Raw genomic sequence first — 922,746 nt, 5'->3', positions numbered from 1 at the left:
TATATTTAAAACAATAACAAGCCAAAGCGGAGTAATCGAAAGGTTGGTATAAACAACGCACATAATCATCATCCAAATAGACGCAAAAGCAAAGATTTTGAATTTGTTTACTTTATCGCTTAGCTTGCCTACTACTGGCATAACGATTAATGAGCAAACACCAGAAAACATAAACAACATGGTTAATTGGGCATTGGAAACACCAAGGTTATTTACTGCAAAGGAACTGCCGAACGGCATCATCATAAAACCACCAATTGATAACAAAGCGGTTGAGGTAAAGGCTATCCGATGGCTTTTCTTCCGTAACGTGTTCCATAAATGTTTTAAAGGAGAATTTGCCGACTTAACCGCCAAATGTTGGGTAAGTGGCTTCATTTTTAACGCTATTAAAATTGCAATTATAGCTGCTAAGCCTGCAACCATCAAAAACGGCGCTTCCCAGTCCCATAAGTTTGCAATGTATAAACTTATGGGTATACCTAAAACCTGACTTGCACCAAAACCCATTTGTATAAAGCCCATAACCCGGCCTCGTTGTTGCAGATTAAAAATATCGGTAATAATTGCCATTGAGATAGAACCAATTACACCACCGAACAAACCGGTAAATATTCTTGCAGCAACCAATTCTACGTATGTGTGCGCTAAACCACAAAACACGGTACCTATAGTAAAGCCCACGTAAAAGAAAAGTAATAGTTTTTTACGGTCAAACCTATCGGCGAAACCCGCAGCTAATAAACCAGAAATACCTGCACTAAAAGCATATGCAGAAACGGCTACCCCAAAAGCAGCAGGCTTTAGCGACATGGATTTCATCAGCATATCTCCCAACGGAGACATTACCATAAAATCTAAAATAACGGTAAACTGCGTTACGGCAAGTAAAAAAACGATTAGTTTTTGATAGCCTGAGAATACAGGTGTTTTAGTTTCCATGTTCTACGTTTGCAACAAAAGTAACTGGAAATAAAGTAAAACCGATGTAAATAAAAACTTACTTAAGAAGAAAATTCTTTTAACGGAATTTTAATCTTTACGATGGTCCCTTTATAATTTTCGAGAATTAACGAACCATTAAGCTTTTCGATTCGTTTTTTGATATTCTTAAGTCCCATTGCATTATGGCGGGCATCTTTTGGGTCGAAACCTATGCCATTATCCTTAATAATAAAAAGCAAAACGCCATTACTAACCGTAACAGTAGTTGACACTTCAGTAGCCTTAGCATGCTTTATTGCATTGTAAACCGTTTCTTTTACTACTAGATAAGTATTTCTTCGCCCTTGGCTATTGATAATAACTTCTGGCACGTGCATCGGGAAATCAGGAATGTATTTGATATCTGTATATTCAAATAGCTTGATTGTTTGATGTTCGATATAATAAAGTAAGTTCTCTAAGTTGTCGCCTTCAGAATTCGTACTCCAAATAATCTCGTGGATTTTCTCGGACATCTCGTTAACCATACCACTAATTTGTTTTATTTCAGCTACATCTGTTCTGTTTTTACTGGCCGTATCTGCAAAAAGTTGTATAGCGAATAACCCAGAACCAATATCATCGTGTATTTCGCCACTAATGCGTTGCCTTTCGGCTCTTATAAATTGCTGTTGTTCTAAAAGAATCTTTTTTGATTTATCTCGAAGGGTGGTATATCTATAGGAAAGATAAATAATAGCTGTAATTGCAACTAATATAACCATTAACACTGCCCACCAATATTGTAAATAGGCTACAGAGAGACTTGATTCTTTCTGAGGTACCGACAAAACAATTAAGTGTAAAATAGGTTGCATTGTGTAAAGAGGGTTGAAAATTATTCCGATATCAAAAATGGGAATTATAGAACAATATAACAAGCTAAAATATTGTATACTGAAGTCAAATACCTAATTTTAGGTACATTTATTAATAAATATTTTTATAAATTAGGTATTATTTTTACAGTGCTTTTAAAATGTGAATAAAACAGCAGCACTTTTTTAAGTGGTTCTGTGGTGGTTGTGCATCTTTTTTTACTTCAATATTAAGATTAATAAACTAAGATAGTATATATTCGCAAACATTTAATGTTTAAACATTTAAAAATGATTTCTATATCTATTGTTGAAGATCATGAGAACTACAGAAAATCGCTTGCAAAAGCGATTGAGACCCATGAGCAGTTTAATATTATTGGTGTTTATCCATCGGCCGAAGAGGCGATTAACGAACTTGTTAACAATCCTCCCGATATAGCAATATTAGACATTAAAATGAAAGATATTTCTGGCATTGAGCTCATTGAACAGGTTAGAGCTCAAATACCTGACACGCAATTTCTAATGTGTACCTCATTTCAGAATGACGAGAACGTTTTTAACGCTTTAAAGGCTGGAGCATCTGGTTATATTGTAAAAGGTTCTACCGCCTTAGAAATACAGAATGCAATTTTAGAGTTATATGATGGTGGCTCGCCGATGAGCCCGTACATTGCCCGAAAGGTAATCAGCATGCACCACAAACAACCGGCTCCTTCAAATTTTGGTTTAAGCCAGCGAGAGCTAGAGGTTCTATCACTATTAAGCAAAGGGTTGTTGTACAAAGAAATTTCAGACCAGTTGGACATTAGCCCAAATACTGTAAAAAACCATTGCAAAAACATCTACAAGCGTCTTCACGTACAAAACAAAGTAGAAGCTTTAAACAAATTTAACAGCTTTTAACCAGCTATAGCCCAAAGGGGCTATTGTACTTAAGGCATAGAAATTGGATTTTTGAATTGTGAGTTGTAACTGACATTGTGCTCGGTTAAAATTCAACAATAAAATCATCCCAATTGATATGCAAAATCGTTATGTATTTATCTTAATAGCCCTGTTAGCGGTATTTGATGCAATCGCCATCAACTCATCGTATGCAGTTCTCTATTTTTTTGATATTATAAAACATGACGAGTTAAACATCTCAGTTAGCATAGCCTATTTAATAAAGTTAAATCTATCTTGGATTTTGGCTGCATTGCTAACAAAACTGTACAGCTATCAAAGCCTACAGCAAAACAGAAGCATTTGGTTAAAGAGTTTACAAACAATTGCCCTGCAACTGACCGCTTTTACCGTATTATCACTTGCTTTTTCTGCATTCGATTTGTTGCAACACTATATTGTAATAGCCATTCTACTTCAAATACTATTTTTAGCGTTGGTGAGAGCCGGAATTTACTTTACCAAAAATTATTACCTAAATGCCGACTTGATTAGAAAAAGAATTGCAATAGTTGGCGGTAATGACATTAACCTTAGGCTGGAGAAGTACTTTATGCAAAACCAGCTTTCGTATGAATTTACTGGAACTTACCCAGACATAAAGACAGATACTAAAACCCAAAGTGATAGTTTAGAAGATTTAGAATCTACCATACATTTTGCCATCGAAAACAATTTGGACGAGGTTTATACCTCCTTGTTTCCTGAAAACCATACAGGACTGGATAACCTAATTGCTTTGGCCGAGCAAAACTGCGTAAGGGTTAAGTTTGTAACGTCTTTCTTAGAGTTTCAGAACCAGGAAGCAACCTTCGCAACCGAAAATTACAAACTATCGAGATTTTATGACGGGATACCGATTTTAGTAGCTAGAAATGAACCTTTAGATTTAGTCTGGAACCGCTTAATAAAGCGAAGTTTTGATATTGTCTTTAGCCTATGTGTAATCGTTTTTCTATTATCATGGCTGTTGCCAATTTTGATGATTGCGATTATGATCGAATCCAAAGGCGCTCCAATTTTTACACAAGCGAGATCAGGTAGAAACAACAAGTCTTTTTTATGCTTCAAGCTTAGAAGCATGAGGCTAAATGCAGACAGCAACAAACAACAGGCTACGAAAAACGACCCGAGAATTACCAAAATCGGCTCGTTTATGCGTAAAACTAGCTTAGATGAACTACCACAGTTTTTTAATGTGCTAATGGGTAATATGAGTGTTGTGGGTCCGCGACCTCATATGTTAAAACACACAGAAGAATACCGAAAAATAATTAGCCAGTACATGGTTCGCCATTATTTAAAGCCAGGCATTACTGGATGGGCACAAATTAACGGACATAGAGGGGAAACCAAGATACACCAGCAAATGCTAGATAGAGTTGAGCACGACGTTTGGTATATGGAAAACTGGAGTTTAAGTAAGGATGTTGAAATTATACTTAAAACAGTAACCAATGCGTTAAAGGGAGAAGATAACGCTTATTAAAAGAAAACAATAAACAAAACAATAGGTAAAGAGGTAGGTTGATGGATGTCAACCCCTCTTTTTTAAACAAATCCTTTAGTAACTATATAGTTAATAAAGGCCTTAAAAAGCAACAATAAACAAAACAATAGGTAAAGAGGTAGGTTGATGGATGTCAACCCCTCTTTTTTAAACAAATCCTTTAGCAACTACATAGTTAACAAAGGTCTTAAAAAGCAACAATAAACAAAACAATAGGTAAAGAGGTAGTTAATGGATGTTAACGCCTCTTTTTTTTGCGTCTAACCTCTTAAACACAACCAATGTAACAATTATTTTATCGTCTGCAAAATAATTTAAATTTGTTAACGTTGAGCTTCCTTAAATTTAAAATGTCGCCCGCACTATCAGAGGTGGTTATTAGATTTAATCACAATACAAATTAAACACGCTCTTTTCTCAAATTCTCCATAAGGTACTACGCTTCATTTACGCCTAAACTATATTTTATCTATTCACAGACGGATAGTTACTTATGGAGTGTAACATCCATAAACCAACGGACACTTCGTTAGCACCTCTGCAATTAGAGCAAAAATCTGCACTATTACCATATTTGACCTATACTTAAGCCCTACCCGAAGATGGCGTAAGCATAGTAGTAAATAAACTAGTAGTAAGTTCGCAGTGCGATGTAAGAAAGGGATTTTAAAAAGACGATTAACTATGAAAACATTATCAGCTAGTTACATCATAAACGCTAGCACAGAAACTGCAGAATTATTAAGCGAATGAATGTTGATCGTAAACTTTTTTAAGCAGCCTTGCTGGGTTGCCCACCATAACAGAATTTGATTCGATGCTTTTTGTGACTACCGTACCGGCACCTATGGTTACATTATCGCCAATCACTACATCGCCAATAATTACCACATTTACGCCAATATCAACATTATTTCCAATTTTTGGCGATTTACCTGACGAACCATCTTCGGCAATTTTATTGGTAATCGTGGTAAAATGCCTTATAGTACAATTATCTCCAATAATAGTATCTGCAGAAATTACAGACCCATAACCTCTATTAAGTTTTAGCCCTCGCCCAGCAGTTACATTCCAATTAATACCAATATTGAGTATCCATTCTATAAAAAACCGATACAATAAAAGATACCAAAAGAACAGCACGTTGAATACGATATTACTTTTAACCAATTTAGCCAAACGAAAAAGGAACATTACGATTTGCCCCTTAAGGCTACCCCTGTTCACTTTCCAATCCTGAAAAAGCGCAAAATCCATTTTATGATTTGATAACCTCATTTTTATTAGCGCTCTAATTGGTTTAGTTCTGTACGTTTTACTATCGGCATATTATCTGGTTGTAAAAGGCAATCTTCATAGTTGTCTATAACACGCCTCCAATTATATTTTTCGGCTATTTTTTTGGTGTTATTGAAAATAAATTCCTGTGCTTTGGCATCAGATTTTTTTCGTTTAATAAGATGTTTAGCAACCTCGTATGCATCGTTAAAATAATAGCCATTTTCGCCTAGCAAGTCCTTATTAATCTTATTGTTATTTGCAACTATTAAACTGCCAGAAGCCATTGCATCAAATAAAGCAAGATTTGCGCTGTATGCCCAATTATTATGAAAACAGAGATTGGAATAATGCCTAAGGTTATTCAAATGCTGAGTATCGTAAATAGCACCCAAAAACAGGATATTTTTAAATTTTTGATACTTTTCTTTTAACGCTAATGCATAACTGCCAACATCATTTCCCACAACTAAAAATAGTACGTTATTATCAGCCAACACTACCCCATCCAACACTTCCTCAATCCTGTTCTCCGGAATCAACTTGCTAAATAACATGTTGTAATTGCCAGCACTCAAATTATATCTTTGCAAGATTAGGTCATCAAATTGCGAAGGCATTTCTGCACCGAAAGGAATATAAACTGCTTTTTTCTCGTATTTATTTGATATTTTTCTTTCAACAGAGGTTGCGTCTGTTACAATCAAATCGCTATGCTTAACCGCCATTTTTTCTGCGAACGAAAGGTATTGTTGCATTAACTTACCGTGTTTGGCTTGCTTGCCGCTAAGCCCATCTATTAAAGTGATAACTTTTGCATTTCTGGGAAACAAAAAACCGAAAACGGAAATTGTTGTGTAATCTAATTGGATAAGCACATCGAAATCCTTAGCCCTTACATCTTTTAAACAATTGTAGTTATAAATAAAACGCCCTATAGATCCAAGTTTATATTCAAGATCTTCAATATGAATGATGTTAATGCCATTCCAACTAGGTTTTTGAAAGGTATGGTTATGGGGGCTGTACACTGTCAATTCATGTCCTCGGCCGGCCAAACCAAGCGCTAAAAGCTCCGCAAGCCTCTCATATCCCCCGTACCTATTTGGTATCCCCCTGGTGCCTAGAATCGCAATGTTCATGAATTAAGATTTGTCTGATGATTTGTGTGTCGAGAAAGCACTCGATTTCAACATTCGAAATTATCTATTGTTATCAGGCTCGACAATAGCCCTTTTTGACTATGGTTCAATTTTAGATATTAAAAATCGATAATAGCCTTTTTAAAAGGCTATTGAGAGACTTGTACAAACTACACAAATGTTTAGCCTTAAAGGGCTATTGGGCTACTGATGCCAGCTAAGTAATTTAGCGACTTCTAAAAATCGAATACCGAAAATTACTTGTCTCTAGAAAATAATGAAAAAATTAATAAACAGCTTAGTTATTTTAATTGCTACTACAATTTGCATTTCTTGCACTGCATATAAAGATGTGCCATACTTTCAAAATGTAAAAACAAATACTACTGAAAAAATAGCAAATTTTACTCCGATTACAATTCAACCTCAAGATATTCTTGGTGTAAATGTAGTGAACCTAAATCCAGAAGCTGCTGCAATTTTCAACAGTAATTTAAATCGAATCAATGGAAATAATCTAGATGTGAGTGCAACTAATCCTATTATTGGATATTTGGTTGATCAAAACGGAAATATACAATTCCCTACCGTAGGAACTATGAAAGTTGCTGGCCTAACCACGTCAGAGGTTCAAGCCAAAATTCTTGAAAAAATTGGACCGTCCATGAAACAACCATCAGTAACAGTTCGCATAATGAACTTTAAAATTTCCGTGTTAGGTGATGTTGCTAAGCCTGGCATTTACCCTGTAACCAATGAGAGAATAACCGTTACGGAAGCATTAGGGCTAGCTGGAGATTTAAATATAACTGCTTTAAGAAAAAATGTATTACTGGTAAGGGAGATAAATGGAGAAAGAAAATTTATTTCGATAGATCTTACTTCAGAAGCTCTGTTTAGTTCTCCAAATTACTATCTCAAAAATAATGATGTAATTGTTGTGCAACCAGGAAAAGTAAAGTATGCTCAAGTAAGTCGTGGATACCAAACTACCACAATTTTACTCTCTGCATTGTCCATAGCTGCGTTGGTGTTTACAGCCTTTAAATAATATATACATTATGTCAACGGCTGATCGCTCTGTAGCGATAGATGTTTCAATTGTTATCGTAACAATGAACCATCTTAAGAAATTAAAGAACCTGCTCACTTCTATAAACAAAATTGATGACGGCGCATTAACTTACGAAGTAATCATAATAGATAATTGCTCAACTGATGGGGCACCTGAATTTGTAGCAACAAACTATCCAAATGTTAGATTAGTTGTTAATTCAGAGATTCATGGTTTTGCATACAACAATAACAAAGGAGCAAATTTAGCTTTTGGAAAATATATTTTCATTTGTAATCCTGATGTTGTAATTCTGGAAAATGCTTTAAATAACTTGTTTAAGTTCGCACAACAGCATCCTGATGCTGGAATTGTTTGTCCGCAGTTATTAAACTCCGATTTATCTTACCAGCCATCCATCAGGGGTTTTCATAGCCTCAAAATAATTTTTGCTAGATTAATCTCTAAAGGAAACGACAGCGCCAAAAACCAAACTGTAAGGGCTTATTTACTATCTGATTTTGATAAGAATAAAACACAAAAAGTTGATTGGGCTTTAGGTGCAGCCATGCTCTTAAAACAAGAATACTACAAAAAGCTAAATGGTTTTGATGAGAAATTCTTTTTGTATGTAGAAGATGAAGATTTGTGTCTTAGATCTTGGAAATTAGGCCCGGGTGTAACCTACTACCCAGAATCAAAGATGATACATGATCATCAGAGAGGTAGTTCTAAAATCAGCATATTAACTTGGTACCACCTAAAAAGTTTTATATACTTTATAGTTAAACACAACTTAGTTTTTAGAACTGTAAAGCGGGATTAGTTCTTATCAGTGTTAGAGGTGACAACTTCATTTAAAGCATTTAATAGCGAATTTGAGCCTGCAACATCTGCTGACAATTCCCATATCATTACCCCGCCTGCTTCTTTTAAAGCATATTCTGTTTTTTTCTTTATGGTTTGGATTCCGTTGTAACCAATGCCATTAAATGTATCGCTTGTTGCCGAACCTCCTTTTTGCAAAATATCTTTATATAAAACATACGAGGTGAAATCCCAATCTTTTCGGGCTCGCCCATAAAATGGAACGCCCAAAATTGCTTTAGAACTTGGTAGCCCTCTTCCCTTCCAATACGCTAAACCATCCACTACCAAACTATATGGAGAATGATTAAGTAAATTACTGAAACTGTCGTATGCCATTATATTTAAAAAGTCGATATGAGTTAAAACTTCATTTTCGATCCCTGGCTCGTTTAACGGTGGTACGGCAATAGTTATTATTTTTTTTTCGTTGTGTACGGCAGTAGACAACTCTTTAATTAAGGCCGTAAAATTCTTATCACTTACACCAAGTTTAGGTGTCTCCCAATCAATATCAACTCCATCAAAACTATAAGTTTCAAAAAGTCGGAGTATTTGACTTATAAAGTTTTTTCTATACGACTCATTTGCCGACAACGAGATAAATGCACTCGCATCTCCGTGGTTCCAACCGCCAATAGATGCAAGCACTTTAACTTTATTAGAATGTGCTTTCGCAATTAACTGTTTAAGTGCCGAAACATCACCTATCGGACTCAAATCACCTTTAACAGTTGGTAAAATAAAAGCGTAGTTTATATGCGTTAACTTATCAAATTGTATAGAATTCATATCAATAGACCATTCCGGAACATATGCTATAACATGAAATTTCGGCGCCATAGGAATAGCTGGAGGCAATGGAATTTTGGCGACCTGTTCGACTAACATTACATCTGTCTTTTTAGCACAGGATAGAAATATTAACGCTACGAATAAACAGATAAAGGTTATAAGTTTTGGAAATCTCATAAACAGGTTTAAAACAAAAATACAACAATAAACAATTTCCTTATCTGATTGATAGAGAGCAATCTGAATCCAAATATATAAAAAAAATCGGTTTTTGTTAATACCTGTTATGTTAACATTTATTTAAGCAGATTCAATATACTTTCTTTTAAAATTTCCGGGATATTAGAATTCAAATTGTAGGATTTAAGCGAAGTAGTATTAATCGCGTTAATAGCAGGCTCCAACATTTCCATATCTGTTACGTTTATTACAAAACCTAGTGCTGCGAGTTTAGAACTCAGGTCGGATTGGTCATTTACAGCTTCTCCATTCTCAAATGTCCTAGGAACTACAACTATGGGCTTACCAATCCTTAATATTTCGCTTAACGTGCCGAAACCGCCGTGTATAATAAATGCACTGGCATCCTGATAATATTTTGTAATTTCTTCTTTGTTAAGCCAACGCTTGTAGGGAATATTTTTGGGTGTGAATTGACTGCTGCCTATTTGCGCAAAAAAAGATAAGCCGTACTTCAGTGCTAGCTCATCGCATTTCTGAATTAGCCTATCAAAACCTTTATTTGCTGTACCAACGGTGATAAATATCATAATAAATTAATGCCTACTATTGCTTTAGGATAAACTTCTTTCAATTCTTCCCATTGAATTATAAATACATCTGTAAACCGGTAAATTAGTCGACCTGTAAGTGAAGGTTTGGTTACATTGGCACCAGATTCTATAAACACAAGTTTTTTATTAAAAACCTTGGCAATAATCATAATAGATAAGGTAACATCTGCGCCAGTAGAGATAATGACATCAGGTTTTTCTTTCAAAAACACCTTAAAAGAATGCACAAAATTCACCATCAACAAGAAAATTCTTTTCAAAATAAAGCCATGTTCTGGGTGTGCAACAAAATAAGCTCTTTTATCAAAATGTGTAGGTTTCGAGGGCTTATAGGTAACATAAAAAATATCATAACCATCGTGGTTAACTAAAAGCGAACAAGCTTTTAATGCTTCTAAGTAATGACCGCCTCCAGAAAATGCTATGCCTATTTTTTTCATTTTCATTGCAATATAGAATTATAGATTTTCATTAACTTATTCCCGTAATTTTTATAGTTAAAGTCTCTATCCACATCAGCCCTAGCACTTTCAGACAAGTCCGCATATTTATTTGGTGAGATTAATAAATAATCAATACTTTTTTTAAGTTCTTCTGTATCTCCAGGATTTACTAAAAAGCCGTTTTTACCATTAACTACTACATCTGGTATTCCGCCAACAGGCGTTGTTATTGGAACTACTCCATAAGACATCGCTTCTAACAAAGACATTGGTAAACCTTCGTTGTAACTTGGAAAAACTAGAATGTGCGCCATTTTAAGTATTTCGTCACGCTTTATACTATCGATATAACCTAAGATAAAAACACTGTTTTCAAGGCCGTATTCCCTCACCAGTTTATTGGCCATTTCTACATCTCCTTGACCGGCAACGTAAAGCTCTAAATTTGGAAACCTTTTTGCCAAATCTGGCATTACTTTCATTAAATCGAAAAAGCCCTTTCGTTTTTCTATTCTTGCTAGATAAACTAATATTGTTTTCTCAGTCTTAAAATTTTTGGTTTGAATATTTTCTGGAATCTCAATTGCATTTTGCAACATGAAAAATTTCGCATTAGGGGCAATCTCATTGTACCAACCAAGCCATTGGTTAGACAAAACTATAGTTGCGCTGGCATTGTTAAATATCTTTATTATTTTTTCCTTGTTCTTTTGCGAACTCCCATTATAAAATTCGTGAAAATCTGCGCTGTGGTTATGTAGCAAAGTTTTTTTGTTAAGAAAATTAGCGAGGTAAACCATTCCTCCTGAAAGCCAAAAATTTAAGTCGGATGCATGATGTATGTGTACAATTTGACATTTTGGCAAATAATAAATAAACAGCAAATAAGCCTTTAACCAACATAGTAACTTTCTAACGTTAGAATAATCATCGCTTGTGGTATAAATTGTTCTGTAAGATGTAAGTGTTTCAAGGTTTTTGTCGGCAAGTATTTGGTTCATTACCGTTACCACTCCAGAACGAGATTTGTTCAAATCTTCTCCTATAAATAAAATTTTCATGCGTTTATATGTCCTAAAGTGTTTTTTTACCAGCCTCGGTTTGAAAAATAAAACAATATGTTTTCAGCAACCTTCTATACAATGCGTCATTTAAAATAAAAATTTGGGCTGCATATTTTTGCCTCTTGCTAAGCTTTTGAGTTGTAGTAATGAAAGACTTGTAATTACGCAGATTTTGAGCCACTTCGGCGTAAGAAGACGAACGATGCTCTTTTGCTAAAATTATTAAATTTAGAATAGAAAGGTTTGAGATCAAATCTAAGATCTTTGCTTCTTCTACATGTTTCCCAAATTCTGAGTTTACAATTTTTAGTATTTTATTAGATACATATACGCTTTCGAGCTGTTTTTCGCTAAACTTTGTTAAGCTAACGGAGTTTTCACGTTTTATGTAATTGTATTTTTCCTCGTCAGCAAAAACGGCGTGGCCCGTCATTAAACGAATAACATTAAAACAGTACAATAAATCCTCATTCATTCGCCCCTCAAAAGCTACGGCAGTTGCTAATTCTCTTTTGTATATTTTGTTATTAGCACTCCAGTTTATTTTACCATTAAGCAAGGCCGTAAGGGTTGCTGATTGCGATAACATAGATGCATCCCGTCTGAAGCTATTTTTTGTTTCAAAAGATTCACTCTCTCGTATTACTATGCTACATATTGATAGGTCTGCGTTGGTCAACCTGCAATTATTTACCAATAACTCGTACATATCTGGCTCAATTGTATCATCGGCATCTATAAAACCAACGTAGCTTCCATTTGCCATAGAAAGCCCTTTATTACGTGCTGCAGAAACACCTTTATTCGATTGATGAAAGACAACGATTCGTCGGTCTATATCGCAATATTTATCACATTTATCTCCGCTACCATCAGTAGAACCATCGTTAATTAAAATAAGTTCAAAATCTGTGAAAGATTGAGCAAGAATAGAATTTATGCAACTATCTAAGTAATTAACTTTATTGTAAACCGGGATGATTATAGATAAAAATGGCATAATTAATTTGTTAGTCGATGACAGGTTTTTTGTAAATGTTCATGAATTTATAGATTGCAAACGCCAATATTATGGTAGAAAATCCGGCGAAAACTAAATACTCATTTAACTTTACCGATAAGATAGAATAAAGGATTACGAAAACTGAAACAATGAGATAAAACACTAAGCTTTTAGCTATCGTTGTTATACCTTTTTTCATTAGAAAGATATTTTGAAATATATGGAATGCTCCGAAAGAGAGTAGTATTGCATAGTTTATTACGGTTAATGATTTTTCGAAATACAATCCTGTAAAGCAAAAAACAAGCATTAAGATTAGACTAAGAATGTTTAGCCACATGTCTATTTTTTCCGCCTTCATAGCTACTATTAAGTTTGCCTGGAGTAACAAAGTTGGAAATAATAAGAATGCCAGAAACATTTGCTTAACGCATGTTATTGCACCATCAAACTTACCTCCAAACGCCAACGGAATTAACGTGTGAGAAAACGAAAATATAAAGGCGTAAAACAGAAACGAGAAAATATTGTAAACTAGAAATACTTTATTGTAAAGATCTTTTAGGTTTTCTTGCTCATTAGCTTGAGCAAATTTGATAAACTTTGCGAACACCGTTGCAGATGCAATTGTAGGCAGTATTAGCCCGATAGAAAAAATTCTAAAAGCAATTTCATAATCTGCTACGTCCTGTTGTGTTAAAACTTTTGAAATAATAATATTTGCTGACCTCCAAAAAATTATCGAAATACTGCCAATAACAACAAATCGCCAATTTAAAAGAATCTGATGCTTAATATCATCAAACGAAACTTTTGAGCGCAATAAACTCGCAACATTAATAGTATTAGATGATCCTAATTTTATAAATAAGTTAAGTGTAAAAAATCTCACAAATAACAAGACTACCGACAATGTAAATATAGACATGGGGTAAATGAACAACGTACACCCAACTAATAGTTTAAGGAAACCATCTATAATCAGAATACTAAACGTTGTTCTTTGTCTTCCTTCGGCTATGTTTAAGTGCTTGATGGCATAAATCAAATTATCGAAAATGATATTAATTCCTAAAATGCCAGCTAGCCATAAAATCTCCGCATCATCATAAAGAATAAAAGCTAAGGCTATGTTAACGAAATAAAATATAGTTCCAAGTGAAATTTGCAGCTTAATGAATTTGCTTGTAAAAGACAGCTTATCTGTTTGAGTATTAAATTCTCTAATAAACCATTGGCCTAATCCCATTGAAGAAAATGCTACGATAAGTTGATAAACAGTTGTAGCGATTAAAAAATGTGCAAATTGGTCTATATCAAATTTGCGAGCTGTAATAGCGAAAAAAATACTTAAAAAAAGTGTTTGAAGAACATTTGAAAAAATACCCCATGCACTATTTCTAAACAGCTCTGACTTGGCAACTTGCGAATATACTAACTTAATTTTCTTCACCGTAAATCTGATTTTTAGGGTACGTGATGAGTAAAACGATTATGGCGCTAAAAACTATTAGCATTCTTGTATCGAACAAAGAGTAAACGCTATTGAATGCCACCAAGAAACTTATAGCTCCAGAAATAAATAAAATAATTCCGTTACTTCGAATGCCTCTTACATAATCCAAAAACGACACTACAAGGGGAGTAATGACCATTAGTAAAAAGATTGCTAAACCAGTAAATCCAAATTCCACCAGTATTTTTAAATAGCCATTCTCAGGCTGGTCAAAATACGCGATCTCGTTATTTTCTAATTCAAAATACTGGTTGGGATTGTGTAGTTTGGTATATTCTTCATAATTGCCACTTCCTATTCCAAAAAATGGATGTTCTGTTCCAATTTTATAAGCTTCTTTCCAAATTGTTTGCCTGAATTTAAGGTCGCTTCCAATATCTTTAGATCTATTTAGAATTGTAATTTTATCCTGGAAATAAAATACAGTTGCACCTAACAGCAACACACCGATGAAAAGGTAGCCTATGTACTTCTTACCGATTGTGAGCATTGACAAAACTAGACCAATGCCAAAACCGAGAAATGCGGATCTGCTTCCACACATATATATAGCTACCACAGCCATAAAAAACATAAAATAATTTAAAAGCCTGAAACTAACTTTGGCTTCTTGTTTTACATACAAGAATAAAAAACTGCCTACCGAAAAAAATTGACCCTGTACTTGAGAATCATGAAAATATCCGGGGTATCGAATTTTACCGCTAAAAGGGTCTAAGGTGTTTATGTTTAATGTATGATAAAATGTAAACTTTAACCCAAAAATCAACTGGATTAGGAGAAAAACAATTGCAACAGAAAATGCTAATTTAAGTACGTTTATAATTTTATAATGGAATGAAAAGTCTTGTAAGCATTCAAGCATTAAAAACCTACAAAAAACAAAAATTGGAATTATTTTAAAGACATCAACTAACGACTTATTTGGGTGTTCAGAAATCAATGATCCAATTACGGCAATAGCAAGTAATAACAAAAACAGAAGCAAATGAAAATATTTTTTGTTGATGTAATTGTCTACTAAAAAATACTTTAGCAAGTATAACAATGCTCCAAATGTAACCACGTCGAAAACTTTAAACCCGCCCATAGAAACTTTAGTTGCGTAAAAATTCATAAAAGGCAATAAATAAAGAACACTCAGCAAGTACATTTTGGGATCGCCAAACTTTATCAATACATACGCAAAGTACAGTATTGACGAGATGCTAAAGAGATATATTAATTTTTCGTACAAAATGCCTAATTGTGATTATTGAGTTGGCTAAAATCTAATTGCTTAAAATTACCCTCATTAGTAATTTTTGAAATCTGAACATTTCGCTTGATGTGTTTTTCGTTTGTTGTTGACATTAACAGCACCCCAGAATTTATTTTTTGAAATGCTAAACTCAACAACAATTCTCTTTCATTTTCCAGCAAATCGAAGCCAACATTATTGGTCTTAAGGCTTCTTAAAAAGGAAATCTGTTTTTCGGTAAATTGCTTAAACAAATTCATCGCAGAATAAACGATATTGATCTGCTCTTTCCTATTAACCAATGCATCAAATATGCTATCAAACGATAATGGAATTTGTAACGCAGACGGAAAGTAATTACTCGACAATAGTTTTTCTCGTTCCTTTTGATGGTTAAGGTTAGTTCCGATAATTCTTATTTTACCTTTATCTTTTTCAGCTTCTAAAACAGCCCTAATGTCTTCATTCAACATTTCCTCAAAAGTGGATTCGTGGCAAATAAATATGTCCAAATAATCGGTATTAAGTTCTTTTAAGCTTTTGTTTAAGGAATCAACAACCATTTGTGGTGTAAAAAATTTCTTTTCTAAAACGCTGTTCGACGCACTTTTCAAAGCATTACTTGCTCCAGGGATTTGATTTTTTATAAACCTAGCGGCACCAGTAACTAAGCTTTTAAACGGAAAGGACTTGGGTGCTTCAATACCAAACTTGCTGGCGAGCACAATATTAGATCGTTTATTTCCGATAAATTGTCCAACTATTCCTTCGGCCATTCCATAGCCATAAGATCTAGCAACGTCATAATATAAAATACCTTCGTTATAGCAAACATCTAATGTTCTGAGTGCATTTTTTTTCGACACACTACCGCCAAATGTAGAGCAACCACAACCGAGAAACTTTTCGGTTTTTAACCTTTCTAAATTAATCATGTTTGTTATTTTTTAGGTGATCTGCTAAACGAAATGCAAGTGCAATAATCGTCGTTGTTGGGTTGGAATGTCCGCTTGTTGGAAACACAGAGCTGCCAGCGATATAAAGGTTATCTATACCAAATACACGGCAATTTGAATCTACTACCCCAGTATATTCGTCTGTTGCCATCCGAGTAGTGCCGATATGGTGTTTCGCATCTTTTATATGATCAAACCACTTGGCATCATAAATCCAATCATCTAACTCCAATTTGCCAAGATCTAGTTTGTCAAAATATTTTTTTAGAAACTCTGCGGATTTTATAAATGTTTGTCGCATCAACTCATCACCTTCCCAATTTATTATTGCTCTAGGCATTCCTAATTGATCAACTTCCTTACTTAAACAAATTCTATTTTCGCTTAGCGGAGTTGCTTCTGTCATTAAGTTCAATTTTAGGACAGCATTTGGGGTATAAACCCGCTTTTTTATAGCATAGCTGTAGCCAATTTTAAAGAGGTGGGGCATGTTTTTTAAAACCTTAAAAATGATTTTAAAATCAGCAGACACCAAACTTCGTCTTCTATATTTTCTGTAAAAATCCTTGATTATTGAAAACAGATCGTTTTCGTCTGTTATGAACGAAAAATAGGCGCTACTATTCAAAATCAGATTATCCCTTTGGAATTTCTCAGAAAAAACAAATCTTGGCAAAAACCTAGTTCCGTTGATGTAGAAATAATTGAAGTAAGCCTGGGCTTTATCATCTTTTGCATGCAAAGTTGCGATATGAGCATTGGGATGATCCTGCAAATAGCGCCCAACCATTCCGTTTTGATTTCCAATACCGTTGCTCATCTGGTTATTTGATGCAAGTAGAAGTCTTGCGTTTTCTATTCCACCACATGCTAAAACAAATCTCTTTGCAGAAAATTTAAATTCTTTTTTTTCGAGATTTACACAGGTTAAAGATTCCACTCTATCTCCACTAGCAAACAAATTAATATTTACAACATTTGCATTTTGAATTAGCGTTACATTCTCCGATTTAATAAGTTGCTCTCTGAAACTTTCTCTTAAATCTGGCTTGGCACTCCATTTCGAAAACTTTAATGAAATGTTGGTATTTGCTTGCAGCTTTGGCAATTGATTTATAGTTGAAATATCTTCAGCATATTCCACTGGATAAAGTTGCAAAAAGCTATCTACTTTGGAGTAAAAGGTAAATACTTCATTATATGAAATCGGCCAACCGCTATTGTTAATCCAATCTCGTTCAATAAAATCAATTTTTTCTAACGGCAATGATTGTGCACCCCATTTGGTAGTTGAGCCTCCAAACACTCTAAACCTACCATCTAGTGCACCCGGAAATGGATGTACTTTATTAATTGTTTTATACTGATCCTGATTCTTTTCCGTAATGTACTCTCCTCCCGCTTCAAGAACTAAAATGGTTAATTCATTATCAAGCAGTTGCGAAAGCATTGCGAGTGATGCAGCTCCAGTACCAACGATACAGATATCATATTTCTGAGCAATTTCCTCAGGAAAATCGTTAAAATTAAATATCATTCGTAAGTCTAAAATCTGCTCAGAAATTTACCCATCATTTTTTTTGCCGAGAAAGAAGATGGTTTTGAATAATAACTACTTGTATAGTGATTGCCGTAACCAAATTTACCTTGTGCTACACCGTTAAAAATAATATTGATGTTTGGTAATTCATTTTGTTGTTCTAGCTCATTTATAAATTCTAGCTCGGCTTTATCGGTAACACCTTGTCTAATTACATACAAAGTAATATCGGTTAGCCTAGAAATAATCATAGCATCAGTAACGAGATGTAGCGGAGGCGAATCAATAATAATATCATCGTATTTTTCTCGTAAATGTTTAATCAACGTACTCAATCTTTCGAGCGTTAATAATTCTGCCGGATTATTAACTGGTTGACCTGCGGAAATGACATCAAGTTTCTCGAAGAAGTTGGATTTTTGTATAATATCATTTACGTTGATATCGCTTGACAAGTACTCAGTTAAACCCTTATAGCGAGACTCCAAATTAAATACTTTCGCCAATTTCGGCTTCCGAAGATCTAACTCAAGCAAGATGGTTTTTCTGCCCATAAATGCTAAAGACGTACTTAAGTTAGCACTGACAAAACTTTTTCCTTCACCAGAGATACTAGAAGTTATCAGTGTAACTCTGCCGGTTTCTTTCGCTTTATTTAAATAATAAAGCTTAGTTCTAATTGCTCTAAAATGCTCGCTTAATACATTATTAACACTATGATCAACCAATGAATTTTTCTCAAGATATTCATTAGGAAGCTCGCCCAGGATCGGAATTTTCACATTTTTCTCGATGTCGCCTTTGGTAAGTATTTTGTTTCGCAAAGTAGTTCTTGTGTAAACAATTAAAAACGGTAGTAGTAAGCCCATTAAGCCAGAAACTGCCATAATAGGAGTAGTTTGAGGCCATATTTTACTGCCGATGTATGCACTATCCACAACTCTGGCATCAGATAATGTGGCAGTATAGCTTAACGAAAGCTCCGCTCTTTTCTGAAGTAAGTAATTGTACAGATCTTCTTTAGCCTTTTGCTGTCTGATTAAACTTTCAGATTGTCTTTCCTGCCCCGGAATTTGCCTAATTGAACCTTGCACCTTTGCATTAAAGTTCTCTAATTGTCTTTTTGTAGAAAGTAAGGATGCCTTAATAGATCTTACATTACCAATAATTGCATTTTTGGTGATTTTAAGCTGGTTATTAATAGGCTCAAATATGTAGTTGCTTTCTGGAGTTGTTGCCAATAATTTCGCTTTTTGCAACTGCAAATCAGATAATTTATCTATTAAACTTGCCAAATTGTTATCTGCAATACCTATAGTAGAAGGCATTGTATTTGAATTCTGCGGAGAATTAACGTAACTTTCAATTCCTTCAATAATATCAATTTGAACTTTCGTATCATTTAGCTTCATCTCATTTATTCGGCTACTTTCCAAATAACTTTTTGATTCAGAATTTATGTCTGTCAAACTATTTCCACTTTTATAAACCTCAACAGCACCTTCAGCAGCATTTAATTCAGTTCTTAAGGAGTCTAATTTTTTATCAATAAATCCTATCGACATATTAGAATTCTCACTCTTCTCTGAAGTAGAAGCCAATATATAATTAGAAATCAAAGCATTTAAAACGTCCTGTCCTCTTTGAGGTACTTTATCATTTATGCTTATACTAATTGTTGGCGCTAGCTTATTTATTAACGAAACCTGTAAAGCTTTCTGATAAAGTTCCGCTGCCGCTGATTTTGGGCTTATTGTTATCATTATCTCTTTACCCAGAAAATCTTTTAGTTTGCTTGTCGGATTCAATTTCCAAATTCCAAAAGAACCTTTAATCGATTGTCCGTACGAAAAATCTTTTTTCGATCCATCCTGTTCAATGAGCGTAAATCCAGATTCTTTGACAAGAACGTTTAACGACGATTTTTGATCTGCTTCATACTCTTTTTCTAACGTAAGCGATATGGGGCTATTTTTATAAAGATCCACGGTTTTTAAACCATCTTTTGAAGTATAACTTGTTTCAAGTTGCAACTGATTCACAACTTGGTTAATCAGTTTTCTTGAACTTATAATTTCTACTTCGTTCTCTGCAATCTTAGCCTGACTTGATTGTTCTAATTCTTTTAATGCAGAATGCTCTTCCGTAGTTTTCTTGACATCTTTAACAGCTATAACTGCTTTTACCTCATAAGTTGGGTTGGTAACCTTTAAATAATAAAAAGCTATCGCAAATGTTAAGCACAAACCAAGCAAAAATAATGGCCAGTGATATAAATATTTTAAAAGTGCGCTTCGTAAGTTAATAGGTTGTAAAGTATGAGCCATTTTTGGGATGATTGTGTTCTTTTCAAAACACAGTGATAAAAAATATTTTTCTTTATACAAAGGAGCAACATCCACGCAATCTCATCAATAGCCCTTTAAGACTAAAATTTTTAACACGAAAAACCTTGTAGTTAAAGCAAATGCCGTATTGTGAAATTAGGAAAACTTTTAAATGACCCGCTCTACTGATTTATTAGGTTATTTTTTATACAGATTTACGCGTTTCCCCGCTCTCGGCATTTTTATCAGTTTAAAATTCCACCTAGTAGAACAAATTTGGTTTTAGACTAAAAACTAGCCAGGCTAATTCTATTCGCACACAACCTTTGGTTGTTAGCTAAGCCATTTTAAAATGCAGGGCTAGAGCATTAGCCCTTTTGTACTATATTTTTGGATTTAGCTTAATCTTATCTTTGGGTATAGAAAATCGAGCCAAGCTAATCTTTCTATTTACCTATTTACCAATTCATTAACGCCTTAAATTGTATGGATACGATTTCAGCCTTATTCTCCAAACAAGCGAATTTAACGCCGGAAGGTATTGCCTTAATATTTGAAAATGAGAAGCTAACTTACCAGCAGTTAGAAGAGCGCTCAAACCAATTAGCACATTACCTTATTAATAATGGCGTAACGAAGGAGGAATTAATCCCTATTTGCCTAAACCGTTCAATGGAAATGATAGTTGGCATCTTGGGTATTTTAAAAGCGGGCTGTGCCTACGTACCCATTGATCCAGAATATCCGCGTGAGCGTATAACCTATATTTTAAAAGACACCAGAAGCAAAATAATAATTACCAATGAAGAGAACAATAAACTTATTAGTTCTCTTGCCCAAGAAATAGAAATCATTTCAATAGACAGCAATTGGGATGCAATTACAAAAATGCCAACTTCTCTTCCGGAAGTTGATTTGCAACCAGATAACCTTGCTTACATTATTTATACTTCAGGGTCTACTGGTACTCCAAAAGGTGTTATGATCGAGCATCATAATGTTGTTAGGTTATTTTTTAATGAAGCGCCATTATACAATTTTAATGAAAACGATGTGTGGCCATTATTTCACTCTTTCTGCTTTGATGTTTCGGTGTGGGAAATGTATGGATGTTTGCTTTTTGGCGGAAAATTAGTAATCGTACCTAAACACATTGCTCAAAATGCATCAGAATTTGGCAAACTACTACAGGAACATAAAGTTACCATACTAAACCAAACACCTTCTGCCTTTTATATTCTTCAAGAATCTATTTTAGCATCGCAAACATTCCCACTTCAATTAAGATATATCATATTTGCCGGTGAAGCATTAGATCCTTCAAAACTTAAAATTTGGAAAGAACGCTACAGCGATTGTAAACTAATTAACATGTATGGTATTACAGAAACAACCGTACACGCAACCTACAAAGAAATTACAGCAGCACACACAAATAGTAGCAAAAGTGTTGTTGGGGCTCCTATTCCCACGTTATATATTTATGTTTTAGATCAAAATAAAGAAAAGTCTGACATTGGCGTAGAGGGAGAAATTTATGTAGGTGGAGAAGGTTTGGCTAGAGGATATTTGAATTTACCAGAACTATCTGCAGCACGCTTTATTCAAGATCCTTTCAGCTCGGATCCAAACGCAAGACTTTACCGTTCTGGCGATTTGGCAATCTTACTAGCCGATGGAACATTCGAATATTTAGGCAGAATGGACGATCAAGTTAAGGTAAATGGATTTAGAATTGAACTTGGAGAAATTGCAAGTAACATTAATCAATTTGACAATATAGATCAGTGCATTGTACTTGCTAAAGAAACTAATTTTGGCGAGAAAAAATTGGTTGCCTATTATCAATCGAGCACTTCAATAGATCAACAAAGATTGCTAAAATTTTTGTTAGATAAAATGCCGGCGTACATGGTTCCGAGAATTTTTGTACCTATAAAAGCAATTCCTCTAACAAGCAATGGCAAAGCCGATAAACGAGCACTTTGCCAAATTAAAATAGAACGCCCTGAGTTGGCTTCGCTCTATAAAAAACCACAATCTACGATAGAAAAAAATATTTATGATGTGTGGTCAACTTTTCTAGAAATTGACCAGATAGGTGTAAATGACAACTTTTTCGAGTTAGGGGGAAACTCCTTATTGGCACAAAGAACAATTGCAATTTTAAAAAACACCTACCAATACAACCTACCTATTACAAAGGTTTACCAACTACCTACAATTGCTGCATTGGCAAAATATCTAGATAAAACGACCGGAAAAAACCTCGAGTCAACTATCGAAGCTAGCGCAAAAAACACATCATCGGCTATTGCTGTAATTGGTATGGCAGGTAGGTTTCCGGGAGCAGATACTATTGATGAACTTTGGGAATTATTGGTTGAAGGCAAAGAAGCTATAACATTTTTTGATACCGAAACACTAGATCAGAGCATACCTGACAACGTAAAAAATGACCCTTCTTACGTTAAAGCCAGAGGGATAATTAACAACGCAGATCTTTTTGACCCAGCATTTTTTGGCATCAATCCAAAACTTGCAGAACTGATGGACCCACAACAACGCATTTTCTTAGAAATTGCATGGGAAGCAATGGAAAAAACAGGACTTCTTTCGCAAAGAGAAAAGAAAAAAATTGGGGTATTTGCTGGTGCCGGTACCAATACTTATTTCGAGAATAATGTTTTAGCCTATCCAGAATTAATAGAGAATCAAGGCAGAGTGCAAACAATGTCAGTAAATGAAAAAGATTATATTGCATCTCGCACTGCGTATCATTTAAACTTAAGAGGCCCGGGCGTAAGCGTTAACTCAGCCTGTTCTACATCTTTATTGGCTATTGCCGAAGCGGTAAATAGCTTAAGAGCAGGCCAATGCGAGGTAGCATTAGCGGGTGCTGCAAGCATTACCTCACCAATTAACAGTGGCCACCTTTATCAAGAAGGCAGTATGCTAAGTGCCGATGGGCATTGTACACCATTTAACGCAGCTTCTACAGGAACCCTATTTAGCGATGGAGCCGGTGTTGTTGTGCTTAAAACCTTGGAGGCGGCCGAACGTGAGGGTGATTGTATTTTTGCCATTATAAAAGGAATTGGAGTTAACAATGATGGCGCTGGAAAAGGAAGTTTTACCGCTCCTAGCGCCGAAGGCCAAGCTGACGCGATAAGCAGCGCAATTAAAGATGCACAAGTTAGTGCAACTGATATCACTTATATTGAGGCCCATGGAACGGCAACACCATTGGGCGATCCTATAGAATTTGAGGGCTTAGTAGAAGCTTTTGGTCAACAAAATCAAAACCAATATTGCGCTATAGGTTCTATAAAAAGTAATATGGGGCATTTAACCCATGCAGCCGGTGTAGCTGGTTTTATAAAAACTTGCTTGGCACTACACCATAAAATGATACCAGCATCTTTAGGTTATCACAAACCAAACCCACATATAGATTTTAAAAATAGTCCGTTTTACGTAAATGCCAAACTAACAGAATGGATTGATGAAAAGCCTCGTATTGCTGGGGTAAGTTCTTTTGGCGTTGGTGGTACAAATGTGCACGTTGTATTAGAAAGCTACGATAACAACGAAAATACACCTAGCAAATCGAAGCCGTTCGAATTAATTAGCTGGTCTGCGAAAAACGCAAAAAGCATGGCTAAATTTGAAGATGCTTTAGCAAAAGATTTACAGCAAAATACCGACAAAGCGCTAGCCGATATTGCTTATACTTTACATGCCGGAAGAGAGACATTTAAACACAGAAAGTTTGCTGTGTGTGAGTCAAAATCGCAACTTGTAAATCTATTATTTACCGACCAAATCCCAGTTTCTGATTCCAATTTACTAACAGAAGCTCCAGACGAAATCGTTTTTAGCTTCCCTGGTCAGGGTGCGCAATATGTAAATATGGGCTTAGCATTATATCAGCAAGAGCCAGTTTACAAAGCTGCAATAGATCAGTGCGCAACTATATTAAAAAACTATTTAGATAAAGACATTAGGAGCATAATTTTTGCTTCGTCCGATGTAAAGTCAGCGTCCAATCAGCTTAAAAACACCAAGTATACACAACCCGCTTTATTTGTTACTTCGTACGCTCTGGCCCAATTATGGATGAGCTGGGGAGTGCAGCCAACGATGTTTATCGGACATAGCGTAGGCGAATATGTAGCTGCGCATTTTGCGGGTGTGTTTTCTTTAGAAGATGGACTGAAATTAGTTTCAAGTAGAGGCTTATTGATTAGCCAATTGCCTAGCGGAAGTATGCTATCGGTAAGGGACGAGGCTAGTAAAATTAAAAATTTGCTTACCGAAGATCTTTCTATCGCGGCAGTTAATAGCGCTAAACTTTGCGTAGTAGCAGGGCCGACAGACCAAATTGCAGAATTTGCAAAACTGTTGGATCAACAGGAAATCCCGAATAAGCCACTTTTTACTAGCCATGCGTTTCACTCTTCGATGATGGACCCGATAATAAACGATTATAAAACCGTTGTTTCCACTGTTTCATTATCACCACCAAATATCAAAATTATTTCTACCGTAACCGGAGAAATTTTAAGCGACGAGCAGGCCATCGACCCAAATTATTGGACAACCCATCTTAGAAAAACCGTTGAGTTTGTTAAAGCGGTAGAAACTGTACTTAGTTACAATTTGCCTTTATTTTTAGAAGTTGGACCAGGGGCTGTAACTACTACATTAATTAAACAAATTGCAAGTTCAAATAAGAAAAAAATTAAGGCCATCAACTCGCTTGATCAAAACCAAGATGCTCTAGCCTCTACATTAAATGCGTTAGGGCATTTGTGGAATAATGGAGTACACATTAATTGGGATGCCTTTTATACCAACCAGAAGATTGTTGATCTGCCGACTTACCAATTTGACAGACAGAAATACTGGCTAACTCCTAAACAAAATTTTACAGAAACCTCTCTAGCTGAAAATCCAATTACTCATTTGGTTTCCGCTAAAACTTCAGATCAAACAATCATGAGAAAAGAACGCCTTACCCAAGAAATTAAACAAGTGCTTGAAGATGCATCAGGCATTGAAATGAATGATGTAGACAACAATCAGAATTTTTTAGAAATTGGTTTTGATTCGTTGTTGCTTACACAAGTAGCAACATCATTAAAACGAAAATTTAATTTGCCAATTACGTTCAGAAAACTTAATGAGGAGTATGCAAGCATTAGCAGTTTGGCAAGTTATTTAGACGGAAATATGCCTGAAACCATACAGACAGAACCTAAAACAGTATCAACACCTATTTATAATGCTCCCATTTCTGTTATGCAACCACAGTTAACGGCAGATAATACTGCTTTAGGTTTAATTGCACAACAGCTAAATATTTTAACACAACAACTAATGTTGCTTCAAGGTCAAAGTACTGCTTCGCAACCCGAACCATTACCCGTTCAGCATACGCCAAATGTAATGCAAAATCAAGCTAAGGTTAATATGCCGAGCTTAGATAACGGTTTATCTCAAGAAGAAAAGGCAGAAATACAAAAGCCATTTGGTGCTACGCCCAAAATAGAACGCCAATCAACAACTATTTCGCCGAGCCAAAAAGATTTTATAAAAAATTTAAGCGAGCGATATAACATAAAAACAGCAAAAAGTAAGGCATACACCAATGAAAGCCGTCCTTACATGGCTGACCCAAGAGTAGTCTCGGGTTTTAAACCTGCCACCAAAGAGTTAATATACCCAATTGTAATTAACAAATCTAAAGGTAGCAGAATGTGGGACATTGACGGAAACGAATACATTGATGCCTTAAATGGTTTTGGCTCGAACATGTTGGGCTATCAACCAGATGTTATTAAAAACGCAATGCAAAACCAATTAGAAAAAGGTTATGAGGTTGGCCCTCAGCATGAGTTAGCAGCATCTGTGAGCAAATTAGTTTGTGAGTTTACTGGTTTTGATCGATCTGCATTATGCAGTACAGGCTCCGAGGCTGTTTTAGGATGTATTCGCATTGCCAGAACCGTTACCGGGCGTTCGCTTATTGTTGCTTTTACGGGATCCTATCATGGCATAGTTGACGAGGTTTTGGTACGTGGCACAAAGAAACTAAAATCATTTCCGGCAGCGGCAGGTATTATGCCAGAAGCTGTACAAAACATCTTAGTTTTAGATTATGGCACGCCAGAATCTATGGCAATTATTAAAGAAAGAGGCGATGAAATTGCCGCCGTTTTAGTAGAAACCATACAAAGTAGAAGACCTGAGTTTGTTCCCGTAGATTTCCTTAAAGAATTAAGAACAGTAACCAAGGAAATTGGGTCGGTACTTATTTTTGACGAAGTGATTACTGGATTTAGATTTCACCCCGGCGGCGCACAAGCAATATTTGGCATTAAAGCAGATTTGGCGGCCTATGGAAAAGTTGTTGGAGCAGGCATCCCAATAGGTGTAATTGCTGGCGATAGTTATTTAATGGATGCATTAGATGGTGGTATTTGGAATTACGGCGATGCGTCTTTCCCTGAAATTGGGGTTACCTATTTTGCAGGTACTTTCGTTCGCCACCCCTTGGCACTTGCTTCAGCCTTTGCATCTTTAAGCTACATGAAGGAAAAGGGGCCACAATTACAAAAAGAACTCAACGAAAAGGGAAATTACATTTCAAAAGTTTTAAATAAAGAATTTGAGAAACGAAACTTACCTATTTATGTAGCCAATTATGGTTCTATGTGGAAAGTAAAATATCATGAAGAACTTGCATATAGCGAATTACTTTTTGTACTGCTTAGAGAAAAAGGTATTCACATTTTAGATGGTTTTCCATGTTTTATGACCGAGGCGACTTCTGCATCAGATATTGAAGACATTATATCTGCATTTATAGAAGGTATGGATGAAATGGTTGAGGCCGGTTTCTTTCCATCTTCAGTTAATACGGATAAAATTTTCGACCCGAAGGCTATCGTAATTGAAGGAAATAACCCACCAATGGCTGGAGCGAGATTAGGAAAAGATCAATTCGGCAACCCTGCATGGTTTATACAAGATCCAGAAAACGAAACAAATTATCTTCAACTCGGCAAGCATTAAATCTTATGGTTAACGCAAAAATAAGTACACCTGCGGTTGGTTTTAACCCATTCGAAGCTGGTAAGGAAATTGAAAAACTTGTCGTAATAAACGAGTCGCAGAGAGAAATCTGGCTATCGTGTATGATTGGCGGAGATGCTGCAAGTCTTGCTTACAACGAGTCCTTTTCGTTAAAATTAACAGGACCTTTTTCGCTCCCAGATTTTAAAAATGCATTTTCAACAGTTGTACAAAGACACGAAGCTTTAAGAAGTTCTGTAAGCACAAATGGCGAACACTTTATAATTTACAAATCTTTAACAGCAGATATTGAATTTGTTGACCTAGAATTTTCAGCGCCAGAGGAAAAAGCTAACTCTTTCGACAGCTTTCTCAAGAATCAAATGCTAATGCCAATTGATTTACAGATTGGCCCTTTGTTTCGTGTTTATGTACATCGTTTTACACCAACAGAACATTATTTCACTATCGTTATCCATCATATAATTTGCGATGGTTGGTCTACAGGAATTATTTTAGAAAACTTAAGCAAAACGTACAATGCACTACAAAAAGGCTTATCGCCAAGCTTACCACCAGTTGTACAAATTAGTAATTATGCTAGTCAACAATTTGAGTTTTTGCAGAGCGATGATTTTAAAAAAACTGAACGTTTTTGGCTAAATTTATATAAGGGCGATATTCCGTTAGTAGATTTACCGACGGATTTTGAACGTGGAAAAACTAGAACCTACAAAGCGGCTAGAATAGACTATAAATTACCTGCAAAATTTGTAAGCGAAATAAAAAAAACCGGGGCTAAAGCTGGTTGCAGTTTGGTTAACACGATGTTAAGTCTTTTCGAAATTTTCTTGTCGCAACAAACTAAACAGAGTGATATTGTGGTGGGCCTACCTGCAGCCGGACAACTTGCCACCGATAATCAGGAATTGGTTGGGCATTGCGTAAACATTCTTCCAATAAGAAGCAAAATTGACCCGAATAATACGTTCTTGGAATATTTGAAAAAAAGTAAATCTATTTTTTTAGATGCTTATGAACATCAGCTATTCAGCTTCGGGCAGTTATTAAAAAACCTCAATTTTAAAAGAGATAGTTCAAGAATACCGCTAGTTCCTATAGTTTTTAATATAGATATGGGGATGAGTAGCGCCGTAGAATTCGATAATTTAACTTACGAGTTGATATCCAATCCGAGAGCTTTTGAAACTTTTGAAATCTTTTTAAATGCTACTGGAACAGAAGATGCTTTGGTTTTGGAGTGGACTTATAACACACAACTATTTAAGGAAGCTACAATAAACCGGATGGTAGCAGAATTTGAATCTTTATTGAACGCTTTTGTTGCCGATCCAACAAACACCATTGCACAAAGCTGTTTACAAACTGCAAACAATTTACAAATTGCGGCCTCTCTTGGAGCAAACACAGTTATAGAAAAAACGCTATTAAATTTATTTAAAGAAAGTAGTAGCAAATATGCTAATAAAACAGCGCTTAGTTTTAACAACGAAAATTTATCGTACGCTCAAATTGCCAACCAAGCTAACAGCCTAGCAACACTACTAATCGAAGAAGGAGTTAAGCAAGGCGATATTGTTGCAATTGCCACAGAACGATCGGCCAAAATGCTTATTAGCTTACTGGCTATTATGAAGGCTGGTGCAGCATATCTACCACTCGATCCAGAATATCCGCAGGACAGAATTGAATTTATGTTGTCAGATGCCGATGCAAAGACAATTTTACTATCTAAAAAATATCAGCACGCCTACCAAACTACTGCAAAAAAACTCATAATAGAAGACTTATGGCCAAAGCTAAAAACAACTAGAGAAGTTACTATACCCGTAACTGTAATTGATGTGGCCTACATACTTTATACCTCAGGATCTACTGGAAAACCTAAAGGTGTGCAAATTACGCATCAGAATTTAGCCAACTTCCTAACCAGTATGCAAGTGCAACCTGGTATTACAGAAAAAGACTGTTTACTTGCCATTACAACCATATCTTTTGATATTGCAGGTTTAGAATTATTTTTACCTTTAATTGCTGGCGCCGAAATAATTTTGGCTACAACAGAAGCCACAAAAGACGGTCGCTTGTTACTTTCTATATTAGAAGAACAGCCCGTTACCATAATGCAGGCAACACCTTCCACTTGGCAAATGATGCTCGATTCGGGATGGAAAAAGCAGTTGCCAATTAAAGTCTTATCAGGTGGCGAAGCGCTTTCTAAAGACTTAGCTGAGAAGCTACTTAACCTTTCTAAACAGCTTTGGAATATGTACGGCCCTACAGAGACTACTATATGGTCTACTATTAAGGAAATTTTGCCAAATCAAGAAAACTTAACCATTGGCAAAGCCATTCAAAACACACAAATTTTTATAGTAAACGATCAAAATAAGCCCTTAGCAGTAAATGAGGTTGGCGAAATTTGTATAGGTGGTAACGGCGTGGCAAAAGGTTATTTAAATAGAAGAGAATTAACGGATGAAAAGTTTATAAATCATTTTGAAAACGATAAAACCAACAGCAAGCTTTACAAAACCGGCGATTTAGGAAAAATACTAGCAAATGGAGAAATTCTCTGTCTCGGAAGAATAGATCAGCAGGTTAAAATTCGTGGGCATAGAATTGAGTTAGGTGAGATAGAAGCAATAATTGAACAACAAAGTGGAATAAAACAAGCAGTTGTTAAAGCTCAAGAGATTACACCAGGCGACAAAAGATTAGTTGCGTATATTACGGTTAACGAAGATAATACTTCTATTAATTATGAAACTTCAAATAACTTTGAACTTAGCTCAAATGCAAAAAGCATAGCAAAAGAAATTGTTGTAAATTGGAAAGAAAATCTGAAAGAACATTTGCCCGCTTATATGGTTCCAGATTACTTTCTTGCTTTAGAGAGTTTTCCGCTTACGCCAAATGCTAAAATTGACAGAAAAGCTTTACCTAGTTTAAAATTGGCAAATACAAAACCGCATACCTCGGTTGGTTTATCGCCAGACGAAAAAATGGTGGCGGAAATTTGGTCAGTAGTATTGGGAGTTCAAGATTTACAAGCAACAGATGATTTTTTTGAATTGGGCGGACACTCATTACTGGCTATAAAAGTAATGGTAGAAATTGAGAAAAAGACCGGCACTAGGCTTCCGTTAACCGTACTTTTTGATAACTCTACTATAGCGGGCTTAGCGTCACATTTGTACAGCGGCGATCAATCAGAACATTGGAAATCGCTTATCCCGATTAAAACGGACGGCAAGCAACCACCACTTTATATTGTACATGGTCAAGGAATGAACATTATTGGCTTTAGAAGTTTAGCGCCAGAACTAGATGCCGACCAACCCTTTTACGGGCTACAAGCTAAAGGATTAAACCCTGATGATGAGCCGTTGGAAGATGTAGAAGAAATTGCAGCAGGATATATACAAGAAATGATACAAGGTAATCCGCAGGGCCCTTATGCTTTACTAGGTTATTCTTCTGGTGGTGTTTTAGCTTTAGAAATGGCAACCCAACTAGAGGCAATGGGCAAAAAAGTTAGTTTTATGGGCCTTATGGACACTTATGTTAGTCCAAACAATTATAAAGACCTTTTTGAACAGAAAGACTATAAAGGGATAGCGAGTTTTACAGCAAACAGCATCCGCCATGCATTTTCTTGTTTATTAAAATTCCCTAGACGGTATTTAAGGCATAACAAAAATTTTATATTGGGTAGCCTTTATAATTACTACAAAAAGTTTAACCCAATTAAACCCGACAAAGCTAATCCATTATATGTTTTAGATAGATTACAGAAAGCTCATCAAAGGGCATTAACAAAATATCAATTTAAAAGATACGCTATGAAAGTACATCTTTTTAAAGCTAACAATGAGGTTTGGAATTATGTTAGGTATGGCGAAACAAATGGTTTTGAGCCCTACATTGATGGTGAAATAAAAGTAATCAATATCCCTTTGGGGCATTTGCAATTTTTTGAACCACCGTTTGTTAAGATATTTGCCGCAGAGCTGAAAAACATGTTAGATAACATTAATGATGCTTCCTAATGTCGATGTTATTTAACAGCTCGCCTATTCAATGGCTTAGCTATTATCAACAAGATTTTTTTGCCGGTGATGACATACATGTTTTCAAAATCCACTGTAACTTATACCCTTTAATACAGAATGATCTGGCCAGGGTTTTAACAGAAGCTGAGCTTGAAAAAAAGAACCGTTTTTTCAAAGTTGCCGATGCTGAGCGGTTTGCACTTGGAAAGTATTTTTTAAGAAAAATATTAGCTGAGCAATTAAATGCCTACCCAAGAAACATTCGTTTTTCTGTAACCGAATCTAGCAAACCTTATTTGCCAGACATTCATTTCAACATTAGCCATAGTGGCGATTATGTGGTAATCGCTATTAGCAAGAAAAATGTAGGTATTGATGTAGAATTGATAAAAGATCATTTTGACCATGAATTATTAGCCGAGGTTTGTTTTACTTCAAATGAAAGAAAGCTAATAACAAATCTTGAGGATTTTTATACCTTCTGGACCAGAAAAGAGGCTATTCTAAAAGCAAGTGGCGAAGGCCTGATTGACGATTTGCACGACATAGAGTGTATTGGACAAAACGTACAGCGACAGGAGAATAATTATCTTTTAAAGAGCTATTTAATGGATGATAAGCATTTATTAAGTCTCGCTTATGATGAAAGCGCTAAAGATTTACAATTCTGGAATCTGGGCGCAGACTAATTGATTAATCAAATTAGAAACCTTAAATACAACTATTGTTTAACAAAATAACCATGGTAACATTCGTTACCGTATAATGCAACCATAGTTTCCGGTTTATCTTTCAAAAATTCGTCAGCAGCCAATTTTGCCCCGGGGTTAACATCATATCCACCCTCTATTCCTTCTGCACCCATATAATCCATTAACACACAAATAGCACCTTTACTCAATTTTGGATAAACTTGGTTAAGGCAAAACAGTAATATGTCTCTATGCTCAAATTTATCTCCACCAAAACCACAGTCCATATGTACGAAAGCAACTTCGTCTGGCAATTGCGTAGGTAAGGTATCTTGAAAATAACCCTTATGCATAATCGGAACTTGTAATTTAGCTTTCTTAAAATTCGCAATTAAAATATCTTGAATATTACCAGTTTCCATAAATTGGGTTTCAAAACTATCGTACAAATGCAACTCTTTGCCAGATTTACTTTGCTCAATTACATTTTGGAATAATAGAGCGCAGTAACCAGTAAATGTTCCAAATTCAATTATTTCTCCACGAACTTTTGTATCAATTACCCTATTTAACAAATGGAAATAACTTATTCGTTGCTCTACGGTTGTCATATCCATCATAGGATCAAAAATGTGTGATTTTAAATCTCCTATTTTAAAGAACCTAAGGCTTTTTTTAAGAAGATTAAATAAAGGGCTAGCTTTAACCGAACGAGTGTATGGCTCTTTTGCAATAAAAAAATTGTTCATTTTTTGGATGAATTAATTAATTAAAAATAAGCATTTCCATTAACTTTTTCGTTTCGATCTTTCCCAGGCTGCACTCTGATTTTTACGGTAATAACGAAGCATACCGGCTAAAACCGCGTAGTTCATTACGCAAAAATAATAGGGAATAAAAAATGCTTTTATTTTGATGTTTTTCCTTTCGAAAAACAAACCTAGAAGGCTTAAGAAATAAAAAACTATCTGTGCTACAAATAGAGCTTTCCAAAAAGGCAAATTTGTTTGATAAGCAATTATTGCATTTAATATAAAAACCGCTAGGAGTAAAAAAGGCGTAATTGTCCATCGTAAAACCCTGTGGGAGATGTATTGAAATGTAAGTATGGGATAGTTAAATGGATTAGCCGCTTTTTTAAGCCTGAAGATAGATTGGATACCGCCAGCAGCAATTCTGATTTTTCTTTTTAATTCTTCTTTTGTGTCTGCCGATGCGGTTTCTGTAGCGTAAGCTCCCGGCTCGTAAGCTATTACATAACCGTTTTCAGCTATCCGCATTGCTATCATGTGGTCGTCTATAATCGTATCGCTTTCTACAGGCTGGTAAAGTGCTGTTCTAATACTAAACAATTCACCTGCGGCCCCAACGTTAGAATACAATTCATAATCCCATTTTTTTAGTTTCGATTCATATTTCCAATAAAATCCTTCACCAGCAGAACTAGCGTCTGCTGTTTCCGCTACAAAAATTCGTTTTTCGCCAGCAACAGCACCAACTTTTTTGTTCTCATAATGTTTAACAAGTTCTTTTAAAGCTGCGTTATTTAAGAAAGTATTTGCATCAGTAAAAACCATTACCTCGCCTTTTGCATAGGGAATTGCTCTTTTAATAGCTGCCATTTTGCCATCCCTAGCGTTATTATGCAACAGTTCAACTTCTGTAAATGGTCTAATCAAATCAGGTGTTCTATCTGTAGAGCCATCTGTAATAAAAATAACTTGTAATTTATTTTTAGGGTAATCTAATTGCAGGGTGTTATTAATTTTGTCTACAATCATTTCTTCCTCATTCCAGGCAGCTATTAAGACGGTAACGCTGGGCAGCTCAAATTTTTCGCTAAATTGAAAAGGCCTAACGAAAAGCCGTTTTATTTTTATGATAATAAAAAGTAAAAATCCATAGCCAATAAAAGTATAAACCACTAAAAACAAAGAAATCCAAAATGCTATAATCATTTTAATATTAAATTTTAAAGCCTAAATTTTTACTGTTTTTACCATGTGTAAAATTCCATAATACTGCTTTTACAGTCCACTTTACTAAGTCAACCCTACCTTTTAACAAATAGCCAAAAATCTGTTTGGTGCATGCAAATAGTAAGTAGTATGTGGCAAACAAAAATGTATTTAAAACATCGGTATTTCGCCTAATAAAAAGCATTCTATTCCTTGTCATGAAAAAGGTTTTAATTGCACTCTCCTTGCCAACGCTTACAGACTCTTTATGGTAGATTTTAGCTTTCCCCAAAAACCACATTTGCAAACCGGCATTTTTAAATTTTTCGCACCAATCCAATTCTTCGTAATACAAAAAATAATTTTCGGGCATTGGCCCAACTTTAGCTAAATCAGATCTTCGGCACATCATGGCAGCTCCATGACAATAACCGGTTGCACGGTTATCTTTCGAGTATTGATCTTCATCGATATCCATACTGCCAATACCACTATTTCTGCCGGTTAAGTAATTCATTTCGGTAAAACCTGCGTACTGAATAATGTTAGGTTGATCGTAAAATAATATGAGCGGCGATATTAAACCAATTTTCGGGTTGTTCTCCATTTCCGATACCAAATCGTCGATAAGATTTGGCGTAATTTCGGTATCATTGTTTAAGAACAACAGATAATCGCCCTTGGCAACTTTAATTCCTAAATTATTACCACCTGCAAATCCAAGGTTTTTTTCAGATCTGATATAGTTCAGTGAGGGATAGATTTCCTTGTAAATTTCTTCGTAATCAGTTTTACTTCCATTATCAACAAAAATAACCTCTTGTATATAGGATGAAAGATTTTGTTTCAAAGATTTTAAAAAATCAATATTTACCTGATGTTGATTAAAGTTAACTGTGATAATTGAGACGGAGATCATTAAGTATAAAAATAGATATTATAATGTATTAAATATAGATAAAAACTATTTCGTAGCTTAATTTAAAAATGGCTAAGATAAGCGTTTTCAAAAGCAGATTTTGAATGTTTTAAAACTAAAATCTGCCTATTAAAACGCTAACCTTTTAAAGCTTCTACCAGGTTTTAACCTGTTTAAAAACATTAACCAATCCGGTTGTTGAATTGAATGTAACTTTATCGGCAAGACTTAAAATATTTACTGCCGTAATTTTCTTGTCAGCTGAAACTAAAAAGCTTAAATCTCTCCATCGTATTCTATCTGGCAGGTTTTTCACATCGATACTTATCGTAAATTTTGTGCCATCTAAATCATACTTTATAGGCAACGAAGACATTACCCTGTACTCCATAGCTTCTCTGGTCGGTATAAATAATATTTTATCAGCAGTTGAAGATTGAAAATTATCAATTATTCGATTAAACGCAGCCTCATCAATACCGTGAGATGCAAAGCGAAAATAAGGGTTGTTTTTAGTGCCGATATCAGCAATTGCTTGTTTCACATTTCGCTCCATCTCCGCCCAGTCGTCGAAAAACATTCTGTTGAAAGAGCTAAAATCTTTTGGGGCCAAATCAAAATCCTGCACATTTTTGTAAACCGGTTTTCCGGCAGGTTCAAAACCGTCAAAAGTTCCTTGCGAGGTAGAAAATAGGTAGCCGATCTTTTTAGCTGCAGTAGGAAAACCATCATAATTAGTGGGAACTACCAATCCATTTAACTTATACTGAAGATTTTTAAGTAACAAGTCATCAAGCTCTTTCACATTTCTGTCTCTGTCTGTACCAAAATTATAATTACCAGTCGGATCATGATAATAACTATGGTTCTCGATGTCCCAACCAGCGTTAATAAATGTTTTCATCTGGTCGTAATTAACATTATTTGGGATTTTTGCGGCTTCCTCATTACTGTACTGGTTTCTGCCATTTACAGCAACCGCAGCGGTGTAGGGTATTTTATTACCACAACCATCTGTGTAAAATGTTGTTTTTAATTTTTCAAACCCTTTCAAAGCCCCGATTGAATTATCGTCCCACTCTGCACTAGCCCAACCTATCTTATTAAATTTAAGCTTGGCCGGTGTCGCTGTGGCCTTGGTAGGGTTACCCTCAAAAATTATTTCGATCACAATTTTATTCTTGTCATCAACAGGCGGTGTAGTTACCGTTTTGTTTGAGTCTGTGGGCGGCGTTACAATTTCTGGAATTTCCTTTTCTTGAGCAGTTCTTTTTTTACAGCTCGTTAAACCAACCAAAACAATCAGCATTAAAAGCATATTGCATGGATAAACTTTTCTAATCAACATTACTATTTACTATAAAAATTAATATTAATTTATAACATCTACTTTAATAAAAATTGGCCTCTCACTTACGTTAGCTGTAACCATGGTTTTATTAATTGCGAGGTTGCTCTGGTTACCCGTAGTGCTTTTGTCTGCCAATTCTATTTTAGTGGCAGATTTAGCATTGGCAGCTAATTGTAGTTGGAAATCATTTTTTGTTGCATCTGTTCTAGTTTTGTACCAAACTGCATAAACGCCTTCTGCATTATTCATGTTTTTGAATTTGTAGATCAAGATATTTGGATCTCCAGAAGTTTGTTCGCCAATAAACACCATATTTTTCAGCGTATTTTTTAGTGTATACGTATAAAACCAAGAGGGCTTTTTGGCGAAGTTTAACGTTCTATCAAGCAATCCCGCTGTACCAAACCAGGTATCGATATAGTTTTGGCTTGGGTCTGATAATTCGAAAAGCTGAGCCTGATCTACCCCTGCGGCAGCGAATGCTAAATAACCTCTAATAATATACCTGCCCTGCAATTCGTTCATTGTCAATGCATTTAATTTTCTAGGACTTAATACTGATTTTGGATTTGTATCCCAACCGAACTCCGAAATCCATACTTCTGCATTTGGAATATTTGCTTTGGTATAATCAACAAGTGCTTTAGTTTTTTCTTTCAGCTTACCATCTTCTGGCGTTTCTGCAGTGTTAACAAACCCTGTCGGATTACCAAAATCGATGTTATTGGCAAACGCATAGATATGTGCATTTACAACGTCGGCCGCAAACTTTTTATCAGCTCTATTGGCTTTAAACCATTCGTTCATTGCCTTTACATAATCTACGCTTAAGGTAGCCAAACCACCCATCACAACCTTCATTTTTGGGTCCGCTTCCTTTATTTTGTCATAACAAGCAGACAACATGGCCGCATACTCCTGTGGAGAAAATTTTGCGTTATCGCCTTCCCAAGTCTTATCTTGCTCGTTCCAAACTTCCATATACTCAAGCAAATCCAATCCGCTTTGTTTTTGGTTTGCAGGAACGTTAAGTTTCTCTGGGGCTACGGTAGTTTTACCATATCTGGCAGCGATTTGATAAAGTGTATTTGCAATACTTTGATATGATTTAGGGTCTGTGGTACTAAGACCCGCTCGGTCTACAGGTTTATCATTAAACTTGAATGTTTTTGTGCCTTGCAAATTTTTTATGGCACCTTGAAAACACATTGAAACAGTTACTCCGCTTTCTTTAATTTTCTTAAATGCATCATCAAAATACCAACCGCCTCTTGAATTTTGAAAAATTAATTGATCACCCGCATTATCTCCTTGAAACCAATCCCAGTTACAATAGGCACGCAATGTGCCTGCAGCTTGCATAAATTCAACGTTATCTTCGTGAAAACCATTCACTCCGATAAATTTATCCATTGGAATTTTAGAGATTTGGGTTGGGTTGGTAGATTCTGCAGGAATCTGAACCCCTGGCACAGGCTCCTCTGTCTGTACTTTTCCTTTATTTTTTTTACAAGAGCAGAAGAAAAGCAGAACTACTAAACTTCCCATTACTAATTTTGATAGACGTTTCATTATTTTAATTTTAATATTTCAACATAACGCTATAAAGTACTGCGTATCAAATAAATAAAACAATCGGCGGAAAAATGTAGAAAGGAATATTACTAACGTCTAAAAATACGAAAAGTTATTAATTTATAAAAAAATATATTTCGAAATTGTAAATTATAAAAAGCAATTATTCGAAATTATTTTGTGTGCAAGCTACAATCGAAAGAAATAAAACTAAAGATTATGCTCTTACTAACTGCTAATACTAAAGTTTCTCAAATTGAACGATTTAAATACTATTTTATTCAATTAAATACTAATATATCTCAAATCAAAATTATCTTTGGTAATTGATATTTTAAATTTCTGTTACCCAACAGATAGATGGTTAAACAAAACAAATGTTATTTACTTTAAAGAAAATTGCCGGATTATTAATTAGGTTATTTAACACTAATGTTCCGGCTAATTACAAATACTTTTACAGGGATACTTATGTGTGTATAATGCTACAATGCAAGTATGTTGTTCGTGATTTTATTCTTAAGAAAAAATATAAAGTTATTGACTATAAAGGGGAGTTTGGCGCCGAATTACAGTTTTCTTTGCCTTTTGCTTATTGGCATTTTAAAAATGGCACTTTAAAAGAAACAAAATCTTTTCCGGGAACTAGAGAGCTTTATTTTTTCTCAGAACACCATCAAGAAGACCATGAGGTAAGAACCAACGAGGGTAATTATAACTTCGAATTACCAAGAATACTTTACAGCCAAAATTATAACATGAAAAAATGGCTGAGCGTACCGCTAAAGGAAATCTACAAAAACGATATTTATAAGTTTGATAAACCAATATTGGTAATAGCAAATCGGTACAATACCGAATGGGATGGTGCTCCTGTAAGTTTTTTTGATATTGATACCTTGAATGAGTTGATAGTTAAATTAAAGGCAAAGTACACCATCATCTACAACAGACCAATGGGCAAAGATATTGTAAATGATAATAGCTTAATTTTGGATCTTAATGAATTTGATTGGCTTAGGCAAACCCATCCTGAAGTTTTATTGATTCAAGATTTACATGAAAAGAACGAAATAGGAGCCAAAAACTTTAATCATTTTCAACTTTGCATTTACGCAAATGCCGATCATTTTATTTCATTGCACGGAGGCACGGGTACTTTAGCAAGCTACTTTGGCGGCAAAAACATTTTGTTATCGGCCGAAGGCCCTGAACATTACTTTAATTGCTATAAAAAACTTTATCCAAAATTTTCTGGCGCCGAGGTCTATCATGCAAAAAACTACGCCGAAGTAATAAATTACGCTAATCTATATTTATAATTAGAAAACATGTCTACAAACAATTATTGGTTAAAAAATGGACTAATAAATATTTTACAAAATGGATTAACCGTAGTTATTGCTATTGTAAGTTTATACCTTTTATTACGCATAACTAATACTGAAGATTACGGAACTTGGGTACTTTTTTTAAGTGTAGTAAGTATAATTGAGGTAAGCAGAAATGGTTTAACGCAAGAAGCAATTGTCAAATTTTTATCAACCGCAAACCAAGAAGAACAAAAGGACATTACTACGGCAGCTTTGTTTATAAATTTTCTGATGACTGTTATCATCAGCATTGTTCTGTTAGCTATAGCTCCTTGGCTTGGAGAAATCTGGAAATCAGATCAGCTATCACACATGATAAGCCTTTACATTGTAATATTTTTTATATCTGGTGTTTTAAATTTATTGAACTGTGTTGAACAAGCAAACCTACATTTTACCGGCGTGTTCTACTCAAACATCTGCAGGCAACTTTTATTTTTAACCTATATTTCATTCTGTTATTTTACACAAAGACAAGCCTCTCTAAAGATTTTAACCTATGTACAAATACTAAGTGTACTTTTTGCTTTAGCCATTGCTGCGTTTCATACTGCTAAGTATTTTAGGTATGCCAAAAAGCTAAACTTTATATGGGTAAAAAAACTTTTCCATTTCGGGAAATACTCATTTGGTGTTTCGCTTAGTGCAATTTTAGCCAGTTCTATAGATCAAATGATGTTAGGTAACCTTATCTCAAAATCTGCCAGCGCATCATTTAACATTGCCGTGAGAATTACCAATCTTACAGATATCCCGACAAATGCTATGGCTACAATTATGTTTCCGCAAAGCGCTATAAAAGCAAATACCGGTGGCAAGGACGCTATAAAATATTTGTATGAAAAATCTGTCGGGGTAGTACTTGCCCTTTTAATTCCGGCAATTGCTCTAATGTATTTATTATCCGATTTCACCATTCACTTACTTGCTGGCAATAAGTACGAAAACGTTATTCCACTTTTAAAAGTTACGCTTTTATACTGTTTTTTTGCTCCATATGGCAGGCAGTGTGGCACCATATTAACAAGCGATGGACGGACGAAATTTAATTTTTACATGGTTATCGTTTTCGCGGTATCGATAATTACATTTAACTATATTTTCATCAAACAATTTGGAATAATCGGCGCCGCTTATGGCACTTTATTATCTACCATAATCAGTTTTGTTGTGTCTCAAATTTATTTAAACAAGTTGTACAATATTAATGCACTTAATCCATTAATATATGCCTACAAGTTTTACGGAGAATTTTACCACAAGTACATTAAGAAAACGGCTGCTTAACGTTTTTAAATTGTATGTTTAGAGATTTTGAACCAGTATTTCGCTAATGCGGTTGACTCTATCCTGCCAAGTGTTTTGCAGTGCAACTTCAATTCGTTTTTCTTTCAAAATTAAATCTTTCTCAACCATATACTGATTTATAGCATCTGAAAAAGTTGTGCTATCTTTTACATACGCTACAACTTCGCTACCTGAAAATTCTGTCAGATCCATATTGAAATCTGTACAAATTACCGGTTTACCCAAGCCTAAATATTCGAAAAGTTTTAGTGGGAAAATTGTAGCGCTTATATCGTCCTTTTTAAATGGAATCATACATACATCGAAACCATAAATCATTTGAACAACCTCGTTGTATGGGATAGATTCTACAATGTGTATATTCTTTGTATTGTAGAACCAATCTGGTATATGCTCTCGATGTTGCGGACCAACAAAAACGAAACTAACATGAGGGTTTTGAGCAGTTACGCTTTTTATTAAATCGTAGTCAATTCTTCTTTCTATTGCGCCAACATAACCTACAATTGGTTTCTTAATATTTTGAAGCGCTAAGTGGGTAGTTGAGTTATTTACCAAAGAACTTCTACTGCCAATATCTGCACCATTAGGCACAAAATAGGTATTTGAATTTTGCTTCTTTTTTTGTTCGTACAAGGCTCTGCTAGTACAAATAACCACATCTGCATTTTTTACAATAATTCGTTCGGCATTAATTCCATGTTTGGTATTATAATCTCCCACAATAGGATCTACACAGTGGTAGACGGTTAAGTCGGGATTAAGGCTTTCAAATAAAGAAGGGCATTTGAAGTTGTAAGAATTGATATAGATGTAGTTTTTAATCGCTTTTTTCCGAATAACTTTTTTTACTCGAGATAAAATTATTCGCTGGTTAATTCGGTTAAAAAAGTCGTATATTTTTCCCTCTGACAAAAAATTAATTGGCAAAATAGGCAGGCTAACCAACAGGTTTACACCATCTAACTTATCGGTTAACAAACCATCATCAAAAAAACGAAGCGCTTTTTTTCTCAACTGATATTGTTCGGATTTTTTTTTCAGCTTGAAAAAATCTGAAATAGTATAAGGTTGCTCTATGTAATAAACTTCGTTGTTTTTAGCCAAGTATTTTGCAATGGTCAAATTTGTAGATGCTAACCCATCAAACTTCATTAAACTCATTATAAAAATTACCTTTTTCTCTAACATTTGGCTACGGATTGAGGATCGTTAACTTAATATTTTACTTGCTTTATTTTTTATTCTTTGAAGCAGAGAACCATCTGCCAAAAATTTTCTGCTAGATGTCCATGCAAACGACTTTTTGCTTCGTACTTTGTGTATCCTACCAAACTTATCCCTTAACTTTAAGGCCAAATAACCGTCCTCGTTTGCACCAACAGGATGCTCGTACGCATTTACTGCTAGCACTTGGTCTCTTCTGTAAGCAGACGAACAGCCATAAACATACATGGCGCTATCTTTATTTAAACCGTTTATTTTTTTAAAAACATCGCCAGTTAATTCGTACAGGTAAAGTGTAAATCTATTATAATACTCAGGCACGAAAGCAAATTTACCGTGAGAAATAGCTATGTTTTCATCTGTTGCAAGAGGCGCTATTAATTCGTTTACCCAATATGGCGAATAAATGGTATCTGCATCGGCACTAATTACATATTTGCCAGAGGCAAAATTTAACCCAGCTGTTCTTGCATTTTCAACACCTGGTTTTGGTTCAAAAACATATTTAGCTCCCGACTCAATAATATACTGTTTAGTTAAATCGGTTGAGTTATTATCTACAACAATCAGCTCTATACTGTAATCGGTTATGGTATCGGCTATAGAGGCAATGGTACGTAAAATACTTTCTTGTTCATTATACGCAGGAATCACAATCGAAACCTGAGTTTTACCACTATTTAATTTGGCAAGTTTCATCCTTGTGCTAGAGATATTACTTAAAAACCAACTTGCCGGTTTTTGATTTATTTGGATATAAGGAGGTACTGACGCGGGTCTCATCAATTTTATATTAGATTGTAAATGGCCAACAGATCTTCGGCACTTTTTTTCCATGAAAATTCTGCCGCACGTTTAATTCCAAGTTCGGATAAGCTTTTTTGCAATAAGACATCTGACAATACCAAGTGCATTTTATCCGCAATATCTTCAGCATTTTTCGGATCGACCAATAACGCAGCATTTCCGGCTACCTCCGGCATTGACGAAGTTGTAGACGTAATTACGGGTGTACCGCAGCCCATCGCCTCTAAAATAGGCAGACCAAAACTTTCTCTTAATGATGGATAAAGAAATAAAGTAGCTGCATTATAAATTAATGCCATCTCATCAGAGGAAATGAATCCAGGGAAAAATATTTTTTCTAAAATTTGTTCATTACCCTGTTCTTTTAAAATGTTCTCCACTAAAGCTTTATTGTAATCTAAAATTACCAATGGGATGCTATCCTTTGCCGTTTTACAATAGAGGGCATATGCTTTAATTACGTTGACAGTATTTTTCTTAGGCGCAGTATTCCCTAAAAACAACATAAATTGATCTGGTAGGTTATGTTGCTTTTTGAAAGCAGATAAAGTCTGCAGCGAGTAAAGGTTGTTAAACTTCTTATTAACGGCGTTGTACACCACTTTTATCCTATCTTCTGGAACCTTTAGCTTTTCGATTATGGTAGCTCTCTCGAAATGTGATACCGTAATAATCATTTCGCTCTTTTTCACTACACGAGGAACAACAAATTTTCTGTAGATATTTCCAAAATTTTGATAAGTGGTTCCTTTAAAATTAATTTCCTCTAAATAAATAATATCATGCAATGTAAGTACCAAAGGAACAGAAAGATTTAACGCCGAGGTATTACAGGTAGAATGCAAAAATTTAGGTTTGTTTTTATTTACTTCTTTAGACAGATGGTACTGTTCCCAATCGAAATAGGTTTTGCCTTTTAGTAACTTTACCTTTAAATTATCGCTTTCAGTTAAACAAGCGTTATCCGCATCAGACTTTGCGTAAACGATATAGTTATTATCATTTTTAATTTGCTGCAGTTCTCTAAGCACCTCTAACGCTACTATTTCCATTCCATGCTTTTTTTCTCTAAAAAGACGCTGAACTTCTATTCCTATGGGTTTCATTTTTAGATATTATTTAGAGATTTGAGACATCGTGTTTAGTGGCAACCGAAATTTTATTTGCCGAACGAGCTTTAAATAGGGAAATAATTTGATAAAAAATAAATTTCGGAGCGCTCCATAAGGACTCGTAAATTGCATTATCTGCTTTGAAATATAATAGAGAGCGATAAAACATTATAAAAAAACAAGAAAATGATACCGCCCAAATTAGTAACAGAATTGGCGAAAAGAAAAGATTTATCGCTATCATAAGTATGGAAATTAAGCCCAAAAGAAATAGTGGCGGTCTTAAAAGCATTACCGAAAACGCAAACTGATTCCAGTTGAAATTTAATAGCGACTTGAAAAATAGAATTGCGCCAAGTTTCCAATATTTAAACCAAGTATTAATCCATCGAGATCGTTGTTTTACCAATTGATCTGCCTTTGTAGTTTTTGCATCGTATACAATTGCTGCTTCGCAAAACTCAATTTTTTCTTTGCTGGCTACTAAATTATATTGTAAAGCTTTGTCAAAACCGGCGCCATTAGTTTCAATTTGCTTTAAAGCCTGTATGTACAAATCGCTTTTAAATGCCATACCCGAACCTGCAAGCGATGCGGAAGAGCCACTCTCTGAAAGTAATTTTCTGTCGATAAATCTATAGAACATATCGCCAGCTTCATCTAAACATGCCAAAAACGTATTTAGATTTCTTGCCGCCCTTACTCCTTGCACAGCAGAAAAATTTTCATGGAACTTTTCATTTAAGGCCGAAAGGTAATTTTCATCTACTAAATTATCGCTGTCTACAATGGATATAATATCATGATTTCTTTCAAATCTATCTATGGCATAAATATGAGATTTAACATTACTAGCCAAAATATTTTCTGGTTGTAAGACAATTACTTTCGGATTAGCAAAGTTCAATCCTGAAACATCGCAGTTATCTGCCACAACGTATATGATGAAATTTGAATATTTGGTATTTAAAATCGAATAAACAGCATCTTTTAACAAATCTATTTGTTGGTAAGCGGTAACGATTATGGCAAAATCAAACTCTTTGTTATTTAACGCTAAAGGCTTTCGTTTTTTTTTTAAAAAAGATGTTACCAGCAACACCACCGGAAACCAGAGAAATGAACTAAATAAGATTTGAACTATCGCCCAGATTAACATTGACATAGCTATTGATTCGTTTCGTTTTTACTGTTTACTTTTTCCCAAGTATTGGACATCTCGTTATACTGTTTAATGACCTTTGCGGGGTTGCCAACTACAACACAATACGCTGGAACATCCTTTGTAACTACACTTCCGGCTCCAACTATGCAATGCTTGTTAATAGTAACACCCGCGGTGATTACTGCATTTGCCCCTATCCAAACATTATCCATAATATTTACAGTTTTTTTTGAAGTGGCTTGCTGGCTTGGTGGTATACTCGTATCCTCGTACCCATGGTTTAAACCAGAAATTACTACATGTTGTGCCAACATTACATCGTTGCCAATATTTACTGGACCTATAACAACACTGCTTAGTCCAATAATCGTTCTATCACCAATGTTAACATCTCCAACTCCGTTATTAATAACCGAAAAATCTTCTACAATTGCCTTATCGCCTAAAACAAACTTGTTAAAGGGCAAAATATCTAGTCTAGCCCTATTCCTAATTATAACTTGTTTACCCTTTGTAACCGTAAACGGGTTTATTATATTTCTAATCCACCACCTTGGCCTAGCATCGTTAGGAGGCATTAAAAGCCATAAACTAAATTGTTTAAGCTTATTATTAGCCTTGATTTTTTCCTTTAAACCCATTTTGGCAATTAGTTTAGTTCAACTTATTTTTATCGCCTCGCATTTCCTTTAAGCCTCTGTATATACCCCATATTAAGCAAAGTAAACCTGGAATGATAAAATATATAAACGGCATATCGGTATTATTTATCTGTTAATTTTTCTTTATAAATTCTGCTAAAAGCGTACACTGCACCTAACGAAAGATGTATTACAATTAAAGACGGCATTGCATTCATTACCTCGTTACCGTAACTACATACAAAAATACCTGCCACACCAGCTAAAAGTGCAATTAACTTGGTTCTAATTTGCCGTTCTTTTAGGTTCCATAAAAGGCCAGAACATTTGCCAAACCAATATAGCCAGATGCAGAAAAATATAACGAAGCCTACAATACCATACATTGCCCAAACTTTAACCCAATAGCTATCTGGAGCAATTGTTGATAGATATTTATCTTTATTATATTCTCGGCCCCAATGGCCAATTACACCCAATCCACCACCAAATGGTTTACCCTGCATATACTCTGCAATTTTATTTTGGTTAATTAGCCTTACATTGAAAGAGGCATCCTCAGGATTGATTGAAGTTCTCAACCTATAGATATCGTAATTTGAGTTACCTATGTAGGTGAGTTTTAGTATGCAGAAGAAGAACAAAGCAATACTGGAACCCCAGATTAAGATTTTTAGACGTTTGCTTAAAGCAATTACCATAATTACACCGAAAGCAATTACAAACAGTGCACCTCTTGTACCAGAAATAAGCATACCGTAAAAGGATAATAAACCTAAAATCAGTAGCAAAATTCTTTTGCCCCAGCTTAATCTTAACGACAATGCTAATACTATAGCCATTAATGCTATGTGCGCTTGAGAAGGGCCAAATTGACTAGCATCACTAAAAAAAGAAAATATTCGTAAATGGCCAAAAATTACATGGGTAACATAACCTCCATTATCTAAAAATGCTTGTTCTCCGCTTGTGGGACCGATTTTAGCTTGTTTAATTCCATTAAGCGTGGCTAAAAAAGACAAACTAAAAATAAGTATAATGAAAATATTTAGGCGTTTATTGGTGTTAATTAATAATACACCCAACGGGGTAATTAGCATAGGATACAATGCTGTACTCCTAATTTCCTGTAGCCAGCCTCTAGGGCTAGCGCCCGCTAAATTAAACAGTTCTAAAACACTTATAACAAACCATGCCACAGTTAGCCAGATTAGATCGTTGTTTAGCACCTTAAAATCAAACTTATCCGCATGGTACCATACGCTCAACCAGGTTAATAGCAAGAAAACTTCGATGCCCATTCCGTAGGGTAATCCGCCGATCTCCCGGTCTAGAATCCCCATCAAAAAACAATAGGCAATTGTAATTATTAGTCCGTTAAATGGTTCTCTAAAAATTAATATCAATACTGCAACCGCACCTAGAATAACTACCGGAAAAAAAGTATATGCATAATTGGCTTGGGCTAAAGAGAAATACGAAAACACAAATGCAAACAACGAAGCAATTATCAGGAGCGTGTTCCTTTTATTAAGTTTTATTGCTTCTTGGTAGCGTGGCATACTGTATTTATAGGTTATGGAAAAATAATACTGTTAAAAAGTTATGCTTCGGCTAACTTCGTTTTGTTTAACACCCAACCCAAGTAATTTTTTTGTTTTGCTAAATACTCTATAAAAGATAAGTCCTCAGATTTGATGTTATTTCCTGCTTCGAAAACAGATATAAATTTATCGCAGAACATTAGCCATTCTTTTACTTTAAACATATCATGAGAGCTATCGATATCGATAACAATTAGGTCGAATGTCTCTTTTAGTATGCCGAAACCAGCTAGCAAACTTTTTCCATCCATTACTTCTAGTAAAGAGTTATTTGCCGGGTTGGTTTTTAAAATGGTAATTTTATCCTCAATCTGGATTTCTTTTCTTACCAAGAACGACTCAAACTTTTGCTCGTTGTCAAATTTTTGTTTTTGAGCAGTACTTTTATTAGTTAAAACACTTAAAAGATCTGATTCATTATCGCAAATCAACAAAACATTCTTGCCCATCATTGCCATTGCATAGGCTAAACTATTGGCTAAAAAGGTTTTTCCTTCAGACTTGGATAAACTTGTAATTCCCAACACCTTATTGTCACCCATAAGTTCTTCGCAAAGCTCAAATCTCAACGATCTTAATAAATCCTTATATGTAGTGTAATCTTTAATATCATCAGTATTCTTCCAAATATCTCGCAGATCTTTATTTTTATCGGCTATCATGTTTAGAGAGCCAAGAATACGCTGTTTAGTAACATTTTGCAACTGTGCAGCTGTACTAATTTTTGGATGTAGAATAAAACTAATAAACAACGCAAGCAATACAGTTAGTAAACCAGATATTCCTGAGAAGCCCAAATACAACATGTTTTTTGAGGGCTCAGCCGGACCTTGCAAACCGGGTTCTGCCAATGTCATTCGGGGCATTGTTTTAGCATAAATGCTATTTTGTTCGTACAATGCCTGCGCATCATTATATTCTTTCGAAGCTAAATCTGCCTTTTTTAGCATTACTTCCTGATTATTAGTACGGACGCTTAATAGCCCATCTCCACTACCCGACTGCATACTGATGGCGTTTAATTGCCTTTCTGTTGTAGAAAGACTGCTTTTTGCCGATGCAAGGTCGGTTTCTAATTTAATTTTTTGATTAATTAGTTCTTGCTTAAGTACGGTCGAGTTTGTACTTCCGCTGTTACTGGTAATGTAGCGCAACTTTATTTTTTGTAACGAGTCAATCTTGTTTTTAAATTCACGTTTAAAGTTGCTATTAGAATATTGTTGGTTAGCAGCAGCTATCTGGTCGTCTAGATTAATAATCATTGCATTTTCCCCACCATTATCTTGCCTTATATAACCACCAGCACCGCTTAACTTTCTATTCACTTCAGTTATACTTCCTTCAATAGCACTTATGCTTCTTAATATCTGCGCTCTTTGTGTCTGTATGTCTATCAGTCTTTGTTGATTTATTTCTAGTGCTTTCTGACTTACCATAGCTTCCGCAACTTTTACAGATGAGCTAGATAATTCTTGGTTCTTATTCGTTAATTCTGCCTGTTTTTCCTTAACCAAAGTATCTAAAAAAGCTATTGATTTTCGCTGACTAGAAAGGCCTAAATCAAGGTAATAATCTATAAAATCATTTGATAGGTTGTTTACCACATATGCCGACAGAGCCGAATTATTGGAAGAATATTCTACCTTAATAAAATCACTTTCGCCATTCCTATACATTAAAAGGTTTTTTAATATAGATTGCGCATCGTACCCAGACTCGTTTAAAATATCATACAATTTTAGTTTTCCTTCATTATCTGATATTGAAATTGCAGCGCCATTTATGAGCATTGATGTATAAGCATTTATTGCTTCTTGCCTTTCAACTTTCGACATTTTTTGAACCAGCGGTCCATAAGATTTAAATGCAACTGCTTCATTCTTAAGATCGTGGATTATTAGTTTGTACGACAAGCCATTTAACAATCTTTTAGAACGCATTATTTCTAAAATATTGCCGAATTGCTGGTTAAGCTTAAAATTATCCATAGACTGACCGTTTGCAACAACCGCTTGTTGAAACTGTTGAGTTACGCCGGTTGAAATCAAAGCTTCAGACTTGTAAGTTTTAGGAAGCGTTTTTACAAAAAAATAGGTAAATGCTAAACAGATTGTTGGTACAATTATTATCACCCACTTATAACCTTGTAAATATTTTAAGAAGTCTTTTAAATTAAAGTTAATATTCATCTATAAAATTTTTAATCTACTTTACGTCTTCCAGTTTACTGCCAATCAAATCCTCTAGCGCATTTTTAGCCATAAGGTAACTAGCTTCAGCGCCCAGTAATAATTCATCTGCTTCAACAGACATATTTTTTGCAGCAGTATACACATCAACCTGGATCTGCGATCGCTCATATTTTAGTTTAGCATCTGTTAAGGCAACTCTTAATTCTTGAGAAGATTGGTTTCTTAGTGATAAATTAGATTTTCTAAGAAGAAAGTCGTAATATTTAGTACGCACCTCTGATTTTAGTGCTATTAGATAATCGTCATTTTGCGCTTTTGCAGCCTTGTAGGTTTCATTTGCCGATTTTATTGCCGATGGCCTTGAAAGTAATGCTCCCAAACTAACGTTTAAACCAAACTGAAACCCATTAACATTGTAAGGATTAAGTGCATCCACAACCGATTTATTATCTGGGCGATAAATGTATGCAGCATTAAGGAAATCAAATACCGACATTTTGGTAGTGGCAACATCACTTTTAGCTTTGGTTTCGTATGCATTGAAAACCTTTTTTCGCGGATAATACTGAATAGCCATATCAATATATTTTTGCAGCAACTTATTATCTACATTAGTTAGAAGAGACTCTTGCGCACTAGCATTTATGGCAAAGAACATTAAGAATGTTAAGGCCAAATTTCTGATTTTCATAGTAATGTATATTTAGTTAAACAGCTTCTTTTTGAATGAGCGCCGGAAAAGTTTTAAGGATAATTTTTAGATCTAGAAGTAACGAATAATTCGAAGCGTAGTAGTTGTCTAACTCCTTACGTTCAACCTCGGACATATCTTTTTGACCGCGTTTTGAAATTTGCCAAAGCCCTGTTAAACCAGCTGGCCCATTAAAACGCTCAGACCATTTGTTAGTGGTCAAACGCTCTGCTTCGTAAAGTGGCAATGGTCTATTGCCTACTAAAGACATATCCCCTATAAAAACATTTATCAATTGAGGTAGCTCATCTAAACTGGTCTTTCTTAAAAAAGCACCAATTTTTGTTATTCGAGGATCGTTTTTAAATTTAACGAAAGCCGATTTTGCATTTCCATTTTGCTCGCTAGCGTATTGGTTTAAGCTTGCCATTTCTACAATCATTTTATCAGCATCGGTACGCATAGACCTAAACTTATAAAAGTTGAAAATGCGGTAGCCTGCACCCACTCTTTTGCTAGTGTATATAATATCGCCTTTTGAACCTAGCCTAATCATCAAGGCTACCAGTAACAAAATCGGCGATAAAACCAATAACGCCATGCCAGAGGCGATAATATCGAAAGTTCTTTTTACTAATGGAATCTCGTATTTTTCGGTAGATTTATAAGTAGATTTTTCTGAAAGTTGTGGTTTAATCAATTTGAACTTAACCAGAAAATTAATACGTGCATAGAAATCTTCTATCGGAAAAGGATAAGTATAATAATCGTTAACCTTTAGAGCCAGTGCTTTTTTTCTTAATTGTTTACTTTCTTTAATACCAATCAATATCACAATTATAGATTCAAGTACTGGATTAGCTCTTAAGGCTTGTACCTGATTAAAACACTCATCGTTTTCATCTACCTCAATAATAATTACGTCTGGTAAACTTAGCAACGTTTGATGGTTAATGTATTCGTCAAAATCCTCCGGACATTCCAATCCACTGATATTTGCTTCAAGCTCGCTGATTAAAACTTTGCTCAGCAATTTTCCGAAGTAAACAACTTTAGACGTAACAACAGGACTTTGAAATGTAGAAGATGGGATCATTAGGCGATTAACTTTGTTATTTGCATTTTTAATACAGTTGGATCAAATGGTTTTTCAAGGTAGCTATCAACCTTGTAGGCCATTTGTTCAACCCTTTCGGCTAAATTTTCATCGCCAGAGAGCAACATAACAGGTGTATTGCGATAAAAACCACTTAATTTAAGATTTTGAATAAATGCACAACCATCAAGATAAGGCATTCTTAAACTTGTAATAATTAAATCAGGATCATTTCCCTCCTCCAACCAAGCAAGCGCATCTATACCATTTTTCTTAATGGTTAATGAATAATCTGAGGACAAAATGTAGCTATAAAGCTTAGATAGGTGTGATCCACCATCAACTATCAAAATACTTTTTTTGAAAAATTTTTCTGTGCTGTTTTTAGTCTTCATGTTTTTAGGGATTATGTATTAAAATTATTTCTCCTAACCTTAATTACATACCAAAGATGAAGCTTAAGCGGTTTTTAGACAATAGCCCAATAGGGCTATCATAAAAAATAGCAATCATAAATAACTGTAAAACAGACGATTAATTTAAGCCTATTCCTAAAACGTTTTAATTTTCTTAAAAAGAAACATATCTATGATAATCGATAGATTTATTTAGAATTAGCCAAAGGCAAATAAAAAAGTGCTGACGAAAAAAGCATTTTAGAGACCGTAATATTTCAAACTCAAAGACACAAATGTTAATTTGATGCACTTAAAATAAACACAGCTGGTTTTTGGAAAACATGAACCTTTTAAGATCAGCTTCTATATATCAATCGTTTAAAACCCAACCAACTTGGTTTTTGTACTTAACGAGCTGATAATTCTTGAAACTTCCCAACACGTCTAAAAATTCTCCCGATGGGGCAGAGACCTTTACAGACGCAAGTGAATCAGGCTTATCGTAAATTTGGCTTTGTATTTTTGTTTTATAGGTGGTTAAAGGTTTATTGGCCAACACGAGTTTATTAGCAGGAATATATCCCAAACTTCCATCGGGCAATTCTACACGATAATTATTTTTACTTGCTGCGTTAACGCGAATAACATTACCGCTTTTTAGCGATACTCCATCTAATTCTACTTTTGAAGTAGTTCTCAGTGTTGCATTTAATTGGCTCACAGAACTAGTTACAGGTGGCGCCTTTTGTACTGTTGGATCAATAAACGGTAAAGGATCTATTGCACCGCCGTTTGTATAAAGGCCTAAATGTAAATGTGGTGGTGTAGTTTGTGCATTACCCGTATTGCCCATTAAACCTAAAGTATCGCCTTGAAAAACTGTTTGTCCATCGGTAACTAATTGTTCATCTAAATGCGCATAATACAATGTGTAATCCTTATCGTTTGGTCTAAACCAAACTACCTTGCCTCCCAAATTATTGGTATTAACTCTCGTAACTCTTCCGTTCGCAACCGCCAATACCGGTGTGCGAAACGATGAGAAAATATCTACACCTTCATGTTTTCTTGCCCCGGCATCCCTTCCTACTCCAAATAAACTTTGTATCTGATTTTTATTTACAGCTTTAAGCGGATAACCTAATGAAGGACCGGTTGTGATGGCTAAAGTATATTCGCCACTACCCAATAACTCTGGCTGCAACCTGAGTACGTAGGTTCCTGTTTTGTTTGCGTCTAACTCAATACTTTTGCCCAATGTATCTGCAGAAGTGAGTAATTTAAATTCCTGCTGTTCATTCAACTCCCACAAATCGGCGTAAATCATAAATTTTTCCACTGGTTTTCTATCCAGTTGAATTTGAATTTTTTGTCCACGTGTTAAATTAAAGCGGAAAGCAATTGCATCAATTTTATCGGCAGCGAAATAACCTTTTTCCTGATAAGGTAAATTAATAGCTACCGCTTTTGTTAGGCTAGCCTGTGCATTGCTAATCCATGTTGCACCCATAACCGTTTTATCTAAGCCTGCATTTTGCAGTTTTCGCTCATACTGCTGATGTGGCGACCCACTTTTAAGCATGTTAAACGGTCCGCTTTTACAAGAAAGGATAAGCGCCAAGGAAAATAAGGTTAAAATACTAAATAGATTTTTTTTCATAACAGCGGGATTGCAGATTTACAACAAACGAAATTGCTTTGATGTTTAATCCTTCTTTTTGCCCCAGTTATTTTTGAGCTGGCTATAGGCTTTTTTTGAAATAGTGCGTTTCTTTTTAGACCTAGATTTCCCCTTACGTTTTCTAGCGTTAATATTATTTACCAATGAATTTTTAACACCAAGCTTATTTTTACGTTGCTTTCTGGTATTGGTTTTTGTTTTTTTAACTTTTCTGGGCATGAATAATTTTTTAACTACAACACGCTCAAAACAAGATTTGTTTAGGCAACGGTATCACTTCCAGTTGTATTCCAAACATCTGCAAAATCTTGCGGATGTCTCTTAAACTGGGCGTGAACGTAAGGACAAAGTGGTACAACTTTTAAACTGTTCTCTCTGGCGTAAGCCACCATTGCATTTAATAGTTCTTTTGCCACTCCTTTGCCTTCGGCTTGCGGCGCTACTTCGGTGTGGTAAACAATTAAATTGTGGTCGTCAACCTTTAACACCATCTCGCCCAACTGCTCTTCTGCATCCATTACTATAAATGCACCTTGGCCATCTTTGTCTAACACTAACGTCGGTTTGTCCATAAAAAACAATATTTAGAAAAAATGTAGACATTAAGTTAGCTAATATTTTAGAAGAACAAAAACGATTATAAATGTAAAGCCCGCAAATAATAAATAAACGGTTGCAGTTATACATTATTTACCAAATAGCGCAAAATTGGCTCAAACCTTGTTCGTATCTTTAAGTATAAAACTAAACTCGCTCAGTTAAAATGGCCAAACAGATTAAAGCAATAAAATGTCCGCATTGCGGAAGTATAAATAAAAGTGAGGTAAAAGCCGATCATTTTAAATGCAACTCTTGCAACACCGAATATTTTTTAGACAATGACGATATCAATATCAACCATAATGTAAATTACAACACGCCTAACTTTAACCCTGTACTTGGAAGAAAAATGGCGCTATTTATCGGTATTGGTGTTTTTGCTTTTATCTTGCTTACCTTAATCATCCCCGCAATTTTCAGAAGTTCTAGCCCTAGCCCCAGTTTTAATAAAAGTGCTTATCAAGCGCCAGAACGCGATGATTTTTTCTGGCATTACAGAGAAACCATCACTTACACCAACTCTAAAGGCGAAGTTATAGTGTTAATTTTTGGTAACAGAAATTATATGGGTAACGATAACAAAGCAAAAGAAGGAACTTACTTAAGCTTCTTTAACCTTTTATCTGCGAAAGAGATAAAAACCCAAAAAATTGACGGTATTGCAGAAGCAACTCATACCAATTTTCAGCTGCGCCAATTCCCTGATGGAAAAATTTATGGTATCGCTAATAAAACCAACGTTTTCGAAATTGACAAGGAAAACTATACTGCTAGTGATGTAACCCAAAGTTTATTTAAAGGCCATTCAAAGCTGGCTAGTGGAATTGCCAACGCAGAGTTTGCTTATGATAGTTATGGCCACGCCTTTAATTTAATGAGCAATGAGGGCGCAAATGTTTTCTTTTATCCTTTAGAGAATAAAATTTACACAAAAGACGAAGTTTATGCTGCACAAAGAGCACTTGTAACGAAAGAGCCTAACGAAAAACTAAAGACCAAATTCGACTTCACTTCGCTTAGCAGCGATTATCCGGAAGAAAAAATACAGTTAATAAGATTTACGATGAAAGATAGCCAGGGCGGACCGGATGATGATGCCCATTTGAGTTGGCGAAATGATCATTTTGTTGGAAGATCACTCACCTCATTCGGATCAAAATTCGTGCGAAACTTTATCGACCTAACTCCTGGCAGACTATATTTTAAGCCAGATATATTATACAGTGATGATGATTATGTGGTTATAACCGCAAATAAAACCGCAGCCGAAGCAGCGCCTACCAATATACAATGCATTGATGCTAAAACGGGGCAGTTAGTTTTTACTTATCCATTTCCAACCAACCAGCGTTTTGAAGATGCAATTAGGTATAAAGACGGAATTGTGGTTAAATCTTACAGCCTTATCCTTGCTATAGGCTTGGATGGTAAATTAATTAAAGAATTTAAAATCAAATAAGCTATGGGAATTATAAAGTTTTTTAAAAATCAATTATCTCAAGTAATCGAGTGGGATAATCAAAACCCTGAAGTTTTGGTGTATAAGTACCCATCTAGCAACGATGAGCTTAAAAATGCCAGTAAATTAATTGTAGGCCCGGGGCAAGGTGCCTTATTGGTTTACGAAGGGAAATTAACCGACGAAATTACTACAGAAGGAATTTATGATATTGAAACAGACAACCATCCTTTTATAACAACGCTACTTAAATTGCGCACTGCTTTTGAAAGCGAGCACAAGCTGAAGGTGTATTTCTATCGTACCTCAGAAAACGTAAACCAAGGATGGGGAACAGCCCAAGCTATTAAGTATGTAGATCCCATTTATAAAATCCCAGTAGAACTAGGCGCAAACGGGACCTTTTCTTTTAAAATTGCTAACGCGAAGCACTTATTCGTAAATGTAATTGGTTCTGCAGACAGTTATACCGTGCTTGACGCAAGACAAATGCTGCAAAGCAGATTTCCGCAGGGAATTTCTTCTTCGCTGGCACAAGGTGGTGTTTCTTATCAAAATATTGATGCGCAATTGCCCCAGCTATCGCAAAACATTAAAGCACAAATAAATGAAGAGGTAGTGAACTTAGGTTTTATCTTAACAGATTTTAAACTTAACGGAACCATGTTTGATGAAGGCACCAAAGAAAGAATTGATAAGATTGCTGATATTACTGCAGATTCAATGGCGGCCGGCGAAGGTGGGCTAACCTATGTAGAACTTGAAAAGCTAAGGGCTTTGAGGGATGCTGCTCGTAATGAGGGTGGCCTTGCTGGTGCGGGCTTACAGTTTGGCGTGGGCATGGAAATTGGAAAAACATTTGATACCATTAAAAATGAGCAGATTGATGCTTCTAATGCTGATCCCGTTGCCAAACTACAGCAACTTAAACTGCTACTGGATGAAGGCATAATTACCCAGGAGGAATTTGATGCGAAGAAAAAAGAATGGTTAAACAAATTTTAATTATTAGGCTATGAAAAAAGTTATTGGAGCAATTATATTGCTATTGAGCATTGCGTTTTTGGGCATTTTAGCTTTAAGAATTTGGAATATTGAAGTTGTAAGTATGCAGACCATTATAAGAAGCAGTGCAACCTTATTTATTTTAGGTATTGCCATATTTATTCTTCTAATTGGATATGGATTTTTCTTTAATGAAAGTTCGAAAAAATATGATAAATCAGTTGGCAACAAAGCACATCCTAGACTTTAAAAAACTAACTAAATGCCTAAAAATACGAAGACTATAGTTTGCCCTAACTGTGGCAGTACAAACAAAGCAGATGTAAAACCAGATCAGTTTATTTGTAAAAGCTGTGGCTCCCACTATTTTTTAGATGATACAAATGTTAATGTAAACATTAACTATAACCATAATAATATCAGCAGGCCCAGCATTGCACCAAAAAATATTATTGTGGCTGTCGTACTTTTTATTGTGCTTTTTACCTCTGCAATAGTTGGGTTTTTGTTGTTTAACCAAACGCCTAAAAAAAATCTGGAAAAAGAAGTCGTCGATTTAAATTTCTATTCGGGGTATCGTAGTGATGTTATATATGAAAATACAACCAATAATAAGCCAGTTTTTTTACGCTTGGGCAAGGAGCATTTAAGAGGTGACGATGACAAATTAGATTTAGTAAATATTCATGCCTTGTATATTGATCCGGTGACCAAAGCGATTATAAATGACGAGGTGATGTTTGAAAGAACGAAAAGACTCGATAATGGTTTTGATAACTTTGAAGAATTTAATGACGGTAGCGTTTACATTGTTTACGAAACATCCACTTTGTTTAAACTGGATAAAGCCAACAATAAACTTGTAAATGTAACAGGCAATTTGATTAAGCAGTTTAAAGAACTTGGTTCTGGCATTGCCGAATTTGATTTTCATGGCCATGAACAAATTGAAATTATGACCAATGATGGAGAAAAATTCTTCTTTATACCAGCTAAAAACCTACTTTTTAAAACACAAGATGAAGCGAAGGCTACTAAAGATCTTCTGAATCCATTTTATTTTACCGTTAATGATGGCAAACTTATAAAGGAATTTCTGATACCCGGTTCATGGCGTACTAAATCTGAACATTTAGCGCCTGAGCGTAAGTTTTTTGAAGCCAGAATTACTTATCAGAAAGACAGCCTACTTTTTATTGCAAGCCATACAGTAGCGAGCGATCAGTCGCCTACTATTTTGCAAAGGATAGATGTAAATACAGGAAAAGTATTGTGGTCGTTACCGGCTAAAAAGGCTGAATATTACCAAGTAGCTAAATTTAAAAATGGCTTTGGTGTAAAATATTACTTTTTAGACGGCAGCTATATTTCCGGTGTTTACACCATTTCTTCAGAGGGAAAAATTCTTCACGATTATGTGATACAAAGAGGCAAATAGGGTTTTTTCAGCATTAAACGTTGGCATTACCGCCAACGTATGCTTTTCAATTTCTTAAACTTTTTTAGGAGGCAAATCGAATGCTATTGCTTCATGCTCAAAATGTCCATTGTGTGCGCCATCGCAAAATGGCTTGTTTTTAGAAAGGCCACAACGGCAAATAGATAATACTGTTCTGCCTTGCAAGCCATATTCATTTCCGTTTCTGTCTACAATTTCGAAATCGCCTTCAATTTTTACGGAACCGTTGTTGTTAATAGTAAGTTTTGTTTTTGACATTGTTTGTTTTGTATGATGCAAACTTAGCACAATAGCGCATGGCAATTTAAACAGATTGCAATTTAGAAACGTTCTGTACCGACCGTATGAAATTTTCTAGCTGAACCAAACCATTTAACGTTGCTGGTTACTAAAATTAAATACGATAGGATATGGGTATTAACGTGGTCTCGGATAATAGCAACGTTCAAACAATTTTTTTCTCCATCTATCCTTTAAAAAAAAAATAGTTGATCAAAATGATAAACATATTTTGCCTTTTGCTGTTCTGATTATTAGTAACCATTTATAAAACTTATGAGTATCACATTAGCACAAGCAGAGCAACTATCGGCAGTTGCCAAAGAAAAAGCAAAAGAAATTGGCGTTGCCATGAATATTGCAATTGTTGATGAAGGCGCAAATTTAGTAGCGTTCCATAGAATGGATAATGCCTGGCTAGGCTCAATTGACATTGCCATAAAAAAAGCAAAAACCGCTCGTTTTTTTGATATGAATTCGGGCGAGATAGGCAAATTATCCCAACCAGGCCAGCCACTTTATAATATTGAACATTCAAACGGTGGCTTAATCTCTTTTCCAGGTGGAGTGATCATTAAAGACGGATCCGCAAAAATTATCGGTGCCATAGGTGTTTCTGGCGGAACGGTAGAACAAGACCATGAGGTTGCAAATGCTGGTGCTTCATCGTTATAGTGCAAACCAATAATCTTCTTATGGAATACAATCTGAAAAGATTTTTAGATGCGCAAGACGATATTTATAACGTTGCATTGGCCGAACTGAGTCGTGGTAAAAAAACAACGCATTGGATGTGGTTTATATTTCCGCAAATTGCGGGTCTTGGCAAAACAGAGACTGCGCAATTTTACGCTATTGTCGATATCAATGAAGCAAAGCTTTATTATGAACATCCAACTTTAGGAAATAGATTGGTAACATGTTGCGAGGCACTATTGAGCTTGAACGAAAATAATCCCTCTAAGATTTTTGGTAGCCCAGATGATCTAAAATTAAAATCTTGCATGACGTTGTTTGCCATTGCAACTGGCGACTTAATATTTGAGAGCGTACTGCAACAATACTATAATGCAGAGCATGATATAGCCACACTTACACTTCTGAAAATACAGTCCAGTACAAATCAGGAAACTGGTAAGTAAGCAATTTGATAGATATCGCAAAGCGAATCCAAGTCGGCATTTCTGTGGTACATAATTCTACCGATCGAATCTCCATTTTCATCTTTTATCGTTAACATCTTTATTGCAAACTGAATAACCTCTTTAATTTGATTGATTTGCACTTCGTTCTTTCGCTCAACAACTTCATCCAAATAAAATGCATAGTCTAATACAGCACTCACCGCTATTGTTCCGTCATCCAAAACCCTGGTTTTTCGATTCTGATTTTTTGTTTCTAAGATCGAGGATAACACATTATAATAATTTGTAGCTAAATACTGATTTCTAACGGACAGTCCTCCACGTACCGTTTTACGCAAATCTACCACAGCTTTAATAATCGAATACTTCACATCGCCCTTTAAAACTTCAGCCACCTTTTCATCTACCGAATAATAGGATTCATAGGTAGCTTTTTCTACACTATCCCGATTTTTCCAACCTATTTTATCCCAACCAAAATTTAAGATATAGTATGCCGTGTAAATTTTTCTTCGTTGTTCGTAATCTTTGGCAGAGAGCACTTCGAAAACCTCTTTATGCAAACTAAACTGCGCACCATAATTGCCCATTAGGCCTAGAGCCACGCCTTTTATCATTTTGCTCAAGTTAAGGTAGAGATCCTTTGTTTGGCCTCCATTTACCGATAGTTTAAAAGCAATTGCTTCGTCAAAAAACTGAATACTTTTTTGATAGTCTAAACCTTCCTCCCACCACACAGAGCCTAAATCGTGTAATAAACCAGAATAAAGCGACAATTTTAAGTCAGACATCTGTGTTGTTGTACTCAGTGCAGCTTCATGAACATCGATAATTTGTCTACTCTGTTCAAATAGTAGTTTTGCGTCCTCAAAATGCCCTTCACGTTGTTTTACTTTGCCAATGGCCTGCCTCGCTCTTTCGGTTAGTTTTAATTTATCATCGCCAACATAAACTTGTTCAAAGAACTGGTAAGCATCGTTGGCTAAACTCATTGCTAACTCGCAGTGATCACGAAGAATTAAATTATGCGAATTACTTAAACCAATTTCATGCAACAGTTTCATATCGGTTGGAGCGATTTTTATTACCTGCTCATTTAATCGCATAGCCTGTGCAACAGCTCCAATCTGAAAGCTGTAATTAGCTGCAGAACGAAGTAACCTCACTAGATCTATTGATATAACCTCGTTATTATCTGGTTTATGATAACTCGCAAATGACTCTACATGTTGTAAAATTGAATTGAAGTATGGATAATCCGTACCTACAAAACCCTTAGCCGCTTGTACTAAAAACGAAAGTGCTTTAGCATAAACATCGGCAAATCTTCCTTGCTCTAGTAAAATTTCATGTATTGCTTCTTGCCAAAGGCGATGGATAGAATAGAATTTCCCACCATCTTCTTCTGTAATTAGTGCATATTTTTTAAGCTGCACTATAGCTTCGGTTACTCGATTTACTAAAACACTACTTCCGTTTGCACCATCGGTTTGTTGCTGTTGGTAGCTAATAAGTTCCTTTAAAGGAATTTCGTTGGGCGATAAAAAGGACATCAAGCTAAGCACTTTCGAAGAATCATCACTCAAAGCGCTATAACTAAGGTCAAATGCCTTACTAATTTTATCCTTATTCCGGTATTTAGCCTTATTTCGAATCAGTTCAAAATATGACGAAGGCTTGCACCTGTTTTCGACCATAAAAGCGCCAGCCAAAGAAGCAGCAAGAGGCAAACCATCTAATTCTTTATATAACTTTTCGTCAGTACTCCCATCATTCGTAATGGTATCAAATGATTTCTCTTCGTCCAAGTGCCTTGCCAGGTAAAATGAAAACTCGGCCAAAGTCCAGCGTGAAAGCTCTATTCCATTTCCCCAATCCTTATTTCTAGATGTAATGATAATTTTTTGGTGCTTTCTTGGGTCTGTAGCAGGAAAGAATGCATTTTTAAACTCTCTGATTGTTTTCTCCACGTTACCATCGCCTACATCGCAAGCATTGTCAAATACTAATAAAAAATTCACTTTGCTAAGGGCTTTCATCAACTCGAATTGCCAATTGGGCTGTGCTGTATCTAAATCAAAACCCAAGCGGGCCAAACGTGTTAAATCGTCATTTTGGTTTGGCTCAGGACCTACGTTCTTTTTAGAGATACTTTCGGCATCTATCCACCATACTACATTAAACTTTCTCTTTTTAATGGGTGTAATGGCATAATGGTAGGCTACTTCCTGCGCCAAATAACTCTTACCTATACCAGGCGTACCGAACAAAGAAATACTTCTATCGGTTGACTTGTTATCTTCAACACTCTGTTGCAACCTGCTTTTGTAACTTGGTTCTCCGGCATCATTAAATTTATCGATATCGCGAGCTTCCATTAACGTAGTTAAATTCTCGATGGTTGGTTTTATTTCATCTTTTGATACAGGATTTGGCTTTGCGATATTTTTAAACCATTTAAAAAGCCCAATTACAATACCAACAATAGTTGCCAAGGCAAAAAGAACCTGAAAAACCGGCAATTTAAACAGCTCGTCGGCCTTTTCTATTAAAGATGAATTACCCTGAAAAATCAAGGTGCCGACAAAAAAAATGGCTAGGGTAAATTTCATAAAAGATAAGCGTTAAATAGCGGTGGCAAAAAGGCAAGATAAATGTTTAACCATCTTTCTTTTACTGAGCTAAAAATGATAAATAAAACTGGTTTCTACAAAAATCATTAACAGTAAATTACGAAACCATTCTAGTGCTAAACCATTGTGTACTTTATTGTTAACGATTAGCATTTACATTATACTTAGAATGGTAATGCTTATTATGAAAAATTTAAGCATTGCGGTACCAAATGAAACAATCCGGAACAAAACTAGAAGAAATGTGGAGATGTTTGAATATTTAGAAAATTGAATTGTATTATTGTTTGTAGTCCGAACCCTTATGAAAATAGCAGCTAGTACATTTGATGAAATCCCCGGTGTCATTATTGCCAGAAAATCAGCCGACAAACAATATATCGGTTCACCAAGCATTGCTATATTACATAACGGAGAATACATTGCTTCGCATGATTTTTTTGGCGCGGACAGTAGCGAACGGAAACAAGGACGAACAAATATTTATGGTAGTAGCGACAAAGGTGAAACCTGGCATTTATTAGCTGAAATTTATGGCGCATTTTGGAGCAATCTATTCCTGCATCAGCAAGATTTATATCTTTTAGGAACGGATAAACATTTTGGAAACGTAGTTATTCGTAAATCTATTGACGGTGGAGCAACTTGGACCACACCCTTAGATGGACAAAGTGGCTTAATTTTGGATGGCAAATTTCATACTTCAGCCGTTCCTATTGTAACTCACAATAATCGAATTTGGCGTACCGTAGAAACAACATTTGGAGCAGACTCCGTTTTAGGGAAAAGATTTGGCTCAATGATATTGTCCGCACCAGTTGATGCAGATTTACTTGATGTTAAAAACTGGCAAAGTTCAAATGCACTCGCTTTTAACCAAACTTATTTAAACGGAAATTTCAACGGCTGGCTAGAAGGAAACGCAGTTGTTAATCCAATTGGTAAAGTTTGCAATATTTTACGCGTGGAGGATAAAACTACTTTGGCAGAAAAAACAGCTTTGATAAGCGTGAGCGATGATGGGAAAGAAGCATACTTTAATAGCGAAACTGATTTTGTCCCCTTTCCCGGAGGAAGCAAAAAATTTACCGTCAGGTACGATGAAATTACAGGATTTTATTGGGCTCTAAGCAACATCATTCCTGCAGAGCTACAAGAAAAGTATGCAGGTAAAAATCCTTCCTTAATCAGAAATACACTTGCTTTAATCAGCTCTACCGATTTACGAAACTGGCAAATCAAAAAAACAATTTTAAAACATGATAACGAATTGAGCTATGCATTTCAATATGCAGATTGGCTAATGGACAGTGATGATATTGTATTTTTAGCTAGAACTGCTTGGCATGATGATGATTCAGCAGAGGACCGTAGCAGACAATCTAACTATTTAACCTTTCATCGAATAAAGAATTTTAGGGAATGTTAATAGATTTTGAAAACCTAATAAACAAAAAAAGAGACTTGAAAATCAAGTCTCTTTTGTAGCCCGTAGGGGAATCGAACCCCTGTTTCCAGAATGAAAATCTGGCGTCCTCACCCCTAGACGAACGGGCCATCTTCAAGCTTAAAGTTGAAAGCTTTACATTGTAAGTTAAATCTAACTTATAACTTTTCACTTAAAACTTACCACTGTAGTGGTAGCGGGGACCAGACTCGAACTGATGACCTTCGGGTTATGAGCCCGACGAGCTACCAACTGCTCCACCCCGCACTATATTATGTTTTTAAGGTACATCAACCTATCAGCCTTGCTGATAAAAAAACCGCTCTTGGTAAAGCGGTATTTGTAGCCCGTAGGGGAATCGAACCCCTGTTTCCAGAATGAAAATCTGGCGTCCTCACCCCTAGACGAACGGGCCATCTTCAAGCTTAAAGTTGAAAGCTTTACATTGTAAGTTAAATCTAACTTATAACTTTTCACTTAAAACTTACCACTGTAGTGGTAGCGGGGACCAGACTCGAACTGATGACCTTCGGGTTATGAGCCCGACGAGCTACCAACTGCTCCACCCCGCACTATATACAACTCTAAAGGCCTTGGCAAAAATTAATTAAGCACTTGCTCCGAATTGGAATGCAAAGATATAATTCGTTTCTTTGCAGAACAAATTTATTTTAAAAAATATTTTCATGTCGCATAAAGCAGGTTTTGTAAGTATCATAGGTAAGCCAAACGTAGGCAAATCAACGTTAATGAACGCATTAGTAGGTGAAAAGCTTTCTATCATCACGCCTAAAGCTCAAACTACTCGTCACCGCATTTTAGGAATCGTTAACGAAGAAGACTTTCAAATTGTTTTTTCCGACACTCCCGGTATTATAAAACCACTTTATGGCCTGCAAGATTCTATGATGACTGCAGTAAGTGGAGCATTAAGTGATGCCGATTTAATTTTATTTGTAACCGATATCCACGAAAAACATGATGAAAATGATGTTTTGGAGAAAATAACCAATACCACTATACCTCTGGTAGTTCTTTTAAATAAAATTGACAACGCAACACAAGAACAGGTTGATGAAAAATTTGCTTATTGGCAAGAAAAGTTAAACCCGAAACATATTTATGCCATTTCGGCTTTACACCAATATAACTTAGAAGGCATTTTGCCGATGATTTTGGAAAACATCCCAGATCATCCAGCTTATTACGACAAGGAAGAATTAACCGATCGTAGTCAGCGTTTCTTTGTTTCAGAAATTATCCGAGAGAAGATCTTTTTCAACTACAAAAAGGAAATTCCCTACAGCACAGAGGTTGTGGTAACCGCCTTTAAAGAGGAAGAAACCAAAAGCGGACCAATGATTCGCATTACTACCGAAATTATTGTAGAGAGAGATTCGCAAAAAAATATTTTAATCGGTACCGGTGGAGCGATGCTTAAAAAAGTAGGCATGGAAGCTAGAAAAGACATCGAAAAGTTTTTAGAGAGCAAAGTATTTTTAGAAACTTTTGTAAAGGTTATTCCAGATTGGAGAAGTAAGAAAAACTACCTTAAAAATTTCGGGTACGACAGTTAGATTGGTTTTTTATTTTTTGGCTGATTACGTTATCAGCCATTGGCGCATTAGGATTAGCTGATTAAATCAACTGTAATGAGCCTAAAGCGAACTAAAAGCAATTTTGGTTTAATGTTCCAATTATTTACCTTACCTTTGCACTCCCTTTAAAAAAGGGTTAGTAGTTGATAGTCAAAATGTTTAGGAAATGTTTAAGCTCTCAATTATGGGTTTAGGTAACATTACAACGTTTCAACTTTAAAACGTTTCAACAAAAAATTATGAGCAATATCATCGCAATTGTCGGAAGACCAAACGTAGGCAAATCTACCCTTTTTAACCGCTTAACCGAAAGTCGTAAGGCTATTGTTGATGATTTTAGTGGTGTAACCCGCGATCGTCATTACGGCAAAGCCGAGTGGACGGACAAAGAGTTTACTGTTATAGATACTGGCGGTTATGTAGCCAACTCTGAAGATGTTTTCGAGGCGGCTATTCGCGAGCAAGTAATAATTGCTATTGAAGAAGCTTCGGTTTTATTGTTTATGGTTGACGTTACCACAGGTATTACCGACTTAGATGACGAAATTGCACAGTTGCTTCGCAGAAGCAAGAAACCTGTTTTTATTGTTGTTAACAAAGTTGATAACACACAATTAGAAAACGACGCAACTGTATTTTACGGTTTCGGTTTAGGCGAAATCTATACCATTTCATCAATGACTGGCTCTGGAACCGGAGAGTTGCTAGATGACGTTGTTAAACACTTCGAGGATATTGTTGAAGAAGAAAATTCTTTACCAAAAATCACTATTGTTGGTCGCCCTAACGTAGGCAAATCTTCGTTAATTAATGCCTTAATAGGTAAAGACAGAAATATTGTTACACCTATTGCGGGTACCACTCGTGATTCGATTCATATCCACTACAACCAATTTGGGCACGAATTTATGTTTATTGATACCGCTGGTTTGCGTAAAAAAACCAAGGTTAAAGAAAACATAGAGTTTTACTCGGTAATGCGTACCATTAAAGCCTTAGAAGAGGCAGATGTGGTTATGCTAATGATTGATGCCGAAGATGGATTAGAATCGCAAGACGTTAATATTTTCCATTTAGCAGAAAAAAACAAAAAAGGTATTGTGGTTTTGGTAAACAAATGGGATTTGATTGAAAAAAACAATAAAACCATTAAAGAGTTCGAAGATCAAATTCGCACGAAACTACAGCCGTTTACAGATGTTCCGATTGTTTTTATCTCTGTGTTAAATAAACAACGTATTTTTAAAACTATAGAAACAGCTTTAGAAGTTCATAAAAACAGAGCTAAAAAAGTACCTACATCAAAACTTAACGATGTAATGTTGCCTATTATCGAGGCTTATCCGCCACCTGCTTTAAAAGGAAAGTACATTAAGGTTAAATATATTACGCAAATTAATGGTACTTCGCCAATGTTTGCCTTCTTCTGTAACCTACCGCAGTACATAAAAGAACCTTATAAGCGTTTTATCGAGAACAAACTACGCGAGAACTTCGATTTCGCTGGCGTGCCGATTCAGATTTATTTTAGACAGAAGTAAGGTTAAGTTTGAGCCTGAGGCTTAGGTTGGGAGGATAAAGAACAAAGTGTAAGGAACAAGGAGAAAAGAATAAGGCAACATGCTTAAAGCTTGAGGAACCGAAAAACGATCCACAAAAGACAAAAAACGTTTTTTTTTTAGAAAATCAAAGTCAGCATTTTATAGCTACTTTGCCCCGCTGTACACTTTATCCCGATAAATCGGGATGTTCGTTGCCATCGGGTTTATTTAAAAAAGTGTGTGCTACTAAGTACTCTAGTTCCCTACATTGGCTCTATTTAATAGCCCTTGTTGAAGCGGCATCCCCCGATTTTTCATCGGGGATATAGCGGAAAAAAGGACTGACATTAATAGCTGTAACAATTGGCGCTTCGAAAAAGAAATTCACATCTTTAATCTACTCTAATACTAAAATATGTCAAGCCAAATACAAATCATAAATAGCAATCTTGAAGATATCGATACTATTTTCAAATTTTATGATATGGCTATTGAACATCAAAAAAAGGTTTTCAATAAACATTGGCAGGGCTTCAGTATAGATTTAGTTAAGCAAGAAATTGCTGAACAAAGACAATATAAAATCTTGGTAGATGGCATCGTTGCTTCCATTTTCGCTGTTACTTTTAGCGATCCAGAGATTTGGGGAGAGAGAGATAAAGATCATTCTATTTACATCCATCGCATTGTTACCAGCCCTAAGTTTAGAGGTTACGGATTTGTAAATATCATTATCGATTGGGCTAAAGAATATTCAAAAAAACGTGGCATTCAATATATCAGAATGGACACGTGGGCAGATAATGAAAAGCTTTTGGCTTATTATACCGGATGTGGTTTTTCGCACGTAGGCAGTATAAAAATTGAACCGAATAGTGGCTTACCGAAACATTACGACAATATCAGCTTAAATCTCTTTGAGATTGAGGTTGATTAGTAGTTGGTTAATTGGGCAAAAAGCAAAGCTTATCTAAAAACCCTCAATTCAAACCGTAGGCAGAGATCTTGGTCATCGCGTCACTTCCGCGGTACAGATACAACATCATTATTTAAGTTGGGAGCACTACTTCAACTTTTTTAACCTTGGTGGCGACGCCAACACTGGGGTGTCCATGTGTTGGCGTAACCGCCAACGCTTAACTTAATTACATAATATCGCTTCAATCACCAATGTCAAAAAAAAAGACGACGGAAGAACAACGAAAATATCTACCTTCTATTTTGAAGTTACCAAAAGTTCGGTAACCATCTCGGTTATCAAATCATCAACCTGCGTTTTCTCTATATTGGGCATACAAATTATATGCGACCAACCACTTTCTGACGCTAATTGCCACTTTTGCCTAATTCTTGCGCTAGGAGATGGAAAATTTACGGTAATTGTATGAGGATTTTGCCACGCTTCGATTCCATATTCATTCAATTTTTCAAGCGCATATTTAGCTGTTTCCAGACAATTTAAAGCACGATCTTTTAGTCCATCTAAACCCAATTTTTTGAGCGTGTACCATAAGAATAACGGGCTATGCCCATTCCTAGAACCTGTAATTGTGGTATCTACACTACCAATATAGGCTACAGAACGGGCAATTCTATCTCTGTTGGATTTTTTTACCACGACCACACCACAAGGCATAGGCGAGCCGAAAAACTTGTGTCCACTAATTGCAATACTGTCGGCACCGTCTGCAAAATCAAAAGCTGGTCTTGGCTCCACAAACGCACTGTAGCTTCCAGAAAGCGCTCCATCAGCGTGTATATAATAGTTTTTAATGGCCAGCTTCTTTAATATTGATTTAATTTTCGAGATATCATCTCGAGCCTCTGTCATTGTAGTACCTATATTTGCCATAATAATTACGGGCAATTGTCGGTTCATACGTATTGTTTCTTCTAAATCCTGGTAATTGATTTCGCCATTTTCTTGGGTGCTAATTACAATGTTGGGCATATTTAGCAAGTGTAAATTCTTTTGAACGCTGTAGTGCGTTGTCTCAGAATAGTAAACCATTGCTTTAGGATGCAACTCTCTTGCTAAAAACAAACCATACAAATTGCCTTCAGACCCACCGTTTGTTACATACCCCCACCAATCATCAGCTTCTGCCCTAAATAAAGATGCAAAAAATGCAATTACCTCTTTTTCTATCTCCCTAGAACCCACATCATAAGTACATGCTACAAATGGATCACCTAAATTATTCATAGGGTAATTTAAAAAGGGCATTAGTTCGCTAAAATCCAAATCTTTAGAAACAGGATACCCCATAAAGTCGGCAGTTTTCTGTTCTACTTGCAGAAGTAAATTGTTTAGCACTTTTTTATCTGTATCGGATAGAGATTTCGATTGCATTGCGTTTATGTTGTTGAACAACAAAACTATCGCAACTAAAACAAAATTCCTAACAACAGAGTTAAATCAAAATATTATATCGACAATAAAATATAAATAAAATTATATTCCAAAACAAGCGGACTTATTCAAGTTATGTAAAATTAAATCTACGTCTAAAATCGGGTATTTCTAATTTAAACTATTAAGTGCTTGCTTAACTACTTTATCGGTTAGATTATTGGCTTTGTAGTACCCCATATCGCCTAAATGGTATTTACACAACATCACCTTAATATCATTGTAAATGATAGGCCTTGAAGAAATCAATTGTTTATAATCGATTACAATTTTTTTAGCCTGAATATATTTCAGCAAATCTTTGTAATCGGCATCGTTAATGGTAAAGGTATTTAGGTTTTGAGATAAATAAGCTGGCGTGTAACGATCAATTAGTACGTCAAAAACAAAATCAACCAAAATCTTTTTATCAACCAAGGTTTCATAAAACTTGTTGTAACCTGCCGTATCTAAATTAACATAAACATCTGGCTGTATGCCACCACCTGCATAAACCTTTTTGCCACCTTGTGTGGTATAGGAAGGAGCTTTTTTAGCCGAATCTTTCGCTTTGCTTGAAGTTAGTTCACCGTCGTTAAATCTATCCTCTAGCTCATGCTGATAGGCATTAAAACCTTTTTTGTACGACTTCTGAATACTTCTTCCAGATGGTGTGTAATACCTGGCAATGGTTAAATTAAGTGCCGATCCATCTTCAAAAGCGAATTGTTCCTGCACCAAGCCTTTACCAAACGATCTTCTGCCCACAATAATCCCACGATCTAAATCCTGTATAGCACCTGCAAAAATTTCGCTGGCAGATGCAGAGTTTTCATTTATTAAAACAGCAAGTTTGCCTTGCTCAAATTCGCCTCCACCTGTTGCAAAATAATCGGTACGCGGTTCATGCTTGCCTTCGGTGTAAACAATTAATTTATTTTCTTGCAAAAACTGATTTGCTAGACCCGTTGCAGCGCTAACATAACCTCCACCATTATCACGTAAATCCAATATCAGCTTTTTCATGCCCTTAGCTTTTAACTGCCTCACTGCATTTATAAAATCTTCATCGGTATTTGCACCAAATTTGCTAATTCTAACATAGGCAGTTTCGCTGTTCATCATATAAGCAGCATCGATACTACTTACAGCAACTCGTCCACGTTTAATGCTAAATGTATTTGGTGTTTGGTTTCCCGGATGCATTACGGTTAAGTTAACAGCAGTACCTTTTTTACCTCTAATTTTACCAATCATCGAAGAACGGGGCAAAGATCTTCCACTAATGTGCAAACTATCAACTTTTAGGATTTTGTCTCCTTGTCTTAAGCCCGCAGCATAAGCCGGACCATCTTTAAACACGTTGGTAACCAGCAAGGTATCGTTTAAAATATAATATTCAACACCTATTCCCTCAAAATTGCCTTCTAATGATTCAGAAAGTTCAAATGCTTTTTTTGCCGGCAAGTACATGCTATGCGGATCGAGCTGATGCAACATGCTATCGATAGGCAAATGTTGCAAGCTATCGGCATCTACATCGTCAACATAATTTTTTTTGATGATGTGCAGAATATCCTCTACACGTTGATTGTTGCTATCTGCTGTTAGGTTAGTATCTCGCTGAACCTGAAAGCCTTGATCTTTTAAAAATTTATATCCCAATACCATACCACCTATTAAGGTTACAGAATAGGTTAAGGCAATAAGTAGGTTATAACGAGTACTTTTTTTCATTTGTAGAGCAACGCCTCAAAGTTATGAAAATTAGCGTGTTAATAAAGCAACAACAACGCAACATTTTAGTTTTTATATTGTCTTTTTTATTTAAACGAGAAGACAGGCAACTAATGCTACAAAACTGAATAGATTTATGCTTAATATTTCTTGCTTTTTGAAAAATTAACGAACTTTAACACAAATTATATCTATGAACAGAGTAACCGAACAAGAATCTAATTATAACGATATCGACAAGATGTCTGTAATGGAAATTCTTAAGGGCATTAACAACGAAGATAAGCTTGTACCTTTAGCAGTAGAAAGGGCATTGCCTCAAATAGAACAACTGGCATCGGCTGTTGCCGAACGAATGAAGACTGGCGGTCGCCTTTTTTATATTGGTGCTGGCACGAGTGGTCGTTTGGGTGTAGTAGATGCTTCTGAGTGCCCGCCAACTTTCGGGGTTCCATTTGATATGGTGGTAGGAATTATCGCAGGTGGCGATACTGCCATTAGAAAAGCGGTAGAGTTTGCAGAAGACGACGATAAACAAGCGTGGATTGATTTGCAGGAATACAACATCTGCGAAAAGGATTCTCTTGTAGGTTTGGCTGCTTCCGGAACCACACCATATGTTATTGGGGGTTTAAATACTGCCCGAGAAAATGGGGTTTTAACAGGCTGTATTGTTTGTAATAACGGCGGGCCAATTGTTGCTGCTTCTGATTTTCCGGTGGAGGTTGTAGTTGGGCCAGAATTTTTAACGGGTTCTACCAGAATGAAATCTGGAACAGCACAAAAGTTAGCTTTAAACATGCTGAGTACTACCGTGATGATTAGACTAGGCAAAGTTAAGGGCAATAAAATGGTAGATATGCAGTTAACTAACCATAAGCTGGTAGACCGTGGCACACAAATGGTAATGGATGAATTAAGCATAAACCATACTGAAGCGGCGGCATTGCTAGCTAAGTACGGAAGTGTGCGTAAGGCAGTAGAAGCAAGCAAATAAATTACGAATTAGGATTTACATTTTAAGCCTACACCAATTAAGCTAATTGCTGTCTGTTGCAGAACATCAGAAATCGTTAATCTAAAATCTAAAATTCCCTAATGCACGAAATTGAACCTTTTTATTTGTGGAGAGACGATTATATCGCTGCAGAAGATGAGTTATCGCCATTTTACGAAACCGAGTATTCTGAGTTTTACTACGACAAGCAGTTATACAACTTTCTCATTCATCCTCAATGGGATACCTTTGGCTCGCAAACACTTTATATAAAAGTATTGTTTGTAGATTACGATCGAAATTATGCCATTATCGAGTTGATGGGCGAATGGAATGATGCCATCAATAACGATATTATGATGCTGAAAAGAGAAATCATTGAATTGATGGTTGACGAAGGCATTAATAAATTTATCCTGATAGGCGAAAACGTTTTAAATTTCCATACTTCTGACGATTCCTATTACGAAGAATGGTTCCAAGACGTGGAAGACGGCTGGATTGCAGGTGTAAATTTTAACGAACACGTAATACAGGAGTTTAGGGAAAACAGCATCGACTACTACATCAATTTTGGAGGCGAACTAGACGACTTACATTGGCGAAAGCTTAAGCCACATCAGTTTTACAAAAAAGTTGAAGAACTATTGACAAAAAGGTTAAATTAAAACCTTATTTTTAACATAAACCAATTTTTACCATAAATGGAACAACAAAATTATCAATACAACGAAAGTCCTTCTTACGTACAACAAGGCGCCGTTTCTAAGCGTTTTTTCGGAAACGTATTTCTGTGGATGTTTGTCGCTTTAGCGCTATCATCTGTATCTGCTTATTTTTTAGCTAGTAGCCCAGTTATTTTGCAATATCTAATCGGCGAAAAGGGATTTACCATATTAGGCTATATCGCGATTTTTGCGCCAGTAGGCCTTGTATTTCTAATGGGAAGTGCAATGAACAGATTGTCTTATCCAGCTTTAATAGGTGTATTCTTACTCTACTCTATATTAACCGGAGTAATGCTAAGTTTCATTCTATTAATTTACGCCACCACTTCAATTGCGATTTGTTTCGTGGCAGCTTGCGCTATTTTTGGTGTAATGGCAGTTATGGGATACACTACTAATGTAGATTTAAGCAAATTTGGCCCAATTTTAATGGCCGGAGTAATCGGTTTGATCATTATCAGTGTAGTTAATATGTTTCTGCAGAGCGATAGCCTTGGCTACATTTTAGGTTTTATCGGCGTAGCTATTTTTACTGCGTTAACCGCTTACAAAGTACAAGAGATTAAAAGAATAGGTCAAGGTTTAGATGAAGAGGGAAATACAATTTCTACAGAAGACAGCAATAAATTGGCTCTTATGGGCGCATTATCGTTGTACATCACTTTTATTAACTTATTCCTGTCGTTATTAAGAATTTTTGGCGACAGACGATAATAACTTTTAAAGTGCTTTAAAGGTCATGCAGTTTGCATGACCTTTTTTTGTTTTAGGCAACACACCAACTGATAAAAATCAAGCCTATTAGCACATTAAAAAACAGGCATAAGCCGAAGTTGATCTATGTGCCTAGTGGTACTTACTTTTTGCTCAATTGTAAGTGGAATGATTTTATTTCTGCAACAGATACGCTTTAAAACCTTCAAAGTCCTTTCCTAATTCATTATAAACTTCAGGGTTATTTTTTAAAGATTGTACTTGAGTGGGTAAAGCTACTTTAGCTAAAATATCAGCTGGAAAAACTTCAGGGAATTTGCAAGCGTGAGCCGTAGATAAAAACACTTGAGCCGTATTTTCGCTTGGATTATTTGCTGCGTAAAATTTACTTGCCAAATAGGCGATTGCGGTATGTGGGCAAGCAACGTAGTTGAAATTTTCAAAGAGCTCCCGAATTCCAGCCAAAGTCTCTTCATCCGTAAAACGGTAGGCTTTTACCAGTTTATTGATTTCCTCACGATTTTCGTTAAACATATCCATAATGCGTACCCAATTGCTAGGTGCGCCTACATCCATTGCGTTGGCATAGGTTTGCACAGATGGTTTTGTTTCGTAAATGCCACCTTCTAAAAAACGAGGCACCGTATCGTTGGCGTTAGTTGCAGCTACAAAGCTTTTTACAGGCAATCCCATCTTGTAAGCTAGCGATCCTGCGCCTATGTTTCCAAAATTTCCACTCGGCACCGTAAAAACCACCTTATCAAAACCCTGCCTCTTCAACTGCGCATAAGCATTTAAATAGTAAAACGTTTGCGGAATTAACCTTGCAATATTTATAGAGTTTGCAGAAGTTAAACGGAATTTAGCATTCAATTCATCATCGGCAAAAGCCTGTTTTACTAAAGCTTGGCAATCATCAAAAGTTCCATCAACAGCAATTGCGCTAATATTTTTGCCATTGGTTGTCAATTGTAAACGCTGTACCTCACTTACCTTCCCTTTGGGAAACAGAATAGTTACCCTAGTATTGGGAACGCCCAAAAAGCCCAATGCTACTGCTCCACCCGTATCACCGGAAGTGGCAACCAACACATCTAATAATTTTTCGCCGTCTTTTAGGAAATGAGCCATTACCCTACTCATAAATCGGGCACCAAAATCCTTAAATGCCAATGAAGGTCCGTGGAACAATTCTAGCACAAAGGTTTGATCATCTAGTTTGACAACTGGAGCATCAAAGTTTACCGCATCTTCAACCAAAGCGTTAAGCGCCTCTATTTCAATATCATTTTTAAGCAAAGCTGATGCAACTTGTTTCGCAATATCTTGTAAGCTAAAGTTTTCTATATTTTCGATAAAGTCCTTACTTAATTTAGGAATTTCAACAGGCATGTAAAGGCCTTTGTCTTTAGGCATGCTATTAAAAACGGCTTCTTTAAAAGAGACACGTAAATCTTTATTGTTGGTTGAGTATAGTTTCATTTAAGGTTAGCGGTTTAGGGTTATAAGGTTTAGGGTTTAAGTGCTCGGTATTACCTACGCCCTAATCCTTCAACCTTAAAAATTATTCACATAATTCTTGGTCCTTCGGCATTTACCGAAGAAACGTAAGCGTTGCTGTTAATATTTAATTGAGATAAATGTTTTTGTTGTGCATCGGTTATTTTTCTAGCAGTTGCCTCATCTTTAGCTAACGCGAATACAGATGGACCAGATCCAGATATTCCAAAACCTACAGCGCCGTTTTGCATTGCCAGTTCTCTCAAAGTTTCAAATCCAGGGATTAAGATTGATCGTGTCGGCTCTACCAAAACATCTTTCATGCTTCTGCCTACCAGATCAATATCGTTTAAGAATAAGCCACTTACCAATCCGGCTACATTTCCCCATTGGGTAACAGCGTCTTTGAGTAAAACTTTAGATCGTATCATTTGCCTTGCATCCTTAGTAGGTACTTCTACCTCCGGGTAAACAATAGCTGCAAACAAATTTTCTGGTGTCGGCAAAGCTATTAAATCTAAAGGCTCATAACTACGAACCAAAACAAATCCACCCATTAACGCAGGTGCAACATTGTCGGCATGTCCGTAACCGCAGGCCAACTCTTCGCCTCTCATGGCAAAAGGGACCAGTTCTTTAGCAGTTAGCAAATTTCCCATTAGCTGATTAATGGCATATAAACCGGCAACGGTACTTGCAGAACTAGAACCCAATCCGCTACCAATTGGCATCTTTTTATGCAGTTCTATTTCTACGCCTACGTCTTTTCTATTTATATGTTCAAGGTAATGCTGTACAACCGCACTTACCGTATTTTTATTAGCATCCAAGGGCAATCTTCCATCATCGCCAGTAATTTTCAGTAAACGAACACCAGGTTCATCAACCAATCGCATTACCACTTCATCGCCAGGTTCGTTAACTGCGAAGCCTAATACATCAAATCCGCAAACTACATTGGCAACGGTGGCAGGAGCGAAAACTTTTATTTCTTTCATATCTGGATTGAAGATTAAGGAGCAAGGAATAAAGACCTTGTTCCAAATCTAATTTTATAATTTCTTTATGGTCTTTTTTATAGTTGGTCTTCGCTGTTTTGTCTTTGTTCTTTTATCTAATTTCGCTCTCCACCTACATTAATAATATCTGCAAAAACACCAGCCGCCGTAACTTCTGCACCAGCACCCGGACCTTTAACTACCAACGGTCTAACTTTATACCTGTCTGTAGTAAAAGAAATGATATTATCACTGCCAGAAAGCATATAAAACGGATGGTTGTCATCTACCATTTGCAAGGTGATGGATGCTTTCCCATCTTCAAGTTTGCCAATATACCTTAATACCTTTTTGTTAGCTTCGGCTTCTTCTTTCAGTTTAGTGAAGTACTCGGCATTAAGCCTAAGCTGTTCGTAAAACGCTTCTACAGTTGGGGCTTGCAGACAGGCATCGGGCAACATATTCTGAATACTCACATCAGCTTCTTCAAAAGCATAACCCGCATCGCGAGCTAAAATGAGCATCTTACGCATAAAATCTTTCCCATTCAAATCATCTCTTGGATCTGGTTCTGTGTAACCTAATTCCTGCGCTTCTTTTACCACTTCATGAAAAGCTACATCGCCCTTAAAATGGTTAAAAATATATGAAATTGTTCCTGATAATATGGCTTCGATTCGAGCTACCTTATCCCCGCTCATCATCAAATCTTTTAACGTTCTAATAATTGGCAAACCTGCGCCGACATTAGTTTCGTAATAAAAATCAACACCAAACTTACGGGCCGTATTTTTAAAAATTTCGTACTGCGCAAAACTTGCCGAGTTGCCAATTTTATTACAGGTAACCACAGAAATACTAGCTTCGAAAATACCTTGATAAAATGGTACGGGTTGCGGACTAGCGGTATTATCTACAAACACACAGTTTGGTAAATTCATAGCTTTCATTTTGGCTACAAAGGTCTCCAAATCCGCTGGCTCGCCTTGTGTATCTAACGTCTCTTCCCAGCTTTGCAAAGCTATACCAACGGGCGATAACAACATCTTTCTGGTATTAGCTATACCCATTACTTTTACTTGCAAATCGTTATTTTTAGCCAAAAAAGGCATTTGAACCTGCAGTTGTTTAAATAAGGTTTTACCAATATTTCCAGTTCCTAAACAGAAAACGTGTAAGGTTTTATTAAGCTCGGTATAAAAAGCATCATGCACCGCATTTACCGCTTTAGATAAATCTGCCTTGGCGATAATAACCGAAATATTATACTCAGAAGAACCTTGCGCAATGGCGTGAACATTTACACCATTTCTGCCCAAGGCATAAAACAACTTACCAGAAATTCCTGGCGTACGTTTCATGTTTTCTCCCACTATTGCCAGCACGGCCAAACCAGTTTCTACTTCTGGCGCTTGTAATTTGTTGGCTTGTAATTCTAAATCAAATTCTTTAGCAATTAAATTAACTGCTTTAACCGCATCATCAGGTTTTACGGCAAAAGTAATGCTATGCTCTGACGAAGATTGGGTGATTAAAACCACGTTAATTTGCTCGCGAGAAAGCAAAGAAAACAATCGTCCACTAAAACCTGCCTTGCCAACCATACCGCTACCAGCCAAATTAATAATGCTGATATCATCTATAGAAGAAATTCCTTTTATAGGCAAAGCCGATGGTTTTGCACCATGACGAATGTAAGTGCCTTCAAAATCTGCTTCGAAAGTATTTCTGATAACAATTGGAATCTTCTTTAAAAAAGCCGGTGTCATTGTAGGCGGATAAATAACCTTGGCCCCAAAGTACGACAGTTCCATTGCTTCTATGTAGCTTAACTCTTCTAACGGAAAAGCTTTTTTCACTATCCTTGGGTCGGCAGTCATCATACCGTTTACGTCGGTCCAAATTTGTATTTCGTTTGCATTTAAGGCCGACGCTAAGATTGCCGCAGTATAATCGCTACCGCCCCTACCTAATGTCGTAACCCTGTTCGCATCATTACTGGCAACAAAGCCAGTAACAAAAAGGATTTTATCGGCATGCTGCTCATAAAAATCCTTCACCAAAAAGTCGGTTAATTGAGTATCAACTCTTGCCTGACCGAAATTACTATCAGTTTTAATAAACTGTGTTGCATCTGCAAAAACCGCTTCCGGAAATTGCTGTTTAGCAATATGGCTAACCATTAAAGTTGAGCAACGTTCGCCATAGCTTAGCACCAAATCCTTAGCTTGCAAACTCAATTCCTTTAAGTTATAAATGGCTTGCAAAAGTTCCTCCAGCTCGTTGAAATAAAGCTTCAGCTTAGTTAAAACAGGATTTTGCGCCGCAGCAGGTAACAAAGCTCGTACTACATCAAAATGGCGTTGCTCTATAGATTTTAGTTCGCTACTATAATCTTGCCCTAATGCAGCCTTTTCTGCCATAGCGGTTAGCAAATTGGTTACGCCACTCATGGCCGATAAAACCACAATTGGTTTTTCTGGCTGTTGATTTTCCTTTGCTAAGATGTTCAACAAAGCGCTAATGCTTTCTACCGAACCTACTGACGTACCGCCAAACTTTAAAACATTCATAATTTTAGGTTAAAAAAAAAAGCGCTCCCGATATTCTCGGGAGCGCTTTATATGTTGTGTTTCAATTATACCACTAGCGTTTCCCCATCAGGCATTGGCCTGTTGTTGATGTAATAATGGTAATAATTGTGTTGTTAAAAATCATTTTCTCTTGGTGTATTTTCTACACCACTAAGTAGACGATTAATTTTTACAATGTCAAGTGTTATTTTAAAATATTTTATTTTTATTATTAAAAACAGTTGTAAGCTATAAAATTCGCAATGGTTTACAACATTTGATGATTTTATTTTTTTGAAAAGCAGATGCAGTAATTCATCGGCAAGTTCTGTCCCGCTTTACGTTTAATCTTTTTTGTTTTAAGAACAAAAAAGTATATCACTGCAATCGGGTTTAAGAACAAAAGCTTTTTTAGCAACTGGGTTTTTTGTTAGTTTTTTGCATGGCGATAAATTTACTAAACCTGTCAGCAGTGAAAATCCTTTTTTGTTTTTTTTGCAGAGTAGTAGATTCATTTTGGTTTTGCGCTATACGCGGTGATATCTCCTAACGTTGATATGCCAAAAAACAAAAAAGATTGTAATGGATGGCAGGGCTTTCGGCCCATAGCAGCGTTGCAATTGCTTTTCAAATTCTAAATAATCGTTTTCAATGTGTGTAATCATATCACTACCTTTGTTTTAAGAATATGCAGGGATTAGTAATTAAATCTACCGGGAGTTGGTACCAGGTTGTTGCCGAAGACGGTAACACTTACGATTGCCGTATTAAGGGCAAGTTTAGGATTAAGGGAATTCAAACGACAAATCCGGTTGCTGTGGGCGACAAGGTAGGTTTTGAGCTGGAGCCTAATGCCGATACCGGCGTGATTGATCGTTTAGAAGAACGGAAAAATTATATCATCCGGAAATCTATTAACCTAAGTAAACAAGCGCAAATTATTGCAGCAAATCTGGATCAGGCTTTTTTAATTGTAACGCTTGCTTCGCCACGAACGTCCTTAGGCTTTATAGACCGTTTTTTGGTTACTTCTGAAGCGTACAGCATCCCCACTTCGTTGATATTTAACAAGCTTGATCTTTTCAGTAAAGAAGGTTTAGAAATTTTAGCGGAGTACAAAGCTATTTATGAAGCTATTGGCTACTCTTGTTATGAGGTTTCGGCCTTAAAAGGCACCAACATTGATTTAATAGAGGGATTATTAAAAGATAAAACCACCTTGTTTTCTGGGCATTCTGGTGTTGGAAAATCGAGCTTAATTAATGCCTTGTTACCAGGTTTCGAGATTAAAACCGGCGAGGTTTCTGAATGGAGCGATAAGGGGCAGCACACCACTACATTTGCCGAAATGCACAATTTGCCTTTTGGCGGTTATTTAATTGACACTCCCGGAATCAGGGAATTAGGGGTCTTCGACATTAGACCCGAAGAGTTGAGCCATTATTTTGTAGAGATGCGAGATCGCTTAAACCAATGCAGGTTTAACAATTGTAGGCACGTTAACGAACCCGGTTGTGCGGTTATAAAAGCTGTTGAAGAAGGTGAAATTGACTTGAGCCGCTACGAAAGCTATTTGAGTATTTATCATAATAACGATACGAGGGGCTAGTTTTTTGGTTGGTTAGGTAGTTGGTTGTTTAATAAAGGTTCAAACATATACAAAACCCTCATAAAATGATTATTTTTTTTCTATTAAAAAAAAAACCAAAATGAGAGCAGTTTTACAAAGAGTTACAGAAGCGAGTTGCAAGGTTGATGGCAACATTACCGGACATATTGAGCAGGGCTTTTTAGTTTTGTTGGGTATTGAAGATGCCGATACGGATGAGGATTTAGAGTGGCTTGCACAAAAAATTGCCAATATGCGTGTTTTTAGTGATGAAAATGGTTTGATGAATAAAGCCTTGGCAGATATTGATGGCAATATTTTATTGATTAGCCAGTTTACATTATTTGCATCGACAAAAAAAGGTAATAGACCGGGCTTTACCAGAGCTGCAAGACCAGATAAAGCGATTCCGCTTTATGAAGCTACGATTAGTCGTTTATCAGCTTTGCTAAATAAAGAAGTTGCTTGTGGCGTTTTTGGTGCCGACATGAAAATTAGCCTAGTTAATGATGGGCCAACAACAATCATAATTGATACTAAAAACAAAGAGTAAGCCCAACCCTAAAGAGACTTTATTATATACCACAAACGCCCCGATAATATCTGGGCGTTTGTGGTTTGAGAGCGTTTTAGTTATTTTTAGTAAGCGCCGATAAAGCGATGTCCTGTACCATTTGCTAATTTAGCACCTTTGGTAAGCACACCTGTTTTCCAATTGTAAACAAATACATTACCTGGCAAACTTACTGGAGTTAACGGAACGTAAACAAAATCACCTTGAACTGCAATACTTTGGTGCTGATCGAAGTTTAAACTTGCTTCATATTCCGTTGCAATTTTGGTAGCAGTTTTAGCGCTTAAATCAATTAAAGCTAAATAACCACCTTTTTTATCAATATCATAAAGCACAAACCCTTTGTTATTACCAAGATATTTCCAAGCTTTGATACCAGCAACGCCTGTTACATTAAGTGCTTTACCTAAATCAAACAGATAATTATTATCATAGTCGTTAGTATTTTTATCTATACGTAAAATGTGCGGATAACCTGTAGTGTTTACACCTGTAGCTTGGTAAACGTGACCATCATCACCAATATACTGGATCATGGTGCGGTAGCCGTTATTACCATATTTACTTTGAGTAGACCAGATTAATTTAGGATTTTTCAAGGTTGGATAATCGAGTACTATAGTAACTGTACCAGCAATATTTGCTGCATCACTTGGCCAAGAAATTACACCCGAAGTTGCATTTTGAGTAGGCGTACCAGCTGGATTTATTTTAGAAACGCTAGCACCAATATATACTTTATCTTTTGCCTGATTAATTATAGGCACATCGATACGGCTAACCGAATAACCTGCCGCAAGTTGTGCTGGAGTAAAAGGTAGATCAAATGAAGCAGTGTTTAAAATACTTGGATTATCAAGGTTAAGTGAAGCAACTGCTGCTGTAGATTTTATAGATCCAAAAGTTACAGCCGGAAATGTTCCTGTAAAAGCAGTTTCGGTAGAGATACTAACACCAACGCCAACGCCTTCAGCAGCTTTTACCCAGCGAGGTGAAGTACCTAAAATAATTGCAGTATTAACTTCGTTGCCCTCTCTTACGTATTTTTCTTGTCCATTAACTTTAAATTTTTGGAAGATACCACCGTCAGTTCCAGTATACTGGATATCGTATAAATATTTTCCATCTGCAGATGCCTGCACACGAGAAGTACGTGGAGACTCTAACTTTAAAGCCTTTCCTGTTGGAAAAATATCTAATTCAAATGCTGGATTAATTGCTTGTTCGTGCGAAATTCCGTAAGCTAATGTTCCACCATTACCATCGCCATCATTAGTTTGTTTTAAAGCTGCTGTAAGTGTAATCCACCTTGTATCGCCTGATGGTTGGGGCTGTTCAGGAGCTGGGCTATCACTTTTGCTGCAACTCCCTAATGTTAGAGAAGCAATTACAGCACTAAAAACTGCGGTTTTAATTAGTTGTGTTTTTTTCATATCGAAATTAATTATCTGTTGTTAAAATTTTCCAATCGTGTAATTCAATTTAAAATATAATCCCCTACCTGGTTTTTGAACACCAAAGTTGTCGTAAAGGGCTGTATTAAATACATTTTTCGCATCCAAACTACCAATGAGCTTCCCGTTTGGAAATCGGTAGCTGGCACCAAAATCATGCGAAAACTGGGCAGGCGTTAAACTTCCTTCAGAAGGGTACCAGGCAATATCGTACGCACCGACATATCCGGTATTGTAGTAAATATTCGTGACAGATTTTTTCTGTAGAAAATTATTCAATCTGTATTGAACGTTTGCATTTACGGTAAAAAATGGTTCGTTAGGTACCTGTAAATTATACCTATCATCTCGGGCACCTGCATCATCACGTTCTCTTTTGTATAGCGCATTAAACTTCGAAAAGTTAACTGATGCATTTAGCTTATTATTAAAAACATATAGCACCTCTGCCTCTATACCTCTCGATTGCGTTTTACCAAGATTAACAAAACCTACGGCTTGTATATCCAAATCGGCATCGGTAACAACACTATCAACCGTTTGTCTTGTAATTTTATCAAATCCATTACGCCAAAAAGCACTGGCATAAAATGAAAGTTTATGTTTGCCAAAATCCAGACTACCAAACCTAAAACCAATATTATAATTGATATTCTGTTCTGGTTGCAGATTTACGTTAGGTAAAATGTTAGTTTCTGGATTTCCATACATTTGCTCTTCGGTAGGCATGATATAGCTATTTTCCATCGAAGCGATAAAAAAAAGTTTTGGGATGACATTGTAGGATGCAGTAGCCCCATAACCAAAATTATCATTAAATGACCTTGATGTTTGCGGATTTAGTTCGTAAGATCCATCAGCTTTGTAAGTTGCATTTGGATTGGTTTGCTTGGTACTGTTGGCGGTATATTTAACCATTAAGTTTGTTTGCAACTTATTATTAAATGTTTGAGCCTCATAATTTGCTGACACAATATTTTTCATAACCTGAGTTACCGTTATGAGATCTTTGTTTACATCTCTTAATAAATTTGTGTCATCTCTATCCGTTACCTCAATTTTGTGATTCAACGAAACACGATGACCGGGTATAATTGTATAAGCCAAATTAGAACGTGAGTTTGTTATTTTTCTATCAACCTGACTAATTGTTGGTGCACCTTGTTGAGCGCCATTTCTTGGGGCTTTTATAATTATAGGAGGATCGCCTGCCTCAATCATGAAATCGGTGTGCAAGATGATAGGTTTCCCATCCCAGTTATATAGTGTAGTTACGGTATCCTGTACATAAGTACTACGGCGACTATGTACAGCATTAATATTCAAGGCTAAACCATCTATAAAAAGATCTCGCTTTGTATAATTCATCGTAAAAACATTTGCCTTATATTCTGTAAAACGACCAACGTACGGCTGAGCTGTAGTTGTACCATGAGGTATTTCGCTATAAGTATCTGATACGTTATAGCCCAAAAAAAACTGATCGGCCCACTTAACATCAGTAAAACCAGCCTCAAATCGACCACCAATAGACTTATAAGTATTATTAAATCTTTTTGCCCTAAAATCACGTATTAATATGCCGTTTCTATCTGTATACTTTGCAAACTTGCCCCACATTTCGCAACTATTGTCTGTATAAGTATAAAAACCTGAACCTCTAAATGACAACCCATTTTTTTTATCTCTAAGTGTTACACTTGCATCAGCATTGTAGGTATTAAATGAACCGTAAGAAACCGCAACAGTTCCATTATTACGCGAAACATCTTTTTTTAGCACCACATTAATTGCACCTCCAACATAATCGCCTGTTAAATGAGATGGAAGAACACCTTTATATACCTCAATACGTTCTATCATTGCTGGCGGAATATTATTCAGATTAAAAGAAGACCCATAAGTTGAAACCTCAATTCCATCTAAAAACACCCCAATCGTACTTCCCGACATGCCATTTAAGTTATATTCAACTTGAGATCCGACGCCTCCGTTTTGTCTCACACGCACTCCTACAGATCTGTCTAGAAGTTCGTTTGTAGTTAAATTTCTTAACGAGGCTTCCTTAGTTTCGATTATAGAAACCGCAAAGCCACTAGTTTCCATCTTTTTCTTTTCGGTTTTGCCAGTAATGCTAACTTCATTTAGGACTTTATTTTCTTTGGCTTTTACCGCTACATTAAAAATGTTTATTGCTTTATCTACTTTAACATCTACGGTTTTGAAAACAATTTCCATAGAGCTAACCTCCAAGATGTAAGAACCGAAAGGAATACCTGTAAACTGATAGTTTCCTTTCTCGTCGGCGATAACTTGTTTGCCTAATGGTTTTAGGGTTAGGATTGCACCATCTACTCCAGTTCCGTTTTCTACCGTTATTTTACCGGATAATTTGGCTACCTGAGCTTGAGCAAATACCGAAATTGTGATAGAAAAGTAAAGAAATAGTAAAATTTGTTTCATATAGCGGGTATAATTCTGTATTCTATTTAGAAAAAGTCTAAATAAACTTACCTTGCGGTCGCAAATGTACGCTGCCCAATTTTCAAGGAATGACAACATCAGAAATTTTAGTAACGCGAAAGGAAATAATCAACCCTAAAATAGTTGAACCGCTTACTGAATATAATGAGACATTAGAACGGCATAAGAAAATTGGCGATTTTGCATCACATAGCTATATTTTTAGTGACTTGCTTCTTGACCGTGACCATCCAAAAACCATAAAATTTTCGGCAAATTGTAACTTGATTTTGATGCAGTTTTGTTTAAACGGAGAGTGCCGCATTAGCGATCATAATCAAAAAAAGACATTCACTTTCGGCAATTCTGTACACAATAGTATTTATATCCCAAAGGGAGATTTTTACCTTCAGAAAAAAAGTACTACGCTTAATCTTCTTCATGTCTATATCGCAGAGGATTTTTTCTTCAGGCAAATGCCAGATCAGCATGATGCTTTTAACAAGAAAAAAATCGGCGCATTAAGTTCAATTTTTTCAAAAAACATTCATATTTCTCCTAGAATTAAAAGCATATTGGTTGAAATTGAAACCTGCCAATTTGGAGCTCACTTAAAAACACTCTACCTAAAAGCCAAAATAATTGAGTTGCTTACTATGCAATTAGCAGATGCAGAATTGATTAGTAAAGTTGAATTAAAAATTACTGAGGTAGAAAAAATGGCGGAAGTTAAAAAGCTAATAGAAACCAACCTGCAAGAATCTTTTAACATTGCCTACTTAGCTAGGGTGGCCGGAACAAACGAACAATATTTAAAAAAGCATTTTAAACTATTATACGGAAATACTGTTTTCGGCTACATTTTATCGTGTAGAATGCAAAAAGCCAAAGACATGCTTCTTGCCGAAAAACATCAAATAGTTGAAGTGGCAGAAGCAGTTGGCTACAAACACGCCACGCATTTTACCACTGCATTTAAGCGATTTTTTGGCTATCTGCCTAGCGCCATTAAAGCCAAGTTAATGCTCGGTGGCTATTTCTCTTTAGGCTTGGAATTAGAATTCTTAGAATTGCTCATCGCTATTTAAAGCTAATTTATATACCTTCGGTTTAAGATTAAGCGCAAGACACATGACGATTAAAGAAACTCAGGAAACCGTTGACAACTGGATTAAAACTACTGGCGTTCGCTATTTTAACGAATTAACCAACACCGCAATCTTGATGGAGGAAGTTGGCGAAGTTGCCCGTATAATGGCCAGAAAATACGGCGAACAATCTTTTAAAAAGAGCGATGAAGAGGTGGATTTAGCCGATGAAATGGCCGACGTACTTTTTGTATTGGTTTGTTTGGCTAACCAAACAGGTATAGATTTAACGGAAGCATTAGAAAAAAATCTCAAAAAAAAGTCTATCCGCGATGCGGATAGACATATAAATAACAAGAAGCTAAATCCTTAAGGAGCGGTTATATCTCTTAAAGCATCAACAATTTTTTCTTTGGCTTCGCTCAATTGCCCTGGCGTTAGCTTTAATTTTTCATTAGCAAAATTCATGTCGTTCATTTTGTTAATTGGAATAAGATGAATATGTGCATGTGGCACTTCTAAGCCAATAACGGCTACACCAACACGTTCGCAAGGAAATGCCTTTTTAATACCCTGGGCAACTACTTTTGCGAAAAACTGTAAGCCTCCATAGGTTTCGTCGTCCAAATCAAAAATGTAATCTACCTCTTTTTTAGGGATAACCAATACATGGCCCATCACTAAAGGGCTAATGTCTAAGAAGGCTAAGAAATCAGCTGTTTCAGCAACAATATGTGCCGGAATTTCGCCTTGTACAATTTTAGTGAATATACTCATTTCTTAAGATTGAAGGTGAAAGCTTGAATTTTTAAGTTTAAAATTGAAAGCTCCTTTAGGGGTTGGGGTTATCTAGAAATTTCCAATATTTCAAATTCAATTTTACCTGCCGGAACTTGAATTTCGGTTTTATCGCCAACAGATTTACCTAACAAACCTTGCGCAATAGGCGATTTTACAGAAATCTTTCCTGTTTTTAAATCAGCTTCTGTTTCAGGAACTAATTGGTAGCTCATGGTAGCGCCGTTTTTGATATTCTTGATTTTAACTATTGATAATGCTAAAACCTTTGATAAATCAAGTTTGCTCTCGTCAATCAGCCTTGCGGTAGAAAGCGTAGCCTCCATTTTAGCAATTTTTGCTTCATGCATTCCTTGCGCTTCTTTGGCAGCATCGTATTCTGCATTCTCAGATAAATCGCCTTTATCTCTAGCTTCTGCAATCTGTTTAGAAATTGCTGCTCTATCTACGGTTTTTAATTTATGTAATTCCTCTTTCAGTTTATCTAAACCTTCTTGGGTATAATAAGTTACGTCTGACATATCTGGTTATTGTATTAGTGATTCCTATAAAAACAAACAAGACTACATCGGCATTTAGCCTACATAGTCTTGCTTCAATCAAAACGAAGATATAAGGCAATTCTTATAAATGCAAATATTTTGATTTAAAAACCTGAGATTTTACTCGTTTATGGCTTTGCAATTGGGTTGATGTTTAACCGGAAAGTTCAGGGAATTAGCAATAAAACACATTTTGTTAGCTTCTTCATGCAAAGCATTTGCCTGGGCAACTTGCTCTTTTTTTGATATTACAACTGTAGGTTGCAACACAACTTCTTTAAAATTACCACTTCCATCGGCATTTTCGATCATAGTTCCAACCGCATTATCTGCATATTCTAAAACTACAATATCGTTTTTTGAACATAAGTGCAGGTACCACAACATATGGCAGGAAGAAATAGACGAAAGCAATAAATCTTCTGGGTTGTACTTTGTCTTATCGCCTAAAAAAACCGAATCCGAAGATCCAGAAATGGGCTCTTTATTTTCTATAGAAACTACAAAATCCCGATCGTAAGAACGATAATCCATAGTTCCGGAGCCTTTATTACCCGCCCAAACCAAGTTGGTTTTGTATTGATGTTGCTTTGCCATAACAAGTAAGAATTTGAGTATTGAGATGTGAGATTTGAGACAAAGTCCATTAGCCTAACATTCAAATAGTTTATATTTGTTACGAGCAATTTAACAATTTATAATTTGATATCCGATAGTTTTTGCGCCAAAACCTCAGAAATTTTACGGTACGAATCGAATGTCCATCCACCAACATGAGGAGTTAAAATTACTTTTCCATTTGCCTTTAACTCATCAAACCAAGATTGTTCGCCCAAAGCAGGGAATTTCTCGGTTTCCAAAACGTCTAAACCAGCCCCTAAAATTTTACCTGCTTTAATATTATCTAGCACAGCTGATGTATCCACAATTTCGCCCCTAGCGGTATTTATAAAGAAAATTGGCTTTTTAAAATGGTAAAAATATTCGTCGTTTACCATTTGCCTGGTTTCTTTAGTTAAAGGAATATGTAAGCTCAAAATGTCGCTGTGCTTTACGATTTCCTCCATGCTAACTTCACGAGCAAATTCGTTGCTAAAACCGGTTTTATATTTATCGTAGGCAATTACATCTACTTCAAAACCTTTAAGCTTCTGCGCCATTTTTTGGCCCATAAAACCATAACCCACAATGCCTACAGTTTTTCCTTTTAGCTCGTAACCTCTATTACCTTCCCTATCCCAAATACCATTTCTAATTTCATTATCCGCATTGCGAAAGTTATTCATTAATGACAGCAAAAGACCAATTGCATGCTCTCCAACGGCATCTCTATTGCCCTCGGGTGCATTAATTAAGGCAATATCTCTAACCTTTGCTACGTTTTCATCTATGTTATCCAAGCCAGCCCCTGCCCTGGCAACAAACTTCAAATTCGGCGCAACATCAAAAAGTTCCTGATCAATTCTAAATTTGGTACGCACAGCGATGCCTACATAGTCTTTAATAACCGCCAAAGTCTCGGCTCTTGTAATTTCCGGTCTATCGTCAACCTCAAAACCCAAAGCGGTTGCCTGCTCTTTAAAAACCGGATGTAAATCATCTATAATTAATATCTTTTTAGTCATTAGCTTTAATGTAGTTGATAGTTTGTTTAACCCAATCTTCTGTAAAAGGCTGTAAATTAACATCGGGTTTAACACCAACAGATTCAAATGCAACTTCTTTTTTCGAAGCAGTCATATCGGTTGGATAAAAAGAAAATCTATTGCTGGGCGTCGAAAGTGTTTCACCATAATTGCTACCATAAGCTATGGTGCCTCTGGTAGATTCGCCTAAAGTTTTAACATTACCCAAAGCTTTTAAATTGATAATAAATTGTTCGGCATTGCTAACCGTATAACCATTTTGTAAAATATAGATTTTACCAGGAAAGCTTCTTAAAAACCTAATGAATTGCATAGAATTCTTGTATCCGCCACCGAAATTATTTCTAACATCTACAATTAAATGCTTAACGTTAATGGTCGATTTAACGCTGTCAAAAAAATCAGTAGCTGCTTTAATTTCCTTATCTGTAGAGTTAAAGGTGCCTAAACTTAAGTAGCCAATCTGATCTTCTAAAACTTTGTAATCGTACTTTTCCTTTCGGGAAATCATATTATAAAACGCTTTAACATCTCCTTTATAATAATTAGTACCAATTAACAGGTTGTTTAAGAGTTTAATATTTCTGGTTAACGTATAAGCATAAGGATTTGGCGCAAACTGAATCACATCAAAACTTTGATGCGGGGTTTTATACATTACCCCCTTTAATTCGCCAGTTGATAAATTAATAATTTGATATTCATCTTCTTCTGCCCCTCGGATTACATATTTAGTTTTTCCACTTTGATAGATTCCTTCAACACTATCTGCGGGATAGTTGATATATTTATCTATCATCGCAACAGAATCTACCTTATATTTTGGCGGGATGAATTTATAACTCGAATCAGCTTTTTTGTAAAACCCTAAATGATTGTCGTTTAACGGCCGAATTAGTTTAGCCAATTGCTTAAATATCTCAAAATCATCATTAGCCTTCAAATCCTTTCGAAGATTTTCATAAAGCTCTTGATATTTTTTATCGCCTTTTAACTGATCTTTGTAGGATGGCGTTTGCTGTATAGCTTGATATAAAAAAGCTAAATCGGCTATATTTTTTTCTTCCTGTGCCCTAAGTATACCTGAGCACAGAACTAATAAAAACGCAAAAATTATTTTCCTCATAATTTAAAGACGTTATAAAACTTTTAAGGTTGCATCAAACTACTTAAATGTTGCGTTAAAGCAATAAAATCTTCTACACTTAATTGCTCAGCTCTTTTATCAAAAAACGGATGGCTATCCATTTTATCTTTAGGAATGGTGCCAGACAGTGCATTTCGCAGGGTTTTTCTCCGTTGATTAAAGCCTCCTTTTACCGTACGCCAAAACAGTTTTTCATCGCATGGCAAGGTTTCCACATCATTTCTGCTTAGCCTAATTACACCAGAATTAACCTTTGGTGGCGGATTAAATGTGCCCGGCTTTACCGTAAACAAATATTCTATGTTATAATAAGCTTGTATCAGCACACTCAAAATACCGTATTCCTTAGTTCCGGATTTCGAAGCGCATCGCTCGGCAACTTCTTTCTGAAACATGCCCACCATCTCGACTACGTTATCTTTATGCTCTAATATTTTGAATAAAATTTGAGACGAAATATTATACGGAAAATTACCTATCACGGCGAACTTACCCGCAAAAATAGAGGTTAGATCAAGTTTTAAAAAATCGCCACTAATTAGTCTATCACCCAATTGCGGGTATTTTTTGGCTAAAAAAGCAACAGATTCAACATCGATATCAATTAAAAAAGTCTCTAGATTTTCTCGTGCTAAAAGTATGTCAGACAAAATCCCCATACCCGGTCCAACTTCTAAAACCTGACGGTATTTATCGGTGTGAATTAATCCATCTACAATACGTTCGGCAATTTTTTTGTCGGTTAAAAAATGCTGACCTAAATGCTTTTTCGCTTTTACTAAACTCATAATCGCAAAGGTAGTAATAAGGTTTAAGGTTTAGGGTTTAAGGTTCGCAATACACCTTAAACCTTTTGCCATACACCTTACATCTCAATTCTATTTATTAATTTGCGCCAAATTCTATTTACAACAACATGAGCGATAAAGTTAAAATAGGTATAAGTGTAGGCGATATAAACGGTATAGGTTTAGAAGTTATTCTTAAAACCTTTGCCGAAAGCAAGATGTTAGATTATTGTACGCCTATAGTTTACGGTCATACTAAGGTGGCTTCTTTCCACAGAAAAGCATTACACATGAGCGATTTTATGTTTAATGTAATTAACACGCCTGCCGATGCAAACCCACGCAAGGTAAATATGATTAACGCTTGGGAAGAAGATGTAAGAATTGAACTTGGCGTTGCCAATGAAACCGGCGGAAAATACGCTTTACTATCTTTACAAAAAGCTACCGACGATTTGGTAAGTGGCGCAATTGATGCGTTAGTTACTGCTCCAATCAATAAAAACAACATCCAATCAGAGAATTTTACTTTCCCTGGCCATACAGAATATTTACAAGAGCGTAGCGGAAGCAACGATGTATTAATGTTTTTAATTAGCGAAACGCTACGTGTTGGTGTAGTTACAGGCCACATTCCGGTTTTAGATGTGCCAAAGGCGATAACCACGCCAAACATTGTAAAAAAACTTCAACTGATTAACGAAAGCTTGAAAAAGGATTTCTGGATTGAAAAACCAAAAATTGCAGTTTTGGGCTTAAATCCTCACGCTAGTGATAATGGATTGTTAGGCAAAGAAGAAGCAGAAATTATTAGTCCGGCTATACAACAAGCATTTGACAAAGGCATTATTTGTTTTGGTCCTTACCCTGCCGATGGCTTTTTTGGTAATGGCACTTATAAAAAATTCGATGCGGTGTTGGCTATGTACCACGACCAAGGTTTAATTCCTTTTAAAACCATTGCTTTTGATACTGGCGTAAATTACACCGCGGGGCTGAAATTTGTACGCACTTCTCCAGATCATGGGACAGGATACGATATTGCAGGTAAAAATGTTGCCGATCCAACTTCGTTTATGGAGGCGGTTTTTGCAGCCATACATATTGTTAAACATCGCAGAGAGCAAGAAAGCTTATTAAAAAACCAATTGCGCAGTGGCGGAAAACTAATTGAAACCGCAGGTGACATTAAGGATGATGCGAATTAGAAATTGAGTTTTGAAGCTAAAGATGAATTTATGAAACGAAACATTTCTCCAATCATTCAACCTTCTGAATTATTAGCTTTAGATCCCAAAAATTATATTCTTATTGATGCTAGTGCTGGCTCAAAACCTCGCTATGACGAAGGTCATTTAGCAGGTGCATTCTATGTAGATTTAAATACAGATTTAGCCAACATTGGAGATTTCGCCATAGGCGGAAGACATCCACTGCCATCACCCGAACAATTCGGCATACTGTTAGGCAATTTAGGTATTGACGAGAACAGCCACATAATTATTTATGATGATAAAAACGGAAGCAATGCGGCAGCTCGTTTCTGGTGGATGTTAAGGGCTATTGGTCATGAAAAAGTTCAAGTATTAAATGGAGGTTTCCAAGCAGCGGTTAAAGGAGAATTTCCTGTAGATAACTTAATGCCTAAAGCTGAAAGCAAAAAGCCTTATCCGATAAAAAACTGGCAGTTACCAATTGTAGCTATTGATGAAATAGAAGTTGCTAGCAAAACGGGCAACCAAACGATTATTGATGTTCGAGATGCGAATCGCTACGCTGGTTTAACAGAACCAATTGATTTAATTGCAGGGCATATTCCAGGCGCTATCAATTTCCCTTTTACCAAAAGTTTAGATGAAAATGGTTTTTTCTTTAATCCGAAGGTTTTAAAAAAAGTATTGGAAATGGAATTAGAAAACCTGAATCTTGAAGATACCATTGTGCATTGTGGCTCGGGCGTAACGGCTTGCCACTTGCTGTTAGCTATGGATTATGCCGGTTTAGCTATGCCGAAATTATATGTTGGTTCTTGGAGCGAATGGAGCCGAAACAATAAGGAAATGGTATTGGCAAAATAAATTTTAATCGCCTTGCATACTTAGCAGCAATATCCAATAACTATCCGAACGTATTAGTTGCTCTACTCATTATTTTATGCGCAGCCTCAGTCTGAGCTTTTGCTAAGAATATTTGAAGCGCAATTCAGCAATTCATTTTAAAGTTGCTTCCTGCTCTACGCTGTATTTTTTGTGCCTCCTTTCGCTTCGCTCAAGCTGAGCACACAAAAAGATGTCGCTTCGATCAGGGCTAAATATATCTTTTCTGCTCCTATGAGGGGATGCAAATTTTCAAAAGAACCACTACCTTTGTAATATAAACCTTATTGAAGCAGACATGAGCCGAAGGCACGCAGGCGATTAAAGCGGAAAGAAGGACTGAATAAAGCAAAATGACCTTAGCCTAGTTTTTCAAATTTAACCTAAAGAGGTTAAGAGAATTAGGCAATTTGAACAGCCTAGGCTAAAGCACAAATTATTCATGTTTCATTTTTCTAAAAAGATTTCGTTTTAATAAAATATTTCATACCTTTGCAGGCTAAAATTTAGTTACAATTGAAAGCATTAAAACAATTTTCTATCCCATTTACTGGTTTAAAATTGGGCAAACATCAATTCGATTTTGATATTGATAAAAGCTTTTTTGATGCGTTTGAGTACTCTTTGGTTAAAGATGGGGCACTTAAAGTTACGCTTGAGCTAGATAAACAGGAAACAATGTTGATTTTGCATTTCCATATTTTTGGAACCATGCAGCTGAACTGCGACAAATGTTTATCGGAGTTTTCGCAACCAATTGATGTTAAAGAAAGGCAGATTGTAAAATTTGCTGAGGATGCTTTAGAAAGCGATGATTTAGAAATCATTGTTTTAGAAAGAAAGGAAAGCGAGTTGGATGTTTCGGAAATGATTTACGAATTTATAAACGTATCTGTACCGTACATTAACAACTGCGAAGAAGCTGGCAACAACCAAAAGTGCGACCCAGAAATGATTGCAACTTTAGAGAAACTGGCCAGTGGAAATACAGAAGTAGAAGAAGAAAAAACTGACGACCCACGTTGGGAAGCGTTAAAAAAATTAAAATAATATTAAAACAAATCAGCAATGGCACATCCAAAACGCAAGATTTCTAAACAAAGAAGAAATAAAAGAAGAACTCACTATAAAGCAGAAGCTCCTTCTTTGACAACATGCCAAACTACTGGTGCAATACACGTTCCACACACAGCTTACAATGTTGATGGTAACTTGTACTACAACGGTAAATTAGTTATAGAAAACACTTCAATAGGTTAATTTTCTAAGAAAATTTTTGTGTTTTCTGTTAGTTTAAGTTTACCTTAGATTAATAGAAGTAAAAGCGATAATGCTTACACACAAAAGATTTTTACTATGAAAATAGGTCTCGATATTATGGGCGGAGACTATGCTCCTAAAGCTAATGTTTTAGGAGCAATAGCTGCTCATTCATCCCTAAAAGCCGATGAGCAGTTAGTGCTTATTGGTGATACTCAGCAGATTAAACCTCTACTTTCGGAGGCCGGTTTTAACCCGGACCATTTCGAATACGTTCATACCGACGATGTTATTGGTATGGGCGAACATCCTACTAAGGCTATTTTACAAAAGCCAAATTCTAGTATCGCAGTAGGTTTCCAATTATTAAAAGAAGGCAAAATAGATTCTTTCGCAAGTGCGGGCAATTCTGGCGCAATGCTTGTTGGCGCAGTTTTTAGCGTTAAGCCGATAGCTGGCATTTCTAGACCATGTTTATGTACAATTGTACCCAAACTTAAAGGTGGTACAGGCTTATTACTAGACGTAGGTGCTAATGCCGATTGCAAACCCGACAACTTGATGGATTTTGCTGTTTTAGGCAGTCTTTATGCCGAAAACGTAATGCAAGTTAACAACCCTAAGGTAGCGTTAATGAACATCGGCGAAGAAGATGAAAAAGGCAACATGATTACGCTAGCCAGTCATCGATTAATGAAAGAAACCAAACTTTTTAATTTTGTAGGTAACGTAGAAGGTAGAGATTTATTTAACGATAAAGCTGATGTTATTGTTTGCGATGGTTTTACTGGAAACATAATGCTTAAATTAGCAGAATCGTTTTATGTATTAACGATTAAAAAGGGATTGAAAGATGAGTTTTTTGACCGTTTTAACTACGAAAACTATGGTGGCAGCCCGGTATTGGGTGTTAATGCTCCAGTATTAATTGGACATGGCATTTCTTCTCCGGAGGCTATCAAAAATATGATTTTCCAATCTAGGGATATTATTACCTCTAACCTTGTTGGAAAAATACAAGCTGCATTCCAATAAAACTTAAACAACACACAAATGAATAAAATTCACGCTGCTATTACTGCCGTTAATGGTTACGTTCCTGATTACATTATGACTAATAAGGAGATGGAAACCCTAGTAGATACCTCTGATGAGTGGATAACTTCTAGAACAGGCATTAGAGAGCGAAGAATATTAAAAGGCGAAGGTTTAGGCACATCAGATATGGCGGTACACGCTGTTAATGGTTTGCTTAAAAAACGTGGTATTGATGCAATGGAAATTGATTTAATCATTTTCTGTACTACAACGCCAGATTTTACCTTTCCGGCAACTGCCAACGTACTAGCAGATAAAGTTGGCGCTAAAAACGCTTGGGGCTACGATTTACAGGCAGCTTGTTCTGGCTTTATCTTTGGCCTAAGTACAGGCGCTCAATTTATAGAGTCTGGCAAACATAAAAAAGTATTAGTTGTGGGTGGCGATAAAATGTCGTCTATTATTAACTATAAAGACCGTACTACTTGCATTATTTTTGGTGATGGTTGCGGTTGTGCTTTACTAGAGCCTAACGAGGAAGGTTTGGGCATACAGGATTCTATCTTAAGATCTGACGGTTCGGGAAGAGAATTTTTAGGCATGAAAGCTGGTGGTTCTGTTAAACCAGCAACACACGAAACTATTGATGCTAACGAACATTTCGCACATCAAGAAGGTCCAACCGTATTTAAATTTGCGGTAACAAACATGGCTGATGTGGCTGCAGAAATTATGGAGCGCAATAGCTTAACTTCTGATGATGTTGCATGGTTAGTACCACACCAAGCAAACAAACGTATTATAGATGCAACTGCGTCTAGAATGGGTGTAGATTCTGATAAAGTAATGATTAATATTGAGCGTTACGGCAACACAACCAACGGAACTATTCCATTATGTTTATGGGAATGGGAAAGCAAATTAAAAAAAGGCGATAACATAATTTTAGCCGCATTTGGCGGAGGCTTTACTTGGGGTTCTGTGTACCTTAAGTGGGCTTATAATAGTTAGCGGTTGCCTGTTTAATTTGTTTTTTAGTTGTTTGGAAATAATCAAAAGCTAAAAAACCGAAAAACTAAACAGCAAAATACCAAACAAAAAAACAATAACTTAGTTAAACAAACCATACACCAATTTTTTTAACATAACAACTAAAGAATGGATATTAAACAAATTCAGGAACTGATTAAATTTGTTTCTCGGTCGGGCGTAAATGAAGTTGCTATTGAGCAAGAAAACTTCAAAATTACAATTAAAACTAACCAAGAGCCGGTTTACGTAAATGCAGCTTTACCTCAGGCACTTGCACCACAACCTGTTGCTCCAGTTGCCGCTCCGGTAGCGCAAGCTGCAGCAGCACCAGCTCCTAGTACACCAGCAGAAGATAATTCTAAATATATTACGATCAAATCTCCGATGATTGGTACGTTCTACCGCTCTGCTAGCCCAGACAAGCCTTCGTTTGTAAACGTAGGTGATGAAATTGGTGTTGGCAAGGTAATTTGTATTGTTGAGGCGATGAAACTTTTCAATGAAATTGAGAGTGAAGTTTCTGGCCGTATCGTTAAGGTATTGGTAGATAACGCATCTCCAATAGAGTACGATCAACCGTTATTTTTAGTAGAACCTATTTAATTAGCTATTTATCAATTGGCTAATTAGCTAATTTTAAAAGAATTATGTTTAAAAAAATATTAATTGCCAACAGGGGCGAAATCGCTTTGCGTATTATACGTACCTGTAAAGAAATGGGCATAAAAACGGTTGCTGTATATTCTACCGCAGATAGGGAGAGTTTACATGTACGTTTTGCCGATGAGGCTGTTTGTATTGGTCCACCTCCAAGCAAAGATTCCTATTTAAGTATTCCAAATATTATCTCGGCAGCAGAGTTAACCAATGCTGATGCGATACATCCAGGTTACGGTTTCTTATCAGAAAATGCTAAATTTTCTTCGGTGTGCCGTGATTATGGAATTAAGTTTATTGGCGCTACGCCAGAACAAATTAACGGAATGGGCGACAAAGCTTCGGCTAAGGAAACCATGAAAATTGCTGGTGTACCAACTATACCAGGTTCTGATGGTTTGTTAACCAGCGTTAAAGAAGGTATTGAGATAGCTAAGGAAATGGGCTATCCGGTAATTTTAAAAGCTACCGCAGGCGGTGGTGGCCGTGGTATGCGTATTGTTTGGAAAGACGAAGACTTTGAAAATGCTTGGGACAGTGCTCGTCAGGAATCGGGCGCTGCTTTTGGTAACGATGGTTTATATTTAGAAAAATATATCGAAGATCCTCGCCACATTGAAATCCAGATTATTGGAGATCAATTTGGAAAAGCTTGCCATTTATCTGAAAGAGATTGTTCAATCCAACGTCGCCACCAGAAATTGGTAGAAGAAGCTCCTTCTCCTTTTATGACACCTGAACTGCGTGAGAAAATGGGTGAAGCGGCAATTAAAGGTGCTTTGGCTGTTAATTACGAAGGCGCAGGAACAGTTGAGTTTTTGGTTGACAAACACCGTAACTTCTACTTTATGGAGATGAATACACGTATCCAAGTGGAACATCCGGTAACTGAAGAGGTAATTAACTTCGATTTAATTAAAGAACAAATTAAGGTGGCTGCCGGTATTCCTATTTCTGGAAATAACTATGTGCCAAATATGCACGCAATTGAGTGCCGTATTAACGCAGAAGATCCTTTCAACAACTTTAGGCCTTCGCCAGGAAAAATCACGAATTTCCATTCTCCAGGCGGCCATGGTGTGCGTGTAGATACACACGTTTATGCAGGCTATCAAATTCCTTCGAATTACGATTCGATGATTGCAAAGCTAATTTGCGTAGCTCAAACTCGCGAAGAAGCAATTTGCACCATGGAACGTGCGTTAAGCGAATTTGTAATTGAAGGTGTAAAAACAACTATTCCTTTCCACTTGAAATTGATGAAAGACCCCAACTTTAGAGCGGGTAACTTTACTACCAAATTCATGGAAACTTTTGAATTTTCAGAATAATATAATCTTTTATTAGATTTTAACCGTAAATACCATTCTATATCAAATAGAATGGTATTTTTGTTTACTAATTATTTCAATGAGCGACAACAAAGCAAAGGATCTGATAGATTCGATTAAGAAAAAAGGAAAAAATCTAGAGGCAGAAATGTCTTTCTTCGATCATATCGATGTTCTTAGAAAACACTTGCTTAGAACTTTAGCCGTAGTAACTGTTTTTATTTGTGGTGCATTTTATTTTACCGATTTTATCTGGGGTAAAATTATTATGGGTCCAAAAACACCCGGCTTCTGGACCTACAGAATGGGTTGCAAATTGGTAGACATGTTTCCGGCAATTGGTAAAGAGTTTTGTATTACAAAAATAGATGCAAAGCTAATTAACACAGAGATGTCTGGTCAGTTTACCTTGCAAATGAACTCATGTATCATGGCTGGTATCATATTAGGCGTACCTTACCTCCTATTTGAAATTTGGTTGTTTATTAAACCTGCTTTACTAGATAACGAAAGAAAATCTGCAAGTGGATTCGTATTTTTTGCTTCAGTACTATTTTTCTTAGGTGTAGCTTTTGGCTACTATATTATCGCCCCATTTTCTATCAACTTTTTATTAAACTTTACGGTTGATGAAAGCATCGCAAACACGATTACAATTGATTCTTACCTATCTACAATCTTAACCCTAACCTTAGGAACTGGCCTTATTTTTCAGTTACCTGTAGTAATATTCATCCTCTCTAAACTTGGTGTAATGACACCGCAGTTTATGAGGTCTAGCAGAAGGTATGCAACCGTATTAATTTTAGTAGTTGCGGCAATTGTAACCCCAACTGCAGATCCGTATACCATGATGATTGTTGCTCTACCATTATTCTTACTTTATGAATTAAGTATTATGATTTCGGCAAACATCCAAAAGAAAAGATTAAAGGAAGAAGGACTAGTAATTGTTAAATAACGAGCAACAAAAAATTTACGCTTTATATTTATAATTCTATCTAAATTTGAAAATGCCTACAGAAAACAAACTTAAAATTGCCATTGGCTCTGATCATGCCGGATTCGATTATAAAGAATTGGTAAAAGAATTTTTAGCTAATTACGAAGTTAAGGATTTTGGCACTTACAGTAACGATTCGGTAGATTATCCAGATTTTGCTCACCCTGTTGCCGAGGCTGTTGAAAATGGCTTGTTCGATTTTGGTATTTTAGTTTGTGGTAGTGCTAACGGCGTTGCAATAACTGCTAATAAACATCAAGGTATTAGAGCCGCCATTTGTTGGCAAAATGATATTGCTGCTTTGGCTAGGCAACACAACAATGCAAACATTTTATGCATCCCGGCTAGGTTTGTAAGCGAAGAACTTGCAAAGGAAATGACAACTACTTTTTTAACCACAGCGTTTGAAGGTGGAAGACACGGAACAAGAGTTTACAAAATTTCTTGCTAATAAAAAAACACCTAACAAGGTAAGGTTGGCAACAGCATTACCAATACTTAAACAAATAAAACTGATGAAAAAACAATTTCTATACACTGGTTTGGCAGTAATGCTAACTTTCAGTGCGGTAGCGCAAGACAAAAACGCTATCAAGTATAGTCAAACTATCAATAAAGATAGAGGCTATGACCACCTTTCTATCCTTGCATCTGATGAATACGAAGGCAGAGAGACTGGCACTAAAGGCGCTTGGATGGCTGCCGATTATATCAAAAAACAGTTTAAAAGTTTCGGCTTAACCGGTCCAGTTAAAGGCGGTAAAGATCCATATTTTCAAAACGTTGGCTTTTCTACAAAAAAACTAGATAAAACTACTTTAACTGTAAACGGACAAGCAAAAGAGAATCTTAAAGATTTTTATATAATGCCTAACGCTGTAGGCGATGCTGGTTTCGACGTTAAAGCTAACGCTGTTATTTTTGCCGGTTTTGGTATTAGCAAAGATGGTTTTGATGAATATGCTGGCCAGGATGTTGCTGGTAAAGTTGTTATGGTTTTCTCTAGCGGAGATCCAACTGCAAAACCTGCAGAAGCACCTGCACAAGGTGGCAGAAGAGCACCAAGTAGTGTTGGTAGCTTACAAAACAAAATCAAATATTTAACAGAGAAAAAAGCCGCTGGTGTATTGGTTATCGAACCATCAGTAGACAATATAAATCCACGACTTAAAGCTTACTTAACCGGTGGTTCTGAAGGTTTAAAATACGATAAAAAGAAAAATGCAACACCTACTGTAGCTCCTATTCCAGTTGTTACAATTGGCACTGCTGTAGCAAATCAAATTCTATCTGGTGCTAACACTACAGTAGATGCTGCTAAAAAAGCGATCACAGAAAGTGTTAAACCTGCAACTGTTGTAATCAATACTCCGGTTACTTTTGCAGCAAGCATTAAAGAAACTGTTTTAAGAGCGGAAAACGTTTTAGGTTTCTTGGAAGGTTCTGATCCGAAATTAAAAAACGAAGTATTGGTGGTTACTGGCCACTATGACCATATTGGATTAGTTAAAGATCCAAACGCCGTTGATAAAGTTAACAACGGTGCTGATGATGATGGTTCTGGAACTACTGGCGTTTTATTATTGGCTGAGGCTTTTGCTAAAGCTAAAAAAGCTGGTCATGGCCCGAAACGCAGTATTTTATTTATGACAGTATGTGGCGAGGAAAAAGGTTTATTAGGTTCTGAGTGGTATTCAGAATACCCTGTATTCCCTATCGCTAACACTATTGCAAACTTAAATATCGATATGATTGGTCGTGGTGACGATGCTCGCCCAGGCGACAATAACTTCGTTTACATTATTGGTTCTAATATGTTAAGCGATGATTTAGATAATGTTAGCAAAAAAGCAAATGCAGATTATGTAAATATTGTTATGGACGAAAAATATAACAACCGTACAGATCCAAACCGTTTCTACTATCGTTCAGATCACTACAACTTTGCTAAGTTCGGTATTCCGGTAATTTTCTACTTTAACGGTACGCACAAAGATTACCACCAACCTGGAGATGAGGTTAGCAAAATCGATTTCCCAATGTTGGCAAAAAGATCTCAATTAGTTTATTTCACTGCTTGGGAATTAGCTAATGGTGCAAATCGTCCAGTTGTTAATAAAAACGAAGACGGTACGCCAAAAACTAAATAATAGTTTATAATGATATAAAAAGCCGATGGTTAACCGCCATCGGCTTTTTTGTTTAAAACTTTTTTAGAATCCATGCATTAACGGCACTGTATTTAGCGTTTGTAGCTTATACGTTAGCTTAAATCTTTTTATCTTTGAAGATGATCAATACTGCCGAAGAATTTATAACAAAAGCCGATGAAAAAGCTTTTGACATCCCTCATCGTAATACCATCAATCATAATATTGGAAAATATAATGCTGCTGTAGAAAGGGGTTTGTCTAAATTCGAAAATTTGGAGCAGTCTAAAAAGAAGGCACATGTTACCAAATGGCGTGTGATGGAAAATTTAGATAAATTTTTACCAGAATTTGAATCTAATTTCCAAAAACGTGGTGGCAAGGTTATCTGGGCAAATGACGTTGAAGAAGCGCAAACCGAAATCCTAAATATCATTAAAAGAAGTGGCGGAAAAACGGTTATAAAATCTAAATCTATGACTACCGAAGAAATTCATTTAAATGAGTTTCTGGAAAAGAATGAAATAGAATCGTTAGAAAGTGATTTAGGTGAATACATTGTACAGCTTTTGGGGCAAAAGCCTTATCATATTGTTACACCAGCCATGCACTTAAGCAAGGTAGAAATTGCACAATTATTTCACGATAAATTTGGCACCCCTGTTGATGCCACGCCTGAGCAACTTACACAAAAAGCGAGAGAATTATTAAGAGAAAAATATCTGACAGCCGATATTGGTATCTCTGGAGGCAATTTTTTAGTGGCCGACACTGGTAGCGTAGCGCTAACGGAAAACGAAGGAAATGCTCGCTTATGTACAACATTCCCTAAAATACATATTGCCATTGTTGGCATAGAAAAGGTAATTCCATCTATCGCAGATTTAGACTTATTTTGGCCCTTACTTGCCAGCCATGGAACTGGGCAAAATTTAACGGTTTACAATACTTTGTTAAGTGGTCCTCGCCAGGCAAATGAAACCGACGGACCTGAAGAAATGTATGTGGTGCTTTTAGATAATGGCAGAACCAATCTTTTGGCACAAAAAGAACAACGCCAAGCTTTGTATTGCATCCGTTGCGGTGCATGCTTAAATGCTTGCCCGGTTTACAAAAATATTGGTGGCCATACTTATGATACCACTTACAGTGGACCAATTGGCTCTATTATTACGCCTCATTTTAAAGGGATGAAAGAGTTTAAGCATCTTAGCTATGCCTCTAGCTTGTGCGGAAAATGTTCTGAAGTTTGCCCAGTTAAAATTGATATCCATAAAATGTTATTGCTTAATAGAAGAGATGCAGCCAGCCAGCATGAAAACACTAAAACCGAAGAAATTGGTTGGAACATCTGGAAAAAAGGCATGAAAAATCGTAAGCTCATGGACATGTTAGGTGGCAAAATGAAAAATTTCTTCCTAAAAACATTTTTCAAAAAAAGCTGGGGTAAATACAGAGAGATGCCAGAAGTAGCTCAAAAATCTTTCGCTAAACAATGGGAAGACGCAAAGAAAAATCCAGAGTCTTAAATCTGGAGTTTAGATTTCGAAATCAAATTGTAACTTAGAATTTAGGAGCTAGATTCTAAGTGTTTTATAAATACCAACCAAATATGCAGTTCGATAGAAAAGATAAGGATGACGCTAAACTTTTAGCGCTTTATAAAACACTACTTTATCCACGTATGGTGGAGGAGAAAATGCTTATTCTTTTACGTCAAGGTCGAATTGGCAAATGGTTTTCTGGTATTGGGCAAGAAGCGATAGCTGTTGGTACCACCTTAGCTATGCAGAGCGATGAATACATTTTACCAATGCACCGCAATTTAGGCGTTTTTACAAGTAGAAACATCCCGCTAAAAAAATTAATGGCGCAATGGCAGGGCAAAATATCTGGTTTTACAAAAGGCCGAGATCGCTCCTTCCACTTCGGAACACAAGACTATAAAATCGTAGGCATGATCTCTCATTTAGGCCCACAATTGGCTTTAGCCGATGGAATTGCCTTAGCAGATTTAATTGCCGACAGAAAAAAAGCCACACTTGTTTTTACTGGCGAAGGCGCTACCAGCGAAGGTGATTTTCATGAAGCCTTAAACGTAGCTGCAGTTTGGGATTTACCCGTAATTTTCATCATCGAAAATAATGGATATGGCTTATCTACACCAAAGAACGAACAATTTAAATGTGAAAACCTAGTGGATAAAGCTATCGGTTATGGTATGGAGGGTTTTAAGATTGATGGGAATAATATCTTGGAAGTTTATGATAAGATAACTGAAATAGCAGAAAGCATAAGAGAAAATCCTAGACCTGTTTTAGTAGAATGTTTAACATTTAGGATGCGTGGGCACGAAGAAGCATCAGGAACTAAATATGTTCCGCAAGCGCTTTTTGATGAATGGGGCAAAAAAGATCCGGTAAAGAATTTTGAAAACTTCCTTTTAACACAGGGAGTTTTGAACGAAGATTTAATAGCATCGATAAAAATTGGTTTTAAGCGTGATATAGAAAACGAAGTTGAAGAAGCTTTTGCAGAAACCGAACCTATAGCCAACCCAACTGTCGAGCAAGAAGACATGTATTTTCCCTATCAACAAAATGTGGTTTCGCCAACCGGCGAAGAGAAGGAAATTCGGTATCTAGATGCGATTAGCGATGGCTTAAAACAGGCTATGCAACGTTACCCAGAGCTAGTAATTATGGGGCAGGATGTAGCAGAATACGGCGGTGCTTTTAAAATAACCGATGGCTTTGTTTCAGCCTTTGGCAAAGCTAGGGTTAGGAACACGCCTATTTGCGAGTCGGCAATTGTTGGTACAGGTTTAGGTTTATCAATTAATGGCGCAAAAGCAATTGTAGAAATGCAATTTGCCGATTTTGTAACCTGCGGATTTAACCAAATTGTAAATAACCTGGCAAAAACTCATTACCGTTGGGGCGAAAAGGCCGATGTAGTGGTGCGCATGCCTACTGGTGCCGGAACAGGCGCCGGACCTTTCCACTCTCAAAGTAACGAGGCTTGGTTTACCAAAACTCCTGGTTTAAAAGTCGTTTATCCAGCATTTCCTTACGATGCAAAGGGCTTGTTAATAGCGGCAGTAGAGGATCCAAACCCGGTAATTTATTTCGAACATAAGTACTTGTACCGTAGTTTAACGGGCATGGTACCAGATGGTTATTATACTGTAGAGATTGGCAAAGCAAATGTATTAAAGCAAGGCAATCAGTTAACTGTAATCACATATGGTTTAGGCGTACATTGGGCATTGGCATACTTAAAAGAAAACCCAACTATCAGCGCTACTTTAGTAGATTTGGTTAGTTTGCAACCTTGGGACAAGGAAACAGTTGAAAAAACGGTAAAAGCAACTGGACGGGTGCTTATTTTACACGAAGACACTTTAAGCTCTGGCTTTGGGGCGGAGCTAAGTGCACACATTGCAGAGCATTGTTTTAAGTATTTAGATGCGCCGGTAATGCGTTGCGCAAGTTTAGATACCGCAATACCGATGAGCAAAATATTGGAGGATAGCTTCTTAGCAAAATCTAGATTAGGAGAAACAATTGAAAATTTATTAGCTTACTAAATTACCACAGCCTCCTATTGGCACGATAATAGCCACTTACTAAATAAGGCATCTTACTTATTTGGGATTATGAAAACTGTATATTTTTTAGCTGTTGCTTGCCTATTTAGTACAATTCTGGGCTGTAACAAAATAAAATCCGATCACCCGCAGGCTGGCTTAGGTGATGAATTTGCAACCGACTTAAATGCAAAAACCATTGTCGGCTATGCAGATTCTATCGACAAAATATTACCTACTCTTAGCAAAAGAACTAGCCTCGTCTATATGCTTGGCGATTTATCGTTCTACGTAGAAAGTTATAGTGATAACAACCGGACAGTACTTTTAGTAGAGCATGCCAACAATGGTGGAATAAACAGTAACCTGAAAAAATATTATTTAAGAAATGACAGCTTAGTATTGCAAAGCAACAGTACAATGTTGGCCGCCGATGATGGAAACGTTTTTAAAGACTCACGAACGTTTTTGCGTAGCAACACAATTTTTAAAACAGATAGCAGAACCGCATCTGCCGGAGGCGAAATTAAATCGTTGCCCTTTATTGACATCCCATTGAGTAAAAATCCAAAAAGCGATAAATCTATTTTGGACAACATAGCCTCTTTAAATGATGTTTTAGCGGGGACTGATAAATTTGATATGGTGTTTGAAAACATTACAACTTATCCGGATTCTAGATACATCGTACTAAAAAGTAAAATGCAGAATGGTTACAGCGCAAGTATTTTAGTAAACGAAAAGGATGGCTTTATTGATAGCTTGCTAAATAATCCTATCCAATTTAAAAATCAGAAACTTGATATAGATTGGGTAGTTAAAGATCAAGAAGCTATTTACGTACCAGTTGCTAAAAATACTTCGGCAAGTGGGTTAAACAGATAAACGTTTCCATTATCTAAACACAGACAACGATAGCGTTTACGCATTCTTTCTCCTTTTTTAAATCTCCTGCCATCTTTTAGCACAAAAACCGTATCGTGTGGCAATTCTTCTACGCGGATTGTATTGATAACAGGATCATACTTTTTTAACGCTCTAGCAAGGCTTAAATCTGTACAGCTTGATGCCGATGGATTATTAAGGTAAGTAATAATAGTCTGATGAATATCTGACGGGAATACATTTAAATCGAAGAAAGGATTCATCATCCTTTTGAAATTGTGCTTCCATTCTGCACCATGAGGCTTCACCTTATTTTTATGATCATTCCAAGTAAGCAAATGCGCAAACTCATGTACAGTTGTAACTAAAAAAGCAAAAGGATTCAGGTTGTTATTAACGGATATTTTGTGCCCCTTATCTTTAAACGGATGTCTGTAATCGCCGAGTTTAGTTGTCCTACCCTTAGAGATTTTAAATTCGCATTGAAAGTAATCGATCCATTTAGAAATAATTGGAGCAGCATCTGCAGGCATGTATTGCGCTAAAACATCAACTTTATTCACGCTTTAAAATTAACCATTTTTTTAACAAACTCGTCTTCCAAGGCGTAACCACAGCTCCTCGATTTAACAGAAACAAGACAAGACCTATTCTTCAATTACTTGATGTTAAATTCCTCTTAAATAGAAAAGCTTTGCAAACAGGCAATTAAAGAAACCTAAGTTATTTCAACAATTGGTAAGCAATTAATGCGGCAAAATAAGCCATCGCAGTCATGTAAACCAACTGTATAATTGGCCACTTCCAAGATTTTGTTTCTCTGTAAACGATGGCAACCGTGCTCATGCACTGCATCGCGAAGGCGTAAAAAAGCATTAAAGAAATACCTGTGGCAAAAGTATAAACCGGCAAACCTGTTCTGCTATTAATCGAGCTTAACATACGCTCTCTAATGGTATCCGTGTCTTCATCTCCACCATCTACGCTGTAAATGGTAGCCATAGTTCCTACAAATGCTTCTCTGGCGGCAAACGAAGTAATTAAGGCAATGCCTATTTTCCAATCATAACCTAACGGTCTTATTGATGGTTCTATCCAATGCCCTAAAATACCGACATAAGAATTTTCTAATTTTTCGCTGCTAATTAAACTTTCGATATGCTGGGTATTCTTTGTAGTGTCAGCCAATGCTGCAGCATATTTATTCTCGATGTTTTCAAACCTATCCCCGGGACCGAAAGATGCCATTACCCATAAAATGATAGAAATAGCAATAATTACCTTACCGGCCTCGAAAACGAAGGTTTTAGATTTTTCTACAACGGTAAAAAAAACATTATTCCATCTCGGCATTCGGTAAACAGGCAACTCCATAATAAAGTACGAGCGTTCCTTAGCTTTGATTAAAAACTTCATTATCCAAGCTACCAAAACCGCACCAACCATGCCCACCAAGTACATAGCCATCAAAGCCAAACCCTGCGTATTAAAAATTCCAAAAACAGTTCCTTCTGGTATAATTAAAGAGATAATTAGAATATAAACCGGCAAACGAGCCGAGCAACTAACCAATGGCGTAACCATAATGGTTATCATCCTATCTTTCCAGCTTTCTATATTTCTTGCGGCCATAATAGAGGGAACTGCACAGGCCAAACCACCAATCATAGGCACCACAGACTTACCATTTAAACCTACTTTGCTCATCACTTTATCCATCATAAAAGTAACCCTAGCCATATATCCAGTATCTTCTAGAATAGAAATAAAGGCAAATAGTATCGCAATTTGAGGGATGAAAATTACAATGCCACCCAAACCCGCAACAACGCCATCAAGAAACAAATCAGTTAACATTCCGGCTGGTAAATACTCATGACCCATTTCGGTAAGCGAACCGAAGCCGGCATCGATTAAATCCATTGGGTAAGATGCCCAAGCGAAAATTGCATTAAATATGATGAACAACAATAATAGGAAGATTGCAAATCCCCAAACCTTATGGGTTAATATCGAATCAAGCTTGTCGGTATTGGCAAACTTTTTAGCTGCTCCTGTATCGGTAACTACACCATCTAAAATTGTACCCAAGTGTCTGTACCTAGCAACCGTCTCCTCACCTTGTAATTTTGAAGAATCAAAATTAAACTTGCGCTCAATTTCTTCTATTTCACTTTGTTCTTTGGTAGTAAAATTCGCTAAATGTTCATGCTGATGCAAGACCTGCAAAGCATAATAATCGTTCGCAGTATTTAGCTTCTGTTTAATCGCATTTATCGCCTCTGGCGCAAACGAATTAACATTGATACTGTAATTTTGCGTACTGATTCTGGTGGAATTTGCAATTGCATCTTTAAGCAGTTCTACACCTTCATTATTCCTTGCCGCCATTTGCACCACCTGTATTCCTAGGCGATTGGCAAGTTTATCAACGTCAACAGCTATGCCTTCCTTCTTAGCCATGTCGGCCATGTTAAGTACCAGCAGTGTTGGCAACCCTAAATCTGCTACTTGTGCATAAAGCAATAAGTTGCGACGAAGATTTGTAGCGTCGGCAATTACCACGATTAAATCAGGATGGCTATTGTTATTTCTATCAGCTAAAACCTGAAAAACGATACTCTCATCTTTACTTTTTGGGTAAAGACTATAAGTTCCAGGTAAATCTACAATCTCAGCAGTGCGAGTATCTGGCAGTTTACAGAAACCTGTTTTTTTATCGACAGTAATGCCGGGAAAGTTTCCTATTTTCTGATTTAATCCGGTTAGTAGATTAAAAACGGTAGATTTTCCGGTATTCGGATTTCCAACTAATGCAACTTTAATATCCGCCAATTTATGATTGAATTATGATAACAGAAGCTTCGCTTTTACGAAGGCAAAGTTGATATCCCGCAACGCGGATAGCCATTGGATCGCCGAGTGGCGCAAGGCGTTCAACTTCTACAACTTCGCCAGGCAGGCAACCCATTTCCATCAGCTTAACCGACATTTCTGCATCTGTAAAAGATACAATTGTTCCTTTTTGTCCTGGATTTAATTGCGAAAGTTTCATAAAATATATGGTCGCAATTTACCCTTTATTTATAACAAATCCAAATAGAAGGCATTTGCGTAGTGTTCAGAAATAGGCTGAAAACAAAAAAGCGCCCCGAAAAATCGGGACGCTTTTTATATAAAAATCAGATAAGATTACATACCACCTGGTCTGCCCATTCTCATGCCACCACCTGGTCCGCCACCTTGTCCTTGTGTATTCATACCTGCAATGTTGCTTAATGAATAGGTAAATGAGAACATGAAATAACGCTTAAGCACGTTAAAGTTCTGATCTACGATAGCATTGTTTGTTGCTGTACGCAAAACGCCAGTGTTCTCATTGAATAAATCGTTTACAGAAATTTTAAACGTTGTTCTGTTTTTGAAAAACTGACGACTCATGTACGCGTTTACCAATGTATATTTTGTGTTAAACGCTGCTCCTCTACCCGTAACTTGGTTGTAAGTTACGTCTGTTTGCAAACGTATATTTCCTGGAAATAGATAACTGATATCGATATTTGGAGATAATGTGTAGAAATTTGTTTCTTCACCTATGGTATAGTTACCATGAGTCCAGTTACCAGATATACCTGCAATCATGTCTAATTTATCTAAATTAGAAACCAATTTGTAACCATTTTGGATGGTGAAATTTTTAGTAATATTTTCTAAATTACTTGTAAAGTTGGTAGACTTACTTGCGCTTAATCTTCCGTCTATTTGGAAGTTTAATTTGTTTCCTTTAATAATTGGCAAGCCCAAATTTCCGAAAACCGTAGCATCGTAATTACCATCTACGTTAGTGTAACCATTAGCTATTTTACCATAGTTATCTACATCTGTAGGATCTGTGATTAAGAATTGAGAGTTACCAAAAGCATTAAAAGTTTGGTTAATAAAAGCACCCAAGAACAAAGTACGGTAACTAGCAAAATCGAAATTGTTATAGAAAATTCTTAAGCTGTTTGAAAATGACGGTTTCAAATTAGGATTACCAAAAGGAACCGTTTGCGTGTTTGAGTTATCTCTAACCGGTTGAATTTGATCGATGCTAGGTTGATTTGTACGACCGTCGTATCTAATGTTCAAACGCTTCTGGTTACTAAAGTTATACCTGAATTGTGCAGAAGGCGTAATGTTTGTAAAGTTTTGTGTAAATAACACACCAGTTGTTAAGTTATCGTTTTCACGATTGGTGCGTTGTACACCAACACCAATGTTCCAGTTATATTTTTTCTCGTTTTTATTAAAGCTAAACCCAACAGAGTTAGTTAAAGTCTGATTTTCGAATTCGTTGGTATAATCTAAATCCCTAATATCATATTGTTGTGTTATTGGATTGAAATTGTAAACTATTCTATGTCTATCATCTTTAATAAAACCGTTCTGGTAGTTTAACTCTAAACTTAAGGTTTTAGATAAAGGCTCGGTAAATACTAAACGTGCTGTATTACTTAGCGAGTTAGAATTATTATCAATTAAGTTGTTAATTAAACTTTGAGTTACACCTCCACCCGGAGCAGTAACAGTTTCTGGATTATTATTTAAATTAGAGGCATCATTATCGTTTATGTTTGTATTAACATTTAACGACAAAGTACGACCTCTACGTAAAAATTTCTTTCTAATTAAGATGCTGTTGTTAACTGATGGTGATGTTGATTTAGTATCGGAAATTTGCTGACCTACCGAGTTTCCAATTAGCGATACTCTATTGTAGTTTTCTGTACTATAACCAGAGTTATTTGTGTAAGAAATATTAGGCTGGATACGGATTGAGGTTGTCGAATCTAACTTTGTATCAACCATAAAGTTTAAACGGTGATTTAAACGATCGGTAGTGCTATTTAAATCTCTTTGGTTAGTTGAAGTATTATTACCTAAAAAGTTTTGTGTTAAACTATTGCTGGTAGAGAACAAAGAAGTTTTGTTAAAGAAATAACTTCCTGTAAACTGCGTTCCGTCATCGTAAGTATCGCCAAAGTTAATACCTGCTGCGTTTGTTGTTGTAATACCGGCTTGTTGCTGGCCACCGCCACCACCGCCAAACATCTGTCCGCGGTTACCACCACCAATACCACCACCGAAGTTTTGTTTGTTAACGTTATTAAATTGACCAATTAGAGATATTTGTTGTTTTTCGTTAAAACGGTTAATGTTCAAGTTTACATCATATCTATCATCAGTACCATAACCTACGGTATTATTACCTATAAAGCCTTTATTTTTTACACCGTTTTTAGTTACGATGTTTAAGATTTTCTCTCTATTTCCATCATCTACGCCAGAGAATTTAGATTGCTCAGACATATCATCAATAATCTGAATTTTATCAACCATATCAGCTGGTAAGTTTTTGGTAGCTAATAGTGGGTCGTTACCCATAAAGTCCTTACCATCTACCCTTACTCTTTTAATGGTTTCACCTTGTGTAGTAATTGTACCGTCTTTAGAAACTTCAACTCCCGGAACTTTCTTTAGTAAATCTTCTACTACAGCGTTCTCTTTAACCTTTAAAGTTGATGCATTAATTTCTAAAGTATCTTTTTTAACCACCACTGGAGGAGTTTCGCCTTTAATCTCTACGCCAGAAAGTGTAATTCCAGAGTCTTCCATGCTTAAAGTACCGAAGTTTATACCGGGATTGGCTGCCGTTAATTCGAAGTCCTTGGTAATGGTTTTTAATCCTAAGAAAACTACGTATAATTTGTATTTACCAACGGCTAATCCACTAATTGAAAAAGTACCGTTTGCAGCTGTATTTGTTCCTCCAACAGAGGTCGAGTCGCTAACTCTTTTGATACCAATAGACGCATAGTCGATTGGAGTTTTATCTTTACTATTTATTACTTTACCTGTTGCTGTTCCACTAGTTTGTGCGCTAGCTTGTAAGCCTACAAATAATAATATTACAAGTACTGATTTTTGTAAAAAAGAATTCATTTATTTGTTATAATTTGTTGTAATTCATCTATCAGACTACAATAAAGCCCGAAAGTTTGTTGATGGGTGTTAAAAAAAGGGTAACATTTTAAATACAACTAACTTTACCGTTACAGAGGGGATGATGAGCGAAAAAAAAGTTAGTTATTTTGCTGTTAAAATTGTTTTAAAGCAACATTTGGATTGATACGCAGGGTTACATCGCAGAAATAAATATTTCAAAAAAAATAAAAATCGAATTAAACCTTATCAATATTTTCTTCACGATAGTGTGAAAGATGTAGCAAAACATAACTAAAAACACCCATTAGTGCCCCAATCATGTCACTAGCAAAATCCCACCATTCTGCAGAGCGATAAGTGAAAACTTTCCATTGCAAAAGTTCAATACCGCCACCAAGCACAGCTGATATCAATAAAACTTTTAAAATGGTTAGCGAGCGAAAAGTGTAGTTATGTTGATATTTTATTTTTCCGTAGAACAATAAGATGGTTAGCACATAGAAAAAACCCAAATGTGCCATTTTATCGAAGCCTTTAAAGAAAAAACCTTCGCTACCATCGCCCTCGGGCAACCTTATATTACAAAGGATTAAAGTAACGACAGCCCAAAATATAGCCCAATACTGATACTTTAATCCTTTGGAAATATTCATTATTAAGCGCCTACTAAAGCTTTATAGTCATCAGCACTTAACAGCCCGTCGAAATCTGCTGGGTTAGTTAAAACTACTTTAACCATCCAACCGTCACCATAAGGATCAGCGTTTACTAATTCTGGGTTATCGTTTAAAGCAGCATTTACTTCTACCAATGTAGCTGTAAGTGGCATAAAAAGATCAGAAACAGTTTTAACAGCTTCTACAGTTCCGAAAACTTCTTCTGCAGCCACTTCAGAACCAACGCTGTTAATGTCGATATAAACAATATCTCCTAACTCACGTTGTGCAAAATCTGTGATGCCAATAAATGCTTCGTTACCTTCTACTCTCACCCACTCGTGGTCTTTGGTGTACTTTAATTCTGATGGAAAATTCATTTTATTTCTTTTAAATCTGTTTTGTTTGAAAAGCCTTACAGGCGTTGTTGCACCAAAGGTAATTATTAAACCGCTTTATAACAATTGCTAATTTAAGGTAACCCTTAAACTAAATCCAAAATTACTAAAAGAGGTATTAAACGATTGTGATGTATAAGGTTTGGTAATGTTAGAATCGTAGAAAAGTTTAACATTAAAACGTTGGTTAACCACATAATCTACGCTCGGTCTTAAACCAATATTTTTAGCTCCAGATGATACTTCGGCCTCTGTAACATCTGCCCTGTAAATAACCGTTTTATTGTCTCTTACTGATACATCTAATTTAAAGTCCATATTGTTGTCCATTTTTAGTTGGCTAAACCAACCAAATGGGAACCTGAATTTTGTTGTTCTATAGCCCAAGCCAAAAACCAAATTGTTTTCTGATAGTTGCGCTAATTGACTATTAGCTAAACTTAAGGCCATAATTCTGGTTTTGTTAACCTCGAAATTAGCCGTTAAGTTGTTTTTCAATCTCGTGTCAATACCAATTAATGGCGCAAACTGCTCAGAGATGGTTACCTGCGCAAATTGGTAAAGTGGCAAGAAGTTTAAGCTTACATCTCTACTACTTACGTAACCGTCATTCTCTTGGTATTTAATTAAGCTGTTAAAACCGTTTACACTGTAGGTAGAACGATAACCATGACGAAGACCAATTTCCGAGAATCGCTCTGCGATAAATGGAATTTTAGAAAGCCCACCATAGGTTAACCGCCAGTTTGGAAGCGGTATTTTTGGTAAGCTGTTTAAGCTGGTCGATCCCGCATCTTTACCTGTATAGGCCGCAATAAAAGATGAGATTACCACATCTTGCGAACTCTTATCGTAACCGTCGGCAAAACCTCCGTTACTACCTGAAGAATTTGGATTTAAACCTCCAAATCTTGCCGAAATAACCTGTCTATTAGACATAAACTGATTAAACAAACTAGAAACCGTACTTCCATTTTTGTCTTTAAATGCTGTACCCAAAGAGATTATACTAACGCTATAATCTCCTGTAGTAGTCGGGCTAAGGTTCCTGAAGCTACTGGTGCTATTGTCGTACCTATAATTGGTAGAATAGTTTAGTGTTCTGTTTTTAGATGCACTTAGCGTAATTTTAAAATCTCTAAATGGCTCAATCGTGCTGGTTAGCTGAAAATCTTCTCGTAACGTATTAATGTACAACTGATTTTGAAGCTCGTCTGTAGTTAACCAACCATTGTTCAATGCCATATCTCTAATATCTCGTTGACTACCGAAAACAAAACCTAAGCCGGGCGCACCGGTTACGTCGTCAATACCAAAAAATCTTGTTCTAGGCAGGTACCCAGGTAAAAACGTACCCTTAGTTTGCGTAAAGGCAACATTTACATTTTTTATACTCGTAACTATTCCAATAAGCATATCAGAAAAATTCCTAACTGAATCTGTAGGGTTATTACTTTTCTTGATAAAGCCAAACTTGTTGTATAAACCCGTAAGATTTAATGTTGGGTTAACCTGAATAGTTCTAGAATTTTGCACGGTGTTTCCTAAGTTAATAGACGGATCTCTCAACGTAGAAAGGGGTTCTGTTTGCCAATTAAAGTTTGTACCATAAGTGGTGGCAACCGTAACCCAATCCATCCCCGGAATTTTATTGATAGGTAATGCGTACCTAATATTTAAGTTATGGTTATAATCAGTTGTACGACCTAGGGTTTTTAGATTTTGCCAAAGAGTATCGCGTTTTAAACCTTCAATTCTACCCTCTGGCTCGTCAATTATCGAATAATTGGTTGCATCAAAATCCAAGCTTAACGAATTGGTTAAATCCCAGGCAATACCATAAATTCTAGACACTAAGAAGTTTTTATTATACGTAGTATTTATTGGGATGAAGTTGTTTGGATCGTTGTTACGCAAAGTATTTTCAGAGTAAAAACGGTCTACATCTATTCTAAAATTAATCGCGTTTGGCATCAACGTAAAGTTGAAATCCTTTAAAAGTTTTAGCGAATTCGATTTTATAATCTTATCAAATGGCTGATAATTTTTTGGCGTACCTGCATAATTATAACCTAATGATGCTCGGTAGCTGCGTTGCAAGCTTGTTTCATTAATAAAATCGCGATGCGAAAATTTGGTTTGCGCATAAGAAACATTAAAGTTTTCTATATCCCAAAGCCTAACCTTTTCTTCGCTGTTCATTCTCTCCTTACGTACATTGGTAAAGGTTAAACTGCTACGCGTAGTATAATCTTGCGCAAAGTTTAAAATAGAATCTTTTTGTGCTCTAGATGCACCTGCCAAAGTATTTTTTAGTTCGATATCTGGTGTACGTGGATCAAACTGTGGCGTTAAAACCTGCTTAGAATAACTTACAAACATTGGTATTTTAATACCTGATTTCTGAGGTAAAAACTTACCTAATTCTATGCTCGATGAAACATCAAAAAACTCGTTATCAGATCTATTTCTCTCGCTTACTTTTTTCTCTAAAGATCCAAATCCGATGGTAGATTTACTACCGGAAATATTTACGTCTGCAAAATCGGCTAGCTTAGCATTCATTCTTGCTGTTGCTGCCCAACCGCCACGTTCGTCAAATTCTGTTAAACGCAACTCGTTGAACCAAACTTGTGCATTTTTATCAAAACCGTCATCGTTATTTGGCAACGCCGGATTACGCAATGGATTTTTAACTCCCAACATATAAACCCTAACCTTACTCATATCAGGTTGGCCTTTTACAATGATGGTATTACCGCCATCTATGTAAGTGAACGGAATATTAATTGGCCACGGTAAACCCGCAGCAGTTCTGGCCTGGTTTCTGGCTACTTTTGCTTTCTGGAATAGCTCTAAATCAATATCCATTTTATTCTGGTCTGGCCAAATTGCGTAAGGATCACTAGTACCCGGATTGGTTACTTTTAGAGATTGATTGTATTCGTAATAGTTATCTTGGTTATCGGTACCAATTCTAATAAACGCCTGTAAATCGCCATCTTGCAAAGTTGCCTCGCCCATTGCTTCTAAATGGACAAACATTTCTAAACGTTTGTACGATCTAAAATCGTTAATAGCAGTTTTGAAGGCTGCTCTTCCGTAACCATCTCTCAAATTTTTAACAATTAAAGCCAATGATTGCTCGTTTTGCCTAGTATCTCCACGGAAGTTGCTAAAATCTCTCTCGCGAATAATCCCCGGAGGCACAACATACGGAATTGGCGTACGCTTACCGTTTTCTTCAATATTAACAGTAGAAACCTCGATAGTAGAATTATCTGCAGATGCAGGTTGAATAGATGGATCTGCAATTACATTGATTGCTTCGTTTTTAGCATTGTACTGTCTCCACTCTCCTCTTACTAATTGAATTTTTGCAAACCTCAAAATAGCTGTATCTGCAAAATTGGTCATAAACATTCTTATAAACCTTATCGATTTAAAATCCTGAATACCGCCAACTTTCTGATCGAACTGTGCCAAAGGAATACGAATTTGGTACCAAGTAGCATTTTGGGTTTGCCCATTTGCTAAGCGCACTGCAGAAGTAACTTTATCGGTTACATACTTGCCACCCACATCCAAATCGCCAGGTCTGATAGAAACTTTGTATTGAAAGTATTCATCAGACTGCGTCATATTGTTATCTCTGTTAATGTCTTCGCCATCTGGCAAAGCGGTTGAAGCAGAGTTATCTAAACCTAATTCTTGTTGCGACTGCTGCGAAGTTTTTGAGTTACCTTCAGTACCGTTATAACTTTCGTATCGCTTTAAAATTCCCGCATTTGCATTGTCGAAATTACTCCCTCTAAAGAAAGAATAATCATCTGACGATGGATCGTTCTCAAAAGCTAATGCTGCATCTGGGTTTAGCTGCGCTTTAATTTGATTAATTAACGTTGCAAATTTTGCCTTTTCATCGGCATTTGCCAAACCATCTAAACCAACATCTTGCGCACGTCTGGCAACTGGGTCGTTATCAAAAGCTTGAATTACAGGTTGCAGCTTTGTAACCCTTCCCCAATTGGTTTCGTCATATTTAGAAGGATCTCCGTTTGCTGGCAGACCATTTTCTAATGACTTTCTACCATCCTTAAGAATATCCTCAGAAATATTTCCGATGTTAAAATACAAATCTCCACCTTGCGAGGTTGGCTTGTACATAAATGGGTCCATTAACCAAAGCTCGATGTACTCGATGTTGTTTGCTTCAAAATCGTTTACATCAATTCTTCTGGTAATACCTCCCCACCTAGAACGCGGATTGTTCAAAAGCCCATTTGGACTAAAACCAGTTGGAGTGTAGTTGTAAGGCCCGCGAATATTAGGGTAAAAGGCCAAATCCAAAGTTGGCAACATTAATGGCTGTCCGGTTGCTATCTCTTTAAAAGGGAAGACCTCTTGCTCTATAATTTGTCTCACATAGTGATTTGACAGCTCTGTGTTTCTAATACGCGATGGCAAAATAGAAGTTCCACCGGTATAAAAAGTTGGATCGATATTGTAAAACGCAAGTCTTGCTCTGTTGTAACCGTACGCCAAATTATCTACTAATTGCGATTCTGGAAAAAGTTGTGGCGTACCAGCAATTTGCCAAGGAACCGAACTTTTTAAATCGATAATAGAACGTGATGCTTCAAAATCATCTAAGTAACTAGAACCACCCCTATCACCACCAGAATTAATGGCATTTGGGTGTCCAGGAATTAATTTTGCGTACTCGCCAGCAAATGTTATACTTGATGGAGCTTTAGTAGAAATTCCCGGTATTTTATCCACTAATTTGGTAAGCAATCTCGATGGAGAACTATAGGTTCCATCAAAACCAAAGATGGTGTTAGATATAGGTTCTTCCATGTAGTTAACCTTTTGGGTTAACGGTTTTTCGGTCAAATTCATAAAAGTACCACCCAAAGTAAGCTTCGGGTTAACCCTATAATCTAACCTTGCTCCAAATAAAGATCGCTGTTGCAAGCCAAACAATTCGTTGTTTTCTGTTGTAATTCTAATCGGCTGACCAGAACTCAACAAAGCCGTATTTATAATTTTAACTCTACCACCTTGGTAATCTACAGTATAATCTGAACCTTCAATTAATGGAATTGTACCTGCAAATACCTTAACCGAACCCTCTGCAACATTTATAGAGTTTAAAGAGAATTCTGATGAAATTTCTGATTGGTAATTACCTTTTATGATGTAAAGATTTTTATTGGCGAACAACTGCTGCGCCACCACCTTTGTAGAGTCGTAAAGTTGTGGGTAAGTATATTTGTCTGCCAATGCTTGCTCTGCCGGCAAATTAAATTTATTTGCTAAATCTGCACCGAAAGGTTCAATTAACGGAAAAATAATTCTTCCGTTAAGTGGATCGATGGTGACATAACCATTATTGGTATTGTTTATTAGCGTACCTAATGAAGCTCCGGTAACATTAGAACTAGAAAAAGCATTTTGCTGCTGCAATTGCTGGTCGCTAACAAACGGTTTATTCTCGTACTCAAAATCGAAAACACCATCTGGTTTCTTTTCTTTCTGTTGATTTAGCTGATCTAAATTTGTTAAGGCGATGTATTGTTTTAACTCAGTTCTACTACCTTCCCTAATTAAGGGCATTTCAATACCCGTTTTATCGTCTATTCTAAAAATATCAAGCTTAAAATTCTGGTTGCTGATTTGATATCCACCAATAGAATAAATATTTTTCATCATCAAATCCCAAGTCGGCAAATTGGTTTTGATGGTTTCATTTTTTAATAACTTAGCGTATAAAACTTTTGGAGTACCTTGATCAAAAGGCACATCTGTAGAAAACTCACCCACCTGATACTCTACACCGTTAAAAGTATAGCGGTAAGAAACAGCTAAAATCTCATCGGCATTTAGTGGGTTGTTTAACGAGATATAACCTAATTGTGGTTGGAAGTTGAACTCTCGCTCTGTTAGTTTTCTGGCGTAAGATAACTTTGCAAAGTTATCTGTAGCGCCATTTGCTTGGAAGTAAGAAATTACACTGTTTGAGTTGGTCTGACGAGCGTCGGCAGGTAAATTTGCCAATAAACTGTTGGATTGGGCAGGAAAAGTTGGGTTTGTAAAGCCAGAAGGTAAAACGGAGCCACCACCTGTAACCTGCGCTGTGTTGTACGGTGCGTTTTCGCCTAAATCCAGCAAACCTAATACATCTCTAGAATCTGTAGTATTGCCCGTTTTGTTGGTAATCCAAACCTCAATTTTTGTAATTACGATACCCGATAAAACCGTAGGCGGATTTGCCAAAGCACGGTTATAATTGTCTCTAAAATATTTACCCAAAAAGTAGTGTTTGTTAGCTTCGTAATCACTTCCGCTAATTCTATACTCGTTTTGTTGGGCACCATTGTTTATCTGTAATTCTTTAGATTGGGATTTTTGCTGCGTAAAAACCGCGGCAACATCTAACTTACCAAATTGCAGTTGTGTTTTAACGCCAAAAAGTGCCTGTGTACCGTTAATTAGCGTACTATTTAAAGGCAAACTCACATTACCCGCCTCTATTTTTTTAATGATATCGTCCTCACCACCAGTATAATCTAGCTTAACTTGATTTTCGAAATCAAACTGCGCTTCGGTATTATAGTTCATGTTGATTTTCATCTTCGAACCAATGTTACCTACCACATCCATTTGTATGCGCTGGTTAAAATCAAAATTTGCCTGACTACGTTGACGCTCATTAAAAAGCGGATTTTCGTTTTTATTGATACGTCCTAAAAAGGTAAGTTCCGCCTCGCCCCTTGGCTGGATATCGATAGTTGTACCACCAAATATTTTCTCGAAAACACGGCTATTTACTTTTACTGGCGGAAGAATTCCCGTTTTTCTAACCTCATCTATCTCAGCGTTAGAAAGCAATCTCCAATTTTCGCGTTTTATTTCACTATTTACAAACCTTAAGTACTGTTCAACTGTTAAATATTGCGGAACGGAAATTAGCTTATCGCCAATACGCTCTGTAATTACATAACGTTTGTTAGTAGCATCATACTCTACAACACGTTTTATGTTTTCTGGTAAGGTTAAAAAAGGATTGTTAAAATTTCGGAGTCCGAGATTTTGCTTCTCTCTTGTGGTAAAATTATTTCTAGTCGAATCGGCGTTTGATCTCGAAGGGGTTACCTGCGAAAAAACACGCTGACCAGCCAAAAAAATAAGAAAAAAAACAATTAGGGTAAATTTGTTTTTCAATTGTTTATACAATTATAAATTTTTCAGTGCTATTTTGATCATTTGCTCAACTGTTAAATCCTGATCAGCTTTTTTAACAGCATTGTCTAACGCCTTTTCTGCAACTTGCTTGCCAAACCCCAACATAATCAATGCAGACAGCGCTTCATCCTTAACTGTGTTATGCATAGGCATAGAAATAAGTGAATCAGAACCTTCCTTCTTCAATTTATCCTGCAGCTCTAACACAATACGTTGGGCAGATTTTGCCCCAATTCCCTTTATTTGTTGTATAAGTGCCACGTTAGCATTAACTATAGCACTTTGTATTTCTAACGGTGTAATAGAAGAAAGCATCATTCTGCAGGTGGTTGGGCCAATGCCAGAAACCGAAATTAAATGCAAAAACAATCGTCTTTCTCCTTCATCTGCAAAGCCATACAAAGTATGCGCATCTTCTTTAACGTGCAACCAAGTATAAATTTTGCATCGCTCTGCGCTACCCAACGCAGAGTAAGTATTAAGCGATATATTGATGTGATAGCCAACTCCTCCGGCTTCAACTACTATATATGTTGGACACTTAAAGGTCAACTTCCCATCAATATACGCAAACATTATTTTATTTCTTTGCTATTTTACTTAAAATACCTTTTCTTTTTGGTTCTGCTTCAGCTTCTTTACTTTGAACATCCAATACTGCAATAGTAACCATATTTACGATTTCTCTTACAGAACTTCCTAATTGAACAATATGAACAGGTTTTTTCAGCCCTAATAGAATTGGTCCAACTGCTTCGGCACCGCCTAATTCCTGTAAAAGCTTATAAGCAATGTTACCTGATTCTAAGTTAGGAAAAACTAACGTATTTGCAGGTGCATCTACCAGCGTACTGAAAGGGAAATTTTCCTTTAATAAAGCGTTGTTTATAGCAAAGTTACCTTGCATATCTCCATCAACTACAATATCTGGATGCTTTTCGTGCAATATTTTTACTGCTTTTCTTACTTTCTCCGGAATAGTACCATCGTTAGAGCCAAAGTTAGAATAAGAAAGTAAAGCTACACGAGGTTGGATGTTAAATTTGCTTACTGCTTTTTGCAACAACAAGGTTAAATCAACCAGTTCCTCGGCAGTAGGATCTACATTTACAGTGGTATCACCGAAAAACACAGGGCCTTTCTGGGTCATCATCATGTACATACCCGCAACGCGATTAACGCCTTCTTCTGTACCAATAACTTGCAACGCTGGTTTTATCGTAGAAACATAGTTTCTAGTTAAACCCGAAATCATGGCATCGGCTTCGCCGAAATTTACCATTGAAGCGCCAAAATAGTTACGATCGCGAAGCAACTTATTTGCATCAAATAAAGTTGTACCCCTTCGTTGTCTTTTTTTGTAAAGCGCCTCGGCGTATTTCTTCATTCGAGCTGGTTCTGAAACTGGCTCCACAATTTCAACGCCCTCTAACTCTAATCCGTTTTCGTCTATAATCTGTTGGATGATATCCTTATTACCTAATAAAATTGGAATAGCGATACCATCATCTTTAACAATTTGAGCAGCTTTTAAAATTTTGTAATTATCCGCCTCTGCGAAAACCACACGTTTAGGTGCAGATTTAGCTTTGTTGGTAATGGCACGCATAATTGAATCGTCCATGCCTAAGCGGCTTTTTAATTCTTCTGCATACGCATCCCAATCGGTAATAGTTTTACGGGCAACGCCGCTTTCTATTGCTGCTTTAGCTACCGCCATTGAAACGTTGGTCATTAAACGGAAATCCATTGGTTTAGGGATTATATAATCCTTTCCAAATTTAATATTACGCTCATTGTAAGCCATGTTAACGGCTTCTGGAACCGGTTTTCTGGCTAGCTCAGCAATAGCACGAACGGCAGCAATTTTCATAGCCTCGTTAATGCTGGTAGATCTAACATCTAGCGCTCCTCTAAAAATATAAGGGAAACCTAAAACGTTGTTAACCTGGTTTGGATAATCTGAACGGCCGGTAGCCATAATCAAATCCTTACGAGAACTGATAGCCAAATCGTAGGCAATCTCTGGATTTGGGTTAGCCATAGCAAAAACGATTGGGTTTTTAGTCATCGACTTTAACATATCAACCGTTACGCAGTCTGCTGATGAAAGTCCGATAAAAACGTCAGATTCTTTCATAGCTTCTTCAAGCGTACGCAAATCTCTAGTGGTTGCAAACTCTCTTTTAATCGGGTCTAGATTATCTCTATCATGACGAATAACGCCACTTCTATCGCACATTACGATATTCTCTTTTTTTGCACCTAAAGAAACGTACAAACGAGAACAAGAAATTGCAGCGGCACCAGCACCATTAACTACAATTTTAACTTTTTCTATTTTTTTCTTTTGTAAATCGCATGCATTTAACAACGCCGCAGCAGAAATAATTGCCGTACCATGCTGATCGTCGTGCATTACCGGAATATTCATTTCTTCCTTTAAACGACGTTCAATTTCGAAACACTCTGGCGCTTTAATATCCTCAAGATTTACACCACCAAAAGTTGGCTCTAAGGCTTTAACAATATTTACAAATTCGTCAACATTTTTAGTGTCAAGTTCAAGGTCAAAAACATCAATGTCAGCAAAAATCTTAAACAATAAACCTTTACCTTCCATTACTGGCTTGCCAGCTTCCGGACCAATATCTCCCAAACCTAAAACTGCTGTACCATTACTAATAACCGCAACTAGGTTTCCTTTTGCAGTGTACTTATATACGTCATCCTTATTATCGGCAATTTTTAAACAAGGCTCTGCCACACCTGGCGAATAAGCCAGCGTTAAATCTCTTTGAGAAGAATATGGTTTGGTAGGTACAACCTGAATTTTTCCTGGTCTTCCCTGCGAGTGGTAATCTAGAGCGTCTTGTTTTCTATTCGTTTTACTCATACTTTACATTTTGTAACGGGCAAAGTTACAATTATTTTCAGCAAACAATTACACTTTTAAAACTAACTTTTGGAGTATTTGAAACTAGAAATAACAGTGTTTAACAGTCGAATTTTTGGGAAACAACTAAGGTTTTAGCTTTTAATTTTTAACACCATGCCGGGTTGCAAAGCCGCTTTTTTAAGCCCATTAGTAGCTTTTATGCTTGCCACCGTTGCCCCGTCAAATTTTTCGGCTATACCGGATAGAGTATCTCCAGCTTTTACTTTGTAAGTAACATAAGTTGGCTTTGGCATTAAAGTTTTGGCAACAGCTAATTTGCCAACTACTTTTAATTTCTGGCCAGGAATGATTGTAGAACTTTTTAAGCCGTTCCAAACTTTTAAATCTTGTACCTCTACACTGTATTTATCTGCAATGGAACCTAAACTTTGCCCTGGAAGAACTTTGTGGTAATTTACGGGCGTAGCAACAGTTTTCTTTATAGCCATTTTACGTAAATCCCTAACATCATCTGTTGATGCCAGAACAATATCCCTATCAGTTTCAACGTCGTTATTTAGAACTTCAAAAAGAGAAGCATAGCTATTTTGGTCAATGCGAGGCAAAACCATCCTTTTAGGATCGATTAATGTTCCGTTAACAATTTTCTTTTTGTAGGATGGGTTTAACCTATATAAAGTAGATTCCTCAAAGTTTATAGCTTTCGCAACATCGGCCAATGCCACAAAGTGATTAACTTGTATGGTATCTGTTTTATAAGTTATAAGCGATGGCTTAGAAGAAATCTGATGGGTATTTGCATAATTCATTACATACACCGCGGCAATAAAAGCAGGAACATAGTTTCTGGTTTCTTTCGGGAGGTAAGGTCTAATTTCCCAGAAATCTCTAGAGTTTGCCTTTGCCATAGCACGGGTTACGTTTCCTTTGCCACAATTATAGGCAGCTATTGCAAGTAACCAATCGCCCAGCTCTTCATAAGCATCCCTAAAATATGCTGCCGCAGCATAACTAGCTTGAATAGGATCTTTACGTTCGTCTACAAAATTATCCATGTTTAAGCCGTAAGCTTTCGCCGTACTAAACATAAACTGCCACATACCTGTTGCGCCAACTCTTGAAATTGCATGCGGATCCATTTGCGATTCGATAATAGGCAGATACCTAATCTCCGCCGGAATGTTATAAGCTTTTAATGCAGTTTCGAAAATAGGAAAATAGTAATTAGATAAACCCAACATACGACCAAACTGATCTTTTCGTTTGCTGTAAATATCAATATAGGTTTGTACGTGCTCGTTATAACTGAGTGGTACAGTTTTTTGAATGGAATCTAACCTCAGTTTGTATACTAAGTTTTGATTAAAAAACGGAGCGGGTTCTAAAACCGGAACCGCTGCGGTATCTGCGGAAACGCTTCTTAAAAGAGAATCTAACCTGGGTTTGGTAATTATTTGCGCAGAAGCGACAAAAAAGATAAAAAAACTCAACAAACTAAGTACTAATTTCTTCATAGGCTTATATCCAACTCTGTTGCCAAAATTTATTTTCTGACTACGAAAGTTAACGTGTTAAACTTCGTTTAAAAAACTATACGATAGGTTTAGCAAACCTTGCTCATTAAAATGTTTGGTCATTAATTGTACACTTAACGGCAAACCTTCAGAATTATTGCCCAAAGGCAATGCAACTGCCGGAATACCAGCTAACGACGCTAATACTGTGTATATATCGGCCATATACATTACCAATGGATCTTGTATATTTTCGCCTATTTTAAATGCTGGCGTTGGCGTTACCGGACTAAGTAGAAAATCATTTTCGGCTAACAAAGCTTCAACCTTTTCTCTAATTAATCGGCGTACTTGTTGTGCTTTTTGATAATAGGCATCGTAATAACCAGCGCTTAACACAAAGGTGCCAAGCAAAATTCTCCGTTTTACTTCTTCTCCAAATCCTTCGGCTCTGCTTTGCTTGTATAAAACATTTAAGCTTTCGGCTTGCGTATTTCTGTAACCATAATGCACCCCATCATAACGAGATAGGTTAGACGAAGCTTCGGCAGTAGTTAAAACATAATATGCTGGAACCAAATAAGCTAAAAGATCAAAAGAAACATAATTTATTTCATGACCTTGCGCCTTAAGTTTTTCTATAGACGCCTCTATTGCCGTTTTTATCTCAGGATCAAGAGCATCATTTTCAATGGTTTCTTTTAAAACTGCGATTTTCTTTTTTTCGCCTTGCGATAGATGCTCGCTGTAACTGGGAACAGAAATGTTAGCAACAGTGCTATCGTTGTCATCAACACCAGAAAGTACCTCTAGCAACAAAGCGGCATCTGTAACTGATGATGTGAGTGTTCCAACCTGATCGAAAGAGGAAGCATAAGCGATTACGCCATAACGAGAAATACGCCCATAAGTTGGTTTAAAACCAATACAACCGCAAAATGCTGCAGGCTGACGAACAGAACCGCCTGTATCAGTACCAAGCGTAGCTAAACACATGTCTGCTTGTACCGCTACTGCCGAACCGCCAGAAGATCCACCAGCTACCCGCTCGTTATCGACTGCATTTTTAACTACGCCAAAGTAAGAAGTTTCATTAGAACCACCCATGGCAAACTCATCGCAATTTAACCTGCCAATTATAATCGCATCTTCTTGCAGTAAACGATTAACAACTGTAGAAGAGTAAGGAGAAACAAAGTTTTCGAGCATTTTAGAAGATGCAGAAACCTGATGATCTTGGTAGCAGATATTATCTTTTATACCTATAACCATACCCGCAAGTTTACCAGCATTACCTTTTGCCAATTTTTCTTGCACAGCAGCAGCTTGCAATTTCGCCGAATGAAAAAACACCTCATTGAATGCATTGAGGTGTTGATTTTTTTCTATCTGCTCGAAATAGTAAGCTAAAAGATCTGGTAAATTTAACTCGCTGTTTGCAAGTCTAGATTGTATCTCTGTTAGAGCGGAAAATTTCTTCAAAATTTGAATTTATCAGTCAAAAAATGAATCTATTTATTGTCGTGGTTAGTTGTTGGATTGCCTCCAGAATCTAAACCGTCTTTACCATCTTTAAACTCTTTCATGCCTTTTCCTAAGCCTTTCATTAATTCAGGAATTTTCTTTCCGCCGAACAATAATAAAAGTGCTAACACAATTAATGCAATCTCCCATCCACCTAAAGCGGCTAGTAATGTTGGTTGTACCATTTTATTTGTTTTTAATTTCTTTTAACTATTAGTTTAAACTAAGCTTGAGTTTCTTTCTCCTTAGTTTCGTTATTCTCTGTAGTAGTAGAAGTAGTTTCTGCAGGAGTCTCATCCTCTACCGGATGGTAACGTTGTGCAGTTTGTTCGTCTTGTTTTAATTCGTTATCAATATCTACGGAATTAATGTTACGATGGATTTCTCGTTTAACTCCTTCTGAAGCGTCTTTAAATTCCCTAATCCCTTTTCCTAAACCTCTTGCCAATTCTGGTAATTTTTTACCTCCAAATAACAAAAGTATGGCTATCATAATGAGCATCATCTCGCCACCGCCCATGTTTAAGAACTCTAATATTGTGCCCTGGTACATCATTCAATCAATTTATATACAAATATAGACAAATAATATTGCCTTATAGTTTATCTTGCTACCCAACTTTCAGGGTTTAGTGGTGTAGCACCTCTGTTAATTTGCAACCCGACCTCTGGTATACCATCGGTTAAACCCGCCGTTCCAATGGCTTGTTTTGTAGTTACGGTTTGCCCTGAAGATACACTTACGTTTTTTAGGTTCTGATAGATTGTAAAATATTCACCATGTTTAATCATTACATACCATTTTCCAAATTTTTCGAATACTGCAGATACTTTTCCACCGAAAATTGCTCTTACACTGGCATTTTCTGAAGTTTGATAAATTACGCCTTCATGGTTATCGATAGCGGTACCCACCCTATAAGTACCAAAACGACTTGTTATGGTTCCTGTAGCAACCGGCCAAGGTAAGCTGCCTTTATTGCCCTCAAAAGCATCAGATAGTTTAGCATCTTCTGGGCTGTTTCTCAAAGCCTGACTATTTGTTTTAGGTTTTGGAGCTTCTGCAACTGGAGCTGCCTTTCCTTCGGCCTTAGCTTTAGCCGCAGCCACTCTTGCACGTTCTCTTTCTTCTGCCTCTGCTTTTTCTTTCGCTATTTTAATTTGCCTAGCAATCTCGGCTTTAATTTGCCTATCTATAGCATTCTGCTGTTGACGTTTTCTTTGAATATCCTGAGAAAACTGTCTTTCTTGTTTAGTTAATTGCCCTAATACAGCTGTTTGCTCGTTTTTCTTTTTATCTAACTTGGTTTTTTCGCCTTCTTGCTCTCTCAGTAAATTCGATTTATTTTTCAAATCCCTATCTAAAACAGAAATTTTATCATTTAAATCTTTCTCCGTTCCTTGAATATATGCAGCCTGCTTTTTGCGGTATTGACCAAATTGTTGCAGGTACTTAATACGTTTATAAGCTTGGTTAAAATCGTTTGACGCAAAAATAAACATCATTTTATCGTACGAATTTTTGTTTCGCTGTGCAAAACGAATCATCCCAGCATACTCCTTTTTAAGATCTGCCAATCGGTTTTGTAAATTATGTACTTTACCCGTGTTTTCCGTAATCTGGTTATCCAGATTTTTCATCTCAGAGTTAATGGTAGAGATTTTTTCTTGCATTAAACGCACTTGCGCCTTAATGGTATTAATTTGGCCCAGCGTTAGTTTTTTACCACTTGCTGCTTTTTTGAGATTACGCTCCGCAAGCTCAATTTCACGTTGTAAAGCTTCTTTTTTACGAGTAAGTTCTTTAGTAGTTTGCGCAAATCCGTTAGCACACAGCGCTATAAATAGCACAGAAAAAAATAGTTTGTTTAACTTCATTGCATCAAAAATATAAAATTTTAGTTAACAAGCTCATAACTTTTAGGAACGCTAAAAGGAAATTCCAATGGCGTATTACTATCTATCTTATTAAATTCTAGGTCGATGTTGATTTTTTTTGCTCCAGCCATTGTGCTTATTGCCAAAGCCGATGGGAACAAAGCATTGTTAACTGGCGTATATTTACCGTAGGTTACTTTAAAAGCTTGTCCCGCCTGAGCATCATTCAACGTAGTTTCGGCAACTTTTAACAAGTCATTAAATAATATACGGTAAACTACATTATCTGATTTGCCACTTACCGCCCACACGCCGTTTTCTTGTGCTAAATCTGCCTGCGTTGTCATAAAGTTTTTAATCGTATTACCTGATAAAACCGATTGAAGCATAGCAAAATCTACCTGTTTGTTTGTAAAACCATAAACGTAACTAAAAGGCTTTTTGGTATAACTTTTTTGCAGATTGTTTCTTAACAGCAAACTATCTGGTGTAATTACCGCTCTAGCCACTTCTATACCTGCAATAGCTGTTATACTCACCCAAATCTTTTTGTCCTTCTCTATTCTAATTAGCATGGTAACGTTATTCTCGTCGCCATTAACGTTTAGCTTAGCTTTGCCTCTCAAAGACAAAGTATTAAAGGGCAAATCCTTACTTTTTAACAAGGCTAAGTTTTCCGCTTTTTTACTGGCCGATTCATCTAATTTTTCGGCGTTTACAGGTGGTGTGGTAACAATTAGCTTTTTTGGCTTACAGCCGATGCCTAAAACCACTATTCCAGCAATTAAAATGCTATTTAATATATTTCTTTTCATTGATTTTTCTTTTGAGTTTCTCTGAGTCATTTCCTGCTTGTTTTGCTTTTTGCCATTGGGTTAATGCCATTTCGGCATCTCCTTTTTGAAAAAGAATATCGCCATAATGCTCCAAGTAAACGGGATTTAATGCCTCATTGTTTTGCAATGCCTTTTCTATGTAAGTTAGAGCCTCTGAATACTTACCTTGTTTAAACAAAACAATAGCGTAAGTATCTGCAATAGAAGCATTTTTAGGCATCGCTTTAGCCGCTTTCGCCACCAAATTTTCTGCTTTCGTCAGGTCTTGGTTTCTCAAGGCTAAATAGTAAGCGTAATTGCTAAGCGTAAGGTAATTATCTGGCGCTAATGTAACTGCCTTATCAAAAGCCACATCAGCTTCTTTTAACTTTTGTTGATCTATTAAAACCTCTGCCTGTAAAGCAAAAATTAGGGCTTTTAAATTATTATCGTCTCCATCTAGTTGCAAAGCAGATTTTATCTCTAAACCAGCTTCTGCATTTTGACCGTTTCTATGTAAGGCAAAGGCTTTGTAGTAATATAAAATTGCCTGATTTGGGTAGATGGCCAAAGCATCATCCCCCGTTTTAATAGCTTCGGCGTAATTGCCCATTAAAGTTTGAATACCTAAAATTTTTTCCCAAGCAATATAGGTTTGCTCATCGTTTTTTAAAACTGTTTGATATTGCTCTTTAGCCGCCTTTAAATTTCCTTGCTGATACAATATATCACCATATAAAATAAGCAACTTTTGTTCACCGGGATGTGCCTGCAACGCCAATTGTATTAATTCGCCTGCATCTTTTTGCCTGTTAGCATTAGCTTTGGTAAGCATGCCTGCAACAATCTTAACTTTTGTGGCAATGGGCATATTTTCTTTGCTAAAAGCACTTTTTAAGGCCGCAATTAGTAATTCATTTTTTTGCTGCATTCTATAGATATCGGCCATGGCCAAATCTACTTCGTAATTATCTGGCTCTGCAACTTTGGCCTTTTGCAATAAAGCATAAGCTTCATCAACTTTGTTTTTTTCAAGTAACAAACCACTTAAATACAAATAGTTCTTAGCTTCTGCCGGACTTTCTGCAATTAGCTTTTCTACTACTTGCGTAGCATTTGAACTATTAACGTTAATACGTTGCTTGGCCATCTCCAATTCTTTAGACGGACCAAATTTCTGTTCAATTTCTGCGTAGATTTTTTGTGCTTCGGCAGGCTTACCAGAAATAACCAAAGCATTTGCCTTATCAAAAAAGTAACTATCTACGTCACTATCCAAAAGTATCAACTGATCGAAAACCATTATCAGCGCTTCCATATTACCGTTACGCTTATAAATTTCAGTTTGCAATTTGTGGTACCAAACGTTCTTCGGATTTAAGGCAATCGCTTTTTTAATATTTGTTTCAGCTTCCAACAACTTATTCTGCCGTATGCCTATGTTGGCCAATTCAAAATAAGCTGCATCATTTTTCTGATCTAATGCAATAATCTTGTTAAAATTAGCGTTGGCTTTAGCATAATTCTCTACCATTTTATCCTTTAAGCCGGCAAAGAAAAGTTCTTTAACAACATTCTCTTCTTTTGCTACCGGCAAAGCAATTTCTTGCGCAAACAAAGTGATGTTTACCACAAACAAAAAAAGGAAGAATGTTACTTTAAATTTCATATTTTAAACTGATTTAGCCTTAACCTAAGCTTATACTGACAAAGCCAATATAGCACTAATAAAAAAACTATTTACCTGTATGGCCATATCCGCCCGCACCACGGTCTGTATCGCCCAATATTTCTACAGTTTCCCAAACAACAGTTTCGTGTTTTGCAACAACCATTTGGGCAATTCTATCGCCGTTGTTTATCTCAAAATCAGTGTCTGACAAATTTACCAAAAGCACTTTTATTTCTCCACGATAATCAGCGTCAATAGTTCCCGGAGAATTTACAATACTAATTCCGTGTTTATATGCCAATCCGCTACGTGGCCTAATTTGCGCTTCGTAACCAACTGGCAACTCTATATGTAAACCTGTTGGAATAAGCATACGTTGCAAAGGTTTAAGCGTAATTAAATCTGTGGTGTTTGCCCTTAAATCCATACCTGCCGCGTGTGCAGTTTCGTATGCTGGCAAAGCATGAGCCGAGTTATTTATAATGTTGATCTTCACTTTGTGATATTAAGATTTTTTTAAAATTCTAAGTAGTTCTGTTTTTTCGAAATAGCATATGCCACCAACAAAAGCAATTAATAGGGCATTGCCGATGTAAATATTTCTATTAAATATAAAAAACGAGACAAATACAATTACAGTTGATAATACTAAATACGCTGAAATCTTCTTCAAATTGTAGGGAATTGGATAATATTTTTGCCCTAATACATAAGATAAAACCATCATCACAAAATAAGCAAGCATGCTAACCCAAGCAGAGCCCATATAACTGTACTTAGGGATGAGTACTATATTTAATACAATGGTAATTATAGCTCCGGCTAATGAAATATATAATCCGAATCTAGTTTGATCTGATAAGCGATACCAGATGGAAAGATTCATATAAATTCCTAAACAAACGTAACCTAACAATAAATAGGGCACTGCTGGCAAGCCTACCCAATACTCTTCTTTACGGATAAAATGTTTTAAGAGTTCGATGTTTGCAATTAAGCCGACAAACAAAACTGCCAGTGCGATAACGAAATACTTTAAGATGGTGGCGTAAGTATTTCTGGCATTTTCGCTCTTAGCATGACTGAAGAAAAAGGGTTCTGCACCTAATCTAAACGCAGTAATAAATATGCTTAGAAAAACTGCTATTTTACAAACCGCACCATAAATACCAACTTCTCCATCTGCTATATCTGCAGGCAAAAGTTTTTGCAATACAATTTTATCTAGATTTTCGTTAACGATGAAAGATAAATTTGCTACTAAAATAGGCCAGCTATAGGCAAACATATTTTTAAAAAGTGCAGTATCAAACTTAGGCTGAAGCTTGAAAAATTCTGGCAACAGATAAATTAATGTAGCAAGGCTGGCGATTAAATTGGACAGGAATACGTAGCCAATCCATTGGCTTTTGTACCAAGATGCCATCCACTCTGCACCTACCCAGTTATGCTTAATAAACGCCGGAACAACAAACAAGAAAATAAGGTTGAAACCTACAAAACAGCCTATGTTTAAAAATTTAGCTATGCTGTACTGAATTGGTCTTTCGTCGGCCCGTAATTTTGCAAAAGGAATTACACAGATGGCGTCGATAAATAAAATCCAAAGAAAAAAACTAACGTAGATTTTATAGTTACCTACATCGGCAATATCGGTAGCTAAATATTGCGCAATGGGCGTAGAAAAGATTAAACCTGTAACTAGAAATAACGTAGAAATAAATGCAATGCACAAAAAGGAGTTGTTATAAACTTCTTGCTTTTTGTTTTCGAATTTATTCAAATACCTAAAATAGGTACTTTCCATACCGAACGCCAAAACTGCATTTATAATGGAGGCATTAGCGTACATATTGGTAAAAATACCATAGGTTTCTTTGGCGTAAACATTGGTATATATTGGCGTAAGTATAAAGTTAAACAGCCTGGAAAAGACTGTACTCAGACCGTAAATAGCCGTTTGCCCTAGAAATTTTTTATATACAGACAAGTTAGTTTTAGATTTTGGATTTTAGATTTCCTAAAATCAATGTTCGTATTAGACTATTGGGACTGCTCAATGCCAAATCATAATTCGTCAATCTACAATGGTAAATTAAGCTTACCAAAGCAGGTTCTTTTTTACAACTTCAAAATTCTTAAAATCTTTAAATTCCCCCTCGGTTACCTCAACGTTTTCTACTACCGATTTATCAGGCCCTTCGTTGCACCAATCTACAAACATATCTAAAAAGCTAGATTTTCCTTCAGCTTCTATGTACACAGAGCCATCTTTCAAATTTTTAACAAAGCCTTTAACACCCATTTGGTCGGCAACGGCCTTGGTGCTTGCTCTAAAAAATACACCTTGCACTTTACCTTTTACGCTAATATTTATGTGTTTTATTTCCTCGGGCATTTTATCTTTTAATTTCTTGTGTAGTATTACTTGAAGGCATTTGTTTAGACTTTTTTCTTACCAAAACTATGGCTACCACCAACAAAATCACCGTAACTAAAGCCAATATTCTTTTATAAACCATCCAATTACAAATTTTAAATTGCTACAAATTTAAGTTAATTCTAGAACGAAAGCTTTTCTAAATTGCTTTTCTCCTGTAAAAACTCATTTAAAATATCTTGCAGAATTTTTGCGGCAGGTTTAATTTCGTTAAGCATAGCTGATACTTGGCCAATTTCCAATTCACCTTGCGCCATATCCCCTTCAAACATGCCTAATTTTGCTCTGGCTCTGCCTAAAAGCTGAACTAAAGTTTCGGCAGTGGCTCCCTGTGCTTCAGCCAATGCAACTTCATCTGCAAACTCATTCTTTAGTAAGCGTACAGGAACCAATTTTTTCATCCTTAGTTTTGTATCGCCTTCGGCGGAAGAAAGTATCCTTTCTTTAAAATTAACATGAGCTGATGATTCTTCGGCAACGGCAAAAGCAGAACCTATCTGAACGCCATCTGCACCCAAGGCGAAAGCCGCCAACATACTTTTACCGCTACCTATGCCACCCGCAGCAATAACAGGAATTTTAACCGCTTTTTTTATCATCGGAATCAAGCACAAGGTTGTAGTTTCTTCCCTTCCGTTATGTCCGCCCGCTTCAAACCCTTCGGCAACAATAGCATCAACACCACAAGCCTCGGCTTTTAAAGCAAATTTTGTATTAGCGATTACATGCACAACGATTATTCCTTTTTCTTTTAAAAAAGCTGTCCATGTTGCCGGATTACCAGCCGAGGTAAAAACGATTTCTACCGCTTCCTCTACCAGTATATGCATAATTTCCTGAATATTTGGATAAAGCAAAGGTACGTTTACCGCAAAAGGTAGCGAAGTAGCTTGTTTGCATTTTCTAATGTGATCTCGTAAAACAGCTGGATACATTGACCCGGCACCAATTATACCCAACCCACCAGCATTAGAAACTGCTGATGCCAAACGCCAACCACTGCACCAAATCATTCCGGCTTGTATAATTGGGTATTTGATTTTAAAAAGTTGCGTAACTGAATTGGCCATATCGCTAAAATAATCTTTTTACAACTGTATCCCGCTTAATAATTTTATCATCTGCTATACTCAATAATAAAACTCCAGGTTTTTTGCCAACTTCAAAACTTCCAAAGTTATCGGTGATGTTTAAAAACTCGGCACCATTTAAGGTTGCCCATTTCAATAACTCTTCAAATTCAATCAACTTTCTCTCCTGCAAAGTTTTCATCTCTGCCAAAATATCCAAAGCCAAATTACTGGCTAAACTATCGGTACCTAAAGTTATTTTAACATTTTTAGAAGTCATCATATTTACATCTGGCAACGTCCCTTCTATATACAAGTTGGCATTTGGACATAAACACCAATACAATTGTTGATGCGTTTTCGTGGCGAAATCTACATCAGTTTTGTTAACAAAGGTATTATGTACCAACAATGTATTAACGGCTTTTGGCATTTGCGGCAAATGGTAAGCAATAGAATTCTTCCTTGTATTATGCGCATCGCTTTGCGCAATTCCTAAACTTGAAAAGAAATCTGCAAAAGCACCTGTTCCTGCTTCAAATAATTCGTTTTCTGATTCCGTTTCCTGGTTGTGGATACTCAAAATATCTTCAGCATTGGTTATTTTATTTATTTCGCCAAACAGTTCGGCTGATACAGAATAGGGTGCATGTGGCACAACTGACGCTTTAAGTGGCAAAAACTCCTGTTTCAGTTTTTCGCCCTGCGCTATAATCGGTGCAGATGGCCTATTAAACCCAAATACCTCTACAAAAGTGTGGTAATAAATTTTGCTATTTTGCTTAACCGATTTAGAAATAAGCTGATTAGAAATATCGCCAACGGCAACAATACCATTCTGTGCCATCTGCTGGTCGGCAATTTTCATTGCACTTAAAACTTCATCATCTGGCTGTTGCCTTAAGGATAGAATTTGTTTTATAAAACCGGGCAAGCCTGTTTGCTGTTCAATTTTATCTTTTAAGTGAGAGAGCTCCAAATGGCAATGCGTATTGATAAAGCCCGGCACTAAAGCGCCTTTGTAAGTGGTAACGTTTGCTAAATCCTTTGCTTCTAATGCACTAAAAATTTTTTCAATTTTACCCTCTTCGGTTAAACCTATTACCCCATTTTGTATAGCTGGGCTATTTACCGGAAAAATCCAATCGGCAGAAATGTAATTGAGCATAGTGCAAATTAAACGCTTATGCCAACAAACACGAAATTTATTTAAATCTATTGCAGAGATAAGCTACAAAGTGTGGAGAAAAGCAACAGTTTAAAAGTTTGAAAATATTTATAAATAGTTAATTATCAGTTATTTGAAAATATTTTTTATTTGTGGCACCATTATGTAACCTATGGTAATCGTAATACATTAATTATAAATAATAAAACTATAAGAACATGAAAAAATTAATTTTATCAGCTGCATTTTTAGCTTTCGCAGGTTTCACAGCAGCAAACGCTAGTGAAGTAAAAAATAACAATATCGAAATTGTAACAGTTCAAGATAGTGTAGTAAAAACTCCTATCAAATTAGAAGAATTGCCAGACGCAATTAAAACTACTTTAGGAACTGACCCATATAAAGCATGGACTCCAACTGCAGCATTTGCTGTAAAAGATGGAACTAAAGAGTATTTCCAAGTAGATGTTAAAAAAGAAGAAGAAACTGCTTCTTTGAAATTTGACAAAGACGGAAAACCAGTAGAATAGTATTCCCGATTAAAACAATAAGTATAGCAAAAGCCGGATTTATTTCTGGCTTTTGCTATTTTTGCTTATGGCCAAAATCCTAATTATTGAAGACGATACTACTTTTGCAGAATTACTGGAGGTTTTTTTAACGAAGAACAAACATGAAACTGCGTTTGCCACTAACGTAAAACAAGCCATAAAAATGTTAGCACAAGAAGACTTTGATCTTCTGTTAACAGATTACCGTTTACCAGACGGAAATGGCTTGGAAATTTTAACTCAAGCCAGAGCAAGCGGTGTAACTGCGCCTGTAGTTATCATGACTAGCTTTAACGACGTGAGGACTGCAGTTAAATCTATGCAGATGGGTGCATCTGATTATATAACAAAACCCGTTAACCCCGACGAATTGTTAATGATTGTGAGCAATGCCCTGCAAAAGAAGCAAACACCTAATGGCTCTAAAGACAGAGAAATAACCGATTTTATTAAAGGCAAAAGTGCAATTGCCGATAAACTTTATAGCCACATAGATTTGGTTGCACCAACAGATATGTCTGTAATTATACAAGGCGAAAGCGGTACGGGAAAAGAATATGCGGCTAGAACTTTGCACCTGCAAAGCAAAAGAAAAAACAAGCCTTTTATTGCGATAGATTGTGGTGCATTGTCAAAAGATTTAGCTGCAAGCGAATTATTTGGCCATGTTAAAGGCGCATTTACCGGTGCTTTAGCCGATAAAAAAGGTCAGTTTGAAGTTGCTAACGGAGGTACACTTTTTTTAGATGAGATTGGGAATTTAAGCTACGAGGTGCAAGTTAAATTACTCCGAGCACTGCAAGAAAGAGTTATTCAGCCTTTGGGCAGCACAAAACAGGTTAAAGTTGATGTAAGAATTATTGCTGCTACAAATGACGATTTGACCAAAAGCATAGCTGACGGTGAATTTAGAGAAGATCTTTACCACAGGGTAAATGAATTTAAGATCCAACTTCCGCCCTTGCGAGAAAGAGGTAATGATTTGGAATTGTTTATTAACCACTTTACCCAACAAGCCAATAAAGAGTTAGACAGAAATGTAAAAACCATTGCAAAAGATGCAAAAGCAATTTTATTAAAATACGATTGGCCAGGCAACTTACGCGAACTTGGCAATGTGATAAAACGCATGGTTTTGCTTAGCCCAACCGAAGAAGCTAAAATTGAAGCTTTGCCAGATGAAATGGTTTTTGCCATTGAACAGCCACAGGCTAACAATCAATCGGACTTAAAAGCGATAAATGAAGTAAACGAAAAGACTTTGATTACGGAAACCTTGATAAAAGTAAAGTACAATAAATCTAAAGCCGCCAAATTATTAAATATAGATAGAAAGACGCTTTACAGTAAAATGGAACGTTACGGCATAGCGTAACTTTGCTGATCTAAATCTTCAACCAGCTTTTCAAGCCTTATAATCAGCGACTGTATTTCGGCTTTTTGCGCTTCTGTTATTGCATCCGTATCGGCAATATTCTGTTCCATTTGCCTAAAAGCCAAACCCAAATCCTTTGCGCCAATTTGGCCAATTCTTCCCGCAAAGCGATGAACAATCAAACTTGTTTTCGCATCATCACCTTTGGTTAAAGCTTCTTTTAACTCAAAAATATCATTTGCCGAATCGGTCTTAAATCTATTTAAAATCCTCGCCATTAGCTCTTCATTTCCGCCCGTCATTTTATGCAATGCAGAAAGATCGAACGTAGCATTTGTAGAAGAAATTGGCTTTCTATCGAAAATTGACAGTAAATCTTCAGCCCTAAAAGGTTTCATAATTAACCCGTCAAAACCAGCTTTCAACACTCCTTCTCGTTCATCCGGCAATACTTGTGCAGTAATGGCGTAAAATTTTACATCTTTTGGAAGTTTAGTTCTCAATTGCTGGCATAATTCTACTCCAGAAATACCAGGTAAACGCATATCGATTAATACGTATTTTAAATCTGTATCAATCGGCATCGCCAAAACTTCGTCAGCATTGCCAAAAGCTTGGTAATTTATAGCCTGACTAGTAAAAATCATTCCGCACAAATCTAAAATCAATCTATCATCATCAATTACCCAAACCTTTCCTTCGTTGTTTATCTCAGCTACGGTTTTTGTATCCAATTCAGTTTCTAGGTTTTCGGCAATTTTATATTTTAAGTGGAAAGTAAATGTAGTGCCCACTCCCTCTTTGCTACTTACATTAATTCTTCCACCTTGGCTTTCAATAAGCGATTTCACAATGCTCAATCCTAAACCACTTCCGGTTTGGTTTATCTGGTTTTTCTCAGGGAAATCTACCTGCTCAAATTCGTTAAAAATTTTCTCAATATTATCTTCAGAAAAGCCAATTCCGGTATCTTTAATTACAAAGTTGAAATATAAATCATCGCCTTGTTGTTTACACGAAACAGAAAAAACCACTTCGCCCTTAAGTGTAAATTTAACCGCATTGCCAATTAAATTAAATAACACTTGCTTTAGCCTGAAAGCATCGCCTTCAATGTAGCTTAGGTTTTCGAGATCGAAATCTTTAACCAGTAGCAAACCTTTTTTCTCCGCAAGCGGATGCATCGCATCAAAAACCTCTTCTAATAATTTTCTGATATTAAAACGGGTAACCTCTAATGATAATTCGCCAGAAACAATTCGGTTGTAATCTAAAACCTCGTTTACAATTTGCAACAAGTGTACAGAAGATTGATAAATGGCATCCAAATCTTTTTTATTGGCATTTTCCTGTTGCTTTACAACTTCTGCGTAACCTAAAATAGATTGCAAAGGCGTTCTAATTTCATGGCTCATATTAGATAAAAAACGCTGTTTGGCCTTACCATGATATTCAGCCTCATCTTTGGCTAGTTCTAGTTCCCTTCTGTAGGTGTTACTTCGAGAAATATCCGTTAATATAAAATAAAGCAACACGCCCGTAAATACAAAAAATGCAATTAATATATAGCCAATCTGTTTAATCTCTTGATTTACGAGTGCCTTTGCTTCGGTTCCATTTTGGCTAATTTGCTCAACTACTTCGCTCTCTACTTCTTTTAAAATGTTAAGCATTTGCTGCGTAAGCTTCGTATTTGCCTCAGCCAAAACAGCCTCTCTTTTTATAAACCGTTGGCTTTTTACTTGTTGCTCTATCGCGATGTTTTGCAAGGAGCCTTCCATACTTCTGATGATACTATCCTCGCTTGCACCTTGCAAGGTATCACGTTTTATTTCGAGCTCCTCGTTAATGATTTTGTAAACCTCCGACTTCTTTTTACCAAAAAGCCTATTAAAAAAGCCTCTCGATTTCTCCTCGTCCTCTGGTGCCACAGTGGTAGTTGAAGTTGTTGTCTTGGTAGTTAAAACGGCACTATCTGCATTTCTGAGCCTGCTCCCTACCATCTCATTAAGCTTATCTACTTGCTCAGAAAACGATTTATTGTTAACGAGCCCTTCTCTAACTTTTAGATACTCTACAAATTGTTTATCCCTAACCCCTAACAAGTTTTGGATAGATTGCAGTCTTTTTAGTTGCGAGGAATCGTTGCTGTATAAATTTTTAAGTGTATCAAGCCCTAGTTTAATTTTTTTAGACTCCTTGTAGAAGTTGGATAAATTACCTGGTTTTTTTAACGCAAGATCTTTTTGGGTTTGATCTAAACTTGCCAACTGATGAGTAAGATTTGTTACCGTTCTTAGTCTATCATTAGGTGCAGAGATATCATCAACAGTAGTTAAAATCTTTTTAAAAGCAACTTGATTTAATCCCCAAACCATTAAAAGCACAAGAAAGGCAAGCAAAAATCCAAGTATAATTTTGCCTTTTGTTGCCTGTAAAAAACGATGTTGAGAGATGGATGCCATTAATAAGCTAACGCTTTTTGTTAATCGATTAATATAATACAGCCCTGTGCGCCCTTTTGTTTGTATTAATTGGTTAACTTTGCATCTCAATTTACAATTCTGCAATGACCGAGTCTACAACAAGATTAAACAAATACATTAGCGAAAGCGGTTTATGCTCTAGAAGAGCGGCCGACAGGTTCATAGAACTCGGTCAGGTTTTTATTAACGGACGTAAAGCTAAAGTAGGCGACAAAGTATTTTTTGGCGATTTGGTAAGCGTAAATGGCAATAACATTGAGCCGAAACAGGCAGAGAATGTTGTACTGCTGGCTTACAACAAACCTGTAGGCATTACCAGCACCACAGAAAGTAATGTTAAAGGTAACATTGTAGATCATGTAAATTACAGCGAACGCGTATTCCCTATCGGGAGATTAGACAAGGATTCTCAAGGTTTAATCTTTTTAACTAATGATGGCGATTTAGTAAATAAAATTCTACGTGCCGGAAATAACCACGAAAAGGAATATATAGTTACCGTAAATAAGCCAATTACCGATCAATTTGTTCAAGGCATGAGCAAGGGCGTGCCGGTTTTAGGCGTAATGACCAAAAAATGCAAGGTGGTAAAGGAAAGTAATTTTGTTTTCAAAATCACCTTAATTCAAGGCCTAAACCGTCAGATCCGCAGAATGTGCGAGTACTTTGGATTTGAAGTAACTAAGTTGGAGCGTACCCGCATCATGAACATTACTTTAAAAGGTTTACCAGTTGGCGATTGGAGAGAACTTAACGAAGAGGAGCAGGCGGAAATTGCAAAGATGGTGGCAAAATCCAAGTCGGAGAAACCAGTTACACCGAGGCAAATTGTAAAAAAGGCATCTGCAAGCGACGAAAAACCTGCACAACGTTTTGCTAAAGCTAAATTTAAAAAAGAAGCACCAAAAGCTAAAACCGGCGCCGGCAAAAGTTCTGGTAGTGGCGCAAGCGCAAGTGGCGACTGGTTTAAATCTAACGGACCAAGCAAAAGACCTACTCGTCCATCGAACGGAAAATCAGGTGCACCCGCAGCAAAAACCCGTAGCCCTAAAAGGAAATAATTTTTAAGTTGTAAGTTATAAGTAAAAAGTTCAACGTTTTTGGATACCGAACTTTTTAGACTTTGAAGCTGTAGCACAAATTAATTACCTTTGCATCAATATGATAAATACTAAAAAAACAGATATACGTTCTTTGGATTTGCCTCAGTTGCAAAAACATTTTACCGAAATGCAAGAACCTGCATATCGAGCAAAACAAGTATACCAGTGGCTTTGGGAAAAATCTGCCAGAGATTTTGAGCAGATGAGCAATTTATCAAAAGATCTTCGTAAAAAATTAGCCGAAAACTATACCATCAACGCTGTTGAAATTAACAATGCACAGTTTAGCAATGATCATACGATAAAAAACGCCTTTCGTTTGTACGATGGGAACATTGTAGAAGGTGTACTTATTCCAACGGAAGAAAGAATGACTGCTTGCGTAAGCTCGCAGGTTGGTTGCAGTTTAACTTGCAAATTCTGCGCAACTGGCTACATGGATCGTAAGCGTAATTTAAATGCCGATGAAATTTACGACCAAGTTGTTTTGATAGATCAACAGGCTAAAAAGAATTACAATATCCCTTTAACAAACATTGTTTACATGGGCATGGGCGAACCTTTGCTTAATTATGCCAATGTTTTAAAATCAATTGAAAGAATTACTGCACCAGATGGTTTAAACATGTCGTACAAACGTATAACTGTTTCTACTGCTGGTATTGCTAAAATGATTAAAAAGCTTGGTGATGACGGTGTAAAGTTTAATCTTGCACTTTCATTACATGCAGCGAACGATGTGAAACGCCACGAAATTATGCCAATTACCGAGCATAATTCCCTAAAGGCTCTGGCTGAAGCCTTGAAATACTATTTTCAAAAAACTAAAAATCCGGTTACCTACGAGTACATTGTTTTTAACAATTTTAACGATGAGATTGAAGATGCAATGGATTTGGCAAAGTTCTGTAAACACGTACCGTGCAAAGTTAATTTGATTGAGTACAACCCTATCCAGTTTGCCGATTTTATTAATGCCGAAGGCGATAAAATTGACAAATTTGCGAATTACCTAAAGTCGCAAGGTATTAACACTAATATTAGAAGAAGTAGAGGTAAAGATATCGATGCCGCCTGCGGACAGTTGGCGGTTAAGGAAACTGCTTAAATTGCTTTAAAATACGGCCGTTAAATTTTTAACGACCGCATAGATTCTCGCTAAACTATATTTAGCCAGCAAATTTCTCATACTAGGCTTTTTTTACCTACCTGGTAATACAAAATCACCAGGAATATAACCGTTTAAACACTCTCGTGCGGTTCTATCTCTTAAGCGATTTAAATGCACATACAACTGTCCATATTCACCTCTCCTATCGATCACATTACAACTTCTGTCATTGGTCCATTTCAAACCTCCCTTAACGCCATTCATCTCGGTTTTAGACAATACGGAAACGTTTTTTGCTAACATTTTTAAATTTTTCATAATATTTTAATTTAAGTGAGATACTAATTTAAGCCGATTAGCATTTGTCCTCATGAGAAAATCTATATCCGTTTAGATGAACTACATATCCGCTTCCGTTTAAAACTTATTCGATACAAGTGATTTCGCCTATTAGTAGGGGCCCAACTATCAGGATGAATTTTTTACTTCTATTTTTTTTTGCTAGATTGAGTTATGATTGCCGTAAAACGTTTAGCCACAGACATTATAGGATTGCTCTTCCCTGAGCTTTGCAATGCTTGCGGCATGCATTTGTATTACGGTGAAAAAGAGATTTGCACAAAATGTTTGTACGATTTACCCTATACAGACTACCATCGACATCGTGAAAATAGAGTAGCCAAACAACTTTGGGGGAGATTGCCTGTAGATGCTGCAACGGCAATGCTTTATTTTAAAAAGGGAACCAAAGTACAAAACCTAATGCATGCGCTAAAGTACAAAGGCAAAACGGAAGTTGGTGTTAAATTGGGTAATTTGCTGGGCGAGAAATTAAAATCAAGCGAAGCGTATAAAGAAATAGATTTTATTATTCCGGTTCCACTTCATCCTGCTAAGGAAAAAATTAGAGGTTATAACCAGAGCGAATTTATTGCTAAAGGCATTGCCGAAGTTTTGGCTGCAGAAATTAGCACCACACATTTAGTTAGAACCAAAATAACCGAGAGCCAAACTAAAAAATCGAGATATACACGTTTCGAAAACATGCAGGAGGTTTTTCGTGTTAACAAAAAAGAAGAACTTGCCAACAAACATGTTTTGTTAGTAGATGACGTGATAACAACCGGGGCAACACTAGAAGCTTGCGGAAATACGTTAATAGAAATAGGAGTAAAAAAATTAAGTATAGCGGCCATTGCCTTTGCAGAATAAATATGCGTAAAACACTACTATTCTTCAGTTTCATTATAGCTGCATTTTTGTCCTCTTGTGGCAAAGATGAAGAGATAACTGTGGATGCAAATGCAGTGTTAAATTTCTCAAAAGACAGCGTTCTTTTCGATACCGTGTTTACCTCTATCGGATCTACAAGTAGGCGCCTACAAATTTACAATACAAACGAAAAAGCAATTAATATTAATAATGTGCGCTTGGCAGGCGGCTCCGCTTCTGCTTTTAGCTTAAATATTAACGGACTAGCTTCTACAGAAACAGCAAACCTAAAAATTAACGGTACAGATTCCATCAACCTTTTTGTAAAGGTAAATATCAACCCAACCAGCCAAAATTTGCCATTTATAGTTCAGGATTCGATCCTTTTTTATTACAACGGAAAAAAACAAAGCATCCCATTGGTGGCATACGGGCAAAACGCGGTTTTCGTTAACGGCAACACAATTAAAGAAAATACCATTTGGGATAGCAAATTGCCTTACATTATATATAAATCTGTAACTGTTGCCAAAGATGCGCAATTAACACTTAATCCAGGCACTAAAATACTTTTCCACGGTAATTCTACAATGGCCATAAAAGGTACGCTTATAGCTAATGGTAGCAAAAAAGACAGCATTGTATTTACCAGTGATAGATTGGAAAAAATGTACGAAAACGAAAGCGGGCAATGGAATGGTTTGCACTTTTATCCTGAAAGCAAAAACTCCAACATAAACTATGCAATCATAAAAAATGCAGTAGCAGGCATTACAGTAGATTCTTTGTCGGCCACCAAAAACCCTAAATTACTGCTGAGCAACAGCATTATTAAAAACATGCAAGTGGTAGGGTTTTTAGGCTACCAAACCGAACTAACAGCTTTTAATAATCTATTTTACAACTGCGGACAGTATTTGCTTTACGGTGTTGGCGGAGGAAAATATGACTTGAAACAAAACACCTTTGCAGGATATAATATCGATTATGTAAGAAAGACACCTGCCGTTTACTTTTCTGACTACATAAGCAACACGCAAGCTGGAAATTTAGCCATAGAGCTAACCAACAACTTAATTTGGGGCCAACTAAATGACGAATTTGTTATAGAGAAAAAAAATACCTTGACCACAATCAGCAGTAGCATTAAACATAATCTGCTTAAAACCTTATCAACCAACTATAACGCTGGTGGAAATATTATAAACACTGATCCGCTGTTTGTAGAGCCCTCGAAATTTAACTTTAACTTAAACAAAGCTAGCGCAGCACAGAATAAAGGCCTAGATCTATCCTCAAACTTATACTTTAACGAAATACTAAAAAAAGATTTAAGCGGAAAGAACAGAATATTTCCTTATGAATTAGGCTGTTACGAGAATAAATAAAAAAAGTTGATTTTTTAAAAACCAAAAAGCATTTGCTTTCGTTTATTATATCGAGAGCGTTAATTTAGATGGTAAGGGTCGATATTTCTTATGAAGTATCGGCCCTTTACTTTTTTAGGTAAGTAGCCAATACTGCTTTTATTTCTTCGGGATTAAACGGCTTTAAAACATGGCCATTCATACCACATTCTGCAAACTTGCTATTTTCGTTATGTAACGTTGATGCTGTTAAAGCGATTATGGGCAATTGCTTGTAATAATCATCCTTCAAATCCCTTATAATTCTAGTGGTATCAAAGCCATCCATACCAGGCATTCTGATGTCCATAAAAACCAAGTCGTATTTATTGGATACAATTTTGTTAATTGCTTCTTCTCCAGAAGACGCAAATTCAATTTCCAAGCCCCATTTACTTAAAAATCGCTTTGCGATAAGGATGTTAACTTCGTTATCATCAACCACCAAAACCTTTTTATCATTATAAATACTAATTAGTGGCGCCGGTTTTTCTTCTACATAATTACCAGATAGTCTACTAAAGTTTATATCAAAAGAGAAAACTGTGCCTTTACCTTCGGTACTCTCAACGGTAATTTCAGAATTGTAGAGTTTTAATAATTTTTTAGTGATCGCTAAACCTAAACCTGTTCCGCCATATTTTCTAGAAATATCTGTTTTGGCTTGGGTAAAGGTTTCGAAAATATAAGTCTGCTTATCTTTAGGTATGCCGATACCGGTGTCCATAATTTCAAAACCGATTACGGCTTCCTCTTCATTTATACGCTTTAACTTAACAATAAGTTCTACCCTGCCATTATCGGTAAACTTAAGCGCATTGCTTAACAAATTAACCAAAACCTGGTACAATCTTGTTTTATCTCCAAGTAGACGGCTGGAGATGTGATCATCGAATATAAGGTTAAGACTATTGCTACGTTTTGTTGCGGTAACCTGCAAAGAGTTTACAATATCTACGCAAAGCGTATGCAAATCGAACGGAATGGTTTCCAATTGCAAATTGCCCGTTTCAATCTTTGTAAAATCTAAAATATCATTTATAATATGTAATAGATTTTCGCCAGAGAACTTTAGAATATTCAAATCATCAACCTGCGAAGGCTTCGGATCGTTTTCTAAAAGCAGATGTGACATGCCGATAACCGCATTTAAAGGCGTACGAATTTCGTGACTCATTACCGAGAGAAACATTTCTTTGGCTTCGCTTAGTTGTAAAGCTTGTTCTCTAGACTCTACCATTTCACGCTCTACTTGCTTGCGTTGTGTAATGTCTGTTATCAATTCCACTTGTCGCTCTAAATCTCCCATTTCATTTAAAATAGGAGTATTTGCAACAGAAAGCCAAATAGCTTCTCCGTTCTTCTTATGCGCTTGCACTTCTATATGGTACGATTCTTTAGCAACTGCCTTTTCGCGTGCCAACAGGATTACATTTCTGTCGGTATCTTTGGTTGATAGGACATCGCCAAGCATCTTGCCCTTCAGTTCGGCTAAAGAAAATCCAACTAAATTTTCTAAAGCGGCGTTTACCCAAGTAATTTCGCCTTGCGCATTTGCTATGGCAACACCAGTATTGGTTTTGCTAGCTACAAGTGATAAGATTTCTACCTCTTCTTCTGCCTTCTTTTTTGCTGTTATATCGATGATGATTTCAACTTCGGTCTCCACCTTTCCTTCATCATCCAACACAACGGTATTATATATAGATAACCAAATTGGGGTTCGATCTTTTTTATACGCTAAAATATCAACTGTGAAGGATTGTTTTTGTTGTGTTAATGATCTAGCATTTTCTATCTTTTTCCAATCGGTTTTTGGCCCGCTTATTAAATCGCCTAGTTGCTTACCCTTTAAATCCTCTAGGTTAAATCCAGTAATTTTTTCAAATGCGTCATTTACCCAAGTAACGTTATTACTTCCATCGTTTATAACTACGCCATTGTTAACCTTGCTTGCTACGAAAGACAACTGTGTTAACTCGTTTTCAACTTTTTTACGCTCGCTAATATCTCTGCCGTAGCAATACCATTTATCATCTTTAGCAACCATGTTCCAGCTAATCCACAGCACTTGGCCGGCTTTGCTAACCAGTCTAAAATCTGTACTAAATTCCTTATCTCCATTTTTGAGGCCCCGCTCAATCACGTAAATAGTCTTTTCTATATCATCGCGATAGCAATAATGCCACATAACATGGCCTGTTACCTCGCTGGCAGAATAACCTAAAAGTGCGGTTACGGCATCGTTAATAAAAAGTATGGCGCCACTGCGATCTAAAATGCAATGTATTTCTGGAGATACAGTAAAAATATCGACAAACTCGTTAAACTTTTTTGTTTGCTCGAGTAATTGTTTGTTTTTACGCTGCAGTTTTAATTGCGTGATAACTTGCGTTGCAATGGTTTGCAAGCCTGCATGTTCATTATCTTTTAATGTTCTGGGAACAGTATCCGCAACGCATAAACACCCCAATGGTAAACCCTGATTGTCTTTAAGCGGAACGCTTACGTAAAAGCGAATATATGGCTCGTTTACCACGATGGGATTTTGCGCCAATTCGGCATTTTGCTGAGTATCTTCTACCACGAAAATATCATCACCCCACATGGCATGCTGGCAAATCACATCGCCATTTCTGGGCAAACGGATCTGAACATTAACGTTTAACCCTACGGTAGATTTAAGCACAACTTCGTCTCTATCTACCAAAGCTACATATGCAATTGGCGCACCGGCAAATTGCGCTGCAAGTTTTACTAAGTTTAGTAATTCTTGTTCAAGCCCTTCTCCCAAAATATCAAAAGAATACAACGCCTTTAAACGCTGCTCTTCTATTTCGGGAGAAATACTGGGCTGACTCATATTTAGAATATTATTTATAAAGTGGGAAATTGCTAACCAAAGCTTGTACTTTTCCTTTTACAGCTTGTAAATTATTTTCGTCTTCTGGGTTAGAAAGTACCTCGTCTATTAAATCTACAATCTGTTGCATTTCAGTTTCCTTAAAACCTCTAGAAGTAATTGCTGCAGTACCTACACGCATACCAGAAGTTACAAATGGCGATTTATCATCAAATGGCACCATGTTTTTGTTTACAGTGATATCTGCTTTTTCTAGCGCATTTTCAGCTAACTTGCCCGTAATGTTTTTATTTCTTAGGTCGATAAGCATTAAGTGGTTATCTGTACCGCCAGAAATAATCCCGTATCCTTTAGCTACAAAAGCTTTTGCCATAGCTTGGGCATTGGCACCAACTTGTTTAATATAGGTTAAATAGTCATCAGTTAAAGCCTCACCAAAAGCGATTGCTTTAGCTGCGATAATATGCTCTAACGGACCACCTTGCGTACCCGGAAAAACAGCCATATCCAACAAAGCAGACATCATTCTAATTTCTCCTTTTGGAGTTTTCAATCCCCATGGGTTTTCGAAATCCTGGCCCATCATTATCATTCCACCTCGTGGACCACGTAAGGTTTTGTGCGTAGTTGTAGTAACGATATGGCAATGTGGAAGCGGGTTTGTTAATAAGCCTTTTGCAATAAACCCTGCCGGGTGAGAAATATCTGCCAATAATAAAGCACCAACTTTATCTGCTACTTTACGAATAAAAGCATAGTCCCACTCGCGAGAGTAAGCCGAAGCACCGCAAATAATTAATTTTGGTTTTTCTGCCAATGCCACTTCTTCAAGCTTAGCGTAATCTATTAAACCGTCTTCTTTTTTAACTCCATAAAAATGAGGTTGATATAATTTACCAGAAAAATTAACTGGAGAACCATGCGTTAAGTGACCACCATGTGATAGATCGAAACCTAAAATTTTATCACCTGGCTGAATTACTGCTAGCATAACCGCAGCGTTTGCCTGTGCGCCAGAATGTGGCTGAACGTTTACCCAAGCAGCACCAAATAATTCTTTAGCTCTTTCGATAGCAATGTTTTCAATATCATCAACAACTTGGCAACCACCATAATAGCGTTTACCTGGTAAGCCTTCTGCATACTTGTTAGTTAATACAGAACCTGCAGCTTCCATTACTTGCTTGCTTACAAAATTTTCTGAAGCAATAAGCTCTAAACCGTGTTCTTGTCTATCTAACTCTTTATCAATTAAGTCGAAAATTATATTATCTCGTTTCATTATGGAATGTTTTTTCGGTAAAAATAACTATTTATTTCTAATAGCGAGTTTGCAAAATAATATTATAAAAAGGTATTGTAGCTCCATTAAATCAGAAATTACGTAAATTTCATTTGTTTACGCGTATATCTACTAAACTTGTCATTTAAGCTCTGCTATGTTAAATTTGGAATGATTATATGGTAAAAGTATTAAACAAAATACCGTAATTTGTACTTTTTAAATAATGCATGGAATTTAAAACCGGGCCTTTATTAGCAAATATCAATTATCCTGTTGATTTAAAGCAATATACAGAACAAGATTTAGAGCAAATTTGCCAAGAACTTCGTCAGTACATTATTGATGTGGTGAGCGTAAATGGCGGGCACTTTGGCGCTAGTTTAGGTGTGGTAGAACTTACCGTAGCTTTACATTACGCGTTAAACACACCTTACGACAAGCTGGTTTGGGATGTAGGCCACCAAGCTTACGGCCATAAAATACTTACAGGTCGCAGAAGCCAATTCCATACCAACCGAATAATTAATGGAATTAGTGGTTTCCCGAAAATAAGCGAAAGCGAGTACGATACTTTTGGTGTTGGCCACTCTTCTACTTCTATTTCGGCAGCACTGGGCATGGCCGTTGCATCCCATTACAAAGGAGAAACAGATAGACAACATGTTGCCGTAATTGGCGATGGAGCTATGACCGCGGGCTTAGCTTTCGAAGGCTTAAATCATGCTGGTATAGAAAATTCAAACCTATTGGTGATTTTGAATGACAATTGCATGTCTATCGATCCAAATGTGGGTGCGCTTAAAGAATATTTAACCAGCATTACTACTTCAAAATCGTATAATCGCTTCCGTGATGATGTATCGCATGTATTAACCAAGCTTTCTGAGCTCGGTCCAAATGCACATAAATACGTTAAGAAAATAGAAAAAAGCATTAAAGGCACTTTGCTTAAGCAAAGCAACCTTTTCGAGTCGCTAAACTTTAGGTATTTTGGCCCAGTTGATGGCCACGACGTAAAGCGATTAGCATCTGTAATAAAAGACCTAAAAGATATTCCCGGCCCTAAGCTTTTGCACTGTGTAACGGTTAAAGGAAAGGGCTTCGCTCTAGCAGAAAAAGACCAAACCAAATGGCATGCACCGGGTTTGTTCGATAAAATTACCGGCGAAATCAAAAAATCGGTTATTGATAAACCTCAGCCACCAAAATACCAAGATGTTTTTGGGCATACAATGGTAGAACTGGCCGAAGCAAATAAAAAAATTGTAGGCATTACGCCGGCTATGCCTTCTGGTTGTTCATTAAACATTATGATGAAGGCCATGCCCGAAAGAGCATTCGACGTGGGCATTGCCGAGCAACACGCGGTAACTTTCTCGGCAGGTTTAGCAACACAAGGCTTAGTCCCTTTCTGCAACATCTACTCGAGCTTTATGCAAAGAGCATTCGACCAAGTTATCCACGATGTGGCGATACAAAACTTAAACGTAGTTTTTTGTTTAGATAGAGCAGGTTTAGCAGGTGCTGATGGTGCTACGCATCATGGCGCTTATGATATTGCTTACATGCGCTGCATACCAAACATGGTTGTTGCATCGCCTATGAACGAAGAAGAGCTACGTAACCTAATGTATACTGCCCAACAAGAAAATGTTGGCCCTTTCACCATCCGCTACCCGAGAGGAAACGGCGTTATGCCAGATTGGAAACGTCCTTTCAAAGCATTGGAAATTGGTAAAGGTCGCAAAATTGCTGATGGAGAAGATGTAGCTATTTTAAGCATTGGCCATGTAGGCAATTTTGCCGTAGAAGCTTGTAAGGAATTAAATACAGAAGGAATTAATCCAGCACATTACGATTTAAGGTTTGTAAAACCACTTGACGCAAACATGCTTCATGAGGTTTTTACCAGATATAAAAATATAATTACCATTGAAGATGGTTGTTTGCAAGGTGGTATGGGTAGTGCTATTTTAGAATTTATGGCCGACCATAATTATCAAGCTAATGTAGTTCGCTTGGGTATTCCAGACAATTTTATCGAACACGGCGAGCAAGCAGAACTTTGGGCTTTGTGCCAGTACGACACTAATGCTTTAATTAATGCAGTTAAAAAATTAGCGGTAAGCAGAACAACTAAAACAATGGCATCTTAGATTAGCCGGCCAAAGGGAAGAATTTAAAATTTTATTACGTTGGAAAAGAACGCAAAAATATATGTTGCCGGCCATAGAGGCATGGTTGGATCCGCTATTTATCGCAAATTGGAAAAAGAGGGCTACAACAACATTGTAGTAAAAACTTCTGCCGAACTAGATTTAAGAGATCAACAAGCAGTTGCTTTATTTTTTAGCAAAGAAAAACCGGAATATGTTTTTTTAGCAGCGGCCAAAGTGGGTGGCATCATTGCAAATAATACTTACAGGGCAGATTTTCTATACGAAAATTTGGCTATTCAAAACAATGTCATTCATCAATCTTACCTTAACGGCGTAACAAAGTTGATGTTTCTAGGCTCAAGTTGTATTTACCCTAAGCTTGCTCCCCAACCGTTAAAAGAAGATTATCTTTTAACAGGATTGTTAGAAGAAACTAATGAACCTTATGCCATTGCAAAAATTGCCGGCATTAAAATGTGCGACGCTTATAGAGCACAATATGGATGTAACTTCATTTCTGTTATGCCAACAAATTTATATGGCTATAACGATAATTACCACCCTCAAAATTCGCACGTATTGCCTGCTTTAATTAGAAAGTTTGACGAAGCGAAAAAAAGCAATGCAAGTACGGTAACTATTTGGGGTTCTGGAATGCCTATGCGTGAGTTTCTTTTTGCAGATGATCTTGCCGATGCCTGTTATTTCTTGATGCAAAACTACAATGAACCAAATTTAATAAATATAGGTACTGGCGAAGACTTGACCATTAAAGATTTGGCATTACTGATTAAAAACGTTGTAGGCTTTGAAGGCGAGTTAACATTCGACAGCTCGAAACCTGATGGTACGCCACGTAAATTAATGGATGTAAGCAAGCTTCATAATTTAGGCTGGAAACATAAAATCGAACTCGAAGAAGGATTGAAATTAGCCTATCAGGATTATTTGAATTTAGTTGTTTAGTTGTTTGGTGTTTAGTTTTTTTGTTAGGAAATTCAACACTAGATTTCTCACTGAGGCATAGCAATCCATTACCCCATTCAACAGTATTTTCGTCATTCCCGTGCAAACGGGAATCGTAAACAATAAGTCTATTTAAACAGCTATCGCTTTAAGGTTGCCAGTCGAGCTGGCAATGACGCACGTATAATTGATTCGAAAAGTCGTAGCCATATAATAGAGTAAATCTGAAATCATTTTAAGATTCCTTTTTAGCTGGAATAACAATTATCCCGAAATATTATACCGAACAACATCAACATCTGTCTAAATTTTATAATAATATTTGGCAATCAGCCTTATATTTTTGGAATTGATGTTGCATTGTTGCATTTTTGTATCGCTTATAAAGAAAGGCGGAGGGATTAGACCCAAAGATGTCTTAGCAACCTGTGCTAACAAGGTGCTACATTCTATCCCGATTCATCGGGAGAAGATAAGTTTTATAGAATAATCTGTTCTAACTTTTGAATAAGCTTTTGTGTACTTAGTATCAAGTATTTAGTAATTAGATATGTTACGATGCTTTTTATTGAGATAAGTGTAGTGAGGCGAAGGCTACCTAGTACTTTGTACTAACTACTAAATACTATTATGAGCATTAGAGAAGAACTAAAAAAACGCATTTTAATTATTGATGGTGCCATGGGCACTATGATACAGCGCTATATTTTAACAGAAGAGGATTTTAGGGGCGAGCGGTTTAAAAACCATCCTTGCGATGTTAAGGGCAATAATGATTTGCTTAACATTACACGACCTGATATTATAAAAGCTATCCATTTAGAATATTTGGCTTCCGGAGCGGATATTGTCGAGACCAATACCTTTAGCACGCAACGTATTTCCATGGCCGATTACCAAATGGAAGACCTTTCTTACGAATTAAGTTTTGAAGGTGCTCGTGTGGCTAAAGAAGCTGTAACAGAATTTATGTTGGCAAATCCCGATAGGAAGTGTTTTGTGGCTGGCGCAATCGGCCCAACCAACAGAACCTTATCCATGTCGCCAGATGTTAATGATCCAGGTTACAGAGCGGTTTATTTTGACGAGCTGGAAGCTGCCTATTACGAGCAAGTACGCGGATTGGTAGATGGCGGTGCCGATGTGCTTTTAATAGAAACTATTTTCGATACCCTTAATGCAAAAGTGGCTATTGTAGCCATAAAAAAATACGAAGAAGTTATTGGTCGCAAGTTAGAAATTATGATTTCCGGCACCATTACCGATGCATCTGGAAGAACATTATCCGGGCAAACTGCCGAAGCTTTTCTAAACTCGGTAATGCATGCAAACCCCTTAAGTATTGGTTTTAACTGTGCGTTGGGTGCAAAAGAAATGCGTCCGCATATAGAAGAGTTAGCCGCAAAAGCGGGATGTTATGTTTCTGCCTATCCTAACGCTGGTTTACCAAACGAGTTTGGCGCTTATGATGAAATGCCACACGAAACTGCTCATCTGGTAGATGATTTTATGGAAGCTGGTTTCGTAAACATTGTTGGCGGTTGTTGTGGCACTACGCCAGAACATATTGGTTGCATCGCCGCTAAGGCAAAAAAATATGCACCTAGAGAAATCCCAACTATTTCCCCTTACCTGCGTTTAAGCGGTTTAGAGCCCGTTACCATAACGCCAGAAAGCATATTTGTAAATGTTGGTGAACGTACGAACATCACTGGTTCTCCAAAATTCTCAAAGCTTATTCTAGGCGGAGATTATGAAGCTGCATTGGCAGTTGCACTACAGCAAGTTGAAGGGGGTGCGCAGGTAATCGACGTGAACATGGACGAGGGTATGATTGACTCTGAAGCTGCCATGACCAAATTTCTGAACCTTATTGCTTCTGAACCTGATATTGCCAAACTACCAATAATGGTCGATTCTTCTAAATGGAGTGTGATTGAAGCAGGCTTAAAATGTTTGCAGGGAAAAGGCATCGTAAATTCAATCTCATTAAAAGAAGGCGAGGATAAATTTAGAGAAAGTGCAAAAAAAATAATGCAATATGGCGCTGCCGTAGTTGTAATGGCATTTGATGAAAAAGGTCAGGCAGATAATTACGAACGCAGAGTAGAAATTTGCAAACGCAGTTATGATATATTAGTTGACGAAATAGGTTTCCCTGCCCAAGACATCATCTTCGACCCTAATATATTAACGGTTGCAACGGGTTTAGAAGAACACAATAATTATGCAGTAGACTTTATAAACGCTACCCGCTGGATTAAACAAAACCTCCCACATGCTAAAGTTAGTGGTGGAGTTTCTAATATATCTTTCTCTTTTAGAGGAAACAACGTGGTTCGGGAAGCGATGCATTCGGCCTTTTTATACCATGCTATCCACGCCGGACTAGATATGGGTATTGTAAATGCCGGGATGCTGGAGGTTTACCAGGAAATAGCCCCCGAGCTTTTAGAGCGAGTGGAAGATGTGTTACTTAACCGCAGAGATGATGCTACCGAGAGATTGGTAGAGTTTGCCGAAACCGTAAAAAACAAGGGCAAGGCTGTTGTTAAAGATGAAGCTTGGCGACAAGCATCGGTAGAGGAACGTTTATCACACTCGCTAGTAAAAGGAATTGTAGAGTTTTTGGATGATGACGTGGAAGAAGCCCGCCAAAAATATGCAAGGCCTATACAAGTGATCGAAGGGCCATTAATGGACGGGATGAACATTGTTGGGGATTTATTTGGAGAGGGCAAAATGTTTTTACCACAGGTAGTAAAATCTGCTAGGGTAATGAAAAAAGCCGTAGCTTATCTTTTGCCTTTTATTGAGGAAGAGAAACTTGCCAATCCTGATGCTTCACAAGGATTATCGGCCGGAAGAGTGCTTTTGGCAACCGTAAAAGGCGATGTGCATGATATCGGCAAAAACATTGTTGGTGTAGTATTGGCCTGCAACAACTTCGAAATCATAGACATGGGTGTAATGGTTCCCGCTCAGGAAATCATTAAAAAAGCAAAGGAGATTAATGCGGATATCATCGGATTGAGCGGTTTAATTACCCCTTCTTTAGATGAAATGGTGCATTTCGCGAAAGAAATGGAGCGAGAAGGATTTGATATTCCCTTAATTGTTGGTGGCGCAACCACTTCACGAATACATGCCGCGGTTAAAATTGCCCCTAACTATTCGGGGCCCGCAATACATGTTTTAGATGCTTCTAGAAGCGTAACCGTTTGTAGCACGCTGATGAATGGCGAACTAAAAGATGCGTATGTAGCTCAAATTAAAGCAGAATACGACAAAGCCCGCGAAGCACATTTAAGCAAACGCTCCGACAAACGTTTTAAAACCTTGGCAGAAGCGCAAGAGAACAAATTTGAAATTGACTTGAATCTGGTTGCTCCAGCGCCTAAATTTACAGGCACTAAAGTTTTAGAAGATTTCCCATTGGAAGAATTAGTGCCCTACATAGATTGGACACCTTTTTTTCATACCTGGGAGTTACGTGGCAGTTATCCTCGCATTTTCGAAGACAAAAACGTTGGAGATGAAGCGAAAAAATTATTCGATGATGCGCAAGCATTATTGAAACGAATCGTGGACGAGAAATTATTAAAAGCCAAAGCTGTCTTCGGCTTTTGGCCAGCACAAGCCATAGGCGATGATATTCAATTAGCCGTTCCAAGTTCTCAGTTAACAAAAACGGCTGAACTTAAAAACGGCAATTCAGAACGGGTAACTATCCATACCTTACGCCAACAGGCGGAAAAAGTAGATGGTCAGCGGTATTACGCGTTAGCTGATTTTATTGCACCCGCAGATAGCGGAGTAGAGGATTATTTTGGGGCATTTGCCTTAACAGCCGGCATTGGTTGCGATGAGTTGGTAGAAGTATACGAGAAAAACCACGACGACTATAACAGCATTATGGTTAAAGCATTGGCTGATCGTTTAGCCGAGGCCTTTGCAGAAAAATTGCACGAGCTCGTTCGTAAAGATTATTGGGGTTACGCAAAAGATGAGCAGCTTTCTAACGAAGATCTGATTAAGGAACAATACGCAGGTATTCGCCCTGCGCCTGGCTACCCGGCTTGCCCCGAACATACCGAAAAAGGCACACTCTTCGCCTTGCTAAATGCAGAGGAAGAAATTGGACTACGCTTAACAGAAAGTTACGCCATGTATCCAACCGCGGCGGTAAGTGGCTTTTATTTCTCACATCCAGAATCCCGTTATTTTGGCTTAGGTAAAATCACCAAAGATCAAATTGAAGATTATGGCTCAAGAAAAAACATGAGTATTGAGGAAGTTGAAAGATGGCTTAGCCCGAATTTGGCTTATTAGTTTTTTGGTTAGTTAGTTGTTTGGGTGGTTGGTTTGTTGGTTGGTTGATTTTTTAGGGGTTATTATCCATATTGGTTTAAATGGCATATCAAAAATATACGGAGTTAGAGGTTTGGAAAAAGGCTAGGGCATTTACAGCTTTTTTATATGAGCTAACTGCTACTTTTCCAAAAGAGGAAATTTATGGGCTAACATCTCAGATAAGGCGATGCGCTATTTCAATCCCTTCTAATATTGCCGAAGGATCTGGCCGACGCCATGCCAAGGAAACCATACAGTTCTTAGCAATTTCTAGAGGTTCATTATATGAAATTGAAACTCAGATTTATGTTTCATTCGATATCGGACTTATTTCGGAAACTCAACTAAATGAGTGCATTAATGAAATTGAGATTTTGGGAAAGCTAATTAACGGATACATAAGATATCTTGCAAAAGAATAATATGATTTAGATGGAAAGGCTTAACCAATTTGCCCCAAACAACTAAAAAACTAAACAACGAATCAACACAAAATGAAAATTACCCAACATATTGCAGAAGCTAAAAAGACCTTATTCTCATTCGAGTTACTACCGCCTATTAAAGGGCAAAGCATCCAGTGGATTTACGATGCTATAGAACCCTTATTAGAGTTTAATCCGCCGTTTATAGATGTAACTTCGTTAAGAGAAGATTATATCTACAAGGAGCAGGAAAATGGTTTATTGGAAAAGGTATCGTACAGAAAGCGTCCAGGTACTATTGCAATTTGTGCGGCGATCATCCATAAGTACAAAATCGATGCAGTTCCGCATTTAATTTGCGGTGGCTTTACAAAAGAAGAAACAGAAAATGCTTTGATCGACCTGCAGTTCTTGGGTATCGATAATGTTTTGGCTTTAAGAGGCGACGCACGTGTGGCCGATAGTTCCTTCATCCCTACCAAAGGTGGGCACTGTTATGCAACGGATTTGATTCAGCATATTAAGAACCATAACGATGGGAAGTTTTTGCATGAAGATGTAGAGACTTTTAAAAGCGATTTTTGTATCGGCGTTGCCGGATATCCGGAAAAACACTTCGAAGCTCCAAACCTAAATGCCGATTTTAAATACCTGAAAAAGAAAGTAGACATGGGTGCAGAGTTTATTGTTACGCAGATGTTCTTCGATAATCAGAAATATTTTGACTTTGTTAAAAAATGTAGGGAAAATGGAATTAACGTACCGATTATACCTGGTTTGAAGCCAATAAGCACTTTATCTCAATTAAACGTTTTGCCTAAAATCTTCCATATTGATTTGCCAGATAATCTTGCTGATGCATTATCTCATGCAAAGAGCAATGCCGAAGCAAAAGAGATAGGTACCGAAGCGATGATTAAGCAGTGTAAGGAATTAATTGAGTTTGGTGCACCTGTGCTCCATTTTTACACCATGGGCAGGCCAGAGCAGACTAAACAAATTGCCAAGGCGATATTTTAAGCTACAGACCTTCCTATCATCTCAAACCTTCGTCATCTTAAATCGAATAGGACGGCCTTCGTATCCTGGCAAGGAACTTAGTTAATTGTTTCAAGAACTATCTCTCTCAAGAGCAATCAGCAAAATGGAGAAGTGTAGGTCTTTTCGACCGTAATGGCTCATTTTGCGGTTAAAAACAATTGACGTATGATCCGTAGTTAGGAGACGCAAGCCCAGATTTTATGCTTTTTGGTTTATATTTTCATAGGTAAGCATGCTTTCTCAGGCTCAGGTTGCTTCTTTTCATCAATGGAAAATTGCGTAGCAATCTTGAGGGCTAAAACCAAACTACTACAACCTAAAAACAGGAGCCACTCGGTGGCGGTGAACGGAGGCTGGGTTGAGTGAGAGAAAAAAGACATTTTATCCGCTCTTTGCCGCGGGGGCAAGATTCTTTTTTCTTGACAAAAAAGAACCCAAAAAGTCAAGAAAGAACGATGCTTCCACGCTAGGGCCAACGCGTGGCACGCCGTTCTTTCTAGCCTGCGCTCTTTGGGAAGTACAAATAAGTAGTTGCATTGCTATTACGAAGGACGGCCTTCGTATCCTGGCAAGGAACATAGTTAATCGTTTCAAGAACTATCTCTCTCAAGAGCAATCAGCAAAATGGGGAAGTGTAGGTCTTTTCGACCGTAACGGCTCATTTTGCGGTTAAAAACAATTGACGTATGATCCGTAGTTAGGAGACGCAAGCCTTGAACTTTTGTTTCTTTTGGTTCAAGCCAAAAGAAAGAGCAACTCAACGGCAGTAAGTTGAGGCGAGACTGAGCGATGGGTTCGATTTTGTAAATAGCAGGAGTGAATAGTTAATCCCGGATGACAATCAACTATTAAAAATCCTGATAAAGGTTTCTGAAGCTACTACGTAAACCAAAGGTGATCAATCCAGTATTGTTTTTACCAGCGTCGTTACTTTCCTTTCTTAATAACCCACCTAACTCAAGTTTTAAGTTATACTTAGGATTAAGTAAATAAGCAACCTTAGCATTGGCAATGTAAAGATTAGTAGCTAAGCCCTGACCAACACTATTGCCATAATCAGCTTCCCTAGTAGTATAATCCTTAAAAATATCCTTACCAAAGTTAGTACCAGCTGGATCTAAGCCATATCTAGCATAAACCAACTGACCTTGAAAATCAAAACGTTTGTAGCTATAGTTCATCAAGCCTAAAAACTCTCTAAAGTTTGCCCCAAACGGATGCGCTAAAGGTTGATTATAATGCCCGTAGTTTGAAATACGATCGAAATGCGCATAAGTGTAAGGTCTGGCTGTATTAAACTCAGCCAAATAATTTAAACGCTGTACGTTAAACAAATCAGAACCTCTAAATCCTAACTGAATGGCCCATTTATTGGCCCAATAGCCGTTTTTACTAAAAAACTCTTTCGCGGTAAACTCATCAAACATAAACTGGCCGTATACCGCAGTGTTCTTTAACACTTCATATTTCAAGTTTAGACCCAATCTCATTTTATCAGGAGAAGTGGTATTCGTATTTTCTATCGGTCTTAAGAAAACAAATGGATGAACATAGTTGAAATCAAATCCACGTTTACCTTCAACTTCAGCATCCGCCCAAGTCACTGCTTGGAATAAACCTACTGAAAACCTGTTGGTGATGTTCCAATCTAGGTAATGTGCTGCCATCCACTTTCCTCTATCGCCTAACCTACGATCAGAGGCTAACTTCGGCGCTCCCGGATCCAACATATATGCAAAAATGGTTTGGTATTGTACATTACCCACAGAAGCCCTTACACGGAAAAAAGAATAGTTGCTAGCATTGTCAGACAATAACATAGAGCGGTAACCATCTCCAATAAAGTTTTTATCATAACCCAAAGCTAGGTTCAAATATTTGCTAGGCGTATAAGATAATAATGCGGTTACGTATGCCCAGTCTTGTGTTTCGGTGGCTAATTTACCGTAACCCTGCCCAGGCACAACCTGATTTTGGATTACATAATCGTTATAATATTTCGCAAATTTTCCTTGATTCTCGAAACCGTTTAAATAGAACGAGAAGTTTTTACCAACGTTACCACCAACCTGAAAACCACGGGTATTTAACCAAGTAGTTTTGCCTTGCTCAAACTCCCTTCCTATTGAAAAATCCGGCAAGAAATCTGCATAGATGCGATAATCTTCGCTATTAAATTCTAACAAATGTTCTTTAAACAATTTGCGATGTACCCAAGATCTACGGTTTAAACTGTCAACACCATAACTCATTAATGAATCGTAACGCAAGCTCAAATTACTATCATCGCCATAAAAACCTTTAATAGAACTATGCACCCTATTGTCCTGGCTGTAAACAGACTTATTTAGTTTTTGGTAAAACTGAAAATCGTAAGGAATGATTTGGTTTGGCGTAGGGTTTTGGGCACGTAAACTTGTTGTTGCTAACGCGATTAAAAAAAGTAGACCTATTTTTTTCATTTATTAATCTTTATGGGCTTCGTCTAATTCCTCAAATATGGAATTCTTGCTCTTGTACTCTTTAACAAGCGCTTTCATCGCTACCACAACCTGACGATCGTCATTTTGTTTGGCATGTTTAACTAAGGTATAAATTTGCTCCTCGATTTCCGAAAACACATATTCACGTACCTTGCCAATCATAATTTTCTCATGGTGGGTAGGCATAGTATTTTCATTATCGTTCAGCAGTTCTTCGAACAATTTCTCTCCAGGGCGTAAACCAGAATACTGAATTTTAATATCCTGATTTGGGACTAAACCCGCTAACCTGATCATCTTTTTAGCTAGCTCAACAATCTTTACGGATTTCCCCATATCGAAGATAAAAATCTCTCCCCCTTTACCCATACAACCAGCTTCCAAAACCAAACGACAAGCTTCTGGAATGGTCATAAAATAACGGGTAATTTCTGGATGTGTAACCGTTACCGGTCCGCCTTTTTCTATCTGTTGTTTAAAACGAGGTATCACTGATCCGTTAGAACCTAATACATTACCAAAACGAGTAGTAATAAACTTGGTAATAGGTTTTACGTTTAGTTCGTTGATGTAACTTAAGCCATTGCTAAACACAAAATTATTGGTGCTTAGAGAATTGTTAAGCGACTGTACATAAATTTCTGCAATACGTTTAGAGGCACCCATTACATTAGTAGGATTAACCGCCTTATCCGTAGAAATCATTACAAACTTCTGTACACCGTGTTTCACCGCCATATCAGCAATGGTTTTAGTGCCTAGAACATTTGTTTTAATAGCTTCTGCCGGATTATCCTCCATTAAAGGTACATGTTTGTAAGCCGCAGCGTGATAAACATAATGAGGTTTAAAAGTCTCAAACAAATAGTTCATTCGTTTTTCGTCTCTCACATCCCCTACAAAAGCGTGGAAATTCGTGTTTTTATGTGTCTCTTCTAATTCAAGATAAATGTTATGCAGAGCAGTTTCAGACTGGTCGCATAAAATGATCAGACCCGTTTCGAATTTCATCAGCTGGCGAACAACCTCACTCCCAATAGAACCCGCTGCACCGGTAATTAAAATGCGTTTATCCTTTAACTGATTCTGTATACCGTCTATATCGATCTGTATAGATTTTCTATTTAATAAATCTTCGATATTGATATTCTGGATTTGGGCCGTTTGCAACTGCCCATTTTCCCAAACATCCGCTGGTGGAATATTTAATACGGCAACCTCATTTTCTAAACAAACATCTACAATATCGTTTTTTCGCTCTACAGGTATCGTGTATGAAGCGAAAATGATTTCGTCTATTTCGTGTTCCTTTATTAAGTGCTCTAATTTGGCAGCCGACAGAATTTTTACGCCATCAATGGTTTTCCCAACCTTACGCTCATCATCATCAACAAAAGCAACAATGTGTTTGTTAATTTTACCATCATGGTCAAAGGTACGTTTGGTTGCCAAACCAGCTTCTCCAGCACCATAAATAATAACTTTTCTTCTATCAAGATTAAGGTTTTTGATATAGAGAAAAAAATACTTAATCATTACCCTATAGGTAATTAACAGCAGAAAGCTGGTTAGTCCGTTAACCACTAAAATACTGTTAGAAATATATGGGCTTTGGTTAAACGCTACAACACCTAAGTTTACAAAAAAGAATAAACCATTGGTTATTAAAACCGCAAATAATATCCTAAAAGTATCTTGTGCACTTGTATACCTAATGATACCCGCATAGGTTTTTACGTTAAAAAATACAAGGATGTTGATTAAGCAAAGCACGATAACGTTTCTGCTGAACTCAACCATATCAAGGCCTGATAGATCGAAATTATATTTTAAAAGGTAGGCTACCGTTAAGGAAATAAAACATACGCCCAGGTCGAGTAGGAAAATAATCCAGCGGGGTACGATATTGATTTTATTAAACAAAATTTAAAGTTTTAGTCCTGGGTAAAGATAAGATAAAAAATTGTAAGCTATCCAAATTTTTACGCAAGTATGTTTTAGTTCGAGTGTGGCTTCAACAAATATTTTCTGCCTTCAACGGCAAACCTTAGCAATAAGAATACCAATGTTACAATCGCGGTAAAAACAACTGCATAAATCCAACTTTCCTTTAAAAACAGTATTAATACGGTATTTATAAATAGTTGCACGATAAAATATAAAGACGATACTAACAAATGATTGGTTTTCTTTTGATTAGCCAAGTATTGATAAAAATGGCTTCTGTGTGCCTCGAAAATATTTTCTTTTCTAATTTTTCTGAAAAATACCGTGGTAGCGGTATCTAAGCCGTAAAACAATAGCAGGAGTATATAAGCAAAATTCCCTGTTTCCAAAATCAGTTGTCCTATCAGGAAAACGATAACAAAGGCAATACTTACGCTACCAACGTCACCGGCAAAACATTTGGCTTTTTTTCTAAAATTGAAAAAATTGAACACAATTAAAGACAAACCTATAACAACCAAAAAATCGGATGAAGTAAAATGGATTACCTTCTCGTTGATGTAATACAGGCTTGCAATTGCTAATAAACTATAAGAACCCGTTATACCATTAATCCCATCCATAAAATTGTAGGCATTAATGGTTCCAATAACAAATACCAAAGCAACAATTAGCCAATACCAAGGATGTGTAAATAACTGCCACTGATAAAACATCAATAAAACAGAAATAAGGTGAATACTCAACCTGATCTTATTATTTAAGGTAAGGACATCGTCCAAAAAGCTGATAATGGCAATGGCTAATAAGCCAGTAATAAAATAAGGATACTCGAAGCCTGAAAGGAAGAAAAAGATTAATCCGGCAAGGCTAAAAATGATACCGCCACCCCTCAAGGTTATCGTTTGGTGAGAACTGCGGGCATTCGGTTTATCGATAATATTATAATGGTCGGCAATTTTAAAATAGGCCAGTTCCATTATAAAAAGAGAAATTAAAATTATTACAGCGGGTAATAGTGTTATCATAAGCTTTGGTGGCAAAGATAAATATTTATTCCTTCTAGGGAAACCTTTAGCTTCAAGGGATCTCCGCAACGTTTTTTCATACTCAGCTCGACTGGGCATCGTAATGCAAACGGACATTGTTTAACCCCTCACTCAACCTTTCCGCAACCAATTCCGTCATCGCCTGTCTGCGTTAGGCAGGCGAACTGAAGCCCAGGCAAGAGTGGTGACGTGAAGCAATCTATTAGATAATGTTTTCATCCAGCGGCCGAAGAATGCAGTCTCTCTGCCTTAAAACACAGGTCAATGAATGAGTTCTTCAACGTCATGCCATGTCCCGCTCTGGAGAGTTTATCCCGACTAGTCGGGAGGGCAAGGGGGAGGAACAATTTAAAACAATGCAATATCGATACCTTTACTCCTAACGCGTCATTGCCTGCCTGCGGTAGGTAGGCGAACAGAAGCGTCGGAAACAGCAAAAGTGCGAAGCAATCTATTAAATAATTTGTCATCTAGCGTACCCAAGGATCTAGTTGTCCCTACATCTCTTGACAACGCAAAAAAACGGGAACCATCCAAATGGACAATTCCCGTTTATCTAAATTAACGCTCTCTATATAAAGACGAGATTTTGCTTTCTTTATTGTCTTGCTTTTAAAAAATTCGAAACTTTTTGCTGAGTACAAAAAACAGGATTAACAAAATCAACAACAAGAATATCCAAATTGAATTTATCCCACTACGCTCAACCTGCTGAGATCTGGTTTTTTCTACACTTTCATTTTTAACAAGGTCTGTCAATTTATTCGTTGCAGTTATTAATTCTCCTGCTGCTATACTACGCCCATTGACTTCTTGTGTCTCGATCATTAATTCCTCTGCTTCTCCTACAAAACCATCTTTTACAGAATAGGAAAATAATCCTTTAGGTTTGATTTGAAGCAATCGAGATGATTTCGAACTATCGCTTAAAACCAAGTTCCGTCCGAAAGTCAAGGTTGCTGTACTTTCTTTAACTAATTCTTGTTTTTGCAAAACCGACGATTTATCTATCTGCTTTTGTCGCAATCCACAAGCCAAATGGCAAGATGTTAAGGCGATCAGTAGCGTCCAAAAGGTTCTCATGGTTGCGCTCCTTTCTCATTTAACCAATTGGCATAAAATGCTATTCCCCGTTCGTGTCGAATTCGTTGATAAACGCCATCCCCCTCTCTACTACCCACTATGTTCGTATTACCTTCGATGGTGTAAATCCATTTATCGTTAACTTTGCTTATTATACCACAATGTGCAATTCTTTTTAATTTCGGAAAATAAATACCAAATACCATGGCTGTCGCTGGGTTTTGGAGTTGCCTAGCCTTAGGAAATAAGGCCGGACTCCAAGCGCTTTTCGGTTGATGGTAACCTGCTTTTCCAAATATCCAGCTTACAAAACTAGCACACCAGGGATCGCCTTTTTTGTTACCGGTATAGTGCAAGTATTTCTCAACATCAAGCCCATCGTTATTACCTGTAGCTTCACGAACCCCAATTTGAGATTTTGCAATAGCGATTACTCGTGTCCTGTTATTTGTTTCCGGTTTTGCGAACCGTTGCTCGTTTGCCCTTGTTCGTTTCGCAACATGCCAACTTTCCAACCTTTCAACTTTCCAATCCTCTAAATTAAACCGTTCTTCATCTTCCGCTAATCGTTTTGACATTGAGGATGAGAGTTCTACATAATTAACCTTAGACCCTAAACCTGTTAGCTTCGACCTCTCTAAAATATCGCTACCAAGCTTAACAAAGCTCCCAGCAAAAGCAAGGCAAATGATGCCCAATAAAATACGAATTGTTGCCATGAGTTGAACATTTTAAATTGTGAAACCATTGTGTTAATTGAAGGAAGGTGGGCCAAACGAATAAGCCAGTTAAAAGTGAGCATACTTAGTACAAGCATTGCAAAAAACGAAATGCAAGCCAGCAATAGCAATTGCCAAACGGCCGGATCTATTAAACCTGCGTACTGGTCAATCGATTTGATAAGGTAAGGCATGGATAACCACGCAATGATTAAGCCCAGTGCCAAAATTACCATAGATGATATCGTTCTAAGTATTGAAGTATTAACCACCAATTTAGGCAGCCATAATTTTATTGTTTTCATGACATTTTCTCTAAAAAGCCCCCAGACAAAAGCCAGGGGCGTTATTAAACGATTAAACAATTATTGTTGGACCATGATAAGTACTTAGCGATTGCCTACCACCATCATCCATTACGTAAAAAAAATAGGTATGTATAGTTTGACCAGAGAAATCCGTTGGAATTGCAATGGTTACTGTGCCATCTTCCCTATTGGCTACGGCCGTGTATGATAAAAAAAGATTTTGCTCCTGGTTATAAACCAAAACGACTAATGTGTCGCTAGCAAAAGCGTTCAAACCATTTACTTGCGGCAACCATGTTATATCCAAACTGCCGGCTACAGTGCTCGATACATTTACACTACTTGGTTTCTGTAGGGTTCCCTTACTAATTTGTACTAATGATCTATCAACTTCGTATGCTGGGTAGGTACCAGTTATAGCATTAATAATGGCATGCTGTATGCCCATGTTAAAACCTGTTGCCCTACCTGCGGTTTGGCCTTTGTAACCCTGAATAAGAACATCTTTAATTGGCCCAAGGTACTGCAGCACTGCTGCAAAGCGGGCTCGCTGATCGAGCTGTTTCAAACTAGCGGGTTTGTTGCTAATTTTTGGTAATCCCTTAATGTAACTGATGTTGTTCCAGCTACTTCCAATAACACTTCCGGCTTTTCCGGAGAAGCCACCATTGGCTCCATTTCTAATTGTTCCCATAACTCTAAAAATTAAATTTAATGCTTTTGATGGCCGGCCGGTACACCAAATGCTTCAACAAACTTAGATCACAGAAACGCAAAAAACTAAAGTACAGTAAGTTGAGAATTAATTTGAACGGGTTTGATTGTAATTGACTGAAAATGGCTAAGGAGGTTAGCTCAGCATGAGCATAAATAAGCACAAATAGCCATTCATTTTGGATTTATCGAGAATTATTCGATTCAGAATTATCTAAGCATCACATAAGCGCCGTGAAAGACTCAGCTATTCTTCGTGTCCCACCCGAACAGTTCCCGAAGCTTTCCCGAACGTTTCCCAATGCCTTCTCGAAGGAGACCCGAAGAAAGACTGAATAATTGCTGACCAATAGACGAATAAACGGTGTGGAAATAACAGATTAGGTCGACGTCTTGTTGTTAGCCGAAGAATTGAGTGATTTAAACTTTTTCTCCGCAGCATAGAAGTCTGCTTTTTTACCATAGCTCACCCGTAGTTCCAAGGGCTTCGAAAATGTCTTTTCATTCGATTTCGCCAATAACGCTACAGGCGATTCATTCTGGTTTTCAGCAGATAAATTGCTAGATAATGCCTTTTCGATGGTGTAAATGATCTTTTTCCCAACTACAGGCAAAGGATAAATCACAAGAATCTTGGTTGACTTTGAATGATGATCTATGATGGCTTTGAAATTAATTAGGTAACTACGGTTGATAGCAAAAAAATAATCTTGCGGTAAAAGTTTTTTGGAATCGCCGAAACTATGTGGCCATATCACATCTTCACCGTTCATATCGATACAATAGCAATGTTTGTTACAACAAAAAACACAGGCGATATTGAGTAAATCAGGATCAACAAATTTCGTATCTGATGTACCCAGGGGCAGGGTTTCTGTCTCTACTAGTACATCATCTTGCCTGAATTCAGAGGTTACATCCTTGAAAACAAGCGCATCGGTAATCTGTGCTAATTGACCAGTAGCCGCATCTGTTGTTTTTTCATTTACGGAGCCGTAAAGCGCAAAGGCTAAATTCACAATCGTAAGCAAAATAACTACGAGTAAAAAATACTTGTCAAACCAGATTGTGTCAAAGATATTAGCAGAATTGCTCCAAAAATAGATCGAAGCAAGCGTGATAGCAATTAACACTGGTAGGATTATGCCTGCTAGCAATTGTTTACGTAACCTTCTTTCGAGCGCTTGGCGCCAAGGGTAGTGTGCGTCAAACCTAGTTGTAACCCAATGCACAACGTACATCAACACGCAAATGATTATGGTACTGGCCAACCATGCTACGTAAAACTGTGGTGTAACCAATGCAAGTTTAACGCTAAACCTTTCTACATAGGCCAACGCCACAAATGCTACAATTGGTGCTAAAATTAACAAAGGCCATTTAGGGTAAATAATTGGCCCTTTTGAACGATTCAAAACGAAGCTTTTTAACATAATTTAAACCGGATGATTCCCTTAAAGTTAGTTTTTTTGGGGCAGACTTACAACCACAGGTTTTAAATAATCATCCGGATAGTTATTGCGAACCTAGCTAGCCAAATAAGCCCAACAGCATGCGCACAAAAAAAAAGGAAGACGATAAAAGTTTAAACATGCAAGTTCCGTTTCAGCAAAAAACATTTCCATTTCGTCAAAAACCTGCTTTTTAAGCTTGTTTAAGGTTTAAACATTTTCAAGGTTTGCTTTCAATATTAACTTAACCTAAATAAAAATGGAAAAATTCCCTTTCAATGCTGCAGGCTTTATAGCCTTGCAGCAGCAACTTTATGCCCTGCCAGATCAGCAACTTTGGGCAGAGGCCGAAAACATCAAAAACGATTTCGATGGATGGATGTTAGCACGCTTTTTACTAACACAAAATCAGGTGCTTTTTTTAAATGCCATTGATAGCAGGGCTAAGGAATTGGTAGCGTTCGAAGCCAGTTTCGCTATAGGCAACCGCCTGCCAGTGTTATTGGTAAAGGCCGATCCGCCCGCTGAAGGAGAAGAACAAGGCAAAATTTTCTGGCCAAAGAGCACGCTAACTGTCGCATGGGGAACTAACACCGCCTATCAAGCAAGCGGGACCTTAGAGATTAATATTTATTATCAGAAACTAGTTTAGCAATTAGAAAGGTCGTGTTATCTAAGCACGGCCTTTTCAAATCGAATTATCAGGATCGGCTAAAACAGAAGATTTGTAATAGTACCATTTGCCTGCAATAAGTTTGCATTTCAACTGCTTTTTCTTGCGTAAACGGTAAAGTGTACTATTACTGATGTGGAGCAATTTTTTAATGTCGGTGGCGTCTAAAAGTTCTTCCTGCACCACCATGGTTTCAGTTGCTCCCTTCGCCAATAAGGATAACATTTTACGCTGTATCCCAATCAGAATCTCTAAATTTTTTAGTAGTTCTACATACATAGGCTTAATATTAAATTTAAAAAAGCTTCAGGGATGATGGCTTACCTAAATTTAAAAGGGCATTATGATGTTTTAAAATAGCTAATCTTATTAACCGCAACCTATGAACATTACTTATTTTATGAACCAGTTGCAAAACAGAGTGCAACTTAACGAGCAGTGGCAAGTCGAACTAAAAACAAGGACCAAAGTAGTGGAGGTAAAAAAAGGTAACTGCCTACTTTACCCCGATGAGATCTGTAAACATGTATATTTTATCCGCTCTGGATTTTTTAGGATCTTTAGTACGGTAAATGGGATAGAAGAAACGGTAGACTTTGCTGCTGCCGATCACTTTCTTACTTCCATACCTAGCTTTTTGACTCAAAAGAATGGAAAAGAAGGCATTATTTGCGAAATGGATGGCATTTTACTAAAACTCAATTTCAATGACATCTTAGCGCTCGAAGATTTATCTCCCGATTTTTTGAAATTGCACAACCTCATCCTCCAGGAATACCTGCTATTACTCAATCAAGAAAAAAATGTTTATCGAACGGCCAATGCTACACAAAAATACCGCTTCCTATGTAAGCAATATCCTGGCATTGCCAACATCATAAGCCATAAAAATATAGCTTCCTATCTAGGCATAACCCCACCCACCCTAAGCAATCTGCTAAAGGATTTATTAACAAAGGATAAATAAAGCGCCCTCCATTTCTTAAGAAAAGCAAACAAGTAATTGCACGTAGCCTGCCGAATTTTGGCTAAGCCTTGCAATTATGACAGCTCAACACATTTATCGGCAGCGACTGCAATACCTCATTTATATGCTTCGGCATCATAAACCTGGTGGCGCAATGCAATTAGCCTCCAAACTTGGATGTAGTGACCGAACACTGAAAAATTATATGGCTAAGCTACGCAAGGATGGTTTCGATATAAAATACAGTAAGGCGCTGCAACGCTATGTATTAGCTGATGAGTAAAATCTGCTAAATGGAATTGTAGCTGTAAAGCATTTCAAATGGCTTTAGTTCAATTTTACTAGACCCTAAAACAAGTGCTTTATGTAACAAAAGGCTAAACCAAAGAAAGGAGGTCTGCAAAAATTAAGTTGATGAAAAAGCAGTAATAGCCCACCTGCAATAGAACCGTAAATATTATCCTCGGGCTCAAGGAAGAGGCTAAATCAAGTGAACCGCCCCTAGGGCATAAAATTAAAATCATGAAAAATTTAAAAAAAGCAGGTTTAGGCCTTGCAGCGCTGGTAGTAGCGTTCGGTCTGGCATTTAGCACAAGCGCTTTTAAAGCGAAAAAAGAAACCAGATGGTTCATCTATACGCAAAGTGATCATCCAAACAATGCTACTGATGCTAAACAACCATCAAATTACACCATGCTGGATGCCGAAGAGCTACCACCATGTGAGGGAGAGCAAGATCTTTGTGCCATCCGTGCAGACGTGGTTTCTGGACAACCAGACATTTCTGGTTCGGTAGCTACCGCAATCGACAATTACTTTGCGCCAAGCCCAAGTTTAGACCCACTTTATATTTCAGAGAAGAACTAACTTGTTGATGCGAAAGCCTAAAATTAAAATTAGGATAATAAAATCCTACAATTAGGGTGCTGTATCTACCTCTGTAAAGTTGAAGTGTTGGCTCAGCCGCCAACACTTCTTTTTTAACCATTACTTTATTTCATCTATAGTAAGTACCTTGATATTTCTCCAAGCCTTTTCTAATTGAAAGCCATAACCAGCTAAATCCTTGTTCAACTGATTAAAATCAGTCGTGTTGCCTTTTAATACAATAGATATACTATTCTTTTGGTTTGTTTCATCTAAAACTGGTGGGTTTTCAATCCTATAATTTAAAGCTAACAACAACTCGCCTATGCTTTTATAAACAGTACCGTTCTTAGCTTTTCCTATATCCCTAGCATGCCCAGACTTGGTAATCACCCAACAAAACATTTCTTTCTCAACTACTGCACTCTTAAGTTTAAAAACCCTATCTAGCTCCGCACGTATCGATGTTCTAAATTCAGTTTTATTTAAGGCAATTGGATAAGTACTTTCATAGCAAAAAGCATTTTGCCTTATCCATTGTTCCCTATAAACCTTGTCTTTCTGGTAAAAGTATCTGGAACTATCGCCCACGTTAAGAACAAACCTATTTCTAGACGAATTAAATATTGGCTCTTCGGCCATGGCAAATCGATAAAAGTCTAAAATCGCAAAGTTGATAGCCCGAAAGTGATTTACGCCTTTTATGGTATCTGTCAGAAAACTAAAACCATGGTTAAGTTTTAAGCCTGTTATGCTCGGTGAAAGAACTGTGTAGTAACTAGCACTACCTAATGATTGTTGCCGGGGCGCTATGTTAAAAAGGTATCCATCCTTAAGTTTAGGTTTTATTTGGCTAACCGGCCAGTCTACTTTTTCATTTCTTAACACTGCCCTTATATTTTTTTCATTTACATATTGGGCTGTAGTTAGCCCTTTTACCACTCCGTTAACATCTATCCAAACTTCATAGGGTACACCTAAATGCGCAAAATGCTTCGCAAGTACAATATCCCCAACTAAATTTGGCAAAGTTATTTTTTTAGTAATATGGTTGTACTTCCAAAACGCATCAACAATACTGCGGGGTTGCTGGGTTACCAAAACAACAACCAAACTGTCTTTAAATTGTTGCTGTAGGCTCTGCAATTTCGGCATTGCGCTAATACAGCTACTACAGTAAGTAGACCAAAAGCTAAAAATGACCATTTTACCCCTAAGCGAATCTGTATTTAATTCCTTTGCGCTATCGTTATAAAAACCTGTTAATTTAGTTGGCGGAACAGTGTCTCCGATATGCAAATTGGCAAGCTGTCCGTAGCCCATTCTTGCAAGACACAAAAATAGGCTTATCAATATTACTTTTTTCATCATTTATAAAGGATTTTGAGCCATTTCGCTCTGGTTAATTATTGTGTAGGGAATTGGGAGGGTATATTTGTTACTATTTGACATTAACCTAATTGTATCACCATTAACTACACGGACCGGCTCTACTACCTGAGGTTCATCTCGCAAACGTCTAAGATCAGACCATCGTGTTCCTCTGAATAGTAGTTCTTTTCGACGTTCTCGAAGGATGATGTTTAACGCATCTTCGGCGTTGGCAGCACTAAGAGCAATGAAACTTCCAGACTTCCATCGGGTAATCAACAAGTAATTAAGCGTTTCCATAGCCAAAACATACATGCCTTGTCTGGCCAAACATTCTGCCCTTATCAGGTAGAGTTCGTCTGTTACTAAACCCCAGAATACATAACCCGAGCTGGTGCCGCTACCATCGTAATCTCCTTTAAAAGACACCGTGCCATTGGCATTAAGCTTAAAGTACATCGTTTTGCGTAAATCATCTTTATCATAACTACGATAAAGGTTACTGTCTATCTTCGCTATCGCTGGACTTAGAATTGGCGTTGTACTGGTTCTTGCATGGAAAACTACTTCTCCATTAAATCTGGCGAACGGTGCATTAGCATTGGCATTTAAGGTATTGAAATTAATGAGTCTGTTATTATACAGCAGGGCTGAATCAGCATAAAGTTGTGCTTGAGCATAGTTTTTGGTAAGCAAGTAAGTTCTTGCCAAGAGACCATATGCCATAGCTTTTGTAGGGCGTGTTTTTAAAGGCTCTTGTGCAGGTAGCAAAGGCAATGATTGTTTCAATAACTGAATAATGGTATTGTATGTTTCATGTACACTCGCTCTCGTTATCGCTTTGCTAAAATCAGCATCATATCTAAGCGACAATCCCCATGGTGCATCTGCACTAGCTTGGTAGGGCACCGCAAATAACTGAGCCAGCATATAGTAGTAAAAAGCCTGTAAGGCCATTGCTGATCCTTTCACCGCAGCAGCTTCTTGTCCTCCTTCTAGACCTAATTTCTTCCACTCATCTAACACTACATTTGTATAATAGATGCTCTTATAAACATTTGTCCATTCGCTGTTTGCCGTTTCATCTCTCTGCCAGGTGTAAAGATTTCTCATCAGCTGATTAGCCAAACCACTTAAATCAGTATTGGTTACGTAGTAGTTATCCGACATGGTTTCTACAGTAATCGGCATCCCATTGTTTATAATGCTGTAGGTGTCGAGCATTAATCTCAAGTCATGCGCCGTAGCTGGCACTGCTAGCTTTTGGTTAGGCTTTGCCTCCAGAAATTTCTCGCAAGAACTACATAGGCCAATGATGGCCAGTAAGATTATTATTGTTATATTTTTCATTATTATATCCATTAAAATTCTACTTTAACACCTAAATTATAATTTACTGTAGGTAACAGCCCATTGCTGTATTCAGGGTCTACACTTGCTTTGTTGGCGGTCCATAATAGTACGTTTAATTGATTGGCCAAGGCATAAAACTCTAATGATTTAAGTCCCCATTTTGGCGAAAGCCGATAACCCATTCTTATATCCGAAAGGCGGATATGACTGCCATTTAGAACATGTACTTCAGCGCCCCTAAAAAAAGCATCTCGTTGCTCAACCGCCGGGTAGTTTAACGAAGGAATATAGGTGTGCTGTTCATCTCCAGGATTTTGCCAACGCTTTAAATAATCTAGATGCATAGCTCCATTGGCAAACAACGGTACGTATGAAATGGTAGAACGCCTCACATAATAACCTAACCTGTAGGTGATATTTGCTGAAAGACTTATTGAGCCGATTTTAATTTCCTGTAAAAAATTGCCAAAACTAGCGGGTAAGGCTGGTCCGTGTACCTGCTGATTGACAAAAGGGTTTCTAAGCAATTGTATATAGTCTTTAGATACTTGTCCGTTAACATAGCCCTGTGGATCTCCATTATTTGGATCCAAGCCTGCCCATCTATTACTAACCAATAAATAGGGATTATAGCCAACAATAGGCGAGATACTAGAACCATCGCTCACGTAGCTATTGTTACCCACTACTTCTGCCATGTATTTTGTTACTTTATAATTTTCGTAACTGAATGAAAGATTACCCTGCCAAACAAAGTTTTTTTGCCTTATAAAACTAGCTCTTAAGATCAACTCTATGCCACTACCCTTTAAATCTGCGGAATTGGTTTTATAGGATCCCAGACCTGTGGTTGGATTTAAGGCCTGTGTGCCAATTACGTCTTTAGATTTTTTATAATAATGTTCCAAACTGCCACTCAGCCTTCCGTTCGCAAGTTCAAAATCTACCGCCAAATTAAGTGTACGAACTTCTTCCCATCTCAAGTTTGGATTTGGAGCGCCATTTACGCCCGCAAAGGCTGTATTCGTAATTTGAGCATTTGCTGGATTGTAAACCATAATGGTAAGGGCGCTTACGCTGGGATCTATGTTTCCGCTAAAGCCATAACTTGCCCTTAAGCTTAGTTGCGGCAATAAATTGCTGTGATAGAATGGTTCTTCCGATAGACGCCATTTAAAACCTGCCGACCATAAAGGTTTCCATTTTTGGTTAAAGTTTACCCCAAAAAGGTTTGAAGCGTCTTTTCTGGCACTGGCACTGAACACATACCTGTCTTTGTAAACATAGGCAACATTACCATAAATTGAGATATTTCTGTCTAACATAGCGGCCAAACCACTGCCTAGGGGAATGGTGGTGTTGGCCCCAAAAATAGTAGGGTAGTTATTTACATGGTCAACTGCAACTATATTCAGTTTATCATCATATCCATAAATCCTTGTGCTTTCGCTCTGTTGTTGCAATTGCCTGGCCTCTGCACCTATTATAGCATTTATACTGTGGTTTGCCCAAGTTTGATTTAGGTTTAGTTGGGCTCTGAACCCTTGGTTTAAGGATGTTGCATACTGCCGATCTAAAATGGAAGCTCTAGGCACCGGATAAAATACTCCCGTTGTTCTTACTTGTGCATATTGAGTCACAATCTTTCTAGTGTTGAACAAGTCTAGCCCCTGTATATCCTCTTCCGTACTATTACTTTGTTGCAATAAGTATTTCAAGTCTACATCCAATCCTTTTAACAATTTGTAATTTACACCCACCTCGCCAGAGAAAAACTGCTTTTTCTCGCCTCGATCCATAGCTTCCAGTTCTGATAACGGCCAATATTTCATATCTGGGAGCCTACCCCTACCCAATGTATCTGTAAAACCCTTACGATGGTAAAAATCTAAAGGAACTTCCTTGCCCGCTACATCAGTAAAACTGGCATAAGGATATAATTGCCTACCATTACTATTTAAAGAACCATATCCGCCTGGATTATTCTTGGTATAATGCTGGCGCACGTATGTAACATTTAGCCTTAGCAACAGCTTACTGTTAATATTAATGTTGTTATTTAGCCTAAGGCTAAGTCGACGGTTGCTATTGCCTACCATATTTGTATTGTTAGCATCGTAACCCATTGAGTAAAAATAGCTGTGCTGTTTTGCGCCACCACTTATATTTAATGCATGCTGTTGGGTTACTGTTGCAGTGTAATAATGTTTTAAATAGTCATTTCTAACATCTAAATTTTTCATTTGCTCTAATTGCGCATTTGCTTCCGTAGCAGAGATGAGACCACTACGTTGCCTAAACAGCAGTTCGTAGGCAGGCGTAAAAGCTGGTTGTAGCCTATTGGCGGTATCGGCAAAACGGTGCCCCTTGCTAAAAAGAAATTTCTCCAGCTCTATATAATCGCTACTAGGAATGATATTTACACTTGCAAGTTCTGGTTTGCCAGCCCTACTAATATTAAAGCTGTAATTTACACGGGTTGGCTGATTGGACTTTGCCATTTTGGTACTGATTACAATTACTCCGTTACCCGCTCTAGCTCCCCAGATAGAAGCAGCAGCAGCGTCTTTTAATACTACGATGTTCGCAATATCATTTGGATTTATATCGTTGATATCTCCTTCAAAAGGAAAATTATCTAACACAATCAGTGGTTTGGCAACGGCTTCGTTAAGGGTGTATAAACCCCTGATTTGTATTTTTTTTTCCTGTCGCCTATTATCGTACAAAAGCCCAGGCGCTATCCCATCTAACCTACCTAGCGGGTTCATACCCTGTTGCCTATTTAACATACTGCTATCTATTACTACAAAACTTCCCGTTGCACGCTCTTTAGGCAGTTTTTGATATCCTGTGCTAACAATTTTCACTTCCTGCAATTCGCTGGTATTAGCATAGAGTTTTATGAGTAGTGGTTCGTTTGAGGGTATCTTTAAACTCAGGTTTCTAACTCCGTAGCCTAAGTACTGCACCTGAAATTGGTACTCGCCATTTGGCAGGTTTAGCTCAAAATAACCATCGTTATCGCTAACTATTGTTTGTGCTGGTTTAACTATTTTGATAATGGCGCCTCCCAAGGGATCCTGCCCTTGGGCATCCACTACCCTACCCTTGAGTTTAACTTGCGCCCCTGCCACATAAATACAGAGTTGCATGCTTAATATGAGGTAAATATATTTTTTCATTGGTCGTTTGTTTTGGTTTGGTTATTAGAATTTTTGGGCATAGCGATGCCCTTACGATCATAAATCGTTGTTTTTTAAAATGGTATGGAATTGGTTTACTGATGATGGTTTGAATCTGTTTTGTGGCATTAGTTGCCCTTGCGCCGTCGTATCAAGGAGCGTAGTGATAACTTGCCCGGAATATCCGGGGAGATATCTTCAAGGATGTTTCAGTAACAACATCAAAAATCCGTCATGCTCAGCTTGTTCCTATAGCCATCGGAAGGGCACCATAAAGAGATATCTATCATCTCATCATTACCCCCGGGCTCAACCTTTCCTCGCTTAGCCAGCGAATGGCTCTTTCTTTTCTCTTGATAGAAAAGAAACAAAAGATCAAGGCTGGCATAATTCCCTCGCATAAAGCTAACAACAGCTTCTTTGCGTAAGAAAAAGACGTCTCCTACTTCTGTTCCCTTACACAGACGTTGCTTTCTTACTTGGTTGTAGCAACTTGGACGATATTGCAAAACTGTTTGTTGCTTTCTGCTTCGGTGATATGCTAGGCCGTCCTTCCTTGCTTAGCAATGTCATTGCTCATCCTCCGTCATTTCGAACCACAGGGAGAAATCTCCACTTTTCTTTCACCAATTAGACACAGCACCAGCTAAGCTAAAAACAATGCTATTATGAAGCATTTTTCAACTTTCACCAACTAATTAAACTCCAGAATGGTAACTCGCAACCCAAAACAGACAACAGGCAACAGACAACTCATCTAAACCATCCATTCAAATACCGCCAAAAGGCGGAAACGGAAGCCAAGCCCTATTACTATCCAGTAAGCTAAGGCTGATTATTAACCATTTTATTAACCTAAATTTAGGCTCCCGCTTATTATTTGCTATACAGGATTCTTCGGCTTTAATGCGTAAAGCCTATTAAAAGGGTAAATACTATAAAGATGATTGGGATCTGAAAAAACAAAACCTTGCAGGGTTATTGCCCTTAAAAGACAATTATTTTCACTTACATATTGGATTAGTTTTTTCATTGCTCGTATGGATTATACGAGTCTTGCTTTGGCTGCTAGCCACATAATACATGTGGGGCTACATACCACGGCTGCTTAAAGTTTCTGACGCCTTACGCTAACATGGGTTTACAGCAGCCCCACATCTATTTCGATGTACAAATATATACAACTACACATAGATATGGGCATTAATCTGCTGTCTTGCGTTAGCGGCGTCAGAAAATGCAACCACAAGACTCTTATTAATACCTTTTTATATAAATCAAATATAATAAAAAAGATATAGTAAACAAATTTGTTGACCATCTTTTTTGTTATTTATTGAGTTTGCAAGAATGAAAGATGATGTTAAATTATTTAGAAAACAGTTAGGGAAAAGAATATTAGAACTCCGGGTAAAAAAGGGATTAGAACAAACCGAATTAGCTGCAATTCTAGATGGAAAGGACAAACAGTTTATTAATAGGTATGAAAAACAAGGTGCTAATCCAACCGCTTACATTTTGGTGAACCTATCTAAAGCTTTAGATGTTAGTGTTGATGAACTTCTAGATTTCTCTAAATTTAAAGATATATAGTCAATAACAACTTCGAAATTATCTTAGAAGTTAAAATAAAATAACCTTTAACAGCGTAGTTTCATTGTTTAATATCTCTGTTGAGATTTAAAACCTTATAGGTTTAGCACCATACTTATGCTAAAAACGTATAAGATTTGTGATAAATTATTTGTGCTCGTCTCCGAAATATGATTTAGTTAGCGGCCTTTTGAATTTTTAAAAGATCGTGCAGTAAGTGCCAATCCTTGTTCGGTTGAAATCGGCAGTTCTAAATTTAGTGCTTGCTTTAATTTTTTGTTGCTTACTACGTAATTTTCAGTAAGTTTGTTTAGGCGCTCAGAATTCAAAGGCAACCTCAATGCGTCCCCAATTTTAGCTAAACTATGAATTAAACTACTAGGAATTTTCCATAGCCTGGCTTGTTTATTAACCGAATTAGCCAGTATTTTAACCACCTCGCTAGTAGACAATGTTTTATCATCTGCTACATTATAAATTCCTGATGGAATATCTTTCTGCAATAAATTAGCAATTAGAAAACACAAATTTTCAATACTTAAAAAAGAGCGTTTATTTTCGAACGATGCTAGGGGGTAAGGGATACCTTTCTGCACAAATTTATATAATAAATTTAAGTTTCCTTTATTACCAGGCCCATGAATCATACAAGGACGTAAAATGTAATAAGATTTTCCTTCAGGTAATGCCTGATTTTGAATATATTGCTCAGCCATTAATTTAGACTTACCATAATCTGTAATGGGATTAGGTATATTATCTTCCGTTAAAATTCCATCTACGACATCTGCTGATGCTTTAACTGAACTCATGAATATGAACTTCTTCGCATTCGATTTCAAAAAAGCATCGTATAATATTTTAGTTAATTCATAATTTACTTGGTAGTACTCATCAGGATCAGATATTTTTTTTAAGTCATGGGCTTTACCAGCTAGGTGTATCATAGCGTCGGCATTTTTTGGCAATAGGTATTCAATCATCAATACATCTTTCCTAGAAATGCTATTAACGACAATATTCTTATCCTCGAAATATGAAATCAGATTTCGACCAACAAAACCGCTAATACCACTGAAATATACCTCCATAATTATCTTTGAGTTTTACGTAGAAATCTATTGTAAATAAATAAAACTATTTTCGGTGGCAGCAATCTTATTGGAAATTTTAAAATTACGTACTTCAAAACTTCAATTGAAGTAAACGCATCAACTCTTTTGGCATATTTAACAAAATCCCATTCTTTTTTCAAATAATGTAAGCCACTCCTGCGCTTTATAGTCTCAATTCCAACTCCAACCCTGAAATACAATAAGACTTCCTGTAAATTGTAAAATCTGGATCCGGATTGCCATAGTTTTAAAAATAAGGAATAATCCTCAAAGAGAGGTAAGTCACCATCATAATTACCCGCTTTTAAAATACTCGCTTTTCTGAACATTATTGAGGGATGGTTAAATGGACTCCTTAACTTGATTGCTTTTATAAGTTCTTCGTGGTGTTCATGAGTATATTTAAACCTTTTTAAATCTCCGGGAACTATATTGAATTCTTCTATGTTACAACCAACTACATCATATTGCAAGTTATTTTCCAAAAAAGCAAATTGTTTTTCAAATCTGGTTGGCAATGATATGTCATCAGTATCCATTCGGGCAACTATGCTAGCCTCACATTCTAATAGTCCTTTCCGTAACGCAGAACCTAAGCCATAATTTTTATCTAGGCTCAAAACCTTTAATTGATCCTTAAATTTATTTTCATAATAACTAATTACTTCGCCTAATTTCATACCGATCGGTCCGTCTACTACTAGTACCACCTGTTTTGGCTTGACGGTTTGGTTGATCAATACACTCTGAAGCGCAGAATTTAGATTCGCGGGCGATTCTCTCTCATAGACAGACATTAGTACAGAAAAATCACGTTTTAAATTATATTTCAAAGTCATTTTATATTTTCATGCTATAAAAATTTTTAGTCTAGTCTTTTAATTTTGTTAACTCTTTTAATCTATCAAATTAAGTTTGTATGACTTTCTGTTTATTTATAGATTAAATATGCGGTGCTATCGTCTAATAAATAACAATCATATCTAGTGACTCTGTTAAATGAGTTTGAAAAGTTATAAGATTTAGTTAGAAAATCAACCGTAATGACCTAACCTCCCAAATAAATATTTCAGCTAGAGAACATAACAATTTCTTTTTCAACAACATATACTCGTTAGTTCTGAACCAAAGATTGCTCAATGTACTTACTACTAAACTCTCTAATAAAGAAACTAAAATAGTTAAATATGAGGTTTTTTAACGAATCCGATCCATTTCTTTTTAGAAGTTGACTATAAACTCAAATTATTTAAAACAGATTTAGGTTTCCAAGCTAATAATGTTCTAGCCTTTCTATCATCAAAGGTTAAATCGTTTGTAATTTTCCTCATTTTTCTGATATTTATAGGAGCCTTATTACCAAATAAAGCGCCAACAAGCGCTAAAACATTAGCGAACCATATCGGTATATTGAAAGGTTTAACTTTGTCTAACTTGGCCGCTATACTTTCAGAAATTTCAGCAAATGATGGATGATAACCGTCAGTGAGATTATAGACGCCTCCAATTTTAGCACTTGTAGGAATTATTTTCGCCACGTCTTCAGCGAATACCATACTTTTTTTTGCCTTACCACCTCCGATATTAAAATAATAGCCTTTTCTAATTGCTTTGATCATAGAGCCTAAGTTTCCTGGAGGATGTTCACCTACTAAAAGCGGTAAACGAAGTATCGTACAAATCACATTATTTTCTGTGCACCACTTTTGTATTAACCGCTCAGCTTGAATTTTACTCAATCCATATGGATCATTTGCGTCTAGCGGATGATTTTCGTCAATCATGTTACCATATTCACATCCATATACAGCTACAGTGCTGATAAAAACAAAAGCTTTTGGCAATTCATTACTATCCTCTAAGCCATTTATTAGGTTTGCTGTTCCAGTTAAATTTACATCAAAAAAAGCTTTCTTTTCTTCTATTGTTTTAGGTATTGAATGGGCTTTACCGGCACAATGTATCACCAAACTAGCCGAAGGCAGTTTAGGAATCTCTATTGCTAAGTTAGCATTTACGCTTGCACCTAGCCTAGAAACTGTTACAACTTCATGTTCATTTGCCAATTCCTTGTAGACAAATCTGCCGAGAAAGCCCGATGCTCCCGTTAGAATTATTTTCATCGCAAGATTTTTTTATAGAATACCCTTAACATAAATTTCGGCATGAGTCTAAGAGGGGCCTTAGTTATAAGTGATAGAAAGAATTGTGTATCGTTGATGAATTTCCTTTTCTTAATTTCCTTCAAAAAATTAACTTCCTTTTTTAAATATGATAATCCGTGTCGTCTACCAATCATATCATTGCCAACTCTAAAATGAAGTAAAGCATCGGATAGATTTTCTATTGTCAAGCCTTGTTCTAAGACCCTAATCCATAAGAAATAGTCCTCAAATAACGGCATATCTACATAAGAACCAACAATTGCAATTTTAGTTTTTCTAAATACAACGCTTGGATGATTTAAAGGATTTCTAAATTTAGCAAAAGTTAATATTTGGCACATATTTATGGGTAAGTGTCTGTAAAGGCCTAGATCATTGGGCATTGTATTGAATTCTTGAACAGAGCAACCTAGAACAGCAATTTCTGGATATAAAATCATGTGATTAATTTGTTTTTCAAATCGATCAATATAGCATATATCATCTGTATCCATACGGGCTACTAACTCATACCTGCAATGTTTCAAGCCTATGTTTAGTGCCCTGCCTAAGCCAATATTTGATTCTAATTTAATAATAGTTAGGTCATTAAGTTTATTTAAAAAGCTATTTACAATCGTAACCAAGCCATTTCGTAAAATACCGTCAAATACTATGACAACCTGGTCAGGCTTCAACTTTTGTATCCAAAGACTATGTAGAGCTTGTTCTAGATGACTCTCTACTTCTCCATCATACAACGACAATAAAACCGAAAACCTATTTTGCATTTGTTTTATTTAAGACTATATCGAAACCGTCCTTTATGCCAGTAAAAATGCGTGTAAATAATTTTAAATCTTTCCTCACAACTGGGTAATAAATCGCTTTAATCAAATATTTTATTAAATTATTTAGTTTCCAGTACGTAGGTACATAGCTTCTAAATGACAAAATTACATAATTTCTGTATTGATAATACAATCTAAACGATGAAGTAGTAGCTATTTTAATTCCGAGAATTTTTTTATCACCATCTCCTAAACTATGCACTAATGTTGCCCTAGGCGACAGAAACACAAAATAATTATATCGTATCGCTCTCCAACACCATTCATGATCAACTCCATCTATAAATAATCCCTCTTCAAAATTACCTATAACTTCAAAATCTTCTACACACATTAATCCCCCAGAACTAATTATTTGTTTTGTGGTATAAAAATCTAAATTTTCAATAATTATCTTTTTATTCTTTCTAAGCCTCGGTTTATAAAACTCATTAGTTTGGCTATTCAACGGCATAGGGCCAATGGTCGCAACAGCAACATTATTTTTTCTCAGGTGAATAAAATCCAGCAGTAAAGCCTCAACTAAGCCATCAACAGGTATGCTATCTTGATCAAAAAAGATAATATACTCACTCCCCCCACCTTTAACTAATTCAACACCAATATTTTGAGCCTTAGCAATTCCTACATTCTTTCTTAAAGATTTATAAACCAAATTGTCAAAATAACTAAATCGTTTTTCGATTTCTGATTTATTGTCAGTTTCACTGTTATCTACGACGAAAACCGTTGAAGTTTGCGACGAGGCGGCGTTGATAACTTTGGTTAACAATTCCCAATTTGGATTGTAAAGTACAATTACTGATGCAACTTTATTTTTGTTCATTTTTATTATAGTAAATTCTGGTAATTATTCTGTACAAATTATATATGCTTTTAACATGGTTCAATTAAATAATTCGTACACCTTTTCTCACGATCATAAATAATTAGCGAATTTAAAACTACGATAACAATAAAGTGGTTTGTGTCGAATATATATGGATTTGTGACTGAATAAATTAGGTAAATAATATATATAATAACAATATATGTTGATCTTCCCCACTTTAATGATACAATAATGGACTGGTAGAGAAGGTAACAAAAAGAAAATATTATCCCTAGTTGATTGAATAAATAAACAACTTGTAATTCATAGTAAGATAAACCACTGTAATTTCTAAACTGGGTCGTCACATCTAAAGTATTTCCAAGTCCTCTTCCTAATGTTAATGAAAAAGCATCTCTAAATAGGTCTTTTAATAGTTGTTGTGTTTGATCATATCTTGCGCCTAATGATTCATCCTTTTTATCTGCTAGAGTTGAAACGACGAAATTATATGCATACGGTAGTATGAAAATCAAACAAATCCCCAGAGCAAATAAACTTAATTGATAGTAATTCAATGATCTTTTATTTCTCAATCTTAATACCATATATAGAAAATATATGGCTATCGAAATTAGAAATGCAAAGTTGCCAGCAAGAATTATTCCAATTAAAAGAAACATTGCAACAACTAGTTTAGACTTAATTAGATCCGTTTCTACATTTAGTATAAAGGCGATTACTAGTAACGCACTACCCTTTATTTGTATTCTATAGAAAATACCGTTGTAAGTATACAAATCTCCCCAGCCTTGCTGTTGAACATAAAATCTAACTGGTAGATAATTTTCATAACCTACGAAGATATAAATGAACAATAACGCAAGAATAAGGCAGAAGCTTTGAAAAACGCACAGATAAATAAACCATTTTAATGCACGTTCACTAACTTTAACAAAGTATGCCAGTCCAATTGATATTAAAATTATAAAAAACCTCAAAGCTAACGACAGTTTGTTGTCAGTTAGAATTGATGAATAAAAAAAAGAAAAGGCTAATGGAAGAAGCAAAAGACTTATGACGATTTTGATCTCGTTTGAATTAAGCCTGTATCTATATAAGGAGAAAACTACCAATAATACTAAAGCGATATTCATTAGGGGCGATAGCATTGAGAATGGCACCTGTCGCGTGGTTATGAATACAACTATTACAAATAGAAAATCAATAACAGATTGATATTTGATTACATGCAAGAATGCCATTAATTGGTGTATTTTCTAAATGCAGCTATTTTTTTTACAATTAGAGATCTATCTCTCAGCAATATGAACTGCTCCAAAACGAGCTTTTTTTGGATAGTTAATCTTGAAAAATACATGTTTTTGAAAGATTTCGCTTGATATATGTTTTTTAATAGATAATCATCTTCCCTAAATATTAACTTTATATAAACTTCAATTTTTCTAAATATATTAATTCTTTTTTTTTCGGTAACACTTTCAGCATGGCTCCTGTAAAAGACTGTTGATAGGTTAACAGCTTTTATATTCCCAAATCCGTAAGCAATCATTGCCAGCCAATGATCATGCATTAATACAGTTTCTGGCATTAACAACATTTCCCTTTTCATATGTTTATTGAAAACCATTGTGCAACCTGTAGCAATGTTGCCGTACATACTACTTTTGAAGCTTTCTCTTTCTGGACACATTCCAAGTGATTCCCAAAATGAAATTTTAGATAAACCGCCCTGATTATCGATTATTGACAGATCTGTGTAAATTAAAGCCGGTTTATTTTCAATATCTATTTCTTTTAAAGTTTTAATGCTAATTTCCAGTTTATTAGGCTTCCAGATATCATCTTGGTCACATAATGCTGTATAAACTCCATTGCAATTACTAACTGCTAATTTAAAGGATTCAATGGCGCCTAAGTTAACCTTATTGACAATGTATCTTATAAAAGGATACTTATCATTGTAAGATTTTATTATTTCAAGCGTATCATCAACTGAACAATCATCTACAATAAATATTTCATCGGGGATTACCGTTTGTTGTAACAATGACTCCATTAACTGCCCTAAATATTTAGACCCGTTATATGTTGCTATAGCTACTGAAATTGTTTTATTATCTAAGTTTGGTTTCATAATCCATTTAATCTAAAAGTGATTTTAAATCAATCGCATTATATTCAGTTTTCATTTTTTCTGCAATAAGTTTGTTTTTAATAGATTTATTTGGCAGTAACGATGATGAAAAATCTGAATCACAAACAAATTCATATCCTAGGCTATGAAAATCCCCTATGAATGGAGTCTTTACAATTGGAATTATTCCGTATTGCAAATATTCTACCATTTTTGTCGGGCATGCAACCTTATTAACAATGACATCGTCCCGAAGAATAAAACCATAATGAGCTTTCTGATAGAATTCATAAAGCTTGTCAGGATGGACAGATTTAAGGGTATAATTAGAATGGGGCACTTCATATTTATCGAAATAAACCTTCATCTTGTCGGGTTCTCCAGTCAGTATATAATAATATATCTTTTGAGATAAATTTTGTTTTATAAGTTGCACCATATAATCTACGTTTTGCCATTTTTGGGCGTTTCCGCTGTATACTATATTTGTAACATCACTTGGTTCATCTACAAACACGTTTTGATTAAACGCTAAATTAGCTGGCAAAATCGTGTAAATCACATAATTAGTTCTTGAATTTTTATATTTCTTTTTATAAAAGTCAATCATTGCTTGAGAAACACACAGAGCAATTGTTAATCTCTTAAAGATAATAGATTCGGCTAATGAATAAATCATACCCATCAATTTCCTTCCAGTAAAGTAATTTTCTTCAGGAACAACTCCATGTATATCCAATATAATCTTCCTTTTAGGTGCTAATAATACAGGAATAATAGACGGCATTACATTTATCATAGAATGAAAATATAATGCCCGAGACCTTTTAAAAATTTTTATAATAGTGAAAAAATGGAAAAATAGGTTAACACTTAATTGAACACAATTTTCTTCTACATTAACCGTCTTTTTTTTTAAAAACTGTAAAAAAGAGATTTGTAAGTATATTCTCCTGTAACTTTTAAAGTGTTGGTCAACTGCAAGTATCCTTTGAGCCATGCCTTCTTTTTTTTCTAATTCCGTACTAGGAAAATTCGCTACGAAAACGAGTTCATTTTTTACATTGAGTGAATCATATTTCGACATTATAATTTTATGGTCAATAGGTGGTCAATAATTTGTTTACTTGTAGTACCATCACCATATGGGTTTTTGGATGAGCTAATACTTTCATAATAACTTTTATCATTTAAAAGAGTTTTCACTTCATACACGATTTTTTTTACGTCGGTACCAACCAACTTTGCAGTTCCCCCATCAACTGCCTCAGGTCTTTCAGTGGTATTTCTCATTACCAATATAGGCTTACCTAAGCTTGGTCCTTCTTCCTGGATGCCACCACTATCAGTCAATATAACGTAACTCCGATTCATCAGCCAAACAAATGCTGGATATGACAGCGGGTTAATTAGATTTATATTATCTGCATTTCCCAACATTTCAAAAACAATATTTTTAACATTCGGATTTAAGTGCACAGGATATATAACTTGTACATTTTCTAATTCGGAAACATCTTTCAACGCTATGCATATGTTTTTAAATCCTTCTCCAAAATTTTCTCTCCGATGTCCAGTCACTAGTATAATTTTTTTATTTGGATCAATAATTTTTTTAAGAAATAAAATTTCTTCATCCTCATAGTTTTTTAACTTTTCGAGAGCCAAGAATAACGCATCTATAACTGTATTACCTACTACCAGTATCTTAGTATTAGAAATGTTTTCCGTGGCTAAATTGTACTTGGATTTTTCTGTGGGTGCATAATGCCATCCTGCTATTCTACCGGTTATTTGTCTATTCATCTCCTCAGGAAACGGAGAATGGATATTATGCGTCCTTAAGCCCGCTTCAACATGGCATACTGTGACACCAGCGTAAAATCCAGCCAATGCGGTAGCTGTGGATGTAGTTGTATCTCCGTGAACAAAAATATAATCAGGATTAAAAGCTTCTATAACTGGCTTCATGCCAGTTATTACGTCAGCTGTCAAATGAAATAAATTTTGCCCAGGTTTCATAATATTAAGGTCGTAATCTGGTATAATATCAAAAAAATTCAAAACTTGATCTAACATCTCTCTATGTTGGGCAGTAACACAAACTTTAACATCAAAAGATTTTGCGTGTAGCTTAAATTCTTTTACTAGCGGCGCCATCTTTATGGCTTCTGGACGCGTACCAAAAACAATTAATACTTTACTTCTCATTTCTTTTTTTTAATTTTAGTAGTGCATAAGAAAGCACTTCTTGTTGAAACTTTGTTTTCATAATATGATTCAAAATGACGAAAATTGCCATACCCACAAGTATTTTTATAATCATATTCATACTTTGAACTGGAAAAATATCTAAATTTTGGATCACTAACATCATTATTATCGACGCGATAAATGGAGCAAAACTAACGGTTAACAGCAATTTGATGTTAATATAATTTCTGCAGAAATAATATTCTACACCCAATATTAAAAAATGAGATAATAGATTACTTACTGAAGCACCTGTGACTCCAAAAATCGGTATAAGCAAAAGATTTAATAATAAAGAAGTGATTACCATTGAAGCCATTACTATTATATATTGTCTATCTTTATTGGTTGAGATTATAATTTGATTAACCATTATATCACCCAATCCTATAAAAAATATTATAGGAGCAAGTATACGCATAGACTGTATCATACCATTAAATGACTTATCAAACAAAACATTTACTAAATTTTCAGATATAGCGATTATACCGAACACCATAGGAAATGAAAAGTAACATACAAAAGACAGAGAGAATCCAACTAGTTTTTTAATATCGCCCTCCTCCGTTTTTGACATACGCGCCACCATCAAAGGACTTAGTGAGGCAGTTAAGACGCAGAGAATCGTAATAATTTTTAAAGAATTGTCATAAATTACTAATGACTCATTATTTACAATCTTTGCTAATAAGATTTTATCAAAAGATGCATACACCAACATTAACATCGTTGGAATAAAGAATATGAAGACCTTTCCTAGTTCCTGTAAAATTTGTTGCAATTTAATTTTCCATATTTTGAAGTGATCTGAATGAATAAAACCGCACATGAGCAAATTTAGCAAGAATGTCGTGCCAAAATATATATATAGGTAAACCAATATATCCTCGCGATTCTTCACCAGAAATAGTATCCCAAGGATCATGATTACCTTTACAAATAAATTTCTAATGGTTATATTTTTAATTTTATTTTGAGATATGAAATACCATGAAAAATCAAAAATATTTGCTAACACACCTATTGATGATATAAAAAAGTAATGGTTATACTGTTCTTCAAATTTTTTTATGTAAACCAAAAAGAATGCATATGATAAGATCGATGTTATTATCTGAATGGAAAACAATAGTCTAAAGTCAGAAACTACATTTAACGAACTGGATATTTTTCTATTCCCATAATTTAATAAGCCAGCTGCACCTATTGTTATAAAAACTTGACTTATTGCAATCACGTAGCTAACATCACCCATACCAATAATTCCCAATCTTTTAGAAATTATTGGCAGAACTATAAAAGGCGTAACCAAATTTAATGCTTGAGTTAACAAGTATAAAATATAATTTGAAACAAAACTTCCCCCGCCTTTCGTCATCTGTAACGCTCACAAAATAACAAAAACTTCTCTTTATAGTTCAGTAACCGCCGGATAGGTGATGCAATAGTTGTACGTAAAAACATATCTGATCTATAAAAATTTAAGGTGACTCTTTGCTTCAACCAAAAAATCCTTACCGCATTAAGATCGAAAAACTTAGGAAATCTTTTTGTCTCTATTGGATTAAAGCCATAATACCTTTTCTGCAAACATCCTTCAGGATAAGGTAATCCAAAATCTTTAGCCTCAGACGGCTTCCAAAAATTTAGCATATTCTTAATTGATCCAGCTACAATATAATCCAGCAAATATGCTTCTTTCGAATTTTCAATATATCCTAAAAATATAAGATCAGAAGATTCGAAAAACAATTGCTTATTATTCAAATAGAATTTCTTGAAATTGCTAAATATCATATCAGACCTTATTTTAATTATATTATCCGCATGCTTTCTATTCGACAAATATTCAATTCCATAATATGATGTGCTACATTGAAGATTTAGATTCCAATAGCCTTTGGTCTCAGGCATTGATATCTGTATAACTTCAATGCCATGGGATTCAATGAAAGCAATATTTTCGGCTGGTTCTGTATCCCAGGTTACCCATAAAATATCATTAATTCCATTAAAGGCTCGTACTTGTTCACGCCAATAACATGTTGGTCCCTGAATTAGTATCGATAAATTTTCCAAGACTCTTACTTTAGCTTTAAATATTCTTCTAAGTCTTCAGGTGTACCAATGCCATGCATTTTTTCAACTGGGATGTCAAAAACGCCAATTTTTTTTCCCAGATCTATTGAATAATTATATACGGGGCAAGTATAAAACTCATTGTTAACCCTTTCATTCTCAATTATCATACGCACAGCAGAATCAACAAAATCTTTACCTTTTGAAAATAAGTAAATTCCTATTGTCGCATATGATGATATCGCCTCCTTTTCTTTTACCTCATCGACAAGGCCATCTTGTCGAATCTTTGCAAAAGACCATTTTGGGTTCAATTCTTTATCTTGAAAAGTCAATATTGACCCGTCTAAATTTCTTTCAAAGCAATCTTTAACGAAATCAGATATGTTTATATCAATGAGCTGATCAGAATTTGCGATCAATAATGGTTTATCAGTATTTATTTGCGGCATTGCAAAAAGAACTGTGCACGCGGTACCTTCAGTCAATTTATCAATTGAAATGAACTCTGCATCATAATCCGCAATTATTTTATCTACGAGCGCTTTCTCCTTTGTTAAATGATCTTTTCTACCAATCAAAATAAAATGAGCATTTTGATATTTTAGATTTTCCATCACTCTAACAATCATAGGCTGCCCATCAACGTCAATAAATGGTTTAGGCTTACTGAAACCTGCTTTCACAAAACGGCTACCTTCCCCCGCCATCGGTATCACTATGTTTATCATAATTATATAAATTTATCGTCATTAGCGCCCGGCAATTTGACTACCAACGTTTTGACATCTGTTAATGCTTTAAAATCAGTTTTATCATATGGTTCAATTACAAGGATATCACCCTCATTGTACTCTATTCCGTTCATTTCAACCTGGCCACAAACGATTACGGTATATTCAGTAGCTATTTTGTGATAATGAACACCTTCATAGTCTCCCATTTTGTATTCCTTTAGACCGACTTCCACGTCGTTAGTCTTAAAAAGGCTAGGTTCAAAATTGCCAATAAACCACCCCTTAAACATATCTTTGATCTTAAATACTTTCATATATTCTGAAAATTTCTCTCGTATTCCTGCAACATTTGAGGAGAATAAAATAAATGATATTTTTTATTATCTATCTTATAGGCAAAAACATTTTCAGCATTTAGTACATATTGGTTAACTACTGGTGAAATGAAAAACATTCCATCCAAATGAACACCTTCCTTAATCGATCTAAAAGCAGCACTAAAAAAGGCACTTGCAACTTTGAAATAATACGCTCCAGCAATTGCGTAGTTACTAATAGGATTTTTTTCTGCTGTCTGCACTACTATGCCATCTATAAGTCTTGCATATGACCATCTAGGATGTACTGAGGTAAAAGTGATCAGACCAGCAGGTGCATCTAATTTCTTCCAATATTTATAAATTTGGCCAAGTGGTTCATCAATCACTTGATCGCCATTTAATATCAAAACCTCATCCTGAGGATCTATTTTATCAACTGCGAGCATTACGCTACATAGCGCACCTTTTGTATCATTATCAATTTTGATGATTTCACAATTAGGGGCAAGTATTCTTAATGTGCTATCCAGATGGAATTTCTTTGCATCTTCCACTTTAATTATGAAAATAAAAGATTTTTCAACGTCAAGTAATAATGGGTTATTTAAAACTGTTTGGATCATAGGGATGCCTTTGACCTCTATCAAAGGTTTGGGATAGTAGTAACCTGCATTTGCGAACAGTTCTGAAGACCCGGCAAGTGGTATTATTATCTTAAGCATTTTCTATCTCCTTTATTTTATCTATTATATTATAATAATGAACATCATCAGGACTGTCGACCATTAGCACATGTGCTCCCGAATCAAGGGCAGCCCTAATACCATGTTCGTTATCTTCTACAACCAAGCATTCTTCTGGCATTAAGCCTAATCTTGAAATAGCCAAATTATATATAGCTGGATCAGGTTTTCCGTTAACTACGTCTTGATTGGATAAGAAAAAATCTAAATAATTTAAAAGTGATGATTTCTCCATCATAATCTCAACAGTTTTGGCAATTGAATTTGAGCATACTGCCAAATTGTAACCATCTTTCTTTAATCTAGAAAGGGCATACTGTTGTTGAAATACAGGTTTACAATTAGAGTATACAATTTCCATTGTATATTGTTGCTTTAAATCATTGACAAACTGATGCAAACCTACGGGGAAACCCGCAACGGCTGTTAACATCTCCAATTTCTTTTTGGTAGGTAGTCCGTCGAAAGTAGTTAAATGATCGTATCTAGTAATTTCTGCACCGAATAAGTTTAGTGCTTTATTAAGTGATTCAAAATGCCATTCCCTTGCATCTATCAAAACACCGTCCATGTCAAATATAACAGCTTTAATTTTTTTCATTGAAATATTCTCTAGCTTCTATAGGTTTATCCGTACATATCATTAGCTCTCCATTTACTAAAATTTTAGAATCTATATCCTTGTAGTCTTTCCATTCATCGAAGTAATTACGTTTATGTAATTCTGGTGAAACAATGCATACCTTCTTTCCCCTATTAAGGTGATTAGTAATAGTCTTACTATCGATCCAATGATGCTTGAACTCATCTAACCAAACCCCCATTGATTCAGAATAATATGACGGTTCCAATTCATATTCACTTTGCCTAGTGAATACATTCGCATTCTGCCGGATATAAGATAAACCATCTGGCACCGACATATCAAATACAAAATAATTATGTATTTCATATTTCCGCAAAAGAGAAACCAATTCCTGAACTAATCCATCCGATTTTATATTCAGAGCTAAGGGTAAATTCTTATTGTGTTTTTTATAAATGTCGAAAAAGTCTTCAACAAAAATATTAGCATCCTGAATATGGGGTATATCATGGCTTATAACTAATTTTCCATTTAGGTCTCTGATATCCGTTTCCGTGCCAAATCCAAGCTTGAACGATCGCTCAAAAGCCTCTTTAGTATTTTTCTCGTGCTCGGTAAGCCAATAACCTCTATGTGATAAAATGATCATACTACTTTTTAAAGATAAAAAACGCTCCTTAGCGCTCTACGTGTTGTTAGAAAAAAAACCGCCAAAAAGCCGAATAAGAATCCACCTAAGCCTATACCTTTTATTTTCCCAAAATTTTGTTTATCTAAAGGATATATTGGCTTGTCAATAATTTCAAGTAAAGGTGTATCCTTCATCAGAGCCAGTTTAGACATCTCCAAATTCTGGACTAAAGAACTCAAAATAGCTTTATTAGTCTCAGCAGAGAACTGTGCTCTTTGGGCCGGTGCAACCCTTTGAACCTGTCTGGTAGGATTTAAATTAGGTGTGGCATCTGCAATGGCTACTGCTTCATAGATCGCACCGTTCATCACTGCTCGTACAGAATCTGCTTTTTGCTGCATGATTTGAACATTTTGAAGGGATTTTTTAGTTTTAGTTTGTAAATAAAATTCATTTACATTACCAACGATAGCTTCATTGAACGCTTTTGAAAAGAATTCATCTTTGGATTTCACATCTACCTTCAAGATACTAAGCTTCTTATCTGACTTTTCGACAGTTAAACAGTTTTTATTGATTTCAGAGACGATAGAATTTAATATACTATCTCTCAGTCTGTTTGGCTTCAAACTCAGGTTTCCATTTAACAACGTGTCAGGTTTAAATGATAACTCCGCTAATTCAACTTTGTCTTTCCATTTGTTTTTAAAATCATTAAAATAAAGGTAGCGGTCTATTAAGGTTTCTTTCCTACCATTGTCAATAACCTCAGTTAACAAAGTTTGCACCACCATTCTTCTAGATTTATACAATTCAAAAATGTTATCCCCTTGAAAAATTCCACCACCACTTCCCACATCCACTCCTGCCATAGAAGCTAGGCCTGCTAGTGAACCTAAGCCCCCTCCACCTAGTTTTTCATCTTCTAAAACAAAAGTAGTTGTAGCGGTATAAATAGGTTTTTTGGTAGTTGCGTAGAAAAAACCTAAAGCTCCACCTAATAATCCAAAGGCTAGGATGATCATCCATTTAGATAAAAGGTATCGCCACCATTCTCGGATTCTCAAGATGAGGTCTTTAAGGGAGATCTCGTTGGTTTCATTATTAATATGTTGCTGACTTTCTGTTGTCATGTTCGTTTGTCGTTGTTCGTCTTTCGTTCGTTATTCGTCTTTCATTATGCTTTATACTCCTGGAACTGTCCCAAGGTGCCGGCCAGAAAGAACGGCGAGCCATGCGTTGGCTAGGAGCAAGGAAGCATCGTTCTTTCTTGATCTTTTGTTTCTTTTCTATCAAGAGAAAAGAAAGAGCCTCCCACCGGCGATGAGGTGGGGCAAGCATCAGCATAAGCCAGTTTTTCTTTCCTCAAATATATTTTCTTTTCGTTTTAGCCACCCAGCTTTATACTTCCGTTCGCCTGCATACCGCAGGCAGGCAATGACGTATTTCTACTTTCCTCCCCCTCCCTAAGCGCTTCCTCTCCCACCCCCGTCCAGAGAGGGAAAGGTAATGTTCCTTTGGAAGAGATTGCTTCACGCTCTCACACATTACAACACTTCAGTTCGCAATGACGAATTGTAGGGTCTATCTTAGCAAACTCACCACTATAGCGCCTAAAGAAGCTAAAGCAGTTCCTATCCCAATCCAAGCTTGAGGTGAGATCTTTTCACGATCTGCTCTTTTTGGAACTAAAATTTCCGAACCTGGTTTTATTTTAGGATAACTTCTAAAAAACAAAAAGCTACTTACTGCAGCAGCAGAACCATTTGGATAAATAACATATACATTGCCTTTTCTTGCATTAGTTGTAAAACCACCCGCTCCGTTTACGTATTGTTTTAAACCTTTAGCAGGCAAGTAAACGATACTATTCGGATTTAATACTTCTCCGCTAACCTTAACTGTTTGCAATTGTTTAGGTACGCGGATGATGTCGCCATCTTCTACCAAAATATCAAATTTAGATTGTGGTTTGTCTAAAATCTTCACCAAGTTGATACCCACTAAATCGCTTTGGATTAGTTTCTGTTCAATATCTACCGCTACGGTGTCTTTTACGCCAGCTTCTTGCGCACGTTTTAGTCCTAAAAGTTTTTTATCATCTTCGTCCTTCGTATTAATCGCATTTTTATCATTTGGATTAACTACTTCTGCACCTGGGCGTTTTAATGAGGCACCGTCTGCATACGCATAAGCCGTTAAACCACCTGCACGTTTAATCAAATCTGAGATACGTTCATCTTTGTTAGCGATGGTATATAAACCTGGGTATAGAACCTCTCCCTCTAATTTCACTTGTCTTTGCACGGTGTAACTTTCCGAGCTTCTAACCGAGATAATATCAAAGGGTTGAATGGTGAAGGTATCTGTAGTCAACTTCAAATCACGATCTACGTTTAAGGTAAATAGCGTAGCCGTTTGCGCTTTTTTAGAAGTGGGATCCGCATTTCTAACCCGTCTGGCTACTTCTATACGATTTGGCGTTGCGCCTTCCTTAAAGCCACCTGCCATTTGGATCAGATCTTCCAATTTTAGATTATCTGCATATTGGAAAGAACCTGGTGCCCTTACTTCTCCTTGGATACTTACGGTGTATTCTTCCCTTAAATCAAAAATTGAACTAATCGTTACTTTGTCTTCTCTTAATAAAGTGATATCAGCCTCGGTACCAGCGAATATTTTAGCCACATCAAAGGATATTAGGCTTGCCGTTTGATCTGGGTTTAATCGATTGATATAACCTCGGTTTAAAAAAGCATCTTCCGTTAATCCATCAGCCTTGGTAATTAAACCTTTAAGGGTTAATCCTCTTTCCAATTCGTAAACCCCTGGTCTAAATACAGATCCTGTAATCTCAACCCTGTTTTCGAAACGTTCTAAGATAGCTTCAACTATAAATTTATCTCCGTTCTGCGGGTTATAGGTATTAAACTCGCTGTCTGCTATATCGGAGATCCTACGTTCTTTGGATGTATTTTGGAAAACCTTAATTTTTGCAGTATAGGCTTCTGTGGTAAAACCAGATGCAAAATTAATTACATCCCTTAAGGTTTCGCCTTTAACAACCTCGAAAAAAGCTGGGTTTTTAACTTCACCTGTAACTTCTACTCTTTTATCAAAAGTAGGGATATTGATTACATCCTGATCCTGTAAACGGATGTTATTCGTCTGTAAACCACGCAAAATATAGTCGTAAACATCTAAAGTAGCAATTACTCGGTTTCCTCTAATAACCTGGATATTACGGAATGAACCATTTGCCGACGGCCCGCCTGCAGCATTTAATGCGTTATATACACTCGATAAAGAAGAAAGGGTATAGGTACCTGTTTTCGTTGCCTGACCAGTAATGGTAACCTTTATACTTCTGATATTACCTAAGTTGATTGCTAAGCTGGTTCTACCAGATGCTAATCCCGGATAGGTTCTAGCCATTGCTGATCTGATTTTTGCGCTGGCTTGTTCGATGGTCAAACCACCAACCACTACCCTACCTACATAGGGTAAAGAGATTACGCCTTCTGTGCTTACCGCTAAATTATAGTTAACCTCGTTATCGCCTGTAAGATCAATGATTAGTTTATCATCCGGACCAACCACATAATTTCTTGGCGTGGCGATACGAAGATTTGGTTCGAAGGTAATATTTCCATTTTTGAAAAGCTCCGATCCGAAGATCTTTGGGCCTTTTTCTTCTTCGTCGGTTCTTTTTTCGTTAGTTAAACTTCCACCCTGCGTAGTTTCGCTCATTTCCCTGCCAGTAGAAAGAGGCTTGTCTGTTGTTTGCGCAGCACCACCTTGAGCTTTCAGCTTCTCGGCACGTAGTTTAAATTTCTGTACTTCCTCGGCTTTCATACCACGGGCAAGTGCCATTTGCTCTAACTGTTGCGGGCTGGTAAAACCCATCGCCTCTGCGTCTTTAATTACTTTCAACACCTGCGCATCCGATAGTTCGTCCACTTTAACATTTGCGAAGTTCTGCTGTGCCATAACCGCTACCGGTACAGCAAAGCTGATAAGTATTAATATTAAAAATTGCAGTAAGTGGTTTTTCATAAATATTTTTGTCATTCTCCTATACTCGTTCTCTCTCTCAAATTCTGTTGCTATAATATTAGCTAATATCTTTTAATTTTCTCTTTAAAGATTGTTTCTCTCCTACACCAGCCCAAGCTGCCGTTCGCGATGATGAATCTCTACTCGAAATAATTCAATGTTTTAAAGTTAGCTTTTTTCAGGTATTCGTCTTTTTTCATTAAAGATAAGTCGGCTTGCATCATATCTGCAACTAAAGCTTGTAAATCGTATTTCGGTTCCCAGCCTAATTGTGTTTTAGATTTGGTTGGGTCGCCTATTAATAGATCTACCTCGGTTGGCCTAAAATATTTACGATCTATCCTAACAACTGTAGTCCCTAGGAACAATTTGTCAGCACTTAAACCTAAACGACTTAATAACTCCCCATCTAACCCAACTATTACTCCCTTCTCATTCTCATCTTTGCCGCTAAACTCAATTTCTATGCCAAGTTCGGCAAAACTCATTTTAACAAATTCTCTAACCGTTGTAGTAACTCCTGTTGCAATTACAAAATCTTCAGCTTTTTCTTGTTGAAGGATGAGCCACATGGCTTCGATATAATCCTTAGCATGTCCCCAATCTCTTTGTGCAGAGAGGTTTCCTAAATATAAACAGTTTTGCAAACCTAAGGCAATCTTACTTGCCGCCCTTGTAATTTTTCTTGTTACGAAAGTTTCTCCCCTAAGTGGGCTTTCATGGTTAAATAAAATACCATTGCAAGCAAACATGTTATACGCTTCGCGATAGTTTACCGTAATCCAATAGGCGTACATTTTTGCTACCGCATAAGGCGAACGAGGGTAAAATGGTGTGGTTTCACTTTGTGGCACTGCTTGTACCAATCCATATAATTCAGAGGTACTGGCTTGGTATATCCTTGTTTTTTTCTCTAGGCCTAAAATACGTACTGCTTCTAATAAACGTAAAGTTCCAATGCCATCTGCATTTGCAGTATATTCCGGCATTTCGAAACTTACCTGTACATGGCTCATTGCCGCTAGGTTATAAATCTCGTCGGGCTGCGTTTCTTGTACGATACGTATTAGATTGGTAGAATCGGTTAAATCGCCAAAATGAAGTTTGAAATTTACATTATTTTCGTGCTGATCTTGGTATAAATGATCAATTCTATCGGTATTGAATAAAGAGGAGCGTCTTTTCAATCCATGTACGAAATAACCTTTTTTTAGTAAAAATTCGGCTAAATAAGCTCCATCTTGTCCGGTAACTCCTGTAATTAAGGCAACTTTCATGTATTGGTATTGATTAATGAGCAAAGCTAAGAAATAATTTTACAAAGTTGGGAGATTTCCCAATCAATCGGAATTTCGCATTGATAGTTAGTGTTACCAGCGGAAAGGCAGTTAGTTTTCCGAGTAATAGCTCGTAGCCATCCCTGTTAATTTTTCCTCCCCCTATCCCCTCCCGACTTTCGGGATAAACTCTCCAGAGAGCTTGCTCCGGTTTTATAGTATGGGACATGGTTTGTGCGTAAAAGCACTGACATTGACATTACGGGGACGGCCTAGCATATCACCGAAGCAGAAAGCAACAAAAGGCTTTGCTGTACCGATCGGGTTTGCATCATCAAGTAAGAAAGCAACGTGTGTGCGGGGAAAAGTAGTGTAACGTCTTTTTCTTACGCCTTAAGGCTGTTGTTAGCTTTATGCAAGGGGATGATGCCAGCCTTGATCTTTTGTTTCTTTTCTATCAAGAGAAAAGAAAGAGCCAACGGTGGCGGTGAAATGAGGCAAGGTTGAGCAATGGATTAAAAATATTTTACCCGCTCTTTGCCGCGGGGCAAGATACTTTTGTCTTGATGCAAAAGTACCCAAAACATCAAGAAAGAACGATGCTTCCGCCCACAAGCCAACGCGTGGCCCGCCGTTCTTTCTGGCCTGCGCTCCTATTGCAGTGCAAATAGCAGTTGCATTGCCATTACGCAAGGACGGCCTTCGTATCCCGGCAAGGAGCGTAGTTAATTGTTTCAAAAACTTTTTCTCTCTAGCGTAATCAGCAAAATGGAGAAGTGCAGGTCTTTTCGACCGTAACGGCTCATTTTGTGGTTAAAAACAATTCACGTATGATCCGCAGTTGGGAGACGTCGGCCTTGAACTTTTGTTTCTTTTGGTTCAAGCCAAAAGAAAGAGCCTCTCAACGGCAGTGAGTTGAGGCAAGGAGGAGCGAATGGAAAAAGGATGTTTTCTCCGCTCTTTTCCGCGAGGAAAGATAATTTTGCCTTGATGTAAAAGTACCCAAAAACCGAGCTCTTAGTGAACTCATTAATGCCATTCAAAACAATATAAACAGATTAATACCACAAGAAAGAACGATGCTTCCAACCACAAGCCAACGCGTGGCCCGCCGTTCTTTCTGGCCTGCGCTCCTATTGCAGTGCAAATAGCAGTTGCATTGCCATTACGCAAGGACGGCCTTCGTAACCCGGCAAGGAGCGTAGTTAATTGTTTCAAAAACTTTTTCTCTCTAGCGTAATCAGCAAAATGGAGAAGTGCAGGTCTTTTCGACCGTACCGGCTCATTTTGTGGTTAAAAACAATTCACGTATGATCCGCAGTTAGGAGACGGCAGCCTTGAACTTTTGTTTCTTTTGGTTCAAGCCAAAAGAAAGAGCCTTTCAACGGCGGTGAGTTGAGGCAAGGAGGAGCGAATGGAAAAAGGATATTTTCTCCGCTCTTTTCCGCGAGGAAAGATAATTTTGCCTTGATGTAAAAGTACCCAAAAACCGAGCTCTTAGTGAACTCATTAATGCCATTCAAAACAATATAAACAGATTAATATCACAAGAAAGAACGATGCTTCCATCCACAAGCCAACGCGTGGCCCGCCGTTCTTTCTGGCCTGCGCTCTTATTGCAGTGCAAAGCAGTTGCATTGCCATTACACAAGGACGGCCTTCGTATCCTGGCAAGGAGCGTAGTTAATTGTTTCAAAAACATTTTCTCTCTAGCGTAATCAGCAAAATGGGGAAGTGCAGGTCTTTTCGACCGTAACGGCTCATTTTGTGGTTAAAAACAATTCACGTATGATCCGCAGTTGGGAGACGTCAGCCTTGAACTTTTGTTTCTTTTGGTTCAAGCCAAAAGAAAGAGCCTTTCAACGGCGGTGAGTTGAGGCAAGGAGGAGCGAATGGAAAAAGGATGTTTTCTCCGCTCTTTTCCGCGAGGAAAGATACTTTTGCCTTGATGTAAAAGTACCCAAAAACCGAGCTCTTAGTGAACTCATTAATGCCATTCAAAACAATATAAACAGATTAATACCACAAGAACGATGCTTCCGCCCACAGGCCAACTCGTGGCCGACCATTCCTTCTGACCTGCGCTTTTTGGCCAGTGCAAATAGCAGTTGCATTGCCATTACACAAGTACGGCCTTCGTATCCTGGCAAGGAGCGTAGTTAATTGTTTCAAAAACCATTTCTCTCTAGCGTAATCAGCAAAATGGAGAAGTGCAGGTCTTTTCGACCGTAACGGCTCATTTTGTGGTTAAAAACAATTGACGTATGATCCGCAGTTAGGAGACGTCAGCCTTGAACTTTTGTTTCTTTTGGTTCAAGCCAAAAGAAAGAGCCAACGGTGGCGGTGAACCGAGGCGAGAAAGATGCATTACCATGATGCAATCTCTTATGGATCAACGTTTCGTCATGCTCTTACCTATGCATTATAGCGAGCTCATTAATACCAATGAAAACAATATAAACAGATTAATATCAAAAGAAAGAACGATGCTTCCATCCACAAGCCAACGCGTGGCCGGCCATTCCTTATGGCCTGCACTCTTTGGCGCATTGCGTAAAAGCACTGACATTGCTATTACGGGGACGGCCTAGCATATCGCCGAAGCAGAAAGCAACAAAAGGCTTTGCTGTACCGATCGGGTTTACATCATCAAGTAAGAAAGCAACGTTTGTGCGGGGAAAAAGTAGGGTAACGTCTTTTTCTTACGCCTTAAGGCTGTTGTTAGCTTTATGCAAGGGGATGATGCCAGCCTTGATCTTTTGTTTCTTTTCTATCAAGAGAAAAGAAAGAGCCAACGGTGGCGGTGAACCGAGGAGAGAAAGAGCGATGGGTTAAACAATTGTCCGGTTGCATTACGATGCCTATTCACTTGTCCCGAATTCAGTTCGGGAAGCTGAACATGACGAAACGTTGCGCAGATCCCTCGAAACTCGGGATGACAACAAATCCATAAGAAACTGCTTCACGCCACCACTCTTGTCTAGGCTTCAGTTCACCTGCCCACAGCAGACAGGCATGATGGATCGTAACGATGGGTTTGCTGAATATTTTGGGAAGAAAAATTCAGTTCCTTTAGAATAATCGATACTTCTTTTAAGTATTCATTAGCTTCGAACCGAAGGAGATAAAAACCCTTAAATAATCCGATACCTTTCAACTATAGATCAAGCATAGCTCAAGTAGGGATCAAGTATAGATGAAGTACTGTAATAGTACTAAATGTGTTTTTTATATTTAAAAAGTTAGTTACCTAATTAGCTTACAACCTCGCATCAACAAAATCACGATTAATAAAAGATTTAGTATCGAAAATGATAGCCCCATTTTGTTTATAAGAACTAAAATCAATTTTTGCAAATTCTTTATGGGCTACGGCCAGAATCACGGCTTCATAAGATGTTGTATTAATTGCATCGACCAAAACAATACCGTACTCTTCCTCAACTTTTGATTTATTGGCCCAAGGATCGTAAACCTCCACATCTATATTAAACTCTTTAAGTTCTTTGTAAATATCAATAACCTTGGTATTTCTCGTATCCGGACAATTTTCTTTAAATGCGAAACCTAATACCAGAACTTTAGCATTTTTAATTACTTTACCTTTTTCGACCATCAGTTTAACCACTTTTTGGGCAACAAATTTCCCCATGTTGTCGTTTACTCGTCGTCCAGACAAAATCACCTCTGGTTTGTAACCCAGGGCTTCGGATTTATGTGCCAGATAATAAGGATCAACACCGATACAATGACCGCCGACTAAGCCTGGTTTATAGTTGAGGAAATTCCATTTGGTGGCAGCAGCGGTTAACACATCGGTTGTATCAATGCCCATTTTGTCAAAAATTAAGGCTAATTCGTTAACGAAGGATATGTTAACATCCCTTTGTGCATTTTCAATTGCCTTGCTGGCCTCAGCAACTTTAATACTGGGTGCTAAATGGGTTCCAGCTTCAATTATCGAAGCATATAAGTCATTTACAACAACTGCAGTTTCTGCATTTGAGCCTGAGGTTACCTTTTTTATCTTCGTTAATGTATTTATTTTATCGCCCGGATTGATACGTTCGGGAGAATAACCGCAGAAAAAATCCTCGTTATAAATTAACCGTGATTGTTCAGCTAATACTGGGACGCAATCTTCTTCGGTGCAACCAGGATAAACCGTAGATTCGTAAATTACCGTATCACCTTTTTTTAATATTTTGCCCAGCATAGCTGATGCCTGCAATAATGGTTTAAGGTCTGGATTTTTAAGCTCGTCGATAGGTGTAGGAACGGTAACGATATAGAAATTGCAGTGACTAATCTCCTCTAAAGTTGAAGAAAAAGTTAAACCTTTTAACGAATCTCTATTTTTTGCTACCGCGGATAATTCGTATAAATTGGCTTCAAGCGTACTATCGGTTCCAGCTGTAAGCTCTGCAATTCGATTACTATTTATATCGAATCCTACAACTTTATATTTTTTCGCAAAAGCAATAGCGAGTGGCAAGCCCACATAACCTAAGCCGATAACTGCAATTTTATAGGTTTTATCCATTTTATGTTTTAATGCGATAAAGATACTTGTTTTTTGGTTTTGTGTATAAAGGCAATTATGTGATGCTGATGAATACGTTTATCAACTGTCTTTTAATGAAGAGCTATATCATATTCCTCCCCCCTTACCCCTCCGAAGAGCTTGCTCCGATTTATTGGAGGGGACATAGCATGATGTTGAGGAACTGGCCTGCGCTCCTATTGCAGTGCAAATAGCAGTTGCATTGCCATTACGCAAGGACGGCCTTCGTAACCCGGCAAGGAGCGTAGTTAATTGTTTCAAAAACTTTTTCTCTCTAGCGTAATCAGCAAAATGGAGAAGTGCAGGTCTTTTCGACCGTACCGGCTCATTTTGTGGTTAAAAACAATTCACGTATGATCCGCAGTTAGGAGACGTCAGCCTTGAACTTTTGTTTCTTTTGGTTCAAGCCAAAAGAAAGAGCCCTTCAACGGCGGTGAGTTGAGGCAAGGAGGAGCGAATGGAAAAAGGATGTTTTCTCCGCTCTTTTCCGCGAGGCAAGATACTTTTGCCTTGAAGCAAAAGTACCCAAAACCGAGCCTTAGTGAACTCATTAATACCCATGAAAACAATATAAACAGATTAATACCACAGGCGCTTTTTGGCGCATTGCGTAAAAGCATTGATAGTACGGGGACGGCCTAGCATATCACCGAAGCAGAAAGCAACAAAAGGCTTTGCTGTACCGATCGGGTTTGCATCATCAAGTAAGAAAGCAACGTTTGTGCGGGGAAAAAGTAGGGTAACGTCTTTTTCTTACGCGTTAAAGCTGTTGTTGACTTTACGCAAGGGGATGATGCAAGCCTTGATCTTTTGTTTCTTTTCTATCAAGAGAAAAGAAAGAGCCAACGGTGGCGGTGAACCGAGGCGAGAAAGAGCGAAGGGTTAAACAATTGTCCAGTCGCATTACGATGCCCATTCACTTGTTCCGAATTCAGTTCGGGAAGCAGCTCATGACGAAACGTTGTGTGGATACTTCTAAAGTCGGGAACACGATAACCCATCAGAGATTGCATCACCCCACCACTCTTACCTACGCATTATCTCAGCAACAACGGAGTTGGTATAGATTGTCAGTGCAATAAACAAAGAGACTTCTCCCTGCGGTTCGAAATGACGGTTAAGGAATTCATTCACTGCCCTGTCTTTTAAGGCAGGGAGCAAAAAGAAAGATCAACCGAAAATGATTGATCCTTTTAACTTCTTGTACGATAGAATTACTATTTCAACAACCTCAATAAATATTCGCCATAACCACTCTTAACCAGTGGAGTTGCAATCGCTTTTAATTGTTCGGCATTTATAAAGCCCATTCGGTAGGCAATTTCCTCGATACATCCGATTTTAAGACCTTGACGTTCTTCGATGATCTGCACAAACTGACCAGCTTGCATTAAAGAAGCAAAAGTTCCGGTATCTAACCAAGCTGTGCCTCTACTTAAAACACCTACTTTAAGTTTACCTTGTTCTAAATAAACCTTGTTAACATCGGTAATTTCATATTCGCCACGTGGCGAAGGTTTTATGTTTTTAGCAATTTCAACTACTGAATTATCATAAAAATATAAACCTGGTACTGCATAATCAGACTTAGGGCTAGCTGGCTTTTCTTCAATAGAAATTGCATTTTTGTCCTGATCAAATTCTACTACGCCATAACGTTCTGGATCTGCTACCTGATAGGCAAAAACTACTCCCCCTTCTGGATCTGAACTTGCCTGAAGCAATTTAGCCATACCATCACCGTGGAAGATATTATCGCCCAATACCAAAGCTACTTTATCATCACCGATAAAATCCGCTCCAATTACAAAAGCCTGTGCCAAACCATTCGGCTCTGCCTGTACAGCATAAGTAAATTTACAACCGATGTTACTCCCATCGCCCAAAAGCTTTTCGAAATTTGGCAAATCATGTGGGGTAGAGATGATCAATACCTCTCTTATCCCTGCCAACATCAAGGTAGATAGTGGATAATAAATCATCGGCTTATCATAAACCGGCATCATTTGTTTGCTACATGCCAATGTTAATGGATGTAAACGGGTGCCGCTACCGCCGGCTAATATTATACCTTTCATGAGATTTCAGATGTTAAATGTTAGATTTTAGACTCAAGTCGACGAATCTATAATCTATATATTTTATTAAATAAATTAATTGTTTATTGCGTTAATACAGTTTACCAGACTTGCTCTCCAATAGGGAATGGTTAAGTTAAATGTAGTTTTAATTTTGCTTTTATCCATTACCGAAAATGCAGGTCTTCTTGCTTTAGTTGGATATGCCGAACCTGGAATTGGATTCAACTTTACCGAAGTATTGCTAATCTCAAAAATTGCCTTTGCAAAATCGTACCAAGAAGTTACTCCCTCATTGCTGTAGTGATAAGTTCCGTAAGCTTCGCTTTTTGATGCGATGATATCGAAAATAGCATTGGCTAAATCTATTGCATAGGTTGGTGTACCTACCTGATCTGCAATAACCCCTAATTCATCTCTTTCAGCACCTAATTTAAGCATTGTTTTCACAAAGTTATTGGCATATTCCGAATACAACCAGCTCGTACGGATTATAAAATGCTCGTTTAAAACATTTGCTACTGCTAGCTCGCCATCTAATTTGGTTTGCCCATATACACTAATTGGAGAAGCGATATCGGCTTCTTCAAGTAACTTTACATCCTTACCTTCAAATACAAAATCAGTAGAAACATGTATTAATGTAGCTCCATGATTTGCACAGGCATTAGCCAGATTTAGTGCTCCTGTTTCGTTAATTGCTTTACAAAGCTCTACTTCATCTTCTGCCTTATCTACCGCGGTATAAGCTGCGCAGTTAATTACAAATGCAGGTTTCTCTGTACCAAACAAATTTTCTAAAAGAGCTGGATCTAAGATATTTCCTTGCTTTTCATCCGCGAAGATGATATTATCAATTCCTCTTCTTTCCGCTACAGTTTTTAGGCATTGCCCTAATTGTCCGGCTGCGCCGATTACTAAAGTTTTAACCATTTATTTAAGCGAAGAGAAGTTTTTAAGGATTAAATCTTTATCAGACACGGATTCTTTTCCGGCAGGGATTAACCAATCGACATTAAGTTCCTGATCGTTATACATAATCCCCACTTCTGCATCTTTATGATAAAAATTATCGCATTTGTAAAAGAACTCTGCTGTTTCCGACAATACGGAAAAACCATGCAAAAATCCACGAGGAACATATAGCTGCTGTCTGTTTTCCGCACTCAGCCTAACGGAAATATGTTTACCGAAGGTAGGGGAATCAGGACGGATATCAACCGCCACATCCAGTACTTCGCCCTTAAGTACACGTACCAATTTAGCTTGTGCAAATTCACCAGCTTGCGCATGTAATCCTCTAATTACACCATAGGTAGAAAAGGATTGATTATCTTGTACAAACTTTCCCGAAAGACCTGTTTGATCTTCGAAACTCTTCTGGTTAAAACTCTCAAAAAAGTAGCCTCTAGCATCTTCAAAAACTCTAGGCTTTATAATTACACAGTCTTTTAAACCGGTTTGTATAATCTCCATTATTTATTTGCGTATTGTTGTTCGTAATAAGATTGGTAATTCCCAGAAGTTACATCGTTTAACCATTTTTCATTAGTTAAATACCAATCTACTGTTTTGGCCAAGCCTTCTTCAAACTGTAAACTTGGCACCCAATCCAATTCTTTCTGTAATTTTGTTGAGTCGATTGCATATCTTAAATCGTGACCAGCCCTGTCGGTTACATAAGTAATCAACTTAGCCGATTCGCCCTTCTCTCGACCTAATTTCTCATCCATAATATTGCAAAGCAGATTAATCAGATCAATGTTTTTCCATTCATTATGACCACCGATATTGTAGGTAGTACCTGTTTCAGCTTTGTGAAAGATTACATCAATTGCTCTAGCATGATCTTCTACCCATAACCAATCGCGAACATTCTCTCCTTTACCATAAACTGGTACAGGTTTATTGTTTTTGATGTTGTTAATAGCCAAAGGAATTAACTTTTCAGGAAAATGATGAGAACCGTAGTTATTAGAACAGTTAGAGATCACACAGTCTAAGCCATAGGTATCATGATAAGCTCTTACAAAGTGATCTGAACTAGCTTTTGAAGCCGAATATGGGCTATGTGGATCATAAGAAGTTGTTTCTGTAAACATTCCTTCTTCTCCTAGCGCACCATAAACTTCATCGGTACTTACGTGATAAAATCTCTTTTTATCGTAATCGCCCTTCCAGTACTCTCTAGCTGCGTTTAACAAATTCACCGTACCAATTACATTTGTAATTACGAAAGCGGTAGGATCTGTTATCGATCTATCTACATGGCTTTCGGCTGCCAAGTGTATTACTGCATCAAAGTTTTCTGTCTTGAATAAATTGTTAATCTCGTTCGCGTCTACGATATCAGCCTTAACAAAACGATAGTTAGGTTTATCTTCCAAATCCGTTAAATTAGCCAAATTACCTGCGTAAGTTAATTTGTCGAGATTTACGATCTCGTAATTAGGATAGTTATTCACAAAACGACGCACCACATGCGAGCCTATAAATCCGGCTCCGCCGGTGATTAGAATTTTTTTCAAGTTAATAAGTATTTGTTCCTCTAAAAGTATTTATTTTTATGTTGTTAGACAATAGCCCTTTGCCACTATCTTACAGATTCCTCCAATTCAGCATACCAATCGGCACCGTATTTACGAATAAGCGGGTCTTTTAAGAATTGGTAAACCGGCACTTTTAGTTCTCTTCCAAAACTGCAGGCATCATGGCAGATGTGCCACCTATCGTAGTTAAGTACATCAAACTCTGGGTACTTTGTAATACGTATTGGGTAAAGATGGCAAGAAATTGGTTTTTTCCAATCTACCAAGCCTTGTTCGTAAGCTTTTTCTATAGCACATTTGGTAATGCCACCTTCAAAAGTTACATAAGCACATTCTTTGTTACCATCTACGCATGGCGTAGTTAAATCGCCATCCAAGTCTACAACAGATGTACCTTGTTCTTCGATAGCTATGATTCCCTTTGGTGCTAAAAGGTGTTTTATTTTAGGATAGATTTCTTGGAGGATTAAGGTTTCTTCTGCATCTAAGGGCGCACCTGCATCACCTTCAACACAGCAAATGCCCTTGCACTTATTCAAATTACACACAAAGCTCTCGCTTATCACCTCCTCGTGCACCAAAGTGCCACCAACTTCTATCATCTCTTTTAATTTATTTTACTATTGAGCTATAAACTCAATTTTATTTTCCTATCGGATATCTTAAACCTTCGGCCGATTTAATTTCCATAGTTACGGCCCCTACTAAAATCTCTACCTGAGCTTTTACCGGCACGCGATTACCATCATCGGTGATCCAAAGATACAACTTACTATCCTTCTTAAAAATACGTCCTGGTTTTATGGAAGGGCTAAACTTTAAACAGCGGATGTTACCCAACTTGGTTTTAATGGTTTCTTTACCAACGTACTCGATCTGCAACTGTGAGATTTCATCGCTCAAGAAATAATTCAATTTAAATTCATCGCCAATTTTTAGCTTTGAAATATCTAAACTTCTTGCAAAATAATAGGCAGATACTAAATCAAATGTTTGTGTGGTTGGTGTGGTAAAAGTGCCTTTATTGGCTACCACTTTTTTCGCCTCTTGATGGAACCTTGCCTTATCGGTACGTCTGTAACTCGCTTCGCGAATATTTTCCTGATAGAAATAGGGCGTTAGGTTTGTTTTGTCTATGTAAGAATCATAATGATCGCGAATTTTATAAAAGACATCAAAAGTACCAGATGTACGAGCATCAACAGACAAACGATAAGTTGGCTTATCATCAAACTTCATATCAGACGGTAGCACTTTAATAGTAGCCTCGGCAGCAGTAATAAAACCGTACTTTAATTTATAGCTTAACACCTCGCCCTCTTTAAAGATGGGATCTTTTTTTAAGGGCAATTCCTGAGAAAATCCGGCTAAGCTAAAAAGCCCTAACGCAATTGTTAAGATTAGTTTCTTCATATTTTGTGGTAAACAAAAAGCAATCCAAAAAAATTAGGCCTTCTTTTTGTAAATCGGAACGGTAGAACAAGGTTCGCCGTACATGATACTTTTAGCCACTGGTGTTAAAAGCGAAGTTATTTCTACAAAAGCGTTAACAGGCACTTCCAAATCTGCACAGCCTTTTATTACCACACGTTCATCGGCATACTGATTAACATCAATTTTAGCCAAAGCTTTAGTGTAAAGTACCGCTTCTAAAGTTTCTAAACTACCAAATACTACTTCGTTGGCAAAAGGCTTCATTTTATTAGCCAATAGCATATAGGCCCAAGTTGGCACTATTGCATTGGTACTGCAAGTGATTGCTATGTTTTTATCCGTGTATTGCGACCAATCATGTTCTTTAATAAAGGCCCTAAAATCTTGCTCCTTTAACATTAAACCATGAAATAAATTGTCTTTTATATCATACACCACACGTTCTCCTTTGTGGAAATATTCTTCTAGATTTAAAGTAATTAAACCGCTGTTTGCTACTTTATTAACGATATTTTCTTGGATTTCCATAGTTATTGATCAAAAACCTCATTAACAAGGTTAATGCAAAATTACATAAATATTATGGCTTAAAAACATTAGCTGCATTTGATGGCTAGTGAAGCTTGGTTTTTTACGTTGGCTAAACAAATAGCGCTAACGATAATTTTGCTTGAGGTACATCTTTGCTTGCGTAATTCTAACACTGAAAATTTTTATCTCGAATTCAATTCAAATCTCTTTCCAAAAAAAAAGGCAATGGTAAAAAACCATTGCCCTTAATTTGATTAGCAATTAAAGCTTAATAGAATTTAACTCTATTATCTTTGATTTCGCTTTTATCTTGCAATGCTTGGAAAGCTGCACCCAACGAACGTTGTGTTATGCCTAACATCATTGTTTCTTTTTGTTTGAAAGTATTGCCTAGTGGAGCTGGATTAGTAAATCCTTCTGCTACTACTACGTAAACACCTTTATCGCCTTCAATTGGTTTAGATAGTTTACCTACTGCAGAACCGAATACAGTACCTACAACTTTGTTTTCTTGTGCTAAACCAGGGATAATTGGATTAGCGAAAACCATATTTTGAACTGGAGCAGCAGCTTTACCAACTTTTTGAGCAACCGCTTCAATGTTAGCAGAACCCGCTAAAGCTTTATTGAATTTTTCAGTTAAGGTTTTAGCTTTAACCGCATTCATCACCATTGGTTGAATTTGTTTTTTAACATCTTCTAAAGACAATTGGCCTTTAGGCTTAACATCGGTTAAACGAGCCACTACAAATCCATTATCCATTGTATAAACCTGAGGCAATACCTCGCCTTTATCAGCAGCATAAGCTTCCTTGATTAATTCGCGAGGATTATCTAAACCTGCTGCATAACCTTGTGTAGCTACTACCCTATCGGCTACGCCAACAGTGTAACCATTTTTCTGTGCTAAACTGTTAAAATTATCTCCTTTAACTTCGTTCAAGAAAGCTGAAGCTTTTTTGTAAGCGACATCTCTGGTTTTTGAACTTGGCGCAAGTGATTTCTCGATATAAGCAAGTTTAGCAACTTTAGCATTTCCTACTTGTTTTTCGATTTTTAAAACATGGATACCAAATTGAGATTTAACAACTTTAATGTCGCCGGTTTTTCCGTCAAATGCAGCGTTTTCAAATTCTGGAACCATAGCACCGCGAGCAAATGTACCAACATCGCCACCGCTATCTTTCGAGCCATCAACACTGTATTTTGCTGCAAGTTCTGCCATGCTAGCACCACCTTGCAATAATGTTTTTAGTGAATCTGCTAATTTGTTAGCAGCAACATCACCACCAATTTTAGAAGGATCAATTAACACGTGGCTAGCTTTAACTGAATCTGGAGAGAAACGGCTAGCTACTACTTTAATTAATTTATAAGAGTTGCCAGATAAAGCTGGTCCGTAGAAACTACCTGCAGGATAATTAAAGATTACCGAATCAACTGCCGGATCTAATTTTCCTTTAGAAAGATATACAAAAGGAACTTTAACATCAGAATTAGTAGCTGCAAATAACGAATCGTTTGGCGTAGTTCTAAAATCTGCTGCCAACTTATCTACTTGCGCTTTAATAGCCGCAGAATCTGCTGCTGTTGGCTTAATGCTAAAATTAACATATTCGATCGTTCTGGTTTCAGTAGGGTTATCGAAACGTTTTTTGTTCGCATCATAGTAAGCTTGATAATCGCCGTCGGTGATTTTTACATCTTTATCTAGGATTGAGCTATAATCTAAATTTACATATTTAAAGTTAGCCAACTTGTTACGGTTTGAATACTCATCATTAGCTTCTAAAGAAGTTACATAAATTGAGTTACGGATTAAACTCGCATATTTCTGTTGCAAAGCTTGTTTTTCAACCTCGGCCTGCAACATATCCCATTGCTTTTTAAGGTCTGGGTTTTTAGACTGCTGTTTTAAAGAATTGATAACCGCAGCACGATCAATCTGACCAGTTTGTTGGTTACCAAAATATTGCATAATTAACGGACTTGGGTTTTTACCTTGCAAAAGGTCAAATAACTCATCACCAGAAACGATTAAACCTAAGCGCTCGTATTCTTTATTTAAAAGTACACCCGCAACTTCTGCTTGCCAAGCCTGGTCAATTGCCATAGCTTTCATCTGATCGTTAATCTCGCCACCATACTGTTGCTTAAATTGTGCAACACTTTGTTCTACTTTTTGGTTAAATTCTTCGTACTTAACTTCTTCTCCATCTATAGAGCCTACAGTGTTTCTAGAGCTGCCAAAAATTGCCGGCCCTTGCTGCAACAGCGGTTCTAAAACAAATAACGCTAATACCACAGCGATACCTCCAACTAAGAAGTACCCCATTTTGGTACGCATGAATGTCATTACTCCCATATTATTCTTATTTTTACTTTTTTTTAAGAGGGCGCAAGATACAAATTTGCATCTAATAAGAAAACAATAAATGTTTTTTCTTATTGCTACTGAAAATTAGGCAGATAGTATGCTGAAAATTGCGGTTTTATTGCGTTAGATCGCCTTCGATTGTGGTTTGCCCAGAGCCCTGAATAATTTCGTAGGTACTAAAATCCTGCGGCGCAGTAAACTTGGTACCAGTCATTTTCTGCCCATCTTTACCGGTAACCGTACCGTAAGGAGAAGTGTACAATTTCTTGTTCTCGTCCCAAATTAATTCTTCCGTTGTAAAGGTCATGTTATCGCTAACTACAACTACATGTTTTCTGAAGATGGTAACCTTTTCGCCAAGTTTATTGATGGCATAATCTGAGGTAATGGTGCCTTTTATTTTCATAAAATCATCAAAAAACTCAATTTTAACGCCTTTGGGCATTTCATTATAAATTGCGCCAACAGAGGGCGTAACTTTGTCTAAAATTGGCGCATAACCTTTAGCTTTTACTTTAGCCGAATCGCTGTAAATTATATCGACGCCATAAGACCTATCCTTGCTTAGGGTAATTTGTTTTGCGGATATGGTAGCCGCATTTTTTAAATCATCATCGCCACAAGAAGTTAAAAGAAACAACTGCGCAAATGCCAAAAGGCAAATAAGCTTGGCGATGGATGTTTTCATTAATCGAATTTAAATCTATGGAACCAAGAACCATCATTAAGTGTAAAACCTAAATGCAGGTTTATGAATTTTTCTTGTAATAAACCGTTATTGGTCGTTCCTCTTTTACCCAACTCTGCAGAAACATTCATTTTGTAAAAGGTACCTCTAGACAGAGAAGACAAAGGCAGACCCAAACCTGCTGTAACCGACATTTGTTTAATGTCTTGGTTATTCATTTGGATATAGGTTTTATCATACGCGAAACCTAAACGGTAATCTACACGTTTAAAGTATCCGTTAATTGCAGTAATATCTGGCGTAAACTGACCACCGAATGATGCTCCCCAAGTATCTTGCAAACCTTGGTTAACATTCCCGATGCTTAGCTCAGACCATTTACCCATGCGGTAATCGCCACCAATCATCCATTTGTTAGTTCTTGTGATGGTAAAACCGAAATTGTGCACTAAAGGCAGCTTCATTTTAGTTGTAGCGTTTTCATCTGCCAACAAACTATCTATTGGGGCATTCTCATTACCTTGTGCATCTTTTAAATAGTAGGTAACGATTTTACTTGTTTTAGAATTGATTTTAGATGAAGAAGATCCTGAGTAACCAAAGTTTAAATTAGTTTTATTATCTAATCTAATATCATACTGCGCACCATAAGAAAAGGCAACACCACCTATACTGTTTTTATCTTGAATACGGGTATTTAGAGAACCTGGCTCGTTTACATACTCTGTAGATCGGCTATCTGAAAGGTTACCGAACAAATACTCTACGTTAGCACCAATTCTAAAATGGTCGCCAAACTGCCTTCCGTAGCCAATGTAAGCCTTTGTTAAACCTCCCTCGCCTACATATTTATAATCTACTGTTTTAGTATTCGATGCATTAGTTCCAATTTGAACCGTATTTTTAAAATCGTAACCCAAATCTGAATAAGGCATTATACCAAAGCTAATACCTGATTTTGGCGTTAAGTTAAAACCCATTGCAACATGACTAAGTGCTGCGTTAAAGCTGTTTTCTGTCTGTGCACCAGTTTTAAGTTCGGTAAAACCGCCGCTCATGCCAATATCTAAAACCGCAGTATTTCTGTTAAAACCAGCGTAAGTAGCCGGATTTTGCATATTGATATTATTAAATGCACCTGCCCTGTAAACACCGGTAGAAATACCGCCCATTGCTCTAAATTGAGGCAATATAGAACCTTTAACATTACCAACGCCAAATTTAGAGTAAGGAGATTGTAGGGTAACTTGAGCATTTGCAAAAACGCTTGTTAAAACTAGGCAAGTTGCAAACGCGTATTTTAATTTATTGTACATATTATAATGTAATAACTTCATTTAATCCTTTTAAAACCAAATATGGCTCTTGTATAATTTGGGATGCAAAGATGCTGTTTTTTAATTGTTTGTTCAAAAAATCTGCATCGCCGCCCGTTATTATTATCTGTAGATTGGAGTTTTTCTTGCTTTCGGTGGCAATAAAACCTTCCACTTCGTTTAAAACACCATTTAAAACGCCGCTTTTAATAGCATTTGTGGTATCATTACCCAAAGGGATTTCAACATCCTCGTTGGGCCAATTAATTAAAGGCAATCGCTCTGTGTAATTGTTAAGCGCCTTAAAACGCATATTAATTCCTAAACTAATGCTACCTCCAAAATATTCACTTTTGCTGTTCAGCACATCATAGGTTATGCAAGTGCCCGCATCAATCATCATGGTATTTTTTCCATTAAACAATTTATGCGCAGCTATAACTTTTGCCCATCTATCTAAACCCAAAGTTGCTAAAGAACGATAATTGTTTATAATTCCTGCTGTAACTGCGGTGGTAAATGGAATGTAGTTGACCAGCTTTTTTAAAAAAATGCTCAAATCTTCAGTAGCGGCATTAACGCTAGATACGGTGGCATTTTTTATATTATACTGCTCAATTAAACTTGCTAAAAAAACATGGTCTAAACTTTCGAGTCGCTGATATAAAACCAATTCTTTTTGGTTAAACACAGCCAATTTGCTGTTTGTATTCCCTATATCTATTACCAGATTATGCATTAACAAATAAAGTATGGCTATAAAACACCAATCCGCACTTTACGGCACAAAGCTATTAATCTTTGCCAAGTTTTAAGCCCAAATATTGTTAAAAAAGGTTAAACAAATAGAAAGTACTGTATTGAAAGTGCAAACAAAACGAATAGCGACTCGTAAAACCAGCGCTTTTTTGCGTTTGAGAAATAGTATGCCAACATTACCGCACCAGGTGGCACGCTTAGTAAAAAATGATAAACCCTAAAACCAGGTTTGGTATATACGCTGATAATGGTTAGCACAAACATGAAAAAGAGCATTTGAAACGCCTTTCTGGTGCTAACAAAACTTCTAAAAAAATTGTCGCGGAGCTGAAATGCCGCTAACACCATGATAACTGCTGTTGGTACCAGCACCAAATAATCATCGTATTTAATTTGCAAAACCGACGGGAATTTATTCGTTAAGGGGCTCCAAATCTTATAAAATTGATTTAGATTATCATTCCAATAATAAAAAACGGCTAGAAAGAAAAAGATAGTTAAAAAACCGATTATACCGGCAATCCATTCTCTCCAATTAAAACCACGGTACAGCAATAAACTTAGCCACAGCATTAACAATAAAACGATAAACGGGAAATAGATTAAGCTGCCAATGGCGATAATCATTCCGACATCGAACATGGTCATCATTGCATTTTGGCTCTTGCCTATCTTAAGGAATTTATCCATAATCCAGATAAGCAGGAAATTGCAGATTAAAGGAGGACAAAGGAAAAAGAACTGTGTAAACAAACTTGCGCCAGTGATATAAAGGAGCGCAGGCAGATAGGTTGGTTTGGCCAAAAGCCCGTGGTTGTTAACTACGCGATTAAAAATCATCGCCTGTGCGAAAATAATTAAGGTTGCAAAAAATAAACTGGCACTCGGCGAAAACAAACTTCCACCATCCGGAACAGGAATAAAAAACCTAGCATAAGGCTCTAAAAACTCAAAGTTGAGTTCTGCCGGCATATTAAAAATGATAGCCAAGCGCATAAAGATGGTGTAAGCCACCAATATCAATATATTAACAGGATTTAAACTTCGAAATTGATTGATCATGCCTTTTGCTAAGGGCAAAGTAAAGAAATTTATCTGGCAAATGTCTTTACAACTTTATCAATTATTGCAGCGGTTTCATCAGGAAAATGGAATTGATGCTGCTGAGGAGTAGCTACAAATTGTTTAACAATAGGCAACCAATTTTTATCGCTACCCCAAATAACTGGCAAACCGAGTTGCTTAAGCGCATAGGCATTACACTGTTGCTCATATTGGAAACGCATTGGTGCAACTAACAACTTTTTACCCAAAAATAGCGCTTCAGCAGGACCTTCGAAACCACCACCGGTAAACAAACCTTCGCAAGAGGCCATGCTGATGTTGAACTTTTCGTTGTTAACGGGCTCTACCACAACGTTTGCATCTACATAACCGGTTTTTGTATGTTTAGAAAACACTTGCCATTTAATGTGGGGAATTTGTTTAAGGAGTATAGTTAAGTTTCTATCATCAACTGCTGGTAGGTAAACGGTATAATGACCTAAATTCGTGGGTTTAAGGTTTCTAATTTCGCTTCTTATAACCGGTGTGTAGATAAAATCGTCGTAACGCTCGAAATGAAAACCGACATGGTGCGTGGTTGGTGCGTACCTGCTTAAAATAATTTTGCCCCAATCTATTGTTCTTGGTCGTGGAACTTTTTTAGATTTAAAAGCAGCTTGATGACTTAAAGAAACACTCTCTATACCCTGCAAGCGACAAGCCCAAGCAGTTACAGGTTCAAAATCGTTAATGATGAGATTATAATCCTTAAGCGGAACAATGCCCATGTCTTTCTTAAAGCGTAGCAAATTCATGTTCTGCCAAGTTTTAAAATGGTGCACTCCTCCTTTTTTGCCAAAAACAAAGCTAAAGCCATGCAATTGATATTTTATTTCCTGTGCTAACTTAACATCAGCTTGCGTACCCGAAATTAAAATATCTAGTTCACCATGTTGTTGCAGTAACGGAACAATTTCTCTTGCCCTACTAACGTGCCCATTACCGGTGCCCTGAATTGCATAAAGTATCTTCATCGGCTCCTAATATCTGTATTATTTCTGCTTTAGGCAATTTCTAATTTAATCTTTTGCAACAAAGTTGGAATATCCAATTTACTGTGCAAGTCTTCGCTGTCTGACAAAAGTCCCTCTTCTACATCGTCTGTTTTAAAGTCTTTGGCATCGTACTTAAAAATCTTCCATTGTTTCTCGCTGTACTCCAAAGCAGTTAAACTTTCAACCCAATCGCCACTATTTAAATAGGTAACATTGCCGTTTTCTGATGAAATGGTTCTTATTTCCGATTGGTGAATGTGTCCGCAAACCACATAATCATAACCATTTTCTATGGCCAAATCTGCAGCAGTTTGCTCAAAACTATTGATAAACTTTACGGCGTCTTTGAACTTAGATTTTATCTTTTGAGAGAAGCTCATTTTCTGTCTGCCGACTGCAGTTAAGCACCAGTTTACGAAACTGTTTATTAAAATTAAACTATCGTAGCCGATAGCCCCTAATTTTGCCAGCCATTTAGAATGTTGCATTGTAACATCGAAGATATCGCCGTGAAAGAACCAAGCCTTTTTACCATCCAACTCTAAAACCAGTTTATTTTGCAGATGAAAAGCGCCCATGTGCATATCGGCAAACTTCCTTAACATCTCGTCGTGATTTCCCGTTAGGTAATAAACCGGCACACCTTCTACCACGAACTTCATTAGTTTTCTAATGATTTTCATGTGGGTTTCGGGCCAATAACGTTTACTAAACTGCCAAATGTCTATGATATCGCCGTTGAGGATAACGGTTTTGGGTTTTATGCTTTTTAGGTATTTGAGTAGTTCTTTGGCATGGCATCCGTAAGTGCCAAGGTGCACATCAGAAATTACAACAATTTCAACTTCTCTCTTATCCATAAACATAGGTTTTAATCTAATCTCAAAAACTTAGTCCTCCTCCTCATCCACTTTTAAATCGTACGGACTAAAAAAGAGTGCTATCAGTGCAACTAAACAGGCAATCAGGATTAATTCAGTCATTTGAAACAATTAAACTATTACAAATTTGCAAAGTATAGATTAACAGTAGGTTAAAGCATTATTATTAAATTATTTCCCTGGGATAAAAAGAAAATGCATTGCTGTTTTTTATGCTCAAAGGTGGATTTTAAATCCGCTTTTATTAATAGTTTAAGTGTATCGTGTGATGTCTTACGCTGATAAGCGCCGACCTTACTACTGACTTAAACCGCTGACACACGCTGATCCAAAAAATTTGCGCTCCTTTTCTGCGTAAATTTACGAGAGAAAAAAGCCCAAACTGATAAGCGCCGACCTTACTACTGCCTTAAACCGCTGACACAAATAAAATATACTACGGACATTTTGTACCTGTGTATCCACTAACAGTCGTATTCGAATAAATGGTTTTCGCCGATATCTTTAAATTTGAGATGCGCTATGCCAAAATCTATAACAGATTGTTTTTCATGATTTTATCGTCTAACTTAATTTAACTATGCTTGATATAATAGCTATCCCTCACTAGAAAGATCGGTACTTACTTTTACAGGATACAACTCAACCTTAGTTGAGCACTTAGCTCCGTAAAGCATAATAATCTGAACCTTATTGAGAAAAATTAATTGGAAGAATTCTGGATTCTTTAATCTCATTGTAAACTGCTCTAGCGTATAATAATTCCTGTAAAGCAAAAATTCTTTATCATCTTTAATAAAAATAGACCATTCATTTGTCCCACTCTTTTTTGGAGATTGGTAAATGAAAGAAATTGCATCTCGTTTGAAGCCATGAAGTTCCCAATTAACGTTAAAAAAAAAGTTAATGTTGTATTGATTTTCAAACGTTGAATGAAATTTACTGCCTACATTTTCAATATTTGTTCTAATGTAAATTGTATCTGCTTTTTGTTCCTGCGCATTTAGTTTTGATAGTAATAACAAAGCTAAAACTATAAGTAAATTTTTTTTCATAATTTTGATTGCAAGGAATATTGCTATTAACCATCAAATCGCCCGCCTTGTTGTTATGTACCTGCGATAATGGGTAGTTTCCACCGGAGTATTCACCATGATTACGTTCCCGTTAGCATCCTTACAAACGGTATTGAGGTAAATAAGAGGTGAGTTCCAGTCGTTGATATGCAAGAGCTTCAAACCTGTCTGCATTAAAATTGCTGTGATTTGAGTTGTTAGCCAACGAGAAACTTTTTAAACCATTTTTTATTATTTCTATATTCATAGCCATGAACTCATGGTGTTGCTGAGCTAATGTAGGTTGGGGTTGAGCAACGCTTTCTATTTTATCTATTGGATAGCCATAATAACCCATTTTGATATAATAGCGAGAATAAGCGTCTATATTAACCTTATATCTGGGTTTTGTGCTCGCATTTTGTCCAACAGCCATTAACTTACCTTTCGAAACATTTTCGGAATTAAGCATCACTTCTTTAAGATTACCCAAGGATGCCATATTTACGTTTTTGCTAAAGCCGTTAAAGGAAATGGTCTGAATTTTTGGTGATTTCAGATATTCGCTAATTTTTGCTCTTTGAGCAGGATCGATTTCTTCCTTAACGTAAAGCTCCTTTTTACAAGAATTGACGAAAAGCAGAAGCATAGCAAGAGAGAATTTTTTTCATGATGAAGAGTGTTAATTTTTCTTAATGATAATGATAAAGCTTCAGAATAACAAGTTTTAAAGTTCGTTTGGAGTATATTTAATGTTAAAAAAAACCAAAAACTATTCCCGAGAGTCGAGATGCCTGATGCTACAATGAAACCACTTCGGCCCGAATACTGCAAACTGTACCAGCCAACGTCGATTTTAAAATAGAACCTAAGATTTTACTGCTATGGCTCAACCAAAAAAACGAAGTCATTATTCAGCACTCCCGTTTGGTTATTTTTCAACTAAAACAAAAAATCCCGCAAGTTTTACCTTACGGGATGGTTAAAAGATCTTGGTTATTGCTAAACTTTAGCTGGTTTTGTTTTTTGTTTATTATCTGTATAAAAACCTAAGCCTAAGAAAAGTACTAATAATATAGAACCTGCTAATGAGATTTTCTCTCCAGTGTAATAAGATGTAGGTTCGAATTTAAATTCCACTTTGTGGTTACCAGCTTCTAATTGCGCCGCTCTTAACACATAGTTTCCTCTAAAGTACGGTTTCTCTTTACCGTCGATGTACATATTCCAACCTTTGTCGTAATAAATTTCAGAGAAAACCGCAATTACATCTCTTGGCGCACTGTAACTATAAGTAATATGGTCTGGGTGATAGCTTTCCATTTTAATAAAGGCAGATGGATCGGCACCTAAGCGTGTGGTATCAATTGCGCTTTTGTAACGCTCGTCAACCACCACTTCCAATTTCGGGTCGAAGCTGCTAATGGCTTTCATTTCCTCGTCTGCATTTTTAACAAAAGCGACACCTTTAACCAGCCATGCGTTACCTAAAGCGGTTGCGTTACGTTGCATTTTGTAAGAACCATTTTGAGGATCTCTGGTGATGAAATATTTAGCGTTAAGCATATCCAACACATCTTGATTAACGCTCTGTCCGAATTGATTTTGAATTAACTCATCAAATCTTTTCAGCTTTGCTGCGTGGTAGCCACCAATAGTTTTATGGAAAGAAGTTACGCTAGCATCGCTAAAAGTATTTACGGTCTGATCGTAAACTCTAAAGTTCGGATCTTTGTCTGATGTAATAAAAGTGTCTACATCTCTTGGCTGGAAGTAGTTTGCCAACGTAGATTTACTCTCGAAGTTTTTGTTGTTTAAATAACGACGATCTACTTGCCACATATCTATCAGCACGGCTAAAGCCAACAAACCAAATGCTAATTGCATGTTTAGTTTTTTGGTGATGAATGCCCAAACGATACCAAAAGCAACTAAAATAAATAGGAATGAGCGAATAGCGTCTTCTCTTGCAATAGCAACGCGATCTTTAATTAATGCATTGGCAATTTTTTGTGCAATAGTTGCATCGTTTCCTACACTTTGCGTTAAAGCCTGAACTATATCGCTGTGGTTTGAAGTTTTGAAACTGAAAAATACAGTTGGCAAAATGGCCACCAACAAAGAAAAACCACCTGTTATGCCCGCCGACCAGGTTAATTTTTTAATTAAAACTTTTTGGTCGATGTTACCTTCTTGCGCCTCTTTAACGGCTAAGAATGCTAAAAGCGGAACCATTAAACCTACAACGGCTAAAATAGATTCTACTGCTCTAAATTTATTGTAAAGTGGGAAATAGTTATAAAATAAGTCTGATACAAACGGAAAGTTCTTACCGAATGACAATAGCACGAAAAGTACTGTTGTAGCTAAAATCCACCATTTTAAACGACTACGAACGATGAATAAGCCGAACACAAAAAGGAAACATACAATTGCTCCAAAATAATAACCGCCAGAAGTTCCAGGTTTTTCGCCCCAATACTGTTGCATATTTAACTGTGAGCCCAAGCTTTGAATTGCCTGTATAGTTTGTTCAGGATCGCCACCAGTTACACTAGCAACAGCTTTATACATATTACTTTCTGGCTTAACTAACTCATCAATACTGGTTGCACCTCCATATAGGTCTGGGATTAAGAATGTAAAACTCTCTCCAACACCTTGGCTCCAATTGTAAGCATAATCTTTTGTCATGCCCTCTTTTTTGCCTTGGTCGTTTGTTAGGTTTGATTTACCCCTATTGGTTTCGCCAGCATATTCTGAGGTTGTCCATAGTAAACTTGCATTTACCATCAAAGCTAAAACCGCAGCGCCTGCCAGATAAGCAACAGCTTTGCCCAAAGCCGGCAGTGTTTTATTTTTATAAGCCTGATAAAGTTCTATCCCCATAAAAATAAGGATACAAATAAACAGGTAGTAGGTCATTTGAATGTGGTTAGACCTGATTTCTAAAGCTAAAAACAGGGCCGTTAAACTTGCGCCTAACAACAGTTTACCTCTTAAGGTTAAAATTATACCTGCAATAATTGGTGCAAAAAAACCGATTGCCAACGCTTTATTGCTATGCCCTGTTGCTATGAGCACAAAATTATAGGTGGTAAATGAAAATGCAATAGCACCCGCAGCCGCCAACCAAGGGTTAATTCGTAAAACGATGAACAAAAAGTAAGAGCCCACTAGCAGTAAAAGAACCGTGCCTACGGGTTGTGGCAAAGCCTTTGTAATTAGGGCAATTCCGTAAGTAGCACCGTTATTGGCATATTGTACCCAGATTTGGTAAGCAGGCATACCACCGAACATTTGGTTAGTCCAAAGTGGGCCTTTGCCATCTTTCTCTTTGTACTCCATGATTTCTTTTTGCATGGCTTTAGACTGAATAACATCACTCTGAGCCGGTGCTTTACCCTGCAAAACAGGACTGAAATACACGAAACAAATAACTACAAATATTGCAACGATGGCTACGTGAATGCCATTTTTATTAAACCAATTGTTCATTTAGGCTGTATTAAAATTAATCTGAGCCCAAAAATAGAAAATTTTTCGAGTTTTAGTGTTTAGTATGAAGGATATAGGAGATTGATTTATTAAGAGGTAATATTGATTGTTTTCTAACAGATATGCGAAGATCTAAAGATACGCTGATGTACACAGATTGAGTTCAGCGAGGATCGGCAGTTTAGAAAACAAGAAAGGTCTGCAAAATCAGCGTGAGAAATTTGTTTCGGCAGTTGAGGACACCAAACGATAGATTTAAATGAAATAGCTATTGGATGTTAGTACTTAGTATTAGAAAGTTTGGGATAATATTAAGTATCAAATGTTCAAGCTCTAAATACTAATATCTAATTACTAAATACCTATTTCACCTCCTCATAGTCTACGAAATCGCCCAATTTATCGGCATTGCCTTTTTTCTCTTTTTTAGGCATGTAATCTATAGAAATCGAACCTTCAGGTTTTGAAGATCTTTGTTGTTGGTGCTGGTATTGCTGACCGCCGGTTTGGTTTTGCATATTGCTAAATGCTTTTTTAAGCATAACCGGAAAAATAAGCCTGATTAACGCTCTAATAGCCCAAAAAACCAAAATAGAGATAATGAGGAATTTTAAAAAGTAAGGCATTTTTATATTTTAATTAACACAAATATAGACGAGCCAATTAACTTTTTGTTACTTTTTAAAAAGATAATTGCATTCTAATTACAATTAGACCAAGTATTTGTTTCATTTAAACTAACTCGAATGAACTAAATTAAGCTATTATAAATGAAGTTTTTAGTGTTTATTTTATTATTAATCCTCTTCTACAATCTCGCAAACCCTACCAACTTGCCCATCATCCAAGCGTACTTTTATCCCTCTAGAATGATAAGCCGATGAGGTTAACAGTTTCTCAACGATACCATAAGTAACTGTTCCGTTTCTCTGGTCTTTCTTTAAAATAATTCCCACTTCTAATCCGGGATAAATATCCGCTCTGTTTTGTCCTTGCATACCTCTCTTTGCCTTCGGCATCTCTCTCCTAAAAGGATAAAGAATGGAATAGCTAATTTAATTTTCTAAAATCTATTATTGGTTTATTGTTAGTTTTTGGCTTTGTAAATACCGATTTGGCTGGCGTAAAATTGTTGAAAAAACCGCAATTCTGTAGAAAGAAATTTTTACCATCTAAACCGCCTGCATAATCTTTCCTGTAATTTACTCGCCCAGTATTGTCAATCGTAAAGCTAGCTTTGTCTAATTCCGTCCAATTTCCTTTGCTATCGCAAATCCATTGGTTGCCAAACAGAACCTTTCTCTTTTTATCTCCCATTTCGGGGATAAAATTCTCTAAAAAGGAATGAGGCCTTTTAATATAAGTCTGCGTTTTAGGCCTTTTAAAAGAGGCAATCAACTTCCATTGATTCAATTCTGGCGCAAAAAAGTACGCTGTGTAGGTTGTGGTACTATCTTGAGTGTAAACAACATCCACTGTTCCGTCAGCTTTTTCAGGCTTTAAACTTGGAGTTCCGGGCTTAGCATGAAGCAAAAACTTATAGGTATTTCCCGCTTTCCAATTATATTTCAAATAGCTTTGGCCTCCCGAACCTTCGTTGCCAAACTCCCCTGTGTAAACATCTGTTCCTTTCTTCAACAACTTTATCTTATCGCTTTCGGGAATGCTTTTTGGATCATCTGTAGTAAAGGGGCTCCAAACAGAAAATAAAATCCTTCGCTCTGTAGCAGAGTTAACCTGAATACCGAAATAGCCTTCTGCAAAACCGTTTGCCATATAGTCTGAGCCAACAACATCTTCGCCAGTTGGAACAGTAATTTCATTATAAAACCATTCTGCTTCTACATCCTTCGGAATTTCGTAGTTCAAATGTACAGATGGACCTCTTCTGCCCCAATAAAAAAAGTTACCCTCGTTATTTTTAACGTAAGAAGTTTTATCATTAATTGCCGTACCACCAAGTTGCAAACTAGTGATATTGGGGAATTGACCAGAAGATGCACTTAGTCCCTTAATTTCGATGGCCACATATCCGGTGTCGGTAATTTCCCATTCGCCCAATGCCTTCGTATAATCATCACCCTGTGCCAGCTTTAATATTTTTACGCGTTTATTAATACCGAAACTTATTAGATTGTCGCCCACAATTTTACTCGCTTCTTTTATTTTTAGAGTAAGGGTACCCGTTTTAGCTAACCTAACATAGGCCTTGTACGAAGTTTTGTTATCCTTCCAGTTTTCTATACCATTTTCTGTTACCGTTTTTTCGGCGCCACCGCTTGCATAGGCATTTCCTGCCAATGGCAATAAAATGGATTTATCGCCCTGCGCAAAAGCTAATTTTGTTAAGGAAATTAAAATTAGGAAAAGGAATAATTGGTAACGCATTGTTTTAATATTAGAGTCTTAGATAAGCTGAGACTGAAATTTATTATTTTTCGAATCTTTCTGCAAATACTTTTTCTAACGCAAACATCTCATCACGCATTCTGGCTGCCATTAAGAAATCCATCTCCTTAGCTGCTTTCTGCATTTCCTTACGCGTTTTGTCTATGGCTTTTTGCATTTCTGGCTTGGTCATATATTGTACAACCGGATCTGCAGCTATACTAACCTCATCAATTTCTACATAAGCCTTTTTACGTGCACTACTTTCGCTAAAATCTAGCACCGAGCTTTGCTCTATAATCTCTTCGCGGGTTTTGCCCACTGTTTTTGGCGTAATGCCATGTTCCAAGTTATAGGCAATTTGTTTTTCTCTTCGCCTATTGGTTTCATCAATAGTACGTTCCATAGATTCGGTCATATCATCTGCATACATGATAACTCTACCCCTATCGTTACGGGCTGCACGACCGATAGTTTGTATCAGCGCTCTGTCTGAACGCAAAAAGCCTTCTTTATCTGCATCTAAAATTGCTACTAAACTCACCTCTGGCAAATCTAAGCCTTCACGCAAAAGGTTAATTCCTACCAAAACATCAAACTCGCCCAAACGCAAACCACGCAAAATTTCTACTCGCTCTAAAGTTTTAACTTCTGAGTGGATGTAGCGACATTTAATGTTCAAACGATCCATGTATTTTGTTAGCTCCTCAGCCATACGTTTGGTTAAAGTTGTTACCAAAACTCTATCGCCCATTTTTATGGTTTTGTCAATTTCGTCCAGCAAATCATCAACCTGGTTTATTGCTGGCCTAACCTCTATTATTGGATCTAACAAACCCGTAGGCCTAATTACCTGCTCAATTACCACACCATCTGTTTTTTCCAGTTCGTAATCTGCCGGCGTTGCACTAACGTAAATAGTTTGGGGCGCTAGGCGCTCAAATTCATCGAAATTTAAAGGTCTGTTATCTAAAGCAGAAGGCAAGCGGAAGCCATACTCTACCAAACTCATTTTACGCGAGCGGTCGCCACCATACATTGCCCTAATTTGCGGAACGGTAACGTGGCTTTCGTCTATCACCATTAAATAATCGTCTGGAAAATAATCGAGCAAACAGAAGGGGCGCATACCAGGCGAACGACCATCGAAAAACCTCGAATAGTTCTCGATACCCGAACAGTAGCCCAACTCCTTCATCATTTCGATATCAAAGTTTACCCTTTCTTCCAAACGCTTTGCCTCCAATAACTGCTTATCGTTTAACAGCTGATTTTTTCTTAGCTCCAATTCTTCTTGAATGCCCCAAATAGAAGAGTTGAATTTTTCTTTCGGCGTTACAAAAAGATTTGCCGGATAAACCGCCATATCCTCTACCTTTTCTATAGTTTTAGCCGTTATCGGATCAATGATGGAAAGTTCTTCAATATCATCTCCAAAAAAAGAAATCCGATAGGCATTATCTAAATAAGCCGGAAAAATATCTACCGTATCTCCTTTTACGCGAAAAGTTCCACGTTTAAAATCGTTTATGGTTCTGGCGTATAAAATTTCAACCAAACTATGCAAAAAAGAATTTCTACTAATTCTTGTTCCAACCGCAAAGCGGAAAACCGATCTCGAAAAATCTTCGGGATTTCCCATACCGTAAATGCAGGAAATGGAAGAAACCACAATTACATCTCGCCTACCAGACATTAATGCCGAAGTAGTTCTCAAACGAAGTTTTTCTATCTCTTCGTTAATGCTTAAATCTTTTTCTATATAGGTATTTGTCGTTGGCATGTAAGCCTCCGGCTGGTAATAATCGTAGTAAGAAACAAAGTAGTTAACTGCATTTTCCGGAAAAAACTGCTTAAACTCGCCATATAACTGCGCTGCCAGAGTTTTGTTATGGCTTAGGATTAGCGTTGGCTTTTGCGTTTGCTCAATAACATTGGCTACCGTAAAAGTTTTTCCAGAACCGGTAACCCCTAAAAGCGTTTGGTAGTTTTCTTCGGCGTTTACACCCTGCACCAGTTGTTTTATGGCATTAGGCTGGTCGCCTGTAGGTTTGTAATCAGATATTAGTTTAAACTTCATCGTAGGTAAAGATAAAAGATAATGCGCAAAGCAAAAAGGTATAAACTTAAAGATTGGACAACAATGATAAACGCGAGAAGTTTATGGATTTTATGGAAATAAAAAAAGAACCAATGCATTAACGACTATAGCATTTAGAATTGATTTGAAAATGAACACCGCAAGTTAATGGCAAACTTGTCCCGTTGTCCGCTTTATCCCCGATGAAAAATCGGGGTATGCCGCTACCACCGGGTTTAGTTTTAACGGCATTGCAGCAAAACATGCATAGTTGCGTAGCATTGCCTTTAGCTCCGGATGTCGCAAATCCATCGTACCATCAAATTGCGCATTGGCGAGGAAGCCAACATTGGAATGTTTCTTTGTCGCGTCCCGGCCAAGGCGATCAATAATTTAGTAAATTAATGATACTTAGCAATACCTTACATCGAGCTTTGAAGCATATAATCTAAACCCGGAAAGAAAATGAACAGTATTGCTTTTTTTGCGCTTCGCAAAAAACAATCGCTTACACTATCGCGTTAAAAAGCATAGTTAAGCATTGCATCTTTTTCTTATATTTAGTTTATGATCTTCGACCTAAGCAAAACAACCGCCATTGCCAATACCTTTGTTGCCGAAATGAGGGACGAGCTGGTGCAAAAAGACGCCATGCGTTTTCGCAAAAACCTAGAACGTTTGGGTGCTTATTTTGCGCATGAGATTAGCAAGAAACTAAGTTATAGCGAAGCTGATGTTCAAACTCCGCTTGGCATTGCAAAATGTAAGTTGTTAGTAGAACAGCCGGTAATTGCAACTATTCTTAGAGCGGGTATACCTATGCAACATGGTTTACTCAGTATTTTCGACAAAGCTGATGCGGCTTTTATAACCGCTTATCGTAAAACCAAAAAAAACGGCGATTTCGTAATACAAATGGAGCATATTTCTGCGCCAGATTTAGAGGGCAAAACCGTTATTCTGGCCGATCCAATGCTAGCAACGGGTCTAAGCATGGTGCTTTGTGCAAAGGAATTGATTAATACTTACAAAATAAAAAAACTGCATATCGTGGCTGCCATTGCCAGTACAGAGGGCGTTAAACATGTGGTGGCAAACTTGCCGAAAGCAGATTTATGGTTGGGCGCTATTGATGATGAAATGACCAGCAAAAGTTACATTGTACCGGGTTTAGGCGATGCCGGAGATTTGGCTTATGGCGCAAAACAGTAAATTTAATGAACATTCTTTTTGTATGTAGTAGAAATAAATGGAGAAGTTTTACAGCAGAAACCATTTTCAAAGATCATCCAGATCATCAGGTGAAATCGGCCGGAACATCGCCTTCGGCTAGAGTTAAAGTGAATGCCAAGCATATTTTATGGGCAGATTTAATTTTCGTTATGGAAAAAGGACATCGTCAAAAAATTAGACAAAACTTTAATGACATGCTTAGCGATAAAGAACTGATCGTTTTAGATATTCCAGATGATTATCAATACATGGATGAAGAACTGATACAGGAATTAGAAGCAAAAGTTTCGATTTATATTTAAAAATGTGGCAACAAAGCAAGGTTGGACTTCGATGCAAGCTTAATATAGGTTTATTTAAAGGTTGCTACTAAAATCAATTCAGCATCAAGATACCGTTGCTACATGCTTAATAAATAAATGACAAGTGCTAAACAAGAGTTTTAAAAATCTTGCCGAACTTAGCAATTGTTACAAGACAAAAAATCAGACCATTTGCAAAATTTAAAACACATTTTCTTCGACCTAGATCATACCATTTGGGATTTTGATCGCAATGCGCATGAAACGCTTACCGAACTTTACGGAAATTATAACCTACGCGAACTTGGCCTACATTCTTGCGACGATTTTATTAGCACCTACACTGCGCACAACCATCAGTTATGGACGCAATACCATTTGGGCCAAATTTCTAAAGCCGAACTTAGGGCCGAAAGATTTAAAAAAACCTTTATCGAACTCGGTATTGAGCCAGAGAAAGTTCCCGCCCAATTTGAAGATGATTATGTAAGTATTAGTCCGACGAAAACGAATTTGTTTGATGGTGCTACAGAAGTGCTCGCTTACTTGCAAGAAAAATATCATTTGCACATTATTAGCAATGGTTTTAAAGAAACTACTTTAACTAAAATGCACCTATCGGGATTAAATCCTTATTTTAAAAATGTATTTATTTCTGAAGATGTAGGCGTTAACAAACCTGATAAAGCAATTTTTGCACACGCCTTAAGCAAAGCTGATGCACAAATACATGAAAGCATTATGATAGGTGACAGTTTAGAAGCTGACATTAGAGGTGCGCAAAATTTTGGAATGAAGGCCATATTTTTCAACCCGCTTAAAGTGGCTAAACCAGAAGACGTCACTTGGGAGATTAACAGTTTAAAAGAACTGATTAACCATTTCTAGCCGATAATTTTTAAATTAGAAGAATGAGTATTGCATCTGTAAACAAATCAATTGTAAAAACTGTAAATGCCTACAAAGAAAAACTTGCAGGTTTTACCGAAGCAGATTTTACAATTACGCCACCTATTGGAGGCTGGAGTTACAGCGAGGTATACGCTCATATTTTTGATGCGAGCTTGCTCTCGTTAATGGCCTTAAATAATTGCATAAAAGGAGATGGCGAAAGAAAATCTACAGCTCTAGTGGTTAAGGCAATTCTGTTTTTTGGCAGTTTACCGCCGGGTAAAAAGTTTATTGTACCTAAAAGGATGGCTAGTCGTGTTAAAAAGATTAATTTTATGGCTGCACAGCAATTCATTCTAGATTTTGAATTACAATTGGCGCAAGCCTTACCTAACATTGCTAAAGCAAACCCGAAAATAAAAACCAAACACCCAAGGCTGGGCTACTTAAATGCCAAACAATGGTTAAGGTTTATAGAAATACATTTAAAACACCATCTTAAACAATTGAACAGAATAGCGCAAAGTTTTGCTAGCGCTTAAATAAATAATCACATGAAAAGAATTATCTACATCTTGTCTCTTGCCGTATTGGCTTCTTGCAGTAATAATAAAAAAGAAAAGAATGAAACAAATTACAGCGCAACGCCCACTGGCCTAAGTGGTTTGCAAAACACTGCTAGTACAACAAGCGCAAATGCAGGCACAACAGCAAGCGATGGCAGCTTATTGCTAAATCCTGAGCATGGCAAACCTGGTCACCGTTGTGATTTGGCCGTAGGTGCTCCGTTAAATGCTGCACCTACACAAGCAATTACTCCAACACCACAACCTGCACCCAACCAAACGGTAAGTGCACCAGTTCCGACCTCTAGCACACCTACGGTAAATGAAAAAGGCCAAAAATTAAATCCGCCACATGGGCAACCAGGCCACAAATGCGAAATTGCTGTTGGTGCACCTTTAGATTCTAAACCTGTACAAACAAATGTTAGCACAACATCTAGCCCTACAGTTACAACTACCACTAGTGCACCTAGCTCAGCACCCGTTGCTACTACTAATGCAAAGGGTCAGAAACTAAACCCAGCCCATGGTCAGCCTGGCCATAAATGCGAGGTGGCTGTTGGTGCGCCTTTGACCTAGTTTTTAAAAACTACTTCGGTAGCACCGAAACCAAATTTTTCTTTGCGGGCATCCATAAATGTTCTTACTTGCGGATGCTTGCTAATTGTTTTGTGGATATGGTGCCTTAAAGTTCCATTTCCCACACCGTGGATAAAAACAATGGAAGGCATTTGATGAACAATTGCTGCATCGAGCATTTGCTGAAACGAAGCCAGTTGTATATCGATAATTTCTGATTGGGATAGAAACTGACAATCGTCTCTTAATTTTTCGATATGCAAATCGATTTCCTTTGCTGGCTTTAACACTTTAGGTTTTTCAGTTTCGCCTTTAAAGAAACTTTCTTTTAATTTTTGTGCATCTATAATGGGTGCAGGTTCATCTAACTGAATGAGCCAACCGTATTTATTGATTTCTGCAATTTGGCTTTTTGCACCATTAAAATCCTTCGATCTGAACTTTTTAGTAATGCTTAACGGCGCTACAGGTTTTAAATTTCCGCTGGTAAAATAAAGGATTTGAAACACAAACTCTGGCCAATTATCTAAATCGCCCAAATTTGCACTATACAATTGCGTACTAGTTTTTGGCTGTACTGCACTTGCAAATTCGCCTTTGTAAAGTCCTTTTTTATCAGTTTTTAAGCTTAGCAAAAGCTGATAAGAACTTCTGTTTATTAGCGTAAAATGCGCAACTGCACTCGCCTTGCTATCTTCGGCAACTGCCAAGAAAACGCCATTTTCTTTAAATTCTTCATCAACTACAATTGTAGCCGTAGGATTAATATTAGCATTTGATGCTTGATGACCATGAACATGCGTAAGATTGCTCGCCACCACCGGAATCTCGAAACCATCGGTATCGGTAACGCCAAAAGTTTGCGCATCGATAATTCGGGTTACATATCCTTCTCTTTTCTCGTCTACAAAACGAACAAAATCACCTAGTTTGAACATAAAATTATTAAGTAGTTAGTATATAGTATTTAGTAGTTAGACATTATTAGTTAGATAGTTGGGCGTCTACGTTTTCAATTTAAAAACGTAAAACTTATAACGTCCAACGTAAAACTCCATTACCATCTTATTAAAGCACTGGCCCAAGTAAATCCAGAGCCGAATGCGGCAAGGCAAACCAAGTCGCCTTCTTTTATTTTGCCAGCTTCCCAAGCCTCGCAAAGTGCTATTGGCACTGAAGCAGCAGTTGTATTCCCATATTTTTGAATGTTATTAAACACCTTATCGTCTGGTAGTTTTAACAATTGCTGTACATATTGGCTGATTCTTAAATTAGCCTGATGTGGCACGAGCAAATCGATATCTTCAGGTTGTAAATTATTAGCCGCCAATGCTTCTTTTATCACCTCTGGAAATTTAACAACCGCTTTTTTAAATACCGCAGGTCCATCCATGTAGGGCAAAGCCGCTCCACTTTCCAACTGTTCGGTCGTCATAAATAAACCGCCAAGCTCTTGTTCTGGGTAACCTGGTTTTTCGGGCATCCATTTATTGGCATGTGCACCCGGATAAAACATGGCTAGTATCTCGGCATCGGCACCATCGCTGTGCAAGTGCGTACTTAAAATTCCCTGACCTTCTTTTTTAGTGGGCTGCAACACTACCGCACCTGCCCCATCGCCAAAAATTACAGAAACATTCCTGCTTCTGGTTTCGAAATCCATAGCAAAAGAATGTTTTTCGCTCCCTACCACCAAAATGTTTTTATACATGCCGGTTTTAATAAACTGATCGGCTATGGATAAAGCATAAACAAAACCAGAACATTGGTTACGAATATCCAATGCGCCAATCTCGCCCATTTTCATTTCCCTTTGCAACAAAACCCCACATCCTGGAAAGTAATAATCCGGACTTAACGTAGCAAAGATGATAAAATCTACATCTTGGGCGGTTATCCCGGCTCTTTCAATTGCGATTTTTGCAGCCTCTACACCCATCGTGGTAGTGGTTTCTCCAAGTCTATCTGCAAAGCGACGTTCTTTTATACCTGTACGTTCCTGAATCCACTCATCGTTGGTATCCATAAAACGAGATAAGTCGTTATTTGTGTACACATTTTTAGGAACGTAATAACCGATTCCGGCGATTTTTGAACTTTGCATAGCAATTGGTTTGATTAACAAATGTAAGAATTTAGAAAGATGTGCGATTAAATGTTTACTATCTCAAATCTAGTGCCTTAAAACTCAAATCTAATTCGTTATTTTTGCACCATGGCTACAGAAACCAAAGAAGAAACATTTACACTGGAAGAAATCCTTACCTCTTTAAAAACAGTTCATCGTTTAATTTTGTGGAATGATGATGTAAATACCTTTGAACATGTGATTTGGTGCATGATGCAATATTTGGATTACAGTGAGGCACAGGGCGAAAAAATAGCTTGGGAAGTGCACAACAAAGGTAAATGTGCCGTTCTTGAAGGTTCTTTTACGGAAATGGAAGTTTACCGCAAAATTTTACAGCAAGAGGGATTAACGGTTTCTGTAGATTAGCCGATTTTATTTATAACTAATTACAATCTTTTGCATTTTTCTTTACCACAGATGCACACAGATTGTTTCTTGTGAAGCTATTGGTCGTTACATTCTAGTAGCAGATTGTATTCAGGCCTAATTCAAATCCTGTTTTGCCTCAATGGTTTGACCACAGATAAACACGGATTGTTTCTTGTGAAGCTATTGATCGTTACATTCTAGTAGCAGATTGTATTCAGGCCTAATTCAAATCCTGTTTTGCCTTAATGGTTTGGCCAGAGATGCACAAAGATAAATACAGATTGTTTTCGGACATCAAAGTTTCAAACAATCCTCCTATCATGCAAGCCGCTAAAAAAGGTGAATTTAAAACATTGAATTATTTTAACTGCTTTAACAGCGCTACCAATTCTTTTTGGGTAGTCAAGGTTTTATCCTTAGCGTACCAACTGTGCAACTGTTCTGCAATTAGCATCATATCGCTGTTTTCCTTTTTCCAGTCGGCTAGTAAAGTTTGTAAAACTGCTGGTCGCGGACCCCATTTTGGCAAAGCCAATTCTTTGTTTTCGTCTAAAATTAATAGAACTGGAATTGCACGACCATTATTAGTTAAATGCGCATCAATTAGTGGCAAATTTCCATCTCTAAGTACCAATTTCAAATCAAATTTATCCGGCGCAACCGAAACCAATTTATTAATAATAGGCACAATTTGAGCAGCGTCGCCACACCAACCTTCGGTAATTACCAAAAAGTGGTATTTGCCAGAAATATTAGCCACTGTTTCTAAAATCTCGTCCGTTAGAACCGTGGTTTTATCAACCCTGTTCATTCTGGCCACATTCATTTTGGTGTAATGCAACATGGCATCGCTATCATCCGGACCAGTTGTTTTGCCTGCCACTAATAGATTATCAACCAATTCGCGGTAGTTGCTGTAAGTTAAACCTTCGTTATCAAAAATATTACCGTAATTAAGCATAAAATAGCTGTAATAAAATAGTTACGCCTCTTTATTTAAACCTTCAAATCCGACCTTTGTCTTCCTTTTAGGAAAACACACGAAACGAAATCAAGATTTAGATGAGACACCTTACCCGCAAAGTTCTATTATTAGCACTAGCAATTTGTATTACAACTGTAAAAATTTACGCACAAACTACCGGAGTTGGAAAAATAACCGGAACCATAGTAGACGGACAAACAAACGAGACCATTCCTTATGCATCTGCATTGGTATTGGACAGAAAAACAAAAGCAACCGTTAAGATAGTTCAAACCGATTTAGATGGAAAATTTACGATTAACAACCTTCCTAAAGGCGTTTACACTTTTAAAGCGAGTTACGTTGGTTTCCAAACCATGGTAAGAGATTCTGTTAGCATTAGCGATGCAGTAAAAGAAGTTAATTTTGGTAGCATTAAAATGAAAACTGCCAAAGGAAATCTTTTACAAGAAGTAACCATTACAGCTGCAAAACCTACTATGCAATTAGGAATTGATAAAAAGGTTTTCTCGGTTGACCAGAGTTTGGTGAGCGAGGGTGGTTCTGCTACCGATCTTTTGCAAAACGTACCATCTGTACAAACAGATATGGAAGGTAACGTAAGCTTACGTGGCTCATCGGGCGTTAGGGTTTTAATAGATGGAAAACCATCTTTAATTGCCGGCGGAAACGTGGCGCAAATCCTGCAATCCATCCCTGCAAGTTCAATTGAAAGTGTAGAGTTAATTACCAACCCATCTGCCAAATACGATGCTGAAGGCCAGTCTGGTATCATCAACATTGTTTTAAAGAAGAATAAAAAATTAGGTTTTAACGGCTCTTTAGCTTTAACTGCCGGAAATAGAGAAAACTATAACGCTAACACCAGCTTAAGTTTCCAGAACAGCAAAGTAAATATTTTTGGTAACTACAGTTACCGTTATGGTTACAGAATTGGTCGTGGGTATAATAACATTACTTATTTAAATCCATCTGCTGGCGGATTAGGTTTCGCCAACCAAAACAACGAATCGAGAGATTTGAATGACGGACACAACTTAAAAGCTGGTTTAGATTACTATTTGGCAGAGAAAACAGTGGTTACATTTTCTGCAGGTTTAAACTACAGAACAGGCGATGAAAACGAGTTATTGAATATAAATCAGTTAGGCGTTGCTTTCAATCCATTGTCTTTAAGCAGAAGAACCAATAACGAAACACAAGACAATAAGAGTTATGATTTGAACTTGGATTTCTCTCAGAAATTTAAAAATCCGAAGGAAGAAATTACAGCTAACTTCAGTTTCTCTGAGGGAACCAACGATAATTATCAAATCTATAACACCAACATTTTCAATCTAAACGGAAATGCTGTTGACGATTTAGATATTCAGCGTACAGATCGCGATAGCTATAATAAAAACTACACTGCACAAATAGATTATACACGTCCTTTGGGTGCTAATGGCAAATTAGAGGCTGGATACCGCACTCAAATCCGTAATTCGGAGAGTTTAACTTATGCCGATCAGTTAAGCCCGGTTAATGGCGATTATGATTTTAACTACGCGTTAAGTAACGATTTTAACAGTAAAGACCAAGTACATGCAGTATATGTGAACTACCAAAATCAGATTAAAAACTTTGGCTATCAGTTAGGTTTAAGAGGTGAAGATGCTACCTTAAATACGAGCATGGGCGCTTATGATATCAACTCGAACATTGCTTACACTCCAGGAAAAGTTGCTTATACTAGAATTTATCCGAGTGTGTTTTTAACGCAAAAACTTAAAAACGAGCAACAGTTACAAGCTAGTTATAGCCGTAGGGTAAATCGTCCGCGTGGTTGGGATACCAATCCATTCTTAGATGTTTCCGATCCGTTAAACTATCGTCAGGGTAATCCAAACTTACAACCAGAAGATGTGCATGCTTTTGAGTTGAGCTACAGCAAGTTTTTCACTAAGTTCTCTTTAATCTCGTCATTGTATTTACGTAAAACGAATGACGTAATCCAAAGATTAAGAACCGAACCAGATGCAAATGGTATTACGATTACTACGCCACAAAACCTAACCAACAACATCTCTAGCGGTGTGGAGTTAATTGGTAAATTCGACTTGGTTAAAAAATGGAATTTTACAGCCAACGTTAACTTATACCAAAGCAAAATTAAAGGTGTACCAGAATTTGGTATTGTAGAAAACGCTGGTTTTAGCTACAACGCTAACTTAACCAACAACTTTACTCTACCTTACGGGATAACTTTACAAGTTAGAGGCGATTACAGATCTAGAGAAGTAATGGCACAGGGTATTAGAAAGGCGATGTTTGGTGTAGATGGTGGTGCAAAATACGACATCAGCAAAAAAGCGAGCTTGAGCTTAAACGTAAGAGATATTTTTGCTAGCAGAAAGTGGGAGATGCAAACCATTGGCGAAACTTCAATCGTAGATTTTAGTCGCTTATGGGGCGGAACCCAAGCCAACTTAACGTTCTCTTACCGTTTTGGTAAAAACGATTTTAGCTTCAAGAAAACACCTAAAAAATCTGAAGAAGGCAGTCGTCCAGAAGAAGAATCTTTTTAACATATTAATTTAGCTCCAACTTGAAAAAACACGCCCTCCTCTTTATAGCCCTAAGCATTTTAAGCTTAACCACTTTTGGTATCGGCTCTGCCGAAAAGGGTGTTATTAGAGGAAAGGTTGTTGAAGAAGTTGGAGCTTTAGCTATTCCTTTCGCAGGCGTTGCACTTTTCGAAGCAAACTCCGAGCAACCGCTACAAACCATTCAGACAGACGAGAATGGTTTTTTTAAATTCAGCAATCTTAAAAACGGCACTTATAAGGTTCGTGTTAGCTACGTTGGCTTTACCAATTTATTTGTTAACGATATTCTTTTAACAGAAAAAGACAGCGATAAAAACCTAGGCAACTTAAAATTAGCAAGCGAGCAAAGCAACTTGAACGAAGTTGTAATTACCGCCCAAAAACCGGTAATAGAATTTGGTGCCGATGTAATTACCTATAACGTGGGCTCTTCAATTTTAGCAGAAGGCAGTACAGCGACCGATCTGTTAAAAAATGTACCAATGGTACAGGTTGATATTGATGGTAATGCCACCATAACCGGAAAAAGAAGTACCAGGGTTTTTATTGATGGAAAACCATCGGACTATATGACCTCGAACATTGCCGACCTGCTAAACGTATTGCCCTCAGATGCTATTGAGAAGATAGAAGTAATGACAAATCCTCCATCAAAATATTCTGGCGATGGCGAAGGGATTTTAAACATTGTAATGAAAAAAGGCTTTAAAGTTGGCTTTAATGGAAATTTAGGAATAACAGCTGGTGTACAAGGCAACAAAAACGCTAACGCCAATGCTTCTTACAAAGGCAAAAACTATAACATTAATGGCAGTGCAGGGTACAGATATAACATTAATCGTGGCGATAGCGAAAGTTATAGAACCAACTTTTTGCCAGACACTACCTTTTACCTAAATCAGTTTAACAATTACGATAACAACAGCAATGGTGGTAATTTTAGAGTGGGTTTTGATTGGGATATTACCGAAAAACAGAGCTTGCGACTTTCTACCAATTACAACATTAATAAAAACGATAATCTATCTGGCAACAATTTTTATTACTTAAACGAGGATTATATAGAAACAAGGTTACGTAACCAAAAAAACTTTGGAGACGGTAATAGCAATAACTTTGTATTTAACGCAGATTATAATTTAAAAACAGATACCAGTGGTGGTAAATTAAGTTTAGGGTTTACCCTAAATACTAACACCAACAACGACCTCCGCTCTTACGACAGGATGTTTATTTTCCCTACTAACTTAAGTCCAACCTTACAGCAAAACAATAACCAAACAGATAACGACGGTATTAATTTTACGCTAGATTATGATAAACCTGTTTTTAAAAAACGAGATCAGTTAGAGTTTGGCGTGGCTTATAACTACCGCAAAAACAACAACGATTTATTGGTGCAAAATTTTAACTACCAAACAGAAGAATTTATTACCAATCAGCGGTTAAGCAATAAGTTCTTTTATAACGAAAATATTTTATCGGCCTATGCTTCTTACAATTACCGAAAAGATGGCTGGGGCTTAAAAACTGGCTTAAGAACAGAATATACCGATGTAAACTTCGACCTCTCTACCGGCGAAAGCTATAACGTAAAACCTTATTTCAGCCTTTTCCCAAATATTTCTATTAACAGATTTTTTAAAAAGAGGTACAATTTTGGCGCAACTTATAGCATCCGTATTAACAGACCTAGAGAAAACGCATTAAACCCGCAGGTTAATAACTCAGACACATTAAATATCTCGTACGGAAACCCAGATTTAAACCCAGCTTACACGCATCAAATGGGATTAAGCTTTGGCGTTTTTGGTCAGAAATGGTCTTTTACACCACGTGTTTCCTATTCCACCAGCAAAGGCGTAATCGAGCAGTATCGCATTGTAAAACCTAACGGAATTTCTGAGCGTACCTTTAGCAACGTAGGCACTAACAATGCCCTTGCCCTAATGCTTATCGGTAACTACCGCCCAACTAATAAGATATCTACAAACGGAAATTTTAGCGTTATCCAAAACAATTATTCTTCCAGCTTAAATTCTTCGTTAAACAGAACAGGTTTAAGTTTACGTGGTTCGCTTGGCTTTTCTATGCAATTGCCATTAAAAACTGCGTTTGAATCTAACTTAAATTACGCCAATAACATTACCGCCCAAGGTCGTAATAAAGGTTCTATAACCAGCAGTTTCGGCGCTCGTAAAAGCTTTTTCAAAAATACGCTTTCGGCACGTATAAGTACCAACGACCCTTTCGGACGCAGAAACAACACTTCTTTTAACCAAGGTGTAAATTTCGTTTCGCAAAATTTTTCTACTAATAACAGTAACAACGTAAGTTTTAGCTTAAACTATCGTTTTACAAAAATCAAAACCAACAAGGTCGAAATTCCGCCGGCACCAAAGCCTTAATTTTTTCCGAAAAGCAAATCTCTACGGTCAATTAAAGTTAGTCCTGCTAACCGCTTTACTCCTCCCGATGAAAAATCGGGATCCGTGTTCGCTAATATCAGGTTTAGACGGCAAAAACAATACTGCTATTTTGGGTTGTAGGGTGTGTACTTGCATGCAACATAAAACACGTAATTAGCAACTGAAAACTTACGATACATTAGTGTAATCTTATAATTCGTATCTTGCAGCCATGAGCGAGCATAACCCTTGGAAGGTTTTAGAAAGCAAAGAGATTTACAATAACAACTGGATAAAACTAACCGAACATCAAGTTTTAAATCCGGCTGGAGGCCATGGAATTTACGGAGAAGTGCATTTCAAAAACATCGCCATTGGCATTTTACCCTTAGATGAAGAATTGAATACCTGGCTGGTTGGTCAGTATCGTTTCCCGACAAAAAGCTACAGCTGGGAGATTGTAGAGGGTGGTGGACCGTTAAACGACGAGCCACTGGAAAGTGCGAAAAGAGAACTCTCTGAAGAAACCGGACTGACCGCCATCAAATTCACAGAGATACAACGCATGTACTTATCTAATTCTGTTAGTGATGAATTAGCAATTATCTATATTGCCCAAGGCTTAACGCCCGGGCAGTCATCTCCAGAAGAAACGGAAGAACTAATTGTTAAAAAGTTACCTTTTGAGCAGGCCTATCAAATGGTTATGGCTGGCGAAATTACAGACAGCATCAGCGTTGCTGCCATTTTAAAAACCAAAATATTAATACAAGAAGGAAAAATTTAATTTACATGAGCAAGTTTTTTGGCTACCTATTTACGCCTATATTTTACATCCTATTTTTTGGATTTCTGTGTATCTTCCATCCTATTCAATGGGTTTGCTTTAAGCTTTTCGGTTATAAAGCGCACAAAACATCGGTAGATATTTTAAACCTTTTTTTAACCTACAGCAATTGGGCTTTATTTAACTCGGTAACATTTATAAACAAACAAAACCTGCCAACAGACCGACCAATAATTTTTGTTGCCAATCACCAAAGTATGTATGATATTCCGGGAATGATTTGGCACTTGAGAAAACATCAGCCTAAATTTATTTCTAAAATAGAATTGACTAAAAACATACCATCTATTTCTTATAACCTGCGTGTTGGCGGTGGTGCAAACATTAACAGAAAAGATAGCAAACAAGCAGTTTCTGAACTGATTAAGTTAGGCCGACGAATGAAAGAAAACAATTGGAGTACCGTTATTTTTGCTGAAGGCACAAGGGCTAAAGATGGCAAACTAAAACCTTTTCAGGTTGGCGGAATTGCAACGCTTTTAAAAGTTGTGCCTGATGCTTTAGTTGTGCCGGTAGCCATAGAAAACTCTTGGAAAATTGTACGTTATGGAATGTTTCCGCTAACGGTTGGCAATCCGATAAAATGGGAGGTTTTAAGCCCAATAGACAAAACCGATAAAAATGCCGAAGAGATTGTTTTAGCTGCAGAAAGTGCAATTAGAACTAAATTACATCAAAGTATTTAAATTAGGCTTTGGTCAAATCATCCCACGTTATGAAAGCATTCCGTTATTTATTCGTACTATTTTTAAGCTTTTCTGTTTCCGCCTATGCGCAAAATAAAAAAGCTGCCAATACCTTACTTTGGGAAATTAGTGGCAATGGGCTTAAAAGTCCTTCTTATATGTTTGGCACCTACCACTTTGCAGGCAAGAGTTTTATAGACAGTATGACTGTAGTAAACGAGAAGTTAAAAAATGCAAATGCTATTGTAGGCGAATTGGTGATGGACAGCACTATGGCAACCAAGCTAGTGCCATTTATGCTAATGAAAAACAATTTTTTAGATAAGTTACTTACGCCAACTGAATATAAATTGGTAGAAGAGTATTTTAAAAAGGTATCTGGCTACGACCTTAAAATGTTTAACTCCATGAAACCGATGGCTATTCAAATTACCATTATGGGCCTTACTGCTCCATCTACTTTTTCTAAAGAAAACCCAGCAATAGATGAATATTTTCAAACGTACGCTAGTGCTAACGGAAAACCCGTTTACGGTTTGGAAACGGCAGAAGATCAAGGCGAAATTCTTTTCGGGAGCACACTAGAACGCCAGAAAGAATTGTTGCTAAAAAGCATTAAAGAAGAAGCTAAAAACAAGAAAACTGCAGACGATCTTTACCAAAATTACATCTTGCAAGATTTAGCAAAAATGGAAAGTCTATTCAAAGTGGACGATAATACCACTCAAGCAGAAATGGATAAACTGCTGAAGAACCGAAATGATAAATGGATGGAAAAACTGCCTGCGATGATGCAAAAAGAGAACTTATTTATCGCAGTTGGTGCTGGCCATTTACTTGGTAAGGATGGTTTAATAAAAGGTTTACAGGCTAAAGGTTACTCGGTTAAACCGGTGGCGACAAATTAGGTTTTTGCGTCATGCTATAAGAAAGATTGTCATTCCGACTTTGGAGGAATCTAAACTGACAGCCCAATTCAATAGATCCTTTGCTTCGCTCTGAATGACAAATTATACTAAATATTCTTTCCGTCGATACGCTTAAAGAACTCGTCTCTATAAGTATCTCCTATCGGGATGATTTTAGATGCGATGGAAATTCTGCTCCGCTCTATACTTTCAATTTTATCTAAAGCAATAATATAAGATTTATGCACACGAATAAAATCGCCTTTTGGCAAAGTTTCTTCCATCTTTTTCATATTCTGCAAAGTAATTACACGCTCCGTTTTGGTAAAAATAGAGATGTAATCTTTTAAGCCTTCTATGTACAGAATATCATCGAGCTGTATTTTTTGTATTTTATGTTCGGTTTTAACAAAAATAAAATCCTGTACTTGCTGTGGCGCCGGCGCACTTACAAAACTTTGTATTTGTGGTGGTTCTGGAGCAGGCGCTACAGGTTCGGCCTTTTGCAGCTGATTATGTACTTTTTCTACCGCTTTGTAAAACCTATCGAAAGCAATTGGCTTAAGCAAGTAATCAGATACATTTAAGTCGTAACTCTCCAGCGCATACTGCGAATAAGCTGTGGTTAAAATATAGTTGGATTTTCCATTGGCAATTTTCAGAAATTGTATCCCAGTTAAATCTGGCATTTGGATGTCTAGAAAAACCAAATCAATACCGCCGGCTTGCACCAACTGTAAAGCCTCTATTGCATTTTCGGTTCTTTTAACCAATTCTAAAAAAGGTACTTTCGAAACGTAATCTTCAATAATATCTAGTGCTAGCGGCTCATCGTCTACAGCAATACATTTTAACTTCATCATTTTATTTGCCTTTGGTTTTTATATTTTTTACAAATCCAACATCAACTCTGTTGTATAATGGGTAGCCGAATTTACAATATTTAATTTATACCTATCGGGATAAAGCAACTGCAACCTTCGTTCTACGTTATTTAAGCCAACGCCACCCATTGCATCTTTATTAGTTTTGTTCTTCTTGTTGCTTACGCTAAAGTGCAATATCTTTTGGTTTGCAATAATATTAATCTTTATCGGGTTTTCCGGATCGTTTGCTACCCCGTGTTTAAAAGCATTTTCTACAAACGATATTAAGATTAAAGGTACAATCTGTTGCCCATCTATTTCGCCATTTAACGTAATTTCTACCGCAGCGCCATCTTTAAAGCGCAATTTATGTAGTTCAATGTAACTTTGAACATATTCTACCTCTTTGCTAAGCGCAACCCAACTATCGTTACTTTCATAAATCATGTAACGCATAATTTCAGAAAGCTTTAAAATAGCATCGGCAGTTTTATCAGACTTTTGGTACGCCAACGAATAGATATTGTTTAACGAGTTGAACAAAAAGTGTGGGTTAAGCTGCGATTTGAGGAATTGAAGTTCCATATCTTTTTTTTCGCTCTCTAGGTTACGTTGCACCCTTTCGTTGCTAAACCAGTCTATAGAAAACTTAATGATACAGCTAGACACCAAAAAGAAACCCGAAATAAACGACACGACCACTGCATACATGTTTAGTGAAATGTGGTGTATTTTTCCCCTAGCATCTTTTCCCTGCAATAAATCTTCGGGATTTAAAGCCGCAAAAACCGTTTTTACAGCCGCAGTGGCCAGCACCAAAAGTAAAAACGCTAGTATGTAAAGCCAGTACTTTTTTCGTTTCTGAATTAGCTCTGGGATAAGTATTATATAATTGATATAAAAAATAGAGACATTAAGCAAACCAAAAATTCCATCGGTAATAATGTAGTCTTTAACCGTATGTTCAGACACGAGCATATCTATTACCACAATAGCTAACATAATTAGCCAAAATATAACATGCATCGCAATAGCGCCTTTACTTTTCATCAGATTGTTATTAGATTTCTATCCCACAAATTAAATATATCTCTTGTTTTACGCCACCACTTTCGACGAACGGGCAATTTTTTTCTACCAAAAGGCTAAAATTAGCAATAAGCCACGAAACTATTCATTTTAACCGTTTATCTATAATTATCTGCACTTGGTCTAAAACATTTTAGCAGTATTTTTAAAATCATTCTCTTTGGTTAACAAAACAAACAAACCTATTACCTAAAAATAGAAATCATGAAAAAGTTAACCAACGTATCGCCATTCTTACTTTTATTATTTCCAGTATTTATAATGATGTTGTTCGCTTTTGCTACAAGCACTACTGCAACGCAAGAAGATGAAGTTGTTTTAAAAACTACACCAACTGCAACAAACAGTATTGTAAAAGCATTTTTAAAATAAGATGAGCAATTTTGCAATAGAAACTGTTGGACTTAACTACCACTTTGGTAACCAAACGGTAGTTAAAGACTTATCGCTACAAGTGCCAAAAGGTAGTATATATGGTTTTTTAGGTCCGAATGGAGCGGGTAAAACCACAACAATTAAAATTTTGCTTAACCTTTTGCAATCGCCTACCGATCAAGTTTTTGTATTTGGCAAAGAGCTAAATGCTAATCGCATTGCAAGTTTAAAAAGAATGGGCGCTTTGGTAGAACAACCTGCAATTTATGCGCACCTAACTGGCAAAGAAAACTTGGTTAACCGTTGCATGCTTTTAGGCATTAACAAGAACAAAAGTAACGAAATGCTAAGCCTTGTTGGCTTGGTTGAAGCTGCCAATAAAAAAGCGGGCAAATATTCTTTAGGCATGAAGCAACGCTTAGGAATTGCATTGGCATTAATTGGCGATCCTGAATTGTTGTTGTTAGACGAACCTACAAACGGCTTAGACCCTAACGGGATTATAGAAATAAGAAACCTAATGATTGAGTTGGTTACCAAACATGGAAAAACCATTTTAGTATCTAGCCATTTATTAGCAGAAATAGAAAGAACGGCAACGCATGTTGGCATTATTAATAAAGGTCAGTTACTTTTTCAAGGTACCATAGGCGATTTACAGAGCTTGAGTAAACCCCTTGTTAAAATTGAGGCTGATGATTTGGCATTAGCACAAAATATTTTAGCAACAGCCGGTGCCGAGGTTTTGCAAAACGATGGGAAATCGATATCGATTGTTTATAAAGGCAAGGAAGATATGGGCATTTTGAACAGTACGCTGGTGCAAAACGGCGTTACCGTTTATAGTTTGGCTCAAGAAAGAAAAGACCTAGAAAATTTATTTTTAGACATTACCTCAAAGAATTGATATGCGCTCTTTATATATTTCATTAACTTCAGAATTCTACAAATCTCGTAAAACGCTTGCTTTTTGGGCTGCCATTATCTTGCCCGTTGTTATTTGCGGGTTAATAGCCTTTGGTTTTTATAGTGATACGGAAAGGTTATTAAAAGCTAACAGCCCGGGCTTGATTTTATGGGGCAGATATAGTGGTGCTGCATTGGGCGTAATGGGCATGCTAATTTTGCCTTTTTACGTAATGTTTATGGCATTTTCGGTAAATAACATCGAACATAAAAACGACACTTGGAAAACGCTTTTCGCACAACCCTTAAACAAATTTTCTATTTATGCAGCAAAATACCTTTACGCAGTTTTGCTACTGGTAATCTGTTTGTCGTTATTTTTGCTGTTAACAATTGCATCAGGTTATTTGCTACAGGTTTTAGTTCCAAAACTTACCTTTAAAGATTACAACCCTACTTTACTCCTATTTAAATTTTACAGTAAATTATTTTTAGCTTCGTTAGGTATTTTATCTGTACAATTTGTTCTGAGTTTAATTTGGTCTGATTTTTTAAAACCAATGGGAATAGGTTTTGTAGGCATCATTGCAGGAATTATTACGGCAAATGTTGGTTGGAAACACGCTTACCTAATTCCATATAGCGACCCAACGCTAGCTTTACGGGTAACAAGAGTTAAGGATGCTAAATTGGAGGAGTTTCCAATTTTTACGCAAGAAATTTGGGTAAGCTTAGCCTACGCTGCAGTGTTGTTTATTGTAGGTTACTTTATTTTATCTAAAAAGAACATCAAATAAAAAATAGTTTTTAGTTTAGTTGAAGAGGGCGCTTTTATAGCGCCCTTTTTTGTTATATAGCTTTTAGATTATCTGCCAGGTTTTGGCGTAACAACTAAACTTTCATGCCCACTCTCGTCAACAGATTGAACGCCGAAATAAAAGTTGTCTTTTGAATAGTTTAGCGTTGCAGAATTTTCCTTCACAAAAAACTTTTTCTCCCAAAACGGACTTGTAGTTTCACGCATCAATACATAATAACCTGCTGGAGTTTTCCCTTTTGGCGCCTCCCATTTTAAAGCCGTTTTGTTGGTTAAGCCCGAAGTTAAAACCACAACATTTTCCGGTTCCTGACTTGATAAAGCCAAATTAGCCATCACGGCCAAATTCATACGTGTTACTTTTTGCAAATAGTTATAATCTACATATTCTGGTAAATCGCCGAACTTAAATCCATTTTCTGTTCTTACATCTTGGTGTTGTCTGTTAAAATCTTCATTCATTTCGGTAATCCGCACTGCGGCAAAACCTTGCTGTGAAAACGGTGTATGGTCGCCACCTCTTAAAAAACGGTCTCTTCTGTAAATAAGTTTTACTTCTAATTGGTCAACATAACGTTCGGCAACCTCTTTAATATATCTAGCGGCTTGCCTAGCCTTGCCGTCATTATCTGTTCCGGCAGATTGCCTGGCAGCAACCTGAGCTGGTGTTTCAAGAGGAGAAACCCCTTCGCTAAAAACACGAACACTTTTGTTGTCTTTAATATCTGTTTCCATGCCGTAAGAATTTCCAACAATATCGTTGTTCATTAAGAGATGGACATTCCAGCCTTCGGTTTTAGCCCTTTTTGCCAAGTTGGTTGCACCGTAAAGACCTTGTTCTTCGCCAACCATGGCCACAAATACAATTGTCGAACTAAATTTATACTTGCTCATTATTCTGCACATCTCTAGCACCGCGGCTACGCCAGATGCATCGTCGTTGGCGCCCGGCGCAAAGTCTTTTGCATTCATTACGTCGGTAACTCTAGAATCGTAATGCCCCGAAACCATTAACATTCGTTTATCATTAGGGTCTGTTCCGGGCAAAATTGCAATTACATTTTTAAGCACAACTGGTGCTGTAATTCTTCTTCCATCAGCCTCTTGGATAAAAGTATCATAAGAAACCTGCAACGTACTTTTATTCTCCTTGCCATATTTTTCGAACTCGCTTTTAATCCAAGTTCTTGCCGCACCAATTCCGGTGGTTTTACTTAAGGTGTCGCTTAAAGTATGCCTAGTATGAAAAGAAACTAATTTTTTGATGATGTTTTCCAAATTTGTTGGCGAAACTTCTTTAACCATTTCACTAATCTTTGAATCTGCAACCACTGTTTGCTGAGAAAATGAGTTTTCGACTAAAATTAAAGTCAGAATTATAAAAAAGCTTACAAATTTTATCTTCATATAATGAAATTTAGAAAGAAAGATACAGCTTTTTTGCTTACAGCTACACACAGCCCAATAATAAGTTGAATCAAAACATGTAAAATTGTGAATAGAATGCGACAAGTAATCGGCATTTGCTGTAAATTCATACCTGTTAATTCAATCAACTAACAATAACGATAAACTATGATGAAAAAATTTACTTTTAGTGCATTGGCCGTATGCTTATGTCTTTCTTCTTTTGCGCAAGAGCCAGTAAACTCGGCTGTTATACAAAAGATCAGAACTGAAGGTTTAGAGAAATCTAAAGCTTCAGAAATCGCTTATAAAATTACCGATGTGGCAGGTCCACGTTTATCTAACTCGCCAGGTTTAAAAAGAGCACAAGATTGGGCAGTAAAATATTTCAATGAAATTGGGCTTAAGAATGTGCATTTAGAGGCTTGGGGCGATTTCGGCAAAGGATGGCAGGTAGACAAATATTATGCTGCTACCACTGCACCTTTTTACCGTCCAATTATTGCATCTCCAAAAGCTTGGACACCGGGCACTAATGGTCCAATAAAATCTGAAGTTATTTTAATAAAAGCTGATACCGTTACCGATTTGGCTAAATACAAAGGCAAGTTAAAAGGCAAAATCATTATGATTGAGTCTGTAACTATCCAGCCATTAAAAAATTCTTATAAAGCTGATGCAGTACGTTATACTGATGAGGATTTGGCCAAGATGGCAGCTGCAGAACTACCTGCTCCAGGTGCTGGTCGCCCGGGTGGCGGCAACCGTCCAGGTGCTGCTAACAATCAAATGGCTATGATGATGAAAATGAGAGAAACCAGAGCAGCTATTAACACAATGTTACTAGAAGAGCAAGTTGGCTTAATCTTAACTTACGCTCGCGGTAGCCATGGTACTTTCTTTACCAGCAATGGCGCTTCTTACAAGTTAGATGCTCCAGCAGTATCTCCAGAATTAGAAGTTAGCAGTGAAGACTACTTACACATTTTACGTTTGTTACGCGGTGGCGAGAAAGTAGAATTAGAAGCAGAAGTTAAAACTTCATTTTATGATAAAGACCCTAAAGGTTACAACGTAATTGCTGAAATTCCGGGAACAGACCCGAAATTAAAAAGCGAAATTGTAATGTTAGGTGGTCACTACGATTCATGGCACGCAGGAACTGGCGCTACAGATAATGCAGCAGGTTCTACCGTAATGATTGAGGCTATGCGTATTTTAAAAGCTATTGACTTTAAACCAAAACGTACTATCCGTATTGCATTATGGAGTTCTGAGGAGCAAGGTTTGTTTGGTTCTAGAGGTTATGTAAAAGAACATTTTGCAGATCCAGCAGATATGAAACCAAAACCTGAGCACGAAAAATTAAGCGCTTATTATAACTTAGATAACGGTACAGGAACTATCCGTGGTATTTACTTACAAGGTAACGTAGCTGCTAAAGATATTTTCCAAGCTTATTTAAATCCGTTTGAAGACTTAGGGGCAAAAACGGTAACTGTTGGCAATACAGGTGGTACAGATCACCAAGCTTATGATGCTGTTGGCTTGCCAGGTTTCCAGTTTATTCAAGATCCAATGGATTACAATACGCGTACGCACCACTCTAACCAAGATACTTTTGATCGTTTGGTAGAAGATGATTTGAAAAAATCTGCAACTATTGTAGCTTCTTTCGTTTATCATACTTCAGAACGTGCTGCTAAAATCCCTCGTAAAGAGATGCCTAAACCAGCAGCTCCGAGACAATAATATTTAGTACAAAAAAAGCTCCTTAAGAAATTAAGGAGCTTTTTTTAAGTGCGTATTTATGGCTATGTAAGGTAGCATACATATAGTTTAAATACAAGCAAAAGATTACTGGATTGGACTCACTACACATTGTCCCTTACCAACCCATATCCTGTTAGACATAACGCAAGCGCTTTTACTACCGGTTGTTTTTACATACTGAAATCCTTCTTTTACTTTAATGGTTATTGCAGAAGCTGAGGTTGGCGCTCCACAGCTAGGTGTTGAACTAACGTTAGTCATTAATTTTCCGACTAAGCGGTCATCAACATAAACTGATAGTGACCCACAAAACAGTGTTCGATCAGAATACAAGGTTAGTGTGCCTAATTCTGAGCCACTAGTACCTGATTCGACTAGTGTTTCTTTGTTGCACGAAATTTGAAATAACAAAAATAGCGCTACAACAATGATATATAATTTCTTAATTTTCATATTATTTAGTTTTAACTAGCGTGAATATTTTACCGAATCTAAAAGCCCATAGCGCTTTATTTTTTTTCTCCATATCATACTGAGGGATACCGCCAGAAACATAATTACCAGCGTACTCACCACTTATGGTAATTCCTGTCCCAACCGACAATTCTACAGCATAGGAATAGATAGGATTTTTAGTGAATGAATTTTTCAGAAAGGAGATTTGTTCAGTGAATATTAAAGCCCTAACGTATTTTTCGTTGTAATCATCCGAAATATCTATGTGTAAGCCACCTCCTACTTTGGTAAAGCCATACTTAAATTTACCCTTGGTAATTGCACCCCTTGCTCCGTCAGGAGTTAGTTCGTAGCCAGCATCTACTGCCGCAACATCGTTGTCAATTTCAAGATTCCCAAAACGCTCACCCATAGCACCTTCCATTGCCAGTTTAACTCTTTTTACACCTGCATTTATTTTTACCTTTCCATAATAAGAAAAGAATGTATTTTTTATGCCTGTAATAGGATTTACACCCAGTATGCCTCCACCAGTCAACCCAATGTCGACAAATTTATTTCTAAGTGCCCAGAAATCAAGCTCAGGTAAAATGTGAACTGGATCAAGTGACTTAACTGTACTTGAGGGCACATAACCTTCTGGATCTGTATTAACAGTAATCGGAATGCCCATGTAGCCTCCTGAAATGCGAACATTAAATCCCATGCTATTATTTCCATATTTTAACGCTTGCATAGAATCGTCTAACAAAGCTCCCATCGCTAAACCAGTAGATGCACCAGCAATTAAATTGTTAACTTTATTAGCTTCTTGTGCTTGATTTAACCTATTATTCAGATCGTATTGCTGAAAAGATGTATTTGCACCATCGTTGCGATTTAGCGAATTGATATAATTGATCGTACTAAAAGCATTTGCTGTTCTCTGTGCATTAAATTCCATTTTCTGAATTTTTAACATTACCCTATTCGACTCTTGATAAGTTCTACGCAACTGTTCATGCTCGGCATTAAACTCAACGCTGGTATCTAAAAATTCAGATTCCGATGCAAGCAAATCAATTTGTTGTAGAATATACTTATGCGTGCCCGAGCCATATTCAGCGTAGCCGAGTGCTTTTAAGTAAAGGTTTATCGCATCATTTACCACATCCGTTTTTACCAACAACAATTGCAGATAATCTTCATTCGCCTTTCTTCTTTTTTGCTCATTAAGCCCATCCCTAAATTCCTCCATATAGGAGTTTGAATCATACCACTCAGCTTTAACAACTAGGGCTTGGTTAGGGTTAATTGCTTCTGATTTAACCTTGGTGGTATTAGCCGCCTCTAAACTTTGTTTAAGTTTATCGGGATTAAATTCCATGACCTCTTCAATTGCCTCGATACGATTATCCAACGCCTTACGTTTTGCTTTCCTACGCTCTTTACGTTCTTCCTCCTTTTTCCTCTCTTTTCGATCTCTTTCTTCTTTTTCCTTTTTTTGCTGTTCTTCACGTTCCGCTTCTAGCCTGCTTCTGTCGATTTCAGCTAACCTGGCCAGCTCACGCTCTTCATTCTCCGCTGCAACCTTTTCCAATACTCTTTGCTCAGCTTCTTTCTGTAGTTTAAAATTGTTAACATCGGCCTTCAATTGGTCTAACTTTTTTTTATCTAAAGCCAAATCTGCATTAGATTTTTTCAAAGCCAACTCCTGCTCGTCCTTTAAGCGTTTAATTTCAACTGTCATTAAATCTACTTGTTGTTTTGCGTAGCTATCATTAAAGCCCGTAGCAAGTGCGCCTTTATAATTACTTAGTGCGTTAGTATAATCTTTCTGAGCTTTCGAGGTGGCAGCCAGGGCCATAAAAGCATCATACTGCCTTTTTTTATCGGCATTTTCCATTGCCTTTTTAATAACGCTAAGTTGTTGGTTAATAAATGACTCGTTCTGCTTGTAGCGTAATGCTTGCTTATACCTAGCTTCAGCTTGTAAATAATCTTTTATTGCAAAAAAACTATTTCCCTCGCTTAGCAATAAATCAAATTCTGCCTTCTCTCGTATCCCGGTTTCGTGTTTTGCTAAAAATTCATCTACCTCAAACCATTTGTTTAAGTTTTCTTGTATATAAGAATTTAACGATACACCTTCAACCCTCCATCCGGCTATATCGGCGAGTTCTGTTTTAGAAACATTTTTAAGGTATTGGCCGTCACCCAATATGCCCAAAGAAAATCCATCTATCGTGGTGTTAATTTCTTCTTTAAAAACAGACCTATAAAATACTTTGAGCGTAACGTTGGGGTAGCTAGCTCTTAAAACATTAAGCTTAGGCAACAGACCGGCAACCTGAGTAGCTCTATAAATTTTACCCTTATATTGGTAGCCATTGTCTGGGTTTACGTTTGTACTGGCAGCAAGCGCTAAAAACAGTTTCCCATCATACGGTATAAAGCGATAGCCTACCGTAGAAGTAGCTGTTGCGCTACGTTTGTTAAACGAACTTGTTAATTTAATTGATTGCGCAATGCAGTTGAGTGAAAATGCACCAAGCAGGATTAATAAGGAGATCTTTTTCAAAATATTTGCTTTAAACTATTGCAAAAAGACAACATAAAGCAGTTAAAAAAAATACCTAATTATGTGTATTTTTTTGTTTATAACGGAAAAAATCCTTAGTTTATAATATATTAAAATATAGGAGATCTGGCAAGAAGGCTTAATAAGCTAAATCGCTTATTATTTAATACCATAAGTTAAAAAAGTTCTACACCTCAAATTCCTGGTGCCTATCGGGAATTTCAATATGATTAAATCCTTTCTCTTTCAGCTTTGCTGCAAAAATCTGTTGTACATCATACTCGCCGTGTACCAAAAAAACCTTTTTAACTTTTGCGGGGTCCTGGCAGGATACAAAGTTTAACAAATCCTCGTAATCGCCGTGTGCACTCATAGACTGTATGCTTTGCACTTCTGCAATTACCTCAAACTGGTCGCCGTAAATGCTTACTTCTTTAGCGCCATTTTTTAATCTTCCACCTAAGGAATTAGGCTCGCAGTAACCCACCATTAAAATGGTGTTTTTGCTATCGCCGATGTTATTTTTAATGTGATGTTTCACACGCCCGGCTTCGGCCATACCAGAAGATGAAATGATTACACAAGGCGCAGGGTTGTTGTTTAAAGCTTTTGATTCTTCTGCATCTTCTACGTAATGCAGGTTTTTGAAATCAAACGGGGTATCGTCCACCTTTAAAACTTCTTCTACATTTTTATTGTAGTTTTCATCGTGCTCCTCAACAATTTCGGTGGCTTTGGCAGACAATGGACTATCTACATAAACTTTCACATCTGGCAGTTTGCCGTCCAAATCTAGTTTGTTTAGTACAAATAAAAGCTCTTGGGTTCTTCCAACACTAAAAGCCGGGATTATTACTTTTCCCTTTTTCTCTACGCAAGTTTTTAAAATAACCTGCAATATCGCCTCGGCAGTTGGTTGCGCATCTTTATGCAATTTGTCGCCGTAGGTAGATTCGAGCAAGATATAGTCTGCCTGAGGAAAGGGTTGTGGTGCTTTTAAAATCAAATCTCCATATTGGCCAACATCTCCACTAAAGCACAACTGCGTAGTTTTTCCATCTTCATTAATAGTTAGATTTACTGAGGCACTACCGATAATATGGCCCGCATCTATAAATTTTAGCGAAACATCGTCAGTTAATCTAGTTTCGTTATCATAATCTACCGATACAAAGTAATCCAATGCTTGTAGTACGTCTTCCTCCTCGTATAAAGCTTTTTCTAAAGGCAAACCTTTTTTAGCAAGTCGCTTGTTTTTATACCGCACATCGCCAGCTTGAATCCTAGCAGAATCTAGCAATAAAATTTTTGCCAGTTTTTTAGTAGCCGTAGTACCGTAAATAACTCCTTTAAAACCTTTGGCAATTAATCGAGGTATCAAGCCACTATGGTCTATATGCGCATGAGATAAGATTAAAAAATCTACCTCTGCGGCGTTGAAGCCAAATTCATCATTTAAATCGTCTGTTTCCTGCCCCATTCCTTGAAACAAGCCACAATCCAACAAAATTTTTGTGCCATTATTTAAGGTAATTAGGTGTTTACTGCCAGTTACGTTCCTAGCTGCGCCATGAAAAGCTATTTTCATTTATTTCGGTTTTTATTTATCCAATGATAAGAAAATAATTTACTAAAAGTTTTGAAAACTAAAATATTAGTTTTAAGTTTATAATATGGTATTCATTTAAGCTTATTGAATATCAGCAAAGTAGAGCTAAAGTTATAAAAACAATAACCATGGAAATTAAAGATTTAACAAAGGCAGAGGAACAGATCATGCAAATTGTGTGGCAATTGGAGAAATCATTTGTTAAAGAAGTGATGGATTATTTGCCCGAGCCAAAACCGGCCTACAATACCGTTTCTACCATTATTAGAATTTTGGAAGTGAAAGGTTTTATAGGTCACGAGGCTTTTGGTAAGGCGCATAAATATTACCCATTAATAAGTAAAGAAGAGTACAAAAAACATGCTACAGAGAAACTGCTTGGCAACTATTTTGAGAATAGTGTAGAAAGTATGTTCTCGTTTTTTGTTAAAGAAGAAAAGTTGGATTTAAGTGATGTGGATGAAATTTTAAAAATGATCAACAAATTTAAAAACAAACCAAAATGAGTTGGGCACATTATCTCTTACAAGTAAATATTTACTTGATTATTTTTTATTGCTTCTACAAACTACTGTTAGATAAGGAGACTTATTTTGTATTAAACCGGTTATACTTGGTTTCGTCAGGAATATTCTCTTTAGCTATACCCTTTTTGCGCTTTGAGTTATTTAGCAAAAAAGTAGTAAGCGATACTTTATATGTCAGCGTAAGCGAGATAAATACTGTTGTAACCAATTATGCAATTTTACCGCAAACCCAACAGCAGTACGACTGGGGACGTTTAATTGTAATCATATACCTTATCGGCTCTTTGTTTTTTTTACTAAATTTTGCTTATCAGTTATTTGCAATTAATAAATTATTTAGCAAAGCTGATGAGAATAATGCCTTCTCTTTTTTTAACAGAAAATCTGTTTCGGCAGGTTTGCCTGGGCATGCTACAGTAGATTTGCATGAAGACATCCATATTAAGCAATTTCACACCGTGGATGTAATATTTTTCGAAATTTTAGGAATTATAACCTGGTTTAATCCAGTGATTTATTTCTATAAAAAATCAATAAAAAACATACACGAATACTTGGCTGATGAAGCCGCTGCTAATTTTCAGGGCGATAAGGAACAATACTCGCTACTACTTTTAAGCCATGCTTTTGGCGTAAAACCAAACAATTTAACCAATGGCTTTTTAACAAAGTCGATGATTAAAAAGCGGATTTACATGTTGCACAAAGAACGCTCTAAAAAAACTGCGGTGCTAAAGTATGGCTTGTTTGTGCCGATTTTTGCAATTGCCTTAACACTTTCTTCTGCAACTATCAGAAAAAATGATGGCTTATTGGCAATGGCTGACAAAATTCCGTTAAACGAAGTAAATACGGTTGTAGAAACAGCTTGGGAAGCACCTTTAAGTGTAATAAATCTATCACCACCACCGACACCTAAAGATAGCGTTGCAAACTCGGCCCCTACTACAAATGTAACCCTAGTTGATAATCCTTCTATAAATATCGAACCAGAAGCTAAAGAGCAATGGAGTGGTTTTTATAAACATTTAGGGAGCCTAATTAAGTATCCCGAAGAAGCGGCAAAAAAACAATTACAGGGATCAACCATTGTTACGTTTTCTGTAAAAAATGGCTATATCACAAACCTGAATATCCCTCAAGAATTAGGAGATGGATTTGATGAAGAAATAAAAAGACGTGTTAATTCGTTCGACGAATATTTAGAAAAAGATGGCAACTATAGCTTGAAAGTGAATTTTAAGTTATTTGATGCCAACGTTCCGTCGAAAAATGAAAATATTTCATCACCTGATGGCTTTACAGCTTTACAAAGTATAAATATTGTAGGCTTTAGTCCTAAAGAACAAGCTAGCGAACCTGTCTACTCATTTCATTCTATGGAAGTTCCTCCAGAATATCCGGGAGGAATAGCCAAATTCTACGAATTTTTAGGCAAGACGATTAAATATCCAGTTTTAGCAGCGGATAATGAAATACAAGGAAATGTTTTCATGTCGTTTGTGGTTGAAAAAGACGGCTCGTTGAGCGATATTAAGATTGATAGGAAATTAGGGTATGGAACCGATGAAGAAGCAGTACGTGTACTAAAGTTGAGCAGATCATGGAATCCGGGAATGCAAAACGGCAGGCCTGTTAGGGTAAAGTATAATATTCCAATCAAATTCTCTTTGGGCAATATGGATAGAGAACGCAAATTAGCAAGTGTCGCAATTAGATCAACCGGCAGTAATGATCCTTTAGTTATGGTAGATAACGAAGTTAAAGATATGAGTGCCATTGCCAAACTCGAATCTAACAATATAAAATCAGTAAACGTCTTTAAAGCGCCTGTATCAACATCGCTTTATGGCAAAAGTGCAGAAAATGGCGCAGTAATTATTACCTCTAAAAAAATACCAAAACCAGCCGTTACATTAGTTAACCGAAATTAAAAATGCTTAGTATGAAAAATTTATTAGTCAAATCCATTTTATCGCTACTACTTTTCGTATCGTTTAGTAGTAAAGCAGAAACAGTTTATAATGATAGTCCAGAAGCTTTATATAAACACTTAGGTAGTTTTATAAAGTACCCAAACAAGGCTTCTGTGGAGCATTTACAGGGCAACAGTTTAATCCTTTTTAGCGTTGCTAACGGAAAAATAAGCGACATTAAAGTTGAAGCAGAACTAGGTGGCGATTGTGATGGTGAAGTGGTAAATCGCTTATTATCTTTTAAGGGTTACAACGAAGTTAAACCCGGCAAATATGCGCTTAAAACAACGTTTAAACTTGAAGGCGCAACTACAGCTAAGAAAAATGAAACTGTTAATATTCCTCAAGGATACCAGGAACTAAAGTTAACTATTGTTGGATTTGCTACACGCGACGTTGGTGTTAGTGGATTCGGTCAGAAATCTAAAAGTGGCGGCGATGTAATGGGTATTTCAATAAAACCAATAGATGGAACTGCACCTAAAGGACTTGTTTTAAGAGGAAGCGGAACCTGGAACACAGACAAAGCTCCTTTAATTATTTTAGACGGAAAGCACATTGACAAAAACACCTTGGATGGATTAAATCCGAATATGATTGAAAGCATGACTGTTTTAAAAGATGCGTCATCTACGGCAATATATGGTAAAGAAGGCGTTAATGGTGTAATTGTTATTGCCTCAAAGCTAAAATCGGGCGAAGCAAGTGACATTTTGGGCACGAGCTTTAAGCCTTTAAATGGAACTGAATCGTCTGGCTTAACCATTAGGGGTTACGGTAATTGGGATAAGGAAAAAGCACCACTAATTATTTTAAATGGGCAAACTATCGATAACGATACGCTCAAACAATTAGATTCAAATACAATTGAAAGTGTTTCGGTACTAAAGGATGCATCTTCAACCGCACAATATGGCACAAGTGGCGCTAATGGTGTAATTATAGTTACCACTAAAAATAACGACGACAAAAAGCCTAAAAACTAACCTAACCACAATTTAAATTTTTATTCATGAAAAAGTTCATTTTCTCATCGCTATTTGCGGTGACCATGCTAAACTTGTGCCCAAAAATAACGTTGGCACAAGACACAGAAAACAAAGTTTATAAGTTTACTGAATTAGAAAACCCACCAAATTATCCAGGTGGAATAGCGAACTTCTATAAATTTTTAGGTCAAAATATTAAATATCCTGCGGACGCAGTAAAAAATAATATTCAAGGAAATGTGTTTATCTCTTTTACGGTAGAAAAGAATGGCGCCGTAAGCGATATCAAGGTGGATCGTGCGCTTGGGCACGGAACGGATGAGGAAGCTGTTAGAGTGATTAAATTAGCAGGTATTTGGAATCCTGGAACCATAAATGGAGAGCCGGTAGCAACAAAATATAACATACCTGTTAAATTTTCATTGAACAAGAAAACTGGTGCATCAACAAAACCTAAACAGCCTACTAGCAGTTCGATTACAAATAATGATAACAGAACCTACAGTTTTACGTCATTGGAAAACCCACCTACGTTTCCAGGTGGTATAAAGGCTTTGTATCAATTTTTAGGAAAGAACATAAAATACCCAGTGTTAGCTGCAAAAAATGGTGTACAGGGCAATGTATTCGCCACTTTTACAGTAGAAAAAGATGGATCCATTACAGACATCAAAGTGGATAGAAAAGTGGGCTACGGAATAGATGAAGAAGCCGTAAGAGTTCTTAAAACTAGCCCTAAATGGATTCCAGGATCTCAAGATGGCATGCCGATTCGGGTTACTTATTCTATACCAATTAAATTTGCATTAGAAGGCAAAGCGCCTGTAAGTAAAAGCTAATAAACCAAGACACATATAAGCCTCTCAAACAAAAAACCCCATGCTAAATAGCTGGGGTTTTTCGTTTTTTAGTATTCTCCTTTGTCTCGGACAACTAAATTTAATTATTTAATCGAACAAAAACAAATCAATTTTTAATTCCTAGTTAAATTTTCAAACTGAAAACCGATAACTGGAAACTGATTATCCTTCCTCTTCGCTAACGAATTTGGCGGTTACAAAGTCTCTGTTCATACGAGCAATGTTTTCTAAAGAAATCCCTTTAGGACATTCTGCCTCGCAAGCACCTGTATTTGTACAGTTACCAAATCCTTCTGCATCCATTTGCGCTACCATGTTTTGTACACGTTTGTAACGCTCCGGCTGTCCTTGTGGCAATAAAGCCAACTGAGAAATTTTTGCCGATACAAATAGCATAGCTGATGCATTTTTACAAGTTGCAACACAAGCACCACAGCCGATACAAGCTGCCGCTTCGAAAGCAGCATCTGCTTGTGCTTTTGGAATAGGCAAAGCATTTGCATCTTGCGCATTACCTGTATTTACAGAGATGAAACCACCTGCAGCAATTACACGGTCAAATGCCGATCTATCTACTGTTAAATCCTTAATTACCGGAAAAGCTTTCGCTCTCCAAGGTTCAACTACAATTGTATCGCCATCTTTAAAAGAACGCATATGCAATTGGCATGTTGTAACCGCATCTTTAGGACCATGCGGACGACCGTTAATGAACATCGAACACATACCGCAGATACCTTCTCTACAGTCGTGGTCAAATACAATTGGGTCATCGCCTTTGGTAATCAAATCCTCGTTTAAAACATCGAACATTTCTAAAAAAGACATATCAGGCGAAATTTCAGACACTTTATAGTCTACCATTTTACCGCTGTCTTTGCTATTTTTCTGACGCCAAACCTTTAGCGTTAAGTTCATATTTCCTGTACTCATTTGTATAGAGATTTGAGACTTGAGATTTGAGACCTGAGATGTGAGATGTGAGACTTTAGAGTTTAGGCGATTGCCTACCTCGTATCTCAAATCTAGTTTCTCATATCTGCCCTCTCACATCTATTTATAACTTCTTTGTGCTATTTTAATATTCTCGAATTTCAACTCTTCTTTGTGAAGTTCGAAAGTTCCATCACCCTTGTTTTCCCAAGCTGCTACGTAAGCATAGTTTTCATCATCACGTAAAGCCTCACCTTCTTCTGTCTGGTATTCTTCACGGAAGTGACCGCCACAGCTTTCGTTACGGTTTAACGCATCGATACACATCAACTCGCCTAACTCGATAAAATCCGCAACGCGACCAGCTTTTTCCAACTCCGGGTTATATTCATCTGCCGATCCTGGTACGCGAACATCTGCCCAGAAATCTTTCTTTAATTGTTGTATTTCTGCAATTGCTGATTTTAGACCTTCAGCATTACGAGCCATACCACATTTCTCCCACATAATTAAACCTAATTTTTTGTGGAAATGGTCTACTGATTTAGTTCCTTTAATATTGATAAAGTGATCTAAAATTCCTTTTGCCCTAGCTTCAGCTTCAACAAATGCCGGATGATCTGTAGGAATTGCTTTTACAGAAATTTCTTTAGATAGATAAGCTCCAATTGTATAAGGAAGAACAAAATAACCATCTGCCAAACCTTGCATTAATGCAGACGCACCTAAACGGTTTGCACCGTGATCTGAGAAGTTTGCCTCACCTGTACAATACAAACCTGGTACAGAAGTCATCAAGTTATAATCAACCCATAAACCACCCATGGTATAGTGTACCGCTGGATAGATACGCATTGGGGTTTCGTAAGGATTTTCTCCTGTAATCTGCGCATACATGTCAAACAGGTTACCATATTTTTCTTTAACAACGGCTGTACCTAAACGCATACAAGTTTCTTTATCTGGATTGTGGATACCAGCTTTAGATGCTTCAATTCTGCCGTAACGTTCTGTATTGGCTTTAAAATCCAGGTAAACCGCTAGTTTAGACGCACCTACACCGTAACCCGCATCACATCTTTCTTTTGCAGCACGAGAAGCCACATCACGAGGTACTAAGTTACCAAAAGCAGGGTAACGACGCTCTAAATAATAATCTCTTTCACCTTCCGGAATATCCGATGCTTTACGCGTATCATCTTTCTTTTTAGGCACCCAGATACGTCCATCGTTACGTAACGATTCAGACATTAGGGTTAATTTAGATTGGTGATCTCCAGAAACCGGAATACAGGTTGGGTGAATTTGCGTGTAGCAAGGGTTTGCAAAAAATGCGCCTTGTTTATTCGCTTTCCAAGCTGCGGTTACGTTACTTCCCATTGCATTGGTAGAAAGATAAAATACGTTTCCGTAACCACCTGTACCCAATACTACGGCATGGCCGAAATGACGTTCTAACTCGCCAGTTAATAAGTTACGAGCAATAATACCACGAGCTTTACCATCTATTTTAACAACTTCAAGCATCTCATGGCGGGTAAACATTTCTACTTTACCCATACCAATTTGGCGCTCTAAAGCAGAATATGCACCTAGCAACAATTGCTGACCAGTTTGACCAGCTGCATAAAAAGTACGTTGAACTTGCGTACCACCAAATGAACGATTATCCAACAAACCACCATATTCACGAGCCAATGGCACACCTTGCGCCACACACTGATCGATAATGTTTGCACTTACTTCTGCTAAACGGTGTACGTTTGCTTCGCGAGCACGGTAATCGCCACCTTTAATGGTATCATAAAATAAACGATAGGTACTATCACCATCGTTTTGATAATTTTTTGCTGCATTAATACCACCCTGAGCTGCAATAGAGTGCGCTCTACGTGGCGAATCCTGAAAACAGAAGCACTTAACTTTGTAGCCCATTTCTGCTAATGTAGCTGCTGCCGAAGCACCTGCTAAACCAGAACCTACTACAATTACTTCTAAACTTCTTTTATTTGAAGGGTTAACCAAGGGCACAGACGATTTGTATTTCGTCCACTTGGTGGTTAAATCTCCCTCTGGTATATTTGAATTTATTGCTGACATTATATTTTAGCTTTATTCGTTCAATATTATTTTTGAGTGATTGAATATTCTGTCATTCAATCATTTTCTCATTCAACCTTGTTTATAAACCCCAGCCGAAATAGATGGCCACTGGCATTGCTGCAAAAAGCAAAGAGATGATGATTGAAAACCAAACACCGGTTGCTTTAATAATTGGGGTATATTTTTTATGGTTCCAGCCCATCGTTTGAAAAGCCGATGCAAAACCGTGCAACAAATGATACGCAAGAGAAATCATTGCTAAAACGTATAATCCTACTCTCCAAGGCTCACTAAATTTAGCCTTCATTACCGCAAACATATCTTCATGTCCGTTTAAATCTGCAGGTGTGCTACCGTTAAAGTGCTCGATACCTGTAAAACGAGAAACAATCCAGAAATCTGATAAGTGAACGATTAAGAACATTAGCAATAAAGTTCCTAATAAACCCATTGAACGAGAATACCATTTACTGTTTGCATTACCATCGTTATAAGCATATTTTACTGGCCTAGCTGCCTGGTTTTGAAACGTTAAACGTAAACCTTGTACAATGTGCAGTAATAAACCAGCCATTAAAACAACTTCCATTGCACGTATAATCCAGTTGGTTGCCATAAAGTGCGCACCTTCATTAAATAGCGCTCCGGTTTTATCAAAAAACACAAAGGCATTTAAGAAACAGTGAACTACCAAAAAGGAGATTAGAAAAAGGCCTGTAAGACCCATTATTAGTTTTTTTCCTATTGACGAGGAAAAAGCATTTGCGATACTACCCATTAGCTTTTATAATTTTTATTCGATTACTGCAAAAGTATTTAAAATATGATTTAAATAAGACATACCAAGGACAAAAACATAATAAAGAAGCTATTTAGAAACATTCTAAAAAAAACAGCCTTATATCATTTAGATGAACCTAATTAATCGACTGATTTTAAGACACAATTAATAAAAAAAAGGATTAACAAAACTGTTAATCCTTTTCCACTTTAATTTGATTAAGGTACTTAATCTATTGTAATAGCAAAAGTTCCTCTATCACTTAATCCTGCAATGGTGGTTCTTCCGTCACGAGATGTTTGTAAAGCTTTTTCCACCTCTTCTGCATTGTTTACAGGCTTGCCATTAATCTTTGTAATTACAGAACCTTTCGAAAAATCGTAATAATCGAATAATTTACCTGGCTCTACATTAGTAATAACCACACCGTTAGTTATGCCATACTTTGATTTAATAGCTGCGGAAGCCGGAGAAAAGCTAGCTCCTAATTTACTTACAGTTGTATTTGTAGATTTTGTAGAAGCAACCGCTGTGCTTGGCGCAATACTACTTTCTGGTTTTAAAATAACGTTTACGTTTTTGGTAGAACCATCAGCTTTTAAAACTGCTAATGCAACTTTATCGCCAGGGCGCATACGACCGATTTTTTCTTGTAAATCTGGAGAATCGTAAATTTCTACGCCTTCCACTTTTTTAATGATATCGCCTTCTTTAATTCCAGCCGCAGCTGCTGCACCACCTGGAACAACACCGCTAACGTACAACCCGTTGATCTCTTTAATTTTTAATTTTTCGGCAGCATCTGCATCTAAAGCTGCAAACGTAACGCCAATATAACCACGCTTAACAACGCCAAATTCTTTAAAATCTTCAAGAATTTTTTTCGCTAAGTTAACCGGAATTGCAAAGCCATAACCTTCATTCATACCTGTTTGCGAGGCAATGGCAGCGTTAATACCAATTAATTCGCCATTCGCATTTACCAATGCACCACCACTATTACCTCTGTTAATAGCAGCATCTGTTTGTATAAAAGATTCTATAGCGGTATTTGCTGGGCGCTCTGGCATTACTCCGGTTCTTTGGTATTCTTGATATTCTTCCCTAGTCGGCTGCGCATTTTCTCTATTTAAAATACCAATGTTACGAGCTTTAGCACTCACAATACCCGCAGTTACGGTTGTTTGCAAATCTAAAGGGAACCCAACTGCCAGTACCCACTCACCTACCTGTACATTATCAGAATTACCCATTTTAACAAAAGGCAAACCATCCACATCAACTTTAATTAAAGCTAAATCCGTATTTGGGTCCTTGCCAATAACTTTAGCAGTTACTTTTCTTCTGTTAGCTAAAACCACTTCAATTTTATCTGCATTATCTACTACGTGGTTATTAGTTACAATGTAACCATCGGCAGTTAAAATAACGCCAGAACCAGAAGCTGCTCTAGGCATACTTTGTCTTCGGCCACCGCCACCTCTAAAAAACTCTTCAAACATATCTTCCATGCTACCACCACCACCACTTCTTGGGTTAGATGGCGTTGCACTATAAGTTGTTTTAATATGCACCACCGCCGGCGAAACCGCAGCCGCCGCTTGTACAAAATCTACACTACCCGCCGAAGAAATTTTTGATGGATTATTCGCAAACATCATATTTTGCTTTTCTGTTAGCGAATACACATCATTGTTGCGCTCTAATAGTTTATAAGCGCCAATTGCAACTGCACCACCTAAGAATGCAGCCAACACTACTAATCCTATTTTTTTCATATCCTTATATAAATTCTTCTTTTTATAAATGTTTTGTTCAAATTTAATACCATATAAACGATATTTGTATGCAGAACACACGTGCTTTAGTGTTAAAAAATGTTAAAACAAATACAGCATTTAACACGGCCAGTTTTTCCAATAAGAAAATTACAAAATACAGATGAACATTAACTTTTCAAAATACCAAGGTGCAGGCAACGATTTTGTGTTAATCGACCATCGCGGAAATACGCTAAAAAACATCGATAATAAGCTTGTGGCGCAACTTTGCGACCGCAGATTTGGTATTGGAGGAGATGGCTTAATGCTTTTATTGGATCATTCGGACTATGATTTTGAAATGGTGTATTACAATGCAGATGGCAACGTGGGGAGTATGTGTGGCAATGGCGGAAGATGTATTGTTGCATTTGCTAAACATCTTGGTATAATTGACAGTGAGACTAATTTTTTGGCAGTAGACGGGCCTCATTATGCCAAAATTACAGCCGAAGGCAATTGGGTAGAGCTTCAAATGATTGATGTTGACAACATAAATAGCGATAACGACGCTTTTGTATTAAATACTGGCTCGCCACATTACGTTGTGGAAAAAGCAAACCTGTCTTCGCTCGATGTTTTTACGGAAGGTAGCGCCATTAGAAATAATGAGACTTATAAAACTGAAGGGATTAACGTAAATTATGTAGAAAACAAAGGTGATCATCTTTTTGTACGCACTTTTGAACGTGGTGTAGAAGACGAGACCTATGCTTGCGGAACTGGCGTAACCGCAGTTGCAATGGCAATGGCAAAACAAGCCAACCAAATTGGGCATGTACAAACACCTGTAAAAGTTTTAGGCGGCGATCTGAAAATTAACTTTGATTACGATGGAAAAACCTTTACCCAGGTATTTTTATGCGGCCCTGCAGAAAAGGTTTTTGAAGGCGCTTTAAGTATTTAATTTTACGAAAAGCAGAGCCTGTGTTTCAATAAACGTTAGTCCCGCTTTCTGTTACAATCTTTTTGTGGCTGTTCTACTAAAATTCGTCATTGCTCAAAAGCATGATGAAGCAATTCTTCACGCCAGCGATGCAAAAAGTATTTTCACGACAATCGGGTTTAAATCACGGCATTTTACAATACTATAAACCAAACCCTACACCAGCACAATTATCAATCTGAGTCGAGAAAATTGCTACGGTAAAGCCCCGAATTATAAGCGGAAAGCTACGAAGTAAAATTCGTAGAACTCGACCGTCATCCTAAATTTATTTCAGCATCTTTATGTTATTTATTAACAAGGCATTTTTACTTATCTTTAACAACAGTAAATATATTTACCCGAATTAAAAACCTACATAATTCGTCCTACGCTCAATCATGTACGCAATTCTCAGAGACAAGAGTTTCCAAATCTCAATCATTTTAACAACAATTTTTATTGGTACCGGAATTGTATTTTTATTTCTGGGCTTAGTAGATTATTCTTGGATACTATTTGGTCTTTTACCTGTTGTTTTGGGTATTGCAATAGGAACCATGAAAGTTAGGAAATACGCTTTATGGGGAGCGATTATCACCACAGTAATTTTGCTTATCGCAATTTACATCCCGGGTCTTTCTGGCGTTATTTGTATTGTAATGGCCATTGGATTAATTGTGCCTTTCATATTTTTAGGTTACGTTATAGCTAGACTAGTAAAAAGATATTCATTAATTAAAGAAACAAATCGCCTTTCTGTTTTAGTATTGCCGATTATCCCATTTTTACTAATGGCGCCAACAGAGCATTTTCTTAAAAAAGAAAAAGAAACTATTACCGAAGTTAAAACAGAAAAAGTATTCAATTACACGCCCAACCAAGTTTTCGACGTCATTAAATCGGTAGATACGCTAGATGCAGAAAAACCTTTTTTACTTAAACTTGATTTACCCATACCCACAAAATGTATTTTAGAAAAAGAAGAAGTTGGAGCTTTAAGAACTTGCTATTTTAAAGCTGGTAGATTAAGTAATGCAGACTTTGGAGGCGGAACGATAACTGAAAGAGTAACGGATATAAAACGTGGCAAAGTTCTAAAAATGGACGTAATTGATTATAATTTAGTTGGCAGAAAGTGGATAGGTTTTAAGGAAGCTATTTACTATTTCGAACCTGTTGGAATCAATAGCTGTAAGCTAACGCGAATAACAACCTACACATCTGTATTAGCCCCACGGTTTTATTGGGAACCGATGGAAAAATTAGGTATTGAGCAGGAGCACGAATACGTTTTTAATAATTTAGAGAAAGATTTAGAAACCCAATTTGGAAAGTCAAAAGGAGTAAAATAATTGGTTTACTTATTGTTACGTTCCGAAGGTTTGGGAATAGCATCTTTTCTACTTTTAACTGAGATAAATTCAGGGATGACGGTTATAAAAAAGATTGCTTCGCAAAGCTCGCATTGACGAGATTTAATGCTAATTTCCATCTACTAAATAGGCTGCAATGGCGATTTTAATTTCACCGAAACCGTAAGCCTTCCCTAAATGTTCACGTATCTCGTTTAGTTTTACCGATTTAAGCTTTACAATGGTAGCGGTAATTTCCTGTAACTTTCTACTCGGCACCAATTCGCTAGCTGCTAATTCTTGCCTAGCAACAAAATATGCTAAATGACCTTCTATGGTTCCTGTAGACATTTTTCGGGTTGCGGCTATTTCTATAATGGTTTGTCCATCTTTAAAAAGCTTTAACGTAATCTCTTTCGTATCTTCTTTAGGCTCTTTTGGTTCTTTAACTTTTTTAGGTTTTGCCTTGCTGTAAAAATCTGCAGAACCTGGTTTAAGTTCTTCTTTATTTGGCAAAGTGTAAGCCTGTTTTATCAACTCTTCGCGTTTTGCGCTACGGTACAATGCCAACACGGCTTCCTTACTTAGCTCTTGGCCTAAAATTGAACTCGCTAACATTGCCTTTGCCTTTTTTATTTTTTTAAACTGCTCAAAAAACATTGCTTCCATCTCTACCAATTCCGCTAAAAATTCTTTGGTTTGCTTTTGGGTTTTTGCCACCTCCATTAGCGAAAAAATAGATTCGCTAAAAGCAGTTAACTGTGGAATAAAATAATTTTCGGCGGCTGTAGTTCGCTCTAAAAGCATATTTAAACTTTCCGTATCGCCAACAACAAACAGTCTTTCAATCTGCTTCAGAAATTTATCAGCATGATTTCTGGAAGCGATTAGTTCTTGTTGCAACTTAACCGCCCAAGGCAAATGCGTTTGTTTTGTAGATCTTTTTTCGTCTTTAGTATAACTGAAAACATGCTCAAAAACATAATTATCTAAATTACTGAAATTAAAAGCCTGCAATAAAGAAAACCTTAAAAACGCATCGCTTTCCTTTTTTATCTGAACAGCTAAATCTTCCTGCTGATCTTTGGTGCGTGCAAAATAAGTAACATTCTGATCTTGTCTTATGCCTTTGTTAGAAATTAATGAGGTAAGCACTAAACCATTAAGTGATCGCAACCTAGATAATGCCACATAAATTTGCCCAGGTGCAAAGGCATCTCCAATATCAATTATTGCTTTATCAAAAGTTAAACCCTGACTTTTATGCACCGTAATTGCCCAGGCCAATTTTAGCGGAAACTGTGTAAAGGTGCCGATAATTTCCTCTTCAATTTCGTTGGTGGTTTTATTGGTGTTATATCTAATATTTTTCCAAGTATATTTTTCTACTGTTAACGAATAGGTCGCTCCATCTGGCAAAAGTTCAATACTATCGGCGGTAAGTTTTTTAACCACCGCTAGTTTTCCATTAAAAAACCGTTGCTCGCCAGTTGGATCATTTTTGATGAACATTACCTGTGCGCCAACTTTTAGCTCAAGAGACTTGTCTGCCGGAAAAGCGCTTTCTGCAAAGTCCTTTTCAACCTCCGCATTATAAAAGAAAGATTTGCCCGGCAACTCCTTTAAACTATTTCTGTTTAACGTATCTGCTTTATGATTGTGCGTGGTAAGCGTTATGTAATTATCCGTTAATAAAGGCTTATAATTTTCTTTAAAATAAGTTTTAAGCAGAGCGATATCCTGATCTGTAACTACATTATTGCGAAGGTTATTTAAAAGGGAAATAAAAGTTTCGTCAGATTGGCGATAGATTTTTTCCAATTCGATGTAAACCGGTGGATTTTTCTCTAAAGCCAATGCATCAAAAAAGAAAGCGCTGTTATAAAACTGACTCAGTAAATTCCATTCTTCGTTTTTTACAACCGGTGGCAATTGGTGCAAATCGCCGATGAAAAGTACCTGAACACCACCAAAATTTGAATTGTTTTTTCTAATGTAACGTAAAACCGTATCAATTGCATCCAACAAATCGGCACGCAACATACTCACCTCGTCTATTACCAGCAATTCTAAATCGAGCAAAACTCTGCGTTTTACCGAATTCATGTTTAAGTGCCTGATGATGGATTTTGGCGTATTATAATGCTGATATTCTTTTAACTCGCTACCCGTGGCAGTTTTTGGCAAAAAGGTACCAAATGGCAATTGAAAAAGAGAATGAATTGTTACACCGTTTGCGTTAATGGCGGCAATACCTGTTGGAGCAACAATAACTGCCTTTTTGTGTGTTAAGGAAATTAGGTTGCGCAAAAACGTGGTTTTGCCTGTACCTGCTTTTCCGGTTAAAAAAATATGCCTCGAAGTTTGATTAATAAATTTAGCGGCAAGTTGGGCAGGTTGGGTTTCTTCGGCAGTAGATTGCATTAGCTTACATTGTTTCAAAGGTGTGTGAAGATACGGCTTTTGCAATTTTAACGTGAATTTTAGCAGAAAAAGAACATAAATAAACCTTATTGAAGCGACAGCCCCCGATCCGAGTTATCGGATTTATCGGGGCTATAGCGTAAAGAAGGACTGATATTAAAAAATGTTGCTGCCATTGCTTTTCAAAAAACCGCTACGCTTAGTTTTTGCTAATGTTAAATAATGTTATTTAATGTTAAAATCTTCCAACTAAATTTTTAGTATTAAATTTTTAGTTATACTTTTAAGAACCAAACAAAACCCAAAAGAATGAAAACTATAAGCTTGGCATTATTGCTATCCTTATGCGTTTGCACCGCTCTCTTTGCCCAAAACCCCTATCAGGTTAAAGGTATTGTTGCCGATTCGGCAAATAAAAGTATGTTGCAAAATGCATCTATTAGCGTTTTAAACGCGAAAGACTCTACACTTTACAAGTTTACAAGAGCAAATGCCAAAGGCGACTTCCTGATTAGCCCAATGAAAAAGGGAAATTTTATTCTGCTATTAACTTATCCTGAATATGCAGATTATGTTTCTAGTTTTACTTTAGACTCTAGCAAAACCAGTTTAGATTTTAAGCAAATTAACATGAAGCTTAAAGCAACTTTGCTTAACGAGGTTTTAATTAAGGGGCAAGCTGCAGCTATAAAAATTAAAGGAGATACTACCGAATTTAATGCTGCTGCATACGCCATACAACCTAACGATAAAGTTGAAGATTTACTGAAAAAGTTTCCGGGGATGCAGATTGATAAAGACGGAAAGATTACTGCCCAAGGCAAAACCGTAACCAAAGTATTGGTAGATGGAGAGGAATTTTTTGGCGATGACCCAACGTTAGCTACACGAAATTTACGTGCCGATATGGTTGATAAAGTGCAACTATTTGACAAAGCCAGCGAACAAGCAGCCTTTACGGGTGTAGATGATGGCCAGAAAGCCACCACCCTAAACGTTATTTTAAAGGAAGATAAGAAAAGCGGTTATTTCGGAAAAGTTGATGCCGGAGCAGGTACCGAAGGTTTTTATGATGCGCAGGTAATGTTTAACAGATTTAAAGCCAAGCAAAAATTCTCTTTATACGGAACCGCAGCCAACAACGGCAAAACCGGTTTAAGCTGGGATGATGCCAGTAAGTACAATACCGGCAACAACAACATGGAAATGTTTGATGGCGGCTTTTATTTTAGCGGTAGTGGCGATGAAATAGATAACTACGGTGGCCAGTACGGTGGCGAAGGCATTCCTAGAGCTTATAACGGCGGAGCGCATTACGACACAAAATGGAATGGAGATAAGGAAAGCATAAATACTAATTATAAAATTGGTTCTTTGGGTGTTAAGGCAACTAAGAATACGATTAACCAGAACAACCTACCAGCCACAACAAATAATCCGTCGGGTGTAATTAATAGCAACACCGATGAAAACTCTGACCGCTATATTTTTAGACAGAAACTAGATGCAATTTACACGATTAAAATAGATAGCACTACAAATTTGAAGGTTACAGTAGATGGAACCTTGAAAAATAGTGATAGCGAATCCATCAATAACAGTACGGGATTACGTGGTGATGGCACCTTGCTAAATACCACCGAAAGAACCAACAGTAGCGATGGCAAGGATCAAGTATTTAACATGACTGCTTTTTTGACCAAAAAACTTAAGAAAACTGGTCGTAGTTATACCGTTAACGTTAGCCAGCGATTAAGTGAAAACGACAACGAAGGCTTTTTAAAGTCTACCAACAGTTTTTTTGACCCTAATGAGCTGCAAACCAGCAGTGAAGTAGTTGATCAGTTTAAGACCAACAATACCAAAAATTCTGTTTTTACGTCGAACATTACCTATAATGAGCCTCTTTCCAAAACCTTCTCTTTAATACTTAACTATGGTTTTGGCATTAATTACAGCAGAGCTGATAAAAAATCTTTTAATGCTTCTAGTCCTGGAAATTACGACCAGCTAGATACAGAATTTAGTAACGATTTTAAGGCTACGCAATACTCAAACCAAGCAGGTGTGGTTTTTAACTATAAAAAACCTAAAAGTACGTTAAACTTCGGCACAAAAATTAATGCGGTAAATTTTGATCAGTACGAAGCTATTTCTAACCAATCTTACAAAAGAAGCTTCTTAAACTGGATACCTCAAGCAAGTTATCAGTATAGGTTTTCTGCACAAAAATCGCTTCGCGTTAGCTATAATGGTTATACAAACCAACCAACGGTAGAGCAATTGCAACCTGTAAGAGTAAATACAGACCCTTTAAACATTCCGTTGGGTAACCCGGATTTGAAACCGTCTTATAGTAACAGCATTAATATTAATTACAACTCTTACAAAGTGCTAGCTAACCAATCGTTATACTTTAGCGCTTATTACAGCACAGTTAGTAATCAAATTGTAAATAACACCACAACCGATGACGAGGGAAGATCACTTAGGCAAGCTATTAACTTGAGAGAGAAAATGCCCTCGAATTATAGCCTTTGGGGTGGTTTTAGAAGAAAAATTGATCTTGCCGATTTTAATGCCGGTATTAATTTAAGCGCCAACGGTAGCGAAAGTTTTAACTACATTAACACCAACCTAAACAAAACTACGAGTACATCAATTAGCCCAAGGGCAAGCATTAGCAGATATAAAGATAAATTTGAACTTGATTTAAGTTTTGGGCCTAGCTATAACTCGCAAGTTGCATCTATCAATAAATCATTAAGCAATAAAGGATGGGGAACGAGCGGATACGGAAGTTTTAAAGTGATATTGCCTAAAAAGATAACCATACAAGCAGATGCAGAATACAACTACCAACCAAAATCTGCTTCTTTCGATAGCAGTTTTGAGCAAATGATTATCAACTCGTCAATTACAAAGAGCTTCTTTAAAAAGGATGATTTAAAATTGGTACTTAAAGGAAATGATTTACTAAACCAAAATCGTGGTTTTAGACGTTTTGCATCTGCGAACTCTATTACGCAAACCAGCTATAACAACATTAATAGGTATTACATGTTCTCTTTAGTTTGGGATTTTAATAAAATGGGTGGCACAACTAAATAATAATAAAATGAAGATTAAAAACTTATTGATGCTTTGTTTAACACTTTTGGTTGGACAGACAGCACTTGCTCAAAACGCACGTTTTGCAACAAGCGGCGTTATAGAGTACGAAAAACGTGTAAATGTAATTGCTTTGATTAAAGAACAATTAAAGCGTTATCCAAATGATAATTTCGGGCCAAAAATCTTAGAGGATTATCAACGAAATAATCCGCAATTTAAGACCTTAAAAAGCAAGTTAACGTTTAACAAAAACGAAACTGTTTTTACACCAGAGCCTGATAACGTACCGCCAAATAGTTGGTTTAATTTGGCATCTGCACAACAAAACAATACTATTTACACCAATGTAGAAAATGCTACAAGTGTTACACAAAAAAAGGTTTTTGAAGAAACCTACCTGTTAAAAGACAGTACAAGAAAAATTACTTGGAAGATTACAGATGAGTTTAGAAACATTGCCGGTTATGATTGCAGAAGAGCAAATGCCGTAATCATGGATTCTGTTTACGTGGTCGCTTTTTATACGGATGAAATTCCGGTTGCTGGCGGACCAGAATCATTTACCGGTTTACCCGGAATGATTTTGGGTATAGCGTTGCCTAGAGAACATACAACTTGGTTTGCAACTGCAGTTACAGACGAACCAATTACTGCAGACAAAATAAAAATTCCGGCTAAAGGGAAAGCCGTAGATACGAAGAGTTTAACCGATATCTTAAAGAAAGCCCTAAAAGATTGGGGCGACAGTGGAAACGACATTGTTCGAACATCGTTGTTATAAATGCAAAAATCCCTTGTAAAATTACAAGGGATTTTTTTATGCCTTTAGATTTAAACTTTACTGGGACTAGTTCACAATCAACTTATATCCTTTACCGTGTACGTTTAAAATTTCAACTTTCGGATCGTCTCTTAAGTATTTACGTAACTTGCTTAAGAAAACATCCATACTTCTTCCGTTAAAGTAGTTATCATCATGCCAAATGCTTAGCAAAGCTTCTTCCCTAGTTAAAACCGTATTTTTCTTTAGGCATAACAATTGCAAAAGTTCGGCTTCTTTGGTAGAAAGCTTTTGTTGTTGGCCATCGAAGTGGATAAGTTGCGTAGTATAATCAAAAGTATATTTACCAATTTGGAAATTAGTTTGAGCTGGTTCGTTACTACTAGCTTCTTTGCTTGCCACACGTTTTAACAAGGCATTAATGCGCAACAACAATTCTTCTATCCTAAAAGGCTTGGTAATGTAGTCATCGCCACCTAAGTCGTAGGCAGACGCTTTATCCTCCATCATTGCTTTTGCCGTAGCAAAAATAATTGGCACATGCTGGTTTGCTTTTCTAATTTCTTTACCTAGTGTAAAACCATCTTTTTTCGGCATCATCACATCCAAAATGCACAAGTCGAAATTTTGTTTGCCAAATGCTTTTAACCCTTCTTCACCATCCGTACATAACACCACATCAAACTTCCCTTTTAACTGTAAATAGTCCTGCAGTAATAATCCTAAATTTGGGTCATCTTCAACTAATAAGATCTTCTTCATAATTTAATTGTTGCGTTTAAATGGTAATATTACTTCGAAAGTGGTTCCTTTATCTTTTTCGCTATGTACTTTAATTGTTCCGTTCATTTGCGTTACAATATCCTGAACGTAGTTTAAGCCCAAACCAAAACCCTTTACATCATGAAGGTTTCCTGTTGGCACTCTATAAAACTGATCAAAAATGCGTTTAGTTTGATCTTTTGTCATCCCGATACCTTTATCAGCTACTTCAATTATCAGTTTCTGAAGACTGCTTTTTGTGCTAATGGTAATCTGTGGATCCGCTGTACTATATTTGTTGGCGTTATCTATCAAGTTGTAAATAACGTTAGATAAGTGTAGTTCGTCACCAATTACAATGTCATCAACAGCATTTAAACTTAAAGCAACGTGTGCATTACGTTTTTGCAACTGTAAACTCATACTATCTACTACCGCATTAATCAAATCGTTAACCGCAACGGGATTAGATTCTAATTTTATTTCTTTTTTCTCTAATCTGGCTACGCTCAATACACGCTCAATATGGTTGCCCAATCGAATATTTTCATCGTAAATAATACCTGCCAATCTGCTAATTCTGCTTTTATCTTCTACAACCTCTGGGTCTTTTAACGCCTCGCTGGCAATCATAATTGTTGCTACAGGTGTTTTAAACTCATGGGTCATATTGTTAATAAAATCCGTTTTCATTTCTGTTATTTTTTTCTGGCGGATAATTGCGTAAATGGTATAGGCAAAAATAAATATCAGCACCAAAAGCAAAGCGATGGAAGAGCCCATGCTCACAAACATATTGCTCATGATTAGCGAGTTAACACTTGGAAACCTAAGGTAAATCATCCCCGGATCTTTAATGGCAACATCATTACTAAAAATAACCTGAGAAAAAGTGTTTTTATCTACCGCTAACTCATCTGCGTTTACCACTTTTTGATAAATAATATTCTTGCGATTGCTAGCTGGCGTTAACCAAAAATCATAATTAAGATTTATGTTTTTGCTTAACAGTTCGGCTCTAATTAAAGTGTCTAGTGCCTCCAATCGGGGAATTCTTTTTCTTAAAGGAATATCTTTATTGGTAAGCTCCTGCGCTACATCTCGCACCAAATCTAAACTCGCATCGTTGTATAAAACCGCGGTATCTGCATACAAGCTCTTAAGGCCAATTTCATATTTTTTCTCCGCCTTGGCATCTTCAATCTTAAACTTGGCCACTAAATCCGGGTCGCTGCTAGGCACATGAATAGTAATTGGCAGCATGTTAGCCGGACTCAATGCAACATATCTAATCGTATCGGGAAGTCTTCCGCCGATTTGCAAATTTCTTTTCGGTTTTGGCAATAACGGCTTGATCCTGACGCCAATACGCTCTCCAGAAACTCTATCGGTTAAGTCTTCTACCTGAATCTTTAAATCGTTGCCCGATGGCGAGTTACCGCTATACAGCTTAAACTCTTCTTCGCTAATAATTATCGGAGACATGTACATAGACCGAATAGTGCTGTCTTGCGCATTTAAATAATCTATAACTTGTTGTTGCTGTTTAAACTTTCTTATAGCCTCACTCTCTCTAAACCTAACTTTGAAGGCAACTATGCTATCGGTATGACTTCTTAATGCGTCCTCACGTTGTTCTTTTCCCTCAAAATCTTTTCGGGTAATGTGGCTAGCAATATTTCTTTTTTGCACTTTGTTTACCACCGCAGTTAATGCCTGGTTTACATCTTGCTCAAACAGCCTGGAATTAAGGTTATACGACTCCCGCAGGTAATACAATTGCATTACAAAAACGCCTAGCAAAGCTAACGTCATTAGGGCGGTTATTAACCAAAGGCTTCTGCTTTTCATTACTGTATGTCAAAAATAACGAAGTAATAAGGATTATATGTTGTTTTAACAATTTTTAACACGCTCAAAATCTATTAATAACATAAAAAAAGCCGTCTCGAAATATCGGGACGGCTTACTTACAAATTTGTTTCCTAAAAAAGGTCTTAGAACGGAAGATCGTCTTCCTCTCCAGCTGGCGTATTCAAATCAACCGGAGCTGCATATTGTGGCGCTGCCGCAGCACCTGCTGTATTACTTAATTGGGTTAATCTCCAAACTACTAAACTATTAAAGTATGAAGTAACACCATCTTTGTTTGTCCAAGGTCTACCACGTAAATTAAAAGATACTTCAACCTCATCACCTGCTTTTAAAGAATCAAACAAAGCTGTTTTATCTTGTAAAGCTTCAAATCTAATATATTCAGGATAAGTTGGGTTTTCTGCATATTCTACAATTAAATCACGTTTTTTAAACGTCTCACTTACCTGTTGTAATGCACCGATTTCGTGCACCTTTCCTTTAATTTCCATATCAATACTATAATTTACCTACCAAATCTCTAAATTTTTATCGAGAATTATGCAAATCTATGCATCAAGTTTTCCACACATTAGTGGTGCAACGCTTATAAACCAATAGTTAAATTGCACAGTTATTTAGGCTTTGTAAAGGCAAAAGCTATATCTCTGTTTTTATTAATAACTTTGTAGCACTATGATGCAAGTTTTTCAAACTAAAAGCAAGGTAATTATTACCTGCAACAAAAGGCTTTCTAGCTATTTACAAGATGAGGTTACCGCTTTAGGGTACGAAATTGTAAGAGAATTTTCTACCGGCGTTGAGCTGAATATTACCTTAACAGAGTGTATCAAACTAAATTTAAATTTAAGGTGCGCTAGTCAGATTATGTATTGCATTAATAGTTTTAAGGCAAATACCCCAGAAGAATTATACAACAATTTAATACAGATGGAATGGGAGGAAATAATCGATTTTGCTGGTTACTTCTCTGTTACATCCAATGTAGACAATCCAACAATAACCACCCCTCTTTTTGCCAATTTAAAGGTTAAGGATGCTATTGTTGACAGATTTAGAGAGAAAAAAAATATACGCCCTAACTCTGGTTCAGACAATAATAAAACAGTTATACACTTATATTGGAAAGACGATGAAGCTGATGTTTTTATTGATACCAGCGGCGAAACATTAGCTAAACACGGTTATAGAAAAATCCCAGGCAAAGCCCCAATGCTAGAAGCTTTGGCCGCTAGCACAGTACTTGCTACCCAATGGGATCAAAAATCTCCATTCATAAATCCAATGTGTGGATCTGGAACTTTAGCTATTGAAGCGGCATTAATTGCCACTAACCGCCGACCAGGATTATACCGCATGAATTATGGTTTTATGCACATTTTAGGTTACGACGAGGAGGTATTTTTTGCAGAGCGAAGAGTTTTAAAAGATCAGGTTATCAAAAATATCGACCTAAAAATTATTGCTACGGATATTTCTGAAGATGCGGTTGATGTGAGTCGAAAAAATGCAAAAACTGCTGGTGTTGATGGGCTAATTACTTTTGAGGTTTGCGATTTCGAGGAAACAGAAGTACCCGAAGGAGGCAGAGGTGTTGTAGTTTTTAACCCAGAATATGGCGAACGATTGGGTGTACATAGCAAATTAGAATTAACCTATAAACGAATTGGCGATTTCATGAAAAAGAAATGCAAAGGTTATTTCGGCTATATCTTCACTGGAAATCCGGATTTGGCTAAAAAAATAGGCTTAAAGGCAGATAAAAAAATAGAATTTTATAATGGTAAGCTTGACTGTAGGTTACTAGAATACGAATTGTATGACGGTAGTCGCCGACCAGATGAAGAGCGACCTAAACCAAAACTTTAATTTTATCGCACTGCGAAATAAAAAAGCTTGTTTTTAAAGAAATCAATTCTTTTTTAAAACCGCCCATTTTTATTTTACGTTAATAGAGTCTGATACTAACCATGATTCTATGAAAGATAAGTTAAAAGCGGAGATGAAAGTTGTGGCGGGCAACATCAGAAAAGTTAGAGAGTTTAGAAACTACACACAAGATTATTTGGCAGCGAAGTTAGAGATATCGCAGAATGCCTACAGTAAAATTGAATTAGGCTACAGCAAAATAACGCTTGATAGACTTTTTCACATTGCAATAATTTTAGAGGTTGAGGTAACCCACTTATTATACTTCAACAAAGACGTTTTAAAAAAATAAAGACTAGGCAGCATTTTTCAACAATGTTGCCTTTCTTAATTAATTCGAGATAACTTGCATGAAATTTTCCTTCCATGCAGCAAATTATCGATCAAACCATAAACTTTGTTAAACTAACACTTGCTAATGCCGAAACTGGGCACGATTGGTTTCATATAGAACGCGTTTATAAAACCGCGAAAACTATTAATGCAATCGAAGGCGCCAATTCGTTTGTGGTAGAATTGGCAGCGTTATTACATGATATCGCCGATAGCAAGTTTAATAATGGCGATGAGGAAATTGGCCCACGAAAAGCTGGCGAGTTTTTAGCAAGTATTGGTGTTGACGATGAAACAATTACTCATGTAAAAGAAATCATCTTAAATCTTTCGTACAAGGCAAGTTTAGGCAATGTAACGTTTAACTCCAAAGAGTTAAATGTAGTGCAAGATGCGGATAGATTAGACGCTATTGGCGCCATAGGCATTGCTAGAGCTTTTACCTATGGAGGTTACAAAAACCGAGTTTTATACGATCCAGCTATAAAGGCAAACCTAAATATGAGTAAGGATGAATATAAAAACACCACTGCTCCTACCATTAATCATTTTTACGAAAAATTGCTTTTGCTAAAAAATTTGATGAAAACCGAAGCGGGAAAGCAAATGGCTCAGCAACGACATGATTTTATGTTAGCCTACCTTGACCAGTTTTACCAAGAATGGGATGGACTAAAATAAATCAAAGGCAATAAAATTTTTCAATCATCCATTAAATCCTATTTTTATCGATTTCTAAAAGAAAGCACTCAATATATTCCGCATAGCGCTAAGCTAATTTCTTTTTAACTAATATTTTTAGTTTTATTTACTATTTTTGTTAGTAAATAAAATCGTTATGTCTGATAGGTTAAGGGAAAAATTAAATATTCTAGCTGATGCGGCAAAATACGACGTGTCTTGTTCATCAAGCGGAAGCAATAGAAAAAACGACAATAAAGGCGTGGGGAACGGACATAAATCGGGGATTTGCCATACCTATACAGAAGATGGTCGATGCGTTTCTTTATTAAAAATTCTTTTAACTAATCATTGTATTTTCGATTGTGCGTACTGCGTTTCGAGAAAAAGCAATGATATAGAGCGAGCTGCTTTTACTGTAGACGAAGTAGTGGAATTAACCATGAGCTTTTATCGTCGCAACTACATAGAAGGTTTATTTTTGAGTTCTGGTATTTTTAAGAATGCAGATTTTACCATGGAACGATTGCTCCGTGTGGTTAAAAAATTGCGTTTGGAAGAAAAATATAATGGCTACATCCATTTAAAAACTATTCCCGGTGCTAGCGACGAATTAATTAAGGAAGCCGGTTTGTACGCCGACCGGATGAGCATTAATTTGGAAATGCCTACAGAAAGCGGACTAAAATTACTTGCGCCAGAAAAAAGCCATACCGATGTTATAAAACCTCTAGATTATGTACAAAAACAAATTGTACAGTTTAAGGAAGAAAAAAAGTTAATTAAAAGCGTACCTAAATTTGTGCCGGCAGGCCAAAGTACGCAGATGGTAATTGGCGCTACTCCAGAAACGGATAAAGAAATTATGCATACTGCTGATGCATTTTATAAAAACTTTGCGTTGCGCAGAGTTTATTATTCGGGCTACATTCCGATTAGCAACGACAGCAGAATGCCAATCTTGGGAACCCAGCCTCCTTTACTCAGAGAAAATAGACTTTACCAAACCGATTGGCTGATGCGTTTTTACGGTTTTAATGTGCATGAGCTTTTAAACGATGCAAATCCGAATTTAGATGTGGATATCGACCCAAAATTAAGCTGGGCTTTAAGAAATCTACAGCATTTTCCGGTTGACATTAATACTGCCGATTATAAAATGATTTTAAGAATTCCGGGAATTGGGGTAGGCTCTGCAAACAAAATTGTTCAGGCTCGAAAGTTTGGTAAGCTTTACATTCATCAGTTAAAAAATATTGGGATTTCTTACAACCGAGCTAAACACTTTATCAGATGTGCGGATTCTCCCTATCAATTAAAAGATTACCAAGCAACGCAGATTAAAAGCTTTATTTTAGCTGAAAGCCAAAGTAAGTACATAAAAACAGATACACAACAGTTGATTTTGTTTTAGTAAAACGGAAGCCATGATTTATATTTTCGATGGAAGTTTAGAAGGCCTGCTAACCGCTGTTTTCGAATGGTTTGAACGCAAACCTGGTTATACCTCTTTGAAAGTTGATAAAACCTACCAGCCTGATGCTTTTACTTCATCTTTTTTAATCGTTAGCGATAGACAGAAGTCAGATCGCGTTTGGAATGGCTTACAAAAGAAGCTCGGCAAGCAATGGATGAGGAGGGTTTATTGCGCCTATTTATCAGAAAAGCCTGAGGCTTTCGACTCGCTTTTTCATTTTATGTCTTACATTTTCCTAAATCCGGTAGGTGCCGAAAAAAATTTCGGAAATAAGGACGTTTTAGACATCTCGCAAATTGCCACTAAAGTAGAACGAGAAAAACATAGAATGGAAGCTTTTATTCGTTTCCAACAAACATCTGATGGTTTTTATTACTGTGCGATAGACCCCGATTTTAATGTACTTCCGCTAATCGCCAAACATTTTAAAGATAGGTATGCTGACCAACAATGGATAATTTACGACCTTAAACGTCACTACGGTTTATTCTACGACCTCGAGAAAGTAACCGAAATTACAGTAGAACTTGGCGAAGAAAAAAACTTTAAGCAACCAGCATCAGCACAGCTAAATGAAAAGGAAGAGCTATACACACACCTTTGGAAAGATTATTTCAAAAGCACAAACATTGTGTCTAGAAAAAACACAAAGTTGCACGTAAAACACGTTCCGAAAAGATATTGGAAATATTTAACAGAAAAACAGCTTTCTTAAAATTCGCGAGTTGGAAATAGAAGATTAAAAAAATTTCCCTTTTATTTTCTTAGATTCCTAAATACACCAACACAGCTTATGCTTTTCGCTGAAGTTCGAAGCACTGACATTACGTTATAAATTTCGCGAAATATTTTAAACCATTAAGTGACGATATCACTTACTTTCTTTAACTACAACTCTCTAACCCAAATATTTTTAAAGCTAATTGGCACGCTTTTATCGCCATGCGACTGTAATTTGATTGGCGTTGCGCCATGTGCTTTTTTGTAAAATGGCTTTCCGATGTACTGTGTTGGCCCAGCTAACTCAAAATTATTTTGAATTAAGACACCGTTAAAAAGAACGGTAACTCTCGCCGCACTTTTTAAACTTCCGTCTTCGTTAAATACCGGAGCCGTCCAAATTACATCGTAAGTTTGCCATTCGCCTGGCTTTTTATTAGCATTTACCAAAGGAGCAGTTTGCTTGTAAATACTTCCCGCTTGACCATTGGTATAGGTTTTATTATTGTAAGAGTCTAAAATTTGCAATTCGTAACCATCATCGCCAGGGCCAGTAGAAGCCAAAAACAAACCAGAATTACCCCTAGATTGTCCTTCTAAATTAATATTTGCAGGAATTAACCATTCTATGTGCAGTTGGTAATTATTAAAAGTCTTTTTGGTTTCGATATTGCCCTTACTTTTATCTACGGTTATAACACCATCTTTAACTATCCACTTCGCCGGGCTCTTATCATTTGTACTAACCCATTGGTCTAAATTTTTGCCATCAAAAAGCACAATAGCATCCGAAGGAACATTTGCTATTGTTTTACCAGGCGTAACTACAGCTGGAACTGGCGTATAAAATTCTGTATCTTGAGGTTTAGGTTTTTCTTGGGCCATAACATTTGCCAACTGTGTTGCGCCTAACACGGCGATTAACAAATAACGTTTCATATTTACGAGTTGATTATTAAAATTATACTTAATAGTAAATAAACCATTTAGGTTAATTAAAGCTCCAAATTACGAAACATATTGATAAAGCGAAGTCAAATAAGCAAACTTAACATCCAATTAATTTATAAAATGTATTTTAGCCGGCATGAAGCTTAGTGTTCTTGTGTTAATTACAGCTTTAGCTGTAGCGCTTTCAATTGGCATTGTCAATTTCTACTTTCAACATAGCTGGTATTACCTAGGTGTATCATTCGTAATTTCTTTTGCTACCAGTTTTTTGGTTTTTTACTATTTGTTTGAAAAGTACATTTATACCAAAATAAAATTAATTTATAAGCTGATACATAACCTAAAACTTGGAAAAGATTTAAAGGAAGCATTGGGAGAATATGTAAGTGCCGACCCTATAAATGATGTTGAAGCCGAGGTGAAAGAATGGGCCGGTGCAAAAAAGCGGGAAATTGACTTACTAAAGAAACAAGAACAATTTAGGCGTGAGTTTCTTTCCAATGTATCGCACGAGTTTAAAACGCCTCTTTTTGCTATACAAGGCTATATTGAAACTTTACAGGATTGCATTACCGACGATCCGGATATGGCACTGAAATTTTTGAAAAAAGCAGAAAACAATGTAGAACGATTGAGTTACTTGATTAACGATTTAGATTCTATCTCAAAACTTGAAACTGGTGAAATTCCGATAAACTACCAAAAGTTTGATTTTGTATTTTTAGCTAAGGAGGTAATGGAAAACTTGGAAGATCGGGCATTAAGTCATAAAATAAAACTTGCTTTTAAAGATAAATACACCGCACCAACTTTTGTAAACGCCGATAGGGAAAAGATTAGGCAAGTGCTTATCAATCTTATTCAAAACTCTATAAAATATGGCAATCCTAACGGGATGACAGCCATTAAAATTTTTGAACTGCACGACCAGTTTTTGATTGAAGTAACAGATAACGGAATAGGCATTGAAGAAAAACATCTGGTAAGGCTTTTCGAACGTTTTTACCGAATAGATTCTCACCGATCTAGGGTTGAGGGCGGAACTGGTTTGGGCTTGGCAATTGTAAAACATATTTTAGAAGCACACCAACAAACCATTTCGGTACGTAGCACGCCAAGCATAGGTACCACTTTTGCATTTACCTTACAAAAAAGCAACTAGCTTTGTTCTGGCTCAAAAAAGCATTAGCTTTTAGTTAAATAAACCCGATTGCCGCGGAAAGCGCCCGCAGGGACTTGTAGCAAAAAGCGGGGCTGATGCCACCGAAAAGCGTTAACCGCTCATTTTCAGTTTCTTTTAGAGAAAATTTTAATATTAATCTATTGCTAAATATTAACGAATTAACATTAACTTAACATTGGCGTTGTAGCTTTGCGCTATATTAAAATTTAACATGAATAGTATTTTTAGCTTTTTTACGCCTAAAGACAAAAAATTTCAACCTTTATTTGAACAGGCTGGAAGCAACGTATTAAAAATTGCTGAGGCTTTATTAGTAGCCGTTACTGCTACCGATTTAGAGAAAAGAAAAGAGGCAACCAAAGAAATTGAGCGTTTAGAGCACGTTGGTGATGATATTACCCACACAATTTTTATTGAGCTAAGCAAAAATTTCATCACTCCTTTTGATAGAGAGGATATTCACACTTTAGCGAGTGCGATTGATGATATTGCGGATTATATTCACGCCTCTGCAGGAAACATTGAGCTTTACCAGTTAACAAATGTTGGCGACGCAATGGTAAAACTTGCTGAGCTTTTGGTGGAGATGTGCGGCGATTTGGAGAAAGCAATTAAAGAACTTAGAAGCTTTAAAAACATACGCGTTATTGCTGATGCTTGCGTGAGAATTAACAGCGCAGAAAACCAAGCAGACCACGTTTGTAATTTAGCAATAGCTCGTTTGTTTGAATTTGAAACCAATGCTATTGAATTAATTAAGCAAAAAGAAATTTTACAAACGTTAGAAATTGCAACCGACAAATGTGAGGACGCAGCAAACGTATTGGAGTCTATTTTGGTTAAAAACGCTTAAGAGAGATGAGTTTAACCCTACTTTTGGTGATCATTGGATTGGCCTTGGTATTTGATTATATCAACGGTTTTCATGATGCCGCAAATGCAATTGCAACCATTGTTGCTACAAAAGTTTTAACACCTTTCCAGGCCGTGGTTTGGGCTGCCTTTTTTAACTTTTTAGCCTATTGGGTTTTTGGTTTTGGCGTTGCCGATACTGTTGCGAAAACTGCCAATACAATGGACATAAACCTGGTGGTTATTTTGGCCGGGGTTATAGCTGCTATTATTTGGAACCTATTTACCTGGTGGTTCGGTATTCCGTCTAGTTCATCGCACACTTTAATTGGTGGTTTTGCAGGCGCAGCTATTGCGCATGCTGGTATAAATGTGGTAAACTGGTACAAAGAAGGTAAAGCTGGAGAAATGCCTACAGGTGTTTTGGTAATTGTTGGCTTTATAGTACTTGCACCTTTTTTGGGTGCTATTGTTTCTTATTTTATTTCTGTTTGGTTACTGCACTCGAGCAAAAAAAGTATTTGGCCAAAGTTATTTACCTTAAGTTTAATGATTGCCACAGTTTGGTTTGTAACAGACCAAATGCATTTTTATAACGAAATTAAACATCCACGTTTCGAATCTCAATTTTACAGCGTAATCTTCGAATCGCATAACATTAAATGGCTGTTAGTTGGTTTTATAATCCTTTCAATTAGTTTCTTCTGCCTTATTTTTAGCAGCTTAAACCAAACGCAATCAACTGCGTGGTTAAGAAAAATGCAATTGCTTTCTTCTGCATCATTTAGTTTAGGGCACGGTGGTAACGATTCGCAAAAAGTAATGGGAATTATTGCTGCTGCTGTTGTAGTTTACATACATACCAGTGGTGTTTCTATGGAGAGTTTACCAGAATGGCTACATGTAATTTTGCCTTCTAAAGATGCCAATGGCGAAGAAATTGCTGGTGCTATGCCTGCATGGATACCATTAGCATGTTATAGTGCAATTGCGGCTGGTACGTTAAGTGGAGGATGGAAGATTGTGAAAACAATGGGCTCTAAAATAACTAAAGTTACCCCTTTTGAAGGTGTTACAGCAGAAACTGCCGGAGCATTAACTTTATATTTTACAGAGCATTTAAAAATTCCTGTAAGTACTACGCACACCATTACCGGTTCAATTATCGGTTCTGGTTTAACTAAAGGCGTATCTGCTGTTAAATGGGGCGTTACTGTTAAATTAATTTGGGCTTGGGTATTAACCATCCCAGTTTCTGCCTTGTTAGCAGCAATTATTTATTGGATTTTAAATCCGATGTTAGGCTAGTTCTAATTCAAATTATATAAAAATCCCCGACGCAAATCGGGGATTTTTTATTTTTAACGCTTTTACCACCTTCGAAAACGATAGCGCACATTAGCTCATTAAGCTGTTAAACTTAGGGTAAAGACAGATATAAAATACTTAAGCGCTTCAAATTCTTTCTGTAGTTAAAAAATTAAAGTGCTTTAGCATCCATAAAAGCTTGTTCTTTTTCGTTGATATATTTATCGTCGATAGCATACGTTTTGATATTGGCGATTTTCATTTCATCAATTACATCAACAAAGTTTTTGTAGTTTGATGTTTTGGTAGGTTTTATAATTACCAAAAGGTGCTTGCTTGGATCGTTATTATTTGCTTGTGCTACCTTATCCTTACTTTGAGCGATAAATTTGTTTAATTCGTTAACGTTAATTACCTCCATCTCCTTTGGCTCGGTTACGCCTACATAATAAACTGCTTTATTGTCTTTGCCCATTAAAATCGTCATGGTACGTGAAGCGGGATATTGTGCTCCATTAGTAATATCTTCAATCGGTACAGGCTTAACTACATCCATTGCACTCATTTTTGCTAAGGATGTGGTAAGCATAAAGAAAGTGATGAGTAAAAATGCCAAATCGACCATTGCAGTAAGGTCTACACCAGGAAGTGCTTTGTTACTTCGTCCTTTTGCGGCCTTGCTGTTTGCGGGAATGTTTAAGGTTGCCATCTTGTTTAGTTTTTCTAAGATGATGCACACTTACCAAACATTGCACAAAAAAGGCGATAAATAATTTATCGCCTCTAAATTTTATTTTGCAGCTACTGCCTCTATAATTCCGCAACCCACTCTTGGCCCAGAATTACCAGTTGGCTGTGTGGTATAATCATCTGTTCCACCGTGAACAATGATACCCTTTCCAATGATATTTTTAATATCGTTTTGGTCAACGCTCCACCTGTCTGTACTTACACTAAGCTTTGCAGTTCCTTCGCCATCTAACTTAATGTTTCCGATATCGCCAGAATGATAAGCGCTACTGTCCCACTTTCCATGTGCTTCATTGGTTGGGTTCCAATGTCCGTGTGTGTTTTCGCCCATGTTACCGCAATCGCCGTGTTCGTGAAAATGTACAGCTACAGTACTATCAGCTCTTTCTGGCATATTTATCTCGATATCCATTTTTATTTTACCGTCTGACGTGCTGAAGAAGTTAGCAGTACCAATAGCTTTATTATCTGCAGTAGAAAGCAAATTTGCTACGCCTATTTTGTTTTCTGTTTTGCTACAAGAACTTAGCGCAAACATTGCGCAAGCGAACCCTAATGTTAAGTATTTTTTCATCGTTATTATTTTAGTTTAAAACAGAACAATTTTATAATGCTTTGGTTTGCAATTGATTCTTAATAATTATAGCGAAAAACAAAACCAATTCAAACGCCCTTTGTTTTTAAGTTATACCAACAAATAACATCATGGAACAGCCAGGAGAAATGAATACAGTAAGTCAGATTTTAGAAAAATTGAGACTTAAAGGAAGAGACAACGAGATTAAGATGTCAGATCATGGAAAAATGCAATCGGCTAACCTTAATAAAATATATAAGCCAGAAGATTTAACCATTGTAAAAACTTATCGCTTTGAAGGCATGTCTGACCCGGGAGATAGCTCAGTTTTATATCTCGTAGAAGATAAAGATGGCGACATCGGCTACATGCTAGATGCTTATGGCGCATACAGTGATAACGATGGACCTGCATTTGCAGATTTTTTAAAAAAGATACCCACCGCAGATCGAGACGAACAAGAGCTTTTTTGCTAAACCAAAGGCGATTTAAATTTAATTAAATCGCCTTTATTTTTTGTTGCGCAAACGTTTGATATTTCTGTTTTTGCTTGTTCTCATTTTTTTCTACCTTTAATTTAAACCTACCTAAATTAAGTTGACAGCAAAACCTACTACCATAAAAGTTATCGCAAAGAAATTGGGCATTTCGCCATCTACGGTTTCAAGGGCCTTGCATGACCATCCGAGTATAGGAGAAACTACCCGTAATAAAGTTAAACAAACTGCCAAGGAACTTAATTACGAGCCAAACGAGAGGGCAATTCTCTTTCAGAAAGGCAAAACATTTACCATTGGCGTTATCTTACCACAACTTGCAGAGGCCTTCTTTTCAACTGCTATTAGTGCCATTGAGGATGCAGCTTATAGAAAAAACTACACTATTTTATTAGCACAATCTCATGATGACCAAGAGCGGGAAAAATTATTAGTAGAAAAAATGAAAAACCATCGTGTAGATGGATTAATCGTTTCGGTAGGTAAAACCACTACAAATTTTGAACATTTTGATTATCTAAAAAAGTACAATATCCCGGTAGTGTTTTTTGACAGAATTCCGCCGTTAAAAAACATCCACTATGTGGCTTGTAATATAGAAAGTGCAAGTACAGACATAGTCGACTTTTTAGTTAAGAGAGGCCATCGAACAATTGGTTTGATTAATGGGCCAAGCGCTTTAATTGCTACAGGACAACGCAAAGAAGGCTACATCAAAGCATTACAAAAGAATAGGTTAAAATTCGATCCGACTTTGGTAGTAGATTGTGATTTAACCGAAAGCGGAAGTAAGGATGCATTGGAAACTTTAATGGCAAATAAACGGAAGCCATCGGCAATTGTAACTTTTAACGATTATGTATCGGCCTATGCCATAAAACATGCACGTAAGCTCGGGCTAATTACCACAAACGAACTCGAATTTGTAAGTTATGCCAACACACCCATGATAAACTTCATGGAAAATGGGCCAGTTGCATCAATTGAGCAATTTCCGTCTGTACAGGCGCAAAAAGCGGTTGATGTACTCTTTGATTTATTTAATACTTCGGAAAACGAAAGTCAGGCCTACTACAAAATTACAGTCGATGCCGAACTTGTAGAAAACAACTAAAATAAAAAGCCACAGCTACTTTGGGAGGCAACTGTGGCAAGTTTATTTATGTTAAGTAATTTAAAATCCGCTATCGTCTAATGCAAAGGTATTTTTTCTGTCTTTCCATTTACCTCTTGTAAAATCTGGAAATTCTTGAGTTTTATTACCTTCCTTTAGCGACTTTGTAGATAATGGTGTAATAACGCTCATGGTTACAGAATCGTAAACATCTATTGGTGTTTGTTTTTTGTGCTTAATAGCCATCACAAATGCGTTAAATACAAACCAATCCATACCACCGTGACCAGCACTAACTGCTTCTTTTTGGTATTTTTTCCAAAGTGGATGATCGTATTTATCAAACCATTCCTTAGCAGGATCCCAAGCATGAGGCTTAGACTTACCTTCTATGTGCACAGATTTGTTTACATCCATCCATAAACCATTTGTGCCTTGCACCCTAAACCCTAAAGAATATGGGCGAGGCAAATGCACATCATGAGACAACATTACTGTTTCGCCGTTTGCACAGTTAATCAACGTAGTAGTTACATCGCCATTTTTGTAATTTATCTTCGCATTTGGATGTCCTGGAGATTTACTTTCAACGTAGTTTGCCAAACCTTTGGCCTTAGAGCTAAAAGAAACCAAATTTGTAAAGCGATTGCCTCTATTTATGTTAGCATATTGCATTACCGGACCCGCACCATGTGTTGGATATAAATCGCCATCTTGGTCTATATTAAATTGTGTACGCCATTGCGCTTCACTTAAAGCTTTTGGGCCATATTCTACCCCTCCTCCATAATATTGCTTACCGTTGTTAAAAAGCACTTCGCGTAAGTCGTGCTGGTAACCACCTTCCAAGTGAATCATTTCGCCAAACAAACCCTGCCTAACCATATTTAACGCTGCCATCACATCTCTTCGGTAACAAACGTTTTCTAAAGTCATATAAGGCATCCCTGTTTTTTCAGATGTATTTACGATATCCCAATGCTCTTTAACTGTTAAACCGGCTATTACTTCGCAACCAACGTATTTACCAGCATTCATAGCATAAAGCGCTTGCTCATGGTGAAATTGCCATGGCGTTGATATAATTACACCATCGATATCTTTTCTATCTAACAACGCTTTAAATGCTTCCAAACCGCCTGTATATTCCTTAGCTGCTGGCTTGCCTGATTTTGCAATAAAATCCCTACAGATTTTTAGTGAACTTTCTTGAGTATCGCAAATGGCTACAACCTCTACATCATCCCTTAAAATGCCCTCGCTAATGTGGTTCATTCCCCTAGCGCCAACACCTATGTAACCCAATCTTACCTTACCGTTATCTTTGGCAAATAGCGAACCTGTTGGCAAAATGTTAAAAGCTGCCGTTGCTAGCGCACTGTTTTTAATAAAATCTCTTCTTTCCATCTGTTGTTATGAAATCGTAAATTATTTGGTTAGTTTGTGAAGATATAATTTTTTTAGCGCCGATAGTATAAATTTAAGTCATTAAACACTGCGCAAACGTTTGTTAAAACATTAAAAATAAAGCTAATGTGGACCTGCCCAAACTGCAATAGTACTTTTAAAATTACAAATCAAAATCACTTTTGCGATAGCACGAATAATTTTTTAAGTGGAAAAACAGAAGTATCCTTAGCGCTTTATAGAGAGTTGTTATCAACACTTGAAAAGATTGGGCCAATAATTTTAAGGGAAACAAAGTCGATGATGGTAATTGCATCGGATACTGCTTTTGCATATATCATTAAACTGGGCAAAAATTTTATAGATATTGTTCTACCCTTTAACGAACCTTTTGCCGAAAATTTGTGTTTTCGGAAGATAGCTTTAGTACCAGGGAGCAATCAATATAACCATCATTTAAGAATAATGACGCTTAGCGATTTTAATGAAGAAGTAACGGAATATTTTAGAAAAGCCTATGCCAATGGAAAAAACATATCAACTACACGGGCATAAGCTTTTGGTAGAATTTAATGAAAAACTTATCAGGGTTAAAAAACCTCATGCCTTACGAAAATTTTTATCTGAAAATATAGAAGAGCGATCCGATGCTTTAGTAGCTTTAATAAAATCAGACTATGTAACACTTTTTAGCAAAGAGCTCGATATCTCTACCGATTCGCTCGCAATAGAAATATGGGGCCACGTATATGCCAGTTATTTTGCCAGGGCGATGAAAAACCTTATTAAACTAAAACTAGTCGAAAATTTCGCCGATTTCATCATCACACGTAGCGATACAATAGACTGCGGCGAAGCCGATGTAGATAGCAACAGAAAATTTTGGGATATGCTAGCTAACTTCAAAGGATTAATCTTAACCTTCCTCCCTAAAAGGATGAAATAATTATTTAGAATTAACCGCTTTCACATAAAACGTCTTCTCTATCGCATCAACAGTAAAAAGTTTTTCCTCACCAGGTTTTAACACTAAAGTTTTTGCTGCAGTGGTTGGCAATAATTTTATAACTGTAGCTCCATCCTTTAAAGTTAAAGGCATATTAAATCCATCAACGCTGTTGCTATAACGATAAGTCAACTTGCCGTTTTCTACCAAAAAGTTAAATGTAGGTATTTGTGTAGTGCGTAAATACTGATCAAAAACTTTAACGTAGTTGAATTTTGCCATTTCAGAAATGTAAGCCTCAACTTGTGCGGAAGTAACCGTTTTATGATAAAATTTCTTGTTTAGTCCTCGTAAAATATTTCTAAAAAGCACATCATTATTTAAGCCGTGCCTAATGGAATGCAACATATTTCCACCTTTTGGATACATATCGCCACTACCTTGGGCATTTACGTTATAATCTGTAATGATTGGCTTATCATTTCTAATGCCTTTTCTAATACCATAATTATATTCGTTACCGGCTTGCTCGCCAAAATGATAATCTACAAAAAGTGTTTCGCTGTAATTGGTAAAACCTTCGTGCACCCACATGTCTGCTAAATCGTTTGTAGTAATGTTATTTCCAAACCATTCATGACCACTTTCGTGGATAATGATAAAATCGAATTTCATGCCCCAGCCATAACCAGATGCATCTCTACCACGATAGCCAAACTTGTAATTATTGCCGTAAGAAACCGCCGACTGGTGTTCCATACCTGTATGTGAAGCATCTATAAGCTGGTAGCCATCTTCGTAAAACGGATAAGGACCAAACCAATGCTCAAAAGCTTTGAACATTTTGTGCACCTGGTCTGGGAAATAGGTTTTAGCCTTTGACAGGTTATAATCCAAAACCCAGTAGTTTACATCTAACGGACCTTTTTCTCCTTTATAAACCTCGTTAAAGTTTACGTATTTACCAATGTAAGGAATGATGCAGTAATTGTTAATTGCACTATTTACATTGTATTTGTAAGTAGTTGTGCCATCGGTACCAGGTTTTTTATAAACCAGACGTCCGTTACCAACCGCCACCAAACTATCCGGAACGGTCATGGTTAAAGACGCACCTTTATCTGGCTCATCACTTTGATGGTCTTTGTTAGGAAACCAGATAGAAGCACCTAAACCTTGGCAGGCAACCGTCATCCATGGTCTAGCTAAAGAATCTAAGCCAAAAATAAAACCACCATCCCAAGGTGCCCTAATAGCCTGATGCACCTTTCCATGATAGAAAATATTAACCTTATTTGTTTCGCCAACTTTTTGCGCTGGAACCGTTAAATACCAAACGCTTTCCTTCTTAGCAAAAGCTATTTTCCTTTTACCATTATAAATTACACTATCAATTACCAAAGGATTTTGCAGATCGATCTGCATTTGAATTTTGCCATCGTTAGCTTTTATAACCTTATAAGCAATCTCGTTTGAGCCTGCGAGGCTTTTATCATTAAAATCAGGCTTAAATGCAATTTCATATCGTTGCACATCCCACCAAGTTCGTTCTGGCGTTAATGTACCACGTAAAATTTCAGCTTTCGAATATTTTTTTTGCTGATTTGCTGTCTGAGCACCCGCTTGGCTACTTAATGCTAAAACACTCAACACAAAAACTAGTCTGGCAATAACTTTCATAATGGTTAAATTGATAAACAAATATGTTCAAATTTTTCGAACCATTTTTATAGAGTTAATATTTGCGAATAATTAGGCAATAATAATCAAACGACAAAGCTATGAAACAAAAAAGCTCCAACATTTCTGTTGAAGCTTTTGCGGACCGGACGGGACTCGAACCCGCGACCTCCGCCGTGACAGGGCGGCATTCTAACCAGCTGAACTACCGGTCCGTTTTCCTTAAAACAAAATCTCTTTCGTTTCGGGATTGCAAATATAGCGACTTAAATTAAATTTACAATAATTATTTTAAAATTTTTGCAACCTATTGTTTATCAGACTGAAAAATTTAAAAGAAACAAATCCGTAAATCAATCTTTGCTCCTTATTCTTTAATCGTTGCCCCTAAATTACCGCTCCTTCTTTCATTTTCTCCGCATTTTCAGCAAATTGAAGCGCATCAATCAATTCCTGTACGTTACCGTCCATAACATTATTCAAGTTATAAAGTGTTAAACCAATTCGATGATCGGTAACCCTACCCTGCGGATAATTATAAGTTCTAATCTTCGCCGATCTATCACCTGTTGATACCATCGTTTTACGTTTAGCCGCAATGTCTCCATTTTTCTTCTGCAATTCTATATCGTACAACTTACTACGCAACATCTCCATTGCAATAATACGGTTGCCCAATTGAGAACGCTCTTGCTGACAAACAACAACGATACCCGATGGCCTGTGCGTTAACTGCACCTTGGTTTCAACCTTGTTTACATTTTGTCCTCCAGCACCACCAGAACGAGATGTTTGTAAATCGATATCAGCTGGGTTAATATACAAATCGATTTCCTCAGCCTCTGGCAAAACAGCAACAGATGCTGCCGAAGTATGTACACGACCTTGGGTTTCCGTATCAGGCACACGCTGTACACGATGCACGCCCGACTCGTATTTTAACAAGCCGTAAACATCCTCGCCACTAACTTTCAAAATAACCTCTTTATAGCCGCCGGCAGTACCTTCCGTTACATCAACAGTTTCTACACGCCAGCCTTTGGTTTCGAAATAACGCGTATACATACGGTATAAATCGCCCGCAAATAAAGCAGCCTCATCACCTCCGGTACCGCCCCTAATCTCAAAAACAGCATTTTTCGAGTCCTCAGGATCTTTCGGAATCAACATTAAACGAACGCTTTCCTCCAACTCCTCCTGTTGCACCAACAACAGATCAAGCTCTTCCTTAGCCATTTCACGCATCTCAGCATCCTTTTCAGTAGCCAATATCTCCTTGTTCGCATCAATATTGCTCATCACATTTTTGTAGATTTTATAAGAATCCACAATTTTGCCCAAGTCTTTATATTCTTTGTTTAAAGCGGCAAAACGTTTCATATCCTGAACCGTATCCGGATTACTCAATTGCTCTTCTACATCTTCCCAACGCAATTTTATCGCTTCTAATTTTTCTAACATAATCTCTAAATCTTTTTTGAAAATCAGCGTTACAGCTTTCTATTTCTTCAGCCCCGCTTTTCGTTACAAAGTAAATTTTAAATCGCTACGCTAATTAAAAATTTACGTCTTTCACTGCAATCGGGTTTATAAAACAAACACCATTGCAATAAAGCTTGCAAAAATAACGAAAAAAATCTCAGTTTTAGCAAGTCAACGCCCAACTACTAAACACTAACTAGCTAATGCTTTTTTCAAAGTACTCCAACCTTAATTCTTGTCCGTCAAAAACCCCGTACGACTGGTAATTTAACCATTCGCCAATATTCACATACCTGCTTTTATCATTTAGCTTAATATCCAATGGCAAGTGTCTATGTCCAAAAATAAAGTAATCGTAATGTTCTCTTTGCAATTGCTCTTTGGCAAAAATTGCTAGCCATTCATTTTCATCGCCAAGAAAAACAATTTTTTTAGATCCAATCTTTCTACTTTTATTAGACCAACCGTTTGCTACAAACATCCCAACTCGTGGCGGTAGTACAGAAAACAGCCATTGGCAAAATTTATTCCTAAAAACCTTTCTTAAAAATTTGTATTTGCTATCTCCAGGGCCTAAGCCATCGCCGTGGTGAAGAAAAAAGCGCTTGCCGTTTCTTTCAATTACAAGTTCGTCGCTGATAATTTCCAAGCCAATTTCTTTGGTAAAATAGTCATCTACCCACATATCGTGGTTGCCCTTAAAGAAATAGATTTTAATGCCTGCATCTGCCATTTCTGCCAGCTTACCTTGCAATCGCACAAACCCTTTAGGTATCACTTTACCGTATTCAAACCAGAAATCAAACACGTCGCCCATTAAAAAAAGCTCACTACACGTCGGCGTAATAAAATTTAACCAATTTACAATACGTGCCTCACGTAAACGACTTTCATTATATGTAGGCGCTCCTAAATGGAAATCTGATGCGAAATAAATGTTTTTTGCCATTTGTTAAGCAAAGTTACGGAAAAAGCTTAAACCAATCATTAGCTTGCACAATAGCACAACACTAAGATTTTACCCTGCTTCGATTTAATACTTTCGGAAAACCTGCGATATATTCTGTACCTAACCAACCCGTTTTTATGGTTAATTCAATTTCCTCGTCTGGCCTAATCTTTTTAAACCTAACATATTGGTAAAAAAAGCCAGAAATTTCAACCGCACCTAACTGATATATTGATGCGTTAAAAGTCTTCGTTCTTCCGGTTCCAGTTATATATACGTCATTTAATCTGGTACGCATTACATTTTTATCCGCACTCCAGAGTCTATTCACAAATAAAAGTACAATGTTCGAAATCCAGACCTTACTCACAAAAATGATAATTAAACAAGAGAAAAAATGATCAAAAACAATGCCCAGCCATGTCTCAGATTCTTTAAAATTAGATGCGTTATAAAAATAAACAATCAAAAACGGAATAATCAATAAGTAATTTAAGTAGCTAGTAAAACCCCTAAATTTCGGTTTGCTTAAAACAACATGAATGTCTAGGACGGTTACAGGAAGCATAGGAATTAAAAGCAACCAATTCCACTGTGTGTTTGTATCATAATAAAAAAACGACGCTATAGACATCGGAATAAATGCAGCTGTCATTTGCCAAGACCTGCCACCAATAATGAAACAAGATGCCCAAACAGCAAAGAAGAGCATAAATAAAATCAAGTATTCTAATTCGGGCATCAACAATAAAATAGTAAAAATAACCGTCAACAGCTAATAATTCCTATCACTAACACGAATATATTGAAATAAGTTTGTCAACTCCGCCTCAGTTTATATAGAATACATCTAAATAAGAAAAGGATTACATTTTAATTTCGTAAATTCGCACAAATTTTAAACCATGATCTCTACTGATATAGCCATTATTGGCGCTGGTCCAGTGGGCCTTTTTGCAATTTTCGAAGCAGGTTTGTTAAAAATGCGTTGCCATCTAATTGATTACCTTCCGCAAGTTGGTGGTCAGTTGTCTGAAATATATCCTAAAAAACCTATATACGACATCCCTGGTTATCCTACGGTTTTAGCTCAAGAGTTAATTGATAACTTGGTAGAGCAAGCAAAACCATTTCACCCAGGCTATACTTTAGGTGAAAGAATTGAAGGTTTAGAAAAACGTGGCGAAGCTGATTTTGTGCTTACCACAAACATGGGAACTATTATTGAAGCTAAAGTTGTAGTAATTGCTGGTGGTTTGGGCTGTTTCGAACCTCGTAAACCTGCTGTTGCTGGTTTAGAAGACTTTGAAAATGGTCGCGGTGTAAATTATATGATTTTAGATCCTGAGAAATACCGTGGTCAGAAAATGGTAATAGCCGGCGGTGGCGACTCTGCCTTAGACTGGACCATTTTCTTGGCTGATGTAGTATCTGAATTAACTTTAATTCACCGTAGCGAAAGCTTCCGCGGTGCACCTGATTCGGTTAACAAAGTAATGGAGTTGGCAGAAGCTGGAAAAATTAACCTAGTGTTAAACAGCAATTTAAATTCTGTATCTGGCGAAGGAAAATTAGAGCGTGTGGAAGTGATTCACAACCGTACCATGGAAAAATCTGTTTTCGAAGCAGACCACTTAATTCCTTTATTTGGTTTAAGCCCTAAATTAGGCCCTATAGAGCAATGGAACTTAAACATTAGCAAGAGTGCTATCGAGGTCAATACAGACGATTATAGCACTAATATCCCGGGTATTTACGCAATTGGAGATATTAATACCTATACTAATAAATTAAAGTTAATTTTGTGCGGATTTCACGAAGCAGCATTGATGAGTCATAGTGCTTACCAGTATATGAACCCAGGTGTAAAATACACCATGAAATATACTACCGTGAACGGCGTAGCTGAATTTTAAACCCCCAGCCCCTAAAGGGAAAGAAAATATTTATAATGAGTGATATTAATATTGTTGTAGAAGATAGAGAAGGAAATACTTCGGAACTTGTAGCTCCAACAGATATGGGCCTAAGTTTAATGGAATTTCTAAAGGCTAGCGAATACGATATTTTAGCAACTTGTGGTGGCATGGCTTTATGCGCCACTTGTTGCGTTGACGTAATGGAAGGTGAAGAAAAGCTTAACGAAATGACAGACGACGAATACGCAATGTTAGATACATTACCAGACCTTCTGCCAAACTCTAGGCTTGCATGCCAATTGCAACTAAGCCCCAAAATGGATGGCTTAAAAGTAAGGTTGCATGCGATGGATTAATGCACTTACCTAATTATATTAATCGTTCCCCTAATTAAGCTGCAGTCTTTACCTAATTCGATAATATAATAGTACGTGCCAACTGGTAAAGCTTTGCCTTTTCTGTTTCCATTGAAAAACATTTCTTGGTTATTATAGCTATATACAATCTGTCCAAGTCGATTAAAAATTTTTGCCGAAGCAGCTGGATAATAAGTCAACCAACTTAAATTCCATTCATCATTCACGCCATCACCATTGGGGCTGATAGCATTTGGCAGTTTTTTGGCAGAAACACCAATTGCTATATCAACTTCGGTACGCTCACTTTCACAATCTCCGCTTGCAAACGACACATACACCTTTCTATCTATATTAGCCTGGAATTCGAAACTACCAGATACACCTTCATGGATTGGATAGGGAGATTGCTGCGAATCGTAAATTCTATATCTACCAATCTGCGGGTTAATAACCTCAATATTTGCCAAACCTGGACTACAAAGCTTTATATCAGCAACATTTGGCTTTGCCAAACTTATGTCGCTGTTTATTATTTCAAAAGACTCTTCAAATGGATCAACTCCGCAACTATCGGTTATCAAAACCTTGTATTTGCCAGCAGACACATTGTTTAAATTAAGGTTAGTACTTACCACATTTTGTTGTTCATCAAACCATTTTACTAGTATTGGATTAACGCCACTTATTATCTTTAGACCGTTTACTGCACCAATACTCCTGTTGCAGGTATCGTTTTTTATAAACGCGTCACCAAAAGAAACATCTAATTTACCTCTGCTTGTTAAGGAAGCTGTAGTATGAATCACCTCGCAACCTTCTTTATTCTTCAAATATAATCTATAAATACCATTAGAAAGCCCATAAACATTTACATCAGTGCCAACCGTATTGTTCTGCGCATCCACCCATCTTATACCCTCCGGAATACTTGAATTTGCTGTGACAATATGAAAACTCCCATTATTGGCTCCACACGACGTATTTATGCCATATACCAGATAACCGTTTATAGGTGTACCGCCGGGTGGCAATGTAACCAGTGTTGAGTTTTCGCAACCATCTGCTGTTATACCCACTAACTGGTATGTTCCAGCACTGGCATTTACCAAATTTAAGCTTGTAGAAACAACATTCCCAAAATCATCTATCCAGCGGTAAGATACTGCACCGGTTGCAGTTATACCTGTAATAGAACCTCTATTATCCTTACAATCTGGTTTGGTAAGCACTACATTGGTTAAGTTAAAAAGCACACAGTTTTGTGCAATGCAATTTTGACTAACCAAAAGCACTAAAATAACCGAAAGAAAAAATCTTGGTACGCTCTGCATTGAAACTAAAAAACTAAATATAAAAAAAAAGGCCACCTGATAGGTGGCCTTTTTAAAATAAAATCTAATACTATCTTACACCTGTATAAGTATAAGTTTCTTCGAATTGACGTGCACCAGCCGTCCATTTTACGTACAAAACTTTAGTAGCAGGGTTCCAATTACTAACCGGATCTGTAATCGGTGTACCAATTGAGCTAACCACACTTACAACAGTAGCTTTATTTGTAGTGAAGTCGATGTTATAAGTAATAATGTTAGAATAAGTATCTAACAAGTTAGTTCTAACTGTATTAGGACCAGCTGTTACCAAAGGTACATTATTAAAATTAGCATTCGCAACTAATGAAGTTGTAGCAGAAGTTTTATAGTTGTATAAACCATCTACCGCATTTTTAGCACCAAAGTTTATTAAGATTTTACTGAAGTTAGTGCTAATTGTACCAGAAGAAACACTGCTGATTGTTAATGGCACTACATAGGGTTTAGTTAAATCAAATAAACTTGTATTAATACTAACATTAAAACTAGCTCTTTTCTGCCCTTTTGGAATAGTTACAGAAGTAGCACCTAATGAGTACCAAGATGTTGGCATCAAAGTATAGCTTTCACCTTGCTCATTGTTGTACTGATCAATTATTGCTTGACCACCTACTGCTAAGTTAACAACAATGTCTTCAGGAGCGCCATCAGCAGGACCTGAGTAACTAACCTCTAAAGGAATTACCTGTAAAGTACTAGAAACTGGATAGCTCATTACGTATAATGCTGTAGTACTACCTACGTGGTTAATTTGAGCCGGGTTAACAAACTCAATAACGTTTGTACCTTTTTCGGGATCAAGAACCAATCTATCATCTTTCAAACAAGATGATAGCGTTGCAACCGCGATTAGTGCGGCAACAGATTTATAAAAATATTTTTTCATGATTTTCATTAAAATTAATTTACGTCCCAAAATATTTTAGAAGTATATAAGCTAATTCCAGTAGGAACATTACTTGGATTCAAGTTAAATTCTTGTTGTGGATACAATACTCTAGTAATAATTCTATCTGGAGAAGTTGCTACAGAAGATCTAGAAGCAAAAGTTAACGTCGGCGATGCTGCTCCAGCTGTTACGGTACGAGGGAAACCAGTACGTCTATATTCATTAAAAGCTTCGTCATTCATAATGTTAGCTAAAGCGATATATTTTTGCGTGCTAATAGCCTCTACTCTTGCAAGTGTAGTTGTGGCTAATGAATAATCTACTAATGCATTACCCGGGTTTGCAGTTATATAAGAAGCAAACCAAGTGTTAACTTCTGCAGTTGTTTTTGTAGGGGCATCAGAAGCGTTTTTATACAAATAATTGTATGAGGCTTTAACACCATTAGCAAATGAAGTAGCACCAAAATCTGCAGACGTTAAATAACCTCTGGCTTCTGCCTCTGCTAATAACAAATCTGCTTCTGCTTTTAAGAACACTGGCTGACCTTGAGTAGAGTATTTAGCAACACCTAAACCTGGCGTATTAAAATCTGTACCTGTAAACCAAGCAGTATAAGTTGCAATAGCTGCAACCGCTGCAGATGTTTCATCACCTAATTGGTTAGATGGCGTATTAGGGAAACTTCTGAAAATTACTGAACCTCTACCATTATCGTTAATTTTGTTACCATTATAAAACGTTAACATCCATTTAGTAGTAGTAGCTTGACCTTGGCTACGTACGTTAGTAGCATTTGATGCTAATGACGCGAAGTTAGGATTTTGTCTACCTGGTTCTTTTAAATAACCTGGATTTACCAAAGCATCATCTTGGATGTAACCAATAGCACCTAAAGTACTAAATAATGGAAGTGCGTAAGAATTCAAATCAGGAACGCCAGCCATTTTAACCAACATACGTAATTTTAAAGTATTCGCAAAACGTTTCCATTTGTTCATATCACCTTTAAACAAAGGGTCTATAGTAGTAGGAACAACTTTGATCTCTGCAGTAGCAGGAGCTGCTTGTCCAGCGGTAATTGCAGCAATAGATTCATCGATTTCCTTAATTAAAGCTTTGTAGATATCTGCAGCTTTATCATATTTAGGAGCTAATGAAAGTCTACCTTTTAAAGCGTCGCTATAAGGAATATCATTGTACTGATCAACTAAACGAGCGAACCCGTAAGCTGTCATAATTCTAGCGATTGAAGTGGTAAAAACTCTAGTACCATCGCCAGCATTAGCATCCAATACATTTTTATAATCCTGCAAGTTGTCGTAACTTGAAGTCCACATACCGTTAAAACTGCTGGTTGTGTATGCTTGTGTTAGAGTTGCACCATAACCACCAACTCCACCAACGTTAGCGAAAGATCCGCTTACAAAGTTCAAGTTTTGGCTAAAAGTATTTGTTACCGAAGCCGAACCAACTATAGCTTGAGGCAAAATTAAATCTGCAGTAACTGAAGTTGGGTTATTTGGGTTAGTGTTTACATCAAGGTACTTTTCGCAAGAAGAAAATCCTACAGCAATCGCACCTATTAATAAACCATTAATTATCTTTTTCATATTTCTTCTAATTATAATGTTAATGAAAGCGTTGCACCAAAGAATCTAGAAGGAGGAGTTTGACCTAAACTGGTAAAACCAATTGCATTACTGTCAGAACCTAAAGCACTATATTCTGGATCTGTATAGATGTTCGTTTTAGGAGTCCACAAGAACAAGTTTCTACCTTGAACACTAATACGTGCACCTTTGATATACTTGATGTTACCTAATATAGATTTTGGCAAATCGTAACTTAAAGAAACCTCACGTAATTTCCAGAATGCAGCAGAATATAAATAATTCTCATCAACCCCTGTATTTGTAGGTCCGTTAGTCCAGAAATCTACACCACCAGTTCTAGTCGTGATGCTAGTATTAGCAACATAAGTGTTAGTTACTGGATCTAAATAAGATGAATTTGGAACTACAAAACGCTCACGATTGAAGTAAGTTGTTCTGATACCAGCTCCAGAGAAATCGAAACTAGAAGCACCGTTGTACATTACAAAACCACCTCTATATTCAAACAATGCTGCTAATCTGAAACCTTTGTATGCAGCTGTTGCATCTAAACCTAAACGGTGTTTTGGTTCTGTATTGCCAAAGTCTGATATTGTTGTAGTTGCAGCAGGGAAACCTGTAACTCTATCAACAATAATTCTACCTTGATCGTCTCTCACATAAGTAGTACCTTTTAAGAAAGGGAAAGGATTGTTCGGCATTGCAACAATTTGTGCAGTACCAAAACTACCTAAACCTAACTGAGGCAAATCATTACTAATTGAAAGAACCTCGTTTTGATTGTAAGTATAGTTAGCTCCAACAGTTACTTCTAAACCAGTAGTTTGGTTTCTAACAACTACACCTCTAACTGCAGTTTCTAAACCAATGTTTTCAACTTCACCAGTGTTAGTTAAGTATGAAGTAAAACCTGTAGAAGAAGGAATGTTGATTGGCACAGTTTGATCTGTTGTATTAGATTTATAAGCAGTTACACTACCCGTGATTCTTGATTGTAACAACTCGAAATCGATACCACCTTCTAATGAAGTTGTAATCTCTGGGTTAATGTTAGGTGCAACGATACGGTTACCTAATGTATAACCAGCAACACCATTATAAGGATATCCAAAAGCCTGACCGTAAGTTGGCAATAATGCATAAGCACCAATGTTAACCAAACCTACTTTAGATACACCAGCTCTTAACTTTAAAGAGTTGATTACTTTTGAATTTTTTAAGAAATCTAATGCATCAGTTGCAATAAACGCAATATCTGCTGATGGATAGAAGAACGATCTGTTTTCTTTCGCCAATACTGATCTCCAGTCATTTCTACCAGTAACGTGTAAGTATAAATAATCTCTGAAACCTAAACGAGCATCCGCATATACACCCATTTGGCGTACTGTTGAGTTACTTTCGCTTGCTCCAGGATTTACTACCGTGTTGCTAACGTTAAACAAATCTGGTTGTACTAAACTTCCTGCACTAACGTTAACGCCCTTTGCAGTGTTGCTTCTAGCACTTGCACCCAAAATTACATTTAAAGATAAATCTTTAGTAATTTTTTCGATGTACTGCGCCTGGAACTCCGGGTTAATTTGAGTACTGAAACCAGAACCATCACTTACGTTACCTTGAATATTGTTAAAGTTTGATGTTAACGCTTTTCTGTACGCAGAATAAGTGAATTGGTTAGTCCATGCTTTGTTAGAATAGTTTTGCGTATTTAAACTAACGCGGAACAAGAAAGATAATGGTTTAATTGGATACCATTTAACCTGTACGTTACCAGTTAAATAATCATTTCTAGTTTGGCTTCTGCTATTATCAATAGCGAAATATGGGTTTTGATAATATTCGTTGTAATATCCGTTTGGATTTGCAAATTTATCATTTCTCCAATCTTGATAAGAAGTCAATGGAATTTGACCAGGAGATTGTAACACGTTATCAAAAACTGCAGAAGTTGCAGTAGTTAAATCGTATCTATTTTGGATATAGTTAGTGTTGAAAGTAAATTCTACACCGTTACCCAAATCTTTTTTACCGTTTAATCTAATTGTAAAACGATTGTAGTCATCATTTTTAAGTGTACCAACTTGATCAAAATACTGAGAAGATAAATAATAAGAACCTTTATCATCACCAGATTGGATACTAAAATCTGTTTGGCTAGACAAACCAGTTTCCCAGAAAGCATCTTTGTTTTGAGAAGAAGGAGAATATTGTACAGTTTGGATTGATCCATCTACTAATGGCTTACCAATCACTCTCATTGAACCGTCAAATCTTGGACCGTACTGTTGGTTTTCGTAAGGAGTATAAGTTGGAACATCGTCGTTACCTGTACCCGAACCGAATTCATACTGTAATTGAGGCAAGAAACTTACTTCTTCTACGTTAATAGTTTGACCTACAGAGATAGCAGTTACACCTCTTTTACCAGTTTTAGTAGTGATGATTAACGCACCGTTAGATGCATCTGAACCGTAAAGAGAAGCTGCACCAGCACCGTTTAACACCTCTACGTTCTCAATATCCTCTGGGTTCAAGTTACCTAAAATGTTGTTAGGAACGATAACGTTATCCACAACAACTAAAGCTTGGTTGTTACCAAGTAACGAACGGTTACCACGCAATACCAAACGAACGTTAGGGTTAACACCAGAACTTACAGCGTTAACTTGCAAACCAGCAACTTTACCAGTTAAAGCACTAGCAACGTTAAATGCTTTTGCTTGAGTTAACTCTTGAGATCTAATTGTAGTAGCTTGGTTACCTTGCTCACGACGTTTGATGGTAACACCACCCGCTGTAATTACAACCTGATCTAAAGTCTTAGAATCTAAAACTAAAGACGCATTAATAGTATTACCTGATATAGCCACCTCTTGAGTGTTATATCCTAAATAAGAAATCGTTAAAGTTTTTGCATTTGCAGGAACTTTTAATGAAAACTTACCATCAGCGCTTGTTGTTGTACCAACGGTTGGCGCTTCTTTTACTTTAACGGATGCACCTGGGATAGGTAGTCCGTCTTCACTTGCTTTTACAGTACCTGTTATGGTGCGTTCTTGAGCGAATGCAGCAACAGTTAGTGTACACAAGATGAATAAACTTAGTACAAGTTTTTTCATAAATTAATAAAATTTAGGTTAGTTAATAGTTATTTAATCTCTAAATATGAGGATTCCTATACCAATATCAAAATATCAATGTGTTAAAATATTAAAAACAACACGTAAACAACTGTAAACCAATAGTTTAATTTTTAACACTTTTTAACACTTTATTGTTTAACATGAAATGTAACGTTTTCAATTCGGTTAAAATGAACTCGTTAACTTAAAACTTAGTTAACAATGACCGTTTTAATTATTAAAACTGTTTGATTTTATCGGATTACCTATAGTTTTAAAGTCTCCATCTCCTCGAAGTATGGCTAACATCTGATTTTGATTAGAAAAAAGAGATTTTGCTTGGGCTATTTCTTTATCGTATTGAAAAGACTGCTCTACTTTTCCTCTTTCGTAATAATATCTGCTAATAATTTGTGTCTCAAGTACTCTTTTAAGCTCCTCTTTATGTGCAATTAGGTCATTTTTTTTAGAAGATAGCATTTTCGACTTCAAATTATCAAGCTCTTGACTTATAGCCGTTATTTTGTTTTCCTTTTCTGCTTCTTTTCTTAAATCTTCTAATGCTTTTTCGGTTTTAGAAGAATAGGAATAATCCTTGCCATTTAAAGAGGCTACAAATTGATTATAGTCTGCATCTTTTAGCTGAAATTTATTCACATCGGCAATTTGCTGGTGAGTACGCCTGTAAGCATTAACGTAGTTAAAAAATAGGCTTTTATTCATAATAGAGGTAACCACAGGGCTAACTTTAGTTGCTTCTATAAATACATCTGGATATACGCCATTTCCATTATAAACTTTTCTTCCGGCTTTTGTTCCGTATGCAGTTTTTGCGGTGTCAGAAAATTTTTCGGCTATGCCATTTTCATCTTTATGCGCATAGTCTAACGCTTGTATACATCGCCCCGATGGGGTAAAATATTTGGCTACGGTTACTTTTACTAAACTATTGTAGGGCAAGTTAAATGTTTGTTGCACCAATCCTTTACCAAAACTACGCTGACCAACAACCACTGCCCTATCTAAATCCTGCAATGAACCCGCAACAATTTCTGATGCCGATGCTGATGAAGCATTAACGAGAACAACGAGTGGCAACTGTGCCGCTATTGGCTGATTTGTGGTTTTGTAAGTGACTGTTTTTTCAGGATTTCTTCCCTTTTGAACAACCACCATAATATTCTTGTCTACAAAGAGATTCACAATCTTAACCGCCTCCTGCAAAATCCCGCCTCCATTATTACGCAAATCCAATATTAATCCTTTTGGCTTGTCCTTGTTTATTGTTTCGAGTGCTTGTTTAACCTCAGCACCAGAATTTTCCAAAAACTTATCTAACTTGATGTAGCCAATATTTCCATCTATCAAACCAGAATAAGAAACATTTGGCTGTTTTATCTCTTCTCTTACAATTGATTTACTAACTGTGGCGCCATCTCTTAAAATTACCAAACTTAATGCACTGCCTTTAGGACCCCGTAAAAGCTGACTTACTTGATTTCTATCCTTACCCTGCACCACAATATCGTTTACCTTTACAATTTCATCGCCTGGCCTAACATCTTGTTTGTTTGCGGGGTTGCCGGCGCTTACTTCGTTTACGAAAAGTTTGCCATCGATAAATAGAGTGCCAATACCAATACCCCCGTATTGCGTGCTTACGTATTTGAGTTTATAGTCTTCAATCTCCGACTCGGGAATGTATTCTGTATAAGGATCTAGATTTGATAACATCGCATCGATGCTGCTCTTCATCAAACCTGCCGGATTTGTTTCATCAACATAGTTGATGCTTACTTCTTTATATAAGGAAGCAAAAATATCTAGGTTTTTGGATACCTGAAATAAGTCTTCTTTAAAGGCTAGCGTAACTGAAACTAAACCAATAGAAAAAAACAGGACGATAATTTTTAGCTTTCTCATTTACCCAGATATTAATAGGTAAAACTACAAAAAATAGCTAAAAGTTAAAAACGATACTAAAGCCTGTTACCTGCGGGATCTGCTAAGGCCTTGCGAATAGTAAATTCTATATAAGTTTGATCACGTTTAACCAAACCCATTAGCTGTTGCACCAATTGGTCTTCTTGGCCAGGAGAAAAAGAAAGTTGCTCTTGTGTAAGGTCGCGATATTTTCTTAGGAATTTGATTTTTACTCGCTCCCAACTTTCTGCTGTTAATGTAAAACTTGCCATAGCTAAATAATTGTTTACAAAAGTATAAAAAATGCTGGAGTATAAAAACGAAACACTTACCTTATAATTGTTAAGCTACCCGTCAATTTACCACACGCTGATTTTAGATCTATTACGTAATAATATACACCAGTTGGCAAAAACTTGCCATTAAATTTCCCATCGAATGGTTTAGCATAACCTTTTGATTGAAATACTTGAGTTCCGTTTCTCGAAAAAATCATAAAATCTGCATTCGGGTAGTTATCTGCTCCATTTATCTGCCAATGGTCGTTTATTTGGTCATCATTTGGCGAAAATGAGTTCGGAATTTTCAGTGCAGTTGCGGCTAAACTCGTGAAATCGAATGTACTTCCCATAACCGTGCAACCATTTCTATCTGTAACTTTTAACCTAAGTATTCCTGGTGTAACCGAATTTAAATTTAATTCATTGCTCACTACATCACCCGCGTCGTTAAGCCATTCGTAAGTGTAAGGCCCAACATTTCCATTAATTGTAATGCCTGTTGTACTTACAAATTTTCCATCACAACTAAGATACTGGGCAAATTTACTGTAATCTACTATAGGTAAGGCAGCTATAGGAACTTCAAAATCTCCAACTTTATTGGCGCAACCATTTCGCCCTTTCGCCAACAAACTGTAGATACCTGCAGGGAGATTTACTACATTTTCATTTGTGCTAATTAAATTACCATTTTCATCAAACCATTCAAAAGTATCTGGTTTTTGGGTTTCATAACCGATGATATTAATGTTTCCATTTGCATTACCGCAAGTTGCAGGCTTAATGGAAACATTAGCAACTTTATATTGATGAATAATATTGTTTACCGTATAGGTTTTTGAAGTTATGACACAATTTTCTAAGCCAGCTTTAAAATAATAATTGCCGGCTGGCACATCCAGCAAATCCGCATTGGTACCAACTACTTCGTTATCGGCATTATACCATGTTCTACTCAAATCATCGGCTATGCCAATATTTGTAATGCTTCCTTTGGAAGATCCACAAAATGTATCGATTATTATCTTGTTGGCATCGTTAATACCGTTACTGGCAGCATCTATAGTATAAAATCTAGAAACCAAATCGCAGGCTCCCAGTTGTCCGGTCTTAAGCTGATATTTCCCGTTACCAACATTAAGAAGATCTTTATCTGTACCAACAAGCACGCCAGATTCATTGTACCAGTTATATACACTAGCATCAAATACGTCGATATTAGTAACACTTCCATTGGTTCTGCCACAGAACACTCCCAATGTAGTAACCTTCGAATCGTCAATTATAGGTTTGGAAAAATTTGAGGTTGCTCCATCAGCATTCGTACCCATACTCGTAATGGGCCCTGCAATCGGACCGCTGTAACTCCAAGCGCCACTAGGATCTGTCGTTAAAGTTGCAATCCAGGTTTTTCCTTGGCAGTCTGGACAACTATCAGTATAAAAAAGTTCAACAACAGCGTTTGGAAGATAAACGCCACTTGCACCGCTAGCTGTAATGGTACTGATACGTGATGGCGTTATCGTTTTTGGATCTAGAATACTCTTGAAAGAAACTGCACTATTAGCATTGCAGTAAAAACTATTTTTTAGAATCGAAATAGGATAAGATAGTTCTATCAATACCCCTTGCTTATTATAAGCAATTTTATTTTCATCCGTTATACTGCCACCGCCTATTAACCCTTTATCACAATTATTAATATGTATCCCTATATTATTGCCGAAGCTTTCATTACCATTAACTGAAGTGCCAATACGATTTGCCGAAACAACAAAACCTCCGTTTGTATAATCTACATGTATACCAATATTTTGAGCGCATACTATATTATTAGCAACTTTAGTGTCGCTACTTACACCATTAATATAGATGCCTTTTGCAGAAAAAGATGGTATTGTTTTACTAAGCGTCTTATCTAAACCAATTACGTTACTTTTAATTATTACACCTTTAGAGGTGCCTCCAAGCGCCATGCCATTGTTAGTATTTGAAGTTAGCAAGTTTCCTTCAAGAGGGGAATCGCCACCTATTACGCTATTTTTCAAAAAACTCAAGTCAATTCCGGTATCGTTTGGCTCTGCAACTAAGCCATTTTCTGAAAGACCAAAAATGTTAGCAGAAATTTTGATATTCTCTAAGTCCTTGCTAGGAATGACGAAAGGTCCGATAATACCCGCATAATTCCCAACAAAACAATTAGGTTTATCAATAGCACCAATAATTATGTTTGATGAATTTAGTAAATAAATACCTCCTTTTTTCTCATCTAACGTGCCAGCCGGGTCTGCCTTAAAATTGCTAAATGAAATTCCGTATACTTGAATATTTTGAGCATTATCCATCCTTAAGCCATGAAAATAATCTGCAACTACTCTAATTAGACTTATCCTAATATTCGCATTTTGCAATAAATTGTTAGGCTGTGTGGTGCCGTCAATAATCAAATCTGATTTTAAAATAGGAAGTTCCGATTCTAACGCGATGGTGACATCTGTTAAAGTATTACCTAACAAGTTAAAACGAATTTGATTAGGCAAACTTGAACGATCTGCATTTGCTAATTGAATGGCCTCACGCAAACTACCAGCTCCAGCGTTTGCATTTGACGTTACAGTAAAAACTGTTGCATTTAGTTTTAGGCAACAAAAAATAATACACGATATAACTCTAAAGCTCTTCATCGAAATGTTAAGGTACAAAAAAACCAAGCCGAAATAAAGGCTTGGTTTTTAATGCAGATCATTAGTTTAGTAAAATGTCGAGTATATGCTTATCGTCGGCGCAAATGTAGTCGATCCAACAACACCTCTAATATATATAGTGTAAGCTCGGCCCTTAATTAAAGAAGGCTGATAAACAGGCGTTAAAGCTACTCCGCTAGCCGCATTATTTAACCAAAACTTAACAACAGGCGCTGTACCACTCCCTGGGTTAGCAATCTCGGCCCAACCAGATCCAGTGCCTAGCGCCACATTAGGAATTAATTTCGAACCAGTATTAACCTCACCCCTAACTAAATCAATGGCAGGGCCACCATTTAACAAATTAACCATTCTTACAAATACTTTAGTAGTGTCAGTAGCCGGCCTAACGTCATCCAGAACAACTATTGGGCCGATTGATTTATTTGTGGCGCTATATTGTCCCGTTGTTAAAATAGTATAATATTTACCTGCTGCAGGGTTAATAGTTGTTTTTAAAACTTCTAAGTTTTTATCAACCGTAGCCGATGGAATAATTTTAGCAGTTAATGCGTGCGAGCCAGGCGAAGTAACCGCATATCCTAAATCAGGGAATAATCCATTGTAAGCATAACCAGCATTTTCTACTCCTAAAGAAGATAATGCTGCAGAAAATTTTGTTCCGTCTAAGTAGTAATTTACTACCGGACTACCAGGAGTTAGGTTTAAAAATTTGATATATGAGTATTTGGGATCGCCCGGAGCTACCTTCTCGTATTCGGTATTCTGCACCAAAGTATCATCTTTACTACATGATGTTATAAGTAAGCCAAATGCAGCAATAAAATATATTATCTTTTTCATTTTTTTAAATTTAAGGTTAATTAAGGCTCAGTAAACCACATTTTTTTAGTGTGATAATCAACTTGGTCCGCACCTATTTTTTGAATTGCAGCCACATTCCATAAATACTCTGAATTATATCTAGGACGGTAACGTTGAGCAGGTCTTCCTCCATTATCAGCAAAAAAAGTTGGGAAAACATAAACATTAAGATAAGGGTTATTACCTTTTACGTCGCCCACATTATAATTGTATTTTCGAAGATCGCTCCAAGTTTCTACAAAGCCATAACCATATAAAGCTAAATATTTCTGTAACATGATGTCTTTCAAAGTTAAAGCTCCCGATTCTTGTCTAACAGCTGCGCTAGTTAAATAGGCTGTTTTAGCGGCATTAGTGATAGCAGTCCCTTGACTACTTACATAATCAATACTTTCTGAAATTCCCTTCAGATAAGCCGTATGTGCTAATGGCAAATTGCCAGCTCTAAATGCGGCTTCTGCTTTGATGAATTGTATTTCAGTAGAAGTCATAATCGGAAAGCCGGCTTTATCTTTAAATATATATTTACCTAAGCCAGGACCCGGATTTACAGAACCTAATGTTCCCCAAGGATTAGGAATTTGATTTTTTGCAGCAACAGTTCCTCCATCTGCCAAACCTGGGTTGGTTCCTCTAAATATACCATCAGCTGAAGCAGTAATCATATTGTCTCTACGCGGATCAATTACAGAGCCTGGAGTAGCTGTTAAATATGTTCCATCTAACAGTCCCACAATAATTCTTGTTTGACGATAGTTTTGAAGATTCTGCCTAAGCGGTCCAAAGAAATTTCCATCTGCAGAAGTAGCTCCATTATTAGGCACAATAAAATTATCTGAGTTTGACGCCAAAGATTTGTCGCAATATTCAATAACCTTAGCCGGATCGTAACTTGACTTGTTAACTAGGTTGTTCGCATTTCTAGCCAACAAACCATAATTAAACTTAATCCACTTATTTGCATCACCTTGATAAACTAAATCCGGTCCAGCCAATTTTGCTACAGTGCCTGCACCATCTGTTCTACTAAAATTTGCAATAGACTCATTGGCTAATCTAACCACCTCGGCATAAACCTCAGGTTGTGGATCATAATCAAAAACGAAACGATTTGGCTCATAAGCTTGCTTTAAAATAACTTCTCCATGATAATCTGTTGTAATCTGCCATCCCCATGCTTTTAATGCTTGGGCAAGCGCCACGTAATTATATTCTTTCTTCGCTTCACTATCGGCCAAAATTAAATTTAAATTGGCACCCAGGCCATAATAATTAGTACGCCAGATTTCACCCATTGCATCACTAGCAGGAATCCAACCATGATTTTCCCCTACGTTTACAGCTCCTCCAAAATATTGAATTAAACTTCCTAAATATCTAGAATCAAACTGCACTCCACGCTCCATTTGTGCAAATAAAGGAGAAACCAGTGTTCTACTCTCTGGATTTTGAGGAGTAGCCGGATCAGTATTTACATCGAAATACTTTTTACAGCCCGAAAAGGTAATTGCAACTGCAATTAATACTATATATATCTTTTTCATTGTTTTCATAATTAAAAACCAACTCTTACACCTAAACTGAAACTTCTTGGCTGTCCGAAAGAACCAAAATCAATACCACTACCACCTGTACCACCAGAAGCCGCACTTAAACCATTAACCGAAGGATCTACTCCTGTGTAATTAGTAAGCAACCATAAATCTGTACCTGTGAAAAATACACTCGCCGATTTGAAGGTTTTACTGTTTGCAAAAACAGACTTCGGTAAATTGTATCCTAGCGTTACATCTTTTAACCTAATCCAATTGATGTCCTTTTCAATAAAATCAATAGTATTAAATGATGTAGAATAATACGATGTTGTGATATAAGGAATTACCACAATATTATTCTGAGTTGGATTTGCGGTATTTTCCAGTCCGTCTCTTAAAACTCCTTTTATGATTCGTGGTTCCTCACGATCTAAACTCGTTTTAGACAAACCTCTTGCATAAAGGTAAAGCTCAGTAGCGTTATAAATATCCCCGCCTTTACGAATGTCAAATAAGAATGATAAATTGAAATTTTTATACGTAAAGTTATTTGTTAAACCAATTCCGAAATCAGGGTTAGTATCACCAATCTGTGTCCAATTAGAATCTTTTATTGGCAAACCGTTGCCTGGGCTAATTAAAATCTCTCCATTTTTGTTTCTCATGTATTCTTGACTAGACAAACCAGAAATAGATGATCCTACAAAGTATTGCCTTCTCACGTTATCAAACAGCCAGCTGTCTGAAACATAGAACGTCTCCTGATCTCCTGGCAATGCTGTTAATTTACCTTTAGTACGAGTCATATTTACACCAACATCCCAAGTAAAATCTGGTTTTCTAATTGGGGAGCCTTTTAAGCTTAATTCAAAACCTTGATTTACAATTTTTCCACTATTGATATAAGCTAAGATTGCGCCAGTTGCATAACTTAAACGAGGAGCTGTAATTTGCCCATCACTTGTCAACTTGTAATATGAGAAGTTAGCAGATAATCGATTGTTGAAAAATCCTAAATCTATACCTAAATCTATAGATGTTGTAAATTCTGCTTTTAAGTTCGGGTTACCCAACGTAACATCTACTCCAAAACCACCTCCGGTTGTTCCCTGAGCAATTAATTTGGTTTTTGTAATATATGCTGTACGTGCATCTTTACCTGTTTGGGCCCAACCACCTCTTAACTTACCTTCGCTAAGCCATGCCATTTTTTTAAATACTGGTAACTCACTAAAAACAAAGCTTAATGCAGCACTTGGGTAGAAAAAGGTATAATTATCTATAGGGAGCGTCGAGGTAAAATCTTGACGACCAGTTAAAGTTAAATACAACATGTCGTCATATCCTAACTCAGCCTGAGCTATCGCTCCCATTTTACGAATCAATACATCCTGATAAGCTACTCTCTGGGTAGTAGGATCTGTGTTATTTAAACTATAAAAATTCGGCTGGTAAAATCTAGTTCCAAATTGCGAATTTGTTTGAACACTATTGTCTGACGCATCCAAACCTAAACGTATAACCGGTTTAAATTTGCCAAAATCTTTTTTTGCAATTGCAAACAAGTTACCATTAAACAATCTTGAATTCTGAGCCGAAGTATTGATACCTCCACCCGAATATGCCGAACTTGCAACATTTGCATTGTAAGATTGAGGATGATAAGCCCCCAATATTTGCATAGAGTAAATATCAGCACCAACAGCACCCTGAAAACTTAACCAATCTGTAGCGGTGTAGCGGAAATTTACATTTGTTATTACACGATTCACTTTATCCCAGTTTGGGTTATTCTCCATAGCCCATAATGGATTATCCAATTCTCCCCCAAGACTTGTACCCACTAGTCTTCTGTCGCCAGTTGCCGTATATCTATCACGAATATCAATAAGCGAAGGCCAACTTAGAACGCTAATCATCGGGCTACCAGAACCCTTGTAAGTTTTATTTGTTTTCTGAGAGATCATATTCAAATAAGAACCTATCGTCAACTTTGACCCAATCTTCGAGGATCCAGTCAATTTTATGTTGATAGATTCGTTATCTGTTCCCTGAATTGGACCTTTATTATTATTGTATAAAACGCCTAGCCTTAAAGAAAGCGCTTCGTTACCCCCTTCTATAGACGCACTGTGTCTTTGTGCAAAACCTGTTCCGTAAAATGCATCTAAATTGTCATAACGTTTTAATCCTTCAGGATATTTTGCTCCAAAATAGGTTCTAGTACGTACCTCTTCGTCAAAAATACCCCCAGCGCCACCGCCATAAACCGTTTGAACCTCCGGAAAACGATACGGAGTAGAAGTAGTGAAAGCGCCACTATAACTTACTCTTGCAGTTCCGGATTTGGCTTTTTTTGTAGTGATTACAACCGCTCCAGAAGCACCTTGAGTGCCATACAATGCAGCCGCCTCAGGGCCTTTCAAAATTGTAACCGACTCGATCTCCTCAGGATTAATATCCATACCCCTGTTTCCGTAATCATTAGTTCTATTAAAGGTACCTTGACCAACTAGACCATACTCGCTAAATGTGTTGTTAGAAATGGGCAAACCATCTACAACGAATAAAGGTTGATTATCTCCGTCTAAAGAAACCGCTCCACGAATGATAATAGATGAAGATGCACCAGGTGTACCATTTGTTGGCGTAATCGTTACACCCGCAACACGACCCTGTAAAGCATTGATAAAGTTCTCTCTTTGTGTTTGCGCTAAATCTGCACCTTTTACAGTTGGCGCATCATAAGCTAAGGAGCGCTTACTTCTTTCTATACCCTGTGCAGTAACTACAACTTCATTTAACGCTTTCGCATCTTCTGCTAAAGCAATGTTAATGGTTGTACTAGCGCCCACGGTGCGTTCTTGCGTTAGCATACCTAAATACGAGAACTGCAAGACATCTCCTGTGTTAGCTTTGATAGAATACAAACCACTTGGCGCCGTTTGCACCGCAGTATTAGTTCCTTTGATTTTTACAGAAGCACCTGGAATGGGCTGCCCGTCTCCTGTTGAGGTAATTTTACCAGTTACCGTAACTTGTTGCGCCAGCGCTTGGAAAGCAAAAAGTAACGAGCCCAAAAACAGCATGAGTAGCTTTTTTTTCATAAACATGATTTTGGTTAATAAATTTTAAGTTTTGTTTTGTTGGTTGCACGAAATCAAACACGCACAAATACGCATTAAAAATACCGTAAAGTAAATATGATAAATGTTTTCCAGTAAAAAAAGAAAATTTTAAACTATTTAACTCATACGCAACAAATTAATATTGCAGAAAACCGCAAAAACCCGCACAATATTTTTATCTTCAAACTTATATTCCAAACAGCTCTAATATCTATGTTAAAAAAAGAAAGACACGAATTTGTAATGAAACAGATTAACTTGCATAACCGCGTGCTCACATCAGATCTGGTGCAACTTTTAAACGTATCTGAGGATACCATTAGAAGGGATTTGCAGGAAATGTCTGACGATAATCTGCTTTATAAGGTTCATGGCGGCGCATTATCTAAATCTTATCATTCTACCTTTGATGATAGTACCGTTTATGCCAAGGATGCAAAAATAATAATAGCAAAAAAAGCCATCCCCTTAATTAAAGATGGAATGGTAATTTTAAGCGGTGGCGGAACAACGATTATTGAATTAGTAAAACAACTTCCTGAAAACCTGAGCGCTACGTTTTTTACTATCAGTCCGTTGGTTGCCGTAGAATTGGCAAAATACCAAAATATTGAAGTGATATTGATCGGTGGTCTGTTTTCTAAAAATTCGCAGATTACTTATGGTGGGCATGTAATTAGTCAGCTAGCAGAAATTAAGGTAGACTTATGCCTTATGGGCACTAGTGCCTTACATGCTACAGATGGCTTAACCGATACCGATTGGGAAATTAATCAACTGAAAAAGGCTATGTTTAACGCCTCTAAAAAAGTTGCCATACTTTGCATCTCAGAAAAACTAAATATTTCCTTACGCCTAAAAGTTGCCGATTTGGAGCATATCAATTATTTGGTTACTGAGCTAGCGCCAACAGATCAGCTATTAGAAGCATATACCGTAAATAGCTTGAAGCTATTGTAATGTTTGTATAGCCTTACCAGTAAGCTAAGCATAAAAAAAGAGGAGAAAATTCGTTCTCCTCTTTTCTATTTAAAATGTTGGATTTGCCGGGGTATTAGTATTATTATCTCGCTCTTGGAACGGATATGGCATAAATTTGCGCTTCATTTCTGAATCTGGTCTGCCGAACCTCCGCATGTCTTCAAGCTTAAAGCCAGAGGCGTACAACTCTATACTTCTATGTTTATAGATTAAATCCAACAACTGCGCTTGGGTATAAGGGCCGGTTAAAGCTGGCAAACTTGCCGCAACGCCAAACAAATCAGACGTTTTTGTTACTACCTTGTTTAACTCTGTTAGCGAATTGCCTAAATCCGGCGTAGCCTGACGAGCATAAGCTTCGGCTTTAATCAAAATCATTTCTCCAGGCAGGAAGATAGGAATTGCGGTTGTAGTGGTAGCTGCGAAACCTCCCATTCGTATTGTTGCTGGTGAGCCAGCCATAAGTGTGTAAAATGGAATCCTTTTATCTGCTGCATCCGGAACAAAAGTTCCTGTTAAGCCCAAATTAGCATCTGTAGGTTGAAAAACGTTATTAGAAGCGATAATCGAATTCAGGATATTGATGTTCGCGTTATCAAATGCAAAAGAAGAACCTGTTGTTAAGGTAACTGTATTCGCTTCGGCAAGTGCCAGCGCATACTGCCCGCTAAATAGCAAATACCTAGCCTTTAATGCATGTAAGGTATTTACAATGTTCAAATTAGGCACCGTGGCTGCAAATTGGGTAGAAATTGGGTTGGCAGCAATTTTAGCTAGCGCATTATCTATAGTTGCAATAGCTGCTTTGTAACCATCAGCTCTGCTAACAAAAGGCACATTTTTGCCAATAGTTACTGGAACTTGTTGCCAAAATGTAGATACGGTACCTAAAGAAAGTGCTTTGAAAATACTAACATAGCCAATTAATCCAGCGGCGTAATTTTTATCGCCCAAGGCCTCTGCACCAGCAATTACCTTATCACTTTCGTCGATAACCTTGTAAGATGAAGCCCACATATTGAATAAAATAGTGTTTGTTCCATCTACAGCTACACCACCGGTACTTAATTGTAACTCTGGTATATTACCTGCGTTCAATAATCTCAATTCATTACTGGAGAAACCAGAAGTTGCTATAGCATTAAAGATTACACCCGTTCTATTTAGGGTGTAAGTGCGCTGAATACCAACCGCTACAGCAGATAGGGCCTGGCTTGAACCTAGCGCCACATCCACACTTGCTCTCGAAGGATCTTGAAAATCCTTCTTGCAAGAAGAAATAGTACTTGCCACCGTCAAAAGGCCACAAGCTATATATATCGATTTTGTTTTAAAATTTTTCATCACTAATCTAATTAAAATTTAACTTGTAGGCCTAACGTAAATGTTCTTGGAATTGGCACCGAGCCAAAATCTATGTTTCTAAGAATAGTAGACTGGCCTGCCGAGTTTAGCTCTGGATCGTATCCTTTGTAATTATCCCAAGAAACCAAGTTCCTACCGCTAAGCACAACCGTCATATTACTTATAGATTTAACCTTACCGATGTTGTAACTCAATGAAACTTCTCTCAATTTTACAAAAGATCCGTCGTCAATCCTCCACTCTTCTATCGCATAAACGCCGGCTACATAACCCCTAGGCAACTGGCCTAACTGCTCTTGCTCTGCAACCTTGCCGTTTCCTACACCTTGTCTGGTTCTCCAATCGGCATTCCAAACGTCACCACCTTGTACACCATCAAGCTGCACACGTAAACCGAACTTTTTATAGCTGATATCATTTACAAAACTCCAGTTGTAGTCTGGATTAGGATCTCCTAAGATTTTTCTCAATGGATTACCAGCACCATCTCTAGCTTGCTGCGGTATGCCGGCAGCGTTAGTCACCATACTTCCGTCAGAATTTCTAGCGAAATAGGTTCCGTAAAATACACCCAGTGGCGCACCATCAATAATCGCAACCGGCGCACCTGGGTTAGTACTTAAAAGTCGCATTGCGCCAATATTGTAGGCTTCGTTTCTGTTTCTATTAAATATTGCCGTGGCGGTCCAAGCAAAATCTTGTGTTTTTACAGGTGTACCGCCTAAAATTACCTCAACGCCGGTATTTTTTAACGAACCGATATTATTTAAGAAACTTGTATATCCTTCTGTTGGTGCAATTACTTGTGCTAACAATAAGTCTTTTACCTTTTTATTGTAATAGTTGGCGCTTAAGGTTAATCTGTTTTGCAAAAACCCTAAATCTGTACCTACTTCCAGCTCATCCTGACGCTCAGGCTTTACGTTTTCGTTAGCTAATTGAAAACTGCTAAACAAAGAAGTGTAGCCTAAAAACGCTTGGCCATTGTATCCGTTGATGCGATCGTACGGGCCAATACCTGTTAGGTTACCAGATTGGCCATAAGCTGCTCTTAGTTTAAAAGTGTCCCACCATGATGATAGGTTTCCTTTTTTCCAGTAATCTGCTGATGACAAAACGTAACTTAAACTTGCTTTCACATAAACCTGGTTTCTGTTATCGTTACCAAAAACAGAAGACTCATCCATACGCAATGCACCAGTTACAAACAAGTGATCCTTGTACTTGAAATTTTGTTGGATATAAGCACCGCTAATTGACAGTTCAGTTCTACCGTCGGCACTTGGCAACGGTGTAGAAGCTCCATTTACGGTAGTTATTTTTGGTGCCAAACCTCTACCTTGCAACAAAGCGTATTGACCTCTTTCATATTGATACGAATAGCCAACCTGTGTTACCGAGGTTAATAGTTCAGAAATTTTACCCTGATAGGTTGCATTTATTTCGTTGTTAAATAAAAATGCCTTGCTGGTAGCAGCGCTCGAGTAGCCATTTTGAGTGGCGTTTATCGTTGTTCCACCACCAAAAAAATCAGGATTTACGTTGTAAGTATATGGTGGAATGTAAGTTGTTCCGTTTTGCGAAGAATTGTCGGCACCTAAAGTTAAATCTACCGTTAGGTTTTTAATTGGATTTAGTTTTAATGTTGCGTTGGAAATAATTCTATCCACTTCTTGCTTTTGTTTAATATCTTCAATTACAGAAACTGGATTTACACGCCCTCTTTCTCCAACAGCCATTAAGTTACCACTCGCATCCCTTCGCCAAATGTCGTGGAAGTTACCAATAATGGTTACCGAGTTCATTGGAGAGAAGAATGAATTTCCATCTGGTTTTTCATCTGCCGAACTCTTAATGTAATTCAAACCAGCTGAAACACTAGCCCAATCGTTTATTTTCTGATCAAGGTTTGTTCTGAAATTGTACTTTCTGAAATTGGTATTTTTGATGATACCTTGGTTACTGAAATAGCCAAAAGAAGAGTAAACTTTAGTATTTTCACCACCACCAGAAATAGACAAATTGTTATCTGTACCGTAGCCTGTTCTAAAGATATAATCCTGATAATCGTAACGCGTTACCGGCGAAGTTGTAGTTACCAATGCTGCCGGAGTACCAACGGTAGCAATAACATCTTGCGTAAATGCATCAACACTCCCTCCAAATTTAACGGGCGATTGGTTAACCTCTATTTTCTTACGCAGTTCGCTTATCATAAAGTTTGTATTAAAACTTACCTGCGTTTTACCAGCGACACCTTTTTTGGTAAAAATTTGAATCACACCAGCATTTGCTCTAGAACCATAAATCGCGGCAGCCGATGCACCGTTTAAAACCTCTACTCTTTCTATATCTGCTGGATTAATATCCACCATTCTATTTTGGCCAATAGCACCCACAAAACTACCACCATCGTAATTTGCAGTAGTGTTTGTTACTCTTGTAGTGGAGTTATTAACGATTACACCATCGATAATATATAATGGTTCGGTTGATGAGTTTGCAGAACTGATACCACGTAATTTTACCGACATACCTCCGGCAGGATCTCCAGAGTTTTGGCTTATTTGCGCACCTGCCACTTTACCTTGCATAGATGAAAGTACGTTTCCACTCGGCGCTTTATTTAAGTCGTCTCCTTTAACCGAAGTTATGTAGTTACCCAATTGTTTTCTGGTAGTTCCTTGCGATGTACCGGTTACAATAACCTCGTCCAAACCCATTGCATCCGAACTAATTTCGGCACTTACGCTAACATTTGTCGCATCGCCAAGTACTAAAGGCTTGGTTACCGACTTAAATCCAATGTAAGAAAAAACAATTTGATAGTTTCCCGGGGCTAAATCGGCTGCTAGGCTAAAATTACCATCGGTATTTGTAGCAGTGCCGAAATTAGTTCCTTGAATTTTTACACCGGCGCCCGGAATAGTAGTTTTGTTTGAGGCATCGGTTACTTTACCGCTTATAGTGTAACGTTTGCTTTGCGCATTGGCCGTTACGGTAAAAAGCAATAAAATTAAGGGTAGTAAAACTAAAGATCGCAGTTTTAAATGCCCAGAAGCGTAAAGTCTCTTCATAGCTTGTAGATTAATTTGGTTAATTTTTTGTTTCCGTTACTGTAAAACAATCGGTTATAGAACTATTTATCTTACCGTAACCTTAAGTAAATATCAAAAATAGTTTTTGATATTTTTTTGAAATAAAAAAATTTTATTTCGGCAACGATATTTTACCCATACAAACCGATGGCACACCTTCTCTGTCGCCAAAGTTTATTGGGTTTCCGGCCAACGTTTCATTAGCCAGTAAAGCAAAAAGAACTGCCTCTTTAGCGTCCGGATTTATTTGCAATTCGTCTGTTGTAGTAAAATTAGCTTTAGGTAAAGCTTGCCTAAGTAAGCTCACCAACAATGGGTTGTGCATACCGCCACCACTCATTAATATTTTAGGCATAGCCGATGATTTTACCGTACGCTTAATGGCATCTATAATTCCGTAAGCAGAAAAATGGCATAAGGTTGCCATTACATCTTCTTTGCTTAAGTTTAAAGTATTGCTGGCTTTTTGAGCCGTTTCAAGATAACTGAGGTTAAACAGTTCTGGCCCGGTTGTTTTTGGAAAATCTATTTTAAAAAACTTTTCGTTTACTAATGCAACTAACAAGGCTTGATTTAGAGTGCCAGATCTTGCCATATCAGCATCTTCATCATAGTATTTGCCGGGTTTATGCAGTTGAATAAATTGATCCATTAATGTGTTTCCCGGACCAACATCGGTAGAAAAAACCTTGCCCGCATCTAAATCTCCTGGTAAAAAAGTAAAATTCGCTATGCCACCGATATTCAGCATGATACGATCTTCATCAGCTTTGCTAAAAACCAAATAATCGCCATAAACGGCTAATGGAGCACCTTCGCCACCAGCAGCTAAATGTTTTTGTCTAAAATCCGCTAAAGTGATAATCCCTGTTTTTACAGCGATATGGTCTGCGTCGCCAATTTGCAAGGTAGCATTTGGATATTCGGCCTTGCCGTGCAACGACTTTGGCGCATGAAAAATAGTTTGCCCATGACTTGCGATTACATCGATTGAATTTTTATCTACTTTCCAAGTTTGGAGTGCTTCTAAAATCATGTCGGCATGTACCAAACCTATTTTTTCGTTCAACATTGTTACTTTCTCCAGATCCGCATCGCGTTTAGAAAAAATGCTTTTTACATCTGCTCTAAAATCATCTTGATAAGGAATAGTTATAAACTTTAGCAGTTCTACCTGAGTTTCCGGACCGCTATTTTTGCATTTACATAGCGCAATATCCAGTCCATCCATTGATGTTCCAGACATTAGACCAATAATTAATCTTTCGGTTTTACCAGCAATTTCATACAGTTTTTGAATTTGGCTATTCATGCTAATTTGGTTAATTTTTAAACAAACGTTTGATATGGGCTTTAATGCAAAGCTTAAAAAAATACTTGTAATAAAAGCAAATAACCTTTGGAGATATTTAGCCATTAACTATATATTTACTGCTCCGTTTACAAAAAACATTAGATTAATGGCAAGATTAAATCTTTTAGAAGAAACGAGGTTCGAAAAACTCCCAGTTACCGTTTTTAAAAACCCAAAAGAGGCATCTATAAATGTTGCGCATCGTATTGCGAACATTATTAGGGCTAAACAAGAAAGCAATTTATTGGCCGTACTAGGCTTAGCAACAGGCGCCACGCCAGTTGGTGTTTATGCAGAATTGGTTCGCCTACACAAAGAAGAAGGCTTAAGCTTTAGAAATGTAGTAACATTTAACTTGGATGAATACTATCCGATGCAACCTACTGCGGCTCAAAGCTATGTATCGTTTATGAATGAACAGTTGTTTGATCTTATTGATATAGATAAAGCGAATGTTCATATCCCAGATGGAACTTTGAAACTGGAAGATATACCGGCATTCTGCTTGGCTTACGAACAGAAAATAGGCGAATTTGGAGGTTTAGATATTCAGATTTTGGGTATTGGGCGTACAGGCCACATTGGTTTTAATGAGCCAGGTTCTGCTCCAAACTCGGGTACTAGATTGGTAACGCTTGACGATCTAACCCGTAGAGATGCTGCTAGGGATTTTGGTGGTAAATCTTTTGTGCCGACCAAAGCCATTACAATGGGAATTGGTACCATATTTAAAGCCAAGGAAATTATATTGATGGCCTGGAATACCAAAAAGGCTTCCATTATAAAGAAGGCTGTTGAAGGCGAAATTTCTAGCGAAGTGCCAGCAACCTACCTACAACTTTCTGACCATGTTGAGTTTATTTTGGATGAAGATGCGGCGTCTTTATTAACCAGATTTGATACGCCATGGTTGGTTAAAGATTGTATTTGGACCGAAGCTTTAACTAGAAAGGCTGTAATTTGGTTAGCAAATACCCTATCTAAACCGATTTTAAAATTAACAGAAGACGATTTTAACAATAACGGCATGGCGCAGCTGGCCTTAGAAAAAGGTCCAGTTTACAATATCAACATCCATATTTTTAACAAACTGCAACATACCATTACGGGCTGGCCAGGCGGCAAACCTAATGCAGATGATACGCAACGCCCAGAAAGAGCTGAGCCTGCACAAAAACGTGTAGTTATTTTTTCTCCGCATCCAGATGACGATGTAATTTCAATGGGTGGTACTTTTATTCGTTTGGTAGATCAAAAACACGATGTACATGTGGCTTACCAAACTTCTGGAAACACTGCTGTTTGGGATGATGATGTGCTTCGTTTTGTGGAATTTAATATAGATTTTGCAGAGAAAATGGGACTTGGCAATCCTGAACTGAAAGAAATGTACCAGCGGATGCGTGAGTTTATTGACGCTAAAAAGCCAAACCAAGTAGATACGCCAGAAATACAAACTGTTAAAGGTTTAATTAGAAAAGGCGAAGCTATTGCTGGTGCTCGCTACTGCGGATTGGAAGATGATCATATTCATTTTATGGCATTGCCATTTTACGAAAGTGGAAAAAGCCAAAAAAATCCGGTTACTGAAGCAGATGTAATACTTACGATGGAGCTTTTGCAAAAAATAAAGCCCGAACAGATTTTTGCTGCTGGAGATTTTGAAGACCCACATGGTACGCACATTGTTTGTTTTAATATAATTATAGAAGCTTTAAGAAGATTAAAACAAACCGAAAGCTGGGTTAACGATTGCTGGCTATGGATGTATCGTGGTGCTTGGCTAGAATTTGAACCACATGAAATTGAAATGGCGGTTCCTTTGAGCCCGCAAGAAGTGGAGCGCAAGAAATTTGCCATCTTCAAACACCAATCTCAAAAAGACAGAGCTGTTTTTCCGGGTGATGACGCCAGAGAATTTTGGAAAAGAGCGGAAGATAGAAACAGGGAAACTGCACAAGCTTATGATGATTTAGGCTTGGCAAATTACGAAGCTATGGAAGCTTTTGTAAGATATAAGTTTTAAAAGAAAGCCTCCTCCGGGAGGCTTTTGTATTTAACTCCTTTGGTGCGCAAAGAGAAATATTTAGCTTTTTTTGAAACAATAAGTTAACTTGCTTATCCAAACAAGGCAAGCTATGAATTACCTTAATACCCCACGTCTTTTATCTTTAGATTTTTTTAGAGGACTTACCGTTGCTGCCATGATTTTGGTTAACAACCCGGGTAGCTGGGGTAATATTTATGCACCGCTAGAACATGCCGAATGGCATGGTTGCACCCCTACCGACCTTGTTTTCCCGTTTTTTCTTTTTATAGTGGGCGTTTCTATTGCCTATGCTATGGGGAGCAAAAAACCAGACCACACAGCACATAACAAAACTATTCTTAAAGCTTTAAAACGTGGTTTAACTTTGTTCGGACTAGGGTTATTTCTAGCTTTTTTCCCTAGAAATTTTAGTGATTTTGATTTTGTAGCCTCCTTAAAAACCATACGAATTCCAGGCGTATTACAAAGAATTGGCGTTGTATTTTTCCTCTCTTCCATTGTATTTCTAAAATTTAGCGAGCGAAATATATTTAGGATCATAATTGTAATTCTGATTAGCTACTGGGCATTGATGACGTTTGTACCTGTACCTGGCATAGGCTATGCCAACTTAGAAAAGGAAACAAATTTAGGCGCTTGGTTAGATCGCTCAGTTTTAACAGAGGCACATTTATGGAAAGCTGCAAGAACCTGGGATCCCGAAGGAATGCTGAGCACACTCCCTGCAATAGCAACCTGTTTGTTCGGAGTGTTAGTAGGTATTTATTTAAAAAGAAAAGACATTGAACCAGCAACTAAAATAGCTTGGCTATTTTCTGTTGGATGTTTGGCAACTATTTTTGGCTTAATATGGGATTTAGAATTTCCGATAAATAAATCTTTATGGACAAGCTCTTACGTGCTTTACACCGGCGGATTAGCAACCATAGTGCTAGCGCTATCATATTGGATTATCGATATCAACCACTATAACCGTTTTACAAAACCCTTCGTAATTTATGGTGTAAACGCTATAACAGTTTTTTTTGTATCCGGCTTGATGCCGCGTTTAGTAAACATGATAAAAATTAAACAAGCAGATGGCGAAGAAATTGGTGCTTTAACCGCTTTTTATAAAACATTTTTTGTACCTTATTTCTCCCCAATAAATGCTTCTTTAGCTTACGCTATTGCTTTTATTTTATTCTTTTATGTAATTCTTTGGGTTATGTACAAAAAAAATATAATTATTAAAGTTTAAAATTAAATATAAAACACAACCACCGTTTATGAAAAAACGTTATCTAGTTCTAGGTTTAGCAGCAGGTTTATACATTCAACCTGCACTTGCCCAGAAAAAAACTACAACTACTAAAACACCAATTGCAAAAACAGTTGCAAAGAGCGACGTTGGTACCGCAATACCTACCGATAAAGATGTTATTATTGGAAAATTACCAAACGGATTAACTTATTACATACGCAAAAACGTTGAACCAAAAAACCGTGCCGAGTTATACTTGGGTAATAGAATTGGTTCGTTAATGGAAACTGAAGAGCAATTAGGTTTAGCTCACTTTACCGAGCACATGGCTTTTAATGGCACCAAAGATTTCCCTAAAAACGAAATGATTAATTATCTGCAAAAAGCAGGCGTTAGGTTTGGTGCAGATTTAAATGCGTACACTGGCTTTAACCAAACGGTTTACCAATTACCAATTCCTACAGATAGTGCAGAAGTTTTTAAAACAGGTTTTAAAATTTTGGCTAACTGGGCGGGTAAGGTTACCATGGATGGTAAGGAAATTGATAACGAGCGTGGGGTAATTATAGAAGAAGATCGTCAGCGTGGAAAAAATGCACAGCAAAGAATGAGCAATCAATTATTGCCGTTCTTGCTAGCCAATTCTCAATATGCTAAACGCATCCCGATAGGTAAAGTTGAAGTTTTAAACAGCTTTACACACGATAAGATTCGAAATTTCTATAATGATTGGTACCGCCCTAATTTACAAACCGTAATTGCGGTTGGTGATTTTGATGTTAAGGAGGTTGAAGCGTTGATTAAACAGAATTTCTCTGATTTAAAAAATCCTGCAAATCCTAAACCTAGACCAACTTACACCTTGGCAGATAATGCTACGCCGGCCGTTAAAATTGTAACGGATAAAGAGCAACCATATAATATTGCCCAGGTTATTTATCGCCAAAAATCTACACCTGTTAAAACAACTGCCGACTACAAGAGAACTGTTATAGAAGCAATGGTTAACAGCATGTTAGGCAATAGAATACAAGAACTTACGCAAAAAGGCACCGCACCATTTTTATTTGCACAAAGCAATTACGGGCCATATCAAGGCGGTTTAGTTTGGGGCGAAAGTGCCTTAACCACCGTGGCAGTAGCTAAGTCTTCTGCAGATATTGAAAAAGCGCTAGGAGCTGCTTTAGCGGAGAATGAGCGTATGGCTAAATTTGGTTTTACAAATGGCGAGTTTGAAACCATTAAAAAGAAAATTGAAGCTGGAATTGACAAACAATATAAAGAAAAGGACAAAAGAAAATCGGCTGTTTTTGTACAAGAATATTTAGACAATTTCCTTGTTGGTGCCGCCATTCCATCGGCAGAGTACGAATACGAAACTTCTAAAAAATTGCTTCAAACCATAACTCTGGCTGAAGTTAATGCAGTTGCTAAAACATTAATAACAAAAAATAATGTAACTGTAGTAGTACAGGCTCCTGATAAAGAAATTGATAAATTGCCAACCGAGGCGCAATTATTAAACGTATTAAAGACTGCTGGAAATGGCGTTACACCGTATAAAGAAGATATCGTAGACAAACCTTTGGTGGCAAAAATCCCTACCGCTGGAACAATTACCAACGAAACTAAAAACGAAAAAGTTGGTGTTATTACCCTAACCTTAAGCAATGGTGTAAAGGTGGTTTTAAAACCAACTGATTTCAAAAATGATCAGGTTATTTTTACTTCATTTGGTAAAGGCGGTACTTCAATTGCCCCTAATGATGATTATTTATCGGCAGAGAATGCCAGCTTAATTGCACAGTCTGGTGTGGGAGATTTTAACCCAACACAACTGGGCAAACACTTAGCAGGCAAAACCGCTTCTGTAGGCTCTTACATTGGCTCAGAATATCAAGGATTTTCTGGCAGTACATCGCCAAAAGATTTAGAAACTGCCTTTCAGTTAATTTATGCGTACGCTACAAATCCACGTAAGGACGTTGAAATCTTCAATAAAAACATAAGCGATTATAAAGTAGTGTTGGCAAACAAAAACAGTAATCCAAATAGTGTATATGCGGACACTGTGCAAGCGGTGCTGTCTAATTACCACAAACGTGGGATGCCAACAACTTTGTCAGATATCGATAAAATTTCGTTAGACAAAGCCTATGCATTTTATAAAGACAGATTTGCAGATGCTAGCGGCCAAACATTTGTTTTTGTAGGCAATTTCGAAGTAGAGAAACTTAAACCTTTTCTAACTACTTACTTGGCAAGCTTACCGTCAACAAATCGAAACGAAAACTTTGTCGACAATGGCGTTCATCCTCCAAAAGGAAAAGTAAGCAAAACAGTTTACAAAGGTTTGGAAGATAAGGCCACAGTACAATTGTTTTTCCACGATGACTATGAATATAACGTAGAAAACAATACGCAACTAGAAGCCTTAAAAGCAGCTTTAGAAATTAAAATTTTAGAGCGTCTTCGTGAAAAGGAAAGCGGCGTTTACAGCCCGAATGTTAGCTTAAGCGTAGAGAAGTATCCAAAAGCGCACTATTACTATACCATATCATTTAACTGTTCTCAAGCAAACGTAGAGAAATTAATTGCAGCGTCTTTAGAAGAAGTAAATTCATTTAAACAAAACGGTGCAACAGAAGATGATTTGAAAAAATATAAATCTGAAGAACTACGTCAAGAAGAATTAAGTTTAAGAGAAAATAGTTTTTGGTTAAGCTACCTTGTAAACCGTTTAAAATATGGAGAAGATTTAACACAAGTTTTAAGCGATAGAGAAAGAGTTAACGCAGTTTCTGTAGCTAGCACTAAGGAAGCAGCACAGAAGTATTTAAAAGGTGACAATTACATTCGTTTGGTTTTAGAACCAGAGAAAAAATAAAAAGCTTTGCTGTAAAAAACCTCTCAATTTTTTGGGAGGTTTTTTTTATTTAATAGCTAGTGTAGCGTTTACAAGCTTTGACTCGTATCTACCTAAAAACCAATAAACCATGAGAAAAATCTTACTTAACAGCTTTCTATTTTTCGTTACATTAGTTCTGTTTACACAATGCAAAAAAGGTGATGGCGATACGCTTGAACTTGTTCAGATTCCGAAAGTTATTACCGTAGAGCAAATGCGAGATTTACCCGTAGGAATTACCAATCCTATAAAAGCAGAAAAATCCGGAAAAATATATATCTACCAAGATTTTCTGTTTATTAACGAACCTAGCAAAGGCATACACATTTACAATAACAGCAACCCAAGCGCACCCGTTAATGTTGCCTTTTTGCAAATTCCCGGAAATGTAGATTTGGCAGTGAGCAATAATATTCTCTACGCTGATAGCTACGTAGATTTACTTGCTTTTGATCTCTCTGCAATGGAAAACATTAAACAGGTAAAAAGAGTAAAAGATGTTTTTAAGCAATTTTATTTTGATAACAACAGCGTACAAAAACGTGTAGTTACGTATAAAGATTCGCTTATTAGAAGAAACAGGTCTAACAATAAACAACTAATGGACGCTAGTACAAGTTACAGCTCAACCGGACAAGGTGGTTCAATGGCTCGTTTTACTTTATTAAACAGCCATTTGTATACCGTTGGGCAATCAGACTTAAGTTTATTTGATATTAAAACTGCTTCAAATCCTGTTTTTGTAAAATCTATTAACTTAGGTTGGGGTGTGGAGACTATTTTCCCTTACGAAAACAAGCTGTTTATCGGAACTAACAGAGGTATGCATATTTTTAATGCTAGCGATGCTGCCAATCCGGTAAAACTATCTACCTATAGTCATGTTTTGGCCTGCGATCCGGTTGTGGTTCAAGGCAAATACGCTTACGTAACCTTGCGTACCGGAAACATGTGCATGCAAGGCACCAACCAACTTGAGGTTGTAGATATTGCAGACGCCAGCAATCCGAAACTAGTGGCTGTTTACCCAATGCAAAATCCGCATGGTTTAAGTGTAAGTGGCAATAACCTATTTCTTTGCGAAGGCAGCTACGGTTTAAAAACCTTTAACATCGCCGACAAAAACCTCATAGGAAAAAACCTTTTACAGCACCTAAAAGGGATTAAAACTTTTGATGTGATTGCCGGACCGAAATCTTTAATTGTGACCGGCGACGGAGGTGTTTACCAATTTAACTACAGCAATCCCAACAGCTTATCTCAATTGAGCAAAATTTCCATACAAACCTCGTTGCTTTCTAACTTTTGGAGGTAGTCTTTTAAATTCGATTAGTAGAAAAACAATGTAAGCAGCTATGGCCAATGTAGCCCCTCTTTTCTCTGCTGCCGAGCCCAAAATTTGGGCCGGCATACGTTACAATAGGGTTTATAGTACAACTAGCGGTAATTCTTTTGGCAGTTTGCAACGTTGCCTAAAAGGCAGATGCGTTAAAATATAAACCTGATAGAAACGGAAAGCCCATAGTAAGGCACGAACGAAGGCTTGGAGTGTATAGCAGGACTGAATTTGCCAAACGCAACTACATTAATTTGCTAAAAACAAAACAATTTATTAGCTAGAAATCAATTTAAGAAAACCCATTTCCGCTGGCAATGTAATTAAGATAAGCATTGGCGGGCAAGCCAACATACGCTCACTCCAGCGCATATTTATAAAGTAAATTCACCACTGCGTGGTTTTATAAACTAAGACAGACTTATTGCGATAAAAAATTTAGTAAAAACAGCATGTTAGACAGGTTTTACTGATTTTATTAAACCTGTTTTATGCTCTTCTTATTTTGCCTGCACACCCACTGGTCCGCTAGCTTCGCTTTCGTTCTTTAACCGATCTAGGGCAGTAACCAGGTAATTATAACGTTTTCCTTTTTCTACGTTTGTATCTAAATAGAACGTAAAATCCTCAAAACTTATGTGCAAAATATTTTTAGCACTCAGCACATTAATCTTTTCGCCTTCTTCGAATCGGTAAACCACATAGCCAGATGCAGTTTCTCCATCGCTAGCTTTTAAGGGTTTAATCCATTTTAAATTTACGCCATCTTCCAACGCATCGGCAGTTAGTTGCTGTGGTGCATTTGGCTCAATTTCATCTAACCAAGGCATTTGCGGTGGCAAAGCCGGATATTTATAAAAATCTTTCTGTAGTGAGTCTGCAACTGCTTTAGCAACTGTAGAAAGCGATTTAGAACTAAAATACACGCTACCTTGTGCCAAATTATTAGCTCTTATGGCCCTGATCTGATTAGGGATTTCGCTAAGCCTAGCCCACGCGGGTTCTTTTTTTGTTCTACCATCGTGCACCAGATAAGCCGCCTGCCCAATGTACAAATGCCTGCCATAGGTATTTTTGCCCCACCAATCTAGCAAAGTGCCAAATGGTGCAACTGCCCTGCTAAAAGTGAAATAAATTTGTGGGTTAATATAATCTACCCAGCCTTCTTTTATCCACTTTCTCGAGTCGGCGTAAAGCTCTCCGTAGTTTGATAAGCCACTCGTTTTTGAACCCAGCGTGTCTTCGCGAAAGTTGCGCCAAATACCAAAAGGACTTACCCCAAATTTTACGTGTTTTTTATAATGATGAACACTATCATTTACCATTTTAATCAACACGTCAACATTGTTTCTGCGCCAATCGGCCACGTTTGTGAAACCATTGGGGTATTTAGCAAAGGTTGCTCCATCACTTATAACCTGGCCAGCAACGCGGTAAGGATAAAAATAATCGTCAAAGTGAACACCATCAATGTCGTAACCTTTAACAACATCTAAAATAACTTGTGTAATGTATTCTCGCACTTCAGGCAATCCTGGATCGAACAATTTTTGCCCAGCATAAGTATAAAACAACTCTGGTTTTTCTTTAGTAATGTGGTTTGCATGAGTAATTGAATTAGCGCTCATAGTTGCCCGGTACGGATTAAACCAAGCATGCAATTCCATTCCCCTACTGTGTGCCTCCTTAATGGCAAATTGCAAAGGATCATATCCTTCTGCAGGCGCCAAACCTTGCTTACCCATTAGCCAATGGCTCCAAAGCTCTCTGGATTTAGCATATAATGCATCGGCCGTTGGCCTAATTTGTAACATTATTGCGTTTAAACCTTGTCTTTTATGTCGCTCCAAGATACCAATCAGCTCCGCTTTCTGCTGGTCTATGGTTAAACCTTGTCTAGACGGCCAATCTATATTGGTTACGGTTGCCACCCAAACGCCTCTAAATTCGCGTTTTGGAGCAATTTTTGCGGTGTTTTGCGCAATCGAAATCAGTGGTGTAATTAATAGTAGAAACAGTAGAGATTTAAGGCATTTATTCATTATAAAACGGGAACAGCACGAATGCTTTGGTTTGATTTGTGTGGATAAGCGTACAATTTTTACTTTGTACTAAGCATGTTAACGGTTTTTTTGAAACTATCTGATGCAAAAGTGCTATTAATTTTACAATTATTGATTTTTTATATTATGTTAGCCGCCTTTTAAAACCACCCAAACACTTGAAATTAAAATTTAGTGGAAAGAAATCCACTCGAAAATTAATACTATGCAAGACCAAGAACAAGTAAACAAAGTTGACAGGAATAAGGTTTACTTTTTAGTTATCGTAATTGCTGCATTGTTAGGCATTAATGCCTATCTCTATTTTAAAGACCGACAGCAAAGTAGCAGATTTGTAACCGTAAGCACCGAAAAAGACCGTTTAAAATTAGAGGTTGAAAAAATTGAGGTTGAATTAGACAAGGTTAACTCGTTAAACGTAGACTTAAGCGAAAAGCTTGTAGAGGAACAAAAGTTAGCGAGACAAAAAATAGAGGAGCTAAAGGTTGCCTTACAAAAAGGAGAGCTTACGCAGGGCGATTTGGACGACGCCAAAGAGCAGATTACACAATTGAGGGAGTTTGTAAAAAACTACAATGATCAAATTACCAGATTAGAAAAGGAAAACGCTTATTTGCGTACCGAAAGGGATAGTTTAAAGAATACTGTAAGCAGCTACAACGACCGTAACGAGATACTAGAAAAAGAAAATCAGGATTTAAACGCTAAAGTAAAAGTTGGCGCTGCGTTAAAGGCATCAAATATTAACATACATGCATATAGAGTAAAAAGTAGTGGTAAAACAAGTTTAGTTACCCGAGCTAGTACTGCAAATAAGTTAACTATCGATTTTAGCATTGTACCCAACAGCTTAGCCCAAAAAAATTACCATAAAGTATATTTACGTGTTTTTGATCCGGCAGGAAACCTTGTTGCAAACAATAAAAATATGTTTGTAATAGACGGACAAGAAATGCAATACAGCACAGCAATTGAGTTTTCTTATAACAATGACGATACCGAATACAAAATAGATTGGACCAATCCACAAGCGTTCATTAAAGGCAAATATGCCATTATCCTTTATGCCGACGGCCACGTTATGGGCAAAGGAGATATCTCTCTTAGATAGCTAAACCAGCGGATAATTTAAATAGAAAGTTGTTCCCTGCGCTATTTCCGACTTAAATTCTACACTACCGCCCGCATTTTCAGTAGCTTGTTTTACAAAAGCCAACCCCAAGCCTGTTCCAGATGATTTTGTAGTAAAATTAGGAACAAAAATCTTATCCTGTAATAATGGATCAATTCCTTTTCCGTTATCTTCAACTTCTACATATACCTGTTTTTCATCGTTGATTACCTTTATTTTAATTGCGCAACGTTCTTTGCCCTCACTAGCCTCAATTGCGTTTTTAAGTAGGTTGTTAAATGTACGCATCAGCTGATCCTTATCCCCTAAAATTTTAATTGCCCTATTGCTTCTATTCAGTAAAACAATTTCTACGTTATCCGTACTATTAAACACCGATACGGTATGCTCAATAATGGGCAATAGCTCCAATTCCTCTAACTTAGTATCTGGCATTTTAGCAAAATTTGAGAACTCTGATGCAATAGACGCCAAACTATCTATCTGCTCTATAAACGACTTGTTAAAACTGGCAAACTTGCGTTCAAAATTCGGATCGCCTTCTTTCCAAGATTTTTCTAATAGCTGTACGCCTAATTTTAAAGGCGTTAAAGGGTTTTTAATCTCATGGGCAACCTGCTTGGCCATTTCCCGCCAAGCGCTCTCCCGTTCAGATCTAGCCAATTTGGTGGCGCTCAGCTCTAACGCAGCTATCATTTTATTATATTCCTTGATTAATGAACCAATTTCGTCTTGACGATGCCATACAATTGGCTGATTTTTTTGGCCCAACTTAGTTTTACTAATACTCTCCTGAATAAAAGTTAAGGGGTTTGTTATCTGGTTGGCTAAGAAAACGGCAAGTACTCCGATTAATACAAAAACAAGCGCATAAATGTTAATCAGCGTATTTATAAACAAGCCAATTTTATCTTGGTAGTCGGCTTCGTTGTCATAATATGGCAAGCCGATGTAAGCGATGGTTTGATTTTGCGCATTTCTAATAGGAGCATAAGCGGCCGCGTATTTAAATGACCCTATTTTTTCAGAGGGATTTAAAAACTCAGACTTTTGCATTACACTTAGATTTAAAAATGCTAATGGCCCCATTTTTTTGCTTAAAATACCCAGCGTATACATTTTAGGCAAGGATGTTAAATAAAGATCGCCCTTGGTAGTATAAAGGTTTAAAAACGATGCGTTCACGTCTGCAAACTGATTAAACTCCAATACACTTTGCTCATCGTTTTTTAGACCACCGTTGTTTAAAAGTTGTCTCTCATAAGAAAGCTGTACTTTTCTAATTTTTTCTCTTATGGTAGTTTCTTGCTGTTTTAGGTACTGATCTTTAATGTAAAAAAAGGTTGTCCAGCCTACAATTAATAATGTTGCCACTACCGAAAGTACAACCGAAAGCTGGATCCTGGTTTTGTATAGGATTCGGTTGGCGTTAATCATTAAATAACGATTTATGCTGAACCAACCTGCTCGGCTATCTTCTAACTTTCTAACAAACCATGTTAAAATGTAAATTGCCACACCAAAAATTATAAAAACCAAAAAAAAGAAAGAAAGCTTTGCCAAGCGGTTAATGTACGGAATGCGCTCTTTACTAATTACAATTAACTTGGTATTATCTGGCTTGTAAACTGCATGGTTATAAGTTTCGTCGTTTTCAAACTCTACCGTATTAATGGCAGCTTTAAACTTGTTGGCGTTAACCATTGGGTAAGTATAACTTCCAGACTGATTATAAAGATTTCCGTCTTTGTAAAACGCAAAAGAATAACCGCTTAGATCTTCATCGCTTTTTAGCTTCCCCTCTATCAATAACTCCGGAAAACGGCTGTTATAATCGTATACCTGCGATTTTAATTCGATAATCAATGAACCGAGCAAATTACCGTTATCAAAAATAGGTATTATACCAAAGTAGTTTTGAAACCCGAAAGTATCGTTAATTCGATAAGAAAAATTAGTTTCGGGAGTTTTTACTGCACCAGAACGAACCAGTTTTTTATACTTTGAGATAGGCACCCCGGTTGGATTGTTAAGTAGCGAATCGTTAACGTTGTATTCGTAAATATTATAATCGAAACGAGATAGGTAACCATCTAAATACTTTTTGGTAACACTGTTATGAAAACCAACTGTAGAAATTCTAGCTGGGTTTTTAAAATAAGCTACAACAGCACTATCCGTTGATATACCCTTCTCAAAACTGGCAATTGAATTAATTACCTTCGGATCATCTGCATACAATAGCTTGTCGGCTATGGAAGCTCGGTTGGCCCTCTCCTTATTATCTACAAATTTTTGGTATTTTAAAGATGTAAGGAAGGCCATACATAAAAACAACACTGCAAAAATAGCAATGGAGAACTTCCGCTCTTGCATGTAATTATTCCATCCTATTACAAAAAGCAATAGGCCATAAACCAAAAAGAAAACATTAAAATCTGTTGTCAATTTGTAAATAAAATAACCAGCTAAAGCCGTTAAAAAAACGATGAGTTTTTCTTTGGATGTAAGAACCAATTGTTTGCTTAATTCTATAAAAATATTCGCCAGCACATAGATATTAAACCATACCAAACACAGTATTAGAATACTAATCCAACTAATCCAACCTAGGTTAATTATATCGGTAATATCAAAATTGATTTTTGAATTATAAATAAGTCCCGAAAAAACATCCTCCAATAAAAAGGCACTTAAAGATAAAACAACCAACATTGCCAGTAGCAATGCCGTACCTAAAGGCTTGCTTTGGCGGAGCCACTGCGGCAGTACGTATTGGTGGCGATGTGTGTATGCAAATAACGATATCCAGGTAATGGCTATTACGTTTAATAGCAGATCACCAAGCGATGGCAACAAATCGCTTTCGGCATAAATTGATGGACTAAATATTTGCAGGTTAAATTGGTGGTTAAACCACAAGAACTGCAAATCAGACAAGCGTATCCCGATAAAGAAAATCGTAATTATTAAGGTGGCAGAAAGTAAAAAACCTTTACGAGCTAGCCAAGAACAGTAAGAATTTACAAATAGCGAAATACTAAACAGGCCGATTACCCAAAGCCAAATTTGTATGCTAGTATAAATATTTTTAGAATACTCGTCGCTAAGCTTTACAGGAAATAAAAATTCTTTATTTATACTGAAAACCTCCGTTACGTTTTTGTCGGTAAAAGTTGCTAATTCTAAGCTGTTTCTTGGAAAGAGTTCTGGTACAATTTTATTCTGCAGAAACTGATTCTCTATACTAAACTGTGTTTTAACCGTAATAAAGAACACAAAGGTATAGTTGTCTACTGTCTTCTTAAAAACATCATACCAACCGTTTGCCAAAAACCTAAAGGATCGGCCTTCTTTTAGCCTTTCTAGAGATGGATTTATCCTAGCTGAACTCCAAAACTCCAATTGTTTATTTTTGTAAACCAGAACATTGATGCCCAATGGCCTGTTGGATTCTATAAAATTTACAGCAAGCTTCTCGTCTTTACTATAGGCTTTTAACGCCTCTGTTTTTTGAGGATCGGTAAGATAGTTCTCTACAATTTGCTCTTTAGAAATTAGGCTTTTTTGCAGATCTGCAACTTCGTGCAAGAGCAAATCGGTTTGGGTAATAGAGCTATCTAAAGAGAGTGCCGTAACAATGCAGCAAACGCCCAATAGTACTAATAAAAACCTGATTTTACCACCTATGCTCACATTTTTTTAATTAGAGGTTACCGCTTTTTTCGGCATCTTTTACTGCCGTAAATAAAATTTACGGCACGTTAAGTTCAGTCTATCTTACAATAACTAAGCAACAACTGCGCTACTCGTTTGTACTTCCCTACTTACTTTTTTTACCAGTCCTTGTAATACATTGCCCGGACCAACTTCTGTAAAATCGTTTGCTCCATCGGCAATCATATTAGTAGCTGTTTGTGTCCATCTAACCGCACCGGTTAACTGGGCAATTAAGTTTGCCTTTATCACAGCCGGATCTGAAGTAGGCTGTGCATTTACATTTTGATAAATTGGGCAAACCGGAGCTTGGATTGCTGTAGCTTCAATAGCTGCTTGCAACTCAACTTTTGCAGGCTCCATTAACGGCGAGTGGAAAGCGCCACCAACATTTAATTTTAAAGCTCTTTTAGCGCCCGCAGCTGTCAATTTTTCGCAAGCTTCGTCAATTCCCTCTATACTGCCAGAAATTACTAACTGACCGGGGCAATTATAGTTAGCCGGTACTACAACCGCGTCTATACCAGCACAAACCTCTTCAACTACTTCATCTGCTAATCCTAAAATCGCAGCCATAGTAGAAGGTTGCAATTCGCAAGCTTTTTGCATTGCATTTGCTCTAGCAATAACCAATTTCACCCCATCTTCAAAAGAAAGTGCATTTGCAGCAACTAAAGCAGAAAACTCGCCTAACGAATGTCCCGCAACCATTTCTGGCTTAAAATCATCGCGTAATACTTTTGCTAAAATAACCGAATGCAAGAAGATAGCTGGTTGTGTAACATTAGTTTGTTTAAGTTCCTCGTCTGTTCCACCAAACATAATATCGCTTATGCGGAAACCGATAATTTCATTCGCTTTTTCGAAAAGTTCTTTCGCCAATGGGTTTTCGTATAAATCTTTACCCATGCCTACAAATTGAGCACCTTGTCCTGGAAATATATATGCTTTCATATTCCTTAATCCCCTAAGGGGAATATTTATATTTTTTAAAATTTGTTTAATTATCCAAATCCTCTTTAAGGACTGACTTTAATGCAGATTTGCTGTTATTAACCTTAAAAATTCTGCTCTTGTTTTATCATTGTTCAAAAATCCGCCAGTAAACGCAGAGGTTGTAGTAACCGAGTTTTGTTTCTGCACACCACGCATAGCCATGCAAAGGTGTTTACATTCCATTACCACAGCAACACCAGCAGGTTTTAGTGTATCTTGTATACAGTCTCTAATCTCGTTAGTTAAACGCTCTTGTACCTGTAAACGGCGTGCAAAGGCATCAACCACTCTTGGTATCTTACTTAAGCCTACGATATGGCCGTTAGGAATATAAGCAATGTGTGCTTTACCAAAAAAAGGAAGCATGTGGTGCTCGCACATAGAAAAAACCTCTATATCCTTAACTACAACCATTTGGCTGTAATCTTCCTTAAACATCGCTCCGCGTAGAATTTCGCCTGGATCAATGTCGTAACCGTGCGTTAAATATTGTAGAGCCTTAGCTACACGCTCTGGTGTTTTCACCAAACCCTCACGCTCTGGATCTTCGCCTAGCTGGCCTAAAATATCTTTGTAGTGTGCAGAAACTGCACTAATTTTCTGTTCGTCATAACGATCAATTTTTTGGTAGCCCAAAACTTCGTCGTCATGGTTGTATTTATCGTTTTCCATTTATTTTTATGCTTAACCTAAATACTCAACAAAGTTGTTTTCGGTTTCGTAAAGTTTAATACTATGCAATTCCGCATCGCTTTCTGCAATTAATGGCTTTAAAATATCCCAAATGGCTATAGCTAAATTCTCTGTAGAAGCTAGCTTTCCTTGCATAAAATCAACGTCAATATTTAAGTTTTTATGGTCCACCTTATCAATTACGTTTACATTTATAAGCTGTTTAAGCCATTTTAAATCTACCAAAAAACCTGTTTCCGGATTTACTTCGCCTTTAACAGTAACATATAATTGATAGTTGTGCCCGTGCCAATTCGGATTGGCACATTTACCGTAAACTTCGGTGTTTTTATCTAAGCTCCAGTCTTCTCTTGCCAATTTGTGGGCAGCGTTAAAACTTTCTCTGCGTGTTATATAAATCATTATCTATAAATAAAAAACAAATATACAGATTAAGGTTCAAGCAGAAAGAGTAAACAACGAAGCTAAAAGTCAAAAACACATTTTCTCAATCTTAATCTTTAATTTAGGGCGATGAAAATATTGCTCGTTGCAGCCACTAAAGCAGAAATTAATACCGTATTTGAGCATTTTAAGCTAAAAAATGAGGCATTTGTAGCCACCGATAATTTTGACGTGTTAATTACTGGCGTTGGCATGGTAGCAACCGCTTTTTGTTTAGGGAAAAAGCTAACTAACCAATACGACCTTGTTTTAAACGTGGGCATTGCCGGAAGTTTCGACAGAAACATCCCTTTAGGAAGCATAGTTAATATAACCGAAGATATTTTAGCAGAACTGGGCGCAGAGGATAAGGATAATTTCATCACGATAAATGAAATGGGCTTTGGAAATAATAGGTTCAAAAGTACGTACTGGTTAGATGGCTTGCCAACAGTTAATGGCATTACCGTTAGCAAAGTGCATGGCAACCAAACCTCTATTGATAAAGTAATAAAGCAATTTAACCCACAAACAGAGAGCATGGAAGGTGCCGCTGTATTTTACGCTTGCACTCAAATCGATATTCCTTGCCTACAAATAAGAGCCATATCTAATTACGTAGAACCCAGAAATAGAGATGCTTGGGAAATTGCCTTGGCCATTAAAAATTTAAATGATTGGGTAATTGGTTTTATAACCGATTTATCTAATAATACAGCCTAATAGTTGAAAAGCAGTTGCGGTAATTCTTCGGTTAATGCAGCCCCGCTTTCCGTTGCAATCTTTTTACCTCTAAATTCCCTAAAAGGGAATGGTAAAAAGTATTTCCACTGCAAGCGGGTTTAAAAACAACATGCTGTACAACTAATAACAAATGTGGCTAAAGCCAAAAAATCAACTACAATAATCCGTCAGTTGAAACCGATAATGATGAATATATGCCAAGGCGAATAAATGATGTTTTCTATTTCGAAATTATGCTAACTTATTGCCATTGACTTTATTCGCAAGATTACCCACAGGACTTTTTTAAGCATGTATACAACCTTAAATAGGATTACAAAACATTGTGCTGTAAACGGGATTGCAACGAAAATCCTTTTTTGCTGCTGATTTCGAACGAGCGCTTCGCGAGGAGAAATTTCTTGCTAGCTGCAAAAGTTAAGTATAGCCGGTTACATTGTAAATGGCTAGCTTATTGCCGAAAAAGATTGTAGAGAAAAGCCCGAGCAACGATAATAAAGGCCCTGCAATTGCTTTCTGAAAGTAAGAGTTTAATGAGATTGTAAAAAACCAGTATAAATAAATTTTAGTTGCTTTTAAACCCTAATTTTGTGCCATGAAACTTACACTCGGTTTTTCTCCTTGCCCTAACGACACGTTTATTTTCGACGCTTTAATCCATCATAAAATAGATACAGAGGGATTAGATTTCGAAGTATTTTTTGACGATGTTGAAACCCTAAATCAAAAGGCAATGCGGGGCAAGTTGGATATAACAAAGTTAAGCTTTCATGCTTTCGCTTACGTTGTAGAAAAATATGCTTTGTTAAACGCTGGTAGCGCCCTAGGCTTTGGCGTCGGCCCTCTGTTGATTTGCAAAAAGGAAAATTTCGATAAAATTAGCTCGCAACTGCAAGCAGAAAATTGTAACCTCAAAATAGGCATACCCGGCAAATATACTACTGCCAATTTCTTATTGGGTGTGGCTTATCCGCAACTGCGGGATAAAAAAGAGTTAGTATTCTCTGAAATTGAAGATGCTTTGCTAAACGACGAAATAGATTTGGGATTAATCATACACGAGAATCGTTTTACTTATCAAGAAAAAGGCTTACATAAAATGATGGATTTGGGAAGCTATTGGGAAGACTTAACCAATTGTGCCATTCCTTTAGGTGGAATTGTAGTAAACAGAAACCTGCCCTTAGAAATACAGCAAAAAGTAAATAGATTGGTTAGAAAATCTGTAGCGTATGCGTTTCAAAATCCTAAATCGGCAATTGAATTTATACGCAAACATGCACAAGCTATGGACGAGGCCGTGATGTATAAACACATAGAACTTTATGTAAACAACTACTCGGTAGACTTGGGTGTTGAAGGTAAAAAAGCAATAGATACGCTTTTTACAATCGCTACAAAAAATCAGATCATTCCTAATTTCGAGCAGGATTTATATGTAGAAAAATAATTTCTTAAAAGTTACAAAATTTTACTGAGCGCAAGGCCCATCGGGAATTTGCTTGCTAATTTTGAGCAATTTTGTAACTACCATTGTAGAATCATAGTCCCCTGTTACCAAAGCGGTATCAGATTTAACAAATTTACACTCCGCTTCTATATAAACTGGGGTGTAAGGTTTCTCAAAACCTAAGTTAACATAAGCCAATTCTAAAGTCTTTGCACTGTCTATAACCCAATATTCGCTATTATCCTCGCAGTCAATGAATGACCTTAATTCGGGGCCAAAGCTATAAAGTCCTTTAACTACAGCTGGTTTTTTATCGCCAGCTTTTTTATCGCCTTGGCAAGCAACAAAAGATGCCACAAAAGCAAGCACTACAACGATAAGTATTTTAGAAGTATTCATGTGTTTTATAGGTCTTGATTTAATTTGTCTATATTCTTAACGCTTAAATTTGATGCCAAAGTTGAGGCAATGAATGAGAAAAAACTTACCGTTATAAAAACAAGTATAAAATCTTGCCATTTAAATGCTATAGGATAAGCATTACTTAGCAATAAATTAGTTTCTCCCATTTTAAACCAGCCAAACTTTTGCTGCAATAAACAAAAAACAAATCCAATTAGTAGGCCAAAGATACAACCTGTTAAGGTTATCATCATACCTTCGAGCAAAAATATTCTGCGTATTAACTTTTTGCCCGCACCCAAACTGTTTAAAATAGATATATCTTTTAGTTTATCTATTACCAACATAGTTAGCGAGCCAATAATATTAAAAATTGCAATAATTAAAATAAAAGTTAGGATAATGTACACCATCCATTTTTCTGAACCTAAAACATTATACAGTGCTTGATTTTGCTGAACGCGATTTTTAACTATATATTTTTCGCCAATTTCATTCTCTATTTTAGTTTTAAGTTTCTCAGCATCAACGCCAGTATTTACATTAATTTCTATTGCTGAGATATTTTTTTCTTCGCCCAATAATTCTCTTGCAAATGGCAAAGGAACAATCATTATGTTGTCAAACTCTTGTTGCACTTCAAAAACACCGGATGGAGCAATATTCATTATCGTAAAATCGTCCAAAGGATTTATAGAACTTGCTTGCACACCTTTTTTTGGTGAATATATCTGTAATTGCGAAAATGGATCGGCAACATTTACGCCCAAGTAGGCTTGCAACGCAGAACCTATTACCGCATTTGGTTGCCCTTTGTCATTTTGCAACACAAAAAATCCATCAACCATTACGGTATCTAAACTTTTATTTTTCAGAAAATCGTTACTTACACCTTTTATTAACGCTGGCACCTGTTTTTCGTTGTACCATACCAACGCATTCTCTGATAGCACCTCAGTATAAGAAAAAACGTCTTTATTGGTTTTAAGCGATTTGAAATATGCCGTATCGGGATTAAATGTTTTGCCTTTGGCCGGTTGGATAATAATTTGCGGCGTAATGGTATTAAACATCTTAAGTACCGTTTCTTCGAACCCGTTAAAAACCGACAAAATAATGATTAAGGCTGCGCTACCTACAAAAACACCCAGCACAGAAATAGCCGAGATGATATTGATAGCATTGGTAGACTTCTTTGCAAAAAGATACCTCTTGGCGATGTAAAAAGCGGTGTTCACATCGCAAAGATAGCGAAAAAGGTTAAGGGATTAAAGGCAGAACGTTAAAGGTTTATACCAAAAAAGGGTTATTCATCTTTTCAAAACCTATAGTTGTTGATGGGCCATGACCAGGAAATACTTCACAATCATCTGGTAGTTGAAAAACATTCTGCTTAATGCTGTTGATGAGTTGTTGATGATTTCCGCCAGGCAAATCTGTTCTGCCAATGCTTTGGTAAAAAAGAACATCGCCACCAATTAAAAAATTTTCTTCTCTTGCGTAAAAGCAAAGGTGTGCTGGAGAATGGCCTGGAGCAAAAACCAAATTTAAGGTGCTATTTCCAAAACTTACAGTACCGGTTTCAGGCAAAAATACTTCAGGCTCTGGCGAAAGCTCGTAATGCATGCCCATTTGTGGTGCATAACCTGCTACCGATTGTAAAACGAAAAGCTCTCCCTTGTGGAATTGTGGCTTTAACGACCAATTGTCAAAAACAAATTTGTTACCCAAAACATGGTCTATATGGCAATGCGTATTTAGCAGCAATACTGGTTTTAGGTTATGCTCTTTTATAAAAGAAACCATTTGGTTTTGCTCGCTACTATTGTACATTCCTGGATCAATAATTACGCATTCGCCAGTTTCATCAAATAAAACGTAGGTGTTTTCTTGGTATGGGTTGAAGGTGAATTTCTTTAAGCTAATCATGAATCAAATTTATTTATGCGCAATTAATTTTTCCATCTAAAGGATTCGATCATTCTATCGATGTCTTTTTTGATGAATTTTACCACTGGTTGTATAGAATCGTATTGCGGACGTTCGTTAAAGTACAAAGCTCCCCTAAAATAGTGTTTGGTACTATCAGTTAAAAAAAATTGCACAGAAGAGGCTGTATTTCCTTCGATGGAGTAATAGATTCCATAAACTTTTTTATCTGGATAATTTATCAACTTTTGGTCTATTGCATTAGCTTTAATGGTATGTTTCATAGCTAACAGGCGAGCAGACTCGGTCATGTCATTATAATCCTTTAACGAAAAATTGCCAAAATATGTGAGGTGAAGTTGACCGTTAAACGAAGGAAAATTTAAATTATTCCAGCAAGGCTGTGCATTTTTATCCTTATCTGGCACTATTTGCGCATATACAGGATAATCAAACGTAAAAGGGCAATCTGCATTGTAAGTCTGGTAGGCTTTTTTCGGAAAATTAATCCTAAAATATCCCTTTGGTTTTGGTGTGTTGGTAGTATCGCCGGTACAGGCTAAAAGCATACTTAACACTACAAAGAGGATAAAAAAGTTTCTCATAAATATCAAACTACAGGTTGTTCCAGATTTCCCAAGAGCGCTCTGCCTGTAAATGTAGCATTTCTAAGCCATTCTTAATCTTTGCTCCTTTTTCTTTAGCCTTGGCCAAAAAGGCGGTTTCTTCTGGATTATAAACCAAATCGTAAGCCAAATGCGCTGGAGTTAAAAATTGGTAAGGTATCGGCGGAAAAGAATCTAGGTTAGGCAACATTCCTAACGGAGTAGTATCAATCAGCAACTTGTATTCGTCTAAAATTTCGGCAGTTATAGCAGAATACAATATGGCATTTGGCGCTGGATTTCTTACCACCACTAGATACGGGATACCTAATTTGCCAAGCACATATTTTACAGCTTTAGCTGCGCCACCATCGCCAAAAATTAAAGCTTTTGTATGATGTTTTTCTAGCAACGGCTTTAAAGAAGTTTCAAAACCATAAGCATCGGTATTATAGCCCTTCAGAACTGCAGTTTCGGCGCTACGTTTAACCGCAATACAATTAACAGCGCCAATTTCTTTGGCTGCACTATCTAGCTCGTTTAAAAATGGCATTACGTTTAACTTGTGCGGTATAGTTACATTTAAACCGCAAAGCGATGAATTTGAATCGATTAAATCCATCATTTCCTTAGCGTCAGCCATTGGAAACAATTCATATTTACAAGCTTCAATTTTTTCGTTCTCAAATTTCTCGGTGAAGAATTTTTTAGAAAATGAATGCGATAAAGGATAACCGATTAATCCGAAAGTTCTCATGTTTTATAAAAAAACCGTCGGCTAAAGCCGACGGCGATAAATATTATTTTAGCAGGGCATTTCAAAATAAAATGCTTTATCCTACATATTCCATCTTATTTAGCAGACGGCAATGAATGTTATGCCCAAAACACCATTAACAAAGCGTACGGTGCATTGTTCTCAAAAAAATTATTTATTTAAAAAGTAGTCGAAAGTATCGCCTCTTAAACCTAAACGAATAGTTTCTAAAGGAATAACTTCTGCTGGTGCAATATTACCTAAGTTTACGTTTGTACCAATTAGTTTAATAAACCACACTTGTTGCTCTTTTTGAGGCGCTTCCCAAATAATGGTTTCTTCAGGAATTTGAGTTAAAATCTCGTCAACCAAACCTTCTCTAACTTCTCCAGTTCCGCGATAAATACCTACATTACCACCTTCACGGGCTTCTGCAATCACTTTCCAAGAACCAGCTTCAATTTCGGCTTTCATTAAAGCAATCCATTTATAAGGTGCAAAAATTTTAGCTGCATCTTTAGAGCCCACTTCCGAAATTACGGTTACTTGCTCAGAAAGCTTACGAATATATTCGCATTTTTGATCGTGTTCGATATCCATAGAACCATCAGAAACTTCCGCATACTCCATACCGAATTCTTCTAAAACTCTACGGTAATCATCAAACTGATTACGAATGGCAAAAGCCTCAAATAAAGTACCTCCAAAATAAGTTGGAATGCCTGCGCTACGGTAAAGTGCTAATTTTTCTTTTAGGTTAGGCGTAACGTAAGATGTAGCCCAACCTAATTTAACAATATCTGTATGTACGCCAGCAACATCAATAAAATCTTCAACCTGCCTAAGGCTCAAGCCTTTATCCATCACCATTGTTAAGCCACTATTGCGTGGTTTAACCGGACGTTCTGGAATATTATTTAATTTATAATTCATATTGGTTGCAAAGGTTAAAAAACTCTGCTATTTTTTAAAATAAAACTGGTTAATATTATGTTAAAACCTATTTAAGGTATTTGTTAATTACTTCAATTATTAATCCATTGTCTTGCAACTGTGGCAAATACTCAAACAAGATATGGTGTTTCTCTGGGTCTGTTACCAAGGCTGTTTCTAAATAAGCCAAAGCATCATTAGTTTGCCCTAGTGCAAATAAATAAGCCACCATTCTGTAGTAAAGTTCTGCCGCATCAGGATTATTTTTAATAGCCTCGGCCATTGTTTCTGAAGCCTCCAATAATTTCCCTTGCTCGTAAAGTACCGTAGAAAAATCTAGCCATGCTTCAATATCCAAAGGATTATATTCCAATACTTTATAATACGCCTCTACAGACTCTTCTATCTGACCCAATTTATAATAAGCGTCGGCCATAGCAAACCAAAAATCTGGATTTTCGGCATCTAACTCTATCGCTTTTTTATAAAAATGCAACGACTCAAAAAAACGTTCTTCAGAGTTTAGCGTTACGCCAATTCCAAACCACGCATCAGCCATTTTTGGATCCATTTTTACCGATTTTTTATAGCAAGAACGGGCTTCGTCCATTTGCTCCAACTTTTCGTAACACTCTCCAATAGCGCAATACGTATCGGCGTTTGGTGGTTCGTACTCGAAAGTTTGCCTGTAAACATCAATAGCCTCTTGGTACTTATCTAACTGCACCAAAGCATTTCCTTTGTTGTAGTAAGCTGATGCAAAGTTCTCTTTTATCAAAATAGCGTAATCATAAGCGTCGATAGCTTTTTCAAACAAATCCATTTTATGGTAAGAGTTTGCCAGATTATACCAAGCCGCATACGAATACGGATCGTTGTCTATATACTCTTTGTAAAACTGGATACTTTCTTCCTGCTTATCTAAAATATCGTAACAAAAAGCCAGTTCGTACAAACCGTCTTTGTTTTCCATATTTTGCTCTAAGCTACGCTTGATGTAAACAATTGCATTTTCGTAATCGTGCATATTTTGGTACACGTATGCCATTTGCAATAAAATTTCGTCGGTAGTTTCGGCTAAGGTTAGTGCCTTTTCGAAATTCTCTAAAGCCTCTGCGTGTCTTTCTAAGTTCTGGTAGATATTACCACGCAGTACATAAATATCGGCCTCAGAGGCCTCTAGCATTTCGGCTTTGTCTAAAGCAGCAAAAGCTCGGTCTACTTGATCGGTAAATAGCAATAACTGTGCTTGTTTTACCAAAAATACCGCAGCATAAGGGTGCTGATTAACCGCATATTCTACTACTTGTAGTGCTTTAACCGGATCGTTTTTTTCAATATAATTATCAATTATATATTCAAATGCCTGCGCATCAAAAAAATACTGATCCTGATTACGAATCATTTCTTCGTATCGTTCTACAGAGTGTTGCGCATCATCATTAAAACCAAATTCAAATTCTTCTTCCATGTGTCGAATATTTAAAGAACAAACCGATTAATCTAAAATACCCCTAAGTTTACGCTATTTTAAGGTTCAGATAAGAAATTAATTTTCAACATACACACATGCAAATGTTAATTTGCTAATCTTAAATGCTTAACGATTGTGTGAGATAAATGTTTTAGGCGAAGTGCGTTGCCGGATTTGTTGTTTATATGTTTGCAAAATAACATATATTTAATTTAAAATCAGTAAAATTCAAGTCATGAAACGCGTAACCATTTCCCTGCTACTTCTATTGTTAACAACTACAGTAACAATTGCGCAAAATAAAAATGAAGAAGACGCTATTAAAGCAACCATTAACCTACTTTTCGATGGGATGAGAAACAGCGACACTACAATGATTAGAAAAGCTTTCGGGAGTAAAAACACCATGCAAACCATAGCAAAAAGTAAGGATGGAAAGTTTGTAGTTAAGACAGAAAATGTAGACAATTTTATAAAAAGCATTGCGATACCACATCCCGAGAAATATGATGAAAGAATTGTTTTTACTAAAATTTTGGTCGACGCTAATTTAGCAAGCGTATGGACTGATTATAAGTTCTACGTGGGTGATAAATTTAGCCACTGTGGCGTAAACTCATTTCAGCTTTTTAAGGATGATGATGGCTGGAAAATAATTTACATTATCGATACGAGGCGGAAAGATAATTGTAATTAACTGTTTTATTATCTTACTCTTATCGCCGATAGCGCAGACCTCTTAATAGCGTAAACCCGCTGATTTGTTAAAAGTCTTGCATATTCTGTGCATAAAAAATCAGTGTAAATGTGCGAAATAGCAACACGCTAAACTTCGAAACGTATTACACATAATCATCTTTGTAAATTTGAGTTTTTTCAGACTACCAGTTCAGACTAAAATTTAATAGTTGGCTTTACTCCTTAATTTTTTGTTGTTTTGTAAGGATCGATTTATCATTAAAAATCAAACCAATGAAAACAAATATAAACGAGGTACTTAAGCAATTAGGTATTGAAGAAATGAACGCCGCTTACAGCACTGGAACTACATGGGGCAAAACAGCTGGTGAGAAAGTTATCGAAAGCCACTCTCCGGTAGACGGCAAGAAAATTGCATCGGTACAAATGGCTACAAGGAGCGACTATGATGTTGTGGTTGCGAAAGCGCAAGAAGCTTTTGTTAGCTGGAGAAATGTACCGGCTCCTAAAAGAGGCGAAATGGTTCGTCAGTTTGGCGAAGCTTTGCGAGCAAATAAAGAAGCCTTAGGCACATTAGTTTCTTACGAGATGGGCAAAAGTTTACAAGAAGGCTTTGGTGAAGTACAGGAGATGATCGATATCTGCGACTTTGCAGTAGGTTTATCACGCCAACTTTACGGTTTAACCATGCATAGCGAAAGACCTAACCATCGCATGTACGAACAATGGCATCCACTAGGTATTGTTGCTATTATTTCTGCATTCAATTTCCCTGTTGCCGTTTGGGCTTGGAACACTGCTTTAGCTTGGGTTTGTGGTAATGTTTGTATTTGGAAACCATCAGAAAAAACGCCTTTAACGGCAATTGCTTGTCAACATATAATTGAAAATGTTCTAACTGCTAACGAGGTACCAGAAGGTGTTTGTAACTTAATTATTGGCGATAGCGCAATTGGTGAATTAATGAGCAACGACGGTCGCGTACCTTTAGTTTCGGCAACTGGATCTACCAGAATGGGCAAAGCCGTTGGCGCAGCAGTTGGCGCTCGTTTAGGCAAAAGCTTATTAGAACTAGGCGGGAACAATGCTATCATTATTTCTAAAGATGCGGATTTAGACATGTCTATAATTGGTGCTGTTTTTGGCGCCATTGGTACTGCAGGTCAGCGTTGCACAACCACCCGAAGATTAATTATCCACGAAAGTGTTTACGATAATTTTGTGGCTAAATTAGTTAAAGCTTATGGACAATTGAGAATTGGCGATCCTTTAGATCAAAACAACCATGTTGGACCACTAATTGATAAAGATGCAGTTGCTAATTATTTAGATTCTATTGAAAAATGTAAAGCCGAGGGAGGAAATTTTGTTGTAGAAGGTGGTGTTTTAGCTGGAGAAGCTTACACTTCTGGCTGTTATGTTAAACCTTGTATTGCCGAGGTTAAAAACGATTTTAAAATTGTACAGCACGAAACTTTTGCGCCAATTTTATATTTAATCAAGTACACAGAATTAGATGAAGCCATTGCCTTGCAAAACGGCGTACCACAAGGTTTATCGTCTGCAATCATGACCTTAAATCTTCGCGAAGCAGAACAATTCCTTTCAGCGCAAGGCTCAGATTGTGGTATTGCCAATGTTAACATTGGTACATCCGGTGCAGAAATTGGTGGTGCCTTTGGTGGCGAGAAGGAAACTGGTGGTGGCAGAGAAAGCGGTTCTGATGCTTGGAAAGCTTACATGCGCCGTCAAACAAATACTATAAATTATGCAAATACTTTGCCTTTAGCTCAAGGAATTAAGTTTGATTTATAACATTCAAATTCCCGAATGGGAATTAATTTTTAACCATAAAAAAAGTCCGCTAACCTCTTAGTGGACTTTTTTTATTATCGGTTGGTTAAGTACCAACCCCAAAAGTGGACTGCAAAATTATTTTGCTAATTCATCAAGCATTACCAAATCTTGTAATGTAACTTTTTTTACTGCGGCAGCTTTTGCGTAAACTAGGTTTTCGGTTTTAACACTTGCATTGTCTGCAACAAAACGATCCATGTTTAACTTAGCTTGTGCGCTTAAAACTGCGTAATGTTCTGTAGTTGTACCGCTTAATTTTAAGCTAGCTTGGTCTTTAACCTTAGTTGTTAAGTTAATTGTGTTGGCATCAATATCTGCCGTTGCGCCATCTTTTAATGTAACTTCTAAACTTAAGAAACTTACTTTTCCACAGGTTTTAATGCTTGCATTATTACTAGCTTCTATTGAAGAAAGATTACGTACGTAAACTGCAACTTTTAAAGTTTCTTTTTGGAAAGAACTAATACGCAACTCGCCATTTTGTTGCTGAACCAATGCGTTTTTTGAATAGTAACTGTCGTACACTTTCACATTTTCGTCTGGCGCTTGTACCAGCAAAACCTCTACATTTCCATTTACTATTATTTTGTTAATGTTTTTAACGGTTTTTAACTCGGTAACCTTGGTAGATTTTACATCTGTAGATGCAAATACCGAACTGGTTAAAACTACTAAACTTAATGTTGCTGCGAATAAACTTTTGATAGAATTTTTCATGATCTGAATATTTTAAACTGTTGTTAATCTGTTATTTATTTTTGTTTTCCTGTAAGCTCCTTGCTGGCAGGTTTCGTAAATAAGACCGCAGAAATTGCAAAAGGTTGCACCGCGACTAGCGCTTTTAGACCATAAGCAAGTAACTCACGACCAACGCCTGTAATTTTTCGACGAACCGACCAGAGAATTATTTCATTGGTTCATCAGTTTATCGGATTGAACTAATGACTAACGTGCTAACGAACCACTGACCAAAGAAAAAATCTAAATAAATATTGCCTTAGAGTTTGAATAGAATAAGAAATGATGTAAGTTTAAAATTTTTAACCTACTTACCTTGCCTCTCTTTTAGTTTTTGTTCAATGTTACGTGTAAATAGCTCCAAACCCTGCAAAATTGTTTATTCCTTATGTAAACATGAGTTTTTGGGTTATTTAATTGAGCCCCACATTGTTCAGCTAAATCCGCAAGGCGATTTTTCATTAACCTACCAACGTTTATTTACGCATACTGCTAAAGAATTTGCCAAACATCTAACAGAGGTCGATCTAAAGTTGATAAAAATCCTCGATGATACCGAGCAGGATTATATCATCAAAAAATACCATAAAAAAGCCATTAGGCCTTTCGAATTTTTCAGCAAGTTTTACGATGATAAATTTTACGAAAGTGTACGCCCAAAAATAGAAAAGAAACTGGCCGAAGTTTTGGAGGTTTTAAAAACCAAAGACGGCTTGTATTTAATGGATAAAGATGGTTGGCCCGCAGAGCGAAAAATTGATTTGGCCACCGAACCGGCAACAGTGCTTTTTCATTTTAGAAGAAACGAGATCGAAACCAGGTATTTTCCAACAATAAAATACCAAGGTTTACGAATAGATTTTATGTTTAAAGATGCGCAGGTAGTTTGCAACCAGCCCGCTTGGATGTTGTTAAACGATGTGTTGTATTATTTTGATGGTGATATTGAAGGAAAGAAATTTGTTCCGTTTTTAAACAAGCGATACATCGCTATCCCTAAAGCAACCGAAGAAACGTATTTCGAAAAATTTGTAGCACCGCTGATTGAAAAACATCACGTTTACGCAGAAGGCTTCGACATAAAAACTGAGAAACACGAAGCCACGCCGGTTACAAAAGTTATTTATGTTGATGGTGGCATCTCTCAAATACAGCTTTACTTTAAATACGGAAGTTATGCCTTTGTAATGGGCAACGACAATAAGGTTACCGTTAGGTTAAGCAAAGAAGCCGACAATTATATTTTTACCCGCATCAAAAGAAATAGCGACTGGGAAAAGGAAAAATTTAACGCTTTAATTCGTTTAGGGCTGAAAAAAGTTAGTGCTCTTTTTCATCATTTGGAATTGCCAAACTTAAGCGAAAACGATAATCCATCTTATGCCATAATTACTTGGGTAAATGAGCATATAGAAACGTTGCAAGATTTAGGTTTCGAAATTGAACAAGCCAGTAGTAGCAAACGTTTTGTTTTTGGCACCAATAAAATAGACTTTGAAATTGTAACCGATAACGATTGGTTTGATATAAACGCTATCGTTTATTTTGGCGTTCATCCAATTCCTTTTATCGCGTTAAAGCAACATATTTTGCATAAACGACGTGAGTTTGTTTTGCCAGATGGCGATATTGCTATTATTCCAGAAAAATGGTTTACACAGTATAGCAGTTTGTTTAGCCTTGCCGATGGAACTAAGAATCTGCGTTTAAAAAAACATCACCTTGGGTTAATAAATGATTTAGCCGAGGATAGTTTAGCAAACGTTACCCTAGATAGAAAACTACAGCGTTTAAACGATTTTGAGGACATTGCAGACAGCGCAATGCCGGTTAACTTTAAAGGAGATTTACGTCATTACCAAAAAGCAGGCTACAACTGGTTTAGCTTTTTAAGAGAGTACAACTTTGGCGGTTGCCTTGCAGACGACATGGGTTTGGGTAAAACCATACAAACCTTGGCTATGTTGCAAAAACTTAAGGAAGAAGATGAAACGAATGCCACCCACAGCACTTCGCTAATTATTATGCCTACCTCGTTAATTTATAATTGGCTAAACGAGGCAAAAAAGTTTACCCCAAAACTAAAGATACACGCACATACTGGCACTTTTCGAAATAAGGACATTAGTTTTTTCGATAAATTTGATGTGGTGATTACCACCTATGGCATTACTCGTGTAGACGCAGAGCTGATGGCGAAGTTCTATTTCAACTATATTATATTAGATGAAAGTCAGAATATTAAAAACCCATCTTCTAAATCCTTTAAAGCGGTACGAATGTTAAAATCGAGGCATAAATTGGTTTTAAGTGGTACGCCTGTAGAAAATTCGGTAGGTGATTTATGGACGCAGCTAACGTTCTTAAACCCGGGATTGTTAGGCACACAAGCTTTTTTTAACGAAGAATACGTACAAGCCATAGAAAAGCGCAAAGACGAAGAGAAAGCCAAAAAATTACAGGCAATTATTAAGCCCTTTGTACTGCGCAGAACGAAAGAACAGGTAGCAGCAGAATTACCTCCAAAAACGGAGCATATTTTTTATTGCGATATGAGTGAAGAGCAGGCATCGGCGTACGAAAAAACTAAATCTGCCTACCGCAACGATTTGCTTAACAACATGGAAAATGGAACCTATGCAAAATCTCAAGTACAATTGCTACAGGGCTTAACAGCTTTACGCCAACTGGCAAACCACCCAGCAATGATTGATGACGAATACGAGGGCGATTCGGGTAAGTTCGAAAACGTTATGCACACATTAGACAATGTTTTAAAAGGTGGGCATAAAGTGCTGATTTTCTCTCAATTTGTTAAACATTTAAATCTGTTTAAAAACTGTTTCGAAAAGCAAAACATTCCATTTGCCTATTTAGATGGAGGCACTAAAAACAGAGGCGAGATTGTTGCAGAGTTTCAGGAAAACAAAGATTTAAAAGTTTTCTTAATATCGATAAAAGCCGGCGGTGTAGGTTTAAATTTAACACAGGCCGATTACGTTTTTATACTCGACCCATGGTGGAACCCAGCTGTAGAACAGCAAGCCATAGACAGAACGCACAGAATTGGACAAGACAAAAAAGTATTCATCTATAAGTTCATTTCTAAAGATACGGTTGAAGAGAAAATTTTGGCTTTGCAACGCAGAAAAAAATCGTTGGCAAACTCGTTAATTACTACCGAAGAGAGTTTTTTTAAATCGCTTAGTAAGGATGATATTAAGGAATTACTAAATTAACCCATAAGTTGATCCGTTGCATTATAGCTAAGCGAAATATAAAAAGTATCATTTACGTCGATTTAGGAATTTAAAACTTCCAAATACGCCTGCATCGAAATCATTTCTGCACCTAAACTCATCAAATGATCATTTGGCAATTGGCAATCAATCAGTTCTAACCCAAAGTTTTTCGCCAAGAAAATTAACGCCGTTTTTGAGGCATTGCTTGCTAAACTAAACATACTTTCTCCGCAAAAAACATTGCCAATTTTTATACCATACAAGCCACCAACCAATTTTTCATTTTGCCAAACTTCTATACTATGCGCAATTCCGTTTTTGTGCAAATTGATATATGCATTTTGCATTTCGGTGGTTATCCAAGTACCATCTTGCCCCAATCTTGGTGTAGTTGCACAATGGGTAATCACCTGCTCAAACGCTTGATTTACGGTTACGTTAAAAATCTGCTTTTTAAGTGAAACGAACATGCTTTTGCTTATTTTAATCCTATCGGGATAAATAACACAACGTTCATGGGGTGCGTACCACAAGATTGGATCATCTTCGCTGTACCAAGGGAAAATTCCACTCCGGTAAGCCAATACCAGTCGCTCTAAGCTTAAATCTCCCCCAACGGCAAGTAAACCATCAGGTTCTGCCAAAGCAACATCCGGAAAAATGATTTCATCATCAAGCAACCTAAAAACCATGTTGCAATTATAAATAAAACAGCTTAATAATTTGCTTTATGACGGATTGCAACTAGCTACTGTTTCTTAAGTACATAAACCTTTTCTCCAGTGCCTTTATCCTTACTACGATTGTAAGCTTGAAATAATTCATAGCCATAACTCCGCATTTTATTAAGGCAATCTACCAAAGAATTAAACTCCAAATTTCTGCCGTTTTCATCTTTAATCAATGCATTGTCTCGTTCGTTTCTTACCTCTTGCCCGTACTCCAACCTAACAAACACCTTTCCACGGTTTGGTGGCCTAAATTCGTCTATTTCAATATAGGTTGATTTTAATTCGCTTAAACGTACCCCATTAACAACTTGGGCCTTGGCTTCGCTAAATGCCAAACATCCGGCGATAGCCGAAAAGATTAATAATTTTTTCATGATTCTGTTTCATTGTGTGTACAGCAAAATACGAAAATCATTTTATGAATAGAAAGCTAAATACCTACTCCATGTAACATTTAAGCAACATTTTACTCTTATAAACGATGAGTTTTTTGGGTAATATTATTTGGATAATTTTTGGTGGGATTTTTATCTTTTTCCAATATATCTTCGGCGGATTGGTTTTGTGCTTAACGATAGTTGGCATTCCATTCGGGATTCAATGTTTTAAGTTTGCCATTGTTGGCCTAGCTCCATTTGGCGTAAAAATTACCGATACTTCATCAAACACCGGTTGCCTTTCAACCATCATGAACATTATTTGGTTGGTTTTTGGTGGAATTTGGATTGTGCTAACACACCTAGTGTTTGGCTTGCTATTTTGCATAACTATTGTCGGCATCCCGTTTGGCATGCAACACTTTAAGTTAATGAACCTTGCTTTTTCTCCCTTTGGCAAATCAATAAGCTAGCTGATTGCTGGACATTGAAAAATTAATTTTAAAAGCAGCGTTAGTAATTCTTCGGAAAAACCAGCCCCGTTTTCCGTTACAATTCCCGATAAAAATCGGGAGATTTTCACTACAACCGGGTTTATAGAACTAAATACGATACTACTATTTACGGTTAGGCACCTAACAACCTGCGATAATACTACTGACAGTATCTTATAAACGGGATTGCAACGTAAATCCTTTTTGTGTTAGGCTGAGCACGGTCGAAGCTTACAAAAAGATTGTAGTGTAAAGCCCGGCCGGCAATAATAATGCTACTGCCAATGCTTTACCAAAATACTGATGAATTAACTATTCAGCTTTGCTAAAAACCATAAGCAATTTGCCGTTTTGTAATAATTGGAGCTTGCCACCAACAACTTTAAAACTGTCTGTGTTTTTTAAACCTGCGGTATATTTTCCTTCAGCCTGGCCAACATCTTCACAGAACATCATGGTGCCCATTAATTCGCTAAATTTTATGGTGCTTCCTTCTATTTTAGCCGTACCTCCAAATCCGTTGCAGAAAGATTTCCCACTAACTTGGTCAGCATCGCCAAAACTTAGCGTTGCCTTTTTAGTTGTATTAGGCATCGTTTCACCAGGCCATTCGGTTAATACCCAATTGGTATTCACAACTGCATCTTTACCAATTTTTTCTGAGCATGATTGCAATGCAAGTGCTACAATTAAAACAAGGAATATTCTTTTCATAACAGTTAAGTTTTAGGGTTGCTATAGATTAAGCCAATTTTTTTTGAGTGTTCGATAGCTTCATCGCTATGCGAAAATAAACAAGTTTTTATAGAATGTTGTTCGATATCTGCTAATAATTTTCGAGTTTCCTCTGCCTGGCTCGGTCTAATATTTCTTATATAAATTGCAATAATATTTTTAGCATATTTCTTAGCAATGGTATGATAAATAGAAGGATCTTTCTGTGAATTGTCTCCAAAAAACACAAATTTCTGATTAGGAAAAGCATCAAGGATTCGCATAATTCTTATCAATTTACCTTCATGTCCGGTTTTCCCAGTTATAAATAAACTCTTCCATCTTTTAAGTTGGTTTAGCAAAAATGCGCCTTCGGGCAATTGGTTAAACCTAAACGTTTCTACCAAATAATCGTACAAATTCCATTCGCTACTCGATACATAAAAAAACGGGTTTGGCTGCGCAACCTGGGTGTGTGCCGTAGCTAGCAATTGGTAATGGGTTTTAGCAGATGGAAAGGTTTTACGCGTTCGCGGGTTTTTGATAAAAAGCTCTCTTAAACGACGTGCAAATTTGGCCGAGTGCGAAATCATTACCGTATCGTCGATATCGGAAATGAAAGCATATTGCGTTATGTGCGGAACAAAGACAGCGCCTTTGCCCTCGGCTAAAACCTCTCTTTTATTTTCGTCCAAAACACTTACCCTTACCTTGTGCCAGCCTGCTTTTACATCTTTTAGCGCTTTCCATTCAAATTTAAAAAAGCCATCGTAAGCAGCTCTTGTTTCTACTATTTGCCCTTCAAATTCTAGTTTAACATTAGCAAACGCATAAGGCTTTACCACAAACAATTTGAATAAATGCACAATGTTTACCAATAAGTTATTACTAAAATTTTGTGTGGTTTTGGCTTTGAATTTAAATGCATGCCCATACAGTACCAAATTATTAGTATGGCCGTAACCGTGGTAAACTTTTACGCTTGCAGTTTTACTCATCATATTTAAAACAGAGTTAAACAATAGTTGTTTGTATGATGAAATATAAAAATCGTGGAAACAGAAAAGCTTAAACTACTTTTTGTTGTTAACCCAGGTTCTGGAAGCAACAAAATAAGTTTTACGGATGAAATAGAAAACTTTTTTAGGGATAGAGAAGAAAAAATAGAAATATTTGAATTGCCTAAAAAGTGTGAAATCTCCACATTAAAGGAAAAAATTTTAGGCGCAAAGGCAGATCGTGTTATTGCCGTTGGCGGCGATGGAACTTTAAAATTAGTTGCCGAATGTGTACTGCAAACTGAAACACCCGTTGGAATTATTCCAGCCGGTTCTGCAAATGGTATGGCAAAAGAACTTGGCATTCCGTTAGATATTACAGAAGCGCTAATTGTTGCTACAACAGCTAAGCCCAAACAAATTCATGTTACATTAATAAACAACGAATTGTGTATACATTTGGCGGATATTGGTTTTAATGCCTATCTGGTTAAAAAGTTTGATGAACTACCCGAACGTGGCATGTGGACTTACGCAAAAGCGGCTTGGCATGCGTTCTGGTACCACCGTAAAATGAGCGTTGAGTTTAGCATAAACGGAAAACAGATTAAACAAAAAGCGGCAATGGTTGCCATTGCAAATGCCACAGAGTATGGCACAGGTTTCAAAATTAATCCGGATGGTAAATTAGACGATGAATTGTTTGAGATTATTGTGGTAAAGGATTATGCAGTGATGGAAATAATAAAAATCTGGCTGAGCAAACTTCCCTGGAACCCTAAGAAAATAGAAATTTTTCAAACTGACGCCTTAAAAATAACCACCAAACATAAAGTGCATTTTCAGGTAGATGGCGAGTATTTGGGCAAGGTGAAAAGTGTAGAGGCAAAAATTGTTACAAAGGCAATCAATATGATTTATTAAGCGGTTTTTGAAAGCTCAAATGTGCTCTAACAGTTAAAAACAGCCTAACAAATTCGCCTACAAAACATAATTTTAGTAAAGCATCAAACCAAAAATCTTGGAACAAACCGAAAGCTTCGGGTAACAAAGTAATGAAGCCCAAACTAAAAACCCATAAGTAAAGTCTAAAAGGGAACTGAATGTAGTAAAGAATGAAGCCTAATTTTTTTACCTTAAAAAGCAAAATAGCGCTAAACAAAACCAAGAAAAACATCGGAAACATTAGTACAGCTTGCAACTTCTCAGACTGTAATTGCAGGTTACTATAATATTGCGCAATGTTAACCAACTGCATTCCCAAAAAAACTAAAGAAATAAGGTCTAAAAAAGCAAATGAACGTAAGAGTATGCGCATTAATTACAGTGTTTGGAGAGTAAATCATTGGCTTTGCCAGAACCCATATATTTTACAAAGTTAAAATCCTCGCAAGCACCTTGTTTATCGCCTTGTTTAATTTTTTTCAAACCTGCATTTATGCGGCTTTCCAAGTATTCATCATCAATACCTAAGTCGGTTTTTATACGCGTAATTCTCGGCTCATCTTCAGCTTTTGCTATACCTTTCTCCTTATTCTGGTAGAAATTTTTTATCACCTTAATCAACTCCTCTTCGTCTTTGTAATTCTTGATAGCAAGCGCTATATCTCTAACGCTTGTACTGTTGCAATCCTGACTATTTAATGCAAAATTTATCGGCACAACCAATAGAGAAGTGGTATCATGACTTGTCGGAACATCCCATTTTTTACTGCTCATTCTAATTAATCGCAACGCTTCATCATCTAAATCCGTGCCTATACCTTTTTTCACAGACGATGCATAAACTTCGCCTTTGGCATTTAATTTAAAGCCTATATTAACAGTACCCTGAATACAATTTGCAAGTGAATATTTTGGGTAAATGGTATTTATTTTAACGAACGATGCCAAGCCACCTTTTAAGGTAGGTTGTTGCGCCAAGCCTGAAAGCGAGAAGAACATGAACAAAGCTGTTAAAATTTTATACATAATTAAATTTACGCATTTTTTGGCAAAGCCGATTTAAAAGTATGTGCCAACACTAATGCCGGATCTGGACAATTTCTCAAATAATTTTCCTTATTCGAGAATTGACACACTCCCGGGTAGTCGCCTGCTAAACCTTGCATATTAAACATAAGCTGAAAATGCAAATGAGGTGGCCAATATCCGTTCTCTTCTTTAACGCCAAACGCAGCAAATTGTTTCCCTGCCGGGATAAGCATACCAACCGATAAACCGTTTAAGGATGCCAAGCTTAAATGTCCATAAAGTCCGTGAACTATTACACCATCTAAGTCATATTTAAGAATAATGGTTGCCCCATAATCGCCAAAACTATCGTTGAATTTAAAGCTATGAACGGTTGCTTCGTAGAAATTATAAATTGGCGTTTCTGCCGGCCCCCAAATATCAACGCCTAAATGTAATCTTCTCGGCTCTTCTAAAGTATCAAAATGCTGGCTTCTACTATAAATTGTTCTATGCTCGTTGTATCCGCCAATTCCGTAGCGAGCCCCACTGTTGCTTATTTTTTCGTCAACCCATTCAGAGAACACTTCGGTATCTCCCAAAATTTCATCCGTTAATTCAGTGTTGTTAGCCGTAAAATCCAGGGGTAAAAGTTTATCAGCAACTGGATCAAAATCAACTACTTTTTCGATTTTATTTAATGGGTTAGCAAAAAAGGCTTGTAGTTTTTGTAGGGCGTTCATTCTAAAATATTGGTTTTATAATTTGCTATTTTACTTTAGTGTTTGTGTTAGATGCATCACTCTGCATAACCAGGATTTACCTAGCATTAAAAACGTAAACGTAATTATAAATAAAATGAGCAAGCGCACCAAAGTTTACAAACACATGCCATAACTCATGGCTATGAAAAAATTTGTTCAGTGGTTTGTCTTTAGCATAGTAATAGGTGCCACCGACATAAAAAACACCGCCTAAGATAAGCCAAACAATTGCGCTAATTGGTAAAACATTTAAAATCTGTTTTAAAAATGGGATTACCATACAGCCCATGGCAATGTATAATCCGGTGGAGATTGCTTGGTTTTTTAACCTATTAAAAATTTTAAGTAAACAGCCAATAATGGCAACACCCCATATTAACCCGAACAATGCCCAACGTAACCAGCCATCAAAAATGAGCAGGGTAGTTGGCGTAAAAGAGCCGGCAATCATTAAATAAATACAGCAATGATCAAACTTTTGCCAAAATCTAATGCCATATTCTGTTTTAGGTACACTGTGGTAAGTTGCACTAACACTAAACAATACCAATACGCCAATACCGTAAATACCAGCGGCGGCGTAACCATAAAAATCGTTGGCTTTTTGCAGTAAAAGGTATAAACCCGGAACGGCCAATATAGCCGGAATTACATGTGTAAAAAAGTTTCCGGGTTCTCTTATATACCTAGCCATTTTCAGTTTCTTCGTCGGTATCCTTACGTTCTTTGGCTATTTTATCAAAAATTTTATCCATGTGCTCCACATACTCGTTTGTATCGTCAACAAAAAAAGTTAATGTGGGTACAACCCTTGCCTGATGGCGAATACGTGAACCTAGTTTGTATCTAATCTCGCTACTATGCGAGTTTACTGTAGCTACAGATAAGCCGGTATTGTTTGTGTTCAAAAAGCTTAAATATACTTTTGCCACCGCCAAATCTGGCGATACGCGAACTTTAGTAATGGTAACCAGGGTATTTGGCAAATATGCTGCGCCCTCTCTCTGAAAGATGGATGCCAATTCTTCCTGCAGCATTCCGGCAAACTTCTGTTGTCTTTTACTTTCCATAATTTATTCTGTTGTTATCCTCATTTTACCTAAGGACAATTTCAAGCTATTAATTTAATTTTTTTAGTACAACAACTTGTCGTACGGAAACCGCGTAACGTGTATATTTTTAACCTTTTCGTAAAGTAATTCTTTAAATTCCTCTACATTTTCTTTACGCGTAGCGGATATAAAAATAGCCGGAGCATTGTGATGCGCCATCCAACTTTTCTTAAAATCTGCCAAGGTTAAAGGTGCTACGTCTTCTTCGTTATATTCATCGGCTTCTGGTGTAACATAGGCATCAATCTTATTAAAAATCATAATGGTGTCCTTATCCCTCGCACCTAAATCGTTCAATGTTTCGTTAACCGTATGTATCTGATCTTCGAAATTAGGATGCGAAACATCTACAACATGTATTAAAATATCAGCTTCCCTAACTTCATCAAGCGTAGATTTAAAACACTCTACCAAATGGTGAGGCAATTTTCTGATAAATCCAACTGTATCCGAAAGTAAAAAAGGCAAATTCTCAATCACTACTTTTCTAACTGTAGTATCTAAGGTTGCAAACAACTTGTTTTCTGCAAAAACATCAGACTTAGAAAGCATATTCATGATGGTAGATTTACCAACGTTGGTATAACCCACCAAAGCAACACGAATTAGCGCACCCCTATTTTTACGTTGCGTTTCATTTTGTCTATCAATCAGTTTTAAGCGTTCTTTTAGTAGCGTAATTTTTTCCAAAATCATCCTTCTATCACTCTCAATCTGCGACTCGCCCGGACCACGCATACCAATACCACCTTTTTGTCGCTCCAAGTGCGTCCACATTCTGGTTAAACGTGGTAAAAGATATTGTAATTGCGCTAACTCTACTTGTGTTTTAGCCTGTGCAGTTTGCGCTCTACCGGCAAAAATATCTAATATTAAATTACTCCTATCTAAAATTTTAACCTGTAGTTCTCGTTCAATATTACGTAACTGCGATGGCGATAATTCATCATCAAACACCACAATGTCAATTTCCTCAGCCTTTACATAAGCTTTAATTTCCTCTAATTTTCCTGTCCCCACAAAAGTAGCCCTATCTGGCTTTAACATCTTTTGCGTAAAAAATTTCTCTACCTTTCCGCCGGCAGTATCAACTAAAAATGCCAATTCATCAAGGTATTCTTTAGTTTGTTCTGGCTTTTCGCCAGGCGTAACCACCCCTACAAGTACAGCACGTTCTTGTTTCTGGGCAGTATCATAAGTTTTCTGTTTTCCCATTTGTTATTTACAAAGATACAAAATCTAATTGCGTTTGCTTTTGTACATATAAAACCTTACGTATAAATTAAAGTTTGCTTTTTTCTGAAAAGCAATGCCCTACAAATATTTAAGCCTGGTCCTGCTGTCCGTTTTACTCGTTACACTCGTGCCCACTACCATCAGGTTTGGTTTGCAAAGCTTTTGCAAGTATTAAGGTTGCCAAACAAATTGCATAAAAAAGGCTGCCTAGTTATAGACAGCCTTTTACACAATTATTATTTTGATTAGAACTGATAAGTAGAGGTTAAACTCATCACTGTTCCTGTAGACGTATTTTCTTTTTTCACTTCTCCATCTACAATAATCTGAAGAGTCATTTTAGCATTAGGATCTGCTGCTGAAGTTGCGTTAGCACCAAAACCTACCACTTGAACGTTAGATGGCACGGTAATTTTACCACTACTCCAGCTTGTACCTTCAATACTAGTTAGGGTAGATTGATCGCCTTGGTTGTTTGTATAAACAATAGTACTTAAAGAACCAGACGATATAGACACTTTGTATTCTACTTCGTAAGAAGATTTTTTATCATCGTCTTTTTTACAAGAGAACAGAACAGTTACAGCTAAAACAGCAAGAGATACGGAAAGGAATTTCGCAATTTTTTTCATAATTTTTACTTAAAGGTTAATGTAATTTTCGTCAAACGAAAAACAAACACTATGCCAACAGTAAAACTATTTGGAGTAAAACACCTTAAATTTCAATAATTTGGCGCTTTACAGCACTATATCTATTTTAAGCACTTCATTATTAAGATTAAAGTTGCGATACAAATTCTTTTATGGCCGAGCCTGGGTTAGGAGTTTTCATAAAGTTCTCCCCTATTAAAAATCCATTATAACCAACAGCTCTTAGTTCTTTAATCACAGTCGGGTTATCTATCGCACTTTCAGAAATTTTCAAAAAATCATTTGGTATCTTATCTGCCAAATCAAAAGAAGTTTGAATGTTTACCGTAAAATCGCCAAGGTTTCTGTTGTTTACCCCAATCGCGTTTAAATGCGGGCAAACACTTCTTTCTAACTCTGCTAAATCATGAACTTCTAACAATACATTTAAGCCTAAACTTTGCGCCAGCTTACCAAAATCTGCAATTTGCATTGGAGTTAGAATAGAAGCTATTAATAAGATGATATCTGCACCCCAAGATTTTGCTTCTAAAATCTGATACTCGTCTATAATAAAATCCTTTCGTAAAATCGGAATCTGGTTTACCGCCCTTGCTTTTAACAAATCAATAGGCTCTCCACCAAAAAAATCCTTATCAGTTAGTACAGACAAAGCAGAGGCACCCGCCATACTATAGGCTTGCGTCACTTCTTCAACCGTAACAACGCCATTAATTAAACCTTTGGAAGGCGACCGTCTTTTAAATTCGGCTATAATTCCAGTGCGGTTTTCATCTAACAGAAAATCTTTAAACACCAAAGGTTTCAGGCTAAAACTTTCGCTCAATGCTAACTCTGCGACTGAAATTTTTTGTTTTGCCTCGGCAACTTCTTCTATTTTACGGCTTACGATTTTATCTAGTACGTTCATTTTCTTTTTTTGCTGTCATTCCTACTTTAAAGAGATCTATTTTGCAGATTCTTCGCTACACGCCGAGTGACAAGACTATTTTTCTAACCAATTTTTCATCATTTGTTTGCCACTTGGCGTAAGTACACTTTCTGGATGAAACTGTACGCCACGCACATCAAGTGTTTTGTGCTTTAATGCCATAATTTGCCCATCTCCATCTACAGCCGTAACAGTTAAACAATCTGGCAAATCTGCCGGATTTACTACCCAAGAATGGTACCTGCCCACTGCAATTGGTTGTTCGCAATTGGCAAAAGTTAAATCATTTTCATCTATAACACTAATAGGCGTAGCAATTCCATGCATTGGCCTGCCCAAATTAAGCAAAGTTCCGCCAAATACCTCGGCAATTGCCTGCTGACCTAAACATACGCCCATAATGCTTTTGGTTGGTGCATACGTTTTAATTACTTCTAATAACAATCCGGCTTCCTCAGGTATTCCAGGTCCTGGAGAAAGCAGTATTTTATCGAATTGGTTTACATCTTCGATAGCGAACTTATCGTTTCTCCAAACCTCTGCCTCGTAACCTAATTCATTTATTAAATGCACCAAATTATAGGTAAAACTATCGTAGTTATCTATTACTAAAACGGCATTTTTATTTTCTTTATTCATTATGTATTTATTTCTCGTCTGTCGTTTTTCGTCTGTCGTTAAACGAACGACGAAAAACGGACAACGAATTTATATTTCTTGAGCCATTGCCACCGCTTTACGCAAGGCCGCTATTTTATTGTTCACTTCGTTTAATTCATTTACCGCTACAGAATCCGCTACAATTCCGGCTCCCGCTCTGTAATGCAACTCATTGTTTTTGCTCATGAAAGTTCTAATCATAATTGCATGATTAAAATCGTCGTTAAAGCCCATATACCCTATCGCCCCTGCGTAAAAATTACGGCCCAGTTGCTCATATTTATCAATTAATTGCATGGCTTTATATTTAGGCGCACCGCTCAAAGTTCCGGCGGGATAAGTATCTGCAACAATTTTAAAAGAACTTACATCTTTCTGTAGCTTACCGCTAACCTTTGAAACCAAATGAATGAGATGCGAATAATATTGAACTTCCTTGAAAGACTTCACCTCAACATCACTACAATGCCTGCTCAAATCATTTCTGGCCAAATCCACGAGCATTACATGTTCTGCACTTTCTTTAGGATCTTGTTCTAATTTTTTTGCTAGCGCCGCGTCCTCCTCATCGTTTCCAGTACGCTTAAATGTACCCGCAATTGGGAAAATATTAGCTACGTTTTTGCTAATTGTAATTTGCGCTTCTGGCGATGAACCGAACAATTTGAAGTTGCCGTAATCGAAATAAAACAGGTATGGCGAAGGGTTTATAGAACGAAGACAACGATATACGTTAAATTCATCGCCTAAAAAACCTTGTTTAAAAGCTCTCGACGGTACAATTTGAAATACATCACCTCTGTAAATGTGCTTTTTCAGTTGCTCTACCATGTCCATAAACCCTTGGTCGGTTAAGTTAGAGGTTTCATCACCATTTAAGCTAAAGTTATATTCTGGGAAGTTTTTGTTCTGGATAAGATATTCCATCTTTTCTAAATCTGCATCTTCATCATCATTAAACGAGTTTTTAACCAATGTTACTTCGTTCTTAAAATGGTCTATTGCTATAATGTAGCGATAAACGTGGTATTGCATTACGGGAATCTTTTCATCATCCGGCGTAGCCGAAGTAAAAGTTATATCCTCGAAGTGTTGTACGGCATTCCAAGTAAAGTAGCCAAACAATCCTTTAGAGATATGTTTTTCTTGTGTTTGGTTAGTAGGATTAAAACGGGCTTTAAAAGCGGTAATTTCTGCTGTAAGATTAAATGTTGTTTTAGTTTCTTTCGTACCGTCAGGGAAATAAGTGCTCAATACACCGTCTTGTAACAAAATGCCAGCAACTGGTTCGGCACAAACATAACTGGTTGCATTTTCTCTACTATGGTAATCAGAGCTTTCTAGCAAAATAGTATTCGGAAAAACATCACGAAGACGTAAGTAAATGCTTACAGGCGTGGTGGTATCTGCTAATCTTTTTTTGGTATGTGATTGTATGTTGTACATTTTCTTTTTTCTTTTATCATCCTGAGCGTAGTAGAAGAATCTGGCTTTAAGATTGCTTCGTGCCTCGCAACGACGAATTAAATTATAACAAAAAACCCGGCGTGTGGTTACGTCGGGTTTTTAAATGTGGTTTAAGGTTTAGGTTGATAAACTATAATGTGCACAAGGTTCCGGCATAACTCTTTGTAGAATTACCACGCCATTGCCAAGTATGAATGTTATTGTTAATCATTGGATGACAAAAATATACAAAAAGTTAAATAATCAAAATATTTTGAAATTTTTATTGCCTTTTTCAAAACTCGGCTTTATATAACAAAAAAGGCTGGTGATAAACCAACCTTATGCAAAATCTTTTTGTAAAATTATTTACCTAAACTCCTATCCAAAAAATGATTTTGATGGATCTGATTTAGTCATCATAAAGATAGCAGCAACCACAATTACCAAGGCTAAGCCAAAAAATATCGCAATAGCTTTATGTTTAGACACCGCCGCATCAACTTTTTTAGATTTTGAGTTACCTACTGTAATTAATACAATAGCAATAATCATCATACTAATGTGCTCTACTTTCCAATAACGGTAAAGCGCATCGCCCATTGGGCCTTTTGTAAGCGGACTTAGAAAATATAACACTAGCCCCATTAGCAGTTGAATATGCGCACTAATTAAAGTAAACAAGTTCAATCTTTTGTTACCGTCTGTATAGGCCTTTTTACCAAACCAACCTTGCAGTGCGGCTAAAACTGCAACAATTAGTAATACAAAAACCAGGTATCTCCAACCTGAGTGAGCGCTTTTTAAAATATCGTACATGTTAATGCTTTTTATTTTCAAAAATAAGAAATAATTGAATTTATATAACAGCTTGTTTGAAGCCCCTCGTTATTTATATTCTTTCTTAATACACATAAATTAACATACACCTAACATAGTTAAAAAACTGAAATACAGCATACTAAAACAATTACTAAACCTATTTTTATGTGTAATTACTTTACAATTTAATAACCCAAAACTACATTCAACTTAATTTCCGAAAGGGACATTTGCAGCAAAACAAATTCCCTAATCATGATTAAACGATTACTTTTTTTTATCCTATTGCTTGTTAGCAGTGCTGAGCTGTTTGCTCAAACAACACAAGCTTCTATTTCGGGTGTAGTAACCGACGAACAAAACAAACCATTGCCAGGCGTGGCTATTTCGGTTAGAAATGAGTCTACGGGTTTTACGACTAAAACCGGAACTAACACCCAAGGCGCATTTACATTCAAAGAGCTTCCTTTAGGTGGCCCTTACACTATTAAAGCAACATTTATTGGCTTTGGAGAGCAAACTCGCTCTGGCTATAACCTAAACTTAGGCGATGTAGCCAAGGTAAATATTAAAATGACTGAAAGTGCGCAGACTTTAATGGCAGTTGAAATTAATGGAAACGGGTTAAAAAACAAGTCGCAACAATTTGGCGCCTCTACAGAGGTTTCATCTAAAACAATGAACCAGTTACCGATTAACGGTCGTAACTTTTCTAGTTTAACAGATTTATCTCCACTGAGCAATGGCGGAGGAATTTCTGGTCAATTAGGTTCATCTACCAATTTTACCATAGATGGTATGACCGCAAAAAACCCAACTTCAGCAGGTTCAACTACCAGCAGAAGTGGTGCTCCATATTCAATCTCTATTGAAACTGTTCGCGAATTTAAAGTAGTAACTAACCAATACGATGTTACTTTAGGCAGAGCCGGCGGTGGTACAATTAGTGCAGTAACCAAAGCTGGTACAAACGAAATCACGGGTAGCGCATTCGGCTACACGCGTGCAGATTGGTTATCAAGCCCTAACGATATTAGAGGCAATAAACGTCAAAATGATTTCTCTACAAGCCAATATGGTTTTACATTGGGTGGTCCAATTATTAAGGACAAATTGCATTATTTTGTAGGTTGGGATCATCAAAGAGATGCTCGTCCGTTAATTATTGCCGACATTCAATCGCCAGCTGACGAAGCGAGATTTAATACAACAAATGCTACACTAGGAGAATTTTTAAGCATTGCTCGTACAAAATACGGTGTGTCTAACACAGATCAGTACGGATCATTCGATAAGAAAAGAGGCTCTGACGCTGCATTTGCTCGTTTAGATTGGCAAATAGATGAAAAGAACTTATTAACCGTTCGTAACAATTACACCAACGACAGAAACCCGCTTGGTTTAGCAGATAACACAGCTATTAACTTTTTTGAGAGTTATGGTAACGATAAAAACGTTGACAATAGTTTGTTAGCAACGTTGCGTTCGACGATTAGCAGTAAAATTACCAACGAGTTGAAATTACAACATTTGTACACTTACCAAGCGAGTACACAAAACGACTTGTTACCTGCAGCGTTGCCGAGAGCTATTGTTAGAAACGTAGTATCAAACTTTACAAATGGTGGCACAGGTAGTACAGCTATGCAAATTGGTGGTCACCGTTTTGGGCAAGAGACTTTTACCAATAACGTATTGCAATTAGTTAACAATTTCTACTACAATACCGACAAAATCAAATATACTTTTGGTTTTGATGCGATGTACACCAATGCTTTATCATTATATGGTAGTGAAGTAAATGGAAGATTTGAATTTACAAACTCTGGTACGGCAACCGCTAACAATGTACAAACAGCTTTGCAGAACTTCAATAACCTAATTCCCAATTTATATTACAGGGAAGTTCCTTTGATGGAAGACCCAAGTGTAAGAGCCAACATTTGGAATACAGCTGTTTACGGACAAATGCAAACCAAGCTGGCTACTGGTTTAGACTTTACCGGTGGTTTACGTTTAGATTATAGCAGTTATCCAAAATCGCCACTTAACCAAGAGTTATTTAACGCAATTGGGGTAAGAACAGACCACGAGCTAAGTCAATTGGTATTACAACCTCGTATCCAATTTGATTGGAATATTAACGAGAAAAACACAGATTATTTACGTTTCGGAGCAGGTATTTTTGGTTCTGATGTAAACAATTATGTAACCATTAATAACTTAACTTTTGATGGTAAACATTTTGCAACACTTGATGTTACGGGCGCTAATGTTCCTACTCCAGATTTTATTGGTTATAGAAATGGAACTGTAGCAACACCATCTTTACCAGCATTGCAAGTTCCTACCATTAATACTTACGCAGAAGACGCAAAGATTCCGGTAGTTTACAAAGCCAACTTATCTTACAGCAAGTTAATTAACGAGAAATTACGTGTCGGTATTACAGGTTACGCAACGCTAGCTCGCAATAACTACATGTACGTAGACAGAAACATGGCTGCTAATCCTTATTTTACTTTAGCAAATGAAGGAAACAGAGGTGTATTTGTACCGGCTATTGGTTCAAATGGCGTAGCCGATTGGAAAACAGGTCGTTTAACCAACCAGTTTGGTCGTGTGTTAGAATTAAACAGCAAGGGTAAAGTAAACCAGTTTGCAGTAGTAGTGGATGGTACTTGGCAATATTTTAGAGATGGTGAAATCTCTGCAAGTTACACTTGGAACGACACAAAAGACAACACTTCATTTAATGGTAACGTAGCAAACTCTGCAACACTTTCTTTACCAGTAGTTGATGATCCTCGTGACCTAAGTAATATCAACTATTCAAATGGTCAGTTCCGTCATAAAGTAGTTATTTATGGAACATTACCAACATTTTACGGTGTAAAAATCGGTTTCAAATATTCAGGTATGGGTGGTACCAGATATAGCTTATTATCTGGAGCTAACAACAACGGTGATTTTGTTGCAACAAACGATTTAGCGTACGTGTTCGACAGAAACAACCCAAATGTACCAGAGCGTATACGTACAGGCTTACAAGCATTGTTAGATAACCCTAACGTTAGCCAAAGCGTTAAAGATTACATCTTGAAATATGAAGGAACTTTTGCTGAGCGTAATGGCGGTATCAACAATTTCTTTGGTCAGGTTGATTTAAGAGTAAGCAAAAAGTTTAACTTCAACAAAAGACATAATATCGAAATTTCTGCCGATGTATTTAACTTCGCAAACTTGCTGAGCAAGAAATGGGGCGTAACCGAAACCTTAGGCACGCAAGCGCTTTACGGATTAGGTGTACCAAATGCAAATCCTGCATTAGTTGTACCAAACTACGATACTACCAACAGACAATTTAACTATCGTGTAAATAATGCTGGAGTGGTAAATCCATCAGGAAATCCATGGCAGATTCAAGTTGGATTGCGTTACGGATTCTAAGTATTTAGTTACATTACAAAAACGGCTATTCATTTAATTATGGGTAGCCGTTTTTGCGTTAAATAAGTTTGGTTAATTTGCTTTCGCCATTACCCTGCAAACGGTAATCGTAATGCGATGGGAATTTATCCTACATGCTATTATCATTACGATTGCCAGTCGAGCTGGCAATGACGAAGTACGCCAGAGCTAAGCTACATCTTCACTGCTTTTGGGTCGGGTTTGTCGCACAGAAACTTTGTTCTTAAACCAGATAGAGCCAGGTAGCCCGAAGTGAGGAACGAACAAGGCTACAGGCGATAGCGGGACATCGGTTGGTATAGAAAACTGCCCGCTCATTTTCAAAAAATAATCGTAAATAGAGATTGTAAAATCTAAGATATATCAACAATAAATATTTATTTATCAATAGATTTAGGCATTAAATAACCCTAAACAATATGAAGAAAATTTTACTAACGCTAGCGTTGGTGTTTTCTGCTACAATTTTATTTGCTCAGCAAACCTATCCGGTAAACGGCTCTTTCGACGTTAGACCCGGATTGTACGCTTTTACTAATGCAAACATTGTAGTAAACGCTAACCAAACTATTAGCAATGGCGTGTTGCTAATCAAAGACAAAACCATCCAATCGGTTGGTACAGGTACAAGTATCCCAAAGGGATATGTTGTTATCGACTTGAAAGGTAAGTACATCTACCCATCTTTAATTGATGCATTTACTTCTTACGGCATAGCCGAATCTCAACGTGCTACAGCTGGCGGTTTCGGCGGTGGCCGTCAATCCATCTTTACTTCAACAAAAAAAGGCGCTTATAACTGGAACGAAGCTATTAGACCAGAAACTGAAGTGAAAAACATTTTTGCGATAGATGCTAAAAAAGCAGACGATTTGCGCAAAGTGGGTTTTGGAAGTGTTAATGCTATCAATCGTGATGGTATTGCCCGCGGTACCTCTGCTGCTGTTTCGTTAACAGATGTTAGCGAAAACCTGGCGATGATTAAAGACCAAACCGCAGCTAATTACTCTTTTAACAAAGGAACTTCAGCAAATGACTATCCTTCGTCTTTAATGGGTTCTATTGCCCTTTTGCGCCAAACTTATTTAGATGCAAGCTGGTACAAAGGCCAAAAAGAAGAATATAACATTTCTTTAGATGAGTTTAACAAACAGCAAAACTTACCTCAACTGTTTGAGGCCGATGGATGGCAAAATATTTTGCGTGCTGCAAAAATTGGAAAAGAGTTTGGCAAACAATACATCATCAAATCAAATGGCGATGAGTACCAACGTATAGATGCGGTTAAAGCAAGTGGCGCAAGTTTAATTATCCCTATAAACTTTGCTAAGGCTTTTGATGTTGAAGATCCAGCAGAAGCTAGAAACGTAAGTTTAGGTCAAATGAAAGCTTGGGAATTGGCACCAACCAACCCGGCCGTTCTGGAAAAAGCAGGTGTTAATTTCGCTTTAACAACCTTTAGCTTAGATAACCCTAGAGATTTTTGGGCTAATCTTCGCACTGCGATAGAAAATGGATTAACAGAAAAACAAGCTTTACTTTCTGTAACAGAAGTGCCTGCAAAAATGCTAGGCATTAGCGACAAAGTTGGTTCTTTGGAAAAAGGTAAATTGGCTAACTTCTTGATCACGTCTGAAAATATTTTTAAAAGCAGCAACATCATTTACGAAAATTGGGTGCAAGGCAAACGTTTTATCGTAAGCAAAATGGATGTAACCGATTTACGTGGTGTTTATAATTTAAATGCTGACGGAATTGGCGCTTTAACCTTAAAAATTACGGGTACAGGTGGCGGAACTGCAGCTGCTATTGAAAGAACTGGTGCAGACAGCGTAAAAACTACCGCAACTTTTGTACGTAGTGGAGACTGGGTGAGTATTAACTTTAACCTAAAGAAAAATCCTAAAGGCGATATTCGTTTAAGTGGCTACTTAACCAACGTAAGCCCTATTGCTTTTAAGGGCGAATTTGCCCTTTCTGAAGGCACAACAGGAAATTGGACAGCTACTTTTAAGGAAGCTAACAAAGAAGCGCCAAAACGCGAAGAGCCGAAACCTGCTTTAGCTGCAAATGGTCCGTTAATTTATCCAATGGTTGCTTTTGGTAATACTGTACAACCTGTTGCAGAAAGCGTTTTATTAAAAAATGCCACTGTTTGGACTAACGAAAAAGAAGGTATTTTGCAAAATGCAGATGTACTTTTAGAGGGTGGTAAAATTAAGGCAGTCGGTAAAAATTTAGCTGCGGGTGCTGCAAAAGTTGTTGATGCAACCGGCAAACACATTACCGCCGGTCTAATTGATGAGCATTCGCATATTGCCGGCACGGGCGGTATAAATGAAGGAGCACAATCTTCATCATCAGAGGTTCGAATTGCAGATATTATAAATTCTGAAGACGTAAACATCTATCGCCAATTGGCTGGTGGGGTTACTACTTCTCAAATCCTTCACGGTTCGGCAAATCCTATCGGCGGACAATCCCAACTAATTAAACTACGTTGGGGCAAGCTACCTGAGGAACTGAAATTTGAAGGTGCCGATGGCTTTATCAAATTCGCCCTTGGCGAAAATGTTAAACAAAGTAACTTTGGTACAGGAGCTCGTTTCCCAGTTACACGTATGGGTGTTGAGCAAACTTTTGTAGATCATTTTACAAGAGCGCAGGAGTATAAAAAAGCTTTAGCCATTAAAGGCAATAACGTTCGTAGAGATTTAGAGTTAGACGCTTTGGTAGAAATTTTAGATAACAAACGTTTTATTACCTGCCACTCTTATGTACAAAGTGAAATTAACATGTTAATGCATGTTGCAGATAGCTTAGGCTTTAAAATTAACACCTTTACCCACATTTTAGAAGGTTACAAAGTGGCCGACAAAATGAAAGCTCGTGGCATTAACGCTTCTACTTTCTCAGATTGGTGGGCTTACAAGATGGAAGTTCAGGAAGCTATCCCGTACAACGGAAAAATTATGCACAACGTAGGTATTACTACAGCTTTTAACTCAGATGATGCAGAAATGGCTCGTCGTTTAAACCAAGAAGCTGGAAAATCTGTTTTGTATGGCGGCGTTTCTGAAGAAGATGCTTTAAAATTTGTAACGTTAAATCCTGCTAAAATGCTTCACATAGATAATAAGGTGGGCAGTTTAAAAGCCGGTAAAGATGCCGATGTAGTAGTTTGGTCGGCCAACCCGCTTTCTATTTATGCAAAAGCAGAAAAAACTTTTGTAGATGGCATTGCTTATTGGGATTTAGAAAAAGATGCACAGTTGCAGAAAACGCAACAAACAGAACGTGCTAGGCTAATTCAAAAAATGTTAGACAGCAAAAACAAAGGTGGCAGAACTCAACGTCCGGTTGCAGTTCCTCAAACCCTATATCACTGCGAATCTGTTAGCGATTATTTACACGAATACACTACAGAAATGGAAGGAGCTCATTCTCATGAATAAATATATTTTAACGGCTTTTTTCGCATTTGCGTCAACCGTAGTAGCATTTGCACAAGCAAATATTGTTCCTGCTAAACCGCAGAGCAAAAAGGTAATCATATTAGGTGCGGTTGTTCATGTTGGCAATGGCCAAGTTATAGAAAACGGCTATATCACCTTCGACAAAGGCAAAATAACCGGTGTTGGAGATGCAACAGTAGTAAAATTCGCGTTAACTGACGCCGATGTTATTTCGGCTAATGGCAAACACGTATATCCTGGTTTTATTTCGCCAATCACCAATTTAGGTTTGGCAGAATTCGAATCGGTAAAAGCTACGTTAGATTTTGCCGAGATTGGAAACATGAATCCGCACATCAGATCTATTGTAGCCTATAATACAGATTCTAAAGTACAACCTACCTTACGCAGTAATGGAGTTTTAATGGCGCAAATTACACCACAAGGCGGTACTATTGCAGGCAGTTCTTCTGTAGTGCAGTTAGATGCTTGGAACTGGGAAGACGCGGCTATAAAAACCGATGATGCCTTACACCTAAACTGGCCAGCTACTCCACGCTTTAGAGGTGGTTTTAACAGACCCGGATTCTCTGCAGATGCACTGGCAGAAAGAACGCAAAAAGCAATTGCCGATTTAGAAGAGATCTTCTCGCAAGCAAAAGCTTATGGCGAAGGTGCTAAACCAGCAACAAGCAATGCTCGTTTGGCCGCTATGGCAAATTTGTTTAACGGCAAACAAAAATTGTTCATTACCGCTGGCACACAAAAAGATATTGTAGCTGCAGTAAATTTTGCTAAAAAATACGGCATCACTCCAGTAATAGTTGGCGGAAACGAAGCCTACCTAATTACAAGTTTCCTAAAAGACAACAACATTGCAGTAGTGGTTAGTCAACCGCATGCTTTGCCGAGCAATGTAGATGACGATGTGAATATGCCTTATAAAAATGCAGCTATTTTAGCAAATGCGGGTGTTACCGTTGCAGTTAGCATTGATGGTTACTGGCAACAAAGGAACTTGCCTTTTATGGCTGGTACCATTGCTACATGGGGTTTAGGTGCAGAAAAAGCGCTACAAACCATTACCCTAAATACAGCTAAAATTTTGGGTATAGACAAAACTACTGGCAGCATAGAAGTTGGCAAAGATGCTACAATTTTTATATCTGCTGGTGATGCGTTAGATATGAAAACCAACAAAGTTGAAACTGCATTTATTCAAGGAAGATCTATTAATTTAGACAACCTACATAAACAGTTAGACAAAAGATTTAGCGATAAATACGGCATAAAATAACCGTATCGTATAATTTAAAGCCATGAATCAATTAAGGTTCATGGCTTTTTTATGTACTTATATTTTTTGTAGCGCAAAGGCACTACTAATATTTTCGGCACTCCCGCCATACACTTCAATCTTTTACCCAAAGTTGCACCTGTGCCAATAGCCAATTTGTGCAAAAGGGTAAAAGGATTTTCGTTACTGTCGGAGGCTGGTTTGTAAAGGTTTTGCTTTAAGCATTTCCATCGTTGGCCCACATCTTCCGTCATACCCAACTCGGTTGGGTATCTTAATTCGAAAATTATGAAAAACTGGTCTTTATCAAGCTTAAATATGTGTTTAGAAAAGTTTCTGTTCAGCGAAGCCAATCTAAAGCTTGTATGCATTCGCATTACAATTGCCAGTCGAGCTGGCAATCAAGAATAATAAAAAAGAGCTAACTTAAGTACGTTTTTGAAGCCGTAGAATAAAAAAAGGATGGCCTGTACCTGGACCATCCCCTTAACTAACTTATTATTTATAAAACTGGCTGTTGGGGAAGGAGTCGAACCTTCAAGGGGTAGTTAGCTGCAATTCAAAATTAATTTGTGGTCAACCCATAAATTGCGTTTGTCCCATGATCCCCACCACCGAGACAAGGAGGTGTGTCTGCCAATTTCACCACCCAACATTATTTACTAAGTTTTAAGTAATACTTTTTAAGTTATAAGTAGCATTTTGCAAAGAAAACGTACAACTTAAAAACTTACTACTTATAACTAAGTGCTGTAGGGGAAGGAGTCGAACCTTCATAGAGTGGTTGTACCATTACTGGATTTCCCAAATTCTCTACCACCGAGACAAGGAGGTGTGTCTGCCAATTTCACCACCCTACAGAGTATAAGCAATTGTTAAAGAACTATTTCGTTGTTGTTGCTTGATACAAACATAAGACATTTATCAAATATGTTGCAAATATTTTATTGATTTAATTTAATTTTTATCATTTTTTCATTTATTTTTACAAATCATTAAAAATTTTAAAATTTATGCTTAAAAAAGAAACGCAAAATTTAGAAATTGACAACCTCGATATTCAGATTTTAACACAGTTGATGCAAGATGCAACTAAACCTTATACAGAAATTGCTAAAGAACTCATCATTTCTGGTGGTACGGTACACGTTAGAATGAAAAAGTTGATGGACATGGGCATTATTAAAGGTTCGCATTTAATCATAGATCCTAAAAAAGCTGGTTATGATATTACTGCATTTTTAGGTATCTATTTAGAAAAAGGTTCGCTATATAAAGATGCTGTAGAACAACTAAGCGCAATTAAAGAAGTGGTAGAGCTACATTACACTACTGGCTCTTACAGTATGTTTGCCAAAATTACCTGTCGAGATACGGGCCATTTGAGACATGTGCTTAACGAAGAAATACAAGCCGTAAAAGGCATACAACGTACTGAAACACTGATTTCGTTAGAAGAAAGTATTAAAAGGCAGATAGAGCTTTAGAGGAGCAAAGATTAAAAGAATAAAGAGCAAAGATGAAAGAACAAAGAGCAAGGGTTTATACTATTCTAGTTAACAAACCTAATCAATGCTCCTTATTCTTTGCTCTACTTAAACATTCCTTTCAGTTTGGCAAGTTTTTCTTGTAAATCGCCATCTGCCTCTTTTTTGGCTTGTTGAGGTTTTTGATTGAAATTCTTTGAGTGTTGCTCATTGTTTTTCGTCCCCTGCTCTCTGTTTCTAAATCCTTGTTCTTTGCTCCTTGCTCCTTGTTCTTTCTGACTTTCGGTCTTACCAACTTTCGGACTCTCTTCCGTTTTCATCGATAGAGAAATTCTCTTCCTTGCAATATCCACATCTACAACGGTTACTTCTACCACCTGACTTACTTTAACCACATCATTAGGGTTTGCTACAAATCGGTTAGCTAGTTGGCTGGTATGCACCAAGCCGTCTTGATGTACGCCAATATCTACAAAAGCACCGAAATTGGTAATGTTGGTTACAATACCCGAAAGTTTCATCCCTTTCTTCAAATCCTCCATTGAATTTACGCCTTCAGCAAAGCTAAATGCCTCAAATTGCTCACGCGGATCGCGACCTGGTTTTGCCAATTCTTTAACAATATCCGTTAAGGTAGGCAAACCAACTTCTGCCGTAACGTAACGTTGTAGGTTAATCTTTTTCTGTAGGTTTTGATCTTTGATCAAGTCATCAACCGTACATCCCAGATCTTTTGCCATCTCGTTTACCAGTTCGTAACGTTCTGGATGTACGCCACTACTGTCCAAAACCTGTTTTGCATCGCGAATGCGTAAAAACCCCGCAGCCTGCTCAAATGCCTTTCCGCCTAATCGAGGAACTTTTTTTAAGCTTTCCCTATTTTTAAACGCTCCATTCGCATTGCGATAATTTACTATATTTTGCGCCAGTGTATCACCTAATCCTGAAACGTAGGCCAATACCTGTTTAGATGCGGTGTTCAATTCTACACCAACTGCATTTACACAGCTTATTACCGTATCATCTAAGCTTTGTTGCAACTTATTTTGATCTACATCATGTTGATATTGCCCAACACCTATAGATTTTGGATCTATTTTAACCAACTCTGCCAAAGGATCCATTAACCTACGACCTATGGAAACGGCACCACGAACGGTAATATCCTGTGTTGGAAACTCTTCTCTAGCTAAGGGCGATGCCGAATAAATTGAAGCTCCGCTTTCGTTTACCATAACCACTAATAGGTTAGGGATTTTTAAGCCACGTACAAAAGTTTCTGTTTCTCGCCCAGCTGTACCATTGCCAATTGCAATTGCTTCTATCTCGTGTTTCTCGCAAAGCTGTTTCAATTGCCATTCCGCGTCTTTTAAATTGCCTTGGCCCGTGTGCGGATAAATGGTTGTGTTAACCAATAACTGTCCTTGCCTATCCAAACAAACCACTTTGCAACCAGTTCTAAAACCCGGATCTATAGCCAATACATTTTTTTGCCCTAATGGCGCAGCCAACAAAAGCTGACGAGCGTTGGCAGCAAAAACCTTTATGGCTTCTTCATCTGCTTTTTGTTTAATTGCAGCTCTCAACTCTGTTTCCATTGCAGGGCGAAGTAAACGTTTGTAACCGTCTGCAATAGCTAATTGCACCTGATCTGCAGCTGGATTCCGGGCAGTTAAAAACTGGTTCTCTAATAATTCTACTGCAGGTTCGTCTGGCGGAAGAACATTTAACTTCAAAAAACCTTCTTCCTCGCCCCTTAACATTGCCAAAACACGATGAGAAGGCGCCGATTTAGCATTTTCTTCCCACTCAAAATAATCTTTATATTTTATGCCAGCTTCTTCTTTGCCTTTTGCTACAACCGTTTTATAAGTTGCCTTTTGCATAAAATGATTACGCATTTTGGTTCTTGCGTCCGCATTTTCGCTTATCATTTCGGCGATAATATCTCTTGCGCCCGCTAATGCTTCTTCACTGTCTAAAACACCTTTTTCCTTGTTTATGTAATTTTCAGCCTCGGCGCTGGGCTCTATTCTACTTTGAGATAAAATACGCAATGCCAAAGGCTCTAAACCTTTCTCTTTAGCAACCGAAGCCCTTGTTTTACGTTTAGGTTTGTATGGCAAATATATATCTTCTAAAGCAGTTAGTGTTTTAACTTCGTTTAGCTGCTTTGTCAATGCTGGTGTTAATTTACCCATTTCGGTAAGCGACTTTAAAATTGCTTCACGACGTTTATCCAACTCGCGTAGTTGTTGCGCCAAATCTCTTATTGCGGCTACTTGAACTTCGTCTAAACTTCCCGTTGCCTCTTTACGGTAACGAGAGATAAAGGGAACGGTTGCGCCTTCGTCTAAAAGGCTAATAGTTGCGCTCACTTGCTTAACAGCTATATTTAAAGCACTTGCTATGCTTTGGTAATGTAATTCCATATTTTGCTTTAGAAGAGGCTAATTTAGGCAGATGATTATTGAGATTAAAATGATTTTAATAACATTTTATGTTCGCTTATTTATTGGGTTTTTATTTAGCGTTTGATAGGAAAAATGTAAATAGCAGCAATGCATTTCTGTAAAATAAACCCGATTGAAATGGAAAGCCCGCAAACGAGTTTACGAGTGCGGACTTGTAATAAAAAGCGGGACTAAGAATGCGATGGAATACTCGTTTAGCTTTACAAAAAGTTTTTTAAAAGTTTTTTTATGCTTTTTGGAACAATTTATTTATTTGACTTGTAGCCTTAACCAGTTTAAAACCTCTGTTAATATTATTGGGGATATTGTTTGTTCTATTTGCCCGTACTCGCTAGGAGAACCGGTTTTGCTTTCTTGAAACAAATGATTTAACCCTGGAAATTGTTTAACCGTTACATTTTTATTTCCTGCTTTAGCTAAAACGGTTTGTATGCCTAGTAGATTTTCCTTAGCGCTAACCTGCAAATCATTCTCGCCATTTAATGCAAGCACCGGAACTTTAACCTTTGTTAAATAAATGCTCGGATCTGTTTTAAGGAAATTATAGAACCACGTGGCAGTTAATTGATTAACGATTGTGGCTATATCTTTATCGGGCACATTACCGCTTAACTTCTCTTTAAAATAATTATTTAGTTGTGTTTTTAATTGATTATCGTTTTTACTCGATGCCAAAACTAATTTGTATGCACCCTTAAAAGCACTCTGAGCATCAGCTAAATCCTTTTCAGAAACTCCTGCCTGGCGCTCTATTTTCTCTTTTTGCAAAAGCATGAGTTCTGTTATTGGCATTCCCGGTGCGGCTAACAAAACAACAAAGGCAACGCCTTTATCTTGCGCAGCAACCATTGGCGCTATCATTCCACCTTCGCTGTGGCCAATTAAACCAATTTTCTTTTGGTTTATTTCCTTTCGTGTACGTAAATAAGCTATTGCGCTTTCTACATCCGTTGCAAAATCTTGCGTTGTAGCATTTTTAAAATCTCCCGTTGATTGCGCTACACCTCTATCATCATACCTTAAAACTGCAAAACCGTTTCTTGTTAAGTAGTCAGATAGTACTAGAAATGGTTGATGGTCGAAAAGTTTCTCATCTCTGTCTTGCGGACCGCTACCAGTAATTAAAATAACCGCCGGAAAGTTGCCTTCCTTTTGAGGTAGCGTTAACGTACCAGCAAGCTTAACATTGGCTGAACCATTATTAAATGTTACCTCTTCTGAATAATACGGGAAGGGAGCAACTGGAGTTTGAGGTCGCGGTGTTTTTACTTTTTCTGTAACCTTTTTTGATAAAGTTAAAGGGAATGTTTGTCCGCCTTGTTTAAAATCGCCAACAATCGTCTCATCGGTTAATCTCCCCTCGTAAGTTAAAGCCATGTTAGGTGCCGAAAGCGTTAGCAGGCCGTCTTGAAAAGTGGTTTTATTTACCGGAATGCCTATTGCACCTTGGTCTGGGCTATCCATTGTTGCTGTATAGCCCGCTTCGGCTTTTTTTATATCGAAAATAACTCTCAAACTAGTGCCTTGAATTTTTAACACACCATTCCAACGGCCCGCTATATCTTGTGCGTAAAGGCTACCTGATAGTAAAATGATGCTTAAAAAGCTTAATATTCTCATATTTTTGGGATTTTACCCAAGATAATATTTTCAAAAAGCTTTAAAGAACCTAAACGAAAAAATCCCCTAAGCAAGCTTAGGGGATTTGTATTTTAAACCGTTGGGTTTGTTCTAATTATTTGTTAACGTACATTACTTCTTTAACCGCTTTAACAACTCGCTCTGCATTTGGTAAGCTAGCAGCAATTAGTGTTGGCGCATAAGGAAGTGGCACATCTGCACAAGTGATACGCAAGATTGGTGCATCTAAATGATCGAAAGCGTGTTTTTGAACGTTGAAAGTAATTTCTGATGAAATTGATGCCAATGGCCAAGCTTCTTCTACAATTACCAAACGGTTTGTTTTCTTAACAGATTCGATAATCGTTGCATAATCTATCGGTCGAACGCTTAATAAATCGATTACTTCTACGTTGATACCGTCTTTACCTAATTCTTCTACAGCTGGGTTAACAACACGAGTTAACATTTTACCGAAAGTTACAATGGTTACATCTGTACCTTCTTTCGCAACAACTGCTTTACCAATTTCTAAAGTGTATTCTTCTTCAGGAACTTCACCTTTATCGCCGTACATTACTTCAGATTCCATGAAGATTACCGGATCTGGATCATTAATAGCAGCTTTTAATAAACCTTTTGCATTATATGGAGTTGAAGGAACAACAACTTTTAAACCAGGGCAATTTGCAAACCAGTTCTCGAAATTTTGAGAGTGTTGTGCACCTAACTGACCAGCATTACCAGTTGGACCACGGAAAACGATTGGAACAGAAAACTGGCCGCCGCTCATTGATAAAATTTTTGCAGCCGCATTAATAATTTGATCTATAGCAACCAAAGAGAAGTTGAATGTCATAAATTCCACGATCGGAATTAAGCCATTCATGGCAGCGCCAACACCGATTCCGGCAAAGCCTAACTCTGCAATTGGTGTATCTATAACGCGTTTGTCGCCAAACTCGTCAAGCATACCCTGACTAACTTTATATGCTCCGTTGTATTGCGCAACTTCCTCGCCCATTAAAAAAATGTTCTCGTTTTTACGCATTTCTTCGCTTAGTGCTTCGCGTAGTGCCTCTCTGAATTGGATTTCTCTCATTGTTTATTAAAAAATTACCAAGCGCAAATATAACTATTACATCGTAATTTTAAAGTTTGTTTTGATAACGCAGGCTAAATATTTTGTGACACAGAATTATGTTCTAACATCTGCCAAATATCAGCTATTTTATTTCTTTTCTTTAGAAATATCCTCTCCAAAATGGATGATATTTCCATTATTGTCCAATATGGAAAATTGACGCATTTCCCAAGGCATATTCTTTAATGTTCCGTTTGGATGAACAACTCCTTGCGCCTTGTATTCGGCAAACAAGTCATCAACCGCGGTTACATTTACATAACAGCCAGTAGATTTTGGAACACTTTCATCTTCGGTTGGCCATAAATGAATATTGATATCATCTTTACTGAAGATAAGATAACCATCCCAATTATTATGAAAGGTAAAACCCAGTTTTTCTGTATAAAATTTGATGGTTTCTTCTGCATTTAAGGAGGCGAGAATGGGCACAGCAGTTTTTAGCATAATTTAATTTTTAGATTTTAATATTTAGAAAGTATTATCAATATTCCAATTTTTATTTAGCAAACCATAAATCTCGCTATCTAAAAATTTACCTTGAAAGTAATAATCTTCTTTAAAATAAGCTTCCTTCTTAAAACCATGCTTTAACAAAATTTGTCTGGATGCGTTATTACCCGGATTAATAGTTGCGCAAATAGAGTGCAATTTCATTTCTTCAAAACCAAATGAAACAACCTTATGTAAAGCTTCTGAGATTATTTTCTTGCGCCAAAAACTTGGGTGTAACATATAGCCAATTTCCGCTCTATGATTTGCCAAGTCAGTTCTGTAATATCCAATTTCACCTATCATTTTCCCTGGGTTTTCTTTTTGCGCAACTACCCAAGCAACCGAAATCCTACTATTGTAGCCTTCGTGCACCTGCCTTATTCTTTCTTCGGTTTCTTTTATATTTTTAGGATTTTCTCTGTTGATATAACGCATTACATCTTCGTGTGTACGCAGGGCGAATAACGCTTCTGCATCAGCAAGCGAGTGTGACCTAAGAATCAACCTATCGGTTTGCAATGTTGGGAATGAGGGGAAATTGAGCTTAAGCATTTTCTTTTTTCGTAACTAAAAATCCATATAATTTTTCAAATTCTTTAACTTCATCATTAAATGAATTTTTTGCGTGATGAACTTCTTGGTTTTTAATTAAGCTTTAACAAAATAAAGAAAATTTGGCTAAAGCCATCTTTAAAACCTTTCATTGCCGTTGGTTTCAGCCAACGGATTAAATGAAAAAGGCAATCGCTTTAGCCACACTATCTCCCAAACAATGTAGTATAAATAGAATAGACATAATTCCCTGGAACCTGGCTTGCCCTAAAAGGAATATTATAATCAAACAATTCTTTCAACTTAAGTTTCAATGCATTTAGGAAAAGTAATTTTTCTGAAGCCAAAAACTCATCACGAAGTACACCGTTTTTTCCTGAGAAGGTTATTCCATCTTTACTCATTGTTTTAACGATGTACAAATTCGGTTCTACATTTTCATTTTTTGAAATTTGCTCGTAAACATGCGTGTAAAAAAGTGTTTGTACTAATGCTTTGTTTATGTTGCCACAATCCGTATCAAAGCACTCTTCAATCGATGAATATTTCAACTTATCACTCCCTGTTTTATAATCTACAATTCTGTAAACGCCATTCTTTAAATCAACCCTATCTATAATACCAAAAAGTTTAATTTGCTGTTGCTTGCCATTTGCCTCAAAATTAAAGCTCACATTTCCTTTTTGCTCCAGGCCTATTAAAGTAAAAGGCGCATCTTCGGTATCTTGTTTTAAGATGATGTTTACATACTCCAATACAATTGCATAAATAACTTTTTGCATCCCGTTTAATTGTACATGAACATTTCTATTCTCGTACAACACCTGTGCAAAACCCTGCATAATTAACTTCGGAATATCATCTCTTTTTTCTTTAATCCTTTCTGCTGTAATTTCTGGATCGATGGCTTTTAACTGCGCATAAAATTGCTCCATCACATCATGCAAAATTAAACCAACTTTGTAGGCCTCAACCGTTTCTTCTACCTCTTTTGGCTCTTCAATCCCTGCAACATATTTGTAAAAGAAGTCTATCGGATTTGAAATATAAGTGGTTAATGCAGATGCAGATAGGTATTTCTGTCCAGACAAATATTTATTCAAAACTTGTTGAACTTTCTCAGACTTAATCACAACCTCATCTCTTTTCAACTCTGTTTTAACCGTTAGTTGTAATTCCTTGTGATGAAAATTGAAATCGCTTTCGTATTCTAATTGCTTTATAAATCGAGATGGTTCTCCACTATTGCTCTCATCCGTTAAGCTATTATAGACAAAATCTATACTTTTTGATCTTTGTATCAATCTGTAAAACATATAGGCAGAAATCGCATCCTGATTTTCGAGAACAGGCAAACCATACGCTCTCCTTAAACTATCCGGAATAAAAGTTGTACCGGTAGATGCCTGCGGAACAATTCCTTCATTTAAACCTAAAATAATTACCCTATCAAAATTCAGGTTTCTACTCTCTAGCAAACCCATAATCTGGATACCGTTTAAGGGATCTCCTTCTAACGGAACTGCAATAGCGCTCAATGATTTTTGGATCAAAGAAAGCACAAAACTCAACTCAATATCTTTTTGATATTTAGCTATATGATGCTGAAGCGTATCCTGCAAACGGTTTAATTCTTGCATGGTTTTACCAAACAACTCTGCATCAATTCTTTTCAGTTTTTTGGAAGCTAGTTCGCGTTGTAGAACATAATCCAACACTTCAATTAACGTTTTTACCGCATCGGCGGATGAAGTAATAGGCTCAAAAAATGTAGCGAATAAACCTCCTTGCCGAGTTAAACGACCATAGGGTATTTCTATTAACTGCTCCCTAATTAAAGCGTCAATAATTTTTGGTCGCATTACATCACTAATGCCAATTAATGGATGTGACAGAAATGAAATTGCTGTCTGGTATTGAACTGTTTTTTTCGCATTAACTTCAGATTGTACGCTTAACCATAAATCAGCTAATCCATAAAGCGACGAATTTGTTAAACCAAAACCCATCGTAATGTTTACATCTACTTTTTTATCTTCAATTCTAGCCGGTATAGTCTGCAAAACTGGGATTAACAAACTTTCGTCGGCCAAAATAATCGCTGTATTTACCGCTTGCTGATTTAAAATTTGTTCCTTTTCATCTGCCAAAAGTTCGTTTACAATTTTTGCCTGTGCGGTTTGCCCCTGCACTTTATAAACATTCACATCACGCTGTGCAGATTTGATGTAACTAAGCTCGTTTGGCAACTGATTTTTTAAGCCGATTTGCTTTAAATTTCTACGAAGAAAAAGGCCCGCTTCCTGCATTTCGTCCTCCAGATAATAGCTGTCTGTATCGAAGTAGAAAATTGCTTTACCTTCATCTTGCCAACGTTTAAACGCTTTTGCTTCAGCTTTGCTTAACGCATTAAAACCAATAAAAATTAATTTACCATCCGCATATTTTGCAGTAAAATCTATATCGTTTTTGCCTTCGGCGATATTTTTATACAACCTGGCCATTGTTGTAAAACCATTATCTGCTAACTTTTCATGAAAATTGCGATATAACACCGGCATTCGATGCCACATTTTGATGAAAAGCTCCTGCTGTTTTTTGTATCTACCTTCAGAATAAGATTGCCAAAACTGCGATAAAAATTCTTTCTGTTCTGCCGTTAAGAAATCAAATTGCTGATTAATAATGGCTATGTCTTCCAGTTCTGTAAAAAGCTTATCCGCATCAACTAAATCATTGTCTATCTGATTAAAATCGCCCAAAATGATGCGGGCAATATTATGAAACTTAGCAATTGAAGGCAGTTTTTCCAAACCTTCGCTTTTTAGCAAATCGGTATAACAATCGTACAGCGTAAAAAACTGTGTATAATGATCGGCAATTTTTAAGCTGGTTGCTTCTGCAAAAAACTCTTGAACGGTAAAAAATGCGGGGCTCCAGAATGGCTTCTGGTAAATATCTGCCAAATGTTTTTGCAAGTAAGATGCCGGACGTTTATTGTTGAAAACGATAGCACAATCTTGCAAGTTCTGGCCAAACTTGGCAACTAAATCTTCAGCAACTTCTTTTAAAAATGGGTTCATTGTATGTTCTAGTAGCGTCACCCTGTTCCGGCCTTTCAGCAATCAGGGCCTGCGAAACAGATGCTGAACCAAGTTCAGCATGACGAGTTTAATTTAAACAGCTTTCAGCTTTCCTAACGTAGCGTAAAACAAATAAGGCTTCACATTTTCGTAGCCCATTGCCTCTATCAAATTTTTGTAGTTGTTAATTTGCGCAACATGGTTTTGGCTTTCTTCGGCGGTAAATTTATAGTCGATAATACTTACTTGTTTTCCGTTGAGAACCAATTTATCCGGTCGGTAGGTTTTGCCATCTATACCAATGATAGATTTTTCATTTATCTGATCAGCATTTTGGCTTAATAGAGCGCTAAGTTCTGGATGTGATAAAACATCTGCCACTTGTTGTGTATAATCTGCTCTTTCTTCCTCCGATATCAAACCCTCTAAAACCAATTTATCAATTGCGCCAGCCACTTCATCAACCTTGTTTACCTCTGCTAAAATAGCGTGCAAATTGCTTCCTTTTTTACCAGATTTAGTAATGTTATCGATATATTTTTGCGGTCTATTTTCGGTTTCTTCGTAAACTTCTTCTAAACGTGTAGTGGTTGGGTAAGCCGATAAATTTAGCGCATCGAAACTTTCAATTCCATCGCCTTTGGCAGAAAAACTACCAATTTGGATTTCATCTGAGTTTTCAAAATTTTCGGCGTAAGCATTAAAAACGGCATCGCCAACATGGCTTAACGAAGGTTTTTTCTTGCCAGGAAACGAAATGTATATATAATCTTTTGCCCTTGTTGTTGCAACGTATAAACTGTTCAGCGCATCCATGTAATTCATAAGTAGCTCTTCCAGGTAATATTTGGTTACACTAGAACCTTTCAGCTGACTTGTAAATTGCAATGGAATACTTTGTAGATCCGCATATGGCGTATCGCCCATTGGCACCCAAAATGTACTGTTCGGTCTTCCGCCCAATGGCCAATCGCAAAACGGAATAAATACCGCTCTAAAAGCCAAACCTTTCGATTTATGTATAGTCATTACCTGTATCGCGTTAGCCGTTTCTGGCGATGGTAAATTCTTGTTGTGGCCTTCTTCTTCCCACCAATTCAAGAAAGAAGAAATGCCTTTTTCACCTTGTTTAGATGCTTTGTTTGTTAAATCTCTAAAAGCTAAAAGATAAGGCAAAAATGGATTGATATTATTTTTTTTGTAAACATCTAATCCAAAAGCGGTGATTATTTTCTCGATCAATTCTGAAACCGGCAAGCCTAACCAAATTTTATAATTTGAGCAAAAATCTGCTGGTAAAACGTGTTTCAGATTTTCAATTGGTGTATCCTTTAATGCGAAATAGTTATCTCCGTTAATCGCTTTTTCGTGCAGTTGTGCATATAAAGCGATGCAATTTGCTTTGTACAACGCCGAGTTAGCCGGGCTAACTATCAATAGTTTTAACACATTTACCACCAACTTTATCGCCGTACTGCTCGCAATTTTTAAGGCTTCGCCTGATATCACATCTAAACCAGCTTCCATTAAAGCATTTACAACGTCGGTAGCTTCGGCATTGGAGCGTACCAAAACACCAATTTCCCGTTGCTGATAACCTTTTTCATTAAGTAATAGATTTACCTCTTTCAACATTTCGGCTAGCGAAGCTTCCTTTTTATTTTCGGGTTCGGTATCTGTAGCAATGTTTTCTACAATGCCATCAGCATTTGCTTTAGGCTTCTCAAACTCTATTTTCTTTATTTTGATGACACCACCTTTTGTAGTTTTTGGATGTGTATTTTGCGCTACACCTTCATAAATTTTAGTAATGATGTCTGCATATTGGTTTTTTTCATCATTCCAAAAGCCGTTTAACAGTTCATCATCTAAAGGGATTTCTCCGTTGATTTTATTCTGAAGCAGTACCGCCAGTTTCTTATAGAGTTCATTGTTAAATTTGATGATTTCTTCCGTACTACGGTAATTTGCTTGTAGCTCATCATCAAAAACATTGTGCGTTTCTAAATCAGCTTTTGCCTTTTGATGCAGGAGTTTATAATCTCCATCTCGCCACCTGTAGATTGATTGTTTTGCATCGCCAACAATTAAATGATCGTGTAATTTACCGTCGTGTGTGGCAATGGCGTTGCTAACTAAAGCCTTAAAACTGTTCCATTGGTTAGCGGATGTATCCTGAAATTCATCGAACAAAAAGTTTCGGTATTTATTGCCCATTTTCTCCCAAATAAAACTTGGGTTTTCTCCGGCATCTTCGGCAATTCCGTTAAGCAGTTTTTGTGCGTCGCTAATTAACAAGGTTTCATTTTCTTCGCGATACTCTGCCAAAAGCACTGCTATTTCCTGCATCAACCTCAAAAAATAACCGTTTTTGATGAATGCTTTTGCTAAAGTGTAATCGGCAATGCCACCCTCGTAAACTGTAGAAAGCTGATGCAAAATCGGATTAATATCTTCATAAAGTTCATTTGGTTTTCCCTTCGGGAACCAATTTTCTTCATCGTCAACCAATTTTAACACTTTTTCTACATCGCTAAAAGTTCCGTTCATAATGCCTCTAAACTTTAGCAAAGGCGATCTACTTTTGCCTTTAAAGTCCTCAGCACTGAACCCACTAACTTCTATAATACCAAAAGCATTTTCGGCCAAATCAATTAAATCTTTTTCAAATTTCTTGATGTAATTTTTAGAGAAATCGATGTATTTTTTAAAAACTTCGTCGGTATTTTCCGTGCCAAAACTACTTACAGCTAGCTCAAAATCCTTAAACTGATCTTTAAAAACCTCGCCGACTAATTTTAGCAATTCGGCATTATAATTCCACGATTTATTATTGCTAATTCTATCTAGTGCTAATTCTACCACCCATTGCAAAAGATTGTCCTTTTCGTCTAGTAATTTTTCAAGTTTAGTTGTTAGTTCTTTTTTTACCTTTTCGGTATTCATTTCTAAACTGTAACCACTGTCTAAACCGAGTTCGAATGCAAATCCACGAATTACCTTTTGCACAAAACCATCAATAGTACTTACCGAAAAACGACTATAATCGTGCAAAATTTTACGATAAATCAAATCCGCTTTCAACTTTAAACTTTCAGAATTTAAGTGCGGATGTGAGGCTAAAACCAGAACACGGTAATCTTCAATTTTTCTTGAAAAATCGCCTTTGGCAAAACCGAGCAAAACCTGTAGAATTCTGGTTTTCATCTCCTCTGTGGCCTTATTGGTAAAGGTTACCGCTAAAATTTCTCGGTATTTATTATCGCCACTAAATAGTAAAGTAAGGTAATGCGCCGTTAAACTGAATGTTTTACCAGAACCTGCAGAAGCTTGAAGTATTTTGAGTGGTTTTTGCATTGTGTGAAGTTAGCCAAACAAACTCAATCACTCAAACTAATTGCAAACACTTTACCTTATATTTTATAATTCACCATGTAATTATAAAACCATTTTTTACTTTAAACCTCTTTGATTTTTCGCCTCTTTTTCTTTGGCTTTTGCAATAGATTTGCTATTAATCCTTTCCGGACGCTTCTCTATCTCAATTTTATAACCCAACAAACTTCTAATAACCACCGATGCGCAAACTCCGCCAAAAGCGGCAGGCAAATAGGAAATTGTTCCGTATGCAGATCTTTTAAAGTTGCTCCCATCGGTCATAATCAGTGAATCTTTTTTCATTTCCTCAGTAGAGAAAACAGCAATAATACCACTTGCGTTAGCTAGCTTTTTTAGGCGCTTGCGTACATATTGCGCAAAAACACACTGGTAGGTGTCGGGCAGATAGGTGGTACGAAGTTTAGTAGGATCTAACTTTCCGCCGGCTCCCATTGAGCTTACAATAGGCAAATTGAATTCTAACGCAGTAGATAATAAAATAACTTTAGGCGTTATGCTATCTATGCAATCCATTACGTAATCAAACTTGCCAGCTAAAATTTCCCGGCATTTTTGTGGTGTTAAAAAATCCTCAACAACGTGCAGTTTCAGCTCCGGATTAATAGCCAACAAACGCTCTCTCATAATCTCAGCTTTGCTAACCCCATGGTTCGTGGCCAATGCAGGCAATTGTCGGTTTCTGTTACTTGGGTCTACAACATCTCCATCAACAATAGTCATTTCGCCCACACCAGAGCGACAAATAAACTCTGCAGCGAAAGAACCCACGCCACCTAAACCAATTACCAAAACATGTTTGCTTTGTAGTTTTTCTATTCCTTCATCACCTACTAATAAGGCCGAACGCGAAAGCCACGAAACGTCTGACATACTGCTTAATCTAAAGTAAACCTAATTTTTTCCAGTCGGCAAAAATACGTTCTTTAAGTATTTCAACACTACACTTTTTTAAATTTGCCACAGTGCGATAAATTTCTTCGATTGATGTGTCGCTATCATCCGTTTCTAAGAAAAAATTATCTGTTTGCTTTACGAGCTCCGCAGCTCCAGAATCTTCTTTCAAAACTGCGGCTCCAAATGACAGCAAAAATCCCTTGTCAAGCAATTGAAAACCTAACTCCTTGTTTTTGTTAAAACCGTGAATAATCATCGGCATCTTAACTTTTAATTTTTCTTTTAAGGCAATTAGTTCTGCAAACCGCTTTACGCAATGTATAATTAGCGGTTTTTTTAATGCTTCGGCTAAAACAATTTGCTGTTCGAATATCAGCAACTGATTTTCTAAAGAATCACCTTTCAAAGCATCGAGTCCGCACTCTCCTATTAATTTTACATTGGGTTGCCTTGCTAAAACCCGGAGATATTTTAATTGTAGTTCTAAATTCTCCAAATTTGCATGCCACGGATGGAGGCCTATAGAAATTGGTTTTTTCTTCGGCATTGCCAAAAAAATATCACTTGTTAAAGATAAACTTTGAATGCTATTTATCCCTTTGCTAACCGCTGTTTTGTGCGTATGTATGTCCAAAAAATCCATGGCAAAGCAAATATAGCTTTTAGATAATTGTATTTATTCTGTAAATAACAACATTAATACCCTATAATATTAGTAGACTTTATTATTTTTGCGCAACTAAAGAATAACATGAAAAAATTAATCATCCTATTTTCTGCAATATTGCTATCTACAGCAAGTTTTGCACAAGAAAAAAAACCGGCGGTAACTATCTACAACCCAAAGGCTAATGCACAGGCAGATATAGACGCAGCCGTTAAAAAAGCAAAACAAGAGAAAAAACACGTTTTTATACAGGTAGGTGGTAATTGGTGCATTTGGTGCATCCGCTTTCACGATTTAGTAAATGCCACACCAGATTTAAAAAACTACTTAAACAGCAATTACGAAACGGTTTTGGTAAATTGGAGTCCAGAAAACAAAAATGAAGCAGTACTTAAAAAATTAGGTTATCCAGGACGTTTTGGCTTCCCTGTGTTTTTAATATTAGATGGGGATGGAAAATTAATCCACACGCAAAATTCTGCCTATTTGGAAGAAGGTGGTGGCCACAGCGTAAAAAAAGTAACTGATTTTTTAAAGAATTGGAACTACGGCGCCTTGTTGCCAGAGAACAATAAAAACTAGTTTAAATGATTGCAAAAGCCGGAATGCACCAACATTCCGGCTTTTTTTATTTATCGTCTATACTGGAAATCCATTGGTTGGCAACACCAAACTTCTCATTAGGTTTTTTAGCAGCACTTATAACTAGTGTTCCGCCATTGTTTATCTCTTGTTGCGTTATCCAATTTCTATCTATAACTTTTCCGTTTAGCTTTACGCTGTTGATATAGACATTTCCCTTGGCGAAATTTTCGGTAACGACCTTAAAAACTTTAGCATCTGCCACTTTATAATCTATCGATTTAAATAAAGGAACATTTAAGTAATAAACAGGCGCACCTACCAGGGCGGGAGAAAAGCCACTTGCTGTAAATACATACCAGGCAGACATCGCTCCTGCATCATCGTCCATTGTTCTGATATAGGCTTTTGGTTCGTTCTTGTAAATCTTATCCACAAAAGGTGCAATACCTCTACTGTTATCGTTAAAATAGTATTGCACAACAGTATCTGCAGCTAATTGATTCATCCATTTTTGAGATTTCCAAGGTGTTTTAGTCATATTAAACATTAACGGAACCTGCAAATCTGGTTCGTTGGCATGGTTGTAATAATCGCCCAAATAGAACCTGTTTAATTGCGCTAAGTAATTCTCCTCTCCTCCACAAAGTGATATCAAACCCTTAACGTCGAAAGGGACAAACCATCTGTATTGAAATATTGTACCTTGGTAAAGCCCCCTTGCCTGCATCCTATCAATGTCTTTTTTATCGATATCCTTAAAATCCTTATTCCAATAGTTTTTATACTCCTCCGCCTTCGTTATGTATTTTTTATATAATTCTGGCTTGTTTAAATGTTTAAAAACCTGAGCCAAGGCCCAAACATCATAACTAGATTCTAGGGCTTTATCTGGTTTAGAAAAATCCAATCTATCGTTATCGGCAACTAAAGAATCGGCTATTTTTTCGAAATCTACCTTATAACCTTTTCGGTATGCATCTAACAAAACAACTATGGCATGCTCTGTTCTAACCGTATTTGATGGTTCGTTTTGGGTAGCGTAATCTTTCTTTCCGTTAACATAAAGGTTGCTTAACGAATTTGTAATATCTTGATAAATTTTAGGCTGAACGATAGAAAGCAAAGGCAGTTGCGTACGATAGTTATCCCAAATTGCCCACCCGTTGTATAGGTTTTGCTGATTATTATTGTCAGAGCTATTTCTTTTTACATCAACTTTATTAGACTCGCTAACTAAATAGGGCGATTGCATCGTTCTGTAAAACAAAGAATAGAACAACTTCTTGTTGGCTAAATCACCATCAACTTTTATAGCGCCCAGCTTTTCATTCCATTGTTGTTCTGCAAAATTTTTTACGCTCTCAAAATCTAAATTATTAGTGTTTAGCACAGCTTGTTCATTGTCTTTTGCAGAAAACCCAATTCTTAGTGTTATTTCTGTTTCCTTATCATCAAAAGCAATGTTGATGTTATGCTTGTCGATAGCGCTAACATTTATCTTTTTATCCAAATAGATCTGATAATAAACTTTATACTTTCCAGCACCACACGTAGTTTTTGCTTCAATCCAACCCGCTATTCCTTTGGCTGATGATGTATGTTCTTCTGCTACAAAAGCACCAGAAAATGCATGACTAAAATCGATTGTTAGCCCTTTCTTCCCCTTTGGGAAAGTATATTTGTGCAGCCCAGATTTATTAGCCGCTGCAAGCTTAACGTCTATTCCGTTTTTGAAGCCTACGTGATAATAGCCAGGTTTCGCATCTTCGCTTTTTTTAATCAATTCTGATGAAGACTCATCTAGATAAGGTTTCACAAGGATTAATCCACCACTACCGGTACAGCCTACTCCTTCGAAACGATTATGCGTAAAGCCTAAAAATTTCTTCGCGTAGTGCTCGTAACCTGCATGCAAATGAGGATAGGTTTGTGGGCCGATGCTCATCATCCCGAAAGGAGAAGACGCAGCAGGGCTCAACTGACCATGATCTCCAGATGTACCAAGAAAAACATTAACCAAATCGGCTGGTTTAATTGGTTTTTCTTGAGCTATTGATACTGCGTTGAACACAAAACAAATGTAAAACAGAATGATTTTTTTCATTTCGGAACGGCTAAAAAAGATTTATAGTTTTTTTTTAAATTTTATTTTTTAATGGTCAAAATGTTAACAGCTGTAAAGTTTTTTTCGTAAAAAATCAGCCTTAACATTCTCTAATTTTGTTTCAACAATTTTCTAACCTGCGGATTTATGGCTTTTGGGTCGATCTTGTCCGTTAGCTTTAAATACTTTATCGCACTGTCTTTTTGTTTAAAATACGAATAAGCTGATGTTAACTGTGATAAAATCCTCGCATTACTCCTATCTAAAGCATCTGCTTTTTTCAAGGCATCAACCGCCTTATCAAGAAACTCTCTCTTTTGACTGGACGCGAATAACTGACCGTAACTGGAAGCTATTGATTCGTAAACTTTCGAGTTGTTAGGTTTCAGTTTTAAAGATTTCTCAAAATGAGGAATAGAGACTTGGAATTGTTGTTGCCTACCTAACAGATTTCCAAATCCCCAATAAACATTTGCGTTTAAACTATCTAAAAGCCAAGCTTGATTGAAACGCTTCATTGATGTTTCTAAGTCGTTTTTATAAAAATAATCCCAACCTAACTTAGCATAAGATAAAGATGCGGAACTTCTACTATCGAATTTCGTATCTACAAAAGCGAAAAAATCTTTATCCGCTTTTAGTTGTTGATCGCATTTGGGTAAACCTCCGTACATAGGAAGCAAATTATTGCCTTCTTTACAGTCCTGAGCAGATGAGCATCCTACAAGAGATAAACAAATTAGAGCTATAGATAATAATGTCTTCATGAGCGAACGTTATTTTTTTATTTTTTTTTACAAACCATCACCATATTTAAAAAAGCTATTGGCGGTAATTGGCAACTTTCCGGTAGGAATTAATTGGTGTTTAAAAACCGAAGCAGCGGCTTTTTGCATGTAATCTTCTTTTTGATAACCTACTAAAAGCACTTTGGCTTTTTCCAATCCCGGCAATCCCGCTAAGTTATAAGGGTTAGCAAACAAGGCAAAATATGCATTTTTGCTTGCCATATCATTCAACATCATTTTTAAATCGGCACTAACCGGAATATTATTTCCAGGACGTAAACGCGTATCAACAATGGCAATTACAACTTGATCTTCGGGCTTAACTTCCGCTAATACCTTCGAAATTGCATTAGCGTTTGCATTTTTGTCTAAATTAAAAGAAACTGAATTTTTATAATAGCCAACCATTTCCTTTTGAAAAGCAGTTTGACTCGGAGTACCCACATTTATAATTAACGTTCTTTTGTTAGCTGTTAAGTTTTGCAGGCTGTCTCTGCCCCTAAGCAAAGTCATACTTGCGTCGGCAAGCTGTTGCAACAATGCGAAACTCTCTTCTCTATTAACCTCTGCAGCTACGTTATCTTCTTTTATAACTTGCTTTTTGTTTAAGCCCGCCCAATATTTTGCGGTTAAAATCTTTTTTACGCTTTCGTCTATGCGCTCAATGGTTAAACGTTCGTCTTTTATAGCTTGCTTTACCATTTTTACGGCACGTTTGCTATCTTCAGAAAGTTCAAGAATATCATTTCCAGCAATGATGCCCATCACATCGGCTTCTCCATCTTTAAAATATTTTACCACACCTTTCATCTCCATTGCATCAGAAATTACGATACCCTTAAAGCCCATTTGTTCTTTCAAAATACCGGTAACAATTGGTTTAGACAAGGTTGAGGGCATATTCGGTGTAGCATCTAACGATGGAATATTCATGTGGGCAATCATTACACCCGCCGCACCCTGGTTAATAAGTTGTTGAAATGGATACATCTCCAAACTATCTAAACGCTCTCTGGTAAATTTAAGCTGGGGCAAATCATAATGAGAATCTACATCGGTATCGCCATGACCGGGAAAATGTTTAATGCTTACCAATATGCCACCATCTTGCATTCCTTTCATATACGCGGCACCTTTTTCGGCTACATTATATTTGTTTTCACCAAAAGAACGGTAGTTAATTACCGGATTTTTAGCATTGTTATTTACATCTACATCCGGCGCCAGATTCATATGCATGCCAATACGGCGGTAATCTTTGGCAACCTCTAAACCCATTTGATAAATCAACTCTTTATTTTGTACAGCTCCCAAAGCCATTTGGTAAGGATAAGAAATTGTACTGTCTAAGCGCATGCCTAAACCCCATTCTCCATCACTAGTAATAAGCAATGGTACACGTGCTTTTTTCTGATATTTATTAGTTAAAATTGCTTGTCGGCCAGGCCCACCTTGAAAAAATACCAAACCACCTATTTTTTCCTTTTTTATAACTTTTCCAACAGAGTCTGCATAAGCTTTACCCATATTCGTATTAGCCCTAACAAAAAACATCTGCGCTATTTTTTCGCGTTTGCTTAATTTTCTAAAAACTGAATCTACCCAACGAGGCTCATTTTTTAATAGTTCTAAGTAAGAAGGTTGCTGTGCTTTGCTTGCCGTTGCAGAGAAAGTTAGCGCAAGTAAGGCAATAAATATTTTTTTGTTCATCGGTATTTATATAAGGTATTTTCATGGTTCAGCTTTAATGGTATCAACCAAAAAATCCAAAACACAAAATTACTGCCGAAAATTAACCATTTATCCTTCATTAAAACAAACCGCCCGTTATTGTATTAAATTTGATACAGTTTTTTATTGTAGCCAAATTTTCGAAAATCAATGTTTAAACTTCCAAATGGCCGTTTTTTGTTCATTTACGCCATTTGTTTTTGCTAGAACAAGCAGTGTTCTAAAACTTTGGCACATTTATTCCTTAGCTCACATCAAAAATCAATATTGTTTAAAACAAAAAGACATGAAAAGAATATTTATCCTTGCAATTGCCTTGTTTATAACAGGAGTTGCCAACGCTCAAAGTACAGACAAGTTAGTTAGAATCGGTGCAAAAGCAGGTGCCAACTTCTCTAATATTATTAAAGACGACGGCAATAACGACTTTAAAACCGATTATTTGGTAGGTTACCATGCAGGTTTAACGTTAGACATTAAACTGTTAGAAAATTTAGCGTTTACCCCAGAGTTACTTTACTCTACCAAAGGTTACAAAGCAGAAACCGTACTTGGAGATTTTACGCAACGTACCCACTTTATCGACTTGCCAATTTTAGCTAGCATTAGATTGGCCGAAGGTTTAAATGTAGTTGCTGGTCCACAGGTTTCTTTCCTTTTATCAACAGACAATAAATTTGAAAACGGATTTGGAACCGTAGAACAGCAAATTATCGAAGACGAATCAGACCGTTTTAAAAAGAGTTTAGTTGGCGGTGTAATTGGTTTTAGATACGATTTCAACAACCAAGTTGGTATTAATGGTCGCTATGCTTTAGACTTCCAAAAAAACAACAGAGACGGATCTTCTAACACTCCAGAATTCAAAAACCAAGTATTTCAAGTTGGTTTAGGAATTAAATTCTAGGCTAAAAAAATATTACAAAAGCCGTTTCTTATATTTAGGAACGGCTTCTTTTACGCCTTTTTTTAAAATTTGGGCGTGCCCCTAAAGGGTCGGGCTATACATTACAAGTCCTCAGCCTAGGCAAGCTATGGCCTCCGGGCTTTTCTTTACTATCCCTCACGCAGGTTCTGTAACTCGTCAAATAATTTCCTGCAAATTCAAAACAAAACCAGTTCACATTCGGTTGTAACTATATATCGCTCTGCGTAATTAATTGTAAACTAAATTATTTGAGCCATGAAAAATGTAAATATCCCAAAAAACAATGCAAATGTGCAAGGAAGCTCTATAGCAGATAGGGCTAATCACGATGTTAAAGTTGATAAAAAGCAAAATGGCATAACCAATGCCGGCGGACAAAGATCAGATCAAACCAGTAACAAAGACAACGTCAGAAAACGCGGTCAATAATCAAAAAAAGCATCACAATTGTGGTGCTTTTTTATTGGTTAGCTTTTATAAACTCAGCGTACGATTTTTTGATGTAACCAACCAACTCATAGCCATTCATCTGTTTTAAATCATTTGGTTTAGGACGGTACTTATCCATAAACGCCAACAGGTCATTTCCTGTTAATGGCACAACAGACATTACAAATTCTTTCGAAAACCTATTGTCTATAGCTTTTTCTCGCTCATCGCTTAACAGCATTTCTTTAGCTTTTGATGTTTGTTTATTCTTTTTACCAAATAGTTTAAATGCCGAAAGTGCATTGAATCTTAAAATAGAGGCCGTAGAATTTGGATTTATGTTAGCGTGGGGCGATCTATAACTAGGATCTACCGTTACAAACATGTCTGTAAAACTTGGCGGTTTATAGGCGAATACAGAAGCGAACTGGTTTCTTATATCTGTAGAATCTTTTTTGTAATCTCTCTTTGTAGAAATAACCACGGTGTTTAAGCTTACCGCATCTAAATTTAAATAGACGGTTATTGGCGCAGGATTAACTGCCACCACCGTTAACTCCTTTATTTCGTAGCCCATTATTCTAATGCTAAACTTATCGCCGGCCTTTACATCAGCCAGTTCAAACTTGCCTTGCGCATCGGTAATAACTGTATTTTTTACAGTGTGAACTTGTGCATTAGCTATTGGATTATGAGAAACCGCATCCTTAACAAAACCACTTAGCTTTTGCGCGAAGACGTTTGGAAGATAAAAAGAAAACAAAATAAGTAAAATCCATCTCATATAACACTAAGATAGAACACAACTTACTGAAAATTAAAATTTTAACACCCCTTAACATTTACAATATTAGTTTAGATATTTGCTAACCATTAAACTTTAAGCCATGCCCGAATTAATACTTATAGCGGTTCTGATAATTCCGCAATTAGTTGCCGGAATTTATGCCAAAAGTATTGGGAAAAATTTTTGGTTTTGGTTTTTGATCTCCTTCCTGATACCAGTAATCTCTTTGGTGGTGTTATTATTTTTAGATAAGAACAAACAGGAACGAAAATGCTATGAATTAGCAGACCACGTTAAAAGAAATGATAAATAAAAAAGGCCTCGAGAATACGAAGCCTTTTATTTATTTAGAATGGCAAATCGCCAGTTTCAGCTACCGAATCAGTGGTGTATTCGTTTTCGCTTTTTGGCGTTGGGGTGCTTGGCGTATTTTCGAAATCGCTTTTTCTACCCAACATCGTAAAGTTTTCTGCCACAACTTCTGTTACATACTTTTTAACCTTTTCCTTATCTTCAAAAGAACGAGTGCGTAGTTTACCCTCAATGTAAACAAGCTTTCCTTTTTGCAGATATTTAGATGCTACCTCTGCCAAACCACGCCATAGCACAATATTATGCCATTCAGTTTGCTCAACACGTTTGCCGTCCTTATTAAATGTTTCTGAAGTAGCAAGCGGGAAGCTCGCAACGGTAACTCCACCATCTAAGTGTCGAACTTCTGGATCTTTGCCCAGATGCCCAACTAAAATAACTTTATTAATACCCGACATAGTTTTATTTTGGTTTGTTTTTCAAATAAGCTTCAAAAAAATCGTTAATCACCTTTGGTTGTGGCAACTCTTCAAATTGCGAATAAGAAACCGATTTTATTTCTGCATGTAGATTAAAGTTAATCATATAATTCTCTAATGCAAAAAATTGAACATATATAATTTGGTGCGTTAAAATGTGTTTCTTTTTGCTTATAAGCTTGATTTTGGCACTTTCGCCAAAAAAACTTCTAACCTCATTAACAAATTCCTGCTCATTTCCATCTACTTCAACCTCAGTTTCTATCAACGGAAAATCATACATCTGTTGCCAAACGTCGCCAGCGTTTCTCTTTTTTGTTAAAATAATGTCTTCCTGGTTTGTTACAAAGTAGTTTATGAATCTCTCCTTTACTTTTAACTTCTTAAGTTTTATTGGCAAAACATCCACCAGATTATTTGCAAGTGCATAACAACCTAACTGCAACGGGCAAGTACCACATAGTGGTTGTTTTGGCTTGCACTGTAAGGCGCCAAACTCCATGGTGGCTTGGTTATAAATTGCAGGGCGCTGATGGGGAATAAGCTCTTGTGCCAATTTTGCAAAAATTTTCTTGCCAACTGTAGAATTTATCGGTTCCTGGATGCCGAAATATCTGGCGAGCACTCTATAAACATTCCCATCCACCACAGCTTTAGCTTCATTGTTAGCAAATGAGGAAATCGCGGCAGCAGTATAATCTCCAATTCCTTTCAGTTTTATAAGCACATCGTAACTTTTCGGAAAGTTACCATCGTGATGAGTTAGAACCTGTTTTGCGGTAAACAACATATTCCTAGCCCTTGAGTAATAACCCAAGCCCTGCCACAACTTTAATACTTCTTGCTCGCTTGCATTTGCAAAATCCACCACCGTAGGAAAATTTTCCAGAAACTTATTGAAATAAGGCATGCCTTGCTCTACCCTAGTTTGTTGTAGAATAATTTCCGAGAGCCAAATCACATAGGCATCAGTGGTATTACGCCAAGGCAAGTCTCGCTTATTAACTAAATACCAATTAATGATTTCGTTTTGAAAGTTCATTAGGGCAAAAATACTATCAAAAATTAGCATTTCATCAAAACTTGCAATTTCATGATTAATGTTGAAGTAAATAAATCATCTTTTATTTTCCTATCTCATTAAAAAGCAATACTTTTGCAACCCCAAAACAGTTATAACTATATAATACAATAACTTAATAAATATAAAAATATGACTAAGGCAGATATTATTTCAGAAATATCAACAAAAACAGGAATTGAAAAAGTAGACGTGCAGGAGACGGTTGAGGCATTTTTCAAGGTAATCAAGAATAGCATGATTGGCGGCGAAAATGTATACGTTAGAGGATTTGGCAGTTTTGTTGTTAAAAAGAGAGCACAAAAAACTGCTAGAAATATTTCTAAAAACACTGCAATTATTATCCCAGAACACTTCGTACCTAGCTTTAAACCAGCTAAAGTATTCGTAGATAAAGTTAAAAACAACTCTAAAAAAACTAAAGCTTAATAAGTATGATGACTAGTATCCGTTCTAAACAAACTATTTTAATTGCAGTTACGCTGCTTTTAATTGGGTTTTTGTTTACACGTGATATTAAAGGGTTAGTTGAGCCAACTGCGGAAAACGGTAAAACCGATGCCCCTGTTGAACAACCTGCAACCGCACAAATTAGTTTAGAAGAAGCATCTACCACCGCCAAAAATTTGGTAAGCACTTCTGTAGCAAAACAAATTGCCGCTATAGAAGAACGCTATCAAAATGCATCTGGCGCTCAAAAAATTGCCGAAGCCAAATTATTAGCCCAGAAATGGGATGATGTTGAACAAGCGATACCAAGTGGTTTATATTTAGAAATAGTTGCCAAAGCTGAGCCAGCGCTAAACAACTGGTTAGATGCGGGTAATCGTTTCATGAAAGCCTTCGATAACTTACGTGAGGATGAAACTAGTCGTGTAGTTATGTTGCAAAAAGCTAATACTAGCTTTACAAATGCGTTAGCATTAGATAGTACCAGCAACGATGCTAAAACCGGATTGGGTATAACCATAGTAAATGGTTTAGGTGCACCAATGAAAGGTATAGCGATGTTAATGGAAGTTGTTAAAAAAGATCCGAAAAACCTAAAAGCAAATATGAATTTAGGTATGTTTGCGATTAAATCTGGCCAGTTTGATAAAGCAATAATTCGTTTTAACGATATTATTAGCAATATTAAAGCAACACCAGATGCCTACTTTTATTTAGCTACGGCTTATGAATCATTAGGCAAAAACAAAGAAGCAATAGACGCTTATTCAAATAGCAAAAAATTAGCAGCAAGCCCAACTTTATCATCTTTTATTGATAAAAAGGTAGCTGAGCTTGAGAGTAAACGTTAGTTAATAAATTAATAAAAAACATTTAAATTTTAAGATTATGCCAAGCGGTAAAAAAAGAAAAAGACATAAAATGGCTACCCACAAACGCAAAAAACGTTTAAGAAAAAACAGACATAAGAAAAAATAGGATTTCCTATTTCTTAATGTATGGCCAAAAACAAACGCCCGAGAAATCAGGCGTTTGTTTTTGGGTTACAAACGTTTTTTGGTCCATGTGTAATAGAGCATTCGCTTGCTCTAAAATCTGTAGCTTTTGGTAAAGGAATTAATAATCGATTCGGCTCCCACGGGGGCAACCATAGCTTTGATTGAAGACAAACAACTTGTAGAGCTTCATAAAGAACACGTTAACAACAATTACGCCGTAGGCGACATCTACTTAGGCCGCATAAAAAAAATTATGCCCGGCTTAAATGCTGCTTTTGTTGACGTTGGTTATGAGAAAGATGCTTTTTTGCATTATTTCGATTTAGGTCCGCAAGTTCAGTCGTTAATTAAGCTAACAAAAATTAAGCGCAACGGCACAGTTGATGGAACTTTATTAGATAATTTTAAACTTGAGGCTGACATAAATAAAGCGGGTAAGATATCCGACATTGTTAGTAAAAATTTGATCATTCCCGTTCAAATTGCAAAAGAACCAATTTCTACTAAAGGCCCGAGATTAAGCTCTGACTTATCTATTGCAGGTAGGTATATTGTTTTAGTGCCCTTTTCAAACGTTATATCGATTTCTAAAAAGATTAAAAGCAATACCGAACGTAATCGACTAAAGAAGATTATCGAAAGTATTAAACCGAAAAATTTTGGTGTAATCATTAGAACGGTTTCCGAAGGAAAAGGAGTTGCCGAATTACAAAAAGATTTATTAGACTCTGTTTCTAAATGGGAAAGTTTTTCGAAAAAACTGCCAGACGCAGAGCCTTCTAAACGGGTTTGGGGGGAGATGGATCGTACTTCTACCCTAATCAGAGATATTTTAAGTACAGATTTTGCTAACGTTTACGTTAACGACCCTAGTGTATTTGAAGACATCCGCTCGTACGTGCACGAAATCTCTCCGGAGATGGAAAAAATTGTAAAACTTTACAAGCACAAAGAGCCAATCTTCGAACATTTTAGTGTCGAAAAGCAAATCAAAAATGGTTTTGGCAAAACCGTAAATCTTGCCGGTGGTGCTTATTTAGTTGTAGAACATACCGAAGCTTTACACGTTATTGATGTAAATAGTGGTAATAGAACTGCAAGTAAGGAAAACCAAGAAGAAAATGCGCTTCAAGTAAATAAAGAAGCAGCTAAAGAAATTGCTCGTCAATTAAGATTAAGAGATATGGGCGGTATTGTAGTAATCGATTTTATCGATATGCATAAACCGGCAAACCGTAAAATTCTTTTTGATTATTTGCGAGAACTGATGTTGTTAGACCGTGCCAAACACACCATTTTACCTCCTAGTAAATTTGGTCTGGTACAAATTACGCGTCAAAGAGTTAGGCCAGAAATGAACATTGTAACGGTAGAAAAATGCCCTACTTGTGATGGAACTGGCGAAATTAAAGCAAGTATTGTTTTAATGGATGATATAGAAAGTAATTTGAATTATATTTTGCAAGAGCAGAACGAGAAGAAAATTACTTTATGCGTACACCCGTATATTGCGGCCTATATAAAAAAGGGAATTTATTCATTACAAATGAAATGGTTCTTTAAGTTTGGCCAACGTATTAAGGTAAGGGCGATATCATCGTATAATCTAACAGAGTTTCATTTCTTATCATCAAAAGACGAAGAAATTAAATTATAATTTCCGATTTAAAATCGACGAATTTAAAAAGCCTGGTTTCAGTAGAAATCAGGCTTTTTTGTTTAAAACTAAATCTATTTTTTAAGGCGATTAGGTTTAAATTCGTGCTAACAAATCGTCATTCGTAAATCTAAAATCGTAATTCAAATTGGCTAAAACTAAATCAGCATATTTCTGTCAAAGCTGTGGCTACGAATCTGCAAAATGGCTTGGCAAATGCCCTTCATGTAATCAATGGAATACCTTTGTGGAAGAAATAATAGACAAAGGAAACGTTGCAACATGGAAATCGGCTAGTGGCACGCAACGATTAAACAAACCAAACAAGGTTGAGGAAATACAGAGCGCCGACGAGGAAAGAACAACAACCAGTGATGCTGAACTCGATAGAGTATTAGGGGGCGGTTTAGTCGCAGGTTCCGTTACCTTAATTGGGGGCGAACCAGGTATCGGAAAATCAACCTTAATGTTGCAGTTGGCTTTAAATGTTGAAGGAAGAAAAGTACTTTATGTATCTGGTGAAGAGAGCGAACAACAGATAAAAATGCGGGCTGAACGCATTACAAAAGATCCAAAATCTAACTGTTATATTCTAACAGAAACTTCTACGCAAAATATCTTTAAACAGATAGAGCAATTAGAACCAGAAATAGTCATTATAGACTCTATTCAAACCCTGCACTCTGCTCATATCGAATCGACGCCCGGAAGTGTATCTCAAGTTAGAGAGTGCACTGCAGAACTTTTAAGATTTGCTAAAGAAACCAATACGCCAGTTTTTCTGATTGGCCACATTACCAAAGACGGCGCAATTGCTGGTCCGAAAATTTTAGAGCACATGGTGGATACCGTTCTGCAGTTTGAAGGTGATAGACATCATATCTATCGCATTTTGCGCTCTATTAAAAATAGATTTGGCGCCGCTGCTGAGTTGGGTATCTATGCCATGCAAAGTAGCGGGCTTAGGGAGGTTTCTAATCCCTCAGAAATCTTATTATCACAGCGTGATGAAGAACTAAGTGGAATAACTATAGGCGCCACTTTAGAAGGCGCCAGGCCCATGCTAATTGAAACACAAGCATTGGTTAGTGTAGCAGCTTACGGAACGCCTCAACGGTCTGCAACGGGTTTCGATACCAAACGTATGAACATGCTGTTAGCAGTTTTAGAGAAACGTTGTGGCTTTAGACTAAGTGCAAAAGATGTTTTCTTAAATATTGCCGGCGGTATTAAAGTTGAAGATCCAGCCATAGATTTAGCTATCATGGCAGCAATTATTTCATCTCACGAAGATATTTTTATCTCCTCAAAAATATGCTTTGCTGCTGAAGTTGGCTTGTCGGGTGAAATTAGAGCGGTTAACAGAATTGAGCAACGCATTTCTGAGGCCGAAAAACTAGGCTTCGAAAAGATTTTTATCTCAAATTATAACCTAAAAGGATTAGTTAAGGATAAATTTAAAATAGAAATAATAACGGTTAGCAAAATCGAAGAAGTTTTTAGTCTCCTATTTGGATAATTTTGTAGTTCTAAATCGTTGCAAATCGGCAATTGGTTGCCCAATTATGGGTAATTTACTACAAATTTCCACATGCACACTTTATGAATTTTAAATTGGCACAGGATTAAAAACACATCAACACACTAATTACCAAATAATTATACCAACCGATAATGAAAATTTAAATTTTGGACAGCTTATTGTAATATGCTTAGTGTTCTTATCCAGTAATGGGTGCTAACAAAACAATAGGGATGATTGACCTCACCGCTGGAAAGCTGTGAGGTTTTTTTGTGCAATAAAAGTAGTTACAAGATTTTTACTGCGAAAAGACACTTATTTAGAAAGATTTTAAATATTTTTGTAAGCGCTAACAATAAGATTATAACCAAATTAATAAAATAGAAAATGAAAAAAATTATTTTAACCCTAGTTTTAGGTTTCTTTACTGCATTCGCTTTTGCACAAGATGCACCTTTTAAAGGAAAAACTTTTGGCGATGGTGTTGCACCAGGTAATGTAATTACCACTGCAGATATTAATGCAAAACTAGGCGATAGCCTTAAAAAAGACATGAAGGTTACTGGCGAAGTTGTTGTTGTTTGCAAGAAAAAAGGTTGTTTTATGACCTTAAAGATGCCTAACAATGAAACAATGTTCGTAAACTTTAAAGATTACGGGTTTTTTATGCCAATGGATATTGCTGGCAAAAAGGTTGTGATTGATGGTTTTGCAGAGAGAAAAACTACTTCTGTTGAAGACTTAAAACATTATGCAGAAGATGCAAAAAAATCTGCCGAAGAAATTGCAAAAATTACAGAACCTAAAAAAGAAATTGTGTTTGAAGCAAAAGGAGTTGTAATTTTGGAAGATTAAGAAGGTTCTCCTTTTTAATATTGATTGATTTGAAGCCTGCTCTCTCCGGAGCGGGCTTCTTTTTTGCCGCAATTTTTATATATTTATTTCGAAAAATTTAAATCAACCAAACCATGATTATAGGAGCTATTATATTAATTGCCATTTTGATAATTGGAGTAGGAATGTACAATTCACTTATCGGCAAAAAGAATCAGGTAACAAATGCTTTTTCGGCAATAGATGTAATGCTTAAAAAACGTTTCGATTTAATACCCAACTTGGTAGAAACCGTAAAGCAGTACATGCAGTATGAAGGTGATACTTTAACCAAAATCACCGAGTTGCGTGGCAAAGCTATGGGTACAGGTGTTAGCGAAGTAGAGAAATTAGCTATAGACCAACAAATTGGTTCGGCTGTAAAAGGTCTTATGGTAAGCGTAGAAAATTATCCGGATTTAAAAGCAAATAGCAATTTTATAAATCTACAAAGCACCTGGACAGAAAGCGAAGAACAAATTGCTGCAGCCAGGCGCAACTATAATGCTACTGTTACCACTTATAATAACGCCGTAATGATGTTTCCTGGAAGTATTTTTGCCGGCATGCTAAACTACTACCCTATGGAAGTTTTGGCTTCTACAGAAGAAGAACGCAAAAATCTTAGCGCAAGAGAGCTTTTCAATAGCTAATGGCAGAATTTGAAACACAGATAAGCCCTCAAGTTCAGAATACATTAAGTGAACTGGAGAATGAACGCAAAGCCATTGTAGATGAAAAATATAAAGGTTGGGGCGCTATAATTTTTAGCGGAGTTGTCATTTTTTTAATGGGCGCTTTAGGCGTAATTATAGCTGGACTACTTTTAGGCCTTTGTGGTATCGGTTACGGCATTTACGTTTTATACGCTATCTCAGAGAAAGAAAAAAGCTACAAAGATCGCTACAAGCGTGATGTTATTGGGGCTACACTTGTTGCAATAGATGCAAATTTAACTTTCGATCATTATAAAGGAATTTTAGAATCTGAATTCAGATATTCGCAACTTTTTAGCACAACGCCCGACCGCTACAGTACCGAAGATTTGATTATTGGAAAATTAGATAAAACAGGCTTCTATTTTGCCGAAGTACACGCAGAGTATAAAACGGAAACCCAAACAAAAAACGGCCGTCAGGTTTCATGGCACGACATTTTAAAGGGAATTATTTTTGTAGCTGATTTTAACAAACACTTTAACGGCATAACCATTGTAAGGCCAAAAAGCATGAGTGCCAGTATTAGCGCATGGTTTTCTAAAAATGTCTTTTCATTCGGAAATAAAAGTGTTGTACAATTAGAAAACGACACTTTTAACAAGGATTTTGTGGTTTACAGTAGTGATCAAATTGAAGCTCGCTATATTTTAACACCTGCTTTAATGGAACGAATAACAGATTTGAACAAACGTTCTGCATATCATGTTTCGCTGTCTTTTATTGCCTCGAGAATGTACATTGCATTTCCGCTAGACCATAACTATTTCGAGCCACCGATGTTTAAAACCTTATTAAACCCTAATCTGCTAAGCAACGATATTAATATATTAAACTTTATGTGCGACATTGTGCGTGAACTAGATCTTAATACGAGAATCTGGACGAAGCAATAAACTAAGTTGGTTTGATTTTTTGGATTGAAAAGCAGATGATGTGCAGGCATTTTAGGTTCTGTCCCGCTTTCTCTTCAAGTCCTCTCCCGATAAAATCGGGATGCGGGCTTTCCGTTCAATCGCGTTTATTGTACAAAAGCTTGCAAAACTATTTACGTTTTAAGGCGCAATGCTAATAAAATTTGCCAATAGCACTGATGCTAAACACTAGCCCCGACAAACGCGAAAATACTTTTTGTAGTACAAACATTAGCTGTAGCATAAAGCCCGATCAAAAAGATTGTAGCAAATGGCGGGAAGGCAATAAAACAGCGAATGGAACCTTGCGCTTCTTAAATGCAAAAAAAGTCCGTTAACATTACGCTAACGGACTTTTTAATTATCGTTTGTTCTTCTATGCTTATTCTATTTAGACAAGTACATAGACTTATCTTTGTAAAGTTTACGGAAGTAAGGATCTTCCAGATCTTTAATGAAACGAATTGCTTCGCCAGTTGATTTCATTTCAGGACCTAACTCTTTAGTAACCTCTGGGAATTTATCGAAAGAGAAAACTGGTTCTTTAATAGCGTGGCCAGTTAATTTACGAACGATGGTAAAATCTTTTAACTTGTTAACGCCTAACATTACTCTAGCCGCGATGTTAATGTAAGGTACATCGTAAGCTTTTGCAATAAATGGAACTGTTCTAGAAGCACGAGGATTAGCTTCGATTACATAAACTTTATCGTCTTTAACGGCAAATTGTATATTTAACAAACCGATTACGTTAAGCGCTTTTGCAATTTTCTTGCTGTAGTTTTCCATATCGGCAATTACCTTTTCTGATAAGCTGAACGGAGGTAAAACTGCGCTAGAATCTCCAGAGTGTATACCTGCAGGCTCAATGTGCTCCATTAGGCCAACAATATGCACGTCTGTACCATCGCTAATTGAATCTGATTCTGTTTCTTCTGCCCTATCTAAGAAATGATCAATTAATACACGGTTACCTGGCAAATCACCTAATAATTTAACTACGGCTTTTTCTAAATCCTCGTCGTTAATTACAATACTCATTCCTTGCCCACCCAATACATAACTAGGGCGAACTAATACTGGGTAACCAACCTCATTTGCTACTACAATTGCTTCTTCAGCATTTTCGGCAACACCGTATCTTGGATAAGGAATATCTAATTCTTTCAATAAATCAGAGAAACGGCCGCGATCTTCGGCAATGTCCATATCGTTGTAAGAAGTACCAATGATTTTGATATTGTTTTCATGAAGCTTTTCGGCCATTTTAAGCGCCGTTTGACCACCTAACTGAACAATTACACCAATTGGGTTTTCAAGGTCTATAATCTCGCGTACATGCTCCCAAAAAACAGGCTCGAAATATAGTTTATCGGCCATGTTAAAATCGGTAGAAACCGTTTCAGGGTTACAGTTTATCATGATAGCTTCGAAACCGCTTTCTTTAGCTGCTAATAAACCGTGTACACACGAATAATCAAATTCTATACCTTGTCCAATTCTATTTGGACCCGAGCCTAAAACAATAACCTTTTTTCTATCAGAAACTACAGATTCGTTAGTGCCCAACTCGTCGCCGTTAGAAAGTATTTCATCTCCAACCAAAGAGATCTGAATTGGCGCCTCTTCAAAAGTAGAATAGAAATAAGGGGTTTGCGCCGCAAATTCTGCCGCACAGGTATCAACCATTTTATAAACTCTTCTAATGCCTAGTTCCTTACGTCTGTTATAAACTTCGTCTTCGGTAACGTTACCTAAAATATAGGCAATCTGTACATCAGAAAAACCTTTTTGTTTTAGGTTGAAGAAGAAATCTCTAGGGATATTATTTAGCGAATAGCGCTTAAGCTCGACCTCTAATGCTACTAATTCTTGTATTTGTACTAAGAACCATTTATCTATTTTGGTTACCTTACGAATAGATTCTAAAGGAACGCCCATGCTCATTGCATCTTTGATTAAGAACAATCTGTTCCAACTTGGATGCTCCAAACCGTGCATAATTTCTTCGATGCTTCTGTTGTGTCTTCCATCGGCACCCAAACCGGCCCTGCCAATTTCTAAACTCTGACAAGCTTTTTGCAATGCTTCTATAAAACTACGACCGATAGCCATTACCTCGCCTACAGCTTTCATTTGTAAGCCTAATTCTAGGTTGGCACCTTTAAATTTATCGAAGTTCCAACGAGGGATTTTTACGATAACGTAATCTAAAGTTGGCTCGAAATAAGCAGAGGTGGTTTTAGTAATCTGGTTTTCTATTTCATCTAAGTTGTAACCGATAGCCAATTTTGCTGCAATTTTTGCGATTGGATAACCAGTTGCTTTACTTGCCAATGCAGATGAACGAGAAACACGAGGGTTAATCTCTATCGCAATAATATCGTCGTTATCTGGATTTACAGAGAACTGTACGTTACAACCACCTGCAAAATTACCAATGGCACGCATCATTTTAATAGCTTGGTTACGCATTTCTTGGTAACATCTATCAGATAATGTCATAGCCGGGGCTACGGTAATTGAATCTCCCGTATGAATACCCATTGGATCGAAGTTCTCGATAGAGCAGATAATGATAACGTTATCATTACTATCTCTCAAAAGCTCCAATTCATATTCTTTCCAACCTAACACCGCTTTTTCTACTAAAACTTCGTGTGTTGGCGAAGCTTCTAAACCGCGTTTTAAAGCGGCGTCAAAATCTTCTTTTTTATGTACAAAACCGCCACCTGAACCACCTAAGGTGTAAGAAGGACGAATTACCAAAGGGAAACCAATTAATTGTGCGGCTTCTTTACCTTCTAAAAATGAGTTTGCAATTTTAGAAGGCGCTACGCCCACGCCGATATCAACCATTAACTGGCGGAAAGATTCTCTGTTTTCGGTCTTCTCGATCGCAGCAACATCCACACCAATAATTTTTACGCCATGCGCTTCCCATAAACCACGCTCTTCTGCCTCAACACATAAGTTAAGTGCAGTTTGTCCTCCCATTGTTGGCAATACTGCATCAATTTTTGGCAAGTTTGGATTGTTGGTATGATCAATTAAAATCTGCTCAATAGATTCTAATGTTAAAGGCAACAAGTAAACATGATCGCCGATAACTTTGTCGGTCATGATGGTTGCTGGATTAGAATTGATAATAGAAACAGCAATTCCTTCTTCTTTTAAAGAAAGTGCAGCTTGAGAACCAGAGTAATCAAACTCGCAGGCTTGACCAATAATAATTGGGCCAGATCCGATAATTAATACTGAACGTATAGAGATGTCTTTAGGCATTGTGGGGGTTTAAAAAAGTCTAAAGTAAATAGTCAAATTTGACTGATAGCTGGAAGAAGTCCTTTGCTATGAAACGAAAAATCCCAACTGCTCTGTCGGGATGCAAAGATAGGTTTTTTGAATAGATTATTTCAACAAAATGAAGATATTTTATATAAACTTAACTTCTCAAATTATCATTTTGAAAGACTAGATTTTAGACGAAGATTTATGCAAAAAGTCATCCCTTATCAAAACTTAAGAAAACAAAAAAGAGGACAATTTGTCCCCTTTAAATATTTAAAGCAATATTCGCTTATTGTAGCAATTTAATTTCACCGATGTCTGTTGTGGCGCTATCTGTAACAGCCACATTTTCTACCGATGCATCTTTGTATGGGGCATTCGCCTTAATCCAAACGGTGTAAGTTCCCTTTTTTACATTGCTAAATACAAATGCGCCATTGCTTATCTGGCTTCTCAGGGTGTCTGTACCAGCAACTGCCACTACTTCTTTAGCGCCTTCTGCTGGCGAAACTTTTCCTTGTATCCCACCTTCTTTTATAGATCCGAATGCAAATAAACCAATAGATAAACCTGCAACGGCTAACATTTTTAAACCTGCTGTTTTCATGATAATAATGTTTTTATTAAATGTTCAATATATTCACTAACCACTAACAACCAACTGCTTACAGCTGAAATAAGTGTTAACGAAAGCGTACATATTGAACATTAGCACAGGTATTTTGTTTTTATTTATATTTTTTTTACTCATTCTATTATGCATTTCTGACTGTTTTAAGCGTTTGATAAATATTATTTAACTTTTTTAAAACCAGTTTATAACATCTTTGTTAATCAATTATATGAAACGGATATTTTGTATGCTGTTAGTGCTCGTAATTTTTATCAGTGGGTGCGCAACAGTTCAGTCAATTATTAAGTCTACTTTTCCATACACTGCAACGTTAACTATACCAAATGGCACAAAAAGCGAAGAGTTAAAAACAGTAACTAGTGTTGCAAGCAGTTTAGACCAGATTTTTGGCGAGAATGGCAGTACAGATTTAATAAAAGATGTAAAAGTTGGTGCTGTAAAGCTTGTAGCTAGTAATCCTACAAACCAAAACTTGGGCATATTTAAGTCTGTTAAAGTTTTTGTAGTTAGCGAAAATGGCGGGGAAGTCATGGTAGGGTCAAGAAGTGATGTTTCTGAAAATATTGGCAACAGTCTTGTACTAGATATAGACAATTCGCGTTTTGTAGATAATTACATTAAAGGCAGTTCTTTAAAAATTAGGATGGAATACTTGTTAAGGAATAATTTGACAAGTGATGTGAGTGTAAGAGTGGCGATCAATTTTAGTGCATCGCCAAATCCAAAATAGATCTAAAGCATCCTCAGCAATGAGGGTATTCTTCATAAATAGTTTGTTTGGTTTATTATCCGGTAGGGGTTGTTCCCTATCGGATTTTTTGTTTTATAACAGAAAGATAAAAGATTTTATACTTTTGATTTATGTTATCAATGGCCGGCACCTTTAGCGAAAGTATAAATCAATTTTTATTTGGAACTGGTATTTTAGAGTGGTTTGGTGTGTTTACGGGTATCCTTTGCGTTTGGCTAGCTGCAAAAAATAACATATGGAATTGGCCGTTTGCAATTATCAGCGTAGTTATTTACATTTTTATTTTTTTCGAGAGCAGGTTGTACGCCGATATGGGCTTACAGGTATATTTTCTAGGGATGAATTTATATGGTTGGTATTTCTGGAGCAAAAACAAAAACAATCCCCAAGCATCAAGAGCTATATCATCGATTACTTCTAAAGAAATCCTGTTTTCTACCATCGGAATCAGTGTATTTACAATAGCAATTGGGTTTCTCTTACACAAAGAAACAAATGCTTCTTTTCCTTTTATTGATAGTTTTTGTACGGCTTGCAGTTTAATTGCACAGCTATTCTTAGCTAGGAAAGTATTACAAAATTGGTTAATTTGGATTTTTGTTGATTTGATATATGTTGGAGTGTACTTTTCAAAAGACCTCTACGCTACCGGATTAATGTACGTTTTGTATATTTTTATCGCTATTATGGGCTATTTAGATTGGAGAAAAACTTATCGTGAACAAAAGAATTAAGAAGATTGCCATTGTAGGCCCAGAAAGTACGGGCAAATCTACCATGTCTAAGCAGTTGGCAAAACATTACAACGTACCTTGGGTACCAGAATATGCTCGTTTTTATTGCGATAATTTAATAGAGCCTTGCAATTTGCAGGATGAAACGAATATGTTTCACGGCCAACGAGCTTTAGAAGAATCGGTATTGTCTATGACAGAAACTGATTTTATCATTTGCGATACAACTTTCTTAACCGTAAAAATCTGGAGCGATGAAATGTTTGGCGAGACACCACAGGTAGTTTTAGATGGAATAAAAACGCATCCGTACGATTTATATCTACTTTTAGATATCGACTTGCCTTGGCAGGATGATCCATTAAGAGACTTCCCTACAAAAAGAGAATATTTTATGGAAGTTTGGAGAAAAGAGTTAAAGGATTTAAATGCAAATTATACGGTTATAAGTGGCACAGAAACGAGGCTGCAAAATGCCATCGCTGTAATAGATGAATTTTTAAGCGCATAAAAAAGGCCGAACAGTGGAACTGTTCGGCCTTTTGCATCTTTGTTTAAGACTATCTAAAATTATATTTTACCGCTAGTTCAAACTCTCCATTGCTATAACGTTGCAAATCTGAAGTATTCGTAGTGTATTGGGCTAAAATCGCTAACTTCTTCATGTAAGTTGTTCCAGCACCAAAGGTAACACTGTTTGTACTGTGATATACTCCACTAAGCATTAATTTGTCTCCGTTAAACTGAAAATTTACTCCAGCGTCGATAATATCCTTATAGTTTTCTATACTTCTGTAAGCAACCTTTGGTTCAATGCTAGTTAATTTTGCTTCCTGATTTAGGAATTTATAAGAAATAGCAGCCATGTAAAGCGATCTATCAACGAGATTGCGCTCAACATCTCTTTTCAAAAACCTTTTCATATTCGGCAAAGCGCCTTGCAATGTAAGATTTTCGGTTCGTAACGCAACGCCAAAATCAGCATCCAGATAAAGTTTTCTTTCGTTAAAGTTGCCAATAGCCACATCGGTTAAATCCCCTATCACTTCGCTTCTGTCTATAAATTCATCCATCACTCCAGCAGAAAGACCAAAATCTATTTTTGTTTTTTCGTTATTTAGCTCTAAGTGGTAAGCGAAAGTCCCTTTAATATTTAGTGTTTTTACAGAACCCGCTTTATCATTTAAAAGTAGCATACCGAAGCCTGCTTTTTTTCCTTCGCTACCGTAAGTTGCAGTTAAGGCCTGCATATTTGGTGCCCCATCTATACTTGTCCATTGAGCTTTATAGGCACCATTAAGCTCCCATCCTTTTTCTATACCAGCCATTGCAGGATTCATTAGGTATTGATTTTGGTAGTATGCGCTACCCATCGGATTAAGTTGTGCTATGGCTTTATCCCCTATTAACAGAATACAAACGGCACTTATAATATATTTTAATGTTTTCATCTTTTCTATTTTATTGAAGAACTATCTTTTATCTCTAATGATATTAATTGTTCCTCTAATTAATCCATAACCATTACCCATGTCAATTACGTAGAAATAAGCTGCTTCTGCCAATGGCGCACCCTGGTAACTACCATCCCAATCATTTTTATAACTTGATGACGCGTACACTTTTCTTCCAGCCCTATCAAAAACACTTACTTTATTGTTAGGATAATAGTCTATGTTTTTAATCACCCAGAAATCATTCTTGCCATCGCCATTAGGGGTGATGATGTTGTTAGGGATTAGTTTAAGATCTTCGTTTACATTAATTGTAATAGTTTTCTCGCTCGTACAACCGCTTGCATTGGTAACCTTAACTGTATAGGTAGTGGTTTGTCTAGGACGTACTTCTAACGATGAATTATTGCTACTGCCTAAAATATCTGCACCTGTCCAAGTATAGATTGTGCCGCCAGTGGCAGTTAGCACAGTAACGTCTCCCTTAGATATAGTTGTACCTAAACTACTAGTAATTGTTGCCACTGGTAGCTCATTTACTGTAATACTACCGTTCAAAGTGGCAGACGCACAACTGCCTAATGCCGTAACGGTATAGTTAAATAGACCGGTAATTGTTGGCGAACCGGTGATGGTAAATATTCCATTGCTGTATCTTCCTGACACACCGGTTGGCAAGCCTGAAACTGTTACCGAAGTAGCATTGGTTGCAGCATAAGTAATATTTAAAATACTGCTACTTACGCATATAGACTGCTGACTAGTTGCTGTTGCAGAACTTAATGAAAGAACTGCGTTAGGATTTACTACAATGCTACCTGTTGCTGTTGCGCTTGAACACTCTCCAGCGGTAGTAATTGTATAATTGAACGTACCGCTTGCTGTTGGCGTACCACTGATCGTAAATACACCTGCGTTATAGGTTCCGGTTAAACCAGCCGGCAATCCGGTTACGCTTGCCCCAGTTGCGTTAGCTACGGCATAGCCGATGTTGGTAATAGCCGTGCCGATACATTTTGTCTGTGCATTCGTTCCGGTTGCAGATGCCAATGTGATGGTTGCATTCGGCGTAACCGTAATTGTGCCTGTTGCTGTTGCGCTTGAACAGTCGCCAGCGGTAGTAATCGTATAATTGAACGTACCGCTTGCTGTTGGCGTACCACTGATCGTAAATACACCTGCGTTATAGGTTCCGGTTAAACCAGCCGGCAATCCGGTTACGCTTGCCCCAGTTGCGTTAGCTACGGCATAGCCGATGTTGGTGATGGCCGTGCCGATACATCTGGTCTGTGCATTCGTTCCGGTAGCAGATGCCAATGTGATGGTTGCGTTCGGCGTAACAGTAATTGTGCCTGTTGCTGTTGCGCTTGAACAGTCGCCAGCGGTAGTAATCGTATAATTGAACGTACCGCTCGCTGTTGGCGTACCACTGATCGTAAATACACCTGCGTTATAGGTTCCGGTTAAACCAGCCGGCAATCCGGTTACGCTTGCCCCAGTTGCGTTAGCTACGGCATAGCCGATATTGGTGATGGCCGTGCCGATACATCTGTTCTGTACATTCGTTCCGGTTGCAGATGCCAATGTGATGGTTGCGTTCGGCGTAACCGTAATTGTACCTGTTGCTGTTGCGGCTGCACCAGCTCCAGTAACAGTTATCGTATAAGAAAAAGTTCCTGGAACTGTAGGCGTTCCTGTAATTCTAAAGTTTCCAGTTGTATAAACTCCGCTAACTCCAGCAGGAAGGCCAGTTACAGTTGCATTAGTTCCATTTGTAATAGCATAATCAATTGTTACTAGCGAAGTATTAACACATAATGTTTGTTTATCCGTGCCAACTGCAGAACTTAAAACAATTGATGCATTTGCATTAATTATAATCTGTCCATTTAATGTTACAGCGCCACAACCACCAGCACTTGTAACCGTATAATTAAATGTTCCTGCAACCGACGGCGTTCCGCTAATTGTAAATACGCCAGCACTATAGGTTCCAATTACACCTGTTGGCAAACCTGTTACTGTTGCTCCGGTTGCACCATTTGTTAGTGTATAAACAACATCGATTATTGCAGAATTAATGTTCACAGATTGTGTTGTAGTGCTAGAAGCCGAACTTAAGCTCATCTCAACATTCGGGCTAATCTTGATTGTTCCGTTAGCGGTTGCGCTTGCGCATGCTCCCGTTGCACTTACCGTGTAGCTAAAGGTTCCAGCTTCGGTAGCTGTACCGCTGATGGTAAACACACCCGCATCGTAAACTCCGGTCAGTCCGGCTGGCAGACCTGTAACGGTTGCTCCGGTTCCGTTGGTTACAGCATAGCTGATATTGGTTACTGCCTCGTTTATACATTTTTCCTGGGCGTTCGTTCCCGCTGAACTGCTCAATGCAATGGCGACATTCGGGCTAATCTTGATTGTTCCGTTAGCGGTTGCGCTTGCGCATGCTCCCGTTGCACTTACCGTGTAGTTAAAGGTTCCAGCTTCGGTAGCTGTACCGCTGATGGTAAACACACCCGCATCGTAAACTCCGGTCAATCCGGCTGGAAGACCTGTAACGGTTGCTCCGGTTCCGTTGGTTACAGCATAGCTGATATTGGTTACGGCCTCGTTTATACATTTTTCCTGGGCGTTTGTTCCCGTTGCACTGCTCAATGCAATGGCAACATTTGGGTTAATCTTGATTGTTCCGGTAGCTGTTGCGCTTGCGCAGGCTCCCGTTGCACTCACCGTGTAGTTAAAGGTTCCAGCTTCGGTAGCTGTACCGCTGATGGTAAACACACCCGCATCGTAGACTCCGGTCAGTCCGGCTGGCAGACCTGTAACGGTTGCTCCGGTTCCGTGGGTTACAGCATAGCTGATATTGGTTACAGCTTCGTTTATACATTTTTCCTGGGCGTTCGTTCCCGCCGCACTGCTCAATGCAATGGCAACATTCGGATTAACCTTGATTGTTCCGGTAGCTGTTGCGCTTGCGCAGGCTCCCGTTGCACTCACCGTGTAGTTAAAGGTTCCAGCTTCGGTAGCTGTACCGCTGATGGTAAACACACCCGCATCGTAGACTCCGGTCAGTCCGGCTGGCAGACCTGTAACGGTTGCTCCGGTTCCGTGGGTTACAGCATAGCTGATATTGGTTACAGCTTCGTTTATACATTTTTCCTGGGCGTTCGTTCCCGCCGCACTGCTCAATGCTATTTTTGTATCTGGATTAATTGTTATCGAAAAGTTAATTGCAGTAGTTGCGCATCCTGCCGCTCCTTGTGCAGTTACGGAAATATTTGCTATTAAAGGAGTATTGCCTGTATTTGTTGGGGTAAAGGAAATATTTCCAGTACCAGATGCAGGTAAACCTATTGCAGTATTACTATTTGTCCAATTATAAACTGTAGTTAAATTTGTAAAGGCAGTAGCTGTGGTGTACTCTCTACCTTGCACTCCAGCAAAATTAATTGTAGTTACTACACCTCTACATGCAATCTGCGCAGGAACCGCGTCGATTGTAGGCTTGGTGTTAACTTTTAATACAACTTCTTGAGGAGCACTGGTACAAGAAGCCGACTGTACCACCACGCTATAAATACCAGCCATTGCCGGAGTTATATTGGTTAGGTTTTGCACTTTACCTGTATGAATCGATCCGTCCGGGTAAGTCCAAGTATAGGATGTTCCCCCAATAGCGTTTACATTCAATACGGCATTGCTACCTACACATAGTAACGACTGAGTATTTTGATTGTTAATTGTAGCTTGTATGTTAGAAGACACCGAAGCGTTAACTGTTCTTTGGTTACCACAAATATTTTCCCTTATAATAACCGAGTAACTGCCTTCCGTAAGACTAGTAAATATGTTTGAAGTTTGCCAATTTGCGCCGCCATTTATGCTATACTCCAAAATTGCATTAGGTATAGTTGTACTTGCTGCTATGATCAAATCACCAGTTCCTCCAGAAGTACAGGTAAAACCACCGCTATTCAGGGCATCAAATTCTATACTACTTTCTGCGCTATATGTAAATTCTCTTTCGAAAAGATTACAAGATATTCCAGCAACCCTTAAAGCAATTTTATAGGTTCCATATGGCATATTAGTAAAACTCTGCGTATTACTTCTAATCAATCCGGCTGTACCTGTAGGACCAGAGACAATAACTTGCTGAAAAGATGCGTCATAAGTTCCATTAAGTTTAAAATTGAACGATCCGCAATTTGCCGTTGTTTGTACTGCTGAAGATACTGGAACGTCTGCAACTCGGCCTTGAGCCGTAACATTCATTTCCCTACCATTGTGGCAACCCGCATCTATAAATTTAATTCTGTAAGTTCCTCTTGGAAAATAAGTTTGCCCATTTAACACCAAGGTATAATCATTCTTCCAGCCTGGATTTGTTGTACCAACGTATCCTATTAGCGACTCGGAACCTGCCGGTGCAGACAAAATCTGGTAACTTATAGGCGTAGAATTTCTTACTCCCCTCATTACAAGTTCTATTGTACCTCTATTTGGGGTACAGTTATCTATGTAAGATGTCCACTGAGTTGGAGCAGCAATTAAATCTGTGGTAAAATTATGAACACCATTCCATTCCGCACCAGATTGATCTACAACTTTCCAATTAAAAATCGAATTTGGAGGGAAGTTCACGTAGATATGTTCATTGTTGGCTACTGTTCTTACAATAGTCTGGTTTCCATTTCCCGTACCATCTTGGTTAGTATAAGTTATTGTTGCAGGTAGAGAAACTATACTCGTATTCATTAAACGGTACATAGCCTGAGGTCCAGGACATGAGGCTAACAAACTCATCTCTGGGCCTTGCACAACGATATTGAATGTTTTTGTACTTCCGTTACAGGTGTTTTTTAGCACAGCAGTAAGTGTGGCATTTACCAGACCATTCGGCACAGGTATATTCATCCCTCCATTAGCAGGAACCTGAACCGGACCAGCAACGCTTGCACCGCTGTTAAAAATTTCTACCGTAAAGCTTGCTGCATCAGCAGCTGACATAGTTAGCTGACCTCGTACAAATCTTTCCAAATTTACACGATAACCACTTAAGTGGTTATTTGCAGTGGCAAATGCCAACCTCCCATTTGAACTAGGCAATCCATAATCGCCTGCATTAGGTGCGAGAACACTATTTACCGAACCAGTAGTGTTAACTAATGTTGCTGAAGAGCATATATTATCCTTTACCCAAAACTTATAAGATCCAACGGCCAAGCCCGTAAATGTTGCCGATGGCTGAAAACTTCCTATTGGAGGTGCATTTACTTCGCTTGTAGGTGTTATAGCATACAAATAATTGCCACTACCGCCCGTTGCCGAAACTGTTAAGCTACTAGTTGAAGTACCACAATTTACAACTGCGGGTGATACAGAAGCAGTTATTGTAGTGTAATTTACAGCTACGGTTATGTTAGTTGCACTAGCACTAACTGTACCATCGTCTGCTAAAACCTCGTATACGCCCGCGGGAAGATTTTCGAATACGTTAGATGACTGAAATCCCGATCCTCCAATAGGCCGTATTACTACATCATTTTTTTTTAATTGATAGCCGATAGCACCGGTAAACCCGTTCGCAGTGGCTGTAATTTTTCCTTCGTCCGGACATGTTGCATTCGTAGCAACCGCTGTAACGGTTTGCGCAAGAGCAGTAAACTGCACTAGGCTTAAAATCATGAAAAGAAAGAAGGATGAGATTAAGGTAATTTTTATTTTCATAATATATCTTTTTCATCCTCTGTTTATGAATAATTATGCCAAGGGTTAAAAAACAAGCACGAACACATAATAGCCCTATAAGCAAGAACTTACGAAAAGTAATAAGGGAATTTTAATCCCGATAATTCCCCGTTTAAATTATGTGTTACGCCATCTATTTTTTAAGTATGGCGCTGTTTCACGTTATAAAAGCAACCGAAAATTAAAAACACCTTTCCCTTCTCAATCTTTTTTATACATTTGCAGCATCAATAAGGGGTGCCTTGTTTTGTAAAAACACAAATACAGGCTGAGAACATACCCATTTTAAGGCGGAAGGCAAAAGGCGGAAGGCAAAAGGTAGCATATAGACTAACCTTAAACCCAAACCTCTATGCATTAAACCTTAAATGCACCTGATCCAGGTAATGCTGGCGTAGGGAATGGTTTATGGAGTTTAACTAATTCGGAGGTAACCCCTATTTCCGACAGGTTTAACTAAAACAATTAAAAAAATTGAAAAATTTAAGACTGATGGCAATTCTTGCCATGCTGTTGCCTTGTGTTGCAATGGCGCAAATCTCTGTTAGCGGAAAAATTACCGGTAGCAATCAACAAGCTTTGGTGGGCGCTTCCATCAAAATCAAAAACAAAGGTATAACCGTCTTAAGCGACAATGATGGAGGTTATGCATTAAACATCGCCCCTGGCAAGTACATTTTAAGCGTAAGTTTTTTAGGTTACAAAACCGAAGAAAAATCTGTTGATTTAAGTAATAACCAAACCGTTAACTTTACACTTATACAGCAGGCTTTTATTGCTGATGAAGTAGTAGTAAGCGCAACAAGAGCATCAAAAAACATGGCTACCACATTTCGCGACTTAAAAAAAGCGGAGTTGGAGAAAAACAATGTAGGCCAAGACCTACCTTATTTGTTAAATCAAACACCTTCTGTTGTAGTAAGCTCAGACGCGGGTGCAGGTGTAGGTTACACGGGTTTAAGAATACGTGGTAGCGATGCAACACGCATCAATGTAACTTTAAACGGTATTCCGCTAAACGATGCCGAAAGTCAAGGTAGCTTTTTTATAAACCTTCCAGATTTAGCTTCATCGGTAGACAATATTCAAATTCAACGTGGTGTTGGTACATCTACTAATGGTGCAGGTGCGTTTGGTGCGAGCTTAAACATTCAAACTACCACCAGAAGAGATTCGGCCTATGCCGAACTAAACAACACGTTCGGTTCTTACAATACGTTAAAAAACACCGTAAATGTGGGTACAGGCTTAATTAACAACAAATTTAGTTTTGATGGTCGTTTATCTCGTATCAAATCTGATGGATATGTAGACCGTGCCTCATCTAACTTAAAATCTTTCTTCGTATCTGGCGCCTATTATGGTAAAAACGACATTCTTAGAGCCAACGTTTTTAGTGGCACCGAAAAAACCTACCAAGCTTGGAATGGCATAAGCGAAGAAATGCTAGCTACCAACCGCCGACATAACGACTTTACGTACGACAACCAGACTGACAACTATCAGCAAGATCACTACCAATTATTTTACACCCGTACATTAGGTAGTAAATTTACCGCAAACGCAGCCCTACATTACACCTATGGAAGAGGTTACTATGAAGAATTTAAAGAAGCTCGCAAACTGGCTGAATACAGCATCGAGCCTGTAATTATTGGTACAGACACAATTAGCAAATCTGATTTGGTTAGACGTTTACACTTAAACAACGATTTTTACGGTGTAACGTACTCCTTAACTTATACACCAAAAAACAACCTCAACTTTGTTTTAGGTGGAGCGTACAACGAATACAAAGGCAAACACTTTGACGAGGTAGTTTGGGCGCAATTTGCTAATTATAACGGCAGTGGTTCTATCAGACATCGTTATGATGACAATGATGCCTTTAAAACCGATTTCAACATTTTTGGAAGGGCAAATTACCAGTTAGAAAAGTTAAACTTCTTTGCAGATTTGCAGTATCGTAGAATTTACTATTCGTACTTTGGTATCAATCCAAACGGCGACCCTGCTCAACAAAATGCCACACTAGATTTCTTTAATCCTAAGGCTGGGGTTACTTACAACATTAACCAAACCAGTAATGTTTACGCATCGGTAGCTGTAGGTAATAAAGAACCAAACCGAAGAGACTTTACAGACTCTGATATTAACAGTCGCCCCAAACACGAAAATTTAGTAAATATTGAAGCTGGTTATCGTACCCAATTTGGAAATTTATCTTTCGGTGCTAATGGTTTTGCTATGCTTTACAAAAACCAATTAATTAATACCGGAAAGCTGAATGAAGTTGGTGGTCAAACTCGACAAAACGTACCAGACAGCTATCGCTTAGGTTTAGAATTTGACGGCCGTTGGCAAATTAACAAAACGCTTTCTTGGGCAGCAACCGCAACATTAAGCAGCAACAAAATAAAAGTTTTCGAAGAATATATTTATGATGAAGATGAAAACCCTGCAGTTCCACTTATCATAAATACCTACAGCAACACAAATATTGCTTTTTCGCCATCTATTATTGCATCTAGCGAAATTAATTACAGCTTTTTGCCGAATGCTGGTATAGCCCTGCTAACCAAATACGTTGGCGAACAAAATTTAGATAATACTTCTGCTTCAAGCCGTACCTTATCTAGCTTTTTCGTAAACGACATTAGGCTAAGTTACAACACGCCTGTGCTGGGTATTAAAAACGTAAACGTAAGTTTGTTGGTAAACAACGTATTTAACACACTTTACGAAGCAAACGGCGGAACCTACCCTTACTTGTTTGCTGGCGTGTTAGAAAGAACCAACTACTATTATCCACAAGCAACCACTAACTTTCTGTTAAGCCTAAACCTTAAGTTCTAATCGCATAGCTCTCAAAGTCGGTAAAGTCATTGCGCTTTGCCGACTTATTTTTTTTGAAAGGCAATTGCAGTAATACTTTTCCTACCGGGGCCCCGCTTTTCGTTTCAAGTTGGTCATAATTGTCAGCTCGATTGGCAATTGTAATAAACCATATAGAAAGATAGCTATACCCATTGCTTTACGATTCCCATTTTCACGTGAATGACGTTAGATTTTAAATTCATGCACAATCCAATCGGGCTTAGTTTGCAAGTTTGTTGGTAAAATTAGCTCCAAAAAAATGTAGCCTCCAAACTGAAATAATTACAATATGCTGTAAAATAATAATGCTTTAACGCCTACATTTACAGCAAATTTTCTGCCTTGGAAGAGCAAACTATCCTACCCGAAAAAAAAGACCCATTTGCCGCACTCAGATTCCGAGAATTCCGATCGTACATTGGCATGCGATTCTTTTTCACTTTCGCCTATCAAATGCAAGCTGTTGTAATCGGCTTTCATATCTTTAAACTTACTAAAGATCCATTAGCATTAGCCTTCATCGGTCTTTGCGAAGCCATTCCTGCAATTAGTATTGCACTTTATGGTGGTTATATAGCCGATAAATCTGAGAAAAAGGTCTTACTGCTAAAAATATTCTTTGGCGTTCTACTGGCTTCGGTAGTAATGCTCGTTTTCACAAGCGAGCAAATGCACGCTTACATGCCAAAAACCTACATTTTGGCTATTATGTATGCAATGATCTTTTGTATCGGTCTCGCTCGTGGTTTTTTCGGACCTACAACATTCTCGTTAATGGGGCAAATTTTACCGAAGAAACTTTACCCAAATGGTGCTACTTGGAGCAGTTCTAGCTGGCAAATGGCATCTATTTTAGGCCCAATGACAGGTGGCCTAATCTACGGCTTTTACGGTATTACACCTGTTTACATTATTATATTTTTGTTTATCTCTTTATCAATAACCTGTATTTTCTTTTTAGATAAGCATTATCCAAATTTCATTCCGAAAGAAAGCATTTTTGAAAGTTTAAAAGAAGGCGTGCAATTCGTTTTTAAAAGCAAAATGATGCTTGGCGCAATGAGCCTCGATTTATTCTCGGTATTTTTTGGTGGTGCAGTGGCGCTTTTACCCGTTTTTGCCGAAGAAATTTTAAAAGTCGGCTCAGAAGGTTTAGGTTTTATGCGAGCAGCAGCATCTTTAGGCTCGGTACTAACCATGTTGTTAATGACGAGGTTTTCGCCCATGAATCGCCCTTGGCGTAATCTTTTAATTGCAGTAACTGGTTTTGCGATCAGTATTATTTGCTACGGTCTATCAACTAGTTTCTACCTTACTTTATTCTTCTTATTTTGCGAAGGCGCATTCGATAGCGTTAGCGTAATTATTCGTTCTACCATTATGCAGTTGCTAACACCCGACCAGATGCGAGGCAGAGTTTCTGCGGTGAATAGTATGTTTATTGGCTCGTCTAACGAAATTGGCGCATTCGAATCTGGCTTAACGGCAAAACTAATGAGAACCGTACCGGCTGTAGTTTTTGGTGGCAGTATGACGCTCGGTGTTGCTTTTGTCACCTATCTAAAAACTAAAAATCTTTTACCACTAACCTTATCAGATATTAAACCTGCCGATAAAATAGAAGATCAGATTTAAACGATTAATCCATTGTTAGGATCTCTTGGCTTTAGATAATCTCTACGTATGATAAGATAAATGATGCTTCCCAAAAATGGAGCAAATAATACAAGTGCCAAAAAAACGAATTTCATCAATCCGGTTTTAAATTCAGATCGAAGGATATCAAAAAGACAATAAATTATTAAAAGCAAAGGAACAGCAATAATTGCTAAAATTACAGCCACTCCGCCCTCACCAAGATTTAAAAATTCTAAAAGCATACTTGATAAATGGTTTTAAAGCGCAAATGGTTTTTAATTTTTTGAAAAGCAATACCACAATTAAGATTATTGTTCGTCCGGCTTTACATTTTATCTGTTCGCTTTACTCACAGGATGCCATTCCAATCCGGTTTATAAAAACTTGCCATTGCTACTATGAGGGGTTGGCATTGGCCAAGAACCACCCACGCTGTTATATAAACCCGATTTAGTGAATGCCTTTTCGGCAGCAACGAGAGCGGGGCTGCAATAAATTTGAAATGCTGACATTGTTTTTCATCACCTAAAATGGATAGAAAATACTTGATTGCCCAAATTGTTAGCGCACAAAAAAACCTCGCAGGTTTTAAAATCTGCGAGGTTTAACTTTAAAAAAATTAGATCTTTAGATTACAAAATAATTAGCTTAGTAACGGAGGTTTTTCGTTTTAACATGAAGAATAAAAGGTTAATTATCTAACCTCTCCCCAACTTGCTGGCGCCACATGGCAAAATACAGCCCTTTTTCGGCTAACAAATCTTCGTGTTTACCTTGCTCAATAATATGTCCTTTTTCTAAAACGTAAATTCTATCGGCATGGCGGATGGTTGAAAGCCTGTGTGCAATTAAAATGGTAATGTGGCTGGTAAGTTTAGACACTTCCCTTATCGTTCCCGTAATTTCTTCTTCGGTTAAAGAATCTAAAGACGACGTAGCTTCATCAAACACCAAGATATCTGGCCTACGCAACAAGGCTCTAGCGATTGATAAACGTTGCTTTTCGCCACCAGAAACTTTTACGCCACCTTCGCCAATTACCGTGTCCAATCCTTTATCGGCTCTTGCCAACAAATTCTGACAAGCAGCTTGTTGCAGTACACGCATAATGTCTTCATCGCTTGCGCCTGGTTTTACAAACTGCAAGTTCTCTCTAATCGTACCCGAAAAAAGTTGCGTGTCTTGCGTTACAAAACCAATTTTTTCTCTTAGTTGGTCTAGGTCGATGTCATTCCCGGAAGTTCTGTTATATAACACTTCGCCCTCTACAGGTTGATATAAACCAACCAACAGCTTTACCAACGTAGTTTTACCCGAGCCAGATGGACCGACAAAAGCTATTGTTTCTCCTTTATCAGTAGCAAAATTGATATTGTTTAGGGCATTGTTTTTACCCGATAAATGCCTAAAGCTAACATTAGAAAATGCTAGAGTTTCAACACGTTGCAACTGAACAGGATTTTCTGGTTTCTTATCCTTCGGCGTGTTCAAGATTTTCTTGAAGTTACCTAGAGAAACCTCGGCTTCTCGCCAAGCTAAAATAACATTACCTAGCTCTTGCAGTGGCCCAAACAAAAAGAAAGAGTAAAACAAGAAAGAGAAATATTGGCCCGGCGAAATGGTATTTTCAAAGATCAAAATTAACAACACCACTACCATTATACTTCTTACCAAGTTTACGGTTGTGCCCTGCACAAAACTCATACTACGCACATATTTAACTTTGCGCAACTCTAAGCCCAAAATTTTGTAGGTAGTTTTATTTAAACGATCTATTTCCTGGTTGGCTAAGCCCAAACTTTTTACCAATTCTATATTTCGTAGTGACTCTGTTGTAGAACCCGCCAGGGCGGTTGTTTCTGTAACTATTGAGCGTTGTATGGTTTTAATTTTACGGCTCAAGAACCAGCTTAAAAATGCTATTATCGGTATGGAGGCAACGTAGATTAAGGTTACTTTATAACTTACCGTTAGTGAGTAAACGATAACGAAAATCATCCCGATTAAACTAACAAAAAGTACACTTATAAAAGAGGTGATAAATTTTTCGCTGTCTAACCTAACTTTTTGCAAGATGCCTAGAGTTTCTCCGCTTCGCTGATCTTCAAAAACCTGGTAAGGTAACTCTAGCGAGTGTTGCAAACCATCGGCATACATTTTTGCGCCAACTTTTTGTACAATGATACTGGTAAAGTAGTCTTGAAAGTTTTTGGCAATTCTTGAAACCATAGCGGCACCAATTGCTAAGCCAACCAAGCCTAAAACGCCCCACACAAACTGTGTTCTGTTTAGGATATCCTTCTTTTCTATAAAATTATCTACAATTTTTCCGGTGAAGTATGGGTCCATTAACGAGAACCCTATATTAAAGGCGGCAAGCACTAATGCAAGTACTACAATCCACTTGTGTGTTTTTAAATATTGGAGCAATAAATTCATTTATATTTTTTGTTTTGGGCGACAAAAATAAAGAAAGGGAATGAAGCTTAGCAACATTCCCTTTTATATTACAATCAGACTATAATGCCGACTGAGCTATATGGCTCATTAAACAGTCATTACATCTTTTTCTTTAGCTTCTGCGTGTTTATCAACCTTGATAATATATGCATCTGTAATTTTCTGAACTTCTCCTTCTCCTGTTTTAATCTCGTCGTCAGAAACGCCTTCGCCTTTTAATTTTTGTATTTTAGTGTTGGCATCTTTACGGATGTTACGTACGGTTATTCTACCTCTTTCCGCTTCTTCTTTAACTTTTTTAACCAATTCTTTCCTACGCTCTTCTGTTAAAGGCGGTACTACCAAACGAATAATTACACCATCATTCTGTGGGTTAATGCCGATGTTCGCTTCCATAATAGCTCTTTCAATTGGCACTAGTAACGATTTTTCCCAAGGCTGGATAATCAACGTACGGGCATCCGGCGTATTGATACTACCAACTTGAGCTAAAGGAGTAGGTGTACCATAATAATCCACCATAATTCCATCTAACATTCCGGCAGAAGCTTTACCCGCTCTAATTTTGGTTAATTCAGATTCGCAATGCGCAATTGCTTTATCCATTGTTGCCTGAGCGTCAACCAATTGTTTTTTTATGAGGTCATTCATGATTTGTAGTGTTTACACAAAAATATAAAATAAATTTATTTTATGATTGCTATTAATGCATTAGGTGTAATTCGTAGGCAAAGTTTCGCGACAAGTCGTCTTGCCACATCACTTTACCATTTACTATTTCTCCTGTTTTTGCTATATTCCATTTAGATAAGTTATGTCTGTGGTAGCTTATTTTTTGTTCGTTGCTACCATGTATTACAATTGGAACGGTAATGTATTTCTTTTTGTTTTTATCTATATGGATTTGCTTGTTGGCAATTGCCTTACCATTAAAAGTCTCGTATCCGATAAAATAAGTTCCTTTTTCCAAATAAAAATTTGACTTTAATAAATCGAAATTTATCTCCTTTTTACTTTTAACGCCATCCAATTTCAAAGGTAGAAGCAGGCTGTCTGGAGCGGCATTTTTTTCGCTAAATAAAATGAACCGATAATCCGGCGCCAAATCTTTAAGCTGAATTTTACAAAATAGTTTAAACGACTTTAAATAACCAGCAGAATCAACTTTTATAGTGATTACCCTCTGTATATTAGCATCTTGAGGAATATCTATAATAGTTCTGTAGCCGATATATTCAGGTTGCTTAATTACAAATTCGGATAATGCCGAGCCAACTTTAACCTCTTTTAGTTGGTAGCTAGCAGTTTCTAAAACAATTGCAGTTTTGCTAATTAGTTGGCGTCCTGAAAACTCTTTATCAACATACCCTAAAGAATGTACTAGTTATTTTGCTGTATCAAGAAGATCAATCGTAATCTTACCTTGTTCATCAGAAATAGCGGTTAAACTATTTTTATCCGTTACCAAAAACACAGATGCCCCCGAAATGGGGGCATTATGTTCATCAGTAATTATAAATGTTTTTTGTGCAATTGCTGGTATAGTAAACAACAAAAAACAAATCAGCAGTTTCATTAGCCTTGAACCAATGTGCCTATTTCTTCGCCATTGGCAATTTTCATAAAGTTGCCATGTTTATTCATATCAAAAACGATAATTGGAACTTTGTTCTCCTCGCACAAAGTAAATGCAGTCATATCCATTACGTTTAGGCCTTTAGCATAAACTTCTTTGAAAGTTATTTCCGAATATTTTGTTGCATTAGGATCTTTCTCCGGATCGGCAGTATAAATTCCATCAACACGTGTTCCTTTTAAAACAGCATCGGCATTAATCTCTATTGCTCTTAATGCAGCTGCAGAATCAGTTGTAAAATACGGGTTTCCGGTACCTGCGCCGAAAATAACAACACGCCCTTTTTCTAAGTGCCTAACAGCTCTTCTACGTACAAACGGTTCGCAGATTTGTTCCATTTTAATGGCAGATAACAAACGGGTTTTTAAACCAACTTTTTCTAAAGCATCTTGTAAAGCCATACTGTTAATTACGGTTGCCAACATACCCATATAATCGGCTTGTGCCCTGTCCATTCCAGATTTTTCTGCACTTAAACCTCTAAAAATATTACCGCCACCAATAACAATTGCTATTTCCAAGCCTTTGTCATGTACTGCTTTAATATCTTCCGCATACTGCTTAACACGCTCATTATCAATACCGTATTGCTTATCGCCCATTAACGATTCGCCGCTTAACTTTAGTAAAATCCGTTTGTATTTCATGACCCCAAAAATAGAATAAATGTTTGAAAGTTTTAACAACTAAACCCTGTATCAAAAATATTGTTTAGCTGAACACCTTCTTAAGCTTCAAAGATTCATCTAACAGTAATAGATCTGCTTTGTAGCCAATTTTTATTTTGCCTTTAAAGTTATCTTGCCCAATTAACCTAGCGGGATGTAAAGAAGCCATATCAATTGCATCAGTTATGCTAATACCACAGTGGCTTACACACTTTTGCACCGCTTGCAACATCGTAATATTTGAGCCAGAAAGTGTTCCATCTGGAGTTATAAATTTATCGCCTTTTAGTTGATGCTGATAAGGGCCGATGTTGCAAGCCGTAACCGCATCTGTAATCAAAAAGAGCCTATCGCCTGCCAGCTTATGGCTCAATTTAACAATTTCGTAATTTACATGGTTGCCATCTACAATAATACTTGCCATTGCAGATTTATGGTTGAAAAATGCCGTCGGCAAATTTGGTTCTCTATGATGAATAGAAGGCATCGCGTTAAATAAATGGGTTGTAGTTGTAATACCCTTGTTGTACGCTTCAGTCGCCTGCTCGAAGGTTGCATCGCTATGCCCCATAGATAAGATTACGTTATTGTCTAACAAAAACCGAATCACATCATCATCTTGCAATTCAGGTGCAATCGTCATCATTTTTATCTCACCTTCTGCTAAATCAATTAACTTTTTTAATTCATCAAGCTTTGCTTTTCTTATAAACGAAGCAATGTGTGCGCCACGCCTTTTAGCATTTAAATATGGGCCTTCTAAGTGCAAGCCTAAAAATGTTTTTGCCGCAAGGCGATGTTCTTTAGCCGCTTTAATAGCTTCAATAACAATTTCAGGAGAGTTTGTTGCAACGCAGGCTAAAAACCCAGCAGTTCCCTTAGCTAGAAGATCAGCATCCATTTGAGCTAAAGTATTTGCGGTTGGATAGGCCGAAAAGAGATTTCCTCCGCTTCCGTAAATTTGCAAATCTATAAACGATGGAACAACCAAACCGCCATTGCACTCAACTCTAGTGTAATCAGTTGGAATTTCCCGCTCGGATATCTCGACTATGATTTTGTTTTCGATGAAAATGTTTTTACCAGAAATTTTCGTCCCCTCATCAAAATAAAAACTATTAGTTAATACTAGCATACTTTCAGTTAAAAATAAAATGGTTAGTACCTTGATTTTAATTTTTGTTTAGAACCTGTACCAAGATTTTGTAAATTTCTGCAATAATTAGCGAAACATGAGTAAAAAGGAGAAGAAAAGAACCTTAAAATCATCAGTAAATATTAATGAAAAGAAACCAGATACCTCCAATGTAGCTGTAACCATTATCATAGCATTCTATATGCTTGTGGAATGCATGCCAAGATTGCAATTGGCAGATCAAATGGGCATTCACTGGCTACTAATTTCTGTGTTAAATGGTTTTTCTCTTATTTACCTTATCAGCAACAAATCTATAATTGAATCAGATTCATTTACCAGATTTTTTAAGAATGGTATTTCAGTTGTTTATACAATTTTTTTCCTAATTGCTGGCCTATCCCTTTTTGTTGCGATAAACCCGATAGAGGGTTTGGTAGCTTACAGCAGGCTATTTACCACTATTTTAAGTTTTGTACTAATTGGAATATTGCTAATTAACCGCTTACATCTGCTTAAAAATATTGCGCTAATTATCACAATTATAGCGACACTGCAAGGATTCGAAACAGTGCTTCAGTTTTACAGAGAAGTTGGCAAGACACCAATAGACACACTTATTTATAATTTACAGGGTACAAGTGGCAATAAAAACATATTTGCGGCCGCGTTTGTAATTAAGATACCTTTTATTATTTACTGCATCTTTAGCAGAGAAGGATTTTTAAAATTTTTCTCAATTATTGGTTTAAGTTTATGCTTCCTTTCGTTATTTTTAATAAACGCCCGAAGCGCATTTATCGGTGTTTTTCTAAGTTTAATAATCTTATTTGCCACGCTTGCCTATTTGTATTGGAAGGATAAAAAACTAAAATTCTTCCTTGTTCGCTTCTCATTTATCGTTCTCGCTTTTGCTTTGCCATTTTTTATCAGCCAGCAAAGTTTAAAAAATGCTACTCAAGATAAGTCAAGTACTTACGGTACGGTGGCATCAAGAATAGGTGGCATTGCCGAACAAACCTCTGAGCGTTCAAACATTAGGTTAGCTTACTGGAAAGGTAGCTACGAATTAATTAAAGAGCGGCCCATTATAGGTGTTGGTTACGGAAATTGGAAGATTTATGCGCCACTCTACACTAAAAAGCTACTAAATGACGACACTTTCTCTAAACACCCACATAACGACTTTATTGAAATAGGCGGCGAAACAGGTGTTATTAATGCCCTAGTATTTCTGTCAATTTTTGTTATTGCATTAATTCTAAGTATTAAAATTATTTTGGGCAATGGTAGCTTCCATACAAAAATTATTGCCGGGATTACCTTTGCATGCCTTACTGGATATTTTATTGACGCAATGTTCAATTTTCCGGCCGAACGCCCAAATATTCAAATACTTTTTGCCTTATCGTTAGCAATTTTAGTGGCTAACTGGTTAAGCACAAAACAGGTACACAAGAAACCTCTCTACAGCAGATTTGCAAAGTCACTTTCTATTGCAATGTTAGTCACCTGCATTGGCGCTGTATATGTAAATGCCATGGTTTTCAAATCTTCGAAAGTACAGGTTTTAACCGACAATGATTTTGTAGTGATGGGAGGTGTACAGAACACACCAGCAAAATATACCTTCGAGGAAGTAACGGCAATGTATCCAAAAATACCAAACATCGGCGAAAACTCTGAAACCATTGGTTTTAAGAAAGCCAGGTATTTATATGCCGAAAAACGTTACGCCGAAGCTATTAAGTTGTTGGATAGTGTACTATACCAAAGTCCGAACATAGGTTATAGCGAAAGCTTAAAATCAAAAATATATGCTGATGAAAACAAATTAGATAGCGCTTACAAGTATGGTAAAATTGCCTTTTATGCTAAACCTAGGTACTACCAATATTACAGAACCGCAAGTTATTTTGCAATGGTGCATAAAGATGTACCTGAGGTTGAAAAATTATTTAAGACCTACAATAGTTATAGGCAAGATCAAGCTTCTTACTCCTATTACACTCAATCTTTATTCTACAGTAATTACGATAAGAGCAAACTATCTAAAATCGTTTCTGACGGACTCAAAAAGTATCCAACAGATACGATTATGTTAGAGCTGAAGCGTTTTTTGCATTAGTGGTAGCGTCAATTATTTAGACATAAAAAAAGTCCCGGCAAAACCGGGACTTTTCTATAATAGATTACTTAAGAATTAAGCGCCTAATTGTACTCTTTTGAAAGCTGTTACAGTTAATCCTTTAGCTGTGTTGTCTAAGAATTTACGAACATCCATAGAACCGTCTTTAACAAACTCTTGGTTTAATAAAGTACTGTCTTTGTAGAATTTGTTCAATTTACCAGCAGCAATTTTCTCAACCATTTCTTCTGGTTTACCTTCTTGACGGATAACGTCTTTAGCGATTTCAATCTCACGCTCGATAGTAGCAGGATCAACACCGTCTTTATCTACAGCAACTGGGCTCATTGCAGCAATTTGCATTGCAACATCTTTACCAGCTTCAGTAATATCAACACCGTTAGCACCTTCAAACACTACTAAAACGCCCATTTTACCGTTAGAGTGGATGTAAGAAACAATTTTCTCACCAGTAATATTTGCATATTCTTGGATAACGATTTTCTCTCCGATTTTACCAGTTAATTCAGTAATGGTTTCAGCAACTGTACGTCCATCTTCTAAAGTAATTGCTGATAATTCTTCAACATTAGCAGGATTGTTAGCAACTGCAGCAGCTAAAACAGCTTGAGCTAAGTTACGGAAATCTTCAACTTTAGAAACTGGCTCAGTTTCGCAAGCTAAAGCAACTAATTTACCATTTGTACCATCTGCTGAAACAGCGATTGATACTAAACCTTCAGAAGTAGCATTACCAGAACGAGCGGCAGATACTTTTTGACCTTTTTTACGCAATAAATCAACAGCAGCTTCGAAATCGCCGTTAGCTTCTACTAATGCTTTTTTGCAGTCCATCATACCAGCACCAGTTTGTTGGCGTAGTTTGTTTACGTCTGCAGCAGTAATTTGTACTGACATTTTGTTAAGTTTTTTTGAGTGTTTTATAAAACGATAATAAGTTGTAAGCGATACGTTATACGTTTATTAAACTTATAACTTACCACCTACAACTTACAATTTAATTAGGCTTCTGTAGAATCTTCAGCTGAAGTTTCTGCGTTAGCTGTTTCTTTTTTAGCTGATCTTTTAGCAGTTTCTGGCGCATCGGCAGCAGTTTTAGCCGCTACAGCTTCTTTCTCTGCTTCGTCATCTTTCTCACGTTTACGCTCATCTAAACCTTCTTCAATTGCTTTGATGATAACATCAGTAATTAAAGAGATAGATTTAGTAGCATCATCGTTAGCTGGGATTGGGAAATCGATATTTGATGGATCAGAGTTTGTATCAACCATTGCAAAAGTAGGGATGTTTAATTTCATCGCTTCTGCTACAGCAATATGCTCTTTTTTAACATCAATTAAGAAGATTGCAGCCGGTAAACGGTTTAAATCTGCAATACCACCTAATAAACTTTCCAATTTAATACGCTCACGTTGGATCATTAAACGCTCCTTTTTAGAAAGGATTGAATAAGTACCGTCTTTAGTCATTTTATCGATGGTAACCATCTTTTTGATTGACTTGCGTACAGTTGCAAAGTTAGTTAACATACCACCTAACCAACGCTCGGTTACGAAAGGCATGTTTACTTTTTTCGCTTGTTCAGCAACAATTTCTTTAGCTTGTTTTTTAGTAGCTACGAATAAGATCTTACGACCTGATTTTACGATTTGTTTAATCGCAGCAGCAGCTTCTTCAGTTTTAGTTAAAGTTTTGTTTAAATCTATAATGTGAATCCCATTGCGTTCCATAAAAATATATGGTGCCATTTTCGGATTCCATTTGCGGGTAAGGTGACCAAAGTGTACACCTGCATCCAATAAGTCTTGATATGTAGTTCTTGCCATTGTGTTTGTCTCCTTTAAGATTAACGTTTACTGAATTGGAATTTCTTACGAGCTTTCTTACGTCCTGGTTTCTTACGCTCAACCATACGCATATCACGGGTCATTAACCCTTTAGCACGTAATGCTGGTTTTTTCTCAGCATCTAATTCAACAATAGCTTTAGCGATAGCTAAACGAACTGCTTCTGCTTGTCCTTTTACTCCGCCACCGTTTACGTTTACAGTTACATCAAATTTACCAACTGATTCAGAAACTTCTAAAGATTGGTTAACAATGTATTGTAAAGGTAATGTTGGGAAGTATACTTTATGATCTTTACCGTTAACGGTAATGGTGCCGCTGCCTTCTTTCAAATAGATACGGGCAACTGCAGTTTTTCTTCTACCTGAAGTATTTGTAACTGACATTTCTTTTCTCTTTTAATTAAAGTGTAATGGTTTTTGGTGATTGTGCCGAGTGCGGGTGCTCCGATCCAGCGTAAACAAAAAGATTGGTGTACAATTTTTTGCCCAATTTAGTTTTTGGTAACATACCACGAACAGCCTTCTCGATAACACGAGTTGGGTGTTTTGCCATTAACTCTTTTGGAGAGATAAATTTCTGACCACCTGGATATCCAGTGTAAGAAACGTATTGTTTCTCGCTGAATTTGTTTCCTGTCAATTTTACCTTGTCTGCATTAATAACGATAACGTTATCACCGCAGTCTACGTTTGGGGTAAACTCTGGCTTGTTTTTTCCTCTAATAATCATTGCAATCTTAGAAGACAAGCGCCCCAAAATCTCTCCTTCAGCATCAACTACAACCCATTGCTTATTAACGGTTTTAGCATTCGCAGAGACAGTTTTGTAACTTAACGTATTCACTTGCTTTTATTTAATTTGTTAAAAAATATTTTATTCCCCCAATTTTTAGGGACTGCAAAGATAGACAGAATACTTTAATTACCAAAGCGTTGGAAGAAAAAAGTTGAAAGTTTTAAGTTGTAGGTTATAAGTAAGGGTTAGTTTGCAGAGAAAAATCCTCAAAAGCAAATAATTAAGTTTATTTGAAAAGCAAGGTCAGCAGTATTTTTCGCTGCTCGTCTGGCTTTACGCTAAATCTTTTTGGTTCACTTTACCCTCATTTCGAACCGCAGGAAGAAATTTCAAATTTAAATGCTTTTTAGACCAGATTGAAGCGACCAAAAAGGATAACGCTTCAATCCAGTTTACATGGCATGGGTTGTGTAAGAGACCACAGTTGCTAAGTGCAGAAATCTATAACTGTTTAGCTATTTATACTACTCCACATTTAAAATATGGAATTCATATCGGAGGATTTACAATCCTTTTTTTTTATTCTCAAAGAGGGCGACACTTTCTTACCTAGCGCTTAAACTGTGCAAGTTTCTAAAAAAATAAACTCCAAAATGTACAATAACTCCGATGCCAAAGACAAAGCTTAGTATCAGAAGCATTCTGGTGTCACTGCTTATAAATTCATATTCGATAGAAGAAAGCAAAATATTAAATGCCCCGTAAAGCACAAAACCTGCGTAGTATAAACTCCATAATCCCGCTAGGTAATGCCAAATCTTCCATTTGTAATTTTCCAGCTGAAAGCTTCTAAGTGCCAACCAATTAAAAATAATTATTGCCAAAATACCTAATGTAGAGTTCACCGTTCCATCTTTTAAATAAACCAATAAATAAATGATGGTAAAAATGAGGTTGAAATAAGAAAGTCGCTGTAACATTAGTTAATTGATGCTAAATCTTTTAAAGTCTTTGCATGGTAAGTTGTTTTGGGCTCTGAAAATCTACCATTGGGATCAAAAAGAAAAGTGTCTATACCTAATTCCAAACCATACTTAATTTCCGAATTAGCATCATCGCCAATAACCAAAACTTCTTCTGGTTTTAAATTGTGCTTTGTCAACAGCTTTAAAAATGCATCTCTTTTACTTTCCTTGTCTACATCTACCACATAAACATCTTCAAAATCATCGGCTATGCCTAACATTTTAATTTTACTTAGCTGGTTTTTCTCAAAACCGGCCGTAACTATAATTTTAATGCCTTTTAATGCCTTAATGTATTGATATTCTTTATGCACTGCTAACGGTGTCGTAATCACTTTTTCTTTTAAATAAGTCATTGCTTTTGACACAGCATCACTCTTGAAGTTGTATTGCTGTGCCACTTTCTGAAAAGGCGTACTTAGCATATCTTCTTTTGCTTTTTCAAAATCAGCTTTGCCTATGCCCAAATCTTCCTTTTCTAATAGGCTATACAAGGGTCCAAGTAGGATGTCTACGTGTGGCCTTGTAAAGTAAATGGTATTATCCAGATCAATAAAATAAGCTTTCTTCATTATTGTTTTTACATAAATACACAAATTGGCAAACAACTTTGTTTGTAGTATGTTAAATACTTAATAAACATTAAGATTATGACAAAGCAAACGAAAATATTAGCAGGCGTTTTAGCCGGAGCAGCTTTAGGCGCTGTGGTTGCACTAGTAATAGCATCTGATAAAGACAATGATTTAAAAGGTAAAGTAGGCGATTGGTTTTGCGACTTGCTAGATGCATCAAAAGACAAATTTAGCACGGTGAAAGACGCTGTTAAAGAAAAAATTTCTAACGTAAAGTTAGAAGCATAATTTGTCTGTAATAGACCAGTTATTTGCCCAACCGATAGCTCCAAGCCTTAAGAATTTAATTTTAGGTTTTGGAGCTATTGTTGTTGGTTTGATACTTAAATACCTGATTACAGTTTTATTTAAGCTCTTTGCCCGCTTTTGGGCGTCTTTTCAAATCCGCTCTATCCTAAGGCATCTCTCACATCCTATTGGCTTCTTAATTCCTTTGCTTTTTTTAAATATTGCAATTGGTTTTATGCTGTTAGACCAACCTTTTAAACTGCATTTTAGAAAATTCCTAGAAATTTGTTTAACCATAAACTTTGCGGTTATATTGGTTAGCGCAATTAAAGTTGTAGAAGATTTTGTTACGTATAAGTTCGATTTTAATAAGGAAGACAATTTACGCGAACGAAAAATACGCACACAACTTCAGTTTCTGAGAAAAATATTAGTAGCCACAATAATAATTGTTAGTGGAGCTATTGTACTGCTAAGTTTCGAAAGCATGCGTAAAATTGGCGCTGGTTTACTAACGGGCGTGGGTATTGGCGGTATTATTATAGGTTTTGCGGCGCAAAAATCTTTAAGCAACCTGTTAGCCGGTTTCCAGATTGCCTTTACACAACCCATAAGGATTGATGATGTTGTAATTGTTGAAGGTGAATGGGGAAAAATAGAGGAGATTACTTTAACCTACGTGGTGGTAAACATTTGGGATCAACGACGGTTAATTTTACCAATTACCTATTTTATAGAAAAGCCGTTTCAAAATTGGACTAGAGTTTCGTCTCAATTGCTGGGCACAGTTTTTTTATATCTTGACTATACAGTTCCTATCCCTCCGTTAAGAGACGAATTAACGAGGCTTTTGAGCGAAAATCCCCTTTGGGATAAAAGAGTAAACGTAGTACAAGTGACCGATAACAAGGAGTTAAACCTGGAAGTTCGTTTTTTAATGAGTGCAAAAAACTCTTCGCAAGCTTTTGATTTGCGTTGCTATGTACGCGAAAATATGATTGCGTTTATAAACAATAACTACCCTGATAGTTTGCCCAAAACCAGGCTCGAACACAAGGACACCCCTCCAAATTTTAGCTAAATTAGCTATCTTGCGCCATGGATGTTTTTGGTAAAGCAATAGCAGATTTCTACACAACCGGCAAAGCCGATACCCTTTGGCTGCATAACTCTTACGATGTACCCGAAGAAATGCCCGTTGATATTTTTTTTAGAGGCGAAGAGGATATGCCTTTAATAGAGCATAAAGCGATTAGCTTGTGTTACGGCAAAACATTGGATGTTGGTGCAGGTGTTGGTAGCCATGCGCTATTTTTACAAGAACTTAATGTAGATGTTACGGCCATCGATATCTCTGCAGATGCGGTAAAAATAATGCGACAGCGTGGGGTAAAAAAAGTATTGGAAAAAGACATTTTCCTGCTTACCGAAAAATACGACACACTGCTATTTTTGATGAATGGCATTGGCTTAACTGGAACTTTACAAGGTTTTATCGATTTTCTTCACAAAGCAAAAAACCTGTTAAATGCAGAAGGGCAACTGCTGTTTGACAGCTCTGACATTTCCTATTTATACGAGGACATTGCCAAACCGCAAAACAATTATTTCGGAGAAATTAGTTATTGCTACGAATACCAACAACAAAAAGGGAGTTGGTTTAACTGGTTGTATTTAGATCAGGAAACTTTAATTAGAACAGCCAAAGAAAACGGCTGGCAATGCGAAATTATTCTCGACGACGGAGAAGACCAATATTTGGCAAGATTGATATTAGCTAATTAACAAACTTGCTAATCAGCTAATTCTCGAATCATTCCATTAACTTTTTTCTTCCCAAATGGTGGCAATGTTTACAATAGTTTGCACCGCTTTTTGCATGTCTTGCACCGAAACCCATTCTTGCTTGCCGTGAAAAGCATGTTCGCCGGCAAAAATATTAGGGCATGGCAAACCCATAAACGACAATCGAGAACCATCTGTGCCACCCCTAATGCTACGCTGTTTAGGTATTAAGCCGGCTCTTTTAATTGCCTCTACACCATATTCAATTACCTGCGGATGCTGATCTAAAACTTTTTTCATGTTTCGGTATTGTTCGGTAACCGCAAAATCATAGGTTATATTTGGATACGATTTCAAAATCTGCTGTACTACAGCTTCTAATTTCTCCTCGTGCGCTTTTAGGTTCTCGTCGTCAAAATCCCTTATAATAAAATGCGCTTCTGTTAATTCTGCAGTTCCAGTTATATTTACAGGATGTATAAACCCTTCTTTACCCTGCGTAGCTTCAGGCGTTAAACTATCTTTAGGCAAAGCCGATAAAATATCTGCCAACGCCTTAATGGCACTTTCCATTTTTCCTTTTGCAAAACCCGGGTGCGCACTTACGCCGCGTAAAGTAAGTTTAACACCATCTGCCGAGAAAGTTTCATCTTCGATAGAACCCAAAGTTTCGCCATCTACCGTATATGCAAAATCAGCACCCAGTTTTTTTAAATCCACTTTATCCACTCCTCTTCCTATCTCTTCGTCGGGCGTAAAAAGTATTTTAATATCGCCATGCATTATAGCTGGATTTTCAATTAAAAAAGCAACAGCTTCTACAATTTCAGCCAAGCCAGCCTTATTATCCGCTCCTAGCAGGGTTGTGCCACTAGCGGTAATAATATCATTGCCAATTTGGTCTTTTAAATCTTTATGCTCGGCTAGTTTTAATATAATTGTATTATCATCCGGCAGCACCAAATCCTGGCCTTGATAATTTGTATGGATAATTGGTTTAACAGCTGCACCACTACAATCTGGCGAAGTATCCATATGCGAGCAAAAACAAATCACCGGAACTTTTTTCGAACTATTTGATGGCAAGGTTGCGTAAACATAACCGAATTCATCTAAATGTGCGTCTTTAAGCCCAAGCCCTAAAAGCTCTTCGGCCAATACGCTTCCTAAATTTTTCTGCTTTAAGGTTGATGGTTGCGTTGCAGATTCTGGATCAGACTGTGTATCTATTTTAACGTATTTAAAAAATCGTTCTTGCAGATTGCCGTTAGCATTGTTATATTTATTCATCGCTTTCAAAATTAATACTAAATAAATACAAGAAAGATTATATTTTTGTATCCACCTATTAATTAACAGTCGATTTGAAAAAGATTGTGTTTTGTTTATCCCTGCTGTTCGTAGCAGTAGCCAGTTCTGCGCAAGTTAATTTTTATAAATTTTCTGCCGGACTTGGTTTAGGCCCAACCGTTTCTTACGCAGATGTAAAGGAAAATAGCCAAAGCTTTGCAGGCTATATCTCGGCCGATTATAACTTTACTCCTTTTGTAACTGCCGGATTAGAAATCCAAGGAGGCCAGATTAAAGGCGGTGATATTGTCAAAAATCCGCACAACAGACAGTTTAAAAACAACTACATGGCCGCTTCCATTAATGCTAAAATTGCATTAGGCGAGTTTGTCGACTATTCGCAAAGCGATGTATTGGATTTTTTTAAAGGAACTTATATTGGTGTCGGAATTGGTGCCATCAACAATAAAATGAATTACATTGTTAGGTACAAGCCTAACACACAAGCAGAATTTCCACCATTGGGTTATGAATTTCCAGGAAAAGACAAAAGTACAAATCTACTAGTACCGGTTAACTTAGGCTTTAACTTTTTCCTTTACGATACTTTTGGCGACATGCGCTACATCTTAAATTTAAACTACCAAGGCAACATTACCTTTGGTGAAGGTTTAGATGGTTACGATGATCCACTTGCTGTGTTTTCTAATAAGTCTCCTGACATGTATTCGCTTTTCTCCATAGGCGTAAAATACAATTTCGGCCCAGTTGGATTAACCAAAAAGCGCTTTTAGTACATAGAATAGTAACAATTGTAAAGCTTTTATAAAGCAAGCTTATATTCTGTGTTGCTGTAAAATAAAAAAACTATTTTAGAGCTTTATAAAATCAAACCTCATTTTATGAAGCATTATTTTTTGCTTTTTGCATTCGTATTTTCTTTGCCCGCTTTAGCACAACAAACACCGTTTGAAGCCAGTAATAAAAACGAAACAACTACTTACCAACAGGCCATTAGCTATTACCAAAACCTGAGCAAAAGTTATCCGAAGCAAGCTAAGTTATTAACTTATGGCAGCACCGATTTTGGCAAACCGCTTCACTTGCTTGTGCTTTCAAAAAATGGAATTTTCGATCCATCTGCATTGAAAAAAGCGGATAAACGCATATTTTTAATTAATAACGGTATACACCCCGGCGAACCAGAAGGAATTGATGCCAGCATGATGTTAGCCAGGGATTTATTAAAAGGCAACTTGCTACCCGAGAATGTGGTAATTTGTATTATCCCAATTTATAATATAGACGGTAGCCATAATCGTACCGCCACTTCTCGTGCCAACCAAAACGGCCCAGCTTTTTACGGTTTTAGAGGCAATAGCAAAAATTACGATTTAAACAGAGATTTTATTAAAAGCGATTCGAAAAATTCGCAGGCTTTTCAGCTTATTTTTAATACTTGGCAACCAGAGGTTTTTGTAGACACTCATACCAGCAACGGGGCCGACTACCAGTACACCATGACTTTAATCCCTTCGCAAAAGGATAAAATCAATCCAATTTTGGGAAGATATTTAACGCAAACAATGGTACCAGATTTATATAGTAAAATGAAGAGCAAAGGCTTTGAACTTATCCCCTATGTAAATTCGGTAAGCGAAATACCCGATAACGGAATTACGGGCTTCATCGAATCGCCAAGATATTCTACTGGTTATGCAGCTTTGCATAATTCCATCGGTTTTATGCCAGAAACACACATGTTGAAGCCCTTTGATAAACGTGTAGAATCTACCTATAAACTTCTGCAAACTTATATTGATGTAATCGTTCGCGATGCGAAAATAATAGGAGAAAACAAACGCAAAGCGGATGAACTTACAGCAAAACAAATCGAATTTCCGTTAGATTGGAAGTTGAACAGAGAAGTTGTAGACAGTATAGAATTTAAAGGTTTTGAAGCCAAGTATAAGGCAAGCGAAGTAAGTGGATTAGATCGTTTATACTACGACAGATCAAAGCCCTTTACCAAGAAAATAAAGTATTGGGATAAATTTGAACCATCGACAACCGTGTCTAAGCCTATTGCTTATGTTATTCCTAAAGCTTACGATAAGGTCATCGCCCTGCTTAAACTAAACAATGTTAAAGTGCAACAACTAACTGCAGACACAAAGTTAGCTGTAGAGATGTACTACATTGCCGATATGAAAACTGCTACCAGACCTTATGAAGGCCATTACCAGCACTCGGCTGTTAAACTAGACAAAGTTAACCAGGATATACATTTTTTTGCCGGAGATTACGTGGTTTACGTTAACCAGCCGAGTAACCGCTATATTGTAGAAACGTTGGAACCTCAAGCAATCGATTCATTTTTTAACTGGAATTTCTTTGATGCAGTTTTAGGGCAGAAAGAAGGCTACTCTAGTTATGTTTTTGAAGATACCGCTGCAGAATTATTGAAAAAAGATTCGACGCTAAGAGCTAAATTGGACGCCGAAAAAGCTAAAAACCCTGATGCGATGAAAACCGCAAGAGCGCAACTGGATTTCGTTTACAAAAACTCCGATTATTTCGAAAAAACCACTATGCGTTATCCCATTGCTCGTTTGCAACAGAACATTTCTTTAAATTTGAAATAATATGGAATACCTAAATAACACACCCGTAGCTTCAATTATATTTATTTTTACCTTGATAACGAGCATTTATGCGTTTAACGACAATCAGTTGTATGGTAAGTTTATGTTTCATCCCTATACGGTAAGCAGAGGAAAAAAAATCTATACGTTTATAACGAGCGGCCTCATACATGCCGATTGGATGCACCTGATTTTTAATATGTTTACGTTCTATTTTTTTGCGTTTAAATTAGAAACGATGATTGGAAGTTGGCAGTTTGGACTGTTGTATTTCTTAGGTCTTGTTTTGAGCGACATCCCAACTTTAGTAAAACACAAGGATAGCTTTTGGTACAATAGTTTAGGTGCTAGCGGTGCAATTAGCGCCGTTTTATTTAGCTATATTTTATTCGATCCTACTACATTACTTTTAGTAATGTTTATACCTATGCCTGCTGTTGTTTTTGCCATATTGTACTTAGTTTACTCGTGGTACATGGCTAAAAAAGGGAATGACAACATTGGCCATGATGCGCACTTTTTTGGCGCTTTAACAGGTTTGATTTTTACCGTAATTGCTGTTCCTGGTATTATTCCAAATTTCCTTCACCAAATTGCTGCAGCTTTAGGCTTGGGCAGGTAATAGTGCATCATCAAAATACGTAATTGGCGCTAAAGGATTTTTTATAATCTCGAACAAGGTGTGCCCCCAAGGTTTCCAGAAATTTTCTAATACCTGGCCGTAGGTTTTATTAGCCCAAACATCAAAAAGAGGCTTGTTTTGCATACCGCCAGTTAGAGGCATTGCATCGATATAAATTACACCATCAACCGGCATAATCGTATATTCTGGCAAGCGATTAAATAAATACGCAGAGTAATAAAAACGAGCCGAAATTTCTTCGAATTGTTGGGCACTTAGCGGTTTATTAGCTATTGCGGCTAAAATATCCTTATGGTATCTTTTGTTCATTCCGTTGTCTTGCAAGCAGGCAATAATCCCAAAATCCTTAAATTTTAACGAAAATGTTAAAGTGTTAATTTCATCGCGGAAGCTAAATGGTGTTTCTGCATCTTGCAACGGAAAAACGAGTATAGTCCAAGGCGTAAAATTTTCCAGAACTACCTCGCGATGGATGCTTTGTAACATGGTGTGCAGGTTACCAAATTTGTGCATCAAACCTTGCGACATGTTCATGCCATCGCCACTTAACTGTTGCAAACGTATAGCTCCTTGCATTTCTATATACAAAAAGCTGTACATCAATTTTCCAATCCAATTAAATAAATCTTGTTCTGGCAAAGCCGATACACCTCGGTAACCTTGGCCAAAAGCCATTGCAATTTTATCCTCTAGCGGAGAAACAAACTGATCATAAACCGGAATACTGCAAGGCACAACCAAACTTTTGTAAGTACGTATAGTTTCGTCTAATAATTGTATTTGCTCGTTTCCTGTTAAGTTAGCCATGCTCAATAACCAATCTGGCAGTACATTTACAGTTGCCAAGGGCGATGGAAAAGCCTCGCCAGTTAAAAAGCATTTATCGTTTTTAAAATCGAAATTTTTGAAGGGATTATAAACTGCAGTATTCATTGCTGCAATATTAGCTAATAAATTGATGGGGTAAATCAATAGGAAGTAAAAAGACCACTTCAATTTAAAATCTTTATCATTCCGAGTAAGCGAAGAATCTGCCTACATAAACTTAACAGATTCTCCGTTATCCTCAGATAAGACTTTAAATTATTAACCTTAAACCTTCCAACCTATCAGTCCGCAAAGAACTTTCGCTTTCGACCTTTCTAGTATCTACTGTAAAAACTATTAACCTGATCTACCAGTTGTGCATAAATTGGTTTAGTAAACTCTACAAATAAGGTTGCTGGTGGCGGAGGCAAGACCTCTCTACGTTTGGTCATTGCCAATTGTTGTCTATCTAAAGCCCTTTCATCGCCTTTAAAAGTTGCCCAGTTATCTTGCCAAACAAAAGTGCCTGGTAATTTTTGCTGGCGGATGATTTTATTGGTGCTTAAATCGCTAATAACCATACTTAACAAACCACATGATGATACTCTTTTATCAAAGATGCTCAAAGTGCCCCTAACTGTTCCGTAAACTTTTTCGCGATTTCTAGACTCGCCGATTACGACGCTGTCTTTTTTAACTTTTTCAATCCTCTCTTTAACATAGGTTTGTCCAACAATAAAATCATCAAAACTTAAACTTATAATTTGGTCGGCCACTATACGTTGTTTGCTTGCCTCTTGCTCGGTATAAAAAGCTACGAACCTGTTGCCACGATAATTAATCATAAACTCGTTAACCTGCTGCTGAAAAAATTGATTGCTCAGTTTATAATATTGACTATTTACAGCTACTTGTTGCACCACTACTTTTAAAACCGAAGCCCAATAAGCATCATCAAGCTTATTTTTTACATCCTTATAAGTTGGCTCCAGTTGTTGTGCTCTTTCAAAATTGTAATATGCTTTTTTGGCGCTAACACGATTATTTTCCTTCAACTGGTTAACACCCAAAGTGTAACGCACCTCGGCAGATTTGTATCTCGCTTCGGCCACTTCAGCTATAAATTTTGTAGGATTTGGAACCAACTTCAGCGCCACTGGCGAACTATTTATTTCATCACTCAACTGGTTTAATTGTTGGTATTCGTACATTACAGTTTCCCAACGCAGTACATCTGCCGACATTTTTGCTTCATCAATTTTTCTTAAATGCGATTTAAATGCCAAATCGTAAGCTTGTGGCAAAACTTTTAATGCCTCTTCATTCCTAGGCGAATTTTTTAACCTTTCAACCGCTTTAGATACAGCAGCATCGTAAGAGCCTTTTTGCAACGCATTTTTTCCGGTGGTACATCCAACAAATAGTATGGATAAATAAATAAAATACCGTAATCTTGAAATAGTTTCCATGACCTTGAGAGTTATGTTAGTTAAGCGAAGCGAATATAGCTAATAATCGCCTCCATTAACCGAACGTTTGTATCATTAAGACGATTAAAAATGAAGATTAGTTGCAAGGAGTTTGAATTAGAATTAAAACATCCATTTTCTATTGCTAAGTTTACCAGAACCAGCACGCCATTATTGCTTTTAAAATTAAATTACCAAGGTTTTGATGGCTATGGCGAAGCTAGTATGGTGCCGTACATGGGCGAAAGTTATGCTTCGGCAAGTGCCTTTTTAGCAAAAGTTGATTTTTCGAGATTTAAACACCCTTTCAATTTTGCCGAAATACACAAATATTTAGATAGTTTGGAAAGTGGAAATCCGGCAGTTAAAGCAGCAATAGATATAGCGCTCAACGATTTAAATGGTAAAATCCTAAATCAGCCTTGCTACAAAATATTTGGCAGCGATCCAGAAAAAATGCCCGTTACCTCTTACACCGTAGGCATTGATACACCAGCCGTAATTAGAGAGAAACTAAAAGATGCCGATGCTTTTAAAGTAATTAAGGTTAAGCTGGGCCGAGACAATGATAAAGAACTGATAAAAACCATTAGAAGTGTAACCGATTTACCGCTTTATGTAGATGCAAACCAAGGTTGGACGGATAGAAAACAAGCGATAGAAATGTGTTATTGGCTGCACGACCAAGGCGTACTCCTAATTGAGCAACCCATGGATAAAAATAATATTGATGGAAACGCTTGGTTGACAGGCCGTAGCCCCATCCCTATTATTGCAGATGAGGCTGTACAACGCATAGCGGATTTAGATAAACTACGTGGCGCTTATCATGGCATAAATATTAAATTGATGAAAAGTGCCGGAATGTACGAAGCGCATCAAATGATTTTAAAAGCCCGCAGTTTTGGAATGAAAATTCTAATCGGCTGTATGAGCGAAACTTCAATAGCTACCTTAGCTGGTATAGCATTAGCACCTCTTTGCGACTGGGCAGATTTAGATGGGCCTTGGCTTACCAAAAACAATCCGTTTAATGCGCCAGAAATGAAGGATGGCAAATATGTTTTAAATGATTTGCCAGGTTTGGGTTTGGCGGGACTTGAAAATGGGTTGTTTGGGTAAAAACCTAAAGCGATGAATCCGAAACTAGCTGACTAAAAAATTATCTGTTCCTAAAAGCTATGAAGGTTTACCGTTGGCTGTAATTAAACCGTTTTCAATTATATAAATACGGTCGCATATTTTTGCTGTATGCATTTTATGAGTAATTAAAATAATCGCCATTTCCTTTTTTAGTTGATTTAATAGCTGTAAAATAAATCGCTCTGTATTTCTATCCATTGCTGCAGTGGGTTCATCTAACAAAAGCACTTGTGGCTTGCGATACAATTCCCTTGCTACGGCAACCAGCTGCTTTTGTCCGCCTGAGAGATTTATGCCCTCTTCGCCAACTAATTTAAAATAACCCTGAGGCAAAGCTTCAAAATATTTATTAAATCCATTCGCAATGCAGAAATTTACAATAGCTAATACCTCGTCCTGAGCACTAGCAATAGCGATATTTTCAATTAGTGTTCCATTAACTAGTTTTATTTCTTGTGGTACGGTTGCTAAAATATTTCGCCAAGTTGGCGTGTAAACATTTTTCAATTAGACTAATGTCTTGTAGAATAGCTTTTCTTCCCCCAAAAAATAATCATTAAAAAGTGGCGCAATACTACTCCTGTTTAGTAAATTAAATCATTAAAAGGTTAAGTCAACTATATTTTTATCGAAAAACGCTATCAAATTAGATAAGGCATGTAGTAGAGTCACCAGAACTAACTTATTTACAGGGTTTTGATGCCTCAACGCTAGGTAATAATATGCAAAAATAAAACCGACTATAGTGAGTACTACAACATATATCAAGTTATACCAATGGGCCATACCGAACAATATCCCAGATATAAATACACAAATTATAGGCATAATTTTGAACCTGGTTAAGGTTTCAATAACAATGTATTGGAATATTATTGTTTCTAGAATTGGTGCGACAACTACAACTATTATAAACTCTTCTGCTAAACTATCAAAATCAATAGTAGTTGATGTCAAATCCGGATTTATGTAATTAGCTACAATTGTCGTAAGCAATTGAAAAAAAAAATAAATAGAAAAAAAAATCCAAAAATAAATTTGATTTTTTGCCTGTGGTATTTCTTTAATCTTCATATACTTAAGAGTTTTGGTAATAAGAATCAAAGAGTTAATTTGAAGTAGATTTATTTTTATTACAAAACTACGAATCAACTATCTCTTTTTTAAAATCCTCTCTAGAACTGAAATTAAAACGGACGACAATAAAATAAAGAGTATCTTCCATCCACTAATAACTTCTGTAAGGTACCCCCCATCCAAGTTTTTTTAGCCAAGCTGGCGCTTGTCCGCCATCAATTTCAATATCTCCCTAGTATCTAGTTCTCTGACACCGAAATTTTGAAAGATTAATGTTTTCATAGTCTTTAAAATTTATTTTCTCACCTACTCTTTTAAAGATTTTCGGTAAACTCTTGCTGTTGGCCTAACATTAAACCAAATATAGAGGCGGTTCTAACAATAATTTAACAAACTACCCTACATTTTTTGTAGGGTAAAAAATTTAGAAAAACGAATTTATTTACTGCGATAAATTATTTGCTTAATAGTTTGTAAAAATTGATAAGTTGATAAATTTTGCAATCATAAGTTAACTTCATTCGGAAAAAAACTGCTACACCAAAAACAAAATGCCAATTCAAACCAAAATAACGACGAAAAGAAGGAAAAAATCAAAAAATGTCGTTCTTTTTTTTGCAAAAAACATCCTTAGTCAATTTACCCTACACATTGATTCTAAACTTTTTGATATTTTAGCATTACCTATTTATGAAAAAATCAACTGGAAAAGTAATCAAAGCGTTTAGGAAACACTTGGGCTACACGCAAGAGTTTTTAGCAGACAAGCTAAATATTACCGTACCAACCTTGGCCAATATAGAAAACGGACGAGTAAATGCTGATATTGAAAAACTATATCTCGCAAGCCATTTATTCAAAATACCTATTAGAGATTTTTTAACACTAATAGTAGAAGTATATGAAAAAGGTAATGACGAAGGACTAGCTGGTGCTGTAAGACAGCTAAACACATTTAACAATTATAGAGATGAACTTTTTGAAAATTAGCGATTGCTCTACTTCTTGATATCTTTTCTAAAATCCTTTACCAACTGTATTTTAAAATACAAGAAAGTGGCAAAAGTGGCTACAAAGAAAAAAATAATCAATGGGCTATTGTTATTATAAGCCCATCCCATACCAAAAATAGAGAGGATAAGACCCACGTTGTAGAGCACGTTTACTAAAATTTTTTTACCCATTACTGTTATTTTGTTGGTTAGTTGGTTGGTTTTTTTAGCAAAAAAAAAGTTTTGAACGAGGAAATCCTCATTCAAAACTTAATCATTAAAAATTAATAAACAGGCATGTTCGGATCGTAAGCTTCTTGCCAAGCTAAAATACCGCCTTTAAGGTTGTATAAATTATCAAAACCATGCATTTGCTCTAATTGCATAATTGCTGCCGCACTTCTTTTACCGCTACGGCATTGTACAATTACAGGTTTGTCTGTAGCAATTTTATCGGTTTCAATTAAAATTCCACCCAAAGGGATGTTCAGGCCATCTAAGTTAGAAGTTTCGTACTCGAAAGTTTCTCTAACATCAATTAATTGAAAATCTTCTTTGTTATCTATTTTTTGCTTTAATTCTTGTACTGAAATCTCTTTCATATAAGTTTGATTTATGTTCCTACTAACAGTTTACGCTTCTTAAACCTCAAAACAACAAGCTGCAAAGCCTATAAGTTTCTACTAAAATTTGCGTATTTGGTTTTTTTTGTTCAAATGTACAAAAATCAATACTAAGCACAAGTCTTAGAAAAATCACAAATTCTAAAACTGAAAAACCTACAAAGATTTTAATTCAGTTATTTTGTAACAAAAGTTGTAACAACTTGCCACCGAGTGCGTTTAATACAATATCCCAAAATCATTTTATGAATGGCATTTCTCGTTTCTTTTGGTTTTGCTCTGGTGCGCATATTGCTACCTTAGAAAAACATCCGACAGAACATAACAAATATTTAGGCATTGGCGCCACCATATTTTTTACAGGTTTGTTTGCTGCTTTATCTGGTGGCTACGCCATGTTTTTTGTTTTTAAAGGCGGTGATTTTGCTTGGCTTTTCGCTTTATTTTTCGGCATAATTTGGGGGTTGGCCATTTTTAACATGGACAGGTACATTGTATCCAGCATTAACAAAAATGCCTCTAACAATAAACAATTTTGGCAGGCAACACCTCGTATTTTATTGGCAATAATGATTGGGATGGTAATATCACGCCCTTTAGAATTAAAAATATTCGACAAAGAAATTAAGGAACGTCTAAACGTAAGCTATTTAAATGGTCAACGTTCAAAAATAGATACCTTAAACAAAGCCTTCGATAAAAAATACACCATAGAAATTGGCAAACTAAATACTGCTAAAGCTGAGAGAGATTCTTTGGCTGCTGCTATTAAAGCCGACCGACAAAAATTAAATTTTGAGATTTTCGGCAACAAAACCAACGAAACATCTGGCGTAATGGGTTATGGCCCATACGCGAAACGAAAAGAGGCTGAGCTTAAACAACGCGAACAAAATTTGGATACGCTAACTAAAGACGTTAGAGCAATGGAAAAATTTGTTGACGGCAGAAAACAGTTTGATGGTTTGATGACCGAGAAGCTTTACACTACCAAGCAATTGGATAGTTTGAGCAACATTGCCGGTTTTGCCGATAGAAATTGGGCTTTAGGTCAGTTAAGCTACAACGTAGACGGTACTAGAGATAACAATACTGCAATTGCGGTTACATTTATAGGTTTGCTTTTTATCTTCTTTGAATGTTTGCCTGTTTTTGTAAAACTGATGAGCAGTCGGGGGCCATACGACCAAGCAGTTGACAACATTGAATTTGCGCAAGTGCATTTATCTAACAAGGACAGAGATTTTGAAGTTGAAGTTGCAGATGGTATTCACGAAACTCGTGTATCAACAGAAATAGAGAAGCGAAAGGAACAGATTAGAAATAAAGCTTACAGAGATTTAAACGCTGAATAGTTTTTAATTGTTTTGGCACGCCCACGTGTTTGTAGGAAGACCCGAGTAAACTAGACCCGACAAAATGAAAAGCCCACAGGCGAGGAACGAGACGAGGACTTTAAATGATGGCGGGACTTTCGTAACCGAAAACTGCTGTAATTGCTCTTCATAAAAATAAAACAGCGTGCAACTATTTTACAAATTCATCGTCATCTAAGTAATAATCTTTACACAATTTCGGTTTTTTAGCTAATAGCGCTAACTTAATGGCATATTTAATTTTATGAAGAAAATTTTACTCGCATGTGGGCTTCTAGCTAGCTCATTTGTTGTTAATGCGCAACAAGAAATTAGCTACGAAGTAAGCTTTCCAAACGCTGTGCACCACGAAGCACAAATAAGCATGACCATACCTAATGTGCCAACAGGTGCTCTAAAAGTACGTATGAGCCGTTCGTCTCCTGGAAGATACGCCACGCACGAATTTGGCAAAAATGTTTACAATTTGAAAGCAAGCGACCAAAATGGTAAAGCCCTAAACTTTAAGCTAACCGCAGGTGATGTTTACGAAATTACTAATCCTACAAAAACAGTAAAAGTAACCTACACCGTTTTTGGAAATTGGATAGATGGTACTTATGCCGGTTTTGACGAGACCCATGCACACATGAATATTCCGGCAACTTTTGCTTTCCCTATCGGGATGGATACAAGGCCAAGAACGGTTAAATTTAATTACGCCGACAAACAAAATTGGAAGGTAGCTACACAGCTTAAGTTAACCGGCAAAGACACTTATTATGCGCCAAACTTCCAATATTTTATGGATAGCCCAATTGAAATTGCAGCTTACAAAACCGCAAGTTGGGAAGTAAAAAATCCAGATGGAAAAATACAAACCATACACTTAGTTTCGCACAGCAACGATGAGCAAAGCACCATAGATAACTATGCGGAAATGCTTAAAAAGATGGTTACAGAACAAGTAGCTGTTTGGGGCGAGTTGCCAAACTTCGATTATGGCAATTATTATTTCTTGCATGATGTTTTGCCCGAATATGCTGGCGATGGTATGGAGCACAGAAACTCTACGGTAATTGTACAACGCACACCAAAAATTGCGGGTTACGAATCTAATTTATTAGGCACATTCTCTCACGAATTTTTCCACGCTTGGAATGTAGAACGATTGAGACCGAAAACATTAGAGCCATTTAATTTCGAACATTCAAATGTAAGCGACGGACTTTGGCTTGCCGAAGGTTTTACCCAATACTACGGCAACCTACTATTGGCTAGAGCAGGCTTTAGAACGTCAGAAAACGCTGTGCAAGGCTTTAATGGCATTGTAAATTCAGTTTTAAATTCGCCAGGGGCGATAAACTTCTCTCCTATTCAAGCTAGCCAATATGCAGTTTTTGCAGATGCAGGTGTTGCAATAGATCAACGAAACATGGGTAATATTTTTACTTCGTACTACACCTACGGTGCTGGCGTTGCCCTTGCTTTAGATTTACGTTTAAGAAGTGAATTTAAACTTACGCTGGATGATTATATGCGAGCATTATGGAAAGCGCATGGCAAACCAGAAATTGCCTACACAATGAGCGATTTGGAAAAAGTGCTAGCGCAACTAACAAAGAGTACAGCTTTTGCTGCAGATTTCTTTAAAAATTACGTTCATGGTAAAGCCAAAAACGATTATGCTAAATTATTGCTAAATGCAGGTTTGGTTTTAAGAAAAGCTAGTCCAAATAAAGCCTATACTGGTTTTGGCAGGGTTAATTTTGAAGGCGGAAAAGCAACCTTAGGACAAACCATACAAGGAACACCAGCTTACAATGCAGGTTTAGATGTAGACAATGTTTTAATAAGCCTTGATGGCGCAGAAATTAAAGACCAGGCCAGTTTAACAACATTTACCGACAATCATAAACCCGGCGATGTAGTTGAAGTAAAATACAGTTACAGAGGTTTGGAGAAAAAAACTAAACTAACGCTGGCAGAAGTGCCGACATTAGAACTGGTATCTATCGAAAAAACTGGCGGAACTTTAACACCCGCGATGCAAACCTTTAGAGATAATTGGTTAAACTCGCAAATTAAAAAATAAACCATCCCCTGTGGGATAAAAATAAACGATGATGAAAAAGACGATTTACACGTTAATGTTGCTTTTTGTAGCAAGCCTAACTCAAGCGCAAGACATTAATAAAATTATTACAAAAAAATATGTTGACCATTTAATAAAAACTTTGGCTAGCGACGAAATGCAAGGCAGAAGAACCTTTACGCCGGGCATTGATAAAGCAGCCACTTTTATAGAAAACGAGTTTAAGCAAATTGGTTTAAAACCGTTAGAGGGGCAAACAGGTTTCCGCCAAACTTTTTATAAATACCAAATAAAACCTGCGTCTACAGCAGTAACTATTGATGGGCAAGCTGTAGAAGCCGAGAAAACCTTTGTTTATGGCAACAGCAAAGAGCAATTATCGCTTACAAAGGCTACAAGTGATGGCTGGATCAAATTAGACCCAAACAAAGAATTTATTCCTCAGTTTAGAGAAATTACAAGAGCAGGTAAAAAACAATTGGTCCTAGTTGATGTGAAATTTGTTGATGTTTTTAATCGCATAAAAAACCAGATGGCAAACGGATCTATCGTAGACGAAGCCGATTTAGCTAATCCAAAAGGCACACCTATTGTTTTGGTACTGGATAAAGACACCGTAATAAACGACTTTACCGTAGAAGTGAAAAACACGGTAACGAAAATGCCTTTATTTAACGTTGCGGGCATCATTCCTGGTAAATCGAAAGCGAAAGAATTGGTTGTATTTTCTGGGCATTACGATCATATGGGCATTACAAAACCGAAAGAACTTGGTGCTGATAGCATTATGAACGGTGCTGATGACGATGCTTCTGGAACATCGGCAATGATTGCTTTGGCTAAATACTACAAAAAGGCCAAAAACAATGAGCGTACTTTGATCTTTGTAGCCTTTACAGGTGAAGAAATGGGCATGTTCGGTTCACGTTATTTCTCGCAACAATTAAATCCTGATGAAGTTACGGCTATGTTCAACATAGAAATGATTGGTAAAGACAGTAAATTTGGCAAGAATACTGCGTTTATTACTGGGTACGAGAAATCAGATCTGGGCAAAATTTTACAGAAAAACTTAGCAGGAACAGAATTTACCTTCCATCCAGACCCTTATGTAGCGCAAAGCTTGTTCTACAGAAGTGATAACGCCACTTTAGCAGCTTTGGGCGTTCCGGCACACACCATCAGTACCGATCAAATTGATGTTGATCCGCACTACCACCAAGTTACAGACGAATATAAAACTTTAGACGTGGAAAACATTTTAGCAACCATTAAAGCAATAGCTAAAAGTGCAGTTAGCATTGTAAAAGGAATCGATACACCTACGCGTATCCCTAAGTTAGGAAGCAGATAATAATCCCTAAATAAACATAAATGAAATTTAATTTTTTTAAAAAAATGTTGCTGGTAACGGCAACATTTTCTATTTCTATTGCAAAGGCGCAAACAGAAACATTGCTTCTGCGCCAACCAACAGTTAGTAATAATAACATCGCCTTTGTATATGGTGGCGATATTTGGGTAGCTAACCGCGACGGTAGCAACCCGCGAAGATTAACGGTAAACCCGGCAGTGGAGCAATCTCCTATATTTTCTCCAAACGGAAAAATGATAGCCTTTACAGGTAACTACGATGGCAATAATGATGTTTATGTTATTCCGGTTGAAGGTGGCGCACCTAAAAGAATTACCTATCATCCAAGTGGCGATTTGGTTAAAGGCTGGTTAAACGATAACGAGCTTTATTTTACGGCAACACGCGACTATAATTATGCTTTGAGTCCGAGAATGCACCGTATAAAATTAGACGGAACCGATGAAAAAGCATTACCAATGCCCGAAGCTACGCAAGGTTCTCCTTCGGCAGATCAACGTTATTGGGCTTATATAAAAAACACAGATCCAACCGACCGCTCTAACGTAGCATTTAAACGATATAGGGGCGGTGGCATGCCTCAAATCTGGATTTTCGATACACAAACCAAGAATACAGAAATTATTACCACAGGCAGCGCTAACAACGTAAAACCGCAATGGGTTGGCAATAAGGTTTATTTCCTATCGGATAGAGAGTTAACTTTAAACCTTTTTAGTTACGACACCAAGAGCAAAAAGATTGAAAAAGTAACTAACTATAAAGATTACGATATTAAATCTTTAACTGGTAGCAACGGTACTTTGGCATTTGAGCAGGCTGGCAAAATACACTTGCTAGATGTGGCTACGAACAAGATAACTACTTTAAAAATTAGCGTACAGGCAGATGCGCCGTACAAACGTAACCACTATGTTGATTTAGCAAACAGCATAAGAAACTATGATATTTCTCCAAAAGGCGTTAGAGCCTTATTTGAAAGCCGTGGCGAAATTTTCTCTGTTCCTAAAGAAAAAGGTGATGCTAGAAATATCTCAAACTCACCGGGCAGTTTTGAGAAATATCCGGGCTGGTCGCCAGATGGTAAATATATTTCTTACCTATCGGATAAAAACGGAAAATACCAATTGGTTTTGCAAAATCAGGTTAGCAAAACAACAGAGTATCTTAACTTAGGCGATTCTCACTTTTACTTCCAACCTGTTTGGTCGCCAGATAGCAAAAAACTGTTTTATGGCGATAGCCACTTAAACCTGTACTATATCGACATTAACGACAAAAAACCTATTTTGGTTAAGCAAGATAATTTAGGTTCGCACACCAATAGAACCTACAATGTGCTGCAACCTACATGGTCGCCAGATTCTAAATGGATATCTTACGTTGCAACATTACCAAACTCGGTTAGCGCAATTTACCTGTATAACATCGATAAAAAATCGCATACGCAAATTACCGATGGAATGAGCGGTGCGGCTAATCCTTCTTTTAGTAGAGACGGCAAATACTTGTTCTTTTTGGCAAGTACCGACATTGCGTTAGCGGGTAGTGGCTTACACATGTCTGCGTACCAACGTCCGGTTAATTACTCGGCTTATGCGTTAATCTTATCTAAAAAAACTCCGTCTTTATACAAAACAGAAAGCGATGAAGAAACCGTAAAGCCCGATGCGCCAGCTCCAAAAAAAGAAGAGCCTAAAAAAGACGACAATAAGAAAAAAGACGATAAGAAAACAGATAAACCAGCAGAAACAAAACCTGCAGAGACTGTAAAACCTACAGAGATAGATCTTGATGATTTAAATAATAGGATTATCGCTTTGCCAATACCGGCTGGCTCATACAATTTAGATGGAAGCGTTGAAGGACAGGTATTATATACCCGAAACGGCGAACTGAGTGCTTTAAACTTGGCTAAAATGGAAAGCACCAGTTTAGTGCCGGGAGCATATGGTTTTAGTGTAAGTGGCGATGGGAAAACGATGATATACAGCGCCAGAGGAAGCTATTTTATGGTTCCCGCTGGACAGAAACCAGCTACTTCAGAAACGGGAAAAATTAAGTTAGATGGAATTAAAGTATTGGTTGACCCAACTGCAGAATGGAACCAAATGTTTAATGAGGTGTGGCAAATGGAAAAGGAATACTTCTACGTAGAAAATATGCATGGTGCAAATTGGGCCGCAGTTAAAGCTAAGTACGAGAAATTCCTTCCTTATGTAAACCACCGTGCTGATTTGACTTATCTGTTTAATGAAATGATGGGTGAAATGGTAGTTGGGCACAATTATATCAATCCGGGCGATGAACCTTCTGCTACTTCAATTAGCGTAGGGATGCTTGGCGCAGATTATGAAATTGTAAATGGTTTCTATAAAATAAGCAAAATTTTTAACCGCTTAGACTGGAACCCGAGCTTTAAAGCGCCACTTGCAGAGCCAGGTTTAAATATTAAAGAAGGCGATTATATTGTGTCCATTGATGGAAAACCATTAGACGAAAAAACATCTATTTACAGTTTATTCGATTATAAGGCTGGTAAACAAGTTGCTATTAAAGTTAATAGTAAACCAAGTTTAGATGGTGCTAGGGAAGTTGTAGTTCTGCCTATTTCATTCGCTTCTGAAATGGAATTGAGAAAGATGGATTGGGTAGAGAATAACCGCAAACGTGTAGATAAATTAAGTGAGGGAAAAATTGCGTACGTGTACATGCCAAACACCGGGCAAGAAGGTTTTACCTATTTTAATCGTTATTACTTCTCGCAAATGGATAAAAAAGCTTTGCTAATGGACGAAAGAAATAATGGTGGTGGTTCGGTAGCCGATTATATCATCGATCTTTTAAGCAGAGATTTAGTGAGCTACTGGGCTATTAGAGACGGAAAAAGTTTTACCACCCCAGGTAATGGTATTTTTGGGCCAAAGGCGATGTTAATTAACGAAAATGCTGGCTCTGGTGGCGATATGATGCCATACATGTTCAAAGAAAAAGGACTTGGGAAGCTGGTTGGCCGCACAACAATGGGCATATTGGTAGGTATTAGCGGTTATCCATCTTTAATTGATGGTGGCAGCATCACCTCTCCAAACTTTGGCATCTACGATACAAAAGGCAATTGGATTATAGAAAACGAAGGTGTTGCCCCAGATATTTTTATAGAGCAAACACCTAAAGATTTGTTGGAAGGCAGAGACCCTCAATTAGAGCGCACAGTTAAACTGCTACAAGAGGAGATGAAAACCTACAAATATCCTAGTGTAAATCGGCCAAAAGACCCAATTAGAGGACAATAATTTAGTTAGCCGTTGTCAGTTAGCAATTTGCGATTGTTAACTGGGAACTGTAAAACGTAAACGAGAACAGCAAACGTTAACCGATTTGCTTCTCCATTACGTAATCATTCATATAGAAACCGTTGCCGATATCAAGGTCGACGGTTTCTTTTATTACAAAGCCAGCTTTTAGATAAAAGTCTTTTGCTTTATTATTTCTGTTTACATTTAACTGAAGCGCCTTTCCTCCTTCCCTTGTAGCTAAATTAACTACTTCATTTATCAGAATTTTGCCTACACCTTTGCCATGTGTTTCTGGCAAAACGTAGAGCTTATGTAGCTTATAAACAACTTCTTCTGGAATCTCTAAAGAAAAACAGGCAAAACCGACATCGGCTCCATCCTCATCTGCTATTAAAAATGTATATCCTTTGCGCAATTGTTCTAAAAGCTCGCCGTGGTTATACATCTTATCTAGCATAAAGCGAAGCTGTTCATCGCTTAGGTAGTCGCCGTAAGTAGCTGGCCAAATTCTTTCAGCCAAATCAGTAATTATAGGTAAATCTTCTTCTTTTGCTTTTCTTAACAGGATCATAATAATTCGCTTAAAAACAAGTAATCTGTAGTAAAATCGAAGGTAACAAAGCCATCTTTAATTACTTCGAATTCGTTATTATCAGTAGGTTTTAAGTTCCCTGTTTCAAAGTAGGAGATAATATCAATCTTAAAAATAGAGCCGGCGGGTTTCCAAACATTAAAGCCAGGTTTTACCGCATAACTTTTTTCCGTTTCGGTAAACAAAACGATATTTATTTCCAGTAAAAAATCAGCAACGTCATCAAACTTGTTTTCCCTACCAATAATATTTACCGCTGGGTATTTTTCTGCAATCAAGTATTTAATTACGGTTTGCAAACTGTTGTTGTCTGCATACACCCACTTTGTATTCTCCTGATTAGCTAAATTCTCATCCGTTCCAAAAACAACATCTACCTTTAAACCCAAAGAAATCACTTTTTCATATTCACTTGCAGCAACCAACAAAGTTGGGCTCCATTCCAGTAATTGGCCTAAATATTCTTCATCAAAATTACCTAGGTGATGAATGTATAATGCAGGCTCTTGCTTCTCTCTTACAATGTGATGTGACGACATAAAGGCGAAGTTATAAATAAATCAGCTCTACCACAATCCTCAGCTCGTTATTACCTCGTTTAGAAATACGTGCTCGAAACTTTAAATATTTGCGTCATTTCGAAAGAGCAAAAGCGACGAGAAATCTCTGCGTGTGAAGCACCAACCAAAAATATAGAGATTTCTCCATCGCGAAAAGCGCTGTGGAAATCAGCATGACCATTACGTAAAAACTAATGCCTTAAAGGTATTTTCTAACCTTCAGATTTATCTACGGGTGTATTTCTGAGTTTAATAGGTTTTCTTTTGTTGCTTTTCATTTTAAGGTTAAGCATTTCAACCAATACAGAAAATGCCATTGCAAAATAAACGTAACCTTTTGGTATATGCTGATCTAAGCCTTCTGCTAACAGCGAAACGCCAATTAACAGTAAAAATGATAGCGCAAGCATTTTAACCGTTGGATGTTTGTTAACAAAATTGCTAATTGCGCCAGCAGAAATCATCATTACAATAACGGCTATAACTACCGCAGCTATCATAATTTCAATATGTTCTGCCATTCCTACCGCAGTAATTACCGAGTCTAAGGAGAATACAATATCTAATATTAGAATTTGTATAATGGTTCCGGCAAATGAGTGTGCTTTTCCACCGCCCTCAGTCTCTTCTTCACCTTCTAATTTGTTGTGTATTTCGTGTGTGCTTTTATAAATCAAAAACAAACCCCCAATTAGTAAAATCAAATCTCTACCAGATATAGCAAGTTTACTTAGCCAATCTTCGCTCGTTACACCAATCCAATCGCCCATATTAAACAACGTTGATGTAAGGCCCATAACCCAACTTAACGACAAAAGCAAAAGAACGCGAGTAATCATTGCTAATCCTAAACCAAGTTGTCTGGCTTTTTTCTGTTGATTGGCGGGTAATTTTCCGGCCAAAATAGAAATGAAAACAATGTTGTCTATCCCTAAAACAATTTCTAAAATGGTTAGGGTTAAAAGAGAAATCCAGGCTTCTGGCGTGGCTAAAAATTCCATAGTTAAATTATAATGAGCGAATATAGAAAAAGCCCGTTGAATTTATCAACAGGCTTGATGTATAATTGTTTGGCTATAGAATAAATATTCTATTTGGTCTTAAAACTTACAGGAAGCTCAACCAAAGGATAACCGTCTACAGATCTAAAACCACGACCAGTGATTACAAAATTATACTGGTGGTTTGGTTTAAGTTCCATTTGAAATTTTATACTTTTTCCATCTTCGGCAAAGCCTAACGATTTTTTAATCGGAAAATTTTCCTCTCCACCTTCTCCCAAGTTAATTGACATTCTATTTTTTAGCATTGGCTTAGAGAAATAAATCGTCATTTCGGCAAGCGATGCATCAACACTTTTATCGCCGTTGGTTAAAGAGCCTAAATTTGTAACCCTTGGCTTTTTACTTTCGTAGCTTTTTAAAAGTTCGGCTTTATTAAATCCTTCTTTAAAATACCCAGTTTTTATAAGGAATTTCTCGATGCTTTCATCGCTAGAATAATCTAACTCTATCAGTTCTTTTACAACTGCTTTTTTATCTTTGGCTTGCTGATAGTAATGTTTGCAAATTGCGTAGCCCATGTAATAACCTAAATCGGCAACGCCAAATTCATTTGAAGCACCATTATAAAGCCAATTTCCATAGCTGTCTAGAAACATTTCTTCTTTAAACTTATTTTTAAGCTCTGTTTCGTGCTGTTTACCGTAAGTCATGTAGGCCATTGCCGGAACTTTTCCAGTAACTAGTTCTGCCACAAAATCTGCTGTTCCTTCTAAAATAGTTTGTGTTAAAAGTGTATTGGCCCTACCTTTCTGTTGGGTATGTACAAACTCGTGCATATTTAGCAGAACCACATCTTTAAACGGATAGGTTCCGAAATAGGTTTTTAACCAATTTTGCGTATTTGCAGGCAATTCAGAAATATCCACTTCCGGATCGCCAGTAGCCAATTCAGCACCAATTAAAACTTTATCGTCTTGCGTGGTACCCCCAGAACGCATAGCGCCAATGGTAAAATATATGTTTCCTGGTTTAAATGCCGGATAAGTTTTTTTAAACTTCGCTATATATGGATCCAACTCCTTGTTAACCTCTTTAATCTTCAAGGTTTTTGGTCTAATAGACGCCCAATATTTAGGGTAATTTCTAATACAATCTAGCCAAGCTGCTGTAGTATAACCTTTAGCCTGCATAAATGCCTTTAATCCTGGCGTACCTTTATCAACGTATAATCTTTGAAAGATATTTAGTTGCTTTAAACTATCCGTGGTGGTTTGCACACTATCAAAGGCTACCCAAAAATTATCTATATCTGTATAAACAATAGTTTGCTTTTTGGTTTGTGCATAGGTACTTGCAATAAAAACAAAGTTGAGGAGAACGATTGTAGTTAATCTAGTTAGGATTTTCATTTAAAAATATATTCGGTTAGTTAATTTTTGCAGTTTTTAAATAGCTTAATGCTTTGTTTAATGTCGGATCATTCTTTTTTAAATAATCGTTTAGAGAAGGAGTAATCTCTATATCCGGCATAATGCCGTAGCCAACAAATTCTTTTCCGTTAGGATAAGTGTCTTTTTTGGTACAAATTCTAGCAGAGCCGCCACCTGGCATTTCGAAACTTAAAGGTTGCCCGGTACTTCCATAGGTAGGTTGCCCAATTTTTTTCATGTGTTTCTGATTATCAGCATAAATTAGAAAATCTTCTGCAGCCGATGCCGTATTGTTGCCGATTAGAATTGCTGTCGGCACAACAATTCGCTTCCCTTCCGTTTCTATTTTAGTGCCCGAATAATCAAATTCGTGCATAAATTTATCCTGATAAGTCAGCAATGCTTTTTTGCTCCAACTGTTGCCAACAGTATCTTCTGGTTTGGCATAATAACCCCAAGCTTTAAATGCAGAAGTGTTTAAACGAGTGATAGATTTCGAGCCATAAAGCACCGAATCTGCCGTAAAATATTTTAGAATATCCCTGCCTATGTTTGTACTACCACCACCATTATTCCGCAAATCTATAATTACCGATTTTGCTTTGTAAAGCTCTGGCAATTTCTGTAAAAACAGCTCATTAATTTTTTTATCGCCGAAAGAGTTTAGTGCAATGTAGGCTACATCGTTCGGGTACCATTTTAATTCAAACAAATTTTGCTCAGCATCAAACGCCGGAAAAACTTCTTTTTCTTCGGTTCTTTTATGCGTTAGGTTTAGTGTAACAACATTGCCATTTGGCTTTTTAATCTTTACTAAATAATTATCGCCATTTCTGCCTTGCAATAGCTGATTAATACCGGCGTTTTTTAAAATATGAGCGGTTGAAGAAGCAATATAAGGTTCAACATCTTCCGCAATGTATTTTGCAGTGGGCTTTCCATTAACTTCTATAATTTCGCTACCTACAGGAATTTCATTTTTCTTACTTAAATTAACTCGAACAATTACTGCCTTTCCGCCAATATTTTCTACAAAAAACCTGTAATCGCCAAACATCGTTGTCATTGTTTCAAAATCGCCGGTTGACGGCATAAAAACATTCGTATGTCCATCTTTTAGCGTGGCACAAAATTTCTGGAGTTCTCGGTAATATTCAAAATCGCTTTTGGTATCGCCAATGGTAGTTAACAATGCTTTGTAAGTACTGTCAAACTTCGGCCGATCTACTTTATCTAAATAAACAAAGTTGTAATTAACTTCTTGCCAGAATTTAGAGAGGCCAAAAAGTTTATCAGCTTTACTTATTTTGTTAGATTGCGCAAAGACTAGTAAGGGAAAAAGTAGTAAAAACGAAAATAGTTTCTTCATAAAAAGGGAAAATGATTAAAGCCCACCGATTTTTATCGATGGGCTAGTTTATGTTTGTTTGGTTTTATTTATTTAAATGTTACTGAATTATATTGCGCATTAACGTTAACTTTTCCGCTACCACCTTTACCTATTTGGCCACTGTAATATTTTGTAGAATTGTATCCTTTATCATTATCGGTATTTCTACTAGTGGTAACATTCGACCCATATTTAAAGCTTCCGTAGCTAGTTTTCACGTCAAAATCTCCGCTGTAATTTGTAGCAAAACCTAAGTTAACAGTTGAGTATTGCGCATCAACATCTACATCTTTTCCTGCTTCAATATTGTCAATAAGCACCTTTCCATACTGGGCTCTGCTGGTTATATTGCCACGTAAATTGTTAACTTTTATGGTAGTATATTGCACATTTGCGTTTATTGCGCCGCCTGCACTACCTATTGTGGTACCCGATCCGTATTGATGTTTAACTGAAGTTGCGCCTTTTACCGAAGCAACATTAGCCGAAGTGTATTGAGCGTCTAACGATAAACTGCCCGAAACATTTCCTGCAGTAAAACCACCGCCATACTGATGTTTTACAGTTGCACCGCCCATATCCTTAACATTTGCCTTACCGTACTGTACAGAAATGTAGTTGTTTGAGTTAGTTAGGTTACCGGCAATTATATTTCCATACTGAACTTTTAGTGATGTTGGGCCATCAAAATCTTCCATATTAATATTTCCATATTGCTGTGAAGCTGTTAGCGAATAACTTGCCGGCATGTAAACGGTGTAGTTAGTTTTAACTTCTCTACGCCAAATGGTTTTGCCATTTTTAACGTTGCTACCCCAGTTTCCGTTTCTATCGCCCATGTTGGTTTTGTAGGCTACTAAATCTCCGCTTTTAGTAGCATTTACAGAAACATCATCTAATAATTTTTGTGCTTCGTCTTCGCTTTTGGCGTAGGCTTTAATATCAGCATCAACTTTAATTTCGTTTTTGCTCCACGTTTTAATGGTTATAGAACCAAACTGGTTGTTTAGATTTATCTTGTCGCCTTTATCTAAGTTAAAAGATTTGCTAAACGTTTTAGAACGCATTGGGCTGTCGTCTTTAACATCTTGGTCGCCGTTACTACTATAGCTAACATTTACACGATTTTTTACATCGTTTACCGTATAAGCGTAAGATGTAGATGTTGACACCTTGGTTGCAGCGTTAACTGCCGGTTGTTGCTCTTGCGCATTAACCTGGGTTGCAATTAGCATAAAGCTCGAAACACTTAAAATTAAATTCTTCATATTGACTCCTTTTTATATTGATTGACTTGATTTATAATCATCAACTGCTGTTGTAAAACCTGCAATTGCATTTCTCTATTTTTAACCATGGCCTTAACCACAAATAATTGGTTAGGTGTTTTCTGTAGTTCGGCTTTTAGCTTTTCGTACTCGGCATCCAGGTTTTTCAAGTCTTCCGTAAAGCTTTGGTACAACTCTGGATTTGCCGTTGCGTAAACTGCCAAGCTATCTTTCTTCTCCTCAATTTGACTTGCAACACGAACTTCCTTTTTGCTAAACTCTGGGCTTACATGTGCGATATCAATGGCATTATTTGCTTGTTTATACGTATACGTAAAATACACCCCCACGCTAATCAGCAACATTGCAGCTATGCTTACCCATTGGTAAAGTTTAATGCTCTTTTTTGGCTTTTTTTCTTCCTCTTCCTTATCCAGCTCTGCTACAATTTTATCCCACAAACCTGCCGATGGACCTTTAACTTCAAATTCTTTTTTGTTGTCTTTTACAAACCCCTCTAATTTATTGCTCATCTTGCTACTCCTTTCGTTTCTAATAAACTATTCAACTTTCTTTTTGCCCGCATATACTGTGTGCGAGATGTATTTTCTGTTATTTTTAATATGTGCGCAATCTCCTCATGATCATATCCCTCAAACAAATAAAGTGTTAAAACCACTCTATAACCATCGGGTAACTCTGCCATTGCAGCCTTTATCGCTTCAACTTTTAAATGCGTTTCGCTTTCGTCGTAATTTGGCGTATCCGCAACATCCACTTCCTCAATACTCACAAACTCGGCTTTGCGTTTGCGCAAATAGTTTATACTTCGGTTAATTACAATCTGTTTAAGCCACAGTCCAAAGGTTGTTTCCTGCCTAAAATCCTTAATTCGGTTAAAAGCATCCAAAAACGCTTCCTGCAAAACATCTTCGGCTTCCGCATCGTCATTTACTATCCGTAGCGCCACATTGTACATCGCGTTAGCATACAGTTTGTATATTTCAAACTGTGCCTTACGACTACCCTGCCGGCATTCCTCTACCAGCGCTACGTGCTTATCTATGTATACTGTTTCCAAATTCTTAAGCGTTCTGATTAAAAGACATTGTAAATTTTAAAACGTTGCATCAAGGTAGAAATATTTTTTAACCCCTAAATCCCCTAAAGGCGACTTTATAAAAAAGCTTGCTAAACTGAACACTTACAGGCAAGGCCCCTTTAGGAAATTTAGCCGTAAAGCAAGAGCAGAAGCTTTTTTTAATTTAAGTCCCGCTGTACCTACAAGCCCGATAAACGGGGCTTTTCGTACCATCGGGTTTAGATAACAAAGGTTTGTGCTAAAATGAAAAAAGACTAAAGAGCGAAAAACACTTGCTGAAATTCCACGCTTAATACTTAATACTAAAACTGTATGCTTATTAAAACAAAATCGGTATTTTTGCGGCTCAAAATATAATTTAAACATGTTAAGAACAACTACTTGCGGTGCTTTAACACTTCAAAATTTAGGAGAAAACGTAACACTCTGCGGATGGATGCAGAATTCTAGAGACTTAGGCGGAATGACTTTTATAGACATTCGCGACCGTTATGGCATTACTCAGTTAGTTTTTAACATGAATGATAACGCAACATTATGCGAAAGCGCTCGTAACCTTGGTCGCGAGTTTGTAATTAAAGTTAGCGGTGTTGTGGTAGAAAGATCGAACAAAAACTTAGAAATGCCTACCGGCGAAGTTGAAATTAAAGTTACTGAACTTGAGATTTTAAACGCTGCAAAACTTCCTCCGTTTTTGATTGAAGATAAAACAGATGGTGGCGATGATCTAAGAATGAAATATCGTTACCTTGATTTACGTCGTAATCCGGTTAGAAACAACTTGGTTTTACGTCATAAAATGGCTCAATCTACGCGTCGTTATTTAGATGGGTTGGATTTTATCGAGGTAGAAACTCCGGTTCTAATTAAATCTACACCAGAAGGTGCAAGAGATTTTGTGGTACCAAGCCGAATGAACGCAGGTGAGTTTTATGCCTTACCTCAATCGCCACAAACATTTAAGCAATTGTTAATGGTTTCTGGTTTCGACCGTTATTTTCAGATTGTAAAATGTTTTAGAGATGAAGATTTACGTGCGGATAGACAACCAGAATTTACGCAGATTGACTGTGAAATGTCTTTTATAGAACAAGAAGATATCTTAAACACTTTCGAAGGCTTAATTCGTACACTTTTTAAGGAAGTTAGGAACTACGATTTGCCTCAAGTACCACGTATGCAATATGCAGATGCCATGAAATTTTATGGTTCTGACAAACCAGATACGCGTTTTGAGATGAAGTTTGTGGAAATGAATGACATTGTTAAAGGTAAAGACTTTGCGGTTTTTGATAATGCAGAATTAGTAATTGCTATTAATGCAAAAGGTTGCGCACACTACACCCGTAAGCAGTTAGATGAGCTAACAGACTTCATCAAACGCCCGCAAGTTGGTGCAACAGGCTTAATTTATCTACGCCACAATGAAGATGGTTCGTTAAAATCTTCTGTAGATAAATTTTATAACGAAGAAGAATTGGCAAAATGGTCTGCAGCTTGCCAAACCGAACCAGGCGATTTAGTTTTGGTAATGGCTGGCGGAACCGACAAAGTTCGTAAACAATTAAGCGAATTGCGTTTAGAAATGGGAACACGTTTAGGTTTGAGAGACAAAGATAAGTTTGCTGCACTCTGGGTATTAGACTTTCCTTTGTTAGAGTGGGATGAAGAAACCGAGCGCTACCATGCAATGCACCATCCGTTTACTTCGCCTAAGCCAGAAGATATCGCTTTGCTTGATACCGACCCTAAAAATGTACGTGCAAACGCCTACGATATGGTGGTTAACGGAACAGAAATTGGCGGTGGCTCTATTCGTATCCACGATAGAAATTTACAATCATTAATGTTTAAGCATTTGGGCTTTAGCCCAGAAGAGGCACAAAAACAATTCGGCTTTTTGTTAGATGCTTTCGAGTTTGGCGCACCTCCACATGGTGGTATTGCTTTCGGTTTCGACAGGTTGTGTTCAATTTTTGCAGGTTTAGAGTCAATTAGAGATGTAATTGCCTTCCCTAAAAACAACTCTGGTAGAGATGTAATGATTGATAGTCCGAGCACAATTGACGATAAGCAACTAAAAGAGTTAAAGATTAAAACAGATTTATAGAAAATCCTTCGTTGAGAGGAAAGAAGCAGAACACCATCTCCTCGCAATGAAAGTGCAAAAATTAATATCAACAAAAAATGCCACAGCTCTCACTGTGGCATTTTTCGTTAATATGTTTCGCTATCTGGCGGTATGCCATAATCTATAAACGCATCTTTCTTTTTAGTTTTTTTGGTAAACAAAGATTTGGCCATGTTAAAAATTCCCGATAGGCTTTCGGCATCTAAAGATTTACCTACCTTACCAGAAACTAAAGCTCCAAGCGCCTTTGTTATCATTCCAGAACCTCTAAAAACCGTGCTGTTTAAAAGCATAGGCAAAGCAATAGACATTATTTTGCTACTGATGTGCGTTTTTTCATCAAGCTTTAAAAATCCGCTTGGTGTAGCATATTTTTTAAAAAGATTAGCTAACGTAAATTGTTTAACATACGTTTTAGCATCTTCAGTAAGCAACACACCTTTATTCTTGTAATCAGCCTTTAGCAGCTGTACTTCAAGGTGCAGTTCGTCCAATGTACGTATGTTTCTATTTCTGTTCATCTTCTTCGTCTTTGTCAGCAACCTTTTCGAAGTACTTTCTAATAAATAAATTTACCAGTACTTTCTCTATATATCTGTCTTTGGTTAAGAAAACAATGATAGATAACAACAAATAAATACCCGCAACACATCCAAAGCCCTTTGTGTAACTACTAAATACATCAGAAAGGTAAAGTGCAAGCGTAAACGACGCAAACAAAAATGCAAGAACAAAACCAATTACCACCGTTGTATTAGTAATAAGATCGGCAATAATTTTTGCGCCTTTTTCTACTAAAGATAATCGAGTATATTCTATTCGAGTATCAATGTAATCTTTTGCGTCTTGGTATAAATCTTCAATATCTTTTACTTTGTTTTCTTCCATAGCTTATTTTATTACTATTTAACTGTGTTCAACTTCCGAAGAAAACTCTTCTTCTACACCACGTAACTTTGTCTTAATAGAATCTACAACTTTATCTTTTAAGCCAGCTAAATTGTTAATTTCATCAGCCGCTCTATCTTTAATAGAATCACCAAAATCTTTCAACGATTCACTTAATTTATCGCGTGTGTCTGAACCTTTTTCTGGCGCAAACAATAAACCTAATGCCGCTCCTGCAGCTAAACCAGCTAATAATGCTACTACAACTTTTGAGTTATCGTTCATGATAATTAATTTTTTATGTTTAACAATGTTTATTTCAAATATAAGAGCCAGTTGTTAAGCCATTATTACATTTACAACCCTTCTTGTTCTTGAATTGTTTTAATTCTTTCTAATCTTTCTGACGCCATTGAGCTCGTTTCGTAGATCTTTATTAACAAGAAGAAGTAAGATAACAATAATGGACCAAAGACCAACCCCAAAATACCAAATAAAGGAATACCAATAACCACGCCAATTACGGTAATTACCGGATGAATGTTGCCAACTTTTTTCGCAATCATGAACCTAAGTACATTGTCTATATTTATAATTACTACAAAGCCAAAGATTAGCATACCCCAAGCTGCAAAATTATTGCCATCGGCAAATTGTAAAATGGCGGCAGGTACAAATACTACCGGCGGACCTAGCAAGGGCACCAATGAGATAAAAGCCGTTATCACGCCCCAAAACAACGGATCCTTATAACCCAGAACATAAAATGCCAAACTAAGCAAGCCTCCCTGCACAATGGCTATAAAACCCTGCCCCACTACATTTGCATAGGTAGTATTTCTCATTTCTTCGGCAAAGCGGATGGCATTTTGTTCCCTAAATGGTGCATACTTTACCATTGCATTCTCAAATGCTTCTCGTTCTACTAGCATAAAGTAGAGTAAAAAGTACATTAGCAATAAACCGAGTACAATATTAAAAACACCCGAAATTAATGACGGAAATAATCCTGTTGCCCAAGCACCAACGCTTTTTAAACCATCTTCTATAATCTGTTGTATTTCTCCATCAACCGGTATAAGATGTTGCAGTTTATAGAGCACGTTTTTAAAGTAAATATGGTCGTTCTTTAGTTCGGTTATTTTTTCTATAACCATGCTACTTAAGGCATAAAATGGAAGAATGAGTATAATTATCGAAAGAAAAAGTATTAGGATAGCGGCAAGCCTTCTATTCCAATTTCTGGTTTCGGTAAGGTAAATATAGCCTGGCCTTAAAATAGTGTATAGAACCAAAGTACTTAACAGCGAACCAAATATCCCCATTAGGGAATAAGCGATTAAACAACCCAAAGCAATTATAATTACCAAGGTGATATTATTGCGTTGTTTGTAACTGAAAATAGACATAACGGCGTTTAGATGTATGTTTATTAAATAACAAAAGCCCCCAATTTGTTTGGAGGCTTTTAGTTTTTATTATTTCTACTAGCTGTCTAAATCAATGGCTTTCATTTTATTATAAAGCGTTTTACGATCTATATTTAAAATTTTAGCTGCTTTAGTCTTATTGAAGTTTACTTCTCTAAGTACATTTAAAATTGCCTCGTACTCGGCTTCAAGTGCTGCATTTTTCAAATCTCGGGGTTTGTTAGCTGTTGCAGACCTTACAATGGTATTTTCTACCGCATTTTCGATTGCTGTAGCTTTGGCGTAAGTAGAAATTTCAAGTGGTAAAGCTTTAAGTTGTATCTCATCCGTTTCGGTTAAAAGTGTAGCTCTTCTTACTACGTTTTTTAACTCACGAACGTTTCCTGGCCAATTATAGGTAAGAAAACACTCTTCAACTTCTGGAGAAAAACCTACTACGTTTCTATTCAGTTCTTCATTAGCAACTGCTAAAAAAGTATTTGCGAATACCATTATATCTCTACCACGTTGGTGCACTGGTGGCAAATGGATAGAGAACTCGTTAAACCTGTGGTATAAATCTTCTCTGAATCTACCTTTTTGGATAGAGTCTCCTAAATTTTCGTTTGTAGCTACGATTATACGAACGTCTAGGTCAATCTCTTTTGTACTACCGATACGTTTAATTTTTCTCTCTTGAACGGTTCTTAACAATGCAGCTTGGATTTCATAAGAAAGGTTACCCACCTCATCTAAAAACAATGTACCACCATTTGCCATTTCAAAATGGCCAATTTTAGTGTATAAAGCTCCAGTAAAAGATCCTTTCTCATGCCCAAAAAATTCGCTACCCGCTAATTCTTTTGTTAATGAACCGCAATCCATCGCTACAAAAGGCTTGTCTTTTCTAGGGCTGTTTAGGTGGATGGTTTGCGCCACAGACTCTTTACCCGTACCACTTTCGCCTGTTAAAATTACACTGTAAGAGGTTGGTGCAACAAGCATAATTTGTTTCATCAAATCTCTAGATGCAGCGCTCTGCCCCACAACAAATTCGCCTGTTTCTGCTTGTACCGGACGAGTTGTTTTATCTTTTTTGCCACTTACTACCGGTTCAGATTCAGTTTCGTTTAAGACAATCTGCATTTCAATTGCCTTATTTATGGTATTTAAAATCTCATCTGGGTATAATGGCTTAGTGATATAGTCATAAGCACCTAGCTTAATTAATTCTACCGCTAATTTAATATCAGAATAACCGGTAATAATAATTACACCAGTTCTTGGATAGTTCTCTTTAATTTTAATCAGCATCTCCTTACCGTCGGTATCTTCCAGTCGGTAATCGCACAATACTAAATCAAAAGCTTGCTTCGATAAAATGTCCAAAGCAGCGCTTCCACTAGTGGTAGTTTCTACGATGTACGAGTTTCTGGTTAAAAATTTTGATAAAAGCAAACCTATGTTTATCTCATCATCAACAATTAGTATCTTCTTCATTTGCGTCATTCAAATAGTCAAAGTAAATATATAAAAATATTGCGATGGGAAATATTTTCTACATCTTTTTTCGAAAATTTTTATCCATTTTTATGAATTTTACGTCGCTATTTTCCTTTGAGATAAACAATTAACTAATAATAGCACAAATATAACTTATAGTTAAAAACACTTTTACTTGCCTTTAAACTCGGCCTTGCGTTTTTCTAAAAATGCGCTAACTCCCTCTTTAAAATCTTCCGTTTGGAAACAGTTGGCAAACTCTTGGATCTCTATTTCGAAACCATTTTCTTTGCCTGCTGCATTAATGGACTTTAGCGCACTAGTTATTGCCAATGGCGCACGCAATTTTATCTTATTTAAAATAGAGACTGCTTTTTCAATCAGCTCGCTTTGCGCAACAACTTCGTTAACCAAACCAATTTCTGCTGCTTTTTGAGCTGTAATCATATCGGCAGTGGTTATCATTTCAATCGCACGTCCTTTTCCAACCAACTCCGTTAATCGTTGCGTACCACCATACCCTGGTATTAATCCTAAAGTAACCTCGGGCAAACCTAACTTCGCATTTTCGCTAGCAATACGAATGTGGCAAGCCATGGCCAACTCTAAGCCGCCACCCAGTGCAAAGCCGTTAACCGCTGCTATAACTGGTTTTGGGCAATTTGCAATAGCATCAAAAACATTAGCTTGGCCATCTTTTGCTAGCGCTTTACCTTCCTCTAAATTATAATTCTGAAACTCAGCTATATCAGCACCCGCTACAAAAGCTTTCTCTCCCGCACCTGTAATTAATACAGCTCTAATTTCATCGCTTTGCGAAGCATAAGAAATTGCACTTGCCAACTCTTGCAAAACAGCTTTGTTTAAAGCATTAAGTTTTTCTGCTCTGTTTATGGTGATGTAAAAAATTTGCTCTTTTACTTCGGCTATAATGTTTTGATATTCCATTGCTTAAAAATTTCTGTTTTCTACTACCCAATTTTCTATGTACGAAACTATACTTGCCATAGGCGTTCCTGGCGGGAATAATCCTCCTACACCAATCTCTTGCAGTTTTATTATATCAGGATCTGGAATAATACCACCCCCCGTTAACAAAACATCTGTTAGGCCTTTTTCTTTCATAATGTTTACAATTTTTGGGAAAACAGTCATGTGCGCTCCAGAGAGAATGGAAATTCCGATAGCATCTACGTCTTCTTGCAAAGCGGTGTTAACCACCATTTCTGGCGTTTGCCGTAAACCCGTGTAAATTACTTCCATACCGGCGTCTCGTAAAGATGTTGCAATTACTTTTGCACCACGATCATGCCCATCTAAACCTACTTTCGCTACCAAAACCCTTATCGGCCTGTTTAGTGTTTTGTTCATATTTGATTGTATAGTATCTGTAAATGTAAAAATTTTAGCCGTTTTATTAACCAACCAACTAAAAAACAAGCTTAAAATACATCCATTTTACTAACTTTGAAATTCAAAATTACGATTGATATGAGTGAAGAAAAATCATTAAACTTTATTGAAGAACTAATAGAGAATGATTTGCAAAGCGGAAAAACCAAAACATTGGTAACACGTTTTCCGCCAGAACCTAATGGTTATTTACATATTGGCCATGCCAAAGCTATTTGCCTAAATTTTGGCTTAACCCAAAAATATGGCGGTTACACAAACCTACGTTTTGACGATACCAACCCGGTAACTGAAAAAACAGAATACGTAAACAGCCAGCAGGAAGATATTAGTTGGTTAGGTTTTGAGTGGAAAAACGAGCTTTATGCTTCAGATTATTTCGATCAACTACATGGTTTTGCAGTAAAACTGATTGAAGATGGCTTAGCATACGTAGATCATAGCACAGCCGAAGAAATTGCAACGCAAAAAGGCACACCTACGGAGGCAGGTAAACCTAGCGCTTACAGAGATCGCAGTATTGCAGAAAACCTGGCTTTATTTGCAAGCATGAAAAACGGCGAACTACCTGACGGCGCTTGCACACTACGTGCTAAAATCGATCTGGCTAGTCCGAATATGCTAATGCGAGACCCGATTATCTATCGTATTAAACACGCACACCACCACCGTACTGGCGATGCTTGGTGCATTTACCCAATGTATGATTTTGCCCACGGACAAAGCGATAGCATCGAAAACATCACGCACTCTATTTGTACTTTAGAATATGTTTCGCACCGCGAATTATACGATTGGTTTATAGAAAAATTAGGGATATTCCCTTCTAAACAATACGAATTCGCACGTTTAAATCTTACCTATACGGTAATGAGCAAGCGCAAGCTAATGCAATTGGTAAACGAAAACCTGGTAAGCGGTTGGGACGACCCAAGAATGCCTACCATAAGTGGTTTGCGCAGACGAGGATACACGCCAGAAAGCATTAAAGAATTTTGTGAGCGTATAGGCATTGCCAAAAGAGAAAACCTAATCGAATTAAGCTTATTAGAGTTTTGCATTCGCGAAGATTTAAATAAAAGAGCGCACAGAGTGATGGCTGTTTTAGATCCAATTAAATTAATTATTACCAACTACACTAAAGGTGAAGAAACATTAATTGGAGAGAACAATCCAGAAGCTGAAGATAAAGGTGGCACACGTGAAATTCCATTTAGCAATGAACTTTGGATAGAGCGAGAAGACTTCATGGAAGAACCGGCTAAAAAATGGTTCAGATTGGCTCCTGGAGCTACCGTTAGATTAAAGCACGCTTACATTGTGCAGTGTACAGACTATAAAAAAGACGAAAACGGAAACATAACCGAAGTTTATTGTACTTACATTCCAGAGTCTAAAAGTGGCGAAGACACCAGCGGAATTAACGTGAAAGGAACCATCCATTGGGTGAGCGCCCAACATGCTAAAACTGCAGAAGTTCGTTTGTACGACAGACTTTTTAGTGTAGAATCTCCAGATTCGGAGGAAGGCGACTTTAAAGATTACTTAAACCCGAATAGTATGGAAGTAATTTCGAAAGCTTATATAGAGCCTTCTTTAGTTAACGCTACGCAGAACTTGGGTTATCAGTTTATACGTAAAGGATATTTCAGTTTAGATAAAGACTCAACTCCAGAAAATTTAATCTTTAACAGAACCGTTGGATTAAAAGAAGCTTGGAAGCCGAAAAGCTAAAAGCGGATATTTAAAGCGAATTATAAAAAGCCTCTATTATTTTAGGGTTCTTCCGCGACAAAGCGAAAGATCTCTGAAAATTAGAGGCTTTAGCATTTATTAACATTTCCATTGGCTGATACTTACTACATTAGTAAAAAAAGCCATGAAACAAATTATATCTCTTTTACTTCTCCTTTTTTCTTTTGGTGCCTACGCTCAAACCCAGCAACAAATAGATAATGAATATGCTTTCGCAAAGGTTTACGGTTACTTAAAATACTTTTATCCTGGAGATGATGCTACGAAAATTGATTGGGATAAATTTGCTATTTATGGTGCCCAAAAAGTAGAAAACTGTAAAAATGACGCAGAACTAAAAAACACCTTAAATAGTTTAGTTAGCGAGCTAATGCCTGGTGTTAAAATCTTAGGCCACACTGAAAACTATAAATTTGATGCAAACTTACTTACGCCAAAAAGTTTAAAAGGTTATGATGTGGTAAGTTGGCAACATTTGGGCGTGGGTACTGCTGGCGATAAAAGAGCACTCTATCAAAGTGCTAGAACAAATAGAACGACCGTGTTCAAACCGAAGATTTTCTTAGGCAGGGCAAATGCTTATAAATCAATTACAGACACAACAGTTATACCAGACAAGAACTTTAAACTTACTTATCGTTCAAAATTAATAAGCGGAGAGGGAGAGGGTTCATTCTCGTTCGTTGTTACAAAACGAAATAAACAATTTGGTTTTTTTAAAAACAACTGGAAGGAGGAAGCTAATAACAAAACGTGGAACACATTTTCAATCGAAGGAAGAATTGATCAAGACGCAACGGCAATAACATTTGGCCCCAACATTGTTAATTCCGGGAAGTACGCTGTAGATGATATTTCTTTGAAAATAGATGGAAGAGAGATTTACAGTACAAATTTTGAGAGTGACACTTTAGATAAAAACCCAACGTCCATCAATTTTTTTGCAGGAAGATCCTCAATTATCGGCTCAAAGTATACATTCACGATCAAAGAAGAAAGTGGTAACAAATTTCTCCTTTTAGAATCTCCAAATTTGGCAAACCAACCCGATTCGGTAGAACTTAATTTATTTAAAGAGCATCCGAAATTTGGCGAATATGCTGAAAAACACATTGGAAATAATTTAAAAGTTGTCTTTCCATTAGCACTTTATGGGACAAAGAAAAATACCTATCCAATCCCAGACAGTTTAAAAACCACTTCGTTTTTGTCAAAAATAAATGATACAAACTACACTTTTAAAACTTCCGATTCTTATTTCAAATTAGGAAACATAATAAATATATGGAATGTGTTTCAACATTTTTATCCTTATTTCGATGTTGCCAAAACAGACTGGAATCAGGATTTAAAACAAGCGTTACACGAAAGTTATAAAACTAAAGATGCCGATGCTTATTTTAACGTGCTTACTAAACTAACGGCAAAGCTAAAGGATGGTCATATCCATTCATCGTACCCAGAAAACAAGAATTTCTACATGCCTCCAATTGCGTGGAAATGGGTTGGAAAGGATTTGCTGATTACATCAGTACTGGATAGTAAGCTAAGTTTAAAAAAGGGAGACGTGGTTAAAAAAATAAATGGGCTAGACGTGGCTACCCATTTTAAAAAGATAAACGAAACCATTTCCGCAGCTACAGAAGGGTATCTAAAACACAGATCAAAAACTGAATCTCTGATTGGGGAAAAAGACACACCACTTAGCATAACGATAGAAAATGGTCAGGAGTTCAAAATGACCAGAAACATTTTCGATAGCGATTATCATCCATTACTACCTAAGCAAGACACCATAAAATCTCTTGGAAATGATATTACTTATATAAGCATCAGCAATGCTGATATGAAAACGATTGATGCGGCGTTACCATTGCTTCAAAAAAGCAAAGCTATTATTTGCGACTTAAGAGGTCGCTCTAATGAAAATGCTCTATTTATTCAGTATTTAATGACGAGAAAAGATACATCTTCTAAGTGGATGCAGATTCCAAAAATCATCTATCCAGATCAAGAAAATATAGCAGGTTATGAAAACTTAAATTGGGGCGTAAAGCCGAAATCTCCGCACTTAAATGCAAAAATATTTTTCTTAATAGATGGGCAAGCCATAAGTGCGGCTGAAAGCTTTATGAGCTTTATAGAGCATTACAAACTTGCAACTATAATCGGTCAACCAACGGCTGGCACAAATGGCAATGTAAATTCGGTTAGCTTACCTGGTGGTTACAGTTTTCGCTTTACCGGGATGAAAGTTTTAAAACATGACGGTTCTCAGCATCATGGGATTGGCATTTTACCGAACATATATGTTGAGCAAACTGCAAAAGGAATTAGCGAGGGTAGAGACGAGATACTAGAAAGAGCTATTGCCGAGGCTAATAAGTAATCGTTTTCTATGAGCTGAAAACCAAAAGATTTTCTGTACAATCGTTATGCTCAGCTTAACTGGGTGTCGTAATGCCATTATTTTATGCTTTTGATTCGCATTAGCATTCACTTGCGGGGGAAAGACGTTAATTTGAATATGTTTACGATGAGGCCTTTTTCTACCAAGCGATAAGATTATTGCGAAGACGAAAAACCCTTAATCGTCTCTTCAAAATAGTCGTTCCACTTCTTTTGTTCCGATCGGATTTTGCTATGGTTGGTTTCTAGGTCATATCTTGCCTGCTCTGCCCGCATCTTCGCAAAAACTACCTTAAAAATTCCATCAATTTCGGTTTTATAATTGCTTTTATAAAATGGTGTTTGTTCGAAAATTTGCTTCAGTTTTACTGCGTAAATGTAAACGATATCGGCATGGCCTTGCTCATGTTTTAATAGCAAAGTATCATTCTTTAATCTTCTAGCAGATTCAAAATAAGACTGTGCAGTATCTGCCTTCGAAGTAACAACAAACCTGATATTCATCTGCTCTTGATTACTTTTAATGAAATTATATTTGTAGGATAAAATCGTCCAAGTAAAAGCTTGATACTTACCCTCAGCTGGCCTATCGTTTTTAAAAAATTTCCAATCTAAAATTGGTCGCTCCTGTGCAATTGATAAGCAGGATACAAAACCTAGAAGAAGCGTTAAAATAAGCCTTCTCATCCTTACATATATTTTTTGTACAAATTGTACAAAATCAACTTATCGGTTTCCGTCAGCTTTCTAGAAATATCTGTTTGCACAAAGTGGATTTTAAAAGCTTCAATCGCATAATCCAAATTTTTGGCAACATTGTAACCCATAATTCTTAAGGCTACGGTTGTATCAAAATCTTTAGGTGGCATTTGCAAAACATCATCGTACCAATAACCGAAACCTTTTTTAGCCAAAACCTTCCAAGGAAAGTTTTTAGGATCATTTTTTCTGCCCGGTGCATAATCTGAGTGGCCGATAAAATTGGCCGTTGGTATGTTGTATTTCTTTTTTAATGTAGCTAGCAACTTGCATAAACTCACAATTTGCGCTTCTGTCCACTTATCGGTTGTACCATTATTATCCATTTCTATACCAATAGAAGCAGAGTTCATATCAGTTTCATTGCCCCACTTGCCTGCTCCTGCATGCTGTGCCCGCAAATAATCGTTAACCATTTGCACAACTTTACCATCTCTGCTAACCACATAGTGCGAGCTTACACCAGTTCTGGCAATCGTAAATGTTTTTATGGTTTGCGCTAGAGAGTCTTGAGCAGTATGGTGTATCATTACAAAATTCGGCTTACGAATGCCCATATTAACCGTACCAACAAAATATTGCTCGTTGTTTAAAGAATCTACTTGTTGCCCTTCTGGCGGAAAAGCTTTAATGGTATTGGCAAATCCCTCGGCCATTTTCTTATATACTTTATCTGTGGTGGCATATTTGCTGGTTTTACATCCTACAAAAACAAAACAGAGCGCAAATAGGTATATACTTTTAGTAAACAAATTTTTCATAAATAGCTGGTGATTTTGGAGTTAGATAGACGCACAGCATAATTACTATGCATGCTTATATTTTTTGCTAATTTAGTGGATTGATACAAATTGAAAAACATTTTTTTAACTAATGAAAAAATTAAATACAACTAAGGGGCTTTTGCTAGCTTTCTCCCTTGTGGGATGTTTGTTTGCCTGCTCAAACCCAAGTAATACCGACGATAAAAAAGCAAGTACTAAAACTCCAGACAGCTTGCAAGATTACGTAGACCAGCGCTTAGCTATTTACGAAAAAGTAAAACTTACCACCAATTTAAACGAACTAACAGCTAGCGAACGCAAAGTTTTGCCTTTATTAATTGAAGCTGCCAAAATAATGGATGAGCTTTTCTGGAAGCAAGTTTATCCGCAACGCGATAGCCTTTTAAGCACTATAAAAGACGAAAAAACTAAACAATTTGTTTTAATTAATTACGGTCCTTGGGATAGGTTGAACGGAGACAAACCTTTTGTTACTGGTATTGGCGCTAAAACTGAGGGCGGTACGTTTTACCCTGCCGGGATGACAAAAGAGGCATTAGAGAAATCTGATGTTAAAGACAAATTCGGACTGTACTCGGTAATTAGAACCGAAAAAGACAAACTAATCTCTGTTCCGTATCATGTTATTTTTGCTACAGAATTACAAAAAGCAAGCAGCCTTTTAAAACAAGCTGCATTGTTAACAGACGATGAGAGTTTTAAAAAATACCTTAACCTAAGAGCTGATGCTTTAGTTACCGACGATTACACGGCAAGTGACTACGCTTGGTTAGATATGAAAACTAATGGATTGGATATTATAATCGGCCCAATTGAAAATTACGAGGATAAACTTTTTAACGCTCGTGCATCGTTCGAATCTTATGTTTTAGTTAAAGATAAAGTTTGGAGCAAGCGCTTGGCAAAATATGTTGCTATGTTGCCAGAGTTACAAAAAGGCTTACCTGTTGCTGCAAAATACAAAAAAGAAGTACCGGGAACAGATTCTGAATTAAATGCGTATGATGTGGTTTATTACGCTGGCGATTGTAATGCAGGATCTAAAACGATTGCCGTTAACCTACCTAACGACGAAGTTATCCAGCAGAAGAAAGGCACTCGACGCTCGCAGTTGAAAAATGCCATGAAAGCTAAATTTGATAAGATTTTAGTTCCAATTTCAAAAGAATTGATTGACAAAGACCAGCAACAATACATTAAGTTCGATGCGTTTTTCTCTAACGTAATGTTTCATGAGGTTGCTCACGGTTTAGGCATTAAAAACACCGTTACCGGAAAAGGAACAGTTCGCTCTGCGCTAAAAGAGCAATACTCTTGGTTAGAGGAAGGCAAGGCCGATATTTTAGGTTTGTACATGGTTACCGGCTTACTTAAAAAGGGAGAACTAACCGGCGACATCAAAGATTATTACACCACATTTATGGCCGGAATTTTACGTTCGGTTCGTTTTGGCGCATCTAGTGCACATGGTAAAGCTAACATGCAGTGCTTTAATTATTTTGCAGATCAAGGTGCTTTTGAGCGTTCGGCAAACGGAACTTACAAAGTAAACTTTGAGAAATTTGCTACTGCAATGAACGGTTTAAGCGATGTTATTTTAACCTTACAAGGTAATGGCGATAAAGCTGCAGTGGAAAAAGTACAAAAAGAAAAGGGAATTATCTCTGCCACCTTACAATCTGATTTAGACAGATTGGGTAAAAAGGGAATTCCGGTTGATATTGTTTTTGAACAAGGCGTTGATGTACTTGGAATGAAATAAATTTTCGCATTGCGAAATCAATAAAAGCCTGCTTAGAAACAACCTAAGCAGGCTTTTTAGTTTACACGTAACAAACATTTAAACAAAAAGTAAAATTTCTTGTAACCTTTAGGCAATTCTTCTCGTCTATAAAAGACAAACTAAACAAAAGGCCATTTTCGGCCCAAAACTAAAATGAAATTTATGGCTGTTGAAAAACTAGCGCTTATGCGCTGTGGAATTTTTATGCCCTATTTTTTAAACCAAACAAACAACAGATGAGAACTATTTACTTTTTATTAATCGCAATTCTATTAACGAATGTCGCTTTTGCAGCAAAACAAGGAACTGTAGCCGGAATGGTTTTAGATGAGCAAAACAAACCGGTAGACTATGCTACAGTAGGTCTTTTTAGAACTTCGGATTCTACATTGGTTAAAACCGCCATGACAGAGCCAAATGGAAAGTTTCAATTTACCAACGTTAGTTACGGCACTTATTTTATCAAAGCAAATATGATGGGGTATTTTGCTCACAAAGGCAGTATGTTTACCTTAAACGAAAGCAACCCAACTTTAACCTTAGCCTACATTAAATTAAAAATTGAAGGAAAAACTTTAAATACCGTAAATATTACCGCTACAAAACCGCTTATCGAACGTAAAACCGATAAATTGGTAATGAACGTGGAAAACAGCAGTATTGCAGTGGGTTCTACCGCTTTAGAGCTTTTGCAAAAGGCTCCAGGTGTAACGGTAGATCAAAACGATAATATTTCTATGCAAGGCAAAACAGGTGTTTTGGTTATGTTAGATGGTAAACAAACCTATATGAGCAATGCCGACGTAGCTAACTTATTAAGAAACATGCAGGCTTCTGAGTTAGAAACAATAGAGTTGATTACAAATCCTTCATCTAAATATCCAGCGGCGGGTAATTCTGGCATCATCAATATTAAAACGAAGAAAAATAAAAACGGTGGTACAAATGGCAGTGTTACACTAACCGCAGCGCAGGGAAAGAATTTTAGAGGTAATGCCGGCCTAAATCTTAACCACAGAACCGATAAACTTAACGTGTTCGGAAATTACACTTACGGTAATTTTAGAAATACAAACATTTTAGAAATAGATCGTATCTCCAACGGTAATCCAGATACCTATTTTATGCAAGTGGGCGAGTCTCGCAGAAAACGTCAAAACAATAATTTCAAAGCAGGTTTAGATTATTTTATTGATAAAAAAAACACCATCGGTTTTTTAGTTAATGGCTACTTAAATAACGGAATTGAAAACACCGAAAACAACACGTTAATTGGTAATTCATTTACTCAAATAGATTCTACACTAAATTCTAATTCTTATCAAACCAATAAATACAATAATTTATCTTACAACGTAAACTACAAATCTATTCTTGACAGTGCCGGTTCTGAATTGTCTGCAGATTTAGATTATTCTAGATTTAGCGGAACCGATATTGCTAGGTACGAGAATGACTATCGCTTTGCGAACGGAAATAGAATTAGACCGCTTAATATTATAAGAAATACCACTCCTACCGAGATAGATATAAAAGCTTTTAAAGTTGATTATAATGTAGCTTTAAGTAAAACCATAAAGTTAGAAGCCGGAATAAAAAGTAGTTGGGTTAAAACCGATAATAACTTAAGAGCAGAAGAAATTGTAAACAACGTTTGGCAAAACGATGTTCGCCGCAGCAACCAGTTTGTTTACGATGAGAATGTAAATGCAGCTTATACTAATGTTAATAAACAGTTTAAAAGTACGAGTGTACAATTAGGTTTAAGGGTAGAGCAAACAAACTCTACCGGCAATTTAATCACAACTAATAACATTGTTGAAAGAAGTTATTGGGATTTTTTTCCAACGCTTTTTGTACAACAAACCTTATCTAAAAATAACCAAGTCGGATTTTCTTACAGCCGTAGAATAGACAGACCGAGTTACGACGCTTTAAATCCTTTTGTTTACTATTTAGATGAATATACCTACAACCAAGGAAATCCTTTCTTAAACCCGCAGTACACACATAATTTTGAGGTTTCTTACACCTTTATGCAGAAATACCTATTATCTGTAAATTATAGTAGAGTTAACGATGTAATTACCGAAGTTTTATTACCAAACGAGCAACAAAAAGCATTATACCAAACCAATGCAAATTTGGCCAAAAACATTACCTACGGCGCAAATTTAAACATCCCTTTAAAACCGACTAAATGGTGGGATATGAATAACAATTTAAACGTTTTTCACCTAAGTTTTGAAGCGCCAGATTTAGCTGGACAAAACCTGAAAACTGGGAAAACCTCATTTCAATATAAAATGCAAAACACCTTTGTAATTGTAAGTGGATTTACCGCCGAACTGAGCGGCAGCTACGAATCGCCAATTGATTATGGTACGTTAAGCATTGGAAGCAGATATTATGTTGATATGGGACTGAGCAAATCGCTGTTTAACAAAAAAGCAAGTTTAAAAATTGCCATGAGCGATGTTTTTAACACAAACGAATCAAACATTACAAGTGCGTATCCAGGTTTAAAATACGATTTATACCAAAAGAACGATACACAACTAGGCAGAATTAGCTTCTCTTATCGCTTTGGCAAGAATGAAATTAAACCGGCTCGCAGACGCTCTACAGGTACAGAAAGTGAACAAGGCAGAATGAAGAATTAATCTAATTTATCAGCATTTTTTCCTACCCAATATTTAGAAGTAAGCCTAAACTTAAAAAAGCCTGTTCGAATTTTGAACGGGCTTTTACCTTAAAATGAATCATCTAATTGTTTAGATAACGACTAACCACATCCTCTAACTCTTGAATATCAAAAGGCTTCGGCAAATAAGTATCTGCACCCGCAGTTTCTGCTAAAGCTTTAACATCGTTATTAGCAGAAAAATAGATAACTGGAATATGTTTTAAAGATGGATCTGCTTTAATGGACTGCGTAGCATCTATACCGCCAACATCTGGCAACCAATTATCCATAAAAATTAAATCTGGCATATATGCCGATACCTGATCGACTATATTATTAGATGTAGCCGAGGTTTTAATTTCATAGCCAGCATCTTCCAAAATCAGTGTACATAGATCTAAAATATCCGTATTGTCGTCGAAAATAAAAATCTTCTTATTCATATTGCTTAATAACTCGTTAAGGCATTAATATAACCTGCCATTTCTTCAATCTTTAAAACCTTGTCTATGTTGGCTTTTAAAATTGCTTGTGCCGGCATGTATGACACTTGTGCACTCTCGGGATCTTGAACCCATGCTTTACCACCCATTTTTTTTACCATAATTAACCCGTTAACACCATCGGCATTAGAACCAGAAAGCAATAAGCAGACCAATCTATCTTTATAAATATCCGCCGCCGATTGAAAGGTGACATCAATTGATGGCCTTGAATAATTAACTTTTTCAGAATAATCTAACGAAAATGTGTAATCTTTTTCAATTAGCAAATGATAATCTGAAGGTACTACGTAAATACATCCATCCAAAATGGTTTCCTTTTCTTCTAATTCCTTTACCCGTAACGTAGTTTTAGTCGCTAACAAGTCAGACAGAATAGAATCTGTACCCTGTTTACGGTGCACTACAATTACAATCGGAAACTGAATGTTTATATCAATATCTGGAAGAACCCTAATAAGTACATCTAAGCTTCCGGCAGAGCCACCGATGATTAATGCTGTCTTATTTTCCATTAGCTTGTTTTCCTCCAAATTTTTTCGCTCTCCAAACGCTTATAATTTTTACTTATAGGCGAGAAATCGGTGGTTTCTTTAGTTCCTAGCGCCAAATAACCTAAACTCTCTAAACTATTATCAAACAACTGCAACACTTTAAACTGCAAATCTCTATCAAAATAAATTAATACATTACGGCATAAAATGAGCTGGAATTCGTTGAAAGAGTGATCTGAAACAAGGTTATGTGTAGAGAAAATCATTTTTTTCCGTAGCTCCGGATCAAATTTAGCCATTGCATAGTTGGCGCTATAGTAAGAAGAAAAGTCTTTTGGACCGCCAGAGGCGATATAATTTTCTGAATACTGTTTCATTTGACTTAAAGGGAACATTCCTTCTGCCGCTTTTTCTAACACAACAGGGTTGATATCTGTTGCATAAATAAGCGATTTGTGCAATAAACCTAGTTCTTTTAATACAATAGCCATAGAAAAAGCTTCTTCGCCAGTAGAGCAACCCGCCAACCAAATTCTAATAAACGGATAAGTACCTAGGTTTGGCAGTACTTTATACCGTAGAGCTTTATAAAAGCTTGGGTCTCTGAACATTTCTGTAACATTTACCGTAATTTGTTCTACAAACCGCTTAAAATATATTGGATCGTTAATTACTTTATAACGATACTCGGCAAAGCTAACGTGCTTATCTAAGGCATAAATTCTAACCAATCTTCGTTTAAGTGATGCCCTGGAGTATCCCGTGAAGTCGTAACCGTATTGATCTAATACATCATTGATCAAAATCTCAACTTCATCGTCTGTTATGGAAAGTAAATGCGGCACTAGATATGATTCTTTAACAGTAACATGAGTTCATCTACATTAACAGGTTTTGAAACATAACCATTGGCTCCTGCGTTTAAGCAACGTTCCCTGTCTCCCACCATTGCCTGGGCAGTTACAGCAATAACAGGCACTTCTTTTAACTCTTCGTTTTCTTTCATCTTTGCAATTGCTTGGTAGCCATCCATATCAGGCATCATCATATCCATTAGTACAACTCCTATCTCTTGATCTGTGTTTAAGATATCCAATCCTTGTTGCGCACTAACTGCCGAAAGACAATTGTAGCCCTTAGCTTTTAACACAGCTGTTAAGGCAAAAATGTTTCTGCTATCGTCGTCTATTATTAAAATTTTTTTTGTGCTTATGCTCATAAATTTATAAACAGCTTATTTTTATTTGTACAACCAAACCCGTAACAACGAAACCAGCTGATCAACATCTACCGGTTTAGAGATATAATCTGAGGCGCCCGCAGCAATGCATTTTTCCCTATCGCCCATCATGGCTTTTGCAGTAACCGCTAGTATGGGCAAGTTTTTGTAGGCTTGCTGTTCTCTTATTGCACGTGTAGTTTGGTAGCCATCTAATTCTGGCATCATCATATCCATTAATACCACATCGACATCTTTATTCTCGTTTAATACGCGTAGCGCTTCTTTTCCGTCTATTGCTGGCAAAACCTTCATTTGATGTTGCTCTAATGCTTTAGTAAGCGAAAATATATTTCGCACATCGTCATCTGCAATTAACACGGTTTTGTCTTTTAGCACATCGCTCAATCCGCCCAAATTTTCTCTGCCGATAAACTTAGTATCTTTTCTTTTCTCTTCTACCAAATGTAAAAATATACCCGCTTCGTCTAAAATGCGCTGATAAGAATGAGCAGTTTTTACAACAATAGAGTCGGCGTATTGTTTAATCCTTACCTCTTCTCCTTTTGACAGATTTTTACCTGTAAAGATGATGATTGGCAATTTTTCAAGTCCCTCACTTTTTTTAATGGTTTCTAAAGTTTCATAGGCATTCTTATCGGGAACACCCATATCCAAAATTACAATATCAACCTCTTTTTTCTTAAGTGCGTTTATACTTTCATTTACATTTTTAACCACTAGGGTTTGAATGTTTGAGGTGCTTAAGAAATAACTTAGAGCTTTAGCATGTTGCTCGTTTTCTTCAACAATTAAAACCTTTTTAGGATAACGACTTAGCGCATCTTCTAGTTTTTCGAAGATTACTTTCATTTGCTCTAGCGCCACTGGTTTATCTATAAAATCTACCGCACCTTTTAGCAAACTTTCTCTTTTAACCGATAACGATGACATGATATGAACTGGAATAGCTCTCGTTATTGGGTTGGATTTTAACTCTTCCATTACTTGCCAACCATCCATAATTGGCAATTGAATATCAAGCAAAATGGCTAAGGGATTATATTTTTTGGCCATTTCAATCCCAACATCTCCACGTACGGCAACCAAACCTTTGTATGCTCTTTGACGGGTAAAACCCAACAAAGTTTTAGCGAAAGCCGTATCATCTTCAATAATTAGAATAACCTTATCGTTAGGGTTTATGTTTGCCCTATCATCATCAATATCTCCAGGGATACGATCTACCGTAAAGCGCTCTGCTGGAGCTGGAATTAGATTACTTGAATCGGCGGAGGATGTATCTTGGAAAGTTTTCAACTCCTCGATGTAACCATTATTATCTGCAAAATCCATCGGGATAACCAGACTAAATTCACTGCCTACATTTTCTACACTTTGCAATTCAATATCGCCACCTAGTAACCTTGCAAGTTCTCTACTAATAGACAAGCCCAAACCGGTACCGCCAAATTTACGTTTTGTAGAACCATCTGCCTGTTGAAAAGCTTCGAAAACCATGGCTAATTTGTCTTTGGCAATGCCGATTCCGGTATCTTTAACCTTAAAAGTTATGGTTTTATAGTTTAGATCTGCAACGATTGAAAGCACCACTTTACCCTGCGAAGTAAACTTAAATGCGTTAGAAAGCAGGTTTTTCAGGATCTGCTCCAATCGCATTTTATCGCTTGTTAATTGTTTTGGAACTTCATCTTCAACTAAAACCTCTAACTGTAAATTTTTGTCTTTTGCTATCGGATTAAATAAAGAACGGATATCAGTTATCACTTCATCCACGGTAAAATCGTGAATTTCTAAATCCATTTTACCAGCTTCAATTTTAGAAAGATCAAGTATCTCGTCAATTAAACTAAGCAGCCCTTGACCTGAGCTTTGAATAACCGAGGCGTACTCTGTGTACTCTTTGTCTAGTTCTTCATTATCGGCCATTAATTTTGATAATAGAAGGATAGAGTTTAATGGTGTTCGCAACTCGTGAGACATATTTGCCAAAAACTCAGACTTATATTTTGTACTTAGCTCAAGCTGCTCTGCTTTCTGTTGTATATCTGCATTTCTCTCCTGGATAAGTTGGTTTTTCTCCTCTAATAAGCTGGTTCTCTCCTCCAACTCCTGATTACTTTGCAACAACTCTTCTTGCTGTACGCGTAGCTCTTCTTCAGATGCCTGAATTTTTTGCGTTTGTGCCTCCAACTCGGCATTTAAACCTTCCAATTCACTGTGTTGAGCCTGTAGCTCTTCTGCCTGCGCTTGCGTTTCTTCTAAAAATTCTTGCAGTCGTTTACGGTTCTGCGCAACATAGATTGCAACACCTACGTTTCCAGCCACAGAATTTAAATAATCTAATTTTCTGGCTGTATAGCCGTTTAACGTAGCTAATTCTACTACGCCAATTATATAACCATCTCTGCGAATTGGAAATGCGACCACATTTTTTGGAATGGTATAACCTGTGGCATAACTTACGGTAATTTCGCCTTCAGGAATTTTATCCAGCACCATCATCTTATTCGATTGTAGGCATTGGCCTATTAAACCTTCGCCGGGTTTAATAATTGTATTTTTTTCATTTGCACCTAATGCATAACCACCGGTTAAATGCAAGTAGCGATCCTCTCCTAAAACGTACATTGCACCTACACTGCTCTTTGTATGCAAAACAAGCTGTTCCAACATATCATTGGCTAGTTTATCAACCTCTTTCTCGCCAACCATCTTATCATTTAGCTCGGCAATACCGGTTTGCATCCATTCCTTATCTTCCAAGAGGTTGAAAGAATATTGTAAAGACTCTGCCATAGCGTTAAGAGATCCCGCTAAACTTCCTAAACTATCTTTTGCCTCTGCATCCAATCTAGTTTTGTAATTGCCGTTCGATATTTCATGAGCGATGCCTTGTATTACTTCTATCCTTCTTTCGGTCTCTTCGTTAATTAGCTGGAGTTTATCCTGCAACTTAACTCGTTCGTTATAGTCTGAAGAAACCTTTCTGTAAAAGAAAATTGTAATAATTAAAGATAGTGCCGCAGCTAAAATTATAAGCAGCGGTGTGTACCTAGAGAAGGAATTTAATTCGGATGTTCGTAAATCCAGCAAACGTCTTTCCTCGGCTTGCATATCCTTTACGATTTGTCTCGCATTGTCCATATACGCTTTACCGTCTAATAGACTTGTTTCTAGAACTACTCCGCCCCATTTTTTAGATTCTATAGTTTGATCTATTATTGTTAGGCGATTGCTTAAAACTTCTTTTAGCTCAGTTAATTTGCGTTGTTGGTACGCATTGTCTTTGGTTTCTCTTTTTATCTGTTCAAAGAGTGCATTAACCTTATCTTTTGCACCAACATATGGTTCTAAAAAAATCCTATTACCTGTTAAAAGAAAGCCACGTTGGCCCGTTTCGGCATCTTTAAGTGTAGAAATGGTATTGTCTAATCCGCGGATAACTTCGTTACTATGAGAGACTAGATCTGAACTGTTGATTAAGTTTCTTATGCTGATATACGACGCAGAAGAACTTAAAATGAGTATGATTAGAGATAAACCCAAGCCTAAGCGAAGGTTAGATTTTAGGGATAATTTCATTTATTAACGTAAATTTTTTAGCATTAAACTTCCGATTTTAAATTTATTGGAATGGAAAAGTAGAACTCTGAACCTTCACCATAAACACTGTTCACACCAATTTTACCACCATGCCTTTTAATTATCTCTGCCGAAATGTACAGACCTATTCCCAGGCCCTGAAAACGCTGAGATGTTTCCTCTACCCTGTAAAATTTATCAAAAACATGTTTTTGCTGATCGGGTAACATGCCTATTCCAAAATCCTTAACACTTATGCGCAACTCATCGTTCGCTAAACTGCATTCTAAATGCGCTTCTACAGTGCCAGGCGCATATTTTATGGCATTTGTTAAAAAATTAACCACAACTTGTTCAATTCGCATTTCATCTCCGTATATAGGGCAACCTGCATTACCAGTCTTTTTAATGGTAAAGCCAGGGTTAGATTGATGCATAACTTCAATTACGTTATCCAAAAGTTCGTCTACGTTAAAGTCTTGCTTATTGAATTTCAACTTTCCACTTTCAATTTTAGAAATATCTAGTAAATCGGCAATCAGGCTATTTAGTTTTTCGAGCTGTACTTGAGCTTTTTCAAGGTGCTTTTTTACAGTTTCCGTATCGCCTTTACTTACGCTTCTTTCTAAAAGCTGTACGTAACCTTTTACACTGGTTAATGGAGTTTTTAACTCATGGCTAGCAATACTGATGAATTCGTCCTTCTTTCGCTCTGCTTCTTTTCTAAATTCAATTTCTTCAAGAAGCGTATTTTGCATCTCGTTAAGCTTCCTATTCTGCTCGTAAATTCTATAAAAGGTTTTTACTTTAAGCAGAAGGATATTCATATCTACTGGTTTAGTAATGTAATCTAAACCACCTGAGGAATACCCTTTTGCTATAAATCTAAATTCTGTGTTTGCGGCAGATAAGAATATAATGGCGGTTTCTTTTGCTTTGCTATAACCTGATATAGCCTCAGCAACTTCAAACCCATCCATACCGGGCATTTGTACGTCTAAAATAATTAGAACGTAAGAGTTTTTTAGCACTTTTTTTAATGCTTCTTCTCCAGAAGACGCCGTATCTACCTCAAAATCGTGTTTTTCGAGAACACTTTTTAAAGAGATAAGGTTCTCGGGTGTATCGTCTACAATAAGGATCATTCCCAAAAATAAGTTAACTTTTAGTGGTTTTTGCTTTATAATGATTTTAGGTAGGAAATCGCTATAAGCTTATCAAACAACTTCAGCTAAAAAATGTTTTAAGAAATTTTTATTTTTTTGAAACTTATAGTCGAGGTGCGTTAAAAGTATCTCCTTGACGAATATCGCCAGTTTCGTAACCTTTTTTAAACCAGTGCATCCTTTGCGCAGAAGTACCATGAGTAAAAGCATCTGGTACAACTTGCCCTTGCGATTGTTTTTGCAAACGATCATCGCCTATGGCATTTGCAGCAGTTAAAGCTTCGTCTAAATCGCCTGCATCAAGTTTGAAATCTTTTAGGTTTTGTGCATGATGCGCCCAAAGCCCAGCATAAAAATCTGCCTGCAACTCTAACATTACCGAAAGCTTGTTATACTCCACTTCGCTAACGCGACCTCTTGCCTGATGTAATTTATCTGAAGTACCTAATAGATTTTGTACATGGTGGCCAACTTCGTGAGCGATTACGTAGGCTTGTGCAAAATCTCCGGCTGCGCCGAATTTATTCTTTAGATCGTCGTTAAAAGAAAGGTCGATATATATTTTGTGATCTCCGGGACAATAAAATGGCCCAACAGCAGAACTTGCACTACCGCAAGCTGATTGCACACCATCTCTAAAAAGTCGTAATACCGGGTACTCGTACTGCTTGCCCAAGCTGGCAAATTGAGCATCCCAAACCTGTTCAGTAGATTCTAAAACACCAGCAGTAAACTTTCCGGCTTCATCTGTAGGAACGCCTTTTTTTACCTCGCCCTGCTCCGTTGCCGGCATCTGACTTACCAAACCCGTTAAATCTTGTCCGAATAATAGGCCAACAATTACAACAATAATACCAACACCGCCACCTAAAATAGCTTTGCCACCACCGCCGCTTCTACCATCTTCTACATTATTACTTCCTTTACCGAACCACTGCATTTTGTAAGTTTTAAATTTTTAATTGCTGAACAATTCTAGTACCAATTTAAAAAATTTTAGCCATTAAAAATATTTACAGCGTTTTCTATTCGGCTTTTAGTTTCTGTAGCGCCTAAAAGTACGGCGATATCAAAAACACCAGGCCCAAATTTACCACCTACAAGCATTACACGTAAAGGCAACATTACTTCGCCGGGTTTAATATTTTTTTCTGCTGCTAACGTTTTAAAAGCTTCTTCCAATTCGCTTGCAGTTGCACTTTCGGTAATCTGGCTTGCAAATTCCCTAAAGAAATCAGCTTTTTCCAAATTCCATTTTGGCTTTACAGCAGCCTCGTCAAATGTAGTGGGCGCAGTAAAAAAGTAAGCACTTTGGGCAACAAAATCGCCTAGTAAACTACATCTATCTTTAATTGTGTCAATCACTTTTAGCAAAAACTTTTCGTCTTCTACTTCAATGCCTGCTGCTAACAGTGCGCTACTAACGGTCGCCTGCAAACTCTCAGCCGATGAGTTTTTTATCCACTCGTGGTTATACCATTTTGCTTTCTCGAAATCGAATTTTGCACCCGCTTTACTAATTCTATCTACAGAGAAAGAACCAATTAATTCTTCCAACGTAAAAATTTCTTTGTCGGTTCCGTCGTTCCAGCCCAACATGGCCAAAAGATTTACAAAAGCCTCTGGCATAAAGCCTAGCTCTTTAAATCCTTTTGTTATATCTCCAGTTTTCGGATCGTTCCAATTCATCGCATAAACCGGAAACCCTAAACGATCACCATCTCGTTTGCTCAATTTCCCGTTACCATCTGGCTTCAAAATTAAAGGCAAATGTGCCCACTGTGGCATTTCCGCTTCCCAACCTAAATATTTCCACAATAAAATGTGTATCGGTGCAGAAGGCAACCATTCTTCGCCCCTAAAAATGTGACTGATTTCCATTGCTCTATCATCAGCAACTACTGCTAAATGATAAGTTGGCATTCCATCGGCCTTTAAAAGCACTTTATCATCAACCAAATTAGTATCGAAACTAACATGGCCTCTTATCATATCATTAAAAGAAACATGCTCATCGCTAGGCATTTTTATACGCACTACGTGAGGCGTATTTTGAGCTAATAAATCAGTTACTTCATTAGCACCTAACGTTAGCGAGTTGCGCATTTCCATTCTGGTTTTTTGACCATAAAGAAAGTTTGCGTTAGCAGCTCTTTTTTCGTTTAATTCTTCTGGCGTATCAAAAGCATAATAAGCGAAACCAGCCTCAATTAGCTGATCTGCATATTGTTTATAGCTTGGTTTGCGTTCGCTCTGGCGGTAAGGACCAAAGGCGCCTGGCTTTTCGGGACTCTCATCCGGCGTTATGCCACACCAGTTTAAACAATCTAAAATATATTGCTCTGCACCTTCAACAAAACGCGTTTGATCGGTATCTTCTACCCTTAAAATAAAGGTTCCGTTATGTTTTTTCGCAAACAAATAGTTAAACAAAGCGGTACGTACACCACCTAAATGCAAACCACCAGTAGGGCTAGGCGCAAATCTTACTCTAATTTTCTTTTCCATTACAGCGCAAAGATATATTTTCATCTTTATATATGCGTTCTGTTGGTAATCAAGCTATCATCATTTTTTTAGTCACAACAAAAAATCATAAGCTGATTATGTTTCTAGTTGTAGATTTTTGAAAGCTATTTTGTAATTTGCCCTAATCTGATATGAATCCATACCAAAAAAAGCGTCGCTGGAAATTCTTCCTATTAATTTTTGCAATCGTAATTGGCGGAGCTTCTGTATTTTACTCTGGTTTCTTTGTTAAAAAGATGGAGCGTGAGGAAGCAGCCCAGTTTCAACTTTGGGTTAAAGTGGCAGAACAGCAAATGCGCATGTACGATAACGAGCAATTTTCTGAAATTTTCGAAACCATTAAGAAAAATGCCAAGATGGATGTAATCGTTACCAAAACCGATGGCTCTATATTTATCTGGGATGGGTTGGATACCAATAAGACTTTCTACAGTTCTAATGACACAAAGGTTTACGACTCCCTATATTTTGTTAGGCAATTGGCAAAGATGAAAGAGCAACATAAACCATTGGTAATGCAAGGAATAGACGATGAAAAACTGATTGCGTACTACAAAGACTCTTTTATTTTAACACAATTGAGGTTTTTTCCTTATATACAATTGGGCGTCATAGGGCTTTTTATCATAGCAGCTTATGTAGCTTTTAGCTCGGCTCGCCGTGCAGAGCAAGACCAGGTTTGGGTGGGCATGGCCAAAGAAACAGCGCACCAATTGGGCACGCCAATTTCTTCCTTAATGGCTTGGGTAGAGCTAATGAAAGCTAAATTCGACGCCGAAGACGATCCGTTAATTGGAGAGATGCAAAACGACATCCATCGATTGGAAATTATTACCGACAGGTTCTCAAAAATAGGTTCGAAACCAATATTGGAAGATCATGTGGTTTATGTAGTTATCGAAAATTTCATCAACTACTTTAAAATTAGAACTTCGGATAAAATTGTTTTTAACATAACCGGCGATGCGCAAGTTAGGGCAATGCTCAGCATTCCGCTATTTGATTGGGTAATAGAAAACCTACTTAAAAACGCGGCTAACGCGATTGAAAATGAAGGTACAATTTCGGTTAACATTATAGAAAACTTAGCCAAAGAAGAGGTTTTTATAGATGTTAGCGATACTGGAAGAGGCATACCAAAATCTAAATTCGATACCGTTTTTCAGCCAGGCTACACCACCAGAAAACGCGGTTGGGGCTTGGGTTTATCTTTAACCAAGAGAATGGTAGAAAATTACCATAGCGGGCAAATATTTGTAAAGGATTCCGAAATAGGGAAAGGCACAACTTTTAGAATTATATTAAAAAGCAGTATTACTTATGAACCGACCACAAACACAGGATTACCCAGAGTGGTATAAAGGTTATATCAGTTTAGTTGAGGGCGATGTGGCCGAAATGCTTGAGCAACAGGCTACAAGTTTTCCAAACTTTATTAATACGCTAGTAGAAAAAGGCGATTATGCTTATGCGCCTGGCAAATGGACCATTAAAGAAATGGTTGGCCATATAATAGATACCGAAAGAATTATGGTGTTTCGCCTTACGAGCTTCGCTAGAAATGAGAAGGCCAATTTAAATAGCTTTGACGAAGATGCGTATGTTTTAAACGCACATTTTAAGGACAGAAGTTTGTTTAGCTTAGGCGAAGAATTCGCTTTGCTTAGAAAGGCAAACATGTTTTTAATTAATTCTTTAACCGAAGATGAGTTAAACAGAAATGGCCATTCAAACAACCAACATATTACCGTTAGGGCTCTGGTTTTTATACTTGCCGGACACGTACAGCATCACACAAATATTATTAACGAAAGATATTTATGATTTGGTTTAAACCGTTTACTCCCAAAATGTTAAACAACAGACCAAAAAATCACATAGGCGCTGTTTTGGGGATTGAGTTTACAGAAATTACTGATGATAGCGTGTCTGCAACCATGCCGGTTGACGAACGTACACATCAACCTGCTGGAATTTTGCATGGTGGCGCCTCGGTAGTTTTAGCAGAAACCTTGGGCAGCATTGCCAGCTACATGTGCATAAACCCAGAAAAATATATTGCCGTTGGCTTGGAAGTTAACGCAAACCACCTTCGGCCCGTAAGTTCTGGCCATGTTACCGGAATTTGCAAACCTTTGCACATTGGTGGCAAAACACATATCTGGGAAATAAAAATTTATAATGACAAAGGCAAAATGAGTTGCGTTAGCAGACTTACGGTTGCAATTTTACCAAAACCTTTGTGAGTCGGAAAAGTCTTGAATACCGTAATTCCGAAGATATGGAATCAAAAAGTCCAGGAGCTATTAACTCCCAGACTTTCTGTTTTTACTGACTTACCCCTGCTTATCCAACCATTTTTTCTCGATGATGTAAGAGATAATTAGGCCAAATCCGCCGAAGATACCGATGCAGCCGAAATACATTGCTACCGCCTGACCGCGTTCGCCAGAATTCATATCGGCGCCAAAAATGCCTCTTACGGCAAATAAAGCTACGATTAACCCCAAACCTAGGCCAACTAATAATAATCCAAATTTTAGGCTTAAAAAAGGTTGTGGTGTACTCTTACGAACGCCAGGATCTATGCCTCGTTCTATCATTGCCATTTTCTCTTTGTTAGAGAAATATCTAATTCCGAATATCATTGCAAACGTGCAAATGAAAAATGTGATGGGTACTAATATGCCGCTCATGATCTTATGTTTTTATGTAAATACTTTCTGTTATTTGAACCGTGTTCTGCATACTTTGACAACAGCAAAAAAAATTAGGTTACAGGCTGGTACAAAAATTTTTACAATCAGCTATATTTAGCAAAAAATAGAGCAAATGCAATGTTAGCCGATAAAATAAATGCCATTTATAAATTGCAAAGCGATGAACTTAACTTGTTGCTTAACGCCGCGGAGCGATTGGATTTTCCGAAAAATCATTTGCTTATTACAACAGAACGAGTAGAAAAATATATCTATATCATAGAAAAAGGGATTGCAAGGGCTTACTCTAATACCGAAAAGCAACAACTTACTTTTTGGTTTGGCTTGGAGGGCGATGTTGTGTTTTCTTTTAACAGTTACATTAACGAAAAACCCGGATATGAGAACATAGAGCTGTTAGAAGACAGCACACTCTGGCGGTTCTCTCATAAAGTATTACAAGATTTGTATACCAAACACGTTGGCTTAGCAAATTGGGGCAGGAAATTGGCAGAATTAGAGCTTGTAAAAACAGAAGAACGGTATGTAAACCAAATGTTTAAAACGGCAACCGAACGCTACGAAGATTTGATGAAAACTTCGCCAAGTTTATTAAACAGCGTACAACTAACTTATATTGCCTCTTACTTGGGTGTTACGCCAGTTACGCTAAGCAGAATTAGAGCAGAAATAAAGTGATTTCTTAACATTTGTAAAGTGTGGTTTCGGGCGCTTGCCCCATCTTTGCAAAAAAATAAAAATCATGAGCTGGATTTACCTAATTATTGCCGGTTGCTTAGAAATTGGCTTTACCACCTGTTTAAAACTATCAGACAATTTTACCAACCTAAAATGGGGAGCCGGATTTTTGGTTTGCGCAGTTTTAAGTTTCGTGTTTTTAAATAAAGCTACTACAGTTTTACCGCTGGGCACAGCTTACGCCGTTTGGACTGGCATTGGAGCCGTTGGAACTGTTTTGGTTGGCATTATATTTTTTAAAGAGCCCTTTAGTTTCTGGCGGATGTTTTTTATAACCACTTTAATCCTTTCTATTTTGGGGTTGAAGTTTATGGCAGAAGGAAAAGGATAACTTTTAACGCAAAGCTAATTGGCGTATTGCAACTTAACATAGTTGTACAGAATTTTGTAATATAAACCTGATAGTAGTGGGCATCCCGATTTATCGGGATAAAACGGATAGCAGGACTTGCCTATCATTTTTGCATGCCATTGCTTTTCTAAAAAATGATTGTCCTAAATTCTTTGCTTAATTTGGTGTAACCTTGTGTTAATTCTTGTTGTCTTACCTCTATAAATGCAGCAACAGCACACAGACTTGGATCTAATTACGGGAGTACTTGCCGGCGAAACCGCTAACTATGCGGAGCTGGTAAAACGGCACCAGCGTTTTGTGTTTACACTTGCCATGCGTTTTGCAAAAAACCGAGAAGACGCAGAAGAAATTGCCCAAGATTGTTTTGTGAAGGCGTATAGGGCCTTAGGCACTTTTAAGCAGACCTCTAAATTTAGTACTTGGCTATATAGTATCGTATATACTACTTCAATGACGTTTTTGCGTAAGAAGAGGCTAGATACGCAATCGATAAATGACGATGAGCATGTATTGCAAATTGCGAATGCTGGCACAGGATTAGACGCCAATATTTACGAAAAAAAAGCAGGTTACGTTTATTTAAACCAAGCTATAGACTTGCTTTTACCAGACGACGCGGCTATTATAACCCTATTTTATAAAGGAGAGCAAAGTTTAGAAGAGATTGGAGAAACTTTAAACATGGAACCCAATACGGTAAAAGTAAAACTGCATAGAGCCAGAACACGTTTAAAAGAAAAATTACAATATTTGTTAAAGGATGAAGTTAAGGAACTGATATGAAAACAATAGAAGAACAACTTTGGGACTATATTGATGGCATTTCTACCGCCGAAGAAAAAGCTGTTATTGATGCTAACTTAGCAACAGATTTAAAATGGAAAGAAATTTATCAGGAACTATTGGCGGTTAACGCACAGCTTAACACCCTGGATTTTGAAGAACCATCTATGTCTTTTACGCGTAATGTAATGGATAAGGTTAATTTGGAGCTTAAGCCTGTTGCGCTAAAAACCAAAGTTGATAATAGAATTATTTATACCATCGCTGGATTTTTCTTAGCATCTATTTTAGGTATTTTCGCTTATGCCATTTACGTTAGCGATGCTAGTTTTACGCTAGACACATCGAAATTTAACTTCTCTTTTGACACCGGAAAATTGTTTAGTCCGCTAGCTTTACAGGCATTTATTTTTGTTGATGTAGTTTTGCTATTACTTTACCTAGATAGCTTTTTAAGAAAAGGGAAACATCAACCACAAAAAAAGGGAGCTTAAAAACTCCCTTCATATATTTTAGTATAGTTAACTCTATTTAATTAAGATCGGCAACATTACTTGGGTAGCATCCCAAGCCATTACTAAGTTCGTACCGCCTACCAAATCAGTAAACGTCATAGAGAAATTTTCTATTGGTTTATCTAATTTACTTACAGAAACGTCTACCCTAACCACATCTTTGGCTTGATCGTAACTAAAAGCGCCCCATTTATCGGTTTGTTTATTTACAATAATTGTCCATTTGTCTTTATTAGGAATAGCAAAAAGCGAGTAAGTACCTGCTTTTATTTTTTTGTTGCCAATAGTAACTGTTTTATAGAATGAAATTTCTGTGTTTTCGTTAGCACCTAATCTCCAAACTTTGTTAAACTGCTCTAAAACGCCAAAAACTTCTCTTCCCTTTTTTGCAGGGCGAGAATAGATAACTTTTATAACCGGTGTAGAGTTATCTTTTGCTTTAACTACATTTAAAGGATAATATAGTGCATCCATAGGGCTTGCATCTACATTAGCAAATTTTACCGTAGCATTTTGGGCTTTAGCCCCCAGCACAAACAGCGCTAGCAGTAAGCATAAACCTAAATTTTTCATAAAGATGTTTTAGAAGATTAGTATTGGCGACCTTTTACGATGTTATGTAGGAACAAAGCGCCCATAATAAAGCCAACGATACCGCCTAAAAGAACATAACCAAAACTAGGCGTAACAGCTACAACTGCTAACATACCAGCAATCATACCGATTACATACCAAACCCAATCAAAACTGTTTTTATTTTCTGTGCTCATCTTTTTTACAATTTGTGCCCAAAGGTAAATATTTATTTTAAAAACCGTTAAGCTATTAATGCCCGTTTTGCAACAATTCGTTGATTTTAACCAAGTCGTAGCCTGCATTTTTTAAAAACTTTATCAATTCTGGCAACTTATTGTAAAACTTATCTTTCCTTCTTTTATCGGTGCCAATATGTAATAAGAGTATAAAACCGTTTAGGCCATCGGGCGATGTTTTTTGGAACATGGTGATTGAACTATAAATTTCATTGCTTGATTTATAGCTTTTTCCCATCTCTGGATAAGTATAATCTGTATTTGACCGTGTTCCAGCGCTAAAGTTGACGAGTTTTAAACCCATATCATTGGTCCAATCTGCAATTTGTTGATTATACCATTCGTAAGGTGGCAGAAAATAAGTTGCATCACTTTTCTTTATACCAAATTTCCGCATTGCGATATAATTCTGGCTTAGGTCCGTTTTAAACTGGTTTTCGGTTATCAAAAGCGAATCTCTGTTTTTCCAATCGTTGTACAGTAGATGACTGTTAGAATGAGCACCCAAATAGTTCCCGTTCGCTTTAAGCATTTTTATCAAACTATTAAATTTGGGTTGAGCGTAAAATCTTCCCGTCAGGAAAAATGACGCTTTTACATTTTCTCTCTTTAGGGTTTTTCCAATAAAATCTCCGCCATCTGCAAATTCATCGCCAGTAAAAACAAGCGCAATTTTCTTTTTTGTTTTATCCCCTCTGGTTATTGCCCCTAGCTCTACCGTATTTTTTTGACGTTTTGTTTTCGTTCTGCTATCATAAGCTGCCAGAAGATAAACTAAAGATGCCGTTCCGTCCATAGTCGGCTCGTTAGTACTGTAGTCTCCATAGTCATCGTGATAAACAGCCAAATCGCTTTGAAAATCTGCATAGCTATCTGGTTTAGTAAGTTGTATTCCTATCAGATTCTTGTAAATACTAGTATAAACCGGTCCGTCAACCAAACCACCGTCAATAGGATACTGCTTTAAATGTGTAAAAGCAGAATGCGGATCCGTAGGGGTATCGCCCCAATTTGGCAAGCCGTAAACCATACTTGTACCCCAGGGATTACAACCAAAAAGCCAATCGAAATTTGCTTGTTCAAGTTCGGTGAAACCAGCGTCTCCGCTTAGTTCTTTATACCACATACATTGTTGGGCAAATGCAACGGTTAAATTGTTGCTGCACCAAATAAAAGGTACGCCTCTGTAAAATGCATTTTGTTTTGCTCTAGCCCAAACTTGCTCAATACCTTGTTTGTAAAAATCAATAAGTTGTGCTTTCGTATTTCCGCTGGTTTGTTTTGCCAACTCGTAATGGCCAATATTTACAAAAGGGTAGTATTGATAATGATTAGCGGTGTCTTTTGTAAGCCAAGGTGTAATTGGTTCTTGTTTGGCATAATAAAAAGCAGAATCCAGGGCGGTTTGCCTAGGTTTTTTAGTAGCGTTTAAGTCATCGATTGTTGGGCTGAATGTTAGGTTAGCCAAAGCTAATTCCATGTCATCAACCCAATTATCCTCTGCATAAATGTAGGGCGATTTTACAGATGCAGTTTGCGTAACACCTTTCTTTAGTAAAGTATATTTGTAGGCAGACTTAGATTTTTCAAATAACTTTTCGGCATAATTTTCATTTACGCCTTTAAATAAAGTGCTTCCTAACGCAAAAGCACTTGCAAATTTTGCAGCCGTAGAACTTGTGCCTTTGGTATTATTCATAAACTTACCTCGTTGCTGTGGCTCGCCAGAAATGTAATATAGTGGTCGTTCAAATCCTTTCCCGTATTGGTTATCTTCTTTAGGGATTCGCATGGAACTGTGGTCCCGATCATCGGCAATTTGGTTAAACATAATATTATCTTTCGGATGCATTTTCAACAGCCAATCCAATCCCCATTTCGCTTCGTCTAAAACATCGGCCATGCCATTTTTGCCTTCTAAACCGTTTGCTTGTTTTGTATCTGCAAAAACTTGTGGAAAATCTCGGTAGGCCATTAACAAATGGTAGGTTGCATTAGCCGATGTAGTAGAATATTGCAAATAGTCACTCGCATCATGCCATCCGCCAGCTGCATCAAAAAAAGTACTGTCTTTAATTCCAGCCTTCTCGCCATACAAAACAAAACCATCGTGGGTATGGCAACTGTCTTGCAAAAAAGGATTAAAGCCACTCCTTTGCTGCCGCATATAGCGCAGGGCGAAGTCTGCTGTATTTCGGTAAACATCATCTGCTATTATGATTTCTGGAGATCTTACTTCCGCTATGCGAATAAAATACTTACCAGGTGTTTTAAATGCCGAAAAATTTAACCTTGCCGTTGCATTAAATGGTCCATAAGCGCCATAGGTTTGGATTTTGGTAGAGGAGAATACCACTTTGCCCGTTTGCATGTTAACAAGCTCAAACTTTTTAGGAAGAGTATTGGTTTTACTGGCCCAAATTGCCACTTTGCTTGCTTCTGGTTGATAGCCTAAAAGGTTTATCCTTACCCAGCTGTTACTTGGATCTACTGCTGTTTTAGGTAAAAAAGAGCTGAAAATAAGTATTAACAAACAGGCTTTAAAAATGGTTAGCTTTTTCATCAAGAATTTGGTTAATAGTTGATGAATAAATATACATAATGTATTTTGCTAGTAAACAATAGGAAGCATTACAAATACTTAGATTGTTAAGGTTGCTAGTTTGGTCTGATTTGTTCTCCTTCTCCAATTGGCTCGGCATAATCAGTACCTAAAACTGCATTACTAATTTGGGTGCCATTAACTATTGCCCATAACCAAATTGGTGCCTCGTTCCTTAGCATATCTACAATTTGAACCATCATAGACTGGCGGAAATACAATACCGGATGACCACTTTCAAACCTATGCGGCGTTAATTTAGGTTTATTGGATGGTTCAAAATATATTCTGCCAGCTAACTTATTTCCATTGTATAAAAAAATTGTGGTAAAGTGCGGATAAACAGCATTTATCCCGTAATAATACCGAGTGATATTCTGATTGTAATTCATGACTTTAGGTTTTAAATTGGTAAATCAATTTTCTTTCAAGTTTTAAAATATGTAAGGATATTTTCTGCGAGACCAATAGCACAAAATATTGCGTTGCATTTGTAAAAATGAATTGGCTTTTTCTCACCAGAACCTTCTGTTTCTAAGCTAAACTTAAGCGCCTTTTAGCTAGTATTTTGGGAGATTGAGCAAGCACGCCTGTTTATTGAGCGAATTGGGCTTATGGGTTAGTGAGTTTTGACTACTTATTAAATTATTATATGTTAAATTTATATAGCCGAAAAACTAACTTCTATCCTGATGAGAATAACGCTTAAAACAATAGTAATAACCACAATTATATTGTTTGCCACCTTAGTAACGAACTGTACGTTTGCACAAAATAGGCAAATCGATTCGCTTAACAATTTGCTAAACCAGCATTCGAATAAAGATGAAAAGAGGGCATCCATTTTATATGATTTAGCCGTTTCAAAGATGAGGATTGATATAAACAAGTCCTTTGATCACATCGACGAAATCATTTCATTTCAGGATAAAATTGCAAAGAAAAAGCTGGTTGCAAATACGTACAGGGTTAAAGCAATATTGCAATATTTTACTTCAAAATTTCCTGAAGCATTAGAATCATTAAATAATGCGTTAAAAATAGATAACGCACTAAAAGATAACTCTGGAATTGGAAAAGATTTATCAACGATGGGCTTAGTCTATATGGCGCAATCTAAATTTCCCGAGGCTTTAAGGTGTTATTTAGCAGCCTTAACTAAATTCGATGCTAAAAAAGATGAACTTGATATAGCCGCCACTAATTCAAACATTGGTACGATATACAACGAAATGGGCAATCTTAGCCAAGCTATGGAGAACTATCAAAAGTCTTACGTGATACACAAAAAGCACAAAAATTATATCAACCAAGTTAATACGCTAACTAATATGGCTTCGATCTTTTATAAAAAGAAAGACTTAAATGAAGCCATTAAATATAGTAAGCTATCTCTAAAATTAGCAGATTCAATTGCAGACTTGGGAGCGATTGCCCGAGAAAGCGGTAATTTATCAGGTTACTATTCCCATCAAATGCAACCAGATTTGGCATTAACATACGGTTTAAAAGCTACAGAGATAAATAAAAAGTTAAAAAACAAAAGAAGTCTCGCTTACAATTATGTAAACGTGTCATCAGCCTATTATAAAAAGGAAGATTACAAACAATCTAAAATATACGGGCTAATGGCATATAACATTGGAAAAGAACTGAACATTACAGAAATAACGAGAGACGCTAGTTTAGGTTTAAGCGAAGTTTATGAGGCAGTAAAAATGCCAGACAGTGCGCTCTTTTACCATAAGGCGTTTTACAAATTTGCAGATAGCATAGGAAGTGATAAAAAGAAAACTGAGATTACCAGAATGGGTATACAATATGATTTTGACAAAAAAGAACTCTCCTATCAACAAAAACAATCACTAGCCGATGCGCAGCTGAAGCAACAGTCGTTACAACTTGCTTTAAACAACGCCGAACTACAAAAAACAATTCAACTTAGAGATTTGCAAAGAATTTCGTTAGAGAATGAAAAGCTGATAAATCAAGAAAAAGAAAAGCAACTTATCATTGCTAAAAACAAAGAAAAACTACAAGCTAACAGGGTTAACGCACTTTCTCAAGCGCAAAAACTAAATAAACTGGAGTTAAAGCAGCTTTGGCTTTATGGTGCATTAGCGATTCTTGTTTTAGCGTCAGTTATTGTTTATTTAATTAATTTATATAGAATTAGGCAACTGCGATTTAAAAACACCTTGCAAAAACAAGAAGCATTACAAAATGAGCTTCTGTTAAAGCACCAGTTTCAACTTACCGAAAGCGAATTAAAAGCAATTAGGTCGCAAATGAATCCTCATTTTATCTTTAACGTACTTAATTCTATAGAAAGTTATGTAATGGATAACGATAAAAGAACAGCATCTAGGCTTATACAAAAGTTTGCTTCCTTAACACGATTGATACTCGAAAATTCTACCAAAAGTTTAGTTAGCGCCGACAGAGAATGGAAGGCACTAAAACTTTATACCGAATTGGAAGCTATGCGTTACAACGATTCTTTTACATTTAATTTTTATGCCGACGAGGATTTGCAGTTGAACACGCTTTTGTTGCCTCCAATGCTGGTACAGCCCCTAATTGAAAATGCAATCTTGCATGGTTTAATAGGTAGCAGAAAGCCTGATTCGCATTTAGAGGTTAGGTTAAAAAAGCACGATAATGGAATTAACATTACCGTAGAAGATAATGGAACAGGGATAGTTAATGAGCCAAAGGCTAATATCAAATTTGGGATTAAGGAAAAATCAATGGGATTGGCCTCCATAAAAGAACGCATTGCGGTTATTAATGCGCAGAAAAACGAAAATGTTGCCAGCTTTAAAATAACATCAAAACCTGAAACTGGAACAATCGCTTCAATTTTTCTTCCCTATTTTGAAAGTGCTGTGGCCTAGTAAAATCAAATTGTTTTTACAACATTGATCGATTAGACACTACACTTTTAAAACATCCTATTATCATCCTTTTGTAAACAGAAACAAATTAGTTTTGAAATTAATCAATCGATTGATTAATTTTGCGTCGTCAAAAACAACTATGGAAAAAACTGATAAAAAGACCGATATACTGAATGCTGCGACGATGCTGTTTTCAGAATTAGGCTTCGAAGGTACTTCTACCCGTCAAATAGCAAAAGAAGCTGGTGCCAATATGGCTATGATTAATTATTATTTCGGTAGTAAAGAAGGTGTTTTTCTTCAAATTATGGAAGATAAAATCGCTGGGTTTAAATCTCAATTAGACTTAATTAATGAAGAAAAGATTTCTGCAAAAGAGAAATTGCTTAAAGTAGTTGATCGGTATGCTACCCGTATTTTATCCAACGTTAGCTTTCATAAAATGATGCACAGGGAGTTTTCCTTAACTCAGCGTCCGGAGGTATTTAATCAAATTAAAGAAGCGATGACCAAGAATAGATTGGTTATTGAGAATATTATCGAAAAAGGTATTGCCGAAGGAGTTTTTAGACAAGTTGATGTTAGACTGAGCATTTTAACCATAATGGGAACTATTAGCATGGTTGCACACTCGCCATTTAAAGCTACAGACGACATCGATATTAATGATGAAAAACAAAAAGAGGTTTTAAGGAAAAGGTTAGTAACACACCTGCAAGACCTTATTATAACGCATTTAACAGCACCAAAAAATGATCACCAATAAATTAAAAATCGGCTTTGCCTTTTTATTGCTCCCTGCAATTTTAAGTGCACAAACTACTAAACAGCTAGGTTTGCAAGAAGCTATAGATTTAGGAGTAGCAAATAGCAAGAACTTAAAACTATCACAAAGCAAAATAGACGAAGCAGTAGCCCGATTAGCCGTAGTTAAAGACAACGCCCTACCAAGTGCATCTGCCAGCTTTTTATACAACCACGCAGAAATTCCAACTAACACGCTATCTATTGGAGGTGGAAACCCCATTCATTTACCAAGCAGAGCTGATGCCTTTGTTGGTACAGCGGCAGTACAAGAAGTTTTGTATGCCGGTGGTAAATACAAATATGCACAAGCTTCCACTAAGCTATTAACCGATGTGGCCAGGTTAGATGCCGATAAAAATAAGGAAGAAATCAGCTATGCTGTAATTAATACCTATTACGCACTTTACAAAGTAATGCAAAGCAAAAAAGTTGTAGCGCAAAACATAGCTTCGATAGAAAGCCAGTTAAAACAAGCGCAACGTTTTTTCGACCAGGGAATAGTTACCAAAAATGATGTATTGCGATTTCAATTGCAAAAAGCCAATGTTTCGCTAACCGATTTGGAAATAGAAAACAACAGAAAAATCATCAACTACAATCTTGATATTCTTTTAGGATTACCTGAAGATACAAACATTGAACTTGCCGAAACCGAATTGCCAATTAAAAATATTGAGCCTTTATCATCTTACCTAAATCTTGCCTTGGCAAACAGACAAGAATTGCAGCAGTTAGACATGCAAACAAAAGTGGCGGATTATAATATTAAAAGCGTTAAAGCTAACGTAAAACCTACGGTTGGTTTAGGGGCAAACTTATACTACATCAATCCAAGTGGAAATTTCTTCCCTGGTGCAGAACAATACATTATGCCTATAACAGTCGGCGCAACTGTTTCTTGGAACGTAGCTTCGTTATGGAATAATAAAAACAAAGTTGCAGAAGCCAAAATTCAGCAACATGAAATAGGCTTGCAAAAGGACATCTTATCAGACCGAGTAAAAACAGAGTTGAATAAAAACTATCAAGACTACAATTTAGCCGTGCAAAAGATTAATGTGTTAGAAACATCAATAGCACAAGCAACGGAAAACGATCGCCTTTTGGCTTCAAAATATAAAAACAATATTGCCTCTGTTACAGACAGAATTGATGCAGAAACTTTGCTTTATCAAGCAAAAATAAATTTAGAGTTAGCAAAAGCTGATGCAAGTTTAGCTTACTACACGCTACTAAAATCTACCGGAAAAGTTACTCAATAAGAAAACCATAACAACATAAAATAATGACAACAGAAGCAAAAAAGAAGAATAAAATTCTTCCTATTATATTAATTGTACTGCTTATTGGAGGCTCAATTTTTGGCTACACCAAATACAACTATTATAGCAAACATGTAGATACCGATGATGCGCAGATTGATGGCGACATAAGCCCGGTTGTTGCACGAGTGGGTGGCTATGTGAAAGACATCAATTTTGAAGAAAATACCAAGGTAAACGAAGATCAGGTTTTGGTTACTTTAGACGATAGCGACTATAAAATCAAATTAGAGCAGGCAATGGCTTCGCAAACTGGCGCTAGCGCAGGCGTTGGCGTTTCGCAAGCGCAAATTACAGCAACTGCAGCAAATACCAGCACGGCAAAAGCAAATATAGAAGCAGCCAGGGTTAAGCTAAATTTAGCTCAAAAAGATTTTGATCGCTTTGCGAACTTGATTAAAGATGGTGCTATAACCCAACAAGCATTTGACCAGGCAAAAGCGCAAAAAGAAACCGCACAAGCTTCTTACACCGCAGCTGTAGACCAATATAATGCAGCAGTAAAACAGGTAGGCACCACAGAATCACAGTTGAGAGTTAGTAATTCTGGCGTAACGCAACGTCAGTCTGATGTTGATTTTGCTAAACTGCAACTATCTTACACCGCAATCAAGGCACCTGCAACTGGAACTGTTTCTAAAAAGAATGTACAAAAAGGGCAATTGGTGCAAGCCGGACAATCGTTATTTGCCATTGTAAATGAAAACAGCTTATATGTAACGGCGAACTTTAAAGAAACGCAGTTAGAAAAACTTCGTCCCGGATTAAAAGTGAACATAGAAGTAGATGCTTACCCTGATGAAGCAATTGAAGGTGAGATTTACAATTTTGCACCTATTACTGGCGCAAAAAGCTCGTTACTGCCTCCTGATAATGCAACCGGAAATTTTGTAAAAGTTGTACAACGTGTGCCTGTTAAAATCAAAATCAAAAATCAAGAGAAAGCTATTTTAGAAAAATTACGCCCAGGAATGAGTGTAAAAGTTTCGGTTTCTATCTAAAAAAAACACAATGGCCGAAGTAGGTTTTAAAAAGTGGATTATCACGTTTACGGTTATCACGGCTTCATTACTGGAGCTAATCGATACCACGATTGTAAACGTTGCCATTCCGCAAATACAAGGTAATTTAGGTGCTACTTTAGAAGATGTAGCCTGGTTATCTACTGGTTACGCTGTAGCCAACGTTATTATATTGCCCATGTCGGGCTGGTTAGGGAGCCGTTTTGGAAGAAAGAACTATTTCCTAACTTCAATTATCATTTTTACCATCGCTTCTTTTTTGTGCGGTAATGCTGTTTCGTTAGAAGAGCTAATCTTATTTAGGATTTTACAAGGTTTAGCTGGCGGAGGTTTAATTTCTACCGCACAATCTATCCTTTTAGAAACTTGGCCACGAGAAGATGTTGGTATAGCAACTGCATTATTTGGTTTGGGTGCGGTTGTTGGGCCAACAGTGGGACCAACAATTGGTGGCTATATTTTAGAAATTACAGATTGGCCTTGGATATTCTACGTAAACATTCCTGTCGGGATTTTAGCCGCATACTGTACTATTACTTTTATAAAAACAACCCCAAAAGACGGGCAAGGTAAGCCTGTAGATTGGTGGGGAATTTTATTGCTTGCCATTTCTATTGGGAGTTTACAAACGCTACTGGAAAAAGGCGAGAGCGAAGATTGGTTTGCTACCCCTTACATCGTTGCCTTAGGAGTAACCTCGCTTTTCGGATTGCTTTTATTTATTTGGCGAGAGTTAAGTACCGACCACCCTATCGTAAACTTCAAAATTATGCGACACCGAAGTTTTTCCATCGGTATGGTAACTTCATTTATCTTAGGTTTCGGTTTATATGGCTCAGTTTTCGTATTCCCCGTTTTTGCACAAAATTTACTGGGCTTTACGCCACTACAAACCGGCGAGCTTTTTATTGCAGGCGGTATTTGCACCATTGTAATGATGCCTTTTATAGGTATCATGCTTAAAAAAGGTGTACCAGCACAATTTATGGCAACTGGAGGCATGGCTTTGTTTTTTGTGTTCTGTTTTATGCTAAGTAAATCTACCCTAGCCTCCGGCACAGACGATTTCTTTTGGCCTCTGGTAATTAGAGGAATTGGTATGGCTTTACTTTTTGTACCGCTAACAACGTTGGCCATGCAAGATTTAAAAGGCATTGAAATTGGCCAAGGTTCTGGTTTAAATAATATGATGCGCCAATTGGGCGGTTCATTTGGCATCGCAGCGCTAACAACTTTAATTCACACTCGCCAAGGTTTTCACCGTAACAATCTTCTAACTAACGTTAACGAATATAACCCCGCATTTACCGAAAGGCTAAATGGCTTTATCCATAACTTTATGGCTAAAGGCGCTAGTTATTTAGATGCCAAACTTATGGCTATGAAAGCTATCGAAGGTTCTATTATAAAACAAAGCATGTTGCTTACTTACAGCGACGCCTATTGGGTAGCTGGTATGGTGCTTTTATGTTCTATCCCTTTGCTGTACCTGCAAAAGTTTAAAAAGAATGTAAATATTCCGGTAGATGCCCACTAAAAAAACAGCCACGATTAAAACCGTGGCTGTTTTTTTCCCAAAAAATTAACAATTTTACAAAGCCACTCTTACATTTAACTTTGCGATACTTTTAAAAGATTTGTTTAACCTTTAATAAGATACAAGGTAAGGTTAATTTAGAAAAATTCAAAACTTTTAAATTCAAAATATTATTGCCTTGCATAAATTTTGCGGGTAAGATTCATTTTTCTTACCTTATGGGCATGCAAGCACTTCATCCAACCACGCAGAGAGAACTCATCTTTAATAACGAGGTAATAGCTCGTTTTGAGCTCTATAACAGTTTATTTCTAACGCTTCCATTCTATAAAATTAAGGATACCGGAACGTTATTGCCTTTATTTATAAAGAGTTGCGAAGATGGCGTAAAGAATAGCCAAACACCTGCACAACTCATAGAAAGCTTTTTTGCAAAATATGCGCAAGACAACGATGAACAAGGAATAATTGATTTATTATTTAGATTTATACAGTATATAGAGCGTCAAGTTGTGCTTTTTGATGCAGTTGAGGATGCCTCTTTTAACAAGCTAAATGTTACAGACGAGCAAAGTTCGCTTAGGGCATTATTTCTCAAAGCCAACGACGACAAAAAATTGCATCAAAAAGTTGATCAATTAGTTGAAGATTTTTCTTTAAGATTAGTTTTAACAGCACATCCAACGCAGTTTTATCCTGGTAGCGCTTTAGCTATTATAAATGATTTAACCCTAGCAATAAAAAACAACGATATTACCACCATAAACCAGTTGTTGCAACAATTGGGCAAAACACCGTTTTTTAATAAAAAATCGCCAACACCTGTTGATGAAGCTTTTAACTTGGCTTGGTACCTAGAAAACGTATTTTATTTCGCCGCGGCAAATATACAATCGGGTTTAAACCAATTGTTAAGCGAATACAACATCGATCCTAAAAAAATTATTGAATTAGGTTTTTGGCCAGGGGGCGATAGAGATGGAAACCCGAATGTACATGCAGAAACTACATTGCAAGTTTCAAAAATGTTGCGCCAAATTTTGTTTAGGTGTTACTATCGTGATTTTAGGAATATAAAAAGACGTATTACCTTTCGTGGTGTAGAAGATAGTATTATCGCCTTGCAAGATGTGCTTTATAAAAACGCTTTTGATACCAATATCGAGCCAAGAGATATTTCTGGTTTTATATTGGAAAAGCTAAGTGAAATTGAACAAATCTTAAACCAAGACCATGATGGTTTATTTGTGAACCTGGTAAACGATTTAACAAGAAAAGTTGAGCTTTACAGAAGTCATTTTGCTTCTTTGGATATTAGACAAGACAGCAGAATTTTAAGAGATGTGCACGCTTATTGTCGTAAGCAAAAACCAATAAACTCGCTTTACACAGAAGATTATGATAGTTTTACTGAGGAAGAAAAACTTAAAACGATCTCCTTCAGAAATGCCAAAATCAGTTATACTGACGAGCAGGATGATTTAGTGAAAGATACGTTGCAAACCATTAGCCAAATAAAGGAAATGCAGCAAAGTAATGGCGAAATGGCCTGCCATCGCTTCATTATCAGTAATTGCCAACAAGCAAGCGATATCCTTCAGTTGATAGAGTTATTTTTATGGAACGGTTGGGAAGCAGACGAACTTACAATTGATTTCGTGCCGCTTTTTGAAACGGTAAATGATTTATCCGGCGCAGCCGAAATAATGGAAAAACTATATACCCATCCGTTTTACAAAAAACATTTGGCTAGTCGTGGCAACAAACAAGATATTATGCTAGGCTTTTCTGACAGCACTAAAGACGGTGGTTATTTAATGGCAAACTGGTCTATATTTAAAGCTAAAGTTGGCCTTACCGAAATGGCAGAAAAGCATAACATCAAATTAGCATTTTTTGATGGCAGAGGCGGTCCTCCTTCTCGTGGTGGCGGTAAAACACACCGTTTTTATGCTTCAATGGGTAAAGAAATTGCCAACAAAAATATCCAGTTAACTATACAAGGTCAAACCATTAGTTCGCAATATGGCTCTGTAGACAGTGCGGCTTTTAACATAGAGCAATTAATTAATGCGGGTATTTCATCTGGTGTTAAAGAAAAGCACAATGTACTTTTAGATAAGGCAAATTTCGACACATTAGAAATTATGGCAAAGGACAGTTACGATGCGTTTTTGGCCTTACGTAAGCATGATTTGTTTTTATCTTACTTGGAAACCTTATCGCCATTAAGTTTACTTTCTAAAATTACAATTAGCAGCAGACCGGTTAAAAGAAATTCGGGCGAAGCCTTAAAATTAGAAGACTTAAGGGCAATTAGTTTTGTGACCTCTTGGAGTCAATTAAAACAAAATATTCCGGGCTTTTATGGCGTTGGCACAGCCTTAAAAAACCAAGAAGATGCAGGTAATTGGGAGCAAGTGGTGAAAACCTACCAAGAGTCGGGTTATTTTAAAACGATAATTGATAACTGTATGATGTCTATGAGCAAATCTGATTTTTCAATTACCGCTTATTTGGCAGAGGACAAAAAATTTGGAGAATTCTGGAAAGTGTTGCACAACGAATTTGAGCTTTCTAAGGCAATGTTATTAAAGTTAGCTAATCACCAAAGCTTAATGGAGAATTATCCTGTAGAGAAGCGCTCTATTGCCGTGAGAGAGAAAATTATATTGCCTTTGGTTTTAATACAGCATTACGCCTTAGAAAAATTGCAACATGAATTATCTGACGAAAAGCGCCAGGCTTACGAAAAATTAGCTATTCGTACGGTTTATGGTATTGTAAATGCTGGTAGAAACTTAGCCTAAAATTTACGTTTTGTAACAACCTAATAAACTGACTGTCTCAACATTAGTAAAAACTTATTAATTATGAAAAAGTTAAAATTTACAGTTGCTTGCGTGTTATTTGCAACCGGGTTATCAAGTTTTATTTACTGGTTTAGCATTACCGCTAAAGACATTAGTTTTGAAGCTATGCAGGCAGAATACAGTAGTGCTTTTCCTTCGTTTCTACAAAATAGCATTTTGCAATCTCTAGTAGTAACTGCTATTTTGGTAACGGCTGCTGTACTGTTTATTCAAAGTAGATCTCAAAAAGGCTTTAAAATTCCGGCAACCTCTGGATTGGTTTTAAGTTTCCTCTTCGCGTTTTGGCAAATTTTTTCGTTAATGTAATTTTCAATGGAACTAAACTGGGCGTTAAAACCTTTTGAAGAGCTTACTACCGAAGAACTTTATACCATACTACAGTTAAGATCTGAAGTTTTTGTTGTGGAACAAAACTGCGTTTATCAAGATGTAGACGGAAAGGATTTAGAATCGACACATTTAATGGCTTGGGATGGCAAAAACTTAGCGGCTTATACTAGGCTAGTTCCGGCAGGCATTTCTTTTGCAGAAGCAAGCATTGGAAGAGTAATTACTTCGCCACGCTACAGAGGGTTAGGAATTGGTGTAACGCTAATGGAAAAAAGCATTGCGTATACTTTAAACATTTATAACACAAATAAAATTAGAATTGGGGCTCAACTTTACCTTAAAAAATTCTACGAAAATTTGGGTTTTATAGCCGAAGGCGAAGAGTTTTTAGAAGACGGGATTCCGCATATTGAAATGGTGTTTTCTAAAGTGTAGCTCGTCATGCTGAACTTGTTTCAGCATCTGACTTTCAAGTACGTTAACATGAGAGAAATATTAAAATCTAAAATCTCGGCTGTACACTTTTCTATAGTTTTTGCAACGGCTTTTCTGTTGTGTGCTTTCCTGTGGTTTTTAGCTATACCGTTGGTTTACTGGCTCGCTTTCGGCGAGGGACAAATGGCTACTAAAATTAGCGAACTACCAATCAACATTTTTATTGGTAATTGGGGCGCTTTGATTCCTATATTTCTTATTTGCCTTCTTGGAACCTTAAATAACCGAAGTCGAAAAAGATTTAGCAATGCCAAATCTTATGTAATGACTTTTATCCTCATTTTCATTTTATACCTTTTTAGGCTATCAATAGGCGATACAATAATTGGTTTCTTTGATTAACTCTCGCGAGAAAGATTGCTTCGCTTTGCTCGCAATGACGAACGCACTAACCAAAAAAATCCCCGAAAAACGGGGATTTTTTTTATCTCAAATTTCAGCCGGAAATACAGCTACTTCGCGTATTTGTAGCAAACCTGTTTTCCGTTCTCTGTATAACAATAGGGGTGTGTTGCTGATGGCGAGGATGTCGTTTCTGGTCCAGCCTCTACCACTGGATCGGGTTCGCAGGCGTAAAAACATATTGCCAAAATAGCTATACCTAAGAGTTTAATCTTTTTCATCATATCTGTTTTATTTATCGCTAATTAGATTTTAAATCATTCGATAATCAAATATGAGCTGTTTTCTACATAAAAAAAATACCTAATTTTTAGTATTTTCAAACTTATACTTCTGTTAATCTTAAAACAAAAAAATCCCCGAAATCGGGGATTTTTTATTATTCCTAAGTTGCCGAATTATCTATCAATCGAACCCATTACTTTCTGTCCGAATGCATTTAACGCATCTTTTTCCGCAGTTCCTTCTTTTACCATTTGGTGAACTTCTAAGGCTCCGCAAATATTGGTAATCAATTCTCCTGCAACGTCAACTTCACTTTCGTTTACGCCTCTAAACTCGCAGAAAGCTTCCAAAACTTCTAAGGTTGCTTCTAATTGCTCAGGCGTAGTGGTTTGAAAAAACTGTCTGATTACTGGAATCTTCATGGCTATTTAATTTTGGTGAACAACGCCGTTAAACCTTCAACCTTGTTTGTTTGCACCTGATCAACTAAAGATCCACCTTCAAAAGCAGCAAAAGTTGGCAAATTATCAACGTTTGCAAACTTTCTAGAATTAGGATATTTCTCCGCATCTACAATTAAAAAAGCTACATCTTCGTTTTCAGCAGCCATTTTTTTAAACTTAGGCTTCATAATTCTGCAGTTACCACACCACGAAGCCGCATATTGCACCATTACTTTACTGTTATCAGTAAGGTGTTGTTGCAAGTTATCTTCAGTTAATTCTAAAAACATAATTTTAATTTAAATTAGTTTGCGCTTAAATACTCAGCAACACCAGTTCTGTTTGCGTTCATCGCTTCTTTTCCTTCTTCCCAGTTCGCCGGGCAAACCTCGCCGTGTTTTTGTACGTGAGCATAGGCATCAATTAAACGCAAATATTCTTTCACGTTTCTACCTACAGGCATATCGTTTACACTTTCGTGGAAAACCTTACCTGTTTCATCAATTAAGTAAGTAGCTCTGAAAGAAACATTAGAACCTGTAAAAGATTCGTTTCCGTCTTCATCGTACTGTACTTCTTGATCTAAAATATCTAAAATGCCAGATAAGTGTCTGTGCGTATCTGCCAAAAGCGGATAAGTTACGCCTTCGATACCACCGTTATCTTTTGCTGTGTTTAACCATGCAAAGTGTACTTCGTTTGTGTCGCAAGATGCGCCTATAACAATTGTATTTCTTTTCTCAAAATCAGGTAATGCTGCTTGGAAAGCGTGTAATTCTGTTGGGCAAACAAAAGTAAAATCTTTTGGGTACCAGAATAATAAAACCTTTTTTTGTTTGTTTACTGCTTCTTCAAATACATTGATTTTCAAGTCATCGCCCATTTCAGACATCGCATCAATGCTAACGTTAGGGAACTTTTTGCCTACTATTGCCATAATTTTATTGTTTTTTAATGGCGCAAAGATACGGCTAATTGACCTCAAAAACAATCCAGACAAACTTATCTTGCATACTTAATATTGATAGCCCTATAGACAACACCTATATCATTAAAAAAATAATTAGTTTTTGTCTATTGATATTTTTTTCTGAAAATTAGCGCTAATGCTACTGGCCAGTTAGCCCCGCCATGCGCTTCAATCTTTTTGCCCTTCGACTACGCTCGGGATGACAAAAAGGATTTCCGCTATTGTCGGGTTTAGATTTAACGGCAATGCTTCTGGTTTGTGATTTATCAAATGCAAAAAAAAGCCCACAAATGTTGTAAAAATATTTGTGGGCTTTTAAATATCAGCTTTGCATATTTACTTCTTCAACGTTGTTTCAAAAAGTTTAAAAATACGCTTGTATTCATCTGTCCAACTGCTTGGCTCTACAAAGCCGTGGTCCTCTACCGGATATACCGCTAACTCCCAATTATCCTTTCCTAATTCTATAAAACGTTGCGATAGCCTAACAATATCCTGAAAATGAACATTTACGTCCACCATACCATGCAACATTACCAAATTACCTTTTAACTTATCTGCATGGTAAATTGGCGAACTACGTTGATAAGCCAAAGGATCATTATAAGGCTCATTTAAAATGTTTGAAGTATATCCATGGTTGTAATGCGCCCAATCTGTAACCGAGCGTAAAGCAGCTCCAGAGGCGAAAACTTCTGGCTCCTTAAATAATCCCATCAACGTAATAAACCCGCCGTAAGACCCGCCGTAAAGCCCAACATTTTTAGGGTTAACGCCATACTTGTCTACCAACATTTTAACACCATCAACCTGATCGGTTAAATCTTTTCCGCCCATATTTCGGTAAATCCCAGTTCGGTGATCCCTACCGTAACCAGAGCTCGCTGTATAATCTATATCAATAACGGTGTAACCATTATCCGCTAGCATATTGTTAAACATGTATTCCCTAAAATATTGGCTCCACCAGAAATGGATATTCTGCAGATAGCCCGCACCATGTACAAAAACTACTGCCGGCTTGCTCGGATGCGGATTTGTTGCAGGATAAACTCTTGCATAAACATCGGCTCCGTATCTATTTTTAAAAGAAACCAAATCCGGTTGGCGCCATTTATAACTATCAAACTCTTTAGTAGTAGACTTAGTTACTTGTACTGCCTTGGCCCCTGGTTTATTTGGCTGCAAATACAACTCCCAAGGTTTATCCATGTAAGAGTAATTAATAGCCAACCATTTCTCGTCTGGCGATAGGGTAATTTCGTTACCACCTTTCATAGAAGTAATTTGAACCAACTCGCCACCATTTACGCCAATTTTATAAAAGTGGGTAATGCCCGGATGTTCTTTATTTCCAGAAATGTAAAATGTGGTTTTATCTTTTGAAAGTTGCACTCTCTGCACTTCCCATTTTCCAGAAGTTAATTGCTTTTTATCACCTGTGGCAATGTTAAAAACATACAAATGCGAGTAACCAGTGGCTTCGCTTTGATAGTAAAAACGGTTGTTGTCTATCCATTGTATGCCACGGCCAACACCCGGACCTCCTATCCAAGCTTCGTCTCTTTGCCTATCTAAAATACTAACGTTTCCGGTTTTTGCATCCAATTTCAAAATCCAAAGGTCTTTGTTGTCTTGTGCACTTGCGGTAATAATCGCTGTAGTACCGTTCTCATTCCAAATTGGAGCACCAAAACCTACTTTTCTATCTTCGTTCTTTTTGGTGCGCTCCTCTAACTGCTTAGGATAATCCTTTACATAATCTGGCAAGTCTTTTATCCCAGGTATCTGGCTAGCTTTAACTACATAAACACTATCTTTTTCGCCATCTAAAATAAAGGTTTCAGAAGTGGTTAACATTTCGCCTACCTTCGTTCTGCCTGGAATATCCTCTGTATAACCAGATGCCGTTACGTAATTTGGTACAATGGTGTTGTGATTCGTTGTAACCGGAGTTATCAAACGGTAACTTACAAACTTGCCGTCTGGACTAACCACCAAGCTTGTTAAAAACTTATCCTCTAAATAAATTGGCTTTAAAACTTTTTGCGGGGCATCTGTTGTGGCTCCAAAACGTCTACCTCCACCTGCAAACCTGCTAGCACCCTGTTTATTCTGTTTTTTTATAATATCAAATAAATTTGTCTGATCTGTTCGTAGCCAATTATCCTGCTCGTTTTTAACAGGCGACATTCTTTGGGGAGCTTCTGAACCTGGACGCTTTCCTTTAACAAAATTGGTTAACTGCTTTAGTTCGTTAGATGCTAAACTAAATTGGTAAACGTTATCGCCACGCTGAAAAACAACATCGTTATTAAAAAGAAACTTAGCGCCGTTTTCTCGTTCTACGGTATTGGTTAGTCTCGTTTCTTTTTTAGTCTTAAAGTTGTAGAAATAAATATCACCCCCTTTTTCATATAAACCTAAGGAACGATCCTTGTTATAAACATAATTTGTGCCTAAAGCCGTTTCTACGGCCTTATCATCAGCTACTACAGGCTTAATATTGGCAACTGTAATTTTATAGGATTGGTCTTTTTCCTTATTCTCGGGATTCCAATTAAAGAATACGGTTTTACTGTCTTCAGACCAACGATAATTTGATGGCGATACGCCCATCCATTTAGGGTCTCTCATTATTTTCTGAACGGTTAATGGCGCAACATCTTGCGCTTGTGCATAAGCCGAAACCAACAAGAAGAGAGATAAGTATTTTTTCATTTTATGTTTTATTATAAATCCTTCGCATTGCGTTGGATGACAAAATTTGTTAATTAGATTTACTTGCTAAGCCACCTTTTTTACTACTTACATTTACGGTAAACTTAGTCCCTCCCTTTACAATCCAGCGAACCGTTACAAAAGAGTTGCCCGGAATATTAGCTACTTTAATATTTGTGGGATCTAATTTCTGCTCTATTGTAAAGTTCATATCGCGATTAGTTACCACCATTCCGGCTAAAACAGTACCGCCAGACAAGGAAATAATATCTGGTATTTCAATGTTGTTCTTCACATCCTGACTTGAGTGTGTAGGAATCATTCTTTCGTTATTTACAATAGCCGTAACCTGTGTTAGACCATTGCCAATTTCCTTAACCTCTATTTCGCCCACGCTAAGTTTTGGTGTATTGTAGGCATGAAAAACACTAAAAGCCATGTTCCTATGCGCATCGCTTTCTAGCAAAAACCCCGGATGCAAACGCGTATAGGTTTTCTTAAATCCGCCGATTTCGATATCGCCATAAGTTGGGTGTTTGTAAGGATGCCAATCTACAAAAGCGTCTTTCATTAACAAATCCTTGTCAAAGGTATAAAGTTGCCCTTGGCTATCTTCACCATCGGCTTTGTTGTACATAGAATAACCTGTCCACAACTCATTAGAGAAAGTATAAATTCCTCTTCCGCCATAAAACCAATCTAACTCGCCACCAAAAACAGAGTACAAATCTTTATAAACCACCAAATATTTATACCCGGGAAGCATCTCCTCGCCTTTTTTACCTAACGCATCATAAACTCTTACATCCTGGGCGTTGTAAGTATCCAAATCTTCTAAAGCGCCAGGACCACGCAAAATCATACCGCCGTTATTGTGATAAGACTGCGCTGCTGCGATGTTTGGATGTTTCATTACAAAATCAACAATTGCTCTGTTTTCTGGAATAGAAAATGGATATTTATAAGCCCCACTTTGTATATAATTCGGTTGCCAGTTCCATCCCCAATCTCTGTTTGGGTCGTACGCACCCTCGCCATCTTCATTTACGAAACCATCTCCATCATTGTCAATTCCTTCAGAACCCAGCAACTCGTATTCTCCTTTTTCTTCGTTGCCAATCATAATCATTCGTCTGGCATCTGTAGGATCAACTTTATAGCGACCATTAACATTTTTTCTGCGCATCATTACAATGTGTCCATCGCCGTCCAAATCATCAAAACCATCTTCGTTTGTTAAACCATCCCTGTCATTGTCTATAGGCACTAAACCCGTTCTCGGAGAGTGAGCCGTATTTGCTTGATGGATGAAATGATCGCGAGCATCTGGATTGATAGTTGGCGCAATATAAAAGGTTTTATCCGCCAGTAAACCAGTAATGGTTTTATTGCCAGTGGAGTACATTTCTACCAAATACCATGCGGTGTAAAGCGCAAATTCGCTTCCCTGTATCTCGTTAGAGTGGATGTTACCATCAATGTACATTGCCGGTTTTTTATCGGCATTGCCAACTTTAGTATCAGTTATGGTCATTACCCAAAGATCTTTGCCTTGGTAAGATTTTCCCATAGACTCTAGCTTAACCAAATTAGGATGTGCTGCCGCCAGTTTTTTGCAAATATCGGTTATGGCAGCATAATCGTTATACCTGTTCCAACTTACCTGCACTTTAGGATTTGGTGGCGTACCAACCGCAGCCAATATATTTTCTGCCTTTTGAGCCTTTAAAATTCCTGCACAAAAAATCAGTGCAGCCAAAAGAGTTATATTTTTTCTCATTGTTTTACTGATTTTATAATGATACTTCAATTGATTTACTTCCTGTAGTTGGGCTATCAGCCTCAATAGTAACCTTTCCGCCGCCCTTAATTAACCATGTTAATTCTGTGGCATCTTTACCTTGAATACTTTCTAAAGTCTGCACTTTTCTGCCACTTACAAAGGTTTGGTTTGCATTAGTATTTACTTTAACTACAATCTTTTTAAGGAAATAACTTCTGTCGCCCACCTTTGTATATGTCGGTAAATCTCCAATATTCATAACTTTTAATGTGATACGCGTAAGTCCGTCAGCAACTTTTTCGGTTTTTACATTCACCAAATCCAACTTCGGAGCCATATTGCTCAGCTCCATTAAAAAGTCTGTGTGTTGAGCCACAATTGCATCAACCATTTTGTAAGGCGGGTTTTGTAAAACGAAAGGATCTAGTCCACCAACTTCTACCGTCTGACCTGGAAAATCTGGATAGTTAACCGGCTTCCAAGGTGTAAAAGTATTGGTAATCCCCTGGCTCGTTGCCCAACGCAAGTAAGATGCTACATTATCTTCGGTTGTAAATTTTTTCTCCTTGCGTGATGAATCTGGCGCAACTTTAGGAATCCACCAACCCGGTGTACTGAAGCTTAACCGTCCATAATGAAAATATGCCCATTGAGAAAAATCTCCGCTTTCGGTTACCGTTTTTGGCGCATCTTTGGTTTTAGTTATTTTGTTGTAACGCTCAGAAACTAATGCATTAGCTTTTGCATCAGCATCAAACCAGCCGGTAATAATTCGTTTCGAAATTGCTTGCGGGTTAAATGTTACTGGTGTAGACAGATTGTTCGTAGGCCCGAATGTGACCACGGCGTATACGTTAAAAGCATCAAAAAGAAAATCGAACATTGCTCTATTTTCCTTTTCAGAAACTGCATACTCTCCAGCACCGGCTACAAAAGGCTTAAAGTTATAGCTATTATTTCTGTTAAAAGCAACGCCACCTTCTCCGTCTTCGTTAAAATTACCGTCTTTATCATTATCCGATCCTTCGGTTAACAGAATGTATTTACCAGCTTCGCCTTTAGTTGCATCGGCCAGTAACAAGGATCTTGGATCATCTGAATTCAGCTTATATTTTCCGGTCGGATCGATAATTCTCATCCAAGTAATCTTCCCGTCTCCATCCAAATCGTCAAAACCGTCTTCGTTATCCCTTCCATCCCTATCATCATCGGTTTTTGTTGCATTGCCACTGCGCTCGTATTTTAGTTTTGCAAAATATTGCTCGGTAGCATCCGGACTCATGTTAGGAAAAACGTAAAAAGTCTGCTTATTTAGCAAAGTTTTAACGCTATCTGTGTTTGCTTTAGCTAATAATTTTTCGGCAAAGCCGATGGCCATTTCTACACCAAGCAAATGTTTTCCATCTACGCCTCCAACAACTGCTACAGCTGGTTTTTTGTCGGTGCTACCCGTACCAATGGTAATCATCCAGATAGATTTACCGCCAAGGGTTTGAGTTAAAATTCTGCTCTTAACAAACTGCGGGTATTTGTCGCCAAGCAACTTAATCCGTTGTGTTAGGGTAGCATGGCTACTGTAATCTTGCTGATTTTGTGCAAATGAATTGCATAGCAATAGCAGAAAAAACAGCTTAAAAAAGTATAGTTTCTTCATTTTGTTTAGGTTATGGATGCAATTTATAGAAAAAAGCAATGACCTAAACTAAAGCATTAACAAGATTTTATAAATGTTACAGTGCTACCTGCGTAGCATGATACCGGCATTTTTATACTCCCTCCCATTTTTGGCAAGCTTGGAAGGGGGAACTATCTAACCACCTTGCCAGTTTTATCTACATTTACATTAAACGGAGGCATGTAGTCTTGCAACATTACGGCAAATTCAACTCTGTTAATCTGTCTTTCCAAATCAAACTCGGTTTTAAACTGGTAATTGGTTTTCCACTTTTTAAGAATTTCTTTTTTGGTATTATCTAAAGCCTTATTACCTACGTAACAAATCATATCCAAAGCAGAGCCAATGGTCATTTGCTCGCTTTTATAGTCATCAAACCAAATTTGTGCTTTGTAGTAAAAATCTTTAAAAGGCTGTTTAATTTCGGCAGTAGTTACCAATTGATTGGGAGAGAAATTTGCATTTCCATTAACCAGATTAGCCTTTAAAACTCCTGTTAGCCCAACAAACTGTATTGCTTTCCAGTTCGTATCGTTTAGCTTAATATCAGCAAATGGCATTATGTTAAGCTTGTAATTTATCAGCTCTCCCTGTATTTTCTTTAAGTTAGACTGGGAAGTTTTAGTGCTGAAAAAAGCAGCGTATGCAGCAGTAGCACCCGCAGCCTGACCTACAAGCATACTTTGTGTATCCTCAATCCAAATCAAATTATCATGAGCCGGAATAAGAAAGTTGTATAATGAAAAAACACTCGCTGTACCATCTATATTTTTGCCAGATGCAACGCTTGTTCTGTATAGTGTATTCGAGAAATCCAGTTTGGTAAAACCAGATGCGTTTTGCACGCTTAATTTCATCGCTTCGCTCAGCTTAACATCGCTAGGATTTATTAATACTTTAGCCCTAATCGAACTTCCATCACTTAGTTTAAGCACCCAAGAATTTGAATTATTTTCGGCCTTTACCCAAAGCAGGTTTTTAACTATCGTTAAGTTTTTTAAGCTGTCGGCCCATTTTAAAAGCACTTCATTTGCCAATTGTTTATCAAACGTAACTGCTTGCGTACTGTCTTTGATTGCTTTTGCATCGCGAATTTTTTGTAAAAATGTAGCTTCTAACCCCGAGCTTAAGTTGTTCACGATAGGAGAAATATCAAAACCGCCAGCTTGCAACACAATAGTGGTTTTTACTCCTGAAATAGCCGATTGTAATGCCGCTGCCGTAGCCGCATTTCCATTGCCCACAACTAGCACGCCCGGTTTGGACGTTTGGGCACTAAGCCCTAAAAAGTATCCTACAAAAAGAAAGGTAAAAATCAGTCTTCTAATCATCTGTGCAAAATATAGAATATATACGCAATATGCTTTAAACGGATGTGTTTTATCGTTCGATTGTAAGTCATTTAACTATATTTAACAAAGTTAATGGACAAGTCTGCCACAAAATGGAACAACAAATCGACTTCATATTTAAAGCGCAACAAGCTTACAAATATACACTTAGAACAAATAATGCGTCTGTAAGAATTGCTAAATTAAGGAGACTAAAAGACGTTATTGAAAAAAACGAAGCAAAAATATACCAGGCATTTAAACAAGACTTACGCAAAAGTGAATTTGAAACTGCTGTTACTGAGGTTATTTTTACTTATGGAGAAATAGATTTTGCCATAAAAAACCTAAACTCTTGGATGCGCCCAAAACGTGTTGGCAAAACGGCAAGTAGCTTTTTCGCTAAAAACAGAATTTATTACGAACCAAAAGGGACTTGTTTAATCATCTCTCCGTGGAACTACCCATTTCAGCTTACAGTCGGCCCATTAGTTTCAGCTATTGCAGCAGGAAATTGCGCCATCATAAAACCTTCTGAAATGAGCCCTGCAGTGGCAGACGTTGTTGCAGACATCTTGAAAGAAGTATTCGATGAAAAAGAGGTTGCTTGTATAAAAGGCAACGCCGATGTTTCTACAGCTTTGTTAAAACTCCCTTTTGATCATATCTTTTTTACCGGTAGTACCGCAATTGGAAAAATTGTAATGGAAGCGGCAGCCAAAAACCTAACTTCTGTTACTTTGGAATTGGGTGGAAAATCACCAACAATTATCGACGAAAAAGTAGACTTAGAAAGCGCCGCCACCAAAATTGCTTGGGGAAAACTGGTAAATAGTGGCCAAACTTGTATAGCGCCAGACCATGTTTTTATTCACGAAAGTCTACGCGATCATTTTATTGGCTTGTATAAAACTGCCGTTAATAAAATGTATTTTAATGCCAAAGGCGATATCGACAAATCTGTTTACGGAAAAATCATCAACCAAAAAAATTACGAACGGTTAAAAAATCTGAGCAACGAAGCTATAGAAAAAGGCGCAAGAATTGATTTTGGCGGAACTTTCGATGATGCAAACCATACCATTAACCCAATTATTTTAACTAATGTACAAACTGGTTCAAAGGTAATGGAGGATGAAATATTCGGCCCCATTTTACCCATAATAACCTACACCCATTTGGATAAAGTTATTGAGCAAATTAATAACGGTAGCAAACCTTTGGCCTTATATATTTTCAGCAAAAACGAAAAAAACGTTAAACATATCATTAAAAATACCAGTGCTGGCGGCACGTGTGTAAATGATGTTTTGATACACATTTCAAATCCAAAACTTCCCTTTGGCGGTGTAAATGGAAGTGGTGTGGGTAGCAGTCATGGTTTTTACGGCTTTAAAAATTTTTCTCACGAAAGATCGGTTGTTTTTCAAAGTAGCATTAACTTTAACAAAATGATCTATCCGCCTTACCATGGCAAAGAATGGGTTTTGAAACTATTAAAGAAGCTGATGTAAATGTGGTATTTGCATTTCTTTTTAAAGCGCTCGTTATGCTAAATTTGGTTCAGCGTCATCACATATTAAATCAATTTTAAATGAAAAAATATTTAATCTTATTCGCTCTTGCGATAGCACAACTATCCGCCAATGCGCAAAAAGTAAACACAAACCAATTCAATTTCTTAGTAGGAACTTGGCAACTGACAACGCAAAAAGGTAAGGTTACCGAAAGTTGGACTAAAAATAAAGATAGCTTAAATGGGAAAAGCTATCGCTACAGTTTAAATGGCGACAGCATTTTAACAGAAAAGGTGGTCATCAAAAAGATTAACAATGTTTTCCATTATTGCGTAACCGGATTTGAGCAAAATAATTTAGGTACAACCAACTTTAAACTTATTTCTACTGCCGGTAACACTTTGATTTTCGAAAACAAAGCGCATGATTTCCCGCAACGAATCTTTTATCAGCATAAAGGAAAAGCGCAATTATTAGCATGGATTGAAGGAGAAATAGATGGAAAAAAAATAAAATCTGAATTCCCTTACGCCAGAGTAAAATAATTTATTGTGTTTTTAACCAAGCTATTTCTTCTTGCTGAGATGACAAAATTTGTTCTGCAATTGCTCTAATTTTATCGTTATTGCAATATGGCAAATAAGCAATTGCCATATCTACGGCACTTTGATGGTGCGGAATCATTAACGCTACAAAATCTTTATCTACGTTATTGGTTAATGTTGTCTTTTCCATTCCTTTCATCATCGGAACCATAGATGCGTTTAGGTCTTTTTTAAATTGAGCAGCGTTTTCTGTAGGTTCTTCGCTTGCCGTCTTTAAAAATTCGCTTAGCATTTTTATCTCTTTTTGTTGAGCTTCAATAACTTTTTTAGAGAAGGCTATAAGTTCTGGAGATTTTCCATTTGCTACAACCGCCTTAGCCATTACCACCGCACCTTCGTGATGCGGAATCATCATCGACGCAAAATCGTAATCTGCATTTCCGGTCATTTTGGCTTTATGCATGGCCATCATGCTAACGTCCATTGCCTGCATCATCATGTTTGTAGGTTTACTACTGCCATGCTCCATTGCGGCGTGTTCATTTACTTGTTTCTTTTGTTCTGCTTGGTTACAGGCTGTTAATATTGCCGTAACTACTAATAAAGTTATGATTACTCTTTTCATATTACATTAAAATAAGCATTGCCGCACTCATGGCAATCATCAATAAATCTTCAATTATGGTTAATGTGCTCATAGGCAAATTAAAAACCGCACCCAAACATGCACATTGTATTTTTCGCTTGTTTAAAACGCTTTGCAAAACGCCAACAATACTAATCGTCATTACAATTAAAGTTATCCAATTTGTAACTACCGGGTTAAAATTAACAGCGAAAGCAACTCCCAACCCCAATTCTATAAATGCGTACACATACCCCCATGCAGGGATTTTTTTGGCTACAACGTCGTACATCGCGTAACTTTCTGCAAATCCTTTTAGGTTAATTAACTTAAAGAATGAAAAGGAAAGAAAAAATCCAGCCATAAAAAAGCGCATAAATTCCATCCAATTTATGCCTTCGTTATGCCAGCTGGCTATTACAGAAAAGCCAAAAACATAGGCGAACAGCAGTAATACGGGTTTGTAGGTAGCGAAGAAAGATTTGGTTTCTTCTAAAGTTTCGCTGTGCGAATTTGCCGTAATTTGGTACTTCGAATCGCTTCCGCCCAATGCTTTTTGCAATTCACTAATACCGATATGCTTATCCATTGCAATAGTTGCAGTATTGGCATCTTTTGAAACTTCCACACCAGTAACCTCCGGTAAAACAAGCAAACTGCTTTTAACTTTATTCTCGCATCCAGAACAGGTCATGCCTGTAACTTGATATGTATGTGTCATTTGTGATAATTTTAAGCACAAAATTACAACAAGCAAAAGGCGCTAATGTTATACAATAACAAGAAAGATTTATATAATTTTAGGATAAAACTTACAATTCAGATCAAGCGAAGCATCTATTAGCTTAATTAAGTTGCTCAGATTTTTCCAAAGTCGGAATGACAACTAACCCACCTGAACGGAAGTCATGGTTAACGAACCGCCCACAGCCTTATCGTTAAAAAACGTAGCTTCTTCTTTTTCATTTTGCAAGCCGATGGTGTAAAGCAAGGGTAGATAATGTTCTGGCGTTGGGATACCCAACATCACTTCGCTTCCTAAAGTATGATAATTGATTAACGACTTATGGTTTTTATTTAAAATCGCTTGTTTGAATTTTTCATTCGCAGTTATAGCCCAGTCGTAGCCACCTCCATTTATCATCTCCCAGCTTACCATACGTAGGTTGTGCACCATGTTGCCACTACCTAAAATTAACACGCCTTTTTTTCGCAAAGCGGATAATTCTTTTGCTAAATCATAATGGTATTGTGCACCTTTGGTATAATCTATACTAAGTTGCAAAACAGGAATATTCGCTTGCGGATACATGTGCCTAATCACCGTCCAAGCGCCGTGATCTAAACCCCAATCGTGGTCTAAAATGGTATTTGTGCTATGAATTAACTGCGCTGTTCCTTGCGCTAATATTGGGCTTCCCGGAGCGGGATATTGCACATCGAAAAGTGTTTGAGGAAATCCGCCAAAATCGTGAATTGTTGGAGGCAAATCCATGGCGGTAATTCTGGTACCTTTAGTAAACCAATGTGCCGAAATTACCAAAACAGCTGTTGGAATCGGATTTTTTGCCGCAACTTCTGCCCATGTCCTGCTAAATTCATTATCCTCAATACCATTCATTGGCGAGCCATGCCCCATAAAAAGTACAGGCATCAAATCGCTTTGCGATAAACTTGAACTGAAGTTTTTGAACTGATTTAAGGTATTCATTTTAGCAGAAGAATATTATAAAAACTTACGACATCTCTTAACATCGAACCAGACTTCGTAAGTTTTTATTTATCCAATCAAATTTATTTTGCTTGCGCAAATTGCAAATTCAACGTAATTTTAATGTCTTTAGCAACACCTGCACCGGTTGGATCATACTTAATGTTATAATCTAAACGATTAATGGTTGTGGTAGCCATAAAACCCGCTTTGGTGTTTCCTTGTTGATCTTTAGCCGTTCCACCATAAGTAACAACGAAGGCCACTTTTTTAGTTACATCTCTTATCGTCAAATCACCTGTTAAATAGTAGGTATTCGAATTAGCCATCTGTTTTGCCCCTTTTTGAGGTTTCTTGTTAAACGAAGTGCTCACAAAAGTCATTTTCGGATATTTTTCCGCGTTAAAAAAATCATCAGATTTTAAGTGGTTATCACGCATTTCAACGCTTGTATTAATACTAGCCACATCAACCGTAAAATTGATTTTCGCATCCGTCAAATCCGCTTTGCTTGCTATAATTGTACCGTCAAATTTTTTGAAAGAGCCATCAACAAAGGAAATGCCCGAATGTTTAACCTGGAAATTTACAAACGAGTGCATCGGATCTACCGTCCACTTGGTTTGTGCAAACGTTGCAACACTTAAAGTTGTTGCCAAAAGGAATAAAAATAATCTTTTCATAATCATGCTGTTTAATAGTGCAAAACTAAAACAAGTTAAGCTCACTAAAGTTGATGTATGATAAGAAATAGATTTTGTTAAAACTTGTCTAATGTTTTTCGACCGGCAAGTTTGCTTTGTTTAAATGCCGAGGTAGTTTGACCGGTATTTTTTTTAAACTGTGCTGATAGATGTGCTACGCTGCTGTAGTTTAGCAAAAAAGCAATTTCGCTAAGTGATTTTTCTCCATAGGTTAACAGTTCCTTTGCCTTTTCTATCTTCTGTTTAATGATAAACTTTTCGATAGTTAGCGGTTCGTTTTCAGAAAAAATAGCGCTTAAAGTACTGTACTCTGTATCGAGCTTATTGCTCAAATAATCTGACAGGTTTATTTTTAATGGTTCGGTTGCATAATGAACCAACTCAACAATGGTTGCCTTTATTTGTGCTACAATTTGCTTCTTTCGATCTTCTAAAAGTTCGAAACCAAGTTGTTGCAAAGCTGATTTAAGTTTATCGCTTTGCGCAACGGTAATGCTTGGCGAAGCAATTTCTACTTCGCCAAGAGTTACCGAAACGGGACTAAAACCAAGTTCTAAAAACGCTGATTTAACCGCCGTTTTACATCGGTCGCATACCATATTTTTGATATACAATTTCACAATTATTTCTTTTCAATGGTTTCTGTTACCTCGCCACAAGCAAACATCATGCTGCCATAATATGGGTTTTGAATAGCTTCAACTTCGCTTAACCAGCTCTTTTTAGCATGAGGGCAGTATTGCACATAAACCTCACTACTATTCATATTAAAATCTTTAGCCAATTTTACCATCGCGGTTGAAAGCGACCAAAAACTTTTGCGTTGCTCCTTTATCTCCTTTTCTGTAGAAATTGCTTTGGCCGCTTTGGTAATTACAACTGATTCTTTTGCCCATAACGATTGCTGAGCCGTAGACAAGGTTTTTACCGGGAAACGCTCTATGTTTGTAATTAAGTTTTTTACGCTTGCGCTTGCCTGCGTAGCGTTGTCTTTAGACAATGCATTTTTTGTTTCAAAATAAGCTTTTAAGGTATTATTAAACTCTCTTTTTGCAACTACGCTTTGAGCTTTTACAGTTGATATTACGATGCTTAATAAAGCAAAGCAGATAATTAGTTTTTTCATGTTATGATTTTTTATTTAATGCGTTAAAAAAATTGAACTCTACTCTAGCCAGATACATGTTCTTCATGTAACGGTTATACATGTTGCCGGCAACCTGAAAACGGTAGCCCAAATCGAAACGGGTTCTACTGTTTACAATTAATTGCAGGGCTGGGGCAAAGTCTAAATAAGAATTCCCATTTTCTGGATTGGTTTTGCCCAAAACCTCAAAATATAAATTAAAATTAGGCTGATTGTAGTTTTTGTAAACAAAAGGCAACAACAAATAACCCGACGATAAACTGTAGTTAACCATTTGATTTGGCGCCAATTCGGTAATGTCTACAGAAACTGGCATGTGCCAGTCGATGGCATTCACAAAAGTACGTTCTCTATCAAAAGCTTTACTATAACCAATAGTACCAGACAAGGCAAGTTTGTGTATCAGCTGTGTAAAAACCAGGCCTCCTTGTACGCCAGAGTTATCGCCACCTAAATTTACATCCTCAGAAAAAGCACGACGTTTACTGGTTGCTATTTTACCGTAAACCGCAGCCCTAAAATGGCTTTGCGCATCATCTAAAGATAAAAATCTGTATTTAGCGTAAAATGCTGCGCCATCTAGGCGATATTTACCATCCATATCAGAAAAAAATCCTTGGCCGTGTACCATTAGGTTTTTATCAATTCCTACCATCACTTCGGCCATGGTTCTACTTCTAAATTCAGGATTAAACATGCCCTCATTAGTAACCCTTACACCGATTGACTTACTCGGCATGTTACTAGCAGGTTCGGTAAAAACGTAAAGCTCTTGTGCTGTTAAGGTATTGGTTGTGCAAACTACTGCCAGCACAAACCAAAATATTTTCCTAAACTTCATTAGATACTTAAATGATAAATTCTAGTTTTTTTACCATTGATAAGGCCAGTTCCGGTAGCGTAAGAATCAAGCTGGATACTTGCCGCTTTTTGTTTAAAAGCGCTATTAGAAAGAAAACCTTTGTCTAAAATGCTCACTTTAACCAGACCGTTTAAAACCTTGTCTTTTGCATTTACAAAACGGAACACTTTTCCGTCAACTATGGCTTGCCCGTTTTGGTCTATTTTAACCTGATTAAAGTTTACAACAGCTTCTAATTTCCCTACCGAAAAACCTGCATCTTTAACTTTTTTGCTTAACTGATCAAAAGAAACGCTTTGATTTTTCTTAAAGGTTAACAGAAAAACATTTTTGTTTAAATCTGGCGTTACATCGCTAATGGCACCAATGGTACGTAAAGATTTTTCGGTGGCTTGAGAGCACATAGAACAGGTTAAGCCTGTTGCCTGCAACTCGGCGCTAACAATCTGTTGTGCGGATACTTTATTAATTGCAAAAAGCATCAAAAAACTTAATATGATTTTTGTCGTTTTCATGTTCAGAATTTTAAAATGTATAGTCAAATCGTCCCCTTTTGGGGAAACGAAGGATGCAACCCACAATTAAATGGCTTGTCGACAATAATCTTATATTCTGAAAACGCAGTTTAATACCTGCTTGGAAATACTGCTGGTATTTGGTGGGGCTTTATTGCTTAACTTATTAGAGAAAAAAGTAATAACAGGCTCTATAAAGTTTGCAATGCGATGCGGAAGTGTGGTTTCAACCTCGAAAAGCTTAGGCAGTTTAAACCCAGTTTCTGCTTTATGGCTGTCTTTTACTTTAACGTCTACTTGTTTGTTTTTGCAACAATCGTCGTCTTTTTTCTCAACTGGCTCTGTTTTACAATATTTACAAGCTAGCTTATTGCTGTAAAGCGCAACAGACGCCAATTTGCCTCCACAAAAATGCATGCTTAGCGCAATACCTACTACGCTTAACACGTAGAAAGCACATAGCCCTATTGCAAATTTTTGTTTCAGCTTCATTATTACAAAGCTATAGATAAATTTTCATATATGATTTTTAGTAATTGTTAAAGATTGGTAAAATGATTTTTTGAAGCATAGGGCCGTATTTTAATCGTAAATAGGTGCGTAAACTAAATATTGCAGTTAAATCTGCGGGTTCAGCAATTATAATTTGTTGCGCAATGTTGCGAGAAAAGCAAGAAGAACATCATTTTTAGGTTATTAATCTCTTGCTTTTTTTAAATACCTTAGCGTAAACCAATTCAAACATGAAAAAACTCCTAACCCTTTTTTTAAGTCTTTGTTTTTTAAGCGCTTTTGCCGCTAAACCTAAAAATCACTATGTAAAAATTAGCACCAATAAAGGTGAAGTAATAGTTAGGCTGTACAACGAAACGCCCTTGCATAGAGATAATTTTTTAAAACTAGCAAAAGAAGGTGTTTATAACGGTACAATTTTTCACAGGGTGATAAAAGCTTTTATGATTCAGGGTGGCGATCCCGATTCTAAAAATGCAACACCTGAGGCTACACTTGGAAACGGTGGCCTTCCTTACACCGTTCCGGCTGAGTTTAGAGACAGTTTATTCCATAAAAAAGGGGTTTTGGCTGCTGCCAGAGAAGGTGATGCCGAGAATCCGACTAAAGCCTCGAGCAGTACGCAATTTTATATTGTGCAAGGCAAAGTGTGGACAGATTCGACATTAAATGTTACAGAGGCAAAACGATTGAAATTTAAAATTCCAGAATCGCATAGGACTGTTTATAAAACCATAGGAGGTACACCACATTTAGACAGAAATTATACCGTTTACGGCGAAGTAGTTAAAGGTTTGGAAATGGTAGATAACATTGCAGCAATGCCCACAGGCAAAGGTGACAGGCCAACAGAAGATGTAAAAATGACGGTTACCGTTTTAAGCAAAAAAGAAGTGAGAAGATTGGAAAGAGAGATGAAGAAAATTGATAAGAAAGCAAATAAGTAAATGAAAATTATATCATACAACGTTAATGGCATTAGAGCCGCATCTACAAAAGGATTGTTTAACTGGTTGCAAGCTACAGATGCAGACATGATTTGTTTGCAGGAAGTTAAAGCTTTGGCCGTGCAAATTCCCGAAATAATTGCGCTGATTGAACAATTGGGATACCATCATTATTGGTTTCCGGCAGAGAAAAAAGGCTACAGTGGCGTTGCCATATTAACCAAAATCAAACCCAATAATGTAGCCTATGGATGTGGAGAACCTTGGATTGATGCAGAAGGAAGAGTTTTAAGAGCAGATTTCGATGGATTTTCTTTAATGAGCTTATACATGCCATCGGGTTCTAGTGGCGATGAAAGACAAATCAAAAAATATGAGTTTATGCGATTTTTTGATGTTTATATTGACGAGTTGCGCAGACTTCATCCCAACTTAATTATTTCTGGTGATTATAATATATGCCATCAGGCGATTGATATCCATAATCCAAAATCAAACGCCAACTCATCTGGCTTTTTGCCACAGGAACGCGAGTGGATGGAGCTCTTCATAAACAACGGCTTTATAGATAGCTTTAGACATTTTAACAAAGATCCGCACCATTACACATGGTGGAGCTACAGAGCCGGTTCTCGAGGCAAAAACTTAGGCTGGCGCATCGATTATCATTTGGTAAGCAAGCCTATGGAAAATAGACTTAAAAACGTTAAAATTTTGCCCGATGCTTTACACTCGGATCATTGTCCGGTTTTATTGGAATTAGATTAATCTCATTAGATGAAAATTTACTTTTGTATCATTTTGGCAGTTTTGGTTTCAAGCTGTACGCATTACGTTTTAAATGATGCGGGATATATCCGACCGCCGAAAAGTCAGAAGTTTTCCTATAAAAAGAAATCAGCCTCTTTAAATTTTGCTTTAATTGATACAAATTCCATCTATTACTCTTCAAACGGATATTTCTACAAAAACGACAAAGGTTCTAAATTAAGCGATAAATACATTCGTTTTTATGGTGATGGAAGATTTAAGTTGCAGGGTTTAAAAAAATCGCCTCCAGAGCTAGCGGATATAAACAACCCAGATGTTGGTGTTGTTGGTTATTACATTACACAAGGCAACACAGTAAAAATGCAAATTTATACAGACATAGACGCCGGTTCGATACAACTTGAATACGGCTACATAGACGAAAATGGAACCCTAATCGTAATGCACGACAATCCAAGAGTGGATTTTAACATCGGCTATAATGAAAAGAAGATCAGAAGGCTAATTGATAAGTCGCCATTTAGCCCAGAAATTTATAAAAAAACGCCTATAAACGGGCTAACCTATCTTGCGCCAAACTGGTAATAGAATAAATTCGAAAAACCAACTATGCTAATCACAAATATCAAAGGTCTTGTAGGTATTCATCCAAAAGAAATCTTATCGCTTCGTGGTAATGAGATGGCCAATTTACCGGTTTTAGAAAATGCTTGGTTGCTCCTGGAAGATGGATTGATTAAAGATTTTGGCTCAATGGAGAACCTTCCCTCTTTAAACGCCATGCATCAAACGCTAAATGCTGAAGGCAGGTTTGTTTTCCCTTCTTGGTGCGATAGCCACACGCATATTGTATTTGCTGCACCAAGAGAAGAAGAGTTTGTAATGAAAATTGCCGGAAAAAGCTACGAGGAAATTGCCCAAGCTGGCGGTGGTATATTAAACTCTGCTAATAAATTAAAATCTGCCACAGAAGATTATCTTTTCGAGCAAGCAGCCATTAGGCTTAACGAAATGATTTTGCAAGGCACAGGCGCTGTAGAAATTAAAAGTGGCTACGGCTTAAGCGTAGAGAGCGAGCTAAAAATGCTTAGAGTGATAAAAAGGCTCAAAAACACTTTTCCTATTCCTATAAAAGCCACGTTTTTAGCGGCGCATGCTTACCCGACGGAATTTAAAGAAAATCACCAAGGCTACATCAAGCTAATTATTGAGGAGATGTTGCCTATTATAGCCCAAGAAAATTTAGCGGATTACATCGATGTATTTTGCGAAAAAGGATTTTTTTCGACTACCGAAACGGATGAAATATTAATCGCAGGCGCCAAATACGGACTGAAACCAAAAATCCATGCCAACCAACTGTCGGTTTCCGGAGCGGTGCAGGTCGGCATTAAACATCAAGCTGTTTCGGTAGACCATCTAGAAGAAACTGATGAAGAAGTTTTGCATGCTTTAGGGCACAGCGAAACCATAGCTACCCTATTGCCATCTTGTTCTTTTTACATCAACATTCCTTTCGCAAACGCCAGAGGATTATTAAAAAATAATGCAAAGGTTGCGCTAGCATCCGACTATAATCCTGGCTCTACCCCATCAGGAAACATGAATTTAGTGGTTTCTTTAGCTTGCATAAAACTTAAAATGATGCCTAATGAAGCTATAAACGCCGCTACGATGAACGGCGCCGCAGCTATGGAAATTAGTTCCGAATTCGGCAGTATCGCCATTGGTAAAAAGGCGAATATTTTTATGACCAGACCAATGTCATCCTTAGCTTTTTTACCTTACAGCTTTGGTCAAACACAAGCAGAAACTATTATTTTAAACGGCGAAATTTACAATGGATAGCTTTAAAATTTACTCGCAAAGCGATGTACTTTCGTTTGTAAACCAACGGGATGGAGAAACCAAACTGGGCGAAAAGATTGATTTGTATGGGATTTCCGACAGTGATCCTTCATCGCCTGTGGCTATATCTACTTATGGCTTAGCGCAAAGTAACGCAAAGTTTGTATTGTTGGGTATTCCAGAAGACATTGGTGTACGGGCTAATTATGGCATAGGTGGCGCAAAGAATGCTTGGAATGCTACCTTAAAAGCTTTTTTAAATATCCAAAGCAATTCATTTTTGCAGGGCGATGAAATTTTACTGTTGGGGCATTTTGAAATTGAGGAGCCTACTGATGAACGCATAGAGACACTGCGAGAAAAAACTGCTGTAATAGACAAACTTGTTGCGCCAATAATTGAAAAAATAATAAGCGCTGGCAAAATCCCGATTGTTATTGGTGGTGGTCATAACAATGCATTTCCAATAATTTCTGGCGTATCAAAAGCTTTCAGCACAGCGATAAATGTAGTAAATGTTGATGCGCATACCGATTTAAGAAATATTGCCGAAGGCAGGCACAGCGGAAACGGATTTAGTAATGCGATTGAACAAGGTTTCCTAGGTCAATACCGCATTTTTGGCTTGCACCAAAACTACTTAAACGAGAAAATATCTCAACAAATTCAATCGTCAGAAAATATAAATGCTGTCTTCTTCGAGGATATTTTAATGGACGATAGGAATACCACTCAGCTATGGGTTGACTTTACTGCCGATCTACCAAATCCTTGCGGACTGGAAATAGATTTAGATAGTATAGAAAATGTATTATCAAGCGCCGTAAGCCCTAGCGGATTTAAACTTAACGATATTAGAACAATCCTTTTAGATAACAAAAAGCCATTTAGCTACTTGCACATTTGCGAGGGTTCTGTAGCGCTTGCAGATGGTAGAGAAGACGTTACCACAGGAAAAACAATTGCGTATTTGATCAGCGATTTTATTAAAGCTCTTCGGCCTCATACTTATCCGCAGCTTTAAGCATCAACTCAATTTCTGCTTGCTGGGCTTTGGTTAAAGGCTCTTCTTGTTCTTGCATCTCAAAAATGGCGATCATGGTTTCTTCGTAATGCTTGGGCGAAGTTATTTTATATTCTTTTTCCATTTTGCAAGTGTTTTATGGTAAGCACGCGATTTTAGACAGCGTCAAATTTAACTATTCCATTTGGGGTAATGCATTTATCCAAACGAATATCGTTTAAATGTACGTCATTAATTTCGTCAATTACTTCAAACAAAGATAAGCCTATTTTTTGCGTTTCAATATTTTGAAGAAATCGGTCATAAAATCCTTTACCGTAACCAACTCTGTAGCCTTTTTTATCGAATGCCAAAAGCGGTACCAGAACCATATCTGGTACGCCATCGAACAAAATCGCTTTTTGAGGTTCAGGGATTTGATAGCGATTGTTTTGCAAATCGGCTTTGCCAGCAAACAGGTAACTGCTCATTAAACTTGTGGCAAAATCTGCCTTGGGCACTACAATTTTAATTGCAGGATATTGCGCCTGTAACCAATCGATAATGAGAAAAGTATTTGGCTCATTGTTTTCCAGTATCGGAAGAAAAACATGAATACTTTTAACCGTAGAGAAATTAAGCGTTTTAAACTGTTTTAAGAGCAAATTGTTGAGCTGGCTGAACGTTTGATCGTCTAGCTCTCTTCGTTGCTTTAGCGCCTGTTTTCTCAAGTCTGATTTTAGCATGAGCAAAGTTAAAAAAGAAGCCGCATATCGAGCTATAAAAAATGGCCTTGGAATCTATCCAAAGCCATCAATATTATTTAAAAAAAGGAAATAAAGAAATCCTTGTTCTTATTTTACACGCTCTACGTACTCACCTGTACGTGTATCGATTTTAATTTTATCGCCTTGGTTTACGAACAAAGGAACTTTAACTTCTACTTCGTTTTCTACTGTAGCTGCCTTTAAAGCGTTTGTAGAAGTATCGCCTTTAACTGCTGGCTCAGAGTAAACCACTTCCATTTCTACAAAGTTTGGCAAACTTGCTTGAATTGGCTCTTCGCTTTCCATAGCCACTAAAATGCTCATTCCTTCTTTTAAGAACTTAATCGATGGTCCGAAAAGCGACTTAGGCACGTTAAATTGTTCGTAAGAAGTGTTATCCATTACAACTAAATAATCACCATCTTCATATAAGTACTGGTAGTCGTTAGTTTCCACACGACAAATTTCTACCACCTCATCCGTATTCATACGAGCTTCGATAAGTCTAGTAGTTTTAATGTTACGAAATTTACCTGTGTAAAATGCACCACCTTTACCTGGTGTGCGGTGATTCCACTCTTCAACAGTAACCAATTCGTTATTAATACGAAGAATGTTACCAACTTTTATTTCTGATGCTTTTGCCATGATGTTTTAAAAATCACTAATTATTTGGTCTTTTTTATGAAGGCGCAAGGTAAATAATTTTTTCAAAATGCTTGTAAAAAAAGATAGCTTCGGGAACCACTCCGAAGCTACAATCAACCTAAACCTAAAACTAAACTATGAAAATTTTTATTTTGCTATTTAATTATGCAATGCGCTTAATCTCTATCAAATAACAATTGATTCGTATTTTTATGCTATTGCATTTCGAAATTGAAAACCAAAAATCAGTCCCTTTTTCGTGGCGCAAAGGTGCGAACTATTTTTTAATAAAACAATAGCAAAATGAAAATAATTTTTTAAGGTCGTTTTAAACAGAAATAAAGGCTTTTATATGATATTTTTATTCTATTTGTACTGAGAGATTAATATTTCCTGGTTGCAAAAAGAATATTCGTGAGCTTGGTTAGACCCTACGAATACCATTTTATTGACAGCAAATTTCTCTATTAATGATAAATACCAATCTACACCTTGCGCATCTAAATTAGATGTAGGCTCATCTAGCATTAAAATTGGTGTATTTGCGCAACAAGCCAATGCTAACTTGGTGCGTTGTTTCATTCCAGATGAAAAATGTTTTAAAGCTTTGTCCTGCGATTTTTGCAAGCCGAGTAGGTTTAATACTTCTTTGGCGTCTAAACCATCGGCATAAGGCTTAAACTTAAAATGAAAGTCTATCGTTTCTTGCAGTGTAAATTCCTCTACCAAATCTAAATATGGGGCAGCAAAGCTGATATGCTGATAAATATTTTCGACCCTAACTTCAGTGCCATTTGCGTATAGGATCTCCCCTTCCGATGGCGTTAAACTTCCTAAAATTACACTTAACAAAGTTGATTTTCCAGAGCCGTTAGGCCCTAGAATAGCATATTTTTGGCTGCTTTTAAATTCAAAATCAATTCCCCTAAAAATCCAATCCCGGTTAAATCTTCTTCCAATATTTTTAAGGCTGATATTCATCTAAGTTTTAGTATTTAATAATATGGCAGAAACAATCCCACCCTTAAAACCTGAACTTAATTAACTTCCGGTACCAAAACCACGCATAACACCGCGACTAGAGTTGCGAATGAAATCTACAATTTCATCACGAACTTCAGTTGGCTGAAACTCAGCTTCTATTATATCTAATGCTTTGGTTACGTTGTTGTTTTTAACAAACAAAACGCGGTAAACTTCTTGTATTTCGTTTATTTTTTCTGCCGAAAAACCTTTTCTTCTCAAACCCACAGAGTTAATACCCACGTAAGAAAGAGGCTCTCTTGCAGCTTTAACATACGGAGGAACATCCTTACGCACTAAAGATCCGCCAGTAACAAAAGCGTGCGAACCCACTTTTACAAATTGATGAATAGCAACCAAACCCGCCAAAACAACGTAATCACCTATGGTAACATGGCCGGCTAATGTTGTACTGTTAGAAAATATACAGTGATCACCAACTTCGCAGTCGTGTGCAATATGCGAATAAGCCTGTATTAAACAGTTTTTACCCACTACTGTTTTCCATTTATCTCTAGTACCACGGTTAATGGTTACGCATTCGCGGATGGTTGTATTATCTCCAATTTCGGCAGTAGTAACCTCGCCCGCAAATTTTAAATCTTGTGGCACACCAGAAATAACAGAGCCAGGAAAAATACGGCAGTTCTTGCCAATTCTCGCACCATCCATTATTACTACGTTAGAACCAATCCAAGTTCCTTCGCCAATTTCAACATCTTTATGTATAACAGCAAACGGCTCAACTACAACATTATCTGCAATTTTTGCTTGTGGATGTATATATGCTAGTGGTTGTATCATTATGCTGTTTCGTTTTCTTTTACTCTTGAAATTTGAGCCATCATTTCGGCTTCTACTACTATTTTATCGCCCACCATTCCGATACCTTTCATTTGAGCAATACCTCTTCTTATCGGCTCCATCAAATCGCACCTAAAAATAATGGTATCGCCAGGTAAAACTTGTGCTCTAAAACGTACATTATCAATCTTCAAGAAATACGTTAAGTAATTTCTAGGATCTGGAACAGTGCTTAGCACCAGAATACCGCCAACTTGGGCCATAGCCTCAATTTGAATTACGCCAGGCATGACCGGAGCTCCAGGAAAGTGACCTCTAAAAAAGTCCTCGTTCATGGTAACGTTTTTAAGGCCCACAACATGGGTTTTAGATAATTCCAACACTTTATCTACAAACAAAAATGGCTGTCTGTGCGGTAAAATATCCATTATCTGCACTACATCGTAAAGTGGTTTAGCATCAGCATTATATACTTTCTGTATTTTCTTGCTTTTCTCTTTTTTAATGGCAGCCTTAATTTTTTTGGCAAAAGCAACGTTAGCTGCGTGGCCTGGTCTGGCCGCCATGATATGCCCCTTTAAATGCACTCCAACTAAAGCCAAATCACCAATCATATCTAACAACTTATGGCGAGCAGGCTCATTTTGGTAGCGCAACTCCATATTGTTTAAAATACCTTGCGGAGCAACTTCTATCGCACTGCGATTAAATATTTTAGCTAGGTGATCTAATTCATCCTTTGTTACCTCTTTATCTACAATAACAATAGCGTTATTTAAATCGCCTCCCTTAATTAAATTGTTTTGTAGTTGATATTCCAACTCGTGCAAAAAGCAAAAAGTGCGGCAAGATGCAATCTCTTTTTTAAACTCGGTAATGCTAGAAATGCCGGCATGCTGACTACCTAGTACCGGAGAATTGTAATCAATCATGCAAGTAAAACGATAGTCGTCTAGCGGCATTGCTACAATTTCTACCCGTCTCTCTTCTTCTGTGTAAGTAATGTTGTGCGGAATGGTGTAATATTCTCTATCAGTATCTTGAGAGATGATGCCAATTTCTTCTAGTATTTCGATAAATTTAATCGAACTACCATCCATTATAGGCACTTCAGGTCCGTTAAGTTTCAAAAGAACGTTATCCAAATCCATACCTACCATAGCGGCCATTACATGCTCAATAGTGCTAACGCTTGCACCATTTTGCGTAATGGTTGTACCTCTGGCGGTATCGGTAACATTATCACAATCAGCGTCAATTATCGGCTGTCCGTCTACATCAATCCTTTGAAACTTGAAACCATGATTATCCGGTGCCGGACAAAATGTTAGTGTAACATTAGCTCCTGTGTGTAACCCAACTCCATGTACAGAAATTTCGCCTTTAATGGTCTTTTGCTTAACGTTCATTCTTTATTTTTGTGTTGTACTAATTTGTTCTATTACAGCGGTTAGCTGTGCAATCTTTGCTTCTAAATCTCTAATTCGCTTATCTACTTCTGGCAATTTTTTAAAAATAACGGTAGCTCGCATCCATTCCTTTAAGGGTTGCGCCGGACTACCGTGCCACTGTTTGTTCTCCTCTGTGTCGAAATTAATACCGGCTTGCGCACCAATTTGGGTGCCTTTACCCAAGTTTAGATGACCGGCGATACCAACTTGCCCACCAATTACAGAATTATCACCTAACCTTGTGCTGCCAGAAATACCGGTTTGTGCTGCAACTACAGCATGCGCACCAACATCAACATTATGTGCTATTTGAATCAGGTTATCTAATTTTGCTCCTTTTCTAATAAAAGTTGAGCCCATTGTAGCCCTATCTATAGTGGTGTTGGCGCCAATTTCAACATCGTCTTCTATAACAACGTTTCCAATCTGTGCAATCTTATTGTAAGTGCCATCTTTTTGTGGCGCAAAACCAAATCCATCACTACCAATAACAGCATTAGAATGAATCGTCACTCTATCGCCAATTTGGGTTCTGTTATAAATTTTTACTCCGGGAAAAATGGTAGCATTTGCACCAATTACAGAATCTTTGCCAATATATATTTGCGTATAAATTTTGGTGTTATCGCCAATAACTACGTTCTCTTCTATAGAGCAAAACGCACCGATAAAAACGTTTTTGCCAATTTTTGCTGTCGGATGGATAAAACTTGGCTCATCTATACCAGATTTTCCGCCATCAAAATTTAATGCTTCGTTATACTTTTCTAAAAGTACCGAAAACGCACTGTAAGGATCCTGTACGCGAACCAACGTTGATGTAAAAGGTTGTGTTGCCACAAAATCTTTAGACACAATAACTACCGAAGCACTGGTTGTGTATAAGTAACTCTCGTACTTAGGATTAGATAAAAAACTTAGCGAACCAACGGTACCGTTTTCTATTTTAGAAAGCTCGCCAACTTTTACGTTTTCGTCGCCCTCAATAGTTCCGTTCAAAAATTCGCTTATCTGCTTGGCAGTAAATTGCATCTTACAAAGTTAAATGTTAAATTGATATGAACAAAATAATCAACATCTGTTAAATATTGTACAAGAATTAGGTTGTAAAACTTATTTTGAGGGATATTTTTTGTTAAAATATGCTAAATATCTCGGAGATAGCATAAAATATATTTCTTTACGGTTTTATCTAACGATGAAAGATTGGAAAGGTCAGACGCAGAAGCAATGTCTACCAGCGAACCATTTTTCATTAAAATATTAATATTGCTGTTGCCTGCGTTATAAGCCCTGTTTCTTATCGAATCTGTAAAAATAAAATAGGCTATATCCTCATCGTTTTGCAAATTTAAGGCTAAACCTGTTTGAACTTTTAAACGGTTAACCCTATCTGCCTCTGGCTCGGCATTGCTAATTTCTACTTTATACAAACTACGTGAGTTTAGCATTTTGCACAGCTTAGAAAGAATAACGTCTTCGCTATTCTCCCAAACCTTAACCGATGCGTAAATATCCTGATCATCTAATTTAGAAAACTGTAGCAAGTGATATTCATCCTTAAAAAACGTTTGCTCGTTTACATCTTTTTTTAAAAAATGTTGCAAAGCTGGCGTTGCAAAGAGAGAAAATCCGCTAACGGTTAACGATTTTGCTCTAGCTAAAATTTTAACTAACAATTGTTCTCCGGCAATTACTGTTTTATGCAAGTAAACCTGCCAATACATTAATCTGCGGGCAATTAAAAACTTCTCTATAGAGTAGATGCCTTTTTCTTCAATAACCAACTGGTCATCAACTATATTAAACATCTTAATAATTCTATCAAAACTAATTACGCCCTCGCTTACTCCTGTAAAAAAGCTATCGCGATTTAAGTAATCCATCCTATCTAAATCTAACTGGCCAGATATTAGTTGACAGAAGAAATTACGATGATATTGTCCTTTAAAAATGCTGATGGCTGTTGTAAGTTGTCCATTAAACTCTTCGTTTAGTTTGTCCATCATTAACGATGAAATGTCTTCGTGCTTAATTCCATTTACCAAACTGTGCTCCAAAGCATGAGAAAACGGACCATGGCCAATGTCGTGCAATAAAATAGCGATGGTTGCAGCCTCTTCCTCCTCGGCAGATATCTGATTTCCTTTTGCACGCAACACCTCCAAAGCTAAACTCATCAGGTGCATTGCGCCCAAAGCGTGGTGAAAGCGGGTATGCAGCGCTCCTGGGTAAACCAAATGTGTCATTCCCAACTGCTTAATGTACCTTAATCGCTGAAAATAGGGATGAGAAATTAAATCGTAAACTAATGCAGATGGAATGGTAATGAATCCATATACCGGATCATTTATTATTTTCTTTTTGTTCAATTCTTAAAAATAAATTATACGGTACAAAAATTGCTATTTTTATTGAGAGTATAAAAGACCTACTCTCTTAAAACCTTTAATTTACATAAAAAGTATATATAATGCAGGAAACTAAAATTTTATGGGCCGATGACGAAATTAACCTATTAAAACCACACATATTACTACTGAACGAAAAAGGCTACGCTGTTACCACTTTTACTAACGGGAACGATGCGCTAGAAGCTTTTGGCAAGGAACATTTTGACCTTGTTTTTTTAGATGAAAATATGCCTGGACTAAGTGGTTTGGAGACTTTAACGGCTATAAAAAACATCCGCACCGATGTGCCTGTAGTATTAATTACTAAGAGCGAAGAAGAAAACTTGATGGAAGATGCCATCGGTTCTAAAATAGACGACTATCTGATAAAACCTGTAAACCCAAAACAGGTGCTGTTAACCATTAAAAAAATTATAGACAACAAGCGTTTGGTAAGCGAACGTACTTCGTCAGCCTATCAGCAAGATTTTAGGAATATCGGAATGACCCTAAACGATAAGCTGAGCTATGAAGAATGGGTTGAGGTTTATAAAAAATTGGTGTTCTGGGAGCTTGAACTTGAGAAATTAGACGACCCGCAAATGCATGAAATTTTAACCATGCAAAAATCTGAAGCCAATACGCAGTTCTCTAAATTTATTGAAGAACATTATTTGGGTTGGGTTAACGGCAAGGAAAAAGCACCGCTTTTATCAAACGAATTGTTAAAGAAAAAAGCGTTTCCTTTAATAAATGATACTACGCCGGTATTTTTTATTTTGATAGATAATTTACGTTACGACCAGTGGAAGATTATAAATCCATTAATTTCTGAGTATTTTAGGTTAGATGAGGAAGATACGTATTCCAGTATTTTACCTACTGCAACGCAATATGCACGTAACGCAATTTTTTCTGGTTTAATGCCTTTAGAAATGGAAAAAAAGTTTCCTTCGCTTTGGCAAAACGACGATGACGAGGGCGGGAAAAACCTGCATGAAGAAACTTTTTTAGCAGAGCAGATTAAAAGAAGTTTGCGTAAAGATTGCAAATTTAGCTACCATAAAATTTTAACTTTTGACCAAGGGAAAGACCTAAACGACAAGGTTAACAACTTAATGGAAAACGATTTTAATGCTATCGTTTTTAACTTTGTTGATATGCTTTCTCATGCTAGAACAGATATGCAAATGATACGTGAGCTAGCAAATGACGATGCAGCATACCGTTCGCTAACCCTATCTTGGTTCGAACATTCTCCATTATTGGATTTATTGAAAAAAATCTCGCAGAAACGCGTAAAACTCATTATTACTACGGACCACGGTACAATTAGAGTTAAACATCCGAGCAAGGTGATTGGCGATAGAAGTACGAACACCAATCTTCGCTATAAACAAGGAAGAAACTTAAATTTCAATCCTAAAGAAGTATTTTTAATTAAGAATCCTCACGAAGCCCAATTGCCGAAAATAAATATCAGCTCTAACTATATTTTTGCCAAGGAAGACCAATATTTCGTTTATCAGAACAACTACAACCAATTTGTAAACTACTATAACGAAACTTTCCAACACGGCGGTATTTCGTTAGAAGAAATGATCATTCCGGTAGTTACTTATAGTTCTAGATAAGCTCAAAATTTTTTAACCACATAGACACATAATTTAATGTTAACTATGTAGCTATGTGGTTAACGTTTATCTTTGTGTTAATGAAATCTATTTCAATTAATAGCATCACTGAATTACCCAAAGTTGCTGAAGAATTATTAAGTTTCGCCAATGGCGACAAATTCTTCGTTTTTGAGGGAGAAATGGCAGCTGGCAAAACAACCTTTATTAAATCATTTTGCGAAGAACTTGGCATAACAGATGTAGTTAGTAGCCCAACCTTTTCGATTGTAAACGAGTACGAAAGTAAGTTTGGTCCTGTTTATCATTTTGATTTTTATAGACTAAAAAACATTCAAGAAGCATACGATATCGGTTATGAAGAATACTTTTACAGTGGCGATTACTGCTTAATAGAGTGGCCATCGAAAGTTGAGGAACTTTTACCAGAATCCTACATAAAAGTTGATATAGCCATAACCGCCGAAACGGGAAGATCGTTCACTTTCAGCAGACAGTAACATTGATTAATTTTTAGCTATTCGTTTAATTTTCTTATCTTCAAACATCTAAAAACTACCTTTTAAAATGGCCACAGGATTACGAGAAGGAATGGCTGCTATTGCGCAGAGAGGTTTAATGCAAACCCAGGAAGAGATGTTGGAAACCAGTAACAAAAGCAACAGCTTGTACATTGGTATCCCTAAAGAAGTATCTTTTCAGGAGTGCAGAATCCCCCTAACACCACTCTCTGTAGCACTTTTGGTTAACAATGGGCATAAAGTTGTAATAGAAACCGGCGCTGGCGTTGGGGCTAATTTCAGCGACAAAGATTACAGTGAGCAAGGCGCACAAATTTCCTTTAATAAAAAAGACGTTTACGCTGCGGATATTATTGTAAAGATTGCGCCCCCCACGTTAGAAGAGATCGGATTGATGCACAAAGGCCAAACCTTAATCTCGGCTCTACAGGTGGGCACCTTAAAAGACTCCATATTAAAAGCACTATTACACAAAAAAATTAATGCCCTTTGTTTCGAACATTTAAGAGACGAAGGAAATATTTTAAGTGTAGTGCGTGCCATGGGCGAAATCGTAGGCTCGGCATCTATATTTATCGCAGCAGAATATTTAAGTAGCGCCTTCGGCGGAAAAGGACTAATGTTAGGTGGTTTTACCGGTGTTCCGCCAACAGAGATTGTAATTTTAGGTGCCGGAACTGTAGGCGAATATGCCGCAAGAACAGCGCTTTCATTAGGTGCAGAAGTTAAAGTTTTCGATAGTTCAATTTTTAGGCTTCGCCGGTTGCAAAACAATTTGGGAAGCAGGGTATTTACCTCTGTAATGCAACCTATTGTATTAGCAAAAGCCGTTACTACTTGCGATGTTGTTATTGGCGCAATTAGGGCTGAGCATGGCCGTAGCCCTTGTTTAGTAATGGAAGAAACAGTGGCTAAAATGAAACCGCACTCTGTTGTGGTTGATGTTAGCATCGACCAAGGTGGTTGTTTTGAGACTTCTGAAGTTACAAACCATAAAGATCCGGTTTTTAGAAAACACGATGTGATCCATTATTGTGTACCGAATATTGCTTCTAGAGTTCCTAGAACAGCTTCGTATGCGCTAACAAATATCTTTGCCCCAATATTGGTGGATATTGGCGATATGGGCGGGTTAATGAATTTGGTTTGGAAACGTCCAGGAATTCGAGAAGCACTTTACACTTACCAAGGGCATTTAACTAACAAAGATTTGGCTAACATGTACAATCTGCCATTTAAAGATTTAGAATTATTAATGGTTTCTAATCAGTAATGTTGATGAAGAACTTATTATTTATTCTATTAATCAGCATTTCTTTTTCATCTTGCGCACAAAAAAATGCGCAAAATCCCTATGGACTAAAAGTTGTAAATGATTTTGAAGCTTACCAAGCAACCATAAAGTCTAATCCCAACAATGAGCTTGTAGAAATCAAAAAAGTTATCCCCTCTGTTGTTTTGGATATCCGCTATGCAACAAAAAACAACTTTATGAAGCAGGTTATGTACAAGCAAGGAAAAGCTTTTGCGAGAAAACCCGTTGTTGAGCATTTGAAGAAAATACAATCCATTCTTAATAAAAAAGGCTACGGATTAAAAATTTTCGACGCTTATCGACCTTATCAAATTACAGTAGCTTTTTGGCAAAAAGCAAGCGATAAAAATTTTGTGGCAAACCCAGCGAAAGGATCAAAACATAATCGTGGTTGTGCGGTAGATTTAACAATAATAGATTTAAAAACAGGAAAGGATATTCCTATGCCAACGCCTTACGATAGTTTTGAAGCAGCGGCCGCACCGCATTACGACAAGCTTCCTGCGAAAATAAAAGAAAATCGAGATCTCTTAATCTCTACTATGCAGTTAAACGGCTTTAAGGTTATTTACAACGAATGGTGGCATTTCGACTTTAATGGCTGGCAAAACTACGATTTGATGGATATTCCGTTCGAGAAATTATAGTTCCTTTTCTACGCTTTCCTTCGCCTTGTAAAAAAACTGCAAGTACATTAGTGCCAGAAAAGTAATTCCTGTACATGTGTAAAAAATGCTTGGTATAACCGATGTATCTTCTACAAACATTTGCCCTGCCAATAAGGCTCCTGCTCCAATTCCAATCTCTAAGAAAATGTACATGGTTGCTACTGCCTTACCTCTATGTCCAGGTTTGCTTAAATCTATAGTCCAAGCAGTTACCGTAGGCGATAACATACCGGTGGCAACACCATAAATTGCTGAAGAAATCATTAATACCATAGATGATTTTGCAAAGCCTATACCAAGCAACGATACCATTAAAATTGCTAGCGAAATTCTTAAAATCAAGGTTCGCCCGTACCTGTCCGAAACTTTTCCTGCAACAAATCTTATCAACAAAGACGATAGCGTAAAAACCATAAAAAACAAACCTTTATTGCTTGTGCCTAAATGCGCACTCCAGTCTGATATTACAGTTAGGATAACTCCATAACTAATGTAACTGAGCAAAGTTATTACCGCAGCGGGGATTACCTGCCACTCTATAATATCTTCCTTTTTGATCTTTAGGAGCTTTGCTTTAAACTTTTGTTTGTTAGGCAGGGTTTCTTTCATATTTGCCAAAATCACGATGGATAGCAAAGCAAATAACGATGAACAATAGAAAAGAATATCTATGGAAAAGTGTTCGGTTATTGCGCTGCCAATGGCTGGGCCAATTGCCAATCCTGTACTAAAACATACGCCATGCACACCCATTGCTTCTCCCCACCTATCAGACGGGACTAAGTCTGCTACATAAGCTGAGGTAGCCGTTGGTTTAAAGCCGGTGGAAAACCCATGAACCAATCTGAGCAATAGAAAACCTGCAATGCTAGTAAGAACTGGATATAAAAAGCCACACACGAAACATACTAAAGAACCTACGGCCATAACCGGTACACGGCCAATCGTGTCGGTAAGTTTACCACTAAAAGGCCTCGAAATTCCTGCTGTTAATGTAAAAAGGGCAATAATTAAGCCCTTGTATTCGGCACCACCCAAGCTTGTTAAATAAGCCGGTAATTCTGGAATAAGCATGTTAAAGCTAGCCGAGAAGAGAAAGGAACTTAAGCAGACTAACCCAAATTGTAAATTGTAAATACTGGGTGATGATTTATCCATTTTTTATTCCTTGCTTCGGTGTTCTTTACCGAAACGTTCTGCTTTTACCTCTGCCTTATCGCCTTTAACGGTTATCACAAAAATGTAGTCGTAATCTTCATCTGTTAATTCTTTAACCGGTTTTTCTGCGCCGAAAGCTTCAACAACGTCTAAAACCGTATTAGAGTGGCCAACAATTAATATTTTTTTGCCTTGTGCATTTGCAATTAGTTGTTTGGCAAGTTGTTTTTGTTCGGTAGGCTCATAGGTTTTCATAGCAATTCCTATAATATCCGCTAAAGGAAAAGCCGTTAGTTTTGTTCGTTTATAGTTTGTGGTGTAAATAGAATCAATTCTATCACCTTTTAAATACTTCATTAAAGCAGTTGCTCTTTCTGCACCTAAATCAGATAATTCTGGGTCTTTATCTTTCGGGTCTGTTACATCTTTCTCGGCATGCCTTACCACCCAAATTTTAACTGGTTTTTGTGCTAAAACGGTTTGTTGTCCGAAGAAAACTACCAATAGAATAAGTAAAATATTTTTCATCTAAGTTATTGCTTGTAATAATGTTTCTATATCAGCTCTGCTATGCCAACTACTCAATACAATTCTGTTTACTTTAGGCCCGTTTTTGTCTGGATAAGGAAAAGAGGAAACAAGTATCTTTTGTTGCAAAAGCCGAGCGCTAAGGTCTGCATTTTTAGCTAGAAACACCGGAAATTGATCAACAAAATGCCAATTATTACTTTTAGCCAATACTTCGGCAACTTTTGCCGTATTGTTTTTAAGTTTTGATAATTGGCTCTCGTAAATTTCCGACCCATTTTTGAATGCATACAAACCCGCTGCAGAAGGTGGTGACGCTCCTAAAAACATATTGCTTCTCTTCAAATCTTGGATTAAATCTGAAGGTCCGAGCACCAAACCGGCATCCACGCCAAGCGCTTTTGCCATTGAGGCTACCAAAATAGTTTTTAAATTTTCGCTTTGCGGAATAATGGATAAAGCGCTTAGGCCATTATTATTTATACCAATACCATGAGAATCATCAACAATAAGAATAACCTGCTTATTTAGCTTGCTAACAAAAGAAAAATCATAAATTTCCGGAAAAAGGTTGTTCATGCTATTTGTTACAATTACCCAATTTTCCTTATCACTGTTATTAATTTCATCAACTAAATTGGCAGACCATTCAGTAAATGTTCCCGTTATTTTCGGATCTTCCGTTAACCACAATGCCGGATGCGAAGCTGGCGCATAGCTAATTTCTCTGGAACCCGACAAGTTTTGCACTAATAACTGAGCTGCCAAATAACCACTAGAGGTAATTAAGGCTGCTTGTGCGCCAAATTTTGCGCTGGCATAAGCTTCTACTTCATCGTAAATCCCCAGCTGAACATTGTTGGTTCTGCTAGTACCGTTATTTAGTCCATATTTTTTTATTCCTTCTATATAAAGTTTCAGAAAATCATCGCTTTGCGGAATGCCCAAATAAGCAGTTCCACCGAAATATAAATATTCATCGCCGTTAACATTTATCGTATTTGCCAAAGGCGATGAAAGTTTGGTAAAATCTATCATTAATATGCTCTTCCTAGTTGATCGTTGGCTGCCTTAATCAGCGATTTATCGTTGTTTGTATCATGAGAAAACTCCCAAAACATAATTCCGTTGCAACGTTCTTTTGCTAATTGTGTTTTTGCCTTAATTAACGGAATACCATTGTAGCCATAGGTTTTTCCGCCCACTGTTGCCACATTCAAATTTACATCTGCACCAGAACTTTCAATATCCCTATAACCGAGGGATGCCCCTGCGTTATCTTTTCCGTATAATGGCATTCCTAAAATGGCTTTTTCTTTTGGCATCCCTTTCGTAGTAAGCCAAACATTTAAACTTGCATCTGTCATTTTCATAGAGGCATGATTTAAGGGCTCTGCAGTATCGTATCCGGCACCGTCGTATTGCATAATATTAAAGAAATCTACATAATTATAAACTTCCGGCTCAATGGCATCTTTGTTGGTAGAAGTATAAACCGCTGGTGTTATTGCGGCGCTTAAAAACTTGTTTGCCTTATGCAATTCTGTAGAAAGTGCTTTCATTAACGCAGTAAAATCTTTGTTTGGGTTGCCTCCGTTCGTCCTTGGGTATTCCCAGTCCATATCTACACCATCTAAATTATTGGTGTTGGCAAAATCAACTACGTTTTTAACAAAATTTGCTCTTGCCGTGGGCGATGCTGCTATGGCTGCAAAAGTTGCCTCGGTAAGTCCAGAAGTTATGCCTATAGAGATTCCAAATTTTACGTTGTTGGCTTTTGCTTTCTGTTGCAAGGCAAGAAACCTAGGTTGATTTGCCAATGCCTGAAAAGAACCGTCTGCTGTAGCACTTGGATTCAAAAATGCGTAAAACAAATGGGTAATCATTTTGTATTTCGCATCTGCTACCGTATTTGGGTCGCGATAGCTGGGCATGTAGGCCACAATTTTAAAACTATTATCGGGTACGTAAGGTGTAGTAATTGGAGGTTCGGGCTCGGGTGTTGGCATTACATTGCTTTTTTTACATGCGCTTAAGGCCATTACCATAGCCAATAAACTAAATAGGAATTTTAATTTCATGCGTATTACTTTAGGTTTTTAAAGAATTCAAATTGCTGTTTGATAGACTTTTTCCAGTACTGCCCATTGTGGCTCCCTGGTTGAGAGAGGTAAGTAGCATTTAATTTAAGATCGTCGCATTTCAGCTTTAGTTCGTTGTTGCCCACATAGAAAAAATCTGAGGCGCCACAATCGAAATAAATTGGTTTGTTATTTCCTTTAAGCTTTTCAATGTTGTGTAATACCGAAAAAGTCTTCCATAATTCGTGTTCTTGTGGCGGGTTTCCCAATAAATCTGGCAACCCAAATTTGCCAAAACTTTCGGCCAATTTTACACCGCCACTAGTACTCCCTGCTGCGGTAAATAACTCAGGTTTTTTTATAAAAAGATGTAAGGCGCCATGCCCGCCCATGCTTAATCCTGTTATAAAAACCTTTTTATCATCAAAGTTATATCGTTTTTTAATATCCGGAAACAGCTCGTCGAAAAAGAAGTTTTCGTATTGCCAATCTGGCTTAACAGGACTGTTTAAATACCAACTGCTAAACATCCCATCCGGACAAACAATAACCATATTATACTCGTCGGCGTATTTTTGAGCATCCATAATTCCGTTCCACTGCTTATAATTTCCGCTATAGCCATGCAATAGAAAAATTACTGCCAAGCTTTGCGTTTTATCAAACGTCTTAGGAGCAAAAACCCAGGTTGTATCTGGCTTAGGCAAATTTTTACTGTTGTAAACGTGTTGCTCTTGGGCAAAGCCCGATAAACACAAAACAAAAAGTACACAGGCTAGGTAAAATTTCATCGTTGTATCATTAAAATTTATCGTGAATTAAGGTCATTATCCTTACCATTTCCTTTCTAACATCTGCCGTAGGCAAAACAAAATTGTTGTTAAGGAAAGAAAAAATATAGGTTTTACCCTTTTTTGTAGTCATGTAACCACTTTGGTTGTGTACCCCTGTAAGGCTTCCGGTTTTACCAAAAACAAACGGAGTATCTGTTTTTGGGTAAGCATTTCTTAGCGTTCCGGTTTTACCCCCGGCCGGCAACAAGCTGTAGAGTTTTTGCTTATCCGGATATTCTGCATAGATCAGCTCCAACAGTTTTACCATGGTTCTTGGCGTAAATAAATTTCCTCTAGAAAGCCCAGAGCCATCTATCCATTTAGGTTTATCTGGCAATGTGGCCAAGTAGTTTTTTTCTACATGGTTTATAACCGTGGCGGTATTCATTGGCAGACCAAGTTTATCTGCATAAACTAAAAGTAATTGCTCGGCAACAAAATTGTCGCTTGGTAACATCAATTGTTTAAAAACAGAATCACTTTTAATATTGTAAATGGTTTTGGCATCTTTCGGCATTGCCATATTCACAATGCCCACATATTTATTTAATGTATCGGCCAATAAATTTACGGTTAAAGCAGTACTAACTTTATAAGGAATTTGTTGTTCGAATTTAGTTGGTATATTAATATTTGGCTTGCTAAAAACATTACTATTAAAATCCCTTGTTACCCGAAAAGTTCCCGCTATTTTTGCGCTATCGGTAATAAAACAGGTGGCAAAAGTTTCTGGCGTAATTTTCATATTTCCGTCAGTTGCCGAGTTTACTAATACCATATTATCAAAAAGCGGCAATTCGTTTATTTCGGCCTGATAGTAAGCATTATAATCGTCCCATTGCCAGCCATTTCCATAAAAATCACCAGTATATCTGCCTGGGGCGAAGAAAAGTTTTTTGTTCGTTTGCCTCAATAAATTAAAGGCATTACTTCCTTTTAGCACAGAGTGAAGAAAAGATGGATCTCCGGTACCCCAAAAAATTAACGAATCGCTTTTTTCTATGTAACGTAACGACGGAATAGAATCTCCTAGAACTTTTATTCCTGCGTAAAAAGTAAACAGTTTTGTGTTTGATGCGGGCGTGTAGTATTTGTCTGCATCTTTTTGGTAAATCATCTCCTTTTTTTCCAAATCAAAAAGGGCAAATCCAACCTGATATTTATTAATCACTTCTGAATTGGTGAATTCCCTACTAACTTTTTTCGCGATAATTTTATTTGGGGAACAAGCTAACAACCCTATAGACAGCATAAAAAACAATCCTATTAACAAATGAAATTTATTGGGTAAAGTTTTTTGCATGACACGTGGTTAGGTTAATGAAATATGCCTTCTAATTTATTAATTTAGTTTGATGAAAATTGGCCAACAAAGTATAAAAGTTACAACTATTGCCCTACTTGTGGGTGTAATATTGTTTCAATTTGCTGTTTTTGGCAACTGTTTAGCTCAATCTTTTTCGTTTTCTGGTAAGCAGAAAAAAAATGCTATGGATTTTGAGATGGTTAAAAACCTTATCATTATACCACTAACAATTAATGGGAAAGGTCCTTACAACTTTATTCTAGATACCGGTGTTGGCCCGCTTATTATTACTGAACCCACCATGGTTGATACTTTAGGTCTTAAAGTGTTAAGAAATACGAAGATTTATGGGCTAGGAAAGGGAGAGGAAGTTGAGGCATTTCTTTCAAGTGAAATCAACGTTGATATAAAAGATGCTAGTATAAAACACATTCCTACAGCAATTTTAAAGAAAGATATTTTTAATCTCTCCAACTATTTAGGCGTTAAAATTCATGGCATTATAGGTTACTATTTCTTTAATAGTTTTGTGGTTAAAATTAACTACTCAACAAAACGATTAGTTTTTTTAGACCCAAATACTAACCCGCTAAAAAAAGGTGCAAAATTTACGATTGAATTAATTAATAATAGGCCTTATGTTTTGGCCGATCTAATCCTAGATAATAAGGCAAAACATACAGTGAAGCTTTTATTGGATTGCGGGGCAAGCCACGCTCTTTCAATGCAGGCGCTGGATGAAAAACCATTTCCTTTGCCAGATTCTACTATAGTAGCAAATTTAGGTGTTGGATTAAATGGCCTCATTGATGGTCACATAGGTAGAATAGCTATGTTCAACTTCGGAAAATATCATTTTAAAAATATGTTATCTGGTTTTCCAGCATTCGAATCTGTGGCAGCTAAAACAGGATATAAAATGCAAGATGGAAATTTAGGAGCAGAATTTCTGAGGCGTTTCAATGTAACGTACGACTATCTTCAAAACAACATTTACTTAAAACCGAACAACTACTATAAAGAACCGTTTGATTACGACATGTCGGGAATTGAAACCTATATTGAAAATGATAGATATTTTATTGGAAGAATTGAGCCTGGCTCGCCTGCGGCTAAGGCGGGAATATTGGAGAATGATGAGCTCCTATCATTAAACCTCAAACCAATTGAGCAATATTCATTAGATGATATTTCAAAATTTTTCAAATCATATGATAGTAAAACCGTAATTATAGAGCTGGCCAGAAACGATAAGCTAGTTGTAAAACTTTTAAAGTTAAAACGCCGAATTTGAGCCCAAATGTAACATTTCTTTTACGTGTATGCTTTGCTGTAACACAAGCCTATTTTTACCCTCCAAAAAAACCAATCAACTAATTTTTATATACACACATGATTAAGAACCCAAAAGTACTGGCGCTTGCAAGTATGGTTTTTCTTTGTGCTATAGGCACCAATGATGCCCTAGCGCAAAAGAAAAAAAAGGCAACAACTCCTGTTGCAACAACACCGGCTACACCCGCTGCAGGTGCAGCTCCTAAAAAAGAAGGTATTAAAGCTTATTCTGAAGTAATTACCGCTAAGGCAAAAAGCAAAACCGGTCTTTTTAAAACACACAAAGTGGATGACAAATGGTATTTTGAGATTCCTGACTCTGTTTTAAACCGCGAAATGTTAGTGGTTACACGTTTAGCTAAAGTGCCATCGGGCGTTAAAGTTGGCAACCAACAATATGGTGGAGAGCAATTAAACGAGCAGGTTTGGCAATGGGAACGTCGCGGTAAACAGGTTTTTGTTCGCGTGCCTAGCTATTCTGTTCGTGCCGACGAAAATTCCGATATGTATCAATCGGTTAAGAACTCAAACCTATCAAGCATTTTAGCTTCATTTGAAATTAAAGCTTACAATAAAGATACTACAGGTGTAATTATTGATGCAACTGATTTTTACAATGGCGATATTATGGCAATTGGTGCATCTGATGCATTGAGAAAGGCCTATAAAACAACCATGTACGATGCAACAAGATCTTACATAGACACAATTAAAACCTACCCACTAAACATTGAGGTTGCAACGGCTAAAACTTATCGCTCTGCAGAATCTCCAATAGACAATAGCATCGGTGCTATCACTTTCGAGTTTAACACTTCGATGTTGCTATTACCAAAAACGCCTGTTAAAGCTCGTTTAATGGATCCAAGAGTAGGTTATTTTGGTCAAGGACAAACGGATTATGGTACAGATGCTCAAAAAGCAGAACGTACCGCTTACATTCACCGTTGGAATTTAGTTCCAAAAGATACCGCAGCTTACAAACGTGGCGAATTGGTTGAGCCAATAAAACCTATTGTAATTTATATTGATCCGGCTACGCCGAAAAAATGGGTGCCTTACTTAATTAACGGTATTAACGATTGGCAAACAGCTTTTGAAGCCGCTGGCTTTAAAAATGCCATTATCGGTAAAGAAGCACCAACTCCACAGCAAGATCCAGAATTTAGCGTAGACGACTCTCGTTATTCAGTTGTTCGTTATTTCGCTTCTGATATTCCTAACGCTTATGGGCCACACGTTTCAGATCCTCGTACAGGTCAAATTTTAGAAACGCACATCGGTTGGTACCACAATGTGATGAACTTATTGAGAAACTGGTTCTTTGTGCAAACCGCGGCTATTAATCCAGAGGCTCGTAAAGCTAAATTTAGCGATCATCAAATGGGCGAGTTAATCCGTTTTGTATCATCTCACGAAGTAGGACATACTTTAGGTTTACCTCACAATTTCGGTTCTAGTTATGCTTATCCGGTAGATTCTTTACGTTCTAAAGCATTTACAGATAAATATGCAACTGCTCCTTCTATTATGGATTACGCTCGTTTTAACTACGTTGCGCAACCCGGAGATGGTGTGGTTAGAATGTTTCCAGGCATTGGCGAATACGATAAATGGGCGGTAAAATGGGGCTACACTTGGTTTCCAGGCAACCTTACTGTTCAGCAAGAAAAACTTAAGCTTGACGCTTGGGTAAAAGAAAAAGCCGGCAATCCACTATATTTTTACGGTCGCCAAGGCAATGCTTACGATCCGCGTGACCAAAGTGAAGATTTAGGTGATAATGCAATGAAAGCAAGTACTTACGGTATTGCTAACTTAAAACGCATTTTGCCTAACGTAGAAAAATGGACTTACGAAGCTGGTAAGGATTATGGCAACTTATCTGAAATTTATGGCGAAATTATTGGTCAGTTTAGCCGTTATATGGGCCACGTTACGTTTAATATTGGCGGTTTAAGCGAAAATTATAAAACTTACGACCAAGCTGGCGCAGTTTACAAGTACGTTTCTAAAGCAACGCAAAAAGAAGCGGTTGCCTTCTTAAACAAACAATTATTTACATCTCCGCTTTGGTTAATTAATAGCGATTTGTTAAACAAATTTGATAACGGCTCTATGTTAACCAGAATCAAATCTGCACAAACAAATACGGTAAACAGCATTTTAACTTCATCAAGATTGCTTCGTTTAATTGATAATGAAGCTAAAAATGGAGCTACGGCTTATACCGTTCCCGAATTGTTTACCGACTTAAGAAGTTCAATTTTTGCTGCAGGTAGACCAGACGGATTTAAACGTAATTTACAACGTGGTTATGTTGATAGATTAGGTAGTTTAATGGTAGATGCGCCTATGCCAACCGGATTGCCTCCAGGTTTTTCTTTTACACCGATTAATGTGGGTGTCACCGATATTAGACCGTTGGTAAGAGTAGAGCTTAAAACCTTATATGCAGCCGCAAAAGCAAGAGCAGTTGCTGGCGATGCAATTACTAAAGCACATTATGATGATTTGGCAATTAGAATTAACGACATTCTAAACCCGAAGAAATAATTTAACATTAACCCGCTCAATAATTTGAGCGGGTTTTTTTATGTTTAAACCATGCTTAAAAAATCCTTTTTTATCTGTTTTATTTTAGCCTCGCAAGTTGCGATAGCTCAAAATATCGATTCTGTTAACTTTAAGTCTGCCAAATGGGCGAAAAAGCGTGTTGCGCCAAAAACGAAACTCCTAACGCATCATTTCAGCAATAAAGAATTGTTTGCAGCTAATCAGCACATTGCTTATCTAGAGGTGAGGAATAAAGGTCGCTATCCTCAATTCTCTATAGGCTATGAAGAAAAAGAATTAAAAACAACACCAACGTTCGGCACGGAACGCAACGCTTTCGCAGCAATAAACGGTACTTTTTTCGATATAAAAAATGGTGGCTCTGTAGATTTTATTAAATCTGAAGGCAAAATTATTAACGAAAATAGGTTAGAAAAAAACAACAGAAGAGCTAGACATCAGCAGGCAGCGGTAGTGATAAACGATGGAAAGCTAACCTTAAAGAAATGGGATGGAACCAGCACTTGGGAGCAAAACTTACCTGATAAAGATGTGATGAACAGCGGTCCGTTGTTAATTTTTAACAACAATATCGAAGTTTTAGATACTACAGCGTTTACTAAGCTGCGTCACCCACGTAGCGCAATCGGTATAAAGCCAAACGGGAAAATTATCTTATTAACAGTTGATGGCCGACAGGAAAATTCGGCCGGAATGAGCTTGCATGAGCTAACAAAAACAATGAAATGGTTAGGCTGTATAAGCGCCATTAACCTAGATGGAGGTGGATCTACAGCACTTTGGGTAAATGGAACTACCGAAAATGGCGTAGTCAATTATCCTTCAGACAATAAAAAATGGGATCACGACGGCGCAAGAAAAGTTGCTAATGTTATCCTGTTAAAAGGGAAACAATAATATATTTGTCGTTGTTACTCTATCTGTTTGCATAAAATGAATTATAAATCCACTCGTTTTTTTACCCTCTTTTTTCTTGCTGTAGCGATGTTTTCTTGCAGTTCAGAAGAAAAACCAGTCGAAGACAAATCAGATGCTAAGCCTGGTATTGCAAATGAAGACTTGCCAGAAAACAATCTGAAATTTGCAGACGTAGATGGAATTTTATTTTACGAAGCAAAACGAAAATTTTCTAGCGGATTGTCTTTTAACGAAGATGGCTTTCAGCAAGTTCCAAGCTGGACCATACAAGTTAAAGCGCCAGACTCGATATTGGCCTACAGCCCAGAGAAAAACGGAATGGAAGCTTTTTACTTGCACCACGACCACGGAAGAGTTTACAATTTTGCCAGAGAATATTTTAGGGCATTGGTTATTAGTAAAGACAGTTTAATCTTACAGCGTTTACACGTTGATGGACGAAGTATTGCCGGTAATGACGATCCAAGATCTGACGTTAACTGTATTTTTTATTCAAAAGATTACATCGATAACAAACTTAAAAAACAGCTCGCAGATTTGAGAAAACCTACAAAAGCAGACACTGCGTTTGTACAAAAGCTGGTCGATAAATCTAATAAAGAACCATCTAACCCTAAAACTGCATTTCCGGCTACACAACCGGTTAGATTTATCCCAAACAGTAAAAACGTAACGGTAGAAAAGGTTAGCACAGCCGATTCATTAAACAAAAGACGATCATCTGTAGATTATTTCTATCCGCTTTATAAAATCAAGATCAATAAATCTTACAAAAACTTCTCTTACAGTTTTTCGGTAGTGGTAGATGCCAATGGAAAAATGTATGTTAACAAAGGCACCGAATTTGTGTTGGAAGAATACCGCGAGCAACGAAAAAAGCTGCTGCAAGGCTTAGCCGACGTGTATTTGCAAAACCTATTTTATGTTAAACCCGGAGAAACTTTAGGCATAGCTCATCCTAGCGAAATTGACATTATTTTAGTAGGCAATACAGGTTCGTAACCTATTGATTTAATTATATTTACAAAAATAATTGGTATTTGCTTTTATTAGGATTAAAATATGTACCTTGCACACTTAATTATTAATATACAATACAATGCAAGAAGGAACAGTAAAATTTTTCAATGTAACTAAAGGTTTCGGTTTCATTATCCCTGCAAATGGCGATAGCGAGATCTTTGTACATTCAACAGGCCTTATCGATGAGATTCGTGAGAACGACAAAGTTCAATACGATGTTGAAAGCGGTAGAAAAGGTTTGAATGCCGTTAATGTGAAAGTAATATAATTATTATCATATTTTACCAAGCCCTCGATTACATCGGGGGCTTTTTTTATGCCAAAAAAATGGCGAAGATTTAAAACCTCCGCCGTTTTTAATATTTAAAGTATCCATTTATTTCTGGAAAACCCTTACGTAATCTACTTTGTAAGTTGCCGGAAATATGTGCTCATCTATACCAAATTTACCACCCCAGTTTCCGCCAACGGCCAAGTTCAATAGAATATGGTATTTCTGGTCAAATGGCCATTCGTCCACTCCTTTTCCGCTGTTCTTAAATGTAAAATACTTCATGTCGTCTACAAATAAATCTATTCTGTCTTCATACCATTCAAGAGCATAAACATGATACTGTGCTCCTAAATCATCAACTTTTATAGCTTTGCCTACTTGCGTACCAATGCTATGATTAAAAGATTGGGTATGCACGGTTCCGTGTACGGTGTCTGGCGAATAGCCAACATGCTCCATTACATCTATTTCTCCGCTTTTCGGCCATCCTCCGTATTTCCACTCTGTTGGCAACATCCAGATTGCAGGCCACAAACCTTTTCCTTTAGGTAGCAAAGCACGCACTTCCATACGTCCGTATTTCCAGTCGAATTTGTTTTTACTGGTTAAGCGAGCCGAAGTAAAATTAGATTTGTCTTTATCCGCTTTGCGGGCTGTAATATTTAAAAAGCCGCCTTTTACCACAGCATTGGCGGTATCAGCATTTGTATAAAATTGCTTTTCATTGTTTCCCCAGCCTGTTCCGCCAACATCATAACCCCAATTTTTAGTGTTTGGCAAGCCATTTATTCCAAACTCATCAGACCAAACCAATTTCCAGCCTTTTGTTTTCGGTGATTTTTTGGCCATTTCAAAAGCTAATTCTGGTTCGTTGGTGGTAATAAATTCTGTGTCATTTGCCAATAAAAAACCAATTTCACTTGGCGTATTAGCGGTCCAACCATTTACGCTAATACCTAACTTTTTAAATCTTTCTATATAGTCTGGGTTCTGCTGATAAACAGAAAAATGATAATCAACGCCTTTAAAGCCATCTTTTTTTAACTGTTCCGGAGTTACTTCGCCTCTTAAATAAGACACGTGAGCACCCGGCATATTTTTAATAATGTAAGTACAGATATCGTAACCAAAACTGATGTAATCTACCCAAGCTTCGGCTTTAAGTTTTTTTACCATTTGCAACGAACGTTCGGTTGTAGCGATATCTCTTTCAGAACCTAAGTTAGAAGGCTTAATTTCTAAAATAAGCTTCGTTTTTTTCTGCTTCATGCCTGTTTTGAGATATTCTTCCAACGTTGGTATTGATTCTCCATTTGGATGTTTTTTCTCTAACAACTGCTTGTAAGTAGATTTTGCTATCGGGAGTTTGTAGAAGTCGTGATCGTGGTTAACAACCAAAATACTATCTAAGGTCATATGTACATCAAACTCGCTACCGTAGCATTTTAGCGCAATAGCGTGTTTTAAGGATGCTATTGAATTTTCTGGTAAGTTGTTTTTTTTAAAGGCGCCTCTATGCGCTATAACTTGATTTTTGTTCCAAGAGGTAATTGTTTTTTGGGCCTGAGTGCCTTTTGTTGCCATCGCAAGTAGCAAAACTGTATATAAAATCCGTTTCATTGGTGTATTTTAACGGTTAAAAGTAGGGTTTTATCACAAAAACTATATTGATTTTTTGTTAACTTATCCCACTTAAATTAAATATCTCGGTTATTGATAAGTAATGGCTTTTTTAACCACACAATTTTTACCTTTATTTTCGTTAACAACTTATGGGTAATAGCTACGACCTTTTAATTGCAAAGATTAATGAATTTACACGAAAGTTCTATTTAAACAAACTTTTGCGTGGAAGCATTTATGCCGCGGCTTTAATTTTGGCGCTTTATCTTTGCATGTTCGTACTCGTTTACTACGCAGTTCCTAGCCCCTCGGTTAAAACCTTTCTCTTTTTCTCTTTTCTAGCAATTGGTATTTCATCTGTTGTTTTCTGGATAATAAAACCCGGGTTGGCTTACTATAAACTAAGCAAAACGCTCAGCATAGAACAAGCTGCAACAATTATCGGCAATCATTTTTTCAACGTTAAAGACAGACTATTAAATACCCTTCAGCTAAAAGCACTTGCAGATGAATCGCCGCAAAACAGACAACTAATTCTAGCAGGCATAGACCAGAAAATTGGCGATTTGCGGCCAATACCTTTTACAAGTGCAATTAACCTAAAAGACAACAAAAAACACGTCAAATATATCTTATTGCCTTTAGCTATTATTTTAACCATAGGATTATTGGCGCCAGCAATTTTAAGAGAGGGCACCAATAGTTTTGTTAAGTATAACGAAGAAATTTTACCTGTTGCGCCATTTACATTCGAGGTACTTAATAAAAATTTAACTGTTACGCAGGGCGATGATATAACCGTAAAACTGCAACTAAACGGTGACGAATTTCCACAGGAAGTTTATATTGAAGATGGCATAAATACCTACAAATTGGAAAAGGAAAACATTAGCCGTTTCAACTACACCTTTAAAAATATCCAAAAGAATAAATCATTAAAATTTTTTGCTGGCGGATTTAACTCCAGAACTTTTACACTAGAAGTTAAGCCTCGCCCATCGTTATTAGGCATAAGCGCAAAGCTGCATTATCCCGCTTACTTGAACAGGAAAACAGAAGAATTGAGTAATGTTGGCGATTTGCTTATCCCGGAAGGCACAAAAATATTTTGGAAATTTAAAACTGAACATAGTGGAACGTTAGCTTTTCTAATCCAAAATCAAACCTATAATTTAAAAGTTGAGGACGATTTGGCGACCTTTAGCACAACCGCAAAGAAAAACACCGACTATATTGTAATCCCGAAAAACGATTTTGTAACTAAAACTGATTCGCTTCGCCATCAAATTGCTGTAATTGCAGATCAATTTCCGAGTATTACGGTTACAGAAGCTCCAGATTCCTTGAGTTCAAAAGCACGCTATTTTCAGGGTAGCATAGCTGATGATTATGGTTTTTCGTCGTTAAAATTCAAGTACGCAATAAACGAAAACGGGAAATTAATCTCTCAGCAAAGTAAAACCATCAGTATTAAAACCAATCAAACCGAAAACAGCTTTTTTCACCTTTGGAATTTGAATGAAATTGCGGTAAAACCTGGTCAAATTCTATCTTATTATTTTGAAGTAGCAGATAATGATGGCGTTAATGGTGCAAAAGTTAGCCGGTCAGAAATTAAAACCTACCAAGTGCCAACACAGCAACAAGTAGCAGAAAAATTGGCTGCCGGAAGTGAATCGCTAAAACAAAAAATGGAGTCGACCATAAAATTGGCTAATACTATTGAAAAGGAAAGCAAAAAACTGAGTCAAAATTTATTAGATAAGAAGACGCTGAACTTTGAAGACAAAAAACAGATTGAACAACTTCTAGACAAACAAAAACAACTAGATGAGGCCGTTAAGGATATCAAAAAGCAAAACGAAAAAAATGCTTTTGATAAGGAAGAAAATAATACGCTAAACAAGGAACTGAAGGAAAAGCAAAATCAGATAGACAATCTCTTTAACAACATTTTAGACGAAAAAACCAAGGAACTGCTAAATAAATTACAGCAGTTAATGGAAATGAACAACAAGGATTTGACTAAGGAAGAGCTTTCTAAAATGCAAATGGACAATAAATCCTTAAAAAATGAATTAGACAGAATTCTTGAGCTTTACAAGCAACTTGAATTTGAGCAAAACCTGCAAAATAAAATAGATAGGCTCGACGAATTAGCAAAACAACAAAAAGAGCTGAGTCAAAAAACAAAAGATAAAAACAGCGATTTAAACGATTCGAAAAAGAAACAGGACGAACTGAACAAAGATTTTAAAGATTTACAGAAAGAGCTTGAAAAATTAGCGCAACAAAACGAGGCTTTAGATAAACCCAACAATTTCAAAAATCCGGAAAAGGAAAGCGATCAAATTGAAAAAAGCCAGCAAGAAAGCAAAGAGCAATTAAACAAAAACGACAAGCAAAAAGCAGCCGAGAAACAGCAAAAAGCAGCCGAGCAAATGCAGCAGTTGGCACAACAGATGAAAGAAAGCCAACAGGAAGCAGAGCAAGAAGAAGCAAAAACTAACGCAGAGGAGTTGCGAAGGATTTTGGAAAACCTGCTAAGCACTTCATTTGCGCAAGAAAAAGTAATGTTGGCCTTACGCAAAATGGCCAATAATGATCCGGCTTATGTCGGTAACGTACAACAGCAGAATACTATTAAAGACAATATGAAAACTATTGCAGATAGTTTGTTTTCGTTGAGCAAAAGGGTTCCTCAGATTGAAAGCGCCGTTAATACAGAAGTAGATAAAATTAACTTTAATATTGGCAAAGCGATAGAACTGTTAGGCGACAGAAGAACGCCAGAAGCTAACCGAGCGCAGCAGTTTACCATGACATCGTTAAACAATTTGGCGCTAATGCTGAACGAGGCATTAGAGCAATTGCAAAATGCGATGAAAAACTCGAAACCTGGTAGCGGCAAAGGGCAAAAGCAAAACATGCAACAATTGCAAAAAATGCAAGAGCAACTGAATAAAAACATGCAGAATGCCCGAGAAAAGATGCAAAAGGAAGGCGGTAATATGGGTACTGTTCCAAAAGGACAAATGAGTCAGGAGTTTGCGAAAATGGCGCAACAACAGCAAATGATTCGAGAAGCTTTGCAAAAAATTAATAAAGAAGAAAACAAAGACGGTAAGGGCCCTATGGGTAATTTGAACCAGATGGTGCAAGAAATGAAGCAGACAGAGCTCGATTTGGTTAACAAAAAAATTAATGAAGAAACGATGAACCGCCAGAAGAAGCTGGAAGTTAAATTGTTAGATGCCGACAAGGCGCAAAGAGAGCAAGATCAAGATTCTAAAAGAGAGAGCAACGCGGCAAAACAATTTCCACCTTCTTATCAGCAAATGCTGGATAAGTTTAAGAAACAACAACAAAGTGAAACGGAATTAATTCAGAAATTACCGCCTAACTTAAATTATTACTACAAAAACAAAATTTCGGAATATTTTAAATTGCTAAATTCGCCCAATCGTTAGTTTTTGGCAAAGCGAAAAATCTTCTTCACTAGGCTCTGAACGACAAATATTCTATTATGGCACGCATTAATTTCTTTACCGAAGACACAACTTACGCACTAAAGCAAAAAACCATTATCAAAAAATGGATTGAGGCAACTATTGTAGCAGAAAGTTATCAATTACAAGAATTGAATTTTATTTTATGTTCTGACGAATATCTATTGCGTATAAACCAAGATTTTCTGCAACATGACGATTATACCGATGTAATTACTTTTGACAACTCAGAAGAGCTTAAAATGATTGTGGGTGATATTTTTATCAGTATCGATAGAATTAAAGAAAATGCGAAAAATTTTGGCTCAACTACTATGCACGAATTATGTCGTGTAATAATTCACGGCACTTTACATTTGTTGGGTTACAAAGACAAAGGCAAACAAGCAAAAACCTTAATGACAAGCAAAGAGGATTTCTACTTGGAAAAGCTGGAATTGAAGCATTAATTCATTTTAAATGCTATTCTTTCAGCCACTGACGAAATAAATCCTATGGCTATCAGATCTGTATCACGCATCATATAATTAGATTGCGGTTTTAGCACTCTCATCCTTTCTTATTGCTCCAACTACGGAACAAAAATTACATAGATCAAGTAACAGATAATTAAACCGATTATCGCAGTTGCAATTCCAGCTATACGTTTCTTTTTGATGAACAATAAAAGTATCAATCCGCTTAGCGAAACTATAATTAGGAAAACAGCAGAAATATCAATTATCCACGACCAGCCTTTACCAGAATCTCGTCCCTTATGTAAATCGTTCATTAATGCCACCACTCCCATTTTAATTTCCGAGAGCTCGTATTTTCCGCTTTCACGATCAATAAAAGCATCTGCAGCGTAAGCTGGCCCTTTTAGCGTAACGGTTATTTCAGCCTCATCAATCCTAAATTCGCTAACAGCGCCTTTCAACGCGTGCTTTTTACGCAAAAATTCAACTACTTCAAGCTTGGCAATTTTATTGGTGTCTGGATTATTAACCCATGCTACATTTAGGTTTCCGCTGTCTTTGGTGTTAAGCTGCTCCTCCCCACCCAACCAACTTGGATGATTTAACGTTAAACCAGTAACCGAAAAAAACAACACAATAGCAAAACTTACCATAGAAAGGTAAATGTGCAACCATCTGGAAAACTTTGCGAATTCTTTTTTCGTTCCTCCGTTTTTTGAAGGCTTTTTTTTGTTATTCGGCGTTGCCGGATTATTTTTTATAGAAGTCAAAAGTTACGTTTGAGATTTCAACATTACCTGCATTGGTTACTTTTTTTGCAGTTTTCTTAAATTCCATTTGCTGACGGATGATTTCATCAGTACCCGCTTCTTTAGCGGTTTCTAAAATGATGGTATATTTTCCTTGCGGAACATAATTGCCTTTGTCGTCTTTTCCATCCCATTTTATGGTGTATTTACCCGGATTGCGTGTTGCCCCAGTTGCGGAAGCATAATTATCCTTATTAGCTTTAAAGCGCTCGCCATTTATGCGGTACCAATTTCTTAAATCGGGCACCCATTTGGTTTTATTGTACCACAACGCCAAATTTCTTACCGCTTCTTTCTTTTCATTTTCCACCCAAATTGCCGCAAACGGTCGATGGCTATTTCCCTCAATTCTATTAAACTGAAAGTTAATTGTCAATTCGTATTTAGCATCCCATAATTTTTCAGCCTTGCTATTTACGCCGGTAACTTTCTCATTTTCTAGGGGCTTAGTAACATAATTGTGCCAATTTTTACTCTCAATACGTTTGCCATCTTTGGTAATAATCAAATAATCCGCTCCCTCAACACTGGCTGATAAGGCCATGCCTTCTTTTACGGTAAGCACGTTGAATGCCGTTGCTAGAGCTCCGGCATCGGTCGCATTTGGCGCAATAACAGTAGCACTAATTACACCTTCCACAGGCATCGCGGTACGCGGATCTACAATATGCGAATACCATTTATTTCCAATTTGTTCGCCGCGGCGATAATTTCCACTGGTTGCTACAGCTTTATTATTTACCGTTAGATACGCCAAAGGCGCATCGTTCTCTGCGTTTGCCAAGGGATTAGTAACTTTTACCAAATCATTAACATCGCCTTTGATTACCAAATCTCCACCAATATTTACAACTACTGAACTAATATCCGAAGCCGATAGCGCAGCCTCACAAGCCATATTGATGATGTAACTTTTGGCAAATGTGTTCATAACCAAAGGCACGTTTGTTAATCTTGTAGCCGTCATAGTGGCCTTATCTAACGCGTAATGCTTTTGCTGCATGGTAATTACTGCATTAGTAACATCTGCACTTTTAGGTAGCTTGTTTTTGGTCGCTGCTTCTTTCCAAAGATTGCCGGCAACAGTGGCCGAAGCATCTAAAGCGCCGTTGGTACGTTGTTTCCACTCGGCAAACAGTTGGAGCATATCAAAAAGCTCTGCAGATACTCTAACAGGTTTATTTATTCCTTGAAGCATCCAACTATTAAATTCGCTGTTTTTATCATATGCGCTGAAGATTTTCGATAGGCGATTGATCTCTCGCAAAGCCGCTTGTTCCGCCTTATCAGCTGCCATTTCTGAGGTACTGGTAAACTTAAACTCTAAAGATGTTCCAAGCACGTTTTCATAATTTGAAACATACAAGCTTTTGCTATTGGTTTTAGGTTGATCTGAAGGTTGAGTGCCCACTAAACATAAAGTGGTAAGTAAGGCGACTAATATTTTCATCGTTATTAAGTTTGATTCTAAATAATAAAGCAAATGTAAAATCTAAAATAGCAAATACCGCAGTAATGCTGATTTTTTTCTGACCATTTTAACAGCCTTGCACAGAAAACGATTATAGAAGCACCGCTATTGCTACATAAACCCGATAGGAACGAACACGAAGTAAAGTGGATAGCGGGACTTACGCTTGTTCATTGCCTCCCATATGATTTTCTAAAAATACCTGACCTTTTCGTCTAAAAATTACAGGCGTTCGTCGAGGATTACGCAGTGGTGGTATAATACAGCAACACGCTGTGCAACCTTTTACCCCTTACCCCGTCTTATAGATGTAACAAGCCTTAAACAAGGAAGTTAAAATTTACAAAATAAGATTTTAAAAAATTAAAAATATGAAAACCTCTATTAAATCAATCATCGCATTAGCTGTAACAGCAGTAGTTTTAACCGGTAGCACTTTAAATGTAAACGCTAATGAGCCTAAAACAACAACAGTATTAACAAGCGTAAAAAAAGTGAATAAAATTGATGTCGCCGGAAACGTGGAACTAATTTTAGTTCAAAGTAGCGATGAAAGTGTTAAAGTATTGGATAACTATTTTGCCAACAATGCTTTAGTACAACAAAAGGACGGCGAATTGAGAATTAGCTCATTTACCAAAGAGAAATTAACCGTTGTGGCTTACGTAAACAGCTTAACAGAAATTTCTGCCTCGGGCAATGCTACGGTTAAAACTGCTGGAAAGTTTAGCACACTAAGTTTAAATGTAAATTTAAGCGATAACGCAAAGGCTGATTTGTATACAAACACTATTAGCCTAAATACAAATTTAAGCAATACATCTAGCTTAAAGCTTTCTGGTTCTACCGAGGAATATAATGCTAGAATGGGAAATTTTGCGAATGTTAGCTTGGCGAAATTCGTAGCAGCAAGTTCTAACATACAATCGAAAAGTGTAGTTGTGGCACAAGTTGCTAAAACCATTTTACCAAATGAAGCAGATTTTTTAAGCTTATAAAATTCATTACCCAATCATAAATTTAGTTTAGTTTTTAGTTTAGTTAAAAAATGCAGATGGATGTCTGCATTTTTTTTGCTTTGCACATTTGTATCATTTACAGTATCTATCGCCCAGCTAAACATTTTTGCCTATTTTGCCTAGTTAATAACCAAATGTGATTAGCTATGAAGTTTGCGCACTCTATAAAGCAAAAAACCCGAGTTGCTTTGCTCCTTTTCTCTATTATGGTATGCATTATTTTGGTGCGGATATTAGAAGACAAAAACGTAAAAGAACTCGGCAAATCTTTTACTTCTTTATACAACGACCGACTGATACCGGCAACAGATTTATTTTTTATTGCCGAAAAACTTTATGCCAAACGTTATGCTTTAGAGATGCATGTAAACGTAAACCAGGCCAACACTAAGTTAAAATACACGCTTAGTAGCTACGATAAAAGTATCGACTCTTTATTAGGCAAATATGAAAAAACCTATTTGGTAAGCAATGAAAAAGACTATTTAGCTGACTTGAAGAACAAATTAGCTAGTACGAGAAAAATAGAAGCAAATATTTTAGGCCTCACGGCATTTACAGAAGAAAGCAAAAACTCGTGTAACTTAGCCATTGAAAAATCATTTAAGGGGCTTTTTGACAAGCTGGCTGAGCTTACACAAATACAGACCAAAGTTGGCGAAGAACTTATTAAAGAATCACAATCTAATGTTTCTGGAAGTAAAATTTACTCAAGCGTTCAGTTTGTTCTAGCAATTGTTATAGGCGTTTTAATCGTATCTATACTTTATACTTCTAATGTAATAAACATTAAAAACGAGAAGTTTAATTTGAACTAATTTATTTCCTTCAAGTAATTTTTTACAGATTTTTTTGCGTTTAGGTTGGCAACAAATTACAAGCCGCAAATATTGCTTACTTTTGTAGTAATTTCTTATCAGATAAATCGTTAAAAAATACTTTGAGTACACTAATTGCAGCCGAAGGCTTGGGCCACGCCTATAACGACGAATGGCTTTTTAAAAATCTAACACTGGGCATTAATCCTGGTCAACGCGTTGCGTTGGTTGGTATAAATGGCGCTGGTAAAAGCACCCTATTAAAATTACTTGCCGAACGTTTTTCTCCATTGGAGGGAAAAATTGTAAAAAACAAATCAGTTAAGATCGGATTTCTAGATCAAGAACCTTCTTTTCCGGAAGGATATTCTATTAGCGACTTCATTTTTTCGCTTGAAAACAAGCAGCAACAGCTGATAAAAGAATATGAAGAATTAATTGAGGACCCGAACCCTGATGAAAAGATGCTCAATAGGTTATACGAAGAATTAAGCGAACATAACGCTTGGGAGTATGAACATGAAATAAAAACTATTTTAAGCAGAATGGGCATAAACCATTTGCAACAGAAAATAGCTACTTTATCTGGTGGGCAAAAAAAACGTTTAGCATTTGCCAAGCTTTTAATTGAAGATCCGGAGATTTACGTTTTAGATGAACCTACCAACCATTTGGATATTGACACCATTGAGTGGTTGGAGAAATTGCTTACATCTGGCAATAAAACAATTCTATTGGTTACGCACGACAGGTATTTTTTGGATAATGTTTGCAATACCATTGTAGAATTAGACAGAGGAAAAACCTTTAACTATAATGGCAATTACGCTTACTTTTTAGAAAAGAAAGCCGAGAGAGAAGCTTCGGACGATGCTACTTTTCAAAAAAACAAAAACCTATTAAAGAAAGAACTCGAATGGATGAGACGTATGCCTGCGGCTCGTACTACCAAAAGCCAATCTAGAATTGATGCTTTTTATAATCTTGAGGAAAAAACTAAGCAAAGATCAGACAACCAACAGGTGACTTTAAATGTAAAGATGGCTCGTCAAGGTGGCAAAATTTTAGAGTTGGATCACATTGGGCAAACATTTGATGACAAGAAAATAATAAACGACTTTTCTTACACTTTTAAAAGAGGCGATAGAATTGGACTAGCAGGGAAAAACGGAACGGGAAAATCTACCTTATTAAATATTATCACCGGAAATTTAAAACCCGAAAAAGGCATTGTAGACGTTGGCGACACTACTGTATACGGGTATTACAAACAAGGCGGTTTATCTTTTAATGAGAAAGAAAGGGTAATTGATATTGTTAAGGCTGACGCAGAGTATATCAAGATGGCAGATGGCCAAACAATTTCTGCTTCTGCCCTACTCACATTATTTTTGTTTCCGCCAAAGAAACAACACGGAATGGTTGAGAAGCTTAGTGGTGGAGAAAAGAAACGTTTACACTTGATGAAGGTTTTAATTCAAAATCCGAATTTTTTAATCTTGGATGAACCTACCAACGATCTTGATATTGACACGCTGAATGTGCTTGAAGAGTTTTTAGAAAATTTTCCTGGTGTGTTAATTCTTGTTTCTCACGATAGGTATCTTTTAGATAAAATGAGCGAGCAACTTTTTATTATGGAGGGTGAAGGAGCAGTGAGCATTTATAATGGCAATTATTCTGATTACAGAGTAAGCTTAGAAAACGCCAAGGAGGTTATGAATTCTAAGAAGGAAACAGTTGCTGAAAAGCCGAAGGAAACCTCATCAAAAAAACTTAGTTTTAAGGAACAAAAAGAATTTGAAGATATCGAAAAAAGCATTTCTGTTAAAGAAGACGAAATTGCAAAACTGACCTCTTCTTTGAACGATATTGATGCTTCAGACTATCAGAAAATACAGGAAGTTTCTGAAAAAATTAAACAAGCAGATGACAATTTAGCTAAGTTGTTAGAACGTTGGGTAGAGTTGTCAGAAAAATAATAAATTAAAAATATAAAAAGTTTCACGTGAAACGCTATTGAAAAAGCAGTTAATTTTAGCTAATAAATTTAGAGTTCCACGTGAAACATAACTAAAACAAGATGTTTAAAGAGTATGATGTTATAGTGGTGGGCGCAGGTCATGCAGGTTGCGAAGCTGCGGCAGCCGCGGCGAATCTTGGCTCGTCGGTATTGCTTATCACTATGAATATGGAAACAATTGCTCAGATGAGTTGCAACCCGGCAATGGGTGGTGTAGCCAAAGGGCAAATTGTTAGAGAAATTGATGCAATGGGTGGATATTCTGGAATTATAGCTGATAAGACCACTCTACAATTCCGAATGCTCAACAAATCTAAAGGCCCTGCAATGTGGAGCCCAAGAGCACAAAATGACAGAAAACGTTTTGCTGAGGAATGGAGATTGGCGCTAGAGCGCACTCCGAATGTTGACTTCTGGCAAGAGATGGTGAGCAGTTTGATCATCAAGAACAATACGGTTGTCGGGGTAAAAACTGCTTTAGGGGTTGAGATTTTAGGCAAGTCAGTAGTGCTTACAAATGGAACTTTTTTAAACGGTGTAATACATATTGGAGAAAAGAAATTTGGTGGCGGTAGAACTGGAGAAAAATCTGCTACGGGATTGACAGAGCAGTTAACCACTTTAGGTTTTGAAGCGGGAAGAATGAAAACTGGAACACCTCCGAGAATTGATGGCAGGTCACTAAATTATTCTCTTATGGAAGAGCAATGGGGAGATGAAAAACCAGGCAAATTCTCTTACACCGATGTGCCCACTCCTACCGATCAACGTTGCTGTTGGATTACCTACACTAACGAAAAAGTTCATGAAACTTTGAAAGAAGGTTTTGAAAGATCGCCAATGTTTACTGGACGCATTAAAGGCCTCGGCCCAAGATACTGTCCGTCTATTGAAGATAAAATTAATCGCTTTGCGGAAAGAGAAAGGCACCAAATTTTTGTAGAACCAGAGGGATGGAATACCTGCGAGATTTATGTAAATGGATTTTCAACCTCCCTTCCAGAAGATGTACAGTACAAAGCTATCACTCAAATTCCTGGATTTGAAAATGCTAAAATGTTCCGTCCAGGTTACGCTATTGAGTACGATTATTTTCCGCCAACACAGCTCTCTTTAACGCTAGAAACGAAATTAATCAGTAATTTGTTCTTCGCAGGGCAGATAAATGGAACTACTGGTTACGAAGAGGCTGCAAGTCAGGGCTTTATAGCAGGAATTAATGCGCATCAGAAGGTGAAAGATCAACATGAGCTGATTATGAAACGCTCTGAATCTTATATCGGTGTTTTAATAGACGATTTAGTGACTAAAGGAACGGAAGAACCTTATAGGATGTTTACATCTAGAGCTGAGCATCGTTTATTGTTAAGACAGGATAATGCGGATATTAGGCTCTCTCCTATTGCACATAAACTGGGTTTGATAGATGACGATCGTTTAGCGATTGTAAATGCAAAGGTGGCAAACTCTGATGCAATTGTAGAGTTTACAAAAAAGCAAGGTGTTGAAATGAGCCAAGCAAATGATTTAATGGTTGAACTTGGCACAGCCGCTCTTACCCAAAACGTAAAACTTTTTAATGTATTAAGCAGACCCCAAGTTGGTATTGAAGATATTAGAAAAGTAAGTATACCATTAAATGATCTATTAAATACTTTCGATCAGGAAACAGTTGAGCAAGCTGAAATAAAAATAAAGTATGATAGTTATTTTGAAAAAGAGAATGAAATTGTAAACAAAATGCAAAAAATGGAAGACAAAAATATCAACCCAGATTTTGACTACAACAAACTTTTATCACTCTCAAAAGAAGCTAGAGAAAAACTATTGAAGATAAAACCGAGAACCTTAGGGCAAGCTTCTAGAATTTCTGGTGTTTCACCTTCAGATATTTCAGTTTTAATGGTTCATATCACCAAATAATAAGTAAAACACTGTATATCAATAAATTATATAATTAAAATTTTGACTTAAAATAAAGGCTTTTAAGCTCTTTTCTGATTTTTTTAATCATATTAATTCAAAACTTAATAAAATGTCTTAAAAAGCATTAAAATGGTAAAAAACAAAAGGTGGTCAATAGAAAGGTGCTCGAAATGCTTCGTAGTATTCTTAGCAATGTTTTACAGCTGTGCGAGTATGCAAAATCCTCAGGGCGGTCCAAAAGATACGGAAGCACCTAAACTTGTAAAGGCAGAGCCAAAAGACTTGACGACAAATTTTAAGGCTGAAAAAATAAATTTAGATTTTAACGAATTTATCAAGTTAACTAATGAGTTCAAGGAATTTTCGATTTCACCGGAAATGGAAAAACCTCCTGTTTTAAAAGCAAAGCTTAGAAGATTAACCATCGACTTAAAAGATTCGTTGGAGAAGAACACTACCTATACCTTAAACTTCGGAAAAGCAATTACTGATATAACAGAAGGTAATGCCCTTAAAAACTTCACGTATGTTTTTTCTACCGGCCCTACCCTAGACTCGTTAAGCTTAAGCGGAAATGTAAAAAATGCAATTACAGGTCAGCCAGCAATGGATGCAGTGGTTTTTATCTTACCCCTTAATAGAGATAGCATTTTTGGAAAAAAGAAACCTGCGATTTATACCACAACTGATAGTAGCGGAAACTACAAGCTTAAAAACTTACGTGAAGACACCTATAAAGTGTACGCGTTAAAAGAAAAAGGCGGAGATAAAATATATCAGCAGGAATCTGATGAAATTGGATTTATAAAGGAACCTATTAAATTGAATAAAAATATTGATAGCGTTAATCTTCAAATTTTCAAAGAGAAAGCGAGTAAATTTAGAATCTTAGATAGAAGACTTAATAATGATGGAAGCATCACGATGAACTTCAATCAGTGGCTAACAAAGCCAGAATTAACCGTCGCAGAACCTTCAAATATCGACGGGAATAAGATTGTTAAGTTTAATAAAACGAACGACTCTGTAAGGGTTTGGTTAGCAGATTTGAGTTTCGACTCTGTTAAAATTGCCATTAAAGACGAAGGGAAACTATTAGAAACTGCAAAATTTACGCGTGGGAAGAGAGATACTTACGTTAGAAACATAACAGGTGCCGATAACTTGGAAGGTGATTTATTAAATCCTCATAAAGGATTGAAAATTACATTTAACATGCCAATAACAGCTGTCGATTTAACTAAAATTACGCTATTGGAAGACTCTATCCCGCGATCTGGATTTACTTTTACGAAGGATAGCATTGATTTCTTAACCTATAATTTTAAGTATCTGTTTAAGAAGAAAGAAAAATATATTCTGAAGTTGGGTGAAGGCGCAATGACGGGTATATTTAATGCTAAAAATAAGGAGATAACCAAAACTTTTACGCTAGCAAATGCTGATGATTATGCTACCATGATTCTGAAAGTAAACGTTCCAGATAGCGGAAAAAATTACATTTTAGAAATTGTAAATGAAAAAAAAGATCAAGTAGTTTCTACAAGATTGATAACAAAAAACGAAACGATAACTTTGCCAAATTATAAACCTGGTGTTTACTTTGGTAGAATAGTTTACGACTCCAATAAAAATGGAATTTGGGATACAGGAAATGTAAAAGAAGGCTCGCAACCGGAAAAAATCTGGTACGAACCGAAAGAACTGTCTATGAAAGCAAATTGGAAAAGGGAAGAAATAATAAATATACCGAAAGAATAATATTTTGCTTTAAACGATAATTTGAAATTATATTCTGTTTTAGATTTTAAATAGACTATGTTTGCCCCTCATTTAAAAACTCTTATAAAAACTACAAACTAAAATCAAATTCTTAATTCCAATGGTATTATTGGTTCTTGCTACTTCTTGCAAAAAAGATAGAATTAAAGAAGTAAGACCAAAAACCGCAGCTGATTTTGAGAAAATTATGGCTGTTGATAAAGACTTTTCATCTTTCATATCATCATCGATTGAACTCGAAAATCTAACACTAGAGAAATATGAACCCTCTATTTTAGTACAAAACAACTTTGGTACTAATAAAAAAGTTCTTACGCCTGCACAAAATGAAGAACTCAAAAAAATTAAAAGTTTTGTCGAAATGCGTAATTTTCTAAATAATCATCAGATAGAAGAAGCAAATATAATTGTAGATATTTTAGAAAAACAATCTTTATCTTTTTACAATTTTGTAAAAAAATATCCAGAATATAGTAAACTTGGACAAGAAGAAAAAGAGATTTTGATTGGTAATTCTTTGAAAGCAAATGACAAATTAACTATTTCTACTCAATTTAGTAATTCTCGAATTAATGGAAAAGTAATGTTAGCAAACGGAGATCCTATGCAAGCATATGGCCTCGCTATTGAAGGGTGTCAAAACAGTTATAGAACAGCCTTTAGAGCTATATGGGCTGCTGCAGACTTGACTATGCTAGCAACTTCTTTCGAAACGGCAGGTATTGGATCAGCAGTTGCATTTGCTGCTGCTTATGTGGCAACTTATTATGCTGATCAAGAACGTGGAAATTGTATGACTTTAGCCGCAAATCTACTTTACAATGAAATCTTCTAAAAATAAATACATAGTCTTGGCTTTTACGCTTCTAATGCTAACAGCAGGTGTTATAATGGTTAAAAACTTGAATAAATTGACTATCGCACTACCTTTTTTATCATGCTCTGTACTTATATTTTATTTACTAATATGGAAAAGCGATAAAAGTAAAGTGATACTTGGTCTTATTCTCATATTAATAGCTATATCTTATTATTTTTATCTTATAAACAATGAAACATTTCCTCATTAGCATAATATCCATATTTATCATTACAAATGCTTATTCTCAGCAAGTCGATGTAAATACTCTTAAAAAAGACCCGATAATGATTGAATACAAAAAAGTATTTAATGAGTTGAAAGAAGCTTCCATTAGCAGAAAGTATAAACTTCCAAATGATCCAAATCTCCAGAAGGAAATTGCAGCAAATCCGAGCAAGGAAGGGATGATTAAAGTTCTTAAAGAGAAAGGAATGATAAATGCAGATGAGTATGTAAACAAAATTTTCTTACAAAATTCTTTGATGTTTCAATTCCTAAAAAAACATCCAGAAATAACAAAACTTAATCAAAACAAGAAAATGGAAGTTTTTGGTAAACTTTTAGAAGATTAACATGGAATTTTTAGTATCAAGTTACTTCATCGAATTAATGCTTCTTTTGAATATTATTTTAATAATTATCTCAAAATTAACTATTTACAAATCAAAATAACAATGTTTAGCAAAGCTATTCTTAACATTAGTAGCTTTTGTATTCCCTTTTATGGGAAGCATTATTGTACTAACTTATCTGTTTTTTACAAGAACTATTGCGAAAACCACCCAGCATACATGATATAATTATCTGGTAATTTATTTAATAAAGCCCTTTGCTCATCAGTAATGGGCTTTATTTTTTTTGCTGGCGTACCCGCATAAATATAACCAGATTCGCAAATGGTGTTTTCCAAAACTACAGATCCGGCGGCTATAATGCAGTACTCTTGTATAATAGCATTATCCATAACAATAGCGCCCATACCAATTAATACATTGTCTTTTACTTCGCAACCGTGTACAATTGCATTGTGACCTACTGACACCCTATTACCAATATAAGTTGCAGCTTTTAAGTAGGTGGCATGAATTACAGCACCGTCTTGTATATTACTTTCATTACCAATGGTAATACTGTTTACATCTCCCCTAACCACTGCATTAAACCAAATAGAGCAATTATTTCCAACAACAACATCACCAACAATAGTTGCGTTAGGTGCTATAAAACATTCTTCTCCGAAAGTAGGATTAACTCCTTTTACTGGTAATATTACTGGCATTTTTTTATTATATAGTGGTTAGTATTTAGATATTAGACCGACCTTAAATAATTGTATCTATTAATTCCTTTGCATGCTCTGGGTAATCTGTAGTGTAATGTAGTCCTCTACTTTCTTTTCTGGCTTTAGCCGATTTAATAATCATATAAGCCACTTGAATTACATTTCTCAACTCACATAGTTTAACAGAAACTCTATTTTTTTTGTAGAACTCTTCGGTTTCTTCAAACAATAAATATAAACGTCGCATAGCTCTATCCAACCTAAAATCAGAACGAACTATACCAACATAATCGCTCATAATCTTTTGCGTTTCGCGTAGATTATGCGTTACTAAAATCTCCTCGTTAGACTGTACAACCCCTTCATCATTCCATTCCGGAATTTCATCTGGTATTACATTATTCTTGTAATTTTCTAAAGCTGATAAATAAATTCGATGTGCAAAAACCGTAGCTTCTAACAAGGAATTTGAAGCTAACCTATTTGCACCATGCAATCCAGTGGAAGAGACTTCGCCGCAAGCGTATAAATTTTTAATAGATGACTTTCCATATTCATCAACCAAAATACCACCACACATATAGTGGGATGCCGGTGTAACAGGAATAAAATCTTTGGTCATATCAATGCCGATGGACAAACACTTAGCATAAATATTAGGAAAATGTTTTAAAATATCTGCCTTTTTACGCATGGTAATATCAAGATAAACAAAATCATCTCCAGATTTTTTCATCTCATTATCCACTGCACGGGCTACAATATCACGAGGAGCTAATGAACCACGTTTATCATATTCGTACATAAACTCATCGCCATTTTTTCTCCTTAACACACCTCCAAAACCTCTAACCGCTTCAGATATTAAAAAAGAAGGATATTCGCCGGGATTATACAAGGCTGTTGGGTGAAACTGGATAAACTCCATATTTCTTATTTTTCCCTTCGCTCTATAAACCATCGCCATTCCATCGCCTGTGGCAATTACCGGATTTGTAGTATTAGAATAAACATGACCGGCACCACCGCTTGCCATTACGGTAACATTCGCCAATATCTTTTCCACATCATTAAGCTCTGTGTTAAAGGCATATATACCGTAACAGTTAATATCTTCGCTACTTTTATTAACATGCTTACCAAGGTGATGTTGGGTAATTAGCTCTAAACAGAAGTAGTGTGTTAATATCTCAATGTTACTATTTTCGTGTATTTGCTTTAATAAAACACTTTCAATCTCATAGCCAGTTACATCTTTATAGTGTAGTACTCGATGTTCTGAATGGCCTCCTTCCTTGGCTAAATCAAATACACCAGCGTTATTTTTATCAAAGTTAATCCCGTAATCTATAATCTCTTGTATGCGTTGCGGACCTTCTTTTACTACAATTTCCACAATCTTCTCATCACACAAGCCATCTCCGGCAATTAACGTATCTTCAATATGTTTTTCGAAGGAATCAGATTCATCTACAACTACAGCAACACCACCTTGGGCATACTTTGTATTGGATTCGTCTTCGTTAGATTTTGTAACTATAAGAACCTTACCATGTTGGGCTGCTTTTAGTGCAAAACTTAAACCTGCAATACCCGAACCAATTACTAGAAAATCAACTTTTCTCATTAAATTAACCTAAAACCAACAACTTGTTAACAACCTCTGCATTTATGTTAGTTCTATGTAGAAATAAAACTAACAACTATTATTGAATGTTTAAATCTAAGCTAAAAAGGTAATTTGACACAATCTTTTCAAGAATTTTTAAGCAAGTTCATGTCGTTTATTAACTTTTTGCACACCAACTAACAATAAACATTTTACTATTGATAATTTTGTAGACGAAATAGTATAACACTGAAAATCAGTCGAAGTTTTAGTTTAAAAATCAATATAAATGTTGGTAAGTATGTGATAACTTAAAATCGACTATTTAATTAAAGAACTTATAAACAATACCAACACACTAATAAACAATAAGATTCTTTTTAAATTAAATAATTATAATTTATTGTAGTGTTGAAAGCCCGTATCTTTACAAAAGTTTTAAAGCCCAGAAAAACATCAATTCACTTAAAATGGATATTGTAGAAGAATTAAATAAAAAAGGTTTTGTTGATGAAGCGATTGATCCGACCTTAGATCTTTTTGATGAAATTGAAAAACTAAAAAAGGAGAAAAATGCTGTAATATTAGCGCATTATTACCAAGAACCTGATATACAAGATATTGCAGATTACATTGGAGATAGCTTAGGCTTATCTCAAGAGGCTGCCAAAACCGATGCCGACATAATTGTTTTTGCTGGTGTGCATTTTATGGCAGAAACTGCAAAGATTTTATCGCCTAATAAAACTGTTTTGTTGCCCGATTTAAAAGCTGGGTGTTCACTGGCTGATAGTTGTCCACCGCATTTGTTTAAAAAGTTTAAGGAAAAATATCCAGATCATTTAGTTATCACTTATGTAAACTGTACTGCAGAATTAAAGGCATTAAGTGATATTGTTTGTACCTCTACAAATGCTGTTCAAATTGTAGAAAGTTTACCTAAAGAGCAGAAGATAATTTTTGGTCCGGATAAGAATTTAGGCGCCTGGGTTGCTAAAAAAACAGGAAGAGATTTAGTGCTGTGGAATGGTGCCTGTATGGTACACGAAATATTCTCTAGAGAGAAAATTACCAAGCTTAAAGAGCGCCATCCAAATGCCAAATTTATTGCACATCCAGAATGTGAAGAAGCTGTTTTGGCAATGGCCGATTATATTGGAAGTACAACTGGATTGTTAAAATATGCTATCAATAACGACGCACAAGAATTTATTGTAGCTACAGAAAGTGGCATCATCCACCAAATGGAGAAAGCTTGTCCGACAAAAACATTTATTCCGGCACCGCCGAATAATAGTTGTGCTTGTAATGATTGCCCATATATGAAGCGTAATACTTTGGAGAAGTTGTATTTATGTTTAAAAAATGGACTTCCTGAAGTTACTGTACCAGAACACATTATTACAGAAGCACGTAAACCAATTGAAAGAATGTTGGAGATATCGGCAAGCTTAGGTTTGTAAATAATTATAATTGTCTTTCCGACTTTGGAGGAATCTATTTGTAGATTCTTCGCTACGCTCTGAATGACAAAACAAAAAAAAATATGTTTGAAAATAAAGAACGCACAGATATAGCAGAATTAGGAGAGTTTGGCCTAATAAAACACTTAACAAGTAATTTTAAAATACAGCATGAAACTAGTATAAAAGGTATTGGAGATGATGCTGCTGTTTTAGAATCGAAGGATAAACAAATGTTAATCTCTACCGATTTATTATTGGAAGGTGTGCATTTTGATTTGGCTTATGTACCCCTAATGCACTTAGGTTACAAGGCTGTGCAAGTAAATTTGAGTGATATTTATGCCATGAATGGTATGGCAACCCAGATTACGGTTTCCTTAGGTTTGTCGAGCAAGTTTCCGTTAGAAGCGGTAGAAGAAATTTACAAAGGAATTGAGTTGGCTTGCAATAAATTTAATATCGATTTAATTGGTGGCGATACATCATCTAGCAAGCAAGGTTTGGTAATTTCTGTTACTAGTATTGGTTATGCAAAAGCGGAAGAAGTTACCTATAGAAATGGTGCTGGAGAAGGAGATTTAATCTGCGTTTCTGGAGATTTAGGTGGAGCTTATGTTGGCTTGCAAATTTTAGAAAGAGAGAAGCAAATCTTTTTAGAAAACCCACAATTACAACCAGATTTAGAAGGTAAAGATTACATTATAGAGCGTCAGTTGAAACCAGAGGGAAGAAGAGATATTGTTGATCTATTAGCTCAGATGAAGATTAAACCTACATCTATGATCGATGTTTCTGATGGTTTAGCATCTGAAATTCTGCACATCTGTACGCAATCTGAAAAAGGATGCACGTTGTACGAAGAAAAAATTCCTATCGATCCAATGACTTATGATACAGCAAGGGAATTGGGGCTAGATCCAACTGTTTGTGCATTAAATGGAGGAGAAGATTACGAACTTTTATTTACCATTAAACAAAGTGATTATGAAAAACTTAAGAATGATGTAGATATTAGCATTATTGGTCATATCACCGATAAAAATTCTGGTTGTAACATGATTTCAAAATCTAATGTTTCGCATGAGCTAAAAGCACAAGGCTGGAATGCATTTAAGGGATAAATTTTTTGTCATTCCGTCATTCCCATGAAAATGGGAATCTTAAAGCGATAAAAAGATTTTTATTTACCTTACTATAGCATTACGATGCCCAGTCAAGCTGAGCATGACGAAATCTCTATTTAAGTTGTCAATAAAACAAAAATTTTTTGCACCATGGAAAGAGGTGGCTGTGTTTATATTTTAACAAATGTTTTTAACACAGTTTTATACATCGGCGTTACATCAGATTTATATGCTAGAATAATCGAGCATAGAGATAAAATCTATCCAGAATCATTTACGGCTAAATACAATTGTTATAAGTTAGTTTATTTTGAAATGTATTCAACAATAGATGAAGCTATAGGAATTGAAAAGAGATTAAAAAAGTGGAATAGGGATTGGAAAATTAAATTGATAGAAAAAGATAATCCGAATTGGGAAGATTTATTTAGTGAGGATTTATAAGCTTTGCTCCGTCATTCCCATGAAAATGGGAATCTTAAAGCTATAAAAAGATTATTATAAACCTTATTATAGCATTAAGATGCCAGTCTAGCTGAGCGTGACGGACGCACGTCTTACTCTTCCTCTCCTAAAAACTTAGCATCAATTTGTTTATTGGCTTTTGTCTTTGCACCAAGTTTTTTAATTTTTTCTACTTTTCCAATTAAATTTCCGTTGCCATACTGCAGTTTTTTAAATGCATCATCATGCGCTTTTTGAGTATGGTCGATATGTTTTCCAATCTTTTCCATATCTTCTAAAAAGCCAACAAATTTATCGTACAAAGCACCCGCTTCTTCGGCAATTTCAAATACGTTTTTATTCTGCCTATCAACTTTCCAAATGCTTGCAATAGTTCGCAAAGTTGCTAACAAAGTTGTCGGACTAACAATAACAACTTTTCTATCCCAGGCATAATTAAATAATTCGTTATCAGCTTGTACCGTTATGCTAAAAGAAGATTCTATAGGCATAAAAAGCAAAACAAAATCTGGCGAATTAATTTGATATAGGTTTTGATAGTTTTTACCAGCTAAGCCATCTATATGAGATTTTACAGAAAGCAGATGCTGCTTAAGGTTTATTAACTTCTCCTCCTCAGTTTCTGCATTCATTAGTCTCTCGTAAGCAACCAAGCTAATTTTAGCGTCTACAATCAAATGTTTTTCATCCGGCAGGTCAATTATCACATCTGGTTGAAAACGGACGCCTTCGGCATTATTTAAGCTCGTTTGAATGCGATATTCGCTATCCTTTATCAGACCTGATCGTTCTAACACTCTTTCAAGTATCACTTCGCCCCAATTACCTTGTTTTTTATTATCGCCTCTTAAAGCTTTTGTAAGATTATTTGCATCAGTTTGAATTTGCTTGCTTTGATCCATCAACTGAAAAATAACACCTTTCAGTTGGCTTCGCTCTGCTGCTTCGGTTTGATAAACTTTATCTACCTTTTCTTCAAAAGATTTAATATTAGCTTTTAGCGGATTGATAATAGTATCTAAATTACTTTGGTTTTGCGCTGTAAATTTTGCTGATTTTTCATCCAGTAATTTATTAGCAATAAGAGAGAATTCTAAGGTAAATTTTTGTTGTAAATCTTCCAGGTTTTTTTGTTGTTCGTTTAATTTATCCCTATAGGAATCTGTTAATGCATTAGCTTTAATTAAAAGACTTCGCTCTTCGTTAAAACGTTCGCGTAAATCATTTAATTCATCCTGCAATTTTAATTTTTCTTCCTTTAAATAATTAACCGTATCATCTTGTTGTTTGGGTTTACGTAGCAACAACGCAACAATTAACATTAAAACAATAAATAAAATTACTAGTACAGCGATTTCCATTTGCTAAAAATTTTATCAAAAATAATAAATATCAACTAACAAATTTCGCAAAGCGATGACAAGTATTATATTTACTTTATGAATAACCTCTTGATTTTAATTCAATGCAAGGACAGCGTTGGTTTAGTAAGTAGTATTACCAGAATTTTAGCGCAACATCAATTAAATATTATTGCTATGCGTGAGTTTGTTGATGAGGAAGCACAGAAATTTTTTACCAGAATAGAATGTAGCGGAGAATTGGCAAATGAAACACTTTTAAAAGATGAATTAGCAAGCAATTTACCATTTGATGCCCTAATAAAAGTAACACCAACCACACCTAAAAACATTGCCGTTTTGGTAACTAAAGAATTTCATTGTTTAGCAGATATTTTAGTTAGGGATTATTTTGAAACTTTAGGGGCTAAAGTTAAGTGTGTAATAGGTAATCATGAAACATTAAAAACCTTTGCCGAAAAGTTTGATCTTCCCTTCTATTTTGTTTCTCATGAAAATAAAAGCAAAGCTGATTTTGAAACTGAAATAGCTAGTATTTTAGTACAATATAAATTGGATTACATTGTGTTGGCAAAGTTTATGAGAATACTTTCGCCCGATTTTAATGCTAGATATCCTTACCAAATTATAAATATTCATCACTCTTTTTTGCCAGCTTTTATAGGTGCAAGTCCTTACAAACAAGCTTTTGAACGAGGCGTTAAAATTATAGGTGCAACGGCTCATTTTGTGACCAATAATTTAGATGAAGGACCAATAATTTCTCAGCAAACTATACATGTTAACCATACTTTTAACGCTAAACAGATGGCAGTTGCCGGCAGGGAAATTGAAAAAGCTGTGCTGAGTAAAGCCTTAGAGCAAGTTTTAGAAGATAGGGTTTTTGTTAGTGGTAATAAGACTATAGTTTTTGAGTAATTTATGATATCGTCATGCTCAGCTTGATTGGGCATCCTAATGCGCTTACTTACTATTCAAATTTACTTTTTTACTAGTAATATTTTCATGCAGGTCAGATGCTGAAATAAATTCAGCATTACTGAGGCTTTACAAACGCTCGAAAACCATATCACCTGCCTCCTCGCCTGTTTGGCTACCAATGGCAATACCCATTCCGTTGCATCTAACCGCACAAAAAATGTTTGGTTTTGCTTCTTCTATAATTGGTGTTAGTTGCTTACCAAAGGCCATTATACCACTCCATTTATGTTCTATGGTAAAATTAGTATTTGGTAAAATAACCTCTTTTAATAGTTGATGAAGTGATTTTTGTACCAAATCAGTTTCACCAAATTCAGTTGTTTCTTCCGTTTTAAAATCCAAATTTCTACCGCCACCTAAAAGTATTCTATCATCAATATTTCTAAAATAATAATAGCCTTTATCATAATGGAAAGTACCTTTTATTTTTAGGTTTTTAATTGGAGAAGTAACCACTACTTGTCCACGGCCTGGTAAAACCGCTGTGTTTGGTAAAAGCTCATTTACAAAAGCATTGGTAGTAATGAGCACTTTTTTAGCATAGAATTTTCCTTGGTTAGTTAGTACAAAAACTCGATTATTTTCTTCAATAATTTCGTTTACTTGGCAGTTGTTATAAATCGTAACACCGACGGATTGGGCTTTTTCGATTAAAGCCTTCATCATCATTCCGGTATTTATCTGAGATTCTAACTTATTGTTTAGTAAAATATCAATGCCTCTAAAACCAAAAGAATCGATACTTTGGTTAGCCTCGGTATAAACGTTTGTCTCTTGTACAATATCTTCAATAAGCTTGTTGTAATGGCTCAATTTTGATACACAAACGTTTGCTAAATTATGTTCTTGTGGTTTAAACAATTCGAAACCGCCGTAGTTTTCGAAGCCAATTGTTTTATCACCTAATAAATTACGAAGCTTCTTAAGACCATTCCAACGCTTACCAATTAAATTATGTAAACCGTCAGTTCCGCAAACCTGCTCTTGTTCAATCAATTCAGAAATACTGCCAAAGCAAGCAAATCCTGCATTTTTTGTGCTGGCTCCAGAAGGTAAAAAACCCCGTTCTAATACCACTACGCTAAGCTTTGATGATTTCTGCTTTAATGTAATGGCAGCGTTTAAACCCACAATGCCGCTACCTATTATTACAACGTCTGCAGTAAAAAAACTCTGTTTTTCCCAATAAGATAAATTGTGCGCCATTGATAACAAATTGTAAAATTTTAATGCTAACTAAATATGGGAACACTTTTTGATTTAGCAAAATGAATCCATTTTAATCTACCAATGGACAGTTTATATTGAAAAACATACTAAATCGAATATGGGAACCTATTTAATTTTAATTATTCCGGTATTGCTGTTGAGCATGTTTGTGCAGTGGAGGTTTAGAGATAAATTCTCTAAATATGCTGAGATGCAGCTTAGATCAGGAATGTCTGGAAAAGAAGTAGCCGAGCGCATGCTTCAAGATAATGGTATTTACGATGTTAAAGTAATGAGTGCCGAAGGTCAGCTTACCGACCATTATAATCCGGCTTCTAGAACAGTAAACCTAAGTACCGATGTTTATTATGGACGTAGTGTTGCAGCCGCGGCTGTCGCAGCACACGAATGTGGGCATGCTGTACAGCACGCCAAATCGTACAACTGGTTACAATTTCGTTCTAGTATGGTGCCCATCGTTAGCATATCGTCTAATTTATTACAATGGGTACTACTAATTGGTGTAATGCTAATTGTGTTTAATGGTCCGCCTATTGTTTTGGCAATTGGTGTGGGCGGATTAGCAATCATCACGATTTTTAGCTTTGTAACTTTACCCGTTGAGTTTGATGCGAGCAAAAGAGCTTTGGTTTGGCTTAAAAATAACCGTGGTGTAATGCATACCGATGAAGAAAATGTACAAGCTAAAGATGCGCTTTGGTGGGCTGCCATGACTTATGTGGTTGCAGCTTTGGGAGCTTTAGCAAACTTACTTTATTATGCTTCTATGCTGTTTGGCAGAAGCAGAGACTAACATTTATCTATAGAAAAGAAAAGGATGACATTAATTTGTTGTCCTTTTTTTTGTTGGTAAAGTTTTGTCATTCACGGCAAAGCAAAAAAATCTATTTGTGTAATATTTCTAACAAAAGTTGCAGATTCCTCCAGAGTCGGAATGACAAGGTTTTGGGTGATAAAAACCGAAAAATGAAACACTAGCGCTAAACTATAAACCCGATAGAAGCGAGCATGGAGCGCAGCGAAATAAAGCGGATAGCGGGAAAAAAATTGCTATGAAATACAAGCGATCGTTTTCAAAAAGAGATAAAAATTTTGCAATAGAATTTAGTTTAACCTATATGGAACTACCAATTGAAACTCTGGAATTTCAACTTTGAAGCTGGTTTCGGTTACTAAATTATTCATTGAATAATAACCACGCATAGTGCCTATATCAGTCTTTAAATTACAACCAGACACATAAGAGTAGCTTTCGCCTGGTGCAATAACAGGTTGTAAGCCAACAACGCCCTCTCCTTCCACATCTCTAGTTGTGCCATTACTATCGAAAATAAACCATTTTCTGCGCATTAATTGTACGCTTTGATCAGATAGATTTTCTACCTCGATCCGGTAGGCAAACATAAAATGTTCGTTCGCAGGATTCGAATGCTCGTCTTGGTAAATTGTTTCTACCGAAATTTTTACGCCTTCTGTAATTGCAGTAACCATTTTATAAATTTAAGATAAGCTTTTCAATAATCAAGCCATTTCTGAAAAAGGTAAAACACCTTCGTATTTTTCTGCCACTTCGTCAAGTAACTGATGGATGGTTTCTATGTCTTCTTCCTTTACAAGCAACATTCTGTATTGTTTAAAGTCTGGCAAACCTTTAAAATAGTTGGCATAATGGCGTCTCATTTCAAAAATGCCAACCTTTGGCCCCTTCCACTCTATAGACTTTTGTAAATGTGTTCTGCAAGCTGTAATGCGTTCTTCTAACGTTGGCGGAGGTAATATTTCTCCTGTGGCGTAAAAGTGTTTTATTTCTCTAAAAATCCAAGGGTAGCCGATAGCGCCTCTGCCGATCATAATACCATCAACCTCGTATTCTAAACGCCAATCTGCAGCTTTTTTAATGCTATCAACATCGCCATTGCCAAAAATCGGTATTTTAATACGTGGATTACGTTTAATCTCCCTAATTAATGTCCAATCGGCTTCGCCTTTGTATAATTGAGCTCTTGTTCTGCCATGTACGGTTAGCGCCTGAATACCAATATCCTGTAAACGTTCGGCAACTTCTTCAATGTTTTTGGTGTTGTCATCCCAACCTAAACGTGTTTTAACGGTAACAGGCAAATGCGTTGCTTTAACAACCGCTTCTGTCATTTTTACCATCTTATCAATGTCTTGCAACAATGCAGAACCCGCACCGCGACAAGCCACATTTTTAACCGGACAACCGTAGTTAATGTCCATTAAATCTGGCCCAGCTAGCGTTGCAATTTCTGTTGCCTCACGCATACTTTCTATGTCGCTACCAAAAATCTGGATGCCAATTGGTCTTTCGTATTCGAAAATATCTAGTTTAGCCCTACTTTTTGCCGCAGAGCGAATTAATCCCTCAGAAGAAATAAACTCCGTGTACATTAAATCGGCCCCACCTTGTTTACATACATAACGAAAAGGCGGATCGCTTACATCTTCCATTGGCGCAAGTAACAAAGGGAACTCTCCCAAATCTATATTTCCTATCTTTACAGACATTTTTCTATCTTCAAACCAAAATTATTTTACAAAGGTAAGTAAATTACAAACAATGCAATATAACCAGCCCGTTAGACAAGAAAACCACCCCTTTTTACAGCTTATTTTACTTTTAGCTGTTGGTATTGGCGGACTTTTAATTTTTGCCGTTATCGCTATCGTAATTTGTGTGCTGATGTATGGCACCAGCATACTAACCGATATGTCTTGGGCAACGGGAGGAGATTTAGAAACAATAGGAGCACTTAAAATATTTTTAACAGCGCAACAGATAGGTTTGTTCTTAACGCCGGCATTACTGTTAGCGATTTTTGAACGGAAAAAACCGCAACACTTTTATGGTATGTCTGCTCCAAAATTCGATTATTTGGGCATCGTTTTTTTAATAATGGTCTGCTCTACTCCTTTTATGGCTTGGGTAAATCTAACCAACCAGCAAATGCATTTGCCTGAAGTATTTAAAGGCATAGAAAAATGGATGCGAGCGCAAGAAGACCAGGCGATGGTAACTACAAAAGCAATTTTAAGTACTAAATCTGTTGGCGGTTTATTAGCCAATTTGTTTGTAATAGCCGTTATGCCTGCAATTTGCGAGGAGTTTATTTTTAGAGGAGGTTTGCAGCGAACCATATTTAGATGGCTAAAAAATCCGCATGTGGCAATTTGGGTTTCTGCTATAATTTTCAGCACTATACATGTTCAGTTTTTTGGTTTTTTCCCACGCCTATTTTTAGGCGCTGCTTTTGGCTATCTATATTTCTGGACTGGGAGCATTTGGTATGCGGTTTTTGCACACTTTTTAAATAATGCCTATGCGGTAATCGTAGCGTTTTACCTTCAAAAGCAAAATTTGCCTATAGATGACGGAGATGATTTGGGTATTGCTTGGTATGGCTACCTTATTTCTGCAATATTAACCCTAGCTTTGTTTTGGATTCTGAAAGACAAAGCCGCAAAAGAAAGGCTGCACTCCCCTCAAATCTAATTATTTATTCTTCCTCGTTAACAATGAAAACCAGAGCTATAACCGCTTTCTTTTTTACCATCGTGATGTTGGGTTCCATCCTTTTAGGTAGTTATACCTTTACCGGATTCTATTTAATTTTAAGCATTGTAGCGCTTTTAGAATTTTACAAATTGGTTAAAATGGGCGGAATTAGACCACATAGAAATATGGCGGTTATTGTTTCAACAGTTATATTCTCATTAACGGCGGCTTACCATTATTATCAGTTTGAGCTAAAATATTTACTTTTAATTGTACCGTTAATATTCTCTGTTTTTATACTAGAATTATATAAAAAAAACAAAATCCCATTTGCTAATATATCCTACACTTTTGTTGGGTTTATCTATGTAACCGTTCCTTTTTGTTTTTTCTATTCACTTGGGTTCTTAACAGATACTAACAACTACAACTTTCATTTGCCCCTTGCCTTTTTATTGCTTTTATGGGCAAGCGATACCGGAGCATATTTGTTTGGTGTAAAATTTGGCAAAACAAGATTATTTGAGCGCCACTCCCCAAAAAAATCTTGGGAAGGTTTTTTTGGAGGCGTGTTTACCAGTTTGCTGGTTTCTTATCTTATTTCCTTAAACTTCAAAGAATTTAGTCCATCTATTTGGGGCGGAATGGCTATTTTAATTGTCTGCTTCGGTACCTTGGGAGATTTGGTAGAGTCAATGCTGAAAAGAAGTTTAGATGCAAAAGATTCGGGCAGTTTTTTGCCGGGTCACGGTGGCTTTTTAGACCGATTTGATGGGCTCTTAATAGCTGCGCCGGTAGTTTATGTGTATCTCTATCTTCTTTTGTACTAGTTATTTTGTAACCGAAACGGGATTTTTATTTTCGTCGATGGCAACGAATGTAAAATCTCCATGTACAGCCAGCTCTCGGCCTTCTGCGTACATTTGCTCTATGTAAATTTCTACATTAACTTTTAAACTGGTATTGCCAACTTTTGTTACTTGGCCAATTAGCTCAACAATAGTACCTGCGGGGATAGCTTTTTTAAAGTCAATTCTATCGCTACTAACTGTAACCATAATTTGCCTGCTAAATCTTGTGGCGGTAATAAATGCTACTTCATCCATCATATGCATGGCCGTACCGCCAAAAAGCGTATCATAGTGGTTGGTTGTATTAGGGAAAACGGCTTTAAAAATACTGGTTTTTGAGGCTTGGATTCTTTCTTCTAGTGTCATGGTCCAAATATAAGGTTTGTTAACTAATAGGAAATAAGAACCTGCCTGTAGCTATGCAATTTCAGCGCCCATGTAACAAATTTACGGCAAGTTAAATATCACGCTTTTTGTAATTTATATTTGATAGATAAACTTAAACTATCCCCATGAAGAAACTTTACAAACCCTGTTTATGGCTTTTTGTAGCGCTTTTGGCTTCGCAAACAGTTGTAGCACAAAACATCCCTAGTCCAAAAGAACATTTTGGTTTTACCATAGGTGATGATTACCAATTGGCCAACTATACGCAAACCGAAGCCTATTTTAAAAAATTGGCAACCACATCAAAACGTGTAAAACTGGTTGATATTGGTAAAACAGAAGAAGGCCGAAGCCAGTACATGCTCATTGTAACATCAGAGGCAAACCATAAAAATTTAGCTCGTTACAAAGAAATCTCTCAAAAATTGGCGAGGGCCGAAAATCTTTCTCCCGAAGAAGCAAAAAAACTAGCAGCAGAGGGTAAGGCTGTAGTTTGGATGGATGGCGGATTGCATGCAAATGAAACGGTAGGTGCGCACCAATTAATTCAAATGGCTTACAATCTAGCCAGTAAAACTGATGAAGAAACCACGAAGATTTTGGATAATGTTATTGTGCTAATGACACATGCAAATCCAGATGGGCAAGAGTTGCAAAGCGATTGGTACATGAGAGAGAAAGATCCAAAGAAAAGATCTTTAAGTGGCTTACCACGATTGTATGAAAAATACGCAGGCCATGATAACAATCGCGATTTTTTTATGCTAAACCTAAAAGAAACGCAAAATATGGGTCGCCAGTTGTTCATAGAATGGATACCGCAAATCATGTACAATCACCACCAAGCCGGCCCTGCAGGAACTGTGGTTGCGGGTCCGCCGTATAGAGACCCTTACAACTACGTTTTCGACCCGATTTTAATGACAAGCTTAGATGCTGTTGGGGCGGCAATGCACAACAGGATGAATGTTGAGGCTAAACCTGGTTATACGCAACGTGGGGGTTCGGTTTTTTCTACTTGGTACAATGGCGGTTTACGTACAACTACTTATTTCCACAATATGATTGGATTGTTGACCGAAATTGTGGGCGGTCCAACACCTTCAGAAATTCCATTGGTTCCGGCTCGTTTATTACCTAATGGCGACAGCCCAAATCCGGTTTTACCGCAAAAATGGTATTTTAAAAATTCTATTGATTATTCCGTTTCGCTTAATTATGCGGTATTAAATTATGCGCAACGCTATCGCGATGAACTTCTGTTTAACATTTATAAAATGGGCAAAAACTCCATCGAAAGAGGAGAGAAGGACACTTGGTCTTTCTCGCCTAAAAAGATAGATGCCATTAATGCAGCTGCAAATGCTGACAGAACAAGCACAACGGGTGGAAGGGGAGCACTTTCTGTAAAGTATTTAGATACTGTAATGAAAAATCCGGTAAATAGAGATGCAAGAGGTTATATTCTTTCGGCAGATCAACCAGATTTTACAACGGCTATTAGGTTTTTAAATGCGCTGATTAGAACAGGTGTACAAGTGCAAAAAGCGACCACTTCATTTAGCGTTGCAGGAAAAAATTATCCAGCGGGAAGTTATATTGTTAAAACCGACCAAGCTTTTAGGCCTCACGTTTTAGATATGTTTGAGGCACAAGATCACCCCAACGATTTTAAGTACGAAGGTGGCCCGCCGGTAGCGCCATACGACGCTGCAGGTTGGACTTTGGCTTATTTAATGAATGTTAAATTTGATAGGGTTTTAGAAGATTTTAAAGGCCCTTTTGAAAAAATGCCACATGGCGAATTGTTAAACGCTACGCCTAAGGCTTTGCCTAAAGGATCTGGCTATGCTTTAAGTTCGGCCGCTAACGAAAGTTACTTAGCGGTAAACGAATTGCTAAAAGGCGGTGCGGAGGTGTTTCGTAATCAAGCAGACGGATCATTTTATGTGCCTGCATCGGCAAAGGCTAAAACTATTTTAGATAAGGCAGAACATGGTTTTGGAATGAGGGTTACTGCAGCTAATAAACCTAGTAAATTAACTAAAGTTGCACCAGCTCGTATCGCTATTTGGGACACTTACGGCGGTTCAATGCCATCTGGTTGGTTACGTTTTATTATGGAACAATATCATTTTGATGCAAAAGTTATTTACGCACCAGATATAGACGCAGGCGATTTAAAAAGCAAATATGATGTAATTGTTTTTGTTGGCGGATCAATCCCTGCGTATGTGGCAAACCCTACTGAAAATAATAATGCAGGAAGACAAAACTTCGGCACACCTGCATTGGAATCAATTCCTGAAGAATATAGGACCAGAGTTGGTCGCGTTAGCCAAGATAAATCTATTCCGGAAATTAAAAAGTTTTTAGAAGCAGGCGGCCAAGTAGTTACAATAGGTAGCGCTACCAATTTAGCGGCTCATTTAAAAATACCAGTTACTAACGCCATAGTAGAAACTGTTGGCGGGGTAGAAAAAAGATTGCCTTCTACCAAATATTATGTGCCAGGGAGTGTACTGAGTGTTTCGGTAGATAAAAACATACCAGCAAATTGGGGTATGGAAAGCACAGCGGATGTTTATTTCGATAATAGCCCCGTTTTTAAATTGGGCGAAGCAGCCAAAGGAAAAGTTAGGCCTTTAGCTTGGTTTGCTACTGATAAACCATTAAGAAGTGGTTGGGCTTGGGGGCAAAACTATTTGAAAGACGGCGTTGCCGCTTTTGAAGCAGATTATGGAAAAGGTAAACTTTATGCTTTTGGTCCGGAAATTACGTTTAGAGCTCAAACACACGGAACATTTAAATGGATGTTTAATCAGTTGTATAAATAAAAAAAGCGAAGCTAGATTTTATCTAGCTTCGCTTTTTTTAATAGTTATTAATTATTTGACGTATGGAAAATTCCTAGAAACTTTCCTCATCATTTGTTCAACCAGGTCATCTGTAGAAGAAGTGATGTTAGCATCCATAGTTTTAAAGAATCTCCAAAGAAGATCTCCAGCGGCGCCATTATTCAAGGTAAGAGTTAATGTTCCCGTGCCGGTCTTTCCTCCAAACCCCCCGAATAATACTGCCGACGCAATTGCACCAGCTTCAGATTTTGTTTGTTCAGTTTCAAAGTCGCCGCCTAGTACGGCATCTACTCCAAGTATTTTTGCTATTTCGTCTTTTGTGGTTTCATCTAGTTTATCGGCAAGGCCAGCTTTTTTCAATAAAATGTTTGTTTTATCAACATCCTGAAATTCTACAGAATAATCTTTCCCTTTTCTAAGCAAAAAAGTGTACATACTAGACTGTATTGATTTAGACATCGTTTTCTCCTGATCTCGGTTTGCTTCGGCGCTAAATCCTTTTGGTTGCTTTTTATACGTAATCTTCGTGTTAAATGGCAAGATTGCCACAACTTTATGATTTTTAATCTCTGATGCCAATTTTGGACTTTCAAAAATTTGTTTTTGCGCATTTGCACCAATTCCTAATCCTAAGATTAATAATGTGAGTAGCGTTCTTTTCATTTTTTAGCTTTTTAATTGTAAATAAATTTTGGACGAAAGTAATAAATCATATTTATGTCATAAAATAAATTTGATAAAACATTTCAGCTCTTGTCTTTTTGCGATTCTTGTCTATCTTTTTTGTTAGTTAAACAACTATTATGGTTTTTACTTTCAGGTTACTGAGGAAATTTTCTTCATACTTACCTTTGTACTATGAAAATCGAAATCTGGTCTGATGTAATGTGCCCGTTTTGCTATATAGGCAAAAGACATTTAGAAAAAGCAATGGAAGTTTTGCCTTTTAAAAACGAAGTTGAAATAGAATGGAAAAGTTACCAGCTTAATCCAGATTATCACAACACCAATAACGAAGATCTGTATACTTATTTATCGCGTAGTAAAGGAATGTCTGTTGAGCAAGCTAAGCAAATGACCGGGAATGTTGTAGAAATGGCAAAAAACGCAGGTTTATCGTTCAATTTTGACAAAAATGTTCCTGGAAATTCTTTTGATGCACACCGATTTTTACATTTTGCCAAAACAAAGGGATTGCAAAATGAAGCCGAAGAAGCATTATTTCATGCTCATTTTATCGAAGGAAAAGACACGGCGCAATTAAAGGTTTTATCCGCCATAGGCGAAAAGGTAGGTTTAGATAAGAAAGAATTGGATAGTGTGCTGCAGAGCGATGAATTTACTGAACACGTACGTTATGATATTTACGAGAGTCAGCAGATTGGAATTAGGGGTGTGCCATATTTTGTATTAGACCGAAAATACGCCATATCTGGCGCACAACCGGTGGAAAGCTTTAAGGGCGCCATTACCCAGGCTCTTACAGAATGGAAGGCTGAGCAGCCTAAAAACGAGCTAAAATCTTTAAATAATAGTAATAATAATAACGATGCAGTTTGCGATGAAAATGGGTGTGAGCTTAGTTAAGACGAGTTCATCAATTGCCAGCTTCTATAGTAAAGCTTAACACGATAGTTTTTTGAGCATTAAAATTTCAGTTTTCGCGGGAATGAAGATGAAACAGTTACATCTTTCTTAAACCATCCAACAGATACTCCAATCCGTTTAATTTAATTTCGTACATGGTGCCTAGCAGTTGGCCCAACCTCCCGGCCGGAAAACCTTTAGACTGGTACCAAACCAAATACGGCTCAGGCAACGACGATAATGCCCAACCTTTGTATTTTCCATAAGGCATTTTCATGGTTACCAATTCTTTAAGCATTTCTGGGTTCATGGTCGGTTAAAATGTAGTTGTGTTTGAAGTTTTAAATGTTTAAAAGTTGTATTCGTACTGTCGAAATATAATTATTCAGTACTATTTTACTTGCACTAAATACTAAGTCTAAAATACCAATTCTAGCATTTCTATAGCTTCATCAACATTGTTAATATTATCAAAAGAAATCCTTAAACTGTCTTTTACTTCCTTTAAATTACACAGGCGTGGATGTTGTTGTGCAAAGGACAAAACACGGTTAAATACTTCCGAATCAAAGAATTTAGATTGTTTATCGCTAATAAAATAACCACGAAGGATATTCTTTTTAAAACTTAATTTTTCGAAACCCAAACGTTTGCCAACCCATTGTAGACGCAAAACCTTCATCATAGACTTTACTTGCTGCGGAACCGGACCAAAACGATCTTTCAGCTCTTTTTCAAAAGCGGTAAGTTGTGCATCAGTTTCTAATTTAGAAAGTTCGGTATAAAGATTATAACGCTCGGTAATGCTGGTTACATAACCATCAGGAATGTGCATTTCCAGATCGGTATCTACTTGCGTAAAACTCACAAACGGACGCTGTTCCTCATCCTTAAACAAATCCTTAAATTCTGCATCCTTCAACTCCTGAATAGCTTCATCCAGAATCTTATTATACATTTCGAAACCAATTTCTGCTATGAAACCACTCTGTTCGCCGCCAAGCAAGTTTCCGCTTCCACGTATATCCAAATCTCGCATAGCGATGTTAAAACCGCTTCCTAAATCAGAAAATTCTTCAATAGCGCTTAGCCTTTTCCTAGCTTCGTTAGTTAAGGTAGATAGGGGTAGGCTTAGTAAATAACAGAATGCTTTTTTGTTAGAACGACCAACCCTTCCACGCATCTGGTGCAAATCGCTTAGGCCAAACATGTGCGCATGATTAATGATGATGGTATTTGCGTTAGGAATATCTAAACCAGCCTCAATAATAGTTGTAGCAACCAAAACGTCTTTTTCGCCATTAATAAAGTCAAGCATCACATCCTCAAGTTGGTCGCCATCTAATTGCCCATGAGCAATACCAATTCTGGCTTTAGGAACCAAGGTTTGTATCAATCCGCCTAGTTGCTGTAAATCGTTAACACGGTTGTGGATAAAGAAAACTTGTCCGCCTCGGTCTAGTTCAAATTGCACCGCTTCCTGAATCAGCTTGTCGTTAAAAACGTGTAACTCGGTATTTACTGCTTGTCTGTTTGGCGGTGGCGTGCTCATAATAGATAAATCTCTTGCGCCCATTAAAGAGAAATGCAAGGTTCTAGGAATTGGCGTCGCCGTTAGCGTAAGTGTATCAACATTAACACGTAGCGCCTTCAATTTTTCCTTTGCTGCAACACCAAATTTCTGCTCTTCATCAATAATCATAATGCCTAGATCCTTAAATTTAACGTCCTTGCTCAGCAATCTGTGCGTGCCAATTACGATATCTACTTTGCCTTGAGCAACTTTTTCAAGCGTTTCCTTAATCTGCTTAGGCGTTTTAAAACGATTAATATAATCAACCGTACAAGGAAACTCTTTTAAACGAGATGAAAAGGTTTTAAAATGCTGTAAAGCCAAAATGGTGGTAGGCACTAGAACTGCAGCTTGTTTGCCATTGGCAACCGCTTTAAATGCGGCTCTTATAGCAATTTCTGTTTTACCAAAGCCAACGTCTCCACAAACCAATCTATCCATTGGGTGTGGCGCTTCCATGTCTTTTTTTACATCGGCGGTTGCCTTAACCTGGTCGGGCGTATCTTCGTAAATAAATGAAGCCTCAAGCTCTGTTTCTAAATAACCATCTGGGGCAAAAGCCGTACCTACCTGCGCTTTTCGCATTGCGTAAAGCTTAATCAGGTCTCGGGCAATGTCTTTAACTTTTTTTTTTGTAGTTTTTTTGAGTTTGTCCCAAGCTTCGGTGCCCAATTTGTTCATTTTGGGTTGCGTACCATCTTTACCGCTAAACTTCGCAATGCGATTTAAAGAGTTAATGTTTACGTAAAGCAAATCATTATCTGCATAAACCAAACGAATCATTTCTTGCGTTTTTCCATTAACCTCAACCTTTTCTAACCCCGCATATTTTCCAATTCCGTGGTCGATATGGGTTACAAAATCTCCTGGTTTAAGCTCTCGTAAATCTTTAAGCGTAATGGCTTGACTACGCTGATAACCCTTTTTTAATTGGTATTTATAAAAACGATCGAATATTTGGTGGTCGGTATAAAATGCTACTTTCTGTTGCGCATCTAAAAAACCCTCGCGAAGCGGAACGTTAACCGGCGTAAACTTTGCCGTTTTGTCTATATCATCTAAAATGGCGTATAAACGCTCTGTTTGTTTGGTAGAATTGGTAAATATAAAGTTATGGATACGCTGACTTTCGTTCTCCTTTAAGTTTTTTATCAGCAAATCAAAATCCTTGTTAAAAGAAGGTTGCGGTTTAGTTTCAAATTGAATAACAGTGTCTGTTTGATAAAAAAACTGCTTTCCAAACTCAATTACTGCAAAATCCTGAAATAAATCAGACAGCATTTTTTCATCTGTAAACGAAAACTTAGGATCTATCCAGTTTGGATTTTGCTGTTTGTCTGTAGCGCCAAGTGCCTTCCAAAGTTCAACCGCTTTTTTGTAGCCACCTTTAACAATATCTATAGTAAACTCTACATCTTTAAACCAAAGTTGTGTGTCTTTTTCTATGTAATCTAACAGACTAATGTTGTTTTCTGTTAAAAATTTAGCCTGTACATTAGGTACAATTGTTAGTGTTTTAACGTCGTCTACAGAAAGTTGCGTATCTATTTCAAAAGTTCTAATGCTTTCTACGCTATCACCAAAAAACTCAATTCGGTAAGGCAACTCGTGCGAGAAAGAGAAAATATCTACAATACCACCACGTATAGAGAATTGTCCAGGTTCGTAAACGAAATCCGAACGTTCAAAATCGTACTCAAATAAGAATTCGTTAATAAAATCGATTCCTAAAGTAGCCCCAACGCTAATTTCTAGGGTATTTTTCTCTAAAACAGAGCGATCAATAACTTTCTCGGCCAAAGCCTCTGGGTAAGTAACTACAATTTGCCCGTACTCAGATTGATGGTTGAGTTCGTTTAAAACCTCGGCCCTTGCCAAAACATTAGCCGTATCTATTTGGGTAAACTCAAAAGCTTTTCTAAAAGACGAAGGAAACAATAAAACTTCTTTACCTAAAATTCCTTCTAAGTCTGATAAAAAGTATGCTGCTTCTTCTCTGTTTGGTAAAATAAAAAGTTGTGGTTTATGTAACAGGAAGTAGGTAGAAACGGCAACAACCGCATCGGCAGAGCCCACCAACCCCTTTAATTGGGTTTTACTTCCCTTTCCTTTATTAAGCGCTTGTGCGGTTGCTACAATGCGCTCATCGGTTTTGTACCTATTAATTAAGTCGCGAATATTCACTATGTAAAGGTAAAGAATTAGTATCAAGTAGTAAGTATCAAGCCACAAGATTTGAATACTTAATTTATCTAAAACGAATTTTATCTATAATAGATTTAAATTTTTGCCACCTGTCAAGTTTTTGAAAGTTCTCAGCTTTTTTGTTCATAGGCGGAGTAACTATGAGGTTTTTAGTAGCGCAGATAATGTGAAAATTACGCAGCTCAGTCCCGCTTTTTGCTTTTACGCTTCGCATCGTCGTTCCTCCTTGCTGTAGGGTAACGCTTCAATCGGGGCTAAACAGCAACAACAGCATTTCATTTGTGTGGTTTGCAGGGCGCATAAACGTTGTTAATAAACCAGACAGTAGCGAAAATCCTTTTTGTTTCTTGCCTTAGCGCCATCCCGAATGGAGGAATCCCAATTAATCGGTAAGGCATCTGTTATTTCAGCGCATCTATCGTACGGATTTCTCGCTGTGCTCAGAATGACGAAAACAAAAAGATTGTAACGGATGGCGGGGCTGCGCATACCGAAAAGTTACGGAACGCTCATTTTTTAAATAAAATCGATGCAAATTGCGGTTGAAATAAACGAGATATAACGATTAGGGAAAAAATTCTTCGGAGGCAAAACCGAGTTGGTCGATATTTTTTTTCGGTTGGTCGAGTACGCTATATTTGCCGTAACAAAAATCTTATCATTGTTTCTAATTAATATAAAACGAAAAACATGAGGTACACAAAAAGCTTTCCGGTTGAGTTAACATTCTGGGTTTTAGCTTTAGTGTTATTGGCAACAGCAAATCCACATGAACATCATTTTAGCCTTTGTCCGCTAGCAAACTTAGGCTTTGATTGGTGCCCGGGTTGTGGTTTAGGGAGGTCGATTACCGCACTGTTTAACGGAGATGTTAATGCAAGTTTTGCGCATCATTGGTTTGGCATACCGGCCTTGCTTTTAATCGCTTACCGAATTTACCAGCTCAGCAAACAATTTTTTAACAAACAACACAATTTAAAATATAAGGAGGATTAGCCATGTTAGATTCACAATTTATGTCGTTACCGGGTATAACCCCGCAAGAATATGCTTACTTACAAACTGCTACAAATGGTTTAAATGAGCAACAGGTTAGAAATTTTCTAATGATTTATGCCAGCAAAAGAAAAAACTCTTCAGATATATTACTATTTACTTTATTAGGTTTTATATGGGTTGCTGGTGTGCAAAGGTTTATAGTAGGGCAAATAGGAATGGGTATTTTGTACCTTTTAACCGGCGGACTTTGTTTTATTGGAACTATTGTAGATTTAATAAACCACAAAGACTTAACTTTCGAATATAACCAACGAATGGTTTTTGAAAGTTTGCAAATGGTTAGAATGGGTGGTGGCTTTAGCGCTTAAACATCTACTTTCATAAAAAATCCTTATAGGTACAAAAGCCTATAGGGATTTTGTATTTTTATGCCATGAAGTTAGTTTCAATTACAAATTATTTAGAAAGTTTAGCGCCCCTTAATTACCAGGAAGACTATGATAACTCGGGCCTGATTGTAGGTAACCCAAATGATGAAGTTAACGCTGCATTAGTTGCGCTTGATTGCACAGAGCAGATTGTAGACGAAGCAGTTGCAAAAGGTTGCGATTTGATTATAACCCATCACCCGATTGTTTTTAAGGGTTTGAAAAGATTCAACGGTAAAACTTATGTTGAACGTGTGGTGCAAAAGGCAATTAAAAACAATATCGCATTGTATGCTATACACACTAATTTAGACCATGTGGCAAATGGCGTTAGCGGAGAAATTTGCAAGCGTTTAGGTTTGCAAAACGCTAAGGTTCTTTCTCCCAAAGGGGATATTTTAAAAAAACTGGTAACTTTTTGCCCTACAGAAAATGCTGATCAGCTAAGAAATGCTTTATTTGCTGCGGGCGCTGGAAATATCAGTAACTATAGCGACTGTAGTTTTAACGCAGAGGGAACTGGAACTTTTAAGGCTGGCGAAGGAACAAACCCGTTTGTGGGCGAGCATGGCGTAATGCATCGCGAAGCGGAAATTAGGATAGAAACCATTTTTAAAAAGCAGGATGAGCGAAAAATTTTACTGGCTTTATTAGAAAACCATCCTTATGAAGAAGTTGCCTACGACATTTATTCCTTGGAAAATAAACTAAATGATGTTGGCGCAGGTATGATTGGTTGGCTACCGCAAGAAATGGAAGCAAGCGAATTTTTGTACCACGTTAAAAACAGAATGCAAACCAAAGTTATTAGGCATACCAATTTATTAGCAAAAAAAATAAAAAAAGTGGCTGTGTGTGGTGGCGCCGGCAGTTTTTTGTTAAAACAAGCTATTGCGGCGGGTGCCGATGCATTTATAACCGGCGATTTTAAATATCACGAATTTTTTGATGCTGAGGATAAAACAATCATCTGCGATATTGGCCATTATGAAAGTGAACAATTTACATCTAATTTGTTGATAGATAATATTCAAGAAAAATTTCCTAACTTTGCAATCCGTTTAACGGAGCATAACACAAACCCCATAAATTATTTCATTTAATGGAACAAACAGTAGAGCAAAAGCTAAAAGCTTTATACGAATTACAAAACATACATACTAAAATTGATAAAATTCGTCAGGTAAGAGGCGAATTGCCAATGGAAGTAGCTGATTTAGAGGACGAGGTTGCTGGTTTAGAAACTCGTATACAAAAAATCAAAGCTGAATTAGACGATACTGAAGACGCTATTGTAAACCGTAAAAACATGATTAAGGAAGCTCAAGCTTTAATCAAAAAATACGAAAAGCAATTAGAGGATGTTAAGAATAACCGTGAATATGATGCTTTAACTAAAGAGGTTGAAATTCAAAACTTAGATATCCAGGTTTCGGAGAAAAAAATAAGAGAATACGGATTTGACATAACCTCTAAAACTGAGGTTTATGAACAAGCTTTAGCAAATATTACTGCTAGAAAGGGCGATTTAGAGGCTAAAAAAGGCGAATTAGATACTATTACGGCTGAAACTGAGAAGGAAGAAGGCGCATTGTTGAAAAAAGCTGATAAAGCTGAAACCCAAATAGAAGAACGTTTATTAACAGCCTATAACAGGTTGAGAAAAAATGCAGTGAACGGTTTAGCTGTGGTAACAATTGACAGAGATTCTTGCTCTGGATGTTTTAACCAAATCCCACCTCAACGCCAATTAGATATCCGTCAGCGCAAAAAAGTTATTGTTTGCGAGCACTGTGGTAGAATTTTAGTTGACGAAGCCCTAACACAAGAGTTAGCAGAAGCGTAACAATCAAACCAAATATAGTACTAGGCCGGATGAAAATCTGGCCTTTTTTGTGTTTGCAGTTTTCATAGATGTCCAATTTGGAGTTATTACTTAAAACATCAACAGTTTTTTAACGTTATATATTATTACTAACTTCAATTATCAAACCGACGAATATATTGCATGCCTTCTATTACTAAGACAAAACGCTCTATTACCTATTTTCTCTTTTCTTTTCTTACGCTTTATTCATTTAAAGTTTCCGCCAACTTCGATTTTAATTCAAATTGTTTAAAAGCCTACCAAAATATATTCGAGCTAAAGCTAAATACCGCAAGGCAATTGATTGCTAACGAAAAAAAGGCTCGGCCAAATAATGCTATAGTTCCGCTTTTAGAAAATTATGTAGACTACTTTTATCTGTTAACTACAGAAAGCAAAACCGAATTTGAGCGACTTGAAGCTAATAAAAGTGCCAGGTTGGATAAAATAAGCGATGACGACAAAAACTCTCCTTACTATTTATATGCGCAAGCAGAAATCAATTTGCAATGGGCATTAATTAGAGGTAGATACGGCTCATACTACACCGCGGCAAGGGAGATTAATCGTGCAAACAGTTTATTACAAGAGAACAGTAAAAAATTTCCGGGCTTTCATTTAAATGGAAAAGGCTTGGGTCTAATTAACGCTGTAATGGGCGCACTGCCAGAAGGCTTTCTTAAGTCGGCGCTATCTACATTTGGCATTAAGGGCAATTTGCAAACGGGCTTAAATTATTTAGAGAAACTGGCTGAAAATTTACCTAAGTCTTCCTACGAGCCATTTTATGAAGAAACTGTATTCTATTACGCGTATGTACTTTCTGACGTTGCCCACGCTAAAGACGCCTACGCCAAAACGATGAAGTATACCGCTCGAATTTCTGACACAAGTTTGCTTAAGACTTATTTGCAGGCCTATGTATGCGCCAGGAATGGGCATAATGACGAGGCGATTAAAATATTAGCAGACAGACCAACGGGTAGCGCTTATCAACCCTTTGCGTACTTAGACTACTTAGCTGGTATTGCAAAACTAAACAAATTAGACTACAGCGCTTCTGCGCCATTTGACAAGTTTTTGCAAACAAATAAGGGTGTAAATTATATTAAGGATACCAATTTGCATCTAGGTTGGATTGCGCTTTTGAAAGGAGATAGCGCAGGATACGCATCAATGATGAATAAAACTAAATCGGCAGGCTATAGCTATAACGAGAGAGACAAACAAGCGGTTAATGAGGCTAATGCCCCAACTCCAAATGTAAGCCTCTTAAAAGCCCGTTTATTATTTGATGGAGGTTATTTAACTAAGGCTTTAAATATCCTTTCAGAAAGCAAAGCTGATGATTTTAGCAGTGCTAAAGATAAGGCTGAGTATTACTATCGACTAGGGAGAGTAAACGACGATTTAGGCAAGGACGATTTGGCATTGGTTAACTATCAAAATTCTATTAATACCGGTAAAGGATTGAAATTCTATTATGCGCCAAAATCTGCTGTGCAAATGGGCAAAATTTACGAGAAGAAAGGTCAAGTTGCAAAGGCAAGATCGAGCTATAATATTGCCATTGCCATGAAAAACCACGAGTTTGAGAACAGCATAGAAACCGAAGCTAAACAGGGCTTAAAGCGAGTTGGAGGATAGGATTGGGTAGAGAAAGAAGAAAGAAAACAACGAAAGGAATCTAAACATTGTCTTTAATCTTTGTTCCTTACTCCTTGTCCACTTACCTTAAAATTTATAAACTACAGCATTAATATGCATTCCTGCGCCAACTGAGGCAAATACGGCATATTCACCTTTCTGTATTTTATAGCCTTCAACCTTTCCGTTTTTCACTAAATCTATTAAAGTTGGTATGGTAGCAACAGAGCTGTTTCCAAGCCACGAGATAGTCATTGGTACCAGCTTTTCAGGCACACTTTCTATCTCGTAAAGTTTAAATAAACGTTTCATAATAGCATTATCCATTTTGCCATTTGCTTGGTGGATAAAAACAGTTTTTATGTCAGTTATTGGAACGCCTGATTTATCTATAGCCTCTTTAACAACCTTTGGTACCGTAACTACAGCAAACTCATACAGCTTACGACCATTCATTTTAAGGTAGGTATTGCCGTTAGTTTCGCCGGGGTTATTACTGTTCCCCATTAACAATAACGAAGCGTGGCTAGCAAAAGTCTGACTTTTATGCGCAATGATGCCTATTGGTTCTTCACTTTCTTTTGCTTCAAAAATAACAACACCAGCACCGTCAGAAAATATCATGCTATCTCTATCATGTGGATCAATTATTCTTGATAGAGTTTCAGAGCCGATAACCATAACTTTTTTGGCATCGCCACTACGAATCAAATAATCTGCTTGTATTACACCCTGAACCCATCCTGGACAACCAAAAATCACGTCATAAGCTACGCAATCTGGATTTTCGATATTAAGCTCTTGCTTAACTTTTGCTGCCAAGGCAGGCAACATGTCCATTCTATTTGAGTTTGCTTTTACATCTCCAAAATTGTGACAGAAAATGATTTGATCTAAACTTTCTTGATCGATACCAGCATCTTCAATAGCTTTTCTTGCTGCAATAGCTGCAATATCACTATTAACTAAATTGTCGCAAGCGTACCTGCGTTCAACAATTTCAGTAATTTCACTGAATTTATGAATGATTTCAGCATTTTCTTTATCAAGCTTTAGCCCATTATCATAAAACGAAGCATCTTTAAAATGATCGCCAGAAATGATATTTTCAGGGATATAGCTACCCGTACCTGTAATTACCGAATAAATTTTGTTCATAGTTATTGTAGATGTACCGTATACTGTTTTGGTATTTGGTATAAATATATTACAAATTAAAAATTAAACAAAAATTTAACTAAGAAAAATCATCAACTAAAAAAACAAAAAGCTCTTTTGGGCCGTGAGCGCCAAGCACCAAAGTTTTCTCAATATCAGCAGTTCTGCTTGGTCCAGTGATATTACTAACCATTGACGGAATGTTGGTGCCGTATTTATTTTTTAATAGCTGAAAAGCATCTTTCAAATCTAAAACCAATTGTCCGGTTCGGGCAATAACGATATGATGATGAGGGAAAATGCTCAATCTTCGCCCTGCGGCATGTTGATTGCTTAACATAACCGAACCATTTCTAGCTACCAACGCTTCGCACAGCGTAATGCCAACTTCAGCATGTTCAAAATCTTTATCTGTTTGATAAAACGGAAACTCGTAATGTTTTAACAAGGCCTGAAGCTCTGGCTCCCAACAATAAATTTTGCGCCACTTGTATTTATCCGCTAAGTCGAGTATGTTTTCAACGAAGTCTACGCCGTTCTCGCAGAAAATAAAATTACCTGCAACAGCAGTTAACTGCTCTGCAAATAAAATTTCAAGCTCTTCTTCATTAGCTTTATAAAGCGGGCTTTCTTCTAAATTAGGATAAGGATTGTCTCGCTTTTCTAGCAAGGCCTTTCTAATTTTTTTAAGCATAAGTTCTTTAGAAGAAATGTTCTCTTTCATAGTAGGGTTTCAAAAGTAGTTAACCTAGCTCATATAAACAAAAACAGCCCCAAAAATGGAGCTGTTTTATATATCGATTAAATAATTATTTCGCTTCGTTTGGCGTATTTGACGCAGTGGAGCTAGCATCAGTAACTGTTGGTGAAACTGTAGAAAGATCATCAACCGGAACAAACTCGGCTAATAACTCTGTTCCCTCGCTGTCAAAGGCACGTTTACCGAATATTTCTTCTAAATCTTCTTTAAAGATTACCTCGGCAACTAACAGTTTTTCCGCAAGCTTAATTAAGTTTTCTTGATTGTCTGCTAAAATCTGTAAAGCTCTTTGATACTGCTCTTCAATAATTTTGCTCGCTTCTTCGTCTATAATTCTCGCCGTAGCTTCAGAGTAAGGCTTGGTAAAACTCTCCTGACCTCTAGAATCATAGTAAGAAATATTACCCAATTTATCGTTTAGTCCGTACATAGAAACCATTGCATAAGCTTGTTTGGTAACCTTCTCTAAATCGCTTAATGCGCCGGTGCTAATTTTACCAAAGGTGATTTTTTCTGCAGCCCTACCGCCCATAGTTGCGCACATCTCGTCTAAAATCTGCTCTGTAGTGGTAATACTTCTTTCTTCTGGTAAATACCATGCTGCGCCTAACGATTGTCCGCGAGGAACGATTGTTACTTTAATTAGCGGATGCGCATGTTTTAGTAACCAAGAAACCGTAGCGTGACCAGCTTCGTGGAAAGCAATGGCTTTTTTCTCTTCTTTAGTAATTATTTTATTCTTTTTCTCTAAACCACCAATTATACGGTCAACTGCATCTAAGAAATCTTGTTTAGTAACAGATTCGTGAGATTTTCTGGCAGCAATTAAGGCAGCTTCATTACATAAATTTGCAATATCAGCGCCAGAAAAACCGGGAGTTTGCTTAGCTAAGAAATTAATATCAATGTTTTCTTCAAGCTTAATTGGTTTTAAGTGTACATTGAATATTTCTTTACGCTCGTTAATATCAGGCATATCAACATAAATTTGTCTGTCAAAACGGCCTGGTCTTAACAAAGCGCTATCTAAAACATCGGCTCTGTTGGTAGCGCCCATAATAATAATTCCGGAGTCTGTACCGAAACCATCCATTTCTACCAATAATTGGTTTAAGGTATTTTCACGTTCGTCATTTCCGCCCATCATGCTACCTTTTCCTCTAGCTCTACCAATTGCATCAATCTCATCAATAAAGATAATACATGGCGCTTTATCTTTAGCTTGCTTAAACAAGTCGCGTACACGAGATGCACCCACGCCCACAAACATCTCCACAAAATCAGATCCTGATAGAGAGAAGAAAGGAACTTGCGCCTCGCCTGCAACAGCTTTAGCTAATAAAGTTTTACCCGTACCCGGAGAACCAACTAATAGTGCTCCTTTCGGGATTTTACCCCCTAGATTGGTGTATTTTTTAGGGTTTTTAAGGAAATCTACAATCTCCATCACCTCTGTTTTTGCCTCGGTTAAACCCGCAACGTCATTAAAAGTTATGTTTACTTGGCTTTCTTTATCAAATAAAGTCGCTTTAGATTTTCCAATGTTGAAGATTTGGCCTCCGCCACCTCCACCACCTCCGCCCATGCGGCGCATCATAAAAATCCAAAGACCAGCAAATAATAAAAGCGGTAATATAATGCTGATAAAACCGCTTAACCAAGGATTTGATTTAGAGGTTGTCTGCGGTTTGATATGTGGTTGGCCAGCAGGTAAATCCTTCTGCGAATCGTCTAGTTGCTTGCTAATTGCATCTAAAGAGTTGCCGTTAAAATAAACTAAAGGCCCTTTTGCAGTAGTATTAAAGGTGTTTTTAGATTTATACTTTTCGTATTTAGGATCGTTCTTTTTTCCTTCCTTAATATAAACGTCAGCTCTGGCAATTTCATCGGTTTTGTACGATACGATTTTCTCTACATCGCCAGGAATCAACATGTCTTTTTCGAAAGTTGCATAGTTAACTTCTTGAACGCTCTCGGTGCTAAACATTTGTTGAACCACAATTAAACCCAATATAATGGCGGCATAAACCCAAAAAATATTAAATTTCGAGCCTTTTTGTGGTTTTTTAGGGATGTTTGGAATTCTCTTTATTTGTTTTGGCTTCTTATTTTCTTCCATGTTAGTTCAAATGTGTGTGTAAGTTAATTGGGCTATGCACTTTTGTAAGTGGTGGTTTCTGCATCGCCCCATAAATCTTCAATACCGTAAAAATCACGTTTTTCGGTTTTAAAAATGTGTACTACAATATCAAAGTAATCTAAAATAATCCATTCTGCATTATCGAGGCCTTCTTTACGCCACGGATTGGTTTTGGTTTGTTTGTATATTTCATCCTCTACGCTATCGGCTATAGCTTTAACTTGCGTAGCAGAGTCTGCATTGCAAACTACAAAATAATCAGATACAGAACTGTTCAGTTCTCTTAAATCTAATCGAACAATATCGTTTCCCTTTTTTTCTTGGATGCCGTGTACGGCTATTTCTGAGAGGTAGGTAGAAAGGTTTGCGGTTTTCTTTTTTACCATTAAAAATTTTTAATTTTGATCATCAACAAATATAAAATCAACACTTGCAAAATAACACTTTTTCAACATTATTTGTTGGACAAAATCTTATCAAGTTATCATCGGTCGATTCTACGAATAACTTCTTAAAAACAATGCTGTCAAATTCCGAGCCATTAGCAGAAGGAACTGTAATTATGGCAGACGACCAATTTGCAGGAAGAGGACAGCAGGACAATTTTTGGTACGCCGAACCTGGAAAGAATTTAACTATAAGTATTTTACTTAAACCAACTTTCCTGGCGCTAAATAAACAGTTTCTGTTAAATATGTGCATCAGCGTAGCTATAAATAGAGCCTTGGCAAAATTTGTACCTGCCGGGATAAACATTAAGTGGCCTAACGACATTTACTACAACGATAAGAAGATAGGCGGTGTTTTAATAGAAAATTCGATTTTGGGAACTGGCATTAAAACTACCGTTATTGGCATAGGTTTAAATGTAAATCAGCAAAATTTTCCTGCAGACCTAGAAAAATCGGCAACATCGTTACATCAAATTTTACAAGAAGATGTTAATTTGCAGCATCTTTTAGCAGAAATTTGTAGTCAAATAGAAAGTTTGTACTTGCAACTTAAAGCGGGCAATTATACCCAACTTAAGGAAACATACGTTGATACACTTTATCGGATTAAGCAAAAAGCATTGTACCGACAAAATGGCGAGATATTTGAAGGAGAGATACAGGGAGTTACAGATATAGGTTTTCTTTTGGTAAAAAAAGGGCAAGAGATTTTTGAGTACAACTTTAAAGAAATAGAATTTTTAAACACAAAATAATGAAACGACTAACATTAATTTTAGCATTAGTAGTATTTTCTGCTGCAGGAGCATTTGCGCAGTTAGAGAATCCGGTAACATGGTCATACGTTGCGAAGAAAACTGGCAAAAATGAAGCAACCATTTATTTAAGGGCGATTATGGAAGATGGCTGGCATATTTATTCGCAAAATGTGAAACCCGGCGGACCGAATAAAACATCTTTTAAGTTTGCGCCGTCTAAAGACTTTACCTTGGTGGGAGCTACCGCAGAACCAAAGCCAATTTCTAAATTCGAAAAGGTTTTTAACATGAATGTTGATTATTTCGAAGACCAGGCAATTTTTACGCAAAAAATAAAACTTGCAAAAGGAACCACTATCGTAAAAGGTGTGCTAAATTATATGGTTTGTAACGATCAATCATGTTTGCCTCCTAAAGACGTTGCTTTTAGCGTTCCGGTTAAGTAGGTAAATTTAATAAATACAAAAAGCCTCTCAGCATAAGCTGGGAGGCTTTTTTCTTACACAGATTTAAAACATTACATTTGTAGCATGAAAAGATTAATGCTTGCAACTTTTCTCGTTTTGTTTAATGCTATTGCTTTTGCACAGTTAGAAAAACCGGTTAAATGGCAATATAAGGCTGAGCGTATAAGTAAAAACGAGGCTATACTTCACCTAAAAGCTGTTATGGATGGCAATTGGCACATCTACTCGCAAACTATTTCATCAGCTCCAATGAAAACTAGTTTTACATTTTCGCCATCTAATGATTATTTGCTGGTTGGAAAAACGATTGAGCCAAAACCAATTACAAAATACGATAAAGTTGTAAAAATGAATCTTTCGTACTTTGAGAAATCGGTGGTTTTTAAGCAAAAAATAAGGTTGAAAAAATCTACAACTGTAGTGAAAGGTAAACTAGAGTTTATGGCATGCAATGATAAATCTTGTTTGCCCTCAGAAGAAATTGCATTTAGCATTCCAGTTAACTAATTTATTGTAATGCTATTGCAATGTAAATGCCTGCTAAAGTTCTTTAGCCGTCGTTAACAAAAGATTTTTATTAATTTCACCGCCTTAAAAACATAGAATGAAAAAGTTAAGCATCCTGATATTTTTCTTCAGCATATTTTTACTAGTTAATCCCTCGCAAAGTTTAGCGCTTAAACTGCAACAAGACACTACCGCAACTGCACCAGACGATTTGGATTTTACAACCATTGGTTCTGAAGAAGATAGTATTGCAAATAGCAAAGTGCAACCTGCAACCACAAATGTAGATAGTGCAAAAATTAAACCTTCTCCTGCTGCGGCCGATACTGCAAAAGCTGAAGCTAAACAATCCCTTTGGGTAATTTTTGTGATTGGATTTTTAGGTGGCTTTACGGCCTTCATAATGCCGTGTATCTACCCAATGGTACCTTTAACCGTAAGTTTTTTTACAAAACGTGCCGAAACTAAAGGAAAAGGTATTCAAGGTGCAATGCTGTACGGTTTGTCTATAATTGTAATCTACGTTCTAATAGGCGTAATTATCACGCTTATATTTGGTGCAAGCGCCTTAAACCAGCTTTCAACAAATGGTTTTTTTAACATCTTTATTTTCTTAATACTGTTAATTTTTGGTATTTCGTTTCTAGGTGCGTTCGAAATTACGCTTCCGAGCGCTTTCGTGAATAAATTGGATGCTAAATCAGATTCTAAAGGATTAACAGGAATATTTTTTATGGCCGCTACATTAACTGTGGTTTCCTTTTCTTGTACAGGGCCAATTATTGGTAGTGTATTGGTATCAATAGATCAAGATTTGTTAACTCCGGTAATAGCAATGTTCGGGTTTTCATTAGCCTTAGCTTTAATTTTTACCATGTTTGCTATTTTCCCAAGTTGGCTAACTTCATTACCAAAATCTGGTGGATGGTTAAACTCTGTTAAAGTGGTTTTGGGCTTTTTAGAGATTGGATTTGCGCTAAAATTCTTATCAACAGCAGATTTATCTTATCACTGGGGTATTTTAGACCGCGAAATATTTATTGGAATTTGGATCGTTCTGGCAATACTGCTAGGGATGTATTTAATTGGTAAAATCAAATTTTCTCACGATAGTGATTTGCCTTACGTTTCTATACCAAGAATTACGCTAGCCGGTATTTCTTTTGCCTTTGCGCTATATCTTTTCCCAGGTTTGTTTGGTGCGCCATTAAAAGCAATAAGCGGTTTATTACCTCCGCTCTCTACGCAAGATTTTGTAATTGGGCAAGGCGCAAGCACTACATCGGCTACGGTAACTGATCCAAATAGAGCAAAACGTAAGTACAGCGATTTTTTACATATTCCGCATAACATAGATGGTTTTTTTGATTACGAAGAAGCTTTGGCTTATTCAAAAATAGTAAACAAACCATTGTTTTTAGACTTTACCGGCCACGGTTGCGTAAACTGTAGGGAAATGGAGGCAAGGGTGTGGTCGGACCCAAGAGTGCTAAAAAAACTTAAAGAAGACTATGTAGTTGTATCTTTATATACCGATGATAAAACTGAGTTGCCAGCAGAAGAACAATTCAAATCAGACGTTTTAAAAACACAAGTTAACTCTGTTGGATTAAAGTTTCAGCACCTACAAGGCGACCGATTTAAAACACTTGCACAACCTTATTACGTATTGTTGGACACTGACGGGAAAGAGCTGGTAACTCCACCAATTGGCGTTGAATTTAACATAGAAAAATACTTGGCATATTTGGATAAGGGTTTAGCCGAGTTTGCACAAAAGAATAAATAATGACGAAAATAAAAAATATCGGGGTATTAACCTCTGGCGGAGATTCGCCAGGCATGAATGCCGCAATTAGAGCTGTGGTTAGGGCCAGCTTGTATTACAACATTAAAGTAACCGGAATTACCCGCGGTTATGAAGGCCTAATTCAGGCAGATTTTACGCCAATGGATGGAAAATCTGTGGGCAATATTATTCAACGTGGCGGTACCATTTTAAAAACTGCTCGTTGCGATGCGTTTAGAACTAAAGAAGGTAGGGCATTAGCGCACAAAAACCTTGTGGAAAGCGATATCGATGCGCTTGTTGTAATTGGAGGCGACGGAACGTTTACCGGAGCAGATATTTTCTGCAAAGAGTACGATTTTCCAATTATCGGCTTGCCAGGAACAATTGACAACGATTTAGTGGGTACAGATTTCACCATCGGTTACGATACGGCAATTAATACCGTGGTACATGCGGTAGATAAAATTAGAGATACTGCAGAATCTCACGACAGGCTTTTTATTGTAGAAGTAATGGGTCGCGATTCGGGCCTAATCGCTTTGCGAAGTGGTATTGGTGTAGGTGCAGAGGCAATTTTAATTCCAGAAGCGCAAGTAGGATCTGAAGAACTTGTGCACCGTTTAGAAACCGGCAGAAAAGATAAGGCATCTAAAATAATTATAGTGGCCGAGGGCGATGAAGCTGGTGGCGCTTACGTAGTTGGCGAAACGCTAAAAGAGAAGTTTCCCAACGCCGACATCCGTATATCAGTACTTGGCCATATTCAGCGTGGCGGTAAACCAAGCTGTATGGATCGCGTATTGGCAAGTCGTTTGGGCGTTGCTGCGGTAGAGGCACTTATCGCAGGCAAAACAGATGTAATGGCCGGACAAGTAAATAAAGAAATTGTATTTACACCGTTTTCGCAGACCATAAAGCATATCGATGCGCACGACATTACGCCAACTTGGCTTAAGCTAGTCGAGATTTTGTCTATGTAATTGTTTAGAAAACATTTCATAAGCCACAGTTAGCCACGCGTTAATTGTGGCTTTTTTTTGAAAAGCAATGGCACTGCATCTATCAAAATGCTTCCTTCTGTCCGCTTTACTCGCCCGATTATCCGGGCTTCGTGCTCGCTTCCATAAGGTTTATTTTACTTCTTTTCTGTTAATAATCAGCGTGTTGGTAGTGGATGTAAAAAAATATTTATGCAAATCTATTTCCTTTTGCATCAATTGTAAAAACCTTACCCATGAAACTATTTACAAAATTATCACACGTTTTTGTTGCAGTTTTGCTGCTGCAAATAAGTTATGCGAAGGCACAAATGCCGGTGTTAAAAGTTAAAACGCCCAACACTCAGCAAGAAGCGGTAAAGCTTCAAAAATTATCCATAGATGTTCAAATAACGGGCAACATTGCAACAACGGTTATGACCATGACATTTCATAACAATACCAACGAAATTTTAGAAGGCGAATTAACTTTTCCAATGCCAGACGGCGTTAGCATCAGCAGATATGCCCTAGATATCAACGGTAAAATGAGAGAAGCTGTTCCGGTTGAAAAAGCAAAAGCAACAGAGGTTTTCGAGAGCATTCAGCGACGAAGAGTAGACCCAGGATTATTAGAAAAAGTTGAAGGTAATAATTTTAGAACGCGTATTTATCCTATGCCTGCAAATGGTAGCCGAACCATTATTGTAGGCTATGAGGAGGAATTAAAGTTTACAAAAGAAAGCGTGTTATCCTATCATCTGCCCTTGGCATACGACCAGCAAATACCAGAATTTGATTTAAAAACAAGCGTTCTTGATGCGCTTGTTAGGCCAGAATTAACAGAACAGCCAGATGGTAGTTTTAAACTAAATGCAACAGGTAATAATTACATTGCCCAAATGGCAAAAACAAATTATCAACCAGAAAAAGGAATTACCATAAAGTTGCCAAAACGTGGCGATATGCCCGAAGTTCAGATGCAAAGAGCAAGTACAGGTTATTATTTTTTGGTAAACGTTTTTCCAAAAAGCCAAACCAAACCTCGCGTATGGAGCAATCAAATTGGTTTAATTTGGGATGCTTCTTTAAGCGGTATGCACAGAGATGTAAAAAAAGAAATGGCATTGCTAGATCTGATCGTTAAACAAAAGCAAAATCTAACCATAAACCTAGGCTTGTTAAATAACACTTTTAAAAATGCTGGCACCTTTAGCATAGTAAACGGAAATTGGGACGAGTTAAAAAGAAAATTAGAAGCAGTTGTTTACGATGGTGGCACCAACTTTAGTGCGTTAAATGCCCAAATTTTAAATGCAGATGAGTACGTTTTTTTTACCGACGGCTTATCTACATTTAGTAAAAATACCATTGCATTTACAAAGCCAGTGCACACGGTTAACTCTACTCAAAAAGCAGATTATAGCACCCTAAAATACATTAGCCTAAAAACAGGCGGACAATTTGTTAACCTAAACACAAGCACCGTAGAACATGCTTTTGAACAGTTAAGCACAGAACAACTCCAGTTTTTGGGCATTAAAAACAACACAGATGTTCGCCAAACTTACCCGTCTATGAAAGTGAATGTAAACGGCCACTTGGCAGTTGCGGGTATTTCTAGCGAATTCAGCACTAGCATTACGCTTCAGTTTGGCTACGGGAACAATGTTGTAAGCGAGCAAGTTGTTAGGTTAGATCCAAATGCACAACCGTTGGCCAGTATAGATGTAAATAGAATTTGGGCGCAAAAAAAGATTGCCGAAATGGACATCCAGTACGAGCAAAACAAAGATGACATTAGCGTACTAGGCAAACAATTTGGTATAGTAACAAGAAATACAAGTCTTATAGTTTTAGAAGATTTAAATGACTATTTGAGATATGATATTGTTCCGCCCGCTGAGTTAAGGCAACAATATGATGCGGTTTTGAAACAGCGTAGCCAAGCAATTTTAGAACGAAAAAACAACCTTATCGATAGAGCTGTTGAGATGAGCAAAAGTCTAAAAACTTGGTGGAATACTGTATTTGTGGTTAAAAAACCGAAAATCGATAATAACTACCCAACCCCAACGGGTGAGGGTAGAAATGTACGTAGTGAAACGGTGTCTGCTGTTGCGGTAGATGCCATGAGGATGCCTCCTCCTGTAGCTAATGCTGCGCCACCACCATCACCTCGTAGGCAAGCCGATGAGGCAAGAATTGTTGCAAATAGAGAACAAGAAAGCAAATCGATGCTGAATGAAACTGTAATTGTAGGATATAGTAGTCAGCAAAAAAGCTCACTTGCTGGTTCTGTAACAACAATTAATTCGCAGGCATTAGCTGGCAAAGTTGCAGGAGTTCGGGTTTCTAGAGATCAAACTACAACTGTCCCTCAAACTGTGATTGTAATCCCAGAATTCAAAAGCGATAAGGCTTACATGAAATCGATAACCGGTAAAGGTGATGTTGCTTATCAACAGTATTTAACTTTAAGGCCACAGTATGTTAGTACACCAACATTTTATTTTGATGTTGCAAACTATTTTTATCAGCAGGCAGATAGCGTTAGAGCTTTAACCATTTTAAGTAGTGTTGCAGATTTGGAGTTAGAAAACGCTGATATTTACAAGTTGCTAGCGTATAAATTAAAGCAAACCAAAAGTTACGCTCATGCTCTGTTTGCAACAGAAAAAGTTTTGCAATGGCGCCCAATGGATGCACAAAGTTACAGAGATTACGCACTGATTTTGGCAGATTTGGGTCAGCACCAAAAGGCATTGGATTATTTGTATAAGGTTTTAGCGCAAAGTTATAATACCCAAATTCAGGGACGAGACCAGGGGATAGAGGAAATTGTGTTGGCGGAGCTAAACAACCTAATTACCAGATACGGTTCTAAACTAAATACAAAAGCTATAGACAAACGATTGATACAGCCCTTGCCTGTTGATGTAAGGGTTGTTTTGAACTGGAATAAAAACGATACGGACATTGATTTGTGGGTTACTGATCCGAATGGGGAAAAATGTTATTATGGTAGCCCAACAACAGCAATTGGGGGTAGAATGAGCAACGACTTTACCGCTGGATATGGGCCAGAGCAATTTATGTTGAAGAAAGCAATTAAGGGCAAATACAAAATTCATGTTAATTATTACGGCGATAGGCAGTTTACTATTAGCGGCCCAACAACCGTAACTGCCGAAATTTATACCCGTTACGCCACTGGCCAACAGCAAAGAAAAATAATTGTATTGCCTTTAGAGAAAACAACCGACCGAGAACGATTGGTTGGCGAGTTTACTTTTTAGGTAGTTATTTAAACTTACGAAGTTTCTTACCGGGAAAACTTCGTAAGTATTTTTTTAGTCTTGCAGGAGCTAACTCAAATAGCAACAAAAGCCGAAGTTAAGTAAGCGGGATAGAAGCGGCATCTCCCGATTTTAATCGGGAATACAGCGAAAAGCCCGGCTAACACAAATTTAAAAAGCAGGTTTTGCCTTTCAAATTAAGTCTTTCTAAATCTTCCAGACTTTTAGTCTCTTTCTAACTCTTTGCTTACATTAACTTATCTAAAACCTCTTGCCAGTTATTTACGCGTTCATAGTCGTTAAGCAATAAATTATGTGGCGAGGTAAATAAAAGCGTTCTGCCTTTAAAATCAATGAAATTTTTGGCTCTATCATCAATCATAATATCCGTATTTACGATTTTTTCGCCACAGAACATGATGTTTTTCCAACTAATAAATGGAAAATGATCTGCTAGCCAGTGGTATTTATCTTCTAAAGAATTCGGAAACTCCATAGCGGCAGATACAATGTAAACCTCATATTTTTCCTGCAATTTTTTTACAGCTTCAACACTTCCATCTATTAAAGGCAGATTTCTAAAAAAGCCTTTTTCATTAATATAATCAAACCATTTATGGTTAATGTGTTCTGGCACATGCTGAAACATTTCGTTTCCAGGCTCAATTTTTAAGTCTAGAGGCGTTCCGTAGTCACGATTGTAGAGTTCAACAAATTTGGCGATTGGATCGGCAAGGACTTCGTCCATATCTATAGCTATCTTCATAAAGGTAAAGATAGGCGAACAAGGATGAAGGAGCAAGGATAAAAGCCTGCTTTGTGAACTTGGGAAAACTATATGGGCAGGCAAGACATATTTGAGCGCTCTGTCTTTGTTCCTTATTCTTTAATCCTCTTTTATTTTTCAATTTGCAATTAATCAGCGAATTACTTACTTTTGCATCCCCGCAAGCATGAAGCTCCGGGAACTATGTTGAATACATAAACTTATAACGAAATGGCAACTAAAATCAGATTGCAAAGATTCGGTAAAAAAGGTAAGCCTTTTTTCCACGTGGTAGTAGCAGATTCACGCTCTCCAAGAGATGGTAAATTTATTGAGCGTTTAGGTTCTTATAACCCAAACACCAACCCTGCAACTATCGAAATTAACTTCGACAAAACTTTAGACTGGGTAAACAAAGGTGCACAACCAACTGATACGGCTCGTGCTATTCTTTCTTACAAAGGTGTGTTGTACAAAAAACACTTACAAGGTGGCGTTAAAAAAGGTGCTTTAACTGAAGAACAAGCAGATGCTAAATTTGCTCAATGGTTAGAAGCTAAAGGCGGCCAAATTGAAGGTAAAAAAGAGAACTTAAACTCGAGCAAAAGCGAAGCTAAAAAAGCTGCTTTAGCTGCTGAAGCTAAGAAAAATGCTGACCGTGCTGCAGCTATTGCATTGAAAAATGCACCAGTAGCAGAAGAGGTTGTTGAAGAAGAAGTAGTTGCTGAAGAAGCTCCTGCTGCTGAAGCTGCAACTGAAGAAGTGGTAGCAGAAACTCCAGCTACAGAAGAAGACAAAAAAGAAGAAGCTTAGTCTTTTAGATTAGTTTTAACTTATGATAGCGTTCTGATTTTTCAGGACGCTATTTTTATTATTAAGAATTTAAAACCTACTTAGGGGTTTGAGGTATGAAAAAGGAAGAAGCATTTTACGTTGGTTATTTTACAAAAACAAAGGGCTTAAAGGGCGAATTGCAATTGTTTTTCGAGTTCGACGATTACGAAAAGTTAGACTTTGATGTGCTTTTTGCAGATATGAACGGAAAAATGGTTCCGTTTTTTACTGCAAGTCATAAACTTTATCCAAATAGCACAGGTCTTTTCTTCTTTGATGATTTGGACCACGTTGATAAAGCGCAAGCACTAGTTAAAAAGAAAGTTTACTTACCATTGGATAAAATGCCGGAGCGTGGAGAAGACGAGTTTACCTATTTCGATTTAGAAGGTTTTACTGCATCTGATGAGACGCATGGAGAATTGGGCGAAATAATAGCTGTTAACGAATATCCGCAACAATTTATAGCTACGGTACTTTATAAAAAAACCGAAATTATGTTTCCGTTAAATGACGACATTATAGTTGAAATTGATGATGAAGAGGAGACGATTTTAGTAAACCTACCAGAAGGCTTGCTGGATGTTTATTTAACCTAAAACCATTCACTAAAACAATATTGGCGTTTTGTAAGTTAACATAAAATGAAACGCCTAATAATTTTATTTTGCTTATTGGCTACTCTGGCCGCATGCAATAATACTGATAATAAAACTTCACAGCCGAAAGATACCGTTGAGAAACCTGCTTCGGCAAAGCCAAATTTTAGCACTCAAGATTCTATAACAGCCGTTGGGCGACAAGTTCTACAACTGCTAAAAGATAAAAACTACAAAGAACTCAGCAAGTTCTTCGCGGTTAATGGGGTGTTGTTTTCTCCATATGGCTATGTAGATACGGCGTCAGCAAAAAAAATAATGCCCGAAGATTTTCTTGATGCGATAGATAAAAAATGGATTTTAACTTGGGGTAATTATGATGGTACTGGGGAGCCAATAAAGCTTTCCGTAACCGGATATCTTGATAAATTTGTTTATAATGCTGATTACCTAAGCGCCGAAGCTGTTGGCTTTAATGAGGTTATTAAGCAAGGTAATACTACTAATAATCTAAAATCGGTTTACCCAAACAGTCAGTTCCTAGATTATCATTTTAGCGGTTTCGATCAAAAACTTAATGGAATGGACTGGTCTAGTCTTCGGTTAGTGTTCGAAAAACAAAACAACGATTATTTTTTAGTAGCAGTAATCCACGATCAGTGGACGATTTAAGCTATTTTGTAAAATAATTTAATCTTTTAGTAAAATATATTTGACATTATTGTCAATTTTACTTTACATTTGTTCAAACAAACTTGATGCGCAATCTTGTAGTCTAATGTGAACTTAAAAGATTTAAAAATGAAAAGTAAATTCTTGTTTCCAACATGGTGTAATATTGTTGGCTATTTAATGGTAATCCCTGGTTTTGTATTAGGGTATTTGTTCATCTTCCATAATTACGAAATTCCCGGATTCGGATTTCAAATGCGAGAGAAAAGTAACCTTTTTCAAAATGCATTTGAGAATTTTACAAATGAACTTGCGGTGTTCTTAGTAATTGTAGGATTGCTATTTATTGCTTTTTCAAAAGGAAAAAAAGAAGATGAATTAACAGCCAGATTGCGGCTTAATTCTTTGTATTGGAGCGTGATGATCTATTACATTATTTACAATTTTGGCTTTTTGCTGGTAAATTACATTAAAGAAATACCTTTTGTTGGCGAACATATTTTGGAGCTCAATATTTTCTCGCCCCTCTTAATTTTTATCATTAGGTATTATTATTTAAAATACGCTAAAGCGGATAGTTTCGTAGTAGGTAAACCAAAATTTTTGCCAAATGTGCCGTTTCGTTCGGTCGGTGTAATTTTAACGTTAATTGGTTTAACGGTTTTTGTCTTCGAAGCGAAGGACAATATTATATTTAGCTCAAATGATTTGCTATTTGTAATTTCCTATTTTGTAATGATAACGGGACTTCTAGTTTGGTCGTTTTCTAAAAATAAGATAGAAGATGAGATGGTGATGCAACAAAGATTAGAGAGTCTGCAATTGGCTGTTTATTTTAATTACGGCGTATTGCTTTTAGGAACATTATTATTTTATTCGGCATTTTATTTATTTCTTATGCTATATGCACAATTTTCTTTATTAGTTTATTTTGTGTTAAGAATGGAATACGTAAGATTTCGAAACAACAAACAGCTAAATACTTTTGAGGAGGGAATGAATTATGAAAAATAATTTAAGAGTACAAAGAGCTATTAAAAATATAACGCAAGCCGAATTGGCAGAGTTGATTCAGGTTTCTCGTCAAACTATCAATACAATAGAATCTGGAAAGTATGTTCCGTCAACTGTATTGGCTTTAAAAATGGCAAAGGTTTTTAGTGTGCCTGTTGAAGAAATTTTCGATTTAGAGGAAGGAGATTAGTTTTTTGATGAAATATGTCGGAACAGAATAATCGTTTGATTGACGTTAATTAAACGATTATTATTATATTTAGTTGTCTAAACCAGATATAATGAAAAAAATAATGCTCTACTTCGCGATTTTATCGCTGTTTATCTCTGTGAACAATGCTATCGCACAACAAGCGATTGATCTTTCTAAATTTATTGGTGCATGGGAATTTGTGAAACAACCGCTCCCTCCAGACGCTCCAAAACAGCCATTTCTTACCACGCTCAAAGTATTTGACGAACAAGGTTTTTGTCTTCAACTAAAAGTATCAGAACAGGGTACTGTGGTTTGGCAAACGGCAAAAATCGAAGTGTTGGATGGTGGTCTTCTAAAAGAGAGCATCAACTATTCTATAAGTCCAAACTTAGCAAATACAACATCGACCTTAAAATGTGCTTTTATGAATGATCCAAAAGGGAACCAGTTTTTTTCTATTCAAGGAGGGCACAAAGTAGTTAATGGAAAAGATACTTATGCTTGGGGCGAATTGTGGCGAAAAGTAGAAACCATAAAGAAAAATTAATATCGTCTAAATATTTACCGTTTTCAAAATAAAAAAGATAGTATGAAAAAATTATTAATGCTTTGTTTAATTACACTAGCTACAAACCTAGCTTTTGCACAGGTAGATAAGCTAGCGGGCGTCTGGGAACTAACTATTCCGCCTACACCAAATGGCGAAAGACCAGCATACAACGTGCTTAGAACTTTTGATGAAAAGGGAAATTACTTACAAATTGCAGCTACGCCCAATGGCTCTTTCATAGTAGGTAAAGCACATTTCGCAGAATTTGTAGATGGAAAAGTTAAGGAGAACATCAAGTTTGCTGCAGATTCTAGTCGCATAGGAAAGACGTTTAACTTTAGCTACAAATTTATAACAGAAGGTAAACACCAATTGTTAATTACCGAGGGCGGAACAAAGGTTGAAGCTGGATACGCAACAGTAGAATGGCGAGAAATATGGCGAAAAGTAGAGGAATATAAACAATAAAACTTCTGGTTTCTTTTTGTTGCTTATCTTTGCGCTATGCGTTTTGACATCATTTCAGTTTTGCCAGATTTATTAACCAGTCCTTTTGCACATTCTATTTTACAACGTGCACAAAAAAAGGGCGTGGCCGAAATTGTGGTTCATAACCTTAGAGATTATGCAACTAACAAGCAAAAAAGTGTAGACGATTATCCTTACGGTGGCGGAAGTGGTATGATTATGTCAATAGAGCCTTTTGCTTTATGCATAGAAAAGCTAAAAAGCGAAAGAGAATATGACGAAGTAATTTTCATGAGCCCCGATGGCGAAACACTTAATCAAACCATAGCAAACCAGTTATCTACATTAAAAAATGTTATCATTTTATGTGGGCATTATAAAGGGATAGATCAAAGAATTAGAGATATTTTTGTAACCAGGGAGATTTCTATTGGCGATTATGTTTTAAGTGGTGGCGAATTACCAGCTGCGGTGGTGGTAGATGCGGTTGTACGCTTAATCCCCGGGGTTTTAAACGATGAAACTTCAGCACTTTCTGATAGTTTTCAAGGAGAACTGCTAGATGCACCAAATTATACCAGACCGGCAGATTGGCGTGGGCATAAGGTGCCCGATATTCTGTTAAGCGGTCACGAAGCTAAAATTAATAATTGGCGACATGAAGAGGCTTTGAAAAGAACGCAAGAGCGAAGGCCCGATTTACTTAAATAAATTAAAATGCAAATTATTGTGTTTGAAGCGCATAGCCGAAAATCCCCTTTGGGGTGCTAAAAATAAATACTTGGGCAATGTGGAAAACACCGGGATTGTTAAAAAGTAAATTAATTTCAAAATCTACTTTTATTTTTAAAATAAATTTCCTAATATTGCAGTCCGATTTTAAACAACAAAAAATCGGCTTAATAGCTTAAAAACATGGATTTAGTAAAATTTGTAGAAGAGCAGGTAATCACAAAAAATGAGTTTCCTTCTTTCAAATCAGGAGATACAGTAAGTGTACACTATAAAATTCGCGAAGGTAATAAAGAACGTGTTCAGATTTACCAAGGTGTTGTTATTCAACGTAACAGTGCTGGTGCAACCGAAACGTTTACTGTTCGTAAAATTAGTAATGGTGTTGGTGTAGAACGTATCTTCCCGGTAAATTCGCCTAACATTCAAAAAGTAGAGGTTAACGGTTACGGTAAAGTACGTAGAGCTAAATTGTTCTATCTACGTTCATTAACTGGTAAAGCAGCTCGTATCAAATCTTTAAGAAAGTAATATTCTTATTATAAAAAATTTAACCTTCACGATTAATCTCGTGGAGGTTTTTTTGTTTCTATCTTTGCCGCACCAAATATCTAATCGCTAAAATGGCTCAATTTGCTTAATTCGCTTAAGCTATTTTCTGCGTTATAAAACTGAACGAAAATGAAAGACTTATTAAAAAAGTACGAAGAAAAACAACCCGAAATTGTTTTCGAGTGGAAAGACAAAGAATCTGAAGCCGAAGGTTGGGTTGTAATAAACTCCTTGCGTGGTGGCGCTGCTGGTGGCGGTACACGTATGCGTAAAGGATTGGATAAACGTGAGGTTGAATCCCTAGCCAAAACCATGGAGGTTAAGTTTACCGTTTCTGGTCCGCCAATTGGCGGTGCTAAGTCAGGCATAAACTTTGATCCTGCAGATCCACGTAAAAAAGAAGTTTTAGAACGTTGGTATAAAGCGGTTATGCCTTTGTTAAAAAGTTACTACGGCACAGGTGGCGATTTAAATATAGACGAAATACACGAAGTTATTCCTATTACCGAAAGTTATGGCCTTTGGCATCCGCAAGAAGGTGTAATTAACGGGCACTACCAAGCAAGAGAAAACGAACGCATACACCAAATTGGCCAATTACGTTATGGCGTTTCAAAAGTGCTCGAAGATTTAGCCTATACACCAGACATAAAAAGGAAATACAAAGTGGCCGATATGATTACAGGTTACGGTGTATCAGAATCTATTAGACATTATTATAATATCTGGGGCGGAGAATTAAAGGGTAAAAAAGCAATTATACAAGGCTGGGGTAATGTTGCCGCTGCCGCGGGATATTATTTGGCGCAACACGGTGTAAAAGTTGTTGGTATTATCGATCGCGTTGGCGGTTTAATTAATACTGATGGTTTTAGCGAGCAAGAAATTAAAAATCTTTTCAATAACCGCGTTAACAACACCTTGGTATCCGATAATTTAATTCCTTTTGCTGAGGCAAACGAAAAAATTTGGAATGTAGGCGCAGAGATTTTTGTTCCGGCGGCAGCTTCTAGGTTGGTAAAACAAGAAGAAGTAGACCAAATGATTAAGGCAGGTTTAGAGGTTATTGCTTGCGGTGCAAACGTACCTTTTGCCGACAAGGAAATTTTCTTTGGTAGTATTATGGAATATGCTGATAATCATGTGGCTGTTGTTCCAGATTTTATAGCAAACTGTGGCATGGCAAGAGTTTTTGCTTACCTAATGCAACGTAACGTAGAAATGAGCGATGATGCGATCTTTTCTGATGCTTCATCAATTATAGAGAAGGCACTACAAGCAGTTTACAAGAGCGCTAACAAGCCAACAAACCTATCTAGTACCGCATTTGAAATTGCATTAAAACAATTAGTATAAAGTTAAAAAATGAATAACGAGTTTTTCGGACAAATTTTCTGGGGTAACACCATTAAGCAATACCTAATTATTGCGGTTATTATTCTTGTTGGTTTATTATTCAAAAAAATAGTTTCTAGAATTTTAAGTCAGCTTATTTTTAGGTTGTTTAAAAAGTTTGCCGACCAAGTTAATTCCGAAACCTTTATTGCCTTATTGTTAAAACCAGTTGAGTTTTTTATCAGCATTTTTACGCTGTACGTTGCCATTAAGCAATTAACACACCCGCTTAATGTTACCTTCTTCAATTATAAAAAAACAGTTGGTACTGCAAAAATAAACGAAGCATTTACAATTGGAGAGCTGGTAGATAAGGTTTTTCTATTCTTAATATTGCTATCCATTTTCTGGATTGTACTTAGAATTATAGACTTTATTGCGCATGTTCTTTTGGTACGTGCGGCAAAAACAAAAAACAAAGCCGACGATCAGTTGGTACCATTTATAAAAGAGTTATTAAAATTCATTATCTCTTTTATAGGGTTCTTTGTGCTTTTGGGTTATGTTTTCGAAGTTAATGCCGTTAGCTTAATTACCGGTTTGGGTATCGGCGGTATTGCTATTGCAATGGCGGCTAAAGAGAGTTTAGAGAACTTATTAGGCTCTTTCCTGATATTTTTAGATAAACCCTTTACAGTTGGGGATGTAGTAAAAGTTGATGGCGTAGAAGGCACGATTGAACGCGTAGGCTTTAGAAGTACAGTATTACGCAGTGCCGATAAAACCACTTATGTTATTCCAAACAGGGCGATGATAGATGGCGTACTGGAAAATTTGACCATGCGCAATGCTCGTCGCGTTAAGTTTGATATCGGTTTAACTTATGAAACCAGTTCTGAAACTATTAAAAAGATTATTGAAGCATTAACAAGCTATTTAAAAGAAAATCCAGACACTACGGATGCTTCTGTTGCATTAGATTCTTTCGGCGAGTCTTCATTAAATGTTCAGATAATTTACTTGGTGCCAATGAAAAAGGAGTTCGATCTGGTAAAGGTTAAAGAACGCGTAAATTTTAAGGCAATTGAAATTGTACAGCAATACGGTTCGGAATTTGCCTACCCAACTCAAAGAACTGTTGGTGGCGAGAAGCCCGAAGAAAAGATGTAGCAAGCTTATTTGAAAATCAAATACAGAAGCCCGATTATATGTTAGTCGGGCTTTTTTGCTTTATTCCCGATGAATCCCGATTAAAATCGGATCGGGAGATACCGCAACAATCCCGTTTATTTTACGCAGGTACGTGCTTCTATTCGGATTTGCATATTGCCTAAGAGCTACATGCTTTGTGAAATAAACCTGATTGTAGTGAAAACGAAAGCTTTTTCTGCTTTTGTTGAAACAAAAAGCAGGGCAGCATTTGCCAAGAATTGCCGACAATGTTTTTCTAAAAAAAAATCGGTAAACATAACTAGTTATAAGCCATTAGCTTTAATTCTTCTATTACACTAAGAATTAAAAATGGATATTAACTCAAATTAAAGCTCTGCTAAAACGGTAATACCGCCTTTAACCACTTGATCTAATTGCAAGTTAACTTTGGTGCCAACAGGCAAGAAAATATCTACCCTAGAGCCAAATTTGATAAATCCAAATTGTTCTGTTTGCTCAACTTTATCACCTTCTTTAATATACCAAACAATTCTGCGGGCTAAGGCACCGGCAATTTGTCTGAACAGAACAGGTGTGCCATTTGCGTGTTCTACCACTGTTGTTGTACGCTCGTTCTCGGTACTTGATTTTGGGTTCCAAGCAGCTAAATATTTGCCTGGATGATATTTGAAAAACTTAACTACACCAGAAATTGGGTTGCGGTTAATGTGTACGTTTACTGGCGACATAAAGATGGAAACCTGTAGGCGTTTATCTTTGAAATATTCGCCTTCTTCTGTTTCTTCTATTACTACCACTTTACCATCTGCCGGGCAAATAACCAAGTTATCACCGTTTGTAAATTTTCTGGAAGGGTTTCTGAAAAACTGTAAAACGATTAAAAACAATGCTAAAGAAAGAACATAAACCGACCAGCGTAACCAAGCGATATCTGCAAATTTATAATCGATAAATGCGTTAAGCAACATTATAAATAATACGGTAAGCGCAATGCTGGTATAGCCTTCTTTGTGTATTGTCATTGGGTTTTAATTTAGTTTGTCGCAAAAATCGTAAAAAAAAACTGATTTATTTAGTCTTGTAATGATTATTTGAAGCTGAAGTGAAATTGAATTTTGAGTAAATTGTTATTAAACCGCTCTGTAAATATCTGAAAGATTTCTGCCCAAACCATCGTAGTCCAATCCGTAACCAACTACAAATTCGTTAGGGATTTCGAAACCAACATATTTAAGCTCTTCTATTGGTTTTTGCAATGCTGCCGGTTTAAATAACAAACTGCAAACGGCTATCGAAGCCGGTTTTTGCGCTTTAACCTTTTCTAGAATGTAGTGCAGGGTATGACCAGTATCAACAATATCTTCTACCAAAATTACGTCTCTATCATGCAAATTATCGGGTAAGCCAAACGTCTCTTTAACAGTTCCGGTAGTTTCGGTTCCTTGGTATGATGCTACCCGAATAAAACCGACTTCGCAGGCTATATCAACTTCTTTAATTAGATCGGCCATAAAAAGAAAACTGCCATTTAAAACGCCGATAAAAATTGGGCAACGATTTTCGTAATCTACATTTAACTGAATTCCAATTAATCGCGTTCGCTTATTAATAGAATCATTTTCTATCAGAATTTCGAAATTCTTACCGTTTACTTCTATGTTATTCATATTAATCGCCTTCGTTTTCTCGCTCTTTCCTACGTTCTTCACGTCGCTCTTGGCGAAGTTGTTTTCTTGTTTTTACGGTATCAGTAATAGTTGGGGCTTTAATTAGCGTATCTTTTTTCTTTGTTCCAAATAAACGGTCGAAAAGATTTTTTCCGCTGTCCTGCATTCCGCCTGGAGGCATAATATCATCGTCCATATCCAACGCATTGGTATCTATTACAGCAGAATCTGGCAATAAATATTGTCTCAAACCTTCGCGTAAGCGCACATTATAAAATCCATAACCGCTCGTATCAGCAGGTGTTAAACCTCTTCTTGCCATGGTGCCACCAATAAATTTAAAGTAAGGTAACATATAACCTTTCAAGCCTCCGTCGCTCATAAATTTATACATGGCGGCTTTTGGTTTTGGAACAATACTGGCAAGGAAAATACTCTCACCAATGCTTAAATCGGCAGGAGATTTACCAAAATAGTGTCTAGACGCTTCGCCAATCCCGTAAACATTTTGGCCCATTTCTATAATGTTAAAATAAACCTCAAGCATTCTTTGTTTGCTGATTAACTTGTTGTTTTCGATTAGCCAAACAATTAAAATTTCTTCCGCTTTGCGGGCTAAGGTTTTTTGCCTGCTTAAGAATACATTTTTAACCAACTGCATAGAAATTGTACTACCACCACGTTTGAAACGCTTTTCTTTAAAGTTTACGGCAATAGATTTTCTGATAGACTCTTCTACAAAGCCATGATGGCGAAAGAAGGATGGATCTTCTGAAGTTAGTAAAGCATTTTTAAAATTTTGAGAGATGTTTTCTAAGCGAGTAAAATTTGAGTTTGAAGGACCGATAGTGATGTTTCGCATCGGTTTGCCATATTCATAAGGCGTGTAAACAAAATCGCTATTAATTTTTTGCAAATCGTTTTTGCCCCATTTTAAAATCTTAAAATCTGTTGGCGTTAAAGACGAATCAAATTTTACACTATCCGGAATTGATGTATCTAGGTAGAAATTAAGGTTGTACTTTAGTTTTCCCTGTACTTGCATCCCCTCTAAAGATTCAAATAAACCAACCGGAAAGGCATCGAAAATAGCTTGTGCATCTTGCTCTTCGGCGTTTATTTTCATCTCGTAAATTTTGTTCGGAGAGAGGGTATATTTTAGGTAGGGGTGTACCGAAGCATTTTTTAGAAATATAGTAGATGTGCTATCTAAACAAATGAAATTTTCTCCAACAAGCATATCGGCATCAATCTTTGCATCAGGAACAATTACATTTTCATTGGATATCCTTTTTTGGTTTACCACCAGATTTTTTATTGACCAAGAGCCCGATATTTTTAAATTATCACTACCGTAATCGGCATCTTTTAATTGGGTTCGAACGGTATCAAAACTTACTTTGGTGCTAAGTTTGTTTTCAAGGTAAGGAAGTTCGATTTTCTTGTTGCCATCTGCAAAAAGCATAATGTCAAAATGCTTAGATCCAGCGTCAACCTCGCCGTTAACATGCCACGTTGCTACCGTATCGTTAACAATTATGGTTGATTTTAAATCGCCACCATCTATTGTAGCGGTTGTAGTTAAAAACTTTAAAGAAGCGGTATCATTGTCGTTAAGTTTAAACACCAAATTCTTTATTTCCATATCATCGGGCACTTTATAAAGCACCTCGTTTAGCAAATTGTTGGCAATTTCTCCAAGCCCAACTTTGCTTTTTGTGGTAACGCTATCTTTCTTTTTTCTCTTAAGGATAAAATCCAAATTGGTTAACGAGTCTTTTAACACAACATTAAACACTCCGTCATTAAGCTTAATCTCGGCAAGTTTTACATCGCCAAAAAGCAAAGGAAAAACCTTTACGCCGACAGTAATATCGCTGATGGTAGATAATGTATCTCTGTCTTTTGGAACAACAGAAATGTTTTTCATGGTAACGGTACTCAGTCCGCTAAATCCGGCAGAGCCGATTTTGACTTCTAAATCGTAATCTTTTGCTGCTTTGGCAACCGCTTTAGCCATTACTTTTTTTAGTAAAGCCTCTCTTTTGCTGTAAGCATAAACACCCGCTGAAGTTAGAAGTAGAAATAAAACGCCCAAAACCCAAGCGCCAATCTTAATGTATTTTTTTGGGATGTTAATTTTTGGTAGCTGCATAAACTAAAGTAGAAATTATTGTTAAACAAACGCTTAACGCAAATGTTTATTTCTCGCGAAGATATTAATTGTATCTCATCTGTCGCAAGGAGTTCGAAAAAGACAAACATTTGTCAGCTTTGTCTCAGTTCGTGTTAAAATTACAACAAAAACAGTTATAGAAAATTTTTTATGCCTATGTTTTGTTAATTTTGAGCGATGATAATTACTGAGGAGCAGATTTTAGCTGCGTTGCGTAACGTAGAAGATCCAGATTTGAAAAAGGACCTGGTTACTTTACACATGATTAAGGATGTGAAAATTGAGGGCGAAAAGGTGAGTTTTACTTTAGAGTTAACCACGCCAGCCTGCCCGATGAAGGATATGCTTAAAAATGCTTGTACCAACGCTGTTAAGCATTTCGTAAGTCAAACGGCAGAAGTAGATATTAACATTACTTCAAGAGTTACCAAGCCATTAGATACTACACAACTTAACGCCATCAAAAATATTATTCTAGTTTCTTCAGGAAAAGGTGGTGTAGGAAAATCAACAGTGGCCAGCAACTTGGCTGTAACTTTAGCCGCAGACGGTGCTAAGGTTGGCTTAATAGATGCCGATATTTACGGGCCATCTGTTCCAATTATGTTCGATTTAATTGGTGCAAAACCCAGTGCAAGAGAAACGGCAGATGGTAAGACTTTGATTTTGCCTATTGAGAAATATGGCATTAAACTTTTATCGTTAGGCTTTTTCGCAGATCCAGACCAGCCTGTGCCTTGGCGTGGACCAATGGCCTCTAACGCGATAAAACAATTGTTTAACGATGCAGATTGGGGCGAACTGGATTATTTAATTGTTGATTTGCCTCCAGGAACGGGAGATATCCACATTACGATTTGCCAAAGTTTTCCAATTGCTGGAGCGGTTATAGTTACAACTCCACAGCAAGTTGCCTTAGCCGATACGAGAAAAGGATTGGCCATGTTCAAAATGCCTGGTATAAACATTCCGGTACTCGGAGTTGTTGAGAATATGGCGTATTTTACTCCAGCAGAGTTGCCAAACAATAAATATTACATCTTTGGCAAAGATGGAGGTAAAGAATTAGCAGCTAAATATGATGTTCCATTTTTGGGAGAAATCCCTTTGGTACAAGGAATTGCGGCTGCAGGTGATGTTGGAAAGCCAATTGCGTTAGAAAGTGATAGTCCGATGGTTGCTGCTTTTGCAGCTATTGCCGGTAAAATAGCGCAGCAAATTTCTATACACAACGTGCAAACGGCTAATTATTAAAAAATTACTATTTTTATATTTTAAAATAAATAAAATGAATTTAACTGAAAGAGTGGAGCAAGCATTAGAAACTATCAGGCCATATTTAATTGCCGATGGAGGAAATGTTGCCATAGAAGAGATTACGCCAGATTTGGTGGTTAAATTAAGATTATTAGGTAACTGCGGAAACTGTAAAATGAGTTTCATGACAATGAAAGCAGGAATTGAGCAAGCTATTATGAAAGCAGTGCCAGAAATTACCGGCGTTGTTGCGGTTGATTTGGCTGAGCAAGAGTAAGTTATTTAACACATTTTAACTAACAGAAAAGGCATTAAACATTAATTTTGTGCAATGAGATTTAGTTTAACCATAATTTTACTGTTTTTTGTTACTACTGTTTTTGCGCAGAGCGAAATTAGAATTGGCAAATTGGTGCAGTTTTCGGGTATTATTACCGATGCTGACAGTAATGCTGTGGTGCCTTATGTTACCATTACCAACTTAAGCAATAATGGGCAAAAATACGCAGCCAATTATCAAGGCTTTTTCTCTTTTATTGTAAATCCTGGCGATACGGTGGTATTTTCGGCAGTTGGTTTTACGAGTAAGACATTTATTTTACCTAAAGAAGTACACGAGCACAAATACACGGCTATGATTAAAATAAAATCAGAGATTGTGTATTTAAGAGCGGTTAGGGTTAGTCCGTGGGCTACTGTAGAAGAGTTTACAAAAGAATTTTTAACGATGAAAGTTGCGGATGACGATATGGCTATCGCCAAGCGAAACCTTTCTGGTAAAAGTATAAAAGGTATGGCTGTAACCTTGCCTAGAGATGGCCAGGAAATTAGTAACAGCAATTACCGATATAATTTCGATAGGATGGTTAACGTAAATATGCGCCAGACCAACCCATTCTTAAACCCATTTGCTTGGGGTAAATTAATTCAAATGATTTCTAGCGGTGATAAAAGCCGTGCGGAAGACCAATAAATTTAGATTGATGAGATTTACGAATCTCAATTTGAAAATCGTAAATCTTATTCACCATCGTAAGTCTTTCTATCTTTTCTTGTTCTGTTTAGGAAAACGCATTTTATAGTCTGTGCTTACTTTTCCTTTAGAAATATTATCTAACCTGCTTTTAAGCATTTGCTTACGCAATAAGCCAAGTTTATCAGTAAATAATTTACCTTCAATGTGGTCGTATTCGTGCTGTATAACACGAGCCGGGAAACCAGTTACCTCTTCTTTGTGTAATTGCCAGTTCTCATCGTAATATCTTATCAGGATGTTTGGTTTACGCATTACATCTTCGCGTACATCAGGAATACTTAAGCAACCTTCGTTAAAAGCCCAAGGTTCGCCAGTTTCTTCTAAAATTTGCGCATTAATAAAAACCTTAACATAAGCTTCCTCATCTTCATCACCTTTGGTATCAACAATAAATAAACGAATTGGCAAGCCAATTTGAGGAGCGGCTAAACCCACACCATTAGCATTGTACATGGTTTCGAACATGTTTTTAATCAACTGCTGCAAATCAGGATAGTTCTCGTCTATATCTTCACATACTTTTTTTAAAACAGGATCTCCGTAGGCTACTATTGGTAATTTCATTGGGCTTATTTCTTATTTGATGGCACAAAAGTACGAAAATACAAGTATTGTTGAATTGCTTTATTGTCAAAATGTCTAGCTGGAAACTAGGATCGGGATGAAATCTAATCTTCTACCGGATAAAAAGTTAACGAGCTAAGCGTCTTTTCGTCTAAAACTTCATTGGCAATGTTTGCCATATCTGCTACAGAAACTGCTCTAATTTTATTGAAAACTGCCTCAAGATTATCAATTTTATTGTAGTCTATTAGGCTTTTAGCCATAGAAATAATCAAGCCAATCCTATTTTCTTCGCCTAAAGCAATTTGCCCAATAAATTTGTTTTTTGCTTTCTGGAGTTGTATTTCTGTGAGCGGGTTTTCTCTAAACTTTTTAAATTCCTTGTAAATTAATTTGAATGCCTTATCAACCTTTTCCTTATCCGTGCCAAAATATAAGGCAAAAATTCCAGTATCGCTCAGCGGACTATAATTTGATTCAATTGTATAGGCAATGCCGTATTTTTCACGTACCTGAAGATTTAAAATAGAGCTCATTCCTGTTCCTCCCAACATATTATTTAGCAGCAATAGGCCAGCTTTGTACGGGTGGTGCAACGAATAGGTTTGTGTGCCCATCATAACGTGGGCTTGCGAAATTTGCTTGTTAACCATAATATTGCTAGTTGTATTTGGTTGTGGCGCTATTCTGTTTTTTACGCTTATATTTGGCTTTACCGACTCGAAATGTTTGGTGCCAATTTTAACGAATTTCTGCAAAGGGTAATTACCGATAACGGCAACCACAATTTCGTCTGTTCTGTAGTTTTCTTCTATAAAGTCCAGAATATCGGCTCTGCTTAAACCGCTAACACTTTCTGGTGTGCCTAAAATATTTCTCCCAAAGGGATGCCCAGCAAAAAGTTGATCTTCGAAATCGTCATTTATCGCTTCCTCAGGCTGATCTAAATATGAGGTGATTTCATCCAGAATCACTCCTTTTTCTTTTTCCAATTCATCCTCTGGAAAAATAGAGTGAAAAACGATATCGTTAAAAAGTTCTAAGGTTCTATCTAAATATGGGTTTAAAAACGAAGCATGAATGCACGTGTATTCTTTTGTGGTATAAGCATTTAAATCGGCACCCACACTTTCTAGCCTCGTTAAAATCTGATTGGTATTTCTTTTTTCGGTACGCTTAAAAACTAGGTGCTCTATAAAATGCGCCAATCCCATTTGGTTAGCCTTTTCGTCTCTAGAGCCACTATTGATAATTATACAGGCATGAGAAATTGCCGAAGGAGAAGGTACATGCAACAGCCTAATGCCGTTGTCTAAAGTATGAACATTGTATTCCATGTTTTGCCTAGGCAATTATAAATTTTCTGTGTCGGGATATTGTAATTTCAATTCCTCTACAATTTTCTCTTTTATTGGTCTGCTCATTAACAACGCTAAAAAGCTTATGCCGGCAAAAACCATAAAAATGCTATTGCCGGTAATAAAACAAGCCACAATGTTTAACAAAGCGCCGGCCTCAAATAATGCGCATTTAACCAAAAAAGCAGTTTGGTATTTGGTAAATTTTGTTTCAAAAGAGTCTGTTTCGTCAATCCCGGCCATCATTCTATTGTATAAAAATATGCCAATAGAAATGCTAATTAAGCCAATTAAAGGAAAAAGCAAATTCAAGGCCCCTTCGTTTGCCATTTGCGTGCTAAAAACCAAAATATCTTTGTTTATAAAAAGGGTTACTGCGCCAAAAATAAAAACGGCAACGCAAAAAGCGGTATGGATTAACTGAATAGGTTTTAACTTCATTTTATGGGATATATTTTTAAGCGTTAACGATGCAAAGATACGCAACATTGTGTAATTAACGTGGTTGCATTGCTAATTGTAAAATCAACAGGCTGTCATTTTGACTTGTTAATTCTTTTGGAACAAGCATTGATAAGCAATAAGTATCATCAAAAAAATTATAAATTAATTATGACGACAGAAAAAGGAAGTATTTCCATACACACAGAAAACATTTTCCCAATCATCAAGAAATTCCTGTATTCGGATAATGAAATCTTTTTAAGGGAATTAGTTTCTAACGCAGTTGATGCGGTTCAAAAAATAAAACGATTAGGCGCTTTAGGCCAATATAATGGCGAGGTTGGTGAGCCATTGGTTGAAGTTAGCTTAGATGCAACGGCTAAAACCATTACCATTAGCGATAATGGTTTGGGTATGACTGCCGAAGAAATTAAAAAATACATCAATCAGGTTGCTTTCTCTGGCGCTAGCGAGTTTGTAGAGAAATTTAAGGATGCAAAAGACGCTAACGAGATTATAGGTAAGTTTGGTTTAGGTTTCTACTCAGCATTTATGGTTGCAGATTTAGTAGAAATACAAACATTATCTTACCAGGATGGTGCAGAGCCTGCAAAATGGACTTGCGACGGTAGTACGTCTTTCGAAATTAGCGAAGGTAGTAGAACTACACGCGGTACAAGTATCATATTACATGTTAATGCAGAGTCTGAAGAATTTTTAAGTGAGCAAAAACTGCAAGAAATTTTAGATAAGTATGCTAAATTCTTGCCTGTTCCAATTAAGTTCGGTACTAAAACAGAACAAGAAGAAGACGGTGTTGACGAAGAAGGAAAAACAAAATATACATCGGTTGAGGTTGATAACATCGTCAACACAACTAACCCAATCTGGACTAAATCGCCTGCAGATTTGTCAGACGAGAATTATTTAGATTTCTACAAACAGCTTTATCCATTTTCAGAAGATCCGTTATTTTGGATCCACTTAAACGTTGATTATCCTTTTAACCTAACGGGAGTTTTATATTTCCCTAAAGTGAAGGACGATTTTGATATGCAACGCAACAAAATCAAATTGTTCTCTCGCCAAGTGTTCATTACTGACGAGGTAAAAGACATTGTTCCAGAATTTTTGATGTTATTGCATGGTGTAATCGATTCTCCAGATATTCCGTTAAATGTATCTAGAAGTTTCTTACAGGCAGATAGCAACGTTAAAAAAATCAACAGTTACATTACTAAAAAAGTAGCTGATAAATTAGCTGAGTTATTTAACAAAGACCGTAAAGCTTACGAAGAGAAATGGAGCAATATCGGGCTGTTTGTTAAATACGGAATGATTAGCGAAGAAAAATTCTACGATAAAGGCAAAGATTTCGCATTGTTAACTAACACCAAAGGCGAGAACTTTACTTTTGAAGAGTACAAAGAAAAAGTTGCGCCAGCGCAAACAGATAAAAACGGAAACGTAGTGTATTTGTACACTACAGATCCTGATAAACAAGATGGTTTTATTCAGTCTGCCGAGAAAAAAGGTTACGATGTTTTGGTAATGAATTCTCCAATTGATAATCACTTTGTGAGCAGCTTAGAGCAAAAATTAGAAAAAACACAATTGAAACGTGTTGATGCAAGTGTTGCTAGCAGTCTAATTGAAAAAGACGAAGTTTTAGAATCTGTTTTAAGCGAAGATCAAACCACAAAAGTGAAAGAGATTTTCGAAAAAGCGATTACTAAACCAGGCTATACGGTAGAAGTAGTTGGCTTAAGTCCAGATGATTCTCCGGTAACTGTTACTATGGATGAGTTTATGCGACGCATGAAAGACATGGCCAAAATGGGTGGCGGAATGAGCTTTTATGGAAGCATGCCAGACAGCTACAAAGTTGCCATTAATGGAAACCATAAGCTGGTAAGTAAAATTTTAGCGTCGGCTGATGCAGATGAGCAAAGTAAATTTGCAAAACAAGCGGTTGATTTGGCTTTACTTTCGCAAGGCATGTTAACTGGTGCAGAATTAACTGCTTTTGTAAGCAGAAGTGTAGAGCTTATATAAGCTCCTTTGTTGTCATTCCGAGGTACAAGGAATCATTTATAGATTAAACTATCGGTTGGTGTTGCATCTACCGAAAATGCAAACAAGATGGCTGGTGGAGACACTAGCCATTAGTAATATATAAACCTCGTAGGTTTCAAAAACCTACGAGGTTTTTTTGATAATTTTATGAAAAGACGATTTCCGCTAATACCTTTTTTGATATTTGTAACTTTCTTTTTGCTAGTTAACGGATATGTAATAAACGTTTTAACGCCTATTGTACCTGGTACAATACTTTCTTTGCTTTGGGTAATTCCGATAGTGCTATTGGCATTGTTAAGCTATAGCATCTCCAAACTTGACACTAATGGGCAAACCCTCGTTTTTAAATTTAGTGCCCATGCATTGTTAATTTACTTTGCTTCGCTAATAGTTTTTGTGCTAACCGAATTACTTACAGATGGCTATAGGTTAATTTCCGGTGCAATCAGTTACGTGTCTGAAGGTAATTTCATTTATCCGGAAAGGCCTTTAAACGGCGTTTATTTGGGAATCTTGTTAACATGTCTACTTATTTTAGCGTTTATTTACGGTATTTCTAGAGGTAAATATGCATACCGGGTTATTAAGCACACACTTTATTTTGATGAGCTACCATCGGCATTTGATGGTTTCACCATAACGCAAATTTCCGATGTGCATGCCGGTAGTTTTACAAATGCAAAACAAGTTCAAAAAGGTATTAACCTAATTAATGAACAACAGTCTGATTTGTTTGTGTTTACAGGCGATTTGGTAAATAACAAAGCCGAAGAAATTAAGCCTTGGATTGGTCATTTTTCTCAAATTAAAGCAAAATATGGTCAGTTTTCTGTGTTGGGCAACCATGACTATGGCGATTATGTGAAATGGGAAAATGAATTAGTTAAGCAGGGAAATTTGCAACAGCTTAAAAAGTACCATGCAGAATTAGGTTTCCGTTTGTTGTTAGATGAACACATTGAGCTAAGTAAAGACGGCCAAAAAATAATATTGGCTGGTATAGAAAACTGGGGACTGGGTTTTGGAGAAAGAGGTGATTTGAAAAAAGCGCTACAGGGAACGAGTGTGGCTGATTTTAAAGTTTTGCTATCTCATGATCCCTCTCACTGGGAGGCGCAAGTTAAAGATAATCCCAATAAAATACATTTGGCTTTGGCGGGGCACACGCATGGTATGCAGTTCGGTATAGAGGCTTTTGGTATTAAATGGAGTCCTGTAAAACTGCGTTACAAACATTGGGCGGGCATTAAGGAAGAAAATGGGCGTGTGCTAAATGTAAATCGTGGATTTGGCTTCATCGGGTTTTCTGGTAGGGTTGGTATTTGGCCAGAAATCACGGTTATCGAACTAAAGAAAAAGTAAACAGCATCGGTGCGAGTGTTTGTGTTCATTGTTTTATGCAATCTATTTTAGCCACAGATATATACGATGAGCACAGATTTTGTAAGTGAATAGGATGATTAGAAAGAACGACGATGGATTTCAGGCTTTCGAAGTAATCTATTTAAATTGGTTTTACCACAGATTTGCTGGATGAACACAGATATTTAAATTGGTAAAATGATTTGGAAAAAAGATGATGGATTGGTGACTCCCAGAAGTATCTGTTTTTAGCCACAGATATACACGATGAGCACAGATGTTGTAAATGGATAGGTTGATTTAGAAAAACGATGCTGGTGTATATCGGCAATTAGTCCTTCTGTACGCTTTACTGCGTGCCCGCTTCCATAAGGTTTATTGTACAACGGCATTAGTTCTTTGGCCCGGCAATCCCCAAATAGTTGTAGTAAAGAAATTCAATAGCCCTTATTGAAGCGATATCTTCCGGGTTCCCGACGCGTGGCGTTTGCAATATCGTTCGCCGGAAATTTAGCTGAAAGAAGGAGGACGCCTTGATTTATGCACGGTTGTTGCGCTTCAAAAAAGAAAATCTATTTTATGGAAAAAGTTAGATTATACAATCGTATTTAAAGTTTTAGTTAAATTATTTTAAAAAAGATAAATTGCTGAAAACTAAAGATTAAGTTTGTAATACTAACCTACGTCTCTTGAAAATACGCTACTCATTTTTGCTATTAATTTTATGGCTATTAAGTGCTACCAATGTGCTTGCGCAGGGTAACAGGCGTATAAGTGGTTCGGTAACCGATACTACAAAAACGGCTGTTGAAGGAGCGAACGTAAAAATTATTGCTGGCAACGATACCTTGCAAACAACCACAAATGAGAAAGGTTATTTCAGCTTTTCGAAAATAAAGGCTTCTTCTTTTGTGCTCACTATTACTTCGATGGGTTACCACAGTTTTAGTGCTAACTATAGTTTTGGCGATAGTAAAACGCTAGAATTAAACGCCATTGAACTCAGATTAGCTGGTAACATGCTGAAAGAGGTAGAGATAAAATCTAAGCCAAATCCAATTAGGATTATGCAAGATACGGTTGAATATAATGCTGCAGCTTACCAAGTTTTAGAAGGAGATAACGTTGCAGATTTGATTAAACAGTTTCCGGGACTGGAGGTAGATGATGAGTATAATGTCAAAACCATGGGCAAGGAAATGGTTAAGCTACGTGTGGACGGAAAGGATTTTTTTACCAGTAACGTGAAAGACTTTATTAGCAAACTGCCAGCAGCAATTGTGGCCAAAATTCAGGTTATTGATGATTTTGGCGATGAGGCCAACTTTACCGGAATTAAAATTGGCGAGCCGGCAAAGATGTTAAATATAGTTACCAAGCCCGGCATGAATAAGGGCAAGTTTGGTAATTCTGGTTTATCTGGTGGTACTAACGACCAGCTATCTGGAAATGCGAGTATGAATTTTTGGAACGGCACCAAACAAAGTAATGGTTTTATAAACGGCGGCACGTTTAACAACGGCGCCGGAAACAGCAGAAATATAGCTTTATCGGCAACGCATTCTGATAAGATTACTAATTTTTTAAATGGTGGCGGAGGTTATAATTTTTCGAACAATAATAGCGCAAACAATAATGAGCAGGCTGTAGAAACAGTAAATCCACTGGGTACGTTTTATAGTAACTCGGTAAGTAATGGCGAAAATAGGAGCTACAACCACGGTGCCAACGTAAATCTGAATTTTAACAATAAAGTTCTGTTTTTAAATGGTACGATTGGCGCTTCGTACAACGAAAACGAGAATATTAGCAACTCTTTTAATCAACAGTCTGGTGTAATACGCCAAGATCTAAAAAATTACAGGCTTTCTAATAGCAGATCGCCAAGGTTAAATGCTAATTTTAATATTTCTAAAAAGCTAAAAAACAGCAAAAATGGGTTTTCTGCAAATTTTAGCGTAAACGCAAGCAATTCTAACTCAGATCAGAATATTAGCACAAACACGCTTTACTACGATAAAGACACGCAGGTTTTAGAGAAAGATTCTTTACTCACCAGAAACTTAATTACACAAAGTGATGGACAAAGCTTTGGTTTCGGTTTTAACTATAGTTTGGGCCTAAAAAAGCTGAAGGATAGTTTAGCAAGGCAAAGTTTAAACTTTAACTATAACATTAACGCAAACAGAAACAGCAATTCGGTTTCTACGTTTGTGCTAGATAATATCGATCAGCAATCAAGATTTATAGACTCGCTAAGTACAGATTTTACCTCAATAGGCATCAATCAGTCGTTAGGCATAAATTATAATTACAACTCGAAAAAAATGCGCTACAATTTGGGTTTTAACGCAAGGCCAACTTTGCTAAGCAGTAATTACATCAACCTAAACCAAAAAATACAGAATAATAATTTCAATTACTCGCCCAATTTTAATGTAGGCAGAACCTTTGAAAAAGGCAAGACACTAAGTATAAACTACAGTGGGAACAACAGTAATCCCCAACCATTTCAGTTGCAGCCTATTAGAAATACGCAGAATTTGCAAAATGTAATTGTTGGTAATCCTTTTTTAAAACCTTCTTTCAATCATAGTATATCTTCGGGCTTTAACTACGTAAATGTAAAATCGGGTTTATCGGTGCAAAGTGGTTTAAGTTTCTCGGCTACCCAAAATGAAATAGTTACCAATGTAATTATTATACCAGATACATTAAACAGTTTAAAGCAAGAAACCAGGTACGAAAACACCAATGGTACATATAGTATTGGTAGTAATTATAGCATAAATATACCCATAAAGAAAAATAAGTTCTCTTTTTCTTACGGTGGTAATTTTGGTATTTCTAACAGAGCCGTATTTATCAATAACGAGAAAAATTTTAACAAGGGAATAAATTTCTCGCAAAATTTAAGGGCATCTGCTTCTGCAAAGAACTTTAGTGCGTCGGCTAATGCCAATTATAGCTTTAGTTCAAATAACAATTTTTACAACCAGGGTATGATAGGTGGAGATATCCTTTTAGGAAATTTGGGGCAAGTAAGTGGTGCAACGTTTCTGCGAACCCATAATTACCGGGCTAGCGTAGAGGGTAGATACAACAATAAAAACTTCAGCCTTAACGCTAATATAAGCTATAACGGAACAAAAAATGATAGTGAGGATAACCAAACAGCTTTGAGAAATTTTGAGAGCTATGATTTTAGCCTGAATGGAAATTTTACGATAAAGAAAAGTTATAGAGTAGGTTTCCGCTCTGCTAAAAGAATTAACACCGGGTTTTCATTACAAAACAGCAACCCGCTAATTTTAGATGCCAACTTAAGCAAGATGTTTTTAAAAGATAAAACGCTTAGCCTAAACTTAAGCGCAAACGATTTACTAAATCAAAACAATAACCTTAACCGTTTTGTGTCTGGCAATTCTATTATCGATCGTAGAAGTAATTTGGTTACAAGGGTTTTTACACTTGGTGTAAGTTATAATTTATCGCGTTTTGGAGGCAAGCACATTCGTGTTGATGCAGATTAATTTAAAATATTTTTTTTAGCTGTAGCGTTTTGTATTTCAGGTACGTTAAGGTAATTGTTAACGGCCGTTAACTTTATTTAATTAAAAACTAAGAAATGAAAACGAATTTTAACTTCAAAACTATAATTGCCGCTCTTGCTATTACTGTTGGTTTATCATCTTGTATGAAAAACGATGATAATTACACACCTGTAGAAATTTCTGGATTAAGCTTAATTCACGCTTCGCCAACTACTGAGAAACTAGATGTTTACGTAGACAATACCAAAGCGAGCATAAATGATTTCTCTTTTGGTACAAAAATGGATTATTTAAACGCCTACTCGGGTGTAAGAACACTAAGAATTGCCAAACAAGGAGGTACAACTGCCATCTTCTCTAAGCAATATACTTTAAAACAGTCAGTAGGTTACTCGGCATTTTTGATTAACGCGTTAGATAATATTGACATTTTGTTAGTTGAAGATGAATTGAAAGTTCCGACTGCCGGAAAAGCGAGTATTCGTTTAGTAAATGTTAGTCCAGACGCTACACCTTTAAGTCTTTCAATTACCGGACAAACGTCTAATTTGGCAAGCGGCGTTGCTTTTAAAGCAAATAGCTCAATCGTAGAGATAGATCCATCAGAAAAAGTTAGTTTCGATATAAAAACTGCTGATGGAGTAGTTAAAACCGCTTTGCAAAATGTAAAAATAGAAGCCGGAAAAATTTACACTGTTTGGGCGAAAGGCTTAAACGCGGCTACCGACGATACAAAATTTGGAGTAGCTATTTTCACACACAAATAGTAAATCCAGAGCCACCGACAAAAGGTTGGTGGCTTTTAAAAACATTGTTTCGTATTTTTATACATGATTAAATTATAAAAATCCTTAAACGAAGTAAACTAAATGCTCGGATTTGAGGATGTAATTAAAGGCTGTGTTAGTAACAACAATAAAAGTAAGGAAATGGTCTATAAATCATTTTATGGATACCTTATGGCCGTTATTTTACGCTATACCAATAACCGAGACGAAGCCGAAGAGCTTGTAAACGATGTGTTTATAAAAGTTTTTAAGGCTGTTAATCAATTTGTTTTTCCAAAAGAAACCGAACATGCACAAAAGGCATTTAAAGGGTGGATTGGAAAAATTGCTTCTCGCACAGCGATAGATTTTCTGAGAACTAAAAAGGTTTTTCTGCCTTTGGATGATGTAATAGAACAGGCCGAACCCATTACCGCAGTTAACGTTATTGCCTCGTTAAATTTTAAGGATATTTTAAAGCTTTTGGATGATTTGCCCGAACTGCACAAACTGGTATTTAACCTTTTCGAAATTGAAGGTTTTTCACATCAGGAAATAGCAGTTTTACTAAAAATACCCGAAAGCTCCAGCAGGGTTTATTTGGCAAGAGCAAAACAAAAACTTAGAATACTTTATACCAATACACTAGTTAATTATGAAACCAACCGAACCTAATAAGCCTCTCGATAATGAGCTAATTGCTCATATTAGAGAAAGCCTTGTTGCGCACGAGGAGGAATATTTATCTGGTGCGTGGGAAAAATTTAATAACAAACCGACCCCTAAAACGCCAATAATTTGGCTTAATGCCGTTAATATTTTAAGAGGCGTGGCTGCACTTTTGGTGCTTGGTTTTTTGGGTTACTTTTTAATTGATAAAAAAGAAGGTATACAATCACAAAATCAGGTTGCAAAAGCAAATCCTGAACAACCTGTTCAAAAACCTGTGACGCAAACCTTAGGGAAGCCTGGCGAAGACACGGAGGCAAGTTCATCTGTCTTGGCAGATACGGAAAATGATAAATCCGTTAATTTAGGAGAGCAGCAATCACGTTCAGTTGTTGGAAAAGATATTTTGGAGAAGGATTTTGGCTTGGCCTTAAATCCCACAAATGTGGATAAAGGTAGCGGTGAACAAACAATAACGGCTAATAGAGCGGAACAAAAAACAGTAAGTGTTGCACCAAAAGAAGTTGCTGAAAATGTAACGCAACAGATAATCGCCAAAAACAAACCTGATGAAACTAAGCCAAATATCATCGAGTTTTTTGATAGTGAAACCAAGAAAAATCAGACTGATAAAAATGCAATGGCCAATAACAAAACGGCCAGTAAATTTACCGTTGGTGTTGTTGTTGCACCTTCATTTGGGAATGTAAATAAGCTCAATATGGGTTATGGCGTAAGTGTAGACTATAGCTTGTCTGATAAGTTTTCTTTAAATTCGGGCATTGCCTATAACCAAATGGCGGCTGCGAAAGGAGCTTTTTCTGCTTCCGATGGCGCAATGAATGCTCCAAGTTCATCGGCTATTATCCAAAGACAAAGTACAAGAAGTTTAACTTCTGTTCAAGAGCAAATTTCGGGTATAGATATCCCTTTGGAATTAAAATACCATATTAATAAAAACCTGTATGCTAACGTAGGTGTTTCTGCATTTGCGGTTATTAGTCAGAAAACAGATAACACCTATTTAGAAAACAGGGTAGAGCAGCGGGTTTCTAATTCTGCAAGCGGTTTCCAACAACTTAGTTCGGTTTTAGTAACAGATAAGGTTACAGAACAAGCGGAGCCAAGCACAGTGGACAACTATTCTTACCTGGGTTTCTATAATTTCTCCTTCGGTTATAAGAAGAAGATTTCTAAAAATAATGCCTTTGCGGTAGAGCCCTTTGTTAAATTGCCAATGAGAGAGGTTAATACCCAAAACTTAAGATTAATCGGTACCGGCGTTAAGCTAAAGTTTGACTTTTAAATCGAAATTGTTTTTATACGATTAGTTATCTTTGTAGATAGAATTAATTGTATGAAACAAAAGTGGAAAAGCTATATAACTAGCGCCTTATTTCTTTCGGTAATTTTGCTCATGCTATTTGTGCCAGTTGCAAAAGCAACCGTAATTCAGGGTTTAATGCAAATTGGCTTATTCAATCCTTCTGTAAAAGAAAATCCTGATGTTGCACCCAACAATTTAGCTGCGGTAAAATTTAAAGATGTTAATGGCAAAGTGGTTAGCTTAGAAGATTTGAAAGGCAAAATCATATTTCTTAATTTTTGGGCTACCTGGTGCCCTCCCTGTTTGGCCGAAATGCCATCAGTTAACAAGCTCTATCAGCAGTTTAAAAACGATGAAGACGTAGTTTTTCTGCTGGTTGATGCAGACAGCGATTTTGCTAAAGCAAATGCTTACATGAGCCGAAAACAATATCAAATGCCCGTTTATAACGTAGCCAGTAGCATGCCCGAAATTATATTTAAAGGTTCGTTACCAACAACAATTGTATTTGATAAGATGGGAAGAATCTCATTTAATACCGAAGGCGCAGCAAATTATGCTAGCCCTAAGTTTATTGCTTTTATAAAAAAATTACAGCAACAAAAGAATTAACCATGCAACAACCGTTTGATTTAGAAATCGGGGCAATTAATTATGCCGTTTTTCCAGAGGGAAATGATACCTACGTAATATTTAAAGAAGGCAAAGAATATGTGCAGATTCAAAAAGATGATGCCGAACAATGGATAAAATTTGATAAAGAAACTGCGTTGCCTTTATTTGAATACGATGAAGAAGTTAATCAGATTGGAACTTTGATAACTGCTTATCAAGAAAATCCTCCTTTAGATGAGGAAGAGGACGAAGAAGAAATTTAGTATAATTTAGCCATTCATTGATATGCGGAAAATCTTGCAAAAATTATTGAGTGGCTTTGTTATTAGAATGGCTAATAAATTTGCCTCGCGACCAAAAAAGGAGCGGGTTCATCAGGCTTTAACAGCACTTTATGGTCAAATTTTAGACGCCTCGGGTAAACGAGGTTTATTGCTTACCTTCGACGAAAAAACGCCTTATATTATTTTTTCCGACCAACATAAAGGTGCAAGAAACTATGCGGATGACTTCGGCTTTGCCAATGATAATTATCTATCGGCCTTAAATTATTACAACAGTAATTTATACACCTTTATAAGTTTAGGCGATAGCGAAGAACTTTGGGAAAATACACTGGATGCCGTTAAAAAACATAATAAAGCATCGTTTGATATTGAACGACGGTTTCTGGAGAGAAGTTCGTTTATAAAGATTTTTGGCAACCATGATTTATATTGGGATAATGATCCACTTGCGGGTTATCAGTTAGAAAAAATATATGGTCAGAAGGTTAAGGTGTACGAAGGCCTAATTTTGCAAACAATAATTGGCAACAGGCCATTATCAATATTTTTAACGCATGGCCATCAAGGCGATTTAGCTAGCGATGGAAATTGGTTTAGTAAGTGGTTTGTTTCTAGAGTTTGGGCGCCTTTGCAAGCCTATCTGCGCATTAACCCTAACACGCCGGCATTTAATAATCAGTTAAAGTCTGCTCATAACCAATTTATGTACGAGTGGGCAGCTAATCAAGCGTCGGTTTTAATAACTGGGCATACACACCAACCGGTATTTAACTCTTTAACGCATTTAGAGCGTATTTATATTAAGCTTGATGAAGCCAGGAAGGCAAATGATAAGCTGGCGGAAGAGAAATTGCTAGATCAGATGAAAAAGGAGCAAATAATGGGAGCCACCATGCCTACGTTCACAGCTTACAAACCAAATTATTTTAATACAGGCTGTTGCTGTTTTAGTGATGGTGATATTACCGGCATAGAAATCGCCGCTGGCAAAATAAGGTTAATTAAGTGGGCCTATAAGGATAATAGACAATCTGTAAGAATAGTTTTAGAAGAAACAGATTTAGCTAACTTGCAAAGCGAAGTTTAATAATATATGGAAGAAGAATCGTTTTACATAAAAGTTAATGGTATAGTTTACGAGATTATACCGGAGGAGGAAGGAACTTTTACCATCTTCAAGTCTGGTGCAGAGCATATGCAATTGTTGCGCAACAGAAATAAGAAATGGATGCGTATTGACTATAAAACCGACGAACCGATTCTGGAAGAGAACAAAGAAGTGGAAGATGTTGGGCGATTAATTGATAGAGCGCTCAAGAGAGAATAAACTTATAGATGAAATAGTTTTAGCAAAGCGAAAACTTTTAAGTTGTTGTTATTGTTCCATTTAAAAAATAAACCTATGGGATTAATTAGAACAGCATTAATTGGAGCCGCGATATACGGAGCCGTTAAATACCTTACAAAAAAGGACGAAATTACAGGCAGATCTGTTGTAGATGATATAAAAGATCAAGCGCCAGAATGGTTAGAGAAAGCTAAAGCTTACAAAAGAGACCTTACAGACAAGGTTGACGATGTAGCAACGGACTATCGAAATACCATTTAATAAAAAGCAGGATTTTTAATCCTGCTTTTTTTTTGCCCAGAATTTGGGCTATCACTTCCTTTAAAACATACGTAAACCTACGTTACACCGAGCGCCCGCTCCCTAAACAACAGGCCTTAGCGCCATAAATCTGCTAGCCAACAACGAATAATCGTAAAAATTTGGCGCATATCAGTCCAAAGCATTCAGATATGAGTTTCGATATACACGCGGTAGCGAATATGGCGAAATTTAAAATGTTGATGATAGATAAAACCATCAACAATTAGATGATTTATACCATCGTGTTGGCGTAGACGTACAAAAGCACGATTATAAATAGCTGGCCGGCAACAACCCTAACGCCCGGGTAAAGTGGTGAATTTTCAATCAATTTTAAATTAATCTTTAATGAAAAAGTTAAATGGAATGAAGAGCTTTTCTTCACTTGAGAACAAAAAGTTAACAGACTTAACTGCCGTTCAAGGCGGTAGACTTCTTAGTCAATATTCAACAGTTTACTCTAATTTTTTAAATGACAAAGGCATGAGAGATGTGGATCATTATTCGAATGGCAAATGGATAATGAGAGGTTGGGACCCTACAGACTGCGAGGTTGGTAACAATTGGTAGTAAAATTTAAATTATTAACTATATCATCTCATCGGGAGGATATTTAAAACTTAAAAACATGAAAAAATTAGACGGAATGAAGACTCTTTCTTCATTAGAAAACAAAAAATTAACTGATTTATCAACAATTCAAGGCGGTTTATATTGGATCAGATCAAATGTTGCTTGCCCAAGCCAATATCCAAGCAGTGCTGTAGAATATGACACCTACGAAAGCAATGGCGGAGCATATGTGGGCAGAACATGCCAGCGTGCTGTTACCGGTCCAAGTTCTGACATGGGAAACTGGAACGGAGCTAACTAAGATTTTAATGGTTGCTTCAATTTTCGAAGCAACCATTAAAATTTATCATCAATGTATTTACGCCTCTTGTTAAAACTACCGTAAAAATATAAATGCCCAAAATATGATTTTAATACTGTCATCGAATTTAGAACCTACAACGAATGAGGTTTTAATGTGGTTAAATAAAATGAACAAGTCATATATAAGAGTGCATGAGGATGAGTTTTTTGAAATAAAAATTATCAACAAAAAATTCTTTCTGGAGAGTTACAGAAACAGCTTTTTTCTGGAAGATATTTCTAGCGTTTGGTACAGAAGGGGTGGCGGATTGAAGTTTAAACGGGAAACTTATAAAAACCCAGCCGTTAACCTAAACATGAACGAAGCTTACCACTGGCTGGAAGATTATGTTATTAAAAAATTAGAATCTAAAAAACATATCAATAAACAGCGAAATAGTAAGTTAAATAAGTTATTGGTTTTGGAGGAGGCACAAAAGGTAGGCTTACTTGTTCCAAAGTATTTTTTGGCTGAAAATACAGATGACGTAATCATCAATAAAATGATTACAAAATCCTATACTGAGAATATAATTTTAGAGGCTGTAAACGAAAACTATGATGGCATACTGTACACTGCTGTGGTTGCTGAACATGAAAAAAAGCCGTTTTTCCCTACTTTCTTTCAAGATAAAATTGAAAAAGAGTATGAAATAAGAAGTTTTTACCTCGATGGCAAAATATGGTCAACTGCTATAATCTCTCAAAATGACAAGCAAACTAAAACAGATTACAGGAAATATAATGTACAAACTCCTAATCGAAATGTGCCGTACAATTTACCACCTGAAATTGAGATTTGCTTAACAAAGCTCTTCCAGGTTTTGGATGTAAACTGCGGTTCGGCAGATTTTATTAAGGGAAAAGATGGCAAATTCTACTTTCTTGAAATCAATCCATTAGGCCAGTTCTTGGGCTTGTCCTCCATTTGTAATTATTCATTAGACAAAGAAATAGCACAATTTTTATGAAAATATTATTCAACGAAGAAAAAAGATTGCTTCTAACCTATAAATATATCGAAGTATTTGGAGAAAGAGATTTTAAAACCTTGAAACCAACTACAGATTATATTAAAATTTCGAAAATTCAAACAGATTTTCATAGTCAATCCATTCCTTACAAAAAACTTGTAAAAATGTTATGAGGTATTTCAATTTATATAGCAGTATTTTAATAACAAAAGGCGCAAACCGAATTCTAGTTTCCGATTTACAACGAAACAACTCTGAGTTGCAATCATTAGAGTTGTGTGAAATTATAGATGAATTTAAAACCAATTCTATTGAAGAGGTATTTGCTTTTTATGATGATGAATCCAAAGAAATAGCGCAGGAATATTTGGACTTTTTGCTAGAAAAAGAATACGGTTTTGTTACTGCCGGAGATTGGGATAGAAACTTTGCTCCACTTTCTCTGGAGTATGTTGACTATAGCGAAATTTCGAATCTATTTATGGAACGAAATGAATTAGCCATTCCAAAAAACCTAATCCAGTCGATTGACAATTTACAAATATCCCATTTGGTTATTTTTTGTAAGGGTAAAGCTTCTCTCGAAGATTTCTTGAAACTTGAAAAGGATTTTGAAAATTCAACCATTGAAAGTTTAGAGGTCTTCGCACCCTATCAAACCGAAATTGATGAAGCTTTTATTCAGCATCTAAGTCAAAATGCCTCGAGGATATATAACCTGGTATTTTACAATTGCGAAAAAGAACCCTTTAAAGTAGAAAATACTTTCAAGTTCGAGCTTTTATTCACTCAACAAAATCTAAAAATCAATTCTTGTGGTAAGGTAGATTTAAAATATTTCGATACAAACATCAAAAAGGTCTTAGAGGCGATCAATCATAACTCATGCCTGAACAAAAAGATTGGAATAGATGCCGAAGGAAATATAAAAAACTGCCCGGCAATGCTTCAAAGCTTTGGGAATATAAATGAAACAAGCTTGGAAGATGTGCTTTTACAGCAAAATTTTACCAACTATTGGAATCTCACCAAAGACGACATCAACGTATGTAAACACTGTGAATTCAGAAATGTATGCACAGATTGCAGAGCGTTTACAGAACAAACTCATATCAACAAAGAAGGCTTAGATGTTTCCAAACCTCTAAAATGTGGTTACGATCCGTATACTAACCAATGGGACGAGTGGAGTACTAATCCGCTTAAACAAAAAGCAATACAAAATTATAGCCTATAAAAACAACCGATAATGGCGCTTAAAAAATTCCCTTTCTATAAACAACCAGATGCTAAAGACTGTGGTCCTACTTGCTTGCGCATTATAGCAAAACACTATAATAAAAGCATTCCGCTACAGCAAATTAGAACACTTTCTGAAACTACCAGAGAGGGAAGTGGTTTGTTGGGGCTTAGCAACGCCGCAGAGCATTTAGGTTTTAGAACTTTAGGAGTTAAAATAGATTTTGATACGTTGGTTGCCGAGGCACCATTGCCATGCATTGTGCATTGGAATAAAAACCATTACGTAGTGGTTTATGCTATTGATAAAACAAATAAGGTTTATGTTTCTGATCCAAGTTACGGCTTAATTACCTATACTAAAGAAGAATTTATCAAACATTGGATTGGAGAAAATGCAAATGAGCAAACCGAAGAAGGTATTGCGCTTATTTTAGAAACCAGCCCATCATTTTATAAAAACGAGTTTGATGAGGAAGAAAAAAAGACAAGTTTCGCTTTTCTATCTAGATACTTAATTAAATATAAATCGCTTGTAATTCAGTTGGCAGTTGGCTTGTTGGCGGGAAGTTTACTGTCGCTTATTTTTCCTTTTCTTACACAAAGTATCGTAGATGTTGGTATACAAAATCAGGATATAAATTTCATCTATTTGATTTTATTGGCCCAGGTTATGCTTTTTATGGGCAAAATGGGTATAGACATTATCAGAAGCTGGATTTTATTGCATCTTTCTACCCGAATAAACATCTCCATCATATCAGATTTCTTTATCAAATTAATGAGGCTTCCCATCAGTTTCTTTGATACCAGAATGACCGGAGATATCATGCAACGGATTAACGATCACCATCGCATAGAGCAACTTTTAACCAGCTCATCCTTAAATACGCTGTTCTCTATGGTTAATCTAGTCATTTTTAGCATTGTGCTTTTAGTGTACGATTACCGACTGTTTGTGGTTTACTTAGTTGGCGCCATTCTTTACATCGCATGGATCAGTTTTTTCCTTAAAAAAAGAAAGGAATTAGATTATAAAATGTTCTCGCAGGTTTCGCAAGAGCAAAGTATGGTAATAGAACTGATTAACGGAATGCAGGAAATAAAAATGCATAATGCCGAAAAGCAAAAAAGATGGGGTTGGGAATTTCTGCAAGTAAAGCTTTTCAAAATCAAAATTAAGGCACTTTCTTTAGAGCAATGGCAATCTGTAGGTGGTGGTTTTATAAATCAGATAAAAGATATTTTAGTAAGTTTTTTAGCTGCAAAACTAGTATTAGATGGTAACCTTACCTTAGGGATGATGCTTTCTGTTCAGTATATAATTGGTCAGCTTAATAGCCCATTACTGCAGTTGATAGATTTTATTAAAGAAACACAAGATGCAAAAATTGCTTTGGAAAGGTTAGGCGAAATTCATGATAAAACCGACGAAGAGCTTGTTGAGGGACAATATGCTACAGAAATTCCGCAGAAAGATATCGTTTTAAATAATCTCTCATTCAGATATCTTGGATCAGACAATTTGGTTTTTAAAGATTTAAACCTAATTATACCCTACCAAAAAACTACAGCAATTGTTGGGGCAAGCGGAAGCGGAAAAACCACCTTGCTAAAATTACTTACAAAGTTTTACGAGCCAGAAAAAGGTGATGTAAAGATTGGCAGTACAGATCTAAAAAATATATCGCCCAGTTATTGGCGAAGCCAATGTGGCGTGGTGATGCAGGAAAGTTATGTATTTAATGATACCATAGCCAATAACATCGCCATAGGCGAAGATGTAATAGATAAGCAAAAGCTAAAAAAAGCAGTTGAAATTGCAAACGTTAAAGATTTTATTGAAGACTTGCCTTTGAGTTATAATACAAAAATTGGCAACGAAGGTATTGGTGTAAGTGGCGGACAAAAGCAAAGGTTGTTTATTGCAAGGGCCGTTTATAAGTCTCCAGACTACATTTTTTTTGACGAGGCAACCAGTGCTTTAGATGCCAATAACGAAAGAGTTATTATCGAAAATTTAGCGCAATTTTTTAAAGGGAAAACAGCCATCGTAATTGCACACCGGTTATCAACTGTTAAACATGCCGACAAAATTATTGTGCTTGATAAAGGTTGCGTAGTTGAGGAAGGAAACCACAATGAGTTGGTGGCGAAAAAAGGCGAATATTATAGGTTAATCAAAAATCAGCTAGAACTTGGAAACTAACAGAAACACTTTAGACAATATTGAATTGCGTTCTGAAAGCGTTCAGGATGTGTTGGCGCAACCACCACATTGGATGTTTCGTTGGGGCAATGTGGTAATTTTAGGAATAATTTTGATGGTTTTATTGATGAGCTATTTCATCAAATACCCGGAGTTTGTGCCCGCAACAATTACGGTGACTTCGCAAAATCCGCCAGAAAAACTAGAAGCCAGAACAGATTCCAAAATCGAGAAAATTTTCATTAAAGACCATCAGAAGGTGCAGAAAAACCAAGTTTTAATGGTTTTACAATCTACTGCAAACTATCAGGATGTTCTAGCCTTAAAGAAAGTAATGGACACCGTTTCTTCGGCGCAATTGACATCATTTCCGCTTGATCAAATCTCAACTTTTAAATTAGGAGAGTTGCAGAGCGATTACAATAGTTTTGCAAAGGCATTCCAAGACGAAAAATTATTCTCCAGGCTTAAGCCGTACGATCCAGAAAATGTAGCTACTGCTCAAAACATTGCTTCTTACAAAAGCAGAATAGTTACGCTTAAAAGGCAAAAAACTTTCGAATTGGCAAAATATGAACTAATTAAAAAGAATTATCAGCGTAACCAACAGCTTTTTAACCAAAAAGTAATATCTACTTCCGAATTTGAGAACGAAAAAATTAAGTTTTTACAGGCTCAACAGAGTTTGCAAGATGTTGAAATAGCTATATCGCAAACCAACGAAGCCATCTCAAATCTAAATAAAACAAAAGACGGCACTACAATAAACGCAGAAAAAGACAAAGTAAATTTTGCTTCGCAAACTTTGCAATTGTTCGAGCAATTAAGACGTTCGTTAAGAGCATGGGAACAAAATTATTTGGTAGTATCTTCTACTAACGGGGTGGCTAGCTTTCAGCAATTTTGGGGCGAAAATCAGTTTGTAAAACGTGGAGATCCGATACTTTCTATATTGCCTAATAATAAGTTGGCACTGATTGGAAAAATGGCTGTAGCCACAACAAATTCTGGAAAAATAGCAGAGGGAGAAAAAGTATTAATTAAGCTCGATAATTACCAGTATCAAGAGTACGGAATTATAGAAGGAAAAGTTCAGCATATTGCATTTACTCCTGATGAGGAAGGTAACTATTATGTTGAAGTAGTTCTGCCGAAAGGCTTAAAAACATCTTATGGCAAACAACTTATTTTTGATAAAGAACTAAAAGGCAATGCGGAAATTGTAACTGAAGAACTGAGATTGATAGAAAGGTTTTTCTACCAAATGAGGAAATTGTTAAGGTATCAGAATTAACTGCTACCCGCCCCAACTGTCCCTATCCAAACTTCGGTAATGTATAGCCTCTGCCAGGTGTTCGGCTTCTATATTTTCGCTATCCGCCAAGTCTGCAATGGTTCTAGCAACTTTTAAAATCCTGTCATAAGCTCTGGCAGATAAGCCCAATTTTTCCATTGCTTTTTTAATTAGAGATTGCCCTACCTCATCTATTTTGCATACCTGCCTAACCATGTTGCTACTCATTTGGGCGTTAAAGTGTAGGCTGTCATTATTCGCAAAGCGGATATCTTGCACCGCTCTGGCTTTCATAACGCGGGTTCTAATTACGCTGCTTTTTTCCGCTTCGCGGGATGAAGAAAGTTCGGAGAAATTAACAGGCGTAACTTCTACATGCAAATCGATTCTATCTAACAGCGGACCAGATATTTTGCTCAGGTATTTTTGTACAACACCAGGGCCACATAAGCATTCTTTTTCTGGATGATTGAAAAAACCACAAGGACATGGATTCATAGAGGCAATTAGCATAAAACTAGAAGGATACTCGACAGAAAAACGAGCTCTTGATATACTAACTTTTCTATCTTCCAACGGTTGCCTCATTACTTCTAAAACGGTACGCTTAAATTCCGGTAATTCGTCTAGAAACAAAACGCCATTATGTGCCAGAGAAATTTCTCCTGGTTGCGGGTTCATTCCGCCGCCTACCAGCGCAACGTCAGAAATGGTATGGTGTGGCGATCGGAAAGGCCTTTCTGTTAACAAAGCGCTGGCACTAGGTATTTTGCCAACTACCGAATATATTTTGGTGCTTTCTAAGGCTTCGTGCAAATTTAACGGGGGCAAAATTGTAGGCAGTCGCTTGGCAAGCATGGTTTTTCCGGCTCCCGGCGGGCCAATTAAGATTACATTGTGGCCACCTGCTGCGGCAATTTCCAAAGCTCTTTTGATATTCTCTTGTCCTTTAACGTCAGAGAAATCCTGCTCATAATTATTTATCTGGCGCATAAACTCCTCACGAGTATTCACCACGGTTGGTGTTGGTTTTTCGGTACCTTTAAAAAAGCCAATTACCTCTGCAAGGTTTTGCATACCGTAAACTACTAAATCGTTAACAATGCCGGCTTCTTTAGCGTTCTCTAATGGCAAAATAAAACCTTTAAAACCGTCGTTTCTGGCTTGTATTGCAATAGGAAGTGCGCCTTTTATAGCTTGCAAGCCACCATCTAAAGAAAGCTCGCCCATTATAAAATATTGCGCCAGCAAATCGGAGTCTATTTGCCCAGATGCGGCTAAAATGCCGATAGCAATTGGTAGGTCGTAGGCGGAGCCCTCTTTTCTAATGTCTGCAGGCGCAAGATTAATAACAATTCGTTGCCTAGGCATGTGGTAGCCAGCCATTTTTATAGCGCTTTCTACCCTGAACATGCTTTCCTTAACGGCATTATCGGGCAAGCCGACTACAAAATATTTGGTGCCGGCTGTTATGCTAACTTCAATGGTAATCGTAAGGGCATTTACACCGTAAACGGCGCTCCCAAAAGTTTTAACAAGCATTTTACTTTTTTGAGTTAAAAAATAGATGTTATAAACTATGGGGATGATTGTATATTAAAGATAGAAATTTGTTGCCATGTACGAAAAGTATTAAGAAATAATTACCCAGAAGGCTGCTGTATTATTAGCAATTCATAAAAAAAGGATTTGACTTAGATATAAGTTTGTAAAATAGCCCCGACAGAAACGAGCAGGAGTGAAGCGACTAAAGTGTATGGCGGGACTTATGTAAATAGAAGCAGGAAATTGCGCTTCAAAAAACTATTCGATATTTACCTGTGTAAAACGGTAATAAAATACTGCGCCTTATATTATTAAATACAAATACTTTAAGGAAGTAGAATTCAAAAAAAAATCCCAACCTTAAAAGGTTAGGATTTGCAAGTGTTTATGTTTTTGGATTACATTCTACCTTGTGGCATTTTAGGCATATTCTTCATCATTTTGGCTGCTGCCGCAGGATTTGAGAATTGCTTCATCACTTTGCGCATATCTTCAAATTGCTTAATAAGTTTGGTTACATCTTCTACTTTGCTTCCAGAACCCTTAGCAATACGCACTCTTCTGCTTTGCTGTATACTATCTGGATTTTCTTTTTCAAATGGTGTCATCGATTGGATAATGGCTTCAACACCTTTAAAAGCATCGTCCTCTATGTCTACGTTTTTCATCATTTTACCAACTCCAGGTATCATGCCCATCAAATCTTTCATGTTACCCATTTTTTTGATTTGCTGGATTTGGTTGTAGAAATCGTTAAAATCGAATTTGTTTTTGCGGATTTTCTTCTGCAATTCTGCAGCTTCCTTCTCATCAAACTGCTGTTGCGCTCTCTCCACTAAAGACACCACATCGCCCATGCCCAAGATACGCGAAGCCATCCTATCTGGATAGAAAATATCTAGCGCATCCATTTTCTCGCCCGTACCAATAAATTTAATTGGTTTATCTACAACCGATTTAATAGATAAAGCAGCACCACCGCGGGTATCACCGTCTAATTTAGTTAAAACTACACCTGTAAAATCTAATCTATCGTTAAATACTTTTGCTGTATTAACCGCATCCTGACCCGTCATCGAATCCACTACGAATAGAATTTCGTGAGGTTTAGTTTGCGCTTTAACTTCAGCAATTTCATTCATCAAGCTTTCGTCTATAGATAAACGACCAGCCGTGTCGATAATAATTACATTGTTGTTGTTTTTCTTGCCTTCTGCAATACCTTCTAAAGCGATAGCAATAGGATCTTTAGAATCTTTGTTAGCGTAAACAGGTACGCCAACTTGCTCGCCTAAAACCTGTAATTGATCTACCGCCGCAGGGCGATAAACGTCGCCGGCCACCATAAGCGGTTTTTTGCCTTTGCTTTTTAAATGCAAAGCAAGCTTACCCGTAAACGTGGTTTTACCAGCACCGTTTAAACCGGCAATTAATATAATGGTTGGGTTGTTCTTTAAATCAAGTTCGGTAACCTCGCCGCCCATTAAAGCAGCAAGTTCGTCGTTCATTACCTTGGTAAGTAATTGGCCTGGAGAGATAGAAGTTAATACGTTCTGTCCTAACGCTTTAACCTTTACTTCGTCGGTAAAAGCTTTGGCTGTTTTGTAATTTACATCGGCATCCAATAAAGCTTTCCTAATTTCTTTCATGGTTTCGGCCACGTTAATTTCGGTAATGCTTCCTTGTCCTTTTAAAACTTTAAATGCTCTATCTAGCTTATCCTGTAAATTTTCAAACATAATTTGTCTAATTCTTAATCTCGCAAAGATATTAATTTTTAAGCTAAGCCCACAATCGTAATCTCGTAAATGTCAAGCTTAAGCAGCATTTGTTTTGCCATTTTCTATTGGCTTTAAGATTGCCTTATAACTTTAATTCATCTGAAACCTAAAAATTTTCTTTTAAAAAAAGGTCTGTTCCGATCGATTACGGGTATTATTTTTCAAAGTAACATAAAAGTTACCTATCTACTAATCAATTAGTATTGTTATTAATTAATTAGTATTACCTTCGTTGTATAAATTTATGGAGATGATAAAATTAGCGAAAAGAGAAGAACAAATTATGCAAGCATTTTGGGATATGGAGAAAGCTTTTATTAGAGATATAATTCCAATTCTTCCAGATCCGAAACCTCATTATAACAGTGTTGCAACCATGGTTAAAATTTTGGAGGAAAAGGGATTTTTAGGACATGATGTTGTGGGTAATATGTTTTGCTATTTTCCGCTAGTTAGCAGAGAAGAGTATCAGAAACATGCCTTAAAAGACGTCGTAAGCCAGTATTTTGATAATTCATATCCGCGTATGCTTGCATTTTTTGCCAAAGAACAAAATCTATCTGAAGAAGAATTAACTGAAATTGTAAACCTAATTAAATCGAAAAAGCCATGATACTTTATGCCTTAAACGTTGCGCTGATTTTAGCTGGATGTTTTCTTTTTTATAAAATTTTCTTGCAGAAAGAAACCTTCTTTCCGCTTAATAGATTTGTGTTGTTAGGTTGCTTAGTACTGTCTTTTAGCTTGCCGTTAATTCCGGTACCAGAACAATGGTCGCTTAGAAAAGTGAGCGAGGAAACACCTGCTTTTAATTTACAAGTTAAGGATAGCCACAAACAAGAAATAACAACAACTCCAGTTAAAAACACGGCTCCCAATGTTGCTAAAACAGAAGAATCCTTTTTCAAGGATGTATCGCTACTAGACGTAGTAGTATGGGCATATTGGTTTGGTGTAGCAATTTTCGGTCTAAATTTCCTTTTTCAGCTAAGCGTTTTATTGTACAAAAGTTACGCTAAGCCTTTTATTCAGGATGGAAGATTTAGGATTGTTGAAGTTTCTGGTGAGCAGGCGCCATGCTCATTTGCCAACAATATCTTTATTAATCCTGATAAGTACGACTGGGATACTTACAGTCAAATCATTCTCCATGAAAAAATCCACATCCAACAGGGGCATAGTTACGACATTATTTTAGCAGAATTAGCGCTCGTTTTTCAATGGTTTAATCCGTTTGCGTGGTTTTATCGCAAAGCGATGGAAGACAATTTAGAGTTTTTAACAGATAACGAACTGTTAGCACATTCGGATATTGAACCCACTAGTTATCAAATGAGCCTGGTAAAGGTTTCTGCACCACACTTCCCTGCAAGTTTAACCACAAATTACAATCAATCTATTCTTAAAAAAAGATTACTCATGATGAACTCAAAAAAATCAAATATTAACTCTACATGGAAATATCTATGTATTGTTCCGCTATTGCTTGTATTTATTTCTCTATTGAACGAGCCTGTAGCTTTCGGAAAATCAGCCATCAACACGACGGTAGCAAACAACAATAAATTTGCCCAAATTTCTAATAAGGGTACTTGGTTTGCAACCATTAAAAACGACAAAATTAGCATCCGCCTTGAAGATGAAGAGGGTGGAAACAATTACAGCAATAACGATTTTTTACTAACTGAATTTAAAAATTTACCTACTAGCGAAAAGGGAATATTTTCTTTAGCTAGAGATGCAGGAACGATTCAGTTTACGGGTAAGTTTGACGGGAAAACAGGAATGGGTTCTTATGAATTTGTTGCTGATGACGGCTTCTTCTCCTTTTTAGAAAAAGAAGGCGTTAGTACAAATAAGGACAAAGATGGAATGGTGTTTTTTATGACCAAGCTGAAAAGAGAATTTGTTACTACGCTTAAAAAACAGGGTTATACAAATATTTCAAAAGATGATTTGATTCCGCTTTCAGCAATGAACGTTACCGGAGAATACATTGCATCGTTAAAAAAAGCTGGTTTAGCTAATTTAAGCCTGCAAGATATCATTCCTTTAAAAGCTTTAGATGTAGATGCGGCGTTTATAAGAGATATTGAAAGTTCGGGTTATAAAAACATTACAGCAAGCAAGTTAATAACGCTAAAGGCGCAAGGTATAGACGGTAAATTTTTAAAAGATGCCAGAAATGCAAAGGAAACAAGTGATGCTTTAGATGCTAAGGTTGTTGATAATAAACCAAAAATTAATACGAGAACCGATCATAAAATTAACGCCCATGTTGATATTGACGAAGATGACGAATTTGAAATGGCAGTTGCTAAAAAAGCAATGAATATTACGCCTCAATATGTTAAAACGTTCACATCGGTTGGGCTAAATTTCTCTGATGATGAGTTAATGGCCATGAAATCTCTGGGTGTTACGCCAGCTTACTGTAAAAGCTTCGAGTCTTTAGGGCTTGGTGAATTATCATCGGAGGCGTTTATTTCGATGAAAGCACTTGGTTTAACTGCAGAAGATTACACAGATTATAAAAAACTGGGTTTCAAAACGCTAACTATCGATGCAGTAGTTGGAGCAAAGGCAACAGGAACCACACCAAAATTTATCTCCGAATTGAAAAAGAAAGGATACAACTACGCCACAATTGATAAGTATATAGAGAAAAAAGTGCTTTACAAATTGTAATTCCTTCCATATAAAGATTGCATCAACAAATTAAGATGCAATCTTTATCCTCCATAAAACTCGAAAATTTCCAGCATTTAAGTTCAAATAGCTTTAAAACAATACAAGTTTTGCAGGGGAATTCTTATGTCCAAAAAACAGTAAAAATATATTTTACAGTTGGTGCAACAAACCATTAACAAGCAGTGTCTCATCATCAATACAAACCAAATAAATGAAAAAGATTTCAGTTGCCCTGACTTTAGTGTTTTGTGCAGTTTTTAGCTATGCACAAATACCTGTAAAAAAGAAAATTCAGGCGCAAAGAACTACTGTAAGCCCTAAAATAGATGGTTTGTTAGATGATGCGGTTTGGAATAGCGCAGCAACAGCAACAGATTTTATAGAGCTAAGACCGGTTCCTGGCAGAGTAGAACCGAAAGATGGCAGAACCGAAATAAAGTTTTTGTACGATGACTATGCCATTTATATTTCGGCACGAATGTATGATAAGCCTGATAGCGTTGTGCATGAATTGGTAGCAAGGGATAATATCGGCAATGCAGATTTTGTAGGAGTAGTTTTTGACACTTTTTTGGATGGCGTTAATGGATACGGTTTTTTTGTTACTGCAGCAGGTGTTCAGTTTGATGCCAAATATTCGCTAATTGCTGGCGAGGATCCAACGTGGAATGCAGTTTGGGATAGCGAAGTTCGTTTAGACGATAATGGCTGGACCGCAGAAATTAAAATTCCCTATTCAGCTTTGCGTTTTTCTAGTAAGGATATACAAAATTGGGGCTTAAACATTACGAGAAAACGTACGGGCACCAACCGACAAACATTTTGGAACTTTGTTGATCCGAAAGTTGATGGTTTCGTTAACCAAAGCGGAATTTTAGAAGGTTTGCAACGTATAAAAGCACCTTTACGTTTATCTTTTTCGCCATACTTATCAACCTTGGTAAACCATTATCCGTATAATACACCAGGGGTGAAAAATAGACAAACGACCATAAACGGTGGTATGGATGTGAAGTATGGAATTAATCAGAGTTTTACTTTGGATATGACATTGATACCAGATTTTGGACAAGTACAAAGTGATTATCGCGTGCTAAACCTAACTCCCTTTGAAGTAAAATTTAATGAAAACCGACAGTTTTTTACTGAAGGAACAGAGCTGTTTAACAAAGGCGATTTATTCTATTCAAAAAGAATCGGTTCAATTCCATCCTATTTTGATAACAGCAAACTAAAAACCACCGATAAGGTGATTAAAAATCCGCAAGAAGGAAAAGTGCTAAATGCTACTAAAATTTCAGGACGTACTGCCGATGGTTTAGGAATTGGTGTTTTTAATGCCATCACCAATAAAATGTATACCGAGGTTGAGGACGAAAATGGTAACAGAAGCAGGTTTGTTAGCCAGCCGTTAACAAACTATAATATTTTAGTATTAGACCAAACTTTAAAAAACAACAGTTCGGTGAGTGTAATTAATACTAATGTTTTAAGGCAAGGTAGCGCATATGATGCAAACGTTAGTGCGGCGCTTTTCAATTTTAATGATAAAAAGAACGCTTATTTTATAGATGGAGCAGTTAAAATGAGCTACGTTACGGCAGATCCTGATAAGGAAAACAGAAAGGGCTACAGTTACGAATTAAGCCTTGGTAAGAAGAGCGGAACATTTACGTTTAATTACGGGCAAGAATTTTCTGACAAGAATTTCGATCCATCAGACATGGGTTTCTATACTAATAATAATTTCCTAGATCAGTCTTTAAATTTTGCTTACAACATTTACAAACCAAGCAAGTGGTTTAACTCTTTGCAAGCTTGGACAGAAGTTGAATACTCTAGGCGATTTAGTCCTGGCGACTACCAAAATTTTGGCGTTTTCCCGGGGATGTATGTACAGTTTAAAAATCTTTGGTCGGCAGAATTAAATGGAAATTGGTTGGCAAAATCAAATGATTTTTACGAATCAAGAAACGGTCAAGTTTACCGAGCGCCAGAAAGCTTTAGATTAGCGATTTATGTAAATCCGAACCGAGCTAAAGCGTATAATTTTGGCGGAAATATTAGAATGACGAAAGTTGCAATGTTTAATGGCAAAAACTATAACTTTTACCTTTTCCAAAATTTAAGGGTAAACGACAGGTTAGCTTTCGGATTGGATTTAAACTATAGTCCGAGCTATAATTATGTAAACTGGGTTGGCTTTAACAATGCACAATCTGTATTTTCTAGGTATGATAGAAACACGGTTGAAAACACGATGGATGCTAAATATAGCTTCAGCAACAGAATGGGGATTCAATTGGGTGTGAGACATTATTGGTCTGACAGGAGAAACAAAGAATTTTTCGGTTTAAATAATGAAGGTGGATTAGATGCTTACAATGGCCCGGCTTTGCAAAACGTAGATAGAAACTATAATGTTTTTAACATCGATTTGGTGTACTCTTGGGTATTTTCTCCTGGGAGCGAGTTAAGTGTAACCTACAAAAACGCTGCAGAAACTAATGAGAAGTTTTTGATGAAGAGATACAACAGAAACTTTAGCAACATTGTATCTGGTCCGCAGAATAATAGTTTGTCTATTAAGGTTTTGTATTATGTAGATTATTTGAACTTGATTAAGAAGAAAGCTTAATTGCTTCATTCGTTCAGTAGTTCATTAGGAAATCGCCTTTCTATCAGTTAAATTTTTTCTCTCACAGATTTACGCAAAAATAAGGTGATTTTTAATCATCGTATAGAGCATATTAAAACGCTGCATTTATCAGTATCAACTACTTATCTTTCAACCTAATTAACAGATGAGCCAATGAACTAATGAACCACATCACCGCGGAAACGAAAATGCCAAGCCAAGCGCCAGCGTTTGCGATCCCTGTATCTTTTCGTCGGTGTCTCTATCATATAAACCAACGCCAGATAAAGAAACATTCATAAAACGGTTAATTTTAGAAATGATTGCAACATCCAATCTGTGGTCAATATGCCCAAAATTATCGTAAGGGATAAACATGTTATACTTTGTTCTAAGCGTAACATTTTTAAAAACCTCTTTTTCAAAATTTGATACTATAGAAAATGCCAATTCGTTCCTCACTCTTTTACCACGTTCTACACCAAAATTATTCGCGTTTGTTTTATAGATAGTAGTATCTAAAACAAAAGTTTGGCGGGCAGTACCTGTACCAATACGAGTAGAGAAAAACTTATCAGGCTTATATTCGAAACCAAAAGATTCTGTTAAATAGCCCGGCGACATAAATTTAGAAAGCAATCGCTCTTGCTCTGTTCCAGACGCATCTCTGCTATATGCAAAACCTTTATCAAACTGAGATTCGAAACTAACCGAACCGAAGAAATACCAGTTTTTTGAGATCTGAACTGCAGCTTTGTTATCCCAAAAAATACGGTCGTTGGTTTTTTTCTGCAGTTGGTCCTTATTCTTAACCTTGCCATATTGCAAAATAACCTCGCTACTGTAGCTATAACTTTCCTTGCTGTATTCTGCTTTATAGTTTACTAAACCGCCAATTGCAATAGAGTTTACCCCACCACCATTCCAGTTGTTACTAAAAGAAGCCTGGTTAACGTTAAGCCCAACCTGTGTTCTGGTTTTCCAGTAATTGATTTTTGCATTTACCACAGCCGGCGTAAAAGTTACCGGTTTAAATAAAATTGTTCCGGTTCTGCTAGGCAACGGACTACGCTTCAATTTAATATCTAAATCTTTAGTAGGGATAGGAATAGTGTCTATCTCTTGCGCTACAAGATTTAAGGTAAACGTAAATAAGGATATTAAAACTAATAGGAGATTCTTCATGTGTATTACAAAGAAAATGAAAAATTACACAGAATAAAAATTTATCCAGCTAAACAACTTTCTATTAGCTAGATATTTCAAATCTTTTTCGTGCCTGTAAGCTTCTCTTTCGAAACAAATATTTAAATATGCTTGATGATGATTTTTGTATTTAAAAAGATTGATGAAATAGTTCAGAAAATAAAGAATGTAAAAAAATATCAGTAACAATTCGAGCTGTTGTTTAAAATGTATTTTTTCATGGTTGATCAAAAAAACGTCGTTTTTTAAAGCGCTTCGTTTTACCAAAATAAATGGAAAAATAGCCATGCCTTGTGCCGGAAGTTTACTGAAAACGATTATCCATGCCCTCATTGTCCTTGTGGTGGTATTGGGTAACGAGGTAAAGCAGGCAACCTAAACATGGAGGGGTTTCTCTTGTAAGATGCGTAACTATTGGTAATAAAATTTATAAAAGCATACTCAGAAGCCGTTAACACAAAGGTATAAGTTGGGCGGTACTGCAACATAAAATCGTTAAGATCCGCTTCTGGTATGTCAACTAGATTTTTAACGTAATCTTTTCTATATCTGAAATCAATTATTTCTTCCCGATAATCTTTCTCTAAAATAGATTGCAGGTGACGAGCGTTTTTCCCTTGCCTACTTAACAAATTATAAATTGCATCAATACCCAAACCAACACCACGCTGACTCAAATTTAGCAAGTCTTTGCTACTACCTCGGTCTAAAGCATATTTAAACTCTTTTTGCTTATTGGCGTACGCTTCGGCAGGCGTGGGAACTTTCCCGGTAATTTTAACTTCCTTAAGCCTTATACCTAAAGATTTAAGCTGAAAAACAATTGCAGCCTGACCTTTGTAAATAACGGTATCCATTCCATATCCCGGAAGCGCAGCAAAAATGGTATCGCCAAGTTTCGCCCCTGTAGTAAACTCGCCTTTGGCGTTGTTGTAAATTCCTTCGTCGTTAGCCGGATTATAGATATACACTTTAGCCAGGCGATTTTTGCTTTCTACATCAACCACAAAACCCTGCACCATTTTATTTTGGGCAAGTAATTGTGTACCGCAAAGCGATAAAAGGAAAAGTATAAACGCTCGTTTCATTTGTTGCAGCAAAACTACAATTTAAGCAAATAGTTAATGCTTAACTTAACATTATTTAACTACTAAGAGTTTTTGTCCAATCTTAATATTGTTGTCCGTTATCTGGTTTAAAGCCTTCAAATCATCAATACTAATTTTATAAAGTTGCGATATTTTAAACAGCGTATCGCCTTGCTTAACCACATAATATTTGTCGCCCGGAACAAGGGGCGTAGTGCTAGTAGGTGGATCTTTTGGCGCAACGCTTACCGGGGTAAACTTTTTCTGTTCAACAGGGATATTGGCATTTATTTCTGTAAAAACGCGGTCTTCTCTATTAATTTTCTCTCTTTCAGATTCAGGCTGATCGTATTGGTAAAGCTTGTACTTCTCTATTATGCCAATTAACAAATCCGGATATTTCGGATTGGTAGCGTAACCAGCAGTTTTTAACCCGATTGCCCAGTTTTTATAATCGTTTTTATCTAGCTCAAACAAAAAGCTGTAGCGCTTTCTCTTTAAAAATTCAGAATGGTCTTTGTACGATTCTCGAGCATCTTTATAAACTCTAAAACAATCGTTGCTTCTATCATCATCTTTATAATAAGCTTTGCCTTTCCAGTCAGATGTGCATTTAATACCGAAATGGTTGTTGGCGTATTTGGCCAAGCTGCTACTGCCGCTACCCGACTCGATAATGCCTTGCGCCAAAGTAATACTGGCCGGAATACCGTAAGCATTCATTTCTTCTATAGCCACTGTTTTAAAAGCATCTATATAACTGGTGGTGGTATACGAAGTATAATTTGGATTTTGCTTATTCGCCGCCTTTTCAATTTGCTTATTATTGCGGCTATACTGCCTCGATTTACATGAGCCTAAAAACAAAATGGCTATGGTTGCTAGGAGCGTAATATTTCTCATTGCTGTTTATATTTTAATTTTCTGCCCAGGTTGTAATGCGGCAGATTTTAAGTTGTTTTTCTTCATCAAAGCCGTTGCCGATGTGCCTAGTTTTTTGGCAATTTTATTTAGATTATCACCCTTTTTAACAAGATAGGTTCTAACTCTTTTAGCAACAGAACTTTTTTTGTAAACCGGAGCCGCAATAACAGGTTCTACATAATCTTCTGGGCGCTCGTCGTATTCGTAAAGCTCGTATTTTTTAATTAATGCAATAACTTGCGATGACCAAGTTCTGCTGTGCGCATAACCACCTCTTTGTATACCTTTTGCCCAGTTTCTGTAATCGTACTGGTCATATTTATCGAACAAGCTGTTAAAATGTGTTCTGCTTTGCAAAAAGGAAATGAAATGATTGTAAGAAGAATCAACAGTGGGGTAATCTCTATATGCAGAACGAATTTCGGTATTGCTGTTTTCGCCTTTCACACCAAAATGATTATTAAGGTAGCGGGCAATTTTACTGGTTCCGGCGGCCGATTCGTGAATGGCTATGGCTAAAATAATGCTTGCCGGAATGTCATGTGTTCGCATAAGCTCTTGTGCGTGTTCCGCATGACTAGCTATATATTCTTCGGTATTGCTTTGCGCTTTTGCAAAAGCCATGGTAAAAAGGAGAACGGATAGTAGAAATGTTTTTTTCATTTGCGATAAGGTTGCGCTACTGCATAGCATAAGCAATCTTAAAAACATTGCTTAGCTATTGTAAAAGCGATTTAACTTATTTTTTTCTAATCACTAAAAGCCCGTCTCTTACAGGCAAAATTAATTTTTCAACTCGTTGGTCGGCGTTAATATAATCGTTAAAACTATTAATGTTTTTGGTGTCTTTATCTTGCGCTTGGTTTAATATTTTGCCACTCCAAAGTACGTTGTCTACAATTATTACACCGCCCGGTTTAACCTGGTCGAAAACCAAATCGTAATACGTACCGTTGTTCTTTTTGTCGGCATCAATAAAAACCAAATCAAATGTTTCGGCAGTAAGGCTTTTTAAGCTTTCTTGCGCATCGCCAATAATATATTTTATCTTATCATTTAAAGGTGATTTAGCAAAATTGCCCCGTACCATATCTTCAAGTTCGGCATTAACATCCAATGTGTAAATAAGCCCGTCGGCTGTTAAACCCTCTGCCAAACAAAGCGTAGCGTAACCGGTAAAAGTGCCTACCTCAAGTATGCGTTTAGGGTTGTTCATTTTGCTAATCATGCTTAAAACCCTGCCTTGATAGTGCCCACTTAGCATCCTAGGCAATAGCACTTTTAAGTTGGTTTCCCTATCAATATGTTGCAATAACGCATCGTCGGGCTCGCAATAATTTAACAGTAATTGTTGTAGTTCTTCGCTAATCATTGTGCTTATAAACGGTTTTGTTCCATAAAATATTGCAAAATTATAGTCGCTGCAATGGTATCAACTCGGGCTTTATCCCTTCTGTCGCTCTTTTTTAAGCCACTTTGCATAACGGTTTGCTCGGCTAGTTTAGAGGTATAGCGTTCATCAACCCAATATTGCGGTATAGTTGGGAAACTCTTTTTTAGCAAAGTAGAAAATCCTTTTGCATGTTGCTTTGATGCTGATGGGGAGCCGTCCATTTGTATAGGATCGCCAATTACAAAAGCCTCAACCTGCTCTGTAGCCAAGTATTTTTTTAGGTATTCGATAATATCTTTGGGATGTATATTGTCTAAACCAGTTGCAATAATTTGCAATGGGTCTGTAACGGCAATACCTACACGTTTTGTACCATAATCGAAAGCTAAAATACGAGCCATAAATCTTAAAACGCCAAAGATAAGGTTTTTAAAATAATAGGTTTTTAGCCGATGGTCTGTGGTAAACAAAACTTATTTTTTGCGATTATTTTTTTTTTGAAGATCATATCCAGTTCTTTTCGGTTACTGCTGTCCCGCCATCATTTCAAATCCTCATTTCGCTGTGCTCCATTCCGGGTTTTCCATTTTGTCGGGTCTATTTTACTAAGGCTTACCGCTCTAAGTTAGAACTGGCATAAACGTCTGTTCTGTGGCAAAAACCTGCGTAACTTAAACCAGACAGTAACGAAAATCCTTTTTTGATTGTCATCCTGAGCAAAGTCGAAGGACATATCAAAAAAGATTGTAGTGGATGGCGGGGCTTTCGGCTTCGATGAAACACCGAGCCCTGCTTTTCTGAAAAAAATGAAACACGAAATTTCAGCGCTAACTATTTTCTCGCATCTCCTATCTCAATACTCATATCTATTTCTTATTTTGCAGCAATGCAGTTTAAAGATATACTCGGACAGGAAGGCGTTAAGCAACAGTTAATTAACACCGTTTTAGAAAACAGGGTTAGTCATGCGCAATTGTTTTTGTCGCCTCAGGGTAGCGGTGCATTGCCATTAGCCATAGCTTATGCCCAATTTATAAACTGCAGTAATAAGTTGGCAAACGATAGTTGTGGCGAATGTTCGTCTTGCAGAAAGTATGAAAAATACATACACCCCGATTTACATTTCTCCTATCCTTTTTTTGCATCGGCTTCTATAAAAATAGCTACTGATGTACTAAGCGAGTGGCGAGAAATGCTGTTGGAAGACGCTTATTTCGACTTGGATATTTGGCGCTCTAAACTTAGTGCAGATAATAAACAAGCAAATATTAACATTGGCGAATGTCATGATATTATTAAAAAATTAAGCTACAAAGCTTTCGAGGCAGAAACCAAGGTGCTAATTATGTGGTTGCCCGAGTTTTTGGACAAAGAGGGAAATGCCTTGCTTAAAATAATTGAAGAACCGCCTGCTAATACGCTGTTTATTTTAGTAGCTCAAAATCAGGAACAAATTTTATCTACCATTTTATCGCGTACGCAAATTGTAAAAATACCTAAGCTAGGCGATGAGAAAATTGAAGATTACCTTATCCAAAAAGCAAGCCTATCAGAAAACCAAGCAAGCGAGTATAGTTTTTTGGCAGACGGAAATTTAATTGCGGCTAAAGCTCTACTGCAAGACACCCCGAACAACAATGCCGGCCATTTTGCCGAGTGGTTGCGTATGGGTTTTTCTAATAAAGTACCCGCCATGATAGACTTTACCGAAGACATGGCGAAGTGGGGCAGAGAGAACCAAAAGAATTTTTTACGCTATGGCATAAACTTTTTACGTGAGTGCAGCCTAATTATAAGTGGGGCAGATGATTTGGTTAAATTACCGCACCAAACGCTTGAGGTGGCTAAAAAGTTGTCGCAACATGTACTAACATTGCCTATGGTAGAAGCATTAATAAACGAATTGGAGCAGGCACATTACCATATAGAGCGTAATGCTAACCCAAAAATTCTGTTTTTAGATGTATCTTTACAAATAGTTAAAATAATTAAGTTTAAAACGCTCCCCACGGGGACTCAATATATATACGGATAATATGGGATGTGGAAGTTGCTCGACGGGTGGAGGATGTGCCCCCGCAGGCTGCAAAAGTAATGGCTCTTGCCTTACTGGAGGTTGCCAAAAAATGGAAGTACACGACTGGCTATCTAATTTGGATATGCCTGCTAATTATAAACCTTTTCAGGTTATAGAAGTTAAGTTTAAGGGCGCTAGAAAAGAGTTCTTTTTAAATAACGATAATATTTACCTAGAAATTGGAGAGCTAGTTGCGGTAGAAGGTGCAACTGGCGGATATGACATTGGTCACGTTTCGCTAACTGGCGAATTGGTGCGTACGCAAATGAAACGCAGAAAAACACCTATAGATCAGGTTACGCGTAAAGTTTATCGTAAAGCTACAGAAGCTGACGTAGATAAATGGAAGTTGGCAAAGGATATGGAGTGGGAAACGATGCATAAGGCACGTACCCTTGCTTTAGACCTACGCCTTTCGATGAAAATTAGCGATGTAGATTATCAAGGCGATAAGACCAAAGCTACTTTTTTTTACACTGCCGAAGGACGTGTGGATTTTAGGGAGCTGATTAAAAAAATGGCCGAAACTTTCCGTATTAGGATTGAAATGCGCCAAATAGGTATGCGCCAGGAAGCTGGTCGTTTAGGTGGTATCGGTTCTTGCGGACGCGAATTGTGTTGCTCTACTTGGCTAACCAATTTCAAAACTGTTTCTACGGCTGCCGCCAGGTATCAAAACTTATCTTTAAACACGCTTAAGCTTGCCGGACAATGTGGTAAATTAAAGTGTTGTTTAAATTACGAGTTGGATACCTATTTAGATGCGCTTAAAGACATTCCGGATCGTATTGAGTCTTTGCAAACTGAAGTTGGTGTGGCTCGCCACCAAAAAACAGATATTTTTAAGAAATTAATGTGGTTTAGTTATGCTAACCAAGAAGACTGGATTCCGCTAAAAGTTGACCGTGTAAAAGAAATCATGGCAATGAATAAAAAAGGCGAGAAACCGGTTAACTTAAAAGATGAAGCTGTTGAACTTAAAACCAGCGTTGTTGTAGAAAAAGTACACGATTACGAAAACGTGGTTGGTCAGGATAGTTTAACGCGTTTAGATGATAAGAGCAGAAATCGTAACAACCGTAACAATAAAAGCGGTGGTAATAATAACAAGCCAAATCAGCAAAGAAACGATCGTAATAGACCACAACAGGGCGAAAAAGCACAGCAAGTTAGGCCAAATCTAAATCAGCAAGCTAAACCTAACCAAGGTGGGCAAAAACCACAAGGACAGAAGCCTCAAGGCCCAAGACCTCAGCAACCTAAGCAAAATCCTCAGGCAAAAGAAGGTAAGCCACAAGCAAATCCTCAACAACCAAAACCTTTAGCAGATGCTGGAGCAACGCCTACGGATGCGCCAAAACCAAATAGAAATAACAGAAACCGTAACAAAAACAGAAATAAAAATAAGCCGTCAAATCCATCAGCATCAACACCTAATGAATAAGATTAAGTATTTCTGGTTGTTATCTTTTGTATCGATCTTGTTTGTTGGCTGTACCAATAACGCACTTGTAGACACTAACGATAACATGGTTGATAACAACTGGACTTATGCAAAAAGCACGAAGGCCAGTGTAGAAATCAAAGATCCGAATCAGGCTTATAATATTTATTTCAAATTACGCCATACGGCTGATTATCGCTATGCGAACCTTTTTGTATTGGTAAAATTAAAAGGCGCCGGTTTAAATAAAACTAACAGATACCAGTTTAAACTGGCTAAAAATGATGGCGAATGGTTAGGTAAAGGCTCTGGAGATATTTTTACGAGTAAATTTTCGTTACTAACCAACTATCGTTTTCTGGCTGCGGGCAAATTTGATATAGAGGTTGAGCAAAATATGCGAGATAATCCCTTAACAGGAGTAAGTGACGTGGGCATAACCGTAGTACCAGTAACAACTAATTAATAAGGCTTTTGCCGTATAAGAACAGTAAAATGAAGAACTTTTTAGGAACAATGTTCCTTTTATTTGCAACGGTTGCAGGGTTTGCAGCCGAAATCAATTTTCAGGACAACCCAGCTTGGGCTAGTATTTTAGAGAAGGCCAAAAAAGAAAACAAGATTATATTCTTAGATGCCTACGCGGTATGGTGCGGTCCTTGTAAAAAAATGGATGCCGAAACCTACAAAGATCAGGGCGTTGCCGATTTCTATAATGCCAATTTCATTAACGTAAAGTTTGATATGGAAAAAGGCGAAGGTCCCAAATTGGCCGAACAATATCAGGTTACGGCTTACCCAACTTTTTTGTTTATTGGTGCCAATGGCGAGTTATTGCACAAAGGAATTGGCTTTATCGAGGCTCCCGAATTTGTTAATTTAGGTAAAGCAGGCGTTAATCCGGCCGAACAGTATTATGCGCTTAAAAGCAAGGCCTTGCAAATGAGCAATGCCGAGTTTGCAAAATTTGCAGAACAAGCGGTACAAATGAGAGACGAAAGTTTTCCTGATGTTGCAAAAGAATACCTTGAAAAACAAGCGGATATTTTAGGCAACAAGGATTTAATTGCCTTGGTAATGAACGGAGCAGTTAGTTTCTCGGAAGAAAAATCCTTAGCGTACGTAATTGCCAATAAAGAGAAAATTATAGCAACTGGAATGTATAGCGCCCCCGAGGTTGAGCAAAGAATGATTGCGTTGATGTTTTCTTATGCTTTATCCCCAGCGCAACAAACCAGCGATGAGGAGTTGGATTTCGAAGTTGTAAAATCGGTGTTAGATAAATACGCGGCTAGTAAATCCTTTTTCCTTTTCAATTTTTTTAAAACGCAGTTTTACATTGGCGAGAAAGATATCGATTCAGCGGTAACATCTTTAGATTTGCTTATTTCGGCTGTGCCGGAAAAGGTTTCAATAGATGAAATTTCTAATGCATTACTAACGGCAGGACCAAGTTTAGCGCAAAGCGGAAAACTGGACGCAACCTTAAAGAAGTTTGAAACAATGAAGGCCTGGGCTACGGTTCCGGATATGCTTTATATGAAAGATTTTGTAAAGGCTGTTATTTACATTAAAAGCAACGACATACCAAAGTTTAAAGAAGTAGCTAATGCTTTAATTTCTAATGCCACAACGCCACAAAACGTTAAAGACGATTTGAAATCAGCGTTGGAAAGAATGCAGTAAGAGTTTTTGCCATTCAGAGCACAGCGAGGAATCTATAAGGCTAGATATATTGATTTTTCAAGCAATCTCGAAATGTTAACGCGGATTTCAAATCCGCTTTTATCTTTTATTTCGAGATGTGCTACGCTAACATCTCGAACAGCTTAGGCAACATCTCCGAACAAAAAATATTTTTGTCATTCAGAGCAGAGCGAAGAATCCATAAGGGTGGTTTGCTTTGCAGATTCCTCCGAAGTCGGAATGACAATTTTTTCTAGATAAACTTGCATGGTGTAATCAATATCCTACAACAAAGGCAACAACTGCTCCAACGCCATTCCTCTGCTTCCCTTTAAAAGCACTAAACTGTTTTTGGGTGGATTGGCTTGCAAATAGTCTTTGGCCTCTGCAGGAGTAGAAAAGAAGAGCCCTTTTAAACTTTTTTTATACTCGTTAAAATTTTTGCCGATAAAAATCAAAGTGTCAATTTTGTTTTTTGAAGCTAATTCTGCCACTAATTTATGTTGCTCTGGCGCCTCTGGGCCAAGCTCAAACATATCGCCAATAATTGCCGTTTTGTGCGGCGCTTTTAACGACTCTAAGTTGTTCAATGCTGCGGTCATACTGCTCGGGTTAGCATTATAAAAATCGCAAATAACCGTGTTGTTTTCTGTTTTGGTAAGTTGAGAGCGGTTGTTATTAGGAAAATAGTTAGCCAAGCCATTGTTAATCTGTTCGGCACTAAGCTCAAAGAAATTGCCAATGCAAATAGCGGCAAGAATATTTTCGAAGTTGTAAGTTCCCGTTAGGTTTGCCTTGGCGCTGTAACTTTTATCGGCCGTAGCCCATTCAAATTCAATTAGCGGGTCGCTGTGTTTTAGCGTACCGCTAATACTGTTTTCCTTATCCGTACCGTAGTAAACTACTTTGTTCAAATCGGCTTTACTACTCATCTCTAACAAATACGGATTGTTTCTATTAATAAAAGCAAATCCATGGTGTGCTTTTAGGTAAGCAAACAGTTCGGCCTTGCCTTTTTTTACACCTTCAAAACCGCCAAAACCATCTAAATGCGCCATGCCCACATTGGTAATTAAACCATGTGTAGGTTGTGCAATTTCGCATAAAAATTCAATCTCTTTTTGATGGTTTGCACCCATTTCTATCACCGCAATTTCTACATCGCTCTGCATAGATAAGATGCTTAACGGTACGCCAATATGGTTATTTAAGTTCCCTTTAGTAGCAAAAGTTTTAAATCGCTCTGCTAAAACTGCTCTAATTAATTCTTTTGTGGTGGTTTTGCCGTTGCTGCCTGTTAAGCCAATTACCGGAATGTTCAATTGCGAACGATGGTGTTTAGCTAAATCCTGCAAACTGCCCAGCACATCAGCAACTAACAAACATTTATCGCTTACCGCAAACTCTTTATTGTCGATAATTGCATAAGCTGCGCCTTGTGCCAACGCCTGTGCTGCAAAAGTATTTGCGTCGAAATTATCGCCTTTAAGTGCAAAAAATAAACAGCCGTCGCTAATGGTCCTAGTGTCTGTACTAACAATTGGGTGCTGTAAATAAATTTGATAAAGCTGTTCTGTAGTTGTCATTCGCAAAGCGGATAAATGTTATTGGTAAAATTACAAATGCAAAGACAAATAAAATATTCTTTTTTAAAAGAGTTGTGGGGTGCCTCTTATTAGTAAATCAGTTTTAGTGCCCAATGGTCCCCACAGTCCTGCTATTGCCTATAGCCGCTCCCGAAAAAATCGGGACGCGGGCTATTTGGCGCTATCAGGTTTATTTAACAACAGTTTGTTCAATAAAAGCCTGCCAATTGCACAAAGTAGAAAACTAGCCCCGACATACGCGTAAATTCTTTAACAAAAATCGCCTTGGCGATTTGTTAAAGATTGAAGCTTTGGCGGGAAGAAATTGAGTTAATAGCAGTGGCTTTGCGCTACAAATATTGTAGTAAAACTGTAAGGCATTTTTAGTATTATTGATAAATATTCCCTTTTTATGAAGAAATTCTTTGCTTTTGTTTGCCTGCTGTTTTTTGGTTTTCAGGTTGTTTTTGCCCAAAGCCCAAGTCCCGACGAGTTTTTGGGCTACCCATTAGGAACTAAGTTTACGCCCCATTACCGCGTGGTAGAATACTTTAAAAAAGTAGCGTCGACGAGCAAAAATATGCAGTTGCAAAGTTATGGCAAAAGTTATGAGGGAAAGGAACTTTTGTTAGCTGTAGTATCATCTAAAGAGAATATGGACAGGTTGGAAGAGTTGCGAAAGAACAATTTGAGTTTGGCAAATGCCGAAAAAAAGGCAACGAACTTAGCTAAACAACCGGCTATTTTGTGGTTAAGTTATAATGTGCATGGTAACGAGGCAAACTCTACCGAAACGGCTATGAAAGTGCTTTACACCTTGGCCGAAGCGAAAGATGCCAATATAAAAGATTGGTTAAAGAACACGATTGTAATTATCGACCCCTGCTTAAATCCTGACGGAAGAGACCGTTATGTAAGCAATTTTAACATGGTTAGCGGTAAAGTCCCCAATCCAGACCCAACTGCAAGGGAGCACAGCGAACCTTGGCCCGGTGGCCGACCAAACCATTATTATTTCGATTTAAACCGCGATTGGGCTTGGCAAACGCAGGTTGAAACGCAGCAAAGAATGGTTGCCTACCATAAATGGATGCCACAAGTGCATGTAGATTTTCATGAGCAAAGTTATAACGAACCCTATTATTTTGCGCCTGCGGCCGAGCCGGTTCATCAGGATGTTACACCTTGGCAAAGAGAATTTCAGGTAATAGTTGGTAAAAACAATGCCAAATACTTTGATGAAAATGGCTGGCAATACTTTACAAAAGAACGTTTCGATTTGCTTTACCCATCTTACGGCGATACTTACCCGCTTTATAATGGGGCTATCGGCATGACTTACGAGCAGGGAGGAATTAGAGCTGGTTTAGCAGTTATTACGAACGACGGCGATACGCTAACGCTTAAAGATAGGATTGATCATCATTTTACGACCTCAATGGCTACTTTAGAAAGCGTTTCCGGAAATGCGAGCAAGTTGGTAAATGAGTTTAAAAAATATTTTGAGCAATTGTCGGTAAATCCGCCCGGCAATTATAACACTTATATTGTTAAAGCCAGCAATACTGCAAAATTGCATAAACTGGGCGAACTGCTAACCAAAAACAATATCAAATTTTCTTTTGGAGCCGATAGAACATTAAACGGCTATAATTTTGAATCGCAAAAAACGGAGAGTTTTAAGGTAGATCGAAATGACATGATTGTTAACCTGCAACAACCAAAAGCAGTGCTTGCAAGTGTGCTCTTTGAGCCACAAACAATGGTAAGCGATTCGAATACTTACGATATTACAGCTTGGGCTTTGCCTTATGCCTATGGCTTAAATGCCTACGCCGTTAAGGAAGCGGTTACAGGAAGTTTTACTTTTATTGAAGAACAAAAAAATGCTGTGCCTACTATTGCCAAGCCCTATGCCTGGGTTTTACCTTGGACATCGGTTGCGGATGCGCAAACCTTGGTAGCTTTGCAAAAGCAAAAGGTAAAGGTGCGCATAGCAGAAGAGGCATTTACCATCGGCGGTAAAATTTATCCGGTAGGTTCGCTTTTAATTTATCGTACAGAAAACGAAAGGGCAAATGCAGGTTTTAACAAAGTGATGAGCAATATTGCGAAAGATTTTAATATTTCATTTTTTCCGATAGCAAGCGGTTACGTAGAAAAAGGAAAGGATTTCGGGTCTTCTGTTTATCGCTTATTAACAGCACCAAAAATTGCGGTGGTAAGTGGCGAGGGTATTTCATCACAAGGTGTTGGAGAAGTTTGGCACTTTTTTGAGCAAGAATTGAATTACCCAATTAGCATGATTAGCACGCAGTCTGTAGCTTATTTAGACATAAACAAAATCAACGTTCTTATATTACCCGATGGAAGTTACAGCGAAAAACTAGCCGAACAACTAAGTGGCTGGATTACCGCCGGCGGAAAAGTAATTTTAATTGAGGATGCAATTGGTCCTTTTATTGGCAAACGCCCATTTGATATAAAAAAGAAAGAATACACGCAAAAAGAAGAAAAGGAAATGGAGCGCAAGTATGGCGAAAAGGATAAAGACGATTTACAGAATTCTATTCCGGGGGCTATTTATAAAGTAGCGCTAGACCAAACGCATCCGCTTTCTTTGGGTCTGGGCAAATTTTATTACACGTTAAAAACCGACGAAAAGATTTACGAACCTTTGCAAAACGGCTGGAACGTAGGCACGCTTAAACCTAATAGTTACATGGCCGGTGTTGCCGGAGATAAGGTAAAGAAAAAACTAGCCACAGGAATGTTGTTTGGCGTGCAAGAATCTGGCAAAGGAACCATTGTTTATTTGGGTACCGATGTTTTATTCCGCTCTTTCTGGGAAAATGGAAAGCAAATGTTTACGAATGCATTGTTTTTGGTTAATTAGATAAGGGAAAAGCTAAAAGACTAAAGCTTAAAGCGTGAATAGTTTTAAGTCGGTAAAAGCCGGAGAGGAATCTGCTGAAAATGAATAACAAAAAAGGATGAATGTGAATAAGCCATTCATCCTTTTTTATTTAATGAGTTACCTGGCAACTCAAAACCGGTAATAGAATTACTTCTTATCTACGCTATATTTTCCTGGGCCGATAAATATCAAACCTAAAAAGACAAAGCCTAATTCAATAGCATGCGATGCGCCACTTAAACCATCGCCTTTGCCAAAGTGAACTAATGCTGCAATAATCATGGTAAAAACTAGCATCGCGTTAGCTGGTCTAAAGAATAAACCTAACACCAACAATAAACCGCCAACACCTTCGGCAACGGCAGCCATAAAGCCCCAAAATACTGGTAAAAAATCTACACCAACAACTTTCATGCTGCCACCTAGTCCTTCCCAGCCTTGTGGGCCACCAGCTAGTTTCGGGAAACCGTGGGTCATCATCATAATACCCAAACCTACTCTTAAAATTAATAATCCGGTGTTGCGGTATTTACCTAAACTATCAAAAATTGCCATTTGCTATAAAAATTTTAAATCTACACTTTGTTTATTAACGCTTAAAGATACGGATTTACCTAATACCATTGCTCGGTTATCATCTATATGTCCGCAAGGGAAATTAAAGCACACCGGATAATCGTATTCCTTTACCAGCTCCCAAATCACTTCTTCTGGCGTTTGCCCAAAGGGGATAGACTCTTCGCCAACTTCGTTAAAAGCGCCGATAATTAAACCTTTTAATTGTGCTAATTTTCCAGCTCGTTTTAACATTCGCATCATTCGGTCTATCGAATATTCATGTTCGCCAACTTCCTCCAAAAACAAAATTTTATCCTTAAAATCCATCGCCGAAACAGAGCCTTCAACCGCTATAAGCAAACTCAAGTTTCCGCCAATTAAAATTCCTTCGGCTTTGCCTTCTCTGCCACCTTCGGTTTTATAATTGTAAGCCAAATCCTCGCCAAAAAGGGCAGCACGCAAACTTTCAATCGCCTCTGGCGTGCTATCTTCAAACGTATAAGGCATTTGCCCGTGGATGCTTTGAGTATTTAACTTGGCAAAAGCGTGCGATAATAAAACCGTTATATCGCTAAAGCCAATTAGCCATTTTGGATTCTGGCTAAATGCTGTAAAATCTAATTCGTCGATAATTCGGATTGTGCCATAACCACCTCTTCCGGCAATTATCGCTTTTATGCTCTGGTCGTTTAAAAACTGTTGCAAATCTGCGGTTCGTTCTTCATCGCTTCCGCTAAATTGGTGGTGTGCGCCAGTAACGGTTTTGCCCTGTATAACGGTTAATCCCCAGCTTTCTAAAATCGAAATGCCGTAGGCAATACTTTTTGGTAATTTTTTAGCCGGACAAACAATTGCAATTTTATCGCCCTTTTTTAAATATGGTGGCTGTTTAATCATAGGTAAAACACTTATCTTTGCCAAAATAAATAAATAGTTTTGGATAACAGTAAAATTAAAAGATATACCGTAACGGCAGCTTTGCCTTACACTAATGGTCCGGTTCATATTGGTCACTTAGCGGGTGTTTATTTACCTGCCGATACCTACGTACGTTTTCTTCGCTCTAATAAAAAAGACGTTAAGTTTATTTGCGGTTCTGATGAAAACGGCGTTCCAATTACGTTAAAAGCCAAAAAAGAGGGAATTACACCACAACAAGTGGTAGATAAATACCACAAAATTATAGGCGATTCTTTTAAGGATTTTGGAATTTCTTTTGATATTTATCACCGTACATCATCGTTAACGCATCATCAAACGGCCGAAGATTTTTTCGAAAAACTGTACAAAGACGGTGTGTTTACCGAAGAAATTACCGAACAATACTACGACGAAAAAGCACAAACTTTTTTGGCCGATAGATACATTACGGGTACTTGCCCTAAGTGCGGAAATGAAAATGCTTATGGCGATCAGTGCGAAAGCTGCGGAAGTACCTTAAACGCTACGGATTTAATCAATCCAAAATCTACACTTTCTGGCGAGCCACCTGTACGCAAAGAAACTAAAAACTGGTTTTTGCCACTAGATAAATACGAAGATAAATTAAGAGCCTATATCGAAAGCCATAAAGAATGGCGACCAAATGTTTATGGGCAATGCCAAAGTTGGTTAAATGCAGGTTTGCAGCCAAGGGCGATGACAAGGGATTTAGATTGGGGCGTAAAAGTGCCAGTTAAAGGTGCTGATGGCAAGGTTTTATATGTGTGGTTTGATGCGCCTATTGGCTATATCTCTGCTACAAAAGAACTTTGTAATTATGCCAAATTAGATGTTTGGAACCCGAAGGCAGAAGAATACTACATTAACCAAAACGAAGTTGATAAATGTGGTTGGGAAGAATATTGGAAGGATGAGGAGACCAAATTGGTACATTTTATCGGTAAAGATAATATCGTTTTCCACTGTATTATTTTCCCCGCTATGTTAATGGCGCATGGCGATTATATTTTAGCAGATAATGTGCCTGCAAACGAGTTCTTGAATTTGGAAGGTCAGAAAATATCTACTTCTAAAAACTGGGCGGTTTGGTTAAATGAGTACCTGTTGGAATTCCCGGACAAGCAAGATGTATTGCGCTATGTTTTAACAGCAACTGCTCCAGAAACTAAAGATAACGACTTTACTTGGAAAGATTTTCAAGCTCGTAATAACAACGAGCTGGTTGCCATTTTAGGTAACTTCGTTAACCGCGTTACGGTACTTACGCATAAATATTTTGATGGGAAGGTGCCAACTTGCATGGAACTTACCGAGCAAGACCAAGCGGTTATAGATGAGTTAAAAGCGTACCCTGCAAAAATTAGCGCATCCATTGAACAATATCGTTTTAGAGAAGCTTTAGGAGAGGTGATGAATGTTGCACGTTTAGGTAATAAATACCTGGCAGATACCGAGCCTTGGAAAGTGATTAAAACCGACGAAGATAGGGTTAGAACAATCCTATATATCAGTTTACAAATTGCAGCCAATCTAGAAATTTTAATCGAACCATTTTTGCCATTTACGGCAGATAGGATGATGAAAATGCTGAATTATGGTGGTCACCAATGGGCAAATGCAGGTAGTGTTGAATTATTGAAACGCGGACACCAACTAAATGAGCCAACTTTACTATTCGCAAAAATTGAGGACAGCGAAGTGCAGGCACAGATTGATAAGTTAAACAATAGCAAAGAAGCTAATGCGCAGGCAAATGCAACTTTGGCACCAGCAAAACCAAATGTTTCTTTTGAAGATTTTGGGGCGATGGATATTAGGATAGCCACGATTACCGCTGCAGAAAAAGTAGAGAAAACTAAAAAGCTTTTGAAGCTAACTGTTAATACAGGTTTAGACGAACGTACCGTGGTTTCTGGTATTGCTGAATTTTACAAACCTGAAGATATTATAGGTAAACAAGTAAGCTTGCTAGCTAATCTGGCTCCAAGAGAAATCAAAGGAATTGTTTCGCAAGGCATGATTTTAATGGCTGAGGATGCGCAAGGCAAGTTAACTTTTGTAGCCCCAACAACTACGTTTGACAATGGTAGTGTAGTGCGCTAAAATTTTTTGAAATTTATGTAGAACGCCCCGAAATTTCGGGGCATTCTTGTTTTAAGGCATTTCGTTACCGACGGATGTATTCGCCTATTGAAACTTATTTTAATCGTTCTCTAAATAGTCTACAGCAAACTGTACCCAGTCTTTTACCGATGAATCTATATAAACATCCGGCTGGATGCCGATATTATCTATGGGATAATCTGGTAAACGTAAAGCTCTATAAGTAGGCATAAATACCTTGTAGTTTTCGCATCCGAAATCTACGGCAAAAGCATTTCCATAATCTAAGGCACCATAACTCGGAGCGCCCATTAATTTAACTTTTTTGCTTTGTTTGGCTACAAATAATAGATACTCTGCTGAACTCCCAGTAAGCTTGTTAACCAAAATAATAATGTTTTTCGGGCTCTTTTTCGCTATCTTAACTTCTTCTATGTAAATAGGCCCAATGGCCTCGCCCATTCTAACAAATTGCCCTAAATTTTCCTTAAGTTTTTTAATCGTTTTATCAGTGCCCTCGGTAGAAACGTTTTTGTCTAATGTTTTCTTGTAAGCCTCCAAGTTGTCTATATAAGTTTGGGTAGCCAAAAATTCGGCACCTGTATGGCGTATCGTTTTACCAGAAATATAAGGAAGCAGTTTCTGATAAGCATCCGTGGTGCCACCGGGATTGCCACGAAGATCGATTATGAGGTTTTCGCTATTTTCCAGCAAGTCTTTATTTCCTTCAATTAACTGATTAATTTTTTTCAAGTTGTGATATTCAAAACTCGGTAGTTTTAAGATGGACGTTTTTGCAGACAGCTTTTTAAAGTGAAAGCCTACAGTATTGTTCAGTTTTTCTTCCAATTCCACTGTGCTTAATGCTGGCTTAGGCAACTGTTTAATTAACGCTACATCAACCTCGTTTAGGTACAAGATATTTTCATCGGGTGAAACAAATTTGCCTTTTTTTACGCTGCGGTCTCTCAAAGCATATTCGAAATCGCCATTGGCAAATATTTTAAACTTTATATCTTTTGGTTTCCAAGCAGCAGATTCTGCTTCAATAATAAAACCAATATAATGGTTTGCATCTGTTTTTTTAATGCCAATTTTATAGCCGGCCGTAGTCCATACACCTTCAAGTAAATCTTTGGTTTTAGTTACTTTTTGCTCAAACTCCTTAATATCTATCGCTATTTGTTCGCCTTTCGCTTGGCTTTCGGTAACTATTGCTGCGCCATTTGCCATCACTAACATGTGCGGGTCTTTAAAATAGTCGGTGTATTTTTTTAGCAATTGCTGACAAGCTTTCTCATCGGCAGTTTTGGCTTTGTCGCTAATATTCTTTACATGTTCCTTATAATTAGCTTGGTCTGTAGTTTTTGCACTAAAACCAGGATATTCGGTTTCCACTTTATGGATAAGTCTAGTTACAATTGTTTCGCAGTTGCAGTTTGGTTGTTGTGCATATACGGTTTGCGATAGTAGCAGGGCAATGAACCCAATTAGTTTTTTCATGTTGGATATTTATTAACGATGCAAAACTAGCGCACCCGAAATACCCAAAATTGTAAAAATGTAAACCGCTAAATAAATAGCCAAATATTTTCCTTTTTCGTATCCACATTTTTAAAAAAAGAAAACGGATTTACGTTGGTAAGCTGTTTAAAATCTTTAATAAGGTGAGATTGATCATAGAACAAACTTTCATAAGACAGGGAAGTAAGGTTTTTGCTGTCTTTTTGTTTGCCTATTGCATTTCTAAAACGGTGTATTTTGCGGTATTCGGACGGCGATTTACCTAAATATTTGCCGAAGATTTTGTTGATGTATTGCCTCGAAACAAGATGCTTTTTTGCAATTTCTTCAATTTTAAGGTCTGCCTCTACGTCAGCTAAAAGCGACTCCATTACTGCTAGATCTTTAGGCATTAATCTATTTAGCCAATAAGCTTCCAAAGTATCGCGTTGCAAATCGCGGTTATCCATTAGCAAAATCTCTTTCATTAGCATAAGATAGTCTGTAGATGGAGCAAAGTTAATGGCGTTTTCTTGCTGGTAGAGTTGCTCGGCATCGTTTACAAAATGATTAATGCCCAAAGGTTCGAAGTAGAATGTTAGTTCGTGTATTACCCCACTAAAGGTTATCTTTATTGGATTTATATAACGAGATACAAAATTGGAAATTACATTCTCCTTCTCGCTACCATCAATCAGTATCTCGTTTTTTCTCAAAGTAACCTCCGTATTAATATTTACCGAAGTGATGAAATAGTTGTTTGGAAACGTCCAGTATTGTAGCGGTTGAGGATTTTCATCTGGCGAAACAAAGTAATAACCTGCAATGTATTTTTTTAATAAGTCACTTTTTGGCCTATAATATTCAATCTTCATTTCGTGTTTTTTGCAATCGTTTCGCAGTGCGAAGATAGTTGATGAATTATGATTTTACCAATATTTGAAAGGGTAACGTTCGTATAAATTTGGTGCAATAGAATTGATAATGGTGATGAAGTTATGTTGCTCCGATTCATCAAGCATTTCATTTTCGTCGAGCAAATCTTCAAGCGATTGATATAAATAAGCCATTTGCAGAAAGCTTAAAAATGAGATTCCCAAGTTTAAAAATTGGGCTTCATTAACATATTCGCCAAGGTTATGGTCGTAGAAATAAATAGTGTTGCGCTCTTTGTCAAGAAACCATTCGTCGCCTTGCCCAGTTCTGCCAACCATCCATAATTTGTTACTGATGGTTGGATAGTTATTGGTGAGATATTTGTTTTCTTTTAAGGCTTCTTCGTAATCGAAAATCAAAATATCTGGTGTTATCTCTAAACCTTGGTATTTAGATAGGAAAGAAATATAAAACTTATCTAATTTCGGTAATGCACTAATGTTTTTTAAGATTGATTTTCTTTCTTGAAATTTTTCAAGTATTTCTTCTGCTGTTAACTTTTCAAACATAGCATGATTTTGAAAATGATGTGTCAAAAATATCACCCCTTCGGGGTTTTATATAATTTATTTACAATATGTTATAATCCTATCAGTCCTTCGGACTTTTAGAAACCTAAATTGCAATTTGAAAGGTTGAAACATCGAAGGGACAAAAAGATTTTTATAATTTATTTAAATATGCTATAATCCTATCGGTTCTTTAGTCTTGTTAATCGTTATTTTGCAATGTGTAACCTAAAATCCCGAAGGGATGAAATTATTATAGAACAAATGATAAAAGTTAACCAACCCCGAAGGGGTGAAATTACAAATCGATCCAATCGAACAAATATTTTTCATCATGTTGTATTTCAAATTTTTTAAGGATTTCCAGATATTCTTCTTTAAATGTTTTTTTGCGGTGGTGTTCTTCTTGATTGGCAATATATTGATAGACATTTTCTATTTGCGAATGTGCATACGAAAATGTGCCGTAGCCTTATGAAAATGTACCTGCCATAAAATTTAGATTGCTTTATTAGCTTATTAAATTACCGTCCGGTTTCAACAAATTTCCTTAAGGTTACATTTAATTCTTTTACATCCTCTTTGTAGTCGGGATATTTTTCGATATTCCGAACACTGTGATTTTGATTATTGATCAAGCCAATTTCACTATTAACAAAAGGTTGTTCCATCACTAATCCGTTAACAATGCAATAGGTTATATACGCCGCGTTTTTCTCAAACACATCTATGTTTTGCAACTTTTTTTTTAGTTAACTCTTTTGCCAATTCCGTTTGTTGCAACTCCACCCCTGTCATGGGTAAAAGCAATAGAAAAAGTGATGGATACTTGTCGAAAGCTAATAATTCGTCCCAAGTTAAAAACCAGGCCTCGAAATGGCCACCCAAATTACCAATGTAAACTTCATTTAAGAAAAACACAATTTCGTTCTCCCTAAATTCGATTTGAAAAGACATTTCCGCATTAAGTTCACCAGTTACAAAGCTTATGTTTTCATCGTTTAAATTAGCAAGGAAATTTTTCTCCCATTTGTTTAGCTCATCTTCATCAATGTCAATTACAGCTAATGCTTCATCAAGGTTAAGCTCATTTTTATCATCAAATCCTCTAAAACACTTTATATAAAAATACCAAAAATAGGGGTTGTCCTTAATTTCTTCTATCGAGATTTGTTTGCTCATATCAGACTGGAATTTACTGATGTAGCAAGGCTACTTTCTGTTTAAGTCCGTAATTAACAACTGATTTTGCGCTCTAAGTCTATCAATTAACATTTCCGTTTCTGCTATCTTCGGATTTTGTTTAAGTTGATCATATTCACTGGTGGTTAAGCCGATCATTTGCAAAAATGTAACTTCACCATGTGGTGTTTCAATCTTGCCAAGTTCCGGATCTTCCACAAAAGCCAATGCAGTAATATCGGTTGCCGATCCAAGCTTAATCGGCCCATTAGCTGGAATGAAATGAAATTCTTCAAACCATTTACCCGATTTAAAAACATATTTGGCTAGGTTTTGCATTAAATTCATCGCCCAGTGAAAATCGTCATTGTTGTCCTTTTTCAGCCTAAAAGTTAGCTCAAAACCAAATTTGCTGAACTCACCACCTGCTTTTTCTTCGTCGTAATAAAGCTCAGACAAGCCATAGCTTACAAAGTGATAATGTGGTTCTTGCGCATCGCTTTCGTATACGCTAATTCCATCCAGTGGATCTTCGCCGCCTAACATATATTTAATAACTGTACCAAAATGTTGTGGCTCTTGGTCGGGATAAATCTTATCCAATTCAGCATCTATACTAAGCCAACCAACAGCGTCATCTTCTGTAAATTGTTTTATATATTCTTCTTTGTTCATCTTAATTAAATTTATCTAATCATTTGCTTCTAACAAAGTTGATGCCTTTTATAGCATACACTTCAAATTCAAAAATTTCCAGTTTATGATTCGTAGTTTGTAAATAGCTACAAGTTTAAAAGGGTAATTGGTGCTACATTAAACGAATTTTGCTCATCAGTCCAAATACCAATTCGGTCTTTAACGGATTAATTAAGCCCACTTAATCTAAATATAACATCAACTTTAAATGCTCGTTTTTCTGCTTGTGTTGATAATGAGCTTGTTTAGCATCTTTCTGGTAATTATTTGCATAAAGTAGCCATTCCATCTCAACTTAAGAAGTTAAGCTAACTTAACGCAACGTTCATATTGGGCTAATAGTTTTGTGGCGTTGTAAGCCCCCTACGGTTAAACTAAAACATTTTAGTAACTGAAAACAAAACTCAACACACAATGAAAAAAACTTTACTATTTAAACAAAAATTTGCAGTGTATGCGTCTATGGCATGCCTGCTAACGAGTGCGGTTAGCGCTCCTTCCTGGTCGGCCGAAAACTACCGGGATTTTAGCTATGTGCAAAGCAAGCAAGATCCGGGAAGTATTACCGGCAAGGTAGTTGACGAAAAAGGAGAGCCTCTTCCTGGAGCAAATGTGCTTATAAAAGAGCTTAACAGAAATGTTCAAACTAACATAGATGGAACTTTTACTGTCGCAGCACCTGCCGGAAACTATACCCTTGCCATAAGCTTTATTTCTTATACCACTATTACCTTAAACAAAGTGGTAGTAAAGGCTGGCGAGAAAACGCCTTTAAACGTAACTCTTAAAGGCGAAACAGGTTCGCTAAATGAGGTTCTGGTAGTTGGATACGGAACGCAGAAAAGAGAAAATGCAACTGGAGCGGTTGATCAAATTACAGCAAAAAGTATAGAGAACAGACCTGTTAGCAATTTAACACAAGGTTTGCAAGGTTTAATTCCCAATCTAAACCTAAAGATGATGGATGGTAAGCCAACTCAATCTCCAAGTTATAATGTAAGGGGAACCACATCAATTGGTCAGGGTGGTAATGCCTTAATTTTAATAGACGGTTTTGAAGGCGATCCGAGTTTGCTAAATCCTAATGATATAGAAAGTGTTTCGGTATTGAAAGATGCAGCTTCTGCAGCTATTTATGGTGCTCGCGGTGTTTTTGGTGTAGTTTTAATTACCACTAAAAAAGCAGAAAAAGGGCGTACAAATGTAACCTATACATCAAACTACGCAATTAAAAGCCCCTTGCAAGTTCCAGATTTTGTTACAGATGGTTACACTTGGGCAAAGATGTTTGCGGAGGCTTTTGTAAATGGCGATGGCGCTTTTCCTCAAAATGCTAATAAAACGCAAAAATTCTCGCAGGCTTATTTAGATGAATTTAAGCGAAGAGTAGAATCTGGCCAACCGTATAATGAAGTAGAAATTAATCCTGCTACAGGCGAGTACGTTTATTACGGTAGCACCGATTATTATGCAGAGTTGTACAAGAAAAATACAGCTTCTTTCGAAAATAATATTTCTGTAAGTGGTGGTAGCGATAAGGCTTCGTTTTTGGTGTCCGGTCGTTTCTTAAATCAAGATGGATTGTTTAAGTACAACAGCGATGATTACGACATGAAAAATATCCGTGCTAGGGGAACCATACAAGTATTTCCGTGGTTAAGCATAGATAACAACGCCGATTACTCGGTTATGAATTACCATAACCCAATTAACGTTGGAGAAGGTGGCGGTATTTGGAGAAATATCGCAGATGAAGGTAAACCAACTATGCCTTTGCGTAACCCCGATGGATCATTAACATTTGCATCAGCCTATACCATTGGCGATTTTATGTATGGCAAAAATGGTATCAATACTAGACGTGAGGTGTTTAGAAACATTACCGGGATTAGAACCAATTTCTTCGACAACAAATTTCGGGTAAATGCAGATTTTACCTTCCGTAATACGAATAACGATAGAAATCAAAAAAGAGTTCAAGTGCCTTACAGCAACTTGCCAGGTGTAATTGCTTATGTAGGCACAACTACTAACGATTTATTATTCGACCAACGCACAACAAATTACTTAGCAACTAATATTTTTACCGAATACGAAAACCGTTTTGGCACCGATCATTACCTAAAAGCAATGGTAGGTTACAATTACGAGCAGTCTACCTACAAACGTTTGGCTGTACAACGAAACGGTATTATTTTCGAAGATGCTACCGATCTTAACTTGGCGTTAGGCCAATCTATTACTACCGGTGGCGGCTATGAGCAGTGGGCTATTCTAGGAGGTTTCTCTAGGTTAAATTATTCATTCAAGGATAAATATTTGTTAGAAGTTAACGCACGTTATGATGGTTCTTCTAAATTCCCGGCAAGTCAACGTTACGGATTTTTCCCATCAGTTTCTGCTGGTTGGAGAGTGAACAAAGAATCTTTCTGGAAAGTATCTGATAAATTAATTTCAGATTTAAAAATTAGAGGTTCTTACGGATCTTTAGGAAATGGTAACATCAATTCTTACGCCTTTCAAGAAACCTTTAACATCAGCCAATCTGGTGTAATCCTTAACGGAACCAGGCCACAAACTACAGGCATCCCTGCCGTTTTACCAGAGCAATTAACTTGGGAAACCTCTACAACAACCAACTTAGGTTTAGATTTAACCATGCTTTCTGGTCGTTTAAGTTTCACTGGAGATGCTTACGTGCGTAAAACAACAGATATGTTTACTACAGGTTTAACGCCTCCAGCAGTATTTGGTGCAGCGGTTCCTAAAGGTAATTACGCCGATTTAACTACGCGTGGTTGGGAAGTTTCGTTAGCCTGGAATGATAGTTTCGGTAAAGCAAAACCTTTCAAATATAACGTGAGGTTAACCTTGGCAGATAACAAAACCAAAATCGATAAATACAATAATCCTGATAAGTTGTTAAGCGATTATTATGAAGGACAAACACTGGGCGAGATTTGGGGCTATGAAACTGAAGGTTTCTTTATAGATCAGGCTGATATTGATTCGCACGCTAAACAAGATCCGCAAATGAGAGCTTCGCCAACTGGCAAATGGTTTCCTGGAGATATTAAATTAAGAGACCTTAACGGCGATGGACTAATCAACGTTGGCGAAAATAAAGTAGGTAACTCTGGCGATAGAAGAATTATAGGTAACTCTGCTGCAAGGTACCTTTATGGGATTAACTTAGGTGCAGAATATCAGAACTTCTCATTCTCGGTATTTTTTCAAGGTGTGGGCAAGCAACAATGGTACCCGAGTACAGAAACAGAAATGTTCTGGGGTCAATATAATAGGCCATACAACAACATCCCAACTTTCCATTTGGGCAACATGTGGACACCAGAAAATACCAATGCTTATTTCCCAAGAACCATGTCTAGGGCAGCATCTAGCAATACCAACCGTACTTTGGGTGTAGCGCAAACACGTTACTTGCAAAACGTAGCTTATTTAAGAATGAAAAACATTCAGGTAGGTTATACCTTGCCAAACAGATGGGTAAATAAAATTGGTGCACGTAGCGCAAAAGTGTTTTTCTCCGGAGAAAACCTTTTCACTTATTCGCCAATGTACAAAGTTGTTAAAAATACCATCGACGTAGAAAATGCAGTGCCTTCAGATCAGGATTTAAATTCTGGAAGTACCAATGGAGATGGTTACAATTATCCATTGATGAAAGCGATAGCCTTTGGATTAAACATTGGATTTTAAGTTATAGATAATTAGAAAGATCAAAATGAAAAAACAAATTATATGGGTTTTGTTGGGTGTTATGAGTTTAGCAGCCTGCAACAAGCTAGATCAGCTCCCTCAATCTACCGCTACAAAAGAAGCTGTTTTTGGTACAGAAAACGGACTTAAATTATATACTAACTCCTTCTACAATTTTGGCTTTTTGCCAAGAAACTCTACTAGTCAAGATGCCATGTCAGATTATTTGGCGGTTAGGCAAGTGCAGGATTTTATTCGCGAAGGCGGATTTGGCGCCAATAACAGCTCTGGCTGGAGTTGGAACGATTTAAGAAACATCAATTACTTTATAGAAAACTGTAAAGATCCGGCGGTGCCTGTTGCCGTTCGTAACAACTATTTGGGTATTGCTCGCTATTTCAGAGCTTACTTTTACATGGAAAAAGTGAAACGTTTCGGCGATGTGCCTTGGATTGGAAAACCGCTAAGTATTGAAGATCCTGCATTAAATGCTGGCAGAGATAAAAGAGCATTGGTAATGGATTCTGTTTTGGCAGATATCAATTTCGCCGTTGCAAACATTCAAGCTACAAACGACCCTAGCCGAACCACTATTACTAAATGGGTGGCGCAGGCTTACAAATCTAGAATTTGTTTGTTTGAAGGTACCTTTAGAAAATACCATACCGATTTAGGTTTAGCAAGCACCGCGAACAAATGGTTAGAAGATGCGGCATCAGCAGCCGATAACATTATAAAAACAGCTGGATATTCTTTAAATACAACAGGTGGGGCTGGGGTATCTTATCGCCAAGTATTTACAAGCAATACGCCTGTAGCTAGCGAAGTTTTGCAAGCCGCAGTGGCGGATGTAAACTTGGGTATATTAAACGAGGCAAATTGGTGGTGGACTAGTGGAACCTACGGTGCTAAAGCAAGTTTTACACGCACGTTTATTAACACGTATTTGAAATTAGATGGTACGCCTTATACCAACGATCCGGCCTACAGAACAATGGTTTTTAAAGACGAAGTTAAGAACCGCGATTTAAGGTTAAAGCAAACCATCCGCTTAGGCGATTACAAACGCGTAAGTAATGGAGTGCTTGTTCCGGCTCCGCCACTTTTCTCTTATACATTTACCGGTTATCAGCCAATTAAATGGACGTTAGACGATATGGGACTAGATGCAGGCGCCTTAAACACAAATGCTATTGCTTTATTCCGCTATGCGGAAGTATTGTTAAACTATGCCGAAGCGAAAGCAGAACTGGGTACCTTAACGGATGCAGATTGGGCACTAACTATTGGTGCGCTTCGCTCTAGAGCTGGTATCACTGGCGGACTAAGCGCAAAGCCAACTGTTGCAGATCCGTATTTAATCGCTAATTATTTTCCTGGTATTTCTGATCCATCAATTTTAGAAGTGAGAAGAGAAAGAGGTATTGAATTAAGTTTGGAGGGCCAGCGTTTTGCCGACATTTTAAGATGGAAACGTGGAGAGTTGATGACACAAGAATGGAATGGTTTTTACGTTCCGGCGCTTAATGTAGCAATGGACTTAAACGAGGATGGTATTATGGACGTTGCATTTTACCAAGGAACTCGCCCAAATTTAGGTATTGCAGGTTTAACGTACGTAGATGTTTCTGCAAGAATTGGTAATGCAGTAAACTCGCAGTTGTTAAAAAATGGCACATCTGGAGAATTAACTTGGATGAACGAGATTCCGAGAAAATGGTTGGAGCGTAACTACTATTACCCAATTCCGCTAAACGACTTACAACGCAATCCGAACCTGAAACAAAATCCAGGATGGCAATAATCAATATCTTCCTTAAAGCATAAAAAAATGAAAATAAAAGTATGGTTGGCCGCGGTATTAGTTAGCGTTAGTGCAATCAGTGCAAAAGCACAACAAATAACAATCGGAAGTTTTAACATCCGTTATGATAACCCCGGCGATGCTGGCAATCTTTGGAAAGATAGAGCACCGGTAGTTTCTAACTTAATTCGTTTCCACGAGTTTGATGTTTTAGGTGTGCAAGAAGCACTTAAAAATCAATTGGCAGACATTTCTTCGGCTTTGCCGGAATATGCCGTTTACGGAAAAGGCAGAGACGATGGTAAAGATGGTGGCGAGCACTCGGCCATTTACTATAAAAAAGATCGCTTCAAATTGCTGAAAACAGGCGATTTCTGGTTGTCGGAAACACCGGATAAACCTGGCAAAGGCTGGGATGCAACTTGTTGTAACAGAATTTGTTCTTGGGTTTATTTAGAAGACTTGCAGAGCAAGAAAAAGTTTTATGCTTTTAATGTACATTTTGATCACCAAGGCGTGGTTGCTCGTGTAGAAAGCGCAAAGCTGATGTTAAAAAAGATAAAAGAAATTGCGGGCGATGCACCGGTTTTACTAACGGGTGATTTTAACGGAGGCAGAGACAGCGAATGGTATAAAACCTTGGCCAATTCTGGCGCTGTTGCCGATGTGCATGGAGCGGTAAAGTTTCCTTACGCCAACAACTCTTCGGCAAATGGTTTCAGAACGCCACGTGGCGAATCGGTTATCGATCATATTTTTATGAGCAAACAGTTTACCGCAAGCAAATGGGGTATTTTAACCGACACGTATTATGGTAAATTTCCATCAGACCACTTTCCTATTTTAGCAAAAGTGAGTTTAAAATAATTTTAGCCGATACAACCGTTCACAAAAGTTGCAAAAGCACCTCCCCGCGGAGGTGCTTTTTTATGTCGCAGCGAGGTCCGATTTGCCATTTTGCTTCGCCTTTACTTTCAAAAGCCCTATATTGGCACGCTATGGACTTATACACTCATTTGCGAAATTTTAGTCGTGCAAGTTTAGAATTTTTTAAAGGTTTAGGACTATCGGACAGTGTTGCTGCCGTTGCCAACGCATTAGTTTTACTAGTGTTAGCCAGTATAGCTACGTATATTATTTATTATGTGGTTAGGCGTGTACTCAGGCTAATCTTTATCCAAACTATTCGCAGAACTAACCTTCCATTTTTTAAGTTTTTGTTAGAGCAAAAAGTACCACACTATTTGTCGCTTGTGGCACCGTTAATGGTACTTTATCTTACTATTCCTATTGTCTTTAATGATTATCCGCAAGTAAATAAATTACTTTTAGGCTTTTGCGATGTTTATTTAGTGCTCATTGTAGTGTGGATCATCATGGCGATTATAAAAGCCAGTGGCGATTTATTGCGAGAAAAACCTGGTTTTAAAGGCAAACCCTTGGAAAGTTATTTGCAGGTTATTCGCATTTTTCTGTACTTGTTTGCCGCGGTCGTACTTTTTTCTAACCTAACGGGAAAATCACCTGTAGTATTTTTTACTGCTATGGGTGCACTTTCAGCAGTGTTATTGTTAATGTTTAAAGATACGATTATGGGTTTTGTAGCCAGCATACAAGTAACTACAAACGATATTGTACGTATAGGCGATTGGATAACTATGCCTAAATATGGTGCCGATGGCGATATTTTGCAAATAAACCTCACAACGGTAAAAGTTCAAAATTTCGACAAAACGATTACCACCATTCCAACTTATGCTTTGATTTCAGATTCGTTCCAAAACTGGCGTGGCATGCGGCAGTCTGGAGGCAGGAGAATAAAAAGAGCGGTAAATATCAAACAATCCAGCATTCGTTTTTTAAAAGATGAAGACTTATTGAAGTTTGAACAAATTCAATTATTGAGCAATTACATTCAGCATCGCAAAAAGGATATTGATAAGCACAATACACGCATAGGTGCAGATAAAAGTTTGCTGATTAATGGACGAAATTTAACCAATGCCGGCTTGTTCCGCAAATATATAGATAGTTATATTTCTAATCATTCTGGCACCAACAAACGGATGAACATTATGGTTAGGCAGTTAGCACCTACAGCGCAAGGTTTGCCTATAGAGATTTACGTTTTTGCCAATACCATTATCTGGGCAGAGTACGAGCACATTATGGCTGATATTTTCGATCATATTATTGCTGCTGCGCCTTACTTTGGCTTGCAAATTTACGAAGCAGAAGGTGCCGGCGATTTAAAGCATATCGAATTCCAAAATCAGTTGGGTTGAGCTTAAAATTTTGGAGGGAAATCCTCTCTTGAAAATGATTTAAGCGCTCTGCGTTTAGCGGTTAGCATTCTATAACCTAAATAATAAACTGCAAAGTTTGTGGTAGCAAAAAATGTAAAACCAATTAGCAAGCCAATTATATAACCAAAAGAATGCACATTATTATTTTTTAATTGAACCAAACTAGAGCCCACTAATGGCAGGGTTGCCATAAGCAAACATAAGCTTATAAAAATCGCAAGCAGAATTAAGAGAACGCCAAATATTATTTTCATATACGAATATAGAGTTTTGACATTATTTGAAACGACATAATTTTCTATATTTGCGCTAACAAAATGGCCCCGTAGTTCAACGGATAGAATAGGTGTTTCCTAAACATTAGATAGCAGTTCGATTCTGCTCGGGGCTACTTTTTAAAGCATCAATCAAGAAAATGGTTGGTGCTTTTTTTATTTAGCTACTAGTTCTTGATTTGATTACTACACTTTTAGCTTAGAGATGACTTAACCATTGCATTCCGGTTCTAAATGACGTTGGTTTTTTACGTCACCTCGAGTTTATAGAGAGTTCTTCGCGTTTTGTCGCAATAAGCCCAATTACAAAATCAGCTTTTTTATTTTGCCGTTATAAGCAGAACCAACATCATATTTTCCGTTGTGAATAACAACTTTGGTGCTATCCTTTAACATAATCCAATTTAGGCTCATGTCTTTATAGCTAGTCTTAAAAGTTTCGATAACAGTTCCGGTTATTGGTTTCCCGTTCTGAGCTTCTACGTAATGTTTTCTAGTATTACAGCCAAAACTGAAGATGATAATGGCCAGAAGAAATTTTTTCATTTTTTGAGTTGCGTTAGTTAATTTTTCTTTCGCAAAACAATAGGAAAATGAGCGATAGTTTTTTTATGAGAAACGGCATTGCCAGTAAATTGGCAACTAACCCGGATGTTCTCCATTCGCTATGGTATACAAAGGTATAAAAAATGTGCAATAAGGCAATACGGATTTCCGTATTAGCGGATTTTAAGTATATGCTTCCGAATTTATTAACGGATATACTTCATTGTAACCAGTCAATTCCAACTCACAAAACAACTATTAGTTAAATAAATTGTGATTTATTATGTAGAATTAGTCTAAATAACTATTTTAGCGGCCTTAGCTCAATAAATTAGAAAGATGAAAAAAATATTAATTGCTGCCTCGCTAGTTTTTGCGGTATTTACTGTAAACGCACAAAATAAAAATTCTTTATTACAAGGTGATTTTTGGAAACAAAAGCCTTCTGTAGATGCTGTTAAAGCAGAAATTGCAAAAGGCAGTAATCCATCAGAATCAGATGCTAGACATTTCGATCCAACGGCAATGGCAATTAATTCCGATGCTCCTATCGAAACAATCAAATTTTTATTAGATCAGCCAGGAAATCCGGTTACTAAGGCTACGCACCACAGTCGTACTTATTTACATTGGGCTGCAGCAAAAGGAAACTTAGAGTTGGTTCAAGAATTACTTAAACGTGGTTCTGATTTTGAAAAAGGAGATAGCTACGGTACACCTGTTGTACCTTACGCAGCTTCTGCCGGACAAGCAAATACTGCAGTTTACGATGCTTTTTTCAAATTAGGTTCAGATCCTAAAAAGAAATATGCAAATGGCGCAAACTTATTGTTAATGAGTATAGCAAATGATAAAGACCTAAAGTTAGCCGAGTACTTCGTTTCAAAAGGTTTGTCTTTTAATGCAGTTGATGATGAAGGTGCTACAGCATTCGATTATGCCGCTAAAAGTGGTAATATCGATTTCTTAAAAGCGGTTTTAGCTAAAGGTGCAAAGCCAACCGGTTTAGCTCTGTATTACGCAGCACAAGGCGGTCGTGGGTCATCAGCTTCGTTAGAATTGTATAAATACTTGGTGGAGGATTTGAAATTAAATCCTTCAGCTACTAATAAGGAAGGTAACAACGTTTTGCATAGCCTTGTTCGTAAACCAAATCAGGATGAAATTATTAACTATTTCTTGGCAAAAGGCGTAGATGTAAATAAAGCTAATGCAGATGGTACTACAGCTTTTATGAGCGCCGCAGGTGGCAGAAATTTAGCCGTACTTGAGCTATTGGCACCTAAGGTAAAAGACATCAACGCAGTTAACAAAAAAGGCGAATCTGCTTTAACACAAGCGGTAAGCACAGGTTCTCCAGAAGTTGTGGCCTTCCTAATTGGTAAAGGTGCAAATGTAAAAGTAGAAGATCAGGCAGGCAATAACTTGGCTTATTACTTGGTACAAAGTTACCGCCCTGCGGGTGGCCCAGCTGGTCCGGGTGCACAAACAGCAGCAACGCCAAAAGACGAATTTGCAGAGAAACTAGCTTTGTTAAGCGCTAAGGGATTAAATGTTGCAACTCCTCAAAAAGATGGAAGTACTTTGTATCACATCGCTATTGCGAGATTAGATTTAGGTTTAATAAAAAAACTTAACGATTTAAAAGTAAACGTAAATACAAAAAATAAAGAAGGTGTTACGGTATTGCATAGAGCTGCATTAATTTCAAAAGATGATGAGATTTTAAAATATTTGGTTTCTATTGGTGCAGATAAAACCATCAAAACAGATTTTGATGAAACGGCCTATGATTTAGCTGCGGAGAACAAGTTTTTAGCCGACAAAAAAGTTGCGGTAACCTTTTTAAAATAATAAAATGATGAGAATTTTTAAGATTTGTGCACTTGCACTTATACTGTGTTTCGGTTTACAGGCTAATGCACAAACTTCAAAGTACAAATGCATGGTGCAAATGAACGGCTATAGTGGCGAGAAAGCTTATGTAGTGGTTTCATTGATTAATCCTAGCGGAGCTTACGATAAAACCTTGTACATGATGGGTAAAGACACCAAATGGTACAATGGGTTTAAGGAATGGTTTAAGTTCTTTAATAAAACCAAAAAACTTAATGCTAAAACCGGAGCTTCTATTGGTGGTGGCGATAGAACTTTGGTAAATCTTGATTTAGATGATGCCCTTTTAAACAAAGGCTATAAACTACGTTTCGAAAGTTCGGTAGAGGCGCAAAACTATCATGTTAGCGATGTAGAAATTCCTTTAACTGCCGATGCGCTTAAAGGCAAAGTAGATGGTAAAGGATATATTCAGTACATCAGGTTTAGTAAAGTAGTACAGCCATAAAATTTTAAAATGACCTTATCCATTTGGCGGTACGCCCATTTGGCATTAGCTATCATTTCATCGCTTTTTCTAGTTATGGCATCGGTAACCGGTGCCATACTTGCTATAGATGCAATACAAGAAAAAATGCCTCCCTATCGGGTTGCAAACTTCGATAACATTACGCTAGCCCAATCCATTCCGGTATTAAAGCAAAAATTCTCAGAAATTAGCGAAATCGATATAGACCATAATGGTTTCGTTTTACTAAAAGGATTTGATAACGAGGGCAATGAAATTGATGCTTATGTTGATCCGAGCTCTGGAAAGATTTTAGGTAAGCAAATAGAAAAAAGTGCCTTTGTAGAATGGAACATCGCCTTGCACCGTTCTTTATTTCTTAAAGAAACTGGCCGGGCAATTATTGGTATTGTTTCCTTTTTACTTTTGCTAATAGCCATTTCTGGTTTCGTTTTGGTATTACAAAGGCAACGTGGTATGAAGCGATTCTTTACAAAAGTTGTAAAAGAATACTTTGCCCAATACTACCACGTAGTAACCGGTAGATTAATATTAATTCCAGTGTTAATAATCGCATTAACCGGAACTTATTTATCTATGGCCAGGTTTAAGCTTTTTCCACAAAGTGATATCCAGCATAAAGAAATTGCGGTTTCGAAAGTAGATTTTGAGCAACAAAAAATTGCAGATTTTGAGATCTTTAAACAGACCAAGCTAGCAGATGTTAAGAAATTAGCTTTTCCCTTCGCCGATGACCCTGAAGAGTATTACAACTTAAAATTAAATGATCGAGAGCTGATTGTAAACCAATTTAACGGTAAGGTAGAGAGCTTGGTTAAATATCCAACAACGTTGCTGTTAGAAAACCTAAGTTTAGATTTGCATACCGGTCGTAGTAATATAATTTGGGCTATTATTTTAGGTATTGCCTGTTTAAATATTTTGTTTTTCGTTTACTCGGGCTTTGCCATTACGCTAAAAAGACGAGCGCCAAAAATTAAAAATAAACACAAAGCAGATGAAGCCGAATATATTTTGCTTGTTGGCTCTGAGAATGGCAGCACTTTACGTTTTGCTCATGCCATTCACCAGCAATTAATAGATGCCGGAAAAAGCGCTCATTTGTTGCAACTTAACCAGTACAAGACATTTTCTAAGGCTAAACATTTGTTAGTTTTTACTTCTACATATGGTTTGGGAGATCCACCGGCAAACGCCAATAAGGTATTGCAACTGATAGATAGAAACCCGCAAGAAAAAGGCACCCAATTTTCGGTGGTTGGTTTCGGTTCCCATGCTTATGCAGATTTCTGTGAATTTGCTAAGGCTGTAGATCAGAAACTAGAAACTCAAGATTGGTCTGCAAGATTTACCGCTATGCATACCGTAGATGATAAATCCGCAAGCGAATTTGTAACATGGGTAAAAACATGGAGCGAGCAAAGTAATATACCCTTAGCAACTACGCCTGCGCTATATGCTAAAAAACCTAAAGGTTTGCAAAAAATGATGGTTTTAGACAGAACCGAAGTATCAGCAGAGGAGCATACTTTTTTAATTACCATCAGGACGCCTGCTAGAGCCACATTTACCTCTGGCGATTTGCTGGCTATATATCCCGCAGATGATAATAGAGAACGTCTATATTCTGTTGCTAAGTGCGATGGAAATATACAATTAGTTGTTAAACTTCACCCAGGGGGATTAGGATCTGAATACCTAAATAACCTAAAAGTAGGCGAGGTGATAAAAGCTAGATTGGTAGTTAACGCTTCTTTTCATCGACCAAAGAAAAAAGCTGTTATTATGATTGGCAATGGAACCGGTATTGCGCCATTTCTGGGGATGATTACTAAAAAGTATAAAGAAATCGACACCACACTTTATGTAGGCTTCAGGCAAGAAACCGATGTAATTAGGAAGCATCGGTTATTTTTAGACAAACAGGTTAAACAGCAATATCTTACTAATTATCAAATTGCTTTTTCGCGAGAGCAAAACCATTGTTATGTAATGGACTTAATTAATAATGATGCTGTTAATATTGCCCATAAATTGGCAAATGGTACTGTAGTGATGATATGTGGTGCTTTGCAGATGCAAAAAGATGTAGAACGAACACTTGATAAAATTTGCCTAGAATTGAATCAAAAGCCTTTGGAATATTACAAAAATAACAGACAAGTTTTAACCGATTGTTATTAATCAATGATGAAAAGGCAACCGTCTCTAATACTGATCTGTTTAGTGGCTTTAAGTGCAATTGCCAACGCTCAAGTTTTGAAAGAGCGTGCGGTTACTTTAATGGGCAGTCGCTTTGATATTACGATTGTAGCCATAGATGGCCCAACTGCCGACAAGCATATTGACAGTGTAATTGCCGAAATCGCTCGAATAGAAAACTTGATTTCTGATTGGAAAGCAGGTACGGAAGTGGACCAAATCAACAAAAATGCCGGAATAAAACCCGTTAAGGTAAGTAAAGAGGTGTTTGAGCTAGTTAAAAGAGCATTACATTTTTCTGAAATTACCAACGGCGCTTTTGATATCAGCTATGCTGCAATGGATAGGATTTGGAGATTTGATGGCTCGATGAAAAGTATGCCTTCGAAAGAAGATATCAAAAACTCGGTAGCTAAAGTAGGTTATAAAAATATCGAATTAGATAGCCTAACATCAACAGTTTTTTTGAAATTGCGAGGTATGAAGATTGGGTTTGGTGCAACGGGAAAAGGTTATGCAGCGGATAGAGGTAGAGCTTTGATGGAAAGTATGGGCATAACTGCTGGGATTGTAAACGCATCTGGCGATTTAGCAACTTGGGGTAAACCACCTAAAAGTGGAGCTTGGAAAATTGGGCTAACCAATCCTTTTGATGAGCGCAGTAATGTTGCCGTGCTCGCTTTAAAACGAGAAGCTGTAACAACATCTGGGAGTTACGAAAAGTACGTTGAATTTAACGGAATCCGATATGCGCACATCATTAATCCAATAACAGGTTACCCCGCAACGGGACTGATTAGCGCAACCGTGATTGGTCCGAGCGCAGAAATGGCAAATGGATTAAGTACTTCTATTATGGTATTAGGTAAAGAAAAAGGGATGCTATTAATGAACCAGTTTCCATTGTACCAATGTATTTTAGTTACCGATGATGGTGAAGTTATTAAATCTGATAATTTCAAAGGCAAATTGAAGAAGAGGTTGAAATAGCTTTTAAATCTTGAGCACTATTTGTCGTCCTAATTCCGCAATTGCGAAGCCTAGGTACGAGCGAGCCGGAGCAATCTCTTCAACTATTCTTTCATCTCTTTTGTGGACTTCGTTATCCTAAGTTTCAAGGCGTGTGTGTGGCATTTAACTGTTCGCATCACCATACCTCGGCTCCGGATGAAAATCGGTAATATACTAAGCGTATGCCGTGCTTAGTAATGGTGACGATTTTTTGCAATGCCCAAAGAGCCTCGGGCAGAAAGAACGGCGGGCCATGCGTCGGCTTGTATTGTTGAACGAAATGTTCTTTCCAAAAAACACTACCTATTTCTCCCAACCACACATCGTCTTACCCATCTTCTTCGCTTTTTCCAAACTCACTTTAATCGTTTTGTAACTACAGTTGCTTAAACCTCTACAGTTCTGTTTGTAATGGTATTTCTTGCCATTTGGACTATCGCATAAATAGACTTCGATTTGTTGTGCTTTGGCGCAACTAAAAAAATAAAATGTAAAAGAAATATTAGGGATTTCATTTGTGGTCCGGGAAATTTCTATCTGAATGGTTTTGCTCTTTTTTGATACGCTCTAACCTCTCATTATATGGTTTTGTAAACATAGAAATTAGCAGTGCAAGTGCTACAATTACATCAACCACATTCCATAATTCTTTACCTAACGCTACTTTTGCAAAGGGCTGAAACAACAATGCTAACAAAGCACAAATCACCATTTCTAACTGATGCTCTTTTTTATGTGCCTGAAAGGCTAATACACCAAATCCTACCATCGCAACAAACCGCACTAATTGGTAATAACCATAAGGCATTTGTAAAAGACAAAGAAGTAAGAGAATTGAGAGCGTTATTTTGATGATATTGGACATTTGAAGAAGTTTTTACCCTACATCTTAAAATGCAAACTGTCTAAGATTATAATTTTAGATACTCTATTTAATCTCAATTGATTTTTAATATACGCATTTGTGACTTTCATTTTAGTTCCCATGGAGGCACCTGTTGGTGCAATTTCAGAAAGTTTTATTTTTGATAATTTTACATTTACAACTTTCTTTAAATTGATATCCAAAACAAAAGTGCCGAAATTATCTTCTAACCATAAATATCTCTTAGTTCTAATGTTAAGACTATAACATGATACAATTGTGTAATTGTTAACGGCGTTTGATAAAGGGAATATTATTGTGTCTTTTTCTGAATAAAATCTTAAAACCCTCCTAATATCACCATCAACATTTAAGGTGCTTAAAAAAAGATCGGGGTAGATAGTATCTTTTTCAAATGCCATTGGGATAGTATGTAATAAATTAAATGTATAACCATCATATGTGATATTGTTTGGGTAATCTTTAACAAATGGCGACCAATTACAACTACATATTGAGGTAGTGATTAGCATTAAGAAATAAATACATCTAAAGTTCATTGTTTTATAGGATTTTGATTTGATTATTTTTTCTTGACTTTCTGAATACCCAGGGGGGTATTGGATTTTCATCAATCCATAAACCCAACTTTGCATCTCTAGCCTCTTGTTCTAATTTCCTCAATATTTCAGATTTAGAGTATACAACGTATTGCCAAGCCAATCCGTTTTTCACAAGCGCTTCGTTTAAATTATTTCCTTCCTCATCAAAAACGAATGCTAAAGTACGACCATACCTGTCTTTCTTATTTCCTATTATTTCAACGAATTTGCCGAAACAGAAATTAGATGTAAACTGTTTAGCCTGTTTACCAAATGATTGTTTTTTTTCAGGACAATCAATTTCTGTAAGCCTAATGGTTACGGTTTCATTTGTTGAAGTAAGTATTTCAATAGTATCACCGTCTTTTACTGCAACTACTTTTCCTTTTTGGTTGGAGCTTTTTATTTTCGGGTTTCCGCTATCACTACATGAAATCAAGAAAAGGCATATCAATGCATAATATTTTAATCTCATAAGTTTAGATTAATTGCAAGGATATTTATAGCAAAATTTAAGTTTGCCTCACCCATACCCGAGCTAGTTATTCCTATCACTTCACCTTTCATATTAAACAATGGACCACCGCTACTGCCATTTGTAATTTCTGCTGTTGTTTGAATAAGAGTGTTTTCATCTCTTAATGAAGAAACTATGCCAATAGATAGCGTACTCTCAAGACCTTTTGGATTGCCAATTGCAAAAACATCATCTCCAATATTTGGTGATTTGTTTGATATTACCAAAAAGGGAAACTTTTGATCTATATTATTTTTTATTTTGAAGATGATATAATCTAGCTCCTTGCTTAAAGAAATTACTTCAGCAATTTGATATTCTTTCCCATCTAGTGTTTTAATTATTTCTTGACCTTTTAAAGTTCCAGCGAAAACATGATAATTGCTTACACATACCCCTTCTTCTGAGACAAAAAAACCTGATCCTTGATGATATTTTTCGCCATCAGATGTATAAATCAAGAAAACAGAGACTTTGTTCTTTTTGTATAACTCCTGTAGAGATTTCGTATTTTTAACTTCCTTTGATGAATTCCCTATATCCATAGGTAATTTTGTATTGCCATTTTGTGATAAGGAACTTTTTTTTCCAGATCTAGAACAGCTACATAAAACAATTAAACAAATAACTATAAAATTAAATATTAGCTTTTTCATTATTTGATATCTCCAATTTTAGGGAAAATTTGAATTAAGAACCGTTGATTATCCTTCTCGTTGTCCAATCTACCGACTCCACCCCAACCATTTCCAGAAATTTGTAAATCAACCAGACCTTTGTAATCCGAAGACTCGAAATCAATGCCTAGTTCTTTCCAATATTGCCATAAACTTAAAGCCCGTAAATAGCTTAATTCATAATTATGCATTAATCTTTTGGGATTATTATCTTTTGAAGCATAGCCAGCAATAACTACGATATAAGATACTTTATCTAACTCTGGCTTATCATTTTTAACTGATTTTAAGACATCAATAACTGATTTAAGTTTGTAGCCAGCGTCTATGATTTTTTTTCTAGTAGCATTTGGATTTACTAAATCATTATTTGAATTAATAGAAAATTTATCATCTTGAAATCTAACATCAAAGGCTAATTTAAATCGACTGTATTCTTCTTCATAAGAAAATAGGTTTTTGTCATTTTTTAATGGTTGTAAATTTGCTTCAACTGTTTTAATAATCTTGATTTGGTTTTCGAGAACCTTATTCTTTCTTTTAAGCTGAGCAAAAGTTATGATATACAAGACTAGCATAATAAAAAACAAGCTTGTCATTAAATCAGCGAAGCTTGGCCAAAAAAAGTCGTCCTTATTACCTTTCATTTAGATACTTTTTTTAGGGAATAACTTTGCGTAAAATGGTTTTTGGATGTTGCTATCGATTCTCTCCATGATTTCATTTGAACTACTAACTGCTTTGTTTAAATCAGTAATTAAAAAGGTTAGCTTATCATTTGGATTGATATTTTTGTTCGATTTTAATTCAGAAAGAATTTCTTGCAAATGTTGCAACTGATCTAAATTAGATTTTTTCTCTTCTAAAACTGATTTGAAAATCTCTGTTTGGGTTAAGAATGATTCTTTAAGCTCATTTGTAAAAGCATTAAAAATATTTTGGCTATCTAAATTTCGTTTCACCGCCTCTTCACCTAAATTCTGGCTATTCAATATCATTGACTTTTGCAGTTGGGCAAAAGTGTCTTTAATACTAAAACTTATGCCAACAACAGCTTCATCTACTTTAGTTTTGTGCAGTTTAAGATCACTAAAGTGACTAGTTAGAAACTCCATCAATTGATGATGACTGTTTAAGTTTTCTTGGATAGTATTTGCAATTTTTTCAAAGTTATTTGTCTTATCTAATAACTCTGTACTTGTCTCTGCCAGACGGTATGAGTTAGCGATATATATATTAATATTATTGAACATTACATTAAACTTGTCAAATTGCTCAACTGCAACATTAAGCTCCTTAAGCACTTGAACATTATATTTTGTCATTTCAGCAATTTTGGTTTTATCCATTTGCTCGACTAACATTTTCTGTAATTTAATCGATTCGTAATTTTTATCAAAAACTGTTGATAGCCTATCTAGATTTGAATCAAATTTCTCATTGAATTTAGAAAGGTTTCTTTGTAAGGACTCAAATGTAGAACCGATTCCTTGATTAAGTGATGGTAATAACTCTACTTGGATAAAAGTGTAAAAATCATTTTTCTTAATCTCAATATTATATTTTGTTCCTTTAAAACTAAATGATGAATTGATGATTGTTAGTAACAAGCCTACAAAACTAGCTACCATAGCAATTTTCACTCCGCCTAAAAGGATGCCTATACCTCTGCTTAAACTTTCATCACTAATGTCACTATTAAAAATATCGGACATACTATATAGACCAATAACAATCCCAATCATTGTGCCCATTAAGCCCAAATAAAGTGGTGTTGATAAGGTAAGATTAATTTCTTCCTCAATAGTGTCTGTATTACGCTCAACTATATCTTTTACTAAATTAAAATCAGCTGATGAGTGCCTATTTCTAACTAAATACTTGTTTAAGGAAGACAATATATTTTTGAATGTTTTGCTCTCATTTTTTAATGAGGAAACAATTTTAATACGATTAATTTTTGTAACTCCTTCATTATAGTTCTGTGGATAATACAATTCCAATTGTTCATCATCATCTACATTCTCTACTTCATTTATTAGAATATCAGAATGCTTATAACTCTCAATGTCACCCATTAATTTATTGGAAACATAAGCTTCAATTTGTTCATCAGTTAGTTCAGTATCTGCAATTTCTACTTGTGAAATATCAGGTATAGAATTTTTAAATTCAGTAATCTTATTCCTAGTTCTGAAAAAAAACCACAATTGAAAGACAATAACAATTGCAATCAAAACGTACTCAATGTATTCTATCTTCATGTTATACGTATTTAATTTTAGCTTTTTCCTTAATTACCCAAATGTTGTCCTCTAATTGGGCTTTGGCTTTTTTGTTATCAACGATTAAAATTTTACTAGCATTAGGATTATAAGGATTTGTTTCAGTTGCTAAACTAAGGATCATCTCATTTCTATTATTTAGTGCAATTGTTATTGATGATAGATTATCACAAAATTCAACATTTGCGTTGGTTTCGTTTTTTAACGTAAATTTGTAAACAGCAGCCCCCTCTATAAAAACTTCTTTACCTTCATTGTTCTTAAAATTTCCATCTAAATTTGGATTTGGGAAGTATAAGATTTTTGCATCATTAACCATTGGGATTTTGTTTTCCACTGATAGTTCTATAGGTATACTTATTTCTTCAATAATTGTTTCTGATCCACTAATGTGAATTGAATTGCTTTTGATATGTTTTGATAAATTATTTTCTTGATTTGGTCGCCGAAGGCTCTTTTCTAATTCCTTTATCTTTTCCTCAAGGCGGTCAATTTGTTTTTCATGCCTGCTAGTTTCACTTTTTTTATATTGTTTATTAATAAATAGAGTCGTTATAATACCAAAAAGACAAGAAATAGCATAAAACATTAGATGCTTAGATGAAAGATAATCCTCACGAACGACAACTAATCCCGAATTTTCGGATTCAATAGAATTTAAATCACTTTTTGAATTAGTTGCGGGATCATCTTGCTTTGTTAATTCATCTGGTTTTTTGGAGTCAATCTGATCATTTACCTTTGAAGTATCATTTTTCTTTTTGGCGCTGTCATTTTCACTTTTTTTCTCTTGCGCATTTATTGTTTTTATAGCAGAGTATCCAACCAATGGACTTAAAAAAAGTATAATTATAATTAAATATTTACCCATGATTAATCTTCGTTAGCAGAAATAGATGAAAGGTTTTGAATAAGTTGTTGGATGGTTTCTACTATTGGATAGAAAAATAATGTCTCAGCTATCTTCGCTTGTGGTTGTGCGGTGCCAGCTTCCATTTTATTGTTGTATTCAATCCCTCTCTCAGTAAAAGCTTTTAAGTGCTTATTTACTATTTGTTGAAATTTTTCAAATGATGCATGAGAGATTTCGAAATGATTATAAAAATTTATATCATTATTTAATTCAATAAATAGATTATTAAAAGATTTAACTTTTTCGGCTACTTTTTCAAGTACTGCGTCATTCAGTTCTGAGTTTAGCAAACTGAATTTGTTTTCGTCTTCGAGGCAAGTATAAACTTGTTTAATTTCATCAAGGTTCACGTCTTCATGACCAAGCTTATTATACATTAAAGCGCCTTTTGAAGTCAATTCTTTTGGGAATTCTTTCTCCAAATTGATTTTCAAGCCATCAGCGAGATAGGCACTTAAGTTATAAACCCTTAAAAAAATATTTTTGGTTACCTCGCCAAGAAGCTTCTGATTTGGCGTAACAATATTTAATATTTTTGAACCATTTCCACTAAAAATCAAGTTCGTTGGCAACTCTAACTTATTAAGTTTCATTAATTGTGCAATGTGGTAAACCTTCGCACAATAGAAATAAAGGAATATTATCTTTAAATCATTATCGTTTGCTATTTTCTTGTTATAGTCTAATAACTCTTTTTCTAAAACTTCTTTATTGTTAATTAGTGAAAATAGAAATGTATTATAGTCTGCAGATTTTTGGTTGTTATAAAAGTCATCTTCAATTTTTGCAAGAGTTTGGTTTTTTTCGTTTAAAATTTGGCGGAATTGAGCTTTATATTTATTTACCAAACCATTATTTTCAATATCGCCAAAATCCTTATATCCATCTCCAAAAAGCGTATTTCCTGCAAATTTATAGGATGAAAGAAGAAGTGGTGTGTTTTTCTTGTACACCACCACATCAGATGTTCCACCGCCAAGATCCATCAACACACTAATACCTGAACCTAAGCCCTCTAATTTTGAACTTCCCTTAAAATAATGATAAGGTGCAATAGATTCAGAAATATCTACGGTATTATTATTCTTGTTAAAGTATTTATGGTATAACTCGTCCCAAATCATGCGTAAATTGTTTTTACGGGCTGGTGTCATACTTGTAGGATAGGTCCAAAGTATTTTGGTTTCTTCTAAATCCCCTCCATTGGTGATGACTTTATTTCTGATCATCAATACAATTTGTTCTAAAAAGGCCTTAACGCGATGTTCATTATTTGGTTCTTTGCTATCCCATTTTAAATTGGTAAAAAATCTACTATTGTTATCTGAATTTTTTTCAAACACAAAAGGAATATTAAACTCAATTAATGCATTTCCACCTATTGATGGTGGGTTATTTAGACTTTGAGAAATAACTGTACGATGCGGAAAATTGTACATTGTATCTTTAGTTATAATTTCTGGAATAAACTCTCTTATTTTGTTTGTTCTTAAATCAATTGCGCCCGTTCCTGAAAAGTTATGATCAATTTTGTCGTTTATAAGCGGAACAGCCTGTATTTCATTAGGAGTAATCTCAAATGTTTTTGGGCTTGAGTTTCCTACTGTATATTCAACGTGTGTATTTGTTGTTCCAAAATCGATAGCAAAAGTAAATTGATCTACACCTGTTTTAGGATTATCCCACTTGGGTATAATTACTCCTTTTGCAAAGCCATTATCAACCTGTATATAATCGAAATTTTTATTAAGCCCGTAATAAGTTGAAGTTATTTTGGAGAAATCTCCTTTTTGTTTTTTACTTCTGTTTTGTGATGCTTCAATATCTACTGGACTTGATGAGGTATTATTGTAGAAATTCAAAAAGTATTCGGCATCAGCAGTTTTTACAGCAACATCTCTGTCAATTAGCTGTATTTTAAAATAAGGTTTTATACTTGATAAATATTTGATATGCGGAAATAGCGTAATTGCAAACTGATGCTCTTTTATAGCCCCTTTATTTGTTATTTCATCAGCGACACCATCATTGTGATACACTCTCTCAAAAGTTATGTAGTCTTTTCCTAAATTGATTGGAATTTTTAATTGTACTCTTATCGCTTGTGCAATTGATGTTTCATCAATTGATATGGTTGGCTTTCCTAAACCTCCATTTAATAAATCTTCGGTATCAAAGTATTTAAAAAACAAAGGTTTTAATGGCAATAAATAACTTTTTGTGTCTTCTGGATTGTTTAATTTTAAATTGCCATCGAAGTATTTGGTGTCATTTATAGGATAAACAAGCCTAATGATATTGGGTTCGAAAAAATCACTAACTGTTAAATATGGATAAACTACATCTTGCCCTGGCAGTTTTCTTAATTCTAAATTTTCTTTTTCCGCCTTGTATGGAACGGTTGTTCTAGTATCCCAATTGGCATTTATATAATTAAGTTTAGAATTAAAGCTATTTTGCAATACCAATGGCTTAAGCTTGTCATCTGTTTTGGTTGAATGAATAATGAAATCACTTTTTTGGATTGATTTAATCAATACATTTGGATCCACTGTTTTTAAATGAACACCTAAAACCTCTACAACTTGTCCTGCTTTATTCGTATTTAAACTAACATAATTATTATTTAAATCAGTTGGATTTAAAGTGTTTAATTCTGAAAATAGTGCTTGATTTATAATTCCTAAAAACTTAAGACTTTTAACCAAATATTCTTGAAAAGCCTTCATTTTACTTCCTAATTCAGCATTACTTTTAAATAGTAGGTATAAATATTTTTGAAAGTTTTCATCACGCTCATATAGCGGAACGATATCGCTAAAAAAGGTCTTTCCTTTACTACTTTTTAATTCAAGATTTGAGATGTCTTTACCTACTGAAAAAAACAGTGTCAATGGAGATGTACCTCCAATAATTTCATGATTATATTTAATAAGATAAAAGCTTCTAACTTCATTAAAATTAAAGGTGTTCGCATCTTGTAGCAGAAATAACTCTAATGCTTCTCCCAATCTACGCTGACCTTTATCTATATTTCTTTTTAAATTGTCAATTTGTACCGTTTTATCCCATTCAATAATCTCAATCTTATTCTTATAAATATTATAATTGAATAATATTTCGCAAAGGTCTAAACACTGAGAAACAAGTTTTTCATCTTCTTTACTAGCTATAACTCTATTTCTCTCTTGCAGAAATAATAGGTTTGGACTTTCAATAATATTTTCGAAAGATTTTCTAACTAAATCCATTCTTGCAAAAGGGCTAGGGATAGATGTAGGTGCATTTAAAGCATGACCGCCTTCCGGATCGGGTATGCCTTGAATTTCCTTATTCCCATATGGTGCTGAATTGAACCAATCGTTGCCTCCGTTATTTGTAAAGCCTAATATTATACTCATAATTATTAAAAATTATATTTTTCTGAAATGATATTGGCTGTAGCTTGATAAAAAAGACTTATCATCTTCTGCTCTTGTGAAGAAAATGAATTCTTTTTAACCAGTTTACCTAATTCCATATCGTAATCATTATATGTTATTTTACCCTTGCCGAAAAAACCTCTTTTTATTTCATGCCCATTAACAAGATTGGTTAAATCTGAGTTCAAATTAAAAGGAGAAAAACCTCTTGTATTTGTTTGGAGCTCATTTAACCATTCGCCAAAATGATTAAGAAAGCCCTTTAGACTTGAAGAAAAAAACTGTCCACTTTTAAAAGCACTATCAACCTTTGGTTCATCTGTACTCCACACCGCTTTTTCTATTGAGTTGGTCAAATGCTCATCCAAATATTTTTTTAATAGCACAAACTGCGTTAATGACTTACTCAAAGTTGAGTTGGCGATGTCATTTAAATGATTAAAATATAGGTTTGGTTGATTTTCTTTTATACTAAATTCCTTAAACATGCCTGAAACTGGTTTTCCGCTAAAGGTCTGCAGATGGTCATCTGAAAAATTCATAAAATCGATAATAGACAATGCGCCCGCAAGCTCTACAAAATGAGCTTTATTTTTTTGCCCACCATTTCCCGGGTCATTTTCGTAAGCTCTGCCATTAAAGCTATCGCCTATGTAATACATGGCATTTAATTGTGGGTTTACATTTTGCTGATAATAACCCAGTGCAGCTTTTGTTTTTTCGATAAAATCTGACTTTTTTATTGGACTATTCGCATCGCCCTCTATATTGAAATAGGGCATAACTGTAAGTGCACCTATAGAAGAGTTTTGCAAGTAGCCTGGATTTGCTAAGCCGGGAATATTAACCGCATTGCGAATGTTTTTTAGTACGGTAGGAAAACCTGCTGCGCCGGTTCCGCCAAAAATTGAGCTAATGATAAATACCCGATCTCCTTCATTAAAATTATTCGCAAAATCTTTAAATTCCTCTGAATCTTTAAACTGATTAAGTACAACACTACCCACATTTGGATTTCCAACAAATCCAATATCCATAGGTATGTCTAATAAATCAATAGGTTTGCCATTAGCGTTGATAGATTTACCTGAAAAAAGTAATTCTGCTAAAGCTTTATTTTCATCGTTTAAGGTATTGAAAGAAAAGTAGTCTTTAAATTTAGTATTAGAAACTTCTTTTAAATTAAAAGAATATGTTCCGCTAAGTTTATTGTCTGCATCTAAAGATTGTAGCGTTGATATTTTTGTACTAAAAAACCCTGATGTTGACCCAATTTTATCTGTGATCTTTTGATAGTTATCTAGTATCGAAATTGTTCTTTTTAAATCCTCATTATCTTTATGAGGGTCAATTATTATAGGAACAATTTCAAAATCGTTTGTTGATTTTATCCCACAACCTAATAAAAAGGTAAGTGATTTTATTACCCGAGAACCAGTGCCTCCGATACCAAATATGAATAATTTTGCCATTTTTAATTAATTAGGGTTTCCAAAATGTAGTTAATCTACAGTTGGTACTGAAGTATCGTGGGTACGGGAATGAGGTTAACAAAGCAAAAACGATCAAACTCCAAAAAGCATTTGCAAAGCCATATAGCACTAAATCGAAACTCCCAAAAATTAATGTTTCACAAGGACCTATTGTTGCTGGCAGTGAGTAAGCAATGCCAAAATTTATTGATAGCCCAATAAAAGCGACTAACCACCAAGCTCCTTTTGTATTAAATCTTGGGGTAAATTTATCTATGACTAAGTACATTAATAGAAATAAGCCTAGATTAATCAATAACATGGTAAGAAAAATTTGAAGATATAAATCTTGTCCATCAAAACTTGAACAAGTAATATCCCAGCCTCTTAAATGTGTACCTAGGTCTGTGTTGTAGCCAAACCATTCATAAATGGTTGCAATAAAATCTGTTATCATTTTTTCTCAATATTAATTGTTAATTCAGTAATTAAATTATCATCCGGATTTGGGTAATAATTAAATCCTTGCCACACACCAGTTACCAAGTTGTTTAATCCAAATGTTTTGGTCTGCTCTATTTTATCTGTTATGATATTCTGGTCATCCATAGAGGAAGAAGTCAAGACCCAAGTAGGAAGTCTATTTGCAACTTTAACAACTAGCTTTTCCGTTTGTAAACGTGTCGTTTTCAGTGTTAAAATATGAGTATGGGAACTAAGACCAACTTGTTGTTTTTCCTTCTGATTTAAATCTCGAACACTAATCTTATAATTATTAGCAGTGTAAATAGAATTGTTATTGAAATATTTTAACCCCTTTATATTTTTGCTAAAGTTTACTGCAACATTAAAACTAAATTCTTTTTGTTCAGAAGTTGCATTATAAAGGCTGTGTTTATCTTTAGGTTTAAAATCGCCTATCTCTTTAGTTGTGATTTTATAATCGGGTATTTTGGCGTTTTTTGAATTGTAGAAGGTGCCAACATTTAAAAATTTATTGCTCGTTGGATCTACAATTTGGTTGTCTAAAACTTTTTTAATTTGATCTTCAGTTCCAATAAACCATACGTAATATGGACGCATACCTGAGAACTGTTTCCCAGCAGGGAATTTATAGGAATAATATTTCCCATCGAACAATGCACTCATTTGAAATATTGCTAGCGCAAGGTTTTGATTTTTTAATTTATCTTGAATAGCGTCTTTAATTGCAGTTTGTTGAATATTTAAATAGTCTTTAGCATTAGTTTTTACAGGAGGGGAGAAAACGAAATCAGAAATAAGTACCGACATGTTTTTTTGATTCGTCCTTGAAAGAACATTTTTCACAACATCTGCAATGTCAGAGTTTCCTATATTTCCGCCCAGCTTTTTAAAAGCTGACGATGTAAGCCCAGTGCTAAATGCCTGATTATCTAATGATATATTAATAACCTTTTCATTAATATAATTTCGATTAATCGTACTGGTTATTTTTTTAGTATTTGTTAATATATCATATAATGAACTTTTCAAATCCGCATTCGTGATATAACCGTCCATGCTGAGGGAATTCTCAAAATAAAAATTTACAGCAAAAGGCTCTTCCTTTTTTACTTCAGGGTTATAAACTTTAACCCCCATGTTTTTAGCTTTGAAAAGTTTTATTAGGTAATTATATAGCTCCGAAGAATTTTTATATTTTGCATATTTAGATTCTTTAGTCACTTGTTTCTGAAGATTAAAAAATTCTTCTTTAGTGATTTGATTATCTTGTGCTATGATTAAAGCTTCATCTTGAATATTTATTACTCCATTGCAACCATTAGATATATGTGTAAATATTAAAATGGTGATGTAGGATAAAACTCTATTTCTTATATTTTTCATGTAATAATTTTAGTCGATACTTTTTAGTCAAATTTCTAGCTGTCCCTAAACAAGGAGGTGCTCGAAATTACTAGGGCTAATACTCTCCTTAATAATTCTCCAATGTTTTATGCAACTGCCCCCTAAACTCATAAATCTCATCTAGGCTATTTAGCTGAGTTTTCTCGCCTGCGTCTTTTCCATTCGGAAAAACTTCTATGTATTTGTTGGCTGTGTTAAAGTGAAAGCGACAAATAGGTTTTCGATTGTTGTCATCCAATAACACACCGAAATAAGATTGCGTATCGCGAGGTGCAATGCGATTTACAGGGATTTTTTCCCTCAAAATTGCCTTTACAATCTGAAAAGCTTCCAGTTCCTCTTCGGTAGTGTTTATCTTAGAATCTGAATTTTCATCGATTGGAGAAGCTTTTATTTCGCTAGAACTTACAGGCAATTCATTAATATGTAACGCAGACTTTAGCCTGTCGCTGATTGATTCATTAATAGAAATAGTTAACGCTTTTTTGGTATATTCTTTAAACGTTGCCATTCTGCTCGCGATTAATGGCTTGTCGAAGAAACGATTGACCAAAAGTTTAATCAGTTCGTCAGAAGGTTGTTCGATTTCTTTTTCAAATTCCTTTCTGATTGCCTTAATGTATTTTAGTCCTTCGGCAGAGTCTAAAATGGTTTCGAGGTTGTATTCGTTTTTGGTAAAGCTCTCCAATATCTTAATCGCATTGTCTTTTAGGTCTTCTAAATCGATGGTTAAGAAAGGCTTTTCATCCATGATATTAGGCTTTTCCAAATCGGCATAAAAATTATAAATGGTGCCATTTGTAAGTACGCCAAATCTGGCTTTAGAAACGTGATAGTAACGATGCAATTGCGAGTTGTGCGCATCGGCATTTTCTTTCCAATGTTTGCACTCAAAAATTAGGATTGGCTCGTTATTTCTACGAATTACGTAATCAACTTTTTCGCCCTTTTTGGTGCCTATATCGCAAATGTGTTCTGGAATTACTTCGGTAGGATTGAAAATATCGTAACCCAAAATCTGAATGAAAGGCATTACAAATGCATTTTTAGTTGCCTCTTCAGTTGTGATTTGGTCTTTTAAGCCAACTACCCTTTGATGAAGTTGTGCTAGTTTGATTTTTAGATCCATTTCCGTTTGCTTTTTGTTTATCCAAAACTACGGTAAGCAAAAGGCTAATATTTACGGGAAACCGTAAAGCAAAAATTTTTCTTATAAATTAATTTGGTGATAAATAGAATGACAAAAACAACGCTCTCCATGTAGCAGAATAAAACAAGTCTTTAAGTGCTACAGAAAGACAACGTCTGCGTGCCTGATTAGATAAGTTTAGAATCCTTACAGTAAGCAATTAATTGCTCGTTACTTTGAACGTTTAGTGTTGTTTTTAACCCACTTAATTTTTTCTCCACGCTACTTAGTCCAAAGGGTTTTAGGTTTTTTTCCTGTAGGTAAAAAGGGATGTTTTTTTGAGGCACCCCATCTGCCAATAGAGAAACAATGGCAATTTCATATTCAGAAAATGAATAAGAAGCTTGTTCATTGGATAGGCGTTTTAAATTGGGAGAAAGATATGTTTTTCCTTTAACTATTGCTTCTATAGCCAATTTAAGGTCTTGCGCATCTCTACGTGCTTTAGGTACAAAGGCATTTATTTTTAGATCATTAACGAGGTTGTTAGCAATGCTTGCCCTATTCTCGATAGAGAAAACCAGTACTTTAAGGTTTGGCTGTATTGCCCTGGCAGCTTCAATTAAAGTTGGGCCATCCTTAATTTTTTGTTGCGGGAAATCGTCGTCAAATGAAAGGTCGGTAATCAATAATTCATAAGGATTACCTTCGCTCAAAGCCTTTTCTATTCGTTTTAATGCATCATCACAGTAATAAACGTAATTTTTAACATCGTGGGCAATACCTAATTCTCCCAATGTTTTTTGTAGGGAGAAGTTTATGCTTTCGTGGTCTTCGGCAATTAATACTTTTTGGAACATAGGCTCGGGTTAAAAAGTTGGAAAGGCAATTTGAATCACCAGTCCGTTTTTGTTTTTCGATTCAAAAGTAATCGTCCCGGCGATAGCATTTATACGGGAAACCGTATTTGTAAGTCCATTATTAAAATTTAATCCGTCTGGCAAGCCTATGCCATTATCATAATAGTGGATATTAATCTGTTCGTCTTCCTGGTTAATTTGCAATTTTACTATAGAAGCTTCGCTGTGTTTATCCATATTCGTAAAAAGCTCCTGTAATACTAAAAATATTTCCTCTTTACTAACTTCGTTTACATTTTCCCAAAGGGATGCAGTATTTCCTTCGCAGGTAATTGCTACCCTGTCAGACTTGTACGAATGTAACATAGAAGCCAGTTTAAGCGCAAAATCTTCATAATGAGGTGTCGTATTCTCGTAAGAAATATCCCTCGAGATTTCGTAGATGGCATCCAGTTTATCTAAAATCTGTTCTTTATCTAGCTCAGCGATATTCTCCACTTCAGAAATTACCTGATAAACTTTGTTAGCTACCCGATCATGCACTTTTTTTACGTATTTAAGCTCGGTGTTTTTAACTTCTAATTCTTTCTCCTGATGTAATTGTCTTTTTCTCTTTCTGTAGATGAAATAGCCAAATATTAAAGCGCCTACTAAAAGTAATGTAACAAAAAATAGCTGAACGATATTGTTCCTTTTTTTGATGTTTTCGTTTTGGGCTAGTAAAAGGTTGCTTTTATGTTTTTCAGTTTCGTAACGGATAAGCGCAAATTTATTTGAAGCACTATTGTGCGCCACATCTAAACTGTCTAATAGCGTTAAGTATTTTTCTAGATATTTTGTTGGCGCCACTAAACTTAATTTTCTAAACGCTCTTAGTTTATCTTGCGCACTGTTAATTTTATTTGCCATTAGGAGCATCTTTTCCGCATAAAAAAAAGAAGAGTCAGGCTTTGTGACCCTGTAATAATCTGCAAGAGTACCATAGCTTGAGTTTAACCCATCAAAATCGCTAAATTTTTTGCGTGTAGTTAACGACTCAAAGTATATTGGTAAGGGATTATAAGTGGAGTCTTTTAGGCGCTGGGTTATGCCTATATTATTCAGCGTTCGGGCATAATCGAGCGTGTTTTTAGAAACGTCCTTTATTGATTTATCATAAATTTTTAATGCTGTGTCATAATTTCCCATCTCTTCATAAACTTTTGCCTTGTTATTAATTATCAGGCTAATATCTTCCGATTTTTTTCCATATTTAAGAGCCTCTTCGTAAAAAAATAGAGCCTTTTCATAATCACCAAGTTGATAAGTTGATAAACCTAAATAGTTATAATTCGAACTAATAAAAGAATGTAGCGAAGTATCGTTTAAATTAAGATAATTTAATGCCTGGAGACCAATTTCTTGGGTTCCAAAATGATCATTGACCTTATTGGAAATGTAAGCCATATTTACAAGGCATTTTCCGGCCCCAACGCTATCTTTGATTGTTAAAAAGAGATCTTTTGCTTTATTAAAATTACTAAATGCACTATCAAACCGACTTTCATCGCGAAACTCGTAAGCTTTTTCAAAATATGGATTGATTACGGTTTTTTTCTTGGCTTTTTGCTTTATGCAAGAAATAAAGATAACAGCGCATAGCGCAAGATGTAAGAGACGTTTCACAAAATTGGGATTTACCCAAAAATAGAAAAATAAACCAAAAAGCAAAATGTGCAATCATTGTTTATGAATGCACATTTGCTTTGCTTTATAGCATGGTTACATTTTATGGTTTTGGTGGAGGGTTGCTACCCGTACTACCACCCGTGCCATTGCTTCCGCCAGTGTTTCCACTTCCACCTGTTCCAGGTCCGTCTGTACCTCCGGTTTCGCCATTGCCTGGGTCATTTGGGTCTCCAGGATCACCCGGATCTCCGGGAGCATTTGTAGAATTAACGGTTACGGTAGAATTGTAATTAGCATTAGAATTTGGGCACACGAAACCCAATAAAAGAGCGATAAAATAAGGAATAATCATGGTTTCAAAAATTTAGAAATGTGATAAACTTTGTGGTTCCGCTCGACCATTCGAGAGGCTTGTCACGGTTTTTATCAGAAGGCCTTCTGAAATTTTTGGGAAGTGTTTTGAGTTTTAATCGCGGGAGCCAGCTGCTGCTTCCCAAACCGGCAATTAACTACCGCGAGATCCACTCGTCTAGAAATTTTGAGCTAGTTGTTTTTGATTTGTTTTTTAAACTACCTCGTGGTTTCTTCTACAAAGATGTGGGTGTTTTGAGCGATTCAGGCAAGAATTCCGATGATTCCGACGGAATTCCGGTTAACCGTAAAAATTCCGAAAATTCCGTTTTATCTTTACGTTTTAACGCTAACGAAATGTTTGAAACTTACCAAGAAGCTGTATTTTCTTTTTATCGTAAACAAGTAGAAATTGGACTGTTAAGTCATTTAGATCAACCTTCGCCAGGGGTATTAAGAAGCGAGTGTGTAAATGCAAATAGAAATCGACCGTTGGCAAATGAAACGGTGTCTTTAAAAAATTTTTTCGGCGTGATAGATAATGATGTTAATGCTGTCAACAGGCTAGTTGAAAAATTTGATTTAGATAGACTTAGACCTCTACGTAGTTTCATGATGGGTAACGTTCCAAATCCTCAACGTCACACGGTAGAAATTTTAGCTTGGTTACTGAATTATGAACATCGCCCGTACTATCCGGGTTGGGAACCTCCAAAGGGTACGTCAGGAGGTGGCGGTACAGTAATTGATCCACCTGATAAAAATGAGGAAATTTGGCGAAAGTTATCCTTTATCAGTACAAGCGTTATTCTAATATTTACTTTTTTCGGTTATTTAATCTGGCAATTTAATTTTAGTACTGCCTCTAGTAATCCCAAGCCGAATGAAAAGTGTATGTATTGGACAGGGAGTCATTTCGAACCACTTGATTGCAAAGCGCCAGCGAAATATGAAATAGTTGAGCCTTTAGATGTTCAAAGATTGCATGGTTTTAAGAAGATTTTGTTTGGCGATTTACTGACTAAAAAAGATATTGGTAAAGTTTATTTACTAAATGGCGTAGATGGGCCAGAGTATTTTACGCAAAATGGAATTTATCCCGAAAACCCCACTAAAAAACTGCGACCGCTTTCACCTTATATGTTGGCAAAATATACTTCGTTTTACCGATTTTTATTGTGGTGTAGCTTTGCAGTGATTTTAACAATTATTATAGTGATAGCCATCGTTAAGATGGTTTATCGGTTTACCAAAGAAAGCAAATATTGATCAAAGCCAAAATTTCAGCATAGCCTTTCCTACCATCCCAACTTCTATTAATCTGCAAACAAGACAACTATTTTGCGTGTTAGTTGAAAGAGCTAAATCTTAAGTGCATGTGCTAAACAGATAAGTAAGTTCGTTTTTAAGGTTGTGTTTTCAGGTTTTAAATTCACGGAATTTTGGATAAGCTAACATATAATGATTTTGAGAAAGAATAATTGTTATGTAATTACCGGAGGGCCCGGTGTTGGCAAAACCTCATTGCTGAATGAACTCTCGAAAGTTGGTTATAAAACTGTGCCCGAAGATGCCAGAGCAATTATAAAACAAGAACTGGATAGTGGTGGAGACGGCCTTCCTTGGAAGAACAAATTGCGCTATACCCAATTAATGTTCGATGCATCAATAGCAACTTACAAATCCATACCTGCAAACCATGATGGAATTTATTTTTTTGATAGAGGGATTTTAGACAGTATCTGCTATGCACGTATAACTGGAATTAACGTTACCGAAGAAATGAATCAATTTGCAGAAACCCTTCTTTACAATCAGAGGGTTTTTATTTTGCCCCCTTGGCAGGCCATTTACCATAATGACCCTGAGCGAAAGCAGAGCTGGGAAGAAGCAAAGTGGACATTTGACCAGATGAAAGCAACGTATATTCAATACGGTTATGAAATAATCGAAGTGCCTATCGGCACCGTAGAGGATAGAGCTGATTTTGTATTAAGCATGATTTAAATGAAATGTTAAAGATCTAATTCGTTTTCTATTTCTATTTTAGCTAAACAAAGGCTCGCGAGCTTCAATTAATCGATGCCAATGTTATAGTAGCAAATTTTATTATGAAACATCCTTATTTAATAATTCTATTCTCACTATTCGCACATATTGCAACCGCACAAAAACAGCAAAATTTACAAGATAGCGTTCAAGTTTTTTTCAATGAGGTGAAAACCGCAGCAGATAAAAAAACTAAGCTTTGGAACAAGGATGTGTACGGATCAATGCTATTTGTTAATCCAAAAACCCGACAGATTTATGCAAATGAATCTGATACGGCCGGTGTTTTAGAGCCCAAAGGGGATATTTACATGGGCGTTCTGCCTAAGCAAATTAATATAGCAAATACCGCTATAAGTTGGAGTGGGAAGCGATGGGCTATGGTTATGCTTCCACTTCCTCAAAACAAATACGATAGAATTAATTTATTGGCACACGAATTATTTCATAGCGTACAACCTTCCTTGGGTTTTGAATTAAGCAATATTGATAATAATCACCTAGATCTAGAAGAAGGTAGGATTTACCTGAGGTTAGAATTGGAAGCGTTAAAAAAAGCGATTCAATGTTCTAGCAAAAAGGAATTAAGACAACATCTCACCAATGCGTTAACTTTCAGAAAATATAGATATACTTTTTACGAAGCAGCTAGCCGAACCGAAAATCAATTGGAGCTCAATGAAGGGCTTGCAGAATTTACAGGACTAACCATTAGCCATAGAGATAAAAATCAGACGACAGCTTTTTTTGTCGAAGGGATAGATAACTTTTTCCGCAATCCTACATTTGTGCGCTCGTTTGCTTATTACACCACCCCGGCTTACGGTTATTTACTTTATAAAAAAGACAAAAACTGGACTAAAAAGGTTGATCCACAAACTGAACTGACAAATTATTTCATTAATGCATTTAATATCCAGATTCCAACTGATTTAAAAAATGTCGCGGAAAAAATAGCCACTGACTATAATGGAAGGCTTATTATGGAAGAGGAAAAGGCCAGAGCCGAAAAAACCAAAAAACTAATTGCTACATACAAACTAAAATTCGTCGATCAACCTCATTTTGAGATACAGTTTGAAAAAATGAACGTCTCTTTTGATCCGCGAAATATCGTGCCATTGGAAGATAAAGGAACGGTTTATCCTAATATCAGGGTTACGGATTTATGGGGTGTACTTACCGTTGAAAATGGAGCATTAATGAGCCCTAACTGGGATAAAATTTCGATAACTAATCCTGTTGATGCAACAGATAAAAAAATAATTGGCGATGGATGGATAATCGAATTAAAAGATGGCTACTTTGTAGAGAAAGACGCCTTAAATGGTAACTTTAAACTGAAGAAGAAATTATAGCAATTTATTCCAATCAACCCAAATCATGAAGAATATTACTAAATACTTATCTGCACTAACATTGATTTTTCTGTCAGCTTGCGGGCAGGCCAATAAGCAAAACGAAGGTACAGTTACCAACACTCTCGCTAAAACAGCTGAAGATACCTTAGCAAAGCAGATACAACTTAAAGAGAAAACCATTAAATTTCTTTGGCGTGCAAATAAATATGATGAAGCGATTAAGGATTCTGTAAGTTCAATTTCTATTGATGAGACATTTTGTAAAACCATTACCAATCCAGAAAGAGCTGCGCTGGGTTATGTGGCTACCTTTATTGGAAACGAATGTTGGTGGGACGGCGAAAGTAAAGAAGATAGAAGCAACCTTAAATGTAAAATACTAAGCGCCTTAAATTTAGGTTACCAATGCTCAGAACAACATTTAGGTTTTTTGAGGCAATGGTTTAAAGGTGATAAGGAGTTTTTAGCATCGCTCGAAAATTGTCCGACTACTCCTTACACTGCAACCATCCAAGATACTTTCGACGAAATAACGCTAAGGGTTAAAGGAGACAGAATTTCGATATTCTTTAAAGCGAATGGGGTTAACATGAGAACGGGCGACAGTTGGAGTTGGACAGAAACGGACCATTTTCAAATTAAAAATGACCATATCAAGCTGATTGAAAAGGTTAAGTCGCCAGTAAAAAAACAAACGCTTTAAGACTTGTAAATTGCGTTGAAATTTTAATTACTTAAGCCCATAACACAGTATGCAGGAACACTTTTCTGTTAACTTTTAAAGTCGTAAGCTTTCCAAACTTACGAGGTTTTTTTGTGGAAAAGTTAGGCTTTAAGTTCTGGTCGCTTTGCATAAATTCGTGTTTCCTATGGCACTAATTAAAGACATCTACCACCTATCGTTTTACGAGAGATTAGCTAACAGTTTAGCAAAGGTTTTACCCAATTTCGATAATAAAAAGTTTATCAAACTGGTTATGCCGAGCAACTTTGCAGAAATGGAATGGAAACAACGGATGCAACACACTACCGATGTTTTGCATTTGTTTATGCCCACAAATTTTGCTGAAAGTGCATTATTGTTAAAGCCTATTATTGTACAGCTCAAAGCTGATGGATTTGGCGAGCACAGATTGGAATTTATGTTTTTGCCAGCCTATATTGCTAGTTATGGTTTAAACGATCTAAAATCAGCTATAGAAGCGCTTGAGTTGGTTACGCAATTTATTAGTGCAGAGTTTGCGGTTAGGCCATTTCTAATTAAATATCATGAAGAAATGATGATGCAAATGCTTAAATGGAGTACGCATGAAAATCTTCATGTACGAAGGTTTGCAAGCGAAGGCAGTCGACCGCGTCTGCCATGGGGTTTAGCCATCTCGGCATTAAAAGTAAATCCGAATGCTATTTTGCCAATTGTAGAAAATCTAAAAAGCGATCCGAGCGAATATGTTCGCAGAAGCGTAGCAAATAACCTAAACGATATAACAAAAGATAACCCGGAAATTGTTATCGACCTTGCCAAAAAATGGAAAGGAATAGGTAAAGAAACAGACGCTATTATTAAACATGCCTGCAGAAGTTTGCTTAAAGCCGGACATCCAGAAATTTTGAGTTTTTACGGCTTGGATGCAAACGGTTTATCGATCAGTGATTTCGAAATTGAAAATGATACTGTTAAAATCGGCGAATCTCTAGCGTTTTCATTCCATATTAAAAATGATGATGTATTGCCTAGATATATTCGATTAGAATACGCTATTTACTACCTAAAAAGTAATGGACAACAAAACGCCAAGGTTTTTAAAATTAGCGAACGCACTTATCAGCCCAAAGAAAAATGTTTAGTAAAACGTAAGCAAAGCTTTAAGCCCATTACAACCAGAAAGTTTTATACCGGAGCACATAAAATTGGAATTTTGGTAAATGGAAAAGAGCAAGCTTGTATTGAGTTTTTGCTTAATGATTAAGTTTTACATGGTAATACGATGGTAAATAGTTTCAGTAGCTTTTGCCGACTCTCCTTCTGGCGAAATATTAAACGCTCTGATAATAAACTGATCAGAATTGATTATTTCCAGTTCCGTTCTCCAGCCCCATTTCTCTGGCATTTGCGGACTACCATAACTGCCTAAAACAGAAAAACCATTGCCGGTTTCGTTACCTACCGAATACATTATAGCGCTTCCCATGTGAAAGGTGTCTATCCAACTACATTGGCACTGTTGGTTTTCTAAATCATAAGCCCAAACCATTCTTCCCTCAAAAGGCTTACCGTTAATTTTACCTGTATATTCATAGGCTAAAAAACGGCCATCCATTAATAAAATCATTTTACCTCGCATCGGCGATTCATCTGCCAAAACATCTTTCTCAAACCAAGTACGGGTATTACCATCCCAATTTCCGGCTAAACTGGCCAACCTTAAATGCGGCCCACTCTCTTTGCTAATTTCTAATTTACTTTTGCTCATCATTACTAAAATACATATTTTATTTAGATTTACATCTTAACGTTAGGTTATCAAATCATCATGAAAAAAATCCTTCCATTTATCTGTTTCGTTACTTCGTTTTTGGCCTGTACATCCTCCGCTAAAAAAGAAGAAAAGATAAAACCATCTGTTTATAAAAACGAAGAAATTGGATGGGAAATTGAAATCCCGTTAGGCTTTAATATGATTAGCCAAGCTAGAATAGACGCTAACGATAAGTTGGGAAAGGAAGCGATTGGAAAGGTTTACGAGGGCGATGTAAAAGTTGATAGCCTAAGACATTTGGTAAGTTTTAACAAAAACAGATTCAATTTATTCGATTCTACAATTGAGCCTTACGCAGAAGAAAAACCTGGAGAGTACGAAGCAAATAATCTGCTGATTAAAAAACTGATTTTTGATACGTATAATAAACAAGGTATTAAGATAGATACCTCGTCTAACAAAGTTGAGGTTAGTGGGCAACAGTTTTTTGCTTTTTATATCAAGGTTTATGGGCCAAATGGCACACCCGTTTTAAATCAGGTAATGTTTAACAAGCCAATTAAAGGATTTGATTTTGGTGTAAATATTACCTTTAATAATGCAATTGATAGCGCTTTACTAATTGATGCATTTAAGAAATCTGCTTTTAAGAAGTAATCTTATTGTAAATTCAAATGCAATAAAGTTGCGTTTATTATTTTTCGTTTACTTTTGCTTTAAATAATTTTGAAATGGATACAACTAATACTTTCGACGTAATAATTATTGGCGGTAGCTATGCTGGGCTTTCTGCAGGTATGGCTTTGGGTAGATCTTTAAGAAACGTATTAATTATAGATGCGGGCGAACCTTGCAACAGGCAAACGCCACATTCGCATAATTTTTTAACGCAAGATGGCCAAACGCCCGCTCAGATTAGTAGCATTGCTAAAGAGCAAGTATTGGCCTATCCAACCGTTAGCTTTTTGGAAGATAAAGTTAGCGATGCGAAACAAACAAATGCGGGATTTGAAGTATTTACAGAGCGTGGTAAAAGGTTTGGAGCCAGAAAATTAATTATTGCCACTGGAATAAAGGATATTTTCCCAGAGATAAAAGGTTTTGCCGAATGTTGGGGCATAACGGTATTGCATTGTCCGTATTGCCACGGCTATGAAGTTAAACATGAAAATATTGGCATTATAGCTAATGGAGATGTGGCTTTCGAATTTTGTAGGCTTATTTTCAATTGGACTAAAAACCTCACTTTATTTACCAACGGAACTTCTACTTTGTCTGATGAACATAAAGCTAAACTGGCGTCTAAAAAAATCAATATTGTAGAAAAGGAAATTGCCGAATTGGTAAATGAAAATGGACAACTGCAACACATTCTTTTTAAAGATGAAACCAAACATCCGCTAAAAGCGATATTTGCTCGTGGAGGCCTGGAGCAACATGCAACTTTTGCAAGCGATTTGGGTTGCGAGCTGAACGACTTTGGTTTTATAAAAGTTAACGAATTTCAGGAAACTACTGTTAAAGGCATCTTCGCAGCCGGAGATTGCACAACCATGATGCGCTCAGTAGCGTTATCGGTAAGTGGCGGAAATATGACGGGCGTTATTGCTAATAAATATTTGTTGGAAGAAGATTTTGGCTAACAGGCTGCAAAAAGGTTAAAAAAATCCAAAGGTAAAAAGTACTTTTGTTGCCCAACAGAAATTTAGGATATGATTAGTTTTTCTCAGGCAAATTTAGCAGAGCTTTCGATACATAGGATTGGCAATAAAACGCAAGATGAGTTTTACGTTCTTTCAGACCAATCTATGCAAATTGAAGATGAGATGCTAAAGCAACTTTTACTGCAATACTTTTTATCGCCGTACGAGAAAGTAAACGAGATTTATCGTTTAATGCATCCCAATAACGATTTGAACTTGAATGAAGTTTATCATTTTGCGGCAGCTATTTTTGCTGATGGATCTGTTTTTCATGACAACACTAAAAAACTAGCAACTTACCTGTACGAGATTTCTAGTCACCCTAAAATTAAATCTGGCGAGCTTTACGTTACCTATTTCGAAAATGTACAAATAGAGGGCGATTTACATGATGCCATAGGGATTTTTAAATCGGAAAATAAAGAAAGTTACCTAACCGTTTACCCAGAACAAGGTGGTTTTGGATTGAAATACGAGCAGGAAGCCATTAACATCAACAAGTTAGACAAAGGTTGTTTAATTTTTAATACCGATGTAATGGAAGGCTACAAAGTAGCAGTTATAGATCAAACAAATCGCAGTGCGGAAGCGGTTTATTGGAAAGACGAGTTTTTAAAACTTAAGGTTAGAAACGATAACTACAGCCAAACGCAAAATGTATTAGGCGTTTACAAAAGTTTTGTAACGGAGAAGCTGGACGAAGATTTCGAAATTTCTAGAACCGATAAAATCGATTTGCTTAACAAGTCGATGAAATATTTCAAGGAAAAAGAAACCTTTGACATTGATGAGTTTGCAAATGAAGTGATCGCGAATAAAGAAGGAATAGAATCTTTTAAAAGTTACAAAAAAACTTACGAAGAAGAGTTTGATAGCCCTATTGCCGATAACTTTGATATTTCTGACGCTGCGGTAAAAAAGCAGGCCAAAGCTTACAAGAACATTCTTAAGTTGGATAAAAACTTCCATATTTATATTCACGGGAATAAAGATCTAATAGAAAAAGGTTTCGATGATAATCGCTCTATGAACTATTATAAAGTTTATTTCAGAGACGAACAATAAAATTTTGTTTTCTTTAACTAGTTATCCAAGTGGCTGGTATTTATAGCAACGTGCTTGTTGCAACTTAATAATTAAACCATTAGCTTTAGTTATGAGTTCAACCCCTACGCAATCGAACAGTATTTTTAAAGTTATAGGCGCTTCTTCCTTAGGTACCTTAATAGAATGGTATGATTTTTACATTTTCGGAAGTTTAGCTACCATAATTGGTGCGCAACTATTTCCCGAAGATGCTGGTGCCTCTGCACTAATTAACACCCTAGCCATTTTTGCTGCGGGTTTTATCGTTAGGCCTTTTGGCGCATTGGTTTTTGGTAGGTTAGGCGATTTAATCGGTCGAAAATATACCTTCCTACTAACCTTGGTTTTAATGGGAGGATCAACATTTCTAATCGGTTTAATTCCTTCTTACTCAAGCATCGGCTATGCTGCGCCTATTTTAGTATTAATTTTAAGATTGGTGCAAGGTTTGGCTCTGGGTGGTGAATATGGCGGGGCAGCTACTTATGTGGCAGAACATGCACCAAAAGGCAAACGAGGTTTTTTTACCAGCTGGATTCAAACCACTGCAACCTTAGGGCTGTTCCTGTCGTTAGGTGTTATCGTTTTAGCAAAGAATATCATAGGTGCCGAAGCTTTTGCAGATTGGGGTTGGAGGATTCCGTTTTTGTTATCGATTTTATTGGTGGGTGTTTCTATCTACATCCGTTTAAAAATGCACGAATCGCCGATGTTTACCAAGTTGAAAACAGAAGGCAAGGTTTCAAAAAATCCTTTAAAAGAAAGTTTTAGCAAAAAAGGCAACTTTAAAATGGTTTTGTTGGCGCTTTTTGGTGCTACAATGGGTCAAGGTGTAATTTGGTACACAGGGCAATTTTATGCACAATCTTTTATAGAAAATACCTGTAAAATAGACTTTAACGAATCTCGATACATATTGCTTTGGGGCATTGCATTGGCAACACCATTTTTCGTTGTCTTCGGATCTTGGAGTGATAAAGTAGGTAGAAAATGGATTATGCTTACGGGAATGCTTCTGGGCATTGTTTTTTACAGACCAATTTATCAAATGTTTTTAGATAAAAGTGATGTAACAGAGTGGTATGAGTCTCCAGTTTTGAAGCAAGATGCTCCAACCGTAACGAGAGTTGCATTACATAACCAAGGAGATAGTCTAATTACATCAAGCTCAAAAATTAGGTTTACAAACGGCGCTTCATTTAATAGGGTGGCAGTAGATACCGTTTATGCTTCAACAAATAAACCTACCGGGCATTTAGAATTTGTAAAGGATAAAGTATTGCCTACATCAACTTTCTGGATTTTTGTGGGCCTGGTTTTCTTTCAAATTTTGTTGGTAACAATGGTTTATGGGCCAATAGCAGCATTTTTAGTAGAACTGTTCCCAACAAAAATCCGCTATACTTCAATGTCTTTACCGTACCATGTAGGTAATGGTGTGTTCGGTGGTTTGGTACCTTTTATAGCCACGCTAATTGCGAGTTTTGCAGGCTCTACACCACTTTCTGGTTTATGGTATCCTATCGGGATTGCAGCACTAAGTTTTATAATTGGAGCGGTTTACCTTTCGAACAAAACCGACGAAAATGTTAATGATTAATCATCCTTAAAAATAAAAAATGGAAGCATTAAAAAAATATTTAGGCATAATCTGGATTTTATTAGGGCCAGTAGCGATGGTTTTTATGGCTTGGCAAGCATGGGATAAAATCGCGTTAGCGAAACCAGGAATTGAAACAACCAATACGGCATTACAATGGGGCATTATTTTGCTGATATTTATGCCAATTGCAATTGGTTTGGTAATTTTCGGTAGATATGCTTTAGCTGGAGAGTATAAAAAAACCGCTTTGGAGGATTAGATTTACTAATTGTTCATCGGAATTTTCAACGCAGATTTTCGCTGATATAAAACAAAATCCGACCCGTGTAAATCCACGTGTCTTTTCTGCGTTTAGCTTTGAGAAAATAACTAAAGATTACAAAATATACTCTTCGTTAATTGGTTTAACAGGCTCGGGAACGTTTTCCTCATTAATCATTTGCAAAAGATTAATTTCTATTGTTCTAGCAATGTTATTTAATGGAAGTCCAGATGCATTTATATCAAACGGATTAACCAAACGCATTCCGTTTATTTGCGTAGAAACAAAAACAAAACCGATTAACCAACCCATAAAAATGCTCCAATAGTCCATATCCTGGCTAATAACCAAAGTAAAGGTTACTACAAATAACCAAATAAAAACCTTAGTTAAATAACTATAAGTTGTAGGGAATATGGTGTTTTTGATACGTTCGCACATGCCCATACTGTCCGTAAATCGCGTTAGCATTTCGTTAATCTGTATGTACCTAAACCCGTCTATATTTTTGCCATCTACCAGCTTTTTCAAATCCCTTGCTTGTAGGCTTAAAATTGCATTGTGTTTATTGTTTTGAGCGTCTACTTCAGCCCGCTCTTCATCTGTTAAGTATTTCACGTAAATTTCATCAACAGCACCACGTAAGTTAGCCTTAAGAGCATAAATAAATGCAATATGCCTACCTACCATAGTTTTAACCAATTGCTCCTCGCCATCAACAAAATTAATTAGGTTACGAGCGAAACTCCTAGAGTCGTTAACCAAAGAACCCCAAACTTTACGGGCTTCCCACCATCTATCGTAAGCCTGATTATTGTTAAAACCGATAAAAAATGCAATTGCGGTACCCAAAACTGTTGGTATAATCGGCGAAATTGCAAAATGGTAAGAAATTAAATGTTCTCTAACTAGGTAGGCGATGGTACATGAAACAATCATGATGATATCAACCTTCCAGGTGTCGATTAAAATTCTACTTAATCGTATGTTTTCTACAATAATCATTTAAAAATCTAATTTAAAATTATAACACCCGAAGCAATAAACCTTTTAAGTATTCTCCTTCAGGAAACGATATACGAACAGGATGGTCTTCTGGTTGTGAAAATTGCTTAATTATTTGCACTTCTTTGCCTGCATCTAAGGCCGCCCAAGCAATAATTTGCTTAAACGTTTCAATGTCAACCGCTCCAGAACAAGAAAACGTAGCTAATAAACCGCCCGGTTCCAATAATAACATCCCCAATCTGTTTAAATCCTTATACGCTCTAGCTGCCCTATCTAGCGCAGAGCGAGATGGCGCATATTTCGGCGGATCTAAAACTACAATGTCAAACTTCTTGCCTTCTTCCTTAAATGCTCTAAGTTGTTTGTTCACGTCAGATTGTATGGCCGTATGTTTATGCTTAACAAATTTATTAAGCTCGATGTTTTGTTTTAAAGTTTCAATTGCTAAAGCAGAACTATCTACACTGGTAACTTCGCTTGCGCCATTTTGCATGGCATTTAAGCTAAATCCTCCACTATAGCTAAAACAATCCAACACGCTTTTTCCTTTTGCGTAAGCAGCTAAAAGTAAACGGTTGTCGCGTTGGTCGCAGTAAAACCCAGATTTTTGCCCTTCGGCGATGTTGATATGGTAAGTAATGCCGTTTTCTTTTACAGCAATGAACTCTGCTGGTGCCTCGCCCCAAAGCAAGCCATTTTCGGCCGTAATTCCTTCGTGTGTTCGAGCAGTAGCGTCGCTTCTGTCAAATATTCCGGTAGGGTTTAAAGCTTTACAAAGTTTATCAATAATAATGTCCTTTGCTTTTTCAATACCGGTACTCAAAATTTGAACCGATAAAAAATCAGCATATTTATCTACAATTAAACCTGGTAGAAAATCAGCTTCGCTAAAAATTAGGCGTAGTGCATTGGTATCTTCTGCTTTTAATAAATCGGCTCTGGCGGCAACAGCCTGATTAATTTTTTGTTCGTACCAATCTTCGTCAATCTGCGTTTCTTCGTTCCATTCAATTAACCTAACGGCTACTCTAGATTGATCGTTGAAATAACCATAAGCTAAAAAATCGCCACTATTGTCTAGTACTTTTACTACATCACCATTATCGGCTTTGCCTTTTATCTTATCTACCGCACCAGAAAACACCCACGGATGACGTTGCAACACAGCTTTTTCCTTGCCTTTTTTTAGCTTGATTTCTACCATGCTGCAAAGATATGTAACAGGCAGTAAGGAACAAAGATAAAAGACGATGTTGCAGATTTAACAGAACGTGCTTTTAAGGGCGGGAAGTTTGGAAAAGTTTATTCAGCTAAAATAGCTAACAAATTCTTTGCGTTTTTCGTGCCTTTGTGGTTAAATAGTATTTTTACGGCATGCAAGAAATTACATGGAACGATTTTGAAAAAGTGGAACTTCGTGTTGGTACCATTTTGGAAGCCTTTGAATATCCAGAAGCTAGGAAACCAGCTTATAAAGTTAAGGTAGATTTTGGCGAACTTGGCATTAAAATGAGCAGTGCTCAAATTACCAAACATTACACCATAGAATCTTTAGTAGGAAGACAGATTGTTGGCGTAACCAACTTCCCTAAAAAGCAAATCGGAAAGTTTATGAGCGAATTTTTAGTTACGGGTTTTGCTGATGAAAATGGCGATATCATATTAACTAGCGTTGAAAGAAAACTGCCCAATGGAAGTAGATTGATTTAATAAGAACAAGGAGCAAAGATTAAAAAACAAAGATGGGAGTAGTTAAAGTATGAGTTTTTATAATTTTGAGGAGAATGCTGATCCGGCGATAGCCGATGAACATTTTATGCGCTTGGCATTAGCCGAAGCAAAAAAGGCTTTTGAGGTCGATGAAATCCCGATAGGTGCCATTGTAGTTTGCAAAGGAAAAATTGTTGGTAGAGGCTACAACCTTACCGAACAGCTTAATGATGTTACCGCACATGCCGAAATGCAGGCTTTTACAGCGGCTGCGCAAACATTAGGCGGTAAATATTTAAGAGACTGTACATTGTATGTTACCATAGAGCCTTGCGTAATGTGCGCCGGCGCAAGTTACTGGACACAGATTAGCAGAATTGTATACGGTGCAAACGAAGAGAAACGGGGTTTTACCAAGATTAACCAAAACCTTTTACATCCAAAAACGTTATTAAAAGGAGGTGTTTTAGGGGTAGAATGCGGCGCTCTTATGAGCTTGTTTTTTCAGCAGAAACGCAAACAAAGTTGACAAACAATTGAATAAAACTTAACCTTTCTCTATTATATTTGTACATTAACATTTTAAAAAACTTAAATATATAATTATGGCTTTTGAATTACCTGCGTTAGCATACGCAACTGATGCTTTAGAACCGCATATCGATAAAACTACCATGGAAATTCACCACGGTAAACATCACCAAGCTTACGTTACTAACCTTAATAAAGCTTTAGAAGGCAAGCCTGAGGCAAACAGTAATATTGACGATTTGATTAAAAATATCTCAAAATATCCTGCAGCTGTACGCAACAATGGTGGCGGTCATTACAACCACTCTTTATTCTGGACAGTTTTAGGTCCTAACAAAGGTGGCGAGCCAACTGGCGATTTAGCTAAAGCTATTAACGAGGCCTTCGGTTCATTCGCAGAATTTAAAACAAAAATTCAGGATGCTGGTGCAACTCGCTTTGGTTCTGGTTGGGCTTGGCTTTCTGTAGGTGCCGACAAAAAATTAGTAGTTTCTTCTACGCCAAACCAAGACAATCCTTTAATGGATGTTGCTGAAGTAAAAGGTACGCCAATCTTCGGTATTGATGTTTGGGAGCACGCTTACTACTTAAAATATCAAAATAAACGCCCAGATTATTTAGCTGCAATTTGGAATGTAGTTAACTGGGATGCTGTTGCGGAACGTTACAAAAAAGCATTATAGTTTTAATCTATAATTTTTTAAAACCGTTTAGTTAATACTGAACGGTTTTTTTGTTTACACGATATTTTATAAATTGCAACGTTATTAAACTTTAATTGCGTACAAATAATATAACTTGATGAAAAAATTAGTTTTAATGTTTGCTCTGTTGGTTGGTTTGGCTTTAAACGTTAATGCCCAAAAAATACCTACAGCGCAAGAGCTGGCGAAAAAGAATATAGATGAGATGGAAACGCGTTTAAAACTAAGTGCCACGCAAAAAAGTGTACTTTATAACATCGCTTACGATATGGCTAAAGATCAATTAGCTTTATACAAAAAGCAACAAGCCGGTACTTATGTAGATGAAGACGGGACTGTATTCTTCAAAAAACAAAACGAATCTAACAATACCATCAGACGCTTGTTAAAACCAGAGCAGGTAGAAGAGTTTAATAAACTTATCGAAGATCGTTTAAACGGTGTTGATCCGAAGAAGAAAAAGAAAAAACTTAAAAAGGGCGAAGAAGAAGAGAAAGTTGTAGGCATTGAAGGTTTAAAAGCTACTGGAAATAATTAACAATTATGAGTTTGGTAACGCTCGATTATCTGTTTACCATTTTACATTTAATCATTATTGGTTTTAACCTTTTCGGGTGGGTTTATAAGCCAACTCGTAAGCTACATTTTTGGTTCGCTATGCTTACCTTGTCATGCTGGACTATCTTGGGCATTTGGTACGGCATAGGTTACTGCCCCATTACCGATTGGCAATGGAACATTAAAAGTCAACTTGGAGAGCAAAATCTGCCCGGTTCGTTCATTAAATATTTCGCCGATAAGCTTACTGGCACCAGTATCAATTCAACCTTAATAGATGTACTAACTTTACTATTCTTTATAACCGCAATTGCTTGCTCGGTAAAAGTAAATTTCTTTGCAAAGAAATCTAAATCCCAATAACGTCTTTCTTTTTGCGTTGTTTCATGGTTTTGGGTATAATGGCCAAAACTTCATCTTTTAACGCATTAAGCATTCTCTTTTTTATAAAATTTTTGTGTGTAACCAAGCTAATTTCTCTTACTGGTTCGGGCGATTTAAAGTAACGTACCTTGTTTAATTGCTTAGCGCTAAGCTCTTCTAAAGCTAGTTCTGGTAAAAGCGTTGCGCCATTATTGGCATCAACCATTCTAATTAATGTCTCTACGCTGCCAGTGTTGTAGGTTAACGACTGTAGCCTATTGTTTTTCGTAGTTCTGCAAATATTCAAAACCTGTGTCCGCATACAGTGGCCTTCATTTAGCAACCAAATGTTTTCATCTTCAAAGTCTTCTGCATCAATTGCTTTCTTTTTGTAAAGCTTACTGCTTTTGCTAATGTAGCTTACAAAGTTCTCGTAGTAAAGAGGCGTTTCGGCAATATTTGCATCAACTAAAGGCGTAGCTAAAATGCCACAATCTATTACACCAGTTTTTAAATGATGAATAATATCTTCGGTAGTATATTCCCAGATTATAAGCTTCAGATCTGGGTATTTCTCTAACATGGCAGCAATAACTTTCGGTAGTATGTAAGGCGCAATAGTTGGTATAATGCCAATCTTTAACTCGCCCGTCACTTCCTGTTGCTGACTGCTAATAATTTCTTTTATCTTCTTGTTTTCTTGCAGTACAATACGAGCCTGATCTATAATTTGCGCACCAATTTCCGTTGGTACAATAGGTTGTTTACTTCTGTCGAACAATTTAACGTTTAAAAATTCTTCCAATTTCTGTACTTGCATACTAAGCGTTGGTTGCGTTACAAAGCACTTTTCGGCAGCACTTACAAAACTTCTGTAGGTGTCTACGGCAACAATATATTCAAGCTGTACTAAAGTCATATAGTTAAAATTGATGATGTTCTGTAAATGTATAAATTCTGACGATAATAATTTGTCATTGCTCGGTGTTATTTTTTTGAAGCGCAATTGTAACATTTATTTTAACGTTTGTTCCCGCCATTTGCTACAATCTTTTAGCTGTAAATTCTCCAAAAAGAATTTGCTAAAAGTATTTTCGCTTCTGTCGGGGCTATTGATAAACTGTTGTGCAAGTCAGCTCCTTTTATCAAACGTAAGTACGAGTAAAAAAAGAGCATATAAAATCTTACTTTTGTGCTTTAAGAAATACAAGAGTGGGTAAAGATAAATTAAGAAAATTTTCGGAGATAGATACGTTTCCAAATGTATACCAATTGCACCATGGTAAAGTTTTAAAAGGGAAATGGGCAACAGAACATTTTAAAAATGAACAGCCTGTTGTTTTAGAACTAGCTTGCGGCAAAGGCGAATATTCGGTTAATTTGGCTAAGCTTTTTCCAGAAAAGAACTTTATCGGTATCGATTTAAAAGGCAACAGAATTTGGAGAGGCGCAAAAACCGGTGTTGAAGAAGGTATTGGCAATCTTGCGTTTTTACGCATTCAAATAGAAGATATCTTGGAGTTTTTTGCTCCAGGCGAAATCGATGAAATTTGGATTACTTTTGCTGATCCGCAACCACAAGAAAGTAGAGAGAAGAAGCGCTTAACTTTTCCGGGATTTTTGGAAAAATACAAGCTTTTACTTAAAGAGGGCGGTAAGGTTAACCTTAAAACAGATAACGACGGATTATATAATTACACCTTAGAAAAAGTTGAGGAGTTAAAACTCGTTACCCACAAAAACACTAACGATTTGTACAAATCTGATGTTGTCGATGAAGTTTTATCCATCAAAACCCACTATGAGCGTATCTATCTAAAACACGACAAAAACATCAATTATATTCAGTTTTCTTTCACCTAATGGAAAAAAACTTCTATGAGCAGGTATTTGAGGTGGCTCGTTTAGTGCCAAAAGGAAGAGTAACATCCTACGGTGCTATTGCCAAGGCTTTGGGTGCTGGTGGTTCGGCTCGAATGGTTGGTTATGCCATGAGTACAGCCGGATTAGCACAACCCAGCGTACCTGCGCATAGGGTAGTTAACAGTAGTGGATTGCTCACTGGGAAATTTCATTTCTCGACTCCAGAACTAATGCAACAGTTACTTGAACAAGAAGGAGTTGTTGTAGTAAATGATAAAATCAAAAATTTTAAAGATATTTTTTGGAATCCGTTGGATGAGTTGTAACCTTTAAATATTCAATCGTTCAAAACTCATTCATTTAATTATTAAAAAATTGGGAAAACTAGCAGAAGAATTTAACGACTATCGTACTAAAATGAACGATAGAATAATGGAAACAGCAAATACAAACATTAAACGCTTTTTTGCTTTAGATACCACAACTTATGCCGATGGAGCATTAGATGTTAAAACAAAGGAAATGTTAGGTTTGGTAGCTTCTATGGTTTTGCGTTGCGATGATTGCATTAAGTATCACTTGGAAAAATGTTATAACGAAGGCGTAAACAATGCCGAAATTAACGAAGTGTTTATGATTGCCAATTTGGTTGGCGGTTCTATTGTTATACCGCATTACCGCAGAGCTGTAGAGTTTTGGGATGAACTTAATGACGAGCAATAGGTAGGCTAGAGTCTTTAGCTCTGAGTTTTTAGTAATTTTGTCATTCCGACTTTGGAGGAATCTGCGCAACTTGGTTAAGCAATAGATTCTTCGCTTCGCTCTGAATGACAAAAACGGAGTTATTTTCCAGCAGAGTTATACGCTTTAACGTAGGCTGTTAAATTCTTTTCATCGAAACCTTCTGTTGCTTTAATGCTTTCCGCCAAATCATCATCCTTATCTAGCTTTATTAGCAGGATGTTTTTTACTGCAGTGGTATTACCTAAATTAACTTCCTGCATGGGGCCTGTGCCAGGTTTTTCTATAAAATAAGTAACTTTTCCGGGGCCGGAATTTATAACTTGCTCATCGTTTCTTCTATTACCACCGCCACCAATGCTTATGCCACCGCCTAATCCACCACCAAAACCGCCACTTCCTAGGCCTACGCCAAAAGTTGGCCTAACGCGTGTTTTCGCGGGTGCAGGTTGCTCTGTTATCGCTTTGCTGCCAAAAGCGTATAGATTTACTTTACCACCTTCAAGTAATCTAAAAAACCTAAACTCCATTTTCTTTTTTATCACTATTGGCTTGCTTACATAAGTTTCGCCGTTCCAAACAAAAGAATGGATGTTTTTAGCTTGATATTCCTTAATCGCATTGTCATCCTCTAAAATAGCTACGCTGCTATAATTGGTGCCTTTTATAATGCCACGCACAAAGTTTCCTTCGCTAATTAGTACGGCATCCTGAGCATTTAGTCTTAACGCGAAAAAGAAAAGTAGGGCAAATAATTTAAAAGCTTTCATTTAACAAATAACGTAATTTTTTAAGGCTTGTTGCAAAACATCAGCAGAGCTTAAAGGTAATGCGAATTAAAAATAAATAATAACTTTACAAGTTCAGGGTTTAACTTAGGTTTTTGCCTAGTAAATATTTAAATCTGTAAACTACTTTATGAAAAAACTTTTTCTTTTAGATGGAATGGCGCTTATTTACAGGGCGCATTTCGCGTTGAGCAAAAATCCTCGTTTTACTTCTACCGGTGTGAACACATCTGCGGTAATGGGGTTTACAAATACCTTATTAGAGGTACTTAAAAAAGAAAAACCAAGTCATATTGCCGTAGTTTTCGATACTGATGCGCCTACAGAAAGGCATACCGATTTTGAGGCTTATAAGGCGCACAGAGAGGCTATGCCCGAAGATTTATCGAAAGCTTTACCTTATATTTTTAGGTTAATTGAAGGTTTTAATATTCCGGTAATTACAAAAGATGGTTTTGAAGCCGATGACATTATTGGTACGCTAGCAAAGGAAGGCGAACGCCAAGGTTTTCAGGTTTACTGTATGACACCTGATAAGGATTTTGCACAGTTGGTTTCTGAAAATATTTTCATTTACAAACCTGCTCGTATGGGTAACGAGATGGAAATTTTAGGCGTACCACAGGTTTTGGCAAAATGGGAGATAGAAAGAGTAGAACAAGTAATTGATATATTGGGTTTATGGGGCGATGCGGTAGATAACATTCCAGGAATTCCGGGGATAGGAGAAAAAACGGCTAAACTGTTAATTAAACAATACGGAAGCGTAGAAAATATCATCGCCAATAGTCATGAATTAAAGGGCAAGCAAAAAGAAAATGTAGAGAATTTTGCGGCTCAAGGATTGGTGTCGAAAAAGTTGGCTACAATTATTTTAAACGTTCCTGTTCCTTTTGAAGAAGATAAACTGATTTTAGAAGAGCCAAGTAGAGAATTGTTAGAACCTTTGTTTGCCGAATTAGAGTTTAGAACCATTGGTAAACGTGTTTTTGGTGATGAGTTTAGCGTTAACGACGCGAAAGGAACTAATCAGCAAGATTTATTTGGCAACAGTGTTGAAGTACAACGTAAGGATTTTTCTGACCAGCCATCGCTTTTTGATACACCAATTGATGCAAAAAATATCAGCAATACTCCACACGCATATTTCTTGGTTGATACACCAGAAAAACGTGCAGATTTAATCGCTCTGCTATTGCAACAAAGCAGTATTTCTTTTGATACCGAAACCACAGGAACCGATGCTAATTTAGCAGAGTTGGTTGGTTTATCATTTTCCATTAAACCTGGTGAAGGTTATTACATTCCGTTGCCTGCTGATGAAGTAATTACTAGAAGTATTTTAGAAGAGTTTAGGATTGTATTGGAAAGTGAAAACATCACTAAAATTGGGCAAAATATCAAATACGATATGTTGGTGCTCAAATGGTACAACATTCAGGTAAAAGGGAAATTGTTTGATACGATGTTGGCGCATTACCTGATCGATCCGGATACAAGACATAATATGGATGTATTGTCTGAAAATTATTTAGGCTATACACCGATCTCCATCACATCGTTAATTGGCGCCAAAGGCAAAAACCAAGGAACAATGAGAGATGTGCCCGTAGAAAACGTAGTTGATTACGCTGCAGAAGATGCTGACGTAACTTTGCAACTCGCAAACGTTTTCGAACCAATGCTGGCAGAGAGAAATGCAACAAAATTAGCTGAGGAAATAGAAAACCCATTGATTTACGTTTTAGCAGATATAGAAAAAGAAGGCGTTAGAATTGATATCGAAACCCTAAACAACTATTCTATAGAACTGCAGACCGAAATTACCAAAGCGGAACAAAGTGTTTATGATAAAGCAGGGTTAAAGTTTAATCTGGCCTCGCCTAAACAACTAGGTGAAGTATTATTTGATCATTTAAAGCTAGATCCAAAAGCAAAAAAAACGAAGACTGGCCAATATCAAACAGGAGAAGATGTATTAACCTTACTCGCATCAAAAAGTGATATTGTACAAAATATATTAGATTTCCGTCAATTGCAGAAACTAAAATCGACCTATGTTGATGCCTTGCCACTATTGGTAAATCCGAAAACGGGTAGAGTGCACACTAGTTTTAATCAGGCTGTTGCCGCAACCGGAAGATTGAGCTCCAACAACCCAAACTTGCAGAATATCCCAATTCGTACCGAAAGAGGTAGAGAAGTAAGAAAAGCATTTATCGCAAGAGACGAAAATCATGTGTTATTATCTGCCGATTACTCGCAAATTGAGTTAAGAATTATAGCCGAGATTAGTAGGGAAGAAAACATGCTCGATGCATTTAATAAAGGCATCGATATCCATACGGCAACTGCTGCCAAAGTTTATGGTATTAGTATAGAAGAAGTAGATTCTACCCAGCGTAGAAATGCTAAAGCGGTAAATTTTGGTATCATTTACGGTCAATCTGCATTCGGTTTGTCGCAAAATTTGAATATTCCACGTAAAGAAGCGGCAGATATTATTGAGCAATACTTCATCCAATACCCAGGTATTAAAACCTATATGGCTGATACCATGAATTTTGCTCGTGAAAATGGCTATGTACAAACCATTATGGGTAGAAGAAGGTATTTGAGGGATATTAATTCGGCTAATATGACGGTTAGAGGTTACGCAGAGCGAAATGCGATTAATGCGCCAATACAAGGTTCTGCTGCAGATTTGATTAAAATTGCCATGATTAACATCCATCGAGATATGGTTGCTAACAATTTGGGTTCTAAAATGACTATGCAAGTGCATGATGAGTTGGTTTTTGACGTACTGAAAACAGAAGTAGAGGTAATGAAAGAAATCATTACTCATAGAATGAAGACGGCCATAAAAACTCAAGTACCAATTGAAATTGAAATTGGGCAGGGCGATAATTGGTTGGCAGCGCATTAAGCCATAGTCTCGGGCTGGAGAAAAGTTTAAAAGCTGCAGAGTAAATTAATTTCGGGTTTTAATCTGGTAATTTTTTAAGGATGAAAATATCAATTTTATGTTCGCTAATGTTGTTGTGTTTCGGTAGCATATTTGCCCAACCAGCTAGGCAAGATACAACCCTTGTTTATAACAATCCAGGTTATAACAAAGACCCATTAAGAGCAACTTTGAGAAAAGAGGTGTTGCGTAAAGACAGTATCTGGCAAGTAAATCTGTATAATAAAAAGCAACTCGTAGAAACCATTAGCTATGAAGACGAAAAGCTGGAAATTAGAAAAGGATATTACGCTTTTTACACGAATGGAATTTTAACTGAAGAAGGGAATTTCGAAAAAGGGTACAAGCATGGTAACTGGAAGATATTCTACCCAACTAAACAACTGGCGGAGCAAAGAAAATTCTATTACGGCAAATTATTACAACTAATTTCTTTTTGGGAAGACGGTGTGGTAAAATCCCGTGGTAAATATTACGACGGTAAGAAAGTAAACAGTTGGGAAGAATACCATAAAAATGGCAAGTTAGCTAGCCATGAAAACTATGATATAAGTGGAAATTTATTAGAGGCAACCTACTTTAACGAAACTGGAGCAAAAGTTTCAAGCAAAAATTTGACAGGGATAATTAACTGATAGTTAAATCTTTAAATCCGATTAAAATTTCTTTTTAAAAAATTAGATATTTCATAATTTCAATCTATCTTTAGATAACAAAATTTTTACACTCATTGAAATTATGAAAAAACTATTAGGACTTATCGCCATTGCGCTAGTTAGTGCAACTGCAACTTTTGCACAAACATCAGTTACGGTACCGGTATCAAAGCAAGCGGCAAAGACTACTGCTGCAGTTAAAAAAGACGTTAAGAAAGTAGAGACTAAAACGGTTGTTGCCAAAAATACAGCTAAAGCAGATGTAAAAAAGGTTGAAACAACGACAAAAGCTACTGGTGCTAAATTAAAAGCAGATGGTACGCCAGATATGCGCTATGCCGAAAATAAAGCTAAAAAAGCAGTTGCTGGTCCAACCAAAAAAGACGGAACAGCAGATATGCGTTATAAAGCAAATAAAGCAGCAGCTGCGGCTAAAAAGAACTAAAAACCAAACAATAAAGCCTCTAAGATTAATTTCGAAGAGGCTTTTTTATGCGTTATAATATCGTTTTTATAAAGATATCGACTCGCCAATTTTAGGCAAAATTAATTCTGCAGATGCAGCATTAAACTTTGTAATTGCATCTTCTTCTTCAATGGCAATAACCGGGAAGGTATTATAGTGTACGCCAATAACCTTGTTGCAGTTTATATATTTAGAAGCTAAAATAGCATCTTCAACATCCATCGTATAATTGCCTCCAATTGGCAAAATGGCGTAATCTAACTTGTACAAATCTGCAAGTAATTTCATTTCTACGGTTAAGCCTGTGTCTCCTGCAAAATATATTTGTTTGTCATCTAGTTCTAACACAAATCCCGCAGGATTTCCACCGTAAGAGCCGTCAGGTAAGCCAGAAGAGTGCGTTGCCCAAACCATTCTAACCGTACCAAAATCAAATTTAAACTTTCCAAAGTTCATTCCATGCACTTTTTCAACACCTTGTTTAGCTAACCAATCGCAAATTTCTGGCATCGCAATAACGGTAGCACTGGTTTGCTTAGCTAAAGCAACTAAATCTGCTACATGGTCGCCATGTCCATGACTAACTAGTATATAATCTGCCTCTATTTTAGAAATGTCTATATCCTTGGCTAGCGGATTTTCACTAATAAATGGATCGAATAATAATTTTGTGCTACTTGTTTCTATAGAGAAGCAAGATTGCCCGTAATAGGTATATTTCATATTAGCTATTTAATTGATAATAAGTAATCAGGTTTTAGTGCTAAAAGACTGGCCAAGCCAACTGATTAAGAACCGAACATTCCTCCTAAACCACCTAACATACTTTTTGTAGCAGCTTGCATTTCACTTGCACTTACCTGATCTGCTTGTGCCAGAGCTTTGTTTATAGCGGTAAGCAACAATTCTTCTAATTCTTCCTTATCTGCGCTTTTAAAAAAGTCATCATTAATTTCTATGCTAGTAACTGCTTTGTTTGCTGTTGCCGTTACGCGAATTGCACCACCTTCTACCTCGCCAAATACAGAAACCGTATCTAATCTTTTTTTTATTTCCTCAGCTTGTTGCTGGGCCGCCATTATTTTATCGAACATAATTTTAGTTTTTTATTAAAGCCGAAAATAAGCCAAAAAGTTTTAAAATTTATTTTGACGATATAAAAAAAGCCACATCCTATAACAGATGCAGCTTTTTCTTCTTTCTATAGCTTATTAAAATCTTAAGCCCAAGGTAAACGCGGTTACCGTTTTGCTAAAGTCTGATACTGCCGTTGCAGCACCTGTAGTTAAATTAATTTGATAAAGTTTGTTAACTCCAGCAACTGTTAAAATTGCATATCCGGTGTCTCCACCTGATGAACTGATAATATCAAATCCGTTAGAAGCCTCAACATTTACCATAAGGTTACCAACTTCGGTTAGTGTACCCGCATTAGCGTCTTGGCTATAAAGTTTATCCGTGTTATGGTCTATTACGAAAAGCTTTGTAGTAGTTGTAGGCGAGAAATTGTTGGTATAGGCAGCAGCGCTTACTGCAGGAGTACCTGGGTTTAATGGACTGTCGACAGCGCCGATCAATCCGGTGTTTGGATCGATTCTCAAATTCTGGCCGGTGTTACTTACAATTCTAATTCTATCTACCGATGGATTAAAATCAAATCCAAAACTAGTTCCAGCTAATAAAGTAGCAAAAGGTAAAGTTCCAACTTGTGTGAACGCACCACTGCTAGCATTTACCGCATATAAGCGACTTGTACTTCCTAAAGCATAAATTTGACCGTTAACGGGTCTCATATCCATTCCTAAAACAGTTTCACCAGCTTGCAAGCCAATAATTGCTTTGCTAATTGGTGCTGCAGTAGTTCTAGGGTTAAAAATTAAAAAATTGTTAGTATTATCTACCGCATACGCCGCTGGTGGTGTTGCAATGGCAAGCCCCTTAACTAATACTCCTGATGGGAAATTTCCTGCTAATGTAGCTTTACCAGTAGCTAAATCAATCGAATACAAGGTTGTTGCGGTTGCACTTGCAGATGCGATTAGTATATTCTTGTTATCAGGAGAAACATCCATGCTCACTTTGGTGCCTAAATCAACGCCTAAAGCGCCAACTTCTACCAAGGTGCCCGCATTTGGTAAGTCTTGTTTATATAATTTCTTTGTTGTTAAGTCAACGTCATATAACGTAGTGTTAGCTGCGCCAGCAAAACTGTTGGTATAACCAACTCCAGATATCGAAGAATTTGTAACGCCGTTAATATTTCCATCTACCATAACCATTGCACCTGTTTCTGGGTGTAAACGTAAATTTTGACCAGTGTTAGTTACAATTCTAATTCTGTCAACAGTTGGGTTAAAATCTAAACTTACATCGGTTCCAGATAATGCAGGTGTAAATGCCGTTGTAGATACCGCTCTTGCAGCACCTGTAGTTGCATTAATAACGTAAAATTTGCTCGCATTAGAAACAGCATACAATTCGCCAGTTGCAGGTCTAAAATCAATGCTTAGCAAAGTTTCGGAAGTTGCTACGCCGGTAATGTTTACCGAAGACAGCTCTGTAGTTAAGCTTTTCGCGTTAAATCTTTTTAAGCTGTTACCAGATAGCACATAAAATTCTTGTTCTGGCCCTACTGGGGGTAAGGAAATTACAGGGTCGTTTTTTTTACACGAAACTATAGTTAAGCTAAGCGATAGCGCCGTTAGCAAACATTTGCCTAAAATTGAGGTAGATAATTTTCTTTTCATAATTAAAAGGTTTTAGTGTTTAAGTAGCATTAACTACGTAAAACTTAACCTTTGGGTTTTTAGGGTGTAAATATTTAGGTTATTTTCGAGGTTTTGCCCGCTCGTATTGCGATGCCCATTTAATTTCATCATTTAATTCTGCAGCTGCATGTAAAGGGAAATAAGGATCTCTTAATAACTGTCTGGCTAAGAAAATCAAATCGGCCTTTCCACTTTGTAAAATTTCTTCAGCTTGTTTTGCGCTGGTAATTAGGCCAACTGCGCCTGTTGTAACCTCAGTTTCTTTTTTAATCTCTTCAGCAAACGGAACTTGGTATCCTGCAACTAAGGGAATTTGTTGAGCTAAAGTTAAGCCACCACTCGAAGTATCTATTACATCAACTCCTTTTTCTTTCAGCAAAGCTGATAGTTTTACAGATTCGTCCAAGTTCCAACCGCCCTCTGCCCAGTCGGTTGCAGATATTCTAACAAATAGTGGGTTTTCGCTAGGCCAAACCTCTTTAACCACCTCTACGGTTTCCAACAATAACCTGATTCTGTTTTCGAAACGGCCACCATAATTGTCATCCCTATGGTTACTTAGCGGAGATAAAAATTGGTGTTGCAAATAACCGTGTGCTGCATGAATTTCGATAACCTTAAAACCCGCTTTAATTGCTCTAACAGTTGCATTTTTAAAATCTGCTTTTACCTTTTCTACTCCTTCTAGGCTTAAGGAAGTAGGTGTTTTATCTGTAGGGTTAAAAGGAATTGCGCTTGCTGAAACGGTTTGCCAGCCTCCATTTGCTTCATCTAGCTGTGCTGGATTTTCCCATGGGATATCAAAACTTGCTTTGCGACCGGCATGCGCTAACTGAATGCCAGCAATTGCTCCATTTTGATGGATGAAATCTGTAATTTCCTTTAGCTTTTCGATATGTTCATCTTTCCAAATACCTAAATCTCCAACAGAAATCCTAGCTTCTGGCGATACGCCAGTTGCCTCTACAATAACTAAAGCTGCACCACCTATAGCTCGGGTTCCTAGATGTACTAAATGCCAATTGTTTGCAAAACCATCTGTAGCCGAATATTGGCACATTGGCGATACCACAATTCTATTTTTTAAGGTGATGTTTTTTATTGTAAGGGGAGAGAAAAGTAAGCTCATGTATTTTTATTTTTAGCAAATTAACAACATCAGTTTAAAAAAGTTAGCGCAGAATTTTAAAAAAACAATAGTTTGACTTTAGTTCATCAGCAGCTTATTAAAGCCTACAAAAAGTTTAAACAGATTTTCGTAAACCGTAAGCGGAAGTGTTTCGGCTTTATCGAAAACATCATGGTAGGCAGTAATTCCGCCTTGCGTATAAAGAAAAAAGGCTGGTACACCTTTTTCTGTAAAGAAATAATGATCGCTATTTGCGGCTTTTCCTCTTGGATTAATTTTTACCAGTAGTTTTTCAGCATCGTTAATTTGATTAAGCCATTCGAACTCTTTTTTGTGCAATGTTGCATTAACTACTGTAGCTCCATTTTCGCCCGTACCAACCATGTCTACATTAAACATAAACCTGATGTTATTTAAGGGTATCAACGGATTTTCGGTAAAATATTTAGAACCTAAAATACCAGCCTCCTCAGCTCCAAAGCAAATAAACGCAATGCTATATTCTGGTGGGTGCTGAGCATAGTATTTCGCTAAGCTCAATAAAAAAGAAACGCCACTTGCATTATCATTTGCTCCGGGGAAATAGGTTTCTTTTCCCATTCCTCCTAGGTGGTCGTAGTGTGCAGTTATTAGGATTACCGAATCGGGTTTTGCTGTACCGTTAATAATACCACCGACATTATTAGCCCTAAAATCTTCCACAAAATAGTTTTCTATCTCTATGTCGATTTGCTTCGGTGGCGATTGAAGATAATCTTGTTTTTTAACTATGATTTCTGTGTAGTCGGCTACTTTTTGAGATACCGACCATGTTAATTTATCCTGTAGCGATACTACAATCCGGCTAGATGCCGCAACAAATGTTAGGCTATCTTCTTTTACTAGATTCGCAGACGCTTTGTTGCCTACACTAGCTTGATTAACGATGAAATCGGTTCCGGGCGTTAATTTTTTGCCATTAATCTTTACCAGCATTTTGCCCGGAAAAGTATTAACGGACATTATGAAAGGTTGCAAATAATCTTTTCCGTTTAATGGTTGCAACCCCAAATTTTTAAACTCGGTGGAAATAAAATCGGCGGCCTTGTACATTCCATTATTCGTGTAACCTCTGCCCCAAAATGCTTTAGCGGTTAACTTTTTTAATGTTGCTTTGGTGTAATTAAGGTCTTGAGAAAAACTGGCAGTGCTTATAATAACCAAAAAAACACTTAAAAATCTACGCATAAAAAAATGGTTTTGTTAGGCAATATAATCATTACCCAACAAAACCATTCTGGTTAAGTTTAATTAAACCTAGCTTTTTGCCAGGTAAGAAAGAATAATTTTTTTAATGCCTTCTTTGTTTTTTTCTGATGACCAGTTTTCTTTAACAGATTGGTTTCCTAGTGCGAAAAATTGCTCGTAAAGGAGTTTGTTATCAATTTTTGGTACAAGTTTAATTATTTTATTTGTTGCAAAAACTTCATCCCAAGTTGCACGTGCATCTTTCCAGAAATTTTCTTGTTGTTTCCACCAAGTTTGTGCGTAACCAAAAGATTTAGGATCTGTTTTTACAAATTGCTCTAAGCCTTTTTCCATTGCCAGAAGCTTGTCGCCATTTGCACTTCTAATAACCTTTTTGTTGTCTTGCTCAAACATCCAACCATCTTTGGTTAAATAAAGATTATTGCCTCTGTTTAAAACGTTATAGTCGTTGCGCTCAGAATGCTCTCTACGCGGAAGAGGAGAATCTGCGTTACTTTGCCACTGGTGTCTGCCATCTACGTGTACCCAAGTACCAATAGCTTGGTAACGTGGGCTATCATCAACCTGATAAACTTTTTGGGTCCACTTGCCTTTAGTTTCTGCAGGACTTAAGGTTACGTTTTTCCAAGTATCTTCTTTATCGAAAACTAAGATAGACGGGTCTTCGTAAGTCCAATCCTCTCTCCAGTGTTTAATGATCATACTATCACCTCTCATTACCAATAGGTGTTGAATAACGATTTTTTTAGGCGAATCTTCTAAAATTACAGCCCATTCCTTTGCTGATGAACGGTGTCTGTCATGAAACTTATAGTCGTCGTCGGGCGAAAAAGTTTCTGCATAATTAAAAGTTACTTTGTAAAAGCCGGCTAAAGCTTTTATGGCTTCTCGGTCTTGGTCAATTTTATTTTGTGCATTTGCTGCTAATGCGATAACAAGTAAGGCAAATAGGGTATTGATTTTTTTCATTATAATTAGCTTTATTTGGATTAATTCTAAACAGACGCAAATTAACAGGGAAAATGTTTGTTTTCCAAAATTATTTTGAATTATTCTAAATAACAATCATAAGCTTATGCTCATCTTGGTTTTTTCTTTTTTCTACCAATCCAGATTATTACGCCTGTTATAGGCATACTTGCGGCGATTAAACTAGCAACAAAAGCCAATATTTTCCCTGGCAAACCCAGTACAGCGCCAATGTGCAGATCATAATTCATCCGGGTAATTTTATCGGCGGTGCTGGTGTTAGCGAACTTGCCGTACATGTGTTTTACCTCAATCTCTTGTAGCGTATGTTGGTCGAAATAGCGGTAATCGGCTTTCCAATACGTTGTTGGATCAGGGTTTTTGGCAATTTCGATAGCACCTTTTTCGTCTTCGGGAATATGCACATCATAACTTCCGGTAAACGTTGGATCTTCTTTTACAAATCTCTCCCAAAGTTTATCCGCCGCTTTGGCATTTAAGCTCAATTTTGAAGTAGAGGTAGTATCTGAATAGGTTTCTTCAAAAACTGTCATGGTCTCGCCACCAGAGCTAACCCAATAAACGGATTTGGCAAACCATTGAAAACCCATTACCATTCCGGATAGCGCAATAAATATTACTATAAAGGTCATATAAAAGCCCAATACGTTGTGCAAGTCGTAATTAAGCCTTCTCCATTTAGATTTGAGTTTAACGGTAAACCTTTGCTTTCTGGCGGCTTTACTTTTAGGCCACCATAAAATTAATCCGGAAATAAGTAAGAATACAAAAATCATGGTAGCGGTAGTCAATATCGGTTGACCAATTTCTGGAGGAAGCCACAGATAATAATGCCCCATTATTATTATCCTGAAAAAATCATCGTCCATGTTTTTTACCTTTAAAACCTCACCAGTATATTGATTTACAAAAACAATGTAATAGTACCCTGGTTGATCATGATAGTAAACGACTTGAGCAGATTTGCCAGGCTGATAATTTACACTATGCGCTTTTTTGTTGGGTAATTGTTTATCGGCAATAGCCTTTAGCGTGGTTGGTGGTAAAATCGCTTTGTTTTGGCTGGCAGTAAAACGATAGGTTTGTACAGCATCTTCAATCTCTCTCTCAAAAGCCAAAATACATCCGGTAATGCCTAAAAAACACACAAATATTCCGGATGCTAAGCCCAGCCACAAATGCAGCCTACCTGTCCAGTATTTAAAACCTTTAATTTTTTTCTTAACTGGTTTTGTTGCGCACATAATTTTCTTGTAAAAGAATAACCAATTAGCTCTAAAAGCTAATTGGTTTAAGGTTATTGTAAATTGAATTTTAGCTATTAAAACTTATAAGCAACGCTTACCCTGTAATTTCTTGGTGCCTCGGCCTGCCAAGAATAGGCCGGTTGGTTATAAGTTGGCGCATTCCAATAATTGGTATAGTAGGCGCCAGTAAATAAATATTTGTCTAAAATATTAAACGCATTTGCGGTAATTCTCAGCTTGGCATTTTCCCAGAAGAGGCCACCATCAAGTTTAAAATAATTTGGAAGGTTTTGTTCAGAATTTTCGCCACTGTAAGTTCCCATCGCTCTGCCAGCTAAGTGGGTAAAACCAGCAGAGATTCCAGTTCCTTTAAGCGCCCCATCCTGCAAGGTGTAGGTTAGCCATGCGTTAGAAGTATGTTTTGAAAATCCAGGAACAACTTCGCCAACTGCTATGCTGGTAACACCTGGCGCAACTTTAGTCACTTTGCCATCGGTATAAGCATAGTTGGCAATTAGCTTTAGGCCAGCAGTAATTTCACCTCTCAAATCAAACTCAATACCTTGTGCTCTTTTTTCGCCCACAACGATGCTAAATGTTTCGCCAGCTTTATTAGTTGGATCGCCGGTTAGCTCATTTTGCTTAACGATTCTATATGCAGCCAAAGTGGTGTTCCATTTGCCATCAAACCAATCTTTTTTAATACCAACTTCGTAGTTTGTGCCTGTAATTGGACTAATTTTTTCTCCGTTACGTAAAAAACCTGTTTGTGGAGTAAACGCTTCGTCGTAAACGGCGTATACAGCTGTATTTTTATCAACCGAATAACTTAAGCCAACTCGAGGTGTGAATTTTTCAGCTTTATCCGGATCGGCACCCCAAGAATATTGACTCACGTAAGTGTATCTTCCTGCAAGGGTTAACCTAAATTTGTTGTTAAAAAAACCTAATTCATCTTGCAAGTAAGTGCTCAAGTATTTTTGCCCCATCAAGCCACCGGCTGCAATAGCTCGGTCTTCTAAACTTGTTTCTCTATCAAAATTTGGATAGCCATTTGCTGGAAATCCGTAATTTGGATTATTTAGGTCGAATGGCGAGCTTGGTAAATCTAAATCATGAGATTGTCCCCAATCCGCCATGTAGTTCTTCTTTCCACCGTCAAAACCTGCTAAAATTCTATGAACAATTCCTCCGGTGTTAGCTTCGCCATTGATAAAGAACTGGGCTAATTTCAAACTGCTTTCAGCATCCCAAATACCAACATTTCTAATAATGGTATTGTTGGCAAATACCGATGATGGCCAAGAACTTGAGCCGGTTTGCAGATATTTTGAGTAAGCAACCTGTGCCGTTGCTTTCCATTTATCACTAAAGTTATGTTGTAGATTTACAAAAGCGCTGTGGTCGTTAATTCTTGCAGGTTCTACGCCTGGTTGTGTTAAAGTTAAATTCCTAGGTAAGCTTGCGTAGCCGTTCGGACTAAAAATGTAGTAAGAACCAACCTCGGTCATTTTCGCGTTTTGCAACGCATATTCTGCCGTTATCTTCGTTTTATTTGTAAGCTGATAACTTAAAGATGGAGCAAAAGTATATCGATCATTACTTTCGAAAGGCCTAAAAGAGCCTTTAGTTTGTGCGGCTGCATTCAATCTGAAAAGCAATTTTCCATCGTTGGTTAACTTGTGGTCAAAATCTACGGCTGTTCTGTATAAATCGTAACTGCCAACCGTTACAGACACCTCTCCTTTATTAATTCCGGTAGGTTTTTTAGTAACCACATTATACAGTCCGCTTGGGTCTCCATTACCTAGCATAAAACCAGCCGGACCTTTTACAAACTCTATATGGTCTACAAAGCTCATATCTTCAGTTAATGGTCCCCAGTAAGAAGAAACGAAATTAAAACCATTACGCATTGCCTGTATTTGCGAGCCACGCATAGTTATGTTGGTGTACATATCGCCCCAATGTTCTAGCCTAACGGCGCCACTAACATTTCTAATTAGGCCATCGCTCATGCTAATAACTTGTTGGTCTTTTAAAACTTGATCGCTTACAATTTGTATATTTTGCGGTGCTTCTAAAAGAGGTTCGTTTAATCTCAGTGAAGCCGAAGGTAAACTCACTTTATATTTATTTTTTTTACCAGCTATAGTTACTTCTTGAAGTGCCTGGTTGTTTTCTGTTAAGCTAAAATTAACTTGTACTGTTTCGCCAGCCGATACTGTTATGTTTTTTTCTTGTGCGTTAATACCTACCGCACTCACTCGCAAAGTGTAAGAACCTTGTTTAACCCTGTTAATCGTGTAGTTTCCGTTATCGTCTGATGTAGTATTTTGATTTTTGTCTTTCAAACCAATAGTAACGTATACAGCTGGAGCACCGTCTGAGGTGGTAATCCTGCCTTTGATTGTACCATTTTGCTGGCCAAAGGCAGAAAAGCCTAAAACGGTCAATATAAAAAATGTGAATTGTAATTTTAAACGCATGTTATTCTTATTTGGATTAATTCTAAAGAGCGCAAATTAACGACGGAATTTTTTATCATCCAAATAAATGGTAACAATTTTAATAGGTGTTTAAACAAAAAAAGAGTTAGCTGTTCTGCTAACTCTTGTAAATAATGTTTTTTGGTTATTCTATTTGTGTATAAGAACCTGCCCGCTAAAACTACTTTCTAAACTTGTTGTAGGTGTAACTAAACCTCTTGCGATAACGGTGTAATATCCGCCAGCCACAAACGTGAAACTTTCTAAAGTGCTTTTAGTAGCTCCAGAAACTTTGTCTTTTATAAGCAGAACTGTTGCGCCTGGTGTAACTTGTGTAAAGCCGCTGTATTGCTTAAATGATTTGTCGGTTGCTAAAGATGTTCCTGTCGAAGTTGCCAAATCCAGTGCGGGTGCATCCGGAGAAAGGTTTATAAATCTCACAGACGCTTTGTCTGCAGATGCCACTCCAACTTCATCGTTAATAAGTAAGCCATCTAAACTACTGGGTCTATTTATAAAATAATAAGAATAATATTTATTCTCTGTTAACGATACGCTTTTAGTAATCACGCTTTCAATTCTATCAGCAACAGTTAACTTAATGTTATAGCTTCCAACTGGTTTAGAGGCGTAAGCTGTTCCACCTCCAAATGGTAACGCTGCGGTGTTAAATTTTACGTCGTTAAGGTATACATCATAAGTTGCTGCGGTAGGCGAAGCATTAAATACACTTATAAAAGCAGCTGGTACAATTGTTTCCTCATCTGTTTTACAGGCCGTTAAGCCAGTAATTAAAATCATAACAAATGCAATATAGCGGGTGCTTTTTTTAATAGATTTTGAATAAAAGTTGATCATTTTATATGTTGTTTATTTAAAATAGATTTGTGTTTGAGTTACAAATATTGCTTTTAATATGAAAAAAGCGGTGTTAAACTTTGTTAAAATTAGATTTATTTGACTAATTCAACAGTTACTTAAATTATTTTCGGTAGAAAACAGGTTAAAGAAAAATTATCAAAATGTAAAAAAATGCGATTCTTATTGCACAACTCATTTTTTATTTAAACCTTTGCGCCTCAAGTAATTTAATACAGAAATACAAAACCCATAATGAATAAACACATTATACATAAACTTTCAGTTTTAGAAGCGAATAAAATCGCTACTAAATGCTTGTTTATTGAGCGTTTGTGCCCCGTATTATATTCTCCCACAAGTCGGCAAAATTTTACGCCGCGTATTTAGTACATCTTACTAATACAAACGAGGAATTGATCCTCTCTAAAAACCCAATTAACAAGAATACCTTAATTTTTCGTTATGAAAACGAATGAATATTAATGAATTTATAGTACAAGTTGCAATAGCAGAGCACCGTGTTTTTGCTGAAGAAATTGTAACTGAAATGGCCGAGTCTGCAAAAGCTCGTGGTACTGGTATTGCTAAGCGTTCGCCAGAGTATATTGCTGGTAAAATGCAAGAAGGCAAATCGGTTATTGCATTTCATAAAGATGGCTCATGGGCTGGTTTCTGCTATATCGAGACATGGAGCCATGGTCAATTTGTGGCCAATTCCGGTCTAATTGTTAGTCCGAAATACCGCAAAGCTGGATTAGCGAACGCTATTAAGCAAGAAATATTTAACCTTTCTAGGACCTTGTATCCAAAAGCAAAAATATTTGGCTTAACTACTGGTTTGGCCGTTATGAAAATAAACTCTGATTTAGGCTACGAACCTGTAACCTACTCTGAACTTACCCAGGATGAAGATTTTTGGAAAGGTTGTCAAAGTTGCATCAACTTCGAAATTTTGAAGATGAAGGAGCGGAAAAATTGTATGTGTACGGCCATGCTGTATGATCCGGCAGAAAAGAAACACGAAGCGGCTAAGAATTTTGCAGAAGAATTGCAGAAAAAACCAGGTTTGTACGAGCGTTTTATGCGTATTAAACAGCGCCTAGTGGTAAAACCAAAATCTGGCCTTAAATCAATTATGTTATTGTTTACCCTTTTATTTAAATAGATGAAACCATTATGATTTATTCAAACACATCGTGGAGAGAATAAATCTGATAGCTTCATCACCTTTAAAAACAAATTTATACGGATGAAAAAGAAAGTTGTTTTAGCATTTAGCGGAGGTTTGGATACCTCATTTTGTTGCATCCATTTGGCAGAAGATCGCAATTTAGAAGTACATTCTGTTATTGTAAATACTGGTGGTTTTTCTGCAGAAGAGTTAGCTGAAATTGAGAAACGTGCTTATGCGTTAGGTGTAGTGTCTCATGCTGTTGTTGATGAAACTAAAAGCTATTACGAAGGTTGTATCAAATATTTAATTTTTGGGAACGTTTTAAAGAACGCAACTTACCCGCTTTCTGTAAGTGCAGAACGTGTTAGCCAGGCTACGGCAATTGCAAACTACGTTAAAAAGATTGGAGCTGATTATGTTGCACACGGAAGTACTGGTGCGGGTAACGATCAAGTTCGTTTTGATATGATTTTCAATATCCTGATTCCAGAAGTTGAAATTATTACGCCGATTAGAGATTTAAAATTATCACGCGAAGCGGAAATTGAATATTTAGCAAAGCATGGCGTTGAATATACAGCGGAAAAAGCAAGATATTCTATTAATAAAGGCTTATGGGGAACATCGGTAGGTGGAAAGGAAACTTTAACCTCTAACGAGACTTTGCCAGAAAGTGCTTGGCCAACACAAGTTTCTGAAACAGAAGCACGTAAAATAGAATTAACTTTTGAACAAGGTGAGTTAGTTGCGCTTGATGGCGAAAAGTTAGATCCGGTTACGGCAATTCAACAATTACAAGCTATTGCCCAGCCTTATGGCATTGGTAGGGATATTCATGTGGGCGATACCATTATTGGTATTAAAGGACGTGTTGGTTTTGAAGCTGCTGCACCAATTATTATTATCAAAGCGCACCATACTTTAGAAAAGCATACTTTAACCAAATGGCAGTTGAGTTGGAAAGAACAACTTTCATCATTCTATGGAAACTGGTTGCACGAAGGTCAGTTCCACGATCCAATTATGCGCAATATAGAAGCTTTTTTAGCTGACACGCAAAAAGTTGTGAGCGGTAAAGTATTTGTAGAGCTCTTGCCTTATCGTTTTCAAATTATCGGTATTGAATCTAACCACGATTTAATGAGCAATAAATTTGGTAGCTACGGCGAAATGAACAACGCTTGGAGTGGAGAGGATGTTAAAGGTTTCTCTAAAATTTTCGGTAACCAGGTAATGATTTGGCATAAAGTTAATAACGAGGAAGCTTAAAGCTAAAGGCGTAAAGCGGAAAGCTGTGTTCCTAGTTTCGTCATTGCGAGGAGGAACGACGAAGCAATCTTACTAATGCTTTCATCCTAAGCGTGTCAAAGGATAAATAAATTAAAATGAGCGTAATTCTTTCAAAAGAAAATTGTTTAAGCCATTACAAATGGGGAGATAATTGTGATGGATGGAATTTTGTAAGCAAAGCTGATGTAGTTATTAAGCAGGAACTAATGCCTGCTCAAACCGCAGAGAAACTGCATTTTCATACTTATGCAGAACAGTTTTTCTACGTATTAAAAGGACAGGCAACATTTTTAATTGAAAACGAAACCATTTTAGTAAATGCTAATAATGGTTTGCAGATTAAAGCAGGGGATAAGCATAAAATCTCGAATGGTACAAATCAAGATTTAGAATTTATACTTTTCTCTTACCCATCAACTCAAAATGACAGAACAGATTGTGAGTAAAATTGAAATTAAACGTATTGATTTAAATGAAGCTGACCTTGTTGTTGGTCTGTTTAATCAATACAGAATTTTTTACGGAAAACTCTCTGATTTAGGGGTGGCGAAAGCATTTATCAATGCTCGTTTAGAAAATAACGAATCGGTGATTTTTGTGGCTACAGCAGAAAATAAACCAGTTGGTTTTACACAGCTTTATCCGAAATATTCTTCAGCAAGACTAACCAAAAATTGGATTTTGAATGATTTGTTTGTGGATGAAGCTTATCGTAAACAAGGAATAGGAGAAGCATTGATTAAAACAGTAATGGATTTTGCGAAACGGCAAGGCTCAATTTTTGTTCAATTAGAAACAGCTGTCGATAATTTTACAGCACAAAGTCTTTATGAGCAAATTGGTTTTGTAAAACAGGGACCAGACAAAGAGTTTTTACTTTATAAAATTGAAATATAAACATAGGGCTAGCCGTAAGCTTAACCTTTACTTTTAACTTTAAATTATGATTAAAGCAGGAATAATTGGCGGTGCGGGATATACAGGAGGCGAAATGCTTCGTATTTTGGTTAACCATCCAGACGTAGAAATTGCTTTTGTAAACAGTACAAGCAACGCCGGAAATTTAATTTCTGATGTGCATACAGATTTAGTTGGTGATACGGATTTGAGGTTTACAAATGAAATCCTTCAAAATATTGATGTGCTCTTTCTTTGTGTTGGACATGGAGATGCGAAGAAATTTCTAGAAGCAAACGATATCAACGAAAACATCAAGATCATTGATTTATCTCAGGATTTTAGACTAAACCGTAATTCGTCAGTCGGAGACCGTCAATTTATTTACGGTTTGCCAGAGTTAAATCGAGATGTAATAAAATCGGCGAAAAATATTGCTAACCCTGGCTGTTTTGCTACATGCATTCAGTTAGGTTTATTGCCGTTGGCAAAAGCCGGACTTATTAAATCTGAAGTTCACATCAACGCAACTACAGGTTCAACAGGTGCAGGGCAAAGTTTATCTGCAACTTCCCACTTCAGCTGGAGAAACAATAACTTGTCGATTTACAAGGCCTTTGAGCACCAACATTTAAATGAAATTGGCGAAAGCTTATTGCAATTGCAACCGTCGCTTTCAGAGACCTTAACTTTCATCCCCCAACGCGGAGATTTTACCAGAGGAATTTTGGCGGCGATGTATTTGGAAAGTAATTTGACTTTAGAAGAAGCTCTGCAGCTTTACGAAAATTACTATAGTGAACACCCCTTTACGCATGTGAGTCGGAAAAATATCGATTTAAAACAGGTTGTAAATACTAATAAAGCGCTGGTTCATGTAGAAAAGCATGGCAATAAATTATTTATCATCAGCATTATTGACAACCTTTTAAAAGGTGCAAGCGGACAAGCGGTTCAGAATATGAATTTAATGTTTGGATTGGAAGAAAATAGCGGTTTGCGCTTAAAGGCCGCGAATTTTTAAAAAGGTGGAAGGTATAAGGTTAAGGGCGTAAGGTAAATAGCATGAGAGATTATAAAAAACTTGATGTTTGGAAAAAAGCACATGAGTTGAATATGTTCATCAAAAAAAATATTGCCACTCAATTTCCAAAAGAAGAAAGATTTGAATTAACATCTCAACTTACCAGAGCTTCTTTATCTATTCCTTTAAATATTGTAGAAGGATGTGGAAGATTTACCGATAAAGATTTTGCACGTTTTTTAGATACCGCCTTAGGTTCTACTAATGAGATAGATTATTGCTGTTTGTGTGCCTCAGAATTGAAGTACATAAGTGAGGATGATTATCTAAAAGTGAACAAATTAATTAACGAAGTTAGAGCAATGCTAATTTCATTTTTAAAATTTTTGAGAAGTGGAGGGGCAAAACCTTAAACCCTACACCTCAAACCTCATACCTCAATTATGAACTTATTCGACGTATACCCACTTAACGACATAGAAATAACAAAAGCATCTGGCAGTAATGTTTGGGATGCTAACGGACAACAATATTTGGATTTATATGGCGGCCATGCTGTAATTTCGATTGGCCATACCAATCCACATTACGTAGCTCGCTTAACCGATCAATTAAATAAAGTAGGTTTTTACTCTAATTCGGTTAAAATTCCTTTGCAAACGCAATTGGCACAAAAATTAGGTGAAGTTTCTGGTAAAAAAGATTTTCAATTATTTTTAGTGAATTCTGGCGCTGAGGCTAACGAAAATGCCCTGAAATTAGCTTCCTTCTACAATGGTAGAAAAAAAGTAATCGCTTTTTCGGGAGCATTTCATGGAAGAACATCTTTAGCTGTTGCTGTTACGGATAATCCTAAAATAGTTGCACCTGTTAATCAAACTGAAAATGTAATCTTCTTGCCTTTTAATAATGAAGTGGCTTTAGAAGAAACTTTTAAATCGCAAGGCGAGGAAATTTCTGCTGTAATTATAGAGGGCATTCAAGGTGTTGGCGGTATAAAAGAAGCTTCAAAAAGTTTTCTTCAAAAAATCCGTTCGCTTTGCGATGAATATAACGCCGTTTACATTGCCGATTCGGTTCAATGCGGCTATGGTAGAACTGGCTTGTTCTATTCGCACGATTATTCTGGCGTAGAAGCCGATGTTTATACCATGGCCAAAGGCATGGGAAATGGATTTCCAATATCAGGCCTATCTATCGCACCCAAATTTAAGCCTTGGCATGGCGAATTAGGTACCACTTTCGGTGGTAACCACTTAGCCTGTGCAGCTGCTTTGGCAGTTTTAGAAGTTATAGAAAGAGATAACTTGATGAAAAATGCCGAGGAAATTGGCAATTATTTAATTTCCGAATTGAAGAAAATTGAACAGGTAAAAGAAGTTCGTGGCCGTGGATTGATGATTGGTATAGAATTGCCGGAAGAATTAGCACATATTAAAAAAGAATTGTTATTTAAACATTTTATCTTTACAGGAGAGGCTAAGCCCAACGTAATTCGCTTATTACCAGCATTAAATTTAACCAAGGCGCATGCTGATGAGTTTTTGGAGGCTTTTGGAAAAGTGCTGAAAGCTTAAGGCCGAAAGCGCATAGCATCATTAACGATGAGAGATTACAGGAAATATGAAGTTTGGCAAAAGGCGCATAAGTTAACTCTTTTCGTTTATGGGGAGGTATTACCAATTTTGCCCACCTCAGAAAAATATGACCTGAGTAGCCAGTTAAAGCGAGCAACGTATTCAATTGCTTTAAATATTGTTGAGGGAGCGGGAAGAAATTCTGATGCTGACTTCGCAAGATTTTTAGATATGGCTTTAGGCTCTTGTCATGAAACTGAATATACTGTATTATTGGTAAAAGATTTAAACTATATATCTGAAGAGCTATATAGAGAAACAGACAGTAAAATTAATGAGGTAAAAGCAATGCTGATTGGCCTCTTGAAAAAAATAAGAAAATAGAACAGGAAAAGCTTTTTGCTTTCCGCTTTTAACTTTCCGCTTAAAATGAAACTTTTCACTTCCGTACACGATGTTCCGAGCATCAAACAATTTGTAAAAGATGCGCTTGAATTAAAGGCGAACCCCTATGCGCACCAAAATTTAGCTAAAAATAAAACTTTGGGGTTGGTTTTTATGAACCCTAGCCTGCGCACCCGATTGAGCACTCAAAAGGCTGCTTTAAACTTGGGTATGAATGTAATGGTAATGAACCTTGATAAAGAAGGTTGGGCTCTAGAAACCCAAGATGGGGTGGTAATGAACGGTTCTACTGTAGAACATATTCGCGAAGCGGCAGCGGTAATGGGTCAGTATTGCGATATTTTGGGCTTACGTTCTTTTCCTAAATTAAATAACCGAGAAGAAGATTACAGCGAAGATTTCTTTAATAAGTTTGTGAAATATTGTGCTATTCCGGTTGTGAGTTTAGAAAGTGCAACGCGACACCCATTGCAAAGTTTTGCAGATATTATAACCATCCACGAGACATGGACTAAAAAACCTGATGGCAGAAAACCTAAAGTGGTTTTAGCCTGGGCGCCACACGTTAAGGCCTTGCCTCAAGCAGTTCCAAATTCATTTGCAGAATGGATGTGCAAAGCACAAGCAGAAGGTATGGTAGATTTTACAATTGCTCAACCTGAAGGCTACGAATTAGCGGAAGATTTTACGCCCGGCGCAGACATTCAATATAATATTGAAGAAGCTTTAGCTGGTGCCGATTATGTTTACGTTAAAAACTGGAGTAGTTATAAAGAATACGGCAAAGTTTTAACTTATCCGGATGGCTGGATGATGAATAACGAGAAATTAAAGTTTACAAACGATGCTAAAGTAATGCACTGTTTGCCAGTTCGCAGGGATTTGGAATTGTCTTCTGAAATTTTAGATGGGCCAAACTCATTGGTTATTCACGAAGCGGGAAATAGGCTTTGGGCAGCGCAAGCGGTAATTAAAGCAATGTTAGAAGAATTGTAATTTAGCAGAAAGCTTAAAGCATAAAGACCAAAGCTTTAACCTTTTTGCTTTAGACTTTAAGCTTAAAAAATATGAAACAACTCACAATCATAAAAATAGGCGGAAACGTAATTGATAACTCGGCAAACTTGCATCAGTTTTTGCTTGATTTTACAGCTTTGCCTGGCGATAAAATATTAGTGCACGGTGGAGGTAAGATTGCTACAGAACTTGGCGAAAGCTTAGGTATTGAAGCTAAAATGGTTGATGGAAGAAGAATTACCGACATCGAAACCCTGCGTATAGTAACAATGGTTTATGCAGGATTGATTAACAAGAATATGGTTGCCCAATTACAGGCAAAGGGTAATAATGCAATCGGTTTAACCGGTGCAGACGGAAATATTATTAAAGCAAAGAAACGTTTGGTTGAAGAAATTGATTACGGTTATGTAGGCGATTTGGATGAAAACTCGGTTTCTTCAGCTACGCTTGATAATTTGCTAAAAGCAGGATTGACACCAGTGTTGTCTGCAATTACGCACGACGGTGATAGTCAGCTTTTAAATACCAATGCCGACACAATTGCGGCTGCTGTAGCAGTAGCTATGTCTACTCTTTATGAAACAAGGTTGGTATATTGCTTCGAGAAAAAGGGCGTATTAAAAGATGTAAATGATGATAACTCTGTGGTTAGGGAAATAAAATCAGGTGAGTTTGAAGGTTTAAAAGCCGATGGCACTGTTGCTGGCGGGATGATTCCTAAATTGCACAATGCTTTTGAGGCAATTAACAAAGGTGTTAGTACTGTTTATATTGGCAAAGCCGATGAACTAAATGAACTTGCAGGCGGTGTTTTTGGAACGAAAATGAATCCCTAAGCTCCTAAGGGAAATTTGGCGCTAAGCATAGGCTCCACAATTCCGATCTTTTAGTCGTGGTGCCATTGGGCAGTGTGTTTAGGTGTAATTAGCACCAAAAGAAGTTATCTAAACCTGATAGTAGCGAACACGAAGTGCAACGAAGTAAAGCGGATAGCAGGACTAACATTAATAGATTTGATGAAACTGCTTTTCTAATAAATATTAAATCGGTGAAATCATTTTAAAATGAAAAAAATAACCATAATTGGATCTGGAAATATTGGCCTTTCTTTGGCCAAAGGCTTGGTAAAAGCAAACTTTGCGAAGGTTGCCGATATAACGTTAACGCGAAGAAATTTGGCCAATTTAAAATCTTTTGAAGAAGTTGGGTTTGTTATAAGCAACGATAATAAGGCAAGTGTAGCAAATGCTGAAATCGTTATTTTGGCGGTGTTGCCACAACAGCTTAACTCGGTTTTAGATGAAATTGCCGATGCAATAGATCCCACAAAACATTTAATTATTTCGGTAATTTCTGGTGTTAGCTGTGCTGCGGTTAAAGATAAATTGGGAAATAATGTTGAAGTGGTTAGGGCAATGCCGAACACGGCGATTGCTATTGGGCAATCTATGACTTGCATTGCTACAGATAATGCTACTGCCGAAAATATTGCCGAAGTAACCAAAATGTTTGAAACGGTAGGCTCGGTTGTTAAAATAAATGAAGATTTAATGACTTCGGCAACAGCGCTTTGTGCGTGTGGTATCGCGTTCTTTTTGAGGTCTATAAGAGCAGCGTCGCAAGGTGGTGTGGAAATTGGTTTCCATGCAGATGAAGCGTTGAAAATGGCGGTGCAAACTGCAAAAGGAGCTGCGGATTTACTTTTATTGAATGGAACGCATCCGGAAACTGAAATAGATAAAGTAACTTCGCCGAAAGGTTGTACCATTGCCGGTTTAAACGAAATGGAGCACAACGGCTTTAGTTCTTCGCTAATTAAGGGGATTAAATTATCGGCCTTAAAAGCAGGGAATTTGTACACAAAGGAAGGTTAAAAGTATAGGGTAAAAGATTTAGGGTTTAGGCTCAAAATCTTGATACTTGATGCTAAATACTTGATACTATGTTATTAGAAAATATAAAAAAAGAAAGTCTGGATTTATTGCGAGCGCTAATTCGCATTCAGTCTTTTAGTAAGGAAGAAGATAGAACGGCGAACTTAATTGCACAATTTTTAGAGGAAAGAGGTGTAAAAACCTACCGGAAATTGAATAACGTTTGGGCATATAATCAGCATTTTGACCCGGCAAAGCCAACATTGCTTTTAAACTCTCACCATGATACCGTGAAGCCAAATTCTGGTTACACCAGAGACCCATACGACGCCGCTATTGAAGGAGATAAACTTTTCGGTTTAGGCAGTAATGATGCAGGTGGTTGTTTGGTGTCGCTTATCGGTACTTTTTTATATTATTATCCGCAAAGCGATTTAAAATACAACATCTGTTTAGCGGCAACGGCCGAAGAGGAGATTTCTGGAAATGATGGTTTGGAATTGGTTATCCCTGATTTGGGCGAACTGGAATTTGCCATTGTGGGCGAGCCTACGGAAATGCATTTAGCAATTGCCGAAAAAGGTTTGTTGGTAATTGATTGTACTGCCCATGGTAAAGCTGGCCATGCTGCAAGAGAAGAAGGCGAAAACGCAATTTATAAAGCCTTACCAGATATAGAATGGTTCCGCACCTACCAATTTCCTAAAGTATCAGAAGTTTTTGGGCATGTAAAAATGACGGTTACCATTATAAATGCAGGTTCTCAACACAACGTGGTTCCTGCTAATTGCACATTTACGGTTGATGTTAGGGTAACAGATGCCTATACAAATGAAGAGGTTGTTGAAATTATTAAACAACATGTAAGTTGCGAAGTGAAACCACGTTCGGTTAGATTAAAGCCTTCGTCGATTGATAAAAACCATCCTATTGTACAATCGGGAATTGCATTGGGCAAAACAACTTATGGCTCGCCTACAACTTCAGATCAGGCTTTATTAGATATTCCTTCTCTAAAATGTGGGCCGGGTTTTTCAGGACGCTCGCACATGGCAGATGAGTTTCTTTATGTTAGAGAAGTTGCAGAAGGTGTAGAGGGATATATTAATATGCTTAAGCCGGTTATAAACGGCAAATAAATATTTGTCATTCCGAGGAACGAGGAATCTATTTTAAGTTTATAAAATAGATTCCTCGCAAGCTCAGCATAACAAACGGTTAATTTTCTTCAGCTTCGCTGAAAGCTCTAGTTTCTAAGTGTTTTTCCATATCTAAACGGTTAACACCTTTGCTCCACCATTCTGGTGCTGGCTTTCCTTTAAGCATGTAATCAAAATATTCCATCATTCGCACTGCGTAATCCTTACGATTTGCAGTTTTAGCAATACCATGATTTTCGCCTTTATAAGTAATCATTACAACCGGTTTGTTTAATCTCCTTAAACCATTGTAGTACTCAATTCCTTGCGTAAAATCTACAGCACCATCTTTGTCGTTATGTAAAAGCAACAACGGCGTTTGAACTTTTTTAATGTGATACACTGGCGAGTTGCGGGCAAAAGCGTCCCAGTTGTCCCAGTAACCTGGAGTTAACCTGCCTTGGCTAGCTTCAAAAATAGCTTGGTTGGTACCGCCGCTATTCCAGTAAATTAAACTGTACATACTAATCATATTGGTTAATGGTGCACCAGCTGCCGCAGCTTTAAAAATGTTAGTTTGCGTAATTAAAAACGAAGTTTGGTAGCCGCCCCAAGAGTGCCCGTGTATGGCAACATTTTTCTCATCTACAACGCCTGTAGCAATTGCTGCTTTTACAGCTGGTACAACGCAAGCCACCGACGACATACCCGGATCGTTCAGTTTATACTTGATGTCTGGTTCTAAAACTGCATAACCATTGCTTAAGTACAATGCTTTGTTAAAACCTCCGCCCGGATAACCTGGCATCGAATAATTGTTTAAGCCATCGGTTAAACGCTCATAAATATAAGTTATGGTTGGATAGGATTTTCCTTCGACATAATTAGCTGGCAAGTATAAGGCTGCTTGTAAAGTGTCGCCATAAGTGCTTACATATTTAAGCAATTTTACACCGCTTGTCCATGCATATTTTGATTGATCTGGTGTATTGGTGTTAATTTGCTTGGCGTTAGCCAAATTTGCGCTGGTACTTACGTAGCTAACTGGCGATTGCGTAGCATTACTTTTTGTGTAAACAAACACATTGGCTTTTTCAGCTTTATTTATTCCTCCGTAAGCGTTTGCGTCGCTAAAAAGAACATTTATTTTAGATTTGCCTGCAGGAAGTAAAGCTAAGCCCATGTCTTTTGTATCGTTGTTAAAAACCATAAAATATTGGTCTTTACTTAAATCGGTTCCTTTTTCGTAAGGGTATAGCCTCAACCTCGTCATAATGGTAGATTTTTTCACTTTCCAATTGTCAGTCAGGCTTGTTACGCTCTTTCCGTCGGCAGAAATTTTCCATAAATCATTGTTATCCATAACCAAGGCGTACTTAGAATCAGCCGACCAACCATAATTTGGCGTAGCAGGCTTTTGTACATTATGGTCGTCCATTTCATCAACAAAAGAAGATTTGATTTTTCCGGTTAAGTTAGCAATCTGCCCGTTCTCTAAGTTGATACTGTAAAAAACACCATCAACGTAATAGCTTGCCAATTTACCATTAGGAGCTAACGATAAACGACCACCATTGGTAGCGTACATTTTCTCGAACAAGCGTTTTTTAACACCCGTTTTTAAGTCGATTAAATAGATGTCTGTATAGCTTTGTCCATCTAAATTCCCTGATAACTCATAGTTGTTGTTATCATACCCAATTGCATAAATCTGTTTCGGAGCAACCATAACAGAACGCATATTGCTGTCTGCTAGTTGTGTAAATTTTTTATCCGTAATGCGATAAGAACTGGTATAATTAAAATTCTTATCCCTCATTTCTTGCGTTTGCTGAGCCGATTGCAAACGTTTATCTTGCCAGTTCCAGATAATCATATCAGGTTTTTTCGATATCTTCTTTTTTAGGTTCTGGTTTAACGGTTTTTGCTAAGCTATCAGCTTTTGCATCAGGTTTTTTTGCTTTGGTTAAGCTGTCGGTTGTTTTTTTATCGTCTTTTTTTGCTAGTGTGTTTATACCAAAAAACAAAGTCGATTGATCATCAGACCAATAAGGAGAAGCGTTAGTGTTTATCCCCATTGTTTTCGGGAAGCTAGCATCATCTATACCATTATAGATCACTTTGGCAGTTTGCTCGCCGTTAATTTTACTGATACCAATTACACTGAAAACATCATCCTTATATTTTTCGTTTTTGTTCGATTTTAAAAGGGCAAAAGCGGTTCCTTCTTCATTCCAGTTAATGCTTTTGTAAACTGCTTTATCATTATCTAATGCAGTGGTTAAGCCGGTTTTCATATCTCTAATAAAGATACCATTGCCGTTTTGTCCATTAGCATCAATAGTATAGGCCAATAAATCACCAGTTTTGTTAAATGCTAATTCTAAAACATTACCTATGTTAAAGCTCTTCTTTGTTACTAGATTGTACAATAAAACATCGGTTCCTTTTGCAGCATCTTTATCTTTTGCAACGGTTTCTAGCGGTGCAAATTGTATCGCAATCCAGTTGGCTACATCTCCAGAAAAATAAAAGTTTCTCACTTTTTCAAATGTAGTTTGCTTATTATCTGCCAACGAAACCAACAATAATTTATCGTACGTAGGTTTCATTGTTTTTTTTGCGGCTTTTGCTTCAGCATCTTTTGCAGATACTTTAAAGGCAGCAAATTTCGAATCTTTAGAAAAAGTAGCAAAGCTTGCAGTAGCACCAATTTGATAGTTGTAGCTAAGTGTATCCAACGTTTTTCTGATGGTTAACTTTAGGTCGCCCTCAGTTGGCCCACTTGCCCAAGCCATCCATTGGCCGTCTGGCGAAAGCGTACTACCTCTGTTGTAAGACCATTTAGAAACGTCTTTCCATGTTAAAGCAGGCTTCTGTTGAGCAACAGAATTAAGTGCTAAAGGAAACACGAAAGCGAGTAAAATAAATTTTAAATTCTTCATGTATAGGGATTTAATTAAGCGAATGTAAACTTTTATCGACAAATAATAATAACATCATAAATTTTTTACGCAACATTGTTGCTTTTGTGTTGTGATAAAGTTATAGGCTCCGGTTTTATTGCATTTTTATCGTATTTTTGCGTGCACTAAAATCACATCCACTTTGTGGTAAAATTATATACGAGTAAATGAAAATTTGGCAAAAAAATATAGAGGTAAATAAAGGGATTGAAACTTTTACAGTTGGTAAGGATAGAGAACTTGATTTACAAATGGCTGCTTTTGATGTGCTGGGTTCTTTGGCCCACGTTAAAATGTTGGCGAGTATTAATTTGTTAACCGAAGCAGAGCTGATAGAAGTTACTGATGCGCTAAAAGTAATTTACACCGAAATTGAAGCGGGTGATTTTGTTATTGAAGATAGTGTAGAAGATGTACATTCGCAAGTAGAATGGCTATTAACGCAACGTATTGGCGAGGCCGGTAAAAAAATTCATAGTGGTAGGTCTCGTAACGACCAGGTTTTGGTTGATTTGAAACTTTATTTTAGAAGCTGCATTGAAGAAATGGTAGGTAATACGTCAACGTTGTTTAACCAATTAATTGAGTTGAGCAATACGCATGCGACTAAACTTTTACCAGGCTACACGCACTTGCAAATTGCCATGCCATCATCTTTCGGTTTATGGTTTGGCGCTTATGCAGAAAGTTTGGTCGATGATATGGAACTGATGTTAGCCGCTTGGAAAATCACCAATAAAAATCCACTAGGTTCTGCCGCAGGTTATGGCTCTTCTTTTCCGTTAAACAGAACAATGACCACAGATCTTTTAGGTTTTGAACTTTTGAATTATAATGTGGTTTACGCCCAAATGGGCAGGGGCAAAACAGAACGAATTTTGGCTCAAGCGATGTCGTCTGTGGCAGCTACGTTAGCTAAAATGGCAATGGATGTTTGTTTGTTTATTAACCAAAATTTTGGTTTTATAAGCTTCCCTTCAGAACTAACTACCGGAAGTAGCATTATGCCACACAAAAAAAATCCTGATGTTTTTGAGTTAATTCGTTCACGTTGCAATAAAATTCAGGCTTTGCCAAATGAAATTGCCATGATGACGACCAATTTGCCATCTGGCTACCATAGAGATTTGCAGTTGCTTAAAGAGAATCTTTTCCCGGCAATTACGTCGTTAAACGAGTGTTTGGAGATGTGCAATTTTATGTTGCAGCATATTAGCATTAAAGACGATATTTTAAAAGACGCGAAATACGATTATTTGTTTAGCGTGGAAGTTGTAAACGATTTGGCCTTGCAAGGTGTTCCGTTTAGAGAAGCTTATAAAATTGTTGGCGAACAAATAGAAACCGGTAATTTTAAGCCGATGTACGAAGTTAAACATACGCACGAAGGTAGTATTGGTAATTTGATGAACAAGGAAATAGCTGCTGCAATGCAGAAAACCTTAAGTCAGTTTGGTTTTGAGAAAGTGAATAAAGCGATTGAGAACTTGGTGGCGTTATAATTTTTAACCTCCTAAAGGTTTATATATCTTCTTTTTAACTAAGGCTAATTTAGAATTGTTCAATGCTTTTTGCAATGTATATTTGGTTTTAAGATCACCTTCTAGCCAAAAATATGAACCGCAGGAATCTATTAAAAACCCTCTCGTTTACACTTGGGGCTTCAATTGTTAGTACTGATGTACTGGCCGAATTGGGCGAACGCTCCTTTTTATACAATATACCCGAGAATCCATTACATAAAAAATTAGCTAAACCGGTTACAGCCATTACCATTGGTGCTGGTAACAGAGGCATGGTTTATGGAAACTTCGCAGCAAAATTTAAAGATCAGATTAAAATTGTAGGTGTTGCCGAACCTAATACTTTTAGAAATGATAGGTATGCAAAAATCCATGAAATCGAAAGTACTAATCGTTTTAATACATGGGAAGAAGTTTTTAAACGACCAAAATTTGCTGATGCGGTAATTATATCTACCCCAGACAATTTGCATTACGAGCCTTGCATGAAAGCTTTGGCAATGGGTTATGACATCCTTTTAGAAAAACCAATTTCTCCGTCTGAAAAGGAATGCAGGGATATTTTGGCACTTGCCAAAAAGAACAACAGAATTGTAGCGGTTTGCCATGTTTTAAGGTATGCCCCTTATTTTGTGAAGATGAAAGAGCTTTTGGCCAAAGGTGCGATAGGTGAGGTAATAAGCGTACAACATTTCGAACCGATTGAGCATACGCACATGGCGCATTCTTATGTTCGCGGAAATTGGCATAACTCAAAGGCAACCACACCCATTATTTTGGCCAAATCTTGTCATGATTTAGATATCATTAAATGGGTAATTAATAAACCAAGTAAGCAAATTTCGGCCATGGGCGATTTAAAATGGTTTAGGAAGGAAAATGCTCCTGCTGGTAGCACGGCACGTTGTGCGGATGGTTGTAAAATTGAGCGACAATGTCCTTATTCTGCTGTAAAAGAATATTTAGATTTAAACAGAAGAACATCGGTTTTTGATGTTCCGGCGGATGTAGATAGAAAAGTGTTTATTGCCGAAAAGTTAAAAACAACCAACTATGGCCGATGTGTTTAGCGAATGGAGAACGATCAGCCAGATCATTATATTACCAATATCCTGTTTGCCGATAGCGTAACCGCAAGTTTCTCAATGGAAGCGTTTACTTCATATCACGGTCGCCGTACCCGAATTATGGGTTCAATGGGCGATTTGGTAGGCGATATGACTGAATTGGTGCATCATGATTTTGTTACCAATAAAGAAACCAAATTTATTCCGAAGGCTGAAGATGTAGAAGGTTATAAAAACAGCGGTCATGGCGGTGGCGATTGGCTATTAGTAAAAGATTTTGTACAAGCTGTTGCGCAAAAAAATCCAGCTTTGCTCACCTCAACAATCGACGAATCTATTGAAAGTCATATCATGGGTTTTATGGCCGAGGAAAGTCGCAAAGGCGGAAAAGTGATGAAAATTGTAGTTTAAAAGCTTTACACCAGCAAGCATCAAATGCTCAAAGTACTTAAGCCGATGGTTTTTCGTATCTTTGGGCATTAATTTTTTAACACAAGAATATGAATGTATCAGTATTAGCAAACACACTTATTGGCTCAGAAATTATAAAAATCGGTAACGAGGTTAACGAAATGAAACGTAAGGGTGCTAAAATTGCCAATCTGACGATCGGAGATTTTGATCCTTCAATTTTTCCGATACCAGTAGAATTAAAAGAAGAAATTGTAACTGCTTACAATCAAGGTCATACTAATTACCCGCCTGCAGATGGTATTTTGCCTTTACGAGAAACCATTGTTGATGTGTTGGCAGATCGTTATCAATTAACTTACGCAACATCAGATATTTTAGTTGCTGGTGGTTCTCGTCCGTTAATATATGCTACCTATTTAGCTTTGGTAGATCCTGGAGATAAAGTAATTTATCCAGCTCCATCTTGGAACAATAACCACTATTGCCACTTATCTTCGGCAAATGGCGTAGCGGTAGAAACAACGGTAGAAAATAATTTTATGCCAACTGCAGCACAATTAAAGCCGCATTTAAAAGGTGCAACGCTTTTGGCTTTGTGTTCGCCGTTAAATCCAACAGGAACCATGTTTACAAAAGCGCAGTTAGAAGAGATTTGCGACATTGTAATCGAAGAAAATAAATCTCGCGGTGCGGATGAAAAGCCCTTGTACATTATGTACGATCAGATTTATTCTTTACTAACTTTTGGCAAAGAACATGTAAATCCGGTTAGTTTACGCCCAGAATTAAAAGACTACACTATTTATATCGACGGTATTTCTAAATGTTTAGCATCAACAGGTGTTAGGGTAGGTTGGGCATTTGGTCCAGAAAAAATCGTTTCTAAAATGAAAGCCCTGCTTGGTCACATCGGTGCTTGGGCACCGAAGGCAGAGCAAGTTGCAGTTGCTAAATACTTTGCCGACAAAGGCCAAGTTGATAATTTCTTGGCAAGTTTTAAAACACAAGTGCAAGCTAGCTTAGATGAATTGTACAATGGTTTTCAGCAATTAAAAACAGAAGGTTTTGCAGTAGACGCCGTTGTGCCTATGGGCGCAATTTACCTTACCTTAAAAATAGATTATATCGGTAAAACTACACCAGAGGGCGATTTGCTAAAAAACAGTGCCGACGTGAATTTCTATTTAATTAAAGAAGCGCAAAGTGCATTAGTACCTTTTTCTGCATTTGGTAACGATGAAAATATGCCCTGGTTTAGAGCCTCAATCGGTGGTTGTTCTCTGCAAGATATAAAAGATATGCTGCCTAGAATTAAAACCGCACTAAGCAAGTTGAAATAAAAAAAATCTTTCATACATGAAATCCCCACCTAAAAATTGGGGATTTTTTTATTATAGAAATAGCATTTTGGCATCCGTATTGCGTAATTTATTCTCAAAATATTATTCTACACACTTCTAAATTAAGCTCATGGGAGAAAAATACGTTCCGTCTGGTATCGCATCGCCGTCTGGCATTTTAAAAACTATTTTATTTGGTATTCTAGCATCATTTATTTTACCTATCGTTTATATCCTGCTCGTTAAACTTGTTCCCAACATTTGGTTTATAGCAATTTGCGCCATGTTGTTTGGTATGGGATTAGGCTATTTTATAGACCTGGGCGTAAAAGTTGGTAAAATCAGAAATTTTAAAATTGGTATAGCAATAGCCATTTTTTGCGGACTGCTTGCGTTCTATAATCAATGGGTGCTTTTTGATGCGTTAATGTATAGCGCAAAAGGTTTTACCTTTAATCTAACTGGTGCCGACATTAAAATTTTGCTCAGAGATTTCTTTTTTCTTTTCACCCATCCAGGAATTTTATTTCAGGAAATACAGAACTTAAACGCTGTAGGTACATTTCGCATCGAAAGTAGCGGAAACGTGTCTGGCCTACTGCTTTGGGTAATCTGGTTTGGCGAACTTGTAGTAATATTGCTTAGCGTTGCACTAACCGTAGCCAATGGCTATTTGACTACACCTTTCTCTGAGCAGAACGACATGTGGATGGAAAGGCGCAAAACCATTAGCCGAATAAACTTTGTGCAAGACAAGGCTTCATTCTTAAATTCATTAGATAATAAACAGATCGATTTACTGCACCATAACCCAGAGATTTTAGACCACGAGAATTTTGCTGAAGTTGTTGTTTTTGAATCTTACGGCGACCCCTCTAAATATATAAACGTAGTTAACGTAACAAATACCGTAGACAAAAAAGGAAAAATTACAGCGAAAAAGAAAAACGTAACAACACGATACCAACTATTGAACGCAAATATTTAAGATTGCCACACAAGCCATATGCTAAGCAAATCGGAGCAAAACTAACCGACTTCATTATTTATTTGAAAAGCAAGAGATTGCTAATCGGTTATTTCAGCCCTGCTTTTGTTTCAACAAAGCAGAAAATGCTTTGGTTTCCACGCCAATCAGGTTTAATTAACCAAAGGCTGTGCTACGCTGAAACCGCTGGGTGCATAAACACAAAACCTCGCAGGTTTTTAAAAACTGCGAGGTTTGAACATATCTTAAAAGCCCTTTAGGAGTTTTGCCCTAGCTTTTAAACTCACTGGTTTTGTGGAAATCGATATCCGGATAATCCTGCTTAGTTAAATTAATCATGTATTCGCTATCAGACAGATAAACCGGATTTTCCTCTTTATCCATACCAATATGTTGTTGCTTGCGTTTTACAAACTCTTCAAGCTTCTTTTTATCGGTAGATGTTACCCAGCTAGAACGAGTATAGGTTAACGTACGGAAACGACACTTTGCGCCATACTCGTGCTCTAACCTAAAGTTAATAACCTCAAACTGTAACTCTCCAACTGCGCCAATAACCTTTCTATTACCTGGTTGCATCACAAACAACTGTGCAACACCCTCATCGGTTAATTGCTCGATACCTTTTTCTAATTGTTTGGTACGCATTGGGTCCATATTCTCTACCTCTTTAAATATAGAAGGGGAGAAGCTTGGGATACCTTTAAATTGTAATCTTTCGCCTTCAGTTAACGTATCGCCAATTTTAAAGTTGCCACTGTCATATAAACCAACCACATCGCCCGGCCAAGCCTCTTCAACAATGCTTTTCTCGTTGGCCATAAAATCCATCGGGTTGCTAAACTTTAGCTTTTTATCCTGACGGGTGTGATAATAGAATTTATTACGTTCAAACTTGCCCGAACAAATACGTAAGAATGCAATTCTATCGCGGTGTTTCGGGTCTAAATTGGCGTGTATTTTAAATACGAAACCGCTAAAATTCTTTTCTTCAACCAAAACATCACGCTCTTCCGCCTCTCTATGTCGCGGGCTTGGTGCAATATCAATAAACGTATCTAAAAGTTCTTTTATACCGAAGTTGTTAATTGCACTACCAAAAAACACCGGCGCTAAAAGGCCTTCTGTATATAAATCTTTGTCAATTTTACCATAAACACCGTCAACCAATTCAACATCGTCTTTAAGGTTGTTAATTTCAGTTTCCTTTAAATAATCCAATAGCGATGCATCATCTAAATCATTTACAGCAACTACAGAATCGGTAACCTTGGTTTTGTCAGAATTAAATAAGTTTAAGTGTTTGTTGTAAATGCTGTAAACACCTTTAAAGGTGTGTCCTTGTCCAATTGGCCAAGAAAGTGGGCATAAACTGATGTTCAACTTTTCTTCAATTTCATCCAATAAGTCGAACGCTTCCTTACCCTCACGGTCCATTTTATTAATAAAAATGATAACCGGAGTATTACGCATTCTACAAACCGCCATCAATTTTTCCGTTTGTTCCTCTACGCCTTTTACACAATCAACTACTAAAATAACACTGTCCACTGCCGAGAGTGTACGGTAAGTATCCTCCGCAAAATCCTTGTGTCCCGGTGTATCTAAAATGTTAATTCGTTTGCCACTATACTCAAAACCCATTACCGAAGTTGCAACTGATATACCACGTTGCTTCTCAATTTCCATAAAATCGGAGGTATTGCTTTGGTTTGCCTTGTTACGTTTTACCGCACCTGCAGTATTAATAGCTCCACCAAAAAGTAAAAACTTCTCGGTCAATGTGGTTTTACCAGCATCGGGGTGACTAATAATTGCAAAGGTTTTTCTTTTTTCTATTTCAGGATTAAGCATAGATTTTGTTGGATAAATTGGAATTGAAACTTATTGATAATGAGGCAAGGGAACGCTTTATAAAAAGCGTAGCGAAAAAAATATGATGGTGCCCAGTTTCATTTGGTGCAAAGGTAATAATATTTTCTTGTAGTGGTATTTGTTAGCTGGAACAGATTTTTTTGAAGCGCACCTTTGTACAACTATTTAGGTTAGTCCCACTTTACGCTAAATTTTTCTCCCCACATCCTTTTAGGGATTTAGGGGAAAAGATACCGCTTCAATTGAGGCTATATTTTATTGGCTTGTGCATTAATGCTCCTCATAGCAGCAAATGCTAATTTACCTAAACCCGGTAGGAGCGAACACGAAGTAAAGCGGATAACGGGGCTTGCTGTTGCTAAAGGCTACTGACTTTGCTTTTCGAAAAAATGGGGCAAAAAAAAAAGCCGACTTTTACATCGGCTCTTGATATTTGAATTATTTAACCTCTTCCTGGGCGAGATGATCCACCTCCGCTATTTCCTCTACCACTGCTTTCTCTTCCACCGCCACCGCTAGATTGGCTTCTCTCTACACGTTGTGGTTGAGATCTTTCTACACGTTGCGGTACTTGTTGTTGTCTTTCAACTCGCTCAACTCTTTGTGGCGCCTGCTGTTGTGGCCTTTCCATACGCTGAGGCTGTGCTTGTTGCTGACGTTCCATACGCTGTTGTTGAGCCTGTTGCTGACGCTCTATACGTTGTGGTTGTGCCTGGGTAGAGTTATTTCTTTCTACTCTTTCATTTGCATTCCCATTGTTTTCAATTCGTCTGTCGAAACCTCTAGAACGATTGACACCATCGTTATTAGGCGTTACACCCACTCGGTTGTCTCTATTTACAGGAGCAGATACACCATTCTCACCTCTAGTTGGTCTAGTTGCGAAACCTCCGTTAGTTCTATCTGTTCCACCTCTCTCATTGCCAACAGTTGGGTTTCCGTTACCTCTTTCTGGGCGTACACCAACATTGTTATCTCTGCCTACTCTATTGTTTCCAACTGCGTTTCCACGTTCAGTTCTGTTTCCTGCAACAGCATTTCTATCTCTGCTAATCGGCCCACGATTAATATTCGCTTGTACCGCATTTCTAGGTGCTGCATTTGCATTAGACTCGCCTCTACTTGGGCGTGGAGAGTAAATGTTAACGCTATTGTTATCTATTCTGGACGCACCTGCTCTGTTACTTCTGTTTACATTGTAAACGGTTACGTTTTGGTTAGTGCGACTTCTGATATCATCTGCTCTAGGGCCTGTGTAATAGGTTCTGTTATTACGAACATAGGTGTTGTTTATAATTACCGTATTTTGGATATAAACTCTATTTCTATTGCCATAATAACGTGGGTAATTGCTGTAGTATATGTTGTTGTACGGAACAAAGTTCCAGCACATATCTGGTATACGGTAACCACCTCTGCCAATATTTATACCTATGTTGATACTTGGTCCTAGTGGTGCCCATCCATAGTGCCCACCGCCACTTCTCCAGGTTACCCAAGCTGGTCCCCAAACGGTATCTGGCAACCAAACCCAATTGTTGTAACGGTTGTAAATCCAACGCCCGTAATGGAAAGGAGCCCAACCCCAATCGTAGTTACTTACCCAGGTATTTCCATATTCTGTCATAGCCCAACGGCCATTGGTATAGTATGGTCTAAATTCTTCTTGGTCAACATCGGGACGCCAAACATACCCGTATTGCGGGTCTTGGATCCATTGTCCGTACGGCGATAATTCGTCGTAGAACGATTGCAGGGATACATCCTCCTGTTGAGCCATTGCTTTTTCTGTGGTTCCAGCAAGGAGGAGCATGAGCCCCAGCAATACTGCTGGTAATTTGATCATGGTTTTCATTTGTGTGTGTTTTAAAATTTATAATTAACCTAACGCTTTGTGTATATCAATTTGAACACCATTTTTAACAAAGGCTTAATGCCAAATTTACATTTGATGCTTTTATGACTTAATTAACGTATTTATATCTTTTTAAGTGTTTAAGTGCAAGTGTTTTGTTACAATATTTAATGTGTGAAAAATAAGGCGGGCAGAACTAAATTTGCTACAATTTTATTTTTTTTAAAACAGAATTTTGTTTTTGATGTTTCCGGCAAAATCTTAAGCTTAGCAAATACAGAGTAGATATTAGCTTAAATGAGTACTTTTGCAACCTAAACTTTAATTATGCAAAAAGGCACTTTGTTTTTAATCCCAGTTCCGTTGGCAGAAAATGCTAGCCAAAAATCATTTACTCCATTTTTAATTGATACGATAAATGCTTTAAAAACATACATTGTAGAAAATGAAAAATCGGCACGTAAATTTTTAAAGGAGGCGGGTATTAAAACTCCACAAAGTGAATTATTGGTTCACGACTATGGCAAACATAAAAGAGGGAATTCTTTAGTGCCGTATTTTACGCAACTAATGCAGGGTGTTGATGTAGGATTAATGAGCGAAGCTGGATGCCCCGGTGTTGCCGATCCAGGAGCGGAAATTGTTGCCGAAGCACACAAAAGAGGAATTAAAGTTGTACCCTTAGTTGGCCCAAATTCTATGATACAGGCTTTAATGTCATCTGGCTTTAGTGGGCAGAGCTTTACTTTTCATGGTTATTTGCCAATAGATAAGGTTGAGCGTGCAAAAAAAATTAAAGAATTAGAGGCTCTATCTGCAAAGAACAAACAAACCCAGTTGTTTATGGAAACACCTTTCAGAAATAACCATTTGTTAGATGATGTTTTAAAAAACTGCCAGCCAAGCACACAGCTTTGTATTGCAACAAATATTAATGGCGAAGATGAGTTTATTAAAACCTTAGCAGTTGCAATGTGGAAATCTGAAAAGGTAGATTTACACAAAAAACCAACTGTGTTCTTGTTGTACAGAAGCTAGTTTACTAATTACTTGTACATACTTCGTTGATCGATAAACTCTAATACGCTATCTGGAACAAAAAACTGTACATTTTTATTTTCCTTTATCGCTTTGCGCACAAAAGTTGATGAAATTTCCATTTGTGGCGTATCTGTAAAGGTGATTGCTGGATGGTTTTCCCATTCGGAAACCTCTGCGCCCGGTCGTGGATAAACGTAGATTTGATAGTTTTTTAACAAAACCTCGTAGTTCTTCCATTTCTTTAACGAAACCAAGTTATCTGCACCCATTATTAGTACAAATTCTTTCTCAGGGTAGCGCTCATGTAAATGCGCAAGTGTATCTACCGTGTAAGATGGTTGTGGAAGCTTAAATTCTACATCGCTAACGTTAATTTGAGGTGCGTTTTCTGTTGCTAACCGAGCCATTTCCAAGCGGTCGTACATATTCGCCAAACCACTTTTTAATTTTAACGGATTATGTGGCGATACCACTAGCCAAACTTCATTTAAACCGCCAAATGTTGCCATGTAGTTGGCAATAATTAAATGCCCAATATGAATTGGATTAAAAGAGCCGAAGAAAAGGCCAGTTTTCGGTTTTGGGCTATTAATTGGCATCGTAGCTTTATTTTTCCAAAAATTCTTTAATTAGGATTTCCGCTTCTGCACATGCGGTATCTAAATCAAAGTTTTTGAGAATTACATCAAACTTATCCGCGTATTCTAGTTCTTTTTCTGCCTTAATAAAACGCTCTTGTAGCTTTTCTTGGCTATCTGTACCTCTTCCCGTTAAACGTTCTTTTAAAACCTCTAAAGATGGTGGCTGAACAAAAATTGCTAAAGCATCATCTTCATATTTCCTTTTTAAGCGCAAACCGCCTTCAACATCGATATCGAAAATTACATGTTTGCCCTCTTTCCAAATACGTTCAATTTCTGAGCGAAGCGTGCCGTAAAATGTGCCACTGTAAACTTCTTCAAATTCTACAAACTCTTGGTGTGCTATCTTATGTAAAAAATCTTCTTTACTAATGAAATAATAATCGTTTTCGTGCTGTTCGCTACCGCGAGATTCTCTCGTAGTGGCCGAAATAGAAAAACTCAATTGCGGGAATTTCTGTAATAAGTGTCTAACAATTGTGGTTTTTCCGGCGCCAGAGGGAGCAGAAAATATGATAAGTTTGCCTTGCATTCTTTAAAAAGGTTGAAAGGTTGAAAGTTTGAAAAGTTTTAAAGTTGCTAAATTACAACCTATAAACGTTTCAACATTACAACACATTTAGTAGTTGTTCTTTAATTTTCTCTAATTCTTCTTTCATACCAACAACCAATTGCTGTATGTGAGCGTCGTTAGCTTTTGCACCCATGGTATTAATTTCCCTGCCAATTTCTTGCGAGATAAAACCTAATTTTTTACCATTAGCATCTTTACTTTTTAACGTTTCCATAAAGTAATCGCAATGGCTTTTAAGGCGAGTTTTTTCTTCGGTAATATCTAATTTATCGATATAATAAATCAACTCTTGCTCTAAACGGTTTTGGTCGTAATTTACCTTTCCTACAGTTTCTTCTAAAAACTGCGTTAACCTAGCTTTTACCTGTGGAACTCTTAAGGGCGCAAGTTGATCTATCTCGGCAAAAAACGCCAAAATATTTTTTATACGTAACTCTAAGTCGGTTTTTAACACTGCTCCCTCATCAATTCTAAATTGGTTAAAATTGGTTAATGCAAGCTTAAAAGTGTTGTGCAAAACATCCCATTCATTTTCGCCAACCTCTTCTTCATTATAGGTAATTACTTCTGGTAGGTTTAAAGCAGTTTGCAATAAATTAGTTGAGTTAGCACCTAAAGAGTTGTTTATTTCTTCTAACTGTTTAAAGTATTTTGTTAAGAGCGCAGTATTAATGGTCGCTCCTTTTTGCGTATCGTCGCTACGCTCTATATTAACAGAGATGCTTACTTTTCCACGTTCAATTTCCTTGCTGCAAGTGTTACGTAGCAAAAGTTCTTTATCAGAAAAAGCCCTAGGTAACTTTAAGCTCAATTCTAAAAACTTAGAGTTTAAGGATTTAATCTCTACAGCAAATTTAGAGTTTTGGTAATCTGTAGAGGCCAAGCCAAAGCCTGTCATTGATTTTATCATGCGCAAAGATAGTAAAAAAGGAAGAGGGTTAAAAGACGAATGTTTTTCGCTTACGCCGAAGGATATTCCATCGCTAAAAATATTTTCAATCAGCTAAAATCGCGTTCTTCATCAATTGGAACACTTGGTTTTTTAAGTTTGGTACATCTGCCAACGTTAAATTTTTAACAGGAACAGGATGGATGAAAACTGTCTTTACAAATCCCGGTTTTGCATTTAACGGATTTATCCGCGGTAATAACTTTCGATTATTTATCATCACAAATGGTAAAATGTCTGTCTGGGTTTCTATTGCAATCCTAAAAGCACCATCGTAAAATTCGGTTAGCTCGGCATTGGTTTTATTCATTGTGCCTTCTGGAAATATTAAAATCGACTGCCCCTCTACAATTTCCTGTTTTAATTGATTTACCGAAAATTGTCTACTTTCTTTGCTATTTCGATCAATCATTATCACAATTCGTTTGTATATAGATCCGAAAATTGGGATTTTGGTCATTTCTATTTTTCCTAACGGACTAAAATGTTGAGGAATGGCGATGCAAACTGCTACCGCATCTAAATAAGAACCGTGATTGCCAACATAAATATGTTGTTTGCTTACGTTGATGTTATTCTTGTTGTAAGTTTTAAACCAAAATCCCGATAGGATGCTAAAACACCAAGCCCAACATCTTAGCAGAATCAGAATAGTTCTTTTTGCGGGAGTTTTCTTAAGCAAAGCTGATGCAAGTAACGTAAACGGTAATACAATAATCATTAGCAAGATAAATATCGTTGCGCAGTACAATAAATATAATCCTGACAAAACTTTAGTCATTAATTAACGTTTTTTAACTTAGTAGATGGTAAACTATAGCTAAATTTACAAATTAATATCCAACCAAAATGAAGCGCTTTCGTCTAATTTTCTTAAGTTATTTATTGTTGCAAGCCTCTCAGATTTTTGCGCAACAAGAATTTATACTTAACGGAGTTGTGATGGAAAATGGCTCGAAAATGAGAGTTGCTTTAGCTGAGATTACCAACAAGCGTAATAAATACAGTACTGGAAGCAACGATATGGGCATTTTTCAACTGAAATCTGCAGTAGGCGATACTATTTTAATTACAAAAAGAGGTTTTAACGATAAGGAGTATATCATAACTTCTACCAAAGATGCGCTGATATTAATTAATAGAGGTACTACCTTAAATGAGGTGGTAATTACCGGGCAAAGTAAAAAGCAAACGCTAGATGCAGTAAAGCAGGATTTTAGAGATAAAGGTAGTTTTTATGCAGGAAAGCCGAAGCCATTGGCATTCATTTTTACTCCTTTAACTGCACTTTATGAACTTTTCGGGCGTACACCAAAAAATGCAAGGCGATTTAGCAACATGTACAATACCGAAATGGAACAAACCCACATAGATGGTTTCTTCAACAAATCTATTATTGGCAAGAATACAGGTTTAACCGGTAAAGAGTTAGAGCATTTTATGATTAATTATCGACCGGAGTACGAAAAAACAAAAAATTGGAATGTTTACGACGGTACAAAATATATCAGAGATTCGTATAAAAATTATACAGATACTTTGAAGAAAAATTAATCGGTTCTCAATTGAGAATTTTCAGTTCGGTAATGCAAAACAGTTTATTGAGAATTTGCATTGCGAACTAAATCGCTAGCGACTCACAGGCCTTTTCGGCAGCTAATTTTTCTGCGTTTTTTTTGTTGTAGTCTCTGCCAATACCGTGGTTTTCGCTATCAATAATGGCGTGAATGGTGAACAGTTTAGCACTTTCGCCTTCTCCATTTTCGACCATATCAAAAGAAATATCTTTGCCGTGACGTTGGCACCATTCTATTAATTTACTTTTAAAATTCGTCTCGGTCATTTCTAAAGTATGTATATCAATATATGGCTTTACAATTCTTTTTAGGAGGAAGTTTTTAGTAAAGTTATAGCCTTTATCAAGGTAAATAGCGCCAATAAGCGCTTCAAATGCATCACCCAACATAGAGTGATGCTTTGAATGCACATTAACAGTTTTTTGATCGTAAACGATAAGTTGATCGAAGCCCATTTTGCGGGCAAGTTGATTCAGATTAGCTCTATTTACAATTTTAGAGCGCATTTCTGTCAAAAATCCTTCTTCTTTATAAGGGTAACTTTTAAAAAGTAATTCTGCAATTACAGAGCCGAGAATTGCATCGCCTAAAAATTCTAGGCGTTCATTGCTGCTACGGCTGCCGTTTTTCAGCACTTTAGCTACCGATCGATGTCTAAAAGCCATATTATATAGCGCTACATTGCCAGGTACGAAACCTAGAATGTTTTTAAGTTTTTTTACAAAAACCTTGTTTGGCGATAAGTAAAGCTTATAAAAATCGAATATTGGCATTAAATTTTGCTACAAAAAATCCACAGGAATAACTAAAGCATAAAAATACTACAAAACATCAATAAAGATTGATTTTGATTATCCCTCGTATTTTTTGAAAATAACAGATGCGTTATGACCGCCAAAACCAAACGTATTACTTTGAGCAGCACGTATAGTACGTTTTTGAGCCTTGTTAAACGTAAAGTTTAAATTTGGATCAAATTCTGGATCATCAGTAAAGTGATTGATAGTTGGTGGAACAATATCATTTTGAACCGCTAAAATTGTAGCAATAGCTTCTACAGCGCCTGCTGCACCAAGTAAATGGCCAGTCATAGATTTTGTAGAACTAATGTTCAATTTGTAGGCATCTTCTCCAAATAAATCAACAATAGCTCTGCTCTCGCTAACATCGCCAAGTGGCGTAGATGTACCGTGAACATTGATATAATCGATATCTGCAGTTGTCAACTTTGCGTCTCTTAATGCATTAGCCATAACTAGTTTTGCGCCTAATCCTTGCGGATGCGGAGCTGTAATATGATTTGCATCTGCACTCATACCACCACCAATTATTTCGGCATAGATTTTAGCACCTCTCGCTTTTGCGTGCTCTAATTCTTCCAAAATGATTGTTCCTGCACCTTCACCAGCAACGAAACCTTCGCGGTCTTTGTCAAACGGTCTAGAAGCAGTTTTTGGATCGTCATTTCTTGTAGAAAGGGCATGCATTGCATTAAAGCCACCAATACCAGCTTCGTTGATAATAGCCTCAGAACCACCAGTGATAATAATATCAGCAATGTCCAAACGGATATAGTTGAAAGCATCAATCATTGCATTGGTTGCAGATGCGCAAGCCGAAACGGTAGAAAAATTCGGCCCTCTTAAACCATATTTCATAGAAATATGACCAGGGGCGATATCAATAATTACCTTAGGTATAAAGAATGGATTTAGTCGTGGCGTTCCATCACCCAAAAAGAAATTTTTCATCTCCTCTTGAAAGGTTTTAAAACCACCAATTCCTGAGCCCCAAATTACACCAGCACGGTTAGTATCTATTTTTTCCCAATCGTAACCACCGTCTTTAACGGCTTCTGCTGTAGAAACTAAAGCATATTGTACGAAAGGATCTAGCTTGCGTGCTTCTTTCTTATCCAAATGATCTTCGGCGTTGAAATCTTTTAGCTCGCAAGCAAATTTTGTCTTGAACTTTTCAGTATCAAAACCTGTGATAGGACCAGCGCCACTCACCCCATTTATTAACGAATCCCAATATTCTTGGATGTTGTTACCAATTGGAGTGAGCGCACCTAGACCTGTTACTACTACTCTTTTTAATTCCATTTATAAGTATTGTACGGGAAGCGTATTCTTACTTAACGTTTTTTTCTAAATAAGCAACAGCTTGACCAACAGTACCGATAGTTTCAGCCTGATCATCAGGAATTGCTACGTTAAATTCTTTTTCAAATTCCATAATTAACTCTACAGTATCCAAAGAATCTGCACCTAAGTCATTAGTGAAAGACGCTTCTGGCGTAACTTCGCTCTCATCAACACCTAGTTTTTCTACGATAATAGCCTTAACTCTTGAAGCAATATCAGACATAATTTTATAATTTAATGGTTAAATAATTCAGTGCAAAGAAAAATAAAATTCCAACAATTTCAAATGTTTTTATTTCTCAATCAATTTTAATGATTTTATTTCAAACTTAATGTAAAATTAGTTTTATAATTTCGCATTTCTAAATAATATTTGTTTTGAATAAAACCTATCTCAAACTTTCTTTAGACCTCGACTTTGTTCTAATAGCGATAACAGCTGCAACAAAAGACTACGTTCTTTGCCACAAAATTAACAAAATGTTGCAATTCGATTTCGAAAAAATTGGAGATCACGAAGTTTTTTTCAACATAGACGAATCTCCATTATCTTTCTCAAAATTTTACTATTTTGTAGAACAGGGCGAGGTTGAGTACTATTTTGTAAACAACAGAAATCCAGAAGGGTTTTTAATTCCAGAAATGAACAAAGTTGATTTTTTTATCATAATACACCAATATATAGATAAAGACGATTTGGATTTTATATTAACGGGGCTTAATAAACTGCCTGATATTCAAGTTGCTGCGCAAATAAATCCGCAAAAATTAAAGTCGAAAGAGAATTTGGTAATGTAAATTTTATACTGTTAGTGTAGTAAATACACTATATTTGAAACTTAATCAAACTGAAAATAATTTTAACAACGAGGTAAAACATTGGTTTTTGTGTAAAAATCATCCTTTAAGTTTTATCTACTATAAAAACAATTAAATGAAACCTTTTCATTCAAGAACTAAAATTGTGGCCACATTGGGTCCAGCATCAGCTAAACCAGATGTATTGTACAGTATGTTTAACGCAGGTTTAGATGTTTGCCGTCTAAATTTTTCTCACGGTTCTCAGGCAGATCATCAAGAAGTGCTTGATACTATTAGAAGTATTAACCAAAAATATAAATACAACGTTGGTATCTTGGCCGATTTACAAGGTCCTAAAATTAGAATAGGAACTGTTAAAGACGGTGGTATTCATTTAGTTAACGGTGCTAAAACTATTATTACAACGCAAGAGTGCGTAGGTAACGAAGAGCGTATTTACATCACTTATGAAAATTTTCCTCAGGACGTTAAAGCAGGAGAAATCATTTTATTAGATGATGGTAAATTGCAAATGCGTGTTATCGAAACTAATTACAAAGATGAAGTAACTTGCGAAATTGTACATGGTGGTATCTTAACTTCTAGAAAAGGTGTAAACTTACCTAATACAAAGGTTTCTATTCCTTCTTTAACGGTTGAAGATCGTAAAAACCTGGAGTTTGTTTTAGAAAACAACGTAGAATGGATTGGTTTATCTTTTGTACGTAACGCAGAAGATATAATCGAATTAAAAGATATTATTAAAGCTAGAGGCAAATCAGCGAAAGTTGTTGCAAAAATCGAAAAGCCAGAAGCTATCGCAAACATCGACGAGATTATTGCTGTTTCTGATGCGATTATGGTTGCCCGTGGCGATCTGGGTGTTGAAATGCCAATGGAAGAAGTTCCGTTGTTGCAAAAAATGATTGTGCAGAAATGTAGAGCGGCTTCTAAGCCAGTAATTATTGCTACACAGATGTTAGAAAGCATGATTACTACGCCTCGCCCAACGCGTGCAGAGGTTAATGATGTTGCTAACTCGGTATTGGATGGTGCAGACGCGGTGATGTTAAGTGGCGAAACTTCAGTTGGGGAATTTCCTTTAATCGTCATCGAAACGATGCAGAAAATCATTAACAACATCGAAGAAAACAACTATCCTTTTCATGCGGAGAAATTCTTAAAACCTAAAGCAGAAAGTTTCTTGAGTGATGCTGTATGTGATTCTGCTTGCTTTTTATCTAAGCAAACAAATGCAGTTGGTATAGTTTCTATGACGTTGAGCGGTTACACTGCTTATGAAATTTCTAGTCACAGGCCAGAATCTCCAATTTTTATTTTTACCAGCAACGAGACTTTACTTAATACTTTGAGTTTAGTTTGGGGTGTTAGAGGTTTTTATTACGATAAATTTGAAAGTACAGACGCTACGATTACTGAGGTTAACGAATTCTTGAAAGAGAAAAAGTTAATTAAAAAAGGCGATGTAATTATTAATACTGCCGCTATCCCTATGGAAATTAAAGGCAAAACCAATATGCTAAAAATTACGGTTATCGATTAATTATAGTTGATATAGTATAAAGTTAGCCTTTGCGAAAGCAAGGGCTTTTTTGTGCGTTTAACCTACAGATTTTTGGCAGAAACATCTTCTTTCATTTTATTTTATCGAAAAAATGCAGTATTTTACAGCAAATCAAATTATAATTTATGGATGAATTTAGGAATATCTCGGTTCTTTGGTTCGTAATAGGATTCGTGTTCTTTTTACTGGAATTTGTGGTGCCTGGTTTTATTTTATTCTTTTTTGGCGTAGCAGCCTGGGTGGTGGCATTATTAACTTTAGTCTTCGATATTGGCCTTAATGCGCAACTAATTATCTTTCTCGGTACCGCGTTGTTAACTGTTGCACTACTTAGAAAATGGTTAAGCAGTAAAATAGGTATGTACAGAGAAGGTCCGAGAGTATTGGAAGAAGAATATGTTGGCAAAACTGCACTAGCAGAAACTGCAATTGCCCCGGGCAAAAATGGAAAAGTAGAATTTAGAGGAACCAGTTGGGATGCCAGCTCTGAAGACTACATAGAAGCAGGACAAAGCGTATTAATTACCGAAACAAGGAGTATTATTTTAATTGTTAAACAAATCTAAATATATGTCATCACCAACCATCATTTTAATTATCGCAATCATCTTTGTGCTTGTTGCCTTCTTATCTACTTTTAAGGTAGTGCCGCAAAGATCAGTTTTTATTGTAGAGCGCTTAGGTAAGTACAGTCGTTCTTTGGATGCTGGATTTCATATCCTAATACCATTTATCGATAAAATTGCCTACAAACAAAATTTAAAAGAGCAGGCAATTGATGTTGCTTCGCAAATATGTATTACTAAAGATAACATCGCTGTTGAGGTAGATGGAATTTTGTATTTACAAGTTATGGATCCGCAGAAAGCTTCTTACGGTATCGATAATTATCGCTTTGCGGTAATCCAAATCTCTCAAACTACCATGCGTAGTGTTATCGGTAAAATGGAGCTAGATAGAACTTTTGAAGAGCGAGAAACTGTTAACGGTACAATTGTAGCTGCTGTAGATAAAGCAAGCGAGCCTTGGGGTATCAAAGTTTCGCGTTACGAGGTTAAAAACATCTCTCCACCACAAAGCATTAGAGATGCGATGGAAAAACAAATGCGTGCCGAGCGTGAAAAACGAGCGATGATTGCAGAATCTGAGGGAGATAAGCAAGCAAAAATTAATCGTGCCGAAGGTGATAAGCAAGAAATGATTGCTAGATCTGAAGGTGAGAAACAACGTAAAATAAATGAAGCAAGCGGTACAGCATCAGAAATTGAAATGGTTGCTATCGCTACAGCAAAAGGTATTACCGAAATTGCAAAATCTATTAATGCAGAAGGTGGTATGAATGCAGTTAACTTACGTGTTGCCGAACAGTATTTAAACGAGTTTGGTAAGCTTGCCAAAACAAATAATACCATGATTGTACCGGCTGATCTATCAGATATTGCTGGCGTAATTTCAAGTATTACCTCTGTAATGAGTAAAACTACGCAAGCCCTGCCTACAACAATAGTTACTGCTAAAAAGTAATTGATACCAAATTATTAATCCTCTAAAAAAGCTTTTAAAACTTTTTCAGAGGATTTTTCTTTTAAGAGTGGTTTCACTTAAATTATATCTATTCTGATTTAGCTTTGCTAGATTAATTAATAGTGGTAGTCGACTTTGCAACTCAAACTTTTCTAAAACCTATAACTTAACTGTTAATTACCCCTATTAAAATATGAAAAAAGGAGAAGTGAAATTTTTTGACAGTGAAAAAGGAGAAGGATTAATAATAGACAAAAGAGGCACAGAAATCCCTGTTAAATATTCAGGTCTACATTCAAAATATATTAAAGCAGGCGACAAAGTAACTTACGATTTGGCAGAAGATTCTCGAACGCAACAAGCTGTTAATGTTACTAAAGTTTAGTGTTATTAAGTTTCTGGCTACGATAGGTTTTAAAAAAATTAATAATTCTACGAAATTATCGTAGAATTATTATCTTTAGTTTCATTCCTTTTGATAGTTAAAAAATGAAAACAAAATTTTATTTCTTGTGTACATTCATCTTATTGATGTCTGCTTCGGCTCATGCCCAAATATTAGAGCGAGTATTATCTAATTTTAGTGAAATTAAAAATGTTAGCTACAATAGCACTTCGATTAATAAGGATCTTTTTGACGACATATATCATTTTGATACTTTAAAAAACCTAATTAATCAGCCAAAAAGCGATTTAAGCTATAGGTTTATAGGGAAAAGGTCAGAAAATATTTATGATGGTAGCAAGCTTTTCAGTTTACAGTTTTCAGATAGCACTTATCGCATTTCGTCAAAACCTGAATCTGGACATTATTATGAATCGTTATTGTACGTTTTTAGTAGAATAGGTGACTTTCTTAAAACAGGCAAAAAAGCGATTCAACTAAAAGACTCTGTTGTAAATAATAAAAGTTACGCCCATTTGAAATTAATGGTAATGGTTACCATCGTAAAGAACAAGCCGGTTTTTACACATTTAACTTTGCTAATAGATAAAAAAACTGACCTACCTTATTATTATCGCAATAACAGCAAAGGATTTATCGACGGAACGAATACGTATATTACTGCATTTGATGAATATCGTTTTACGGATTATTTAGTTGACGCCACGCAGACGGAAGATTTGACAAAGCAACTGCTGCCAGCGTATTTTAGTCTTGAAAAACCTAAAGTTTTTGTACCGTTATTGGCTAAAGGAACTGCCTTGCCCGAAACGCCTATTTATAATCTAGATGGAGAAAAGATTCAACTTTCGTCGTTTAAAGGTAAAGTGTTATTAATTAATTTTACCTTAAATGGTTGCCCACATTGTGTAAATTCAATTGAAACACTTAATGCTTTTCAAGAAAAATATAATAATACTGATTTTGAAATCGTCACAGTAAATCACTCAGATAATAAAGAAGCGATTTTGAAATATGATAAAAGATTTAGTATAAAATATACCACCTATACGTGTGATGCTACAATGCTAAAAAAGTATAGTGTACCTTCTTTCCCATTATTTTATATAGTTGATAAAAATGGAAAAATAAATAGTGCGCATAACGGTTTCTCTGCTAAAATAGGCGAACAAATGGCTAAAGAAGTGGAGCAGTTGCTACGGTAAAGCGTGTATTATTCTTAATACTTTAATTTAAACTTTTAAAACATCTTTATTTTTATCCAATAGGAAATAAATAAACATGAAAAGATATTTACTAACCATTGCTGGTTTGGCAGGTTGTTTTGTTGCAAATGGGCAACTGGCCGTAACCGCCCAAGACTATGAACGTGCGGAGCGTTTCATGAGTTACAATACCGAAAAATTTGTAGATGCTGGAGCCGTTAGGCCCAATTGGCTAGAGGGCGATAAATTCTGGTATACCAGTAAAAGCCAGAGTGGAACACAAACTTTTTTGGTAGATCCGGTTAAAAAAACTAGAATACTTACAACCGATTATCAAGAACAGCAGGCTCAGATGCCACGCAGAATGGGAGGTAATGATGTATTATCGCCGGATGGCAAAAAGGCAGTTTTTATAAAAGATTGGAATCTTTGGGTGAGAGATGTAGCCTCTAAAAAAGAAACTCAACTTACTACAGATGGCTTAAAAGACTATGGCTATGCTACGGATAACGCCGGGTGGAAAATGAGCGATAGACCAGTAGTACGCTGGTCGCCAGACTCAAAAAAAATAGCAACTTTTCAGCAAGACCAACGTAATGTTAGCGATATGTATTTGGTAACTACCAATGTTGGTGCGCCCGTTTTAAAAGCTTGGAAATATCCATTGCCTGGAGATAAGGTAATTGCTACAATTAGGAGGGTAATCATTGATGTAGAAAACGCAAAGGTGATAAGTTTAAACATTCCGGCAGATCCGCATAGGGCAACTTTGAGCGACGACATTTCAAGCAGTGGAACTTTCGATGATATCGATTGGAAAGAAGACGGTAGCGAAATGGCATTTTTATCAACATCCCGAGATCATAAGAATGAAAAATTCCGCATAGCTGATGCAAATACCGGGGCTGTGAGAGAAGTTTTTGAAGAAACCGTTAAAACACAGTTTGAATCTGGTAGAGGTGCGATTAATTGGAGATATTTGCCAAAAACAAAAGAGATACTATGGTACTCAGAACGTGATAACTGGGGGCACATGTACCTTTACGACGCTAGCACCGGAAAACTTAAGAATCAAATTACCAAAGGCGAGTGGTTAGTTTCTAGATTGCTAAAAGTTGATGAGAAAACCAGAACACTATATTTTTTAGGGCATGGCAAAGAGGCTGGAAATCCATATTTCGGTTACTTGTACAAAGTCGGTTTTGATGGTAAGGGTTTAACATTGTTAACGCCTGAGCTGGGTAATCACTCCATCACTTTTTCTCCATCAGATAATTATTTTATAGATAGTTTTTCTCAGCCTGATGTTCCGGCTGTAGTTAATTTAAGAGCTATTAATGGTAAACTGGTAACTAAACTAGCACAAGGTGATGTTTCTAAGTTAACAGAAACAGGATGGAAAGCACCTATACCGGTTAGCGTAAAAGCGCATGATGGTAAAACCGATATTTATGGTTTAGTGTTTACGCCATCTAAAATGGACGTAGCGAAAAAATATCCGGTAATCGATTATATTTATCCTGGGCCACAAGGTGGAAGTGTAGGCAGCTGGTCTTTTAACGCCTCAAGAGGCGATCATCAAGCTTTAGCTGAGTTGGGCTTCATCGTAGTAATGATAGAAGGAACGAGCAATCCTTATCGCTCTAAAAGTTTCCATGATATGAGCTATGGCAACATGGCCGAAAATACATTGCCAGACCAGATAACTGCGATTAGACAATTAGCAAAAAATTATCCTATCGATACAAATAAGGTTGGTATCTGGGGGCATTCTGGCGGTGGATTTGCAACGGCTGCTGCGATGTTTCGTTATCCTGATTTCTTTAAGGTTGGTATTGCCGAATCTGGGAACCACGATAACAGGAATTATGAGGACGATTGGGGCGAACGTTATAACGGATTAGTAGAGAATGTGGATTACGAAGCTCAAGCTAACCAGAATTATGCAAAAAATCTAAAAGGAAAACTTTTATTAGCGCACGGTATGATGGATAATAACGTGCCGCCATCTAATACAATGTTGGTTGTAGATGCTTTAATAAAAGCCAATAAAGATTTCGATTTATTACTTTTTCCGAATAGCGCCCACGGATTTGGGCAGTTTTCTCCGTATATGATGCGTAGACGCTGGGATTATTTTGTGAAACACCTTCTTAATACCGAACCACCAAAAGAAGTGGGGTTAAGAGGTACCACTGTACCGCCATCTAGAAATTAAATTAACAAAAAAGGGCTTCAAAAAAATGAAGCCCTTTTTATGTTTAATAGAAACTAAAATTATTCTACAGTAACTGATTTCGCTAAGTTTCTAGGTTGATCTACATTGCAACCTCTTAAAACTGCAATATGATAAGAAAGTAATTGTAGTGGAATAGTAGCTAATAAAGGTAAAAATGCTTCAGCTGCATCTGGAATTTCGATGCAGTAATCTGCCATTTTTTTCACTTCTGTATCACCTTCTGTTACAATTGCAATAACAATTCCTTTTCTTGCTTTTACTTCTTGGATATTACTGATTACTTTCTCGTAAGAAGAGTTTTTGGTAGCGATTACAACTACAGGCATTTCTTCGTCAATTAAAGCAATTGGCCCGTGTTTCATTTCTGCTGCCGGATAACCTTCTGCATGAATGTAAGAGATTTCTTTCAACTTTAATGCTCCCTCTAAAGCTACAGGAAAGCCGCTTCCTCTACCTAAAAACAGACAGTTTCTAGAGTCTTTAAATTTCTCGCCTATAGATTTAATCAGGTCGTTAGATTGTAGCGCTATTTGAACTTTATCGGGGATATTATCCAACTCTGTTAATAACTCAATTAATTTAGAATTGGTAATTGTTCCTTTTTGTTGAGCTAAATAGAACGCAATTAAAGTAAGAACGGTTACTTGCGCTGTAAACGCTTTTGTAGATGCCACGCCAATTTCTGGACCTGCGTGAGTGTAAACTCCAGCATGTGTTAAACGCGGTATAGATGCGCCTACAACGTTACATATACCGAAAATAGTTGCGCCTTTTTCCTTAGCCATCTCTATCGCAGCCATTGTATCGGCGGTTTCTCCAGATTGTGAGATAGCGATTACTACATCTTTTTCGGTAATAATTGGATTTCTGTACCTAAATTCGGATGCATATTCTACCTCAACCGGAATTCTAGAGTATTCTTCGATAAGATACTCGCCTACTAATCCAGCATGCCAAGATGTTCCACAGGCTACAATAATAATTCTGTCGATGTTTTTAAGCTTATCTACAAACTCTTTGATACCACTTAGCTGTACTTTTCCCTCTTCTGGATAAATACGTCCTCTCAAACAATCTCTAATAGAACGAGGTTGCTCGTAGATTTCTTTTAACATAAAATGATCATATCCGCCTTTCTCAAGCATTTCAAGCTTCAGCTCTAATTCCTGAACATAAGGTGTCTGAACAACATTGTCTAATCTTTTAATCAAAAGCTCATCACGTTTCAAAAAAGCAATCTCATTATCGTTAAGATAGATTACATTTTTTGTGTACTCGATAATTGGTGTAGCATCAGAAGCAATAAAATATTCTCCTTGCCCAACACCTATTACCATTGGGCTACCTTTTCTTGCTGCAATTAATTCGTCCGGATTATCCTGGTCCATTACTACTATTGCATACGCACCACTCACTTCTTTTAAAGCAAGTCTTACGGCTTCTAGCAAGTCTGTTTTTTCGTTTTTGTAGATTTCTTCAATTAGGTGGATTAGAACCTCGGTATCTGTGTCGCTGTTAAAAGTGTGGCCACGTTGCTCTAACTCATCTTTTAATATGGCATAATTTTCAATTATACCATTATGAATGATGCTCAATCTCCCATTATTGGAAGTGTGAGGGTGGGAGTTTCTATCTGATGGTGCACCGTGTGTAGCCCAACGTGTATGGCCCATGCCAATAGTTCCGGTTAAATTTTGCCCTTCAGCAAAATCTTCCAGCTCTTTAACCTTGCCGGCTTTTTTATAAATATTTAAATCATTGTTATCGATAAGGGCAATTCCTGCACTATCGTAACCACGATACTCAAGTCGTTTTAAACCTTTTATTACAATCGGCCAGGCCTCTCTAAAACCTATATAGCCTACAATTCCACACATAGCGTTAATTAAAATTAAAATCCCCCGAAAATATGAAATTCTCGGGGGATTTGTTAATATTCAAGACTAAAATCTGATTAATTTATTTTAGTATAATAGATGTTAAGTTTCATCGTGTTATCGCCTGCAGAAGGTGTTTTCTTAAAACTACCGATTACAGATCTAGCACCTGTACTAATCGAAGGGAAAACACTAAAAGTGCTATTTGGTGTAGGAGCCAGGAAAGTGCCGTAGTCTTTAGTTTTCCCATCTAGCAAATCTTGTACATAAGCGGTTACCACGAAAATGTACTGTCTTGTAACTGCGTTGAAATATCCTCCAAAAGCACCCTGATTTCTAGGGTCGCCAGCACTTGTTTGAGAACCGGCATTATTGTCTGGTAAATTTTGACGTTTTTCGGCAATATCGTATCTGTAAAGTGCTAGTCTCGGAGCCGGTCCGTAAGGTAGAGCATCTGTTCCGGCGCTTAAATCGATTACCAACTCTGCTTTGTTTACAGCAACTTTGCCAACATTCGCCGCAAATTTATCTAAATACGGGAAGGAAATCTTGTTTTTTAAACCCGCTAAAGGCTGTAAATAAGTAACGGGATATTGTACGGTAGGATTGGCTAAATGAGTTGCTATGGATGTTCCTGTGTAATCGTGCTTTACGGTTGCAGCAACCTTGTAAGGAGATGTTGTAGTTATCGGAAAACTAACCGATGTGGTGTCTCTAGCGTTTGTGCTGTTATTCTGAAGTTTATAATAAAGTACAACTGCAGAGTTGGTAGCAGCGAAATCTAAAAACATTATACCTCCATTTCCGGTAGAGTTTGTTTTATTAACCTGAACATGTAAGCCTCTAAAATATCTGGTAAAATTAAGGTTGGTTTTTAAGTTTGTTACATTGGTATTAACGATGTTTTGCTGTATAAACGCATTGTTAAGTGGGATTCTAATTTGTGGTGTAACCGACTTTAATGTATCAGGCTTACCAACCACAATATCGTTTATTTTATAACGTGTATTTGGGTAGATTTTGCCAGATTTACTTCCTATGATTGCAGGTGAATAGCTCCAATTCCTGTTACTTAAGAAAGACGTTTCTCTAGTAATATTCTCATCCAATTGGTGCACATCAATACTATAGGTAGCGGTACTATCTCCATAAAAATTTGGTGCGTAGTTTAAAACTAATACTGCAGAGTCCAGTGTGGGTGTTGTGCCAAAACTATAGGCGTCGTTCGGTACATTTACCGCTAAAGCTAAACTAGCTTCTGTCGTTCCAAAAATAGGATCTTTTAAAAAACCAAGCGGATGTGAAGCTGCTGTACTAGTTTCAACCGCGTCATCTAAAAGTGTGTTAGATTTTATGGTTACCGAATCTACAAGCTGACCCTCTAACGCACTTGTCGGATCAACTTCAAGGCCAATTGTCGATGTGCTTTCGCACGAAGCGAAAAGAAAAAGACTTATCAACAAGGTTAATAAGTCTATTTTATTAAATTTCATATTTGTTCGTAAAATAATGCTCTTTTTTAAGCAACTGAAACCAATTCTTCATCAGAGATCTCCTCGTAAAAATTGTAGAAGTTCTCGTAATTTTCGGTTAAATTAAAGGCTAAAGTTGGTTTATTAGAATCTTTAACAAATTTTAACACATCTTCATCAACCTTTTCATCTGCTAAAACAATTGCATCAGCGTGCGTTATGGCACCAATATGCAAACTAGTATTGTTTGCTCCAATAAATGCTTTTGTATCCTCTTCACTCATATTTTGCATAACCGCTTTTTTGTGCAAATCTGCATTCAAGCTTTCGCTAAAACAGTTTTCGTAAACAGAGTACACTACTTTAGAATTTTTAAAAGTAGGATCGTTTTTATAGGTGGTTTTGATGTATGCCGGAACCAAAGAGGTCATCCAGCCATGGCAGTGAACAATATCAGGAGCCCAACCCAATTTTTTAACGGTTTCCAATGCGCCTTTGCAGAAGAAAATCGTACGCTCATCATTATCGGCATAAAACTTACTCTCTTTATCTCTAAATACATATTTACGTTGGAAATAATCTTCATTATCTAAAAAGTAAACTTGCATACGAGCTGCAGGGATTGAAGCAACCTTTATGATTAACGGGTTGTCATTGTCGTCGATAATGATGTTCATTCCCGACAAACGAATCACTTCATGCAATCTGTTACGTCTTTCGTTAATATTACCAAATCTAGGCATCAAGATGCGGATTTCGAATCCTTTTTCTTGCATCGCTTGTGGTAATTGACGGGTAATTTCTGAAATTTTTGTAAGTTCGAGGAAAGGCGACATCTCGTGTGTAACAATCAGTAGCTTCGTTTTTGCCATCTCCATATTGTATATTAAATTATGTTAATTTAAAGATTATCAAGGTGCAAAGGTACTAAAAATATTAATAATTATCAATAACTTGTGCAATAGGCTTTGTAAGTTTTAGATAATTGTTCAACTTTGGCCCTTTAAAAACCAACTTTAAATTTGGAAATTGTACACACCATTTCAGCATTTAAACAATTGTTGAAACCCTTGAAAAAGGAAAAACTTAAAATTGCTCTAGTGCCTACTATGGGTGCTTTACACAAAGGGCATTTATCTCTCATAGAAATTGCTAAGGACAGTGCAGATATTGTAGTTTGTAGCATTTTTGTAAATCCAACGCAGTTTACAGATCCCAAAGACTTGGAAAGATATCCTCGGCCATTAGAACACGACATTAAAATGCTTACCGATGCCGGATGCAACATGGTGTTTATGCCCACGGTTAAGGAAATGTATCCCACTTTTCCGGTTCCGGAAGATTGGCACTTAGATTTAGGTCCGGCTGAATTTCTGTTAGAAGGTGAGTTTAGAAAAGGTCATTACCAGGGCGTTACCCAAATTGTTAAAAAGCTCTTCGATGTTGTTGAGCCTGACATTGCTTTCTTTGGGCAAAAGGATTTTCAACAGGTGTTAATGATAAGGAATATGGTTAAGCATTTTCAAATGCCTTTAGAAATTGTTTCTTGCCCAATTATTAGAGAGGATGATGGACTTGCAATGAGTTCTAGAAATATTCATCTAAGCCCATCTGATAGAGAGAATTCTTTGGTGCTTAACAAAGCCTTACAATTTGTTTCCGATAATTTCGAAAAATTAGATTTAGAAGAATTGTTAGCCAAGGCCAAAACGATGATAAACAATACGCCAGGCGTAGAACTAGATTATTTTACTATTGCAGATAGCGAAAGTTTGTTACCTGTAGACGATAAAAAAGCTCATAACTCGGTTGTATTGGTAGCGGCAAAAGTTGGCCAAACAAGATTGATTGATAATATGATTTTAAACTAGGGCTGTAGGCGGTTTTGTCTTCTGATTGTAGCCTTAAACCTTTTAGCTTTTTACCTTCAACCTTAATTACTAACTTTGCAGAATGATTATCGAGATATTAAAATCGAAAATACACCGTGTTAAAGTAACACAGGCAGAATTGAATTATGTAGGTAGCATAACTATAGATGAAGATTTATTAGATGCAGCCAATATCATTCCAAACGAAAAAGTACAAATTGTAAATAATAACAACGGCGAGCGTTTCGAAACGTACGCTATTAGAGGCGAGCGTGGAAGCGGTATGGTTTGTTTAAATGGTGCTACAGCACGCAAAGTTCAGCTTGGAGATATTCTAATCATAATGTCTTACGGTTCTTTGCCAATGGAAGAAGCTAAAAAATATCAGCCAATTTTAGTTTTTCCAGACGATAATAACAAGTTGCTTAAGTAAGTATCTATCAGGCTGTAGTTGAAGCCTTATTCTCGCCGATTTTATTTGCTGTTAGATTTTTTGAAAAGCAGTTGTAGCACTTTTCGGTTACATCGGCCCCGCTAATGTTTCAATTTTTGCGCTTTGTGCCAACCTCGAAACGCAGGTGCTTGGTATTTCAAAAATTTCCACGAATATCGGGTTTATAGCACTTCCACCCTTGTTTATGGCAGGGTTCCTTTTCATAGTTGTAAAAGCCACTGTATATTAAACCTGATAGTAGCGAACACGAGCCCGGTTCTCGGGCGAGTAAAGCGTAGAGCAGGGCAGAAGAAACCTATTTGCAATTGCATTGCTTTTCAAATCATTTCCGAAAGTTAGGTAAGCACTTTGTTTTCAGATTGAGCACAGGTTTCCGTCCATGTGATATGGATTCACTTTGTCGAGCAGCAGTTTTGCAGTTTTTGTAAAACATTCTTTCTCCTTCACCTAAAATATATGCCTTTTCTTAAAAAGAAATACATTTTGCTAAAAAATTACTATGCAGCCATAGTAATTTTGGCAAAGAAATATTAATTTTGAGAAATCTAACCAATAATAAATCATAATATGCTTTTTGAGTTAAGTGAAGAACAGCTAATGATACAACAGGCGGCAAGAGATTTTGCGCAAACAGAACTTAAGCCCGGCGTTATAGAAAGAGATGAACACCAAAAGTTTCCGAAGGAGCAGGTGAAAAAGCTGGGTGAGCTCGGTTTTTTAGGAATGATGGTCGACCAAAAATATAATGGGAGCGGAATGGATGCCGTTTCTTACGTTTTGGTTATGGAAGAACTTTCGAAGATTGATGCTTCTGCATCAGTTGTAGTTTCTGTAAACAATTCCTTAGTTTGTTATGGACTTGAAAGCTACGGTACCGAAGCGCAAAAAGAAAAATACCTAAAACCTTTGGCAAGTGGAGAAAAAATAGGCGCTTTTTGCTTATCTGAACCAGAAGCCGGCTCTGATGCTACTTCGCAACAGACTACTGCAGAAGATATGGGCGATTATTATTTGCTTAATGGCACCAAAAATTGGATTACCAATGGTAGCACAGCAAGTACCTATTTAGTTATAGCACAAACACATAAAGAGTTAAGGCATAAAGGTATTAATGCTTTTATTGTAGAAGCGGGTACACCGGGTTTTACAATTGGGCCTAAAGAAAATAAATTGGGCATTCGTGGTTCTGATACCCACTCGCTAATGTTTAACGACGTAAAAGTTCCGAAAGAAAACAGAATCGGGGATGATGGATTTGGTTTTTCTTTTGCCATGAAAACATTAGAAGGTGGTAGAATTGGTATTGCGGCACAAGCTTTGGGTATTGCAGCAGGTGCGTATGAGTTAGCTTTAGAATACTCAAAACAAAGAAAATCATTTGGGAAAGCAATTGCAGAACACCAAGCTATTGCATTTAAATTGGCAGATATGGCTACTCAAATCGAAGCAGCTCGTATGTTGGTTTATAAGGCTGCTTGGTTAAAAGATCAAGGACAATCTTATACCTTGGCTGGCTCAATGGCTAAATTATTTGCTAGTAAAGTAGCAATGGATGTAACGGTTGAGGCCGTTCAAATTCACGGCGGTTATGGTTTTGTTAAGGAATACCATGTAGAAAGATTAATGCGAGATGCAAAAATTACGCAGATATATGAAGGTACTTCTGAGATACAGAAAATGGTTATCAGTAGAAATATTCTAAGTAAGTAAAACTTAAAAGGGATCTGAATAATAAAAAGCCACAAAGAAATAGATCTTTGTGGCTTTTGTGTCTTTGTGGTTAGGTTTAATATTATTTTTTATCTATTCCGAAAATAGAATCCAAAATCATTTTAATTACAGAAACGGCTATTGCCAAAATCGCAGCAGCTAAAAAGCCTGTGGTGTTAAAGCCTGCCATAAAATGATCTACCAATAAAATCATTAAAACGGTAATAATAAATGAGATTAGGCCGAGTGTTAAAACATTAAGGGGGAAGGTAAAAATTCTTAATATTAATCCTATTGTTGCATTTGCAACCGCTATTAAAACGGCGGCGATAATTGCGTCTCCAAATCCATTTACTGTAACACCTGGAACAAAGTAAGCTCCAAGCATCATGGCCAAGCCCATTAATAAAATTTCGAGTATTAATTTCATAATGTTAATTTAGTTTATGTTTAAATATATAAAATTTGTGGCTGTTTTAATTTGCCTAGCGGGATGTTCGAAAGCAAATAACGAGCCAGTTCTAATTAGCTTTTCTAAAGACAGTAGCCAGATTTATATTTCCAAAATAAACGAAGTTGGGCTTTATCAAATCAAAAAAAACATTGGTGTAGATAGTGCCTACCAAAGTTTGGTTTCTGTGTTGCAAACCCCTGCAGAAAATGATTCTACTACAATGGAAAAAGAGATAAATGGTAGGTTAGGGATGTTAGGCGATATCTTGGTTTTTACACCCGATACTTCTTTTATTAAGGGCAAAACGTATTTAATAGAAACTGTTATCAATACAGAATTTGCTAGTACAAAAGATATTTTAACGTCTAAAGTTGGGCATAAATTAAAAAAACAACAAGCTTTTCTAAAGCGCTAACCACTTCATTTGCAAACCTATTTGTAATTCTCATAAAAATTTCATAAGTTTGCACCGTAATAGTGGAAGGAGAGGGGACCGTGTCCCCTTTTTTCTTTTCTAAAATTTAGCATATGCAGGTAGAAAATAGAGTTGTAGCACTTGTAGAGGAGAAAATTGCAGATAGACCCGAGTTGTTTTTGGTAGAGGTTAAAATGTTGCCAAACAACAAACTGATTATCCATGTAGATGGCGACCAAGGTATAAGCATTCAGGATTGTGTCGCAATTAGCAGGCACGTTGGCTTCCATTTAGAAGAAGAGAATACAATCGAAAAAGCTTACAATCTTGAGGTTTCTTCTCCTGGAGTAGGCGAAGCACTTAAATTAAACCGTCAATATCATAAAAATATAGGCAGGGAATTAAGCGTAAAATTAAACGACGGCGAGAAAAAAGAGGGCAAGTTGCTTTCTGTTACTGATGAAGCTATCGTTATTGAGGAAAAAGTAAAAGAAAAAGGTAAAAAGGCACAATTGGTAGAAACATCAATTGAATTTAATAAAATAGTAGAAACCAAGGTTTTAATTTCATTTAAATAGGAAAATGAGCAATATTAATTTAATCGATTCATTCCAAGAGTTTAAGGAATTCAAAAATATCGACCGTCCGACAGTAATTAGCGTACTGGAAGAGGTATTTCGCAGTATGTTGCGTAAAAAATACGGTACTGATGAAAACTGTGATGTTATTGTTAACCCAGACAATGGGGATTTGGAAATCTGGCGTACCAGAAAGGTAATGGAAGATGGTTTTTCTGAAGACGATGATTTAGAAATTGAACTTGCCGAAGTAAAGCTGTTAGATGCTGATATGGAAGTAGGTGACGATTACATAGAGCAGATTACTTTAGAAAGTTTTGGTAGAAGAGCTATTTTAGCGGCTCGCCAAACGTTGGTTTCTAAAGTTTTAGAATTAGAAAAAGACGAAATTTTCAAAAAGTATAAAGACAGAGTTGGCGAAATTGTAACTGGTGAAGTTTACCAGGTTTGGAAAAAAGAGACTTTGGTGCTTGATGATGAAGGTAATGAATTGATCATGCCAAAAACAGAGCAAATTCCTGCAGATTATTTCAAAAAAGGCGATGCGGTTAGAGCGGTAATTTCTAAGGTTGATATGTTAAACGCAACTCCAAAAATTATCATCTCAAGAGTTGCTCCAGAGTTTTTACAACGATTGTTCGAAATAGAAGTTCCAGAAATTTTTGATGGTTTAATCACTATCAAGAAAATTGTTCGTGAGCCAGGAGAAAGAGCGAAAGTTGCGGTAGAATCTTACGATGATAGAATTGATCCGGTAGGTGCTTGTGTTGGTATGAAAGGTTCTCGTATCCACGGTATTGTTAGAGAGTTGAAAAACGAGAATATCGATGTAATTAACTTTACAAATAATATTTCTCTATACATTCAACGTGCTTTAAGTCCTGCAAAAATCACTTCTATTAAGTTAGATGATGAAAATAAAACGGCTTCAGTTTACTTAAAGCCAGATCAAGTGTCATTAGCTATCGGTAGAGGCGGACACAACATTAAGTTGGCAGGTAAATTGACAGGATATGAAATCGATGTTTATCGTGAGGCTGGAGAAGAAGATGAAGATGTGGATATCGAAGAATTCTCGGATGAAATTGATAGCTGGATCATTGATGAGCTTAAATCGGTAGGTTGTGATACCGCTAAAAGTGTTTTAGCTTTATCTGTAGATGAATTGGTAAAACGTACCGATCTTGAAGAAGAAACTATCAAAGAAGTGATAGGAATTCTTAAATCGGAATTTGAATAGACGTGTATGCTTGAATAAACAAGAATAAACGTTACTTTTGTATATAATTTAGTAAATAATAGGATAATAGATGTCAGACGACAAAGCCATAATTTTATTTAAAGCAGCTAAGGAGCTTAACATAGGAATTGCTACGGCAGTAGATTTTCTTGGTAAGAAAGGCTTTGCTGTGGAAAATAAGCCCACTACAAAACTTTCAAAAGATATGTATGATACATTACTTAGAGAGTTTCAGGGGGATAAAATCGTAAAAGAAGAAGCCAATCAAATTAATATAGGTAAAATTCGTCGTGATGAACCCGAAGCCGCTGAGAAAGCTCCTGAGGTGCCTAGAAATAAACAAGAATTTGAAAACGAAGGTATTTTAATCAAAAATGCACAGTCTTATACTCCGCCGGTTGAAAAGCCTAAAGAGGAAAAACCTGCAGAAGTTAAGGTTTCTGAGCCAGCAGCAGCTCCCGTGAAAGAGAGCCAGCCAGCAGAGGAAGGATCTTTACCTGGTGTTAAGATAGTTGGGAAGATAGATCTTAACGATCTAAATTCTAAAACTCGTCCGGCTAAAAAAGAAGAGCCTGCACCTGTTGTTGAAGCTAAGAAAGAAGAGCCAGTTGCTGAAAAACCAAAGGTTGAAGAGCCGATTAAACCAGTGTCAACTACAGTTGCAGAGACTAAACCAGTTGCTGAAGAAAAGCCAGTGGTTAAAGAAGAAGTGAAACCGCAAGCTGAAGCCCCTAAGGCTGAAGAGAAACCTGCGGTTGCTACTCCTCCGGTAGTTCCGGCAGAAGACGAGGTTATTAAAGCTCGTTCGGTAAAATTATCTGGACCAAATATTATTGGCAAAATCGTTTTGCCAACTACACCAGATCGTAGAAACCAGCCAATTGCTTCTTCTGGAGATAGCGAAGCTGCAAAAAGAAAACGTAAGCGTAAAAAAACGCCTGGAGGTCCTAATACGCCTCAACAACCACAAACTAATCAACAGCCAGGACAACCAGCTCGCCCAGCGGCAGGAGGTGGCGTACCAGGAAATAGACCTGATTTTAGAAATAATACAAATAATACAGCTGGTGGTCGTCCTAACTTTAGAAACGCTCGTCCGGGTGGTGCACCTGGCGGACCTAAAGAGGAACCAACAGAAAAAGAAATACAAGACCAAATTAAGGCAACACTTGCTCGTTTAAGTGGTGCTGGTAAGTCTGGTAAATTCGCCCAACGTGCAAAACTACGTCGTCAGAAACGTGATGATGTGGCATTAACTGCGGAAGAAGCAGCTGCAGAAGAGCAATTGCAATCTAAAGTATTAAAAGTTACCGAGTTTGTTACGGCAAATGAGTTAGCTAATATGATGGATGTTCCGGTTACGAAAATTATCGGAACGTGTATGAGTTTAGGGATGTTCGTATCTATTAACCAACGTTTAGATGCAGAGACCTTAACCATTGTGGCTGATGAGTTCGGTTATGAAATTCAATTCGTTAAAGCAGATGAAGAAGCTGATAGTGTTATTGAAGAAGAAGACGCACCGGAAGATTTAGAACCAAGAGTACCAGTTGTTACCATTATGGGTCACGTGGATCATGGTAAAACATCATTACTAGATTATATCCGTAAGGCAAATGTGGTAGCTGGTGAGGCAGGTGGTATTACACAGCACATTGGTGCATATAAAGTAACTACAAATTCTGGCAAACAAGTAACTTTCTTAGATACACCGGGTCACGAAGCCTTCACAGCAATGCGTGCTCGTGGTGCTAAAGTTGCGGATATTGCAATTATCGTTATTGCAGCAGATGATGCGGTAATGCCTCAAACAAAAGAGGCTATTAACCACGCACAGGCAGCTGGAGTACCTTTAGTATTTGCGTTTACCAAAATTGATAAGCCAGGCGCTAACTCTGATAGAGTGAGAGAGCAATTATCAGTAATGAATATTTTAGTAGAAGATTGGGGCGGTAAATTCCAGTCGCAAGAAATATCTAGTAAAAGTGGCTTAAATGTCGATTTATTATTAGATAAGGTATTGCTAGAAGCAGAGTTATTAGAATTAAAAGCTAACCCTAATAAACGTGCTACAGGTACGGTTATAGAGGCTACTTTAGATAAAGGACGCGGTATTGTAACTACCGTATTGGTTCAAGCAGGTACTTTACGTGTTGGAGATCCAATTTTAGCGGGTAGTTATAGTGGTAAAGTTAAAGCGTTATTTAACGAACGTGGAGCTAAAGTTAACGAAGCAGGCCCTTCTGTACCAGTTCAAGTATTAGGTATGCAAGGTGCACCAACAGCGGGTGATAGATTTAACGCATTAGAAAGCGAAGTAGAAGCGAGAGATATTGCGAACAAACGTTTACAATTGATGCGTGAGCAGGGCTTACGTACGCAGAAACATATCACGCTTGATGAAATTGGTCGTCGTTTAGCTATTGGTAACTTCAAAGAGCTTAATTTAATTGTTAAAGGTGATGTGGATGGTTCAATCGAAGCATTAGCCGATTCATTATTGAAGTTATCTACAGAAGAAATTCAAATCAATATAATTAGTAAAGCGGTAGGTCAAATTTCAGAATCTGATGTATTGTTAGCTTCTGCATCTGATGCAATTATTATCGGTTTCCAAGTGCGTCCTTCGCCAGGAGCTCGTAAATTGGCAGAGCAAGAACAAATTGATATTCGTTTGTACTCTATCATCTACGATGCAATTAACGAAATTAAAGCTGCAATGGAAGGTATGTTGGCTCCAGAATTTGAAGAGAAAATTGTTGCTAACGTAGAGATTAGAGAGACCTTTAAGATTACTAAAGTGGGTACCATTGCAGGTTGTATGGTATTAGACGGTAAGATTACTAGAAATAGCAAAATCCGTATTGTACGTGATGGTGTTGTAATTTATACAGGTGAGCTTGCGTCACTAAAACGTTTCAAAGACGATGTGAAAGAAGTAGCTAAAGGTTACGAATGTGGTCTTAACATCCAAAACTTTAACAACATTGAAGTTGGGGATATTGTAGAAGCATACGAACAAGTGGAAGTTAAACGTAAGTTGTAAAAAGCTTTGTACTTATATATGAAGGAGCTCTGAAATCTCAGAGCTCCTTTTTTTATAAAGATATTTTAAAATAGCAGTCTGTTTTACTTAAATTTGTTATTATAAGAACTCCCATTCGGCAAAATAAGGATTGGATTATATTACCGCTTCAAAAATAAAGCATGTACCAAACAAAATCGTCAATCCTCTTTATAATTTTCAATAGGTTAGATACAACATTAAAAGTATTGGCTCAAATTAAGCTGGCGAAACCTAAGAAGTTATATATCACTGCTGATGGGCCACGCCCGGGAAGAGCGGAAGAAGCTATAAAATGTGCCAATGTGATAACTGCGGTTTTGGATTTTATAGATTGGGAATGCGAAGTTTTTACCTTGCTTCGAGCAGAAAATGTTGGTCCAAAAGAAGCAATATCATCGGCAATTGATTGGTTTTTTGAGAACGAGGATGAAGGCATTATTTTGGAACATGACTGCCTGCCTGCGCCTACTTTTTTCTCGTATTGCGATAATTTATTAGAGCGATACAGGGACGACAAGAGAATTTGGCTAATATCTGGTTTTAATTTCAATACAAAAAAGAAATGGGGCGATGCATCTTACTATTTCTCTAATTTAACCAATGGCTGGGGTTGGGCGACTTGGAAAAGGTCATGGGCTAGTTATGATAAAAATCTCAATCAGTTTGAAGCTGAAGAAATTCAAGAGCCATTAATGCAAATTTTCGGAGACAAGTTAATTGTTGATAGGTGGGTAGAGATATTTAATGATACAAAAGCAGGAAAAATAGATACATGGGATTATCAGGTTACTTTTGCTCATCTCCTAGGTCATTCTTTAACGGTTGTACCAAATTATAATTTAGTAAGTAATATAGGTTTTGGTGAGTTTGCCGAAAATACCTTAAATGCGAATAGCCCGTTTGCAAATGTTCCATTAGAAGAGATAGAAGAGCTTAAGCACCCAAACATTATAATGCCTCAAGACCAAGCTGATTATAATCTTTTATTCGAAGAATTTGGTTTAAGAGATAAAATCGCTGAAATTAAAAGAAATAACACAAAAAAGAAAAGACTTAAAAGGTGGTTAAAAAAGATATTTTCTTTCTAACTTTTTCATTCCACTGTACAAAAATAAGTATAACTACAGAATAGTATTTTTGCTGAATCGGATAAAGATAATAGCTAACAGTATAAATTGTAGTTTAATCGCAAGAATTAATACTCGGATTTATATTTGGCTTTAGGTAAAAAAAGAAGAAGGAAACTCATAAACCATTTAAGAAATCTAAAAGCGATTTTATGCTTGCGGATATGGAAAAACTGTCTTACCCGTTTAACTCTTAAATCTGCAATCTCTCTATAATCGTACGCGAACATTGGGAAATATTTTTTTATAACCTCATCTTTGTCTGCGTAAATAGCCTTTCGGTTTTTTATATCTGTCGAAACTCCAGATGTATCGTAGATGCTAATTAACATATCAAGGTGCTGGTAAGAAATCTCCAACTTAACTACAGCGTATATTAGAAACTCCCAATCAGAAATTATTTTATAATTCTCGTTATAATAAAAAATTTCATCAAACAATATTCGCTTTATAAAACAAGCTTGGTGATTAATATTGTCGACTATAAAAAATGGATAGGAAAGTATTTTAGGAAAGGAAGCAACTTGAGGCCCTTCAGGCCAATTATAAATTAAATCACCATAGTAAAGATCTAGGTTGCTATGCATTTTAGAGGTAACGCCTTGCAGTGTTTTTACGTCATGCAAAATATCCCCACTATTTAGAAAATAAACGTAATCTCCTTTGGCTAGCCTAATCCCTTTATTCATAGCGCTATAAATTCCGTTATCTGGCTCACTAATGTAAGTTGTTAATTTATCGCTAATAGAAGCTATGTACTCTTTGCTTCCATCTTTGCTATTTCCATCAACTATAATAAATTCGTAATCATTATATTCTTGCGAAAAAACACTTTCACAAGTTTTTTTTAATCCACTTAGATTATTTAGGTTAATTGTTAAAATCGAAATTTTTGGCATTTAATTTATTTTACTGTTCATGATCTGCTAAAGCCGTTAAACTTTAATCATTAAAGGTTTGCATGTCTATTAAACGTTTGTAAAGCCCATTTCGTGACATAAGCTCAGAATGACTTCCGCTTTCCGTAATCTGACCTTTGTCTATTACAACAATTACGTCAGCCTGTTGTATTGTACTTAGTCGATGGGCAATAACTACAGAAGTTCTGTTTTGCATTAAATTATTTAGCGCATCTTGTACTAATTTCTCAGATTCTGTATCTAAAGCAGAAGTTGCCTCATCTAATAGCATAATTGGAGGATTGGCTAAAACAGCTCTCGCAATACAAATTCTTTGCTTTTGTCCGCCAGAAAGTTTGTTTCCTCTATCACCTACAGTACTTTGGTATCCCTCTTCCTTGCTCAGAATGAATTCGTGGGCATTAGCAATTTTTGCCGCGTTTATTACCTCTTCTTCTGTAGCGTCTGGTTTGCCAAAGGCGATATTGTTAAAAATCGTATCGTTAAAAAGAAATGATTCCTGGTTAACTATACCCATTTTACCACGAATACTCTCAACAGTTAAATCTTTATAATTTATACCGTCAATCTCGATTGATCCGGTTTTAGGATCATGGAAACGAGGAATTAGATCCATTAGCGTGCTTTTTCCACCACCAGATGGACCGACAAGCGCAACCGTTTTACCTTTTTCAATTTCCAAAGAAATATTTTTTAGTACCTCTTTGTCTCCATAATTAAATGACACGTTTTTTAAAGTAAGCTTGTCTTTAAAATCGTTTAGTGTTATTGCGTCTGCCTTATTAATTAATTCCGGTTTGGTATCAATCAGTCCCAAAACCCGTTCGCCGGCCGCAATACCTGAATGTATGCCACTAAAAGAGTCTGTAATTGCTTTAATAGGCTGCATCACTTGAGAGAATGTAGCAAGATAAATTACAAATTTTCCTGGTTCTAAATCACTATTTCCACTCAATATCATTGTTCCACCGTATAGTAAAATAAAAACCACAACAAGTACGCCCAACGTTTGGGAAACTGGAGATGCCGACTGTTGTCTTCTAGCCATTTTTCTGTTCAAATTTGAATAGAACTCGTTCTCATCCTGAAATTTCTGCTTTATTCTAAAAGTTGCATTAAAGGCTTTTATAATTTTAATTCCGCTTAATGCTTCATCTAAAAATCCAATCATTTTAGCAAAAGATTCGTGTGCTAGAGTTGACTGTTGTTTTAAACGCTTTACAATCTTGCTTATCAAGAAACCAGAAATAGGTATAACGAGTAACGAGAATAATGTTAATTTTAAGGAGATTGATACGAGTACAGCAATAAAAAAGATAAGTTGCAGAGGCTCCTTGAAAATAACCTGTAATGTATTAGTAACCGTAAATTGCACCACCTGAACATCATTCGCAACTTTGGAAATAATGTCGCCTTTACGTTCATTATTAAAGTATCCTACGTGCAGGTTCATTACACTTTCAAAAACAGATCTTCTTAAGTTAAGTAAGGTGTGTACTCTAAGGTCTTCCATATACCTCTGAGAGAAATAGCGGAAGAAATTGGTTAAGAAAACGGTTACAATAACAGCAACGCAAATTACTTTCAAAGCATAAATCTCATCATGTTTAAGTATTATCTGCTCTATATACTCATTGAACATGCTCATAGGGTTCCATGAAGCATCTTTTGCCACAGTGTTTATCTGGTCATCACATGGTTGGATAAACAACGTATTCATTATTGGGCCTAAAAGCGTAAATAAAAAGGTATTAAATACAATGGCGAATAGTGTAGTTATTATATAAGGAATAGCGAATTTTTCAATTGGCTTAGCAAAAGATATTAATCTAAAATAAGTTTTCATTAAAAACGGTTAAAGGGCCTAAAGGTACACATTTTGTTATTTGTTTATTTTAATAATGGTTCTGTAAGAGCAAATATTACAGTGCATAAGCATTTATATTTAAGTTGTAAAGCAAAAAAATATGTTTATTTGCAAATATGAAATCAGTAGATGATTTAATAAAAGGCATACTTGCTGGAGATTTTAAAGTTTTAGCTAGAGCTTTGACGCTGGTAGAAAATGATATTGAGCCCTCGTCAGCATTGTTAAGATCGCTCATCATAAAAAACATACCTGTGGTGGGTATAACTGGTCCTCCGGGAGCAGGTAAAAGTACTTTAGTAAATACAATCATCAATTCTTTTTTAAACGATGATAAGCGCATTGCTGTTTTAGCTGTAGATCCAACATCTCCATTCAATTTTGGTTCTCTTTTAGGAGATAGGGTTAGAATGTCTCAACAGTTCAACAAGTCTAACGTCTTTATTCGTTCTGTTGCAACTAGAGGTGCTTTGGGTGGTATATCTGTAAAAACGTTAGAGATGCTAGATATACTAAAAGCTTCAAATTTCGATTTGATTTTGGTAGAAACCGTTGGGGTTGGGCAATCGGAAGTTGAAATTGCAGGTTTGGCAGATAAAACCATCGTAGTATTAGTGCCAGAATCGGGGGATGAAATACAAAATATAAAATCTGGGTTGATGGAAATTGCCCAAGCTTTTGTTGTTAATAAAGCTGATAGAGATGGTGCAAATAACTTTGCCAACAACCTCAAAAAAATGGTTCATCAGCAAACGGAGATTATTCCGGTTTTTAAAACCGTTGCCGATAAAGGTGAGGGAATTGAGGAACTTTTGCAATGGATATTAACCCCTATTAAATTAGCTGATGACAGAAAAAGGTTCTTGCTTGCCGATAAGGCACTAAAACTTATTCAACATTATAAAATGAAAGATATAGACCAACAGAAGCTACGGCTAGCAGTAGACAAAGCTTTTGCTGAAGTTAGTTTTAATGTTTATCAATTTGCGGAAGAATACCTTAAGCGTTCATAAGCTTTTCAATTTCCTCCGCAATAATTGGCGGTTTAGCGGTTAAATCGAAATTACCATCTTTGGTTACTAATATCGTGAACATCCAGTCCGAGGTAATGTGTGTTTCCATGCATAAAATGTTATCGTGGTAATACAAAATATTCGCATTGTTGCCAGAGGCGATGATTGGAACGTAGAAGTTATTGGGCAAGTTCTACCTCAATGTCTGACTTAATGGCACGAAGCTTTCTCATAATTGGCGCAACTCTTTCGTGTTTATAAAGCGCATGTTTATTTCTTATATGCTCATTAAATCGAATGTTACGATAAGGAACTTAATGGGGATATCTATCATTTTCGTTTGTGTTAGTAAATACATTCCGCATAGTGTATTATACTATGTAAATAGTTTTGAAATAATCTAACAAAGTACGTTTTTAATAGTACAAGTTTGTTCGGCCTGTTGTCTGGTATACTTATGTCCCTCCCATAATTTAATGTAATCAATAGTCTGTCTTAAAAATAGGACTTATCTGTACAGTGGATTAGGACAGTTGGGAAAGATTAAAAGAATTGATTTTTCTTGATTAATGCCAGATAGGTTAAAAAGGTCAAGGTTTGCTTAAAAAGAAAATTTTTGATCTCTGCTCCTTAGGAACTCGTCATTAGAATGAATATGGCTATCGCGTTGCTAGGAGGCGCTTTTATTAGATTTTTTCTGTTCAAGCTAAAAAGCGAATTGTTAATTTGCTTGTATTTCAATAAATAAATATCTTTAAGACGGACAATATTGCCAAATGTAATAAATTCACCCCTTGTAGTGAAGTTTGGAACGGAGTTTGTACGTTGGTTTTGAGATTATAAAAATTTGTTTAATTTTGTCTTACAAAAAATTATACAATTAATATTTGTTTAACCTTAAAAAAGAAAATTATGAATTATTCTACTTTAAAAAAAGGTGTTGTAGCCTCTTTAGTAGCAGTAATGGGATTAACCTCTCTTGCTAGCGCTCAAGATTCTCCAGCAACTAGTTCTTCTGCGAAAGTATTCGGTGGAAGAGGACAGTACAGAACTTGGTCTATCGGTGTTAACGGTGGTGTATTAGCGCCAGTTGCTTTTATCGGTGGTTCTAACGACTTTACTAACTGGGACGTTAACTTAGGTTACGGTATCTCATTACGCAAGCAATTAGGTCACGCATTTGGTTTAGAAGGTAACATTTTCCGTGGAAAATTATCTGGAACTAACAAAGATGCTGTAGGCGGAATCAGAAACGGTGTTAGAGAATTCGAAACAGATTTACAATACGCAGCTGATTTAAGAGGTGTTGTAAACGTTGCTACTGTAGATTTCTTACGTCGCGAAAATTCAGTTAACTTCTTCGTTACTGCTGGTTATGGTTTAATGGCTTATAACCCAAAAGTAACTGTGGCTAACGGAACTACTACAGACTTTAAAGGTCAATATGGTGAAGATAGAGATAAAGATTTTATCAAAGAAGCTTACATCCCTGTAGGTGCTGGTATTAAATTTAAAGTATCTGACCGTGTATCTTTCAACTTAGCTTATACAATGAACTTTGTTGATGGTGATAACGTTGATGGTGTTTATGCTGGTGGTACTTCTAAAGATAAATTCTCTTATGCTAACGCAGGTTTAGAATTCTCTTTAGGTTCGAAAGCAAAACCGAACTTGGATTGGGTTAACCCAGTAGCTATGATGTATGATGAATTAAAAGATCCTACATTACGTCAAGAAGTTGAAGCATTGAAAAACCGTGTATCTAACGTAGAAAAATCTGTTGAAGATTTGAAAAAAGATACTGATGGTGATGGTGTTTCTGATCAGTTTGACAAATGTGCTGGTACTCCAGCTGGTACTAAAGTAGACGGTTCAGGTTGTCCACTTCCAGTTCCAACTACTGTTGTAGCTCCAACTGAAAACTCAAACGTAACAGGTTTCGAAACTATCCAGTTCGAATTCAACTCTTCAGTTTTAAAAACTGAATCTTACCCTACTTTAGATAAATTATCTTCAGTATTGCGTGAAAACGGTGGTAAAGTAACTACTAAAGGTTACGCTTCTAGCGAAGGTACTGCTGCATACAATATGAAATTATCTAAAGATAGAGCTAACTCTGTAAAAACTTATTTAGTTAATTCAGGTGTTGCTGCTAACCAGGTAACTACTAAAGGATTTGGCGAAGCTAACCCAATTGCTTCTAACGATACTGAAGAAGGTCGTATCCAAAACCGTCGTGTTGAAAACTCAAGAAACTAATATTTCTTAATTCAATATAAAAAACAGCCCCGAAATTTCGGGGCTGTTTTTTTTTATGCCTACATTTGGCTATGTATTTTTTCAGAAAGAAAGATCCCAACAGACCAACTAGTTTTAACCTTAAAGTAATGCATATTATAAATGCAATTGCAATCCTGCTATTTATTGGCGGAATCTGTTGGAAAATATTTTTTAGCAATTAATCATCAATATATAAAATGAAAAAAATTATTAATACTACCGGAGCGCCTGCTCCTATAGGTCCATATAGTCAAGCGATAGTGGCTAACGGTTTCTTATTCGCCTCTGGCCAAGTTGCTATAAACCCAGAAAACGGAGAATTAAATTTTGATTCATTAGCTGACGAAACACATCAGGTAATGCGTAACATTAAGGCTGTTTTAATAGAGTCTGAATATACGTTCGAAGATATTGTAAAGACAACTATATTTTTATCGGATATGAGCTTATTTGCAGAAGTAAATGAAATCTATGGATCTTACTTTACCGATACGTATCCGGCAAGGGAAACTGTTGCTGTAAAAGGTTTGCCTAAAGGCGTTAATGTAGAAATTTCTATCACCGCTTACAAAGGATAATTGAAATCAAAATCTAGCTATCTATTAGCAGCGTTTTTATCTGTTGCAATATGGGGTTTCTTTGCAATCCCTTTGCGTAACCTAAAAGCGTTTCCATCTGAAGAAATTTTATACTACCGAATCTTTACTTCTTTAATAGTGATATGGATTGCAATTTTATGCTTTAGGCGTAAAAATTTGTTGCAGGATATAAACTATGTTAAAGTAGCGCAACCGCGAGAAAAAAAGATAATTTTTTGGCAAATTATAGGTGCCACTGTTTTGCTTACGCTAAATTGGTACACTTTCATATATGCAGTAAATAATGTTAGTATTAAGTCTGGTGCTTTTGCTTATATGGTTTGCCCTTTAATAACCGCCTTCGGCGGATATTTAATTTTAAAAGAAAAGCTAACTAAAATACAGTTGTTTTCGCTGGCGGTTGCATTAATAAGTATAATCATGCTTGCAACCGGATCATTGATAGAAGTCATTTGGTCTATCGTAATTGCTGCGCTGTATGCATTTTATCTAATCATCCAACGGAAAATGCAAAACCTCGATAAGCTAAATGTATTGGCCGTACAAATTACTTTCGCAGTAATATTAATGCTTCCGTTTTACATTAATCATCACCAATCCTTTCCCGTTGGTATTTGGTTTTGGAGCCATATTATTGTTATCGCTATTATTTTTACGGTTATACCCCTTTTCTTAAGTTTATATGCGTTAATTGGAATTCCATCTTCAACCTTGGGAGTCATTATCTATTTAAACCCAATTATAGCATTTACGGTTGCAATCCTGTATTTTAATGAAAAGATAGATGTGCATCAGCTGTTTTCTTATACGTTACTACTTTTTGCTGTTTTTCTTTTTAATTGGGGCTTGATTAAAGATATTCTTACTTTTAAAAGAAAATAATTTGTCTTGTTTGCAAATAACTTAGATACCTTACTGGTTTACCTTAAAGGCGTAGGACCAAAACGTGCCGAACTTTTGCAAAAGGAGTTGGGCATAAGCACTTACGAGCAATTGTTAGAGCATTACCCTTTTAGATATATCGATAGGACGAGGTTTTACAAAGTAAACGAGCTTAATCCAGATTTGCCGTTAGTACAAGTAATAGGAAGAATTACAGGTAAAGAAACCATAGGCGAAAAGCATAAAAAACGTATCGTAGCTAAATTTACTGACGAGACTGGAACAATGGATCTGGTTTGGTTTCAGAGTTTAAAGTGGGTAGAGGATAATGTTCTAAGAGGCAAGGCATACATCGCCTTTGGCAAACCTAATTTTTTTAATAATGGAATTTCTATCTCGCACCCTGATTTGGAAAATTATCCACGACAAGCGGGCATTACAGGAAATGTAACACTACAGCCCATTTACAATACCAGCGAGAAAATGAAGAAGGGTTTTTTGGATAGCAAAGGCATCCAGAAAATGATTCAGCAAATTATTGAATTGCATATCAATGAAGTTAGGGAAACTCTGCCATCTTATATTTTAGAAAAGTACAAACTCATTAGTAAGAAAGAGGCGATTATCCACATCCATTTCCCAGCTAATACCGCCATGTTGCAACACGCAGAGCGAAGACTGAAATTCGAAGAGCTTTTCTTTATTCAGCTTCAGCTATTGCATAACAAGCAGTTGAGAAGTTTAAAATTCAAAGGAGCCTTATTTAATACGGTTGGCGATCGTGTAAATACCTTTTATAATACCATGCTTCCGTTCGATTTAACTAATGCGCAAAAACGAGTTGTTAAGGAGATAAGGTTAGATACGCAACGAGGAAGTCAGATGAATAGACTTATACAAGGTGATGTTGGAAGCGGAAAAACTGTAGTAGCCTTAATGAGTATGCTCTTGGCTAATGATAACGGTTACCAAGCTTGTATGATGGCGCCTACGGAAATTTTAGCGAGGCAACATTATCAATCGTTGGTAGATTTGCTGAAAGGCGAATTAGTTAACGTTGCTGTGTTAACTGGAAATACAACAAAGAAACAACGAATTACTTTACACGAGGATTTAGAATCTGGTAAGATTGATATTTTGGTTGGTACACATGCGCTAATTGAAGACAAAGTTAAGTTTAAGAATTTAGGCTTGGTAGTTATTGACGAACAACACCGTTTTGGCGTTGAACAAAGAGCTAAGCTTTGGAGAAAAAATATCATTCCCCCACATATTTTGGTAATGACAGCTACGCCAATACCAAGAACCTTGGCGATGACTTTGTACGGCGATTTAGATGTTTCTGTAATAGACGAATTGCCTGCTGGGAGAAAACCGATTGAAACAAAACATCTTTTTGAAGGGCAGCGAATGCGCATGTTTGGCTTTATGAAACAGGAAATTGCTAAAGGCAGGCAGGTTTACGTAGTGTACCCACTAATTAAAGAAAGTGAAAAATTAGACTTGCTAAATTTGGAAGCTGGAATTGAGCAAATGCGCTATCAGTTTCCACTGCCCGATTACCAGATAAGTATTGTTCATGGGCAAATGCCTAATGCGGATAAACAATACGAAATGCAACGTTTTATTGATGGTAAGACCCAAATAATGGTAGCCACTACAGTTATTGAGGTTGGTGTTAATGTACCTAATGCATCGGTAATGATTATAGAAAACGCAGAGCGATTTGGATTATCTCAATTGCATCAATTGCGTGGTAGGGTCGGTCGTGGTGCAGAGCAGTCGTTCTGTATTTTAATGTCGGGAAATAAATTAAGTGCCAACTCTAAACTGAGGTTAGAAACAATGGTTAAAACCAATAATGGTTTCGAAATTTCTGAGATCGATCTGCAACTACGCGGTCCAGGTGATATTACCGGAACACAGCAAAGTGGCGTTTTGGAGTTAAAGATGGCAAATTTAGCTAAAGATCAAATTATTTTACAGGAAGCGAGGAATACCGTAATTGATATTTTTGAAAAAGATAAAATGCTCGAACTGCCAGAAAACAGTTTGCTTAAAACTTACCTGGCAAAACGAACCAGAGCAATCGCATTTGATAAAATCTCTTAACCCCAATTTTAGTTGCTTTGTCATCTAGGTAGAAGCATCTTTAAGATAGATTCCTTGTCCTTCGTTATTATAAACTTTTAGATGTTAATCTTCATCAGTTCCTGGGGCAGCACCAGCTCCGGTATATGCACCTTTACGAATGATTGGCATTTTAAGGTATTTATACAGTTCATCTAGTTGCATTAAGCTACCATTGGTAACATTTCCGAGAAAAACTACAACAATATCTTTATCCAAATCTCTAACGTAGATATGGCGGAAACCATGCCACCAGCCTGTGTGATACGCAACTTTAGCTTTTCCCTTTTCTTCGAATAAACGCCAACCATATCCGTAATTAAAATGTCCTTTTATCGGTTTATTACGGCCAACGTAAGCGGAATCTAAAGTTGAATTTTTAAGCAATCTTTCATTACGTAGGTATTTATCAAAAAGCACAAGGTCATGCGTTGTACTGTAGATACCCTTATCGCCTACAGGCCCATCTAAAAAATTTTGTACTACAGAGTACCTAAAACTATTACGGTCGTGCCCAACTACATCTACTGGGATTTTTTCATATTCGGCTTTAGAATAAACGTGAGTGTTTTTCATTCCAGCAGGTTTGAAAACGTGCTCCATCATATATTGCGAGTAACGCATTCCGCTTACCTTTTCTATAATGGCGCCTAAAACCATGTAATTAGAATTGTTATAATGGAATACACGATTAGGTTTAGTGTAAGGATTCGGCTTTTTGTCGGCAATTACTTGCATAACTTCCTGATTGGAAATGCCTTTTTTCATGTCGCGTTTTTCCTTTCTCCAAATATCATCTACAAAGTAAACATAGTTCATCATGCCGCTGCGGTGTGGCAATAAAAGTTTAACTGTAATGCTATCGTAAGGAAAATTTGGGAAGAATTTTTTGACGTTGTCATTAAGGTTTAATTTACCCGCCTCTACCAATTGCATAATTGCAGTACCGGTAAAGGTTTTGGTTATGGACGCTAATTCAAACTCAGAATTTATTTTTAAGCTATCGCGATGAAGGTAATCTGCCCAACCTTTAGCACCTTGATAAAGAATTTTGCCTTTTTTGGCAACTAATACATTGCCATTAAAGTTGTATTTTTTGTGTAGGTTGTTTACAAAATCGGCAATCCATTTGTCTTCTTTTGCAGGATCGTAAACTAACAATAAGCTGTCAGCTTTATCGTCTTCCTTTGTTCTTACTTTTTTATCGGCTTCAGCCTTTTTTTGTTTTTCTTCTTTGCTGGTACAGGCGGCGAATGATATGATGATTAACGCAAAAGCAATGGTTAGTAGACGAAACTTCATTTAGTAATGGTGTACGGGTTTAAAAGCTTGCAAAATAGGTATTATTGATTTTTTAAACGCAAAAGAGTTTTAAACATTGCCACATTTTTCGATTTTATTTTCTTGAATACGTGCTACCTAGATAGTAGCACTCGATTTGTTATTTAAACCCGATGGCAGTGGAAATACTTTTATCATTCCCCTTTAGGGAATTTAGGGGTAAAAGATTGCAACGTACAGCGGGACCGAGTTGCGTTTTTTGCATAGTACTGTGTTTTTCAAAAAAAGATATTATCGAAATAGACGTGCTTTAGAGTTTTTGTAGTGCTTGTTTTACTGCTTCCTTATTAGGTTTAGAGATGGGAATTTTTTCTCCAGAAGTTAATTGAAGTATGCCGCCGTCTTCCTTTAGCCAGCTTTTAACAAAGCCTGGATTTACCAAATGACTTTGATGCGTTCTTAAAAATCCATTAGGTTTCAACAAATCGGCATATTCTTTTAAAGATTTAGAGACCAAAATCTTTTCGCCATTTGCTAAAAAGAAAAAAGTGTAGGTATTGTCTGCTTCGCAACGTATAATTTCGGTTAAAGGGATATATCTTATTTCGCTTTGCATAGGCAAGGCGATTTTACTACCACTGGTTTCTTGCTTTTTTAATTGCTGTAGTAAAAAATCAAGTTGCGAAGTTTGTGTTTGTGCGGCTAATTTTTGTTCCGCTTTATTAACCGCATTAATTAATTCTTCAATATCTATAGGTTTTAGCAGATAATCTAAGGCTGCAAATTTTACTGCTTGTATGCCATATTGGTCGTAGGCAGTTACAAAAATAACTTCGAAATTGCGCTGAGGAAGTAATGCTAAAACGTCGAAACCTGTTTGTTCGCCCATTTGGATATCAAGAAATACCAAGTGAGGCAAATGTTTTTCGATAGCGCCAACAGCATCGACTACGTTTTGTGCAGATGCCATTATGGTTACCTGCCGACAATGCTTTTTGAGCAATGCCTGCAGGTTTTCTAGATTAGAAATTTCATCATCTATTAAAATTGCCTTCATTTTATTATAGCCAATCGGTTAATGTGAGCGTTATTTTAGTGCCACTTGTAGTTGGCTGTATAGCCAAAGTAAAGCGATTTTCTTTATAAATGCTATTTAGCAAGGCAATTCTGCTATGGCTTAATGGCAAACCTAAACCGTTGCTCTTTTTTGCTGTGTCAAACCCAGTTCCGTTATCGCTAACTGTTAACACCAAATCATTAGCTTGTTTCGTAAATACAACATCAATTTTTCCATCATTTGCTTTTTTTGCGATGCCGTGTTTTACTGCATTTTCTACAAATGGTTGCAAAAGCATACTGGGGATTTCTGTGTTTTCTAAATCTAGATTTTCTGCTACTTTAATTTCATACTTAAATCCGAAACGCAATTGTTCCATTTGCAGGTAATCATCTAGCAACGTTTTTTCTTGCGATAAACTTATGAGCTCTTTATCGTCGAGCACGTTACGAGTTAGCCTAGCGAATTTAGAAAGGTATTTATTTGCATTGTCTATTTCGTTTTTGTTCATCAGATTCTGTATGCCAGAAAGCGCATTGAACAGAAAGTGAGGATTTAGTTGTGAACGGACGGCGTTAAGTTGATGTTTGGCTGTGTTTTTAAGTTGCTCTTGTTCTGCTATTTTTTGCTTGTTTCTCTTTTTGTTGTAATAGAGGATAAACAGAAATATTAATCCGATAGTGGCTGCAATGATAAAACCATAGATAAAAAGTTCTTTTTTAGTGTAGCTTTCTTCTTCTAAAGTAACTGAAAGCGTATATCTCGTGGTGTATTTTTCAATTTCGCTTTGCGAGATATCGCAGTCTAAACAATTGTCCCACTTTATTGATGGTTGAATTGTAATTTCATAATCTCCTGATTTTTTAAAAATACTTTTATCGGCAGTTATGTAGGGTGATTTTTTACGTGATTCATCAAGGTAACCGCCATATTTCCAAACAACTGATTCAAAAACTGTTTTATTTGTTCGTTTATCTCTTATCAAAACTTTATAGAGGTAATCTACATTAGACCTATCCTTAATAATGGTTAGTTCGTCATCTTTTTCAGTTAAAACTAATTTGGTTATATTTTTTGGGTCGGTAAAATAACTATAATCAACACCTTTATCAGTTTTGAAGCGCTTCGCTATAGCTTTGATTTCTGCTTTTGGGATAGGCTTGCCGTAAAAAATGTTTTTGTAAATATCATTAGGTTTTCGGACATTATAAGTTATTATTGTTAAGACTTTATCCTTTATTGGAAATGTTCCAAAAGTTATTGAGCGGTCTACGTTTTCTTCTCCGATATCAGCGACTTCTATTTGGACCTCATTGATAGAACTGTTTATTACAATTGGTCTGTCGTTCTCTAAAATTGTGTACCTATAGTTCTGAACACTATCAGTTTTTGTAAAATAAAATTTGACGCTTATATTGTGAACTTCGGGCAGAAAATTAAAGGATGTAAAGGGCTGGTTTGGGTAAATATAACTGTAAAAGATGTTTTTGGCGGCACTATCAACAAACATGTGCATCATTCCGCCACCCGGATACGGTCTACGAAAGTCAATTCCTTTTTGTGCACTAACCGTTGATAATACAAGAGTAAGGCAGAGTAATGTGAAGATGATTTTTTTCATGAGCTTAAGTTTAATTTACATCAAACTTGAAACAATAATAACAAAACTAAAACCATCAAACAGCAATGGTAATGTTTGAAATAGCAGATGTGTTATTTTGAGCAGTATTTGGTTCTGCCAAAAGATACAGCGTTAAAAAATAAACCCGATGGAGGTGGAAATACTTTTTGTTCTTGTCATCCTGAGCTTGTCGAAGGATTTTAGGTTAATTTGCAGACGCTTCGATAAACTCAGCATGACAATGTTTAGTGGTGCCCATTAACAAAAAGATTGCAACGTACAGCGGGACTGGAGCTGCCGACGAGCGATTTACACCGTTTTTCTAAAGTTTATGTAACGTTTCTAAATAAATTTCCTTTAAGGGGCAAAAAGGTTAAATTTGCCACAAACAAAAATTGAATTACTATGAGTTTTAGAATAGAACACGATACAATGGGCGAGGTGCAAGTGCCTGCTGAAAAATATTGGGGAGCACAAACAGAACGTTCGCGTAATAATTTTAAAATTGGTCCGGAGGCTAGCATGCCTAAGGAAATTATACATGCTTTTGGTTACTTGAAAAAAGCGGCTGCTTTGGCAAATACCGAGCTAGGCGTATTGGCTGCTGAAAAAGCTGAGCTAATTGCTAAAGCTTGCGATGAAGTTATTGTTGGCGATTTGGATGCAGAGTTTCCGTTGGTAATTTGGCAAACAGGCTCTGGTACACAAAGCAACATGAATGCTAATGAAGTTATTGCCAATCGTGCGCATGTTTTAAATGGGGGTAATTTAGCTGATGATAAAAAAGTTTTGCATCCGAATGATGATGTAAACAAATCTCAATCTAGTAATGATACTTATCCAACTGCAATGCACATTGCTGCATACAAACAAGCGGTTGAGATTACCATACCTGGGTTAGAAAAATTAAGAAATACGTTAGCAACCAAAGCTGCTAGCTGGAATGATATTGTAAAAACTGGTCGTACGCATTTTATGGATGCAACGCCTTTAACTTTAGGCCAGGAGTTTTCTGGTTACGTACAACAAATTGATAATGGTATTAGAGCGGTTAAAAATGCGTTGGTAATGATTAAAGAGTTGGCCTTAGGTGGTACTGCTGTGGGTACTGGCTTAAATACACCTGCTGGTTACGACGTACTTGTTGCTAAAAAAATTGCTGATTTAACCGGATTGGATTTCGTTACCGCTCCAAATAAATTCGAGGCTTTAGCAGCGCATGATGCAATGGTCGAATTATCTGGCGCTTACAAACGTGTTGCGGTTTCTTTAATGAAAGTTGCAAACGATATTAGAATGTTAAGTTCTGGTCCACGTTCTGGTATTGGCGAAATTATTATTCCAGATAACGAACCAGGATCTTCTATTATGCCGGGTAAAGTAAACCCTACACAGCCAGAAGCTTTAACTATGGTTTGTGCACAGGTTATGGGTAACGATGTTACGGTAGGTATTGGCGGTAGCAATGGTCATTTTGAACTTAATGTTTTTAAGCCTGTTATTGCTGCTAATGTTTTGCAAAGTGGTAGATTAATTGGGGATGCATGTGTATCGTTCAACGATAAATGTGCAGAAGGTATTGAGCCAAACAAACCGGTAATTAAACAACACATGGAAAACTCTTTGATGTTGGTTACTGCGTTAAACCCACACGTTGGATATGAAAACGCTGCCAAGATTGCAAAAAAAGCGCATAAAGAAAACAAAACTTTACGCGAAGCTGCAATTGAATTAGGTTTATTAACTGATGAGCAGTTTACGGCCTGGGTAAAGCCTGAAGATATGGTTGGAAGCCTTAAATAAGTTTAGAGTTGAAAGTGAAAAGTTTTGCAATAGATATTAACCACAATGATTTTTAGAAAAAGCCAATACTTTTTACTTTCTACTTTTTTACTTTTCACTTGTATAGCTTGTACTCGTTTGCCCAATGTGCAAGGCAAGGGCGAAGCATTGTTGCAGGGTGTTTGGAGCCAAGATAGCGTGGCAAATGCCGATGAATTGCTGAGTTACACTAAACATAAATTTAAAATTACTTGCGATTCGTTTTATGTGGATTTAACAACTTACGCCAAAACCAACTATTACGAACCGGCTTGTTTTAATAACGGTGTTTGGAAAGAGTTTGCTAAAGGTACTTATGTTGTTAAGGGTGATACTTTAATGCTAAACGGTACGTTTACCAAAGCCGATTATAAACAAAAAGTATCTGGCTGTTACAGAAACGGAAGATATCTTACAAATTTTAAAATTAAATCGTCTGGCAGTAGCAACTTATTGCTGGAGAATTTAAACGATCAAAGAGAATGTGCGTTGGTGCTTAAAGAAAAAATTACCTGCGTGCCTAAAGAACTATAACATGAAATTATCTGGATTAAAGAAATTAGGTTTGGCGGTTGCATTGGCGTACTTGCCATTTAGCGCAAGTGCTTGGGGTGTTTTAGGGCACCGTATTGTTGGCGAGGTTGCCGATAGCTACATTACCACAAAAACACGCAAAGCCATACAACAAATTTTGGGCACCGAAAGTATGGCAATGACTGCAAATTGGGCAGATTTTATCAAATCTGATACAAGCTTTAATTACCTAAACAACTGGCACTATGTAAATTTACCAGCTAGCTTATCGCAAGGCGATGTTTTTAACTTCTTAGAGAGTGAGAAAGGTGCTAATATTTACAACAAAACCAATGAAATGATTGCGGTTTTGAAAAACTCTTCGAGCACTGCGGAGCAGAAAAAATTAGCCTTACGTTTGATCATTCATATGGTTGGCGATATGCACCAACCGATGCATACGGCAAGGAAAGAAGATTTGGGAGGCAACAGGGTATTTTTAACTTGGTTTGGCGAAAGATCTAATTTGCACAAGGTTTGGGATGAGAGTTTAATAGATTTTCAGCAGTTGAGCTATACAGAATATACAAAGGCTATTAACCATACTAATGCGCAGCAAGTAAGCGAGTGGCAAAAAGCAAGTTTAAAAGACTGTGTTTACGAATCGTACCAAATCTGTAACAAAATTTATGCAACCGGAATTAAAAACGACGATAAGCTCAGCTATCGTTATAACTTCGATTGGATTGAAACTGTAAATTCTCAGCTGTTAAAAGGCGGTGTGCGTTTAGCCGGTATCTTAAATAGTATTTACAAATAAACCTTAACGTAAAACGAATTGAAAATTTTAATGGTTTGTTTGGGTAACATTTGTCGTTCGCCTTTGGCGGAAGGTGTAATGCGCCATTTGGTAAATGAAAAAGTTTTAGATTGGCAAATTGCTTCGGCTGGTACGGGCAATTGGCACGTTGGCCAGGCGCCAGATAAAAGAAGTATCGCGGTAGCTAAAAATTACGGCTATGATATTTCTTCTCAAAGGGCCAGGCACTTTATAGCATCGGCATTTGATGAATTTGACCATATTTTAGTAATGGACAAAAACAATTATCGCGATGTGCTGAGTCTGGCAGAAACGGAGGAACAAAAGAAAAAGGTAAGGCTTTTCTTAACGAACGAGGCAGAAGTTCGAGATCCGTATTATGACAATGATCTTTTTGAGCCTGTCTTGTTAGAGATTGAGGCCCGCTGTAAGGAAATGTTAAAGGAGCTAAATAGTTAGCTCCTTTTTGCTATACAAGTATTGCATTAATATCACTCGGATTCTCATTGTTGTTTAAAGCAAATATACTTGCTAATGTGCTTGCGACAATTTCTGTTAAAGCTTCTTCGGTAAAAAATGCCTGGTGACCAGTAACCAATACGTTAGGAAAGCTCATCAACCGTTGGATATCATCATCGCTAATAATGCTTCCTGATAAATCTTTAAAAAAGAGCTTTTCTTCCTGCTCATAAACATCAATTCCCAAGCTTAAAATTTGTCCAACTTTTAATGCTTCTATTGCATCTTTGGTGTTTATTAATGCACCACGGCTGGTATTTATAAGCGTAACATTCTTTTTCATTTCTGCTAAGCTATTTTGGTTAATCAGGTATTTGTTATCGGCAGTTAAAGGGCAATGTAACGAGATAATGTCAGCGGTTTTGATAAGGTCGTTAAACGTAACATAAGTAATCCCAAGTTTCTTTAGTTCTTCATTTTCAAAAGGATCGAAAGCAATTACCTTGCAACCAAAACCCAACATAATTTTGCAAAAGGCAATACCTATTTTTCCGGTACCAATTACACCTACGGTTTTTTTGTATAGATTAAAACCCATTAAACCATTTAGCGAAAAATTTTGTTCTCGGGTTCTGTTGTAGGCTTTATGCGTTTTACGGTTTAGCGTTAATAACATTGCTACGGCATGCTCTGCCACTGCTTGTGGCGAGTAAGCAGGAACTCTGCATAATCTCAATCCATGTTTTTTAACCGCATCTAAATCAACATTATTAAAGCCTGCACACCGAAGGGCGATATACTTGATTCCTTTTTCGGCTAGCGTAGCAATTACTTGAGCCGTAAGTTTATCATTTACAAAAACGCATACTGCTTTATAAGTATCTTTTTTAATGGCATCAACAACGTGTGGGCCCAAATGTGTTTCCCAAAACTCTAATTCGAAGCCATAAGTTTTATTGCTTCTTTCAAAAAAATCTCGATCGTACGGTTTTGCAGAAAAAAATAGAATCTTCATTTGCTTAAAATACGAAATTTTAATATCCTAAGCCTTATGGCGTAATTCTTTTGTGCTGTGTAAGGTAAATATAGTTGAACATACAAAACGAGGCGATGGCACCAAACGTATGCCAAAGGAAATGTGTTCCACTTTCTAACCATTCCCACTTATCCGCTATGCGAAATGTTAGCGCAAAAATAAAGGAGATCAATGCAATTCCAACCCATTTTCCGTCTTTCCATTTGGTGTAAATTAGGTAAGCTAAAACCGGCAATAGCACTAGGGCCGCCATCATAGCATAATTTATATTTACGAACAACTGCATATTTTCAGACATCATCATTTTTCTGAAAAATATTTGAAAACAGACATAGGCTACAACCAGCAAGGCTGCGTAGTACCACTTTATCAGCTGTGCTAGAAAATAAACGCCCGCCGAAATGCAAAGTAGCATAATCGGAAGCCAATCCATCATTATAAACGGTCGCCAAAGCCTAAAGGCATGATAAGTTGTACCGCCAATACCACCAATAAAAAGTAAAACCAGGCAGTAGCTTAAAAAAGGATGACCTTTAAAGTTGCCCCATAATTTAAAAAGCCAGTAAAAAGCGATTGCCAAGAAAAAGCAAGAGGTAATGGCGTTTAAAGGTTCTGGAAATAAGTTTTCGAGATTTGTTTCGGCATATAAGCTACCGCCGTCTGGTGGTGTTTGGAGTGTTAACATAAAGATGATTTTCATTTTAAAAAACGTTACGCTGTTTTAAATGTTTTAATTTAGATTAGTGAATAAGTAAATTTTTAATTACGATGCAGCAACCACAATTATATATGATATTGCTTGGGGCCACCCCAAAAGGACGAAACATAGAACAGCACGATATTTTTTTCGGAATAGGAACATCAATTAAAGAGCTTTTGCCAGAAATGCAAGCTTTTTGGCCAGAAGCGAAAGGAAAAATACACGTTGATGCCTACCGCGTGGTAAAAAAAGTGGGCGATTTTAAAGTGGAAGTAATTGACCGGGGGGAAGGCGAAACAGAATTGCGTAGTTTGTTTTTTATGAATTTAGGTGGATACAAAAAGGACGAATTTGAGGAGCTCCACTACAAGGTGTTGGTGGTGGCTAACCAAAAGGCAGCAGCCATACAAGAGGCAAAAAAAACAGCTTTCTATAAGCATGTTGGGTTTAAAGGAGCAACATCGCACATAGACGATAAATTTGGTGTTGATGTGGATGACATCTTTGAAATAAAAGATATTTTATCGGCAACTACCAGAGAAAAATTTGCCTTGCGATATACACCAGCCGAAGATTTACCAGAAGATGAAATATTTTTAGGCTACTTACCTTTGTCTAAAATTTAGGCATTTTAAAACAAATGGCCAATAGATATATCTTCTGTCGGCCATTTGCTTTAAATCCATTAAGCTGGTTGTAGTTGCGTAGCTATTGCCAACCTATTCCATGCATTTATGGCAATAATTGCCATTATAATTTGAGCAATCTCGGTATCATTAAACATCGTTTGCGCTTTTTTATAAGTAGCATCAGAAACTCCACCGCTAGCAATTAATGTTATCTCCTCAGTTAAAGCTAACACAACACGCTCTTCATCGGTGTAAAGATTTTCTACTTCTTTCCAAGCATTTAATAAATATATTCTCTTCTCAGTTTCGCCGTGTTTTCTGGCATCTGTAGTATGCATGTTAATGCAAAACGCACAGCCATTAATTTGCGAAGCCCTAATTTTGATTAACTCTTTGGTGGTTTTGCTAATGCTTGTGGTAGCTAAATAACTTTCTAAACCTAAAAGTGCTTTATAGCCGGTTGGCTCTGTTTCGTAAATGTTTACTCTTTTTTCCATTGCTTATTTAGTTAAAATGATGAGTCAAAGGTAAATCGTTGCCAATAATCAAAACTTAAACTGGCTTAAGAAATGATTAGCATCTTGCTTTTTACAGTTTGCATTTAAAGATGGTAGAATTACATTAATCAAGTAATCAAGTAATTTTTGAAAAGCAATAACAGTAATCCTGTGTCAAAGCAGTCCCGTTTTTCGTTACTATCTTTTATCCTAATTCTACGCTATGCGCAGAATTGATAAAAGGATTTTCACTGCAACCGGGTTTAAAAACGAAGTTTTCTGCAACTATTTATGTACAAGCTTTAGGCTATTGTACATAGCATTGCTGGTAGTAGTGTAATAAACGGGATTGCAACGTAAATCCTTTTTTGATTTGTAATCCTGAGCGTAGTCGACGTACGAAACAAAAAAGATTGGAGTGTAAAGCCCGACGAACGTTAATAAGTGTTTGGCCCTTGCTTTTCTAAGAGAACGGATAATTATTCAAACTTAAACATGTTAAGCCTTTTTCCTCAGTTCGCTTAAATATTCTGGTGTTAAACCTAAATAAGAAGCGAGCATATATTGCGGAATTCGCTGTGTAAAATCTGGAAATAAGGAAATAAACTGTCGATAGCTTTCTTCTTTAGAGAAATCATGAAAGTATTTGAACCTCATTTGCGTGGCTGCATAGGCCCTTTGCATCATAATTCTAAAATATCTTTCTAATTGTGGCAATTGCTTAAACAACTGTTCTTGTTTGCTTTGCGCTATTGCAATAATTGTAGCGTTTTCTACAGCTTGAATGTTAAAGACAGAAGGTTTCTCCATAATTAAGCTCATATGGTCAGACATCCACCAGTTTTCTAAAGCGAACTGTGTGATTTGCTCAACGCCTTTCTCATTAACAAAAAACATTCTTAGCAAACCTTTTTCAACAAAGTAATTGTATCTGCAAATTTTTCCTTCTTTGAGCAGAAAATCTTTTTTCTTTACTTCGATGATTTTAACAAAATCTTTTAGCGTAGCAATTTCATCGATATTTAACTCTACGTGTTTTTTTAAATGGTTGATGAAATTCGGAAACATAATACTTGGCTATTTATTAAACTTTGCAAAAATGGCTATAGATATGAATTTGCCATTTTTAACTTCGCAATCTTTCATTGTTCCCTCATATTCGAAGCCCAATTTCTTTAAAACTGACTTAGAATTAGCATTTTCTGTTTCTACCAAAGCTTCCACCCTGTGAAGATTTAATGTTTCGAAACAATATTTTAACACCTGATGAGCGGCTTCGATTATAAATGCTTTTCCCCAATAAGCCGGCAATAACCAAAATCCAATTTCTGCTTTGCGGTGTAAAATATCTAAGTTGTTAATGCCAATGCCACCATAAAATGCGGTATTGCTAGAGTCGGCAATAGCCCACCATTTTCCTGTTTTATTTTTTTCTAACTCACTGAACCAAAGCATTTGCTCTTCTGTTTTTTTTAGAGTAGCATAACTTACGCCATAATATTTAACAACATCAGGGTCAGACAGACCGTTAAAAATGTTGGTTATATCAGATGGGATGATAGATCTTAAAAGTAAACGCTCAGTCTTCATGGCTTTTGTATTCCTGATGGTTATAAATATAATGAATAAAGATTAAACCTTTTTTAACCGGCCTTGTTCATTAGCAACATCAAAACTATAAAAACATGGAAACTAGAACAGTAAACTCTGAAATTCTAAATGATCTTATTGAAATAAATAACGATAGAATTGCAGGTTATGAAAAAGCAATTGAAGAGTTAAAAGCAGAGGATGCTGATTTGAAAGCATTATTTGTAAAGATGGTTGGAGAAAGCCATACCTACAAAATGGCTCTTGCCACCGAAGTACAAACTTTGGGAGAAGACATTGAGACCGGAACAACCAATTCGGGTAAAATTTACAGAGCTTGGATGGATGTGAAAGCAATATTTACAGGTCACGATAGAAAAACCATATTAAATAATTGCGAATTTGGTGAAGATGCAGCACAAAAAGCATATAAAACCGCTTTAACTAATGAAGATTTGTCTGCAAACCTAAGAACTTTGATTACTGATCAGAAAGCATCGTTAAGAGCTTCTCATGATGAGATTAAAGCTTTAAGAGATGCACAATAGTAAGTGAAGTTTTATCCAAACAACAAAGCCAATCCTTAAAAGATTGGCTTTGTTGTTTGGATTTAATTTATTTGCCTTCTAACTCCTTGTCAAGATAATGTGTTACACGATGGATGGCATTGTCAATAGTGTCGCTTAAAATAGTTATAAACGAACCCGGTTTGGCTGTATTGATGATGTTTTTTAAAGTAGCTTCTCCATTGTTATTAATCTCGATTTCCATATCAGGTTTTACTTCTTTTATACCTGTAGTTAACAAGTCAATTAACTCTTGCTGTTTTCTTCCCCTTAGATATTTTTCTTGGCAAATTATAATTTTGTCGAACATTTGAGCAGCTATTCTAGCCGTTTCTATAATGTCTTCATCTCGTCTATCTCCGGTTCCCGAAATTACCCCAACATGTTCTGATGCCTCTACTGTAGCTAAATAATCTTTAATGCCAATAAAACCAGCTGGATTATGAGCAAAATCTACCAGGATTTTAAAGTCTTTAAATTTAAAAATATTCATTCTGCCTGGTGTATGTGCGGCAGATGGAATAAACGTTTGTAAAGACATGCGGATATCCTCTGTTTTATAACCCCATAAAAATCCGGTTAGCGTTGCCGCTAAAACATTTTGGATCATAAACTCTACGGTACCGTTAAAAGTTAACGGAATATGTGTTGCTTTATCTACACGTATTTTCCAATCGCCTTTTTTAATGGTTACATAGCCGTTTTCATATATGGCAGCAACACCACCTTTTTTGCAGTGCTCTTTAATAACAGGATTTTTTTCGTCCATACTAAAGTAGGCGATATTGCAATCAGCCTTTGCCGCAATTTTTAGGCAATACTCGTTATCTGCATTTAAAACCGCCCAGCCACTTCTCTTTACTGCGCCAATAATTACAGATTTTACACGTGTAAGGTCATCAAGGTTATGAATGTCTGATATGCCGAGATGATCTTCCTGAATGTTGGTAACTACGCCAATATCACATTTGTTGAAACCTAGTCCAGAACGTAAAATTCCGCCTCTGGCAGTTTCCAAAACAGCAACTTCAACCGTTGGATCTTTTAGCACAAACTCGGCGCTAAAAGGCCCGGTTGTATCGCCTTTCATTAACAAAGTGTTTTGTACATAAATTCCATCAGAAGTGGTAAAGCCAACTCTGCAACCATTGTTTTTTAAAATATGCGAAATAAGTCTGGTTGTAGTAGTTTTTCCGTTAGTTCCCGTTACTGCGATAATTGGAATGCGAGCATCTTTCCCTGGCGGATAAAGCATGTCAATTACCGGTGCAGCAACGTTTCTAGGCAAGCCTTCGCTTGGTGCCAAATGCATTCTAAAGCCTGGCGCTGCGTTAACCTCCAAAATAACACCACCGTTTTCTGTTAGTAATTCGGTTAAGTTTTTCGCCATGATATCTATACCGCAAATATCTAAGCCCACAATTCTAGATATACGCTCACAGTTGAAAACGTTTTGGGGATGCACTTGGTCGGTTACATCAATTGACGTTCCGCCGGTACTCAAATTAGCAGTAGATTTTAAATAAACGATATCGCCAGTCGTAGCAACAGTTTCCAGCGTAAAACCTCTTTTATCCAATAAATCTAAAGTATCCCTATCAACTGTAATTTCTGTTAAAACATTTTCGTGGCCATAGCCCCTTCGTGGATCTTCATTTTCTTTATCTATAAGTTGTTGTATGGTGCTAACACCATCGCCCACCACATGTGCCGGAACCCTTAGCGCCGCGGCAACCATTTTATGGTCAATTACTAATACCCTAAAATCATGGCCAGTAATAAATTTCTCTACAATAATTCTTCTAGAGTATTCTTTAGCATAATGGAAAGCTGCAATAGCTTCCTCCTCATTTTTTACATTTATGGTTGCTCCTTTTCCGTGGTTGCCATCTAAAGGTTTAAATACCAATGGAAAACCAACACGTTTAATGGCATCGTGTACATCTTCTAAAGTACTTGCAGTTATGCCTTTTGCAACTGGAATGGCCGCATCTTCAAGTAAACGTTTTGTTTCATCTTTATTGCCGGCAATATCTACGGCAATGCTACTGGTACGTTCGGTCATGGTTGCTCTAAAGCGCACCTGATTTTTGCCGTAACCTAACTGTACTAAAGAACCTTTATTTAATCTAATCCAAGGGATATCTCTAGAAATTGCCTCCTCAACTATAGAACCTGTACTTGGGCCCAATCTTTCAGATTCTCTAAGTTCTCGCATCCGATGGATATCGTGCTCTAAATCGTATTCCTCGCCGGCAATTAAAGCTTCTGCTATGCGAACAGAAGCTTCTGCAGCATATACGCCCGCTTTTTCTTCTAAATAACTAAAAACAACATTATAAATTCCTTCGGTTTTTGTTTGTCTTGTTCGGCCAAATCCGGTGTCCATCCCGGCCAGGGTTTGTATTTCGAGCGCAATATGTTCTATTACATGCCCCATCCAAGTGCCTTCTTCCACACGCATTAAAAAACCACCTGGGCAACCCTTACTGCAACGATGAGAATGTAAGCTTGGGATAAGTTTTTCGATACCTTCTCTAAATCCTTCTATAACGTTTGTTGGGCGTTGTTCCATCTCTTCCAGGTCTAAACGCATCTGGATTAGTTTCTTCCTATTCACCGACCAAATATTTGGTCCTCTTAGCACTTGTATGCCTAATATTTTCATTTGTAAGTTTGTTTTAAGGTAGTATTGGTGCGCAAATTCTCTATTCTGGCGAGGGATGCCTGAATTAAAAATTTAAAGTATAAATTTTTTTTCAATTTAACATACAATGCAAATGCTAAAAAGTTTATCAGCCGATTAATTTTATTTAAAAGTTAAAATGCAGGCGAAAATCGTTCGGAAATGTTAATTAAAAGTATAATATTGATAAAAATAATATTAATTATTAGGCAAGAGCCTATAATTTTGGCATTTTAGCAGAAATCAATGAATAAAAGAATGGCTCCAAAAGGGAAATTAATAATAATTGGTGGCGCAATTGACACAGGAAGTTTTGCCGAAACACAATTCGGCTTGCCACAAAACATGAACTTTTTTGAGCGTGGAATATTAAAAAGGATAACCACAGAATCGGCGAAAGGAAGTGATTCTAGATTTGAAATCATGACTACTGCTTCTTTAATACCAGAAAAAGTAGGCGAAGAATACATAAAAGCTTTTGCGCAATTAGATGTGCATGATGTTGGTGTCTTAAATATTGGAAACAGAGAAGAGGCTAGTAATCCGGCATATGCAGAGCGAATAAAAAATGCAGATGTAGTAATTTTTACTGGCGGAGATCAGCTTCGTTTGTCTTCAATTTTTGGCGGAACAGAAATTCATCGCATTTTGCTAGACAAGTATGAAAATACTTCTATCGTTATAGCTGGTACATCGGCGGGTGCGGCTGCAAGTTCAAAAAATATGATTTACCAAGGGAGTAGTAAGGATGCTTTGCTTAAAGGCGAAGTTAAAATTACGGGTGGCTTAGGTTTTATAGACGATGTTATTGTGGATACGCACTTTGTGCAACGTGGTAGAATTGGGCGACTGCTTTATGCTGCGGCCAGTAATCCAGGTATTTTAGGAATAGGTTTAGGAGAAGATACTGGATTATATATTTTCGAGGGGCAAATGGAAGCTATCGGATCCGGAATGGTAATTTTAGTAGATGGCAGGCACATGGCCGATACTAATTTAACAGATGTTGAAATGGGACAACCGGTATCTATAAAAAATATGGTAGTACATGTAATGTGCGATGGCGACACTTATGATCTAGCCAATCATCAATTAGTAATACACCACCCAAGAGTTGTAGCAACAGAATGAAAGTAATTATTCATGGTGGCTTTTTCAGCGAATCGTCTACCAATCAGGAAATGAAATTGGCCAAGCAAAATGCGCTAGCGGAGATTGTAACCAAAGCACATGCTTTTTTGGCAAGTAACACCGCTTTAGATACTGTAGTATATGCCGTTAGTTTGTTGGAAGATAGCGAGTTGTTTAACGCAGGCATTGGTTCTCAGATACAAAGTGATGGAAAAGTTAGGCTAAGTGCTTCGCTAATGGATGGTAAGAGCCAAAAGTTTAGCGGCGTAATTAATTTAGAAGATGTAGAAAACCCAATTGAAGTTGCCAAGCAATTGTTAGCTTATGATGACAGGGTGTTAAGTGGCGAAGGCGCTTTAGCTTTTTCGAGAGCTAATGGCCATGAATATTTTAATCCAATTACACCACAAAGACAGGCAGAATATGAAGCAAAGTTAAATCAGCAGGAGAGAAAAGGGACTGTTGGTTGCGTAGCCTTAGATGCGGATGGAAATATCGCTGTAGCAACTTCTACAGGAGGCAAAGGTTTTGAAATACCGTGCCGAGTTAGCGATTCTGCAACTGTTGCCGGAAACTTCGCAAATGAATTTGCCGGTATTTCTTGTACGGGAGTTGGTGAGGATATTGTAAGCGGTGCATTGGCAGCTAAAATTGTTACTCGTGTAACAGATGGCTTCTCCTTACAGAATGCATGCGAAAAATCGTTCTCAGAACTTAAACCTTTTGATGGCTTTGCCGGTGTTATTGGCATAGCTGGTAATGGCGAAATATATCATTGCGATTCGCATCCCTATATGGTTTGGGCTTCTTTTGATGTTAGTTTACAAGTGTTTAACTAAATATATTATATTTGCAGGATGAATAAAATCTGCTTAACGCTTGCCTTCTCCCTATTGGCTGTTTTAGTTAATGCACAAAATGCAAACTTTGCACCGCAAGAGGTTACGCAAGGCGGATCTGCAATTAATATTGCAGTGGCGGCTAAAGATGAGTCTGACGGCGATGAGTTTTTTGAGGATGCAGAGAAAAATGAGCGAAGAGGCGATTTGAATGAGGCCTTAACGCTATTCGGTAAAGCAGCTTTTGAATATAACAACGACAAAAAATTTAGCAGATATGCGGCTTCTCTATTAAGAATGAGCAATGTGCATTTGATGTTAACACATTACACCGAAGCAGAGCAAGTTATATTAAACGCCGCTTTAAAAACGTATTCTAAAATTGGCAGTAGAACCGGCCAAATGGCTTCTTATAACCAACTCGGTAAAATATATTTAGCATCAAACAAGTTAACGCAGTCGCTTTGGTTCTATACTCAGCAAGGAATTTTGGCGCAACAGTTAAAAAACAATACATCTTACATCGATTCTATTTTAGGCATCGCTGCGGTAAAAATCAAAAAGAGAGAATTCAGTTTGGCAACTAAAGATGTAAATAGGGCAGAGTTGTTAGCGAAAAATTATAAGATTAGCCAGTTTAGCCAGCTTATTAAAAACACCAGATCTGCCATTGCCGATAAGGGCGCTTTAAAAAAGTAAAATTTCAAGGCTTTTTGTAACAAGCAAGCTGGTTACAAATCAAAGATTACAAAAAAGATACAGTATTATGCTGTATCTTTTTTGTTTATTTAAAAAATTGGTATCATATTGGATGATGATTTTCTAAGAATGGAATTTAAACAAGTAAAAGAGATGTTGAGAAGAGTTTTGTTAATAACGTTTACGGCCGCCGCGTTGGCTTGTAGTGCTTCTCCAAAAGCACAAGTAATGGTAGATGGAATTGAAAACATTAGGCCAGATGACCAGCAAAGCTTAGCTTGCCGTCAAGTTTTTTCTTTAATTGAGAACTATAATTATAAACAGATTAAAATTAATGATTCCATATCGTCTGTTATTTTCGATAGGTATATAAAGGCTTTAGATCCTTCTAGGTATTACTTTTTAGAAAGTGATATTAAAGATTTCGAGCAATATAGACATTCGTTAGATGATGACTTTAAAATCGGCGATTTGAGTGCTCCGTTTCATATGTTTAACGTTTATTTAAAAAGATATAACGATAGGATAGATTTCTCGATGTCGCAGATTAAAGCAAAATACGATTTTAATCAGAATGATACCTATGTATACGATAGAGAAAAAATGCCTTGGGTAACATCTACTACGGCGTTAGATGACATTTGGAAAAAGCGTGTAAAATACGAACTAGTTAACTTAAAAATAGCTGGAACTAGTGATGCTAAAAACATCGAAACACTTACAAAACGTTATGAAAATTTAAAATCTCAGATCTCTAAATTAAATAATCAAGACGTGTTTCAAATTATAATGAACTCGTTTACGGAAGCTATCGATCCGCATACAAATTATTTTAATCCGAGAAACGCTGAGGCTTTCAATATTGAGATGTCTCGTTCTATTGAAGGTATTGGCGCAACTTTACAGTTAGACAATGAAGTAACCAAAATAGTTTCTTTGGTACCAGGCGGACCGGCTTTTAAAAGTAAGCAATTAAATGCCGGCGACAGGATTGTTGCTGTTGCGCAAGGCGTGAATGGAGAATTTGAAGATGTGGTAGGTTGGAGAATTGATAATACAGTTGCTAAAATCAAAGGGCCAAAAGGAACCACGGTTAAACTAAAAATTATCCCAGTAGGCCAAGATCTGTCATCGAAACCAATAATTGTAACGGTAGTTAGGGATAAAGTAATTATGGCCGACCAATCTGCTAAGAAAACGGTTAAAACCGTTACTGCAGACGGCAAATCTTATAAAATTGGTGTTATAGATGTGCCAGGATTTTATGCAGATTTTAAAGCTTACGCAGCAGGCGATAAAAATTACAAAAGCACAACTAGAGATGTTAGACTATTAATTGATACATTAAAAAATCTTGATAAGGTAGATGCGATTGTGATGGATTTGCGTGCTAATGGTGGTGGTTCTTTAAACGAAGCTATTGAGTTAACGGGTTTATTTATAGACAAAGGCCCGGTTGTACAGGTTAGAGATTACAGAAATAGCATTACCGTTGATGAAGATAAAGAAGCTGGTACATCTTGGGATGGTCCGTTTGGAGTTATGATTGATCGTGTAAGTGCTTCTGCATCAGAAATTTTTGCGGGTGCTATCCAAGATTATGGACGTGGTTTAATTATGGGTACCCAATCTTACGGAAAAGGAACAGTGCAAAGACAAATTGCCCTAAATGATATGGTTGATCCGTCTATCCTGCAAAAAATGATGTCGATGCTAGCTTCTAATAAAAATAAAGAGGCAAACGACAAAGTTGTAACAACCAAGGAAAATGGAAAAACAGTAACAGTTAAAGAAAGTAATCACACAACAATTGTTGACAAAGATGGCGTTCCTCAATTAGGTCAGTTAAACTTAACCATGGGTAAATTCTATCGTGTAAGTGGTAATAGTAATCAGCATAAAGGTATAATTCCTGATTTCAACTTCCCATCTATTTATCCATTGGATAAAATTGGAGAAGATACCGAGCCATCGGCTTTGCCATTTGATATTATTAAACCATCAAACTATAGGCCTGTAGAAAACCTAGGACCTATTAAAGCAGGTTTAATTGAACTTCATAAGCAAAGAATGGAAAGATCTTTGGATTATAAGATTTTGCAAGAAGATATTATCGAATCGAAAAAGAGAGAAGGGGAAACTTCAATCACCCTAAATGAAGCTAAGCTGAAAGCAGAAAGAGATGAGTTAGAAGCCAAATCATTAGCTAGAGTTAATAAGTTAAGAGCATCTAGAGGTTTAGCACCAATTAAAAAGGGCGAGAAAACTGCTAAGGAAGATACGTTTGACCTTGTACAACAAGAGAGTTTAAATATTATGGTTGATTTTATGAAAATGAGCCAAAGCGGTAAAACTGTTAAAGCATTACCAACCTTCAACAAATAATAGTAAAACCATATGCTAATTGAAAATCCGCTAAGTAACTAGCGGATTTTTTTTATTAATTACTTACTCAAACAAAAAGAGGCTGTTACTGTTATTACGCTGTTAAATTAATAGCTATGAACGTAAAAAGAACTTTTGGAACAATCCTAACAATCTTAGGGATTATTGGCCTGGTATATGCCGGTTGGGGTTTTGTGCAACACAGTTTAAAAACTAGAGAATTACTAGTTATAGGCGTTATCGGGATAATCTTTTTTGTTTCGGGTATCGGACTGGTAAAAAACACTAAGGACGAGTCGTAAATAAGTATCTCTATAAACCAGATTAAAGGAAATCCTTAAACTACCCAGCTAATACTGGATAGTTTATTTTTTCTTTTTGATGATGAGATATTGTGTAATTGCAATCATTAAACCTGCGAATGCAATAATGCCCGCAGAGATTAAATTCGCCTGATTTTGTTGGATGAAATATACCGCGGTTACGGCGAGCAAAAATGCGCTTATGCCAATAAGGTAATGTATTAATAGTCCATTTTTCATTCTAGGTGTTGTTAATTTTTTAGGGAAATTCGGTTGTTCTCGAAAAGAAGATTATGTCCGGCGAAGTCAAAATCTGTTAACATTTTTAATTTTTTAAAGGCTGTAAAACTGTCATCAACAGTTAAGCGGTTAATTTTATCTTGCTTAACCGATACGATATCTGCATAAATAAAATCACCTTTGGCATTAACTTTTAACTGCAAGAGTGGCGCAAAACCATTAGGGCCTTTTAAACTAAACATGCCGTAGGTACAAAAGTTACCTAAGCTATAAGCAATAAATTTATTTTTATAAACCTCTACGGCTCTGGTAACATGTGGTCCATGGCCTAAAACAATATCTGCGCCTGCATCAATTACACCATGTGCAAAAGCGTAAACGTTGCCTCTGTTTTCTCTGTAAAAAATCTCGGTTTTACGTGTAACGTGTTCAAAATTTGCACCTTCGCCACCGCCGTGGAAAGAAACAATTACAATATCAACCTGCTCTTTAAGCTTTGCCACTAAAAGCTTTGCGCTATCTATGTTTTTAATCGATACCGTATTTTCATTAGGTGCAAATGCGCAAAAGGCGTACTTAACACTATCAACCTCGAAAATATCAAAAGGCTTATTTAACTGACCAGCGTACTTAAACTGTAAAGAATCTAGAATTTTAGCTGTGTTTTTTCTGCCTCTACTATCAAAATCGCCAACGTGGTTATTTGCAATACTCAAAACGTTAAAGCCAGCCTGTTTTATAATTCCCGCATAGCGATCTGGCATTCTAAACGCGTAACAACTGTTTGGGTTTAATCCGGCACATTTAGATGAATTTCCACTATTCAAAAAGCAACCTTCTAAATTGCCAAATACAATGTCGCCACGCAAGAAAGTATCTACTGCTGCAAAACTATTCACAGCATCATCTGGTGGGAGATTGGTCTTGCTTGGAAATGCCGAACCTAACATTATATCTCCAACGGCAACAATGCTAATGGTATCTTTAAGCTTTTTAACTATGGGGCTGTCTATTTTAGTTTGGTGTGTTGCCGGCGCAGATTTACCTTGGCAACTGATTAACAGATAAGCTAAAAAGAACGTTAGCGTTGATACGAATATTAATTTCTTCATCTTTATTTCATAAAAAAATCCTTCTCGAAAAATCGGGAAGGATTAAATATTTTTGGTTCGATAGCTTTATTCCTCTATAAAATCTTTTTTACCACCTTCTAGTATTCTGCCACCTTTATAAAAATAACGGTTGTAGTAAGGATCGTTTAAATTGCTAATTACTACACCTCTTGTACTAGAAGCGTGAGCAAAACGATCATCGCCTAAATAGATACCAATATGTGTAATGCTACGGCTTTTAATTTTGAAGAAAACTAGATCGCCTTCTTTTAATTCTGTTTTAGCTAATGGGTTTACCATGCTAAAGATATCACGAGAGTTACGCAAAATAGTTGTGTTGAAAACTTTGTCGTAAATGGCCTTAGTAAAGGCCGAACAATCAATCCCTTTTTTTGTATTTCCACCAAAACGGTAAGGGGTTCCAATCCACTCGTATATAAATTTGTATAGTTTTAAGTTTGATGTCGCGTCTACCGCTACGCCCATAACTTGCGAAAAATATTGCGAAGCTAAGTTGTCTGGGTCTTCTAGTTTGTTAGTTTCTTTGGTTTTGCTTTGTGCAAATACAGCCGTAAAGCTGGCGAGAACGATAAGAGTAGAAAACAAGAATTTTTTTATCATGTTATACTGTTAAGTTTGGGTAAATGACACTTACACTTAAACGTACACCACTACGGGCTTATTGTTAGGTGGCAAAAATATGCTATTTACAAATGTTATCCAAATATTGGATGTTTAAAACTGAAAGTTATTAACATTTCTTGATTTTTGGCTTGTTAATGGAGAGAAAATAAAATTTTATTTTGCCCGGCATGTTGCTAGATCAAATTTAAGTTTCGGCAATTTGTAGATTGCGCCCAACGCTTCGTTTCCGAAATTAAATTTCAGTAAGCCTAAATATAGCACGTATTATATATGCTTGCATCCTAAGTCTATAAAATCTCTACTTTTTAAGTTGATTTTTGCTTTAATGTAAATTATTGATTTTCTGAAATGTTACATACATATAATGATGTTTTTACACTCGGGAATAGGGAGAAATACAATAAAAAAAATTAGATTTGCTCTCATAAACAAAAAAATCAATACCTCAACATGAGTGCAGTAGAAATTAACAAGGATACCTATTTGAAGTGGTTTGAGTCGATGTTGCTTATGCGCAAGTTCGAAGAAAAAACCGGACAGCTATACGGACAGCAAAAAATTCGTGGTTTTTGCCACTTATACATCGGTCAAGAAGCGGTGGTTGCAGGAGCAATCTCGGCAATGGGACCAGATGATTCTATGATAACAGCTTACCGTGATCACGCACATGCTTTAGCTTTAGGTGTTAGCGCTAACAGCATCATGGCAGAAATGTATGGTAAAATTACGGGTTGTTCTAAAGGTAAGGGCGGTTCAATGCACATTTTTAGCAAAGAGCATAACTTTTACGGCGGACATGGTATCGTTGGTGGTCAAATTCCATTAGGTGCAGGTATTGCATTTGCAGAGAAATATAAAGGAACTAAAAATGTAAACATATGTTATATGGGCGATGGCGCTGTGCGTCAGGGTGCATTAAACGAAGCGTTTAACATGGCTATGTTGTGGAAATTACCTGTGATTTTTGTTTGTGAAAACAACGGTTACGCAATGGGTACATCGGTAGAACGTACTACTAACATGACAGATATTTATAAAATCGGTTTAGGTTTTGATATGCCTTGCGCTCCTGTAGATGGTATGGATCCGGTTGCTGTGCATAACGCAATGGATGAAGCTATTCAACGTGCTCGTGCTGGCGAAGGGCCAACTTTCTTAGAAATGAGAACTTACCGTTACCGTGGTCACTCAATGTCAGATCCTGCTAAATACCGTACTAAAGACGAGTTGGAAGAATATAAAGCTAAAGATCCTATTGAGCAAGTAAGAGAGGTAATATTAAAAGAGAAATATGCTGACGATGCTTGGATTACAGAAATCGAAGAAAAAGTAAAAGGTATTGTAGACGAATCTGTAAAATTTGCAGAAGAATCTGCTTGGCCAGAGCCAGAAGAGCTTTACAAAGATGTTTACATCCAAAGCGATTATCCTTTCCAAGAAAATTAATAAATACGAATTTCATTAGATATATATAAATGGCTGAAGTAATTAAGATGCCTAAGATGAGCGACACCATGACCGAAGGGGTTTTGGCGAAGTGGCATAAAAAGGTAGGCGATAAAGTAAAAAGTGGTGATGTTTTGGCAGAAGTTGAAACAGACAAAGCTACCATGGACATGGAGTCTTATTGGGACGGTGTTTTACTATATGTTGGCATAGAAGAAGGCCAAGCTGTTCCGGTTGATGCGCCAATGGCGGTTATCGGAAAAGAAGGCGAAGATTATAAAGCAGCTTTAGAAGCGGAGTCGGGAAGTGCAGCGCCTACAGCGTCTAAAGAGGAAGCACCTAAAGAAGAAGCAAAAGCTGAAGCTCCTGCTCAAGGTGGTGGCTTAAGCGAAGAAGAATTGAGCAAAAAAGGCGTAACAGTAATTCGTATGCCTTTATTGAGCGATACAATGACAGAAGGCGTTATAGCCGAATGGCATAAAAAAGTAGGCGATAAAGTTAAGGATGATGATATTTTAGCTGATGTAGAAACCGATAAGGCTACTATGGAAGTGATGGGATATGCAACTGGTACTTTATTGCACGTAGGTGTTAACAAAGGCGAAGCTGCCAAAGTTAATGGCATCATAGCTATTGTTGGGCCAGAAGGAACTGATGTTAGTGCAATTTTAGCGGGTGGCGATGCTCCTGCTGCAAAATCAGAAAGCAAAGAGACCGAAACTAACAAAGCTGAAACTGCAAAAACAGAAGCTCCAAAAGAAGAAGCTAAAGTTGTGGCTAATTCAAACGGTGGCCGTATCATTGCGTCGCCTTTGGCTAAAAAAATTGCTAAAGATAAAGGTATAGATTTAGCCTCGGTTGCAGGTAGCGCAGAGGGCGGTCGTATTATTAAAAAAGACGTAGAGAACTTTACGCCAACGGCGAAAGCTGAAAGCGCTAAGACTGAAAGTCCAAAAGAAACAGCTTCAGCTCCAGTAATTCCAACTTACGTTGGCGAAGAAAAATATACCGAGAAACCAGTTTCGCAAATGCGTAAAGTAATTGCAAAACGTTTAGGCGAAAGTTTATTTACGGCACCACATTTCTACTTAACCATCAGTATTGATATGGACAACGCTATGGCGGCTCGTACTCAAATTAACGATGTTGCCCCGGTAAAAGTTTCTTTCAACGATATCGTAATTAAAGCAGTTGCTTTGGCGTTGAAAAAACACCCAGCTGTAAATTCATCGTGGGGTGGCGATAAAATCCGTTTCAATGAACATACTAACATTGGCGTTGCCATGGCTGTTGAAGACGGTCTATTGGTGCCAGTTGTACGTTTTGCAGATGGTAAATCTTTATCTCACATTTCTGCAGAGGTTAAAGAATACGGTGCGAAAGCAAAAGCAAAAAAACTACAACCATCAGATTGGGAAGGAAGCACGTTTACAGTTTCTAACTTAGGTATGTTCGGTATCGATGAATTTACGTCGATTATCAACTCACCAGATGGTGCAATATTATCAGTGGGCGCAATTCAGGCTGTTCCTGTTGTTAAAAACGGTGCCGTTGTTCCTGGTAACGTAATGAAATTAACTTTAGGTTGCGACCACCGTGTGGTTGATGGTGCAACCGGAGCTCAATTCTTGCAAACATTAAAAGGATTTTTAGAAGCACCAATTAGATTATTGGCATAAGGTTCTGTCATCCTGAGCTTGTCGAAGGGTAAAAATAAAAAGGCTTTCAGTTTTCTGGAAGCCTTTTTTATTTGGTAAAGCTAAAGTTTGCCATTATTAGCGTAGGTCCCGCTTTCGCTCATAGTCCTCGGCTTCGTTGCACTACGCCTGTGGGCTATCCACTCTATCGGGTTTGGTGCACGCAGACCTTTACTACTATTTAGGGCTTTGTTGCCATGCCGGTTGTTCTTAGCCCTGACAGTAGCGGGCACGAAGCGAAGCGCAGTAAAGCGAATGGCAGGAACAAACATTAAATATAGCACCACAATTGCGCTTCAAAGTCTTTAATACCAATACAACCTTCTACCTTCCGCCTTAAAACCTTCCACCTTTTTTTGTACTTTTGCGCCATGTCTATTACCAAGCCAAGTTTACCAAAAGGAACAAGAGATTTTTCGCCACAAGAGATGGTGAAACGAAATTATATTTTCGATACTATTAAAACTGTTTTCAGAAAGTATGGCTACGCAGAAATTCAAACGCCTAGTATGGAAAACCTGCAAACCTTAACCGGTAAATACGGAGATGAAGGTGATAAACTGATTTTTAAGGTTCTGAATTCAGGAGAATTCCTAAATGATCCAAAAAAGAAATCTTTCGACTTCGCACAGGATGACAATAGTAATAAGTTAGTGAGCTTAATCTCAGAAAAAGCGCTTCGCTACGATTTAACCGTGCCATTCGCTCGTTACGTGGTAATGCACCAGAGCGAAATCTCGTTTCCTTTTAAACGTTTCCAGGTACAGCCGGTTTGGCGTGCGGATAGACCCCAAAAAGGACGTTATAGAGAGTTTTATCAGTGTGATGCTGATGTAGTGGGTTCTCCATCATTATTAAACGAGGCTGAGTTTATTTTAATCTATCACGAAGCTTTAACAAACCTAGGTTTAAAAGATTTTGATATTAAAATTAACAATCGTAAAATTTTATCAGGCATAGCAGAAATTATTGGCAAACCAGAGCTGATTGTTGATATGACAGTTGCAATTGACAAGCTGGATAAAATTGGTTTTGATGGTGTAACCAAAGAACTTTTAGAACGCGGTTTTACTGAAGCTGATATTGAGAAACTGAAACCAGTAATATTGTTGCAAGGCTCAAATGTTGAAAAGTTGGAAAGTTTAAAAACTGTTCTGGCAAGTTCTGAAATTGGCTTAAAAGGAATCGAGGAAATAGAAAAGGTATTCGAATATGTCTCACACCTTACATCCCATATCTCAAATTTACAATTAGATATTACGCTTGCTCGTGGCCTAAACTATTACACAGGTTGTATTTTTGAAGTTAAAACCAACGAAGTGGCAATGGGTAGCATCGGTGGCGGTGGCCGTTATGATGATTTAACTGGAATGTTCGGTTTAAAGGATTTAACAGGTGTTGGAATCTCTTTTGGTGCAGATAGAATTTATGATGTATTGGAAGAATTAAATCTTTTCCCAGCAACCGCGGCGCAAGGAACAAAAGTTTTGATTAGCAACTTTGATGAAAGTGCCAAACGTTATGCCCTGCCTATGCTACAGCAATTGAGAAACGAAGGCATTTCTGCAGAACTGTATCCAACATCGGCCAAGCTTAAAAAACAAATGAGTTATGCTGATAGCAAAAACATTACTTACGTAATTTTAATTGGTGCAGATGAAATGGAAAGTGGTTTGCTTACCTTAAAACACATGGAAAGTGGCGAACAACAGAAATTAACTTTAGATGCTATTGTTAAATTAATAAAATAACTAAAGGCTACCCACTTTTAGCAACAAAGGGAAATGAATTTTATAGGTATCTGCTTTTCCCCAAGCTTGTTTTAAATCGTTGTAGACTAAAGTTATTGGGTTCTCGTCTTTGGCCTTAATATAATGTTGTAAAGCCGACCAAGTTTCTAGATAGCCTACCAGCTGATCGAAGTTCCACTCGGTCGTCATTTCAAAGTCCGGATGCGCTATTTCTGTAAAAGGAAATGGAATGTTGAGGTAATTATCTTCGATGTACTTACGCTCTTCATCCCAAAAATCGCCTAAAATATTTTGATAAAGATAATGTACCACTTTATCTAGGGCCGGTGTAATGTGCATAATGCCATAACCTATCGCGGCAAAAATGCCATTGGGTTTTAGCGTTCTTTTAACCTCGGCATAAAACTCATCAAATTTAAACCAATGTATAGCTTGGGCAACGGTAACAAGGTCAAAAACATCATCAGCAAAATCGGTCTTTTCGGCTTGCTCAACTTTGTAGGTTATGTTGGATAACTGGGGCGCATTAGCTAGTTGTTTTTCGCTAATATCAGTTGCATAAACTTTTTCAAATCGATTTGCGAGTTCTGTTGCAACTTGCCCATTTCCGGTTGCACAATCCCAAGCTGTTTTGGTTTCGCTTACATGGTTTAACAAAAAATCATAAAGTGCTTGCGGATATTTTGGTCTGAATTTAGCGTATTGGCTCGATTGAGTGGAGAAATTATCCTTCATAGCTTTACTTTTTGTTCATAAAATGATTAAGGTTTGTAAGAGCTGTATTTTGTATTTTCTTTTTCAAAAAACTAGTCCAACCTAATAATAAACCGCTTATGCCTAAAGCTTGTTTTGCCCAAGTGTAAAAGTTAAAGTAATCGGTATGTTTAACAATTTTTCCGTTTTCAAATTCGAAAGTGGCATCAATTCTATTTACAACTTTGTTTCCGGTAGATGAAAAGGTATAATAGGCATCCCAATGCGCCGACCCGGTTTTTTCATCGGCTTTAATGTGGCTAAATTCCAAGCGCATATCTTTGCCTTTGGTAATAAGCATCTCCCACATCGCCTTAACCTGCTCAGCATTTAAATTCTTAAAAACTGCATCGTTAAAAACCGCATTATCTGCATAACAAGCTTGCATGCCTTTAAAATCCTTGTTTTTAAAACAGGTGTACAAATGCTTAATTAATTGTTCGTTTGCATTCATCTGATAAGAATTTAGCCGTGTTACTTCTATTCATTGCTGTCGACTTTAGTCAATGGAGAACAGAAATCTTAATAAGTCTTCCCAGCTAATATACCTTCAATTTTATCTAAAAGATCATCAATGTCGAAAGGCTTGGCCAGAAAACCATTAGGCTTATATTCGCCATGCTGTATGTTTGTTGCCGTGTATTTCGCCGAAATCATTAAAACAGGAATGTTCGCCGTAAACTCATCTTTCCTAATCTGCGTTAGTAACTCTCTGCCATCAGCATCAGGTAGCATAATATCTAAAATGATCAGATCAGGTTTAGATTGCTGGATGTGTTGCATCATGCTAGCGCTTTTACTAAGGCCAGAAACTTTGTAGGCCTCGCTTTGCAGAATTAGAGTAATAACATCTAAAATAGCATGATTATCCTCTACCACTAAAATATTCTTATACAACTTAGAATTTTTTGCCAATTTGTTTTCGCTATTTAATTTGTTTACAAAGATATTTTAAGATTTGAGATTTTACTAAGAATTAATACTGTATATAATGTAAATTTATTGTCGGATGTAGAAACCATCAAACAATTTGAAATATTTTAAACTTATACTATAAAAAATAAATGATATGAAAAGAAATGCAACAGCCGTTTGGAATGGCACCGGTAAAGATGGTAAAGGAACATTAAGTACGCAAAGCGGAACTTTAAAAGACACGCAATATTCTTTTAAAAGTCGCTTTGAAGAAGGCGTAGGCACAAATCCAGAAGAATTAGTAGCCGCTGCGCATGCTGGATGTTTTTCTATGAAGTTAAGCTTTAACATTTCTGGTGAAAACATTACGCCTGAATCTATCGAAACCAAAGCAATTGTAGACTTAAATCCTGAGAAAGGCGAAATTGTTGGCGTTCACTTAGAAGTTAAAGTAAAAGCAGAAGGTTTGTCGCAAGAAAAATTTGATGAACTTGTAGCTGATGCTAAAGCAAACTGCCCAATTTCTAAGTTATTAAATGCAGAAATTACTATCGAAGCTACATTAGCCTAAACTAGTCGGGTTATATATTTTGTAATGCCATCCTAATAAGTAGGATGGCATTTTTATTTTCACTTTTTTTAACAATTGAAGAAACTAAATATTGTTAACTTTGAGCTGGCACGTACTGTGCATAAACTTAAATTATGAAGAAAACTTACTTATTATTTGCGTTTTTACTTATCAGCAACTTTTGCTTTTCCCAAAATGTGATAAGCCTTTTTGCCAAAGCAAATGAATTTTTCGTTAAGCTCGAAGAACAAAAGTTCGATTCGGCTCATCTATATTTTGACCCAGTTGAACAAACTAAGATAAGCCCAGAAAACTTAAAGGCACTTTGGACAAATGTTAAAGCTAAAATGGGCGAACTTACCGCTTTAGATGCCGTACAAAGTAAAATGCAAGGCGAGTTTTTTGCAGTAACCCTAGATGCCAAGTTTGAACGCCAAGATCAAGACTTTGTGCTAATGTTTAATAAGGCTGAGAAAATTGTTGGTTTATACATGCCACAAAAAAACGTAGGTTATACAAAGCCATTTTATGTTGATACCGCCTTAGTTTCAGAGAAGTCGGTTTACTTACAATCTGGCACACACCAATTGGCTGCGGTTATTACCACACCAAAAAATGCAACTAATTTTCCGATAGTAGTTTTGGTGCATGGTTCTGGTCCGAGCGATATGGACGGAACTGTAGGGCCTAACAAGCCTTTGAAAGATATTGCACTAGGTTTAGCGGTAAATGGCATAGCAACGGTTAGGTATGTAAAACGAACAGTAATTTACCCTGCAGAATTTAACAAAGCATTTACTGTTAAGGAAGAAGTTGTAGATGATGCACTAGCGGCTGTTGCATTAGCAAAAACGGTTAAAGGTGCAGATTTGAAAAGTGTTTTTGTATTGGGCCATAGTTTAGGCGGTATGCTAGCACCAAAGATTGCTACGCTTGTTCCAGATTTAAAAGGAATTATTTTGGCTGCAGCACCTGCTAGAAAGCTTACAGATATAATCATCGATCAAAATAAGTATTTAGTTACATCTAATAAAGATACTACCACAGCAACTAAAAAGCTTTTAGCAGATGCTATTGTACAAATAGAAAAAAGTAGGTTGAACAAATTGGGAACCACGATTAAACCAGATTCTGTTATTTTGGGTCTGCCTGCTTCTTATTGGGTTGATTTGAATAATTACGACCAGGTAGCTACCGCACAAAAATTAACGAACAAAATTTACGTGTTGCATGGTGGAAACGATTTTCAGGTTTCAGAAACTGATTTTGAACTTTGGAAAAAAGCTTTGGGTACCAAACCTAATGCTACGCTTAAGTTCTATGGCGAAATTAACCATTTATTGAGTCCGCAGTTAGAAAAAGCAAACAGCGCTCAGTACCAAAAAATGATGAATGTGGGTGAAGGTGTAATAAAAGATTTGTCAACTTGGATAAAGGCTAAATAATAATAAGTTGTGCTACACTAAAAATTTTGCTTTAAAAAGGCTACCTTTGCAGCAAATTGTTTTCCTGATGTTTTGTGTTATAAAATTTTGCAATCATTTCATAAACAATAATATATAATTTAGTTTATGAAAAAAGTTGGAGATTACAGAAAAACGTTAGGTGTAACAAAAGTTACGGAGCTGAAAGAAATTAAATCTATTTATAGAGGTTTGATGAAAGATTGGCACCCAGACAAGTTTGCTGCAGATGCAGAAAAACAAGCTGAAGCTGAAATAAAAAGTAAGGAGATTATTGAGGCTTACAACTTTTTGTTAAGTATCGATCCAGAAACTTTAGCACACGCAAAAGACGATTATATTCAGACCACTACTTTATCTAACGTACAAGATTTCGAGTACAAAAACTCTGTGCTTAAAATTGAATTTTTTGACGGTGCAGCTTACGAATATTTCGATGTGCCTAGAGCGATGTACATTAAACTAGTTAATGCAGACTCTCCAGGAAGATTTGCAAGAAGACATATCTTTAATGCATTCCCTTACAGAAATGTAGTTAAAATGGCAACTGCTTAATCAGCTAGTTCCTTAAAATATTTATTCCAATCCGCATAAACGTATTCGTAAGCTAAAACTTCGGGTACGTTTTTGCTTTCTATCTGTTTCCACGCTATTTTTTCGTTTAAAAATTGTGGCTTTTCTAAGCCAGAGGCGATGCAGGCTTGGGTGTAAAAATCATTCCGCGTAGGATGACTTGGAGAAACGCCGTGGTATACATTGCCAAATTTTCCTTTCTCGATTATTTCAGATGTTAGTCCGATACAATCTGTTAAGTGGATAAGGTTTATTGGTGCCGAGCCATTGGCTATATCGGCTTTGCCGGCAAAGTGCTTGGCAAGATTTCTTCCCGGTCCAATTAATCCCGCAAAGCGGATAATAGTGCGTGTAAAAGACGAATTGGAATTTAAAACGGTTTCGGCTTCGTATAACATTTCTCCTGATACTGTATTTGGGATCGGAGCGACAGTTTCATCAACAATAAAATTATTGTCGGCATAAATTCCGGTAGAACTGATGAGTATAACCTGCTTAACATCGTTTGCTAATGCAATTTCGGCAACCTGTTTTATTTTTTCAGCATAACTTAAGCCTTCAGTTTGTTTAGCTTTTGGAGGGATTGCAATTAACAAAACATCACATTTAAAGAATTCACTGTTCTTAGATAAGGAATTGTGCTCAAAATCAATCAGATAAGGCATTATTCCGGCTTTTTCAAGTATGGTCAGCTTAGCTTCAGTAGTAGTAGAACCTTTAACTTTATATCCATTTTTTATCAGCTCTGCTGCCATTGGTAATCCGAACCAACCACAGCCTAAAATTGCAATCGTTTTAATTTCCATATCAAGAAAAAGCCTCGTAAAATTACTTACGAGGCTAAATAATATTTTGTATAATTTATTTAACAGCTAATGGAACTGAAACTTTTTCCCATTCTAAGGCAAAACCCTTGTTATCTATTTTATAAACCAATCTTTCTTGGTTTTCTTTTAAAGCTTTAATTTTAACATCAACTCTTAATTGATCCTCTGCTTCTTTATAGTTGAATGGATTTGTGTTAGTTACTTCATTATTGAAAATAGCTGTCCACGTACCACTTTCTTTAGGGATTAAGAAGAAATTGTATTTACCTGCAGGTAATTTTTTACCTTGAACGGTTATGTCTTTATCAGTTTCAAACGTAGTGGTTTTGTTTGCACCAGCACGCCAAACTTTGTCGTATTTCTCTAATCCGCCCCAAATAGCACGACCTTTTACCGCCGGACTGCTGTAGTTTATTGTAAGCGTTGCAGCACCTACTTTTCCAGTTGCTGTTGCAGGAGGACTAGCTGGAGCTGGTTTTGTATCTTGTGCAACCGCATTTAAAGAAATGGTAGCCACAAAAAGTAATGTAGCAATAGATTTGATTGTTGTTCTCATCATTTTATATTTTAGTTTAAATTGACTCTATATTTCTACTAAAATATGGTTTTTGATTTATAATTTCTTATTGTCTAGGTTTCTTTACAATCATTTAGCGATTGATTTTATTTTGTAATTTTGACTGGAAATTCAAAATCAAACAAAATGAAATTTACAAAAACGATACTAATGCTTTTAGTGGCATTAGGAGTGAACAATAGCTTAAATGCGCAAGTTAAATTGCCTTCGCCAAGTAGCACACAGACCATTATCCAAGAGTTTGGATTAGGAAAAGTAACATTAGTGTATGCCAGGCCAAATGTTAAAGGGCGTAAAATGTTTGGCGGCATGGAGCCAATGGATAAGGTTTGGAGAACGGGAGCTAATGCAAACACGGTAATTACGTTTACAGAAGCCGTTAAAATAGAAGGTAAAGATTTGCCAGCAGGCGAATACAGTTTGTTTTCTATTCCTAGCAAAAACGAATGGACCATTATCTTTAACAAGAACGCTAAACAGTGGGGCGCCTACACTTACGATCAAAAAGATGACGCCTTACGTGTGAAAGTTAAGCCAATAGCGACGAAAGAATTAACTGAAACTTTTACCATGCAATTTGCAAACGTAACTGAAAGCAAAGCCACTTTAAATTTAGCTTGGGAAAACACAGCCGTTTCCGTAAATTTAACTACTGATGTTGATACTAAAGCTATGGCAAATATTACTGAGGCGATGAAAGGCGAGAAGAAACCATATATGCAAGCAGCAATTTATTATTTTACCAATGGCAAAGATTTAAAAACTGCTTTAAATTGGATGTTAGAAGCTGATAAAGCTGAACCTAAAATGCCTTGGACAAAATTATGGTTAGGTAAAATGCAGTTAAAAAGTGGAGATAAAGCTGCAGCTGCAGAAAGTGCAAAGGCAGGACTTGCTTTGGCAACTAATATGAAAAATGATGAATACATCAGATTAAATACGCAATTATTAGCAGAGACAAAGAAATAAGTCCGGAGTCGATAGTTCTTAATCTTGAGTAAATATTAAACCGTTTCAATTTGTTGGAGCGGTTTTTTTTAGCATTACGATTCCCAATCAAGTTGGGAATGACGGATCGTCGATTAGTAGGGTGTTAGGTTATTTATGGGATTTTTTGTTAATTATTCTGCAAATCAGTAGCCTTTTCACCCATTAACCCCTGCACAACCAAAGCAAAAATTACCACCAACAAACATCCAATAACGTTGAGCCATAAAAAGGCAACCACATCGTTAAATCCTAAAATGCAAACAATAATTTCGGCTAAAATGGCTGCGTAAAAAACAGCTTTGCCTTTTACAGATTTTAGATAAAAAGCCACTACGAAAACACCTAGAATAGTACCGTAAATAAAGGAGCCTAGGATATTTACAGCTTCTAATAAATTGCCGATTTTACTGGCAAATAATGCCATCACAATACAAACTACTCCCCAAATTATAGTGCTCCAACGAGAAGCTTTTACATATTCTCTATCAGTAGCGTCTTTATTAATTAATCTTTTGTAAATATCTACCACACTTGTAGATGCCAATGAATTTAACGCACTAGCTGTAGAACCCATAGATGCTAAGAAGATAATCGCAATCAGAAGACCAATTAATCCCTTTGGGAGATACTGCGTTACAAAACTTAAAAAAATGTAATTATTGTCGTTTGTATTTGCTTTCTCGTCGTTTTTAGTCATTAAATCAGTAAGCTCTTTTCTAATGCTTTTGGTTTCTTCATCGGCTTTTTTTACTGCGATACGCTGTAGATCTATTTTGGATTGATCGTTGGCGTCTAAAGCTTTGTCTAATTTTTCTACCTCAACTTTTTTAGTAGCGAAAGCATTGTTATAATCGAGCTGAATTTTATCCAGCTCTGCTTTGTATTCGCTTTTTTCTAGCTTATTTAACTCGTAACTATTAAAAAATAAAGGTGCTTTATTATACTGATAAAAGGTAAAAACCAGCACACCGATTAATAAAATTAAAAACTGCATGGGGATTTTAACCAAACCATTCATTAACAAGGCCAATCGGCTTTGCCCAACAGAGGCACCGCTTAAATAACGCCCAACCTGACTTTGGTCGGTACCAAAATAAGAGAGTTGCAAGAAAAAACCGCCAATAATTCCGCTCCAAATATTATAAGGGTTTTTCCAATCGAAGTTAAAATCTATGGCATTTGTACGACCCATTTTTCCAGCAATGCTGATGGCTTTTTCGAAACCTACATTTCCAGGTAAAAGGTGCACCACCATTATTCCGGCAGCAAACATGCCGCAAAAAATAATGCTCATTTGTAATAACTGCGTGTAAGAAACGGCTTTTGTACCTCCGTAAACGGTATAAAAAACTACCAATCCGCCAATAAATAAAGTGGTTATTGTGGTATCGATATTTAAAATAGTTGATAGAATAATGGAAGGCGCATAAATAGTTATTCCGGTAGATAATCCCCTTTGGATAAGAAATAAAAAAGCAGTTAGTGCTCTAGTATTTAAATCGAAGCGTTGCTCTAAATATTCGTAAGCCGTGTAAACTTTTAATCGGTGAAAAATTGGAACAAACGCAACGCATAGTACAATCATCGCTAATGGCAAGCCAAAATAAAACTGCACGAAGCTCATGCCAGATGTATAAGCCAAGCCGGGAGCGGAGAGAAATGTTATTGCGCTAGCCTGTGTTGCCATTACCGAAAGGCAAACCGTGTACCAAGGCATACTTTGGTTGCCTAACAAATACGCGTCCATGCTTTGCTCGCCTCGGCTTTTGTAAACCCCGTAACCTATAATTGCAAGGATGGTAACTAACAATACTGCCCAATCTATATAGCTCATTGGAAATAGTTAGTAAAGGCGTAAAACGATGCAATTAATATGATTAGCCAAATTACAAGCAAGATGTAAAACTGTTTCCAAGTTTTTACAAAAGGAGGTAAATCATTATTTTTGTTAATCATATTAAATCAATTAATTACAAAATCACAGTTCAGACATTAGGGCTGTTTTGGAGCTAACAAATTTGCAAATAACCTATATGCTCCAGGTACGCCGGCTGGCAGCTCTCTAAAGAAAACCAGAGAAGTGTAAACGAATTTACCTCTACCGTAATTTGCAATTAATAATGAACCATCGCTAGCTTGTTCGCCAGTATCGTTCATATTAAATATAGTTTGATATTTTGGGTCGATATCAGTTGCAAAATACAGACCACGCTCTTGTACCCAACCTTCAAAATCCTTTTCTGTTATTTTATTTGGATAATTTAAAGCTGGATTTTTCGGGTCTATGAAAGTAACTTTCGCATCTTCTTCAGTAACTCGTTTATTTACCAATTTAAAAGGATAAGGACCAATATCGTTAATCTTTAAACCGTTGTTTACATTGTATTGTATCAATAAAGTGCCACCGTTTTCAACATAATTTAATAACTTCGGTTGTACAAGTTTTGCTTCGGTGTTAATGTTGTAAAAACGAACGCCAACAACTACAGCATTGTAACTGCTTAAATCGCTCGTTAAAACCTGAGTAGGGTTTAAATGAGTAACGTTGTAACCCATTTCCCTTAATGCGTCTGGAACAAGATCGCCGGCACCATCTATATAAGCGATTTTGTTGCCAATTACCTTTAAGTCTATTTTTTCTAATCTTGCAGTAGCTTCCGGAAATATGGTAATGTTCGGGATATGATCGTAGCTGATGATTTTTAAACCTTTGCTTTCATTTTCTCCATAAATGTTTACAGTTGCCACAACATTTCCACTGGCTTGTTTACCAGGTGTTATGGCAAATACCACAGTTTGTTCATCGCCTTTTTTTAATAAGTTAAAATCGATTTTTTCTGGTGTGCTTTCCCATCCGCTAGGTAACTGAAGCGTTAGCGTGCCTTTAGCATTGTCAGTAAAAGATTTTAGACTTACTGTAATCGGTTTTGGTGCTTCGCTATTAAATATGTAGGCTTTCTCGCTTAAAGTTGCAGTTACTTTTGGCGCAATTACCAAAGGCTGGTAACGTTCGCCTTTTATTGGGTCGGTAGATTTAAAAACTAAAGGTGTGCTCAAATCGAAAGTTTCCCCGTTAATTAACAATTTAAATTTTACGTTCAACGGATTAGGGTTTTCAGGATAACCAACATCTAATGGGTTTTCTATTTTAAACTGCCCTATTGGATGATTTTGCGTGAGCCAGTAAGGTTGCGTAATCTTTAAATCCTTAGTGTCAATATTTTGATTGAAGCTTTGCAAATCATTCGCTTTTAACTTTACTTGTTTGTCATTAAATAGCATGGTAACGTCTGCTATTCTCGAAATTGCTTGTAACCTTAAGCTTATTTCATCGCCTTTGGCATAAGTATTTGAGGCTGTATTTGCTTCCACCCAAATTCCGGCGCAAGCTAAAATCAAATCATCTAAAAGCTTATGATTAAAGTTTTGATTTTTAACTAATCTTTTTAATTCAATTAAAGCAGAAATGGATTTGGAAGGATTGTTTACCTGATATTCTTTGCTAATTTTAGCTAATTGCGATTTAATTTGCGGGTTTTCCCATTCTGTATTTACGCCATCTAATAAAGTCTTTGTAGCTTTTTCTCCCGCTACATGACTAAAATATTCGTAAGCTTCGCCACGTTGCAAAGCTGACCCAAAACCTTGGCTTTTATGGTTCGTTCTGCTAATTGCAGCAATTTCGCCATAGCTTTTTCCTAATAGCGGATTAAACAAACCTACATCAATTTTTAGCTGATCTGGTGCCGTGGTGTTTGTACTGCCGAAATTAAAAGTATTCCAGAGTATGCGTTTTGCCTGCCAAGGTTGTACATATTTTAGTTGCTCTGGAAAACGTTTTGCATCTGCTGCCGCGATAAAAGCTTCTCTAGCTAAAATAGCAGAACCCGAGTGGTGTCCGTGTCCAGCTCTGGAATCTTCCGGAAAACGAGTGATGATAACATCGGGTTTAAACTTTCTGATTACCCACACCACATCTGCCAAAATTTGTTCCTTACCCCAAATTTTAAAACTCTCTTCTGGTGTTTTAGAAAAGCCGAAGTCGTTTGCTCTGGTAAAAAACTGCTCTGCACCATCCACACTTCTGGCGGCCAATAGTTCTTGTGTGCGTATTAGGCCTAAAAGTTCTGCTTGTTCGTTACCAATCAGATTTTGACCGCCATCACCTCTGGTTAAAGATAAATAACCGGCTCTTACATTTGCTTCTTTTGCTAAGTAAGCTAAAAGTCTTGTGTTTTCGTCGTCTGGGTGCGCTGCTATGTACAAAACACTTGCTTTTACATTTAACTTGGCAATGCCCGATGCTATTTCTGCAGCATTGAGTTGTTGCATTTGCGCATTTAAAACGTACGGAAAAAACAGTAAGATGAAAAGTTGGCTTAGGTGTTTCATAAAGGTTCAAAGCCCCTAAATTAATTAAAATTTGAGATAACACAGGTGAAGGGTTTTTATGTTTACGTAACAATTTAGCTTGCCAAAATTTGTTTTGGTACTAAAGTTGAGTATACCTTAGTGTTCAAATAATCGTTATAAAAAAATGAAAAGAATATTTTTTGGTTTACTGCTAATTGTAGGTTTAGGATCGTGTAGTGTAAACAAACAAGCGCAACAGATAAAAGCCTTAGAAAAGTGCGATTATAGATTACTTGATGCTACTAATATTTCAGTTGCAGGAACAGATATTCAGAAACTGATTAAAGGAAATAATATTGATTTAACCGGTCTACCTTCATTAGCCTTAGGTTATTTACGAAAAGATATTCCGTTAAGGGCGAATTTAAATTTAGAGATTTCAAATCCGTCTAATACCCTGGCAGCTATTAATAATTTTGATTATATCATTTTAATAAACAAACAAGAAATTGCCAATGGTACGGTAGATCAAAGGGTAAGCATAGAAGCGGGGCAAACCACACGAGTTCCAGTCCAGCTAAACACTAATATTTACAAATTTTTGGTAGATGGAACTGTTATGTCAGACATTACAGAATTTCTGAAAGCGAATAGTTCTGGTACTGAAAAAAAGGGAATGGTTACTTTAAAAATTCGCCCATCTATTATGGTGGGTGGCGGATTGGTTAAATATCCTGGTTACATCACTATTGATAAAGAAGTAAGCAGTAAAATTTTATTGTAAGGTTGACCAAAGATATGCGCAGATCAACACAAATTTATTGGTAAAATTGTAGCAATTATCTCGCAGATTTTCGCTGTTTCTTATGCAGTTGAACACAGGCAGCGGAGGGCGAACATAGGGCGATTTTTTTCTGTGTACATCTGCAAGAAATATCCTTTTGTTTTTCTTTCTCTTAAATTGTGCACTCGTCACATTTTAGCGCATCTTCATCACATTTTCTAAAGCCAAAAAGCATAAAATTTTACTTTCGTGCAGTGTCGATTTTAATTAATCACACAAAAAATTAATGAAAATTTTATTTTACGAAACTTTTCGTACATTAGTTTCATACGAAATGGTTCGTAGTTTTTTATGCCATTTAGTTAGTGATGCAACATTCCAGGAAGTCTTGCGTCTCTTAGTTGTTTTTAACCCATTTTATGAAGAAAATTTTACTTGCCCTCGCCTTAATGTTAATTGGCAACTTGTTGTTTGCCCAAAAAGGAACCGTTACAGGAACTTTGGTTGATAGCGCTAACCGCAAAACCACTTTAAATTATGCTACCATTTCTGTTTTTAAAGGAACAGATACCGTTTTAACCACTTATAAATTATCAGATGATAAAGGTGTATTTAAAATCGTAAACTTAGAGTTAGGTGTAAAATATCGTTTAGTGATTAACGCTTGGATGTATAATATCTTCCGTAAGGAAATTATTATTACCGGCACAGAGCCGAACCTAAATGTCGGTGTTTTAGCATTGGCAGAAAAACGTAACGACCTAAATGAAGTAGTTATTATGTCTGAACGACCGCCGGTTGTTGTACGTAAAGATACCATAGAATTTAATGCCGAATCTTTTAAAACATTGCCTAGTGCGGTAGTTGAAGATTTATTGAAAAAGTTGCCTGGTGTAGCTATCGATGCAAATGGCGGAATAATGGTCAACGGCAAATCCGTTAGTAAAATATTAGTTGATGGAAAAGAGTTTTTTGGTGGCGACCAGCAAATTGCGACTAAAAATCTGCCAGCTAATATTATTGACAAAGTGCAATTAAGCGACGATCCGGAAGCAAAGCGAAGAGATCCCGATATAGTTGCAGGTAACATACCGCAAATCATCAACCTAAAACTAAAGAAAGCAATCAAGAGTGGCGCTTTTGGTAAATTTTATGCCGGTGGCGGTCCGAAAGAGCTTTTTGAAGCCGGTGGTATCATGAATTTTTTTAGAGATACGACCCAAGTTAGTGTATTAGGTTATGGCAACAATGTTAATAAGCCGGGCTTTAGTATTGGCGATGTTATGCGTATTGGTGGTTTTCAAAGGTCTGGTGTAAATTCGACATCAATTAATTCAGACGGCGGTTTTTCTCTGAACGGAATTTCTTTCGGAGGTTCTATGAATGGTGGCGTACAAAAATCTGCAGGTGGTGGAGCAAACTTTAATACCCTCACAAAAAAGGGTGTTAAAATTAACGGAAAATACTTTTTGGGTTACAGCGACAATTTTAATAATACACAAACCGATATCGATCAGACATTAGGAGATAGACGACTATTTATTAACAGCCAATCGTTACAAAACAGCATCAATTACAGCCATAATTTTGGAGGTAGAATAGAAGCTAAGCTAGATAGTTTAACTACGCTAACTATCGAACCAAACATATCTATAGGAATTGCGGACAGTGATGGAACATTGGTTACTTCTACCTTTAACAACAATCTTCAGCTAGAAAGCGACGGTAACAACATTTCTAGATCAAAAGGAAGAACCAACGATTATAATCTAAGTACAAACCTTTGGAAAGATTTTAAGAAAAAAGGAAGATCTTTAAATCTTACCTTAAATGTATCGCAAAGGGATAATTTAACGGATAATTATAATATTAACGAGAGCAATTTTTACTTGCCGGCAAATCCAGCTGTGCTGTTAGACCAATTGAGGGATAATAACATATCTAATTTTAACATTAACCTAAATGGAAACTATAGCGAACCTCTTAGTAAAGTTTTAACGCTAAGCATTGCAAGCAGTGCAAATTACATTGATAATGAAAATGCCTTGGTAACTTTTTTCAGAAATCCAAACAATCAAGATTACGATATTGCAGTACCAAACCTTAGCGAAACGGTAATTCAAAGTGGTTACAAAACAAATAACAGGTTAAGTTTGCGTTGGGCGGTAACTAAAAATTTAAATATTCAGCCGGGTTTCGTTTTTAATACCATCGATTTAAAAAACGAATTTGCTAATAACCAAAACTTCGACCAACACTTTAATTTTTTTGCACCGCAATTAACTATCAGGTATAAGAGCTTAAATTTTAGTTATTCGCCATCATTTAGAGAGGCTGATGTAAGATACTTGCAACCAATTGCTAACAACACCAACCAATTCTATATTCAAAATGGTAACCCCAATTTGCGCCCTTCGAAAACACATCAGGTGAATATGAATTTGTACAAGTACGATACCCAAAAAACACTGAGCTATAACCTGTACTTAGGTGGTAGTGTGCAAAACGATGGCGTAATTATGTCGAGAATAATTGGAGATGGCGGTGTACAAACTGTAACACCTATCAATCGGGATGGCATTTGGCAGTTTCATAGTAATGGTAATATCTCTAAAGATTTTAAAACCACCAAAAGACAATTTACCATTACTGCGGGTTATTGGGGTAATTACAACAAAAGCTACGTAATGGTAAATAACATTATGAGCGAGAGTAAAATTATAAATGGCGGACCTAGGCTAGGCGGAAGGATTAACCTAAATGATAAGTTAGAGTTTGGCGAAACCTACAGTTTTGGCTTTAACAAAAGTTTTTATACCGATAATTTTTTCAGAAATCTAAACTATTACAATCATGGAAGTGATACAGAATTGATTGTACGTATTCCGAAAAAAGTGGTTTGGGAAACAAATTACCGTTTACAGTACAACACCCAAACGCTTAATGGGCAAAACAATACCATTAGTTTCTGGAATGCGGCAGTTACCACGCTTTTCATGAAAAACGATAGGTTACAACTTAAATTATCGGTTAACGACATCTTAAATACCAATAACCGCCGTTACGTTTACATTACAGAGAACACGGCTAGAGATATGAGAATAAATAATTTAGGCAGGCATGGTTTGCTAACACTAACTTACAACATCCAAAATTTTGGCGGTAAAGTTGGCGGAAAAGATACCATGTTTAGGTTTTAACGTGTTTTAATTTACCACATAGGTACACATATACAGGCAGAACTATGCATCTATGTGGTAAAAATTAGAGTTGAATTGAAAGTTTACAGCATGCCAATCAGATCAGCTACGATAGTTTCGTAACATTGTTGCGATTTGTTTCTTTATTAAAACTAATTTTTTAGTTTAGTAAGGTAGAAACCATTCAGCAGTTATAGAAACCTAGCTTAAATCATTTTATGAAGAGAATTTTATTTGCCATTACCTTACTATTTGCAGTTAATTTTGCTTTTGCCCAAAAAGGTAGCGTAGCCGGAACATTATTGGATAGTGCTAATCAGAAACTGACCTTAAATTACGCAACGGTCTCTATCTATAAAGGAAGCGATACCGTTTTAACTAATTACAAATTATCTGATGATAAAGGGGTCTTCAAAATTTCTAATCTAGATTTAGGTGTTAAATATAAGGTTGTGGTAAATGCTTGGATGTATAATGTATATCGCAAAGAGATTACACTTACATCGGCTTCGCCGGATTTAAACTTAGGTAAACTACTGCTTACCGAGAAAACAAACGATTTAAAGGAAGTGGTAATCCAGTCTGAAAGGCCGCCAATTATTGTGCGTAAAGACACCATAGAATTTAATGCAGAGTCTTTTAAAACCTTGCCAACAGCGGTGGTAGAAGATCTCTTGAAAAAACTACCAGGTGTTGCTGTAGCTTCAGACGGCTCTATACAAGTTAATGGAAAGTCGGTTAGTAAAATATTGGTGGATGGAAAAGAGTTCTTCGGTGGCGACCAACAGATAGCAACTAAAAATCTCCCGGCAAATATTATCGATAAAATTCAAGTTGCAGACGATCCGGAAGCTAAACGCCGTGATCCCGATTTGTTAGCAGGCAATACACCTCAAATAATTAATCTAAAACTTAAAAAGGCAATTAAGCAAGGTGCATTTGGCAAAATTTACGGTGGTGGCGGACCGAATGAAAGGTTTGAAACTGGCGGTATTATGAGTTTCTTTAGAGATACCACCCAAGTGAGTTTACTGGCCTATGGAAACAACATAAATAAGCCAGGTTTTAGCATTGGCGATGTTTCCCGCATCGGCGGATTCTCTAGAGGTGGCATTAATTCTGTGATGGTAAACTCTGATGGCGGTTTTGCGCTAAACAATATTTCTTTTGGTGGTGCGTCTTCGGGTGTGCAACAATCTGCAGGAGCCGGTGCAAATTTTAATACCTTAACCAAAAATGGCATAAAGCTAAATGCCAAATATTTCTTCGGTCAGGTAGACAATACCATTGAGCAATTAATAAATGCAGATCAAAATTTAGGAGATAGTAAGTTACTAACCAATACCAATTCTAATCAGCGTAATAAAAGCTACAACCATAATATCGGAGCCAGAGCGGAGTGGAAAATAGACAGCCTTACAAACCTAACAGTAGAACCTACCATAACAATCAACCAAATACGCAATGCAGGTCTGTTGCAAACCCGAAGTGCAAATGGTAACAACGATTTGCTAAACACGGGTAATAACGCTAGTCGCACACAGGCAAATAATGCCGAATATTTTATTTCGGCCAGCCTATGGAGGGATTTTAAAAAAGCAGGACGATATTTAAACACATCGGTTAACGTAACTAAAACAAATAATTTAGGAGACGACTTTAATACCGCTACTAATCAGTTTTACGATCCTGCCTCAACTGCGGTAATAGATCAACTAAGAGACAATAATATTCGTAATTTTAGTACCTACCTAAGCTTAAATTATGCAGAGCCGATTAGTAAAAAATTAGCTTTAAGCTTGGTTACTAGCGGAAATTACATAGATAACGAAAACGCGTTAACAACATTTTATAAAGACCCTCTAAATCAAACTTATGATATTATGGTGCCAACACTTTCCGAAACTGTTATGCAATCTGGTTTTAAAACAAATACTAGGGCTACTTTAAGGTGGAAAGTGACAAAAGACTTAAATATTCAACCGGGTTTTGTTTTTAACACTATAAATCTAGAAAACAGCTTTAGCACCAATCCATCGTTCGAACAGAACTTTCAATTTATTGCGCCTCAATTAACAATAAGGTATAAAGATTTAAACGTAAGCTATTCGCCAAATTTCAGAGAGCCAGATGTAAGGTATATACAGCCTGTAGCCAACAACTCAAACCCTTTGTTTGTACAAAATGGAAACCCAACTTTACGCCCTGCCAAAACACATCAAGTAAATTTAAACCTCTATAAGTACGACACCAAAAACTCCTTAAATTATAATGCTAACTTAAATGGAAGTGTACAAAACGATGGGGTAATTATGTCAAGAGTAATTAGTGCCGAAGGTATACAAACCAATACGCCTAATAATGCCGATGGAATTTGGAGATTTAATGCCAGCGGTAACATTACCAAAGAATTTAAGAATATGAAAAGGCAATATACCTTAGGTTTGGGTTTTTGGACTAACTATTCCAGAAATATTGTAGAAGTAAATAATGTTAGAAGTAATGCACACGTAATATCTTTTACGCCAAGAGTTAATGGTCGGATTAACTTAAACGACAAGTTTGAGCTAGGACAATCTTACAACCTATCTATCAATAACAGCGCCTACGATAGCGACTTTTTCAACGATTTAAGTTACCTAACACATACCGGAGAAACAGAGTTGGTTGTACGTTTACCTAAAAAAATGGTTTGGGAAACAACTTATAGAATTATGTACAACACCCAAAGTGCAAATGGTTTTAGCAATAATATACAGCTATGGAATGCGGCGCTTACCTTTTTATTTATGAAAAATGATAGAATGCAGTTGAAGTTTGCGGTTAACGACATTTTAAATACCAATACACGTAGGTATATAAGCATTAGCGAAAACAGTATTAGAGATACGAGAACTAATAATCTTGGTCGCCACGGCTTGTTAACCTTAACTTACAATATCCAAAATTTTGGAGGTAAAGTTGGCGGTAAGGAAACTATGTTTAGGTTTTAACTTATTTCTTTAACAAAAGGCGCATAGAAAAACAAGCAAGACTACCTGCCTATGTGGTTAAAATGTTTATAAATCTGAAAAGCAAAAGCAGTGCTTCGTTGTAACACCTGTCCTGCCATTCGTTACAATCTTTTTGTGAATGTTGGTGCTTAATCCAAACCTCGTAGGTTTAAAAAACCTACGAGGTTTATTGTGTACAGCAAAAAGGATTTCCACTGCTGTCACGTTTAAATACTAAAGCCTATGATAATAAACCCATTCATAGGAGCAGAAAAGAAGTTCTTAAACCCGATAGGAGCGAACACGAAGTAAAGCGGATAGCGGGACAGAACAATCCAATTAACTCATGTCCGTGCTTTTCAACTCAAAATCCTATTTTTAACTCGGTAATTCTGGCTTATAGGTTGTAATTTGTTTCGCCATGCCTTTAAAAAGCACTAAATGAAACGGAAACATGGCGTACCAATAAACCCGGCCCCACAAACCATGTGGTCTAAAGGTTGCAATTTGCGAAAGGTAAGATTTGTTATGGTGCTGAACCACTTTTAACTCTAACCAAGCCTCTCCAGGCACTTTCATTTCTGCATAGAGCAAAAGGCGTTTATGCGCTTTGTCGGCCAATAACACCCGCCAAAAATCTAGCACATCTCCAGCCTGCAAACTAACGTTGCTGGTTCTGCCACGTCTGGTGCCTACCCCTCCAAACATTTTGTCTAAAAATCCTCGCAAACTCCAAAGCCAGTCTAAATAATACCAGCCTCGGCTACCGCCAATGCCCCAAATATTTTCAAAAACCTCTTCCGCCTTGCGTTCAAATGGCATTTTAACTTTATATTCTACTGTTCCGTTTTGGGGCACTTTAACCTGGTCCATAAAAGAAGTTTCTAGATAACCTCTATTTAAAGCGTCTTTCCAACTGCTGACGATAGAATTTTGCTCAATTTTTTCAAAAGCTAATTTTAAGGCTTCTTTGTAACTTAAGCAGTTTCGTGGAACCACTTTTTTAATAGCGTCGTTTTGGCAAACTACCTCAACTTTCATGCTGTCTACCAAACTTCGGGCAAGTGAATAGGGAACCGCAGTTACTAAATTTAACCAGAGGGATGAAAGTTTTGGCGTTAAAACCGGGACAGTAAAAATGTATCTCTTTAAACCTCTAGACTCGGCATATTGCAAAATCATCTGTTTGTAGGTTAAAATGTCGGGGCCACCGATATCAAATACCTGCTTATAGGCCTGTTCGTTTGCCAACACGCCACATAAATAGCCTAAAACATCTCTAATGGCAATGGGTTGGCATTTTGTTCTTACCCATTTAGGCGCAACCATTACGGGCAATTTTTCGGCTAAATCCCTAATTATTTCGAAGGACGCAGAACCCGAGCCGATAATAATTGCAGCTCTTAAAATGGAATAATTGATGCCAGAATTTTTAAGTTCATCTTCAACAGCAAGCCGAGAACTTAAATGTTTAGATAGCTCAGCATCGTTTACAATACCTGTTAGGTAAATTACTTGTTTGCATTGCGTGGTTGTTATGGCATTAACAAAGTTCTTGGCAGACTGCAGTTCCAAATCAGAAAAATCCTTTCCACTACCAGACATAGAATGCACCAAATAGTAGCAAGCCTCAATATCATTTGGAATATTTTGTAAACTTTCTGGTTTTAATAAGTCGCCTGTAATTATTTTTACCTTTTCACCAAAATCGCTCTCTAAGGCAAACCTACGCGGGTCGCGAACCATGCATACCACTTCATAACCTTGCTCAAGTAAAACTGGTAATAGTCGTGTGCCAATGTAGCCATTTGCGCCTGTAAGTAGTATTTTCATGATTGTTAGAAATGATTAATCCAATAACAATCAAGATCTACATTTGTTATTTAAACATGTGGCTTAAAAGTGTCAGTTCTTACAGTGGCTTTTAGCTCATGCAAAATATTGTACAGGCCAAAGTTGGTACGGTTAATATAAATGAAATGTTTCACACCTCGTGCTTGTTTAAACTCCGGCATTTTGGCAACTTTTTCGCCATAGGTATACAAATCTTCAAAAAATTGTTCTTCGCTAAAATCGAACGTATTGGTTACATAAGGTTTAGCGAATAGCGAAATCATTTCCTTATAAGATTTATAATAAAACTCAATTTGTGCAGGGCTATCATTCGGCAAAATCATCTGCAATGCCCTAAATGCTTCAATTGTTTTTTCCTTGTCTTCAAATAAATCGGTAGAGGTTAGCGAGAAAAAAGGATAGTAAAAATCGTCTGGCATTTCCTTTATGCAACCAAAATCTATGGCGCCTAACTTTTCATCTTTCGTAATCAGAAAATTCCCGGGGTGTGGGTCGGCGTGTACCTTTCTCAACTCATGTTGCTGAAAGTTGTAAAAATCCCATAAGGCCTGGCCAATTTTATTTTTTACTTCTTGAGAAGGGTTGGATTGCAAAAATTCTTTTAAATGCAATCCTTCAATCCAATCCATTGTAATAATTCTACTGCTAGAAAGCTCAGGATAATAAGTGGGGAAAACTACATTGTTTAAATTTTTACAGGCTTCTGCAAACTCGATAGAGCTTCTTACTTCACGTACGTAATCGGTTTCTTCTAACAAGCGTTCTTCAACTTCGGCAATGTAAATGTTAAGTTCCTTTTCGCTCATGCCTAATAACCTAAAAGCAAATGGCTTAACCAATTTAAGATCAGAAGAAATGCTATCGCCAACACCCGGATATTGAATTTTTACCGCAAGCTTTTTGCCATTCAATTCAGCTTCGTGCACTTGGCCAATCGAAGCTGCATGCGTAGATTTGATATTAAATTTGTCGTATATTTTTTCTGGCGTTTTGCCAAAGCTTTTGGTAAATGTGCGCACAATTAATGGCCCCGATAAAGGTGGCGCATTATATTGCGACTGTGTGAAACGATCTACATAAGCTCTTGGCAAAATATTTTTGTCCATGCTTAACATCTGCGCAATTTTTAACGCAGAGCCTTTTAGCTCGCTTAAAGAATTGTATATGTCAGATGCGTTATCTTCATTTAACTCGTCCCTACTTAATGCCGGATTGAAGATTTTTTTAGAGTAGTGTTTAATGTAATTGCCACCAATCTGGAAGCCGGTTTTTACAAATTTAGCCGAACGTTCTACCTTAGTGGTAGGCATGCTTTCTTGAGTCTTCATTAGCTTAAAATCCCATCTTTTCTTTTAGCTTGCCGTGCTGCGTTAGAAATTTTCCGTACTCAAACAAGTTATCAATTGGCGAGCGCTGGAAAAGATCAAACGTAACTTGAATTCCTCTCTCGATCGCCTCATCGGTTTTTTCGAAACCATCGCTATCGTCATCCATCCAAAAATTTAGAATAAAAGCATACTGAACCCAAAGGGCATCTTTATAACGTTTGGCAAAGAATTTTCTGTCGGCAAGTTCGCCTGTTTCCAAGCCTTCGTTTATAATTTCTTCTGCAAATTTCTCGAAAATGGGCTTTGCACCAGCTAAAACTTCTGGTGTAGCTAAACGCTTGCCATGTTTCTTTAAACTGTAAATTACAAAGCTGCGGTGGTTTTTTAGCAACTCTACATAGCTATAAAAGAAAGAAAGCATTTTTTCTCTAGCAGAATATTGCAACCAAAGCTCTTGCTTTTGAATTTCATCAATAGTTTCTACAGTAAGCTCAAACCAAATATTTTTCTCTATACTTTCAAAAGAAGCATAAAATGCATAAAAATCAGCTTCAGAAATTTTAAGCTTTTTTACAAAGCTGTAAACCGATTTTGGTTGTTCGTTATGCGTTAACACATAATCTACGTAACCTTTTTTGATTTGAATTGCAGTTGCCATTTTCTTTTTATTTAAAAACGTTAAAAAAGTGGTTTTGGTTTACGAAACCACTCAAAATTAACACTTTATTTATCAGAAATTTGCAATAAAAAACAGGCACAATCCAAGCTAACCACATAGCTAACCTTTAACAAAATACAGCTTATGTTATATGTTACTATGTGGCTAAAACGCTATAGCTACTATTCCATAGAGAATAATCCGAAAGGATTACCTTCTGTATCTACACAAATCGAACAGAAACCAAATTCGCCGATAGAGAATTTAGAGCGACTAACAATCCCACCTGCGGCTTTTATCCTAGCTTCCTCAACATTTGCATCCTTACACGGAAAATAAACCATTGTATTTACACAACTGCCATCGCCTTCTTTAGTTCCCGGCATTTCAATTAGGGCACCAGAAACACCCTGATTTTCCATCGGAGAAAAGAATGACATCTTCATCTCATCTGGCGAATCTCCGGGGGCAGGACTGTCGATAAAGTTTGTGCCCAATACTTCGCTGTAAAATTTTTTAGCTCGGTTGATATCTTTTACATAGATTTCGAACCAACAGATAATGTTTTCATTCATAGTTTGTTATTTTGCTTTTAGCTAATTTAACTACTATTTCTAAAACTGCCGATGGGCAATTGCGCCAGATATTGGGGCAATTTACGCCTTAATTAGCCTCAATTTTGATAAGGGCTTTGAAAGGCGAGGTCATTGCGTAAAATATACGTTCGGCCCTGCTTTCCGCTTTACTGCGTGCTCGCTTCAATCAGGCTTAGCTTACAATAGCTGCTGCTACTATTTTCGGTTGAGTTGAAGCTGTACTAACTTGTATCTGCATCTTAAATCGTAAGGACTGACAATATGCTAGAAGTTTTTATGCAATTGGGTTTAACCACCAATTGCTTATGTTTTTATTTATTTTGATAAGTGTTTTTTGCATCTTGCAGGCGCTGAAATCTCAAACGAACTAATGCCTTTGTACTATAAACCCGATTTTAAAGCGGGGCTAAATATGCCAAGCTCCGTGAACATTGTTTTTCTGAAAAAAACTTATTTACTAAGCATTAACCCCAAACCCACAGCTAAAAAACCAACTAATACACTTGCCAAAGTGTAGGCAATAAGCGTTAAATAATTTTGGTTTTGCAACAAGGAAATATTCTCTGCGGCAAATGTAGAAAACGTGGTGTAGCCACCGCAAAAGCCGGTAATAAATAGAAGTTTTAAGTTGCTGTCGGTATTGTTGTGCGAAAAATAGCCGATCAAAATGCCAATTATCAAACAGCCTAATATATTGGTAATAAAAGTGGCTAAGGGAAAAGTGCCGACATAATATTTTGCCGTTAGTTGCGATGTTAAATAGCGAAATATGCTACCCAAACCGCCACCAATGCCTACCAATAAAAGTTGTTTAATCATTTTTTAAGGTTCAATTCTTTCGCCTTTTTGCAATTTTTCTTTTCGCTTTTCTTGCCACAAAAAGTGCATTAACGTATTTAGCACTACGGCGTTCCAATCGTAATGGAAACTTAAGGCCACTTTCTTTTTGGCGTCGTTTTGATCTTGAATATGCAACAAGCCTTTATCCTGATGATATTTAATGTCAGTCCAAGGCACCAATGCTGTTTTCGTTTTGCCTAAAAACCATGTTTTATAACTCAGGGTAAATCCTTCATAATTAAACTTTGCTGCGCCCACTTCTAGCGTTTGCTTTTCGTTTAACTGTTCAATGAAAAAGTTAACCAATTGTTTTTTCACAAAATGCCACAAGCCCGTCATAATGTAATAGTAGGTATGGTCTTCCTCTAACAATTCGCCAACTTTTTTGCTGTCGAATTTGATGCTTACGGTTTTACCATCTTTGCTTTTTACTTCAATGCTATAGCTTTTTTTAATTGGTTTTTTAACTTTTCCAATTAAAGAAACACCGTATCTAACCGCTGTAACATCTGCGCAAGCAATGGTTGTTTGGTTAACTACTATAGCATCCTTATTAATTTTTACCTTTTGGTTTGATGATGGAATAACGATATCTACGTCGAAACTATGTGGTTGCATGAGCTAAATCTTATAAAAATTGATAGACAAATATGGGTATTTTAAATAATAAGTTAGGTGGATTTAAATTAAGCGCTCTTCATTTTCTAATTTTTGCTAACGTTTAAATGTTACTTCAATCCGAGCCTATGTTTTCTGAGTGTATCTTTTGCAATATCATATCCTGCATCAGCATGGCGAATTACACCCATTGCAGGGTCGTTATGTAAAACACGCTTAATTCTTTTTGCTGCATCTTCAGTTCCGTCGGCCACAATAACCATTCCTGCGTGTATAGAATAGCCAATGCCCACACCACCACCATGATGTAATGATACCCAGCTTGCACCACCAGCGGTATTTATTAAAGCGTTTAAAATTGGCCAGTCCGCCACTGCATCAGAACCATCTAACATGGCCTCCGTTTCGCGGTTTGGAGAAGCTACCGAACCGGTGTCTAAATGATCTCGACCTATAACTATCGGGGCTTTAACTTTTCCGTCGGCTACCAATTTGTTAAAAGCTAAACCTGCTTTTTCTCTTTCTCCCTGGCCTAACCAACAAATTCTAGCCGGTAACCCTTGAAATGCAATACGCTCCTGCGCCATCGTAATCCATTGACGTAAACTTTCGTTTTCGGGAAAAAGTTCTAAAATCAATTTATCTGTTTCGTAAATATCTTGCGGATCGCCACTTAACGCTGCCCAACGAAACGGACCTTTTCCCTCGCAAAACAAAGGCCTGATGTAAGCTGGCACAAATCCGGGAAAATCAAATGCGTTTTTTACGCCAACCTCTAGAGCACGTCCGCGTAAGTTATTACCGTAATCAAAAGTAATGGCACCGCGTTTTTGCAATTCGAGCATTTGCTCTACGTGTTTTGCCATCGTTGCATACGAGCGTTTGGTATATTCCTCAGGATTTTTTTCTCTTAATTCGCTAGCATCATTAACCGTTAATCCCTCTGGAAAATAACCAATTAGTGGATCGTGTGCCGAAGTTTGATCTGTTAAAGTATCAGGGGTAATATTTCGATCAATTAAATGCTGTAAAAGCTCAACCGCATTACAAACTACACCGATTGAAAGTGCTTTTTTCTCTTGCTTGTACCGTAACGCTCGGTCAATTGCCTCGTCAATATCGTAGCAGATCTCATCAATATATCTGGTTTCTAAACGCTTTTTAATACGCCATTCTTCCACATCCGCCGCTAGGCAAACACCTTGGTTCATGGTAATGGCCAAGGGTTGTGCGCCGCCCATTCCGCCTAAACCTGCGGTAACATTTAACGTTCCTTTTAAATTGCTTTGAAAATGTTTTTTGGCAAGCGCCGAATAAGTTTCGTAAGTGCCTTGAACAATCCCTTGCGAACCGATGTAAATCCACGAGCCAGCGGTCATTTGACCGTACATCATTAAACCTTTGTCTTCAAGTTCATCAAAATTTTGCTGTGTAGCCCATTTCGGTACCAATTGCGAATTTGATATTAATACCCTCGGGGCATCTTTATGCGTCGGTAAAATACCTACAGGTTTGCCCGATTGGATTAATAAAGTTTCATCTTCTTCTAGATTTTGTAATGCCTTAATGATAAGTTCGAGCGCTTCTTTGTTGCGGGCCGCCTTTCCTCTGCCACCGTAAACAATCAAGTCTTCTGGTCGCTCTGCAACATCCGGATCTAAATTATTCAACAACATTCGTAATGCGGCTTCTTGCACCCATCCTTTACAAGTTAATGTATTTCCGGTAGGTGTATTCTTTATTTTTAGGTTTAAACCCTCGTTTATATTTGTGGTCATATCAAGGCAATGTTACAACTCAAATGTAGAAAATTATTGTTATTTGTTTACGTTTGCATCACATTGAAAAAACGCCGAGAAAATATTGAACGCACACTAACCCTCGTTTTATTATGGGTGTTTTCGCTTGCAATTACTCCGTGGAGCATTTTTCATCATCACCACGAGCTAAAGGTAGTTGTAGAGAAAAACTGTACACACCATTTTCACATTAAAACGTCGGCAGAAACTTGTCTGATTTGTAAAGCGCATTTCGAAAAAGACTACACTGTTGCCAGCGTATTGCCTACGGTATATATGCAAAGTATAAAATTAGGTACTCCTGTAGAACGAGTAGAAAACAGCTACACGGCGCTCATTTCAACCTCACTCAGAGGACCGCCTACAATTTCCTAAATTTTTTCATAGCACATATTGGTGCGGTCAATTATTTAGCTTTTGCCCTTTCGGGCGATGCTTTTCTATTTATTATTATAAAATTTTAAGAAATGAAGTTTATTCATAATTTGCTAATTGCGATATTTTTCGCCTTTTTAGCAATTCCGGCTTTTGCTAATAAATACGCAGAGGTAACAGGAAAGATTACAGACGCAGAGACACAGCAGCCTTTAGTTGGCGCAACAATTTACATATCAGATTTAAAAGCTGTAACCACAAGTAATGCCAATGGCGAGTTTACTTTAAAAAACGTACCTGCCAAAGGCAAATTTTTGGTAGAGGTAAGATACACTGGCTACAAAACCGCCTCAAAACAAATAGATTTGGCTAATAACACTCCCTTAAATTTTGCTTTAGAAATTTCGGTAATTGAAAGTGCCGAAGTTGTAATTACCGGAACACCATTTAGCGCAAACAACAAAACAAATAGTTTGGCTGTAGTAACGGTTAACAGAGAAAAATTGGCGCAAAGCGGAGGTACAAACCTAATTGATGCAATAGCTAAAGTGCCCGGAATCTCGCAGATTTCTACTGGCGGAGCTATTTCTAAGCCAACCATTAGGGGTTTAGGTTACAATAGGGTTTTAACAATTGTTGATGGCGCAAGGGAAGAAGGCCAACAATGGGGAGATGAACACGGCATACAAGTAGACCAGTTTTCGGCAGCGAGAGTTGAAGTTTTAAAAGGACCAGCAAGTTTGCTTTACGGCTCTGACGCATTGGGCGGTGTGATTAATGTTATAGATGATTTTGTGCCGGCAATGGGCGAGCATAATGGTAATTTCACTACATATTACAGTACCAATAATGGTTTAACGGCATCGTCTCTAATGATGCAGGGCAACAGTAATGGCTTTGTTTACCGCGGTAGAGTGTCCTACAAAAATGCCTATGGTTTTAGCTACAAGGATAAGACAGTTCCGAATGCAGGTTTTAACGAAACTAACGTTAACGGAATGCTCGGTTTAAACAAAACTTGGGGTTACGCACATTTAAATTTATCAAGGTTTAATACCAATGTTGGTTTGGTAGAAGAAGGACCAGATGCGGATGGAAATTATTTAAACGAAGATGGCGATGTGATTAGCAATGCTGATGCTCGTAAAAGAAAGCTTGGCTTGCCTTATCAAAATATAAACCACTATCGTGCTGCTTTAAATAGTAATATCCTTTTAGGTGGCGGACAATTAAAGTCTACGCTAGCGTTTCAGAAAAACATTCGTAAAGAATTTGAAGAGAGCGAAGACGAAGCTGGCTTAAACCTTAATTTAGAATCTTATACTTATGATGTTAAATATTCTTTTCCAAGTACAGGCAACTGGGAGCCAACACTAGGTTTACAAGGTATGTACCAAACCAATGCCAATAAAGGCGACGAATATCTGATTCCAGATTATACAAGCAATAACATTGGCGCATTTGCTTATCTGAAAAGAAATTTTGAAAAAGGTGCTATAAACGCAGGTGTACGTTATGATTATAAAACCATTAGTGGAAAAGATTTAACTGCCGATGGCGAACAAGTATTTTCTGCTTTTAAGAATAACTTTTCTAATATTTCTGGCTCTATTGGCGTTGCTTATGAAATAGCCAAAGATTTAGTGCTTAGAGGTAATGCAGGATCTGGATTTAGAGCGCCAAACATAGCAGAATTGGGTGCAAACGGAAGGCACGAAGGTACATTTAGGTACGAGATCGGTAATAGCGATTTAAAACAAGAAACTAGTTTGCAATTTGATTTAGGTTTAGAATACTCGGGCGAAAAGGTAACCTTAGGTTTAAACGCTTACAGCAATCGTATTTACAATTACATATACCCAGGAAATTTTAACAACGAAACCACGCCCTTTGTAGATGAAGATGGTTTAAGTACCATTTTGCCAGTTTATCGTTTTGTACAAACCGATGCCGATTTAATTGGTGGCGAAGCATCTGTCGATTTCCATTTAATCAAATCCCTACATTTCGAAAATACATTCTCCTATGTAAAAGGTACCAACCGTGCAGATAACTCTGCTTTGCCATTTATCCCGGCGGCAAGTTTAAATAACGAACTGCGTTTCGAACCAAACTTAAAAGGGTTGGATAATAGTTTTATAAAAGTTGGTTTAACTAACGTTTTTAAACAAAACCGATTTGACGCGTTTGAAACCCAAACGGATGGTTACACTTTGCTTGACGCAGGTGTTGGAACTTCTTTTAAAGTTAAACGAGGTAAAATTAATGTTTGGGTAACCGGACAGAACCTAACCAATAAATTATACTATAACCACTTAAGCAGGTATAAGCCCGTTGGCATTTACAATGCTGGAAGAAATGTAAGTTTCGGTATAAGTGTGCCAATTTTGTAAGTTTAATTTTTTCGTCATACCCAACTTGATTGGGTACCGTAATGATACTTACTTATAAAGTCGCGGATTCGCAGGTCATTAACTTACGAATCCGCGAATTTTTTATGCGTTTTGTCATTCCAATTTTGGAGCAATCTGCCAACGTTGTTTTATAGATTCTTCGCTTCGGCCTGAATGACAGATCGCCTAACAAATTTTGTCATCCTTGAGCATAGTCTAAGGATCATATCTTCAGATTTTTTGAAAAGCAGTTGCAGTAGCGCTAATTAATGTTGGTCGGGCTATCACTACAATCTTTTTGTGGACTTTTAATACGCTCAGCTACCACAAAAAGGATTTCCGTTGCTATCCCGTTTATAGAACTGTGGTTAATGCTTCTATTTACAGTTGCTAAATGCACACCTAAATAGTGTATAAGTTTTCCGTCTACTAAAGTGAGTGGCCATTACAACTTTAACAAAAATATTGAAATGGAAAACAGACTGCCTTTTCCTAAATAACTACTGCAAAAGCTTTTCAAAATAAAAACATGCCCAGATATGGTTCTGAGGGTATTCTGAGCCATTTTTTCATTTTCACTTCTCATCCCAAAAAATATATTTCGTAAATAATTTGGTGGAACAAAAATAACATTATACTTTAGTGTATTATTTAACTAATACAGTAGAGAATGATAACAATTAACAACCTCAATTTCGGGTATAATAAAAAGAAATTGCTCTTTAAAGATTTGAGCATGCAACTAAGCGCCGGCCATATTTATGGCTTATTGGGCAAAAACGGTGCGGGCAAATCAACCTTGTTAAAAAACTTGGCGGGTTTGGTTTATGCGCAAAGTGGCAAAATGGATGTTTTGGGTTTCGATCCTGCAAAACGCCAACCTGCTTTATTAAGTCAAATTTGTTTTATACCAGAAGAATTTTATTTGCCTGCGGTTAAAATAGATGCTTACGTAAAAGCAAATGCGGCTTTTTATCCAAATTTCGATCATACGTATTTTGCTAATCTATTGGCAGAGTTCGATATCCCGGCAGGGCAAAAACTAATCGACATGTCTTACGGGCAGAAAAAGAAATTAATCATCGCCTTTGGCTTAGCTACACAAGCAAAATTTGTAATTATGGATGAGCCAACCAATGGACTTGATATCCCTTCGAAAGCACAGTTCCGTAAAATTATGGCTTCGGCATTAACAGAAGATCGTTGCATTATTATTTCTACGCACCAGGTTAGAGACTTGGACAATCTGATAGATACGGTTATAATGCTAGACGAAAACAGCGTGGCTTTAAAAGCATCTGTGGAAGAGATTACCAATAAGCTTTGCTTTAAACGTGTTAAGGAAATTGATGATACGATTATCTACGCCGAACCATCGTTGTCTGGCTACAATGCTGTAGTACCTAACTTCCATGATGAAGATAGCAAACTTGATTTGGAGTTGTTGTTTAACGCGGTGCTTACACAGAAAAACAAACTTAAACCAATCTTTAACTAAACAGACATGAACAATACATTTAACATACAACGTTTTGGTCTTTTACTAAAAAGACAATGGCTAGAATTTGGCAAAATTTTTCTGATTACAGTTGGGGTTGCCTTAGGGGTTATCATCACCTTTTATACGTTCTCTTTATGGGATGTTTTTTTCGCTGAAAGACCATCTTTTTCTCAAAGAGATTTGGGTTTTAGAGAGCCTTTATTTATCATATTTGGTTTTTTATTTATTACGGTAATTAGCAGTAGCTACTTTGCGCACCTAGGTCAAAAGCCAAAGGCGATAATAGATTTGATGATTCCCGCTTCTACTTTCGAGAAGTTTTTAACAGGTGTATTCTTTACAACAATATTAAGTGTGGCAAGTTTCACGCTAGTATTTTACCTGGCCGATCTCGCTTTTGTTAGTAAGGTTAGGAGTTCTTTTGCCACCGTTAGTAACGTAACTTCTTACACAGATGCCAGAGGGCAAGTAACAGAAACTGTAGATAATGCAATGTATTTCTTTACCAAAAATTTCCCAGAAAAATTCAAGTCGCTGTTTATTATGGTGCCCTTTTTTGTAACCAGCGTATTCCTTTTAGGCTCTCTTTACTTTAACAGATTCCATTATATAAAGACAGCGATTTCGGTAATCATATTTTCAGGTGTTTGGTCTTTTATTCTTTACAATACCGGTCGTTTACTTTTTGAAGGAAAGATAATGATTGAGCATGATAGGCAGAACTTTAAGCCTACAGATGCTGGAGCAGAATTGGCAATCTTTGCATTTTTTGCAGTGCTAACGTTAATTTTTTGGACGATTGGCTACATACGCCTTAAAGAAAAACAGGTTTAATTTAAATTGGTATAGACATGGAATTTAGAGATAATAAAGCAATATACCTTCAAATAGCCGACTACGTTTGCGAGCACATTTTGCTGAGCAAATGGAAAGCCGACGAAAAAGTACCGTCTGTTAGAGAAATGGCGGTAGAACTAGAGGTAAATCCTAATACAGTAATGCGTACCTACGAGTTACTGCAGAATAAAAATATCATCAATAATAAAAGAGGGATTGGTTTTTTTGTGGCCGACGAAGCGATAGCAAATGTAAAAGACTATCGCAAAACCCAATTTATGGAAGAAGAACTTCCGGTGGTATTTAGAAACGTGTATTTATTAAACATAGGTTTTGATGAATTACAAACACGTTATAACTCATTTGTTAAAGAAAATTTTAATTCATAAATAAAATGAAGACAAGTAATAAAATTTTAATCGCTTTTGCTACGGCGCTAATCCTAATTCCGGTTTTAGGAATGGTTATCGTTTCTGCTACACAATATAAAAAGGGAACATATACCGCTGATAGGTTTCAAGCTCCGGACGAAAACAACAACACTTTTGCCGGTAAATCTTCTGGCAAGATAGCTGTAAAAATTAATGCGCCATTTACGCAGATTGAATTTGGTGATGCTAAAGGTTCGAGCATAGAGTTACATCTAAACAACGATAACAATTTTGGCGCAAAGGTGCCTGAAGATTTGAAAGACCAAATCACATTTAATGTAACTAATGGTGTATTAAAAGTTAGTTTTAAAGACGGCTTTAATGCCAAAGAATTTAGAAATAGAATAATTATTTTTCTTTATGCTCCGTCATTTACAAATTTAAAAGGCAACAACTTATTTAATTTTAATTTGATTGCGACAATAGAGGACTTAAATGTTGATTTAAAAGATTGCGAGTATTTTTCGTTGTACAATAGCGATATTACCTATACAACAGTTACTAATGGTGATACAACTGCTAATGGAGTGTCAAACCAAACAACAATAAAAAACCTGACACTAAATCTAAATCACTCTGGGTTTAATCTTGCAGATTTAGATATGAATAGTCTGAACATTACAACAAGCGACAGTTCTACGGTAACTATTAATGAGCCTGGATTGGATGAAAATACAAAGAGCTTAACTATTGGTGCGTTAAATCTTAAAACTAAAGGTTTAAACGATATTAAAATAGGTAAGATAATTACTAAGCAAGCCAAAGGAGATTTCTCTGACTCAACGAAGTTGCAAATTCCAGCCCATCTGTTAAACCAAATGTTTAAAAAATAATTTTATGAAACTTATTATAACCCTTGCCTTAACACTTATGAGTTATTTGGGCTTTGCTCAGACAGTAACCGCAAATTTTAAAGATGCCTTTAAAGCCGATGATTATGAAATGTTGCTGAAAGAGATAAAAGCCGAGAAGTTAACAATAAACGATTGTTTTGATATCGAAGGATCTTCTTATTCACTTTTCGCTTTAGCCATACGAATGGACAGAACTAATATTTTCAATGCTTTAATTGCTAATAAAGCAGAGCTGGATAAAGTTTGTTCAGATAAAACCCCATTGATGTATACGGCCAAATATGGTAAACTAGAAATGGCCAAGGCTTTAGTAAAAGCGGGAGCTAGCCTAAAAGCTGTAAACAAAGACAATGAAACCGCTTTAGATTATGCTAAAAAGTATAAAATGCGTGATTTAGAAAGCTATTTTATATCCTTAAAACCAAGCGTACAGTAAATCGTCATATCGAACGAACAAAGTGAGGAGATATCTCAAAAAAAAACTGCTCGCTTTGTTCGTAATGACGAAATATAAAATTTGCTAATAAACTAAAATATTAACGTCATGCTATTTTATTTACTCGTTTTTATTATCCTCTGCATAGTTTTTAACTAGTCTAATTTGTAGCTGTTAATAAACGCAATCGATGCTTTAATATCTGTTGCCAAGATTCGGTCAGCTTCGTTAAATGAAACTACTTCGCGGTAACTGTTTAACAAGGTTTCTATTTTAGGCGATGATTTCTCAGGGCGTCTTAAGTCTAAAGCCTGCGTAGCGGTTAAAAGTTCAATCGCTAAAATACGCTCTAAGTTATCGCATACGCGTAAACACTTTGTAGCTGCGTTTGCGCCCATACTAACGTGATCTTCTTGACCATTGCTGCTCACAATACTATCTACAGACGCTGGTGAGCAAAGTTGTTTGTTTTCGCTAACAATAGAGGCTGCGGTGTATTGGGTGATCATCAAACCAGAATTTAATCCTGCTTTTTTTACTAAAAAAGGTGGAAGTCCGCGAGTTCCGGAAATTAGTTGATAAGTTCTGCGTTCGGAGATAGACCCTAATTCGGCCAAAGCCAAACAAAGAAAATCTAGTGTTAATGCTAGCGGTTGACCATGGAAATTTCCCGCCGAAATAATCAAATCATCATCAGGAAAAACGTTAGGATTATCGGTAACTGAATTGATTTCTGTTTCGAAAACAGACTGGATATAGTTGATGCTATCCTTACTTGCACCATGTACTTGTGGCACACAACGGAAAGAATAAGGGTCTTGTGTTTGTTTGCCTTTTCTGCTAATTAATTCACTTCCCGTTAACCAATTACTTATTGCCGATGCCGTATTTAATTGGCCTTTGTGTGGCCTAATTATATGGCTTTGCGGTAAAAATGGATCTATTCTGCAGTCAAATGCATCAATTGAAATAGAGGCGGTAGCGTCTGCCCAAGCCGAAAACTGTTGTGCTTTTAATAAACAGTGTACACCGTAAGCACTCATAAACTGCGTACCGTTTATTAACGCTAAGCCTTCTTTACTTTGCAAAGTTAGGGGAGCCCAATTTTGCTTTTCATTTATTTCGCTAGCGCTGATTTTCTGATTTTCGTACCAAACTTCGCCTTCGCCGATAAGTGGTAAAGCTAGGTGTGCCAAAGGTGCCAAATCTCCAGAAGCACCTAAAGAACCTTGCGTGAAAATAACAGGTAACACACCGCTATTGTAAAAATCTACTAGACGTTGCACCGTAGTTAACGCAACTGCAGAGTGCCCGTAACTTAACGATTGGATTTTTAGCAAAAGCATTAACTTAACAATCTCTTTGGGTACCTCTTGGCCAGTTCCACAAGCGTGGGATAATAGCAAATTATGTTGCAGTTGGGTAAGGTTCTCACTTTCAACTTTTACGTGCTGTAGGTAGCCAAAACCGGTATTAATGCCATAAATTGGGTCTTCGTTATTACTAAGCTTATCGTCTAAATATTTTCTGCATTTTTCAATGCGTGCAACAGCATCGTTTGATAGTTTTAAAGAACTGTTTTTTGCAATAATTTCTTTTATAACGTTAACAGTTAATTGCCCCGAACCTACTTCGTAAATAGTCATGAATTTTTATTTGGTGCCTCAAAAGTATAAATTATGCTTAGATTTAGCACAATTGCGTTCTAACATTGTTTCTTGTTTACTAATTCCTTTTTTTATGACGAAGACTTCTTTCCTATTAACGCTTTCCCTTTTGTTTATCAGCTTTGCTACATTTGCGCAGAAACAAGACACACTTTCTATAACCCTCGAGAATGTAAAATATGCCTATCCTGTTAAGTATTTTAATTTAAATACCGAAGGACAGGATTTAAGAATGGCATATATGGATGTAGCGCCAACTGCTTTTAACAATGGCAGATCCGTTATTTTATTCCATGGAAAAAACTTTGGTGGCTACTACTGGACTGACGTTATAAAAGCGTTAACTGCAAAAGGATTTAGGGTAATTGTACCAGATCAAATTGGTTTCGGAAAATCATCTAAGGCGTTTATCCACTATAGTTTTCATCAGATGGCTAAATGGAACAAGCAACTATTAGACACTTTAGGCATACAAAAAGCTTCGGTTTTAGGGCATTCTATGGGCGGTATGTTGGCAACGCGATTTGCATTGATGTATCCAAATCAGACCGAGAAATTATTACTTGAAAATCCGATAGGTTTAGAAGATTATAAAAGCTTTGTGCCTTATGTAAGTACAGAGCAACAGTATCAAACCGAATTAAAATCTACGGCCGAAAGTGTTAAAAAGTACTATCAATCTTCTTATTTCACAGTGTGGAAACCTGAATATGATGAGTTGGTGAGAATTGCAGGGGGCGTAACCCATAGTGCCGATTATCCGCGTTGGGCTAAAGTTGCAGCCATGACTTTCTCGATGATTTATGAACAGCCAGTTTTTTACGAATTCCCAAATATTAAAGTGCCAACCGTGCTTTTTATTGGTAAATCTGATAGGACAATTGTCGGTAAAGGACTTTTAAGCCCAGATCAACAAGCCATCCATGGACAATATCAATTTTTAGGTAAACAAACCGCTGCGAAAATTTATGGCGCCAAACTTATCGAATTTGATGATATTGGTCATATTCCGCATGTAGAAAATCCAACAGAATTTATAATCGCTTTGCTTGGAAGCTTGCAGTAGGTTAGCTTTCCAAAATTTCTAGCTGTGTTAAAATGTCTTGTTCCGTAACCGGATAAGGAACGTTATTTACTAAACTTTGATAAACGGCCTCAAAAATACCCATGTAATCGCCTTTTTTTGATGGGACAACAGTGGCTTTTCTACCCCCATCAGCAGTTACCTCGGTAAGCGTTCCGGCGTCGGTAGATTTCTCGATACCATAACCCTCATCAGTGGGTTTCATTCCTTTAAGAAGTTGTTCTTCTTGAACATCGGCATGATTTTTACTAAATGAACCCATTGTACCATTAAGTACAAATGCATCTTTTATATCAGCTACCAACATACTAGCAGTAAGGTAAACATTCAAATCGTTTGGATAAACTAATTGAATAGAGAAATAATCATCTACCTTGGTGTGGTCTCGATGTTTTGCAAGCGTCTTAAAATATCTTTCTGGCTTGCCGAATAAACTTATTGCTTGATCTAATAGGTGAGGGCCTAAATCGTAAGATAAACCACTTGCTTCGAAAGGTTCTTCCTTGAATAATTTAGCACCAATTTCATTCCTGTATCTATCGTATCTAAAATGAACCTCTACTAGCTTGCCAAGTTTGCCACTTTCAATTATATTTTTTACCGCGTTAAAACCACTATCATACCTTCTGTTTTGGTAAACAAGGGCCTTCTTTCCTAAACTATTCGCCAGTTCGAAAATTTCTTTCGCTTGCGCCGATGTTGCCGTAAATGGTTTTTCTACCAAAATATGTTTTCCGGCATTTAAGGCTTTCTTTGCATATTCGTAATGTGTATAATTTGGTGTATTGATAATCACCAAGTCGATGGAATCATCAGCTAATAAATCCTCAACACTATTATGGCTAACAATATTTGGATAATCTAATTGTGCTAATTTTTTGGTCCTTTCTACAATAGCCTTAAAATTAAATGCAGGATGTGCATCTACAAATGGTGCATGAAAAACTTTGCCAGACATGCCGTAAGCCAATAAGCCAGTGTTTATTTGATGATTCATCTAGCAAAGCTAAAAATTTGACTTACATGTGCGCTAATCTGCTTGTCATAAAAACTATATTTGCCACAGTTGAACAATTAGCATAATTAAATATGAAACCAGCAGAGATACATGCCAAGTGGAAAGCTTTACAAGAAAAGATTGTTGAGGAATTTGACTCGGATACACCTGATTTAAAAGTGATTTTGTTTCTGATTGGTGTACAAGAACTGGGCAAAGGACCTGGTAAATATAGTAAAAGACAAAAAGAAGAGTTGATGCACATCGCAACTTGCAGGTTGTTAAGTGAAATGGGCTTTTATGAATTGGAAGGCCTTGATCAAGACGGTTGGCCACACTGGAAATTAGTTAAGCCTGTACCTTCTTACGCATTAATGGAACAAGAACTGTTGCTAAAGGGATTGGCGATTGAGTATTTCGCAGATATTTATTCTTAAGCGGGTTAAATTGGTAATTAAGCCAAATAACTTAAAAACTAAAAACCCTGAAGTATTTACATACGACAGGGTTTTTGCATTTATATAGGTAGATATAAATTTTATTATTTGCCTTGAGTGGCAGCTTCTTTTTTCAATTGATCGTTTGCAACAATTACAATCTCAACACGTCTGTTTTCAGCTCTACCAGCGTCAGTTGCGTTATCGCCAATTGGTTCAGCGAAACCTTTACCAATAGTAATTAAACGAGCTGCAGGTACACCTTGAGAAACCGCATAAGCTTTAACAGCTGCTGCTCTTTTTTCAGACAAGTTCATGTTGTATTGCTCAGTACCGCGGCTATCAGTGTGTCCGATAACTTTAATGTCGGTACCTGGATATTGATTTAATGATGAAGCTAAACTTTTAATATTGGTTTTTGCTTCTTCCTTCAATCCAAATTTATCAAAGTCGAAAAGAATACCGCTATCAAATTTTACAATAATACCTTCGCCTTCACGGATAACTTCTGCATTTGGAATAGCATTTTGAATTTCTGCTGCTTGTTTATCCATACGTTTACCGATAAAACCACCTGCAGTACCACCAACCGCTGCACCTATAATAGCACCAACTGCCGTGTTACCAGCTTTTTTACCAATTAAACCACCAATTAAACCACCTGCTGCAGCACCAATACCAGCACCTTTTTGGGTGTTTGTTAAGCTATCACATCCAGTAAATGTCATTGCGCCTACAGATAAAGCTATACTTAACGTTGCTATTTTAATTTTTGAAGTCATCATTTTATTAGTTTTTTAGTTAACACGATGTCTATATTCAAAGCTAATGCCAATTAGTTAATCGGAACGTAAATCGCTTTTATTGTTTTGCTAAATGCTGAAATATTGGTTTTTAGCGTCATTAGGGAAATATCAAAAATAGTTGTTTAAACAAAATATGGTCAAGATTATACCACATGTTGGGCATAAAATTGACCATTATTCTATACAATTGTTACAAAGAAACTATTCTGCGAAATAGGCTTCTAGTTCTTTCAACGAGTTTTCATCGGTGTAGAAATCTTTAATAATTATACCTTTTTCTAAAAGAATAATTCTATCGCAAACATCTGTTACGTGGTTTAAATCGTGACTAGATATTAAAGTAGTTAACTTGTGCGTAAACTTTAAAGCTTTAATATGGCTTTTTAACCTAATCTGCGTAGTCGGATCTAAATTGGCAAATGGTTCGTCGAGCACTAAAAGCTCTGGCTTTTGCATTAACGCTGCAGCTATACCAACCTTATTCTGGTTTCCTTTAGAAAAATCCCTAATGTATTTCCCGCGATTTAAAATCTCGCCGTTAAAAAACTCCTCGTATTGCTTAAGGTATTCGTTAACATCAGCTACGCTTAAATTATGTAAGCCGCCAATAAAAATAAAATATTCTTCGGGCGTTAAATAATCTATCAAGAAACCTTCATCCAGGTAAGAAGCAGTATAGTTTTTCCAATCGCTATTGGTTGCAACATTAGCTTCTTTCGATAAGATTTCGCCACTATCAGGTCTGATAAGATCTAACAGCATTCTAAACATGGTGGTTTTACCAGCGCCATTATTGCCTACCAAGCCAATAGTTTCACCCGCTGCAATGGTTAAATTTTCAATATTTACAACGGTTCTGCCCGCGTACGATTTTTTTAATTCTTTAAATTGTAGCATAATATTATTCTCTAAAGCCTTCGGCTATTTTATAACGTTGTTGTTCAAATCTTTTAACTATTAATTTTACCCAGAAATTGCGCATTAGAAGGGTAATTAAACCAAATGTGCCTAACGCAAGTAAACCCCAGTAAGGTTTGTCGGCAAAGCTAAATGGTAAGTAAATTACAAAAGGAATAAGGAGTAATGGGAAGCCCAAAATCCACTGTGTGGCACCAACCCCTTGCCAGTTAAAGCTAGCACTCTTTGTAATGTCTAAACGTTTGTAGTTTAAGGTTGCAAAGTAAAGTACAATTACAGTGGCAAAGCCGATATTATATAAATAAGCCGCCAGATGCAATAGTAATAGCTTGTAGCTTAAAAATCCATAAAAGCTAGATAAGATGGTAATGATTGTACAGCTAATGGTAAACAATAAAAACTTAGCTTTTATAAAATTGGTAAAATCTATTTTGCTAGATAACAAACCGTCAAAGTGGCTGCTTTGCCAAGCAAACATAAACTGTCCGTAAGTAATAATAGAGATGCCCGTCATAAACACTGCAGCAAATAGTAACGAACCAAAGCTGTCATTGTCAATTAATGGCCCTCTGTAAAAGAAAAATCCGTAGGCTAAAAATACAAATCCCATCACTAAAGAACTTCTAGATCTTTTGTGTCTAAGGATTAACTTTAATTCCAGCGCCGCTAATTCTCCCACCCTGCCAAACGAGTTTAAGAAAGCATAATCGGTACTTACTTTTTTATCATCTTTCGAGCTAAGTTCTTCCGTGTATAGGTTGGCTCTTAAAAAGCTAGAGTTAATAACAAAAATCAGCACTGCGGCCAAAGTAAAAGCTAAAGCTATAAAAGGATATTTTGCTACCGACTGAAATACTTGATCGGATATATTTCTAATAGAGATAATCTGGTAATAATCTAACAGTGCAAAAACTCCAACAAAACCTATAATAATACCAAAATAGGCAACATTATTTATCGATTTTCTTTTGAGATAAAGCACTAAATAGTTGTTAAATAATGTAAGCGACAGAATAGCTACAACATACATTAACCCGGTAAGTGCACCATAGGTTGCGCCTATTTTTACTATACTAAAAGGAATGAAGATAAATAACGGTAAGAGGTTAAAAAACGTAAATATCGACTTTACATTAAGGAAATTTACAATGGTATTTTTCTTAATGTTTAAATGCAGATAAGGGATAATACTTAAAGTTGGCAACTCTTGCATCTGCAATCGCATCGCTAAATCGAAAAGAAAATAGTAGAGGATATAGCTGTTAAAAACTTGAATAACATCTTGTCCTGGTAAAAACTTCTCGATGATAAAACTCATTCCAAATCCTAGACCAATAGCTAAAACTAAGAAGTAGAGCATAAAAAAACCGAGGAATATGTTGGCGACAATACTGCCTGCCTTGTTTCGGCTACGCCAAAAATCTTTCCATTGATGGCTTAAAAAGGTTGATAGCATATTAATAGTTGTATTTATTTTTCCAATTATGTTTTAGTTTTTCTCTTAATTTTTCTTCTGCCGGATTTTTTCCCGGGTCGTAAAGTTTAGTACCGCTTAACTGATCAGGAAAATACTCTTGTGCTTCAAAATTACCTTCGTACCCATGAGAATATTTGTAGTCTTTTCCGTAGCCAATGTTTTTCATCAACTTTGTTGGCGCATTACGTATATGTAGTGGGACTGGTAAGTTGCCGGTTTGTTTCACTAAAGCTTGCGCTTTATTTATAGCTTCGTAACTGGCATTGCTCTTAGCGCTTGATGCCAAGTAAGTTACGCATTGCGATAATATGATTCTCGATTCTGGAAAGCCGATTACATTTACTGCAGTAAAACAGTTATTTGCCAACAGCAAAGCATTTGGGTTGGCATTACCAATATCTTCAGAAGCTAAAATCAATAACCTGCGAGCGATAAACAGCGGGTCTTCGCCACCTTCAATCATTCTGGCTAGCCAATAAACTGCAGCATTTGGGTCGCTACCTCGAATAGATTTTATAAATGCCGAAATTATATCGTAATGTTGCTCGCCAGCTTTATCGTACAGCGCTAAGTTTTGTTGCGCATGAGCCAAAACATTTTCGTTCGTTAAAACCAATTTATCGCCACCAATTCCGTTAATGGCAATCTCTAAAACATTCAGTAGTTTTCGAGCATCACCACCAGAAAGCCTAATTAGTGCCTCGTGCTCGTCAATTTTAATGTCTTTCTCTTTTAAAACAACATCTTTTGCAAGGGCTGTTTTTAATAAGGAAACCAACTCTTCTTCAGATAGGTTTTGCAAGATGTAAACTTGGCAGCGAGAAAGCAAAGCTGATATAACTTCGAAACTCGGATTTTCTGTTGTTGCGCCAATTAATGTTACTAAGCCACGTTCTACAGCACCCAACAAACTATCCTGTTGCGATTTGCTGAAGCGATGGATCTCATCGATGAAAAGTATAGGCAAACCCATAAAGCTGTCTTTTAAAGCTGCCGCCTTATCAATCACATCGCGAATATCTTTTACGCCAGAATTTATAGCGCTGAGATTAAAAAAAGGTCTGTCTAGGTTTTGAGAGATAATAGTGGCCAAAGTGGTTTTGCCAACACCAGGAGGCCCCCAGAAAATCATCGAAGGTAATCTGCCACCTTCAATCGCCTTCCGTAAAACAGCATCTGTACCAACCAAATGTTTTTGCCCAACATATTCGTCCAGGTTTTTAGGGCGCATACGTTCAGCTAAAGGAGGTAGGTTTTGCATTAAGCTAAGATAGGGAATTGTAGTTAGTATTTAGAACAAAGTACTTCGATCAGGGTCGAAAAGAATAAAAAAACCTTAAGAAATAAAGAAAACTCTGTCTTCATTTCTCAAGGTTCAGTTCTATGTCAAACTTAAAACTTATAACCTAAAAACTTACAACTTAACTACTCACCTTCGGCTTTTTCTTAAAGAACTTCTTCTTTTTAGTGTAAGCAGGTTTGTCATTAGCAGGTTCGTCTTTCGGTGCTTCGCCAATATTTTCAGGCAAAGGCATGCGTTCAATTTGGCGCTCAATCAGTTTCTCTATGTTTGCCAATTTACGTTTGTCCTTATTGTTAACCAAAGTTATTGCCGTTCCGGTTGTAGCCGCTCTTGCTGTTCTACCAATTCTGTGAATATAATCTTCCGGATCTTGTGGTGCATCATAATTAATTACCAAATCAATTCCGGTAACATCAATACCTCTGCTTAAAACATCAGTGCCGATTAAAACATCCAATTTGCTGTTTTTAAAATCAAGCATAATTGCTTCGCGTTCCTTTTGCTCTAAATCGCTATGAAAGGCTGCAACTTTTAACCCAAGCTTTTTAAACACCTTACCCAACTCTTTAACCTTCTCTTTTCTGCCGGCAAAAACGATGATACGTTTATAAGTCGTAGACTTAAGAATTTCAGTTAACAACGGTACTTTCTGATCGTCGAAAACCAGATAAACCTGTTGGTTAATTCCCTCTGCCGGTTTAGAAATAGCTAAACTGATAGATTCCGGTTCGTTTAAAAGTTTAGCGGCTAATGTTCTAATTTTTGGTGGCATTGTGGCCGAAAACATTACCGTTTGACGGTTTTTCGGTAAGTAGCCCACAATTTTCATAATGTCTTCGTAAAAGCCCATGTCCAGCATTCTGTCGGCTTCATCTAGTACCAAATGTTTTAATTTATCCATTTTTAAAACACCGCTAGACAAATGCGCAATTAGCCTTCCCGGAGTAGCGATGATAATATCCACACCTTCACGCATCGAGCGTTTTTGTTGTTCGTAAGCAATGCCATCGCCGCCGCCAAAAACAGTTAACGAACTAATGTTAGTAAAGTAAGACAAAGCCTCCACCTGCAAATCAATCTGCTGTGCGAGTTCTCTGGTAGGTGTAAGTATTAAGGTACTGTTATGTCTATCGTGGTCGGCGGTAAGCAAATTCATTATTGGCAATAAAAAAGCACCAGTTTTTCCGGTTCCTGTTTGTGCGCAGGCAATAAGATCCTTTCCTTCTGTTATAATCGGAATGGCTTGTTCTTGTATAGGCGTGGCGTTTTTAAAACCCATTGCCAGTAAACCCTCTAAAAGCTCAGGGTTAAAATTAAATTCTTTGAAATCCAATGTATTGTGTTGTAAAATATGGGTGTAAATTACCTTAAATAAAGGCGAAAAGCAAATTGAGCGCTTTTAGGAGAATTTGAAAAGCAGTTTTGATGCTCTTTTGACCAGGCTGGTCCTGCTTTTTGTTCCAATCTTTTACCCCTAAATCCCCTAACGGGGACTTTGGGAAAAGGATTTCCACTTCAATAAGGTTTAGTTAACAACTGTAGTGCAACTAAAAAAAGTTAGAAGAAAAAAGAGCGCAAATTTTGTATTTGCGCTCTTTTTAAAATTAATTTTTAATCTTATTTCTTCGTATCAGCATAGCCAAAAACCTTTTGCAGTAAGCCAGTAGAACGGGCGCCAATGTTATCTCTAATTTTCAGCTCTTCTTGGGCAACTTGTATAAACATGCCATCAATTGCTTTTTCTGCAACGTAGTTTGATAGGTTGGTGTTAACCGGCTTAACCAATGGGATTTTGTTATAAGCGGTTGCAGCATCAGTCCAGTATTTTGTAGCACCAACTTTACTTAAACTATTGGTAATAACTGGAGAGAACTTTTCCATCAGCTGTGCTGTAGTTACACGTTTAAAATAATTGGTAGCAGCATCTTTGTTTCCTAAAAGGATGTTAGTTGCATCAGTAATGGTCATTTGCTTAATAGCCGATATAAAAATTGGCTTTGCTTCTTTGGCAGCATCTTCTGCCGCACGGTTAATACTTAAAATAACATTGTCGGCTAGCGAATTTAAACCCACACTTCGTAGTGTTTTTTCTACTTTTTGTGCCTCTGGCGGAAATAAGATTTTAACGGCTAAGTTTCCTAGAAAACCATCTTTTGCAGAAAGTTTGTCGGCGCCTGCAGACGTTCCAAGTTCCAAGGCTTGTTTAATCCCTTGTCCAATTTCTAAAGTAGTTGGCGTACCACCGCTTGTAGGTATTTGTTTTAGAATATTGCCAATTTTATTTTGGCTTTGTACATCGCAACTGCTTAGGCAAAGCACAGCAAATGCTGTAGCCACTAAAGTTATTTTTCTCATCTGTGTGTGTTTTTTCAGAAAAACTGATTCTGTTTTACAATATTAAGCAAAACTGTTGCCATTAATTAGGTTGATTTTTCTTTTTTGGCATCGGTTATAAAAATGTATTTGGCTTTAATTTAATGTGCATCTGCAAAATATTTTTTATACTTGAAGAACATTAAGCCGAACACCCAATTTGAAGTTTATAAAGAATACATCCAAAATTAATGAGCAAGACGATGCCTCGCTCATTGCCAGCTACCAGCAAACTGGCGATTTGGAGGTGTTGGGTACGCTTTACAATAAGTATATGCACTTGGTGTATGGGGTTTGCTTTAACTATTTTAAAGACGAGGAACAAAGCAAAGATGCAGTAATGCAGATTTTTGAAGAATTGATTGTGAAGCTTAAGGTTCATCAAGTGCTAAACTTTAAAAGTTGGTTGCACGTATTGTCTAGAAACCATTGTTTAATGGCATTACGTAAATCGGCTAAAAACCCTACCGTTGCCATGGAAGATAATTTTGTGGAAAATGGAGAGTTTGTGCATCTGGATATAGACAATACAAAAGAAACGCAGTTAACCATAATGGAAAAGTGCATGGAAACCCTTACTGTAGAGCAACGAACTAGCGTAGATTTATTTTATCTGCAGGAAAAATGCTATAAGGAAGTTGCCGATATTACTGGCTACGACATGCTAAAGGTTAAAAGCTACATCCAAAATGGAAAAAGGAATTTAAAAATTTGTATAGAGAAAAACAGTGAGCTATAACGAGTGGTTAGATATTGATGTACTGGAAGATTACCTAGATGGTAAACTTGATGCTAAAGCTATGCATCAGGTAGAGAAGCTTTCGCTCGAAGATCCTTTCGTGGCCGAGGCTTTGGCTGGTTTAAGTCAATCGCCAAAACGAACACAAAATTTATCGTTGTTGCAAAAACAGTTACAGCAACGCGTTGCGCAGAAACCAGTTGAGCAAAAAAGATGGCGATTAACTTCGCACCGTTTGAGCATTGCAGCTACGGCTGCGGTATTGTTTGTTACAGTAAGTGTACTTTTTTGGCTTAAAGGTGCCAAACAAGACGAGATGTTAACAGGGCAACCTAAAAATATTGAAGTAGCTATTGCTCCACAAACCTCAAAAGGCGAAACAAAAAATGCTAAAGCGCTATCTACTGATAAAAATGCTGAACAGGCAAAAGTAGAACAAGCGCCAATTGTTGCTACTACGATAAAGCCTCGAAGTGCTAAAACTGTTCCGGTAATTGAGCAACAAACTCCTTTAGATGTGCCCTCAGAAGCTAAAGCAGAGGCATCGGCAATGATGCTAAGAAGGAGTGAAGAGAAAGTTGCGAAGAACGAAGCGGTGGATGAAATTATTGTTAATGCAAAAAAAGAAGCGGTAGCAAGAGAGACGATACAGCAATTGCAAAGCAGAGCGCCTGGCGTTTCAATGAATACCAATAACATTTTTAGAGGCAAGGTGTACGATAAAAATGGCGTCCCTGTACCTGGAGCGTCTGTTAAAATAGAGGGGCGCAATGTAGGAACAGTAACGGACAGAAATGGTGATTTTAGAATAAACGGTGATTCATCGGAAAGGTTGGCAGTTGCATATTTAGGCTTTAACACCAAAACAGTAGATGCTAGGTCTAATCAGCCAATAAATGTGCAACTTGAGCCCAACACATCGGCCTTAAATGAAGTAGTTGTAGTAGGTGGTGACGTGGCTAGAAAAGTTGTAGCGAAAACGGTTGCCGTTGCTGTACCAGAAAAAGGCTGGGCTAATTATGAGGCATACTTAACTGAAAATAATCAGTTGTTAAAAAAAGGAAAAACTGATAAAGAAGTTGTTTTGGGTTTTGTGGTAGATAAAAAGGGATTGCCTACTCAAATAAAAATTGTTAAAAGTGCGGATGCACAAATGGACAAAGAAGCGATTAGGTTATTACAAAATGGACCTAAATGGAATGTTAAAGATGGTGAAATAACCAATGGTCAAATTGCTATTAAGTTTTAATACCACCTCCTTATAAAGCAGAAAAGGGATTTACAAACGTAAATCCCTTTTCTGTATATTAAACTTTTCGATTACAAACCGAAAGCAGCTTTTACTTTATCTACAAAATCTAATTTCTCCCAAGTAAATAGTTCAACTGTTACAACTTTCTCCTCACCATTAGGCGTTCTAAATGTTTTGGTAACAGTTTCTGGCTGGCGCCCCATATGGCCGTAAGCAGCGGTTTCGCTATAAATTGGGTTTCTTAACTTTAAGCGTTGCTCTATAAAATACGGACGCATATCAAAAATAGCTTCTACTTTCTTGCTAATCTCTCCGTCGGTTAAAGCTACTTTAGAAGTGCCATAAGTAACTACATTTATAGAAGTTGGTTTAGCAACACCAATAGCATAAGAAACTTGTACTAAAATTTCATCGGCTATGCCTGCAGCAACTAGGTTTTTAGCAATATGACGAGTAGCATAAGCTGCACTTCTATCTACTTTACTTGGATCTTTACCAGAGAATGCGCCGCCACCGTGAGCACCCTTACCACCGTAAGTGTCTACAATAATCTTTCTTCCGGTTAAACCTGTATCGCCATGTGGCCCGCCGATAACAAATACGCCGGTTGGGTTAATGTGGTAAGTAATGTCGTCGTTAAATAAATGTGCGTATTGAGGATATTTAGCCTTAATTCTAGGAATTAGAATCGAAATTAAATCGCTTTTAATTTTAACCAGCATCTCATCGTTTGCAGCGTTCTTATCTTCCTTCGAATCAGATTTAGGCTGTACAAAATCATCGTGTTGTGTTGAGATAACAATAGCATCAATTCTTTGCGGATGATTATCATCAGAATATTCTAATGTTACCTGAGATTTTGCATCAGGGCGCAAATAGGTAATTTCAGAATTTTCTCTTCTTAAGTTAGCCAATTCCCTTAGCAAAGCATGAGATAAGTCAAGTGCTAATGGCATATAGTTTTCAGTTTCGTTTGTAGCGTAACCGAACATCATACCTTGGTCGCCCGCACCTTGCTCTTCCTTAGTGCTTCTGTCAACACCTTGGTTAATATCCTGAGATTGCTCATGTATTGCCGAAAGAATACCGCAAGAATTTGCTTCGAACATGTACTCGCTCTTCGTGTAACCAATTTTTTTAATTACATCTCGAGCAATTTGTTGTACATCAAGATAAGTTTTTGATTTAACTTCTCCAGCTAAAATAACCTGACCAGTGGTAACCAACGTTTCGCAGGCAACTTTAGATTCTGTATCAAATGCTAGAAAGTTGTCAATCAAAGCATCCGAAATCTGATCTGCAATTTTATCTGGATGCCCTTCGGAAACAGATTCTGAGGTAAATAAATACGACATTTTAAATATTTAATTTTATAATAAAACCATATGTAAAATGAGGTCTGATCCTTTAAAAAAGGCGGTAAAAGGAAGTGTAGTATATGTTAGCACTTTTTTTTACGTGGTTGCAATCCCGCTACTTTTCAATAGCATCGCAAATCAGTCCACTTTAACGGTGCGAAATTAGTATATATATTATTAATAGTCAAAAAATATCAATTATTTTGTGGCGCACTAATCCACTAAAAGTGATAAAAACAAGCATTTTATTCATCATAAATCCTATTTCTGGCGGAAGGAAGAAAGCTAAAATTCCGGCCTTAATAGATGCGTATTTGGATAAAGAGAAGTTTACAGCCAATTATAGTTTTACCGAATATGCGGGGCATGCTGGCGAATTAGCCGAAGAAGCAGGCAACAAAAATTTTGACATTATTGTGGCGGTAGGTGGAGATGGTACCATAAATGAAATCGCATCGAAAGTTGTTCAACTCGACAAAGTTTTGGGCATCATTCCATTCGGTTCGGGTAATGGATTAGCACGTTTCTTAAAAATCCCGATGGATGCTAAGAAAGCTATACAGTTAATTAATAAGTTCAATATTACCGTTATAGACACTGCCAAACTTAACGATAGGTTTTTCTTTAATATGGCGGGCGTTGGTTTTGATGCGCACATCAGCTCTGTTTTTGCAGGTAATAAGGGCCGAGGCCTGAACGGCTATGTAGAACTGGGTTTAAAAGAGATTATAGATTATAAAGGTCAAAACTATCAAATAGAAATTGACGGAAAGGTTTATAAGCGTGATGCGGTGGTGCTAAGTATCGCAAATTCGTCTCAGTATGGAAATAACGTTCATATATCACCAAAATCTTCCTTAACTGACGGTTTGTTAGATGTCTGTATCATCAAGCCTTTTCCACTTTATAAATTGCCACAATTGGCTTACCAAATGATAAGAGCAACAACACATAAATCTACTATGGTGGAAATTATTAGCGGAAAACAAATAAAAATAACACGTAAGCGGGAAGATGCAGTTCATTTAGATGGAGAGCCTTTTGTTATGGGTAAAGAGATAAATGCTGAAATTAATCCTGCATCGTTAAAAATTATAGTTAAATAACCATGAGCAAGCCGAAAAAGAAAACCTTAAATGATTTTAGTGGAATCATGTATTCTACTGATTCATCATTCATTTATGAAAATGAGGACAATAATGTTGAAGAAACTATACCTAATGCACAACAAGATTTGAGAGTAATGTTAGATCGCAAAAACAGGGGAGGCAAGGCGGTAACACTCATTACCGGTTATCGCGGTAGCGAAGATGATTTTCAAAGCTTAGCTAAAATGTTGAAGACAAAATGTGGCGTTGGTGGAGCGGCTAAAGATGGAGAAATTCTTATTCAGGGAGATTTTAAGGAAAAGGTATTTTTAATCCTTCAAAAAGAAGGTTATAAAATAAAAAAATCAGGTGGTTAAAATTGATTTAATAGATTGTTTATCAGTGATTTAAATGTTAGTGTATTTGCCACAATAAGTAAAATTTTTCCATAAAAATCGCTGTTTTTGAGTTAAAAGCTGCTTAGCTTTGCTGCATATCAAACCAAATATATGAGCAATATTAATGTACAGCAACCCGATTTAACTTATCTTAAATTGGATGCTAAAACAGTTAAATATCAACTTAGCGTACCAGAGCTGGTAGAAGAAGCTTTAAAGAACGGAGAAGGCACGCTCGCATCCAGCGGCGCATTGGCTATAGATACCGGTAAGTTTACCGGAAGATCTCCAAAAGACCGTTTTATAGTTTCAGATGCTGTAACTAATGATGCTGTTTGGTGGGGAGATATTAATATAAAAATTAGCGAGGCGAATTTTGATGCGCTTTACTCAAAAATTACAAGCTATTTAAAAGATAAGCAGATTTATGTTAGAGACGCATACGCTTGCGCTGATCCGGCTTACCAGACCAGCATTAGGGTGGTAACAGAACATGCATTCCAAAATCTTTTTGCCAATAATTTATTTTTAAGGTATGCACAAAGTGAATTGCCCACTAAGCCAGAGTGGACAATAATAGCCATCCCTTCTTTTTTGGCAGATCCTGCTACGGATGGAACACGCCAGCAAAATTTCTCGATATTAAATTTTACTAAAAAAGTTATTTTAATCGGCGGAACAGCCTACACAGGTGAAATAAAAAAAGGAATTTTCTCTGTTCTGAATTTCGTATTGCCTACAGAAAAGAGAACACTATCTATGCACTGTTCTGCAAATGTAGGGGTAGATGGCGACACCGCTATTTTCTTCGGCTTGTCTGGAACTGGAAAAACCACGCTTTCGGCAGATCCAAAACGAGCGCTTATTGGCGATGATGAACACGGTTGGAGTGAAAATTCTGTGTTTAATTTCGAGGGCGGATGTTATGCTAAGTGCGTTGATTTAACAGAAGAAAAAGAACCGCAGATATTTAGCGCTATCAAATTTGGTTCGCTAATAGAAAATACTAACTATTTTGAAGATAGCAGAGAAGTTGATTTTGCTAACATTGAGAAAACAGAAAATACACGTGTAGCTTATCCTATAAATTATATCGCTAATGCGATGGAGCCATCGGTGGCGCCAACACCCCAAAATATTTTCTTTCTAACTGCTGATGCCTTTGGCGTATTACCACCTATATCAAAATTAACCCCTGGTCAGGCAATGTTCCACTTTATTTCTGGTTATACTGCTAAGGTAGCCGGAACCGAAGCTGGGGTTACCGAACCACAGCTCACATTTTCGGCGTGTTTCGGAAAAGCATTTTTGCCTTTACATCCTGCTAAGTATGCAGAACTTTTAGGCGAAAAAATGGAAAAACACAACGTAAACGTATGGCTAGTAAATACAGGATGGAGCGGTGGCGGTTACGGAGTAGGTAAAAGGATGAAGCTAAGTTATACTAGAGCAATGATTACTGCTGCGTTAAATGGAAGTTTAAACCATGTTGATTTTATTGAGCACCCAGTTTTTGGGCTTTTAATGCCAACTTCTTGTGAAAATGTTCCGGCAGAAATTTTAAATCCTCGAAACACTTGGTCTGATGCTCAAGCTTACGACTCAAAAGCTAACGAACTAGCGCAAGCATTTTTAAATAACTTTAAACAATTTGAAGACTTTGCCAGCGAAGAAATACTTAAATCGGTGCCAAAAGTTGTCGAAATAGCGATTTAAGGTATTTTTTTTGCTTAAAATTTGCTTTTAATTAATTTTTTAGTTTTAATTGCGGAAGATTGTCTCACAAGGCAATCTTTTTTGTTATACACCATGTTAATTGAACTGGCAGGCTTACGTAACGAATTAATTGTGTAACGATTATTTAATTTGTAATTTAAAATCAATTTATAAATTTGTTAACGCAACATTTAGTTTGAAACGAACGTTGTGTGTAATACTATTATTTATTTAAAAATTTTTCTAATTTTAAAAACAAGTACTAAAACTAAAAACTAAAAAAATGGCAAACGCACCAAAACCAACAACAGTTAAAAAAGAGAGCTCTTCTACTGCATCTAACTTATTCGCTACACTAGTTATTCCAATTTGTTTATTAATCGGGGTAGCCTTGTTTATCTTCGTTTTAGGTAAACCAACAAACTTTAACATCCCAGCTGATGTTGCAAAAGCAAACAGTGCTGTATCATTAGCTTTTTATAATGACGATACACACAGTTTCTTGCCTTTCCCAGGTAACTACGGTGGTATGGCTTACAAAGGTGGATTCATCGTGCCTATCTTAATGGGTATGCTTTTAATGGTATTTGTATTCTCTATCGAGCGTTTTATCGTTATTGGTAAAGCAACTGGTAAAGGTAGCTTAGATGCTTTCGTTAAAAAAATTCAAGGTTTATTAAACAGCGGTAACATTTCAGCAGCTGTTGCAGAATGCGATAAACAAGAAGGTTCTGTTGCTAACGTAATTAAATCAGGTTTAAAAAAATACAGCGAAGTTGAAGCTGATACAAGATTAGACGTTGAACAATCAGTTGTTGCAATTCAAAAAGATATCGAAGAGGCTACCTCATTAGAGATGCCGATGTTAGAGCAAAACTTAACTATCATTGCTACTTTGGTATCAGTTGGTACGTTAATGGGTCTATTAGGTACAGTAACAGGTATGATCAAGGCCTTCGGTGGTTTAGCTAACTCAGGAGCACCAGATCAAGCAGCATTAGCAACAGGTATTTCTGAGGCTTTGATTAACACTGCAACAGGTATCGGTACTTCTACTGTAGCTATTATCATGTATAACATCTTAACTTCGAAAATCGATAAATTGACTTATGCAATTGATGAGGCTGGTTTCAGTATCATCCAAACTTATGCGAGCACGCACAAATAAAAATTATTTTAATTTTTTTTTACCGGCTTTATGGAAAACCGGAAGAATTAACATCATTAGTTAGAAGATTAAAATTTTTATATTATGCCTAGAGCAAAAGTTGCAAGAAAGAGTACCGCAGTAGATATGACCGCAATGTGCGACGTAGCCTTCCTGTTGTTGACTTTCTTTATATTAACGGCAACATCTCGTCAGCCTGATCCACTGGATGTGAAGATACCATCTTCATCTGTTCAGTTTAAGGTGCCAGATAAAGATCTTGCCATATTAACTGTTGGTAAAGGAAAAGTGTTCATGGAGATTATTGGAAAAGACGTAAAACAGCTTACCTTACAAAAAATGGCTGCTGCTTACTCAACTTCTTTCAATGCAGAAGAAATGAAACGTTTCGGAGTAATGACTTCATTTGGCGTTCCATTCGGAAACTTGAAGCAATATATCAACATGAACGGCGAACAAAGAACTGCTTTGGAAAAACAGTTCAATGGTATCCCTACGGATTCTACCATTAATGGTGAGCTTTTTAGATGGGTTAAAGAAGCCCGTTTAGCAAATGCCGAATTGAATGGTGTAGATATGCGTATCAGTATTAAAGGAGATGCGGATGAAGAATATGCAACGGTTAGAAAAATTGTTGACGTACTTCAAAAGCAAAAAGTTAACAAATTTAGTTTAATCACAACAGGGGAATAAGCCATGGCAGAATTAGATACCTCCAGCGGGGGTGGTAAAGGTGGAAAAGTAAGAAGTAAAAAACAATCTACACGTGTAGATTTAACCGCGATGGTTGATTTAGCGTTTTTGTTAATTACCTTCTTTATGTTAACCACATCTTTATCTAAACCTTTAGCAATGGACATTGCTAAGCCCGATAAGGACGAAAAAAACAAAGATAACAAGTTAGAATTGAGAGAGTCTCAAACGATGACCATCTTGTTGGGTAAAAACAATAAGGTAATGTGGTACATGGGCGAAGCTGGAAAATCTCAACCTACAGTTGAAGGATTTTCTGGAATAACCAAATCTTTGTTAGAAAACAAGAAAAAAGTTAAGGAAAAAACGGGTAAAGATATTATTGTTATTATTAAACCTGCTCCTGGTTCTACATACAAAAACTTTGTAGACATTATGGATGAACTTAACGTTACCAAAACTAATGTTAGTGCGCCTGCAATTGATGACGATCCAGCAAATTTGATGGAAAGTGAGCGTCAGGCCATGATTAAAGAAGGTATATATAAACAATAGTAAATAATTAAAATATTTAAGCAATGTTTGGATCTAAAATAGATTTATTTAACAAAGAGTGGCTTGATGTTGTATTTGCCAAAAAGAATAAAAGCTATGGAGCTTACGAGCTTCGCCAAACTAGCTCTTGGAATACAACTAAATCGCTTTTTATTGCATCAACAGTATTTATATTGTTGTTCCTTGCACCAAGGATTTATGCTTTATTTTCGGGGATGGTTCCAGAACCACCACCAGAAAAAGAGGTAGAGGTTGTAATTCAATCTCCGCCGCCAATTGACCCTGAAGTTAAAACTCCGCCACCGGTTGAGCCACCTCCACCAAAGCAGGATCAGGTTAAGTTCCCACCTCCAGTGGTAAAACCAGATAACGAAGTTCGCGATGAGGAGCCGCCAAAAATGGACGACCTTAAAAAAGCGGATCCTGGTCAAAAAACTATGGAAGGTGACCCAACTGCTGATATCGTACAGATTGCACCAGTTGGAGAAGGACCTAAGCAAGCCCAGGTAGTTGAGGATAACACAGTGTATAGTTTCCAAAGTATGGAAAATCCGCCAGAATATCCTGGAGGTATTGCCAAGTTCTATGCTTATTTGGGACAGAACATTAAGTATCCGCCAATGGCTGCTGAGAATAACATTACTGGTAACGTATTCGTTTCTTTCACAGTAGAAAAAGATGGTTCGTTAACCGACCTTAAGATAGATCGTAAGTTAGGTTATGGAACTGACGAAGAAGCACTAAGGGTATTGAGATTAAGTAAGCGTTGGAATCCTGGTATGCAAAATGGTAAACCAGTACGTGTGAAATATAACATTCCAATTAAATTTAGCTTGTCTAACTAATCTTGGGTAAGTTCAATTTCAACTTTAAACAGAAATCGCCACAACAGCGATTTCTGTTTATTTTAGGAGCTTTTATGATCCTAATTTTCTTAGGTTTAGGTGTAGCATTAGTCTTTTATAGCGATGAGCTTAACATAGACGATGAGAAATTTCCACAAACCTATAGAATAGCTTTCGCAGTTTTATTGGTAGTTTATGCCGGAATTAGGTTTAGTAGATTAATAAATAAAAAGGACGACGAATAAATGAGAATATTAGCTTTTGCGCTTGTTGTTACAACTTTACTTGCGTGTAACAGGGGAGCAAAAACAGACAAGGTGCCAGAAACCAGAACATCGGGAACCACGGAGTTGCTGGTTGATGAATCTTTTTCTCGAATTTTAGATGATCAGATTTTGGTTTTCAAAAGCGATTATCCTAATACTTCCATTAAAACCATTCTTGGTAACGAAAATAAGATACTTCCTGATTTTTTAAACGGGAAAATAAAAATGATTATTCTCTCGAGAATGCTTACAGAAGCCGAGGAAAACTATTATAAGCAACGAAAAACTCCAGTTTTTACAGACCGATTTGCTATAGACGGCATTGCGCTGATTACCAATAAGAATAATATCGATAGCAATATCAACGTTAAAGATGTTTTTGAGATCTTGCAGGGCAAGTCAACCTCTGGCAAAAATTTAGTATTTGATAACGCTTATTCTAGTACCGTAAGATATTTTACTGATTCGGCCAAAGTTAAAACCTTGCCAAAAAAAGGGGTGTATACTTTAAATAACAATAATGAGGTAATTAAGTATGTTGCAGAACACGAAAATTACATCGGCATTGTTGGCGTTAATTGGTTATTAGAGAGTAATGATGCCATTTTGACGTATTTGCCAAAAATTAAAGTAATGGGTGTTAAAAATTTGGAAGGTAAACCTGGAAGCGATAACTATTATAAACCTACTCAAAATAACCTTGTGAAGGGTATTTACCCCTTTTTGAGAAACGTTTATATATTAAATGGCGAAGGAAGAGACGGTTTAGGCACAGGATTTGCAAATTGGTTAACTAGTCCGCGAGGACAGTTGATTGTACTCAAATCAGGACTAGGTCCTCATAAGATTGCACCAAGAGAATTTAACATAAGAAAGTAAACTAAATAATTCAACTAATAGAAAAAACATTATTGTTGCAGAACCAAATATTAAGCACAGTATTAGTAATTTCAATTAAAACAAATGATGACGATGAAAATGATTAAGAAAGGGATAACCTTAAGTTTAGGTTTAGTAATGATGGGTGCTGCCTCATTTGCTCAAAGTTTAGCTGATGCGAAGAAGGCCATTGATGCTGAGCAGTACCAAAAGGCTACTTCAATGCTTAAAACATTGGTTAGCAGCCAGGCAAAAGAGGGTGAAAATTATTTTTACCTTGGTAACGTTTATTTATTAACTGATGTTGTGGATTCAGCTAGAGCTACTTATACAGCTGGTGTTGCTGCAGATCCTAAAAACGCATTAAATTACGTAGGTTTAGGCCATGCAGATTTAATCGCGAAAAATCCTACCTCAGCTAAAACAAACTTTGATAAAGCTCTATCTTTAGGTGCTAAAAACTATCAAACTTATTTAGCTATTGGTAGAGCGTACATCGATCAGGAAACACCAGATTATACTTCAGCTTTGCCCAATTTGCAAAAAGCAGATGAATTGGACTCGAAAGACAAAGATCCAGAAACATTTATCGCGTTAGCGGATTTTTATGCTTCGCAAAAAACTAAAAATTCTGAAGCTTATCCAATGTATTTAAGAGCTTTAGATATCAATCCAAATTCAACACGTTCTATTGTACAAATTGGCAGAATGTTTAAACAAGCATTTTCTTTTGCAGATGCTGAAAATAAAGTAAAAGAAGCAATTGCAATTGATGCAAACTATGGCCCGGCTTACCGTGAGCTAGCAGAGATCCAAATGCAATGGTCACGTGCTGATAAAGCTACTGCAGAAGCAAAAAGAAACGAAGCATTAGGAAACATGAGAAAATACTTGGATTTAACTGATAAATCTTTCGATTCTCGTTTACGTTATGCTCAATTCTTGGTTTACGCTGGCGATTTTGAGACTTTAGGCAAAGAGGTTGCTACGTTAAAAGCAGAAGCTAATGATCCTAGAAACTTTGTTGTAAAACGTATGCAAGCTTATTCTGCAATCGAGAATAAAAACTACGCAGAAGGTGTTAAATACATGGAAGAGTTGTTCGGTAGAACACAAGATGCTTCTCGTATTTTAGGCGATGATTACCTTTATTTGGGTAGAGCTTATAGCGAAACAGGAAACGATAGCTTAGCAGTTATTAACATCACTAAAGCGGTTAAGTTAGATTCAACAAAAGTTGAAGAATTGGCTACAATTGGTAAGAAATACTTTACTAATAAAGATTTTGTTAGAGCTGCTCCAATTTTCAAAACTGTTGTTGAGTCAAACTCTAAAAATCCTTTATTGGCGATGAACTATTACTATTTAGGTTCGGCTAAATACATGAACTCTAAAGGTGAGGATAGAAGTAAATTAGTTGAAGCTGATTCAGCATTTTCTAAATTATTAGCCGTTGCACCTGACTATGAGGTTGCGCATCTATATAGAGCTCGTATTGCTAGAGCAGTTGATGGTATTGACAATAAAGAAGCTCCTAAAGGCTTAGCAATTCCATTTTACGAAAAGTATGTTGAATTAGTTACTGTAACTAAACCAGAAAAAGCTGCTTCGGCAACAAATGGATTGGTTGAGGCTTATAACAACTTAGGCGCTTATGCAGCAACTACGGATAAGGAAAAAGCAAAAGAATATTTTAACAAAGTTTTAGCGTTGGCTCCAACCAACCAAACTGCGTTAGATAATATCAAATTCTTAACTCAGCCAGCTACTCCAGCTAAAAAGGCACCAGTTAAAAAATAATTTATAAAAGTTATAAATGAAAGGCAGGGTTTGTAATCCTGCCTTTTTCTTTTAATTTTGCGTTAAAATAAATTTTATGGAAACCACTAGTACGGCACAAGATTTTATTCCTATCATATTTCAGGTAATTGTTGCCTTAGGATTCGTAGTTGTTACCTTAGTAGCAACACATTTTTTAGGTCCAAAACGTAAAACGAACGATAAGTTAACCACGTTCGAGGCTGGTGTAAAATCAGTGGGTAATGCTCGTCAACCTTTTTCTATTAAATACTTTTTAGTAGCTATTTTATTCGTGCTTTTTGATATTGAAGTTATCTTCATGTATCCTTGGGCGGTTAACTTTAGAGAGTTAGGCTGGAATGGTCTAATTGAGATGTTCGTATTTATGGGAACATTGTTGTTAGGCTTTATCTACATCATTAAAAAGAAAGCTTTAGACTGGGCATAACAAGGTTAAAGTCAAAAGTAAAAAGTTTGCAATTATCGGTTGGAAATTCATATAGCTAACCTCACTGCAGAATATTTGATATGTTACTAACAAGATTCTTGAGTTATTTAGAAAGGTTCTAAATCCCAATCGCTTCAGGTAATTGCCTCTAAAATATTGTAAATTTGTTGCTCATTCTGTATTAAGGATGAGCATTTTTTGTTTATAACATGAGTGAAATCAATATAGTAGATGCGCCACCGGGCATAGAAGGCTCAGGCTTTTTTGCCACTTCCTTAGATAAGGTTATTGGTTTGGCACGATCACATTCTTTATGGCCTTTGCCTTTTGCTACATCTTGTTGTGGTATCGAGTTTATGGCTACAATGGGTTCTCATTACGATTTTGGTCGTTTCGGCGCAGAGCGATTAAGTTTTTCGCCTCGTCAGGCAGATCTTTTAATGGTAATGGGTACAATTGCTAAAAAAATGGGTCCGGTTTTAAAGCAGGTATATTTACAAATGGCCGAGCCACGTTGGGTTATAGCGGTTGGTGCTTGTGCTTCTAGCGGAGGTATTTTTGATACCTACTCTGTTTTACAAGGTATCGATGAAATTATTCCGGTAGATGTTTATGTTCCTGGTTGTCCTCCTCGCCCAGAAGCTATTTTAGATGGTTTTGGTAAGATACAGGAGCTTGTTAAAAACGAGTCTGGCAGAAGAAGACACTCTGATCAGTATAAAGAAATGTTGGCCTCTTACGGTATAGATTAATGGCAAAAGCAACAAATACAGAAGTTATAGATTTGCTGGGTGAAAAATTTGGCGAACAACTTTTTGATGTAACAGAACCTTACGGATTACTCACTTTTTCTACTACTAAAGACAAAATCGTTGAGGTATTGTCTTTTTTAAAGGAAAATGCAAAAATTAACTTCAACTTTCTTACAGATATTACAGCGGTTCATTATCCTGAACAAGGGAAAATCGCAGTTGTTTATCATTTACATAGTATGGTAAGTGGGATAAGGACCCGCGTAAAGGTTTTTATAGATGAGAACGAACCTACTATTCCAACTGCTTCTGCTTTGTGGAACTCGGCAAATTGGATGGAAAGAGAGACTTATGATTTTTTCGGCGTTAAATTCGAAGGGCACCCAGATTTAAGAAGGATCTTGAACATGGACGATTTAGGCGTACATCCTATGCTTAAACAATATCCATTAGAAGATCCAAACAGAGTTGATAAAAAAGACGAATACTTTGGTAGATAAACCATATGAAGCATAATCAACCAGTATATACAGATAATGATCCGCAGAGCGAATTGGTAACCCTAAATTTAGGCCCAACTCACCCTGCAACACACGGTGTTTTCCAAAACGTATTGCAGTTAGATGGCGAGCGTATTGTAAGCGGTGTTTCTACTATCGGATACATCCATAGAGCGTTTGAAAAAATTGCAGAACACCGCCCATTTTATCAAATTACACCATTAACAGATCGTTTAAACTATTGTTCATCGCCAATTAATAACATGGGTTGGCACATGACTGTAGAGAAACTGCTAAATATTCAGATTCCAAAACGTGTAGATTACCTTCGCGTAATTGTAATGGAATTGTCTAGGATTGCAGACCATATTATTTGCAATACCATTATTGCGCAAGATACCGGCGCAACAACAACCTTCCTTTACTTGTTCCAGTACAGAGAGCACATTTACGAGATTTTTGAAGAGATCTGTGGTGCTCGTTTAACAACAAATATCGGTCGTATCGGTGGATTAGAAAGAGATTTTAATGATATCGCTTTTGCGAAAATCAATAAGTTTTTAAAGGAATTTCCAGTAGCATTAAAAGAGTTTGAAGGTTTGTTGAACCGTAACCGTATTTTTATTGATCGTACTGCCGGCGTTGCCGAAGTAACTCAAGAAAATGCTTTAAGTTTCGGGTGGACTGGTCCGCTTTTACGTTCAACAGGCGTAGATTATGACGTTCGCGTTAGCGAACCTTACTCATCTTATCAAGATTTTGATTTTGAAATCCCGGTAGGTACTAGTGGCGATATTTACGATCGTTATTTGGTGCGTAACGAGGAGATGTGGCAAAGTGTTAACATCATTCAGCAGGCAATGGAAAAATTAAAAGCTGAGCCAAAAGGCATTTTTCATGCCGATGTGCCAGAATTCTACTTGCCAGGAAAAGAAGAAGTATACAACAATATGGAAGCATTAATCTATCACTTTAAAATTGTGATGGGAGAAATTGATGCGCCAAAGGCGGAAGTTTACCACGCTGTAGAAGGTGGTAACGGAGAGCTTGGATTTTATCTGATTAACGATGGAGGTAGAACACCTTATCGTTTGCACTTTAGAAGGCCGAGTTTTATTAATTATTCGATGTTTGCCAAAATGAGTGAAGGTATGCTTTTATCAGATGCCATTATTAACATGAGTAGCATGAATATTATTGCAGGAGAATTAGATGCTTAAAGTAGAAGAAACACAACCTGTAGAATTCTCATCGGCATTAATTGCTAGTTTTGATGAGATTGTAAAAAGATACCCGGCTGGTAAGCAAAAATCAGCTTTGCTGCCAATTTTACATTTGGTACAAGCAGAATTTGGTTGGACAAGCGCACCAGCAATGGATAAAGTGGCGGCGTACTTAAATATAGAGCCTATTGAGGTTTATGAAGTGGCTTCGTTTTATACCATGTACTTTTTGCAGCCAAAAGGTAAATATGTTTTGGAGGTTTGCCGTACTGGACCATGTTGTTTAGTAGGTGCCGAAAAAATTATGGACCATATAGAGCAGAATTTAGGCGTTAAAGAAGGAGAAGTAACAGCAGATGGTCTTTTCAGTTGGAGAGGTGTAGAGTGTTTAGCTGCTTGCGGTTTTGGCCCGGTTTTACAAATTGGCCCAGAATACACTTTCTACGAGAACCTTACGCCACAATCTGTAGATACATTGATAGACGATTTACGCAAGAAATAATGGGACGTAAACTATTACTAGAACATATTAACGTACCTGGCATTAATACGCTAGAAGTTTACCGCCAAAAGGGTGGTTACCGTGCTGTAGAAAAGGCGTTAAAAACCTTAACACCCGATGAAGTGGTAGAGGAAGTAAAGAAGTCTGGCTTACGCGGTCGCGGTGGTGCAGGTTTTCCTACCGGAATGAAGTGGAGCTTTTTGGCTAAGCCAGAAGGTGTTGCTCGTTACTTGGTGTGTAATGCCGATGAATCTGAGCCAGGTACATTTAAGGATAGATATTTGATGACATACATACCTCATGCTTTAATTGAGGGGATGATTGTATCTAGCTTTGCCTTAGGCGCCAACACTTCTTACATCTATGTACGTGGAGAGATGATGCCTCAAATCCGTATACTAGAGAAAGCAATTGCTGAAGCTAAGGCTGCTGGTTTTTTGGGTAAAAATATATTAGGTTCTGGTTATGATCTTGAGCTTTATGTTCAATCTGGTGGTGGAGCTTACATTTGCGGAGAAGAGACTGCGTTGTTGGAATCATTAGAAGGAAAAAGAGGTAATCCACGTATTAAACCGCCATTTCCAGCTATTGCCGGTTTATATGGTTGCCCAACAGTGGTTAATAACGTAGAATCTATTGCGGCTGTAGTACCGATTATTAATGATGGTGGCGATGAGTATGCTAAAGTTGGTATCGGAAGAAGTACAGGAACAAAACTGATATCTGCTTCGGGTAATTTAGTTAAACCAGGCGTTTACGAAATTGAGTTAGGCTTACCAGTTGAAGAATTTATCTATTCTGACGAATATTGCGGTGGTATTGCTAATGGCAAAAGATTAAAAGCTACGGTTGCAGGTGGTTCTTCGGTGCCAATTTTACCTGCTAACTTAACTTTAAAATATGCTAATGGCGAACCTCGTTTAATGAGTTACGAATCATTAGCTGAAGGTGGTTTTGCCACTGGAACAATGATGGGTTCAGGCGGTTTTATTGCTTTTGATGAGGATCAGTGTATTGTTAGAAATACATGGAATTTCTCTCGTTTCTATCACCACGAAAGCTGTGGACAATGTTCTCCTTGTCGTGAGGGAACTGGATGGTTAGAAAAAGTATTGCATAGATTAGAATTTGGGCACGGAAAAATGAGTGATATCGACTTATTGGTAGATGTGTCTAAAAAGATAGAAGGAAATACAATTTGTCCGTTGGGCGATGCAGCGGCTTGGCCAGTTGCAAGTGCAATTAGACATTTTAGAGATGAGTTTGAATGGCATGTAAAAGAGCCAAGTAAAAGTCAAACCAGCAACTATGGTTTAGCAAATTATGCTAATCCGATAGAGAAAAAAGAAGAGGAAGTTAAACAGGATAATTCTTAATCATGGCTGATTTAATGAAAGTTACCATAGATGGAATCACGGTAGAAGTAGCGCCGGGTACAAGTATTCTAAATGCTGCAAGGCAAATAGGAGGAGATATTGTGCCACCTGCAATGTGCTATTATTCGAAGCTTGAAGGCAGTGGTGGTAAATGCCGTACTTGTATTGTGAAAGTAAGTAAGGGTTCTGAGAAAGATCCTCGCCCAATGCCAAAATTGGTAGCTTCTTGCCGTACCACAGTGATGGACGGTATGGAAGTGCAAAATATTACTTCGCCAGAAGTTTTGGAAGCTAGAAGTGGGGTAGTGGAAATGTTATTGATTAACCATCCACTAGATTGCCCAGTGTGCGACCAAGCAGGCGAATGCGATTTACAAAATTTAGGCTATGAGCATGGTTTGCAAAAAACCAGATACGAATTTGAGCGTCGTACTTTTGATAGAATTGATATAGGTGATAAAATTCAGTTACACATGAATCGATGCATTTTGTGCTACCGTTGTGTATTTACTGCCGATCAAATCACCAATAAACGCGTTCACGGTATATTAAATCGTGGCGATCATTCAGAAATTTCTACCTACATACAAACTGCTGTCGATAACGATTTCTCTGGAAACGTAATTGATGTTTGCCCAGTAGGCGCTTTAACAGACAAAACATTTAGGTTCAAAAACCGTGTTTGGTTCACAAAACCTGTAGATGCGCACAGAAATTGCGATCATGAGAAATGTAATGGTCAGGTTACGTTGTGGTATAAAGGTGCTGATGTTCTACGTGTTACTGCTCGTAAAGATCAGTTTGGCGAAGTAGAATCATTCATTTGTAATACTTGTCGTTTTGAGAAAAAGGCAACTTCAGATTGGAATATTGAACAGCCAACGCATATCCCAGATACTTCTGTAATTGCGTCAAACCATTACGAAACCTTTAAGCCACTGCCAGTAATTATGGAGAATCTTGCACTACAGAAGGCGAATCAAGTTGAACTAGAAAAAACCAGTAAATTCTAATGGATATAAATTTTGTAATCGAAAAATTTGCACTGGTAACGGCGCTATTTGCCATCAGTTTGGTAATAGCAATGTATTCTACTTATGCAGAGCGAAAAGTTGCCGCTTTTTTACAAGATCGTTTAGGCCCGGATAGAGCTGGTCCCTTTGGTATTTTACAGCCTTTAGCCGATGGGGTAAAGATGTTTATGAAAGAGGAAATCATTCCAGGTAACGCCAGCAAATGGTTGTTTATGGTTGGTCCGGGTTTAGCTATGTTATGTGCTTGTATTGGTACAGCAGTTATTCCTTGGGGACAGGACTTAAACATTGGTGGACGAGTTGTTCCATTACAAGTTACTGATATCAACGTTGGTGTACTGTATATCTTTGGCGTGGTTTCTTTAGGTGTTTATGGTGTAATGATTGGTGGTTGGGCATCGAATAATAAATATTCTTTGTTAAGTGCTATTAGAGCAGCATCACAAAATATCAGTTATGAGATTGCAATGGGTTTATCTATCATCGCTTTGCTTTTAGTAACAAACAGTTTAAGCCTTAAGGAAATTGTAGAACAGCAACATGGATTTGGCTGGAACGTTTGGGTACAGCCATTAGGATTTTTGATTTTTATGGTTTGCTCTTTTGCTGAAACAAACCGTGCACCGTTCGATTTACCTGAGTGTGAAACCGAGTTAATTGGTGGTTACCACACAGAATATTCTTCAATGAAGCTAGGTTTTTACCTTTTTGCCGAGTATATCAATATGTTTGTTTCTTCCGCGGTAATGGCAACATTATATTTCGGTGGATATAACTATCCTTTTATGGATACGGTTGCAGGCTTGAGCTGGGTAACGCCAAACTTGGCTGCGATTTTCGGAACGCTTGCGTTTTTCTTGAAGATTTTTGCTTTCATTTTCTTCTTTATGTGGGTTCGTTGGACAATCCCTCGTTTCCGTTATGATCAGTTAATGAATTTAGGATGGAAGGTTTTAATACCATTGGCTATTGCGAATATTGTAATTACAGGAATTGTTATCGCGGTAATTAAATTTTAAGGAGGAGACATGGAATCATTAAGTAATAAGAAAAAAGTACTAGAGCAAAAGCCACTTAATTTGGCAGAGCGTATGTATTTGCCCGCAATATTAAAAGGTTTGGGTACTACAATGGGCCACTTCTTTAAGAAAAGCTCAACGATAAAATATCCAGAGGTTGAAAGAGAATTTTCTATCAATTGGCGAGGAATGCACTCTTTAAAAAGAGACGAAGAAGGACGTGAGCGTTGTACTGCTTGTGGTTTATGTGCATTATCTTGCCCTGCAGAAGCAATTACTATGATTGCTGCAGAACGTAAACCAGAAGAAAAAGATTTGTATCGCGAAGAGAAATATGCCGCCACTTATGAAATTAACATGTTGCGTTGCATCTTTTGCGGTTTGTGCGAAGAAGCCTGTCCTAAAGAAGCTATTTATTTAGATGGTCCGATTGTACCTTCTGATTATTTACGTAAGGATTTTATCTACGGTAAAGATAAATTAGTAGAAGCTCCGTTGGAGGTTAAATAGAAATAATAGAAAGTTCGTCATGCTGAATTTATTTCAGCATCAGACTAATGGATCCTGAAACAAGCTCAGGATGACGGAAAAATAAATAAACTAAACAAAAAAATTAATGGGTACATCAGTATTCTATGTAGTAGCAACATTAAGTATCATATTTTCACTGATGGTGATTTTTGCAAAAAATCCTATCCACAGTGTGCTATACCTAATTGTTACCTTCTTTACATTTACAGTTCACTATGTGTTATTAAATGCACAATTTTTGGCTGTTGTAAACTTCATTGTGTATATGGGGGCTATTATGGTATTGTTTCTTTTCGTTCTGATGCTACTTAATCTCAACAAAGAAAACGAGCCAAATAAATCTGCGTTTGTGAAGATACTAGGCGTAATTGCTGGCGGATGTTTGGCAGTAACCTTGGTAGGCTCTTTTAAAGCAGTAGCTATTAATAGTCCGATGGTTTTAAAAAACCCGAATTTAGGTTTGGTTAAAAACTTAGGTAAAGAATTATTCGGTCCGTTTATGTTGCCGTTCGAATTATGTTCGATTTTATTATTGGCAGCTATGGTTGGTGCTGTATTGTTAACTAAAAAGGAAGAAAAAGCAAATGGGTAATTTTATGCAAACCATGCAAGCAGTTCCGCTTAACCATTATATTTGGTTAAGTGCAATTATTTTTACCATAGGTGTAATTGGCGTGCTAACCCGTAGAAATGCAATTGTTATTTTTATGTCGGTAGAGTTGATGTTAAATGCAGTTAATTTGTTGCTTACTGCTTTTTCAGTACATCATAATGATCCCTCGGGACAAATATTCGTATTCTTTATTATGGCTTTAGCCGCTGCAGAAGTAGCAGTAGGTTTGGCTATTATAGTAATGGTTTACAGAAATACGCAATCAGTAGATATTAATGTTTTAAATCGCCTTAAGTGGTAAAATAATAGAAGACAAGGATGATAAATAGTTTACTTTGGTTAGTTCCTTTGCTCCCGCTATTAGGCTTTGTAATTAATGGTCTGGGAAGAAACACCTTAGGCAAAAGCTTGATAGGTTTAGTTGGAAGTGGTGTAATTTTAGCTTCTTTCGTGTTAAGCTTGTTGATGTTTTTCGAACTTGGCGGTGCAACGCAAAAGCAATTTAACGTAGATCTTTTTGATTGGATTAGCGCAGGGAATTTACATGTTCCTTTATCGTTTTTATACGATCCACTTAGCGCAATTATGTTATTGATTATAACCGGAGTTGGATTTTTAATCCATATCTACTCTATTGGTTACATGCATGAAGATGCCGGTTTTGGTAAGTTTTTCGCCTATTTAAATCTATTTATCTTCTTTATGTTGGTATTGGTTTTAGGCTCAAACTATATCGTTATGTTTATAGGTTGGGAGGGCGTAGGTTTATGTTCTTACCTATTAATCGGTTTTTGGTATACCAACAGCAGTTACGCAAGTGCGGCTAAAAAGGCATTTGTAATGAACAGAATTGGAGATTTAGGTTTCCTTTTAGGTGTGTTTTTAATCTTCACTACATTTGGTAGTATAGAGTTTGCTCAGGTTTTTCCTAAGGCGGCAGCAATGATGCCGGGCGCTGGAACTTTAACGCTAATTACTATTTTATTATTTATTGGTGCCTGCGGTAAATCTGCACAGCTACCCCTATTTACGTGGTTGCCAGATGCAATGGCCGGTCCAACGCCTGTATCTGCGTTAATCCACGCTGCTACCATGGTTACAGCCGGTATTTATATGATTGCTCGTTCTAGCGTTTTATTTGAATTGGCACCAACTACGCAAGATATCATTGCAGTTGTTGGAACAGCTACAGCTTTAATCGCAGCTATCATCGCGTTAACGCAAACAGACATTAAAAAGGTTTTGGCTTACTCAACCGTATCTCAGTTAGGTTATATGTTTTTAGGCTTAGGTGTTGGCGCTTATACAGGATCTTTCTTCCATGTATTAACTCACGCATTTTTTAAGGCACTTTTATTCTTAGGAGCAGGTTCTGTAATTCATGCTATGCACCACGAGCAAGATATGCGCCACATGGGTGGATTAAAAGGAAAATTGAAAACTACTTTTGCTACCATGATGATTGGTACCATAGCAATTGCCGGCTTACCTCCCTTCTCAGGTTTTTTCTCTAAGGATGAGATTTTGGCGCATGCTTTCCAAGAAAATAAAGTGTTGTGGGCAATAGGATTACTAACAGCATTCTTAACTGCCTTTTACATGTTCAGAATGATGTTTTTAACTTTCTTCGGAAAATATAGAAACACGCATTATGCCGAAGATAAAGTACACGAGTCGCCAAGCACAATGACATTCCCATTGATTGTGTTAGCTATTTTGGCTGCAATTGGTGGTGCAATCAATATTCCACACGTATTTGGCGGAAACGCTTGGTTAGAGCATTGGTTGCAGGGCGCAAATATTAAGCAACATGCATTAACTTTAGATCATACTACAGAATATGCCTTGATGGGCGTATCTGTTTTAGCCGCAGTGGTAGCTTTAATTTTTGCTTATACTAAATATGTTAAAAATGCCCATGTTCCTGTATCTGATGAAACGGAACGTTCGGCATTGGCAAAAATCTCTTATAACAAATTTTATTTAGACGAAATTTACGATACGATTATCAGAAAACCTTTAGATGCATTATCTAAATTCTTCTATCGTGTAATTGATAAAAAACTGGTCGACGGTTTAGTTAACGGGTTTGGATGGACAGCGACCGAAGGAAGTAAAGGTTTACGACTTTTACAATCGGGTAATGTTGGCTTTTATATATTTATGATGGTGCTTGGTATCATCGCTTTACTATCGTACACCTATTTTTTTATCGCCTAATAACGGTTCAATAATTATAAATGGAACTTTTACTACTTATATTTTTACCACTAGCAGGAGCAATTGTCACTTCCTTTATTAAAGGGGGCTCGGCTAAAGTAAGCGCTTTACTATTTTCGCTTCTATCGCTTTGCGTTACTATTGGCATGTTAACTCAGTTTAAGCCAGATGCGAGTACACAATTTGCGTTGAACTACACATGGATTCCACAATTAGGGATAAACTTTAATGTTGGTGTAGATGGTATTAGCATGATTACGGTTATTTTAACCAATGTTTTAATGCCATTAATTATTCTAGCCAGCTTTAAACACGACTATAAAAATTCAAACGCGTTTTATGCCTTGATTTTGTTTATGCAAACCGGTTTAATCTTGGTGTTTGTTGCCTTAGATGCATTCTTGTTTTACATTGGTTGGGAAGCTGCATTAATTCCCGTATACTTTATTTGTGCAATGTGGGGCGGAAAAGATAGAATTAAAGTAAACATGAAGTTTTTTGTTTACACCATCGCCGGATCGCTTTTTATGCTTTTGGGTATCATTTACCTGTATTTACAAAACCCATCTAATAATTTTGACATTAATGCATTTTATGCTTTAAAATTGGATTCTTATCATCAAGGATGGGTTTTCTGGGCGTTTTTTATTGCGTTTGCTATTAAAATGCCGATTTTTCCTTTCCATACTTGGCAACCAGACACCTACACAGAAGCACCTACAACAGGAACAATGCTGTTATCTGGTATTATGCTAAAGATGGGTATTTATGGTGTAGTAAGATGGTTGTTGCCAATTGTACCACAAGGTGTAAATGACTGGGCTTGTTTAGCACTTATACTTTCGGTAATTGGTATTGTTTACGCGTCCATTATCGCATTTAAACAAAAGAATGCCAAACGTTTGGTTGCCTATTCTTCTATTGGCCACGTTGGTTTAATTGCAGCAGGTATTTTTACCTTAACCACGCAAGGTTTGCAAGGTACAATGGTGCAAATGTTAAGTCACGGGGTTAATGTTATCGGTTTGTTTTTTGTACTGGATATTATTTCATCTCAACTTAAAACTAACAAAATAGAAGAGCTTGGTGGTTTAGCTAAGGTAGCACCACAATTAGCAATTACATTTTTAATTATCGTGTTAGGTACAGTTGCCTTGCCAGGCACAAACGGTTTTGTCGGCGAGTTCTTGCTACTTTATAGCGTTTACACTCATAATATTTGGATGGGGGCCATCGCTGGTCTCACCATTATATTCGGAGCGGTTTATATGCTAAGAATGTATCAAAGGGTAATGTTGGGCACAACTAACGAACTTACCTTAACATTTACAGATATTAAAGGAACAGAGAAAATTGTATTATACACTATTTGCGTTTTAATAGTTGTTATGGGTGTTTATCCAAAACCAATACTTCACCTTTCAGAGGCATCGGTACAACAGTTATTAGATCAAGTAAATCAAAAATTAACAGGCGTAAACTAAAATGAATATAATTATAACCATTGCCGTTTCGGCTTTAGTAGTACTTTATGCGGGTTTGTTTAAAGCAAAAAAGGCTTTATTACCGCTTACCATTTTAGGTCTTTTAGTAGCCTTGGGTTTTGCTGCAAGTGCTTGGGGTACTAATGCAACTTATTTTGGGATGATGCAGATGGATAATTTCGCCTTGGCATTTTCATCGATTACCATAATTGGAACCTTATTTATCTTTTTGCTAACCCAGAACTATTTTGCTAAAGACAGTGAGAATGTAGCAGAATATTTCACGTTAATTCTTTTTGCCTTAACAGGAATGATTATTATGGTTTCGTACCAGAATATGGCTATGCTTTTCGTCGGGTTGGAGATTATGTCGGTTAGTTTGTACATTTTAGCAGGTATTCGAAAACTTAACTTCGCGTCAAACGAAGCTTCTTTGAAATATTTCTTAATGGGCGCTTTTTCTACCGGATTTTTGTTATTTGGTATTGCCTTGATTTACGGCGCAACAGGATCTTTCGATATTACTGTTATTCAACAAAACCTGGTTAATAATGTAAAATCTGTTTCGCCATTATTCTACCCGGGCATCATTTTAATGATGATTGGGCTTTGCTTTAAAGTTGGCGCTGCACCTTTTCACTTCTGGACACCGGATGTTTACGAAGGCTCACCATCTTTAATTACAGCATTTATGTCAACTGTTGTTAAAACGGCAGGTTTCGCTGCGTTTTTAAGATTGTTTGCCGGTGCTTTCGAGCCGTTACACGATTTCTGGATGCCTGCATTAATGGTAATTGTCATTATCACTTTGTGTGTAGGTAACATTACTGCATTATACCAAAAAAACTTCAAGAGAATGTTAGCTTACTCTAGTATTTCTCACGCAGGTTATTTGTTATTCTCACTAGTGGTACTTACTGCAAACTCTGCAAGTAATGTACTAGTTTATGCTGCTGCTTATACCTTTGCAAGTATTATTGCCTTTGCTATTTTAATTTTGGTTAAACAAAAAACAGGTAGCGATAGTATCGAAAGCTTTAATGGTTTGGGTAAACGAAACCCGTTAGCGGCGTTTTCACTAACCGTAGCAATGTTGTCTTTAGCAGGTATCCCGCTAACTGCTGGTTTTATAGGTAAATACCTTATGTTTTTAAACGTAATGGAGAACTACCAAACTGCTTTAGTTGTAATTGCTATTTTAAATGCATTAGTAGGCTTCTATTACTATTTTAAGGTAATTATAGCAGTGTGGTTTAAGGATGGCGAAGAAGTAGAGTTGAACACACCAATGCAGTATAAGTTAGTTTTGGTGTTGTCGGTAATAGTTACCTTATTGCTAGGAGTTTATCCATCAATTATTTTAAATTTGATATAAACTTCATATAGATTATTATTTGTAGTTTTACAAATAATCTAACTATGCAAGAATTCTGGAATTCATTACAGCATTTTATCGACCCTGAGAAGCTTTTACGCGAGGGTGGTTTTTACGTTGTTGTATTTGTAATATTCGCCGAGACAGGTTTGTTCTTTGGCTTCTTCCTTCCAGGAGATTATCTATTATTTTTGGCAGGCATGTTTGTAGCTACAGGTAAGCTAGATGTAAACATTTCTGTGCTAATTTTTAGTTTAATTATATCAGCAATTGCCGGCAATTTTACCGGTTACTGGTTTGGACGTAAAACAGGCCCTGTACTGTACAAGCGTAAGGATACTTTCTTTTTTAAGAAGAGATATTTACTAGCGGCAGAGCAATATTACAGAAAACAAGGTGCCTTTGCTTTAATTATGGGGCGTTTTGTACCAATAGTTAGAACCTTTGCACCAATTTTTGCTGGCGTTGTTAAGCTCGATATCAGAAAATTTGCATTTTATAACATACTTGGTGCAATTTTATGGATTGCTTCATTAACTTTGTTGGGATATTTTTTAGGCAAACGATTTGCCGAACAAATAGAAGAATATTTGGTTTATATAATTATAGGCTTTATTTTAATTACCACCATACCTTTAATAATTACATTTGTAAAGAAGAGAGTGATAAAAGTGGGCGACGAAAATGAGCCAGACATTGAAGAAAAAAATGAGTAAAGAAGATCACCATCCGTGGCACAGCGTATCTCCAGGTCAAAACTTGCCTGAAGTTGTAAATGCAATTATCGAAATTCCTAAAGGTTCTAAAGCGAAGTACGAGATTGACAAAGACTCTAACTTAATTAAGTTAGATAGGGTTTTGTTTTCGTCTGTAATGTATCCGGCAAACTATGGCTTTATCCCACAAACATATTGTGATGATAATGACCCATTGGATATTTTAGTATTATGCTCTGTAGATGTTTACCCAATGACCATTATCGAAGCGAAAGTTATCGGTGTAATGCACATGGTGGATAATGGGGAGCAAGATGATAAAATTATCGCGGTAGCAAAAAACGATATGTCTGTTAACTACATTAACGATTTACACGAATTGCCACCACACACGATGAAAGAAATCGTTAAATTCTTTCAAGATTATAAGGCATTAGAAGAAAAGCAAGTTACAATTGAACATCTACTAGGTGTACGTTATGCACACAAAGTGATACAAGAAAGTATTGAGCTTTACGATAAGAAATTTAGAAATAACGCTTAATGGTTTACCCCGTCAGTATGTCAGCATTAACAATTCTTAGTGCATTTATTCCAGCCCCAATATTAGCCGTTGTTGTCGCTAACACAGACAGCGATGGAGGTTCGATAGGTTGGCGTTTATTATTTGCACTTTTTCTTGTTTTCTTAAATGGTTTTTTCGTTGCAGCAGAGTTTGCAATTGTAAAAGTTAGAGCCTCTCAAATTGAGATAAAAGCTAAATCTGGCAGTAGCGTTGGTAAAATGGCTAAAAATATCGTTCATAATTTAGATGGATATTTAGCCGCTACACAATTGGGTATTACCTTGGCGTCATTAGGCTTAGGTTGGGTTGGTGAAGGTGTTTTACATACCGTTTTCCTTAATATGTTCAACAGTTTTGATTTAACTGTAAGTGCTACATTTGTAAGCTCTGCTTCTACAATAGTTGCGTTTTCTGTTATTACTATTATGCATATTGTATTTGGAGAGCTTGCCCCTAAATCATTAGCAATTCAAAGGCCTGTAGCTACAACCTTATTTGTGTCTGCACCTTTGCAAGTGTTCTACATTGTTTTTAGACCATTTATTTGGGCTTTAAATGGCTTAGCCACTATAATTCTAAAACCATTCGGAATTAATGCTGCCGGTGGGCATGAGTCGTTGCACAGTAATGAGGAGTTGCAATACCTTTTAGATCAAGGTAAAGAAAGTGGTGCGCTGGAAGATAATGAGCACGAGTTGATTAAAAACGTTTTCGATTTTAATGAGCGTGTAGTTAAAAATATCATGGTACCTCGAACCAAAATTTCTGGTATCGAGTTAAGTACGTCAAAAGATGAGGTGGTGAAGAGAATTATTTCTGAGGGCTATTCTCGTTTACCAGTTTACGATGATATTATTGATAAGATTATAGGTATTATTCACGCTAAAGATGTTTTACCACTCTTGGCAAGCAATAAGGATTGGGCGCTTAGCGACATCATTCGTAAACCTTATTTTGTGCCAGAGACTAAAAAGATTAACGATCTCCTAAGCGAGTTACAACAAAAACGCATTCAAATAGCCATTGTTATTGATGAATTTGGTGGAACTGCTGGTATGGTAACATTAGAGGATATTGTAGAAGAAATTGTCGGCGAAATCCAAGACGAGTACGATGAGGAAAAACCAAATGTGGAGAAAATTTCTGAAACGGAATTTGTTATAAATGCTTATGCTACCGTTTATGATGTTAACGAGCATTTACCTCATGATTTGCCAGAAGATGAAGATTTTGATACCGTCGGCGGATTAGTCTCGCATGCATTTGGTAAAATACCAGAGGTGGGCGACAGTGAAGAATGTTATGGTTATTTGTTTACCATTCTTAAAAAAACAGAACAAAATATCGAAACAATCAAGCTCGAATTAGTTATTAATAAGAGTGATATGGTAGACTTGCATTAGAAAATAATGCAAGTTTTTTACACACCAGATATTGCCAACGACACCTACACCTTAAATGAAGAGGAAAGTAAACATTGTAGCAGAGTTTTGAGACTCGAAGTTGGTGATGTTGTTCATTTAATAGATGGTGTGGGTGGCTTATATGAAGCAGAATTAACTAACATTAACAAAAAAAATGTTCAACTGAAGGTTGTTAATAAGCAGAGCGATTTTGGCAAGCGAAATCATTACCTTCATATCGCAATAGCACCTACAAAAAACATCGACAGACTTGAGTGGTTTTTAGAAAAAGCCACCGAGATAGGAATAGATGAAATTACCCCAATCATTTGCGACCGTTCTGAACGGAAAATTGTTAAGGAAGATCGATTAGAAAAAGTTGTTACTGCAGCAGTAAAACAGTCCCTAACAGCATATCATCCTAAAGTTAATCAAGCCGTAACGTTTGCACAGTTTTTAGCTAAACAGAGCCATGGGAATAAACTTATCGCACATTGTATGGATGGTGATAAAAGCTATATTAATCAGTTAATCAAACCTACAGAAACTTGCCTGCTTTTAATTGGCCCAGAGGGAGATTTTAGCCCTGCCGAACTTGAGATTGCTTTGCAGAATGGATATAAACCCGTAACTTTAGGTAATACCAGGTTACGAACAGAAACAGCTGCTTTAGCGGGATGTTTCGAGGTTAATTTTTTAAATAGGATTAATGACTAAGGAGCAAGGAACAAGGATTAAAAAAATATTCAGTATTTCCAAAAATAACTGTAACCCTTTTTGCTTATTTCGTTCTTATTCTTTTATCCTTATTCTTTTATCTTTAATCTTTCTGTCTAGTTTTAAGGCCCCTACCTATAAAATGGGCAAACTTAAGTATGCCGGAGGTGGAGATTGGTACGGAAACAGAACAGCGCTTCCAAATCTTATAGATTTCTGCAATAAAAACCTGTCTACAAACTTCGCACCCGACGAGGTGGTGGTAGAAGTTGGCAGTGCTGAACTTTTTAGCTATCCATTCGTTTACTTAACAGGACATGGCAACGTTGTTTTCAACGATCAAGAGGCGTCCAATTTGCGCAAATATTTAACCGGAGGTGGTTTTCTGCATATCGATGATAATTACGGATTGGATAAGTTTATTCGACCTCAGATGAAAAAGGTCTTTCCTGAGTTGAGTTTTGTAGAGTTACCTGTAAATCATAAAATTTATAATCAAAAGTTTAAATTCCCAAACGGCTTACCCAAAATTCACGAACACGATGGAAAAAGACCACAGGGTTTCGCTTTGATTTGGAAAGGCAGAGTTGTTTGTTATTACACTTTTGAGAGCGATTTAGGCAATGGTTGGGAGGATCTAGGAACATATCCTACAGATACGCAAGAGAGCAGAAATAAGGCCTTAAAAATGGGCGCAAATTTGGTTCAGTACGCATTAACAATATAATATGTATCAAGTAAAAGTAGGCGATAATTATAATTTCGATATTTCTATAGATAAACAGGCCATTATCGTTAATAACGAAGCGCTTGTGTTGGATAGCATTTCGTTGAATAATAATACATCGCACATAATAATCAACAATAAATCTTACCGAGTTGAAGTTGAAGAGTTAGACAAAGCAAGTAAAACTGCAATTGTTAAAGTAAACGGAAAGCCTTATAGCTTAACAATTAAAGACCAATTTGATCAGTTACTGCAACAATTAGGCATGGATAACTTAACCGCCAATAAAATTCAACAGGTTAAAGCACCAATGCCCGGTTTGGTATTAAATATTTTAGTTAACGAAGGCGACGAAATTAAGAAAGGCGATAGTCTGCTAGTATTAGAGGCTATGAAAATGGAAAATATGATTAAGTCGCCTACAGACGGAATTATAAAGAAAATAGAAATTAAGCAAGGTGATAAGGTAGAGAAGAATGAACTTTTAGTGAGCTTTAGCTAAAACAAAAAAAGGATGCAAAACTGATTGCATCCTTTTTTTATGTCTAATTTTTTAATTATCTACCGTTCTTTTTAAATTGAGGTTTTCCAGACGATCTAATTTCAGAAGATCCAAGCATAGTCATAGCACAACGGAAGCCAATATCCGCAGTAGATTCATCTTCTTGTAAATGCCTTCTCGTAGCAGGATTTAACCATTGAGCCTGGTCATCCCAAGAGCCACCCTTGTAAACTCTCGATTTGTCGTTTACTAATGTCGTTATTCCGTATAAGGCAGATTGTTCGTCGCGGTAACCACGCTGATCGGCGTTATAAGTAGATGTACCAGTGTTACCAGCCGCTTTGCCTGCTTGTAGCTCTTCCCAAGTTTGTTTTACGCCCGAGTTAGCTTTAACCATTTCTGGCTTGCCATACTTGTCTTGTTTAAGTTGGCCACTAATTGGATCTCTGTCTTTATTTTGGAATTGGTTACCTCTAAATGGATTCAACGCATCTGCTTGTTCAAAAGTTGTAGCACGATAAACATCGGCAACCCATTCGTTTACGTTTCCAGCCATGTTATATAAACCGAAATCATTTGCTGGATAAGCTTTTACATCTTGCGTAAATGCTGCCTTATCGTTTAACGAACCACCAACACCCATATAATCGCCTTTGGCTCTCTTAAAGTTGGCCAAGATTAAACCTCTGGTTGATTTTTTAGCCGAGGTTATACCTAAACCATTCCAAGGATATATCTTTTTGTCGTTAATATTTTCATATTGCGTGTTTCCAATAAGACCCAAAGCCGCATATTCCCACTCTGCTTCTGTTGGTAACCTAAAAGGCTGTAAAATTACACCATCTTCTAGTCTTACATTTCTTGTAGGGCCACCATTTCTTCCGCCAGCAGTAGCAGTGCCAGTAGCGCCAGGATTTAAATCTTGTTTAGCATTTCTGCCCTTGTCATCTATTTGACCATTAAGGTAAACTTCGGTGTTAAATGGCTGAGTAGATTTGGCGGCAGTCGGAGCGGCATTGCCTCTTCCGGTACCATTAAGTTCTGCAAAAGTTTGCATATAACCTTTGTCTCTCAACATCTTCTCGTTAACCATATCGGTTCTCCAAACGCAATATCTTTCTGCCTGTTTAGCACTAACACCCACAACTGGGTAATTCTGGTAAGCTGGATGTCTAAGATAATTGTTTACAAAAGGTTCGTTAAAAGATAATGGTCTACGCCATACCAATGTGTCTGGCAACTCCTCATAGTAGTATTGTGCATCAGTTGGATAAGTACGTTTTATCCAATAAAGGTATTCTAGCCAGTTTGTGTTAGAAACCTCAGTTTCATCCATATAGAATGAGCTTACGGTAACCTCTCTTTTTGTAGTGTAGCTACTCATGTCTTGGCCAGGAATATCTACAGCACTTCCGCCCATAATAAACTGGCCACCTTCAATCTCAACCAACCCAGTACCAGCCGGACCACGTTTGTATTTTGCAACTTCGAAACCTCCGTTTGTCCTGTCGTTATACTTGTAACCGGTTTTGCTAGAAACTGACTGCGAATCGTTCTTTTTTGATTTACATGCGGTAAATCCTGAAACAATAAACAAAAACGTAAATAAATATAGGTATGTTTTTTTCATATATGTGTCTATGTAACACTTGAGTGATAAAAATACGTAAAAAAAGAATTATCCGCCAAAAAAAACTTTGCTAAAGTTCTGCTGGTGTTTCTTTTTAGTTAATAGCTGAAATTTCATTTCAAACTTAAACGTATGTATTTATAAAAATAAGCGCTTAACGATATGTAGTAACGAAAGGATTTTGGCTTTATTGTAATTTGGTGCAATTTTTCTTATAAATTTTGTTTTTAACTGTAATACAGCTGTTTGAACGCATTTTTTTAACTGTTTTTTTAATGAATCTCTGCCTTAAAATGTAGTTAAATAGGCTTTGAAATTACCAAGTTGTATGTTATCTTGCTTACTCTTTAATATGCGTATCTTTAGCAAATGAATTTGAAGTACCTAAGGGTAATTGCACCCGGCTTTCTTTTCCTAACCACATTTTTGAGCTTAAGTGTTAAAGGGCAAGTTGTGCAACCAGGTACGCAAACAAACGGTAGTCAATCAAATAATATTCGTACTGCCGTTCCATTTTTGCTAATTTCTCCAGATGCCAGAAGCGGTAGCATGGGCGATGCAGGTGTAGCTGTTTTACCGGATGCAAATGCTATGGGGATAAATCCTGCTAAATTGGCTTTTTTAGAAAAACCTTACGGATTCGCGGCCTCTTACAGTCCATGGCTTAAAAGCTTAGTCCCGGATATTAACCTTGCTTATATTAGTGGATTTTACAAATTGGACGAGGTAAGTACTTTAGGCGCATCCTTAAGATATTTTTCTTTAGGCCAAATTCAGCTTACAGATTTGTTTATGCAGGATTTAGGGATTTATAGTCCGAATGAATTTGCTTTAGATGCAACTTACGCTAGGCGATTTGGTGAAGAGTTTTCTTTAGGAACAACCGCTAGATATATTTATTCAAATTTAACTTCAGGGCAGTTTTCTGCTGGCCAGCAAACAAAGGCCGGTACAGCTTTTGCGTTAGACGTATCTGCATTTTATAAAAAGCCTACCGTTCTTTTTGGTAAAGATGCCATTGTTTCTGCAGGTGCTAACTTTTCTAATATCGGCACGAAAATGAGTTATTTAGAGACCGGTGGCGAACAGTTTTTGCCTACAAACATGAAAATTGGAGGCGCTACTACCTTAATTATAGATGATTATAGCCAATTTACTTTTGCGCTAGATTTTAATAAACTGTTGGTGCCAACTCAACCAATTAGAAATAGCAATGGAGATATTATTGCTGGTAAAGATCCAGATCGTTCTGTTCCTAGTGGTATTTTTGGTTCTTTTAGCGATGCGCCAGGTGGTTTTAGCGAGGAGATTAAAGAAGTTAGCATTGGTGCTGGTGCCGAATATTGGTACAATCAGCAATTTGCACTTAGGGCAGGATACTTTTACGAAGCGCCACAAAAAGGTGACAGACGTTATTTTACTCTAGGCGCTGGCTTAAAATACAATGTTTTTAATATAGATTTTGCCTATTTGTTGGCAAATCCACAAAAAAGTCCGTTGGCTAATACTTTACGTTTTAGCTTACTATTTAATTTCGGAGATACTAGATAAATGAAGATTAAGGTAGGTTTTGGTTTCGATGTTCACCAGTTAAAAGATCATCATCCTTTTTTTGTTGGTGGTGTAAACTTAGAACATTACAAAGGTGCTTTTGGGCATTCTGACGCAGATGTTTTGTTACATGCAATTTGCGATGCGCTTTTAGGGGCAGCAAATTTGAGAGATATTGGCTTCCACTTTAAAAATACAGATCCGCAGTGGAAAGGTATCAGTAGTTTAGTTTTACTAAAAGAAACCGTGAAACTAATTACAGAAAAAGGCTGGGAAATTGGAAATATTGATGCGATGCTGTGTTTAGAAGCACCGAAAATTAATCCGCACATCCCGCAAATGCAACAGAATATTGCGGACGCAATTGGTATGTCTACGGAAGATATTTCTATAAAAGCTACTACTAACGAACAAATGGGCTTTATTGGTAGGGAAGAAGGTGTGGTGGCTTATGCCGTTTGCTTGATTAACAAAGGTTAAAGCTTAAATAGCTGTACTTGCATTGCCCAATAAACCTGATTGCGTGGAAATCCTTTTTCGAAACCTGTAAGGTTTTAAAAGAAAAAGATTGGAACAAAAGCAGGGCTGTTTTTGCCATAGGCGATGCTATTGCTTTTCAACTAAATAAAAAAGCCGGAAACTCCTTTCGGAATTTGCCGGCTACCTTTAAAAAACTAATTGGATTATTCTTCTAAATAGCCAAATTTACCGTGATTATAATCGGCGATGGCTTGTTGTATTTCTTCTGGTGTATTCATTAAAAATGGACCGTATTGTGCAATAGGTTCATTTATGGGTTGCCCGCTCAATATCAGTACAACACTGTTCTCTTCTGCGAACAAAGATATTTCTTCTCCTTCGTTTTTAAAGTGAATCAATTGATCGGCATTTGCAATTTCGGTATTGTTGATTTTTACCTTTCCCTCTATCACTATAAAAGCTGTATTATAAGTAGCTGGAAAACTAAAATTTACATCTGCATCTTTGTTTAGCCTTGCATTGTACATTTCAATTGGACTGAATGTAGTTGCGCTTCCGTTGACACTATTATACGTTCCAGCAATAATTTCAATCGTTCCACCTCCGTTTGGTAAGGGAAATTTTTGCAACTCACTTTGCTTAATGCCTTGGTATTTTGGAGTACTCATTTTAAAGGCAGCTGGCAAATTTACCCATAATTGCACCATTTGAAATGTTCCACCTTTTTTGCTGAACTGCTCTTCATGGTATTCTTTATGCAAAATTCCACTAGCGGCAGTCATCCATTGAATGTCGCCGGGGTAAATTATACCACTATTTCCTGCACTATCGTGATGCGCAACGGCTCCGCTATAGGCAATGGTAACTGTTTCGAATCCGCGATGTGGATGAACCCCAACGCCACGCGGTTGGTTACGAGCAGAGAACTCAATTTTCGCATTATAATCTAACAAGAAAAACGGACTCATCTTTAATTTATACCCACTTGGGAAAAAATTATGTACCCTAAAACCATCGCCTACCATATGTGGTGCTGGCGGATTTAATACGGCTGAAACCTGTTTAACTTTCATAACTATACCAACTGTTTATATGTAACTGAAAATCTGAAACTAAGCTTGTTTTACAAATTGTAATTCGCCCAAGATTTTAACCTCTTCACTAACCATTACACCGCCGGTTTCTAAAGCTGCATTCCAAGTTAATCCAAAATCTGAACGATTGATTTTTCCGCTTAAAGTAAAGCCTGCCTTCGTATTTCCCCAAGGATCTGTAGCAATACCGCCAAATTCTGCAATAAGTTTAGCTGGTTTTGTTTCGCCTTTTATAGTTAAATCACCATTAACAATATAGTCATCGCCATCCTTTTCTACAGCGTTCGATTTGAATTCAATCGTTGCAAATTTTTCGGCATCGAAGAAATCAGCACTTTTTAAATGGGTATCGCGGTCTGTGTTTCCAGTGTCCAATGAATTTATATCACCTTTAAAAGAAATGTCTGCGTCGGTAAAATCGTCGCCGGCTGAAGTTAATGTAGCTTCGAAATTTTTTAAACTACCTGTTACTGTAGTTATCATTAAGTGCTTTACTTTAAACTGTAATTCGCTGTGGGTTGGGTCTAACGACCATTGAGTAGTTGCCATAATATTTTAATTGTGTTTTGTTAAATTTTATAACACAAAATTATTGCAACTAGTTTATTTGCACGTTGATGTATGTTAAGAAAAGGAAAGAATTTAATGATTGCATGAAATAATGTTATCCAACCAGTCGAATTCCCTGATTTAAAATACGCTATTTAAAATGTTTTTTAGCTAAATCTTTGCGTACTCGGCTAAGCGACTCGGGGGTAATGCCAAGATAGGACGCAATCATCCATTGCGGAACGCGTAAGGTTAAATTAGGATAGAGTTTGATGAAATCTAGATAACGTTGCTCGGCTGTTGCACTTAGCAACATATTTAAACGTTTTTGCATAAACCTAATAGAGTTATGCAACATTAAAATATTTAGTTCTAAAATCTCAGGCACTATATTTTTTATAGCGGGGAAAAAGTCCTTTTTAACAATTACAACCTCAGTATCCTCAATTGCATCTATATAAAACATAGATGGTTCGTTAAAAACCGATGTATCTCTATCAGACATCATCCAATCTTCTGGAGCAAACTGTATAATATGCTCTTTGCCTTTTTCATCAATAGAAAAATACCTAAGCAAACCACTGTTTACAAAATATGCTTCAGATTTTAAATCGCCAGGATTTAAAAGAATTTGGCCTTTTTTAATGGTTTTGATTTTTAGACAGCTCACCGCCTCTTCGGCTTGCTCTTGCGTAATTGCAAGTCGATTTTTTAGGTAGTTCGCAAACTTGTCTAACATCTTTACTTATTTCTTATTTGGAATATTGTCGAAGTTGGCTGCACATTTTCCGCAACCAGACGCACAGCCATCACTTTTTGGAGAAACGGAACGATAAATCATTCTGCCAACATAAAATAATGCTCCAGCAAAAATTATAATCATTAAGATGAATTGGATATCCATAATGCAAAATTACAATTTATTAAATGCTAGTGTTCAGATTAGTGTCAAAATTGTGAACGACCAATAATAAGGTAACAAGTAGTGATAAAAAGTGCAGAAGCTTATACACCAAGTATTTTCATTTTTACACTTTATGCTTTTTCCATCAAGCCAACTGTACCACCAACCCAATCGAAATCGGCATTGTAACGTACGCCAATCATTTTGCCGCGGCTTAGTCTTCCTAAGTTTATACATAGTTGAGGATCGCCACCTTCAGGCCACAAATACATCATCCTAATTTCGGCTTTAACGCCTGCATCCAAGGCTTGTACTACGGGTTCGTAGGTTACTTTACGTTGTAAAATCCAGTTTTCAGGGTCATTAATTGAACTGATATCGTCTTCGGTTACATCAATAATTACGCCCATGCCAGCAAAGCTGAACAACGGTTTAAGTACATAATTTTCCAAGTCACTAGGTATTGCTTCAATAGTGTTCAGGAAACGGGTTTCTGGTACAAACTTGCTATTTAGAAAAGGCATAGTGTATTTGCTTATGCGATAAAACCAATTCGGGTGGGTTATCCATTCTACATCCAACTCATCTCTTGGATCAAAACTATCATTAAAAGCCTCTTTATTAGATGCGATTTCATCAAATATCAATCGATTATAGATGCGCTTGAGCTGGGTTTTCTGGCCATTCTCTTCATAAAACAACTGTTTTCCCTCTTTTTTGATATCAGAAAGCGATAAAATCTTAATTCCAATTTCCTTTGCTGTAACAAAAAAATCTATCGCTGTTTTTTGGTTTGGCGCATCAACGTCCATTAAAGCAACTTGCTGTGGCTGATGGTCTCCAATAATAACTTTTTTCAATAGTTCGAAATAAGATTTTTCATCTAAGCCGTTAAAATAGGGGCTTAGTTTATCCTCAAGATCAAACGCTTCCTTATAAGTTTTAGCCAAGTGAGATTGGAAACCGTACAAAGATGGAAAACCTTGCATTTCAATCAACATCGGAATTACTTCGCCATTTTCATCCTTACACAAACCATAATCGAAAGTTAAAAAGTGAGGATGCTCATTTTCGTTGGGTACATTCCATTCTTTTGGAATCGCATTCTGCGTAAGGGCCTTAAAGTTTTCTTGCTTAATAAGTGCAATAATTTCTTCGCCAGCGGCGATAAGTTTTTCTCTTAATTCCTTTGGGATAAATATTGGTGTTTCGGCAACTCTAAAAGGTATTTCAGGAAATCCTATCTGCAAGTTTTTTTGAAACTTACTATATTTTTCTTCGGTAAATTTGGCGTTAAAGGCTTGGCGATATTTTTCAATCATGGCAGATGAATTAGAAATTTACCACATAGATAGAAAGCATAAGGTTCTAATTATCTATGTGGTGTTAAAAACTTTGGGATTTAGTTTTTTTGCAATGCGTTAATGGCTTCGGTAAGGAAATTTGGTAGAATTACACTTTGAGTTAACGTAATTCTATTTATATCTTCCAAACTTTCAAGCATATCTAAATATTTGTCTTCACCGTGGTTAGCAACAATTGCAGATTTTTTTTCTTCCTGTAAAAGGTACATTTTCATGCCAATTGGGTCGGCCTCGGGATGAAACTGTGTTCCAAAAATCTCTTTAGAGAATCGGATAGCCATAACACAACGCTCAAGTGCTACATGTGGGCGTTCTTTTTCAATAGCTAAAACTTTGGCGCCTTTGCTTTCAAAATCACTCTCATCGGGCTGGATCACTTGCCAATCTCTGCTGTCGACCGAATAAAACGGATTAGGCAAGCCATTAAATATGGTTTCTGTTTCGCCGTCATCGGTTAAGCTAATCGGAAAAATTCCAAAAGCATTAGATTTTCTCCGTGTAACTGTTCCTAAACCATACTTTCTGCACGCCAACTGAAAAGAATGGCAAATTAGAAAAACATGCTTTTTGTTGTCGTTTTTTGCGTTAAAACCTTCAATATTATCTAGTAATAAGAAAAAGTCATGTTCCCATTTTTCTCCTTCCCCATCAAACGGACTGCCCGGACCACCGCTGGATATATATATGTCGTACGTCAAATCGGGTATTTCCCCTTTTTGCCTTAAATCAAATAAATCAAACACTAAACCAGGCTGTTTATTATCTCTATAGCTATTTAAGAGTTCCTGTATACCTCGCATACCTTGATTCGGGAACCCATTATTCATGTCGATAACAGCAACTTTAATATGTCTTTTATCACTCATCTATCCTGCGCCTATTAATGTTTGCGTAGTAATGTAATCTACCACAGATTCAAAACTTTTGGTTTGCTCGTAAACTGCTAGTTGTCTATCTGCACCCGTACCATTTTCTAATATTTTATGAACATAGTTGATGTCATTTCTACTGCCCAAATCATCTACTACATCATCTACAAAATCTAAAAGTTCTAAAATTAGATTTCTGCAGTTTACTTCCATCTCTTTTCCAAAGTCAATTAAATTACCATCAATTCCGTAACGAGCAGCTCTCCATTTATTTTCATTTATTAAAGCTCTGGAGTAACTGATAAACTCCATGTTTTGTAACCTGAGCTTATACAACTTAGCACACAATGCTTGGAAAAGTGCAGTAAACGCCATCGTCTCGTCAATTAACATCGGACAATCGCAAATACGGAATTCTACTGTGTCAAAAAACGGGTGCACTCGAATATCCCACCATATTTTTTTGGCGTTGTCCATGCAATTCGTCTTTATTAGCAGTTTTACATAATTATCGTAGTCTTCAATACTGTTAAAAATATCTGGAATACCTGTACGTGGAAATTTATCAAATACTTTTGTTCTAAAAGATTTATAACCTGTATTTCTGCTTTCCCAAAATGGCGAATTTGTAGAAAGCGCAAATACGTGTGGCAAGAAATATCTTACTTGGTTGGCAATATGTATGGCCAGCTCACGAGATTGAAAGCCAACATGCACATGCAGACCGAAAATTAAATTAGAGCGGGCTGCCTCTTGTAATTCGTTAACAATTTCATTGTACCTCGGGTGCTCTGTAATTAACTGCTTTTCCCAATGTGAAAATGGGTGTGTACCAGCTGCGCCGATTCTTAGTCCTTGTTCTCCGGCTAATTGCGATACCGTGTAACGCAGTTGCGAGATTTCTTTTCTGGCTTGCTCTGTATTATGGCAAATTCCTGTGCCAACTTCTACAACAGCTTGGTGCATCTCTGCCTTAACTTGATCTTTGTGGATCTTCTGTGCAGATTCTACAATTTTTTGGTCGTGTGAGGTAAGTTCTCTGGTAACGGGATCAATTACCATGTACTCTTCCTCAATTCCAAGCGTAAATTCGTTCATCATCTTATTCCCTGTTTAAAATCCCATTTATTTCTTAGCCGATGGCTTAGCTACTTTTGGTGAAGCAGCCTTTTTTGGAGCAGTTTTTTTAGCTTCTGCCTTTGCAACCGGTGCCTTTTCTGCTTTTGGTTCCGCCTTCGGCTTTACCTCTTTAATAGTCTCGCTAGCTTTTACACCTTTCGGCAAGTTGCCAGCATTTAGTGGTGTTCCGGCAACAGACGACTTGATATACTTGCCCCAAGTTAAATTGTCCTGACCATCTTTTTGTGCTTTAGCTCGCTCTATTGCATAGTTAGCTGTAGTTTCAACTACCCAGTCGAAATTTTCCTGACCAACACTTTTAATATCAGCATCTGGAGCGGGATTACAGAAATCGATAGCAATAGGTACACCGTCACGTACTGCGAACTCTACCGTATTAAAATCGTATCCTAAATAAGTGCACAATTTCAAGGTGTATTCCTCAATCGTTTTTAACAATTTCTCGCTAGATGGTGCTTTGCCAACTTCGTAACGCAAGTGGTGTGGGTTACGTGGCTCATATTGCATAATGCGAACGTGTTTGCCACCAATGCAATAACATCTAAAATATTCTTCGAAAATAATTTCTTCTTGCAAAAGCATTACTAATTGTTCTGTTCCGCTATGTTTGTTAAAAAAATCTTCTTTGTCGTGCAACTTGTAAACATCTTTCCAGCCGCCACCATCAAATGGTTTCATATAAGCTGGGAAACCAGTGTATTCAAAAATAGCATCCCAATCTAAAGGCATTGCCAAATTCGAAAAAGATTCGCCTGTTGTACCGGTTGGATGCTCTCTTGACGGAATCAAAGCTGTTTTTGGTACCGGAACGCCAATTTGTTCGGCCAATGCATTATTGAAAAATTTCTCATCGGCACTCCACCAAAATGGGTTGTTAATTACAGCCGTACCCGTAATTGCAGCGTTTTTTAGCGAAGCACGATAAAATGGAACGTCTTGAGAAATACGATCGATGATTACAGAATAACCCAAAGGTGCATTTTGAAATATTTTTTCAATTTTTACTGCTTCCGCAGTGATGCCTTTTTCGGCCTTTTCATTAATTCTCTTTATTACTGCTTCTGGAAACGAGCGTTCTTGCCCAAATAAGATTCCGATTTTTTTCATAAGTATTTGATGTATGTTAATTTTTAAATGTTGTAAAGTTGATTTCGATAAAATGAGCTTCCTGGCTATTTTATAATTGGGCTAAATATTCAGGAAACATGTGTCTCCAAATAGGCCAATCATGATCTGCATTTTGCCTTATATCCAACCAATGATTAATACCTTTTTTGCCGAGGATTTCAGACAGCCTTTCGTTATCGCCTTTGCACATGTCTCTGTCTGATGTGCCTAATACAATTTTCATTTGCCAAAGTTCTGGGTTCATATCGTTTGGCAAAAAATCTACTGGATTATTAAAATAGGCGTCATTATTATAAAAGCCATCCAACTGTCCCGAAATATCGAATGCCCCGCTCATACTAAACATATGGCTTACCGCCCAAGGATGTCGAAAAGCAAAATTTGCAGCATGATATCCTCCAAAACTACAGCCGGCTGTAATAATTTTATGGTGGCCAGTTTCGTGTTTTGCAAGTGGTGCTAATTCTTCTAACAAAAATTTATCGTACCAAATGTGGTTTTTAACTCTATCTGCCGGATGCACTCCTTTATTATACCAACTTAGTTTGTCGATGCCGTCTGGACAGTAGACTTTTACCTTACCGTCGTTTATAAAACCAGAAATTGCATCAATTAATTTAAAATCCTTGTTTTCGTAATAACTTCCCATACTGGTTGGGAAGAGAAAGATAGGATAACCGGCATGCCCAAATATGAGCGTTTTTATGTCCTTACTTAAATTAGGACTATACCATTCTTTTAGTTCTTCTTTCACAGGCCTGTCATTTAGATGCTTTAAGGTATAAAAATCTAATTCAATCACAAAATAATTACATTCATTTATGTTCTAAAATCTGCATATCTGCATAAAATTTCGAAAAAATTAATTATTCGTTAATTTTTGACATAAAAATGCGGATGTGCTCATTCTTCGTCGTCCAATTCAGATTTACTTTTCCTGTTTTCCTTTTACTTTTAGAATATTACCTTTGCACTAGATTAGTGAGAAAGCCATGTACAATCATTTAACATTACCTACTGTTATCAAAACTACCCATTATATAAAATCAGTTTACTTAAAAAGAGAAGTTGAACTAGAAGTTTTTTGCCCTGCCAATTTGTTGGGCAACGAGCGTGTAAACTTGTTGTTATTAAATGATGGTCAGGATCTGGCTTTAATGGAGATAGATGAAATGCTTTCTTCATTATACGAAAAATGGAGAATCGAGCCGACTGTGGTAATTGGCATTAAAGCTAGTAATGAGCGTGTTTTGGAATATGGGGTGGCAAACAGACCCGATTTTAAAAAAAGAGGATCTAAAGCTAGTGCCTATACCGAATTTGTTCTTAAGGAGCTAATGCCTTATGTACACAGTGAACTAAACGTAACAATTAATGGTAAACGTGCAATTGCCGGATTCTCTTTAGGTGGCATAACTGCATTTGATATAGCCTGGAACCACGACAATTACTTTGATGCCGTTGGTGTTTTCTCCGGCTCGTTTTGGTGGCGTAAAAAAGATTTAAGTGCAGGTTACACCGATGATGACCGCATTGTACACGAAATGATTCGCGAAACTAATACAAACCCAACCGTTAAATTTTGGTTAATGACAGGAACCAACGATGAAGTTGCCGACCGTAACCATAACTTTATTATCGACTCTATTGATGATACTATTGATGTAGTTAAAGAGTTGATAAAAAAAGGCTACCAACGACCAAATGACATTTTTTACTATGAAATGGTTGGTGGTAAACACGATGTACCTACTTGGACAAAAGCAATGCCTTCATTTTTAATTTGGGCTTTCGGTAAATAGTTAACATTTAGTATATTAGATAGTTAAAACTATCTGATATGAAAAAAATAATCTTTTCGCTTTTGCTGGTTCTCGCATTCTTAAACTTAAATGCGCAGCAGAAAACCGTAGATCAAAAAGAGGCCCAAGAAACGGTTATTAAGTTTTTTGATGCAATGTCTGCGCTAGATTTTGATAAGATGCGCTCCCTTACCCAAAACATTAAGCTGGTGGAATATGGCGAAGTTTGGAATATCGATACCTTAATAAATGCGATGAAGCCTTCTGTGGGTAAAAATGAGAAGCGGATAAATACGCTAGTATTTTTAGCTACAGAAATCAAGCAAAATACCGCTTGGCTTATTTATAACAATACTGCAGATTTTGAAGGCGATGGCAAGAAAAAACGCTTTAAATGGCTCGAAAGCGTGGTTTTGGTTAAAGACGAAGGCAGATGGAAGATTAGTCTGCTACATTCTACCTTGTTAAGAGACAAGCCCAATTAAGTACCCAAGTTTTCAATTTCGTCGGATAAATAAATATAGTTTCCTTTTAGGTTTTTATTGGCTTGTTTTAGCATAGCTGATGCTACTTTTTCAATTTTAATACTTCTATATTTTTTTAACGAACCAATTAATAGCGGATTAATTAAACGCATAATTACATTCATCGTTTTTTCCGCGAAGCGTTGCTCGCTACGGCTTCCATCTAGTAAAGACGGGCGATAAATATGCGTACTATCAAAGTTTAACTTTGCTAAATCCCGTTCTACCTCACCTTTTGTTCTATTATAAAAAATGCTCGATTTTACATTGGCTCCCATTGCCGAAACTAAGTGATAGGATTTTGCCCCATTTTTTAAAGCAATTTTTGCAACATCCAACGGATATTGGTAATCAATTTTTTTGTAAAGTGCTTTATCTGGTGTTTTTTTGGCGGTAGTACCTAAGCAACAAAAAATGTCGTCGCCTACAATTTCGTGTTCATATTTGCTGAGTTCATCAAAATTTATAACAAGCTGATTTAAGTTTGGATGGCTTGTATCAAGCGCTTTTCTGGTAACAACCAGCACTTTTTCATAGTTATCGTTAGCTAATAACTTTTTTAGCAAGTTAGCTCCAATTAAACCTGTTGCTCCTATTAATACTGCCTTTTTACTCATCATTTTTTCTCTCGTTTAAGCATGATAATATACCGCCTTTCGCCGGTATCGTAAACACCAGCTATCTCGTTCGGGATTTTATCATAGCAATCTTGCAATTTATGTAAAACGAAGTGGTTTTTGGCAGGCTTTAGCGGATTGCTGTAGTTTAACAATTTTAAATCGCCATTAGTTGCTGCTTCTCCTTTATCGGGTAGAAACGTTAAGGAATTGTTTTGTTGCTTTAAACTGAGTTCGCTTGCCGGAAGATAACCATCGGCTAAGGAAAAAACTATTTTCATTCCGTTAACCGATCCCTTGTAAACAATTGTTTCGTAAGCTTTTTGAGCAACCGCTATACTAGGCAACAGAGCAATAAATAGAATAAGAGTGAATTTAGATGTTTTCATTTGTTTGGAGCACTAATTGTTATACAACGTAACACTTATCAACTTTGTTTATAGTTAAATTGAAAAAAGTGATTTTCTTTAGATTACAACAGCCATTACATTTGCCAAATGATTAAAGGATTATTTGAAACACACATTTATGTTGAAGATTTAGAAAGATCAGTAAATTTTTACAAAAATGTTTTAGGACTAACCGAGTGTGGCTATAATGACGATAGAAGAGTTGCCTTTTTCTGGATTGGCGAACCAAAAGGGGCCATGCTTGGTTTATGGGAAAAGCCAAAAGATCAAATTGATATCAGGCATTTTGCTTTTAGGTGTGATGTTGATGATGTGTTAAACAAATCTGTAGATTTTCTGAAAGCTCGAAATCTTAAACCTTATAATTTTTTAAAAGATGGGAGTGAGCAACCAATGGTTTTTGCTTGGATGCCAGCTCTAGCTATTTATTTTAAAGATCCAGATGGACATGACCTAGAGTTTATAGCCATTTTAGAAGGCGAAGGTAAACCAGAACTGGGTGTAATTAATTATGAGAAATGGTTAATAGCACGTGCTATATCATTATGAATTTGAAAACCTATTTAGCGCATCTGTAATAGTCGGTAAGAAGTTCACTTGTTTGCCATTATTGCTTTCGTAAATAAAATCTTTAAGGCTTTGGCTCGTGTAATCGAAATCCCCCACCACAATTAATCGAATTCTGTAATTAGAGAATTTTTGAAGAATTTCTCCCGCTATTCCATTTTTTAAGTCAAAAAAATCTGGAGTGATATTCTTTTCATAAATGATAATACGATCGAAGCCTTGGTAGTATAAGTTGCCCAATAAATCTAAACCATCTTCGATATTGTTGATAATGGTCGTTGAGGCAGTAACTTCAGCGATTTCGAGATCGTTTATCTTGTGTGTATTAATTTCCATGGCACTAAATTTATAAATTATTCTTGTATTGGGTAAGTTGATTTCTTTAAGGGGCTATTTACTTTAGGTCTTCAAAATGAAAGGATGGGTTTAAACTATTGATATTCAAAATTTAACAAAAATATAATGAGAGAAATAGTAGGCAAAACCCAAAAAAATTCAATTGAAAACACTATCTTTGCGCCAAATTTACAGGCGCATTTATGCAAAAGATTAGAAATATAGCTATTATAGCACACGTTGACCACGGTAAAACTACATTGGTTGATAAGATTTTACACTCTTGTTCTGTTTTTCGTGATAACGAACAAAAGGGAGAATTGATATTGGACAACAATGATTTAGAACGTGAACGTGGGATCACTATCGTATCTAAAAACGTGTCGGTACAATACAAAGACGTAAAAATTAACATCATTGATACTCCTGGTCACGCGGATTTCGGCGGTGAGGTAGAGCGTGTATTGAAAATGGCCGATGGCGTTTTGTTATTGTGTGATGCCTTTGAAGGTGCAATGCCTCAAACGCGTTTCGTAACACAAAAAGCGTTATCATTAGGTTTAAAACCAATTGTTGTTGTAAACAAAGTTGATAAAGAAAACTGTAGACCGGAAGAGGTTTACGAGCAAATTTTTGAGTTGTTCTTTAACTTAGAAGCTACAGAAGATCAATTAGATTTCCCGGTAATTTACGGTTCGTCTAAACAAGGTTGGATGAGTACAGATTGGAAAGTGCCAACTACAGATATTTTCGCATTATTGGATACCGTTGTGGCTACAATTCCGCCTGCACCGGTTAACGAAGGTACTTTACAAATGCAAATTACTTCGTTAGATTATTCTTCTTTCGTAGGTCGTATTGCTATTGGACGTGTACACCGTGGTACTATTAAAGAAAACCAACCAATTACCTTAATTAAACGTGATGGTAAATTGGTTAAATCTAGGGTTAAAGAATTATATACTTTCGAAGGTTTAGGAAAAATCCGTACTCAAGAGGTTGGTTCTGGAGATATTTGTGCTGTTGTAGGTATTGATGGTTTCGACATTGGCGATACGATTGCTGATTTTGAAAATCCAGAGCAATTGCCAGTAATTAGCATTGATGAGCCAACAATGAACATGTTGTTTACCATTAACAACTCACCTTTCTTCGGTAAAGAAGGTAAATTGGTTACTTCTCAACGTATCAAAGATCGTTTGATGAAGGAAATGGAGAAAAACTTGGCCTTAAAAGTTGTTGAAACTCAAGGTGCGGATTCTTGGTTGGTTTACGGTCGTGGTATTCTCCATTTATCAGTATTAATCGAAACCATGCGTCGCGAAGGTTACGAGTTGCAAGTTGGACAGCCACAGGTTATTGTTAAAGAAATCGATGGTAAAAAACATGAGCCAATTGAAACTTTAATTGTAGATGTACCGGGTGATGTTGCTGGTAAAGTAATCGAGTTGGTAACTCAACGTAAAGGCGAGTTGTTAATTATGGAGCCGAAAGGCGATTTACAGCACTTGGAATTTGAAATCCCTGCTCGTGGTATCATCGGTCTACGTAACAACGTATTAACTGCAACTGCGGGCGAGGCGATTATGGCACACCGTTTTAAAGCTTACGAGCCTTGGAAAGGTACGATTCCTGGTCGTTTAAATGGTGTACTAATTTCTATGGATAAAGGGATGACTACCGCTTATTCTATTGATAAGCTACAGGATAGAGGTCGTTTCTTTGTAGATCCAGGAGTTGAAATTTATGAAGGACAAATTTTAGGTGAGCACATCCGTGATAACGATTTAGTAATTAACATCGTTAAAGGAAAGGCATTAACTAACATGCGTGCATCTGGTACAGATGATAATACTCGAATTGCACCGGCAATTAAATTCTCTTTAGAAGAATGTATGGAGTATATTCAAGCTGATGAGTATATTGAAGTAACGCCTCAAAGTATGCGTTTACGTAAAATCTTTTTAACAGAACAACAACGTAAAGCAAACGGTAGTAAAAACTAATAAACCTTAAATTTCCTTCAGTGGAATTTAAATATTAAAAGCCTGCATTGAATTTTGCAGGCTTTTTTATTGCAAAAGAAATGCTTGCTTAACAAGCTTTACTAGCTAATGGCAATAAACTCACTTTAAAATTATTATTTTTACCGAAACCTACCGTTTATCTATGTTAAAAAAAGCAATTTCTCACTTAGGTATCTTTTTACTGTCTATAATTTCCTATTTGCCTTTTTCAGTATTATATCTAATTGCAGATGTTGTTTATTTGCTACTTTACTATTTAGTCGGTTACCGAAAAAAAGTAGTTAGAGAGAACTTAAAAAACGCATTGCCTGAAAGAAGTCCTGAAGAACTTCGTAAAATAGAGAAGGTTTTTTTCCGCTATTTGGCTTCGCTAATGTTAGAGGTTGTAAAGACGAATAGCATCTCTAGAAAAGAATTGCAAAAACGCTTTATCATCACGAACAAACACTTAATAGAAGATTACCTAAAACAAGGACGTGGTGTTTTGGTATGCTCTGCCCACTATGGAAACTGGGAGTGGGGCACTTTAGCTTTTGGAGCCAGTTTGTCCGCAACGTTATACCCTATTTACAAACCTCTTGCAAACCAAGTATTTGATAATTGGTTTATGAAAATGCGTAGTAAATTTGGCAACAGAATGACCGCAATGAGGCATACTTTGCGAGTGCTAAAGGAAACCGAAAATATCCCTAGCGTAATGGCCTTTGGTAACGATCAGTCGCCCAGAGGAAAAGACGTACAATACTGGACTACCTTTTTAAACCAGCCCAGTTCAATCCAATTAGGCATAGAAAAAATAGCCATTAAAACAGACCGGCCAGTTTTCTATATGAAAGTTAAATACCTTAAACGCGGTTATTATGAAGTTGATTGTGTCCCTTTGTGTTTAAATCCTAAAGAAACTGCAGAGTTTGAGATAACCGAGCTCCATACCAAATTCTTGGAGCAAATTATCAAAGAAGAGCCAGCCTATTGGCTATGGAGCCACCGCAGGTGGAAACACCAACCGAAAGTAAGTTCTTCTTACGCAACAGAAGTTGTTTAAGTTTTAGAAAAAGCAAAGTAACTAGTTCTACTTGTTTGCTATACCTACAAACGCTTATAATTTTACATCCGTCAAACTTCTTCCGTTTTAGTTTTTGATATTTTAGCATTTCAAAAATATTTTATGGAATCATTACAAGGAAAAAACGCGTTGGTTACCGGAGCAGGTAAAGGTTTAGGTAAAGCAATCGCTATAGCTTTAGCAGCAGAAGGTGTAAATATTGCTTTATTAGGCCGAACTGAAAGCGATTTGATCAAAGTTGCTGATGAACTAAAGCAATACAAAGTTAAAACCGCCTTTGCTATTGCCGACGTATCTGATATCGATGCTGTCAATAGTGCGGTTGCCCAACTTAAGCAAGACATAGGCACGATAGATATTCTAATCAATAATGCTGGGGTAGGAGCATTTGGTAAATTCATGGAATTGGAGCCTGCTAAATGGAAACAGGTTATTGAAATCAATTTGTTAGGCGTTTATTATGTTACGCGTGCTGTTTTGCCCGAAATGATAGAACGCCAGCTAGGTGATATCATAAATGTTTCATCTACTGCCGGTAAAAACGGTGCCGCGGTTACAAGTGCGTATAGCGCATCAAAATTTGGACTGATTGGACTATCAGAATCTTTAATGCAGGAAGTGCGTAAGCACAACATTCGTGTAAGCACTATGTTGCCTAGTACAGTAGCTACAGATATGGCTATCAACTTAAATTTAACAGATGGCAACCCAGAACGTGTAATGCAACCAGAAGATTTTGCAGAGCTGTTAATTGCACAGTTAAAGCTTAACCGACGTGTTTTTATAAAGGAGAGCGGTATCTGGTCAACTAATCCCTAAAGTTATTAAAACAACCACATAGGTATTAATTATCCTATATGTTTTTTAAAAGTTAGGTCGTATTTGCCTAACTTTTTTCTTTACAAATATATTGGCTTCTATATTCGAAAATCAGTTTCACTACATATATATAGGTGTAGCCCCGCCGTCCGCTCCAATCTTTTTGCACAATCTTACTATTTTGACCGAACGCCGGGGCTAGCAAAAAGTATTTCCGTTGCCGTCGGGTTTAGTCGGCATGGGCGGTGCGTCCCATGGCATTTTCCGTGCATCCGTAAAAAAACGCTTTTACTTACAATATCTAAGGATTCTGCTCTTTCTCAATAAATGCTTTTAACCGGTATTTTCTATTCCTCATGAGCTGCCATCCTTTTCCAGTTTACTCTCATTATCATTTATAGTTGGGCGTGGTTACGAGAATCGCAAATACACCCTGCCCGCCAGATTTTCCTGCCATTGCAGAAGGTTCGCGACTAGCATGCCTTTTCATTTAAAGTACTATTTTACGTGTTTTTGATCTAATTGTTGAGTTTAAGGACAGGCGAAACAAGTTGTCTATGGCTTATGATCTTATAAACGGATCCTTTTTGAGATATTGCAGTGCAAGGTTTCGACACTTATACTAGAGTAGATTGCTCCGTTCGGCAATTTTTTCACGCTGTCGGCCAGCATATTACGCGTTCCCTTCAAAACAATTTTGGCGTTTGTTTGTTCGGACATGTTTTTTTGCTACCTTTGCATCCCGCTTCGGAG

Annotated in this window: 815 protein-coding genes, 8 tRNA genes and 1 riboswitch (1 of these 824 only partly in view); of the genes, 386 read left to right on the top strand and 437 right to left on the bottom strand. The window is 36.8% G+C overall.

Going from position 1 to position 922,746, the window contains the following annotated elements; all coding sequences use genetic code 11:
• Together DUT69_RS04130 and DUT69_RS04125 are read right to left on the bottom strand one after the other, a co-directional pair.
• Nucleotides 1-942, bottom strand: partial view of an MFS transporter gene (locus tag DUT69_RS04130; RefSeq protein WP_113651849.1) — the 5' portion only. 321 nt of this gene lie to the left of the window's left edge; only the first 942 of its 1,263 coding nucleotides appear in the window; it begins with the start codon at nt 940-942; its stop codon lies off the left edge, out of view.
• Nucleotides 943-1,004: 62 nt separating this feature from the next.
• Complete coding sequence (locus DUT69_RS04125; RefSeq protein WP_113651848.1) at nt 1,005-1,802, bottom strand: sensor histidine kinase; 798 nt, start codon at nt 1,800-1,802, stop codon at nt 1,005-1,007.
• A 291-nt stretch (nt 1,803-2,093) separates the two neighbouring features.
• On the opposite strand from DUT69_RS04125, the gene DUT69_RS04120 reads away from it, so the two are divergent.
• Both DUT69_RS04120 and DUT69_RS04115 read left to right on the top strand, forming a co-directional pair.
• The gene (locus DUT69_RS04120) at nt 2,094-2,711 is read left to right on the top strand and encodes a response regulator transcription factor (protein ID WP_113652495.1); all 618 of its coding nucleotides are present in this window, start codon (nt 2,094-2,096) and stop codon (nt 2,709-2,711) included.
• Between the two features lie 118 nt (nt 2,712-2,829).
• The gene (locus DUT69_RS04115) at nt 2,830-4,242 is read left to right on the top strand and encodes an exopolysaccharide biosynthesis polyprenyl glycosylphosphotransferase (RefSeq protein WP_113651847.1); all 1,413 of its coding nucleotides are present in this window, start codon (nt 2,830-2,832) and stop codon (nt 4,240-4,242) included.
• Nucleotides 4,243-5,004: 762 nt separating this feature from the next.
• On the opposite strand, the gene DUT69_RS04110 is transcribed toward DUT69_RS04115, so the two are convergent.
• Together DUT69_RS04110 and DUT69_RS04105 are read right to left on the bottom strand one after the other, a co-directional pair.
• Nucleotides 5,005-5,544, bottom strand: a complete 540-nt coding sequence (locus tag DUT69_RS04110) for a serine acetyltransferase (RefSeq protein WP_240186653.1) — start codon at nt 5,542-5,544, stop codon at nt 5,005-5,007.
• Between the two features lie 5 nt (nt 5,545-5,549).
• Complete coding sequence (locus tag DUT69_RS04105) at nt 5,550-6,686, bottom strand: DUF1972 domain-containing protein (protein WP_113651845.1); 1,137 nt, start codon at nt 6,684-6,686, stop codon at nt 5,550-5,552.
• A 277-nt stretch (nt 6,687-6,963) separates the two neighbouring features.
• Here DUT69_RS04105 and DUT69_RS04100 point away from each other — a divergent pair, with 277 nt between their 5' ends.
• Nucleotides 6,964-7,737 carry a polysaccharide biosynthesis/export family protein gene (locus tag DUT69_RS04100; protein ID WP_113651844.1) on the top strand — a complete coding sequence of 258 codons (774 nt, stop codon included), beginning with the start codon at nt 6,964-6,966 and terminating at the stop codon, nt 7,735-7,737.
• A 10-nt stretch (nt 7,738-7,747) separates the two neighbouring features.
• Nucleotides 7,748-8,566 carry a glycosyltransferase family 2 protein gene (locus DUT69_RS04095; RefSeq protein WP_113651843.1) on the top strand — a complete coding sequence of 273 codons (819 nt, stop codon included), beginning with the start codon at nt 7,748-7,750 and terminating at the stop codon, nt 8,564-8,566.
• Here the strand turns inward: DUT69_RS04095 and DUT69_RS04090 are convergent.
• The 10 genes from DUT69_RS04090 to DUT69_RS04045 form a co-directional block, all read right to left on the bottom strand.
• Nucleotides 8,563-9,579 carry a glycosyl hydrolase family 18 protein gene (locus DUT69_RS04090; protein WP_113651842.1) on the bottom strand — a complete coding sequence of 339 codons (1,017 nt, stop codon included), beginning with the start codon at nt 9,577-9,579 and terminating at the stop codon, nt 8,563-8,565. The two genes, DUT69_RS04095 and DUT69_RS04090, sit on opposite strands and share 4 nt — an antisense overlap.
• A gap of 119 nt (nt 9,580-9,698) precedes the next feature.
• Entirely contained in the window at nt 9,699-10,172 is a 474-nt protein-coding gene (locus tag DUT69_RS04085) for a glycosyltransferase (RefSeq protein ID WP_113651841.1), read from the bottom strand.
• A complete protein-coding gene (gene pssD, locus DUT69_RS04080) occupies nt 10,169-10,636 on the bottom strand; it encodes a PssD/Cps14F family polysaccharide biosynthesis glycosyltransferase (protein ID WP_162796169.1) in 468 nt (155 codons plus the stop codon). The genes DUT69_RS04085 and pssD overlap by 4 nt, the downstream gene beginning before the upstream one ends.
• 2 nt (nt 10,637-10,638) lie before the next feature.
• Nucleotides 10,639-11,700 (bottom strand): glycosyltransferase family 4 protein, encoded by a 1,062-nt coding sequence (locus tag DUT69_RS04075; RefSeq protein ID WP_113651839.1) that lies wholly within the window; start codon nt 11,698-11,700, stop codon nt 10,639-10,641.
• Between the two features lie 13 nt (nt 11,701-11,713).
• Nucleotides 11,714-12,703, bottom strand: a complete 990-nt coding sequence (locus DUT69_RS04070) for a glycosyltransferase family 2 protein (RefSeq protein WP_113651838.1) — start codon at nt 12,701-12,703, stop codon at nt 11,714-11,716.
• Nucleotides 12,704-12,713: 10 nt separating this feature from the next.
• On the bottom strand, nt 12,714-14,159 hold the full coding sequence (locus DUT69_RS04065) for an oligosaccharide flippase family protein (RefSeq protein ID WP_162796168.1): 1,446 nt from the start codon (nt 14,157-14,159) through the stop codon (nt 12,714-12,716).
• Entirely contained in the window at nt 14,146-15,339 is a 1,194-nt protein-coding gene (locus DUT69_RS04060) for an O-antigen ligase family protein (RefSeq protein WP_162796167.1), read from the bottom strand. The genes DUT69_RS04065 and DUT69_RS04060 overlap by 14 nt, the downstream gene beginning before the upstream one ends.
• Nucleotides 15,340-15,464: 125 nt before the next feature.
• Nucleotides 15,465-16,397 carry an aldo/keto reductase gene (locus DUT69_RS04055; protein ID WP_113651835.1) on the bottom strand — a complete coding sequence of 311 codons (933 nt, stop codon included), beginning with the start codon at nt 16,395-16,397 and terminating at the stop codon, nt 15,465-15,467.
• Entirely contained in the window at nt 16,390-17,955 is a 1,566-nt protein-coding gene (locus tag DUT69_RS04050; RefSeq protein WP_113651834.1) for a GMC oxidoreductase, read from the bottom strand. The genes DUT69_RS04055 and DUT69_RS04050 overlap by 8 nt, the downstream gene beginning before the upstream one ends.
• An 8-nt stretch (nt 17,956-17,963) precedes the next feature.
• Nucleotides 17,964-20,285: a GumC family protein gene (locus tag DUT69_RS04045; protein ID WP_113651833.1), complete on the bottom strand. Its 2,322-nt coding sequence runs from the start codon at nt 20,283-20,285 to the stop codon at nt 17,964-17,966.
• Nucleotides 20,286-20,771: 486 nt separating this feature from the next.
• On the opposite strand from DUT69_RS04045, the gene DUT69_RS04040 reads away from it, so the two are divergent.
• From DUT69_RS04040 to DUT69_RS04030, 3 genes are read left to right on the top strand one after another with little or no spacing between them, the layout of a single operon-like run.
• Complete coding sequence (locus DUT69_RS04040; protein ID WP_113651832.1) at nt 20,772-27,365, top strand: polyketide synthase; 6,594 nt, start codon at nt 20,772-20,774, stop codon at nt 27,363-27,365.
• 5 nt (nt 27,366-27,370) lie between these two features.
• Nucleotides 27,371-31,438, top strand: a complete 4,068-nt coding sequence (locus DUT69_RS04035) for a non-ribosomal peptide synthetase (protein ID WP_162796166.1) — start codon at nt 27,371-27,373, stop codon at nt 31,436-31,438.
• A 5-nt stretch (nt 31,439-31,443) separates the two neighbouring features.
• A complete protein-coding gene (locus DUT69_RS04030) occupies nt 31,444-32,130 on the top strand; it encodes a 4'-phosphopantetheinyl transferase family protein (RefSeq protein WP_162796165.1) in 687 nt (228 codons plus the stop codon).
• Nucleotides 32,131-32,162: 32 nt separating this feature from the next.
• Here the strand turns inward: DUT69_RS04030 and DUT69_RS04025 are convergent, their stop codons facing one another.
• The 5 genes from DUT69_RS04025 to DUT69_RS04005 all read right to left on the bottom strand — a co-directional run bounded on the left by DUT69_RS04025 (nt 32,163) and on the right by DUT69_RS04005 (nt 37,933).
• A complete protein-coding gene (locus tag DUT69_RS04025; protein ID WP_113651829.1) occupies nt 32,163-32,882 on the bottom strand; it encodes a TylF/MycF/NovP-related O-methyltransferase in 720 nt (239 codons plus the stop codon).
• Nucleotides 32,883-32,921: 39 nt separating this feature from the next.
• Nucleotides 32,922-34,091: a glycosyltransferase family 2 protein gene (locus DUT69_RS04020; RefSeq protein ID WP_113651828.1), complete on the bottom strand. Its 1,170-nt coding sequence runs from the start codon at nt 34,089-34,091 to the stop codon at nt 32,922-32,924.
• 7 nt (nt 34,092-34,098) lie between these two features.
• Nucleotides 34,099-35,010 (bottom strand): glycosyltransferase family 2 protein, encoded by a 912-nt coding sequence (locus tag DUT69_RS04015; RefSeq protein WP_113651827.1) that lies wholly within the window; start codon nt 35,008-35,010, stop codon nt 34,099-34,101.
• A 154-nt stretch (nt 35,011-35,164) separates the two neighbouring features.
• Nucleotides 35,165-36,358, bottom strand: a complete 1,194-nt coding sequence (locus DUT69_RS04010) for a hypothetical protein (RefSeq protein WP_113651826.1) — start codon at nt 36,356-36,358, stop codon at nt 35,165-35,167.
• Between the two features lie 24 nt (nt 36,359-36,382).
• A complete protein-coding gene (locus tag DUT69_RS04005) occupies nt 36,383-37,933 on the bottom strand; it encodes a glycoside hydrolase family protein (protein ID WP_113651825.1) in 1,551 nt (516 codons plus the stop codon).
• Nucleotides 37,934-38,313: 380 nt separating this feature from the next.
• Here DUT69_RS04005 and DUT69_RS04000 point away from each other — a divergent pair, with 380 nt between their 5' ends.
• Both DUT69_RS04000 and DUT69_RS03995 read left to right on the top strand, forming a co-directional pair.
• Complete coding sequence (locus DUT69_RS04000; protein ID WP_113651824.1) at nt 38,314-39,258, top strand: hypothetical protein; 945 nt, start codon at nt 38,314-38,316, stop codon at nt 39,256-39,258.
• A gap of 9 nt (nt 39,259-39,267) precedes the next feature.
• A complete protein-coding gene (locus tag DUT69_RS03995; RefSeq protein ID WP_113651823.1) occupies nt 39,268-40,596 on the top strand; it encodes a flippase in 1,329 nt (442 codons plus the stop codon).
• Nucleotides 40,597-40,614: 18 nt separating this feature from the next.
• Here the strand turns inward: DUT69_RS03995 and DUT69_RS03990 are convergent, their stop codons facing one another.
• The 13 genes from DUT69_RS03990 to DUT69_RS03930 all read right to left on the bottom strand — a co-directional run bounded on the left by DUT69_RS03990 (nt 40,615) and on the right by DUT69_RS03930 (nt 53,803).
• Nucleotides 40,615-41,808, bottom strand: a complete 1,194-nt coding sequence (locus DUT69_RS03990; RefSeq protein ID WP_113651822.1) for a glycosyltransferase — start codon at nt 41,806-41,808, stop codon at nt 40,615-40,617.
• Between the two features lie 21 nt (nt 41,809-41,829).
• On the bottom strand, nt 41,830-42,627 hold the full coding sequence (locus tag DUT69_RS03985) for a glycosyltransferase family 2 protein (protein WP_162796164.1): 798 nt from the start codon (nt 42,625-42,627) through the stop codon (nt 41,830-41,832).
• Nucleotides 42,628-42,632: 5 nt separating this feature from the next.
• A complete protein-coding gene (locus DUT69_RS03980) occupies nt 42,633-43,757 on the bottom strand; it encodes a glycosyltransferase family 4 protein (RefSeq protein WP_113651821.1) in 1,125 nt (374 codons plus the stop codon).
• A gap of 13 nt (nt 43,758-43,770) precedes the next feature.
• Nucleotides 43,771-44,928: a glycosyltransferase gene (locus DUT69_RS03975; RefSeq protein ID WP_113651820.1), complete on the bottom strand. Its 1,158-nt coding sequence runs from the start codon at nt 44,926-44,928 to the stop codon at nt 43,771-43,773.
• Between the two features lie 2 nt (nt 44,929-44,930).
• Nucleotides 44,931-45,569, bottom strand: coding sequence for an acyltransferase (locus DUT69_RS19485; protein WP_113651819.1), 639 nt, complete (start codon nt 45,567-45,569; stop codon nt 44,931-44,933).
• A 122-nt stretch (nt 45,570-45,691) separates the two neighbouring features.
• Complete coding sequence (locus DUT69_RS03965; RefSeq protein ID WP_113651818.1) at nt 45,692-47,131, bottom strand: O-antigen ligase family protein; 1,440 nt, start codon at nt 47,129-47,131, stop codon at nt 45,692-45,694.
• Between the two features lie 41 nt (nt 47,132-47,172).
• Nucleotides 47,173-49,362 (bottom strand): Wzz/FepE/Etk N-terminal domain-containing protein, encoded by a 2,190-nt coding sequence (locus DUT69_RS03960; protein ID WP_113651817.1) that lies wholly within the window; start codon nt 49,360-49,362, stop codon nt 47,173-47,175.
• Between the two features lie 16 nt (nt 49,363-49,378).
• Nucleotides 49,379-50,056, bottom strand: a complete 678-nt coding sequence (locus DUT69_RS03955) for a TolC family protein (RefSeq protein WP_113651816.1) — start codon at nt 50,054-50,056, stop codon at nt 49,379-49,381.
• A gap of 16 nt (nt 50,057-50,072) precedes the next feature.
• A complete protein-coding gene (locus DUT69_RS03950; protein WP_113651815.1) occupies nt 50,073-51,152 on the bottom strand; it encodes a sugar transferase in 1,080 nt (359 codons plus the stop codon).
• Nucleotides 51,152-51,547: a response regulator gene (locus DUT69_RS03945; RefSeq protein ID WP_113651814.1), complete on the bottom strand. Its 396-nt coding sequence runs from the start codon at nt 51,545-51,547 to the stop codon at nt 51,152-51,154. The genes DUT69_RS03950 and DUT69_RS03945 overlap by 1 nt, the downstream gene beginning before the upstream one ends.
• Before the next feature lie 373 nt (nt 51,548-51,920).
• Nucleotides 51,921-53,210, bottom strand: coding sequence for a M23 family metallopeptidase (locus DUT69_RS03940; protein WP_113651813.1), 1,290 nt, complete (start codon nt 53,208-53,210; stop codon nt 51,921-51,923).
• Between the two features lie 45 nt (nt 53,211-53,255).
• Nucleotides 53,256-53,450: a hypothetical protein gene (locus DUT69_RS03935; RefSeq protein WP_113651812.1), complete on the bottom strand. Its 195-nt coding sequence runs from the start codon at nt 53,448-53,450 to the stop codon at nt 53,256-53,258.
• A 41-nt stretch (nt 53,451-53,491) separates the two neighbouring features.
• Nucleotides 53,492-53,803, bottom strand: coding sequence for a GNAT family N-acetyltransferase (locus DUT69_RS03930; RefSeq protein WP_113651811.1), 312 nt, complete (start codon nt 53,801-53,803; stop codon nt 53,492-53,494).
• Between the two features lie 191 nt (nt 53,804-53,994).
• Between DUT69_RS03930 and DUT69_RS03925 the strand changes: the two genes are divergently transcribed.
• The 4 genes from DUT69_RS03925 to DUT69_RS03910 are packed head-to-tail and all read left to right on the top strand — an operon-like array spanning nt 53,995 to nt 57,733.
• Nucleotides 53,995-55,290, top strand: coding sequence for a hypothetical protein (locus DUT69_RS03925; protein ID WP_113651810.1), 1,296 nt, complete (start codon nt 53,995-53,997; stop codon nt 55,288-55,290).
• A gap of 3 nt (nt 55,291-55,293) precedes the next feature.
• Nucleotides 55,294-56,295: an SPFH domain-containing protein gene (locus DUT69_RS03920; protein ID WP_113651809.1), complete on the top strand. Its 1,002-nt coding sequence runs from the start codon at nt 55,294-55,296 to the stop codon at nt 56,293-56,295.
• 10 nt (nt 56,296-56,305) lie between these two features.
• Nucleotides 56,306-56,545, top strand: coding sequence for a hypothetical protein (locus DUT69_RS03915; RefSeq protein WP_113651808.1), 240 nt, complete (start codon nt 56,306-56,308; stop codon nt 56,543-56,545).
• 12 nt (nt 56,546-56,557) lie between these two features.
• Nucleotides 56,558-57,733, top strand: coding sequence for a hypothetical protein (locus tag DUT69_RS03910; RefSeq protein WP_113651807.1), 1,176 nt, complete (start codon nt 56,558-56,560; stop codon nt 57,731-57,733).
• Nucleotides 57,734-57,787: 54 nt separating this feature from the next.
• Here the strand turns inward: DUT69_RS03910 and DUT69_RS03905 are convergent, their stop codons facing one another.
• On the bottom strand, nt 57,788-58,012 hold the full coding sequence (locus DUT69_RS03905; protein ID WP_056087622.1) for a CDGSH iron-sulfur domain-containing protein: 225 nt from the start codon (nt 58,010-58,012) through the stop codon (nt 57,788-57,790).
• 297 nt (nt 58,013-58,309) lie between these two features.
• Between DUT69_RS03905 and DUT69_RS03900 the strand changes: the two genes are divergently transcribed.
• Together DUT69_RS03900 and DUT69_RS03895 are read left to right on the top strand one after the other, a co-directional pair.
• Nucleotides 58,310-58,708, top strand: coding sequence for a GlcG/HbpS family heme-binding protein (locus DUT69_RS03900; RefSeq protein ID WP_113651806.1), 399 nt, complete (start codon nt 58,310-58,312; stop codon nt 58,706-58,708).
• A 20-nt stretch (nt 58,709-58,728) separates the two neighbouring features.
• Nucleotides 58,729-59,175 carry a DUF1810 domain-containing protein gene (locus DUT69_RS03895; protein ID WP_113651805.1) on the top strand — a complete coding sequence of 149 codons (447 nt, stop codon included), beginning with the start codon at nt 58,729-58,731 and terminating at the stop codon, nt 59,173-59,175.
• Here DUT69_RS03895 and DUT69_RS03890 read toward each other — a convergent pair.
• Nucleotides 59,157-61,790 (bottom strand): NB-ARC domain-containing protein, encoded by a 2,634-nt coding sequence (locus DUT69_RS03890; protein ID WP_113651804.1) that lies wholly within the window; start codon nt 61,788-61,790, stop codon nt 59,157-59,159. The two genes, DUT69_RS03895 and DUT69_RS03890, sit on opposite strands and share 19 nt — an antisense overlap.
• Nucleotides 61,791-62,115: 325 nt before the next feature.
• Here DUT69_RS03890 and DUT69_RS03885 point away from each other — a divergent pair, with 325 nt between their 5' ends.
• Complete coding sequence (locus DUT69_RS03885) at nt 62,116-63,240, top strand: exo-alpha-sialidase (protein WP_113651803.1); 1,125 nt, start codon at nt 62,116-62,118, stop codon at nt 63,238-63,240.
• Nucleotides 63,241-63,296: 56 nt separating this feature from the next.
• Here the strand turns inward: DUT69_RS03885 and DUT69_RS03880 are convergent.
• The 4 genes from DUT69_RS03880 to DUT69_RS03865 form a co-directional block, all read right to left on the bottom strand.
• A tRNA-Glu gene (locus tag DUT69_RS03880) sits at nt 63,297-63,368 on the bottom strand.
• 81 nt (nt 63,369-63,449) lie between these two features.
• Nucleotides 63,450-63,525, bottom strand: a tRNA-Met gene (locus DUT69_RS03875).
• A gap of 76 nt (nt 63,526-63,601) precedes the next feature.
• Nucleotides 63,602-63,673 (bottom strand) — tRNA-Glu (locus DUT69_RS03870).
• A gap of 81 nt (nt 63,674-63,754) precedes the next feature.
• A tRNA-Met gene (locus DUT69_RS03865) sits at nt 63,755-63,830 on the bottom strand.
• Nucleotides 63,831-63,944: 114 nt separating this feature from the next.
• Between DUT69_RS03865 and era the strand changes: the two genes are divergently transcribed.
• The 3 genes from era to DUT69_RS03850 all read left to right on the top strand — a co-directional run bounded on the left by era (nt 63,945) and on the right by DUT69_RS03850 (nt 67,334).
• The gene (gene era / locus DUT69_RS03860) at nt 63,945-64,835 is read left to right on the top strand and encodes a GTPase Era (RefSeq protein WP_113651802.1); all 891 of its coding nucleotides are present in this window, start codon (nt 63,945-63,947) and stop codon (nt 64,833-64,835) included.
• Between the two features lie 260 nt (nt 64,836-65,095).
• Nucleotides 65,096-66,397, top strand: a complete 1,302-nt coding sequence (gene der / locus DUT69_RS03855) for a ribosome biogenesis GTPase Der (RefSeq protein WP_113651801.1) — start codon at nt 65,096-65,098, stop codon at nt 66,395-66,397.
• A gap of 415 nt (nt 66,398-66,812) precedes the next feature.
• The gene (locus DUT69_RS03850; protein WP_205314207.1) at nt 66,813-67,334 is read left to right on the top strand and encodes a GNAT family N-acetyltransferase; all 522 of its coding nucleotides are present in this window, start codon (nt 66,813-66,815) and stop codon (nt 67,332-67,334) included.
• Between the two features lie 279 nt (nt 67,335-67,613).
• On the opposite strand, the gene DUT69_RS03845 is transcribed toward DUT69_RS03850, so the two are convergent.
• Entirely contained in the window at nt 67,614-68,750 is a 1,137-nt protein-coding gene (locus tag DUT69_RS03845; protein WP_113651800.1) for a histidine decarboxylase, read from the bottom strand.
• A gap of 171 nt (nt 68,751-68,921) precedes the next feature.
• Complete coding sequence (locus DUT69_RS03840; protein WP_113651799.1) at nt 68,922-70,526, bottom strand: S41 family peptidase; 1,605 nt, start codon at nt 70,524-70,526, stop codon at nt 68,922-68,924.
• Between the two features lie 193 nt (nt 70,527-70,719).
• On the opposite strand from DUT69_RS03840, the gene murQ reads away from it, so the two are divergent.
• From murQ to DUT69_RS03825, 3 genes are all read left to right on the top strand, one after another.
• Entirely contained in the window at nt 70,720-71,523 is an 804-nt protein-coding gene (gene murQ / locus DUT69_RS03835; RefSeq protein ID WP_113651798.1) for an N-acetylmuramic acid 6-phosphate etherase, read from the top strand.
• Between the two features lie 101 nt (nt 71,524-71,624).
• Entirely contained in the window at nt 71,625-72,191 is a 567-nt protein-coding gene (locus DUT69_RS03830) for a hypothetical protein (protein ID WP_113651797.1), read from the top strand.
• 36 nt (nt 72,192-72,227) lie between these two features.
• Nucleotides 72,228-72,965, top strand: coding sequence for a Bax inhibitor-1/YccA family protein (locus DUT69_RS03825; RefSeq protein ID WP_113651796.1), 738 nt, complete (start codon nt 72,228-72,230; stop codon nt 72,963-72,965).
• A 174-nt stretch (nt 72,966-73,139) separates the two neighbouring features.
• Here the strand turns inward: DUT69_RS03825 and thrC are convergent, their stop codons facing one another.
• From thrC to thrA, 3 genes are all read right to left on the bottom strand, one after another.
• Nucleotides 73,140-74,447, bottom strand: coding sequence for a threonine synthase (thrC, locus tag DUT69_RS03820; RefSeq protein ID WP_113651795.1), 1,308 nt, complete (start codon nt 74,445-74,447; stop codon nt 73,140-73,142).
• A gap of 86 nt (nt 74,448-74,533) precedes the next feature.
• Nucleotides 74,534-75,463: a homoserine kinase gene (locus tag DUT69_RS03815; protein ID WP_113651794.1), complete on the bottom strand. Its 930-nt coding sequence runs from the start codon at nt 75,461-75,463 to the stop codon at nt 74,534-74,536.
• 116 nt (nt 75,464-75,579) lie between these two features.
• Nucleotides 75,580-78,036, bottom strand: a complete 2,457-nt coding sequence (gene thrA / locus DUT69_RS03810; protein WP_113651793.1) for a bifunctional aspartate kinase/homoserine dehydrogenase I — start codon at nt 78,034-78,036, stop codon at nt 75,580-75,582.
• A 688-nt stretch (nt 78,037-78,724) separates the two neighbouring features.
• Here thrA and rsgA point away from each other — a divergent pair.
• Nucleotides 78,725-79,645: a ribosome small subunit-dependent GTPase A gene (gene rsgA, locus DUT69_RS03805; RefSeq protein WP_113651792.1), complete on the top strand. Its 921-nt coding sequence runs from the start codon at nt 78,725-78,727 to the stop codon at nt 79,643-79,645.
• A gap of 100 nt (nt 79,646-79,745) precedes the next feature.
• Nucleotides 79,746-80,198 carry a D-aminoacyl-tRNA deacylase gene (dtd, locus tag DUT69_RS03800; protein WP_113651791.1) on the top strand — a complete coding sequence of 151 codons (453 nt, stop codon included), beginning with the start codon at nt 79,746-79,748 and terminating at the stop codon, nt 80,196-80,198.
• An 86-nt stretch (nt 80,199-80,284) separates the two neighbouring features.
• Here dtd and DUT69_RS03795 read toward each other — a convergent pair whose 3' ends face one another.
• Entirely contained in the window at nt 80,285-81,652 is a 1,368-nt protein-coding gene (locus tag DUT69_RS03795) for a hypothetical protein (protein ID WP_205314206.1), read from the bottom strand.
• A gap of 21 nt (nt 81,653-81,673) precedes the next feature.
• Nucleotides 81,674-84,136 carry a TonB-dependent receptor gene (locus DUT69_RS03790; protein WP_113651790.1) on the bottom strand — a complete coding sequence of 821 codons (2,463 nt, stop codon included), beginning with the start codon at nt 84,134-84,136 and terminating at the stop codon, nt 81,674-81,676.
• 89 nt (nt 84,137-84,225) lie between these two features.
• On the opposite strand from DUT69_RS03790, the gene DUT69_RS03785 reads away from it, so the two are divergent.
• Nucleotides 84,226-85,224 (top strand): helix-turn-helix domain-containing protein, encoded by a 999-nt coding sequence (locus DUT69_RS03785; RefSeq protein ID WP_113651789.1) that lies wholly within the window; start codon nt 84,226-84,228, stop codon nt 85,222-85,224.
• Nucleotides 85,225-85,267: 43 nt separating this feature from the next.
• On the top strand, nt 85,268-85,597 hold the full coding sequence (locus DUT69_RS03780; protein WP_113651788.1) for a nucleotide pyrophosphohydrolase: 330 nt from the start codon (nt 85,268-85,270) through the stop codon (nt 85,595-85,597).
• Here DUT69_RS03780 and DUT69_RS03775 read toward each other — a convergent pair.
• The 6 genes from DUT69_RS03775 to rsmA all read right to left on the bottom strand — a co-directional run bounded on the left by DUT69_RS03775 (nt 85,594) and on the right by rsmA (nt 90,145).
• Entirely contained in the window at nt 85,594-86,001 is a 408-nt protein-coding gene (locus tag DUT69_RS03775; protein ID WP_113651787.1) for an HIT family protein, read from the bottom strand. The two genes, DUT69_RS03780 and DUT69_RS03775, sit on opposite strands and share 4 nt — an antisense overlap.
• 68 nt (nt 86,002-86,069) lie before the next feature.
• Nucleotides 86,070-86,543, bottom strand: a complete 474-nt coding sequence (gene greA / locus DUT69_RS03770; protein WP_113651786.1) for a transcription elongation factor GreA — start codon at nt 86,541-86,543, stop codon at nt 86,070-86,072.
• 141 nt (nt 86,544-86,684) lie between these two features.
• On the bottom strand, nt 86,685-87,161 hold the full coding sequence (locus DUT69_RS03765; protein ID WP_113651785.1) for an OsmC family protein: 477 nt from the start codon (nt 87,159-87,161) through the stop codon (nt 86,685-86,687).
• Between the two features lie 98 nt (nt 87,162-87,259).
• Entirely contained in the window at nt 87,260-88,189 is a 930-nt protein-coding gene (locus tag DUT69_RS03760) for a 2-hydroxyacid dehydrogenase (protein ID WP_113652487.1), read from the bottom strand.
• Nucleotides 88,182-89,336 carry a S41 family peptidase gene (locus tag DUT69_RS03755; protein WP_113651784.1) on the bottom strand — a complete coding sequence of 385 codons (1,155 nt, stop codon included), beginning with the start codon at nt 89,334-89,336 and terminating at the stop codon, nt 88,182-88,184. Before DUT69_RS03755 ends, DUT69_RS03760 begins: the two co-directional genes overlap by 8 nt.
• 23 nt (nt 89,337-89,359) lie before the next feature.
• Nucleotides 89,360-90,145 carry a 16S rRNA (adenine(1518)-N(6)/adenine(1519)-N(6))-dimethyltransferase RsmA gene (rsmA, locus tag DUT69_RS03750; RefSeq protein WP_113651783.1) on the bottom strand — a complete coding sequence of 262 codons (786 nt, stop codon included), beginning with the start codon at nt 90,143-90,145 and terminating at the stop codon, nt 89,360-89,362.
• A gap of 128 nt (nt 90,146-90,273) precedes the next feature.
• Here rsmA and pdxA point away from each other — a divergent pair, with 128 nt between their 5' ends.
• The 14 genes from pdxA (at nt 90,274) to DUT69_RS03680 (ending at nt 105,186) form a co-directional block, all read left to right on the top strand.
• The gene (gene pdxA, locus DUT69_RS03745) at nt 90,274-91,353 is read left to right on the top strand and encodes a 4-hydroxythreonine-4-phosphate dehydrogenase PdxA (RefSeq protein WP_113651782.1); all 1,080 of its coding nucleotides are present in this window, start codon (nt 90,274-90,276) and stop codon (nt 91,351-91,353) included.
• A gap of 30 nt (nt 91,354-91,383) precedes the next feature.
• Nucleotides 91,384-92,223: a sulfurtransferase gene (locus DUT69_RS03740; RefSeq protein ID WP_113651781.1), complete on the top strand. Its 840-nt coding sequence runs from the start codon at nt 91,384-91,386 to the stop codon at nt 92,221-92,223.
• Between the two features lie 534 nt (nt 92,224-92,757).
• On the top strand, nt 92,758-93,291 hold the full coding sequence (locus DUT69_RS03735) for a YceD family protein (protein ID WP_113651780.1): 534 nt from the start codon (nt 92,758-92,760) through the stop codon (nt 93,289-93,291).
• Between the two features lie 18 nt (nt 93,292-93,309).
• Nucleotides 93,310-93,501 (top strand): 50S ribosomal protein L32, encoded by a 192-nt coding sequence (gene rpmF, locus DUT69_RS03730; protein ID WP_113651779.1) that lies wholly within the window; start codon nt 93,310-93,312, stop codon nt 93,499-93,501.
• A gap of 96 nt (nt 93,502-93,597) precedes the next feature.
• Nucleotides 93,598-94,536, top strand: coding sequence for a phosphate acyltransferase PlsX (gene plsX / locus DUT69_RS03725; RefSeq protein WP_113651778.1), 939 nt, complete (start codon nt 93,598-93,600; stop codon nt 94,534-94,536).
• Nucleotides 94,537-94,554: 18 nt separating this feature from the next.
• Nucleotides 94,555-95,550 (top strand): beta-ketoacyl-ACP synthase III, encoded by a 996-nt coding sequence (locus DUT69_RS03720; RefSeq protein WP_113651777.1) that lies wholly within the window; start codon nt 94,555-94,557, stop codon nt 95,548-95,550.
• 147 nt (nt 95,551-95,697) lie between these two features.
• On the top strand, nt 95,698-96,174 hold the full coding sequence (gene accB / locus DUT69_RS03715) for an acetyl-CoA carboxylase biotin carboxyl carrier protein (protein WP_113651776.1): 477 nt from the start codon (nt 95,698-95,700) through the stop codon (nt 96,172-96,174).
• A gap of 44 nt (nt 96,175-96,218) precedes the next feature.
• Entirely contained in the window at nt 96,219-97,559 is a 1,341-nt protein-coding gene (gene accC / locus DUT69_RS03710) for an acetyl-CoA carboxylase biotin carboxylase subunit (protein WP_113651775.1), read from the top strand.
• A 79-nt stretch (nt 97,560-97,638) separates the two neighbouring features.
• Entirely contained in the window at nt 97,639-98,520 is an 882-nt protein-coding gene (tatC, locus tag DUT69_RS03705; protein WP_113651774.1) for a twin-arginine translocase subunit TatC, read from the top strand.
• 52 nt (nt 98,521-98,572) lie between these two features.
• Complete coding sequence (rpiB, locus tag DUT69_RS03700) at nt 98,573-99,013, top strand: ribose 5-phosphate isomerase B (RefSeq protein WP_113651773.1); 441 nt, start codon at nt 98,573-98,575, stop codon at nt 99,011-99,013.
• A 64-nt stretch (nt 99,014-99,077) separates the two neighbouring features.
• Complete coding sequence (locus DUT69_RS03695) at nt 99,078-100,712, top strand: M28 family peptidase (protein ID WP_113652485.1); 1,635 nt, start codon at nt 99,078-99,080, stop codon at nt 100,710-100,712.
• Between the two features lie 140 nt (nt 100,713-100,852).
• A complete protein-coding gene (locus DUT69_RS03690; RefSeq protein WP_113651772.1) occupies nt 100,853-102,241 on the top strand; it encodes a LutB/LldF family L-lactate oxidation iron-sulfur protein in 1,389 nt (462 codons plus the stop codon).
• Nucleotides 102,242-102,324: 83 nt separating this feature from the next.
• Complete coding sequence (locus DUT69_RS03685) at nt 102,325-104,301, top strand: alpha-ketoacid dehydrogenase subunit alpha/beta (protein ID WP_113651771.1); 1,977 nt, start codon at nt 102,325-102,327, stop codon at nt 104,299-104,301.
• A 69-nt stretch (nt 104,302-104,370) separates the two neighbouring features.
• Entirely contained in the window at nt 104,371-105,186 is an 816-nt protein-coding gene (locus DUT69_RS03680; RefSeq protein WP_113651770.1) for a hypothetical protein, read from the top strand.
• Here DUT69_RS03680 and DUT69_RS03675 read toward each other — a convergent pair.
• From DUT69_RS03675 to DUT69_RS03575, 21 genes are all read right to left on the bottom strand, one after another.
• Complete coding sequence (locus DUT69_RS03675) at nt 105,138-105,719, bottom strand: SprT-like domain-containing protein (RefSeq protein WP_113652483.1); 582 nt, start codon at nt 105,717-105,719, stop codon at nt 105,138-105,140. The two genes, DUT69_RS03680 and DUT69_RS03675, sit on opposite strands and share 49 nt — an antisense overlap.
• A gap of 190 nt (nt 105,720-105,909) precedes the next feature.
• Nucleotides 105,910-108,012: a ferrous iron transport protein B gene (gene feoB, locus DUT69_RS03670; protein WP_113652481.1), complete on the bottom strand. Its 2,103-nt coding sequence runs from the start codon at nt 108,010-108,012 to the stop codon at nt 105,910-105,912.
• Between the two features lie 10 nt (nt 108,013-108,022).
• Nucleotides 108,023-108,241 (bottom strand): FeoA family protein, encoded by a 219-nt coding sequence (locus DUT69_RS03665; protein WP_113651769.1) that lies wholly within the window; start codon nt 108,239-108,241, stop codon nt 108,023-108,025.
• 137 nt (nt 108,242-108,378) lie between these two features.
• Entirely contained in the window at nt 108,379-111,171 is a 2,793-nt protein-coding gene (locus DUT69_RS03660; RefSeq protein ID WP_113651768.1) for an outer membrane beta-barrel protein, read from the bottom strand.
• Nucleotides 111,172-111,410: 239 nt separating this feature from the next.
• The gene (locus DUT69_RS03655) at nt 111,411-111,827 is read right to left on the bottom strand and encodes a VanZ family protein (protein ID WP_113651767.1); all 417 of its coding nucleotides are present in this window, start codon (nt 111,825-111,827) and stop codon (nt 111,411-111,413) included.
• Between the two features lie 2 nt (nt 111,828-111,829).
• On the bottom strand, nt 111,830-112,210 hold the full coding sequence (gcvH, locus tag DUT69_RS03650; protein ID WP_113651766.1) for a glycine cleavage system protein GcvH: 381 nt from the start codon (nt 112,208-112,210) through the stop codon (nt 111,830-111,832).
• Between the two features lie 87 nt (nt 112,211-112,297).
• On the bottom strand, nt 112,298-119,455 hold the full coding sequence (gene sov, locus DUT69_RS03645) for a T9SS outer membrane translocon Sov/SprA (protein WP_113652480.1): 7,158 nt from the start codon (nt 119,453-119,455) through the stop codon (nt 112,298-112,300).
• Nucleotides 119,456-119,467: 12 nt separating this feature from the next.
• Nucleotides 119,468-120,052: a Holliday junction branch migration protein RuvA gene (ruvA, locus tag DUT69_RS03640; RefSeq protein WP_113651765.1), complete on the bottom strand. Its 585-nt coding sequence runs from the start codon at nt 120,050-120,052 to the stop codon at nt 119,468-119,470.
• A gap of 4 nt (nt 120,053-120,056) precedes the next feature.
• Nucleotides 120,057-122,372 carry an NADP-dependent malic enzyme gene (locus DUT69_RS03635; RefSeq protein WP_113651764.1) on the bottom strand — a complete coding sequence of 772 codons (2,316 nt, stop codon included), beginning with the start codon at nt 122,370-122,372 and terminating at the stop codon, nt 120,057-120,059.
• A gap of 134 nt (nt 122,373-122,506) precedes the next feature.
• Complete coding sequence (locus tag DUT69_RS03630) at nt 122,507-123,889, bottom strand: lytic transglycosylase domain-containing protein (RefSeq protein WP_113651763.1); 1,383 nt, start codon at nt 123,887-123,889, stop codon at nt 122,507-122,509.
• Between the two features lie 57 nt (nt 123,890-123,946).
• Complete coding sequence (gene gatA / locus DUT69_RS03625; RefSeq protein WP_113651762.1) at nt 123,947-125,371, bottom strand: Asp-tRNA(Asn)/Glu-tRNA(Gln) amidotransferase subunit GatA; 1,425 nt, start codon at nt 125,369-125,371, stop codon at nt 123,947-123,949.
• Nucleotides 125,372-125,400: 29 nt separating this feature from the next.
• Nucleotides 125,401-125,598, bottom strand: a complete 198-nt coding sequence (locus tag DUT69_RS03620) for a Sec-independent protein translocase subunit TatA/TatB (RefSeq protein WP_113651761.1) — start codon at nt 125,596-125,598, stop codon at nt 125,401-125,403.
• A 38-nt stretch (nt 125,599-125,636) separates the two neighbouring features.
• On the bottom strand, nt 125,637-125,969 hold the full coding sequence (locus DUT69_RS03615; protein ID WP_240186650.1) for a Sec-independent protein translocase subunit TatA/TatB: 333 nt from the start codon (nt 125,967-125,969) through the stop codon (nt 125,637-125,639).
• A 47-nt stretch (nt 125,970-126,016) separates the two neighbouring features.
• On the bottom strand, nt 126,017-127,291 hold the full coding sequence (locus tag DUT69_RS03610) for a murein hydrolase activator EnvC family protein (protein WP_113651759.1): 1,275 nt from the start codon (nt 127,289-127,291) through the stop codon (nt 126,017-126,019).
• A gap of 20 nt (nt 127,292-127,311) precedes the next feature.
• Nucleotides 127,312-128,106, bottom strand: coding sequence for a DUF4292 domain-containing protein (locus DUT69_RS03605; RefSeq protein WP_113652478.1), 795 nt, complete (start codon nt 128,104-128,106; stop codon nt 127,312-127,314).
• The gene (locus tag DUT69_RS03600) at nt 128,084-129,775 is read right to left on the bottom strand and encodes a tetratricopeptide repeat protein (protein WP_113651758.1); all 1,692 of its coding nucleotides are present in this window, start codon (nt 129,773-129,775) and stop codon (nt 128,084-128,086) included. Before DUT69_RS03600 ends, DUT69_RS03605 begins: the two co-directional genes overlap by 23 nt.
• Nucleotides 129,776-129,842: 67 nt before the next feature.
• A complete protein-coding gene (gene dut / locus DUT69_RS03595) occupies nt 129,843-130,274 on the bottom strand; it encodes a dUTP diphosphatase (RefSeq protein WP_113651757.1) in 432 nt (143 codons plus the stop codon).
• Between the two features lie 9 nt (nt 130,275-130,283).
• Complete coding sequence (locus tag DUT69_RS03590; protein WP_113651756.1) at nt 130,284-131,768, bottom strand: oligosaccharide flippase family protein; 1,485 nt, start codon at nt 131,766-131,768, stop codon at nt 130,284-130,286.
• 111 nt (nt 131,769-131,879) lie between these two features.
• Complete coding sequence (locus DUT69_RS03585; RefSeq protein WP_394341230.1) at nt 131,880-132,176, bottom strand: acylphosphatase; 297 nt, start codon at nt 132,174-132,176, stop codon at nt 131,880-131,882.
• Nucleotides 132,177-132,340: 164 nt separating this feature from the next.
• Entirely contained in the window at nt 132,341-133,288 is a 948-nt protein-coding gene (locus DUT69_RS03580; protein WP_113651755.1) for an NAD(P)H-dependent flavin oxidoreductase, read from the bottom strand.
• 4 nt (nt 133,289-133,292) lie between these two features.
• Entirely contained in the window at nt 133,293-134,456 is a 1,164-nt protein-coding gene (locus DUT69_RS03575) for an amidohydrolase family protein (protein ID WP_113651754.1), read from the bottom strand.
• A 218-nt stretch (nt 134,457-134,674) separates the two neighbouring features.
• Between DUT69_RS03575 and DUT69_RS03570 the strand changes: the two genes are divergently transcribed.
• Together DUT69_RS03570 and DUT69_RS03565 are read left to right on the top strand one after the other, a co-directional pair.
• The gene (locus DUT69_RS03570; RefSeq protein WP_113651753.1) at nt 134,675-134,986 is read left to right on the top strand and encodes a hypothetical protein; all 312 of its coding nucleotides are present in this window, start codon (nt 134,675-134,677) and stop codon (nt 134,984-134,986) included.
• A 67-nt stretch (nt 134,987-135,053) separates the two neighbouring features.
• The gene (locus tag DUT69_RS03565; RefSeq protein ID WP_113651752.1) at nt 135,054-136,382 is read left to right on the top strand and encodes a sigma-54-dependent transcriptional regulator; all 1,329 of its coding nucleotides are present in this window, start codon (nt 135,054-135,056) and stop codon (nt 136,380-136,382) included.
• Here DUT69_RS03565 and DUT69_RS03560 read toward each other — a convergent pair.
• A complete protein-coding gene (locus tag DUT69_RS03560; protein ID WP_113651751.1) occupies nt 136,367-138,847 on the bottom strand; it encodes an ATP-binding protein in 2,481 nt (826 codons plus the stop codon). The two genes, DUT69_RS03565 and DUT69_RS03560, sit on opposite strands and share 16 nt — an antisense overlap.
• A gap of 104 nt (nt 138,848-138,951) precedes the next feature.
• Between DUT69_RS03560 and rluF the strand changes: the two genes are divergently transcribed.
• A complete protein-coding gene (gene rluF / locus DUT69_RS03555; protein ID WP_113651750.1) occupies nt 138,952-139,929 on the top strand; it encodes a 23S rRNA pseudouridine(2604) synthase RluF in 978 nt (325 codons plus the stop codon).
• Between the two features lie 100 nt (nt 139,930-140,029).
• A complete protein-coding gene (gene rlmN, locus DUT69_RS03550) occupies nt 140,030-141,079 on the top strand; it encodes a 23S rRNA (adenine(2503)-C(2))-methyltransferase RlmN (RefSeq protein WP_113651749.1) in 1,050 nt (349 codons plus the stop codon).
• Between the two features lie 93 nt (nt 141,080-141,172).
• Here rlmN and DUT69_RS03545 read toward each other — a convergent pair whose 3' ends face one another.
• Nucleotides 141,173-141,385, bottom strand: a complete 213-nt coding sequence (locus DUT69_RS03545) for a hypothetical protein (protein ID WP_162796163.1) — start codon at nt 141,383-141,385, stop codon at nt 141,173-141,175.
• Between the two features lie 210 nt (nt 141,386-141,595).
• On the opposite strand from DUT69_RS03545, the gene DUT69_RS03540 reads away from it, so the two are divergent.
• Nucleotides 141,596-142,294 (top strand): ComF family protein, encoded by a 699-nt coding sequence (locus tag DUT69_RS03540; RefSeq protein ID WP_113651747.1) that lies wholly within the window; start codon nt 141,596-141,598, stop codon nt 142,292-142,294.
• 2 nt (nt 142,295-142,296) lie between these two features.
• Complete coding sequence (locus DUT69_RS03535) at nt 142,297-143,682, top strand: hypothetical protein (RefSeq protein WP_113651746.1); 1,386 nt, start codon at nt 142,297-142,299, stop codon at nt 143,680-143,682.
• Between the two features lie 106 nt (nt 143,683-143,788).
• Here DUT69_RS03535 and DUT69_RS03530 read toward each other — a convergent pair whose 3' ends face one another.
• Together DUT69_RS03530 and glyA are read right to left on the bottom strand one after the other, a co-directional pair.
• Nucleotides 143,789-146,563, bottom strand: a complete 2,775-nt coding sequence (locus DUT69_RS03530) for a PAS domain S-box protein (RefSeq protein ID WP_113651745.1) — start codon at nt 146,561-146,563, stop codon at nt 143,789-143,791.
• Between the two features lie 10 nt (nt 146,564-146,573).
• Nucleotides 146,574-147,845, bottom strand: a complete 1,272-nt coding sequence (glyA, locus tag DUT69_RS03525; protein WP_113651744.1) for a serine hydroxymethyltransferase — start codon at nt 147,843-147,845, stop codon at nt 146,574-146,576.
• 230 nt (nt 147,846-148,075) lie between these two features.
• Between glyA and dxs the strand changes: the two genes are divergently transcribed.
• The 5 genes from dxs (at nt 148,076) to DUT69_RS03500 (ending at nt 156,771) form a co-directional block, all read left to right on the top strand.
• A complete protein-coding gene (gene dxs / locus DUT69_RS03520; RefSeq protein WP_113651743.1) occupies nt 148,076-150,004 on the top strand; it encodes a 1-deoxy-D-xylulose-5-phosphate synthase in 1,929 nt (642 codons plus the stop codon).
• Between the two features lie 39 nt (nt 150,005-150,043).
• Nucleotides 150,044-150,973 (top strand): GDP-L-fucose synthase, encoded by a 930-nt coding sequence (gene fcl, locus DUT69_RS03515; protein WP_113651742.1) that lies wholly within the window; start codon nt 150,044-150,046, stop codon nt 150,971-150,973.
• A 377-nt stretch (nt 150,974-151,350) separates the two neighbouring features.
• Nucleotides 151,351-151,452: riboswitch (SAM riboswitch) on the top strand.
• A gap of 151 nt (nt 151,453-151,603) precedes the next feature.
• Entirely contained in the window at nt 151,604-155,305 is a 3,702-nt protein-coding gene (gene metH, locus DUT69_RS03510; RefSeq protein WP_113651741.1) for a methionine synthase, read from the top strand.
• A gap of 80 nt (nt 155,306-155,385) precedes the next feature.
• Nucleotides 155,386-155,748: a four helix bundle protein gene (locus DUT69_RS03505; RefSeq protein ID WP_113651740.1), complete on the top strand. Its 363-nt coding sequence runs from the start codon at nt 155,386-155,388 to the stop codon at nt 155,746-155,748.
• Nucleotides 155,749-155,820: 72 nt separating this feature from the next.
• The gene (locus tag DUT69_RS03500) at nt 155,821-156,771 is read left to right on the top strand and encodes a methylenetetrahydrofolate reductase (RefSeq protein ID WP_113651739.1); all 951 of its coding nucleotides are present in this window, start codon (nt 155,821-155,823) and stop codon (nt 156,769-156,771) included.
• An 869-nt stretch (nt 156,772-157,640) separates the two neighbouring features.
• Here DUT69_RS03500 and DUT69_RS03490 read toward each other — a convergent pair.
• The 8 genes from DUT69_RS03490 to DUT69_RS03455 form a co-directional block, all read right to left on the bottom strand.
• Nucleotides 157,641-159,254 carry a gliding motility protein RemB gene (locus DUT69_RS03490; RefSeq protein WP_113651737.1) on the bottom strand — a complete coding sequence of 538 codons (1,614 nt, stop codon included), beginning with the start codon at nt 159,252-159,254 and terminating at the stop codon, nt 157,641-157,643.
• Nucleotides 159,255-159,257: 3 nt separating this feature from the next.
• Nucleotides 159,258-161,198 carry a polysaccharide biosynthesis protein gene (locus tag DUT69_RS03485; protein WP_113651736.1) on the bottom strand — a complete coding sequence of 647 codons (1,941 nt, stop codon included), beginning with the start codon at nt 161,196-161,198 and terminating at the stop codon, nt 159,258-159,260.
• Between the two features lie 74 nt (nt 161,199-161,272).
• Nucleotides 161,273-162,250 (bottom strand): MraY family glycosyltransferase, encoded by a 978-nt coding sequence (locus DUT69_RS03480; protein ID WP_240186649.1) that lies wholly within the window; start codon nt 162,248-162,250, stop codon nt 161,273-161,275.
• A 633-nt stretch (nt 162,251-162,883) separates the two neighbouring features.
• The gene (locus DUT69_RS03475) at nt 162,884-163,264 is read right to left on the bottom strand and encodes a hypothetical protein (RefSeq protein WP_162796162.1); all 381 of its coding nucleotides are present in this window, start codon (nt 163,262-163,264) and stop codon (nt 162,884-162,886) included.
• Between the two features lie 86 nt (nt 163,265-163,350).
• The gene (locus tag DUT69_RS03470) at nt 163,351-163,932 is read right to left on the bottom strand and encodes a peptidoglycan-binding protein (RefSeq protein ID WP_240186648.1); all 582 of its coding nucleotides are present in this window, start codon (nt 163,930-163,932) and stop codon (nt 163,351-163,353) included.
• Nucleotides 163,933-163,991: 59 nt separating this feature from the next.
• Nucleotides 163,992-164,378 carry a hypothetical protein gene (locus DUT69_RS03465; protein ID WP_113651734.1) on the bottom strand — a complete coding sequence of 129 codons (387 nt, stop codon included), beginning with the start codon at nt 164,376-164,378 and terminating at the stop codon, nt 163,992-163,994.
• A gap of 52 nt (nt 164,379-164,430) precedes the next feature.
• Nucleotides 164,431-165,075: a DUF6266 family protein gene (locus tag DUT69_RS03460; RefSeq protein ID WP_113651733.1), complete on the bottom strand. Its 645-nt coding sequence runs from the start codon at nt 165,073-165,075 to the stop codon at nt 164,431-164,433.
• Nucleotides 165,076-165,475: 400 nt separating this feature from the next.
• On the bottom strand, nt 165,476-166,510 hold the full coding sequence (locus DUT69_RS03455; protein WP_162796161.1) for a hypothetical protein: 1,035 nt from the start codon (nt 166,508-166,510) through the stop codon (nt 165,476-165,478).
• Nucleotides 166,511-166,805: 295 nt separating this feature from the next.
• Between DUT69_RS03455 and DUT69_RS03450 the strand changes: the two genes are divergently transcribed.
• A complete protein-coding gene (locus DUT69_RS03450; RefSeq protein WP_113651731.1) occupies nt 166,806-167,198 on the top strand; it encodes a hypothetical protein in 393 nt (130 codons plus the stop codon).
• Nucleotides 167,199-167,234: 36 nt separating this feature from the next.
• On the opposite strand, the gene DUT69_RS03445 is transcribed toward DUT69_RS03450, so the two are convergent.
• A complete protein-coding gene (locus DUT69_RS03445; RefSeq protein ID WP_113651730.1) occupies nt 167,235-167,498 on the bottom strand; it encodes a helix-turn-helix domain-containing protein in 264 nt (87 codons plus the stop codon).
• 103 nt (nt 167,499-167,601) lie between these two features.
• Here DUT69_RS03445 and DUT69_RS03440 point away from each other — a divergent pair, with 103 nt between their 5' ends.
• The 3 genes from DUT69_RS03440 (at nt 167,602) to DUT69_RS03430 (ending at nt 169,053) form a co-directional block, all read left to right on the top strand.
• On the top strand, nt 167,602-168,186 hold the full coding sequence (locus DUT69_RS03440; RefSeq protein ID WP_113651729.1) for a Crp/Fnr family transcriptional regulator: 585 nt from the start codon (nt 167,602-167,604) through the stop codon (nt 168,184-168,186).
• A gap of 76 nt (nt 168,187-168,262) precedes the next feature.
• On the top strand, nt 168,263-168,469 hold the full coding sequence (locus tag DUT69_RS03435) for an HTH domain-containing protein (protein ID WP_113651728.1): 207 nt from the start codon (nt 168,263-168,265) through the stop codon (nt 168,467-168,469).
• A 239-nt stretch (nt 168,470-168,708) separates the two neighbouring features.
• Nucleotides 168,709-169,053 carry a DUF6520 family protein gene (locus DUT69_RS03430; protein WP_113651727.1) on the top strand — a complete coding sequence of 115 codons (345 nt, stop codon included), beginning with the start codon at nt 168,709-168,711 and terminating at the stop codon, nt 169,051-169,053.
• Nucleotides 169,054-169,173: 120 nt separating this feature from the next.
• On the opposite strand, the gene DUT69_RS03425 is transcribed toward DUT69_RS03430, so the two are convergent.
• Genes DUT69_RS03425 through DUT69_RS03415 form a run of 3 tightly spaced genes read right to left on the bottom strand, consistent with a single transcriptional unit; the run spans nt 169,174 to nt 174,962 of the window.
• Nucleotides 169,174-170,424, bottom strand: coding sequence for a TlpA family protein disulfide reductase (locus DUT69_RS03425; RefSeq protein WP_113651726.1), 1,251 nt, complete (start codon nt 170,422-170,424; stop codon nt 169,174-169,176).
• Nucleotides 170,425-171,774, bottom strand: coding sequence for a RagB/SusD family nutrient uptake outer membrane protein (locus DUT69_RS03420; RefSeq protein ID WP_162796160.1), 1,350 nt, complete (start codon nt 171,772-171,774; stop codon nt 170,425-170,427).
• Between the two features lie 11 nt (nt 171,775-171,785).
• Nucleotides 171,786-174,962 (bottom strand): SusC/RagA family TonB-linked outer membrane protein, encoded by a 3,177-nt coding sequence (locus DUT69_RS03415; RefSeq protein ID WP_113651724.1) that lies wholly within the window; start codon nt 174,960-174,962, stop codon nt 171,786-171,788.
• A gap of 1,326 nt (nt 174,963-176,288) precedes the next feature.
• On the opposite strand from DUT69_RS03415, the gene DUT69_RS03405 reads away from it, so the two are divergent.
• The gene (locus DUT69_RS03405; protein ID WP_162796159.1) at nt 176,289-176,555 is read left to right on the top strand and encodes a helix-turn-helix domain-containing protein; all 267 of its coding nucleotides are present in this window, start codon (nt 176,289-176,291) and stop codon (nt 176,553-176,555) included.
• 179 nt (nt 176,556-176,734) lie between these two features.
• Here the strand turns inward: DUT69_RS03405 and DUT69_RS03400 are convergent, their stop codons facing one another.
• The 41 genes from DUT69_RS03400 to uvrB form a co-directional block, all read right to left on the bottom strand.
• Nucleotides 176,735-177,646 carry an NAD-dependent epimerase/dehydratase family protein gene (locus DUT69_RS03400; protein ID WP_205314205.1) on the bottom strand — a complete coding sequence of 304 codons (912 nt, stop codon included), beginning with the start codon at nt 177,644-177,646 and terminating at the stop codon, nt 176,735-176,737.
• 2 nt (nt 177,647-177,648) lie between these two features.
• On the bottom strand, nt 177,649-178,467 hold the full coding sequence (locus DUT69_RS03395) for a glycosyltransferase (protein ID WP_240186673.1): 819 nt from the start codon (nt 178,465-178,467) through the stop codon (nt 177,649-177,651).
• A 435-nt stretch (nt 178,468-178,902) separates the two neighbouring features.
• Nucleotides 178,903-179,793, bottom strand: coding sequence for an NAD-dependent epimerase/dehydratase family protein (locus tag DUT69_RS03390; RefSeq protein ID WP_113651719.1), 891 nt, complete (start codon nt 179,791-179,793; stop codon nt 178,903-178,905).
• A complete protein-coding gene (locus tag DUT69_RS03385; protein WP_113651718.1) occupies nt 179,790-180,605 on the bottom strand; it encodes a glycosyltransferase in 816 nt (271 codons plus the stop codon). The genes DUT69_RS03390 and DUT69_RS03385 overlap by 4 nt, the downstream gene beginning before the upstream one ends.
• The gene (locus tag DUT69_RS03380) at nt 180,595-181,491 is read right to left on the bottom strand and encodes a glycosyltransferase family 2 protein (protein ID WP_113651717.1); all 897 of its coding nucleotides are present in this window, start codon (nt 181,489-181,491) and stop codon (nt 180,595-180,597) included. Before DUT69_RS03380 ends, DUT69_RS03385 begins: the two co-directional genes overlap by 11 nt.
• Before the next feature lie 1,249 nt (nt 181,492-182,740).
• Nucleotides 182,741-183,634 carry a glycosyltransferase family 2 protein gene (locus tag DUT69_RS03370; RefSeq protein ID WP_113651715.1) on the bottom strand — a complete coding sequence of 298 codons (894 nt, stop codon included), beginning with the start codon at nt 183,632-183,634 and terminating at the stop codon, nt 182,741-182,743.
• 7 nt (nt 183,635-183,641) lie between these two features.
• Nucleotides 183,642-184,721, bottom strand: a complete 1,080-nt coding sequence (locus DUT69_RS03365) for a glycosyltransferase family protein (protein WP_113651714.1) — start codon at nt 184,719-184,721, stop codon at nt 183,642-183,644.
• On the bottom strand, nt 184,721-185,845 hold the full coding sequence (wecB, locus tag DUT69_RS03360; RefSeq protein WP_113651713.1) for a non-hydrolyzing UDP-N-acetylglucosamine 2-epimerase: 1,125 nt from the start codon (nt 185,843-185,845) through the stop codon (nt 184,721-184,723). The genes DUT69_RS03365 and wecB overlap by 1 nt, the downstream gene beginning before the upstream one ends.
• Nucleotides 185,835-187,268, bottom strand: a complete 1,434-nt coding sequence (locus tag DUT69_RS03355; protein ID WP_113651712.1) for an oligosaccharide flippase family protein — start codon at nt 187,266-187,268, stop codon at nt 185,835-185,837. Before DUT69_RS03355 ends, wecB begins: the two co-directional genes overlap by 11 nt.
• The gene (locus DUT69_RS03350) at nt 187,265-187,969 is read right to left on the bottom strand and encodes a hypothetical protein (protein WP_113651711.1); all 705 of its coding nucleotides are present in this window, start codon (nt 187,967-187,969) and stop codon (nt 187,265-187,267) included. Before DUT69_RS03350 ends, DUT69_RS03355 begins: the two co-directional genes overlap by 4 nt.
• A 5-nt stretch (nt 187,970-187,974) precedes the next feature.
• On the bottom strand, nt 187,975-188,700 hold the full coding sequence (locus tag DUT69_RS03345; RefSeq protein ID WP_205314204.1) for a glycosyltransferase family 2 protein: 726 nt from the start codon (nt 188,698-188,700) through the stop codon (nt 187,975-187,977).
• A gap of 2 nt (nt 188,701-188,702) precedes the next feature.
• Complete coding sequence (locus DUT69_RS03340; protein ID WP_113651710.1) at nt 188,703-189,020, bottom strand: hypothetical protein; 318 nt, start codon at nt 189,018-189,020, stop codon at nt 188,703-188,705.
• Nucleotides 189,017-189,748, bottom strand: coding sequence for a glycosyltransferase family 2 protein (locus DUT69_RS03335; protein WP_113651709.1), 732 nt, complete (start codon nt 189,746-189,748; stop codon nt 189,017-189,019). Before DUT69_RS03335 ends, DUT69_RS03340 begins: the two co-directional genes overlap by 4 nt.
• Entirely contained in the window at nt 189,741-190,370 is a 630-nt protein-coding gene (locus tag DUT69_RS03330; protein ID WP_113651708.1) for an HAD family hydrolase, read from the bottom strand. Before DUT69_RS03330 ends, DUT69_RS03335 begins: the two co-directional genes overlap by 8 nt.
• Entirely contained in the window at nt 190,357-191,004 is a 648-nt protein-coding gene (locus DUT69_RS03325) for a PI-PLC domain-containing protein (protein ID WP_113651707.1), read from the bottom strand. The genes DUT69_RS03330 and DUT69_RS03325 overlap by 14 nt, the downstream gene beginning before the upstream one ends.
• Nucleotides 191,005-191,012: 8 nt before the next feature.
• Complete coding sequence (locus tag DUT69_RS03320) at nt 191,013-192,119, bottom strand: Wzz/FepE/Etk N-terminal domain-containing protein (protein WP_113651706.1); 1,107 nt, start codon at nt 192,117-192,119, stop codon at nt 191,013-191,015.
• A gap of 451 nt (nt 192,120-192,570) precedes the next feature.
• The gene (locus DUT69_RS03315; protein ID WP_205314203.1) at nt 192,571-195,042 is read right to left on the bottom strand and encodes an SLBB domain-containing protein; all 2,472 of its coding nucleotides are present in this window, start codon (nt 195,040-195,042) and stop codon (nt 192,571-192,573) included.
• Nucleotides 195,043-195,182: 140 nt separating this feature from the next.
• The gene (gene gmd / locus DUT69_RS03310; RefSeq protein WP_113651704.1) at nt 195,183-196,319 is read right to left on the bottom strand and encodes a GDP-mannose 4,6-dehydratase; all 1,137 of its coding nucleotides are present in this window, start codon (nt 196,317-196,319) and stop codon (nt 195,183-195,185) included.
• 411 nt (nt 196,320-196,730) lie between these two features.
• Nucleotides 196,731-197,057: a hypothetical protein gene (locus DUT69_RS03300; protein ID WP_113651702.1), complete on the bottom strand. Its 327-nt coding sequence runs from the start codon at nt 197,055-197,057 to the stop codon at nt 196,731-196,733.
• A gap of 2,521 nt (nt 197,058-199,578) precedes the next feature.
• Entirely contained in the window at nt 199,579-200,862 is a 1,284-nt protein-coding gene (locus DUT69_RS03295; RefSeq protein WP_113651701.1) for a nucleotide sugar dehydrogenase, read from the bottom strand.
• A gap of 1,238 nt (nt 200,863-202,100) precedes the next feature.
• The gene (gene rfbA, locus DUT69_RS03280) at nt 202,101-202,961 is read right to left on the bottom strand and encodes a glucose-1-phosphate thymidylyltransferase RfbA (protein ID WP_113651698.1); all 861 of its coding nucleotides are present in this window, start codon (nt 202,959-202,961) and stop codon (nt 202,101-202,103) included.
• Nucleotides 202,962-203,036: 75 nt separating this feature from the next.
• Nucleotides 203,037-203,894 carry a dTDP-4-dehydrorhamnose reductase gene (gene rfbD, locus DUT69_RS03275; protein WP_113651697.1) on the bottom strand — a complete coding sequence of 286 codons (858 nt, stop codon included), beginning with the start codon at nt 203,892-203,894 and terminating at the stop codon, nt 203,037-203,039.
• Nucleotides 203,895-204,437, bottom strand: a complete 543-nt coding sequence (rfbC, locus tag DUT69_RS03270) for a dTDP-4-dehydrorhamnose 3,5-epimerase (protein WP_113651696.1) — start codon at nt 204,435-204,437, stop codon at nt 203,895-203,897.
• Nucleotides 204,437-205,489, bottom strand: coding sequence for a dTDP-glucose 4,6-dehydratase (rfbB, locus tag DUT69_RS03265; protein ID WP_113651695.1), 1,053 nt, complete (start codon nt 205,487-205,489; stop codon nt 204,437-204,439). The genes rfbC and rfbB overlap by 1 nt, the downstream gene beginning before the upstream one ends.
• Nucleotides 205,490-205,554: 65 nt before the next feature.
• A complete protein-coding gene (locus DUT69_RS03260) occupies nt 205,555-206,112 on the bottom strand; it encodes a DUF3109 family protein (RefSeq protein ID WP_113651694.1) in 558 nt (185 codons plus the stop codon).
• A 40-nt stretch (nt 206,113-206,152) separates the two neighbouring features.
• Nucleotides 206,153-206,923 (bottom strand): DUF3108 domain-containing protein, encoded by a 771-nt coding sequence (locus tag DUT69_RS03255; protein ID WP_113651693.1) that lies wholly within the window; start codon nt 206,921-206,923, stop codon nt 206,153-206,155.
• A 33-nt stretch (nt 206,924-206,956) separates the two neighbouring features.
• Nucleotides 206,957-207,472, bottom strand: a complete 516-nt coding sequence (locus DUT69_RS03250; protein WP_113651692.1) for a DUF2480 family protein — start codon at nt 207,470-207,472, stop codon at nt 206,957-206,959.
• Between the two features lie 271 nt (nt 207,473-207,743).
• Entirely contained in the window at nt 207,744-209,840 is a 2,097-nt protein-coding gene (locus tag DUT69_RS03245; protein ID WP_113651691.1) for a peptidylprolyl isomerase, read from the bottom strand.
• Nucleotides 209,841-209,967: 127 nt separating this feature from the next.
• Nucleotides 209,968-210,540 (bottom strand): LptA/OstA family protein, encoded by a 573-nt coding sequence (locus DUT69_RS03240; protein ID WP_113651690.1) that lies wholly within the window; start codon nt 210,538-210,540, stop codon nt 209,968-209,970.
• Nucleotides 210,540-211,877, bottom strand: a complete 1,338-nt coding sequence (locus DUT69_RS03235; protein WP_240186647.1) for an outer membrane protein transport protein — start codon at nt 211,875-211,877, stop codon at nt 210,540-210,542. The genes DUT69_RS03240 and DUT69_RS03235 overlap by 1 nt, the downstream gene beginning before the upstream one ends.
• Nucleotides 211,858-212,595, bottom strand: coding sequence for a type III pantothenate kinase (locus DUT69_RS03230; RefSeq protein ID WP_113651689.1), 738 nt, complete (start codon nt 212,593-212,595; stop codon nt 211,858-211,860). The genes DUT69_RS03235 and DUT69_RS03230 overlap by 20 nt, the downstream gene beginning before the upstream one ends.
• Before the next feature lie 98 nt (nt 212,596-212,693).
• Nucleotides 212,694-213,677 carry a DUF6427 family protein gene (locus DUT69_RS03225; RefSeq protein ID WP_113651688.1) on the bottom strand — a complete coding sequence of 328 codons (984 nt, stop codon included), beginning with the start codon at nt 213,675-213,677 and terminating at the stop codon, nt 212,694-212,696.
• Nucleotides 213,678-213,706: 29 nt separating this feature from the next.
• Complete coding sequence (locus DUT69_RS03220) at nt 213,707-214,693, bottom strand: glycosyltransferase family protein (RefSeq protein ID WP_113651687.1); 987 nt, start codon at nt 214,691-214,693, stop codon at nt 213,707-213,709.
• A gap of 29 nt (nt 214,694-214,722) precedes the next feature.
• On the bottom strand, nt 214,723-215,574 hold the full coding sequence (locus tag DUT69_RS03215; RefSeq protein ID WP_113651686.1) for a UDP-2,3-diacylglucosamine diphosphatase: 852 nt from the start codon (nt 215,572-215,574) through the stop codon (nt 214,723-214,725).
• A 617-nt stretch (nt 215,575-216,191) separates the two neighbouring features.
• Nucleotides 216,192-216,650 (bottom strand): hypothetical protein, encoded by a 459-nt coding sequence (locus DUT69_RS03210; RefSeq protein ID WP_113651685.1) that lies wholly within the window; start codon nt 216,648-216,650, stop codon nt 216,192-216,194.
• A 121-nt stretch (nt 216,651-216,771) separates the two neighbouring features.
• Entirely contained in the window at nt 216,772-217,299 is a 528-nt protein-coding gene (locus tag DUT69_RS03205; protein ID WP_113651684.1) for a hypothetical protein, read from the bottom strand.
• Between the two features lie 353 nt (nt 217,300-217,652).
• Complete coding sequence (locus tag DUT69_RS03200; RefSeq protein WP_113651683.1) at nt 217,653-220,148, bottom strand: YfhO family protein; 2,496 nt, start codon at nt 220,146-220,148, stop codon at nt 217,653-217,655.
• A gap of 362 nt (nt 220,149-220,510) precedes the next feature.
• Nucleotides 220,511-220,774 (bottom strand): DUF4834 family protein, encoded by a 264-nt coding sequence (locus DUT69_RS03195; protein ID WP_113651682.1) that lies wholly within the window; start codon nt 220,772-220,774, stop codon nt 220,511-220,513.
• Nucleotides 220,775-220,945: 171 nt separating this feature from the next.
• The gene (locus DUT69_RS03190) at nt 220,946-221,146 is read right to left on the bottom strand and encodes a YwbE family protein (RefSeq protein ID WP_113652468.1); all 201 of its coding nucleotides are present in this window, start codon (nt 221,144-221,146) and stop codon (nt 220,946-220,948) included.
• A gap of 52 nt (nt 221,147-221,198) precedes the next feature.
• The gene (locus DUT69_RS03185; protein ID WP_113651681.1) at nt 221,199-222,536 is read right to left on the bottom strand and encodes a DUF3472 domain-containing protein; all 1,338 of its coding nucleotides are present in this window, start codon (nt 222,534-222,536) and stop codon (nt 221,199-221,201) included.
• 43 nt (nt 222,537-222,579) lie between these two features.
• Nucleotides 222,580-224,616, bottom strand: a complete 2,037-nt coding sequence (uvrB, locus tag DUT69_RS03180) for an excinuclease ABC subunit UvrB (protein ID WP_113651680.1) — start codon at nt 224,614-224,616, stop codon at nt 222,580-222,582.
• A gap of 218 nt (nt 224,617-224,834) precedes the next feature.
• Between uvrB and DUT69_RS03175 the strand changes: the two genes are divergently transcribed.
• The 6 genes from DUT69_RS03175 to DUT69_RS03150 all read left to right on the top strand — a co-directional run bounded on the left by DUT69_RS03175 (nt 224,835) and on the right by DUT69_RS03150 (nt 228,187).
• Entirely contained in the window at nt 224,835-225,008 is a 174-nt protein-coding gene (locus tag DUT69_RS03175; protein WP_162796158.1) for a hypothetical protein, read from the top strand.
• Nucleotides 225,009-225,183: 175 nt separating this feature from the next.
• The gene (upp, locus tag DUT69_RS03170) at nt 225,184-225,828 is read left to right on the top strand and encodes a uracil phosphoribosyltransferase (RefSeq protein ID WP_113651678.1); all 645 of its coding nucleotides are present in this window, start codon (nt 225,184-225,186) and stop codon (nt 225,826-225,828) included.
• A 5-nt stretch (nt 225,829-225,833) separates the two neighbouring features.
• Nucleotides 225,834-226,151, top strand: coding sequence for a low molecular weight protein tyrosine phosphatase family protein (locus DUT69_RS03165; protein ID WP_113651677.1), 318 nt, complete (start codon nt 225,834-225,836; stop codon nt 226,149-226,151).
• 192 nt (nt 226,152-226,343) lie between these two features.
• On the top strand, nt 226,344-227,039 hold the full coding sequence (locus DUT69_RS03160) for a YjjG family noncanonical pyrimidine nucleotidase (RefSeq protein WP_113652467.1): 696 nt from the start codon (nt 226,344-226,346) through the stop codon (nt 227,037-227,039).
• A gap of 23 nt (nt 227,040-227,062) precedes the next feature.
• A complete protein-coding gene (locus DUT69_RS03155; RefSeq protein WP_113651676.1) occupies nt 227,063-227,584 on the top strand; it encodes a DinB family protein in 522 nt (173 codons plus the stop codon).
• Between the two features lie 12 nt (nt 227,585-227,596).
• Nucleotides 227,597-228,187, top strand: a complete 591-nt coding sequence (locus DUT69_RS03150; protein WP_113651675.1) for a superantigen-like protein SSL4 — start codon at nt 227,597-227,599, stop codon at nt 228,185-228,187.
• Here DUT69_RS03150 and DUT69_RS03145 read toward each other — a convergent pair.
• Nucleotides 228,184-229,125 carry a Smr/MutS family protein gene (locus tag DUT69_RS03145; protein ID WP_113651674.1) on the bottom strand — a complete coding sequence of 314 codons (942 nt, stop codon included), beginning with the start codon at nt 229,123-229,125 and terminating at the stop codon, nt 228,184-228,186. The two genes, DUT69_RS03150 and DUT69_RS03145, sit on opposite strands and share 4 nt — an antisense overlap.
• A 119-nt stretch (nt 229,126-229,244) precedes the next feature.
• Entirely contained in the window at nt 229,245-230,291 is a 1,047-nt protein-coding gene (locus DUT69_RS03140; protein WP_113651673.1) for a 3-oxoacyl-ACP synthase III family protein, read from the bottom strand.
• 111 nt (nt 230,292-230,402) lie between these two features.
• Here DUT69_RS03140 and DUT69_RS03135 point away from each other — a divergent pair, with 111 nt between their 5' ends.
• Nucleotides 230,403-230,684 (top strand): ATP-dependent Clp protease adaptor ClpS, encoded by a 282-nt coding sequence (locus DUT69_RS03135; protein WP_113651672.1) that lies wholly within the window; start codon nt 230,403-230,405, stop codon nt 230,682-230,684.
• Between the two features lie 361 nt (nt 230,685-231,045).
• Here the strand turns inward: DUT69_RS03135 and DUT69_RS03130 are convergent, their stop codons facing one another.
• Complete coding sequence (locus DUT69_RS03130; RefSeq protein WP_113651671.1) at nt 231,046-231,648, bottom strand: thioredoxin family protein; 603 nt, start codon at nt 231,646-231,648, stop codon at nt 231,046-231,048.
• A gap of 101 nt (nt 231,649-231,749) precedes the next feature.
• Here DUT69_RS03130 and DUT69_RS03125 point away from each other — a divergent pair, with 101 nt between their 5' ends.
• The 5 genes from DUT69_RS03125 (at nt 231,750) to DUT69_RS03105 (ending at nt 239,109) form a co-directional block, all read left to right on the top strand.
• Nucleotides 231,750-234,239 (top strand): TonB-dependent receptor domain-containing protein, encoded by a 2,490-nt coding sequence (locus tag DUT69_RS03125; protein ID WP_113651670.1) that lies wholly within the window; start codon nt 231,750-231,752, stop codon nt 234,237-234,239.
• 20 nt (nt 234,240-234,259) lie between these two features.
• Entirely contained in the window at nt 234,260-236,668 is a 2,409-nt protein-coding gene (locus DUT69_RS03120; RefSeq protein WP_113651669.1) for an outer membrane beta-barrel protein, read from the top strand.
• 232 nt (nt 236,669-236,900) lie between these two features.
• Nucleotides 236,901-237,455: an NUDIX domain-containing protein gene (locus DUT69_RS03115; RefSeq protein ID WP_113651668.1), complete on the top strand. Its 555-nt coding sequence runs from the start codon at nt 236,901-236,903 to the stop codon at nt 237,453-237,455.
• 5 nt (nt 237,456-237,460) lie between these two features.
• Nucleotides 237,461-238,201 (top strand): lysophospholipid acyltransferase family protein, encoded by a 741-nt coding sequence (locus DUT69_RS03110; protein WP_113651667.1) that lies wholly within the window; start codon nt 237,461-237,463, stop codon nt 238,199-238,201.
• Between the two features lie 29 nt (nt 238,202-238,230).
• Nucleotides 238,231-239,109, top strand: a complete 879-nt coding sequence (locus DUT69_RS03105) for a TraB/GumN family protein (RefSeq protein WP_113651666.1) — start codon at nt 238,231-238,233, stop codon at nt 239,107-239,109.
• Nucleotides 239,110-239,216: 107 nt separating this feature from the next.
• On the opposite strand, the gene DUT69_RS03100 is transcribed toward DUT69_RS03105, so the two are convergent.
• Together DUT69_RS03100 and DUT69_RS03095 are read right to left on the bottom strand one after the other, a co-directional pair.
• On the bottom strand, nt 239,217-239,972 hold the full coding sequence (locus DUT69_RS03100; protein ID WP_113651665.1) for a LytR/AlgR family response regulator transcription factor: 756 nt from the start codon (nt 239,970-239,972) through the stop codon (nt 239,217-239,219).
• A 27-nt stretch (nt 239,973-239,999) separates the two neighbouring features.
• Complete coding sequence (locus tag DUT69_RS03095; protein WP_113651664.1) at nt 240,000-241,025, bottom strand: sensor histidine kinase; 1,026 nt, start codon at nt 241,023-241,025, stop codon at nt 240,000-240,002.
• A gap of 243 nt (nt 241,026-241,268) precedes the next feature.
• Between DUT69_RS03095 and DUT69_RS19150 the strand changes: the two genes are divergently transcribed.
• The 3 genes from DUT69_RS19150 to DUT69_RS03085 are packed head-to-tail and all read left to right on the top strand — an operon-like array spanning nt 241,269 to nt 243,142.
• Nucleotides 241,269-241,436: a hypothetical protein gene (locus DUT69_RS19150; RefSeq protein WP_162796157.1), complete on the top strand. Its 168-nt coding sequence runs from the start codon at nt 241,269-241,271 to the stop codon at nt 241,434-241,436.
• 1 nt (nt 241,437) lies between these two features.
• Nucleotides 241,438-242,346: an ABC transporter ATP-binding protein gene (locus DUT69_RS03090; protein WP_113651663.1), complete on the top strand. Its 909-nt coding sequence runs from the start codon at nt 241,438-241,440 to the stop codon at nt 242,344-242,346.
• A gap of 1 nt (nt 242,347) precedes the next feature.
• Nucleotides 242,348-243,142 (top strand): ABC transporter permease, encoded by a 795-nt coding sequence (locus DUT69_RS03085; RefSeq protein ID WP_113651662.1) that lies wholly within the window; start codon nt 242,348-242,350, stop codon nt 243,140-243,142.
• Between the two features lie 68 nt (nt 243,143-243,210).
• On the opposite strand, the gene DUT69_RS03080 is transcribed toward DUT69_RS03085, so the two are convergent.
• A complete protein-coding gene (locus tag DUT69_RS03080) occupies nt 243,211-244,569 on the bottom strand; it encodes a M20/M25/M40 family metallo-hydrolase (protein WP_113651661.1) in 1,359 nt (452 codons plus the stop codon).
• 168 nt (nt 244,570-244,737) lie between these two features.
• Here DUT69_RS03080 and DUT69_RS03075 point away from each other — a divergent pair, with 168 nt between their 5' ends.
• Nucleotides 244,738-246,321: a M28 family metallopeptidase gene (locus DUT69_RS03075; RefSeq protein WP_240186646.1), complete on the top strand. Its 1,584-nt coding sequence runs from the start codon at nt 244,738-244,740 to the stop codon at nt 246,319-246,321.
• Nucleotides 246,322-246,426: 105 nt separating this feature from the next.
• Here the strand turns inward: DUT69_RS03075 and DUT69_RS03070 are convergent, their stop codons facing one another.
• From DUT69_RS03070 to DUT69_RS03060, 3 genes are all read right to left on the bottom strand, one after another.
• Nucleotides 246,427-246,795 carry a hypothetical protein gene (locus DUT69_RS03070; RefSeq protein WP_113651659.1) on the bottom strand — a complete coding sequence of 123 codons (369 nt, stop codon included), beginning with the start codon at nt 246,793-246,795 and terminating at the stop codon, nt 246,427-246,429.
• Nucleotide 246,796: 1 nt separating this feature from the next.
• Nucleotides 246,797-249,358 carry a hypothetical protein gene (locus tag DUT69_RS03065; RefSeq protein ID WP_113651658.1) on the bottom strand — a complete coding sequence of 854 codons (2,562 nt, stop codon included), beginning with the start codon at nt 249,356-249,358 and terminating at the stop codon, nt 246,797-246,799.
• 187 nt (nt 249,359-249,545) lie between these two features.
• Nucleotides 249,546-250,946 carry an MBL fold metallo-hydrolase RNA specificity domain-containing protein gene (locus DUT69_RS03060; protein WP_113651657.1) on the bottom strand — a complete coding sequence of 467 codons (1,401 nt, stop codon included), beginning with the start codon at nt 250,944-250,946 and terminating at the stop codon, nt 249,546-249,548.
• Between the two features lie 149 nt (nt 250,947-251,095).
• Between DUT69_RS03060 and DUT69_RS03055 the strand changes: the two genes are divergently transcribed.
• The 4 genes from DUT69_RS03055 to DUT69_RS03040 are packed head-to-tail and all read left to right on the top strand — an operon-like array spanning nt 251,096 to nt 255,298.
• Nucleotides 251,096-251,473 carry a BlaI/MecI/CopY family transcriptional regulator gene (locus DUT69_RS03055; protein WP_113651656.1) on the top strand — a complete coding sequence of 126 codons (378 nt, stop codon included), beginning with the start codon at nt 251,096-251,098 and terminating at the stop codon, nt 251,471-251,473.
• Complete coding sequence (locus DUT69_RS03050; protein WP_113651655.1) at nt 251,470-253,428, top strand: TonB family protein; 1,959 nt, start codon at nt 251,470-251,472, stop codon at nt 253,426-253,428. The genes DUT69_RS03055 and DUT69_RS03050 overlap by 4 nt, the downstream gene beginning before the upstream one ends.
• Before the next feature lie 11 nt (nt 253,429-253,439).
• Nucleotides 253,440-254,456 carry a TonB-dependent receptor plug domain-containing protein gene (locus DUT69_RS19410; protein ID WP_162796156.1) on the top strand — a complete coding sequence of 339 codons (1,017 nt, stop codon included), beginning with the start codon at nt 253,440-253,442 and terminating at the stop codon, nt 254,454-254,456.
• Between the two features lie 26 nt (nt 254,457-254,482).
• The gene (locus tag DUT69_RS03040; protein ID WP_113651653.1) at nt 254,483-255,298 is read left to right on the top strand and encodes an energy transducer TonB; all 816 of its coding nucleotides are present in this window, start codon (nt 254,483-254,485) and stop codon (nt 255,296-255,298) included.
• A 183-nt stretch (nt 255,299-255,481) separates the two neighbouring features.
• Here the strand turns inward: DUT69_RS03040 and DUT69_RS03035 are convergent, their stop codons facing one another.
• From DUT69_RS03035 to DUT69_RS03020, 4 genes are all read right to left on the bottom strand, one after another.
• Nucleotides 255,482-256,252, bottom strand: a complete 771-nt coding sequence (locus DUT69_RS03035; protein WP_113651652.1) for a succinate dehydrogenase/fumarate reductase iron-sulfur subunit — start codon at nt 256,250-256,252, stop codon at nt 255,482-255,484.
• Between the two features lie 120 nt (nt 256,253-256,372).
• A complete protein-coding gene (locus tag DUT69_RS03030; RefSeq protein ID WP_113651651.1) occupies nt 256,373-258,352 on the bottom strand; it encodes a fumarate reductase/succinate dehydrogenase flavoprotein subunit in 1,980 nt (659 codons plus the stop codon).
• A gap of 82 nt (nt 258,353-258,434) precedes the next feature.
• Nucleotides 258,435-259,133 (bottom strand): succinate dehydrogenase cytochrome b subunit, encoded by a 699-nt coding sequence (locus DUT69_RS03025; protein ID WP_113651650.1) that lies wholly within the window; start codon nt 259,131-259,133, stop codon nt 258,435-258,437.
• Between the two features lie 230 nt (nt 259,134-259,363).
• Entirely contained in the window at nt 259,364-260,914 is a 1,551-nt protein-coding gene (locus DUT69_RS03020; protein WP_113651649.1) for a trypsin-like peptidase domain-containing protein, read from the bottom strand.
• Between the two features lie 163 nt (nt 260,915-261,077).
• Between DUT69_RS03020 and dapF the strand changes: the two genes are divergently transcribed.
• Nucleotides 261,078-261,863: a diaminopimelate epimerase gene (gene dapF / locus DUT69_RS03015; RefSeq protein WP_205314202.1), complete on the top strand. Its 786-nt coding sequence runs from the start codon at nt 261,078-261,080 to the stop codon at nt 261,861-261,863.
• Nucleotides 261,864-262,282: 419 nt separating this feature from the next.
• On the top strand, nt 262,283-263,236 hold the full coding sequence (locus DUT69_RS03010) for a polyketide cyclase (RefSeq protein ID WP_113651647.1): 954 nt from the start codon (nt 262,283-262,285) through the stop codon (nt 263,234-263,236).
• 129 nt (nt 263,237-263,365) lie between these two features.
• Here DUT69_RS03010 and DUT69_RS03005 read toward each other — a convergent pair whose 3' ends face one another.
• Nucleotides 263,366-265,660: a helix-turn-helix domain-containing protein gene (locus DUT69_RS03005; RefSeq protein WP_113651646.1), complete on the bottom strand. Its 2,295-nt coding sequence runs from the start codon at nt 265,658-265,660 to the stop codon at nt 263,366-263,368.
• A 309-nt stretch (nt 265,661-265,969) separates the two neighbouring features.
• On the opposite strand from DUT69_RS03005, the gene DUT69_RS03000 reads away from it, so the two are divergent.
• Together DUT69_RS03000 and DUT69_RS02995 are read left to right on the top strand one after the other, a co-directional pair.
• Nucleotides 265,970-268,771 carry an outer membrane beta-barrel protein gene (locus tag DUT69_RS03000; RefSeq protein ID WP_113651645.1) on the top strand — a complete coding sequence of 934 codons (2,802 nt, stop codon included), beginning with the start codon at nt 265,970-265,972 and terminating at the stop codon, nt 268,769-268,771.
• A 7-nt stretch (nt 268,772-268,778) separates the two neighbouring features.
• A complete protein-coding gene (locus tag DUT69_RS02995) occupies nt 268,779-269,555 on the top strand; it encodes a GLPGLI family protein (RefSeq protein ID WP_240186644.1) in 777 nt (258 codons plus the stop codon).
• A gap of 66 nt (nt 269,556-269,621) precedes the next feature.
• Here the strand turns inward: DUT69_RS02995 and DUT69_RS02990 are convergent, their stop codons facing one another.
• From DUT69_RS02990 to DUT69_RS02980, 3 genes are all read right to left on the bottom strand, one after another.
• Entirely contained in the window at nt 269,622-270,317 is a 696-nt protein-coding gene (locus tag DUT69_RS02990; protein WP_113651644.1) for a response regulator transcription factor, read from the bottom strand.
• A gap of 3 nt (nt 270,318-270,320) precedes the next feature.
• On the bottom strand, nt 270,321-272,168 hold the full coding sequence (locus DUT69_RS02985; RefSeq protein WP_113651643.1) for a sensor histidine kinase: 1,848 nt from the start codon (nt 272,166-272,168) through the stop codon (nt 270,321-270,323).
• Nucleotides 272,169-272,314: 146 nt separating this feature from the next.
• Nucleotides 272,315-272,683 (bottom strand): DUF3127 domain-containing protein, encoded by a 369-nt coding sequence (locus tag DUT69_RS02980; RefSeq protein ID WP_113651642.1) that lies wholly within the window; start codon nt 272,681-272,683, stop codon nt 272,315-272,317.
• Between the two features lie 187 nt (nt 272,684-272,870).
• Between DUT69_RS02980 and DUT69_RS02975 the strand changes: the two genes are divergently transcribed.
• The 5 genes from DUT69_RS02975 to DUT69_RS02955 all read left to right on the top strand — a co-directional run bounded on the left by DUT69_RS02975 (nt 272,871) and on the right by DUT69_RS02955 (nt 277,327).
• Nucleotides 272,871-274,061: a THUMP domain-containing class I SAM-dependent RNA methyltransferase gene (locus tag DUT69_RS02975; protein ID WP_113652463.1), complete on the top strand. Its 1,191-nt coding sequence runs from the start codon at nt 272,871-272,873 to the stop codon at nt 274,059-274,061.
• 109 nt (nt 274,062-274,170) lie between these two features.
• Nucleotides 274,171-274,413, top strand: coding sequence for a helix-turn-helix domain-containing protein (locus DUT69_RS02970; protein ID WP_113651641.1), 243 nt, complete (start codon nt 274,171-274,173; stop codon nt 274,411-274,413).
• Nucleotides 274,414-274,487: 74 nt separating this feature from the next.
• On the top strand, nt 274,488-275,135 hold the full coding sequence (locus tag DUT69_RS02965) for an HD domain-containing protein (RefSeq protein ID WP_113651640.1): 648 nt from the start codon (nt 274,488-274,490) through the stop codon (nt 275,133-275,135).
• Nucleotides 275,136-275,292: 157 nt separating this feature from the next.
• Nucleotides 275,293-276,549: a putative DNA modification/repair radical SAM protein gene (locus DUT69_RS02960; protein ID WP_113651639.1), complete on the top strand. Its 1,257-nt coding sequence runs from the start codon at nt 275,293-275,295 to the stop codon at nt 276,547-276,549.
• Nucleotides 276,550-276,562: 13 nt separating this feature from the next.
• A complete protein-coding gene (locus DUT69_RS02955; RefSeq protein ID WP_113651638.1) occupies nt 276,563-277,327 on the top strand; it encodes a TIGR03915 family putative DNA repair protein in 765 nt (254 codons plus the stop codon).
• Nucleotides 277,328-277,500: 173 nt separating this feature from the next.
• Here the strand turns inward: DUT69_RS02955 and DUT69_RS02950 are convergent, their stop codons facing one another.
• Nucleotides 277,501-278,271, bottom strand: coding sequence for a 3-keto-disaccharide hydrolase (locus DUT69_RS02950; protein WP_113651637.1), 771 nt, complete (start codon nt 278,269-278,271; stop codon nt 277,501-277,503).
• Nucleotides 278,272-278,419: 148 nt separating this feature from the next.
• Between DUT69_RS02950 and DUT69_RS02945 the strand changes: the two genes are divergently transcribed.
• The 3 genes from DUT69_RS02945 to DUT69_RS02935 all read left to right on the top strand — a co-directional run bounded on the left by DUT69_RS02945 (nt 278,420) and on the right by DUT69_RS02935 (nt 281,626).
• Nucleotides 278,420-279,445: a sensor histidine kinase gene (locus DUT69_RS02945; RefSeq protein WP_113651636.1), complete on the top strand. Its 1,026-nt coding sequence runs from the start codon at nt 278,420-278,422 to the stop codon at nt 279,443-279,445.
• Between the two features lie 232 nt (nt 279,446-279,677).
• Entirely contained in the window at nt 279,678-280,319 is a 642-nt protein-coding gene (locus DUT69_RS02940; RefSeq protein ID WP_113651635.1) for a DUF47 domain-containing protein, read from the top strand.
• A 5-nt stretch (nt 280,320-280,324) separates the two neighbouring features.
• Entirely contained in the window at nt 280,325-281,626 is a 1,302-nt protein-coding gene (locus DUT69_RS02935) for an inorganic phosphate transporter (RefSeq protein ID WP_113651634.1), read from the top strand.
• 172 nt (nt 281,627-281,798) lie between these two features.
• Here DUT69_RS02935 and DUT69_RS02930 read toward each other — a convergent pair whose 3' ends face one another.
• Both DUT69_RS02930 and DUT69_RS02925 read right to left on the bottom strand, forming a co-directional pair.
• Nucleotides 281,799-282,335, bottom strand: a complete 537-nt coding sequence (locus tag DUT69_RS02930) for an ExbD/TolR family protein (RefSeq protein WP_113651633.1) — start codon at nt 282,333-282,335, stop codon at nt 281,799-281,801.
• A gap of 81 nt (nt 282,336-282,416) precedes the next feature.
• Nucleotides 282,417-282,950: a superoxide dismutase family protein gene (locus tag DUT69_RS02925; protein ID WP_113651632.1), complete on the bottom strand. Its 534-nt coding sequence runs from the start codon at nt 282,948-282,950 to the stop codon at nt 282,417-282,419.
• 131 nt (nt 282,951-283,081) lie between these two features.
• Here DUT69_RS02925 and DUT69_RS02920 point away from each other — a divergent pair, with 131 nt between their 5' ends.
• Complete coding sequence (locus DUT69_RS02920; protein WP_113651631.1) at nt 283,082-283,429, top strand: hypothetical protein; 348 nt, start codon at nt 283,082-283,084, stop codon at nt 283,427-283,429.
• A gap of 121 nt (nt 283,430-283,550) precedes the next feature.
• Nucleotides 283,551-284,564: a LacI family DNA-binding transcriptional regulator gene (locus DUT69_RS02915; protein WP_113651630.1), complete on the top strand. Its 1,014-nt coding sequence runs from the start codon at nt 283,551-283,553 to the stop codon at nt 284,562-284,564.
• Between the two features lie 60 nt (nt 284,565-284,624).
• Here the strand turns inward: DUT69_RS02915 and DUT69_RS02910 are convergent, their stop codons facing one another.
• Nucleotides 284,625-285,971, bottom strand: a complete 1,347-nt coding sequence (locus tag DUT69_RS02910) for a Gfo/Idh/MocA family protein (RefSeq protein ID WP_113651629.1) — start codon at nt 285,969-285,971, stop codon at nt 284,625-284,627.
• A gap of 126 nt (nt 285,972-286,097) precedes the next feature.
• Here DUT69_RS02910 and DUT69_RS02905 point away from each other — a divergent pair, with 126 nt between their 5' ends.
• Both DUT69_RS02905 and DUT69_RS02900 read left to right on the top strand, forming a co-directional pair.
• Nucleotides 286,098-286,526 (top strand): DUF5655 domain-containing protein, encoded by a 429-nt coding sequence (locus DUT69_RS02905; protein ID WP_240186643.1) that lies wholly within the window; start codon nt 286,098-286,100, stop codon nt 286,524-286,526.
• On the top strand, nt 286,495-286,917 hold the full coding sequence (locus DUT69_RS02900) for a hypothetical protein (protein ID WP_240186642.1): 423 nt from the start codon (nt 286,495-286,497) through the stop codon (nt 286,915-286,917). Before DUT69_RS02905 ends, DUT69_RS02900 begins: the two co-directional genes overlap by 32 nt.
• Here DUT69_RS02900 and DUT69_RS02895 read toward each other — a convergent pair whose 3' ends face one another.
• The 5 genes from DUT69_RS02895 to DUT69_RS02875 all read right to left on the bottom strand — a co-directional run bounded on the left by DUT69_RS02895 (nt 286,918) and on the right by DUT69_RS02875 (nt 291,770).
• Nucleotides 286,918-288,597, bottom strand: a complete 1,680-nt coding sequence (locus DUT69_RS02895) for a M1 family metallopeptidase (RefSeq protein ID WP_113651627.1) — start codon at nt 288,595-288,597, stop codon at nt 286,918-286,920. It lies immediately after the preceding gene.
• A 141-nt stretch (nt 288,598-288,738) separates the two neighbouring features.
• A tRNA-Asp gene (locus DUT69_RS02890) sits at nt 288,739-288,812 on the bottom strand.
• 172 nt (nt 288,813-288,984) lie between these two features.
• Nucleotides 288,985-290,058: a peptide chain release factor 1 gene (gene prfA, locus DUT69_RS02885; protein ID WP_113651626.1), complete on the bottom strand. Its 1,074-nt coding sequence runs from the start codon at nt 290,056-290,058 to the stop codon at nt 288,985-288,987.
• Nucleotides 290,059-290,275: 217 nt separating this feature from the next.
• Entirely contained in the window at nt 290,276-291,028 is a 753-nt protein-coding gene (locus DUT69_RS02880) for a UDP-2,3-diacylglucosamine diphosphatase (protein WP_113651625.1), read from the bottom strand.
• Between the two features lie 61 nt (nt 291,029-291,089).
• A complete protein-coding gene (locus DUT69_RS02875; RefSeq protein ID WP_113651624.1) occupies nt 291,090-291,770 on the bottom strand; it encodes a hypothetical protein in 681 nt (226 codons plus the stop codon).
• Nucleotides 291,771-291,933: 163 nt separating this feature from the next.
• Here DUT69_RS02875 and DUT69_RS02870 point away from each other — a divergent pair, with 163 nt between their 5' ends.
• Together DUT69_RS02870 and DUT69_RS02865 are read left to right on the top strand one after the other, a co-directional pair.
• Nucleotides 291,934-292,944, top strand: coding sequence for an NAD(P)/FAD-dependent oxidoreductase (locus DUT69_RS02870; RefSeq protein ID WP_113651623.1), 1,011 nt, complete (start codon nt 291,934-291,936; stop codon nt 292,942-292,944).
• A 35-nt stretch (nt 292,945-292,979) separates the two neighbouring features.
• Entirely contained in the window at nt 292,980-293,303 is a 324-nt protein-coding gene (locus DUT69_RS02865) for a 2Fe-2S iron-sulfur cluster-binding protein (protein ID WP_205314201.1), read from the top strand.
• Nucleotides 293,304-293,308: 5 nt separating this feature from the next.
• Here DUT69_RS02865 and DUT69_RS02860 read toward each other — a convergent pair whose 3' ends face one another.
• The 10 genes from DUT69_RS02860 to DUT69_RS02815 form a co-directional block, all read right to left on the bottom strand.
• On the bottom strand, nt 293,309-294,637 hold the full coding sequence (locus DUT69_RS02860; RefSeq protein ID WP_113651621.1) for a gliding motility-associated C-terminal domain-containing protein: 1,329 nt from the start codon (nt 294,635-294,637) through the stop codon (nt 293,309-293,311).
• Nucleotides 294,638-294,707: 70 nt separating this feature from the next.
• Nucleotides 294,708-295,565: a DUF1735 domain-containing protein gene (locus DUT69_RS02855; protein WP_162796155.1), complete on the bottom strand. Its 858-nt coding sequence runs from the start codon at nt 295,563-295,565 to the stop codon at nt 294,708-294,710.
• A 14-nt stretch (nt 295,566-295,579) separates the two neighbouring features.
• A complete protein-coding gene (locus tag DUT69_RS02850) occupies nt 295,580-297,181 on the bottom strand; it encodes a SusD/RagB family nutrient-binding outer membrane lipoprotein (protein ID WP_113651619.1) in 1,602 nt (533 codons plus the stop codon).
• A gap of 11 nt (nt 297,182-297,192) precedes the next feature.
• A complete protein-coding gene (locus tag DUT69_RS02845; RefSeq protein ID WP_113651618.1) occupies nt 297,193-300,306 on the bottom strand; it encodes a SusC/RagA family TonB-linked outer membrane protein in 3,114 nt (1,037 codons plus the stop codon).
• A gap of 234 nt (nt 300,307-300,540) precedes the next feature.
• The gene (locus DUT69_RS02840) at nt 300,541-302,232 is read right to left on the bottom strand and encodes a S41 family peptidase (RefSeq protein ID WP_113651617.1); all 1,692 of its coding nucleotides are present in this window, start codon (nt 302,230-302,232) and stop codon (nt 300,541-300,543) included.
• A 56-nt stretch (nt 302,233-302,288) separates the two neighbouring features.
• Nucleotides 302,289-302,504 carry a hypothetical protein gene (locus DUT69_RS02835; RefSeq protein ID WP_113651616.1) on the bottom strand — a complete coding sequence of 72 codons (216 nt, stop codon included), beginning with the start codon at nt 302,502-302,504 and terminating at the stop codon, nt 302,289-302,291.
• 56 nt (nt 302,505-302,560) lie between these two features.
• The gene (locus DUT69_RS02830) at nt 302,561-305,197 is read right to left on the bottom strand and encodes a gliding motility-associated C-terminal domain-containing protein (RefSeq protein WP_113651615.1); all 2,637 of its coding nucleotides are present in this window, start codon (nt 305,195-305,197) and stop codon (nt 302,561-302,563) included.
• A 66-nt stretch (nt 305,198-305,263) separates the two neighbouring features.
• The gene (locus DUT69_RS02825) at nt 305,264-306,061 is read right to left on the bottom strand and encodes a DUF4397 domain-containing protein (protein ID WP_113651614.1); all 798 of its coding nucleotides are present in this window, start codon (nt 306,059-306,061) and stop codon (nt 305,264-305,266) included.
• Nucleotides 306,062-306,081: 20 nt separating this feature from the next.
• Nucleotides 306,082-307,626 (bottom strand): SusD/RagB family nutrient-binding outer membrane lipoprotein, encoded by a 1,545-nt coding sequence (locus tag DUT69_RS02820; RefSeq protein WP_113652459.1) that lies wholly within the window; start codon nt 307,624-307,626, stop codon nt 306,082-306,084.
• An 11-nt stretch (nt 307,627-307,637) separates the two neighbouring features.
• Nucleotides 307,638-310,724 carry a SusC/RagA family TonB-linked outer membrane protein gene (locus tag DUT69_RS02815; RefSeq protein WP_162796154.1) on the bottom strand — a complete coding sequence of 1,029 codons (3,087 nt, stop codon included), beginning with the start codon at nt 310,722-310,724 and terminating at the stop codon, nt 307,638-307,640.
• Nucleotides 310,725-310,958: 234 nt separating this feature from the next.
• On the opposite strand from DUT69_RS02815, the gene DUT69_RS02810 reads away from it, so the two are divergent.
• Complete coding sequence (locus DUT69_RS02810) at nt 310,959-311,705, top strand: DeoR/GlpR family DNA-binding transcription regulator (RefSeq protein WP_113651612.1); 747 nt, start codon at nt 310,959-310,961, stop codon at nt 311,703-311,705.
• Nucleotides 311,706-311,774: 69 nt separating this feature from the next.
• Here the strand turns inward: DUT69_RS02810 and DUT69_RS02805 are convergent, their stop codons facing one another.
• The 3 genes from DUT69_RS02805 to DUT69_RS02795 all read right to left on the bottom strand — a co-directional run bounded on the left by DUT69_RS02805 (nt 311,775) and on the right by DUT69_RS02795 (nt 317,501).
• Nucleotides 311,775-313,070 (bottom strand): RagB/SusD family nutrient uptake outer membrane protein, encoded by a 1,296-nt coding sequence (locus DUT69_RS02805; RefSeq protein ID WP_113651611.1) that lies wholly within the window; start codon nt 313,068-313,070, stop codon nt 311,775-311,777.
• Nucleotides 313,071-313,081: 11 nt separating this feature from the next.
• On the bottom strand, nt 313,082-316,168 hold the full coding sequence (locus DUT69_RS02800) for a SusC/RagA family TonB-linked outer membrane protein (protein ID WP_113651610.1): 3,087 nt from the start codon (nt 316,166-316,168) through the stop codon (nt 313,082-313,084).
• A 133-nt stretch (nt 316,169-316,301) separates the two neighbouring features.
• Nucleotides 316,302-317,501, bottom strand: a complete 1,200-nt coding sequence (locus DUT69_RS02795) for an anhydro-N-acetylmuramic acid kinase (protein ID WP_113652457.1) — start codon at nt 317,499-317,501, stop codon at nt 316,302-316,304.
• Nucleotides 317,502-317,649: 148 nt separating this feature from the next.
• On the opposite strand from DUT69_RS02795, the gene DUT69_RS02790 reads away from it, so the two are divergent.
• From DUT69_RS02790 to DUT69_RS02775, 4 genes are all read left to right on the top strand, one after another.
• Nucleotides 317,650-319,569, top strand: a complete 1,920-nt coding sequence (locus DUT69_RS02790) for a glucosamine-6-phosphate deaminase (RefSeq protein WP_113652455.1) — start codon at nt 317,650-317,652, stop codon at nt 319,567-319,569.
• 112 nt (nt 319,570-319,681) lie between these two features.
• Nucleotides 319,682-320,833, top strand: coding sequence for an acyltransferase family protein (locus DUT69_RS02785; protein WP_113651609.1), 1,152 nt, complete (start codon nt 319,682-319,684; stop codon nt 320,831-320,833).
• 28 nt (nt 320,834-320,861) lie between these two features.
• Complete coding sequence (locus tag DUT69_RS02780) at nt 320,862-323,723, top strand: M16 family metallopeptidase (protein WP_113651608.1); 2,862 nt, start codon at nt 320,862-320,864, stop codon at nt 323,721-323,723.
• 109 nt (nt 323,724-323,832) lie between these two features.
• Nucleotides 323,833-325,059 carry an LVIVD repeat-containing protein gene (locus DUT69_RS02775; RefSeq protein WP_113651607.1) on the top strand — a complete coding sequence of 409 codons (1,227 nt, stop codon included), beginning with the start codon at nt 323,833-323,835 and terminating at the stop codon, nt 325,057-325,059.
• Nucleotides 325,060-325,580: 521 nt separating this feature from the next.
• On the opposite strand, the gene DUT69_RS02770 is transcribed toward DUT69_RS02775, so the two are convergent.
• Nucleotides 325,581-327,122 (bottom strand): glycoside hydrolase family 10 protein, encoded by a 1,542-nt coding sequence (locus DUT69_RS02770; RefSeq protein WP_113651606.1) that lies wholly within the window; start codon nt 327,120-327,122, stop codon nt 325,581-325,583.
• A gap of 226 nt (nt 327,123-327,348) precedes the next feature.
• Here DUT69_RS02770 and DUT69_RS02765 point away from each other — a divergent pair, with 226 nt between their 5' ends.
• Complete coding sequence (locus DUT69_RS02765) at nt 327,349-328,254, top strand: hypothetical protein (protein WP_113651605.1); 906 nt, start codon at nt 327,349-327,351, stop codon at nt 328,252-328,254.
• On the opposite strand, the gene DUT69_RS02760 is transcribed toward DUT69_RS02765, so the two are convergent.
• The 4 genes from DUT69_RS02760 to DUT69_RS02745 form a co-directional block, all read right to left on the bottom strand.
• A complete protein-coding gene (locus DUT69_RS02760; protein ID WP_113651604.1) occupies nt 328,255-331,971 on the bottom strand; it encodes a sensor histidine kinase in 3,717 nt (1,238 codons plus the stop codon).
• A gap of 93 nt (nt 331,972-332,064) precedes the next feature.
• A complete protein-coding gene (gene fabD / locus DUT69_RS02755) occupies nt 332,065-332,946 on the bottom strand; it encodes an ACP S-malonyltransferase (RefSeq protein WP_113651603.1) in 882 nt (293 codons plus the stop codon).
• A gap of 78 nt (nt 332,947-333,024) precedes the next feature.
• Nucleotides 333,025-333,660: a GTP cyclohydrolase I FolE gene (gene folE / locus DUT69_RS02750; protein ID WP_113651602.1), complete on the bottom strand. Its 636-nt coding sequence runs from the start codon at nt 333,658-333,660 to the stop codon at nt 333,025-333,027.
• 12 nt (nt 333,661-333,672) lie between these two features.
• Nucleotides 333,673-334,083 carry a 6-pyruvoyl trahydropterin synthase family protein gene (locus DUT69_RS02745; RefSeq protein WP_113651601.1) on the bottom strand — a complete coding sequence of 137 codons (411 nt, stop codon included), beginning with the start codon at nt 334,081-334,083 and terminating at the stop codon, nt 333,673-333,675.
• 111 nt (nt 334,084-334,194) lie between these two features.
• Here DUT69_RS02745 and mqnB point away from each other — a divergent pair, with 111 nt between their 5' ends.
• Complete coding sequence (gene mqnB, locus DUT69_RS02740) at nt 334,195-334,827, top strand: futalosine hydrolase (RefSeq protein ID WP_113651600.1); 633 nt, start codon at nt 334,195-334,197, stop codon at nt 334,825-334,827.
• Nucleotides 334,828-335,443: 616 nt separating this feature from the next.
• Entirely contained in the window at nt 335,444-336,298 is an 855-nt protein-coding gene (locus tag DUT69_RS02735; protein WP_113651599.1) for a menaquinone biosynthesis family protein, read from the top strand.
• Between the two features lie 21 nt (nt 336,299-336,319).
• Here DUT69_RS02735 and DUT69_RS02730 read toward each other — a convergent pair whose 3' ends face one another.
• The 7 genes from DUT69_RS02730 to DUT69_RS02700 all read right to left on the bottom strand — a co-directional run bounded on the left by DUT69_RS02730 (nt 336,320) and on the right by DUT69_RS02700 (nt 342,395).
• Nucleotides 336,320-336,697, bottom strand: a complete 378-nt coding sequence (locus DUT69_RS02730) for a hypothetical protein (protein ID WP_113651598.1) — start codon at nt 336,695-336,697, stop codon at nt 336,320-336,322.
• A gap of 5 nt (nt 336,698-336,702) precedes the next feature.
• Nucleotides 336,703-337,938 carry an ABC transporter permease gene (locus tag DUT69_RS02725; protein WP_113651597.1) on the bottom strand — a complete coding sequence of 412 codons (1,236 nt, stop codon included), beginning with the start codon at nt 337,936-337,938 and terminating at the stop codon, nt 336,703-336,705.
• A 52-nt stretch (nt 337,939-337,990) separates the two neighbouring features.
• The gene (locus DUT69_RS02720; protein WP_113651596.1) at nt 337,991-338,629 is read right to left on the bottom strand and encodes an MBL fold metallo-hydrolase; all 639 of its coding nucleotides are present in this window, start codon (nt 338,627-338,629) and stop codon (nt 337,991-337,993) included.
• A gap of 23 nt (nt 338,630-338,652) precedes the next feature.
• Nucleotides 338,653-339,234, bottom strand: coding sequence for a gliding motility lipoprotein GldD (gene gldD, locus DUT69_RS02715; protein WP_113651595.1), 582 nt, complete (start codon nt 339,232-339,234; stop codon nt 338,653-338,655).
• 10 nt (nt 339,235-339,244) lie between these two features.
• Nucleotides 339,245-339,991, bottom strand: coding sequence for a shikimate dehydrogenase family protein (locus DUT69_RS02710; RefSeq protein WP_113651594.1), 747 nt, complete (start codon nt 339,989-339,991; stop codon nt 339,245-339,247).
• Between the two features lie 171 nt (nt 339,992-340,162).
• Nucleotides 340,163-340,924, bottom strand: a complete 762-nt coding sequence (locus DUT69_RS02705; RefSeq protein ID WP_113651593.1) for a phosphosulfolactate synthase — start codon at nt 340,922-340,924, stop codon at nt 340,163-340,165.
• Between the two features lie 67 nt (nt 340,925-340,991).
• On the bottom strand, nt 340,992-342,395 hold the full coding sequence (locus DUT69_RS02700) for a tetratricopeptide repeat protein (RefSeq protein WP_113651592.1): 1,404 nt from the start codon (nt 342,393-342,395) through the stop codon (nt 340,992-340,994).
• A 238-nt stretch (nt 342,396-342,633) separates the two neighbouring features.
• Here DUT69_RS02700 and DUT69_RS02695 point away from each other — a divergent pair, with 238 nt between their 5' ends.
• Both DUT69_RS02695 and amaB read left to right on the top strand, forming a co-directional pair.
• Nucleotides 342,634-343,095, top strand: a complete 462-nt coding sequence (locus DUT69_RS02695; RefSeq protein ID WP_113651591.1) for a nuclear transport factor 2 family protein — start codon at nt 342,634-342,636, stop codon at nt 343,093-343,095.
• Between the two features lie 275 nt (nt 343,096-343,370).
• Nucleotides 343,371-344,912, top strand: a complete 1,542-nt coding sequence (gene amaB, locus DUT69_RS02690; RefSeq protein ID WP_113651590.1) for an L-piperidine-6-carboxylate dehydrogenase — start codon at nt 343,371-343,373, stop codon at nt 344,910-344,912.
• A 117-nt stretch (nt 344,913-345,029) separates the two neighbouring features.
• Here the strand turns inward: amaB and DUT69_RS02685 are convergent, their stop codons facing one another.
• Entirely contained in the window at nt 345,030-345,671 is a 642-nt protein-coding gene (locus tag DUT69_RS02685) for a GIN domain-containing protein (RefSeq protein ID WP_113651589.1), read from the bottom strand.
• Nucleotides 345,672-346,033: 362 nt separating this feature from the next.
• On the opposite strand from DUT69_RS02685, the gene DUT69_RS02680 reads away from it, so the two are divergent.
• A complete protein-coding gene (locus DUT69_RS02680; RefSeq protein WP_113651588.1) occupies nt 346,034-348,931 on the top strand; it encodes a DEAD/DEAH box helicase in 2,898 nt (965 codons plus the stop codon).
• A 62-nt stretch (nt 348,932-348,993) separates the two neighbouring features.
• Here DUT69_RS02680 and aat read toward each other — a convergent pair whose 3' ends face one another.
• On the bottom strand, nt 348,994-349,626 hold the full coding sequence (gene aat / locus DUT69_RS02675; protein ID WP_113651587.1) for a leucyl/phenylalanyl-tRNA--protein transferase: 633 nt from the start codon (nt 349,624-349,626) through the stop codon (nt 348,994-348,996).
• Between the two features lie 56 nt (nt 349,627-349,682).
• Nucleotides 349,683-350,039, bottom strand: a complete 357-nt coding sequence (locus DUT69_RS02670) for a hypothetical protein (protein WP_113651586.1) — start codon at nt 350,037-350,039, stop codon at nt 349,683-349,685.
• A 107-nt stretch (nt 350,040-350,146) separates the two neighbouring features.
• Between DUT69_RS02670 and DUT69_RS02665 the strand changes: the two genes are divergently transcribed.
• Entirely contained in the window at nt 350,147-350,515 is a 369-nt protein-coding gene (locus tag DUT69_RS02665; RefSeq protein ID WP_113651585.1) for a YccF domain-containing protein, read from the top strand.
• Nucleotides 350,516-350,848: 333 nt separating this feature from the next.
• Here DUT69_RS02665 and DUT69_RS02660 read toward each other — a convergent pair whose 3' ends face one another.
• Entirely contained in the window at nt 350,849-351,250 is a 402-nt protein-coding gene (locus DUT69_RS02660; RefSeq protein WP_113651584.1) for an META domain-containing protein, read from the bottom strand.
• A 5-nt stretch (nt 351,251-351,255) separates the two neighbouring features.
• Nucleotides 351,256-352,251 (bottom strand): App1 family protein, encoded by a 996-nt coding sequence (locus tag DUT69_RS02655; protein WP_240186641.1) that lies wholly within the window; start codon nt 352,249-352,251, stop codon nt 351,256-351,258.
• Nucleotides 352,252-352,302: 51 nt separating this feature from the next.
• Between DUT69_RS02655 and DUT69_RS02650 the strand changes: the two genes are divergently transcribed.
• Nucleotides 352,303-353,172 (top strand): diacylglycerol/lipid kinase family protein, encoded by an 870-nt coding sequence (locus DUT69_RS02650; RefSeq protein ID WP_240186640.1) that lies wholly within the window; start codon nt 352,303-352,305, stop codon nt 353,170-353,172.
• Here the strand turns inward: DUT69_RS02650 and DUT69_RS02645 are convergent.
• The 11 genes from DUT69_RS02645 to DUT69_RS02595 all read right to left on the bottom strand — a co-directional run bounded on the left by DUT69_RS02645 (nt 353,156) and on the right by DUT69_RS02595 (nt 361,822).
• On the bottom strand, nt 353,156-353,566 hold the full coding sequence (locus tag DUT69_RS02645) for a hypothetical protein (protein WP_113651581.1): 411 nt from the start codon (nt 353,564-353,566) through the stop codon (nt 353,156-353,158). The two genes, DUT69_RS02650 and DUT69_RS02645, sit on opposite strands and share 17 nt — an antisense overlap.
• Nucleotides 353,566-354,219: a TonB family protein gene (locus DUT69_RS02640; protein ID WP_113651580.1), complete on the bottom strand. Its 654-nt coding sequence runs from the start codon at nt 354,217-354,219 to the stop codon at nt 353,566-353,568. The genes DUT69_RS02645 and DUT69_RS02640 overlap by 1 nt, the downstream gene beginning before the upstream one ends.
• Nucleotides 354,220-354,227: 8 nt before the next feature.
• Nucleotides 354,228-354,944, bottom strand: a complete 717-nt coding sequence (locus DUT69_RS02635) for a peptidoglycan DD-metalloendopeptidase family protein (protein ID WP_113651579.1) — start codon at nt 354,942-354,944, stop codon at nt 354,228-354,230.
• 76 nt (nt 354,945-355,020) lie between these two features.
• A complete protein-coding gene (gene trhA / locus DUT69_RS02630; protein ID WP_113651578.1) occupies nt 355,021-355,659 on the bottom strand; it encodes a PAQR family membrane homeostasis protein TrhA in 639 nt (212 codons plus the stop codon).
• Nucleotides 355,652-356,035, bottom strand: coding sequence for a 30S ribosome-binding factor RbfA (gene rbfA / locus DUT69_RS02625; protein ID WP_113651577.1), 384 nt, complete (start codon nt 356,033-356,035; stop codon nt 355,652-355,654). Before rbfA ends, trhA begins: the two co-directional genes overlap by 8 nt.
• A 63-nt stretch (nt 356,036-356,098) precedes the next feature.
• Nucleotides 356,099-357,292 (bottom strand): GTPase HflX, encoded by a 1,194-nt coding sequence (hflX, locus tag DUT69_RS02620; protein ID WP_113651576.1) that lies wholly within the window; start codon nt 357,290-357,292, stop codon nt 356,099-356,101.
• Nucleotides 357,293-357,558: 266 nt separating this feature from the next.
• Nucleotides 357,559-357,945: an MmpS family transport accessory protein gene (locus tag DUT69_RS02615; protein WP_113651575.1), complete on the bottom strand. Its 387-nt coding sequence runs from the start codon at nt 357,943-357,945 to the stop codon at nt 357,559-357,561.
• Between the two features lie 148 nt (nt 357,946-358,093).
• On the bottom strand, nt 358,094-358,876 hold the full coding sequence (gene trpC, locus DUT69_RS02610; protein WP_113651574.1) for an indole-3-glycerol phosphate synthase TrpC: 783 nt from the start codon (nt 358,874-358,876) through the stop codon (nt 358,094-358,096).
• A 75-nt stretch (nt 358,877-358,951) separates the two neighbouring features.
• The gene (locus DUT69_RS02605) at nt 358,952-359,536 is read right to left on the bottom strand and encodes an anthranilate synthase component II (RefSeq protein WP_113651573.1); all 585 of its coding nucleotides are present in this window, start codon (nt 359,534-359,536) and stop codon (nt 358,952-358,954) included.
• A gap of 69 nt (nt 359,537-359,605) precedes the next feature.
• Entirely contained in the window at nt 359,606-361,003 is a 1,398-nt protein-coding gene (locus DUT69_RS02600; RefSeq protein WP_113651572.1) for an anthranilate synthase component I family protein, read from the bottom strand.
• A 381-nt stretch (nt 361,004-361,384) separates the two neighbouring features.
• The gene (locus DUT69_RS02595; RefSeq protein WP_113651571.1) at nt 361,385-361,822 is read right to left on the bottom strand and encodes a cytochrome B; all 438 of its coding nucleotides are present in this window, start codon (nt 361,820-361,822) and stop codon (nt 361,385-361,387) included.
• 258 nt (nt 361,823-362,080) lie between these two features.
• On the opposite strand from DUT69_RS02595, the gene DUT69_RS02590 reads away from it, so the two are divergent.
• The 3 genes from DUT69_RS02590 (at nt 362,081) to DUT69_RS02580 (ending at nt 370,048) form a co-directional block, all read left to right on the top strand.
• Complete coding sequence (locus tag DUT69_RS02590; RefSeq protein WP_113651570.1) at nt 362,081-365,275, top strand: TonB-dependent receptor; 3,195 nt, start codon at nt 362,081-362,083, stop codon at nt 365,273-365,275.
• A 440-nt stretch (nt 365,276-365,715) separates the two neighbouring features.
• Nucleotides 365,716-368,751 carry an amidohydrolase family protein gene (locus DUT69_RS02585; protein ID WP_113651569.1) on the top strand — a complete coding sequence of 1,012 codons (3,036 nt, stop codon included), beginning with the start codon at nt 365,716-365,718 and terminating at the stop codon, nt 368,749-368,751.
• Nucleotides 368,744-370,048 (top strand): amidohydrolase family protein, encoded by a 1,305-nt coding sequence (locus DUT69_RS02580; protein ID WP_113651568.1) that lies wholly within the window; start codon nt 368,744-368,746, stop codon nt 370,046-370,048. Before DUT69_RS02585 ends, DUT69_RS02580 begins: the two co-directional genes overlap by 8 nt.
• Nucleotides 370,049-370,086: 38 nt before the next feature.
• Here DUT69_RS02580 and DUT69_RS02575 read toward each other — a convergent pair whose 3' ends face one another.
• The 3 genes from DUT69_RS02575 to DUT69_RS19140 form a co-directional block, all read right to left on the bottom strand.
• On the bottom strand, nt 370,087-370,419 hold the full coding sequence (locus DUT69_RS02575) for a hypothetical protein (protein ID WP_113651567.1): 333 nt from the start codon (nt 370,417-370,419) through the stop codon (nt 370,087-370,089).
• A gap of 140 nt (nt 370,420-370,559) precedes the next feature.
• A tRNA-Asp gene (locus DUT69_RS19145) sits at nt 370,560-370,703 on the bottom strand.
• Nucleotides 370,704-370,798: 95 nt separating this feature from the next.
• Nucleotides 370,799-370,908 (bottom strand) — tRNA-Asp (locus tag DUT69_RS19140).
• A gap of 153 nt (nt 370,909-371,061) precedes the next feature.
• On the opposite strand from DUT69_RS19140, the gene DUT69_RS02570 reads away from it, so the two are divergent.
• Nucleotides 371,062-371,535, top strand: coding sequence for an Lrp/AsnC ligand binding domain-containing protein (locus DUT69_RS02570; RefSeq protein WP_113651566.1), 474 nt, complete (start codon nt 371,062-371,064; stop codon nt 371,533-371,535).
• A gap of 104 nt (nt 371,536-371,639) precedes the next feature.
• Here DUT69_RS02570 and DUT69_RS02565 read toward each other — a convergent pair whose 3' ends face one another.
• The 9 genes from DUT69_RS02565 to DUT69_RS02525 all read right to left on the bottom strand — a co-directional run bounded on the left by DUT69_RS02565 (nt 371,640) and on the right by DUT69_RS02525 (nt 385,839).
• A complete protein-coding gene (locus DUT69_RS02565) occupies nt 371,640-373,967 on the bottom strand; it encodes a Tex family protein (RefSeq protein WP_113651565.1) in 2,328 nt (775 codons plus the stop codon).
• A 291-nt stretch (nt 373,968-374,258) separates the two neighbouring features.
• The gene (locus DUT69_RS02560) at nt 374,259-375,629 is read right to left on the bottom strand and encodes an alpha/beta hydrolase family protein (RefSeq protein WP_113651564.1); all 1,371 of its coding nucleotides are present in this window, start codon (nt 375,627-375,629) and stop codon (nt 374,259-374,261) included.
• A gap of 115 nt (nt 375,630-375,744) precedes the next feature.
• Entirely contained in the window at nt 375,745-376,731 is a 987-nt protein-coding gene (locus DUT69_RS02555) for a pyruvate dehydrogenase complex E1 component subunit beta (RefSeq protein WP_113651563.1), read from the bottom strand.
• 129 nt (nt 376,732-376,860) lie between these two features.
• Complete coding sequence (locus tag DUT69_RS02550; protein WP_113651562.1) at nt 376,861-377,220, bottom strand: bleomycin resistance protein; 360 nt, start codon at nt 377,218-377,220, stop codon at nt 376,861-376,863.
• Nucleotides 377,221-377,244: 24 nt separating this feature from the next.
• Nucleotides 377,245-377,820, bottom strand: coding sequence for a GNAT family N-acetyltransferase (locus DUT69_RS02545; RefSeq protein ID WP_113651561.1), 576 nt, complete (start codon nt 377,818-377,820; stop codon nt 377,245-377,247).
• Nucleotides 377,821-378,026: 206 nt separating this feature from the next.
• The gene (locus tag DUT69_RS02540) at nt 378,027-380,903 is read right to left on the bottom strand and encodes a PD-(D/E)XK nuclease family protein (RefSeq protein ID WP_113652453.1); all 2,877 of its coding nucleotides are present in this window, start codon (nt 380,901-380,903) and stop codon (nt 378,027-378,029) included.
• 93 nt (nt 380,904-380,996) lie between these two features.
• Nucleotides 380,997-384,260, bottom strand: a complete 3,264-nt coding sequence (locus DUT69_RS02535; protein ID WP_113651560.1) for a UvrD-helicase domain-containing protein — start codon at nt 384,258-384,260, stop codon at nt 380,997-380,999.
• Nucleotides 384,261-384,356: 96 nt separating this feature from the next.
• Nucleotides 384,357-385,172: a tRNA threonylcarbamoyladenosine dehydratase gene (locus DUT69_RS02530; protein ID WP_113651559.1), complete on the bottom strand. Its 816-nt coding sequence runs from the start codon at nt 385,170-385,172 to the stop codon at nt 384,357-384,359.
• A gap of 10 nt (nt 385,173-385,182) precedes the next feature.
• Nucleotides 385,183-385,839 (bottom strand): TatD family hydrolase, encoded by a 657-nt coding sequence (locus DUT69_RS02525; protein ID WP_113651558.1) that lies wholly within the window; start codon nt 385,837-385,839, stop codon nt 385,183-385,185.
• Between the two features lie 108 nt (nt 385,840-385,947).
• On the opposite strand from DUT69_RS02525, the gene DUT69_RS02520 reads away from it, so the two are divergent.
• Entirely contained in the window at nt 385,948-386,445 is a 498-nt protein-coding gene (locus tag DUT69_RS02520) for a thioredoxin family protein (RefSeq protein WP_113651557.1), read from the top strand.
• Between the two features lie 46 nt (nt 386,446-386,491).
• Here DUT69_RS02520 and DUT69_RS02515 read toward each other — a convergent pair whose 3' ends face one another.
• From DUT69_RS02515 to DUT69_RS02505, 3 genes are all read right to left on the bottom strand, one after another.
• Nucleotides 386,492-388,552, bottom strand: a complete 2,061-nt coding sequence (locus tag DUT69_RS02515; RefSeq protein ID WP_113651556.1) for a glycoside hydrolase domain-containing protein — start codon at nt 388,550-388,552, stop codon at nt 386,492-386,494.
• 110 nt (nt 388,553-388,662) lie between these two features.
• Nucleotides 388,663-389,319 carry a tetratricopeptide repeat protein gene (locus DUT69_RS02510; RefSeq protein ID WP_113651555.1) on the bottom strand — a complete coding sequence of 219 codons (657 nt, stop codon included), beginning with the start codon at nt 389,317-389,319 and terminating at the stop codon, nt 388,663-388,665.
• Between the two features lie 27 nt (nt 389,320-389,346).
• Nucleotides 389,347-391,050 carry a glycoside hydrolase family 3 protein gene (locus DUT69_RS02505; RefSeq protein ID WP_113651554.1) on the bottom strand — a complete coding sequence of 568 codons (1,704 nt, stop codon included), beginning with the start codon at nt 391,048-391,050 and terminating at the stop codon, nt 389,347-389,349.
• Nucleotides 391,051-391,357: 307 nt separating this feature from the next.
• On the opposite strand from DUT69_RS02505, the gene DUT69_RS02500 reads away from it, so the two are divergent.
• Entirely contained in the window at nt 391,358-391,978 is a 621-nt protein-coding gene (locus tag DUT69_RS02500) for a porin family protein (RefSeq protein ID WP_113652452.1), read from the top strand.
• 276 nt (nt 391,979-392,254) lie between these two features.
• Nucleotides 392,255-392,428, top strand: coding sequence for a hypothetical protein (locus DUT69_RS19335; RefSeq protein ID WP_205314200.1), 174 nt, complete (start codon nt 392,255-392,257; stop codon nt 392,426-392,428).
• A 31-nt stretch (nt 392,429-392,459) separates the two neighbouring features.
• Here the strand turns inward: DUT69_RS19335 and DUT69_RS02495 are convergent, their stop codons facing one another.
• Nucleotides 392,460-393,212 (bottom strand): carboxypeptidase-like regulatory domain-containing protein, encoded by a 753-nt coding sequence (locus DUT69_RS02495; RefSeq protein WP_113651553.1) that lies wholly within the window; start codon nt 393,210-393,212, stop codon nt 392,460-392,462.
• Between the two features lie 103 nt (nt 393,213-393,315).
• Here DUT69_RS02495 and DUT69_RS02490 point away from each other — a divergent pair, with 103 nt between their 5' ends.
• Nucleotides 393,316-393,528 (top strand): hypothetical protein, encoded by a 213-nt coding sequence (locus DUT69_RS02490; RefSeq protein WP_113651552.1) that lies wholly within the window; start codon nt 393,316-393,318, stop codon nt 393,526-393,528.
• Between the two features lie 34 nt (nt 393,529-393,562).
• On the opposite strand, the gene DUT69_RS02485 is transcribed toward DUT69_RS02490, so the two are convergent.
• Nucleotides 393,563-393,985 carry a single-stranded DNA-binding protein gene (locus DUT69_RS02485; protein ID WP_113651551.1) on the bottom strand — a complete coding sequence of 141 codons (423 nt, stop codon included), beginning with the start codon at nt 393,983-393,985 and terminating at the stop codon, nt 393,563-393,565.
• A gap of 4 nt (nt 393,986-393,989) precedes the next feature.
• On the bottom strand, nt 393,990-395,048 hold the full coding sequence (gene mutY / locus DUT69_RS02480) for an A/G-specific adenine glycosylase (protein ID WP_113651550.1): 1,059 nt from the start codon (nt 395,046-395,048) through the stop codon (nt 393,990-393,992).
• A 171-nt stretch (nt 395,049-395,219) separates the two neighbouring features.
• Between mutY and DUT69_RS02475 the strand changes: the two genes are divergently transcribed.
• The 7 genes from DUT69_RS02475 to DUT69_RS02445 all read left to right on the top strand — a co-directional run bounded on the left by DUT69_RS02475 (nt 395,220) and on the right by DUT69_RS02445 (nt 402,199).
• On the top strand, nt 395,220-395,516 hold the full coding sequence (locus DUT69_RS02475; protein ID WP_113651549.1) for an HU family DNA-binding protein: 297 nt from the start codon (nt 395,220-395,222) through the stop codon (nt 395,514-395,516).
• A gap of 5 nt (nt 395,517-395,521) precedes the next feature.
• Entirely contained in the window at nt 395,522-396,388 is an 867-nt protein-coding gene (locus DUT69_RS02470) for a tetratricopeptide repeat protein (protein ID WP_113651548.1), read from the top strand.
• 253 nt (nt 396,389-396,641) lie between these two features.
• On the top strand, nt 396,642-398,192 hold the full coding sequence (locus DUT69_RS02465) for an Rne/Rng family ribonuclease (protein WP_113651547.1): 1,551 nt from the start codon (nt 396,642-396,644) through the stop codon (nt 398,190-398,192).
• Nucleotides 398,193-398,340: 148 nt separating this feature from the next.
• Entirely contained in the window at nt 398,341-399,711 is a 1,371-nt protein-coding gene (gene radA / locus DUT69_RS02460) for a DNA repair protein RadA (RefSeq protein WP_113651546.1), read from the top strand.
• 390 nt (nt 399,712-400,101) lie between these two features.
• Nucleotides 400,102-400,569, top strand: coding sequence for a DUF4920 domain-containing protein (locus DUT69_RS02455; protein WP_113651545.1), 468 nt, complete (start codon nt 400,102-400,104; stop codon nt 400,567-400,569).
• Nucleotides 400,570-400,682: 113 nt separating this feature from the next.
• On the top strand, nt 400,683-401,240 hold the full coding sequence (locus DUT69_RS02450) for a LemA family protein (RefSeq protein WP_113651544.1): 558 nt from the start codon (nt 400,683-400,685) through the stop codon (nt 401,238-401,240).
• The gene (locus tag DUT69_RS02445) at nt 401,240-402,199 is read left to right on the top strand and encodes a DUF3137 domain-containing protein (protein WP_113651543.1); all 960 of its coding nucleotides are present in this window, start codon (nt 401,240-401,242) and stop codon (nt 402,197-402,199) included. The genes DUT69_RS02450 and DUT69_RS02445 overlap by 1 nt, the downstream gene beginning before the upstream one ends.
• A gap of 405 nt (nt 402,200-402,604) precedes the next feature.
• Here the strand turns inward: DUT69_RS02445 and carB are convergent, their stop codons facing one another.
• Nucleotides 402,605-405,502: a carbamoyl-phosphate synthase large subunit gene (gene carB / locus DUT69_RS02440; RefSeq protein ID WP_113651542.1), complete on the bottom strand. Its 2,898-nt coding sequence runs from the start codon at nt 405,500-405,502 to the stop codon at nt 402,605-402,607.
• Nucleotides 405,503-405,797: 295 nt separating this feature from the next.
• A complete protein-coding gene (locus DUT69_RS02435) occupies nt 405,798-406,115 on the bottom strand; it encodes a peptidase associated/transthyretin-like domain-containing protein (RefSeq protein ID WP_113651541.1) in 318 nt (105 codons plus the stop codon).
• Between the two features lie 235 nt (nt 406,116-406,350).
• On the opposite strand from DUT69_RS02435, the gene DUT69_RS02430 reads away from it, so the two are divergent.
• The 3 genes from DUT69_RS02430 to DUT69_RS02420 all read left to right on the top strand — a co-directional run bounded on the left by DUT69_RS02430 (nt 406,351) and on the right by DUT69_RS02420 (nt 408,138).
• Nucleotides 406,351-406,872 carry a hypothetical protein gene (locus DUT69_RS02430; protein WP_162796153.1) on the top strand — a complete coding sequence of 174 codons (522 nt, stop codon included), beginning with the start codon at nt 406,351-406,353 and terminating at the stop codon, nt 406,870-406,872.
• Between the two features lie 131 nt (nt 406,873-407,003).
• Nucleotides 407,004-407,627: a nicotinamide riboside transporter PnuC gene (gene pnuC / locus DUT69_RS02425; RefSeq protein ID WP_240186638.1), complete on the top strand. Its 624-nt coding sequence runs from the start codon at nt 407,004-407,006 to the stop codon at nt 407,625-407,627.
• Nucleotides 407,611-408,138: an AAA family ATPase gene (locus DUT69_RS02420; protein ID WP_113651538.1), complete on the top strand. Its 528-nt coding sequence runs from the start codon at nt 407,611-407,613 to the stop codon at nt 408,136-408,138. The genes pnuC and DUT69_RS02420 overlap by 17 nt, the downstream gene beginning before the upstream one ends.
• A 49-nt stretch (nt 408,139-408,187) precedes the next feature.
• Here DUT69_RS02420 and DUT69_RS02415 read toward each other — a convergent pair whose 3' ends face one another.
• A complete protein-coding gene (locus DUT69_RS02415; RefSeq protein ID WP_113651537.1) occupies nt 408,188-409,078 on the bottom strand; it encodes a PorP/SprF family type IX secretion system membrane protein in 891 nt (296 codons plus the stop codon).
• 21 nt (nt 409,079-409,099) lie between these two features.
• Nucleotides 409,100-414,811, bottom strand: coding sequence for a T9SS type B sorting domain-containing protein (locus DUT69_RS02410; RefSeq protein WP_113651536.1), 5,712 nt, complete (start codon nt 414,809-414,811; stop codon nt 409,100-409,102).
• A gap of 495 nt (nt 414,812-415,306) precedes the next feature.
• Between DUT69_RS02410 and DUT69_RS02405 the strand changes: the two genes are divergently transcribed.
• Together DUT69_RS02405 and DUT69_RS02400 are read left to right on the top strand one after the other, a co-directional pair.
• Nucleotides 415,307-417,688, top strand: a complete 2,382-nt coding sequence (locus DUT69_RS02405; RefSeq protein ID WP_113651535.1) for a TonB-dependent receptor — start codon at nt 415,307-415,309, stop codon at nt 417,686-417,688.
• A 444-nt stretch (nt 417,689-418,132) separates the two neighbouring features.
• Nucleotides 418,133-419,344, top strand: coding sequence for an MFS transporter (locus DUT69_RS02400; RefSeq protein ID WP_240186637.1), 1,212 nt, complete (start codon nt 418,133-418,135; stop codon nt 419,342-419,344).
• Here DUT69_RS02400 and DUT69_RS02395 read toward each other — a convergent pair.
• The 7 genes from DUT69_RS02395 to nagA all read right to left on the bottom strand — a co-directional run bounded on the left by DUT69_RS02395 (nt 419,341) and on the right by nagA (nt 425,246).
• On the bottom strand, nt 419,341-419,589 hold the full coding sequence (locus DUT69_RS02395) for a PLDc N-terminal domain-containing protein (RefSeq protein ID WP_113651533.1): 249 nt from the start codon (nt 419,587-419,589) through the stop codon (nt 419,341-419,343). The genes DUT69_RS02400 and DUT69_RS02395 overlap by 4 nt on opposite strands.
• Before the next feature lie 448 nt (nt 419,590-420,037).
• Nucleotides 420,038-421,786, bottom strand: coding sequence for an ABC transporter ATP-binding protein (locus tag DUT69_RS02390; RefSeq protein ID WP_113651532.1), 1,749 nt, complete (start codon nt 421,784-421,786; stop codon nt 420,038-420,040).
• Nucleotides 421,787-421,894: 108 nt separating this feature from the next.
• Nucleotides 421,895-422,458 carry a ribosome recycling factor gene (gene frr / locus DUT69_RS02385; protein WP_113651531.1) on the bottom strand — a complete coding sequence of 188 codons (564 nt, stop codon included), beginning with the start codon at nt 422,456-422,458 and terminating at the stop codon, nt 421,895-421,897.
• Between the two features lie 52 nt (nt 422,459-422,510).
• A complete protein-coding gene (locus tag DUT69_RS02380; RefSeq protein WP_162796152.1) occupies nt 422,511-422,837 on the bottom strand; it encodes a hypothetical protein in 327 nt (108 codons plus the stop codon).
• Nucleotides 422,838-423,191: 354 nt separating this feature from the next.
• The gene (locus DUT69_RS02375; RefSeq protein ID WP_113651529.1) at nt 423,192-423,383 is read right to left on the bottom strand and encodes a peptidase associated/transthyretin-like domain-containing protein; all 192 of its coding nucleotides are present in this window, start codon (nt 423,381-423,383) and stop codon (nt 423,192-423,194) included.
• Nucleotides 423,383-424,090 (bottom strand): UMP kinase, encoded by a 708-nt coding sequence (pyrH, locus tag DUT69_RS02370; protein WP_113651528.1) that lies wholly within the window; start codon nt 424,088-424,090, stop codon nt 423,383-423,385. The genes DUT69_RS02375 and pyrH overlap by 1 nt, the downstream gene beginning before the upstream one ends.
• A gap of 64 nt (nt 424,091-424,154) precedes the next feature.
• Entirely contained in the window at nt 424,155-425,246 is a 1,092-nt protein-coding gene (nagA, locus tag DUT69_RS02365; RefSeq protein WP_113651527.1) for an N-acetylglucosamine-6-phosphate deacetylase, read from the bottom strand.
• Nucleotides 425,247-425,343: 97 nt separating this feature from the next.
• On the opposite strand from nagA, the gene DUT69_RS02360 reads away from it, so the two are divergent.
• Nucleotides 425,344-427,374, top strand: coding sequence for an O-antigen ligase family protein (locus DUT69_RS02360; RefSeq protein WP_113651526.1), 2,031 nt, complete (start codon nt 425,344-425,346; stop codon nt 427,372-427,374).
• 75 nt (nt 427,375-427,449) lie between these two features.
• Here DUT69_RS02360 and tsf read toward each other — a convergent pair whose 3' ends face one another.
• The 6 genes from tsf to DUT69_RS02330 all read right to left on the bottom strand — a co-directional run bounded on the left by tsf (nt 427,450) and on the right by DUT69_RS02330 (nt 431,577).
• Nucleotides 427,450-428,292 carry a translation elongation factor Ts gene (gene tsf / locus DUT69_RS02355; protein ID WP_113651525.1) on the bottom strand — a complete coding sequence of 281 codons (843 nt, stop codon included), beginning with the start codon at nt 428,290-428,292 and terminating at the stop codon, nt 427,450-427,452.
• 104 nt (nt 428,293-428,396) lie between these two features.
• Entirely contained in the window at nt 428,397-429,221 is an 825-nt protein-coding gene (rpsB, locus tag DUT69_RS02350) for a 30S ribosomal protein S2 (protein ID WP_113651524.1), read from the bottom strand.
• Between the two features lie 20 nt (nt 429,222-429,241).
• Nucleotides 429,242-429,628, bottom strand: a complete 387-nt coding sequence (gene rpsI / locus DUT69_RS02345; protein ID WP_113651523.1) for a 30S ribosomal protein S9 — start codon at nt 429,626-429,628, stop codon at nt 429,242-429,244.
• Between the two features lie 16 nt (nt 429,629-429,644).
• On the bottom strand, nt 429,645-430,088 hold the full coding sequence (gene rplM / locus DUT69_RS02340; protein WP_113651522.1) for a 50S ribosomal protein L13: 444 nt from the start codon (nt 430,086-430,088) through the stop codon (nt 429,645-429,647).
• Between the two features lie 497 nt (nt 430,089-430,585).
• On the bottom strand, nt 430,586-430,960 hold the full coding sequence (locus tag DUT69_RS02335; RefSeq protein WP_113651521.1) for a hypothetical protein: 375 nt from the start codon (nt 430,958-430,960) through the stop codon (nt 430,586-430,588).
• Nucleotides 430,960-431,577, bottom strand: a complete 618-nt coding sequence (locus DUT69_RS02330) for an HAD family hydrolase (protein ID WP_113651520.1) — start codon at nt 431,575-431,577, stop codon at nt 430,960-430,962. Before DUT69_RS02330 ends, DUT69_RS02335 begins: the two co-directional genes overlap by 1 nt.
• Nucleotides 431,578-431,655: 78 nt before the next feature.
• Here DUT69_RS02330 and DUT69_RS02325 point away from each other — a divergent pair, with 78 nt between their 5' ends.
• The 3 genes from DUT69_RS02325 to DUT69_RS02315 are packed head-to-tail and all read left to right on the top strand — an operon-like array spanning nt 431,656 to nt 433,653.
• Nucleotides 431,656-431,868, top strand: a complete 213-nt coding sequence (locus tag DUT69_RS02325; RefSeq protein ID WP_113651519.1) for a YtxH domain-containing protein — start codon at nt 431,656-431,658, stop codon at nt 431,866-431,868.
• Between the two features lies 1 nt (nt 431,869).
• Nucleotides 431,870-432,949 carry a mechanosensitive ion channel family protein gene (locus DUT69_RS02320; protein ID WP_240186636.1) on the top strand — a complete coding sequence of 360 codons (1,080 nt, stop codon included), beginning with the start codon at nt 431,870-431,872 and terminating at the stop codon, nt 432,947-432,949.
• A gap of 17 nt (nt 432,950-432,966) precedes the next feature.
• Nucleotides 432,967-433,653 carry a class I SAM-dependent methyltransferase gene (locus tag DUT69_RS02315; RefSeq protein WP_113651518.1) on the top strand — a complete coding sequence of 229 codons (687 nt, stop codon included), beginning with the start codon at nt 432,967-432,969 and terminating at the stop codon, nt 433,651-433,653.
• Between the two features lie 36 nt (nt 433,654-433,689).
• Here the strand turns inward: DUT69_RS02315 and pepT are convergent, their stop codons facing one another.
• Entirely contained in the window at nt 433,690-434,943 is a 1,254-nt protein-coding gene (gene pepT / locus DUT69_RS02310; protein WP_113651517.1) for a peptidase T, read from the bottom strand.
• Between the two features lie 74 nt (nt 434,944-435,017).
• Between pepT and DUT69_RS02305 the strand changes: the two genes are divergently transcribed.
• The 3 genes from DUT69_RS02305 to DUT69_RS02295 all read left to right on the top strand — a co-directional run bounded on the left by DUT69_RS02305 (nt 435,018) and on the right by DUT69_RS02295 (nt 438,210).
• Nucleotides 435,018-435,737 carry an outer membrane beta-barrel protein gene (locus tag DUT69_RS02305; protein ID WP_113651516.1) on the top strand — a complete coding sequence of 240 codons (720 nt, stop codon included), beginning with the start codon at nt 435,018-435,020 and terminating at the stop codon, nt 435,735-435,737.
• Nucleotides 435,738-435,845: 108 nt separating this feature from the next.
• A complete protein-coding gene (locus DUT69_RS02300) occupies nt 435,846-437,588 on the top strand; it encodes a M14 family metallopeptidase (protein ID WP_113651515.1) in 1,743 nt (580 codons plus the stop codon).
• A 1-nt stretch (nt 437,589) separates the two neighbouring features.
• Entirely contained in the window at nt 437,590-438,210 is a 621-nt protein-coding gene (locus DUT69_RS02295; protein WP_113651514.1) for a rhomboid family intramembrane serine protease, read from the top strand.
• On the opposite strand, the gene DUT69_RS02290 is transcribed toward DUT69_RS02295, so the two are convergent.
• Nucleotides 438,193-439,164, bottom strand: a complete 972-nt coding sequence (locus tag DUT69_RS02290) for a hypothetical protein (protein ID WP_113651513.1) — start codon at nt 439,162-439,164, stop codon at nt 438,193-438,195. The two genes, DUT69_RS02295 and DUT69_RS02290, sit on opposite strands and share 18 nt — an antisense overlap.
• Nucleotides 439,165-439,373: 209 nt before the next feature.
• Nucleotides 439,374-440,507 (bottom strand): hypothetical protein, encoded by a 1,134-nt coding sequence (locus tag DUT69_RS02285; protein ID WP_113651512.1) that lies wholly within the window; start codon nt 440,505-440,507, stop codon nt 439,374-439,376.
• A 90-nt stretch (nt 440,508-440,597) separates the two neighbouring features.
• Here DUT69_RS02285 and DUT69_RS02280 point away from each other — a divergent pair, with 90 nt between their 5' ends.
• Entirely contained in the window at nt 440,598-441,629 is a 1,032-nt protein-coding gene (locus DUT69_RS02280) for a dipeptide epimerase (RefSeq protein WP_113651511.1), read from the top strand.
• 57 nt (nt 441,630-441,686) lie between these two features.
• Here DUT69_RS02280 and DUT69_RS02275 read toward each other — a convergent pair whose 3' ends face one another.
• Nucleotides 441,687-442,157: an ATP-binding cassette domain-containing protein gene (locus DUT69_RS02275; RefSeq protein ID WP_113651510.1), complete on the bottom strand. Its 471-nt coding sequence runs from the start codon at nt 442,155-442,157 to the stop codon at nt 441,687-441,689.
• 93 nt (nt 442,158-442,250) lie between these two features.
• Complete coding sequence (locus DUT69_RS02270; protein WP_113651509.1) at nt 442,251-442,724, bottom strand: CPBP family intramembrane glutamic endopeptidase; 474 nt, start codon at nt 442,722-442,724, stop codon at nt 442,251-442,253.
• Nucleotides 442,725-443,417: 693 nt separating this feature from the next.
• Between DUT69_RS02270 and DUT69_RS02265 the strand changes: the two genes are divergently transcribed.
• Nucleotides 443,418-443,717 carry a helix-turn-helix transcriptional regulator gene (locus tag DUT69_RS02265; RefSeq protein WP_113651508.1) on the top strand — a complete coding sequence of 100 codons (300 nt, stop codon included), beginning with the start codon at nt 443,418-443,420 and terminating at the stop codon, nt 443,715-443,717.
• Between the two features lie 8 nt (nt 443,718-443,725).
• On the opposite strand, the gene DUT69_RS02260 is transcribed toward DUT69_RS02265, so the two are convergent.
• Nucleotides 443,726-443,911, bottom strand: a complete 186-nt coding sequence (locus tag DUT69_RS02260) for a DUF6358 family protein (protein ID WP_113652448.1) — start codon at nt 443,909-443,911, stop codon at nt 443,726-443,728.
• Nucleotides 443,912-444,003: 92 nt separating this feature from the next.
• Nucleotides 444,004-444,321, bottom strand: a complete 318-nt coding sequence (locus tag DUT69_RS02255) for a rhodanese-like domain-containing protein (protein ID WP_113651507.1) — start codon at nt 444,319-444,321, stop codon at nt 444,004-444,006.
• Nucleotides 444,322-444,587: 266 nt separating this feature from the next.
• Here DUT69_RS02255 and DUT69_RS02250 point away from each other — a divergent pair, with 266 nt between their 5' ends.
• From DUT69_RS02250 to DUT69_RS02235, 4 genes are all read left to right on the top strand, one after another.
• Nucleotides 444,588-445,697 (top strand): DUF4407 domain-containing protein, encoded by a 1,110-nt coding sequence (locus tag DUT69_RS02250; protein WP_113651506.1) that lies wholly within the window; start codon nt 444,588-444,590, stop codon nt 445,695-445,697.
• Between the two features lie 265 nt (nt 445,698-445,962).
• Nucleotides 445,963-447,792, top strand: coding sequence for a M61 family metallopeptidase (locus DUT69_RS02245; protein WP_113651505.1), 1,830 nt, complete (start codon nt 445,963-445,965; stop codon nt 447,790-447,792).
• 31 nt (nt 447,793-447,823) lie between these two features.
• Complete coding sequence (locus tag DUT69_RS02240) at nt 447,824-449,146, top strand: M20/M25/M40 family metallo-hydrolase (RefSeq protein ID WP_113652447.1); 1,323 nt, start codon at nt 447,824-447,826, stop codon at nt 449,144-449,146.
• Between the two features lie 20 nt (nt 449,147-449,166).
• Nucleotides 449,167-452,463: a S41 family peptidase gene (locus DUT69_RS02235; RefSeq protein WP_113651504.1), complete on the top strand. Its 3,297-nt coding sequence runs from the start codon at nt 449,167-449,169 to the stop codon at nt 452,461-452,463.
• Between the two features lie 76 nt (nt 452,464-452,539).
• Here DUT69_RS02235 and DUT69_RS02230 read toward each other — a convergent pair whose 3' ends face one another.
• From DUT69_RS02230 to DUT69_RS02195, 8 genes are all read right to left on the bottom strand, one after another.
• Nucleotides 452,540-453,037 carry a GNAT family N-acetyltransferase gene (locus tag DUT69_RS02230; protein WP_113651503.1) on the bottom strand — a complete coding sequence of 166 codons (498 nt, stop codon included), beginning with the start codon at nt 453,035-453,037 and terminating at the stop codon, nt 452,540-452,542.
• Nucleotides 453,034-453,597, bottom strand: coding sequence for a thiamine pyrophosphokinase (locus DUT69_RS02225; protein WP_113651502.1), 564 nt, complete (start codon nt 453,595-453,597; stop codon nt 453,034-453,036). Before DUT69_RS02225 ends, DUT69_RS02230 begins: the two co-directional genes overlap by 4 nt.
• Nucleotides 453,598-453,830: 233 nt before the next feature.
• Nucleotides 453,831-454,619 carry a TerC family protein gene (locus DUT69_RS02220; protein WP_113651501.1) on the bottom strand — a complete coding sequence of 263 codons (789 nt, stop codon included), beginning with the start codon at nt 454,617-454,619 and terminating at the stop codon, nt 453,831-453,833.
• Between the two features lie 89 nt (nt 454,620-454,708).
• Nucleotides 454,709-456,031: a DUF2268 domain-containing putative Zn-dependent protease gene (locus DUT69_RS02215; RefSeq protein WP_113651500.1), complete on the bottom strand. Its 1,323-nt coding sequence runs from the start codon at nt 456,029-456,031 to the stop codon at nt 454,709-454,711.
• A gap of 16 nt (nt 456,032-456,047) precedes the next feature.
• Nucleotides 456,048-457,421, bottom strand: a complete 1,374-nt coding sequence (locus DUT69_RS02210) for a S41 family peptidase (RefSeq protein ID WP_113651499.1) — start codon at nt 457,419-457,421, stop codon at nt 456,048-456,050.
• Nucleotides 457,422-457,489: 68 nt separating this feature from the next.
• Entirely contained in the window at nt 457,490-458,710 is a 1,221-nt protein-coding gene (locus tag DUT69_RS02205) for a DUF4097 family beta strand repeat-containing protein (RefSeq protein ID WP_113651498.1), read from the bottom strand.
• Nucleotides 458,707-459,243: a hypothetical protein gene (locus tag DUT69_RS02200; protein WP_113651497.1), complete on the bottom strand. Its 537-nt coding sequence runs from the start codon at nt 459,241-459,243 to the stop codon at nt 458,707-458,709. Before DUT69_RS02200 ends, DUT69_RS02205 begins: the two co-directional genes overlap by 4 nt.
• Nucleotides 459,240-459,791 carry an RNA polymerase sigma factor gene (locus DUT69_RS02195; RefSeq protein WP_113651496.1) on the bottom strand — a complete coding sequence of 184 codons (552 nt, stop codon included), beginning with the start codon at nt 459,789-459,791 and terminating at the stop codon, nt 459,240-459,242. Before DUT69_RS02195 ends, DUT69_RS02200 begins: the two co-directional genes overlap by 4 nt.
• 385 nt (nt 459,792-460,176) lie before the next feature.
• Here DUT69_RS02195 and aspS point away from each other — a divergent pair, with 385 nt between their 5' ends.
• Nucleotides 460,177-461,922 (top strand): aspartate--tRNA ligase, encoded by a 1,746-nt coding sequence (gene aspS, locus DUT69_RS02185; protein WP_113651494.1) that lies wholly within the window; start codon nt 460,177-460,179, stop codon nt 461,920-461,922.
• A gap of 107 nt (nt 461,923-462,029) precedes the next feature.
• Here aspS and DUT69_RS02180 read toward each other — a convergent pair whose 3' ends face one another.
• The 7 genes from DUT69_RS02180 to DUT69_RS02150 form a co-directional block, all read right to left on the bottom strand.
• A complete protein-coding gene (locus DUT69_RS02180; RefSeq protein ID WP_113651493.1) occupies nt 462,030-462,464 on the bottom strand; it encodes a hypothetical protein in 435 nt (144 codons plus the stop codon).
• The gene (locus tag DUT69_RS02175; RefSeq protein ID WP_113651492.1) at nt 462,451-462,831 is read right to left on the bottom strand and encodes a phage holin family protein; all 381 of its coding nucleotides are present in this window, start codon (nt 462,829-462,831) and stop codon (nt 462,451-462,453) included. The genes DUT69_RS02180 and DUT69_RS02175 overlap by 14 nt, the downstream gene beginning before the upstream one ends.
• A gap of 18 nt (nt 462,832-462,849) precedes the next feature.
• Complete coding sequence (locus DUT69_RS02170) at nt 462,850-463,116, bottom strand: YtxH domain-containing protein (protein ID WP_113651491.1); 267 nt, start codon at nt 463,114-463,116, stop codon at nt 462,850-462,852.
• 71 nt (nt 463,117-463,187) lie between these two features.
• Nucleotides 463,188-464,240, bottom strand: coding sequence for an AI-2E family transporter (locus DUT69_RS02165; protein ID WP_113651490.1), 1,053 nt, complete (start codon nt 464,238-464,240; stop codon nt 463,188-463,190).
• 78 nt (nt 464,241-464,318) lie between these two features.
• Nucleotides 464,319-465,740, bottom strand: a complete 1,422-nt coding sequence (locus tag DUT69_RS02160; RefSeq protein WP_113652445.1) for a sigma-54-dependent transcriptional regulator — start codon at nt 465,738-465,740, stop codon at nt 464,319-464,321.
• Nucleotides 465,741-465,914: 174 nt separating this feature from the next.
• On the bottom strand, nt 465,915-466,691 hold the full coding sequence (locus DUT69_RS02155) for an enoyl-CoA hydratase/isomerase family protein (protein WP_113651489.1): 777 nt from the start codon (nt 466,689-466,691) through the stop codon (nt 465,915-465,917).
• Between the two features lie 3 nt (nt 466,692-466,694).
• Nucleotides 466,695-467,114 carry a cobalamin B12-binding domain-containing protein gene (locus DUT69_RS02150; protein ID WP_113652433.1) on the bottom strand — a complete coding sequence of 140 codons (420 nt, stop codon included), beginning with the start codon at nt 467,112-467,114 and terminating at the stop codon, nt 466,695-466,697.
• A 120-nt stretch (nt 467,115-467,234) separates the two neighbouring features.
• Between DUT69_RS02150 and DUT69_RS02145 the strand changes: the two genes are divergently transcribed.
• Nucleotides 467,235-468,890, top strand: coding sequence for a glutamine--tRNA ligase/YqeY domain fusion protein (locus tag DUT69_RS02145; RefSeq protein ID WP_113651488.1), 1,656 nt, complete (start codon nt 467,235-467,237; stop codon nt 468,888-468,890).
• A gap of 145 nt (nt 468,891-469,035) precedes the next feature.
• Complete coding sequence (locus DUT69_RS02140; protein WP_113651487.1) at nt 469,036-471,300, top strand: S41 family peptidase; 2,265 nt, start codon at nt 469,036-469,038, stop codon at nt 471,298-471,300.
• Between the two features lie 176 nt (nt 471,301-471,476).
• On the opposite strand, the gene DUT69_RS02135 is transcribed toward DUT69_RS02140, so the two are convergent.
• On the bottom strand, nt 471,477-472,007 hold the full coding sequence (locus tag DUT69_RS02135) for a DUF922 domain-containing protein (protein ID WP_113651486.1): 531 nt from the start codon (nt 472,005-472,007) through the stop codon (nt 471,477-471,479).
• A gap of 2 nt (nt 472,008-472,009) precedes the next feature.
• Nucleotides 472,010-472,840, bottom strand: coding sequence for an N-acetylmuramoyl-L-alanine amidase (locus DUT69_RS02130; RefSeq protein WP_113651485.1), 831 nt, complete (start codon nt 472,838-472,840; stop codon nt 472,010-472,012).
• Between the two features lie 112 nt (nt 472,841-472,952).
• Between DUT69_RS02130 and DUT69_RS02125 the strand changes: the two genes are divergently transcribed.
• Together DUT69_RS02125 and DUT69_RS02120 are read left to right on the top strand one after the other, a co-directional pair.
• Nucleotides 472,953-474,626, top strand: a complete 1,674-nt coding sequence (locus DUT69_RS02125) for a dipeptidyl-peptidase 3 family protein (protein WP_113651484.1) — start codon at nt 472,953-472,955, stop codon at nt 474,624-474,626.
• Nucleotides 474,627-474,883: 257 nt separating this feature from the next.
• A complete protein-coding gene (locus DUT69_RS02120; protein ID WP_113651483.1) occupies nt 474,884-477,310 on the top strand; it encodes an outer membrane beta-barrel family protein in 2,427 nt (808 codons plus the stop codon).
• A gap of 103 nt (nt 477,311-477,413) precedes the next feature.
• Here the strand turns inward: DUT69_RS02120 and DUT69_RS02115 are convergent, their stop codons facing one another.
• The 8 genes from DUT69_RS02115 to gltX all read right to left on the bottom strand — a co-directional run bounded on the left by DUT69_RS02115 (nt 477,414) and on the right by gltX (nt 486,829).
• Complete coding sequence (locus DUT69_RS02115) at nt 477,414-477,776, bottom strand: response regulator (protein WP_113651482.1); 363 nt, start codon at nt 477,774-477,776, stop codon at nt 477,414-477,416.
• Nucleotides 477,777-477,781: 5 nt separating this feature from the next.
• Nucleotides 477,782-478,351 (bottom strand): chemotaxis protein CheB, encoded by a 570-nt coding sequence (locus DUT69_RS02110; protein ID WP_113651481.1) that lies wholly within the window; start codon nt 478,349-478,351, stop codon nt 477,782-477,784.
• Nucleotides 478,351-479,175 carry a CheR family methyltransferase gene (locus DUT69_RS02105; RefSeq protein WP_113651480.1) on the bottom strand — a complete coding sequence of 275 codons (825 nt, stop codon included), beginning with the start codon at nt 479,173-479,175 and terminating at the stop codon, nt 478,351-478,353. The genes DUT69_RS02110 and DUT69_RS02105 overlap by 1 nt, the downstream gene beginning before the upstream one ends.
• Nucleotides 479,175-479,549 (bottom strand): response regulator, encoded by a 375-nt coding sequence (locus DUT69_RS02100; protein ID WP_205314199.1) that lies wholly within the window; start codon nt 479,547-479,549, stop codon nt 479,175-479,177. The genes DUT69_RS02105 and DUT69_RS02100 overlap by 1 nt, the downstream gene beginning before the upstream one ends.
• A 21-nt stretch (nt 479,550-479,570) precedes the next feature.
• Entirely contained in the window at nt 479,571-483,155 is a 3,585-nt protein-coding gene (locus DUT69_RS02095) for a response regulator (RefSeq protein ID WP_113651479.1), read from the bottom strand.
• A 23-nt stretch (nt 483,156-483,178) separates the two neighbouring features.
• Entirely contained in the window at nt 483,179-484,300 is a 1,122-nt protein-coding gene (locus tag DUT69_RS02090) for a hybrid sensor histidine kinase/response regulator (protein WP_113651478.1), read from the bottom strand.
• Between the two features lie 124 nt (nt 484,301-484,424).
• Nucleotides 484,425-485,261 carry a KPN_02809 family neutral zinc metallopeptidase gene (gene ypfJ / locus DUT69_RS02085; RefSeq protein ID WP_113651477.1) on the bottom strand — a complete coding sequence of 279 codons (837 nt, stop codon included), beginning with the start codon at nt 485,259-485,261 and terminating at the stop codon, nt 484,425-484,427.
• Nucleotides 485,262-485,317: 56 nt separating this feature from the next.
• Nucleotides 485,318-486,829: a glutamate--tRNA ligase gene (gene gltX / locus DUT69_RS02080; RefSeq protein ID WP_113651476.1), complete on the bottom strand. Its 1,512-nt coding sequence runs from the start codon at nt 486,827-486,829 to the stop codon at nt 485,318-485,320.
• A gap of 152 nt (nt 486,830-486,981) precedes the next feature.
• Here gltX and DUT69_RS02075 point away from each other — a divergent pair, with 152 nt between their 5' ends.
• Genes DUT69_RS02075 through DUT69_RS02065 form a run of 3 tightly spaced genes read left to right on the top strand, consistent with a single transcriptional unit; the run spans nt 486,982 to nt 489,096 of the window.
• Nucleotides 486,982-488,211 carry a sensor histidine kinase gene (locus tag DUT69_RS02075; protein WP_113651475.1) on the top strand — a complete coding sequence of 410 codons (1,230 nt, stop codon included), beginning with the start codon at nt 486,982-486,984 and terminating at the stop codon, nt 488,209-488,211.
• A complete protein-coding gene (locus DUT69_RS02070; RefSeq protein WP_113651474.1) occupies nt 488,171-488,674 on the top strand; it encodes a DinB family protein in 504 nt (167 codons plus the stop codon). Before DUT69_RS02075 ends, DUT69_RS02070 begins: the two co-directional genes overlap by 41 nt.
• Nucleotides 488,675-488,700: 26 nt before the next feature.
• Nucleotides 488,701-489,096, top strand: coding sequence for a hotdog fold thioesterase (locus tag DUT69_RS02065; protein WP_240186635.1), 396 nt, complete (start codon nt 488,701-488,703; stop codon nt 489,094-489,096).
• Between the two features lie 90 nt (nt 489,097-489,186).
• Here DUT69_RS02065 and DUT69_RS02060 read toward each other — a convergent pair whose 3' ends face one another.
• On the bottom strand, nt 489,187-489,546 hold the full coding sequence (locus tag DUT69_RS02060; RefSeq protein ID WP_113651472.1) for a DUF6249 domain-containing protein: 360 nt from the start codon (nt 489,544-489,546) through the stop codon (nt 489,187-489,189).
• Between the two features lie 141 nt (nt 489,547-489,687).
• Here DUT69_RS02060 and DUT69_RS02055 point away from each other — a divergent pair, with 141 nt between their 5' ends.
• The 4 genes from DUT69_RS02055 to DUT69_RS02040 all read left to right on the top strand — a co-directional run bounded on the left by DUT69_RS02055 (nt 489,688) and on the right by DUT69_RS02040 (nt 491,940).
• On the top strand, nt 489,688-490,248 hold the full coding sequence (locus tag DUT69_RS02055; RefSeq protein ID WP_113651471.1) for a Crp/Fnr family transcriptional regulator: 561 nt from the start codon (nt 489,688-489,690) through the stop codon (nt 490,246-490,248).
• A gap of 64 nt (nt 490,249-490,312) precedes the next feature.
• Nucleotides 490,313-490,639 (top strand): DMT family transporter, encoded by a 327-nt coding sequence (locus DUT69_RS02050; protein WP_113651470.1) that lies wholly within the window; start codon nt 490,313-490,315, stop codon nt 490,637-490,639.
• 225 nt (nt 490,640-490,864) lie between these two features.
• Nucleotides 490,865-491,446 (top strand): RNA polymerase sigma factor, encoded by a 582-nt coding sequence (locus tag DUT69_RS02045; protein WP_113651469.1) that lies wholly within the window; start codon nt 490,865-490,867, stop codon nt 491,444-491,446.
• Nucleotides 491,443-491,940 (top strand): anti-sigma factor, encoded by a 498-nt coding sequence (locus tag DUT69_RS02040; RefSeq protein WP_113651468.1) that lies wholly within the window; start codon nt 491,443-491,445, stop codon nt 491,938-491,940. The genes DUT69_RS02045 and DUT69_RS02040 overlap by 4 nt, the downstream gene beginning before the upstream one ends.
• A gap of 33 nt (nt 491,941-491,973) precedes the next feature.
• Here DUT69_RS02040 and DUT69_RS02035 read toward each other — a convergent pair whose 3' ends face one another.
• From DUT69_RS02035 to DUT69_RS02020, 4 genes are all read right to left on the bottom strand, one after another.
• Nucleotides 491,974-492,534 carry a DUF2911 domain-containing protein gene (locus DUT69_RS02035; RefSeq protein ID WP_113651467.1) on the bottom strand — a complete coding sequence of 187 codons (561 nt, stop codon included), beginning with the start codon at nt 492,532-492,534 and terminating at the stop codon, nt 491,974-491,976.
• A 17-nt stretch (nt 492,535-492,551) separates the two neighbouring features.
• Complete coding sequence (locus DUT69_RS02030; RefSeq protein WP_113652429.1) at nt 492,552-492,731, bottom strand: hypothetical protein; 180 nt, start codon at nt 492,729-492,731, stop codon at nt 492,552-492,554.
• Nucleotides 492,732-492,786: 55 nt separating this feature from the next.
• Nucleotides 492,787-495,336 carry a glycoside hydrolase family 9 protein gene (locus DUT69_RS02025; protein WP_113651466.1) on the bottom strand — a complete coding sequence of 850 codons (2,550 nt, stop codon included), beginning with the start codon at nt 495,334-495,336 and terminating at the stop codon, nt 492,787-492,789.
• Nucleotides 495,337-495,431: 95 nt separating this feature from the next.
• The gene (locus tag DUT69_RS02020; RefSeq protein ID WP_113651465.1) at nt 495,432-495,767 is read right to left on the bottom strand and encodes a hypothetical protein; all 336 of its coding nucleotides are present in this window, start codon (nt 495,765-495,767) and stop codon (nt 495,432-495,434) included.
• Between the two features lie 477 nt (nt 495,768-496,244).
• On the opposite strand from DUT69_RS02020, the gene DUT69_RS02015 reads away from it, so the two are divergent.
• From DUT69_RS02015 to DUT69_RS01975, 9 genes are all read left to right on the top strand, one after another.
• Nucleotides 496,245-498,272 (top strand): tetratricopeptide repeat-containing sensor histidine kinase, encoded by a 2,028-nt coding sequence (locus DUT69_RS02015; protein WP_162796151.1) that lies wholly within the window; start codon nt 496,245-496,247, stop codon nt 498,270-498,272.
• Nucleotides 498,273-498,414: 142 nt separating this feature from the next.
• On the top strand, nt 498,415-499,041 hold the full coding sequence (locus tag DUT69_RS02010) for a TetR family transcriptional regulator (RefSeq protein ID WP_113651463.1): 627 nt from the start codon (nt 498,415-498,417) through the stop codon (nt 499,039-499,041).
• Complete coding sequence (locus tag DUT69_RS02005) at nt 499,028-500,344, top strand: TolC family protein (RefSeq protein WP_113651462.1); 1,317 nt, start codon at nt 499,028-499,030, stop codon at nt 500,342-500,344. The genes DUT69_RS02010 and DUT69_RS02005 overlap by 14 nt, the downstream gene beginning before the upstream one ends.
• A gap of 23 nt (nt 500,345-500,367) precedes the next feature.
• The gene (locus tag DUT69_RS02000; protein ID WP_113651461.1) at nt 500,368-501,405 is read left to right on the top strand and encodes an HlyD family secretion protein; all 1,038 of its coding nucleotides are present in this window, start codon (nt 500,368-500,370) and stop codon (nt 501,403-501,405) included.
• A gap of 10 nt (nt 501,406-501,415) precedes the next feature.
• Nucleotides 501,416-502,963 (top strand): DHA2 family efflux MFS transporter permease subunit, encoded by a 1,548-nt coding sequence (locus DUT69_RS01995; RefSeq protein WP_113651460.1) that lies wholly within the window; start codon nt 501,416-501,418, stop codon nt 502,961-502,963.
• A 224-nt stretch (nt 502,964-503,187) separates the two neighbouring features.
• Nucleotides 503,188-505,773 carry a phosphoenolpyruvate carboxylase gene (locus DUT69_RS01990; protein WP_113652427.1) on the top strand — a complete coding sequence of 862 codons (2,586 nt, stop codon included), beginning with the start codon at nt 503,188-503,190 and terminating at the stop codon, nt 505,771-505,773.
• 63 nt (nt 505,774-505,836) lie between these two features.
• Nucleotides 505,837-506,142, top strand: a complete 306-nt coding sequence (locus DUT69_RS01985) for a hypothetical protein (RefSeq protein WP_113651459.1) — start codon at nt 505,837-505,839, stop codon at nt 506,140-506,142.
• Nucleotides 506,143-506,148: 6 nt separating this feature from the next.
• Nucleotides 506,149-506,601, top strand: coding sequence for a GNAT family N-acetyltransferase (locus DUT69_RS01980; protein ID WP_113651458.1), 453 nt, complete (start codon nt 506,149-506,151; stop codon nt 506,599-506,601).
• Between the two features lie 48 nt (nt 506,602-506,649).
• Nucleotides 506,650-507,003, top strand: coding sequence for a hypothetical protein (locus tag DUT69_RS01975; RefSeq protein ID WP_113651457.1), 354 nt, complete (start codon nt 506,650-506,652; stop codon nt 507,001-507,003).
• 110 nt (nt 507,004-507,113) lie between these two features.
• Here DUT69_RS01975 and DUT69_RS19135 read toward each other — a convergent pair whose 3' ends face one another.
• The 8 genes from DUT69_RS19135 to DUT69_RS01940 all read right to left on the bottom strand — a co-directional run bounded on the left by DUT69_RS19135 (nt 507,114) and on the right by DUT69_RS01940 (nt 516,211).
• On the bottom strand, nt 507,114-507,287 hold the full coding sequence (locus DUT69_RS19135; protein WP_162796150.1) for a hypothetical protein: 174 nt from the start codon (nt 507,285-507,287) through the stop codon (nt 507,114-507,116).
• A gap of 174 nt (nt 507,288-507,461) precedes the next feature.
• On the bottom strand, nt 507,462-507,710 hold the full coding sequence (locus DUT69_RS01970) for a DUF6952 family protein (protein ID WP_113651456.1): 249 nt from the start codon (nt 507,708-507,710) through the stop codon (nt 507,462-507,464).
• 2 nt (nt 507,711-507,712) lie between these two features.
• Nucleotides 507,713-508,021: a thioredoxin family protein gene (locus DUT69_RS01965; protein WP_113651455.1), complete on the bottom strand. Its 309-nt coding sequence runs from the start codon at nt 508,019-508,021 to the stop codon at nt 507,713-507,715.
• A gap of 14 nt (nt 508,022-508,035) precedes the next feature.
• Nucleotides 508,036-508,668, bottom strand: coding sequence for a peroxiredoxin (locus DUT69_RS01960; protein ID WP_113651454.1), 633 nt, complete (start codon nt 508,666-508,668; stop codon nt 508,036-508,038).
• 369 nt (nt 508,669-509,037) lie between these two features.
• Nucleotides 509,038-511,422: a S9 family peptidase gene (locus tag DUT69_RS01955; RefSeq protein ID WP_240186634.1), complete on the bottom strand. Its 2,385-nt coding sequence runs from the start codon at nt 511,420-511,422 to the stop codon at nt 509,038-509,040.
• 49 nt (nt 511,423-511,471) lie between these two features.
• Nucleotides 511,472-513,202, bottom strand: a complete 1,731-nt coding sequence (locus DUT69_RS01950) for a M14 family zinc carboxypeptidase (RefSeq protein ID WP_113651453.1) — start codon at nt 513,200-513,202, stop codon at nt 511,472-511,474.
• A 13-nt stretch (nt 513,203-513,215) separates the two neighbouring features.
• Nucleotides 513,216-514,859: a M14 family metallopeptidase gene (locus DUT69_RS01945; protein ID WP_113651452.1), complete on the bottom strand. Its 1,644-nt coding sequence runs from the start codon at nt 514,857-514,859 to the stop codon at nt 513,216-513,218.
• Between the two features lie 152 nt (nt 514,860-515,011).
• Nucleotides 515,012-516,211, bottom strand: coding sequence for a hypothetical protein (locus DUT69_RS01940; RefSeq protein WP_113651451.1), 1,200 nt, complete (start codon nt 516,209-516,211; stop codon nt 515,012-515,014).
• Between the two features lie 44 nt (nt 516,212-516,255).
• Between DUT69_RS01940 and DUT69_RS01935 the strand changes: the two genes are divergently transcribed.
• Nucleotides 516,256-517,725, top strand: a complete 1,470-nt coding sequence (locus DUT69_RS01935; RefSeq protein ID WP_262511028.1) for an aldehyde dehydrogenase family protein — start codon at nt 516,256-516,258, stop codon at nt 517,723-517,725.
• Between the two features lie 80 nt (nt 517,726-517,805).
• Nucleotides 517,806-518,273, top strand: a complete 468-nt coding sequence (locus tag DUT69_RS01930) for a DUF6265 family protein (protein ID WP_113651449.1) — start codon at nt 517,806-517,808, stop codon at nt 518,271-518,273.
• Between the two features lies 1 nt (nt 518,274).
• Here the strand turns inward: DUT69_RS01930 and DUT69_RS01925 are convergent, their stop codons facing one another.
• From DUT69_RS01925 to DUT69_RS01885, 9 genes are all read right to left on the bottom strand, one after another.
• Nucleotides 518,275-518,898: a DUF305 domain-containing protein gene (locus DUT69_RS01925; protein ID WP_113651448.1), complete on the bottom strand. Its 624-nt coding sequence runs from the start codon at nt 518,896-518,898 to the stop codon at nt 518,275-518,277.
• Between the two features lies 1 nt (nt 518,899).
• Nucleotides 518,900-519,619 carry a heavy-metal-associated domain-containing protein gene (locus DUT69_RS01920; RefSeq protein WP_113651447.1) on the bottom strand — a complete coding sequence of 240 codons (720 nt, stop codon included), beginning with the start codon at nt 519,617-519,619 and terminating at the stop codon, nt 518,900-518,902.
• A 165-nt stretch (nt 519,620-519,784) separates the two neighbouring features.
• Nucleotides 519,785-520,609: a 4,5-DOPA-extradiol-dioxygenase gene (ygiD, locus tag DUT69_RS01915; RefSeq protein ID WP_113651446.1), complete on the bottom strand. Its 825-nt coding sequence runs from the start codon at nt 520,607-520,609 to the stop codon at nt 519,785-519,787.
• An 83-nt stretch (nt 520,610-520,692) separates the two neighbouring features.
• Nucleotides 520,693-521,292, bottom strand: coding sequence for a YceI family protein (locus DUT69_RS01910; RefSeq protein WP_113651445.1), 600 nt, complete (start codon nt 521,290-521,292; stop codon nt 520,693-520,695).
• 77 nt (nt 521,293-521,369) lie between these two features.
• Entirely contained in the window at nt 521,370-521,933 is a 564-nt protein-coding gene (locus DUT69_RS01905; RefSeq protein ID WP_240186633.1) for a helix-turn-helix domain-containing protein, read from the bottom strand.
• A gap of 2 nt (nt 521,934-521,935) precedes the next feature.
• Nucleotides 521,936-522,439, bottom strand: coding sequence for a DUF3347 domain-containing protein (locus DUT69_RS01900; protein ID WP_113651443.1), 504 nt, complete (start codon nt 522,437-522,439; stop codon nt 521,936-521,938).
• A gap of 1 nt (nt 522,440) precedes the next feature.
• Nucleotides 522,441-523,301 carry a hypothetical protein gene (locus DUT69_RS01895; protein ID WP_113651442.1) on the bottom strand — a complete coding sequence of 287 codons (861 nt, stop codon included), beginning with the start codon at nt 523,299-523,301 and terminating at the stop codon, nt 522,441-522,443.
• Complete coding sequence (locus tag DUT69_RS01890; RefSeq protein ID WP_113651441.1) at nt 523,301-523,837, bottom strand: heavy-metal-associated domain-containing protein; 537 nt, start codon at nt 523,835-523,837, stop codon at nt 523,301-523,303. Before DUT69_RS01890 ends, DUT69_RS01895 begins: the two co-directional genes overlap by 1 nt.
• 90 nt (nt 523,838-523,927) lie before the next feature.
• The gene (locus DUT69_RS01885; protein WP_113651440.1) at nt 523,928-524,329 is read right to left on the bottom strand and encodes an HYC_CC_PP family protein; all 402 of its coding nucleotides are present in this window, start codon (nt 524,327-524,329) and stop codon (nt 523,928-523,930) included.
• Between the two features lie 251 nt (nt 524,330-524,580).
• Here DUT69_RS01885 and DUT69_RS01880 point away from each other — a divergent pair, with 251 nt between their 5' ends.
• From DUT69_RS01880 to DUT69_RS01860, 5 genes are read left to right on the top strand one after another with little or no spacing between them, the layout of a single operon-like run.
• Nucleotides 524,581-525,297 (top strand): peptidylprolyl isomerase, encoded by a 717-nt coding sequence (locus DUT69_RS01880; RefSeq protein ID WP_113651439.1) that lies wholly within the window; start codon nt 524,581-524,583, stop codon nt 525,295-525,297.
• Nucleotides 525,298-526,065: an exodeoxyribonuclease III gene (locus DUT69_RS01875; RefSeq protein WP_113651438.1), complete on the top strand. Its 768-nt coding sequence runs from the start codon at nt 525,298-525,300 to the stop codon at nt 526,063-526,065. It abuts the gene before it with no gap.
• A 9-nt stretch (nt 526,066-526,074) separates the two neighbouring features.
• Nucleotides 526,075-526,653 carry a hypothetical protein gene (locus DUT69_RS01870; protein WP_113651437.1) on the top strand — a complete coding sequence of 193 codons (579 nt, stop codon included), beginning with the start codon at nt 526,075-526,077 and terminating at the stop codon, nt 526,651-526,653.
• Between the two features lie 24 nt (nt 526,654-526,677).
• On the top strand, nt 526,678-527,916 hold the full coding sequence (gene hutI, locus DUT69_RS01865) for an imidazolonepropionase (RefSeq protein ID WP_113651436.1): 1,239 nt from the start codon (nt 526,678-526,680) through the stop codon (nt 527,914-527,916).
• On the top strand, nt 527,909-528,940 hold the full coding sequence (locus DUT69_RS01860) for a formimidoylglutamase (RefSeq protein ID WP_113651435.1): 1,032 nt from the start codon (nt 527,909-527,911) through the stop codon (nt 528,938-528,940). Before hutI ends, DUT69_RS01860 begins: the two co-directional genes overlap by 8 nt.
• Here the strand turns inward: DUT69_RS01860 and DUT69_RS19130 are convergent.
• The 8 genes from DUT69_RS19130 to DUT69_RS01825 form a co-directional block, all read right to left on the bottom strand.
• Nucleotides 528,903-529,064, bottom strand: coding sequence for a hypothetical protein (locus DUT69_RS19130; RefSeq protein WP_162796149.1), 162 nt, complete (start codon nt 529,062-529,064; stop codon nt 528,903-528,905). The two genes, DUT69_RS01860 and DUT69_RS19130, sit on opposite strands and share 38 nt — an antisense overlap.
• 31 nt (nt 529,065-529,095) lie before the next feature.
• Nucleotides 529,096-529,665: a 5-formyltetrahydrofolate cyclo-ligase gene (locus tag DUT69_RS01855; protein WP_113651434.1), complete on the bottom strand. Its 570-nt coding sequence runs from the start codon at nt 529,663-529,665 to the stop codon at nt 529,096-529,098.
• A 108-nt stretch (nt 529,666-529,773) separates the two neighbouring features.
• Nucleotides 529,774-530,334 (bottom strand): elongation factor P, encoded by a 561-nt coding sequence (efp, locus tag DUT69_RS01850; protein ID WP_113651433.1) that lies wholly within the window; start codon nt 530,332-530,334, stop codon nt 529,774-529,776.
• A 366-nt stretch (nt 530,335-530,700) separates the two neighbouring features.
• Entirely contained in the window at nt 530,701-531,315 is a 615-nt protein-coding gene (locus tag DUT69_RS01845; RefSeq protein ID WP_113651432.1) for an ABC transporter ATP-binding protein, read from the bottom strand.
• A gap of 60 nt (nt 531,316-531,375) precedes the next feature.
• Nucleotides 531,376-532,161, bottom strand: a complete 786-nt coding sequence (gene lpxA / locus DUT69_RS01840) for an acyl-ACP--UDP-N-acetylglucosamine O-acyltransferase (RefSeq protein ID WP_113651431.1) — start codon at nt 532,159-532,161, stop codon at nt 531,376-531,378.
• The gene (locus DUT69_RS01835; protein WP_113651430.1) at nt 532,161-533,570 is read right to left on the bottom strand and encodes a bifunctional UDP-3-O-[3-hydroxymyristoyl] N-acetylglucosamine deacetylase/3-hydroxyacyl-ACP dehydratase; all 1,410 of its coding nucleotides are present in this window, start codon (nt 533,568-533,570) and stop codon (nt 532,161-532,163) included. Before DUT69_RS01835 ends, lpxA begins: the two co-directional genes overlap by 1 nt.
• Before the next feature lie 3 nt (nt 533,571-533,573).
• Nucleotides 533,574-534,644 carry a UDP-3-O-(3-hydroxymyristoyl)glucosamine N-acyltransferase gene (lpxD, locus tag DUT69_RS01830; RefSeq protein ID WP_113651429.1) on the bottom strand — a complete coding sequence of 357 codons (1,071 nt, stop codon included), beginning with the start codon at nt 534,642-534,644 and terminating at the stop codon, nt 533,574-533,576.
• Nucleotides 534,645-534,757: 113 nt separating this feature from the next.
• Nucleotides 534,758-535,984, bottom strand: a complete 1,227-nt coding sequence (locus tag DUT69_RS01825) for an HD domain-containing protein (RefSeq protein ID WP_113651428.1) — start codon at nt 535,982-535,984, stop codon at nt 534,758-534,760.
• A gap of 101 nt (nt 535,985-536,085) precedes the next feature.
• Here DUT69_RS01825 and porX point away from each other — a divergent pair, with 101 nt between their 5' ends.
• From porX to DUT69_RS01805, 4 genes are all read left to right on the top strand, one after another.
• A complete protein-coding gene (gene porX, locus DUT69_RS01820; RefSeq protein WP_113651427.1) occupies nt 536,086-537,639 on the top strand; it encodes a T9SS response regulator signal transducer PorX in 1,554 nt (517 codons plus the stop codon).
• 80 nt (nt 537,640-537,719) lie between these two features.
• Entirely contained in the window at nt 537,720-538,139 is a 420-nt protein-coding gene (gene tsaE / locus DUT69_RS01815; protein ID WP_113651426.1) for a tRNA (adenosine(37)-N6)-threonylcarbamoyltransferase complex ATPase subunit type 1 TsaE, read from the top strand.
• Nucleotides 538,140-538,206: 67 nt separating this feature from the next.
• Nucleotides 538,207-539,433 (top strand): alanine dehydrogenase, encoded by a 1,227-nt coding sequence (locus DUT69_RS01810; RefSeq protein ID WP_113651425.1) that lies wholly within the window; start codon nt 538,207-538,209, stop codon nt 539,431-539,433.
• Nucleotides 539,434-539,438: 5 nt separating this feature from the next.
• Nucleotides 539,439-540,122: a M15 family metallopeptidase gene (locus DUT69_RS01805; RefSeq protein WP_240186632.1), complete on the top strand. Its 684-nt coding sequence runs from the start codon at nt 539,439-539,441 to the stop codon at nt 540,120-540,122.
• On the opposite strand, the gene DUT69_RS01800 is transcribed toward DUT69_RS01805, so the two are convergent.
• Genes DUT69_RS01800 through DUT69_RS01775 form a run of 6 tightly spaced genes read right to left on the bottom strand, consistent with a single transcriptional unit; the run spans nt 540,117 to nt 546,046 of the window.
• The gene (locus DUT69_RS01800; RefSeq protein ID WP_113651423.1) at nt 540,117-541,301 is read right to left on the bottom strand and encodes an MFS transporter; all 1,185 of its coding nucleotides are present in this window, start codon (nt 541,299-541,301) and stop codon (nt 540,117-540,119) included. The genes DUT69_RS01805 and DUT69_RS01800 overlap by 6 nt on opposite strands.
• A gap of 3 nt (nt 541,302-541,304) precedes the next feature.
• A complete protein-coding gene (locus DUT69_RS01795; protein WP_113651422.1) occupies nt 541,305-541,829 on the bottom strand; it encodes a phosphoglycerate mutase family protein in 525 nt (174 codons plus the stop codon).
• On the bottom strand, nt 541,830-542,867 hold the full coding sequence (locus DUT69_RS01790; RefSeq protein ID WP_113651421.1) for an aminotransferase class I/II-fold pyridoxal phosphate-dependent enzyme: 1,038 nt from the start codon (nt 542,865-542,867) through the stop codon (nt 541,830-541,832). It lies immediately after the preceding gene.
• A complete protein-coding gene (locus DUT69_RS01785; protein ID WP_113651420.1) occupies nt 542,867-543,910 on the bottom strand; it encodes a glycosyl hydrolase family 18 protein in 1,044 nt (347 codons plus the stop codon). The genes DUT69_RS01790 and DUT69_RS01785 overlap by 1 nt, the downstream gene beginning before the upstream one ends.
• Nucleotides 543,911-543,915: 5 nt before the next feature.
• The gene (locus DUT69_RS01780) at nt 543,916-544,701 is read right to left on the bottom strand and encodes an alpha/beta hydrolase (protein ID WP_113651419.1); all 786 of its coding nucleotides are present in this window, start codon (nt 544,699-544,701) and stop codon (nt 543,916-543,918) included.
• Between the two features lie 10 nt (nt 544,702-544,711).
• A complete protein-coding gene (locus tag DUT69_RS01775) occupies nt 544,712-546,046 on the bottom strand; it encodes a D-alanyl-D-alanine carboxypeptidase/D-alanyl-D-alanine-endopeptidase (RefSeq protein ID WP_113651418.1) in 1,335 nt (444 codons plus the stop codon).
• 187 nt (nt 546,047-546,233) lie between these two features.
• On the opposite strand from DUT69_RS01775, the gene DUT69_RS01770 reads away from it, so the two are divergent.
• From DUT69_RS01770 to DUT69_RS01750, 5 genes are all read left to right on the top strand, one after another.
• A complete protein-coding gene (locus tag DUT69_RS01770; RefSeq protein ID WP_162796148.1) occupies nt 546,234-547,343 on the top strand; it encodes an aspartyl protease family protein in 1,110 nt (369 codons plus the stop codon).
• Nucleotides 547,344-547,441: 98 nt separating this feature from the next.
• A complete protein-coding gene (locus tag DUT69_RS01765; RefSeq protein WP_113651416.1) occupies nt 547,442-549,940 on the top strand; it encodes a zinc-dependent metalloprotease in 2,499 nt (832 codons plus the stop codon).
• A 51-nt stretch (nt 549,941-549,991) separates the two neighbouring features.
• Nucleotides 549,992-550,858 (top strand): phosphodiester glycosidase family protein, encoded by an 867-nt coding sequence (locus tag DUT69_RS01760; protein WP_113651415.1) that lies wholly within the window; start codon nt 549,992-549,994, stop codon nt 550,856-550,858.
• Nucleotides 550,859-550,894: 36 nt separating this feature from the next.
• Entirely contained in the window at nt 550,895-551,881 is a 987-nt protein-coding gene (locus tag DUT69_RS01755) for a hypothetical protein (protein ID WP_113651414.1), read from the top strand.
• Between the two features lie 97 nt (nt 551,882-551,978).
• The gene (locus DUT69_RS01750; RefSeq protein WP_113651413.1) at nt 551,979-552,170 is read left to right on the top strand and encodes a cold-shock protein; all 192 of its coding nucleotides are present in this window, start codon (nt 551,979-551,981) and stop codon (nt 552,168-552,170) included.
• 108 nt (nt 552,171-552,278) lie between these two features.
• On the opposite strand, the gene DUT69_RS01745 is transcribed toward DUT69_RS01750, so the two are convergent.
• On the bottom strand, nt 552,279-553,796 hold the full coding sequence (locus DUT69_RS01745) for a family 16 glycosylhydrolase (RefSeq protein ID WP_113651412.1): 1,518 nt from the start codon (nt 553,794-553,796) through the stop codon (nt 552,279-552,281).
• Nucleotides 553,797-553,948: 152 nt separating this feature from the next.
• Here DUT69_RS01745 and DUT69_RS01740 point away from each other — a divergent pair, with 152 nt between their 5' ends.
• Both DUT69_RS01740 and ybeY read left to right on the top strand, forming a co-directional pair.
• Nucleotides 553,949-557,269 (top strand): DUF4175 family protein, encoded by a 3,321-nt coding sequence (locus DUT69_RS01740; protein ID WP_113651411.1) that lies wholly within the window; start codon nt 553,949-553,951, stop codon nt 557,267-557,269.
• A gap of 56 nt (nt 557,270-557,325) precedes the next feature.
• Nucleotides 557,326-557,757 (top strand): rRNA maturation RNase YbeY, encoded by a 432-nt coding sequence (gene ybeY, locus DUT69_RS01735; RefSeq protein WP_113651410.1) that lies wholly within the window; start codon nt 557,326-557,328, stop codon nt 557,755-557,757.
• A gap of 122 nt (nt 557,758-557,879) precedes the next feature.
• Here ybeY and DUT69_RS01730 read toward each other — a convergent pair whose 3' ends face one another.
• Both DUT69_RS01730 and DUT69_RS01725 read right to left on the bottom strand, forming a co-directional pair.
• A complete protein-coding gene (locus DUT69_RS01730; RefSeq protein ID WP_205314198.1) occupies nt 557,880-558,536 on the bottom strand; it encodes a PepSY-associated TM helix domain-containing protein in 657 nt (218 codons plus the stop codon).
• Nucleotides 558,517-560,025, bottom strand: a complete 1,509-nt coding sequence (locus tag DUT69_RS01725; protein ID WP_113651409.1) for a DUF2271 domain-containing protein — start codon at nt 560,023-560,025, stop codon at nt 558,517-558,519. Before DUT69_RS01725 ends, DUT69_RS01730 begins: the two co-directional genes overlap by 20 nt.
• A 392-nt stretch (nt 560,026-560,417) precedes the next feature.
• Between DUT69_RS01725 and DUT69_RS01720 the strand changes: the two genes are divergently transcribed.
• The 7 genes from DUT69_RS01720 (at nt 560,418) to DUT69_RS01685 (ending at nt 569,048) form a co-directional block, all read left to right on the top strand.
• On the top strand, nt 560,418-561,044 hold the full coding sequence (locus tag DUT69_RS01720) for a GIN domain-containing protein (RefSeq protein WP_113651408.1): 627 nt from the start codon (nt 560,418-560,420) through the stop codon (nt 561,042-561,044).
• 167 nt (nt 561,045-561,211) lie between these two features.
• Entirely contained in the window at nt 561,212-561,883 is a 672-nt protein-coding gene (locus DUT69_RS01715) for an MCP four helix bundle domain-containing protein (RefSeq protein WP_113651407.1), read from the top strand.
• 122 nt (nt 561,884-562,005) lie between these two features.
• A complete protein-coding gene (locus DUT69_RS01710; RefSeq protein WP_113651406.1) occupies nt 562,006-563,865 on the top strand; it encodes an ABC-F family ATP-binding cassette domain-containing protein in 1,860 nt (619 codons plus the stop codon).
• 101 nt (nt 563,866-563,966) lie between these two features.
• Nucleotides 563,967-565,829 carry a tRNA uridine-5-carboxymethylaminomethyl(34) synthesis enzyme MnmG gene (mnmG, locus tag DUT69_RS01705; protein ID WP_113651405.1) on the top strand — a complete coding sequence of 621 codons (1,863 nt, stop codon included), beginning with the start codon at nt 563,967-563,969 and terminating at the stop codon, nt 565,827-565,829.
• Between the two features lie 195 nt (nt 565,830-566,024).
• Nucleotides 566,025-567,593, top strand: coding sequence for an Ig-like domain-containing protein (locus DUT69_RS01700; RefSeq protein ID WP_240186631.1), 1,569 nt, complete (start codon nt 566,025-566,027; stop codon nt 567,591-567,593).
• A gap of 121 nt (nt 567,594-567,714) precedes the next feature.
• The gene (locus tag DUT69_RS01695) at nt 567,715-568,449 is read left to right on the top strand and encodes a hypothetical protein (RefSeq protein WP_113651403.1); all 735 of its coding nucleotides are present in this window, start codon (nt 567,715-567,717) and stop codon (nt 568,447-568,449) included.
• Nucleotides 568,450-568,664: 215 nt separating this feature from the next.
• A complete protein-coding gene (locus tag DUT69_RS01685) occupies nt 568,665-569,048 on the top strand; it encodes a hypothetical protein (protein WP_113651401.1) in 384 nt (127 codons plus the stop codon).
• A 194-nt stretch (nt 569,049-569,242) separates the two neighbouring features.
• Here DUT69_RS01685 and DUT69_RS01680 read toward each other — a convergent pair whose 3' ends face one another.
• Entirely contained in the window at nt 569,243-569,755 is a 513-nt protein-coding gene (locus DUT69_RS01680; RefSeq protein ID WP_113651400.1) for a gamma carbonic anhydrase family protein, read from the bottom strand.
• Nucleotides 569,756-569,798: 43 nt separating this feature from the next.
• Nucleotides 569,799-571,385 (bottom strand): L-aspartate oxidase, encoded by a 1,587-nt coding sequence (gene nadB / locus DUT69_RS01675; protein ID WP_113651399.1) that lies wholly within the window; start codon nt 571,383-571,385, stop codon nt 569,799-569,801.
• A 452-nt stretch (nt 571,386-571,837) separates the two neighbouring features.
• On the opposite strand from nadB, the gene nadA reads away from it, so the two are divergent.
• From nadA to DUT69_RS01660, 3 genes are all read left to right on the top strand, one after another.
• Nucleotides 571,838-572,830: a quinolinate synthase NadA gene (nadA, locus tag DUT69_RS01670; protein ID WP_113651398.1), complete on the top strand. Its 993-nt coding sequence runs from the start codon at nt 571,838-571,840 to the stop codon at nt 572,828-572,830.
• 83 nt (nt 572,831-572,913) lie between these two features.
• Nucleotides 572,914-573,954, top strand: coding sequence for a thiamine-phosphate kinase (gene thiL, locus DUT69_RS01665; protein ID WP_113651397.1), 1,041 nt, complete (start codon nt 572,914-572,916; stop codon nt 573,952-573,954).
• A 153-nt stretch (nt 573,955-574,107) separates the two neighbouring features.
• Nucleotides 574,108-574,401 (top strand): GIY-YIG nuclease family protein, encoded by a 294-nt coding sequence (locus DUT69_RS01660; protein ID WP_113651396.1) that lies wholly within the window; start codon nt 574,108-574,110, stop codon nt 574,399-574,401.
• 113 nt (nt 574,402-574,514) lie between these two features.
• On the opposite strand, the gene DUT69_RS01655 is transcribed toward DUT69_RS01660, so the two are convergent.
• On the bottom strand, nt 574,515-575,783 hold the full coding sequence (locus tag DUT69_RS01655) for a DNA recombination protein RmuC (RefSeq protein WP_113651395.1): 1,269 nt from the start codon (nt 575,781-575,783) through the stop codon (nt 574,515-574,517).
• A gap of 78 nt (nt 575,784-575,861) precedes the next feature.
• On the opposite strand from DUT69_RS01655, the gene purU reads away from it, so the two are divergent.
• Nucleotides 575,862-576,701, top strand: a complete 840-nt coding sequence (purU, locus tag DUT69_RS01650) for a formyltetrahydrofolate deformylase (protein ID WP_113651394.1) — start codon at nt 575,862-575,864, stop codon at nt 576,699-576,701.
• Nucleotides 576,702-576,830: 129 nt separating this feature from the next.
• Here the strand turns inward: purU and DUT69_RS01645 are convergent, their stop codons facing one another.
• The gene (locus tag DUT69_RS01645) at nt 576,831-577,970 is read right to left on the bottom strand and encodes an NAD(P)/FAD-dependent oxidoreductase (RefSeq protein ID WP_113651393.1); all 1,140 of its coding nucleotides are present in this window, start codon (nt 577,968-577,970) and stop codon (nt 576,831-576,833) included.
• 121 nt (nt 577,971-578,091) lie between these two features.
• Here DUT69_RS01645 and DUT69_RS01640 point away from each other — a divergent pair, with 121 nt between their 5' ends.
• Nucleotides 578,092-578,787 (top strand): zinc metallopeptidase, encoded by a 696-nt coding sequence (locus DUT69_RS01640; protein ID WP_113651392.1) that lies wholly within the window; start codon nt 578,092-578,094, stop codon nt 578,785-578,787.
• A gap of 311 nt (nt 578,788-579,098) precedes the next feature.
• On the opposite strand, the gene apaG is transcribed toward DUT69_RS01640, so the two are convergent.
• Complete coding sequence (apaG, locus tag DUT69_RS01635) at nt 579,099-579,485, bottom strand: Co2+/Mg2+ efflux protein ApaG (RefSeq protein ID WP_113651391.1); 387 nt, start codon at nt 579,483-579,485, stop codon at nt 579,099-579,101.
• 30 nt (nt 579,486-579,515) lie between these two features.
• Nucleotides 579,516-580,523, bottom strand: coding sequence for a tRNA dihydrouridine synthase DusB (gene dusB, locus DUT69_RS01630; RefSeq protein ID WP_113651390.1), 1,008 nt, complete (start codon nt 580,521-580,523; stop codon nt 579,516-579,518).
• Between the two features lie 52 nt (nt 580,524-580,575).
• Between dusB and DUT69_RS01625 the strand changes: the two genes are divergently transcribed.
• Both DUT69_RS01625 and DUT69_RS01620 read left to right on the top strand, forming a co-directional pair.
• Nucleotides 580,576-581,508, top strand: coding sequence for a CPBP family intramembrane glutamic endopeptidase (locus tag DUT69_RS01625; protein ID WP_113651389.1), 933 nt, complete (start codon nt 580,576-580,578; stop codon nt 581,506-581,508).
• Between the two features lie 23 nt (nt 581,509-581,531).
• Nucleotides 581,532-582,341: a phosphatidate cytidylyltransferase gene (locus DUT69_RS01620; protein WP_113651388.1), complete on the top strand. Its 810-nt coding sequence runs from the start codon at nt 581,532-581,534 to the stop codon at nt 582,339-582,341.
• Here DUT69_RS01620 and DUT69_RS01615 read toward each other — a convergent pair whose 3' ends face one another.
• The gene (locus tag DUT69_RS01615; RefSeq protein WP_113651387.1) at nt 582,342-582,728 is read right to left on the bottom strand and encodes an acyl-CoA thioesterase; all 387 of its coding nucleotides are present in this window, start codon (nt 582,726-582,728) and stop codon (nt 582,342-582,344) included.
• A gap of 146 nt (nt 582,729-582,874) precedes the next feature.
• Between DUT69_RS01615 and DUT69_RS01610 the strand changes: the two genes are divergently transcribed.
• Nucleotides 582,875-585,586 carry a M14 family metallopeptidase gene (locus tag DUT69_RS01610; RefSeq protein ID WP_113651386.1) on the top strand — a complete coding sequence of 904 codons (2,712 nt, stop codon included), beginning with the start codon at nt 582,875-582,877 and terminating at the stop codon, nt 585,584-585,586.
• A 51-nt stretch (nt 585,587-585,637) separates the two neighbouring features.
• Here DUT69_RS01610 and DUT69_RS01605 read toward each other — a convergent pair whose 3' ends face one another.
• Nucleotides 585,638-586,270 carry a hypothetical protein gene (locus DUT69_RS01605; protein WP_113651385.1) on the bottom strand — a complete coding sequence of 211 codons (633 nt, stop codon included), beginning with the start codon at nt 586,268-586,270 and terminating at the stop codon, nt 585,638-585,640.
• 195 nt (nt 586,271-586,465) lie between these two features.
• Here DUT69_RS01605 and DUT69_RS01600 point away from each other — a divergent pair, with 195 nt between their 5' ends.
• On the top strand, nt 586,466-587,194 hold the full coding sequence (locus DUT69_RS01600) for a DsbA family oxidoreductase (protein WP_113651384.1): 729 nt from the start codon (nt 586,466-586,468) through the stop codon (nt 587,192-587,194).
• A 97-nt stretch (nt 587,195-587,291) separates the two neighbouring features.
• Here DUT69_RS01600 and DUT69_RS01595 read toward each other — a convergent pair whose 3' ends face one another.
• Together DUT69_RS01595 and mfd are read right to left on the bottom strand one after the other, a co-directional pair.
• The gene (locus DUT69_RS01595; protein WP_113651383.1) at nt 587,292-587,504 is read right to left on the bottom strand and encodes a DUF3820 family protein; all 213 of its coding nucleotides are present in this window, start codon (nt 587,502-587,504) and stop codon (nt 587,292-587,294) included.
• A 108-nt stretch (nt 587,505-587,612) separates the two neighbouring features.
• Nucleotides 587,613-590,951 carry a transcription-repair coupling factor gene (gene mfd / locus DUT69_RS01590; protein ID WP_113651382.1) on the bottom strand — a complete coding sequence of 1,113 codons (3,339 nt, stop codon included), beginning with the start codon at nt 590,949-590,951 and terminating at the stop codon, nt 587,613-587,615.
• A gap of 711 nt (nt 590,952-591,662) precedes the next feature.
• Between mfd and DUT69_RS01585 the strand changes: the two genes are divergently transcribed.
• The 5 genes from DUT69_RS01585 to DUT69_RS01565 all read left to right on the top strand — a co-directional run bounded on the left by DUT69_RS01585 (nt 591,663) and on the right by DUT69_RS01565 (nt 595,913).
• Nucleotides 591,663-591,968, top strand: a complete 306-nt coding sequence (locus DUT69_RS01585) for a DUF2752 domain-containing protein (RefSeq protein WP_113651381.1) — start codon at nt 591,663-591,665, stop codon at nt 591,966-591,968.
• A gap of 2 nt (nt 591,969-591,970) precedes the next feature.
• A complete protein-coding gene (locus DUT69_RS01580; RefSeq protein ID WP_113651380.1) occupies nt 591,971-592,339 on the top strand; it encodes a TM2 domain-containing protein in 369 nt (122 codons plus the stop codon).
• Nucleotides 592,340-592,404: 65 nt separating this feature from the next.
• Nucleotides 592,405-593,502 (top strand): Nif3-like dinuclear metal center hexameric protein, encoded by a 1,098-nt coding sequence (locus tag DUT69_RS01575; RefSeq protein ID WP_113651379.1) that lies wholly within the window; start codon nt 592,405-592,407, stop codon nt 593,500-593,502.
• Entirely contained in the window at nt 593,502-594,245 is a 744-nt protein-coding gene (locus DUT69_RS01570) for a zinc ribbon domain-containing protein (protein ID WP_113651378.1), read from the top strand. The genes DUT69_RS01575 and DUT69_RS01570 overlap by 1 nt, the downstream gene beginning before the upstream one ends.
• 162 nt (nt 594,246-594,407) lie before the next feature.
• Complete coding sequence (locus DUT69_RS01565; RefSeq protein WP_240186630.1) at nt 594,408-595,913, top strand: YfgM family protein; 1,506 nt, start codon at nt 594,408-594,410, stop codon at nt 595,911-595,913.
• Between the two features lie 87 nt (nt 595,914-596,000).
• Here DUT69_RS01565 and DUT69_RS01560 read toward each other — a convergent pair whose 3' ends face one another.
• The 4 genes from DUT69_RS01560 to rsfS all read right to left on the bottom strand — a co-directional run bounded on the left by DUT69_RS01560 (nt 596,001) and on the right by rsfS (nt 600,357).
• Entirely contained in the window at nt 596,001-597,071 is a 1,071-nt protein-coding gene (locus tag DUT69_RS01560) for a 3-oxoacyl-ACP synthase III family protein (protein WP_113651377.1), read from the bottom strand.
• 79 nt (nt 597,072-597,150) lie between these two features.
• Nucleotides 597,151-597,795, bottom strand: a complete 645-nt coding sequence (locus DUT69_RS01555) for a LutC/YkgG family protein (protein ID WP_113651376.1) — start codon at nt 597,793-597,795, stop codon at nt 597,151-597,153.
• An 85-nt stretch (nt 597,796-597,880) separates the two neighbouring features.
• Entirely contained in the window at nt 597,881-599,950 is a 2,070-nt protein-coding gene (gene ftsH / locus DUT69_RS01550) for an ATP-dependent zinc metalloprotease FtsH (RefSeq protein ID WP_113651375.1), read from the bottom strand.
• A gap of 32 nt (nt 599,951-599,982) precedes the next feature.
• Complete coding sequence (gene rsfS / locus DUT69_RS01545; RefSeq protein ID WP_113651374.1) at nt 599,983-600,357, bottom strand: ribosome silencing factor; 375 nt, start codon at nt 600,355-600,357, stop codon at nt 599,983-599,985.
• A 44-nt stretch (nt 600,358-600,401) separates the two neighbouring features.
• Here rsfS and DUT69_RS01540 point away from each other — a divergent pair, with 44 nt between their 5' ends.
• From DUT69_RS01540 to DUT69_RS01515, 6 genes are all read left to right on the top strand, one after another.
• On the top strand, nt 600,402-601,178 hold the full coding sequence (locus tag DUT69_RS01540) for a biotin--[acetyl-CoA-carboxylase] ligase (RefSeq protein WP_113651373.1): 777 nt from the start codon (nt 600,402-600,404) through the stop codon (nt 601,176-601,178).
• Nucleotides 601,178-601,627 carry a protein-disulfide reductase DsbD N-terminal domain-containing protein gene (locus DUT69_RS01535; protein WP_113651372.1) on the top strand — a complete coding sequence of 150 codons (450 nt, stop codon included), beginning with the start codon at nt 601,178-601,180 and terminating at the stop codon, nt 601,625-601,627. Before DUT69_RS01540 ends, DUT69_RS01535 begins: the two co-directional genes overlap by 1 nt.
• An 84-nt stretch (nt 601,628-601,711) precedes the next feature.
• The gene (locus tag DUT69_RS01530; protein WP_113651371.1) at nt 601,712-602,155 is read left to right on the top strand and encodes a protein-disulfide reductase DsbD domain-containing protein; all 444 of its coding nucleotides are present in this window, start codon (nt 601,712-601,714) and stop codon (nt 602,153-602,155) included.
• Between the two features lie 97 nt (nt 602,156-602,252).
• The gene (locus DUT69_RS01525) at nt 602,253-603,944 is read left to right on the top strand and encodes a protein-disulfide reductase DsbD family protein (protein WP_113651370.1); all 1,692 of its coding nucleotides are present in this window, start codon (nt 602,253-602,255) and stop codon (nt 603,942-603,944) included.
• Nucleotides 603,944-604,927 carry a 6-phosphofructokinase gene (gene pfkA, locus DUT69_RS01520; protein ID WP_113651369.1) on the top strand — a complete coding sequence of 328 codons (984 nt, stop codon included), beginning with the start codon at nt 603,944-603,946 and terminating at the stop codon, nt 604,925-604,927. The genes DUT69_RS01525 and pfkA overlap by 1 nt, the downstream gene beginning before the upstream one ends.
• 254 nt (nt 604,928-605,181) lie before the next feature.
• Nucleotides 605,182-608,223, top strand: coding sequence for a VIT domain-containing protein (locus tag DUT69_RS01515; RefSeq protein WP_113651368.1), 3,042 nt, complete (start codon nt 605,182-605,184; stop codon nt 608,221-608,223).
• A 247-nt stretch (nt 608,224-608,470) separates the two neighbouring features.
• Here the strand turns inward: DUT69_RS01515 and DUT69_RS01510 are convergent, their stop codons facing one another.
• Nucleotides 608,471-608,989 (bottom strand): 5' nucleotidase, NT5C type, encoded by a 519-nt coding sequence (locus DUT69_RS01510; RefSeq protein WP_240186628.1) that lies wholly within the window; start codon nt 608,987-608,989, stop codon nt 608,471-608,473.
• A 231-nt stretch (nt 608,990-609,220) separates the two neighbouring features.
• Here DUT69_RS01510 and DUT69_RS01505 point away from each other — a divergent pair, with 231 nt between their 5' ends.
• The 11 genes from DUT69_RS01505 to DUT69_RS01455 all read left to right on the top strand — a co-directional run bounded on the left by DUT69_RS01505 (nt 609,221) and on the right by DUT69_RS01455 (nt 617,111).
• Nucleotides 609,221-609,802: a 30S ribosomal protein S16 gene (locus DUT69_RS01505; protein ID WP_113651367.1), complete on the top strand. Its 582-nt coding sequence runs from the start codon at nt 609,221-609,223 to the stop codon at nt 609,800-609,802.
• Between the two features lie 95 nt (nt 609,803-609,897).
• A complete protein-coding gene (rimM, locus tag DUT69_RS01500; protein WP_113651366.1) occupies nt 609,898-610,422 on the top strand; it encodes a ribosome maturation factor RimM in 525 nt (174 codons plus the stop codon).
• Nucleotides 610,423-610,467: 45 nt separating this feature from the next.
• On the top strand, nt 610,468-611,094 hold the full coding sequence (locus tag DUT69_RS01495) for a membrane lipoprotein lipid attachment site-containing protein (protein WP_113651365.1): 627 nt from the start codon (nt 610,468-610,470) through the stop codon (nt 611,092-611,094).
• A 129-nt stretch (nt 611,095-611,223) separates the two neighbouring features.
• Nucleotides 611,224-612,108: a hypothetical protein gene (locus DUT69_RS01490; protein WP_162796147.1), complete on the top strand. Its 885-nt coding sequence runs from the start codon at nt 611,224-611,226 to the stop codon at nt 612,106-612,108.
• Nucleotides 612,098-612,298, top strand: a complete 201-nt coding sequence (locus tag DUT69_RS01485; RefSeq protein WP_113651363.1) for a helix-turn-helix transcriptional regulator — start codon at nt 612,098-612,100, stop codon at nt 612,296-612,298. The genes DUT69_RS01490 and DUT69_RS01485 overlap by 11 nt, the downstream gene beginning before the upstream one ends.
• 91 nt (nt 612,299-612,389) lie before the next feature.
• Complete coding sequence (locus tag DUT69_RS01480) at nt 612,390-612,851, top strand: hypothetical protein (RefSeq protein WP_113651362.1); 462 nt, start codon at nt 612,390-612,392, stop codon at nt 612,849-612,851.
• A 42-nt stretch (nt 612,852-612,893) separates the two neighbouring features.
• The gene (locus DUT69_RS01475; protein ID WP_113651361.1) at nt 612,894-613,322 is read left to right on the top strand and encodes a hypothetical protein; all 429 of its coding nucleotides are present in this window, start codon (nt 612,894-612,896) and stop codon (nt 613,320-613,322) included.
• A gap of 36 nt (nt 613,323-613,358) precedes the next feature.
• Nucleotides 613,359-614,033 (top strand): tRNA (guanosine(37)-N1)-methyltransferase TrmD, encoded by a 675-nt coding sequence (gene trmD / locus DUT69_RS01470; protein ID WP_113651360.1) that lies wholly within the window; start codon nt 613,359-613,361, stop codon nt 614,031-614,033.
• Nucleotides 614,034-614,237: 204 nt separating this feature from the next.
• Nucleotides 614,238-614,585 carry a 50S ribosomal protein L19 gene (rplS, locus tag DUT69_RS01465; RefSeq protein ID WP_113651359.1) on the top strand — a complete coding sequence of 116 codons (348 nt, stop codon included), beginning with the start codon at nt 614,238-614,240 and terminating at the stop codon, nt 614,583-614,585.
• 150 nt (nt 614,586-614,735) lie between these two features.
• A complete protein-coding gene (locus DUT69_RS01460; RefSeq protein ID WP_113651358.1) occupies nt 614,736-615,962 on the top strand; it encodes a Glu/Leu/Phe/Val dehydrogenase dimerization domain-containing protein in 1,227 nt (408 codons plus the stop codon).
• Nucleotides 615,963-615,971: 9 nt separating this feature from the next.
• Nucleotides 615,972-617,111 (top strand): mechanosensitive ion channel family protein, encoded by a 1,140-nt coding sequence (locus DUT69_RS01455; RefSeq protein ID WP_113651357.1) that lies wholly within the window; start codon nt 615,972-615,974, stop codon nt 617,109-617,111.
• A gap of 368 nt (nt 617,112-617,479) precedes the next feature.
• Here the strand turns inward: DUT69_RS01455 and DUT69_RS01450 are convergent, their stop codons facing one another.
• The 3 genes from DUT69_RS01450 to DUT69_RS01440 form a co-directional block, all read right to left on the bottom strand.
• Nucleotides 617,480-618,136, bottom strand: coding sequence for a phosphatidylserine decarboxylase family protein (locus DUT69_RS01450; RefSeq protein WP_113651356.1), 657 nt, complete (start codon nt 618,134-618,136; stop codon nt 617,480-617,482).
• Nucleotides 618,137-618,244: 108 nt separating this feature from the next.
• Nucleotides 618,245-618,781 carry a hypoxanthine phosphoribosyltransferase gene (gene hpt / locus DUT69_RS01445; protein WP_113651355.1) on the bottom strand — a complete coding sequence of 179 codons (537 nt, stop codon included), beginning with the start codon at nt 618,779-618,781 and terminating at the stop codon, nt 618,245-618,247.
• Between the two features lies 1 nt (nt 618,782).
• The gene (locus DUT69_RS01440) at nt 618,783-620,936 is read right to left on the bottom strand and encodes a transglycosylase domain-containing protein (protein ID WP_113651354.1); all 2,154 of its coding nucleotides are present in this window, start codon (nt 620,934-620,936) and stop codon (nt 618,783-618,785) included.
• A gap of 198 nt (nt 620,937-621,134) precedes the next feature.
• Here DUT69_RS01440 and DUT69_RS01435 point away from each other — a divergent pair, with 198 nt between their 5' ends.
• From DUT69_RS01435 to DUT69_RS01425, 3 genes are read left to right on the top strand one after another with little or no spacing between them, the layout of a single operon-like run.
• Nucleotides 621,135-622,211, top strand: coding sequence for an Mrp/NBP35 family ATP-binding protein (locus DUT69_RS01435; RefSeq protein WP_205314197.1), 1,077 nt, complete (start codon nt 621,135-621,137; stop codon nt 622,209-622,211).
• Between the two features lie 34 nt (nt 622,212-622,245).
• Nucleotides 622,246-622,491 carry a NifU family protein gene (locus DUT69_RS01430; protein ID WP_113651353.1) on the top strand — a complete coding sequence of 82 codons (246 nt, stop codon included), beginning with the start codon at nt 622,246-622,248 and terminating at the stop codon, nt 622,489-622,491.
• Nucleotides 622,492-622,545: 54 nt separating this feature from the next.
• Complete coding sequence (locus tag DUT69_RS01425; protein ID WP_113651352.1) at nt 622,546-623,187, top strand: peptidase associated/transthyretin-like domain-containing protein; 642 nt, start codon at nt 622,546-622,548, stop codon at nt 623,185-623,187.
• Between the two features lie 69 nt (nt 623,188-623,256).
• Here the strand turns inward: DUT69_RS01425 and def are convergent, their stop codons facing one another.
• From def to DUT69_RS01410, 3 genes are all read right to left on the bottom strand, one after another.
• Nucleotides 623,257-623,814: a peptide deformylase gene (gene def / locus DUT69_RS01420; RefSeq protein ID WP_113651351.1), complete on the bottom strand. Its 558-nt coding sequence runs from the start codon at nt 623,812-623,814 to the stop codon at nt 623,257-623,259.
• Between the two features lie 104 nt (nt 623,815-623,918).
• Entirely contained in the window at nt 623,919-625,151 is a 1,233-nt protein-coding gene (locus tag DUT69_RS01415) for a M16 family metallopeptidase (protein ID WP_113651350.1), read from the bottom strand.
• Between the two features lie 15 nt (nt 625,152-625,166).
• Complete coding sequence (locus tag DUT69_RS01410) at nt 625,167-625,613, bottom strand: hypothetical protein (protein WP_113651349.1); 447 nt, start codon at nt 625,611-625,613, stop codon at nt 625,167-625,169.
• Between the two features lie 171 nt (nt 625,614-625,784).
• Here DUT69_RS01410 and htpG point away from each other — a divergent pair, with 171 nt between their 5' ends.
• From htpG to DUT69_RS01320, 17 genes are all read left to right on the top strand, one after another.
• Nucleotides 625,785-627,671, top strand: a complete 1,887-nt coding sequence (htpG, locus tag DUT69_RS01405) for a molecular chaperone HtpG (protein ID WP_113652418.1) — start codon at nt 625,785-625,787, stop codon at nt 627,669-627,671.
• A gap of 168 nt (nt 627,672-627,839) precedes the next feature.
• Nucleotides 627,840-629,057 (top strand): metallophosphoesterase, encoded by a 1,218-nt coding sequence (locus DUT69_RS01400; protein ID WP_113651348.1) that lies wholly within the window; start codon nt 627,840-627,842, stop codon nt 629,055-629,057.
• 689 nt (nt 629,058-629,746) lie between these two features.
• Entirely contained in the window at nt 629,747-632,590 is a 2,844-nt protein-coding gene (locus DUT69_RS01395) for an outer membrane beta-barrel protein (RefSeq protein ID WP_113651347.1), read from the top strand.
• Between the two features lie 95 nt (nt 632,591-632,685).
• Complete coding sequence (locus DUT69_RS01390) at nt 632,686-633,378, top strand: DUF4397 domain-containing protein (RefSeq protein ID WP_113651346.1); 693 nt, start codon at nt 632,686-632,688, stop codon at nt 633,376-633,378.
• Nucleotides 633,379-633,480: 102 nt separating this feature from the next.
• Nucleotides 633,481-634,053, top strand: a complete 573-nt coding sequence (locus DUT69_RS01385; protein ID WP_113651345.1) for an RNA polymerase sigma factor — start codon at nt 633,481-633,483, stop codon at nt 634,051-634,053.
• Entirely contained in the window at nt 634,034-635,353 is a 1,320-nt protein-coding gene (locus DUT69_RS01380) for a porin family protein (RefSeq protein WP_113651344.1), read from the top strand. The genes DUT69_RS01385 and DUT69_RS01380 overlap by 20 nt, the downstream gene beginning before the upstream one ends.
• Nucleotides 635,354-635,404: 51 nt before the next feature.
• On the top strand, nt 635,405-635,986 hold the full coding sequence (locus tag DUT69_RS01375) for a TlpA family protein disulfide reductase (protein WP_113651343.1): 582 nt from the start codon (nt 635,405-635,407) through the stop codon (nt 635,984-635,986).
• Between the two features lie 2 nt (nt 635,987-635,988).
• Nucleotides 635,989-636,252, top strand: a complete 264-nt coding sequence (locus tag DUT69_RS01370) for a hypothetical protein (protein WP_113651342.1) — start codon at nt 635,989-635,991, stop codon at nt 636,250-636,252.
• Between the two features lie 22 nt (nt 636,253-636,274).
• Nucleotides 636,275-637,363, top strand: a complete 1,089-nt coding sequence (locus DUT69_RS01365; protein ID WP_113651341.1) for a metallophosphoesterase — start codon at nt 636,275-636,277, stop codon at nt 637,361-637,363.
• Nucleotides 637,364-637,369: 6 nt separating this feature from the next.
• Nucleotides 637,370-637,603 carry a hypothetical protein gene (locus DUT69_RS01360; protein WP_113651340.1) on the top strand — a complete coding sequence of 78 codons (234 nt, stop codon included), beginning with the start codon at nt 637,370-637,372 and terminating at the stop codon, nt 637,601-637,603.
• A gap of 75 nt (nt 637,604-637,678) precedes the next feature.
• Entirely contained in the window at nt 637,679-637,885 is a 207-nt protein-coding gene (locus DUT69_RS01355; RefSeq protein ID WP_113651339.1) for a YtxH domain-containing protein, read from the top strand.
• Between the two features lie 390 nt (nt 637,886-638,275).
• Complete coding sequence (locus DUT69_RS01350) at nt 638,276-638,497, top strand: TIGR04139 family peptide modification target (protein WP_113651338.1); 222 nt, start codon at nt 638,276-638,278, stop codon at nt 638,495-638,497.
• Between the two features lie 58 nt (nt 638,498-638,555).
• On the top strand, nt 638,556-638,801 hold the full coding sequence (locus DUT69_RS01345; RefSeq protein ID WP_205314196.1) for a grasp-with-spasm system A modified peptide: 246 nt from the start codon (nt 638,556-638,558) through the stop codon (nt 638,799-638,801).
• Between the two features lie 103 nt (nt 638,802-638,904).
• Complete coding sequence (gene gwsG, locus DUT69_RS01340; RefSeq protein WP_113651337.1) at nt 638,905-639,813, top strand: grasp-with-spasm system ATP-grasp peptide maturase; 909 nt, start codon at nt 638,905-638,907, stop codon at nt 639,811-639,813.
• A gap of 172 nt (nt 639,814-639,985) precedes the next feature.
• Entirely contained in the window at nt 639,986-641,053 is a 1,068-nt protein-coding gene (gene gwsS, locus DUT69_RS01330; protein WP_113651335.1) for a grasp-with-spasm system SPASM domain peptide maturase, read from the top strand.
• Between the two features lie 12 nt (nt 641,054-641,065).
• A complete protein-coding gene (locus DUT69_RS01325; RefSeq protein ID WP_113651334.1) occupies nt 641,066-643,264 on the top strand; it encodes a peptidase domain-containing ABC transporter in 2,199 nt (732 codons plus the stop codon).
• The gene (locus tag DUT69_RS01320; RefSeq protein WP_113651333.1) at nt 643,254-644,558 is read left to right on the top strand and encodes an HlyD family secretion protein; all 1,305 of its coding nucleotides are present in this window, start codon (nt 643,254-643,256) and stop codon (nt 644,556-644,558) included. The genes DUT69_RS01325 and DUT69_RS01320 overlap by 11 nt, the downstream gene beginning before the upstream one ends.
• A gap of 3 nt (nt 644,559-644,561) precedes the next feature.
• On the opposite strand, the gene DUT69_RS01315 is transcribed toward DUT69_RS01320, so the two are convergent.
• Both DUT69_RS01315 and ffh read right to left on the bottom strand, forming a co-directional pair.
• Nucleotides 644,562-646,100, bottom strand: coding sequence for a YifB family Mg chelatase-like AAA ATPase (locus DUT69_RS01315; RefSeq protein ID WP_113651332.1), 1,539 nt, complete (start codon nt 646,098-646,100; stop codon nt 644,562-644,564).
• Nucleotides 646,101-646,501: 401 nt separating this feature from the next.
• Nucleotides 646,502-647,842: a signal recognition particle protein gene (gene ffh, locus DUT69_RS01310; protein WP_113651331.1), complete on the bottom strand. Its 1,341-nt coding sequence runs from the start codon at nt 647,840-647,842 to the stop codon at nt 646,502-646,504.
• Nucleotides 647,843-648,128: 286 nt separating this feature from the next.
• Here ffh and DUT69_RS01305 point away from each other — a divergent pair, with 286 nt between their 5' ends.
• The 3 genes from DUT69_RS01305 to DUT69_RS01295 all read left to right on the top strand — a co-directional run bounded on the left by DUT69_RS01305 (nt 648,129) and on the right by DUT69_RS01295 (nt 653,213).
• Nucleotides 648,129-648,497 (top strand): BlaI/MecI/CopY family transcriptional regulator, encoded by a 369-nt coding sequence (locus DUT69_RS01305; RefSeq protein WP_240186626.1) that lies wholly within the window; start codon nt 648,129-648,131, stop codon nt 648,495-648,497.
• Entirely contained in the window at nt 648,494-650,572 is a 2,079-nt protein-coding gene (locus DUT69_RS01300; protein ID WP_113651330.1) for a M56 family metallopeptidase, read from the top strand. Before DUT69_RS01305 ends, DUT69_RS01300 begins: the two co-directional genes overlap by 4 nt.
• A gap of 214 nt (nt 650,573-650,786) precedes the next feature.
• Nucleotides 650,787-653,213 (top strand): DUF5916 domain-containing protein, encoded by a 2,427-nt coding sequence (locus tag DUT69_RS01295; RefSeq protein WP_113651329.1) that lies wholly within the window; start codon nt 650,787-650,789, stop codon nt 653,211-653,213.
• 192 nt (nt 653,214-653,405) lie between these two features.
• Here the strand turns inward: DUT69_RS01295 and DUT69_RS01290 are convergent, their stop codons facing one another.
• The 6 genes from DUT69_RS01290 to ruvX all read right to left on the bottom strand — a co-directional run bounded on the left by DUT69_RS01290 (nt 653,406) and on the right by ruvX (nt 658,225).
• Nucleotides 653,406-654,398, bottom strand: coding sequence for a DUF3078 domain-containing protein (locus DUT69_RS01290; protein ID WP_113651328.1), 993 nt, complete (start codon nt 654,396-654,398; stop codon nt 653,406-653,408).
• A gap of 350 nt (nt 654,399-654,748) precedes the next feature.
• Nucleotides 654,749-655,507 carry a hypothetical protein gene (locus DUT69_RS01280; protein ID WP_113651326.1) on the bottom strand — a complete coding sequence of 253 codons (759 nt, stop codon included), beginning with the start codon at nt 655,505-655,507 and terminating at the stop codon, nt 654,749-654,751.
• 51 nt (nt 655,508-655,558) lie between these two features.
• Nucleotides 655,559-656,410: a glucosaminidase domain-containing protein gene (locus DUT69_RS01275; protein ID WP_113651325.1), complete on the bottom strand. Its 852-nt coding sequence runs from the start codon at nt 656,408-656,410 to the stop codon at nt 655,559-655,561.
• 6 nt (nt 656,411-656,416) lie between these two features.
• On the bottom strand, nt 656,417-657,094 hold the full coding sequence (locus DUT69_RS01270; protein WP_113652414.1) for a glucosaminidase domain and LysM peptidoglycan-binding domain-containing protein: 678 nt from the start codon (nt 657,092-657,094) through the stop codon (nt 656,417-656,419).
• A 76-nt stretch (nt 657,095-657,170) separates the two neighbouring features.
• Nucleotides 657,171-657,803, bottom strand: a complete 633-nt coding sequence (locus DUT69_RS01265; RefSeq protein ID WP_113651324.1) for an O-methyltransferase — start codon at nt 657,801-657,803, stop codon at nt 657,171-657,173.
• A gap of 5 nt (nt 657,804-657,808) precedes the next feature.
• Entirely contained in the window at nt 657,809-658,225 is a 417-nt protein-coding gene (gene ruvX, locus DUT69_RS01260; RefSeq protein ID WP_113651323.1) for a Holliday junction resolvase RuvX, read from the bottom strand.
• Between the two features lie 485 nt (nt 658,226-658,710).
• Between ruvX and DUT69_RS01255 the strand changes: the two genes are divergently transcribed.
• From DUT69_RS01255 to DUT69_RS01240, 4 genes are read left to right on the top strand one after another with little or no spacing between them, the layout of a single operon-like run.
• Entirely contained in the window at nt 658,711-659,859 is a 1,149-nt protein-coding gene (locus DUT69_RS01255; protein WP_113651322.1) for a DNA polymerase III subunit, read from the top strand.
• A gap of 1 nt (nt 659,860) precedes the next feature.
• The gene (gene ricT, locus DUT69_RS01250; protein ID WP_113651321.1) at nt 659,861-661,345 is read left to right on the top strand and encodes a regulatory iron-sulfur-containing complex subunit RicT; all 1,485 of its coding nucleotides are present in this window, start codon (nt 659,861-659,863) and stop codon (nt 661,343-661,345) included.
• A complete protein-coding gene (locus DUT69_RS01245; RefSeq protein ID WP_113651320.1) occupies nt 661,338-661,811 on the top strand; it encodes a gliding motility lipoprotein GldH in 474 nt (157 codons plus the stop codon). The genes ricT and DUT69_RS01245 overlap by 8 nt, the downstream gene beginning before the upstream one ends.
• Before the next feature lie 29 nt (nt 661,812-661,840).
• Nucleotides 661,841-663,031 (top strand): thioredoxin family protein, encoded by a 1,191-nt coding sequence (locus tag DUT69_RS01240; RefSeq protein ID WP_113651319.1) that lies wholly within the window; start codon nt 661,841-661,843, stop codon nt 663,029-663,031.
• Between the two features lie 284 nt (nt 663,032-663,315).
• Here DUT69_RS01240 and DUT69_RS01235 read toward each other — a convergent pair whose 3' ends face one another.
• Nucleotides 663,316-664,617, bottom strand: a complete 1,302-nt coding sequence (locus DUT69_RS01235) for a UDP-N-acetylmuramoyl-tripeptide--D-alanyl-D-alanine ligase (RefSeq protein ID WP_113651318.1) — start codon at nt 664,615-664,617, stop codon at nt 663,316-663,318.
• Nucleotides 664,618-665,029: 412 nt separating this feature from the next.
• Between DUT69_RS01235 and DUT69_RS01230 the strand changes: the two genes are divergently transcribed.
• Nucleotides 665,030-667,513, top strand: a complete 2,484-nt coding sequence (locus tag DUT69_RS01230) for a M14 family metallopeptidase (protein WP_113651317.1) — start codon at nt 665,030-665,032, stop codon at nt 667,511-667,513.
• Nucleotides 667,514-667,681: 168 nt separating this feature from the next.
• Here DUT69_RS01230 and DUT69_RS01225 read toward each other — a convergent pair whose 3' ends face one another.
• Together DUT69_RS01225 and DUT69_RS01220 are read right to left on the bottom strand one after the other, a co-directional pair.
• Nucleotides 667,682-668,089: a DoxX family protein gene (locus DUT69_RS01225; RefSeq protein WP_113651316.1), complete on the bottom strand. Its 408-nt coding sequence runs from the start codon at nt 668,087-668,089 to the stop codon at nt 667,682-667,684.
• 3 nt (nt 668,090-668,092) lie between these two features.
• Complete coding sequence (locus tag DUT69_RS01220) at nt 668,093-668,989, bottom strand: S66 peptidase family protein (RefSeq protein WP_113651315.1); 897 nt, start codon at nt 668,987-668,989, stop codon at nt 668,093-668,095.
• A 39-nt stretch (nt 668,990-669,028) separates the two neighbouring features.
• Between DUT69_RS01220 and metG the strand changes: the two genes are divergently transcribed.
• Nucleotides 669,029-671,137: a methionine--tRNA ligase gene (gene metG / locus DUT69_RS01215; protein ID WP_113651314.1), complete on the top strand. Its 2,109-nt coding sequence runs from the start codon at nt 669,029-669,031 to the stop codon at nt 671,135-671,137.
• Nucleotides 671,138-671,236: 99 nt separating this feature from the next.
• On the opposite strand, the gene DUT69_RS01210 is transcribed toward metG, so the two are convergent.
• The 6 genes from DUT69_RS01210 to DUT69_RS01180 form a co-directional block, all read right to left on the bottom strand.
• Entirely contained in the window at nt 671,237-672,640 is a 1,404-nt protein-coding gene (locus DUT69_RS01210; protein WP_113651313.1) for a S41 family peptidase, read from the bottom strand.
• A gap of 68 nt (nt 672,641-672,708) precedes the next feature.
• Nucleotides 672,709-673,515 (bottom strand): helix-turn-helix domain-containing protein, encoded by an 807-nt coding sequence (locus DUT69_RS01205; protein ID WP_113651312.1) that lies wholly within the window; start codon nt 673,513-673,515, stop codon nt 672,709-672,711.
• A 54-nt stretch (nt 673,516-673,569) separates the two neighbouring features.
• The gene (locus tag DUT69_RS01200; protein WP_113651311.1) at nt 673,570-674,085 is read right to left on the bottom strand and encodes an SMI1/KNR4 family protein; all 516 of its coding nucleotides are present in this window, start codon (nt 674,083-674,085) and stop codon (nt 673,570-673,572) included.
• 524 nt (nt 674,086-674,609) lie between these two features.
• Complete coding sequence (locus DUT69_RS19525; protein ID WP_162796146.1) at nt 674,610-674,810, bottom strand: Imm19 family immunity protein; 201 nt, start codon at nt 674,808-674,810, stop codon at nt 674,610-674,612.
• Nucleotides 674,803-675,267, bottom strand: a complete 465-nt coding sequence (locus DUT69_RS01185) for an Imm19 family immunity protein (protein ID WP_113651309.1) — start codon at nt 675,265-675,267, stop codon at nt 674,803-674,805. Before DUT69_RS01185 ends, DUT69_RS19525 begins: the two co-directional genes overlap by 8 nt.
• A 30-nt stretch (nt 675,268-675,297) precedes the next feature.
• Nucleotides 675,298-675,942 (bottom strand): suppressor of fused domain protein, encoded by a 645-nt coding sequence (locus DUT69_RS01180; RefSeq protein ID WP_113651308.1) that lies wholly within the window; start codon nt 675,940-675,942, stop codon nt 675,298-675,300.
• A 435-nt stretch (nt 675,943-676,377) separates the two neighbouring features.
• On the opposite strand from DUT69_RS01180, the gene DUT69_RS01175 reads away from it, so the two are divergent.
• From DUT69_RS01175 to DUT69_RS01160, 4 genes are all read left to right on the top strand, one after another.
• Nucleotides 676,378-679,683 (top strand): SusC/RagA family TonB-linked outer membrane protein, encoded by a 3,306-nt coding sequence (locus DUT69_RS01175; RefSeq protein ID WP_240186625.1) that lies wholly within the window; start codon nt 676,378-676,380, stop codon nt 679,681-679,683.
• A gap of 25 nt (nt 679,684-679,708) precedes the next feature.
• Complete coding sequence (locus tag DUT69_RS01170) at nt 679,709-681,487, top strand: RagB/SusD family nutrient uptake outer membrane protein (protein ID WP_113651307.1); 1,779 nt, start codon at nt 679,709-679,711, stop codon at nt 681,485-681,487.
• Between the two features lie 27 nt (nt 681,488-681,514).
• The gene (locus DUT69_RS01165; RefSeq protein ID WP_113651306.1) at nt 681,515-682,354 is read left to right on the top strand and encodes an endonuclease/exonuclease/phosphatase family protein; all 840 of its coding nucleotides are present in this window, start codon (nt 681,515-681,517) and stop codon (nt 682,352-682,354) included.
• A gap of 131 nt (nt 682,355-682,485) precedes the next feature.
• Nucleotides 682,486-683,772, top strand: coding sequence for a mechanosensitive ion channel family protein (locus tag DUT69_RS01160; protein WP_113651305.1), 1,287 nt, complete (start codon nt 682,486-682,488; stop codon nt 683,770-683,772).
• A gap of 2 nt (nt 683,773-683,774) precedes the next feature.
• Here DUT69_RS01160 and DUT69_RS01155 read toward each other — a convergent pair whose 3' ends face one another.
• A complete protein-coding gene (locus DUT69_RS01155) occupies nt 683,775-684,047 on the bottom strand; it encodes a hypothetical protein (protein WP_162796145.1) in 273 nt (90 codons plus the stop codon).
• Between the two features lie 65 nt (nt 684,048-684,112).
• Between DUT69_RS01155 and DUT69_RS01150 the strand changes: the two genes are divergently transcribed.
• Nucleotides 684,113-684,184, top strand: a tRNA-Arg gene (locus DUT69_RS01150).
• A 187-nt stretch (nt 684,185-684,371) separates the two neighbouring features.
• On the opposite strand, the gene DUT69_RS01145 is transcribed toward DUT69_RS01150, so the two are convergent.
• Nucleotides 684,372-684,614, bottom strand: coding sequence for a hypothetical protein (locus tag DUT69_RS01145; protein WP_113651303.1), 243 nt, complete (start codon nt 684,612-684,614; stop codon nt 684,372-684,374).
• Nucleotides 684,615-684,953: 339 nt separating this feature from the next.
• On the opposite strand from DUT69_RS01145, the gene DUT69_RS01140 reads away from it, so the two are divergent.
• The 4 genes from DUT69_RS01140 to DUT69_RS01125 are packed head-to-tail and all read left to right on the top strand — an operon-like array spanning nt 684,954 to nt 690,171.
• A complete protein-coding gene (locus DUT69_RS01140; protein ID WP_113651302.1) occupies nt 684,954-686,468 on the top strand; it encodes an ankyrin repeat domain-containing protein in 1,515 nt (504 codons plus the stop codon).
• Between the two features lie 4 nt (nt 686,469-686,472).
• A complete protein-coding gene (locus DUT69_RS01135) occupies nt 686,473-686,958 on the top strand; it encodes a DUF2271 domain-containing protein (protein ID WP_113651301.1) in 486 nt (161 codons plus the stop codon).
• A gap of 9 nt (nt 686,959-686,967) precedes the next feature.
• Nucleotides 686,968-689,163 (top strand): PepSY domain-containing protein, encoded by a 2,196-nt coding sequence (locus DUT69_RS01130; protein ID WP_113651300.1) that lies wholly within the window; start codon nt 686,968-686,970, stop codon nt 689,161-689,163.
• A gap of 3 nt (nt 689,164-689,166) precedes the next feature.
• Complete coding sequence (locus DUT69_RS01125) at nt 689,167-690,171, top strand: FAD:protein FMN transferase (protein ID WP_240186624.1); 1,005 nt, start codon at nt 689,167-689,169, stop codon at nt 690,169-690,171.
• Between the two features lie 532 nt (nt 690,172-690,703).
• On the opposite strand, the gene DUT69_RS01115 is transcribed toward DUT69_RS01125, so the two are convergent.
• From DUT69_RS01115 to DUT69_RS01045, 15 genes are all read right to left on the bottom strand, one after another.
• Nucleotides 690,704-691,057, bottom strand: coding sequence for a DUF6804 family protein (locus DUT69_RS01115; protein WP_113651299.1), 354 nt, complete (start codon nt 691,055-691,057; stop codon nt 690,704-690,706).
• A gap of 17 nt (nt 691,058-691,074) precedes the next feature.
• On the bottom strand, nt 691,075-691,479 hold the full coding sequence (locus tag DUT69_RS01110; protein WP_113651298.1) for a hypothetical protein: 405 nt from the start codon (nt 691,477-691,479) through the stop codon (nt 691,075-691,077).
• Nucleotides 691,480-691,621: 142 nt separating this feature from the next.
• Nucleotides 691,622-692,134, bottom strand: a complete 513-nt coding sequence (locus DUT69_RS01105; protein ID WP_113651297.1) for a thermonuclease family protein — start codon at nt 692,132-692,134, stop codon at nt 691,622-691,624.
• Nucleotides 692,131-692,832, bottom strand: a complete 702-nt coding sequence (locus DUT69_RS01100) for a S1C family serine protease (RefSeq protein WP_113651296.1) — start codon at nt 692,830-692,832, stop codon at nt 692,131-692,133. Before DUT69_RS01100 ends, DUT69_RS01105 begins: the two co-directional genes overlap by 4 nt.
• Nucleotides 692,832-693,500 carry an OmpA family protein gene (locus tag DUT69_RS01095; RefSeq protein WP_113651295.1) on the bottom strand — a complete coding sequence of 223 codons (669 nt, stop codon included), beginning with the start codon at nt 693,498-693,500 and terminating at the stop codon, nt 692,832-692,834. Before DUT69_RS01095 ends, DUT69_RS01100 begins: the two co-directional genes overlap by 1 nt.
• Entirely contained in the window at nt 693,501-695,117 is a 1,617-nt protein-coding gene (locus tag DUT69_RS01090; RefSeq protein ID WP_113651294.1) for a MotA/TolQ/ExbB proton channel family protein, read from the bottom strand.
• Between the two features lies 1 nt (nt 695,118).
• Complete coding sequence (locus DUT69_RS01085) at nt 695,119-696,009, bottom strand: hypothetical protein (protein ID WP_113651293.1); 891 nt, start codon at nt 696,007-696,009, stop codon at nt 695,119-695,121.
• A gap of 2 nt (nt 696,010-696,011) precedes the next feature.
• Entirely contained in the window at nt 696,012-699,452 is a 3,441-nt protein-coding gene (locus DUT69_RS01080) for a hypothetical protein (RefSeq protein ID WP_113651292.1), read from the bottom strand.
• 5 nt (nt 699,453-699,457) lie between these two features.
• On the bottom strand, nt 699,458-700,945 hold the full coding sequence (locus tag DUT69_RS01075; protein ID WP_113651291.1) for a hypothetical protein: 1,488 nt from the start codon (nt 700,943-700,945) through the stop codon (nt 699,458-699,460).
• Between the two features lie 10 nt (nt 700,946-700,955).
• A complete protein-coding gene (locus DUT69_RS01070) occupies nt 700,956-701,402 on the bottom strand; it encodes a hypothetical protein (protein WP_113651290.1) in 447 nt (148 codons plus the stop codon).
• Nucleotides 701,399-702,814: a hypothetical protein gene (locus DUT69_RS01065; RefSeq protein ID WP_113651289.1), complete on the bottom strand. Its 1,416-nt coding sequence runs from the start codon at nt 702,812-702,814 to the stop codon at nt 701,399-701,401. Before DUT69_RS01065 ends, DUT69_RS01070 begins: the two co-directional genes overlap by 4 nt.
• An 88-nt stretch (nt 702,815-702,902) precedes the next feature.
• The gene (locus DUT69_RS01060) at nt 702,903-703,964 is read right to left on the bottom strand and encodes a type I restriction endonuclease (protein WP_113651288.1); all 1,062 of its coding nucleotides are present in this window, start codon (nt 703,962-703,964) and stop codon (nt 702,903-702,905) included.
• A 188-nt stretch (nt 703,965-704,152) separates the two neighbouring features.
• A complete protein-coding gene (locus DUT69_RS01055) occupies nt 704,153-704,824 on the bottom strand; it encodes a helix-turn-helix domain-containing protein (protein ID WP_113651287.1) in 672 nt (223 codons plus the stop codon).
• 9 nt (nt 704,825-704,833) lie between these two features.
• Nucleotides 704,834-706,489, bottom strand: a complete 1,656-nt coding sequence (locus DUT69_RS01050) for an ATP-binding protein (RefSeq protein ID WP_162796144.1) — start codon at nt 706,487-706,489, stop codon at nt 704,834-704,836.
• A gap of 103 nt (nt 706,490-706,592) precedes the next feature.
• Nucleotides 706,593-706,844, bottom strand: coding sequence for a hypothetical protein (locus DUT69_RS01045; RefSeq protein ID WP_113651285.1), 252 nt, complete (start codon nt 706,842-706,844; stop codon nt 706,593-706,595).
• A gap of 20 nt (nt 706,845-706,864) precedes the next feature.
• Here DUT69_RS01045 and DUT69_RS01040 point away from each other — a divergent pair, with 20 nt between their 5' ends.
• From DUT69_RS01040 to DUT69_RS01020, 5 genes are all read left to right on the top strand, one after another.
• Nucleotides 706,865-708,112 (top strand): hypothetical protein, encoded by a 1,248-nt coding sequence (locus DUT69_RS01040; RefSeq protein WP_162796143.1) that lies wholly within the window; start codon nt 706,865-706,867, stop codon nt 708,110-708,112.
• A gap of 198 nt (nt 708,113-708,310) precedes the next feature.
• A complete protein-coding gene (locus DUT69_RS01035) occupies nt 708,311-708,850 on the top strand; it encodes an AAA family ATPase (RefSeq protein WP_205314195.1) in 540 nt (179 codons plus the stop codon).
• Between the two features lie 104 nt (nt 708,851-708,954).
• Complete coding sequence (locus DUT69_RS01030; RefSeq protein ID WP_113651282.1) at nt 708,955-710,250, top strand: hypothetical protein; 1,296 nt, start codon at nt 708,955-708,957, stop codon at nt 710,248-710,250.
• 25 nt (nt 710,251-710,275) lie between these two features.
• Nucleotides 710,276-710,956: a hypothetical protein gene (locus DUT69_RS01025; protein ID WP_113651281.1), complete on the top strand. Its 681-nt coding sequence runs from the start codon at nt 710,276-710,278 to the stop codon at nt 710,954-710,956.
• Between the two features lie 166 nt (nt 710,957-711,122).
• Nucleotides 711,123-712,223, top strand: coding sequence for a DNA alkylation repair protein (locus tag DUT69_RS01020; RefSeq protein WP_113651280.1), 1,101 nt, complete (start codon nt 711,123-711,125; stop codon nt 712,221-712,223).
• A 3-nt stretch (nt 712,224-712,226) separates the two neighbouring features.
• On the opposite strand, the gene DUT69_RS01015 is transcribed toward DUT69_RS01020, so the two are convergent.
• Complete coding sequence (locus DUT69_RS01015; protein ID WP_205314194.1) at nt 712,227-712,730, bottom strand: DUF1579 family protein; 504 nt, start codon at nt 712,728-712,730, stop codon at nt 712,227-712,229.
• A 57-nt stretch (nt 712,731-712,787) separates the two neighbouring features.
• Here DUT69_RS01015 and DUT69_RS01010 point away from each other — a divergent pair, with 57 nt between their 5' ends.
• From DUT69_RS01010 to DUT69_RS00990, 5 genes are all read left to right on the top strand, one after another.
• Nucleotides 712,788-713,390 carry a hypothetical protein gene (locus DUT69_RS01010; protein ID WP_113651278.1) on the top strand — a complete coding sequence of 201 codons (603 nt, stop codon included), beginning with the start codon at nt 712,788-712,790 and terminating at the stop codon, nt 713,388-713,390.
• A 74-nt stretch (nt 713,391-713,464) separates the two neighbouring features.
• Complete coding sequence (locus tag DUT69_RS01005) at nt 713,465-714,376, top strand: NAD(P)/FAD-dependent oxidoreductase (RefSeq protein ID WP_113651277.1); 912 nt, start codon at nt 713,465-713,467, stop codon at nt 714,374-714,376.
• A 69-nt stretch (nt 714,377-714,445) separates the two neighbouring features.
• Nucleotides 714,446-715,501 (top strand): nucleoid-associated protein, encoded by a 1,056-nt coding sequence (locus DUT69_RS01000; RefSeq protein WP_113651276.1) that lies wholly within the window; start codon nt 714,446-714,448, stop codon nt 715,499-715,501.
• Between the two features lie 91 nt (nt 715,502-715,592).
• Entirely contained in the window at nt 715,593-717,122 is a 1,530-nt protein-coding gene (locus tag DUT69_RS00995) for an MFS transporter (RefSeq protein WP_113651275.1), read from the top strand.
• 19 nt (nt 717,123-717,141) lie between these two features.
• A complete protein-coding gene (locus DUT69_RS00990) occupies nt 717,142-717,384 on the top strand; it encodes a DUF6814 family protein (RefSeq protein ID WP_113651274.1) in 243 nt (80 codons plus the stop codon).
• A 117-nt stretch (nt 717,385-717,501) separates the two neighbouring features.
• On the opposite strand, the gene DUT69_RS00985 is transcribed toward DUT69_RS00990, so the two are convergent.
• Nucleotides 717,502-718,392 carry a bestrophin family protein gene (locus DUT69_RS00985; protein ID WP_113651273.1) on the bottom strand — a complete coding sequence of 297 codons (891 nt, stop codon included), beginning with the start codon at nt 718,390-718,392 and terminating at the stop codon, nt 717,502-717,504.
• A 19-nt stretch (nt 718,393-718,411) separates the two neighbouring features.
• Entirely contained in the window at nt 718,412-719,599 is a 1,188-nt protein-coding gene (locus DUT69_RS00980; protein WP_113651272.1) for a class I SAM-dependent rRNA methyltransferase, read from the bottom strand.
• Between the two features lie 170 nt (nt 719,600-719,769).
• Here DUT69_RS00980 and DUT69_RS00975 point away from each other — a divergent pair, with 170 nt between their 5' ends.
• From DUT69_RS00975 to DUT69_RS00955, 5 genes are all read left to right on the top strand, one after another.
• Nucleotides 719,770-720,105 carry a tRNA-binding protein gene (locus DUT69_RS00975; RefSeq protein WP_113651271.1) on the top strand — a complete coding sequence of 112 codons (336 nt, stop codon included), beginning with the start codon at nt 719,770-719,772 and terminating at the stop codon, nt 720,103-720,105.
• A gap of 49 nt (nt 720,106-720,154) precedes the next feature.
• Nucleotides 720,155-720,634 carry a nucleoside deaminase gene (locus DUT69_RS00970; protein ID WP_113651270.1) on the top strand — a complete coding sequence of 160 codons (480 nt, stop codon included), beginning with the start codon at nt 720,155-720,157 and terminating at the stop codon, nt 720,632-720,634.
• Nucleotides 720,635-720,710: 76 nt separating this feature from the next.
• The gene (locus tag DUT69_RS00965; RefSeq protein ID WP_113651269.1) at nt 720,711-721,319 is read left to right on the top strand and encodes a superoxide dismutase; all 609 of its coding nucleotides are present in this window, start codon (nt 720,711-720,713) and stop codon (nt 721,317-721,319) included.
• Between the two features lie 118 nt (nt 721,320-721,437).
• Nucleotides 721,438-721,878 (top strand): hypothetical protein, encoded by a 441-nt coding sequence (locus tag DUT69_RS00960; RefSeq protein ID WP_113651268.1) that lies wholly within the window; start codon nt 721,438-721,440, stop codon nt 721,876-721,878.
• Between the two features lie 5 nt (nt 721,879-721,883).
• Nucleotides 721,884-722,261 carry a DUF2784 domain-containing protein gene (locus DUT69_RS00955; RefSeq protein ID WP_205314193.1) on the top strand — a complete coding sequence of 126 codons (378 nt, stop codon included), beginning with the start codon at nt 721,884-721,886 and terminating at the stop codon, nt 722,259-722,261.
• Here the strand turns inward: DUT69_RS00955 and DUT69_RS00950 are convergent.
• The gene (locus DUT69_RS00950; RefSeq protein WP_113651266.1) at nt 722,248-723,180 is read right to left on the bottom strand and encodes a hydrogen peroxide-inducible genes activator; all 933 of its coding nucleotides are present in this window, start codon (nt 723,178-723,180) and stop codon (nt 722,248-722,250) included. The two genes, DUT69_RS00955 and DUT69_RS00950, sit on opposite strands and share 14 nt — an antisense overlap.
• Before the next feature lie 293 nt (nt 723,181-723,473).
• On the opposite strand from DUT69_RS00950, the gene trmB reads away from it, so the two are divergent.
• From trmB to DUT69_RS00935, 3 genes are read left to right on the top strand one after another with little or no spacing between them, the layout of a single operon-like run.
• Nucleotides 723,474-724,124 carry a tRNA (guanosine(46)-N7)-methyltransferase TrmB gene (gene trmB / locus DUT69_RS00945; RefSeq protein WP_113651265.1) on the top strand — a complete coding sequence of 217 codons (651 nt, stop codon included), beginning with the start codon at nt 723,474-723,476 and terminating at the stop codon, nt 724,122-724,124.
• Complete coding sequence (locus DUT69_RS00940; protein ID WP_113651264.1) at nt 724,124-724,450, top strand: MGMT family protein; 327 nt, start codon at nt 724,124-724,126, stop codon at nt 724,448-724,450. Before trmB ends, DUT69_RS00940 begins: the two co-directional genes overlap by 1 nt.
• Before the next feature lie 49 nt (nt 724,451-724,499).
• A complete protein-coding gene (locus DUT69_RS00935; protein WP_113651263.1) occupies nt 724,500-724,847 on the top strand; it encodes a carboxymuconolactone decarboxylase family protein in 348 nt (115 codons plus the stop codon).
• Between the two features lie 119 nt (nt 724,848-724,966).
• On the opposite strand, the gene DUT69_RS00930 is transcribed toward DUT69_RS00935, so the two are convergent.
• Nucleotides 724,967-725,635 carry a hypothetical protein gene (locus DUT69_RS00930; protein ID WP_113651262.1) on the bottom strand — a complete coding sequence of 223 codons (669 nt, stop codon included), beginning with the start codon at nt 725,633-725,635 and terminating at the stop codon, nt 724,967-724,969.
• Nucleotides 725,636-725,783: 148 nt separating this feature from the next.
• On the opposite strand from DUT69_RS00930, the gene polA reads away from it, so the two are divergent.
• The 3 genes from polA (at nt 725,784) to DUT69_RS00915 (ending at nt 729,722) form a co-directional block, all read left to right on the top strand.
• Entirely contained in the window at nt 725,784-728,582 is a 2,799-nt protein-coding gene (polA, locus tag DUT69_RS00925) for a DNA polymerase I (protein WP_113651261.1), read from the top strand.
• Between the two features lie 80 nt (nt 728,583-728,662).
• On the top strand, nt 728,663-729,256 hold the full coding sequence (locus DUT69_RS00920; protein ID WP_113651260.1) for a toxin-antitoxin system YwqK family antitoxin: 594 nt from the start codon (nt 728,663-728,665) through the stop codon (nt 729,254-729,256).
• 103 nt (nt 729,257-729,359) lie between these two features.
• Complete coding sequence (locus tag DUT69_RS00915) at nt 729,360-729,722, top strand: hypothetical protein (protein ID WP_113651259.1); 363 nt, start codon at nt 729,360-729,362, stop codon at nt 729,720-729,722.
• A 66-nt stretch (nt 729,723-729,788) separates the two neighbouring features.
• On the opposite strand, the gene DUT69_RS00910 is transcribed toward DUT69_RS00915, so the two are convergent.
• The 9 genes from DUT69_RS00910 to DUT69_RS00870 form a co-directional block, all read right to left on the bottom strand.
• Nucleotides 729,789-730,466: a metal-dependent hydrolase gene (locus tag DUT69_RS00910; protein ID WP_113651258.1), complete on the bottom strand. Its 678-nt coding sequence runs from the start codon at nt 730,464-730,466 to the stop codon at nt 729,789-729,791.
• 65 nt (nt 730,467-730,531) lie between these two features.
• Nucleotides 730,532-730,837: a YbaB/EbfC family nucleoid-associated protein gene (locus DUT69_RS00905; protein ID WP_113651257.1), complete on the bottom strand. Its 306-nt coding sequence runs from the start codon at nt 730,835-730,837 to the stop codon at nt 730,532-730,534.
• Nucleotides 730,838-730,954: 117 nt separating this feature from the next.
• Entirely contained in the window at nt 730,955-732,490 is a 1,536-nt protein-coding gene (locus DUT69_RS00900) for a DUF4394 domain-containing protein (RefSeq protein WP_113651256.1), read from the bottom strand.
• Nucleotides 732,491-732,569: 79 nt separating this feature from the next.
• Nucleotides 732,570-733,640, bottom strand: a complete 1,071-nt coding sequence (namA, locus tag DUT69_RS00895; protein WP_113651255.1) for an NADPH dehydrogenase NamA — start codon at nt 733,638-733,640, stop codon at nt 732,570-732,572.
• Between the two features lie 78 nt (nt 733,641-733,718).
• Nucleotides 733,719-734,867, bottom strand: coding sequence for a M28 family metallopeptidase (locus DUT69_RS00890; protein ID WP_113651254.1), 1,149 nt, complete (start codon nt 734,865-734,867; stop codon nt 733,719-733,721).
• A 69-nt stretch (nt 734,868-734,936) separates the two neighbouring features.
• A complete protein-coding gene (locus DUT69_RS00885) occupies nt 734,937-735,857 on the bottom strand; it encodes a DUF6607 family protein (RefSeq protein WP_113651253.1) in 921 nt (306 codons plus the stop codon).
• A gap of 110 nt (nt 735,858-735,967) precedes the next feature.
• On the bottom strand, nt 735,968-737,122 hold the full coding sequence (locus DUT69_RS00880) for a PepSY-associated TM helix domain-containing protein (protein ID WP_113651252.1): 1,155 nt from the start codon (nt 737,120-737,122) through the stop codon (nt 735,968-735,970).
• A 77-nt stretch (nt 737,123-737,199) separates the two neighbouring features.
• Nucleotides 737,200-739,614 (bottom strand): TonB-dependent receptor, encoded by a 2,415-nt coding sequence (locus DUT69_RS00875; RefSeq protein ID WP_113651251.1) that lies wholly within the window; start codon nt 739,612-739,614, stop codon nt 737,200-737,202.
• 150 nt (nt 739,615-739,764) lie between these two features.
• Nucleotides 739,765-740,472, bottom strand: a complete 708-nt coding sequence (locus tag DUT69_RS00870) for a DUF4397 domain-containing protein (RefSeq protein WP_113651250.1) — start codon at nt 740,470-740,472, stop codon at nt 739,765-739,767.
• A 475-nt stretch (nt 740,473-740,947) separates the two neighbouring features.
• On the opposite strand from DUT69_RS00870, the gene DUT69_RS00865 reads away from it, so the two are divergent.
• The 12 genes from DUT69_RS00865 (at nt 740,948) to DUT69_RS00810 (ending at nt 750,875) form a co-directional block, all read left to right on the top strand.
• Nucleotides 740,948-741,640, top strand: coding sequence for a GNAT family N-acetyltransferase (locus DUT69_RS00865; protein ID WP_113651249.1), 693 nt, complete (start codon nt 740,948-740,950; stop codon nt 741,638-741,640).
• Nucleotides 741,641-741,724: 84 nt separating this feature from the next.
• Entirely contained in the window at nt 741,725-742,918 is a 1,194-nt protein-coding gene (gene argG / locus DUT69_RS00860) for an argininosuccinate synthase (RefSeq protein ID WP_113651248.1), read from the top strand.
• 116 nt (nt 742,919-743,034) lie between these two features.
• Nucleotides 743,035-743,385 carry a cupin domain-containing protein gene (locus DUT69_RS00855; RefSeq protein ID WP_113651247.1) on the top strand — a complete coding sequence of 117 codons (351 nt, stop codon included), beginning with the start codon at nt 743,035-743,037 and terminating at the stop codon, nt 743,383-743,385.
• The gene (locus DUT69_RS00850) at nt 743,363-743,836 is read left to right on the top strand and encodes a GNAT family N-acetyltransferase (RefSeq protein ID WP_240186623.1); all 474 of its coding nucleotides are present in this window, start codon (nt 743,363-743,365) and stop codon (nt 743,834-743,836) included. Before DUT69_RS00855 ends, DUT69_RS00850 begins: the two co-directional genes overlap by 23 nt.
• 46 nt (nt 743,837-743,882) lie before the next feature.
• Entirely contained in the window at nt 743,883-744,860 is a 978-nt protein-coding gene (gene argC, locus DUT69_RS00845; protein WP_113651246.1) for an N-acetyl-gamma-glutamyl-phosphate reductase, read from the top strand.
• 41 nt (nt 744,861-744,901) lie between these two features.
• Nucleotides 744,902-745,273 (top strand): four helix bundle protein, encoded by a 372-nt coding sequence (locus DUT69_RS00840; protein WP_113651245.1) that lies wholly within the window; start codon nt 744,902-744,904, stop codon nt 745,271-745,273.
• Between the two features lie 30 nt (nt 745,274-745,303).
• Nucleotides 745,304-746,437 (top strand): aspartate aminotransferase family protein, encoded by a 1,134-nt coding sequence (locus DUT69_RS00835; protein ID WP_113651244.1) that lies wholly within the window; start codon nt 745,304-745,306, stop codon nt 746,435-746,437.
• 27 nt (nt 746,438-746,464) lie between these two features.
• The gene (locus tag DUT69_RS00830) at nt 746,465-746,821 is read left to right on the top strand and encodes a four helix bundle protein (RefSeq protein ID WP_113651243.1); all 357 of its coding nucleotides are present in this window, start codon (nt 746,465-746,467) and stop codon (nt 746,819-746,821) included.
• A gap of 45 nt (nt 746,822-746,866) precedes the next feature.
• Nucleotides 746,867-747,838: a Rossmann-fold NAD(P)-binding domain-containing protein gene (locus DUT69_RS00825; protein ID WP_113651242.1), complete on the top strand. Its 972-nt coding sequence runs from the start codon at nt 746,867-746,869 to the stop codon at nt 747,836-747,838.
• Between the two features lie 71 nt (nt 747,839-747,909).
• Nucleotides 747,910-748,698: an acetylglutamate kinase gene (gene argB, locus DUT69_RS00820; RefSeq protein WP_113651241.1), complete on the top strand. Its 789-nt coding sequence runs from the start codon at nt 747,910-747,912 to the stop codon at nt 748,696-748,698.
• A 228-nt stretch (nt 748,699-748,926) separates the two neighbouring features.
• Entirely contained in the window at nt 748,927-749,736 is an 810-nt protein-coding gene (gene proC, locus DUT69_RS00815) for a pyrroline-5-carboxylate reductase (protein WP_113651240.1), read from the top strand.
• 68 nt (nt 749,737-749,804) lie between these two features.
• Nucleotides 749,805-750,875 (top strand): M20 family metallo-hydrolase, encoded by a 1,071-nt coding sequence (locus DUT69_RS00810; protein WP_113651239.1) that lies wholly within the window; start codon nt 749,805-749,807, stop codon nt 750,873-750,875.
• 79 nt (nt 750,876-750,954) lie between these two features.
• Here DUT69_RS00810 and DUT69_RS19330 read toward each other — a convergent pair whose 3' ends face one another.
• Together DUT69_RS19330 and DUT69_RS19325 are read right to left on the bottom strand one after the other, a co-directional pair.
• Nucleotides 750,955-752,751, bottom strand: coding sequence for a S9 family peptidase (locus DUT69_RS19330; protein WP_205314192.1), 1,797 nt, complete (start codon nt 752,749-752,751; stop codon nt 750,955-750,957).
• Nucleotide 752,752: 1 nt separating this feature from the next.
• On the bottom strand, nt 752,753-753,820 hold the full coding sequence (locus DUT69_RS19325) for a PD40 domain-containing protein (RefSeq protein ID WP_205314191.1): 1,068 nt from the start codon (nt 753,818-753,820) through the stop codon (nt 752,753-752,755).
• 188 nt (nt 753,821-754,008) lie between these two features.
• Between DUT69_RS19325 and argH the strand changes: the two genes are divergently transcribed.
• The 5 genes from argH (at nt 754,009) to DUT69_RS00785 (ending at nt 759,173) form a co-directional block, all read left to right on the top strand.
• Entirely contained in the window at nt 754,009-755,343 is a 1,335-nt protein-coding gene (argH, locus tag DUT69_RS00800; protein WP_113651238.1) for an argininosuccinate lyase, read from the top strand.
• A 113-nt stretch (nt 755,344-755,456) separates the two neighbouring features.
• Nucleotides 755,457-756,434: a Gfo/Idh/MocA family protein gene (locus tag DUT69_RS00795; RefSeq protein WP_240186622.1), complete on the top strand. Its 978-nt coding sequence runs from the start codon at nt 755,457-755,459 to the stop codon at nt 756,432-756,434.
• 3 nt (nt 756,435-756,437) lie between these two features.
• The gene (locus DUT69_RS19400; RefSeq protein WP_240186621.1) at nt 756,438-756,842 is read left to right on the top strand and encodes a hypothetical protein; all 405 of its coding nucleotides are present in this window, start codon (nt 756,438-756,440) and stop codon (nt 756,840-756,842) included.
• A gap of 89 nt (nt 756,843-756,931) precedes the next feature.
• Entirely contained in the window at nt 756,932-758,185 is a 1,254-nt protein-coding gene (locus DUT69_RS00790; protein ID WP_113651237.1) for a pyridoxal phosphate-dependent aminotransferase, read from the top strand.
• A gap of 130 nt (nt 758,186-758,315) precedes the next feature.
• Entirely contained in the window at nt 758,316-759,173 is an 858-nt protein-coding gene (locus DUT69_RS00785; protein ID WP_113651236.1) for a hypothetical protein, read from the top strand.
• A gap of 270 nt (nt 759,174-759,443) precedes the next feature.
• Here the strand turns inward: DUT69_RS00785 and DUT69_RS00775 are convergent, their stop codons facing one another.
• Both DUT69_RS00775 and DUT69_RS00770 read right to left on the bottom strand, forming a co-directional pair.
• Nucleotides 759,444-761,027, bottom strand: coding sequence for a peptide chain release factor 3 (locus DUT69_RS00775; protein WP_113651234.1), 1,584 nt, complete (start codon nt 761,025-761,027; stop codon nt 759,444-759,446).
• Between the two features lie 463 nt (nt 761,028-761,490).
• Nucleotides 761,491-762,903, bottom strand: a complete 1,413-nt coding sequence (locus tag DUT69_RS00770; protein ID WP_113651233.1) for a DUF6600 domain-containing protein — start codon at nt 762,901-762,903, stop codon at nt 761,491-761,493.
• Between the two features lie 327 nt (nt 762,904-763,230).
• Here DUT69_RS00770 and DUT69_RS00765 point away from each other — a divergent pair, with 327 nt between their 5' ends.
• Nucleotides 763,231-763,941 carry an SAM-dependent methyltransferase gene (locus DUT69_RS00765; protein ID WP_113651232.1) on the top strand — a complete coding sequence of 237 codons (711 nt, stop codon included), beginning with the start codon at nt 763,231-763,233 and terminating at the stop codon, nt 763,939-763,941.
• Nucleotides 763,942-763,949: 8 nt separating this feature from the next.
• Here the strand turns inward: DUT69_RS00765 and nadD are convergent, their stop codons facing one another.
• From nadD to DUT69_RS00745, 4 genes are all read right to left on the bottom strand, one after another.
• Entirely contained in the window at nt 763,950-764,543 is a 594-nt protein-coding gene (nadD, locus tag DUT69_RS00760) for a nicotinate (nicotinamide) nucleotide adenylyltransferase (RefSeq protein ID WP_113651231.1), read from the bottom strand.
• A 7-nt stretch (nt 764,544-764,550) separates the two neighbouring features.
• Nucleotides 764,551-765,117 (bottom strand): guanylate kinase, encoded by a 567-nt coding sequence (gene gmk, locus DUT69_RS00755; RefSeq protein ID WP_113651230.1) that lies wholly within the window; start codon nt 765,115-765,117, stop codon nt 764,551-764,553.
• 76 nt (nt 765,118-765,193) lie between these two features.
• Nucleotides 765,194-766,057 (bottom strand): YicC/YloC family endoribonuclease, encoded by an 864-nt coding sequence (locus DUT69_RS00750; RefSeq protein ID WP_113651229.1) that lies wholly within the window; start codon nt 766,055-766,057, stop codon nt 765,194-765,196.
• A 97-nt stretch (nt 766,058-766,154) separates the two neighbouring features.
• A complete protein-coding gene (locus DUT69_RS00745; protein ID WP_113651228.1) occupies nt 766,155-766,889 on the bottom strand; it encodes a lysophospholipid acyltransferase family protein in 735 nt (244 codons plus the stop codon).
• 68 nt (nt 766,890-766,957) lie between these two features.
• Between DUT69_RS00745 and DUT69_RS00740 the strand changes: the two genes are divergently transcribed.
• Nucleotides 766,958-767,662 (top strand): hypothetical protein, encoded by a 705-nt coding sequence (locus tag DUT69_RS00740; RefSeq protein ID WP_113651227.1) that lies wholly within the window; start codon nt 766,958-766,960, stop codon nt 767,660-767,662.
• 67 nt (nt 767,663-767,729) lie between these two features.
• On the opposite strand, the gene rnc is transcribed toward DUT69_RS00740, so the two are convergent.
• The 3 genes from rnc to DUT69_RS00725 form a co-directional block, all read right to left on the bottom strand.
• Nucleotides 767,730-768,458, bottom strand: a complete 729-nt coding sequence (gene rnc, locus DUT69_RS00735; protein ID WP_113651226.1) for a ribonuclease III — start codon at nt 768,456-768,458, stop codon at nt 767,730-767,732.
• Nucleotides 768,459-768,536: 78 nt separating this feature from the next.
• A complete protein-coding gene (gene fabF, locus DUT69_RS00730) occupies nt 768,537-769,790 on the bottom strand; it encodes a beta-ketoacyl-ACP synthase II (RefSeq protein WP_113651225.1) in 1,254 nt (417 codons plus the stop codon).
• 28 nt (nt 769,791-769,818) lie between these two features.
• The gene (locus DUT69_RS00725; protein WP_031266521.1) at nt 769,819-770,055 is read right to left on the bottom strand and encodes an acyl carrier protein; all 237 of its coding nucleotides are present in this window, start codon (nt 770,053-770,055) and stop codon (nt 769,819-769,821) included.
• Between the two features lie 155 nt (nt 770,056-770,210).
• Between DUT69_RS00725 and DUT69_RS00720 the strand changes: the two genes are divergently transcribed.
• The 7 genes from DUT69_RS00720 to DUT69_RS00690 all read left to right on the top strand — a co-directional run bounded on the left by DUT69_RS00720 (nt 770,211) and on the right by DUT69_RS00690 (nt 777,571).
• Nucleotides 770,211-770,630, top strand: a complete 420-nt coding sequence (locus tag DUT69_RS00720; RefSeq protein WP_113651224.1) for an IPExxxVDY family protein — start codon at nt 770,211-770,213, stop codon at nt 770,628-770,630.
• A gap of 136 nt (nt 770,631-770,766) precedes the next feature.
• Nucleotides 770,767-772,197 (top strand): pyruvate kinase, encoded by a 1,431-nt coding sequence (gene pyk / locus DUT69_RS00715; protein WP_113651223.1) that lies wholly within the window; start codon nt 770,767-770,769, stop codon nt 772,195-772,197.
• 146 nt (nt 772,198-772,343) lie between these two features.
• Complete coding sequence (locus DUT69_RS00710) at nt 772,344-772,784, top strand: NfeD family protein (protein WP_113651222.1); 441 nt, start codon at nt 772,344-772,346, stop codon at nt 772,782-772,784.
• Between the two features lie 4 nt (nt 772,785-772,788).
• The gene (locus DUT69_RS00705; protein WP_113651221.1) at nt 772,789-773,742 is read left to right on the top strand and encodes an SPFH domain-containing protein; all 954 of its coding nucleotides are present in this window, start codon (nt 772,789-772,791) and stop codon (nt 773,740-773,742) included.
• A gap of 193 nt (nt 773,743-773,935) precedes the next feature.
• Nucleotides 773,936-774,127, top strand: coding sequence for a cold-shock protein (locus tag DUT69_RS00700; protein WP_113651220.1), 192 nt, complete (start codon nt 773,936-773,938; stop codon nt 774,125-774,127).
• A 104-nt stretch (nt 774,128-774,231) separates the two neighbouring features.
• The gene (locus DUT69_RS00695) at nt 774,232-775,353 is read left to right on the top strand and encodes a TlpA family protein disulfide reductase (RefSeq protein WP_113651219.1); all 1,122 of its coding nucleotides are present in this window, start codon (nt 774,232-774,234) and stop codon (nt 775,351-775,353) included.
• 76 nt (nt 775,354-775,429) lie between these two features.
• Nucleotides 775,430-777,571, top strand: coding sequence for a S9 family peptidase (locus DUT69_RS00690; protein WP_113651218.1), 2,142 nt, complete (start codon nt 775,430-775,432; stop codon nt 777,569-777,571).
• A gap of 59 nt (nt 777,572-777,630) precedes the next feature.
• Here the strand turns inward: DUT69_RS00690 and glmS are convergent, their stop codons facing one another.
• The 3 genes from glmS to DUT69_RS00675 form a co-directional block, all read right to left on the bottom strand.
• Complete coding sequence (gene glmS, locus DUT69_RS00685; protein ID WP_113651217.1) at nt 777,631-779,469, bottom strand: glutamine--fructose-6-phosphate transaminase (isomerizing); 1,839 nt, start codon at nt 779,467-779,469, stop codon at nt 777,631-777,633.
• A gap of 77 nt (nt 779,470-779,546) precedes the next feature.
• Nucleotides 779,547-780,962, bottom strand: a complete 1,416-nt coding sequence (locus DUT69_RS00680; RefSeq protein ID WP_113651216.1) for a DUF4270 domain-containing protein — start codon at nt 780,960-780,962, stop codon at nt 779,547-779,549.
• 26 nt (nt 780,963-780,988) lie between these two features.
• Nucleotides 780,989-781,813 carry a glycogen/starch synthase gene (locus tag DUT69_RS00675; protein ID WP_113652407.1) on the bottom strand — a complete coding sequence of 275 codons (825 nt, stop codon included), beginning with the start codon at nt 781,811-781,813 and terminating at the stop codon, nt 780,989-780,991.
• Between the two features lie 150 nt (nt 781,814-781,963).
• On the opposite strand from DUT69_RS00675, the gene panC reads away from it, so the two are divergent.
• From panC to DUT69_RS00660, 3 genes are all read left to right on the top strand, one after another.
• Nucleotides 781,964-782,812, top strand: a complete 849-nt coding sequence (gene panC, locus DUT69_RS00670) for a pantoate--beta-alanine ligase (RefSeq protein ID WP_113651215.1) — start codon at nt 781,964-781,966, stop codon at nt 782,810-782,812.
• 82 nt (nt 782,813-782,894) lie between these two features.
• Nucleotides 782,895-783,245, top strand: a complete 351-nt coding sequence (gene panD / locus DUT69_RS00665; RefSeq protein ID WP_113651214.1) for an aspartate 1-decarboxylase — start codon at nt 782,895-782,897, stop codon at nt 783,243-783,245.
• Nucleotides 783,246-783,833: 588 nt separating this feature from the next.
• Nucleotides 783,834-784,976: an acyl-CoA dehydrogenase gene (locus tag DUT69_RS00660; protein ID WP_113651213.1), complete on the top strand. Its 1,143-nt coding sequence runs from the start codon at nt 783,834-783,836 to the stop codon at nt 784,974-784,976.
• Between the two features lie 82 nt (nt 784,977-785,058).
• On the opposite strand, the gene DUT69_RS00655 is transcribed toward DUT69_RS00660, so the two are convergent.
• Nucleotides 785,059-785,406, bottom strand: a complete 348-nt coding sequence (locus tag DUT69_RS00655; RefSeq protein WP_113651212.1) for a phage holin family protein — start codon at nt 785,404-785,406, stop codon at nt 785,059-785,061.
• A gap of 16 nt (nt 785,407-785,422) precedes the next feature.
• Here DUT69_RS00655 and DUT69_RS00650 point away from each other — a divergent pair, with 16 nt between their 5' ends.
• The 5 genes from DUT69_RS00650 (at nt 785,423) to DUT69_RS00630 (ending at nt 791,818) form a co-directional block, all read left to right on the top strand.
• Nucleotides 785,423-785,845 carry a hypothetical protein gene (locus DUT69_RS00650; protein ID WP_113651211.1) on the top strand — a complete coding sequence of 141 codons (423 nt, stop codon included), beginning with the start codon at nt 785,423-785,425 and terminating at the stop codon, nt 785,843-785,845.
• A 113-nt stretch (nt 785,846-785,958) separates the two neighbouring features.
• Nucleotides 785,959-786,423 carry a ribosome assembly cofactor RimP gene (rimP, locus tag DUT69_RS00645; protein ID WP_113651210.1) on the top strand — a complete coding sequence of 155 codons (465 nt, stop codon included), beginning with the start codon at nt 785,959-785,961 and terminating at the stop codon, nt 786,421-786,423.
• A gap of 4 nt (nt 786,424-786,427) precedes the next feature.
• Nucleotides 786,428-787,663, top strand: coding sequence for a transcription termination factor NusA (gene nusA, locus DUT69_RS00640; protein WP_113651209.1), 1,236 nt, complete (start codon nt 786,428-786,430; stop codon nt 787,661-787,663).
• A gap of 70 nt (nt 787,664-787,733) precedes the next feature.
• A complete protein-coding gene (infB, locus tag DUT69_RS00635) occupies nt 787,734-790,709 on the top strand; it encodes a translation initiation factor IF-2 (RefSeq protein ID WP_113651208.1) in 2,976 nt (991 codons plus the stop codon).
• A gap of 161 nt (nt 790,710-790,870) precedes the next feature.
• Nucleotides 790,871-791,818 (top strand): nucleotide-diphospho-sugar transferase, encoded by a 948-nt coding sequence (locus tag DUT69_RS00630; RefSeq protein ID WP_113651207.1) that lies wholly within the window; start codon nt 790,871-790,873, stop codon nt 791,816-791,818.
• Nucleotides 791,819-791,925: 107 nt separating this feature from the next.
• Here the strand turns inward: DUT69_RS00630 and DUT69_RS00625 are convergent, their stop codons facing one another.
• Entirely contained in the window at nt 791,926-792,756 is an 831-nt protein-coding gene (locus DUT69_RS00625) for a glycosyltransferase family 2 protein (RefSeq protein ID WP_113651206.1), read from the bottom strand.
• 43 nt (nt 792,757-792,799) lie between these two features.
• Nucleotides 792,800-794,623: an ABC transporter ATP-binding protein gene (locus DUT69_RS00620; RefSeq protein WP_113651205.1), complete on the bottom strand. Its 1,824-nt coding sequence runs from the start codon at nt 794,621-794,623 to the stop codon at nt 792,800-792,802.
• Nucleotides 794,624-794,760: 137 nt separating this feature from the next.
• On the opposite strand from DUT69_RS00620, the gene meaB reads away from it, so the two are divergent.
• The gene (gene meaB / locus DUT69_RS00615; protein WP_113651204.1) at nt 794,761-795,657 is read left to right on the top strand and encodes a methylmalonyl Co-A mutase-associated GTPase MeaB; all 897 of its coding nucleotides are present in this window, start codon (nt 794,761-794,763) and stop codon (nt 795,655-795,657) included.
• Here meaB and DUT69_RS19480 read toward each other — a convergent pair.
• The gene (locus DUT69_RS19480) at nt 795,644-795,766 is read right to left on the bottom strand and encodes a hypothetical protein (protein ID WP_262511026.1); all 123 of its coding nucleotides are present in this window, start codon (nt 795,764-795,766) and stop codon (nt 795,644-795,646) included. The two genes, meaB and DUT69_RS19480, sit on opposite strands and share 14 nt — an antisense overlap.
• An 803-nt stretch (nt 795,767-796,569) precedes the next feature.
• On the opposite strand from DUT69_RS19480, the gene DUT69_RS00610 reads away from it, so the two are divergent.
• From DUT69_RS00610 to recG, 5 genes are all read left to right on the top strand, one after another.
• Nucleotides 796,570-797,916 (top strand): OmpA family protein, encoded by a 1,347-nt coding sequence (locus tag DUT69_RS00610; protein WP_113651203.1) that lies wholly within the window; start codon nt 796,570-796,572, stop codon nt 797,914-797,916.
• A gap of 71 nt (nt 797,917-797,987) precedes the next feature.
• Nucleotides 797,988-798,119, top strand: a complete 132-nt coding sequence (locus DUT69_RS19515) for a DUF6728 family protein (protein WP_317047201.1) — start codon at nt 797,988-797,990, stop codon at nt 798,117-798,119.
• Between the two features lie 15 nt (nt 798,120-798,134).
• On the top strand, nt 798,135-798,515 hold the full coding sequence (locus DUT69_RS00605; protein WP_113651202.1) for a RidA family protein: 381 nt from the start codon (nt 798,135-798,137) through the stop codon (nt 798,513-798,515).
• Nucleotides 798,516-799,418: an EamA family transporter gene (locus DUT69_RS00600; RefSeq protein WP_113651201.1), complete on the top strand. Its 903-nt coding sequence runs from the start codon at nt 798,516-798,518 to the stop codon at nt 799,416-799,418.
• A gap of 6 nt (nt 799,419-799,424) precedes the next feature.
• Nucleotides 799,425-801,530, top strand: coding sequence for an ATP-dependent DNA helicase RecG (gene recG, locus DUT69_RS00595; RefSeq protein WP_113651200.1), 2,106 nt, complete (start codon nt 799,425-799,427; stop codon nt 801,528-801,530).
• Between the two features lie 84 nt (nt 801,531-801,614).
• Here recG and DUT69_RS00590 read toward each other — a convergent pair whose 3' ends face one another.
• The 3 genes from DUT69_RS00590 to DUT69_RS00580 form a co-directional block, all read right to left on the bottom strand.
• Nucleotides 801,615-802,850 (bottom strand): serine hydrolase domain-containing protein, encoded by a 1,236-nt coding sequence (locus tag DUT69_RS00590; protein WP_113651199.1) that lies wholly within the window; start codon nt 802,848-802,850, stop codon nt 801,615-801,617.
• A gap of 289 nt (nt 802,851-803,139) precedes the next feature.
• Complete coding sequence (locus DUT69_RS00585) at nt 803,140-803,886, bottom strand: LytR/AlgR family response regulator transcription factor (protein ID WP_113651198.1); 747 nt, start codon at nt 803,884-803,886, stop codon at nt 803,140-803,142.
• 4 nt (nt 803,887-803,890) lie between these two features.
• Nucleotides 803,891-805,507, bottom strand: coding sequence for a sensor histidine kinase (locus DUT69_RS00580; protein ID WP_113651197.1), 1,617 nt, complete (start codon nt 805,505-805,507; stop codon nt 803,891-803,893).
• Between the two features lie 405 nt (nt 805,508-805,912).
• Here DUT69_RS00580 and fumC point away from each other — a divergent pair, with 405 nt between their 5' ends.
• From fumC to DUT69_RS00560, 4 genes are read left to right on the top strand one after another with little or no spacing between them, the layout of a single operon-like run.
• Entirely contained in the window at nt 805,913-807,310 is a 1,398-nt protein-coding gene (gene fumC / locus DUT69_RS00575) for a class II fumarate hydratase (protein WP_113651196.1), read from the top strand.
• A gap of 45 nt (nt 807,311-807,355) precedes the next feature.
• The gene (locus DUT69_RS00570; RefSeq protein ID WP_113651195.1) at nt 807,356-807,862 is read left to right on the top strand and encodes a fumarate hydratase; all 507 of its coding nucleotides are present in this window, start codon (nt 807,356-807,358) and stop codon (nt 807,860-807,862) included.
• Nucleotide 807,863: 1 nt separating this feature from the next.
• Nucleotides 807,864-808,661 carry a S1/P1 nuclease gene (locus DUT69_RS00565; RefSeq protein WP_113651194.1) on the top strand — a complete coding sequence of 266 codons (798 nt, stop codon included), beginning with the start codon at nt 807,864-807,866 and terminating at the stop codon, nt 808,659-808,661.
• An 18-nt stretch (nt 808,662-808,679) separates the two neighbouring features.
• Nucleotides 808,680-809,120 carry a low molecular weight protein-tyrosine-phosphatase gene (locus tag DUT69_RS00560; RefSeq protein ID WP_113651193.1) on the top strand — a complete coding sequence of 147 codons (441 nt, stop codon included), beginning with the start codon at nt 808,680-808,682 and terminating at the stop codon, nt 809,118-809,120.
• 10 nt (nt 809,121-809,130) lie between these two features.
• Here the strand turns inward: DUT69_RS00560 and DUT69_RS00555 are convergent, their stop codons facing one another.
• Nucleotides 809,131-810,135 (bottom strand): 2-hydroxyacid dehydrogenase, encoded by a 1,005-nt coding sequence (locus tag DUT69_RS00555; protein WP_113651192.1) that lies wholly within the window; start codon nt 810,133-810,135, stop codon nt 809,131-809,133.
• Between the two features lie 34 nt (nt 810,136-810,169).
• On the bottom strand, nt 810,170-810,856 hold the full coding sequence (locus DUT69_RS00550; RefSeq protein WP_240186619.1) for a hypothetical protein: 687 nt from the start codon (nt 810,854-810,856) through the stop codon (nt 810,170-810,172).
• Nucleotides 810,857-810,945: 89 nt separating this feature from the next.
• Here DUT69_RS00550 and DUT69_RS00545 point away from each other — a divergent pair, with 89 nt between their 5' ends.
• Entirely contained in the window at nt 810,946-811,482 is a 537-nt protein-coding gene (locus tag DUT69_RS00545) for a DUF1543 domain-containing protein (RefSeq protein ID WP_240186618.1), read from the top strand.
• Nucleotides 811,483-811,541: 59 nt separating this feature from the next.
• Here the strand turns inward: DUT69_RS00545 and DUT69_RS00540 are convergent, their stop codons facing one another.
• From DUT69_RS00540 to DUT69_RS00530, 3 genes are all read right to left on the bottom strand, one after another.
• Nucleotides 811,542-811,982 (bottom strand): carboxymuconolactone decarboxylase family protein, encoded by a 441-nt coding sequence (locus tag DUT69_RS00540; protein ID WP_113651190.1) that lies wholly within the window; start codon nt 811,980-811,982, stop codon nt 811,542-811,544.
• Nucleotides 811,983-812,480: 498 nt separating this feature from the next.
• Nucleotides 812,481-813,050: a Crp/Fnr family transcriptional regulator gene (locus DUT69_RS00535; protein ID WP_113651189.1), complete on the bottom strand. Its 570-nt coding sequence runs from the start codon at nt 813,048-813,050 to the stop codon at nt 812,481-812,483.
• 9 nt (nt 813,051-813,059) lie between these two features.
• Nucleotides 813,060-813,572, bottom strand: a complete 513-nt coding sequence (locus tag DUT69_RS00530) for a GNAT family N-acetyltransferase (RefSeq protein WP_113651188.1) — start codon at nt 813,570-813,572, stop codon at nt 813,060-813,062.
• A 95-nt stretch (nt 813,573-813,667) separates the two neighbouring features.
• On the opposite strand from DUT69_RS00530, the gene DUT69_RS00525 reads away from it, so the two are divergent.
• The gene (locus DUT69_RS00525) at nt 813,668-814,120 is read left to right on the top strand and encodes a PA2169 family four-helix-bundle protein (RefSeq protein WP_113651187.1); all 453 of its coding nucleotides are present in this window, start codon (nt 813,668-813,670) and stop codon (nt 814,118-814,120) included.
• Between the two features lie 67 nt (nt 814,121-814,187).
• Here the strand turns inward: DUT69_RS00525 and cphA are convergent, their stop codons facing one another.
• Entirely contained in the window at nt 814,188-816,806 is a 2,619-nt protein-coding gene (gene cphA, locus DUT69_RS00520) for a cyanophycin synthetase (RefSeq protein WP_113651186.1), read from the bottom strand.
• Nucleotides 816,807-817,070: 264 nt separating this feature from the next.
• On the opposite strand from cphA, the gene DUT69_RS00515 reads away from it, so the two are divergent.
• From DUT69_RS00515 to DUT69_RS00495, 5 genes are all read left to right on the top strand, one after another.
• Entirely contained in the window at nt 817,071-817,955 is an 885-nt protein-coding gene (locus tag DUT69_RS00515) for a cyanophycinase (protein WP_240186617.1), read from the top strand.
• Nucleotides 817,952-818,794 (top strand): isoaspartyl peptidase/L-asparaginase, encoded by an 843-nt coding sequence (locus DUT69_RS00510; RefSeq protein ID WP_113651185.1) that lies wholly within the window; start codon nt 817,952-817,954, stop codon nt 818,792-818,794. Before DUT69_RS00515 ends, DUT69_RS00510 begins: the two co-directional genes overlap by 4 nt.
• An 18-nt stretch (nt 818,795-818,812) precedes the next feature.
• Nucleotides 818,813-819,493, top strand: a complete 681-nt coding sequence (locus DUT69_RS00505; protein ID WP_113651184.1) for a hypothetical protein — start codon at nt 818,813-818,815, stop codon at nt 819,491-819,493.
• 129 nt (nt 819,494-819,622) lie between these two features.
• The gene (locus tag DUT69_RS00500; protein ID WP_113651183.1) at nt 819,623-821,878 is read left to right on the top strand and encodes a carboxy terminal-processing peptidase; all 2,256 of its coding nucleotides are present in this window, start codon (nt 819,623-819,625) and stop codon (nt 821,876-821,878) included.
• Between the two features lie 116 nt (nt 821,879-821,994).
• Entirely contained in the window at nt 821,995-822,180 is a 186-nt protein-coding gene (locus DUT69_RS00495; RefSeq protein WP_113651182.1) for a hypothetical protein, read from the top strand.
• A gap of 63 nt (nt 822,181-822,243) precedes the next feature.
• Here DUT69_RS00495 and DUT69_RS19125 read toward each other — a convergent pair whose 3' ends face one another.
• The 3 genes from DUT69_RS19125 to DUT69_RS00485 all read right to left on the bottom strand — a co-directional run bounded on the left by DUT69_RS19125 (nt 822,244) and on the right by DUT69_RS00485 (nt 824,153).
• On the bottom strand, nt 822,244-822,420 hold the full coding sequence (locus DUT69_RS19125) for a hypothetical protein (RefSeq protein ID WP_162796142.1): 177 nt from the start codon (nt 822,418-822,420) through the stop codon (nt 822,244-822,246).
• An 11-nt stretch (nt 822,421-822,431) separates the two neighbouring features.
• Nucleotides 822,432-823,532: a CapA family protein gene (locus tag DUT69_RS00490; RefSeq protein WP_113651181.1), complete on the bottom strand. Its 1,101-nt coding sequence runs from the start codon at nt 823,530-823,532 to the stop codon at nt 822,432-822,434.
• Between the two features lie 66 nt (nt 823,533-823,598).
• Nucleotides 823,599-824,153 (bottom strand): C40 family peptidase, encoded by a 555-nt coding sequence (locus DUT69_RS00485; RefSeq protein ID WP_113651180.1) that lies wholly within the window; start codon nt 824,151-824,153, stop codon nt 823,599-823,601.
• A gap of 474 nt (nt 824,154-824,627) precedes the next feature.
• Between DUT69_RS00485 and pdhA the strand changes: the two genes are divergently transcribed.
• From pdhA to hisS, 3 genes are all read left to right on the top strand, one after another.
• Entirely contained in the window at nt 824,628-825,623 is a 996-nt protein-coding gene (gene pdhA, locus DUT69_RS00480) for a pyruvate dehydrogenase (acetyl-transferring) E1 component subunit alpha (RefSeq protein ID WP_113651179.1), read from the top strand.
• Nucleotides 825,624-825,652: 29 nt separating this feature from the next.
• Complete coding sequence (locus DUT69_RS00475; RefSeq protein ID WP_113651178.1) at nt 825,653-827,302, top strand: pyruvate dehydrogenase complex dihydrolipoamide acetyltransferase; 1,650 nt, start codon at nt 825,653-825,655, stop codon at nt 827,300-827,302.
• A gap of 389 nt (nt 827,303-827,691) precedes the next feature.
• A complete protein-coding gene (hisS, locus tag DUT69_RS00465) occupies nt 827,692-829,071 on the top strand; it encodes a histidine--tRNA ligase (RefSeq protein WP_113651176.1) in 1,380 nt (459 codons plus the stop codon).
• Here the strand turns inward: hisS and DUT69_RS00460 are convergent, their stop codons facing one another.
• From DUT69_RS00460 to DUT69_RS00450, 3 genes are all read right to left on the bottom strand, one after another.
• Nucleotides 829,072-829,806 carry a class I SAM-dependent methyltransferase gene (locus tag DUT69_RS00460; protein WP_113651175.1) on the bottom strand — a complete coding sequence of 245 codons (735 nt, stop codon included), beginning with the start codon at nt 829,804-829,806 and terminating at the stop codon, nt 829,072-829,074. It abuts the gene before it with no gap.
• Between the two features lie 4 nt (nt 829,807-829,810).
• On the bottom strand, nt 829,811-830,278 hold the full coding sequence (locus tag DUT69_RS00455) for a nuclear transport factor 2 family protein (RefSeq protein ID WP_113651174.1): 468 nt from the start codon (nt 830,276-830,278) through the stop codon (nt 829,811-829,813).
• A gap of 68 nt (nt 830,279-830,346) precedes the next feature.
• Nucleotides 830,347-830,721, bottom strand: a complete 375-nt coding sequence (locus DUT69_RS00450) for a response regulator transcription factor (RefSeq protein ID WP_240186616.1) — start codon at nt 830,719-830,721, stop codon at nt 830,347-830,349.
• A gap of 172 nt (nt 830,722-830,893) precedes the next feature.
• Here DUT69_RS00450 and DUT69_RS00445 point away from each other — a divergent pair, with 172 nt between their 5' ends.
• From DUT69_RS00445 to DUT69_RS00435, 3 genes are all read left to right on the top strand, one after another.
• Nucleotides 830,894-831,310, top strand: coding sequence for an OsmC family protein (locus DUT69_RS00445; protein WP_113651172.1), 417 nt, complete (start codon nt 830,894-830,896; stop codon nt 831,308-831,310).
• A gap of 134 nt (nt 831,311-831,444) precedes the next feature.
• Complete coding sequence (locus tag DUT69_RS00440; protein WP_113651171.1) at nt 831,445-832,755, top strand: DUF3887 domain-containing protein; 1,311 nt, start codon at nt 831,445-831,447, stop codon at nt 832,753-832,755.
• A gap of 126 nt (nt 832,756-832,881) precedes the next feature.
• The gene (locus DUT69_RS00435; protein WP_113651170.1) at nt 832,882-833,328 is read left to right on the top strand and encodes a KTSC domain-containing protein; all 447 of its coding nucleotides are present in this window, start codon (nt 832,882-832,884) and stop codon (nt 833,326-833,328) included.
• On the opposite strand, the gene DUT69_RS00430 is transcribed toward DUT69_RS00435, so the two are convergent.
• Together DUT69_RS00430 and DUT69_RS00425 are read right to left on the bottom strand one after the other, a co-directional pair.
• Complete coding sequence (locus DUT69_RS00430) at nt 833,325-834,152, bottom strand: NAD(P)H-binding protein (protein ID WP_113651169.1); 828 nt, start codon at nt 834,150-834,152, stop codon at nt 833,325-833,327. The genes DUT69_RS00435 and DUT69_RS00430 overlap by 4 nt on opposite strands.
• Before the next feature lie 55 nt (nt 834,153-834,207).
• On the bottom strand, nt 834,208-834,732 hold the full coding sequence (locus tag DUT69_RS00425) for a DUF2911 domain-containing protein (protein ID WP_240186615.1): 525 nt from the start codon (nt 834,730-834,732) through the stop codon (nt 834,208-834,210).
• Between the two features lie 144 nt (nt 834,733-834,876).
• On the opposite strand from DUT69_RS00425, the gene DUT69_RS00420 reads away from it, so the two are divergent.
• On the top strand, nt 834,877-835,719 hold the full coding sequence (locus DUT69_RS00420; protein ID WP_113651168.1) for a DUF2911 domain-containing protein: 843 nt from the start codon (nt 834,877-834,879) through the stop codon (nt 835,717-835,719).
• A 148-nt stretch (nt 835,720-835,867) separates the two neighbouring features.
• Here the strand turns inward: DUT69_RS00420 and DUT69_RS00415 are convergent, their stop codons facing one another.
• On the bottom strand, nt 835,868-837,574 hold the full coding sequence (locus DUT69_RS00415; protein ID WP_113651167.1) for a sodium:solute symporter: 1,707 nt from the start codon (nt 837,572-837,574) through the stop codon (nt 835,868-835,870).
• A 158-nt stretch (nt 837,575-837,732) separates the two neighbouring features.
• The gene (locus DUT69_RS00410) at nt 837,733-840,132 is read right to left on the bottom strand and encodes a PIG-L family deacetylase (RefSeq protein ID WP_113651166.1); all 2,400 of its coding nucleotides are present in this window, start codon (nt 840,130-840,132) and stop codon (nt 837,733-837,735) included.
• Between the two features lie 145 nt (nt 840,133-840,277).
• Between DUT69_RS00410 and DUT69_RS00405 the strand changes: the two genes are divergently transcribed.
• From DUT69_RS00405 to DUT69_RS00395, 3 genes are all read left to right on the top strand, one after another.
• Nucleotides 840,278-840,877, top strand: coding sequence for an LEA type 2 family protein (locus tag DUT69_RS00405; RefSeq protein ID WP_113651165.1), 600 nt, complete (start codon nt 840,278-840,280; stop codon nt 840,875-840,877).
• 419 nt (nt 840,878-841,296) lie between these two features.
• On the top strand, nt 841,297-844,077 hold the full coding sequence (locus tag DUT69_RS00400; protein ID WP_113651164.1) for an outer membrane beta-barrel protein: 2,781 nt from the start codon (nt 841,297-841,299) through the stop codon (nt 844,075-844,077).
• Between the two features lie 218 nt (nt 844,078-844,295).
• Nucleotides 844,296-847,070: an outer membrane beta-barrel protein gene (locus DUT69_RS00395; protein ID WP_113651163.1), complete on the top strand. Its 2,775-nt coding sequence runs from the start codon at nt 844,296-844,298 to the stop codon at nt 847,068-847,070.
• A gap of 378 nt (nt 847,071-847,448) precedes the next feature.
• On the opposite strand, the gene DUT69_RS00390 is transcribed toward DUT69_RS00395, so the two are convergent.
• The 7 genes from DUT69_RS00390 to hutU all read right to left on the bottom strand — a co-directional run bounded on the left by DUT69_RS00390 (nt 847,449) and on the right by hutU (nt 854,742).
• Nucleotides 847,449-848,903: an SDR family oxidoreductase gene (locus DUT69_RS00390; protein ID WP_113651162.1), complete on the bottom strand. Its 1,455-nt coding sequence runs from the start codon at nt 848,901-848,903 to the stop codon at nt 847,449-847,451.
• A gap of 50 nt (nt 848,904-848,953) precedes the next feature.
• On the bottom strand, nt 848,954-850,252 hold the full coding sequence (locus tag DUT69_RS00385; protein WP_113651161.1) for an ABC1 kinase family protein: 1,299 nt from the start codon (nt 850,250-850,252) through the stop codon (nt 848,954-848,956).
• 4 nt (nt 850,253-850,256) lie between these two features.
• Nucleotides 850,257-850,910, bottom strand: a complete 654-nt coding sequence (locus DUT69_RS00380; RefSeq protein WP_113651160.1) for a TetR family transcriptional regulator C-terminal domain-containing protein — start codon at nt 850,908-850,910, stop codon at nt 850,257-850,259.
• A 182-nt stretch (nt 850,911-851,092) separates the two neighbouring features.
• A complete protein-coding gene (locus DUT69_RS00375; RefSeq protein WP_113651159.1) occupies nt 851,093-851,485 on the bottom strand; it encodes a VOC family protein in 393 nt (130 codons plus the stop codon).
• 471 nt (nt 851,486-851,956) lie between these two features.
• Nucleotides 851,957-852,325 carry a fluoride efflux transporter CrcB gene (crcB, locus tag DUT69_RS00370; RefSeq protein WP_113651158.1) on the bottom strand — a complete coding sequence of 123 codons (369 nt, stop codon included), beginning with the start codon at nt 852,323-852,325 and terminating at the stop codon, nt 851,957-851,959.
• A 3-nt stretch (nt 852,326-852,328) separates the two neighbouring features.
• Nucleotides 852,329-852,964 carry a hypothetical protein gene (locus DUT69_RS00365; RefSeq protein ID WP_113651157.1) on the bottom strand — a complete coding sequence of 212 codons (636 nt, stop codon included), beginning with the start codon at nt 852,962-852,964 and terminating at the stop codon, nt 852,329-852,331.
• A gap of 110 nt (nt 852,965-853,074) precedes the next feature.
• Nucleotides 853,075-854,742 carry a urocanate hydratase gene (gene hutU, locus DUT69_RS00360; RefSeq protein WP_113651156.1) on the bottom strand — a complete coding sequence of 556 codons (1,668 nt, stop codon included), beginning with the start codon at nt 854,740-854,742 and terminating at the stop codon, nt 853,075-853,077.
• Between the two features lie 63 nt (nt 854,743-854,805).
• Between hutU and DUT69_RS19120 the strand changes: the two genes are divergently transcribed.
• From DUT69_RS19120 to DUT69_RS00330, 7 genes are all read left to right on the top strand, one after another.
• Entirely contained in the window at nt 854,806-855,138 is a 333-nt protein-coding gene (locus tag DUT69_RS19120; RefSeq protein WP_162796141.1) for a hypothetical protein, read from the top strand.
• Nucleotides 855,139-855,230: 92 nt separating this feature from the next.
• Entirely contained in the window at nt 855,231-857,531 is a 2,301-nt protein-coding gene (locus DUT69_RS00355; RefSeq protein ID WP_113651155.1) for a TonB-dependent receptor, read from the top strand.
• 670 nt (nt 857,532-858,201) lie between these two features.
• Nucleotides 858,202-859,029, top strand: coding sequence for an ABC transporter ATP-binding protein (locus DUT69_RS00350; protein ID WP_113651154.1), 828 nt, complete (start codon nt 858,202-858,204; stop codon nt 859,027-859,029).
• A gap of 6 nt (nt 859,030-859,035) precedes the next feature.
• Nucleotides 859,036-859,866 (top strand): hypothetical protein, encoded by an 831-nt coding sequence (locus tag DUT69_RS00345; RefSeq protein WP_113651153.1) that lies wholly within the window; start codon nt 859,036-859,038, stop codon nt 859,864-859,866.
• A gap of 17 nt (nt 859,867-859,883) precedes the next feature.
• Nucleotides 859,884-860,258: a GntR family transcriptional regulator gene (locus tag DUT69_RS00340; protein ID WP_113651152.1), complete on the top strand. Its 375-nt coding sequence runs from the start codon at nt 859,884-859,886 to the stop codon at nt 860,256-860,258.
• Between the two features lie 5 nt (nt 860,259-860,263).
• The gene (locus DUT69_RS00335) at nt 860,264-861,133 is read left to right on the top strand and encodes a head GIN domain-containing protein (RefSeq protein ID WP_113651151.1); all 870 of its coding nucleotides are present in this window, start codon (nt 860,264-860,266) and stop codon (nt 861,131-861,133) included.
• Between the two features lie 4 nt (nt 861,134-861,137).
• Nucleotides 861,138-861,590, top strand: a complete 453-nt coding sequence (locus DUT69_RS00330; RefSeq protein WP_113651150.1) for an ankyrin repeat domain-containing protein — start codon at nt 861,138-861,140, stop codon at nt 861,588-861,590.
• Nucleotides 861,591-861,745: 155 nt separating this feature from the next.
• Here DUT69_RS00330 and hutH read toward each other — a convergent pair whose 3' ends face one another.
• A complete protein-coding gene (hutH, locus tag DUT69_RS00325; RefSeq protein ID WP_113651149.1) occupies nt 861,746-863,236 on the bottom strand; it encodes a histidine ammonia-lyase in 1,491 nt (496 codons plus the stop codon).
• Nucleotides 863,237-863,330: 94 nt separating this feature from the next.
• Between hutH and DUT69_RS00320 the strand changes: the two genes are divergently transcribed.
• Nucleotides 863,331-864,323, top strand: coding sequence for an alpha/beta fold hydrolase (locus DUT69_RS00320; protein ID WP_113652400.1), 993 nt, complete (start codon nt 863,331-863,333; stop codon nt 864,321-864,323).
• A 1-nt stretch (nt 864,324) separates the two neighbouring features.
• On the opposite strand, the gene DUT69_RS00315 is transcribed toward DUT69_RS00320, so the two are convergent.
• A complete protein-coding gene (locus DUT69_RS00315) occupies nt 864,325-865,338 on the bottom strand; it encodes a Gfo/Idh/MocA family oxidoreductase (RefSeq protein ID WP_113651148.1) in 1,014 nt (337 codons plus the stop codon).
• Between the two features lie 92 nt (nt 865,339-865,430).
• On the opposite strand from DUT69_RS00315, the gene DUT69_RS00310 reads away from it, so the two are divergent.
• Nucleotides 865,431-865,775, top strand: a complete 345-nt coding sequence (locus tag DUT69_RS00310; RefSeq protein ID WP_113651147.1) for a hypothetical protein — start codon at nt 865,431-865,433, stop codon at nt 865,773-865,775.
• 104 nt (nt 865,776-865,879) lie between these two features.
• On the opposite strand, the gene DUT69_RS00305 is transcribed toward DUT69_RS00310, so the two are convergent.
• From DUT69_RS00305 to DUT69_RS00280, 6 genes are all read right to left on the bottom strand, one after another.
• On the bottom strand, nt 865,880-866,560 hold the full coding sequence (locus tag DUT69_RS00305) for an OmpA family protein (RefSeq protein WP_113651146.1): 681 nt from the start codon (nt 866,558-866,560) through the stop codon (nt 865,880-865,882).
• 222 nt (nt 866,561-866,782) lie between these two features.
• Entirely contained in the window at nt 866,783-867,478 is a 696-nt protein-coding gene (locus DUT69_RS00300) for an ABC transporter ATP-binding protein (RefSeq protein ID WP_240186614.1), read from the bottom strand.
• 4 nt (nt 867,479-867,482) lie between these two features.
• Nucleotides 867,483-868,955 (bottom strand): DUF5687 family protein, encoded by a 1,473-nt coding sequence (locus DUT69_RS00295; protein ID WP_113651144.1) that lies wholly within the window; start codon nt 868,953-868,955, stop codon nt 867,483-867,485.
• 1 nt (nt 868,956) lies between these two features.
• On the bottom strand, nt 868,957-870,237 hold the full coding sequence (locus DUT69_RS00290) for a replication-associated recombination protein A (RefSeq protein ID WP_113651143.1): 1,281 nt from the start codon (nt 870,235-870,237) through the stop codon (nt 868,957-868,959).
• A 160-nt stretch (nt 870,238-870,397) separates the two neighbouring features.
• A complete protein-coding gene (locus DUT69_RS00285) occupies nt 870,398-871,612 on the bottom strand; it encodes a DEAD/DEAH box helicase (protein ID WP_205314190.1) in 1,215 nt (404 codons plus the stop codon).
• A 284-nt stretch (nt 871,613-871,896) separates the two neighbouring features.
• Nucleotides 871,897-872,634, bottom strand: a complete 738-nt coding sequence (locus DUT69_RS00280; RefSeq protein WP_113651142.1) for a DUF4197 domain-containing protein — start codon at nt 872,632-872,634, stop codon at nt 871,897-871,899.
• Nucleotides 872,635-872,812: 178 nt separating this feature from the next.
• On the opposite strand from DUT69_RS00280, the gene DUT69_RS00275 reads away from it, so the two are divergent.
• Together DUT69_RS00275 and DUT69_RS00270 are read left to right on the top strand one after the other, a co-directional pair.
• Entirely contained in the window at nt 872,813-873,391 is a 579-nt protein-coding gene (locus DUT69_RS00275; protein ID WP_113651141.1) for an RNA polymerase sigma factor, read from the top strand.
• A complete protein-coding gene (locus DUT69_RS00270; RefSeq protein WP_113651140.1) occupies nt 873,381-874,640 on the top strand; it encodes a carboxypeptidase-like regulatory domain-containing protein in 1,260 nt (419 codons plus the stop codon). The genes DUT69_RS00275 and DUT69_RS00270 overlap by 11 nt, the downstream gene beginning before the upstream one ends.
• A 71-nt stretch (nt 874,641-874,711) precedes the next feature.
• Here DUT69_RS00270 and metK read toward each other — a convergent pair whose 3' ends face one another.
• Nucleotides 874,712-875,998 (bottom strand): methionine adenosyltransferase, encoded by a 1,287-nt coding sequence (metK, locus tag DUT69_RS00265; protein WP_113651139.1) that lies wholly within the window; start codon nt 875,996-875,998, stop codon nt 874,712-874,714.
• Nucleotides 875,999-876,228: 230 nt separating this feature from the next.
• Here metK and DUT69_RS00260 point away from each other — a divergent pair, with 230 nt between their 5' ends.
• From DUT69_RS00260 to DUT69_RS00115, 30 genes are all read left to right on the top strand, one after another.
• Complete coding sequence (locus DUT69_RS00260; protein WP_113651138.1) at nt 876,229-877,107, top strand: diacylglycerol/lipid kinase family protein; 879 nt, start codon at nt 876,229-876,231, stop codon at nt 877,105-877,107.
• A gap of 2 nt (nt 877,108-877,109) precedes the next feature.
• A complete protein-coding gene (locus DUT69_RS00255) occupies nt 877,110-877,466 on the top strand; it encodes a translation initiation factor (protein ID WP_113651137.1) in 357 nt (118 codons plus the stop codon).
• 132 nt (nt 877,467-877,598) lie between these two features.
• Complete coding sequence (gene pckA, locus DUT69_RS00250; protein WP_113651136.1) at nt 877,599-879,203, top strand: phosphoenolpyruvate carboxykinase (ATP); 1,605 nt, start codon at nt 877,599-877,601, stop codon at nt 879,201-879,203.
• Between the two features lie 283 nt (nt 879,204-879,486).
• The gene (locus DUT69_RS00245) at nt 879,487-880,371 is read left to right on the top strand and encodes a MotA/TolQ/ExbB proton channel family protein (protein WP_113651135.1); all 885 of its coding nucleotides are present in this window, start codon (nt 879,487-879,489) and stop codon (nt 880,369-880,371) included.
• 84 nt (nt 880,372-880,455) lie between these two features.
• On the top strand, nt 880,456-881,064 hold the full coding sequence (locus DUT69_RS00240) for an ExbD/TolR family protein (RefSeq protein ID WP_113651134.1): 609 nt from the start codon (nt 880,456-880,458) through the stop codon (nt 881,062-881,064).
• 3 nt (nt 881,065-881,067) lie between these two features.
• A complete protein-coding gene (locus DUT69_RS00235) occupies nt 881,068-881,619 on the top strand; it encodes an ExbD/TolR family protein (protein ID WP_113651133.1) in 552 nt (183 codons plus the stop codon).
• 23 nt (nt 881,620-881,642) lie between these two features.
• Nucleotides 881,643-882,464 carry an energy transducer TonB gene (locus DUT69_RS00230; protein WP_113651132.1) on the top strand — a complete coding sequence of 274 codons (822 nt, stop codon included), beginning with the start codon at nt 881,643-881,645 and terminating at the stop codon, nt 882,462-882,464.
• A gap of 2 nt (nt 882,465-882,466) precedes the next feature.
• Nucleotides 882,467-882,709 (top strand): hypothetical protein, encoded by a 243-nt coding sequence (locus DUT69_RS00225; protein ID WP_113651131.1) that lies wholly within the window; start codon nt 882,467-882,469, stop codon nt 882,707-882,709.
• Nucleotides 882,710-883,609 (top strand): PstS family phosphate ABC transporter substrate-binding protein, encoded by a 900-nt coding sequence (locus DUT69_RS00220; protein WP_113651130.1) that lies wholly within the window; start codon nt 882,710-882,712, stop codon nt 883,607-883,609. It begins immediately after the preceding gene.
• A gap of 93 nt (nt 883,610-883,702) precedes the next feature.
• Nucleotides 883,703-885,409, top strand: a complete 1,707-nt coding sequence (locus DUT69_RS00215; RefSeq protein ID WP_162796140.1) for a tetratricopeptide repeat protein — start codon at nt 883,703-883,705, stop codon at nt 885,407-885,409.
• A 76-nt stretch (nt 885,410-885,485) separates the two neighbouring features.
• Nucleotides 885,486-885,857, top strand: coding sequence for an NADH-quinone oxidoreductase subunit A (locus DUT69_RS00210; protein ID WP_113651128.1), 372 nt, complete (start codon nt 885,486-885,488; stop codon nt 885,855-885,857).
• 209 nt (nt 885,858-886,066) lie between these two features.
• The gene (locus DUT69_RS00205; protein WP_113651127.1) at nt 886,067-886,609 is read left to right on the top strand and encodes an NADH-quinone oxidoreductase subunit B; all 543 of its coding nucleotides are present in this window, start codon (nt 886,067-886,069) and stop codon (nt 886,607-886,609) included.
• Entirely contained in the window at nt 886,609-887,109 is a 501-nt protein-coding gene (locus DUT69_RS00200) for an NADH-quinone oxidoreductase subunit C (protein WP_113651126.1), read from the top strand. Before DUT69_RS00205 ends, DUT69_RS00200 begins: the two co-directional genes overlap by 1 nt.
• Before the next feature lie 5 nt (nt 887,110-887,114).
• On the top strand, nt 887,115-888,329 hold the full coding sequence (locus DUT69_RS00195; RefSeq protein ID WP_113651125.1) for an NADH-quinone oxidoreductase subunit D: 1,215 nt from the start codon (nt 887,115-887,117) through the stop codon (nt 888,327-888,329).
• A complete protein-coding gene (locus DUT69_RS00190; RefSeq protein WP_113651124.1) occupies nt 888,322-888,834 on the top strand; it encodes an NADH-quinone oxidoreductase subunit NuoE family protein in 513 nt (170 codons plus the stop codon). The genes DUT69_RS00195 and DUT69_RS00190 overlap by 8 nt, the downstream gene beginning before the upstream one ends.
• Nucleotides 888,834-890,210, top strand: coding sequence for an NADH-quinone oxidoreductase subunit NuoF (gene nuoF / locus DUT69_RS00185; RefSeq protein WP_113651123.1), 1,377 nt, complete (start codon nt 888,834-888,836; stop codon nt 890,208-890,210). The genes DUT69_RS00190 and nuoF overlap by 1 nt, the downstream gene beginning before the upstream one ends.
• Before the next feature lie 2 nt (nt 890,211-890,212).
• A complete protein-coding gene (locus tag DUT69_RS00180) occupies nt 890,213-891,223 on the top strand; it encodes a 2Fe-2S iron-sulfur cluster-binding protein (protein ID WP_113651122.1) in 1,011 nt (336 codons plus the stop codon).
• Nucleotides 891,223-892,263 (top strand): NADH-quinone oxidoreductase subunit NuoH, encoded by a 1,041-nt coding sequence (gene nuoH, locus DUT69_RS00175; RefSeq protein WP_113651121.1) that lies wholly within the window; start codon nt 891,223-891,225, stop codon nt 892,261-892,263. Before DUT69_RS00180 ends, nuoH begins: the two co-directional genes overlap by 1 nt.
• 9 nt (nt 892,264-892,272) lie before the next feature.
• Nucleotides 892,273-892,773: a NuoI/complex I 23 kDa subunit family protein gene (locus tag DUT69_RS00170; RefSeq protein ID WP_113651120.1), complete on the top strand. Its 501-nt coding sequence runs from the start codon at nt 892,273-892,275 to the stop codon at nt 892,771-892,773.
• Between the two features lie 106 nt (nt 892,774-892,879).
• Nucleotides 892,880-893,386: an NADH-quinone oxidoreductase subunit J family protein gene (locus DUT69_RS00165; RefSeq protein WP_113651119.1), complete on the top strand. Its 507-nt coding sequence runs from the start codon at nt 892,880-892,882 to the stop codon at nt 893,384-893,386.
• On the top strand, nt 893,379-893,708 hold the full coding sequence (nuoK, locus tag DUT69_RS00160; protein WP_113651118.1) for an NADH-quinone oxidoreductase subunit NuoK: 330 nt from the start codon (nt 893,379-893,381) through the stop codon (nt 893,706-893,708). Before DUT69_RS00165 ends, nuoK begins: the two co-directional genes overlap by 8 nt.
• A gap of 17 nt (nt 893,709-893,725) precedes the next feature.
• Nucleotides 893,726-895,627: an NADH-quinone oxidoreductase subunit L gene (gene nuoL, locus DUT69_RS00155; protein WP_113651117.1), complete on the top strand. Its 1,902-nt coding sequence runs from the start codon at nt 893,726-893,728 to the stop codon at nt 895,625-895,627.
• Nucleotides 895,628-895,647: 20 nt separating this feature from the next.
• Entirely contained in the window at nt 895,648-897,111 is a 1,464-nt protein-coding gene (locus DUT69_RS00150; protein WP_113651116.1) for a complex I subunit 4 family protein, read from the top strand.
• Between the two features lies 1 nt (nt 897,112).
• Nucleotides 897,113-898,486, top strand: coding sequence for an NADH-quinone oxidoreductase subunit N (locus DUT69_RS00145; RefSeq protein ID WP_113651115.1), 1,374 nt, complete (start codon nt 897,113-897,115; stop codon nt 898,484-898,486).
• Between the two features lie 44 nt (nt 898,487-898,530).
• A complete protein-coding gene (locus DUT69_RS00140; RefSeq protein ID WP_113651114.1) occupies nt 898,531-899,202 on the top strand; it encodes a DedA family protein in 672 nt (223 codons plus the stop codon).
• On the top strand, nt 899,195-899,746 hold the full coding sequence (locus tag DUT69_RS00135) for an inorganic diphosphatase (protein WP_113652396.1): 552 nt from the start codon (nt 899,195-899,197) through the stop codon (nt 899,744-899,746). The genes DUT69_RS00140 and DUT69_RS00135 overlap by 8 nt, the downstream gene beginning before the upstream one ends.
• Nucleotides 899,747-899,850: 104 nt before the next feature.
• The gene (locus tag DUT69_RS00130; protein WP_449415911.1) at nt 899,851-901,170 is read left to right on the top strand and encodes a hemolysin family protein; all 1,320 of its coding nucleotides are present in this window, start codon (nt 899,851-899,853) and stop codon (nt 901,168-901,170) included.
• 6 nt (nt 901,171-901,176) lie between these two features.
• Nucleotides 901,177-901,887, top strand: coding sequence for a 16S rRNA (uracil(1498)-N(3))-methyltransferase (locus tag DUT69_RS00125; protein ID WP_113651113.1), 711 nt, complete (start codon nt 901,177-901,179; stop codon nt 901,885-901,887).
• 142 nt (nt 901,888-902,029) lie between these two features.
• Nucleotides 902,030-902,614, top strand: coding sequence for a DUF4159 domain-containing protein (locus DUT69_RS00120; protein ID WP_240186613.1), 585 nt, complete (start codon nt 902,030-902,032; stop codon nt 902,612-902,614).
• Between the two features lies 1 nt (nt 902,615).
• On the top strand, nt 902,616-903,116 hold the full coding sequence (locus DUT69_RS00115) for a biotin/lipoyl-containing protein (RefSeq protein ID WP_113651111.1): 501 nt from the start codon (nt 902,616-902,618) through the stop codon (nt 903,114-903,116).
• A gap of 55 nt (nt 903,117-903,171) precedes the next feature.
• Here the strand turns inward: DUT69_RS00115 and DUT69_RS00110 are convergent, their stop codons facing one another.
• Nucleotides 903,172-904,746 carry an SUMF1/EgtB/PvdO family nonheme iron enzyme gene (locus tag DUT69_RS00110; RefSeq protein ID WP_113651110.1) on the bottom strand — a complete coding sequence of 525 codons (1,575 nt, stop codon included), beginning with the start codon at nt 904,744-904,746 and terminating at the stop codon, nt 903,172-903,174.
• 369 nt (nt 904,747-905,115) lie between these two features.
• Between DUT69_RS00110 and porV the strand changes: the two genes are divergently transcribed.
• Together porV and ispF are read left to right on the top strand one after the other, a co-directional pair.
• On the top strand, nt 905,116-906,297 hold the full coding sequence (gene porV / locus DUT69_RS00105; protein WP_113651109.1) for a type IX secretion system outer membrane channel protein PorV: 1,182 nt from the start codon (nt 905,116-905,118) through the stop codon (nt 906,295-906,297).
• On the top strand, nt 906,298-906,777 hold the full coding sequence (gene ispF, locus DUT69_RS00100) for a 2-C-methyl-D-erythritol 2,4-cyclodiphosphate synthase (protein ID WP_113651108.1): 480 nt from the start codon (nt 906,298-906,300) through the stop codon (nt 906,775-906,777). It abuts the gene before it with no gap.
• A gap of 203 nt (nt 906,778-906,980) precedes the next feature.
• On the opposite strand, the gene DUT69_RS00090 is transcribed toward ispF, so the two are convergent.
• From DUT69_RS00090 to DUT69_RS00050, 9 genes are all read right to left on the bottom strand, one after another.
• Nucleotides 906,981-907,850: a pirin family protein gene (locus tag DUT69_RS00090; protein ID WP_113651106.1), complete on the bottom strand. Its 870-nt coding sequence runs from the start codon at nt 907,848-907,850 to the stop codon at nt 906,981-906,983.
• A gap of 39 nt (nt 907,851-907,889) precedes the next feature.
• Nucleotides 907,890-908,420 (bottom strand): YceI family protein, encoded by a 531-nt coding sequence (locus DUT69_RS00085; protein ID WP_113651105.1) that lies wholly within the window; start codon nt 908,418-908,420, stop codon nt 907,890-907,892.
• 151 nt (nt 908,421-908,571) lie between these two features.
• On the bottom strand, nt 908,572-909,159 hold the full coding sequence (locus DUT69_RS00080; protein ID WP_113651104.1) for a Crp/Fnr family transcriptional regulator: 588 nt from the start codon (nt 909,157-909,159) through the stop codon (nt 908,572-908,574).
• 6 nt (nt 909,160-909,165) lie between these two features.
• A complete protein-coding gene (locus DUT69_RS00075) occupies nt 909,166-909,303 on the bottom strand; it encodes a FeoB-associated Cys-rich membrane protein (protein ID WP_317047199.1) in 138 nt (45 codons plus the stop codon).
• A gap of 152 nt (nt 909,304-909,455) precedes the next feature.
• Nucleotides 909,456-910,646 carry an ATP-grasp domain-containing protein gene (locus DUT69_RS00070; RefSeq protein WP_113651102.1) on the bottom strand — a complete coding sequence of 397 codons (1,191 nt, stop codon included), beginning with the start codon at nt 910,644-910,646 and terminating at the stop codon, nt 909,456-909,458.
• Between the two features lie 80 nt (nt 910,647-910,726).
• On the bottom strand, nt 910,727-911,554 hold the full coding sequence (locus DUT69_RS00065; RefSeq protein ID WP_113651101.1) for a type 1 glutamine amidotransferase: 828 nt from the start codon (nt 911,552-911,554) through the stop codon (nt 910,727-910,729).
• Nucleotides 911,555-912,658 (bottom strand): carboxylate-amine ligase, encoded by a 1,104-nt coding sequence (locus tag DUT69_RS00060; RefSeq protein ID WP_113651100.1) that lies wholly within the window; start codon nt 912,656-912,658, stop codon nt 911,555-911,557.
• Nucleotides 912,659-912,682: 24 nt separating this feature from the next.
• On the bottom strand, nt 912,683-913,804 hold the full coding sequence (locus DUT69_RS00055; protein ID WP_113651099.1) for an ATP-grasp domain-containing protein: 1,122 nt from the start codon (nt 913,802-913,804) through the stop codon (nt 912,683-912,685).
• A 70-nt stretch (nt 913,805-913,874) separates the two neighbouring features.
• Nucleotides 913,875-914,579, bottom strand: coding sequence for an esterase family protein (locus DUT69_RS00050; RefSeq protein WP_113652394.1), 705 nt, complete (start codon nt 914,577-914,579; stop codon nt 913,875-913,877).
• Nucleotides 914,580-914,817: 238 nt separating this feature from the next.
• Between DUT69_RS00050 and DUT69_RS00045 the strand changes: the two genes are divergently transcribed.
• A complete protein-coding gene (locus DUT69_RS00045) occupies nt 914,818-915,627 on the top strand; it encodes an alpha/beta hydrolase (RefSeq protein ID WP_113651098.1) in 810 nt (269 codons plus the stop codon).
• A gap of 38 nt (nt 915,628-915,665) precedes the next feature.
• Nucleotides 915,666-916,112: a nuclear transport factor 2 family protein gene (locus tag DUT69_RS00040; RefSeq protein WP_113651097.1), complete on the top strand. Its 447-nt coding sequence runs from the start codon at nt 915,666-915,668 to the stop codon at nt 916,110-916,112.
• Here the strand turns inward: DUT69_RS00040 and DUT69_RS00035 are convergent.
• The gene (locus tag DUT69_RS00035) at nt 916,109-916,771 is read right to left on the bottom strand and encodes an NAD(P)H-binding protein (protein ID WP_240186612.1); all 663 of its coding nucleotides are present in this window, start codon (nt 916,769-916,771) and stop codon (nt 916,109-916,111) included. The genes DUT69_RS00040 and DUT69_RS00035 overlap by 4 nt on opposite strands.
• A complete protein-coding gene (locus tag DUT69_RS00030; protein WP_113651095.1) occupies nt 916,768-917,157 on the bottom strand; it encodes a hypothetical protein in 390 nt (129 codons plus the stop codon). Before DUT69_RS00030 ends, DUT69_RS00035 begins: the two co-directional genes overlap by 4 nt.
• Before the next feature lie 108 nt (nt 917,158-917,265).
• Here DUT69_RS00030 and DUT69_RS00025 point away from each other — a divergent pair, with 108 nt between their 5' ends.
• Nucleotides 917,266-917,727 (top strand): VOC family protein, encoded by a 462-nt coding sequence (locus tag DUT69_RS00025; RefSeq protein WP_113651094.1) that lies wholly within the window; start codon nt 917,266-917,268, stop codon nt 917,725-917,727.
• On the opposite strand, the gene DUT69_RS00020 is transcribed toward DUT69_RS00025, so the two are convergent.
• Nucleotides 917,722-918,081: a DUF4180 domain-containing protein gene (locus tag DUT69_RS00020; RefSeq protein WP_113651093.1), complete on the bottom strand. Its 360-nt coding sequence runs from the start codon at nt 918,079-918,081 to the stop codon at nt 917,722-917,724. The genes DUT69_RS00025 and DUT69_RS00020 overlap by 6 nt on opposite strands.
• A 203-nt stretch (nt 918,082-918,284) precedes the next feature.
• On the opposite strand from DUT69_RS00020, the gene typA reads away from it, so the two are divergent.
• From typA to DUT69_RS00005, 3 genes are all read left to right on the top strand, one after another.
• A complete protein-coding gene (gene typA / locus DUT69_RS00015) occupies nt 918,285-920,087 on the top strand; it encodes a translational GTPase TypA (RefSeq protein WP_113651092.1) in 1,803 nt (600 codons plus the stop codon).
• Between the two features lie 163 nt (nt 920,088-920,250).
• Entirely contained in the window at nt 920,251-921,153 is a 903-nt protein-coding gene (locus tag DUT69_RS00010; protein ID WP_113651091.1) for a lysophospholipid acyltransferase family protein, read from the top strand.
• Nucleotides 921,154-921,276: 123 nt separating this feature from the next.
• Nucleotides 921,277-921,993: a 3-ketoacyl-ACP reductase gene (locus DUT69_RS00005; protein ID WP_113651090.1), complete on the top strand. Its 717-nt coding sequence runs from the start codon at nt 921,277-921,279 to the stop codon at nt 921,991-921,993.
• The last annotated feature ends 753 nt before the right edge of the window (nt 921,994-922,746 follow it).

Source organism: Pedobacter namyangjuensis, assembly GCF_003313325.1.
Taxonomy (GTDB): Bacteria; Bacteroidota; Bacteroidia; order Sphingobacteriales; family Sphingobacteriaceae; genus Pedobacter; species Pedobacter namyangjuensis.
The sequence above is the reverse complement of the archived record's forward strand: the minus strand, read 5'-3'. Positions and strand labels throughout refer to the sequence as shown.

Bases quoted from the DNA above. Each gene is read 5' to 3' on its own strand.
- DUT69_RS04125 (WP_113651848.1), bottom strand. From the start codon at position 1,802: ATGCAACCTATTTTACACTTAATTGTTTTGTCGGTACCTCAGAAAGAA.
- DUT69_RS04120 (WP_113652495.1), top strand. From the start codon at position 2,094: ATGATTTCTATATCTATTGTTGAAGATCATGAGAACTACAGAAAATCG.
- DUT69_RS04115 (WP_113651847.1), top strand. From the start codon at position 2,830: ATGCAAAATCGTTATGTATTTATCTTAATAGCCCTGTTAGCGGTATTT.
- DUT69_RS04110 (WP_240186653.1), bottom strand. From the start codon at position 5,544: ATGAGGTTATCAAATCATAAAATGGATTTTGCGCTTTTTCAGGATTGG.
- DUT69_RS04105 (WP_113651845.1), bottom strand. From the start codon at position 6,686: ATGAACATTGCGATTCTAGGCACCAGGGGGATACCAAATAGGTACGGG.
- DUT69_RS04100 (WP_113651844.1), top strand. From the start codon at position 6,964: ATGAAAAAATTAATAAACAGCTTAGTTATTTTAATTGCTACTACAATT.
- DUT69_RS04095 (WP_113651843.1), top strand. From the start codon at position 7,748: ATGTCAACGGCTGATCGCTCTGTAGCGATAGATGTTTCAATTGTTATC.
- DUT69_RS04090 (WP_113651842.1), bottom strand. From the start codon at position 9,579: ATGAGATTTCCAAAACTTATAACCTTTATCTGTTTATTCGTAGCGTTA.
- DUT69_RS04085 (WP_113651841.1), bottom strand. From the start codon at position 10,172: ATGATATTTATCACCGTTGGTACAGCAAATAAAGGTTTTGATAGGCTA.
- pssD (WP_162796169.1), bottom strand. From the start codon at position 10,636: ATGAAAAAAATAGGCATAGCATTTTCTGGAGGCGGTCATTACTTAGAA.
- DUT69_RS04075 (WP_113651839.1), bottom strand. From the start codon at position 11,700: ATGAAAATTTTATTTATAGGAGAAGATTTGAACAAATCTCGTTCTGGA.
- DUT69_RS04070 (WP_113651838.1), bottom strand. From the start codon at position 12,703: ATGCCATTTTTATCTATAATCATCCCGGTTTACAATAAAGTTAATTAC.
- DUT69_RS04060 (WP_162796167.1), bottom strand. From the start codon at position 15,339: ATGAATTTTTACGCAACTAAAGTTTCTATGGGCGGGTTTAAAGTTTTC.
- DUT69_RS04055 (WP_113651835.1), bottom strand. From the start codon at position 16,397: ATGATTAATTTAGAAAGGTTAAAAACCGAAAAGTTTCTCGGTTGTGGT.
- DUT69_RS04050 (WP_113651834.1), bottom strand. From the start codon at position 17,955: ATGATATTTAATTTTAACGATTTTCCTGAGGAAATTGCTCAGAAATAT.
- DUT69_RS04045 (WP_113651833.1), bottom strand. From the start codon at position 20,285: ATGGCTCATACTTTACAACCTATTAACTTACGAAGCGCACTTTTAAAA.
- DUT69_RS04040 (WP_113651832.1), top strand. From the start codon at position 20,772: ATGGATACGATTTCAGCCTTATTCTCCAAACAAGCGAATTTAACGCCG.
- DUT69_RS04035 (WP_162796166.1), top strand. From the start codon at position 27,371: ATGGTTAACGCAAAAATAAGTACACCTGCGGTTGGTTTTAACCCATTC.
- DUT69_RS04030 (WP_162796165.1), top strand. From the start codon at position 31,444: ATGTTATTTAACAGCTCGCCTATTCAATGGCTTAGCTATTATCAACAA.
- DUT69_RS04025 (WP_113651829.1), bottom strand. From the start codon at position 32,882: ATGAACAATTTTTTTATTGCAAAAGAGCCATACACTCGTTCGGTTAAA.
- DUT69_RS04020 (WP_113651828.1), bottom strand. From the start codon at position 34,091: ATGATTATAGCATTTTGGATTTCTTTGTTTTTAGTGGTTTATACTTTT.
- DUT69_RS04015 (WP_113651827.1), bottom strand. From the start codon at position 35,010: ATGATCTCCGTCTCAATTATCACAGTTAACTTTAATCAACATCAGGTA.
- DUT69_RS04010 (WP_113651826.1), bottom strand. From the start codon at position 36,358: ATGTTGATTAGAAAAGTTTATCCATGCAATATGCTTTTAATGCTGATT.
- DUT69_RS04005 (WP_113651825.1), bottom strand. From the start codon at position 37,933: ATGAAACGTCTATCAAAATTAGTAATGGGAAGTTTAGTAGTTCTGCTT.
- DUT69_RS04000 (WP_113651824.1), top strand. From the start codon at position 38,314: ATGTTATTTACTTTAAAGAAAATTGCCGGATTATTAATTAGGTTATTT.
- DUT69_RS03995 (WP_113651823.1), top strand. From the start codon at position 39,268: ATGTCTACAAACAATTATTGGTTAAAAAATGGACTAATAAATATTTTA.
- DUT69_RS03990 (WP_113651822.1), bottom strand. From the start codon at position 41,808: ATGTTAGAGAAAAAGGTAATTTTTATAATGAGTTTAATGAAGTTTGAT.
- DUT69_RS03985 (WP_162796164.1), bottom strand. From the start codon at position 42,627: ATGAGACCCGCGTCAGTACCTCCTTATATCCAAATAAATCAAAAACCG.
- DUT69_RS03980 (WP_113651821.1), bottom strand. From the start codon at position 43,757: ATGAAACCCATAGGAATAGAAGTTCAGCGTCTTTTTAGAGAAAAAAAG.
- DUT69_RS03975 (WP_113651820.1), bottom strand. From the start codon at position 44,928: ATGTCAATGTTAATCTGGGCGATAGTTCAAATCTTATTTAGTTCATTT.
- DUT69_RS19485 (WP_113651819.1), bottom strand. From the start codon at position 45,569: ATGGGTTTAAAGGAAAAAATCAAGGCTAATAATAAGCTTAAACAATTT.
- DUT69_RS03965 (WP_113651818.1), bottom strand. From the start codon at position 47,131: ATGCCACGCTACCAAGAAGCAATAAAACTTAATAAAAGGAACACGCTC.
- DUT69_RS03960 (WP_113651817.1), bottom strand. From the start codon at position 49,362: ATGAATATTAACTTTAATTTAAAAGACTTCTTAAAATATTTACAAGGT.
- DUT69_RS03955 (WP_113651816.1), bottom strand. From the start codon at position 50,056: ATGAAAATCAGAAATTTGGCCTTAACATTCTTAATGTTCTTTGCCATA.
- DUT69_RS03950 (WP_113651815.1), bottom strand. From the start codon at position 51,152: ATGATCCCATCTTCTACATTTCAAAGTCCTGTTGTTACGTCTAAAGTT.
- DUT69_RS03945 (WP_113651814.1), bottom strand. From the start codon at position 51,547: ATGAAGACTAAAAACAGCACAGAAAAATTTTTCAAAAAAAGTATTTTG.
- DUT69_RS03940 (WP_113651813.1), bottom strand. From the start codon at position 53,210: ATGAAAAAAAATCTATTTAGTATTTTAACCTTATTTTCCTTGGCGCTT.
- DUT69_RS03935 (WP_113651812.1), bottom strand. From the start codon at position 53,450: ATGCCCAGAAAAGTTAAAAAAACAAAAACCAATACCAGAAAGCAACGT.
- DUT69_RS03930 (WP_113651811.1), bottom strand. From the start codon at position 53,803: ATGGACAAACCGACGTTAGTGTTAGACAAAGATGGCCAAGGTGCATTT.
- DUT69_RS03925 (WP_113651810.1), top strand. From the start codon at position 53,995: ATGGCCAAACAGATTAAAGCAATAAAATGTCCGCATTGCGGAAGTATA.
- DUT69_RS03920 (WP_113651809.1), top strand. From the start codon at position 55,294: ATGGGAATTATAAAGTTTTTTAAAAATCAATTATCTCAAGTAATCGAG.
- DUT69_RS03915 (WP_113651808.1), top strand. From the start codon at position 56,306: ATGAAAAAAGTTATTGGAGCAATTATATTGCTATTGAGCATTGCGTTT.
- DUT69_RS03910 (WP_113651807.1), top strand. From the start codon at position 56,558: ATGCCTAAAAATACGAAGACTATAGTTTGCCCTAACTGTGGCAGTACA.
- DUT69_RS03905 (WP_056087622.1), bottom strand. From the start codon at position 58,012: ATGTCAAAAACAAAACTTACTATTAACAACAACGGTTCCGTAAAAATT.
- DUT69_RS03900 (WP_113651806.1), top strand. From the start codon at position 58,310: ATGAGTATCACATTAGCACAAGCAGAGCAACTATCGGCAGTTGCCAAA.
- DUT69_RS03895 (WP_113651805.1), top strand. From the start codon at position 58,729: ATGGAATACAATCTGAAAAGATTTTTAGATGCGCAAGACGATATTTAT.
- DUT69_RS03890 (WP_113651804.1), bottom strand. From the start codon at position 61,790: ATGAAATTTACCCTAGCCATTTTTTTTGTCGGCACCTTGATTTTTCAG.
- DUT69_RS03885 (WP_113651803.1), top strand. From the start codon at position 62,116: ATGAAAATAGCAGCTAGTACATTTGATGAAATCCCCGGTGTCATTATT.
- era (WP_113651802.1), top strand. From the start codon at position 63,945: ATGTCGCATAAAGCAGGTTTTGTAAGTATCATAGGTAAGCCAAACGTA.
- der (WP_113651801.1), top strand. From the start codon at position 65,096: ATGAGCAATATCATCGCAATTGTCGGAAGACCAAACGTAGGCAAATCT.
- DUT69_RS03850 (WP_205314207.1), top strand. From the start codon at position 66,813: ATGTCAAGCCAAATACAAATCATAAATAGCAATCTTGAAGATATCGAT.
- DUT69_RS03845 (WP_113651800.1), bottom strand. From the start codon at position 68,750: ATGCAATCGAAATCTCTATCCGATACAGATAAAAAAGTGCTAAACAAT.
- DUT69_RS03840 (WP_113651799.1), bottom strand. From the start codon at position 70,526: ATGAAAAAAAGTACTCGTTATAACCTACTTATTGCCTTAACCTATTCT.
- murQ (WP_113651798.1), top strand. From the start codon at position 70,720: ATGAACAGAGTAACCGAACAAGAATCTAATTATAACGATATCGACAAG.
- DUT69_RS03830 (WP_113651797.1), top strand. From the start codon at position 71,625: ATGCACGAAATTGAACCTTTTTATTTGTGGAGAGACGATTATATCGCT.
- DUT69_RS03825 (WP_113651796.1), top strand. From the start codon at position 72,228: ATGGAACAACAAAATTATCAATACAACGAAAGTCCTTCTTACGTACAA.
- thrC (WP_113651795.1), bottom strand. From the start codon at position 74,447: ATGAAACTATACTCAACCAACAATAAAGATTTACGTGTCTCTTTTAAA.
- DUT69_RS03815 (WP_113651794.1), bottom strand. From the start codon at position 75,463: ATGAAAGAAATAAAAGTTTTCGCTCCTGCCACCGTTGCCAATGTAGTT.
- thrA (WP_113651793.1), bottom strand. From the start codon at position 78,036: ATGAATGTTTTAAAGTTTGGCGGTACGTCAGTAGGTTCGGTAGAAAGC.
- rsgA (WP_113651792.1), top strand. From the start codon at position 78,725: ATGCAGGGATTAGTAATTAAATCTACCGGGAGTTGGTACCAGGTTGTT.
- dtd (WP_113651791.1), top strand. From the start codon at position 79,746: ATGAGAGCAGTTTTACAAAGAGTTACAGAAGCGAGTTGCAAGGTTGAT.
- DUT69_RS03795 (WP_205314206.1), bottom strand. From the start codon at position 81,652: ATGAAAAAAACACAACTAATTAAAACCGCAGTTTTTAGTGCTGTAATT.
- DUT69_RS03790 (WP_113651790.1), bottom strand. From the start codon at position 84,136: ATGAAACAAATTTTACTATTTCTTTACTTTTCTATCACAATTTCGGTA.
- DUT69_RS03785 (WP_113651789.1), top strand. From the start codon at position 84,226: ATGACAACATCAGAAATTTTAGTAACGCGAAAGGAAATAATCAACCCT.
- DUT69_RS03780 (WP_113651788.1), top strand. From the start codon at position 85,268: ATGACGATTAAAGAAACTCAGGAAACCGTTGACAACTGGATTAAAACT.
- DUT69_RS03775 (WP_113651787.1), bottom strand. From the start codon at position 86,001: ATGAGTATATTCACTAAAATTGTACAAGGCGAAATTCCGGCACATATT.
- greA (WP_113651786.1), bottom strand. From the start codon at position 86,543: ATGTCAGACGTAACTTATTATACCCAAGAAGGTTTAGATAAACTGAAA.
- DUT69_RS03765 (WP_113651785.1), bottom strand. From the start codon at position 87,161: ATGGCAAAGCAACATCAATACAAAACCAACTTGGTTTGGGCGGGTAAT.
- DUT69_RS03760 (WP_113652487.1), bottom strand. From the start codon at position 88,189: ATGACTAAAAAGATATTAATTATAGATGATTTACATCCGGTTTTTAAA.
- DUT69_RS03755 (WP_113651784.1), bottom strand. From the start codon at position 89,336: ATGAGGAAAATAATTTTTGCGTTTTTATTAGTTCTGTGCTCAGGTATA.
- rsmA (WP_113651783.1), bottom strand. From the start codon at position 90,145: ATGAGTTTAGTAAAAGCGAAAAAGCATTTAGGTCAGCATTTTTTAACC.
- pdxA (WP_113651782.1), top strand. From the start codon at position 90,274: ATGAGCGATAAAGTTAAAATAGGTATAAGTGTAGGCGATATAAACGGT.
- DUT69_RS03740 (WP_113651781.1), top strand. From the start codon at position 91,384: ATGAAACGAAACATTTCTCCAATCATTCAACCTTCTGAATTATTAGCT.
- rpmF (WP_113651779.1), top strand. From the start codon at position 93,310: ATGGCACATCCAAAACGCAAGATTTCTAAACAAAGAAGAAATAAAAGA.
- plsX (WP_113651778.1), top strand. From the start codon at position 93,598: ATGAAAATAGGTCTCGATATTATGGGCGGAGACTATGCTCCTAAAGCT.
- DUT69_RS03720 (WP_113651777.1), top strand. From the start codon at position 94,555: ATGAATAAAATTCACGCTGCTATTACTGCCGTTAATGGTTACGTTCCT.
- accB (WP_113651776.1), top strand. From the start codon at position 95,698: ATGGATATTAAACAAATTCAGGAACTGATTAAATTTGTTTCTCGGTCG.
- accC (WP_113651775.1), top strand. From the start codon at position 96,219: ATGTTTAAAAAAATATTAATTGCCAACAGGGGCGAAATCGCTTTGCGT.
- tatC (WP_113651774.1), top strand. From the start codon at position 97,639: ATGAGCGACAACAAAGCAAAGGATCTGATAGATTCGATTAAGAAAAAA.
- rpiB (WP_113651773.1), top strand. From the start codon at position 98,573: ATGCCTACAGAAAACAAACTTAAAATTGCCATTGGCTCTGATCATGCC.
- DUT69_RS03695 (WP_113652485.1), top strand. From the start codon at position 99,078: ATGAAAAAACAATTTCTATACACTGGTTTGGCAGTAATGCTAACTTTC.
- DUT69_RS03690 (WP_113651772.1), top strand. From the start codon at position 100,853: ATGATCAATACTGCCGAAGAATTTATAACAAAAGCCGATGAAAAAGCT.
- DUT69_RS03685 (WP_113651771.1), top strand. From the start codon at position 102,325: ATGCAGTTCGATAGAAAAGATAAGGATGACGCTAAACTTTTAGCGCTT.
- DUT69_RS03680 (WP_113651770.1), top strand. From the start codon at position 104,371: ATGAAAACTGTATATTTTTTAGCTGTTGCTTGCCTATTTAGTACAATT.
- DUT69_RS03675 (WP_113652483.1), bottom strand. From the start codon at position 105,719: ATGCCTGCAGATGCTGCTCCAATTATTTCTAAATGGATCGATTACTTT.
- DUT69_RS03665 (WP_113651769.1), bottom strand. From the start codon at position 108,241: ATGAAACTTTCGCAATTAAATCCAGGACAAAAAGGAACAATTGTATCT.
- DUT69_RS03660 (WP_113651768.1), bottom strand. From the start codon at position 111,171: ATGAATTCTTTTTTACAAAAATCAGTACTTGTAATATTATTATTTGTA.
- DUT69_RS03655 (WP_113651767.1), bottom strand. From the start codon at position 111,827: ATGAATATTTCCAAAGGATTAAAGTATCAGTATTGGGCTATATTTTGG.
- gcvH (WP_113651766.1), bottom strand. From the start codon at position 112,210: ATGAATTTTCCATCAGAATTAAAGTACACCAAAGACCACGAGTGGGTG.
- ruvA (WP_113651765.1), bottom strand. From the start codon at position 120,052: ATGTTTGCGTATATTGATGGGAAGTTGACCTTTAAGTGTCCAACATAT.
- DUT69_RS03635 (WP_113651764.1), bottom strand. From the start codon at position 122,372: ATGAGTAAAACGAATAGAAAACAAGACGCTCTAGATTACCACTCGCAG.
- DUT69_RS03630 (WP_113651763.1), bottom strand. From the start codon at position 123,889: ATGAAGAAATTAGTACTTAGTTTGTTGAGTTTTTTTATCTTTTTTGTC.
- DUT69_RS03620 (WP_113651761.1), bottom strand. From the start codon at position 125,598: ATGGTACAACCAACATTACTAGCCGCTTTAGGTGGATGGGAGATTGCA.
- DUT69_RS03615 (WP_240186650.1), bottom strand. From the start codon at position 125,969: ATGATGTACCAGGGCACAATATTAGAGTTCTTAAACATGGGCGGTGGC.
- DUT69_RS03610 (WP_113651759.1), bottom strand. From the start codon at position 127,291: ATGAAGTTAAACAAACTATTTTTTTCTGTGCTATTTATAGCGCTGTGT.
- DUT69_RS03605 (WP_113652478.1), bottom strand. From the start codon at position 128,106: ATGAAAAGAAATATATTAAATAGCATTTTAATTGCTGGAATAGTGGTT.
- DUT69_RS03600 (WP_113651758.1), bottom strand. From the start codon at position 129,775: ATGAAATTTAAAGTAACATTCTTCCTTTTTTTGTTTGTGGTAAACATC.
- DUT69_RS03585 (WP_394341230.1), bottom strand. From the start codon at position 132,176: ATGCCCGAGGAAATAAAACACATAAATATTAGCGTAAAAGGTAAAGTG.
- DUT69_RS03580 (WP_113651755.1), bottom strand. From the start codon at position 133,288: ATGGCCAATTCAGTTACGCAACTTTTTAAAATCAAATACCCAATTATA.
- DUT69_RS03575 (WP_113651754.1), bottom strand. From the start codon at position 134,456: ATGCTCAATTACATTTCTGCCGATTGGATTTTTCCGGTAAATAGCCCA.
- DUT69_RS03570 (WP_113651753.1), top strand. From the start codon at position 134,675: ATGAAAAAATTAATTTTATCAGCTGCATTTTTAGCTTTCGCAGGTTTC.
- DUT69_RS03565 (WP_113651752.1), top strand. From the start codon at position 135,054: ATGGCCAAAATCCTAATTATTGAAGACGATACTACTTTTGCAGAATTA.
- DUT69_RS03560 (WP_113651751.1), bottom strand. From the start codon at position 138,847: ATGGCATCCATCTCTCAACATCGTTTTTTACAGGCAACAAAAGGCAAA.
- rluF (WP_113651750.1), top strand. From the start codon at position 138,952: ATGACCGAGTCTACAACAAGATTAAACAAATACATTAGCGAAAGCGGT.
- rlmN (WP_113651749.1), top strand. From the start codon at position 140,030: ATGATAAATACTAAAAAAACAGATATACGTTCTTTGGATTTGCCTCAG.
- DUT69_RS03545 (WP_162796163.1), bottom strand. From the start codon at position 141,385: ATGTTAGCAAAAAACGTTTCCGTATTGTCTAAAACCGAGATGAATGGC.
- DUT69_RS03540 (WP_113651747.1), top strand. From the start codon at position 141,596: ATGATTGCCGTAAAACGTTTAGCCACAGACATTATAGGATTGCTCTTC.
- DUT69_RS03535 (WP_113651746.1), top strand. From the start codon at position 142,297: ATGCGTAAAACACTACTATTCTTCAGTTTCATTATAGCTGCATTTTTG.
- DUT69_RS03530 (WP_113651745.1), bottom strand. From the start codon at position 146,563: ATGAGTCAGCCCAGTATTTCTCCCGAAATAGAAGAGCAGCGTTTAAAG.
- glyA (WP_113651744.1), bottom strand. From the start codon at position 147,845: ATGAAACGAGATAATATAATTTTCGACTTAATTGATAAAGAGTTAGAT.
- dxs (WP_113651743.1), top strand. From the start codon at position 148,076: ATGGAATTTAAAACCGGGCCTTTATTAGCAAATATCAATTATCCTGTT.
- metH (WP_113651741.1), top strand. From the start codon at position 151,604: ATGAGCATTAGAGAAGAACTAAAAAAACGCATTTTAATTATTGATGGT.
- DUT69_RS03505 (WP_113651740.1), top strand. From the start codon at position 155,386: ATGGCATATCAAAAATATACGGAGTTAGAGGTTTGGAAAAAGGCTAGG.
- DUT69_RS03500 (WP_113651739.1), top strand. From the start codon at position 155,821: ATGAAAATTACCCAACATATTGCAGAAGCTAAAAAGACCTTATTCTCA.
- DUT69_RS03490 (WP_113651737.1), bottom strand. From the start codon at position 159,254: ATGAAAAAAATAGGTCTACTTTTTTTAATCGCGTTAGCAACAACAAGT.
- DUT69_RS03480 (WP_240186649.1), bottom strand. From the start codon at position 162,250: ATGATAACACTATTACCCGCTGTAATAATTTTAATTTCTCTTTTTATA.
- DUT69_RS03470 (WP_240186648.1), bottom strand. From the start codon at position 163,932: ATGTCAAAACGATTAGCGGAAGATGAAGAACGGTTTAATTTAGAGGAT.
- DUT69_RS03465 (WP_113651734.1), bottom strand. From the start codon at position 164,378: ATGAAAACAATAAAATTATGGCTGCCTAAATTGGTGGTTAATACTTCA.
- DUT69_RS03460 (WP_113651733.1), bottom strand. From the start codon at position 165,075: ATGGGAACAATTAGAAATGGAGCCAATGGTGGCTTCTCCGGAAAAGCC.
- DUT69_RS03450 (WP_113651731.1), top strand. From the start codon at position 166,806: ATGGAAAAATTCCCTTTCAATGCTGCAGGCTTTATAGCCTTGCAGCAG.
- DUT69_RS03445 (WP_113651730.1), bottom strand. From the start codon at position 167,498: ATGTATGTAGAACTACTAAAAAATTTAGAGATTCTGATTGGGATACAG.
- DUT69_RS03440 (WP_113651729.1), top strand. From the start codon at position 167,602: ATGAACATTACTTATTTTATGAACCAGTTGCAAAACAGAGTGCAACTT.
- DUT69_RS03435 (WP_113651728.1), top strand. From the start codon at position 168,263: ATGACAGCTCAACACATTTATCGGCAGCGACTGCAATACCTCATTTAT.
- DUT69_RS03430 (WP_113651727.1), top strand. From the start codon at position 168,709: ATGAAAAATTTAAAAAAAGCAGGTTTAGGCCTTGCAGCGCTGGTAGTA.
- DUT69_RS03425 (WP_113651726.1), bottom strand. From the start codon at position 170,424: ATGATGAAAAAAGTAATATTGATAAGCCTATTTTTGTGTCTTGCAAGA.
- DUT69_RS03420 (WP_162796160.1), bottom strand. From the start codon at position 171,774: ATGAAAAATATAACAATAATAATCTTACTGGCCATCATTGGCCTATGT.
- DUT69_RS03415 (WP_113651724.1), bottom strand. From the start codon at position 174,962: ATGAAAAAATATATTTACCTCATATTAAGCATGCAACTCTGTATTTAT.
- DUT69_RS03400 (WP_205314205.1), bottom strand. From the start codon at position 177,646: ATGGAGGTATATTTCAGTGGTATTAGCGGTTTTGTTGGTCGAAATCTG.
- DUT69_RS03395 (WP_240186673.1), bottom strand. From the start codon at position 178,467: ATGTCTGTCTATGAGAGAGAATCGCCCGCGAATCTAAATTCTGCGCTT.
- DUT69_RS03390 (WP_113651719.1), bottom strand. From the start codon at position 179,793: ATGAAAATAATTCTAACGGGAGCATCGGGCTTTCTCGGCAGATTTGTC.
- DUT69_RS03385 (WP_113651718.1), bottom strand. From the start codon at position 180,605: ATGCAAAATAGGTTTTCGGTTTTATTGTCGTTGTATGATGGAGAAGTA.
- DUT69_RS03380 (WP_113651717.1), bottom strand. From the start codon at position 181,491: ATGAACAAAAATAAAGTTGCATCAGTAATTGTACTTTACAATCCAAAT.
- DUT69_RS03370 (WP_113651715.1), bottom strand. From the start codon at position 183,634: ATGAAACCAAACTTAGATAATAAAACAATTTCAGTAGCTATAGCAACA.
- DUT69_RS03365 (WP_113651714.1), bottom strand. From the start codon at position 184,721: ATGTCGAAATATGATTCACTCAATGTAAAAAATGAACTCGTTTTCGTA.
- wecB (WP_113651713.1), bottom strand. From the start codon at position 185,845: ATGAGAAGTAAAGTATTAATTGTTTTTGGTACGCGTCCAGAAGCCATA.
- DUT69_RS03355 (WP_113651712.1), bottom strand. From the start codon at position 187,268: ATGACGAAAGGCGGGGGAAGTTTTGTTTCAAATTATATTTTATACTTG.
- DUT69_RS03345 (WP_205314204.1), bottom strand. From the start codon at position 188,700: ATGATAAACATAGTGATACCGATGGCGGGGGAAGGTAGCCGTTTTGTG.
- DUT69_RS03340 (WP_113651710.1), bottom strand. From the start codon at position 189,020: ATGAAAGTATTTAAGATCAAAGATATGTTTAAGGGGTGGTTTATTGGC.
- DUT69_RS03335 (WP_113651709.1), bottom strand. From the start codon at position 189,748: ATGCTTAAGATAATAATACCACTTGCCGGGTCTTCAGAACTGTTCGCA.
- DUT69_RS03330 (WP_113651708.1), bottom strand. From the start codon at position 190,370: ATGAAAAAAATTAAAGCTGTTATATTTGACATGGACGGTGTTTTGATA.
- DUT69_RS03325 (WP_113651707.1), bottom strand. From the start codon at position 191,004: ATGATCATTTTATCACATAGAGGTTATTGGCTTACCGAGCACGAGAAA.
- DUT69_RS03320 (WP_113651706.1), bottom strand. From the start codon at position 192,119: ATGACAACAGAAAGTCAGCAACATATTAATAATGAAACCAACGAGATC.
- DUT69_RS03315 (WP_205314203.1), bottom strand. From the start codon at position 195,042: ATGAAAAACCACTTACTGCAATTTTTAATATTAATACTTATCAGCTTT.
- gmd (WP_113651704.1), bottom strand. From the start codon at position 196,319: ATGAAAGTTGCCTTAATTACAGGAGTTACCGGACAAGATGGAGCTTAT.
- DUT69_RS03295 (WP_113651701.1), bottom strand. From the start codon at position 200,862: ATGGATAAAACCTATAAAATTGCAGTTATCGGCTTAGGTTATGTGGGC.
- rfbA (WP_113651698.1), bottom strand. From the start codon at position 202,961: ATGAAAGGTATAATATTAGCCGGCGGTAGCGGCACCCGTTTACATCCA.
- rfbD (WP_113651697.1), bottom strand. From the start codon at position 203,894: ATGGTTAAAACTTTAGTAATCGGCGCAGCCGGACAATTAGGGCAATGC.
- rfbC (WP_113651696.1), bottom strand. From the start codon at position 204,437: ATGGAGATTATACAAACCGGTTTAAAAGACTGTGTAATTATAAAGCCT.
- DUT69_RS03260 (WP_113651694.1), bottom strand. From the start codon at position 206,112: ATGATAGAAGTTGGTGGCACTTTGGTGCACGAGGAGGTGATAAGCGAG.
- DUT69_RS03255 (WP_113651693.1), bottom strand. From the start codon at position 206,923: ATGAAGAAACTAATCTTAACAATTGCGTTAGGGCTTTTTAGCTTAGCC.
- DUT69_RS03250 (WP_113651692.1), bottom strand. From the start codon at position 207,472: ATGGAAATCCAAGAAAATATCGTTAATAAAGTAGCAAACAGCGGTTTA.
- DUT69_RS03245 (WP_113651691.1), bottom strand. From the start codon at position 209,840: ATGGGAGTAATGACATTCATGCGTACCAAAATGGGGTACTTCTTAGTT.
- DUT69_RS03240 (WP_113651690.1), bottom strand. From the start codon at position 210,540: ATGAAAACATCCATCGCCAAGCTTATTTGCCTTTTGGCATTTGCGCAG.
- DUT69_RS03235 (WP_240186647.1), bottom strand. From the start codon at position 211,877: ATGAAGTTATTACATTATAATATGTACAATAAATTAAAATACGCGTTT.
- DUT69_RS03230 (WP_113651689.1), bottom strand. From the start codon at position 212,595: ATGCATAATCTGGTAATAGATATAGGGAATACAAACAGCAAATTGGCT.
- DUT69_RS03225 (WP_113651688.1), bottom strand. From the start codon at position 213,677: ATGATCAATCAATTTCGAAGTTTAAATCCTGTTAATATATTGATATTG.
- DUT69_RS03220 (WP_113651687.1), bottom strand. From the start codon at position 214,693: ATGAAGATACTTTATGCAATTCAGGGCACCGGTAATGGGCACGTTAGT.
- DUT69_RS03215 (WP_113651686.1), bottom strand. From the start codon at position 215,574: ATGGATAAGAGAGAAGTTGAAATTGTTGTAATTTCTGATGTGCACCTT.
- DUT69_RS03210 (WP_113651685.1), bottom strand. From the start codon at position 216,650: ATGAAAAAAAATTTACTTATAGTTTTAGCTTTGTTATTACTATCAAAA.
- DUT69_RS03205 (WP_113651684.1), bottom strand. From the start codon at position 217,299: ATGCTTCTGCTTTTCGTCAATTCTTGTAAAAAGGAGCTTTACGTTAAG.
- DUT69_RS03200 (WP_113651683.1), bottom strand. From the start codon at position 220,148: ATGAACAATTGGTTTAATAAAAATGGCATTCACGTAGCCATCGTTGCA.
- DUT69_RS03195 (WP_113651682.1), bottom strand. From the start codon at position 220,774: ATGCCTTACTTTTTAAAATTCCTCATTATCTCTATTTTGGTTTTTTGG.
- DUT69_RS03190 (WP_113652468.1), bottom strand. From the start codon at position 221,146: ATGCAAGGACAAAACAGAGCGGATATTTATCCCGGATTAGAAGTGGGA.
- DUT69_RS03185 (WP_113651681.1), bottom strand. From the start codon at position 222,536: ATGCGTTACCAATTATTCCTTTTCCTAATTTTAATTTCCTTAACAAAA.
- uvrB (WP_113651680.1), bottom strand. From the start codon at position 224,616: ATGAAGTTTAAACTAATATCTGATTACAAACCTACAGGCGACCAGCCT.
- DUT69_RS03175 (WP_162796158.1), top strand. From the start codon at position 224,835: ATGCCGCTACCACCGGGTTTAGTTTTAACGGCATTGCAGCAAAACATG.
- upp (WP_113651678.1), top strand. From the start codon at position 225,184: ATGATCTTCGACCTAAGCAAAACAACCGCCATTGCCAATACCTTTGTT.
- DUT69_RS03165 (WP_113651677.1), top strand. From the start codon at position 225,834: ATGAACATTCTTTTTGTATGTAGTAGAAATAAATGGAGAAGTTTTACA.
- DUT69_RS03155 (WP_113651676.1), top strand. From the start codon at position 227,063: ATGAGTATTGCATCTGTAAACAAATCAATTGTAAAAACTGTAAATGCC.
- DUT69_RS03150 (WP_113651675.1), top strand. From the start codon at position 227,597: ATGAAAAGAATTATCTACATCTTGTCTCTTGCCGTATTGGCTTCTTGC.
- DUT69_RS03145 (WP_113651674.1), bottom strand. From the start codon at position 229,125: ATGTTCAAACTAGGTGATTTTGTTCGTTTTGTAGACGAGAAAAGAGAA.
- DUT69_RS03140 (WP_113651673.1), bottom strand. From the start codon at position 230,291: ATGCAAAGTTCAAAAATCGCCGGAATCGGTTATTACGTTCCTAAAAAT.
- DUT69_RS03135 (WP_113651672.1), top strand. From the start codon at position 230,403: ATGGCTACAGAAACCAAAGAAGAAACATTTACACTGGAAGAAATCCTT.
- DUT69_RS03130 (WP_113651671.1), bottom strand. From the start codon at position 231,648: ATGCTTAATTACGGTAATATTTTTGATAACGAAGGTTTAACTTACAGC.
- DUT69_RS03125 (WP_113651670.1), top strand. From the start codon at position 231,750: ATGAGACACCTTACCCGCAAAGTTCTATTATTAGCACTAGCAATTTGT.
- DUT69_RS03115 (WP_113651668.1), top strand. From the start codon at position 236,901: ATGAGCGAGCATAACCCTTGGAAGGTTTTAGAAAGCAAAGAGATTTAC.
- DUT69_RS03110 (WP_113651667.1), top strand. From the start codon at position 237,461: ATGAGCAAGTTTTTTGGCTACCTATTTACGCCTATATTTTACATCCTA.
- DUT69_RS03105 (WP_113651666.1), top strand. From the start codon at position 238,231: ATGAAAGCATTCCGTTATTTATTCGTACTATTTTTAAGCTTTTCTGTT.
- DUT69_RS03100 (WP_113651665.1), bottom strand. From the start codon at position 239,972: ATGATGAAGTTAAAATGTATTGCTGTAGACGATGAGCCGCTAGCACTA.
- DUT69_RS03095 (WP_113651664.1), bottom strand. From the start codon at position 241,025: ATGAAAAGTAAAGGCGCTATTGCGATGCATGTTATATTTTGGCTAATT.
- DUT69_RS19150 (WP_162796157.1), top strand. From the start codon at position 241,269: ATGAAAAAGTTAACCAACGTATCGCCATTCTTACTTTTATTATTTCCA.
- DUT69_RS03090 (WP_113651663.1), top strand. From the start codon at position 241,438: ATGAGCAATTTTGCAATAGAAACTGTTGGACTTAACTACCACTTTGGT.
- DUT69_RS03085 (WP_113651662.1), top strand. From the start codon at position 242,348: ATGCGCTCTTTATATATTTCATTAACTTCAGAATTCTACAAATCTCGT.
- DUT69_RS03080 (WP_113651661.1), bottom strand. From the start codon at position 244,569: ATGAAGATAAAATTTGTAAGCTTTTTTATAATTCTGACTTTAATTTTA.
- DUT69_RS03075 (WP_240186646.1), top strand. From the start codon at position 244,738: ATGATGAAAAAATTTACTTTTAGTGCATTGGCCGTATGCTTATGTCTT.
- DUT69_RS03070 (WP_113651659.1), bottom strand. From the start codon at position 246,795: ATGAAAATTAAGAAATTATATATCATTGTTGTAGCGCTATTTTTGTTA.
- DUT69_RS03060 (WP_113651657.1), bottom strand. From the start codon at position 250,946: ATGAAAATAGCTTTTCATGGCGCAGCTAGGAACGTAACTGGCAGTAAA.
- DUT69_RS03055 (WP_113651656.1), top strand. From the start codon at position 251,096: ATGGAAATTAAAGATTTAACAAAGGCAGAGGAACAGATCATGCAAATT.
- DUT69_RS03050 (WP_113651655.1), top strand. From the start codon at position 251,470: ATGAGTTGGGCACATTATCTCTTACAAGTAAATATTTACTTGATTATT.
- DUT69_RS19410 (WP_162796156.1), top strand. From the start codon at position 253,440: ATGAAAAATTTATTAGTCAAATCCATTTTATCGCTACTACTTTTCGTA.
- DUT69_RS03040 (WP_113651653.1), top strand. From the start codon at position 254,483: ATGAAAAAGTTCATTTTCTCATCGCTATTTGCGGTGACCATGCTAAAC.
- DUT69_RS03035 (WP_113651652.1), bottom strand. From the start codon at position 256,252: ATGAGTACAGGAAATATGAACTTAACGCTAAAGGTTTGGCGTCAGAAA.
- DUT69_RS03030 (WP_113651651.1), bottom strand. From the start codon at position 258,352: ATGTCAGCAATAAATTCAAATATACCAGAGGGAGATTTAACCACCAAG.
- DUT69_RS03025 (WP_113651650.1), bottom strand. From the start codon at position 259,133: ATGGGTAGTATCGCAAATGCTTTTTCCTCGTCAATAGGAAAAAAACTA.
- DUT69_RS03020 (WP_113651649.1), bottom strand. From the start codon at position 260,914: ATGAAAAAAATAGGATTAGTAGTGTTGGCTGCATTCTTAGGTGGTGCA.
- dapF (WP_205314202.1), top strand. From the start codon at position 261,078: ATGAACATTAACTTTTCAAAATACCAAGGTGCAGGCAACGATTTTGTG.
- DUT69_RS03010 (WP_113651647.1), top strand. From the start codon at position 262,283: ATGTACGCAATTCTCAGAGACAAGAGTTTCCAAATCTCAATCATTTTA.
- DUT69_RS03005 (WP_113651646.1), bottom strand. From the start codon at position 265,660: ATGCAATCTACTGCCGAAGAAACCCAACCTGCCCAACTTGCCGCTAAA.
- DUT69_RS03000 (WP_113651645.1), top strand. From the start codon at position 265,970: ATGAAAACTATAAGCTTGGCATTATTGCTATCCTTATGCGTTTGCACC.
- DUT69_RS02995 (WP_240186644.1), top strand. From the start codon at position 268,779: ATGAAGATTAAAAACTTATTGATGCTTTGTTTAACACTTTTGGTTGGA.
- DUT69_RS02990 (WP_113651644.1), bottom strand. From the start codon at position 270,317: ATGAAGAAGATCTTATTAGTTGAAGATGACCCAAATTTAGGATTATTA.
- DUT69_RS02985 (WP_113651643.1), bottom strand. From the start codon at position 272,168: ATGAAAAGCAGAAGCCTTTGGTTAATAACCGCCCTAATGACGTTAGCT.
- DUT69_RS02980 (WP_113651642.1), bottom strand. From the start codon at position 272,683: ATGGAAATTAAAGGAAAGGTGCACGAAATCGGTGCATTACAACAGGTA.
- DUT69_RS02975 (WP_113652463.1), top strand. From the start codon at position 272,871: ATGCAAGTTTTTCAAACTAAAAGCAAGGTAATTATTACCTGCAACAAA.
- DUT69_RS02970 (WP_113651641.1), top strand. From the start codon at position 274,171: ATGAAAGATAAGTTAAAAGCGGAGATGAAAGTTGTGGCGGGCAACATC.
- DUT69_RS02965 (WP_113651640.1), top strand. From the start codon at position 274,488: ATGCAGCAAATTATCGATCAAACCATAAACTTTGTTAAACTAACACTT.
- DUT69_RS02960 (WP_113651639.1), top strand. From the start codon at position 275,293: ATGTCTGATAGGTTAAGGGAAAAATTAAATATTCTAGCTGATGCGGCA.
- DUT69_RS02955 (WP_113651638.1), top strand. From the start codon at position 276,563: ATGATTTATATTTTCGATGGAAGTTTAGAAGGCCTGCTAACCGCTGTT.
- DUT69_RS02950 (WP_113651637.1), bottom strand. From the start codon at position 278,271: ATGAAACGTTATTTGTTAATCGCCGTGTTAGGCGCAACACAGTTGGCA.
- DUT69_RS02945 (WP_113651636.1), top strand. From the start codon at position 278,420: ATGAAGCTTAGTGTTCTTGTGTTAATTACAGCTTTAGCTGTAGCGCTT.
- DUT69_RS02940 (WP_113651635.1), top strand. From the start codon at position 279,678: ATGAATAGTATTTTTAGCTTTTTTACGCCTAAAGACAAAAAATTTCAA.
- DUT69_RS02935 (WP_113651634.1), top strand. From the start codon at position 280,325: ATGAGTTTAACCCTACTTTTGGTGATCATTGGATTGGCCTTGGTATTT.
- DUT69_RS02930 (WP_113651633.1), bottom strand. From the start codon at position 282,335: ATGGCAACCTTAAACATTCCCGCAAACAGCAAGGCCGCAAAAGGACGA.
- DUT69_RS02925 (WP_113651632.1), bottom strand. From the start codon at position 282,950: ATGAAAAAATACTTAACATTAGGGTTCGCTTGCGCAATGTTTGCGCTA.
- DUT69_RS02920 (WP_113651631.1), top strand. From the start codon at position 283,082: ATGGAACAGCCAGGAGAAATGAATACAGTAAGTCAGATTTTAGAAAAA.
- DUT69_RS02910 (WP_113651629.1), bottom strand. From the start codon at position 285,971: ATGGAAAGAAGAGATTTTATTAAAAACAGTGCGCTAGCAACGGCAGCT.
- DUT69_RS02905 (WP_240186643.1), top strand. From the start codon at position 286,098: ATGTGGACCTGCCCAAACTGCAATAGTACTTTTAAAATTACAAATCAA.
- DUT69_RS02900 (WP_240186642.1), top strand. From the start codon at position 286,495: ATGGAAAAAACATATCAACTACACGGGCATAAGCTTTTGGTAGAATTT.
- DUT69_RS02895 (WP_113651627.1), bottom strand. From the start codon at position 288,597: ATGAAAGTTATTGCCAGACTAGTTTTTGTGTTGAGTGTTTTAGCATTA.
- prfA (WP_113651626.1), bottom strand. From the start codon at position 290,058: ATGTTAGAAAAATTAGAAGCGATAAAATTGCGTTGGGAAGATGTAGAA.
- DUT69_RS02880 (WP_113651625.1), bottom strand. From the start codon at position 291,028: ATGGCAAAAAACATTTATTTCGCATCAGATTTCCATTTAGGAGCGCCT.
- DUT69_RS02875 (WP_113651624.1), bottom strand. From the start codon at position 291,770: ATGCCCGAATTAGAATACTTGATTTTATTTATGCTCTTCTTTGCTGTT.
- DUT69_RS02870 (WP_113651623.1), top strand. From the start codon at position 291,934: ATGATCTCTACTGATATAGCCATTATTGGCGCTGGTCCAGTGGGCCTT.
- DUT69_RS02865 (WP_205314201.1), top strand. From the start codon at position 292,980: ATGAGTGATATTAATATTGTTGTAGAAGATAGAGAAGGAAATACTTCG.
- DUT69_RS02860 (WP_113651621.1), bottom strand. From the start codon at position 294,637: ATGCAGAGCGTACCAAGATTTTTTCTTTCGGTTATTTTAGTGCTTTTG.
- DUT69_RS02855 (WP_162796155.1), bottom strand. From the start codon at position 295,565: ATGAAAAAATATTTTTATAAATCTGTTGCCGCACTAATCGCGGTTGCA.
- DUT69_RS02850 (WP_113651619.1), bottom strand. From the start codon at position 297,181: ATGAAAAAGATAATTAATGGTTTATTAATAGGTGCGATTGCTGTAGGA.
- DUT69_RS02845 (WP_113651618.1), bottom strand. From the start codon at position 300,306: ATGAAAAAACTTGTACTAAGTTTATTCATCTTGTGTACACTAACTGTT.
- DUT69_RS02840 (WP_113651617.1), bottom strand. From the start codon at position 302,232: ATGAGAAAGCTAAAAATTATCGTCCTGTTTTTTTCTATTGGTTTAGTT.
- DUT69_RS02835 (WP_113651616.1), bottom strand. From the start codon at position 302,504: ATGGCAAGTTTTACATTAACAGCAGAAAGTTGGGAGCGAGTAAAAATC.
- DUT69_RS02830 (WP_113651615.1), bottom strand. From the start codon at position 305,197: ATGAAGAGCTTTAGAGTTATATCGTGTATTATTTTTTGTTGCCTAAAA.
- DUT69_RS02825 (WP_113651614.1), bottom strand. From the start codon at position 306,061: ATGAAAAAGATAATATATTTTATTGCTGCATTTGGCTTACTTATAACA.
- DUT69_RS02820 (WP_113652459.1), bottom strand. From the start codon at position 307,626: ATGAAAAAGATATATATAGTATTAATTGCAGTTGCAATTACCTTTTCG.
- DUT69_RS02815 (WP_162796154.1), bottom strand. From the start codon at position 310,724: ATGAAAAAAAAGCTACTCATGCTGTTTTTGGGCTCGTTACTTTTTGCT.
- DUT69_RS02810 (WP_113651612.1), top strand. From the start codon at position 310,959: ATGTTAAAAAAAGAAAGACACGAATTTGTAATGAAACAGATTAACTTG.
- DUT69_RS02805 (WP_113651611.1), bottom strand. From the start codon at position 313,070: ATGAAAAATTTTAAAACAAAATCGATATATATAGCTTGTGGCCTTTTG.
- DUT69_RS02800 (WP_113651610.1), bottom strand. From the start codon at position 316,168: ATGAAGAGACTTTACGCTTCTGGGCATTTAAAACTGCGATCTTTAGTT.
- DUT69_RS02795 (WP_113652457.1), bottom strand. From the start codon at position 317,501: ATGAATAGCCAAATTCAAAAACTGTATGAAATTGCTGGTAAAACCGAA.
- DUT69_RS02790 (WP_113652455.1), top strand. From the start codon at position 317,650: ATGGCAAGATTAAATCTTTTAGAAGAAACGAGGTTCGAAAAACTCCCA.
- DUT69_RS02785 (WP_113651609.1), top strand. From the start codon at position 319,682: ATGAATTACCTTAATACCCCACGTCTTTTATCTTTAGATTTTTTTAGA.
- DUT69_RS02780 (WP_113651608.1), top strand. From the start codon at position 320,862: ATGAAAAAACGTTATCTAGTTCTAGGTTTAGCAGCAGGTTTATACATT.
- DUT69_RS02775 (WP_113651607.1), top strand. From the start codon at position 323,833: ATGAGAAAAATCTTACTTAACAGCTTTCTATTTTTCGTTACATTAGTT.
- DUT69_RS02770 (WP_113651606.1), bottom strand. From the start codon at position 327,122: ATGAATAAATGCCTTAAATCTCTACTGTTTCTACTATTAATTACACCA.
- DUT69_RS02765 (WP_113651605.1), top strand. From the start codon at position 327,349: ATGCAAGACCAAGAACAAGTAAACAAAGTTGACAGGAATAAGGTTTAC.
- fabD (WP_113651603.1), bottom strand. From the start codon at position 332,946: ATGAAAGCATATATATTTCCAGGACAAGGTGCTCAATTTGTAGGCATG.
- folE (WP_113651602.1), bottom strand. From the start codon at position 333,660: ATGGAAAACGATAAATACAACCATGACGACGAAGTTTTGGGCTACCAA.
- DUT69_RS02745 (WP_113651601.1), bottom strand. From the start codon at position 334,083: ATGATTTATATAACACGCAGAGAAAGTTTTAACGCTGCCCACAAATTG.
- mqnB (WP_113651600.1), top strand. From the start codon at position 334,195: ATGAAAATATTGCTCGTTGCAGCCACTAAAGCAGAAATTAATACCGTA.
- DUT69_RS02735 (WP_113651599.1), top strand. From the start codon at position 335,444: ATGAAACTTACACTCGGTTTTTCTCCTTGCCCTAACGACACGTTTATT.
- DUT69_RS02730 (WP_113651598.1), bottom strand. From the start codon at position 336,697: ATGAATACTTCTAAAATACTTATCGTTGTAGTGCTTGCTTTTGTGGCA.
- DUT69_RS02720 (WP_113651596.1), bottom strand. From the start codon at position 338,629: ATGATTAGCTTAAAGAAATTCACCTTCAACCCATACCAAGAAAACACC.
- gldD (WP_113651595.1), bottom strand. From the start codon at position 339,234: ATGAGAAACTTTTTTATCCTCTTTGTAGTGTTAAGTATGCTTTTAGCC.
- DUT69_RS02710 (WP_113651594.1), bottom strand. From the start codon at position 339,991: ATGAGAACTTTCGGATTAATCGGTTATCCTTTATCGCATTCATTTTCT.
- DUT69_RS02705 (WP_113651593.1), bottom strand. From the start codon at position 340,924: ATGAATTATAAATTAAATAATATTCCAGAACGTCCGGTTAAACCACGC.
- DUT69_RS02700 (WP_113651592.1), bottom strand. From the start codon at position 342,395: ATGGAAGAAGAATTTGAATTTGGTTTTAATGATGATGCGCAACACTCT.
- DUT69_RS02695 (WP_113651591.1), top strand. From the start codon at position 342,634: ATGAAACGCGTAACCATTTCCCTGCTACTTCTATTGTTAACAACTACA.
- amaB (WP_113651590.1), top strand. From the start codon at position 343,371: ATGAAAACAAATATAAACGAGGTACTTAAGCAATTAGGTATTGAAGAA.
- DUT69_RS02685 (WP_113651589.1), bottom strand. From the start codon at position 345,671: ATGAAAAATTCTATCAAAAGTTTATTCGCAGCAACATTAAGTTTAGTA.
- DUT69_RS02680 (WP_113651588.1), top strand. From the start codon at position 346,034: ATGTTACGTGTAAATAGCTCCAAACCCTGCAAAATTGTTTATTCCTTA.
- aat (WP_113651587.1), bottom strand. From the start codon at position 349,626: ATGGTTTTTAGGTTGCTTGATGATGAAATCATTTTTCCGGATGTTGCT.
- DUT69_RS02670 (WP_113651586.1), bottom strand. From the start codon at position 350,039: ATGAAAAAATTATTAATCTTTTCGGCTATCGCCGGATGTTTGGCATTT.
- DUT69_RS02665 (WP_113651585.1), top strand. From the start codon at position 350,147: ATGAGTTTTTTGGGTAATATTATTTGGATAATTTTTGGTGGGATTTTT.
- DUT69_RS02660 (WP_113651584.1), bottom strand. From the start codon at position 351,250: ATGAAAAGAATATTCCTTGTTTTAATTGTAGCACTTGCATTGCAATCA.
- DUT69_RS02655 (WP_240186641.1), bottom strand. From the start codon at position 352,251: ATGATGAGTAAAACTGCAAGCGTAAAAGTTTACCACGGTTACGGCCAT.
- DUT69_RS02645 (WP_113651581.1), bottom strand. From the start codon at position 353,566: ATGCGCATACTCTTACGTTCATTTGCTTTTTTAGACCTTATTTCTTTA.
- DUT69_RS02640 (WP_113651580.1), bottom strand. From the start codon at position 354,219: ATGTATAAAATTTTAACAGCTTTGTTCATGTTCTTCTCGCTTTCAGGC.
- DUT69_RS02635 (WP_113651579.1), bottom strand. From the start codon at position 354,944: ATGAACGCCCTACAAAAACTACAAGCCTTTTTTGCTAACCCATTAAAT.
- trhA (WP_113651578.1), bottom strand. From the start codon at position 355,659: ATGGCTAGGTATATAAGAGAACCCGGAAACTTTTTTACACATGTAATT.
- rbfA (WP_113651577.1), bottom strand. From the start codon at position 356,035: ATGGAAAGTAAAAGACAACAGAAGTTTGCCGGAATGCTGCAGGAAGAA.
- hflX (WP_113651576.1), bottom strand. From the start codon at position 357,292: ATGGGAAAACAGAAAACTTATGATACTGCCCAGAAACAAGAACGTGCT.
- DUT69_RS02615 (WP_113651575.1), bottom strand. From the start codon at position 357,945: ATGAAAAAAATTGCGAAATTCCTTTCCGTATCTCTTGCTGTTTTAGCT.
- trpC (WP_113651574.1), bottom strand. From the start codon at position 358,876: ATGAACGTACTAGATAAAATCGTAAGCCGTAAAATAGAAGAAGTTGCC.
- DUT69_RS02605 (WP_113651573.1), bottom strand. From the start codon at position 359,536: ATGAATAAAGAAAATAAAAATGCCGTTTTAGTAATAGATAACTACGAT.
- DUT69_RS02600 (WP_113651572.1), bottom strand. From the start codon at position 361,003: ATGTACAACATACAATCACATACCAAAAAAAGATTAGCAGATACCACC.
- DUT69_RS02595 (WP_113651571.1), bottom strand. From the start codon at position 361,822: ATGTACGATATTTTAAAAAGCGCTCACTCAGGTTGGAGATACCTGGTT.
- DUT69_RS02590 (WP_113651570.1), top strand. From the start codon at position 362,081: ATGATTAAACGATTACTTTTTTTTATCCTATTGCTTGTTAGCAGTGCT.
- DUT69_RS02585 (WP_113651569.1), top strand. From the start codon at position 365,716: ATGAAGAAAATTTTACTAACGCTAGCGTTGGTGTTTTCTGCTACAATT.
- DUT69_RS02580 (WP_113651568.1), top strand. From the start codon at position 368,744: ATGAATAAATATATTTTAACGGCTTTTTTCGCATTTGCGTCAACCGTA.
- DUT69_RS02575 (WP_113651567.1), bottom strand. From the start codon at position 370,419: ATGCATACAAGCTTTAGATTGGCTTCGCTGAACAGAAACTTTTCTAAA.
- DUT69_RS02570 (WP_113651566.1), top strand. From the start codon at position 371,062: ATGCTTAAAAAAGAAACGCAAAATTTAGAAATTGACAACCTCGATATT.
- DUT69_RS02565 (WP_113651565.1), bottom strand. From the start codon at position 373,967: ATGGAATTACATTACCAAAGCATAGCAAGTGCTTTAAATATAGCTGTT.
- DUT69_RS02560 (WP_113651564.1), bottom strand. From the start codon at position 375,629: ATGAGAATATTAAGCTTTTTAAGCATCATTTTACTATCAGGTAGCCTT.
- DUT69_RS02555 (WP_113651563.1), bottom strand. From the start codon at position 376,731: ATGAGAGAAATCCAATTCAGAGAGGCACTACGCGAAGCACTAAGCGAA.
- DUT69_RS02550 (WP_113651562.1), bottom strand. From the start codon at position 377,220: ATGCTAAAAACTGCTGTGCCCATTCTCGCCTCCTTAAATGCAGAAGAA.
- DUT69_RS02545 (WP_113651561.1), bottom strand. From the start codon at position 377,820: ATGCTTAAGCTCAATTTCCCCTCATTCCCAACATTGCAAACCGATAGG.
- DUT69_RS02540 (WP_113652453.1), bottom strand. From the start codon at position 380,903: ATGAACCCATTTTTAAAAGAAGTTGCTGAAGATTTAGTTGCCAAGTTT.
- DUT69_RS02535 (WP_113651560.1), bottom strand. From the start codon at position 384,260: ATGCAAAAACCACTCAAAATACTTCAAGCTTCTGCAGGTTCTGGTAAA.
- DUT69_RS02530 (WP_113651559.1), bottom strand. From the start codon at position 385,172: ATGTCAGACGTTTCGTGGCTTTCGCGTTCGGCCTTATTAGTAGGTGAT.
- DUT69_RS02525 (WP_113651558.1), bottom strand. From the start codon at position 385,839: ATGGATTTTTTGGACATACATACGCACAAAACAGCGGTTAGCAAAGGG.
- DUT69_RS02520 (WP_113651557.1), top strand. From the start codon at position 385,948: ATGAAAAAATTAATCATCCTATTTTCTGCAATATTGCTATCTACAGCA.
- DUT69_RS02515 (WP_113651556.1), bottom strand. From the start codon at position 388,552: ATGAAAAAAATCATTCTGTTTTACATTTGTTTTGTGTTCAACGCAGTA.
- DUT69_RS02510 (WP_113651555.1), bottom strand. From the start codon at position 389,319: ATGAAGACATTATTATCTATAGCTCTAATTTGTTTATCTCTTGTAGGA.
- DUT69_RS02505 (WP_113651554.1), bottom strand. From the start codon at position 391,050: ATGAACAAAAAAATATTTATTGCCTTACTTGCGCTAACTTTCTCTGCA.
- DUT69_RS02500 (WP_113652452.1), top strand. From the start codon at position 391,358: ATGAAAAGAATATTTATCCTTGCAATTGCCTTGTTTATAACAGGAGTT.
- DUT69_RS19335 (WP_205314200.1), top strand. From the start codon at position 392,255: ATGAAAAATGTAAATATCCCAAAAAACAATGCAAATGTGCAAGGAAGC.
- DUT69_RS02495 (WP_113651553.1), bottom strand. From the start codon at position 393,212: ATGAGATGGATTTTACTTATTTTGTTTTCTTTTTATCTTCCAAACGTC.
- DUT69_RS02490 (WP_113651552.1), top strand. From the start codon at position 393,316: ATGCCCGAATTAATACTTATAGCGGTTCTGATAATTCCGCAATTAGTT.
- DUT69_RS02485 (WP_113651551.1), bottom strand. From the start codon at position 393,985: ATGTCGGGTATTAATAAAGTTATTTTAGTTGGGCATCTGGGCAAAGAT.
- mutY (WP_113651550.1), bottom strand. From the start codon at position 395,048: ATGAACTTTCAAAACGAAATCATTAATTGGTATTTAGTTAATAAGCGA.
- DUT69_RS02475 (WP_113651549.1), top strand. From the start codon at position 395,220: ATGACTAAGGCAGATATTATTTCAGAAATATCAACAAAAACAGGAATT.
- DUT69_RS02470 (WP_113651548.1), top strand. From the start codon at position 395,522: ATGATGACTAGTATCCGTTCTAAACAAACTATTTTAATTGCAGTTACG.
- DUT69_RS02455 (WP_113651545.1), top strand. From the start codon at position 400,102: ATGAAAAAAATTATTTTAACCCTAGTTTTAGGTTTCTTTACTGCATTC.
- DUT69_RS02450 (WP_113651544.1), top strand. From the start codon at position 400,683: ATGATTATAGGAGCTATTATATTAATTGCCATTTTGATAATTGGAGTA.
- DUT69_RS02445 (WP_113651543.1), top strand. From the start codon at position 401,240: ATGGCAGAATTTGAAACACAGATAAGCCCTCAAGTTCAGAATACATTA.
- carB (WP_113651542.1), bottom strand. From the start codon at position 405,502: ATGCCTAAAGACATCTCTATACGTTCAGTATTAATTATCGGATCTGGC.
- DUT69_RS02435 (WP_113651541.1), bottom strand. From the start codon at position 406,115: ATGAAAACAGCAGGTTTAAAAATGTTAGCCGTTGCAGGTTTATCTATT.
- DUT69_RS02430 (WP_162796153.1), top strand. From the start codon at position 406,351: ATGAAACGGATATTTTGTATGCTGTTAGTGCTCGTAATTTTTATCAGT.
- pnuC (WP_240186638.1), top strand. From the start codon at position 407,004: ATGTTATCAATGGCCGGCACCTTTAGCGAAAGTATAAATCAATTTTTA.
- DUT69_RS02415 (WP_113651537.1), bottom strand. From the start codon at position 409,078: ATGAAAACATTAAAATATATTATAAGTGCCGTTTGTATTCTGTTAATA.
- DUT69_RS02410 (WP_113651536.1), bottom strand. From the start codon at position 414,811: ATGAAAATAAAAATTACCTTAATCTCATCCTTCTTTCTTTTCATGATT.
- DUT69_RS02400 (WP_240186637.1), top strand. From the start codon at position 418,133: ATGCGATTCTTTTTCACTTTCGCCTATCAAATGCAAGCTGTTGTAATC.
- DUT69_RS02395 (WP_113651533.1), bottom strand. From the start codon at position 419,589: ATGCTTTTAGAATTTTTAAATCTTGGTGAGGGCGGAGTGGCTGTAATT.
- DUT69_RS02390 (WP_113651532.1), bottom strand. From the start codon at position 421,786: ATGAATTTATTGCTCCAATATTTAAAAACACACAAGTGGATTGTAGTA.
- frr (WP_113651531.1), bottom strand. From the start codon at position 422,458: ATGAATGACCTCATAAAAAAACAATTGGTTGACGCTCAGGCAACAATG.
- DUT69_RS02375 (WP_113651529.1), bottom strand. From the start codon at position 423,383: ATGAAACTGCTGATTTGTTTTTTGTTGTTTACTATACCAGCAATTGCA.
- pyrH (WP_113651528.1), bottom strand. From the start codon at position 424,090: ATGAAATACAAACGGATTTTACTAAAGTTAAGCGGCGAATCGTTAATG.
- nagA (WP_113651527.1), bottom strand. From the start codon at position 425,246: ATGCTAGTATTAACTAATAGTTTTTATTTTGATGAGGGGACGAAAATT.
- DUT69_RS02360 (WP_113651526.1), top strand. From the start codon at position 425,344: ATGAGTAAAAAGGAGAAGAAAAGAACCTTAAAATCATCAGTAAATATT.
- tsf (WP_113651525.1), bottom strand. From the start codon at position 428,292: ATGTCAGTACAAATTACTGCTGCAGACGTAAACAAACTACGCCAACAA.
- rpsB (WP_113651524.1), bottom strand. From the start codon at position 429,221: ATGGCAAGAACTACATATCAAGACTTATTGGATGCAGGTGTACACTTT.
- rpsI (WP_113651523.1), bottom strand. From the start codon at position 429,628: ATGTCAGTTACAAATACTTCAGGTAGAAGAAAAACTGCAGTTGCCCGT.
- DUT69_RS02335 (WP_113651521.1), bottom strand. From the start codon at position 430,960: ATGTTACAGCGACTTTCTTATTTCAACCTCATTTTTACCATCATTTAT.
- DUT69_RS02330 (WP_113651520.1), bottom strand. From the start codon at position 431,577: ATGAAGAAAGCTTATTTTATTGATCTGGATAATACCATTTACTTTACA.
- DUT69_RS02325 (WP_113651519.1), top strand. From the start codon at position 431,656: ATGACAAAGCAAACGAAAATATTAGCAGGCGTTTTAGCCGGAGCAGCT.
- DUT69_RS02315 (WP_113651518.1), top strand. From the start codon at position 432,967: ATGGATGTTTTTGGTAAAGCAATAGCAGATTTCTACACAACCGGCAAA.
- pepT (WP_113651517.1), bottom strand. From the start codon at position 434,943: ATGAATAAATATAACAATGCTAACGGCAATCTGCAAGAACGATTTTTT.
- DUT69_RS02300 (WP_113651515.1), top strand. From the start codon at position 435,846: ATGAAGCATTATTTTTTGCTTTTTGCATTCGTATTTTCTTTGCCCGCT.
- DUT69_RS02295 (WP_113651514.1), top strand. From the start codon at position 437,590: ATGGAATACCTAAATAACACACCCGTAGCTTCAATTATATTTATTTTT.
- DUT69_RS02290 (WP_113651513.1), bottom strand. From the start codon at position 439,164: ATGAATACTGCAGTTTATAATCCCTTCAAAAATTTCGATTTTAAAAAC.
- DUT69_RS02285 (WP_113651512.1), bottom strand. From the start codon at position 440,507: ATGGAAACTATTTCAAGATTACGGTATTTTATTTATTTATCCATACTA.
- DUT69_RS02280 (WP_113651511.1), top strand. From the start codon at position 440,598: ATGAAGATTAGTTGCAAGGAGTTTGAATTAGAATTAAAACATCCATTT.
- DUT69_RS02270 (WP_113651509.1), bottom strand. From the start codon at position 442,724: ATGAAGATTAAAGAAATACCACAGGCAAAAAATCAAATTTATTTTTGG.
- DUT69_RS02265 (WP_113651508.1), top strand. From the start codon at position 443,418: ATGAAAAAATCAACTGGAAAAGTAATCAAAGCGTTTAGGAAACACTTG.
- DUT69_RS02260 (WP_113652448.1), bottom strand. From the start codon at position 443,911: ATGGGTAAAAAAATTTTAGTAAACGTGCTCTACAACGTGGGTCTTATC.
- DUT69_RS02255 (WP_113651507.1), bottom strand. From the start codon at position 444,321: ATGAAAGAGATTTCAGTACAAGAATTAAAGCAAAAAATAGATAACAAA.
- DUT69_RS02250 (WP_113651506.1), top strand. From the start codon at position 444,588: ATGAATGGCATTTCTCGTTTCTTTTGGTTTTGCTCTGGTGCGCATATT.
- DUT69_RS02245 (WP_113651505.1), top strand. From the start codon at position 445,963: ATGAAGAAAATTTTACTCGCATGTGGGCTTCTAGCTAGCTCATTTGTT.
- DUT69_RS02240 (WP_113652447.1), top strand. From the start codon at position 447,824: ATGAAAAAGACGATTTACACGTTAATGTTGCTTTTTGTAGCAAGCCTA.
- DUT69_RS02235 (WP_113651504.1), top strand. From the start codon at position 449,167: ATGAAATTTAATTTTTTTAAAAAAATGTTGCTGGTAACGGCAACATTT.
- DUT69_RS02230 (WP_113651503.1), bottom strand. From the start codon at position 453,037: ATGATCCTGTTAAGAAAAGCAAAAGAAGAAGATTTACCTATAATTACT.
- DUT69_RS02225 (WP_113651502.1), bottom strand. From the start codon at position 453,597: ATGTCGTCACATCACATTGTAAGAGAGAAGCAAGAGCCTGCATTATAC.
- DUT69_RS02220 (WP_113651501.1), bottom strand. From the start codon at position 454,619: ATGGAATTTTTAGCCACGCCAGAAGCCTGGATTTCTCTTTTAACCCTA.
- DUT69_RS02215 (WP_113651500.1), bottom strand. From the start codon at position 456,031: ATGAAAATCCTAACTAGATTAACTACAATCGTTCTCCTCAACTTTGTT.
- DUT69_RS02210 (WP_113651499.1), bottom strand. From the start codon at position 457,421: ATGAAGAAACTATTTTCGTTTTTACTACTTTTTCCCTTACTAGTCTTT.
- DUT69_RS02205 (WP_113651498.1), bottom strand. From the start codon at position 458,710: ATGAAGAATTTAATTTTAAGTGTTTCGAGCTTTATGCTAATTGCAACC.
- DUT69_RS02200 (WP_113651497.1), bottom strand. From the start codon at position 459,243: ATGAGCAATAAATTAGAGGGGTTTGTAAAAGACAACAAAAAAGAATTT.
- aspS (WP_113651494.1), top strand. From the start codon at position 460,177: ATGTTAAGAACAACTACTTGCGGTGCTTTAACACTTCAAAATTTAGGA.
- DUT69_RS02180 (WP_113651493.1), bottom strand. From the start codon at position 462,464: ATGAACAGAAATAGAAACATACGTACATTGGACGAACTGCACCTTGAA.
- DUT69_RS02175 (WP_113651492.1), bottom strand. From the start codon at position 462,831: ATGGAAGAAAACAAAGTAAAAGATATTGAAGATTTATACCAAGACGCA.
- DUT69_RS02170 (WP_113651491.1), bottom strand. From the start codon at position 463,116: ATGAACGATAACTCAAAAGTTGTAGTAGCATTATTAGCTGGTTTAGCT.
- DUT69_RS02165 (WP_113651490.1), bottom strand. From the start codon at position 464,240: ATGTCTATTTTCAGTTACAAACAACGCAATAATATCACCTTGGTAATT.
- DUT69_RS02160 (WP_113652445.1), bottom strand. From the start codon at position 465,740: ATGAAGAAGATACTAATTGTTGATGATGAGATAAACATAGGTTTGCTT.
- DUT69_RS02155 (WP_113651489.1), bottom strand. From the start codon at position 466,691: ATGGAATATCAAAACATTATAGCCGAAGTAAAAGAGCAAATTTTTTAC.
- DUT69_RS02150 (WP_113652433.1), bottom strand. From the start codon at position 467,114: ATGAACAAAACACTAAACAGGCCGATAAGGGTTTTGGTAGCGAAAGTA.
- DUT69_RS02145 (WP_113651488.1), top strand. From the start codon at position 467,235: ATGAGTGAAGAAAAATCATTAAACTTTATTGAAGAACTAATAGAGAAT.
- DUT69_RS02140 (WP_113651487.1), top strand. From the start codon at position 469,036: ATGAAACAAATTATATCTCTTTTACTTCTCCTTTTTTCTTTTGGTGCC.
- DUT69_RS02135 (WP_113651486.1), bottom strand. From the start codon at position 472,007: ATGAGAAGGCTTATTTTAACGCTTCTTCTAGGTTTTGTATCCTGCTTA.
- DUT69_RS02130 (WP_113651485.1), bottom strand. From the start codon at position 472,840: ATGAAAAATTTGTTTACTAAAAGTATATACCTATTTGCGCTCTGTTTT.
- DUT69_RS02125 (WP_113651484.1), top strand. From the start codon at position 472,953: ATGAAAAAATTAAATACAACTAAGGGGCTTTTGCTAGCTTTCTCCCTT.
- DUT69_RS02120 (WP_113651483.1), top strand. From the start codon at position 474,884: ATGAGAACTATTTACTTTTTATTAATCGCAATTCTATTAACGAATGTC.
- DUT69_RS02115 (WP_113651482.1), bottom strand. From the start codon at position 477,776: ATGAATAAGAAGATTTTTATTTTCGACGACAATACGGATATTTTAGAT.
- DUT69_RS02110 (WP_113651481.1), bottom strand. From the start codon at position 478,351: ATGGAAAATAAGACAGCATTAATCATCGGTGGCTCTGCCGGAAGCTTA.
- DUT69_RS02100 (WP_205314199.1), bottom strand. From the start codon at position 479,549: ATGAGCATAAGCACAAAAAAAATTTTAATAATAGACGACGATAGCAGA.
- DUT69_RS02095 (WP_113651479.1), bottom strand. From the start codon at position 483,155: ATGAAATTATCCCTAAAATCTAACCTTCGCTTAGGCTTGGGTTTATCT.
- DUT69_RS02090 (WP_113651478.1), bottom strand. From the start codon at position 484,300: ATGATCCTTATTGTAGACGATACACCCGAGAACCTTATCTCTTTAAAA.
- ypfJ (WP_113651477.1), bottom strand. From the start codon at position 485,261: ATGCAGTGGTTCGGTAAAGGAAGTAATAATGTAGAAGATGGTAGAAGC.
- gltX (WP_113651476.1), bottom strand. From the start codon at position 486,829: ATGGAAAAGAAAATTAGAGTAAGATTTGCGCCTAGCCCTACTGGTGGT.
- DUT69_RS02075 (WP_113651475.1), top strand. From the start codon at position 486,982: ATGAATCCATACCAAAAAAAGCGTCGCTGGAAATTCTTCCTATTAATT.
- DUT69_RS02070 (WP_113651474.1), top strand. From the start codon at position 488,171: ATGAACCGACCACAAACACAGGATTACCCAGAGTGGTATAAAGGTTAT.
- DUT69_RS02065 (WP_240186635.1), top strand. From the start codon at position 488,701: ATGTTAAACAACAGACCAAAAAATCACATAGGCGCTGTTTTGGGGATT.
- DUT69_RS02060 (WP_113651472.1), bottom strand. From the start codon at position 489,546: ATGAGCGGCATATTAGTACCCATCACATTTTTCATTTGCACGTTTGCA.
- DUT69_RS02055 (WP_113651471.1), top strand. From the start codon at position 489,688: ATGTTAGCCGATAAAATAAATGCCATTTATAAATTGCAAAGCGATGAA.
- DUT69_RS02050 (WP_113651470.1), top strand. From the start codon at position 490,313: ATGAGCTGGATTTACCTAATTATTGCCGGTTGCTTAGAAATTGGCTTT.
- DUT69_RS02045 (WP_113651469.1), top strand. From the start codon at position 490,865: ATGCAGCAACAGCACACAGACTTGGATCTAATTACGGGAGTACTTGCC.
- DUT69_RS02040 (WP_113651468.1), top strand. From the start codon at position 491,443: ATGAAAACAATAGAAGAACAACTTTGGGACTATATTGATGGCATTTCT.
- DUT69_RS02035 (WP_113651467.1), bottom strand. From the start codon at position 492,534: ATGAAAAATTTAGGTTTATGCTTACTGCTAGCGCTGTTTGTGCTGGGG.
- DUT69_RS02030 (WP_113652429.1), bottom strand. From the start codon at position 492,731: ATGAGCACAGAAAATAAAAACAGTTTTGATTGGGTTTGGTATGTAATC.
- DUT69_RS02025 (WP_113651466.1), bottom strand. From the start codon at position 495,336: ATGAAAAAGCTAACCATTTTTAAAGCCTGTTTGTTAATACTTATTTTC.
- DUT69_RS02020 (WP_113651465.1), bottom strand. From the start codon at position 495,767: ATGAATTACAATCAGAATATCACTCGGTATTATTACGGGATAAATGCT.
- DUT69_RS02015 (WP_162796151.1), top strand. From the start codon at position 496,245: ATGAGGATTGATATAAACAAGTCCTTTGATCACATCGACGAAATCATT.
- DUT69_RS02010 (WP_113651463.1), top strand. From the start codon at position 498,415: ATGGAAAAAACTGATAAAAAGACCGATATACTGAATGCTGCGACGATG.
- DUT69_RS02005 (WP_113651462.1), top strand. From the start codon at position 499,028: ATGATCACCAATAAATTAAAAATCGGCTTTGCCTTTTTATTGCTCCCT.
- DUT69_RS02000 (WP_113651461.1), top strand. From the start codon at position 500,368: ATGACAACAGAAGCAAAAAAGAAGAATAAAATTCTTCCTATTATATTA.
- DUT69_RS01995 (WP_113651460.1), top strand. From the start codon at position 501,416: ATGGCCGAAGTAGGTTTTAAAAAGTGGATTATCACGTTTACGGTTATC.
- DUT69_RS01990 (WP_113652427.1), top strand. From the start codon at position 503,188: ATGCAAGCACTTCATCCAACCACGCAGAGAGAACTCATCTTTAATAAC.
- DUT69_RS01985 (WP_113651459.1), top strand. From the start codon at position 505,837: ATGAAAAAGTTAAAATTTACAGTTGCTTGCGTGTTATTTGCAACCGGG.
- DUT69_RS01980 (WP_113651458.1), top strand. From the start codon at position 506,149: ATGGAACTAAACTGGGCGTTAAAACCTTTTGAAGAGCTTACTACCGAA.
- DUT69_RS01975 (WP_113651457.1), top strand. From the start codon at position 506,650: ATGAGAGAAATATTAAAATCTAAAATCTCGGCTGTACACTTTTCTATA.
- DUT69_RS19135 (WP_162796150.1), bottom strand. From the start codon at position 507,287: ATGATGAAAAAGATTAAACTCTTAGGTATAGCTATTTTGGCAATATGT.
- DUT69_RS01970 (WP_113651456.1), bottom strand. From the start codon at position 507,710: ATGAAGATTCCAGTAATCAGACAGTTTTTTCAAACCACTACGCCTGAG.
- DUT69_RS01965 (WP_113651455.1), bottom strand. From the start codon at position 508,021: ATGTTTTTAGAATTAACTGAAGATAACTTGCAACAACACCTTACTGAT.
- DUT69_RS01960 (WP_113651454.1), bottom strand. From the start codon at position 508,668: ATGGCAATAGTAGGCAAAAAGTTCCCTAACGTTAGCATTGATGCGATG.
- DUT69_RS01955 (WP_240186634.1), bottom strand. From the start codon at position 511,422: ATGAAAAAATACTTATCTCTCTTCTTGTTGGTTTCGGCTTATGCACAA.
- DUT69_RS01950 (WP_113651453.1), bottom strand. From the start codon at position 513,202: ATGAGAAAAAATATAACTCTTTTGGCTGCACTGATTTTTTGTGCAGGA.
- DUT69_RS01945 (WP_113651452.1), bottom strand. From the start codon at position 514,859: ATGAAGAAACTATACTTTTTTAAGCTGTTTTTTCTGCTATTGCTATGC.
- DUT69_RS01940 (WP_113651451.1), bottom strand. From the start codon at position 516,211: ATGATTAGAAGACTGATTTTTACCTTTCTTTTTGTAGGATACTTTTTA.
- DUT69_RS01930 (WP_113651449.1), top strand. From the start codon at position 517,806: ATGAAAAAATATTTAATCTTATTCGCTCTTGCGATAGCACAACTATCC.
- DUT69_RS01925 (WP_113651448.1), bottom strand. From the start codon at position 518,898: ATGAAAAGAGTAATCATAACTTTATTAGTAGTTACGGCAATATTAACA.
- DUT69_RS01920 (WP_113651447.1), bottom strand. From the start codon at position 519,619: ATGACACATACATATCAAGTTACAGGCATGACCTGTTCTGGATGCGAG.
- ygiD (WP_113651446.1), bottom strand. From the start codon at position 520,609: ATGAATACCTTAAATCAGTTCAAAAACTTCAGTTCAAGTTTATCGCAA.
- DUT69_RS01910 (WP_113651445.1), bottom strand. From the start codon at position 521,292: ATGAAAAGATTATTTTTATTCCTTTTGGCAACAACTTTAAGTGTTGCA.
- DUT69_RS01900 (WP_113651443.1), bottom strand. From the start codon at position 522,439: ATGAAAAAACTAATTATCTGCTTTGCTTTATTAAGCATCGTAATATCA.
- DUT69_RS01895 (WP_113651442.1), bottom strand. From the start codon at position 523,301: ATGAAGTTTAGGAAAATATTTTGGTTTGTGCTGGCAGTAGTTTGCACA.
- DUT69_RS01890 (WP_113651441.1), bottom strand. From the start codon at position 523,837: ATGAAAACGACAAAAATCATATTAAGTTTTTTGATGCTTTTTGCAATT.
- DUT69_RS01885 (WP_113651440.1), bottom strand. From the start codon at position 524,329: ATGAAGCTGAAACAAAAATTTGCAATAGGGCTATGTGCTTTCTACGTG.
- DUT69_RS01880 (WP_113651439.1), top strand. From the start codon at position 524,581: ATGAAAAAACTCCTAACCCTTTTTTTAAGTCTTTGTTTTTTAAGCGCT.
- DUT69_RS01875 (WP_113651438.1), top strand. From the start codon at position 525,298: ATGAAAATTATATCATACAACGTTAATGGCATTAGAGCCGCATCTACA.
- DUT69_RS01870 (WP_113651437.1), top strand. From the start codon at position 526,075: ATGAAAATTTACTTTTGTATCATTTTGGCAGTTTTGGTTTCAAGCTGT.
- hutI (WP_113651436.1), top strand. From the start codon at position 526,678: ATGCTAATCACAAATATCAAAGGTCTTGTAGGTATTCATCCAAAAGAA.
- DUT69_RS01860 (WP_113651435.1), top strand. From the start codon at position 527,909: ATGGATAGCTTTAAAATTTACTCGCAAAGCGATGTACTTTCGTTTGTA.
- DUT69_RS19130 (WP_162796149.1), bottom strand. From the start codon at position 529,064: ATGGAAAAAGAATATAAAATAACTTCGCCCAAGCATTACGAAGAAACC.
- DUT69_RS01855 (WP_113651434.1), bottom strand. From the start codon at position 529,665: ATGCTAAAATCAGACTTGAGAAAACAGGCGCTAAAGCAACGAAGAGAG.
- efp (WP_113651433.1), bottom strand. From the start codon at position 530,334: ATGGCAAAAGCATCAGAAATAAAAGTTGGTAACATTCTTCGTATTAAT.
- DUT69_RS01845 (WP_113651432.1), bottom strand. From the start codon at position 531,315: ATGAATATCAGCCTTAAAAATATTGGAAGAAGATTTAACCGGGATTGG.
- lpxA (WP_113651431.1), bottom strand. From the start codon at position 532,161: ATGATACAACCACTAGCATATATACATCCACAAGCAAAAATTGCAGAT.
- DUT69_RS01835 (WP_113651430.1), bottom strand. From the start codon at position 533,570: ATGAACGTTAAGCAAAAGACCATTAAAGGCGAAATTTCTGTACATGGA.
- lpxD (WP_113651429.1), bottom strand. From the start codon at position 534,644: ATGCAATTTACTGCCAAGCAGATAAGCGAATTTTTGAACGGAACTATT.
- porX (WP_113651427.1), top strand. From the start codon at position 536,086: ATGCAGGAAACTAAAATTTTATGGGCCGATGACGAAATTAACCTATTA.
- tsaE (WP_113651426.1), top strand. From the start codon at position 537,720: ATGAAATCTATTTCAATTAATAGCATCACTGAATTACCCAAAGTTGCT.
- DUT69_RS01810 (WP_113651425.1), top strand. From the start codon at position 538,207: ATGGCCACAGGATTACGAGAAGGAATGGCTGCTATTGCGCAGAGAGGT.
- DUT69_RS01805 (WP_240186632.1), top strand. From the start codon at position 539,439: ATGAAGAACTTATTATTTATTCTATTAATCAGCATTTCTTTTTCATCT.
- DUT69_RS01800 (WP_113651423.1), bottom strand. From the start codon at position 541,301: ATGGATAAATCATCACCCAGTATTTACAATTTACAATTTGGGTTAGTC.
- DUT69_RS01795 (WP_113651422.1), bottom strand. From the start codon at position 541,829: ATGAAAAATATTTTACTTATTCTATTGGTAGTTTTCTTCGGACAACAA.
- DUT69_RS01790 (WP_113651421.1), bottom strand. From the start codon at position 542,867: ATGATAGATTTTACCAAACTTTCATCGCCTTTGGCAAATACGATAAAT.
- DUT69_RS01785 (WP_113651420.1), bottom strand. From the start codon at position 543,910: ATGAAATTAAAATTCCTATTTAGTTTATTGGCTATGGTAATGGCCTTA.
- DUT69_RS01780 (WP_113651419.1), bottom strand. From the start codon at position 544,701: ATGAAATTTTACCTAGCCTGTGTACTTTTTGTTTTGTGTTTATCGGGC.
- DUT69_RS01775 (WP_113651418.1), bottom strand. From the start codon at position 546,046: ATGCAAAAAACTTTACCCAATAAATTTCATTTGTTAATAGGATTGTTT.
- DUT69_RS01770 (WP_162796148.1), top strand. From the start codon at position 546,234: ATGGATTTTGAGATGGTTAAAAACCTTATCATTATACCACTAACAATT.
- DUT69_RS01765 (WP_113651416.1), top strand. From the start codon at position 547,442: ATGATTAAGAACCCAAAAGTACTGGCGCTTGCAAGTATGGTTTTTCTT.
- DUT69_RS01760 (WP_113651415.1), top strand. From the start codon at position 549,992: ATGCTTAAAAAATCCTTTTTTATCTGTTTTATTTTAGCCTCGCAAGTT.
- DUT69_RS01755 (WP_113651414.1), top strand. From the start codon at position 550,895: ATGAATTATAAATCCACTCGTTTTTTTACCCTCTTTTTTCTTGCTGTA.
- DUT69_RS01750 (WP_113651413.1), top strand. From the start codon at position 551,979: ATGCAAGAAGGAACAGTAAAATTTTTCAATGTAACTAAAGGTTTCGGT.
- DUT69_RS01745 (WP_113651412.1), bottom strand. From the start codon at position 553,796: ATGAAACGGATTTTATATACAGTTTTGCTACTTGCGATGGCAACAAAA.
- DUT69_RS01740 (WP_113651411.1), top strand. From the start codon at position 553,949: ATGGGTAATAGCTACGACCTTTTAATTGCAAAGATTAATGAATTTACA.
- ybeY (WP_113651410.1), top strand. From the start codon at position 557,326: ATGGCACGCATTAATTTCTTTACCGAAGACACAACTTACGCACTAAAG.
- DUT69_RS01725 (WP_113651409.1), bottom strand. From the start codon at position 560,025: ATGAAAATATTAGTCGCCTTACTTACCACTTTATGTTTAGTGGGCACT.
- DUT69_RS01720 (WP_113651408.1), top strand. From the start codon at position 560,418: ATGAAAACCTCTATTAAATCAATCATCGCATTAGCTGTAACAGCAGTA.
- DUT69_RS01715 (WP_113651407.1), top strand. From the start codon at position 561,212: ATGAAGTTTGCGCACTCTATAAAGCAAAAAACCCGAGTTGCTTTGCTC.
- mnmG (WP_113651405.1), top strand. From the start codon at position 563,967: ATGTTTAAAGAGTATGATGTTATAGTGGTGGGCGCAGGTCATGCAGGT.
- DUT69_RS01700 (WP_240186631.1), top strand. From the start codon at position 566,025: ATGTTTTACAGCTGTGCGAGTATGCAAAATCCTCAGGGCGGTCCAAAA.
- DUT69_RS01695 (WP_113651403.1), top strand. From the start codon at position 567,715: ATGGTATTATTGGTTCTTGCTACTTCTTGCAAAAAAGATAGAATTAAA.
- DUT69_RS01685 (WP_113651401.1), top strand. From the start codon at position 568,665: ATGAAACATTTCCTCATTAGCATAATATCCATATTTATCATTACAAAT.
- DUT69_RS01680 (WP_113651400.1), bottom strand. From the start codon at position 569,755: ATGCCAGTAATATTACCAGTAAAAGGAGTTAATCCTACTTTCGGAGAA.
- nadB (WP_113651399.1), bottom strand. From the start codon at position 571,385: ATGAGAAAAGTTGATTTTCTAGTAATTGGTTCGGGTATTGCAGGTTTA.
- nadA (WP_113651398.1), top strand. From the start codon at position 571,838: ATGGATATTGTAGAAGAATTAAATAAAAAAGGTTTTGTTGATGAAGCG.
- thiL (WP_113651397.1), top strand. From the start codon at position 572,914: ATGTTTGAAAATAAAGAACGCACAGATATAGCAGAATTAGGAGAGTTT.
- DUT69_RS01660 (WP_113651396.1), top strand. From the start codon at position 574,108: ATGGAAAGAGGTGGCTGTGTTTATATTTTAACAAATGTTTTTAACACA.
- DUT69_RS01655 (WP_113651395.1), bottom strand. From the start codon at position 575,783: ATGGAAATCGCTGTACTAGTAATTTTATTTATTGTTTTAATGTTAATT.
- purU (WP_113651394.1), top strand. From the start codon at position 575,862: ATGAATAACCTCTTGATTTTAATTCAATGCAAGGACAGCGTTGGTTTA.
- DUT69_RS01645 (WP_113651393.1), bottom strand. From the start codon at position 577,970: ATGGCGCACAATTTATCTTATTGGGAAAAACAGAGTTTTTTTACTGCA.
- DUT69_RS01640 (WP_113651392.1), top strand. From the start codon at position 578,092: ATGGGAACCTATTTAATTTTAATTATTCCGGTATTGCTGTTGAGCATG.
- apaG (WP_113651391.1), bottom strand. From the start codon at position 579,485: ATGGTTACTGCAATTACAGAAGGCGTAAAAATTTCGGTAGAAACAATT.
- dusB (WP_113651390.1), bottom strand. From the start codon at position 580,523: ATGTCTGTAAAGATAGGAAATATAGATTTGGGAGAGTTCCCTTTGTTA.
- DUT69_RS01625 (WP_113651389.1), top strand. From the start codon at position 580,576: ATGCAATATAACCAGCCCGTTAGACAAGAAAACCACCCCTTTTTACAG.
- DUT69_RS01620 (WP_113651388.1), top strand. From the start codon at position 581,532: ATGAAAACCAGAGCTATAACCGCTTTCTTTTTTACCATCGTGATGTTG.
- DUT69_RS01615 (WP_113651387.1), bottom strand. From the start codon at position 582,728: ATGACACTAGAAGAAAGAATCCAAGCCTCAAAAACCAGTATTTTTAAA.
- DUT69_RS01610 (WP_113651386.1), top strand. From the start codon at position 582,875: ATGAAGAAACTTTACAAACCCTGTTTATGGCTTTTTGTAGCGCTTTTG.
- DUT69_RS01605 (WP_113651385.1), bottom strand. From the start codon at position 586,270: ATGAAAAGAACGCTACTCACATTATTAATCTTAGGATTAGGAATTGGT.
- DUT69_RS01600 (WP_113651384.1), top strand. From the start codon at position 586,466: ATGAAAATCGAAATCTGGTCTGATGTAATGTGCCCGTTTTGCTATATA.
- DUT69_RS01595 (WP_113651383.1), bottom strand. From the start codon at position 587,504: ATGAACCCAGAAATGCTTAAAGAATTGGTAACCATGAAAATGCCTTAT.
- DUT69_RS01585 (WP_113651381.1), top strand. From the start codon at position 591,663: ATGAGGTACACAAAAAGCTTTCCGGTTGAGTTAACATTCTGGGTTTTA.
- DUT69_RS01580 (WP_113651380.1), top strand. From the start codon at position 591,971: ATGTTAGATTCACAATTTATGTCGTTACCGGGTATAACCCCGCAAGAA.
- DUT69_RS01575 (WP_113651379.1), top strand. From the start codon at position 592,405: ATGAAGTTAGTTTCAATTACAAATTATTTAGAAAGTTTAGCGCCCCTT.
- DUT69_RS01570 (WP_113651378.1), top strand. From the start codon at position 593,502: ATGGAACAAACAGTAGAGCAAAAGCTAAAAGCTTTATACGAATTACAA.
- DUT69_RS01565 (WP_240186630.1), top strand. From the start codon at position 594,408: ATGCCTTCTATTACTAAGACAAAACGCTCTATTACCTATTTTCTCTTT.
- DUT69_RS01560 (WP_113651377.1), bottom strand. From the start codon at position 597,071: ATGAACAAAATTTATTCGGTAATTACAGGTACGGGTAGCTATATCCCT.
- DUT69_RS01555 (WP_113651376.1), bottom strand. From the start codon at position 597,795: ATGAAAGAGAACATTTCTTCTAAAGAACTTATGCTTAAAAAAATTAGA.
- ftsH (WP_113651375.1), bottom strand. From the start codon at position 599,950: ATGGAAGAAAATAAGAAGCCAAAACAAATAAAGAGAATTCCAAACATC.
- rsfS (WP_113651374.1), bottom strand. From the start codon at position 600,357: ATGGTAAAAAAGAAAACCGCAAACCTTTCTACCTACCTCTCAGAAATA.
- DUT69_RS01535 (WP_113651372.1), top strand. From the start codon at position 601,178: ATGAAACGACTAACATTAATTTTAGCATTAGTAGTATTTTCTGCTGCA.
- DUT69_RS01530 (WP_113651371.1), top strand. From the start codon at position 601,712: ATGAAAAGATTAATGCTTGCAACTTTTCTCGTTTTGTTTAATGCTATT.
- DUT69_RS01525 (WP_113651370.1), top strand. From the start codon at position 602,253: ATGAAAAAGTTAAGCATCCTGATATTTTTCTTCAGCATATTTTTACTA.
- pfkA (WP_113651369.1), top strand. From the start codon at position 603,944: ATGACGAAAATAAAAAATATCGGGGTATTAACCTCTGGCGGAGATTCG.
- DUT69_RS01515 (WP_113651368.1), top strand. From the start codon at position 605,182: ATGAAACTATTTACAAAATTATCACACGTTTTTGTTGCAGTTTTGCTG.
- DUT69_RS01510 (WP_240186628.1), bottom strand. From the start codon at position 608,989: ATGAAGATAGCTATAGATATGGACGAAGTCCTTGCCGATCCAATCGCC.
- DUT69_RS01505 (WP_113651367.1), top strand. From the start codon at position 609,221: ATGGCAACTAAAATCAGATTGCAAAGATTCGGTAAAAAAGGTAAGCCT.
- rimM (WP_113651366.1), top strand. From the start codon at position 609,898: ATGAAAAAGGAAGAAGCATTTTACGTTGGTTATTTTACAAAAACAAAG.
- DUT69_RS01495 (WP_113651365.1), top strand. From the start codon at position 610,468: ATGAAACGCCTAATAATTTTATTTTGCTTATTGGCTACTCTGGCCGCA.
- DUT69_RS01490 (WP_162796147.1), top strand. From the start codon at position 611,224: ATGAAAAGTAAATTCTTGTTTCCAACATGGTGTAATATTGTTGGCTAT.
- DUT69_RS01485 (WP_113651363.1), top strand. From the start codon at position 612,098: ATGAAAAATAATTTAAGAGTACAAAGAGCTATTAAAAATATAACGCAA.
- DUT69_RS01480 (WP_113651362.1), top strand. From the start codon at position 612,390: ATGAAAAAAATAATGCTCTACTTCGCGATTTTATCGCTGTTTATCTCT.
- DUT69_RS01475 (WP_113651361.1), top strand. From the start codon at position 612,894: ATGAAAAAATTATTAATGCTTTGTTTAATTACACTAGCTACAAACCTA.
- trmD (WP_113651360.1), top strand. From the start codon at position 613,359: ATGCGTTTTGACATCATTTCAGTTTTGCCAGATTTATTAACCAGTCCT.
- rplS (WP_113651359.1), top strand. From the start codon at position 614,238: ATGGATTTAGTAAAATTTGTAGAAGAGCAGGTAATCACAAAAAATGAG.
- DUT69_RS01460 (WP_113651358.1), top strand. From the start codon at position 614,736: ATGAAAGACTTATTAAAAAAGTACGAAGAAAAACAACCCGAAATTGTT.
- DUT69_RS01455 (WP_113651357.1), top strand. From the start codon at position 615,972: ATGAATAACGAGTTTTTCGGACAAATTTTCTGGGGTAACACCATTAAG.
- DUT69_RS01450 (WP_113651356.1), bottom strand. From the start codon at position 618,136: ATGACAATACACAAAGAAGGCTATACCAGCATTGCGCTTACCGTATTA.
- hpt (WP_113651355.1), bottom strand. From the start codon at position 618,781: ATGAATAACATAGAAGTAAACGGTAAGAATTTCGAAATTCTGATAGAA.
- DUT69_RS01440 (WP_113651354.1), bottom strand. From the start codon at position 620,936: ATGCAGCTACCAAAAATTAACATCCCAAAAAAATACATTAAGATTGGC.
- DUT69_RS01435 (WP_205314197.1), top strand. From the start codon at position 621,135: ATGATAATTACTGAGGAGCAGATTTTAGCTGCGTTGCGTAACGTAGAA.
- DUT69_RS01430 (WP_113651353.1), top strand. From the start codon at position 622,246: ATGAATTTAACTGAAAGAGTGGAGCAAGCATTAGAAACTATCAGGCCA.
- DUT69_RS01425 (WP_113651352.1), top strand. From the start codon at position 622,546: ATGAGATTTAGTTTAACCATAATTTTACTGTTTTTTGTTACTACTGTT.
- def (WP_113651351.1), bottom strand. From the start codon at position 623,814: ATGAAATTACCAATAGTAGCCTACGGAGATCCTGTTTTAAAAAAAGTA.
- DUT69_RS01415 (WP_113651350.1), bottom strand. From the start codon at position 625,151: ATGGAATACAATGTTCATACTTTAGACAACGGCATTAGGCTGTTGCAT.
- DUT69_RS01410 (WP_113651349.1), bottom strand. From the start codon at position 625,613: ATGAAGTTAAAACCTATTCAGTTAATCCATACCGCTTTTTGCGTTGCC.
- htpG (WP_113652418.1), top strand. From the start codon at position 625,785: ATGACGACAGAAAAAGGAAGTATTTCCATACACACAGAAAACATTTTC.
- DUT69_RS01400 (WP_113651348.1), top strand. From the start codon at position 627,840: ATGAAAAGACGATTTCCGCTAATACCTTTTTTGATATTTGTAACTTTC.
- DUT69_RS01390 (WP_113651346.1), top strand. From the start codon at position 632,686: ATGAAAACGAATTTTAACTTCAAAACTATAATTGCCGCTCTTGCTATT.
- DUT69_RS01385 (WP_113651345.1), top strand. From the start codon at position 633,481: ATGCTCGGATTTGAGGATGTAATTAAAGGCTGTGTTAGTAACAACAAT.
- DUT69_RS01380 (WP_113651344.1), top strand. From the start codon at position 634,034: ATGAAACCAACCGAACCTAATAAGCCTCTCGATAATGAGCTAATTGCT.
- DUT69_RS01375 (WP_113651343.1), top strand. From the start codon at position 635,405: ATGAAACAAAAGTGGAAAAGCTATATAACTAGCGCCTTATTTCTTTCG.
- DUT69_RS01370 (WP_113651342.1), top strand. From the start codon at position 635,989: ATGCAACAACCGTTTGATTTAGAAATCGGGGCAATTAATTATGCCGTT.
- DUT69_RS01365 (WP_113651341.1), top strand. From the start codon at position 636,275: ATGCGGAAAATCTTGCAAAAATTATTGAGTGGCTTTGTTATTAGAATG.
- DUT69_RS01360 (WP_113651340.1), top strand. From the start codon at position 637,370: ATGGAAGAAGAATCGTTTTACATAAAAGTTAATGGTATAGTTTACGAG.
- DUT69_RS01355 (WP_113651339.1), top strand. From the start codon at position 637,679: ATGGGATTAATTAGAACAGCATTAATTGGAGCCGCGATATACGGAGCC.
- DUT69_RS01350 (WP_113651338.1), top strand. From the start codon at position 638,276: ATGAAAAAGTTAAATGGAATGAAGAGCTTTTCTTCACTTGAGAACAAA.
- DUT69_RS01345 (WP_205314196.1), top strand. From the start codon at position 638,556: ATGAAAAAATTAGACGGAATGAAGACTCTTTCTTCATTAGAAAACAAA.
- gwsG (WP_113651337.1), top strand. From the start codon at position 638,905: ATGATTTTAATACTGTCATCGAATTTAGAACCTACAACGAATGAGGTT.
- gwsS (WP_113651335.1), top strand. From the start codon at position 639,986: ATGAGGTATTTCAATTTATATAGCAGTATTTTAATAACAAAAGGCGCA.
- DUT69_RS01325 (WP_113651334.1), top strand. From the start codon at position 641,066: ATGGCGCTTAAAAAATTCCCTTTCTATAAACAACCAGATGCTAAAGAC.
- DUT69_RS01315 (WP_113651332.1), bottom strand. From the start codon at position 646,100: ATGCTTGTTAAAACTTTTGGGAGCGCCGTTTACGGTGTAAATGCCCTT.
- ffh (WP_113651331.1), bottom strand. From the start codon at position 647,842: ATGTTTGAAAATTTACAGGATAAGCTAGATAGAGCATTTAAAGTTTTA.
- DUT69_RS01305 (WP_240186626.1), top strand. From the start codon at position 648,129: ATGGAGATGATAAAATTAGCGAAAAGAGAAGAACAAATTATGCAAGCA.
- DUT69_RS01300 (WP_113651330.1), top strand. From the start codon at position 648,494: ATGATACTTTATGCCTTAAACGTTGCGCTGATTTTAGCTGGATGTTTT.
- DUT69_RS01295 (WP_113651329.1), top strand. From the start codon at position 650,787: ATGAAAAAGATTTCAGTTGCCCTGACTTTAGTGTTTTGTGCAGTTTTT.
- DUT69_RS01290 (WP_113651328.1), bottom strand. From the start codon at position 654,398: ATGAAGAATCTCCTATTAGTTTTAATATCCTTATTTACGTTTACCTTA.
- DUT69_RS01280 (WP_113651326.1), bottom strand. From the start codon at position 655,507: ATGAAACGAGCGTTTATACTTTTCCTTTTATCGCTTTGCGGTACACAA.
- DUT69_RS01275 (WP_113651325.1), bottom strand. From the start codon at position 656,410: ATGAGAAATATTACGCTCCTAGCAACCATAGCCATTTTGTTTTTAGGC.
- DUT69_RS01270 (WP_113652414.1), bottom strand. From the start codon at position 657,094: ATGAAAAAAACATTTCTACTATCCGTTCTCCTTTTTACCATGGCTTTT.
- DUT69_RS01265 (WP_113651324.1), bottom strand. From the start codon at position 657,803: ATGATTAGCGAAGAACTACAACAATTACTGTTAAATTATTGCGAGCCC.
- ruvX (WP_113651323.1), bottom strand. From the start codon at position 658,225: ATGGCTCGTATTTTAGCTTTCGATTATGGTACAAAACGTGTAGGTATT.
- DUT69_RS01255 (WP_113651322.1), top strand. From the start codon at position 658,711: ATGCAGTTTAAAGATATACTCGGACAGGAAGGCGTTAAGCAACAGTTA.
- ricT (WP_113651321.1), top strand. From the start codon at position 659,861: ATGGGATGTGGAAGTTGCTCGACGGGTGGAGGATGTGCCCCCGCAGGC.
- DUT69_RS01245 (WP_113651320.1), top strand. From the start codon at position 661,338: ATGAATAAGATTAAGTATTTCTGGTTGTTATCTTTTGTATCGATCTTG.
- DUT69_RS01240 (WP_113651319.1), top strand. From the start codon at position 661,841: ATGAAGAACTTTTTAGGAACAATGTTCCTTTTATTTGCAACGGTTGCA.
- DUT69_RS01235 (WP_113651318.1), bottom strand. From the start codon at position 664,617: ATGACAACTACAGAACAGCTTTATCAAATTTATTTACAGCACCCAATT.
- DUT69_RS01230 (WP_113651317.1), top strand. From the start codon at position 665,030: ATGAAGAAATTCTTTGCTTTTGTTTGCCTGCTGTTTTTTGGTTTTCAG.
- DUT69_RS01225 (WP_113651316.1), bottom strand. From the start codon at position 668,089: ATGGCAATTTTTGATAGTTTAGGTAAATACCGCAACACCGGATTATTA.
- DUT69_RS01220 (WP_113651315.1), bottom strand. From the start codon at position 668,989: ATGATTAAACAGCCACCATATTTAAAAAAGGGCGATAAAATTGCAATT.
- DUT69_RS01210 (WP_113651313.1), bottom strand. From the start codon at position 672,640: ATGAAAAAACTAATTGGGTTCATTGCCCTGCTACTATCGCAAACCGTA.
- DUT69_RS01205 (WP_113651312.1), bottom strand. From the start codon at position 673,515: ATGAAGATTGAATATTATAGGCCAAAAAGTGACTTATTAAAAAAATAC.
- DUT69_RS01200 (WP_113651311.1), bottom strand. From the start codon at position 674,085: ATGTTTGAAAAGTTAACAGCAGAAGAAATACTTGAAAAATTTCAAGAA.
- DUT69_RS01185 (WP_113651309.1), bottom strand. From the start codon at position 675,267: ATGAGCAAACAAATCTCGATAGAAGAAATTAAGGACAACCCCTATTTT.
- DUT69_RS01180 (WP_113651308.1), bottom strand. From the start codon at position 675,942: ATGAACAAAGAAGAATATATAAAACAATTTACAGAAGATGACGCTGTT.
- DUT69_RS01175 (WP_240186625.1), top strand. From the start codon at position 676,378: ATGAAAAAAACTTTACTATTTAAACAAAAATTTGCAGTGTATGCGTCT.
- DUT69_RS01170 (WP_113651307.1), top strand. From the start codon at position 679,709: ATGAAAAAACAAATTATATGGGTTTTGTTGGGTGTTATGAGTTTAGCA.
- DUT69_RS01165 (WP_113651306.1), top strand. From the start codon at position 681,515: ATGAAAATAAAAGTATGGTTGGCCGCGGTATTAGTTAGCGTTAGTGCA.
- DUT69_RS01160 (WP_113651305.1), top strand. From the start codon at position 682,486: ATGGACTTATACACTCATTTGCGAAATTTTAGTCGTGCAAGTTTAGAA.
- DUT69_RS01155 (WP_162796145.1), bottom strand. From the start codon at position 684,047: ATGAAAATAATATTTGGCGTTCTCTTAATTCTGCTTGCGATTTTTATA.
- DUT69_RS01145 (WP_113651303.1), bottom strand. From the start codon at position 684,614: ATGAAAAAATTTCTTCTGGCCATTATCATCTTCAGTTTTGGCTGTAAT.
- DUT69_RS01140 (WP_113651302.1), top strand. From the start codon at position 684,954: ATGAAAAAAATATTAATTGCTGCCTCGCTAGTTTTTGCGGTATTTACT.
- DUT69_RS01135 (WP_113651301.1), top strand. From the start codon at position 686,473: ATGATGAGAATTTTTAAGATTTGTGCACTTGCACTTATACTGTGTTTC.
- DUT69_RS01130 (WP_113651300.1), top strand. From the start codon at position 686,968: ATGACCTTATCCATTTGGCGGTACGCCCATTTGGCATTAGCTATCATT.
- DUT69_RS01125 (WP_240186624.1), top strand. From the start codon at position 689,167: ATGATGAAAAGGCAACCGTCTCTAATACTGATCTGTTTAGTGGCTTTA.
- DUT69_RS01115 (WP_113651299.1), bottom strand. From the start codon at position 691,057: ATGTCCAATATCATCAAAATAACGCTCTCAATTCTCTTACTTCTTTGT.
- DUT69_RS01110 (WP_113651298.1), bottom strand. From the start codon at position 691,479: ATGGCATTTGAAAAAGATACTATCTACCCCGATCTTTTTTTAAGCACC.
- DUT69_RS01105 (WP_113651297.1), bottom strand. From the start codon at position 692,134: ATGAGATTAAAATATTATGCATTGATATGCCTTTTCTTGATTTCATGT.
- DUT69_RS01100 (WP_113651296.1), bottom strand. From the start codon at position 692,832: ATGAAAAAGCTAATATTTAATTTTATAGTTATTTGTTTAATTGTTTTA.
- DUT69_RS01095 (WP_113651295.1), bottom strand. From the start codon at position 693,500: ATGAAAGGTAATAAGGACGACTTTTTTTGGCCAAGCTTCGCTGATTTA.
- DUT69_RS01090 (WP_113651294.1), bottom strand. From the start codon at position 695,117: ATGAAGATAGAATACATTGAGTACGTTTTGATTGCAATTGTTATTGTC.
- DUT69_RS01085 (WP_113651293.1), bottom strand. From the start codon at position 696,009: ATGGGTAAATATTTAATTATAATTATACTTTTTTTAAGTCCATTGGTT.
- DUT69_RS01080 (WP_113651292.1), bottom strand. From the start codon at position 699,452: ATGAGTATAATATTAGGCTTTACAAATAACGGAGGCAACGATTGGTTC.
- DUT69_RS01075 (WP_113651291.1), bottom strand. From the start codon at position 700,945: ATGGCAAAATTATTCATATTTGGTATCGGAGGCACTGGTTCTCGGGTA.
- DUT69_RS01070 (WP_113651290.1), bottom strand. From the start codon at position 701,402: ATGATAACAGATTTTATTGCAACCATTTATGAATGGTTTGGCTACAAC.
- DUT69_RS01065 (WP_113651289.1), bottom strand. From the start codon at position 702,814: ATGAAAAATATAAGAAATAGAGTTTTATCCTACATCACCATTTTAATA.
- DUT69_RS01060 (WP_113651288.1), bottom strand. From the start codon at position 703,964: ATGGATCTAAAAATCAAACTAGCACAACTTCATCAAAGGGTAGTTGGC.
- DUT69_RS01055 (WP_113651287.1), bottom strand. From the start codon at position 704,824: ATGTTCCAAAAAGTATTAATTGCCGAAGACCACGAAAGCATAAACTTC.
- DUT69_RS01045 (WP_113651285.1), bottom strand. From the start codon at position 706,844: ATGATTATTCCTTATTTTATCGCTCTTTTATTGGGTTTCGTGTGCCCA.
- DUT69_RS01030 (WP_113651282.1), top strand. From the start codon at position 708,955: ATGAAACATCCTTATTTAATAATTCTATTCTCACTATTCGCACATATT.
- DUT69_RS01025 (WP_113651281.1), top strand. From the start codon at position 710,276: ATGAAGAATATTACTAAATACTTATCTGCACTAACATTGATTTTTCTG.
- DUT69_RS01020 (WP_113651280.1), top strand. From the start codon at position 711,123: ATGGCACTAATTAAAGACATCTACCACCTATCGTTTTACGAGAGATTA.
- DUT69_RS01015 (WP_205314194.1), bottom strand. From the start codon at position 712,730: ATGATGAGCAAAAGTAAATTAGAAATTAGCAAAGAGAGTGGGCCGCAT.
- DUT69_RS01010 (WP_113651278.1), top strand. From the start codon at position 712,788: ATGAAAAAAATCCTTCCATTTATCTGTTTCGTTACTTCGTTTTTGGCC.
- DUT69_RS01005 (WP_113651277.1), top strand. From the start codon at position 713,465: ATGGATACAACTAATACTTTCGACGTAATAATTATTGGCGGTAGCTAT.
- DUT69_RS01000 (WP_113651276.1), top strand. From the start codon at position 714,446: ATGATTAGTTTTTCTCAGGCAAATTTAGCAGAGCTTTCGATACATAGG.
- DUT69_RS00995 (WP_113651275.1), top strand. From the start codon at position 715,593: ATGAGTTCAACCCCTACGCAATCGAACAGTATTTTTAAAGTTATAGGC.
- DUT69_RS00990 (WP_113651274.1), top strand. From the start codon at position 717,142: ATGGAAGCATTAAAAAAATATTTAGGCATAATCTGGATTTTATTAGGG.
- DUT69_RS00985 (WP_113651273.1), bottom strand. From the start codon at position 718,392: ATGATTATTGTAGAAAACATACGATTAAGTAGAATTTTAATCGACACC.
- DUT69_RS00980 (WP_113651272.1), bottom strand. From the start codon at position 719,599: ATGGTAGAAATCAAGCTAAAAAAAGGCAAGGAAAAAGCTGTGTTGCAA.
- DUT69_RS00975 (WP_113651271.1), top strand. From the start codon at position 719,770: ATGCAAGAAATTACATGGAACGATTTTGAAAAAGTGGAACTTCGTGTT.
- DUT69_RS00970 (WP_113651270.1), top strand. From the start codon at position 720,155: ATGAGTTTTTATAATTTTGAGGAGAATGCTGATCCGGCGATAGCCGAT.
- DUT69_RS00965 (WP_113651269.1), top strand. From the start codon at position 720,711: ATGGCTTTTGAATTACCTGCGTTAGCATACGCAACTGATGCTTTAGAA.
- DUT69_RS00960 (WP_113651268.1), top strand. From the start codon at position 721,438: ATGAAAAAATTAGTTTTAATGTTTGCTCTGTTGGTTGGTTTGGCTTTA.
- DUT69_RS00955 (WP_205314193.1), top strand. From the start codon at position 721,884: ATGAGTTTGGTAACGCTCGATTATCTGTTTACCATTTTACATTTAATC.
- DUT69_RS00950 (WP_113651266.1), bottom strand. From the start codon at position 723,180: ATGACTTTAGTACAGCTTGAATATATTGTTGCCGTAGACACCTACAGA.
- DUT69_RS00940 (WP_113651264.1), top strand. From the start codon at position 724,124: ATGGAAAAAAACTTCTATGAGCAGGTATTTGAGGTGGCTCGTTTAGTG.
- DUT69_RS00930 (WP_113651262.1), bottom strand. From the start codon at position 725,635: ATGAAAGCTTTTAAATTATTTGCCCTACTTTTCTTTTTCGCGTTAAGA.
- polA (WP_113651261.1), top strand. From the start codon at position 725,784: ATGAAAAAACTTTTTCTTTTAGATGGAATGGCGCTTATTTACAGGGCG.
- DUT69_RS00920 (WP_113651260.1), top strand. From the start codon at position 728,663: ATGAAAATATCAATTTTATGTTCGCTAATGTTGTTGTGTTTCGGTAGC.
- DUT69_RS00915 (WP_113651259.1), top strand. From the start codon at position 729,360: ATGAAAAAACTATTAGGACTTATCGCCATTGCGCTAGTTAGTGCAACT.
- DUT69_RS00910 (WP_113651258.1), bottom strand. From the start codon at position 730,466: ATGAAATATACCTATTACGGGCAATCTTGCTTCTCTATAGAAACAAGT.
- DUT69_RS00905 (WP_113651257.1), bottom strand. From the start codon at position 730,837: ATGTTCGATAAAATAATGGCGGCCCAGCAACAAGCTGAGGAAATAAAA.
- DUT69_RS00900 (WP_113651256.1), bottom strand. From the start codon at position 732,490: ATGAAAAGAAAATTATCTACCTCAATTTTAGGCAAATGTTTGCTAACG.
- namA (WP_113651255.1), bottom strand. From the start codon at position 733,640: ATGAGCTTACTTTTCTCTCCCCTTACAATAAAAAACATCACCTTAAAA.
- DUT69_RS00890 (WP_113651254.1), bottom strand. From the start codon at position 734,867: ATGCGTAGATTTTTAAGTGTTTTTTTGGTTATTATAAGCACTGCCAGT.
- DUT69_RS00885 (WP_113651253.1), bottom strand. From the start codon at position 735,857: ATGAAAAAAATCAATACCCTATTTGCCTTACTTGTTATCGCATTAGCA.
- DUT69_RS00880 (WP_113651252.1), bottom strand. From the start codon at position 737,122: ATGTGCGCAACAAAACCAGTTAAGAAAAAAATTAAAGGTTTTAAATAC.
- DUT69_RS00875 (WP_113651251.1), bottom strand. From the start codon at position 739,614: ATGCGTTTAAAATTACAATTCACATTTTTTATATTGACCGTTTTAGGC.
- DUT69_RS00870 (WP_113651250.1), bottom strand. From the start codon at position 740,472: ATGATCAACTTTTATTCAAAATCTATTAAAAAAAGCACCCGCTATATT.
- DUT69_RS00865 (WP_113651249.1), top strand. From the start codon at position 740,948: ATGAATATTAATGAATTTATAGTACAAGTTGCAATAGCAGAGCACCGT.
- argG (WP_113651248.1), top strand. From the start codon at position 741,725: ATGAAAAAGAAAGTTGTTTTAGCATTTAGCGGAGGTTTGGATACCTCA.
- DUT69_RS00855 (WP_113651247.1), top strand. From the start codon at position 743,035: ATGAGCGTAATTCTTTCAAAAGAAAATTGTTTAAGCCATTACAAATGG.
- DUT69_RS00850 (WP_240186623.1), top strand. From the start codon at position 743,363: ATGACAGAACAGATTGTGAGTAAAATTGAAATTAAACGTATTGATTTA.
- argC (WP_113651246.1), top strand. From the start codon at position 743,883: ATGATTAAAGCAGGAATAATTGGCGGTGCGGGATATACAGGAGGCGAA.
- DUT69_RS00840 (WP_113651245.1), top strand. From the start codon at position 744,902: ATGAGAGATTATAAAAAACTTGATGTTTGGAAAAAAGCACATGAGTTG.
- DUT69_RS00835 (WP_113651244.1), top strand. From the start codon at position 745,304: ATGAACTTATTCGACGTATACCCACTTAACGACATAGAAATAACAAAA.
- DUT69_RS00830 (WP_113651243.1), top strand. From the start codon at position 746,465: ATGAGAGATTACAGGAAATATGAAGTTTGGCAAAAGGCGCATAAGTTA.
- DUT69_RS00825 (WP_113651242.1), top strand. From the start codon at position 746,867: ATGAAACTTTTCACTTCCGTACACGATGTTCCGAGCATCAAACAATTT.
- argB (WP_113651241.1), top strand. From the start codon at position 747,910: ATGAAACAACTCACAATCATAAAAATAGGCGGAAACGTAATTGATAAC.
- proC (WP_113651240.1), top strand. From the start codon at position 748,927: ATGAAAAAAATAACCATAATTGGATCTGGAAATATTGGCCTTTCTTTG.
- DUT69_RS00810 (WP_113651239.1), top strand. From the start codon at position 749,805: ATGTTATTAGAAAATATAAAAAAAGAAAGTCTGGATTTATTGCGAGCG.
- DUT69_RS19330 (WP_205314192.1), bottom strand. From the start codon at position 752,751: ATGATTATCTGGAACTGGCAAGATAAACGTTTGCAATCGGCTCAGCAA.
- DUT69_RS19325 (WP_205314191.1), bottom strand. From the start codon at position 753,820: ATGAAGAATTTAAAATTTATTTTACTCGCTTTCGTGTTTCCTTTAGCA.
- argH (WP_113651238.1), top strand. From the start codon at position 754,009: ATGAAAATTTGGCAAAAAAATATAGAGGTAAATAAAGGGATTGAAACT.
- DUT69_RS00795 (WP_240186622.1), top strand. From the start codon at position 755,457: ATGAACCGCAGGAATCTATTAAAAACCCTCTCGTTTACACTTGGGGCT.
- DUT69_RS19400 (WP_240186621.1), top strand. From the start codon at position 756,438: ATGGAGAACGATCAGCCAGATCATTATATTACCAATATCCTGTTTGCC.
- DUT69_RS00790 (WP_113651237.1), top strand. From the start codon at position 756,932: ATGAATGTATCAGTATTAGCAAACACACTTATTGGCTCAGAAATTATA.
- DUT69_RS00785 (WP_113651236.1), top strand. From the start codon at position 758,316: ATGGGAGAAAAATACGTTCCGTCTGGTATCGCATCGCCGTCTGGCATT.
- DUT69_RS00775 (WP_113651234.1), bottom strand. From the start codon at position 761,027: ATGCTTAATCCTGAAATAGAAAAAAGAAAAACCTTTGCAATTATTAGT.
- DUT69_RS00770 (WP_113651233.1), bottom strand. From the start codon at position 762,903: ATGAAAACCATGATCAAATTACCAGCAGTATTGCTGGGGCTCATGCTC.
- DUT69_RS00765 (WP_113651232.1), top strand. From the start codon at position 763,231: ATGCAAAAAGGCACTTTGTTTTTAATCCCAGTTCCGTTGGCAGAAAAT.
- nadD (WP_113651231.1), bottom strand. From the start codon at position 764,543: ATGCCAATTAATAGCCCAAAACCGAAAACTGGCCTTTTCTTCGGCTCT.
- gmk (WP_113651230.1), bottom strand. From the start codon at position 765,117: ATGCAAGGCAAACTTATCATATTTTCTGCTCCCTCTGGCGCCGGAAAA.
- DUT69_RS00750 (WP_113651229.1), bottom strand. From the start codon at position 766,057: ATGACAGGCTTTGGCTTGGCCTCTACAGATTACCAAAACTCTAAATTT.
- DUT69_RS00745 (WP_113651228.1), bottom strand. From the start codon at position 766,889: ATGACTAAAGTTTTGTCAGGATTATATTTATTGTACTGCGCAACGATA.
- DUT69_RS00740 (WP_113651227.1), top strand. From the start codon at position 766,958: ATGAAGCGCTTTCGTCTAATTTTCTTAAGTTATTTATTGTTGCAAGCC.
- rnc (WP_113651226.1), bottom strand. From the start codon at position 768,458: ATGCCAATATTCGATTTTTATAAGCTTTACTTATCGCCAAACAAGGTT.
- fabF (WP_113651225.1), bottom strand. From the start codon at position 769,790: ATGGAATTAAAAAGAGTAGTAGTAACAGGTCTAGGTGCGCTCACTCCA.
- DUT69_RS00725 (WP_031266521.1), bottom strand. From the start codon at position 770,055: ATGTCTGATATTGCTTCAAGAGTTAAGGCTATTATCGTAGAAAAACTA.
- pyk (WP_113651223.1), top strand. From the start codon at position 770,767: ATGAAACCTTTTCATTCAAGAACTAAAATTGTGGCCACATTGGGTCCA.
- DUT69_RS00710 (WP_113651222.1), top strand. From the start codon at position 772,344: ATGGATGAATTTAGGAATATCTCGGTTCTTTGGTTCGTAATAGGATTC.
- DUT69_RS00705 (WP_113651221.1), top strand. From the start codon at position 772,789: ATGTCATCACCAACCATCATTTTAATTATCGCAATCATCTTTGTGCTT.
- DUT69_RS00700 (WP_113651220.1), top strand. From the start codon at position 773,936: ATGAAAAAAGGAGAAGTGAAATTTTTTGACAGTGAAAAAGGAGAAGGA.
- DUT69_RS00695 (WP_113651219.1), top strand. From the start codon at position 774,232: ATGAAAACAAAATTTTATTTCTTGTGTACATTCATCTTATTGATGTCT.
- DUT69_RS00690 (WP_113651218.1), top strand. From the start codon at position 775,430: ATGAAAAGATATTTACTAACCATTGCTGGTTTGGCAGGTTGTTTTGTT.
- glmS (WP_113651217.1), bottom strand. From the start codon at position 779,469: ATGTGTGGAATTGTAGGCTATATAGGTTTTAGAGAGGCCTGGCCGATT.
- DUT69_RS00680 (WP_113651216.1), bottom strand. From the start codon at position 780,962: ATGAAATTTAATAAAATAGACTTATTAACCTTGTTGATAAGTCTTTTT.
- DUT69_RS00675 (WP_113652407.1), bottom strand. From the start codon at position 781,813: ATGGCAAAAACGAAGCTACTGATTGTTACACACGAGATGTCGCCTTTC.
- panD (WP_113651214.1), top strand. From the start codon at position 782,895: ATGATTATCGAGATATTAAAATCGAAAATACACCGTGTTAAAGTAACA.
- DUT69_RS00660 (WP_113651213.1), top strand. From the start codon at position 783,834: ATGCTTTTTGAGTTAAGTGAAGAACAGCTAATGATACAACAGGCGGCA.
- DUT69_RS00655 (WP_113651212.1), bottom strand. From the start codon at position 785,406: ATGAAATTAATACTCGAAATTTTATTAATGGGCTTGGCCATGATGCTT.
- DUT69_RS00650 (WP_113651211.1), top strand. From the start codon at position 785,423: ATGTTTAAATATATAAAATTTGTGGCTGTTTTAATTTGCCTAGCGGGA.
- rimP (WP_113651210.1), top strand. From the start codon at position 785,959: ATGCAGGTAGAAAATAGAGTTGTAGCACTTGTAGAGGAGAAAATTGCA.
- nusA (WP_113651209.1), top strand. From the start codon at position 786,428: ATGAGCAATATTAATTTAATCGATTCATTCCAAGAGTTTAAGGAATTC.
- infB (WP_113651208.1), top strand. From the start codon at position 787,734: ATGTCAGACGACAAAGCCATAATTTTATTTAAAGCAGCTAAGGAGCTT.
- DUT69_RS00630 (WP_113651207.1), top strand. From the start codon at position 790,871: ATGTACCAAACAAAATCGTCAATCCTCTTTATAATTTTCAATAGGTTA.
- DUT69_RS00625 (WP_113651206.1), bottom strand. From the start codon at position 792,756: ATGCCAAAAATTTCGATTTTAACAATTAACCTAAATAATCTAAGTGGA.
- DUT69_RS00620 (WP_113651205.1), bottom strand. From the start codon at position 794,623: ATGAAAACTTATTTTAGATTAATATCTTTTGCTAAGCCAATTGAAAAA.
- meaB (WP_113651204.1), top strand. From the start codon at position 794,761: ATGAAATCAGTAGATGATTTAATAAAAGGCATACTTGCTGGAGATTTT.
- DUT69_RS19480 (WP_262511026.1), bottom strand. From the start codon at position 795,766: ATGGAAACACACATTACCTCGGACTGGATGTTCACGATATTAGTAACC.
- DUT69_RS00610 (WP_113651203.1), top strand. From the start codon at position 796,570: ATGAATTATTCTACTTTAAAAAAAGGTGTTGTAGCCTCTTTAGTAGCA.
- DUT69_RS19515 (WP_317047201.1), top strand. From the start codon at position 797,988: ATGTATTTTTTCAGAAAGAAAGATCCCAACAGACCAACTAGTTTTAAC.
- DUT69_RS00605 (WP_113651202.1), top strand. From the start codon at position 798,135: ATGAAAAAAATTATTAATACTACCGGAGCGCCTGCTCCTATAGGTCCA.
- DUT69_RS00590 (WP_113651199.1), bottom strand. From the start codon at position 802,850: ATGAAGTTTCGTCTACTAACCATTGCTTTTGCGTTAATCATCATATCA.
- DUT69_RS00585 (WP_113651198.1), bottom strand. From the start codon at position 803,886: ATGAAGGCAATTTTAATAGATGATGAAATTTCTAATCTAGAAAACCTG.
- DUT69_RS00580 (WP_113651197.1), bottom strand. From the start codon at position 805,507: ATGAAAAAAATCATCTTCACATTACTCTGCCTTACTCTTGTATTATCA.
- fumC (WP_113651196.1), top strand. From the start codon at position 805,913: ATGAGTTTTAGAATAGAACACGATACAATGGGCGAGGTGCAAGTGCCT.
- DUT69_RS00570 (WP_113651195.1), top strand. From the start codon at position 807,356: ATGATTTTTAGAAAAAGCCAATACTTTTTACTTTCTACTTTTTTACTT.
- DUT69_RS00565 (WP_113651194.1), top strand. From the start codon at position 807,864: ATGAAATTATCTGGATTAAAGAAATTAGGTTTGGCGGTTGCATTGGCG.
- DUT69_RS00555 (WP_113651192.1), bottom strand. From the start codon at position 810,135: ATGAAGATTCTATTTTTTTCTGCAAAACCGTACGATCGAGATTTTTTT.
- DUT69_RS00550 (WP_240186619.1), bottom strand. From the start codon at position 810,856: ATGAAAATCATCTTTATGTTAACACTCCAAACACCACCAGACGGCGGT.
- DUT69_RS00545 (WP_240186618.1), top strand. From the start codon at position 810,946: ATGATATTGCTTGGGGCCACCCCAAAAGGACGAAACATAGAACAGCAC.
- DUT69_RS00540 (WP_113651190.1), bottom strand. From the start codon at position 811,982: ATGGAAAAAAGAGTAAACATTTACGAAACAGAGCCAACCGGCTATAAA.
- DUT69_RS00535 (WP_113651189.1), bottom strand. From the start codon at position 813,050: ATGTTTCCGAATTTCATCAACCATTTAAAAAAACACGTAGAGTTAAAT.
- DUT69_RS00530 (WP_113651188.1), bottom strand. From the start codon at position 813,572: ATGAAGACTGAGCGTTTACTTTTAAGATCTATCATCCCATCTGATATA.
- DUT69_RS00525 (WP_113651187.1), top strand. From the start codon at position 813,668: ATGGAAACTAGAACAGTAAACTCTGAAATTCTAAATGATCTTATTGAA.
- cphA (WP_113651186.1), bottom strand. From the start codon at position 816,806: ATGAAAATATTAGGCATACAAGTGCTAAGAGGACCAAATATTTGGTCG.
- DUT69_RS00515 (WP_240186617.1), top strand. From the start codon at position 817,071: ATGAATAAAAGAATGGCTCCAAAAGGGAAATTAATAATAATTGGTGGC.
- DUT69_RS00510 (WP_113651185.1), top strand. From the start codon at position 817,952: ATGAAAGTAATTATTCATGGTGGCTTTTTCAGCGAATCGTCTACCAAT.
- DUT69_RS00505 (WP_113651184.1), top strand. From the start codon at position 818,813: ATGAATAAAATCTGCTTAACGCTTGCCTTCTCCCTATTGGCTGTTTTA.
- DUT69_RS00500 (WP_113651183.1), top strand. From the start codon at position 819,623: ATGGAATTTAAACAAGTAAAAGAGATGTTGAGAAGAGTTTTGTTAATA.
- DUT69_RS00495 (WP_113651182.1), top strand. From the start codon at position 821,995: ATGAACGTAAAAAGAACTTTTGGAACAATCCTAACAATCTTAGGGATT.
- DUT69_RS19125 (WP_162796142.1), bottom strand. From the start codon at position 822,420: ATGAAAAATGGACTATTAATACATTACCTTATTGGCATAAGCGCATTT.
- DUT69_RS00490 (WP_113651181.1), bottom strand. From the start codon at position 823,532: ATGAAGAAATTAATATTCGTATCAACGCTAACGTTCTTTTTAGCTTAT.
- DUT69_RS00485 (WP_113651180.1), bottom strand. From the start codon at position 824,153: ATGATAAAAAAATTCTTGTTTTCTACTCTTATCGTTCTCGCCAGCTTT.
- pdhA (WP_113651179.1), top strand. From the start codon at position 824,628: ATGAGTGCAGTAGAAATTAACAAGGATACCTATTTGAAGTGGTTTGAG.
- DUT69_RS00475 (WP_113651178.1), top strand. From the start codon at position 825,653: ATGGCTGAAGTAATTAAGATGCCTAAGATGAGCGACACCATGACCGAA.
- hisS (WP_113651176.1), top strand. From the start codon at position 827,692: ATGTCTATTACCAAGCCAAGTTTACCAAAAGGAACAAGAGATTTTTCG.
- DUT69_RS00460 (WP_113651175.1), bottom strand. From the start codon at position 829,806: ATGAAGGATAATTTCTCCACTCAATCGAGCCAATACGCTAAATTCAGA.
- DUT69_RS00455 (WP_113651174.1), bottom strand. From the start codon at position 830,278: ATGAATGCAAACGAACAATTAATTAAGCATTTGTACACCTGTTTTAAA.
- DUT69_RS00445 (WP_113651172.1), top strand. From the start codon at position 830,894: ATGAAAAGAAATGCAACAGCCGTTTGGAATGGCACCGGTAAAGATGGT.
- DUT69_RS00440 (WP_113651171.1), top strand. From the start codon at position 831,445: ATGAAGAAAACTTACTTATTATTTGCGTTTTTACTTATCAGCAACTTT.
- DUT69_RS00435 (WP_113651170.1), top strand. From the start codon at position 832,882: ATGAAAAAAGTTGGAGATTACAGAAAAACGTTAGGTGTAACAAAAGTT.
- DUT69_RS00430 (WP_113651169.1), bottom strand. From the start codon at position 834,152: ATGGAAATTAAAACGATTGCAATTTTAGGCTGTGGTTGGTTCGGATTA.
- DUT69_RS00425 (WP_240186615.1), bottom strand. From the start codon at position 834,732: ATGATGAGAACAACAATCAAATCTATTGCTACATTACTTTTTGTGGCT.
- DUT69_RS00420 (WP_113651168.1), top strand. From the start codon at position 834,877: ATGAAATTTACAAAAACGATACTAATGCTTTTAGTGGCATTAGGAGTG.
- DUT69_RS00415 (WP_113651167.1), bottom strand. From the start codon at position 837,574: ATGAGCTATATAGATTGGGCAGTATTGTTAGTTACCATCCTTGCAATT.
- DUT69_RS00410 (WP_113651166.1), bottom strand. From the start codon at position 840,132: ATGAAACACCTAAGCCAACTTTTCATCTTACTGTTTTTTCCGTACGTT.
- DUT69_RS00405 (WP_113651165.1), top strand. From the start codon at position 840,278: ATGAAAAGAATATTTTTTGGTTTACTGCTAATTGTAGGTTTAGGATCG.
- DUT69_RS00400 (WP_113651164.1), top strand. From the start codon at position 841,297: ATGAAGAAAATTTTACTTGCCCTCGCCTTAATGTTAATTGGCAACTTG.
- DUT69_RS00395 (WP_113651163.1), top strand. From the start codon at position 844,296: ATGAAGAGAATTTTATTTGCCATTACCTTACTATTTGCAGTTAATTTT.
- DUT69_RS00390 (WP_113651162.1), bottom strand. From the start codon at position 848,903: ATGAAAATACTACTTACAGGCGCAAATGGCTACATTGGCACACGACTA.
- DUT69_RS00385 (WP_113651161.1), bottom strand. From the start codon at position 850,252: ATGAAGACTCAAGAAAGCATGCCTACCACTAAGGTAGAACGTTCGGCT.
- DUT69_RS00380 (WP_113651160.1), bottom strand. From the start codon at position 850,910: ATGGCAACTGCAATTCAAATCAAAAAAGGTTACGTAGATTATGTGTTA.
- DUT69_RS00375 (WP_113651159.1), bottom strand. From the start codon at position 851,485: ATGAATGAAAACATTATCTGTTGGTTCGAAATCTATGTAAAAGATATC.
- crcB (WP_113651158.1), bottom strand. From the start codon at position 852,325: ATGATTAAACAACTTTTATTGGTAGGCATTGGTGGCGGTTTGGGTAGC.
- DUT69_RS00365 (WP_113651157.1), bottom strand. From the start codon at position 852,964: ATGCAACCACATAGTTTCGACGTAGATATCGTTATTCCATCATCAAAC.
- hutU (WP_113651156.1), bottom strand. From the start codon at position 854,742: ATGACCACAAATATAAACGAGGGTTTAAACCTAAAAATAAAGAATACA.
- DUT69_RS00355 (WP_113651155.1), top strand. From the start codon at position 855,231: ATGAAGTTTATTCATAATTTGCTAATTGCGATATTTTTCGCCTTTTTA.
- DUT69_RS00350 (WP_113651154.1), top strand. From the start codon at position 858,202: ATGATAACAATTAACAACCTCAATTTCGGGTATAATAAAAAGAAATTG.
- DUT69_RS00345 (WP_113651153.1), top strand. From the start codon at position 859,036: ATGAACAATACATTTAACATACAACGTTTTGGTCTTTTACTAAAAAGA.
- DUT69_RS00340 (WP_113651152.1), top strand. From the start codon at position 859,884: ATGGAATTTAGAGATAATAAAGCAATATACCTTCAAATAGCCGACTAC.
- DUT69_RS00335 (WP_113651151.1), top strand. From the start codon at position 860,264: ATGAAGACAAGTAATAAAATTTTAATCGCTTTTGCTACGGCGCTAATC.
- DUT69_RS00330 (WP_113651150.1), top strand. From the start codon at position 861,138: ATGAAACTTATTATAACCCTTGCCTTAACACTTATGAGTTATTTGGGC.
- hutH (WP_113651149.1), bottom strand. From the start codon at position 863,236: ATGACTATTTACGAAGTAGGTTCGGGGCAATTAACTGTTAACGTTATA.
- DUT69_RS00320 (WP_113652400.1), top strand. From the start codon at position 863,331: ATGACGAAGACTTCTTTCCTATTAACGCTTTCCCTTTTGTTTATCAGC.
- DUT69_RS00315 (WP_113651148.1), bottom strand. From the start codon at position 865,338: ATGAATCATCAAATAAACACTGGCTTATTGGCTTACGGCATGTCTGGC.
- DUT69_RS00310 (WP_113651147.1), top strand. From the start codon at position 865,431: ATGAAACCAGCAGAGATACATGCCAAGTGGAAAGCTTTACAAGAAAAG.
- DUT69_RS00305 (WP_113651146.1), bottom strand. From the start codon at position 866,560: ATGATGACTTCAAAAATTAAAATAGCAACGTTAAGTATAGCTTTATCT.
- DUT69_RS00300 (WP_240186614.1), bottom strand. From the start codon at position 867,478: ATGCTACAATTTAAAGAATTAAAAAAATCGTACGCGGGCAGAACCGTT.
- DUT69_RS00295 (WP_113651144.1), bottom strand. From the start codon at position 868,955: ATGCTATCAACCTTTTTAAGCCATCAATGGAAAGATTTTTGGCGTAGC.
- DUT69_RS00290 (WP_113651143.1), bottom strand. From the start codon at position 870,237: ATGCAAAACCTACCTCCTTTAGCTGAACGTATGCGCCCTAAAAACCTG.
- DUT69_RS00280 (WP_113651142.1), bottom strand. From the start codon at position 872,634: ATGAGAAAAATAACTTTAGTGGCTACAGCATTTGCTGTGCTTTGCCTA.
- metK (WP_113651139.1), bottom strand. From the start codon at position 875,998: ATGTCGTATTTATTTACCTCAGAATCTGTTTCCGAAGGGCATCCAGAT.
- DUT69_RS00255 (WP_113651137.1), top strand. From the start codon at position 877,110: ATGAGCAAGCCGAAAAAGAAAACCTTAAATGATTTTAGTGGAATCATG.
- pckA (WP_113651136.1), top strand. From the start codon at position 877,599: ATGAGCAATATTAATGTACAGCAACCCGATTTAACTTATCTTAAATTG.
- DUT69_RS00245 (WP_113651135.1), top strand. From the start codon at position 879,487: ATGGCAAACGCACCAAAACCAACAACAGTTAAAAAAGAGAGCTCTTCT.
- DUT69_RS00240 (WP_113651134.1), top strand. From the start codon at position 880,456: ATGCCTAGAGCAAAAGTTGCAAGAAAGAGTACCGCAGTAGATATGACC.
- DUT69_RS00235 (WP_113651133.1), top strand. From the start codon at position 881,068: ATGGCAGAATTAGATACCTCCAGCGGGGGTGGTAAAGGTGGAAAAGTA.
- DUT69_RS00230 (WP_113651132.1), top strand. From the start codon at position 881,643: ATGTTTGGATCTAAAATAGATTTATTTAACAAAGAGTGGCTTGATGTT.
- DUT69_RS00220 (WP_113651130.1), top strand. From the start codon at position 882,710: ATGAGAATATTAGCTTTTGCGCTTGTTGTTACAACTTTACTTGCGTGT.
- DUT69_RS00215 (WP_162796140.1), top strand. From the start codon at position 883,703: ATGAAAATGATTAAGAAAGGGATAACCTTAAGTTTAGGTTTAGTAATG.
- DUT69_RS00210 (WP_113651128.1), top strand. From the start codon at position 885,486: ATGGAAACCACTAGTACGGCACAAGATTTTATTCCTATCATATTTCAG.
- DUT69_RS00205 (WP_113651127.1), top strand. From the start codon at position 886,067: ATGAGTGAAATCAATATAGTAGATGCGCCACCGGGCATAGAAGGCTCA.
- DUT69_RS00200 (WP_113651126.1), top strand. From the start codon at position 886,609: ATGGCAAAAGCAACAAATACAGAAGTTATAGATTTGCTGGGTGAAAAA.
- DUT69_RS00195 (WP_113651125.1), top strand. From the start codon at position 887,115: ATGAAGCATAATCAACCAGTATATACAGATAATGATCCGCAGAGCGAA.
- DUT69_RS00190 (WP_113651124.1), top strand. From the start codon at position 888,322: ATGCTTAAAGTAGAAGAAACACAACCTGTAGAATTCTCATCGGCATTA.
- nuoF (WP_113651123.1), top strand. From the start codon at position 888,834: ATGGGACGTAAACTATTACTAGAACATATTAACGTACCTGGCATTAAT.
- DUT69_RS00180 (WP_113651122.1), top strand. From the start codon at position 890,213: ATGGCTGATTTAATGAAAGTTACCATAGATGGAATCACGGTAGAAGTA.
- nuoH (WP_113651121.1), top strand. From the start codon at position 891,223: ATGGATATAAATTTTGTAATCGAAAAATTTGCACTGGTAACGGCGCTA.
- DUT69_RS00170 (WP_113651120.1), top strand. From the start codon at position 892,273: ATGGAATCATTAAGTAATAAGAAAAAAGTACTAGAGCAAAAGCCACTT.
- DUT69_RS00165 (WP_113651119.1), top strand. From the start codon at position 892,880: ATGGGTACATCAGTATTCTATGTAGTAGCAACATTAAGTATCATATTT.
- nuoK (WP_113651118.1), top strand. From the start codon at position 893,379: ATGGGTAATTTTATGCAAACCATGCAAGCAGTTCCGCTTAACCATTAT.
- nuoL (WP_113651117.1), top strand. From the start codon at position 893,726: ATGATAAATAGTTTACTTTGGTTAGTTCCTTTGCTCCCGCTATTAGGC.
- DUT69_RS00150 (WP_113651116.1), top strand. From the start codon at position 895,648: ATGGAACTTTTACTACTTATATTTTTACCACTAGCAGGAGCAATTGTC.
- DUT69_RS00145 (WP_113651115.1), top strand. From the start codon at position 897,113: ATGAATATAATTATAACCATTGCCGTTTCGGCTTTAGTAGTACTTTAT.
- DUT69_RS00140 (WP_113651114.1), top strand. From the start codon at position 898,531: ATGCAAGAATTCTGGAATTCATTACAGCATTTTATCGACCCTGAGAAG.
- DUT69_RS00135 (WP_113652396.1), top strand. From the start codon at position 899,195: ATGAGTAAAGAAGATCACCATCCGTGGCACAGCGTATCTCCAGGTCAA.
- DUT69_RS00125 (WP_113651113.1), top strand. From the start codon at position 901,177: ATGCAAGTTTTTTACACACCAGATATTGCCAACGACACCTACACCTTA.
- DUT69_RS00120 (WP_240186613.1), top strand. From the start codon at position 902,030: ATGGGCAAACTTAAGTATGCCGGAGGTGGAGATTGGTACGGAAACAGA.
- DUT69_RS00115 (WP_113651111.1), top strand. From the start codon at position 902,616: ATGTATCAAGTAAAAGTAGGCGATAATTATAATTTCGATATTTCTATA.
- DUT69_RS00110 (WP_113651110.1), bottom strand. From the start codon at position 904,746: ATGAAAAAAACATACCTATATTTATTTACGTTTTTGTTTATTGTTTCA.
- porV (WP_113651109.1), top strand. From the start codon at position 905,116: ATGAATTTGAAGTACCTAAGGGTAATTGCACCCGGCTTTCTTTTCCTA.
- ispF (WP_113651108.1), top strand. From the start codon at position 906,298: ATGAAGATTAAGGTAGGTTTTGGTTTCGATGTTCACCAGTTAAAAGAT.
- DUT69_RS00090 (WP_113651106.1), bottom strand. From the start codon at position 907,850: ATGAAAGTTAAACAGGTTTCAGCCGTATTAAATCCGCCAGCACCACAT.
- DUT69_RS00085 (WP_113651105.1), bottom strand. From the start codon at position 908,420: ATGGCAACTACTCAATGGTCGTTAGACCCAACCCACAGCGAATTACAG.
- DUT69_RS00080 (WP_113651104.1), bottom strand. From the start codon at position 909,159: ATGTTAGACAAGTTTGCGAACTACCTAAAAAATCGACTTGCAATTACG.
- DUT69_RS00075 (WP_317047199.1), bottom strand. From the start codon at position 909,303: ATGATTATAATTTTTGCTGGAGCATTATTTTATGTTGGCAGAATGATT.
- DUT69_RS00070 (WP_113651102.1), bottom strand. From the start codon at position 910,646: ATGATTGAAAAATATCGCCAAGCCTTTAACGCCAAATTTACCGAAGAA.
- DUT69_RS00065 (WP_113651101.1), bottom strand. From the start codon at position 911,554: ATGAGTGATAAAAGACATATTAAAGTTGCTGTTATCGACATGAATAAT.
- DUT69_RS00060 (WP_113651100.1), bottom strand. From the start codon at position 912,658: ATGATGAACGAATTTACGCTTGGAATTGAGGAAGAGTACATGGTAATT.
- DUT69_RS00055 (WP_113651099.1), bottom strand. From the start codon at position 913,804: ATGAAAAAAATCGGAATCTTATTTGGGCAAGAACGCTCGTTTCCAGAA.
- DUT69_RS00045 (WP_113651098.1), top strand. From the start codon at position 914,818: ATGTACAATCATTTAACATTACCTACTGTTATCAAAACTACCCATTAT.
- DUT69_RS00040 (WP_113651097.1), top strand. From the start codon at position 915,666: ATGAAAAAAATAATCTTTTCGCTTTTGCTGGTTCTCGCATTCTTAAAC.
- DUT69_RS00035 (WP_240186612.1), bottom strand. From the start codon at position 916,771: ATGATGAGTAAAAAGGCAGTATTAATAGGAGCAACAGGTTTAATTGGA.
- DUT69_RS00030 (WP_113651095.1), bottom strand. From the start codon at position 917,157: ATGAAAACATCTAAATTCACTCTTATTCTATTTATTGCTCTGTTGCCT.
- DUT69_RS00025 (WP_113651094.1), top strand. From the start codon at position 917,266: ATGATTAAAGGATTATTTGAAACACACATTTATGTTGAAGATTTAGAA.
- DUT69_RS00020 (WP_113651093.1), bottom strand. From the start codon at position 918,081: ATGGAAATTAATACACACAAGATAAACGATCTCGAAATCGCTGAAGTT.
- typA (WP_113651092.1), top strand. From the start codon at position 918,285: ATGCAAAAGATTAGAAATATAGCTATTATAGCACACGTTGACCACGGT.
- DUT69_RS00010 (WP_113651091.1), top strand. From the start codon at position 920,251: ATGTTAAAAAAAGCAATTTCTCACTTAGGTATCTTTTTACTGTCTATA.
- DUT69_RS00005 (WP_113651090.1), top strand. From the start codon at position 921,277: ATGGAATCATTACAAGGAAAAAACGCGTTGGTTACCGGAGCAGGTAAA.